The sequence below is a fragment of the Cellulomonas fulva genome (assembly GCF_018531375.1).
Classification (GTDB): Bacteria; Actinomycetota; Actinomycetes; order Actinomycetales; family Cellulomonadaceae; genus Cellulomonas; species Cellulomonas fulva.
Map to the genome: position 1 here is coordinate 1487154 of NZ_JAHBOH010000001.1, position 922746 is coordinate 2409899.

Genomic DNA, 922746 nt, shown 5'->3' on the forward strand with positions numbered 1-922746 from the left:
CGGCCTCAAGCGCGCGGAGAAGGAGAAGGCCTGGAAGTCGGGCGACCTCGACGCGGTCGCCGAGGTGGACGAGGAGCTGATCGCCGAGGTCCTGGCGAACGCCACGGGCATCCCGGTGTTCAAGCTCACCGAGGAGGAGTCCAGCCGCCTGCTCCACATGGAGGAGAACCTGCACAAGCGGGTCGTCGGCCAGAACGCCGCGATCAAGGCGCTCTCGCAGGCCATCCGCCGCACGCGCGCCGGGCTCAAGGACCCGAAGCGTCCCGGTGGCTCGTTCATCTTCGCCGGGCCCACGGGCGTCGGGAAGACCGAGCTCGCCAAGGCGCTCGCGGAGTTCCTGTTCGGTGACGAGGACGCGCTGATCCAGCTCGACATGTCCGAGTTCTCGGAGAAGCACACGGTCTCGCGGCTGTTCGGCTCGCCTCCCGGCTACGTCGGGTACGACGAGGGTGGCCAGCTCACCGAGAAGGTGCGCCGCCGGCCGTTCTCCGTCGTGCTGTTCGACGAGGTGGAGAAGGCCCACGCGGACATCTTCAACTCGCTGCTGCAGATCCTCGAGGACGGTCGTCTGACCGACTCGCAGGGCCGGGTGGTCGACTTCAAGAACACCGTGATCATCATGACGACGAACCTCGGCACGCGGGACATCGCCAAGGGCGTCATGACGGGGTTCCAGGCCGGTGGCGAGCTCGCCACCGACTACGAGCGCATGAAGGCCAAGGTCAACGACGAGCTCAAGACGCACTTCCGTCCGGAGTTCCTCAACCGCGTCGACGACGTGGTGGTCTTCCCGCAGCTGTCCCAGCCGGAGATCTTCTCGATCGTCGACCTCATGGTCGCGAAGCTGGACCAGCGGCTCAAGGACAAGGACATGGGCCTGGAGATCACGCCCGCGGCCAAGAAGCTGCTCTCGGAGAAGGGCTACGACCCGGTCCTGGGCGCCCGGCCGCTGCGCCGCGCGATCCAGCGGGAGATCGAGGACGCGCTGTCCGAGAAGATCCTGTTCGGCGAGCTCAAGGCCGGCCAGCTCGTGATCGTGGACGCCGAGGGCGAGGGCCTGCTGGGCGAGTTCACGTTCCGTGGCGTCGACAAGGGCACCACGGACCGCGAGCCCGTCGGGGTGGGCGCCTCGGTCGGCACGCCCGGCTCGGGCACCGACGTCCCGGCGGCGCCGCCCATCGCGGCGTCGGGGGACAACGGCTCGGGCCTGCAGTCCGCCTGACCGCTCCTGCACGACCGGCGAGGGCCGGGACCCGTCCGGGTCCCGGCCCTCGCCGCGTCGGGGCGCAGCAAGGTGGAGGCCGCGCGCGGCCGCGCCTGTGTATCGATACCGGGACCGGGTCCGGCCGGGGTGAAGCGATTCGGCAGCGGTCACCGTTGTTGTTGGCGCCCGGCGGCGCTCCTACCGTCGCCGCATGCCCATGAGAACGCTCACATCCCTGACGGCCGCCCTGGCGGTGGCCGCCGTCGGCTCGGCCGGCGCGCTGGCGACGTCCGTGTCCGCCGCGACCGGCTGCTCCGCGACCTACACCGTCACCAGCCAGTGGCCGGGCGGCTTCGGCGCCGACGTCACGGTCACCAACCTCGGCAGCCCGGTCTCCGGCTGGAGCATCGGCTGGCAGTTCCCCGACGGCCAGACGGTGCAGTCCGGCTGGAACGGGAGCTTCAGCCAGTCGGGCGCCGCCGTGACCGTGACGAACGCGGGCTGGAACGGCACGGTCGGGACGGGCGGCACCGTGGCCGTCGGGTTCACCGGCACGGCCGGGTCCGCCAACCGGGTCCCGTCGGCGGTCACGTTCGGCGGCGTCACGTGCACGGGCAGCACGACGAGCCCGACGACGAGCCCGAGCGCGACACCGTCGAGCACCCCGAGCCCCACGGCGACGCCGACGAGCACGCCGACCAGCACGCCGACCAGCCCTCCGACCAGCCCTCCGACATCCGGTGAGCCGTCGACCGGTAGGTGGCCGGCGCAGGCGGACGGGTTCGCGCAGGGCACCACGGGCGGGTCGGGCGGCACCGTCGTGACCGTCACGAACCTGGCGGACCTCAAGAAGTACGCCGCCGCGAGCGGGCGGTACGTCGTGCGCGTCGCGGGCACGATCACGGTCACGCCGTACGGCGACGAGATCCCCGTCTCGTCGGACAAGACGGTCATCGGCGTGGGCGCGACGGGCCGGATCCTCAACGGCGGCCTCCACCTGAACCCCGGCACCAAGAACGTGATCATCCGGAACCTGACGCTCGGCGACACGCTCATGGCGGCGGACGACCCCGACGACAAGGACTACGACTACGACGGCATCCAGATGGACACCGCGTCCAACGTCTGGATCGACCACAACCGGATCACCCGGACCAACGACGGCCTCATCGACAGCCGCAAGGACACGACGAACCTGACCGTCTCCTACAACGAGCTCGGGAGCACCAACAAGTCGTTCGGCATCGGGTGGACGGACAACGTCACGGCGCGCATGACCATCCACCACAACTGGATCCACGACACCAACCAGCGCAACCCGAGCACCGACAACGTGCAGTACGCGCACCTGTACAACAACTGGCTGCAGAACATCAGCGGCTACGGCAACTACGCGCGCGGCGGCACCAAGATGGTGCTCGAGAACAGCTACTTCGAGAACGTGAAGAACCCGTACTACCCGGACTCGACGGCGCAGCTCAGGCAGTCGGGCAGCATCGTCGTGAGCTCGTCCGGCGACCAGCGCACGAGCGGGTCGGCGTTCGACCCGCGGTCGTACTACTCCTACACGCTCGACCCCGCGGCGACCCTGCCGAGCCTGCTGCGCACGGCCACCGGGCCGCAGGCGGACATCGGGGTCGACGCGACGAGCGGCGGGCCGGGCGGCGTCGTCGCCGGGACGTACGCGCTGCGGTCGGGCGCGTCCGGCAAGTGCCTCGAGGTGCCCGGGGGAGCGACGGCGAGCGGCACGCTCCTGGTCGCGGCGACCTGCGAGACGGGGGCGGCGCGGCAGCAGTGGACGGTCGCGGCGCAGCGGGACGGCATCCGCCTCGCGAACGTCGCGTCGGGCCGGTGCCTGGACGTCACGGGCGGTTCGACGAGCACGGGCACGCAGCTGCAGCAGTGGGGCTGCGCCGACCAGGCCAACCAGACCTGGAGCGCGCTGGCCTCAGCGGGCAGCGGCAAGGTCCAGCTGAAGAGCGCGTCGTCGGGCCTGTGCGTCGCGGTGAAGGACGGCTCGACGGCCTCGGGCGCGCCCGTGGTGCAGGACGCGTGCGACGACGCGGCGAAGGTGCAGTGGGGCGGCCTGACGGTCTCGTCGGACGGCGGGACGACGACGACGCCCGTCGTGGCGGCGGACGGCACGGGGCAGTACCGCACGATCCAGGCCGCCATCGACGCGATCCCGTCGACGAGCACGACGCGGCGGGTCATCACGGTCAAGCCCGGCACCTACCGGGAGATCGTCACCGTGAACAAGCCGTACGTGACGATCCAGGGCCTCGGCACCTCGCCGAGCCAGACGGTGGTCGTGAACAACCGCAGCAGCGCCGGCGGCTACGGGACCTCGGGGTCGGCGACGTTCTTCGCCAAGGCGCGCGACCTCGTCGTGCAGAACCTGACGCTGCGGAACGACTACGGCGAGGGGAGCCAGGCCGTCGCGGCGAACTTCGACGCCGACCGCGTGACCGCACGGAACGTGCGCTTCCTCGGCAACCAGGACACGCTCCTGATCAACTCGGGCCGCACCTACGTCGTCGACTCCTACGTCGAGGGGACGGTCGACTTCATCTTCGGCTCGGGCACCGCGGTCTTCGACCGCACCGCGATCTACCAGCGGCGCGCGACGGGCGGCCCGCTCACCGCCGCGCGCACGGACCCGGGGAACCCGTACGGGTTCCTGATCTACCGCTCGACCGTGACCGGTGCGACGAACAGCACGACGCAGCTCGGCCGGCCGTGGGGCCAGGACGCCCAGGTGCTGTTCCGGGAGTCGTCGCTCTCGGCGACGATCGCGACCGCACAGCCGTGGACCAACATGTCCGCGAACGTGTGGCAGCAGGCGCGGTTCAGCGAGTACAAGAACACAGGCGCGGGAGCGACCGTCAACGGCAACCGGCCGCAGCTCTCCGACGCGCAGGCACCCAGCTACACGCCGCAGCGGTACCTGGCGGGCTCCGACGGCTGGAACCCGGTGGGCTGAGCCCACCACGAGGACTGCCGTCCCGGCCCGCGTGCGGGTGGCGGCCGGCACGGACGCGGTGCATGAGCGACGACATGCACCGCGCCGGGCCGGGACGGCGGCGGCTGCCGGCGGTGCCGGCCCGCCGGCAGGCGCCCGGAGCGCGGCGAGCTTCCCCGGCCCGCGGTGACCGAGTCTCCGAACCGATCGGCGCCGCGCGGCGGCGTGGAGCCGACTCCAGGTCAGGCGGGGGGAGCGGTGCTGCTGCGGACCACGAGCTCGGTGGCGAGGTCGATGCGCAGGTTCGCGGGCGTGGCGCCGTTCGCGATCTCGAGGAGCATGCGCGTGGCGGTCGCCGCCATGTCCTCCAGCGGCTGCCGGACGGTGGTGAGCCCGGGCTGGACCCACTCCGTGACGGGCAGGTCGTCGTAGCCCACCACGGACACGTCCTCGGGGACCCGCAGGCCGAGGTCGCGCGCGGCCCGGATCACGCCGAGCGCCTGGAAGTCGGCGCCGGCGAAGATCGCCGTCGGCCGGTCGGCCCGGCTCAGCAGCTCGGTGCCGTGCTGGTAGCCGCCGTCGACGAAGAAGTTCCCCCAGCGGACCAGGTCGGGGTCGAACGGGAGCCCCGACTCGTCGAGCGCGCTGCGGTACCCGTCCACGCGGGCGCGCGAGCACAGCACGTCCCGCGGGCCGGAGACGACCCCGATGCGGCGGTGGCCCAGGCCCAGCAGGTGCCGGGTGGCGGCCAGGCCCCCGGCCCAGTTCTGGGAGCCGACGACGGGGACGCCGGGCGGCTGCTCGCCCGCGGTGTCGACCACGACGAACGGGATCGACCGGCTCTCGAGCTGGGCGCGCTGCGCCGGGTCCAGCTCCGACAGGACGAAGATGACGCCGCGGGGGCGTCGCGCGAGCACGTCGTCCAGCCACTCCTGCGGCGGGCGGTGCTCGCCGCCCAGCTCGGACAGGACGACGCCCATGCGGGCCGGCCCGGCCACGCTCTCCACGCCCTTGATGATCTGCAGGGCCCACGGCGAGTCGAGCTCGTGGAAGACGAGCTCGATCAGACCGGAGCCCGCGCCGGACGACGCGCGCCGCCGGCGGTAGCCGTGCCGCTCGATGACCTCCTCGACCCGCGCCCGGGTCGCCGCCGCGACGTCCGCGCGGCCGTTGAGGACCTTGGAGACGGTCGGCACCGAGACGCCTGCCTCCAGGGCGATCTCGGCGATCGTCGTCGCCTGTGTGCTGGCCATCCGGTCCCTCCGCGTGTCGGGCCGACGGTAGCACCGCGCGTCGGGGCGTCCGGCGCACCGACGCACCCTTGCGCGCGGTCACGCGATCGCGGCTGGCCTGCGACGATGGTGCCGTGTTCCACGTCGTCTACTTCGAGCCGCGCATCCCCGGCAACACCGGCAGCGCGATCCGTCTCACCGCGGGCACGGGCGCGACGCTCCACCTCGTCGAGCCGCTCGGGTTCGACCTCTCGGAGGCCCGGCTGCGCCGCGCCGGGCTCGACTACCACGACCTCGCGCACGTCGTCGTGCATCCCGACCTGGAGGCCGCGCTCGCCACGCTCCCCGGCCGCGTCCTGGCGTTCACGGCGCAGACGGACCGCTGGTACACGGACGTCGAGTACCGCGACGACGACGTGCTCCTCTTCGGCCCCGAGCCCACCGGCCTGCCCGCCGAGGTGCTGGACCACCCGCGCGTCGTCGAGCGGGTGCGGATCCCGATGCTCCCGGGGCGTCGGTCGATGAACCTGACCAACGCGGCGGCCGTCGCGAGCTATGAGGCGTGGCGACAGCTGGGGTTTCCCGGCGGTGCGTGAGGCGGTGCGCGAGGTCGCCGGGTCACTGTCCGTGGGACGACGAGCCTGCGTGCCAGGATGCCGGGCATGAGCACGTCGTCGTCCGCCGCTGGGCCCGCCGATGCGTCTGCCGCCGCTGTGCCTGCCGATGCTGTGCCCGCCGATGCTGTGCCTGCCGCTGCGTCGTCGCCGATCGAGAGCGTGGACCGCGCGCTGCAGGTGCTCACGGCGCTCGCCGCCGCCGGCCCGCGGGGGCTCGTGCTCGCCGAGCTCTCCGGACGGCTCGGCGTCCACAAGACGACCGTGCACCGCACGCTCGCCGCGCTGCGGCACCGGGACTTCGTCGCGCAGGACGTCGGGACCGGCGCCTACTCGCTCGGCGCGGCGGCGGTGGCCCTGGGCGAGTCCTACCTGGCCGACGACAACCTCGTCGTCCTCCTGCACCCGGCGCTCGTCGCGCTCTCGCAGGACGTCGCGGAGCTGGTCCACCTGGGCGTGCTCGTCGGGACCGAGATCCTGTACCTGGACAAGGTCGAGCCGGACCGGCCGGTGCGGGTCTGGTCGCAGGTGGGGCGGTCCATCCCCGCCGCGCGCACGGCCCTCGGCCGCGCGCTCCTCGCCTTCCGCGAGACGGACCGTGCAGCGCTCGCGCGGTACGTCGACGCCGCCGACCTGGACCGGGTGTGGGCCGAGCTGCGACGCGCGCGGGAGCTCGGGCGGGCGGTCGAGGACCAGGAGAACGAGCCGGGCATCGGCTGCGTCGCCGTGCCCGTGCTGCGCGGCGGCGTGCCGGTCGCGGCGGTGAGCGTGACGGCGCCGGCCGAGCGGCTGGACCCCGCCCGAGTGGCCGAGGTGCACGCGCGCGTGCGCGCGGTCCTCCCGCCCTACCTCCCGGCGGGCCTGCACCTCCCCAGCCCCGCCTGACGGCGGCCTCCCCGTTCCCGCCTGACGGCGGCTGGGCCCCCGCTCGACACGGGGTAGAAGTACGCCCAGGCCCATGGGAGGATTGCGTAGCGCGACATAGACGTTTCGCCTACCGCAATGGAGCACTCGTGAGCACTCTCGACCAGCTCGTCCGGCACCGGCTGGTGCCCGTCGTCGTGATCGACGACGCGTCCGACGCGTCCGCCCTGGGCGACGCGCTCGTCGGCGGCGGTCTCCCCGTCGCCGAGGTGACGTTCCGGACCGCCGCAGCGCCGGACGCGATCCGCGCGCTCGCGGACCGGGGCGACGTGCTCGTCGGCGCGGGGACGGTCCTGACCGCCGCCCAGGTGGACGCGGCGGTGGCCGCCGGTGCGGACTACGTCGTGTCCCCGGGGACCAGCCGCGCGGTCGTCGAGCGGTGCCTGGAGCACGGGGTGACCGCACTCCCCGGCGCGGTCACGGCGACCGAGGTGCAGGCCGCGCTCGAGCTCGGCGTGCGGACGGTGAAGTTCTTCCCCGCCGGCACCGCGGGCGGCGCGCCGGCGATCGCGGCGCTGGCGGCACCCTTCGGCGGCGTGCGGTTCGTCCCCACGGGCGGCATCGGCCCCGCGAACCTCGCCCAGTTCCTCGCGCTGCCGAGCGTGGCCGCCGTCGGCGGCTCCTGGATGGTGCCGCGGGACCTCGTCGGCGCGCGCGCGACCGACGCGCTGCGCACCCTCGTCGCCGACGCGGTCGCGCTCGCCGAGAGCCTGCGCCCGTCCGCTCGCGTCTGACCTCCCACCGCACGCTCACCCGCACCCGCACCCGCACCCGCACCCGTCGAAGGAGAACCGTGACCGCCCTGGAGAGCACCCCGGAGACCACACTCGCCGTCCGCCCCGCCGCGGAGACGCGTTACGACGTCGTCGCGCTCGGGGAGGTGATGCTGCGGCTCGACCCGGGCGAGGGCCGGATCCGGACCTCGCGCACGTTCCGCGCCTGGGAGGGCGGGGGCGAGTACAACGTCGCGCGCGGCCTGCGCCGCGCGTTCGGGCTGCGCGCGGCCGTGGTGACCGCGCTCGCCGACAACGAGATCGGCCGCCTGGTCGAGGACTGCATCCTGGCCGGTGGCGTGGACACCTCGCTGCTGCGCTGGCTGCCCTACGACGGCGTGGGGCGCCAGGTCCGCAACGGGCTCAACTTCACCGAGCGCGGGTTCGGGGTCCGGGGCGCCGTCGGCGTGAGCGACCGCGGGCACACCGCCGCCTCGCAGCTCGGCCCGGACGACGTCGACTGGGACCACCTGTTCGGCGAGCTCGGCGTGCGCTGGCTGCACACGGGCGGCATCTACGCCGCGCTCTCGGAGACGTCCGCGCAGACCGTGCTCGCCGCGGTCCAGGCGGCCCGGCGTCACGGGACGGTCGTGTCCTACGACCTCAACTACCGCCCGTCGCTGTGGAAGGCCATCGGCGGCCAGGCGCGCGCGCAGGAGGTCAACCGGGAGATCGCCCCGTACGTCGACGTCATGATCGGCAACGAGGAGGACTTCACCGCGGCGCTCGGGTTCGAGGTCGAGGGGGTCGACGAGAACCTCGCGCACCTGGCGACGGACGCCTTCGGCGCGATGATCGACCGCGTCTCCCAGGCGTACCCCGGCTTCCGGGTCATCGCCACCACCCTGCGGACCGTCCACAGCGCCTCGATCAACGACTGGGGCGCGCTCGCCTGGTCCCGGGCGACCGGCCTGGTCCAGGCGACGCACCGCGAGCGCCTGGAGATCATGGACCGGGTCGGCGGCGGGGACTCCTTCGCGTCCGGTCTGGTCTACGGGCTGCTCGAGGGCGTGGACCTCCGGACCGCCGTGGAGTACGGCGCCGCCCACGGCGCCCTGGCGATGACGACCCCCGGCGACACGACGATGGTGACCCGCGCCGAGATCCTCAAGCTCGCCGGCGGCGGCAACGCCAGGGTCGACCGCTGACCCGACGCGCGCGACCTGTCCCCCCGGTCCCGGTGGGACGACGAAGGGGCCCGGACCACCAGGTCCGGGCCCCTCCGTCGTCCGGGCCTACTGCCCGATGGCCGTGTTCACCTCGCTCGTGTACTGCTCGGCGGCCTCCTGCGGCGTGAGCCGCTCGAAGAGGACCTCCTGGTTGATGCGCTTGGTGATGTCGGCGACCTCACCGGCGCCGTTCGGCGGGACGGGCGGGCCGTCGACCACGACGTCGTCGAGCGAGGCGAGGAACTCGGCCGCCTGCTTGTCGGTGTCGTTGAACTTGGGCGTCACGGCCTCGCGGACGTCGGTGTTGGCCGGCAGGCCGCGGTCGGAGAGCAGGAGCTCGCCCGCCTCGGTCGAGTTGACCAGGAAGTCCACGAACATCGCCGACTCCTCCGGGTGCTCCGACGTCGCGGAGACGGAGTAGAACATGGCCGGCTTGAAGTACATGCCGGACCGCTCGTTCTCGGTCTCGCCAGGGACCCGGAGCAGCTTCAGCGGGTGGCCGGCCGCCTCGGTGATGGCCGTCAGCTGGTTGGTCCAGAACCAGGCCATCGCGCCCTTGCCCGTGCCGATGAGCGACTGCTCGGGACCGCCGCCGTCGACCTCGACCGTCTCGGCCGCACCCGGCGTGCCGCCGGCCTTCTGCAGGTCCATCGAGTACTGCCACCACTGCGCGAGCGTCGCGTCGTCGTAGCCGAGCGTGCCCTCGGGCGTGTAGAGCGCCTCCCCGCGCTGCCGCGCGAAGATCGAGAACCCGGGCTCGTTGAACCCGTAGTCCTGCGCGCCGAAGATCTTGCCGCCGGACTTCTCGCTGACCTCGTTCGCCACGTCGACGTAGTCCTGCCAGGTCCACGTCGTGTCGTCGGGCATCTCGACGCCCGCCGTCTCGAAGGCCTCGGGGTCGGCGACCACCGCGTACGCGTTGACGCCGGTCGCGACGCCGTACAGCTTGTCGTCGATCGTGCCGGAGGCGAGCACGGACTCGTCGATCTTCGAGGTGTCGAGCCCCAGCGAGCCGAGGTCGGCCAGCACGCCCTTGGTGGCGTAGTCGGTGAGGTAGCGCTCCTCCTGCGTGATGACGTCGGGGGCGTCGCCGCCGGCCACGGAGGTGCTCAGCTTGTCGAAGTAGGAGTCCCAGTCGGTGTAGTCGGCCTCGACCGTGATGTTCGGGTGCTCGGCCTCGAACGCGTCGATGACCTGCTGGGTGAGCTCGTGACGGGTGTCCGACCCCCACCAGGAGAAGCGGATGGTGACCTTCTCGTCCCCGCCGCCGGTCCCGTCGGCGCCGGGGTCGTCGCTGCCGCTGTCGCCGCACGCGGTCAGCGCGAGCGCGCCGGCGGCGACGAGCGCGGCCGCCTTGATGAGGGTGGAACGGTGGTGTCGCATCGGTTCTCCTTCGTGACGAGGACGTCGTCGTGCTGTCACCCCGGGGGACCCGGGTGGGTGGGATGGACGGGCTGCACCGCCGCCGCGCTGGGACGGGGGCGGGGGTACTACTTGATCCCGGTCGTGGCGATGCCCTTGACCAGGTACTTCTGTCCGAACAGGAACGCCAGGAAGACCGGGATCAGGGTCACGATCGACATGGCGAACATGGGGCCCCACGAGCTCTGCCCCGACGAGTCGAGGAACGTGCGCAGAGCGACCGGCGCGGTGTACATGGCCGGTTTGGTGAGGAAGATCAGCTGGCTGAAGAAGTCGTTCCACGTCCAGATGAAGGTGAAGATGGCCGTGGTCGCGAGGGCCGGCGTCGACAGCGGGAGCATGATCCGCAGGTAGATGCGGATGTGCCCGCACCCGTCGAGGCGAGCGGCCTCGTCCAGCTCCCGCGGGATGCCGCGGAAGAACTGGACCATGAGGAAGATGAAGAAGGCGTCCGTCGCCAGCAGCTTGGGGACGATCAACGGCAGGAACGTGTTGATCCAGTCGAGCCGGGAGAACAGCACGTACTGCGGCACGATGATCACGTGGATCGGCAGCATGATCGACATGAGCATGATCGCGAACCACAGCCGCCGGCCCCGGAACTCGAGCCGCGCGAAGGCGTAGGCCGCCATCGAGCAGCTGATCAGGTTGCCGAGCAGGGACCCGAGCACGATCACCGCGGAGTTGAGCAGGTAGCGCCCGAAGGGGTAGGTGAGCGCGCTCCAGCCCTCGGTGTAGTTCGAGGCGTCGATCTCGGTGGGGATGAGCGACAGGTCGCGGAAGATCAGGTCGTTCGGCTTGAACGAGCTCACCAGCAGCCAGATCAGCGGGTAGAGCATCACCACGGCGAGCGCGACGAGGCCGATGTGCTTGAAGGTGGAGCGGACGTTGCTCCGCCACATCGAGCGCTTCCGGCCCGAGGAGTACCGGGCGGCGCTGCCGCGGGAGTCGGGACGCGACGCGTGGACGCCCGCAGCGGGGTCGGGTCGCAGGTCGAGGTCAGTCACTGTAGAACACCCAGTACTTCGAGGCGAGGAAGTTGATGGCCGTCATCGCAGCGACGATCAGCAGCAGCAGCCACGCCATGGCGGACGCGTACCCCATGTCCAGGTGCGTGAAGCCCTTCTGGTACAGGTACAGCGTGTAGAAGAGGGTCGAGTCGGCCGGTCCGCCGGAGCCGCCGGAGACGACGAACGCCTGCGTGAAGCTCTGGAACGCGCCGATCACCTGGAGGACCAGGTTGAAGAAGATGATGGGAGTGAGCAGCGGCACCGTGATGTGGAAGAACTGCCGCGCCTTGCCCGCCCCGTCGATCGACGCCGCCTCGTAGTACATCTCCGGGATCTGCCGGAGGCCGGCGAGGAAGATGATCATCGGGGCGCCGAACGTCCAGACGTGCAGGATCACGAGCGTGCTGAGCGCGGTGTCGGGGGAGGACACCCAGCCCTGGCCCTCGATGCCGAACAGCGCCAGGAACTTGTTGACCAGGCCGTTGACCCCGAACACCTGGAGCCACAGGATCGCGATCGCGACCGAGCCGCCCAGCAGGGACGGTAGGTAGAACACCGACCGGTAGAACGCGAGCCCGCGCATGCCGCGGTCGAGCAGCATCGCGAGCCCGAGGGCCAGGATGAGCTGCAGCGGCACGGCCGTGAGCACGTACGTGAACGTCACGACGAGCGACTTGTGGAGCCGCGGGTCGTCCAGCATCCGCGTGTAGTTGTCCCACCCGATCCAGTTCGGGGCGGACAGCAGACCGAAGTCCGTGAACGACAGGTAGGCCGACGCCAGCATCGGGCCGACCGTGATCAGCCCGAGACCGAGGAACCACGGCGCCAGGAAGACGGCCGCCATCCGGCCGTCGCCCTTGCGGCGCCGCCCGTCCCCGGCCGGGCTGTCGGTCACGCCGTCGGGCGTGCCGGGTGGGCCGCTGCGGCGCGACCCTGCGGTGCGTCGCAACTCAGACACCACGGACATCGTCGATCACCTCTTCGTGACTCGCGATACGGAGAAACCGGTACCTCGCCCGGTACCGTAGCACCGTGCCAGAGTCTTGGGAACCGGTTTCCCATCGTGTATGTTCGGCGACGAGCCGACCACAGGCGGCCGAGCGGGGCGACGGTGCCCCGCGGTCCGTGGAGCCTGTCCGGAGGCTGTGGTGAGCCCTTCCCAGGAGGCTGCAGTGACGCAGAACGCGTGGGCCAGGCCGGCGCCCACGATCGCCGAGGTGGCGCAGGCCGCGGGTGTCTCGCGGGCGACCGTCTCGCGGGTCATGAACGGCCGCGCGACGGTCGACGAGCAGCTCGCCGCGCGCGTCCGCGAGGCGGCCGAGCGGCTGCACTACCGACCGAGCACCGTCGCGCGCAGCCTCTCCCTGGGACGGACCAACACCGTCGCCGTCGTCGTGCCGGACCTCGCCAACCCGATGTTCCAGCAGGTGCTGCGCGGCGTCTCGGCCGCGGCGGCCGAGGACGGCTACCGCGTCCTGGTCGCGGACACGAGCGAGTCGACCTCCGACGAGCGACAGGTCGCGCTGGACGCGCGGCTGCGGTGCGACGCCCTGGTCCTGGTCTCGCCGCGCATGCCCGAGGCCGAGCTGCGCGCGCTGCTGCCCGAGGTCGGCCCGGTCGTCGTGATCAACCGCGAGCCGGACGGCCGCACCCCCACGCTCGCGATCGACTACGCGGCCGGGATCGAGGACGTGGTCGAGCACCTCGTCGGGCTGGGCCACCGCCACCTGCTCTACCTGGGCGGCCCGCCGGCGAGCGCCTCGCACGGGGCACGCCTGGCCGCGTTGCGCGCGGCGGCGGCGCGACGAGCCGAGGTGCGGCTGAGCGAGCGCGCGGCCGGCTCCTCGGTCGACAGCGGCTACGCCGCGGCCGGCGACGTGCTCGCGTCCCGCGCGACCGCCGTCGTCGCCTACAACGACCTGGTCGCCTTCGGTCTCCTCGCGCGGCTCAACGAGCTCGGCGTCGCCGTCCCGGGCGACGTCTCCGTGACGGGGTTCGACGACATCGAGCTGGCCCGGTTCGCGATCCCGTCGCTCACCACCGTGACGGTCCCGCAGCTCGACCTGGGCCGCGCGGCGTGGGGGAGCCTGGCGGGAATCGTCGGGATCCGCACGGGCGGCCTCGTCGGGCTCGGTGCGGACGTACCGGGGGGCGGCACGGTGGACGAGATCACGGCGGCGTTCGGCGCCGGCCCCATCCGGCCGCGGCTCGCGGTGCGGGCCAGCACGGGGCCGGTCCCGCCGTCCGTGCGCTCGGCGGGCGGGGGCCGCACGGCCCCGGCGGCCACGGCGCCCGAGGTCGCCGCGGTCCGGTGGACCGTGGAGGGCGGCGTGGTGCGGCTCGACGGAGCGGCCGTCACGGGCGAGGAGCTCCCGCTCGCCCGGTACGAGGACGGCGAGCGCGTCCCGCCGGTGCACTCCCCGCGTCCGTTCCTGCACCCCGTGCGCACCGCGGGCGGGGTCGCGCTGACCGAGACCAGCCCCGTCGACCACCGTCACCACTACGGCGTGTCCATGGCCGTGCCCGTGGTCAACGGCACCTCCTACTGGGGTGGCCGCACGTACGTGCGCGACGAGGGCCCGACGCTCCTGCCCAACCACGGCCGGCAGGCGGGCGGCGCGGCCCGGGTGTCCCCGGACGGGCGCGGGATCGCCCAGGACGTCGTCTGGTACGACGAGCACGGCGGGGTGCTGCTGCGCGAGGGCCGGACGCTGACCGCCGGGACCGCGGCCGGCGGGTGGTCGCTGTGCTGGCGCTCGCGGCTGCACGCGACCGAGCGGGACCTGAGCATCGAGAGCCCCGGCACCAACGGCCGCGCGAACGCCGGGTACGGCGGGCTGTTCTGGCGGCTGCCGTCGGCCGACTCGACCCTCGTCCTCGGCCAGGGGCTGGTCGGTGAGGCCTCGGTGCACGGCAGCGAGTCGCCGTGGCTCGCGTTCGTCCAGCGCCGTGACGGCGCGGCGACCACGCTGCTGCTGGTGCAGGACCCCGCGACCGTCCGGCCGTGGTTCGCCCGCGTCGCGGAGTACGTCGGCGCGGGCCCCGCGCTGGCCTGGGACACGCCCCTGCTCGTCCCCGCCGGCGGCGGCGTCACGGTCGGCCTCGGCGCCGTCGTCGTGGACCGGGTGCTCGACGCCGACGAGGCCGACGCGCTGGCGTCGGAGCTGACGGCCGGGCTGGTGGGCGCAGGCGCCGACGGCCGGTCCCACGGCGGGCCCGACGAGGCCGCCTCGTGACGGGCGCGGACGGCCACCAGCCGGCGATCGCGGTCGTCGGCGTGCACGGCCACGGGCACACGCACGTGCGCAGGGTGCTGCAGCTGCAGGCGCGGGGCCGCGCGCGGCTGGCCGCCGTCGTCGACCCGCGCCCGGTCGACGGCCTGACCTACGTCCCGCCCGGGACCCGCTGGGCGCCGACGCTCGACGACGTGCTCGTCGGACCCGACCGTCCGGACGTGGTGATCCTCTCGACCCCCATCCCGACGCACCTGCCCCTCGCGCGCGCGGCCCTGCGGGCGGGCTGCGACGTGCTGCTCGAGAAGCCCACGGCCGCCTCGCTCGCGGAGCACGAGGCGCTGGTCGCGGCGGTCGAGGAGACCGGCCGGCGCTGCCAGGTCGGGTTCCAGACGTTCGGCTCGGCCGCGGTCGACCGGCTGGCCGCGCTCGTGGCGGACGGCACGCTGGGCGAGGTCGAGGCGGTCGGCGCGGTCGGCACCTGGGTCCGCACCGCCGCCTACTACGCGCGGGCCCGGTGGGCCGGCCGACGCACGCTCGACGGCGTCGACGTGGTCGACGGCGTGGTGACCAACCCGCTCGCGCACGCCGTGGCCACCGCGCTGCGCGTCGCCGGCGCCCGCACCACCGCGGACGTGGCCGACGTGCGGCTCGACCAGTACCACGCCCACCCGATCCAGGCCGACGACACGTCCTCGCTCGTCGTGACGACGTCGTCCGGCGTGCGCGTGGGCGCCGGTCTGACGCTGTGCGCGGCCGAGCGCTCGCCGGCCCGTGTCGTCGTGCGCGGCACCCTGGGCCAGGCGACGCTCTGGTACGAGTCCGACGACCTCGAGGTCCGCACCGCCGGCCGCACCACGCGGCGGACCCACGCGCGCACGGACCTCCTCGAGGACCTCCTGCTCGCGCGTGCGGACGACGGCGCGGAGCTGCGGTGCGACGTCGCGTCGACGGGGGCCTTCATGCGCGTCCTCGAGGCGGTGCGCACCGCGCCGGACCCGCGTCCGATCACCGCCGAGCACGTGCGCTGGCGTGGCGTGGGCGACGACCGGCACCCGGTGGTGCAGGGCGTCGAGCGCTGGTGCGAGCGCGCCGCGCTCGAGCCGGCCACGTTCGCCGAGCTCGGGGCGCCCTTCGCCCGCCCGGCTGACCCGACCCCGCAGCACGCTGCCCACTCCACGAGCCCCCAGGAGGTGCACCCGTGAGCGACCAGAACCCGACCGCGCCGCGACCGGCGTCCCACCGCAGCACCGCGCCCGACGAGGACGTCGCGGCCGCGTTCGCACCCGCCCGGCCCGACGCGCGGCGGCGCTACGCGGTCGCGGGCACCGGCCACCGTGCGGGCATGTACGTCGACGCGATCACAGGGGACCACGCCGAGGTCGCCGAGCTCGTCGCGTGGCTCGACCCCAACCCGGGCCGGATGGACTACTACGACGCGCACGCGGGCCGGCGGCTCGGCCGCGGCGGACCGCTCGGGCTGCCGCGCTACGGTCCGGACCAGCTCAAGCGGATGGTGGCGCACGAGGACGTCGACGTCGTCGTCGTGACCTCCCCGGACCGCACGCACGCCGACCTGGTGGTGCGCGCGCTGGACGCGGGCGCCGACGTCGTCGTCGAGAAGCCGCTGACCACGACCGTCGACGGGTGCCGGGCGATCACCGAGGCCGTCGAGCGCACGGGTCGCGACGTGGTGATGACCTTCAACTACCGCTACGCGCCGCGGAACTCCTCGCTGCGCCAGGTGATCGCGTCGGGCGAGATCGGCGAGGTCACGTCGGTGCACTTCGAGTGGGTGCTCGACACGGTGCACGGCGCCGACTACTTCCGGCGCTGGCACCGGGACAAGGACTGGTCCGGCGGGCTGCTGGTGCACAAGTCGAGCCACCACTTCGACCTGGTCAACTGGTGGCTGGGGGACGTCCCGGCACGGGTGTACGCGTCCGGCGGGCTGCGGTTCTACGGCGAGGAGAACGCGCGGTCGCGCGGCCTCGGTCCGCGCCCCGCCCGCGGCACGGGGGCGCACGGCGACCCGTTCGCGCTCGACCTCACGCGCGACGAGCGGCTGCGCGCGCTCTACCTCGACACCGAGCACCACGACGGGTACGTGCGCGACCAGGACGTCTTCGGTCCCGGCATCACGATCGAGGACAACCTCGCGCTCGTCGTCGACTACCGCCGCGGCGCGGCGCTGACCTACTCGCTCAACGCGCACAGCCCCTGGGAGGGGTACCGGGTCGCCGTGAACGGCACGGCGGGCCGGGCGGAGCTCGAGGTGGTCGAGCGCGGGGCGATCGCGGTGGACGACGAGGGCCGCGCGGTGCTCGACCCGTCCGCCACCCCCGTCGCGGCGGCCGGCCAGACGCTGCGCCCCGAGGGAGAGCGGCTGCTGGTGCAGCGGCACTGGGAGGCGCCCCGCGAGCACCCGGTCCCCGCGGGCGTCGGGGGCCACGGCGGCGGCGACGCGATCCTGCTGCAGGACGTGTTCCGGCGGCACCTGCGTCGGTCCGACGACCCGCTCGGCCGCGCCGCCGGCTACCGCGACGGCCTGCGCGCGGTGGTCGTCGGGATCGCCGCGAACCGGTCGATGCAGACGGGCGAGGCGGTGGACGTCGCCTCGCTGGGGCTGGCGCTGGACGACGAGGACGGGCACGACCGCGTGCTCGCGGGACGCAGGGGGAACGCGTGAAGGTCGCGCTCGTGACGGGCGGCAACCGGGGGATCGGCCTGGGGATCACCCGGCGTCTCGTCGAGGACGGGTTCGCGGTGTCGGTCCTGGCGACCCGGGAGGAGCCGACCGAGGTGCTGGCCGAGCTCCGCGAGGTCGCCGGCTCGTCGGACGCCGTGCGCTACGTGCGCGGTTCCGTGGCGGAGCCGCAAGACCACGCGCGGTACGTGCAGGACGCGGTGGACGCCTGGGGCCGGCTCGACCTGCTGGTCAACAACGCCGGGGTCGCGCCCGCGCAGCGTGCCGACCTGCTCGAGGCGACCCCCGAGTCGTTCGACCGCGTGCTGGGGATCAACCTGCGTGGGCCGTACTTCCTCACGCAGGAGTTCGCGCGGCGGGTGATCGAGCTGCGCGGGCCGCTCGAGGAGCTCCCGGAGCCGCCCGACGGCCCGGTCGCGACGATCGTCAACGTCTCGTCGATCTCCGCGACCACGGTCTCGACCAACCGCGGCGAGTACTGCGTGTCCAAGGCCGGCGTCGCGATGGCGACGCAGCTCTGGGCCGTGCGGCTGGCCCCCGAGGGGATCGTGGTGCACGAGGTCCGGCCCGGTGTCATCGCCACCGACATGACCGCGGGCGTGACCGAGCGCTACGACGCCCTGCTCGCCGACGGCCTCGCGCCGATCGCGCGGTGGGGCCGGCCCGCGGACGTCGCGGGCGCGGTGGCACTGCTCGCCTCCGGCCAGACGCCGTACTCGACGGGCGAGGTCTTCCACGTCGACGGCGGCATGCACGTCCCGGTCCTCTGAGCAGTCCCTGCCTGTGAGAAGGAGCTCGATGTCCCACGATCCCGTGCTCGTCCGCATCGGTGACCACGAGGTACCGGTCGTGACAGCCAACACGGTCGTCGTCGGCACCGGCTCGGCCGGCTTCTGCGCCGCCGACCGGCTGTGGGAGCTGGGCCAGGACGACGTCGTCATGGTCGCGGACAAGGTCAACGCGGGCGCGTCCCGCAACGCCGGCAGCGACAAGCAGACCTACTACAAGCTGACCCTCAGCGGCGGCGACGGCGACTCGGTGCACGAGATGGCGCAGACGCTCTTCGCGGGCGGCGCCATGGACGGGGACAACGCGCTCGCGGAGGCGGCGCTGTCCGCGCGCGGGTTCCTGCGCCTGTGCGACCTGGGCGTGCCGTTCCCGCAGAGCCGGTTCGGCGAGTTCGTCGGGTACAAGACCGACCACGACCCGCGTCGTCGGGCGACGTCCGTGGGGCCGTACACCAGCCGCAGCATGGTGACCCAGCTCGAGAAGAAGGTGCACCGCAACGGCACCCGCGTCTTCGACGAGTGCCGCGTGGTGGACGTGCTGACGCAGCCGACGTCCGGGGGCGGCCGCGCCGTGACCGGCCTGCTGGTGCTGCGCACCGACGTCCGGCACGACGGCGCGGAGTCGCCGTTCCTGCTCTTCCGCTGCACCAACCTCGTCTACGCGACGGGCGGTCCGGCGGGCATGTACGCGACGCGGGTGTTCCCCAACGGGCAGTGGGGCGCCTCGGGCGCCGCGTACCGGGCCGGCGTGCACGGCAAGAACCTCACCGAGTGGCAGTTCGGGCTCGCGTCGACCCACCCACGGTGGAACGTCTCGGGCACCTACATGCAGGTGGTCCCGCGGTTCGTGTCGACCGACGCGGACGGCGGCGACGAGCGAGAGTTCCTGCTCGAGGCGGTCCCCGACCACGGTCGGCTGATGTCGCTGGTGTTCCTCAAGGGCTACCAGTGGCCGTTCGACATCCGGAAGGCGCTCGACGGCTCGAGCCTCGTCGACCTCCTGGTCTACCGCGAGACGGTGCTGCGCGGCCGCCGGGTGTGGCTCGACTTCCGCCGCAACCCGGTGCACGACGAGTTCGACCCGTCGGTGCTCAGCCCCGAGGCGTACGAGTACCTCGACCGTGCCGGGGTGCTGTTCGGCACCCCGATCGAGCGGCTGCGTCGGATGAACGAGCCCGCCTACCAGTTCTACCTGCAGAAGAACCCGTACGTGGACCTCGAGCGGGAGATGCTCGAGGTGGACGTCTGCGCGCAGCACAACAACGGCGGCCTGCTCGTCGACGCGTGGTGGCAGTCCAACGTCGCCGGGTTCTTCCCGGTCGGCGAGGCGGGCGGCGCGCACGGCGTCTACCGGCCCGGCGGTGCCGCCCTCAACAGCGGGCAGGTCGGGGCGACGCGCGCCGCGCAGTTCGTCGCCGCGCGCCGCACCGACGGCCCGGCCGAGCCCGAGGCGTTCGCCGCGTCCGCCGGTCCGGTGCTCCAGGCCGCGCTCGACCTCGTCGACCGCGCGACCGCCCGTGCCGCGCGGGGGGAGGCGGACAACACGGGCGACCTGCTCCGCGACCTGCAGGTGCTGATGAGCGCCAAGGCGGGTCCGGTCCGGTCGGCGGCGTCGATCCACGAGGCGCTCGTCCAGGTCCACGACTGGCTGTCCAGGTACGACGAGCTCGTCGTGGCCGACCCGGCGTCGCGGCGCAACGTCAACCGGACGTTCCTGGTCCGGGACAACCTGACCAGCGCGTACGTGTACCTCTCGGCGATGGCGGACTACGTCGCGCACGGAGGCCGGTCGCGCGGGTCGGTGCTCTACACCGACCCCGAGGGCGACCTGCCCCGGGTCGGTCACGGGGTCGATGCCGACCGCGAGCTCGACCTGCCGGAGCTGTTCCGGTTCCGGCTCGACGGCGGCGCGCTCGACGAGGTGGTGCAGGAGACCGCGTGGACCGCGCCCGGCGCCGCGCGCGACGAGCCGAGCGACGGAGGCCCCGCCTTCGCCCCGGTCGCCGCGCGGGACGCCGACGACCCCGCGGGCGAGCCCGTGTTCCGATGGCGTCCGCGCCGTCCGATCCCGGTCGACGACGACTTCTTCGAGAACGTCTGGCGCGAGTTCCGCGACCACGGCAACGTCTACTGACGCGACCGCTGCGCCCCGACGGCTCGCCGACTCAGGGGACCGTCAGACGCAGACGCAGGCTCGGGCGCGGGCAGCCGGGCGCGGGGCAATCGCGGGCGGGCAGCGCGCGCGGGCGATCGGGCGCGGGCGGTCGGGCGCGGTCAGCGCGCCGTGGCCTCGACGAGCTCCTTGAGGCGATCGAGGTCGGCCTGGACCAGGGCGGCGTCACGTGCGAGCTCGTCGTCGGTCATCCCGAGCTGCCGCAGCGTGAACACGATCTCGGCGCCCTCCGGGTGCTGGAGCACGCGGACGGGGTTGTGCGTCGTCTCGCCGGACGGGAGCGTGACGTCGTGGTCGAGCACGCCGAGGTCGTTCGGCGGCGCGAAGCTCAGCCGGATGCGGCCCATCGGTGACTCCGTGACCAGGTCGTCGCCGTCGCGGACCACGGCGCTCTCGGTCAGCCCGCCCGCCCACCGGGGGAGGTTGTCGAGGTCCGCGGCGTAGGCGTACACCTCGGCCGCGGACCGGTGGATCACGGTGCTCAGGTGCACGCTGCGCATGCCCCGATGCTGCCACGCGACCGCGGGCATCACGAGGCCAGGCGTGACGGCGGGCGTGACGATGGCAGGCGTGACCGAGCCGGCCATGGCGGGGTCGGGCGTGGCTGTGCCGGGCGTGGCGGCGTCGCGCGTGGCGGGGCCGGGCGTGGCGGGGCCGGGCGTGGCGGGGCCGGGCGTGGCGGGGCCGGGCGTGGCTGTGCCGGGCGTGGCGGCGTCGCGCGTGGCGGGGCCGCGCGTGGCGGGGCCGGGCGTGAGATGGGTCAGGACGTGGGGGTGTCGCGTCCGACGGTCAGTACGGCGGCGGGCCGGGGTCGGGCGGCTCGGGCGGGGCGTGGTGCCAGGTGGCCGGCTCCGCGAGGACCGGTTGAGGATGCACGGCGTACGTGAAGCCGGCCGCGCTCGTCCACGTCACGCCGCCACCGGGAGTCCGGGCGACCTTCCAGTGCCCCTCGGTCTTGAGGTCGTGGTGTCGCTTGCACGCGGCGTGCAGGTTGGCCGGGACCGTCTGGGCTGCGCCGTCGGGGGCCGGGCGGTGCCGGTAGGGCGCGATGTGGTCGAGCTCCGCAGCACCCGCCGGGCGCACGCACCCGGGGAACGTGCAGGTGACGTCCCGCGCGACGACGTGGCCCGCCAGCACCGCGCCCGCGCGGTACGCGTGGGTGCCGCGCTCGATCAGCGCACCCGTCGCCGGATCCGTCAGGAGCCGCCGCCACGTCCCGTCGGCAGCGATCCGGCGCGCGGCCTCGGCAGAGATCGGCCCGTACCCGGTCAGGTCCGCCGGGACGTCGTCGAGGCCCAGCAGCGTGGTCGCGGCGACCGTCACCTGGATGTGGGGCCGCACCCGGCGTCGCCGCGACAGCGTGCCGCCGCGGGGCAGCTCACCGGTCTCGGCGATCGCGGCGAAGACCGACGTGAAGATGTCGGCGCGCTTCTGGTGGAGCGTGCGCCGGTCGAGCGCGTCGTCCGTCGCGTCGGCAGCGGCGTCGAGGACGGTCCGCACCAGCATGGCGTCGGCGGCGGGGAGGAACGCCGAGATCCAGGCCATGCCGTCGGGCGCCCAGTCCACCGAGACACGGCGGTTGCCGACCGCCCGCCGAGCGCGTGCCGCGGTCGCCGCCGGGTCCACCGCGATCACCGCACGCCGGGCCGCTCGTCGCAGCTGCGTCGTCGTGAGCCCGTACGACTGCTCGGCGACGACCCGCGCGACCTCGCGCCGGGCGTGCGCGAGCGCCGCGGGATCGCCCGGCTCCTGCGCCCTGGCGTCCAGGACCGCGAGCTCGTCGAGAAGGACGTCGACCTTGCGGAGGTCCATCGACCCGTCGCGGAGCGCGGCGTCCACGACGGGGAGCTCGCCGAGGTGCTCCGCCCGCACCACGACGGTGTGAGCGGCGGTCGACGTCCACGAGAGGGCGGCCGCGAGCTCGGCCACGAGCGCGCTGGGCCGGTTGGCCTGGCGCACCGCGAGCTCGCGGACGATCCGTGCCTGCTCGGCCTGGGCGACCCCCACGAGCTGCTGCCACCCGGCCACGAGGTCGACGAGCGCGGCGTCCGAGCAGTCCTGCACGGCCGAGCCGGCGGACCTCTCCGTCAGCTCCACGGCGAGTGCACCCGCCTGGGGGTCGTCGACGGGGAAGTGGCGCACGAGGTCGGCCCACAGCGCCTCGACGGGTGCGGCCGGCCCCGTCCCGGGGACTGCCAACGTCGGTGTCGGCCTGCTCGGTGCCTGCCTCGGTGCCTGCCTCGGGATCTCGGTCTCGGTCGCGGTCTCGGTCGCGGTCTTGGTCTCGGTCATGTCCACCCCCTTCGAACAAGTGTTCCATCGACCACTGACACGCAGCAGTCCTGTGGAAGCGTTCGGAGCGGAGCGGCCCGCGGGCGGACGGGTCAGAGGTAGGGCAGCACGTGGCGCACGTACCGCTCGGCGAGCGTGCGCACGGTCTCGTCGCCATCGGTCGCCCAGACGCCCTCGTGGAAGATCTCGACCTCCACGTCCCCGGCGTACCCCGCGTCGCGGACCCACCCGGTGATCGTCGCGAAGTCCACGTAGCCGTCGCCCACGTGGCCGCGCGAGTTGAGCGCGAGGGGCTGGAGGGGGAGCAGGAAGTCGCACACCTGGTAGGAGGCGATGCGCCCCGCGGCTCCCGCACGCGCGATCTGCCGCGCCAGGTCCGGGTCCCACCACACGTGGTAGGTGTCGACGACGACCCCGACGACCTCCGACGGGTACGGCTCCGCCAGGTCCAGGGCCTGGCCGAGCGTCGAGATCACCGCACGGTCGGCGGCGAACAGCGGGTGCAGCGGCTCGAGCACCAGGCGCACCCCGTGCCCGGCGGCGAAGGGTACGAGCTCGCCGATCCGGTCCGCCACGCGCTGCCGTGCCGCGACGAGGTCGCGCGCGGGGTCCGCCGGACTGCCGCCCGGGTACGCCGCCGCCCGCTGCTCGGGTCCGGGCGCCGCGGGCAGCCCGCCCACGACCATGACGAGCTCGTGGGTGCCGAGCGTCGCGGCCTCCTCGATCGCACGGCGGTTGTCGTCGAGCGCGGCGCGCTGCCCGGCCTCCTCGTCGGACGTCAGGAAGCCTCCGCGGCACAACGACGAGACCCGCAGGCCCGCCCCGGCCACCACGGCAGCCGCGCGCGCGACCCCGATCTCCTGCACGCGGTCCCGCCAGAGCCCGACGGCGGGCAGTCCGGCGCGCACCGCACCCGCGACGGCCTCCTCGAGCGTCCAGTGCTTGGTGGTCGCGGTGTTGAGCGACAGCCGGGACAGGGCGGGCGCGTCGGTCACAGCGTGATCGCGGGGATGTCGAGGCGGCGGCCCTCGGCCGACGAGCGCAGCCCCAGCTCCGCGAGCTGCACGCCGCGCGCGGCGGACAGCAGGTCGAACCGGTGCGGGCGGCCCGCGACGACGTCGGCGAGGAACTCCTCCCACTGCAGCTTGAAGCCGTTGTCCAGGTCCGCGTTCGCCGGCACCTCGAGCCACTGCTCGCGGAACGGCTCGGTGACCGGCAGGTCCGGGTTCCACACGGGCTTGGGCGTGTGCGCGCGCTGCTGCGCGACGCACCTGCGCAGCCCCGCGACGGCCGACCCGTGCGTCCCGTCGACCTGGAACTCCACGAGCTCGTCGCGGTAGACGCGCACCGCCCACGACGAGTTGATCTGCGCGACCACGGGGTCGCCGCCCGGTGTCACGACGTCGAAGATCCCGTACGCGGCGTCGTCCGCCGTCGCGGCGTACTCGCGGCCCTGCTCGTCCCAGCGCGTCGGGATGTGCGTGACCGTGGTCGCGTTGACGGTCCGGACCGTGCCGAGGATGCCCTCGAGGACGTAGTTCCAGTGGCAGAACATGTCCGTGGTCATGCCGCCGCCGTCCTCCTTGCGGTAGTTCCACGACGGGCGCTGCGCAGGCTGGTGCTCACCCTCGAACACCCAGTAGCCGAACTCGCCGCGCAGCGACAGGATCCGGCCGAAGAAGCCCTCGTCGACGAGGCGGCGCAGCTTGACCAGGCCCGGCAGGTACAGCTTGTCGTGCACCACGCCCGCGGTCACGCCCATCTCCTCGCGCAGCCGCGCGAGGTCGACGGCCTCGGCGAGCGTCTCCGCCGTCGGCTTCTCCGTGTAGACGTGCTTGCCGGCCTTCATCGCGCGCGTCAGCGTGGCGGCGCGCAGCGAGGTCATGCTCGCGTCGAAGACGACGTCGATGCTGTCGTCGTCGATCAGGGAGTCGAGGTCGGTGCTCCAGTGCTCGACGTCGTGCTGCCGCGCGATCTGCTCGACCTTCTCGGCGTTCCGCCCGACGAGCACGGGCTCGACCTGCACGCGCGTGCCGTCCGCCAGCGTGATGCCGCCCTGCTCGCGGATCGGCAGGATCGAGCGCACCAGGTGCTGGCGGTAGCCCATCCGGCCGGTGATGCCGTTCATCGCGATGCGCAGGGTGGTCACGAACGTCCTCCAGGGTCGGCCGCCTCGTCGCGGCGCTGGTCCCGTGCAGCCGGGAATGCGCTTTCCATCCTACCGACGACGAGGGGCTCGCGGTCAACACCCGACGCCGAGCGGCCGTGGACGAGGGAGTCGGGCGCGCGGGCGGTCAGACGAAGCAGGGGAGCGCTGTCGCCAGCGCGGCGCGGAAGGAGTCGCTCGACCGGAGGTCCGGCCCGAAGACCGCCTCGATCTCCAGCAGCCGGTCGGGCAGGCCGCGCAGCGGGCCCGCGGCGGCGTCGGCCAGCCGGGCGGAGAGGGGGTCGTCGAGCGGGACCGGACGGCCGGCGACGACGAGGTCGCCCGCGCTCGTCGCGCGCACGTAGGCCATCCAGGCGGCGACCCCCAGCGCCGCGGCCTGCGGCGTGGCGCCCGCGGTGAGCCGGTCCCGCACGGTGCCGAGCAGCCGCTGCGGCAGCTTCTGCGAGCCGTCCATCGCGACCTGGACCGTGGTGTGGCCGGTTGCCGGGTTGGCGAAGCGGTGCAGCACCTCGTCCCGGTAGGCGGCCAGGTCCGCGCCGTCCGGGGCCTCGAGGGTGGGCAGCACGTCGTCGTCGACGAGCGCGCGCGCCCACTCGTGCAGCACGGGGTCGGCCACGGCCTCCGCGATCGTCAGGTGGCCGCGCAGCGCTCCGGCGTAGGCGAGCAGGGAGTGCGTGGCGTTCAGGACCCGGAGCTTCGCGCGCTCGTACGGTGCGACGTTGCGGGTGAGCGTGGCACCGGCGAGCTCCCACGCGGGGCGCGGCCCGGCGAAGTCGTCCTCGACCACCCATTGCGTGAAGGGCTCCCCGACCACGAGCGCCTGGTCCTGCAGCCCGAGCAGCCGCTCGGCGCGGGCGTGGTGCTCCGGCGTGGTCGCGGGCACGATGCGGTCGACCATCGTCGACGGGAAGCGCACCTGCTCCGCGACCCAGGCGCGCAAGTGGTCCGCCCCGGCGGCGGCGAGCAGCCCGTCGACCAGCCCGGCGAGGACGCGCCCGTTGTCGGTGAGGTTGTCGCAGCAGACGACCGTGAGCGGGCCGCCGTCCTCCCGGCACCGGCGGTCGAGGGCGCGGACCAGCAGCCCCGTCGCCGACCGGGCGGGAGCGTCGTCGTCGCGCCCCAGCGCGGAGAGGTCGGCGAGGACGGCCTCGTCGGACAGGTCCGGCGTCCCGTCCGGCCCGCGGCGGTAGCCCTTCTCGGTGACGGTGAGCGTGACCACCCGCGTGGTGGGCGCCGCGACGGTGGCGAGGACGTGCGCCGTGTCGCGGCCGGGGTAGGCGGCCTCGCGGAGCGCGCCGACGACGCGCAGCGACGCGTCCGCGGCGCCCAGGGTGAGCACGCCGTACAGCCCGTCCTGGGGCGCGACCTGCTCGACGACACGGGCCGAGCGCTGCGTCACGCCGAGGATGCCCCACGAGTCGTCGCCGGTCGCCGCCGCGGCATCCTCCGTGAGCACCGCCTGGTGCGCGCGGTGGAACGCACCCAGCCCCAGGTGCACGATGCCCGTGCGGGCCGGCTCGACGCGCGGTCCGGTCACGTCCGGCCGTGGCAGCGCCGCGGCGAGGGCGCTGCGGGAGAGGCGGTCGGGGGTCATCGGGTCTCGCTCTCGTCAGCGGTCTCGGGAGGGCGCGGCGCGGTTCCCGACGAGGCCGGCGCGGGTGCGGTCGAGGCGCGCACCAGGAGCTCGACGGGCAGGGCGACGTCCGGCTCCGGGGGCGCGCCGTCCAGGAGCCGGTCCACCGCCGCACGGCCGAGCCGCGCAAGGGGCACGGCGACCGTGGTGAGCCGCGGGCTGCCCAGGGAGGCCACGGTGTCGTCGTGGCCCACCACGGACACGTCCTGCGGGATCGACAGACCGCGCGAGCGCAGCCGGTCGACGAGGGCGAGCGCGACGAGGTCGTTGTGGGCGAGGACGGCCGTGACCCCGGCCGCGGCCGCGACGTCCGCCGCGGCGGTGCCGCCCCCGGCGGTGGCGGGGAAGTGGCCCAGGTCGACGACCTCGAGCCGGTGCAGGCCGTGCGCGGCGAGCTCGAGCCCGTCGCGACGGCGCGCGTCCGACCAGGAGCCGGCCGGGCCGCCCGCGAACCCGATCCGGCGGTGGCCGAGCGCGTGCAGGTGCCGCACCGCCTGGCGCATGCCGTCGGTATGGTCGACGACGACCGACGAGCGGCCGGGGTGCCGTCGGTTGACGAGCACCAGCGGACGGTCCTCGCTGAGCCGCGCGATGTCCTCGTCGGACATGCGGGGGGAGGCGAGCAGCGTGCCGTCCGCCTGCGCCCCGAGCTGGGCGACGAGGTCCGCCTCGAGGTGCGGGTCCTCGTCAGCGTCGGCGACGAAGACGCCGTACCCGAGCTCCCGCGCGCGGGCCTGGACGCCCTTGACCAGACCGGCGAAGAAGGGGTTGGCGACGTCCGGGACGACGAGGCAGAGGTTGCCCGTGCGGCCGCTGCTCAGCTCCCGCGCGGCCCGGTTGGGCCGGTAGCCGAGCTCGTGGGCGGCGCGCTCGACCAGCGCGCGCCGGGCGGGAGCGACGAGCTCGGGGTTGGCGAGCGCGCGCGAGGCGGTGGCGGGGGAGACCCCCGCCGCCCGGGCGACGTCGCGCAGCGTGGCGACCACGTGTCCTCCTCGTCGAGTGATGAACGCGATTTCATCATGGCAGACGCTGGCGAGGCAAGCGCTTGCCGTGTAGCGTCGATTCTATGCGATTCGCCTCGACGACGCGGATGAACGCGTTTGCACTGCCATTCATCACACCGGCCGCCACGGACGCGGTCGCGAGCCGCCGGGACCTGCCGTGCTGACGACGACGCTGCACCCGGACCGGGCGTTGCCGGCCGACACGGCCCTGCGGCCGCTGGCCCGCGAGATCTTCGCGGCGACGCGCGACCTGCCGCTGGTCTCGATGCACGGTCACGTCGACGCCGCCCTGCTGGCGGACGACGAGCCGTTCCCGGACCCGGCCGCGCTCTTCGTCGTCCCGGACCACTACCTGGTGCGGATGCTGGTCTCGCAGGGTGTGCCGCAGGACGCGCTCGGCGTGCCGCGCCGCGACGGCGTGGCGGTCGAGCAGGACCCGCGCGCGATCTGGCGGACGTTCGCGTCCCGCTGGCACCTGTTCCGCGGCACCCCGACGCGGCTGTGGCTCGAGCACGTGCTCGTCGAGGTGTTCGGCTGCGACGAGCCGCCGAGTGCGCAGAGCGCGGACCGCCTCTTCGACCACCTGAGCGAGCGGCTCGCGCAGCCCGAGTTCCGGCCGCGCGCGCTGTTCGAGCGGTTCAACATCGAGATCCTCTCGACCACGGACGCCGCCGACTCCGGGCTGGCGGACCATGCCCGGCTCGCGGCGGCGGGCTGGGGCGAGCGGGTGGTGCCGACGTTCCGTCCCGACGCGGTGGTGCACCTCGACCGACCCGGCTGGCGGGACGCGCTGACGGCGCTCGAGCAGCGGTGCGGCTACCCGATCGAGGGCTACCGCGACCTGGTCCGGGCGCTCGAGGAGCGGCGGGTCGCGTTCAAGGCGGCGGGTGCGCGCGCCAGCGACCACGGCCACCTGGGCGCGGACGCCACGCCGCTGACGGACGCCGAGGCGGACCGGATCGTCGTCGCGGCGCTGCGGGGCCAGGTCGACCCGGGCGACGCGGTCGCGTTCGCCGGTCACATGCTGTTCGAGACCGCGCGGATGGCCAGCGAGGACGGCCTCGTCATGCAGCTGCACCCCGGGGTGCTGCGGGACCACGACCCCGCGGTGCTCGCGTCGCGCGGGCCGGACGTGGGCTACGACATCCCGGTGCCCACCGACTTCACGCGCGGGCTGCGACCGCTGCTCACCGCGTTCGGCCACCACCCCGGGCTGCGGATGGTGCTGTTCACCGTCGACGAGGACACGTTCTCCCGCGAGCTCGCGCCCCTCGCCGGCGTGTACCCGGCCGTGCGGCTGGGCGCCCCGTGGTGGTTCCTGGACACGCCCGACGGCATGCGCCGCTTCCGCGAGGCCGTCACGGACACCGCGGGCTTCTACAACACGACCGGCTTCGTCGACGACACGCGGGCGTTCTGCTCGATCCCCGCGCGGCACGACCTGGCCCGTCGGATCGACGCCGGCTACCTCGCCCGCCTGGTCGCCGAGCACCGCCTGACCCTCGACGAGGCCACGGAGACCGCGGTCGACCTGGCCCTCACCCTCCCCCGAGAGTCCTACGCCCCCCGCTGACCGCGCGACCTCCCGGGCCCACCCCGCCGGAGCGGCCACGGCCTCGTCGCCCACCCCTCCCACGGCGTCGTCGGTGTGGGTAGGTGGCGACGCAGGGCCGTGGGGTCAGGTGACGGCGCCGAGCTGCCAGGGGACGAACTCGTCGGCGCCCAGGTCCAGCTCCTCGGAGACGGTCTGCCGCCCCGACGCGACCTCGACCACCAGGTCGAACAGCTCCTGGCCGACCTGCGCGACCGTCGCCGTGCCGTCGACGATCCGCCCCGCGTTGAGGTCCATGTCCTCGCTCATCCGCAGGTAGGTCGCGGTGTTGGTGGCCACCTTGATCGACGGCGTCGGCTTGCACCCGAGCACCGAGCCGCGGCCGGTGGTGAAGACCACGACGTTCGCGCCGCCCGCGACCAGGCCGGTGACGGAGACCGGGTCGTACCCCGGGGTGTCCATGAAGGTGAAGCCCCGGGCGGTGACGCGCTCGGCGTACTCGTAGACCGCGGTGAGCTCGGCCGTCCCGCCCTTGGCCACGGCGCCCAGCGACTTCTCGAGGATCGTGGTCAGCCCGCCGGCCTTGTTGCCGGGGGACGGGTTGTTGTCGAGCGTGCCCCCGCCCGCGGCGGTGTACGTCTTCCACCACGCGATCCGGTCGAGCAGGCGCTGGGCGACCTCGGGGGAGACGGCACGACGGAGCAGCAGGTGCTCGGCGCCGAACACCTCAGGCGTCTCGGCGAGCACGCTGGTCCCGCCGTGCGCGACCAGCAGGTCCGACGCGACGCCCAAGGCGGGGTTGGCCGTGATGCCGGAGTACCCGTCCGAGCCCCCGCAGTTCAGCCCGAGCACCAGCTCGGAGACCGGCGCCGGCTCGCGGCGCAGCGCGTCGACCTGGGGCAACATCTCCTCGATCGCGGCGACCGCGGCTCGCACGGTGCGGCGGATGCCGCCGGTCTCCTGGATCTGCAGCGTGCGGACCGGCTTGTCGGGCGGCAGCTCGAGCCCGTCCAGGACCGACGCGGCCGGCAGCATCTCGCAGCCGAGCCCGATGACGAGCAGGGCGGCGATGTTCGGGTGGTCCGCGTACCCGCGCAGCGTGCGCAGCGTGATCTGGGCACCCTCGCTCGTCGGGACGAGGCCGCAGCCCGTGTCGTGGGTCAGGGCGACGACGCCGTCCACGTGCGGGAACGCGTCGAGGGCCCGGCCGCGGAACTGGTCGGCGACCAGACGGGCGGTCGACGCGGAGCAGTTGACCGACGTGACGATGCCGACGTAGTTGCGCGTGCCCCACCGGCCGTCCGAGCGCCGGTAGCCGTCGAACGCGCGCGGCGCCGCGGGGACGGGTGGACGGGTGCGGGCCGTACCGACCTCGTACATCCGCTCGTCGTCGGCCATGCCGAGGTTGTGGGTGTGCACGTGGTCGCCCGGCGCGATGTCCCGCGTGGCCCGGCCGATGGACTGCCCGTACTTGCGCACCTGGTCACCCGCGGCCGCGGGGCGCAGCGCGAGCTTGTGCCCGCGCGGCACGCTCTGGCGCACGGCCAGCGTGCCGCCCTCGGCCAGGCCCAGCTCCGTGCCGGACTGCAGGTCGCGCGTGGCGACGCCGACGTGGTCGTCGGGCCGCAGCACCAGCACGCTCGAGGCGAGGTCCGCCGGCGCGCTCGTCGGCTGCGCGGCGTGGTCCGTGTCGGTCATCGTCGTCCTTCCGGGTGTCCCGGGTGCGGGCACCCCTGCAGGATACCGCTTTCCGCAAGGCGTTCCCCTAGTCTCGGCACATGGCCGTGACCTTGAGCGACGTCGCACGCGAGGCGGGCGTGTCCCTGGCCACCGCGTCGCGCGCGATCAACGGCAGCCCCACCCGCACCGTGCGCGCCGACCTGCGGGACCGCGTGCTCGCCGCCGCGGAGCGGCTGCGCTACACCCCGGACGCGAACGCGCAGGCCGTCGCGCGCGGCCGGACCACCTCGCTCGGGCTCGTCGTGCACGACATCGCGGACCCGTACTTCTCCTCGATCGCGCGCGGCGTCACGCACGCGGCGGGCCGGGCCGGGCTGCAGGTGATCCTCGCGAGCACCGAGCAGGACCCCTCGCGCGAGCTGGAGATCGTCGAGCTGCTGCGCCGGCAGCGCGCGCGGGCGATCGTGATCGCGGGCGGGCGGCACGACGACGCCGACGCGACCGCCGCGCTCGCCGCGGTCCTGGCCGAGTACCGCGACTCGGGCGGCGCGGCGGCGCTCGTCGGGCAGCCCGTCCTCGGGACGGACACCGTCCAGATCGCCAACGCCGACGGCGCGCGTGCGCTCGCGCGCGAGCTGCACGCCCGCGGGTACCGCGACGTCGCTGTCCTCGCGGGACCGCCCACGCACCTGACGGCACGCGAGCGCCGGGAGGCGTTCGTCGACGAGCTCGCGCGGCTGGGCGTGCGCGTGCCCGACGAGCGCGTGGTCGCCGGTGCGTTCGACCACGACGGCGGCGCCGACGCGATGCGCTCGCTGCTGGCCGCGGGACCCGTCCCGGAGCTCGTGTTCGCGGTCAACGACGTCATGGCGCTCGGCGCGCTGACCGCCGTGCGGGCTGCCGGTCTGGGCGTGCCGGACGACCTGGCGCTCGCAGGGTTCGACGACATCACGACCCTGCGGGACGTGGTCCCCGGCCTGACCACCGTGCGCATCCCCCTCGAGGAGGTGGGCGTCGCGGCGACCGAGCTCGCGCTCGAGCCCGCGGGGGGCGCCCCGCGCGTCGTGCCGGTCGAGACCCACGTGACGATCCGCGAGTCCACGCCCGCCCGCGGGTGAGCCGCCCGCCGGCGGACCGGCGCGCTCGTCGGACGGGATAGTTTGGCTGCCGATCCCGACGGAAGGACCCGCATGGCCACCGAGCCCGCCTACCGAGCCGACGACGCGCGCTACGCGTCGATGACGTACCGCCGCGCCGGGCGCAGCGGGCTGGCGCTGCCGGCGCTGTCGCTGGGGCTCTGGCACAACTTCGGGCACGGCAAGCCGTACGAGACGCAGCGCGCCGTCCTCCGGCGCGCGTTCGACCTGGGCGTCACGCACTTCGACCTCGCCAACAACTACGGCCCGCCGTACGGCTCGGCCGAGACGGCGTTCGGTCGCGTGCTCGCCGAGGACCTGCGGCCGTACCGCGACGAGCTCGTCATCTCCACGAAGGCCGGCTACGACATGTGGCCCGGCCCGTACGGCGACGGCGGCTCGCGCAAGTACCTGCTGGCGTCGCTCGACCAGTCGCTCGCGCGCATGGGGCTCGACTACGTCGACATCTTCTACTCGCACCGGATGGACCCCTCGACGCCGCTCGAGGAGACCATGGGCGCGCTGCACACCGCGGTCGTCTCCGGCCGAGCGCTGTACGCCGGCATCTCCAACTACTCGCCCTCGGCGACGCGGGAGGCCGCGCGGATCCTCGCGGACCTGGGCACGCCGCTGCTCATCCACCAGCCCAACTACTCGATGTTCTCGCGGCACGTCGAGCGGGTCGGCGAGGGGCAGACGGAGTCCCTGCTCGACGCCGTCGGTGACCTCGGGATCGGGACCATCGTCTTCTCGCCCCTGCAGCAGGGGCTGCTGACCGACCGCTACCTGTCCGGCGAGGTGCCGTCCGGCTCGCGCGCCGCCGAGGGCCGGTTCCTGCAGGAGTCGGCGATCTCGCCGACCTACCTGGCCCGCGCGCGGGCGCTGAACGAGGTCGCCGCGGGCCGCGGGCAGTCGCTGGCGCAGCTCGCGCTGTCCTGGGTGCTGCGCGACGAGCGCGTGACCTCGGCGCTGATCGGCGCGTCCTCGGTGGCGCAGCTCGAGGCCAACGTCGCCGCGCTGGACGCCGGAGCGCTGACCGACGACGAGCTCGCGGCGATCGAGCCGCACGCCGTCGACGGCACCCACCAGGGCAGCTGACGGTGGCGATCCCGGACTTCGTCGTCGCGCTGCGCGCCAAGATCGGCACCGACCCGCTGTGGCTGAGCGGGGTGACGGCGGTGGTGACGCGACCGTCGCCGGGCTCGTCGGAGCCCGAGGTGCTGCTGGTGCGCCGCGCTGACAACGGCGCGTGGACCCCGGTCACCGGCATCATCGACCCGGGCGAGCAGCCCGCGGACGCCGCCGCGCGCGAGACGCTCGAGGAGGCCGGCGTGGTCGCCGTCGCCGAGCGGCTCGCCGCGGTGCACACCCTGCCGCCGATGACCTACGAGAACGGCGACCAGGCCCAGTACCTCGACCTCGTGTTCCGCCTCCGCTGGGTCTCCGGCGAGCCGTGGCCCGCCGACGGCGAGAACACGGAGGCCGCGTGGTTCCCGCTCTCCGTGCTGCCGGCGGTGTCCGACGAGATGCGTGGCCGCATCGAGGTGGCGTTGTCCGACGAGGCCGCGGCCCGGTTCGTGGTCACCGCCACGGACGCGCCCGGCTGACCTCGCCCCAGCCGGCGGAGCCCTCCAGCCTGCCCGCCGAGGTGCGGTCGGCAGCTCCGCCGAGGTCGTCAGTCTGGCGCGAGAGCGCGGGACGCAACCGCGTTCTCGCCGCGAGTCGACGAACTCGGCGGGAGGCCGGTGGCGACCCGACCCCGGCTCAGGGCGAGACGAGCACCGCGCCCTCCGAGAGGGTCACATGGAAGGTCTGCAGGGGGAGCGGGTCCTTGCCGACCGGGTCGAGGCACTCGCCGGTCTCGAGGTCCCAGACCTGCTTGTGCATCGGGGAGGTGATCGTGGCCCGGCCGGCGCGGTCGCCGACGATCCCGCGGGACAGCACGTTCGCGCCGGAGAACGGGTCGCGCTGCTGGACGGCGAGCACGCGCTCGTCGGACAGGCGGAACAGGGCGACGGGGACGGTGCCGAGCAGCGCACCGGCGCCGCGCTCGGGGGTGAGGTCGGCGACCTGGCACACGGCGGTCGGGCCGGTGGGGCCGGACGGGACCGGGGGGACCGACGGCGCGGACGGCGCCGCCGGGACGCGCTGGCCGCGCCGCGGCTCGTACGCGAGCGAGGGGTCCGCGGCCTGCGGCGCGTTCAGGTACGGCGTGAACGAGGCCAGCTTCGCGGGGTCGTCGAGGGTCGCCTGCCACTCGTCGACGTAGCCCGCGACGTGCCGCTCGACCTCCGCCTCGAGCTCGGCGGCGAGGCCGTCGCGGTCGTCGACGACGATCGCGCGCAGCTCGTCGAGCCCGCCCGGGAAGTCCGCGACCCACGGCGCGGTGCGCTGCAGGCGGTCGGCGGACCGGATGTAGAGCGCGAGGAACCGGTCGATGACGCGCACGAGGGTCTCGGCGTCGAGGTCCTCGGCCAGCAGCGACGCGTGCCGCGGCGTGAACCCGCCGTTGCCGCCGACGTACACGTTCCAGCCGGCTGCGGTCGCGATCACGCCGACGTCCTTGCCCCGCGCCTCGGCGCACTCGCGCGCGCACCCGGAGACGCCGACCTTGAACTTGTGCGGCGACCGCAGGCCCCGGTACCGGAGCTCCAGACGAACGGCCATGGACGACGAGTCCTGCACGCCGAACCGGCACCACGTCGATCCCACGCACGTCTTGACCGCCCGCAGCGACTTGCCGTAGGCCTGCCCGGACTCGAACCCGGCGTCGACCAGCCGCCGCCAGATGGCGGGGAGCTGGTCCTGCCGGGCACCGAACATCCCGATCCGCTGCGCGCCCGTGACGCGGGTGAACAGCCCGAAGTCCTGCGCGATCGTTGCGAGCGCCAGGAGCTTCTCCGGGGTGACCTCGCCGCCGGGCATGCGCGGCACCACCGAGTACGTGCCGTCCTTCTGCAGGTTGGCGAGCAGGTGGTCGTTGGTGTCCTGCAGCGGCGCCTGGTCGGGCTGGAGCACGTGCCCGACGCCGAGCGAGGACAGGATCGAGGCGACGACCGGCCGGCAGATCGCGCAGCCGCGGCCCGTCCCGTGCGCCGCGACGATCTCGGTGAAGGTGCGCTCGGTGCCGCCGCGGACGAGCGCGAACAGCTCCGCCCGGGACATCGCGAAGTGCTCGCACATCGCGTTGCTGACGGCGACGCCGGCCTGCGTCAGCGAGACGTTGACGATCTTGGTGAGCAACGGGACGCACGAGCCGCAGACCGTGCCCGCCTTGGTGCAGGTCTTGACCTCGCCGACCGACTGGCAGCCGTGCTCGGTGACCGCGCCGCGGATGGTGCCCGCGGTGACGTTGGCGCAGGAGCACACGACGACGTCGTCGGGCAGGTCGGCCGACACGGGCGCCTCGCCGCCGGAGGCGAGGAACGCGGACGGGTCCGCGCCGAGCGGGCGGCCGAGCAGCGGCCGCAGCGACGAGTACAGCGCGGTGTCGCCGACGAAGACGCCGCCCAGGAGCGTGCGCGCGTCGTCGGACACGACGAGCTTGCGGTACGACTTGGCGACCGGGTCCGCGAAGGTGACCTCGAGCGCGTCCGGCGTCAGCGCCAGGACGTCCCCGAAGCTCGCGGCCTCGACGCCGACGCCCTTGAGCTTGGTGCCGTCGGCGGCGCGCGTGTACGTCGACGAGCCGCCGAACAGCTGGTCGGCCACCACGTCGGCCATCGCGTTGCCGGGCGCGACCAGGCCCGCGCACTCGCCGTCGTGCGATGCGCACTCGCCGATCGCCCAGACGCGCGGGTCCGACGAGCGGCACGTGGGTCCGACGAGCACGCCGCCCCGCTCGCCGATGCCCAGACCCGACTCCCGCGCGAGGCGGTCGCGGGGCCGGATGCCGGTGGAGAAGACCACGACGTCGACGTCGAGGACGTCGCCGTCCGAGAGCTCGAGCGCGGTCACCGCGCCGTCGGCGCCCGCGACCACGCGGGTCGCCGCCGTGGTGGTGCGCACGTCCATGCCCTTGTCCGCGACGAGCACGCGTAGGGCCTCGCCGCCGCCCGCGTCGAGCTGGACCGCCATGAGCCGGTCCGCGAACTCCACGACGGTCGCCGTCGCCCCCAGGTTCTGCAGCGCCGCAGCGGCCTCGAGGCCGAGCACGCCGCCGCCGACGACCGCGCCGCGCACGGGCCGCCCGAGTGCCCGGGACCGGTCATCGACCCAGGCCGTGATCCGCGCGATGTCGTCGAGCGTGCGGTACGCGAGCACGCCGGGCAGGTCCGCGCCCTCGGTGCGCGGCACCCACGCCCATGACCCGGTCGCGAGGACCAGGTCGTCGTACTCGAGGACACGGCCCGAGCGTGTGGTGACGGTGCGGGCGTCGCGGTCGAGCGACTCGACGTAGTCGCCGGTGACCAGCTCCACGCGCTCGTCGTCCCAGACCGTCGGGTCCAGCAGCAGGTCCTCCGGCGCGCGACCGGTGATCGCGTCGGACAGGTGGACGCGGTCGTACGGTGCCCACGACTCGTCGCCGACCACCGTCAGCCGCCACGCGCCGGGCCGCTCGACGAGCTGCTCCGCGAACCGGTGCGCCACCATGCCTGCCCCGACGACGACCACGCGTCCGGGCGTCTGCTGCTCCCTCATGGGAGGAGTTTTCCCCGGCCCGGGCCGTGCAATTCGGGCCGTACGGCCCAGGCGAGCGCACAGCGGCGCGGGCCCCGCTGTGAGGTCAGCCGGCCAGCGCGGCCAGCACCCCGTCGCCGTAGCGCTCGAGCTTGGTCACGCCCACCCCGCCGACGGTGCCCAGCTCGTCGAGCGACGACGGCCGGCGGAGCACGATGTCCCGCAGGGTCGCGTCGTGGAACACGACGTACGCCGGCACGCCCTGCTCCTTGGCCGCGCCCGCGCGCCAGGTCCGCAGCCGCTCGAACACCTCGAGCGCCTCGCCGTCCAGGTCCGCGGCCGCCTTCGAGCCGGACGCGCCCGACGAGCCGGAGCCGGACGAGCGCCGCCGTGCCCGCTCCGGCTCCTTGCGCATCGCCACGGTCCGCTCGCCGCGCAGCACCTCGCCCGAGGCCTCGACGAGCTCGAGCGTGCCGTAGCCCTCGCTGTCGACGCCCAGGAGCTCGGCCGCGACGAGCTGGCGCACCACGCCGCGCCACTCCGCGTCGGACAGGTCCGCGCCGATGCCGAACGTCGACAGCTCGTCGTGCCGCAGCTGCGTCACGCGCGCGGTCGTCTTGCCGCGCAGCACGTCCACCACGTGCCCCACGCCGTAGCGCTGACCGCGCTGCGCCATCCGCACCACCGTCGACAGCAGCTTCTGCGCCGCGACGGTGCCGTCCCACGTCGTCGGCGGCGCCAGGCACGTGTCGCAGTTGCCGCACGGCTCGCCGCTCTGGCCGAAGTAGTTGAGGAGCTGGACGCGGCGGCAGGTCACCGTCTCGCACAGCGCGAGCATCGCGTCCAGGTGCTGCGTCAGCCGGCGCCGGTGCGCGGCATCGCCCTCCGAGGTGTCGATGAGCCGCCGCTGCTGCACCACGTCGGCGAGCCCGTAGGCCATCCACGCGGTCGACGGCAGGCCGTCGCGCCCCGCGCGGCCCGTCTCCTGGTAGTACCCCTCGACCGACTTGGGCAGGTCGAGGTGCGCGACGAACCGCACGTCCGGCTTGTCGATGCCCATGCCGAACGCGATGGTCGCGACCATCACGACGCCGTCCTCCCGCAGGAACCGCGCCTGGTTGTGCGCCCGGACGGCCCGGTCGAGCCCCGCGTGGTACGGCATCGCGTCGATGCCCTGCCCCACCAGGTGCTCGGCGGTCTGCTCCACCGACGCCCGGGAGAGGCAGTAGACGATCCCCGAGTCGCCCGCGTGCTCGCTGCGCAGCAGGTCGAGCAGCTGGGAGCGCGGGTTGTCCTTGGGCACGATCCGGTACTGGATGTTGGGCCGGTCGAAGCTCGCGACGAAGTGCTCCGCGTCCTCGAGCTGCAGCCGCTGCGCGATCTCGCGGTGGGTCACGGCCGTCGCGGTCGCGGTGAGCGCGATGCGCGGCACGTCCGGCCAGCGCTCGTGCAGCATCGACAGGCGCAGGTAGTCCGGCCGGAAGTCGTGCCCCCACTGGGACACGCAGTGCGCCTCGTCGATCGCGAACAGCGCGACGGTGCCCCGGCCGAGCAGGTCGACCGTGTCCGGGACGGCGAGCCGCTCGGGGGCCAGGTAGAGCAGGTCGAGCTCGCCCGCCAGGTAGGCGTCCTCGACCTCGCGTCGCTGCCACGGCTGCTGCGTCGAGTTGAGGAAGCCGGCCCGCACCCCGAGCGCCGACAGCGCGTCGACCTGGTCCTGCATGAGCGCGATCAGGGGCGAGACCACCACGCCGGTGCCCTCCCGCACGAGCGCCGGGACCTGGTAGCACAGCGACTTCCCGCCGCCGGTCGGCATGAGCACCAGGGCGTCGCCGCCGCTCACCACCGTGTCGATGATCCGCGCCTGGTCCCCGCGGAACTCGTCGTAGCCCCAGACGCGGCGCAGCACCTCGAGCGGCGTCCCCCCGGCGGCCGGGGTCGCGTGGACGGGTCCGGCGGCACGCGTCCGGTCCGACGAGCGCTCCGACGAGCGCTCCGACGAGCGACGGCCCGACCCGGTGGTCGCGGCGACGGCAGCCGCGAGCTCGTCGGACCCCGCGTCGTGCGGCACGCCGTGCGCCCGCTCGCCGAGGTCCGGCGGGGCCTCGTCGTAGAACGGGTCGAACGGCGGCTCGTCGGGCCAGGGCGCGTCGAGGGAGCCTGCCGCGAGCTCGTCCGGGTTCACGCGCCCACCCTACGAGCCGCCACCGACGTCCCCGGCCGGCGATCCACAGCGCGGAGCGGCCGCGCACCGCATGACCAAACAGCCGGGTGCTCCGTAGGGTTGCCGCATGGGAACCGCACTCGTGACCGGCGCGTCCGCCGGACTCGGCCTGGAGTTCGCGTGGCAGCTCGCGACGGCCCGGCACGACCTCGTCCTCGTCGCGCGCAGCGAGGAGCGGCTCACGCGGCTCGCGGGACAGCTCGAGGCCGCCGCGGGCGTCCACGTGCAGACGCTCGTCGCCGACCTGACCGATGCGGGGGACGTCGAGCGCGTCGCGGACCGGCTGCGCCAGGACCAGGACCCCGTCGGGCTCCTGGTCAACAACGCCGGCCTCGGTCTCAACCAGCGCTTCGTCACCGGTGACTTGGCGGCGGAGGTCAAGGCGCTCGACCTCATGGTCCGCACCCCGCTGGTGCTGTCCCACGCGGCCGCGGGCGCGATGGTGGCGCGGGGCCGCGGCGCGATCCTCAACGTGGCGTCCGTGGCGGCGCTGCTGGCGTCCGGCACGTACTCGGCGCACAAGGCCTGGGTGCGCTCGTTCACGGAGGGCCTCGCGGTCGAGCTCAAGGGGACCGGCGTCACCGCGACGGCGCTGTGCCCGGGGTTCGTGCACACCGAGTTCCACGAGCGGGGCGCGATCGACGTGAGCGCGTACCCCGAGGTCGCGTGGCTCAACGCGGACAAGGTGGTCGCCACGGCGCTCGCCGACGTGCGGCACGCCGTCGTGATCTCCACCCCCAGCCTGCGGTACCGCGCGGTGTCCGCCGTCGCGCGGCTCGCGCCGCGCAGCGCCGTGCGCGCGGTGGGCCGCTACCGCAAGGCGATCGAGCAGGGCGAGGGCTGACGACGCGGTCCGACGAGCGCGTCGGGGCCGGCCGGTAGCCTCGGGGCCGTGACCGACGACATCCTTGGCGCCTCGCCGCGCGCGCAGCTGCTCACCCTCATCCAGGACCTGGCCGTGGTGCACGGCAAGGTCACGCTCTCGTCGGGCCGCGAGGCCGACTACTACGTCGACCTGCGACGCGTCACGCTGCACCACCGCGCGGCGCCGCTGATCGGCCACCTGATGCTCGACATGCTCGAGGAGGCGGGCCTCGGCACCGCCGAGGTGGACGCCGTCGGTGGGCTGACGCTGGGCGCGGACCCGGTGGCGACCTCGATCCTGCACGCGGCCGCGAGCCGCGGCCAGGACGTGGACGCGTTCGTCGTGCGCAAGGAGGCCAAGGCGCACGGCATGCAGCGCCGGATCGAGGGCCCGGACGTCGCGGGGCGCAAGGTCGTGGTGCTCGAGGACACCTCGACCACGGGCGGCTCGCCGATCGCTGCGGTCGAGGCCGCTCGTGAGGCGGGAGCCGAGGTGCTCGGCGTGGCCGTGATCGTGGACCGGGCGACTGGCGCGCAGGCCAAGATCGAGGCGCTCGGGGTGCCGTACCACGCCCTGTTCACGCTCGCGGACCTCGGCCTCGTCTGAGACCCGACGAGGGGACGACGATGGAGGGCGGCGGGTTCGTCGCGGTGCTCGTGCTCGGCGCCCTGGCGGTCGTCGGCGTCCTGGTGCTGTCCGCCCACCAGCACCGCAAGCGGCAGGAGGCGATCAGCGCCTGGGCGCTCGCCCGTGGGTGGCGCCGCGTCCCGGAGGACCGCGCCCTGGTCACGCGATGGCGTGGCCGCCCGTTCGGCACCGGCGACCGGCGCCGCATCAGCGAGACGGTCGAGGGCACCTACCGCGGCCGGCCCGTGCGGTCGTTCGCGTACAGCTACGAGACCCGCACGACGAACGCGAAGGGCGAGACCGAGACCACCACGCACCGGTTCCACGTCGTGGCGATGGACCTGCCGGCGTTCCTGCCGGACCTCGAGGTCGCGCCGGAGACGGTGGCCTCCCGCCTGGCGACGGCTTTCGGCGCGCACAGCCTGGACGTCGAGTCGGACGAGTTCAACAGGCGTTTCGCGTCCCGGGCGACCGACCTGGCCGTGGGCCACGCGATCCTCCACCCGCGGCTCGTCGAGCGGCTGCTCGCGGAGCCGTCCGCACCGCCGTGGCGCATCGAGGGGACCTCGGTGCTGACGTGGAGCCCCGGCAGCACGGTCGTCGACCGTCTGGACCGCCGGATCATGCTGCTCGCCGCGATCGCCGACGCCGTGCCCCGGCACGTCTGGCTGGACCACGGGTACGACCCGCTCGCTCGCTAGGCTGGACGGACCCCGACGGAAGGAACTGCAGTGACCGCTGGAGCCATCGTCGCGATCGTCGTGGTCGCGCTCGTCGTCATCGTGCTGATCTGGGCGGTGGCGCAGTACAACGGCCTGGTCCGGCTGCGGAACCTGGTCCAGGAGTCGTGGCGGCAGATCGACGTCGAGCTGCACCGCCGGCACGACCTGATCCCGAACCTCGTCGAGACCGTCAAGGGCTACGCGGCGCACGAGCGCGCGGTGTTCGACGAGGTCACGCAGGCCCGCGCGGCCGCCGCCGGCCCGGGCGCGAGCGTCGCGGAGCAGGCCGCGCAGGAGAACCAGCTCACCCAGGCGCTGGGCCGGCTGTTCGCCGTCGCCGAGAACTACCCCGTGCTGCGCGCGAGCGAGAACTTCCAGCAGCTGCAGGCCGAGCTGACGACCACCGAGGACCGGATCGCCGCGTCCCGGCGCTTCTACAACGCGAACGTCCGCGCCATGAACACCAAGGTCGAGACGTTCCCGACGAACGTCATCGCGGGCATGTTCCACTTCGAGCGCGCCGAGTACTTCGAGGTCGAGGACCCGCAGGTCCGCCAGGCGCCCACGGTCCAGTTCTGACGGTCCGCTGACGAGCCGTCAGCGGACGCGGTCCACCAGGTCCGCCACCGAGGCGACGATCTCGGACGGACGGAACGGGAAGCGCTCGACGTCGGACTCGCGGGTGGAGCCGGTGAGGACCAGGAACGTGCGCAGACCCGCCTCGATGCCCGCGACCACGTCGGTGTCCATGCGGTCACCGACCATGGCGGTGTACTCCGAGTGCGCGTCGATCCGGTTGAGCGCCGAGCGGATCATCATCGGGTTGGGCTTCCCGACGAAGTAGGGCTGGCGCCCCGTCGCGGCCTGGATCATCGCGGCGACGGCGCCGGTCGCGGGCAGGTCGCCCTCGATCGACGGGCCGGTCACGTCCGGGTTGGTGCAGATGAACCGGGCGCCGCCCTGGATCAGCCGGATCGCCTGCGTGATCGCCTCGAACGAGTACGTCCGGGTCTCCCCGAGCACCACGAAGTCCGGCTGGGCGGCGGTGAGCGTGTACCCGGCCTCGTAGAGCGCGGTGGTCAGGCCGGCCTCGCCGATGACGTACGCGGAGCCGTCGGGCATCTGGTCGACCAGGAACTGCGCGGTGGCCAACGCCGAGGTCCAGATCGACTCCTCGGGCAGGTCGATCCCCGTGGCGGCGAGCCGCGCGCGCAGGTCGCGCGGCGTGAAGATCGAGTTGTTGGTCAGCACCAGGAACGGGCGGTCGGCGTCACGCAGCGCGCGCACGAACTCCGCGGCGCCGGGGACCGCGATCCCCTCGTGCACCAGGACGCCGTCCATGTCGGACAGCCAGGACCGGATCTCGCGGGTCACTCGAAGGCCTCCTTCTCGACCTCGGCCCGCTCGTGCGGCTCGTCGTACCGCGGGTCGCGCTCGCGGCGACGCGCACGCCACAGCTCCCACACGACGGGCAGCACGGAGATCAGGACCACGACGACGAGCAGCGCCTCGATGTTGTCCTTGACGAACGGGATGGTGCCGAGCGCGTAGCCGAGCAGCGTCACGCCGACGCCCCACAGCAGGGCGCCGATCACGTTGAACGACACGAAGTGCCGGTACCGCATGTTCCCGACGCCGGCCGCGACCGGCGCGTACGTCCGGACGATGGGGACGAACCGCGCGACGATGATCGTCCGGCCGCCGTACCGGTCGAAGTAGCGGTACGTCTGGTCGATGTAGGCCTGCTTGAAGAACCGCGAGTCGGGCTTGCTGAAGACCTTGGGCCCGAGCTTGCGCCCGATCAGGAACGCGGTCTGGTCGCCGAGGAACGCCGCCAGGAAGATCAGCAGGCAGAGCAGCCAGAGCGGGAAGTCGAGGACCTCCTGCGCGACGAGCGCCCCCGCGGTGAACAGCAGCGAGTCGCCGGGCAGGAGGGGGAACAGCAGCCCCGTCTCGACGAACACGACGATCACGATGCCGAGCAGCGCGTAGGTCCCGAACGAGGAGATCAGGTGGTCGGCGTCCAGGAAGTCCGGCCCGAGAGCGCCGACGGGGCCGACCCCGGGCAGGGCGGCGAGCGCGGTCGTGGCAAGCATGCGGCCAGCCTACGGTGCGGCCCGTGGCGCGCCTGTGGGCCGGCTGTGCGGACGCTGTGCGGACCGGGCGGGCCTGCCGCGGGTCTCGCGGCAGGTCTCGGCATGCCTCCGCGTGCGCCCCCACGACGGCTCGCTACCGTGGGGGCGTGGACGAGTCCGACGTAGGGGTGCCGCCGTGGCCCGGCGGCGAGGACGCGTGGCCCGACGACGAGCGGTACGACCCGGAGCTGCTCGCGCACGGCGACCGGCGCAACGTCGCGGACCGGTACCGGTACTGGACGGTCGAGGCGATCGTCGCCGACCTGGACCGGCGCCGGCACTCCTTCCACGTGGCGATCGAGAACTGGCAGCACGACCTCAACATCGGGTCGGTGGTCCGCACCGCCAACGCGTTCCTCGCCTGCGAGGTGCACATCGTCGGCCGCCGCCGCTGGAACCGCCGCGGCGCCATGGTGACCGACCGCTACCAGCACGTGCGGCACCACCCCGACGTCGCCGAGCTCATCGCGTGGGCGAACCAGGAGAACCTGCCCGTGCTGGGCGTGGACAACCTCCCGGGCTCGGTGCCGCTCGAGGGGTACCCCCTCCCGCGGTCGTGCGTCCTGCTGTTCGGCCAGGAGTCCGTCGGGCTGTCCGACGAGGCGCGCGCGGCAGCCATCGACGTCCTGCACATCGCGCAGTTCGGCTCGACCCGGTCCATCAACGCGAGCGCGGCCGCCGCGATCGCGATGCACTCCTGGATCACCCGGCACGCGGGTGTCCTGGAGCCGTGACCGCGGCGAGCGAAATCCAGGAGACTCCGGGGCGCCGGACCGCGACCATCGGATCCGAGCGCACCCGTCGGAGGGTGCCGGCGGATCGGAGTCGTCGTGGTCCAGTTCGGTCGTCGTGCCAGGGGCGGAGCGCTCGTCGTCGCGCTGGCGCTCGCCGTCGTGCCCGTGGCCGCGCCGCGGAGCGACGCCGCCACCGTGGGGTTCCTCCGGTACGAGGGAGCCGAGAGCTTCCACCGGGCGGGGACGCTGATGGGCGCGGCCGTCGCCGGTGGGGAACGGTGGGTGGTCTCGACGCCCACCGACACGGAGGAGTACCCGGTCGGGCTGCGGTACGGCGGGTACGGCTCCGCCTGGGGGACCGTGGACGGGCTCTCGATCACCCCCTGGGACGTGGACCTCACCCCGACCGACGCGATCGTCTCCGACTACATCAACTCCCGTGTCGTGGTCGCGTCCCGCGAGGTCGCGCACGGTCGGCCCCTCACCACGAACACGCTGGCCAAGCCCGGCGGCTTCGGGAGGCCGTCCGCGGTGGCCGTCGCGTCCGACGGTCGCGTGTACGTCGCCGACGTGGTGCGACACTCCGTCAGCGTGTTCGCGGCGGACCTGACGTTCCTCACCGAGTGGTCCGACGAGCACCAGCTCGCGTTCCCGACCGGCATGGACGCCGCGCCCGACGGGACCGTGTACGTGACGGACGGCTCGCTCGGCGTCGTCCGCCGGTTCACGGCGGGGGGCCGGCTGCTGGCGACGTTCGGGTCGACCGGGACGTCCGAGCAGCGGCTCAGGTCCGCGCAGGACGTGGCCGTCGACGCCGACGGCCGGGCCTACGTCGTCGACCCGGAACGGCACCGCGTCGCGATCTACTCGGCGGACGGTCGGTTCCAGACGGCCTTCGGGCAGGCCGACCCCGCCCTGCCCGACTACCTGCTCCGCCCCGCCGCCGTGACGACCGACGAGGCGGGACGCGTCTACGTGGCCGACGCCGGCCGCGGGCTGCTCCTGAGGTTCCAGCCGCTCGTCCGCGCGTGGTCCCGACCCCAGGTCTCCGGAGCCCCCGTCGTCGGTGGCTCGCTGACCGCGAGCCCAGGCGGGTGGGCGGTGACCGACCCGTACGTGACCTACCAGTGGCTCCGCGCAGGGCAGCCCGTCGCCGGTGCGACCCGCGCGTCCTACCGGGTCGGCACCGCAGACGTCGGCCGCACGCTCGCCGTCCGGGTGACGGCGCAGCGGGCTGGAACCGGCAGCGGGACCTCGGTCTCGGCGGCGGTCACGGTGCCGAGGCTGCGGTCGTCGACCGCGGTGGTCGCCTCGGCCTCATCCGTCCCGCGGGACGGGTCGGTCGTCCTCCTCGTCGCGGTCTCGGGCTCGTCGGGCGTGGTCCCGACCGGCAAGGTGACGGTCAAGGACGGGACGACGACGGTGCGCACGCTCTCGCTCACCGCCGGGGCGCACGGGGTCGTGCGGACCTCGGTCCGGCTGACCACCCGGGGGACCCACCGCCTGACCGCGGTCTACGTCCCGAGCTCGGTGTACGCGGGGTCGTCCGCCGCGGTGCCCGTCGTCGTGCGGTGACGCCTGCGGCGTCCGACGACGGGCGCCTGCGTCCATGGGCAGGACGTCCTGCGCACGGCGTCCGCCGGTAGTGGCAAACTCGGTGGCGACACCACCCCCATCCAGCCACAGGAGATGTGAGCGCATGGCCATCGCCACCCCCGAGGTGTACGCCGAGATGATCGACCGGGCGAAGGCGGGCAAGTTCGCCTACCCGGCCGTGAACATCACGTCGTCGCAGACCGTCACCGCCGCCATCCAGGGCTTCGCGGAGGCCGAGTCGGACGGCATCATCCAGGTGTCCGTCGGCGGCGCGGAGTACGCGGCCGGCTCGACCGTGAAGGACCGCATCGCCGGGTCGCTCGCGCTCGCCGCCTACGCGCGTGAGGTCGCGAAGGGCTACGACGTCACGATCGCCCTGCACACCGACCACTGCGTGAAGAAGAACCTGGACTCGTGGGTCCGCCCGCTGCTCGCGCTCGAGGCGGAGCAGGTGAAGCGCGGCGAGGAGCCGACGTTCCAGTCGCACATGTTCGACGGCTCGGACATCCCGCTCGAGGAGAACCTGGTCATCGCGGCGGAGCTGCTCGAGCTCTCGCAGGCCGCGCGCACGATCCTCGAGATCGAGGTCGGCGTCGTGGGTGGCGAGGAGGACGGCCACGAGGCCGCGATCAACGACAAGCTGTACACGACGGCCGAGGACGGCCTGGCGACGGTCAAGGCGCTGGGCTCGGGCGAGAAGGGCCGCTACCTGACGGCCCTCACGTTCGGCAACGTGCACGGCGTCTACAAGCCGGGTGCGGTGAAGCTGCGTCCGTCGATCCTCGCGGACATCCAGAAGGCCGTCGGCGCCGAGATCGGCAAGGAGTCGCCGTTCGACCTGGTCTTCCACGGCGGCTCGGGCTCGACGGCCGAGGAGATCGCCGAGGCGGTCGACAACGGCGTCATCAAGATGAACATCGACACGGACACGCAGTACGCGTTCAGCCGGCCCGTCGCGGACCACTTCTTCCGCAACTACGACGGCGTGCTGAAGGTCGACGGCGAGGTCGGCAACAAGAAGGCCTACGACCCGCGCGCCTGGGGCAAGCTGGCCGAGGCCGGCATGGCCGCCCGCATCGTCGAGGCGTGCCAGCAGCTGCGCTCGGCGGGCCAGAAGATCCGCTGACGCTGCTCCTCCGAGCGTCGACACGTCGAGAGCGCGGTCCCTGCGGGGGCCGCGCTCTCGTGCGTCACGGGGGCGTCGTCAGGACAGCAGCGTGTCCGGTGCGACCGGTTGGAACTCGCGTCCGTCGGGCTCGTCGACCACGTCGATGAGCTCGCCGATCCGCGTCACCTCCAGCAGGAAGCGCACGGTCGGCGGGACGCGCAGCAGCCGGACGCGGTGCTGCGAGCGGATCGACAGGCGGGCGAGGAACGCCACGCCGGAGGAGTCCATGAAGGTCACGTGATGGGCGTCGACCTCGATCGGCAGGCCGGCGTTCTCCGCCGCGGCGGTCGCCTCCTGCAGCTCTGTGCCCAGGTCGGCGTCGACCTCCCCGGACAGGACGATCCGCGTGGCGTCGGCCCCGACGATGACGTGCACGCCGCCCGGTTCTCCCTCGCCACGTGCCGGGTCGGCCGGCCGGTGGGCGGGCTCGGTCCCGCTCGTGCTGTTACCGTCGCGCACGGTGCTCCTTCCACGAGCCGCGCTGCAGGGGCGCGGTCATGTTTTGCACGCTAGACGATCGGAGGTGGTGGTGGTCAACACCCCGGGGCCGACGAATGTGCCCGAGCTGATCGACGAGGCCACCGCGACCGCCGGTCTGCCGGCCCACGACGCCGTGCTGGCGGAGGCGATGCGGCACACCCTGGTGCCGTTCGCGCTGCTCGACGGCGGGACGCTCGAGGTCGTCTGGGCGAACGACGCGTTCGCGCGCATGACCGGGTACGACGCGTCGGGCGCGCGGGCCCACCAGCACGACCTGGTCCCGGCCGGGGTGCGCCGGCACGACGAGCTCACGGCCGCACGCGAGGCCATCCGCGCGGGCCGCGCCACCTCTGCGACCCTGACGCTGCGGCGCGCGGACGGCACGCTCTTCCCCTGCCAGGTGCACGTCTCGCCGATCGCCGGCGGCCCGGCCCGCGAGGACGCACCGGTCGCGACCTGGGTGGCGGCGTTCCACGACCTCACCGAGCAGACCTCGCACGACGCCGAGCAGGCCGCGCTCATGGAGTCGGAGCGCCGGGAGCGGCGCTGCCTCGGGATCATCGCGCAGGTCTCGGACCTGCTGATGGACGTCACGGACATGGCGACGCCGCTGCACGAGGTCGCGACGCTCCTGCGGCGCTCGGTCGTCGGCGGCGCGGCGTTCTACGTGAACGACGGGGGCCTGCGGACGCCCGACGAGCTCGACGGGCGCCGTCCGCCGTCAGGCCGCGGGAGCCGGCACGGCGAGTCCCGTCGGCCCGACGGCGGCGACGAGGCCGCGGTCGAGCGCGACGCGGTGCAGGCGCTGCTCGACGGCGACCGGGACCGGCCCGTCGAGGTGGACGTGCGCGGCGACTACCCGCGCGGCTCGGCGTCGTACTGGCTCGCCGCCCAGGCGGGCGTGGACGACCTCGGGGACCTCACCGACGGGCGGGTCGTCGTCTACCCGGTCCCCGGCCGGCGCCGCGTGATCGGCGTGCTCGTCGTCGTGGGCCGCTACGGCGGGGGCCTGACCGGCCTGGAGACCTCCACCCGCACGGTCGTCGAGCTCACGGCGCGTCGCGTGGGCCTGACGCTCGACAACGCGCGGCTGTACGACCGTGAGCACCGGCTCGCGGAGACGCTGCAGCGCGCGATGCTCCCGCAGCAGGCCGAGGTCGACGGGCTCGACGTGTGGACCTACTACGCGCCCAACTCCGAGAACGCCCAGGTCGGCGGCGACTGGTACGACGTGCTGCAGATCGACCCGGACGTGGTCGGGATCGTGATCGGCGACGTCGTCGGGCACGACGTCGAGGCGGCCGCCGCCATGGGGCAGCTGCGCTCGGTGGTCCGCTCCTACGCGTTCGACGTGACGACGCCCGGACCCGTGCTCGAGCGCGTCGACCAGCTCGTCGCCGGCATGCGGATCCCGCGGTCGGCGGGTCTGGTGCTGTCCACGCTGCGGCGCGACGGCGGCGGCTGGTCGCTCGAGTACTCGCGCGCGGGGCACCTGCCGGCGCTGCATGCCCGGGGCGGGCACGTCGACCAGCTGTCCGGCGCCGGCGGCCCGCTGATCGGGTTCGGCAGCGGCGCGCGTGCCACCGAGACGGTGCGGCTCGAGCCTGGCGACGTCCTGGTGTACTACACCGACGGCCTGATCGAGCGGCGCGACCGCGACCTGCGCGAGGGCCTGCAGGCGCTGTGCGGCATCGTCGGCGCGGTCACGGCGCGGGACTCGGCGGGCATCGGCGAGGAGCTGCTGTCCCGGCTCGCCGACCACCCCGAGGACGACGTCGCGGTCGTCGTCGTGCGCGTCCCGGACCCGCGCGACGCCGCCGAGCGCGGGCGCAGCCCTCGTCGTCGGCGCTGGTCCCTGCCCAGCGAGGCCGCGTCGGTCGGCCGCGCCCGGCACGCGGTGGTCCGCACGTGCCACGCGTGGGACATGCCCGACGCCTCCAACGCCGAGCTCGTCGTCTCCGAGCTCGTCGCGAACGCGGTGCTGCACGGCTACGGCCACGTGTCGCTGCAGCTCTACGACACGGGCGACGGGCTGCGCATCGAGGTGGAGGACGGAAACTCGGCTCCGCCCGTGACGACCGACGGGCACCCGGGCCGCGTGGGCGGGTTCGGCATGCAGATCGTCGAGCGGCTGGCCGACTGGGGCTGGCGGCAGTCCAGCCGCGGCAAGGTCGTCTGGGCCAAGGTGCGGCCGGGCGCGCTGCCTTCCTCCGCGCGCTGAGGCGTCGCAGCCGCGCGTCAGGACGCGCGGTTCAGAGGCACGTCACGACGAGCGCCGCTGCGCCGCCGCGCCTCCGGCGCAGCGGGAGAACCGCGTGGGGCTCAGTTCGCGGCCGGGGCCGAGAAGTCCGTCTGCGGCACCGCGTCCTCGCACCGGTGCTCCGGGTCGATGCGGAACAGGTCGAGCGCGCCGCAGACCTCGAGCACGAACAGGTCCCGCGGGTTCGCCCCGCGCAGCGCGGCCGCGCCGCCCCGCTTGCGGGCGGAGTCGGCCAGCGCGATGAGGAAGGCCGCGCCCGTCGAGTCCATGAACGTCACGCGGCACATGTCGATGACGACGAGCTGGCGCCGCAGCCCGACCACGCGCGCGGCGACCTCGGGGAACTGGTCCCGCTCCGCGAGGTCGAGGTCGCCGCTGATCACGAGCGTCGTGCTCGTCGGCGACGTGGAGATCTCGATCATGTCCGGTCCTTGCTCGGGGTGGCCGCGGGGTCTCGGCCCGCTCGACTGTAGTTGCGCTCCCAGCGCCGCGCATCCGCTCGCGCGCGGCGAGTCGGACATCTGTCCGGTACGCACGATTGCGGTGACGTCACCACACCGGTCACACGCGGAGGACGTCCGCCTGAGACGACCGGAGTGCTCCCTGGAGTCGCGCACTCAGGGGACGCGCAGCGGTCTCCTGCGGGCGCCGGCGAGGCGCGGTGAACACCTGCGACGCCGATCTTGCTGGCAACGGCCCGCGCAGTGCCAGTTGTGCGGCATGCTGTCGAGAGCTCGGTGCCGGTGACCTGCGGGCCTGGGTGATGCTGTTCCCGTGAGCGAGGAGATCCGGACCGTGAGTCGAGATCGTGCGTGGGGGGCCATGGGTCTCGTCGGTCTTGCTGCAGTGGGTGGGCTCGCCTTGGCTGGCTGCACCCAGGGCGAGTCGGCGTGCGAGTCGCCGACGATCACCCTGTCGTCAGCGAGCGTGCCGGCGGGCGGGACGGTCACGGTCACGGTCGAGGGTGCCTACAGCGCGTGCCACGACCAGGGAGAGGGCGCTGCGCCGCCGATCGACTCGGTCGACCTGGTGCTGCGCTCCGGGGGGTGAGACCTTCGAGCTCGGCTCAGCCCCGGCCGACTCGGACGGAGACGCCTCCCTGGAGGCGGTGCTTCCGGCCGACGTCTCGGCTGGTGCTGCCACCGTCGTCGCCACGAACGTGCCCGACGCCGACGAGGCACAGGTCACGGTGACCGAGTAGGGCCCATCCTTGCGTACCCACGCCGGAGCGGCGCCGAGACGCCTGACGCTCTCGCGCGTCGTGCTGGTCCCGGGGCGTCCGTGGCCCCGCGACCGGGCCGACGAGGCAGACTGGTCCGCATGAGCCACGAGAACCTGCTCGGTGGGCCGGCGCCCACGCTGCTGCCCGCCGAGGGCCCCGATGCCGACGCGCGCTCCGTCCTGGCGGACGGCTCGTCGTACCGTGACGCCGTGCGCGTGGCGCCCAGCGCCTCGCTGGTCTGGGCGCTGCTCGCCGAGGAGGCGCTGCGGGACACCGGTGACCCGGTGGCCGCGTACGCCTACGCGCGCACCGGGTACCACCGCGGCCTCGACGCGCTGCGGCGCGCGGGCTGGCGCGGGCAGGGCCCCGTCCCGGCGGACCACGCCCCGAACCAGGGGTTCCTGCGCTCGCTGCTGGCGCTCGCGGAGGCCGCCGAGGCGATCGGCGAGCAGGACGAGGCCCAGCGCTGCGAGCAGTTCCTGGCGGACTCGGGGACGTCCCCGGAGGAGGTCTCGGCGCTCCGCTGAGCGCGGACGGGACATGACCGTTCCTTGACCCTCGGGTACCCTCTCGGAGGTACCGGGCCTCTGCCGCCCCGTGCCCGTCCGGCCGACGCCCCCTGGGCTTCCCTCGGCCGCGGCGCGTCCTCCGGCAGACGTGGCACAGCCTAGGAGTGGTGATCAGATGCCCGCCGTCGTGGTGCTCGGCGTCCAGTGGGGCGACGAGGGCAAGGGCAAGGCGACCGACCAGCTCGGATCGCGCATCGACTACGTCGTGAAGTTCAACGGCGGCAACAACGCCGGCCACACGGTCGTCGTCGGCGGCGAGAAGTACGCGCTGCACCTGCTGCCGTCGGGCATCCTGTCGCCCGGCGTCGTCCCCGTCATCGGCAACGGCGTCGTGATCGACATCGAGGTCCTCTTCTCGGAGATCGACGCGCTCGAGGCCCGCGGGGTGGACACCTCGCGCCTGCTCGTCTCCTCCGCGGCGCACGTCATCGCGCCGTACAACCGCACCGTGGACAAGGTGACGGAGCGCTTCCTCGGCAAGCGCCGGATCGGCACCACGGGCCGCGGCATCGGCCCCACGTACGCGGACAAGATCAACCGCGTCGGCGTGCGCATCCAGGACCTGTTCGACGAGGGGATCCTGCGGCAGAAGGTCGAGGGCGCGCTCGACCAGAAGAACCACCTGCTGGTGAAGGTCTACAACCGCCGCGCGATCACGGTCGACGAGACGGTCGAGGACCTCCTGCAGTACGCCGAGCGGCTGCGCCCGTACGTCGCGGACACGCCCCTCGAGCTCAACCGCGCGCTCGACGCGGGCAAGACGCTGGTGTTCGAGGCGGGTCAGGCCACGATGCTGGACATCGACCACGGCACCTACCCGTTCGTCACCTCGTCGTCGGCCACCGCCGGCGGCGCGTGCACCGGCTCGGGCGTGGGGCCCACGCGGATCGACCGCGTCGTGGGCGTCGCCAAGGCGTACACCACGCGCGTCGGCGAGGGCCCGTTCCCCACCGAGCTGCTGGACGCGGACGGCGAGTGGCTGCGCCAGACCGGCGGCGAGTTCGGCACCACCACGGGGCGTCCTCGTCGGACCGGCTGGTACGACTCGGTGGTCTCCCGGTACGCCGCGCGCGTCAACGGGCTCACGGACATCGTGCTCACCAAGCTGGACGTCCTGACGGGCCGCGAGCAGATCCCGGTGTGCGTGGCCTACGAGGTCGGTGGCCGCCGGTTCGACGAGATGCCCGACGACCAGAGCGACTTCCACCACGCGACGCCCGTGTACGAGTACCTGCCCGGCTGGAGCGAGGACATCTCGGGCGCGCGGGAGTGGGACGACCTGCCGGTCAACGCGCAGCGCTACCTCGACCACCTCGAGCAGGTGTCCGGGACGCGCATCAGCGCGATCGGCGTCGGCCCGGGGCGCGAGGCGACGATCATCAAGCACGACCTCCTCGACTGACGTCCGTCGGCCCGGTGCCGACGTGTGAGGTCGCGCCTGTGCGTGAGGTCGCGCGTTGCTCGGCGCGACCTCACGGCACGGCATGACCCGCCGTCAGGCGTTCGCGGCCTCGGCGGCGACGACCGTGCCGCGGTTCACCGTCAGGACCGGGTAGAGCGCCGCGAGCAGCGAGACCACGGCGGCGCCGACGAGCACGGCGCCGACCCCGGCCTGCTCGGCCACGAGACCGCCGAGCAGGGCACCGACCGGCATCAGGCCGTACCCGATGGTCCGCCCGGCGCCCGCGGTGCGTCCGAGCAGCGCCCGCGGGACCACGCGCTGGCGCAGCGACATCGAGATCGTGTTGCCGATCGTGTTCGTGGCGCCGACCAGGAACAGCACGACGACGAGCGCCGGCAGGTTCGGCGCCAGGACCGGCGCCAGGAAGAGCGGCCCGACGACGAGCCAGCACACGTACATCACGCGCAGCTCCGGGAGCCGGCGGACCAGGCGCTCGGTCAGCAGCGAGCCGGTCACCGCGCCGACGGCGATCACCGCGGCGAGCAGCGGGTAGACGGTCGGGGCGACCTCCATGCGCGACCCGGGGCCGACGACCCACAGCACGAACACGGCCGTGTACGCGGTGCTCGCCATGTTCATCACGCCGCCGCCGAGAACGAACGGGCGCAGCACCGGGTGGTGGAACACGTACCGGACGCCCTCGCGCACGTCGGCGGAGGCGCGCGTGGGCTCGGTCCGCTCCGCGCGGTAGCGCCCCGGGATGCCGCGCAGGAGCACCAGCACCGCAGCGACGGCGAGCGCGGCGGGCACGCCGAGCACCCAGCCGGTGCCGAGCGCCAGGAGCCCGCCCGCGAGCGGGCTGCCGACGAAGGTGTTGAGCACCTGCTGCGTCGCGAGCACGCGACCGTTGGCCGCCTGGAGCCGGCTGCGCGGCACCAGGTCCGGCACCAGCGACGTCTGCGCCAGGTCCGCGAACACCTCGGTCACGCCGTAGACCAGCACGAGCACGACGAGCACGGGCATCGACAGCCGGTCCGTCAGGGCGAGCGCGGCGCCGACGCCCAGCAGCACCGCGCGGCCGGCCAGCGCGATCGCCTGGGCCCGGCGGCGGTCGGTGCGGTCGATCACGACGCCGCCGAGGATGCCCAGCAGCAGCCAGGGCAGCCACGTCGCCGCCGCGAGGAGGGAGATCTGCCCGGGGGAGCGGGTCAGCGTGAGCGCGACCAGCGGTGCGCCCATCTGGACGATGCCGTCGCCGAGGTTCGCCAGGCCGGTGACCGTGAGCAGCGCGCCGAAGCGCCGGCCGAGCGGCTCGACGGGGGCGGGCGCGTCGGCGGGCACGGGCGTGGCGGCGCCGGTGGCGTCCGCCGTGCCGGCAGTGCCCGCCGCGGTCGAGGGTGCGCCAGCGGCGGTGCTGCGCGGCGCGTGCGTGCTGGTCGTCATGGCCTACCCCGTTACGATCGTCGAAGGATGCAGAGAACTCGATGCAAAGAGATCTCTGCAAAGGAAGCGATGCAAAGGTATCTCTGCATATGGCCGAGCGCAAGACCCCCGTCGACGGGCTGCACCACCCCCTGGGCACCGAGGCGCTCAAGGCGTTCGCGCACCCGCTCCGGATCGCGATGTACCGGTGGCTGTCCGCGCACGGCTCGGGCACCGCGAGCCAGGTCGCGCGCGCCCTGGGGGAGAGCACGGGCCAGACGAGCTACCACCTGCGGCAGCTCGAGCGGCACGGCCTGATCGAGGACGACCCGAACGCTCCGACGGGCGGGCGCGAGCGCTGGTGGCGGCCGATCGGCTTCAGCCTCGACAGCCGGCACCTCGAGGACCCGGCGTCGCGGCTCGCCGCGGAGACGGCGCTGCGCGCCGTGATCGAGGAGCGCGCCGAGACGCTGCAGGCGTGGTTCGCCTCGATCGAGTCCGCGGCGCCGTGGGACGAGTCCGCGCTGCACACCGCGTCCTCGTCGGACCTGACGCTCGACGAGGCCGCGGAGCTCGGCCGCGAGCTCCAGGAGGTGCTCGACCGGCACACGGACGCGGCCAAGGCACGCAAGGACGCGGGCGAGCGGGACGGCCGCCGCCGCGTGCGGGTCTACCTCGACGTGTTCCCGCTGCCGGTCGACGACTGACCCCGCGGACGCCTCGATCCGGCGCCGGGCGGCGCCGGTACGCTCGCCGCGTGAAGATCCTCGTCGTCGGTACCGGAGCCCGTGAGCACGCGATCGTCCGGGCGCTCTCGCTCGACCCGTCCGTCACCGGGCTGCACGCCGCACCGGGGAACCCCGGCATCGGGACGCTCGCGACGCTGCACGCGGTGGACCAGCTCGACGGGCTCGCGGTCGCGGAGCTCGCCCGCGGGCTCGGGGTGGACCTCGTCGTCGTCGGACCCGAGGCCCCGCTCGTCGCGGGCGTCGCGGACGCGGTCCGGGCGATCGGGATCCCCGTGTTCGGGCCGTCCGGCGCCGCGGCGCGGCTCGAGGGCTCGAAGGCCTTCGCCAAGGAGGTCATGCGGGAAGCGGACGTCCCGACGGCCGAGCCCCGGCTGGTCACGAGGGTCGAGGACATCGCCGCGGCGCTCGACGCGTTCGGCGCGCCCTACGTGGTCAAGGAGGACGGCCTGGCCGCCGGCAAGGGCGTCGTCGTCACCGAGGACCGGGCGATCGCGTACGACCACGCGCGCGCCTGCCTGGCCAAGGACGGCGGCGCGGTCGTCGTGGAGGAGTACCTCGACGGGCCCGAGGTCTCGCTGTTCGTGCTGTCCGACGGTACCGACGTGGTGCCCCTGGTCCCCGCGCAGGACTTCAAGCGCCTGCTGGACGGCGACCACGGGCCCAACACCGGCGGCATGGGCGCCTACACGCCGCTGCCGTGGGCGCCGGACGGCCTCGTCGCGGAGGTCCTCGAGACCGTCGCGCGGCCCACGGTGGCGCAGATGGCTCGTCGGGGGACGCCGTTCGTGGGCGTGCTCTACTGCGGCCTGGCGCTGACCTCGCGCGGGCTGCGCGTCGTCGAGTTCAACGCGCGGTTCGGCGACCCGGAGACCCAGGTGGTGCTCGCGCGGCTGCGCACGCCGCTCGCCGGCGTGCTGCTCGCCACCGCCACCGGCGCGCTCGCCGCGCTGCCGCCGCTCGACTGGTCCGACGACGCGGCGGTCACGGTCGTCGTCTCGTCGTCCGGCTACCCGGTCCAGCAGCGGACGGGCGACCCGATCCACGGGCTCGACCGTGCGGAGGGGGTGCCGGACGCGCACGTGCTGCACGCCGGTACGGCGCTCGACGCAGCGGGCCACGTGGTGAGTGCGGGCGGGCGCGTGCTCTCGGTCGTCGGGACCGGTCCGGACCTGACCGCGGCCCGTGCGGCCGCGTACGCCGGTGTCGCCGAGATCGAGCTCGCGGACAGCCACCACCGGACCGACATCGCCGCTTCCGCCGTCGCGCCGTAGCGAGAGCGGCCCCTGCGCCGGCCCGGAGAGCCCGGGCACGCCTGAATCGTTTGGGCGGACTGCTGGTCGCGCCCACCTGTTGTGCCCGGGAATGCGCTTGCCTACGATCGAGAAACCGGTTACCCGAGTGGGGTGACGCGGGTTCGGCACGGCTCGTCGCGACGGAAGGTCCCAACGTGGGGGCGCTGCCGACGAGGCCGCCGGAGGTACGCACGGCGCACGAGGCGCCGTCACGGCCGCCGCCGCCGGCCCGGCACCGCACCCACCCGGTGCGCGCGCGAGCGCGACGTCGGCCGTGCCCCAGCGCACGGACCCGTCGCGCCGACCATGCACGCCCACAGGCGACGGAAGGCCCGTCGCGGCGCGCGCCCTCGCACATCCGTCATGTCGAAGGTGAGGCAAGTGATGAGACGACCAGTCGCAGCACGACTCGTCGCAGTCGGGTCCACGGTGGCGGTCGCAGCCGCCCTCGGGATCACGTCCCTGACCGCCGCCCAGGCCGCGACCGGTGGTGTCACCGGGTACGCCACGCAGAACGGCGGCACGACCGGTGGCGCGGGCGGCGCGGTGGTCACGGCGACCACGGGCACCGCGATCCACCAGGCGCTGTGCAGTCGCGCGAGCGACAGCACGCCGATCACGATCCAGGTCAGCGGCACGATCACGGTGGGCAACACGGCCAAGGTCTCGGGCGACAGCTGCAACACGGCCGCCGGGGTGATCGAGCTCAAGCAGGTCAGCAACGTGACCCTCGTCGGCGTCGGCAGCGGTGCCACGTTCGACCAGATCGGCATCCACATCCGCGAGGCCAAGAACATCGTCATCCAGAACGTCACCGTCAAGAACGTGAAGAAGTCGGGCTCCCCGACGTCGAACGGCGGCGACGCGATCGGCATGGAGAGCAGCGTCAGCAACGTGTGGGTCGACCACGTGACGCTCGAGGCGGCGGGCGGGGAGTCCGAGGGCTTCGACGGGCTGTTCGACATGAAGGCCGGCGTCAAGTACGTCACGCTCTCGTACTCGGTGCTGCGCAACTCGGGCCGCGGCGGCCTCGTCGGCTCGTCGGACAGCGACCTCGGCAACGGGCCGGTGACCTTCCACCACAACAAGTACGAGAACATCGACTCGCGCACGCCGCTGCTGCGCGGGGCGACCGCGCACATCTACAACAACTGGTACCACTCGCTCAACGAGTCGGGCATCAACCCGCGCGCGGGCGGCAAGGCGAAGGTCGAGAACAACTACTTCGAGGACAGCAAGGACGTGCTCGGCACGTTCTACACCGACCTGCCGGGCACCTGGCAGACCAGCGGGAACATCCTCGACAACGTCACGTGGTCCCCGAAGGGCGAGGACATGAACCCGGCGGGACCGGCGTTCGCCTCGACCACCTCGTTCAGCGTGCCGTACTCGTACACCCTGAACTCCGCGAGCTGCGTGCCGGACATCGTGAGCCGTACCGCCGGCGCCAACAAGGGCCTGCAGGTGGCCGACGGCTCGTGCAACCCGGTCACGCCGACGCCCACCCCGACGACGACCACGTCGCCGACGCCGACGCCGACCCCGACCACCACGCCGACGAGCAACCCGACCACGCCGCCCTCGGGCACCAACCTCAGCATCGGGGCCGGCGCCGACGGATCGAGCAAGGCCAGCGGGACCAGCTACGGCAACGTCGTCGACGGCTCGACGAGCACCTACTGGTCGCCGGTCGGCACCACGGGCCGCATCTCGGTGAAGTGGTCGAGCGCGAAGACGATCTCGTCCCTCGTCGTCGTCGAGGCGCCGGGGGCCACCGGGCGGATCGGCACGTGGCGCGTGCTCGACGGCGGCACGGGCGCCGTCCTGGCCACGGGGAGCGGGGCCGGCGCGATCGCCTTCCCGGCCACCTCGCTGACGAAGGTGACGCTGGACATCACCGGTGCGAGCGGGACCCCGCAGGTCGCCGAGCTCCAGACGTACGCGGGCTCGGGCCCGACGCCCACCCCCACGCCCACGTCCAGCCCCGAGCCGACGCCGTCGCCGACCGGCGGGCCGACGCCCGGCGCCGGCACGCTCTACGTGGCGCCCACCGGCAGCGCGAGCGCGGCGGGGACGCTGAGCAGCCCCACGACGCTCGAGTCGGCCATCAGCAGGGTCGCGTCCGGCGGCGAGATCTTCCTGCGGGGCGGCACGTACCGGCTCTCGCAGACCGTCGTGATCCCGCCCGGCAAGGACGGGACGGCCGGGGACCGCACGCTGCTGTCCGCGTACCCGGGCGAGACGCCGGTTCTGGACTTCTCGGCCCAGACGGAGCTCTCGACCAACCGTGGCCTGTCGCTCAACGCGGACTACTGGCACCTGTACGGGATCGTCGTGCAGCGCGCGGGCGACAACGGGATCTCGCTCGGCGGCAGCAACAACGTCGTCGAGCGGGTCGTGACGCGGAACAACCGCGACACGGGCCTGCAGATCTCGCGCATGGCCTCCGACACCCCGAAGGCCGACTGGCCCTCGAACAACCTGGTCGTGAGCAGCGAGTCGCACGACAACGTGGACTCGGACGGCGAGGACGCGGACGGCTTCGCGGCGAAGCTCACCGTCGGCACGGGCAACGTGTTCCGGGACACCGTCTCGCACCACAACATCGACGACGGCTGGGACCTCTACACCAAGACCGACACCGGGGCGATCGGCCCGGTGACGATCGAGCACTCGCTGGCGTTCCAGAACGGCACGCTCAGCGGCGGCGGCCAGGCCGGCGCGGGCGACCGCAACGGGTTCAAGCTCGGCGGCGAGGACATCAAGGTCGACCACGTGGTCAGGAACAGCTACGCGGTCGACAACGGCAAGCACGGGTTCACGTTCAACAGCAACCCTGGCTCGATGACGATCTCGAACAACGTGAGCGTCGGGAACGAGGAGCGGAACTTCAACTTCGACGGCGGGACGTCCGTCTTCAGCGGCAACGTCTCCTGCTCGAGCGGGTCGAACGACCGGATCGTCGGGACCGACCGGGGCAACAACGCGTTCTGGTCCGGCTCGAACAGCTCGGCCTGCTCGGCGTACTCCGGGGCGCTGGCGTGGTCGTTCAACGCCGACGGCACGCTGCGGATCACGTTCGGCGGCAGCAGCCCCGAGCCGACCCCGACCGGCACGCCGACGGCCACGACCTCGCCCACGCCGACGACGCCGAGCGCGACCCCGGCCACCCCGACCCCGACGGGCGGCGGCTGCTCGGCCCGGGTCACCGAGATCAACTCCTGGGGCGGCGGCTACCAGGCCACGGTGACGGTCACCGCCGGCGCCGGGACGATCTCCCGGTGGACCACGTCGCTGGGGCTCGCGAGCACCGGCGGGGTGCAGGGGTGGTCCGGCACGTTCTCGCAGTCCGGGAGCACGCTGACCGTGGCGAACGCCGCGTGGAACGGTGCGCTCGGCGCGGGTGCGAGCACCTCCTACGGCTGGACCGGGTCGGGCTCCGCCCCGACGACCGCCACGCCGGTGAGCTGCACGGCCGGCTGAGCACCGCGCGCGGGGCCCGGGGGTGGCGCCCATCCCCGGGCCCCGTGCGTGCGCCCGGGTGCGCCGGCCGTGGGCAGGGGTGCCCCGGAGCGCCCCGGGCCGTCACACTGGGTCCGTGACTGCTGACGCCACGGATGTCCTGCCCGCCTCGCTCGCCGGCTGGGCGCACACCTACTCCGGCAAGGTCCGGGACCTGTACGTGCCCGACGAGTCCGACGAGGGCCGCGCGGTCCGCGCCGAGCACGGCGACGTCGTGCTCGTCGTCGCGAGCGACCGAGTCTCGGCGTACGACCACGTGCTCTCGCCCGGGATCCCCGACAAGGGCGTGGTCCTGACGCAGCTCAGCCTGTGGTGGTTCGAGCAGCTCGCGGACCTGGTGCCGAGCCACGTGGTCTCCACCGCGGTGCCCGCGGCCGTCGCCGGCCGGGCGATGATCTGCCGGCGGCTCGAGATGTTCCCCGTCGAGTGCGTGGTGCGCGGGTACCTGACGGGCTCCGGGCTCGCGGAGTACCGCGGGTCGGGCGAGGTCACGGGGATCGCGCTGCCCGCCGGGCTCGTCGACGGCTCGCGGCTCCCGGAGCCGATCTTCACGCCCGCGACCAAGGCCGAACTCGGCGACCACGACGAGAACGTGCCGTTCTCGGTGGTCGAGGCGACCGTCGGCGACGAGACCGCGGCGACGCTGCGGGACCTCACGCTCGCGGTCTACGCCCGTGCCGAGGCGATCGCGCGCGAGCGCGGCGTCATCCTCGCGGACACCAAGCTCGAGTTCGGCACCGACCCGGTCACGGGCGCCGTCACGCTGGGCGACGAGGTGCTGACGCCCGACTCGTCGCGGTTCTGGCCCGCCGCGGCGTGGCAGCCGGGCCACCCCCAGCCCAGCTTCGACAAGCAGTTCGTGCGCGACTGGCTGACCTCTGCGGCGTCGGGCTGGGAGCGGGCGTCCGACGCACCGCCGCCCAAGCTGCCGCAGGACGTCGTCCGGCGCACGCGCGAGCGGTACCTCGAGGCGTACGAGCGGCTCACGGGGGTCCCGCCGCTCGTCGTCTGACCTGCGGTTCGACGACGTGCCGGTCCCCGGACGTCACGCCTGCTCCGTCACGGCCTCGGTGTCGAGGACGGTCGTGGGGCCGCGACCGGGGCGACGGACGCGACGGCCCAGGCCGGCAGGTCGATGTCGATCTCGAGGACGCCCGACGGGGCGACCGGCACGGTCCACCGGCGCAAGCCGTCCGCGACGGCCTTCAGCTCGGCGGTCTGGGCGCGGGTGAGGTTGACCGGCTCTCCCATCCGGTGCCATGCCTCCGCAGCGTTGCCGTGCTCCCAGTCGAGCAGCTCGACGCCGAAGACCGTCCCCGGTTCGAGGCCGGTGACGGTGTGGCGCACCCGCCGCGCCGTCCCGATCTCCCGGTACGCGCGCGCCGCGGCGTACGAGTCGTGCTGCTCGACACCGCGGGTGCCCATCTCGGCGGGGTAGTTGAGGAACACCGCCGATACGCGGCCGTCCTCGGAGGAACGCGTGATGACGCCCTGCTCGTCCTGGTGCACGACGCGGTTGCCCAACCGGCTCAGCATCGCGACGGCGTGGAACGTGGGCTTGTGGATGCCCTGCTCGTTGACGAACCCGAAGCCGCCGTGGAACGGGCCGAGACCCGCGCCGCCCTCCTCGAAGAGGTCGGTGAACGTCCAGTAGGAGATCGAGTCGGCCAGCGCAGCGCCCTTGAGGAAGGCGCGCGTGATGTAGGTGGCCGCGAACAGCGTGTCGTGCGTGCGGTCGCGGCTCGACGGCGAGCTCGACCACTCCGTGATGTGCAGCTCGGCGTCGGGGTACGGGCTCGCCGCGATGAGCTCCTGCAGGAGGCGCAGGTCCTGCTCGGTGGCGTCCACGTGGCGGTGGATCGCCGTGAACCCGCCGCCGGTCCCGTCGGCCGCGTAGTCCGTCGGGTAGAGGTGGGTCGAGAGGAAGTCCACGGGGAGGTCCCGCTCGGCGCAGTAGTCGATGAGCTCGCGGACCCAGACCGGCTGCCAGTCGAGCGCGTCCGGGTCGGGCGCCTGGGCCGTGGCGAGCTCGGCCGTGCGGTCGTAGGTGTCGCCGCTGTACCGCGCGTCGGGGACGAACACCGAGGTCGCGGGGCCGCCCACCTTCAGCAGCGGGTCGATCGACGTGATCGCGCGCGCGGTCGCCTCGTACAGCTCGAAGTACTCGGTGCGGGTCCCGGTCCAGAAGTGCGGCACCAGGTTGGGCTCGTTCCAGACCTCGAACCGCCACTGCCGCACCTCGTCGCGGCCGTAGCGCTCGACCCAGTGCTCGACGGTCGCGGTCACGAGGCGGACCCACTCCGCCATGTCGGTGGGCGGGCTGCAGTGCGCCTTCCACCAGAACAGCGTCTCGGTCTGGGTGGCCAGCTCCCGGGGCATGAACCCCAGCTCGACGAACGGGCGTGCGCCCGCGTCGAGGATCGCGTCGAACACCATGTCGACGTAGCTGAAGGTGATCTGCGGCTGGGGCAGCACCTCCGGCGGGGCGAAGCCGCCGCCATAGGTGGCGCGGTACACGAACATGTCGTCGTGGAACAGCCCGTGGAAGCGCACGGAGCGGACCCCCAGCACGTCCACGGCCTCGCGGAAGTGGGCCTGCCAGTCCGCGCGCAGGGCCTCGTTGGCCCGGCCCGCACCCACGCACCGGTTCCACACGTGGTTCAGCGGCGCGTCCGACGGTGGCGCCCCGTCCACGCGGAGCTCGTCGAGCGCGTGCGCGTCGTGGGGCATGGAGGTCTCCTCTGGTCCACGGTGCCTCCTCCGGTCCCTCCCGGCCGGGCACCTCACGATGGTCGACGGGTCAGGTCCGGGGGGTCGACGGCTGCCGATCCGCTGTCGCAGGGGCGCCGAGCCGCTGGGCGAGACCGTCCAGGGTGTCCCACGCGGGCCCGAACCCCGTCGAGTCGAGGTGGCCGTGCGGCACGCCCGCCCGGGTGACCTCGACCACGTCGACGCCGGCGGCACGCAGCCGCTTGCTGAAGAGCTCGCCGCTCGCCCGGAACGCGTCGAGCTCGGCGTTCTCCACGTAGGTCGGCGGGAACCCCTCGAGACGGGCGGCGAGGCCGGGGAACGCCTCGTCGTCGGACCGTCCCGGCTCGCGGCCGAGCACCGTGCGGTTCGTGGCCTCGACCATCCACTGCGGGAACTGCAGCGCGCGCGGGGCAGCTGCGACCGCCTCCGCGAGCTCGGCCCCGAGCGGCGGCACCTCGGGGTGCAGCATCGGGTACACCAGCAAGGCCTGCCAGGGCGCCTCGCCGTCCTCGACGGCTCGCAGGGTCACCGCGGCCGCGAGGAAGGCGCCCGCGCTCGCGCCGCCGATCGCGACCCGAGCCGCGTCGACCCCGAAGCGTGCCGGCTCCTGGCGCACGGCGTCGAGCACGGCCATGCAGTCGTCCTGCGGGACGGGGAACCGGACCGGCTCGCCGCGCTCGTCGACGCGGTCGCCAACCGTGCCGCCGAGCTCGGGCATCACCGGGCACAGGCGGTAGTCGACCGAGACGACGACGGCGTTCGCGCGGCCGGCGATGCCACGGGCGACCTCGTGCGCCTCCGCCATGTCGAGGTCGCCCCACGCGAAGGCGCCGCCGTGCATCCAGACCAGGCACGGTCGGCCGGCGTCGGGCACCGCGCCGACCGGCGCGTAGACGCGCGTCGGTACCGGGCCGTGGCGACCGGGGACCACCTGGTCGACCACGGTCAGGTTCCAGTCCTCGGGCGGCCCGAACGGCGCCTTCCACCGCGCGGCGACCGCCTCGGGGATCTCCCCGGGCTCCGCGTAGTCCTCGACGAGGTGCCGGCGCGCCTCGAGCTCCGGCACCAGTCGCGCCGTCATGGCGCTGTGCCGTCGACGTCGTCGAGGACCGGGTCGGCGAGGGGGAGCGCCCGGCTGCCGTGGTCCGTCACCGGAGGCCGAGACGGACGGTGACGTACGCGTGGGCGGGGAGGTCGATCTCGAGCCCGCGTGGGTGGGGCCGCACGCCGTCGTGCGCGGTCGGGGCGACGGCGTCGAGCCGACCGGGAGTGTTGTGGGCGTCCAGGGCGGGCGCGGTCAGCACCCGCGCCTCGTGCCCGACGACGTCGCGGCCCCGCAGGTCGAGCACGACCGTGCGGTCGCTGTCCGCGTCGAGGTTCGACAACGAGACCAGGGCGGTGTCCCCCTTGACCGACGCGGACGCCGAGACCAGCGGCAGCTCCGTCCCGTCGACGGTCCGGGTCTCCACGCCGCGCAGGTGCACGGCGAGCGCGGCGGCGTCGTGGTGCCCGGTGTTCATCGCGAACACGTGGTAGGTCGGGGTGAGCACCAGCGCGCCGGTGTCGGGGTCGGTCAGGATCATCGCCTGCAGCACGTTGACCGTCTGCGCGATGTTCGCCATCACGACCCGCTCGGCGTGCCGGTGGAACGCATCGAGGTGCACGGACGCGACCAGCGCGTCGCGCAGCGTGTTCTGCTGGTACAGGAACCCCGGGTTCGTGCCCTTCTCGACGTTCCACCAGGTGCCCCACTCGTCGACGACCAGGCCGACCTTGCGATGGGGGTCGTACCGGTCCATCACCGTCGAGTGGCGGGTGAGCAGCTCCTCGATGCGGTGAGCCCTGGCCATCGTCGTGTACCACTCGTCCGTGCTGAAGCCGGTGGCGTCACCCTTGTCACCCCACGAGCCGGACATCGTGTAGTAGTGCAGCGACACGGCCTGGAACGGCCGAGCCGGCTCGGCCGGGTCGGCGGCCAGGTCGTCGAACGAACGCATCAAGGTCTCGGTCCAGTGCAGGTCCGACTCGTTCGCGCCCGCAGCGATCCGGTACAGGGCGTTGCCGCCGTGGTTGCGCGAGTAGGTGGCGTACTGCCGAGCCAACGACGCGAACTGCTCCGCGCGCAGGTTCCCCCCGCACCCCCACGCCTCGTTCCCCAACCCCCAGAACGGCACGCGCCACGGCTCGTCGCGCCCGTTCGCCCGCCGCAGCGCCGCCATCGGCGACTCGTCCGCCCGGGTCAGGTACTCGACCCAGTCCGACATCTCCGCCACGCTGCCGGACCCGATGTTGCCCGACACGTACGGGTCCGCGCCGAGCATCTCGCACAGGTCCATGAACTCGTGGGTCCCGAACGCGTTGTCCTCCACGACGTCGCCCCAGTGCGAGTTGACCATCCGAGGCCGCTGGTCGCGCGGGCCGATCCCGTCGCGCCAGTGGTAGTCGTCGGCGAAGCAACCGCCGGGCCAGCGCAGGTTCGGGACCTGCAGGGCCCGCAAGGCCGCCACGACGTCGGACCGGATGCCACGCACGTGGGGGAGCGGTGAGTCCTCTCCCACCCAGAAGCCGCCGTAGACGCACCGGCCCAGATGCTCCGCGAAGTGCCCGTACACGTGCCGGCTGATCGTCGCACCGGGCAGGTCGAGGTCGATGATCGCGGTCGTGGTGGTCGTCGTCCCGGGGCCGGCAGGGTGGCCCGCCGGGGGGACGAGAGGGGGCACAGGGGTGCTCACGGGATGGGTCTCCTTCGACCGGGTAACGACGTTCGTGACGGGGGCCGCTCGCTCGCGTGCGGCTAGCCCCCGCCGCGGGTGGATCCACGCACGACGAGGTGGACGGGCGCCACGACGTGCTCGCGGGACTGGTCCAGCCTGCCATCTGGCGGTGCAGCAGGCCGACCGCCGCCTCGGCCACGTCGTGGTGGGCGTCGACCGACGTGATGCCCGGGGATGAACCGTGACACGTCGAGGTCGTCGAACCCGGCGAGCTGGAAGGCGCGGCGCTGGTCGACGCGCACGCGTCCGCGTGGCGGGCCCGCGTCCGGGCCTCGCGGCGCGGTCGGTAGACTCCGGCCGAACCCCGTCACCCCGCGCAACCAGGAGCAGACCTGTGGGACGAGTCGTCGTCGATGTGATGCCGAAGCCGGAGATCCTCGACCCGCAGGGCAAGGCGGTGGCCTCCGCGCTGGCTCGCCTCGGCTTCGGGCAGTTCGGCTCGGTCCGGCAGGGCAAGCGGTTCGAGCTCGAGGTCGAGGGCGAGGTGACCGGCGAGGTGCTCGCCGCCGCCCGTGAGGCCGGCGAGCAGGTGCTGTCCAACCCGGTGATCGAGGACGTCGTCGCCGTGTACGCGGACGAGGTCCGCGCGGGTGGGACGCAGGCATGAGCCGGATCGGTGTCGTCACGTTCCCGGGCACGCTGGACGACCGGGACGCCGCGCGCGCGGTGCGCCTGGCGGGTGGCGAGCCGGTGTCGCTGTGGCACGCGGACGCCGACCTGCACGGCGTCGACGCCGTGGTGCTGCCCGGCGGCTTCTCCTACGGCGACTACCTGCGCGCAGGCGCGATCAGCCGGTTCGCGCCCGTCATGACCGAGATCGTCGACGCGGCGCACGGCGGCCTGCCGGTGCTCGGCATCTGCAACGGCTTCCAGGTCCTCACCGAGGCGCACCTGCTGCCGGGCTCGATGATCAAGAACGACCACCTGCACTTCGTCTGCCGGGAGCAGGTGCTCTCGGTGGAGAACGTCGACACCGCGTGGACCCGCGACTACGCGCAGGGCGAGCGCATCACGATCCCGCTGAAGAACCAGGACGGCCAGTACGTCGCCGACGAGCGGACGCTCGACGAGCTCGAGGGCGAGGGCCGGGTCGTGTTCCGCTACCTCGACGGCAACCCGAACGGGTCGCGCCGGGGCATCGCGGGCATCAGCAACGCGCGGGGCAACGTCGTGGGCCTCATGCCGCACCCCGAGCACGCGGTCGAGGCCGGTTTCGGTCCCGACGGTGCGCAGGGTCCCCGCAGCGGCACCGACGGCCTGCGGTTCTTCACGTCGGTGCTGACCGCGCTCGTCGGCTGACGGCCCGGGTGAGCCCGCGCAGCGAGACGCCCGCGGTCGTCCTCGTCGGCTGGGACGACGAGGACGCGACGCGCCTGCGCACCGCGCAGCAGGCCGAGCTGCGCGAGCGGTACGGCGACGACGACATCGGTCACGAGATGACCGGCGAGCAGATCGTCGCGATGCTCGTCGTGCGGGAGGACGACGAGCCCGTGGCGTGCGTCGCGCTGCGCGACGCGTCGGAGGACCTGGGCCCGGGCGTCGGCGAGATCAAGCGGCTCTACACGGTCCCCGCCGCGCGCGGTCGCGGGCACTCGCGTCGCGCGGTGGTCGAGCTCGAGCGGGTCGCGCGCGAGCGCGGCGTCCGCCGGCTCGTCCTCGAGACCGGCGTGCTGCAGCCCGAGGCGATCGGGCTCTACCTGGCGCTCGGCCACCGCCCGATCGACAACTACGCCGAGTACGTCGACGAGCCGTCGTCGCGCTGCTTCGCCAAGGACCTGTCCGACGAGGCGGCCGACCGGCCCGCGGCGCGGGGCGGCTCGTCGCGTCCCCCCCGCCGGCCGGTGACGGTCCAGGCCGTGCCGTGGGGCGACCCCGACGGGACCGCGCTGCGCCGGGCGATGTTCGCCTTCAACTCCGGGCACTACCCGGCGCTCTACGCGGACCTCGCGGGCGAGCCCGACGGCGGCTTCGCGTCGGACGACGAGCGGCAGGGCGTGGGCGTGCTCGCCACGTGGGTCGCGCGGATCGACGGCCGGGCCGTGGGGTGCGTGACGCTGCGGGCCGCGCGCGACGGGTACCCGGCGGGCTCGGTCGAGCTCAAGAAGCTCTTCGTCGACGACGCGGCGCGTGGCGCCGGGGCCGCGCGGGCCCTGCTGGCCGCCGCGGAGGACGACGCGCGCAGCCGCGGCCTCGCGAGCGTGGTGCTGTGCACGGGCACCCGGCAGCCCGAGGCGATCACGCTGTACCTCTCGGCCGGCTACCGCCCGGTCCGTCCGTTCACCGACCCCGCCGGCGACTTCTGGACGTTCTGGTTCGCCAAGCCCCTGGCCTGAGGCGCGGGCTCGCATCGCTCTCACCGCGCGTCCCGGACCGGCGACCGCGATACTCACGGCGTGAACACCTCCACGCAGAGCGCCCCGGCCGTCGACCCGACGGCCGGCGGCCCGCGGTCCGCGCTCGTCGTCAACACCAACCGGGTCGAGGACGCGGACGTGCTGCGGACACGGATCGAGGAGCGGGTCGCCGCCGCGGGCTGGCCCGCGCCCGCGTGGTTCGAGACCTCGGCCGAGGACCCCGGCAAGGGTCAGGCGGAGCAGGCGGTCGCCGACGGCGCGGAGGTCGTGATCGTGTGCGGCGGTGACGGGACGGTGCGCTCGGCGATCGAAGGGCTCGTCGGGACCGACGCGGCGCTCGCGATCCTGCCGGGCGGCACGGGCAACCTGCTCGCCGCGAACCTCGGCATCCCGACGGACCTGGACGACGCGCTCGAGGTGGTCCTCACGGGCAGCCGGCGCACGATCGACGTCGGCGAGATCGAGGGGCAGGCCTTCGCGATCATGGCCGGGATGGGCTTCGACGCCCAGGTCATGTCCGCGGCGCCGACCGCGCTCAAGGCGCGCGCGGGCTGGCTCGCCTACGTCGTCGGGGCGTTCAAGCACCTCGCCGAGCGGGAGATGCACGTCCAGATCCGGCTCGACGACGACGAGCCGATCACCCGGCACGCGCGCACCGTGCTCGTCGGGAACGTCGGCAGGCTGCAGGGCGGGCTCGTCCTGATGCCGGACGCCCAGGCGGCGAACGGCTCGCTCGACGTCGCGGTGGTCGCGCCGCGGAACATCGGGCACTGGCTGCAGCTGGTGGTGGGTGTCGCGCTGCGGCGCGAGCGGGTGCCGCGGCGCGAGCTGTTCCGCGCCGAGCGGGTGCGGGTGCGCAGCGACCGCCCGCAGCCGCGCCAGGTCGACGGCGACCTGATCGACGACGGCCGCACCCTCGACGTGCGCGTGCGCCCGGGCTGCCTCAACATCTGCGTGCCCGCCGAGGCGTGATCCGGGTCGGCACCTCCGGGTGGTCCTACGACCACTGGGAGCACGTGCTCTACCCGCCGGGCACGCCGCCGCGCGACCGGCTCGCACGGTACGTGGCCGAGTTCGACACGGTGGAGCTCAACGCAAGCTTCTACCGGTGGCCGCGGGACTCGTCCTTCGCGAGCTGGCGGCGACGCCTGCCCGAGGGCTTCGGCATGGCGGTCAAGGCGCCGCGGGGGCTCACGCACGCGAAGCGGCTGTACGCACCCGAGCCGTGGCTGCCGCGGCTGACCGGCGCCTGGCACGAGCTCGGGCCGCGCCGCGAGGCGCTGCTGGTGCAGCTGCGCCCCGACCAGGAGCGTGACGACGCCCGGCTCGACTGGTTCCTCGGCTCATTGCCGGTGTGGATGCGCGTCGCGGTCGAGCTGCGGCACCCGTCGTGGCAGCACGACGAGGTCTACGGGCTGCTCGAGCGGCACGGCGCGGCATACGTGGTGATGAGCGGCGCGCGCCTGCCGTGCGTCCTGCGGGCCACCGCGCCGTTCGTCTACGTCCGGTTGCACGGGCCCGACCACGACCACCTCTACGGCGGGTCCTACGCGGACGCCGACCTGGCGTGGTGGGCCGACCGCTGCCGCGAGTGGGACGCGCAGGGTCGCGACGTGCTCGTCTACCTCAACAACGACGGCGGCGGGAACGCGGTGCGCAACGCGCGCACGCTGCGGTGGCTGCTGGGGTGACGCGCCCGACCGGGCCGAGCGGATGCGGGGGCCCGACGGTCGACCTACCGTGGCCGTCCGAGGCGCCGACGCCGGCGCCGTGAGGACGTCCGCAGCCAAGGAGCTCCCCGATGTCGAACGCCGTGCACGACGAGCAGGTCGCCAAGGTCGCCGAGATCGTCAAGGACGCGAGGATCGCGATGCTCACGACCGTCGGTGCGCAGGGCGCGCTGGTGTCCCGGCCCATGGGCGTCCAGGACGTCGACTTCGACGGCGACCTCTGGTTCTTCGCCGACGCCGACTCGCACAAGGTCGCCGAGATCGAGCACGGGTCGCCCGCGAACGCGTCCTTCACGACGAGCTCGTCGTGGCTGTCCGTGTCCGGCCCGGCCGAGGTGGTGCGTGACGTCGCCAAGCAGCGCGAGCTGTGGGGCGCGACCGCCGAGGCCTGGTACCCCGACGGCCCCGAGACGCCCGGACTGGTGCTCGTGGTGGTGCACGGCGAGACCGCGGAGTACTGGGACTCGCCGGGCGGGCGCATCGCGACCGTGGTCAGCCTGGTCAAGGCGAAGGTCACGGGCGAGCGGTACGACGGCGGGGAGAACGAGACCGTCCGGCTCTGAGGGTCTGGCGCCGCGACGGTGGGTGGGTGATCTGCGCCACGGGGGGTGGCCAACGGCGCGGTGCGGCGGCTAGCCTCGCCGCATGTCCTCGTGCCGGGTGTGTTGTCGCTAGCCGACGACCCCGCGCGCCCGCGGCCCTGACGGCCCTCGCTGCGCACCCCGCACCACCCTGAGGACCCTCCCGTGGCTCAGCCCGCCTTCCCCGCTGTCCTGGCCCCCGCCTCCGTCGCGATCGCCGGACCTGCCGCCGGCCCGCACGACGTGGCGCTCGACGACACCGCGCTCGACAGCACGACGATCGCCGACGTCGTCGCCCGCGCGGACGTGCTCCGGCTGCGCTTCTCGCCGGCGCTTCCCACGCCTGCCGCGGTGCGCGCGCTCGTCGGGCTCCTCGACGACGAGATCGCGCGCGCCGGGCGCGGGCGCTCCGAGGTCCGCCTCGTGCTGGAGGTCGAGACCGTCGTCGCCCGCGACGAGGCGGACGCCGCGCGCCGTCGGTCCGACCTGGCCTACACCGCGGCGTTCAGCCACACCCCGCGCTCGACCGAGCAGACCTGGCTCGTCGCCCCCGTCGAGGCGCTCGCGGACGCGGCGCGCGCGCTGGCCCGCCGCACGGGCGTGGACAGGGTGGAGCTGGCCCTGACGCCCGCCTCCCGCTCCGCCGAGGTCGCCGCAGCCCTCCGACCTCGCTGACCCGTCATCCCTCCGGCGCCGACGGTGCGGAACCGGAGGGATCGCTGGGTCGGGGCGGTGGGGCCGGTCAGACGCGGAGGGCCGTGAGGGCCTGGTCCAGGTCCTGGGTGAGGTCCTCGGTGTCCTCGAGGCCGACCGAGAACCGGACCGTGGCCTCGCCGATGCCGACCCTGGCGCGGCCCTCGGGGCCGAGCTTGCGGTGCGTGGTGGTCGCCGGGTGGGTGACGATCGACTTCGCGTCGCCCAGGTTGTTCGAGATGTCGACCAGGCGCAGCGCGTCGAGGAACGCGAACGTGGACTTCTTCGCGACCTCGGGCGGGGCGCCCTCGGGCACCCGCAGGTCGAACGTCACCACGGTCCCGCCGCCCGACTGCTGCCGCAGCGCGAGCTCGTGCTGGGGATGCGAGGGCAGGTACGGGTAGCGCACGGAGGCGACCGCCGGGTGCTCCTCGAGCCAGCGCGCGAGCGTGAGCGCCGACGCGGCCTGGTGCCGGACGCGCAGCGACATCGTCTCGAGGCCCTTGAGCAGCACCCACGCGTTGAACGGCGAGAGCGACGGTCCGGTGTTGCGGATCAGCGTCCGCACCGGCCCCTCGAGGAAGTCCGACGAGCCCAGGATCGCCCCGCCCAGCACGCGGCCCTGGCCGTCGATGTGCTTGGTGGCGGAGTACACGAGCACGTCCGCGCCCAGGTCGAGCGGCCGGGACAGCACGGGGGTCGCGAAGACGTTGTCGACGACGACGACCGCACCGGCCGCGTGCGCGAGCCGGCTCACCGCCTCGATGTCGACCAGGTCCTGCATCGGGTTGGACGGCGTCTCGAAGAAGACGACGTCGGCGGGCGTCGCGAGCGCCTGCTCCCACTGCGCGAGGACGTGGCCGTCCACGTAGTCGGTGCGCACCCCCCACTTCGCGAGGATCTCGTCGAAGATGACGACGCTGGACCCGAACAGCGCCCGCGCGGCGACGATCCGCGAGCCCTGGCCGACCAGCGCGGCGAGCGCCGTGAAGACGGCCGACATCCCGGTCGCGGTCGCGGAGCACGCCTGCGCGCCGTCGATCAGCCGCAGGCGCTCCTCGAACGTCGAGACGGTCGGGTTGTTGTAGCGCGAGTACAGGAACCGGTCGACGTCACCCGCGAACGCCGCCTCGGCCTGGCCCGCGGTGTCGTAGGTGAACCCCTGGGTGAGGAACAGGCCCTCGGAGAACTCGCCGAACTGCGAGCGGACGTGCCCGCCGCGGACCGCGAGCGTGTCGGGCCGCAGCGAGTCGACCGCCGCGCGGCCGGCGTCCCACGAGCCGGGGCCCGGGGCCCCCGCGGTCACGCCTGCCGCCAGGGCAGGCCGTCGGCGCGCCAGCCGGAGCGGCCGCGCTGCCCGTCGGGGCCGACGTCGCCCTCGAAGCCCTGCAGCACGTTGTAGGCCGGGCCGTACCCGGCCGCGGTGGCGGCCTGCGCCGCCGCGATCGAGCGCACGCCCGAGCGGCAGAGGAACACCACGGGCCGCCCGTCACCGGTCGTCAGGCCGGTCGCGCCGAGCTCGTCGAGGAAGCCCGGGTTGGGGCCCAGGGGCGTGACCCACTCGATGAACGCCGCGCGCCCGCCGAGCTCGTCGGCGTCGGGCACGCCGATCTGCTGCCACTCGCCCTCCGTGCGCACGTCGACGAGCAGCGCGCGCTCGTCGGACTGCAGTAGGTCCCAGGCCTGCTGGGGGGTGAGGTCACCTGCGTAGGACATCTGCTCCTCCATCGGTCCTGGCGGTAGCACCCTCGGCCAGGCCGGGGCCTGCGGGTTGCTGCGGCGTCGTCGAGCCAGATCTCTCGGCCGCTCTGGATGGTCCGACGAGGGTAACGCCCGCGATCGCGCGGCATCCACCTGGTGAACATGATGTCCCGCTCTGCGAGACGGCGGCCGGTCGGCGTTGACAGCCCGGCGCGGGTGTCGTCACCCTTGCGACCAAGGTCATGAGTGCCAGCGCGAAGCCCCGGCTCGCTGGCCGGCAACCCTCCTCCGCGGTGGGGTGCCCCGGGTGACGACCAGGCCTGCACCGTTCGGTGCGGGCAAGCGCGGGGCCAGGCGGAGCCGGGGTCCCCGGACCCACGGAGGTGCCCCATGACCGCGATCGCTGAGCGCCAGTCGTGTCCCGACGTCCGGACCGGCGCGTCCGGGACGACGTCCGACGAGGTGGCAGCACTGCTCCCGGTCGTCGGCGGCGACACCACGGTGCCGCTGGTGGACGGCTCGCAGGTCGTCTACGCGAACCTCGACTACGCGGCCAGCGCGCCCGCGCTGCGGACCGTCGCGGACCGCGTGACCGAGGTGCTGCCGCTGTACGCGTCGGTGCACCGGGGCGCGGGCTACCTGTCCCAGGTGTCGACCGCGCTGTACGAGGCCGCGCGGCAGACCATCGCGCGGTTCGTCGACGCGCGGGAGGACGACGTCGCGATCGTCACGCGCAACACCACGGACTCGCTCAACCTGCTCGCGGGCGTCGTGCCGGCCGGCGAGCGCGTGCTGGTGCTCGACCTCGAGCACCACGCCAACCTGCTCCCGTGGCTCCAGTCGAGCGACCCGCGCGGGCACCGCACGACGATCCTGCCCGTCGCGGCCACGGTCGCGGCGACGCTCGAGGTGCTGGCCGCCGAGCTGGCCCGCACGCCGTACGCGCTGGTCACCGTCTCGGGCGCGTCCAACGTCACGGGTGAGTCGCTGCCGCTCGACCGCGTGGTCGAGATCGCCCACGCTGCCGGGGCGCGCGTCGCCGTGGACGGCGCGCAGCTGGTCCCGCACCGCGGCTTCTCGCTCGCGCGCAGCGGCGTCGACTACATCGCCTTCTCCGGCCACAAGACGTACGCACCGTTCGGCGCGGGCGCGCTCGTCGGCCGGCGCGACTGGCTCGACACCGGGACGCCGTACCTCGCAGGGGGAGGTGCGGTGCGCGACGTGCGGACCGATCGCACGGTCTGGCAGCCCGCCCCCGCCCGGCACGAGGCCGGCTCGCCCAACGTCGTCGGCGCGATCGCGCTGGCGGAGGCGTGCGACACGCTCGCCGCGCTGCCCGCCGGTGCGCTCGAGGCGCACGAGACCGCGCTGCGCGCGCGGCTGGTCGCGGGGCTCGAGCAGCTCCCGGGCGTCCAGGTCGCGCGGATCTGGCCGGACTCCGACGAGCCGGTGGGCGTCCTGACGTTCACGGTCGCGGGCGAGAACCCGGGCCTCGTGGCCGCCTACCTCGCGGCCGAGCACGGCATCGGCGTGCGCGACGGCCGGTTCTGCGCGCACCCGCTGCTCGCACGCCTCGGGGCGTCCGAGGGCGCGATCCGCGCGTCGGTCGGGGTCGGCACGACGAGCGAGGCGGTCGACCGCCTGGTCGACGCGCTGCGCCAGTACGTCGAGCAGGGCGCGCGCTCGTCGTACGAGGTCGTCGACGGCTGCTGGGCCGTGGTCGACGACACGCGTCCGCTGCTGCCGGTGCACGGGCTGGACCACCTGGCGGGGACCGCCGCGGCCGCCTGCGGCCCGGCCCTCGACTGACGGCCGCGCTCAGTGCGCCGGCGCGAGCCGGCGGGCCGCCCGGCGGAGCATCGAGTCGACGACCGTGGGGTGCACCAGCCGCACGGGCGCGAAGTAGAGGCGTCCGCGGCGGTTGTGCAGGCGCACGCTCGTCGTGACGCGGACCAGGCCCGCGGCCTCGTCGACCGCGATGCCGCACCGGAAGTCGAGGTGCGCGTCGTCCGCACGGATGAGCGCCTCGTTGCCCACCACCGCGTCGACCGCGAAGGTGTCCCGCGGCGCCCGGGGGATGCCGAGCAGCGGGACCAGCAGCTGGCGCAGACCGAGCGCCGCGCGGACCCAGACCGGCATCGAGGCCAGCCCGAAGACGGTCCGGGCCCACGCCTCGGGGTCCGTGGTCGCGCCCGCGGGCAGCGCGGTGAACGTCGACTCGGCGTAGTCGGGCGTGAACTCGCTCAGCGCGACCGACCAGGTCGCCGTGGTGCCGGACATGGGTCCTCCCGTGGACTCCCACTCGCCGTACGGTGCCGTACGGAACGGACCGTACGGTAGCGTACGGACGGTGGTCAAGCCCTCGACGACGAAGCAGGCGTGGGTCGACGCCGCGTACGCGGTGTTCCTGCGGGACGGGCTGCACGCGGTGCGGGTCGAGCCGCTGGCACGCGCGGTGGGAGCGACCAAGGGGTCGTTCTACTGGCACTTCGCGGACCGGCCGGAGCTCGTGCGCGCGGTCGTGGAGCGGTGGGAGGCCGCGCAGACCGACGCGGTGATCGAGCTCGCGGAGACGGGCGGCACGCCGCGCGAGCGGATCGAGGCGCTGTTCGCCGCGGTCGCCCGCATGCGGCGTGACGCCGCCGCCCTGCTCTACGTCGAGGCGGCGGCGGAGGGAGTCGGGGACGCGGTGCGGCGGGTCTCCCAGCGCCGCGTCGACTACCTGGCCGGCCTGCTCGTCGAGCTCGGGCACGCGCCGGAGGAGGCGCGGCGTCGCTCGCTCGTCGCGCTCGCGACCGTCCTGGGGCTGCAGCAGCTCGAGCTCGTCCGGCTCGAGGCGCTCGAGGACCCGGGCCTCGCGCGCACCGCGCTCGCCATGGTCCTGGCCTGAGGCTCACACCACCCGCAGCCCCAGGTGGGCGGCGAGCGCGGGGGCGAGCTCGACGAGCTGCTCGCCGCTGATCGTCGCTCCGGCCAGGCCGGTGACCCCGTCGAGGTGCTGCAGGTCGCCGACGCCGCGCACGTCCGCGTCCGCGAGCGTCGCGCCCGTGACGTCGAGGCGCCGCACCCGGCAGTCCTCGAAGACGAGCCGCCGCGCCCGCACGCGCGCCAGGTCGAGCTCGTCGACCACGACGCCCGTGAACCGGACCTCCTCGAGCGTCGCGTCGCGCAGGTTGAGGTAGTCGACCTTGCCGCCGACGACGTGCAGCCGCGTGAGGCGTGAGCCGTAGGCCTGGACCGCGCCCAGCCGGCAACCGGTCCACGTGCCGTCCTGCCACGTGGCGCTCGGCATGGTCAGGGCCGCGGCGCGCACGGCGTCCCAGGTCGAGTCCACGAACCGCGCGTGGGACAGGTCCGCGCCGTCCAGGACGCACGCGGTGAACGTGCAGTCGAGGAACCGCGCCTCGCTCCCGTCCTGCTCGTCGAACCGCTCGTCACTCAGCGTGAGCCCGTCGTAGTCGCCACCGCTCTCGAGTCGCACCGCACCACCCTGGCACCCCGCGCGCTCGTCGCGCACTCCTGGCAAAGCGTGGGCCACGGACGGTGACCGCATGGCAGCATCACGCCCGTGCAGCACGACATCACCCTGACCGGTCACGGCGTCACCCTCGTCCCGCTCGCCGTGCGGCACGCGGCGGCGCTCGCGTCGTTCGTCGACGAGCGCGTCTGGCGGGGCATGACCAGCGCGACGCCGCGCGGCACGGCGGACCTGACGCGCGTCGTCGAGACCGCCCTCGCGACCCCCGCCCGCTACGCCTTCGCGGTGCTGGACGGGGCGGGCGACGTCGTCGGCTCGACGTCGTTCTACGACGTCGACCGCGCGATGGGCCGGCTCGAGATCGGCCACACGTTCTACGCGCCGGCGGTGTGGGGCACGCACGTGAACCCCGCGTGCAAGCTGCTGCTGATGACCCAGGCGTTCGAGGCGTGGGGCGTGCACCGCGTCGCGTTCCGTGCCGACGCGCGCAACGCGCGGTCGGTCGCCGCGATCCGGCGCCTGGGCGCGGTCGACGAGGGGGCGCTGCGCGGGCACCGCGTGGCCGCCGACGGCTCGCGCGGTGACTCGGCGTACTTCTCGATCCTGGCCGACGAGTGGCCGCAGGCCCGGGCCCGCCTGCTCGCGCGCCTCGCCCCGGAGGTCGCCGCCGCGCAGCCGTCCGCCGCCCCGGCGACCTTCAGCGAACCCGTGGTTGAACGCCACGCCGCGTCGGGCACGGCGAGTCGTTCAACCACGCGATCAGTGAACGCCGCGACCGACCGGTCGCACCTCGTGCTCATCGGCGGCCGGTCGGGGGTCGGCAAGACCAGCACGCTGCACGCGCTGCACGCCCTGCTCACGGAGGCCGACGTCCGGCACGCCGTGATCGAGGGGGACTACCTGGACCTCGCGCACCCCGCGCCGCACGAGCACCGGCTCACCGAGCGCAACCTGCGCGCCGTGTGGGCGGGCTACCGCGAGCTCGGCTACCGACGGCTGGTCTACACGAACACCGTCAGTCCCCGGTACGCCGACGACCTCGCCGCGGCCATGGGCGACGAGCCACGCGTGACGGCGGTCCTCCTGACGGCCGACGACGAGGCCGCGCACCACCGCCTCGCCCAGCGCGAGACCGGCGACGAGCTCGCCCGCCACGTCGAGCGCAGCGACCGCGCCGCCGTCGAGCTCGAGCGCGGCTGCCCGCCCTCGGTCCACCGCCTCGACACGACGACGGCCGACCCCTCCGCGGTCGCCCGGCAGATCGCCGTCCTCGCCGGCTGGGTCCCGCCCGCGACGCACCCTGCTCGCTGACCCTGCTCGCTGACCCTGCTCGCTGACCCCGCTCGCTGACCCCGCTCCTGACGCCGGCCGATCGCGTGGGCCCGGTGCGTCAGGAGAGGGGGCGGACCGTGCCCAGGGCGTGGGGCTTGCCCGTGCGGGGGTGCCAGGCGGCGAGCTCGAACGTCGCGCCGCCGGTCGGGGCGCGGCGGACGCTCGTCGCGACCGTCGCGGGGAGCAGGACGGGCTTGACGAAGTCGACCGAGCAGACGAAGGCGTCGCCCCGGGCGGGGCCGACGTCCGCGAGCAGGCGGGACGCGGTGTGCATCCCGTGCGCGATGGCCCGGGGGAAGCCGAGCGCCTTGGCCGAGAGCGCGGACAGGTGGATCGGGTTGCGGTCGCCCGAGACCGCGGCGTAGCGCCGGCCGGTGTCCTTGCCGAGCCGCCACTGCCCGGTGGGCAGCGGGGGGTCGAACGGGACGCGCTCGTCGTCGTCGGGCGCCTCGCCGCCCAGCCGCACGCCCTTGGCGAGGTACGTCGAGGTGCCGCGCCAGACGATCTCGTCGTCGACCGTGACGTCCACGACCAGGTCCACCTGGGTGCCGGTCCGGTGGGGCCGCAGGCCGCCTGCCGTCGCGACCACGTCGAGCGTCTCGTCGTACCGGACCGGCCGGTGCTGCTCGACGACGTTCGCGAGGTGCACCATCCCGAGCAGCGGGAGCGGGAAGTCGGAGCGCGCCATGAGGGCCGTCGCGACGGGGAACGCCAGGACGTGCACGAACCCGGGGGGCAGGGTGTCGGCCACGGGCTCCCCGACGAGGCGCTGGAACGCGGCGAGGTGCTCCAGGTCCCCGCGCACGCCCCGCACGCGGTAGGCGACGTCGGGCAGCGCGGTGGGTCCGCCGCCGGTCCGACGAGCCAGTGCCAGGCGCCCGGACGCGGCCGCGCCGCGCGCGTAGAGCCCGCCCAGACCGGGGACGGCCGGCAGGTCGACGAGCGTCACGCGCCCACCACGTTCTGCCCGCACACCCGCAGCGTGCGCCCGAGGATCCCGCCCGCCTGCGGCGAGGACAGGAACGCGACCGCCTCGGCCACGTCGACCGGCAGACCGCCCTGCTGCAGCGAGTTGAGCTGGCGCGCGACCTGGCGCGTCACGGCCGGCATCTTCGCGGTCATCTCGGTCTCGATGAAGCCCGGCGCGACCGCGTTGGCGGTGCCGCCGAACGCCTCGAGCAGCGGCGCGGTCGCGCGGACCATGCCGATCACGCCGCCCTTGGTCGCCGCGTAGTTGGCCTGGCCCCGGTTGCCGGCCAGGCCCGTGGTCGAGGAGATCGAGACGATGCGCGGGGCGTCGGTGAAGTCGCCCGACGTCAGGAGCGCCTCGTTGATCCGCAGCTGCGCGGCGATGTTCACCGCGATCACCGCGTCCCACTGCGCCTCGGTCATGTTGGCGAACAGCTTGTCCCGCGTGATGCCGGCGTTGTGCACGACGACGTCGAGCCGGCCGTGCCGCGCGAGCGCGTGCTCGAGGATGCGCGCACCCGCGTCCGGCGCGGTGATGTCGAGCTGCAGCGCCGTGCCGCGGACCGCGTTGGCGACACCCGTGAGCTGCTCGCCCGCGGTCGGCACGTCGACCGCGACCACCGTCGCGCCGTCGCGGGCCAGCGTGCGCGCGATCGATGCGCCGATCCCGCGCGCCGCGCCCGTCACGACCGCCACGCGGCCGGTGAGCGGCTTCTCCCAGTCGGCGGGCAGGGCGCCCGCCGCGGTGTCGACCGCGAGGAGCTGGCCGTGCACGAACGCCGAGCGGGTCGAGAGCAGGAACCGGAGCCCGCCGACGACCGACGGTGCCGTCACCGGCACGCCCTCGGCGAGCACCAGGCCGTTGGCGGTCGTGCCGCCGCGGGACTCCTTGGCGATGGTGCGCACCACGGCGTCGACGCCCTGCCGCGCGGCGGCCACGGCGGGCGCGTCGTCGGACGTGGCTGCGCGCGAGAGCGTCACGACGCGGCCACCGCGGCCGAGGCCCTTGAGGGTGCTCGCGGCCGCGAGCAGCGGCGCGTGCAGCTCGTCGGGGTGCTCGAGCCCGGTGAGCACGGCCACCACCGCGGCGTACCGCCGGTCCGGCGCGGGGTGGCGGTGCACCTCGAGACCCCAGCCGGGACCCTCTCCCGTCTCCGACGAGGCCGCGCCCGACAGCAGGGCGGCGACGGCGTCGGCGTCCGCGCCGGTGCCCAGCACGAGCACCGTCCCGTCGACGAGCGGCTGGTCCGGCGCCCAGCGCCGCAGCGGCACCGCGGGGGAGAACCCGAGCAGCCCGGAGAGCTTGGCGGACAGGGTCGCGGTGATCGGGTTCGCCATGGTCACGCCGCCTCGAGGATCGCGGTGAGGCCGAGACCGCCGGCCGCACAGACGGACACCAGCGCGCGCGGCGTGCCGCCGTCGCGCTGCTTGCGCAGGTGGAGCTCCTTCGCGACCGTCGCGACGATGCGACCGCCCGTGGCCGCGAACGGGTGGCCCGCCGCGAGCGACGACCCGTGCACGTTGAGCCGGTCGCGGTCCACGCTGCCGAACGCACCGTCGAGCCCCAGGCGCTCGCGGCCGAACTCGGGCGACTCCCAGGCCGCGAGGGTCGTCAGGACCGTCGACGCGAACGCCTCGTGGATCTCGACGAGGTCCAGGTCCGCGAGCGCGAGCCCCTGGCGCGCGAGCAGCCGCGGCACCGCGAAGGCCGGGGCCATGAGCAGGCCGTCCTCGCCGTGCACGAAGTCGACCGCGCCGGCCTCGGCGTCGACCACGACGGCCAGGGGCGTGAGGCCGTGCTCGGCCGCCCACGCGTCGGACCCGAGCAGGACGGTGGACGCGCCGTCGGTGAGGGGGGTCGAGTTGCCCGCCGTCATGGTCGCGGGCGCGTCGAGCCCGGTGCCGAACGTCGGCCGGAGCGCGGCGAGCTTCTCGAGCGAGGTGTCCGGGCGCAGGTTCCCGTCGATCGTCTGACCGCGGTACGGCGTGACGAGGTCGTCGAAGAACCCGCTGTCCCACGCGGCCGCGAGGCGCTGGTGCGAGGCGAGCGCGACCTCGTCCTGCGCCTCCCGCGTGACCTGCCACTGCGCGGTGGTCAGCGCCTGGTGCTCGCCCATCGACAGGTGCGTGCGGGGCTCGCCGGTGGACGGCGCGACGGGCGCGAGGTCCTTGGGCCGGATCCGCGCGAGCGCGGCGAGCTTCTGGCCGGGGGTCGTGGCGCGCGACAGGTCGAGCAGCGCGCGGCGCAGGCGGTCGGTCACGACGATCGGTGCGTCGGACGTCGAGTCGACACCGCCCGAGACCGCCGACTCGAGCTGGCCGAGGCGGATCTTGTTCGACAGCGAGACGAGCGTCTCGAGGCCGGTCGCGCACGCCTGCTGCACGTCGTACGCCGGCGTGGTGGCCGCGAGCGACGAGCCGAGGACGGCCTCCCGCGTGAGGTTGAAGTCGCGGCTGTGCTTGAGCACCGCCCCGGCTGCGACCTCGCCGATCCGCTCGCCCTGCAGGCCGTACCGCGCGACCAGCCCTTCGAGCGCCGCCGTGAGCATGTCCTGGTTCGACGCGTGGGCGTAGCGACCGCCCGCCCGCGCGAAGGGGATCCGGTTGCCGCCCAGGACCAGTGCGCGGCGGGGCGTGCCGGGTGCTGCCGTCTTCTCGGGTGCCATGCGATGGCGCTCCTCTCGCGTCGTCGCGATCAGCGGGTCGGGCCCTCGTGTCGAGGGACCTTCGTCCTCCGGTGGTGTCCAGAACTCACAGTACCTGATACCTTCGGTTTCGTGAGTCCGATCACACCGGGCGCCTCGACGACGAGGGCGACCCCCAGGCCTGCCCCCCCGGGGCCCTCAGTCCCGCACGTCGACCCGTTCGCGGTCGACGGGCGGTCCGCGCGCTGGGTCGACCACCGCGAGGCCCGCCGCGCCGAGCTGGTCCGCATCGCGCGGCGCACGGTCCACCACCGCGGGCCCGACGTCTCCATGGAGGAGATCGCGACCGCCGCGGGGACGTCCAAGTCGATCGTCTACCGCTACTTCTCGGACAAGACCGGGCTGCAGATCGCGGTCGCCGAGGCCGTGGTGCTGCAGATCCAGGGCGCGCTCGAGGGCGTGCTCCGCGTCGCGCCGACGCCGCGCGACGGCCTGCGCGCGATGGTCGCCGTCTACCTCGAGATGATCGAGTCCTCGCCGAACGTCTACGCGTTCGTCACCCGCGACGGCTCCGTCGAGTCCGGCGGCCCGCTGGGGCACTTCCTGGACTCCGTCACGCACCTCGTCGCGCTGCCGTTCGCGCGCGTCCTCGCGGACGGCGACGCGCACGCGTCCGACGAGGCTGCGTCCGACGAGCGCGCGTCCGACGAGGCTGTGTCCGACGAGGCTGTGTCCGACGAGCGCGCGTCCGACGAGGCTGTGTCCGACGAGGCTGTGTCCGACGAGGTCGCGCCCGACGAGGTCGCGCCCGACGAGGCTGCGCGCGACGACCAGCCGTCCGCACCTCTCGCCGTCCACGACGCGCTCGCCGCCGACCCCGCGACCGCCGCGCGCAGCGCGCTGGCCGAGGCGTGGGCCGCCGGCGCGGTCGGCTTCGTGCGTGGCGCCGGCGAGTGGTGGATGGCCCACCGCGACGAGGCCGGCACGCCGGACCGCGAGACCCTCACCGCGCAGGTCGCGGCCTGGCTCTGGGCCGGGCCGGTCGGCCTGCTGGCCCGCGAACGCACCACCCGCACGCCCTGGGAGATCCGATGACCGCCACGACCGACGCCCGGCAGGGCACCACCCGCACCCCGGCGCCGCGCGTCGCCCTCTCCTCGACGGCGGACCCGCGGGTCGACGTCGCGGCGCTCACCGAGCAGCTGCTCGGCCAGTACGCGGAGCTGCGCCGTGGGGCGCGGGCGGTCGCGGGCGAGCCGGACTTCCAGAAGATCGAGGGGCTGCCGATGCCGGAGCAGCGCGAGCGCGTGCTGCACCAGCTGCGCGAGCTCGTCGCGCACCACGACGTCCTGCGCGCGTTCCCCTCCCGCCTGGGCGGCGCCGACGACCACGGCGGCAGCCTCGCGCGGTTCGAGGAGCTCGTCGCGGGCGACCCGTCGCTGCAGATCAAGGCGGGCGTGCAGTGGGGGCTGTTCGCGAGCGCGATCCTGCACCTGGGCACCGCGTTCCACCACGACACGTTCCTGCCGGACGCGATGTCGGTCGCCGTGCCCGGCGCGTTCGCGATGACGGAGGCCGGCCACGGCTCGGACGTCGCGGCGATCGGCACCACCGCGGAGTACGACCCGGCGACGCAGGAGTTCGTGATCCACACGCCGTTCCGTGCGGCGTGGAAGGACTACCTGGGCAACGCGGGCCTGCACGGGACCGCGGCGGTGGTCTTCGCGCAGCTCGTCACCGCGCCGGCCGGCGCGCAGCGGGTCAACCACGGCGTGCACGCCTTCTACGTGCCGATCCGTGACGCGGCGACGGGCGAGTTCCTGCCGGGCGTCGGCGGGGAGGACGACGGGCTCAAGGGCGGGCTCAACGGCATCGACAACGGCCGCCTGCACTTCGACCACGTCCGGGTCCCGCGCACGCACCTGCTCAACCGGTACGGCGACGTCGCGCCGGACGGGACGTACTCGTCGTCGATCGCGAGCCCCGGGCGCCGGTTCTTCACCATGCTCGGCACGCTGGTGCAGGGCCGCGTCTCGCTCGACGGCGCCGCCGCCAACGCGAGCAAGCTCGCGCTGGGCATCGCGGTGCGGTACGGCAACGAGCGTCGCCAGTTCGCGGGCGCCGGGCCCGACGAGGTGGTGCTCCTCGACTACCAGCGGCACCAGCGCCGCCTGCTCCCGCTGCTCGCGGAGACGTACGCGACGACCTTCGCGCACGAGGAGCTGCTGGCCGCGTTCGACGAGGTCTTCTCCGGCCGGGGCGAGACGCCCGAGGGTCGGGAGGACCTGGAGACGCTCGCCGCGACGCTGAAGCCGACGTCCACGTGGCTCGCGATGCGCACCATCCAGGAGTGCCGGGAGGCCTGCGGCGGGGCGGGGTACCTGGCCGAGAACCGCCTGGTCGGGCTGCACCAGGACCTCGACGTCTACGTGACGTTCGAGGGCGACAACACCGTGCTGTACCAGCTCGTCGGGAAGCGCCTCCTGACGGACTACGCCAAGGCGCTGCGGTCCGGGGGTGCCGGCGACGTCGCGCGGTACGTCGCGGACAAGGCCGTGCACCGCACGCCGCTGGTCCGCGCCGCCCAGACCCTCGCCGACGTCGGAGACGCGCGCCGCTCGGCGGGTCAGCTGCGCGACGAGGACACGCAGCGCGAGCTGCTCACCGAGCGCGTCGAGGTCATGGTCGCGGACCTGGCCGCGGCGCTGCGGCCCGCCGCCAAGCTGCCGCCGGCCGAGGCGGCGTCCCTGGTCAACTCGCACCAGCACGAGCTCATCGAGGCGGCCCGCGCGCACGCCGAGCGCGTGCAGTGGGAGGCGCTGACGCGCGGGGTGCACGCCGCGACCGACCCGGGCACGCAGCAGGTGCTCACCTGGCTGCGGGACCTGTTCGGGCTCACGCTCGTCGAGCGGCACCTGGCCTGGTACCTGGTGAACGGGCGGCTCTCCGCCGGCCGGGCCCGCACGGTCTCGTCGTACATCGACCGGCTGCTGGTGCGGCTGCGGCCGCACGCCCAGGACCTGGTCGACGCGTTCGGCTACGGGCCCGAGCACCTGCGGGCCCCCATCGCGTCCGGGCAGGAGGCGCAGCGGCAGGACGAGGCGCGCGCCTACTACCGCGCCGAGCGCGCGGCCGGCCGCGAGGCGGTCCCGGAGAAGCACGTGCGCTGAGCCGTCCCCGACGCCCGCGCGCGGCGCCGCGCGTGCCCTGGCCGCGCGTCGTCGGGCGCGGCAGGATGGGCCGCACGGGGGCGGCGCTCGACCGCCCGGGTCCACGGGAGGTCCCGATGTCGCAGCAGCAGGTCGAGCAGGGCAACGGCGTCAGCTGGCGGATGATCCTGGGGATCGTCGTGCTCGTGGCCGCGGTGGTCCTGATCGCGCAGAACTCGCAGGACGCGCCGGTGCACATCTTCTGGATGAACGTGACGATGCCGCTGTGGGTGCTGCTCGCCATCACGTTCGTCCTGGGCGGGCTGACGGGCTGGCTGCTCAAGGCCCGCCGCGTCAAGCGCGCGGGCTGACCCGCCGCGGGGTCAGGCGTCCCGGCGGTGGGCCGGGCGGTGGCGTGTGCGCGCGCGCACCGCGACGAGCCCGGCGCCGAGCGCGAGCGCGCCGATCCCGAGCGCGAGGCCGGGCGCGGGCGAGCCGCCCGTGGTGGCGAGCGCGTCGCCGCCCGAGGTGTCGTCCGGGCCGTCGGCCAGCACCTCGGAGTCCACGGACGGCGAGGCCGTCGGCGTCGGGCCGAGCACCTGGACGTCCCGCGTCGGGGAGGCCGAGGGCGCCGGCGGGGTCGGCGCGCCCGTCTCCTCGTCGACCGGGCCAGGGGCAGGGGGCGTGGCGGACGGGGTGCCGGTGGGCTCGTCGGTCGGCGGTGCGGGGGTGGGCGTGGGCGACGCGGTCGCCGAGGGGGAGGTCGAGGGGGACGCCGAGGGCGTCGGCCGCGCGGACGGGGTGGTGGTCGGGGTCGGCGTCTGCCGCGGGGGCGGAGGCAGGTAGGGCGTCGTCGTCGGCGAGGGCGTCGGCGACGGCGTGGGCGTGCAGTCCGGGGAGCGGCTCGGGCGCGGGCTGGGCGTGGGGGAGGCGGACGGCGTCGGTGACGGGGTCGGCGTGGTGGTGCACACCGGGGGCTGGTCGCCCTCGCCGTAGTGCTCGTCGTACCCGCTGACCTGCACCCACGTGACGCACGCGCCCGCCGGGACGCCCACCTCCGGCCACGTGACGCTCGAGCGCCCGACGAACCTGCCGGTCCCCGTGCCCGGCTCGACGTGCAGGTTCGCGGAGCCGAGGCGTCCACCGACGGCGTAGGCGACGTTCACGTGGTCGTACGCGCGCAGCTCGTCGCCGGCGGGCAGCACCAGGGCGGTCGGGGTGACCGCGTAGGGGGGCGTGCCGTCGGACCCGCCCGCCACGGCGCCGGTCCAGCCGCCGAGCAGGAGGAGGGTGGTGAGAGCAGGGACGGCGGCGGTGCGCGGGTGCATGGTCCTCGAATCGGGCGAAGCCGGTGAAACGGGTGCACCGGACGAAACGGGCGGATGGGCCGCGGGAGAGACTAGGGCGAACCGGGCGCGGGGTCCACGCCGTCACCCGAATGGACGCATGTCCAGGACAGCGGGCCGCTGAGTCGTGTACGGTGCAAACCGGCTGGTCGGTATGGCGGTGCAGGACTGCAACGGGACTGCGGCGCTACGGCTGCGGTCGGGCAGGTCGCGGCGCCGGACGGTCACCGCGTCGCGCCGGACGGGCGGGACGGGACGGACGTTCTCGACGAGGAGGCGGCGTGCGCTTCACGGGCAGGGTGGCCCTGGTGACCGGGGCGAGCCGGGGCATCGGCCTCGCCACCGTCGAGCGCCTGGTCCGCGAGGGGGCCTCCGTCACGATGACCGGCCGGCACGCGGAGACGCTGGACGAGGCGGAGGCGCGGCTGGGGCCGGACCGGGTGCTGGCGGTCGCGGGCAAGGCGGACGACGCCGAGCACCGCGCGGCCGCGGTGCGTGCGACCGTCGAGCGGTTCGGTGGGCTCGACCACCTGGTGAGCAACGTGGGGATCAACCCGGTGCACGGCCCGCTGCTGCGCACGGAGCCGGGCGCGGCGGCCAAGATCCTGCAGGTCAACCTGCTCGCAGCGCTCGACTGGGTCCGCGAGTGCGTCGACGCCGGCCTGGGGGAGCGGGACGGCGCCTCCGTGGTGTGCACCGCGTCGGTCGCCGGCCTCGCGGCCAGCCCCGGCATCGGGATGTACGGCGTCTCGAAGGCCGCGCTGCTCAACCTGGTCCAGCAGCTCGCGGTCGAGCTCGCGCCGCGGGTCCGGGTCAACGCGGTCGCCCCGGGCATCGTGCGCACGCGCCTGGCGACCGCGCTCGTCGCGGGCCGGGAGGAGGAGGCGCTCGCCGCCTACCCCCTGGGTCGCCTGGGCGAGCCGGCGGACGTCGCGGGCCCGATCGCCTTCCTGCTCTCGTCGGACGCCTCCTGGGTGACGGGACACGCGCTCGTCGTCGACGGTGGCGCGTCCGTGCGGCCGGTGGGGTGAAGGATGGGCGCATGAGGCAGACGAGTGTCGTCGAGGACGTCATGCAGGCCGCGCTGGAGCTGTTCGCCGCCCAGGGCTACGCCAACACCTCGGTGCAGCAGGTCGTGGAGTCGGCGGGCGTGACCAAGGGTGCGCTCTACCACTACTTCCAGTCGAAGGACGACCTGCTCTTCACGATCTACGAGCGGATGCTCACGGTCCAGACCGACCGCATGAACGCGATCATCGCGCGGGGCGGACCGGTCGAGGAGACGCTGCGCGCGGTGTGCCTCGACGTGGTCGAGACGTCGGTGGACTTCCTGCTCGAGGGCACCGTGTTCTTCCGCAGCCAGCACATGCTCACGGCACCGCGCCAGCAGGAGGTCACGCGGCGACGGCGCGCGTACCACGACACGTTCGCGGGGCTCCTGGAGCGGGGCCAGCAGGAGGGGGTCTACCGCACGGACATCCCGCGCAGCGTGATGGTCGCGCACTTCTTCTCCGACCTGCACTACCTGTCCTACTGGTTCCGGCCCACCGGGGCCGAGGGCAAGACCGAGCTCGCCGAGCAGCTCACGGACCTGTTCCTGGTGTCCGTGTCCGCCCGGGCGACGCAGCCCGCGGCGCCACCCGGCGCCGCGGTCCACGCGCAGGGGTAGTCGAGGGGTGGGGCCGTGCAGGCATGGCAGGTGACGTCGCTGGGGGAGCCCGACGAGGCGCTGCGGCTGGTCGAGGTCGACCGGCCGGTGCCGGGACCGGGAGAGGTCCGGGTCGCCGTGCGGGCCGTGGGGATCAACTTCGCGGACGTCCTGCTGTGCCGGGGGGAGTACCAGGTCCGCCCGGCGTTGCCCTTCTCCCCGGGGATCGAGCTGTGCGGCGTCGTCGAGCAGGTCGGTCCGGACGTGACGCGCGTGAGCGTCGGTCAGAGGGTGGTCGCGTCCCTGATCGGCGCGCTGGCGCAGGAGGTCGTCGTGCCGCAGTCCGCGGTGCACGCGGCGCCCGACGAGCTCAGCGACGCCGAGGCGTCGGTGCTGACCGTGTCCTTCCACACCGCGTGGTTCGCGCTGCACCGGCGGGCGCAGCTCCGGGCGGGCGAGACCGTCGTGGTGCACGCGGCCGCCGGCGGGGTCGGGCTCGCGGCGGTGCAGCTCGCGGCCGCCGCCGGTGCCCGCGTCGTGGCGGTGGTCGGCGGCGCCGCGAAGGGCGACGCGGCGCGACGAGCCGGCGCGCACGTCGTCGTCGACCGGGGCACCGAGGACCTGGCCGGGGCGCTCCTCGCGGCCACCGACGGCCGCGGCGCGGACGTCGTCGTCGACCCGGTGGGCGGCGACGCCTACGACGCGTCGACGCGCGCGGTGGCGCTCGACGGCCGGATCGTGCTGGTCGGGTTCGCCGGCGGCCGCGTGCAGGAGGTGCGGCCCGGCCACGTGCTGGTCAAGAACTACAGCGTGCTGGGGCTGCACTGGGCGCTGTACCTGCAGCGCCGCCCGGACCTGGTGGACCAGGCGCACGACGAGCTGCTGCGCCTGGTCGCGGGCGGGCTGCGACCGGTCGTGGCGGACGTGGTGCCCTGGGAGCGGGCGCCGGAGGCGCTCACGCGCCTGGCGGCGGGCCGGACCGTGGGCCGGCTCGCGGTCGGTCTCGCATGACCGCGGGTTCGCTCGTCGGGCGCGTCGCGCTGGTGAGCGGCGGTGCCCGCGGCCTCGGGGCCGCGTACGTGCGCGCGCTGCACGCGGCGGGTGCGTCCGTGGTCGTCGGCGACGTGCGGGACGACGAGGGTGCGGCCCTGGCCGCCGAGCTCTCGGGCGGTCCGGTCGGCTCGCACGGCTCACACGGCTCACACGGCTCGCACGGCGCGCTCGGGACGGTGCGGTTCGTGCACCTGGACGTGACCGACGAGGGCGACTGGGCGGCCGCCGTCGACGCGGCCGTCGCGCTCGGCGGGCTGCACGCGCTCGTGAACAACGCGGGCATCGCGAACGCGGGCCGGATCGAGCGCTACGGCCGCGACCAGTGGGACGCGGTGATCGCCGTGAACCTCACGGGCACGTACCTGGGCGTGCGCGCCGCGGTCGGCGCCATGCGCGCCGGCGGGGGCGGCTCGATCGTCAACGTCTCCTCGGTCGAGGGCATGCGGGGCGATGCGGCGCTGCACGGGTACGTCGCCTCCAAGTTCGGGGTCCGGGGGCTGACGAAGTCGCTCGCCGTCGAGCTGGGGCGGGACGGGATCCGGGTGAACTCCGTGCACCCCGGGTTCGTGCAGACGCCCATGACGGCGGGCCTCGACGAGTCGCGGCAGCGGATCCCGCTCGGTCGGGTGGCCGTGCCGGCCGACGTCGTCGGGGCGGTCATGTTCCTGGTCGGCGACGCCTCGGCGTACGTCACCGGCACCGAGCTCGTGGTCGACGGCGGGATGATCGCCGGCGTACCGCACGCCTGACCACGACGGTCGGCGGGTCACAGGAAGGACACGATTGGATGCCTGTTCCCTCCGGCCCATACCGTCCGGTCGGTTTCTGTCGTACGCTGCCTAGCACGTTCCGACACGACGAGGTGCCGATGACTGATGCGAGCGGTCCCCGAGACCGTCCGGACCCCCGCCCGGCGCGGCTGCGCGTGCGCGGCCTCGGGGTGCGGTTCGGCGGTCTCGACGCCCTGACCGACGTGGGCCTCGAGGTCGCCGAGGGCGAGGTCGTCGGGCTCATCGGACCCAACGGCGCGGGCAAGACGACGCTCTTCAACGTCGTGTGCGGGCTCGTGCGGCCCACGGCCGGAGACGTCGAGATCGCGGGTGCCCCGGCGCCGCGCCGCCCGGACCGCCTGCTGGCCGCGGGCGTCGCCCGCACGCTGCAGGGCGTCGGCGTGCTGCCGAGCCTCACGGTGCTGGAGAACGTGCTCGTCGCGGTGCTGGACCGGACGGACCGCGACGAGCGGGCGGCGGGCGCGCTCGAGCGCGTCGGCCTGCCGCACGTCGCCGGGCGGACCGTGGGCGCGCTGCCGTACCCCGAGCAGAAGCGGGTCGCGCTCGCGCGCGCGCTCGCCACGGCCCCCCGCCTCCTGCTCCTCGACGAGCCGGCGGGCGGGCTCGGCCCGCAGGACGTCGCGGACCTGGGCGCCACCGTGCGCGAGGTCGCGGGGCAGGGGTGCGCGGTGCTGCTCGTCGAGCACCACGTCGACTTCGTCATGAGCGTCTGCGACCGCGTCGTGGTGCTCGACTTCGGCCGGGTGATCGCGGCGGGGCTGCCCGACGAGGTGCGGCGCGACCCCGCGGTCGAGCAGGCCTACCTGGGGATCGAGGTCGCGCGGTGACCGCGCTCGACGTGCGCGGGCTCGTCGCCGGCTACGGCGGCGACCCGGTGCTGGACGGGGTGGACGTGCACGTCGGGGACGGCGAGGTCGTCGCGCTGCTCGGCGGCAACGGCGCGGGCAAGACGACGCTGCTGCGGGCCGTCACCGGGCTCCTGCCCGCGGCGGGCCGCGTGACCCTGGGCGACGAGGTGCTCACGGGCCTGCCCACCGAGGAGCGCGTGCGGCGCGGGCTCGCGCACGTCCCCGAGGGCCGGGGCGTCGTCACCGAGCTCACGGTGGACGAGAACCTGCGGCTGGGCGGCCTGTGGCGGCACGATGCGGCGGGCCTCACGGCGGCCGTGGCCGAGCAGTACGAGCGGTTCGAGCCGCTCGCGCGACGGCGGTCCGCGTTCGGCCACCAGCTCTCGGGCGGCGAGCGGCAGATGCTCGCGCTGGCCCGCGCCCTGGTGGCCCGCCCGCGGGTGCTGCTCCTCGACGAGCCGTCCCTGGGCCTGGCGCCCCAGGTGGTCCTCAGCATCCTGGGCACGCTGCGCACGCTGTGCGACGAGACCGGCCTGACCGTCCTGCTCGCGGAGCAGAACGCCGCCGGGGCGCTGTCCGTCGCCGACCGCGGGCTCGTGCTCCAGCTCGGTGCGGTCGTCGCGGACCGTCCCGCGCTCGTCCTCGCGGACGACACCACCCTCCGGCACGCCTACCTCGGGTTCTAGGAGGGCTCATGGACAGGTTCGTCTTCCTGGTCGGCACCGGCGTCGCCCGGGGCGTCGTGCTCGCGCTGTTCGCGCTCTCGCTGGTGCTCATCTGGCGCTCGACGCGCATCGTCAACTTCGCCGCGGGAGCCATGGCGGTCGTGTGCTGCTACGTCGCGCTCGCGGTCACCACCGTCACGGGCAGCTACTGGCTCGGCCTGCTCGCGGCGGTCGCGTGCGGCGCGCTGCTCGGCGTGGGCGTGGAGCGCGGCGTGATGCGGTTCGCCTCCGACCGGTCGCCGCTGTCCGGCGTGATCCTCGCGGTCGGCGTGGTGATGATCCTGCAGGCGCTCGTCGGGATCGTCGCCGGACCGCAGTACCGGCCCGTGCCGACGCCGTTCGACGACCGGGCCCTGCAGGTGGCGGGGGTCCCGCTGCTGTCGCCCTACGACCTGTTCGTCGTGGTCGTCGCGCTGGCGCTGATGGGCGGCCTGCGGCTGCTGTTCGGCCGCACCACGCTGGGGCTGCAGCTGCGCGCCGCGGCCTTCGCGCCCGAAGTCTCGCGGCTGCTCGGCGTGCGGGTGGCGCGCATGCGCACGCTCGGCTGGGTGCTCGCGTCCGCCGTCGGCGGGCTGGCGGCGCTGCTCGCGGTGCCGGGCGGGCTGGGCCTCAACCCGCACGCGACGGACGCACTGTTCGTCGGGGCGTTCGCCGTCGCCGTGATCGGCGGGCTGGACTCGCCCGCCGGGGCCGTGGTGGGCGGTCTGCTCGTCGGCGTGGTCCTGACGCTGGTCACCGGCTACCTCGGCGCGGGCGTCGCGCCCGTCGCGCTCCTGATCCTGCTCGTCGTGGTGCTGGTGGTCCGGCCGACGGGGCTGTTCGCGACCGTGGAGGCGAGGCGGGTATGACCAGCTCGACGACGACGCGGGACGCCGCCCCGGCCGGTGACGAGGTGCGCGGGGCACTCCCGCGGGCAGCGCGGCCGCGGGTGCGCCGGACGGTCGCCCGGGCGGTGCTCGTGGTGCTCCTGGTGGTCGCGGGGACCTTCCTGCTCGACCCGTACCGCAACTACCTGCTCGCCCTCGTCGGGGCGTACCTGTGCGCCACGGCCGGCCTGGGGCTCCTGGTCGGCCGGTCCGGGCAGCTCTCGCTGGGGCACGCCGCGCTCATGGCCGCCGGCGGCTACGGCTACGCCCTGACCGCCGGTGCGGCCGCCGACCTGCCCGACGGGCTGCGGACCGTGCTCGGCCTGCTGGTCGCGGTGGTCGTCGCGGCCGTCGTCGGGCTGCTCGTCGGGCTCGCGGGCGCACGGCTGCACGGCCCGTACCTCGCGGGACTGACGCTCGCGCTGGTGATGGCGCTGCCCGCGATCACGACGACGGTGCCCGGCCTCGGCGGCGACCGCGGGCTGACCGTGCCGTTCCAGCCGGTTCCGGACGCGCTCGACGCCGTGATCGCGCTCGAGCAGTGGCAGGCGTGGGTGGTGGCCGTGGTCGCCGGTGTCGTCGTGACCGCGCTCGTGCTCGTCGACGCCGGGCGCACGGGGGTGCGCCAGCGCGCGGTCCGGGACGACGAGGTCGCGGCCGCGCTCGCGGGCGTGCCGGTCGGCCGCACCAAGGTGGTCGCGTTCGTGCTCTCCGCGGCCGCCGCGGGCGTCGGCGGCGCGCTGCTCTGCTTCGTCACGCAGAACGTCTCGCCCGGCGCGTTCACCGTCTCGCTGTCGCTCCTGCTCCTGGTCGGCGTCGTGGTGGGCGGCGTCGGTCGGCTCGCCGGCGCGGTGGTCGGCGCCGTCCTCGTCGTGGTGCTGCCCTGGCTCGTCTCGCTGCTCACCGAGGCGCTGCCGCTGGGCGCCGAGCTGGCCCGGCGCCTCGACGGCAACCTCGCGCTCCTGCTGTTCGGCGTGCTGCTCGTCGTGCTCACCGTGCTCGCGCCGGAGGGCGTGGCGGGCGCGGTCTCGCGTCGTCGCGCGGCACGTCGTCGTGCGGCGCGTCGTCCCGGACGGGAGGCCCCTTGACCGATCGAGGACCTGCGCACCACCTCCGACGCCGCACGTCATCCCGGCGGCCCCTCGCTCAGCCCTTCTCACAGCCCGCTCCACCCCTGCTACCCGAAGGACGGACGACGATGTCACGCTCCGCAGCACAGCAGCCCTTCACCCGACCGCGCGCGACCGCCGTCGCGGCCGTCGCCGCGCTCGCCCTCGGCGGCCTGGCGGCCTGCAGCACGCCCGAGGCCGAGGCCGCCGACACGCCCGGCGTCACCGACGACACGGTGACGATCGGGGCGCACACCCCGCTCACCGGTCCGGCCGCCGCGGGCTACAGCTCGATCTCGGCGGCCGCGACCGCGTACTTCGAGTACCTCAACGCGCAGGGCGGGATCCACGGCCGCTCGATCGAGTACGTCGTCAAGGACGACTCGTACAACCCGGCGACCACCTCGACGGTGGTGCGCGACCTGGTGCAGAACGAGGACGTGTTCGCGATCGTCAACGGCCTCGGCACGCCCACCCACCTGGCCGTGCTCGACTACCTCAACAAGCAGGGCGTGCCGGACCTCTTCGTCGCGTCCGGCTCGGCCTCGTTCAACCAGCCCGAGGCGATGCCCTGGACCTTCGGGTTCAACACCGACTACGTCACCGAGGGCAAGGTGCTCGCGCACTACGTGGCGGAGCAGCACCCGGACGAGACCTACTGCCTGCTGCGGCAGGACGACGAGTTCGGGGAGGACCTCGCGTCGGGCATCGGCCACGGCGTCGAGCTGGCGTCGGTCCAGACGTACGCGGTGTCCGACGACGACGTCACGGCGCAGATCGGCGCGATGCAGGCGGCGGGCTGCACCGTGAACTTCCTGGCGACCGTGAACGGCTTCACCGCCATGGCGATCGGCACCGCGGCGCAGATGAAGTACCCCGCGACGTGGGCGACGTCCTCGTCCGGCGGGGACTACCCGACCCTGGTCGGGTTCCTGGGCGAGGACCTCGGCCCGGTCCTGCTCGAGGGCCTGGTCTCGACCAACTACCTGCCCTTCGGGGCGTCGGACGAGTGGGTGACGCTCTTCCAGCAGGTGAACGACGAGTACAACGACGGGGCCCCGTTCACGGGCAACACCATCTACGGGATGTCCGTCGCGTACACGTTCGCGGAGGCGCTCCTGCGTGCCGGGGAGGACCCGACCCGCGACTCGTTGGTGGCGGCGCTGGAGTCCGGTGACGTCACCGGCAACGGGGTCCTGCCGCTCGCGTTCTCCGCCGACGACCACTCCGCGTTCCACGGCGCCGGCATCACCGAGGTGCACGACGGGGTGCAGGCCTACGTGGACGGGCAGGTGCTCACGACCGACGCGGCGGACGGGGGCGTGGAGCCGTTCGACGGCGCCGCGGTGCCCCTCGCGAACGCGGGCGTCCCGACCGAGTGAGCCCGGTCAGCACACCGGACGCCCAGCGCGCACACGCTGGGCGTCCGGTGCTGGTCGGCTGACGACCGGTCGGCTGACGACCGGTCGGCTGACGACCGGTCAGCCGACGACGGGTCAGCTGACGACCGGCCAGCCGGCGGAGTCCCAGCTCAGGCGGTTGATGCCGAGGCGGGCATCCCCGGCGTCGGTGTAGTAGTGGTAGAAGAGCACGGTCCCGTCGCCGTCGGTCAGCGTGGCCGAGTGCCCCGGGCCGTGGATCGAGCCGTGGCCCGCGAGGATCTGCGTGCCCCCGCCGTTGGTCAGGGCCGTGCCGTTGCGGTCGACGTACGGGCCGTTGACCGACGTCGACCGACCGACGGCGATGCGGTAGGTGCTGGCCGCGCCCTGGCAGCACGCGTCGAAGGAGACGAACAGGTAGTAGTACCCGCCGCGGTAGTAGATGTCCGGCGCCTCGATCCCGGCGCTGCGCGTGGCGAGCGACGTCATCGAGGTGCCCGAGCGCAGGCCGGTGGACGGGTTGATCGCGACGAGCTTGATGCCGGACCAGAACGACCCGAAGCTCAGCCACCAGCGGCCCTGCTCGTCCACGACGAGGTCGGGGTCGATCGCGTTGTAGCCGCTCGAGTCGGTGCTGGACACCACGAGGCCGCGGTTGGTCCAGGTGCCGGGGTTCCCGCTCGGGCTCGTGGCGAGGTAGATGCCGGAGATGGAGTGGCCGAACTGCTTGGACGCCGAGTAGTACAGGTAGAACTGGCCGTTGTGGTAGGACAGGTCCGGCGCCCACATGTCGCCCGTGGTGTACGCCGACGTCCAGGGGGTGCCGCCCGGGAAGGCGGCGCCGACGTCCCTCCAGGACGTGCGGTCCGACGAGGTCTTGAGCGGGACGCCGCGGCCCGTGGTCGCGACGAGGTACGTGCCGTCGGGGCGCTTCACCACGGTCGGGTCGTGCGCCCACGTCGCGCCGGTGACCGCGCCCGGACCCGGGTACGACGAGGGGGTCGACCACCGCTGGTTCGTGGCGCCGGTGCAGGTCCACAGCAGGACCGCGGTGCCGTTGGCGGTCCGGCGCCCGTCGACGTCGAGGCACAGGCCGGACTGCGTGTGGACCAGGCTCCCGTTCGCGCCCCAGGCGAACCGCTGGTTGGCGCCGCCGGTGCAGCTCCAGGAGATCAGCGCGGTCCCGGCGGTGGTGCCCCAGTTCAGGGCGTCGAGGCACCGGGTGCCGTCGAACGTCCGCAGCTCACCGGCCGACGTGAGCGTCCAGCCCTGCCCGGCGACGCCGTTGCAGTCCCAGATCTGGATGTTCGCGCCGGGCGTCGCGTCGTTGCCGGCGACGTCGAGGCAGCGCCCCGACTGCGCGGACACGAGCGGGGTGCCGGCGGCCTGCGCGGCGGGTGCGAGCGCCGTGACCGCCGTCCCGGCGACCAGGGCCGCGATCGCGGACAGGGAGACCAGCCGGCGCAGCCGGCCGAGGCGTGGTGGGGTCATGGGTGTTCCTCCGTGACGTCGCTGTGACGGGGTCCTGACGACTCGGCGCGAGTGCGCCGTGTTAGCGCTCACAATCCCACCCGTGCGGTTCGCGCGGCACTACCGAAACGTTTTTCCTCGGCGCCGGGGAGTAATCGGTTCGGACCGTTGACGCGCCCGCGCGGGCGGTGGTCGTCTTCGCAGACCTGCGGCATGTGTGCGCTCACATCGATGGAGAGGACCACCCACATGACTTCCCGCCACCTCGTCGGCCCGGCCGCGAGACCTCCGGCGCGCGAGCTCGCGCCGCCCGCCCCGCGTGCTGCACGCGGGGCGGCGCGTCCCGTCGTGCCGCCGCTCGTCGCGCTGCTCCTCGCTGCGGCCCTCGCGGTCGTCGCTCTGCTCGTCGCGCCCGGCCCCGCGGCCCGCGCCGTCGGCGAGGACACGGTGCGCAACCCGCTGCTCGCCGACGGTGCGGACCCGTGGCTGCAGTTCCACGACGGCAACTACTACCTCGCCACGACCACGTGGAGCTCGCAGCTGGTGATGCGCAAGGCTCCGACGCTCGCAGGGCTGCGCACCGCCGCGCCGGTCCACGTCTGGTCGGAGACCGCCGCGGACAGCGGGTTCAACTTCTGGGCGCCCGAGTTCCACCGGCTGAACGGCCCGAACGGGACGCGCTGGTACCTGATGTACACCGCGGGGACCAGCGCCAACCTCGACGGCCAGAAGCTCCGGGTCCTGGAGAGCGCCGGCGACGACCCGATGGGTCCGTACGCGTTCAAGAGCACGCCGATGCCGTCGACCTGGAACATCGACGGCACGTACCTGACCGTCGGCAGCCAGCTCTACCTGCTGTGGTCCGAGTGGCAGGGGCCCGACCAGAGCATCTGGATCTCGCGGATGACCAACCCGTGGACCGTCACCGGCTCGCGCGTGCTGATCTCGCGGCCGACGTACGCCTGGGAGACCCAGGGCGGCCGGACCAACGAGGCGCCGGAGGTGATCCAGCGGAACGGCCGGACGCACGTCGTGTTCTCGGCGAGCTCCTGCAACACCCCGGACTACAAGCTGGGCCTGCTGACCCTCACCGGCGGCGACCCGATGTCCGCGTCGTCGTGGACCAAGCGGTCGACGCCGGTGCTCCAGACGGGCAACGGCGTCTACGGCCCGGGCCACAACGGGTTCTTCCGGTCGCCCGACGGGACGCAGGACTGGCTGGTGTACCACGGCAACGCGAGCAGCAGCCAGGGGTGCGGCAGCACGCGCTCGACCCGCGTCCAGCCCTTCACCTGGGCGTCGGACGGGACCCCGAGCTTCGGCTCGCCGGTGTCGACGTCGACCGACCTCGCCGTGCCGTCAGGGGAGAAGGGGCCGCTCACGGCGGCTGTCGAGGGCGTGGCGTACACGCTCGTGAACCGCAGCACGGGCCGCTGTGCCGGCGTGGCGGGCGGCTCCGGGGCGGACGGCGCGAACATCGCGCAGTACGGCTGCGACCCGACGTCGAGCCGCTGGGTGCTGGACCCCACCGCGGACGGCTACTACCGGCTCGTGAACAAGTCGAGCAACAAGGTCGTCGACGTCGCGAGCTGCGGGTCGGCGGACGGCACCGCGGTGCGCCAGTGGGCCTGGCTCGACAACGCGTGCCAGCAGTGGCAGGTCACGCCGACCTCCGACGGCTGGTCGCGGCTGACCAACCGCGCGACCGGCAAGGTGCTCGACCTCGACTCCTGCGGGGCCGCCGACGCCACCGACATCCGGATCTGGACCTCGAACGGCACGGCCTGCCAGCAGTGGCGGCTCGCGCCGTCCGGCACCGTCGCCGTGGTGAGCAGCCAGAGCGGCAAGGTCGTCGACGTCGCCGACTGCTCCACCGCGAACGGGGCGTCCGTGCGCTCGTGGCCCTGGAACGGCGCCGCGTGCCAGCGGTGGACGTTCGCGCACACCGACAACGGCTACTACCGCCTGCGGCCGGAGTCCGCACCGGGCAGCTGCCTGGTCGTGGCGGGCGGCTCGACGGCCGACGGGGCCGCGCTCCAGCAGGGCTCCTGCTCGGCGTCGGGGAGCCAGTGGCGGATCGAGCCGCTCGCCGACGGCTCGGTGCGCCTGGTGGCGCGGCACAGCGGCAAGGCGCTCGACCTGGCGGGCTGCGGGCTGTCCACCGGGAACGCGCTGGTCCAGTGGTCGTGGCTGGACAACATCTGCCAGCGCTACACGCTGCGCGCGCTGTGACGCGGGCGGCGCCCGGCCGGTCGCGGACCAGACCGTGACGGCCGGGCGCCGCTCTCAGCGCGGCACGGGCGCGGGGGAGTACGTGGCGACGAGCTCGCGCTTCAGCACCTTGCCGGATCCGCCGAGCGGCAGCGTCTCGGTCAGGTGCACCACGCGCGGGAACTTGTACGCCGCGACGCGGGAGCTGGTGAACTCGACGATCTCCTCCGCCGTGGCCTGCCGGCCCGGCATGAGGACCACCGCGGCGTGCACCTCCTGGCCGCGCTGCTCGTCGGGCACCCCGAAGACCGCCGCCTGCGCGACCGCCGGGTGCCGCACCATCACGTCCTCGATCTCGGTGGGGTACACGTTGTAGCCGTTGCGGACGATCATGTCCTTCTTGCGGTCGACGATCGTGACGACGTCGTCCGCGGTCATGGTGCCCAGGTCGCCGGTGCGGAACCAGCCGTCGACGACGACCTCGGCCGTGGCCTCCGGGCGGCCCAGGTAGCCCTTGAACAGGTTGTGGCCGCGGACCACGACCTCGCCGAGCACGTCCGGGCCGAGCAGCTCGATCCGGTCCTCGACGTCCGGGTCGGCGATCGCGACCTCGACGCCCCAGATGGGCCGGCCGACCGTCCCGGGCCGGATCGGCTCGCCCACGTGGTTGAAGGACACCGTCGGGGCCGTCTCGGTCAGGCCATAGCCCTCGTGGACGCTCGCGTCGAACGCGTTCTCGAAGGCCTCGAGGAGCGCGAGGGGGAGGGCGGCTCCGCCGGAGACGGCGTACTTGAGCGTCGGCCGCACCGCCGACCGTTCCGCCGCCTGCACCAGCCCCAGGAACATCGTCGGGACGGCCGTGAAGATCGTCGCGCCGTGCTCGACCATCTGCTCGAGCGCCTCGTCGGGGTCGAACCGCGGCAGCAGCAGCACCGCGGCCCCGACGCGGAAGCACGTGTTGAGGACGGCCGACTGGCCGAAGGTGTGGAAGAACGGCAGCCCGCCGAACACGACGTCGTCGGGCCGGACGTCCCCCGCGTCGATCAGCGTGACGTGGACCTGCTCGACCAGGGCGAGGTGCGTGGCCACCGCGCCCTTGGGGCGTCCGGTGGTGCCGGACGTGTAGAGGATGGTGGCGGGGGCCAGGGGGTTGACCGACGCGTACCGCGCGATCGGCGCGGCCCGTCCCGCCTCGTCCTCCAGCCGCGGCGCGGGGACCGCGGCCGCGTGCTCGTCGGGCACCAGGACGGTGACCACCGGCACCCCCGCGGCCGCGGCGGCGGGCAGCGCCTCGGCGAGCATGGGCGCGGCCGCGACCAGCAGCGTCGCCCCCGAGTCGCGCAGGACGTACTCGATCTCCTCCGCCTTGAACAGCAGGTGCACGGGCACGACGACCGCCCCCAGCGCGAGCACGCCGTAGTACGTCCGCGCGAAGTCCGGCACGTTGGGCACCAGCAGCGCGACGCGGTCGCCCGGACCGACCCCGCGGTCCCGCAGCGCGCCCGCGTACGCCCGGGTCTGGTCCCACAGCTCGCCGTAGCGCACGTGCCGGCCACCGATGACGAACGCCGTCCGCTCGGGCTTGCGCCGCGCGGTCTCGGCGAGGATCGCGGCCACGGACAGCGTGCCGTGGCCGGGCCCAGTCAGGGCGTCGTCGGCCGGGGGCACGTTCGGTGCCTCGCTCATGGTGCGTCCTTTCACGTCGTGGCCGGGCGGGGCGCCAGCTCCGCCTTGCCGAGGGAGGAGAGGTGGACCTCGTCGGGACCGTCGGCCAGGCGCAGCGCCCGGGCCCCGGCCCACATCGCGGCCAACGGCTGGTCCTGGGACAGGCCGGCCGCGCCGAAGAGCTGGATCGCGTGGTCGACGATGCGCTGCACCGCGCTCGGCACCGCGATCTTGATGGCCTGGATCTCGGTCATCGCCGCCTTGTTGCCGACGGTGTCCATGAGCCAGGCGGTCTTGAGCACCAGGAGGCGCAGCGACTCGATCTCGATGCGCGCGCGGGCTGCCCACTCCCGGACCACCCCGCGCTCGGCCAGGGGCCGGCCGAACGTCGACCGGGAGCCCGCGCGCTCGCGGACCAGGTCCAGCGCGCGCTCCGCCGTGCCCAGCGCGCGCATGCAGTGGTGGATCCGGCCCGGACCGAGCCGCGCCTGCGCGATCGCGAAGCCGTCACCGGGGCCGCCCAGGATCGCGTCCGCCGGCACCCGGACGTCCTCGAACGCGAGCTCGGCGTGGCCGCCGTGGTCGCGGTCGTCGTACCCGAGCACCGTCAGCGGGCGCACCACCCGCACCCCCGGGGCGTCGCGCGGCACCAGGACCATGCTCTGACGGCGGTGGCGCGGCGCCTCGGGGTCCGTCAGGCCCATCACGACGAGCAGGCGCGCGTCGGGGTTCATCGCGCCCGTGGACCACCACTTGCGCCCGGTGACCACCCACTCGTCGCCCTCGCGCCGGATGCGCGTCGCGATCTGGTTCGCGTCGGAGGACGCCACGCCCGGCTCCGTCATGCAGAACGCCGACCGGATGCGCGCGTCGAGCAGCGGCTCGAGCCACCGCTCGCGCTGCTCGGGGGTGCCGAACTCGGCCAGGAGCTCCATGTTGCCGGTGTCCGGGGCGGCGCAGTTCGTCGCCACCGGGCCCAGCGGCATGCTGCGGCCCAGGACCTCGGCGACCGGGGCGTACTGCAGCTGGGTCAGCCCCGCGCCGTGCTCTCCCGGCAGGAACAGGTTCCACAGGCCCTCGGCGCGCGCCCGCTCCTGGAGGTCGGCCACCACCGGCGGGAACGTCCACGCGTCCGGCGCCTCGGCGAGCTGCCGGGCCAGGACCGGCTCGGCCGGCAGGACGTGCGACTCGACGAACGCGCCCGCCTGCGCCACCAGCGCGCGGGTGCGGGCGTCGTGGGCGAAGTCCATGGGTCTCCCTCCGTCAGCGCACGCCGGTGCGTGCCACGTGGGCGAGGCCGTCCCGCGCGAGCGGGACGACGAGGTCGCCGATGGTGTCGAAGCCCGTCCCGACGGTCTCGCCCGCCCGGAACCGGAAGTGCACGCCCTCGAGGATCACGGCGAGCTTGTACGCGGCGAACGCGCGGTACCAGTGCAGGTCGGGGATCCGGACGCCCCGGTGCTCGGCGTACGCGTCGAGCAGCTCCGCGAACGGCGGGTACCCCGCGGCCGGGTCGACCGCCGAGGCGCCCGCTCCCGGCGCGACCTCGCGGATCGCCCAGTACATGCCGAGCATGCCGACGTCGACCAGCGGGTCGCCCAGCGTCGACATCTCCCAGTCGAGGATCGCCGAGATGCGCGGCCCCGCGGGCTCTCGCACGACGAGGGCGTTGTCGAGCCGGTAGTCGCCGTGCACCAGCGCCGGGCGGTCGGAACCGGGCACGTCGACGCGGAGGCGCTCCTGCAGCTCGTCGAGCTCGGGGAGTGCCCGCGAGCGCGAGCCGTCGTACTGCTTGCCCCACCGCACGAGCTGGCGGGCCAGGAACCCGTCCGGCCGGCCGAGGTCCGCCAGTCCCACCCGCGCCGGGTCGAGCGTGTGCAGCTCCGCGAGCAGGCGTGCGAGCTCGCGGCTCACGTCGCGCAGGCCGTCCGGCGTGAACGCGGCGTTCTGCTCGGGGCTCGCCAGCGCCTGGCCGGGCACCCGCGACATCAGGTAGAAGGGCGTGCCCGTGCCGGCCGTGCCGTCGGCGTCGTCGTGCAGCGCCAGGGCGCGGGGGACCGGCACCGGCGTGGGGCCGAGCGCGCTGATGACCCGGTGCTCGCGCGCCATGTCGTGCGCCGTCGCCTGGACGTGGCCGAGCGGGGGCCGCCGCAGCACCAGCGGCACCGCCGCTCCGTCGACCCGGTAGGTGAGGTTGGACCGGCCCCCGGTGAGCAGGCTCGCGGTGAGCGTGCCGCTCCCGGCGAGCCCGGGGTGCGTCCGCCGCAGCCAGGCCTGCAGCCGCGCGACGTCGAGGCCGGGCGGGGTGCCCGGAGCATCGGTCATCCTCGACCACCTCGTCGTCGTCCGGGCTCGGCCGGGCGCCATCGCCCGCTGCCCAGCAGCATACCGCGCGGTCGGTATGTGGGGAACCCGGGAGCTGTCCGGCGCATGTCGTGACGTCGCGCCGGGTCAGGGGGTCACGACGAGCTCGCGCTCGATCGCGGCGCGCAACGGCTCCGGGATCGGCGCGGGCCGTCGCGAGACGGCGTCGACGAAGACGTGCACGAACCGGCCGGTGGCCGCGAGCGCGGGCTCCGGGCCGGGCTGCCCGGGCTCTGCCGGCTCCGGTACCGCGCTGATGCCCAGCTCCCAGGTCACGCTCGTCCGGCCGACGCGGGCGGCGCGCAGGCCGATGCGCAGCGACTGCGGGAACGAGACCGACGCCCGGTACTCGCACGACGACGACGCGCACACGGCGATGTGCTCGCCCCCGCGCGGGTCCAGCCCGGCGCGCACCAGCCAGCGGTTGATGGCGGTGTCCATGGCCTCGTAGTAGACGGCGTTGTTCACGTGGCCGTACTGGTCGTTGTCGTTCCACCGCGTCGGGACGACGGCGTGGTGGCCGTAGCGCTCCGTCACGCCGCACCTCCCGGTGCGTCGGGACGCAGGACCAGCTCGAACGCCGCGCGGGCGCGCTCGACGGACGGTGCGTCGCCGGTGATGAGGTCGGCGTACGTGAAGGACTCCGAGATGCGGACCAGCAGGTAGGCCAGGTCGTGCGGCGGGACGCGGCCGAAGGGCCGCTCGCCGAGCTCGTCGCGGACCAGCTTCTCCGCGACCGCGACGTAGCGCCGCTGGATCTCGCTCTCGTTCGTCGTGAGCAGGCGCAGCGCGCGGGCCGGCTCGCGGCGCAGGAAGTCGCGGAAGTAAGGCGCGGCGATCAGGTCGCGGACGAACGCGGTGAGGACCGCGACCACGCGGTCGGCGCCCCGGCGGTCCCGTGCGGTGGCGTCCGCCTGCGAGAGCGTGGGGACGGCGAGGGACCACAGCACCTCGGAGAGCAGGCTGTCGCGGTTGCCGACCCACCGGAACAGCGAGGTGCGGTCGATGCCGATGCGCAGCGCGAGCCGCCCCATGTCGATGCGCTCCCCGGCGATGAACGTCTCCCGCGCCAGACGGAACGCGTGGACCGCGTCCGGGTGCGCACCGTCCTCGAGCCGCTGCGAGAGCCAGGAGGGCGCGGCGGCCGTGCCCGCGCGGGCGAGGTCCGTGCCGTGCGTGCCGGGCGCGTGGGGCTCGTCGGGCGGGGCTCCCGTGCGGGCCTCCGGGGCGGGTCCCGCGCTCGTCGTCGAGGTCGGCATGGACCGCACTCTAGACCTGACGGCGGTCGATGGTGCAACATTCCTGAAAATGATGCACGCTGTGGGACGGGACCGGCGACGCACGCCGGCGATCGACGACGATCGGAGACGAGCGATGACCGACACCCTCCTGGCGCCCGCGGTGCCCGAGACCCTGCACGCCGACTTCTACGGCTTCCAGGCGGACCTCACGCCCGTCGAGCAGGACGCGGCGCTGCGGCTGCGCGAGCTGCTCGAGCGGGAGGTCCGCCCCATCGCGAACGACTACTGGGCGCGGGCCGAGTTCCCGCACCAGGTCGTGCAGCCGCTCGCGCGGTTCGGCGCGTTCGGCGCGTTCATCCCCGAGGTGGCGCGGTTCGAGAACAGCGCGGTCTACCGCGGCTGGGCGGGCATGGAGCTCGGCCGCGTCGACGCGTCGACGTGCACCTTCGTCGGCGTGCAGTCCGGACTCGCGATGGGCGCGATCCACGTCGGCGGATCCCGGGAGCAGCGGGAGGAGTGGCTGCCCGCGATGGCCGACGGCACGGTGATGGGCGCGTTCGGGCTGACCGAGCCGCTGTCCGGCTCCGACACCGCGCGCGGCCTGCGCACCACCGCGCGGCGCGACGGCGACCGGTGGGTGCTCAACGGCGCCAAGCGCTGGATCGGGAACGCCACGTTCTCCGACATCACGGTGGTCTGGGCGCGGGACGTCGCGGACCAGCAGGTCAAGGGGTTCCTCGTGCGGCGGGGGACGCCCGGGTTCACCACGTCCAAGATCGAGGGCAAGCAGGCGCTGCGGATCGTGCAGAACGCCGACATCACGCTCGAGGACGTCGTCGTCCCCGAGTCCGACCGCCTGCCCGAGGTCCACTCGTTCCGCGAGGTCGCGATCGTCCTGCGGCTCACCCGGGCCGAGGTCGCGTGGCAGGCGATCGGCGTCGCGGTGGGCGCGTACGAGGCCGCGGTGCGCTACGCCGGCGAGCGCGAGCAGTTCGGCAAGACGATCGCGCACTACCAGATCGTCCAGGACCGGCTCGCCTCCTGCCTCGGCAACATCACGGCGTGCATCGCGATGTGCATGCAGGTCTCGCGCATGCAGGACGAGGGCCGGCAGCGCGACGAGCACGCGGCGCTCGCCAAGAGCTTCGTCACGACGAGGATGCGCGAGGTCGTCGCGTGGTGCCGCGAGCTGCTGGGCGGCAACGGCATCACGCTCGAGCACGGCGTCGCCCGGTACTTCGCGGACGCCGAGGCCGTGTACTCGTTCGAGGGCACGCGCGACATGAACCAGCTCATCGTCGGGCGGTCGATCACGGGCGTCTCCGCGTTCGTCTGACCGCCCGCCCCAGCCCGGAACCCGCACCCACGACAGGAGGACGACCGTGCCCGAGGCCTACATCGTCGCCGCCGCCCGCTCACCGATCGGCCGCGCGTTCAAGGGGTCGCTGCGCGAGCTGCGTGCCGACGACCTCGCCGCGACCATGGTGCGCGCGGCGCTCGACCAGGTCCCCGACCTCGACCCGACGCGCATCGACGACCTGATGCTCGGCTGCGGCATGCCCGGCGGCGAGCAGGGGATGAACATGGCGCGCGTCGTCGCGGTCCTCGCCGGGCTCGACGGCGTGCCGGGTACCACGGTGAACCGGTACTGCTCGTCGAGCCTGCAGACCACGCGCATGGCGCTGCACGCGATCAAGGCCGGTGAGGGCGACGTGTTCGTCTCCGCGGGCGTCGAGCTGGTCAGCAGGTACGCGCGGGGGCACGCCGACTTCATCCCCGGCGAGGACCTGACCAACCCGCGGTTCGCGCACGCGACCGCGCGCACCTCGACCGCCGCCGAGGGCGGCACCACCTGGCGCGACCCGCGCGAGGACGGCGAGCTGCCGGACGTGTACGTCGCGATGGGGCAGACCGCGGAGAACGTCGCCCAGCTCACCGGGACCTCGCGGCGCGAGCAGGACGAGTACGCGGCGCTCTCGCAGCAGCGCGCGCAGGAGGCGGTCGCGAGCGGCTTCTGGTCCCGCGACATCACCCCCGTCACGCTCCCCGACGGCACGGTGGTCGCGGCCGACGACGGGCCGCGGGCGGGCGTCACGGTCGACACGCTGTCCGCGCTCGAGCCGGTGTTCCGGCCGGACGGCACCGTGACGGCGGGCAACTGCTGCCCGCTCAACGACGGCGCCGCGGCGCTCGTCGTCGTGAGCGACCGGGTGGTCGAGGACCTGGGCCTGACGCCCCTGGCCCGCATCGTCTCGACCGGCGTCAGCGGGCTCTCGCCCGAGATCATGGGGCTCGGCCCGGTCGAGGCGAGCCGGCGTGCTCTCGCGCTCGCGGGGCTGACGATCGACGACGTCGACCTGGTCGAGATCAACGAGGCGTTCGCCGCGCAGGTGCTGCCGTCCGCCAAGGAGATCGGGGTGGACCTCGAGCGGCTCAACGTCCACGGCGGCGCGATCGCGGTGGGCCACCCGTTCGGCATGACGGGTGCGCGCATCACGACGACGTTGATCCACGGGCTCCAGGAGCGCGACGGCCGCTACGGCCTCGAGACCATGTGCGTCGGCGGCGGCCAGGGCATGGCGATGGTCCTGGACCGCGCCGTCTGACCCCGTCCGAAGCCCGCGACCCCGTGATCTCTCCGGCTCTGACGCTCCAGAGCCGGAGAGATCACGGGGTCGCGGTGGGTTGTGCGGGTGGGACTAGCGGGTGGGACTAGCGGGCGGGACCAGCGGGTGGGGGTGGGGCGGGGACGACGAGCGTGATGGTGCGGGCGACGACGGCCGGCTTGTCGGCGCCCTCCAGGTCCACGACCACGTCGGAGAGCACCCGGGTGCCCGCGGGCGTCGGCTCGACGCCGACCACCGTCGTCGTCGCCCGCACGCGCGACCCCGCGCGGACCGGGCTGACGAACCGGACCTTGTCGAGCCCGTAGTTGACCACCATCGCGGCGCCCTCGACCGCCAGCAGCCCGTCGGTGAGGGCGGGGACCAGCGAGAGCGTCAGGAACCCGTGCGCGACGGTCGCGCCGAAGGGTCCCGCCGCCGCGCGCACCGGGTCGACGTGGATCCACTGGTGGTCCGCCGTCGCGTCGGCGAACTGGTCGATCCGGTCCTGGGACACGGTGAACCAGTGCCCGGTCGCGCTGCGCCCGACGACGTCGGGCAGCGCGGCCACGGACGGCGCCGCGATCACCTGCAGCGGCCCGTTCACGAGCGCGGCCCGCCCGCGACGTAGAGCACCTGGCCGGAGACGAACGAGGCCTCGGGTGAGCAGAAGAACGCCACCGCGGCGGCGACGTCCTCCGGCCGTCCGGCGCGGCGCACCGGCGTCTGCTCCGCCGCGGCGGCGACGAAGTCCGCGAACGGCACCCCGATCCGCTCGGCCGTCGCGCGCGTCATCTCGGTCGCGACGAACCCGGGCGCGACCGCGTTCACGGTCACGCCGAACGGCCCCAGCTCGAGCGCGAGCGTCTTGGTGAGCCCCTGCATCCCGGCCTTGGCCGCCGCGTAGTTCGCCTGGCCGCGGTTGCCGAGCGCGGAGGTGCTCGACAGGTTCACGACGCGCCCCCAGCGGGCCGCGGTCTGGTGCCGCTGCACCGCGCGGCTCATGAGGAACGCGCCGCGGAGGTGGACCCGGAGCACGGCGTCCCAGTCGTCGGCCGACATCCTGAACAGCAGGTCGTCCCGCAGGATCCCGGCGTTGTTGACCAGGACCGTGGGCGGACCGAGCTCGGCGGCGACCCGCTCGACGGCGGCGCCGACCGCGGTCTCGTCGCCCACGTCGGCGCTGACCGCGAGCGCGTCGCCGCCCGCGTCGGCGATCGCGTCGGCGGTCTGCTGGGCGTCGCTCAGGGACAGGTCCACGACGGCGACCCGGTGGCCGTCGGCCGCCAGCCGCATCGCGGTGGCGGCGCCGATCCCGCGGGCGCCCCCGGTGACGATCGCGGTCCGCACGTCGGGCGGGGTGGGCTCGGCGGGTGCTGCGGGCTGTGCTGGTGCGGTCACGGTGGCGTCCTCTCGTGGGTCCCGCTCGGGCGGATCGGCTCGGGCGGGTCGGTCGGTGGGTCCGGTGGTCGGAGCGGTCAGGTGGTCCGGCTCGTCGGACCGGGTCCGTCAGAAGGTGATGAGCTGGCGCAGCTCGTGCCCGGTGGCGAGCCGATCCATCGCGACGTCGAGCTCGTCGAGCCGGATGCGCCCCGACACCAGCGCGTCGAGCGGCAGCCGGCCCTCTCGCCAGAGGTCGACGTACCGGGGGATGTCCCGTGCGGGCACGGCGGACCCCAGGTAGGACCCGACGACCGTGCGCGCCTGGGCCGTCAGCGTCAGCGGGCTGACCTGCGCCCGGGCGTCGGGGGCGGGGAGGCCGACGGTGACGGTGGTGCCGCCCGGGGCGGTGAGGGCGAGCGCCGTCTCGAACGCCCGCGCGCTGCCGGCGGCCTCCACGACGACGCCGGCGAGCAGGCCGTCGTCGAGCGCGGTCTGCGAGGCGAGCGCTCCGTGGGCTCCGAGCGCGAGAGCGGTCGCGAGCTTGTCGGGGACCGCGTCGACCCCCACCACCTCGTGCCCGCTCGCCAGCGCGACGAGCAGCGCCGCCATGCCGACGCCGCCGAGCCCGACGACGACGACGCGCTCGCGCGGCGCGGGGCGCCCCGCGTTGAGCACGGCGCCGCCGCCGGTCAGTACCGCGCAGCCCAGGAGCGCCGCGGCCTCGGCCGGCACCTCGCGCGAGACCGGGACCACCGAGGTGCGGCTGACCACGGCGTGCGTCGCGAACGCCGAGACGCCGAGGTGGTGGTGCACGTCCTCGTCGCCCGCCGCGCCCGCGCGGTGCAGGCGCCGGTGGCCGCCGACGAGGGTGCCCGCCGCGTTCGCCGCGCTCCCCACCCGGCACGGCAGCCGGCCGTCCGTCGCGCACTCGGGACACGCGCCGCAGCGCGGCAGGAACGTCATGACGACGCGCTCGTCGGGCCGCACGTCCACCACGCCCGGACCGACGCGCTCGACCACGCCCGCCGCCTCGTGCCCCAGCAGCATCGGGGTGGGCCGCTCGCGGCTGCCGTCCACGACGGAGAGGTCCGAGTGGCACACCCCGGCGGCCTCGATCCGGACCAGGAGCTCGCCCGGCCCCGGACCGTCGAGCTCGAGCGGTCCCACGGTGAACGGCCGCGACGTGGCGAACGGCGCGGCCGAGCCGGTCCGCTCCAGGACGGCACCCAGGATCTCCACGTCGCTCCCTCCGGCGGACCTCGTCGTCCGTCCACACCATACCGACCGGGCGGTATGGTGTCACGCCCGCCCCGATGACCACGGCGTCACGGCGGCGACGGGAGGATCAGGTGGGGTTGCAGCGGGCGACGAGCACCTCGAGCGGACCGACGTCCGGGCGCCACGGCTCCAGGTTCCACGTCGCCTTGTCCGGCGCGCCGAGCTGGTGGCACGCGAGCTGGTCGCGCATCGTCGAGGTGCCGGCCTCCGGCTCTGCGGCGACGACCTGGGCGGGCACGAGCTCGTCGGCCGCCAGCCCGCCGCTCCGCGCCCAGTCCGACGGCGTGACGGCGAGCGAGCGGCCGCCCTCCCGCTCGCCCCAGTCCAGGTCCTCGACCATCGTCGTCGCCAGCCAGACGCCGGCGGTCCCGTCGCCGCGCAGCTCGAGCACGTCGCCGTCCCCGGTCAGTCGGCCCGCGCCGGTCGCGGACAGCCCCGCGACGGGCGCGTCGCCCCGGCGCACGACGACCGTGCCGTCGAGCAGCAGGTCGAGGTCGAGGGGTGCGGCGGCCGCGACGAGCAGGGTCGGGGACGTCGCGGACGCGGTCGCGCCGGCGTCGTCCGCCGCCGGCTCCCACCGCGCGCTGCCGTCGTCCTGCGTCCTCGGCTCGCCCGCGTGCGGTGCTACGGGCAGCACGACGAGCGTGACGTCCCCGGACGTGAGCGGGACGCCGTCCCGTAGCACGCGCTCGCGCAGCTCGGAGGTGTTCTCGCCAGGGCTCTCGACGGGGCTCCCCGCGGCGGACGACGGCTCGGGATCCGGCGCCGGTCTCGTCGTGCTCGTGCTCGTGCTCGTCGTGCTCGTGCTCGTCGGGACCCTGTCCCGCGCGGTCCCGCCGCCGAGGCCGCATCCGGAGGCGACGACGAGCGCGACGGCGGCCAGCGCGCCGGCCGCCACGGCCCGGCGGCGGCCGCCGACGCTGGGCGCGGTCCGGTGCACGCGGCCGACCGTAACCGACGGCCGTCACCGACCGCCGCAGCCGACCGCCGCGGCCGACCGCCGCAGAACACCGTCGCCGGGCGCCCGCGCGGGTGGACACGGGTCGGGAGACGTCCGGTGCGTCGGTATCCTGGCCCCGTCCGCCGACGACGGCCGCGCGCCCTGCCGACAGCACGGGCCGCGTGCGATCTCGCCCTAGGGAACCGATGACCTCCGCACCCGCGCGCCCCAGCAGCGACCAGCACTACGACACCGTCGAGGACGCGGCGGCGACGCCCGACCTCGCGCAGCCGTTCGCGGAGCTGGGCCTCAAGCCCGACGAGTACCAGCGCATCCGCGACATCCTGGGCCGCCGCCCCACGGCCGCCGAGCTGGCGATGTACTCGGTGATGTGGTCGGAGCACTGCTCGTACAAGTCCTCCAAGAACCACCTGCGCCAGTTCGGGGACAAGACGACGCCGGCGATGAAGGAGCACCTGCTCGTCGGCATCGGCGAGAACGCGGGCGTCGTCGACATCGGCGACGGCTGGGCCGTGACGTTCAAGGTCGAGTCGCACAACCACCCGTCCTACGTCGAGCCGTACCAGGGCGCGGCCACGGGCGTCGGCGGCATCGTGCGCGACATCATCTCGATGGGCGCCCGCCCGGTCGCGGTGATGGACCAGCTGCGGTTCGGGGCGGTCGACCACCCGGACACCGCGCGCGTGGTGCACGGCGTCGTCGCCGGGGTGGGTGGCTACGCCAACTCCCTCGGCCTGCCGAACATCGGCGGCGAGCTCGTGTTCGACGCCTGCTACCAGGGCAACCCGCTGGTCAACGCGCTGTGCCTGGGCGTGCTGCGGCACGAGGACATCCACCTCGCCAACGCCTCGGGCGCGGGCAACAAGGTGGTGCTGTTCGGTGCGCGCACCGGCGGCGACGGCATCGGCGGCGCCTCGATCCTCGCGAGCGAGACGTTCGACGACACCAAGCCGTCCAAGCGCCCGTCGGTGCAGGTCGGCGACCCGTTCATGGAGAAGGTGCTCATCGAGTGCTGCCTCGAGCTGTACGCCGCGCGCGTGGTCGAGGGCATCCAGGACCTCGGGGCGGCCGGCATCTCCTGCGCGACGAGCGAGCTCGCCTCCAACGGTGACGGCGGCATGCACGTCGACCTCGAGAACGTGCTGCTGCGCGACCCCACGCTGACCGCCGGCGAGATCCTCATGTCGGAGTCGCAGGAGCGCATGATGGCGGTCGTCACGCCGGACAAGCTCGACGAGTTCCTCGCCATCACCGGCAAGTGGGACGTCGAGACCGCGATCATCGGCGAGGTGACCGGCTCGGGCCGGCTCACCATCGACCACCACGGCCACCGGATCGTGGACGTGGACCCGAAGACCGTCGCGCACGAGGGTCCGGTCTACGACCGGCCGTACGCGCGGCCGGCGTGGCAGGACGGGCTGAACGCCGACACCGCCGCGTCGCTCGAACGGCCGACGAGCGCCGACGGCCTCCGCGCGACCGTGCTGCGGCTGCTCGGCTCGCCCAACCTCGCGTCCAAGGAGTGGGTGACCCGGCAGTACGACAGGTTCGTCCAGGGGAACACCGCGCTCGCGCAGCCCGACGACTCGGGCGTGGTCCGCGTCGACGAGAGCACCGGGCTCGGCGTCGCGCTCGCGACCGACGCGAACGGCCGCTACGGCAAGCTCGACCCGTACACGGGCGCCCAGCTGGCGCTCGCGGAGGCGTACCGCAACGTCGCGACCACGGGTGCCCGTCCGCTCGCGGTGACGGACTGCCTCAACTTCGGCAGCCCCGAGCACCCGGACTCGATGTGGCAGCTCGTCGAGGCGATCCGTGGCCTGGCCGACGCGTGCCAGACCCTCGAGGTGCCCGTGACCGGCGGCAACGTCTCGCTCTACAACGGCACCGGCGAGCCCGGCAAGATCGACTCGGCGATCCACCCGACGCCCGTCGTCGGCGTCCTCGGCGTGCTCGACGACGTCGCGGACGCGGTGCCGTCCGGCTGGACCGCGCCGGGCCAGGCGGTCTACCTGCTCGGCACCACGCGTGCGGAGCTCGACGGCTCGGCCTGGGCCGACGTCGTGCACGGCCACCTGGGCGGACTGCCGCCGGCGGTCGACCTGGCCGCCGAGCGTCGCCTGGCGGCGGTGCTCCAGAACGCCGCCCGCGACGACCTGGTCGACGCCGCGCACGACCTGTCGGAGGGAGGCCTCGCGCAGGCTCTCGTCGAGTCGTCGCTGCGGTTCGGCGTGGGCGTGCAGGTCAGCCTGGACGCGCTGTGCGAGCGGGACGGGGTGACGCCGTTCGAGGCGCTGTTCTCCGAGTCCACGGCGCGCGCGCTCGTCGCGGTGCCGCGCTCGGAGGAGGTCCGCCTCGCGGACCTGTGCGTCGCCCGCGGCGTCCCGGCCCTGCGGATCGGCCAGACGGCCGAGGTCGCGTCGTCGGGGGACGACGAGGCGGGGGCCGCCGTCGAGGTCGAGAGGCTCTTCACGATCCCGCTGACCGAGGCCCGCGAGACGTTCGAGGCCACGCTCCCGCGCCACTTCGGCTGATCCGGGGACCAGCCGACGCGGCCCGACCGCAGGTCGGGCCGTCCGGAGGGCGGCGCCGGCCGACGGCTACGCTCGCGTGGTCCTCCCCGGATCGCTGAGCAGAGCGGAGCCGATCATGAAGGTCCAGCTGGAGCGCGCCCTCGAGCAGGTGCTCGCGCGCAACCCCGGTGAGCGCGAGTTCCACCAGGCGGTGCTCGAGGTGTTCGACAGCCTCGGCCCCGTGCTCGCCAAGAACCCGCAGTACGTCGACGGCGCGGTGCTCGACCGGCTCTGCGAGCCCGAGCGCCAGATCATCTTCCGGGTGCCGTGGGTCGACGACGCGGGTCGCGTGCAGATCAACCGTGGCTTCCGCGTCGAGTACAACTCGGCGCTCGGCCCGTACAAGGGCGGGCTGCGCTTCCACCCGTCGGTGTACCTGGGCATCGTGAAGTTCCTGGGCTTCGAGCAGGTGTTCAAGAACGCGCTCACGGGCATGCCGATCGGCGGCGGCAAGGGCGGTTCCGACTTCGACCCCCGCGGCAGGTCCGACGGCGAGGTCATGCGGTTCTGCCAGTCGTTCATGACCGAGCTGTACCGGCACGTCGGCGAGCACACCGACGTGCCCGCGGGTGACATCGGCGTGGGCGGCCGCGAGATCGGCTACCTGTTCGGGCAGTACAAGCGCATCACCAACCGCTACGAGGCGGGCGTGCTCACCGGGAAGGGGCTGACCTGGGGCGGTTCGCTCGTCCGCAAGGAGGCGACGGGCTACGGCACCGTGCTCTTCGCGCAGAGCATGCTCGCGACGGCCGGCGAGGCCTTCGACGGCCGCCGCGTCGTCGTCTCCGGCGCCGGCAACGTCGCGCTGTACGCGATCGAGAAGGCGCAGCAGCTCGGCGCGCACGTGGTCGCCTGCTCGGACTCGTCGGGCTACGTGCTGGACGAGAAGGGGATCGACCTCGACCTCCTGCGCCAGGTGCGGGAGGTCGAGCGCGAGCGCGTGTCCGTCTACGCCGAACGTCGCGGCGCGACGTACGTGCCCGGGCGCCGGGTGTGGGAGGTCGGGGCGCACGTCGCGCTGCCGTGCGCCACGCAGAACGAGCTCGACCAGGACGACGCGCGCGCGCTCCTGGCCTCGGGGGTCCGCGTGGTCGCGGAGGGCGCCAACATGCCGACGACGCCGGAGGCCGTCGCCCTCCTGCAGGAGGGTGGCGTGCTGTTCGCGCCCGGCAAGGCGGCCAACGCGGGCGGCGTCGCCACCTCGGCGCTCGAGATGCAGCAGAACGCGAGCCGGGACTCCTGGACGTTCGAGCACACCGAGGCGCGGCTGGCCGAGATCATGGGCGACATCCACGACCGCTGCCTGGCGACGGCCGACGAGTACGGCGTGCCGGGCTCCTACGTCGCGGGCGCCAACATCGCGGGTTTCGTCCGTGTCGCCGACGCCATGCTGGCGCAGGGCGTCGTCTGACCCGCACGACCGGCGGGCACGGCCGATCGGGTGATCGCCCTTGCCCGGGCTGAAGATCGGTCCGCCGGGTGCCGCAGTCACCCTCATGGGTGACGCACGGGTGGGGTCCGACGAGCGTGCGCGCACCGGCCGACGCGCCGTCGCGTCCGCGGTGGCGGCGAGGGGTCTGCTGGGCGTGCTCGGCGGCGTGCTGCTGCTGACGGCGTGCACCGGCGACGGCCCGGCGCAGCGCGACCCGCAGGCGGCGACGCCGACGGCCGCCGCGACCCGCTCGTCGGGCTCGTCGGGCTCGTCGGCCACCACGGACGACGGGGCGGACGACGCCGACGCCCCGTGCACGGTGACCTACTCCGTCGGCAACGCGTGGCCGGACGGCTTCGGTGCGCGCGTCGAGGTCACCAACGACGGCCCCTCGCGGGAGGACTGGGTCCTGGCGTGGGAGTTCGACGCGGGCCAGGAGATCACCGAGTCGTGGGAGGCGCAGGTCGAGCAGGACGGCGCGCGCGTGACCGCGGCGGCGCCCACCTGGGCGCCGACCTTGGCGCCCGGCGCGCGCGCGTCGTTCGGCTTCAACGCCTCGTGGAGCGGTGAGAACCCGGACCCGACGCGGTTCACGCTCGACGGCGACCCGTGCACGGTCGTGGTCGTGAGCGGCGAGTACGTCGACGACGACACGACCGACGACACGGCGGACGACACGACCGACGACACGGCCGACGACACGACTGACGACACCGGCGGCGGCGCGGGTGAGGCGGTCGGCGGGCTGTACGTGGGCGACGGCACGCAGGCGCTGACGGCCTGGGCGGCGGCGACCGGGACGGACAAGGAGCTCCTCGCGGCGATCGCGCACACACCGCAGGCGACGTGGCTCGGCTCGTGGACCGACGCGGCGGGGGCCCGGGACCAGGCGGCGCGCGTGACCGGTGCCGCCGCCGACGCCGGCTCGACCGCCGTGCTCGTCGTGTACGCCGTCCCCGGCCGTGACTGCGGTCTGCACTCCGCGGGCGGCGTCGCGGCCGGCGAGTACGTCCGCTGGGTCGAGACGGTCGCTGACGGCGTCGAGGGCCACCCGATCGTGGTGCTCGAGCCGGACGCGCTCGCCCAGCTCGGCGACTGCGACGGCCAGGGCGACCGCGTCGGCTACCTGGCCGCCGCGGCGCGCGCGCTCGACGCGGCCGGGGCGAGGGTCTACCTCGACGCGGGCCACTCGGGATGGCACCCCGCCGCGGAGACCGCGCGCCGGATCGAGCGCGTCGGCACCGAGCACCTGGCCGGGTTCGCGCTCAACACGTCGAACTACCAGACGACGGCCGACGAGCGCGCGTACGGCGAGCAGGTCGCCGGCCTGCTCGACGGGCTCGGCTTCGTGGTCGACACCTCGCGCAACGGCAACGGCAGCAACGGCGAGTGGTGCAACCCGCGGGGCCGCGCGCTGGGCGATCCGCCGCGCCTGGTCGACGACGGCACCGCGCTCGACGCGCTGCTGTGGGTCAAGGCGCCGGGCGAGTCGGACGGTGCGTGCAACGGCGGCCCGGCGGCCGGTCGGTGGTGGCAGGAGATGGCGCTCGAGCTCGCGCGCAACGCGCGTCCCTGAGCGCCCGCGCACGGAAATCGTTCGGACGACGAGCCCCGCGGTGCCTACCGTCGGACCGTGACCGATCCGTGGCTCGTGGTGCGCGCCGACAAGGGCGCGGTGCTCGTCGTGCCCGCGACCGGTCCCGCGACCGGCGAACCGGTGCGGGTCGCGCTCGACCGGGATGGCCTCGTCGCGAGCGTCCCGGACGGGCCGTCCGACGAGCGTGCGCGCCTGGTCCCCGCGGTCGGGGACCGGGTGCTGCTCGACGACGAGGGCACGACGCTCGTCGGGCTCCTCCCGCGGCGCAGCGCCCTGGTCCGGGACAGCGCGGGCCGCACGTCGCTGACCCAGGTGCTCGCGGCGAACGTCGACGTGGTGCTCGTCGTCGAGCACCTGGACCCGGACCCCGACCTGGGCCGCGTCGAGCGGCTGCTGACGCTCGCGTGGCGCTCGGGTGCGCAGCCCGTCGTCGTGCTGACGAAGGCGGACCTGGTGCCGGACCCCGCCGGCATGGCGCAGGACGTCGCGCAGGTCGCGCTCGCGGTGCCCGTGCACGCGGTCTCGGTGACCGATGACGAGGGCCTCGAGCCGCTGCGCGCGCTGCTGACCCCGGGCGCGACGCTCGTCGTGGTCGGCCCGTCCGGCGCGGGCAAGTCCACGTTGGTCAACGCGCTCGCGGGCCGCGAGGTCATGGCGACGGGGGAGCGCCGCGCGGGCGACGGCCGGGGCCGGCACACCACGACGCACCGCGAGCTGGTGCCGCTGCCCGGCGGTGCGCTGCTGATCGACACCCCGGGCATCCGCGCGGTCGGCCTGGTCGCCGACGCCGCGGCGCTCGAGCACACGTTCGCCGACGTCGCCGAGATCGCCGCCCGGTGCCGGTTCGCCGACTGCGCGCACACCACCGAGCCGGGCTGCGCGGTCCGGCGGGCGCTCGACGACGGCGAGCTCACCGAGCGCCGGTTCACGAGCTGGCGCAAGCTCGAGCGCGAGGCCGCGTACCAGGAGCGGCGCGCGGACGTCCGGCTCGCGGCGGCGGAGAAGGCCCGGTGGAAGCGCGTGACCATGGACTACCACCGCGGCAGGCGCGGACCGGGTGCGCCCCGACCCTGAACGCTCCGCCGGACGGGTGAACCGCGGCGGACGCGTCGGGTATCGGGTGCGGGTGGCCGATGATGTGGCCATCGACCACGACCAGGGGGCGCGCCGCACCATGTTCTCCGCTCGTCTTGCCGCGCTCGTCGTCGCCACCGCGCTGGCGACGGCGACGGCGTTCGTCCCCGCGGCCGCACCCGCGGACGCTGCGCCGACCGTCACCACGAAGCTCACCGGACGCGCGCTGCTCCCTGACGGCTCGGCGGCCTCCCGCGTCGAGGTCCTCGCGGCTGACGCCGCGCGTCCGCTCCGTGACCCCGACGAGCTCGTCGTCGCCTCCGCGCCGGTCGGCCGGGCTGGTGCCTTCACGGTCAGCGCCCGGACAGCCGCCGGCCGGGGGGTCTACCTGAGGATCACCACCCCGAGCGCCGATCACGTCACGCAGTTCGTCGGCCGGGGCGGGACGCACGCCGCCGCGTACCCGTTGCTCGAGCCGATCACGGCCGGGGGCACCGTGGAGGTGGGGACGCAGATCCTCGTCGAGCGAGGCGCGCTCACGGTAACGGTCGGCGCGCCGGTCAGCTGCGTTCGCCTGCTCCTGCTGGACGGCTCACCCGTGAGGCAGTCCTGCGGCTCGAGGGACTCGACCGCGTGGAGCTTCACCCGGCTCGCCCCGGGTCGGTACCGCGTGTCCGTCCTGTGGGAGTTCGGCATGGCGGAGGCGGGCTCCGCAGAGGTCCGCGTCTCGCCGAGCCGGACGACGAGCGTGCGGGTCGCCGTCGGGACCCGCACCGGTCTCGCCGGGACGATCACGGACCCCGCCGGTCGGCCCGCCGCCGGAGTCGGTGTGCTCGCGGTCAGGGCCGCGGACGGGGCGATGGTCGGCGGCACCACCGACGCCCGCGGCCGGTACTTCCTGCTCGGGCTGCCGCCCGGCGGATGGCATCTCATGGTGAACACCGATGAGGCGGGCAGGACGCGTGAAGGCTGGTCCGGCGTCGAACGCAAGGTCGCCGTCCAGGCGGGTGAGGTCGACGAGGTCGACGTGCACCTGACGGTCGAGGGCCGGATCTCGGTGACGGCGCGTTCCACGGCCGGCCAGTGGGTCCGCCTCGAGGTCCACGATGCCACCGGCCGGCTCCGCGCCGTGACGAACGGCTTGGCCGCGGGTCCGAGCACCACGCTCGCGGTCGGCGGGCTCGCCCCCGGTACCTACGGGATCGTCCTGACGAGCCAGGGCCGGTACGCCGACCGGGCAGGCGTCGTGGTCCGGCGCGGGACGACGACCGCGGTCGGGCCGCTGACCGCGTCGGACCGCACCGTGACGGTGCACGGCCGCGTGGTGGGGGTCGCCGACGACGAACGGGTCACCGTCGCCGTGCGGCCGACGCAGGACCCGCAGTCTCGCGAGCGCGTCTCCGTCATCACTGAGCCGGGTGGGGCGTTCGAGGTCGACCGGCTGGTGCCGGGTGGCTACGAGGTCGAGGTGTCGACGTATCGCGACGGGCTGGGCTGGGGCTACCGGCGGCCGGTGCACGTCGACGCCGTCCTGGGCACCTCGTGGACTCTTCCTGCGCCGGTCCGCGTCGAGCGCGAGCTCGTCCACGCTCAGACGACGGTGCTCTGGCGAGGCAGGCCGGCGCCCGACGTGTTCGTCGATGACGGTCGCTTCTCCGGAGGTGCCCTGCGCAACTCGGGACAGACGGACGCCGCCGGCAGCACGACCCTCGAGTGGGACGGTCGCGTGGTCACTCGGCTCTCGGCGCGGGCATGGGCGATCCCGGCGCCGTTGGTCCTGGACGTGGCCAGCCCGCTGGCGGTGGACGGCGTCGACGACCTGACGCAGGTCGTGGTCACGGGGGTCGTGGGCGAGTGACGTCGGTGGGCCCGAGGCCGGGGCTGCCGCCGGGTCGAGGTCCGCGCCGCACTGGGGCAGGATCGACGACGTGCCTCGTCGTCGTACCGAGCCCGTGGTCGGCCGCGCCGCGCTCGCGGCGTGGCGGACCGACCCCTCGTCGCTGCCCGACCGCCGGACGGCCGTACGGTTCACGCTCGAGGAGCTCGCCGAGGTCGCGCCCGGCAACAGCGTCGAGGTGCGCGTGCCGCCGGACGGCGCGGTGCAGGCCGTGCAGGGCCCTCGTCACACCCGCGGCACACCGCCCAACGTGGTGGAGACCGACCCGCAGACGTGGCTCGAGCTCGTGACCGGCGCGCTGGCCTGGGACGACGCGGTCCGCGACGGTCGGGTGCACGCGTCCGGCGAGCGCGCGAGCCTCGTCGACTGGCTGCCGCTGCAGGCCGCCCGCCCGCGTCCGTGACCTGCCGCGCTGCGGGTCAGGTCCCGGCACTCGCCTAAGATCCTGGGGTGCCGTCGACCCCCGATCAGCCCGCCGGACCCGAGCAGGAGCCGGTGCCGACGCCTGTGCCGAGCCCGGAGCAGGTGAGCGAGCCCGCCGTCCCGAGCGAGGCCGAGCTCGAGCGGGTCGCCGCGCCGGCCCGGGTGCGCCGCGCGCCCAAGTTCAGCGTCTTCATCGGGGCGGGCGCCGTCGTCGGCGCCGTCGTCGCGCTGCTGCTCGCCCTGCTGCTGGGCGGGTCGGACGACGACGCGGACGCCTCCTCGGTGCCGACCGGCACCGGGTTCATCTCCTTCCTCGACGGCCAGGGCGCGGTCAACACCGTGCTGGGCGTGACCGGGGCGGTGGTCGGCGGGTTCGTCGGCGGGGGCCTGGCGGTGCTCGCGGACCGCCGCAGCCGCGACCCGCTGCGCTGAGTCGCACGGCCTAATCGATCCGGAGGACGTCGGGGCCTCGCCTCGTGCGGTGAGCGTCGGGTTTGCTCGTCGGGACCGGTCCCGGCGCCGCGGCGGTCCTCGCGTCAGTGCCGACGCGCGTGGACGAGACGGCGGACGACGGGCCGGGCGACCGTGTCCGCAACCGCACGAGGAGCACCCATGTCCACCCGGAGAACCGCGTTCGCGCTGCTCACGACGGCCGCTCTGGCCGTCGCGGGCCTGACCGCCGCAGCGACCGGCGCACAGGCCGCCGAGGGCTGCCGCGTCGACTACACCGTCCAGAGCCAGTGGCCCGGAGGCTTCCAGGCCGACGTCAAGGTCACCAACCTCGGCTCGTCGTTCTCGTCGTGGAAGCTGGACTGGTCGTTCGCGGCCGGGCAGCGGGTCACGCAGGCGTGGAACGCGACTGTCACGACGAGCGGGCAGAGCGTCTCGGTGCGGGACGTCGGCTGGAACGGTGCGCTCGGCACCGGGGCCAGCGCGTCGTTCGGGTTCATCGGCTCGTACGCCACGGCCAACCCCACGCCGTCGTCGTTCACGGTGAACGGGACCGTGTGCACGGGGACGACGCCGACGAGCTCGCCGACGCCGACGCCCACGCCGACGCCGACGCCCACGCCGACGCCGACCCCCACGCCGACGCCGACCCCCACGCCGACGCCGACGCCCACCCCGACGACGCCCCCGCAGCCCGCGGGGCAGCTCTACGTGGACACGTCGAACCAGAGCTACGCCGCGTGGCAGCGCGCGTCCGGCACCGACAAGCAGCTGCTCGCGAAGATCGCGCTCACCCCGCAGTCGTACTGGGTCGGCAACTGGACCGACGCCTCGCACGCGCAGGCCGAGGTGCGGGACGTCACCGGTCGCGCCGCCGCGGCGGGCAAGACCGTCTCGCTCGTCGTCTACGCGATCCCGGGCCGCGACTGCGGCTCCTACTCGGGCGGCGGCGTCGCCGAGTCCGAGTACGCGCGCTGGATCGACACCATCGCGCAGGGGATCACGGGACGTCCGATCGTCGTGCTCGAGCCGGACGCGCTCGCGCAGCTCGGTGACTGCGGCGGCCAGGGCGACCGCATCGGCTTCCTGCGGTACGCGGCGAAGTCGCTCACGCAGGCCGGCGGCCGCGTGTACATCGACGCGGGCCACTCGTCGTGGCTCTCGGTCGACACGGCGGTGAACCGGCTCAACCAGGTCGGGTTCGAGTACGCGGTCGGCTTCGCGCTGAACACGTCGAACTACCAGACGACCTCCACGACGCAGTCGTACGCCGAGCAGATCTCGCAGCGGCTCGGTGGCAAGGGCTACGTGATCGACACCTCGCGCAACGGCAACGGCAGCAACGGCCAGTGGTGCAACCCGCGCGGCCGTGCGCTGGGCGACCAGCCGCGCCTGGTGAACGACTCCACCGGCCTCGACGCCCTGCTGTGGGTCAAGCTCCCGGGCGAGTCCGACGGCACCTGCAACGGCGGTCCGGCCGCCGGCGCGTGGTGGCAGGAGATCGCCCTCGAGCTCGCGCGCAACGCGCACTGGTGACGGGCGCACCGGACCGTCCGCACCGGTGAGCCGGCGCCGCGGCCGCCGCGACCTGACACGTCGCGGCGGCCGCGTTCGCGCGTGTGCGACCATGGAGCACGTGGCCCCCCGCGCAGACGGTCGACTGAACCACGATCTCCTCCCCGACGAGAAAGGCCCCCAGGACGCCTGCGGCGTCTTCGGTGTCTGGGCTCCCGGCGAGGAGGTCGCCAAGCTCACCTACTTCGGGCTGTACGCGTTGCAGCACCGCGGGCAGGAGTCCGCGGGCATCGCGACGAGCAACGGCTCCCAGCTCCTGGTCTACAAGGACATGGGCCTGGTCTCGCAGGTGTTCGACGAGACCGCCCTCAACGCCCTGCAGGGGCACATCGCGATCGGGCACGCCCGCTACTCGACCACCGGCGCGAGCAACTGGGAGAACGCCCAGCCGACGCTCGGTCCCACGGCCGCGGGCACGGTCGCGCTCGGCCACAACGGCAACCTGACCAACACCGCGGAGCTCGTCGAGCTGGTCGCGGAGCGGTACGGCAGCCAGCGCCGCGGCGAGCTCGCGCGCGGCAACACCACGGACACCGCGCTCGTGACCGCCCTGCTGGCGGGCGACCCGGACCACACCCTCGAGGCCACGGCGCTCGAGGTCCTGCCCCGGCTGCGCGGCGCGTTCAGCCTGGTGTTCATGGACGAGCGCACGCTCTACGCCGCGCGGGACCCGCAGGGCGTGCGGCCGCTGGTCCTGGGCCGCCTCGAGCGCGGCTGGGTCGTCGCCTCGGAAACGCCCGCGCTGGACATCGTCGGCGCCAGCTACGTCCGCGAGGTCGAGCCGGGCGAGTTCATCGCGATCGACGCCGACGGTCTGCGCTCGACGAAGTTCGCGACGGCCGAGCGCGCGGGCTGCATCTTCGAGTACGTCTACCTGGCCCGGCCGGACACGACGATCGCGGGCCGCTCGGTGCACGCGGCGCGCGTCGCGATGGGTCGTCGGCTGGCCGTCGAGCACCCGGTCGAGGCGGACCTGGTCATCCCCGTGCCGGAGTCCGGCACGCCCGCCGCGGTGGGGTACGCGCAGGAGTCCGGCATCCCGTTCGGGCAGGGCCTGACCAAGAACGCCTACGTGGGCCGCACGTTCATCCAGCCGTCGCAGACGCTGCGCCAGCTCGGCATCCGGCTCAAGCTCAACCCGCTGCGGGACGTGATCCGCGGCAAGCGCCTGGTGGTGGTGGACGACTCGATCGTGCGCGGCAACACGCAGCGCGCCCTGATCCGCATGCTGCGGGAGTCCGGCGCGGCCGAGGTGCACGTGCGCATCTCCTCGCCGCCCGTCAAGTGGCCGTGCTTCTACGGCATCGACTTCGCGAGCCGAGCCGAGCTGATCGCCAACGGCCTGTCGCCCGCCGAGATCGCGGCGTCGCTGGGCGCCGACTCCCTGGGCTACATCTCGGAGGAGGGCCTCATCGAGGCGACGGAGCAGCCCGCGCACCAGCTCTGCACCGCGTGCTTCTCCGGCCGCTACCCCATCGAGCTGCCGCCCGCCGACCGGCTCGGCAAGCACCTGCTGGAGCAGAACGAGCTCCCGCTCGGCGCGCCCGAGGACGGGCTCGTCTCGATCATCCCCGGCGCTGGCGCCGCGACCGCACTGGAGCAGCCGTGACCCACCCGACCGACGCCGCGCAGGCGGCGCCGATCACCTACGCCACCGCGGGCGTCGACACCGAGGCGGGCGACAAGGCCGTCGAGCTCATGAAGGACGCGGTGCGCGCGACGCACGGTGCCCGCGTGCTCGGGGGAGTGGGCGGCTTCGCCGGGCTCTACGACGCGAGCTTCCTGACCCGGTACCGCCGGCCGCTCCTCGCGACGTCGACCGACGGCGTGGGCACCAAGGTCGCGATCGCGCAGGCGCTCGACGTGCACCACACGATCGGGTTCGACCTGGTCGGCATGGTGGTCGACGACATCGTCGTGGTCGGCGCCGAGCCGCTGTTCATGACCGACTACATCGCCACCGGCCGCGTGGTGCCCGAGCGCATCGCGGACGTGGTCCGCGGCATCGCCGAGGCGTGCTCCGTCGCCGGGACTGCCCTGGTGGGCGGCGAGACCGCCGAGCACCCGGGTCTGCTGGCGCCCGACGAGTACGACGTGGCGGGCGCCGCGACGGGCGTCGTCGAGGCCGACGAGCTCCTGGGCCCGGAGCGGGTCCGCGAGGGCGACGTCCTGGTCGCGCTCGCGTCGAGCGGCCTGCACTCGAACGGGTACTCGCTGGTGCGGGCCGTCGTCCGGGCCGCGGGCTGGGGCCTCGAGCGGCACGTCGACGAGCTGGGCCGGACGCTGGGCGAGGAGCTGCTCGAGCCCACGCGCGTCTACGCGTCCGACTGCCTCGCGATCGCCCGCCGCGCGGGCGTCGCCGGCGTCCACGCGTTCAGCCACGTCACCGGCGGGGGGCTGGCCTCGAACGTCGCACGCATCCTGCCCGCCGGCCTCGTCGCCGACGTCGATCGCGGCGGCTGGACGCTGCCGCCCGTCTTCAGCCTGGTGCAGCGGCTCGGCCAGGTGCCGTGGACGGACCTCGAGGGCACCCTCAACCTCGGTGTCGGCATGGTTGCGGTCGTCGCGCCCGAGGCGGTGGACGGCGTGCTCGCGCAGGCCGCCGAGCTCGGTCTGCCGGCGTGGCCGCTGGGTGCCGTGCGCGCGGTGGACGACGAGCGTGACGTCGTCGGGGCGCCCGGGTTCGTCTCCGGCACCAAGGGCGTCGACGGCGGCGCGGTGCGCCTGACCGGGTCCTACCGCGTCTGACCTCCGGCAGGGAGAGCGGTCCGGGCCCCGACGCGGGACCCGGGTGGCACCCGGTCCGCGAGGAACCGGGCGCCACCCGGGATCAGCAGCGAGAGGCGTGCGGCGGAGCGGACCTCGAGCGTCGATGCCGAGACGCCCTGCGGGCGGGGCTCGGCGCCGACGAGGTCAGCGCCCAGGATCGTAGTCGACGACCAGCGTCGACGATCTCCGCGCCGACCAGCTCCGCGCCGACGAGGTCACCGGCGCCGACGATCTCAGCGCTCGTCGTCGACCCAGCGGCCGTAGTCCGCCTCGTCCGACTCGTCGGTGTCCACCGCGGCACCGCCGCCGCGTCGCTCACCGAGATCATGGCCGCGCGACGACAACTCCTGCTCAAGGGCTCGGTAGTTGGTGTCCGGGCTGAAGTACTTCAGCTCCCGGGCCACCTTCGTCTGCTTAGCCTTCTGACGGCCGCGCCCCATGGCATCGACCCCCTCTTACGTGGATGCGGGGCGGCACCGTGCGTACACGTGCGGCCCCGGGGTGCTGGATCGTCTCTTCGTGCGGCAACGGTACATGCAACACGAGTATTCCGGCCACTTGCGGGGCGGCGACGCGCGTCACGTTCACCCCACCTCCCCACGACCGGCCGCACGGCTGGTCGGGAGGGTCCGCGGACGCCGTGCTGCCGCCTCCGCGGTGGGGTCGCAGTGTCGTATGGTGACGTTGCCAGCGAGTGGCCGACCGCGCCGGACGACACGGCCGGGGAGCCGGGCGACACGCCCGAACGGATCTGCGCGCTCACCGTGCGCGGGTGAAAAGTCCGGTTTATGGTGGCTCCACGGGGCGCTCACCAGCAGACTCGTCGGTTCACAAGACCGGGTTGTACCCTTTCGTAACGAAATCGTGTCCTGAATGAACTGCCATGAGCGGTTTGCGCATGCTAGGGCCATCGGAGCGGTCTGGGACGGGTCCCGGGCCGACCGGAGGACCGGCGCGGGGCACGACCATCGACCAGGTGGCCACGCCGGGCGGGGAGTTCCGGTGGGTCGCAGCTCGCGTCAGGAGGCACCGTCATGACCGTCAAGCCCGCTCCCAACGAGAACCTCCTCACGCCCTCCGAGGTCGCGACGCTCTTCCGGGTGGACCCGAAGACCGTCACGCGGTGGGCGAAGGCCGGCAAGCTGTCCTCGATCCGGACGCTGGGCGGCCACCGCCGCTACCTCGAGTCCGAGGTCCAGGCGCTCCTGTCGGGCGTCCCGCAGCAGCAGCGCGCCACCGACTGAGCGCGCCACGCGCCTAGGGGCCGCCGGCGGCCTCGTGCCCCGGCGGCTTCTTGCTGCGTCCGGCTTCTTGCTGCGTCCGGCTCTTGCTGCGTCGCTCGTCAGTCGTGACGGCGAGCGCGCAGGACGACCAGGGCCACCAGGACGACGACGCCGGCCACGGCGCCGCCCAGGACCTTGCGGGCGCGCGCCTGGTCCTCGGGTGCCGCATCTTCGCTGAGAGCGTCGTGCACCATCTGCCGTGACGCCGCAGCGGCGGCCGCGGCCTGGGTCCGCGGGTCGAGCCGCGTGACGACCTCGTCGACGGTCGACGCGAGCTGCTGCCGCGTGACCGCGATCTGGGCCTCGAGCGCCAGGATCTCGGGCGTCGTGAACGGCACGACCGGCGTGTCCTCGGACTTCTCGTCGCTCATCGCTGCACACCCTCCTTGACCGCCGCGACGTCCTGCTGCACGTTCTCGATCGCGCGCGCGGGCGTCGGCGGGTTGCCCTTCTTCAGACTCTTCAGCCCCAGCAGGGCCAGCACCAGCACGACGAGCAGCAGGACCACGGTGACGATCAGCGCCGCGAGCCACAGGTCGAGCCACAGGTCGAGCACGATGATCGCCGTCGCGATCAGCGCTGCCAGCAGGTACAGCGCCAGGAGCCCGGCGACGGCCAGCAGCCCGGCCCCCGCTCCCACCAGCTTCAGCCGCCCCGTCACCTCGGCCTTCGCCAGGTCGATCTCGGCCCGGACCAGTCGCGAGGTCTGCTCGCTCAGGTCGCTGACGAGCTGGCCGAGAGAGCGTTCGGGGTTCGGCGGTGCCGTGTGCGTCGTCATCGTCCTGCCTCTCGTCGTGCCCGGCGGGCGTCGCGCCGCCTTGAGCCACCAGTGTGCTGGTCAGCGGCGCATGCCGCGAGGGGACGCCGCCGCGGGTGGGGCGGCGCGGCCGGCCGGGGCGGGTGCTCAGTCGGCCCAGGGATGGACCTGCTCGCCCGCGGGGTGCGTCGGCTCGGTGACGCGGACCACCACGCGCGGCGTGCGCGGCAGGTGACGACGACCCCACGCGGCGAACCCCGAGGCGACCAGCACCAGGGCGGCGCCGACGAGCAGCGCGGCGAGCCACGGCTCGAGCGCGTACGCGAGCCCCAGCACCGCCGCGGTGACGAACAGTGCGGCCCCGAAGAACGTGAGCAGCGCCGCCACCCCGAAGGCGATGGCCGAGGGGCGCACCTCGACGGCCCGTGCGCGCACGCTCGCGCCGACCGCGTCGATCTCGGCCTGGATGGACGCGCGCACGCGGTCCTCGGCCTGGCCCAGCTTCTCGCGGGCGCGCTCGGCGATCGGGTCGGTGAACCGGTCGAGGAAACGGCGGCGCTCGGGGGCAGGCTCGCTGGTCACGGCGTCCTCCAGGGGTCGGCGGGGGTGCCGCCAGCCTAGTCAGCGGCGGGTGCCGCGGAGGGGGACCCTGCGGGCTCGGGCGTGGTCGGCGTGCCGCCGGTGGGGTCGGGCGCACCCTCGTCGGACGCGCCCGCCGTCTCCCGTCCGACGTACCGCGCGAGCAGCGGGAAGACGACGACGGTGATCACCCCGCCCCCGACCAGGCACGCGGCGGTGCCCGCCTGCATCGAGCCGTCGTCGACCGCGATCTCGGTGAGCGCGACCAGGAGCGGCAGCGTCGTGGCGGTGTACAGGCCCAGCTGCACCCGGCCGCGGACGGGGAGCTCGCGGCGGTACCAGAGCAGTGCCGGGGTCGCGCGCGCGACCAGGATCATCCCGGCGAACGCGAACGGGAGCCACGGGTGCTCCACCAGGGCGTCGAGCTCGAGGCCCATGCCGGAGGAGACGAAGAAGACCGGGATGAAGACGCCCCAGCCCACGGTGTCGAGCTTCCGCTCGAGCTCCTGGTTGTCGACCGGGGACCAGGCGCGCAGCACCATGCCGGCCAGGAACGCCCCGAGCACCGCGTCGAAGCCCATCGCGGTCGCCCAGGCCAGCAGCGCGACCAGCAGCAGGAGGGTGAACCGCATCTCGCCCTGACCGGTGCCGTCGCCCAGGGGCTTGATGACCTCTCGCAGCCGACGGAAGGTCGGCCGGCGGTGCGCGAGCGTCAGCCACACGACGCCGATCGCGAACAGCACCAGGGCCACCAGCGCGCCGACGGTCCCGCGGGTGCCGAGGAACAGCGCCATCCCGACGATCGGCAGCAGCTCGCCGACGGCGCCGTTCGCGATCGCGTGCTGCCCGAGGCGCGTGCCGGACAGGCCCTCGTCGCGCAGGATCGGCACCAGGACGCCGAGCGCGGTGGTGGTGAGCGCGATCGTGAGCGGGACCCACGCGGTGAACGGGGTGATGCTGTCGAGCGCCGCGACCAGGGCCAGCCCGATCACGCCGGACGTCAGCCAGGACCGCGCCGCCAGGCGGCCGGTCGGCCGGCGGCCGATCCCCGGGTCGATCTCGTACCCGGCCAGCAGGAACAGGAAGCCCATGCCCAGGTCGGCGAGCAGCTCGACGTCCGCGGGTGCGGACAGGTGCAGGACGTCGGGACCGATGACCGCGCCGCCGACGAGCAGCACGACGACCTGGGGGAGGCGCGCCTTGGCCGGCATGGCGGCGACGACGACGAGCGCGACGGCCGAGACCAGCACGACGGGCAGCAGACGGGCGTAATCCATGGCGTTCTCCTGGTGCTGTCTCCGCCAGGCGCCGGAGAGCTGCCGCCCATTGTGACCTGCGCCGTGACCTACGCCGGGACCTGCGCCGGGACCTGCGCCGTGACCTACGCCGGGACGTCCGCGGGCGCGGGAACGACGAAGCCCCGCCACGGGATCCTCCGAGGGACCCTGGCGGGGCTTGCGGCGTGCTTGCGGCGGTGGCTCCGACCGGCGTCGATCCGGTGACCTTTCGATTTTCAGTCGAACGCTCTACCAACTGAGCTACAGAGCCGTGGGGGACGTGCCCCCGAACGACGATGCCGGTCACGAGTGACCGGCATGTGTCGAGCGACCCCGACGGGACTTGAACCCGCGACCTCCGCCGTGACAGGGCGGCGCGCTAACCAACTGCGCTACGGGGCCTCGTGGTGAGACCTGGTACTACCTTTTCACTGCACGTGCCGTACCCCCAACGGGATTCGAACCCGTGCTACCGCCGTGAAAGGGCGGGGTCCTAGGCCGCTAGACGATGAGGGCGTCGCCCCTGACGTCGAGGCGTCGGTTGACCGTGGACAACCATACGGGCAAGGAGCCCGGATCTCCAAAGTGGCCCCCGGTGGCGCTGGTCCCGCCCGGTTTCCGGGGCAGGATGAGGGCATGGTCGAGATGTCGCGGGCGGAGTTCGAGGACCTGGTGCGCGACGCGCTCGACGAGATCCCCGACGAGCTCGCGCGGGTCATGGACAACGTCGTCGTGCTGGTGGAGGACGACCCGCCGCCGGGCGAGGAGGACCTGCTGGGGCTGTACGAGGGCGTCGCCCTCACCGAGCGCACGGACTCGTGGGCGGCCGGCTCGCTGCCGGACCGGATCTTCGTCTACCGCAACCCCACGCTCGCGATCTGCGACAGCCGGGAGGACGTCGTGGAGGAGGTCGCGATCACCGTGGTCCACGAGATCGCGCACCACTTCGGGATCGACGACGACCGCCTGCACGAGCTCGGCTGGGCCTGAGCACGCGCTGCGCCCGGGCGCCTGTCGTCGTCGCAGGGGCGGACCTAAGGTCAGGACATGACGAGCGAGCGACCGCGGGTGGGGATCGTGCTGCTGCCGCAGGAGCGGTGGGCGACCCAGCGCGACAGGTGGCGGCAGGCGGAGGAGTGGGGCTTCGACCACGCCTGGACCTACGACCACCTGGCGTGGCGCACGCTCGTCGACGAGCCGTGGTTCGCCACGGTCCCGCTGCTCGCGGCCGCGGCCGAGGCGACGAGCACGATCGGCCTCGGCACGTTCGTCGCGAACCCCAACTTCCGGCACCCCGTGCCGTTCGCCAAGGACGTGATGGGGCTCGACGACGTGAGCGGCGGGCGGTTCCTGCTGGGGATCGGCGCCGGGGGCGAGGGGTTCGACGCGACGGTCACGGGACCGGCGCCGACCCGCGGCGAGCGCACGCGACGGTTCGTCGAGTTCGTCGGGCTGCTCGACGAGCTGCTGACGCACCCGGTCACCGAGCACGCGGGCGAGTTCTACACCGCGGACGGTGCCCGGATGGTCCCCGGGACGGTCGCGCAGCCCCGCCCGCCGTTCCTGGTCGCCGCGGCCGGCCCGCGGACCATGACGCTCGCGGCGCAGCGCGGTCAGGGGTGGATCACCTACGGCGCCAGCTACGCGACCGAGGACGGGGCGGCGGACAGCCCGGCGGTCGCGCAGGAGCGCTGGTGGGCGGCGCTCGCCGAGCAGGTCGCGGCGTTCGACGAGATCGAGCGCGCGCACCGGCCGGGCGACGTGCCGCTGCGGCGCTACCTGAGCCTGGACGGCGCGCCCGTGTACTCGCTGACCTCGCTCGAGCTGGCGCTCGAGGGGGTCGAGCGCGCGGCGGCGCTCGGCTTCACCGACGTCGTCGTGCACTGGCCGCGGGAGGACGGCGTCTACGCGGGCCGGGAGAGCACGCTGGAGGCGTTCGCCGCGCGGCTCTGAGCCCACGCGCACGACGAGGGGCGCGGCCGGACCTCGGCCGGACCTCGGCCGGACCTCGGCCGTGCCCCTCGTCGTCCCTGCGGCGACCGCGCTCAGCGGTGCGCCGAGCGCGCCTCCCACGCCGTACGGACCATCTCGTCGACCGAGTAGGTCATGCGCCAGCCCAGGTCGCGTGCGGCCAGCTCGCCGGAGGCCACGATCCGCGCCGGGTCGCCCGGGCGACGGTCCTCGACGACGGGCTCGAAGTCGATGCCGGTGACGCGCGCGACGGCCGTCATGATCTCCCGCACCGACATCCCGTCGCCCGAGCCCAGGTTGTACGCGGGCTCGAGCGAGCCGCCCGCCGCGAGGGTCTGCGCCGCCGCGACGTGCGCGTCGGCCAGGTCGGCGACGTGGATGTAGTCGCGCACGCACGTGCCGTCGGGCGTCGGGTAGTCGTCGCCCTTGATGATCGGCGTGCGGCCGTCCAGCAGGGCGTCGAAGACCAGGGGGAAGAGGTTGTGCGGGCTGGTGTCCCAGATCTCGGGGGTCCCCGAGCCGACCACGTTGAAGTAGCGCAGGCTCGTGTGGCGCAGTCCCACCGCCGTCGCCTGGTCCCGCAGCAGCCACTCGCCGACGAGCTTGGACTCGCCGTACGGGGACTGCGGCGTGGTGGGGGTCTGCTCGGTCACCAGGTCCGTGTCCGGCGTGCCGAACACCGCGGCGGAGGAGGAGTAGACGATCGCGTCGACGCCCTGCGACGCCATCGCGTCGAGCAGGCTCACCGTCCCCGTGACGTTCTGGGTGTACGTGTGCGTCGGGCGCTGGACCGAGACGCCGGCGTACTTGAACGCCGCGAGGTGGACCACGCCCACCACGCCGTGCCGGGCGAGGGTGTCCGCCACCAGGTCGGTGTCGGTGATGGACCCCTGGACGAAGGGCGTGCCCTCGGGCACGAAGCCCCGGTGGCCGCTGGAGAGGTCGTCCAGGACCACGCAGTCCAGGCCGACCTTCGCGAACGCGCGCACCACGTGCGCGCCGATGTAGCCGGCGCCGCCGGTCACGAGCCAAGTCATGGCTCGACCCTAGCCGCCGCGACGGCAGGACGGAAGGACTTTCGACCAAGAACGAACAAGATCACACATGTCCAAACATCTGTCTGGGGCGGTGTCGGCGCGGGACGGCATGATCGGCGCGTGCCTGCTGCTGCCCGTCCGGTCCCCGGTCTCGTCGTCGACGTCGCGCAGCGGCGTGCCCGCCTCGCCCGTCGTCACGGGCTCGTCGTGCCGTTCGACGACGCGCCGACCGCCTCCCGCCAGCTCGTCGCGCTGCACGGGACGGACGCGTCGGGGCCGTACGTCGCGTCGTGGGCCCGCGTCCCCGGCTTCACGACGAGCGACCTCGACGCCGCGCTGTTCGAGGACCGCACCCTGGTGCGCCACCTCGCGATGCGCCGGACGCTGTGGGTCGCCGACGCGGCGCTGCTGCCGGCGCTCGTCGCGGGCCCGGGCGCGCGGGTGGCCGGCCAGGAGCGGCGCCGGCTGGTCAAGGAGCTGGACCTCGACCCCGCGGGCGACGGGGACGGCGAGGCCTGGCTCGACGCCGCGGCGGCGCGCGTCGTCGCGCACCTGGCGGACGGACGGCCGCGGACCGCGACCGAGCTGCGTGCGGAGCTCCCGGAGCTCGGGCGCACGGTCGTCGCGGGGCCCGGCACGCGGTGGTCGACCACCATGCCGGCGCTGCCGCGCGTGCTCACGTACCTCGCCGCGCGCGGCGTCCTGCTCCGCGGTCCCAACCGGGGCGGCTGGACGTCCTCGCGGCCCGCCTGGACGCTCCCGGAGACCTGGCTCGGCGCGCCCGTCGCGCAGGTCGACGCGGACGCGGCGCACGACGAGCTGGTCGGCCGGTGGCTGCGCGCGTTCGGGCCCGGGACGGAGCGGGACGTGACCTGGTGGCTGGGCTCGACGCTGACCGCCGTCCGGCGCTCGCTCGTGACGCTCGGCGCGGTGCCGGTCCTGCTGCCCCCGGAGGTCCCGACCGTCGGCGCGGGCGGTGCGGGTGGGCCGGGCGCGTCCGGTGACGCCGGCGAGATCGGCTACCTGCTGCCGGACGACCTAGACCCCGTCCCCGACGTGGGGCCGTGGGTCGCGCTGCTGCCCGGCCTGGACCCGACGACCATGGGGTGGGCCGGGCGGGACTGGTACCTGGGCCCGCACGCCTCCGAGGTCGTGGACTCGGTCGGCAACGCCGGCCCGACCGCCTGGGTGGACGGGCGTGTGGTCGGCGCGTGGGCCGCGGCGACGGGGGTCGTCGAGCTCGCCCTGCTCGAGGACGTGGGTCGCCGCGCGCGGGCCGCGATCGACGCGGAGGTCGCCCGCCTCACGGCGTGGCTGGCGGGCGGCCGGGTGGCACCGTCGTTCCCGTCGCCCCTGTTCGGGGGACGACGCGCGGCGGGCACGGTCGGCCGCACCGGGTGATGCTGTGGCCATGACATCGCTCTCCACGCTGGTCAGGGCCGATCCGCCCGCCGACTCCCTGCCCCGCATGCTGGCTCGTGTCGGGCTCGGCCTGGGGCTGGTCTTCGCCGGGATCGGGCACCTCACGTTCTCGCGCGAGGAGTTCCAGGCGCAGGTGCCGTCGTGGTTCCCCGTGGACACCGACATCACGGTGCTGGCGTCCGGCGCGGTCGAGATCGCGCTCGGCTCGTCGCTCGTCGTCCTCCCGCGCTACCGCGTGGTGCTCGGCCTCGTCGCGGCGGCGTTCTTCGTCGCCGTGTTCCCCGGGAACCTCGCGCAGTGGCTCGAGCACAAGGACGGGTTCGGGCTGGACACCGACACCAAGCGCCTGGTGCGGCTGTTCTTCCAGCCCGTGCTCGTCGCGTGGGCGCTGTGGTCCACGGGAGCCTTCCGAGCCCTGCGGCCGCGCCGGGACTGACCCGGCGCGCCCGCAGGGACGGGGGTCAGGCGCGGCGGGCGCGCAGCACCGCGTCGTGGATGGTGATGACCTCGCCCTCGCTCGTCGTGGCCTGACGCGGCGCGGACTGGGCGACCTCCACCAGCCACCCGGCGTCGAGCGTCAGGAGCTCGTCGCGCACCTCGTCGGCGCCGGGGAACATGCTCGGGTCGCGCGGCCGGCCGATCGGCGCCGCGAGGTCCAGCGCGTCGTGCTGCACGAGCAGGAGGGTGCCGCCGGGGGCGACCATGCCCGCCGCGCGGGCCACGAAGCCGCGGCGCAGCTCGGGCGCGAGGTGGATGAAGTGCGAGGTCACCAGGTCGTACTGCTCGTCGGACTCCCATCTGCTGACGTCCGCGTGCACCCAGCGCACGGTGGTCCCGGTCTCCTGCGCGGCCGCGCGGCCCCGGGCCAGCGCGTTCGCGGCGAAGTCGACCGCCGTGACCGCCCAGCCGCGCTCGGCCAGCCAGACCGCGTCGCGGCCCTCGCCCGCGCCGAGGTCGAGCGCGCTGCCCGGCGTGAGGTGCGCGGTGTGGGTGACGAGGCTCGCGTTGGGTCGTCCGCTCCACACGGCCGTCACCGAGCCGTACCGCTCCTCCCAGCCGGCCTCGTCGAGCGCCCAGGACGAGTAGTCTTCACCGTCCCGGACGTCCGCGTCGCCGGCCGTGAGGCGGCGCCAGCGCTCGGTCGCGGCGCGCGCGTCGAGCTCGACGAGGTCCATGTTGAGCATGGCGGCGACGAGAGCGCCCTGCGCCGCGGAGGCCAGCACCGTCGCGACGAGGTCGGACACGTTCCCCGCGACGCGCACGCCCGGGACCGCGGTGGCGCCGGTCGGGTCGGCCGGCACGGCGGTGCCCATCAGCACGCCCGCGCGCTCGACCGGCTCGGGCAGGAGGCCCAGCGGCGCCAGGTGGTCGGCCCGCGCGCGCAGCACGCTCCGCACGACGAGCGCGTCGGCGGGCAGCACCTCGTCGTGCGAGGTCCGGACCGCGGTGAGCCGGTCGTCGGTCACGACGAGCCCCGCGAGCCCGCCCTGCGCGACGCGGACGCCGCGGGCGGCGAGGCGGGCGGCCTCGTCGGCCGGCAGCGCGGCGTCCGCGCGCAGCAGCGTGACGCGAGGCGTCCACTGGCGCCACAGCAGCGCGGCGTGCACGCCCAGCGGGCCGTCGGCGGCGACGACGACCGGCCCGTCACCGACCTCCCACCCGTGGCAGTACGGGCAGTGCAGGACGTCGCGGCCCCACCGGTCCGCGAGGCCGGGGACGTCGGGGAGCTCGTCCGTGCCACCCGTCGCGCTGACCACCGTGCGGGCGCGCACGTGCGTGCCGTCCTCGAGCTCGACGTCGAACGCGCCGAGCTCGCCGGTGACGGACCGGGCCCGGCCCGGCCGGACCTCGCCCCCGTAGCCGGTGACCTCATCTCGGCCGTGCGCCAGGATCGCGCGCGGCGGCATGCCGTCCCGCGTCAGGTAGCCGTGCGCGTGCGCGGCGGGGGCGTTGCGGGGGTGGCCGTCATCGACCACCAGGACGCGTCGTCGTGCCCGGCTCAGCACCAGCGCGGCCCCGAGCCCGGCGGCTCCGCCGCCGACCACGACGGTGTCCCACCGCTCGTCGTCGGAAGCGTCCCGCGGGGTCACCCCCGCCCACGTGCCGGCGCCCGTGCCGACCCCCGTGCCGGCCCCCGTGCCGCCGGTCGGTTCGTGCTGGTGCCGGCCGTGCTCGTGCGAGTGCTGCTCCACGGTGGTCCTCGATCCCCTCGGGCACGGCGCCGCCGGTGCCGTCCGCCGGTCTCGTCGTGCTGGCCTGGTCGTGTCGTGCAGGTCTGGTCGTGCTGGTCCGACTCTCGTCCGCAGGTGCGCGGGATGGCAAGGAACGTTGCCGGAATGGCAACATGGCGGGATGGTGGACGACGTGCTGGCAGGGGTCGGACCGCGGCTGCGCGCGCTGCGCAAGCAGCGGGACGTCACGCTCGCGGCGCTCGCGGAGCAGACGGGCATCTCGGTGAGCACGCTGTCACGGCTCGAGTCCGGGCAGCGGCGGCCGACGCTCGAGCTGCTGCTCCCGCTGGCACGGGTGCACCAGGTGCCGCTCGACGAGCTCGTCGGCGCGCCGGAGACGGGCGACCCGCGGGTGCACGCCAAGCCGTTCGTCCACGGGGGCACCACCTACCTGCCGCTGAACCGTCAGCCCGGCGGGCTGCGGGCGTACAAGATCGTGATGCCGGTGGAGCCCCCGCGCCCGCTCGAGCCCAAGGTGCACGAGGGGTACGAGTGGATCTACGTGCTGGCCGGCCGGCTCCGGCTGGTGCTGGGGGAGCACGACTTCGTGCTCGGCGAGGGGGAGGTCGCCGAGTTCGACACCCGGACCCCGCACGTGCTGAGCAACCCCGGCCCGCGGCCGGTCGAGCTGCTCACCCTCTACGGCCCGCAGGGCGAGCGGATGCACGTGCGTGCCCGCCCGCGCTCGTCGTCCCCCTGACCCGCGCCCACCCGGCCGCGCCTCCAGGCCCTGCCCGTCCGGCGCCGTGGGCGAGGTCGTGAGAACGACGCGAGCTCGTGCGTTCGACGGCACGAGCCCGCACGAAGCTCACGAGGTCACCGGAGGCGGGCTCGGTGCGGCGGCTGCGACGGGCGCTCGTCGTCGTGCCCGCGTGTGGGTGGGCGCTCGTACGCTGCGGGGATGGTGCTGGAGCTCACGCGGCAGGACGCGCGTCGCGTCGCGGTGCGTGCGCAGCGCCTGACCGCGCGGCGGCCGGAGGGCGTGCTCGACGCGGTGCGCGCGCTGTCCTTCCTGCAGCACGACCCCATCGCCGCGGTCGCGCCGAGTGCGGACCTGGTGCTGTTCAGCCGGCTGGGCTCGTCGTACGACCCGCGTGAGCTGGCGGACCTGCTGGACCAGCAGCGCGTGATCGACCTGCACGGGCTGCTGCGGCCGGCGGAGGACCTGGCGCTCTTCACCGCGGAGATGGCGCAGTGGCCCGGGCCGGACCCGGAGAGCTGGCATCAGCAGAACGCACGGTGGCTGGAGGACAACCGCGGTGCGCGCGCGGACGTGCTGGACCTGCTGCGCTCCGACGGCCCGCTCACCGCGGCCGAGCTGCCGGACACCTGCGCCCGGCCGTGGCGCTCGTCGGGCTGGAACAACCGCCGCAACGTGACGATGCTGCTGGAGCAGATGGTGCGCGCGGGCGACGTGGCGGTGGCGGGTCGTCGCGGCCGCGAGAAGCTCTGGGACCTGGCCGAGCGCGTGTACCCCGCGGTCGAGCCCGTGCCGTTGGCGGAGGCGCTGCGCCGGCGCGACGAGCGACGGCTGCGGTCGCTGGGCGTGGTGCGTGCGACGGGGCCGGCCACGCAGACCGAGCCGCTGGACGCGGGGGAGCAGGGCGAGCTCGCGGTGATCGAGGGGGTCAAGGGGCGGTGGCGGGTCGCGCCCGGGCTGCTCGCGGAGCCGTTCGAGCCCCGGACCGCGCTGCTGTCCCCGCTCGACCGGCTGCTGTTCGACCGGACCCGCATGGAGCGGCTGTTCGAGTTCGAGTACACGCTCGAGATGTACAAGCCGGCGGCCGCGCGGCGGTGGGGGTACTACGCGCTGCCGGTGCTGCACGGTGACCGGCTCGTCGGGAAGCTCGACGCCGCGGCGGACCGCAAGGCCGGGCGGCTCGTCGTGCACGCCGTGCACCAGGACTTCCCCTGGCCGCGCGACGTACGGGCGGCGGTGGACGACGAGATCACGGACCTGGCGCGCTGGCTCGAGCTGGACCTGGAGCGCTCCGAGGGCGGGTAGGCAGCGCCGCCGGGGGCGATTCGGTGACCGGAACTCCTCCAGAACCGGGCGTCGGCTGCCGATCTGGGAGGAATCCCGTCAAGCACCGCAGGAGTCGTTCGATGCGTACCCGGTCCGCCGTGTGGTCCCTCGTCCTCGCGGGCGGCCTCGCGATCGCGACGCTGCCCGCCCCCGCCGTCGCCGGGGGTCCGGCCCCGAGCCCGGCCCCCGCGCAGGCTGTGGTCGTCGCACCCGCCGCCACGTCGGTCCCGGCCAACGTGTCGACCAGCCGGACGCCGAAGGGGCGGCTGGTCCTGCTCCCGCTGGTCAACAAGACCTACGCGCTGACCTCCGGCTGGGGGCCGCGCTGCATCCCGACGCGCGGCGCGACCACCTTCCACTACGGCCTGGACATGGGCGCCGCGGACGGCGCGCCCGTCTACGCCGTCACGGGCGGCGTCGTCACCGACGTCCGGCAGCCCTCCGGGGGCGCGCCCGGCACGATCGTCGTGCGCAGCCTCGTCGACGGCGTCCCCACGTGGCTCGGCTACCTGCACCCGTGGAACCCGGGCAAGTACGTCAAGGTCGGGGACAAGGTCAAGGCGGGCCAGCGCATCGCGGACGTCGGCGCGTCCGGCCCCGCCACCGGCCCCCACCTGCACCTCGAGGTGTGGACGGGCGGCTACTACACGGGCACCTCGCACGACCCGCGGGCGTGGCTCGAGGGCTACGGCCTGCCGGTGACCGCGCAGGCGACGGCCGACCGCGTCGCGCCGACCCCCTCGTCGTGCACGTACTACTCGACCACGCGGCTGAACCTGCGCGCGGGTGCGTCGACCAGCACGACCGTCCTGGCGACGCTCGACGCGAACACCCGGCTCTGGAACAAGCCCGGCACCAAGATCAACGGGTTCATCCCGGTCTCCGTGCGCATGGACGCCTCGACGGTCCTGCGCGGGTGGGTGCACACCGACTACATCTCGCAGTCCAAGGCGTACCACCTGGCCACGTCCACGGTGGTGCGCTCGTCGGCGGTGTCCACATCCAAGGCCCTGTACACCGCGCCGGCGGGTGCCCGGGTGGCGCCCGGGCGGGTGTCGGGCTGGTGGACGAACGTCTCGGTCAACGGCGTGACCGGCTGGGTCCCGACCTCGGCGATCGCCGGCGGCGTCTCGTAGGAGTCGCGGCGCCCCCGTCCCGCGGCCGCGTGTCGGTGGTGCGGTCTAGCGTCGGCCCCGTCCGATCGGTCGGAACGGGGAGGAACCATGACGGAGCAGGTCGATCCGCGGGCGGTCTTCTGGCCGCCGGAGGCGGGTGACGAGGTCGCGACGCTGCTGGGTGGTCTGGAGCGCCAGCGCGCGACGTTCGCGTGGAAGGTCGGCGGGCTCGACGAGGCCGCGCTGCGGCGGACCGTCGCGGCGTCGTCGATGACGCTCGGCGGGATGCTCAAGCACCTGTCGTTCGTCGAGGAGCTCGCGTTCCAGACGAGCCTGCACGGGCGTCCGCCGGGACCGCCGTGGGACACGGTGAACTGGGACGACGAGCCTGAGTACCCGTGGGCCTCGGCCGCGCAGGACTCGCCGGAGGAGCTCTACGCGCTGTGGCGCTCCACGGTCGTGGCCTCGCGCGCGGCGGTCGCGGAGGCCCTGGCGGACGGTGGCCTCGACCGGCGGATGGTCTGGATGCCCGGCCGGGACGAGCGGCCGAGCCTGCGGCGTCGGCTGGTCGACCTGATCGAGGAGTACGCCCGGCACACGGGCCAGGCGGACCTGTTCCGCGAGCAGATCGACGGCGTGGCGGGCGAGGACCCGCCGGAGGTGCCGGCGCTCTACCCGGTGCCGGGGACCTAGGCGGGCGGGACCCGGCCGGGGTCGAGCGGACGGAGCACGCGCGCGGGGTTGCCGGCGGCGACGACGTCGGGCGGGACGTCCTTGGTGACGACCGAGCCGGCGCCGATGACCGAGCGTGCCCCGATGGTCACGCCCGGGCAGATGACGACGCTGCCGCCGAGCCAGACGCCGTCCTCGATCGTGACCGGGTCGACCCGCTCCCAGCCCTGCGGGCGCAGCTCGGGGTCGAGCACGTGCGTCGGGGTGTAGATGCGCACGCTCGGACCGATCAGCACGTCCGCGCCGATCCGGATCTCGCCGCCGCCGAGCGTGAGGAAGTCGGCGTTGACGAACGTCCGGTCGCCGATGTGCAGGCGGTGCCCGTAGTCCAGGTAGAGCGGCGGACGGAAGTCGACGCCCTCGCCGACGGTGCCGAGCAGCTCGCGGAAGAGTGCGAGCGCGCCGGCGCGGTCCTCGTCGTACAGGGCCGTGATGCGGCGGCACGTGCGCTGGGTGCTGGTCGTGAGCTCCGCCAGCTCGGGCCCGTGGCGGTAGCGGTACCAGTCGCCCGCGATCATCTTGTCGTACTCGGTGCGCGCGTCCTCGAGGGCCGCGACGGGGTCCAGCTCCATGCGTGGCTCGCTCCGCTCGTCGTCGTCCCGGACAGTCTCCCCGAGCCGAGCGTGCGCGGGCTCAGCCGACCAGGCGCTGGTAGTCGCCGATCAGGTCGACGAACTCCGAGCGCAGGCCGTAGGGGTCCTCTCCGACGGCCGACGACGCGCGCTCGCGGGCGCGTCCGGTGTCGGCGTCGCCCGCGTGCTGCGAGCCGGACGCGACGAGCGCGAACTCGACCACCGCCGCCGCGAACGTGAAGTCGCTCGTCGGGCTCGAGGTGTACGCGTCCGCACCCGCGGGGAAGACGACCTCGGCGCTGGCGTCCTCGCCGGGGTGCTTGTAGCGCACGTGCACCGTCAGGTAGTCGGTGGAGTCACCGGCGGCGACGTCCTGGTACCTCAGCCCGTCCTCCGGTGCGGCGCCCTCGGCGGGGATCAGCTCGTAGAACGCGGTGACCTCGTGACCGGCGCCGACGTCGCCCGCGTCCGTGGTGTCGTCGTCGAACTCCTCGTCCTCGAGGCGGCGGTTGTCATAGCCCAGGAGGCGGTACCGCGACACGGTCGCGGGGTTCAGCTCGACCTGGACCTTGAGGTCCTGCGCGACCACGAACATCGTCGAGTCGAACTCGTCGACGAGCACCTTGCGGGCCTCGTCGAGCGTGTCGATGTACGCGTAGTTGCCGTTCCCGTGGTCGGCGATGGCCTCCATCGTGCTGTCCTTGAGGTTGCCCATCCCGAAGCCGAGCACCGAGATGTAGACACCTGACCGGGCGTGGTCCTCGATGAGGTCGGTGAGCTGGGCGGGCGTGGAGGGTCCGACGTTGAAGTCGCCGTCGGTCGCCAGGATTACGCGGTTGTTCCCGCCCTCGACGAAGTTCTCGGTGGCCAGCTCGTAGGCGGTCTCCAGGCCGTGCGCGCCGCCCGTCGACCCGCCGGCCTCGAGGTTGCGCAGGATCTCGACGAGCTCGCCACGCCGGTCGGCGGGGACCGAGTCGGCCAGGACCTGGTCGCTGCCGGCGTAGGTCACGATCGAGACCGTGTCGTCCTCGTCGAGCTGCTCGACGAGGAGCTCGAACGACTGCGCGAGCAGCGGCAGCTTGTTCGGCTCGTCCATCGAGCCGGACACGTCGAGCAGGAAGACGACGTTGTTGCCGGCGGTGGTGGGCGTGGTCTCGGTGGCCTGCACGCCGATCATCGCGAGCTGGTGGCCCGACGCCCACGGCGCGTCGGCGACCTGCGTCGTGACCGTGAACGGGTCCGCGGCGTCCGGCGCCGGGGCGGGGTAGTCGTAGTCGAAGTAGTTGACGAGCTCCTCGATGCGGATCCCCTCCGGCGCGACGCCCTGCCGCAGCTGCCGGCGCAGGTTGCTGTACGACGCGGTGTCCACGTCGGACGCGAACGTCGAGAGCGGGCTCGTCGTGACGTCCTGGAACGGCTGCTCGGGGGAGTCGTCGTACTCCTCCTGATCGTCCAGCGGAGCCTCGCGCCAGCTCTGGTCGTCGTACCCGAGGTCCATGCCGGACGTCGCCGAACCACGGTCGTCCGCGGCCGTGCACGCCCCGAGCGCGCCGACCAGGGCGACCGCCAGCGCGGCCGCGAACGTCCGGACCGAGGCGGACGGGCGCCCACCTGGCCGGGCGCCCCGCGCCGTCCTGACCTCCGTGTCCGCCGCGCGCCTGCTCATGTGAGCCCCCTTCGTCCGAGGTCTGAAGCGTCGCGGCCCCGGCGGGGGTGGGCCAGCACGGGACCGTCACGCGACCGTCCCGTTCAGGTAACGAGGGTTCCGTTCGGATAACGACCCGCGGGTCACGCGGGCCAGGAGGGGTTGCGCGCGACCTCGCGTCGCCTCTACCTTTCATGCGTAAGCAAAAACTGACAGGTGATTGGTTGTCATGACGACTCTGGACGGTGACCGGCTGGTCGAGGTGCTCGCCGCGCTGGCGCACCCCGTGCGGCTGCGGATCGTCGCGCAGCTCTCGCGAGGCCGGGACTACGTGAGCCACCTGGCGCGGGAGATCGGCGTGAGCCGCCCGCTGCTGCACCTGCACCTGCAGAAGCTCGAGGCCGCCGGGCTCGTCGTCGGGAACCTCGAGCTGTCCGCGGACGGCAAGGCGATGAAGTACTTCGAGCTCGCCGAGCTCGACCTGCACCTGACCCCCGGCCTCGTCGTCGACGCGGCCGCGACCCTGACCCCACCCGCCACCTCGGCACAGGAGGACTCCTGATGGACTGGCCCACCGTGATCCTGCTCCTCGGCGTGCTCGTCGTCGTCCTGATCGTCGGCATCGCCGTCGTGACGACGCGGCTCGAAGCCCGCAAGCTCGACCTGGACGAGGCGCGCGCCGACGAGGTCAAGCGCCTCGTCGGGCGCTACGAGGAGCTCGCCGCCGCGACGCTGGACGCCCAGACCCGCGCGGCCGCCGACCTCGCCGAGCTGCACGCCCGGGTGGTCGGCGTGGAGCGGATCCTGCGGACCGTCGAGTGAGCCCGAGGACGACGGACGCGGTCGTCAGCACCGGTTACGGACCGGTGCGCGACGTGCTGCGGCACGAACGGGTCGAGGTCGGCGCGCTGCGCACCGGTGAGGTGCTGGTGCGGACCGAGGCGGTCTCGCTCAACGCGGCCGACGTCCTGCTCGCGCGCGGGGAGCCGCTCCTGGTGCGCGCGGCCTTCGGCTGGCGGCGGCCGCGGCAGCGCGTGCGCGGGCGGGACCTGGCAGGCGTGGTGACCGCGGTCGGCCCGGACGTCGTGAGCCTGAAGGTCGGGGACCGCGTGGCCGGGGAGTCGCCCGGCTCGCTCGCGCGAGAGGTCAGAGCGCCCGCGCACGTGCTGGCCGTCGTCCCCGACGACGTGACCGGGGCGCAGGCCGCGGCCGTCCCGCTCGCCGGCGTGACTGCGCTGCAGGCCGTGCGGCTCGCGGGCGACGCGGTCCGACCGGGCGCGCGCGTGCTGGTGACGGGCGCGGCGGGCGGCGTGGGCTCGTTCGTGGTCCAGCTGCTCCGGGCGCAGGGGGCGGAGGTGACCGGGGAGTCCGTCCCGGCGAAGGCGGATGCGGTGCGCGCGCTCGGGGCCTGGCACGTGGCGCGAGGCGCCGCGCTGCCGCCGGGGGAGCTCGACGTCGTGGTCGACGTGGGCGGCGGGCGCCCGCTGGCGTCGCTGCGCCGCGCCACCCGCGCCGGCGGGACCGTCGTCCTCGTCACCGGGCGCGGTGGGCGGGTCGTCGGACCGCTCGCGCGGATCGTCGCGGCGCGGCTCCTGACGTTCGTCGTGCCGCAGCGGCTGACGACGCTCACCGCGCACGCCGACGAGCCCGACGTGGCGGAGCTCCTCGACCTGGTGGCACGCGGCACCGTGCGTCCCCTCGTCGGCTCGACGGTCCCGTTCGAGCGGGCGGTCGACGCGTTCGAGCTGCTGGACGCCGGGACGGTGTGCGGCAAGGTCGTCGTGACGTTCTGAGCCCGCAGGCCGGGTGACCCCCGCCGGGGCTCGCTGACACCCTGCGTCTTCGAGCCGCGGCGGGACCGCCCTCGTCGACGCCGTCGAACGGCGCGACGGATAGAGTCCCGGGGACCGGGGCCTCTAGCTCAACTGGCAGAGCAGCGGACTTTTAATCCGCGGGTTGTGGGTTCGATCCCCACGGGGCCCACACACCGCAGGGGCGAACCGGGACGGACCGGGATGTATCTGGCATAGCGCAGCGGGAACCTGAGGTAGCGACCCACGTGGTCCCGCACACCGGCGCGCCCCCGCGTCGGCGCGGCCATCGAGAGGCGCCCCCGCATGTCCCACACCCGAACGCGCGCGCTCAGCATCGGCGCTGTCACGCTCGCTCTCGCACTCGCGGCCACGTCCGCGCAGGCGCACGGCGGTCACCGCCCCGGCCCGTCCGAGCCGACCACGGTCGCCTCCGGGCTCGTCACCCCGCTCAAGGTCGCCGTCGACCTGGACGGCACCACCTACGTCACGCAGAACTTCGCAGGGCTGCTGACGACGATCCCTCGGCACGGCGACCCGACGGTCGTCGCGTCGGTCGAGCGCCCCGGCACGGAGCTCGGCGCGGTGTCGGCGTTCGCGGGCACGGTCACCTTCGCGGAGAGCTGGTCGAGCGAGGAGGACCCCGACGACTTCACCGCGGTGCTCCGGCGGATGTCGCGCTCGGGCGCGGTGTCGACCGTCGCGGACCTCGAGGCGGCCGAGCGCAGGTACAACCCGGACGGCGCGAACACCTACGGGTTCCAGGGGCTCGACGACTCGTGCGAGATCCCGGAGCACATCCCGCAGGGCGCCGGCACCGTGTACTCCCACCCGTACGCGACGATCTCCGCGCTCGGCTACACGATCGTGGCGGACGCGGGCGCCAACGCGCTGTGGAAGGTGGACCGGCACGGCAAGGTCCGGCCCCTCGTCGTGCTGCCCCCGCAGACCGCGACGTTGTCCGACGAGGCGCTGGCCGGGCTGGGTGCACCGGAGTGCGCCTACGGTCACGCGTACGCGTTCGAGCCGGTCCCGACCGACGTCGAGCTGGGCCCGGACGGGTGGCTCTACGTCACGACGCTGCCCGGCGGGCCCGAGGACCCGTCGTTCGGGGCGCGAGGGTCCGTCTACAAGGTGAACCCGTGGACAGGCCAGACGCGCCTGGTGGCGTCGAACCTCGCCGCTGCGGTCGACCTGGCCGTCTCGCCGCGGGGTGACGTCTACGTCGCGGAGCTGTTCGGGTCCGGCGTGACGGTCGTGACGCGCGGGTCGCACACGGCGAAGCCGCTGGTCGACCTGCCGATGCCAGGTGCGGTGGAGTGGACGCCGCGGGGCCTGGTGATCACGACGGACGTGCTCTCGGAGACGGGCGGCAACCTGGTCACGGTGCCGCTGCGCTGAGTGCGAGCACGGGGAGGCGTCGCCCGGGTGCTCCGCCCGGGCGGCGCCTCCTTTCGCTCGGGCTCTTGTGGCGCCGCTAGGTGAGCGCTAACATCGCGTCATCCCGAGGCCGAGCGGCGCGGGAGACGTGCTTTCGAACCGGTTCGACGATGAAGCGGAGCATGATGACGACCATCGGTGACGTCGCGCGGCACGCGGGCGTGTCGCGGAGCACCGTCTCCTACGCGCTGTCCGGCAAGCGCGCGATCTCCGACGAGACGCGCGACCGGATCGGGCAGGCGATCGCGGAGCTGGGGTTCACGCCCAATGCCGGGGCGCGCGCGCTGAAGACCGCGCAGACCATGGTGCTGGGGCTGCTGCTGCAGTTCCACGCCGACGAGTTCGCGCCCGCGATGCTGCAGTACGTCCTTCCGGTCTCGGAGGCGGCGCGCGACCACGGCTACGACATCCTCATGGTCACCGACCCGCACGGACCCGAGGCGATCCGGCGCATCGCGAACTCCGACATGGTCGACGGGATCGTGCTGCTCGACGTCACGCACGCGGACCCCCGGCTGCCAGCGATCGCCGAGGTCAAGAAGCCCGCCGCGCTCATCGGTCTGCCGGGGGGAGCCGCGGGCGTCGACGTCTTCGACCTGGACTTCGGCGAGGCGGCGCGCATGCTCGTCGACCACCTGCAGGAGCGGGGGCACCGCGAGCTGGTTCTGGTCTCGCCGCCGTACCACGTGGTCGAGCGCGGCGGCTCCTACGTCTGGAGGTTCCGCGAGGGCGCGGTCGAGCGCGCGGCGCGCTACGGCATCCAGATCCACCCGTACTACGGCGAGTCGCGCCAGCCGGCGATCACCACCTCGGTCAACGCGCTCCTCGACGCCCACCCGAAGGCGACGGCGCTGATCGTGCACAACGACGCGACGATCGCCGCGCTGCCGTCGATCCTGCGGGACCGCGGCGTCCGCGTGCCCGACGACCTCAGCGTCGTCAGCCTCTACTCGCGTGACTTCGGCGAGGAGTTCTCGCTGCCGTTCACCGCGGTCGAGTCCGCGGCCGGCGAGCTCGGGCGCCGCGCGGTCGCCCAGCTCGTCCGCCGCATCACCAAGTCCCCGGACGCGGGTCCCTCGCTCGTCCGGTTCGTTCCTCCCGTCCTCACGGACCGGGGGAGCACGCGCTAGCCCAGCACAGCGCAGACGGCTGTCTTTCGAACCGATTCGACGCCCGTGACACACGATTCAGAGAGGAACCCGTGTTGAACACCAAGACCAAGCACGCGACCGGCGTGGCCATCGCCGCCCTCCTCGTCGGCGGACTGACCGCCTGCGGGAGCGACGACGAGCCCGGCTCGTCGTCCACCACCGGTGGCGCGACCCTGACCGAGATCAAGGTGTGGGACCCGTACCCGCAGTACGACGACAGCTCCGACTGGGCCGCGTACGTGAAGGCGTGCGCACCGGAGGGCACGACGATCACCCGCACGTCTGCCGCGACCTCTGACCTGCTCAACGACCTCACGTCCGCGGTCAAGGAGGGCAACGCCCCCGACGTCGTCATGCTCGACAACCCGGCCGTGCCGGACGCCGCCGCCTCCGGCCTGCTGGCGAGTGCGGACGAGGTCGGCATCGACACGTCCGGCTTCGACGAGAACCTGGCGGGCCCGGGCACCGTCGACGGGACGACCTACGGCGTGCCGATCGGGGCCAACACGCTCGGCCTGTACTACAACGCGGACATCCTCGCCGACGCGGGCGTCGACCCCGCGAGCATCACGAGCTGGGACACGCTGACCGACGCGCTCGCCAAGGTCACCGCGGCCGGCCACAAGGGCATCACGTTCTCCGGCATCGCCGGCGAGGAGGGCGTCTTCCAGTTCCTGCCGTGGTTCTGGGGCGCGGGCGCCTCGCTCGAGGACCCGGGCTCGGCGCAGGCGGTCGAGGCCGGGCAGCTGCTGTCCGGCTGGGTCGGCGAGGGGTACGCGCCGAAGTCCTCGCTGACCGACAACCAGTCGGCCTCGTGGGACCTGTTCCTCACGGGTGAGTACGCGTTCGCCGAGAACGGCTCGTGGTTCGCCAAGGCGGCCTCGGAGCTCACGGACTTCGAGGCCGTGGCGATGCCGCTGCCCGGCAAGGACGGCGGGGCCGCCCCTGCGCCGACGGGTGGCGAGTTCGTCCTCGCGCCGATGCAGAAGGACGACGCCGAGGCGCACTACGCCAACGCGACGAAGGTGATCGACTGCCTCGTCGGCTCCGAGAACCAGGTGAAGACGGCCGACGCGCTCGGCTACTTCGCCGCCAACGCGAGCCTGCGCTCGGAGCAGGTCGCGAGCGACCCGATCTGGGAGCCGTGGGCCACCTCGATCGAGAGCGCCGAGGGGCGTACGACCGACCTCGGGCCGGACTACACCGCGACCTCCGCGGCGCTGTCCACGGCGCTGCAGGGTGCGCTGAACGCGGCGGGCGACACCGCCCAGGTGCAGTCCGCGTTCGAGGCGATCGGCGGCTGACGCACCGCGCGGCGGTCCGGGTGACCGGACCGCCGCGCCGGCCGGCAAGCACAGACCGGCAAGCAGAGAACGGACGAGGACGAGGGACGAACGGTGACGCAGGTCAAGGTCAAGGCCCCGCCGCCCGCGCGGCGGGTGGCGGCGGCGCAGGACGCCAGCCGCAACGGGCGCAGGCGCCGGATGAGGCCGACGACGTGGGCGGCCATCGGGTTCGCGCTGCCCCTGGTGGCGTACCTGGCAGTGTTCTACGCCTACCCGCTGGTCGAGAACGTCTCGATGAGCGTGCACCGCTTCACGCGCGCGACCTTCGTGACGGGGGAGGCCCCCTTCGCGGGCGCCGACATCTACCGCGAGGTCATCGGCTCCGCGCCGTTCTGGCCGACCGTGCGCCAGACCGCGGTCTTCGTCGTGGTGTCCCTCGTCTTCCAGTACGGCATCGGGCTCGCCCTCGCGGTGTTCTTCCAGCGCAGCTTCCCGCTCTCGACGATCCTGCGGGCGCTGTTCCTCGTGCCGTGGCTGCTGCCGATCATCGTCTCGGCGACCACGTGGCAGTGGATGATGGACGCGGACTCGGGCGTCCTCAACAGCTTCCTCGGGGTCTTCGGCATCGACCCCGTGTGGTGGCTCAACGCCGAGAACTCGCTCATGTCGGTCACGATCGCGAACATCTGGTTGGGCATCCCGTTCAACCTGGTGATCCTCTACTCCGGCCTGCAGAACGTGCCGACCGAGCTCTACGAGGCCGCGTCGCTCGACGGCGCGAGCCGGTGGCGCCAGTTCTGGTCGATCACCTTCCCGCTGCTGCGCCCGGTCACCGCGATCACGCTGCTGCTCGGCTTCGTGTACACGCTCAAGGTCGTCGACATCATCTGGATCATGACGGCGGGGACGGGCACGTCCCAGACCCTCGCGACCTGGGCGTACGCCATGGCGTTCGGCAAGGGCACCGCCGTCATCCAGTACTCGCAGGCGGCCGTGGTCGGCACGATCCTGCTCGTGATCGCCCTGGTGATGGGCTTCGTCTACCTCGCGGCCCAGCGCCGGCAGGAGGACTGACCATGGAACGCCACGACCGCGTCTGGTGGAAGACGGCCATCGGGCTCGCCCTCGTCGTCGTCATGCTCTTCCCGGTGTACTGGATGGTGAACGTCTCGCTCACCCCGCGCACCGACATCCGCAAGGGCGACCTGTACCCGCACAGTCCCACCCTCGAGCACTACGGGATCGTGCTGCAGGACCAGCTGCCCCACCTCGCGACGAGCCTCGTCGTCGGGCTCGGGACGGTCGCCCTGACGCTGCTGATCGCGGCGCCGGGCGCCTATGCGCTCTCGCTGCTGCTGGTCCCCGGCCGCCGGGTCCTGAACTTCCTCCTGATCGTGGGCCAGATGATCCCCGCGGTCGTGATGGCGCTCGGCTTCTACACGATCTACTCGCGCCTCGGGATCCTCGACACCCTGCCGGGCCTGATCGTCGCGGACTCCACGCTGGCGGTGCCGTTCGGCGTGATGCTGTTCACCGCGTTCATGGCCGGGATCCCGCGCGAGCTGCTGCAGGCGGCGCAGATCGACGGGGCGTCCCACTGGCGCGTGTTCCGCTCGGTCGTCATGCCGGTCTCCCGCAACGCCGCGGTCACGGTCGCCCTGTTCGCCTTCCTGTGGGCGTGGTCGGACTTCCTGTTCGCCTCGACGCTCGACCGCGAGGGCGGCGCGCTGCGCCCGATCACGATGGGCATCTACGACTACATCGGCTCACAGAACCAGGAGTGGGGTCCCATGATGGCCACCGCCGTCGTCGCCTCCGTGCCCACCGCGATCCTGCTCGTGGTCGCCCAGCGCTACGTCGCCGCCGGCGTGACCGCCGGCGCGGTGAAGAGCTGATGGCCGCCGCATGCCCCGCGTTCGACGTGCGGGACATCCCGTTCTCGGTGCGCGGGTCCTGGCTGAACCTGTCCCCGGTCGTCGCGCTGCACACCCGGGCCGACCAGGTGCACCTCGTCTCGCACCGCAACGGCATGCACGCCGTGCTGCGCTGCGAGCCGCTCGACGCGACGGGCTCCGTCGTGGCGGCCGACTGGGCCGCCACGCCCGCGACGTTCACCTGGCGTCGAGGCGACGCCGCCGTCACCGCGGTCTTCGACGGCGTGCGCGCGCTGCGCCTGCGCGGCAGCGGGCTCGGCCTGCGGCTGGCGGACGCGGCAGGCGGGCTGACGCCGTTCACGGGCACCTACCTCTTCACCGACCCCGTCGACGGGAGCGCGGTGTTCACGTCCTACGAGACCGGCCGCCGGTACCGCGTCTCGGGCGAGCCCGGAGTCGTGACGGTGCAGGGCGAGCAGGCGCTGGGCGTCGCGGACCGCGCGGTGGTGCTCGGGACCGGCGCCGGCGAGTGGGAGGCGCTCCTCGAGGAGATCGACTCCGCGCAGGAGCCGCGTCCGCTCGACCGGACGTTCGACGAGGTCGTCGCGGACGTGGCCGCGCGGTTCGACGAGTACGTCGAGACGATCGCGCCGTGGCGCACGGCCGCGACGCCCGCGGCCGAGCTCGCGGCGTACGTCCTGTGGTCCGCGACCGTCGCGCCCGAGGGGTACCTGGGCCGCGAGTCGGTCCTCATGTCGAAGCACTGGATGGACAAGCTCTGGAGCTGGGACCACTGCTTCAATGCGCTCGCGCTCGCGGGCGGGCTGCCGGACCTGGCGATCGACCAGCTCCTGGCACCCTTCGACCACCAGGACGTCACGGGTGCGCTGCCCGACTCGGTGACGCACTCCGAGGTGCTCTACAACTACGTGAAGCCGCCCATCCACGGGTGGGCGCTGCGCCGGCTGCGCGCGCGGGCTCCGCGCTCGCTGACGGGCGAGGAGCTGCGGGAGATCCACGCCGGGCTCGTGCGGTGGACCCGGTTCTGGCTGGACCGCCGCCGCGTCCCCGGGCACGTGCTGCCCTACTACCAGCACGGCAACGACAGCGGCTGGGACAACTCCACCACGTTCGACGTCGACCGCGTGATCGAGTCGCCCGACCTCGCGGCCTTCCTGGTCCTGCAGCTCGAGGTGCTCGCCGACCTCGCCGACGAGCTGGGCGAGCCCTCGAAGGAGTGGCGGGACACGGCGGCCGAGGTGCTGCGCGTCTTGCTGGCCGAGCGCTGGGACGGCCAGGCGTTCTTCGCGGTGGGGGCGGCCTCCGGGCGGCGCAGCACCACGACGAGCCTGCTGAACCTGCTGCCGCTCGTGCTCGGTGACCGGCTCCCCGAGCCGGTGCGCGAGGCCATGACGCGCCGGCTCGAGGGGCACCTCACGGAGCACGGCCCGGCCACCGAGCCCGTGACGTCGCCGCACTACGAGGACGACGGCTACTGGCGCGGCCCGATCTGGGCTCCCTCGACCGCGCTCGTCGAGGACGGTCTGCGCGCCTCGGGACGGCCCGACCTCGCCGACACCGTGAGCGCGCGGTTCCGCGCCACGTGCGAGCGGTCCGGGTTCGCGGAGAACTTCGACGCGCGCACGGGCGCCGGACTGCGCGACCGCGCGTACACGTGGACGGCCGCGGTCTACCTGGTGCTCGCGGCCGAGAGCGTCGAGCGCGGGACGAGCGAGCGCCACCCCGACGCCGATCGGGCGCCGACCGCCAGCTGACCCCCCGGCTGCGCTGCGATGTGCCGCGGGCTCACCGGGGTCTGCGGACGGAAGAGGGCAAAGGAGCCATCTCATGAGACACCGCAGAACGACCGTCGCGCTGCTCGCGGCCGCGGCGGTGACGAGCCTGCTCGTCCCCGTCGGGCCGGCGACGGCCGCCGGCAACACGCTCGTCGTCGACGTCGCCTCCCCGGTCCGGCCGGTGACGCACGTCGGGTCCGGCGGCCTGTACGCGCTGGCGACCACGTCGACCCCCGATCCGGCGCTGCTCAAGCCGCTGCGGCTCAACCAGCTCACGCAGCCCGCCCCCGGCGTCCAGCAGCTCGGCAACGGCGCGACCGTCCCGACGGGCGACGCGCTCGTCGTCGCGCCCAGCGCGATCGGCGCCGGCGCGCAGACGTACGTCCGGATGCCCGACATCTACCGCGACTTCCCGTACCGGTGGGTGAGCTGGGCGGACTGGGAGAGCAAGGTGCGCACCATGGTGAACGCGCGCGTCGGTGCGGCGCAGGTCACCAACATCAACGGCTGGGAGCTGTGGAACGAGCCGGACTGGACGTGGAGCACCGGGTCGGCCGGGAGCTTCACCTCGGGGTGGGCCCGCACGTTCAAGCTCGTCCGTTCGCTCGACGCGGTCACCCCGATCGTCGGCCCGAGCTACTCGGTCTACAACCACTCGTGGATGCTCAGCTTCCTCACGGCCGCGAAGGCCTCCAACACCGTTCCCGACGTGATCGTGTGGCACGAGCTCGACGACTTCGGGTGGGCCAACATCGACGAGCACGTCGCCGACTACCGCGCGATCGAGGCCTCGCTCGGGATCAGCCCGCGGCCGATCTCGATCAACGAGTACGGGTCGCCCAACCAGGTCGACACCCCGAGCGTCGCGGCGCACTACCTCGCCCAGTTCGAGCGCACCGGCATCAAGGACGCCGAGCGCGCCTACTGGTACGAGTCGGGGACGATCGGCGGGCTGTTCCACAACAACCGTCCGACCGGCAGCTACTGGGCCTACAAGTGGTACGGCGACATGGCCGGGAACATCGTGCGCACGACCCCGTCGGGCGACCTCGACGGCGTGGCCGCGTACGACTCGAGCCGCAAGATCGTCAACGTCGTGCTCGGCGGGACGTACGGCACCAACAGCGTCCAGGTGCGGGGCCTGTCAGGATTCGGCTCGAGCGTGCGCGTGACGGTGAGCCACACCCCCGCCTCGGGCAGGTACGCCAACGTCACGGCGCCCACGCAGGTCTCGTCCAGCAACTACACGGTGTCGAACGGTGCGATCACCGTCCCGATCGTCGACCAGGACTACCTCGGGGCGTACCAGGTGCTCGTGACGCCGGCGTCCGGCCCGACGTCGTCGTGGCAGAAGGTGTACGAGGCCGAGAACGCGACGGTGGTCAACGCGAACCGCTTCGCGACGGGCAACGCGAGCAACGGCTCGTACGTCGGGCAGATCGACGGGACGGGGAGCTCGCGTGCCGACAGCTTCGTCGACTTCATCGTGCAGGTCCCCTCGACCAGGGCGTACACGATGAGCATCCGCTACGCGAACGGCACGGGCGCGACGTCGACGCACGGGCTGGCCTACAACGGCGGTGGGTGGTCGACCGTGTCCTACCCGCCGACCGCGGGCTGGGCGCAGTTCGCCTCGACCACCGTCTCGGTCAACCTGAACGCCGGGTACAACGTGATCCGGCTCGCGAAGGGATCGCCGAACTTCACGGGCGGCGTCGGGTACGCCGAGCTCGACAGCATCACCCTCAACTAGCCCGTCCCACCGCCCGGGCGCGACGCCGCGCCCGGGCGGCCGGACGCGCGGGTGCGCGCCGGTCGGCGAACACTGGGCGGGTGATCGACAGGTACGAGGGGCACATCCTGGGGCTCGGGACGTCGGGCGGCCGGCGCGTCGTCGTGGGGCGGTGGCTGCGCTCGCCGTGGCCGCCGTTCGCCGACGTCATGACGGAGGACGCAGCCGGGTGGCGCACGCTGCTGGCGCCGACGCGGGCGATCGCCGACGAGGTCGCGGCGACGTACACGTTCGACCAGGTGCTCGTCGTGCCGGTGCGGGTGGTGTGCGACGAGGTCGCGCGCCGGTGGACGGTGACGGCCGGCCCGCTCGTCGCACACGCGACGGTGGGCGGTCGCACGCCGCTCGGGACGCTGCTGCACGCGGTCCCGGTGGGGCTGACGGGCTCGCGCGCGTTCGCGACCGCCGCCGACCCGCTCGCGCGGGTGCTGCTGCCGGGGGTGCGCACGCGCGGGTCCGCGGGCGGCGGCCGACGCGAGTGGTACGGCGCGCGCGACCAGCACCGGGTCGTCGACGCCGCGGTCACCTGGGGCGACGAGCCGTGCGGCGGGCTCGTCGACACCGGTGCGGTGCACTTCGGCTTCTCGTCGGTCCCGCGCGAGCCGACCGTGACGGCGGTGCGCACGACGATCGAGCGGTGAGCCCGGTCCCCGGCCGTGCCCCTGTGCGCGGGGCAGCCGGTCGCCCTAGGTTGGGCACTGACAGCGGAGGTCACGTATGAGCACGTCAGCGACGCCGTTGCCCGGTGCCGACGCCGGGCGTCCCCCCGACGAGCCCGCGCCGATCCCGCCGCCCGCGGACCCGTCGTCCGGGGCGCGGCCGGCGATCGCCAAGGCGGTGTTCCTGCCCGGACTGGCGATCGTGCTCGTCGTCGGCCTGTTCGCGGTGCTCTTCCCGGACCTCGCCGAGTCCGCGATCGGCACCATCCAGACCGACGTGATCGGCGTGTTCGGCTGGTACTACGTCCTGGTCGTGGCGGCCTTCGTGGTGTTCGCGCTGTGGATGGGCGTCAGCCGGTTCGGCGACATCATGCTGGGTCAGGACGACGACACGCCCGCGTACTCGATGGGCAGCTGGTTCTCGATGCTGTTCGCGGCGGGCATGGGCATCGGCCTGGTGTTCTGGGGCGTCGCGGAGCCGCTGAGCCACTACGCGCAGCCGAAGCCCGGCGTCACCGGCGCGCCGGACCAGCTCGCCGACGCCGCGATGGCCCAGACCTACCTGCACTGGGGCGTGCACGCCTGGGCGGTGTACGTCGTCGTCGGGCTGGGCCTGGCCTACGCGATCCACCGGCGCGGCCGGCCCGTGGCGGTGCGGTGGGCGGTCGAGCCGCTGCTGGGGGAGCGGCGCACGCGCGGTCGCCTCGGGGACGCGATCGACGTCGCGGCCGTGGTCGGCACGGTGTTCGGGCTTGCCACGTCGCTCGGGCTCGGCGTGCTGCAGATCTCCGCGGGGCTCGAGCACCTCGACCTGATCGACTCGTCGACCACGGTCCAGGTGGTGCTGATCTTGGTGATCACGCTCGCGGCGACGGCGTCCGTGGTCTCGGGACTCGACAAGGGGCTCAAGTGGCTGTCCAACCTCAACATCGGGATCGCCGGGACGCTCCTGGTCCTCGTCCTGGTGCTGGGGCCGACGCTGTTCCTGCTGCGCGAGTTCGTGCAGTCGATCGGCGTCTACCTGGGCGACGTCGTCCCGCTCACGTTCGACACCACGGCGTTCGAGGGCGACGCGGGCCAGGCCTGGCAGGCGTCGTGGACCACGTTCTACTGGGGCTGGTGGATCAGCTGGGCGCCCTTCGTCGGCGTGTTCATCGCGCGCATCTCCCGCGGGCGCACGGTGCGCCAGTTCGTCATGGGCGTGCTGATCATCCCGGTGCTCGTGACGTTCCTGTGGTTCTCGGTGCTCGGCGGGACGGCCCTGTACCGCGAGATCTTCGGCGAGGGCGGCCTGATCGGCGCGGGCGGCACGGTCGACGAGAACACCGCGTTGTTCGACCTGCTCGGCGGACTGCCGGGCGGCGTGGTCATGTCGGTGGGCGCGGTGCTGCTGATCGCGCTGTTCTTCGTCACCAGCTCCGACTCCGGCTCCTTCGTCGTGTCGATGCTGACCTCGGGCGGCAACCCCACACCGTTCACCTGGACCCGCGTGACCTGGTCGGTGATGACGGGCCTGCTCGCGGCGGCGCTGCTGGTCGCGGGTGGCCTCACCGCCCTGCAGACGGCCGCGATCCTCATCGCGCTGCCGTTCAGCGTCGTGATGATCCTCATCGCGATCGCGACCATCAAGGCGTTCCTCGCCGAGCACGCGGCGTACCAGCGCGCCGAGCGCGCCGCGGTGCGCGAGCGGCTCACGCGCGACGTCGCGCACGCCGTGCACGGGGAGCTGCGCGAGCACCTCGAAGGGCTGGTCGCCGATCCCGCCGGCCTGCCGGGGACCAACGGCCGGTGGTGGACGCGGCGGCGGGTGCGGACGTCGGCGGGAGGCGCCGACGCCGATCCCGACGCCGTCACGCTCGCGGACCGGCCGGACCCCCGGGCGTGACCCCGTGCCCGCCGACCACGCCGCCTACTGGGACGCGCAGGCGGCGACCTACGACCGCTCGACGGCCTGGGTGGAGCGGCGGCTGCTGGCGGACGCGCGGGCGTGGGTGGGGGAACGGGTCCGCGGGCGCACGCTCGAGGTCGCGGCGGGGACGGGCGGCACGCTCGCGGACTACGCCACCCGCGCGTCGGACGTCACGCTGACCGACCGCAGCGAGCAGATGCTCGGGCTGGCGCGGACGCGGGCGCGCGCGCTCGGGGTGGAGGTCACCGCGCTGCGCTGCGACGCCGCGGCGCTCCCCTTCCCGGCGGCGTCGATGGACACCGTGGTGTGCACCTTCGCGCTGTGCTGCGTGCCCGACGAGGTCGCGGTCCTGCGCGAGCTCGCGCGCGTGGTCCGGCCCGACGGCCGGGTGCTGCTCGCGGACCACGTGGAGTCCTCGGCCGCGCTGGGCCGGCTGGCGCAGCGCGGGCTGGACCTCGCCGGGCGGCGGCACGGCGAGCACCACCGACGGCGCCCGCTGCTGCGGCTGGGCGAGGCGGGCCTCGTGGCCGTCGAGCACGCGTCCTCGCGGTACCGGCTCGTCGAGCAGGTGGCGGCGCGACCGGAGCGCCGCGCGCGGCCTCCGGCGGACGTCAGCCGCGGCGGAAGAGGGTCGTCGGCTCGCCGGCGGAGCTGAGCGGCCCGGCTCCCGCCCCACGGAACCCCAGACGCCCGAGCAGCCGCACGGAGGCGGCGTTGCCGTCGACCACGACCGCCACGACGGTCGTGACCTGCAGGGACGACGAGGCCGCGGTCAGCAGCGCGCCGACGGCCTCGGCCGCCAGCCCGCGCCCCTGCCGGTCGGCCCGGAGCACGTAGCCCACCTCCGGCTCGTCGGCGTGGCGCAGGAGCACCTCCCCGACCACCGTCCCGGTGCGGCGTTCCTCCACCGCGAGCACGAGCCACTCGCCCGGGGCCGCGGTGGTGCGGTCGAGCTTCGCGGCGAGGGCCGCGCGGGTCTGCTCGCGGTCGCGCACCGGCCACGGGATGTAGCGCGTGACGGCCGGGTCGGAGTGGAACACCAGCAGGTCGTCCAGGTCCTGCGGACGGTGGCCGCGCAGCACCAGGCGCGGCGTCGTCAGGGGCAGGTCCAGCTCCCACACGGTCACGGTGAGCACGGTAGCGACGGGCGGTCGTCGCGCGCTCGTCGGACCCCGGGGAGAGACTGGACGGACATCCCCGGTGAGAAGGAGCGTCCATGTCGTCCGTCCCCACGGTCACCCTCAACAACGGCGTCCAGGTCCCGCAGCTCGGGTTCGGCGTGTTCCAGATCCCGCCCGACGAGACCAAGGACGCGGTCCTGACGGCGTTCGAGGTGGGCTACCGGCACATCGACACCGCGCAGGGCTACGGCAACGAGCAGGGTGTCGGCGACGCCCTCGCGGCCAGCGGCCTGGCCCGCGACGAGGTGTTCGTCACCAGCAAGCTCAACAACAGCAACCTGACGCCCGAGGACGCCATGGCCTCCTTCGAGCTCACGCTCGAGGCGCTGGGCTCCGACCACGTCGACCTGTTCCTCATCCACTGGCCGCTGCCCACCGTGAGCGACTTCGTCGCGCGCTGGCGCACGCTGGAGGAGATCTACCGGTCCGGGCGGGCACGGGCCATCGGGGTCTCGAACTTCCAGCCGCACCACCTGCGCAAGCTGCACGCCGAGACGACGATCACGCCCGCCGTGAACCAGGTCGAGATCCACCCGTACCTGACGAACGACGAGATCCGCGCCTTCGACGCCGAGCACGGCATCGCGACCGAGGCGTGGTCGCCGATCGCGAAGGGGCAGGTCCTCGAGGACCCGGTCCTGGTGCGGATCGCCGAGCAGCTCGGCAGGACCCCGGCGCAGGTGACGCTGCGGTGGCACGTCCAGCGCGGGGACATCGTGTTCCCGAAGTCGGTCACCCGCCGCCGGGTCGAGGAGAACTTCGCGGTCTTCGACTTCGAGCTCTCGGCCACCGACATGGCGGACATCACCGCGCTGGACCGGGGGATGCGGACCGGTCCGGACCCGGACACGTTCGCGTTCGTGGGCTGACCCCGAGGATCCCGGGTCCGACGGAGCCCGCGAACCCCACAGAACCCCGCGACGCCGACGAGCCCCGAGGACCGTGGTCCTCGGGGCTCGTCGGGTGCTGCGGGGGTCAGCGCGTCAGCTGCACGCCGCGCCGTTCAGCGTGAACAACGACGGGTTCGGGTTCTGGCCCGAGTGCGAGCCGTTGAAGCCGATGTCGACGCTCTGGCCCGGGGCCAGGGTGCCGTTCCACGCCGCGTTGGTCGCGGTGACCGTCGAGCCGGACTGGGTCCAGTTCGCGCTCCAGCCCTGCGTGACCTGCTGGCCGGCGGTGAAGCCGAACTTCAGCGTCCAGCCGGACAGGGTCGTGGTGCCGGTGTTCGTGACCTTGACCGACGCCGTGAAGCCGGTGTTCCAGCTCGAGGCGTTGTAGACCACCGTGCAGGAACCGGTGGTCGTGCCCGACCTCGTGGTCACCGCGAGCGGGGCGGAGGCCGCGGACACGTTGCCCGCCGCGTCCTTGGCCCGGACCGTGTAGGAGTACGCCGTCGCCGCCGTGAGGCCGGTGTCGGTGTAGCTCGTGCCGGTCGCGGTGCCGACCTTGGTCGTCCCGCGGTAGACGTCGTAGCCCGTGACGCCGACGTTGTCGGTCGACGCCGTCCAGGACAGGGCCACGCTCGTCTCGGTGACCGTGCCGGCCGCGAGGCCCGTGGGCACGCTCGGCGGGACGGTGTCGGCGGCCGAGGTCGTCCTGACCGACAGCGCGCTCGACGCGGCGGAGACGTTGCCCGCGTTGTCCTTGGCCCGGACCGTGTACGAGTACGCGGTGCCGGCGGTCAGGCCGGTGTCGGTGAAGGACGCCGTGGTGGACGAGCCCACCTTGGTGGTGCCGCGGTAGACGTCGTAGCCCGCCAGGCCCGAGCCGCCGGTGTCGGTCGACGCGTTCCAGGTGAGGGCGACGCTCGTGCCGGTCACGGTGCCGGCGGCCAGCCCGGTCGGCACGCTCGGCGCGACGGTGTCCGTCGGCGTCGTCGTGCTCGTCGTGACGGACAGCGCGCTGGACGCGGCGGACACGTTGCCCGCCAGGTCCTTGGCCCGCACGGTGTACGAGTACGCCGTGGAGGCGGTGAGGCCGGTGTCGGTGTACGTCGTGCCCGTGGCGGTGCCGACCTTCGTCGTGCCGCGGTAGACGTCGTAGCCCGTGACGCCGACGTTGTCGGTCGACGCGGTCCAGGACAGCGCCACCGAGGAGCCCGTGACCGTGCCCGCCTTGAGGCCCGTCGGGACCGACGGAGCCTGCGTGTCGACCGGCGCGGGGCCGTCGCCGAACAGACGGTCGTAGTCGGCCAGCGCCGCGGCGATGGCGGTCTGCGACCAGAACCGGTGGAACGTGAACGTCGGGGCGACGCCCGTGTCCAGCGCGGTCTGCATCTTCGACCACTGCGGGTCGTTCTTGTAGAACGAGCGGATGTCGAGGAACGTCCCGCCCGGCTTGATCACGTCGCCGTTGGGCATGGTGCCCGTCCAGCCGGCGGGGATGTAGACGCCGTCGCCGCCCGCGACGTACTTGTCGTCGAACCGCAGGAAGTCGCCGCGCGTCTCCTGCGTGGCCACGCCGAGCGCGTCCTGGTTGTTGTCCCACATCGCGTCGAGCAGCGCCTTGGCGGTGTCACGCGCCTGGGTGTTGCCGGACTTGGCGGCGTAGAACAGCAGCGCACGCGCGGTGTCGCCGGCGACGCCGACGTCCTGCCCGTAGTCCTTGACCGTGACGGTCAGGCCGGGGTTGCCGGTGGGCGACGACGGGTTCCACGTGTCGGGCTTGCCGGTCCACTGGAGCGTGCTCGGGACCTTCCAGCTCGCACCGTCCGTCGAGATGTTCGCGACGACCCAGGGCACCCACTTGTCGAGGATGGCCTTGGCCTTCGCGTTGCCCGACGCGTAGTAGAGCTCGGCGACGCGCTGCACGCCCCACGCCTGCATGCCGAACCACTGGTTCGACGGCGGGTCGTTGTAGACGGGCGCCTCGGTGTAGCCCATGCCGTAGAACGTGGGCGTGCCCGCGGGCGGGGTGGCGTAGGCGCCGTTCCAGCTGTTGGTCGCGCCACCGGCGATGCCGCCGTTCGAGGCCTGGAGCCAGGTGTAGAACTCGAGCTGGCGCTCGAGGGACTTGGTCCAGTCCGCCTTCGCCGTCGGGGACTTCGGCGTCAGGGCCGGGTCCGACGAGAGCGCGTACGCGGCCAGCGGGTTCTGGTACCCGAAGTGCGCGTGCGACGAGCCGATGCGCCACGCCCAGCCGGCGTTCGCGTCGGTGGCGCCGCCCCAGGCCATGTACCAGGACAGCAGGTAGTGCGCGCTCTCCTTGTTGCTGCCGGCGGGGCAGCTCGGCGAGGTGCAGCCGATGGCCTTGAAGTACTTGTCGAACAGCGTGTAGCGCAGGTAGTCGCCGAGCTTGGCGGCCTTGGCGACCGTCGCGGCGATGTCGGCCTGCTTGCCCTGCTCGGTGGCCCACTGGTTGGCCCAGTAGATGGCCTCGACGGCACGGGCGTCGGCGTCGGACGCCGAGGTGTACTTCCACTGCTTCGCGTAGGAGGCGTCCTGCGTGAAGAGGTCGAGGTAGCCGTTCTTGCCGCCGTACTTGAACTCCTCGCAGCTGGGCTGCGGGACGGTCTCCCAGACCGACTCCTGGGGGCCGCGCTGGAAGGTGTTGATGAAGGAGGAGCCGACCGCGGTGGGGCCGAGCTCGCAGCCGGCGCCGGGGGTGGCCCCGAAGCCGTAGACGTTGTCGACGTCCGCGAGCCAGTGCATCTGGTAGATGTCCGCGTTGCCGTACGTGGACTTGAGCTCGTTGGCGAGCGGGTCCTTGCCGACCGAGACGCCGCTGTTCAGGGCGCTGGGGTACTGGCTCGGGTGGTTGAACTCCGAGGCGTACGTGGCGGGGGAGTTGGGGTTGTAGAAGGAGTTCGTGGGCTGATCCACCGTCTGGGGGATCATGTACTTCTCCATGGTCTCCCAGGCGTGGTTCAGCGGTGCCCAGTCACCCGTGACCTGGCCGTACAGCGCCTCGAGCCAGATCCAGTAGGAGTAGGCCTCGGACGTCGTCTCGTGGCCGTAGTCGGGAGCCTCGACGATGAGGGTCTCGACCGAGTGGTAGGGGATGCCCTGCGCCGAGAAGTAGCCGTTGGCGGGGTCCTTGATCTTGTCGTACTGCGCGAGGAAGCGCTGCGCGTACTCGCCGTCGACCGCGGCGCGCACGGGCGCGGCGGCCGGGACGCTCAGGGTGCTGGGCAGCGCGCCCGGCGCGGCGGTGGCGGGGCTGATCCCCGTCGCCGCCAGGAGGGACGACACGCTCAGGGTGGCCAGGGCCACCCAGGCGGTTCGCCGTCGTGTGGTGGAGGACATCGTCCGTACCTTTCTGGCTGGTGGGCGCGCAGCGTGCGACGACACGACGACGAGCCCGCCGCGCCGCCGGGGGACCCGGTGCGCGCGGTGGCGGAGGTGCACGAGCCCCGGACCAGCGGCGACGAGCGCCGGCGTCGGTGCCGGACGCGCGCGGTGCGGGTCCCGGGACTGCGACCACACTCGCCAGCGGGGGCTTTGGCGTCCAGGATGCGAATCGATTCACATGGGAGCGCGACCACGCCCGCGCGCAGGGCGCAGCCGGCGGGCAGGATGGGAGCCGGGCCGACACGGGTGGGCACGAGGTGAGCACGTGAGGGCAGGAAGGGGCGGGCGTGGCTCAGGTGAGCGCCGGGCTGCTGCTGCACCGCAGGCCGCCGGACGGCGGGCCGCAGGTGCTGCTCGCTCGGATGGGTGGCCCGTTCTGGGCGCGTCGCGAGCGCGCGTGGACGGTGCCGAAGGGCCTGGTCGAGGCGGGCGAGGACCCGCACGCCGCCGCGCTGCGCGAGTTCGCCGAGGAGCTGGGCGTCGCGCCGCCGGCCTCCGCGGCGCCCGACGTCGCCCTCGGCCACGTGACGCAGTCGGGCGGCAAGGTGGTGCACGCCTGGGCGCGCGCCGCGGACCTCGACGTCGCGGCCCTGCGGTGGCGGGACGACGACGGGCGGTGGCTGGTGAGCACCGCGCTCGTCGAGTGGCCGCCGCGGTCCGGTCGCACGCTCGAGGTCCCGGAGGTCGACCAGGCCCGGTGGCTCGGGCTCGACGAGGCCCGCGCGCTCGTCGTCGCCGCGCAGGCCGAGCTGCTGGACCGGCTGGCCGTGCTGCTGACCTGAGGCGCCCGGGCCGCCGGGCGGAGGGTGCCGACGCGGTCTAGCGTCGAGACGTGGCTCGCGCACGCGCGATGCAGACGGTCGAGCTCACCGAGGACGGTGCGCCCGCCGGACCAGCCCTGCCCGCCGCCGGACGGCACGGCCGCCGCGCCGGCATCGCGGGCGTGCTCGTCGTCGTCCTGGCGGGGGCGCTGCTGGTGGGCCAGGCGACGCTGGACGCGCGCCACCGCGCCGACGTGCGCCGGATCGCGGCGCTGCCGGGCGCCGTGGCGCCGGTCCCCGACGAGCCGAGCGTGCGGTGGACGCTCGACGCCGAGCTCCTCGAGGCGCTCCGGCTGGAGACGCCGGTCCGCCTCACTGACGGCTCCGGTGAGCTGTACGTGGGCGCCGTCGCGCGCTCCGACGGCAGCGTCGAGGCCGTCGGGATCGAGGCGACGAACGGCGCCCGGCGGTGGACCACGACGCTCACCGGCACCGCGCGCGAGGACGTCCGCTCGGGAGCACCGGGCACCGGCTGCGTCGTCGCGCACGCGTCGTCGGACGAGGGGCCCGTGCTCGCGTGCCTGCTCACCTTCCACCACGACGCCGACGGCCCGCTCGCGCCACCGCGCCGCGCGCAGGTCGCCGTGTTCGACGCGCGCGCGGGCGAGGTCCTGGCCCGGTTCCCGGTCCCGGCGCAGGCGAGCAGGCTCGCGGTGGTGGACGGCACGGCCGCGGTGGCGTGGCGGGTGCTCGGCGCGGTCGACCTCGAGGCGCGGGACCTGACGACCGGGGCGCTGCGCTGGCGGACGAGCCTGTCGGTGCCGCGGTCGGGCACGCCGATGTTCGGCGCGACGAGCGGCGCGCCCCGCGTCGGGCGCGTGCAGCTGCAGTCCGCCGCGGGGCTGCTCGTCGTCGCCGCCGGGCAGGAGACCTACCTGCTGACCGCCGACGGGCAGGAGCGCGGCGACGGCGCCCGGCAGCCGGCCTACGTGCGCGAGGCGACACCGGGCCGACTGGTCCTGCTGGTCGTCGACGGGGAGATCGGCAGCCTGACGGTGCGCCCGCACGCGCCCGACCAGGTCGTCGACGGGGCCGTGGCGCTGCCGACGCTCGACGACGGCTCGGCGGACGTGGTCCTGACGGTCGACGACGGGCTGCGCGGGCGGGACCCGGACGACGGGCGCGTGCTGTGGCGCGTCGCCGGGCGCGACAGCGGCCTCGTCGTGCTGGACGGCGTGGCGTACCAGGCGACCGACCGCGACCTGCTGCGCGCGGTCGACGTGGCGACCGGCGAGGTGCTGTGGCACGTGCCGGCGCGGCCGGGCCGCTACGGCACGGGGGTCCTGACCGACGGCGACCGGCTGTACGTCGAGGCGCGCACCCTGTTCGGGCCGGGCGGGACGGCCGTGCTGCTGGCGTACGGGCTCGACGGGCTGCCGCAGGCGGAGATCCTCCCGCCGCCCGGATGGACCTCGCTGGAGCTGCGGGGCGGTGTCGTCGTGGCGACGAGCGACGACGCAAGCCGGGGCGCGATCCTGGGCCCGTGACGCAGCATCTTGCGTTGCTGACGTAACTTCTTGCGATCTGTGATGAAGTCTTGTCAGCCTCTTGTCCCATCCGTACGGTGTGGGGCCATGGGCGCCGCCGTGGCGCACCGGTCCGCGCAAGGAGGCGCCACCGTGCACACCCGCATCCCCCGCAGCCCCCGTCCGCTCCTCGTCGGTGCCGCGCTCGCGGCGCTCGTCGGTGGGCTCGTCGTCCCCGCCGCTGCCGCCGACTCCCGCACCGCGGCGGAGGCCGCGGGCGGGTCGGCCACGGCCGTGACGCGTGCCGGGCTCGACCCCGCGCTGAGCGCCGGGCGCGGCTCGTGGCAGCCGGTCGTCGAGCACGAGGCCGAGAACGCCGTCACCACCGGCGACGTGATCGGCCCCGGGCGCGAGGCCTACACGCTCGAGGCCGAGGCCTCCGGGCGCACCGCGGTGCGGCTCGACGCGCCCGGTGAGTACGTCGAGGTGACGCTCACGCAGCCGGCCGACGCGATCACCGTCCGGTACGCGCTGCCCGACGCGCCCGGCGGCGGCGGGCTGGACGCCACGCTGCGGGTCACGGCGCCCAAGGTGAGGCTCGACCTGCCGGTGACGTCGCGGTACTCGTGGCTCTACAACCAGTACCCGTTCACCAACGACCCGGACGCCGACCTGCTGCACCCCGACTGGTGGCTCGCGGAGTGCGGCTGCGTGCCCGCGGAGCAGCCGGAGCCCGTGCAGATCAGCAAGCCGTTCCGGCCGTTCCACTTCTACGCCGAGCAGCGGGCGCTCCTGGGCCGCACCGTCCCGGCGGGCGCCAAGATCCGGATCACCCTCCCGGCCGGTGCCGAGGTCGACTGGGCGGTCGTCGACGTCGTCGACCTGCAGCGCGTCGGCGGGCCGCGTCCCGCGCCGTACCGTGCGGTCGACGCAACGAGGTACGGCGCCGACCCCACCGGCCGCAAGGACTCCGCGCGGGCGATCGAGAAGGCGATCGTCGTCGCGCGCCACGCCGACCGGCCGGTCTACGTGCCTGCGGGCACGTACCGGGTGGACCGGCACATCGTCGTGGACGACGTCACGATCGCCGGGGCCGGCTCGTGGTGGACGATCTTCCGGGGCCGCTCCGTCGCCCTCGACGAGCCCGCCCCCGACGGCTCGACGCACACCGGCGTCGGCTTCTACGGCAAGGACGCCGCGGACGGCGGCAGCCACGACGTGGTCCTCAAGGACTTCGCGATCGTGGGCGACGTCACCGAGCGCATCGACGACGACCAGGTCAACGGGGTCGGCGGCGCGCTGTCCGACTCGGTGCTCAACCGCCTCTACATCCAGCGCACCAAGGTCGGCGTGTGGGTCGACGGGCCGATGTCCGACCTCGTCGTGCAGAACTCGGTCATCGTGGACCAGCTGGCCGACGGCCTGAACTTCCACACAGGCGTCACCGACTCCGTCGCGGTCAACAACGTGGTGCGGAACACCGGTGACGACGCGCTGGCCATGTGGGCGGACGGGACGACGAACGCGCGCAACGTCTTCCGGCGCAACACCGTCCAGTCGCCCACGCTGGCCAACGGCATCGCGATCTACGGCGGGACCGACATCACGGTCGCCAAGAACCTGGTCGCGGACCCGCTGCGCGAGGGGTCCGCGCTGCACCTGGGCACGCGCTTCGGCGCCGAGCCGTTCGCCGGGACCACGCGGCTCCAGCGCAACACCACCGTCCGCGCGGGCGGCCGCGAGCTGAACTGGGACATCGGCATGGGCGCGCTGTGGGTCTACGCGCTCGAGCGGTCGATCGACTCGCGGGTGCTGGTGCGCGGCGAGCACTACCTCGACTCGACCTACAACGCGATCATGCTCGTCACCGAGTACGGCAAGAAGGACGAGCTGTCGATCAGCGGGCTCGAGTTCGCGAACATCCAGGTCGACGGCGCGGGCACGTCCGTCGTCAGCGCCCGCACCGCCGGCTCGGCGTCGTTCCGGAACGTCGACGTGCGCAACGTCGGCTGGGCCGGCGTGAACAACTGCGGGGCGTTCACGTGGGACTTCGAGAAGGGCTCCGAGTTCACGCTCGTGGACCTGGGGGACAACGACGGCACGACGACCACGCCCTGGGAGCCGGGGCCTGCGAACTGGCTCAGCCGGTACACGCCCAACACGATCTCCTGCCAGGACCGGCCGGCCGTCGTCGCCCCGCCCGCGCCGTCGCCGTGGACGCAGCCGTGACGCCCGCCCGGCGCGCCGGGCTAGCGTGGGCGCGGTGGCGAGGATGCGGCGGGTGGAGGCGGACGACGACCGCGCGCCCCTCGGCACGGACGGCCACGCTGCCGACCACCTGAACGACCACCTGAACGACCACCTGGCTCGCCACGCGGACGGCCGCGCCGGCGGCGATCCGGACGGCGCCCCGGACGACGACCGGGACGACGGGCCGGACGACGACCCGGACGGACGGCGCGACCGGCGGCCGTCCGCGGGGCGGTCCCGTCGGCGCGGCGTCCTGCCGGTGCTCGCCGGAGCGCTCGCCGTGCTCGTCGCGCTGCTGGTGGGGCAGGCCGTGCTCGACGCGCGGCAGCGCGCTCGGGTCGCGGCGTGGACCGAGCTCCCGGGAACGGTCCGTCCGGTCGGGGTGACGGCCGGGGTGACCGTGGGGGACCAGGTGGAGGCCTCGGGCGTCTTCGCGGTCGCGGAGGGCGACGGCGCGGGGGTGGCCGGCCTCGTGCTCGCGCGGCGCACCGGGGACGACGGGGTGCGCCGCGTGGTGGCGACCCGAGGCGACGACGGGCGCCAGGCGTGGACGGCGACGCTCGGCAGCGGCCCCGTGACGGTGGAGGGGGACCGGGTCGAGGAGGCGGGGTGCGAGCTGGGGCGCGGCCCCGGCGCGCCCGTCCTGTGCCTGGTGCAGGACCGGGTCGTGGTCTGGCGCGAGGACGGCCGCAAGGTGCTCGACCCGGGCAGCCGCGCCGAGGTCGTCGCGATCGACCCGCGCGACGGGACCGAGCGGCGCCGCTGGGCGGTGCCGGTCGCGGACGGCTTCGCGGCGCTCGACGACCTCGTGGTGGTCTCGGTGATCGAGGCGGACGACTCCGTGTCGCTGCGCGCCTACGACGCGGCGACCGGGGATGCGGCCTGGTCGCGCACGCTGCCCGTGGCGGCCGACTACACGGCCCCGACCGACGCGCTCCTGAGCGAGCCGGTGTCGCTCGACGTCGTCGGCGACGTGCTCGTCGTGACGTGGTACCTCGACCAGGGGCTCGCGCTGGTGACCCGGGACGGCGACGTGGCCGCCCTCCCGGCCGGCACGTCGAGGGTCGCGGTGGCCGACGGCGGGCTGCGCGTGCTCGGCCGCTCGGGCGAGGGGCTCGGCTCGACCGTGCGGACGCAGGGCGACGACGCGCTCACGGTCGGCGGCAACGTCGTCGTCCCCCGGGTCGACGACGGCTCGCTCGGCGACCTGCTGCTCACGGACGCCGGCGGCCTGACGTCGTGGGACCCCCGGACGGGCGCGGCACGGTGGACGTCACCGGTGACCCCCGCGCCGGGCCCCGAGCCCGTCGTGCTCGGCGGCGTCCTCTACGCGCTGCAGCCGTCGTCGCTCGTGGCGCTCGACGGGGCCACGGGAGCGGAGCGCTGGCGGCACGCGCTGCCGGAGGCGCTCACGGGCACCCTCCTCGCGACCGACGGGCGGCGCCTGTACGTCGGCGCCCAGGAGTACGCGTACGGCTCCGAGGCCACGCTCGAAGCCGTCGGGCTCGACGGCGTGGCCGTCCCCGTCACGCTGCCCGAGGGCGCGTACGCGGTCGAGGTCCGCGGGCGGACGCTGGTGGTGCGCGGGGACTCCCCGGACGGCACGCGCTCGTGGGTGGCCGTGCTGCGGTGAGGCGCGTCAGCCCGCGGCGGAGATGTTCACCATCCACGCGGTGCCGAACCGGTCCGTCAGCATCCCGAAGGTGTCGCCCCACGGTGCGGTGACGAGCGGCTCCGTGATCGAGGCGCCCTCCGCGAGCCCGTCCCAGTAGCGGCGGAGCGTCGCCTCGTCGTCCCCGCTCAGCGAGATGGTGATCGAGGACTCCGCGCGCGCCTCGACCGGCGTGGGGCTGTCCGACGCCATGAGCGTGATCCCGCCGGGCGCGGTGAGCTGGCCGTGCATGACGCCGTCGCCCGCGTCCGGCATGCCGGACTCCGCGAACGTGGAGATCGTCAGCTCGCCACCGAGCACCGACTGGTAGAACTCGAGCGCCTCGCGCGCGTTGCCGGCGAAGCCGAGGTAAGGGTTGAGCACGACGGACATGGCGGACCTCCGGTCGGTGTGCGGTCGTCCCCATCCTGTCCGACGCCACCCACACGCGACACCTCCGGCGGCTATCGTGCGGGCATGACGGCGATGCAGCGCGTCGAGCTCGAGGACGACGAGGACGTCGTCGCGCCCCGCCGGCGCCGTGACCGCCGCGGGGAGGACGCCCGGGCGAGCTCGCCGGGTGACGGTTCGCGGAACGCGTCGAAGGACAGCAGCGACGAGGCGACGCGTGCCGACGGGACGTCCGATGAGGAGTCGCTCGACGGCGTCCTTGCGCGGCGTCGGGTGCGGCGCGGCACCGTCGCCGTGCTCGCGGGGGCGCTCGTGCTGGTGCTCGGGCTCGTCGTCGGGCAGGGCGTGCTGGACGCGCGCGAGCGAGCGAGCGTCGCCCGGTGGGCCGCCCTGCCCGGGACGGTCCGTCCGCTCGGCGACGTGCTGACCGCCGGACTGACGCTGGACGACACGTGGTGGCCCACGTCGATCGGTCGCGACGAGGACCGCGGCGTGGACGTCGCGTTCGGCGTCCGGACCGCGCAGGACGGTGCTATCGAGGTCGTCGCCAGGCGCCTGCCGGACGGCGACCAGCTGTGGGCCACACCGATCGGCAGTGGGTTCGAGGCACGTCTCGGCGCCGGCTCTCAGGGCGGCAGCTGGTGCGAGCGGCACGGGCCGGCCGATGCGGCGCCCCTGGTCTGCCTGGTCACCGACCGGTACCGGGACTGGGACGACGAGGGCAACGAGGCGGTCCACGAGGGCTCCCGGGCCGCGGTCGCCGTGCTGGATCCCGCTGACGGGACGGAGCGCGCCCGCTGGGACGTCCCGCTGTCCGACGGCTTCGCCCTGCTCGGCGGCGTCGCCGCGCTGTGGACGATCGCGGACGACGGCGCAGTCGACGTGCGCGCCTACGACGTGGCGACGGGTCGCGAGGCGTGGTCGCGGTCGCTCGAGCCGCCGCCGGGTCTCGAGCGGCTGGAGTCCTTCGGTTCGCAGGCAGGGGTCTACCCCGCGGGCGACGATCTGCAGGTGCAGTGGTACTCGGAGACGCCCGAGCTCGTCGTGCTCGACGCCGACGGCGGGCGGGTGCCGGTGCCGGACGGCTTCGACTACGTCGAGCGCCGTGCGGGCGACGACGCCCGGTACTTCGTCGGGGGGGACCACGGGCAGATCGCCACGACGCGCACCGGACCCGATGACGTCGACGTCGAGGTCAAGGGCTCGATCCTGTGGCCGGCGGTCGACGACGGATCGCTGGGCGACCTCCTGCTCACCGACTTCGGGGGCCTCACCTCGTGGGACCCGCGCACGGGCCGTGAGCTCTGGGTCGCGTCCACCTCGCAGGGTCATTCGCTGGTGGTGCTCGGCGGCGTCCTCTACTGGATCGCCGGGGGCGACGTCGTCGCGGCGGACGGGACCACGGGCGACGAGCTGTGGCGGCGTACCGTCATCGACGCGGCGGACGTCGTCTCGATCACGACCGACGGCGAACGCATCTACGTCGTCGCGAACAACTTCGGGTACGAGGGCGACACGCCTCGGGCTGCCGAGCTGGCCGCCGTCTCGCTCGACGGTGAGGAGCTGCACGAGGTCTCGCTGCCGGAGGGTACGACGCGGGTCGAGCAGCTCGGCCCGTACCTGTGGGCGGTGCCCAACGGGGATGCGGGGCAGGTGGCGCTCCTGTCCTGATCCCGTGCTGGTCCGGCTCAGTCGGTCTGGCGGATCGCCTCGCCCGCGATCTCGATCGTGACCTTCTTCCCGACGAGCCAGCCGCGCCCGTACTCCTCGCGGTCGATCTCGGTGGTCGCGGACAAGCCGAAGATGTCCTGGCCGTAGCGGTCGCGGCGCGCGCCGCCGAAGGTCAGGTCGAATGATGAGCCCGCAGCCGACCCTGCAGGTGGCGGCACCGCGACGCGGGGGCGAACTGTAGGTGCGGCGGCCCGGGGGTGGCGAGGCCGTGCGCAGTGTGTCGGTAGACGTCTCGCTGCGCGGACGGCGGGCTTGCACCGGCGGCGCGGATCTGGTCACGGTGGGTCGCGACCGAAGGCGGCCGGCCCCGGCCGACCGTCCCCAGGCGACGAGAGGAGAGCCACCCGTGCTCACCCTGACCGACAACGCCCGTACCGCCGTCGAGACGCTCACCGCACGTTCGGACCTGCCCGTGGAGACGGGCGGGCTGCGCATCGCGGAACAGGAGTCGGGGGCGTTCGAGCTCGCGCTCGTCTCGGGCCCGGCGCCCGGTGACGACGTCGTGGAGGCGGGCGCCGCCCGCGTCTACGTCGACGAGCGCACCGCCACGACGCTCACGGACCAGCGGCTCGACGTCGAGGCCACCGGCACCGGCACGGCCTTCACGCTGACCCCGCAGGCCTGACGCGCCGCCACCCGGCCCAGCCAGCCGCCGAGGTCGTCAGATCCGCAGGAGATCGTCGGAGATGTCCGACGAGCTCGGCAGGTTTCTGACGACCTCGGCGCGCGGGCGTGCGTGGGGCGCGCGCGGCGCGTGGGGCCGGCTGGGGCGGGTCAGTGGCCCAGGAGGTCCTCGAAGGAGGGGACCGCGTCGTACAGGCCCGCGGGGCGCGCCGGCTCGCGGTCCGCGACCGTCTCGGCGAGCTCGCGCGCCGCGCGCCGGATGCGGTCCGGCAGCGGCTTGACGTCGTCGCCGCCCGCGTCCGCCCAGTCGTCGGTCGCGGCGTACACGCCCGTGCCGACCACGTCCGCGTGCAGGTAGCCGAACAGCGGCCGCAGCGCGTACTCGAGCACCAGCGAGTGCCGGCCGGTGCCGCCCGTCGCGCCGAGGAGGACCGGCATCCCGGCCAGCGCGTCCTTGTCGAGCACGTCGACGAACGACTTGAAGAGCCCGGCGTAGGACGCGGTGAACACGGGCGTCACGGCGACCAGCCCGTCCGCCGCGCCCACCTTGGTGAGCGCGTCGGACAGCGCGCCGGACGCGAAGCCGGTGAGCGTCATGTTGACGACCTCGTGCGCCAGGTCGCGCAGCTCGATCGTCGTGACCGTGGCGCGGATGCCCCGCGCCGCGAGCTCCTCGACCGTCGCGGCGGCGAGCCGGTCCGCGAGCAGGCGCGTCGATGACGGCTGGCTGACGCCCGCCGAGAGGACGACGAGCGAGCGCTCCTGGGTCATGAGACCTCCTGAGAAGGGTGCCGCGCTCATCGTGCCACCGTCCCGGTGGCGGCGGCGTCCGCGGCGGCCAGGTCGTCCTCGGCGGTGCGGCCGGTCCAGTGGTCGGCTGCCGCGACGGTCTGCTCGTGCACCTCGCCGGCCGCACGGGCGGTGGCGACGCGCTCGGCGTGCGACGGCGGGTTCGCCGGCACGTGCGCGGGACGACGAGCCTCGGCCTCGCGCCGCAGCACGGGCACCACGTCCTCGGCCAGGATGTCGATCTGCTCGAGCACGGTCTTGAGCGGCAGGCCCGCGTGGTCCATGAGGAACAGCTGGCGCTGGTAGTGGCCGACCTGCTCCCAGAACGCGCCGTACCGGTCGATGACCTGCTGCGGCGAGCCGACGGTCAGCGGCGTCTCGCGCGTGAAGTCCTCCATCGACGGGCCGTGCCCGTAGACGGGCGCGTTGTCGAAGTAGGGCCGGAACTCGTCCCACGCCTTCTGCGAGTCCTTGCGCATGAACACCTGACCGCCCAGACCCACGATCGCCTGGTCCGCCGAGCCGTGGCCGTGGTGCTCGTAGCGCTGCCGGTAGAAGTTGACCATCTGCGCGGTGTGCTCCATGGGCCAGAAGATCGCGTTGTGCAGGAAGCCGTCGCCGTAGTACGCGGCCTGCTCGGCGATCTCGGGGGAGCGAATCGAGCCGTGCCAGACGAACGGCGCGACGCCGTCGAGCGGGCGCGGGGTGGACGTGAAGCCCTGCAGCGGCGTGCGGAACTTGCCGGACCAGTCCACGACGTCCTCGGTCCACAGCCGGCGCAGCAGCGCGTAGTTCTCGATCGCGAGCGGGATGCCCTGGCGGATGTCCTGGCCGAACCAGGGGTAGACCGGGCCGGTGTTTCCGCGGCCCATCATGAGGTCCATGCGGCCGTCGGAGATGACCTGGAGCATCGCGTACTCCTCGGCCAGCCGTACCGGGTCGTTCGTCGTGATGAGCGTGGTCGCCGTGGACAGCGTGATGTGCTTCGTGACGCCGGCCAGGTAGCCGAGCATCGTCGTCGGCGACGAGGGCACGAACGGCGGGTTGTGGTGCTCGCCCGTCGCGAACACGTCGAGCCCGGCCTCGTCCGCGTGGCGCGCGATGGTGAGCATCGCGCGGACGCGCTCGGTGTCGTCCGGCGTGCGGCCGGTCGTCGGGTCGGTCGTCACGTCACCGACGGAGAAGATGCCGAACTGCATCGTGATCGCCTCGTTCTGGTCCACTCGAGATCCATGCGTTTGCATGTACTGACCCGCTCAACCGGGCCGCCCCGACTCCTATTCCCGAGCCTCCCACGGGCCGATGGGACAGGACGAGCCGCGGGGCGGCGCGAGGGAGACGCGTTTGCCACCGCCCGCGGCAGATGGTGGCATTGCGGACGAGGGAGGTCGCGGATGGTCGACGACCAGGTCACGGTCCTCGTCGTCGAGGACGACGCGGACACCGCACTGTTCGTGCGCACGGTGCTCGAGCGGCGTGCCGGCATGCGCGTCGTCGTGGCGCACGAGGCGATGACGGCGCTCGCCGAGGCGACCCGTCAGGCGCCGGACGTCGTGGTCACCGACATCCAGCTGCCGGGCATGTCCGGGCTGGAGCTGCTCGGTGAGCTGCGCCGGCTGGCGCCCGGCGTGCCCGTGGTGGTGATGACCGCGTTCGCCAGCGTCGACTACGCGGTCGACGCGCTGCACCGCGAGGCCGACGACTTCCTGGTGAAGCCGATCCCGGCGGGCACGCTCGTCGAACGCGTGACCGCCGCCGCCGAGCGCGGTCGCGCCCGGCGCGCGGTGAGCACCGGCGAGACCGTGCTGGCCGTCGGCGCGCACCCGGACGATGTCGAGATCGGCGTCGGGGCCACCCTCGCCGCGCACCGGGCGGCGGGCGACACGCTCGTCGTGCTGACCCTGTCCCCGGGCACCGTGGGAGGCGACGCGGACGCCCGGCGCCAGGAGGCGATGGACGCGGCCGGGGTGGTCGGCGCACGCCTGTTCCTGCACGACTTCGCGGACACCCGCCTCGATCCCGCCGACGGACTCATCACCGCGGTGGAGGAGACGATCGCGCAGGTCCGGCCGACGGTCGTCTACACGCACTCCGCGCACGACCGGCACCAGGACCACCGTGCCGTGCACCAGGCCGTGCAGGTCGCCGCGCGGCAGGTCGCGACCCTGGCGTGCTACCAGAGCCCGTCCTCGACCATCGACTTCCGGCCGACGCGGTTCGTCACGGTCGACGGCTTCCTCGACGCCAAGCTCGCCATGCTCGCGGCGCACGTCTCGCAGAGCCACCGCGACTACATGGACCCCGACGCGGTCCGCGCGACCGCGCGCTACTGGGCGCGGTTCGGCGAGGGCACGTACGTGGAGCCGCTCGAGCTCATCCGCGCGGCCGGCCGGGTGGGCTCCGCGGGCAGCGCCGCCGCGGTCCCCGCGGGCGACGCGATCCCCGGCGCCCGCGAGGGCGCCCCCGACGAGCACGACGCCGTCCGATGACGAAGACGACGACTGCGAAGACGACGACGACGGCGACGACTGTCACGACGACTGCGATGGCGACTGCGATGGCGACCGGCTCGCCTCAGGAGGCCCCGATGCGTGTGCTGGTGACCGGAGCGGGCGGACCGGCCGGGGTCGCGGTGATCCGGTCGCTGCTGCGCCGTGGCGACGTCGAGGTCCTCGCTGCGGACATGGACCGCTGGGCGAGCGGGATCTACCTGGTCGACGCGCCGCTGCGCCGCCTGGTCCCCGCCGGGCGCGCCGACGACTTCGTCGACACCGTCGTGCGGATGTGCCGCGACGACCGCGTGGACGTGCTGTTCCCCACCGTCGACGTCGAGCTGCCGCGGCTCGCCGCCGAGCGCGAGCGGCTCGCGGCGGGCGGGACGCGGCTCGCCTCGCCGCAGCTGCGCACGCTCGAGACCGCGCTGGACAAGCTCGCCCTGGCGCGCGCGTGCGAGCGCAGCGTGCGCGGCTCGGTGCACGTGCCGCGCACCGAGCTGGTCGGCACGCCCGAGGCGACGTCGGGCTGGGACTTCCCGGTGATCGTCAAGCCGCGGCGCGGGGCCGGCTCGCGCGGCGTGCGCACGGTCGCCTCGCAGGCGGAGCTGGACGCCGTGCACGACGAGGAGGACCTGCTGGTCCAGGAGCTGCTGCCGGGGCAGGAGTTCTCGGTGGACGTGCTGGCGGGCATGGACGGCCACGTCGTGGCGGCCGTGCCGCGGGCGCGGCTGCGCGTGGACTCCGGCGTCGCGGTGGCGGGCGTGACGGTGCACGACGAGAGCCTGGTCGAGGCGGCCTCCGCGGTCGCCCGGGCGATCGGGCTGACCACCGTCGCCAACGTGCAGCTCAAGCTCACGGCCGACGGCCGACCCGGCCTGCTCGAGGTCAACCCGCGGTTCCCCGGCGCGATGCCGCTGACGATCGCGGCCGGCGTCGACATGCCGTCGATCACGCTGGACGCCGTGCTCGGCCGGCCCGTGCCGCGCCGCATGGACTTCACCGAGGTCGCCAACGTGCGGTTCCTCGAGGACCGGTTCCTGCCCCCGGACCAGATCCTGCCGGCGCCATGACCGGCCCTGCGGCAGGGACCGCCGGCGGAGCGGTCGAGCGCCTCGGCGTCGACCTCGCCGGCGACCACCACGTGCACTCGTCGTTCTCCGACGACGCGGTCAGCACGCCCGAGGAGAACCTCGCGGCCGCCCGCGCGGCCGGCCTGGCCCGGGTCCGCATGGTCGACCACGTGCGCGTCACGACGACGTACGTGCCCGAGCTCGTCGCGGCGGTCGCCGCGCTGCCCGCCGTCGAGGGGCTCACGGTGCTCACGGGGGTCGAGGCGAAGATCCTCGACGCCGCGGGGCACGTGGACGCCCCGCCGGAGGTGCTCGCCGCGCTCGGCGAGCCCGGGGGCGTGGGCCGCGTGCTGCTCGCGGACCACCAGATGCCCGGCCCGGACGGGCCGTGGAGCCCGCGCGCGACGCGCGAGCGGATGGACGCGGGCCTGGCGCCCGCCGACGTGGTGGACCTCCTGGTCTCGGCGACCGTGCGCGCGCTGCACCGCGTGGGCCGCGGGCAGGTCGCGCACCCGTTCTCCCTGCTGCCCAAGATCGGGCTGACGGAGGACGACGTGTCCGACGAGCACCTCGACGCGATCGCCGCGGCCGCGCTCGCCACCGACTCGCCGGTCGAGGTCAACGAGAAGTGGCGGTGCCCGGGCCCGCGCGCGCTCGCACGGTGGCACGGCGCCGGCGTCCGGCTGGTCGCGTCGAGCGACGCGCACCACGCCGACGAGGTCGGCGCCTACCGCTGGCTGCGGGGGGACGGCTCGTTGCGGGGGCAGCAGTGAGCGGCCACGACGTCCTCGTCGTCGCGTTCGTCGTCCTGGTCCTGCTCGGGACGGTGCCGGTGCTCGCGGGCGTGTTCCAGTACGCGCTGGTGCCCGTGCACGCGTGGCGCAACCACCTGCGCCGGGCCGAGCCGTACCTGCCGCGCGTGGTCGTCGTGGTGCCCGCGTGGAACGAGGGCGCGGTGCTCGGGGCGTCGCTCGAGCGCCTCATGGGGCTCGAGTACCCCCCGGACCGGCTGCGGGTGCTCGTCGTCGACGACGCGTCGACGGACGACACCCCGCAGGTGGTGCTCGCGAAGGCCGACGAGCACCCGGGACGGATCGTGCACCTGCGCCGTGCGCAGGGCGGTCAGGGCAAGGCCCACACGCTCAACCACGGCATCGAGCACGCGCTCGCGGACGACTGGATGCAGGCGCTGCTCATCATGGACGCCGACGTCATCTACCGCCCCGACTCGTTGCGCAAGATGACCCGGCACCTGGCGGACGAGGGCGTCGGCGCGGTCACGGCGTTCATCCGCGAGGGCAGCGGCCGGCCCGGCTCGGTCGCCCGGTTCATCGGCTACGAGTACGTCACCGCCCAGGCGGCCGCCCGGCGCGCCCAGAACGTCCTGGGCGCCATGGCCTGCCTCGCGGGCGGGGCGCAGCTGCACTCGCGGGCCAACCTCGAGGCCGTCGGCGGGCGGATCGACACCACGACCCTCGCCGAGGACACCTTCACCACCTTCCTCACGCAGCTCGACGGGCGCCGCGTGGTGTTCGAGCCCGCGGCGGTGGTGCTGGCCGAGGAGCCCGACTCCGTGCGCGCCCTGTGGAAGCAGCGCGTGCGCTGGGCCCGCGGCAACGTCCAGATCACGCGCACGTTCTCGGACGTGTGGTTCCGGCGCCCGTGGCCCCTGCGCCGCGGCGGCCAGCGGCTCGGGTCGCTCACGTTCGGCTTCGTCTGGTTCTCGATCTACCTGCTGCCGGTCGCGATGACGGCGGCGACGGTCGGCCTCGTCGGGCTCTGGTTCGTCTCCCAGACGACCGCGCTCACCGCGTTCCGGTCGCTGTGGTGGCTGGCCGTCGTGGCGTACGTGTTCGTCACCGTGACCACGCTGCTGCTCGACCGGACGACCGCGCGCCGCGCCTGGCTGCAGGGCCTGACGTTCCCCGGTCTGCTGGCGCTCGTGGTCATGAGCGCGGCGTGGTTCCCGGCGCTCTGGGAGGTCCGCATCCCCGCGCTGCTGGGCCTCGAGATGACCGACGACGGACGCGAGCTCTGGCAGCTCGGCCTGTACTGCTGGCCCCTGGTGGCGATGCTCGCCGCGTTCCTCATCCGCACGGTCGAGGGCGTCCGGGTGCTCCGGTTCCTCGCGGTGCCGCTGCTGTACCTCATCGGCTTCGGGCCGCTGCTGTGCGCCATCACGCTGGACGCGTACGTGAAGCAGGCCCGCGGCGCCGCGCAGACGTGGGACAAGACCGAGAAGACCGGGAGGGTCGTCGGATGACCGGAGCCCACGGACGGCGTGCGTCGCGTCCGACGAGCACGGGCGGGCCGGGCGATCCCCTCACCCCCGAGGCGATGCGCCGCGAGATCCGCGCCGACGCCCGGGCGGAGCGCCGCGTGCTCCTGGTTGCCCTCGTCGCGCTCGCGGCCACGTGCGTCGTCCTCGTCGCGCTCCAGGTGTGGCGGTGAGCGGCCCGGGGGTCGCCCGCGCGGTCCACGACCGGCGCAGCCGGTCCTCACGGTGGATGCGCATGGTCGCGCGGTTCACCGGCCCGGAGGCGGGCGTGGTGGAGCGGCAGCTCCCGTTCCTGCTCGTGTTCCTGGTCGCGATGGGCGGGCTGCGGCTGGTCCCGGACGTCGTGACCGTGCCGGCCGCCGTGCTCGCGGCCGCGGCCACCACCATGGCCGTCCCCGTGCTCGCGTTCACCGTGCCGTGGCGGCGGCTGCCGGAGTGGGCGGGCGACGTGCTGCCGCTGCTCGAGCTCGCCGCGGTCGCGCTGCTGCGGTTGGGCACGGGCGGCCAGGGGTCGGTGTTCGCGGCGCTCGTCTTCATCCCGGTGCTGACGCTGGCGCAGCAGCGCGGCCGGCGCGGGGTGGTCCTCGGCACCGTCGCGGCGGCGGCCGTCGTGTTCGCACCGGCGGTCGAGAACCCGTCGAGCCTCAACTCGACCGTCGCGCTGCGGGCCACGGTGGTGGCGGTCGTCGCCTGCAGCGTCGCGATCGTGGCGCACGAGGCGACCGAGCGGCTGCGCGTGCGCAACGCCGCGCTCGACCGGCTCCAGCGCGAGCAGCACCGCCTGCTCGACCTGGTCCGCGCGGACGCCGAGGTGATCGCGAGCGAGGCGGAGGTCCGCCGCTCGGAGTACGACCACCTGGTCTCGGTGATCGACTCGGCGACCGAGCAGGCGATCATCGCGACCGACGCCGACGGCATCGTGCAGGTCTTCAACGCGGGCGCCGAGCGCCTGCTCGGGTACGCCCAGGGCGCGGTGGTCGGGCGGACGCGGCTGACCCGGCTCCACGACCACGACGAGCTCGTGCGCCGGTACGCCGAGGCGTTCGGCCGGCCCCCGCGCGGCACGGGCGAGCAGCTCGAGCGCCGACTGCTCGACGCGGTCGTGGCGCCGGAGCGCGACGCGGCCCCCCGCGTGCGGGACTGGACCTACGTCACCAAGGACGGCGGCCGGCTCACGGTGCGGCTCGCGGTCACGCGGCGCGTCGAGCCCGGCGGCGCGAGCACGGGGTACGTGGTCGTGGCGACCGACGTGACGGCGGAGCGCGAGGCCGCCGCGCTGAAGGACCAGTTCGTCGGGCTCGTCAGCCACGAGCTGCGGACCCCGTTGACCGCGGTGCTGGGCTACCTCGAGCTGCTGCAGGACGGGCCCGACCCGCTGACCGACGAGCAGCGGGAGTTCCTGCAGATCGTCGAGCGCAACGCGCGCCGCCAGCTCCGGCTCGTGAGCGACCTGCTCCTGACGGCGCAGGTCGAGGCGGGCAAGTTCGCCATCCTCGCCGAGCCCGTCCAGCTGGACGACGTCGTGCGCGGGTCGGTCGCGTCGGCGGGACCCGCGGCCGAGGCCGCGCACGTGACCCTCCGCACGCAGGTCGAGCCGGCGCGCGTGGTCGCCGACCCGACCCGGATCGCCCAGGTGGTCGACAACCTCGTCGGGAACGCGCTGAAGTTCACGCCGCCCGGTGGCACGGTCACGGTGACGCTGCGCCCCGTGACGGCGGTGTCCGACGAGCCGGCGGGCGCGGTGTCCGACGAGCCGGCAGGCGCGGTGTCCGACGAGCCGGCAGGCGCCGAGCTCGTCGTCGCCGACACGGGCATCGGGATCCCGCCCGACGAGGTCGACAGGCTCGCCGAGCGCTTCTTCCGGTCCACGACGGCCCGGCGGCACGCGGTGCCGGGCGTCGGGCTGGGCCTGTCGATCACCAAGGCGGTGGTCGACGCGCACGGCGGGTCGCTGGAGATCGCGAGCGTGCTGGGCGAGGGCACCACGCTGACCGTCCGGCTGCCGGCCGAGCCGCCCGCGTCCCCGGCCACCTGACGCGTCGCGTCAGGGGCCCGGCGCCTCGGTGCCGAAGTCGTCGGAGGTCGTGAACGTCGCGACGCCCTGGTCCGTCCCGGTCATCTCGGCCGACGTCGGCGTGACGTGCGGCGCGACGAGCGCGACGGCGCCCAGCGCCACCGCGACCAGCAGCCGGACCACCGAGCCGCGGTCGAGGCTGACGAACGGCACGCGCTCGCGCGTGCGCTCATCCGTGGAGATACGCATCCACGTGCCTCTCGTCCCGGTTCCGGTGGTCCAGGCGGACCTTCTTGCGCCGGCGCGCGTCCTGCACGGCCAGCAGCTCGAGGGTACCGAGCGCGACGAGCGGCGGGACCAGCATGATCGCGCGTCCCGTCGCCGATCCCGCCCACTGGAGCACCCAGCCCCAGCCCGGGTGGACGTCGAGCACGATGCCGCGCACGCGGGTGTAGGGCGTCGCGTTCTCGTCGTTCTCCTTGTTCGCGTCGCCCTTGGTGATGATGTACTGGCTCTCCGCCGGCTCACCGGTCTCGGGGTCGACGACGGGCACCATCCGCCCGGTCGCGTCGTCCTGCTTGAGCGTCGGCAGGGTCACCAGGTCGACGATGCGGTGCGTCACCAGGCGCTCCGAGCCCAGGGGCCAGAACGAGACGATCTGGTCGACCTTGAGCTGCGAGGGGTCGTCCACGCGACGCATGACGACGGCGTCGCCCGCGTCGAACACCGGCGCCATCGAGCCCGAGGTGACGATCAGCAGCCGCTGGTCGTGCGCCTGGAACCACAGCGGCACCGCGAGCGACGTCGCGTACGCCAACGTCCCGAGGGCGACGACGGTCCACAGCACCGCGGAGAGCGCGGTGCGCCAGCGGGGGCGCGGCTCCCGCGGGGGCGGGGCCGGCCGGCGCACGTCGCGACGCTCCACCGCGGGCGCGGAGGGGTGTCGCGGTGACCGGGGCATCGGTCCTCAGGTCGTCGTCAGGTCAGTTGTTGGACTCGCCCGGCTGGTTCGCCTGGAAGGTGAGCTGACGTGCCCAGAAACCGAGGTTCACCGTGGCCGACGTGTCCTGGTACTCGTTGCCGGCGGCCGAGCTGAAGTCGACGCGGACGCACAGCTCCTCGCTCGCGCCGGCGGACAGGAAGCGGTTGTCCGTCGCCTCGTCGACGCCCACCTCGCCGATCAGGTCGGTGTCCGCGGCGGGCAGGCCCCACGCGTCGCCGACCGAGTCGAGACGGTTCTCGGTCACCGCGACGTTGGTGTTGGGGAGCGTGCACTGGGCCGCCGCGAGCGCGTAGACGCGCACCCGGAGCTGGTCGGTCAGGTTGCCCGAGCCGGTCCCGGCGCCGTCGGCACCGTTGTACTCGAGCGCGTACTGGTAGCGCAGCGAGCCCTCGTTGCTGACGGTGATGGGGGAGACCACCGACGCGCCCGGGAGCATGTTGTCGACCGGGACGCCGAAGTCCAGCTCGGTCGACGCGATGTCGATCGTGCCCGTGGTGATGGCGTCGTTCGTCGTGTCCTCGTCGGTGAAGAACGCCGACGTCGTGAGCGACGTGATGCCCAGCGCGGCCAGGCCCACCACGGTGATCGTCGCCCAGACCCGGCGGCGACGCGCCTTCTCGCCCTGCGCGGGGGCAGGGTTGACCATCTCCTGGAGCAGGTCGTCCATCACGGCAGTGCTTCTCCCTGGCTGGCGGTCCCGGGCGAAACGTCCGGTGATCGTGCATCGGCACGTCTGCGCCGTTCCTGAACAGTCTGCCCGAGATTCACCCCGTCGTCGGCACGCGCCCGCGCCTCGCGGGTGGGACGACCTCGCTCGGCGGGACCGCGGCGGACCACAGGAACCCCTGCGCGCGGTCGACCCCGAGGCGGCGCAGGACCGCCGCAGTCTCCGCGTGCTCGACACCCTCCGCCACCACGCGCAGCCCGAAGGAGTGGGCCAGGTCCACCATCGCCTGCACCACGACCTCCGAGCTCTCCCGGCCGCCCTCGCGCAGGTCGGTCACGAACAGCCGGTCGATCTTCAGCTCGTCGACCGGCAGGTCACGCAGCTGCGAGATGGACGTGTTCCCGATCCCGAAGTCGTCGATCGCGACCTTCACGCCCAGGTCGTCGAGCCGCTGCAGCACGGGGACGATGCGGGACGGGTCGGCGACCAGCGCGGTCTCCGTGATCTCGACCTCGAGCAGCTCCGGCGTCACGCCGTGCTCCGCGAGCAGGCCCTCGATCACGTCGACGACGGCCGGGGACGTCACGTCGTGCGCGGAGAGGTTCACCGCGACGGGGAGCGGCGTGCCGTGCGACTGCCAGCGGGCGAGCTGCAGGATCGTCGCGGTCAGCGCGAACCGCGTGAGCTCGTGGATGATGCCCGACTGCTCCGCGAGCGGGATGAACACGCTCGGCGTGAGGACGCCGCGGTCGGGGTGGACCCAGCGCATGAGGGCCTCGTAGCCCACCGTCTCGCCCGACTCGAGCGCGATCTTCGGCTGGTAGTGCATGACGAGCTGCGACGTGTCCGGCGGCGAGTCGATCGCGGTGTGCAGGTCGCCCAGCAGCACCAGGCGGGCCGGCGACGAGTGGTCCTCGTCCGGGTCGTACACCGCGACCCCGGTGCGGTGGTGCTTGGCGGTGTACATCGCGACGTCGGCGGTGCGCATGAGGGACGACGCGTCGTGCGCGTGGTCCGGGATGCAGGCGACGCCCACAGACGTCTCGACGTGCAGGGACATCTCGCCGAGCTGGAACGGCGGCACGAACAGCTGCCGGACGCGACGGGCGAGCCGCTCGGCGTTGGCCACCGAGCGGACGTCGGGCAGCAGGATCGCGAACTCGTCGCCCCCCAGCCGCGCGACGACGTCCTCGTCGCGGAGCGCGCCCCGCAGCCGCTCGGCGACCTGCTCGAGGAGCTCGTCGCCGTGGTCGTGGCCCAGCGAGTCGTTGATGTCCTTGAACCGGTCGATGTCGAGCAGCACCAGGCCCACGCGGCCCCCGCTCGCCAGCGCGGTCTCGACGTCGCGGCGCATCCGGTCCGCGAGCAGGCGCCGGTTCGGCAGCCCGGTCAGCGAGTCGAGCAGCGCCAACCGCGCGTTCTCCAGCGCGGTGGCCTGCAGGCGCTTCGAGGTGGTGTGCACCGTGCGGAACAGCAGGAGCCACAGCGCGACCAGCCCGCCCGCGACGACGAGCGTCACCGTGCGGCGCGCGTCCGCCAGCGCGTCGACGGCGGCGGTGTGGTCGAGCATGACCTCGGCGGCGCCGATCACGGCGTCGGTGCCGGGCGCGTCCCCCTGGTCGGCCGCCTCGTCGACGGCGCCGTGCGCGTCCGAGGCGTGCACCGGGACGTACACGTCGAGGACCTCCCGCACGGTCGCCCCGACGGCGGAGCCGGGGGCGACCCGGCCGACGTCGTCGAGCACCTGCGCGTCGGGGGCGGCGGAGACCATGACCGCGTTGAGCCGCTCGATGTCCGGGAAGCCCACGCTCGCGGCGCTCGAGCTGTACATCAGCGTCCCCGCGGTGCTCCACAGCCGCAGCTCGACGATGCGCTCCCCGAACCCCGCCGTGGACGCGGCGACCGCCTCCCGCTGGTCCATCGTCAGCACGCCGCCCGCGAAGGACTCCGGCGGCAGGGGCGCCGCCGCGTACGCCATCACGGACGTCGCCGACTGCGTGCCGTCCCGCACGGACTGCTCCTGCATGACGTTGGAGCTCACCCAGACCAGCGCGACGCCGAGCGCGGCCATGGCCAGGACGCTGACCACGCCGAAGTAGCGCGTCAGCGACCAGCGTCGTCGCGGTGCGCCACGGGGCACGCGGACCTCCTGCCGGGCTCGGACTGGGGGACCGGGCCGTCTTCTGCCCGAGCGTAGGCCGTCGCGGGGTGCGGGGCGCAAGGCGGGCCGGGAGTGTCGCCCCGGCCGCTGCCGCCGCGCGGCCTGCCGTCGCGGCCGCACGGGTGGTCGCGCTGCGGGGGAACGACGAGCGCCTGACGATGGTTCACAGCAGCGGAGGCCGGGCACGGGCCCGGTCCAGGAGGAGGTCAGTCATGGCGTACGACGTCACGAGGTCCGACGAGGAGTGGGCCCTCGAGCTGAACCCGCAGGAGTTCCAGGTGCTGCGCCGTGCGGGCACCGAGCGTGCCTGGACGGGCGCGCTGCTGGACGAGAAGCGCACGGGCGTCTACCGCTGCCGGGCGTGCCGCGCCGAGCTGTTCTCGTCGGACGCGAAGTTCGACTCGCACTGCGGCTGGCCGAGCTTCTTCACGCCGCTGGCCGGCGGGAGCGTCGAGCTCCTCGAGGACCGCTCGCTCGGGATGGTGCGGACCGAGGTGCGCTGCGCGCGGTGCGGGTCGCACCTGGGGCACGTGTTCGACGACGCCCCCCAGACCCCCACGGGTGACCGCTTCTGCATGAACTCGGTCAGCCTGACGTTCGAGCCCGGCGAGGGCTGAGCCGGCGTCGGGCAGGGCGGCCGCTCGCTCGGCGGCCGCTCGCTCGGCGGTCGCTCGGCGGGCGTGTCACCCGACCGCGCGCACCCGGCGAGGCCCGCCGAGGGCGAGCGCCACGCCCGGGTGGCGGCCGGTCGGTCGACACGCCGTCTCAGGTGGCGCGCGGAACTGAAGCCGGGCCCCTCTGCTGCCGATAATGACGACGTGGAACAGGTCCTGACGGTGCGGAGGTGGCGGCGCTACGGCGCCGACCGGCTCTTCGTGACCCAGGAGACGGGCGCGCGCATCGGGTCGGTCGACCTGCAGTCCGGCGAGGTCGTGGTCGAGGAGCCGGAGCTCGAGGAGGGCGTGCGCCGCGCGGCGCAGGCGTTCCTGCGGTCGGAGTCCGACGAGCTGACCCTCCCGCTGCCGCGGCAGCCGTTCGGCGAGCCCGAGCAGTCCGCGCTCGCGGCGTGGCTCGGCCCGCGCGAGGAGCCGCGCGACCAGCGCGGCGCCCCGCTGCGCACCCGCCTCGAGCGGCTCTACGCCGAGGGCTGGCACGTGATCCACGACCTGCCCCTCGGTCGGCAGGGCACCGTCGTCGAGCACCTCCTGATCGGCCCCGGCGGGATCTTCACGGTCGCCGAGCGCGGCCGGGCCACGGAGCACGTCGTTGTCGAGGGACGGCGCATGACCGTCGACCGCGTGCCGGTCGGGCACCTGCACGCCGCGCGCATGGAGGCGGCGCGCGTCCAGGGCCTGCTGCTGACCGCGGGCTGCGCGGCCGTCCGGGTCGGCTCGGTGCTCGTCGTGCGCGGCACGCTGGAGGCCCGCGGCGGCACGGAACCCGACGGCACCCTCGTCGTGACGCGCGCGACCCTGCCGGCCGCCGTCCGCGCGCTGCCGGTCACGCTCCCCGCGGACCGGGTCTCCGCGATCGCGCACGTGGCGCGGCAGCGCGTCACCTGGGCCCGCTGACCCACGTCGCGCCCGCCGCAGCGCCCATACCCGACACCGCTGGGTGCTGCCACCCAGAGTGCCCAGGGTTATCACCCGTTCGGAGCATCGTGACAGGTGAGGGAACGTTTCCAGCATGGCCTCCGGCAGGCGAAGATGTCCGCGTGGTAGACGACGACATGCACCATCTCGAGCGCGAGCTCGGGATCTTCCTGCGCCGGGCGACGGCTTCGTCGTCCGCGATGGCGCGGATGGTGCACCCCGAGCTGGACCCGGCGGCGTACGAGCTGCTGGCACTGATCTCCGGCACGCCCGACGTGCGCGCGAGCGACCTGGCCGCGTACATCGGCGTCGGCCGCGGCACCATGTCGCGACAGCTCGCCCGCCTGGCGGAGATCGGCCTCGTCTCACGGGCCCCTGACCCGGAGGACTTCCGCGGACAGCTCCTGTCCCTGACCGACGAGGGCCACCAGGTGCTGCAGACCGCGCAGACCGGCCGGCGGACGTTCCTCGGCCGGGCCCTCGACGACTGGGAGCCCGAGCAGATCGCGGCCCTCACGCTGCAGCTCGGCCGCCTGAACCGCGACCTGACGACCGCCTGGACGACCAGGACCCCGGCGCAGGAGAGCGCCGGGGCCTGAGGCCGCCACCGGCGGCCGCCCGCGGGCGCGGGCGGCATGTGGGTGCCACGGGAGCGGACGTCAGCGGGTGCTCGTGCGCTCCTCCGACGACGCCGTCACGAGCTCCTCGGGGACGGGCGCGACGGCTGCCGTCGCGTCCTCCTCCAGCCGCTGCTCCACGCCCGAGCGGCGGCCGAGCGGGATCTCCTTGAGGAACAGCACCGCGAGGAGCGAGACCAGGGCGACCGGCGTCGCCACCAGGAAGAGGTCCGCGATCGAGTCGCCGAACGACTGCTCGACGACCAGGCGGATCGGCCCCGGCAGCGTCGAGAGGTCGGGCAGCGTGCCGTCGCCGCCCATGGCGGAGGGGTCGATCCCCAGCTTGGCCAGGCCCGAGGCGATGAGGTCCGTCGACCGCGTCGACAGGATGGCGCCCAGGACCGAGACGCCGATCGCGCCACCCAGCGTGCGGAAGAACGCGACGGTCGCAGTGCCGGAGCCGACCTCGGACACGTGCAGCGTGTTCTGCACGGCCAGGACCAGGTTCTGCATCAGCATGCCCACGCCGGTGCCGAGCACCACCATGTAGAGGCTCACGAGCCAGAAGCTCGTGTCGTAGTGGATCGTGCCCATGAGCGCGAGGCCCACGGTGAGCAGCGTGGCGCCCGCGATCATGAACCGCTTGTAGCGGCCGGTGCGGGAGATGATCTGGCCGGTCACGGTCGAGGCGACGAAGACGCCGGCGATCATGGGGATGGTCATGAGGCCCGACTGCGTCGGCGTCTTGCCGCGGGCGAGCTGCATGTACTGGCTCAGGAACACCGAGGTGCCGAACATCGCGATGCCCACCGCGATGCTGGCGACCACCGAGAGCACGAGGGTGCGGTTGCGGAACAGGTGCAGCGGGATGATCGGCTCGTCGACGCGCGACTCGACCCACAGCGCGATCGCGAGCGCCACGACGGCGCCGCCCACCATCGCGGCCGTCTGCCACGAGCCCCAGGCGAACGAGTCGCCCGCGAAGGTGATCCACAGCAGCAGCAGCGCGATGCCGATCGACAGGAACGTGGCGCCCCAGTAGTCGATCCGCACGACGCGGCTCTTCAGCGGGGGCAGGTGCAGCGTGCGCTGCAGCACCACGATCGCGAAGATCGCGAACGGCACGCCGACGAAGAAGTTGGCGCGCCACGTCAGCGACGAGTCGGTGATGACGCCGCCGAGCAGCGGGCCGCCGACCATCGACAGCCCCATGACGCCGCCCATGATGCCCATGTACCGGCCGCGCTCGCGGGGGCTGATGATGTCGGCGATCAGCACCGTGCCGAGCGCGGTGAGGCCACCGGCGCCGATGCCCTGCAGCGCCCGCATCCCGATCAGCATCTCGGTGTTGTGCGACAGACCGGCGAGCGCGGAGGACACGACCGTGATCGTCAGCGCCAGCTGGATGAGCAGCTTGCGGTTGACCAGGTCGGAGAGCTTGCCCCAGATGGGCGTGGAGATCGTCGTCGTGAGCAGCGTCGCGGTGACGACCCACGTGAAGGCGGACTGCTTGCCGCCGAGGTCGGTGATGATGCGGGGGAGCGAGGACGACACGACGCTCGTCGCGAGGATCGAGACGAACATCCCGAGCAGGATGCCGGAGAGCGCCTCGAGGACCTCGCGGTGGGTCATGCTGCCGGGGGTCGGCGCGCCCGCTGCGGCGGGGGCGTCCGCGGTGGTGGTGGGCTCTGTGGACACGGTGACGGTGCTTCCTTCGGTCGGGTGCGGATCGGTCCCGGCGTCGTCGGCGGGCAGAACGGGGTGGCTGGGGTACCTGAGCGCGGGCTACGTGAGCGCGGGCTGCGTGAGCGCTGGCTCGGGATCGGGGTGGGCCGCGCGGTCGAGCGTCGTCGTGAGCCGCTGGAGCAGGTCCGTCGCCTCCGCGACCTCGACCGGCGACCAGTCCGCGAACAGCTCGAGCGTGCGCTCGAGCAGGCGCGCCTCCACGGCGTCCGCGCGGTCCAGGCCGAGCGGCGTGAGGCGCAGGGCCCGCGCCCGGCGGTCCTCGGTGTCGACCGTGCGCTCCACCAGGCCGTCCTCGACGAGCTGGCTGACCTGACGGCTCGCCACCGACATGTCGACCCGCAGCGCGTGCGCCACGTCGCTCACCTGCGTGGAGCGGCCCAGGCGGGTGCGGGTGGCCAGGATGCGGACCAGCGTGGCCGTCGAGCGGCTGCACTCGGTGTCACGCACCAGTGCCGGCCCGGCCTCACGGAGCGTGCGCCAGAACTCCTCGACCGAGCGCAGCAGCCGCTGCTCCGGCTCCTCCACGTCATCGCCTCTTCTCATGGTTGTCGCAAGCAAACATACCCGCAGATGCGTGCATCATGCAACTGTGTTGGTGAGGGTCGATCGGGCGATCGCCAGAGACGCCGATGGCGTGCTCGCGGCGGTGGGCCGCGAGCACGCCAGTCGGGTGCGAGTCGGGTGCGAGTCGGGTGCGAGTCGGGTGCGGGTCGGGCCGGTCAGGTCGTGGGGGCCGGACGCCTACCGCGCTCGACCTTGAGGTCGTTCATGTCCTCGAGGGCGCGTCCCTTGGTCTCCGGGACCTTCGCGAGCACGAACCAGAACGAGATGAACGCGAAGATCGTGTACATCAGGTACGGGATGGACGCGCCGAACGCACCGAGCAGGATCGGGAACGTCTCGGTGATGACGAAGTTCGCGATCCACTGCGCCGCGGCGGCGACGCCGAGGGCGGCGGCGCGGATGCGGTTGGGGAACATCTCACCGAGCAGCACCCAGACCAGCGGGCCCCACGTCGCCCCGAAGAAGACGACGAACGCGTTGGCGGCGATCAGGGCGGTGGTGCCCCAGCCGTCCGGCAGCATCGTCATCATCTCGCCGGCCTTCTCGGGGTCCGGCACCTCGAAGGACTGCGTGAAGGCGAGCGCCATCAGGCCCAGCGAGACCGTCATGCCCAGCGAGCCGACGAGCAGCATCGGGCGGCGGCCGACCTTGTCGACCAGCGCGATGGCGATGAGCGTCACGACGACGTTGGTGATCGAGGTGATGGTCGAGACCATGAACGAGTCGTCCTGGTCGAAGCCGACCGCCTGCCACAGCGTCGTCGAGTAGTAGAAGATCACGTTGATCCCGACGAACTGCTGGAAGACGGAGAGCAGGATGCCGACCCAGACGATCGGGAGCAGGCCGAGCACGGGACCCTTGAGGCTGCCCTGCTGGGCGTTGCGCTGGTCCTCCTCGATCGCGTTCTCGATGCGCCGGACCGCGTCGTCCGGGTCGGGGTCGACGGACGCGAGGACCCGACGGGCCTCGTCGTGCCGGCTCTTGAGGAGCAGGTAGCGCGGCGACTCGGGCATCGCGAGCGCCAGGATGCCGTAGACGGCGGCGGGGACGACGCCGACGAAGAACATCCACTGCCAGGCCGCGAAGCCCAGCCACAGCTCCTCCTCGGGGCCGCCGGCGGCGTCCTGGAGGAGCTGGTCGGAGAGCAGGGCCGCGAAGATGCCGAGCGTGATCGCCAGCTGCTGCAGCGAGCCGAGCCGGCCGCGCAGCGCCGCGGGCGAGATCTCGGCGATGTAGGCGGGCGCCATGACGGACGCGATGCCGATGCCGATGCCGGACAGCACGCGCCACAGGATCAGGTCGCCGACGGAGAAGGCGAGGCCGGTCATCACCGAGGAGACCAGGAACATCACGGAACCGAGCACCATCGTGCGCGTGCGGCCCCAGCGGTCCGCGAGGCGTCCCGCGATCCAGGCGCCGAGCGCGCAGCCGAGCAGGGCCACCGCCACGACGAAGCCCGAGAGGATGTCGTTGTCGACCAGGTCGAACTCCTGGTTGATCGCGTCGACGGCGCCGTTGATCACGGAGCTGTCGAAGCCGAACAGGAAGCCACCGACCGCCGCGGCGACCGAGAGCGCGATCGCCTTGTTCCTCAGGGACCGGGGGATCCCCGGCGCGGTGCTCGGCTCTCCCGCGGGTGACGCTGCAGACATCGTGCGACCTCCTGTACCTGCCCTGCCGCCGGCCACCCGGCGCCAGCACCACAATGGCCCTTGACGTGCGACGCTGCACGTCGAGGGAGCGTTCGGACCGTCGGCGAGTCGTCGGGAGGCCCCCTCCACGACGCGCCGGGCGCGGTGCCCGCCGCGTCCTGCCGCATGCTGGGAGCCGGACGGGACGACGAGGGGTGGGCGAGATGACCGACGAGGGACGCCGGCCGCGACGGCCGGCGATGCTGGACCCGCAGGCCGCGGACGAGCTGCCGGGGGACATGGACCCCGCGCTGCGCGGTGAGATCGCGCACACCACGGCCGCGGCGCTGGTGCACCAGGGCCGCGCCACGGAGGACCCCGAGGTGGTCGCCCGGCTCGTCGCGCTCGTCGAGACCGAGGGGCTGGACGTCGTCGCGGCGCTGTGGTCGGACAGCCCCGCGCACACGCTGCCGGGCGCGCTCTGGCGCCTCTACGTGCTGCGGGAGTGGGTCCGGCGGGACCCCGCCACCGTCGCGGACCGGTACCGGCAGGGGGTCGCCGCGGTGCCCGTGCACGACGTCGTCGCGGGGGTGGCGCAGGCGCCGGGTCCCGACGACGTGCGGGCGGTCGCGGACGCCGTGCTGTCCGGGGTCTACACCGGGGACCTGGCGGTCGCCCTCGAGCGCGCGGGCGCGTTCTGCCGCGTGCTCGCCGTGGGCGCCGCGTTCGACGCCGACCACCTCGACGTCGTCGACCCGGACGCCGCCGCGCGGCTCACGCTCGGGGCCTCGTCGCTCCTGCGGACGGCCGAGGAGCTCGAGCACGCCGGGGCGCTGTGGCGGTCGGACCGCCTCGACTGACGCCGCGCGCGGTCGGCTCGGTCAGCTCAGGAGCGGGTGCAGGATCCAGGTGAAGACCGCCGCGACCAGCGCGGCGGCCGGGATGGTCAGGATCCAGGCGATCGCGATGTTCTTGGCGACGCCCCAGCGGACGGCGGACAGGCGCTTGGTCGCGCCCACGCCCATGATCGCCGAGGTGATCGTGTGCGTCGTCGAGACGGGGGCGTGCAGGACGAACGCGTTGACGTAGAGGACCGTCGCGGACACCGACTCGGCGACGAACCCGCGCGCCGGGTCGAGCTCGATGATCTTGCGGCCGAGCGTGCGCATGATGCGCCAGCCGCCCGAGTACGTGCCGGCCGAGATGGCGGCGGCCGCGGCGAGCTTCACCCACAGGGGGATCTCGCCGGGCGTGGCCCAGCCGACCGCGGCGAGCGCCATGACGATCACGCCCATGGTCTTCTGCGCGTCCTGCAGACCGTGGCCCAGGGCCATGGCGGCCGCGGAGACGGTCTGCGCCAGGCGGAAGCGGCGCATGGTCGGCGCCGGCGACGCGCTCTTGATGAGCCAGAGCAGGCCGACCATGAGCGCGAACGCGAGCGTGAAGCCGATCAGCGGCGAGAAGATCATCGGCAGGACGACCTTGTCGACGATCGACGAGCCGTAGACGCCGAGCCCGGCGGCGAGGCCCGCGCCGACGAGCCCGCCGATCAGCGCGTGCGTGGACGACGAGGGCAGCCCGAACCACCAGGTGATGAGGTTCCAGGTGATCGCGCCGACCAGGGCGCACAGCACCACGACGAGCTGTTGGTGCGGGGTCGCGTCGCCGAGGTCGACGATCGACTTCGCGATCGTCTCTGCGACCTCGGTGCCGAGCAGCGCGCCGGCGAAGTTCATCACCGCGGCCATCATGAGCGCGACGCGGGGCGTCAGCGCGCGGGTAGACACGGACGTCGCGATGGCGTTCGCGGCGTCGTGGAACCCGTTGGTGTAGTCGAAGCCGAGCGCGAGCGCGACGACGAGGATGACGAGCGCGACCTCCACGGAGCTCAGGACTCCTTGAGCGCGATCGTCTCGACCGCGTTGGCGACCTTCTCGAACGCGTCCGCCGCGTCCTCGAGGGTCTCCACGATCTCCTTGAGCTTCATGAGCAGGATCGGGTCCGCGATCTCGTCGAACATCTGCGCCAGGAGCTTGCGGTGCGACTTGTCCGCCTGGTTCTCGAGCCGGTTCACCTCGACCCAGTACTCGGACAGCGAGTCCATCGAGCGCAGGCGGGGCATGGCCTCCGCCGTCAGCTCGGCGGCGCGCTGCAGGACCTGCACCTGGTCGGCGACCCGCGCGGGGAGCTCGCCGACCTTGTACAGGACCATGAGGTCCGCGGCCTCGTCCATGTAGTCCATGCAGTCGTCGAGGTTCGACGCGAGCATGTAGATGTCGTCGCGGTCGAACGGCGTCACGAACGTCTGGTTGAGACGCCGCATGATCTGGTGCGTGGCCTCGTCGGCCTGGTGCTCCGCCTCCGAGATCTGCTTGCCGATCTCCTTGCGGGTCGGCTGGTCCGCACCGAGCATCTGGCCGAGCAGGTTGGCACCCGTCACCAGGTGCTGCGCGGATGCGGCGAAGAGGTCGAAGAACGTGGTATCGCGCGGTGTCAGGCGCAGGCGCACGGGAGGCTCCGGAGGAGGGGAGGACGGTCGGGCACAGGCTAGGTCACACGGCCGAGAAACGGGAAACGGGGTTCGTCTTCCGTGTGAACCCATGGTGACAGGGGAGCCTCCGGCCGCGCTGGGGTTTGGCTGGAGAACGGCTGGGCGGCCGGCACGACGAGCGCTCGCCGAGCCCCGACGAGCCCCCGACGCGCCCTCGACGAGCGTGGCCGAGGACGTCAGGGCGCGGTCGACAAGGCGCCGGGGTGGGGCCGAGCACGGGGGCGACGCCGGACCGGGAGCGCCTCTCGGCGCACGGCCGCTCGGAGCGGCTGAAGATGGAGCCCGGGGCTACCGCGGCCCGGCGTCGAGACCCATCGTACGCCGGTCAGCCGACGCGCAACGGCGCGCGGTGGGTCTCGACCGCGACCACCCGTGGGCCCTTGGCGGTCTGCGCGACGTGCGCGACGAGCGCCTGACCGGGGTGGAGGAACGGGTCCGTCCGGGGCAGCGCCTCCGCCACGGAGCGCCGGGCGTGCTGGGCCAGCGCGTCGACGAGCGTCGGCAGCACCGGCCGGTGCGTGCACACCAGCGAGTCGCCCGGGAACTGCAGCAGGTCGACGACGAGCGCCGCGGCCTGCGACGGGTGCTCCTGGTGCCCGTGCTCGGAGAGCACGGGAGCGGACTCCATCGGGATCTGCGCGGCGGACGCGTAGGGCTGCGCGGTCTCCACGCAGCGCTTCCACGGGCTCGTCAGGACGCGCGACGGCCCGAACGCGGAGACCACGGGGACCAGGTGCTGGGCCTGCCGCTCGCCCACGGGCGTCAGCGGGCGGTCGGACTCCTGCCCGGTCCACGCGCTGCGGCGCTTCGCGGTGCCGTGCCGCACGAGGACGAGCGCGCGCGTGTCCAGCCGCCCGCGGGCGTGCGCGGCGACCAGGGCGACGAGCGGCGCGCGGTCGGCGGGACGCGTGAGGCGGGCGGCGGCGGCCTCGACGTCGAACCAGCGGACCTGGTCGATCTCGTCGCGCGAGGCGCGCGGGACCGGCGGGCGCGCGCGCAGCGCGGCGGCGTCCACCCGCCCGGCGACCTGCGCCGCCCAGTAGTGCACGCGCTTGAGCCGGCCGTCGGACAGCGGGTACTCGAGCGGGGGCAGCGGCGTGCCGAGCACGACGTCGTGGCCCGTCTCCTCGGAGACCTCGCGCCACGCGGCTGTCACGACGGCCTCGCCCGGGTCGAGCTTGCCCTTGGGCCAGGACCAGTCCTTGTAGCGCGGCCGGTGCACGAGGGCCACCTGGAGGCGCCCCGCCCGCACGCGCCAGACCAGCGCGCCGGCCGCCTCGACGACGGCCGGTGGGCTCGCGGTGCTCACCGAGCCGATCCGGGCCGGCGGCGCTGGCGGGTGATCAGCACGGACTGCAGGTCGACCAGCGGCGTGCCGTCCTCGGCCTGCGCGTGACGCTCCCACGTCCCGTCGGCGTCGAGGTGCCACGTCGCGGTCGTGTCGGCCATGGAGTCGTCGACGAGCTCGATCAGCTCGGTGACCTGGTCCGGGTCGTTCACGCGGACCAGCGCCTCGACGCGCCGGTCCAGGTTGCGGTGCATGAGGTCGGCGGAGCCGATGAACACCTCGGGCCCCTCGAAGCCGTCGTCCGGCCCCGGCGTGGAGTGGGCGAACGCGAAGATGCGCGAGTGCTCGAGGAACCGGCCCAGGATCGAGCGCGCGCGGATGTTCTCGCTGAGCCCGGGGACGCCCGGGCGCAGCGCGCAGATGCCGCGGATGACCAGGTCGACCGGCACGCCCGCCTGGCTGGCGCGGTAGAGCGCGTCGATCGTCGCCTCGTCGACCATCGAGTTGACCTTGATCTTGATCCACGCCGGACGGCCCGCGCGCGCGGCCTCGGCCTCGCGGTCGATGCGCTCGACCAGGCCGGTGCGCACCGAGCGCGGCGCGACGAGCAGGCGGTGGAACCGGCTCTTCGGGGCGTAGCCGGAGAGCTGGTTGAACAGCCGCGTGAGGTCCTGGCCGACGTCGGGGTCGCTGGTCAGCAGGCCGACGTCCGTGTAGAGCCGCGCCGTCTTCGGGTGGTAGTTCCCGGTGCCGACGTGGCTGTACCGGCGCAGGCCGTCCGCCTCCTGGCGCACGACGAGGCTGAGCTTGCAGTGCGTCTTGAGCCCGACGATCCCGTACACGACGTGCACGCCCGCCTGCTCGAGCTTGCGGGCCCAGGAGATGTTGTTCTGCTCGTCGAACCGGGCCTTGATCTCGACGAGCGCGAGGACCTGCTTGCCCGCCTCGGCCGCGTCGATGAGCGCGTCGACGATCGGCGAGTCGCCCGACGTGCGGTACAGGGTCTGCTTGATGGCGAGCACCGCGGGGTCCGCGGCGGCCTGCTCCAGGAACGTCTGCACGCTGGTGGAGAACGAGTCGTACGGGTGGTGCAGCAGGATGTCGCGCTCGCGGATCTTGGCGAACACGTCCGTCGGCGTCGCGGACTCGACCTCGGCGAGCTGGCGGTGCGTCGTCGGCACGAACCGCGGGTACTGCAGCTCGCTGCGGTCCAGGTCGGCGATGACGTTGAGGCCGGTGGCGTCCAGGGGAGCGGGCAGCGTGTAGACCTCGTCCTCGGCCATGCCCAGCTCGCGCACCAGCAGCGTCCGGATGCGCGGGCTGATGCCCTCGGCGAGCTCGAGGCGCACCGGCGGGCCGAACTTGCGGCGCAGGAGCTCCTTCTCCATGGCCTTGAGGAGGTTCTCGGCGTCGTCCTCCTCGACCTCGACGTCCTCGTTGCGGGTCACACGGAACGTGTGGTGCTCGCGCACCTCCATGCCCGGGAACAGCTGCTCGAGGTGCTCGGAGATGACGTCCTCGACGGGCACGAAGCTCGTCGGACCCTTCTCCACGGACGCGGTCTGCTCGTCCGGCGCGCTCGGCCGTCCGCTCGCGTCGACCGCGATGAACCGCGGCAGCAGCGGCGGCACCTTCACGCGCGCGAAGTGCTCCTTGCCGGTCGTCGGGTTCACGACGACCACGGCGAGGTTGAGCGAGAGCCCCGAGATGTACGGGAAGGGGTGCGCGGGGTCCACGGCGAGCGGGGTCAGCACCGGGAAGATCTGCCGGCGGAAGAACTTGCGCAGCCGGTCCTGCTCCGACTCCCCGAGGTCCTGCCAGCGCACCAGCGTGATGCCCTCGCGGGCGAGCGCGGGCTGCACCTGGTCGGCGAACACGCGCGCGTGCCGGTCCATCAGCACGTGCGCCTTCTCGCTGATCGCCTCGAGCACCTGGCGCGGGCTGAGGCCGGACGCGGCGTTGACGGCGATGCCGGTGGCGATGCGCCGCTTGAGGCCCGCCACGCGCACCATGAAGAACTCGTCGAGGTTGGACGCGAAGATCGCCAGGAACCGCACTCGCTCGAGCAGCGGGAGGTTCGCGTCCTCCGCGAGCTCGAGCACGCGCTGGTTGAACGCCAGCCAGGACAGCTCGCGGTCCAGGAACCGGTCGTCCGGCAGGGGCTCGGCCTCCCGCAGTACGGGCTGCTCGGCCTCCGCGACGTGCTCCGCGATGTGGGCGGCGAGCTCGGCGTCGAGCGTGGGTGCGTCCGTCATGGGGCCATCGTGACACCGCCAGGTGAACCTGGGGTATCCGAACCGAACATCACGTCGACGCTCTCGGGCTCGAAGCCCACGCGGCGGTACGTCCGGATCGCGACCTCGTTCTCCGCGCCGGTGTAGAGCACCGCCCGCCGCAGCCCGCGCGCGGCCAGGTGGGTGAGCCCGAGGTCGGTGAGCGCGCCGCCCAGGCCGAGTCCCTGCGCGTCCGGGTCGACGCCGACGACGTAGATCTCGCCCACCGGCTCGTCGCCCAGCTCGCCCGCCGCGTGCACCTTGGTCCACACCGAGCCGAGCAGCAGCCCCTCACGCTCCGCGAGCAGGAAGCCCGCCGGGTCGAACCAGGCCTCCGCCTCGCGGGCCCGCAGGTCCGCGCTCGTCATCCGGCCCTGCTCGGGGTGGTAGGCGAACGCGCGCGAGTTCACGCGGCGCCATGCCTCCTCGTCCTCGCCGGGCACGAAGGGACGCACGGTGACGTGCGGCGGCAGCGGGCGGTCCGGCCGATCGGGCCGGTCGGCGAGGTCGAGGCTCATCCGCCACAGCTCGCGCACCACCGGCATGCCCACGGCGGCCGCGAACGAGCGCGCCGCGGGCGTCGCGCCGTGCGCCCACACGCGCAGGGTGCGGTCCGGCACCCGGGCGGCGGTCTCGCGCGCCGTCGTCAGCAGCGCCGTGCCCACGCCCTCGCGCCGGGCGGAGGGGTGCACGACGAGCTCGGCGGACGCGCTCGTCGTCGCGCCCACGTCGACCTGCGCGTACCCGGCGAGCTCGCCGTCCGCGGCGGCGCCGGAGCGGGCCAGCACGTGCACCACGGGCGCCTCGTCGGACCGCAGCCACAGCAGCGGCTGCTCGGAGACCGGGGCGACCCCGTCCTGCGCTGCGGCGTCCGCGACCAGGCGGCGCACCGCGTCCGCCTCCTCGGCCCCGAGCGCGCCCGCGCGCACGTCGACCGCCACGCGCGCCCTCGTCGGCTCGACCATCCGCCCATCCCACCACGCTGCCGCCGCGCGCGGCACCCCGTCACCCGTGCGGGGGAGGACCAGGAGGGAGACCGGGGTCCCGGGGTGTGGTGGATCGCCCGGGAGGAACCCGGGCGATCCGGGCCGCGCGTGTGAGGACCTTGTCGAGGAACCCGGACGAGCAGCCCGGGGGCCTGGGGCGGCGCCGGGGCGTGAACTACGTTGGACCGGTCATGGAGCAGACTCCCGAGCCGCCGCGCGTCGGTCCGGGGACCCCGGAGGTCGCCGGCTCCGACGCTCCACCGTCGACCCAGTCGACCCTGCCGACCCAGGCGAGCCAGTCGACCCAGTCGCACCAGCCGACCCGGCGCAGCCTGCGCGCGGCGCAGGCCGAGCCGGCCGCCGGCGGGCGGCGCGCGCGGCGGGCACGCGAGGCCGCGGACGGCGGCGCCGCGGACCGGGGTGCGGAGACGGTCGTGCCCGTCGACGTCGTCGTGGTCGGCGCCGGCCAGGCCGGGCTGTCCGCGGCGCACCACCTGCACCGGGCCGGTCTGGTCGCGGTCGGCGACCGCGGCTGGGAGACGGCGCCTGCGACGTTCGTCGTCCTCGACGACGCCCCCGCGCCCGGCGGCGCGTGGCAGCACCGGCCCCCGGGGATGCGCGTCCTGGACGCCCACGGCGTGCACGACCTCCCGGGCATGCCGCTGCTGGTGCCGGACCCCACCGAGAGCGCCTCGCGTGCCGTGCCCTACTACTTCGCGCAGTACGAGGAGGCGTTCGGCCTGCACGTCCAGCGGCCGGTACGGGTGCTCCGGGTCGACGACGCGGGCGAGCGGCTCGCGGTGCACTCGGCGCTCGTCGTCCCTGCTGACCGGGCGGCTGACCGGGCGGCTGATCGGACGGCTGACCGGACGGCTGACCGGACGGCAGGCGGGACAGCCGACGAGACGGCCGGCGGTGTCGTCAGCGAGGCCGTGGGCGAGCGGGTCACCTGGCTCGCGCGCGGGCTGGTCAACGCCACGGGCACGTGGCGCAAGCCGTTCTGGCCGGCCTACCCGGGCCGCGGCGCGTTCCGGGGGCGCCAGGTCCACGCCCGCGACGTGCGCGACCCCGCGGACCTCGCGGACGGGCACGTGGTCGTCGTCGGCGGCGGCACCTCGGCCGTGCAGCTGCTGCTGCAACTCGCACCCGTCACGTCGACCACGTGGGTGACGCGACGCCCGCCGCTCTGGCGCGAGGGCGAGTTCACGCCGGAGGTCGGGCGCGCGGCGGTCGCGCTGGTCGACGAGCGCACGCGCGCCGGCCTGCCCCCGGGCTCGATCGTCAGCGTCACCGGGCTGCCGCTGACCGACGAGTACCGCGCCGGGATCGCCGCCGGCGTGCTGCGGGCGCGGCCCGTGTTCTCCCGCCTCGTCGCCGACGGGGTGGTGTGGGACGACGACGTGCCCCCGCCGGTGCCGGCGTCGCCCGCGGACGCGGCCGCGGCGCTCGGGGCGTGGGCCGACGGCCCGGCGCACGTGCCGGCGCGCACCGTGGTCTGGGCCACCGGCTACCGGCCGGCCCTCGACCACCTGGCGCCGCTGCGCCTGCGCGCACCGGGCGGCGGGGTGGTGATGGACGGGACGCGCGTTGCCGCCGAGCCCCGCGTGCACCTCGTCGGGTACGGGCCGTCCGCCTCGACGATCGGCGCCAACCGTGCCGGCCGCGACGCGGTCCAGACCCTCCTGGCCCACCTCTCCCTCCCCTCGCGCGCCTGACGGAGAGGCCGCGAGCACGTCGGTGCCCGCCGAGCACGTCGGAGAGGTCCGACGTACCGGCGGGAACCGACGTGCTCGGCGGGTGGTCCCGGACGGGTTAGCTGACGGTCAGCTGGAGGTCAGGCTGCGGGTCAGCTGCAGGTCACCGGCGGCGGGGTGGTGGGCGCGGTGCCCGAGCCGATGAAGCCGTACTCGGCCGTCGCGCCCGGGGCGAGCGCGCCGTTCCACGCCGCGTTGCTCACCGTCACCGCGCTGGTGCCGGTGAACGTGCCGCCCCAGCCCTGCTGGACCGTGGCGCCCGAGAGCGTGAACGACGTCCGCCACGAGCTGATCGCCGTGGTGCCGGCCTTGACCGTGACCGCACCCTGGAACCCGCCCGGCCAGCTGCCGACGAGCTTGAAGGTCGCGACGCACGTGCCGCTCGGCTGCGGGGTCGTGGGCGTGGGGGTGGGGGTCGGTGTGGGCGTCGGCGTGGGCGTCGGCGTGGGCGTCGGCGTCGGCGTGGGAGTGGGCGTCGGGGTCGGCGTCGGCTGGGTGCCGCCGTAGACCTTGGCGGTGACGGCGGTGGCCTTGATGCCGTTCGCCCCGTCGAAGATGCGGGTGCCCCAGCTGGTCTTCTGCGCGGGGTTGAACGCGGTCACCATGTCGAGGTACTCGACGCCTCCGCCGTTGCCGGACCAGGACCAGCCGTAGTAGCCGGTCCCGCGCGCCACGGCCTCGGCCATGATCGTGTCCTCGTCAGGGTCGCCGTCGGAGTGCATGTTGCCGAACTCGCCGATCACGAGCGGCAGCCCCTTCGCCTTGAACGCGTCGAGGTAGGCCTTGATGGTCGACGCGTTGTTGTAGACGCCGTACATGTGCACCGAGAACAGGACGTTGCCGTCCGGGTCGGCCGCGGCGACGGTCTGCGCGTTGTCCCGCATGACCCCGGCCCAGTCCTGGCCCCACGACGGCGCGTCGATGACGATGTTGTGGTGCAGGCCGGCGGCGCGCAGCTTCTTGATCGCGGCCGACGAGTCGGCTGCCCAGCCCGCGTTCGTCGTGGCGTTGTTGCCGTAGGGCTCGTTGCCGATGTTGATCTGGACGTAGTCCTCCTGCCCGACGAGCGCGCTCTTGATGCTCACCCAGTAGTCGGCGGCCTTGTCCAGCGTGACGGCGCCGCTCTGCTCGCCGTAGCCGGTGGTGTCGTGGTTCTCGAGCATGCAGATCAGCTTGTTCGCCTTGCACTGGCTGATGATGCTGCTGACGTCGGCCGCGTCGTTCTTGGTCCACCGGTCGCCGCCCGAGAGCACGACGCGCAGCGCGTTGGCGCCCGCCGCGCGGATCGCCGGGATGGCCGTGGCCGTCTGGGACGTGTACCAGGTGTGCGCGTGGCTGACGCCGCGCGCGACGAAGGGCGTGCCGTCCTTCTCGACGAGCTGGGTGCCGGACACGTGGAGGCCGGGTGGCGTGGCGGCGGTGGCCGCCGTGGACGTCAGCGCGGCCGCGCCGATGGCGGCCACGAGCGAGGCGGCAGCCGCTCCCGCGATGAGGGCAGGTCGACGAGACCTCATGAAACTTCCTCGTTCCTGAGCGTCGGGAGCGCCAGTGCGCGGGCTCCCCGTGTTCTCGGTCGTGTGCCCGGCCGTGCGTGCACCGCCGGGCCGTGGTGGGCGCCTGGCCGTCGGGCTGGGAGCGGGCAGGCGCGGTACGGGCACGAGACAACCAGCGCCCGGGGGGACCGGCCACGGCCTAAACGTTTGCACGCGCGACGGAGGCCGGGCCCCTCCCGGGTCCCGGCCTCCGTCGACCGCGGGTCGCTCAGTCCTCCTGCTTCGCCCCCGGCGCGGCGAGGCCCTGCGCGATCAGGTCCATCACCGACGAGTCGGCGAGCGTGGTGGCGTCCCCCACCTCACGGTGCTCGGCGACGTCGCGCAGCAGGCGACGCATGATCTTGCCGGACCGCGTCTTGGGCAGCTCCGCCACGACGAGGATCTGGCGCGGCTTCGCGATCGGCCCGATCTCCTTGGCGACGTGGTTGCGCAGGGTCGTCTGGACCTCGTCGGCCGACTGGTCCCCGCCGCCGGCGTCGCCGCGCAGGATGACGAACGCGACCACGGCCTGCCCCGTCGTCTCGTCGGACGCGCCCACCACGGCGGCCTCCGCCACCCACGGGTGGGAGACCAGCGCCGACTCGATCTCGGTGGTGGACAGGCGGTGACCGGACACGTTCATCACGTCGTCCACCCGGCCGAGCAGCCAGATGTCCCCGTCGGCGTCCTTCTTGGCACCGTCGCCCGCGAAGTACAGGCCGTCGAACCGCGACCAGTACGTGTCCTTGTAGCGCTCGAGGTCGCCCCAGATGCCGCGCAGCATCGAGGGCCAGGGCTCGCGGATCACCAGGTACCCGCCCCCGCCGTCGGGGACCGGGTGCGCCTCGTCGTCGACGACGTCCGCGGCGATGCCCGGCAGCGGGACCTGCGCGGAGCCCGGCTTGGCCTCGGTGACGCCCGGGAGCGGGCTGATCATGATCGCGCCGGTCTCGGTCTGCCACCAGGTGTCGACGATCGGGGTGCGGTCGCCGCCGATGACGCGGCGGTACCACATCCACGCCTCGGGGTTGATGGGCTCGCCCACCGAGCCCAGCACGCGCAGGCTCGACAGGTCGAACCCCGCCGGGATCTCCTCGCCCCACTTCATGCAGGTCCGGATCGCGGTGGGCGCCGTGTAGAGGATCGTCACGCCGTACTTCTGCACGATCTCCCACCACCGCCCGCGGTGCGGCGTGTCCGGCGTGCCCTCGTAGATCACCTGCGTCGCGCCGTTGACCAGCGGCCCGTAGACCACGTACGTGTGCCCGGTGACCCAGCCGATGTCGGCGGTGCACCAGTAGACGTCGGTCTCCGGCTTGAGGTCGAAGACGTTGAGGTGCGTGTAGGCCGCCTGCGTCAGGTAGCCGCCGGTGGTGTGGAAGATGCCCTTGGGCTTCCCGGTGGTGCCCGACGTGTAGAGGATGAACAGCGGGTGCTCGGCCTCGACGGCCACGGGCTCGTGCTCGTCGGACGCCGTGTCGACGACGTCCGCCCACCACACGTCCCGGCCGTCCGTCCAGTCCGTGTCCTGCCCGGTCCGCTTCACGACGAGCACGTGCTCGACCGTGGTCTCGCCCTTGGCCAGCGCCTCGTCGACCGCGGGCTTGAGCGCGCTGGCGGCGCCGCGCCGGTAGCCGCCGTCCGCGGTCACGACGAGCTTGGCCTCCGCGTCGACGATGCGCGAGTACAGCGCCTCCGCCGAGAAGCCGCCGAAGACCACCGAGTGCGGCGCGCCGATGCGCGCGCACGCGAGCATGGTCACGACCGCCTCGGGGATGAGCGGCAGGTAGATCGCCACGCGGTCACCTGTGCCGACGCCCAGCTTGCCCAGCGCGTTGGCGGCCTTGGCGACCTCGCGCTGGAGGTCGGCGTACGTGAGCGTGCGGGTGTCGCCGCCCTCGCCCTCGAAGTGCAGGGCCACGCGGTCGCCGTCGCCGGCCTCCACGTGCCGGTCGACCGCGTTGTACGCGGCGTTGAGCGTGCCGTCGGCGAACCAGCGGGCGACCGGGGCGTCCGACCAGTCGAGCACCTGCTCGAACGGCGTGCTCCAGCTGAGCAGCTCGCGCGCCTGCTCGGCCCAGAAGGCCGGCCGGTCGGCATTGGCCCAGGAGTACAGGTCCGCGGTGGCGTTCGCCTGGGCGGCGAACTCGGGGGACGGGGCGAAGCGGCGGTCCTCGGAGAGCAGGTTCTCCAGGCCGCCGGCGGTCGGGTCGGACACGCAGACCTCCAGTGCAGCGTCGTCGGTGCAGCGGTGGGACCAACGTCCCGGTCAGGACTCTAGTTGCCCGCGATGCCGGAAACCTCCGCGCGGGACCGGGTCGTCCTGCCGGGGGTCAGCGGTGCCGCTCGCGGAACGTCCCGAGCTTGACCCCGCGACGGTGCGCGAGGGCGGCGACCAGGCCGGCGACGAGCACCAGGAACCCGGCCACGACGAGCGTGCCGGACGTCCCCGCGACGGTCACCTGGGTGATGGTCGTCTGCCAGCCGGTGGAGTCCAGCAGGCGCAGCGTCTGGGTCTGCACCGTCTCCGGGAGCGCGAGCGCCGCGACGCCGGCGACCGTGAGCACGATCCCGCCCGTGATGGGCGCGGCCGGCGTCCACACCGCGAGCAGCGCGACCCAGCCGAGCGCGAGCAGGCCGAGGCTCACGAGCACGATGCCCGTGACGTCGACCGCGGCGTCCCAGCTCGGCAGCTGCGCCGCCAGGATCCGCGACTGCCCGAGCAGCAGCACGCCCACGGCGAGCGGCGTGAGCACCAGGCCGACGAGGACGCCCAGCACGTGCGTGCCCACCGACGTGCTGCGCGGCGCGTTGGGCTCCGGGAAGAGGGCCGGGTCCTGCTCGGTGGTCGTCCGCGGTGCTGCGGTGCCCGGGGTCGCAGTGGCCAGTGCTGCGGTGGTCGGGGTGGCCGTGGTCGGGGCGGCCGTGGTTGGGGCGACGACCGGGTTCCCGCCGACGGGGGTGGCCGGTGCCGTGGCCGCGGGGGCGGTGGCGGGCAGGACGGTCGTGGCGCCCGGCGCCGGTTCTCCCGCGGGCGTGGGGGACGTCACGGGCCCGGGGGCGATGACGGAGGTCTGCGCGGTCTGCGGGGAGACGGGGGAGGCCGCCGGTGACGCGCCCGGACCGGCGGTCGGTGAAGCGCCCGGGCCGGGTGCGCGCGTGCTGGTCCGCACGGGCGCCGGTGGCGGCGGGACCGGGGTGGGCCGCACGGCCGCGTGCTTCCCGGTGTCCGTGCCGGGCTCGTCGGGGACGGGCTGCTGCACGGCGGTCTCGTCGGCGGCGGGCTGCACCGGCTGCTGCACGGGCTGCTGCACCGCGGTCTCGTCGGCGCGGGGGTCGGTGGGGGCGGGGCTCGGCGCGGCGGGGTCCGGGACCGCCGTCGTGTCGTGGGTGGAGTCGTCCGGCCGGCGCGTGCCGTCGGCGTCGGAGGTGCTCATCGCGCGTCCCCTCGGTGCGGGCGGCACCGGGTGCGCCGCCGTGAGTTCACCGTAGGGCGGACGCCACCGTCCCGCCCCTCACGGCGCCGTCGAGGGCACGCGTGTCGGGCGTGGCCTCGTCGGGCGCGGGTCGGACGAGCACGTCGTCGGCACGCTCCTCGGCCGCGCGCTCGTCGTCGGCACGCTCGACCACCGCGCGCTCGTCGGACCGGGGACGGGAGGCGGCGCGCGGACCCGTGCCGTACGCGTACGCGGCGCCCACCAGGATCGCGCCGCCCAGCGTGTTCCCGAGGCCGACGAGCAGGACGTTGCGCGCGAGCTCGCCCACGGTCGCGCCGGGGAGCCCGCCGTAGAGGCCGATCGCGAACGTCGTCATGTTGGCGACGACGTGCTCGAAGCCGGAGGTGATGAACACCATGACGCACGCGAAGATGACCATGATCCGCGCGGCCTCGCTGCGCAGCCGCGTCGCGCACCAGACGGCGAGGCAGACCATGAGGTTGCACAGGATGCCGCGGACCACCAGCTGCACGTTCGACTCGGCGGCCTTGTGCTCGACCATGCCCGCGATCGTGTCGCCCGCCGCGGTCCCGGGGTCGACGATGCCGGACGCGTGCACGAGCGCGCCGAAGACCAGCGCGCCCAGCAGGTTGCCGGCCAGCACCGCCAGGAGCGTGAGGCCCGCCCGGCCCCAGCCGACGCGGCCGCGCATCGCGCCCTGGGTGAGCATCATCATCGCGGAGGTCGCGAGCTCGCCGCCGGCCACCACGACGACCGTGAGCGCGACGCCGAACACCGTGCCTTGGACCAGGGGGGCGAACGGCGAGCCGGCCTGCACCAGCGGGCCGCCCGCGGTGACCATGATGACCACGCCGATGCCGATGTAGGCGCCGGCGAGCATGGTGCGCACCAGGAACAGGCCCGGTGTCCGCAGCAGGTCGACCTTGTGGTGCGCGGCCTCCACCTGGGTGTCGACGGCGTCCTCGATGCTCAGCACCGCACCAGGCTCCCGCGCGGCCCGGGGCGTCGTGTGGGACGTTGGGCCGTCCCCGTCCCCGTCCCCAGCCCTGTGCCCGTCCCCGGTAGCGGGGTGTGCGGTCAGCCCGCCCGGCGCACCGCGGCCTTGAGCTCGCGCGCCAGCCAGGGGCCGAGGCTGTGCGAGTAGGTGCCGCTCAGGTGCAGCCCGTCGAAGTAGACCGACACCCCGCCGATCCCCGAGTAGCAGCGCTCGTCGTCGCAGAAGCGGCTGGTCACGTCGATCACCGACAGGTCGGGCACCCGCTCGACGACCCGCTCCGTCACGACGCGGGCCACCAGCGCCTTGCTCACGGGGTTGGAGCACTGGCCGTGCAGCTGGAGGCACTGCGGGCCGTCGACCCGGGTCAGGACGCCGTCGGTCAGGGGCACGTCGCCGAGCCAGACCACCTTCGCGCCGGCCTCCCGGCTCTGCTCGATCGCCTCGACGAAGCCGTCGATGCTGCGCGATCCGTCGGCCCAGCCCGCGCGCAGGTCGGACATCAGCACGACGTCCGCCTTCGGCACGAGGGTCGAGAGCACCCACCTGTTGCGCTCCGCGCACGCCTCGAGCTCCGCGGTCGACTGCTCGCGGGGGCCGCCGGTCGTCGACGGCAGGTCCAGGTTCGCCGGGCAGCCGGACCGCGACGCGACGACGACCTTCCACCCGAGGCGCTTGCCGGCGACGGCGACGGCGTCGCTCCACGCGGAGGCGTGCGAGTTGCCCCAGAGCAGCAGCGTGCGCCTGCCCTTCGGGTCGCCGTAGCGGCACACGACCGTGCTGAACGGGCCGGTGTCGTCCGAGCAGCGCGGCTCGCTCGAGGCCACCGGCAGGTCGCTGGACGCGGCGAGGGCGACGTCGGCCGCCACGGGGCCGAACGGGTCCGCGCAGTCGTGGTCCAGGGCGGCCCCGCCGCGGCAGTCGTCCTGCGCGCCGCGGGTGCCCGCCTGGGCGAGCTCGGCGGCGGCCGCCTCGATGCGCGCGTCGCCCCGGTGCTCCAGCTGGACCGCGGCGGTGGCGACGAGCGCGATCGAGACCGCGCCGGCGACGCACGCCCGGGCCGGGGTCCGCAGCGCCCGGCCGCGCCGGAACGGCTGCTCGACGAGGCGGTAGCTGAGCTCGGACACGGCGAGGGTGACGGCCACCAGGAGTACCAGGTCGACGGTCGTCAGGTCCCGCCCGAGGGCGATCGGGGTCAGCACGAGCAGCGGCCAGTGCCACAGGTAGACCGAGTACGAGATGTCGCCGAGGTGCTGGACGGGCCGCGCGCTGGTCAGCCGGTCGAACGAGAACCGGCCGGTCGGGCCGCCGACGAGCACCAGGCACGCACCGACGGTCGGCAGCAGCGCCGCGAGGCCGGGGTACGGCGTGTCGGTGTCGATGAGGACGAACCCGACACCGATCAGGGCGACGCCGGCCCACGGCACCCCGCGGACCCCGCGCACGGCGAGGAGCGCGACGAGGCCGCCCGCGGCCAGCTGCCAGATCCTGGCCGGGGTGACGAAGTAGGCCGCACCCGGGTCGTGCGCCGTCACGACGAAGGAGTACGCCAGGCTGGTGACGAGCACGGCGCCCATCACCGCGCCGACGACCGTGCGCCGACCGAGGCGGGCGAGCCCGCCGGACCGTCTCACCAGCAGGGTGAGGGCCAGCAGGAGCAGCGGCCAGACGACGTAGAACTGCTCCTCGACCGACAGCGACCAGTAGTGCTGGTAGGGGCTGCTCGCCGCGCCCTCGGCACCGTAGTCGACGGCCTCGGCCGCGAGCCGCCAGTTCTCGAGCGACAGCGCCGAGCTCAGGGCGTGCGCGCCGACGCCGGGCCACCGCGACACCGGCATCACGGCCCAGGACGCCACCAGGACGACGGCGACCACCAGTAGCGCCGCGGGCAGGATGCGGCGCGCCCGCGCGGCCCAGAACCGCGCCGCGAACGCACCCGCGCCGAACCGGTCGACGTCCCGCAGGATCTGCCCGGTGATCAGGAACCCGGACACGACGAAGAACACGTCGACCCCGGTGAAGCCGCCGGGCAGGACCGACGGCCAGAAGTGGAAGACGACGACCGAGGCGACGGCCAGCGCGCGCAGGCCCTGGATGTCCGCGCGCACGCCGTGTCGCGGGCCCGCCGGGGCGGCGCCAGGCGGCGGCACGGGGGCCTCTGCCGTCCGTCCGTCACGCGCACGGGCATCGTTCGGCACCGGCTCACGGTAGCCGCACCGTGCCCGCGCGGACGCATCGGGCGCGGCTGCGCGCGGCACGACGGCGGCCTCGCGGCGGGGACTGGGACCGGGCCTCGGGTAGCGTGCGGCCATGACCAGCGACGGCACCGACGCCGCGCGAGCCCGCCCGTGGAACCAGTTCGGCGCCCAGTACGACCACCCGCCCTTCGTCGGGACGCCGCGCACGTACCTGATCGCGTCGGTGCCGCGCTCCGGCAGCCACATGCTCGGCCACCTGCTGCACGCCACCGGTGTCCTCGGCAGCCCGCTGGAGTACCTGCAGCTCAAGAACCTCACCGCGTGGCAGCGCCGCCTGGGTACCGCGGACGCGGCGAGCACGCTGCGCGGCATCATGGCGCGCCGCACGTCGCCCAGCGGCTGGTTCGGCGTCAAGTCCCACTGGCGCCAGCTCGCGCCGGTGCTCGCCGACCCGGCGCTCACGGACGTGCTCGACGTGCGGGAGTGGGTGCGGATCACGCGCACCGACACCGTGGCGCAGGCCGTCTCGCTGCTGATCGCCAGCCAGACCAACGCGTGGATCAGCTTCCAGGACGCGACGCGCGAGCCGACGTACGACTTCGACGCGATCGCCGAGCGGGTCCGGCTGCTTCAGGAGGAGGACGCCGGGTGGGACGCGTTCTTCGCGTCGCGTGACCTCGACCCGCTCGTCGTCGTGTACGAGGACCTGATCGCGGACCCGGCGGCGGCCGTCGCTGCCGTCTGCACCCGCCTCGACGTGCCGGTCCCGGAGCACCTGCCCGAGGCCGGCACCGCGCGCCAGGCGACCGACCTCAACGAGCGCTGGCGCGAGCGGTTCCTGTCCGAGTCTGTGCACTGAGCGCGCGGGAATGCGGTCGCGGCCCGGACGGGTTCGCACCCACGTGACCCATCTCTTCTCGCCGCTCACGCTGCGCGGCACCACGTTCACCAACCGTGCCTGGCTCGCGCCCATGTGCCAGTACTCGTCCGTCGACGGGATGGTGGACGACTGGCACCTGGTGCACCTCGGCGCACGCGCGTCCGGCGGGTTCGGGCTGCTGCTCACCGAGGCGACGGCGGTGGTTCCGGAGGGCCGGATCTCGCCGCAGGACGCCGGGCTGTGGTCCGACGAGCACGCCGCGGCCTGGCGCCGTGTCACCGACTTCGTGCACGCGCGGGGCACCCGGATCGGCGTGCAGCTGGCGCACGCGGGCCGCAAGGCCTCGGTGCACCGCCCGTTCGCGTCGGCGACCGGCTCGGTCCCGGCCGCGCAGGGCGGGTGGGCCACCGTGGGTCCCTCGCCCGTGCCGTTCCCGGAGCTCGCGGTGCCCGCCGCGCTCACGCGCGCGCAGGTCGCCGCGGTCCCCGCCGCGTTCGCCCAGGCCGCGCGGCGGTCCGTGACGGCCGGGTTCGACGTCGTCGAGGTGCACGCCGCGCACGGCTACCTGCTGCACCAGTTCCTCTCGCCCCTGTCCAACCAGCGGTCCGACGAGTACGGCGGCTCGCTCGAGAACCGCGCGCGGCTCCTGGTCGAGACGGTCGACGCGGTGCGCGCCGCCTGGCCGGACGACCGCCCGCTGCTGGTGCGCGTCTCCGCCACGGACTGGACCGAGGGCGGCCTGGAGGTGGACGACGTCGCGGAGGTGGTGCGCACGCTCGTCGGGCACGGCGTGGACCTGGTCGACGTCTCGACCGGTGGCAACGCGCTCGCCCCGATCCCCGTCGCTCCCGGCTACCAGGTCCCCGCGGCCCGGCGCGTGCGGGAGGTCTCCGGGATGCCCGTCGCTGCGGTGGGTCTGCTCGACTCGCCCGCGCTCGCGGAGCAGGTGCTCGCCGAGGGGTCGGCGGACGCCGTGCTCGTCGGGCGGGGTGCTCTGCGGGACCCGCACTGGGCGCTGCGGGCGGCGCACGAGCTCGGCGTGCGTCTGGGCGAGCTGCCCGTGACCCCCGAGCCCGCCGCGGCCGTGCCGCTCGAGCGGGTGACCGGCACCGGCTACCAGCCGCAGTACGTGCGGGGCGCCTTCCGCTGAACCGGTGCGCCGGTGCCGCCGGTGAGCCGGGGCGCCGCGGCGGTCAGGGTGCGTCGGTCCCGGTGGCACGCAGGTAGCGGCGGCCCAGCGTGGCCACCGCCGCGACGAGCTCGGGAGGTCCGTCGACGTGGAAGTCGTACCCCAGCATCCCGATGTACGCGGCGATCGTCGCGACCGAGTCCGCGCCCGTGACCAGGACGCTGTGCTCGTCGTCGACGCGTTCGACGACGCCCACGGTCGAGTTGATGCGCGCGAGCACGGCCTGCGCGGGTGCGTCCACCTGGATGCGCGCGTGGACCGTCCAGCCGGCCGCGGCCACCTCGCGGAGCACGAACGCGGTGGCGTCGCCGCCGGGGACGTCCCGGGGCGTGAAGCGGCGACCGCCCGGGTGGCGCAGCCGCACCAGGTCGAGCCGCACGGGCTCCCAGGCGTCCGTCGTCGGGTCCCGTGCGACGATGTACCAGCGCTGCTGCCAGGCGACCAGCCGGTGCGGCTCGAGCCGGCGGACGTGCTCGTGCCCGGTCTGCTCGACCCGGAGCTCCGTGTGGTCCCGGATCGCGTGCGAGACCTCCGCGAGCGCGTCGGGGTCGACCACGGGGTCAGGCGCGTCGGTGCCGGTGGACGCCGGACCCGCCTCGAGCGTGCTGCGGACCGCCGCGACACGGCGTCGCAGGCGGTCGGGCAGGACGTGGTCGAGCTTCACGAGCGCACCGGCGCTCGCGTCGGTCAGGCCGGCCGACGAGCCGGCGAGGCGCAGCGCCACCGCGATCGCGACGGCCTCCGCGTCGTCGAGCAGCAGCGGCGGCAGCTTGGTCCCGGAGCCGAGGCGGTACCGGCCGCCGGGCCCGCGCACGGCGTCGACGGGGTAGCCGAGCTCACGCAGCCGCGCGACGTCCGCCCGCACGGTCCGGTCGGTGACCGCGAGGCGCTCCGCGAGCTCGGGTCCGGTCCAGTCCGCACGCGACTGGAGCAGCCCCAGGAGCGCGAGCAGGCGTGCCGAGGTCGTGGGCATCGCACCTCTCCGAGGACGTCGTGATGATCGTCGAGAATAGCGGAACGATCTGTTCCGGAACCCTGTCTAGCGTGCTGGTCATGGAGATCACGAAGAGCACCCAGGTCCACCCGTTCCGCATCCAGGTCGACGAGGCCGCCCTCGTCGACCTGCACCGCCGCCTCGCGGCCACGCGCTTCCCGGTCGCGGCACCCGGCGACGACTGGTCGTACGGGACGCCCGTGTCCTACCTCCGCGAGATGGTGGCGGCCTGGCAGGAGCTCGACTGGCGCGCGGTCGAGGCGCGGCTCAACCGGCTGCCGCAGTTCACGACGCAGGTCGACGGCCAGACGATCCACTTCGTGCACGTGCGCTCGCAGGTGCCGGGCGCGACGCCGGTCCTGCTGCTGCACACCTACCCCGGGACGTTCGCCGAGCTCGAGGGGCTCGTCGGACCGCTGACGGACCCGGCGGCGTACGGCGGCCGTCCCGAGGACGCGTTCGACGTGGTCATCCCGTCGATGCCGGGCTCCGGCTTCAGCACGCCGGTCGTCGGCGACGAGCCGTGGACCATGGCGCGTGTGGCGCAGACCTACGACGTGCTGATGCGCCGGCTGGGCTACGGGTCCTACGGGGCGCACGGCAGCGACGGGGGCGCGATGGTCGCCCGGGAGCTCGCGGTGCTGGAGCCCGAGGGCTTCCTCGGTGCGCACGTCCTGCAGCTCTTCTCGTTCCCGAGCGGCGACCCGGCCGAGCTCGAGGCGTTCACGCCGCAGGACTTCGCCGCGCTCGAGCACCTCGGCTGGTTCCAGTCCGTCGGCGGGTACAACCAGATGAACGCGACCCGCCCGCAGACCATCGCCGCGGCGCTCTCGGACTCGCCCGTCGGGCAGCTCGCGTACAACGAGCTGTTCGAGAGCTTCGGCAACGGGACGAGCCTCGTCAGCCGGCAGCAGGTGCTGGAGCAGGTCTCGCTCATGTGGCTGACGAACACCTCCGCCACCGTCGTGCGCTACCACCACGCGGAGGCCCGCGCGGGGCGTCCTCCCGTGGTCAGCCACGGGCGCACCGGCGTCGCCGTGCTCGACTCCGACTTCCGGACGATCCGCCCGTTGGCCGAGCGGGACAACACGCGCATCGAGCACTGGGCCGAGCTGGGTCCCGGCGGGCACTTCGCCGCGATGGAGGTCCCCGAGGTCCTGGCCGCCGACCTGCGGACGTTCTTCGGCTGACCGCCCTCGGTCGGCTCGCAGCGCGGCCGCGGCGGTCGTCCAGGCGTGGGGTCGAGCGTGAGGTCAGGCGTCGGTGCCCCGCGCCGCCTGGGCGACCGCCGCGGCGACGCGGGTGGTGACCTCAGGGTTGAACACGCTGGGCACGATGTACGTGGGGTTGAGCTCGTCGGGGCGGACCACCGCGGCGAGCGCCCCCGCGGCGGCCAGCAGCATCTCGTCGGTGATGCGGTGGCTCTGCGCGTCGAGCAGGCCGCGGAACACACCGGGGAACGCGAGCACGTTGTTGATCTGGTTGGCGAAGTCGGACCGGCCCGTGCCGACCACCGCGGCGTGCTGCGCGGCGTCGTCGGGATCGACCTCCGGGCGGGGGTTGGCCAGGGCGAACACGATCGAGTCGGCGGCCATCGTGGCCACGTCCGCCCCCGTGATCACGTCGGGGGCGGACACGCCGATGAACACGTCGGCGCCGGCGAGGGCGTCCGGGATGGTGCCCGTCACGCCGCGCGGGTTGGTCGCCGTCGCGGTCCATTGCAGCGACGGGGACAGGCCGGGCCGGTCCGGGTGGACCACGCCGTCGACGTCCGCCACGACGACGTCGTCGGCGCCGGCCGCGAGGAGCAGCTTGAGCACGGCGGTGCCCGCGGCGCCGGCCCCGGACAGCACGATCCGCACGTCCTCGATCCGCTTCCCGACGACCTGCAGCGCGTTGGTCAGCGCCGCGACCACGACGATCGCGGTGCCGTGCTGGTCGTCGTGGAACACCGGGATGTCCAGGCGCTCGCGCAGCCGCCGCTCGACCTCGAAGCAGCGCGGCGCGCTGATGTCCTCGAGGTTGATGCCCGCGAACACCGGGGCGATCGCGACCACCGTGTCGACGATGCGGTCCACGTCGGTGGTGTCCAGCGCGATGGGGAACGCGTCGATGCCGGCGAACTGCTTGAACAGGACCGCCTTGCCCTCCATCACCGGCAGCGCCGCGAGCGGCCCCACGTCGCCGAGCCCCAGGACGGCCGTGCCGTCGGTGACGACCGCGATGGTGTTGCGCTTGATCGTGAGGCGGCGGGCGTCCTCGGGGCGCGCAGCGATCGCCTCGCTGACCCGCGCGACGCCGGGCGTGTAGGCCATCGACAGGTCGTCGCGGTTGCGCAGCGGCACCTTGGACGTGATCTCCAGCTTGCCGCCCAGGTGCATGAGGAAGGTGCGGTCGCTGACCCGGTCCACGCGGACGCCGTCGAGCTCGCCCAGCCGGTCCACGATCGTGGCCGCGTGCTCCTCGCCGAGCGTCGCGCACGTGAGGTCCACCTGCATCTGCTCGTGCCCGGACGCCGTGACGTCGAGCGCCGTGACGATGCCGCCGGCCTGCTCGATCGCCGTGGTCAGCTCGCTGACCGCCGTGGGACGGGCCGCGACCTGCAGGCGCGCGGTGATGGACGACGACACGCTGGGCCCGGCCATGGCGCCAGTCTGCCCTCCGTGCACGCCGAGCGCGTCCGGACGGCGCGGGCCGTGGCGCCCGGCACGCCGTACGGTCGGGGCGTGGCGGACGACGTGCTGGCGGGATGGGTCGAGGTCGCGGCGGAGAGCGTCGAGCGCGCCCGGACCGCGTGCGCGGAGCTGCGGTGGCACGAGGCGTACCGCCGGCGCTGGCGCGAGGTCCGCGCCGAGTCCGGCCTGCGTGCCGCCCAGGCGAGCGCGCTGCTCGAGGGGGCGCGGCTCCCGCTCGACGTGGCGCGGGGGATCGCGACCGGGGCGGCCGGGGCCTCGCTCGGCCCCGGTTCCGTCGGCGGCGGCGGGGTGGCCGATCCCGAGGCCGTGCTGACCGGGGCCGTGCGCGGGTCCGCGTTCGCCGAACGGCTGATGCCGGAGCTGGCCGGCCAGGGCGCGCCCGCCGTGCCGCCGCTGCCGCAGCTGCTGGCGCGGGCCCACACGGTGGTGGCGGCGGGCTGGGTGCCGACCGCCGCCCTGGGCCGGCTGCGCGACGACGAGCCCGCTCGCGACGTCGCCGGCCTGGGACCCGCTCCGGTGGGCCGTGAGGTGGCGGCGCGGATCGACCTGCTGTCGAGGACGGTCGCGACGACGAGCGCGCCCGCCCTCGTCGTCGCCGCGCTGGCGCATGCCGAGGTGCTCGCGGTGCGGCCGTTCGTGGCGGGCAACGGGTTGGTCGCCCGGCTCGTCGGACGCGTGCTGCTCACGTGCGGCGGGCTCGACCCGACCGGCTCCGTCCTGCCCGAGTCCGTGTGGGCCGCGGCGCCGCAGGTCTACGTCGCGGGTGCCGCGGGGTACGCGACCGGCACGACGCAGGGCGTGGCGGCATGGCTGACGCAGTACGCCGACGCTGTGGCGAGCGGGGCGGGGGCCGCGCGCGAGGTCGCCGACGCGGTGCTGGCGGGCCGGCTGGGCTGAGCGGCCGGCTCTCGCGGCGTGCGGTGCCCGCGCGGGCTTGCAGGCATGCGGTGTCCGAACGACCTTGCACACGAACGACGACGCCCCCGGAGGGACGTCGCCGTCGGTCTGCCGCCGTGAGGGTGATCAAGCGTGCGTTCTATGGTCGCAACGGGACCAGCCCGGTCGACCCGCCCGAAGGTGGGCTACACCTGCGCGTGGGTGCCCTCCCGGCTCTGCAGTTGTAGGACCGTTCCTACTCCCGTCCGCCTGATCTGGGAAGCCGAGCCGGCGTCCGTGCAGGTCGTGGGCGGCGGCGCGCCGCATGCTGGACGTGGCGTCCGCGATCCGGGACCCGTTCGGCTCAGGCGGCGCGGGCTCGTCGGACCCGGCGGACGGTCCACCAGGCGACGCCCGCGGCGACGGCGAGACCCACCAGGACACCGGTGGTGACCCGGGCCTCGCGGTCGAAGTCGAACAGCGGGACCGGGCGCCGGAACGTCAGGGTGCCCCACCCCTGCTCGAGCGCCGCGCGCCGCAGCGTCCGGTCCGGGTTCACCGCGAAGCCGTGGCCCACCGCCGCGAGCATCGGCGCGTCGGTGATCGAGTCCGAGTCCGCGAAGCTCGCCGCGAGGTCGTACCCGTGCCGGTCCGCGAGATCCCGGATCGCGACGGCCTTGTTCTCGCCGTACGCGTAGAAGTCGATCTCGCCCGTGTAGCGCCCCTCGACCACCTGCATGCGCGTCGCGACGACGTGGTCCGCGCCGAGCACGGCGGCGATCGGCTCCACGATCTCGCTCCCGGACGCCGAGACGATCACCACGTCGTGGCCCGCGGCGTGGTGCTCCTCGATCAGCGCGACCGCCTCGGCGTAGACCGTCGGGTCGATCGCCTGGTGCAGGGTCTCCGCGACCACCTGAGACACCTGCGAGACCGGCCAGCCCGCGACCGTGCGCGACAAGTTGGCGCGCAGGCGCTCCGTCTGTACCTCGTCGGCGCCGCCCACCAGGTACAGGAACTGCGCGACCGCCGTGCGCAGGACGTTGCGCCTGGTCAGCAGGCCCTCCGCGAGGAAGCCGCGGGAGAAGGCCGTGGCCGACGAGGTGGCGATGATCGTCTTGTCCAGGTCGAAGAACGCGGCCGTGCGCCCGACCCGCGGGCCCGACCTGGGGGTTCGCTCGGGGTCGCCGTCCGCGGCCGCGCTCTGCCCCGCGTCGTGCCCGGCGTCGTGAACCATGCACTCCCTCGCTCTCGTCGCGGCACCGTCGTTCCCCGCCCTGCGGTGCCGTCCGCCCGCGAGCCTAACCGCGCGCTCCGACACCGGGCCGTGGCGCACGTCGGGCCGCGAGGTCGTCAGACACGTGCGGCGGCGTCGAGTTCTCATGAGCTCGTCAGAAACATCTGACGTCGACGCGCATCTTCTGACGACCTCGCCGGCGACTGACGCCGCCGCGGGCGATGCGCGGGGCACCAGCCGACCTCAGTGCCCGGCCTGCGCTGGTCGTCCACAGATGGCCCGCGGCTGCGGTCGCGGCGCGGCGGTTGCAGGCAGTCTGCGAACGCGCGGGAGCGGGAGTCGCGGTGGGCGGCGAGGACGCGGCGGGGGGAGGACGCGGTGGGGGAGGACGCGGTGGCGAGGCCGCGGTGGTGAGGACGCAGTGTGTGGCGAGGACCGGTGGGTGGTGAGGACGCGGATGGTGGCGCGGATGCGGATGGTGGCGCGGATGCGGATGGTGGCGCGGATGCGGATGGTGGCGCGGATGCGGATGGTGGCGCGGATGCGGTGGTCGGGAAGGGAGGTGCGGACGCGGTGAGGTGGCCTCAGGTCGAGGTGGGAGGCGTCCGTGCCGTGCCGGGAGAGGTTGCCGCGAAAGGCGGGGTGACGCGCGAGCGCGCGTTCGTCGTGGGCGTCGTCGGTGGGCGTGGCGGCGCCGGGACGTCGACGTTCGCGGCCGCGCTGGCCGCCCGGTTCGCGCGCGCGACGGCGACCGCTCTGGTGGACCTCGACCGGGCGGGTGCGGGCATCGACGTGCTGCTCGCGCTCGAGGACGCCGACGGCGTGCGCTGGCCCGACCTGTCGGCGGCGCGCGGCGAGGTCGATGGCGCGCAGGTGCTCGCGCTGCTGCCGCGGTGGGGTCCGTGCGCGGTGCTCAGCGCGGACCGGCAGCGGCCGACGCCGCCCGAGCCTGCCGTGGTCGCCGACGTGCTGCACGCACTCACCGGCGTCTGCGGCGTGCTGGTGCTGGACCTGGACCGCTCGGGCGTCGTCGCGGGGGAGTCGGTCGCGGCGGCGTGCGACGCGCTGGTGGTCGTGGCGCCGCGCGACCTGCGGACCGTCGCGGGGGTGCTGGCCCTGCGCCCGCAGCTCGTCGGGCACGGCGCCCTCACGGGCCTGGTCGCGGGCGGACCGGCGCCGGGCGGCCTCGGTGCCGACGAGCTCGCGCTCGCGGTGGACCTGCGGCTGCTCGGTCGCCTGCCCGTGGACCGGCGGACCGCGGCGGCGACGGAGCGCGGCGGACTGCCGTTGACGGGCGGCGTGGCCCGGACCGCGGCGCGCGTCGCCCGCGAGCTGCTGGCGGCGGCGTGAGGACGACGACCGACGCGGGCGCGCTGGCACGCCGCCGACCCGCCTCTGGCGAGCCGGGCGGTGCCGGTGGGTGGGGCCGCGGCCCGGCAGCGAGCGGGACCGGTCCGCCCGCGACGACCGACGACGCCGCGTTCGTCGACGCGGTGCGTGACCGGCTGCGCGGGTCCGCCACCAGCGGCCTCACGACCGGGGGCGTCCCGCCCGCGCAGGCGCTCGTCGACGTCGTGCAGGAGGTGGCGCGAGGTCGTGGTGCCGTGCTGGGCTCGGCGGCGTTGGTGGCGACCGTCGAGCGGGTGCGTGCCGCGATCTTCGGCGCCGGTCCGCTGCAACCGCTGCTGGAGGACCCCGCGGTCACCGACGTGCTGGTGAACGGGCCGCGCGAGGTGTGGGTCGAGCGCGCGGGACGGCTGGAGCGCGCGCCGGTGGACCTGGGCTCCGACGAGGACGTGCGCGCGCTGGCCGTGCGCCTCGCCGCGGCCGGCGGGCAGCGGCTGGACGACGCGGCACCCACCGCCGACGCCCGGCTGCCCGACGGCACGCGGCTGCACGCGGTGCTCCCGCCGGTGGCCGGCGGCGGGACGCTGCTGAGCCTGCGGGTGGTGCGCGCGCGGGCGCTGTCGGTCGCCGAGCTCGTCGCCTCGGGCACGCTCGCCACCGCGACCGTGCCCGTGCTGCGCGACCTGGTCGAGCGGCGTGCCAACCTCCTGGTGTCCGGCGCGACGGGCTCGGGCAAGACCACGCTCCTGGCGGCGCTGCTGTCCTGGGTGGGGCACGACGAGCGCATCGTGGTGATCGAGGAGGCGGGCGAGCTCTCGCCCGCCCATCCGCACGTGGTGCGGCTGATGGCGCGGCGCGCGAACGTCGACGGCGCGGGCCGGGTGGACCTGGCCGAGCTGGTCCGGCAGGCGCTGCGCATGCGACCGGACCGCATCGTGCTCGGTGAGTGTCGCGGGCCGGAGGTCCGGGAGGTGATGACCGCGCTCAACACCGGGCACGACGGGGGCTGCGCGACCGTCCACGCCAACGCGGCTGCCGACGTGCCGGCGCGCATCGAGGCGCTCGCGGCGCTCGCCGGGATGGGCCGGGAGGCGGTCGCGGCGCAGGCGTCCGCGGCGTTCGACGCGGTGCTGCACCTGCGCCGTGCCGGCCCGGGGCGCGCGCGGCGGTACCTGGCGGAGATCGGGGTGGTGCGGCGGACCGCCGAGGGCTGGGACGTGCAGACCGGGCTCGCCGTCGAGCCGTCCGGGGCGGTGGAGCACGGGCCGGGCTGGGGGCGGCTCGTGCGCGGGCGCGGATGAGCGTGATCGTCGGGCTCGGGTCCGCGACGGTGCTGCTCGCGCTCGTGGGACCGCGCGGACGGGCGCTGCGCCGGGCCGCGGGTGACGCGCACGCCGGCGCGGGCCGCCCGGCCCGGGGCGCGGACCTGGCCGCGGTGCTGGTCGCGGCGGGGGCGGAGCTCCGGGCCGGGCGGTCCCCCGCCGACGCGTGGACCGCGGCGCTCGGGACGCCGACCGGCGCGGTGCCCGACGTCCGGGACCTGCTGGCGGCATGCGCTCCGGCCGACCGGCCCCGCTCCCGAGACCGGGGCCTGGACTCGGGCCCAGGCCGGCAACGTGGGGGTGGGCTCCCGTCGAGGCCGCGCGCCCCACGCCGTGCGCGGGACCCGCACCTGCTCGCGCGGGCCACCGCGGTCGTCGCCGCCACCCGCACGGCGGAGGAGCTCGGCGCGCCGCTGGCGACGATGCTCGACCGGGTCGCCGAGTCGATCGCGCAGGACGTCGAGGCGCGCGACGAGGTGGACGCGGCGCTCGCCGGCCCGCGCGCGACGGCGCGCGTGCTCGCGGGGCTCCCGCTGCTCGGCCTGGCGCTCGCCGCGCTGCTCGGCGCCGACCCCTTCGCCGTCCTGCTCGGCGGCGGTCTGGGCACCACGGCCGGCGTGGCGGGCGCGGTCCTCCTGATCGTCGGACGGCGGTGGACGGCGCGGCTGATCGACGGCGCCCAGCGCGAGGTGCCGCGGCGGCGTCGGCCCGGGCCGCACCGATGACGCTGCTGACGCTCGTGCTCGGCACGGCGCTCGTCGTCGGACCGTGGACGCTGCGGCGCCCCGCCGTGCCGGCCGCCGCACGCCGCCCCGGGGACGGGCGCGCGGGCCGGCACGCGCCGGCCGTGCCGCTCGACGCCGCGCTCCTGCTCGACCTGGTGGACGCGGCGATCGGAGCGGGGGCGTCGGTCCCGCGCTCGCTCGAGGCCGTGGGCGCCGCGGTGGGCGGGGCGGACGGCACCGCGCTCGCGACGGCGGGCACGGCCCTGGTGCTCGGTGCGTCGTGGCCCGCGGCCTGGGCGGACGCGCCGGTGGCCGCCGGTCAGGTCCGGGACGCGCTCGAGGCCGCGTGGAGCTCGGGTGCGGCGCCCGGGCCGGCCCTGCGGTCGCGGGCGGTGCGGCTGCGTCGGGAGCGACGTCGCCGAGCGCGGGCGGCCGGCGGGTCGCTCGGGGTGCACCTGGTGCTCCCGCTCGGCCTGTGCTTCCTGCCGGCCTTCGTGCTGCTGGGACTCGCGCCGCTGGTCCTGGGCCTCGCGGGCGACCTCGTCGGGACACTGCCGTGAGGTCACCCCGGTCGCGTCCCGACCCCAGCACCCGCCGGACCCTCGCCCGTCCCCAGATCCGGCGCCGGCCGGCCCGGGGCACCGGGCGGCGCGCGACGGTGGAGGAGCGCCGGGAGGTCCGGCGTTCGCGGGCCGGGGGTCCGCTGCGGACGACGCCGGCTCGCCGGCGGGAGGGACGGGGCATGACGACGACACTGGTGGCACCGGAGCAGGAGCGGCCGATCCGCGGGGACGACGCCGGGACCGCTCCGGCGCCGGCACGCGCGGGACGGGTGCGCCGGGCGTGCGGGCCGGCCGTGGGGTGGGTGCCGCGGCGGGTGGCTCGCCGCGTCGCGGGTGCCGCGCACGACGCGGGGATGGCGACCGCGGAGTACGCGATCGCGACGCTGGCGGCGGTGGGCTTCGCCGGCCTGCTCGTCGTGATCCTCAAGGGCAACGAGGTCAAGGGTCTGCTGCTGAACATCGTCAAGCAGGCGCTCTCGCTGTGACGGGCGGCGGGTGGGCCGACCGGCTGCGCGGCGGTGCCGACCGGGGCTCGGTCACCGCCGAGCTGGCGGTCGGCCTGCCCGCGGTCGCGCTGCTGCTGGTCGCGGTGCTGGGCGTCGGCACCGCAGGCGTTCAGCACATGCGGTGCGCCGAGGCCGCGCGCACGGCCGCACGGGTGGCCGCCTTGGGGGAGACGGACGGGGAGGTGGTCGCCGCGGCACGGCGGGTCGCCGGCGACCGCGCGGACGTGCAGGTCAGCCGCACCGACGGCTGGGCGACCGTGACCGTGGTCGCCGAGCTGCCGATGGCGGGTCTGGGCGACGTGCTCACGCTCGAGGGTCGCGCGACCGCCTGGGTCGAGCCGTGAGGAGCCTGCGGCACGACGAGCGCGGGGCCGGAACGGTGCTCCTGCTCGCCGTCGTGCTCGTCGGGCTGCTCGTGGCGGCAGGGCTCGGCGCCGTGGCCTCGGCCCACGCGGCGCGCGGGCGGGCCCAGGCGGCGGCGGACCTGGCCGCGCTCGCGGGGGCGAGCGCACTGCGGCGCCAGCCGGCCGTGGCCGCGTGCGCGCTCGCGGGCGAGGCCGCGCGGCGCAACGGTGCCGAGCTTCGCTCGTGCCACGACGAGCCCGTGCGCGTCCTCGTCGTCGAGGTCGCCGCGCGCGGCGCGGGGATGGTTGCCGTCGCGTCGGCGAGGGCCGGACCTCGGGGGAGCGCGTGAGGGGCGCCGGTGAGCGCGGCTCAGCGGGAGGGTGCGCCGGCGTGCCGCAGCACCGCGTCGAGCAGGCGCAGGGCGGCGGCCTTGTCGAGCGGGTGGTTGCCGTTGCCGCACTTGGGCGACTGGACGCACGCGGGGCAGCCGGCCGCGCACGGGCACGCGGCGATGGCGTCGCGGGTCGCCGTCAGCCAGATGGGGCCGAGCTCGAAGCCGCGCTCGGCGAACCCCGCCCCGCCGGGGTGGGCGTCGTGGACGAAGACGGTGGCCTCGCCGGTGTCCGGGTGCAGCGCCGTGGACAGTCCGCCGAGGTCCCAGCGGTCGCAGGTCGCGAGCAGGGGCAGGAGGCCGATCGACGCGTGCTCGGCCGCGTGCAGCGCGCCCGGCAGCGCCTCGAGCGTCACCGCGGCCTCCTCGAGGACGGAGGCCGGAGCGGTCCACCACACCGACGACGTGCGCAGCGTCCGCGGCGGCAGGTCCAGGTCCTCGTACCCCAGGACGCGCAGGTCGGGGAGGTGCTTGCGGTGGAAGCCGAGCACCTGCGAGGTCACGTCGACCATGCCCAGGTGCCACGTCACGGGTCCCCAGCGGCGCTCGTCGTGCACCTCGACGACGTCGGTGGTGGTCAGCCACTTCGCCCAGGTGCCGAAGTCGACGTCGCGGCGCGTGACGAGCGCGACGTCGTCCGCCTGGTGCAGCTCGTCGACCACGAACGTCGCACCCTGGTGCACGTAGACGGCCCCGGGGTGCAGGCTCGCGTCGGCGGCCGCGGCGTCCACGGTGCCGAGCACGCGACCCGTCTCGTTCTCCACGACGCGCACCGGGTTCCCGCCCGCGCCGCGCAGGTCGGTCAGCCGTGCCGCCGGCTCGGCGTGGGTCCAGTACCAGCCGGACGTGCGCCGGCGCAGCACGCCGTGCGCGACGAGGTCGTCCAGCACGGCCGCCGCGCGCGGCCCGAACAGGTCGAGCTCCTCGGTCCGCACGGGGCGCTCCGCGGCCGCGGCGCACAGGTGCGGGGCGAGCACGTACGGGTTGGTGGGGTCGAACGTCGTGGCCTCGACCGGGGCGTCGAGCACCGCCTCGGGATGGTGCACCAGGTAGGTGTCGAGCGGGTCCTCGCGCGCGACGAGCGCGACCAGGCCGTCCGCACCGGCGCGTCCGGCCCGGCCCGCCTGCTGCCAGAAGGAGACGCGGGTGCCCGGCCAGCCGGCGATCAGCACCGCGTCGAGACCCGAGATGTCGACGCCCAGCTCGAGCGCGTTCGTCGTCGCGAGCGCTCGGACCGAGCCCTCGCGGATCGCGCGCTCCAGCGCCCGGCGTTCCTCCGGCAGGTACCCGCCGCGGTAGGCCTGGACCGTCGCGCGCAGCGAGGGGTCCACCGAGCCGACGTGCTCCCTGGTCGTGGTCGCGACCGACTCCGCCGCACGGCGCGAGCGCGTGAACGCGAGCGTCCGGCCGCCGTGCGCGACCAGGTCCGCGAGCAGGTCCGCCACCTCGGCGGTCGCCGTGCGGCGCGGGCGGTCCTCGGGCTCGCCGGGCGTGCGCCACGGGTCCTCGTCGGGGAGCAGGCTCGCCCACGGGGCGCCCGAGTCCGGGCCGTACCCCGGCAGCTCGGGCGGCTGCCAGAGCACGACCGTCTTGCGGCCGGCGGGCGAGGCGTCGTCGGTGACGGCCTCGACCTCGTCGGGCTCGACGCCCAGGAGGCGGGCGGCGCTCGCGGCCGGGTCCGCGGTCGTGGCGGACGCCAGCACGAAGGTCGGCGAGGCGCCGTAGGCGGCGGCCAGGCGGCGCAGTCGCCGCAGCACCAGCGCCACGTGCGCACCGAACACGCCGCGGAACGCGTGGCACTCGTCGAGCACCACGTAGCGCAACGAGGACAGCAGGCGCGACCAGCGCTCGTGCTGCGGCAGGAAGGAGAAGTGCAGGAAGTCGGGGTTGGTGAGCACCACGTCGGCGTGGTCCCGGACCCAGCGGCGCTCGTCCTGCGAGGTGTCGCCGTCGCACTGCGCCACGCGGACGTCCCGCACCCGCGCGGCGGTCAGCAGGCGCTCGAGCGCGGCGAGCTGGTCGGCGGCCAGCGCCTTCGTCGGGCACAGGTAGAGCACGCCGGCGCGGCGGCGGGCGGACTCGATGCGGCCCGGGTCGAGGGTCGCGGCGGCGGTCCGGTCCCGGATCGCGGTGAGCGCGGGCAGCCAGTACGCGAGCGACTTGCCCGAGCCGGTCGACGTCGCGAGCACCGTGTGGCGCCCGGACCACGCGGCCTGCGCAGCCTGCACCTGGTGCTCCCACGGCGCCTCGACGCCCAGCGCCCGGTAGCCGCGCACCAGGTCGCCGTCCGCCCAGGCGGGCCAGTCCCCGCGCCGACCCTCGCGCGCCGGGAGCCGGCGCACGTGCGTCGCGCGCTCCGTCCGGCGTCCTCCGGCGAGCAGCACGTCGAGCAGCTCGTCGGCCGATGTCACGTGTCCCATGGTCCCACCGGTGCGACGAGTACCCGGACGACGAGGCCCAGCACGACGAGGCCCAGCACGACGAGAGCGACCGTCCCGCCCGACCGCGCGTGGCAAGGTGGCGCCGTGGACGTGACGCTGGACCTGAACTGCGACCTCGGCGAGGGCGTCGACGCGTGGGAGCCGGGCGTCGTCGGCCTCGATCAGGAGCTCCTCGGCGTCGTCACCAGCGCGAACCTGGCCTGCGGCGGGCACGCGGGCGACGAGCGGACGATGGTGTGCGTCGCTCGGGCCGCCGCGGCACGCGGCGTCGCGCTCGGTGCGCACGTGTCCTACGTGGACCGCGAGCACTTCGGCCGCCGGTTCCTCGACGTCCCGCCCGACGAGCTGCGCGCCCAGGTCGCGGCCCAGCTCGAGCTCGTCTCCGGTGCGGCCGCTGCCCAGGGCGCCCGCATCACGTACGTCAAGCCGCACGGCGCCCTCTACAACGCGATCGTGCACCACGAGGAGCACGCGGCTGCGGTGCTCGACGCGATGGACTCGGCGTCGGTCGGATCGCTGCCGGTGGTCGGCCTGCCGGGCTCGGCCGTGCTGGCCGAGGCGCGCCGGCGCGGGTTCCGGGGCGTGGCCGAGGCGTTCGCGGACCGCGGCTACCGCGCTGACGGCACCCTGGTGCCGCGCGGGCAGGACGGCGACCTGCTGATCGACGAGCGTGCGGTGGCCGAGCGCGTCGTGCGCATCGCCACCGAGCGACGCGTGCGCGCGGTCGACGGGTCCGACGTCGCCCTCGACGTCGAGACGGTGTGCGTGCACTCCGACACCCCGGGAGCCGTCGCGCTCGCGCGCCAGGTGCGCGCGGAGCTCGCATCCGCGGGCGTCACGGTCGTGCCGTTCGCGGGTCTGCCGTGAGAGCGTCCGACGAGGCGCGCGACGCGGGGGGCCACGTCGCGCGGATCGTGCGCTTCGGCGCGGCGGCCGTGCTCGTCGAGGTGCCCGACCTCGCCGCCGTGCGGCGCGCCGACGACGCCCTGCGGGCCGCCCGCGCCGGCGGCGGATGGGACGACGTCGAGGACCAGGTGCCCGCGGCGGAGACGATCCTCGTGCGCGTGCGGCCGGGCACCGACCTGCGCGCTCTCGGGCGCCGGATCCGGAGCGTCCTCACCCGCGCCGACGAGCAGGCCGACGAGCAGGCCGACGACCAGGCTGTCGACCGGGCCGCCGACCGGGCCGCCGACCGGTCCGACGAGTGGCCCGCCCACCGGCCGGGCGCGTCCCGGGCTCGTCGCGACGCGTCCGGCGACGCGCCGCCACGCGTCGAGCGCGAGCGTCTCCTGGTCGTCGAGCCGAGGCTCGTCGTGCTGCCCGTGACCTACGACGGGCCGGACCTCCACGACGTCGCCGACGCCACCGGGCTGTCCGTGGAGGACGTCGTCGCTCGGCACCTCGCGCCGACCTACACGGTGGCGTTCGGCGGGTTCATGCCGGGGTTCGCGTACCTCGTCGGGCTGGACCCGGCGCTCGTCGTGCCGCGGCGCACGAGTCCGCGCGAGCGTGTCCCCGCGGGGTCGGTGGCTGTCGCGGACCGGTTCACCGCGGTGTACCCCGCGGCGACGCCGGGCGGATGGCGGCTGCTCGGGACGAGCCGGACCACGCTGTTCGACGTCGCGCGCGCCGAGCCCGCGCTGCTCACGCCCGGTACGCGCGTCCGGTTCGAGGCGGCGCGATGAGCGGCACGGGGGCGGCCCCGACGACTGCGGCGGTGCCCGCGGCGGCGCTCGAGGTGCTGGACCCCGGGCTGCTCACGCTGGTGCAGGACCTGGGTCGGCCGGGCTGGGCGCACGTGGGCGTCGGCCGGTCGGGGGCCGCCGACGCAGGGGCGCTGCGAGCGGCGAACCGCGCGGTCGGCAACGACGACGGCGCCGCCGGCCTGGAGGTGCTGATGGGCGGACTGAGGCTCCGCGCGCACGGCCCGCTGCTCGTCGCCCTCGCCGGCGCCCGACTCCCGGTGCACACGATCCCGGCCACCCCACCCACCACCCTGCCCACCACCCCGCCGCCTACCGCGCCTCCGCCTGCCTCGGGTCCCATGCCGCCGCCAGCCGGCCAGAGCACGCTGCCTCGACGAGCACACGTGACCGATCGCGTGCTCTCGCTGAGACCACGAGATCTCGGTCCGGGAGGCCAGGCGCGGCGGGACCTGGAGCCGGTCGTCCCGGTTCCGCGCGGTCTCGGCGCGGCCGTCCAGGTGCTGCAGCTCGCCGACGGCGACGTGCTCGAGCTCGGGCGACCCGAGCGGGGGCTGCGGACATGCCTCGCCGTGCGAGGTGGCCTCGCCGTCGAGCCTGTGCTGGGGTCGAGGGCGACCGACCGCCTCGGCGGCATCGGCCCCGCTCCGCTCGTCGTCGGCGACGTCCTACCGGTAGCCGCGCTGCCCTCATCTGGTGCGCCGCACCTCGAGAGCACGCGCTCTCGTCGAGTGCACGGGGATGATCCCGTGCTCTCGGTGACAGCACACGACGTCGGCGCCCGGGCGACCGGGGAACCCGAGAGCGAGGGCGGCGAGGAGCACGTGGTGCTGCGCGTGGAGCCCGGGCCGCACGCGCACTGGTTCGACGACCGGTGGCCCTCGGTGCTCTGCTCACCCGAGGGCTTCACGGTGCTGCCGGCGAGCGACCGGGTGGCCGTGCGGCTGGACGGTCCGCCGCTCACCCGATCGCGAGGGTTCGTCGGACGCGAGCTGGCGCCCGTCGGTCTGGTGCCGGGCGCGGTGCAGGTGCCGCCCGACGGGAGCCCGGTCGTCTTCGGCGTCGACCACCCCGTCACGGGCGGCTACCCGGTGGTCGCGGTGCTCCGCCTGACCGATGTCGACCGGCTGGCCCAGCTCCGGCCGGGCGACCGGGTGCAGATGGCTCTCACCCTCGCGCAGTGACGCCCACCTCCGGGGTGGGGTCGAGAGCCGCGGTGGGACGCGGACCGGCGCGTCCCTCCACGGCGCGTCACGGCACAGCCGACCTCGAGATCGGTCGTGTACGCCTGGCCTACGTACACGCCGAGTCGTGAACGCCTCCGGGCCGCGACGCGCCGTCGGTGCCCCGACAGGCGGAGGGGCGCGCTGCCGGACCCGCACCCGGGGCGGAGCGACACGCCGTAGGGATGCGCGGGGCCCGGAGCGACACGCCGCGAGTTGAGCGGGGCGCCGCGTCCAGGACCGGCGGGCTCGTCGGACACGGGGACCTTGGTCCCGGCTCGGTGGAGGACCCAGGCATAGAAATGCCCACATCTTGTGAGCCGCCTCGGGGTTAGCCACTACATCTGGTGGTCGCCCGAAGGGGCCGGAGCCGCGAACCGAGGAGAGAACCGACATGCCCGAGCCTGCAGCGCCCGCCGTGACCGTCGACGTCGCGTCGTCGATCGACGAGTACCTGGACCGCAGCGACTGGCGGGTCAACGCCAACGCGAACCAGGGCTACAGCCTGGGCGGGCTGATCCTCAACACCGCGGGCAAGGTCGTCGCGAACTACTGGCTCAGCCAGGTGTACCCGGCCGCGGTCGGCCAGGCGCACCGCGAGGGCGACCTGCACATCCACGACCTCGACATGCTCTCCGGCTACTGCGCCGGCTGGAGCCTGCGCACGCTGCTCCAGGAGGGGCTGGGCGGGATCCCGGGCAAGGTCGACGCGCGCCCGGCGAAGCACTTCAGCGCCGCGATCGGCCAGATCGTCAACTTCCTCGGCACCATGCAGAACGAGTGGGCAGGAGCGCAGGCGTTCAGCAGCTTCGACACGTACATGGCGCCGTACGTGCGCACGGACCAGCTCACGTACGCGCAGGTCAAGCAGGGCATCCAGGAGCTCGTCTACAACCTGAACGTGCCGAGCCGGTGGGGCACGCAGACGCCGTTCACCAACCTGACGTTCGACTGGGTGTGCCCGGACGACCTCAAGGACCAGGTGCCGATGGTGGGCGACGAGCCGTGCGACTTCACCTACGGCGACCTGCAGCCGGAGATGGACGTCATCAACCGCGCGTACATCGAGATCATGACCGAGGGCGACGCCACGGGGCGCGTCTTCACGTTCCCGATCCCCACGTACAACATCACCGAGGACTTCGACTGGCACAGCTCCAACGCCGACGCGCTGTTCGCCATGACCGCCAAGTACGGCCTGCCGTACTTCCAGAACTTCATCAACTCGGAAATGAAGCCCGGCGACGTCCGGTCCATGTGCTGCCGCCTGCAGCTGGACCTGCGCGAGCTGCTCAAGCGCGGCAACGGGCTGTTCGGCTCGGCGGAGCAGACGGGCTCGATCGGCGTCGTCACGGTCAACTGCGCGCGCCTGGGCTACCGCCACGCGGGCGACGAGACCGCGCTCCTGGCCCACCTCGACGAGCTGCTGGACCTGGCCCGCACCAGCCTCGAGCTCAAGCGCGCGGTGATCGCCCGCCTGATCGACGAAGGGCTGTTCCCGTACACCCGGCGCTACCTGGCGAGCCTCGACAACCACTTCTCCACGATCGGCGTGAACGGCATCAACGAGATGGTGCGCAACTTCAGCGGCGACGAGTACGACCTCACCGACCCCCGTGGGCACGCGCTCGCCGTGCGGCTCCTGGACCACGTGCGCGCCGCGATGGTCGAGTTCCAGGAGGAGACCGGGCACCTCTACAACCTGGAGGCCACGCCCGCCGAGGGCACCACGTACCGGCTGGCCAAGGAGGACCGCGCGCGGTTCCCGGGCATCCTGCAGGCCGGCACGGACGCCAACCCGTACTACACCAACTCCTCGCAGCTCCCCGTGGGCTTCACCGACGACCCGTTCGAGGCCCTCGAGCGGCAGGACGAGCTGCAGACCAAGTACACCGGCGGCACGGTCCTGCACCTGTACATGTCCGAGCGCCTGTCCACGCCGGACGCCGCGCGCGAGCTGGTCCGGCGCTCGCTGTCCCGGTTCCGGCTGCCGTACCTCACCGTCACGCCGACGTTCTCGATCTGCCCGAACCACGGCTACCTCGCCGGCGAGCACCAGGAGTGCCCGCGCTGCGCGGAGGCCGGCCGGATGCAGGAGTGCGAGGTGTGGACGCGCGTCATGGGCTACCACCGGCCGGTCTCGTCGTTCAACGTCGGCAAGAAGGGCGAGCACGCCGAGCGCACGCACTTCCGCGAGTCCGTGGCGGCGCTGGCGTGACGACGACCAGTGGGTGGACTTCCTCCCGCCAGGCGGGAGGAAGTCCACCCGTTGTCCTGTCCGACGAGCGGGCGCGGCCCGGGGCGCGCGCGGACGGGCTCGTCATCGCCGGGGTCACGCGGATGTCGTCGTGCGACTGGCCCGGGCGGCTCGTGGCGACCGCGTTCCTGCAGGGCTGCCCTTGGCGCTGCACGTACTGCCACAACCACGCGATCCTGGACGCGCGAGCGCCCGGGCAGGTCGCGTGGCAGGAGGTCCGCGAGCTGCTGGCTCGTCGGACCGGGCTCCTGGACGGGGTGGTGTTCTCCGGTGGGGAGCCGACGAGGCAGGCGGCGCTCGCGGACGCGATGCGCGAGGTCCGGGCGGCGGGCTTCGGCGTCGGGCTGCACACCGGCGGCGCCTACCCGCGCCGGCTCGAGGCGCTGCTCCCGCTGGTCGACTGGATCGGCTTCGACGTCAAGGCCCCGCGGACGCTCTACCGCGCGATCACCCGCGTCGGCGGCCCGACGACCGCCGCGGACCAGGCATTCACGAGCCTGCGGCTGGTGCTGGACGCGGGCGTCGACGTCCAGGTCCGCACCACGGTGGACCCCACGGTCCTGTCCGACGAGGACGTGCACGCCCTGACCGCCGAGCTCCGCGCCGTCGGCGTCCAGGACCACGTCCTCCAACAGGTCCGCCCCGACGGCACGACGACGGAGTACCAACAAGCCCTCGCCGCCGCCCACCGCCGCTGACGTTGCGCGATGTGCCGCCTCCTCAGGCAGTGTCCCGATCGCTGAAGACCTCGACGGTCGGCTCACCTCGAGGGCTGAACTCCTCAGGGATCGCGACGACGTAGGTGAAGCTCTTGACGTCCAGTGTGCAGGCGTCGCCCTCAGCCACACCGGTGACGATCTGGATGACATCGCCTTCGATCCTGATGCGCTTCGGGAGATAGGGGCAGCTCGTGGATCCGCCCGTCCGGAGTGTCACCGTTCTGGCCGCGAGATCGACCACGGGCTCGCCGTTCTGGTTGGCGGACCAGCCGACTTCCGACGAGATGATCGTGACCGGATCGAAGGCCGACCCCGAGACGTCATCCGCGCGGTACGGCGCCAGGTCGAGGGTGCGGGCGTCGGCGACGGCGACGACCGCGCGCTCGCTCTTGTCGTCGGCGGAGGTCTCCACGATCGTGGCCTGGACGAACGGCCAGGCGGTGACCCGGTCGGGGATCTCGGTGTCGTCGCAGGCGATCAGGTGGACGCCGTCGTCGAGGCGGGTGGTGTCGCCCTGGGCGGCGTCGAGATGGACGGTGGTCTGCGCGTCCTCGTCGGGGTACAGGTAGCCGACGATGTCGCCGTCCTCGCCGACGAGCGCGAACGTGCCAGCGACCGGCACCGTGGCCGAGACCGACGCGTCCCCCGCGACGCCGAGCGTGACGGAGAGGTCGTCGTCGGCGGCGAGGACGAGCCCCGCGGCGTCCGGGCGGGTGTGGACCGTCAGGCCCACGGGCTCGCCGCAGGCGAAGTACTTCTGCCACAAGACCATCGGCGGCGGGTTCTCGATCCACGGGCTCTCGGTGGGCGACGCGTCGCGGGTGATCGGCGCGGTCGGGTCGGTCGAGCTCGTGGTGGGGGCGGCAGGCAGGCGACCCGACGAGCCGTTCACCTGGGCCGCGCCGAACGCGACGGCGCCCACCGCGCACGCGGCGACGGTGCCGGTGCCGACCTGCCGGGCGGCGCGGCGGCGGCGGACGCGCGTGGTGACTCGGCGCACGGCGGAGGCTCCGAGCGAGGGGGAGGCGGCGGCTGCGGCGTGCGCGAGGTCCGCGAGCTGGTCGTGCAGGTGGTCGCTCATCGTGTCCTCCGTGGGGTCAGGTCGAGTCGTTCGTCGGAGCCGGCGGCCTCGTCGGGCGGGTCGCCGAGGCGCTCGCGCAGGGCGCGGCGGCCGTCGGACAGGTAGCGCTTGACCGCGCCCGTGCTGAGCGAGAGCAGCGCCGCGATCTCGTCGACTGGCAGGTCCTCGACGTGGTGCAGCACGACGCACGTGCGCTCGCGCGGGCTGAGCCCGGCGAGCGCCTGCGCAAGGACCAAGCGGTTCCCGACGAGCAGGTCGGTCGGGCCGTCGGGTCCGTCCGTCGGGGTCGCGTCGGGCGCGGCGTGCAGGTGCCGGATGGTGGCCCAGTGCCGCCGGCGTCGGAAGCCGTCGATGTACAACGTGTGGATGGCTCGTCGTACATAGGCCTCCGCGGAGGCGACCTCGCCGGACGCGCGCCGGCCGGCGAAGACCTTCACCAGCGCGTCCTGGACCAGGTCCTCGGCGTCGCGGAGGTCGCCGGTGAGCAGGTACGCGTGCCCGACGAGCGCGCGCCCGCGATCGCGGACCAGCTCGTCGAGCACCGCTTGCCAGGCCATCGAGTCCCCTCCGTCGTCCACCTTCCTACCCCTGATGACGCATGCCGCGGCGTCCCGGTTGGGGTCACGGCCGAAGCCGGCGTGTGGACCGGTAAACAGATCGGCTCCGCACGGCAGTCTTGGTGGGTATGAGGAGCGGACCGTCGACGCAGGTCGCCGACGACGTGGGCGACGAGGTCGCGCGGTTCGTCGGCGAGCACCGGCCGGCGCTCCTGCGGGTCGCGTTCGGTCTGTGCCGGGAGCGGACCGCGGCCGAGGACCTGGTCCAGGACACGTCCGTCCGGCTGCTGGACCGCTGGGACCACGTCCGACGAGCGCGCCACCAGCTCGCCTACGTCCGCACGGTCATGGTGCGGCTCTACCTGGACCAGGTCGGGCGCTCGGAGGTGCCCGTGGTCAGCGCAGAGGTGAGCGAGCGAGCCGGGCCGGACGCGTACGCCGAGCTCGAGTCCGTGGCCGCCGCGGTGTCACTGGTCGCCGGGCTGCCGCCGCAGGCGCGGGCCGTCCTGACCCTGCGCTACATCGAGGACCTTGACGACCGCGAGATCGCCCAGGTCCTCGGCATCTCCCGCAGCACCGTGCGGGTCACCGCGCACAAGGCGCTGCGCAGGCTGTCCGTCACCGGACCGAGCCCGACGAGGAGGGCGTGATGTTCACCGAGCAGGAGTTCCGCCACGCGTTCCGCGCCCAGGTCGACGCCGAGGTCGCCGACGTCGTCGGCCCCGACCGCGTCACCGCGCCGATCCCGGTGCGTCGCCGCCCCCGCTGGCCCCTCGTCGCCGCCGCGGCGGCCTCGGTCCTGGTGGTCGGGGGCGTCGGGCTCGTGGGCGCGCACCTCTTGGAGACGAAGCCGGCCCCGCCCGCGGTCCCCGAGGCGGTCGGCGCCGTGACCGTCGAGGGAGCGGTCGTGCCCGACGAGGACGTCGCCGACGTCAGGCTGCAGTCGGTCGACGGCTGCCTCGCGATCGACCCGGACACGTTGCTCGTCGTGAACAAGCCGGTCTGGTCCTGGGCGGGCGCGGCCGGCGAGCTCCGGTGGCTGCCCAGCAGCCAGAGCGAGGGGTACCACCTGGGCGACGAGTTCCAGCTTGGCGGGCAGCGCGTCGCCGTCGGCGATCTCGACCAGCCCGTGCTCCCGACGAGTTGCGCCGACTTCGACGGTGACCTCTGGCTCGCCGGCACCCCACTCCCTCGGGGTGCGGATGACCCGCCTCCGTTCGACGTTCGAGCGACGCCCGAGGTTGCGGTCGCGACCGTCGAGCAGGACAGCGGGTTCCAGGCGCTCGGCGGGGGCACGCTGAACGAGCTCGACGGGTGCGTGATGCTCGGCGACGCGCTGCTAGTCGTCGGACCGAGCTGGTTCTGGGACGCGCCGCGCGCGGTGCTCGTCGATCTGCGGTCCGCGACTGAGTTCCATCTGGGTGATCTGGTGAGAGTCGCCGGGAACGGCGTCGAGATCGGCGATGGCGATGTCTCCCTCGGCGGTCCGCTCACTCTCCCGGCGTCCTGCGCGTCCTACGAGGGTCTCGGTTGGTACGCCGGCCCGCGAGGCGGTGGCGACGGCGATGGGGTGTCTGATGGTCCCACCGGCGTGCAGCGCACCAAGGTCGCGCACGCGATCGGCGCGGTGCGGGACCGGTACCCGGGAGCCGACGGCGGGGGCGTGTACGACCGGGTCACCTCCACGTACACGATGTGGATCGTCGACGATGCGCCGGACGCCGAGAGGTACCGCGCCGAGCTGACGGAGGCACTCGCCGCCGACACCAGTGGGTCGACGACGATGGTCACGAAGACGACCGAGATCTCGGATGCCGAGGGTCAGGCGCTCGCCCGGGCTGTCGCCGACGCCGCCAACAACGACCCAGAGTTCCCTGGCTTCGGCTTCTCCGGCGGCTATTCGCCCGCCGACCAGGCCGTCGTCCTGCACGTGGGCAGTGCCTGGAACGACCCCGCCGCGCTCGAGTACCTGTACACGCGGTTCGGGGACACGATCGTCCTGTCCAGCATCGAGCCCGCTGTCGCCGAGTCGATCGGGCCGTGAGCAGAATCTCCCCGACCCAGTGATCCCTCCGGCTCTGAGCGGTCAGAGCCGGAGGGATCACGGGGTCGCGGGTGGGTGGGTCAGGCGTTGGTGGAGGTGTCCGTCGAGTCGGTGGACGTGCCCGAGTCCTGCTGGTTCGGCATCTGGCCCGGGGCCGGGCGGTCGCCCATGTCGCCGCTGGGCGGGTTGCCCATGTCTCCGCCGGGGCCGCCACCCATGCCGCCGCCGCCCATGCCCGCGGTGACCTCGCCGGCGGTGCCGGTTCCGGCCTCGGTGGTGCCGGCCGTGCCACCGGAGCTCAGCGGACCTGCGACGGCGGAGCCGGCCGTGCCGCCCAGGACCGCGGTGTAGGTGTCGCCGTCGACGACGTCGGGCGAGGAGTAGACCACAGAGCCGAACGACTTGGTCGCGGTGAACGACGCCAGCAGGTCACCCTCGTCGGACACGACCTGGACCACGTCACCCGCCGAGCCCTGCGTCGTCAGCGTGATGCCGACGAACGACTGCGACGAGCCGTCGGACGGCGTCTGCGCCATGCCCGAGGACCCGACGGCGATCAGCTCGCCGCCCGAGATCTCGAACGTGCCGTTGTAGTCGAGCGACCCGTTGCCGCCGTTGGTCGGGCCGGAGACCACGACGGTCCCGCCGGTCATGGTCATCGACCCGTTCGAGTCGAGACCGTCGCCCTCGGCGTCGACGACGAGCGTCCCGCCCGCGATCGTGACCTGCACGTTCTCGTCGGCGGCCATCTCGCCGCCGCCCATCCCGCCACCCATGTCGCCGCCGGGCGCTTGCTGAGCTGCCTCGTCGTTCGTGCTCTCGGTCGCGGTGTCGTCGGACGTGGCGTCCGCCGCCGAGCCGTTGATGCCGTCGTCGGACGTGACCAGCGTGATGTCGCCGTCCAGGATGGTGATCTCCTGCGCCTCGAGGCCCTCGACGGCCTGCGTGACGTCGACGGTGCCGCCGGAGATCTGCAGCGCGTACTCGCCGTGCACCGCGTCGTCGCCGGTCGCGAGGGTCAGGTCGCCGCCGGTGACGGAGACGACGGCGTCGGAGTGGATCGCGTCGTCGGCCGCGTCGACCGTGAGGGTCCCGCCGCCGACGACGACGCTCGCGTCACCGACCAGACCCTTCGGCGAGCCGTCATCGGCCACGGTCGCGCCCGCGCCGCCGCCGGTGGTGACGGCCAGGGTGCCGCCCGCGACGAGCACGTCGGTGGTCGCGGTCAGCCCGTCGTCGCCCGCGGTGAGGGTCAGCGTGCCGTCGTTGACCAGCACGTACGCGAGCGTCGCGTCCTCGTCGTTGTCCGACTTCACCGCGTCGCCACCGGCCTGGACGGTGAGGTCGCCGCCGTCCACGACGACGTAGTCCTTGCCGCGGATGCCGTCGTCGACCGCGTCGACCGTGAGGGTCCCCGAGGAGATCACCAGGCCGTCCTTGGACACGATGCCGTCGTTGCCGTTGCCCTGGACGTCCAGCGCGCCGGTGCCCGTGATCGTCAGGTCGCCCGCGCTGAACAGGGCGCCGCTGGCCTCGTCGTCGTCCGCGTAGGACGCGGTGTCGGCGAGCGCGTTGTTCGAGCCGTCGGCCAGCACCACGACGACCTCGTCGGCCTCGAGGACCTGCAGGGGGGAGGTGGTCGAGCTCGTGAGGTCGACGCCGTCGAGGACGAGCGTGACGTCCTCGTCGGGCGCGGTCACGACGACCTGCCCGTCCGTCAGAGCACCCGACAGGCGGTACACGCCGCCCGCGGAGATGGTGACGGTGTCGCCGTCGACCGCCACGGCGGACGAGTCCGACGAGGAGGCGCCGTCCGCGAGCGTCACGTCCACCACGTCGGCCTCGTCGTAGGAGCTGTCCGACGAGTGGGGCGCGGTGTTGGCCGCCATCGCGGACTCGACCGTGAGATCGGCGTCGGTGGAGGCGGGCACGGTGGTTCCGGTGGTGTCCGCGGTGCCCGACGAGCCGGCGGACGCGGACGACGAGTCCGTCGTGCCGTCCGTGGACGTGCAGCCGGCCAGGATCAGCGCGACCACCGCCGCGGGGACAGCGGCTCGCAGGGCGGCCTTCTTCAGGGGGGTGCGCATGGTTCTCTCCTCGGTTCAGGGGGGTAGCGGCCAGGGGGTAGCAGTCAGGCGGTGGCGGTCAGGCGCCGGCGCGGCTCGATGTGCCGGTCCAGGACGCGCCGCCACGGGGTCAGGGGCAGCTCGGGGTGCAGCAGGGCCATGCCGGTGCCGTACTTCGAGATGCGCACCGGGCGGTGGCCGTGACGCCACAGCACCCGGTCGGTGACCGACGGTGTCGCGCCGGTCTTGGTCTCGATCACGGCGAGCGGACCCATCGGGCGCTCGTCGCCGGTCTCGGGGTCGATCCACACCAGGTCGGTGTCGATCGTGGTGCGGGCGGTGACGCCCGGTCGTCCGCCGTCGACCAGCAAGGTGGTGCGGCGGTAGCGGTTGGCGAGCGTGGGCTGCATCGGGCCGCTGACGCGACGCGCCGGGCCGAGCGAGCTCGTCGTGAACTTCCACGCGGTGTCCGTCAGGACCGTCGGCTCGCCGTCGTGCGGCTGGCGGAGCTTGACCGTGGCGCCGCGGGCGCCGCGCGTCTTGACCTCGACGAAGCAGTCGCCCGAGTCCGCGTACGTGCGGGTGCGGACCTTGTAGCGGCCGCGGCGACGCAGGGCCGCCCCGAGGTAGGAGTCCAGGTTCTCGGTGTCGAAGTACACCGACTCGTACTCCGACGTGCGCCGGCCCTCGATCTCCAGGACGCGCGCGCCCTGCGTGAGCGGCAGCGTCGCGAGCGCGCTCGTCGGGACCACGTACTTGCGGTCCACCCGGGTCTGCAGCGCGGCGCCGGCGTCGTTGATCTCCGCCAGGCCGATCGCCGGGACCAGCGTGAGCCGGTCCTCGAAGACGCTCATCGCAGGGTCCCGGGCTCGGTCGCGTACGTGGTCGTCGCGGCGGCGGTGCTCGCGCCGGCCGGAAGGGTGCCGGCCGAGTAGCGGACGTCGACCACGGTCGTGTCGTTCACCAGGTCGAGGCGCTGCACGGTCACCGAGTGGACCCGCCCGCCGAGCAGCCGCTCGAGGTGCGCGACGAGCGCGGTCTCGTCGGCGATCGCCCGGTCGACGACCACGATCTGCTGCCGCAGCCGGTGCAGGATCCGCGGGCTGTCGGCGACCGCGATCACGACGACGAGCGCGGCCATCAGGCCGACCCCGAGCGTCAGGCTCGTGGTCCCGAGCCCGCCGATCAGGCCGAGCGCGAGCGCCGCGAAGTAGTAGGCGACCTCGGACTGCGCCAGCTCCGTGGACCGCAGCCGGATGATCGACAGCACCCCGAACAGCCCCAGGCCGAGGCCTGCGGCGATCGTGCTCTGGGCGAGCGCGGCCGAGACGGCGAGGACGCCGACATTGACCGCGAGGAAGGCGACGACGAGATCCCGGCGCCGGTGCCGCGGCAGGTACACCGCGAACGTGAGGACGAGGATCGCGACGAGGTCGGCCGCGTAGAGGGCGTAGGGGGACACCGGGGCCTCCTGAAGGTCGGGGCTTGCTGACAGACCTCAGTCAGCCAGCCCGACCTGGAGGAACGCTGGGCCTTCCCTGGGCCCCCGGTCCGAGTTCGTTCACCCGCCGTTCATCGGTGCGCGAGCGTCAGTCGATCGCCTTGAGCGTGTGCGGTCCCGCGACGAGGGCACCCGCGTCGGTCTCGACCTGGACCCAGACGTCGAGCTCGTCGCTCGGAAGTCCGTCCCGATCGCACCCGAAGATGTCCCCGTACTCGGAGGGTCGGGGGAGCGTCATCGTCTCGCCCGGTGCGATCGTCACCCAGAGCTCTGGCCTGTAGGCGGCGTAGACGAGTCCCCGGCTGACGACGAAGCCGTGTCGCGCCGCTACGAGTCCGACGTAGTTGACCTCGATCGGCTCGTCGCCGCCGTTCGTGAGTGCGATGGCGCCGTCGACTTGGGCCAGCCGTCCGTCGCGGTCGGGGTTGGCCCACTGCGTGACTTGCAGCGTCACGGCGCCCTGCGCAGTCGAGGCGGCTCGGTTGGCGAGGTCATCCGTGGTGTCGCCGCACGACGGCCGTGACCAGATGTTGGTCGGAACGAAGCCGTCGTCGCCGACGACCGTCAGTGGCCAGGGGCCGCCTGCGGTCGTCCAGGCGGCGCCGGGGTCGGGTCCGTCACCCGTGTGCGGCGTGAAGGTCGTGACGGCCCACAGCTCGTACTCACCCGCCGGCAGCGAGCCACCGGGGTGCGCGCCTGCGCATGCCGTCATCAGCGAGTTGGCGTCGAACGTCTGCGACTCGCCAGCGTCGAGGTCCACGTCGAAGCCGATGTCCTCCGTGGCCTCCAGTCCGCCGACGACGACGCCGTCTCGGGTCACGATCACCTCTGGGTGCCCTGTCGTCGCCCGCACGCGCTCGTCGGACTCGTTGGTCACGTCGACCCTGAACGACGCGTTCCCGCCGAGCGGATGCTTCGCCGGCGCGGAGTCGGAACGCACGCGGAGCGGGCCCGCGTCCGCCAGCGTGCGCAACCCGCCGTCCGACGCACCGCACACCAGCGGATCGGGCTGGCCGGCGGCGTCGGGAACGGTGACGTCGACCGGGTCGCTGGTTGCGCGGGCGATGCTCGGCTCGAGCTCGGGGTCGGTCTCCGGGACCCACCCGATCGTCGTGCTCGCGAGGAGCTGGTAGTCGCCGGGCGGCACGCCGGGCTCACCCGTGGCGCACGAGATCACGCGCCCCGCGAGGTCCTCGACGATGGGGAACTTCGTGGGCTCAGCGTCGACGGCCGTGCGCGCAGCCTGCTCACGCGTGGCGGCCTCGTGGTCCTCGAGTACGGCGACGACCGTGCCGTCCTGGACCAGCGCCACCGTCGTCCCGTAGGTCCAGCCGACAGCGGCCCAGACAGCGCCGGGCGAGCCCGATGCCTCGATGCGGGTGGCCACCGACCACGGTCCGCTCGCGGGCGTCGACGTCGCGTCGATCAGCACGTCGAAGGTCCTCCCGGTGTCGCTGTCGTCGGCGGTGAGGCTCTCGGTTGTCAGGCCGCACACCGCAGGCAGCGTCGGGGCCGGAGTGGGGCCGGCGGGTGCGGGGCCGTCGACCTCGACCGGCACTGGGTCACTCGTCGTGCGGGAGACGAAAATACTGCCGCCCTCCGGATAGCTCCAGAACATCGTCTGGGTCGCGACGAGGTCGTAGGTGCCAGCCGTCAGCGGCCCGGGGGTGCACGGCGCGATCGTTGTGCTGACCTGATCCGTCTGCGGGAAGGGCGCGGTCTCGTAGGCGGCGTTCGGGAACGGGTCCTTGTCCGTGTACGGCGTCGCCAGGTAGCGGGTCTGCGCCGCGACGACGACCCCGTCGCGGAGGAGCGTCAGCGTGGTGCCGAATCGCGCGCCGGTCGGTGTGCCCGAGACGACGGGAGCGGGCGTCTCCCCGGCCGACGGCTCGTCGTCTTCATCGATCTGCACTGCCGACGTCGTGCCGAACGTGGTCGAGACGCTCCAGGCGTTGTGCGCGCCCTGCCGGATCGAGCTCGCGTCGATCTCGAGCCCGGCCGGCACCTCGCCGCCGACGGGCCACGGGTCCGGTCCGCCGTCGTCGGCGGCGAGCTCGTCGTAGGTCAGGCCGCACAGGCCGGGGGCCGGGCGGTCGTCGGTGGCGGGTGCCGGTGTGGGGGACGGCAGGTTGGGGACGACGAGGGCGGCGCCCGCGACGACGAGCGCGAGCGCGCCCGCTGCGCCGCCGGTGCGGGCGCGTCGGCGGCGGCGGGACCGGGAGCGGATCAGCTCGACCGGGACCTCGTAGCCCTGGGCCTCGGGGGAGTGCTCGACGGCGTTCAGCGCGTCCGACAGGGGGTGGCGCTCGGTCATGAGAGCGGCCTTCCGGTGAGCGGCACGGACTCGTCCTCGGGGAGAGGGCCGAGCCGGGCCTCGAGCTTGTGACCGGCGGTGGACAGGTATCTCTTGACGGTGCCGTCGGCCAGGCCCATGCGGGCTGCGACCTCCGGCACGGTCAGGTCCTCGCACCAGCGCAGCACGGCGGCGGCGCGTTCCTGCGGGGCCAGCGTCGCCAGGGCCGCCTGCACGTCGAGCACGGCTCCGACCGCGGGCGCGGGGTCCCGCGCGGGCTCGTCGTGCCGCCCCAGCAGGTGCTTGACGCCCGCCCACCGCTGCCGACGACGCGCGTCGTCCAGGAACACCGTGAGGATCGCGCGGCGGACGTACGCCTCGGCGTCGTCGGGCGTGAACCCGGTCCGACGACGAGCGAACGTGCGCACCAGCGCCTCCTGCACCAGGTCCTCGGCGGCGTGCCGGTCGCCCGTGAGCAGGTAGGCGTAGCCGAACAGCGCACGCCCGCGCTCGCGGGCCAGCGTGGTCAGCACGTCGTCGTCCGGCACAGCACCCCGTCTCGGTCACGAGGCCGGCGGGTGCCGCCCTCACCAGCCAAGACGACCAACCTGCCGCAATCGTTGTACCCGCCGCCCGCCGCCACGCTTGTGAGAGGAACTGGTCGCTCTCGGTCGCCATTTCCTCTCAGAAGCGGTCAGAGGGCGGTGATCTCCAGCGGCCAGGGGCCGGAGACCGCCTGCCACTCGGCGCTCGGGGTGGCGAACTCGTCGGCGTACGTGAGCGTGACCGGGAGGACCAGCCAGAGCTCGTAGTCGCCGGGGGGCAGCGCGGTGGGGTCCTGGGCGCCGGCGGCGCACGAGCGCAGGCTCGTCCCGACCTCGATCTCCTCCTCGGCGTCCGCCGCGAGCATCAGGCCCGCGTCCGCGGTGTCGCGTCCGACGATCACGCCGTCCCGGGTCACGACGACCGTCGGCGCCCCGAGCTCCAGCGGGTTGTGCCCCGTTGTGTCGTTGGCCACCGTGACCGGGAAGGTCAGCGACGATTCCTCGGAGATCGCGTGCGGGCCGGTCGCGGACACCGTGACCGGCGGCGGGTTTCTGGGAGGATCGGCCAGCGCGCGCAGCTCGTCGTCCGTGGCGCCGCAGCCCAGCGGACCGACGCCCGTCGACGTCGGCGTGACCCGGACCTCGACGGGTGTGCTCGTCGCGCGGATCACGCGAAGGTCGTCGAAGGCGACCGGCACGAGCGCGGTCGTGGACGAGACGAGCTGGTAGTCACCCGGCTCGAGCTCGGTGGCCTGACCCGTGGCGCAGGAGACGAGCGGAGCCTCGAGCTCCGTGGCCAGCGGGAAAGGATGGGGTTCGCCGACGACGTCCAGCTGCTGCGCCTCGGCACGGGTCGGTGCGCCGGACGGCGTCTCGAGCACGGCGACAACCACGCCGTCCCGCAGGAGCGCGACGGTCGACCCGAAGGTCCGGCCGTCTGGCGGTCCCAGGAGCTCGTTGTCCGGACCGGGGATCACGTCGATCTCGGTCGTGAGCCGCCATGGCCCGTCGCTCCCGGGGTCCACCGACGTCGCGTCGATCGTCGACCGGGCGGACAACCACTGCTGCTCCCCGGTCGGCTCGGTCGCGTCCGGGTCTGTCTGGCTCGGGACGCCGCCGTCGTCTGCGGCGAGGTCGGCGAGCGCGAGCCCGCACACCGCCAGCGCGTTGGCCGTGGGTGCCGTGGGCTCGTCGTCCCCATCCGCCGTGGACGTGATCTCGAAGGCCCACGGACCCCCCGCGGTCGACCACTGTCGCGCGTCGGGCTCTGCCGTGCCCGAGGACCTCTCGGGAGTGAAGGTGATGACACTCCAGAGTTCGTACGCCCCGGGCGGTAACGGCACGCCGCCCTCGTCTCCCTCGAAGCACGTCTGCAGACCGGACCACGTCTCGAATGAGGCCGTCGAGCCGGGGCCGAGGTGGACGTCGTGCGGCGGCTTCAGGATGTCGTACACGGGCTCGTATCCACCGACGACGACTCCGCCCTGCGTGACGAGCGCGAGGGGGTACCACGAGTCGAAGGTCGCATCGACGCGGTCGGATCCGTCATTCACTACCGTCGTCATGAAGGCGAGCTCGGATCCCGCGGTGACAGCGCCCGGTGCCGTCTCGATGCCGAGCCGGAGCGGCGTCGGGTTGGTCTGCGGGTCGGCGAGCGCGCGCAGCTCGTCGTCGGTGGCGCCGCACCCGAGCGCGTCGACGGCGGGCGAGTCGGCCGCGACGAGCACGTCGATCGGCGTGCTCGTCGCGCGTAGGACCCGCGGAGCGGTGGAACCGGCCTCGGCTGCCGTCGTTGACGCGACCAGCTGGTAGGTCCCGGGTGCGAGCTCCGTGACCTCACCGGTCGCGCACGAGACGGGCGGCGCCTCGATCTCGGTGGTGAGCGGGTACGGCTGGGGAACCGCGTCGACCTGCATCTTCCTCGCCTCGGCGCGCGGGGGTGCCGGGAACGTGTCGAGGACGGCGACGGTCCGCGACTGCTGGACGAGCGCGACCGTGGTGCCGTAGGTCCACCCCGTCAGACTTACCGGATCGGTCGACGTCTCGGGCGTCAGATCGGTCTGCACGGTCAGGCGCCACGGGCCGGTGCTCGCCGGCTGCACGCTGTCCTCGAGCACGGTGGTCGAGGCCTCCAGCCACTCGGCGTCGGCGCCGTCCATCCCGTCGACGGCGTCGACCAGCGGGACGCCGAGGTCGTCGGACGCGAGCTCGTCGGGAGTCATGTGGCACGCAGCGGGCGCATTCGGGGAGACCGCGTCGACAGCGGGTGGGGCGTCGTGGGACAGGCGGGGGAGGGCGGCGGCCGTGCCGGCGACGACGAGCGCGACGGCCACGCCGCCCGCGAGCATCCGGCCGGAGCGCTGACGGCGGGCCCGGGCGCGCCGGACCACGGCGTCGAGGTCGGCCACGGGGCGGTTGAGGTCGGGCGAGTCGCCGAGCGCGTGCAGGCGGCTGTGCAGGTCGTCGTTCACGAGTCCTCCTCGCCCGCGCGGGAGCGGGCAGCCAGCGGCACCACGGGCGCCGCCTCGTCGTCGTCGGTGCCCAGCGGGCCCAGGACGCTCTCCAGCCGGCGCAGGGCGTCGTGCACGTAGCGCTTGGCGGTGCCGGTCGAGACGTTCATCTGCGCGGCGACCTCGGGCACGGTGAGGTCGTCGTAGTAGCGCAGCACCACGGCCGCGCGGTGCTGGGGGCCGAGCAGGGACAGGGCCGCGCGCAGGTCGAGCCGGGTGTCGGCTGGCGGTTCCACGGGGGCCTCGTCGGGCGTCGCGACGACGTGCCGGACGTCGGTGAACCGCCCGTGCCGCCGCCGCTCGTCGAGGAACACGGTGAGGATCGCGCGCCGGACGTAGGCCTCGGCGGAGTCGGGCGTGAACCCGCGCCGCAGCCGCCCGAACACACGGACCAGCGCGTCCTGCACCAGGTCCTGGGCGACCGCGTGGTCCCCGCTGAGCAGGTGCGCGTACGCCACCAGCGCCGGCCCGCGGCGGCGGACCAGGTCGGTGAGCACGTCGTCGGCTCGGCGCGGCACCACGTCTCCCTCGTCGTCGGTGGACGCCCGGTGCGCGCCCCCTCACCACCTTGACGTCCGGCGGGTGCCAGAACGTTGCACCCGGTCCGACGAGAGTGCGACGACGGCGCGCCGCCCGGAGGTCACCGCCCGGTCGCGTGCGTGTCGTTCCCCGTGGCTAGACTGCCCCGGTCGCGCGGCAACGGGGCCGCGGGCACAGGGGCGCGCAGGGGGCGGGCCCCAGGTCCGAGGAGGATGCATGGTCGAGCTCGGTTCCACGAGCCTGACGATCGTCGGGGTCATCGCGGGGCTCGCAGTCGCCTCGCTCGTCGTCGCGGCGGTGCTGCGGCGGCAGGTGCTCGCGGCGGGCGAGGGCACGGCGTCGATGCAGGAGATCGCCAAGGCGGTGCAGGAGGGGGCGTCGGCCTACCTCAACCGCCAGTTCCGCACGCTCGCGCTGTTCGCGGTGGTGGTCTGCGCGCTGCTGTTCCTGCTGCCGGGTGACGGCGGCGTCAAGCTCGGTCGCTCGATCTTCTTCCTGGTGGGCGCCGGCTTCTCCGCGTCGATCGGCTTCCTGGGCATGTGGCTGGCGACGCGGGCGAACCTGCGCGTCGCGGCGGCCGCGTCGCTGCCCGGTGGCCGCGCCGAGGGCGCGCGGATCGCGTTCCGTACCGGCGGCGTCGTCGGCATGTCCGTGGTGGGCCTGGGCCTGCTCGGCGCCGCGGCCGTGGTGCTCATCTACCGCGGTGACGCGCCGGCCGTGCTCGAGGGCTTCGGCTTCGGCGCCGCGCTGCTCGCGATGTTCATGCGCGTCGGCGGCGGCATCTTCACCAAGGCCGCGGACGTCGGTGCGGACCTGGTCGGCAAGGTCGAGCAGGGCATCCCGGAGGACGACCCGCGCAACGCCGCGACCATCGCGGACAACGTGGGCGACAACGTCGGCGACTGCGCGGGCATGGCCGCGGACCTGTTCGAGTCCTACGCGGTGACGCTGGTCGCCGCGCTGATCCTGGGCAAGGCCGCGTTCGGCGAGCAGGGTCTGGTGTTCCCGCTGATCGTCACGGCGATCGGTGCGCTGGTCGCCGCGCTCGGTGTCGCGATCACGCGCGTCCGCGGCACCGAGAGCGGGCTGGCCGCGATCAACCGCGGCTTCTACATCTCGGCGGTGGTCGGCGTGCTGCTCGCGGCCGTCGCCGCCTTCGTCTACCTGCCGGACACGTTCACCGAGCTCACCGGCGGCACCGCCGGCCTCGAGTCCCACGGCGGTGACCCGCGCCTGATCGCGGTCGCCGCCGTCGCCATCGGCGTCGTCCTGGCCGGCATCATCCTGTGGGTCACCGGGTACTTCACGGGGACGACGAGCAAGCCGACGCTCCACGTCGCGGCGACGACCCGGACGGGCGCGGCCACGGTGGTCCTCTCCGGCATCGGTGTCGGGTTCGAGTCCGCGGTCTACACCGCGGGCATCATCGCGGCGGCGATCTGCGGTGTCTTCCTCATCGCGGGCGGCTCGGTCGCGCTGTCGCTGTTCCTCATCGCGCTCGCGGGCTGCGGGCTGCTGACCACGGTCGGCGTGATCGTCGCGATGGACACGTTCGGCCCCGTCTCGGACAACGCGCAGGGCATCGCGGAGATGTCCGGCGACGTGACCGAGGAGGGCGCGCAGATCCTCACCGACCTCGACGCCGTGGGCAACACGACGAAGGCGGTCACCAAGGGCATCGCGATCGCGACCGCCGTGCTGGCAGCCACCGCGCTGTTCGGCTCCTACGCGGACGCGGTCAGCAGCAAGCTGGGCGAGATCAGCGGCGGCCCGGCGAACGACCTGGTCGCCGCGATGATGGAGTACAACATCATCAGTCCGATCACCCTGGTGGGCGTCATCCTGGGCGGCGCGACGGTCTTCCTGTTCTCCGGCCTGGCTATCGACGCCGTCACCCGGGCCGCCGGCGCGATCGTGTTCGAGGTGCGCCGGCAGTTCCGTGACTTCCCCGGCATCATGACCGGCGAGGTCCGGCCTGAGTACGGCAAGGTCGTCGACATCTGCACGCGCGACTCGCTGCGCGAGCTCGCCACGCCCGGTCTGCTCGCGGCGTTCGCGCCCATCGCGGTCGGGTTCGGCCTGGGCATCGGCCCGCTGGCCGGCTTCCTGGCCGGGGCGATCGGCGCCGGTGTCCTCATGGCCGTGTTCCTCGCCAACGCGGGCGGCACCTGGGACAACGCGAAGAAGATCATCGAGGACGGCCACTACGGCGGGAAGAACTCCCCGGCGCACGAGGCCGCGATCATCGGTGACACCGTCGGCGACCCGTTCAAGGACACCGCCGGGCCCGCGATCAACCCGCTGATCAAGGTCATGAACCTCGTCGCCCTGCTCATCGCGCCCGCCGTGGTGGTGGTCTCGGTGGGCGACGACGCGAACACCGTGCTGCGCTTGAGCATCGCGGTGGTCGCCGCGCTCATCGCGTTCGGCGCGGTCATCGCCAGCCGCCTGCGCGCGGCTCGGGTCGACCGGGAGAGCGCCGTCGGCGACGCGGTCGAGGAGCCGGACACCGTCCCGGCCTCCTGACCCCCAGCGGGCCACGCCCGCGACCCGCACCGACGACAGGACCCGCGCCCTCCCCGGCGCGGGTCCTGTCGCCGTCCCGGCCCGTTCTCCGCCCGCCCAGGCCGCACCCCTCACCGGCTGGGCCCGATCTCCGGTGCGCGCCCGTGGTCCGGTGCGCCGGCGGGCCGGGTGCGCGCGCGGACGACTGCTGCCGGCGATTCGCTGAGCTCGTGGTTGTGCGACACGCCGCGCCGCGTGCGGCGTGTCGCACAACCATCGCTTCACTGAACGACCGCGTCGACGGGCGACGGCGGGACTCGAGCGGGCGCAGGGCGGCGGGCCGGGCACTTGAGCGGCGGGTGCAGGTGGGCCGGGGGCGGGCGATACTGCGGCGATGAGCGCGCGGGTGCTGGTCCTCGTCGGGCGTGGCCGGTACGGCGACCCGTGGCACGACCACGCCGCGCAGGCCGACGAGGTCGCACGGCTGCTGCGCGCGGACGGTCACGACGTGCGCGTGCGCAGCACGTTCCCGACGACCTTCGCGGACCTCGGCGAGTGGGTCCCGGCGCTGCTCGTCGTGACGTCGGGCCGCGCCGAGGACGTCTCCGACACCGACGACGAGTGGCGCGCGTTCCACGACGCGCGGCAGGAGCTGGTGGCCCGCGGGGCCGCCGTGCTGGGGCTGCACCAGGCCGCCAACACGTTCGCCGACGACCCGCGCTGGGCCGCGACGCTGGGCGGCCGGTGGGTCGAGGGCCGCTCGTGGCACCCGCCGCACGGCACCGCGACGTTCCGGGTGGTCGACGACGAGCACGCGGTCACGTGGGGTCGCACCGCCGTGACCGCGGACGACGAGCGCTACGCCGACCTGGAGGTCGCGCCGGGCTCCCGCGTGCTCGTCGTCGCGGACGTGGCGGCCGACGAGGCGGAGCCGCACGGCACACCCGGAGCGCACCCGGTGGTGTGGGCCGCACCCGGCGACGGCCGCGTGCTCTACGACGCACTCGGCCACGACCCGCGCTCGTTCGCGTCCCCGGACCGGCGCGCCCTGCTGGCCGCCGAGCTCGCCTGGCTGCTGGAGCCCGCACCCGCCGGCGACGCCTCGTGACCGCAGGGATGGCCGCACCGGACGTGCCCGTGACGGGCACCGATGCTGCGACCACGGCTGCGTCCACGACGTCCACTGCTAGATCCACGGCCCACACCGTCCGCGCGCCGGCCGACGACCGCTCGGGGCCGGTGGGCGGGGGAGGATGGGGGCGTGAGCGTGCCGGGGAGTGAGCCAGGGCTGGTCGACGGGCTGCGGCAGGACCTGGAGCGCGCCGCGTTCCGGGTGGAGCACGTCGAGGACGTGCTGGGCGGCGTCGCGGCGGCGGCGCTGCACCGCGAGGAGACGGTCCCGGCGCTGCGGGCGACCGCCGACGCGCTCGTCGGGCAGGACGCGCAGTCCCGCGACGTGGCCGCGCTGACCCGGCTGTTCGTGCTCGGCGCGGGCGCGCCGCGGCAGGCGGTGGACCTCGCGCTGCCGAGCCTGCGGACGGCGGGCGCCGAGCAGCTCGGGCTCGTCGTCGCGGCCGGGAACGGCGCCGACGACGAGGTCCGGGCCCGGGTGGACCTGCGGCCGTACGCCGCGGTCGACGGCCACGGCGAGGCCCACTGGTGGATCGCGTCGGACCTGGGCGAGATGGCCACGGGCGGCGCGCTGCGGACGGACCACGTGCTGGGCGTCGGCGGAGCGTCGACGACGCTCGCGCAGGTGACCGTGCGCGACCGCCGGCGCCGCGCGCTCGACCTGGGCACGGGCTGCGGGATCCAGGCGCTGCACGCCGCGCGGCACACCGACCACGTCACGGCGACGGACATCTCCGCGCGGGCACTGGCGTTCGCGCGCCTCAACGCGGCCCTGGCGGGCGCGGAGCTGGACCTGCGGGAGGGCTCGATGCTCGAGCCGGTCGCGGGTGAGGCGTTCGACCTCGTCGTGAGCAACCCGCCCTTCGTCATCACGCCGCGCCGCCCGGACGTCCCGGCCTACGAGTACCGCGACGGCGGCCGCGCGGGCGACGACCTGGTGCGCGACCTGGTCGCCGGCGTCGGGCAGGTGCTCGCGCCCGGCGGCGTGGCGCAGCTGCTGGGCAACTGGGAGGTGCGGCGCGGGCAGGAGTGGCACGAGCGCGTGGGCGAGTGGCTCGACGCCTCGGGCCTCGACGGCTGGGTGGTGCAGCGCGAGCTGCTGGACCCGGCGCAGTACGCCGAGACGTGGATCCGCGACGGCGGCACCACGCCCGAGCGCAGCCCGGACGAGTGGGCGGTGCGGTACGGCGCGTGGCTGGACGACTTCGCGTCGCGGGACGTCGAGGCCGTCGGGTTCGGCATCGTCACGCTGCGGCGTCCGTCCGACGAGCGTGCGGCGGGGTCGCGGCTGCGCCGCCTCGAGGAGGTCACCGGCACCGTGCGCCAGCCGCTCGGGCCGGCCGTGGCCGCGAGCCTGGCCGCGCAGGACTGGCTCGCCGCCCACGACGACGACGCCCTGGCGCGCACCCGGCTGGTGGTCGCCCCCGACGTCACCGAGGAGCGCTACCTGACGCCCGGCGACCCCGACCCCCGGGTGGTGCTGCTGCGCCAGGGCGGCGGGTTCGGCCGCGCCGTCCAGCTCGGCACCGCCACGGCGGGGTTCGTCGGGGCGTGCGACGGCGAGCTCGAGGTCGGGCAGATCGTCGCCGCTCTGGGTGCGCTGCTCGGGGTCGGCGCGGACGCGGTGGCGGCCGAGGTGCTGCCGACCGCGCGCGGCCTGGTGGCGGACGGCCTCCTGCTCGTGCCGTAGCGGCGGGTCAGCGCGCGGCGCGCTCGGCCTTGCCGCGCTGCAGGTCGGCGAGCGCGCGCTCGCGCTCCCGCGCGTGGTCGACCAGCCGCTCGGGGTAGTCGGCAGGCCGGGTGAGCCCGAGGTCCCACGGCCGGTGCACCGCCGCCCCCGCGACCTCCCGCAGCTCGGGCACCCAGCGCCGCACGTAGTCCCCGTCGGGGTCGAACTTCTCGCCCTGGGTCACGGGGTTGAAGACCCGGAAGTACGGCGCGGCGTCGCGCCCTGTGCCCGCGACCCACTGCCAGTTGAGCTGGTTCTGGGCGACGTCGCCGTCGACCAGGTGCGCCAGGAAGTGCTCGGCGCCGCGCTGCCACGGCACGTGCAGGTCCTTGACCAGGAACGACGCGACGACCATCCGGACGCGGTTGTGCATCCAGCCGGTCGCGAGCAGCTGCCGCATCCCCGCGTCGACCAGCGGGTAGCCGGTCCGGCCCGCGCACCACGCCTCGAACGCGGCGTCCGCCGCCGCGCCCCGCGCCCAGGCGTCGTCGGGCAGCACCGGCCGCAGCGAACGCGTCCGCGCCCCCGGGTGGTGCCACAGCACGTCGGCGTGGAACTCGCGCCAGACGAGCTCGGACCGGAACCGCGTGACGTCGTCGGCCGACGGTCCGCCGGCCCTCCGGGGCAGCGCCGCCAGGTCCGCGAGCAGCGTGCGGGGATGGATCTCGCCCCACTTCAGCGGCACCGACATGACGGACGTGGCGTCCAGGTCCGGCCGGTCGCGGGCCGACGCGTACCCGGCGAGGCCGTCCTCGAGGTACGCGTGCCAGCGCCGGAGCGCCGCGTGCTCGCCCGCCGCCGGGAGCCGCGCCTCGGTCGCGGGCGCGTCCGGCAGCGGGTCGGACCGGACCTGCGCCCACGGGATCGCCCGCGGACGGGGTGCGGGCGCCGCCCAGCCGTGGTCGAGCCACGCGCGCCGGAAGGGGGTGAAGACCTGGAACGGCTCGCCCGCCTGCGTGGTGAGCCGGCCCGGTCCGACGGCGTAGGGCGAGCCGGTCGGCACCAGCGCCGCGTCCCCGAGCGCCCGGACGACGGCGTCGTCACGCTGCCGCCCGTACGGCTCGGTGGCGGCGGTGACGTGCACCTCGGCCGCCCCGACCTCGCGGGCGACCGCCGGCACCACCTCCTGCGCGCGCCCGTGCCGCACGACGAGCCGCCCGTCGCACGACTCCGCGAGGGCCGCGAGGCTCGCGGCGAGGTACGCGAGCCGCGGCCGCCCCGAGGTCCGCCACAGCGCGGGGTCGAGCACGTACAGGGCCACCACCTCGTCGCCGGCGTCGCGCGCCGCCCGCACCGCGGCGCCCAGGGCCGGGTTGTCGGCCAGCCGGAGGTCGCGGCGGAACCAGTGCACGACGGGCATCCCGCGACGCTAGTGGGCCGGCCGCGGGGACGCTCGTCGGCGCCGGTGCCGCCCGGACCCCGGGTACGCGACCCGGCGTGCGTCGGCGGGTCGATAGGCTCGCGGGCGTCGTCGGCCGTCGGGCCGACGGGCACGGGCGGCACGACGAGCGAGGTGGGTCATGACCGGGGCGACGAGCGAGGACACGCGCGGCGGGACCACGCCGACGGTCGCGGTGCTGGGCGGCGGCGTGATGGGCGAGGCGCTGCTCTCGGCGCTGCTCACCGGCGGCTGGTCGGCGGACCGGTTGGAGGTCGTCGAGAAGGCGACGCGCCGGGCCGACGAGCTGGCGGACCGGTACGGGGTGCGGACCGGTGACTCTTCCGCGCAGGCCGCGGCGCGCGCGGACGTCGTGCTGCTCGCCGTGAAGCCGAACGTCGTCGCCGCGGTGCTCACCGAGATCGCGCCCGTGCTGCGTGGCGGCACGCTCGTCGTGAGCGTCGCGGCGGGCGTGCCGATCGCGACGTACGAGGCCGCGCTGCCCACCGGCACGCCCGTGGTCCGGGTCATGCCGAACACGCCCGCGGTCGTCGGGAAGGGTGCCAGCGCGATCGCGCCCGGCGCGCACGCGGGCGAGGGGCACCTGGTGCTCGTCGAGCGCGTCCTGGGCGCGACCGGCCTCGTGGTCCGCGTCGCGGAGAAGGACCTGGACGCGGTGACGGCGATCTCCGGCTCCGGCCCGGCGTACGCGTTCTACCTGATCGACGCGATGGCGGAGGCCGGTGTGCTCCTGGGCCTGACCCGGGACCTGGCGACGCGCCTGGCGGTGGCGACGGTCGAGGGCGCCGGCGCGCTCGCGGCCCAGGGGGAGCACCCGGCCGTCCTGCGGGAGCGGGTCTCGTCGCCCGGCGGCACCACGGTCGCGGCGGTGGCCGAGCTGGACGCGCACGGCGTCCGCGCCGGCGTCGTCGCCGCCGCGCGCGCGGCCCACGCCCGCTCGCAGGAGCTCGCCTCGTCCTGACCGCGGGCCTCGCCCGGCCCCGAGGTTGCGGTTCGGTCACGGGGTCGCTCGGACGGGCGATGGCGCTTGGCAATGTGTTAGCGCTCACATACCATCCGATGGTGACGTTCCCATCGGGGGGCGTCCGACCTCTGCCGGCACCGACGCCGGCCGGACCGAAGGATGTCGATGACGCTTCCTCGCGCGGCGACCGCCGCACTCACGACCCTCGCGGTGACCGCGGGCACGCTCGTCGGGCTGGTCCCCGCCGCGTCCGCCGCGGCACCCACGGACGAGCTGATCGCCCACTACGAGCTCGACGAGACCACCGGCAGCACGGTCGCCGACTCGTCGGGCCACGGCCACGACGCGACCGTCGTCGGCGCACCCACCTGGACCGCGGGCGGCCTGCGGCTGTCCGGCGCCGCGTCGAACGCCAACTACGTCCGACTGCCCGACGGCCTGCTCGCGGGCAAGGCCTCCGCCACGGTGTCGATGCAGGTCAGGGCGGACGACCTGGCGGGCACCACGGACAACTTCCTGTGGAACTTCGGCGGCTACTCCTCCGCGAGCGGGACCGGCACGGGCTCGTGGTTCGTCGCGCCCCGCAACGCGCTGCGCACGGTGGTGACCCCCAGCCACTGGTCGGGCGAGCAGAGCGCCACCTGGACGGGCAACAAGCTGACCGCCGGGAAGTGGCAGAACGTCACGGCGACGATCGAGCCGAACAGCAGCGGCACGGCGTCGACCATGACGCTGTACGTCGACGGCGCGCTCGTCGCGACGAACACCAACGTCACGACGACGCCCGCGACGCTGACGGACCACACCCGTAACCGCCTCGGCGGCTCGGCGTACGACGGCGACCGCGGCTTCCCGGGCACGATCGGCGAGACCCGCGTGTACGGCGCGGCGCTCAGCGCCCAGCAGGTCGCGGACCTCGTCGCCGACGACGCCGCGGACACGGCGGGCGACGTGCTCGACGCGCTCGACCTGGGCGACACGACGGCGGTCACGGGCGACCTCGCGCTCCCGACGAGCAACGTCACGTGGACGACGAGCGACGCCGCCGTGGTCACGAGCACCGGCGTGGTCACGCGCCCCGCGGCCGGTCAGAGCGACGCGACCGCGACGCTCACCGCGACCGCGACGGTCGCCGGCCAGACCGCGACGCGCGACTTCGTGCTCACGGTCAAGGCCCTCGCCGCGGGCGAGGACCCGATGCCGGCGACGGCGGACCTGAAGAGCTACTTCCCGCTGAACTCGTCGTACCCCGGCACCCCCGCGGTGGGCACGACGACGTTCACGGGTGCGACGAACGCGCCCGTGTGGACCGCGACGCACCTCGACGTCACGGGCGGCGGCTACGTCGCCAACAACGGGGCGACGGGCCTGAGCCTGACCGGCTCGTCGACGCTCTCGATCGACGCGCTGATCCCGTCGGGTGCCACGGTCAACGCGAACAGCACGCTGCTGACGATCGGCAGCACCGCGACCACCACCAACCTCTCGCTGCACCCGGCCTACGCCGACGGCAAGGCCGCGGCGGTCATCCGCCTGGGCGGCGCGGTCGTCGCGACGGCGCAGCTCGACCACACGCTCCCGCGCGACGTGTGGCTGAACCTGACGGTGGTGCTGGACGACGCGGCGGACACGCTCACCGTGTTCCAGGACGGCGCGCAGGTGGCGCAGGCGACGGGCGTCACGACGACGGCGTCGGCGATCGGCACCTCGGTGCTGCGGCTGAACCGCGAGGGCTGGGGCTTCACCAACCTGGCCTCGAAGTTCCGCGACCTGCGCGTCTACTCGAGCGCGGTGTCCGCGGCGAACGCCACGGCACTGGCCCGGCAGAACGCGCAGTTCGCGTTCGACCAGCTGGTCGCGGGCGTGGACCTGCCGGAGTCCGTCACGGACGACGTCACCCTGCCGGGCTCGGGTGCGGTCACCTGGACCTCGTCGGACCCCGCCGTGGTCTCGGACACGGGTGAGGTCACGCCGCCGGCGCCGGGCGCGGACGACGCGACGGTCACGCTCACCGTGTCCTCGACGCGCGGTGGCCTGACGCTGTCGCACGACTTCGAGGTCACCGTGCCGGCCGAGCTCTCCGCGGCCGCGAAGGTGGCGGCCGACGCCGCGGCGCTGCGCGTCGACGGCGCGGACGACCTGCGCAGTATCGTCACGCTCACCGACGAGGGTGCGCAGTTCGGCTCCCCGATCACGTGGACCACGTCCGACGAGGCCGCGCTCGCGCTGGTCGAGGAGGACGGCACGGTCTACGCCGAGCCGCAGCGTCCGGCGTACGGGCACGACGCGCTCACCGCGACCCTCACGGCCACGGTCGGCGAGGGCGAGGCGGCGCAGGAGGTCGCGTTCGAGGTGACCGTCCCGGCGCTCCCGCGCGAGGTCGACGACGAGGGCTACGCGTTCGCCTACTTCACGGCGAACACGGTGGCGGGGGAGAACATCTACCTCGCGGCCTCGGACGGCAACAACGCGCTCGCCTGGAACGAGCTCAACGACGGCGACGTCGTGCTGACCTCGGAGCTCGGCGAGAAGGGCCTGCGTGACCCGTTCGTCATCCGCTCGCACGAGGGCGACAAGTTCTTCCTCATCGCGACCGACCTGTCGATCGGCCGCAACGGCGACTGGGGCCGCGCTCAGCAGTGGGGCAGCCAGTACATCGAGGTGTGGGAGTCCACCGACCTGGTGCACTGGTCCGAGCAGCGGCACGTCAAGGTCTCGCCGGACACCGCGGGCATGACGTGGGCGCCGGAGGCGTACTGGGACGACGAGCTCGGCGAGTACGTCGTGTTCTGGGCCTCGCGGCTGTTCACCGACGGCACCCACTCCACGTGCATCACCACCGACAGCGGCACCGGCTGCTACGCGCGGATGATGTACGCGACGACGAAGGACTTCATGACCTTCTCCGCCCCGACGATCTGGCAGGACACGGGCGCCGCCCGCATCGACACCACGGTGCTCAAGGACGGCGACCACTTCTACCGGTTCACCAAGGACGAGGGCGGCCAGACCGGCTGCACCGACATCATCGCGGAGCGCTCGACGTCGCTGACCACGGTCACGACGAAGGCGAGCGCCGAGGCGAACACCGGGTGGCAGAACGTCGCGTCGTGCATCGCCCGCAACTCGGGGTTCAACGGCGCGGTCGAGGGTCCGACGATCTTCCGGGCCAACCCGGGCGACACCTCGCCGTACGACTACTACCTGTACCTCGACAACTACGGCGGCTCGGGCTACTTCCCGCTGGGTACGAACGACCTGTCGACCGGTGACTGGTCGATCGCGTCGGGCCAGCTGCCGGCGTCGCGGCACGGCACGGTCATGCCGGTCACGCTCGACCAGTGGCAGACCCTGACCGGCGCGACGGTCGAGAAGACGGCGTCGACGACGGAGCTCGCCCTCGACGACGGGCGCGTGGCGACCGCGACGGTGACCGCGCTGGACGGGTACCAGGTCGGTGGCCGGGTGACCTTCACGGCCGGCGACTGGGCGGCCACGGAGTACCTGTCCGCGACCGGCACGGCCACGGCCGAGGTCCCCGCGGGCGTGGTCGGCACGCTGACCGCGGCCTACGCCGGGACGGCGGAGATCGCGACGAGCACCGGCACGGCGACGCTGCCCAAGGCGGCGTCGTCGGTCACGCTGACCCGCTCGGCGGCGACCGTCGCGCACGGCAGCCCGATCACCTTCAAGGCGCGCGTCACGGGGGCGACCACCGGCACGGTGGCGTTCTGGGGCGCGGGCCGGCGCCTCGGCACGGCCGCGGTCGTGGACGGCGTCGCGACGAAGGTGCTGCGGCTGACCGGCGTCGGGACGACGTCCGTCACCGCGGTCTACTCGGGCACCGCGACGGTGGCGTCGAGCACGTCGGCGCCCGTGCAGGTCCGGGTCCGCAAGGCCAAGCCGACCTCGATCGCCGTGACCAGCTCGACGTTCGCCTCGGGCACGCGCCCGACGATCGTCGTCAAGGTCGGCCGGCTCGAGAACGGCTCCTCCCCGGTGGGCAGGGTCGTCGTGCGGTACGACGGCTGGGTGCGGACCGTGAGCCTGCCGGCGTCGGCGAAGGGCGTCGTCAAGGTGACGCTCGGCAAGACGCGCACCACGGCGCTGAAGGTCAAGGCGACGTTCCAGCCGACCGATACGGCGAACGTGGCTCCCCGCTCGACGTCGTGGATGACCATGACGCCGCGCTGAGGTGGTGCCGCCCTGGGCCCTCGGGCCCAGGGCGGCGCCCCCGGGGCGGGTCCGGGCGGGGTCAGGACGACGCCGTGCGGGGCGGTTCGGGGCCCGTCGGGCACGTCGACGGGGTCGCTGGCCCTACGGTACGTAGCAACACACAGGCGGCGCCGCACGGTGCCGCTGGTCCGCGGCGCTCGGCGCCGCCTCATCGGGGAGCAAGTCGTGGCGACTGACACGGGGGCGCGTCCGCCCGCCATGAGCGACGTGGCGCAGGCCGCGGGCGTCTCGCACCAGACGGTCTCGCGCGTGCTCAACGGGCACCCGAGCGTCCGTCCGGAGACGCGCGAGCGGGTCCAGGACGCGATCGCGCGCCTGGGCTACCGGCGAAACAGCGCGGCCCGCGCGCTCGTCACCCGGCGCTCCGACACGCTCGGCGTGGTGACGCCGGCCTCGGCCCTGTACGGCCCGACGAGCACGCTCGTCGCGTTCGAGGAGGCGGCGCGCGAGGCCGGCTGGTACGTCTCGGTCGCGACCATGCGCCGGTTCACCGCGGACTCGATGCGCGCCTCGGTCGAGCACTTCCTGGACCAGGGCGTCGACGCCCTCGTGGTGATCGCCCCGACGCGCGAGGTCGCGCAGGCGGTCTCCGGCCTCGACGTCCCGGTCCCCGTGGTCCTCATCTCCTCCGCGCTCGAGCTGCGGGAGAGCGTCGGCGTCCTGTCGGTCGGCGTCGACCAGCGGCTCGGGGCGCGCCTGGCGACCCGGCACCTCCTGGCCCGCGGGCACGAGAGCGTGCTGCACGTCGCCGGCCCGCAGGACTGGTTCGACGCGCAGGACCGGCTCGCCGGGTGGCGCGAGGAGTGCGAGACGGCCGGCATCGACGTCCCGGCGCCGATCGTCGCCGGCTGGTCCGCGGACGCGGGCTACCAGGTGGGCCGCGAGCTGGCCGCCGGCGTCCTGCCCGCCGCGATCTTCGCCGCCAACGACCAGCTCGCGCTCGGGCTCGAGCACGCCTTCTGGGACGCGGGCGTGCGCGTGGGCCAGGACGTCGCGATCGTCGGGTTCGACGACGAGGTCGGCTCGGCGCACTACCTGCCGCCCCTGACCACGGTCCGGCAGGACTTCGGGCGCCTGGGCGCCCTCGCCATCGACGTGGTCCGGCAGGCGCTCGCGGGCGAGACCGGCCAGGAGGCGCCGCGCCTGGTGCCGCCCGAGATCGTGGTCCGGCGCAGCTCCGGCGTCTAGTCGTCATCCCGTTCCACCGAAAAGACCGAAAACCATTGCGGTCGGTGTGAGCGTTCACCTAGAGTCCCCACCACGCACTGTCTCACCGTCGAGAGGTGACTTTCGTGGGCACTCGCTCCACCGCGCCGCAGCCCCGGCGCCGTCCGGTTCTCATCGGACTGTCAACGGTTTCGGCCCTCGTGGCCACCTGCCTCGTCGTCCCGTCGGCCGCGAACGCGGTCCCGGGTGACGAGGTCCCGCAGGCCTCGCTGGGCTACCCCGCGTTCACGGGGTCCGCCACGCCCGTCCCCGACACGGGGGTGGCCTACACCCCCGGCGGCTACCTGGCGAAGGTCTTCGCGGCCGACCAGGCGGCCGGCGCCGGAAGCGCGCCGGGCGACGACTTCTGGCTCGACCGGATGCTCGCGCGCACCGGCCCGATGTTCGACGGCACGGAGAACGCGGTCGCGTTCACGCGCGGCCGGACGGCCTTCATGAAGACGCACAGCCCCACCGGGCTGGGCTGGCGCGGCGACACCGCGTACATCGACACCACGGGCAAGGGCGACGCGTTCGCCTACACCGTGAAGGTCGACGGCGTCGCGACCACCATGCAGGAGCAGAGCGCGCAGCGCCGGCAGACCCCGAGCTACTTCCGCTCGGTGTTCACGGGCGGCGGCATCACGCTCACGCAGACCAAGTTCATCACCGACCAGAACGTCATGGTCGCGGACGTCACGGTGACCAGCGCGGCCGCGCACACGGTCACGCTCACCGCGACGTCGCCGCACGCGACGCGCGCCGAGGGCGACGAGCTCGTCGGCACCGTCAGCGCGTACAACGACCTGACGACGATCTTCCCGCGCCTGTCCGGCGACGGCTTCACCGCGGACGGCACGTCGCTGGTGACGACGCTGGACGTCGCCGCGGGCGGGACCGCCGCCACCAAGCTGCAGCTCGGCATGATCACCGACGAGAACCCCGCGTCGGCCACCGAGTACCAGCAGTACCGCGAGGCGACCCCGGGCGAGGCGTACACGACGCACGTCACGGCCTACAACCAGTGGTGGGTCGACAACGTGCCCTACCTGGACACGCCCGAGGACAACATCGACAAGACGCTCTTCTACCGCTGGTGGCTGATGCGTTACAACTTCCTCGACGCGGACATCCCGGGCAACGACTACCAGTTCCCGACGTCCATGGAGGGCGTGCTCGGGTACAACAACGCGATCGTCCTCACGGTCGGGATGTTCATCGACGACCTGAAGTACTTCCGCGACCCGGCGTACTCCTACGGGCCCGCGGTGTCGGTGGGGGAGACGTCCAAGGGCGGCAAGTTCGTCGACAACCCCGGGGACCCGGCCAACTGGTCGAACTCCTACACGCAGTACATCACCGAGGCCGCGTGGCGGGCGTACGAGCTGCACGGCGGCCCGGGCGCGATCGGCGAGACGCTCGGCCGGCACTCGCAGGACGACGTCGAGGGCCTCCTCGAGGCGTACGACGGCAACGACAACGGCCTGATCGAGTACTCGTGGGGCGCCATGACGGGCAACGACGCCGACGCGGTGTCGTTCCACTGGCGGCCCAACGCGGCCAACATGGACCGCACCGAGAGCGCGTACCTCTACTCCAACGCGCTCGCGGCGGCGAACTTCTACCGCGAGGCCGGCGACACCGAGGGCGCCGCGACCATGGACGCGCTCGCGCAGCGGGTCAAGGACGCGGTCCTGGAGTACCTGTGGGAGCCCGCTCGCGAGACGCCCGACCAGGTGGGCCTGTACGGCAACCTGCTCAAGCACCGCATGACCGCCGACGGCGCGCTGAACCCGTGGAAGGAGATCAACAACTACTACCCGTTCAGCGTGGGCCTGATGCCCAAGCCGGGCGACGCCGACTACGACCAGCCGTACGTGGAGGCGCTGCGCCTGTTCGCGGACGCCGACCAGTACCCGGTCTTCCCCTTCTACACGGCGAACCAGGTGGACCAGGCCGACTACGGCGGCCCGGGCTCCAACAACTTCTCGGTCATCAACTCGACCGTGTGGTTCCGCATGCTGTCCTCGGTGCTGCGGGACTACCCGCAGGACTACGTCACGCCGGAGATGTACAAGCAGCTCCTGTACTGGAACGCGTGGGCGCACTACCAGAACGGTGACAACCGCCTGCCGAACCAGAACGAGTTCTGGTCCAACGGCTCGGCGGAGGACGGCGGCTCGATCGGCTACCGCTCCTGGATCCACCACACGATCCTCGGCGCCACCAACTTCACGGTGATCGAGGACTCGATGGGCCTGCGCTCGCGGTCCGACGCCAAGATCGAGCTGGACCCGATCGACATCGACTGGCCGTACTTCACCGCGGACAACATCCGCTACCACGACCGCGACCTCGCGGTGGTGTGGGACGAGGACGGCACGCACTACGGCGACGACGTCCCGGCCGGCTACTCGGTCTACCTCGACGGCGAGCTCGCGTTCACGGTCTCCGACCTGGCGCACGTCCTGTACGACCCGGCGACGGGCGACGTGCAGGTCCTCGAGGGCGACGCGACCGTGGTGACCGCGAACGACGAGGCCCTCGCGACCTCGTCGGACATCCGGTACGCCGACGACGACCGCGTGGTGGACCTGTTCGCCAAGGCGGGCACGGACATCACGACGGCGACGACCGGCGCGGCCGACCTGGCGCGCGGCGCGGACGTCACGGCCACCTACTCGGCCTCGGGCCGGGCGGCGTCCGGCGCGGTCGACGGCTCCACGGCCAACGAGCCGTTCTGGGGCACGGCCGGCTCGCCGAACGCGACCGACCAGCTCGTCGTCGACCTCGGCGAGGAGCAGGCGGTCGACGAGGTGCGGCTGTACTTCTACAAGTCGTCGACCACCGCGACCGTCCAGGGCTACGCCCTGCCGCAGGTCTACGGCCTCGAGTACGACGACGGCGGCGAGTGGGTGCCGGTCGACGACCAGGCCCGCACGCCCGCCTACGTCACCGCCAACGGCAACGTGGTCCGGTTCCCGTCGGTCACGACGAGCAAGGTGCGGCTCACGGTCAAGCACGCCGCGGGTGCCCGCACGGGGCTCAAGGAGATCCAGGTCCGCTCGACGGGCGAGGAGGCTCCCGCGTCGACGAACGTGGCGCCGCAGGTCAAGGCGTACCTCGACACCACCTTCTCGCAGCCGTCGCAGGCCCGGGTCATCGGCACGGTCTCCGACGACGGCCTGCCGTCGATCGACCTGACCTCGCGCTGGTCGGTCGTGGACGCGCCCGAGGGCGGCGAGGCGATCTTCGCCAGCCCGTCGTCGGCCACCACGGTCGTGCAGTTCACGGCCGAGGGCCGGTACGTGCTGCGGCTGACCGTGGACGACGGCGAGCTCACCACGACCAAGGACGTCACGGTCGACGCGACGCTCGGCGACACCGCCAAGGTCAACGTCGCGCTCGACGCCACCGCGTCCGCGTCGCGGGTCACCGGGTGGAACTCGGTGGCCGCGATCAACGACGGCAACGCGCCCTACCCGGTCTCGGCCGAGTCGGACGCGTGGGGCACGTGGGGCACGGCCGCGACCAACAACGCGTACACGGCCACGCTGACCTGGGACGACCCGGTCCGCGTCGACGAGTCGCGCATCCTGTTCCACAGCAACGGCGCGAGCGACGGCGTGCTGCCGCCCGCGTCGTGGAAGCTCGAGTACCTCGACGGGACCACGTGGCGCGACGTGCCGAACCCGAGCACGTACGGCACCACCGCCGGGGTGTTCAACGCGGTCACGCACGACCCGGTGACCACCACGGCGATCCGGGCCACGCTCGTGCGCCGCGGCGCGTCGTACCCCGGCATCATCGAGTGGCAGGCGCTCGCGGAGGCCCCGACCTCGGTCGAGGACGTCGCGGTGCGCACCACGCCCGGCACCGCCCCGGAGCTCCCGGAGCAGGTCGAGATCGTCTACGCCGACGGGACCCGGGCGCAGGCCCCGGTCTCCTGGCAGGCCGTCGACCCGGCGCAGTACGCCGGTGAGGGCTCGTTCACGGTGCTCGGCTTCGTCGACGGCACCTCGCAGCTCGCCCGGGCGACCGTGTGGGTGCGTGAGGTCACGGCGGTGCAGATCAACACGTTCGACGCGGTCGACGTGTCCACGCGCCGCAACGTCGCCCCGTCCCTGCCGGCCCGCGTCGTCGCGGTCTACAACGACGGCGGTCAGGCCTCCCTGCCCGTGACGTGGGACGCGGTCGACCCCGCCGACTACGCGACGGTCGGGACCTTCGAGGTCGAGGGCACGGTCGAGGGCACGGACAAGCGTCCGGTCGCCACGGTCACGGTCCTCGCGACCGCGGACCAGGCGCCGGTCGTCACGATCGCCACCGACCCGGCGATGCCGGCGTCCACCTGGTTCGACGGCCCGGTCGAGGTCACGGTCACCGCGACCGACGACGAGACCGCGGACCCGGCGATCGAGGTCCAGACCGGTGGTGACTGGACGCCGTACGACGGCCCGGTCACGGTCGACGCGGAGGGCAGCACCACCGTGCGCGCCCGTGCCACGGACGACGACGGCCTGGTCTCGAGCGTGCAGACGCTCGTGGTCAACATCGACACGGTCGCCCCGGTGGTGGCTGCGGCGTTCGAGCCCGAGGCCCGACGCCTCACGCTCACGGCGACCGAGGGCGGCTCCGGCCTCGCGTCGGTCGAGTACCGCGTGGGTGAGGGCGCCTGGCGGACCTACACGGGAGCCGTCACGCTGACGGACGCCGCGACGGTCACCTACCGCGCCACGGACAAGGCCGGCAACGTGTCCGACGAGGCGACGACCGAGGTCCCCGAGCGCGAGCCCGGCCAGTCGGTCAACGTCGCGCCCAACGCGACCGCGTCGGTCTCCGGCACCACGTCGTGGAACCGCGCGGCGGGCGTCAACGACGGCGTCGACACGGTCCCGGTGACCTCGCAGGCCTCGGCCTGGGGCACCTTCGGGATCACCGGCGCCACGCAGTGGGCCCAGCTCACGTGGGACGAGCCCGTCACGGTCGACACCTCCAAGGTGCTGTTCTTCGACGACGGCGGGGGCATGGAGATCCCCGCGTCGTGGACGCTGCAGTACCTCGACGGCGAGGACTGGGTCGACGTGCCGAACCCGTCGGGCTTCACGACCACGGAGAACGAGTACGACGTCGTCACGCACGACCCGGTGACCACCACCGCGCTGCGGGCCACGCTCACCAAGGGAGCGTCCGGCTACGTGGGGATCGTCGAGTGGCAGGTGCTGGACGTGGCGCCGTCGGGCGTCGAGGTGGACGTGCCGACCGGTCCGGTGCTGGCAGGCACCGGGTTCCCGGTGACGCTCGTCGGCGGCACGCCGGACACGGACTACACGGTCACGCTCGAGCCGGGCGGCACCGCCCTCGGCACGCTCACGACCGACGCGTCCGGCAACGGCGTGCTGCACACCGCGGCGCTGCCCGAGCGGCTCGAGGGCGGCGACTACACGGTCCGGCTGACCGCCGGCAGCGAGGTCCACGAGGCCGCGCTCGTCGTCGAGGCGGCCGACCTGCCGCCGCTGCCCGAGCTGGTCGAGGCGGGCACGGTCACGGTCACGGGGACGGCCACGGTGGGCTCGACGCTCACCGCGACGCCGGCCGGCTGGGGTCCCGAGGGCGTCGAGTACGCCTACCAGTGGTTCGCCGACGGCTCGATCGTCGCCGGTGCCACGTCGGCCACCCTGCCCCTCAAGGGCGCCCAGGCGGGCGCGACGATCGTGGCCCGGGTGACCGGGTTCGCGGACGGCATGGTCTCCGCCTCGGTGGAGTCCGCGCCGGTCGGTCCGGTGGCCGCCGGCGCCCTGAAGACCGGGAAGGTCACGGTCAAGGGCACGGCCAAGGTCGGCGTGAAGCTGACGGCGACCACGTCCGGCTGGGTCAAGGGCACCTCGCTCGCGTACCGCTGGAAGGTCAACGGCGCGGTGGTGCCGGGGGCGACGAAGGCGGCGTTCACGCCGCGGCCCGTCGACCGGGGCAAGAAGGTCGTCGCGCAGGTCCGGGGGTCGCTGCCGGGCTACACGACGACGGCCTGGGTCTCCTCGGCCGCCACCGCCAAGGTCGCCACGGGCACGTTCCGCGCCCCGCGGCCGTCGATCACGGGGACCGCGAAGGCGGGCGCCGTGCTCAAGGTGAAGGTCGGGTCCTGGACCCCGGCGCCGACGACGCTGCGCTACCGCTGGTCGGTGAACGGCACGCCGGTCTCCTGGGCCACCAAGCCCAGCTACACCGTCCGCGCCGCGGACAAGGGCAAGAAGATCACCGTCACGGTGACCGGCTCGCGCACCGGCTACACGACGAGGAGCGCGACCTCCTCGCCGGTGACCGTCGCGCGCTGACCGACGCGGGCGGCCGCCGGTGCTCCGGCGGCCGCCCGCTCGCTCGTCGTGCCCGCAGCTCTACCCGCAGCTCTCCCGGGGCCTGACCCCGAGGCCTCGCTCCGTCCCCCGCACGCCCAGCCGAAGGACAAGGTGGTTCTCCGCATGGCTCTCCCGACCTGGCGGCGCGGCTCGACCGCCGCCCTCACGACCCTCGCGCTCGTCGTGACGGGCGCGCTCACCGCCGCCCCCGCGCTCGCGGCCGACCCGCCCGCGCCCACCCGCACGATCACGTCGCCGGGCAACCCGATCATCGCCGACGGCTCGCTCTACACCGCCGACGCGGCGCCGCTCGTCGGCGCGGACGGGCGCCTGTACGTCTACACCGGCCACGACGAGGCGGCGCCCCAGCAGGGCGGCTTCGTCATGCACGACTACGAGATCCTGGCGACCGACGACGTCGAGTCGGGCGAGTGGGACGTCTACGAGCACGCCATGGACCCGGGCGAGGTCTTCGACTGGACGAGCGGCAACGCCGCCTACGCGGGCCAGGCGACCATCGGCGCGGACGGGCGGTACTACTGGTACGCGCCGGTCGAGACGACCGACACCTCGATGGCCAACCGCATGGCGATCGGCGTCGCCGTGTCCGACTCGCCGGTCGGCCCGTGGGAGGACGCGATCGGCGCGCCGCTGGTGACCTGGGCGGACGTGTTCGGCTCGTCCGCGAACGGCCAGGAGGTCATCGACCCGCACGTCTTCACGGACGTCGACGGCTCGGTGTACCTGTACTGGGGCTCGTGGAGCGTCGCGCGCGTCACCAAGCTCAAGACCAACATGGTCGAGCGGGACGGCGCGATCTCGACGATCTCCGGGCTGACCTCGTTCTACGAGGCGCCGTGGGTGTTCGAGCGCGGCGGCACCTACTACATGCTCTACGACTGGAAGCAGGGCGGCTCGTCCTGCACGCCGTCGAACTACCAGGCCTGCATCGGCTACGCGACGGCGTCCTCCCCGATGGGCCCGTGGACCTACCGGGGCATCATCCTGTCCGGCACGTCGGCGACGACCGTGCACCCGTCGATGATCGAGCACGACGGCACCTGGTACATCACGTACCACACCAAGGACGCCGTGGGCGGCGGTCACTTCCGCCGGTCGGTCGCGATCGACCAGGTGCAGTGGGACGGCACGACGATCCTGCCCGTGCAGCAGACGCGCCGTGACGACCCGGCGTACCGCCTCACGACGAACGTCGCGCTGGGCGCCCAGGTGTCCGCGTCCTTCACCGAGCAGCCCCCGATGCGCACCACCGCTGTCAACGACGGCTTCCGCGCGACCACCGCGCTGCTGCCGCCCGACCAGTGGGGGAACTACCGCGGCACGACGAGCTCGAACGAGACGGACTGGCTGTCCTACCAGTGGCAGGCGCCCGTGCGCGTCGACTCCGTCGGCATCCAGTTCCACCAGGACTCCAACTGGATCCGCCCGCCCGCGTCCTGGAAGCTCGAGTACCTCGACGCCGCGGGCGACTGGCAGCCCGTGCCTGGCGCCACCTACCCGACGACGGTCAACACCTGGCTCACGGTCGACTTCGACGCGATCACGACGACCGCGCTGCGGGCGACCTTCGCGGGCCGCGCGAGCGGTGCGTACTTCAACTCCGTCGCGGTCTCCGAGTGGGAGGTCTACGCGGTCCAGCCGACGGCGGTCGCGCCGATCTCGGTGAGCACCACGCCGGGCGTCGCCCCCGAGCTGCCCCCGGCGGCGCGGATCACGGTCGACGGCGAGGAGCTGTGGGCTCCGGTGAGCTGGCTCGCGGTCGACCCCGCCGACTACGCGACCGAGGGCACCTTCACGGTCCAGGGCCGAGCGCTGGGCTACGCCGACGCGCTGGTCGAGGCCACGGTCGTCGTCGACGAGGACGCCACGACGACCCCGCCGACCGACGACGAGGCGCCCACCGTCTCGATCTCGGTCTCGGGCACGTCCGGCAAGGACGGCTGGTACTCCTCGAACGTCACGGCGCGCGTGCGCGCCGAGGACGCCGTCGACTACCTCACGGACGTCTCGACGAAGGTCGGCGACGGCGCGTGGACCACGACGAGCGGCGTGCGCTACGCGGACGCCACCATCACCGCATCGGGCACGACGACGATCTCCGGCAAGGCCGAGGACTCGTCGGGCAACACCTCCGCCGAGGTGAGCCGCACGGTCAAGATCGACAAGGTCGCGCCCGTCGTGACCGCGACGCTCGACGCCGACGCGCGCACGGTCACCATCACCGCGACCGACGCGCTCTCGGGCGTCGACGCGATCGAGTACCGGTTCGACGGCGCCGGCGCGTGGCAGACCGCCACCGCGGGTACGCCGGTCGCGGCACCCGACGGCCTGCCGCACCAGCTGGTGCACCGCGTGCGCGACGTCGCGGGCAACACCGTCACCGGCACCACGACGATCCCGCTCGACGAGGACGCCGAGCTCACCGGCAACGTGGCGAAGTACGCCACGGCGTCGGCGTCGTTCACGGCGGGCTGGGAGAACGTCAACGGGCTCAACGACGGCACCAACGACCTGTTCGAGGACGCCGCGGCCAAGTACGGCTCGCAGTGGGGGACGTGGCCCCAGGTCGGCGAGCAGACCGCCCGCCTGACCTGGTCGTTCGACGTGAGCGTCGACTCGGTGGGCGTGTGGTGGTTCCGCGACAGCCCGGACACCGCGAACGCCGGCATGATCCCGCCCTCGTCCTGGGTGCTGCAGTACCTCGACGCCGACGGCACCACGTGGCGCGAGGTCACGCTCGACGAGGGTGCGACCTACGGCCGGACCGGCACGGGCTTCGACCGCGTCGACTTCGAGCCGGTCACCACCCGCGCGCTGCGGATCGTCGCGCAGTCCTGGGGGAGCGCCGAGGGCGGGGGCTCGACGGGCATCCGCGAGTGGCAGGTCGTCGCGGCCGCGGGTGAGGAGCCCGTGGGCGTCACGCCCACGGCGCCGACCTTCACCGAGGCGCTCGAGTGCGTCGCCGGCGTGCCCGAGGCCGCCACCGTCGTCGTCCCCGACGTCGAGGGCGTGGTCTACCGGGTGGACGGCGAGGTCGTCACCGGGTCGCTCGAGGTGCCGGCCGACGCGTCGGTCACCGTCACGGCCGAGGCGGCCGAGGGCTACGAGCTCGCGGACGGCGCGACGGCGCAGTGGACGCACACGTTCACCGCGCCCGACTGCCCGGTCGAGCTGGTCGAGGTCACGCCGGTGGCGCCCACCGCGGTCGCCGCGGTCTGCGTCGACGGCGCGCCCGCCGACGGGTCGGTCACGGTCCCCGAGGTCGAGGGCGTGCGCTACACCGTGGACGGCGAGGAGGTCACGGGTGACGTCCCGGCGACCGTCGGCACGACGGTCTCGGTCGTGGCGCGGCCGCTGCCCGGGTACGTCCTGGCCGGCGACGCGCAGGTGGTCACCTACGCGTTCGGCTTCCCGGCCCCCGACTGCACGCCCGCTCCCGAGCAGGTCGAGGTCGGCACGGTGACCGTGAGCGGGTCCGCCACGGTGGGCTCCCGCCTGACGGTCACGACGGACGGCTGGGGTCCCGACGACGTGCGGCTGGCCTACCAGTGGCAGGCCGACGGCGCGGCGATCGCCGGGGCGACCGGCTCGTCGTTCACCCTGACGCCCGCCCAGCTCGGTGCGACGGTCACGGTGCGCGTCACCGGGTACGGCGACGGGCTCGTCGGCGCCTCGGCGCTGTCCGCCCCGGTCGGTCCGGTCGCGAAGGGCACGTTCACCACGACGCAGCCCCGGATCGCCGGGTCGGCGAAGGTCGGCGCGACCGTCCGGGTCGTCGTCGGCTCGTGGACGCCCGCACCCACCTCGCGGACGTACCAGTGGTTCGCCAACGGTGCCAAGGTCTGGGGTGCCACGGGCACGACGCTCACGGTCGCCCCGGCGCTCGCGGGCAAGAAGCTCACGGTGCGCGTGACCGGCTCCCGCGACGGCTTCGTCACGGCCTCGGCGACCTCGGCCCCCGTGACGGTCGCCAAGGCGACGTTCACGGCACCGAAGCCCCGGATCAGCGGGACCGCGAAGGTCGGGGCGACGCTCACGGTGGCCCTGGGCTCCTGGAGCCCCGCGCCGTCGAAGGTCACCTACCGCTGGTTCGTCGGCGGCAAGCAGGTCGCGACCACCGCGAAGCTGCGGCTGACCACCGCCATGGCGGGCAAGGCGGTGACCGTCAAGGTCACCGGCACCCGCTCGGGCTACACCACCGCGACCGTCACCTCCTCGGCGGTCATGGTCAAGCGGTAGCCCGACGAGGACGGCCGGCGCGCGGAGGTGAGGGTCCGCGCGCCGGCCCCCGCACCCGCGCGCCGAGATCGTCACCCCCGCCCGAGAGCGCGGGCCTGAGCCGCGTTCTCGCACGGGGCTGACGACCTCGGCAAACGACAGCCCCGCGTCACCCCCCCACCCGGCCCGCCCCCGGGGCGCGCCGGCCCGACTCCACTGCGCCAGCTCCTCCTAGGCACTCGCGCCGAGGTCGTCAGCCCTGCTCGAGCGCGCGGGGCTGAGCCGCGTTCTCGCGCGGGAGTGACGAGTTCGGCGGGGGTGGTGGCGGGGTGAGGGGTGAGTGGGGGTCAGCTGGCGGTGCTGCTGCGGAGGGCGAGGCGGGTGGGGATGGTCTCCACGCCGTGGGCGGGGGTGCCCTCCATCGCCTCGAACAGGCGGGCGGCGGCGCGGCGGCCGAGCTCCTCGAGGTTCATGTCGACGCTCGTGAGCGGGGGCCGGGCGTTGCTGGCCAGGATCTCCCAGTTGTCGTGACCCATGACGGCGACGTCCTGGGGCACCTCGCGGCCGGACTCGCGCAGCGCGTCGAGGCAGCCGCGCGCGATCTGGTCGGACCCGCACAGGACGGCGTCGACGTCGGGGTGCTTGGCGAGGAGCCCGCGGGTGGCACCGCGGCCCCACTCCTCGGTCCACGCGCCGAAGAGCGCCTGGCCGCCCACGAGCTCGAGGCCCGCCGCGTCGAGCGCCTGGCGCGCGCCGGTGACGCGGTCCTTGGCGGCGCCGTAGCTCGAGTCGCCGGAGATGATCGCGACGCGGGTGCGACCGCACGCGAGCAGGTGCTCGACCGCGATCCGGCCGCCACCGACGTTGTCGGTGACGAGCGAGCAGTCCTGCGGGTCGTCGGACGGCGCGTACGCGTACACCACCGGCACGGGCAGCGTGCCCAGCGACGGCCGCGGGTCCGGCCGCGCGCCCACGATGATCAGCCCGTCGACGCGGCGGCCCAGGAGGGCCTGGATGTGGTGCTGCTCGCGGATCGAGTCGCCCCGCGCGTCGCACAGCAGGATCGAGACCTTGCCGGAGCCGAACGCGTCCTCGGCGCCCATGAGCGTCGGGATGGAGAACCGGCCCTCGAGGTCGTGGGTGACCAGACCGACCGTGCCGGAGCGCCCGGACAGCAGGCTGCGGGCGAGGCCGTTGGGGGAGAACGAGAGCTGCTCGGCGGCGGCCAGGACCTTGGCGCGCGTCTCCGCGCGCACCTGGGCGCGGCCGTTCAGGGCCTTGGACGCGGTCGCGATCGACACGCCGGCGAGGCGTGCCACGTCGGACAGCGTCGTCGTCCTGCGCCCCTGAAAGCCTTCGTCCCCGGCTTTCGACGATCGGGCGGCGCGGTCCCCCTCGACATGCTCGCTCATGGCCCGATCGTAGCCACATCCCGCGCGGAAGTGGGCCGAAACCCGTGATTGACGTCACGGCGTGGCCTCCGCTACTGTCCCAGAAAACCATTTCGTTGGTTTCGAACCACGCGTGGTGCAACCTCGCAGGACCCGGCTGCCGCAGCGGAGGGCCGGACAGCAGCTTCAACGTCGAATTGCTGAGGAGAGCAACATGAGGAAGGTCCACCCTCGCGGGCGTACGCGCCTGGTGGCGGGTCTGGCCGTGGCGGGCATCGCGCTCGCCGGTCTGACGGCATGCAGCGGTGACGACGAGGGCCCGAGCGACACCTCGTCGAACGGCGGCGCCTCGAGCGCCGAGGGTGTCGACGACGGCACCGAGCTGACCATGTGGACGCGCGCGCCGCTCGAGGCGCAGGCCACGCGCCTCGTCGAGGCGTACAACGCGAGCCACGACAACCAGGTCAAGCTCGAGATCGTCCCGAACGACGACATGGAGTCCAAGGTCGGCGGCGCGGCCGCCAACGAGGAGCTCCCCGACCTGCTCGCCGGCGACGTCGTCCGGGTGCCCTACTGGGTCGACAACGGCCTGTTCGCGGACATCACGGACCAAATCGACAGCCTGCCGTTCAAGGACGACATCTCGGGCGGGCACATCGACGCGGGCACGGTCGACGGCGCGATGCACACGCTGCCCTTCGTCCAGGACATCTCCGTGATGGTCTGGAACAAGGAGCTCTACAAGGAGGCGGGCCTCGACCCGGAGGCCGGACCCACGACGTTGGCCGAGTTCCAGGAGCAGGCCCAGGCCGTCGCCGACCTCAAGAAGGACGGCGTGTCCGGCACCTACTACGGCGGCAACTGCGGTGGCTGCCTGGTCTTCACCTGGTTCCCGACCATCTGGGCGTCGGGCGAGGAGGTCGTCTCCGAGGACGGCACGCAGTCGCTGCTCAACAGCGACGCCGCCAAGGCGGTGTACGAGACGTACGCAGGCCTCAACGAGTCGGGCGCCGTGGGCGCCGGCTCGAAGGAGGAGACCGGCGCGACCTGGGTGGCTCCCTTCCAGGGCGGCAACATCGGCGTGATGCCGTACCCGCAGACCGTGGTCCAGGCCGCGATCGACGCCGGCATCGACGTCGGCGTCGGCCCGATCCCCGGTGTCGACGGGGGGAACTCCACGTTCCTCGGCGGCGACGCGATGGGCATCTCCAAGGACTCGGACCACGTCGACCAGGCGTGGAACTTCCTGGCCTGGATGCTGTCCGACGACACGCAGCTGGACGTCGTCGCCAAGGCCGGTGACGTGGTCTCCCGCAACTCGCTGCTCGACAACGAGTACACCAAGGACGACCCGGCGGCGATGGTGGCCGCCGAGGCCATCCCGAACGGGCGCACCCCGGTGGCCCCGTACTTCGCCGAGGCGTTCAACGCCTCGGGCAGCCCGTGGGTGACCCTCGTGCGCAACGCGACGTTCGAGCGGACCGACACGGTCGACGCGGACAACGACGCGATCACGGCGATCCTCTCGCAGTGACGGACCGCGGGCGGCGGCAGAGGTGAGCCCTGCCGCCGCCCGCTCCACCCGCCGCGTCCGAATCCCTCCTTGCTCGGAGCAGCACCATGACCCTCACGCAGAACCCGCCGACGGCGGCAGGCACGCCCCGCGTGACCTCCCGCCGGTCGGCCCGGACCCGGCGCAGCCTGCGCGCCTGGGCCTACGCGAGCCCCACCGCGGCGCTCGTCCTCGTCTTCTTCGTCGTCCCCGTCGTCCTCGTGTTCTTCATGTCGGGGTCGGACTGGCCGCTGCTGGCCGGCAACAAGGGGTTCAACTTCCCCGACAACTACACGGACGTCGTCGACCAGCGCATGTTCTGGCCCGCGATCTGGTTCACGCTGAAGTACACCGTGATCGCGACCGTCCTGCTGATCGCGCTCGGCCTGGGCCTGGCGTTCCTGGTGCAGGAGGCGAGCCGCTGGCGGGCGTTCCTGCGCACGACCTTCCTGCTGCCGACCGCGCTCGGCCTGGCCTCGGCGTCGCTGCTGTTCTACGCGCTGTACTCCCCGCAGGTCGGCCCGATCGCGCCGCTGCTGGAGAAGCTCGGGCTCACCGAGGGCGTCGTCTCGCCGCTCGGCACGCCGTCCGGCGCGCTGTGGTCGACCGTCATCCTCATCGTCTGGCGGTTCGCCGGCTTCTACATGCTGCTGCTGCTCGTCGGGCTGCAGTCCATCCCCGGCGAGGTGTACGAGGCCGCGCGGATCGACGGCGCCTCGCGCTGGCAGATCTTCCGCGGGATCACCATCCCGCTGCTGCGCCCGTCCCTCGCGCTGTCGACGATCATGTGCGTCACGGGCTCGCTGCTGGCGTTCGACCAGTTCTACATCCTGACCAAGGGCGGGCCGGACGGGTCGACGATGACCGTCGTCCAGCTGGTCTACAGCCTCGCCTTCGAGTCCAAGCGCGACCTCGGCATGGCCGCCGCGCTCTCGGTGATCGTGCTGCTCGCCCTCGTCGTCATCAACGTCGTCCAGCTGCGCGCGCTGCGCGGCTCCGACGACGACGTGAAGAAGAAGGGGGCAGCGGCATGACCCGGTTCACCCAGGGCCTGACCCGCACACCGTTCTACGTGCTGACCGGCGGACTGGCGGTCATCTTCCTCTACCCGATCATCTGGACCGCGATCAGCTCGGTCTCCCCGCAGCCGGGCTCGGCGCAGGTGAACGGCTTCGGGTTCGGCAACTACGAGACGGTCCTGAACTACCAGGCCGGGCTGTGGACGTACCTCGGGAACTCGCTGGTGATCAGCGCGACCGCGGTCATCGCCACGCTCGTCGCGTCCACGCTGGGCGGCTACGCGTTCGCCCGGTTCACGTTCCCCGGCAAGAACGCGCTGTTCCTGCTGACGCTCGCGATCCTCATGGTCCCGTACGCGACCCTGCTGATCCCGCTGATGACCTGGCTCAAGACGATCGGGCTGAACAACACGCTCGTCGGCGTCGGCCTGGTGCTCGCGGTGTTCCAGCTCCCGTTCGCGACGTTCATGATGCGGATCTCCTTCGAGGCCGTGCCCAAGGAGATGGAGGAGGCCGCGCTGGTCGACGGCTGCGGCTCGTTCGGTGCGCTGCGCCGCGTGCTGCTGCACGCCGTGAAGCCCGGCCTCATCACCGTCGGCCTGTTCGCCTTCCTGGCGGCCTGGAACGACTTCATGGTCCCGCTGTTCCTGGTCGGCGGCGACAACGCGCCCCTCCCGCTGGCGATGGTGAACATGCGCCAGCAGGTCATGGGCGTCATCGACTACGGCGCCACCCAGGCCGGCGTGGTGATCCTCACCGTGCCGTGCGTCCTGCTGTTCCTGGTGCTCCAGCGCCACTACGTCAACGGATTCATGTCCGGGGCACTGAAGGGATGATCTCGATGCTGAGCAACGACACCCGCGGCGTCGTGGCGCCCGCGCTGCCCGGCGCCGGCCGCCTCCGCCCGCTCGGGATCGACGAGGTGACGATCACCGACGGCTTCTGGGCGCAGCGGCAGCGCGTCAACGCCACCGCGACGATCGACCACTGCGACGCCTGGGAGCAGCGCGTCGGCTGGATCGACAACTTCGCCGCCGCCGCCGAGGGCACGGTGGCCCGCACCCGGACCGGCCGCGAGTTCTCCGACTCCGACGTCTACAAGCTCGTCGAGGCGATGGCCTGGGAGGTGGCGCGCACGGGTGACCCGCGGCTCGACGCCCGGGTCGAGGAGCTCGCGCAGATGTTCGAGCGCGTCCAGGAGCCGGACGGGTACCTCTCGACGAGGTACGGCCGGCCCGGTCAGGAGCCGCGCTACAGCGACCTGGCGTGGGGGCACGAGCTGTACTGCTACGGGCACCTGATCCAGGCCGCGGTGGCCCGGCTCCGCAGCGGCAGGCAGGACACGCTGGTGCGGGTCGCGCTGCGCGCCGCGGACCACGTGTGCGAGGCGTTCGGCCCCGACGGCATCGCGTCGGTCTGCGGCCACCCGGAGATCGAGGTCGCGCTCGTCGAGCTGTACCGCGCGACCGGCGAGCGCCGCTACCTGGACCAGGCGCGCCTGTTCGTCGAGCGCCGCGGCACCGGGACGCTCCCGGACATCGAGTTCGGCCGCGCGTACTACCAGGACGACGTCCCGGTCCGCGACGCGGACGTGCTCCGCGGCCACGCGGTGCGCGCGCTGTACCTGACGGCCGGCGTCGTCGACCTCGCGGTCGAGACCGGCGACGACGACCTGCTCGAGGTCGCCCGGCGGCAGTACGCCCGCACGCTCGCGCGGCGCACGTACCTCACGGGCGGGATGGGCTCGCACCACCAGGACGAGGCGTACGGCGACGACTTCGAGCTGCCGCCGGACCGTTCCTACTGCGAGACCTGCGCGGGCGTCGCATCGGTCATGGTCGCCTGGCGCCTGTCCCTCGCGACCGGCGACCTGGCGTGGGGCGACGTGGTCGAGCGCACGCTGTACAACGTGGTGGCGACCTCGCCGGCGGCCGACGGGCGCTCGTTCTTCTACACCAACCCGCTGCACAAGCGCGTCCCGGGGCAGGAGGCGGACGCCGACCAGGTCAGCCCGCGTGCGCTGTCCCGGCTGCGCGCCCCGTGGTTCGAGGTCTCCTGCTGCCCGACGAACGTCGCGCGCACGTTCGCCTCGCTCGCGGGGTACGTCGCGTCGGCCGACGAGCAGGGCGTGCAGCTCCACCAGCTGGTCCCGTGCACCGTCACGACGCGCGTGGCCGGCGGCGACGTCCGCCTCGAGGTGGCGACGCGCTACCCCGAGGACGGCGACGTCGTCGTGCGCGTGCTCGAGGCACCGGACGGGCCGTGGGAGCTGAGCCTGCGCGTCCCCGCGTGGGCGCGGGGCGCCGCGACGCTCGACGGCGTGCCGGTCGACGGCGGCGTGGCCCGGGTGGCCGGTCTCCGCGCGGGCAGCACCGTGCGGCTGGCGCTCCCGGTGACCGTCCGCGTGACCCTGCCCGACGAGCGCGTCGACGCCGTGCGCGGCAGCGTGGCCTTCGAGCGGGGACCCGTGGTGCTGTGCCTCGAGTCGAGCGACCTCCCGGACGGGCTGCAGGTCGACGACGTCGAGCTGGTCCCGGGCTCCCCGGTGCAGGATCGCGGGCCGGGCGCGCGGGTCCGGCTCCGGCGGGTCGAGCACGACGAGCGCGCCTGGCCGTACGCGGCGTCGGCGGCGGGTGCCGCCGCCGTGCCCGGGTCCGACGAACGCGCGCTGGCGTCCCGCGGCGCGGACGTCGAGGCCGACCTGGTGCCGTACAACACCTGGGCGAACCGCGGCCCGAGCACGATGCGGATCTGGGTCCCGGCGGGCTGACCAGCATGGATGTCGGCCCGGTCTCGGATAATGTCGGTCCGGCACCCCTCCGGCGCGCGCCGGCATCGCAGGCGCGCGCCGGAACCGGGACCGGGCATCGGTCGACGAAGGATCGTCCGTCGGCGGTCCGGGGCGAGAGCGTGGTGTACGGGACCGCGTGTGAGCGCTAACATTCATCCAGGTGCCCGAACGGGCAGCAGGGACGGTACGTGCGAAGGGGCGCGATGACCGAGAACGTGACGCCAATGGGCGTCGAGAGCACGGCCGCGCACACCGAGGCGGCCGGGACCACCGTGGGGAGCGACTCCGTGCGCGAGGACATCCTGGCGGGCCGCACCTCGTTGGGCATCGAGCTGGGGTCCACCCGGATCAAGGCGTGCCTCGTCGGACCCGACGCCGCTCCGATCGCGAGCGGGAGCCACGACTGGGAGAACCAGTTCGTCGACCGCACGTGGACGTACTCGCTGGAGTCGGTCTGGGCGGGCCTGCAGGCCAGCTACGCGGCGCTGGTCGCGGACGTGGAGCAGCGCTACGGCGTGGTCCCCACGACGTTCCAGGCGCTCGGCGTCTCCGCGATGATGCACGGCTACCTGGCCTTCGACGCGGCGGGCGAGCTGCTGGTGCCGTTCCGCACCTGGCGGAACACGACGACCGGTCCGGCGGCCGCCGAGCTCAGCGCGCTGTTCGGCCACAACATCCCGCTGCGCTGGTCGATCGCGCACCTGCACCAGGCGATCCTCGACGACGAGCCGCACGTCGGCGACGTCGCGTTCCTCACCACGCTCGCGGGGTACGTGCACTGGCGCCTCACGGGGCGCACCGTGCTCGGCGTCGGCGACGCGTCGGGCGTGTTCCCGATCGACGTCGAGACCGGCGGGTACGACGAGCGGATGCTCGCGCAGTTCGACGAGCTCGTCGCGCCGCGCCGCCCGGGGACGCGCCTCGCGGACCTGCTGCCGCAGGTCCTGCCCGCGGGGCAGGAGGCCGGTCGGCTGACGCCGGAGGGCGCCGCGCTGCTCGATCCGACCGGCACCCTGACGCCGGGCGTGCCGCTGTGCCCGCCCGAGGGCGACGCGGGCACGGGCATGGTCGCCACCAACTCGGTGGCACCGCGCACGGCCAACGTGAGCGTGGGCACGAGCATCTTCGCGATGGTCGTGCTCGAGAAGCCGCTGGACCGCGTCCACGACGAGCTGGACCTCGTCACCACACCCTCGGGCGACCTCGTCGCGATGGTGCACTGCAACAACGGCGCGAGCGAGCTCGCCGCGTGGGCCGAGCTCTTCGGCCAGTTCGCGACCGCGCTCGGCGCGCCCGCGGAGCCGGACGCGGTGTTCGGCGCGCTGCTGCGGGAGGCGCTCGCGGGCGAGGCCGACGGTGGCGGGCTGCTGGCCTACAACTACCTGTCCGGCGAGCCGATCACGGGGCTCGCGGAGGGCCGCCCGCTCTTCGTCCGCACCCCCGACAGCCGGCTCACGCTCGCGAACTTCATGCGCACGCAGGTGTACGGCGCCTTCGGCACGCTGAGCATCGGGATGCGGGTGCTCGCGGAGGAGGGCGTCGGGCTCGACGCCATGTACGCGCACGGCGGCCTGTTCCGGACCGCGGGCGTCGCCCAGCGGCTGCTCGCCGCCGCGGTCGACGCGCCGGTCGCGGTCGGCAGCGCAGCGGGCGAGGGCGGCGCCTGGGGCATCGCCGTGCTCGCCGGGTACCTGGCGCACGCGGCGGACCAGGACCTCGGCACGTTCCTGTCCCAGCAGGTGTTCGCCGACGCCGAGATCAGCGTCGTCGCACCGGACCCCGACGACGTCGCGGGCTTCGCGGCCTTCCTCGAGCGCTACACCGCCGGCCTGCGCGTCGAGCAGGCCGCGGCCGGCGCGATCTGAGGCGCGCGATGTCCCGCGAGCACCGCCGGCACGGGTCCGACGACCCGGCCCGGCACCACGAGCAGCCCCACGAGCAGCCCCACGACCGGTTCCACGAGCAGTCCGACGTCCAGCACAGCGTCCAGGAGCGACACCGATGACCCACCCGTCCCTGTCCGGCTACCCGAGCAGCGTGCTCGACGAGGTCGCCCGCACCCGCGAGGTCGTCGCGCGCCTGCACGCCGAGCTGCCCCGGTGGGGGCTCGTCGTGTGGACCGCCGGCAACGTCTCCCAGCGCGTGCTCGTCGACCCGGCCGCCGGTCCCGGTCCGGACGACCTGCTCGTCATCAAGCCGTCGGGCGTCACCTACGACGAGCTGACGGCCGAGGCGATGGTCGTGTGCGACCTGGAGGGTCGGCTCGTCGACGGCGACCGCGCCCCCTCGTCGGACACCGCCGCGCACGCGTACGTCTACACGAACATGCCCGAGGTCGGGGGAGTGGTGCACACCCACTCGACGTACGCGACGGCGTGGGCGGCGCGGGCCGAGCCCGTCCCGTGCGTGCTGACGATGATGGCCGACGAGTTCGGCGGGGACATCCCGATCGGCCCGTTCGCGCTGATCGGCGACGACTCGATCGGCCGGGGCATCGTCGAGACCCTGCGCGACTCGCGCAGCCCGGCGGTCCTCATGCGCAACCACGGCCCGTTCACGATCGGCAAGGACGCGAAGGCCGCGGTCAAGGCGGCCGTCATGGTCGAGGAGGTCGCGCGGACCGTCCACATCTCTCGCCAGCTCGGCGAGCCGCTGCCCATCGAGCAGCACCACGTCGACTCGCTCTACGCGAGGTACCAGAACGTCTACGGCCAGGGCGCCGCCGCCCCGGTCACCAAGGAGGAGCACGCGTGAGCAAGCCGTACGCCGACCGTGAGGTCTGGTTCTTCACCGGGAGCCAGGACCTGTACGGCGAGGAGACCCTCCGTCAGGTGGCCGAGCAGTCGCAGGAGGTCGCACGCGCGCTCGACGCGAGCGGCGACGTCCCCGCGACGGTCGTGTGGAAGCCCGTCCTCAAGGACTCGGACTCCATCCGTCGCGCGATGCTGGACGCCAACTCGGACGACCGTGTGCTGGGCGTCATCACCTGGATGCACACGTTCAGCCCGGCCAAGATGTGGATCCACGGGCTGTCCGTGCTCGACAAGCCGCTGCTGCACCTGCACACGCAGGCGAACGTCGAGCTGCCGTGGGACACCATCGACTTCGACTTCATGAACCTCAACCAGGCCGCGCACGGCGACCGCGAGTACGCGTACATCGCGGCGCGCATGGGCATCGCGCGGACCACGGTCTCGGGGCATGTGAGCAACCCCGCCGTCGCCCGCCGCGTCGGCACCTGGGTCCGCGCCGCCGCCGGCCGCGCCGCGACGCAGCAGCTGCGCCTCGCGCGGTTCGGCGACAACATGCGCAACGTCGCGGTCACCGAGGGCGACAAGACCGAGGCCGAGGTCCGGTTCGGCGTCTCGGTCAACACCTGGGGCGTGAACGACCTGGTCGCCGCGGTGGCCGACGTCGCGGACTCCGACGTCGACGTGCTGGTCAAGGAGTACGAGTCGCTGTACGACGTCGTCGCGGAGCTGCGCGCGGGCGGCGAGCGGCACGAGTCGCTGCGCTACGCCGCGCGGCAGGAGCTGGCGCTCGAGGGCCTGCTGTCGTCGCTGGGCGCGAAGGCGTTCACGACGAACTTCGAGGACCTGGGCGAGCTGCGCCAGCTGCCGGGCATCGCGGTGCAGCGCCTGATGTCCAAGGGCTACGGCTTCGGCGCCGAGGGCGACTGGAAGACCGCCGTGCTCGTCCGCGCCGCCAAGGTCATGGGCGAGGGCCTGCCCGGTGGCGCGTCGCTCATGGAGGACTACACCTACGACCTGACGCCGGGCGACGAGCTCATCCTCGGGGCGCACATGCTCGAGATCTGCCCGTCGCTGACCACCTCGACCCCGCGCGTCGAGATCCACCCCCTGGGCATCGGCGGCAAGGAGGACCCGGTGCGCATGGTCTTCGACGCCGACCCGGGCGAGGGCGTCGTCGTGTCCCTGGCGGACATGCGCGAGCGGTTCCGGCTCACCGCGAACGTCGTGGACGTCGTCCCGCCGCGGGCCGACCTGCCGCACCTGCCCGTCGCGCGTGCCGTGTGGAAGCCGCGCCCGGACTTCGCGACGAGCACGGAGGCCTGGCTCACCGCCGGCGGTGCGCACCACACGGTGCTGTCGACCGCGGTCGGCGTCGACGCGTTCGAGATCTTCGCCGACCTCTCCGCGGCGGAGCTGCTCGTGATCGACGAGGACACCACGCGCCGCGGGTTCCGCAACCAGGTGCGCTGGAACCAGGCGTACCACCGTCTGGCCCAGGGCCTCTGACTCCCTCCCGCACCCGAGGCCCCGGCCGCGCACCCGCGCGACCGGGGCCTCGCTGCACCCCGCGGCGACGCGTGCGCGCCATGAGGCACCGCGCCCCGCTCCGGCCGTCGCGCCGGACGAGGAGGGGCGGGCGGCCGTCGTGGGCTGAGGGCGCCGGGGCAGCGCGGGCGGCTGGATGGGCCGTGCGCTCGTCGTCACCCGTGAGGGGGATTGGGTCACAAGTCCGTAACAGAACGGGAACGGGCTAGGCCCAGGGGTGTGTGAGCGCTAACATCGTCAAGTGAACGCTCACATCGGGCGCGGCCACGCGGTTGTGGCCGGCCGATGACGGCACACAGACGTGCCCCTGCACGACTGGTCTCTCGAGGAGGAGAAGGCATGTTCAGCAAGAAGATGCGTACGCGCGGCCTGGCCGCTTCCGTGGCTGTCCTGGCGCTCGGTCTCGCGGCGTGCAGCAGCGGCGGCGACGGTGACGACAACAGCACCGACGGCGGCGACAGCGGCTCCGAGAACATCAAGGTCGGTTTCTCGCAGCTCGGTGCCGAGTCGGGCTGGCGCACGGCGAACACGGAGTCGGTCAAGGCGAGCCTCACCGCCGAGAACGGCATCGACCTGACGTTCGTGGACGCGCAGCAGAAGCAGGAGAACCAGATCAAGGCGCTGCGCGACTTCATCGACCAGGGCGTCGACGTCATCGCGTTCTCCCCGGTCGTCGAGACCGGCTGGGACGAGGTCCTCCAGGAGATCAAGGACGCCGAGATCCCCGTCGTGCTCGTGGACCGCACGGTCGACACCACGGTCGAGGACCCCTACGTCACGTGGATCGGTGCCGACTTCAAGCAGGAGGGCACCACCGCCGGCGAGTGGGTCAAGGAGAACGCGCCCGACGCCAAGATCTTCGAGCTCCAGGGCACGCTCGGCTCCGGTGCGCAGGTGGACCGCGAGGAGGGCTTCGACGCCGTCGTCGGCGCGGAGAACATCGTCGGCAAGGCGTCCGGCAACTTCACGCGCGCCGAGGGCAAGGCCGCCATGGAGGCCGCGCTGCAGGCGTACCCCGACATGACGCTCGTCTTCGCGCACAACGACGACATGGGCCTGGGCGCCATCGAGGCCATCGAGGCCGCGGGCAAGGTTCCCGGCAAGGACATCCAGATCGTCACGGTCGACGGCGTGCGCGACGGCCTGCAGGCGCTCAAGGACGGCAAGTTCAACTACGTCGTCGAGTGCAACCCGGTCTTCGGCGACCAGATCCTCGACGCCATCAAGAAGGTCGACGCGGGCGAGGACGTCCCGAAGGAGACCATCGTCGTGGACCAGGCGTTCGACCAGACCATCACGCAGGAGACGATCGACGGCCGCAAGTACTGAGCCGCTCGGCACGCGCACCACGTGACCGGCTGACGCCGGCGACGTGACAGTGACACCCTGACAGCCGTGCGGCGGGTAGACCGCCCGCCGCACGGCTGTCGCTGCGACGAAGCAGTTCCTCCCCCAGGACGGATGACCCACGATGTCCCTCACATCCGACTCCGCCCCCGTCGTGCAGATGCGTGGGATCACCATCGAGTTCCCCGGAGTGCGGGCCCTCGACGGCGTCGATCTCACGCTGCGGCCCGGCGAGGTGCACGCCCTCATGGGCGAGAACGGCGCCGGCAAGTCGACCATGATCAAGGCGCTCACGGGCGTCTACCAGATCGACGCGGGCGAGATCCGCGTCGCCGGTGAGCCCCACCGGTTCCACTCCACCGCGCAGGCCCAGGACGCGGGCATCAGCACCGTGTACCAAGAGGTCAACCTCTGCGCGAACCTCTCCGTCGCCGAGAACGTGATGCTCGGCCACGAGGTGCGGTTCGGCCCGTTCATCAACTGGCCGGCGACCCGGCGCAAGGCCAAGGAGTTTCTGGCGCGCCTCAACCTCGACATCGACCCGGCCTCCGAGCTGGCCTCGCACTCGATCGCCGTCCAGCAGCTGTGCTCGATCGCACGCGCCATGGTCGTCGAGGCGAAGGTCCTCATCCTCGACGAGCCCACCTCGAGCCTCGACAAGGCGGAGGTCGCCGAGCTGTTCGCGGTGGTCCGCCAGCTGCGGGACAGCGGGGTCGCGATCCTGTTCGTCTCGCACTTCCTGGAGCAGATCTACGAGATCAGCGACCGCATGACGATCCTGCGCAACGGGCGGTTCGTCGGCGAGTACCTGACCGCGGAGCTGCCGCGCCTCGAGCTGATCTCGAAGATGCTCGGCCGGGCGAGCGACGAGCTCGCCGCGATCGAGGCCGGCGCGCAGCGCGTCGCGCAGGAGGAGGAGCGCGGCGAGCCGCTGCTCACCGCCGTCAAGCTCGGCCGGCACGGCTCCATCGAGCCCGTCGACCTCGAGGTGTACCGGGGCGAGATCGTCGGCTTCGCCGGCCTGCTCGGCTCCGGCCGCACCGAGCTCGCGCGCCTCCTGTACGGCGCCGACAAGGCCGACGAGGGCGAGCTCACGCTGTTCGGCGAGGAGGTCAGGTCGGCCGCGCCGCTGTCCTCCCTGCGCAACGGACTCGCGTACTCGACCGAGGACCGCAAGAAGGAAGGCATCATCGCCGACCTGACGGTCCGCGAGAACATCGCGCTGGCGATCCAGGCGAACCGCGGCATCTGGCGCCGGATCCCGGCCAAGGAGCTCGACGAGGTCGTCGACCACTACATGACGGCGCTGAACATCCAGCCGCCGAACCCGAACATGCTGATCCGGAACCTGTCCGGCGGCAACCAGCAGAAGGCCCTGCTCGCGCGCTGGCTCGCGACCTCTCCCAAGCTGATCATCCTCGACGAGCCGACCCGCGGCATCGACATCGGTGCCAAGGCCGAGATCCAGCGCCTCGTCGTCGAGCTCGCGTCGCAGGGCATGGGCGTCGTGTTCATCTCCTCCGAGCTGGAGGAGGTGCTGCGCCTGTCGCACCGCCTCGTCGTCCTGCGCGACCGCGAGAAGGTCGGCGAGCTGACCAACGGCCCGAACGTGACGTCCTCGACGGTCCTGGAGACCATCGCGGCCAGCGAAGGTGATGCAGCATGACCGGCACCGTCCAGACCCCGTCCTTCGTGTCGCGGGTCGTCCACCACCACCTGTTCTGGCCCGTGGTCGCGCTCGTCGCGCTGTGGATCGCCTGCGGGGTCGTGAGCCCCGGCTTCCTCGACGTGAAGGTCGTCGACGGCCACCTGTTCGGCCAGCTCGTCGACATCACGCGCAACAGCGTGACGTTCCTGCTGCTGGCGCTCGGCATGTGCCTCGTCATCGCCACCGGCGGCATCGACCTGTCGGTCGGCGCGGTCATGGCGATCTCGCTGGCGGTCGCGCTGACCTACATCGACAACTCCGGCAACGGCGAGAGCGCGACGGTCGCACTGACGGCGGTCGCGATCGCGCTCGGCGTCGCGGCGGTGGTCGGGGCCTTCAACGGGTTCCTCATCGCGGGGCTCGGGATCCAACCGTTCATCGCGACCATGATCATCCTGGTCGCCGGCCGCGGCATCGCGCTCGCCTTCACGGGCGGCCAGATCACGACGACGCACTCGGCGCCGTTCAAGTCGATCGGCTCCGGGTTCGTCCTGGGGATTCCGACGCCCGTGGTGATCGGCGCCGTGGTGTTCGCGATCGTCGCGCTCCTGGTCCGCAAGACCGCGCTCGGCATGCTGCTCGAGTCCGTGGGCATCAACCGCACGGCGAGCCACATGGCGGGCGTCCGGTCGCGGAACATCACGTGGCTCGTCTACATCCTCTGCGGCACCCTGGCCGGCCTCGCGGGCCTGGTCTACGGGGCCCCGACGATGGCGGCCGACGCCAACAACATCGGCCAGCTCATGGAGCTCAACGCGATCATGGCGGTCGTCATCGGCGGCACCAAGCTCGACGGCGGCAAGTTCAGCCTCGCGGGCACGATCGTCGGTGCGCTCATCCTGACCACGCTCGACCGCGCGGTCATCATCTTCCACCTCCCGTCGGAGTCGAAGGACCTGTTCAAGGCGATCGTCGTGATCGCGATCTGCATCGCGGGCTCGGAGCGGCTGCGGGACTCGATCGGCCTGCGCCGTCGCCCCCGGCTCGACTCGTCCACCCCGGCGCCGAAGAAGACCGCGGAGGTGGCGGCATGACCGCGCAGACCGTGTCGGGGCACGCCCCGACGGACCACACGCCGCACGACGCGGACGACCCGCGCTGGAAGCAGGCCGGCCGGGCCGCCTGGGGCCGGCTGTCCGACCGCCGGTACCTGCCGACGTTCGGCACGCTCGCGACGCTGGCGATCCTGCTGGTCGTCGGTCAGCTGCGGTACAGCACGGACGACCGCAGCTTCATCAGCGCGCGGCTGTTCTCCAACCTGTTCATCGACAACTCGTACCTGCTGGTGCTGGCCATCGGGATGACCTTCGTCATCATCTCCGGCGGCATCGACCTGTCGGTCGGTGGCGTGGTCGCGCTCGTCGGCCTCGTCGTCGCGAAGCTCCTGCTCGCGGGGCTCCCGCTGCCGGTGGTCCTCGTGGTCGGCGTGCTCGTCGGGACCGCGATCGGGTCGCTGATCGGGGTGATGGTCCAGTACTTCAGGATCCAACCGTTCATCGCGTCGCTCGCGGGCCTGTTCCTGGCCCGCGGCCTGGCGAACATGCTCGGCACCACCTCGATCGGCATCAAGGACGAGGGCTTCGCCTCGCTCGCGTCGTGGAAGCTGAAGTTCGGTGAGCGACCGGACATCTGGTACATCAACCTCAGCATGATCGTCGCGTTCGTCGTCCTGCTGATCGCGGTCTACCTGCTGCACTACACCCGGTCCGGGCGCACGGTGTACGGGCTCGGCGCGGGCGACGGTGGGCAGGCGGCCGCGCTGATGGGTCTGCGTCCAGGTGCCACGAAGATGTGGGTCTACGTCATCTCCGGGACCTGCGCCGGCATCGGCGGCATCCTGTTCGCGCTCTACACGAAGTCGGGCTACAACCTGTCCGGCGTCGGCATGGAACTCGACGCCATCGCGTCCGTGGTGATCGGCGGCGCGCTGCTGACCGGCGGCGTCGGCTACGTGCTCGGCACGTTCGCGGGCGTCACGCTCTACGGGCTGATCCTGATCGTCTGCACCCGCGAGGGCCTCGACCCCTGGTGGAACCGCATCCTCATCGGCGCGATCCTGCTCGGGTTCGTGCTGCTGCAGCGCGTGCTCGTCGCGAAGCGCAGATGAGACCAGGGCCGTCGCCGATGACGGCCCGCACGCCCGCTCGTCGGGACAACTGAAGAAGGAAGAACCCTCCCGTCCGTCCGGACCCGGCTGCCACCGGGCGACCCGGCGGACGGGAGGGCCGACCTGCAGGACGCGACGTGGCCTCCGCGCAGGTCTGTGCTCACCACACCTTGGAGAGGTAGGAGCAGGATGATGATTCCACACGCCCATGCGCCCGGAAGGGCCGTCGTACCCCCGCGGAGAGCGGGTCGTCGACCCGCGGCACGCTGGGTCGCCGGACTTGCCGGACTTGCGGTGGTCGCGGGCGGCGCCGCCGTCGCCGCACCGGCCGGAGCGGCCGAGCCCCCGGCCCAGGACTGGACCGACACCTTCGACGGCACGACGCTCGACCCGCGCTGGGAGATCACCTCGGAGGTGCCGTCGGCGTGGTCGCTGACGTCGAACGAGGGCGCGCTGACGCTGACCTCGCAGACGGGTGACACGTACCAGACGGCCAACAGCGCCAAGAACGTCTTCATGGTGGACATCCCCGACGGTGACTTCACCGCGGTGACCACCGTGCACGCCCCGGTGTCGAAGGTGTACCAGGGCGCCGGTCTGATCGCGTGGTCGGACATGGACAACTACGTGCGCGCGGGCCTCACGTTCGTCGGCTCGCTGTCGCCCTCCGGGCGCGCGATCGAGACGGACGTGGAGAGCGGCGGCGCGTTCAGCGCGGTCGACTTCGAGGACCGCGTGGGCTCCGAGGAGGAGACGCTGCGCCTCCAGCGCACCGGCGACACCCTCACCACGAGCTACTGGGACGGGACCGACTGGGTCGTCGCGGCGACCACCACCCTCTCCTTCGACATCACGGCCGTCGGTCTCTACGCGCTCGCCGCGCAGGACGGCACCACGCACCAGGCGGTGTTCGACTCCTTCGGCGTGACGGCGTCCGAAGGCGCCGACCAGGTGCCGTCGGGTCCGTTCACGCTGCACGCGGACGGCGGTCCGCGCTACCTCGTCTCCGACGACGGCGCGCTGGCGCTGACGGACGCGCGCCCGACGAACGTGCTGGGGCTGGTCGCGACCGAGGGCGACGCGGGGGCGCTCACGCTGCGCACGCGTGACGGCGACCTGCCGGTCGTGGTCGACGGCGACCACCTCGCGGTCGGTGCGGCCGGCGACGACGCCGCGCCGCTGCGGCTGACCGACGCGGGCGGCGGCAAGCTCGTGCTGCGCCTGGCCGACGGCAGCGCCTACGTGGGCCTGGGCGACGGCGGCGTGCTGACCCTCGGCCCGCTCGACGACGCGGTCTACCTGACGGTCGAGTACCAGGCCGACGGGGAGGGCGTCCTGGCGATCGACGGCGACGCCACCGCGATCGACATCTCCGACGACCTCTACGGCATCTTCTACGAGGACATCAACTACGCGGCCGACGGCGGCCTCTACGCCGAGCTGGTCCGCAACCGCTCGTTCGAGTTCAACTCGTCGGACAACGCGTCGTTCACCGGCATGACCGCGTGGGAGACCGTGAACCGCGACGGGGCGACCGGGACCACGGCGAGCGTCGTGACCGACGGCAACCGCCTCAACGACACCAACCGCTACTACCTGCGGCTCGGCGCGACGGCTGGGGGCAGCGGCGTCCGCAACGCGTCCTACAACAACGGCGTCGCGGTCGAGGCCGGCGAGAAGTACGACTTCTCGGTGTGGGCGCGCACGACGACGGCGCAGACCCTGACGGTGCAGGTCGAGAACGCGGCCGGCACGACGGTCGTCGCCGGGGGCACGGTCGACGTCGACGGCTCCGACGCGTGGAAGAAGTACTCCGTCACCCTGACGGCGGACGCCACGACCGACGCCGGCCGCCTCGCGGTGCTCGCGGGTGCCACCAGCACCCTGCGGCTCGACATGGTCTCGCTCTTCCCGCAGGACACGTGGGTCGGCGCGGTGAACGGCAAGTCCGTGCTCCGCAAGGACCTCGCGGAGAAGATCGCGGCGCTCGACCCGTCGTTCGTCCGCTTCCCGGGCGGCTGCGTGACGAACGTCGGCACCTTCAAGTCGTACGCGGAGTCGGGCTACGTCGACCGCCGGCGCACGTACCAGTGGAAGGAGACCATCGGTCCGGTCGAGGAGCGTGCGACCAACTACAACTTCTGGGGCTACAACCAGTCCTACGGCATCGGGTACCTCGAGTACTTCGAGCTCGCCGAGGACCTGGGCGCCACGCCGCTGCCCGTGCTCTCCGTGGGCGCCAACGGCTGCGGCAGCACCGTGCCCGAGATGAAGGACCCGGCGCTGATCCAGCGCTGGGTCGACGACACGGTCGACCTGATCGAGTTCGCGAACGGCGACGTGGACACCGAGTGGGGCGCGGTCCGCGCCGAGCTCGGTCACCCGGAGCCGTTCCACCTGCGCTACATCGGCCTCGGCAACGAGGAGAACACCACGACGTTCGAGGCGAACTTCCCGAAGTTCAAGGCGGCCGTCGAGGCGGCGTACCCCGACGTCCAGATCATCTCGAACTCGGGGCCGGACGACACGGGCAGCCGGTTCGACACCCTGTGGAAGTTCAACCGCGAGCAGGACGTCGACCTGGTCGACGAGCACTACTACAACGACCCGGACTGGTTCCTGACGAACAACGACCGCTACGACTCGTACGACCGTGAGGGTCCGGCGGTGTTCCTCGGCGAGTACGCGTCGAAGGGCAACACGATGTGGAACGCGCTGGCCGAGGCGTCCTACATGACCGCCATCGAGCGCAACTCCGACGTCGTCAAGCTCGCGTCCTACGCGCCGCTGCTGGCGAACGAGAGCTACGTCCAGTGGTCGCCCGACGCGATCTGGTACGACAACGACGAGTCCTGGGGCTCGGTCAACTACTACGTGCAGAAGCTGTTCAGCACGAACAAGGGCGACCAGGTCGTGCCCAGCACGTACGAGGCGTCGGCGGAGGCGGTGCCGAACCTGTCCGGCGGCGTGTTCCTGTCGACGTGGTCCACCGCGGCCACCTACGACGACCTCGTCGTGACGGACAACGACACGGACGACGTGCTGTTCTCGGACGACTTCGACGACGCATCGCAGTGGACGCCGCAGGCCGGCACGTGGGCGGTCTCGGACGGCAAGTACCGCCAGTCGTCGACCTCGGTCACGGACGCGCGGACCGTCCCGACGGGCGCCTACGACGAGGACTGGGACGACTACACCCTCGAGCTGAAGGCCACCAAGACGGCGGGCTCCGAGGGCTTCCTGGTCGGCTTCGCGGCCACCGGGTCGAACAACTACTACTGGTGGAACGTCGGCGGCTGGAACAACACCCGCCAGGCGCTCCAGAAGGCGGCCGGCGGCTCGGCGAACGAGGTCGCGGCGGTCGAGAACAGCTCGGTCGTCACCGGCCAGGAGTACGACCTGAAGGTCGTGGTCGACGGGCGGCACATCGAGCTCTACCTCGACGGCGAGCTCCAGATGGAGTACGACGACGAGGTCCCGGCCGACGTGTACCAGGTCGTCACGCGCGACATCAGCACGGGCGACGTCGTCGTGAAGGTCGTGAACACGTCCGACACGGCGCAGCGCACGCGCATCCAGACCTCGGACGTCGAGGTCGCCGACGAGGCGACGGCCATCGAGATCGTCGGCCAGCCGGGGGACACCAACACGAAGGCGAACCCCGAGAAGCTGGTCCCGGTCGAGCGCACCATCAGCGGCGTCTCGCAGGACTTCGCGTACGACTTCCCGGCGTACTCGATCACCTTCCTGCGGCTGCACACGCCGGACACCGAGGACCCGACGATCGCCTCGATCGAGGCCGACGGGACGCCCGTCAAGGGCTACCTGGGTCAGCCGACGACCGTCACGGTGACGGCCGAGGACGACCGCGAGGTCGCGTCGGTCGAGGTGGCCGTCGACGGCGGCGCGTGGACGACCCACGCCGGTGGCACGGTCGACGTGACCGTGAGCGGCGACGGGTCGCACTCGGTGCAGGCACGGGCGGTCGACGCGGCGGGCAACGTGTCCGCGGTCGAGACGTTCGCGCTGACGATCGACGCCACGGCGCCGGTGTCCAACGCGACGGTCGACGCGGCAGCGCGCACGGTCACGCTGCGGGCGGCGGACTCCGGTGCGGGTGTGGCCCGCATCGAGTACCGCACCGCGTCCTCCGGCCCGTGGTCGGTGTACGGCTCCGCGGTCACGGTCGGCTCGGCCCAGACGACCGTCTGGTTCCGGGCGGTCGACGCCCTCGGCAACGTCGAGGTCGCCGGTTCGGTCGTCGTCCCGAAGAAGGGCGTGACCCTCGCGGCCACGACCACGACGGGGATCGCCCAGCCGTCGACCGTGCGGTACGGCGCGAAGCGGTCGGTCGCGGTCGCGGTGGCCGGTGTCGCCGGCTCGTCGGGCACGCCGACCGGCACGGTGCGCGTGCTCGACGGCTCGCGCCTGGTCGGCACGGGCACGCTGTCCGGCGGCCGGGCCACGGTCGCGGTGCGGACGGACCTCGCGGTCGGGACGCACCGGCTGACGGTCAGCTACGGCGGTGACGCGCGGTTCGCGGCGTCGTCGTCGACCGTCAAGCTCGTCGTGACCAAGACGTCGACGACGACGAAGGTCACGACGACCTCGCCGCGGGCGACGGCTCAGGGCGTGGCGACCGCCAAGGTCACCACGGCGACCGGCGTGCGCGCGACGGGCAAGGTCACCTTCGTCGTGACGAAGGGCGGCAAGGTCGTCGCGACGCGCACGGCGTGGCTCCGCTCGACCGGCACCGCCACGGCCACGCTGCCGCGGCTCCCGGCGGGCAGCTACACCGTCAAGGCCACCTACGCGGGCTCCGGCTCGGCCACGGCCTCGTCCGGCACGAAGACGCTCGTCGTCCGCCGGTGACGCCCCGGCGCGGGCCGCGGCACCTGCCGCGGCCCGCGTCCCCCGGGCGACGCCCGGACCCGAACTCATCTTCAGACCTAGGAGTGTGCGATGCGAGCACGACGACTGTGGGGAGCGGTGGCTGCGGCCTCCGTCGGCCTCACGACGGCGGTGGTGGCGACTCCCGCGAGCGCCGCGACCGGTGACGGCCTGGTGGGCTGGTGGAAGCTCGACGAGACGAGCGGCACCGTCGCCGCGGACTCGTCGGGGAACGGCAAGGACGGCACCGTGAGCGGCGCGGCGACGTGGAACGCCGGCGACGGCTTCACGTTCTCGGGCGGCGCGAGCGGGGCGGGCAACGCCGTCAGGCTGCCGGACGGGCTGCTCAGCGGCCTCGACACGGTGTCGGTGGACTTCGACGTCCTGATCGACCCGACCCTGGCGAACAACTACTTCATCTTCAGCCTCGGCAACAACAACGACACCGGCTACGTCTTCGTCACCGGCAAGGACTGGGAGCCGCGGTTCCGCGCCGCGATCACCAAGGCCAGCGGCGGTGCCGACGAGCAGAACACGATCCGCCAGGGCGCGCTCACCACGAACCTGTGGAAGCACGTGACGTACACGATCGTCGGCGGCACCACCGCCGCGCCCGGCTACTCGGTGCTGTACGAGGACGGCGTCGAGGTCGCCCGGAACTCGAACATCACGATCAAGCCCTCCGACATCGCGAACGGCGGGACGTTCAACTACCTGGGCCGCTCGCCGTGGGCGGGCGACAACTCGTTCAAGGGCCGGCTCCGCGACTTCCGGGTCTACGACCGTGAGCTCGACGCGGCCGAGCTCACGGAGCTCGCGAACGACGTCACCACCCCGGCCGTGACCAGCGCGGCGACCGCGCTGACGCTCGGGGACACCTCGGCGGTCACGGCGAACCTCACGCTGCCGGCCACGGCCACCGCGGACACCAAGGTGACCTGGGCCTCGTCGGACCCGTCCGTCGTGTCCGCGGCCGGCGTGGTGACGCGCCCGGCCGGCGGGAGCCCGGACGCGACCGCGACCCTCACGGCGACCGTCACGCGTGGCGCGGCGACCGCGACCCGTCAGTTCGAGGTCACCGTCGTGGCCCGTCCGGACTCCGAGGGCCTGCTGGCGGAGGACCTCGCGGCGATCGAGGTCCCCAACCTCGACGACGCGCGGGGCAACCTCACGCTGCCGGCCGAGGGTGAGAACGGCTCGTCGTTCACGTGGGCGTCCGACGACGAGTCCGTCGTCACCCCCGACGGCGTGGTGCACCGCCCCGCCCACGGCCAGCCCGCCGCGACCGTCGAGCTCACGGTGACGGGCACGCTCGACGACGCGACCGCGACCCGCACGCTCACGGCCACGGTCCCGGCGCTCCCCGAGGCGATCGACCCCGAGGCGTACGTGTTCGCGTACTTCGAGGGTGAGAGCACGGCGGACGGCGAGTCGATCTACCTCGGCGCGAGCGAGGGCGACGACCCGACGAAGTGGGACGACCTGAACGACGCCGACCCGGTGCTCACCTCGGCGTACGGCGAGAAGGGCCTGCGCGACCCGTTCGTCATCCGCTCGCCCGAGGGCGACAAGTTCTACCTGCTGGCCACGGACCTGAAGATCTACCCGGGCGGCAGCTTCGGCACCGCGCAGCAGACCGGCTCGACCTTCATCGAGGTCTGGGAGTCCACCGACCTGGTGCACTGGTCCGACCAGCGGCACGTCAAGGTCTCGTCGGACTACGCCGGCAACACCTGGGCGCCCGAGGCGTTCTACGACGAGGACCTGGGCGCGTACGTCGTGTACTGGGCCTCCAACCTGTACCCGACGACGACCACCGCGGGCCGTGACTACCGCACGACCTACAACCGGATGATGTACGCCACGACGCGCGACTTCGTGACGTTCAGCGAGCCGCAGCCGTGGATCGACGTCAAGCGCGGCACGGGCCTCGGCATGATCGACTCGACGGTCGTCAAGGACGGCGACACGTTCTACCGGTTCACCAAGGACGAGGCGTCCATGACGGTGCGCCAGGAGCGGTCGACCGACCTGCTCGCGACGGTGTCCGGCGCGCTGCCGACGACCTCCTCCCCGGCGACGGGCTGGCAGCTCGTCAAGGAGAAGATCGGCGTGGGCCAGCCGAACCCCTGGGGCGGCACGTTCACCAACGGCGAGGGCCCGACGGTGTTCCGGTCGAACGAGGACCCGAACACCTGGTACCTGTTCATCGACCAGCCGAGCTACCACGGCGGCCAGGGCTACATGGCGTTCCGGACCACCGACATCGCGTCGGGCGTGTGGACCGCCGTCGAGGGCGCGCAGCTCCCGTCGAGCCCGCGGCACGGCACGGTGCTGCCTGTCTCGCAGGCCGAGTACGAGGCGCTGCTCGCCGCGTACCAGCCGGACCTCCTGGTCGAGTCCGTGGACCCGCAGCAGGTGCTGACGGCCCAGGGCGTCGCCCCGGTGCTGCCGGCCACGGTCACGGCGCACTACGCCGACGGCTCGTCGGCGCAGGTCGCGGTCACGTGGGACGCGGTCGACGCGGGCGACTACGCCGCGCCGGGCACGTTCGAGGTGCAGGGCACGGTCGCCGGCGGCACGACGATCCGCGCGTCGGTCACGGTGCGCGTCACGGACGACTCCGACCCCGTGGTCACCCTCACGCCGACGCCGTCCGCGGACGGCTCGGCGGGCTGGTGGCGCAGCGGGACGGTCACCGTCACGGCGGACGCGGCCGACGCCGCGGGCGTCGCCTCGGTGGACGTCGCGCTCGACGGCGGCGACTGGACGACGAGCACGGGCGACCAGGCGACCACCACGGTCACCGGCGACGGCGAGCACGTCGTGCGGGCCCGGGCCACGGACACCACGGGTCGCACCTCGGCCACGCCGGAGTCGCTCACGGTGAAGATCGACGCGACGGCGCCGGTCTCGCGCGCGACGGTCGACGCCGCCTCCCGCACGGTCACCGTGCGCGCGGCGGACGAGACCTCGGGCGTGGCCGGCGTGCAGTACCGCATCGGCACGGGCGCGTGGCAGGAGTACACGGGCGCCGTGACGGTGGGCAGCGCGGCGACCACGGTCGGCTACCGGTCCGTCGACGTCGCCGGCAACACCGAGGTGGTCAACACCGCGGTGGTCCCGGTGGACGGCTCCGTGCCGCGCACCACGCGGACCGTCGCGGTCGCGACGAGCCCCGTGACGGCCGGCACGCGCGCGCGGGTCACGGTGAGCGTCTCGGCGACGAGCGGCACCCCGACCGGCACGGTGCGCGTCCTCGACGGCAGCACCAAGGTCGGCTCGGGCACGCTGTCGGGCGGCCGGGCGACCATCACGCTGTCGAAGCTGGGCGTGGGCACGCACCGCCTCACGGTGGTGTACGCCGGCACCGCCCGGTACGCCGCCTCGCAGGGTGCGGTGACCGTCAAGGTCGTCAAGGCCGCGACGCGCACGAAGGCCGGGGCGCCCTCGGTGCTCCGCGGCCAGGCGGCCCGCGTGACCGTCGGCGTCCACACGGTCGCGCCGGCCACGGGTCCGGCGAGCGGCACGGTCAAGGTCACGGTCACCAAGGCGGGGAAGACCTACGCGACGCGCACCGCGACGCTCGGGTCCAACGGCACGGTCACCGTGACGCTGCCGCGGCTCGCCGTCGGCACGTACGCGGTCCGCGCCGCGTACGTGGGCACCGCGGAGGCCAAGGCGTCGGTGACGGTCGTGCGGCTCACGGTCCGGCCGGCGGGCGCGATGGCGTTCGTCTGACGGATCGGGTGCGCACCGGGTGACCACCGGGTGACCACCTGACGGGCGACGCCCGGTGCCGGCGGGGAGGGACCGCCGGCACCGGGCGTCGCCTTGTCCGTGGCCCGTACCGGCCCGGACCAGCCCGGACGCGGCGCGCGGTCTGTTTGGATGGGGGGATGCTCGTCCATCTGCGCGCCGCGGGCGTGAGCCTGGTCCTGACCGCCACCGACGACCGCCTGCCGAGCGTCCTGCACTGGGGCCGCGACCTCGGTGACGGCCCGCTCGGGGACCTGGAGCGGGCGTCCGTCGCGCCGCTCGCGGGCGCGCAGGTCGACGCGCCGGTGCCGGTGTCCGTGCTGCCGGTGCAGGCCGACGCCTGGCTGGGCACACCGGCCGTCGCGGGGCACCGCGAGGTCGCCGGAGCGAGCACGGGGTGGTCGCCGGCCTTCGTCGTGCGGTCGTCGTCGGTCGACGAGCGGGCGGCGGGCGGCGCCGTGCACGTGACCGCGTCCGACGAGGCCGCAGGGCTGGAGCTGGCGCTCGAGATCGAGCTCACGCCGCAGGGCGTCGTGCGCACGCGCGCGACGCTCACCAACGCCGGCGCGGACGGCTACGTCGTCGACGCGCTGGCGCCCGCGCTCCCGGTCCCCGGCCACGCGCGCGAGCTCGTCGACCTGGCGGGTCGCTGGGCCAAGGAGCGCACGCCGCAGCGGCACGCCTTCACGGTCGGCACGCACGTGCGCGAGGGCCGGCGGGGCCGCACGGGCGCGGACGCGACGCTCGTGCTCGTCGCCGGCGAGCAGGGCACGGACTTCCGGCGCGGGGAGTGCTGGGGCGTGCACGTCGCGTGGTCCGGCAACCACCGCACGCAGGCGGAGCGCACGCCCGACGGGACGCGCCTCCTGGCGGGCGGCGAGCTCCTGCTGCCGGGCGAGGTCCGGCTGGCCGCGGGCTCGTCGTACACCTCGCCCTGGCTCTACGGGACGTACGGCGACGGGCTCGACGAGCTCGCGGGCCGGTTCCACGCGCTGCTGCGCGACCGCCCCCAGCACCCGCGCACGCCGCGGCCGGTGACGCTCAACGTCTGGGAGGCCGTGTACTTCGACCACCGCCTGCCGCGGCTCCTCGAGCTCGCGGAGCTCGCCGCGTCCGTCGGGGTCGAGCGCTACGTCCTCGACGACGGGTGGTTCCGGGGGCGGCGCGACGAGCACGCCGGGCTGGGCGACTGGTTCGTCGACGACGGCGTGTGGCCGGACGGGCTGACCCCGCTCGTCGAGCGCGTCCACGGGCTCGGCATGCAGTTCGGGCTCTGGTTCGAGCCGGAGATGGTCAACCCCGACTCCGACCTGGCCCGTGAGCACCCGGACTGGATCCTGCAGGTCCCCGGTCGGCTGCCGCCCGAGGCGCGGTTCCAGCAGGTGCTCGACGTCTCGCGGCCCGAGGTGTTCGAGTACCTGCGCTCCCGCGTGGTCCAGGTGGTCCGCGACAACGGCGTCGACTACGTGAAGTGGGACCACAACCGCGACCTCGTCGACGCCGGCGGCGCGGACGGGTCGCCGCGCGTGCACGCGCACACGCTCGCGGTGTACGCGCTGTTCGACGCGATCCGCGCCGACTGCCCGGGCCTCGAGATCGAGTCCTGCTCGTCGGGCGGCGCGCGCGTGGACCTCGGCATCCTCGAGCGGACCGACCGCGTGTGGGCCTCCGACTGCATCGACGCGCACGAGCGCCAGGAGATCCAGCGCTGGACCGCGCAGCTGCTGCCGCCCGAGCTGGTCGGATCCCACGTCGGGGCCCGCAAGGCGCACACGACGGGCCGCGTCCTGGACCTGTCCTTCCGCGCCACGACCGCCCTCCTCGGCTCCTTCGGCATCGAGTGGGACCTCGCGCAGGCCTCCGACGACGAGCGTGCCGAGCTCGCCGCGTGGATCACGCTCTACAAGGGGCAGCGCGGCCTGCTGCACACCGGCACGACCGTGCGCGACGAGGCTCCCGACGCCGGGCTGTGGCTGCACGGCGTCGTCGCTCCCGACCGGTCCCGCGCGGTGTACGCGCTGGTGCAGCGCGAGCGACCGGCCACGTGGCCGCCCGGGCGCGTCCGCCTGCCCGGCCTCGACCCGGACGCGACGTACGAGGTCGCGCCCGTCGGCCCGTTCGCCCCGCACAACGACTGGGACCGCCCGGCGTGGTGGTCCGAGCCCGTCCGCCTCACCGGCCACGTCCTGGCCACGGTCGGCATCCAGTCCCCGGCGATCGAGGTCGACCACGCCGCCCTCATCGAGACCACCCGCCTCCCCTGACCCCCGCACCCCGCACACACCCACCGCTCACCCCCGTCCCACCGCCCCTGCGCGCCACCCTCTTGCACCCCCTGCACCCCCCTGCACCCCCCGCGCCACCCCTGCGCCGAGCGCGGACTGAGCAGGCCGAGCGCGGTCGCTCTCCGTCCGCACTGGCGCACCTCCGTCCGCGCTCGAGCGGATGTGCGCGTGCGGGGGGTGGGGTGCGGGGCGGTGTCAGGGGTGGGGGAGCGGGGTGGCGGGAACGGGCGACAGGAGCGCGCGGGAGAGGCGGGTGACGTCGCGGCGGGCCAGGGCGGCGGTCCTCGCCAGCCAGCGCGCACGCTCGTCGGACGACGAGAACCGGACCTTGGCGAACGTGGAGCGCCCCACGAGGCGGTACCCGCAGAACGCGAGCGTCGCGCGACCGAGCGACGCACCGGCCGCGTCGCGGTAGGCGAGCAGGTTCCACGCGCGGGGCGAGTCCATCGTCATGAACGTGCGCGCGGTGCGTCCGCGCATGAGGCGGTCCGGGAGATGGCCCGACCGGTAGCCGAACGTCACGCCCGAGAGCAGCACCCGGTCGAGGAACGCCTTGAGCGCAGCCGGGTAGGTGCCCCACCACTGCGGGTGCAGCACGACGAGGTGATCGGCCCACCGCACGTCGTCGACCAGCCCGGCCACGGTGGGATCCAGGTGCGCCGTGCCGCCGTCGGGCGCGCGCAGGTCGGAGCGCGTCGCCGGGTCGTGCGGGAAGCGGGTCGTCGCGAGGTCCACGGTCCTGACCTCCGCGCCGGCGTCGCGCGCGGCGTCCGCGTACGACGAGGCGAGGGCGTGGTTGAGCGAGCCGGCGATCGGATGGCCGACGATGACGAGGATGCGCACGGAGTTCTCCTTCGGTGAGCGGTCGGGGCGGTCTCGTCGGGCCCGGGGGCTCCGGGCACGACGAGGTAGACGCACGTGCAGCCGTGCGCCGGGCGGTGGAGCCTGCGGGTCAGCCGCGCGCGGCGGTGGAATCCTGCAGGGTCGCGAGCACGACCTTGAGGTCGGTGTGGAGGGCGGCCAGGTCGACGTGCGTGACGCGGGCGAACTTGGCGGTGAACTCGGCCTCGAGCCGTTCCCCCGCCGTGGCGACGAGCCGGGTGCCCGCGGCGGTCGGGTGCAGGACCACGCGACGGCCGTGGCCGGGGTCGTCGGACGTGCGGACCCAGCCCGCGTCCACGAACGACCCGACGCGCTTGCTCACCGCGGCCTTGCTGACCCGCAGGCAGCGCGCGAGCGTCGTGATGTCCGGGGAGTCGAGGTCGCAGAGCACGGCGAGGAACAGGTACTGGCTGAGGCTGACGCCGTACTCGCGCGAGAGCAGCCCGTCGGCGTACTCGTCGAGCACGTCCACCAGGTGGTGCAACGTGACCGTGAGCCGGTCCCCGAGGGGATCACCCCCAACCGGCTCCAGCTCTCCCGTGCCCTCCACGCCCCAAAGTCAACCCGTTGACACCCCTCATGTCAACCCGTTGACATCACACCCGCTCCCGCCCCCCACCTCCAGCCCCCCAACCTCCCGCCCCCCACCACCCGCGCCCCCACCACCCGCGCGCCCACCCCTCCCGTGCGCCCACCCCCCCGGCGAGCCCGCTCCCCCCGCGAGCCCGCTCCCCCCGCGAGCGCGGACGTTGGCCGGCGAGCGCGGTCGTCAAGCGTCCGCACTAGACGCGCACCGTCCGCGCTCGCGCTGGGGCTGGGGCTGGTGCGTAGGTCGGCGCGGTGCGGGGCGGGGCGCGGAGGGTGCGGCGGGCCGGGTGCCGCCCGCTCGCCCCACCCCTCCCGCTCACCCACCCCTCCCGCGAGCGCGGACGTCGAGCGGCGAGCGCGGTCGTTGAGCGTCCGCACTCGGCGCGCACCGTCCGCGCTCGGAAAGGGTGCTGCTGCAGTGGCGGTCTAGGCGACCGCGACCGCGACGGCGACCGCGACGGCGACCGCGACCGCGAGCGCGGACGTTGGGTGGCCAGTGCGGTCGTTGAGCGTCCGCACTCGGCGCGTACCGTCCGCGCTCGCGCTCGCGCTCGCGCTGGGGCTGGGGCTGGGGCTGGTGCGTAGGTCGGCGCGGTGCGGGGCGGGGCGCAGAGTGCCGCGGGCCGGGTGCCGCCCGCTCGCCCCACCCCTCCCGCTCACCCACCCCTCCCGCGAGCGCGGACGTTGGGCGGCGAGCGCGGTCGTCGAGCGTCCGCACTCGGAGCGCACCGTCCGCGCTCGGGGTCGGGGGTGGGGGGAGGGGGTGAGGGGGTGAGGGGGGAGGGGGTGGAGGGGGAGGGGGTCAAGGGCGGGCGGCGAAGCGTTCCAGGAGGTCGGCGTGGCCCGAGACGATGATGATGTCGTTCTGCGAGATGCGGGTGTCCGGGCTCGCGTACTGGAAGTCCATGCCCGGCGACTTCACCCCGACCACCGTCACCCCGTAGCGCTCGCGGATCTTCGACTGCGCGAGCGTGAAGCCCTGCGTCTCCTTGGGCGGGCGCATCTTGACGACGGTGAACCCGTCCTCGACCTCGATGTAGTCGAGCAGCTTGCCGGAGACCAGGTGCGCGACGCGCGAGCCCGCGTCGGCCTCCGGCAGCACCACGTGGTGGGCGCCGATGCGCTGCAGGATGCGCGCGTGCTCGGCGCTGACCGCCTTGGCCCAGATCTGCGGCACCCCGATGTCCACGAGGTTGCCGGTGATGAGCACCGACGCCTCGAGGTAGGAGCCGACGCCGACGACCGCGACGGGGAAGTCGCGGGCGCCGAGCTGCTCGAGCGCCTCCGGGTTGGTGGCGTCCGCCTCGACGAGCGCGATCCGGCCCGCCCACTGCGCGACGAGCTCGGGCGAGCGCTCGACCGCGAGCACGTCCTGGCCCAGCCGGTCGAGCGTCGCGGCGATGGCCGACCCGAACCGGCCGAGGCCGATGACGAGCACGCCCGAGTCCTTCTTGGGGGTGCGGGGTGCGTTCTGGGTCCGCGTGAGCGGGTCCCGCAGGTTGTCAGCCAATGATCGGCCTCTCTTCCGGCAGCCGGATGACCCGACGACGGTTGCGCAGCGCGAGCGCGGCCGCAAGCGTCATCGTGCCGGTCCGGCCGATGAACATCAGGACGGTGAGCACGTACTTCGCCCCGTCGGGCAGCCCGGGGGTGATCCCCGTGGACAGGCCGCAGGTGGCGAAGGCGGAGATGACCTCGAACAGCACGACGTCGAGCCGCAGCCCGGTCATCGCGAGCAGCAGCAGCGAGGCGACGAGGACGAACGTCGCGGAGATGAGCGAGACCGCGATCGCGACCTGCAGCGCGTCGCGCGGGATGCGGCGGCCGTAGGCCTCGACGTCACGGTCGCCGCGCGCCTCGGCGACGATCGCGAGCAGCATGACCGCGAGCGTCGTGACCTTGATGCCGCCCGCGGTGGACGCGGACCCGCCGCCGACGAACATCAGCGCGTCCATCAGCAGCCACGTCGACTCGTGCATCTGGCCCACGTCGACGGTCGAGAAGCCGCCCGAGCGGGGCATCACGCCCGCGAACAGCGAGGCGAGCGCGGTCCCGGAGGGGTCGATGGGCTTAAACGTGCCGGGGTTGGTCCACTCGAACCCGGCGACCAGGACGGAGCCGGCGATCACGAGCCCGATGCTCGTCGTGATGGTCAGCTTGGCGTGCAGGCTCCAGCGGCGCGGCTCGCGCAGGTGCCGCGCGACGTTGAGGATCACCGGGAACCCGAGCGAGCCGATGAAGACGCCGACGATGATCGGCAGCAGCACCCACCAGTCCGACACGAACGGGGCCAGCCCCTCGGGCGTCGGCACGAAGCCCGCGTTGTTGAACGACGAGATCCCGTAGAAGATCGCGTGCCACGCCGCGGTCCCCCAGTCCTCGTCGTACATGTGGAAGCGGGGGAGCAGCACGAGCGCGATCGTCACCTCGAGGATCGTCGAGGTGACGATGACGGTCCGGACCAGCGAGCCGACCTCGCCGAGCCGGGTCACCTTGGTCTCCGACGACACGAGCAGGCGCTGCGTGAGGCCGATCCGGCGGGACACGGCCATGCCGAGCAGCGACGCGAGCGTCATGACGCCCAGGCCGCCGATCTTGATCGCGACGAGGATGACCACCAGGCCCCACGTGGACCAGTACTCGCCGGTCGGCACCACGGTCAGGCCGGTGACGGTCGTCGCGGAGGTGGCGGTGAACAGCGCGTCGACGAGCGGCGCGCGGTGGCCGTGCGCGGTGGCCCACGGCGCCTCGAGGAGCGCGGTGACCAGCACGATCACCCCGAAGAACACGCCGAGCGCGAGGCGGGCGGGCGACTGCCGGGCGAGCCGGTCGACGAGCTCGCGCGAGCGCCACGCCACGCCGGGTCCACCGCGCGCCATGGCACCCCCCGTCCCTCTCGTCGTGCTGCCGCCGTCCTGCAGGATCGTCCTGCCGTGGCAGCACTCTGGCACGTCGCGGCGCGAACGTCCGGACGGTCCGGCGCCACCGCGCGGCTCGCGCCGCGGGCATCGTGGTCCCGCTGGACAGTGCAGCTCGACACCAAGCTCGACACCCGGGCTCGACACCGCAGCTCGACACCGCAGTTCGACACCGTGCGGCAACGGTGTTTGGGTGAGCGCATGACGCAGCGGCTCCGCGTGGTGTGGACGCCCGAGATGCTGCGCTACGACTTCGGGCGCGGTCACCCCATGGCCCCCGACCGGCTCGACCTGACGATCCGGCTGGCGCGTGAGCTCGGGCTCCTGGCGGACGCCGACCTGGTCGGGGCGGCGCCGGCGAGCGACGCGCTGCTCGCGACGGTGCACGAGCCCGCCTACGTGGCGGCGGTACGGCGCGCGGAGACCGAGGGCGTCGCGGACCCGGCACGCGGGCTCGGCACGGACGACGACCCGGTGTTCCCGGGCATGCACGAGGCGTCGGCGCGCGTGGTGCAGGGCACGGTCGACGCGGCGCTCGCGGTGGTCGCGGGTGACGCCGTGCACGCGGTGAACGTCGCGGGCGGGCTGCACCACGCGATGCCCGGCGCGGCGTCAGGGTTCTGCGTCTACAACGACGCGGCGGTCGGCATCCGGGCGATGCTCGACGCGGGGGTCGAGCGCGTCGCGTACGTGGACGTCGACGCCCACCACGGCGACGGCGTCCAGGCCGCGTTCTGGGACGAGCCACGCGTGCTCACCGTGTCGCTGCACGAGTCGGGCCGGGGGCTGTTCCCGGGGACGGGTCACCCCGACGAGACCGGCGGTCGGCACGCCGACGGCAGCGCGGTCAACGTCGCGCTGCCGGCCGGCACCGGTGACGCGGGCTGGCTGCGGGCGTTCGACGCGGTGGTCCCGGCCGTGGTCGAGGAGTTCGCGCCCCAGGTGCTGGTGACCCAGCACGGCTGCGACGCGCACCGGCTCGACCCGCTGACGCACCTGCGGGTCTCGGTGGACGCCATGCGGCTCGCGAGCGAGCGGCTGCACGAGCTCGCGCACGAGCTGACCGGCGGCCGCTGGCTCGCCCTCGGCGGCGGTGGCTACGCGATCGTCGAGGTGGTGCCGCGGGCGTGGGCGCACCTGATCGGCATCGCCGCGCACCGGCCGGTGGACCCGGACACCGAGGTGCCGCTCGCATGGCGCGAGCACGTGCTGGAGACCTACGGCCGCACCGGGCCCACGACCATGTCGGACGGGGTCACGCCGGCCTTCCGGACGTGGCGGTCGGGGTTCGACCCGTCCGACGAGGTCGACCGCGCGATCCGCGCGACGCGCGCGGCCGCCTTCCCCGCCCTTGGTCTGGACGTGGAGCACGACTGACCGACGGCTGTCACTCCTTTCACCTCTTTCACTCGTGTCCCACGCGCCACTAAGGTGTGGCCCAGCCCGTCCGTCCGGCGGGCCGATCACACGCAGGGGACGCCGTCGGCGACGGGGCCGCCTCAGGGGACGACGAGCGGGAGACGATGACCGACCAGCCGGGCCGCGTGCGCTACCTCACGGTGGTGGAGGTCGCGGAGATCATGCGGGTCTCCAAGATGACCGTCTACCGGCTCCTGCACTCGGGTGAGCTGCCCGGCGTGCGCGTCGGCCGCTCGTTCCGCGTCCCGCAGGACGCCCTCGACCACTACCTGCGCACGTCGCTGCCGACGCCGCAGGAGCAGGGGGACTCCGAGCGCCGGTCCTCCTGACGTCGCGCGGGGGGCACGTCCCGGTGCTCCGGTCCGGCTCGGTGCGCCTCGCGTGCACCGGCGTCGCGAGCACCGTGCCGGATCGCGTAAGGTAGGCCCTCGGACTTTCCTTGCGTGGAGGGCGCGGTCGTCATGGATCGCGGTCCCGCCGCCGGGGCACCCGCCGGTCGCGGCCGGGGCGTCTCGGTGGACCACGTGCGATCGACCAGCACCGGTCCGCTCCCTGCGGGCCACACCCGGAAGCGAGAGTGGACCCATGGGCTCCGTCATCAAGAAGCGCCGCAAGCGGATGGCCAAGAAGAAGCACCGCAAGCTGCTGCGCAAGACGCGTCACCAGCGTCGCAACAAGAAGTGACCTCGCGCTGCCCCTGAGGCAGCGCCTGACGAGGGGCTCGGCCGTGCTGGCCGGGCCCCTCGTCGCCGTCCTGGCCGGGGTGCTCGTCGCAGTTCTACAACGATGTAGGCTGATCTCGTGGTCGATCTGCTGACGCCCGACGGTCCGTGCGTCCCGCGTGGCGCGTACGCGCCGCACACCCCGCTGCCGTTCGACGCCGTCCGGCTCGGTCCGGACGGCTTCCTGGGCGGTTGGCAGCGCCTGAACCGCGAGCAGGTCATCCCGCACCTGTGGGCCAACCTCGAGTCGTCCGGCGTCCTGGACAACCTGCGCACCGCCGCGGGCCGGGCGGACCTGCCCTGGCGCGGCTTCAACTTCGCGGACTCGGACCTGCACAAGACGCTCGAGGCCGTGGCGTGGGAGGCCGGCCGCGTGCCGGCGGACCAGCCGTGGGAGGACGACGTCCGCGCGGCCGTCGACCTGCTCGCGGCAGCGCAGCGGCCCGACGGGTACCTCGACTCGCACGTCCAGGTGACCCGCCCCGACGACGCCTTCGTGGACCTGCGCTGGGGCCACGAGCTCTACGTGCTGGGCCACCTGCTCCAGGCCGCGGTGGCCCGGGCGCGCACGGGCGGCGGCGAGGACCTGCTGGACGTCGCCCGCCGGTTCGCGACGATGGTGGACGAGCAGCTCGGCGCGGACGCGTGCTGCGGGCACCCCGAGGTGGAGACCGCGCTCGTCGAGCTGTACCGCCTCACCGGCGAGCGCCGCTGGCTGGACCTGGCGCAGCGGCAGGTGGACGCGCGAGGGCACGGGGCGCTGGGTGCCGGACCGTTCCCCTCGGCGTACCACCAGGACCACACCCCGGTGCGGTCGGCGCAGGAGGTCGCGGGGCACGCCGTCCGGCAGGTGTACCTCGCCGCGGGCGTCGCCGACCTGGTGGCGGAGACCGGCGACACCGAGCTGCTGGCCGCGCTGCTGCGCCTGTGGGACAGCGCCGAGGACACGCGCACGTACGTCACCGGCGGCATCGGCTCGCGGCACCGCGACGAGGCGTTCGGGGACGCGTACGAGCTCTCGCCCGAGCGTGCGTACGCCGAGACGTGCGCCGCGATCGGCGTGGTGCACTGGGCGTGGCGCATGCTCCTGCTCACCGGCGAGGGCCGGTTCGCCGACGCGATGGAGCGGGCGCTCTACAACGCCGTGCCCGCCGGCCTGGGCCGCGACGGTCGCTCGTTCTTCTACTCCAACCCGCTGCAGCTGCGCACGGACCACGACGGCTCGAGCGAGTACTCGCCCGGCCGCCGCCTCCCCTGGTTCGAGTGCGCCTGCTGCCCGCCGAACCTCGCGCGGCTCGCCGCGAGCCTGCACGCCTACGTGGCGACCCGGTCCGACGAGGGCGTCGCGCTGCACCTGTACGCCGCGGGCGAGGTCGAGCTCCGGACGTCGGACGCGCACGACGAGCCCGCGCGCCTCGTCGTGCGGACGGACTACCCCTGGGACGGGCGGGTGGAGGTCGAGGCGGTCGGCGGGCTCGTCGTCCCGCTCGCCCTGCGCGTCCCGGGGTGGGCCGACGAGGGTGCGGTGCGGCTCACGGTCGACGACGAGCCCGTGCCGCTCGTCGTGCGCGACGGCTACGCGCACGTCCCGGCGACACCGGACCGACCGGTGCACCGCGTGGTGCTCGATCTCCCGATGCCGGTGGTGCCCCTCGCCGCCCACCCGCGCGTCGATGCCGTGCGCGGGTGCGTGGCGCTCCGTCGCGGGCCGGTGGTGCTGTGCCTCGAGCAGGTGGACCTGCCGGCGGGCGTGGTGCTCGAGGACGTCCGCCTGGTCCCCGGTTCCTCGCTCACCGCGGCCGCGGGCGACGCCCAGGGGGTTCCCGTCGTCGTGCACGCCCGCGGGACCCACGAGCCGGCCCGCGGCCGCCCCGCCTGGAGCGCCGCCTGGGGGCCGGCGGGCGGCCACGACGAGCCCGGCGCCCCGGTCCGTGAGCCCGTGGACCTGACCTTCGTGCCGTACCACGCGTGGGGCGAGCGCGAGCCCGGCGCCATGCGCGTCTGGGTGCCGGTCGCGTCGGTGACACCGTGACGGGCGTCGTTCTGCCAGGCTCGGCCCCGGTGACGCCCCCGCTCGCGGGTGCGACGACGGGATCGACGGGACGGAAGGTGCGCAAGGTGGGTGGACGACGCGGTGGCGCGGTCACGATGCACGACGTCGCCGCGCGCGCCGCCGTCTCGGTCAAGACCGTCTCCAACGTCATCAACGGCTACCCGTACATCCGTGAGACCACGCGCGCGAAGGTCGAGGCCGCGATCGCGGAGCTCGGGTACCACGTGAACATGAGCGCGCGGAACCTGCGCCGCGGCCGCACCGGCCTGATCGGCCTGGCGGTCCCGGAGCTCTCGCTGCCGTACTTCGCCGAGCTCGCGGACTCCGTGATCCGCGCGGCCGAGGACCGCGGCATGACCGTGCTGATCGAGCAGACGGGCGCCGTGCGGGAGCGCGAGATCGAGGTCGTGTCCGGCCAGCGCCGGCAGTTCACCGACGGCCTGATCTACTCCCCGCTGGCGCTGGGTCCCGACGACATCGGCGAGCTGGCCGTCGTCGACTACCCGCTGGTGCTCCTGGGCGAGCGGATCTTCGGCGGGCCGGCCGACCACGTGACGATGAGCAACGTCGAGGCCGCGCGTGCCGCGACGGAGCACCTGCTCGCGCAGGGCCGCCGCCGCATCGCGGTGGTCGGCGCGCACGCGGGGGAGATGGTCGGCTCCGCGGCGCTGCGCCTGCAGGGCTACCAGCGCGCGCTCGAGGACGCGGGCATCGCCGTCGACCCGGCGCTCGTCGCCGAGGCGGGGCTGTGGCACCGCGCCACGGGCGCCGAGGCCATGGCCCGGCTGCTCGACGACGGCGTCCAGCTCGACGCGGTCTTCGGCCTCAACGACGCGCTCGCGCTCGGCGCGCTCCACGAGCTGCACCGGCGGCGCGTCGACGTCCCCGGTGACGTCGCCGTGATCGGCTTCGACGACATCGAGGAGACGGCCTACTCGGCGCCGACCCTCTCGACGGTGCACCCGGGGCGGGAGGAGATCGCGCGCACGGCCGTCGACCTGCTGCTCGCCCGCATCGAGGACCCCGACGACGACCGCCCGTTCCAGCAGGTCATCGCCGACTTCTCGATCATCGCCCGCGAGTCCACCCTCGGCGAGGGCACCCCGGCCGGGCACTGAGCACCGTCGAGGGAGCGGTCCCGCCCAGGGGCCCGGCTACGCTGCGGCGGAGGGTCGACGAAGGGGGCAGGTCGTGCGTCGTGTGCTGGTGGCGGTGGTCGGCCTCGTCCTGCTCGTCGGCGGCGACGGTGCGATCGCCGCCGGGGCGACGTCCGGTCCCGAGGTCGAGCCCGTGACCGAGCCCGTGACCGAGCCCGTGACCGAGCTTCCGAACGGCTGCGCGGCGCCGGCAGGCGCGACGACCTTCACCTGCGCGGTAGGCGCGGACATCCTGGTGATCGACGGGAGCTGACCTCACGAGGGGCGACGAGCTGGTGCGAGCGGTGAACGGGCGCCGCAGCAGAGCTCACGAGCCCGTTCGGGTGTCGATGCGGTCGAGGCGGGCGTCGACCAGCCAGCCCGAGGCCAGGAGAGCGACGCTCGCGCCGACGAGGACCCCGACCACGGGGACGAACCACGCGGTCGCCGCGATGGCGGTGAGCGTCACGACGACGGCGACCGACGTACCCGGGCTGAGGGCGGGTGCCAGCAGCAGGAACCGCCAGGTCGCGAGCGCGGCGTCGTCGTAGCGGCGCAGGACGGGCGGGACGAACGCGACGACGAGCGCCGTCCACGCGGCCACGACGACGAGCCCGACGACGAGCGCGGCTCGGCCGGGGCCGTCGAGCAGGGCGGCGACGCCGCCGTCGACGACGAGCAGCGCGCCGACCGCCCACAGCGGCGCACCGACCACGTTGGCGCGCCGGAACCCCGCGCGCCACGCGGACCAGAAGTCGCGCCACACGGACGTGGACGGGTCGCCCGCGGGCAGCCGCGCGAGCAGGCGCCCGGCGGCGTCGAGCGCGGGGAACAGACCCAGCACCACCCCGCCGGCGAGGGTGCCGAGCAGCAGCAGGAGCTGGGCGAGCACCAGGTGCTCGACCCAGCGCAGCACGCCCATGACCCGCCCGGCCCAGCCGGCGCCCTCCTCGCTCATGCCCCCGATCCTCGCGGACGCGCGCGCCTGCGTGCTCACGCGACGCCCGTCGGGGTGACGCGGACGCCGGCGACCGTGCGGCCCCGGTCGTCGAGGGCGGAGAACGTCCAGGTCGGGCTCCCGGTCCGGGCGTCGGACGCGGGCAGCACCACGGCCTCGGCGCGTGCGCCGTCGTCCCAGCGCCACGCGAACCGGCCGGCGCCGTGCGCGACCACGTCCGTCACCGCGAGGGCGGTCCGCGTCGTCGGCTGCACGGACCGGGGGTCGGCCGCGAGGTCGAGGACGTCCCACGTGCCCTCGAGGACGCCGGCATCCGCCGGCCACGCGGACTGCGGCGCGCGCTCGTGCGCGGTGCCGGCCCACGGGAGCAGGCTGACCACCGGCCAGCCGTCGTGCGTCCAGGCGAGCAGCCGCGTCTCGACACGGTGCTGAGTCGGCGCCTCGGCGTCGCGCGCGTGGTGCACCAGGTACTGCCGGCCCTGCTCCGTCAGCACCGCGGCGTGACCCGGCGCGCGCACGCCCGGGCCGCCGGGCAGGCGGTGACCGGTCAGGACGAACGTGCCGGCGTCCGCACCCTCGTCGTCCCGCAGGTCGCGGCCCAGACGGTCCACGTACGGACCGGTGACCGACGACGCGACGCCCACGCGCACGTGGTAGCTGTCGAACAGCGAGTCCCAGGACGCGATGAGCGCCCAGCCGCCGCCGGGGCGGGAAAGGACGTAGGCGCCCTCGAGCGCCCCCTCGACGTCGGCGGGGCGGCGGGCGAGGAGCACACCGGGAGCCTCGCCGAGCGCGAGTCCCGTCCGCGGGTCGAGCTCGAGCGCGTGCAGGCCGCCGAAGAACGAGCCGTACACCAGCCAGTGCTGCGCGCCGTCGACGACGAGGTTCGCGTCGATCGCGTTGGGCGGGCCGTCGCCGTGGGGCGAGGTGCCGGGGACGATGCCGTCGTGCGTGCTCGTCACGACGATCCCGCGCTCGGTCCACGGACCGCTCGGGTGCGGCGCGACGGCGAGCCCGATCGCCGAGGTCCGGGAGCCGAAGGTCGACGCCGACCAGTACATGCGCCACTCGTCGTCGACGCGGACCACCTCGGGCGCCCACAGGCCGGGGGCTCCCGTCCAGGCGAACGCGTCCGCGGGCACGCCGGGCAGGGCCCAGCCGTGGAACGTCCAGGTGACCAGGTCCGACGAGCGCCGCACCTGGACCCCGCCGCGCACGGGACCGCCGGCGTAGGCGTCGGTGGAGAACAGCCAGTAGGTGCCGTCGTCGTCGCGCACCGCGGTCGGGTCGTGGGCGTGGTCGGCCCCCCAGCTCGCGGTGTCGAGGTCGACGGCGGCCGGGTCGGTGGTGGTCACGGCCCTACCCCTTGGTCCCCGTGAGGGCGACCGACTCGATGATCTGCCGCTGGAAGATCAGGAAGACGATCACGATCGGCAGCAGCGCGACGAACGACGCCGCCATGATCAGCGGGTAGTCGCGCTGCGTGGCGAACTCGACGTTGAGGTTGGCGATGACGACCTGCAGCGTCTGCTTCTCCGGGGAGTTCAGGTACAGGATCGGTGCCAGGTAGTCGTTCCAGATCGTCATGAACCAGAGGATGAACTGCGCGGCGATGGCCGGGCGGATCATCGGCATGATCATCCGGAAGAAGATCGTCAGGTAGGAGGCGCCGTCGATCTTGGCGGCCTCGATCAAGGAGTCCGGCACCGACTCGAGGTACTGCCGGATGAAGAAGATCATGATGATGTTGCCGAACAGCAGCGGCACGATCAGCGGCAGCAGGGTGTCCACCCAGTGCAGCCGGGAGAACATCACGAACTGCGGGATCATGATCGTCGGGTAGGGGATCATCAGGCCCGACAGCAGCGCCAGGAAGATGACGTTCTTGCCCGGCAGCCGCATCTTCGCGAGCGCGAACGCCGCGATCGCCGAGGTGAGCGACCCGACGACGGTGACGGTCGTGGCGACGATGAAGCTGTTCTTGAAGCCCGACAGGATCGGCGCCTCCGACCACATGCGCACGAACGTGTCCCACTGCGGGACCTCGGGCCACAGCACGGGCGGCAGGGCGAAGACCTCGGTCTTGGTCTTGATGGCGGTGGTGAACATCCACACCAGCGGTGCGAGCATCACGACGGCGAACAGCGCGAGCACGATGAACAGCACCGTGTTCGTCACGCGGCTCTCGTTGCGCACGCCGCGGTTGGCGGGCTGCTGGCGGGCGGTGGCGCCGGCGGGCGTGCCGCCGCGGCGCAGGACAGGGATCGTGGTCATGGTCGCGGCCTCACTCGATGCTGAAGCTGTTGCGCCGGTTGAGGCGGAACTGGATGAGGGTGATGACGAGCACGAGGATCCCCAGCACGATCGCCATCGCGGTGGCGTACCCCATCTGCTGGTACTTGAACGCCTTGCGCACGATGTACCAGACGACCGACGCGGAGCTGAACTCGGGCCCGCCGGTGGGGGTCATGATGTTGATCTCGGTGAAGATCTGGGCCCCGGCGATGATGTTCGTGACGACGAGGAAGAACGTCACCGGACGCACCATCGGGAGCGTGATCGAGCGGAACTTCTGGTAGGCGTTCGCGCCGTCGAGCGACGCGGCCTCGTACAGCGAGGCAGGCACGGACTGGATCGCCGCCAGGTACAGCAGCATCGAGTAGCCGAGGCCCTTCCAGATGGCCATCAGGATGATCGCGGGCTTGACCGTGGCGGTGTTCTGCAGCCAGTCCGGTCCGTTGATCCCGAACCACCCGAGCACCTGGTTGATCAGCCCGAAGTCGCCGTTGTACGCGAACTGCCAGACGATCGCGATCGCGGCCAGCGAGGAGATGACCGGCACGTAGTAGATGGTGCGGAACGCCGTGCGCCCGGGGATCCGGCGGTTGAGCGCGATCGCGAGCAGGAGCGACAGCACGAGCCCGATCGGGATGCCGATCATGTAGAAGAACGTGTTCCACAGGCTCTTGCGGAAGTACTCGTCCTGGACGAGCGCGACGTAGTTGTCGAGGCCGACGAACCGCATGGGCCCGAGCCCGTTCCAGCTCGTCAGCGAGGTGTAGACCGCGAACCCGATGGGGTAGAGCGTGAAGAGCAGGAAGCCGATCACGGGCGGCGCGATGAACAGCAGCGCCCACCGGTGCTCGACCCGGTGCAGGCGGTTGCGCGCGCGGCGGTCCCGGTCCGGCGCGCGTTCGGGCTGCGGGCCTGCGTCGGCGGGTGGGGGGTCGACCGTGGCCGCGGCGGCCTGGCTTCGCGTCATCGCAGAAGTCCTCTCGGGTTCTCGAGGTGGGGACGAGGGGCGGACGGGGCGGGGCCCGGTCGCCGGGGAGCGACCGGGCCCCGCGAGGTCACGCTCCGCCGCCGGCCTGCTCGGCGTTGGAGATGGACTCGTCGAGCAGCGTCTGCATCTTCGGCTGCGTCTCGGCCAGGTAGTCCGCGGCCGTCTGCTTGCCGTCGAGCACGGGCTGGATGTTGGTCCACAGCTCGTCGTACCACTCCGCGCCGTACGTGAAGGCCGCCGGCATCGCCCGGCCGTAGTCCTGCACGATGTCCAGGAACTCCTGGCGGTTGGCGGGCTCGGCGCCCTCCTCCGCGGCCCAGTCCTGGGCGACGTCGATGAGGTTGGGGATCTGGATGTTCGCGTCGACCAGCGTCTGCTGCGCCTCCGGGTCGCCCGAGAGGTAGGTCACCAGGTTCACCGCGTCCTGCGGGTGCTCGGTCGTCGCGGAGACGCCGATGCCGAGGGAGCCGATCCACGTGGCCGACCCGGCGTCGCCGACGGTCGGCCAGGGGATCAGGTCGTAGTCGAAGTCCAGGTCGTTGTAGACCGAGACGTCCCACGGCCCGACCGGGAAGAAGCCGATCTCACCGGCCATCCAGCGCTGGTACGTGTCGAGCGTCGCGGCGTCGGACGCCGAGGGCGTGACCTTGTCGATGTTCGTGAGGTCGGCGAACTTCTGCAGCGCCTCCGCGAACTCCGGGGTGTCGACGGTGACCTGCGTGTGGTCCTCGTTGGTCCAGTCGCCGCCGTTGCTCCACACCATCGACTGCAGGTTCCACTGGACGTTGAGCCCGGTGCCCCACTGGTCGACGGCGCCGTCGCCGTCCGTGTCGGTGGTCAGCTTCTTGCAGATGTCGACGAACTCCTCCCAGGTCAGGGGGGTGTCCTTGTCCGGCAGCTCGATGCCCGCGTCCTCGAGCATCGTCTTGTTGTAGCCGAAGGAGAACGGGCCGACGTCCTTGGGCAGGCCGTACAGCGCGCCGTCCGGCGTGCCCTGGACGGTGCCGTTGAAGCGGTAGGAGTCGACGCCGTACTCCCAGATGTTGTCGAGGTCCAGACCGGACTCGGCGACCTGGTCGGTGATGTCCATCAGGACGCCCGAGGCGACGTAGGACTGCAGGCTGGCCTGCTCGATGTAGAACACGTCCGGGACGTTGTTGCCCGCGACGGCCGCCTGCAGCTTGGTCGCGTACTGGTCCGCGTCCGTGACGATCATGTTGACCTTGACGCCGGTGTCCTCGGTGTAGCGGTCGATCGCGGCCTGGTAGGCCGCCTTCTCGTCCGTGCCTCCGCGGAACATGAAGGTGATCGTCTTGTCACCGCCGTCGTCCTCGCCGCCGCCACCGCCGCCGCTGCACGCCGTCAGCGCGAGCGCGCCGACCATGGCGGTCGCGACCGCTCCGGTGATGAGCCTGGTCCTGCTCTTCATGTCTGCCTGCCTCCCGAGTCCGTGGGTGGGGTCAGGTCGATCCGCGGCCGGGACGGCCCGGACACACCGCGCGGTGCGTCCGGGGGGCGACGCGGTGCCTCCGTGCACCGCTCGTCCGTCCCTGCTGGTCACCTTTGACCTCTCCAGTGTTGCCAACGCCGAATCTACAACGTTGATCTACAACGTTGCACAACATGGCACGAGTCGGCATGATCGGTCAAGCAACGGTTCGGTCACGGAGTGGCCCAGGGGTCGGGCGACCCGGCGGCGGCTCGGGCCGGGCGGCCCGTCGGCGGCGGGTTCTCAGGGCTCTGACCTGCGACGAGACGCTCTGGCTGACGCGACGCGCCGGGCCGGAGGAGGCGCGTTGACGACAGGGGCACCGATCGTGCATGGTGCTCTACAACGATGTAGACCGGCGGTTGGCCGGGGAACGACGATCGCGAGGGAGCGAGTCGATGGGCGTGGCGGACACGCCACCCATGGGGTGGAACAGCTGGGACTGCTTCGGCACCACGGTGACCGAGGCGGAGGTCCTGGCCAACGCCCGCTTCCTCGCTGCCCACCTGCTGCCGCTCGGCTGGGACACGGTGGTCGTCGACATCGACTGGGCGGACCCCGGGGCGCGGGCGCACGGCTACAACGAGGGCGCCGAGCTGTGCCTGGACGCCCACGGCCGACCGCGTCCGGCGCCGAACCGGTTCCCGTCCGCGGGTGGCGGGGCCGGCCTCGACGACGTGCCCGGCGACGGCTTCGCCCCGCTGGCCGCGCAGGTGCACGGGCTCGGCCTCCGGTTCGGGGTGCACGTGCTGCGGGGGATCCCGCGCCGCGCGGTCGAGCTCGACCTGCCGGTCGAGGGCACCTCCTGGACCGCACGGGACGCCGCCGACACGAGCTCGGTCTGCGCGTGGAACCCGCACCAGTACGGGCTCGACCACACGCACCCGGCGGCGCAGGCGTGGCTGGACGGCCAGGTGGCCCAGCTGGCGCGGTGGGGCGTCGACTACGTCAAGGTCGACGACGTGCTCGCGCCGCTGCACGTCGACGCGGTCCTCGCCTGGTCCACCGCGATCGAGCGGTGCGGCCGGCCGATGCTGCTCTCGCTCTCGCCCGGCACGGGCGTGTCGACCCGGGACCACGGCCTGCTCGCCGCCCACGCGCAAATGTGGCGCGTCTGCGACGACCTGTGGGACCGCTGGGAGGACGTGCACGCGAGCTTCGCGCGCCTGGCGCGGTGGGCGCCGCTGCAGCGGCCGGGTGCGTGGGCCGACGCGGACATGCTGCCGCTGGGGCACATCGGGATCCGCGCCGAGCGCGGCGAGGACCGCGCGAGCCGGCTGACGCCCGACGAGCAGCGCACCCTCCTGACGCTGTGGGTCATGGCGCGCTCGCCGCTCATGATGGGCGGCGACCTGCCCACCACCGACGACGCGACGATCGCGCTGCTCGCCACGCCCGCCGTCGGTCACGTGCTGCGCACCTCGATCGACAACCGCGAGGTGCTGCGCGAGCCGGTCGACGACGGCGAGCTGGTCGTCTGGTCCGCGCGCGCGACGGCGCCCGACGAGCCCGGCTCGTCGTACGCCGCGGTGTTCTGGACCGGTGCCGCCCCGCGCGACCACACCGTCCCGCTGGGCGCGCTCGTCGGGCACGACGTCGCGCTCGCCCACCGCTGGACCGTCCGCGACCTGTGGGACCGCGTCCCCCTCGAGAGCCCCGCCGCCGGGCCGCACCAGCCGGCCGGCGAGATCACCCTCCACGTCCCCGCGCACGGCGTGCGCTGGTTCGCCCTCGACCCGACCGGCCCGGAGCCGGCGCCCTCGCACCACCGACAGGAGCACCTCGCATGATCCCCGTGACGATCACCCTCGACCCCGCGTTCCGCGTGGGCCCCGTGCGCCGCCGCACGTTCGGCTCCTTCGTCGAGCACCTGGGCCGCTGCGTCTACACCGGCATCCACGACCCCGCCCACCCGACCGCGGACGGCGACGGCTTCCGCAAGGACGTCATCGAGCTCACGCGTGAGCTCGGCGTCAGCACCGTGCGCTATCCGGGCGGCAACTTCGTGTCCGGGTACCGCTGGGAGGACGGCGTCGGCCCGGTGGCCGAGCGTCCCCGCCGCCTCGACCTCGCCTGGCACTCGACCGACCCCAACACGGTCGGCGTCGACGAGTTCATGCGGTGGACCAAGGCCGCCGAGGTCGAGCCGATGATGGCCGTGAACCTCGGCACCCGCGGCGTGCAGGAGGCGCTCGACCTGCTGGAGTACTGCAACGTCAAGGGCGGCACCCGCCTGTCCGACCTGCGCATCGCGAACGGCTCGCCCGAGCCGCACGACATCCGCATGTGGTGCCTGGGCAACGAGATGGACGGCCCGTGGCAGATCGGCCACAAGACCGCCTACGAGTACGGACGCCTGGCGGCCGAGACGGCCCGGGCGATGCGCATGATCCAGCCGGACCTGGAGCTGGTCGCGTGCGGCTCGTCGGGCGTGCCGATCCCGACGTTCGGGGAGTGGGAGCAGATCGTGCTCGCCGAGTCCTACGAGTACGTCGACATGATCTCGGCGCACGCGTACTACTGGGAGGAGGACGGCGACCTCGGCTCGTTCCTCGCGTCCGCGACCGACATGGACCACTTCATCGAGTCCGTCGCCGCGACCGCCGACGCCGTGCGCGCGCACAAGAAGCTGTCCAAGCGGATCCACATCTCGTTCGACGAGTGGAACGTCTGGTACCAGCACCGCGCCGAGTCCCAGCCGCCCACGGGCGACGACTGGCCGGTCGCCCCGGTGCTCCTCGAGGACAAGTACAACGTGGCGGACGCCGTCGTCGTGGGGAACCTGCTCATCAGCCTGCTGCGGCACACGGACCGCGTGCACGCGGCGTCGCTCGCCCAGCTCGTCAACGTGATCGCGCCGATCATGACCGAGCCGGGCGGCCGGTCCTGGAAGCAGACGATCTTCCACCCCTTCGCCCAGGCGTCGGCGTACGCGAAGGGCGAGGTGCTGCGCGTCGCGATCGACGTCGACACCTACGAGACCGCGAAGTTCGGCGACGCCGCGCTCGCGGACGCGGTGGCCACGTACGACGCCGAGACGGGCGAGGTCGCGCTGTTCGCCGTGAACCGCTCGACGACACAGCCCGCGCTGCTCGACGTCGACGTGCGCTCGATCCCGGGCCTGCGGCTGGTCGAGGCCAGCACGCTCGCGAACCCGGACCACACCTGGTCCGCGACGGCCGACGACGACACGTCCGTGCTGCCGCGCGCGAACAGCACCGCCGAGCTCGTCGACGGCCGCCTGCGCGTCGAGGTCCCGCCGGTGTCCTGGAACGTCGTGCGCCTGGGCACCCGCGCATGAGCCAGCACGCCGCCCCCTCCGCGAGCTCCTCCTCCGCGGAGACCGACGCCGGGGAGGCTGCGCCCCGGCGTCGGGGGCGGCGTGTGCTCCTGGTCGCGAGCCTGCTCGTCGTGGTGCTGGCCGTCGCCGGCGGCGCGTTCTGGTTGCTGCGGCCGGACGCGCCCGCGGCCACCGCGCTCGAGCTCGCGGGCGACCTGCACACCCACGACCCCGCGCTCGTCGTGGGCGACGAGGGCGAGCCCTGGTACGTGTTCTCGACCGGCGACGTGCGCGTCGGGGCCGGATCCCCGCAGATCCGGCGGTCCACGGACGGCGGCCGGACCTGGGAGGAGGCGGGCACGGTGTGGGACGCCGCGAGCCGCCCGACGTGGGTCTACGACGAGATCGCGGGAGTGCAGAACTTCTGGGCGCCCGAGGTGATCGAGCACGACGGCGTCTGGTACCTCTACTACGCGGCGTCGACCTTCGGCTCGAACACGTCGCTGATCGGTCTGATGACCAACACGACGCTCGACCCCGACGACCCGGCCTACGCCTGGGTCGACGAGGGTGAGGTGATCCGCTCGACCACGGGCGAGGACAACTTCAACGCGATCGACGCGGGGGTCGTGGTGGACGACGACGGCACGCCGTGGATGTCGTTCGGCTCGTTCTGGGGCGGGATCCAGCTCGTCGAGCTGCAGTGGCCGGACGGCAAGCTCGCGGACCCCGACGCCGAGCCGGTGACGATCGCCAGCCGCGTCGGCAGCCCCAACGCGATCGAGGCGCCGTACCTGGTGCACCGCGACGGCTGGTACTACCTGTTCTTCTCGCGCGACTCGTGCTGCCAGGGGACGGACTCGACCTACAACATCGCCGTCGGCCGGTCCCGTGACGTCACGGGACCCTACGTGGACGACGAGGGTCGCGAGCTGACCGCCGACGGCGGGCTGTCCCTGCTCTCGTCGGCGGGCGACATGATCGGACCGGGCGGGCAGTCCTACTCGGAGGGCTACCTCGCGTTCCACTACTACTCGGCGGAGCTGGGCGGCGACTTCCAGCTCGCGATCCGGGAGCTCGCGTGGGACGGCGACGGCTGGCCCGTCGCGACGACGAGCGAGGAGCAGGACGCGCTGGCGGACTGACCCTCACAGCGCGCGCTCGAGGACGAAGTCGTCCTCGAGCCGCGCGCCCACCTGGAAGTGCTTGACGCCGACGCGCGCGAACCCGTGCCGGCCGTAGAAGCGCTGCGCACGGGCGTTGAGCTGGTTGACCCCCAGCCACATCCCGGCGGCGCCCCGCGCCCGCCCGTCCTCGATGCTCGCGGCCATGAGCGCGTCGGCGACGCCGCCTCCGTGCCGCTCCGGGTGCACGTAGCACTTGGACAGCTCGACGGTCGGGGCGAGCGTCAGGCACGCGCGCACGTCCTCGTCGGACGGGACGCCGGCGACGAGCATCGTGTAGCCCAGCAGCGCGTCGTCGTCCGGTCCGGCCGTCGCGACCAGCACGGTCCGCGCGGCGTCCGTGAGGTACCGCGCGAACGCGGCGGGCGACAGCACGGAGTCGACGAACGCGCGCTGGTCCTCCGGCGTCGACCCCGGCGGACAGGCCAGCGGGAACGTGAGCGCTGCCAGCTCGGCGAGCGCCGGGACGTCGGCGGCCAGCGCGGGGCGGACGGTGGGTCGCACGGAGCGGGGGAGGGAGCCGGTCACGCGCGGCAGCCTAGGCCGCGTCGACCCCGTGCGGGGACTAGGGTCGGCCTGTGCTCGATGACGACGCACCCCGCGTGGTGCTCTTCTCCCGCGCCGGCTGCCACCTGTGCGACGCCGCCCGCGCGGTGGTGCAGGACGAGGCCGCGCGCGCCGGTGCGCAGTGGCGCGAGGTCGACGTGGACACCGACACGCTGCCCGGCCGGGACCTGGGGGAGTACGGCGAGCTCGTGCCGGTCGTCGAGGTCGACGGCGTGCGGCAGGGCTACTGGCAGATCGACCCGCAGCGGCTGCGCCGCGCGCTCGCGGCCGGATGACGGGTCGGGTGGTCGCGCGGAGCCCGCTCGTCGGCGGTCCGACGAGCGTGCCCGCGACGAGTGGTACCGCGACGAGCGTGCCCGCCGCCACCGTGTCCCGGCTGCCGGGCTACCTGCACGCGCTCGACGGCCTGCACGCGAACGGGACCGCGGTGGTGACCTCGCAGGAGCTCGCCCGCGCGGCCGGCGTCACCTCGGTGCAGCTGCGCAAGGACCTGTCGTTCCTCGGCTCGTACGGGCGCCGCGGGGTCGGGTACGACGTCGAGCACCTGCGGCACCAGGTCGCGGACGTGCTGGGCGTCCGGGAGCCGCACTCGGTCGTGCTCGTCGGGCTCGGGAACCTGGGCCACGCGCTGGCGCACTACGGCGGGTTCGCGGACCGCGGGTTCACGCTCGTCGGGCTGGTCGACGCGGACCCGGCGCTGGTCGGGACCGAGGTCGCCGGGCTCGTCGTCGAGCCGCCGGAGCGCCTCGCCGAGCTCGTCGGACGGACCGGCGCGACCATCGGCGTGATCGCGACCCCTGCGGGCGTGGCGCAGGACGTGTGCGACGCGCTGGTCGCGGCGGGGGTCACGGGCGTGCTGACGTTCGCACCGCGGGCGCTGCGCGTGCCCGCGCACGTGGACGTGCGCGCGGTGGACGTGGCGAGCGAGCTGCAGATCCTCGCGTTCCACGCGCGCCGCCCGCGCGCCTGACGGCGCACGCCCGGGAACGACGAGGACGCCGGTCCTCGTCGACCGCGCGGGGCCGACGAGGACCGGCGTCCTCGGGGTGCTGGGGTGGCTCAGGCCTGCTTGATGACCGAGACGTCCAGCGTGATGACGACCTTGTCCGAGACCAGGACGCCGCCGGCCTCGAGCGCCGCGTTCCAGGTCAGGTCGAAGTCCTTGCGCGAGATCGTCACGGACGACTCGAACCCGGCGCGCGTGTTGCCGAACGGGTCGACGGCCACGCCGTTGAACTCGGTCGCGAGCTCGACGGAGCGGGTCACGCCGTGGATGGTGAGGTCGCCGACGACGACCCAGTCGCCGCCGTCCTGGCGGACCTCGGTCGAGGCGAACGTCCACTGGCCGAACTTCTCCACGTCGAAGAAGTCGCCGCTCTTGAGGTGGCCGTCGCGGTTGGCGTCACCGGTGGAGACGGTCGCGGGGTCGAGCGTGGCGGTCACGGACGCGCCCGCGTCGGACACCGTCACGGCGCCGTCGGTGATCGCGACGGTGCCGCGGACCTTGGAGATGCCGGCGTGCCGGACCGTGAAGGCGGCCTCGCTGTGCGACGGGTCGATGGCCCAGGTGCCGGTGGAGAGCTCGGTGGGGAGCGCGGTGGCGACGGTCATGGTGACTCCTTCGTGAGCGGGGCTGCTGGCACCCGCTCCGTCGTTGGTTGAACAGTCAACTTCTTGATAGTTCAAAGTTGTACTACATTGAGAGGGCGGGCGCAAGTGATGTTCACCCGCGGCACGCAGACCCGCGGTGGGACACTCGTCGCGGTCGGGGAGGGACGGAGGCGATGGCGGTGGCTCAGGCGACCGAGGACGTGGCGGCGACGCCGGACGGCACGCGCGAGGTGCGCTGGCTCACGGCCGACGAGCAGGTCTCGTGGCGCGCGTTCCGCGTGGGCACGGCGATGCTGTCCGACGTGCTGTCCCACGAGCTCGAGTCGCAGTCCGGGCTGTCGATGCACGAGTACGAGGTGCTGGTCCGGCTCTCGGAGGCCCCGGACCGGACGCTGCGGATGTCGCAGCTCGCGAGCGGCATCGCCCACTCGCGCAGCCGGCTGACGCACACGGTCCGCCGCATGGAGCTCGAGGGGCTCGTCGAGCGGCGCGCGTGCTCGTCGGACGCGCGCGGCGTGGACTGCACCATGACCGAGCGCGGCTGGCTCCGGCTGGTCGCCGCCGCGCCCGGTCACGTCCAGTCCGTCCGCGACCACCTGGTCGACGTGCTCACGCCCGAGCAGTTCCGCGCGCTCGGCGAGGCGTTCGACGCGGTGCGCGCCCACCTCGCGGGTGGGGCGTGTCACGTCGAGTGAGCCCGGACCGGGCCCCGAGCACCCAGGTGCGTGGGGGAGACTGACCCCATGGTCGCGACCACCGTCCACCTCATGCGCCACGGTGAGGTCCACAACCCCGACGGTGTCCTGTACGGACGCCTGCCCGGCTACGTCCTGTCCGAGCGCGGGCGCGCGATGGCCCGCGTCGTCGCGGCGTACCTGTCCGGCCGCCGGTACGACGGAGAGTGGCTCAGCGAGCAGGGCCAGGAGGACCGGGCCGCCGACGGCGTCGTGACGCCGCAGGTCGCCGAGGCGGTGCCCAGCGGCCCGCGCCGCGACGTCGTGGCCGTGGTCGCCTCCCCCCTCGAGCGCGCGCAGGAGACCGCCGCGCCCATCGCCGCCGCCTTCGGGCTCGAGGTCCGCACGGACCCGCGGCTGATCGAGGCCGAGAACCACTTCCAGGGCATGACGTTCGGCGTGGGCGACGGCTCGCTGCGCCACCCGCAGCACTGGCCCCACCTGCGCAACCCGTTCCGGCCGTCCTGGGGCGAGGCCTACCAGGGCCAGGCCGACCGGGTGCTCGCGGCCGTCGCGGACGCGCGCGACGTCGCGCGCGGGCACGAGGTCGTGCTCGTCTCGCACCAGCTGCCCGTCTGGGTGACACGCCTCTCGCTGGAGAACCGGCGCCTGTGGCACGACCCGCGGCGTCGGCAGTGCTCCCTCGCCTCGCTCACCTCGCTGCACTACGAGGACGACCGCCTCGTGTCCATCGGTTACAGCGAGCCGGCGGCGGCGCTGCTGCCGGGCGCCGCGACCGTCCCGGGGGCCTGACGTGGTGCGTCCGGCTCTGGTGACCCGTCCCGGCCCGACGAGCGCGCGCGGGCGTGGCCGGCGCCGCACCCCGCTCGCCGCGGGCCTCGCCGTCGTCGGGCTCGTCGTGGGCCTCGCCGCCTGCGCCCCCACGTCGACCGCGGACGACGTGGCGGACCAGGGCTACCAGTCCGGTGACGGCAGCGCGACGACGTGGCCGGCCGGGGACCGCCAGGGCCCGGTCGCGGTCGCGGGCACGGACTACGAGGGCGCGGAGCAGGACGTCACGCAGTGGGTCGGCGACGTCGTGGTCCTCAACACCTGGTACGCCGCGTGCCCGCCGTGCCGCGCGGAGGCGCCGGACCTCGCGGCGTTCGCGACGGACTACGCCGACCAGGGCGTCCACGTGCTCGGCATCAACTCGACCGACGCGGCCGGGGCGGCCGTGCCGTTCCAGACGACGTTCGACATCCCGTACCCGAGCATCGAGGACACCGACGGCGCGGCGGTCGCCGCGCTCCAGGGTGTCGTGCCCGTGAACGCCGTGCCCACCACCGTCGTGCTGGACCAGGAGGGCAAGGTCGCCGCGCGGATCCTGGGCCTGGTCGACCCCTCGACCCTGCGCTCCGTGGTCGACGAGCTGCTCGACGAGCCGGCGGCGACGTGAGCGCCCTGGTGACGGACGCCGGCGCGGCCTTCGGCCAGGCCGCCATGGGCGGGTCCCTGCTGCTGGCGGTGCCGGTCGCGGTGCTCGCCGGCCTGGTCTCGTTCGCGTCACCGTGCGTGCTCCCGCTGGTGCCCGGGTACGTGGGGTTCCTCGGGGGCATGGCGGGCGCGGGCAGCCGTCCCGCCGCCGCCGCACCCGTCCGCGGTCTCGCCGGCGTCCCTGTGGCGCCCGGCGTCGTCGGCCCGGCGGGCTCGACGGGCACAGCGGGCACCTCGGGCACGGTCCCGCCGGTGGCAGGCGCGGCGTCCGGGGCGCCCGACGAGCGAGCGGCGGACGCCGCCGACCGGCGCCGCCTGCTGCTCGGCGTCGGGCTGTTCGTCGCCGGCTTCACGCTCGTCTTCGTCGTCCTGGGCGTGCTCGCGGGTACGGTCGGCGCCGCGCTGGTGCAGTGGTCCGACGTCGTGTCCCGCGTCCTGGGCGTCGTCGTGATCCTCATGGGCCTGGCCTTCTGCGGGCTGGTGCCGCTCCTGCAGTACGAGAAGCGGCTGCACCTCGCCCCGCGTGCGGGGCTGTGGGGCGCGCCGCTGCTCGGCATCACGTTCGGCCTCGGCTGGACCCCGTGCATCGGCCCGACGCTCGCCGCGATCTACGCGCTCTCGCTGGACCAGGCGTCCGCGGCACGCGGCGCGCTCCTCGCGGTCGCGTTCTGCATCGGGCTCGGGCTGCCGTTCGTGCTGGTCGCCCTCGGGGTCGAGCGGTCGACGCGGGCGCTCGCGTTCCTGCGCCGGCACCGGGTGGCGATCATGCGCTTCGGTGGCGCGATGCTCGTCGTGCTCGGCGTCGCGCTCGTGACGGGCGTGTGGGGCCAGTGGGCGCAGTGGCTGCAGGGCCTGTTCACCGACGACTTCGTGCCGGTGGTGTGACGTGACCACCTACCGCCCCGAGGGTCTCGAGGACTCCTTCGTCCCCGCGAGCGACGCGACCCAGGACGCGAGCCCGGACGGTGCCGGCGGCACGACGAGCGGGTCGACGAGCGGTGCCCCGCCGCAGCTGCCGACGCTCGGACCGGTCGGCTGGCTGCGCTGGGCGTGGCGCCAGCTCACCAGCATGCGGGTGGCGCTCCTGCTGCTCATGCTGCTCGCCGTCGCGGCGGTGCCGGGCACGATCTTCCCGCAGAACGCGCAGGACCCGGCCAAGGTCGCCGAGTACGTCGCGGACCACCCGTCGAGCGGGCCGTGGCTCGACCGCCTGGGCTTCTTCGACGTCTACTCGTCGGTCTGGTTCTCGGCGATCTACCTCATGCTGTTCGTCTCGCTGGTCGGGTGCATCCTGCCGCGCACGCGCGTGCACCTGTCCGCGGTGCGCGGGCGGCCCCCGCGCACACCGCGCCGCCTGACGCGGTTCCCCGCGCAGGCCCAGGGCACCGCCGCGGCGAGCCCGGAGGAGGTCGCCCGTGCGGCCGCCGCCGCGATGCGGCGAGGCTGGGGCTGGCTGCCGGTCGTGCGCACGTACCGCGTCGACGTGCACGACGAGGGGAACGGCACCTGGTCCGCGGCGGGCGAGCGCGGCTACCTGCGCGAGACCGGCAACCTCGTCTTCCACCTGGCGCTCGTCGGGCTGCTCGTGTCCATCGCGGCCGGCCAGATGCTGCACTACCGGGGTCAGGCGCTCGTCGTGCAGGGCCGGGGGATGGCGAACTCGGTGCAGGCGTACGACACGTTCGAGAAGGGCACCGCGTTCGACGCGTCCTCGCTCGAGCCGTTCACCCTCGAGCTCGGCGACTTCGAGTCGGTGTTCGACCCGGACACGCTGGAGCCCCGCGACTTCACCGCGCACGTCACCGTGACGGACCCGGACGGCACCGCCGAGCAGGACACCATCAAGGTCAACCACCCGCTCGAGCGCGACGGCGCCAAGATCTACCTGCAGGGCAACGGGTACGCACCCAGCATCACGGTGCGGGACGCGGCCGGCGAGGTCGCGTTCGCGGGCGACGTGCCGTTCCTGCCGCAGGACGAGGTCTACACCTCGCGCGGCGTGGTCAAGGTGCCCGACGTGTCCGGCGGGCAGGACCAGATCGGCCTCGTCGGGTACCTGCTGCCCACGGCGCAGGAGATCACGGACGGCCTGTACCGCTCGTCGAACCCGCAGCCGGACGACCCGATGCTCGTGCTGTCGGTGTGGTCCGGCAACCTCGGCCTCGACACCGGGGTGCCGCAGAACGTGTACCAGCTCGACGAGTCGCGGATGGAGCAGGCGTCCGACGCCGACGGCGCGGCCGTCACGCTCTACGTGCGCCCGGGCGAGACCGTGGACCTGCCGGACGGGCTCGGCACGGTGACGTTCGACGGGCTCCAGCGCTACGTGGCCCTGGACCTGCGGCACGACCCCGCGCTGCCGTTCGTGCTCGTCTTCGCGCTCGCCGCGTTCGCCGGGCTCGCGTGCTCGCTCTTCGCACCGCGTCGGCGCCTCTGGGTCCGGGCCTCGCCCGCCGGCTCGTCGGAACCCGCCGGTGCGTCGGACCCTGCCGGCTCGTCGGACCCTGCCGGCGGGCGGCCATCTACAGTGGTGACGGCCGCCGGCCTCGCGCGCGGCGACGACGTCGGCCTGCAGCCCGAGCTCGACCGCGTGCTCGACGCCACCCTGACGTCCCTGGAGGGAAGCAGCCATGGAGACCGGTGACCTGAGCACCCTGCTGGTGTGGGCCGCGGCGACGGCCTTCACGATCGCGCTCGTCGCGTATGCCGTCGACCTCGCCCGGCTGGCGGACAACGCGCAGCGCCGCCCGGTCGCGCCGGCGCGCGTCGCCGAGCTCGCCGGCGTGACAGCCGGTGGGTCGGCCCGGACCGGCGCGGCGGACTCCGCCGTCGCGGGCTCCACCGCCGACGCCGCGCCGGGCCGGTCCCCGCGTGCCGAGGGGATCGCGCGCACCACGACGTACCTCGGGATCGCGCTGCTGTTCGTGGCGATCGTGCTGCGCGGCCTCGCCGCGGGCCGCTGGCCGACCGCGAACATGTACGAGTTCACGCTCGTCGGCGTCCTGGTCGCGACCACGGCGCTGGCCGTCCTGCAGCGTCGCCGGGTCATCGCGTTCCTCGGCGTGCTCGTCATGGGCATCGCGGTCGCGGCACTCGTGTTCGCGCTCGAGCAGCTCTTCGTCCGCGCCGACGCCGTGCGGCCCGCGCTGCAGAACTACTGGCTGGTGCTGCACGTCGGCGTGGCCATCACGGCGACCGGCATCTTCACGGTCGCGTTCGCCGCGGCCGTCCTGCAGGTCATGCGGGACGCACGGGAGACCGGCCGGTCCCACCTCGACCACGCCTGGCAGCGCGCCGACGGCCTGCGCCGCGTGTTCTCCGGTGCGGCGGTGACCGGCCCGCGGTTCCGCTGGCTCGAGCAGGTGCCCGACGCGCGGCGCCTCGAGGCGATGTCCTTCCGGCTCAACGCGGTCGGGTTCGTCCTGTGGACCCTGACCCTCATCGGCGGCGCGATCTGGGCCGAGGACGCCTGGGGTCGGTACTGGAACTGGGACCCCAAGGAGGTCGGCACCTTCATCGCGTGGGTGGTGTACGCGGCCTACCTCCACGCGCGCACGACCCGAGGCTGGAGCGGGCGCAAGGCCGCCTACTTCGTGTTCGTCGGCTACGCCGCCGTCATCGCCAACTTCACGGTCGTCAACCTCTTCGTCACGGGCCTGCACTCCTACGCCTTCTGACTGACGCGGTCGTCACTGAATCCGTGGTTGTGCGACACGCCGCGGGATGTGCGGCGCGTCGCACCACCACACGTTCAGTGAATGCGGCGCGGGCGGACGGCGGCGCGGAGGCGCAGGCGGCACCAGCCGAGCCGAGGATCGGGCGGCGCCTGCCGGGGCGGAGGCAGGGGGGTCCCGGTGGGCTGCGGCCGCGGGATCAGCGGGCGGGCGCGGGGTGTGCGGCCGTGGGGTCAGGCCGGGGCAGTCGGGTCGCGGGGCGGGTCGTCGGGGTGCTCGGTGGGGGACTGGCGCTTGCGCTCCTGCTCGAGGCGCCAGAGGAACTCCTCGTCGTCGTCCGGCGCGCTGGGGCCGGCGGCGGAGCGGGTGCTCGGGCCCCAGCCGGCGCGGGCGGGGCGGACCTGGGCGCGTCGCGCGCGGCTGACCGCGAGCCACACGATCGACCCGAGCACGGGGAGCAGCACCACGAGCAGCACCCAGAGCGCGGGGTGCACGCCGAGGCGCTCGTCGTCCGTGCTGCGGACGATGTCGATCACGCAATAGACGACGAGCCCGATCACCAGCAGGTAGCCCAGGTACCTCATGACCGAACCCTAACCGTCGCGGGGCACCCGGTCGGGGCGCCTACCCTGGAGGTGTGCCCGTCGTCATCTACACCGCGCTGCGCCTGGCGCTGTTCCTGCTCGCCACGGGACTGCTGTGGTGGGTCGGCATGCGCTCCTGGCTCGCGCCGCTCGCCGGGCTGTTCGTCGCCTGGGCGCTGTCCTACGTGCTGCTCGGCGGCTTCGGCGCGAAGGCGGCCGCGTACGTCGAGGAGCGGTCGCGGGCGCGCTCGTCGTCCCGACGCACCCGGGCCGACGAGGACGCGAGCTACGAGGACGCGATCGACGACGCGAACCGCGGCGAGCACCCGGCCTGAGCCGACCGGTCGCCGCGCCTAGAGCGCGAGGCCCAGGCCCAGCAGCACGCCGAACGCGAGCTCGAGCATGCCGGTCCCGGCGAGCACGGGCACCAGGGCGCGGCCGCGCGCACCGAGCTGCACGACCACCGCGAGCACGATCGCGGGGGCCAGGAGCACCAGCACCAGCAGCGCCCACGGCGAGCCCGCCGAGCACACCGCGCCCAGCAGCACCGGCACGATCACCATCGCCGAGTAGACGCGCCGCGCGCGGTGCTCGCCCAGCCGGACCGCGAGCGTCCGCTTGCCGACCAGCGCGTCCGTGGGGACGTCGCGCAGGTTGTTGACCATGAGCAGCGCGCACGCGAGCAGGCCCACGGCGACCGCGCCCACCCACGCCTGCCAGGACAGCTCACCGGCCTGCGTGTAGGTGGTGCCGAGCACCGCGACGAGCCCGAAGAAGACGAAGACGCCGACCTCGCCCAGGCCCAGGTAGCCGTACGGCTTCCTGCCGCCGGTGTAGAACCACGCCGCGACGATCGCGACGGCGCCGACGGCCAGCAGCCACCACGCGCCGCTCAGCGCGACGAGCCACACGCCCAGCAGCGCGGCGACGCCGAACGCGGCGAACGCCGCCCTCCGGACCTCGCTGGGCCGCGCGGCGCCGGACGCGGTGAGCCGCATCGGCCCGACGCGGTCCACGTCGGTGCCGCGGATGCCGTCGGAGTAGTCGTTGGCGTAGTTGACGGCCACCTGCAGCGCGAGCGCGACGCCGGCCGCCAGCAGCGCCCGGCCGATCCGCGCCTCGCCCAGCTCCGCGGCGGCGCCCGTGCCGACCAGCACGGGTGCGGCGGCGGCGGGCAGCGTGCGCGGGCGCGCGCCGGCGACCCATTCCTGCGGCGTGGTCACGGGCGGCTCCCTGGTTCGGTGGTGAGATCCGGTTCGGTGGTGAGATCCGGTTCGGTGGTGAGATCCGGTTCGGTGGTGAGATCCGGTTCGGTGGTGAGATCCGGTTCGGTGGTGCGATCTGGTGCGGTGGCGACGCCGGGTGCGGCGACGTGCGGGACGGCGTGCGGCTGCTGGACGACGAGCCGTGCGGCGGCCCGGTCGGGCTTGCCGGGTCCGCGCAGGGGCAGCGTGTTCACGACGACCAGGCGACGGGGCGCGTGCGCGGCACCGAGCCGGCCGGCGACGTGCGCGCGCACCGCGTCGAGGCCCGGCACCTCGGCGCCGGCGACGGGGACCACGAGCGCGGTCACCAGCTCGCCCCACTCGGCGTCGGGCACGCCCACGACGCACGCCTCGGCGACCGAGGGCAGCGCCACGAGCGCGTCCTCGACGGCCGCGGGGGCGACGTTGACCCCTCCCGTGAGGATCACGTCGTCCGCGCGGCCCAGGACGGTCAGCACGCCGTCGTCGAGCCGGCCGAGGTCGCCCGTGCGCAGGTGCCGCTCGCCCGCGACGTCGACGAACGGGGACGGGTGCTCCAGGTAGCCCGCCGCCAGCACGTCGCCCGCGACGAGCACGCGCCCGTCGTCGTCGAGCCGCACGCGGACGCCGTCGAGCGGGACGCCGTCGTACACGCAGCCCCCGCACGTCTCCGTCATGCCGTAGGTGGTGACGACGCGCAGGCCGGCGTCGCGAGCGCGTTCGAGGAGCGGGGCGGGTGTCGCGGCGCCGCCCAGCAGGATCGCGTCGAACGCCGCGGCGGCCCGGGTCGCCGCGGGGTCGTCGAGGACGCGGACCAGCTGCGTGGGGACCAGGGAGGTGTAGCGGACCGGGCCGGTGAGGCGGGCCGCGGCCTCGACGAGCAGGTCCGGCGTGAACCGGCCCGCGGCGGCGAGCACCGGCCGCGTCCCCGCGAGGACCGAGCGCACCAGCACCTGCAGCCCGGCGACGTGGTCGACCGGCAGGACCAGGAGCCACTGCCCCGGCCCCGCGAGGCGCGCGTGCGTCGCGCGTGCCGAAGCGGCGAGGGCCCCGGCCGTCAGCAGCGCGGTGCGCGGCGTCCCCGTGGACCCGGACGTGGCGACGGCGAGCGCGAGGTCGTCGGGGGCGTCGGGCACCACGGCGGGCTCGTCGGACGGCGGGTGCGTGCCGGACGGGCCGGCCGCCGGCAGGACGCGGAGCGCGGCGCCGCCGCCGTCGAGCGCGGCAGGCAGCAGGTCGAGGACCCGCGCCGCGTCGGCGGGCACGTCGCGCAGCAGCCGGCTCACCGGTCCAGCCTACGGCGGCGGGGACGGGCCGCCGGCGGCTGCGCGGGCCCGTCCGACCGGTCCGCGGGCGGTGCGGCGTGACCGGCGCGCCGTGGTGGCGTGGCACCCTGGTTCCCGCACACCACCGGGGGGAGTCACCCATGACGTCCAGGACCATCCGTCGCGCTGCCGTCGCGCGCACCAGCGGGCTGCGGGCCGCCGCCCTGCTCGGCGCCCTCGCGCTCGCCCTGACCGCCTGCTCGGGCGACCCGGAGCCGACGCCCAGCGCGCCGACGCCGGTCACCGTGGGCCCGACGATCGACGCCGACAAGGGTCCCGTCCCGACTCCTTCGATCGCGCCGACGTGGCCGCTGACCGGCGTCGTGGCCGACGGCGAGCCCGAGAACCGCCCGGCGCTCGCGGTCAAGATCGAGAACACCTCGGCCGCCCGGCCGCAGACCGGCCTCGAGGACGCCGACGTCGTCTGGGAGACGATCGTCGAGTTCCAGGTGTCGCGCTTCATCGCGGTCTACCACTCGAAGGTGCCCGACGAGGTCGGCCCGATCCGGTCGGTGCGCCCGATGGACCCGCTGATCCTCGCGCCCACGCACGGGCTGCTCGCGTTCTCGGGCGGCCAGACCGGCATCCTCGAGCTCGCCCAGGCCTCCGGCCTGCAGCTGCTCAGCAACGACGCGGGCGTGCCGGGCATGTACCGCTCGAGCGCGCGCTCCGCGCCGCACAACGTCTACGCCGACCCCACGACCCTCTGGGACCAGGCGAACTCGACGCACGCGGACTCGCCCGGGACGCAGTTCCAGTTCGCGGCCGACGCCGCGGGCTCGACCGCGGTGGCCGACGGCAAGGCCGCCACGTCCCTCGACTTCCGGCTCTCGTCCGCCTCCTCGCCGTCCTGGGCCTGGAGCTCGTCCTCACGGACGTGGCTGCGGTCGGAGGGCTCGGCGCCCGCGGTGGGGGCGAGCGGCGACCGGCTCTCCGCGGTCAACGTCGTCTCGATCGTGGCCGACCACCCGGACACCCGGTTCCCCGCGCAGGGCGGCAACCGCGTGCCCACCTACGACCTGGTCGGCGAGGGCGAGGGCACCATCGCGACGGGCGGCAAGACCATCGAGGTGACCTGGAAGAAGAAGGCGCAGGACTCGCCGCTGCGCCTGTTCTACGACGGCAAGCCGGCGCTGCTGGCGCCCGGCAACACGTGGGTCGAGCTGGTGCCCCGGGGCTCCGGCTCGCTCACCGTCGGCTGACGGCGGCCTGACCGGCACCTCGCCGGTGCCCGGCCCGCTTGACGGGGTCCACCCTGGGGTGGACCCCGTCGGCGTCTCGGGGCGCCCTTCGTCGTACCCCGCGGGCGCCACGACGGCACCGCAGGCCGACGCGCCCGGGTCCGTCCGAGGACGAGCCTGGTCGCATGACCACACACGACATCCACGAACCCGTCGAGCACGACACCGCGGGGGTCGGCGCCGTCGTCGCGGCAGGCGTCGTCCTGCTGGCGCTCGTCGTCGGAGCGGCCGCGCTGGTGGCGCAGGTCGTCGACCTGGCCACGTGGGTCGCGACCCCCTGAGCCGCCCGCGGGTCGCGGTCAGTAGGCGTACGGGAAGCCGGACCAGTCCGGCTCACGACGCTGCAGGAACGCGTCGCGCCCCTCGACCGCCTCGTCGGTCATGTAGGCCAGCCGCGTCGCCTCGCCCGCGAACACCTGCTGCCCGGCCAGGCCGTCGTCGGCGAGGTTGAACGCGAACTTCAGCATGCGGACCGCCTGCGGGGACTTGGTCGCGATGATCCGCGCGTACTCCAGGCCCGCGTCCTCGAGCTCGTCGTGCGGGACCACGTCGTTCACCGCGCCCCACGCGTGCGCCTGGTCCGCCGAGTACTCGCGCGCGAGGAAGAAGATCTCGCGCGCCCGCTTCTGGCCCACCTGCCGGGCGAGCAGCGCCGAGCCGTACCCGCCGTCGAACGAGCCGACGTTGGCGTCGGTCTGCATGAACCGCGCGTGCTCGCGCGAGGCGATCGTGAGGTCCGCGACGACGTGCAGCGAGTGCCCGCCGCCCGCGGCCCAGCCGTTGACGAGGGCCACCACGACCTTCGGCATGGTCCGCATCAGCCGCTGCACCTCGAGGATGTGCAGGCGCCCGGCGCGCGCGGGGTCCACGGCATCCGCGGTCTCGCCCTCCGCGTACCGGTAGCCGTCCCGGCCGCGGATCCGCTGGTCGCCCCCGGAGCAGAACGCCCAGCCGCCGTCCTTGGGGCTCGGCCCGTTCCCCGTGAGCAGCACCGTGCCGACGTCCGACGACATGCGCGCGTGGTCGAGCACGCGGTACAGCTCGTCGACCGTGTGCGGGCGGAACGCGTTGCGCACCTCGGGCCGGTCGAACGCGACGCGCACCACCGGGAGGTCCCGCTCGTCGGACCCCGTGCGGTCCACGCCGCGGTGGTAGGTGAGGTCCGTCAGGCCCTCGAACCCCGCCACCTCGCGCCAGCGCGCGGGGTCGAACGTCGCGGACACGCGGGCAGGCTCGGCACTCACGCGGCCCACCCTAGGTGCCAGGGTCGCCGCGCGTAGCCTGGGGCGGTGGTCGCGCCGGACGTCGTCGTGTGGTCGGTCCCGCTGCGCACCCGGTTCCGAGGGCTGACGTCGCGGGACGGCGTGCTGGTCCGCGGGGACGCCGGGTGGGCCGAGTTCTCGCCCTTCTGGGACTACGACGACGAGGAGTCGTCGGCCTGGTGGCGCGCGGCGCGCGAGGCGGCCGACCTCGGCTGGCCGGAGCCCGTGCGGGACGCCGTGCCGGTCAACGTGACCGTCCCCGCCGTGGACGCCGTGACCGCGCACCGCATCGTGACCGCGTCCGGCGGCTGCCGCACCGCCAAGGTCAAGGTCGCCGAGCGCGGTCAGGACGTGTCCGACGAGATCGCGCGGCTCGAGGCCGTGCGGGACGCGCTGGGCCCGGGCGGGGCGGTCCGGGTCGACGCGAACGCGGCCTGGGACGTCGACGAGGCCGTGCGCCGCCTGGCCCTGCTCGACCGCGCGGCGGGCGGGCTGGAGTACGCGGAGCAGCCGGTGCCGGGCGTGCCGGACCTGGCGGCGCTGCGGCGGCGCACGACGGTGCCGATCGCGGCGGACGAGTCGATCCGCCGCGCGGCGGACCCGCTCGCGGTCGCACGGGCGCACGCCGCCGACGTCGTGGTGCTCAAGGTGCAGCCGCTGGGCGGCGTGCGGGCGTGCCTCGAGCTCGCGGAGCGGATCGGGCTGCCGGTCGTCGTGTCCTCCGCGCTGGAGTCGTCGATCGGTCTCGCCGCGGGCGTCGCGCTGGCCGCCGCGCTGCCCGAGCTGCCGTACGCGTGCGGGCTCGCCACGGCGCAGCTGCTCACCGCGGACCTGGCCGCCGACCCGCTGCTCCCGGTGGACGGCGCCCTGCCCGCGCGCCGCCCGCGACCGGACCCCGCGCTTCTGGCCGAGGCCGCCGCGCCCGCCGCCCTGCGTGAGCGGTGGGAGGCCCGCGCGGCCGCGGTCCGGCTGCTCGCGGACGCCCGCGAGCAGGCATGATGGCGCCGTGAGCTCACCCGCCGTCGCCGCCGCACGCGTGCTGGTGCAGGCGTTCGCGGCCCTCGGCGTCCAGGACGTGGTGCTGGCGCCGGGCTCGCGGAGCGCGCCGCTGGCGTACGCGCTCGCGGACGCCGCGGCGCCGGACGGCGAGCGGCCCGAGGGTGCACCCGCGCTGCGGCTGCACGTGCGCGTCGACGAGCGCTCGGCGACCTTCCTGGCGCTCGGGCTCGCGCGCGGCTCGGCCTACGGGGACACCGGCGAGGGCCCGACGAGCGCGGCCCGCCCGGTGCTCATGGTGACCACGTCCGGCACCGCGGCGGCGAACGCGCACCCGGCGGTGCTCGAGGCGCACCACAGCGGCGTCCCGCTCGTCGTCGTGACGGCGGACCGGCCGCACGAGCTGCGCGGCACGGGCGCGAACCAGACCACCGAGCAGGCGGGGCTGTTCGGCGGGGCGGTGCGGCTCGCGCTCGACGTCCCCGCACCCGTGGGTCTGCCCGACGAGCCGCGCGACCTGCGCCGTCTGGCGACGCGGGCCGTGGCCGCGGCGACCGGCGCGCGCACCGGCGACCCGGGACCGGTCCACCTCAACCTCGCCTTCCGTGACCCGCTGGTGCCCGACGACGAGCCGTGGCCGGCCGCCGCGGCCACGGGGCTCGCCGTGGTGCCGGGTCCGGTGGTGGGCGTCCCGACGAGCACGGGGGCGACTCCGGCGGTGACCGCGCGCGTGACCGAGCGAGCCACCGAGCGGGCGACCGAGCGGGCGACCGAGCGAGCTGCTGAGCGGACGCACGAGCGGCTCGCCGATCGGTCGTCCCGGCGCGGCGGCGTCCCGACCGTCGTCGTCGCCGGGGACGGAGCCGGGCCGGCCGCGCGCCGCCTGGCCGAGGCGAACGCCTGGCCGCTGCTCGCCGAGCCGTCGTCGGGGGCGCGCGGCGGCCCGTGCGCGATCGCGGCCTACCGGCTCCTGCTGGCACGCGAGGACCTCGGGGGGCGGGTCCGGCGTGTCGTCGTGCTGGGCCGGCCCACGCTGTCGCGGCCCGTGCAGCGGCTGCTCGCGCGCGAGGACGTCGAGGTGCTCGTCGTCGCACCGCGCGGGGCCGACTGGCCCGACGCCAGCCGCAGCGCGGACCAGGTGCTCACCGAGGTGCCGGCGCGCATGCGGCACGGCCGCACCGCCGGCCCGGCCGGCTGGCTCGAGGACTGGCGGGCCGCGGACGCGCGCGCCGCGGCCGCGATCGACGACGTGCTCGACCACGGGCCGGAGGCCGCCCGCGGCCGACGCTCGCGCACCGGCGCCCGCGTCACCGGGCCGGTGCTCGCGCGCGTCGTGGCCGCGGTGAGCGAGCCGGACGACGTGCTCGTCGTCGGCTCGTCGAACCCCGTGCGCGACCTGGACCTGGTCGCCCGGTGGGACCGGCCGCCGCTCGTGCTGGCGAACCGCGGGCTCGCAGGCATCGACGGCACGATCGCGACGGCCACGGGCGTGGCGCTCGCGCTGCCGCGGCGTCGGGTGCGCGCCCTCGTCGGCGACCTGACGTTCCTGCACGACGTGGGCGCGCTGCTGCGCGGGCCGCTCGAGTCACCCGTGGACCTGCAGGTGGTGGTGGCGAACGACGACGGCGGCTCGATCTTCGCGACGCTCGAGCACGGCGAGCCCGCGCGGGCGCACGTCTTCGAGCGGGTGTTCGCGACGCCGCACGGGGCGGACCTCGCGGCGCTGTGCGCGGGGTACGGCGTGCGGCACACGCGGGTGGTGGACGCCGACGGGCTGCTGCCCGCGCTCGCCGCGCCGGGCACGGGCGTCAGCGTCGTCGAGGTCCGGGTGGACCGGACGGGGCGGCGGGCGCAGGGCGAGCGGATCACCGCCGCCGTCGCCGCCGGCTGACCGCTGCCGGCCTGTCGGTGGCTTCTGATCGAGGGCTTCCAGGAACTCCCAGGGAACTCCCAGGCTCTGTGAAGGGTGTGCCCAGGGGCGCGGCGCAGGATGGAGCTCGACTTGAGGAGGACACCCGACATGACCACCCCTGCTCCCGAGAACCACCCCCAGGCAGCGCCCACCGAGCCGCTGTCGCCCGTCCCCGCGCCGCCGGCCACCCCGGCGCCCGCCGCGGCGACGCAGCCCCACGAGCCCGTCGCCGCCACGCAGCAGATGGCCGCGCAGCCGCCGTCCACGCCGACGTACGCCCAGCCGTACGGCCCCGGCGGCGCGGCTCCGGCACAGACTCCCGCGCAGACCCACGCACAGACTCCCGCTCACGCCCCCGCGGGCTACGGCCACGCCTTCGGCGCCCCGCAGCCGCAGCAGGCTCCGCCCGCCCCGCCGCAGGGGCCGTGGGGCTTTGCGGCCGAGGGCGCCCCGGCCCCGCAGCCCGTCCGCGGCGAGCGCAAGCGCCGCATCTGGATCCCCGTGACCGCGGCGGCCGCCTCCGCGCTCGTGCTCGGTGCCGCCGCCGTGGGCGTCGCCTACGGTCTGGACGAGGACGGCCCGAGCGCCGGCACCGCGTCGGGCTCGTCGTTCGCCGACCTCGGGCAGACCTCGACCGACACCGTGCCGGTGTCCGGCTCGAACAGCGACGCCCCGGACTGGGAGGCCGTCGCCGCGGCCGTGCAGCCGTCCGTGGTCGCGATCCAGACGACCACGCAGTCGGGCAGCGCGCTCGGCTCCGGCGTCGTGATCGACGACGCCGGCCACGTGGTCACCAACAACCACGTCGTCGCCGGCGCGCAGGACGACCAGGTCCAGGTCACGCTGTCCGACGGACGGATCTTCACCGCCGACGTCGTGGGCACCGACCCGACGACCGACCTCGCCGTGATCAAGCTCGTCGACCCGCCGCAGGACCTCTCGCCCGCCGCGCTCGGCAGCTCGGCCGACGTCAACGTCGGCGAGTCCGTGATGGCCGTCGGCAACCCGCTCGGCCTGCAGAGCACCGTCACCACCGGCATCGTCTCCGCGCTCGACCGCCCGGTCACGACGCAGGGTGAGGACGGCTCGTCGACCACCGTGACGAACGCGATCCAGGTCGACGCGTCGGTCAACCCCGGCAACTCCGGCGGGCCGCTGTTCGACGCGCAGGGCCGCGTCATCGGGATCAACTCGTCGATCGCCACGCTCTCGAGCGAGTCGGGCTCGATCGGCCTCGGCTTCGCGATCCCCGTCGACCTGGTCAAGAACATCGCCGGCCAGCTCATCGACGACGGCACCGCGGAGCACGCGTTCCTCGGCGTCGGCCTGAACGACGGCACGGCGACCGTGGACGGCGTCACGCGCGCCGGTGCCGTGGTCGAGCAGGTCAGCGACGGCTCGCCGGCCGCGAAGGCGGGGCTCGAGAACGGCGACGTGATCGTCGGCATCGACGGCGACGCCGTCGGCGGCGCCGAGTCGCTCACGGCGTACGTCCGCTCCTACGCCAGCGGCACCAAGGTGCAGCTCACGGTGGTCCGCGACGGCGCCTCGAAGGACATCGAGGTGACCCTCGCGACCAAGGAGGACACCGCGACGTCGCAGGGTGACCAGGGCCAGGGCACGCTCCCGGGGCAGGGCGACCAGGGGCAGGGCACCGTGCCGGACCAGGGCCAGGGCGACCAGGGCCAGGGCGACCAGGGCCAGGGCGACAGCCAGGGCCAGCAGATGCCCGACCTGCAGAACATGACTCCCGAGGAGCTGTGGCAGTGGCTCCAGGAGCACCAGGGCGAGCAGGGCTGACCCCCGCGCCCCGACTGCCCGGCCGGCGCACCCCCTGACGTCGGCCGGGCCCCGCGGAGTCCGTCACCCCCCTGGACGGACCACCGCCGGCCGAGCCCCGGCCGGATCGGCGACGACCGACCCGGCCGGGGCTCGATGCCGTCCCGCGCGCGATGTCCGAGCCGCCGGCTCCCGCTCGCTAGATCTCCGCGAGGTCGTCAGAACGACCGTGCCTCGTCGCAGATCTCTGACGAGCTGCACGGACATCTGACGACCTCGTGGGGATCTTCAGTCCGACGAGAGTGCGGTGCGCATGGGCACGAGCTTCGCCTCGGACTCGGCGAGCTCGGCGGCCGGGTCGGAGGCGGCGACGATGCCGCAGCCGGCGAACAGGCGGACGCGGTGCGGGTCGGCCGGGTCGGTCTGCGCCGAGCGCAGCGCGATGCCCCACTCGCCGTCGCCGTCCGCGCCGAACCAGCCGACCGGCCCGGCGTACCGCGCGCGGTCCATGCCCTCGAGGCGCCGGATGAGCTCCGCGGCGGCGCGCGTCGGCGTCCCGCAGACCGCGGCGGTCGGGTGCAGCGCGGCGGCCAGCGCGAGCGACGACGGGTGCCCGTGCGCCTGGCCCCCGAGCACGCCGGTGACGTCCGAGGCCAGGTGGAGCACGTTGGGCAGGTGCAGCACGAACGGCACGTCCGGCACGTTGGTCGACGAGCAGAACGGCTCGAGCGCGTGCGCCACGGAGGTGACCGCGTACTCGTGCTCCTCGAGGTCCTTCGACGAGTGCGCCAGGATCGCGGCGCGCGCGACGTCGGCCTCGTCGTCCCCGGTCCGCCGGATGGTGCCGGCGAGGACGCGGGAGGTCACCAGTCCCTTCTCGGAGCGGACCAGCAGCTCGGGCGTCGCGCCGAGGAGGCCGTCGACGCTGAACGTCCAGCACGAGGGGTACGCGGACGCGAGCCGCTGCAGCGCCCACCGCACGTCGAGCGGCTCCGCGGTCCGGGCGACGACGTCGCGCGCGAGCACGACCTTCTCCACGCGTCCGGCGCGCACCTCGGCGATGCCGGCGGCGACGACGTCGCGCCAGCCCTCCGCGGTCACGGCCCCGTCGGTGTAGGTCACCGCGCCGGGCGAGGCGGGCGGCACGTGCTGTCCGACGAGCTCGTCGAGCACGGGTGCCGGTCCGAGGTCGGGTCCCGCCGCCATCGTCGTGAGCCACGCGCGTCCGGCGCGCCGGCCGACCACGACGCGCGGCACGACGATCACGCCACCGGCCGCGGACTCGTCGTCGAACGCGAACGACCCGAACGCGACCGGGCCGGAGCCGGGCACCTGCACCTCGTCGCGCACCACGGCGCGGGCCAGCACCTCGCGCCACACGGCCTCCGCGTCGGCGAACCGGGCGGCGCCGGTGACCTCGAGGCGCAGCACCTCACCCCAGGCGACCAGGCCGTCGCCGCGCCGCACCCAGGCGAGCGGCGTGCCCTCGCGCGCGGCCGGGGGCAGGAGGTCGAGCAGGTCCGCGGGATCGGCCGCGTCACCCGCGCGCGTCGGCAGGTCGAGGGCGACCGTCCGCACGACGAGGGGGTGGGGGAGCCGGTCCGCGGGCGCGGAGGTCAGCGTGCTCATCCCGACCAGCGTATGCCCGCCCACCCGGTGCCACGCGCCAGCCGCTGCGCACCCCCGGCGTGCACCCGCCGTCGGCCCGTCGTGGGTCCACGCGGGGGGTGGCACGATGGGCGCATGGCGCGTGCGAGCTTGGCCAAGAACCCCGACGAGGTCGCGACGATGTTCGACTCCGTCGCGCACCGGTACGACCGGACCAACGACGTGCTGTCGATGGGGCAGGACCGGCAGTGGCGCCGCGCGACGATCGCCGCGCTCGACGCCCAGCCGGGGCAGACGCTGCTGGACCTCGCGGCGGGCACGGGCACGTCGTCGGAGCCGATCGCGGACTCGGGCGTGCTCGTCGTCCCGTGCGACCTGTCCGAGGGGATGCTGGGCGTCGGCAAGACGCGACGCCCGGACCTGCCGTTCGTCGCGGGCGACGCGATGCACCTGCCCTTCGCGGACGAGTCGTTCGACGCGGTGACGATGTCGTTCGGCCTGCGCAACGTGCCCGACGTCCCGGCGGCGCTCGACGAGCTGCTGCGGGTCACCAAGCCGGGCGGCCGCCTGGTGGTGTGCGAGTTCTCGCGACCCACCTTCGCGCCGTTCCGGGCGGTCTACACGGGGTACCTGACGCACGCCCTGCCGCGCGTCGCGCGCGTGGTCAGCAAGGAGACCGACGCGTACACGTACCTCGCCGAGACCATCCGCGACTGGCCGGACCAGCGCGAGCTCGGTCTGATGATCAAGCGCGCCGGCTGGGAGAAGGTCGCCTTCCGGAACCTCTCCGGCGGGATCGTCGCGCTGCACCGCGCAACCCGCCCCGCCTGAGCGCCGGACGTCCCGCGGGACCCGACAGGGGGCGGAGCCCGTGTTCATGCGGTGTTCCGAGGGTCGACGTCCCAGGTGAGGCAAGCCTTCGCAGACACCCCGGTCGGGCCTCGTTACACTCGCCGGAGTCGCACGTGAACAACGTCACAAGTGGAGTGACCAGTGGTGGTGAGGACCGATGACGCGGACGTCATCGTCGTGGGCGCGGGCCCTGCGGGTGCCGCGACCGCCTACCACTGCGCACGTGCGGGCCTCGACGTCCTGCTGCTCGAGAAGGCGTCGTTCCCGCGGGACAAGGTCTGCGGAGACGGTCTGACGCCGCGGGCGGTCGCGGAGCTGGTGCGGATGGCCGTGCCGATCCGCGAGCAGGACGGCTGGATCCGCAACGAGGGGCTGCGGGTGCTCGGCGGAGGGCACCGCCTCGAGCTGCCGTGGCCGGAGATCTCGTCGTACCCGTCCTACGGCCTGGCGCGCTCCCGGATGAGCCTCGACCACCTGCTGGCGGACCACGCGCGGGCCGCAGGCGCCAAGCTGCACGAGCGGACGAACGTGACGGGCGTCGTGCGCGACGAGCGCACGGGTCGCGTCGCGGGCGTGACGGCGCGTCCCGTCGACGACGACGGCCGACGCGCGGGCGACGAGGTGACCTACCGGTCGCGCGTCGTGGTGGCGGCCGACGGCGTGAGCGCCCGCATCGCGACGGGCGTGGGCCGCACCAAGCGCGACGACCGGCCCATGGGCGTGGCCGTCCGCACCTACTTCCGCACCCCGCGGCACGACGACGCGTGGATGGAGTCGCACCTCGAGCTGTGGGACGGCGAGCCCGGGAAGTCGAACCTGATGCCGGGCTACGGCTGGATCTTCGCGCTCGGGGACGGCACCGCGAACGTGGGGCTGGGCTCGGTGAGCTCGACGGCCGCCGCGACGAAGGTCGACTACAAGGCGCTGTTCGCGGCGTGGATGGCCAACGCACCCGCCGAGTGGGAGTTCACGCCGGAGAACCAGGTGGGCCCGGTGCGCGGCGCCGCGCTGCCGATGGGGTTCAACCGTGGCCCGCTGTACGCTGACGGCCTGCTCCTGGCGGGCGACGCGGCGGGCATGGTGAGCCCGTTCAACGGCGAGGGCATCGCGTACGGCCTGCAGGCGGGCCGGGTCGCGGCGGACGCGATCTCGCAGGGCCTCGCCCGGGGCACGGCTGCCGGCCGCGAGCGCGCGCTCGCCACCTACCAGCGCCGCATGAAGGACGACCTGGGCGGCTACTACACGCTCGGGCGCGTCTTCGTGAAGCTCATCGAGCACCCGGAGGTCATGCGGCTGTGCACGCGGTACGGCCTGCCCCGGCCGCTGCTGATGAAGTTCGTGCTCAAGCTCCTGTCCGACTGCTACGAGCCGCACGGCGGCGACGTGGTGGACCGGACGATCTCCGCTCTCGCCCGGATCGCTCCGGCGGCCTGACCCGCATGACCACCCAGACCTCAGCGCCGAGGAAGGACGCCTGATGACCAACCCGTACGTGCCCCTCCTGTGGCTCATGGGCATCGCCGCGGTCCTCGCCCTCGGCGGCGTCGGCGCCAGCGCGATCATCGGCCCCAAGCGGTACAACCGCGCCAAGCTCGAGGCGTACGAGTGCGGCATCCAGCCCACCCCGCACGCGATCGGCGGCGGACGCTTCCCGATCAAGTACTACCTGGTCGCGATGACGTTCATCGTCTTCGACGTCGAGGTCGTCTTCCTGTACCCGTGGGCCGTGAGCTTCGTGGAGCTCGCGCTGTTCGGGCTGGTGGCGATGCTCGGCTTCCTGGTGCTGATCACCGTGCCGTTCGTCTACGAGTGGCGGCGCGGGGGCCTCGAGTGGGACTGAGGTCACGACGAGCCGGTGCCACGCAGCGGACCATGACGGCTGAGGCCGGGACGACGAGCACGACGAGCACTTCGACGAGGAGGTCCTGAGATGGGGATCGAGGAAGCACCCTCGGGTTTCCTGCTGACGACGATCGAGGACCTGGTCGGCTACTTCCGCAAGGGATCGCTGTGGCCGGTCACGTTCGGTCTCGCGTGCTGCGCGATCGAGATGATGTCCGCCGGCGCGCCGCGCTACGACCTGTCGCGGTTCGGGATGGAGGTCTTCCGCGCGTCCCCGCGCCAGGCCGACCTGATGATCGTCGCGGGCCGGGTGAGCCAGAAGATGGCCCCCGTCGTCCGGCAGGTCTACGACCAGATGTCGGCGCCCAAGTGGGTCCTGTCGATGGGCGTGTGCGCGAGCTCGGGCGGCATGTTCAACAACTACGCGATCGTCCAGGGCGTCGACCACATCGTGCCGGTGGACATCTACCTGCCGGGCTGCCCGCCGCGGCCGGAGATGCTCATCAACGCGATCCTCACGCTGCACGACCAGATCCAGAACGAGCCGCTGGGCGTGAACCGCAAGGAGGCCGCCGCGGCGGCCGAGGCGGCGGCGCTGGCGGCGACGCCGACGTCGCACATGACGGGGCTGCTGCGATGAGCGACGAGAAGGAGCTGAAGCAGGACGCCGCCGACGCCGCGAAGCCGGGGGAGGGCACCACCGCCGCCCAGCCGGCGACGCAGGCGGCACTGGAGGCGGGCGGCCAGAACATCCCCGCGCAGGCGCCGCGCACCCCGCTCGAGGTCGTGGACGTGCGGCACGGCCTGTTCGGCGTGCACGGGTCGGGCGACACCAGCGGCTACGGCGGCCTGGTGACCACCGTGATCCTGCCGGGACCGAGCGAGCGGCCGTACGGCGGCTGGTTCGACGAGGTGGTCGACGTCCTGGCCGAGCTCCTCGACGAGTCCGGGACGGGGTACGCGAACGCGGTCGAGTCCGTGGTCGTGGACCGCGGCGAGCTCACGCTCTTCGTGGTGCGCGACCACCTGGTCGAGGTCTGCCGGCACCTGCGGGACGACCAGGACCTGCGGTTCGAGCTGGGGCTCGGCGTCTCCGGGGTCCACTACCCGCACGACGAGGGGCGCGAGCTGCACGCCGTGCTCCACCTGACGTCGGTGACGCACTCGCGCAGCCTGCGGCTCGAGGTCGCGGTGAGCGACGCCGACCCGCACCTGCCGTCGACGACGAGCGTCTACCCGGGCCACGACTGGCACGAGCGCGAGACGTTCGACTTCTTCGGGATGGTCTTCGACGGCCATCCTGGGCTCGCCCGCATCGAGATGCCCGACGACTGGCCCGGCCACCCCCAGCGCAAGGACTACCCGCTGGGCGGCATCCCGGTCGAGTACAAGGGCGCGACCGTCCCGCCCGCGGACCAGCGGAGGTCCTACAGCTGATGAGCACCACACGCCCCGCCCCCACCCCCCGCTCGACCGGTCACATCGTCGACGACGAGACCGCGGGCGTCCGCTCGTTCGAGGCGTCCGGCGGCGACTGGTCGGACATCGCCGAGGAGGCCGCCCGCCTCGGCGAGGAGCGCATCGTCGTCAACATGGGTCCGCAGCACCCGTCCACGCACGGCGTGCTGCGGCTGATGCTCGAGATCGACGGCGAGACCGTCACCGAGGCGCGCGCCGGAATCGGATACCTGCACACCGGCATCGAGAAGAACATGGAGTTCCGCACCTGGACCCAGGGCGTGACCTTCTGCACGCGCATGGACTACGTGGCGCCGATCTTCCAGGAGGCGGCGTACTGCCTGGCGGTCGAGAAGCTGCTGGGCGTCACGGACGACATCCCGGAGCGCGCGAGCATCATCCGCGTCCTGATGATGGAGCTCAACCGCATCACGTCGCACCTGGTGTGCATCGCCACGGGCGGCAACGAGCTGGGCGCCACGACGATCATGACGGTCGGCTTCACGGCGCGCGAGGAGCTGCTGCGGATCTTCGAGCTCATCTCCGGGCTGCGGATGAACCACGCGTACATCCGGCCCGGCGGCGTCGCGCAGGACGTGCCCGCGGGCGGCGTCGAGGCCACGCGTGAGGCGCTGGTCAAGGTCGAGCACTACCTGCGCCAGCTCGAGGACCTCATGCTGGCGAACCCGATCCTGCACCTGCGGCTCAAGGACGTCGGGCACCTCAACCTCGCCGGCTGCATGGGCCTGGGGATCACCGGCCCGATGCTCCGTTCGGCGGGCCTGCCGTACGACGTGCGCAAGACCGCGCCGTACTGCGGGTACGAGACGTACGACTTCGACGTCCCCACCGCGACGAGCGCCGACGCGTGGGGCCGGATCGAGGTCCGCCTCGAGGAGATCTACCAGTCCATCAAGATCTGCCGGCAGGCGCTGGACCGGCTCGAGAAGACGCCCGGCCCGGTGATGGTCGCGGACAGGAAGATCGCCTGGCCCGCGCAGCTCGCGATCGGCAGCGACGGCATGGGCAACTCGCTCGCGCACATCAAGGAGATCATGGGCACCTCCATGGAGGCGCTGATCCACCACTTCAAGCTGGTCACCGAGGGCTTCCGGGTCCCGGCCGGCCAGGTGTGGCAGACGGTGGAGCACCCCCGCGGCGAGCTGGGTGTGCACCTGGTCTCGGACGGCGGCACGCGGCCGTACCGCGCGCACTTCCGGGACCCGAGCTTCAACAACCTGCAGGCCACGTCGATCATGTGCGAGGGCGGTCAGGTGGCGGACGTCGTCGTCGCCGTCGCGTCGATCGACCCGGTGCTCGGAGGGGTGGACCGCTGATGTCCGTCGAGGAGCTGGTCCCGCGCGGCGAGGGCCGGGCGCACCGCACGTCGTACGACGAGCAGACGCTCGCGCGGCTGTCCGCCGACGCGGCGCAGGTCGTCGCGCGCTACCCGCAGGAGCGCTCCGCGCTGCTGCCCCTGCTGCACCTGGTGCAGGCCGAGGACGGCTACGTCAGCCCGCGCGGCATCGCGTTCTGCGCCGCGACGCTGGGCCTGACGACGGCCGAGGTGTCCGCCGTGGCGACCTTCTACACGCAGTACAAGCGTCACCCCAACGGCGAGTACACCGTCGGCGTGTGCACCAACACGCTGTGCGCCGTCATGGGCGGCGACGCGATCTGGGAGCACCTGTGCGACCACCTCGGCGTGGGCCACGACGAGACGACCGAGGACGGCAAGGTCACGCTCGAGCGCGTCGAGTGCAACGCGGCGTGCGACTACGCGCCGGTCGTGATGGTGAACTGGGAGTTCTTCGACAACCAGACCCCGGAGTCGGCCGCCGACGTCGTCGACCGGCTCCGGTCCGGGCAGGACGTGGCGCCGACGCGCGGGGCGGACAAGGTCGTCACCTTCCGCGAGATGTCGCGTGTGCTCGCGGGCTTCGCGGACGGGCGGGCCGACGAGGGCATCGGGGCGGGCGAGGCGACCCTGCGGGGCACCCTGCTGGCCCGCGACGAGGGCTGGACGGCCCCGCCGTTCCCGGGCGACGAGGAGCCCGCGGGCTCGTCCTCCGGCGCGACCGGCGCCCGGGGCGAGGTCCCACCCCGGACCGGCGACGAGCAGTCGAGCGCCGAGCGCCCCGCGACGACCGCGGGCGACGTGTCGCCCGCGCAGCAGGAGAAGAAGCAGGCCGCGTCGGATGCGAAGGAGGACTGAGATGGCTACCACCCTCGCCCCCGTGCTGAGCGACCACTGGGACGCCGACCGCTCGTGGTCGCTCGCGACGTACGAGGCCAACGGCGGCTACCGCGGCCTGCGGCGCGCGCTCGGCATGCTGGCGCCCGACGTCGTGACGATGGTCAAGGACTCGGGCCTGCGCGGCCGTGGCGGCGCCGGGTTCCCGACGGGCATGAAGTGGGGCTTCCTGCCCGCGCCCGACGGCGGGCCGCGCTACCTCGTCGTGAACGCCGACGAGTCCGAGCCGGGCACGTGCAAGGACATCCCGCTCATGATGGCGAGCCCGCAGCACCTGATCGAGGGCGTGATCATCACGTCCTACGCGATCGGCTGCCACCACGCCTTCATCTACGTGCGCGGCGAGGTGCTGCACGTCTACCGGCGCCTGCTGCGCGCGGTGGAGGAGGCGTACGCGCAGGGCTACCTCGGCACGGACATCCTGGGCTCGGGGTACGACCTCGAGCTCACGGTGCACGCCGGCGCCGGCGCGTACATCTGCGGCGAGGAGACCGCGCTGCTCGACTCGCTCGAGGGCCTGCGCGGCCAGCCGCGGCTCAAGCCGCCCTTCCCGGCGGTGGCGGGCCTGTACGCCCGCCCGACGGTGGTCAACAACGTCGAGTCGATCGCGTCGGTGCCCGGCATCGTGGTCGGCGGCGCCGACTGGTTCAAGCAGATGGGGACCGAGCGCTCGACCGGGCACGGTCTGTTCTCGCTGTCCGGGCACGTCACCCGGCCGGGCCAGTACGAGGCGCCGCTGGGCATCACGCTGCGCGAGCTGCTCGACATGGCCGGCGGCGTGCGTGCCGGGCACGAGCTGAAGTTCTGGACGCCGGGCGGGTCCTCGACGCCGATCTTCACGGCCGAGCACCTCGACGTCCCGCTCGACTACGAGTCGGTGGGCGCCGCGGGCTCGATGCTCGGCACGCGCGCGCTGCAGATCTTCGACGAGACCACCTCGGTGGTCCGTGCGGTGACGCGGTGGACCGAGTTCTACAAGCACGAGTCCTGCGGCAAGTGCACGCCGTGCCGCGAGGGCACGTTCTGGCTCGCGCAGGTGCTGCAGCGGATCGAGCGCGGGCAGGGCACCGAGGCCGACATCGACCTGCTGCTCGACCTGTGCGACAACATCCTGGGCCGCGCGTTCTGTGCGCTCGGCGACGGCGCGACCAGCCCGGTCACCAGCGCGATCCAGTACTTCCGGGAGGAGTTCGAGGCCGGCTGCCACACGCCGGCCGACGTCCTGTTCCCGCCCGAGCGCAGTGCGCTCTTCGACTACACGCCGCGCCGGTCCGGCGCGGCCCTCGCGGGGGTGCACGCATGACGATCACCTCGGACCGCTCGTCGGCCCGGGCCGCGGCGGCCGGGACGCCCCTGGTGCCCGCCGCTCCCGTCCCCGTCCCGGCGGAGCCGGACGCCACGGTCACGTTCAGCATCGACGGCATCGAGACGACCGTGCCGAAGGGCACGCTCGTCATCCGTGCCGCCGAAGACCTGGGCATCCAGATCCCGCGGTTCTGCGACCACCCGCTGCTCGCGCCCGCCGGCGCGTGCCGGCAGTGCCTGGTCGAGGTCTGGGCGCCCGGGCGCGACGGCAACCTGGCCAAGATGCCCAAGCCTCAGGCCTCGTGCACCCTCGAGGCCGGCCCCGGCATGCAGGTCAAGACGCAGCACACGTCCCCCGAGGCGGACAAGGCGCAGCACGGAGTGATGGAGCTGCTGCTCATCAACCACCCGCTCGACTGCCCGGTGTGCGACAAGGGCGGCGAGTGCCCGCTGCAGAACCAGGCCATGAGCAACGGCCGGGCGGCGACGCGCTTCGTCGACGTCAAGCGGACGTTCCCCAAGCCGATCGCGATCTCGACGCAGATCCTGCTGGACCGGGAGCGCTGCGTCCTGTGCCAGCGCTGCACCCGGTTCTCGGAGGAGATCGCGGGCGACGTGTTCATCGACCTGCAGAAGCGCGGCGCGCAGCAGCAGATCGGCACGTTCGACGTCGAGGTCCTGGGCTTCGCGGGCGAGACGCCCGTCGGCGCCTCGGCGCTCGACACGAGCGGTCGCCCGTTCGCGTCCTACTTCTCGGGCAACACGGTGCAGATCTGCCCGGTCGGCGCGCTGACGTCGGCCGCCTACCGGTTCCGCTCGCGGCCGTTCGACCTCGTCTCGACGCCCGGTGTCTCCGAGCACGACTCGCAGGGCTCGGCCATCCGGGTCGACCACCGTCGCGGCGTCGTGATGCGGCGCCTGTCCGGCGACGACCCGGCCGTCAACCAGGAGTGGATCAGCGACAAGGACCGGTTCGCGTTCCGGTGGCAGTCGTCGCCCGACCGGATCGCGACGCCCCTGGTGCGCGAGCGCCTGGCGGACGGCACGCGCGGCGAGCTGCGGCCCGCGAGCTGGGTGGAGGCGTTCGGCGCCGCCGCGGCGGGCCTGCGGACGGCGTTCGGCGCGGGCGGCGTGGGCGTGCTGCCCGGCGGCCGCGTGACGCTCGAGGACGCGTACGCGTACGGCAAGCTCGCGCGCGTCGCGCTCGGCACCAACGACGTGGACCACCGCGCGCGGCCGCACTCGGACGAGGAGGCCGCGTTCCTGGGCCACCACGTCGCCGGCCGGACGCTCGAGGTCACGTTCGCGGACCTCGACCGGGCCCCCGCGGTCCTGCTCGTCGGGCTCGAGCCCGAGGAGGAGGGCGGCATCCTGTTCCTGCGGCTCCGCCAGGCGACGGTCGCTCGTCGGACGCGCGTGCTCGCGGTCGCACCGCTCGCGAGCCGCGGGCTCGAGCGGCTGTCCGGCACGCTGCTGGCCGCCGCCCCCGGTACGGAGGCGGAGGTCCTGGACGCGCTCGTCGCGGACGCGGACGACGACGAGCTCGCGGCGGCCGCCGAGGCGATCGCCGCCGACGGCGCCGTGATCCTGGTCGGCGAGCGCGCGGCCTCCTCTGCCGGTGCGCTGAGCGCGGTGCTGCGCCTCGCGGAGCGCTCCGGCGCGCGCCTGGCGTGGGTGCCGCGGCGCGCGGGGGAGCGCGGCGCGGTCGAGGCCGGCACGCTGCCCACCCTGCTGCCGGGCGGGCGCCCGGTCGCGGACGCGGCCGCGCGCGTCGACCTCGCCGCCGTGTGGGGCGTCGACCAGCTGCCCGCCACGCCCGGCCGGTCGGTCTCCGAGATCGTCGCCGCGGCGCGCGACGGGCGCCTGGGCGGGCTCGTCGTCGGCGGCGTGGACCCGGCGGACCTGCCGGACCCGGCGCTGGCGCGCGACGCGCTCGACAAGGTCGGCTTCGTCGTCTCGCTCGAGGTCCGCTCGTCGGACGTGACCGACCGGGCGGACGTCGTCCTGCCGGTGGCACCCCCGGTCGAGAAGCCGGGCACGTTCGTCACCTGGGAGGGCCGCCCGCGGCCGTTCCCGCAGGCGCTCGTGTCCCACGCGCTGCCCGACCACCGGGTGCTGCACAACCTGGCCGAGGCGCTGGGCGTGGACCTGCGCCTGGGCAGCGTCGCCGACGTGCACGCCGAGCTCGACCAGCTCGGCGGCTGGGACGGCGCGCGCGTGGCCGCCCCGGACGTCGCGCCCGCCGAGCCGCCCGCGGTCCCGCCGGGCCACGCGGTGCTCGCGACCTGGCACCACCTGCTGGACGCGGGCCGCCTGCAGGACGGCGAGCCGCACCTGGCCGGCACCGCCAAGCGCGCGGTCGCGCGCGTCTCGGCCGGCACCGCGCAGGCGGTCGGGGTGGCCGACGGCGCGCCGCTCGCGGTCTCGACCGACGCCGGCACCGTCACGCTTCCGGCGCTGGTCACCGACATGCCGGACTTCGTCGTCTGGCTGCCGACGAGCTCGCCCGGCTCGGCCGTGCGGGACACGCTGCACGCGGTCGGCGGGGACCTGGTCCGGCTCACGCCGGGCGCGGCCGCCGGCCCGGACGAGGAGGTCTGACATGCGCACGCAGCTGCTCGCCGAGCCGATCGCGCCCGTCACCGCGGACTTCAGCAACGACACGTGGTGGATCTGGCTGATCAAGGCCGTGGTGATCCTGGCGTTCCTGCTGACCAGCGTGCTGTTCGCGATCTGGTTCGAGCGCAAGGTCGTCGCGCGCATGCAGGTGCGGCCCGGTCCCAACGTGCACGGCCCGTTCGGCCTCCTGCAGTCGCTCGCGGACGCCATGAAGCTCCTGTTCAAGGAGGACATGACGGTCAAGGCGGCCGACAAGGTCGTCTATATCGTCGCGCCGATGATCGCGGTGTTCTGCTCGCTGCTGACGTTCGCGGTGATCCCGCTGGGGCCGTCGGTCAGCATGTTCGGGATCGAGACCCCGCTGCAGCTCACCGACTTCCCGGTCGCGGTGCTCTACATCCTGGCCTGCGCGTCGGTCGGCGTGTACGGCATCGTGCTCGGCGGCTGGTCCTCGAACTCCACCTACCCGCTGCTCGGCGGGGTGCGCTCCACGGCGCAGGTGATCAGCTACGAGCTCGCGATGGGCATGTCCCTGGTCAGCGTGTTCCTGCTCGCGGGCTCGATGTCCACGTCGCAGATCGTCGACTCGCAGACGCAGATCTGGTGGTTCCTCCCGCTGCTCCCGGCGTTCGTGATCTACGTGGTCTCGATGGTCGGCGAGACCAACCGCCTGCCGTTCGACCTCCCCGAGGCCGAGGGCGAGCTGGTCGGCGGGTACATGACCGAGTACTCGTCGATGAAGTTCGCCTGGTTCTTCCTGGCGGAGTACATCAACATGCTCAACGTCTCGGCCGTCGCCACCACGCTCTTCCTGGGCGGCTGGCGCGCCCCCTTCATCCCGGCGGACAGCTTCCTGCAGCAGGGCTGGTGGCCCGTGCTGTGGTTCCTGGCCAAGCTCTGGGCGCTGATGTTCTTCTTCGTGTGGGTGCGCGGCTCGGTGCTGCGGTTCCGGTACGACCAGTTCATGAAGCTGGGCTGGAAGGTCCTCATCCCCGCGTCGCTCGTCTGGCTCGTGTGCGTCGCCGTGGTGCAGGGCCTGCGCCAGTTCCCGGAGTTCGACGACGTGGAGCTCAACACGATCCTGTTCGTGCTGGCCGGCATCGTGCTGGCGGGCGTCGTGGTGTCGCTGTTCATCCCCGAGAAGAAGCCCGAGCCGGAGCCGGAGCCGTCCCGCGTGCTCGACGCGTTCGCCGACGGCTACCCCGTGCCCCCGCTGCCCGGCCAGGTGCTGCCCCCGTCGCCCCGCGCCGGACGCGTGCCGGTGGCCGCCACGGTCGGTGCGCCGGCCGGCGCGGACGGCCCGTCGACGGACGACCCGACCGAGACCGACCCGAAGGAGGTGCACGGTGGCTGACCCGCAGAAGCGCCCGGCGCCGCGCCCGCAGAAGCCTGCCGGCTCGTCGGCGCGACCGGCGGCGGCCGGCAAGGCCGTCTCCCCGCGCCCGCCCGCGGGCGAGGTCGGCGCGCCGGCGACCCCGCAGTACGAGTCGCTGATCCCGCGGTCGACCGGCCTGCGCGCCCTGCTCGCCCCCGTGGGCGGGTTCGGCGTGACGCTGTCGAACATGTTCCGCAAGACGGTCACCGAGCAGTACCCGCGGGAGACCGTCCCGACGAAGCCGCGCTACCACGGGCGGCACCAGCTCAACCGGTACGCCGACGGGCTGGAGAAGTGCATCGGCTGCGAGCTGTGCGCGTGGGCGTGCCCCGCGGACGCGATCTACGTCGAGGCGGGCGACAACACGCCCGACGAGCAGTACTCGCCCGGTGAGCGGTACGGGCGCGTGTACCAGATCAACTACCTGCGCTGCATCTTCTGCGGGCTGTGCATCGAGGCCTGCCCGACGCGCGCGCTGACGATGACGAACGAGTACGAGCTCGCGGGTCCGACGCGCGCCGGGATGATCTACGAGAAGGACGACCTTCTGGCGCCGCTGCGGTCCGGCATGCTCGCCGCGCCGCACCCGATGGTGGAGGGCACGACCGACACCGAGTACTACCGCGGCCAGGTGACCACGGCCACCGACGCGCAGCGGGCGTGGGTGCGCGAGCAGCGGCCCGACGACCCGACGCTGCCGGAGGGCGCGGGCCTCGAGGCCGCGAACGTGCCCGGGCCCACCGCGGCGCTCATGGCGGAGCACGTCGCGGGCGCGCGCCGGCAGGGGGGTGCCCGGTGAGCGCACTGCTCCACACGGCGCTGCACACGGCCGTGGACGCGGGTGGCGACGCGACGACCGGCGAGGCCGTGCTGTTCTGGATCCTCGCCCCCGTCATGGTGATCGCGTCGCTCGGCCTGCTGTTCGCGCGCAAGGCGGTGCACGCGGCGCTGGCCGTGATCCTGGTGATGATCTGCCTGGCGTTCATGTACGTCGCGCAGGGGGCGCCCTTCCTGGGCGTCGTCCAGGTGGTCGTCTACACCGGCGCGATCATGATGCTCTTCCTGTTCGTCCTCATGCTCGTGGGCGTCGGCAGCGCGGACTCCCTGGTGGAGACGCTGCGCGGCCAGCGCTGGATCGGCTGGCTGGCGGGGCTCGGCCTGGTCGTCGTGCTCGCGGGCGTGATCGGCACCGTCTCCTACCCGTCGCCGACGGGTCTGGCGAGCGCGAACGAGAACTCGAACCCCGAGGGCATCGCCCACCTGATCTTCGGCGAGCACGTGTTCGCCATGGAGGTGGTGGGTGCGCTGCTCGTGACCGCCGCGCTCGGTGCGCTGGTGCTCACGCACCGCCGCCGGCTGACGCCGCACGTCGGGCAGAAGGAGCGCGCCGCGGCGCGCGTCCGCGAGGGCCACCACCTCGCGCCCCTGCCCGCGCCGGGCGTGTACGCCAAGCACAACGCCATGGACGTGCCGGCGCTGGACCCGTACGGCCGGCCGATCGAGAGCTCGGTGCCCCGCGTGCTGCGCGTGCGCGGGCAGGAGGCCGACGCCGACGAGTACGCCGCGCGCATCGGGCGCGTCATCGCCGGCCGCGCCGCCGCGGACCGCGGCACGGGCGCCGACGGTGTCGACGGCCAGCACGGCAACCCCCCGCCGCAGGCCGACCCGGAGGGCGCCGACGTCGGCGCCCCGTGGATCGGCGACGCGGTCGCGGGCACCGACGCCTCGGCACCGGACTCGGAGGAGGGCAAGTGACGCTCACCCACTACCTGGTGCTCTCGGGGATCCTGTTCTCCGTCGGGGCCACCACGGTGCTGCTGCGGCGCCAGGCGATCATCGCGTTCATGGGCATCGAGCTCATGCTCAACGCGACCAACCTCGCCCTGGTCACGTTCTCCCGCATCCACGGCTCGCTCACGGGGCAGGTCCTCGCGTTCTTCGTCATGGTCGTGGCCGCCGCCGAGGTCGTCGTCGGCCTGGCGATCATCGTGGCGATCTTCCGTACCCGCCGGTCGGCCTCGGTCGACGACGTCAACCTGCTGAAGAGCTGAGGGAACGCGCGTGCACACCCTGATCTCGCTCGCCGGCCCGCTGCCGCAGGCGCTCGGCACCGAGACCCTCGCCCCTGCCGGCGAGACCGTCTCCGGCGGCATCTTCGCCGTCGCGCCGCTGCTCGTCGGCATCCCGCTGGCCTCCGCGGCGATCCTCCTGCTGCTCGGGCGGCGGTCCGACCGATGGGGCCACTGGCTCGGCGTGCTCGCCTCGGCGGCCGCGTTCGTCGTCGGGCTCCTGACGTTCCTGCGCGTCCTGGACCGCCCCGCGGACAGCCGGGTGCTCGACGTGCGCCTGGGGACCTGGATCGACGCGGGCGCGCTGCACGTGGACGCGGGGATGCGGCTCGACCCGCTCTCGCTCACGTTCGTGCTGCTGGTGACGTTCGTCGGCACGCTCATCCACGTGTACTCCGTGGCGTACATGGACCACGACCGCGACCGGCGCCGGTTCTTCGCGTACCTGAACCTGTTCGTCGCGGCGATGCTGATCCTGGTGCTCGCCGACTCCTACCTCCTGCTCTTCGTCGGCTGGGAGGGCGTGGGTCTCGCGTCGTACCTGCTCATCGGGTTCTGGAACCACAACACGCCCTACGCGGTGGCGGCCAAGAAGGCGTTCGTCGCCAACCGCGTCGGTGACGTCGGCCTGCTGGTCGCGATGGGGCTGATGTTCGCCCACTTCGGGTCGCTGGACTTCGGCACCGTGCTCGCCGACCCCGGGTCCGCCGCGAGCGAGGGCACGCTGACCGCGATCGGGCTCATGCTGCTGCTCGCCGCGTGCGGCAAGTCGGCGCAGTTCCCGCTGCAGTCCTGGCTCGGTGACGCGATGGCGGGTCCCACGCCCGTGTCGGCGCTCATCCACGCCGCGACCATGGTCACCGCGGGCGTGTACCTGATCGTGCGTTCCGGGGCCGTCTTCGAGGCCGCGCCCACCGCGCAGCTCGTCGTCGTGATCATCGGGGCGATCACCCTGCTGTTCGGGGCGATCGTGGGCTGCGCCAAGGACGACATCAAGAAGGCGCTGGCCGCCTCCACCATGTCGCAGATCGGCTACATGGTGCTCGCCGCCGGTCTGGGCCCGATCGGCTACGCGTTCGCGATCTTCCACCTGGTCACGCACGGCTTCTTCAAGGCCGGCATGTTCCTGGGCGCCGGCTCCGTCATGCACGGCATGGACGACCAGGTCGACATGCGGCGGTTCGGCGGGCTCGCGCGGTACATGAAGATCACCTGGCTCACCTTCATGATGGGCTGGCTCGCGATCCTCGGGATCCCGCCGTTCTCCGGGTTCTTCTCCAAGGACAAGATCATCGAGGCCGCCTTCGTGCCCGTCGACGGCGCCGAGTGGCGCGCCTGGGTGTTCGGCACCGTCGCGCTGCTGGGCGCCGGCATCACGTCCTTCTACATGTCCCGGCTGTTCTTCATGACGTTCGAGGGCGACCGCCGGTGGACGACGAGGAAGGACGGCAGCGAGCAGCACCCGCACGAGTCCCCGGCACTCATGACCTGGCCGATGATCATCCTCGCGGTCGGCTCGGTCGGTCTGGGCCTGGTGCTCGCGGTCGGGGACCGGTTCGTCGACTGGCTCGAGCCCGTGACCGGCCACGCCGAGCACGGCGAGCCCGTGCTGCCGGCCTGGTCGCTCATCGCCATCACGCTCGCCGCGGTCGTCGTCGGCCTGGTGCTCGCGTGGCGCCGGTACGCGGTCTCCACGGTGCCCGTGGTCCCGCCGCTGGGCACCACGCTGACCCGCGCCGCGCGCGTCGACCTCTACCAGGACGCGGTGAACGACGCGCTCCTGGTCGAGCCGGGCCAGCACCTGACCCGGTCGCTGGTCTACGCCGACCACGCGGTCGTCGACGGCGGGTCCAAGGGCCTCGCGCACACGACCGTCGGTCTGGGCGCCCTGCTCCGGCGCGCCCAGACCGGTTACGTCCGCACCTACGCCGCAACGATGCTCGGAGGCCTCGTGGTCCTCCTGGTCGTCGTGCTGGCCGTCCAGAGCTGAGGAGAGCGATGTCGCCCGACTTCCCCTGGCTGACCACGCTCGTCGCGTGGCCGGTGCTCGGTGCGCTGCTGCTGTGGTTCGCACCGAGGGCGCTGCGACCGCGGGCCCGTGCGCTCGCGCTCGGCATCGCGCTCGTCGAGCTCGTCGTCGCCGTCCTGGCCTTCACCGCGTTCGACACCGCGGACGCCGGCACGGTCCAGCTGACCGAGACGCACCAGTGGATCCCCGCCATCGGCGCGTCGTACGCGCTCGGGGTCGACGGCGTGGGTCTCGCGCTGATCGGCATGTCCGTGCTGATCGTGCCGCTCGTGGTGCTGGCGGCCTGGCGCGAGCAGGGCTCGTCCGGCGGCTCGTCGGCCGGCACCTCGGACGCGCTGCGCCGCTACCTCGCGCTCGCGATCGTGCTCGAGGCGTTCATCGTCGCGGTGTTCGCCGCGCGGGACGTGTTCCTGTTCTACGTGCTGTTCGAGGCCATGCTCGTCCCCGTCTACTTCATGATCGGCGGGTTCGGGGGAGCGGGCCGGCGCTACGCCGCGGTCAAGTTCCTGCTGTACTCCCTGGCGGGCGGGCTGATCATGCTCGTCGGCGTCATCGCGCTGTACCTGCAGGGTCCGGGCGGCCCCGACGGGTTCCTCACCGACAAGCTCACCGGCGTCGCGCTGGACCCGACCACGGAGAAGTGGCTGTTCATCGCCTTCTTCGTGGCGTTCGCGATCAAGGCGCCCATGTTCCCGGTGCACACCTGGCTGCCGGACGCCGCGGAGCAGGCGCCGGCCGGCACCTCGACCCTGCTGGTCGGCATCCTCGACAAGGTCGGGACGTTCGGCATGCTGACGCTCTGCCTGCCGCTGTTCCCGAACGCGTCGCGGTGGGCCGCGCCGTTCGTGATCGTGCTCGCCGTGGTCTCGATCCTCTACGGGGCGCTGCTCGCGATCGGGCAGAAGGACCTCATGCGGCTGATCGCCTACACGTCGGTCTCGCACTTCGGGTTCATCGTGCTGGGCATCTTCGCGTTCACGTCGACCTCGGTCGCCGGCTCCTCGTTCTACATGGTGAACCACGGGCTCTCGACCGGAGCGCTGTTCCTCGTCGCCGGGTTCCTGGTCGCGCGTCGCGGCTCGCAGCAGATCGCCGACTTCGGCGGGCTGCAGAAGATCGTGCCCGTGCTCGCCGGCCTGTTCCTGGTCGCGGGCCTGTCCGCGCTCTCCCTGCCGGGGCTGTCGACGTTCGTGTCCGAGTTCATGGTCATCGTCGGGACGTTCGCGCGGCACCCGGCCGCCGCGGTCGTCGCCACGCTGGGCGTGGTGCTCGCCGCGATCTACGTCCTGTGGACCTACCAGCGGGTCTTCACCGGCCCGCCGCGCGACGACCTCGCGGCCATGCCGGACGCGCGGGCGTCCGAGCGCTGGGCCGTCGGCCCGCTGCTGGTCGCGATGCTCGTCCTCGGGTTCGTGCCCGGGCCGGCGCTCGACCTCGTCCGGCCGCCGGCAGGCGTCACGCTCGAGCAGGTCGGCGTCGCCGACCTGCCCGCCGACGCGCACTCCGCCGCTGAAGGGAGCGACCAGTGAGCTTCACCGCACCGGACATCGCCTGGGGGCCGATGGCGCCCGTCGCGATCGTCCTCGGCGCCGCGATCCTCGGCGTGCTCGTCGAGGCCTTCGTGCCCGAGCGCGCCCGGCGGACCGTCCAGCTGGTGCTCGCGTTCGGCGCGCCCGTCGGTGCCGTCGTCGCCGTCGCGGCCCTGTGGTCCGGGGTGTCGTCGTCGGGCGGGCACGAGGTGCTCGGCGGCTCGCTCGTCGTCGACGGCCCGACCCTCGTGCTGCAGGGCTCGATCGCCGTGCTCACGCTGCTCTCGGTGCTCGTGATCGCCGACCGCACCGCGACGGGGGAGGACGCGTTCGCCCCCACCGCCGCCTCGGTCCCGGGCTCCGACTACGAGGAGCTCGCGCGGCGCAAGGGGCTGACGCAGACCGAGGTGTTCCCGCTGGTGCTGTTCGCGGCCGGCGGCATGCTGATCTTCCCGGCGACGGCCGACCTGCTGACGCTCTTCGTCGCGCTCGAGGTGCTGTCGCTGCCGCTGTACCTGCTGACCGGCATGGCGCGGCGCCGTCGCCTGCTGTCGCAGGAGGCGTCGCTCAAGTACTTCCTGCTCGGGGCGTTCGCGTCCGCGCTGCTGATCTTCGGCATCGCGCTCGTCTACGGGTACAGCGGGTCGCTGCACTACACGGACATCGCGACCGCGACCCTGGCCCCGTCGGCGCTCGACCCGCTGCTGCTCGTCGGGTCGGTGCTCGTGCTCGTCGGGCTGCTGTTCAAGGTCGGCGCGGTGCCGTTCCACATGTGGACGCCCGACGTGTACCAGGGCGCCCCGACCCCCATTACGGGGTTCATGGCGGCGTGCACCAAGGTCGCCGCGTTCGGTGCGCTGCTGCGGTTCTACTACGTCGTGGTGCCCGGCCTGCAGTGGGACCTCGACGTGGTCATGTGGACCGTCGCGATCGCCACCATGGTGGTCGGCACCGTCGTCGCGCTGGTCCAGACGGACGTCAAGCGCCTGCTCGCGTACTCCTCGATCGCGCACGCGGGCTTCGTGCTCACGGGCGTCATCGCGCTCGACGAGTCGGGCATCACCGCCGTGCTGTTCTACCTGCTCGTCTACGGGGTCGCCACGGTCGGGGCGTTCGGCGTCGTCTGGCTCGTGCGCGAGCGCGCGGCCGGCGGCGACGAGGACGACCCCAGCTCGGTCCTCGGCGAGGCCACGCACCTGTCGCAGTGGGCGGGCCTCGGCCGCACCCACCCCGTGCTCGCCGGCGCGTTCGCGCTGTTCCTGCTCTCGTTCGCGGGCATCCCGCTCACGGCGGGCTTCATCGGGAAGTTCGCCGTGTTCTCCGCGGCGGTGGAGGGCGGCGCGTGGCCGCTCGCGCTCGTCGGCGTGCTGAGCTCGTCGGCCGCGGCGTTCTTCTACGTGCGCGTCATCGTGCTGATGTACTTCACGGACCCGGCGACGCCCGTCGTCGCGCCCGTGGTGACGACCGTCGAGCCCGTCGAGGGCGCGTCGGCGGGCGCGGGCGAGACCGGGGGTGCCGTCACCACGGCGCCCGAGCAGGGCGTCGACGTCGCGGTCGCGCCGGGCGGTGCGGCGGTCGCGACGCTCGTCGAGACCCGCGCGCCGAGCACGACCACCACCGTCGTGCCGTCCGAGGGCCTCGCCGTCGTCGCGATCGGGGTGTGCGCCGTCCTCACCGTGGTGCTGGGCGTCTTCCCGACGCCGGTGCTCGACCTGATCGGCGACGTCGCGTCCTTCCTGCCGTGACGCTCGCCCCGTGACGCTCGCCCCGTGACGTTCGCCGCTGCCGTGACGTCGGCCCCTGCCGTGACCGCGGCCGACCGCACGGGTGCGTCCGGTGCGGTCGTCGGCGGCCGGTCGGGATAGGTTCGACCCCGTGACTTCGACCGCGGCCATCCCGTTGGCCGACCCGGACCTCTCCGACCGGCTCACCGCACGTCTCGCGCTCGTCGAGGAGGCGCTGCGGTCAGCCGTCGCACACGCTGACGCGCTGGCCGACGAGGCCTCGCGCCACCTGGTCAACGCGGGCGGCAAGCGTCTGCGCCCGCTGCTCACCCTGCTGGTCGCCGAGCTCGGGGACGGCTCGCGCCGCGAGGTCATCGACGCGGCGGTCGTCGTGGAGCTGACGCACCTGGCGACGCTGTACCACGACGACGTCATGGACTCCGCGCCGCTGCGACGCGGGGCGCCGGCGGCGCACGAGGTCTGGGGCAACTCGGTCGCGATCCTCACCGGCGACCTGCTCTTCGCGCGTGCGTCCTCCACCGTGGCGGGCCTGGGACCCGAGGCGGTGCGGATCCAGGCGCGCACGTTCGAGCGGCTGTGCCTGGGCCAGCTGCACGAGACGGTGGGTCCGCGCGCGGACGACGACCCGGTGGCGCACTACCTGCAGGTGCTCGCGGACAAGACCGCGTCGCTGATCGCGACCTCGGCACGGCTCGGGGCCATGTTCGCCGGGTGCCAGCCCTCCGTGGTGGAGACGGTCACGGCGTTCGGCGAGCGGATCGGCGTGGCCTTCCAGCTCGCCGACGACGTGATCGACCTGACCTCGGACGGTACGCAGACCGGCAAGACGCCCGGGACCGACCTGCGCGAGCACGTGCCCACGATGCCCGTGCTGCTGCTGCGCGAGCGGTGCGCCGGCCCGGACGCGACCGAGGAGGACCGCGCGCTGCTCGCGCGGCTGGACGGCGACCTCTCGCAGGACGCGGACCTGGCGGACGTCGTCGCCGCGCTGCGCGGGCACGCCGTGGTCGCCCAGACGCGGGACCGCGCCGTGGGCCTGGCGCACGACGCGGTGCGCGAGCTCGCGCCGCTGCCCGACGGGCCGGTGAAGGACGCGCTGGTGTCGTTCGCCGACGTGCTGGTCGACCGCGCCTCCTGACGTCGCCCCGCAGCGCACAGGGGCCGCGCGGCAGACCGGTGACGGCGCGGACGGCGCGGTGGACCGGCGAGGTCGGACGACGTGGGTTCTGGCACGATGCAGGCGGGCGTCGTCGCCAGGAGGACGCCGAGGAGGAGCTGGTGAGCGCACGGGTCTGCGGTACCTGCGGAGCGGAGCTCGAGCAGGGTGCGATGTTCTGCGCCGAGTGCGGCGCCCGCGTGGGCGCGGCCCCGCAGCAGGCGACCGGTCCGGTGCCGCCGCCGCCAGGAGCCGTGAGCACCGCCCCGCCAGCGTACGGCCCCACGTCGGCGCCGCTGCCGGCCGTCCCCCCGGCCGCCGTCGCCCCTGCCCGCCCCGGTGCCGTGCCTCCACCGGCCCCGGTGGCCCCGGCGGCCCCGGCGGACCTGCCGGCAGCAGCCGCGGCGCCCGGCTCGCCGTCCCTCGCCGCGCCGCCGCCACCCGCGGCCGAGGCCGCAGGCCCGGAGACCGGCGGCCGCCGCGCGACCGCCGCCCGGCCGACGGGCGAGTTCCCCGTCGTGCCCGGCAGCGTCGCGCCGGTCGGGCGTCGCGTCGCCGCGTACGCGATCGACCTCGTCGCGGTCGCCGTGCTCGGCGGCATCGGGCTGGGCATCGCGCTCGCCGTCACCGGCACCCCGGAGCCGGGCGAGGTGCCCGACGTCAGCGGCGCGCTCGTGCTGCCGTACGTGCTGAGCGGCCTGGGCGGACTGGCCCTGTGGATCAGCGAGTCGGTCACGGGCGCCACCCTGGGCGGAGCGGTGCTGGGGATCCGGACGGTCTCCGCGCGGACGGGTCGCCCCGCGGGTCTGCTCGCGATCTTCCTGCGCTCGCTGGTGGTCGGCGTCGGCAGCCTGGCGTGCGGCGTCGGCAACTGGGTCGTCGCGGCCTCGGGCGCCTTCGACAAGACGCCGGCGCAGCGTGGCTGGCACGACAAGGCCGCCGGGACGATCGTGCTGCGCGCGGCGGCAACCGGTGTCGCCCGCACCGCGACGGACCCGGACGCCGCGTGGGACGACGCGGTGGCCCGTGCGGTCGGCGGGCACCGCGCGCCCACGGGTCCGATGGGTACGGGTCGGATGGGTACAGGTCCGTTGGATACAGGTCCGACGAGCGCCGGTACGGCGTCGGCGTCGCTCCCGGTGCCGCCCCCGCCGCCCGGCCCGGCCGCGCCCTCGTTGGCGCCGCCGCCCCCCGCTGCTCCTGCTCCCGTACCTGCTCCTGCTCCTGCTCCTGCGGCCGGACCTGCGCGTACGGCCGCCGTCGCGCCGGCAGCTCCCGCGGACGCGACGGCAGGAGGCCCGGCGCGCGACGCCGGGACCACCGAGGCCGGCACCACCGTGGCCGGGACCACCGAGGCCGACGGCACCGTCGGTCAGGTGATCGGCCTCGTGCCGCTGCCCCCGGGCGTGGGCGCGCAGCGTGATGCTCCCCGCAGCCCCGCGGAGGGTCTGATCACCGGGCTCCCGCGCTCGGCGGCGGACGCGCCGCCCTCCGCCGACGCCTCCGCACCGGAACCGGCCGCTCCTCCCGTCACGGCGCAGGACGCTCCCGCAGGACGTCCCGCGGGGCCGCGCCGCGACCTCGTCGAGGACTTCGACGAGCTCGAGCTGACGCGCATGCGCACGTCCGACGACCTCCACCCCACGCCCGCGGTGCAGGGGCTGCGCCTGGTGTTCGACACCGGTGAGCGCGTCGACGTCGTCGGCGACGGCGTCGTCGGCCGCGCACCGACCCCGCAGCCGGGCGTGGACCACGTCGTGGCGATCGACGACCCGGCGCGCTCGGTGTCGAAGGTGCACCTGGCGTTCGGGCCGACCGAGGGCACCGAGGAGCTCTGGGTGATGGACCGCGGATCCACCAACGGCACGGTCGTCGTGCGCCCGGACGGCACCGCGGCGACGCTGCCCGAGGGCGCGCGCGCGACCGTCGGCCCGGGCTGGACCGTCCGCTTCGGCGAGCGGTCGGTCACGATCGAGCGCCGCTGACGCGGGCGCCCGGCCTGACGACCGGGCGCCACGGGCTCAGACGGTCGGCGGCGTCCAGGCGACCTGCACGACCTGACGCCCGCCCTCGCGCGTGACGAGCTGCGCCCGTCCGGGCACGGCCTGCACGGGGCGCGCGCCGCCGATGAGCGGACCCTCGTCGGGGCTGCCGGACAGGAGCAGGCCGGGTGCGGCGAGGTCCCGCACGGCCTGGATCACCGGGTCGTAGAGCGCGCGCGACGCACCGCCGGAGCGGCGGGTGAGCACCAGGTGCAGACCGACGTCGCCGGCCTGGGCGAGCAGCGGGACCAGCGCGCCGACGGGGTTGCCGGTGGACGTGGCGACCAGGTCGTAGTCGTCGACGAGCACGTAGACCTCGGCGCCGGTCCACCAGGAGCGGGCGCGCAGCTGGTCGGGCGTGACGTCGGGCCCCGGCAGCCGGCCGCGCAGGTAGGAGGCGAGGTCGGACAGCTCGGTGGTCGCCTGCTCCTGGGTCGTCAGGTAGCTGGTGAGGTAGGGCTCCGGGATCTCGCCGAGCAGGGCACGGCGGAAGTCCACCGCGATGATCTGGGCCTGCGCGGGCGTATGCCGGCGCTGGACCTCCTGCGCGACCAGCCGGAGCAGGCCGGACTTGCCTGAGCCGGCGTCGCCGAAGGCGTAGAGGTGGTTCTCCTCGGCCAGGTCGACCTGCACGGGTGCGAGGGCGGCCTCGTCGATGCCGAGCAGGAAGCCGGGCGCGTCCGGCACGCGCTCGCGCAGCTGGGCGAGCGTGACCTGCTCGGGGAGCAGCCGGAGCTTGGGGGGAGGCGCGCCCTGCCACGAGCGGGCGACGGTCTCCACCAGGTGCTCCACGCCGGCGCCGAGCGTGCCCGCCGACCCGTCGCCGTCGATCCGCGGCAGCGCGGTGAGCACGTGGTGCTTGGACGCGACCAGGCCGCGGCCCGGACGCTCGCGCGGCACGGCGGCGGCGACCTTGCGGTCGATCTCGGAGTCCGTCGGGTCGCCGAGCCGCAGCTCGAGGCGGGTCCCGAACAGGTCCTTGATCTGGGTGCGGAAGTCCATCCACCGGCTGGCGGCCGCGAGCAGGTGGATGCCGAAGGTCAGCCCGCGCCCGGCGAGCGCCTGCAGCCGCTGCTCGAGCTCGTCGAACTCGGCCCGGATCGTCGACCAGCCGTCCACGACCAGGAAGACGTCGCCGTACCCGTCGTCGGCCCGGCCCTGCGCACGGCGGGTGCGGTAGGTCTCGACGGAGTCGATGCCCTGGGCCCGGAAGTACCGCTCGCGCGCGTCGACGATGCCCTCGACCTCGGCGACGACTCGGCGCACCACGTCGGGCTCCGAACGCGTCGCCACGCCCGCGACGTGCGGCAGCCCGACGAGCGGCGTGAACGTGCCGCCACCGAAGTCGAGCACGTAGAACTGCGTCTCGAGCGGCGTCCGGGTCAGGGCCAGGCCGGTGACCACCGACCGCAGGACGGTGCTCTTGCCCGAGCGCGGCCCGCCGACGACGGCCATGTGCCCGCCGGCGCCCGCGAGCGAGATCGCGAGGTTCTCGCGGCGCTGCTCGAGCGGGCGGTCGACGATGCCCAGGGGGAACGTGAGGGTCCCGGCGTCGCGCCAGCCGCGCGAGACGAGCCCGAGCTCGGGGTCGGCGGCGAGGTCCGGCATCAGGCGGTCGTACGTCTCGGGGACGACGAGCGGCGGCAGCCACACCTGGTGCGCCGCGGGACCCTGCCCGCGCATCAGCGAGACCGCGATGTCGAACGTCGCGCGCCGCTCCTCCTCGTCGAGCAGGTCCGGCTCGTCGGGCTCGTCGCGGCCGCCCGTGGCGGACAGGACCGGGGCAGCGGTGAACGACTCGAGGCGGGTCTGCCGCGTCGCGGTCGCCGGTCCACCCGTGAGGCGGCGACGGCGCGCCTTGGGCGGGCCGGAGACGTAGGACGCGCGGAACTGGACCATGGTCGTCGGGTCCGGCTTGAGGTAGCCCATGCCGGGGACGGGCGGGAGCTCGTACGCGTCGGGGACGCCCAGCACGGTGCGCGACTCCGCCGCGGAGAACGTGCGCAGGCCGATGCGGTAGGACAGGTGCGACTCGAGACCGCGCAGGCGCCCTTCCTCGAGCCGCTGGCTCGAGAGCAGCAGGTGCATCTGCAGCGACCGGCCCAGGCGGCCGATCGCGACGAACAGGTCGACGAACTCGGGCTTCGCCGCGAGCAGCTCGGAGAACTCGTCGGCGACGATCAGCAGCGCGGGCAGCGGGGCGAGGTCGGGCCGGTCCGTGCGCCGCGCCTTCTCGTAGTCGGCGACGTTCGCAAAGTTGCCGGCGGCGCGCAGGAGCTCCTGGCGGCGGACCATCTCGCCCTGCAGCGCGTCCTGCATGCGGTCGACGAGCGTGAGCTCCTCGCCCAGGTTGGTGATGATCGCCGAGACGTGCGGCATGTCCGCCATGCCCGCGAACGTCGCCCCGCCCTTGAAGTCGACCAGGACGAAGTTCAGGTCCTCCGAGGAGTGGGTCAGCGCGAGCGCGAGCACGAGCGTGCGCAGCACCTCGGACTTGCCCGAGCCGGTCGCCCCGATGATCAGGCCGTGCGGCCCCATGCCCTGCTGCGCGGACTCCTTGATGTCGAGCGAGACCGGCTGGCCCTGCGGCGTCAGGCCGATCGGCACGCGGAGCCGGTCGCGGGGGAGCCGCGGCTTCCACGCCCGCGCGAGGTCCAGGTCGCGGACGTCGCCGAGGCCCAGCAGGTCGACCAGCTCGGAGGACACCTGGCCCTCCTCGCGCTGCGGGCCCGCGTCCACGTACAGCGGCAGGAGCCGGCGCGCGGTGGCCTCGGCCTCGGCGACGGAGAGCTGGTCGCCCCGCAGCCGCGTCGGCTCCAGGCCCAGGCGCAGCACCTCGACCGGCACGCCGCCGTCGGGCAGCGCCGAGCCCAGCAGGAAGCGCAGCACGTTGGGGTCCTCGAGGTCGTCCCAGCGCTCCGGGAGCTCGAGGACGGTGATCCCGAGGACGCCGTCGTTGGTGAGGATGCCGTTGCCGACGGGCACGTGGCCGCCGTCGACGACGACGAGGAGGTGGGGCGTGGGCGTCCCCAGACCCTGCCGCCCGTACCGGGGCCGGTCGGCGAGCCCCTCGGGGAGCAGGCTCTCGATCTCGCCGAGCGTGGTGCCCATCATGCGGGCCGCGCCGACGGCGTCGCGCTCGCGGGTCGAGTGCGCGTGCGGGAGCCACTTGACCCAGTCCCACGCGGGCATCGCCCGGTCGCTCGCGATGACGGCGACCTGCAGCTGGTCGGGGGAGTGGAACGCCGCGAGCTGCGCGACGACGGCGCGGGCCAGGCCGCGCGCCTCGTGCTCGGTGCCCGCCACCTCGATGCGGGCCGCGCTGCGCACGTCGACGGACAGCGGGATGTCCTGCTGCACGCGGTGCGTGACCAGGAAGCGGTGCGCCGCGGAGGCCGCGACGGGGTCCAGCTGCGCGAGGGGAGGGGTCTGGGGTGCCTCGAGCTGCAGCGAGAGCAGCTGTGGCCCGGTGCCGACGCGGGCCCGGAGGAACTCCGGGTGGTCGCTCGTACGCTCCCACGCCCGGCTGCGCTCCTCGACGAGCGCGGGCAGCGCCCCGGGGGCCGGCGCGAACCACTGCGCGGCCCGCCGCTGGGCGCGTCCGGCCTGGCGCACCGTCCGCCGCAGGTCGGCCAGGTACGCGAGGTACTCGCGCCGTGCCCCGATCACCTGCGCCTGGTGCTGCGCGCGCTGGCGCCAGCCGTTGACGACCACGAAGCCGAGCGACGCCACCAGGAACATGCCGCCGGCGACCATGCCCGTGCCGTTGGGCTGCGCGAGCGCGATGAACAGGATCGAGCCGACGCTGCCGAGCATCGGGATGATGCTCGACAGCACGCCGCTCACGCCGTCGGACGGCTGGATCTCCGGCGGAGGCTGCATCACGATCTGCCCGGTCGGGACGGCCGGCGGGCCCGTCGGCGCGCTGCGGTCGGCGGCGATCGACATGTGCCTCCTTGCGGATCGGTCCCGGGCGCCCCTGAGCGCGACGTGGACGGCGGCCCGGGGCGCGCCGGGTGCGGGCACGGTCCGCCGTGCCCCGGGCAACGCTACCTGGACCGGCCGCGACCCGGATGATCCGGACCCGTAGCATGTGGGCGATCCTGGACGCCGCAGATGCAGGGGAGGTCGAGTGTCGGCAACCGCCGCTGCGCGTGTGCGCTCCGCGCCGGTGCGGCTCGCCGTCGCGGTGGGCGTCGACCGCCGGGACGTGGCGCTGCGCGCCGACGTCGTGCTCGCGGACGCGCTCCGGGCCGCGCTCGTACCTGTCGGCGAGCCGGGCACGGTGGTGCTCGACTCGAGCGGACGCCGCCTCGACCTGGCCGCCGCCGTCGGCGACCAGCTCGTGGACGGGTCCGCGGTGCACGTGCTGCGCCCCGCGCCGGCACCCCGGGGCCGGCACGGCCGCACCCTCGACCCCTCGACGCTCTCCCGCCGGCCCTACCCGCGCGCCGGCCTGCTGGCGATCGCGGGGGGCGTGGGCCTCGCGCTGCTCGTCGTCGCCCTGCTGGGGCCGTCGGGGCAGCCGCCCGCCGTGCCGACGGCTCTCGCGACCGCACTCGTCGTGGCCGCGCTCGTCGTCGCCGGGACCGGACGGCTGCGCGGACGGGCGACCACCCCGTCGGTCGCCGTCGCCGCGACGGTCGCCGCGCCGCTCCTGGCGGCCGCCGCCGGCGCCTGGGCGGTGCTGCCGGCCGACGCCGTCGAGCGACGCCTCGCCGTCACCGTCGCCCTCGTCGCCGCCGCCACGGCGGCCGGCGTGCGCTCGGTCGTCGCGCTCGCGGCACGGGTGGGGGACGACGAGGCCGTCGTGGTGCTCGCCGCGCTCGTGGTGGTCGCCGCCACCCAGGTCGCCGGCCTCCTGCTCGGCCTGCCGGGCGGCACCGCTGCCGCCGTCGTCGTCGGGCTCGGCCCGCTCATGCTGCGCCTCGCGCCGCGGTACGCCCTCGCGGTGCCCGACGAACAGCTCGTCGACCTGTCGCAGGTCTCCCGCACGGCCGACTCGGTGCGGGCGCCGCGCCCGCGTGCGCTCGGCCGCGTGAGCGAGCGTCTGGTAGCGCGGACCGTCGCCGGGGCCGAGCGTCGGGTCGCGGCCGCGTGCGTCGCCGCGTGCGTCGCGACCGTCGTCCTGGTCCCCGTCGTCCTGGCGGCCCCCGAGCCGGGGAGCATCGCGCGGCCGGCGTCGTACGCGCTCGTCGTCCTCGTCGTGCTCGCGCTCGTGCTGGTACCGCGCGTCACCCGCGACCCGTTGATCCGGTGGGCGCCACGGCTCGCGGCCGGAGCGCTCCTGGTCGAGCTCGCGCTCGGCATGCCGGCGGGCTGGCGGGCGTCCGCCGCGGCCCTCGCGATCCTGCTGCTCCTGGTCGTCGCCGGTGTCGGCGCCGCCCTCGCCCGGGGCTGGCGGTCGGTGGTCGCGTCGCGCGTCGCCGACGTGGTCGAGAATCTCGCGGTCGTGCTGTCCCTCCCCGTCGCGATCGCCGCCGGCGGGCTCGTCGAGATCCTCCGAAGGGCCGTGTCGTGATGACCACCCCGACCACGTGCGTGGCCTGCGGCCGACCCCTGCGCGAGGGGGCCCGGTTCTGCACCGGGTGCGGCACGCCTGTGACCCCCGTCGTGGTGGTCGAGGCGCAGCCTCCGGTGCGGTCACGCCGCGCCACGCCGCGCCCGGCCACGTCCGGTCAGCGTGCCGGTCAGCGCGCCACCGGCGCGGCCACCGCCGGAGCGGTGCCGCTCGGGGTGGCGTTCGACGGCGTCCGCACCGTCCCGGTGGGGCTGCGCCTGGCGGCCTACCTGGTCGACGCCCTCGTCGTGCTGGCCGTGGCCGCCGCGGTCCTGCTGGCGACCGGTCGCCTCGGTTACGCGGTCCTCGCGGCCGCCGAGCTCGTGATCGGCCTCGTCGTCTGGGAGGCGCGGACGGGCTGCACCTTCGGCAACCTGGCGCTCGGCCTGCGTGCCGCGCGCGCCGAGGCACCGTACGCGCCCGGGCTCGGCCGCGGCGCGCTGCGCTCGCTGGTGCTCCTGGCCGGCCACGCGGTGGCGGGCGTCGGTCAGCTCGTCGTCCTCGGCTCGGCCGGGTTCGACCGGTCCGGGCTGCGGCAGGGGTGGCACGACCGCGCGGGCCGCGCGGTCGTCGTCGACGTCCGTGGACCCCGGACGACCGGTGCCGGCCTGCGGGCGCCCGTCGCGGCCGGCGCGGCACCCGGCGTGACGCCGACGCCGCGACCGGCTGTCGACGGGGCCGCTGCCTACCCCTCCGCCGTCGCCCCGCCAGCCGCCGTCCCGGGTACGGCCGCGGCGGTCGCGCCGGTGCTGCCGGGCTCAGGTGGGACGGCCCCCGCACCCTGGGCCCCGGCCGTCCCGTCGGGAGCGGGCGGATCTCCGTCCGCGTCCTCCGCGTCCTCAGGGCCGGCCGCGTCGTCCGGGCCTGGGCCGGGGTCGCGCCCGAGCGCCCCGACGGTCTTCGTGCTGACGCTCGACACCGGCGAGGCGATGACGGTCAGCGGCCCGGGCGTGATCGGGCGTGCGCCCCGGCCGATCACGGGGGAGCGGTGCGACCACGTCGTCGTCATCGACGACCCCGAGCGCTCCCTGTCCCGTACGCACGCCCGCTTCGGGATCGACGCCCGCGGGTTCTGGGTGGCCGACGCGGGCTCGGGCAACGGCACGGTCGTCGTGCTGCCGTCGGGGCAGACGGCCGTCGTCGAGGCGGACCGACCCGTGCCGGTGCCGTCGGGCTCGACCGTCCGGCTCGGCGACCGCGAGGTCGTCGTCGAGGCGCTCCGCGCGGCCTGAGGCCGCCCACGGCGTCCGCGCGGCGAACGTCGTGCGCTCGCGTCGGGCGCTCGCGTCGTGCGACCGCGTCGTGCGACCGTGACGAGCGCCCGTGAGATGGGCGGGTGAACGCCGCAGGGCACCGCGACTGGTGCTCGCGGTGCCCTGCGGGACTGCCTTCTCAGCCGGATAGCCGAGTGGTCACCAGGTCTCGTCGTCGTCCGACGCCGAGGACGCGACGACGTCCGGACGGTCCTCGCGCGAGCCGCTGCGCATGCCCGCGGCCCGCCCGACCGGCGACTCCTCGTCGTCGAGCTCCGGCGCGAGGTACCCGAGCGAGCCGGCCCGCTTCTTCTTGGACGTCGAACCGGCTCCACCGGCGCCGCCCGCACCGCCACCGACCATGCCGGTGGCTCCGGGCCGGCCGCCTGCTGCGCCGCCCGCACCACCCGCGCCGCCCGCGCCGACGGGAGAGCCCATCGGGCCGGCCATGACCGCCCCGCCGCCCAGCGCGCCGGCAGGCGTGCCGAGGCCACCGGCGGTGCCGGAGAGCCGCGAGCCACCGACCGCGCCGAGCGCCGTTCCGCCGACCGCGAGGCCGCCGGCGAGCGCTCCGCCGACGACGCCACCACTGCCGGGCGCGGTGCCGCCGGGCAGGGTTCCCTGGCCCGGGCCGCCGTTGCCCAGCCCGCCGCCGAGGTTCGGGTTCGGTCCGCCGATCGGTCCGGGGCCGTAGGGCGTGCCGGCGCCCGGCCCGTCGCTGTGCACGTCGCCGCCGCCGTACTGCCACGGCGGCGTCGTCCCGTCCCCGGGATAGGTCGGGTCCGACCCGCCCGGACCGTCGCCTGGGTCGGGGTAGCCCGGGTCCGTCGGGTCGGGGTAGCCGGGGTCCGTGGGGTCGGGGTAGCCGGGGTCCGTGGGGTCGGGGTAGCCGGGGTCCGTGGGGTCGGGGTAGCCGGGGTCCGTGGGGTCGGGGTAGCCGGGATCGGTCGGGTCCGGGTAGCCGGGGTATGGCGGGTCCGTCGGTCCGCCGACGTCCGGGGGCTGGTAGTTCCCGGACGGGGGCGGCACCGAGCCGATCGGAGGCACGCCCCCGCCGGGGGGCGGGGTGCTGCCATTCGGTCCGGGAACCGAGGGGATCGTCGACGGGGTCCTGCCGCCCGGGGTGGCGGGATCGTCCTCCGGGACCCGGTACTCCTCGACTCGCTCGTTGAGGGAGAGCATGCGCGCCTGCAGGTCGTTGAGGTCGTTCGACATGCTCGTGAGCGCCTTGTCGGCCTCGTTCTCCCGCTGCTGGGCGCGGGCCTGCTCGATGTAGGTGATGCCCGGTCCGGCGCCGGCCTCCTCGTACTCCCGGCGCTCCCACGAGCTGAGCTGGCCGGACGGGAGCTGCTGGTACTCGGTCTGGGCGCGCGACACGATGCCCGCGGCGCTCTGCGCGACGCCGGCGGCGTCCACGACGACGTCGGCGTGCGCCTTGAGCTTGCGGACGATCTCGAGGATCTTCTCGTCGGCGGCCTCGGCCACCTTGCCCGAGACCCCCAGCTCGCCGCTCATCGCCCCGAGCCGCTCGCTGATCTCCTCGAGCGGCGTGGTCAGCTTGCGCAGGTCCATCGCGTCGTCGACGGCGAGGTCCGGCGCGGCGTCGAGCGTCTTCGCGAGCTCGGCGGCCTTCTCCCTGTCCATGGTCACCCTCCCCCTGTCTCGTGTGGTCGGTGCGGGTCGTCGGTGCCGCCGTCGGTCACGGCGGCGGTCGGTGCGTCGGCGGCAGCGCCGCGGCGTCGTGCGACGAGGATGAGCGCGGTGGCGACGGCAGCCAGCGCGACGCCGCCCAGCCCGGCCCAGGCGAGCGGCGCGGCCGATCCGTCGTCGGCGTCCTCGGCGGCGGGGGGTGCGGCGCTCGGCGCGGCGGAGGGCTCCGCGGTCGCCCCCGCCGTGGCGGCGGGCGTCGCGCTCGGCGTCGGCTCGGCGCTGGGCGTCGTGAGCGCCATGACCTGCTCGTAGGTCGGCACGCTCAGCTCGTCGTGGTCGAGGAACGGGCTCTCGTCGGGGTACTTCGCGGGGTCCTGCTCGAGCATCTGCCGGACGTTGACGGTGCCGAAGCCGTAGAAGTCGTCCCGGTAGATCTCGTGCTCCTCGCCGTTGGTGTTGCGCACCAAGGCCTGCAGGAGCTGGTTCGTCGTCGCGTCGGGGTACGCGGACTTGACGAGCGCGAGCGCGCCCGCGGTGTACGCGGTCGCGTTCGACGACCCGCTGCGCTCGGAGTAGCCCGCCAGGTCGTCGTCGAGCTGGTGGATGTCCTCCCCGGGGGCGACGACGCCCGTGCCGGACGGCGCGCCGCCCCAGACCTTCCCGTCGGGGCCGATCGAGTCGACCGCGACCACGCCGTTGAACTGGGCGGGGTAGCCGAGCGCCGGGCTCTTCTCGTCGGACGTCACCGCGGCGACGATGATCGCCCCGGACGCCAGAGCGGGAGCGATGCCCTCTTCGCCCCAGCCGCCGGTGGAGTTCAGCGAGATCGAGATGATGTCCGCGCCGTCCTCGACGGCCTGCAGGATCGCGAGGTCGAGCTCGTTGTTGGTGCGGCCCTCGAACGGCTCGCAGACACCCTTCTCGGTGCCCTCGGGGCCGACGAGCGCGGAGTAGAAGGTGACGGTCGCGTCGGGGGCGATCCCGAGCGTCCCGGGCTCCCCGTCCAGCCCCTTCCCGGTCCCGACGACGAGCGCGCTCATCCCGGTGCCGTGCGCGGCGGCGGGCGTGTCCTGCGCAGCGGGCAGGCGGTCGCCGCCCCGCTCCTCGGCGCAGAAGGACGGCTCGTGGACCGTCAGGTCGGCACCGCGCAGGTCTCCCGAGTCCGGGGCGATCGCGGTGTCGATGATCGCGACGTGCACGCCCTTGCCCGTGGTGCGCTCGTGGATGGCGTCCATGCCGGTCTTCGTGAAGTACCACATCCCGCCGTCCGAGTCGCCGGCGGCCGTCGCCGGGGCGACGCCGAGGCAGCCCAGCGCCGCCGCACAGGCGAGCGCGGCCACCGAGCGACGACGGAGGAGCGGGCGTGCGGTCACGAGTAGTTGTTCTCCGACGGGGGAGAGGCGTACGGCCCGGACGGCGGGTACGGGCCGTAGGGCGGGTACGGGCCGTAAGGGGTCGGGGGGTGCAGCCGCTCGTCGAGGTCCGCGAACAGGGCGCGGACGTCCTCGTCGTGCGCCGCCAGGTCGGCCTCGGTGTCCTTGAGCGCGACGCGGAACGTCTCGATCTGCGACTGGAGCGCGCGCAGGTTGTCGGAGACGTCGCGGAGCAGCAGGCGGTACTGGCGCGAGAAGTCGACCGCGGAGCCCACGGCGGACCACGTCGGGCTGTACTGCCGGCCCAGGATGTTCGTCGCCTCGGTGCGCACGTCGTCCACCAGGTCGTACAGCTCGATCAGCGTGCCGAGGCGCTTCTTGAGCACCTCGCTCTGGATCTCGAGGTCGTCGGTCGGCACGGTTCCCCCCTCGTGGTCGTCAGTGCGCTGGGCGTGGGTCCGGGCCGTGGCGGGGAGGTCCCTGCCACGGCCCGGACTCGGGGTCACCAGCGGGCGGCGTTGGCGCGCTCGGTGGCCTGGTAGTCCTCGTTGGACGTGGAGACCGCGGTGCCGATCTCGGCGAGCAGCGCCTTCATGTCCGTGATGGCCGAGGTCCACTTGGCGCGGGCCGCCTCGTAGGAGGTCGACGCCTCGCCGGACCAGTTGGCGCGCAGCGGCTGCAGCGACTGGTCCATGTCGTTGAGCCGGCCCTCGATCTGGGAGGCGCCGGCCTGGATGTCGGCGGCGGCCGTGGACAGGCCGCCGAAGTTCACCTTGAGGTCGCTCATGATGATGCTTCCCTTCGTCAGCCGAGGCGCCCGGACAGGCGCGAGAACGTGGACTGCTGCTGGTCGTCGGACGCCGTGTAGGTCGACTGCGACGTGAGCAGGTTCTGCTCGAACTCGTTGAGCGCCGAGACGATCTTGGTCGCGTCCTCACGCCACCGGACCATCAGCTGGTTGAACGCGACCGCGCCCTGGCCCTGCCAGTGCGACCCGATCCCGGCCAGCTTGCCCTCGAGCGAGCCCAGCTCCTTCTGCAGCTCACCACGCGTCCGGGCGACGACGTCCGCTCCCTGCTTGATCGCACCATCAGCTGCGGAGACCTCTCCTGCCATGACACCTCCCCCATGCCCGACCCGTCCGGGCCGATGCCGGGCACGACCCCGGACAGGGCCACGCCAGTTCCGGCGAATGTTCGCGAAACCGACCGCACCATATCCGACACCCCCCAGGTCCGTCCTGCCGAGCAACCATCCTGTGGACGGCCCGGACGATCGCGTCGCGGCCTGCGCTCGACGGGGAAATGCCTGGTCGGGAGAGGCGTGGACGCCCCCGAGCCGGACCGTCGGAGCGAGGACGGCCGTTCGGACAATCACCCGGACGGGCGGGACGCCCGCGTGGGTCCGGGCCGTGGCGGGGAGGTCCCTGCCACGGCCCGGACTCGGGGTCACCAGCGGGCGGCGTTGGCGCGCTCGGTGGCCTGGTAGTCCTCGTTGGACGTGGAGACCGCGGTGCCGATCTCGGCGAGCAGCGCCTTCATGTCCGTGATGGCCGAGGTCCACTTGGCGCGGGCCGCCTCGTAGGAGGTCGACGCCTCGCCGGACCAGTTGGCGCGCAGCGGCTGCAGCGACTGGTCCATGTCGTTGAGCCGGCCCTCGATCTGGGAGGCGCCGGCCTGGATGTCGGCGGCGGCCGTGGACAGGCCGCCGAAGTTCACCTTGAGGTCGCTCATGATGATGCTTCCCTTCGTCAGCCGAGGCGCCCGGACAGGCGCGAGAACGTGGACTGCTGCTGGTCGTCGGACGCCGTGTAGGTCGACTGCGACGTGAGCAGGTTCTGCTCGAACTCGTTGAGCGCCGAGACGATCTTGGTCGCGTCCTCACGCCACCGGACCATCAGCTGGTTGAACGCGACCGCGCCCTGGCCCTGCCAGTGCGACCCGATCCCGGCCAGCTTGCCCTCGAGCGAGCCCAGCTCCTTCTGCAGCTCACCACGCGTCCGGGCGACGACGTCCGCTCCTTGCTTGATCGCACCATCAGCTGCGGAGACCTCTCCTGCCATGACACCTCCCCCATGCCCGACCCGTCCGGGCCGATGCCGGGCACGACCCCGGACAGGGCCGTGCCGGTGCGGCGACTGCGCGTCGCACCGAGGACCACACAAGCACGGCGGCCCGGTCCGCGGCGGGCGGCACCCGCCGGCTGTGGACGGGTGGTCGTCCGCGGGCGCCGACCGCTCTCCTGGTTATGCTGACCGACGCGTGCCGGATGCCCCGACCCGCGCCGACCTGCACCGCGGCCGCGCCGCGGACCGCCGGCACGGGGGAGCCCGGGGAGCAGGCACGCCGGAGACCCGAGAGACCCGCCCGACCGACCCGAGGACGTCGATGACCGAGAGCACGCCGACGAGCCCCGTGGGCACGCTGCTGCGGATCTCGGTCACGTGCGGTGACCGGCGCGTCGACCTCGGCGCCCCCGGCAACGTCGCGGTCGTGGAGATCGTGCCCGGCCTCGCGCGGTCCCTCGGGGTCCTCGACGCGGGCGCCGTGTACGGCGGCTACCGGCTCGTCACCCCGACGGGCGAGACGCTGGACCCCGCCCGGTCGCTGCTCGCCGCCGGCGTCGAGGACGGCGAGGTGCTCACGCTCGAGTCGGGTGCGGCGCAGCCCGAGCCCCGCGTGTACGACGACGTCGTCGAGGCCGTCGCGGACGCCGTGGAGGACCGGTTCCGGCCGTGGACGCCGCACGACAGCGCGCTGGGCGCCGCCTGGGGCGCCGCCGCGCTCGTCGTCGCAACCGGTCTCCTCCTGCTCGGCGCGCCCCTCGCGGAGCCGCTGCCGCCCGTCGCCGCCGCGGTCGGTGCCCTGCTGGCCGTGGCCGCCGGCGCGGTCGTCGCGCGGGTGGGCCGGGACGCCGTCGCGGGCCGGGTCCTGGTCCTCGCCGGTGGGTTCCTGGGCGCCGTCGCGGGCCTGACCGTGGGGACCGCAGCGCCGTCGTGGGGCTGGCCCGCCGCCGCGGCCGGGGCGGGCCTCGTCGTCGTGGCGGCGCTCGCGCTGGCGGCGCTGCCGGAGGGCCGCGAGGTCGCCGTCGGCCCCGCCGCCCTGGGACTGGCCCTCGCGGTGGTGGGGACCACCGTGGAGCTCGGCGGCTCGGCGCCGGCCGACGTGCTCGCGGTCGTGGTCGCCGTCGTGCTCACCGCGAGCATCGGCGTGCCGTGGCTCGCGCTCGCCACCACCCCGCTGCGCGTGGTGTCGCCGCGCAGCGACGCGGAGATCCTGCTCGACCCCGTGCCGATCGACCCGGACCGGGTGCGGCGCCAGCTCGACAGCGGCTACCGGGTCCAGCTCGCGCTGCGGGTCGCCGTGGGCGTCGTGACCCTCGTCGCGACGCCCACGCTCGTCGGCGGCGGGCTCGCGGCGTCGCTGCTCGTCGTGGTCGGCTGGGTCGGGCTGCTGCTGTCGACGCGCCAGTCGTACACGCGCGCCGACGTGCTCGTCGTCGTCGCGATGGGGATCACCGGGCTCGCCCTGGCGATCCTGAGCGCCGCGCTGCTGCACCCGGGCTGGCGCACCGCGCTCGTGTGCGCGGCGGGTGCCGCGGTCGTCCTGCTCGTCGGGCTCGGGCTCGTCGCACCGCGGCGCCGCGTCGCGCTGGCGCGCACCGGCGACGTGCTCGAGATGCTGTCCCTGGCCGTCCTGCTGCCGCTCGGCGTGGCCGCGGCCGGCCTGGTCTGACGGGCGGTCCGCGCGCACCATGGCAGCCAAGCGCGACCTCGTCGAGGCGCAGACCTTCAGCCGTCGTCGCCTGCTCACCGCGTTCCTCAGCGGAGCCCCGGGCGGCCAGGAGCTCGAGCCCACGAAGCCGCTGCGCGGGGTGGTCGCCGGCATCACGCTGAGCGTGATCGTCGTCCTCGGCTCGCTGGGCTGGGGGATGCTGCAGCGTGACCCGACGGGGTGGGAGAACGAGCGGCTCGTCGTCGTCGAGGACGTGGGCACGCGCTACGTGTCGAGCGACGGCACGCTCTACCCGGTGCTGAACGCGACCAGCGCGCGCCTGGCGATCCCCGCGACGTCGTTCGACGTGGTGCAGCTCGGCGCGGACGTGATCGCGGACGCCCCGCGCGGGCCGACCATCGGCATCCCCGGCGCCCCCGACGCGCCCCCGGCGGCCGCGTCGCTCGTCGGCACGGGCTGGTCGTCGTGCGTCGCGGGCGACGGGGTGGCGACGAGCGTGGGCGTCGACGTCGCGACCGAGCCGGAGGACGCCGTCGCGGTCGTCGTCCAGGACCGCACGTTCGTGGTCGCCGACGGCGTGCGGCACCTGGTGCCGGCCGACCAGGTCGCGGCCGTGCTGCGCGCCACCGGGCTCGACGCGCAGGCGCCGGTCGAGGTCCCCGCCCGGTGGCTCAACCTGTTCCCCGAGGGGACCGACCTGGTCCCGCTGACCGTGGCGGGTGCCGGTGAGCCGGCACCGTCCGGGACCGGGCTGCGCGCGCTCGACGTGGGCACGGTCGTCAGCGTGACGACCGTGGGACAGGAGGACCGCTCGTACGTCGTGCTGGAGGACGGCACGCTCGCCGAGCTGAGCCCGTTCGCGACCGGCCTGTACGCGCTCGGGTCCGGTGCGGGCGCGCAGGAGGTCGAGATGAGCGCGGCGCAGGTCGCGCGGGCGGGCATCGGCGAGCCGGTCGCCCCCGCGGACTGGCCGGTGGACAGCGTCACCGCGCTGCCGGGCGACCGGGCGGCGTGCGCCGTGCTCACGACGGGGGCCCGAGCGGGTGTCGCCCTGGTCTCGGCCGAGCCGCCCGCCGCGGCGGGCGTCGCGATCGTCCCGGGCGGCGGCGCGCTGTTCCTCGCGCAGTCCGCTCCCGACGCCGCGGGCGCGTACGGACTCGTCGACGAGACCGGGCTCCGGTACGGGCTGCCCGGCGCCGACGAGGAGACGCTCGCCCGTCTGGGGTACGCGCCCGACGACGTCGTCGTCGTGCCCCCGGCGTGGGCGGAGCTCTTCGGGACGGGACCGGACCTCACGACGACGGCCGCGACGATCCCGAGCGTGCCGTGACCACCGCGTCGGTCCCGCCGGCGCGCCGGGTGACGGGCACGGCCCTCCTGGTGCTCGCGGTGGGCGTGCTGACGGGTGCCGGCGTCGCGGCGGGCCCGGCTGCGGACGCCGCGGAGCGGACCGCCGCGACCGAGCAGACGTGCGGCGACCAGCCGGAGCGGCTCGAGACCGCGGCACCGCCCGCGCTGACCTGGCTGGCGGCGGACCAGGCATGGGCGACCGCCACGGGCGCCGGCGTCGTCGTGGCCGTCGTCGACTCCGGCGTGGACGTCCGCAACCCGCACCTCGCGGACGCCGTCGAGAAGGGCACGGACGTCGTCGGGAAGTCGAAGGACGCGACCGGCCGCACGGACACGTGGTCGCACGGCACCGCGGTCGCCGGGATCATCGCCGCGCGCGAGGTCCAGGGCTCGGGCGTGGTGGGCCTCGCCCCGGACTCGACCATCCTGCCGGTGCGCGTCTACTACGGCGACGACGAGCAGTGGAACGACGCAGGGCTCGGGCCGACCGCCGCACGCATGGCCGACGGCATCCGGTGGGCGGCCGAGCACGGCGCGGACGTCATCAACGTCTCGATGTCGGCCAGCACCGACGACCCGGACCTGCACGCGGCGGTGCGCGAGGCGACCGCGGCGGGTGCGCTCGTGGTCGCGAGCGCGGGCAACCGGCAGACGGCGGACGACACGAGCGACCGCCCGCGCTACCCGGCGGCGTACCCGGAGGTTCTCGGCGTGGCCGCGGTCGGCTCCGACCTGCAGCCGTCGGGGGAGTCGATCCACGGCGAGCAGGTCGGCGTCGCCGCACCCGGCCAGCAGGTGCTGTCCGTCTTCCCCGGCGAGGGCGACTGCTGGTACGCCGCCGACGCGGCCTCGTCGAGCTGGTCGACGGCGTACGTGAGCGCGGCGGCGGCGCTGGTCGCGGAGCGGTTCCCGGACGAGTCCCCCGCGCAGTGGGCCTACCGCCTGCAGGTGACGGCTGCGCGCGCGTCGGCCGGGGAGCGCACGGACGAGGTGGGCTGGGGCGTGGTCCGGCCGGACCAGGCGCTCGTGTTCGTCGACGACGGCACGGCGGTGGGCCCGCCGAACCCGGCCGCCACCCCGACGCCGGCAGCGGCGGCGCCCACGCCCGTGCAGGTGGCGCCCGCGGTCGACCCGCTCGCGCCCGTCCGGGACGCGGCGGTCTGGTGGGCGCTCGCAGGCGCCGCGGTGGTCACGCTCACCGCGCTGGCGTGGCGCCTGGTGCCCCGCGGCCCGTCCCGGCGGGTGCCGTGAGCTCCGGGGCGCGCGTCCGCTGGGGCGCCGCGACCTCGCCCGGCGGCCGCGCCGGCAACGAGGACGCACTGCTCGCGCAGGACGACGTGTTCGTCGTGGCCGACGGCATGGGCGGGCACGACGCGGGGGAGGTGGCCAGCGCGGCCGCGGTGGCCTCGCTGCGCGCGCTCGTCGGACGCGGCGCCGGTCCCGACGAGGTGCACGACGCGCTGCTCGCGGCGCACCAGGCGGTGCGTGCCGTCCCGTCGACCAGCGACCGTCGCCCGGGGACCACGGTGTCCGGTGTCGTCCTGACCGTGCACGACGGCACGCCCTGCTGGGTGGTGCTGAACGTGGGGGACTCGCGGACCTACCGGATGGCGGGAGCGGTGCTCGAGCAGGTGACGCGCGACCACTCGGAGGTCGCGGAGCTCGTCGCGGACGGGCTGCTGCTGCCCGACGAGGCGGCGCGGCACCCGTGGCGGCACGTCGTGACGCGCGTGCTGGGTGGTGGGGCGACCGCGGTCGACCCCGACGTCCTGGTGATGGCGGTGAGCCCGGGGGACCGGATGCTGGCCTGCACCGACGGGCTCACCGACGCGCTGCCGGACGCGCGCATCGAGGCCGAGCTCAAGGCCGAGCCGGACCCGCAGGCCGCCGCGGACCGGCTGGTCGCCACGGCCGTCGCCGCGGGCGCGAGCGACAACGTCACGGTCGTCGTGGTGGACGCCCAGCCGCGTCCGGCGCGCTGAGCTCGCCGCCGTCGCCCGGTCCACGGCCGGGTCCGCTGCCGGGTCGGGCGACCGCGCCGGCACCGACCCGCCGCGCCCCGCGGCCGGCACGTAGCCCGTCGACCGTGAGGACGGTGAGCGCGACCCACACCAGCGCGAACCCGGCCCAGCGCGCCGGCGGCATGCGCTCCCCGAGCAGCGCGACGCCGATCACGAAGTGCATCACCGGCGTCACGTACTGCAGGAGCCCGACGACGGTGAGCGGCAGGACGCGGGCCGCGGCGTTGAACAGCAGGAGCGGGACGGACGTCAGGACCCCGGACAGGGCGAGCAGCGCGGCGTGCCCCCATCCGTGGCCCAGGAAGGTCCCGTGCCCCTGGGCGTGCAGCACCAGCAGGAACGCGAGCGCGAGGGGCGCCAGGACCAGCGTCTCCGCGGCGAGACCGGGTGCCGCGGCCACGCCCCGGACGCCGCGGTTCTTGATGAGCCCGTAGAGCCCGAACGACGCGGCGAGGACCAGGGCGATCCAGGGCACCTGTCCGTAGCCCACGGCCAGCACGACGACGGCGAGCGCCCCGAAGCTGAGCGCGACGACCTGCGCGCGGCGCAGCCGCTCGTGCAGCACGGTCACCGCGAGCGTGACGGTGACGAGGGGGTTCACGAAGTACCCGAGCGAGGCGTCGACGACGCGGTCCGTCTGCACGCCGAGCACGAAGACCAGCCAGTTCGTCGCCAGCAGCACCGCGGCGAGGGCGAGGAGACCGAGGGTGCGCGGTGAGCGCAGGACGACCACGAGCTCGCGCCAGGTCCGGGTGACGGTCAGCACCGCGGCGCAGAAGACGAGCGACCACAGAGCCCGGTGCGCCACGACCTCGGCCGGGCCCGCGGGCGCCAGCACGGTGAAGTACAGCGGCAGCAGGCCCCAGAGCACGTACGCGCCCAGGCCCGCTCCGAGTCCGCGCCGCGGGTCGAGGTCCGTCACCCCAGCACCCTAGGTGGGCGCTCGGACACGGACGCCGCCCGGCTCGTCGGACGGGTCTCCCCCGGGTACGGAAGTAGCCCCGACCGGTGCGCGGACGAGCGGTTGACGCTCCGGGCGCGCGCCCCTAGTGTCCGTTTGCAGCAAGTTGCCGTCGTTCTTGCGGCGGTCTTGCAGCACTGGAGACGCGCTCCGGGTGGCGACACCGCAGGTCGTCGCCCGGGCACCTCCTCCACGCCGGGAACGGCGTGGCGTCTCCGGAGCGGGTCGGTCGGGTCACCGGCCGACGAACGGACGTCGCGACGGTGCGACGTCCGCGACGCCCGACGACGACGTCGGGCCCGAACCGAGGAGGACGTCGTGCTCTCGACCCCGAACCCCGCCCCGCCCGCACGCGAGCCCGACGCGACCGGCGCCCGCCGGGTGCTGCGCGCGGTCGCCGCGTTCGCCGTCGCGGTGCTCGCCCTGACCGGTGTCGGCACGGCCGTCACGGTCGGCGGCGCACCGCCCGCGGACGCCGCCCCGCCCGGAGCGCGCAACGTGGGCGTCAACCTCTTCCAGTGGACGTGGAACGCCATCGGCCGCGAGTGCACCGAGCACCTGGGCCCCGACGGCTACGCGTGGGTGCAGACGTCGCCGCCCAACGAGCACCCGGTGCTCGCCGGGCAGTGGTGGACCTCCTACCAGCCGGTGAGCTACCGGATCGAGTCCAAGCTCGGCACGCGCGCGGAGTACGCCGCGATGATCGCGACCTGCAAGGCCGCGGGCGTCGAGGTCATCGCCGACGTCGTGATCAACCACATGTCCGGCCAGACCAGCGGCACGGGCTGGGCGGGCACGGTGTTCACCGAGGAGCGGTACCCCGGTCCGGCGGGCGGCTACTCGCCCGCGGACTTCCACAGCTGCCGGACCAACATCGCGAGCTACGGCGACCGGTACCAGGTGCAGAGCTGCCGGCTCGTCGGGTTGCAGGACCTCGACACGGGCGCCGAGTACGTCCGCCAGGAGATCGCCGACTACCTCAACGACCTGATCTCGCTGGGCGTGCGCGGCTTCCGCGTGGACGCCGCCAAGCACATCGCGGCGAGCGACCTCGCCGCGATCAAGGCGAAGCTCTCCGACCAGAGCGTCTACATCGTCCAGGAGGTCATCGGCGCCGGCGGGGAGCCGGTGCAGCCCAGCGAGTACCTGGGCGTGGGCGACTCGCACGAGTTCAGCTACGCCCGCCACCTCAAGAGCGTGTTCTCCGGCGGGAACCTGACGTCGCTGCAGGGCCTGGCCGGCGCGTCGTGGCTGCTGCCCTCGGACAAGGCGGGCGTGTTCGTCGACAACCACGACACGGAGCGCAACGGCGAGACGCTGAGCTACAAGAACGGCTCGACCTACCGCCTCGCGAACGTCTTCATGCTCGCGTACCCCTACGGCTGGCCCACGGTCTACTCCGGCTACGCGTTCTCGAACAACGACGCGGGCGCCCCGCAGTCCGGCAGCGGCGAGGTGACCGACGCGGTCTGCGGCCAGGGCACCTGGACCTGCGCCCACCGCTGGAACGAGACCGCGCACCTGGTGGGCTTCCGCAACGCGGTCGCCGGGACCGCGGTCACCGGGTGGTGGGACAACGGGTACGACCAGATCGCCTTCGGCCGCGGTGACAAGGGGTACGTCGCGATCAACCGGTCCGGGAACCCGCTGACGCGCACGTTCGCGACGAGCCTGCCCGCGGGCCGGTACTGCGACGTCGTGTCCGGCTCCGCGGGCTCGTCGTGCACGGGCACTACCGTCACCGTGGACGGCGGCGGAAACGCGACCTTCACGGTGCCGGCCGCCGGCGCGGTCGCGCTGCACGTCGCCGCCCGCCCCGGCACGACGACGAGCCCGTCGCCCACGACGAGCGCGCCGGCGGGCCAGGACACGACGGTCTACTACGCGACGACGAAGGGGTGGCCGGCGTACCGCGTCCACTACCGCGTCGGCACCGGCGCGTGGACCGCCGTCCCCGGCGTGGCGCTCACGGCGGCGTGCACCGGCTGGGTGTCCCGCACGATCGACAACGACGGCGTGCCGATCACGGCGGCGTTCACCGACGGGGCCGGCTCGTGGGACAACAACGGGTCGCGCGACTACACGCTCACGGGTGCGGTGGCCGCGGTCTCCGGGGGGACCGTCACGACGAGCGACCCGTGCGGCGGCACCGCGACACCGACCTCGTCGCCGACCTCCACCCCGACCTCCACCCCGACCTCCACGCCGACCGCCACGCCGTCGCCCACGGCGAGCCCGACGAGCGCGGCCTCGGCCGTGTCCTTCGGCGTCACCGCGAGCACGACGTGGGGGCAGGAGCTCTACGTCGTGGGCGACGTCGCGGCGCTCGGCGCCTGGTCGCCGGCCCGGGCCGTGGCGCTCTCGTCGTCCGCCTACCCCGTCTGGCGGGCGTCCGTGACGCTGCCCGCGGGAACGGTCGTGCAGTACAAGTACGTCCGCAAGGACGCGTCCGGCGCGGTGACGTGGGAGAGCGGCGCGAACCGCGCCGTCACCGTGCCGGGCAGCGGCGTGCTCACGCTGCACGACACCTGGCGCGGCTGACCGCGCACCGCGACCGCCGGGCCGGCCTGCCTCCGGACGTGGGGTCGGCGGGCTCGGCACGGGCGGGTGGTGCGTGCGCGTGGAGGTGCGCGCGCCACCCGTCCACCCCGGCCCCGGGTGTCCACGGCTGTCCGCATGCTGGCGCGGAGGCGAGGAACGGACGTGAGGTCGTCCTAAACTGACCGGCAGCACCGCCCTGCCCGCCGCGACCCGCCCCTGGCGAGGTGCAGCGATCCCGCCCCTCGAGGGCGCGGGACGGCAGGGCCCTGGTCCCGATCGGAAGGTCCGCCCGTGAGCACCCCGACCCTGCGCGTCGCCGTCGTCGGCGCCGGCCCCGCCGGCATCTACGCGTCCGACATCCTGTCCAAGACCGACCTGGACGTGAGCATCGACCTGTTCGAGCGGCTCCCCGCGCCGTTCGGCCTGGTGCGCTACGGCGTGGCGCCGGACCACCCGCGCATCAAGCAGATCATCGTCGCGCTGCACAAGGTCCTCGAGCGCGGTGACATCCGCCTGCTCGCGAACGTCGACTACGGCACCGACGTCAAGCTCGACGACCTGCGCCAGTTCTACGACGCGGTGATCTTCTCCACGGGCTCCATCCGGGACGCCGCGCTCCCGATCCCGGGCATCGAGCTGGACGGCTCCTACGGCGCCGCGGACTTCGTGTCCTGGTACGACGGTCACCCCGACGTCCCGCGCACCTGGCCGCTCGACGACACGCAGGTCGCGGTGCTCGGGGCGGGCAACGTGGCGCTCGACGTCGCGCGCATCCTCGCCAAGCACGCGGACGACCTGCTCCCGACCGAGGTCCCGGCGAACGTCTACGACGTCCTGAAGGCGAGCCCGATCACCGACGTGCACGTGTTCGCGCGCCGCGGGCCCGCGCAGGTCAAGTTCTCGCCGCTGGAGCTCCGCGAGCTCGGGCACGTGCCGGACGTCGACGTGATCGTGTACCCGGAGGACTTCGAGTTCGACGAGGGCTCCATGGCCGCGATCCACTCGTCGAACCAGACCAAGCAGGTCGTCAAGACCCTCACGGACTGGACGCTCAAGGAGCCCGAGGAGTTCACCGCCTCGCGCCGCATCCACCTGCACTTCCTGCACAAGCCGGCCGAGATCCTCGGCGAGGACGGCAAGGTCGTCGGGATCCGCACCGAGCGCACGGCGCTCAACGGCGACGGCAACGCGACCGGCACGGGGCAGTTCCACGACTGGCCCGTCCAGGCCGTGTACCGCGCGGTCGGCTACTTCGGCTCGCCGCTGGTCGACATCCCGTTCGACGACGTCGCAGGCGTCATCCCCAACCGCGAGGGCCGTGTGGTCGACGTCGACGGCGAGCACCTGCCCGGCGTCTACGCGACCGGCTGGATCAAGCGCGGCCCGGTGGGGCTGATCGGGCACACCAAGTCGGACGCGTCGGAGACGATCCGTCACCTCGTCGAGGACGCGCAGGCCGAGGGCTTCGTGAGCGCGACCGACCGCGACCCCGCCGCCGTGACCGAGTTCCTCACCTCGCGCGGCGTGGACGTCATCGAGTGGGGCGGCTGGGAGCTGCTCGACGCCTACGAGCGCGGGCTCGGCGAGCCGCACGGGCGTGAGCGGGTCAAGCTGGTCCCGCGCGAGGAGATGGTCGACGTGGCGCTGGGCCGCTCCGCCGCGCGCTGACCGCGCGCACCACGCACCACCCGGGAACGGTGGTCCGTCCAGGGACGTTGCCTGGAGGGACCACCGTTCTTCTTTCGCTTCCCGACGAGCACGCACAGGCAGGACACCGATGACGACGCGGCACCACTTCAACGGCCTCAAGACGGCGGCGCTCTTCGGCGTCATGTGGGCCGTCCTGCTCGGACTCGGCTGGGTGCTGGGCGGGGGCACGTCGAAGTTCCTGCTCGTCTTCACGGCGCTCGGGCTCGTCGGGACGGCCGTCAGCTACTGGAACTCGGACAAGATCGCGATCCGCACCATGCAGGCCGTGCCCGTCACCGAGGCGCAGCAGCCCGCGATGTACCGCATCGTGCGCGAGCTCTCGACCCAGGCACGCCAGCCCATGCCGCGCCTGTACGTCTCGCCGACCATGGCGCCCAACGCGTTCGCCACCGGCCGCAACCCGCGCAACGCCGCGGTCTGCTGCACGGCCGGCATCCTGCAGCTGCTCGACGAGCGCGAGCTCCGCGGGGTCCTGGGCCACGAGCTGCAGCACGTCTACAACCGGGACATCCTCACGTCGTCCGTCGCCGCCGCGGTGGCCGGCGTGATCACCTCGCTCGCGCAGATGGCGCTGTGGTTCGGCGGGGGAGACCGGCGCGAGGGCGGCAACCCGCTCGCCGGCCTGCTGCTGCTGTTCCTGGCGCCCTTCGCCGCGATGCTGATCCAGATGGCGATCAGCCGCACGCGCGAGTACGACGCCGACGAGGACGGCGCCGCCCTGACCGGCGATCCCCTCGCGCTCGCCTCCGCGCTGCGCAAGCTGGAGAGCGGCACCAAGGCGCGCCCGCTGCCGCAGGACCAGAAGCTCGAGAACGTCTCGCACCTGATGATCGCGAACCCGTTCCGCGGCGCCGGCATGGCGCGCCTGTTCTCCACCCACCCGCCGATGGCGGACCGCATCGCACGCCTCGAGGCGCAGGCCGGCACCATCGGCGGCATCACGCGCTACTGAGGACGGCGCGGGCGCGGGCGGCGGCTACCTCGGGGCCGGAGCTGACGAGAGGGCGCGCCCCGGCCGGGGCGCGCCCTCTCGTCGTCCCGCGTCAGCGGTAGTTCACGAACTGCAGCGCGGCGTCCACGTCGGCGCCCTTGAGCAGGGCGATCGCGGCCTGCAGGTCGTCGCGGCTCTTGCTGGTCACCCGCAGCTCGTCGCCCTGGATCTGCGTCTTGACGGTCTTGGGGCCCTCGTCGCGGATGATCTTGGCGAGCTGCTTCGCGATCTCCGTCGACAGCCCCTCCTTGATGCTCGCGGCGAGCCGGTACTCCTTGCCCGACGGCTTGGGCTCGCCGTCGCCCGTGTCGAGCGCCTTGAGCGAGATGCCGCGCTTGATGAGCTTGGACTGGAAGACGTCGAGCACCGCGAGCACCCGCTCGGAGGAGTTGGCGACCATGAGCACCGACTCCCCGCTCCAGGTGATCGACGCACCGACGCCCTTGAAGTCGTAGCGCTGCGCGATCTCCTTCGAGGCCTGGTTGAGCGCGTTGTCGACCTCCTGCCGGTCGACCTTGCTGACGACGTCGAACGACGAGTCGCTCGCCATGTGGCACCCCTCCGATGTCCGTTCCGTGCCTGTGTCACCCGGCTGTCCACCCGTCGTTTTCTCGACCGGCCCCGGGTGTTGCTATCCTTCCACGGCACGCTGCGCGAGCGGCGGTCGGGATGCACGACGACCTCGTCGGCCCGGCCCCTGATCGCACGGCGGCACCACCCCGGCGGGTTACCCGAGTGGCCAAAGGGGGCTGACTGTAAATCAGCTGGCAACGCCTACGGGGGTTCGAATCCCTCACCCGCCACGTTGCCGAAGGGGCGCCCCACGGGGCGCCCCTTCGCTTTCCCATCCCGCGCCGCCCACCCCCGCCCCCACCCGCGAGCGGTCACGCTCCGCACCCCCGCGGCCCGGGCACCCCGCCCACCCGCCCTCGCACACCTCACCCCCCCCACCCCGCACCCCCCACCCCCACGCCCCCCACCTCCCGCGAGCGCGGACGGTGCGTGCCGAGCGCGCCCGTTGACCGTCCGCGCTCACCCGGCACCGTCCGCGCTCGCGGGCACGTGCGCGCGGTTACCTGCGCGACCGCGGACCTGCGCGCCCTGACCGCTCGCCCCCCGGCACCGCCCCACCCCACCCCACCCGGGCGTGCCTCCCCCCGCGAGCGCGGACGGTGCGTGCCGAGCGCGCCCGTTGACGGTCCGCGCTCGACCTGTACCGTCCGCGCTCGCGGTTGGTGTGCGCGCGGTTGGTGTGCGCGCCGGGGGGTGTGCACGCGGGACTGGTGCGCGGCCGGGGGCGCGCGCGGTACGCCCCACGGCACTTCACCTCATCGCCGCGACTGCGGACGGTGTGTAGCGAGCGTGACTGTTGATCGTCCGCGCTCACCTCTTGCTGTCCGCGGTCGCGGGTCGGGGCGTGGACGGTTCGGGTCGCGATCGGTACTGACGTTGGGTTCGGGCGTGCGCCGGGCGCGGGCGCCTCGTCGTCGTGGACAACCCGCCGGCGGTGGTCATGGCGGTGGGTCCTCCCGTGAGGCGGGCTGGGGTCGGGTGGCTGAGTGAGGGGTGGGGACAAGGGGTGGGGCGCGCTCGTCCTCTGGCAGCCTCGGCGAGGGGTCGAGGACGGGGGAGCCATGGGGACGACGAGCGGGCTCGTGACGGGCCGTGGCGCGGAGTCGGCGCGTCGCGCGGGCGACGTGCGGGTGCGGCGCGGGGCGTACGTGGGCCGTGACCACTGGGACGGGCTGACGCCCGACGAGCGGTATCTCCTGGCCGTCCAGGCGACCGCGAGCGCCGCGCGCGGCGCTCCGTTGCTCTCGCACTGGTCCGCAGCAGCGGTCTGGGGCCTTCCGGCGGTCGGCCGACCCGACGACCGCGTCCACATCACCCTCCCGGAGGCGTCCGGCGGCCGCTCCAAGCGGGGCGTCGTCCGGCACACCCGCGCCGGCGAGGTGTCGCAGCGGGTGCACGCCGGCCTGCTGGTGACGAGCGCCGCCCGCACCGCCATCGACCTCGCGCGCGTCGGAGGCCTCGCGTCTGGGCTGGTCGCGGCGGACGCCGCCCTGCGGGCGCGGCTGGCGACGCCCGACGAGCTCGCCGCCGAGGTCGCGCCCTTGGTGGCCCGGCGGGGCGCGCGCGCTGCTCGAGCGGTCGCCTCGCTCGCCGACGCCCGCAGCGAGTCTCCCGGAGAGTCGCTGAGCAGGGCGCGGATGCACGAGCACGGGCTGCCGATGCCCCGGCTCCAGCACGACGTGTACGACGGTCGCGGCTTCGTCGGGCGCGTGGACTTCTGGTGGCCGGAGCTCGGCGTGGCCGGTGAGTTCGACGGCAGGGTGAAGTACGACGACGCGGACGGGCCGGACGTCCTCTGGCGCGAGAAGGTCCGCGAGGACCGCCTCCGCGCGCTCGTGCGCGCGTTCGTCCGGTGGACGTGGGACGACGCCTGGCGGGGTGGCCCGATGTGCGACGCCCTGCGCCGTGCGGGCGTCCACTGACTCGTGGGCGCAGCACCGTACGGCCGCGCCCACGAGCGCGGACCTCCGAGCCCGACCGCGGACGCTCGACGGGCGCACTCGAGCCGGTACGTCCGCGCTCGCCGGGGGAGGGGGAGGTCGCGCGGGGAGGGGGGAGGCAGGGGAGGCGGGGGTGGGTGCGCGCCGGTGGGAGGGCGGATTTCGCGGGCGGGGGTTCGTTGTGTAGCCTGTTCCGCGCTGCCCCGATAGCTCAGTCGGCAGAGCGTCTCCATGGTAAGGAGAAGGTCAAGGGTTCGATTCCCTTTCGGGGCTCTGTGGTGTGTCCAGGCGTGCGGCGCGAGCCGCGCGCCCGGGAGCACCGCGAGGCGGGGTAGCTCAGTTGGTGAGAGCGCACGACTCATAATCGTGAGGTCGCGGGTTCGAGCCCCGCCCCCGCTACCGGCAGTGAGAACGGGCCGGTGCGATCGACCGCCAGACGGTCGGCCGCACCGGCCCGTTCTCGCGTCCGAGCCGGCGCCGGCCTGCCCCCTGGCCCGCCTATGGGTCAGCCGCGGGCCGCCGGTCACGCTCCTGGAGCCGGCTGTGGGCGGCTGCCGGACGTGACGAGGGCAACGAGCCCGGGTGCGGAGCGGCCGGTGCCGTGCGCTATCCTTGTCGGCGGCTTGTGCTCGCGTGCGATGGTGGCTGCCCCGCAGTCCGCCAACGACGTGCGTCGACAGGCGTCCCGGCGCGGAGCCCTCGTCCCGAGGGTCGCGCGAAGGACGCGGCACGGCCGATGATGACCCCCGGAGGGTGCCGCCCGGCGCCCGAAGAACGATCGCTAGCGTCCTGGTGGCGCGAGAGGTGGCACGACCATGGCCAGCAAGAGCTCGGACGTCCGTCCGAAGATCACGCTCGCGTGCACGGAGTGCAAGGAGCGGAACTACATCACGAAGAAGAACCGTCGGAACGACCCCGACCGGCTCGAGATGAAGAAGTTCTGCCCGCGCGACAACCGCCACACGCTGCACCGCGAGACCCGCTGACCCTGGCGATGCCCGTCGACACCGGGTACGCGGGGCGCGAGTACGCGCCGAACGCCGTCTTCGAGGTCGGACGTGAGCACCTGCGGTCCTTCGCGGCCGCGGTCGGGGCCCAGCACCCCGCTCACACCGACGCGGAGGCGGCGCGTGCGTTGGGCTACCCCGACGTCATCGCACCGCCGACGTTCGCCGTCGTCGTCGCGCAGCGGGCCGAGGCCCAGCTGTTCGAGGACCCCGCCGCCGGCATCGACTTCAGCCGCGTCGTGCACGCCGACGAGCGGTTCACGCACCACCGCCCGATCCACGCCGGCGACCGGCTGGTCACCGTGCTGCACGTCGACTCGATCGTCGAGCGGGCCGGGCTCGCGATGATCACCACGCGCGCCGAGATCGCGAGCGAGGACGGCGAGCCCGTCGCCACCGTCGTCTCCACGCTCGCCGTCCGCCCCGAGGAGTCCTGATGGCCCCGCGCCTCGCCGAGCTCGAGGTCGGCCAGGAGGTCGCCCGGACCGAGGTCGTCGTCGACCGTGCCCGGCTGGTGCGGTACGCCGGCGCGTCCGGTGACTTCAACCCGATCCACTGGAACGAGCGCGTCGCGACGTCGGTCGGACTGCCGGGCGTCATCGCCCACGGCATGTGGACCATGGGCGCGGCTGTCGGCCCGGTCGCGGACTGGGCCGGTGACCCCGGCCGGGTCGTCGACTACCAGGTCCGCTTCACGCGGCCCGTGCCCGTGCCGGACCCCGGTGCCGCGAGCGTCGAGGTGGTCGCCGTCGTCGGGCTGCTCGACGAGGCCGCCGGCACGGCGCGCATCGATCTGACGGTCTCGGTCGACGGGCAGCGCGTGCTCGGCAAGGCTCAGGCGGTCGTCCGCCTGGCCTGAGGGCCGAGACGACCACCGAGACGACCTCCGCGACGACCTCCGCGACGACCTCCGAGACGACCTCCGAGACGACCTCGGTCGCTCCCGCGTGGAGCGAGCCGGCAGCGCGTCAGGCCGGGACCGGCCCCGTCGTGGTGCCGACCCGCAGCTCCACGGGCAGCACCACGGGGTCGGGGTGGTTGCCCTCGAGGAGCTGCGCCACCGCCCTGCCTACCTGGGCGCCCTTCTCGGCGAGCGGCTGCGCCACGGTCGTCAGCACGTCGGGCGCGAGCCACGGGAGGTCCAGCCCGTCGAACCCGGCGACGGAGACGTCGCCCGGCACGGCCAGGCCGAGCTCACGGGCGGCGAGGACGACGCCCGATGCGAGCAGGTCCGACTGGCACAGCACGGCGGTCGGACGGTCCGGCCGGTCGAGCAGCGCACGCCCGGCAGCGGCGCCGTGCTCGACGAGCGAGGCGGGGGTCTCGTAGATCTCGACCGGCTCCACGCCGCCGTCGCGCATGCCCTCGAACCGGCGGCGCGTCACCTGCCACACGGCCTCGCCGACGCGCTCGGGCGCGACGATGCCCTCGCCGCGCGCGCGGTCGAACGGCAGGGAGACGCACGCGATCCGGCGGTGGCCCAGGTCGACGAGGTGACGCGCGGCGTCCGCCATGCCGGCACGGTCGTCGATGCCGACGGTCGCGACGTCGGGCTCGGGGACGCCCTCGACGACGACGGTGGGGACGCCGCGACGCCGCAGCGCACCGAGCACAGGGTCCTCGACGCCGCTGCCCCAGAGCAGCACGGCGACGTCCATCGCCGCGGACAGCACCAGCGGGTCGACGGGCGGCTCGGCGGGGTCGGTCGGCCCGGGGATGAGCAGCACGCCCAGGTTCATCTCGCCCAGCGTCCCGACGAGCCCGTCGAGGACCTGGATCGACACCGGGTCCCGGAACGAGCGCCGCAGCGCGTCACCGACCACGACGCCGACGATCCCGGACCGTCCGCTGCGCAGCTGGCGGCCGAGCGGGTTGGGACCGGAGTAGCCGAGCTCGGTGGCCGCCGCCAGCACGCGCTCACGCGTGGAGGCCGCGATCGGGCCGGCGCCGGAGAACGCGAGGGACGCGGTCGACACCGACACGCCGGCGGTCGCGGCGACGTCGGCGAGCGTCGGGCGCTGGGACGACAGCGGGCACCTCCGGGCGGCTCGGCGACGGCCCGCGACGAGCACGCGGACCGCTGTGCGGGGCGTCGGTTGACGCCGCGGTCAGCGTACCCGCAGAATGTCGACCGATCCTCAAATCGATTCGATACGGTCGGGCGGCAGCACCCTCCGGCCCGCTCCCGCCCTGGCGCCGCCCCGTGCCGCCTGCCTCCCGGGAGGTGCGCGTAGCGTGAGCGACGCACCCCGAACCGAGACCGCCGCCGTTCCCGGAGCCTCGATGCCCACCCTGCGTGACCCGGTCCGCGCCGCCTCGGCGGCGGTCTTCGCCGTCTTCTTCCTCAACGGCTTCAACTTCGCGAGCTGGGCGTCGCGGCTGCCCGCCGTGCGGGACGGCCTCGGCCTGTCCGCCGGGCAGATGGGGCTCCTCCTGCTCGTCGGTTCCGTGGGGTCTCTCGTCTCGCTGCCGCTCGCCGGGACGATCATCGAGCGGCTCGGTGCGCCCCGGACCGTCCTCGGCTTCGCGGTGCTCAACGCGGTGGGCCTGACGACCGCCACGGTCGGCGTCGCGCTCGACCAGATCGTGCTCACGGGCGTCGGCCTGGTCGCGTACGGGGTGGGCACGGGCGTGTGGGACGCGGCGATGAACCTCGAGGGCGCGCTCGTCGAGCAGCGGATCGGCCGCACGATCATGCCGCGCTACCACGCGAGCTTCTCCTTCGGCACGGTCGCGGCGGCCGGCATCGCGGCGATCGCCGCCGGCCTGCACGTGCCCGTGGAGATCCACATCCCCGTCGCGGTCGCCGCCTCCACCGTCGCGGTCGCGCTCGCGGTCCGTTCCTTCCTCCCGGCGGGCCACGGCGACGTCGTCGTGCCCGACGAGGCCGGCTCCCCGGCCGCGAGCGGCGGCCGCGCCCGCCGCGCGCTGGCCGCCTGGCTGGAGCCGCGCACGCTGCTCATCGGGCTCGTGGTGCTGGCGGCCGCGCTCACCGAGGGCTCCGCCAACGACTGGGTGAGCCTCGCGGTGGTCGACGGCTTCGACACCCAGCACGCGGTCGGGGCCGTCGCGCTCGGGGTGTTCCTCGCCTCGATGACCGCGACGCGCTGGTTCGGCACCGCGCTGCTCGACCGGTTCGGCCGCGTGGTGGTCCTGCGGCTGTGCGCCGCGCTGGCGCTCGTCGGGCTGACGCTGTTCGGGCTCGCGCCGACGCTGTGGCTCGCGGTCGTCGGGATCCTGGCGTGGGGCGCCGGAGCGGCGCTGGGCTTCCCCGTGGGGATGAGCGCCGCGGCCGACGACCCGCTGCGGGCCGCGGCGCGCGTGAGCGTCGTCTCCACGATCGGCTACTCGGCGTTCCTCGCCGGGCCGCCGCTGCTCGGGCTGCTCGCGGAGCACGTGGGCTACCGGCACGCGCTGCTCGTCATCCTGGTCCCGGTGGCCCTCGGCATCTTCGTCGCGGGCGCCGCGGCCCCGCTCAGGCGACCCGAGGACGCGGCGTCCGGGACGCCGCACCCCCCGGCCGACGAGCCCGCCGACGAGCCCGTCGACCAGCCCCTCGAGCAGCCGGTCGACGAGCGCCCGTAGCCTGGGGACATGACCGTGCGCACCACCCCCCGTCTCGCGGACCTCACGACGCTGGGCGTCGGCGGCCCGTCCGCCCGGTACGTCGAGACGACGACGGAGGCGGAGCTGGTCGACGCGGTCCGGACGGCGGACGAGGCCGGCGAGCCCCTGCTCGTCGTCGGGGGCGGCTCCAACCTCGTGGTCGCCGACGAGGGGTTCGACGGCGTCGTCGTGCGCGACACCCGGACCGGGATCGAGGTGCCGGACCACTCCGCGTGCGCCGGGGTGACGTACACGGTGCCCGCGGGCACGCCGTGGGACGACGTGGTCCTCGAGGCCACCACGCACCGGCTCTACGGCATCGAGGCGCTGTCCGGCATCCCGGGGTCCACGGGCGCGACGCCGGTGCAGAACGTCGGCGCCTACGGTCAGGAGGTCGCGCAGACGATCGCGACCGTGCGGGTGTGGGACCGCGCCCGCGCGCGGGTGCGCACGCTGCCCCTCGTCGACCTGAAGTTCGGCTACCGCACGTCCCTGCTCAAGCGCTCGATGCGGGACCCGGGGACGGGCGCCGCGCTGCCGGCGGACCCGCGCGACCCCGTCGACGAGCGCGCGCCCTGGACGCCGACGCCGCGGTACGTGGTGCTCGACGTGACGTTCCAGCTGCGCCAGGGCACGCTGTCCGCGCCGATCGCGTACGCGGAGCTCGCGCGCACGCTCGGCGTCGAGGTCGGGGAGCGGGCGCCGCTGCTGGACGTGCGCGCGGCGGTGCTCGAGCTGCGCGGACGCAAGGGCATGGTGCTCGACCCCGCGGACCCGGACACCCGTAGCGCGGGCTCGTTCTTCACCAACCCCGTGCTCGACGCGGCCGCGGCCGACGCCCTGCCCGCGGACGCCCCGCGCTTCCCCACGGCGGACGGCCGGACCAAGACGAGCGCCGCGTGGCTGATCGAGCACGCGGGCTTCACCCGGGGCCACGGGCTGCCCGGCCCCGCTGCCCTGTCGACCAAGCACACGCTCGCGCTGACCAACCGCGGCGGCGCGTCGACGCAGGACCTGCTCGCGCTCGCGCGCGAGGTCCGGTCCGGTGTCCTGTCCGCCTTCGGGGTGCGGCTCGAGCCGGAGCCGGTCCTCGTCGGGGTGCGCCTCTAGTCCTGCCGGGACGTCCCGCGGGGCGCCGTCGCGGAGCCTGCGGTCCGACGAGGCCGCGCGGCCGGTCAGGCGTCGGGCGCGGACCCGTCTCCCGCCCGGGCGGGCTCGGCGAGCCAGGAGTCGACGCCCGCGAGCAGCCGCCGGCGGACGTCGTCGGACGCCCGGCTCGCCCGGATGGAGGACCGCGCGAGGTCCGCGAGCTCCCGGTCGTCGAACCCGTGCTCGTCGCGCGCGATCGCGTACTGGGCGATGAGGCGCGCGTGGAACAGCAGGGGGTCGTCGGCGCCGAGCGCCACGCGTGCACCGGCGTCGACGAGCGTGCGCAGCGGCACCTGGGCCGCGTCGCGGTAGACGCCCAGCGACACGTTCGACGCGGGGCAGACCTCGAGCGCGACCTCGTCGGCCACGATCGCGTCGAGCAGGCGCGGGTCCTCCGCGCTGCGCACCCCGTGGCCCAGGCGGTCCGGCCGCAGGTGCGCCACGACGTCCTGCACGTGCGCCGGCCCCAGGAGCTCGCCGCCGTGCGGGACCGAGGCGAGGCCGGCTCGTCGGGCGATCGCGAACGCCGGCCCGAACTCCTCGGTCTCGCCGCGCCGCTCGTCGTTCGAGAGCCCGAACCCGACGACCTGCCCGGGCGCGTCGCCCGCGTGCCGTGCGGCGAGGCGCGCGAGGGTCCGGGCCTCGAGCGGGTGGCGCATCCGGGAGGCGGCCACGACGACGCCGACCGAGACGCCCTCGCGCGCGCTCGCGGCGCGCGCCTCGTCGAGCACGATCTCGAGCGCGGGCGTGATGCCGCCGACGAAGGGCGCGTACGAGGTGGGGTCGACCTGGATCTCCAGGCGTCCCGAGCCCTCGGCGGCGTCGTCCGCGACGGCCTCGGCCACGATCCGCCGCATGTCGGCCTCGCTGCGCACGCACGCGCGCGCGGCGTCGTACAGGCGCTGGAACCGGAACCAGCCGCGCTCGTCCGCTGGCACGTGCAGGGGGTCGGCGTCGAGCAACGTCGCGGGGAGGCGGATGCCGTAGCCCCGCGCGAGCTCCGCGAGCGTGCGCAGCCGCATCGAGCCGGTGAAGTGCAGGTGGAGGTGCGCCTTCGGGAGCCGGGAGAGGTCGCGCACGTCGGTCAGTCTGCCAGCGACGGAGCGAGCGCGGCGGCGACCGGGTGATTCGTGCCCGGGGGTGTGGACGGTCCCGGTCGGGGGGCCGATGTGCTTCCTAGGATGCCGTCCTGACGTCGCGCCCCGAGGGGAGCGGCGCACGACCAGGGGAGAAGCCGTTGCACCAGGACCCGCTCGCCGCGCTCGCCGCGGACCCGTCGACGCCGCCCGGGCAGCTCGCCCGGATCGCGACGGAGCGACCCGACCTGCGGGTCCGCATCGCGGAGCACCCGGCCGCCTACCCCCAGCTGCTCGACTGGCTCGCGGGTCAGGGGGACGCCGACGTCGCGGCGGCGGTCGCGCGGCGTCGCGCCGCCGCGGCGAGCACCGCTCCGCCTGCGTCGTCCCCTGCGTCGCCCTCTGTGACGCCGTCGTGGCAGCCCCAGCCGCTGGTGCCCCAGCCGCGCACGGCGCATCCGGGCGTGCCCGAGCCGGCGCCGACCGCCCTGGCTCCGGCGTCCGTCGGAACCGGGTCCGTCGAGACCGGGCCCGTCGAGACGGCGTCCGTCGAGGTCGCCTCCATCCAGACGCCGTGGGTCGCGACCGACGAGCCCGCCCCGCCTGCGCGCCGGCGCCGCGGGCTGCTCATCGGCATCGCGGCCGGCGTCGTCGTGCTGCTGGGCGTGGGTGCCTACGTCACGTGGGCGACCGTGTTCTCCAAGCTCGGCGGTGCGCCCACCGCCGAGGCCGCGGTCACCCAGCTCCTCGAGGGGGCGACGAGCGGCGACGGCATCGCCGTCTACGGTGTGCTCCCGCCGTTCGAGGTCGATGCGTTCCGGGACGCGGCCGCGCCGCTCTCGCAGGTGACGCAGGACGCCGAGCGCGTGGACGTCGCGGCGCTCCTCGACGAGGTGGAGATCGACCTGGCCGGCCTCGACCTGACCGTGGTCGACGTCGACGAGGGCCTCGCGCGCGTCGAGCTGACCGGCGGCACGCTGACCGTCGACGCCGATGCCGAGGCGCTCTACGACGCCCTGGTGGACGCCTACTCGGGCACGCTCGGCGACGAGGTCGCGCAGGAGCTCGAGACCTCGCGGGACGAGGCCGTCGACGCGCTGGCCGACGGCCTGCCGTGGTCGGTCACGGCCGCGGACCTGGTCTTCCCGACCCCCGCGGGCGAGCAGAAGCCGTTCCTCATGGCGGTCGAGGAGGACGGTCGCTGGTTCGTCAGCCCGCTCATGACGATCGGCGAGTACGTGACGGTGCTGCAGGGCGGCACGCGCGGGAGCATGCCGTCCGACGAGGGTGAGCGGTACCCGACGGCTGACGAGGCGGGTGCGGCCTTCCTGGGCGCACTGCCGTCGGCGACGACGGGCGACCTCTCGGACCTCGCGGCGGTGCTCTCCCCGGCCGAGCGACGGTTCGTGGAGGTCTACGTCCAGGCGTGGGTCGACGACGCGAACGACGGCGACCTCGCCGGGTCGGCCCTGACGATCGACGGCGCCCTCGAGGCGACCGACCTCGGCGGCGGTCGCGCGCGGCTCTCGCCGCACGAGCTGGCGGTGACGGTGGACGGAGAGACCGTCACGTTCGACGGCGTGTGCGCGACGGCGGAGGGCGAGACGCGCTGCCTCGACGAGAGCGCGGGCGCACGCGAGCTCGGTCTGGACCAGGTGGGCCTGGTGGCGGTGGAGGACGACGGCGGGTGGCGCGTCTCGATGATCGCCACGCTGGCCGACGCGTTCGGCACGGTGGGGGAGAACGTGGTGCGGCTTCAGGAGGAGGGCAAGCTCGAGGACCCCGAGTGGCTGACGGAGAACTTCGGCGACCTCGCCCCTGGCATGGGTCTGGGTGGCACAGGTCTGGGCGGCACAGGTCTCGGAGGCATGGGCCTGGGTGGCACGGGGCTCGACGGGCTGGGGCTGGACGACGGCGCGCTCGGCGAGGACGGGACGGACTGGACTGGCGAGGGCTGGACCGACGAGGACTGGACCGACGAGGGCTCCGGTGACGTCACGGCGGGTCCGGCACCGGCGACGGGGACGGCCACGGGCGGCATCCCCGTCAGCGACGAGGGTGTCGGAGTCGCCGGCGACGGCGACACGGTGGTCGCGGTGTACGTCGACCTGATGTGCCCCTTCTGCGCCCAGATGCACGCTGCCCAGGGCGCTGACCTGGTCGAGCTCGCGCGGCAGGACGGCGTCACGGTCGAGTACCACCCGATCGCGTTCCTCGACTCGCTGTCGCAGGGGACGGCCTACTCGACTCGCGCCGCGAACGCGGTGGCCGTGGTCGCGGACCGCGACCCCGAGCACGTCGTGGACTTCCTGACGGCGCTGCTGGAGAACCAGCCCACGGAGAACTCGGTCGGCCTGACGGACGTCGAGATCGGCGAGCTGGCGCGAGGGGTCGGCGTGCCCGCCTCGGTCGTCGAGCGGTTCACGCTCGTCGAGGGGGTCGAGATGGGCCCGGACTCGGAGTGGTCGGCGTCGATGCGCGAGTTCGCGCCCTGGGTCGTGGCGGGCACGACGAGCCTGGCGGAGCAGCTCGGGTCGGTCTCCGCCCCGCGCGTCCTCATCGACGGGCAGGTGTGGCCCGAGGCCGACACGTCGGAGCTCTACCTGCCGGGCGCGCTCGCGAACGCGGTCCGCGGGGCCGCCCGGTCCTGATCAGCCGGCGGGAAGGTAGCCCCGTTCCATCGCGGCGGTGACGGCGCGCGTGCGGTCGTCCACGCCGAGCTTGGCGAAGACGCGCAGGAGGTGCGTCTTGACGGTCGCCTCGGCGATGAACAGCTCGGCGCCGATCGCGGCGTTGGAGAGCCCGCGCGCGACGGCGGCGAGCACCTGCGTCTCGCGTGGGGTCAGGCGCTCGTCGTTGCCGCGCACCTGCTGGACCAGGCGCCGAGCGACGGACGGCGAGAGCGCGGCCTCCCCACGGGCGGCGGCACGCACGCCGGCGACCAGCTCGGCCCGGGGCGTGTCCTTCAGCAGGTAGCCGGTCGCGCCCGCCTCGACCGCGCGCAGGATGTCGGCGTCGGTCTCGTAGGTCGTGAGCACCAGGACGCGGGCACCCGGCACCTCGGCCACGATCCGCGCCGTCGCCGCGGCGCCGTCGAGCCGCGGCATGCGCAGGTCCATCAGCACCAGGTCCGGCGTGAGGGCGTGCGCGAGCGCGACCGCCTCCTCGCCGTCGGCGGCCTCGCCGACGACCTCGAGGTCGTCCTCCACGGCGAGCAGGCCGCCGAGACCGGACCGGACGACGGGGTGGTCGTCCGCGAGCAGCACCCGGATCGTCATGCCCGTCCTCCCGTCGGCAGCCGCAGTCGCACGCGGGTCCCCGCGCCGTCGGAGCCGGTGAGCTCGAGCGACCCGCCGCCCGCGCGGGCACGCTCGCGCAGGCCCCGCACGCCGTTGCCCTCGGGGTCGTCGGGCCGCAGCCCGCGGCCGTCGTCCACCACCGCGAGCTCCACCTCGTCGGACCTGCGGGTGAGCCGCAGGTGGACGCTCGAGGCGCCCGCGTGCCGACGCACGTTCGCGAGCGACTCCTGCGCACCCCGCAGGACCGCGACCGCGACGTCCTGCGGGACCGGGTCGGCCGTGTCCGGCGCGTCGACGTCCACCCGCACCGGGGTCCCGGTCTCGGCGGCGAACCGTTCGCCCAGTCGGCGCAGTGCCGCGGCGAGGTCGCCGTCCTCGAGCGCCGGGGGCGCGAAGGCGGCGACGAGCGCGCGCGCCTCGGCCAGGTTCTCCCGGGCGACCGCCTCGATCTGGCCGATCCGTTCCTGGGCGCTCTCCGTGCGGCCGACCGCGAGCTCGGCGCTCGAGGCCTGGGCCAGCATGACGACGCTGGTGAACCCCTGCGCGAGCGTGTCGTGGATCTCCTGGGCGATCCGCGCCCGCTCGGCCAGGACGCCCTCGGAGTGGTGGCTCGCGGCGAGTGCGGCCTGCGCCGCGTTGAGCTCGTCGAGCAGCTGCGCCCGCACCTCGCCCTCCTCGGCGACGTAGGTGACCCACAGCCCGAGCCCGATCGCGAACACCAGGCCCACGACCGACTGCCCGACGATGCCCGGCAGCTCGTCGGGCGACGCGTCGACCCGCAGGGCGGTCGCCGCCACGACGCCCGTGGTGAGCAGCACGGTCCACAGGACCCCGGCGACCCGGCTGGTCGCGAAGAACCAGATCTGCGAGTACGCGACGAACAGCAGGACGATGCCGAGCTCGGCCGACCAGGTGACAACCGTCGTGGCGACGACGAGGACGACGAGGTAGGACTGCGTGAGCGCGCGGGAGGCGAGGCGGGCGCCGCGGTGCCCGAGCAGCTGGTAGCCCACCGCGAGGGCGGCGAAGGCGGCGACCGTGACGGCCCGACGGCCGGGTCCGCTCGCGGCGGGGACCGTGAACGCGGCGGTGATCGCGAGCAGGATCCAGAAGGCGGTGTCCCAACCGCGCAGCGTGCGCTGCCAGAACTGCTCGCGGCCGCCCACGTCCGTCCTCACGGTGCGCAAGCCTGCCACCGCCGGCTCGTTCCCGTCCCCGTCTGCGTACTCGTCCTCGTCCTCGTCACGCGTCGGTCACCCGTCGTCACGTCGCCGCCACCGGAAGGTGCGCACGCCGACGACGAGCCCGACGACCAGCCACGCACCCAGGACGGCCGCCGTCGCCCCGAGCTGCCAGGAGCCGCCGACCTCGAGCGTCGCGGCCTCGTCGGGCAGGAACACCGAGCGCATGCCCTGCGCCATCCACTTGAGCGGGAACAGCGAGGCGACGGACTGCATCCACGACGGCAGCTCGTCGAACCGGAAGAACACGCCGGAGACGAACTGCAGCACCAGCACGACCGGGGTCACCACGGCGCTCGCGGACCGCCCGCTGCGCGGCAGCGAGGAGAACGCGACGCCGCACACGGCACCTGTCGCGGTGCCGAGCAGCAGCACCCACGCGAACGTGGCCCAGTCGCCCGCGTCGTCCGGCAACGGGACGTCGAACGCCGCCGCGGCGACGGCCAGCAGGATCGCGACCTGCAGCAGGCAGCTCACCAGGACCTGCCCGATCTTGCCCAGGAAGTACGACGCGGCGGGCAGCGGCGTCGCGCGCAGGCGCTTGAGCGCCCCCTCGTCGCGCTCGACGGCGATCGAGATCGCGAGGTTCTGGAAGCTCGAGAGCATGACGCCCGTGGCGACCATCCCCGGCAGGAAGTACTGCGGGAAGGACACCGACGCCCCGCCGAAGTCGATGTCCGAGCCGTCCTGGCCGAACACCGTGGCGAAGATCGCCAGCATGATCACCGGGTACGCGAAGATGAAGATGACCGCGTCGCGCTCGCGGAAGAAGCCACGGACCTCGTAGGCCGTCCGGGCGAGCCCGAGCCGCAGCGGGCCGGGCAGGGCGGCGCCCCGGCGGGTGGCCGGAGAGCTCGTGGCGGTCGTCGCGGTGGTCATCGCACACCCTCCCGGGCTTCGTCGGTGACGGCGTCGGCGGCACCGTCCGGGCCGCCGATGAGACTGAGGTACACGTCCTCGAGGGTCGGCCGGAGGACCTGCAGCCCCGGCACCTCGCCGAGGTGCGCGGCGAGCTCGGCGACGGTCGCGGTCGGGGTGTCGGTGCGGACCTCGCGGGGTCCGTCCTCGCCGGTCCACCGCACGACCGCCTGGCGGGCGGACCGCCCACCGAGGTCGGCGGGCGTGCCCTGCGCGACGACCCGGCCGCGGTCGACGACGACCACGCGGTCGGCCAGGTGCTCGGCCTCCTCGAGGTAGTGCGTGGTGAGCAGGATCGTCGTCCCGTCCGCGCGCAGGCCGGCGATCAGGTCCCAGAAGGACCGCCGCGCCTGCGGGTCGAACCCGGTGGTCGGCTCGTCCAGGAAGACGAGCTCCGGCCGGCCGACGATGCCGAGCGCCACGTCGAGGCGACGGCGCTGGCCGCCGGACAGCTGTCGCGTGCGCACCCGGACCTTCTCCCGCAGCCCGACGGCGTCGATCACGTCCTCGGGGTCCCGCGCGTCGGGGTAGTACCGCGCGAAGTGCCGGACGAGCTCGCCGACCGTGGCCTCCGCGAGGTCGTCGGTCCCCTGCAGGACCACGCCGATGCGGGAGCGCCACTGCCGTCCCGCCGCCGCGGGGTCCTCGCCGAGCACGCGGACCTCGCCCGCGTCGCGTCGCCGGAAGCCCTCGAGGATCTCGACGGTCGTCGTCTTGCCGGCGCCGTTCGGTCCCAGGACGGCCAGGATCTCGCCGCGCTGCACGACGAGGTCGAGCCCGTCGACGGCCTTCTTCGGCCCGTAGGTCTTGCGCAGCGCGCTGACCTCGACCGCAGGTGCTGGTGTCATGGCTCCAGCGTGGTCCCCGCGCCGCCCGGTCGGGAAGGACCGGAGGACCGGACCGTGCGTCCACCGACCGGTGGACCCGCGGGTCCGTCCCGGGGTCAGCCGGCCTCGGCGAGCAGCCCCTGGATCCGCGACACGCCCTCGACCAGGTCGTCGTCGCCCAGCGCGTAGGACAGCCGCAGGAAGCCCGACGGCCCGAACGCCTCGCCGGGCACCACCGCGACCTCGACCTCGTCGAGGATCAGGGCCGCCAGCTCGGCCGACGTCGTCGGCGTGACGCCCCGGATCGTGCGGCCGAGCACGCCGTCCACCGACGGGTACGCGTAGAACGCGCCCTGCGGCGACGGCACGACGACACCGTCGATGGCCGAGAGCATCTCGACCATGGTGCGCCGGCGGCGGTCGAACGCCGCCCGCATCGCCTCGACGGCGGTCAGGTCGCCGCTGAGCGCGGCGATCGCGGCGCGCTGGGAGACGTTCGCGACGTTCGAGGTGAGGTGGCTCTGGAAGTTGGTCGCGGCCTTGATGACGTCCGACGGGCCGATCATCCACCCGACCCGCCAGCCGGTCATCGCGTACGTCTTGGCGACGCCGTTGAGCACGATCGAGGTGTCGACCAGCTCGGGCACCACGCGCTGGATCGGCGTGAACACCGCGTGGTCGTAGGTCAGGTGCTCGTAGATCTCGTCGGTGATGACCCAGATACCGTGCTCGAGCGCCCAGCGCCCGATCTCCGCCGTCTGCTCCGGGGAGTACACCGCGCCCGTCGGGTTGGACGGCGAGCAGAACAGCAGGGCCTTCGTGCGCGGCGTGCGCGCGGCCTCGAGCTGCTCGACGGTCACCAGGTAGCCCTGCTCGACGCCGGCGAACACCTCGACGGGCTCGCCGCCCGTGAGGCGGATCGCCTCGGGGTAGGTGGTCCAGTACGGCGCCGGGAGGAGGACCTCGTCACCCGGGTCGACGATCGCGGCGAACGCCTGGAAGACCGCCTGCTTGCCGCCGTTGGTCACGAGCACGTCCTGCGGGCGGACCTCGTACCCCGAGTCGCGCAGCGTCTTGGCGGCGATCGCCTCCCGGAGCGCGGGCAGGCCCGCCGCGGGCGTGTAGCGGTGGTTCGCCGGGTCCAGCACCGCGGCGGCGGCCGCGTCGACGATCGCCGTGGGCGTCGGGAAGTCGGGCTCCCCGGCCCCGAAGCCGATCACGGGCCGGCCCGCCGCCTTGAGCGCCTTCGCCTTGGCGTCGACGGCGAGCGTCGCCGACTCGGCGATCGCGGAGAGGCGGGCAGAGACACGGGGGCGCGGCGACTCACTCACCGGGCCATAGTGGCAGACGTCACGTCGTCGCGGAGAGGCCGTCCGTACCGACGACCTGCCGACGACGAGCCGATCACGAGCCGACGAAGAGCCGACGAAGAGAGCGGTTCGACCCAGTCGCCGGCGTCCCGTACAGTGGTCCACCGGCGGTTGACGTTCGCCAAGATGACCTGTGCCCGCAGCGCCTCGGTGCTGCACGGTGCGGGACGTCCTGGGGCTCCGAGTCCGTCGTAGGGCAGTGGCGCAATTGGTAGCGCAGCGGTCTCCAAAACCGCAGGTTGCAGGTTCGAGTCCTGTCTGCCCTGCGCAAGCAGGTATCGCAGGTCCCAGTTCCAGCACCGACGAGACGCAGAGGCAAGACGTGAGCGAAACAGCAGCCTCCGCGGCGTCCGACGCCGAGGGTTCGGCGCGCACGCCCGCGACGAAGGCCTCGGGCCGTTCCGGTCACCCGGACGAGCGCCGGGGGCTGTTCGCGCGCATCGCCCTCTTCGTCCGTCAGGTCGTCGCGGAGCTCAAGAAGGTCGTCCGGCCCACGCGGCAGGACCTCATCACCTACACGACCGTCGTGCTGGTGTTCGTCGCCGTCGTCATGGCGTTCGTCACGGTGCTCGACCTGGGCATCGGCCGGGTCACCTTCTGGGTCTTCGGCGGCTGACCGCCCCCGGGCCCGCGGGCCCGCGCCCTGCCCGCCATCCGGGCCGCACCATCGTCGTAGAAAGCAGGTTCGCACGTGTCGAACGAGTCGTCTGAGCCCACGCCGGCCGACGTCGAGCTCGAGGACGCCCTCGAGTCCGTCGAGGCAGTCGAGGCACCTGTCGACGCCGACGCCGCGGCGGACGCGACCGCGCAGGACGCCGTCGACGTGACGGTGCCCGAGGGTCAGTCCGACGAGGGTGCGTCCGACGAGGCTGTGTCCGACGAGGGTGCGTCCGACGAGGCCGTGTCCGACGAGCCGGACCCCGACGAGGACCCCGTGGCGGCGTTCAAGTCGCGGCTGCGCAGCCTGCCGGGCGACTGGTACGTCATCCACTCCTACGCGGGCTACGAGAACCGCGTGAAGGCGAACCTCGAGAACCGCACGCAGAGCCTCAACATGGAGGACTTCATCTACCAGGTGGAGGTCCCCATGGAGGAGGTCGTCGAGATCAAGAACGCGCAGCGCAAGGTCGTCAAGCGCGTGCGCATCCCGGGTTACGTCCTGGTCCGCATGGACCTGACCGACGAGTCGTGGGGCGCGGTGCGGCACACGCCCGGCGTCACGGGCTTCGTCGGCCACACGCACCAGCCGGTCCCGCTCACGCTGGACGAGGTGTTCTCGATGCTGGCCCCGGCCATCGAGGCGAAGGCGCCGACGGCGCCCGCCGCGGGTGCCGCGAAGGCCGCGAGCAAGATCCAGGTCGACTTCACGGTCGGCGAGTCGGTCACCGTCACGGACGGCCCGTTCGACACGCTGCCCGCGACGATCTCCGAGATCAACGCCGAGAACCAGAAGCTCAAGGTGCTCGTCTCGATCTTCGGCCGGGAGACCCCGGTCGAGCTCTCGTTCAGCCAGGTCGCCAAGATCTGACCGGACGGGCAGGGCCCCACGTCGTGGGGCGTCATTGCAACCGGGTCATCGCCCACGGCGTCGGCCCACGAACAGAACGGACGGCTTCATGCCCCCCAAGAAGAAGGTCACCGGCCTGATCAAGCTCCAGATCAACGCCGGAGCCGCCACGCCGGCCCCGCCGATCGGCCCCGCGCTCGGCCAGCACGGCGTCAACATCATGGAGTTCTGCAAGGCGTACAACGCGGCGACCGAGTCGCAGCGCGGCAACGTCATCCCGGTCGAGATCACGGTGTACGAGGACCGCTCGTTCACCTTCATCACGAAGACGCCGCCGGCCGCCGAGCTGATCAAGAAGGCCGCGGGCGTCGCCAAGGGCTCGTCCACGCCGCACACGGTCAAGGTCGCGACGCTGACCCGCGAGCAGGTGCGCGAGATCGCCAGCACCAAGCTCGAGGACCTCAACGCGAACGACCTCGAGGCCGCCGAGAAGATCATCGCGGGCACCGCCCGTTCGATGGGGATCACCGTCGCCTGACGACGGTCACCCGCACCACCAGTGGCAGGGCCCGCGTGCGGCCCGTCTGACCACGACTGCTGACACAAGGAGAGCAAGCAGATGCCGAAGCACAGCAAGGCGTACCGCGCCGCCGCCGAGAAGATCGAGGCCGGCCGGGTCTACGCGCCGCTCGAGGCCGTCCGCCTGGCGCAGGCGACGACCACGACGAAGTACGACGCGACCGTCGAGGTGGTCTTCCGCCTCGGGATCGACCCCCGCAAGGCGGACCAGATGGTGCGCGGCACCGTCAACCTGCCGCACGGCACGGGCAAGACCGCCCGCGTCATCGTGTTCGCGAACGGCGAGCGCGCCGAGCAGGCGCGCGCCGCGGGTGCCGACGAGGTCGGTGGCGACGAGCTCATCGAGAAGGTGGCCGCCGGCTACACCGACTTCGACGCGGCCGTCGCGACGCCGGACCTCATGGGCAAGGTCGGTCGACTCGGCAAGGTCCTGGGCCCGCGTGGTCTCATGCCGAACCCGAAGACCGGCACCGTGACGATGGACGTGGCCAAGGCCGTGTCCGACATCAAGGGCGGCAAGATCGAGTTCCGCGCCGACCGGCACGCGAACCTGCACTTCATCATCGGCAAGGTGTCGTTCAGCGACGTCCAGCTGGTGGAGAACTACGCCGCCGCGCTCGAGGAGATCCTGCGTCTCAAGCCGTCCGCGTCGAAGGGTCGCTACATCAGCAAGGCGACCATCACGACGACGAACGGCCCGGGCATCGCGCTGGACCAGAACAAGACCCGCAACCTGACCTCGGAGGACGAGGCGGCCTGACGCCCCTCCCCGAGGCCGGGTGACCGGACTCCCACGACGAAGGCCCTGGACCGCGATCGCGGTCCAGGGCCTTCGTCGTGCGCCCGTCGGACGGAGCTGGCTCAGCGGGCGTCGCGGCGGCCCGCCACCAGCCCGGCCTGGTAGGCGCGCCGGGCGACCGTCCGCGTCGCACGCACCGCGGCCGTCCGGTACGCGGCGGCGTACGCGCGGCTCCGCCGCGCCCACGCGGCGCGCACCGCGACGAGCGTGGCGCGCCGGCCGGCACGTGCACCTGCCCGGTAGCCCGCACGCAGGCCCGCGACGTACGCGGCGCGCAGGCGGGCACTCCCGCTCGCGACGCCGCTGGGTCCCGCCGACCCGCCCATCCCCTCGGTGAACGGCTCGGTGAACGGCTCGGTGAACGGCTCGGTGAACGGGTTGGCGCCCAGCGCTTCGGTGAACGGCTCCGTGAACGGCTCGGTGAAGGGTTCGGTGAACGGGTTGGCGCCCAGCGCTTCGGTGAACGGCTCCGTGAACGGCTCGGTGAAGGGTTCGGTGAACGGGTTGGCACCGAGCAATTCGGTGAACGGCTCGGTGAACGGGTTGACGCCCAGTGCCTCGGTGAACGGTTCGGTGAACGGGTTGGCGCCGAGCGCCTCGGTGAACGGTTCGGTGAACGGCTCCGTGAACGGTTCGGTGAACGGGTTGGCGCCCAGTGCTTCGGTGAACGGCTCGGTGAACGGGTTCGCGGCCAGCGCCTCGGTGAACGGTTCGGTGAACGGCTCCGTGAACGGCTCCGTGAACGGCTCCGTGAACGGCTCGGTGAAGGGTTCCGTGAAGGGCTCGGTGAACGGCTGCGCCGACGTCGCGCCGTCGCTCCGGCCAGGCGAGGCCGGTGCGGCCGACCGGGGCGCCCCCTGCGCGCCCCGGCCCGCCGCTCCGGCCTCGCCCCACGTCCACGGCCGTCGGGTCGCCCCCGGTGCCGCGGCACGCGCCGCGACGACGGAGACCCCGAGCGTGTCGAGGACGACGTCGATGGGGTTCGCCACCGAGAAGCTGCCGTCGTCCTCCCCGGCCCACAGCAGCGCGACGACGGCGCCGTCCTCGTCGACCACGACGGAGCCGGAATCGCCGCCCGCGGAGAAGCGCTCGACACCCTCGGCGGGCTCGACGCGCACCTGGTCGCGGAGCGTGCGCCAGCCGATGCCGGGCCCGAAGTCGACGGACGTCGTGTAGTCCGTCGAGACCACGGTCCCGACGGTCACCCCGGTCGTCCGGCCGGACTTGCGCACCGTGGCACCGAGCTCCGCGCGGGCGGCGCCGGCGACGGGGCCGATGCCGACGACGCCGGGCAGCCACGGCGCGCCGGGTGCGAGTGCCACGACGGCGGCGTCGATGCGGTCCGTGAGCGTGCCGCGCACCAGCGCGCCGACGCGGTCGCGCGGGGTGCCCCCGTCGGCGATCGCGGGCTGGACCCAGGTGCTGCCCGTGTCCTCGAGCCCGTCGCCCGCGGCCACGTGCCAGTTCGTGAGCGCGAAGGCGTGGCCGGTGTGCCGCTCGCGGACAAGGACGCCGAGCGTGCCGTTGACGCTGCGGCGCTGCGCCGTGCCGTCGACCGGGATCGTGACGGCGTCGGCCGGGCCGATGCTGAGGCCGCCGGCGAGCGGGCGGACGCGGGCCGTGTGCAGGTCCGGGCCGGCCGTGTCCGCGCCGCGCAGAGGCGAGACCCGGTGCTCGACCACGTCGGTGGGCACGCCCTCGAACTCGGCCGGGATGCGCTCGTGGTCGTCCAGGTCGTCGACCGGACGCTTGCGCTGGACGTGCACCACGATGGCCTGCCGGCCGGTCGGGGTGCCGTCGGACCACTTCTCGGCGATGTCGACGCCGATGACGCCGGAGCGAGCGAGGAGGGCGTCCTCGACACCCCGCTTCGTGGGTCGGATCCGGGCGCGGTCGTCGGGGGCGGGCTCGTCGTGCTGGGACATCGGGAGGGTCTCCTCGGTCGGTGCGCGGAGGCGCGCTTCACCAGTGGCGCGCTCGTCAGGAGCGCAGGGGACGCGGCGAGATACGCGAGCGTCGGCGTTCACCCGTTCGGGTGGTCCGGCTCATCGGCACGGGGTTCGGTGGCCGAAGAGGTATCAGGCCGTGCGCCGACGACTCCTCGTAGGCACGACCCGCGGGGTGGCGTGCCCACGTCGATCTTGTCGGGTTTGTCCGGGCCGTCCTAGTCTGACCGGGAGCGGCCGCCACCACGAGGCCAGTCGAGCGAGGGGCCAGATGATGAGTGACGACCTGGTGGAGCCGGTGGACACCGCGCTCCGCGGCCAGGGGGATGGGCTCGCCGACCAGGCGGCCCGCGCGGTGATCGCGTACCGCGAGGGGAACAGCCAGCCCCTCGCCGCCCTGGTCCAGGTGATGACCCCGCTCCTGTGGCACACCGTGCGTGCCCAGGGCGCCGACGCCGAGTCGGCCCAGGACATCGTGCAGAACGTGTGGCTCTCGCTGGTCCGCGAGATCGACACGATCCGCGACCCCCGCGCCACCCTCCAGTGGACGCTGGTCACCGCCAAGCGCGCGGCGTGGCGCACGGTCCGGCGCACGCGTGACGAGGCCGCGCGGACCGACGGCGACGAGCAGGCGACCGAGTGGCTCACGGTGCCGCTCGACCAGCTGCCGGACGCCCAGGCCGTGCGGGACGAGCGGGACCGCGTCCTGTGGGAGCACGTCCGCGCCCTCCCGGAGCGCTGCCGCAAGCTGCTCGGCCTGGTCGCGCTGGTCGACCGGCCGGACTACACCGTCGTCTCGCAGGCGCTCGGCATGCCCGTCGGGAGCATCGGGCCGACCCGCGGCCGCTGCCTCGCCAAGCTGCGGGTCTCGCTCGCTGCCGACCCCACCTGGAGCCTGTCATGACCCCCGACGACGCCGCCCTCACCCTCCTCGCCGGCGGGGCCGTCGACGACCTCGACGTCGCCGTGCTGGGTCGTCTGGCCGAGCTCGTGAACGCGGCCGACCCGATGCCCGACGGGCTCGTCGACCGGATCGGGATGGCCCTCACGATCGAGGCGCTGCACGCAGAGGTCGCCGAGCTGCGGCTGGTCGGTGAGCCCGCCCTCGCGCTGCGGGCCGACGAGACGAGCATCGAGGCCGGGACGATCACGTTCACGACCGACGTGCTCACCGTGATGATCTCCGTGCACCACGAGAACGAGCGCGTCCGCGTCGACGGCTGGGCCGCGCCGACGGGCGAGCTCGACGTCGAGCTGCACCAGTCGGGCCGTGTGGTGACCACGCGGTCCGACGAGGACGGGCGGTTCGTGTTCGTCGAGGTCGAGCGCGGTCCCGCACGGCTGGTGCTGCGCCGCCCGTCCGACCCCTCGATGCCGGTCGTGACCCCGCAGATCGAGCTCTAGCGGGACCATGACCTCAGCCCCCGGGCCGGCCGGGACCGGCCCGTCGACGAGCGGCGACCTCACGCCGCGGCTCGAGCGGCTCGCCGTCGAGGTGGCGTGCGCCGAGGCCGACAACGCGGAGGGCCATCCGGCCCAGGCACGTCGGCGGCTCGTCGCTGCGCTGGCCACGCTCGACCGGCTCGACGACGGCTCGCTCGACGACGTGCTCGTCGTGCGGATCCGCGCGCGTGCCCTCATGGAGCTGGCGAAGTGCGAGTTCGAGACCCGGGGCGGCCCCCAGGCGGCGCTCGCCCGGCTCGACGCGCTCGTGGCGGCCGGGGCGGACCGGTCGTGGCCCGGCGTCGTGCCGGCCACGGCGGGGGTCCGCGGCCTGCTGGCGCTGCGCGCCGGCAGGCACGAGGAGGCGCTCGCGGCGCTCGACGCCGCGGTCGCGGAGGTCGAGGCCGCGGATCCGGTCGACGGCTGCCGCGCGCTCCTCAACCGCGGCACGCTGCACCTGGACCGGCAGGACGTGGAGGCCGCGCGGGCCGACTACGAGGAGTGCGCCCGACGTGCCCGTGAGGCGGGCTTCGACCTGCTCGTGTTCAAGGCCGAGCACAACCTCGGCTACGTGCACGCACGTGCCGGGCGGCTCCCGGAGGCTCTCGCGAGCATGGAGGCCGCCGCGCGCACCCTGCCGGGCCCCGAGCGGCCGACGGCGCTCCGGGATCGCAGCGAGGTGCTGCTCGAGGCCGGCCTGGTCGGCGTCGCCGACGCCACGCTGGCCCGCGCCGCGGAGATGTTCGCGGCGGAGGGGATGCCGCGCGAGGTGGCGGAGTGCGAGCTCGGCCGCGCGGAGTGCGCGCTGCTGCGCGGTGACGCGAGCGCGGCGCGCCGGTGGGCGGCGAGCGCGCGCCGCCGGTTCCAGCGGCGCGGCGACGAGGCGTGGGTGGTCCGGGCCGCGCTCCTGGCGCTGCAGGCGGACGCCGCGGTGTCCGCGCGGCTCGAGGGCCGGGCCGCCCGGACCGCGTGGGCGGGCGTCGCCCGGCGGGCCGCGGAGGTGGAGGAGCTGTGCCGGGCGACCGGGCGCCCGACGTGGCAGCGGCAGGCCGCCTACCTCCGGATCGAGGCGGACGTCGCACGGGGAACCGGACCCGACCCGCAGCGCGTGCTCGCCGGGCTGGGCGTCGTCGGGGCCGACGAGGCGCTCACCGCGCGCCTGCACGGGCGCCGCGTCCGGGCGCTCCTCGCGGTCGCCGCAGGCCAGCCGGAGCGCGCCGCCCACCACGTGCGCGCGGGCCAGCGGGACCTCGCGCTGCACCGGAGCCGGTTCGGCTCGCTGGACCTGCGCACCGCGGGTGCGGTGCACGGCGTCGCGCTCGCGGACCTGGACATGCGGCTCGCCCTGTCCACCGGCCGTCCCGAGCCGGTGCTCGAGGCCGCCGAGCGGGTGCGCGCGGTCATGGGCGGGGCGCCGCGGCTCCGCCCGCCCGCCGACCCGCGGACGGCGGAGCTGCTGGCGGAGCTGCGCCGGCTCGTCGAGGGCAGCCGCCCGGTCACCGCCCGCCCGCAGGCGGACCCGGAGCGGATGCGCCTCATGGCGGAGGCGAAGCGCCTCAAGCTCGAGATCCTGTCCCGCTCGTGGCACGAGCCCGGGCGGGCGCGCGACGAGCGCGAGGGCCGCGCGCACGAGGCCCGCGCGACCCTGGCGCGGCGCCCGGGCAGCGTCCTGCTCGACGTGATCGAGCACCGCGGTGAGCTCCTCGCCGTGCGGATGGACGAGCAGGGCGCGCTGCTGCACGACCTCGGCGGCGCACCGCCGGTGGCGGAGCTGGTGCGGCGCGTGCACGCCGACCTCGAGGTCGTCGCGAACCCGCTGGTGCCGGCGGAGCTCCGCGCGGTCGCGCAGCGCTCGCTCGAGGCCGCGTTGACCGGGCTCGACGGCGCCCTGGCACCGGCGCTGCAGGCGGTCGGCGAGCTCGTCGTCGTCGCCGGCGGGTGGCTCGGCGTCCTGCCGTGGTCCCTGCTGCCGTCGCGCCGCGGGCTGCCGACGGTGGTCGCGCCGTCGGTGCACCACTGGATGCGGTACGCGGGCTCGGGCCTGCCCGCCACGCCCGTGACGGCGGCCGCCGGGCCGGGCCTGACGCACGCGGACGACGAGGCCGCGCGGGTCGCCGGGCTGTGGCCGGGTGGTCAGGCGCTGGTGGGGGAGGAGGCCTCGGTCGCGCGGATCACGGCCGCGCTCACGACCCCGGGCATCGTGCACCTCGCCGCGCACGGCCGGCACGAGCAGGACAACCCGTTGTTCTCCTCGCTCCGGCTGGCGGACGGACCGCTGTTCGCCCACGAGCTGGACACCGGCGGGACGGTGCCGGACCTCGTCGTCCTCTCGTCGTGCGAGGTGGGGCGCGCGACCATCCGGGCGGGCGGCGAGTCCCTGGGGCTGGCGAGCGTGCTGCTGCGGACGGGGGTGCCGTGCGTGGTCGCCGCGATCGCGCCGCTGCCCGACGAGACCGCGCTGCGGGTCATGACCGACGTGCACGAGCAGCTGCGCTCGGGCGTCCCGGTCGCGCCCGCCGTGGCGGGAGCGTGTGCCCGGGACCTCGAGACGACCGGTGTGCACGTGCCGCTCGTGTGCCTCGGCGCCCCGGCGTGACCCCGGACCGACGGCGGGGCAGCGTTGCGGCCGGGTCGCGACCGGGGTGCGACCGGAGTGCGGCCGGGGCGCGACCGCTGTCCGAGCGCGCGGATTTGGCCGGGCGCCCGTCGTCGCGTATCGTCGTCGTGCCCAAGACCGCCGGTCGCGGTCCGCTCGTCGGACCAGCCGAAGTCCCGCAGCACGCGGAGGCCAGCGCAGGTGAGAGTTCCACATGATGGCCCGGTTCGCCCGTGCCGCCCTGTCGAGCCCCGCGCCTGCGCGGGGCTCTTGTCGTTCCCGGGGCGGACGCAGACCGGCACCACCATCGGAAGGATTGCCATGGCGAGGCCGGACAAGGCAGCCGCCGTCGCGGAGCTCACGGACAAGTTCCGTGAGTCCAACGCGGCCGTGCTGACCGAGTACCGCGGGCTCACCGTGGCGCAGCTCAAGACGCTGCGTCGCGCGCTCGGCGGCAACGCAACCTACGCCGTGGTGAAGAACACGCTGACCGCGATCGCGGCCAAGGAAGCCGGTCTGAACGGCCTCGACGACGCGCTCGCGGGCCCGTCGGCGATCGCCTTCGTCACCGGCGACCCGGTCGAGGCCGCCAAGGGTCTGCGTGACTTCGCCAAGGCGAACCCCGCGCTGGTCATCAAGGGCGGTGTCCTCGACGGACGCGCCCTGACCGCCGCGGAGGTCACCAAGCTCGCGGACCTCGAGTCCCGTGAGGTCCTGCTGGCCAAGGCGGCCGGTGCGATGAAGGCCAAGCTCTACCAGGCTGCCTACGTCTTCACCGCGAACACCGCCCAGGCCGCTCGTGTCATCGATGCCCTGCGTCAGAAGCAGGAGTCGGAAGGCGCGGCTGCCTGATCAGGCCTCGGCCTGACCAGCGCACCACGCACCACCCCACATCCCGCTTCCGACGCGACGGCGTCGTGGAGCACCGAAGAAAGGAACGCCTCTCATGGCGAAGCTCAGCACCGAGGAGCTCATCGAGCAGTTCAAGGGTCTGACCCTCATCGAGCTCTCCGAGTTCGTGAAGGCCTTCGAGGAGGTCTTCGAGGTCACCGCCGCTGCCCCCGTCGCGGTCGCCGCCGCTCCCGCCGCCGGTGGTGGCGCGGGCGAGGCCGCTGCCGAGGAGGAGAAGGACTCGTTCGACGTCGTCCTCGAGGCCGCCGGCGACAAGAAGATCCAGGTCATCAAGGAGGTGCGCGCGCTCACGTCGCTAGGCCTCAAGGAGGCCAAGGACCTCGTGGACGAGGCCCCCAAGGCCGTCCTCGAGGGCGCGAACAAGGAGACCGCCGAGAAGGCCAAGGCGCAGCTCGAGGGCGCCGGCGCGACCGTCTCGCTCAAGTGATCTGACTCCGCCCGCGGGCACGACCCGCGCGCGGAGGCTCACGTCCGAAGGCCCGTCGTCCCTCCGGGGACGGCGGGCCTTCGCCGTCGCCGCAGCCGTCCCGCCGCCGGCCTCGTCACCGTGCCCGCTGCCGCCCCTCGACGCGCCCGGGAGGGTGACCGGGCGCACGCGGCCGGCCCTGCCGACTTCCCGTGCGAGCCGGGGTGTGCCACCATGGCCGCGGCGACGACGAGGTCGCCCGCCTGGCTGAGAGGCCGGGCGCGGACGGTCGTTCGACCGGCCGGCTGGAGCGGTGAGCGCCTGGTGCGCACCTGCTCGCCGACCCGGGTGGACTTCCGTCGGGGGGCCGAGTATGCTAGCGCTTTGCGCTGGCCTGTGCCCGCGATCTCAGATATCCCGAGCTGGAGCCCGACGTACGTGCGCGTCGGGCACCGGCCTCGAGGCTGGGGGTCGCGCCCTGCCCGGCAGCGCAGCGTGCCTCTCGACCGCAGGGAAGGACCCCTCTTGGCTGCCTCGCGCACCCCTTCTGCACCGTCCGCCGACGCCATCGCGAACCGCACCGCATCCCGCCGCATCTCCTTCGCCAAGATCAACGAGCCGCTCGAGGTCCCCGACCTCCTCGGCCTGCAGACCGAGAGCATGGACTGGCTGCTGGGTAACGAGCGTTGGCAGGCCCGCGTCGCCGCCGCCCTCGAGGGCGGCCGGAACGACGTCCCGCAGACCGCCGGCCTCGAGGAGATCTTCGAGGAGATCTCCCCGATCGAGGACTTCGGCGGCACCATGTCGCTCTCCTTCCGCGAGCACCGCTTCGAGCCGGCGAAGTACACGGCCGAGGAGTGCAAGGAGAAGGACTTCACCTTCGCCGCGCCGCTGTTCGTGACCGCCGAGTTCGTCAACTACACGACCGGCGAGATCAAGAGCCAGACCGTCTTCATGGGCGACTTCCCGCTCATGACCGAGCGCGGCACGTTCATCATCAACGGCACCGAGCGCGTCGTCGTCTCGCAGCTCGTCCGCTCCCCGGGCGTCTACTTCGAGCGCACCGCGGACAAGACCTCGGACAAGGACGTGCTCACGGCCAAGGTCATCCCCAGCCGTGGTGCCTGGCTCGAGTTCGAGATCGACAAGCGCGACAACGTCGGCGTCCGCGTCGACCGCAAGCGCAAGCAGAACGCGACCGTCCTGCTCAAGGCGCTCGGCATGACCGAGGGCGAGATCCGCGAGGAGTTCGCCGCCTACCCGGCGGTCATCGACACCCTCGAGAAGGACCACGTCCAGACGCAGGACGAGGCGCTGCTCGACCTGTACCGCAAGATCCGCCCGGGTGAGCCGCCGACGGTCGAGGCCGGCCGCGCGCTGATCGAGAACTTCTACTTCAACCCCAAGCGCTACGACCTCGCCAAGGTCGGCCGCTACAAGGTGAACAAGAAGCTCGGCCAGGACGCGCCGCTGACCGACTCGGTGCTGTCCGTCTCGGACGTCGTGGCGACCATCAAGTACCTCGCCGCGCTGCACGTCGACCAGACCTCGCTGCCGGGCACGCGCAACGGGGAGTCGATCGAGGTCCGCGTCGAGACGGACGACATCGACCACTTCGGCAACCGCCGCATCCGCGCGGTCGGCGAGCTCATCCAGAACCAGGTCCGCACGGGCCTGTCCCGGATGGAGCGCGTCGTGCGCGAGCGCATGACGACGCAGGACGTCGAGGCGATCACGCCGCAGACCCTGATCAACATCCGCCCGGTCGTGGCGTCGATCAAGGAGTTCTTCGGCACCTCGCAGCTCTCGCAGTTCATGGACCAGAACAACCCGCTCGCGGGCCTGACGCACAAGCGGCGTCTGTCGGCCCTGGGCCCGGGTGGTCTGTCCCGTGACCGCGCCGGCATGGAGGTCCGTGACGTCCACCCGTCGCACTACGGCCGCATGTGCCCGATCGAGACCCCTGAGGGCCCGAACATCGGCCTGATCGGCTCGCTGGCCTCGTTCGGCCGGATCAACCCGTTCGGCTTCGTCGAGACCCCGTACCGCAAGGTCGTCCAGGGCAAGGTCACCGACGAGGTGCACTACCTCACGGCCGACGACGAGGACCGCCACGTCATCGCGCAGGCGAACGCCCCGCTCGAGGCCGACGGCCGGTTCGAGGAGGACCGCGTCCTGGTCCGCACCAAGGGCGGCGAGATCGACTACGTGACGGGCGAGACCGTCGACTACATGGACGTGTCCCCGCGCCAGATGGTGTCGGTCGCCACGGCCCTGATCCCGTTCCTCGAGCACGACGACGCGAACCGCGCCCTCATGGGCGCCAACATGCAGCGCCAGGCCGTGCCGCTGGTCCGTTCCGAGGCGCCGCTGGTCGGCACCGGCATGGAGCGGCGTGCGGCCGTCGACGCGGGTGACGTCATCGTCGCGACCAAGCCCGGCGTGGTCACGGAGGTCTCCGCGGACCTCATCGTCATCGCCAACGACGACGCGACCACGTCGACGTACCGCGTGGCGAAGTTCCGCCGCTCGAACCAGGGCACGTCGTACAACCAGCGCGTGCTGGTCGACACCGGCGCGCGCGTCGAGGCCGGCTCCGTGCTGGCCGACGGCCCGGCGACGGACGAGGGCGAGCTCGCGCTCGGCCGCAACCTCCTCGTCGCGTTCATGTCGTGGGAGGGCCACAACTACGAGGACGCGATCATCCTCAGCCAGCGCCTGGTGCAGGACGACGTCCTGTCCTCGATCCACATCGAGGAGCACGAGGTCGACGCGCGCGACACCAAGCTCGGCCCCGAGGAGATCACGCGGGACATCCCGAACGTCTCCGAGGAGGTCCTGGCCGACCTCGACGAGCGCGGCATCATCCGCATCGGCGCCGAGGTCGCGGCGGGCGACATCCTGGTCGGCAAGGTCACGCCCAAGGGCGAGACCGAGCTGACCCCGGAGGAGCGCCTGCTGCGCGCGATCTTCGGCGAGAAGGCGCGCGAGGTCCGCGACACGTCGCTCAAGGTGCCGCACGGCGAGTCCGGCACGGTCATCGAGGTGCGCACGTTCAACCGCGAGGACGGCGACGAGCTGCCCGCCGGCGTGAACGAGCTCGTCCGCGTGTACATCGCTCAGCGCCGCAAGATCACGGACGGCGACAAGCTCGCCGGCCGTCACGGCAACAAGGGCGTCATCTCCAAGATCCTGCCGGTCGAGGACATGCCGTTCCTCGCCGACGGGACCGCGGTGGACGTCGTCCTGAACCCGCTGGGTGTCCCCGGCCGCATGAACGTCGGCCAGGTCCTCGAGACGCACCTGGGCTGGGTCGCCAAGCAGGGCTGGGACATCGAGCTCGCCGAGGGCGACGTGTCCTGGCGCGAGGGCGTCCCGGACGTGGCGAAGTCGTCGACCCCGGGCAACCCGGTCGCGACGCCGGTGTTCGACGGCGTGCCGGAGGAGACCCTCGCGGGCCTGCTCGGCACCACGCTGCCGAACCGCGACGGCGAGCGCACGGTCGGCCCCGACGGCAAGGCCCGGCTCTTCGACGGCCGCTCCGGCGAGCCGTTCCCGGACCCGGTCTCGGTCGGCTACATGTACATCCTCAAGCTGCACCACCTGGTCGACGACAAGATCCACGCGCGCTCGACCGGCCCGTACTCGATGATCACGCAGCAGCCGCTGGGTGGTAAGGCGCAGTTCGGTGGCCAGCGGTTCGGCGAGATGGAGGTGTGGGCCCTGGAGGCGTATGGCGCCGCCTACACGCTGCAGGAGCTCCTCACCATCAAGTCCGACGACGTGCCCGGCCGCGTCAAGGTGTACGAGGCGATCGTCAAGGGCGAGAACATCCCCGACTCGGGCATCCCGGAGTCGTTCAAGGTTCTGCTCAAGGAGATGCAGTCGCTCTGCCTGAACGTCGAGGTGCTGTCTTCCGACGGCGTCTCGATCGACATGAAGGAGAACGACGACGAGGTCTACCGCGCAGCGGAGGAGCTCGGCATCGACCTGTCGCGTCGCCCGAACGCCAGCAGCGTCGAGGAGATCTGACGTCGAGCGGCTCGTCGCGCGCGCCCCTGCCTGCGCGACGAGCCGCCCGCACCACCCCGTGCACCATTCCGTCCGCCGGCCCGCGATCGGGCCCGGCAAGCGAAGGAAGTAGGACCCCTTGCTCGACGTCAACGTCTTCGACGAGCTGCGAATCGGCCTGGCCACGGCCGACGACATCCGTGCCTGGTCGCACGGCGAGGTCAAGAAGCCCGAGACCATCAACTACCGGACCCTGAAGCCGGAGAAGGACGGTCTCTTCTGCGAGAAGATCTTCGGTCCCACCCGGGACTGGGAGTGCAACTGCGGCAAGTACAAGCGTGTGCGCTTCAAGGGCATCATCTGCGAGCGCTGCGGCGTCGAGGTGACCCGTTCCAAGGTGCGCCGTGAGCGCATGGGCCACATCGAGCTGGCCGCGCCCGTCACGCACATCTGGTTCTTCAAGGGTGTGCCGTCGCGGCTCGGCTACCTGCTCGACCTGGCGCCCAAGGACCTCGAGAAGGTCATCTACTTCGCGGCCTACATGATCACGTGGGTCGACGAGGACGGTCGCCAGGAGGACCTCCCGAACCTCCAGAACGAGATCGACCTGGAGCGCAAGGAGATCTCCGACCGGCGCGACAACGACATCAACACCCGCGCGTCGAAGCTCGAGGCCGACCTGGCCGAGCTCGAGGCCGAGGGTGCCAAGGCCGACGCGCGCCGCAAGGTCCGCGACTCCGCCGAGCGCGAGATGGCGCAGATCCGCAAGCGCGCGGACGCCGAGCTCGACCGGCTCGAGCAGGTCTGGGACCGGTTCAAGAACCTCAAGGTCGCGGACCTCGAGGGCGACGAGCTGCTCTACCGCCAGCTGCAGGACCGCTACGGCAACTACTTCGAGGGCTCGATGGGCGCCGCGGCGATCCAGAAGCGCCTCGAGGCCTTCGACCTGGAGGCGGAGTCGGAGAACCTGCGCGAGATCATCAAGACGGGCAAGGGCCAGCGCAAGACGCGTGCCCTCAAGCGTCTGAAGGTCGTCAACGCGTTCCTCACGACGAGCAACTCGCCGACGGGCATGGTCCTGGACGCCGTCCCGGTCATCCCGCCGGACCTGCGTCCGATGGTCCAGCTCGACGGTGGCCGGTTCGCCACGTCCGACCTGAACGACCTGTACCGCCGCGTCATCAACCGGAACAACCGCCTCAAGCGGCTCCTGGACCTGGGCGCGCCGGAGATCATCGTCAACAACGAGAAGCGGATGCTCCAGGAGGCCGTCGACTCGCTGTTCGACAACGGCCGCCGCGGCCGCCCCGTCACGGGCCCCGGCAACCGCCCGCTGAAGTCGATCTCCGACATGCTCAAGGGCAAGCAGGGCCGGTTCCGCCAGAACCTGCTCGGCAAGCGCGTCGACTACTCGGGCCGTTCGGTCATCGTCGTCGGCCCGCAGCTCAAGCTGCACCAGTGCGGCCTGCCCAAGCAGATGGCGCTCGAGCTGTTCAAGCCCTTCGTCATGAAGCGGCTCGTGGACCTTAACCACGCGCAGAACATCAAGTCCGCCAAGCGCATGGTCGAGCGCGCCCGTCCCGTCGTCTGGGACGTGCTCGAGGAGGTCATCACGGAGCACCCGGTGCTGCTCAACCGCGCACCCACGCTGCACCGTCTGGGCATCCAGGCGTTCGAGCCCCAGCTCGTCGAGGGCAAGGCGATCCACCTGCACCCGCTCGTCTGCGCCGCGTTCAACGCGGACTTCGACGGTGACCAGATGGCCGTCCACCTGCCCCTGAGCGCCGAGGCGCAGGCCGAGGCCCGCATCCTCATGCTCTCGAGCAACAACATCCTCAAGCCGTCGGACGGCCGTCCCGTGACCATGCCCTCGCAGGACATGATCATCGGCCTGTTCCACCTGACGTCGGACAAGCCGGGCTCCGAGGGCGAGGGCCGCGCGTTCAGCACGGTCTCCGAGGCGATCATGGCGTTCGACCAGGGCTCGCTCGACCTCAACGCGGTCGTGAAGATCCGGTTCGACGACCTGGTGCTCGACGAGGACCAGGCGCCCGAGGGCTGGGAGCCGGGGCAGAGCCTGCTCTTCGAAACCACGCTCGGCCGCGCGCTCTTCAACGAGCTGCTGCCGGTGGACTACCCGTACGAGAACGGCGTGGTCGACAAGAAGCGCCTGTCGGTGATCGTCAACGACCTCGCCGAGCGCTACCCGAAGGTCGCCGTCGCGGCGTCCCTCGACGCGCTCAAGGAGGCCGGCTTCCGCTGGGCCACCCGGTCGGGCGTCACGATCGCGATCTCGGACGTCGCCACGCCGACGGCCAAGGCCGCGATCCTCGAGGAGCACGAGGCGCGCGCCGCCAAGGTGCAGGGCCAGTACGAGAAGGGCCTCATCACCGACGACGAGCGTCGTCAGGAGCTCATCGAGATCTGGACGCAGGCCACCGACAAGGTCGCCAAGGCGATGCAGGAGAACTTCCCTGCGCGCAACACGGTGTTCCGGATGGTCGGCTCCGGCGCCCGCGGTAACTGGATGCAGGTCCGTCAGATCGCCGGTATGCGCGGCCTCGTGGCGAACCCGAAGGGCGAGATCATCCCGCGCCCGATCAAGTCCAACTACCGCGAGGGCCTGTCCGTCCTCGAGTACTTCATCGCCACGCACGGTGCCCGCAAGGGTCTGGCGGACACCGCTCTGCGGACCGCCGACTCGGGCTACCTCACGCGTCGTCTGGTGGACGTCTCGCAGGACGTCATCGTCCGCGAGGACGACTGCGGCACCGAGCGCGGCCTGACGATGCCGATCGGCATCGCCGGCAGCGGCGGCGAGGGCGGCGCCCTCCGTCGCCACGACAAGGTCGAGACGAGCGTGTACTCGCGCACGCTGGCGACCGACGTCGAGGTCGACGGCGAGGTCATCGGCCACGCCGGTGACGACGTCGGCGACGTGCTGCTGGACCGTCTGCTCGAGTCGGGCGTGGACTCGCTCAAGGTGCGCTCCGTGCTCACCTGCGAGTCGCGCGTCGGCACGTGCGCCAAGTGCTACGGGCGCTCGCTCGCCACGGGCAAGCTCGTCGACATCGGCGAGGCCGTCGGCATCATCGCGGCCCAGTCGATCGGTGAGCCCGGCACGCAGCTGACGATGCGTACCTTCCACACCGGTGGTGTGGCGTCGGCCGACGACATCACGCAGGGTCTGCCGCGTGTCCAGGAGCTCTTCGAGGCCCGCACCCCCAAGGGTGAGGCGCCCATCGCGGAGTTCTCGGGTCGCGTGGCGATCGAGGAGGGTGACCGCTCGCGGCGCATCGTCCTCACGCCGGACGACGGCTCGGAGGAGATCGCCTACCCGATCACCAAGCGCTCGCGCCTGCTGGTCAACGACGGCGACCAGGTCTCCGTCGGCACGCAGCTGGTCGTCGGTGCGGTGGACCCGAAGAAGGTCCTGCGCATCCTCGGCCCGCGCAAGACGCAGGAGCACCTGGTCGACGAGGTGCAGGAGGTCTACCGCTCGCAGGGCGTGGACATCCACGACAAGCACATCGAGGTCATCGTGCGGCAGATGCTGCGGCGCGTGACGGTGCTCGACTCCGGCTCGACCGACCTGCTGCCCGGCGAGCTCGCCGAGCGTGGCCGGTTCGAGGACGCTAACCGCCAGGCGGTGGCCGAGGGCGGGCAGCCGGCCTCGGGTCGTCCCGAGCTCATGGGCATCACCAAGGCCTCGCTGGCGACGGACTCGTGGCTGTCGGCGGCCTCCTTCCAGGAGACCACCCGGGTCCTCACCGAGGCCGCGATGTCGGGTCGGTCCGACCCGCTGCTCGGCCTCAAGGAGAACGTCATCCTCGGCAAGCTCATCCCGGCCGGCACGGGGCTGCCCCGCTACCGCAACATCGCGGTGGAGCCGACCGAGGAGGCCAAGGCCGAGCTGTACCCGACGTTCGGCTACGACGAGATCGACTTCCCCGCGCTGGGCCTCGGCACGGGCGACGCGATCCCGCTCGAGGACATCGACTTCGGCGACTTCCGCTGACGTCGGTCTCGTCCGGCGTCTCGACGCCGGTCGCGATGCCAGGCCCGAGGGGGCTCGCCGGTCACGGCGGGCCCCCTCGGGCGTCTGACCCGGTCCTTTGACGCTCCCCGGACGGGGAGGTAACGTAGGAGACCGTGCCCGCGCCGTCGGGCCCTCGCGCGTGCACACGCACGGACGTCACCCGGTTCGCCCGGTCCGGACGTCACGACGATGCGCACGGCGTCCCCCCGCCTCTTGCGGCTCGACCGCCCGGCTCCCGCTGGGTGCCCGAGCCGGAGGAGACCGGGGCGACACGCCCGAGCGCGGGGGTCGGTGCGGGAGGAAAGACCAGGCGATAGCCGCGCGACGGGCGGCGACTCGCGCACGTGCCGGCCGTCCAGGGTGACGGGACCGGTCGACCAGAGCTCATCTACCAGACGGAGACGTAGTGCCTACGATCCAGCAGCTGGTCCGCAAGGGCCGGCAGGCGAAGACGAACAAGTCGAAGACGCCTGCCCTCAAGGGCAGCCCGCAGCGTCGTGGTGTGTGCACGCGCGTGTACACCACGACCCCCAAGAAGCCGAACTCCGCCCTCCGCAAGGTCGCCCGCGTGCGCCTGTCGTCGGGCGTCGAGGTCACGGCGTACATCCCCGGCGTCGGCCACAACCTGCAGGAGCACTCGATCGTGCTCGTCCGCGGTGGCCGTGTGAAGGACCTCCCGGGTGTCCGCTACAAGATCGTGCGCGGCGCGCTCGACACGCAGGGCGTGAAGAACCGCAAGCAGGCGCGCAGCCGCTACGGCGCGAAGAAGGGCTGAACCGATGCCTCGTAAGGGTCCCGCCCCGAAGCGGCCGCTGATCGTCGACCCCGTCTACGGGTCGCCCGTCGTCACCCAGCTGATCAACAAGATCCTCCTCGACGGCAAGAAGACCGTCGCCGAGTCGATCGTCTACGGCGCGCTCGAGGGCGTCCGTGAGAAGACCCAGTCCGACCCGGTCGTCGTGCTCAAGCGTGCGCTCGACAACGTGCGTCCCTCGCTCGAGGTCCGCTCGCGTCGTGTCGGTGGCGCGACCTACCAGGTCCCAGTCGAGGTCCGCCCCGTGCGTGCCACGACGCTGGCGCTGCGCTGGCTGACCGACTACTCGCGTGCTCGTCGTGAGAAGACCATGACCGAGCGCCTGATGAACGAGATCCTCGACGCCTCCAACGGCCTGGGTGCCGCCGTGAAGCGTCGCGAGGACATGCACAAGATGGCCGAGTCCAACCGGGCCTTCGCGCACTACCGCTGGTGATTCCAGCCGGTGCGGCCGGCGCGCCACCGCGCGAGCCGGCCGCACCCCACCGAGCCAACCGACAAGGGGCAGACCAACGTGGCACTTGACGTGCTGACGGACCTCACGAAGGTCCGCAACATCGGCATCATGGCGCACATCGATGCCGGCAAGACGACGACCACCGAGCGGATCCTGTTCTACACCGGGGTCAACTACAAGATCGGTGAGACGCACGACGGTGCGTCGACGATGGACTGGATGGAGCAGGAGCAGGAGCGCGGCATCACGATCACGTCCGCCGCGACGACCTGCTACTGGAAGAACAACCAGATCAACATCATCGACACCCCGGGCCACGTGGACTTCACGGTCGAGGTCGAGCGCTCGCTGCGCGTCCTCGACGGTGCCGTCGCCGTGTTCGACGGCAAGGAGGGCGTGGAGCCCCAGTCGGAGACGGTCTGGCGCCAGGCCGACAAGTACGACGTCCCGCGCATCTGCTTCGTCAACAAGATGGACAAGCTCGGTGCGGACTTCTACTTCACCGTGAAGACGATCGTGGACCGCCTCAAGGCCAAGCCGCTCGTCATCCAGCTCCCGATCGGCTCCGAGAACGACTTCATCGGCGTCGTCGACCTGGTCGAGCAGCGTGCCCTCGTGTGGCGCGGCGAGACCGCGCTGGGCGAGAAGTACGAGGTCGAGGAGATCCCCGCGGACCTGGTCGAGAAGGCGGAGCAGTACCGCGCCGAGCTGCTCGAGGCCGTCGCGGAGACCGACGAGGAGCTGCTCGAGAAGTACCTGGGCGGCGAGGAGCTGACGGTCGCCGAGATCAAGGCCGGCATCCGCAAGCTCACGGTCGCGTCCGAGGCCTACCCGGTCCTGTGCGGCTCGGCGTTCAAGAACAAGGGCGTCCAGCCCATGCTCGACGCCGTGATCGACTACCTGCCGACGCCCCTCGACGTCCCCGCGGTCGCGGGCCACGACGTCAAGGACGCCGAGGTCGTCATCGAGCGTCACCCGGACTCCACGGAGCCGTTCTCGGCCCTCGCGTTCAAGGTCGCCGCGCACCCGTTCTTCGGGAAGCTGACCTACGTCCGCGTGTACTCCGGCAACGTCGAGCAGGGCGCCCAGGTGCTCAACTCGACGAAGGGCAAGAAGGAGCGCATCGGGAAGCTCTTCCAGATGCACTCCAACAAGGAGAACCCGGTCCAGGAGGCCACCGCCGGGCACATCTACGCGTTCATCGGGCTCAAGGACGTCACCACCGGTGACACCCTGTGCGACCCGGGCGCGCCGGTCGTGCTCGAGTCGATGACCTTCCCGGAGCCCGTCATCGACGTGGCGATCGAGCCGAAGACGAAGGGCGACCAGGAGAAGCTCTCCCTGGCCATCCAGAAGCTCGCCGAGGAGGACCCGACCTTCCGCGTCAAGCTCGACGAGGAGACCGGCCAGACCGTCATCGGCGGCATGGGCGAGCTCCACCTCGACATCCTCGTCGACCGCATGCGTCGCGAGTTCAAGGTCGAGGCCAACGTCGGCAAGCCGCAGGTCGCGTACCGCGAGACGATCCGCCGTGCGGTCGAGAAGATCGACTACACGCACAAGAAGCAGACCGGTGGCTCCGGCCAGTACGCGAAGATCCAGATGACCTTCGAGCCGCTGGACCCGGGCGAGGGCGAGCTGTACGAGTTCGAGAACAAGGTCACCGGTGGCCGTGTCCCGCGCGAGTACATCCCGTCCGTCGACGCCGGCATCCAGAGCGCGATGCAGCTCGGTGTGCTCGCGGGCTTCCCGCTCGTGGGCGTGCGGGCGATCCTGCTCGACGGCGCGTCGCACGACGTCGACTCCTCGGAGATGGCGTTCAAGATCGCCGGCTCGATGATCCTCAAGGAAGCGGTCCGCAAGGCCGACCCGGCTCTGCTCGAGCCGATCATGGCCGTCGAGGTCCGGACCCCTGAGGACTACATGGGCGAGGTCATCGGCGACCTGAACTCGCGTCGCGGCATGATCCAGTCCATGGAGGACGCCACGGGCGTGAAGGTGATCCGCGCCCAGGTTCCTCTCTCCGAGATGTTCGGGTACGTCGGCGACCTGCGGTCCAAGACCCAGGGTCGTGCGGTGTACTCGATGCAGTTCGACAGCTACGCCGAGGTGCCTCGGAACGTTGCCGACGAGATCATCAAGAAGACCCGGGGCGAGTAGTCCCACAGGTCGAAACCTGTAGTTCCATCACACAAACCGACCCGTAGGACCGCGCGCCTCGTGACTACCCTCCCGGGTAGCCACGGACGGGCACTCTCTACCAAGTCCTGAGGAGGACACCCAGTGGGCAAGGCGAAGTTCGAGCGGACGAAGCCGCACGTCAACATCGGGACCATCGGTCACGTCGACCACGGCAAGACGACGCTGACCGCCGCGATCTCGAAGGTGCTGCACGACAAGTACCCGGACCTGAACCCCTTCACGCCGTTCGACGAGATCGACAAGGCGCCGGAGGAGAAGCAGCGCGGTATCACGATCAACATCGCGCACGTCGAGTACCAGACCGAGAAGCGTCACTACGCGCACGTCGACGCCCCCGGTCACGCCGACTACATCAAGAACATGATCACGGGCGCGGCGCAGATGGACGGCGCCATCCTCGTGGTCGCGGCGACGGACGGCCCGATGGCCCAGACGCGTGAGCACGTCCTGCTCGCGCGCCAGGTCGGCGTGCCCTACCTGCTCGTGGCGCTGAACAAGACCGACATGGTCGACGACGAGGAGATCCTGGACCTCGTCGAGATGGAGGTGCGCGAGCTCCTCACGTCGCAGGGCTTCCCCGGCGACGACGTGCCGGTCGTGCGCGTCTCCGGCCTCAAGGCGCTCGAGGGCGACCCGACCTGGGTCAAGTCCGTCGAGGACCTGCTGGACGCCGTCGACGAGAACGTCCCGGACCCGGTCCGCGACATCGACAAGCCGTTCCTCATGCCCATCGAGGACGTCTTCACGATCACCGGTCGTGGCACCGTCGTGACGGGCCGCGTCGAGCGCGGTCAGCTCAAGGTGAACGAGGAGGTGGAGATCGTCGGCATCAAGGAGAAGGCGATCAAGACCACGGTCACCGGCGTCGAGATGTTCCGCAAGCTGCTCGACTACGCCGAGGCCGGCGAGAACGTCGGTCTGCTCCTGCGCGGCACGAAGCGCGAGGAGGTCGAGCGCGGCCAGGTCGTCGTCAAGCCCGGCTCGATCACGCCGCACACGGAGTTCGAGGGCCAGGTCTACATCCTGGCCAAGGACGAGGGTGGCCGTCACAACCCGTTCTACGGGAACTACCGCCCCCAGTTCTACTTCCGTACGACCGACGTCACCGGCGTCATCACGCTGCCCGAGGGCACCGAGATGGTCATGCCCGGCGACAACACGGAGATCTCCGTCACGCTGATCCAGCCCATCGCGATGGAGGAGGGCCTCGGCTTCGCCATCCGCGAGGGTGGCCGCACCGTCGGCTCGGGCCGCGTCACCAAGATCATCAAGTGATCCGCGCCCTTCGGGGCCGGTGAGCGAGCAGGGCCCGGGAGCTTCGGCTCCCGGGCCCTGCTGCGTCTGCGGGCTCGGGGACCGGTGGCCCGCGTGTGGGACCCGCCCCTGGGACCTGCCCTCGGCGACCCGCTTCTGGTGCCCGACTCGTCGTGCCGTCCCCGGCGCGGAACGGCGTGAGCGCCGGCCGCGCCAAAACGATTCGGGCGACCGCCCGATCCCGGGATCCGGCGGCGCCGACCACGCCACCGGGCTAGCGTCCTGCGCATGTCCGCCGATCTCCCCGAGCAGCGCCCCGCTCCGAGCGGGCGCCGGGCCGCCACCGCCGTCGAGCCCACGCCCTCCTTCTCCTCCGTCGTCGACCCCGGCGCGTCGCAGGGCAGCGCCGCACCGCCGAACAGGGGCGCCGCAGCTGCCCCCGGCGTCGGCACCCCGGCCGGCCCGCGCAGCCGGAAGGTGCTGCTCTGGGTCGTCCTGGTAGCCGTGCTCGCCGTGGTCGTCGTGGGCGCGCTCGCGATCCTCAACAAGGACGAGCCCGGCGGCGCCGACGCGACGGCGACGCTCGAGCGGGGCACCGTGACGTCGTCGGGGCTGCAGCTGACCGGCAGCGCCCAGTCGATCGCCCTCCGCGCGGACGCCCCGGCCTCGGACCTCGTCGCGGTCACCGCGACCGGCGCGGACGCGGCGGCGGAGGTCGCGGGCGGGCAGGACGCGGTCGTCTCGCTCGCGGGGGACGGCGCCTCGACGGTGCAGGTCGCGCCGGACGTCGCCTGGACGGTGCACCTGGCGGCGCAGTCCGACACCGTGACCGCCGACCTCGCGGGCGCGACCGTGGACGGCGTCTCGATCGACGCCGGCGCGCGCCTCGTCGAGCTGACGCTGCCCACCCCGACCGGCGCCGTGGTCATCGACCAGGCGGCCGGGATCGGTGGCCTGACGGTGCACGTCCCCGAGGGCGTCGCGGTCGTCGTGAAGGTCTCCTCGGGGGCCGGGACCGTCGTCCTCGACGGAGAGACGACCGAGGGGGTCGGTGCCGGCGAGGAGCTGTCGACCGACGGCTACTCGGCCGACGACCCGCACTACGAGATCGACGTCGCGGGCGGCCTCGGCACGCTCACCGTCGACCGGGGCTGAGCCCCCACAGGACGCCGACGCCCTCGGCCGCACGGCGGTCGGGGGCGTCGCCGCGCACCGCTGCCCGGCCCCCGGGCGGGTGGTGCGTCAGGACCGCGGGGCGGCTGTGCTCCCGCGGACGACGAGCATGGTGGGCACCAGCACGTGCTCGTCGTCGAGCGGGCGGCCGGCGTCGATCTGCCGCAGCAGGAGCTCGATGAGGCGCTCGCCGATCTCCACGAAGTCCTGCCGCACCGTGGTCAGCGGCGGGCACAGGTAGTCGGCGAGGGGGATGTCGTCGAAGCCGACGACCGAGACGTCGTCGGGCACCCGCCGCCCGCGCTCGTCGAGGGCGCGCAGCAGGCCGGCGGCCATCTCGTCGTTCGCGCACAGCACGGCGGTGACGGCCGGGTCGTCGGCCATCGCCAGCCCCTGCTCGTACCCGGACCGGGCGCTCCAGTCCCCGCGCACGAGCGCCGGGACCTCGCGGCCGGCGGCGCGCAGGGCGTGCGCCCAGGCGTCCGCGCGCATCTCGGCCGGGTTCGAGTCCGCCGGGCCGGCGAGGTGGTGGACGGTGCGGTGCCCGAGGCCGAGCAGGTGGTCCACCGCCGCCGCGGTCCCGGCGACCTGGTCCGCGCCCACCGCGGGGTGGTGCCCGACGAACCGGGAGTCCGAGACGACGACGGGGACGCGGGGCGGGAGCGCCAGCGTCGTCGGGGTGACGGTCTCCGCCCGGATGATGACGAGCCCGTCGATCGACTGGTGCGTCAGCCGCTGGACGGCCGCGCTCACGTCCGCGGACGACGGGCTCTCGACGTCCACGAGCGTGACGGTGTAGCCCGCGCGACGGGCGGCCTCGACGACCGCCTCCATCGTGCGCGCCTCGCCCGTCCGGGACAGCCGGTGGGCGACGAGGCCGATGGTGCGGAAGCTGCCGTAGCGCAGCGCGCGTGCGGCGTTGTTGGGGGAGTAGCCGAGCTGCTCCATCGCGTCGAGGACGCGCTGCCGGGTCTCGGCGCGCACGTTCAGCGCCCCGGTCGACACGCGTGAGACCGTCTGGGGGGAGACCCCGGCCAGCCGGGCGACGTCGCCGATCGAGGGTCCGGGGCGGCGCCGACCCGAGCGGGCAGGCGCGAGCGCTTCGTCGTCGGGCATCGCCACAGCATAGCCATGGCGACGTCACCACCCGAGGATGTCGCACGTGACGGGCCCCGGGAAGGAAGAGGGTGGCAACGTCACCATTTCGTGACCCGGCCCGCGTTGACATCGTCGGCGCGGGCGTGGTTATCTCGACACGTCGACATGGTGACGTAAACATGTCGAGCACACGAAGGAGTGGAGACCCGTGGCTCAGCTGATCGCCGCCCCGCCGGCGGCGGCGCCTCGCGCCCGTCGGCGCGGCCTGCGCCGTACCTGGACGGGCTGGGGGTTCGTCGGACCCTTCATGCTCGTCTTCGCGCTCGTGTTCCTGGCGCCCATCGCCTACTCGATCTACCTGAGCCTGTTCCGCAAGCAGCTCGTCGGCGGCAACTCGTTCGTGGGCGTCGACAACTACGTCGCGGCGTTCCAGGACGCCCAGTTCTGGTCCGGCTTCGGGCACGTCGTCGCGTTCCTGCTGGTGCAGGTGCCGATCATGCTCGGGATCGCGCTGCTCGTCGCGCTGGCGCTCGACAGCGGCCGGCTCTACGGGAAGAACTTCTTCCGCATCTCGATCTTCCTGCCCTACGCGGTGCCCGCGGTCGTCGCGACCCTCATGTGGGGGTTCATGTACGGGACGCGGTTCGGGCTCGTCGGGAACATCAACCGCGCGCTCGGCGTCGAGCTGCCGAACCCGCTGTCGCCCGACCTGGTCCTGGCGTCGATCGGCAACATCGTGACGTGGGAGTTCGTCGGCTACAACATGCTGATCTTCTACTCCGCCCTGCGTGTGGTGCCGGCGAGCCTCTACGAGGCCGCGGAGATCGACGGCGCGGGCCAGTGGCGCGTCATCCGCTCGATCAAGCTGCCCGCCATCCGCGGCGCCCTGGTGATCGCCACGATCTTCTCGATCATCGGCAGCTTCCAGCTGTTCAACGAGCCCAGCATCCTCAAGAGCCTGGCGCCCAACGCGATCACCACGTACTTCACGCCCAACCTGTACGCGTACTCGCTGTCCTTCTCCGGCCAGCAGTACAACTACTCGGCGACCGTCGCGATCGTCATGGGGCTCATCACGATGGTCATCGCGTACGTCGTCCAGCTGCGCGGCATGCGGAAGGAGGTCTGACATGGCGACCGAGACCGCATCGGCACCCGTCCCGACGACGCGCGGGGCCGGCGGCCGGAGCGCGGGGCGGCGAGCCGTGCGCCTGCGTCCGTCCGTCGCGCGCGGCTCGCGCCGCAACCGGCGCAGCCCGCTCCTGACCGCGCTCACGGCGATCGTGCTGCTCTACAGCATCGTCCCGCTGGTCTGGCTGCTCATCAACGCCACCAAGTCCCAGTCGGACCTGTTCGACTCGTTCGGCCTGTGGTTCGGCGACGGGTTCGCGCTGTGGGACAACGTGCGGGACACGCTGACCTACGACGACGGGATCTTCCTGCGCTGGTTCGGCAACACGATCCTCTACGTGGTGCTCGGTGCCGGCGGAGCGACCGCGCTCGCCGTCCTGGGCGGCTACGGCCTGGCGAAGTTCCAGTTCCCAGGCAAGCGGTGGGTGTTCGCGGTCGTGATCGGCGCGGTCGCCGTGCCCGGCACCGCGCTGGCCGTCCCGACGTTCCTCATGTTCAGCAAGATGGGCCTGACGAACACGCCGTGGGCGGTGATCATCCCGTCGCTGATCTCGCCGTTCGGCCTGTACCTCATGTGGACCTTCGCGGCCGAGGCCATCCCGACGGAGCTGCTCGAGGCGGCGCGGATGGACGGGGCGGGGGAGGTGCGCACCTTCTTCCGCATCTGCCTGCCGCTGCTGGCCCCCGGCATCGTCACGGTGCTGCTGTTCACCATGGTCGCGACGTGGAACAACTACTTCCTGCCGCTGATCATGCTCAAGGACCCCGCGTGGTACCCGCTGACCCTGGGGCTCAACGCGTGGAACGCCCAGGCCGCGACCGCCGGCGGCCAGGCGGTGTTCAACCTGGTGATCACCGGGTCCGTGCTCACGATCCTGCCGCTGATCGTCGCCTTCCTGTTCCTGCAGCGCTACTGGCAGTCCGGCCTCGCGGCCGGGTCGGTCAAGGAGTAGCCGCTCCGGAGCCACCACCGACGTCACGTCGGACAGGCCGCCCGATGGTCACGTCACCACGCAGTCCCACACCCAGTCCCACACCCAGCCCCACCGAGAAGACACCTCAAGAGACAACGAAGTGAGAGGACAGTCATGACCACCAAATTCCGCACGGCCGCGCGCACCGTCGCCGTCGCCGGGGTGCTCAGCCTCGCCCTGGCCGCGTGCAGCGGTTCCGGCGACGAGGGCACGACGAGCCCGAGCGGGGACTCGACGGGCGCCGCGGGCGACCTGTCCGGCTCGCTCACGGTCTGGGCCTGGGAGCCCACGCTCGAGAAGGTCGTCGCCGACTTCGAGACCGCGCACCCGGACGTCGACATCGACCTCGTCAACGCCGGCACGGGCAACGACCAGTACACGGCGCTGCAGAACGCGATCGCGGCCGGCTCGGGCGTGCCTGACGTCGCCCAGGTCGAGTACTACGCGCTGCCGCAGTTCGCGCTCGGCGACTCGCTCGCCGACCTCACCGAGTTCGGCGCGGCCGACCTCGACGGCACCTTCACGCCCGGCCCGTGGGCCGCGGTCAAGCAGGGCGAGGGCGTCTACGGCCTGCCGATGGACTCCGGGCCGATGGCGCTGTTCTACAACAAGGACGTGTTCGACAAGGCAGGCGTCGACGTCCCGACGACGTGGGACGAGTACCTCGAGGCGGCGCGCGCCATCCACGAGGCCGACCCGAACGCGTACATCGCGAACGACACGGGCGACGCCGGCTTCACGACGAGCATGATCTGGCAGGCCGGCGGCCAGCCCTACTCGGTGGACGGCACGAACGTCTCCGTCGACTTCACGGACGAGGGCACGACGAAGTTCGCGGAGCTGTGGCAGCAGCTCGTCGACGAGGACCTGCTGGCCCCGATCAGCTCCTGGAGCGACGAGTGGTACCAGGGCCTCGGCAACGGCACGATCGCGACCCTGACGATCGGTGCGTGGATGCCGGCGAACCTCGAGTCCGGCGTGCCGGACGGCGCGGGCAAGTGGCAGGTCGCGCAGATGCCGCAGTGGGAGGCCGGTGGCGCCGCCACCGCCGAGAACGGCGGCTCGTCCCTCGCGGTGACCAAGGCGTCCCAGAACGCGGAGCTCGCCTACGAGTTCGTCAAGTACGCCGACGCCGGTGAGGGCGTGCAGACGCGGATCGACGGCGGCGCGTTCCCGGCCACGACCGCCGAGCTGAACTCCGACGAGTTCAAGAACAAGGAGTTCGAGTACTTCGGCGGCCAGAAGGTCAACGAGGTGCTGGCCCAGTCGGCCGCCGACGTCGTCCCGGGCTGGCAGTACCTGCCGTTCCAGGTCTACGCCAACTCGATCTTCAACGACACGGTCGGCCAGGCGTACGTCAGCGACACCACCCTGACCGACGGCCTCGCCGCCTGGCAGCAGGCGTCGATCGACTACGGCAACCAGCAGGGCTTCACGGTCGACTGACCCGGCCCGGCGGTGGTGGCGGCTCCGTCCCGCCCCCACCGCCGCCGGCCCGGGCGGTCTCCCGCCGCCCGGGCCGGACCACCCCGCACGTCCCGCGGGCTGGGTCCGGGCGACCGGCGACGCCGGATCGCCTCCACCAGCCTTCACCAGCCTTCACCGAGGAGCACCCTTCCCATGGCCGCGTTCGAGATCGGCGAGCAGGACTTCCTGCTCGACGGCGAGCCGCTGCAGATCCTGTCCGGGGCCCTGCACTACTTCCGGGTCCACCCCGACCTGTGGGCGGACCGCATCCGCAAGGCCCGGCTCATGGGGCTCAACACCGTGGAGACGTACGTCGCCTGGAACGCCCACGCGCCGGAGCGCGGCGTCTTCGACCTGACCGGCGGGCTCGACCTGGGCCGGTTCCTCGACCTCGTCGCGGCCGAGGGGATGCACGCGATCGTCCGCCCCGGCCCCTACATCTGCGCCGAGTGGGACAACGGCGGCCTGCCGGCGTGGCTCATGGCCACGCCCGGCGTGGGCGTGCGCACGGCCGAGCCGCAGTACCTGGACGCCATCGCCGGCTTCTACGACGAGGTCCTCGCGGTGGTCGCGCCCCGCCAGGTGACCCGCGGCGGACCCGTGCTCATGGTCCAGGTGGAGAACGAGTACGGCGCGTACGGCGAGGACGCCGCGTACCTGCGCGCGCTCGTCGCGATGGTCCGCGAGCGCGGCATCGACGTCCCGCTGACCACGTGCGACCAGGCCGACGACGAGATGCTCGGCCGAGGTGGCCTGCCGGAGCTGCACAAGACCGCGACGTTCGGGTCCCGCAGCCCCGAGCGCCTCGCGACCCTGCGCCGGCACCAGCCGACCGGCCCGCTGATGTGCATGGAGTACTGGGACGGCTGGTTCGACTCGTGGGGCGAGCAGCACCACACCACGGACCCCGCCGCCGCGGCGGCCGACCTCGACCTGCTGCTGGGCGCCGGTGCCTCCGCGAACCTCTACATGTTCCACGGCGGGACGAACCTGGGCTTCACGAACGGGGCCAACGACAAGGGCACCTACCTGCCGATCACGACGTCGTACGACTACGACGCCCCGCTCGCCGAGGACGGCACGCCGACCGCGAAGTACGACGCGTTCCGTGCGGTGATCGCGCGCCACGCACCCGTGCCCGGCGGCCGCCCGCCCGCCCGTGCCGCCGCGCCCGTCCTCGACGTCGCGCTCGAGCGCCGGGTGCGGCTCGCCGACGCGCTGCCGTTGCTGGTGGCGGACCCGAAGTCGTTCACCTACCTGCCCACCGCGGACGAGGTCGGGCAGTGGTCCGGCTTCACCCTCTACCGGACCGACGTGGCGGCCGACGACGGGCTGCTGTCGGTCGACGAGGTGCGCGACCGTGCGGTCGTGCTCCTCGACGGCGAGCCGGTCGGCACCCTCAGCCGGACGGAAGGGCTGACGACCGTGAGCCTGCCTCCGCGCGCGGGCGTGCTCGACGTCGTCGTCGAGGACCAGGGCCGCGTGAACTACGGCCCGCGCATCGGCGAGCCGAAGGGCCTCGTCGGGCACGCGCGGACCGCGACCCGGCCCGTGACGCGCTGGGAGGTGGGCGGCCTCCGCCTCGCGAGCCTCGACCCCGACCTCCTGGCCCAGCTGCGCGCGGCCGAGGCGCAGGACGTCGCGCCGGTCGCCGGGCCGTCCTTCTGCCACGCGACCTTCGCGTCGGTCGCGGGCGCCGACCACTTCCTCCGGCTCGACGGCTGGTCGAAGGGCCTGGTCTGGCTCAACGGCACGCTGCTGGGTCGCTACTGGTCCGCCGGACCGACCCGCACCACCTACGTGCCCGGGCCGCTGGTCCGTGAGCGCAACGAGCTCGTGGTGCTCGAGCTGCACGGCGCCCGGACCGGGACCGCCGCGTTCGTCGCTGCTCCCGACCTCGGTCACACCGAGCGCTGACGCCCCACTGACGCACGCCTGACACACGCCTGACACACGCCCGGGCGCGTCTCCCGGGCGTGCTACGGTCGCCCGGGATGTCCGGATCGGGACGTCACGAGGGGACGTCAGGTCCGGCGAGGGGGCGCGCATGGGTGACGGTTTCGAGGCGACGGCCGAGTCGTTGGACGCGTCCGGGTCGGCACTCCTGCAGGTCCTGTCCACGCTGGAGCCCGCGGACCCGGCGTCCTGGCCGCACGGCGTCGCGACCTACGGCTTCAGCTCGCTCGCGACCGCGATGGACGAGGCCCAGACGAGCCTGGCGACCCGGGTCGACGACGTGCAGACCGTCACGGTCGGGTGCGCGATCCGGCTCCAGGACAGCGCGCGCGCGTACCGGGAGGCCGACGAGCGGGTCCAGGCGCTGTTCCGCCGGGTCGCGGCGCTCCTGACGGGCGCCGGCGGATGAGCGTGCTGCCGGGCGACGTCGCCGCCGTCGGCGGCACCGCGAGCGCGGCGGACCGCGCCGCACGTGCGGTCGCGGACACCGCGACGCTCGTGCGGGACGAGCGCCGCGCGCTCGACTGGACCGGCGCCGCCGCCGACGCGTGCGACGCGCGGCTCGCGGCCGTCGCCGACGGGGCGGGCGTCGTCGCGACGAGCCTCGCGACGATCTCGACCGCGCTGGCGACCTACGCCACGGAGCTCGCGGCGGCGCAGGCCGAGGCGCAGCTCGCGGACGCCGAGCGGCGCCGCACCGAGGCGCGCCTCGCCGCCGAGCCGCTCGACCTGTCCGCCTGGTTCGCCCACCTGCGCGCGCGGGTGCGGGTGTGGGGCGCCGTGCAGGGAGCCGAGGCGAGCGCGGACCGTGCGGCCGCGGCGGTGCGCGCCGCGCTGGGCACGGGTGCCGACGCGATCGGCGCGCTGGCGGACGCCGCGCGCCGCGACACCGACGTGCCGGACGACGTCCTGACGGACGGGTCGACGGAGCAGGGGGACGTCCAGCAGCGCGGGATCGGGTCCTGCTACCTGCTCTCGTCGCTCATGGGCCTCCTGCGCACGGACGACGGCGACCGGCTCCTGCGGGAGAACGTCCGCTGGGACGAGCTGCAGCAGGGCTACTGGGTGACGCTGTACGTCGACGGCGAGCCCACCGAGGTCTTCGTCGACGGGGTCTACGACGGCGGGGTGCGGCAGCCCGCGGGGTCCGTGGGTCTGGTCTCGCTCTACGAGGCGGCGGTCGGCATCCACCTGGGGTACGCCGACCTCGACGACGGCGGGTACCCCGAGGACGCGATGGAGCTCGTCACGGGCGAGGACGCGCGGGCCTACTCCACCGACGACTCGTGGTGGCCGTGGGACGACGGGTTCTCCGACCACCGGGACGACATCGCCGGCCGGCTCGACGACGGCGCGTCGGTGACCGCGGACACGGGTGGCCGCCCGGACGTCGACGACCTGCATGTGCAGGTCGAGCGCGACGGCGCGCTGGTCGACGTCGAGGTCGACGTGGTCGGCGGGCACGCGTACATGGTCGAGCGGATCGACGACGACGGGGGAGTCTGGGTGCGCAACCCGTGGGGTCAGGGCAACGGCGCCGACGGCGGTGAGGTGTTCCGACTGGACGCCGACGAGTTCGCGCGGGTGTTCGGGCGCGTGACCGTCTCGGAGACGCCGTGACCGGCGCACCGGACCAGGCCGCCGCCGGTCAGCCGGGCCGCGCTCCGCAGCGCGAACCGCGCGGGCCCGAGCGGTTCGAGCTGCGGCGCGGGACCCAGCGGGAGGTCGAGGGCGCGCTGGTCGGGGTCGTCGGCCTCGACGCGGTCGACGGGAACCTGCGCGCCCGCCTGGCGGTCGGGCTGGCGGGGCAGCGTCACCGCGCGTGGGTGGACCGCGGCCAGGCGCTCGCGGTCGCCGGCTGGGGCACGCTCGCGCTGTGCGACGTCGTGGCCGCCGGCGCCGGGCGCGCGGTGCTCGAGTTCGTCCCCGAGCCGGCCCGCGCGTGAGCCAGTCGGCCGGGGCCGGGGCCGGGGCCGGGGCCGGGAGCGGGGCTGAGACCGAGCCGGGTCGGCGGCGGGCCGCGCCCGTCCCGGTCGTCGTCGCGCTGGTCGTGGTCGTCGTGGTCGTCGCCGCGGCGGCGGTCGCGCTCGCCGCGCGCTCGGGCTCGTCGGGCTCGTCGGGACAGACGTGCGACCGTACCGCTGCGGCACCCGGAGCGGGCACGGTGGACAGCGTGAGCCAGGGCGCGCAGCTCGTCGTGGGCGACGTGCGGCTCGGGATCGGCGGCGTGTCCGACGACGGCTGCGCGGTGGACGTGCGCGGCGACGTCGGCCGGGTCGAGGTCGGTGAGCGGGTCGAGGTGGCCGGCGTGCCGGTGATGCTCCTGGCCGTCGAGCGGCGGGACGGCCAGGACGACGAGGCAGGGGGCGCGTTCGAGGCGACGTTCTGGGTGGGCGCGGCCGGGTAGGCGGCCGGCCGTCGTCGGCAGGACGGCCGAAGGGCCCCCGGCCGGTCGCCGGGAGCCCTTCGGAGGGGGTTGCTGACGGTCGACCGTCAGCGCACGACCCGGAACGACGCCGTCGCCGAGGTCGACGGCACCGCGGTCGACGTGCCCGCGTACACGGCGCGGACCGTGTACGTGCCGGGGGTGAGCCGGGGGAGCGTGACGCTCGCCGCCGAGCGCGACAGCGTCGCGCCGCGGACGGCGACCTGCTTGCCGCCCCGGTACACGCGCACCGTGACCTTGCCGGTGATCGTGGCCGCAGGCTTGCCCGTGACCTTGACCGCCACGGTGGCACGCGCGGTCGACCGGACGGTCGACGCGACGCGCACCGTGGTGACGGTCGTCCGCCGCACCGTGACCTTGGTCGTCGCCGACGAGGCCCGCACCCCGGTCTGACCGGCGTACCTCGCGGTGACCGTGTACGTGCCCGGCGTGGTGAGCGCGGGCAGCCGCACCGCCGCCCGGCCGCCGGTGAGGCGCTGCGTCAGCGTCTTCACCGTCGTCGAGCCGCGCTTCACCGTGACGGTGACCTTGCCGGCGGCCGGCGACGTGCCGGTCCGCACCGTCACGTTCGCGACGGGACGGGTGGTCGTGGTCGGCGCGGCCGGGACCACCTTCAGCGTCGTCGTGGAGGCGACCACCCGGACGACGACCGTGACCGCGACGGTGGCCGACGAGGACGGCGCGACCTGGGTCTGCGCCGCAGCGGCGGGCCGGAACGCGGCCGAGAGCGCGTGGGTGCCCACGGCCAGGTCGTCGAGCGTGAACCGGGCGGTGCCGTCGGCACCCACCTCGGCCGACGCCACCACCGCGGCACCGTCCCGCAGCTCGACCGTCCCGCCCGCGAGCGCGGACGCGGCGTCGGACGTGACCGTGGCGGTCACGCGCACCGTCGCGCCCTCCACGACCTTCGTGGCGGAGGTGACCAGCGCGACCGAGCTGGCGGCCCGGCCGTCGAGCACCTCGACGGGCGCCGACGTGCTCGTCGTCGGGCCGAAGCCCTCCGCCGTCGCGGTGACCGTGACGGTGACCGCGGAGCCGACGTGCTCGAGCCCCGGGGTCCAGGTGGCCGAGGTGGCGCCCGGCACGTCCTGCCCGTCGACCGCCCACTGGTACGTGAGCGCGGCGTCGACCGGGTCGGTGGTCGCCGCGGCCGTCAGCTCCTGCCCGGCGACCGGGCTGCCCTCGACGTGCACCGCCGTCAGGCCGACGGTCAGGTCCAGCACGACGGTGTACGTCGTCGCGGAGCCGTCGACCGCCGTGACCGTGAGCGTCACCGTGTCGCCCGAGCGCTCCGTCGTCACGGTCGCGGACGCGTCGGTCGGGACACCGACGACGCGCGGCGCGGAGCCGCGTGCCGGGACGTCGTACGCCGTGGTCTGCGCGTCGAAGCCGCTGACGTCGACGCCGTCCACGGACAGCCGGGCCAGGGAGGACACCGACGAGGCGGCAGGCGCCACCGCGTCGATCTCCGTCTCGGACACGATCAGGTGCGTCGCGTCCCGTGCGGCGAGCACGAAGCGCACGGCGTCGGCCGTCGCCCCGGACAGGTCCACGGTGGCCACGGGCGCCGTCGCCTGGTCGGCCAGCGTCACGGGCGGGGAGAGGGTCTGCCACGCCTGCGTGCCCGCGTCCCGGTACTGCGTGGTGACCGTCGTGGGCCAGGTGGACGACGAGCCGTCCTTGAAGAAGTAGAGGCGCGCCTCGGTCAGCACGCGCTCCTGCGCCAGGACGTACGTGAGCGTGTCGCTCGTGTTCTTGGTCCCGCCGCGCCAGTTGGACCAGCCCTTGTCGGTCCGGTCCCCGTCGACGGTCCGGGAGGCCGGGTACCCCGGCTCCGTGTAGGTCGCCGACGGCGTCGACGTGAGCGCGACGTTCTCGGCGGTCGTCGCCGCGGGCGTCACGACGACGTGCAGCGTCGCGTCGACCGCGACCGACCCGGTCGCCTCGGCGCTCACCGTGCCGGCGACCGTGACGACGCCCGGCTCGGCGAACGCGTCGGCGTCGAGCGCGTCGAGGTCCCAGGTGACCGGGACGTCGAAGCGCGCGGAGGCGGTGCCGACCTGCGCGGGCACCGTCGCCGGAGCGGCGCGCCCGACGAGGCCGACGCTCGTGCCGGCGACGACGGTCATCGAGACCGGGTCGGTGGCCACCACGTCGCCGACCTGGACCACTGCGGTCGCGGTGACGGCGTTGCCGTAGATGTCCGTGCCGGTGGCGGTGACCGTCACCGTGCCGGCGCGGTCCCAGGCGTCGGCGGGGGCGTCCCACGTGACGGGCGTCGCGACGCCGTCGCCCCAGGCGTACGTGGGAACGATCGTCGCCGGGAGCGCGGCGGGGGTGCCGATGGTCGTGCGCAGCGAGAGCGGGCTCGTCGTGGGCGTCGCGTCGGTCGACCGGAACGTCCAGAGCTGGTTGGCGCCGCCGTTGGACCCGTAGATGCCGACGGGCGCGCCGTCCGCGGTGGACTGCCCCCCGACGTCGAGCGAGGACGCGGTGGCGTCGTTGACGAGCGACCACGTGGTGCCGTCGAGCGTCACCAGGTGCCAGGTCGTCGTCGCCGCCGACCGCGCGGTCTCGAGCGAGACCTGCTCGAACCGGGTGCCGGCGCTGGTGGCGCCCAGGAAGCTCCCGTCGGAGGCGTTCTCGAGCGCGAACGTCCGCCGCGACGTGGGGGCGCCGGCGGCGGTGGTCTCGTGCACCACCCACTCCTGCGCGGGCAGCGCCGCCGCGGTGGTGGCGAGGGCCTTGATCTGCAGCGTGGCGGCGTCCGAGCGCGCGAGCGCCTTGCCGCTCTGCACGCCGACGGCCTGGTAGCGACCGCCGTCGACCAGCGGGTTCGCCTCGTCGGCCACACCGGAGACGCCGTCGACGACGAACGTCACCACGGACCGCGCGGGGATCGTCAGCGTCGCGGTGCCGCTCGCGGCGTCCACCGCGACGGGCGTGCCCTCGACCAGCGCGGTCGACGTGTCGTCCACGTCGGCCGCCTGCGTCGTGACCACCGGCGTCACGGTGGCGTCGGACGCGATCGTGCCGAACCCGGTCAGGTCGACCGTGACGGTCTGCTCGGTCGTCGCGGCGTTGGTGTGCACGATGCTCGCGCCGGTGCCGTCCGCGTCGACGGCGGCCGTCGAGGCCGCGTCGTCCGTCGGCACCAGGCGGTCACCGGCCGTGATGTAGTGCATGAAGTTGCGCATCGCGTCGAACTTGGAGTTCGTGACGATGTGGCAGTCCTCGACGGAGGCGACGTCGTCGCCCGCCGCGAGGGCGTCCGCGACCCGGCGCTGCGACTTGAACCCGACGGCGCTCGCGGCGTCTGCCGGGTCGAGCACGTCACCCGCGGCGTCGACGTACTCGCAGTCGAAGTCGACGAAGACCGAGCCCCAGTTGAGCTTCTCGCCCTTCTCCATGTTGTAGAAGTCCTCGACCTCCTGCCACAGCACGTACGCGTCCGGCTGGAGCGTGCGCAGGTCGGAGGTGATCTTCTGGGCGAGGCCCAGGGCGCCGTTGATGCTCACGGGGTCGAAGCCGGAGCCGACGAAGTCGCCGCCCGTCTCGGACATCCACAGCGTCTTGTCGGCCGCCAGCGCGTAGTCGCGGGCCTGGGCGATGCCGTTGGTGCCGTAGCTGTGGACGTTGATCTGCCCGACGTCCGCGCGCGTGCCCTCGTCGTACTGCGCCCAGGCGGTGTTGAAGTTGCCGGGGTTCGTCTCGTCGTTGGCCGAGACGACGGCGTCCGACGAGGACGCCGCGAGGTCGTCGGCGAGCAGCCCGACCAGGCTCTGCTGCTGGCCCGCGCCGGTGCCGGGGCAGATCTGCGCGCCCTCCTGCGGCTTCTTGACGGCGTTCGTGAAGGGCGTGATGCCGTCGGCCAGGCGTCCGGTCGGCGTGGACCAGTAGCCGGTGCACGGCTCGTTGAACGGGTCGACGGACTGGAACTCGACGCCGTAGGTGTCCTCGAGGTGCTCGACCACCCGGGTCAGGTACGCCGTGAACTTGGCCGGCACGCCGTCGGTGGCGAGGACCTGCTCGCTCGTCGCGCTCGCGCCGCCCGAGGTGTAGCCGGAGCTCGTCATGAACCACGGCGGGGAGTTGGCGAAGCCCTCGAGCACCAGGTCGTCGCGCTCGTTCGCGAGCTTCTCGAGCCACCAGCGCTGGGTCGCGTCCTGGGACCAGTCGTAGCTGGCCTCGTCGTCGGGGTCCCACGCGGCGGCGAGCGCCCGGTGGTCCGCGAGGTTCGTGGTGAGCGCGCCGTAGAGGCTGTCCGGGTCGGTCGACGTGTCCTGCGCCCAGTAGCCGTCGACCGCCGCGCCCTGACGGAAGTAGTCGCCGACGTCGGACGCGCGGCCACCGCCGACGTTGTAGCGGGCCACGTTCATGTTGAGCCCGTCCGCGCCGAAGACGAGCTCGAACAGCTCGTCGCGGAGCGCGTCCGGGTAGTCGCCCGTCGCGTTGGCGAACCAGACCAGGGAGTTGCCCCAGCCCTCGAACGGCGCGCCTGCGTACGCGGGGTTGGGGGTGATGGTGACCGACGACGCCGCGGTAGCGGGGGCGGCCGCGACGGCGGTGACCGCGACGGCACCGGAGGTCGCGAGCGCCGCGCACAGCACGGAGGCGAGGGCGGATCGGGGTCGGGGTCGTGCCGTGGCCTTGCCGGGGCTCCTGCGTGTCATGACTGCCTTCCTGCACTCGTCACTGAGTGGACGCCGCGCGCGGCGGCTGATGGTGACGTCACCATCCGGCAGGAGTGGTGACGTCAACATCGAGGGATGCGGGCAACGTTCCCAGTCCCGTCCCGGCCCGTCAACCCTCTCGGCCCGCACTGTCTGCCCGCGACCCCGCGGTCGCTCCGGCTCCGAGGGTCGTGAGCCGGAGGGATCACGGGTGCGCGGACGAGCGGTGCCGGCTCGCGAGGGGGAGGGTGGCGGTCCGGGGTCGGTGACGTGCGGGTCACACCGGGGCGGGTTGGAGATCGGGGTCCACCTCTGGCACACTGTTCAGGTTGCCCGCTACGGGTGTGCCCTCGTGCGCGCCTGATGCTGGGCCGACAGACGTGGCGAGCTGCAAGGCCCCGGGGTGAACCCGGCGGTGGCGGCTCGACGACAACCACCGACCTCGTACCGGGAACGGTACGCAGCGCCCAGGTGCGTCGCGAAGAGCGACACGCCCGAGCGCGGGGGTCGGACGGACCGGTTCGAGAGAGAGAAGTAGACGACGCCATGGCGGGACAGAAGATCCGCATCCGGCTCAAGTCCTACGACCACGAGGTCATCGACAGCTCGGCGCGCAAGATCGTCGACACGGTGACCCGCGCTGGTGCGTCGGTCGTGGGTCCGGTGCCGCTGCCGACGGAGAAGAACGTCTTCTGCGTCATCCGGTCGCCCCACAAGTACAAGGACAGCCGCGAGCACTTCGAGATGCGTACGCACAAGCGGCTCATCGACATCATCGACCCCACGCCGAAGGCCGTCGACTCGCTCATGCGTCTCGACCTGCCCGCGGACGTGAACATCGAGATCAAGCTCTGATCGCTGGGAAGGAACTGATCCTCATGGCTACCCAGCAGAACGCGCGCCCCGTCACGGCGCTGCTCGGCCGCAAGCTCGGCATGACCCAGCTCTGGGACGAGGCAGGCCGCCTCGTTCCGGTGACGGTCGTCGAGGTCGGCACGAACGTGGTGACGCAGGTCCGCTCCGCTGAGGCTGACGGCTACGCGGCTGTCCAGCTGGCCTTCGGCCAGATCGACCCGCGCAAGGTCACCAAGCCGCTCAAGGGCCACTTCGAGAAGGCCGGGGTCACCCCGCGCCGGAACGTGGCCGAGATCCGCACGCCGAACGCTGCCGAGTTCACGCTCGGCCAGGAGCTCGACGCGACCGCCTTCGAGGCCGGTCAGCTCGTCGACGTCATCGGCACCACCAAGGGCAAGGGCACCGCCGGTGTGATGAAGCGTCACGGCTTCTCCGGCGTCGGCGCGTCCCACGGTGCGCACCGCAACCACCGCAAGCCGGGCTCGATCGGTGGCGCGTCGACGCCGTCGCGCGTGTTCAAGGGCCTGCGGATGGCCGGTCGGATGGGCGTCGCCCGTCAGACCACCCAGAACCTGACCGTGCACGCGGTCGACGCCGAGCGGGGCCTCCTGCTCGTCAAGGGTGCCGTTCCCGGCCCCAAGGGTGGCGTCGTCGTCGTGCGTACCGCTGTGAAGGGTGCGTGACCTCCATGAGCGACACGCTGACCGTCGACGTCCTGGACCCCCAGGGCAAGAAGGCCGGTACGGCCGACCTGCCCGCCGAGGTCTTCGACGCCCAGACGAACATCCCGCTGATCCACCAGGTCGTCGTCGCGCAGCTCGCGGCGGCTCGCCAGGGCACCCACGACACGAAGAGCCGTGGCGAGGTCCGTGGTGGCGGCAAGAAGCCGTACAAGCAGAAGGGCACCGGCCGCGCCCGTCAGGGCTCGACCCGTGCGCCGCAGTTCGCCGGTGGTGGCGTCGTCCACGGCCCCACGCCGCGTGACTACAGCCAGCGCACCCCCAAGAAGATGAAGGCCGCGGCGCTCCGCGGTGCTCTCTCGGACCGCGCTCGCGCCGGCCGCGTCCACGTCGTGTCGGGCTTCGCGCCGGGCACCGCGCCGTCGACGAAGTCCGCGCTCGCCGTGCTCGACAACCTGTCGGGCCGCAAGAACGTGCTGGTCGTCGTCGAGCGCTCGGACGAGATCACGTGGAAGTCGCTGCGCAACGTCGAGCGGGTCCACCTGCTCGTCGCTGACCAGCTCAACACCTACGACGTCCTCATCTCGGACGACGTGGTCTTCACGCAGGGCGCGCTCGACGCGTTCCTCGCGGGCCCGGCCAAGGGCTCCAAGGCCACGGCGACCTCGACCGAGGCTGCTGCTGAGGAGGAGGCCAAGTGACCAACGTCGGCAAGGACCCCCGCGACATCCTGATCGCGCCGGTCGTCTCCGAGAAGAGCTACGGCCTCCTCGACGAGGGCAAGTACACGTTCCTCGTGGACCCGCGTGCGAACAAGACCGAGATCAAGATCGCCGTCGAGCAGGTGTTCGGCGTGAAGGTCGACTCGGTCAACACCGCCAACCGTCAGGGCAAGGCCCGTCGGACCCGATTCGGCACCGGCCGCCGCAAGGACACGAAGCGTGCGATCGTCACCCTCCGCGAGGGCACGATCGACATCTTCGGCGGACCGGTCGGCTGAGCGGCCCGAGAGGACTGAGGACTCATGGGAATTCGTAAGTACAAGCCGACCACCCCGGGCCGTCGTGGCTCGAGCGTGGCGGACTTCGTCGAGATCACGCGCTCCACGCCGGAGAAGTCGCTGGTCCGCCCGCTGACCAAGTCGGGTGGCCGCAACAACACCGGCCGGGTGACCACGCGCCACCACGGTGGCGGTCACAAGCGTGCCTACCGCGTGATCGACTTCCGTCGTCACGACAAGGACGGCGTGCCGGCCAAGGTCGCTCACATCGAGTACGACCCCAACCGCACGGCGCGCATCGCGCTCCTGCACTACGCGGACGGCGAGAAGCGCTACATCATCGCGCCGAACAAGCTGTCGCAGGGCGACGTCGTCGAGGCCGGTGCCGGCGCCGACATCAAGCCCGGCAACAACCTGCCGCTGCGCAACATCCCCACCGGTACGGTCATCCACGCCATCGAGCTCCGGCCCGGTGGCGGTGCGAAGATCGCGCGCTCGGCGGGGACGTCGGTGCAGCTCGTCGCGAAGGACGGCCCGTACGCGCAGCTGCGCATGCCGTCCGGCGAGATCCGCAACGTCGACCTGCGCTGCCGCGCGACGATCGGCGAGGTCGGCAACGCCGAGCAGTCGAACATCAACTGGGGCAAGGCCGGCCGCATGCGCTGGAAGGGCAAGCGCCCGACCGTCCGTGGTGTCGCGATGAACCCGATCGACCACCCGCACGGTGGTGGTGAGGGCAAGACCTCCGGTGGTCGCCACCCGGTCAGCCCGTGGGGCCAGGCCGAGGGCCGTACCCGCCGTCCGAACAAGCCGAGCGACAAGCTCATCGTGCGCCGTCGGCGCACCGGCAAGAAGCGCTGATAGGAGCCCGAGAGAATGCCTCGCAGCCTCAAGAAGGGCCCGTTCGTCGACGGCCACCTGCAGAAGAAGGTCGACGTCCAGAACGAGGCCGGCACGAAGAACGTCATCAAGACGTGGTCGCGTCGTTCGGTCATCACGCCGGACTTCCTCGGCCACACCTTCGCGGTGCACGACGGCCGCAAGCACACCCCGGTGTTCGTCACGGAGGCGATGGTCGGGCACAAGCTCGGCGAGTTCGCCCCGACGCGGACGTTCCGCGGCCACGAGAAGGACGACCGGAAGGGCCGTCGCCGCTGACCCCCGGGTCAGCTGGTGACGCCCTGACGGCAGAGACAGGAGCAGACACGATGGAAGCCAAGGCGAAGGCGCGGTTCGTCCGCGTCACGCCCCAGAAGGCCCGACGCGTCGTCGACCTCATCCGTGGCAAGCAGGCCGGGGAGGCCGTCGCGGTGCTGAAGTTCGCGCCGCAGGCGGCCGCGGAGCCCGTCCTCAAGACGGTGCAGTCGGCGATCGCGAACGCGGTCGAGGGCGCCAAGCGCAACAGCGAGCGCGTCGACGAGGCCAACCTCTACATCTCGGAGGTCTTCGTCGACGAGGGCCCGACCCTGAAGCGGTTCCGGCCGCGTGCGCAGGGCCGTGCCAGCCAGATCCTCAAGCGTACGAGCCACATCACCGTGGTCGTCGCGGAGCGTGAGACGAAGGGACGGTCCTGACGTGGGTCAGAAGGTCAACCCGCTCGGGTACCGCCTGGGCATCACCACCGACCACCGGTCGCGGTGGTTCGCCGACTCGACCAAGCCGGGTCAGCGTTACCGCGACTACGTCCGCGAGGACGTCCAGATCCGCAAGCTCATGAGCACGGGTCTCGAGCGCGCGGGCATCGCGAAGGTGGAGATCGAGCGCACGCGTGACCGCGTCCGCGTCGACATCCACACCGCGCGTCCGGGCATCGTGATCGGGCGTCGTGGCGCGGAGGCCGACCGCATCCGCGGCGAGCTCGAGAAGCTCACGGGCAAGCAGGTCCAGCTCAACATCCTCGAGGTCAAGAACGCCGAGCTCGAGGCTCAGCTGGTCGCCCAGGGCATCGCCGAGCAGCTCGCGAGCCGCGTGTCCTTCCGTCGCGCCATGCGCAAGGGCATCCAGTCCGCGCAGCGCGCCGGCGCCAAGGGCATCCGCGTGCAGGTCTCCGGCCGTCTCGGCGGCGCGGAGATGAGCCGCACGGAGTTCTACCGCGAGGGTCGGGTGCCGCTGCACACGCTCCGCGCGAACATCGACTACGGGTTCTTCGAGGCCCGCACGACGTTCGGTCGCATCGGCGTCAAGGTGTGGGTCTACAAGGGCGACATGACCGAGAAGGAGTACGCCCGCGAGCAGGCGAGCCAGGCTCCGCGTCCGTCCCGCGGTGGCCCGCGCGGCGACCGCGGTGACCGTGGTGACCGTGGCCCGCGCGGCGGCGCCCCGCGTCGCGAGCGTGAGCCCCAGGCTCCCGCTGCCGAGGCGCCGGTCGAGTCGACCCCGACCCCTGAGACCGGAACGGAGGCCTGAGCCGTGCTGATCCCGCGCAGGCTGAAGCACCGCAAGCAGCACCACCCCGGGCGCTCCGGCGCCGCGACCGGTGGCACGACGATCTCCTTCGGCGACTACGGCATCCAGGCTCTCGAGCCCGCCTACGTCACCAACCGGCAGATCGAGGCTGCTCGTATCGCCATGACCCGCCACATCAAGCGCGGTGGAAAGGTGTGGATCAACATCTACCCCGACCGCCCGCTGACGAAGAAGCCCGCCGAGACCCGCATGGGTTCCGGCAAGGGCTCGCCCGAGTGGTGGATCGCCAACGTCAAGCCGGGTCGAGTGATGTTCGAGCTCGCCGGCGTCCCGGAGCCGCTCGCGCGTGAGGCCATGCGCCGCGCGCAGCACAAGCTCCCGATGAAGACCCGTTTCGTGGTTCGCGAGGGTGGTAACTGATGGCTATCGGAACCAAGGACCTGGCTCCCAGCGAGCTGGACGCCTTCGACGACGAGAAGCTGGTCGCCGAGCTGAAGAAGGCCAAGGAGGAGCTGTTCAACCTCCGCTTCCAGTCCGCGACCGGCCAGCTCGAGAGCCACGGGCGTCTCAAGGCCGTGCGCCGCGACATCGCCCGGATCTACACGATCCTGCGCGAGCGCGAGCTCGGCATCCGGACCGCTCCGACCGCGAGCGAGTGAGGCTGACATGACTGAGAAGCACACCACCGCCACGGCCGAGCACCGCGCGTACCGCAAGACGCGTCGTGGCTACGTCGTGAGCGACAAGATGGACAAGACCGTCGTGGTCGAGGTCGAGGACCGGGTCAAGCACCCGCTCTACGGCAAGGTCCTGCGCCGCACCTCCAAGGTGAAGGCGCACGACGAGCAGAACACCGCCGGCATCGGCGACCTGGTCCTCATCATGGAGACCCGCCCGCTCAGCGCGACCAAGCGCTGGCGCCTGGTGGAGATCCTGGAGAAGGCCAAGTAAGATCGCGCGGCTTCGGCTGCGTGACAACGGCCGCCGTCCGGCGGCCACCCAGTTGCCCACGGGCGGCGGGGGAGCTGGTCAGGTCACCCGAGAGGGGACCTGGGAGCGACCCCGCCGCGACGTGTGCATCACGGCAACTATCCGTTCGGCCAGGCTCGGGCCGCGGCTCACCGCGACCGGCGAGAACCCGCCAGACGACAGGAGTAGGTAGATGATCCAGCAGGAGACGCGGCTTCGCGTCGCCGACAACACGGGTGCCAAGGAGATCCTCTGCATCCGTGTGCTCGGCGGTTCCGGCCGCCGCTACGCCGGGATCGGTGACGTCATCGTCGCCACCGTCAAGGACGCCATCCCGGGCGGCAACGTCAAGAAGGGCGACGTCGTCAAGGCAGTGATCGTGCGCACCCGCAAGGAGCGCCGCCGCCCCGACGGCTCGTACATCAAGTTCGACGAGAACGCGGCCGTGATCCTCAAGAACGACGGGGAGCCCCGCGGCACCCGTATCTTCGGTCCCGTCGGCCGCGAGCTGCGTGACAAGAAGTTCATGAAGATCATCTCGCTCGCTCCGGAGGTGCTCTGACCATGGCGAAGATCAAGAAGGGCGACCTCGTCGTCGTCATCTCGGGCCGTGACAAGGGCAAGGAGGGCCGCGTCCTCGAGGTCCTCACCGAGACGCAGCGCGTCGTCGTCGAGGGCGTCCAGCGCGTGCAGAAGCACGTCAAGGCCGGCCAGAGCGCGCGCGGTACCCGCACCGGTGGCATCGAGACCGTCGAGGCGCCCATCCATATCAGCAACGTGATGCTCGTGGACCCGGAGACCAAGCGAGGCACCCGGGTCGGCTACCGCACCGAGCAGGTCGAGCGTGACGGCCGGACGCGGACGGTTCGCGTCCGCGTCGCCAAGCGCTCCGGGAAGGACGTCTGAGATGACCGAGACGACCGTGGAGGCACCGGCCCTGCCGCGCCTCAAGACGAAGTACAACGACGAGATCCGCTCGGCGCTCTTCGAGCAGTTCGACCACGAGAACATCAACCAGGTCGCGCGCCTGGTGAAGGTCGTCGTGAACATGGGCGTCGGCGACGCCGCCAAGGACTCGAAGCTCATCGAGGGCGCGATCCGCGACCTGACCCAGATCACGGGCCAGAAGCCGCAGGTCACCAAGGCCCGCAAGTCCATCGCGCAGTTCAAGCTGCGTGAGGGCATGCCGATCGGCGCGCACGTCACGCTGCGCGGTGACCGGGCCTGGGAGTTCCTCGACCGCCTGCTCTCGACCGCGCTGCCGCGCATCCGCGACTTCCGCGGGCTGTCGGCCAAGCAGTTCGACGGGCACGGCAACTACACGTTCGGCCTCGTGGAGCAGTCCGTGTTCCACGAGATCGACCAGGACAAGATCGACCGCGTCCGCGGCATGGACATCACGGTCGTCACCACGGCGGACACCGACGACGAGGGTCGCGCCTTCCTCAAGCTCCTCGGCTTCCCGTTCAAGGAGGACTGACCCATGGCGAAGACCGCTCTGATCAACAAGGCCAACGCGAAGCCCAAGTTCGCGGTGCGTGGCTACACGCGCTGCCAGCGCTGCGGCCGTCCGCACTCGGTGTACCGCAAGTTCGGCCTGTGCCGCATCTGCGTGCGGGAGATGGCCCACCGCGGCGAGCTCCCCGGCGTCACCAAGAGCAGCTGGTAATCCTCAGTAGGTACGAGCGTCGGTAGGTCCCGGCCGCCACCCGCACGTCGGGTGGGGGCCGGGATACCCCGGCGAGGAAGGGCGGAAGCCCCCATGACCATGACCGACCCGATCGCAGACTTCCTGACACGTCTGCGCAACGCGAACTCGGCGCACCACGACACGGTGACGATCCCGTTCTCGAAGCTCAAGTCGCACATCGCGGAGATCCTGCAGGCCGAGGGCTACATCTCCGGCTGGAAGGTCGAGGACGCCCCCGTGGGCAAGAACCTCGTCGTCGAGCTGAAGTACGGCCCCAGCCGCGAGCGTGCGCTCGCCGGCGTGAAGCGCGTGTCCAAGCCGGGCCTGCGCGTCTACGCCAAGTCCACCAACCTGCCCAAGGTGCTCGGCGGCCTCGGCGTGGCGATCCTGTCCACGTCCTCCGGCCTGCTCACCGACAAGCAGGCGGCCAAGAAGGGCGTGGGTGGGGAAGTCCTCGCCTACGTCTGGTGATCTGAGACCAGGAAGGAGCCAAGCCATGTCTCGTATCGGCAAGATTCCCGTCCCGGTCCCGGCCGGGGTGGACGTGAACATCGATGGCGCCGTCGTCACGGTGAAGGGCCCCAAGGGCACCCTCTCCCACACGATCGCGTCGCCCATCCAGGTCGAGCAGCAGGACGGCACGCTCGTCGTGACCCGTCCGAACGACGAGCGCACGTCGCGCTCGCTGCACGGCCTCACCCGCACGCTGCTGGCCAACCTGGTCACGGGCGTGACGGAGGGCTACACCAAGAAGCTCGAGATCGTCGGCACCGGTTACCGCGTGACCGCCAAGGGTTCGGACCTCGAGTTCGCCCTCGGCTTCAGCCACCCGGTCGTCGTCTCGCCGCCGGAGGGCATCACCTTCGCCGTGGAGGCCCCGACCCGCTTCTCGGTGCAGGGCATCGACAAGCAGCAGGTCGGCGAGGTCGCCGCGAACATCCGCAAGATCCGCAAGCCCGAGCCGTACAAGGGCAAGGGCGTGCGGTACGCGGGCGAGAACGTGCGCCGCAAGGTCGGAAAGGCTGGGAAGTAAGCCATGGCGATCAGCATCAAGGGCAAGGGCAAGTCGATCGCGCGTCAGCGCCGTCACCTGCGCCTGCGCAAGAAGGTCGTCGGCACGCCGGCCCGTCCGCGTCTCGTCGTGACCCGCTCCGCGCGGCACATCACGGCGCAGGTCGTCGACGACTCGATCGGCCAGACGGTCGCGTCGGCCTCGACGCTCGAGAAGGACCTGCGCGCGGGCGACGGCGACAAGACCGCCAAGGCCAAGAAGGTCGGCGAGCTCGTCGCCGAGCGCGCGAAGGCCCAGGGCGTCGACGCGGTCGTGTTCGACCGCGGCGGCAACAAGTACCACGGCCGTGTGGCCGCGGTCGCCGACGGTGCCCGCGAGGGCGGTCTGTCGCTGTGACCACGACGAACCAGAAGAAGAGGACTCACTGATGGCTGCACCTGCACGCAGCAACACCGGTGCTCAGGGCACCGGCGGCGAGCGCCGCGACGGCGGTCGTCGTGACGGTGGCGGTCGCCGCGGCGACGCTGCAGAGAAGAGCGCGTTCCTCGAGCGCGTCGTGACGATCAACCGCGTGGCCAAGGTCGTCAAGGGTGGCCGCCGCTTCAGCTTCACGGCCCTCGTGGTCGTGGGTGACGGCGACGGCACGGTCGGTGTCGGCTACGGCAAGGCCAAGGAGGTGCCCGCGGCGATCGCCAAGGGTGTCGAGGAGGCGAAGAAGAACTTCTTCCGCGTCCCGCGCATCCAGGGCACGATCCCGCACCCCATCCAGGCCGAGGCCGCTGCCGGCATCGTCTTCCTGCGCCCCGCGGCGCCCGGTACCGGTGTGATCGCCGGTGGTCCGGTCCGCGCGGTGCTCGAGTGCGCCGGCATCCACGACGTGCTGAGCAAGTCGCTCGGCTCGTCGAACGCGATCAACATCGTCCACGCGACGATCGCGGCGCTCCGTGGCCTCGAGCAGCCGGAGGCCGTGGCCGCGCGCCGTGGCCTGCCGCTCGAGCACGTCGCCCCGGCGCCGCTCCTGCGCGCCCAGGCCGCCGGCCAGGCGGCGAAGGCCGCCGAGAAGGTGGGTGCGTGATGGCCCGTCTCAAGGTGACGCAGAAGCGCTCCGGCATCGGTGGCAAGCAGAACCAGCGCGACACGCTCCGCACGCTTGGTCTCAAGCGCATCGGCGACGTCGTCGTCAAGGAGGACCGTCCCGAGATCCGCGGCATGGTGAACACCGTGCAGCACCTCGTGGTGGTCGAGGAGGTCGAGTGACCATGGCTGACGAGAAGAAGGACAAGGCCGCCACCGAGGCCGCGCCCAAGGCCGCCGCCAAGAAGGCTCCGGCCGCGAAGGCGACGACCGAGGCCGCTGCCGAGAAGAAGGCCCCCGCCAAGAAGGCCGCGAGCAAGACGGCGGCCGCCAAGGCGGACACGACCGAGGCCACCGAGGCTGCCGCGAAGCCGGCCGCCAAGAAGGCTCCCGCCAAGGCCGCCGACAAGGCCCCGGCCACGACGCAGTCCGCTGCCGCCAAGAAGGCGGCCGAGGACGCGGCGAAGCCGGGTGCCGGCGGCACGCTCAAGGTGCACCACCTGCGTCCCGCTCCGGGCGCCAAGACCGCCAAGACCCGCGTGGGCCGTGGCGAGGCGTCCAAGGGCAAGACGGCGGGCCGTGGTACCAAGGGCACCAAGGCGCGCTACCAGGTGCCGGCACGCTTCGAGGGTGGCCAGATGCCGCTCCACATGCGTCTGCCGAAGCTCCGGGGCTTCAAGAACCCGTTCCGCGTCGAGTACCAGGTCGTCAACCTGGACAAGCTCTCGGCGCTGTACCCCGACGGTGGCGACGTGACGGTCGCCGACCTGGTGTCGAAGGGCGCGGTCCGCAAGGGCCAGCCCGTGAAGGTGCTGGGTACCGGTGAGCTCACGGTCAAGGTCTCCGTGGCGGTCGACGCGTACTCCGCGTCCGCCAAGGAGAAGATCGTGGCCGCCGGCGGCTCCGTCGCGGAGGGCTGACATCGCGCGCTGAGCGCGCACACGAGGACGGTCCGGGTCGTTCGACGACCCGGACCGTCTCTCGTTCCGGACTGTTCCGACGCCGACGTCGGAGCGGTACCGGGGCCGGGACCGGGACCCGCCGAGCCGGCGCGCCGCCTCCGTGGCGGCGGCGGGGGGTGCTGAAAGGGTTCGGGACGGCCCGAAACGGCTCGAGAAGGCGCTCGCCCCCGCGGTGGAGGCACCACGGGGCGGCCACGGGCCGGAGCCCGTGCCGGCAGAGGGTAGTCTTGCCCGCGGCCGTGCTCGGGTCAGGGTTGACGACACGCCGCTAGTCGCGGCTACATGGAGGACAGGTGCTAGGCGCATTCGTGCGGGCGTTCAGGACGCCCGACCTGCGGCGGAAGCTGCTCTTCACGATCGGCATCATGGTCGTGTTCCGCATCGGATCCTTCCTGCCCACGCCTGGGGTGTCCTACCCCAACGTGCAGCAGTGCATCGACGAGATGGGCTCAGGCAACGACCTGATGGGCCTCGTCAACCTGTTCAGCGGCGGCGCGCTGCTGCAGCTGTCGGTGTTCGCGCTCGGGATCATGCCGTACATCACGGCGAGCATCATCGTGCAGCTCCTGCGCGTGGTGATCCCGAAGTTCGAGGAGCTGCACAAGGAGGGGCAGTCCGGCACCGCGAAGCTCACGCAGTACACGCGGTACCTGACGATCGCCCTGGCGATCCTGCAGTCCACGACCGTCATCACGATCGCGCGCAGCGGGCGCCTGTTCACGGGCTGCACCGTGGACGTCATCCCGGACTCCTCCTGGATCACGCTCGTCATCATGGTCATCACGATGACCGCGGGCACCGGCCTGATCATGTGGCTCGGCGAGCTCATCACCGAGCGGGGCGTCGGCAACGGCATGTCCCTGCTGATCTTCACCTCGATCGCCGCGAGCTTCCCGACCGCCATGTGGTCGATCGCCGGTGGCAACAACGGCGTCACCAAGTTCATCGTGGTGCTCGCGATCATCGTCCTGGTGATCGGCCTCGTCGTCTTCGTCGAGCAGAGCCAGCGCCGCATCCCGGTGCAGTACGCCAAGCGGATGGTCGGTCGCCGCATGTACGGCGGCTCGAGCACCTACATCCCGATCAAGATCAACATGGCGGGCGTCATCCCGATCATCTTCGCCTCGTCGCTCCTGGCGATCCCGGGGATCATCGCGCAGTTCGGTGACCAGACCGCGGGCTGGGTCCGGTGGGTGTCGGTGAACCTCGCCGCGTACGACGCGCCGCTGCACCTGGTGCTGTACGTCGTCCTCATCGTCTTCTTCTGCTACTTCTACACGGCGATCACGTTCAACCCGGACGAGGTCGCGGACAACATGAAGAAGTACGGCGGCTTCATCCCCGGCATCCGGGCCGGCCGGCCCACGGCGGACTACCTGAGCTACGTGATCTCGCGCATCACCGCGCCGGGCTCGCTGTACCTCGCCGTGGTCGCGCTGATCCCGACGATCGCGTTCATCGTGATGGGCGTCGGGCAGAACATCCCGTTCGGTGGTTCGTCGATCCTCATCGTCGTGGGCGTCGGCCTCGAGACCGTGAAGCAGATCGAGTCGCAGCTCCAGCAGCGCCACTACGAAGGGTTCCTCCGATGAGCACGCGTCTGGTCCTGCTCGGCCCGCCCGGAGCGGGCAAGGGCACGCAGGCGGCCCGCCTCGCCGAGAAGCTGGGCGTGCCCGCCATCTCGACCGGCGACATCTTCCGGGCCAACATCAAGGGCGGCACGGAGCTCGGGCGCCGGGCGCAGGAGTACTCCTCCCGCGGCGCGCTCGTCCCCGACGAGGTCACGAACGCGATGGTGCGCGACCGGCTGGCCGAGCCCGACACGGCCTCGGGCTTCCTGCTCGACGGCTACCCCCGGAACGTCGCGCAGGTCGCGGAGCTCGACGCGATCCTCGCGGACGCCGGGCTCTCGCTCGACCTCGCCGTGGAGATCACCGCCGACCCCGAGGTCGTCGCCGAGCGTCTGCTCAAGCGCGCCGAGATCGAGGGCCGCGAGGACGACACCGAGGACGTCATCCGCCACCGGCTCGACGTGTACGCCGAGCAGACGGCGCCGATCAGCGACGTCTACGCCGAGCGCGGGCTGCTCGCGCGCGTCGACGGCATCGGCGAGGTCGACGCGGTCACGGCACGGCTGCTCGACGCCGTCGGCGCCGGCGCGCGCTGACCCGTCTCCGGCGGAGCTCGTCATGGTCCTCGGACGCGAACGGATCGAGTACAAGACACCGGACCAGGTGCGGCTCATGCGCCGCGCGGGTCTCGTCGTCGCGGACGCCCTCGCCGCGGCGCGTGCGGCCGCGGTGCCCGGCGCGACGACGGCTCACCTCGACGCGGCCGCGGCGCGGGTCATCCGCGAGGCGGGGGCGACGCCCTCGTTCCTCGGCTACCACGGCTACCCGGCGACGGTCTGCGTCTCGGTGAACGACGAGGTGGTGCACGGCATCCCCGGCAACCGCGCCCTCGTGGACGGCGACCTGGTGTCGATCGACTGCGGCGCGGTCGTCGACGGCTGGCACGGTGACAGCGCGGTCTCGTTCGTGCTGGGGGAGGGCGACCCGCTGGACCGCGAGCTCGTCGCGACGACCGAGGCGGCGATGTGGGCCGGGATCGCGGCGATCGCGACGGCCGACCGGCTCGGCGCGGTGGGCGACGCGGTCGAGGACGTGGTGGACGCGGCCCACGCCGCCGGCCGCAACGCGGGCGTGCGGTACGGCGTGGTCGAGGACTACGTCGGCCACGGCATCGGCACCGCGATGCACCAGCCGCCGGACGTGCTGAACTACCGGGCGCGCGACCGCGGCGCGAAGGTGCGGCCGGGCCTGTGCGTCGCGGTGGAGCCGATGGTCTCCCGTGGCGACCAGGCCACCCGGGTGCTCGACGACGAGTGGACGGTCGTGACGCTCGACGGCGCCCGCGCCGCCCACTGGGAGCACACGGTCGCGGTGCACGACGCGGGGATCTGGGTGCTCACGGCGGCCGACGGCGGCGCCGCCGCGCTCGCCGCGCACGGAGTCGCGGTCGCCCCGCTGGCCTGAGTGTCGCTCCCGCCGTCGCGGTCCGCTAGCGTGACCGTCGACTGGGGCAACCCCTACCCCAGAGCATCAGGAGGCTGTGCCATGACGAGGTCCGCATCGTCACCCTTCCGCATGCGCACGACCCGGAGCGCCGCCGCGCTCGGCGTCGGTGCGCTCGTCGCGGCGGGAGTCGTGGTCCCCACCGCGCTCGCGACCTCGGCCGCCGCCGCCGACCGGTGCGACCTGGTCGCCCCGACGCGCGGCTTCACCGTGCTCGTCCGTGACGACGCGTCGCTCGCGGGGTCGGAGGTCGAGGGCACGGTCGCGATCGGCGGTGCGGCGACGTGGCAGAACACCTTCGACGTCCGGCACTCGACCGGGCTGACGCCGCCCGACTACGACCTGCCGACGCTCTCCGTCGGCGGCGAGGACCTTCCGGTCCGGTTCGCGGCCGGCTCGTACGACCTCGCCGGCTCCTCCGGCACGCTGCAGGTCGGTTCCGAGGCGGACGACGCGGCATGGCCGCGGGGCTACATGCTCGCCGGCGAGGAGACGTGGTCGTCGACCAGTCTCTCGGGCGACCAGGTGTTCGTGACCGACGGCGGGACGTCGGCGCGCGTGCTCCCGCCAGCCCCGCCGGCCTCGGACGCGGAGCTCCCGCAGTGGGTGGCCGACTACCTCGGCCCCGTCGACGTCTCCTCGCTCACGAGCGGGTTCCCCACGCTCGAGGACAACGCCGCGTACCTGGACTCGCTCACCGGCACCGAGGCCGGCGTGTCGGAGGTCTTCCTCGAGGGCGGTCCGTCCGAGAAGCAGCTCGAGCTGGTCGAGGGCCAGGTGAACCTGCTGTCGGTGACGCCCGACGCGTTCGCCGGGACCACGGCCATCAGCTTCACCGGCGCGGTCCCGAGCGAGGACACGGTCCTCGTCATCAAGCTCAAGGACGGCGCCGGCACGCAGTTCACGGTGCCGCGGTTCAACGGCGCGAACGACTCCGGCACCGACAACCTGTACGCGCCGTGGGTGCTGTGGAACTACGCGGCCAGCGGGCCGCTGACGCTCGTCGGCCAGGACCGTGTCACCGGGACGATCCTCGCCCCGTCGGCGGACCTGGTGCTCCAGAACAGCAGCCCCGTCGAGGGGCAGGTCATCGCTCGTTCGCTGTCCAAGCCGAACGGCACGGGCGAGATCCACCACTACGCCTTCCTCGGCTGCAGCCCGGTGGTCCCGCCGACCACGGTCGCGACGGTGACGGCCTCGAAGTCGCTCGATGTCGTCGGCGAGTTCGACGAGGTGCCGACCGACTTCCGCGTCGCGGTCTGGATCGACGACGTGCGGCAGCGGCCGGACGTGGTGCTGGCCGCCGACGGGACGCCCGTCGGCCCGGTGACCGTGCCGGCGGGTTCGACGATCGAGGTCCGCGAGCTCCTTCCCCCCGTCGACGGCGGGGACTGGGCCGAGCCGGAGTGGACCGTCGAGGGCGCGACCCCGGCCACCCCGACCCACGGTGGTGACGCGGCCTTCGTCGTCGAGGAGGACGCCGCGGTCGAGGTCGCGGTCGCGAACACGCTCGTCGGCCAGGGCCGCTTCTCCATCGAGAAGCAGGTGGTCGACGAGGACGGCGTGGGCGGCACGCCGGACGACTTCACCTTCGAGGTCTGGGTGGACGGCGAGCAGACGGACGACCTCGTGGTGCCGAGCGACGGCACCGTCGTCGGGCCGGTGGACGTCGGGCCGAACGCGGTGGTCGAGCTCGTCGAGGTCGCGCCCACGGACCCGGACGGCGGGGAGTGGCAGGAGCCCGTGCTGACCGTGACCGACGGCGACCCGGTGGCGCCCGAGCACGGCGGGTTCGCGTTCGAGGTGGGTCAGGGGAGCGCGGTGAGCGCCGTCGAGGCGACGAACACCCTGGTCCCCGTCACCCCCGAGCCCCCGCTGGTCGGCGGGCTCGCGATCACCAAGCGCGTGACGGGCGAGGGCGCGGTGGCCGGTACGACGTACTCGGGCGACTGGACGTGCGACGCGGCGGACGCGGACGGCGACGACGCGGGCCGGTGGACGCTCGAGGCCGACGAGACCCTCCAGCTCGACGGCTTCCCCGCGGGCACCACCTGCACGGTGACCGAGGACGACAGCGACGACTGGAGCGTGACGTACGCGCCCGCCGACGGGCAGGTCGTGGTCGCTGCCGGCGAGACCGTCGACGTCGTGGTGACGAACGACGTCCCGGCGCCGGACGGCGGCGACGACGGTGACGACGACGGCGACGACACCGGTGGCGAGCTGCCGGTCACGGGCGCCGAGGGTTCCGGTGCGCTCCTGGGCGTCGGCGTGACGGCGCTCCTCGTCGGCACCGGCCTGCTGCTGGCCGCCCGCCGGCGTCGTACGCAGGACCGCACGTCGCGCTGACCGACCTGTGCTGACCCGTGCGTGCGGCCCACCGCTGACCGCACGCACGGGCGGGTCGCCGGGCGGGGCGTCCGCGTACGGGACGTCACAGCGACGAGTACGCGGGACGGTTTCGTGGAGCGCGGGCGATGGCGTAGAGTTGCCCGTTGGGTGTGTGCGCCCAGATCGCTGTGCCGTCGGGACGACCGGGTTGGTCGAGCCAGGCAACGGCGGCGGGAAGCCATCCCCTCCACGACGTCCAGCACGGCTCGGCACCCGCCGGGTCGCAGTGGTCGTCGTGGGTGCTCGACCAGACCGACAGTTAGCGGAGGACATGGCGAAGAAGGACGGCGTCATCGAGATCGAGGGCAGTGTCGTCGAGGCACTGCCCAACGCGATGTTCCGTGTGGAGCTCACGAACGGCCACAAGGTTCTCGCACACATCTCGGGCAAGATGCGGCAGCACTACATCCGGATCCTCCCCGAGGACCGGGTCGTGGTGGAGCTGAGCCCGTACGACCTGTCCCGCGGTCGCATCGTCTACCGCTACAAGTAATCACCACTCGAAACACGCCGCCACACCGGAGCTCGTACCCGGACGACGCGGCGGCGGAGGAAACGCGATGAAGGTCAAGCCCAGCGTCAAGAAGATCTGCGACAAGTGCAAGGTGATCCGCCGGCACGGTCGCGTCCAGGTGATCTGCGAGAACCTGCGTCACAAGCAGCGCCAGGGCTGACGCCCCGGCGGCGTCTCGCCGCACCTCGCCCCGCGCGCTCGGGGCACCAGCACGGCGGTCGGGCCTGAACGGTCTGACCGGCAAGCGCACCGCCACTCCGGTGGTCGGGTCCCCTCGGGGTCACGACGGCCGGCGAACCCTCGGCTCGGAGGCCGGGGCCCGCAGCAGCGGGAGGGCGGTGCGGAAGACCTCCGAGCAGTAACAGGAGCCACCAGGCACATGGCACGTCTCATCGGCGTCGACCTCCCCCGCGAGAAGCGGCTGGAGATCGCGCTCACCTACATCTACGGGGTCGGTCGCACGCGCGCCCTGCAGACCCTCGCGGCCACCGGCATCTCCGGTGACCTGCGCGTCAAGGACCTCGGCGACACCGAGCTGGTCGCGCTGCGCGACTACCTCGAGGGCAACTACAAGCTCGAGGGTGACCTGCGGCGCGAGGTCGCCGCGGACATCCGCCGCAAGGTCGAGATCGGCTGCTACGAGGGCCTGCGTCACCGCCGTGGCCTTCCGGTGCGCGGCCAGCGCACGAAGACCAACGCGCGCACCCGCAAGGGCCCGAAGCGCACCGTCGCCGGCAAGAAGAAGGCCGGGCGCAAGTAACGCCCGCCCGCCGGCGCCCACCGACTCTCGAGAGAAGAAGAGCAGATGCCTCCCAAGACCCGTTCCGCCGTGCGCAAGCCGCGCCGCAAGGAGAAGAAGAACGTCTCCCACGGCCAGGCGCACATCAAGAGCACGTTCAACAACACGATCATCTCGATCACGGACCCGTCGGGCGCCGTGATCTCCTCGGCCTCGTCCGGCCAGGTCGGCTTCAAGGGCTCGCGCAAGTCGACGCCGTTCGCCGCGCAGCTCGCGGCGGAGGCCGCCGCGCGTCGTGCCCAGGAGCACGGCATGCGCAAGGTCGACGTCTTCGTCAAGGGCCCCGGCTCGGGCCGTGAGACCGCGATCCGCTCGCTGCAGGCCGCCGGCCTCGAGGTGGGCTCGATCCAGGACGTCACGCCCCAGGCGCACAACGGCTGCCGCCCGCCGAAGCGTCGTCGCGTCTGACCCCGCGCGCCGCGCCGGTCCCGAGCACCGCTCGTCGGACCGGCGCGGCACCGCAGTGTCCACCGACATTCCCCCGCATGCGGACCGAGGCATGACCGGGGTCGCACGACCTGCGTGGCGTCATATGGCGGACGTCCGCTGAGAGGAAACACACCGTGCTGATCGCACAGCGCCCCACCCTGACCGAAGAGGTCATCTCGGAGAACCGGTCGCGGTTCTCCATCGAGCCGCTCGAGCCCGGCTTCGGCTACACGCTCGGCAACTCGCTGCGCCGGACGCTGCTGTCCTCCATCCCCGGTGCCGCCGTCACGTCCATCCGGATCGACGGCGTCCTGCACGAGTTCTCCACCGTGCCGGGGGTCAAGGAGGACGTCACCGAGGTCATCCTCAACATCAAGAACCTCGTCGTCTCCTCGGAGAACGACGAGCCCGTCGTGATGTACCTGCGCAAGCAGGGCCCCGGTCAGGTCACCGCAGCGGACATCGTGCCGCCGGCGGGCGTCGAGGTGCACAACCCCGACCTGCACCTGGCGACCCTGAACGAGAAGGGCAAGCTCGAGATCGAGCTCACGGTCGAGCGTGGCCGCGGGTACGTCTCGGCGAACCAGAACAAGGCGTACGACGCCGAGATCGGCCGCATCCCGGTCGACTCGATCTACTCGCCGGTCCTCAAGGTGACCTACAAGGTCGAGGCGACGCGTGTCGAGCAGCGCACGGACTTCGACAAGCTGATCGTCGACGTCGAGACCAAGGCCGCGATCAGCCCGCGCGACGCGCTGGCCTCGGCCGGCAAGACGCTCGTCGAGCTGTTCGGCCTGGCCCGTGAGCTGAACGTCGAGGCCGAGGGCATCGAGATCGGCCCGTCGCCGACGGACGCGGCGCTGGCCGCGGACCTGGCGCTGCCGATCGAGGACCTGCAGCTGACGATCCGCTCGTACAACTGCCTCAAGCGCGAGGGCATCCACTCGGTGGGCGAGCTCGTCGCCCGGTCCGAGGCGGACCTGCTCGACATCCGGAACTTCGGTGCGAAGTCGATCACCGAGGTCAAGGAGAAGCTGGCCGAGCTGGGCCTGTCGCTCAAGGACAGCCCCCTCGACTTCGACCCGACCGCGGCCGCGTACTACGGCGACGACGAGGGCGACTTCGTCGAGGACGAGCAGTACTGACATCAGCACCGCAGTACTGACTCGGATCCGCTGACTCGGTACCTGACGAAGAACTTCAAGGAGAACTGACCATGCCTACGCCCACCAAGGGTCCCCGGCTCGGTGGCGGTCCGGCCCACGAGCGGCTCATCCTCGCGAACCTCGCGACGCAGCTGTTCGAGCACGGCCGCATCACGACGACCGAGACGAAGGCCAAGCGCCTGCGTCCGCTCGCCGAGCGCCTCATCACGTTCGCCAAGCGTGGCGACCTGCACGCGCGTCGCCGCGTCCTGACGGTCGTCCGGGACAAGAGCGTCGTGCACACGCTGTTCACCGAGATCGCCCCGGCCATGGCCGAGCGTGAGGGTGGCTACACGCGCATCACGAAGATCGGCCCCCGCAAGGGCGACAACGCGCCCCTCGCGGTGATCGAGCTCGTGCTCGAGCCCGTCTCGCCGAAGCAGGCGGTCGTCAAGGAGGCCACCAAGGCCACCGCGAAGGCTGCCCCGAAGGCCGACAAGGTCGAGGACAAGCCGGCCGAGTCCGACGAGGTCGTGGACGCCCCGGTCGAGGACGCGCCCGTCGAGGACGCGCCCGCCGACGAGAAGGCCTGACCTCTCGCACACCGCAGGGCCCGGTCACCGCACAGCGGTGACCGGGCCCTCGTGCGTCTGTGGTCCGGCCGCGGCACGGAGCGAGAACGCCGAGTCGGTGAGCCGTCGCGCCACGAGGCAGGTGACGTCGAGCACCGCTCCGACGGCCGGTCGGGTGCGTCGCTCACGTGAACAGGCAGAATGGGTGTCCCGACGGGTCGATCAGCACGCGCACGTCGTCCTGCGGCTGGACCGCGGCGAGCTCGGCGCCGCACGCCAGGGCCCACGCGGTCGCGGCCGCGAGGTCCTCGACCTGCACGTCGAGGTGCTGCGTCGCGTTCTGCCCGCCGTCCACGGCCGGCCACACCACCCGCCGGAACCTTGCCTCTCCCTCCAGGTTCAGGGTGAAGCCCCCGGGCACCACGACCTGCGCCCACCCCAGCCCCGCACCCGTCGACTGCGTCCGGTCCTCGTCGAGCGCGGACGTCGACGGGCCGCGCTCGGGCCGCGTCGTCCGCGCTGGGGTGGGTGCGGGTGGGTCGTCGGCGGTGACCCGCCCGCCGAGCAGGCGGGCGTAGAAGGCGGCCAGGTCCCCGGGTCGGTCGGTGCCGATGGTCACCGAGGTCAGGCGGAGCGACGGACGGTCCATGGTGGTCTCCTGCTGCGGTGCCGGGTCGTCCTCCACCGTACGGCGCACGCTACGGTCGGGCGATGGCGGTGGTCCTGGTGCACGGGGTGCGCACGTCGCGCACCATGTGGCGCCGCCAGAGCGAGGCGCTCGCACGTGCGGGCGTGCCGTCGGTCGCGGTCGACCTGCCGGGGCACGGGACGCGGTCCGACGAGCGCTTCACCCTGGACGGCGCGGTCGACGCGGTCGCGGACGGCGTGGGCGGGCTCGGCGGGCGCGCGCTCGTCGTCGGGCTCTCGCTGGGCGGCTACGTGGCGATCGCGCACGCCGCGCGGCACCCGGCCCAGGTGGCCGGGTTGGTCGCCGCCGGGTGCTGCACCCGGCCCCGGGCCGTCCTCGTGGGGGGCTGGGCGGTGCTCGCGCGCGGGATCGCGCGGCTGCCGGACCGGGGAGCGTGGCTCAACGACGCGTCCGCCCGCGCGGTGCTGGGCGCGGACGCGGCGGCGGACCTGGGTGCGGGCGGGTTCTCGCTGGACGTGATGGCCGACGTGCTGCGTGAGGTCGCCACGCTCGACCCGGTGGCCGAGCTCGCGCACGTCGACGCCCCGGTGTGGCTGGTCAACGGGCGGTACGACCACTTCCGCGGCGACGAGCGGCGCTACCTCGCCGCGTGCCGCGACGGCCGTCTCGTCGTCGTGCCGGGCGCGACGCACCTGGTGAGCGTGGTCGCGCCGGTCGCGTTCACGCGCGCGGTGCTCGAGGCGCACGCGGCGGTCGGCGCCCGGTGAGCGGCGCCCGGTGAGCGGCGCGCGGTGAGCGGCGCAGGCCTCGTCGCCGCCGCGCGTCAGCCGACGAGCCCCGCCGCGCTCATCGCGTCGGCGAACGCGCCCTCGACGTGCACCTGGACACCGTCGCCCTCGTAGCGCGTGACCTGCTGCAGCGTGCCGTCGGGGGAGCGGTAGTAGACGTGCGGGCTGAGCGGGCCGGGCGTCTCCTGGCGGCCCCGGGCGATGCGCGCCATGAGGTGCAGCGCGTGGACCACGGTCGCGTCCTGCAGGACGTGGACCATCAGCGCCGAGCGGTCCGGGACGGCGACGAGCGTGCCGAACGGTCGCGGACGCGCGTCGACCGCGTCGAGCACCTCGTCGTGCAGGAGCAGGCGGGACGCGCCGAAGAAGTCCGGCGCGACGAGCACGTGGACCTGGTGCTCGAGCAGCTGGTGGTCCGGTGCGGGCAGGCGTCGCAGGCCGGCCATCGCGGCGTCGCCCAGGGCGGCCCACCCGCCGTAGCGGGACCCGAACAGCGTCGAGACCGACTCGGGGTAGTCGATCGCCGCGCGGACGCACAGGCCTCCGCCGAGCGACGGCCCGGCCGCGGGGTCGACCTCGGGCAGGTCCGCCTCGAGCAGGACCCGGGCCACGAGCAGGTCGACGACGTCGCTGAGCCGCTCCTCGGCCGGCCGGGCGTGCGCGGTCCGGAGCGCCTGCGCGTGGTCCCGCACCACCGCGGCCCAGTCGGGGCGCTCGACCAGCGCGAGCTGGGCGGCGAGGTTCGCGAGGCCGTACCGTGCGCCGTCGGCGGCCCGCACGTGGTCGGGCGCGACGACGACGCCGACGAAGCCCGCGCGCGTGAACGCCTCGGCAGCGGCGGCGCGCAGCCAGTCGGCGTCCGCGCGGGTCAGCGGGGCGAGGTCGTCGTCAACACCCGACGCGGGCGCCTGCTCGTCGTCACGGCGACGGGAGAACCAGCTCATGGCGAGGACCGTATCGGGTCAGCCGCGCCGTCGACGCGCGGCGGCGCGGCGGGCGCGTCGGCTGCGGTCGACCAGGCCGAGCGACGTGAGCGCGTCGGCGAGCGACCCCTCGACGTGCACCTCGACCTCGTCGTCCGCGTGGCGGGTGACCTGCTGCAGCGTGCCGTCGGGCGAGCGGTGGAAGACCTCGGGGCTGATCGCACCCGCCTCGGTCTGCCGCATGCGCGCCACGGTGGCCATGAGGTGCGCCGCGCGGAGGACCTCCTCGTCGCGGACCACGTGGACCAGCAGCGCACGGGGGTCGGGCAGCGCGACCAGCGTGCCGTGCGGCGCCTCGGGCTCGCCCACGGACGCCAGCAGGTCCTCGAGCACCAGGACGCGCGTGGCCGCGAGGTCGTCCGTCGTGGAGAACGCGTGCATCGCGTGCCCCGCGACCTGGTGCTCGGGTGCGGGCAGGGCGCGCAGCGCGGCGAGGGCCGGCTCGTCGGGCACGACGGCGGGCCCGGGGAGCACGGTCAGCGCGCCGTCGTGCAGGACGGCCGGCCGCACGACGAGCCCGGGGCCGAGCAGCTCGTCGTCGGCGGTCCCGTCCTCGGCGCGCACGACGGCGACGAGGCGCGTACCGTCGTCGGGCGGTGACGCGGGTGCGGCGGGAGGCATGACGTCCGACTGTACCGAGGCGAGGGCGCCGCGCGGGTCAGCCCGCGTCGAGCGTCCACGCCCGCACGCCGCCGACGATGCCCGCCTGGTTCGGCACCACGACGACGTGCTCGCCGAGCCGCTCGAGCGTGCCGGGCGTGACGTGGCGGGCGTTGCCGCCGCCGAGGTACAGGCGGTCCCAGCGGAACACGGGCCAGAACCCCTCGACCACGCGCTGCACGCGGCGGGACCACAGGGCGTTGCCGAGCCGACGGCGCTCGGTCGCGCCGATGTACGCGTCGTACGTCAGCCCCCAGCGGACGGGCGCGTGGGAGAGCTCGAGGTGCGGGGCCAGGCGGCCGCCGTCGAACAGCGCCGAGCCCAGCCCGGTGCCCAGCGTCAGCACCAGCTCGAGCCCGGTCCCCGAGACGACGCCCGCGCCGTGCACCTCGGCATCGTTCAGGACGAGGGTGGGCAGCCCGAGCCGCGCCTCGAGGCGCGCGCGCACGTCGCAGTCCTTCCACGCCGCGAGGAGGTCGACGTCGATCGGCGTGCGGGGGCCGTGCGTCGTCACGTAGTGCGGGGTCGCGACGACGACGCCGTGCCGGATCATGCCCGGCATGCCGACCGTGAGGCGGTCGGCGCCGGGCAGGTCGGCGGCGATCGCGGCGATCGTCTCGACCAGGCGCTCGGGCGGCAGCGGGTAGGGCGTCGGGACGCGCACCGCGGGGGCGTGCAGGGTGCCGGCGGCGTCGAGGACGGACGCCTTGATGCCGCCGCCGCCGCAGTCGACGGCCAGCGTCCAGGGATCGGTGCCGGGCACGTGCCCACGCTAGCGGGCGACCCGGCAGGCGACCCTGCGGGCGGCGGGGCGGGCGGCGTGGCCGGGCAGCGGGCCGGGCCGGGGCGTGGGCCGCCCCGCGCGGACGGCCGGTAGGTTGGCGCCGTGACCGACGTCCGCCTGCGCCTCGACCTCGCGTACGACGGGACCGACTTCGCCGGGTGGGCCCGCCAGCCCGCGCTGCGCACGGTGCAGGGCACGCTCGAGGACGCGCTCGCGGTGGTGCTCCGCACCGGTCCGCGCGGCGTGCCCGCGCCCCGGCTCGTCGTCGCGGGCCGCACGGACGCGGGCGTCCACGCGCGCGGCCAGGTGGCGCACGTCGACGTGGACGACGAGGCGCTCGCGGCGGCCCGGGGCCGCAGCGAGCGGGATCCGCTCGACGCGCTCGTCACCCGCCTCGCCGGGGTCCTCCCGCCGGACCTCGTCGTGCACCGCGTCACGGCCGCGCCGGCGGGCTTCGACGCCCGGTTCGCCGCGCTGCGGCGGCGCTACACGTACCGCGTGTGCGACGCCGCGGGCACGCGGGACCCGCTGACCCGGTCGCACGTGCTGTGGCACGCGCGGCCGCTCGACGTGGCGGCCATGGCGCAGGCGGCTGCGCCGCTCGTCGGGCTGCACGACTTCGCCGCGTTCTGCAAGCCGCGCGCGGGCGCGACCACCATCCGCACGCTCGAGCACCTCACCTGGTCCCGGCCCGTCGACGGCCCGGACGCCGGCCTCGTCGTCGCGAGCGTGCAGGCCGACGCGTTCTGCCACTCGATGGTGCGGGCGCTCGTCGGTGCGAGCCTCGCCGTCGGCGAGGGGCGACGCGACCCGGCGTGGCCGGCCGCGCTGCTCGCAGCCCGGCGGCGCGACGCCGCGGCGCACGTCGTCGCGGCGCACGGCCTGACGCTCGAGGAGGTCGGCTACCCGGCCGACGACGAGCTGGCCGCGCGCGCGGAGCAGACGCGCGCTCGTCGGGACCCCGCGAGCCCCGCGTCCTCGGAGGCCGGCTCCGGCGCCTGCTGCTGACGCCCCGCGGACCCAGGTCCTGGTCAGACGGCGTCCCCCGGGGGCAGGCTGGGAGGGCACCGACGGGGAGGATCGTCATGACCGTGACGCAGGACGTCCAGGTCCACGCCGAGGCGCCGCAGGCCGTCCTGGCCGCGCTCGGCAGCACGCCCGAGGGGCTCGCACCCGACGAGGCGCGGCGGCGGCTCGAGGAGGTCGGACCGAACCGGCTCCCCGACCCGCCGCGCCAGCACGTCGTGCTGCGGTTCCTGGGGCACTTCGACGACGTCCTCATCTACATCCTGCTCGCCGCGGCCGTGCTGAAGGCGATCCTGGGGGACTGGGTCGACTTCGCCGTGATCCTCGCGGTCGCGGTGGCGAACGCCGTCGTGGGCTTCGTGCAGGAGGGGCGGGCCGACAAGGCGCTCGCGGGGATCGCGACGATGCTCTCGCTCGAGGCGGACGTGCAGCGCGGCGGCGCGTGGTGCAGCGTCCCGGCCGAGGACCTGGTGCCCGGCGACGTCGTGCGGGTCCGGTCCGGCGACCGCGTGCCCGCGGACGTGCGGCTGCTCGACGCCACGACGCTCCAGGTCGAGGAGGCCGCGCTGACCGGCGAGTCCGTCCCGGCGGCGAAGGACGTCGCGGCGGTCGGCGCGGACGCCGGCGTCGGCGACCGCTCGTCGATGCTGTTCTCGGGGACGATCGTCACCACGGGCCGCGGGGTCGGGGTCGTGACGGCGACCGGGCCCGCGACCGAGATCGGCCGGATCCAGCAGCTCGTCGCGGAGGTCGACCACCTCGACACGCCGCTGACGCGCCAGCTCGCACGGCTCGGCAAGCAGCTCTCGCTCCTGATCCTGCTCATGGCCGGCGTGATGCTCGTGATCGGCCGCGTGATCCACGAGTTCGCGCTCGGCGAGCTGGTGTCGGCGGCGATCGGGTTCGCGGTGGCCGCGGTGCCGGAGGGCCTGCCCGCGCTCGTGACCGTGACGCTCGCGCTCGGCGTGCAGCAGATGGCGCGCCGGCACGCGATCACGCGCAAGCTCACGTCGGTGGAGGGCCTCGGCTCGGTCACGACGATCTGCTCGGACAAGACGGGCACGCTCACGCGCAACGAGATGACCGCACGGACGGTCGTCACCGCGCAGGGTCGGTACGACGTTGCGGGGCTGGGCTACGAGCCGGTGGGGGAGGTGCGGGTGCACGACGAGGCCGGCTCGACCGGGCCGCCGGCGGGGCTGGCGTCGCACCCGGACCTCGCCGACCTGGTGGCCGCGGGCGGGCTGTGCAGCGACGCACGCGTGGTCCAGGTCGACGGGCACTGGGGGATCGTCGGGCAGCCGACGGAGGGCGCGCTCGTCGTGCTCGCCGCGAAGACCGGCTGGACGGGGACCGGCCCGGCGGGGGCGACCCGGCTGGCGCAGGTGCCGTTCGAGTCGTCGACCAAGTTCTCCGCGACGCTCGACGAGCTCGCGGACGGCACGCGGCGCGTGCACGTGCTCGGTGCACCGGACCGGCTGCTCGACCGGTGCACGACGCAGCGCACCGACGCCGGGCCCGTCCCCCTGGACCGGGTGACCTGGGAGGCGGCGATCGACGAGCTCGGCGGCCAGGGCCTGCGCGTGCTCGCCACCGCGCGTCGCGCGGCCCCGGGCGAGGAGACGCTCACGGGCGAGGACGTCGGGCACGGCCTCGAGCTGCTCGGGCTCGTCGGGATCGTGGACCCGCCGCGCCCGGAGGCCGTGGCCGCGATCGCGGACTGCCACCGGGCCGGGATCGGCGTGAAGATGATCACCGGCGACCACGCGGGCACGGCCCTCGCGATCGCGCGCGAGCTCGGCATCGTGGACGTGGGCGAGCGGCACCCCGACGGCGAGGTCGAGGTGCTGACGGGCGCCGAGCTCGAGGCCATGACCAACGAGCAGCTGCGGCGGCGGGTGCGCGGCGTCGACGTGTTCGCGCGCACGTCGCCCGAGCACAAGATCCGGATCGTGCGCGCGCTGCAGTCGCACCGCGAGGTGGTCGCGATGACGGGCGACGGCGTCAACGACGCCCCGGCGCTCACGCGCGCGGACGTGGGGATCGCGATGGGGATCAAGGGCACCGAGGCGACCAAGGAGGCCGCGGACATCGTCCTGGCCGACGACAACTTCGCGACCATCGAGCGGGCGGTCGAGGAGGGGAGGCGGATCTACGACAACATCCGCAAGTCCGTGGCGTTCCTGCTGCCCACCAACGGCGCGCAGTCCCTGGTGATCCTGGTCGCGGTGCTCCTGGGGCTGTCCCTGCCCCTGTCGCCGGTCCAGATCCTGTGGGTCAACCTGGTCACGGCCGTGACCCTGTCCCTCGCGCTCGCGGGCGAGCCGGCCGAGCCGGACATCATGACCCGACGCCCGCGGTCGCCCGACGAGCACGTCATCTCCCCGCGGTCGCTCGCGCTGGTGCTGGTGGCGTCCGTCGTGATCGGCGGCGCGACGCTCGCCGTGTACCTGCTCGAGCGCCACCAGCTCGGGGCGGACGACGCGAGGGCGCAGACCTCGGCGGTCGCGATGCTGGCCCTCGCCCAGCTCGCCTACCTGCTCAACTGCCGCTTCCTGGGGTCGACGAGCCTCACCTGGCGCGTGCTGGTGGGCAACCGGCTGGTGTGGGTCGCCGCAGGCGTGCTGCTGGTCCTCCAGCTCGTGTTCACCTACGCGCCGTTCATGCACGACTGGTTCGAGTCCGCGCCCATCGGCGCCCGGGACTGGGGCATCACCACGCTGGGCGCCGTGGGCGTTTTCCTGCTGATGGAGGCGGCCAAGGCGGTCACCCGGCGCGTCGTGCCCGGATGAGGCCGGGGTCCCGCGCCGGGTCGCGCGCCAGGGTCAGGCGTCGTCGTCGCGGTAGCGCGACTCGTCGACGTACTCCTCCTCGACCAGGTGCATCGCGGCCTCCTCGGCCGTCGCGGCGCCGCCGGACACGCCCGCGTCGACCGCGAACTCGTCGTTGCCGCCCGAGTCGGTCGCGGAGTCGTCCGCGACGAGCCGGCCCGCGCGGTCCTCCTCGCGGTCGCCCGCGACGCGGGGGCGCTGCTCCCACACCTCGGGCTCCTCCTGGCGCTCGCGCTGGTCGATCGTCTCGCGGTGCTTCTCCTCCCAGGGCGTCTCGCCGTAGTGCGTGCGCGTGTCGCGCTCGGGCGGGGAGTAGCCCTCGTCGAGCAGGTCGTCGACGCCGCGGTCGATCAGCGTGTCCTCGCGGGGAAGCTGGTCGGTCTCGCCGTCGGAGCCCATGGCCGGGTCGAAGCTGCTGGCAGGCGTCTCGCTCATGGGTCGACCTTCGCACCGCGGACGCGGCCTCGCCACCGGCACGCAGGCGGCGATGGCTTTGGCCCGGGAGGGCCGCGGGCCGCACACTGGCGCCCATGGGCCACCTGGACGTGATGGGGGTCGGGTACGTGCTGCCCGACGGTCGCCCCCTCCTCGACGACGTGACGTTCCGGGTCGGCGACGGGGCGCGAGTCGCGCTCGTCGGACCCAACGGCGTGGGCAAGTCGACGCTGCTGCGCGTCGTGACGGGGGACGAGAGCCCGCACGCGGGCTCGGTCGCGCGCAGCGGCGGGCTCGGCGTCATGCGGCAGGACGTGGGTCGCATCGACGACGAGCGCAGCGTGCGGGACCTGCTCGCCTCGCTGGCCCCGGCGGCGGTGCGCGACGCCGCCGCGGAGCTCGCGGCGGCCGAGCTGCTGATGATGGAGGTCGACGACGAGCCGGCCCAGCTGCGGTACGCGCAGGCGCTCGTCGACTGGGCGGACGTGGGCGGCTACGAGGCCGAGGCCGGCTGGGACCAGGTGACCGACGCGGTCCTCTCGGTCCCGTTCGACCGCGCGCAGCACCGGACCGTGCGCACGCTGTCCGGCGGCGAGCAGAAGCGGCTCGTCCTGGAGGCCCTGCTGCGGGGACCGGACGAGGTGCTGCTGCTCGACGAGCCCGACAACGCGCTCGACGTGCCGACCAAGCGCTGGCTCGAGGACCAGCTCGTCGCGTCGCCCAAGACCGTCCTGCTCGTCAGCCACGACCGCGAGCTCCTCGCCCGCGTCGCGACGCACGTCGCGACGCTCGAGCCGTCGCCCGCGGGGGCGTCGGTGTGGGTGCACGGTGGCAGCTTCGCGACCTACCACCAGGCGCGCGAGGACCGGCGCAGCCGGGCCGACGAGCTGTTGCGACGCTGGGAGGAGGAGCACCTCAAGCTCCGCACGCTCGTCGTGAACCTCAAGCAGAAGTCGGCGTTCAACGACGGCATGGCCTCCCGCTACCAGGCCGCGCAGACGCGGCTGCGCAAGTTCGAGGAGGCCGGGCCCCCGTCCGTCCGCGTGCGTGAGCAGTCCGTGCGCATGCGCCTGCGGGGCGGGCGCACGGCCAAGCGCGCGGTGGTCGCCCGCGGTCTGGAGCTGACCGGGCTGATGCGCCCGTTCGACCTCGAGGTGTTCTACGGGGAGCGGGTCGCGGTGCTCGGCTCGAACGGCTCCGGCAAGTCGCACTTCCTGCGGCTCCTGGCGGCCGGCGGCACGGACCCCGGGCCCGAGCACGAGCCCGCCGACGATGTGGTCGTCGAGCCGGTCGCGCACACCGGCAGCGTGGTGCTGGGCTCGCGCGTGCGGCCCGGCTGGTTCGCGCAGAACCGCACGCACCTCGACCTGGTCGGGCAGACCCTGCTGGACGTGCTGCACCGGGGCGACGGCCACCGGCAGGGGCTTGGCCGCGAGCAGGCGAGCCGCGCGCTCGACCGGTACGAGCTCGTGGGGCAGGCGGAGCAGCGGTACGAGACGCTCTCGGGCGGCCAGCAGGCCCGCTTCCAGATCCTGCTGCTGGAGCTCGGCGGCGCCACGCTGCTGCTGCTCGACGAGCCGACGGACAACCTGGACCTGCACTCGGCCGAGGCGCTCGAGGAGGGCCTCGAGGCCTTCGACGGCACGGTCCTGGCGGTCACGCACGACCGGTGGTTCACGCGGACCTTCGACCGGTTCCTGGTGTTCGGCGCGGACGGCACCGTGCGGGAGACGCCCGAGCCCGTGTGGGACGCCGGACGCGTCGAGCGCGTGCGCTGAGGCGCGGGACGTCCGTCACGTGACGACCAGCGTGACCGCGAGGCCGGCCATGACGGCGGCCACGACGAGGTCGAGCACCTGCCAGGCCCGCGGCCGCGCGAACAGCGGCCGCAGCCTCGTCGCACCGAAGCCGAGCGTGCCGAACCAGGCGGCGCTCGCCAGCACGACGCCCGCGCCGAAGGCCCACGCGGCGGGCTGCTGGTGGGCCATCGAGCCCAGCAGGACGACGGTGTCGAGGTAGACGTGCGGGTTGAGGAACGTCAGCGCGAGGCACGTCACGACGACCCCGCGCCGGGACGCCGGTGCGGTGGACGGCTCGAGCGCGGCCGGCCGGCGCGCGCGCCGCAGGGCCGCGGCGGCGAGCACGAGCAGGAACGCGGCGCCCACCCAGCGCGTCACGTCGAGCGCGACCGGGTGGGCCGCGACGAGCGGTCCGAGCCCGGCGATGCCCGCGGCGGTGAGCACCAGGTCGCCTCCGGTGCAGAGGACGACGACGACCAGGACGTGCTCCCGGCGCAGGCCCTGGCGCAGGACGAAGGCGTTCTGGGCGCCGATGGCCACGATGAGGCCGGCGCACGCGAGGAAGCCGGCGGCGAGGGAGGGGAGCACGGCTCCGACGCTAGGAGCGCCCTGCACCGCAGTCCAGCTCAGGTTTCTTCCGCACCATTAGCATCGCTTCATGTCTGCTGCTCCAGGTGATGCGCCGGCGGGTCTCACGCGGAAGGGACCCGCGTCCGCCGCGTCGTTCGACGGCGACCAGCTCCGTGCCCTCGCGGCGGTGCTCGACGAGGGGTCGTTCGAGGCCGCCGCGGCCCGCCTGCACGTGACGCCGTCCGCGGTGAGCCAGCGCGTGCGGGCGCTCGAGCAGCGCGCCGGGCGCGTGCTCGTCGTCCGGTCCCGGCCGTGCCGCGCGACCGAGCCCGGCACGGTGCTCGCGCGCCTCGCCGGGCAGGTCGCGCTCCTCGAGCGCGACGCCGCCGCGGACCTGGCGGGCGCCGCGGGGGACGGCGCGGCCGGTGCCGCCCCGCCGGCGCTCACCCGCGTCGCGGTCGCGGTGAACGCCGACTCGTTGTCGAGCTGGTTCCCGGCCGCGCTCGTCGGCCTGCCCGACGGGGTCGTCGTGGACGTGCGGCGCGAGGACCAGGACCGCACGGCCGAGCTGCTGCGCGACGGGACCGTGACCGCCGCGGTGACCGCCGACGCGCGCGCCGTGCAGGGCTGCCGCGTCCGCAGCCTCGGCTCCATGCGGTACCTCGCGCTGGCCTCGCCAGGCTTCGTCGCCCGGTGGTTCGCCGGCGGGACCACGGCCGCGGCGCTCGAGCGCGCCCCCGTGCTGGCGTTCAACCGGGCGGACGCGCTGCAGCACCGGTTCGCCGAGCGCCTCGTCGGCCGTGCCGTGCGCCCGCCCGTGCACCACGTGCCCTCGAACGACGCGTTCGTCGCGCTGCTGCGCGCCGGGCTGGCGTGGGGGATGGCGTCGGAGCAGGTGGCCGCCGAGGCGCTCGCGGCCGGGACGCTCGTCGAGCTCGTGCCGGGGCAGGTGCTCGACGTCCCGCTCCACTGGCAGCACTGGGCGCTGCGGACCCCGACGCTCGACGACCTGACGGCGCGGGTGACCCGGGCGGCGGCGGGCGCGCTGCGCTGACGTCGCGCGCCGGCGTCGCGCGGCGAACCGGTGTGACGCACCCGGTTTTGACCCGTCCGGACGGACGCAGGTACTCTGGTGAGTCGTTGTGCGTCCCTGTCGTGCGCCCGTGGCTTCTCACCACGCGGAGGCGATGGTAGGTCCGGTGCGTTCCCACTCTCCGGCCCGCGGATGCGCCACCGACAGCATCGACCGGTTCGTCGCGCCTGCGCGCGGTGAGCGGTCGCCACACGACGCAACACGAGACAAAGGCAACGACCGTGCGTACGTACACCCCGAAGCCGGGCGAGATCGAGCGGAACTGGTACGTCATCGACGCGACCGATGTCGTCCTGGGCCGTCTGGCCACGCATGTGGCCACGCTGCTGCGCGGCAAGCACAAGGCCACCTTCGCTCCGCACGTCGACGGCGGTGACTTCGTCATCGTCATCAACGCGGACAAGGTCGCGCTGACCGGCAACAAGCGCGAGGGCAAGCTCGCGTACCGGCACTCCGGCTACCCGGGTGGTCTGCGGGCCACGCCGTACTCGGAGCTCCTGGAGAAGCACCCGGAGCGGGCTGTCGAGAAGGCGGTGCGCGGCATGCTCCCCAAGAGCTCGCTCGCGCGTCAGCAGCTCGGCAAGCTCAAGGTCTACCGCGGTGCCGAGCACCCGCACCAGGCGCAGCAGCCCCAGCCCTTCGAGATCACCCAGGTCGCGCAGCAGGCCTGAGGCCGGCGCGCGTAGAGACGACAGGACATCCACGTGGCAGAGACGACGGTCGACTACGACCTCGAGGGCGACCAGACGCCCAGCTCGTACACCTCGGAGACCTCGGCCCCCACCGGCCGCGGTCAGAGCATCACCGCCCCCGGGCAGGCCCTCGGCCGCCGCAAGGAGGCGATCGCTCGCGTTCGCCTGGTGCCCGGCACCGGCGAGTGGAAGATCAACGGCCGCACCCTCGAGGGGTACTTCCCCAACAAGGTGCACCAGCAGCTCGTGAGCTCCCCGCTCAAGGTCGTCGACGTCGAGGGCCGCTTCGACGTCATCGTCCGCGTGACGGGTGGCGGCGTGTCCGGCCAGGCCGGTGCCGTCCGCCTCGGCGTCGCGCGTGCGCTGAACGCGATCGACGAGGAGCACAACCGTCCGGCCCTCAAGAAGGCCGGCTTCCTGACGCGCGACGCGCGCGTCGTGGAGCGCAAGAAGGCGGGTCTCAAGAAGGCCCGCAAGGCTCCGCAGTACTCGAAGCGCTGATCCAGCGCTGACCCGATGGCCCCGCCGGTCCGTGACCGGAGGGGCCATCGGCGTCTGCGGGTCCGGAGCACGTCGGGCCCGGCGAAGTAACGTTGCAGCGCGACGACGAAGGGGTTGCCATGGGTCAGCTGTTCGGCACCGACGGGGTCCGGGGCCTCGCCAACAAGGACGTGACGGCCGAGCTCGCGCTCGACCTGGCGGTCGCGGCGGCGCACGTGCTCGGCACGCGCGGTGAGTTCGCCGGGCACCGGCCGCGCGCCGTGGTCGGCCGGGACTCGCGCGCGTCGGGGGAGTTCCTCGCGGCGGCGATCTCCGCCGGGCTGGCGTCGGCCGGGGTCGACGTCAACAACGTCGGCGTGCTGCCGACGCCCGCGGTGGCGTACCTCACCGCGACCACCGGCGTGGACATCGGCGTCGTCCTGTCCGCGTCGCACAACCCGATGCCGGACAACGGGATCAAGTTCCTGGCGCGCGGCGGGCACAAGCTCGACGACGAGCTCGAGGCCGCGATCGAGGCCCGCATCGGCGAGGACTGGCAGCGCCCGCTCGGCGGCGACGTGGGTCGCATCCGCGTGGACACGGGCGGCGCCGGTGACGCCTACGTCGAGCACCTGGTCTCCACGATCTCGACGCCCCTGGCGGGCCTGCGCATCGCGGTCGACTGCGCGAACGGCGCCGCGAGCGAGGTCGGCCCGGCCGCGCTGCGGGAGGCCGGTGCCGACGTCGTCGTGATCAACGCGTCGCCCGACGGCCGCAACATCAACGAGAAGTGCGGCTCGACGCACCCCGAGCAGCTGCAGTCGTTCGTCGTGGCGTCCGGTGCGCACCTCGGGGTCGCCTTCGACGGCGACGCGGACCGCTGCCTCGCGGTGGACGCCGAGGGCCGGCTCGTCGACGGCGACCAGATCATGGGCGTGCTGGCGCTCGCGCTGCGGGACCAGGGGGACCTGGTCGAGGACACCCTCGTCACCACGGTGATGAGCAACCTGGGCCTGCGGCTCGCGATGGAGGCCGCCGGCGTCCGCACGGTCGAGACCGCGGTGGGCGACCGGTACGTCCTCGAGGCCATGCGCGCGGGCGGCTACAGCCTCGGTGGCGAGCAGTCCGGCCACATCATCATGGCGGCGCACGCGACGACCGGTGACGGCGTCCTGACGGCGCTGCAGCTCGCGGCGCGGGTCGCGGCGACCGGGGAGTCGCTCGCGGCGCTCGGCGGGGTCGTGGAGCGGCTGCCGCAGACGCTCGTCAACGTGCCGGGCGTGGACAAGTCGCGCACCGACGACGAGCACCTGCTCGCGGCGGTCGCCGAGGCCGAGGTCGCGCTCGGCCGCACGGGGCGCGTGCTGCTGCGCCCGAGCGGCACCGAGCCGCTGGTGCGCGTGATGGTCGAGGCCGCCACGCAGGCGGACGCGGACCGGGTCGCGGGCGGCCTCGCGGACGTGGTCCGGGAGCGGCTCGCGCTGTGACGGCGCTCGACGCCCGGCTGCGGGAGGAGGTCCTGCGCCTGCTCGAGGCCGCGGGCGACGGCACCGCGCCGATCACCCGCGCGGGGCACCCGGTGCTGCGCGGGACCGCGCAGCCCTACGACGGCCAGCTCGAGCCCGACGAGCTCACGGCGCTCGTCGCGCTCCTGCACCGCACCATGCGGGCCGCGCCGGGGGTGGGGCTGGCGGCGCCGCAGGTCGGCCTCGCGCTCGCCCTCGCGGTCGTCGAGGACCCGGGCGTCCCGCTCGAGGCGATCGCCGAGGTGCGCGAGCGCGCCCCGCTGCCCTTCCGGGTGCTGGTCAACCCGTCCTACCGCGCCGAGGGCGACGAGCGGGCGGTGTTCTACGAGGGGTGCCTGTCGGTGCCCGGCTACCAGGCCGTCGTCGCGCGGCACCGCGCGGTCCGGCTCACCGCCCACGACGAGACCGGCGCCGCGGTCGACGAGGTGCTGACCGGGTGGCCGGCGCGGATCGTGCAGCACGAGACGGACCACCTGCACGGCACCCTCTACCTGGACCGCGCCGAGCTCCGGTCGTTCACCGCGGCCGACGAGCTGGGCGTGCGCTGGGCGAGCGAGCCGCGGCCCGAGGCGGCCTCGGCCGCGCTGGGCTTCCCGCTGACCTGAGCGCGCGGGAACCCGGGGCACGCCGCCCGCGTTCTCCTCGCGGGACCAGGGTGCGGTCAGGGTCGACTCGGGGGGTGTCCCGATGCCCTCGCTCCCCGGTGCCGCGTACGGTGGCACCATCGCGATCCGGTCACGGGGCACGGCGCGGACACGACACGGACGGAGCACGCGGTGGGTCTCGAGGCGTGGGCGCTGGAGCTGGCCGGCTCCGTCTGGGTCTACCCGGTGATGTTCCTGTTCGCCACGATCGACGGGTTCTTCCCGCCGATCCCGAGCGAGTCCGTGGTGATCGCGCTCGCGACGCTCTCGGTGAGCGTCGGGGCGCCGAACCTGTGGATCCTGGTGCCGGTGGCCGCGCTCGGCGCGTTCGTGGGCGACCAGATCGCGTACACGATCGGCCGCCGCGTGCCGGTGCGCGACCTGCGGCTGTTCCGCTCCGCCAAGGCCCAGGCGGCCCTCGACTGGGCCGAGCACGCGCTCGAGCGGCGGGGGGCCGCGTTCATCATCGCGGCGCGCTACATCCCGGTCGGCCGCGTGGCGGTCAACATGACGGCCGGCGCGGTCGGTTTCCCGCGCGCGCGGTTCATGATGCTGGACGCCATCGCGGCGCTGACCTGGGCGATCTACTCGGCGGCGATCGGCGTGAGCGCCGGCGCCTGGCTGGGTCACCACCCGGCGCTCGCGGTCGTCGTCGGGGTGGTCGGCGGCATCCTGATCGGCGTGGCCGTGGACTGGTTCCTGCGGCGCTGGTTCGAGAGCCGTGCGCCGGTGCCGGACGGCGTGGCGAGCCCGCCGGACCCCTCGACCCTCTAGCGAGCAGCCTCAGGAGCAGGTGCAGCCTCGGAGCAGGTGCAGCCTCGGAGCAGGTGCGGACTCGGAGCGGGCGCAGCCTCAGAGCTTGCGCAGGCGCACGCGCTCGACGCTGTGGTCCGGCCCCTTGGTCAGGACCAGCGTGGCCCGGCTCCGGGTGGGCAGGATGTTCTGCTCGAGGTTGGGGGAGTTGATCGAGTCCCAGATGGACTCGGCCCGGTCCACGGCCTCGTCGTCCGTCAGGGACGCGAACCGGTGGAAGTAGGACGCGGGGTCGGCGAACGCGGTCCGGCGCAGGCTCAGGAACCGGTCGACGTACCACTGCCGCACGTCGCGCGGCCGCGCGTCGACGTAGATCGAGAAGTCGAAGAAGTCGCTCACCGCGAGGCTCGACGTGCCCTCCGCCGACGGCCGCGCGGGCTGCAGCACGTTGAGGCCCTCGACGATCAGCACGTCGGGACGCTGCACGACCGTCTCGCGGCCGGGCACGATGTCGTAGGTCAGGTGGTCGTAGACGGGCGCCCGCACCTCGGGACGCCCCGCCTTGACCTTCGAGACGAACCGCAGCAGCGCGCGCCGGTCGTAGGACTCGGGGAAGCCCTTGCGCTGCATGAGGCCGCGGCGCTCGAGCTCGGCGTTGGGGTACAGGAAGCCGTCGGTGGTGACGAGCTGCACCCGCGGCGTGGCGGGCCAGCGGGCCAGGAGCTCGCGCAGCAGGCGCGCGGTGGTGGACTTGCCCACGGCCACCGAGCCGGCGACGCCGATCACGAAGGGCGTGGGCGCGATGTCCTCCCGGAGGAACGTCGACGACGCGGCGTGCAGCCCGCGCGTGGCCTCGATGTACAGGTCCAGCAGGCGCGAGATCGGGCGGTAGATCGCGTCCACCTCGGCCAGGTCGATCGGGTCGCCGATGCCGGCGAGGCGTTCGACGTCCGCGTCGGTGAGCGGCAGCGGGGTGGACGCGGACAGCCGCCGCCACGCCTCGCGGTCGAGGTCGACGTAGGGCGTCGAGGGGGCGACGGACGGCGTCGACGACGACGGGAGCACGCACTGATTGTGCCGGACGCCGCCTAGACTCGCCCGCATGTGTGGAATCGTCGGCTACGTCGGCAGCCCGGTCGCCAGCGCCCGCCCCCTCGACGTGGTCCTGGAGGGGCTGCGCCGTCTCGAGTACCGCGGGTACGACTCGGCGGGCGTCGCGCTCGTCGCCCCCGGGCGTGAGCTCGCGACCGCGAAGAAGGCGGGCAAGCTCGCCAACCTGGTCGAGGAGATCGACGCCCACCCGCTGCCGGACTCGACGGCGGCGATCGGGCACACCCGCTGGGCGACGCACGGCGGGCCGACGGACGTCAACGCGCACCCGCACGTGGCCGGCCGGCTGGCGGTCATCCACAACGGCATCGTGGAGAACTTCGCGGCGCTCAAGGCGGGCCTGCTCGCGGACGGGGTCGAGTTCCTCTCGGAGACGGACACCGAGGTCGCGGCGCACCTGATCGCCCGGGCCTACGACGAGACCGGCGACCTGACCGCCGCGATGGCGCGGGTGGCCCGCAGCCTGCACGGCACGTTCACGCTGCTGGCCGTCCACGCGGACGACCCGAGCACGGTGGTGGGCGCGCGGCACGACTCGCCGCTCGTCGTCGGCATCGGCGAGGGCGAGAACTTCCTCGGGTCGGACGTCGCGGCGTTCATCGCGCACACGCGCGAGGCCCTCGAGCTGGGCCAGGACCAGGTGGTGACCATCACGCCCGACGACGTCGTGGTGACGGACTTCGACGGCGCGCCGGCCGACGCGCGGCGGTACACGGTGGACTGGGACGCGGCCGCCGCGGAGAAGGGCGGCTTCCGGTCCTTCATGGACAAGGAGATCCACGACCAGCCCCAGGCGGTCGCGGACACGCTGCTGGGGCGCACCGACGCGAGCGGGCGCCTGGTGCTGGACGAGGTCCGGATCGACGAGGCGCTGCTGCGTGCCGTCGACAAGATCGTCGTCGTCGCCTGCGGCACCGCGGCCTACGCGGGGCACGTGGCCAAGTACGCGATCGAGCACTGGTGCCGCATCCCCGTCGAGGTCGAGCTCGCGCACGAGTTCCGCTACCGCGACCCGGTGGTCGACGAGCGCACCCTCGTCGTCGCCGTCTCCCAGTCCGGCGAGACCATGGACACGCTCATGGCCGTGCGGCACGCGCGCGAGCAGGGCGCGCAGGTGCTCGCGATCGTCAACACCCACGGCTCGACCATCCCGCGCGAGTCCGACGCGGTGCTCTACACCCACGCCGGGCCCGAGATCGCGGTCGCCTCGACCAAGGCGTTCCTGGCCCAGATCACCGCCGCGTACCTGCTGGGCCTCTACCTGGCCCAGCTGCGCGGCAACATGTACGCCGACGAGGTCGCGTCGATCCTGGGCGAGCTGCGCGCCATCCCGGACAAGATCCAGCAGGTGCTCGACCGCGAGGGCCGGGTGCGGGAGATCGCGCGCTGGATGGCGGACACGCAGTCGGTGCTCTTCCTGGGCCGGCACGTGGGCTTCCCGGTCGCGATGGAGGGCGCGCTCAAGCTCAAGGAGCTCGCGTACATCCACGCCGAGGGCTTCGCGGCGGGCGAGCTCAAGCACGGCCCGATCGCCCTGATCGAGCCCGGCCAGCCGGTGTTCGTCGTCGTGCCGTCCCCGCGCGGCCGGCACTCGCTGCACTCCAAGGTGGTCTCCAACATCCAGGAGATCCGCGCGCGCGGCGCACGCACGCTCGTGATCGCCGAGGAGGGCGACGAGGCCGTGCGGCCGTACGCCGACGAGGTGTTCTCGGTGCCGCAGGCGCCGACGCTGCTGGCCCCGCTGCTGGCCGTGGTGCCGCTGCAGATCTTCGCGTGCGAGCTCGCGACGGCCAAGGGCCTGGACGTGGACCAGCCGCGCAACCTCGCCAAGTCGGTCACGGTCGAGTAGTGGAGCTGGCCGCGGCGCAGCGCGAGGTCGAGACGATCTCGCGCGTCTACGCGCGGCTGCACGGCATCGAGCGCACCGACGACTGGCTGGTGCTCAAGCTGGGTGAGGAGGTCGGCGAGCTCACGCGTGCCTACCTCGCGTGGTCCGGGCGGTCGCGGCACGAGGCCTCGTCCGACGAGCGTGCCGCGGACCTGCGCGACGAGGTCGCGGACGTCCTGGCGCACCTGCTGCTCGTCGCCGAGCGCACGGGCGTGGACCTCGACGACGCGCTCGAGCGCAAGTGGTTCCGCTGGCGCCACCTGATCGAGGACCAGGACCGGCTGCCGGACGGCGACGTGAGGTCGGAGCCGGGCTCGTGATCGTCGGGGTCGGGATCGACGTCGTCGACGTCGCCCGGTTCGCGGCGACGCTGCAGCGAGTGCCTGGCCTGCGCGACCGCCTGTTCACGCCCGACGAGCGCGAGCTGGCCGACCGCTCGCTCGCCGCGCGGTTCGCCGCGAAGGAGGCCGTCGCGAAGGCGCTCGGCGCCCCGCCGGGGATGTCCTGGCAGGACGCGACCGTGCGCCGGGTCGCGGGCGCGCAGCCGGTCGTCGAGGTCACGGGCACCGTCCTCGCACGCGCGACCGAGCTCGGGGTCTCCCGCTTCCACCTGTCGATCTCGCACGACGCCGGCATCGCCTCCGCCGTGGTCGTCGCCGAGCGCGACTGACTGCGGGAGGCGGTCAGCGCAGCGCGGGGACCACCTGGGACTCGAAGAGCTCGATGCTCGAGCGGTCGTAGGCGGCGTCGGCGAAGTACGTGATCGCGTAGCCCAGCCCGAGGCCCTGGAGCTCCTGGAGCTTCTCGACGACCTGCTCGGGCGTCCCGACGAGCGGGCCGTTGCGCAGGTCCTCGGCGAGCTTCGGCGCCTTGTCCGGCACCGTGAGCGCGTAGTGCTCCTCGGCCCAGGCGATCTTGTCGTCGACGTCCGCGGTGGTCTCGCCGATGATGACGTTGTAGTTGGCCGACCGCGTGATCTCGCCGGGGTCCCGGCCGATCGCGGCGCAGTGCTCGGCGAGCACGGCCGACTTGTGCGCGAAGCCCTCCGGCGAGCCGTCGAAGTTGGTGTACTGCGCGTGCTCCGCCGCGATGCGGAGCGTCTTCTTCTCGCCGCCGCCCGCGATCCACAGCGGCGGGCCGTCGACCTGCAGGGGGAGCGGCGCGAGCTGGGCGCCGGACACCTGGTAGTGCGCGCCGTCGAGCGTCGCCACGCCGTTGGTCCAGAGCTGCTTGAAGATCTGCACGCCCTCGTCGAGCATCGCGATCCGCTCGCCCGCGGACGGGAAGCCGTAGCCGTACGCGCGCCACTCGTGCTCGTACCAGCCCGCGCCGATGCCCATCTCGACGCGCCCGCCCGAGATCACGTCCGCGGTCGCGGCGACCTTCGCGAGGTAGGCGGGGTTGCGGTAGGCCATGCACGTGCACATCTGGCCCAGGCGCACGCGCGACGTGCTCGCGGCGAACGCGTTGATCAGGCTCCACGCCTCGTGCGTCGCCTCGCCGTTGGGCTCGGGGACCGCGTGGAAGTGGTCGTACACCCAGATCGACTCGAACGCGTCGCCCTCGTCGGCGTGCCGCGCGAGCCCGCTCATCACCGCCCAGTGGTCGTGGGCGTCGATGCCCGTGAGGTCCTGCCGCCAGCCCTGGGGGATGAAGAGTCCGAAGCGCATGCGCAGGACGTTACGCCGTCCCGTGCGCGCGCGCCGCGTCAGGGCCAGGATGGGCGGGTGCTGCTCTCCTGGACGTCCGCGCAGGTCCGCGCCGCGGAGGAGCCCCTCCTGGCGGCCGGGGTCCCCCTGATGGCGCGGGCGTCGTCGGCACTCGCCGGGGCGGTGGTCCGGGTGCTGCGCGAGCGGCGGGGGGCCGTCGTCGGCGGCCGCGTCGTCCTGCTCGTCGGACCGGGCAACAACGGTGGCGACGCGCTGCACGCCGGGGCGTACCTGCGCCGACGAGGCGTCGACGTCCTCGCGCTGGCGCTCGCACCACGGGTGCACGACGAGGGCCGAGCAGCGCTGGTCCGCGCGGGCGGCCGGATCCAGGCGGTGACGGACGGAGCCGCCGGGGCGGGTCGCGAGGCTCGCGCGCAGCGTGCCGAGCGCAGCGGCGCGACGGAGCTCGAGGCGGCTGTCCGCGCCGCCGCGGGCGCGGACGTCGTCGTGGACGGGATCCTGGGCCTGGGCGCCCGTCCCGGCGGGCTGACGGGCACGGCGGCGCGTCTCGTGACGCTCCTGACGCAGCGCACGACGCCGTCCGACGAGCGCGGCCCGGTCGTCGTCGCGGTCGACACGCCGTCGGGGATCGGGGTCGACGACGGCGGCGCGGCGGGCGTGGTGCTGCCCGCCGACCTGACCGTGACGTTCGGCGCGGCCAAGCCGGGCCTGCTGCTGCCTCCGGCGACGCACCTGGCCGGCGCGGTCGAGCTCGTGCACCTGGGGCTCGACCTCGGGGGCGCACCGGCGCTCGCGCGGCTCGAGGACGCGGACGCGGCGGACCTGTGGCCGGTGCCCGGTCCGGCGGCGCAGAAGTACTCGCGAGGCGTCGTCGGGGTCGTCGCCGGGACGCCGCGCTACCCGGGCGCGGCGGTGCTCGCCACGAGCGCGGCCGTGCTCGCGGGTGCGGGGATGGTGCGGTACGTCGGCGACGCGGGCGAGGAGGTGCTCGCGCACCGGCCGGAGGTGGTGCTCGGGGTCGGCCGGGTGCAGGCGTGGGTGCTCGGCCCGGGCGTCGCGCCGGACGACGACGCGCAGCGCGGGCGGGTCGCGAGCGCCCTCGAGGGCGTGCTGCACCGCGGCGAGCCCGCGGTCGTCGACGCCGGGGCGCTCGACCTGCTGCCGGAGCGGGTGCCGGCCCACGTGGTGCTCACACCGCACGCGGGCGAGCTCGCGCGCCTGCTGTCCGCCCGGGGGCACGACGTCGCGCGCGAGCAGGTCGAGGCCGAGCCGTGGCGCTGGGCGCGCACCGCCCACGAGGAGACCGGCGCGACCGTGCTGCTCAAGGGCCACGTCACGGTGGTCGTCGGACCCCGCGGCGCCGCGTACGCGCAGGCCGACGCGCCCGCGTGGCTCGCCACGGCCGGAGCGGGCGACGTCCTCGCCGGGCTGCTGGGGGCGCTGCTCGCCGGCCGGGCCGACGACGCGGTCGAGGACCCGACCCTGGTGCCTGCCCTCGCCGCCGCGGCAGCCCTGGTCCACGGCCGCGCCGGCCACCACGCGAACCCCGACGGCCCCCTCCACGCCGGGGCCGTGGCCGCGGCGATCCCCGCCACGCTCCGCGCGCTCCTCGCGCGCGGGTGACCGCTTCCGGTCCGCGGGCGGGGCAGTGGGAGGATGAGCGCGTGAGCTTTCCTGCCCGGGCCGTCGTCGACCTGTCCGCCATCGCGAGCAACGTGCGGTCGCTGCGCGCGCACGCCCCGACCGCTCAGGTCATGGCCGTCGTGAAGGCCGACGCGTACGGTCACGGGCTCGTGCCGGCCGCGCGCGCCGCGCTCGCGGGCGGGGCGACCTGGCTGGGCGCGGCGCAGATGGACGAGGCGCTCGCGCTGCGGGCCGCAGGCCTCTCCGAGCCGCGCGTCCTGACCTGGTTGTACGCGCCGGGCGCGCCCCTCGCGCGCGCGATCGAGGCGGACGTGGACCTCGCGGTCTCGTCGGCGGCCGCGCTCGCGGAGGTGGTCGCGGCGGCCCGGCTCGTCGGACGGACGGCCCGGGTGCACCTCAAGGTCGACACGGGGCTGGGCCGCAACGGCCTGACCCCCGCCGACCTGGCGGACGTGCTGCCGGCGGGCCTGCGGGCGCAGGCCGACGGGGCGCTCGCGCTCGTCGGCATCTGGTCGCACCTCGCGTTCGCCGACGAGCCGGACCACCCCACGGTGCGCGCGCAGCACGGGGTGTTCGCGGATGCCGTGCGGCTCGTCGAGTCCGCCGGCGCCGCGCTCGAGGTGCGCCACCTGGCGAACTCCGCGGCCACCCTGACGTCGCCGCAGGTGCACTACGACCTGGTGCGCCCCGGGATCGCCGTGTACGGGCTCTCGCCGGTGCCGCAGCTCGGCTCCTCGGCGGACTTCGGCCTGGTACCCGCGATGACGTTCGAGGCCGAGCTGGCGACGGTCAAGCGCGTGCCCGCCGGTCACGGCGTGTCCTACGCCCACCAGTACGTGACGTCGCGCGACACCGTGCTCGGGGTCGTCCCCGTCGGGTACGCCGACGGCGTGCCGCGCCACGCGTCGGGCACGCCCGAGCGGCCCGGCGGTCCCGTCCGGGTCGGTGACCGGACGGTCGGCGTGGCCGGCCGGGTCTGCATGGACCAGGTGGTGCTCGACCTCGGCCCCGACGCGACCGAGCAGCCCGGCGACCGCGTCGAGCTGTTCGGCACGGGCGCCGACGGCGGGCCGACCGCGGAGGACTGGGCCCGCGTGGCCGGGACCATCTCCTACGAGATCGTCACGCGCGTCTCGCGCGGCGTGCCCCGCGAGTACGTGGGACTCGACGGGGCGGTGCCGTCCCTCGCTGCGTCGTCGGCGTCGGCGTCGGCCGGCGCGGGCGCCGGGACGGGGGCGGCGCTGTGACGGGGCAGGACGAGCTCGTCGTGCGGCTGCCCGACGCCGACGCGACCCGGGCGTTCGGGCGCGCGCTCGCCGCGCGGCTGCGGGCGGGTGACCTGGTGGTGCTCACGGGCGACCTGGGGGCCGGGAAGACGACCCTCACGCAGGGGATCGGCGCGGGCCTGGGCGTGCGCGGCCAGGTCGCGTCGCCGACCTTCATCATCGCGCGCGAGCACCCGCCGCTGCCCCGTCCGGACGGCTCGCGCGGCCCCGCCCTGGTGCACGTCGACGCCTACCGGCTGTCCTCGCTCGACGAGGTCGAGGCGCTCGACCTGGACTCGAGCCTGGAGGAGGCCGTGACCGTGGTCGAGTGGGGCGCCGGCTGGGTCGAGCAGCTCACCACGGACCGGCTCGAGCTCGCGCTCACGCGGCCGCGCGGGGCCGGGGGGACCGGTGCGGAGCCGGCGCCCGACCGGGGGCCGCAGCCCGACGAGCCGGACGGCGACGGCGGCGCCGGCGAGCGCGTGCTGCGCGTCCGGGGGATCGGTGCGCGCTGGGCGGGGACCGAGCTCGCCTCGCTGGTAGGCGCGGGCCCGGCCGCTGACCGGGGCGACGCGCCCGACGACGAGATGGCAGGCTGAGCGCCGTGCCTCTGCTCGCGCTCGACACGTCGTCCGCCGTCTGCGTCGCCGTCACCGACGACGAGGGGCGGCCGCTGGCCCGACGCCGCGACGAGCTGCCGCGCCACCACGCGGAGCTCCTGGCCCCGATGGTCGCGGGGGTGCTCGCGGACGCGGGCGTCGACCGACGCGACCTCACCGCGGTCGTCGTCGGCACCGGGCCCGCACCGTTCACCGGCCTGCGCGTCGGGCTCGTCACGGCCCGCGCGCTCGCGCTCGCGCTCGGCATCGACGCGCTGGGCGTGCCGAGCCTCGACGCGCTCGCCGCGGCGGCGCTGCGCGCCGTGCCCGCCGGCTCGCCGCTCGTGGTCGCGACCGACGCGCGCCGCCGCGAGGTCTACTGGGCGGCGTACGCGGCGGACCCGTCGTCCGGCGGGCCGCGCGTGCTCGTCGCGCCGCGGGTCGGTCCGGCCGCGGACGTCGCCGACGAGCCGGCCGTCGCGGGCGGCGTCGTCGTCGGCGCGGGCGCGGCGCTCTACCCGGACGCGTTCGCCGGACTGACCCGGACGGAGCAGCCGGGCCTCGACGAGCTCGACGCCGCCGAGCTCGCGGCGCTGGCGGTCGCTCGTCGTTCCGCCGGCGTGCCCCAGCCCACCGACCCGCTCTACCTGCGCCGCCCGGACGCCGTGCCGCCCGCGGCCGGCAAGCGTGTGGGCTGACGACGGTGGGTCGGCGATGAACGACCGCGCGCTCTTGACGCTGCGGCCGCTGGTGCCCGACGACGTGCCCGCGCTCGACGTGCTGGAGCGCCGGCTCTTCGGTGCGGCGGCGTGGTCGCCGGCGGGGCTCGCGGAGGAGATCGTCGGACCCGGCCGGTGGTACGTCGGCGCGACGTACGGGGCCGGGCCGCTGGTCGGCTACGCGGGACTGTGGTTCGACGGCCAGGACGCGCAGGTCATGACGGTCGGCACGGACGAGGCGTACCAGGGCCGCGGGATCGGGCGGGTCCTGCTGGACGCGCTCGTCGGCCACGCGGAGGCGGTGGGCGCGACGTCGGTGCTGCTGGAGGTGCGCGTCGACAACGAGCCGGCGCTGCGCCTGTACGCCGCGGCGGGGTTCGAGAAGCTGGGCCTGCGGCGCGGCTACTACCAGCCGGAGAACAAGGACGCGTGGACCATGCGCCTGGACCTGACGACGAGGGAGCGGTCATGACGGCACCGGGGACGCACGGAGCGCAGCCGGACGAGGTCCGGGCGGCGGTGCTCGTCGACGCGGTGACGCTGGCGGGTGAGCTCGCCGGCGACGAGCCGCCCGCGCTGCTCGACGTCCGCTGGGCGCTGGGCCGCGCCGACGGGCACGAGCAGTACCTCGCCGGGCACCTGCCCGGGGCCGTCTTCGTCGACCTGGACCGCGAGCTCGCGGCGCCGCCGAGCGCGCAGGCCGGCCGCCACCCGCTGCCCGACGTCGCGACGCTCGAGGCGGCCGCCCGGCGCTGGGGCCTGCGCGAGGGCGCGCCCGTGGTCGCGTACGACGCGAGCGGCGGCACCTCCGCGGCGCGCGCGTGGTGGCTGCTGCGCTGGGCGGGGCTGCGCGACGTGCGGCTGCTCGACGGCGGCCTGGCCGCCTGGACGGGCGCCGGGCTGTCGCTCGAGCCCGGTGAGGTCACGCCGGAGGCCGGGGACGTGGTCCTGGGCGCGGGCGCGCTCCCCACGATCGACGCGGACGGCGCGGCGGCGTGGGACGGTGCGCTGCTCGACGCGCGCGCGGGCGAGCGCTACCGCGGCGAGGTGGAGCCGGTCGACCCGCGCGCCGGTCACATCCCGGGCGCGGTGAGCGCGCCGACGGGGGAGAACCTCGACGCCGACGGCGCCTTCCTGCCCGCGGACCGGCTCCGCGAGCGGTTCCGCGCGCTGGGCGCCGCCGCCGGCGCGCCGGTCGCGGTGTACTGCGGCTCGGGCGTCACCGCGACGCACGAGGTCGCCGCGCTCGCGTCGATCGGCGTCGAGGCGTCGCTCTACCCGGGCTCCTGGTCGCAGTGGTCGCACGACCCGGCGCGGCCCGTCGCCTGACGGGCCGCGCAGCGGAGGTGCGGCGGGGGTGCGGGCTGCGCCCGTGCGTCAGGCCGTCGCCGTGACCGCGGCCCAGGGCAGGCGCGACGCGCGCGGGTGGTGCGTGCCGACGCCGTCGCGGTGGCCGACCAGCACCAGGAGCTGCGAGCGCCAGCCGGACTCGGCGAAGAACTCCGCGTCCACGCCGTCGGTGTCGAAGCCGCCGATCGGGCCGGCGTCGAGGCCCGCGGCGCGCAGCGCGGGGATGAGGTAGCCGGTCTGGATGAGGGTGTTGGTGCGGGCCATCTGCTCGCGCTGCGCGAGGTTGCCCTCGAGTGCGTCGGCCATCGCGGCGCGGTGCGGCGCCAGGACGGGGAGGTGGCGGTGGAAGGACAGGTCGGCCGCGACGACGAGGGTCAGCGGCGCGGTGCGGATGCGCTCCTGGTTGCCCTCGGCGGCGTGGGCCGCGAGGCGCGCCTTCGCCTCGTCGGACCGCACCACGAGCAGGCGCAGCGGGGTGATGTTCATCGCGGTCGGGCCCCACTTGAGCAGGTCGTAGGCCGCGGTGAGCTGCTCGTCGGTCACGGGCGCGTCCGTGAACGCGCCGACCGTGCGGGCCTCCCGGAAGAGCAGGTCCGCGGCCTCGTCGGCGATCGCGTACGTGGGCGTCGGGAAGTCGAGGCTGTCGATGGTCGCCGTCTCGGTCGTCATACTTTCATTGAAGCATCAACTATCTCGCGGTCTTCCCGGGCAACCGGTGACGCTCACCACAGCCGCGCCGCGCCTCTAGGCTGAGCGGCATGCCGTCCGCTGAGCCCCTGGTCCTGGGCATCGAGACCTCCTGCGACGAGACCGGGGTCGCGCTGGTGCGCGGGTACGACCTGCTGGTCGACGCCGTCGCCTCGTCCGTCGACGAGCACGCGCGGTTCGGCGGGATCATCCCCGAGATCGCCTCGCGCGCCCACCTCGAGGCGATGGTCCCGACGATCGAGCGCGCGCTGGGCACCGCGGGCGTCACGCTCGACGAGGTCGACGCGGTCGCCGTGACCGCGGGCCCGGGGCTCGTCGGACCGCTCACGGTCGGGGCCTCCGCCGCGAAGGCGCTCGCGATCGGGCTCGACAAGCCGCTGTACGGGGTGAACCACGTGATCGGGCACGCGGTCGTGGACGAGCTGGTGGACGGACCGTTCCCGGAGCGCGTCATGGCGCTCGTGGTCTCCGGCGGGCACTCGTCGCTGCTGATGATCGACGACACGGTCGAGGTCACCGAGCTGGGCTCGACGCTCGACGACGCCGCGGGGGAGGCCTTCGACAAGGTCGGCCGCCTGCTCGGCCTGCCCTACCCCGGCGGACCGCACATCGACCGGCTGGCGCGCGAGGGCGACCCGGAGGCGATCCGGTTCCCGCGCGGGCTGACCGCCGCCAAGGACCAGGCGAAGCACGCGACGGACTTCTCCTTCTCGGGCCTCAAGACCGCCGTCGCGCGGTGGGTCGAGGCGCGGCAGGACGCGGGCCAGGAGATCCCGCTGGCCGACGTGTCCGCGTCCTTCGCCGCCGCGGTGGCGGACGTGCTGACCGCCAAGACCATCGCGGCGTGCCGGGCGCACGGCGTCGGCACGCTCGTCGTAGGAGGCGGCTTCTCCGCGAACTCGCAGCTGCGGGACATGGCCGCGCAGCGCTGCGCGGACGCGGGGATCGAGCTGCGCATCCCGCCCATCCGCTACTGCACGGACAACGGAGCGATGATCGCCGCGCTCGGCTCCGCGGTGATCCGCCGCGGCATGCCCGCGTCGTCCCTCGACATCCCGGTCGACTCCTCGATGCCGCTGACCCAGGTCCTGGTCTAGCCCGGGGCCCACCCGGCGAACCGCCCCCCGGCGAGCTCGTCGCCGCAGCCGTGGTCGCAGCGACGATGCCCGTGACGGTTCACCACCGTGCGACGACGGGTGCGGCGACGGGTGCGACGACGGGTGCGACGACTGACGCGACCACGGGTGCGGGGACCGGTGGCGCACGGCGGGGGTCTTGCGGGCGTTCGCCGGGGTGGCTAACGTACAACCACATGGTTGTACAAAGTCTGGACCCCGCAGCCCTCGACCAGGACGAGGTGGACCGCGTCTTCGGCGCTCTGGCCGACGCGACGCGGCGCGACATCGTCGTGCGCGTGCTGCGCGAGGAGCAGTCCGTGTCGGCGCTCGCGCGCCGCTACGCGATGAGCTTCGCGGCGGTCCAGAAGCACGTGGCGGTGCTCGAGCGGGCAGCGCTCGTGCGCAAGCAGCGGCGAGGACGCGAGCAGATGGTCAGCGGCGACGTCGAGACGATCCGGGCGGCGACCCGGCTCCTCGGCGCGTACGAGGCGATCTGGCGCGGTCGCGTCGACCGGATCGACGACCTCCTGGCGGAGGACGTCGACGACGAGAGGGAAGCACGATGACGGTGGTCAGCTCGACCAAGGACGCCGAGGCGCTCAGCCTCGAGATCGTCTCCGAGTTCTCCGCGACGCCGGACCGGGTCTGGCAGGTCTGGGAGGACGCGCGCCAGCTCGAGCGGTGGTGGGGTCCGCCCGAGTGGCCCGCGACGTTCGTCGACCACGACGTGCGCGTCGGCGGGCGCTCGTCCTACTTCATGACCGGACCCGACGGGACCAAGGCCCACGGCTGGTGGGAGTTCGTCGCCGTCGACGCGCCGCGATCGCTGAGCTTCGACGACGGGTTCGCCGACGACACGGGGCGCCCGACGGACTCGATGCCCGTGACGCGCGCCGTCGTGCGGATCGAGGAGGTCCCCGCCGGCACCCGCATGACGATCACCTCGACGTTCCCGACGCTCGAGGCGCTCGAGCAGCTGGTCGCGATGGGCATGCTCGAGGGCATGACGCTGGCGCTCGGTCAGATCGACGCGATCCTCGCCGATGCCTGAGGCGACGCCCAGGTCGGGGACGGCCTCCTCGCCGGTCACGGGCCCCGCCTCCTACTTCCCCTCCATCGAGCGGACGTACGGGCAGCCGGTCCAGCACTGGCTCGATCTGGTGGACGCCCGGCCGGCCGACGAGAAGCACGGCGCGACCGTGGCCTGGCTCAAGGCCGAGCACGGCCTGGGCCACGGCCACGCCAACGCGCTCGTCGCCTACGCGCGGGCGCGCCGGGGCGCCGGCGCGGACTGAGGCAGGGCTCCGCCGTCGAGACCCCGGGGGCGGAACCCTGTCGGACGGCCTCCCGCTGCCGATCGGGACGGTGTGGGAGCCGAGCTGCTGGTCGTCGCGCCGGTCGCGGTCGCGACCGTGTGGTGCTTCTCGAGCGGAGCCGCCGCGGTCCGTCGCCGCGCGGCGGAGATCGCCGAGCTCCCGGTCACCTGGCGGCGTGTCCACGTCGCGCCCGACGCCGAGGGCTGCCCCGGGATCGAGCTCCTGGTGCCCGGCGCGGGCAGCTCCTCGTCGCTCGGCGACCTGCGCGCGCGGGACATCGGCGGCGGCACGGTCACGGTGGAGGTCCTCGGCCTCGTCGGACCGGGCGGCCCGGCCGGCGCGGCCGACCGGGCCGTGCCGACGGGGCGCTACCCGCTGGGCGAGGTCAGCGAGCAGGTGGACACCGCCGCCGGGCCGGCCTGGCGCCGCACCGCGTGGACCGAGTCGGTCGTCGTCACCGACCTGCACCTGGACCACGCGGGGTGGGCGTTCGTGGTGCGGCTGCGCAGCGGCTGCCAGCACGACGAGGTGCTCGCGTCCGCGGAGCGGATGCTCGCGAGCTGGCGGTGGGTCGAGCCGGCCGCGTCGCAGCGGGCAGCCGGCTGACCGCGGCGCGCCCGCTACAGGGGCTTGCCGGCCTTCATCTCGCCGACCAGCGACGTGACGACCGCGTCCAGGTCGCCCGCGTTGCGCCGGGCCACCGCGCGCTGACGCTGGTAGGAGGCTCCGCGGCGCAGGATCACCCGGACCTGCTCGAGCTCCTCGCTGCAGCCCAGCCGCTCGGCGACCGGCGCCAGGACCGTGAGCCAGTGCGCCACCGAGTCGGTGACCAGCTCCTCGTCACCCGCCGCGTCGGTGATGACGATCGCGTCCATGCCGTAGCGCGCGGAGCGCCACTTGTTCTCCTGGACGAACCACGTCGGCATGGTCGGCAGCTCCTGGCCGGCGTCCAGCAACGACGAGAAGTGCTCGACGAAGCAGTGCGTGAGCGCGGAGATCGCGGTCACCTCGAGCAGGTTCGTCGCGCCGTCGGCGATGCGCATCTCGAGCGTGCCGAACCGCGGCGCGGGCCGGACGTCCCACCGCACCTCGTCGAACTGGTCGATCACGCCGGTGTGCAGCATGTCCCCGACGTACTGCTCGAGCTGCGCCCACTCGTCGAACTGGTACGGCAGCCCGGCCGTCGGCAGCTGCTGGAACAGCAGCGCGCGGTTGGACGCGTAGCCGGTGTCCTTGCCGCCCCAGAACGGCGACGACGCGGACAGCGACTGGATGTGCGCGAAGACGGTCAGCATCGCGCGGGACAGGGGCAGCACCTTGGCGCGGTCCTCGACGCCCACGTGGACGTGCACGCCGTAGATCAGCATCTGCCGGCCCCACCACTGCGTGCGGTCGATCAGCGTGGCGTAGCGCTGCTTGTCGCTGACCTTCTGCGTCGCCCAGTGCGCCGACGGGTGCGTCCCGCCGCCCATGAGGTCGATGCGCAGGGGAGCGGCGGCCGCGGCGACCTCGTCGAGCGCACGCCGCAGGTCCTCGCCCGCCTGGCCCACGGTGACGCACTTGCCCGACGAGACCTCGACCGTGTTGCGCAGGAGCTCCTGCGTGATGTTGGGGTGGTCGGTCCCCACGGCGTCGAAGATCGCCTGCGCCGCCTGCCGCAGGTCGCCCGAGTCGGCGTCGACGAGCGCGACCTCCCACTCGATGCCGACGGTCGAGCGCTCGCTCGTCGCGAACGGCAGGTGCACGGGTGCGGCCATCAGCGGTCCTCGCCCCCCGCGCCCTGCTCGCCGGCCAGCGGGTCGACGACGAGCACGCTCTGGTGCCCGGCGAGACGCGTGAGCACGATGGTCGCCTCCTGGTCCCCGCGCAGGTCGAGCTGCCGGCGCAGCTGCTCCGGCACCACCGCGGTGCCGCGCTTCTTGATCGTGAGCCGGCCGACGCGGTGCTCGCGCAGGTACGTGCGCAGCCGCTTGAGGCCGAACGGCATCTGGTCCAGCACGCGGTAGCCCGTGGCGAAGGGCGTCGCGTGGCGCTCGTCGGACGTCACGTAGGCGATCGTGGGGTCGACGAGCCGGCCGCGCACCTCGAGCGCGACGTCGCCGACCAGCCCCGCGCGGATCACCGCGCCGTCGGGCTCGTACAGGTAGGCGCCGACCGCGCCGACCTGCGCGTGCGCGAGCTCGTCGGGAGCGAGCACGTGCGCCTGGCCGGCGGCGAGGACGAGGGCCGAGCGGCCCGGTCCCTCGGGTGCCAGCGGGCCGAACCACAGGCCGAGCTCGACCACGTCGCCGCCGACCGAGACCCACTGCGCGCGGGCGTCGGCGGGCAGGTCCTTGTGCGCGATGCCGGGGCCGAGCTTGAGCCCGAGGGCCGGGACGCGGTCGCGGACCGCGAGGACCGCGTCGAGCGGCGGCGCGTACGCGCGCGGGTCGAAGACGCGCGAGCCGCCGGCACGCCGCGCAGGGTCGGCGAACACGCCGTCGACGTCGGACAGGTCCAGCGTCAGGCCGTCGGTGTGCCGGACCACCGCCTCGGGGAAGTGGCGCAGGTTCACCGTCGCGATGGCGGCCGTCATCTCGTCCAGCTCTGCCGCGGTCACCCGCAGCCCCACGCCCGCCAGCGCCAGGGCGTCCGCGCCGATGCCGCAGGTGAGGTCGGCGACGTGCGTCAGCCCCGCGTCGCGGTACCGCCGCGCGTGGTGGGCCGCGACCTCGAGCCGCGTCGCCTGCTCGAGCCCGTCCGGCGTGAAGAGCATGCCGTCGGCGAAGTCGCCGAGCTTGGCGTGCGCCTTGGCGCGTAGCCGCGACTGCGTCAGCGCCGCGGACACCAGGGAGGGGTGCAGACCCTCGGCGCGCAGGCGCTCGGCGAGGGGCATCGCCAGGCGCTCGTCGTACGGCGGGAGCGCGGACAGCAGCGCCCACCCGTCCGGGGCGAGCAGCCGGCTCAGTCCGTCGGCGTCCATGGTCGCGATCCTTCCACGCCGCGCCGACGCTGGCACTCGGGTTGACCGAGTGCTAGTGCGTTTCTAGAGTGAGGTCGTTGGCACTCTCGTCGTGAGTGTGCCAACGCGCCCGGCCTCCGGCACCCGCGACGACGGCGGCAGGCGCTCCACCCTGAACCACTCAACACGTGAAGGGGAGGTCCGCAGTGTCGGTCTCCATCAAGCCGCTCGAGGACCGCATCGTCGTGAAGACGCTCGAGGCGGAGACGACGACCGCATCCGGTCTCGTCATCCCGGACAGCGCCAAGGAGAAGCCCCAGGAGGGCGAGGTCCTGGCGGTCGGTCCGGGTCGGATCGACGACAAGGGCAACCGCGTGCCGCTCGACGTCGCAGTCGGTGACAAGGTCATCTACTCGAAGTACGGCGGCACCGAGGTCAAGTACGCCGGCGAGGAGTACCTCATCCTCTCGGCGCGCGACATCCTGGCGATCGTCGTCAAGTGATCGTGCCGTCGGGCCCGTCGCCCCGCGCGACGGCCTGACGAACGACGAAGGCCCCGTCCTGGTGGACGGGGCCTTCGTCGTTCCCCGGTGGGTCCGGAGGCGGGTGGCGCGCGGCCGTGCGGAGGCGGCGGCGCCGGTGCTGACGGGAGCTGCTCAGCGGATCACGCGGTTCCTGCGGTGAGGGTTCAGGCGGTGGTGCGGCGGACGGTGACCGCGCGGCCCCGCTCGGCGAGGATCGCGGCCCGCTCGTCCTCGGACAGGCCGCCCCAGACGCCGTAGGGCTCGCGCACGGCGAGCGACTGCTCGCGGCACTCGTTCAGCACCGGGCACGTGGCGCAGATGGCCTTCGCGGCCTCCGCGCGCCGGCGCCGGGCCGATCCGCGCTCGCCCTCGGGGTGGAAGAAGAGGTCCTGGTCGGCGTCACGGCAGGCGCCGTCGAACTGCCATTCCCACAGGTCCATCACGGGACCGGGCAAGCGGGAGATCTCGGCCATGCGTCCTCCTCGATCGAGTTGACCCGTCTCAGGTCGTCGGCCGGGTGGCGCGACGTCCTTGCGGTGAGCGAGACGTTACAACCGCGCCAGAAGTTGGTCAAGACCCGTTCGACGAACCGGTCGGCTGGCGCGATCTGCGAGGTTCGTGGCGCGCTCGTCGGCCGGGTTGTCCCGTTCTGCGTGGTAGGTGCCCTGCCGAACGCCCGCGCGCGGTGGCGGTTGCCTGGCAGAATCGCGCCATGACCTTGCCGCAGGGGGACTCCTCCGGGACGGCGTCCGCGGCAGCCGCGCCGGACGCGGACGCCTCGCGTGTCCCCCGCGGCGCCGGCGGACCGCTCACGGTCGCCGCGGTCGCCGCCCGGCTCGGGGTCGCGCCCGCGACGCTGCGGACGTGGGACCGGCGGTACGGGCTGGGCCCCAGCGAGCGCTCCGCCGGGTCCCACCGGCGGTACACCGGGGTGGACGTCGAGCGGCTGCTCGTCATGCGCCGGCTGACCCTCGACGGCGTCGCGCCGGGCGACGCGGCACGGCTGGCGCTCCTCGCGGACCTGGGGCCCGCGGGTGCGGGCACCGCGCCGTCGACCGCGCCCGGCGGCGGGGCGGCCGCCACGCCGGCCGCGCTGCTGGACGCCGCGCTCGCGGGCGACCGCGCGGCGTGCGGGCGCCTCGTCGCGCTGCGCGCGGGGGCCGGGCGGGGCGAGATCGAGGAGTGGTGGGCCGGGCTGGTCGAGCCGGTGCTGTCCGACGTGGCGCGGCGCACCGTGGTGGACCGCCCCGGCCAGGACGCGGGACTGGTCCTGCGCGGCTGCGCCGCCGAGGCGATCGCCGCGTGGCTGCCGGAGGGTCGGCGCGGCGCCGTGGTGCTGGTGCTCGTCCCGCCCGGCCAGGAGCGGCCGCTCGTCGCGCAGGCGCTCGCGGCGGCGCTCGTCGCCGGCGGGGCCGACGCCCGTATCGTCGGCGGGCCGGTCGGGCGGCGGCACGCGCTGGAGCTCGTCGTGATGACGCGGCCCGTGGCGCTCGTGACCGTGTCCGCGCGCGCCGACGCCGACCTGTCCCTGGTCGACGAGGTCGCGGCCGAGCGGCCCGACCTGCCCCAGCTCGTGATGGTGCCGGACGGGGGTGCACCCGTGCCGGTCGGGCCCTCCGTTCAGCGCTCGCGGTCCTTCCGTGGCCTGCTGCACGAGGTCCTCGCGCTCACGGGGGGTGCGCCGAACGGGTGATCTCGCGCGGGGGCCTGGGTGAAATAGCCCGGTCGGGGACGTCGGCATTCCGCCCAGAGGGCGTCACGCCCCCACGAAGCGCCCGACACCCCTGTCACGCCCGCACTAACGTCGCCTGGGCGAGGGGCCGATAGCACAGTACCGACCCGTTCGGGTGACGTCCGGGTGAACGCGACCAAGAAGGAGTGCCGATGGCTGGGGTGGTGGTCTGCCATGCCTCGACGACCGTGCGTGAGCGTCTCGTCGTGACGTCGATCGGCGTCCCGACGCTCAGCCCGGTGCGGGCGGCAGCGACCGTCGACGAGCTGCTCGCGCACGCGCGTCGCGTCCCGCCGACCGTCGTCCTGCTCGACGCCCACATCCCCGCACCCGGAGCGGGCGAGGCGATCCGCCGGCTGCGTGCGGTGGCCCCCGGCGCGGCGGTCGTCGTCCTCGCGGCGCCCGACGACGCGGCCGCCCTCGACCGTGCCCTCGCACTGGGCGCCCGCGGCTTCCTGGCCCCGGACGTCGGCCGCGCGGAGCTCTCCGCGGTCGCGGCGCACGTCCTGGCGAGCCCGGTCGTGCCCGGCGCGACGCGTCCCGTGGTGGACGTGCCGCGTCCGGCCGTGCCGGTGCAGGAGTCCGCGGACCTCGCCGACCCGGCGCCCGAGCCGGTCCGGCCGGCGGTTGCGCTGACGAAGCGCGAGATCGAGGTGCTGGTCGGCATGAGCAACGGCCGGTCCAACGCCCAGATCGGCGCCGAGCTGTTCCTCTCCGAGGACACCGTCAAGACCCACGCGCGCCGCCTCTTCCGCAAGCTCGGGGCGAACGACCGTGCCCAGGCCGTCGCCATCGGTCTGCGCGGCGGCATCATCCGCTGACCGCGCGTCCGTCCGCCCGGCGGACGGGGCGCCGGGAGCGCTCGTCGGCCGACGTATCCTGACGTGATGACGGGACCCGACTCGCCGGCCGACCCCTTCGCGCGCATCGGCCTGACCTACGACGACGTCCTCCTCCTGCCCGGAGAGACCGACGTCATCCCGAGCGAGGTCGACACGACCGCCCGGCTCACGCGGGAGATCAGCGTCCGCGTGCCGCTGCTGTCCGCCGCGATGGACACGGTGACCGAGTCGCGGATGGCGATCGCCATGGCCCGTCAGGGCGGCATCGGCATCCTGCACCGGAACCTGTCGATCGCCGACCAGGCGCACCAGGTCGACCGGGTCAAGCGCTCGGAGTCCGGCATGGTCACGGACCCGGTCACGGTCTCGTCCGACGCGACGCTCGCCGAGCTCGACGCGCTGTGCGGCACGTACCGCGTCTCCGGTCTGCCGGTGGTCGACGCCGACCGTCGCCTGCTCGGCATCATCACCAACCGCGACCTGCGGTTCGTCCCCGCGGGCGAGTTCGAGACGCGCCGCGTCCGCGAGGTCATGACCGCGATGCCGCTGGTCACGGCCCCCGTCGGCATCGACCGGGACGACGCCGCCGCGCTGCTCGCCAAGCACAAGATCGAGAAGCTGCCGCTGGTCGACGACGCGGGCGTGCTCCAGGGCCTCATCACGGTCAAGGACTTCGTGAAGTCCGAGCAGTACCCGATGTCGACCAAGGACGCCGAGGGCCGGCTCGTCGTGGGGGCCGCGATCGGCTTCTTCGGCGACGCGTGGGAGCGGGCCACGGCCCTCGTCGAGGCCGGCGTGGACGTGCTCGTCGTCGACACCGCCAACGGCCACGCGCGGCTGATGCTCGAGATGGTGAACCGGCTGAAGACCGACCCGTTCACGCGTCACGTGCAGGTCATCGGCGGCAACGTCGCGACGCGCGAAGGCGCCCAGGCGCTCGTCGACTCCGGCGCGGACGCCGTGAAGGTGGGCGTCGGGCCCGGCTCGATCTGCACCACGCGCGTCGTCGCCGGCGTGGGCGTCCCGCAGGTCACCGCGATCTACGAGGCCGCGCTCGCCTGCAAGCCCGCGGGCGTCCCGGTGATCGGCGACGGCGGTCTGCAGTACTCCGGCGACATCGCCAAGGCGCTGGTCGCCGGCGCGGACACCGTGATGCTGGGCTCGCTGCTCGCCGGCTGCGACGAGTCGCCCGGCGACCTCGTGTTCGTCAACGGCAAGCAGTACAAGCACTACCGCGGCATGGGGTCGCTCGGTGCCATGGCGTCGCGCGGTCGCGTGTCCTACTCGAAGGACCGGTACTTCCAGGCGGACGTCGCGTCCGACGAGAAGATCGTGCCCGAGGGGATCGAGGGGCAGGTGCCGTACCGCGGGCCCCTGGGCGCCGTGGCGCACCAGCTCGTGGGCGGGCTGCACCAGTCGATGTTCTACGTCGGCGCGCACACGATCCCGGAGCTGCAGCAGCGTGGGAAGTTCATCCGGATCACGGCGGCCGGGCTCAAGGAGTCGCACCCGCACGACATCCAGATGACGGTCGAGGCCCCGAACTACACGTCGCACCGCTGACGGTCGGTCACCGCGCCGCGGGCTCCGCGGCGCGGCCCATGAGGGCGTCGAGGACGGCCTGCGCGGCCTCGGCGGCCTTGCGGGCGTGGTACGCCGCGCGCCAGGCGGCGACCGCGACCGCCTGACGGTCGTGCAGCTCCTGCGCGGTGGCGTCCGCGAGCACCGGGGAGGCCGCGAGCACCGCGTCGAGCACGTCGAGGGTGGCCAGCGTGTCCGCGTCGGCGGTGTGCAGGAGGCCCGTCGTCACGTCGTGGTGCTCGCAGAGGTCCACGAGCCGGCGCCCGCCCTCGCGGTCCGGGTCCGCCATGCGGTCCAGGACCATGGGGTCGAGCACGGGCCGCACCGGCCCGCCGAGGCGCTCGGGCAGCGTGGGACGTCCGTACCGCGCCAGCTCCGCGTCGAGCACCGCGAGGTCGAACGAGGCGTTGTACGCGACGAGCGTGCCGCCCGCGCGCACGTGCTCGACCAGGAGGGCGGCGATCTCCTCCAGCGCCACGGCAGGCGCGGCGCCGTGCGCCCGGACGTGCTCGGTGCTCAGGCCGTGGATCGCGCCCGCGGCCTCGGGGATCTCGACGCCCGGGTCCACCAGCCACGTGCGCACGTGCGTGCCCGTCGCGTCCCGGAGCACGAGCGCGGCGCTCACCACGCGGTCCCGCCGGACGTCGATGCCCGTCGTCTCCGTGTCGAACCCCAGCAGCGCCCCGTGCCGCCCGTCCGTCGTCCTGGTCATGTCGCCCTGGTCATGTCGTCCTGGTCATGTCGTTCTGGTCATGTTCGTCGTCCTCGTCATCGCCGTCAGCATCGCACCGCCCGCTGACATCAGGGCGCTGACACGAGCGCGCAGGCGTCGCCGGTAGGCTCGTCGGGTGAGCAACGAGATCGAGATCGGACGCGGCAAGCGCGGGCGTCGCGCGTACTCCTTCGACGACATCGCGATCGTCCCGTCGCGCCGCACGCGGGACCCGCAGGACGTCTCGGTCGGCTGGCAGATCGACGCGTACCACTTCGACCTCCCGGTGCTCGCCGCCCCGATGGACTCGGTCATGAGCCCGGCCACCGCCGTCGCGCTCGGCCGGCTCGGCGGCCTCGGCGTGCTCGACCTCGAGGGCCTGTGGACGCGCTACGAGGACCCGACGCAGCACCTCTCGGAGATCGCGACGCTCGACGCGGCGCGCGCCACGGCGCGGATGCAGGAGATCTACGCGGCGCCGATCCAGCCCGAGCTCATCGCCGCGCGGCTGCAGGAGATCCGGGCCGCCGGGGTCACCGTCGCCGGCGCGCTCTCCCCGCAGCGCACGCAGGAGCACTGGCGCACGGTCGTGGACGCCGGCGTCGACCTGTTCGTCATCCGCGGCACCACGGTGTCCGCCGAGCACGTCTCGGGCAACGCCGAGCCGCTCAACCTCAAGCGCTTCATCTACGAGCTCGACGTGCCGGTGATCGTCGGCGGCGCGTCCACCTACACCGCCGCGCTGCACCTCATGCGCACGGGTGCCGCGGGCGTGCTCGTCGGGTTCGGCGGGGGCGCCGCGCACACCACCCGGGTCTCGCTGGGCATCCACGCGCCCATGGCGACGGCCGTCGCGGACGTCGCCGCCGCTCGTCGGGACTACCTCGACGAGTCCGGCGGCCGGTACGTGCACGTCATCGCGGACGGCGGCGTCGGCCGCTCGGGCGACCTCGTCAAGGCCGTCGCGTGCGGGGCGGACGCCGTGATGCTCGGGGCGGCGCTCGCGCGCGCGACCGAGGCGCCCGGCCGCGGCTTCCACTGGGGCCCCGAGGCGCACCACCCGCACCTGCCGCGCGGCGAGCGCGTGGAGGTCGGCACGGCCGGCACGCTCGAGCAGATCCTGTTCGGACCGGGCCACACCGCGGACGGCACGCTCAACACGATCGGCGCGCTGCGCCGCGCCATGGCGACCACCGGCTACTCGGACCTCAAGGAGTTCCAGCGCGTCGAGGTCGTCGTCTCGCCGTACCAGCCCCGCTGACCGCTCAGCGGGGCTGCGGGGGGACCGTCGGGTCGTCGTCGTCCCCGTCGAGGGTGTCGTCGAGCTCGGCGTAGAGGAGCGCGTGCACCTTCTCGACGCCCGGGATGTCGTCGAACTCGAGCGGGTCGTCGGACGCGGACTCGATGATCAGCGTCCCGGTCCGCAGCACGCGGTCGACCAGGCCGTGCCGGAACTGGACCGAGTTGATCCGCCGCACCGGGATGTCGATGCCGGACCGTGTGACGACGCCCTCGCGGAACATCACGCGCCGGTCGGTGATGACGAAGTGCGTGGTGCGCCAGCTGACGAAGCGCACCAGGAACAGCACGACGACCGCCAGCCACACGACGCCCAGCGCGATCTGCAGCGGTGTGCGGGCGCCCCCGACGGAGTCGCTGCCGCCCGCCCAGACGGCGCCCCACGAGCACAGCCCGGTGACGACGAGCAGGAGGAGCCCGGGCCCGAGCAGCGCCTTGATGTGCGGGTGCTTGTGCACGACCACGCGCTCGTTCTCGGTCAGGACGTCCTGGGGGTAGCCCACGGCTCACCTCGTCGTTCGGTCGGTTCCTCGGCGTCGCCGGGGGGCGTGCCCGCCTCCGGAGGCAGCATGCCACCTCGCGGCGCCGCCGTGGCCGGTTCCCGGCCGGCCGTTCGGCGCGGCTCGGGCGGGGGCTACAGCGTCTGGTACGCCGCGTCGGACGTCGCGAGGGTGCTGGTGCGGCGCGTGCCGTCCGACGAGTGGTGCCGCCCGACGGGCACGACGAGGGGCGTTCCGGACACGGGGTCGGGCACCACCTGGGACGCCATCCGGAACACCTCCTGCACGAGCTCCGGCGTCACCACGTCGACGGGGCGCCCCTGCGCGACGAGCCGTCCCTCGCGCAGCGCGACCAGGTGGTCGGTGTAGCGGGCCGCGAGGTTGAGGTCGTGCAGGACCATGACGATCGTGGTGCCGCGCGTGCGGTTGAGGTCGGTGAGCAGGTCGAGCACCTCGACCTGGTGGGCGACGTCGAGGAACGTCGTGGGCTCGTCGAGCAGCAGGACGTCGGTCTGCTGCGCGAGCGCCATGGCGATCCAGACGCGCTGGCGCTGCCCGCCGGACAGCTCGTCGACGGGCCGGTCGGCCAGGTCGAGCGTGTCGGTCGCGACGAGCGCCTCCTCGACCGCGGCGTCGTCGTCCGCCGTCCACCGGCGGAACCAGCCCTGGTGCGGGTACCGGCCCCGCCCGACGAGGTCCGCCACGGCGATGCCCTCGGGGCTCACGGGGGTCTGGGGCAGCAGGCCCAGCACGGTCGCGACCTGGCGCGACGGCAGGTCGTCGATCGGCGTGCCGTCGAGCAGGACGCGTCCGGCCTTGACCTTCAGGAGCCGCGCCATCGCGCGCAGCAGGGTCGACTTCCCGCACGCGTTGGCGCCGACGATCGTCGTGATCTTCCCCGTCGGCACCTCGAGCGTCATGTCGTGCACGACGACGCGCTCGTCGTACCCGATGGTCGCCGACTCGACGGCGAGGGTGTGCACCGTGGTGCCGGTCGGGGTGCTCACAGGCTTCCTCCGGAACGGTTGGTCCTGGCCAGCAGCCAGAGCAGGTAGGGGGCGCCGAGGACGCCGGTGACCACGCCCACCGGGAAGCGTGTCACGAGCAGCTGCTGCCCGACGAGGTCGCCGCCCACCACGAGCACGGCGCCGACGAGCGCGGCGGGGACGAGCAGCGACCCGGTGCCGCGCACCAGGCGGTGGGCGATCGGCCCGGACAGGAACGCGACGAACGCGATCGGCCCGGCCGCCGCCGTCCCCACGGCGATGAGCGCGACGCCCACGACGAGGAGCGCGAGCCGCGAGCGGTCGGGCGCGACGCCGAGCGACGCCGACGCGTCGTCCCCGAGCTGCAGGGCCGTCAGCCGCCGGGAGAGCACCAGGAGCGCCGGGACCAGGACGGCCATCGCGAGCGCGAGCGGGCCGACGACGGGCCAGAACGCCTGGCTCAGGCTGCCCGTGAGCCAGCGCAGCGCGGTGTTGACGTCGTACACCGACGAGCGGGTCAGCGCGTACGCCACGACGGAGTCGAGCATCGCGCCCACCGCGATGCCGATGAGGATGAGCCGCGCGCCGTGCACGCCCTGGCGCCAGGACAGCGCGTAGATGGTGCCCGCGACGACGACCCCCGCGACGATCGCGATGCCCGACAGCGCGAGCCCGCTCACCCCGAACATCGTGATCGCGACGACGGCCGCGGCGCTCGCGCCCGCGCTGATCCCGATGATGTCGGGGCTCGCGAGCACGTTGCGCAGCATCGTCTGGAACACGACGCCGCCCATGCCGAACGCGATCCCGACGAGCACCCCGGTCAGCACGCGCGGCAGGCGCAGCGTCGAGACGGTGAACGACGCGCCCGGCACCTGCTCGCCGAGCAGGACGCGCAGGACCTCGGCGGGCGTGTACGAGCGCTCGCCCACGCAGAGCGTGAGCACGACGAGGCCGAGGACGACGAGCGTGAGGACCGCGACCACGAGGCGCCAGCGCCGGGTCCGGGCGCGGCGGCCCGCGGCGACCAGCGCGCCGGGTGCGCCCGGGCCGGCGGCGGCGCGGTCGAGGACGGCGGTCACAGCTCACGCACCTTCTGCCGGCGGATGATCGCGATGAAGACCGGCGCACCGAGGATCGCGGTCACGATCCCGACCTCGAGCTCTTGCGGCCGGACCACGACCCGGCCGACGACGTCGGCGACCAGGAGCAGCGCGGCGCCGAGCGCGGCCGCGTAGGGCAGGACCCAGCGGTGGCTCGGGCCGGTCAGGCTGCGCGCGAGGTGGGGCATGACGAGGCCGATGAAGCCGATCGGTCCCGCGAGCGCGACGGCGGTGCCGCACAGGAGCACGGCCGCCAGGCCGCCGAGCGCCCGGATCGTGCCGGTGCGCTGCCCCAGGCCGACCGCGACGTCCTCGCCGAGCGACAGCGCGTCGAGCCCGCGCGCGCACGCGACCGCGAGCACGGCTCCCACCAGCAGCAGCGGGGCGACCTGGGCGAGCTGGCCCAGGTCGGCGCGGCCCAGCGAGCCGACCTGCCAGAACCGGAAGGTGTCGAGCACGTCGGTGCGGGTGAGCAGCACCATCGACACCAGCGAGCTCACGGCGGCCGTGGTCGCAGCCCCCGCGAGCGCGAGCTTGAGCGGCGTCGCCCCCTCGCGGCCGAGCGAGCCGATGCCGTAGACCAGCAGCGACGTGACGGCTGCTCCGAGGATCGCGAGCCACACGTAGCCCGCGAGGGTCGAGATGCCGAGCCAGCCGATCCCGATCACGACCGCGAGCGACGAGCCGGAGCTGATGCCGAGCAGGCCCGGATCGGCCAGCGGGTTGCGCGTCAGGCCCTGCAGCAGCGCGCCCGCCACGCCCAGCGCGGCGCCGACGACGAGGCCCAGGACCGTGCGCGGCACCCGTGACTGCACCGCGGCCTGGTCGATCGAGCCCGGGTCGGGGTGCGTCAGGCCGGCGAGCACGTCGGACCAGCCGACCACGCGCGACCCGAGCGCGAGCGAGGCCAGCACCGCGAGCGCGACGAGGGCCAGGCACACGACGAGCCCGACCGTCCGCCGACGCCGCAGCGACGCCGGCCGCCCCGCGACGGGGACGGCCGGCGACGGTGCCGGGACGGTGACGGTCATCAGACCTTCTTCGCCGCCGCCTCGAACAGGTCGAGGTAGTCGTCGAGCGCCCACGGCACCGACAGCACGGTCGGGCCGGACGTCGCGGCGGACAGAGGGCCGTCGTTCGGGAGGACGACGACCGAGCCGCGCTCGACCGCCGGGACCTTCGACCACAGCGGGTCGGCCTGGAGCGTCGCGACCGTCGTGTCGTCGCCGTACAGCGCGAGGACGTCGACGTCGGCCAGCGCGTCGGCGTTCTCGGCCGAGACGTCGACGAAGAACTGGTCGCTGTCGCCCGCCAGGTCCACGACGGAGTCGGCGGTGTGCATCCCGAGGTCGTCCATGAGCTGCACGCGCGCGTCGAGCGGGGCGTACAGCGAGATCTTGCTGAGGTTGGTCGGGTCGATCCACCCGTAGGCGACGGACTTCCCCTCGATGTCCGGGCGCGCGGCGAGGCCGTCGGCGATCGTCGCCTCCACCTCGTCGATCTTCGCCTGCGCCTGGTCCTCGAGGCCGAGCGCCTCACCGTCGATCAGGGCCATGTCGCGCCAGCTCGTGCCCCACGCGTACTTCGGGTAGGAGACGGTCGGCGCGATCTGGGAGAGCGTCGTCCACTCCTCCTCCGTGAGGCCGGAGTACGCCGCGAGCACCACGTCGGGCTCGGTGTTGCTGACGGCCTCGAGGTCCAGGCTGGTCGACTCGTCGAACAGGACCGGGAGCGTGTCGTCCGTGACACCGAGGGCGTCGAGCGCCTCGCGCGTCCACGGGAGCACGCCGTCGGTGTCGTCGTCGCCGTAGGTGGCCTTCTGCATGCCGACCGGGACCACGCCGAGCGCGATCGCGACGTCGTGGTTCCCCCACGCCACGGTGGCGACGCGCTCGGGCTGCGCCTCGATCGTCGTCTCGCCGAACGTGTTGGCGATCGTCACGGGGAACTGGCCGGCGGCGGCGGACGTGGTGCCACCGGTGGGCGTCGTCGCGCCCTCGTCGGTGCCGTCGGAGGCGCAGGCGGTCAGCGCGAGCGCGGCGGCCAGCGCGACGGCGGCGGCCCGGAAGGGGCGCAGGGAAGCGGAGCGCATGAGGGTCCTCACGTGAAGGGGAGCGTCACTCTCGTCATGCCTGATTAGGCGAGCCTCACCTTAATCCCGAAGAGCGGCGCGCTCCAAGGTCGCGCGCGTCACACCGGTCCGCCAGGCCGCGCGCGTACCCTGGCGCCATGTCGCAGGATCACGGTCCGCAGGACGGCCAGCACGGTTCCGCCGAGCTCTTCGACCCGGAGACCGACCCGCTCGCCACGTACGTGCTGGAGCCCGACGACGTCGCGACGCTGCTGCGTCGGGTGGTCTCGTCGCCGGGCGCCGCGACCCACCTGTCGCACGCGCCCTTCACCGGTGCGCCCATCGCCGCCGTGCCGCTGTCCACGCCCGACGACGTGGCGCGTGCGGCCCGTCGCGCGCGGGCGGCGCAGCGGCTGTGGGCCGCGCGCCCCCTGCGCGAGCGCACCGCGGTGCTGTCCCGCGTGCACGACCTGGTGCTCGAGCAGCAGTCGGACGTGCTGGACCTGATCCAGCTCGAGACCGGCAAGGCGCGTGCCTCGGCGTTCGAGGAGGTCGCCGACATCGCGCTCGTCGCCCGTCACTACGCCTCCCGTGCGCGGCGCTACCTCGCACCCCGGCGGGTCCCGGGCGTGGTGCCCGGCCTCACGAGCACGCGGGTGCTGCGCCACCCGGTCGGCGTCGTCGGCATCGTCGCGCCGTGGAACTTCCCGCTGACCCTGACGCTCGGCGACGTCCTGCCCGCGCTCGTCGCCGGCAACGCGGTGCTGCTGCGGCCGGACCCGCAGACCGCGCTGACCGCGCTGTGGGCGGCCGAGCTGCTCGAGGACGCGGGGCTGCCGCCGGGCGTGCTGCAGGTCGTGGTGGGCGACGGCCCGACCGTCGGCGGCGCGGTCGTCGAGCACAGCGACCACGTCAGCTTCACCGGCTCGACCCGCACGGGCCGCGCGGTCGCCGCGAACGCGGGCGAGCGCCTGGTGCCCGCGACGCTCGAGCTCGGCGGGAAGAACGCCATGTACGTCGCCGACGACGTGGACGTCGACACCGCGGCCGAGGGCGCCGTGCGCGCGTGCTTCGTCGGCAGCGGGCAGGTCTGCGTGAGCATCGAGCGGGTCTACGTCCACCGCGACGTGGCCGACGAGTTCGCCGAGGCGTTCGCGGAGCGCGCCCGCGCGCTGCGCCTGGGCGCCGGGCTCGACTACCGCGCCGACGTCGGGTCGCTCACGTCGGCCGCCCAGCTCGCGACCGTCGTCGAGCACGTCGAGGACGCGATCGGGCACGGCGCGCGGGTGCTGGCCGGGGGAGTGCACCGCACCGACGTCGGCCCCTGGTTCTACGAGCCGACGATCCTGGCCGACGTCCCGCCGCAGGCGCGCCTGTTCCGCGAGGAGACGTTCGGGCCTGTCGTGTCGCTGTACCCCGTCGCCTCCGACGACGAGGCCGTCGCGGCCATGAACGACACGGAGTTCGGCCTCAACGCGAGCATCTGGACGGCGGACACCCGCCGCGGGGCGGCCCTGGCGCGCCGGGTGCACGCGGGCACCGTCAACGTGAACGAGGGCTACGTCGCCGCCTGGGGCTCGGTCGGGGCGCCGCAGGGCGGCTGGGGCGCGTCGGGCATCGGCGTGCGGCACGGCCGCGAGGGCCTGTGGGAGACGACGAGGCTGCAGACGGTGGCCGTGCAGCGCGGCGCCCACGGCGGCCCGCTCGGCCTGCCGCCGCTCGGGCTGCGCCGGCTCTACGAGCTGGGCCCCGAGGTCTGGCCCACGGTGTACACCGAGCTGCTGCGGGCCATGAAGGCGGCGCGCCTGCCGTAGCGGCGGTCAGGCCCCGACGACGGCGACCGCCTGGCGCGCGATCGCCAGCTCCTCGTTCGTCGGGAACACGACGACGGTCGTGGCGGCTCCGTCCGGCGAGATGACCGTGGGCTCCTTCTTGCGGCCCGCGTTGCGCTCCGGGTCGACCTCGATGCCCAGCCGCTCCAGCCCGGCCAGCGACAGCGCCCGGACCACGTCGTCGTTCTCGCCGACGCCCGCGGTGAACGCGATGACGTCGACGCCGCCCAGGACGGCGGCGTACGCGCCGACGTACTTCTTGATCCGGTGGGTGTAGACGTCGATCGCGACGCGGGCGGCCTCGACGCCCTCGTCCACCAGCCGGTGCACCTCGCGCAGGTCGTTCTCGCCCGTGAGCCCCTTCAGGCCCGAGCGGCGGTTGAGCAGGTCGTCGACCTCGTCGACGGACATGCCCGCGTTCCGCATGAGGTGGAAGGTGACGGCGGGGTCGATGTCGCCGGTGCGGGTGCCCATGACCAGCCCCTCGAGCGGCGTCAGCCCCATCGACGTGTCGACCGCCCGGCCGCCCTGGACCGCCGACGCCGAGGCGCCGTTGCCCAGGTGGAGCACGATCGTCGACGTCTGCTCGACGGGACGTCCCAGGTACGCCGCGACCTCGTGCGACACGTACTGGTGCGACGTGCCGTGCGCGCCGTAGCGCCGCACGTGGTGCCGCGCGGCCACCTCGCGGTCGATCGCGTACGTCGCCGCCGCGGCGGGCAGGTGGTGGAAGAAGGCCGTGTCGAACACCGCGACGTGCGGCACGTCCGGCAGCAGCTCGCGCGCCACGCGGATGCCGGTGAGGTTCGGCGGGTTGTGCAGCGGGGCGAGCGGGGAGAGCTCGTCGATCTGGCGCTCCACCTCGGCGTCGACGAGCACCGGGCCGTCGAAGACCGGGCCGCCCTGCACCACGCGGTGACCGACGGCGATCACCTGCGCCGCGGACAGGTCCGGCCCCACCTCGTCGAACAGCCCGAGCACGATGCGCAGGCCCTCGCCGTGGTCCGCGACGGGCAGCTCGCGCTCCGTCGTCGTGCCCCCGGCGACGTGCTTGACCGCGCCCGTCTCCTCGCCGATCCGCTCGACGAGCCCCGAGGCGATCGCGTCGCCTCCCGCCGGGTCGACGAGCTGGTACTTGATCGACGACGAGCCCGAGTTGACGACGAGGACCGTGCCCTGGCTGCGTGCGGTCGTGCTGGTGCTCATGCGTGCCCTTCCTCCGCGGCCGCGAGGGCCTGCGCCTGGATCGCGGTGATCGCGACGGTGTTGACGATGTCCTGCACGAGCGCTCCGCGCGACAGGTCGTTGACCGGCTTGCGCAGCCCCTGCAGGACCGGGCCGATCGCCACCGCGCCGGCGGACCGCTGCACCGCCTTGTACGTGTTGTTGCCCGTGTTGAGGTCGGGGAAGACGAACACGGTCGCGCGTCCCGCCACCGCGGAGTCGGGCAGCTTGGTCTTCGCGACCGAGGCGTCCACCGCCGCGTCGTACTGGATCGGCCCCTCGACCGACAGGTCGGGGCGGCGCTCGCGGACCAGCGCGGTGGCGGCGCGGACCTTGTCGACGTCGGCCCCGGAGCCGGACTCGCCCGTGGAGTAGGACAGCATCGCGATGCGCGGCTCGATGCCGAACTGCACCGCGGTCGCGGCGGAGGAGATCGCGATGTCGGCGAGCTGCTCGGCCGTCGGGTCGGGGATCACCGCGCAGTCGGCGTAGACGAGCACCCGGTCCTCGAGGCACATGAGGAACGCGCTCGAGACGTTGTCCACGCCCGGCGCGGTCTTGATGATCTCGAAGCTGGGCTTGATCGTGTGCGCCGTGGTGTGCAGCGCGCCCGAGACCATGCCGTCGGCGAGCCCGAGGTGCACCATCATCGTGCCGAAGTAGGACACCGACGGCACGATCTCCTTGGCCCGCTCGGCCGTCATGCCCTTGTGCGCGCGCAGGCGGGCGTACTCGGGGGCGAACCGGTCGACGTACGCCGGGTCGTGCGGGTCGATGACCTGCGCGCCGTCGAGCGCGAGCCCGAGCTCGGCGGAGCGGGCCCGGATCGCGGCTTCGTCGCCCAGGATCGTCAGGTCGGCGACGCCGCGCTCCAGGAGCGTGGACGCCGCGCGCAGGATCCGGTCGTCGTTGCCCTCGGGCAGGACGATGCGTCGGCGGTCCGACCGCGCGCGGTCGAGCAGCCCGTACTCGAACATCAGCGGGGTCACCACGTCGGGCTGGGCGACGTCCAGCGCCGCGAGCAGGGCGTGGCCGTCCACGTGCCGCTCGAACAGCGCCAGCGCGAGGTCGACCTTGCGCTGCGAGTCCGCGGTGAGGCGGCCGCGCGTGGAGGCGACGGTGCTCGCGGTGCGGAACGTGCCCAGGTCGGTCGCGATGATCGGCAGCTTGCTGCCGAGGCCGTCGACCAGGCGCTGGATCGTCTTCGCGGGCCGGAACCCGCCGTTGAGGATGATGCCCGCGAGCGTCGGGAAGCCGTCGGCCTGGTGCGCGAGCAGCAGCCCGAGCAGGATGTCGGCGCGGTCGCCGGGCGTCATGATGACCGCCCCGTCGGAGAGGCGACCGAGCAGGTGCTCGATCTCCATCGCGCCCACGAGCATGTCGAGCACCTCGCGGCCCAGCAGCTCGGGGTCGCCGGAGATGAGCGTGCCGCCGACGGCGTCGCTGAGCTGCCGCAGCGTCGGCGCGGACAGCAGCGGGTTCTCCGGCAGGGCCCAGGCGGGCTTCTCGGTGCTCTGGAGCAGCCGGCGGACGACGTCGACCGACTGCGTCGCGCACCGGTTCGCGACGATGGCCGCGACGTGCGCGTGGTTCGCGGCGAGCTCGCCGACGGACACCTCGACGACCTGCTCGATGTCCGCGGGCGTGCGGCGGTTGCCGTTCACGACGAGCACGACGGGCGCGCCCAGGTTGGCGGCGATCCGCGCGTTGAACGCCAGCTCGGTCGGTGACGTCACGTCGGTGTAGTCCGTGCCGACCACGACGACCGCGTCGCACTGGCGCTCGACCGCGTGGAAGCGCGCGACGATCTGCGAGAGCGCGGCCTCGGGGTCCGCATGCACCTTGTCGTACGTCGTCCCGACGCACTCGTCGTACGGGAGGTCGACGCCGTCGTGCTCGAGCAGGAGCTCGAGGACGAAGTCGCGCTGCTCGGTCGAGCGGGCGACGGGACGGAACACCCCCACGCGCTGCACGGTGCGGGCGAGGAGGTCGACCAGCCCCAGGGCGACCGTCGACTTGCCGGTGTCCCCCTCGGGGGAGGCGACGTAGATGCTGCTGGCCACGGTGGGCTCGCTCCAGTCCTGCTGCTCGGTGGTGGTCGTGCTGGTGCTGGTGGGGCGGACCGGGACACGACCGGTCGCAGCCCGCCCCACCGGGCGTGCTGCTACTCGTTGTCCCCGCCGGTCGCGGCGGTCGCGTCGACCTGGCCGCTGTCCGCCAGGTCCTGCGCGTCCGGCCAGACCCAGTCCCGCACCTCGGGGATGTCGTCCCCGTGCTCGCGGGTGTACTCGCGGGCACGGATCCGGGCGTCGACCATCTCCTGGCGCAGGCCGGCGTAGGCCGTGCCGAGGCTCTCGACCCGGTCGATCACGTCGATCACCAGGTGGTACCGGTCGAGGTCGTTGAGCATGACCATGTCGAACGGCGTCGTCGTGGTGCCCTCCTCCTTGTACCCGCGCACGTGGATGTTGGCGTGGCCGCGGCGGCGGTAGGTGAGGCGGTGGATCAGCCACGGGTAGCCGTGGTACGCGAAGATCACCGGCCGGTCGGCGGTGAAGAGGCCGTCGAACTGCTTGTCCGACAGGCCGTGCGGGTGCTCCCGCTCGTCCTGCAGGCGCATGAGGTCGACGACGTTGATCACCCGGACCTTGAGGTCCGGGATCTCGCGGCGCAGGATGTCGGCGGCCGCCAGCACCTCGAGCGTCGGGACGTCGCCGGCCGCGGCGAGCACGACGTCCGGCTTCTCGCCGGCGACCTCGCTCCCGGCCCAGTCCCAGATGCCCAGGCCGCGCGTGCAGTGCGCCACGGCCTGCTCCATGGTCAGGAAGTTGGGCGCGGGCTGCTTGCCGGACACGACGACGTTGACGTACTGCCGGCTGCGCAGGCAGTGGTCGTACGTGCTCAGCAGGGTGTTGGCGTCCGGCGGCAGGTACACCCGCACGACCTCGGCCTTCTTGTTGACCACGTGGTCGATGAACCCGGGGTCCTGGTGGCTGAAGCCGTTGTGGTCCTGACGCCACACGTGGCTCGACAGCAGGTAGTTCAGGCTCGCGATCGGCCGGCGCCACGGGATGTCGTTGGTGACCTTGAGCCACTTGGCGTGCTGGTTGAACATCGAGTCGACGATGTGGATGAAGGCCTCGTAGCTGGTGAACAGGCCGTGCCGGCCGGTCAGCAGGTAGCCCTCGAGCCAGCCCTGGCACTGGTGCTCCGAGAGCATCTCCATCACGCGGCCCGCGCGCGACATGTGCTCGTCGACGTCCGGGCCGTAGAACTCCGCGTTCCACTGCTTGTCGGTGACCTCGAAGACCGCCTGGAGGCGGTTGGACGCGGTCTCGTCGGGACCGAAGATCCGGAAGTTGTCCGGGTTGCGGCGCACCACCTCGGTGAGGAAGTTCCCCAGGATGCGGGGCGCCTCCGCGAACGAGCCGCCCGGCGTGGGCACGTCCACCGCGAAGTCGCGGAAGTCCGGCAGCCGTAGGTCGCGCAGCAGCACCCCGCCGTTGGCGTGCGGGTTCGCGCTCATCCGCAGGTCGCCCGTCGGCGCGAGCGCACGGATGTCGGGGTCGAGCCCGCCGGTCGCGTCGAACAGCTCGCTGACCTGGTACGACTCGAGCCACTTCTCGAGCACCTCGAGGTGCTCCTCGGTGTCCCGGGCGTTGGCCAGGGGCACCTGGTGGGCGCGCCACGAGCCGGTGGTCTTCTTGCCGTCGATCTCGTCGGGACCCGTCCAGCCCTTCGGCGTGCGGAAGACGATCATCGGCCACAGCGGGCGCGAGACGTCGCCCGCCGCCGCGCGCGCCTTGATCTCGGCGATCTCGTCGAGCACCTCGTCGAGCATCGTCGCGAACCGGCGGTGCACCTCGACGTGCGACTCCTCGGGGTCGAACCCGCCGACGAACACGTGCGGCTTGTGGCCGTAGCCGTGCATGAGCGCGGTCAGCTCGTCGTCGCTGATGCGCGCCAGGACCGTCGGGTTCGCGATCTTGTAGCCGTTGAGGTGCAGGATCGGGAGCACCACGCCGTCCTGGGCGGGGTTGACGAACTTGTTGGAGTGCCAGCTCGTCGCGAGCGGTCCCGTCTCCGCCTCGCCGTCGCCGATCACGGTCGCGACGAGCAGGTCGGGGTTGTCGAAGGCCGCGCCGTAGGCGTGCGACAGCGCGTAGCCGAGCTCGCCGCCCTCGTGGATCGAGCCCGGCGTCTCCGGCGCCACGTGGCTGGGGATGCCACCGGGGAAGGAGAACTGCCGGAAGAGGCGACGCAGGCCCTCCTCGTCCTCCGTGATGTCCGAGTAGGTCTCGGAGTACGTGCCGTCCAGGTACGAGCTGGCGACCAGGCCGGGACCGCCGTGGCCGGGACCCGTGACGTAGATGGTGGACTGGCTCCGCTCGGCGACCGCGCGGTTCAGGTGCGCGTACAGGAAGTTCAGGCCGGGCGTGGTGCCCCAGTGCCCGAGCAGCCGCGGCTTGACGTGGTCGCGGGTCAGCGGCTCGCGCAGCAGCGGGTTGTCCAGCAGGTAGATCTGGCCCACCGACAGGTAGTTCGCCGCGCGCCACCAGCGGTCGATCCGGCGCAGCGTCTCGTCGTCCACCGACCCGCTGCCGGCCTGCCACGAGGTCGCCGTGGTCGCCTTGCTCGTCGTGCTCATGCGTCGCTCCCGAGAGGTCGTCCCGCGACCGCGTCGCGGGCAGTGTCGAACCAGCTCCAGCCAACCGTGCACCGCGCGTCCACCGTGGGACGTCCGGCCCAGGGCCGTTCGTGCGGCACCTGCCATACAACCCCATACGCGCACGTCGCGCAGGTGTGGCAGGCCTCCGACGAGGCGCGTCGGGCAGCGGTGTGACGTTCGTGACGTCCGCACCGGGGCGGGTCGCCGACGCCCGCCTGCCGCGCCTCGCGCGGCCGGCCGCGGGTTACCGTGGACGCGTGGTCGAGCGTCCCGCCGTGACGGAGCCGGCGGGTCCGCCGCCCGCCGGTGACGGGGCGTGGGCGCCCCGCCCGGAACGCGAGCCGACGACGCTGCTGCGCGCGGCCCTGCGGCCCCGCATGATCGGGCTGCTGCTGCTCCTGCTCTCGGCCGCGGCGGTCTGCGGGCTGCTCGGCGCGTGGCAGCTGGACCGCGCCGAGGTGCGGGGCCACGCGGCCCAGGAGCGGCACGAGGCCGAGCGCGCCGCCGCGCCGCCCGTGCCCCTGGCCGACGAGCTGGCGCCGCAGACGCCGTTCCGCGGCGAGCTCGTCGCGCGCAAGGTCGCCGTGACCGGGCACTACGAGGCGGCCGGTCAGCTGCTGGTCCCGGACCGCGTGCACGACGGCGTGACCGGCTACCTGGTGCTGACGCCGCTGCGCGTGGACGGATCCGGCGCCGCCGCGGGCGGCTCGACGACGGGCTCCGGAGCCGTCCTGCCCGTCGTGCGCGGTTGGGTGGCCGACCCGGCCGACGCCGGCACCCCGCCCGCGGGAGAGGTCGACGCGGTGGGCTACCTCCAGGCGTCGGAGCAGTCGGGCGACGGCGTGGAGGGGGGCCAGGTGACCGCGATCTCGTCGGCCGAGCTGGTCGGGGAGTGGGGCGGTCCCATCTACACGGGCTACCTCGTGCTCGTCTCGTCGGACCCCGCGCAGGACGACGCGCTCGTGCTCCTCGACCCGCCGAGCGTGCCCGGCGCCGGCCTGAACATCCAGAACCTGGCCTACGCGGCGCAGTGGTGGATCTTCGGCGGGTTCGCCGTGCTCCTGTGGTGGCGCATGGTCCGCGACGAGGCGCGTGGCGGTCACCCCGACCGGGTGGTCGCCGCGGGGCCGCCCCCTGCGGTGCCGCCCGGCTGACCGCGCTGCGCCGTAGCCAGCGCGGCCCCGTCCGGGTCACGATGCACCCGTGGCGTGCGACGGCAGGGCGCGCCGACGACCGACGGGAGACGACATGCTCGCTCAGGGCACCTACGACGCCGACTACGTCGCGGACTGCCGCGGCCAGGTGGACGCGGAGATCGCGGCGTTCGACAACGCGCGCTTCGACAGCGAGGCGGACGAGACCGGCATCGACGACCTCGAGGTCAGCTACTTCGGCGCCCTGGTCCTCGCGCTCGAGATGCGGTTCGTACACCGGCTGCGCGCGAACGAGGGCAAGGACGGCAACGCACTGAACGAGGTCCGGCTGGTCGCGCAGTCGATCATGTCGAACGGCGGGCGCCTGATCGACGACCCGAAGCTCCGCCTGGACCCCGCGACGAGCGTGCTGGGCCTGGCGCCGGGCGACGACATCGCGCTGCGGTACGACGACTTCGTGCGCCTCTCCCAGGCGTTCCTCGACGAGATCGAGGCGCGCTACACGTGACCCCGCCGACGGCCGGGTCGCCGGGCCGTCAGCGGGCCGCCGGCCGACCGTCGTCGGGCCGTCAGCGGGTCACGCGTCGTGCTGCCAGGAGTGCCACAGCGCCGCGTAGTCGCCGCCCGCCGCGACCAGCTCGTCGTGCGGTCCGATCTCCGTGATCCGGCCGCCGTCCACGACCGCCACGCGGTCCGCGTCGTGCGCCGTGTGCAGCCGGTGCGCGATCGCGACGACCGTCCGGCCGGCCAGGACGCCGTTCAGCGACCTCTCGAGGTGCCGTGCGGCGCGCGGGTCGAGCAGCGACGTCGCCTCGTCCAGCACCAGCGTGTGCGGGTCGAGCAGCACCAGCCGGGCCAGCGCGATCTGCTGCGCCTGCGCGGGCGTGAGCGGCGCGCCGCCCGAGCCGACCTCGGTCTCCAGCCCGTCCGGCAGGGCGGCGACCCAGCCCCAGGCGTCCACGGCCTCCAACGCACGACGCTGCGCCTCCGCGTCCGCCGCGGGGTCCGCGAGCCGCAGGTTGTCCGCGACCGTGCCGACGAACACGTGGTGCTCCTGCGTCACGAGCGCGACGTGGCGCCGCAGCTCGTCCAGGGGGAGGTCCACGAGCGGGACGCCGCCGACCGTCACCGTGCCACCCGTGGGCGGGTGGATGCCGGCGAGCATGCGGCCGAGCGTCGACTTGCCCGCACCCGACGGGCCGACCACCGCGAGCCGCTCGCCGGCGCGCAGCTCGAGGTCGATGCCGTGCAGCACGTCGTGTCCCTCGCGGTACGCGTACCGCAGGCCGCTCGTGGTGATGTCCTCGTCCGCGGGCTCGCCGGGACGCGCGTCGCGGTCCGGGTCGACCAGCTGCACACCGACGATGCGCGCGAGCGACGTCGCCGCCACCTGGATCTCGTCGACCCAGAAGATCAGCTCCCAGACGGGTCCGGCCACCTGGTACGCGTACATCACGATCGTCGCGACGACACCGATGGTCACCTGCCCCTGGGACGCCAGCCAGCCGCCCCAGACCAGCACGGCGACGGGCGCGACGGCGAACGCGAAGTCGACGCCCGGGAACAGCGCCGTGCGCAGGTTGAGGGTGACCCGCTCGGCGTCGAACGCCTCGGCCAGGTCCTCCTCCACCCGTGCCTCGCGGCGCCGGCCCATGCGCAGTGCGTCGACCGTCCGCGCGCCCTCGACCGACTCGGTGATCGAGCCGTTGAGGGTCGCGTAGGCGGCGGACTCCCGCTGGTACGCGGGCGTCGCGCGGCGCAGGTACCACCGCACGACCACGAGCATCACCGGCACGCCGACGAACATCGAGACCGCGACGAGCGGGGAGAGCACGAGCGACGCGACGACCGTGAGGCTGATCGTGACGACCGCGACGATCACGCGCGGCACGCCGAACCGCACGGCGTGCTGCAGCTTGTTCACGTCGTTCGTCGTGCGCGCGACCAGGTCACCGGTCCCCGCGCGCTCCACGGTGGACAGCGGCAGGGAGGTCACGGTCTCGATGAACTCCTCGCGCAGGTCCGCGAAGACCATCTCGCCGAAGAGCATGGAGCTGCGCTGCGCGTACCGGATCAGGACCGTCTGGGCGAGCACGGCGGCGGCGCCGAGGGCGACGAGCGTGTTGACGTAGCCCGTGGTGGTGCCGTCCGCGACCGCGTCGACCAGGCGCCCGAGCAGCCACGGGCCGGCCAGGCCCGCGACCGCGGCGAGCGTGTGCAGCACCGCGATGAGCGCGAGCGGCCGCCGGTGGGTGCGCAGCAGGCGCGCGGCGTAGGCCCGCACCGTCGCCGCGTCGGCGATGGGCAGCCTCATGACCGTCCTCCTCGGTTCTCGGGCGTGCTCGTCGCACGCTCCTGCAGCAGCTCGTCGAACGCCTCGTCGGCGATCGGGTCGTCGTCGGTCCCCGCCTCGTGCGGAGCCGGGACGCGTGGCACGCCGTCGGGCGGGGTCTCGTCGGTCAGGTCACGCTCGACCACCCGCCGGTAGGCGGCGCCCTCCGCGTCCTGGCGCGCCATGAGCTCGGCGTGCGTCCCGCGCGCGACGACGGTGCCGTCGACCAGCAGCTGCACGTCGTCGACGTGGTCGAGGACGAGCGGCGACGCCGTGACCACCAGGGTGGCGCGCCCGCGACGCGCGTCGGTCAGCCGGGCCGCGATCCGCGCCTCGGTGTGCGCGTCGACCGCGGAGGTCGGCTCGACGAGCAGCAGGATCTCCGGGTCGAGCAGCAGCGCCCGGGCGAGCGCGACGCGCTGGCGCTGGCCGCCCGAGAGCGACCGGCCCTTCTCGGGCAGCTCGCCCGCGAGCCCGTCGGGGACGGAGTCGAGCACGTCCTGCGCGTCGGCCAGCGCGATCGCGTGCAGCAGCCGCTCGGTGTCGCCCGGCCCGTGCACGTCCAGCTCCCCGGCCAGCGGACCGGAGAACAGGTGCGACGTCGCCTCGGCGAGCACGATGCGCTCCCGCACGGCCTGCTTGTCGAGGTCCGCCAGGAGCACGCCGCCCAGCCGCACCGGGGTGCCGGTCTCGGCCTCGTCGTCGAACCGCGCCATGCGCGTGGCGACCGCCGCCGACGCGTCGGGGTCCACGCAGACCAGCGCCGTGACCTGCCCCGGCGCCACGACCGTGCCGGTGGACTCGTCGACCAGCGGCACGCCCGCGGGCGGCGTCGGCTGCGTGGCCGGGCGCGCGCCCGTGGCGGGCACCACGCGGAGCACGTTGAGGACCTTGCCCGCGCCGACGTGGGCGCGCGTCGCCGACTGCACCATCATCGTCATCTGCTGCACCGGCCAGGACAGGAACGCCGCGAAGCCGTACGTCTGCACCAGCTGACCCGGCGTGATCTCGCCCGCGACGGCCAGGTGGGCGCCGTACCAGATGAGGACGACGACGAACCCGCCCGGCAGCAGCACCTGCAGCGCGTCCAGCCACGACTGCGTCACCGCCACGGCGACGCCCTTGCCCCGCACCAGCTGCGACTGCTCGCGGTAGCGCGCGGTGAACACGCCCTCCCCGCCGATCCCGCGCAGCACGCGCAGGCCCGAGACCGTGTCCGAGCCCAGCGTCGTCAGCCGGCCCGACGCCTCGCGCTGCGCCACCTGGCGGCGCTGCAGCGGCTTGACCAGCGCGCCGATGCACACCGCGACGGTCGGCAGGCCCAGGACGACGATGAGCCCGAGGGAGACCGACGTGCGCAGCATGACGTAGGCCGCGATGCCGTACGCCACGATCGACCCGACGAAGCGGGCGACGGTGTGGAAGATCTCGCCGATCCGCAGCGCGTCGTTCGCGACCGCGGAGACCACCTCGCCGGTGGGCAGCTCGGCGGTGATGGTGTGGCCCGAGCGCGCCACGCGGCGGCCGACGAGCTGGGACGCGGCGAACGACGCGCGCAGCCAGTTCTCGACGTCGTAGCGGTGGCCGATCGCACCCGCGGCCGCCGACAGCAGGCCGAGAGCCAGGAGCGCGCCGGCCGCGCGCCACAGGTCCGGGCCGAAGCCCTGCGCCAGGCCGGAGTCGATCGCGTAGCCGGTGAGGTAGGGCAGCGCGGCCTGGCAGGAGAACATCAGGATGCCCAGCAGCACGGCGACGGTGAGGATGCCCCACTGCTGACGTGCCTGCCACAGCAGGTACGCGACGGGCCCCGTCAGCGGCGGGGTGCCCGGGTCGGTCAGGGGGAGAGATCGCACGTCGGCAACGTTACGTGTCGGTACCGACACGGCTCGAACCGTTTTCCGGGCGCGGGGGCCGCCGCTGCGCGGGGGTGCTGCCCGTCACGGCGGACGGCGCGCACGGGCGCTCCGGGCGCCGACTACCCTGGGAGCGTGACCCAGACGCCTGAGCAGCCGACAGCTCACCGCCCGGTCCTCGTCGTCGACTTCGGCGCCCAGTACGCGCAGCTGATCGCGCGGCGCGTGCGCGAGGCGAACGTGTACTCCGAGATCGTGCCGCACACCGCGAGCGTCGCGGACCTGCTCGCGAAGGACCCGGCCGCCATCATCCTGTCCGGCGGCCCGTCCTCGGTGTACGCCACCGGCGCACCGTTCGTCGATCCCGCGCTGTTCGAGGCGGGCGTGCCCGTGCTGGGCATCTGCTACGGCTTCCAGGCGATGGCGCAGGCGCTCGGCGGCACCGTCGCCCAGACCGGGCGCCGCGAGTACGGCGGCACCGCCGTCTCGGTGGACGCCGCCGGTACCGTCCTGGCCGGCAGCCCCGAGCAGCAGACAGTGTGGATGAGCCACGGGGACGCGGTGCACGCGGCACCCGAGGGCTTCCAGGTGCTCGCGACGAGCGAGGGCTCTCCCGTCGCCGCGTTCGAGGACCCCGCGCGCCGCCTGTACGGCATGCAGTGGCACCCCGAGGTCAGGCACTCGTCGCTGGGCCAGCAGGCGCTGGAGAACTTCCTGTACCGCGGCGCGGGGCTCGCGCCCGACTGGAACCCCGGCAACGTCATCGCCGAGCAGGTCGAGCGGATCCGCGCCCAGGTCGGTGACGCGCAGGTGATCTGCGGGCTGTCCGGTGGCGTGGACTCCTCCGTGGCCGCCGCGCTGGTCCAGAAGGCCGTGGGCGAGCAGCTGACGTGCGTGTTCGTCGACCACGGGCTGCTGCGCTCGGGCGAGGTCGAGCAGGTCGAGAAGGACTTCGTGGCCGCGACGAACGTGCGCCTCAAGGTCGTCGACGCGCGCGAGCGGTTCCTGCACGCGCTCGCGGGCCACACCGACCCCGAGACGAAGCGCAAGATCATCGGCCGCGAGTTCATCCGCGTCTTCGAGGACGCGGCGCGCGAGGTCGTCGAGGAGGCGGGCGAGCACGCCGGCGGCGAGGTGCGGTTCCTGGTCCAGGGCACGCTGTACCCCGACGTCGTCGAGTCCGGCGGCGGTGAGGGCGCGGCCAACATCAAGAGCCACCACAACGTGGGCGGGCTGCCGGACGACCTGCAGTTCGAGCTCGTCGAGCCGCTCCGGACGCTGTTCAAGGACGAGGTCCGCGCGGTCGGCCTCGAGCTGGGCGTGCCCGAGGGGATCGTCTGGCGCCAGCCGTTCCCCGGGCCCGGGCTCGGGATCCGGATCATCGGCGAGGTCACCCGTGACCGGCTCGAGATCCTGCGCGCGGCCGACGCGATCGCGCGCGAGGAGCTGACCCGCGCCGGGCTCGACCGCGACATCTGGCAGTGCCCGGTGGTGCTCCTCGCCGACGTCCGCTCGGTCGGGGTGCAGGGCGACGGCCGCACCTACGGCCACCCGATCGTGCTGCGCCCGGTCTCGTCGGAGGACGCCATGACGGCGGACTGGACCCGCATGCCCTACGACGTCCTCGCGACGATCTCGACCCGCATCACCAACGAGGTGCCCGAGGTCAACCGCGTCGTGCTGGACGTCACCAGCAAGCCCCCGGGCACCATCGAGTGGGAGTGACAGAGGCGTGAGCGAGACGACGGGCACGACGAGCGCGCAGGGCGGCTCGGCCGCGGCCTCCGACGAGGCGGTCGCGCGCTGGACGCGCAAGGCCGAGGGCGCCATCAGGCGCTACCGCGTCATGGCCTGGATCACCGGGACGCTGCTCCTGGTCCTGTGCGTGGAGCTGGTGCTCAACTACGTCGTGCACGCGTCCGACGACGTGATGCGCTGGGTCGAGTGGGTGCCGTTCGCGCACGGCTGGGTCTACGTGGTGTACCTCGTGACGGTGTTCGACCTGTGGGCCACGATGCGCTGGCGCGTCGGCCGGCTGGTGACCATGGCGCTCGCGGGCGTGGTGCCCGTCATGTCGTTCGTGCTCGAGCGCACCGTGCACGCCCAGGCGACCGCCGCCGTCGAGGCCGCCCGCGCCGCCCCGGGAGGCGCCGCGCAGGGCTGACCTGCAGGTCGCGGGCTCGCCGGGCCCGGCAGGGTCGTGCGCGGAATGTCCGGAGATCGCTAGAGTCGACCTGGCGAGGGACACCGCGGTCAGCACCCTCGCGACCGCCCGCGCGCTGGGCGCGCGAGCCGGGACAAGCTCGAGCAAAGGGGATCCGACGTGGCGACCACTGCGGGAAAGTCGGGAGGCGTGAAGGGCATCGGCCTCATCACGATCATCCTGGGCATCATCTTCATCGTCGCCGGCGCTGTGACCTGGGGCGCCGTGACCACCAACCTCGCCGCGGAGAAGATCACCGTCTCCGACGACGCCGACGCGTTCGCGGGCCAGCTCGTGGACACGCCGTGGGAGGCCTGGGTGCAGGCCGACGTGATCGACCACCACGCGCTCGAGGCCTCCGGCGGCAAGACGTACGCCGAGCTCGACCAGGACGACCCGGTCCGGCAGACCGTCATGACCGCGTCGTTCCTGCGGGCGTCGCTGTTCACGTCCGTCGTGGCGTTCGGCGTCGCGCTCCTGGTGGTGGGCATCGGCGTCTCGCTGCTGCTCGTCGGCATCGCGCTGCGCAAGCTCGGCTCGCACGTCGCCGCCGCCGACGTCGTCCTCGAGTCGGACACGGCGCGGACCAGCGCTCCGGCCACGACCGCGGCCCCGGTGACCGCTGCCCCGGCGGCGCCCGCTCCGGTGGCCGCAGCCCCGGTGGCCGCCGCTCCGGTCGGCCCGGGCGCGACGAGCACGACCGCCGAGCCGACCACGGTGGACCCGGTCGCGCCGACGACGGCACCGCCCGCGGCGGCCGGCCCCGCGCACGTGGCGAACCCGGGTCCGGCCGACCCCGACGCCCCGAAGGTCTGACCCCAGGTCCGACCGGCGCGGGCGTCCACCCGCGAGCACGACGTCCCTCCTCCGGTTCCGGGGGGAGGGACGTCGTGCGTGCACGGGTCGTCCGGTGCTCAACAGGCTCAGCGGGCTCAGCGGGCTCGGCAGCCCTAGCCGGGCAGGCCTGCGCGACGACGCTGGCGCGCGCCGGTCACGAGCGAGCCGACGAGCAGGGCCACCCCGGCGCCGGCCACCAGCAGGATCGCGGCGAGCCCGACGTCGATCCTCCGGTCGCCGGCCCAGGCGAGGACGCCCACGCCCAGCACCGCCAGCACGAGGCCCCAGACCACGGTGCCGACGCGCAGCGTGCGGGCGTCGACGAGCGGCGTCGAGGCCGCAGCACTCGTCGCGGCCGGCTCGTCGGACCCGCGGACCGGTGCGGCGGGACCGGTCGGGGCCGGGGCGGACGTCGGTCCCGGCACGGTCGGGACCGCGAGGGTCGGCTCCGCGAGGGTGGGGACCGCGAGGGTCGGCTCCGCGAGGGTCGGCTCCGCGACCGTGGGCAGCGCGACCGTCGGCTGCTCCTCCGACCCGTGGTCGACCGGCGTCTGCTCTGCCGTCATCTGCTCTGCCGTCTTCTGCTCTGCCCTCGTCTGCTCGGCCGTCGGCTCCGTGACCTCGACGTCCTCGACGGTCTCGGTCCGGTCCTCCGGTCGCTCCGCTGCGGTGCTCATGCGTCCTCCCTCGTGACGGTCACGTCGCCGAGCCCGACGGAGATGTCGAGCGAGAGCTGGGCGGTGCCGTCGGTGCTGGCCTGGTCCTGGAACGTCTGGTGCTCGATGCCGGCGCCGCCGACCTGCTCGGAGCTGCCGTCGACGTCCCACGTGACGGAACCGAGCCCGACGCGGACGTCCGCCGCCACCGCGGCGTCCTGCGGGACGACCACCGTGACGCGTCCGGCGCCGACCGAGACCGGCACGGTGAGCGTCGAGGAGGTCAGCGGGACGTCGGTGAGGTCGAACGTCGTCTCACCGGCGCCCACCTGCAGCCCTTCGCCGGCGGCGGCCCGGGACGAGACCGTGACGGTCGACGTGCCCCACCGCGTGCCCTCGTCGTGGACCCACCCCGAGTCCCCGACGGCCCCCGCCGGCAGTGCGACGACGAGCGCGACGATCGCGAGGAACCCGAGCGATCCCGAGGAGCGTCCGCGCAGCCCGGCGACGACGATCCCGAGGCCCGCGAGCACGGCGGTCACGCCGAGCGTCGTGAGCAGGACCGGGCCGTCGAACGCGCCGGTGCGGGACGCGGCGAGCAGGCCGGCGAGCGTGAGCAGCGCCAGCGCGACGACGACGCCGAGCGAGGCGGCACCCGGGCCGCGGCGCCGGGGCTTGGCCGGTCGCGGCGGGACCGGCGGTCGCGGCGGCGCCACGGGCGTCGGCGGTCCGGACGGGTAGGGGGCGCGGGCGCGGGCGTGCGCGGTGCTGCCGTGGTGCGTCCACGCGCTGTGCGCGTACGGGGAGGCCGGGGCCGGCCGCGTCGGCGGTGCGGACGGGGTCGCGGCGTCGGTGGGCTGCGACGACGGCCGGGCGTCGGCGGACCCGTACGACGGCTGGCCGTAGGGCGCCTGACCGTACGGTGGCTGGCCGTAGGGCGGCTGGCCGTAGGGCGGCTGGCCGGACGGCGCCCGACCGGACGGCGTGCGTCCGGGGGGCGGCCCGTACGGCGGCCCGTAGGGCGAGGTGGGCGCGGGTGGCCGAGGGCCGCGGTCGCGCTGCGACCGCGTGATCACCAGCACGGTCACGACGACGAGCGACGCGATGAAGCCGAACCAGAGCAGCCCGCCGATCGCGTCCAGGATGTGCGCGACCCAGTGCGGTCCGGGTCCCCAGCCGCCGCCCCACGCGTCGGAGCCGCGGGAGGCGCCCAGCACGACGAGCGCGGCGGCGCCGACGATCGCGACGTCGAACCGCCCGGCGATCGTCTCCTCGAGGTGGATGCGCCCGTCCCGGCGCTCGGGCAGGAGCGCCCACGCGATGCCGTACGCGACCGCACCCGCACCGCCGAGCAGCAGCGTGACCGCGAGGATGCCGCGCACGACGAGCGGGTCGACGCCGAACCGGTCGGCGACGCCGGAGCACACGCCGGCGACCCAGCGGTCGTCCGTGCGCTGGACGCCGAGCCGGCGGACGGCTCCGAAGAAGCCGTGCTGGTCGCGGCCGGGCGGGGGCGACGCCGGGGCGGGCGCGTCGACGGGCGGGGCGCCGCCCGCGGTGGAGCCGGGCGCCGGCTCGTCGGGCGGGGGAGTGGGCTGGGACTCGGTCATGACGTCGATCGTGGTCGATGCGGACCGGCCGGGGTATCGGGTGCTCCCCTGAACGGACCCTGACTCGACCGGGGTCCGCCCCCTGGCCACCCCCTGGTCTTGTGCCCGGGGGCCCTCCGGACGTGCCTGCGAGGGCGTGCGACGTGTGACGATGCCGGTGTGGACGTCCCCGCTCAGAGCGCTGCTGCGTCGGCCGCCCGGCCGTCGTGGCCGGTCCGGTCGCGCCCGCCCCTGCGCCGCGTGCAGCGCGGCCGCTGGGTCGCCGGCGTCGCGGCGGGCCTCGCCGCGCACCTCGACGTGCCCGTCGGCCTGGTGCGGCTCACCTTCGTGGTGCTGGGCGCCCTCGGCGGCACCGGCGTGTTCCTCTACGGGTTCTGGTGGCTCGCGGTGCCCGCGGGCGACCCCTGGGACGCCGCGGCCAAGGCCCGGCCGAGCACGCTGACCCGCCTCGCGCGCCGTCCGGACGCGGGTCCCGACGAGACCGGGCGGGGCCGGCGCTGGCCCGTGACGGACATCGCCGTCGGGCTGCTCCTCGTCGTCGTCGCGGCCGTGCTCGTCGCCCTGCGGCAGGACCGCATGGACGCCGGCTGGGTGCTGCCCGTCCTGGTCCTGCTCGCGGGCGTCGCGCTGGCGTGGAGCCAGCTCGACGACGTCGCGCGGGGTCGCTGGCGCAGCCGCGCGGGGGGCCGCACCCCGGTGTCGGTGCTGCGCCTGCTGGGCGGCGTGGTGCTCGCGGGGGTCGGCGTCCTCCTGCTCGTCGGGCAGGCCAGCGGACCCGGCGTGGACGCGGCGACGCTGGTGCAGGCGGTCGTCGCGTCGCTCGCGGTGCTGGCGGGGGTCGCGCTCGTGCTCGCCCCCTGGTGGCTGCGGCTGTGGCGGGAGCTGTCCGACGAGCGCGCGGCGCGGGCGCGCGAGTCCGAGCGGGCCGACATCGCGGCCCACCTGCACGACTCGGTGCTGCAGACGCTCGCGCTCATCCGGGCGCGGGCGGACGACCCGGAGGTCGCCCGCATGGCGCGCGCGCAGGAGCGCGAGCTGCGCGAGTGGCTGTACGACGACCGGCCCGCGCCGGGCACGTCGCTCGCGGCGGCGCTGCGGGCGGTCGTCGCCGAGGTCGAGGACTCCCGCTCGGGCCCGGGCGGCGACCCGGTGGCGGTCGAGGCGGTCGTCGTCGGCGACCGCGTGCCCGACGACGCGACGGCCGCGCTCCTGCAGGCGACGCGCGAGGCGCTGGTCAACGCGGTGGTGCACGGTCGGCCGCCCGTGTCGCTCTACCTCGAGGTCGGCGAGCGCGACGTCGAGGTCTTCGTGAAGGACCGGGGCGACGGGTTCGACCCCGACGACATCGGACCGGACCGCTTCGGCGTGCGCGAGTCGATCATGGGCCGGGTGCGCCGACGTGGCGGCACCGCCGTGGTGACGAGCAGGATCGGCCACGGCACCGAGGTCCACCTGACCATGCCGTTCGCACCGTCCCCGGTGACGGACGAGCAGCCCGAGCGAGAGGAGCGAGGCGCATGACCGACCCGACGAGCGGGCAGCCGACCGTCCCCGCCGGCGCGCCCGTGGACGTGGTGCTGGTCGACGACCACCACATGTTCCGGGCGGGCGTGCGGGCCTCCCTGGACGACCGCGTGACCATCGTGGGCGAGGCGGCGAGCGTGGACGAGGCCGTGCGCGTCGTGCACGCGCTGGCGCCTCCCGTGGTGCTCCTGGACGTGCACCTGCCCGGCGGCGACGGGGGCGGGGGAGCGGAGGTCATCCGGGCCTGCGCGGACCTTCCGGGTACGCGGTTCCTGGCGCTCTCGGTCTCCGACGCCGCCGACGACGTGGTCGCGGTGATCCGTGCCGGCGCGCGCGGGTACGTGACGAAGGCGATCGACGGCCCCGCGCTCGTCGACGCGGTGCGCCGGGTGGCGGACGGGGACGCGGTGTTCTCGCCGCGGCTCGCGGGCTTCGTCCTGGACGCGTTCGGCGCCGCCGCCGGCGACGTGGCGACGGGGGACGACGAGCTCGACCGGCTGAGCGCGCGCGAGCGGGAGGTCATGCGCCTGATCGCCCGTGGCTACACGTACCGCGAGGTGGCCTCCGAGCTGTTCATCTCGATCAAGACCGTGGAGACCCACGTCTCGGCGGTGCTGCGCAAGCTGCAGCTGTCGAGCCGGCACGAGCTGACCCGGTGGGCGGCGGCGCGCCGGCTGCTGTGAGCTTTTCTGACGGCCCGTCAGATCAGGTCCCGCGGTCCCCTATCCTGGGCGCATGGAGCTGCTGAAGAACGTCCTCGTCGTGCTGCACCTGATCGGCTGGGCCATCGTGCTCGGCGGCACGCTGGTCAACCTGCGCACGCCCCGGATCGCGACGGGCGTGCTGCACGGCGCCCTCACGGCGCTGGTCACCGGGATCCTCATCGTCGGCGTCTCGGAGATGAGCGACGAGCTGCGGGACCCCAACATGGCCAAGATCGGCGTCAAGCTGGTGATCGCGCTCGTGGTCACGGCCCTGGTCGTCGTCGGTCAGCGCCGGCCGGAGAAGGTCACCACCGGCTTCCTCGGCGCGATCGCGGGGCTGACGGCGCTGAACGTCGCGATCGCGGTCCTCTGGCGCTGACGGCGCTGACGGCGCTGATCACCGCCGACCGCCGGTAGTCTCGGCGCCCGTGGCCGTCTGGGGAGAGGTGCTCGTCGGGCTCGCCGTGCTCGTCGGCCTGTTCGGGGTCGTCGTCCAGGTGCTGCCGGGCTCGCTGCTGGTGCTCGCGGCCGTGGCGCTGTGGGGCGTCGTCACGGGCGGTGCGGTCGGCTGGACCGTCGTCGCGGTCGCGGTCCTCGCCACGGCGGTCGCGGGCGTGGTGAAGTACCTGCTCGCGGGGCGGCACCTGAAGCGGGCGGGCGTGCCGTCCAGCACGCTCGTGTGGGGCGGTGTCGCGGGCGTCGTCGGCTTCTTCCTGATCCCCGTGGTCGGGATCCTCGTCGGGTTCGTCGGCGGGACGTACCTGGCGGAGTGGGTGCGCGTGCGCGAGCCGGGGGCCGCGTGGCGGGCCACGGTGGCGGCCATGCAGGCCACCGGCCTGACCATCCTCGTCGAGCTCGCCGGCGCCCTGGTCTGCGCCGCCGCGTGGGGCGTGGGGCTCGCGCTCGCCTGAGCCGGTCCCCGGCCGGTCCGGCCCGTCCCCGACCGTGCACCGGCGTGCCTCGCGTGTCGGTGGCGGCGCCTAGGCTGGGTCCGCCATGACGTCCTTGTTCGATCACCTCGCCCTGCCCGGCCACCCCGCCCCGCCCGCGCGCTCGCACGTCGGCGACCCGTCCGGGCTGCCGCTCGTCATGCCTCCGCGGGGGGAGGACGAGCACGGAGAACGCGGCGCGGGCCGGGAGCACGACGAGGCGGCGCGCGCGGCCCGCGCGGAGTCCCTGCTCGAGGGCCTGAACCCGCAGCAGCGCGAGGCGGTCGTGCACCACGGCGGCCCGCTGCTCATCGTGGCCGGCGCGGGCTCGGGCAAGACGCGCGTGCTGACGCACCGGATCGGCTACCTGCTCGCCACACGGCGTGCCCGGGCGGGCGAGGTCATGGCGATCACGTTCACCAACAAGGCCGCGGCGGAGATGCGCGAGCGGGTGACCGACCTCGTCGGCCCGGCGGCGGGCCGGATGTGGGTCTCCACGTTCCACTCCGCGTGCGTGCGCATCCTGCGCCGCGAGGCGCAGACGCTGGGCCTGCGGTCGAGCTTCTCGATCTACGACTCCGCGGACTCGCAGCGGCTGCTCACCCTCGTCGCGCGCGAGCTCGAGCTGGACCCCAAGAAGTACCCGGCCAAGGCGCTCGCCTCGAAGATCTCCTCCCTCAAGGACGAGCTCGTGGACCCGGAGTCCTTCGCCGCGACGTCGGGCGGCGGGGCGGCGAACGACTTCGACGCGGCGCTCGCGCAGGTCTACACGCGCTACCAGGCCCGGCTGCGGCAGGCCCACGCCCTCGACTTCGACGACCTGATCATGACCACGGTCCACCTGCTGCAGGCCTTCCCTGCCGTCGCCGAGCACTACCGCCGCCGGTTCCGGCACGTGCTGGTCGACGAGTACCAGGACACCAACCACGCGCAGTACGTGCTGGTCCGCGAGCTCGTGGGCACGGGCGAGGGCGACGTCGAGCGCGGCGAGCTCACGGTCGTCGGGGACGCCGACCAGTCCATCTACGCGTTCCGCGGCGCCAACATCCGCAACATCCTGGAGTTCGAGGCGGACTACCCGGACGCGCGCACCATCCTGCTCGAGCAGAACTACCGCTCGACGCAGACGATCCTGTCGGCGGCGAACGCGGTCATCAGCAAGAACCCCGGCCGCAAGCCCAAGCGGCTGTGGACGGACTCGGGCGCGGGGGCGCAGATCGTCGCGTACGTCGCCGACGACGAGCGCGAGGAGGCCCGGTTCGTCGTCGAGGAGATCGACCGGCTCGGGGACAGCGACGGCGTGCGGCCGGGCGACGTCGCGGTGTTCTACCGCGCGAACGCGCAGTCGCGCGTGATCGAGGACGCGCTCGTGCGCGTCGGGCTGCCGTACAAGCTCGTCGGCGGCACGCGGTTCTACGAGCGCAAGGAGATCAAGGACGCGGTCGCCTACCTGCGCGCGGTCGCGAACCCCGACGACGACGTGAACCTGCGGCGCATCCTCAACGTGCCCAAGCGCGGTCTGGGCGAGCGCTCCGAGGCGATGGTCGCGTCGTTCGCGGAGCGGGAGCGGATCTCCTTCGGCGCCGCGCTCGAGCGGCTGGACGAGGTCCCGGGCCTGGGCTCGCGCGCGATCACCGGCCTGGGCGGCTTCGCCGAGATGATGACGGGGCTGCGCGAGCTCGCCGCAGGCGCGGGTCCGGCGGAGGTGCTGGGTGCCGTGCTGGACCGCTCGGGCTACCTGGCCGAGCTGCGCGCGAGCGAGGACCCCCAGGACGCCTCGCGCGTCGAGAACCTCGCCGAGCTCCACGCCGTCGCGAGCGAGTTCGAGCAGAGCGACCCCGAGGGCGACCTGGCCGACTTCCTCGAGCGCGTCTCGCTCGTGGCGGACTCCGACCAGATCCCCGCCGCCGACGCGGGGGAGCAGGAGTCGGGCCCCGAGCCGGGCGTCGTCACGCTCATGACGCTGCACACGGCGAAGGGGCTCGAGTTCCCGGTCGTCTTCCTCACGGGCCTCGAGGACGGCACCTTCCCGCACATGCGCTCGCTGGCCGACACCGACCAACTCGCGGAGGAGCGGCGGCTCGCCTACGTCGGGCTCACCCGGGCGCGCGAGCGGCTGTACATCTCGCGCGCGGCGATCCGGACCGCGTGGGGCGTGCCCAACGAGTTCCCGCCGAGCCGGTTCCTGGCGGACCTGCCGGACGAGCTCATCGACTGGCGTCGGCGCGAGTCGTCCACGTCGCAGCTGCGCGGCGGCTGGGGCTCCGGGTTCGGCGCCGGCCAGCGCGGTGGGTCGGGCGGCGGGTACGGCTCTGGTGGGTACGGCTCGGGCGGCTACGGCTCCGGTGGGTACGGCTCGGGCGGCAAGACCGGGAGCGGGAGCTCAGGCGGTCGCTCGGCGTCGCGCGACGCCCGCCCGGCGCTGCCCTCGACGGGCGCCTCGTTCGGCTCCGCCACGCCGCGCTCGGACGCCGCGATCCCGCAGCTCGCGATCGGGGACCGCGTCACGCACGACGCGTACGGTCTCGGCACCGTCGTGGGGCTCGAGGGCGCGGGGCACAACGCGGTCGTCAAGGTGGACTTCGGCTCCGAGGGTGCCAAGCGGCTGCTGCTGCGGTTCTCACCGGTCACCAAGCTGTAGCGGAGGCCGGTTCTCGGGGTGCGTCCGGGGCGTCCGGGTTCGTCCCGGTTCCGTGCGCGCGGTGAGCGTCCGGCGCCCGCGTCCGTCCGGATCCGGCGACGCGCGGAGTGTCACGTCGTGGGGCGGGGTCGGGGCGACCTACCGTGAGGTCGTCCCTCTCGATGCGAGGTGCCCGTGACGACCACGACGCAGCGCCCGGCCCCGACGCCGCCGCCCGACCGGGCCGACCCCGGGGGCTCGTCCGCGCAGGGGACCGTGCGAGCGGACGGCGCCGCGACGCCTACCCATACCCGCACCCACACCCGCACCGACATCCACCCCCATGCCCCGGACCCGAGCTCGGCGACGGGGCGCGGGTCCGCGCGCGAGGGCCGCATCCGCGGCCTCGACGGCGTGCGGGCGCTCGCCGTCCTCGCGGTGATCGCCTACCACCTGTGGCCGCGGACGCTGCCGGGCGGGTTCCTGGGCGTCGACGTCTTCTTCGTGGTGAGCGGCTTCCTCATCACGACGCTGCTGCTGCGCGAGATGGGCCGCCGCGGACGGCTGGACATGCCCGCGTTCTGGGTGCGCCGCGCGCGTCGCCTGCTGCCCGCGCTCGCGGTGGTCGTGGTCGGCTCGGTCGTCGCCGCGCGCGTCGTCGAGCCGGACCTGCTCGTCGGGATCGGGCGACAGGTGCTCGGTGCCGCGACGTTCACCACCAACTGGCTCGAGATCGGGGCCGGCTCGAGCTACTTCGACGCGACCCAGCCCGAGCTGTTCCAGCCGTTCTGGTCGCTCGCGATCGAGGAGCAGTTCTACCTGCTGTGGCCCCTGGCGCTCGCCGGTCTGCTCGTCGCGCTGGCCGCGGCGCGGGTGCGGGCGGGCGTGCGAGCCGCGGCCTACGTCGTGGCCGGTGCCGCGGTGCTGTCGGCGGTGCTGATGGCGGCGCTCTACGTCGCGGGTGAGGACCCGACCCGCGTGTACTACGGCACGGCGACGCACGCGTTCGGCCTGCTCGCCGGCGCGGCCGCGGCGATCGCGTGGGCCGGCGGGGTGCGGCTGCTGCCCGGGCCCCGGCTCGCGCGCTGGGTGCCCGTGGCCGGCCTGGCCGTGCTCGCGGTGCTGATGGTCACCGTCCGCGCCGAGGGTGCGTTCGCGTACCGCGGGGGCATCGCGCTCGGCTCTCTCGCGGCCCTGGCTCTGGTCACCGGGTGCGCGCAGGGCACGCCCGCGCCGGTGCTCCGGGTGCTGGAGACCCGGCCGGCGGTGTGGGTCGGCGACCGGTCCTACGGGCTCTACCTGTGGCACTGGCCGGTGATCCTGCTGGTCGCGGCCACCTTCGGGGACGTGCCCGGGTCCTCGTGGCAGTGGCGGACGCCCGTCGTCGCTCTCGTCCTCACGTTCGCGCTCGCGGCGCTCAGCCACCGCTACGTCGAGACCCCCGTGCGCCGTGACGGCCTGCGCACGGTCGTCGCCCGCGTCCGGGAGGCGCTGCGCGGCGCGGCGAGCCCGCGCCGGACCGGGGCGCGACTGGCCGCGGGAGGCGCCGCGCTGCTGGTCCTGGGCGCCGTCGTCGTGGTCGTCACCGCACCGTCCCAGACGTCGACCCAGCGCGCCGTGGAGGCCGCCCAGCGGGAGATCGAGGAACGCGCCGCGGCGGCGCCGGCGCCGGACCCGACCGCCGGCGCCCCGACGGACGACCTCACGACGGCGGCCGCGGCGGACGGGTCCGGCGTCAGCGCGTTCGGTGACTCGGTGCTCTCGGCCGCGGCGCCCACCCTGTTCACGGACCTGCCCGAGATCGACGTGGACGCCAAGCCGATCCGCAAGTGGGTCGACGCGCCGGCGCTGGTCCGCTCGGCACGCGACGCCGGCGAGCTGCGGCCCGTCGTGCTGCTGAACTTCGGCACCAACGGGGGCTTCCAGTTCGACGGCTCGCAGGCGGCCGTGGAGGAGACGCTGGACCTGATCGGTCCGGACCGTCACGTGATCATCTACACGGTCGTCGGCTACAGCTACTGGGTCCCCGAGGCGAACGACGAGCTGCGCGCCCTGGTGGCCGACCGTCCGAACGTCGAGGTCGTGGACTGGAACGGCTACGTCGCGAAGCACGCGGGCCTGCTGCACGCGGACCGGACGCACCCGAACATGGACGGCGTCGCGGCGTACTCGACGCTCCTGCAGCAGTCGCTGAGGGAGCTGCGCCGGGGCTGACGCGCGAAGCACGCCGGCCGGCGCAGGCACCCGTGGCGCGGGCACCCGTCGCGCAAGGCCGGGCCGCGGGCGACGGTCAGGCGGCGGCCGCCCACGCGGACGCCACCGCGCTGCGCACCGCCTCGTCGTCGAGCCCCGCGGCGGACAGGACCCGGTGGGCGGACGAGTCCGACAGGCGGACGGCCGCCAGCAGCAGGTGGCCGGTGTCGATCCGGCGGTGGCGCAGGCGCACCGCCTCCCGCAGCGCGACCTCGAGGAGCTTCTTGGCATCCGGGGCGAATGCGCGCGGCCGCGTGGCGGGGGCGCCGTCGAGTGCTCCCTCGCCGAACGTCGACTCGACCTGGTCCCGCACCGCCGCGAGGTCGACGCCGATCGAGGAGAGCGCCGTCGCGTCGATGCCGCCGGGTGCCTGGTCGCGCGCGAGGCGACGCAGCCCCTCGCCGTCGACGCCGCACCGGCGCAGCGCCTCGGCCGCCGGGCCGGACCCCGACACCGCGGCGACCAGGACGTGGACCGAGCCGATGCGGTCGGCGCCCAGCGCCCCGGCCTCGTCCTGGGCCCGCGTGACGGCCGCGCGTGCGTCCTTCGTGAACCGCTCGAACATCAGGCCACCCTCTTCCCGTGCTTCTTGTGCACCGCCTGGCGCGTGACCCCGAGGCAGTCGGCGATCTGCTGCCACGACCAGCCCTGCCGGCGCGCTCGCTCGACCTGGAGGTCCTCCAGCCGGTCGGCGAGCGCGCGCAGCGAGCGGATCGCCCGCAGGCCCTCCGCGGGCTCGGCGGCCCCGGCCGCGGACAGGAGCGGGTCGGTGTTCTCGGACATTCCGTCAACATAGGTTGACGCTCCGCGGATGTCAACTGGGGTTGACGGACGGTCAGGCCGTCCCGCGTGGCCAGACGCCGTTCGGGAACGCGGTGCCGGAGCCGGCCGCGGCGCCGACCTCGACGACGGCGTCGGCCGCCGCCGTCTGGGTGGCGACCAGGGCCGCGACGGCGGCCGAGACGAGGGCGGCGCTCACGGCGGCCTGCTCCACCACGAGCGCCAGTCCCGCCCAGGAGAAGACCGCCGAGCCGAGCAGGCCGATGGCCGCGATCGACGTGGCGACAAGCTTCGCGACCACCCATCCGAGCGCCAGGTAGAAGGCGCAACCGGCGACCGCGCAGGTCGCGAGCGACCGCGAGGCCGTCCTGCCGACCTCCGCCATCTGCTGGGCGGCCGGCGACTGTCCGGCGACCGCCTGCTGGTACCGGTCCGCGGCGTCACCGGACCACCACAGAGGCGCGCGCAGCGCGTCCGGCGCGACGGTCGCGGCGACGACGGACGCCGGGGACGCGACCACGTCGGTCCAGTCGTCGGCCTGGAAGTAGAACCGCAGCGGCGCCGCGATGCCCTGCGCGAGCTCCCGGATCCTGGTCGCGGTGGCGCGCGCCAGCTCGCTCAGGCGGTCGACGCACCAGCGCAGGCCGTCGGCGAGCGCGTCGGCCACCCACCACTGGCTCAGGGCCGACTCCAGCGCCGACTCGAGCCGGGCAGCGGACTGGTCGAGCAGGGCGAGGCCCGAGCGGAGCTCGGTGGTCGCTGCGGTGTAGGCGGACGGGGTGAACTGGCTCACGATGGCCTCTCCTCGGTCGTCGGTCCGGGTGCGGTGTGCGGGGCGTCAAGCCGCGGGCGTCGGGCGCCGAGCGTCCTGACGTCGAGGGTCAGTACGTGCCGGCCACGTGGTCGGCCACGGCCGCGTCGCGCTGCTCGTACGCGGTGGCGCTCGTCCGCAGCGCGTCGGCGACCTCGCCCATGACGTCGCGTCCCTCCGCGCACCGCGCCCCCACCCGGTGTGCCGCGTCGCGCGTCGTGCCCGCCATGAGCGCGAACACGCCCGCCTGCAGGCCGGTCATGCCGAGCGCCGCCGCCGCGCTCGTGATCGCGTCCAGCCGCTGTGCCTGCTCGTCCCACGTCGTCGCCTCCTGCCGCAGCGCGTCGACGACCACCTCGAGCTCGCCGCTCACGGCCGCGCTCCGGTCGTCGCTGCGGTCGTGCTGCGCCCGCCGCGCACCGGCACCGCCTCGCCCGCCGGCATCTCCCCGTCCCTCGGCATGGCTGCCCCCGTTCCCTCGACCTCGTCTGCCGTCGGCGGGCGCCCTGGCTGCCCGTCCGCAGGCACGCTAACGACGCCCGTGAGGGCGCCGAGCGGCACCGGAGAGATCTGTGGAGCGGCGCCCCGGAGCGGGGGCCGGCGTCGCGCACGCCACATCTCTCGATGTCAAGAAATGTCGGGACGGCGGCTAGCATCGGTGACGGCGCACACGGCCGCACCGAGGCCGCCGACGCGCGGTCGACGAGAGGAACTGGACCACAGTGGACCTGTTCGAGTACCAGGCACGGGACATCTTCGAGAAGCACGGCGTACCGGTGCTCGGCGGCATCGTCGCCACCACGCCGGACGAGGCGCGCACGGCCGCGCAGACGCTGCTGGGCGACCAGCCCGGCGTCGTCGTCGTGAAGGCGCAGGTGAAGACGGGCGGCCGCGGCAAGGCCGGCGGCGTCAAGCTCGCGCGCTCGGTGGACGAGGCGGCGGAGAAGGCCGGCGAGATCCTCGGCATGGACATCAAGGGGCACACCGTGCACCGCGTGATGATCGCGGCCGGCGCCCGGATCGCCAGCGAGTTCTACTTCTCGCTCCTGCTGGACCGCGCCGAGCGCCGCTACCTCGCGATGTGCTCGGTCGAGGGCGGCATGGAGATCGAGCAGCTCGCCGTCGAGCGCCCGGACGCGCTCGCCAAGGTCGCGGTGGACCCGCGGGTGGGCATCGACCAGGCGAAGGCCGACGAGATCGTCGCGGCCGCCGGCTTCGACGCGGGCATCGCGGGCCAGGTGGCCGACGTGCTGCAGAAGCTGTGGCTCGTCTACCGCGACGAGGACGCGACGCTCGTCGAGGTCAACCCGCTGGTGCTGACCGAGGAGGGCGAGGTCGTCGCGCTCGACGGCAAGGTCACCCTCGACGCCAACGCCGACTTCCGGCACGCGGACCACGCGGAGCTCGAGGACGCGGCCGCGGCCGACCCGCTCGAGGCGCGCGCCAAGGAGAAGGACCTCAACTACGTCAAGCTCGACGGCGAGGTCGGCATCATCGGCAACGGCGCGGGGCTCGTCATGAGCACGCTCGACGTCGTCGCGTACGCGGGGGAGAAGCACGGCGGCGTCAAGCCCGCCAACTTCCTCGACATCGGCGGCGGCGCCTCGGCCGAGGTCATGGCCGCGGGTCTCGACATCATCCTCACGGACCCGCAGGTCAAGTCGGTCTTCGTCAACGTCTTCGGCGGCATCACCGCGTGCGACGCGGTGGCGAACGGCATCGTCGCGGCGCTCGGCATGCTGGGCGACGAGGCGAGCAAGCCGCTCGTCGTGCGGCTGGACGGCAACAACGTGCTCGAGGGCCGCCGCATCCTCGCGGAGGCGAACCACCCGCTCGTCACGCTCGCCGACACCATGGACGGCGGGGCCGACAAGGCCGCCGAGCTGGCCAACGACTGAGCCCCCGAGACGCAGAGAAGAGCAGAACTGACATGGCGATCTTCCTCACCGAGGCCTCCAAGGTCATCGTCCAGGGCATGACCGGCTCGGAGGGCACCAAGCACACGACGCGCATGCTCGCGTCCGGCACGACCGTCGTCGGCGGCGTGAACCCGCGCAAGGCCGGCACGACGGTCGACTTCCCCGGCGACGTGCAGGTGCCGGTCTTCGGCTCCGTCGCCGAGGCGATGGCGGCCACCGGTGCCGACGTCTCCGTGATCTTCGTGCCGCCGGCCTTCACCAAGGCCGCGGTCGTCGAGGCCGTCGACGCGGGCATCCCGCTCGTGGTCATCATCACCGAGGGCGTGCCGGTCGCGGACACGGCCGAGTTCTTCGCGTACGCGCAGGAGAAGGGCGTGCGGCTGATCGGCCCGAACTGCCCCGGCCTGATCAGCCCCGGGAAGTCGAACGTCGGCATCATCCCCGCCGACATCACCGGCCCCGGCCGCATCGGCCTGGTGTCCAAGTCCGGCACGCTGACCTACCAGATGATGTACGAGCTGCGGGACCTGGGCTTCTCGTCGGCGGTCGGCATCGGCGGCGACCCGATCATCGGCACCACGCACATCGACGCGCTCGCGGCCTTCGAGGCGGACCCCGACACCGACATCATCGTGATGATCGGCGAGATCGGCGGCGACGCCGAGGAGCGCGCGGCCGCGTTCATCCGGGAGAACGTGACCAAGCCGGTCGTCGGCTACGTCGCGGGCTTCACCGCGCCCGAGGGCAAGACGATGGGCCACGCGGGCGCCATCGTGTCGGGCTCGTCGGGCACCGCGCAGGCCAAGAAGGAGGCTCTCGAGGCCGCGGGCGTCAAGGTCGGCAAGACGCCGTCCGAGACCGCAGCCCTCGCCCGGGAGCTGCTCACCCGCGCCTGATGCCCGACTCGCCGCGCGGCGTGCGCCGCTCGGCACCGGGCACCGGTGACCATGGCCCGGTGAACCTGCTGACCACGAACGCCGACGAGGCGCCGCCCCGAGCGCGCGCCTCGTCGGCGTTCTTCGTCAGCGCGCTCGACGGGTCGCCGCGCTGGGTCACGGGTGCGCTCATGGCCCTGCAGGGCGCGCTGCTCTCGCTGCTCGTCGTCGTGCTGCCCGCCGTCGCCGCGTACGTCGCGACGTCGGCGGACCCCGCGAACGAGGGGGTCGAGTGGTTCCGCTCGGTCGTCGTCGCCACCGCGCTCTGGGTCGCGGGGCACGGCGTCCCGCCCACCGTCGGCACGGTGACCGTGACCGTCGTCCCGCTCGGCGTCACGCTCCTCGCGGTGTTCGGCTGCTGGGCCTCCGCGCGCCGCTCGGGCGCGCTCGCGCGCGCCACCTACGTCGCCGGCGTCGTCACGTACGCGCTCGTCGTCGCGGTCCTCGCGCTCCTCGTCGGGACCGGCGTGGCCGGTGTCCTGCGCGGGCTCGTCGGCGGGGCGCTCGTCGCGGCCACCGGTCTCGGGCTCGGGCTCGTGGCGCGGCCGGGGTCCCCGCGGCTGCGCGTGGTGCTCGCGCCCGCGCTGCGGCGCCTGCCGCCCGCGGTGGTGACCGGACTGGGTGCCGCGACGGTCGCGTGCGCGTCCGTGGTCGGCGTCGCCGCCCTCCTGGTCGCGGGCTGGGCGTACCTGGGCCGCGGCACCGTGCAGGCGATCGCCGACGGACTGGCGCTCGACGTGCTGGGCGGCGCCGTGCTCGCGGTGGCGCAGCTGGCCTTCCTGCCGGTGCTCGTGGTGTGGGCCGTGAGCTGGCTCGCGGGGCCGGGCTTCGCGGTCGGTGCCGGGACGCACTTCGCCCCCGACGCGATGACCGGCGGAACGCTCCCCGCGGTCCCGCTCCTCGGTGCGCTCCCCGGCGCGGACGTGACCGGTGGCCCGGCGGCGTTCGCCCCGCTCGTCGTCGTCGCCGCGGGCGCGCTCGCGGGCTGGTGGCTGCACCGCGCGACGCGACGGGACCCCGCGCGCCGGGCCTGGACCGTGAGCGTCGCGTGCGTGGTCGCCGCGGCGACCTCGGGCGTCGCGGTGGCCCTCGTCGTGCACCTCGCCAGCGGCGCGATCGGCCCGGGCCGCATGGCCACCACGGGTGCGTCGGCCCTGCTCGTCGGAGCGGTCGTCGCGGGCGAGGTCCTGCTGGGCGCGCTCCTCGTCGCCGCGCCCGCCGACGCGGTGCTGCGGCGCGCCGTGGCGACGCGTCTGCGGTCGCTGGCGCACCGCGGGCGCGCCTGAGCCCCCGTCCTCAGGGACGCGTGCGGTCCTCGAGGCGCGTTCGGCGTCCTCGCGCTCGTCGTCGGCGTGCGGGCGCTCGTCGTGGCGGTGCGCGCCCGTCAGCGCGGCACGCTCACCGGGATGCTGGGCGCGGGCCTCGCGGTGTGCGCCATGTGGCTCGTGGTCTCGCTCGGCATGACGCTCATGTGGCCGGCGCAGCTCGACCGGCAGCGCTGCCTCGCGGGCGCGCTGACGATCTCCGCCCGCCAGGCGTGCGAGGCGCAGTTCGAGCAGGACCTCGACGAGTGGCGTACGCCAGGCCGGCGGCCTGCCACGGCACGGGGAAGGTGCCGGTCAGCACGGCGGCCAGGAGCAGCGCCGCGAACGTCCGGCCCAGCCGGCCCGCCCGTGCGACCTCGGCGGCGTCGGGCTCCGGCGGGTGCGGACCGGGTGCGGCGACGGGCGCCTGGCCGGGCGGCATGCCCCAGGTCGCACCGGGGACGACGCCGTGGACGTCACGCCCCGCGTCGCCGGGGGCGGTGGCACCGTGCGCGTCCTCGGGGACGGCACCGTGGTCGGCACCCGGGGCGCGCGAGACCGGCGGCGCCGGCTCGTCGGGCCGGCGCGTCGGCGGGTCGTCCGGCGGCGCGTACGGGTTGCTCACCCGCACATTCTCGCCCAGACCGGCCGTGCCCCGCCGCCCCGGCCCGTCTTCGCGTCCGGGCGTGGACGCTCAGGCGGGCGCCGACGTGGCGGCGCGCTCGCTCCACCAGGCGACGGTCTCGTCGACCACCCGGTCCCAGGGGGTGGGGGTCAGCCCGAGCAGGCGCTCGGACGCGCTGGAGTCGACGACGAAGGGCGCGTCGAACTGGTAGCGCATCCGGTTGACCTCACGCAGCTGGCCGATCACGAGGCCGGCCAGCCCGAGCACGGGCCGCGGCACGGGGGCGATGCGCGGCACCGGTCGGCCCGCGCGCGCCGCGAGGCGCTCGGCGAGCTGACGGTAGGTCAGCGGTGCCCCCGTCGGGGCGAGCACGGGCCGCCCCCACGCCGCGGGCGTCACCGCGGCCGCCGCGAGGGCGGCGACGTAGTCCGGCAGGTAGGTCCAGGAGTGCGGCTGGTCCGGGTCGCCGACGGGGCGCAGCACGCCGCCGCGCAGCACCGGCTCGAGCAGGCGCGCCCCCGCGTGGGCGTCGCCCGTCGCGTACGGGCCGAGGTAGTCCGACGCCCGGACCTCGACCACGCGCAGGCCGTCCGCCCGGCCGCGCTCGACGGCCTGCTGCCACATCGTCGCGCGGACGCGGCCCTTGCTCTCCTCGGTGAGGAGCGGGGTGTCCTCGCGCATCACGCCGCTGCCCTCGCCGTACCCGTAGAGGTTCCCGGCGACGACCAGGACGGCGCCGGCGGCGCTCGCGGCCTCCATCGCGGCGCCGTGCAGGGCGGGCCACAGCGCCGGCCAGCGGTCGTAGCGGGGGTTGGCGCACTGGTACAGCGCCGCGGCGCCGTGCACCACCGCGGCGAGCGCGGCGGGGTCGGCGGCGTCGGCGGCGACGTGCGTGAACGGACCGCGCTGCGCGGGGCGGGTGCCGCCCGACGCCCCGGTGCGCGACACGACGACGACCTCGTGGCCCGCCTCGCCCAGCAGGCGGGCGAGCGACGTCCCGACGGGACCCTTGCCGATGACGACGTGGCGGTTCATGGTGTGCTCCCGGCTGTTGTGTGAGCAGTGCTCTCGAATGTGAGCAATGCTCTCCGTGGACGCCCGCCGTGTCAAGAGCAGTGTTCGCCGAGGTGATCGGTGCTCTCATCGGCGATGATCGGACCATGCCGAGCACGCACGACGCCCCGTCCACCCCCCGCGCTCGCGCCCGCGCCGCCTTCGAGGCGGACCTGCTCGCGGCGGCGCGGGCGCGCATCGCCGACGAGGGCGCGGCCCAGCTCTCGCTGCGCGCCGTGGCCCGCGACCTCGGGGTCGCGTCCTCCGCGATCTACCGCTACGTCGCTTCCCGGGACGCGCTGCTGACGCTGCTCGTCGTCGAGGCGTACGACGAGGTCGGGGAGGCGTGCGAGCGCGCGCTCGCGGACGCGGCCGCAGCGGGGCGGTCGTCCGGCGAGCGGTGGGTGGCGATCGGCCGGGCGTTCCGTGCCTGGGCGGTGGGGAACCGGCACTCCTACGCGCTGGTCTACGGCACGCCCGTGCCGGGCTACGTCGCGCCGCAGGACACCGTCGCGCACGCGAGCCGGACCTGGGCGGCGATCGGCAGCGTGCTGGTGCACGCCCACGCGGCCGGCGAGATCACGTCGGCGCCGCCCGACGCCCGGTCGGCGGGCCTCGTCGAGCCCGGCGTCCTGGCGATGGCGGCGGGGCTCGGGGACGGCTCCGGCGCGCTGGACGACGCGGAGCTCGCGGCGCTCGTCGTCCGGTCACTGACCATGTTCGAGTCGCTCGTCGGCGCCGTGGCGGCCGAGCTCTTCGGCCACCTGGCCGGCGTGGTGACCGACCGGGCGCGCGCCTTCGACCTCACGCTCGCGAGCGTCGCGGCAGGCGTCGGGCTCCCGGTGGCGCTGGACGGCTAAGATGGGCGAGGCCGTGACTGGCGAAGGTGGGACCGACCACCGGGGAGCGGCTGAACGTCCCTGCAGCGCACCGCCCGCCTGGGTGCCTGGGTCCCACCTCGATGCCGACCCAGGAGTGTGCCGTGAGCGCCGTCCCCAGCACCGCCCCGTCCGACAGCACCGCCCCGTCCGCCACTGCGTCCGACCCGGCGTCGCCGCAGACCCGTCGGCCCGTGCGCCGCGCGCTGGTCTCGGTGTACGACAAGACCGGCCTCGTCGAGCTCGCCACCGCGCTGCACGCGGCCGGCGTGGGGCTGGTGTCGACCGGCTCGACCGCGGCGACCATCGCGGGCGCGGGCGTCCCGGTCACCAAGGTCGAGGAGCTCACCGGGTTCCCCGAGTGCCTCGACGGGCGCGTCAAGACCCTGCACCCGCGGGTGCACGCGGGGATCCTCGCGGACACGCGCCGCCCCGAGCACGTCGCGCAGCTCGACGAGCTGGGCGTGGCGCCGTTCGAGCTCGTCGTCGTGAACCTGTACCCGTTCACCGCCACGGTCGCGTCCGGCGCGGGGCCCGACGAGTGCGTCGAGCAGATCGACATCGGCGGGCCGTCGATGGTGCGCGCCGCGGCCAAGAACCACCCGAGCGTCGCGGTCGTCGTCGACCCGGCGCGGTACCTCGACGTGACCGCCGCGGTCGCCGGCGGTGGGTTCACGCTCGCGCAGCGCCGAGCGCTCGCGGCGCAGGCGTTCGCGCACACGGCCGCCTACGACACCGCCGTGGCCGGCTGGTTCGCCCAGGCGTACGCGCCCGACGAGACCGCGACCGGCTCCGGCTTCGGGGCCGTCGTCGGGGCGCAGTGGACCCGCGGCGACGTGCTGCGGTACGGCGAGAACCCGCACCAGGCGGCCGCGCTGTACCTGTCCGAGCAGGGCGCTGCGGGCCAGGGCCTCGCGGGGGCGACGCAGCTGCACGGCAAGGCCATGAGCTACAACAACTACGTCGACGCGGACGCGGCGTGGCGTGCGGCGCACGACCACGGCGACGTCCCGACCGTCGCGATCATCAAGCACGCGAACCCCTGCGGCATCGCCGTGGGCGCGGACGTCGCCGACGCGCACGCCCGGGCCCACGCGTGCGACCCGGTCTCCGCGTACGGCGGCGTCATCGCCACCAACCGCCGCGTGACGCTCGCGGCGGCGCAGCAGATCGCGCCGGTGTTCACCGAGGTGGTCGTGGCGCCCGGGTTCGACGAGGACGCGCTCGCGCTGCTGACGCAGAAGAAGAACGTCCGCCTGCTCGTCGTCGACGCCCCGCCGGCGGCGACCGTGGAGTCGCGGCCGATCTCCGGTGGCCTCCTGGTCCAGCTGGTCGACCGCGTGGACGCCCCTGGTGACGACCCGACCACGTGGACGCTGGCGACCGGCGAGGCAGCCGACGACGCGACGCTGCGCGACCTGGCGTTCGCGTGGCGCGCGGTGCGCGCGGTGAAGTCGAACGCGATCCTGCTCGCGGCCGACGGCGCGTCGGTCGGCGTCGGCATGGGCCAGGTGAACCGCGTCGACTCCTGCCGTCTCGCGGTCGAGCGCGCGAACACCGGCGGCGCCGAGCGCGCCCGCGGCGCGGTCGCGGCCTCGGACGCGTTCTTCCCGTTCGCCGACGGCCTCCAGGTGCTGCTCGACGCCGGTGTGCGCGCCGTGGTCCAGCCGGGCGGGTCGGTGCGCGACGAGGAGGTCGTCGCGGCCGCGGCCGCCGCCGGCGTCACGCTCTACCTGACCGGCACGCGTCACTTCGCGCACTGAGGGCCGGGCGGGAGCCCCAGCACGGACGTCAAGGCCCCCGCGCTCGACGAGCGCGCGGGGGCCTCGACGCGTCAGACCCGCAGCGGCCGGTCCGGGTCGGCGACGACGGCGCGCGCCAGGGTGGGCAGCGCCGGCCCGGTGAACAGCCTCCGGGCGGCGCCGACGTCCCGCGGCCGGTCGACGGTCAGCACGCCCGTGACGGTGTCCGCGCCCGGGCGGTACCAGACCGCGGTCCAGCCGCCCGCCGCGGGGTCGCCGCGCAGCACGACGTCGTCGTCCCGCGCCGGCTGGCCGAACAGGGTGAGGTCGCGGCCGAGCTGGGTGGAGAACACGTAGGGCGCCCGGTCCGGCAGGGCGCCCGAGCCGGGCACGAGCAGGTCGTCGACGAGGGTGGCCGGGTCGCGCAGCGCGCCGTCCCAGTGGCCGCCGGGCACCCACCCGTGCCGCGCGGAGCGGCGCAGCGTCACGTCGCCGACCGCGCGCACGTGCCGGGGGGCGCCGAGGACGGCGAAGCCCTCGTCGACCCGCAGCGCGCCGTCGGGCTCGCGCGGCAGCGCGTCGCCGACCCACCCGGTCGCGGGCCGCGCGCCGACCGCCGCGAGCACGACGTCCGCGCGCAGCGTGCTGCCGTCGCCGAGCGTGACCCCGTCGGGGCGCACGGCCGCCACGGTGGCGCCGGTGCGCAAGCGGATGCCGTGCTCGTCGTACCAGGCGACCGTCAGGGCGCCCACGCGCTCGCCGAGGGCGCCCGCGAGCGGCGCCGCCCCCGCCTCGACGACCTCGACGTGCACGCCCGCGCGCGCGGCGACGCCCGCGACCTCCGCGCCCACCCAGCCCGCGCCCACGACGACGAGCCGGTCACCCGGGCGCAGGCGCTCGCGCAGCCGCGCCGCGTCGGCCGCGGTGTGCAGCACCTCCGCGTCGGACCAGGCGGAGGGTCGGGCCGCGTGGGCGCCGCTGGCGACGACGAGCACGTCCGCGTGGTGCTCGTCGCGCTCGGTCCGGACCCGGACGCCGTCCGCGGTCACGGTGAGACCGGTCGCGGGCGACGCGAGGTCCACGTGGTCGGCGAGCTCCGCCAGGTCCACCCCGACCTCCTGCGCCAGCCACGCGGGAGTCGACCGGTCGAGGAGGTGCTTGGACAGCGGCGGACGGTCGTAGGGCGGCACGCCCTCGGCGCCCAGCACCCGGACGTGGCCGGCGAAGCCGGCGCCGCGCAGGGCGCCCACGGTCTGCGTCGCGGCCAGGCCCGCGCCCACGACCAGGACCGAACGGGGGTGCGGGCTCGGACGTGGGGGAGGCGTGGGGCTCACCGGGCAACGGTAGTCTCAGCCGTCGGGAGGACGGGATCGATGGTCGAGAAGAGTGTGCGCGAGCCCGTCGGCGACGACGCGGTGGCGCAGGACGACGCGCCTGATGGCGAGCTCGACGCGGCGCAGCAGCCGCTCGACCCGCGGGCGATCGCGCGCGCGTCGCTCCAGGCGTCCCGCAACGCGTCGTTGTGGTGGACCGCGACGGGCGTCGTGCTCGCGTGCGCGGTCGCGCTCGTCGTCGGCACCGACGCCGGGGCGTTCACGCTCGCCGGCGTCCTCGCGGCCTGCGCGGTGGTGCGGGGCGTGCGGCCCTCGCCCGGGCCGGTCGCGCTGTCCGTGCGCTCCAAGACGATCGACGTCGCGGTGCTCGGCTTCCTCGCGGCGCTGCTCGCGGTGCTGGCGGCGCTGCTGCCGTCCGTCGGCGTCTGAGCGCCCGCGGCGCCCGGCAGACGCGCAGGAGGCCCGGGTCGTCCCGGGCCTCCTGCGGTCGTCAGGCTGTGCGCCCTCAGGCGGCGCGTCTCAGGCGGTGCGCTCCTCGACGACGACGACGTCCTCCTGCGTGACGTAGACGTCGTCCTCCTCGAGCAGGTTGTCCTGCTCCGGAGGCTCCGCGGCGAACGCGCGGTAGACGATGCCGGCGAGCGCGGCACCGAGCAGCGGGCCGACGAAGAAGACCCACAGCTGCTTCCACGCCCACGACTCGGCGAAGATCGCGGCGGCGAGCGAGCGGGCCGGGTTGAGCGACGCGTTCGTGACCGGCATGGCGACCAGGATGAGCGCGGTCAGGGTCAGGCCGATGACGATCGGGGCGATCTTGGAGTCCGCGCGCCGGTCCGTGACGCCCAGGATGACGCCCACGAACACGGCCGTGACGACGAGCTCGACGAGGATCGCGGCGAACAGCGAGAACTCCGCCTGGTTGGTCGACGCGGTGCTGAGCGGCGAGTGCTCGCCGTAGCCGTTCGCCAGCCCGCTGAAGAACGAGCGCACGCTCGGGTCCTCCTGCACCACGAGGGCGGGGAGCGCGGACGGCACCGCGATGAAGACCACCGCCGCGCCGAGCGCGCCACCGACCAGCTGGACCAGCCAGTAGGGGAGCACGTCGCGCCAGGAGGTGCGGCCGGCGATCGCGGCACCCAGCGTGACCGCCGGGTTGAAGTGCCCGCCGGAGATGTGGCCGACGGCGGCGGCGCCACCGATCACGGCGATGCCGAACGCGAGGGCGACGGCCAGGCCGCTGCCACCGCCGATCGCGCCGAGACCGGCGTAGAGCGCGACCCCGAGGCCCGCGAGGACGAGGAAGAAGGTGCCGAACAGCTCGGCGCCGAGGCGGCCGACGAGGCTGGGCCCGTCCACGACGACGGTGCCGGCGGGGACGACGTACGCGTCGAGCGCGGGCTCGGGCTGCGGTGCCGGCGCGGGAGCCGAGGGCGGCGCGGCGGGCGCGGCGGCCGCCGCGGGCGCGGGAGCCGGTGCCGGGGCGACGGGCTCAGCGGCCGGTGCCGGGGCGACGCTCTCGGCGGCCGGCGTGGACGCGACGGGCTCCTGCGGCTCGGCGGCGCCGGGGGTGGGGTCCTGGGACATGGCGATCCTGTCGTTGGGTCGGGTGGTTCGCGTGCCAGCATGCCAGCAGATGCCGTGCGTGGCGGCCGTTGCGGGCCGGCATCTCGAGGTCTGATCTGCCCGTTTCCGTGCGGATCGCGCCCGTCGTGGTCGCGGCGCCCCGCCCGAGCGGGGAGATCTCTCGACGTCGAGTAATCTTGGGGAGGCCCAGAACCCATCAAGGAGACCCCGCATGGCGAAGATCAAGGTCGTCGGCCCGGTCGTCGAGCTCGACGGCGACGAGATGACGCGCATCATCTGGCAGTTCATCAAGGACCGCCTCATCCACCCCTACCTCGACGTGGACCTGCGCTACTACGACCTGTCGATCGAGAACCGCGACGCGACGGACGACCAGGTCACGATCGACGCGGCGCACGCCATCCGCGAGCACGGCGTCGGCGTCAAGTGCGCGACGATCACGCCCGACGAGGCGCGCGTCGAGGAGTTCGGCCTGAAGAAGATGTGGGTCTCGCCCAACGGCACGATCCGCAACATCCTCGGCGGCGTCGTCTTCCGTGAGCCGATCATCATCTCGAACATCCCGCGCCTGGTCCCGGGCTGGAACAAGCCGATCATCATCGGGCGTCACGCCCACGGCGACCAGTACAAAGCGACCAACTTCAAGGTCGCCGGCGCCGGCACGCTGACGCTCACGTTCACGCCCGCGGACGGCTCCGAGCCCATCCAGCAGCAGGTCGTCACCTACCCGGAGGCGGGCGGCGTGGCGATGGGCATGTACAACTTCAACGAGTCGATCCGCGACTTCGCGCGCGCCTCGTTCGCGTACGGCCTGCAGCGCGGCTACCCCGTGTACCTCTCGACGAAGAACACGATCCTCAAGGCCTACGACGGCGCCTTCAAGGACATCTTCCAGGAGGTGTTCGACGCCGAGTTCAAGGCGGAGTTCGACGCCGCCGGCCTGACCTACGAGCACCGCCTGATCGACGACATGGTCGCCGCGGCGATGAAGTGGGAGGGCGGCTACGTCTGGGCCTGCAAGAACTACGACGGCGACGTGCAGTCCGACACGGTCGCGCAGGGCTTCGGGTCGCTGGGCCTCATGACGTCCGTCCTCATGACCCCGGACGGCAAGACGGTCGAGGCCGAGGCGGCGCACGGCACGGTCACGCGCCACTACCGTCAGCACCAGGCGGGCAAGCCGACGTCGACCAACCCGATCGCGTCGATCTTCGCGTGGACCGGCGGCCTCAAGCACCGCGGCAAGCTGGACGGCACGCCCGAGGTCACGCAGTTCGCCGAGACGCTCGAGGACGTCGTCATCACGACCGTCGAGAGCGGCAAGATGACCAAGGACCTCGCGCTCCTGGTCGGCCCGGACCAGCCGTGGCTCACCACGGAGGAGTTCCTGGCCGCGCTCGACGAGAACCTCGCGGCGCGCCTCGCCTGAGCCGCACCCCGCGTCACCACGAGACGCCGTCGCCCTGCCGGGGCGGCGGCGTCTCGTCGTCGGGACCGGTCTCCCGACGAGCGCCCGGCGCGCCGCGTTTGCGGCTGGACGCCTGTCCGGCAGAAGATCTGCTCATGCCGGCCGGACCCGTGGACGCACCGCAGGTGCCCGACCGCGTCGAGCGGCTGCGACCCGAGCAGCTCGGCGCGGCCGCCGACGTGCTCGCCGCCGCGCTCGCGGAGGACCCCGGCTTCCGGCACCTGTTCCCGGACCCGCGGCGGCGCGAGCACGAGCTGCGCGGCCTGTACCGGATGACGCTGACGGACACGCTGCGCCACGGGCACGTCTTCGTCACGGTCCTCGACGGCCGGATCACGGGGGCCGTGGCGCTCTACGCCCCGGGCGCGTACCCGATGTCCACGGCGCGCTGGTGGCGGCTCGCGGGCCGGATCGCGGCGCTCGCGCTGCGGACCCGCACGCACGCGCTGGGTCTCATCCGGTTCGGTGACCTCACGGCCGAGGGCGTGCCGCGCGACGCCTGGTACGTCGAGGCTCTCGGCGTCCACCCGGACCGTCAGCTCCAGGGCCGCGGCAAGCGGCTCATGGCCCAGGTGTTCGCGCTGATCGACACCGAGGGCGGCCTCGGCTACCTCGAGACGACGAAGCCCGAGAACGTGGCGTACTACACGGCGCTCGGCTACGAGTCCGTGCGTGAGCCGATCGCGCTCGCGGCCAGCGGCCCGCACATCTACCCGATGCGGCGGGCGCGGGTCGCGGCCCGTGGTCCGCAGCGCGAGCCCCTGGCCGTCTGAGCGCGCGACCGACGAAGCGGAGCGGGCCCGAGCAGCGCCGCGCTGCGCCTGCGTCGCGCGGCGGTCGCAGGGTAGGTTCGCGGGAGGGCGCGAGCTCGCAGCGCCCGTGCCGGATGCCGAGCGAAGGAGCAGCACGTGCCCGACCCCACGCCTGTCGTCGTCACCGTCACCGGCGCTGCCGGGCAGATCGGCTACGCGCTGCTGTTCCGCATCGCGTCGGGCGCCATGCTCGGCCCGGACACCCCGGTGCGGCTGCGCCTCCTGGAGGTCCCGCAGGCCGTCCAGGCCGCCGAGGGCACCGCGATGGAGCTCGACGACTGCGCCTTCCCGCTGCTCGCGGGCATCGACGTGCTCGACGACGCGCGCGCGGCCTTCGACGGCACGAACGTCGCGCTGCTGGTCGGCGCGCGGCCCCGGACCGCCGGCATGGAGCGCGGGGACCTCCTCTCCGCCAACGGCGGCATCTTCAAGCCGCAGGGCGAGGCGATCAACGCCGGCGCCGCGGACGACATCAAGGTGCTCGTCGTCGGCAACCCGGCCAACACCAACGCCTACATCGCGGCGGCGCACGCGCCCGACGTGCCGAAGGACCGGTTCACGGCGATGACGCGCCTCGACCACAACCGCGCGCTGGCCCAGCTCGCGGCGCGCACCGGCAGCCACGTCGACGACATCCGTCACCTGACGATCTGGGGCAACCACTCGGCCACGCAGTACCCGGACCTCACGCACGCCACCGTGCGCGGCACGGCGGCGACGGAGCTCGTGGACCCCGAGTGGGTCGAGCGCACCTTCATCCCGACCGTCGCCAAGCGCGGCGCGGCGATCATCGAGGCGCGCGGCGCGTCCTCGGCCGCGTCGGCCGCGAACGCCGCGATCGACCACGTGCACACGTGGGTCACCGGCACGCGCGCCGACGACTGGACCTCCGCGGGCGTCGTCTCCGACGGCTCGTACGGCGTGCCGGAGGGCCTGGTCTCGTCGTTCCCCGTGACCTCGACGGGTGGCGCCTGGGCGATCGTCCCCGGCCTCGAGGTCGACGAGGCGTCGCGTGCGCGGATCGACGCCTCGGTCGCCGAGCTGGTCGAGGAGCGGGAGGCCGTGCGGGCCCTCGGGCTCGTCTGAGCCCGGAGCCGGCTGGTGCGCCTCGCGGTCCGGGTACGGCCCGGGGCGTCGCGCACGCGCGTCGGCAGTGAGCACGCGGGAGCCCTCGTCGTCGCCGTAGGTGCGCGCGCGGTCGACGGCGCCGCGACCGAGGCGGCGCTGACCGCCCTCGCGGAGGCGCTGGGCGTCCGACGGAGGCACGTGCGGCTCGTCACGGGCGCGACGAGCCGCGACAAGGTGGTCGAGGTCGACGGCGACGACCGGCAGCTCGCGACGGTGGTCGCGCGCCTGCTCGTCGGCTGACGCCGCCCGCGAGGGTCAGCCCAGCTCGCGTCGCACGACCCAGCGGTCGCGGCCCCCGCTGTGGCCCGTGGTCTCGGAGACGACCGTGAAGCCGGCGTCCTCGAACAGCCGCGTGGTGCCGACGTACCCGGAGATGAGGTCCACCCGCTCGCCCGGCGGCACGGCCACGGGGTAGCCCTCCACCACCGGCGCCCCGTGCGCGGCGGCGTGCGCCACGGCCCCGGCGAGCAGGTGGTGCATGAGACCTCGCCCGCGGTGGCCGGCGCGGACCACGAAGCACACGATGCTCCACGCGTCCCGCTCGTCGACCCGCGGGATGGTCCGGGAGGCGAGCAACCGGCGGTAGGACGAGCGAGGGGCGACCGAGCACCAGCCCACCGCCTCGTCGTCCACGTAGGCGAGGACGCCCGGGCCGGGCTCCGTCCCGCACGCGTCGCGCATGTACGCCGGGCGGTCCTCGTTCGCGACGCGGCTGTCCCGGTACGCCATGCACCAGCACCCGCGCCCGCCGGGCTTCTTCACCCCGACGACCTCCGCGAAGTCGTCGAAGCGCCCGACCGCGGAGCGGACGACGACGTCGGCGGGGCGCAGCGGCGGGAGCGGCGGGCGAGGCATGCCCCGACCGTAGGACGAGGGACCGACATCCACCGGTTCGCCCGGGATCGACCTCCGCCGATCTCGCAACCGAACTGCAACATCCCCGATCCTTGCTGCAACTTGCTGCAAGCCGATACGGTCTGCCCAGCCGCCCGTGACACAGGGGTCACGGGGGCGACGAAGGAGTCCCCCATGCCGGTCAGCGACACCCGCGCCCGCCGTCTCACCGCGTTCCTCACCACGCTCGCCGTCGGCGCCACCGGTGCCGTCGCCGTCCTCCTGCCCGGCGCCCCCGCCGCGGCGGCCGCCACGTCCGTCGCCCTGGTGGGTGACGTGCAGGCCGAGCTCGGCTGCAGCGACGACTGGCAGCCCGAGTGCGCAGCGACCGAGCTCGCCCCGGTCGGCGACGGCACGTTCACGGCCGACCTCACGTTCCCCGAGGGGACCTGGCAGATCAAGGTCGCGCTCGACGACGCGTGGACCACGTCCTACGGCATCGACGGGACCGCGGACAACAGCCCGCTCGTCGTCGGTGGCGACACCCCGATCCGCGTGACCTACGACGACGCCACGCACCGCACGTCGCTCGCGCCGCTGGCCCTGGCGGGCGACGCGGACGAGTCCGACGACGAGGTCGTCGCGGAGCCCGTGCGCGACCCCGCCGCCGGGCAGAGCTTCTACTTCGTCATGACCGACCGGTTCGCCAACGGCGACGAGTCGAACGACACGGGCGGCCTCACGGGGGACCGCCTCGCGACCGGCTTCGACCCGACCGACAAGGGCTTCTACGAGGGCGGCGACCTGGCCGGCCTGCGTGAGCAGCTCGACTACATCGAGGGCCTGGGCACGACCGCGATCTGGCTCACGCCCTCGTTCCAGAACCGTCCGGTGCAGGGCACGGGCGCGGGCGCGTCGGCCGGCTACCACGGGTACTGGGTCACGGACTTCACGCAGATCGACCCGCACCTGGGCACCAACGCGGAGCTCGAGGAGCTGATCGACGACGCGCACACGCGCGGCATCGACGTGTACTTCGACATCATCACCAACCACACGGCCGACGTGATCGACTACGCCGAGGGCGAGTACGACTACGTCGACCAGGCCACCGCGCCGTACACGGACGCGGCCGGCGAGGAGTTCGACCCGGCCGACTACGCGGGCACCGACGACTTCCCGGAGCTCGACCCCGCGACCTCGTTCCCGTACACGCCCGTCGTCGACCCGGCGGACGCCGACGTCAAGGTGCCGGCCTGGCTCAACGACGTCACCAAGTACCACAACCGCGGGAACTCGACCTACAGCGGCGAGTCGACGACGTACGGCGACTTCTCGGGCCTCGACGACCTGATGACCGAGGACCCCGAGGTCGTCGACGGCTTCGTGGACGTCTACAACGGCTGGGTCGACCTGGGCGTCGACGGCTTCCGGATCGACACCGCCAAGCACGTGAACTTCGAGTTCTGGGAGGACTTCACGGCGGGCGTCACGCAGCACGCGGAGAGCGTCGGCAACGACGACTTCTTCATGTTCGGCGAGGTCTACGACGCCGACCCGGTCAAGCTCGCGCCGTACGTGCGCGACACCGACATGAACGCGGTGCTCGACTTCACCTTCCAGTCGGCGGCGACGAACTTCGCGAAGGGCGGCTCCGCGGCGGGCCTCAAGGCGCTGTTCGCGGGCGACGACCGCTACACCACGGCCACGTCCAACGCGCAGGCGCTGCCCACGTTCCTCGGGAACCACGACATGGGCCGCGTCGGGTACTTCCTCGCGGGCACGTCGCAGGCGGAGCGGCGGTCCGCGCTCGCGCACGACCTCATGTACCTGACGCGCGGTCAGCCGGTGGTCTACTACGGCGACGAGCAGGGCTTCGCCGGCACCGGCGGGGACAAGGACGCGCGCCAGTCGCTGTTCGCCACGCAGGTGGACTCCTACGCCGACCAGCCGCTGCTCGACGGCACGACGCTGGGCTCGCAGGACCGCTACGACACCGACAGCGTGCTCTACCGGCACATCGCGGAGCTCGCCGAGCTCCGTGAGACGCACCCGGCGCTGGCCACGGGCGCGCAGGTCGAGCGGTACGCGTCGGGCTCGGTCTACGCGTTCTCCCGGATCGACCCCGACGAGCGCGTCGAGCACGTGGTCGCCGCGAACAGCGGGACCACCGCCGCGACGGTCACGGTCGACTCGCTCACGCCGGGCGCGACGTTCGCCGCGCTCTACGGCACCGACGGCGACGTCACGGCCGCCCCCGACGGCTCGGTCGAGCTCACGGTGCCCGCGCTGGGCGCCGTGGTGCTCGTCGCGGACCGTGAGGTGGGCGCGCCGGCCGAGGCGGGCGAGCTGACCGTGTCCGCACCGGCCGCCGGCGCGGGCCTGTCGGGCACCGTCGAGGTCGCGGCCGACGTGGCCGACGACGTGTGGAGCCAGACGTCGTTCGCCTACCGGCTGGTGGGCGACGACGCGTGGACCGCGCTGGGCACGGCGGAGACGACGAGCCCGCGGGTCTACCTCGACACGGCCGACCTCGCGGACGGCTCGCTGCTCGAGCTGCGCGCGGTGAGCGTCGACGCGGCCGGCCACCGGTCCGCGGCCTCGTCGTACGCGGCCGTGGGACGTGCGGTGGACGGCGTGGTCGACGAGGACCCGGGCGACGGCGACCTGCTCGTCACCCTTCCCGGCACGCACCAGGTGGACATGGGGTGCACGGGCAACTGGGCGCCGGACTGCGAGGCGTCGGCGCTGACCAAGCGCGCGGACGGCGTCTACGCCGGCACGTGGACGCTGCCCGCGGGCGACTACGAGTACAAGGTCGCGGTCGGTGGCAGCTGGACCGAGAACTACGGCAAGGGCGGGGTGCGCGACGGTGCCAACCTGACGTACACGCTGACGGCGTCGACGAAGGTCACGTTCTACTACGACCCGGTCACGCACTGGTTCACCTCGACGGCCGAGGGGCCGATCGTCACCGCGCCCGGGAACTACCAGTCCGAGGCCGGCTGCGCGGGCGACTGGGCGCCGGACTGCCTGGCGACCTGGCTGCAGGACCCGGACGGCGACGGCACCTACACGCTCACGGTCGCGGACCTGCCGGAGGGCGCGTACGAGGCCAAGGCCGCGCACGGCCTCGGCTGGGCGGAGAACTACGGGGTCGACGGCGTGCCGGGCGGGGCGAACTACGCGTTCGTCGTGCCGGGCGGCAAGCCCGTGACCTTCACGTACGTCCTGGCGACGCACGTCCTGACGATCGAGGTCACGGACCCGCCGCTCCCCGGCCTGAACCAGCTGTACGGGCACCTGGTCGACACCTCGACCGTCGCCGTCCCGGCGTCCTGGGTGCCGGACGGCGCGGCCCCGGACGACTTCGTCTACCGCCTGCACCAGTCCCGCACGGCGTCGCTCGAGGTGAGCGACGGGGAGGTGGTCGGGGCGACGACGAGCGTCGAGCTCCCCGTCGTCGCCGGCGGGCTGACCGGGGCGCAGCTGACCCGGTTCCCGGCGCTGCGCGGCTACGTCGCGCTGCGCGTCCCGGAGGGCACGCCGGTGAAGTGGCTGCTGACGGGCGAGCTGCTGGTGACGCAGGAGGACGCCGAGGGCGTGCTCGTCGCCGCGTCGGGTCTGCAGCTCGCGGGCGTCCTGGACGACCTGTACGCGGCCAAGGTGAAGAACAAGCCCATGGGGCTGAAGTTCACGAAGACCGGCCGGCCGCAGTTCTCGCTGTGGGCGCCGACGGCGCAGGACGTCGACCTGCTGGTGTGGCCGGGCGGTGACACGTCGAAGGACCCGGTCGTCAAGGCGGCGACCCTGTGGTCCGACGGCCGGTGGACGACGAACGGCGAGGTCGCCTGGCGGGGAGCTCCCTACCGGTGGCGCGTCACGGTGTACGCGCCGACGGTCGACCGGCTGGTCGTCAACGAGGTCACCGACCCGATGTCGACCGCGCTCACGCTGAACTCGACCCACTCGGTCGTCGTCGACCTCGCGGACCCGGCGTACCGGCCGGCCGGCTGGTCGAGGACGGCGCAGCCGGTGGTCGACCCGGTCGAGCAGACGATCTACGAGCTGCACGTGCGGGACTTCTCGATCGGCGACACGTCCGTGCCGGCGTCACGTCGCGGCACGTACCTCGCCTTCGGGTACCCGACGAGCACGGGCATGACCCACCTGCGCGAGCTCGCGGACGCCGGTATGACGACGGTGCACCTGCTGCCGACGTTCGACCTCGCCACGATCGAGGAGGACCGGAGCAAGCAGGAGTCACCCGACTGCGACCTCGAGCAGTACGCACCGGACTCCGACGAGCAGCAGGCGTGCGTCACGGCGGTCGCCGACGCCGACGGCTACAACTGGGGCTACGACCCGCTGCACTGGGGCGTTCCCGAGGGGTCCTACGCGACCAAGGCGACCGGCGGTGCGCGCGTGAGCGAGTTCCGCACCATGGTCGGTGCGCTGCACAAGGCCGGCCTGCAGGTGGTCCTGGACCAGGTGTTCAACCACACCGCGGCCAGCGGGCAGGACGAGAGGTCGGTGCTCGACCGCGTGGTGCCCGGCTACTACCAGCGGCTGGACGCGTCCGGGAAGGTCACGACCTCGACCTGCTGCCAGAACGTGGCCACGGAGAACCGGGTCGCGCAGAAGGTCATGGTCGACACCGTGGTCCGCTGGGCCAAGGACTACAAGGTCGACGGGTTCCGGTTCGACCTCATGGGCCACCACTCGGTGCGCAACATGAACGAGATCCGCCGCGCGCTGGACAGGCTCACGGTGAAGAAGGACGGCGTCGACGGCAGGAAGGTCTACCTGTACGGCGAGGGCTGGGACTTCGGCGAGGTGGCGGGCAACGCGCTGTTCAGGCAGGCCAAGCAGGGCCAGCTCGACGGCACCGGCATCGGCACGTTCTCCGACCGGCTGCGCGACGCCGTGCGCGGCGGTGGCCCGTTCGACGACGACCCGCGGGTCCAGGGCTTCGGCTCGGGGGCGTCGACCGACCCGAACGGCGCCGCGGTCAACGGTGACGCCGCCGAGCAGCTCGCCCGGGTGCAGCACCAGGCCGACCTGGTCCGCCTGGGGCTGGCCGGCAACCTGCGGGACTACACGTTCACGACGAGCGACGGGCAGGAGTCGAGGGGCGACGAGATCGACTACAACGGCGCGCCCGCCGGCTACGCGTCGCAGCCCGCCGAGGTGGTCACGTACGTCGACGCGCACGACAACGAGACGCTGTGGGACTCCCTGACGCTCAAGCTGCCGACGGACACCCCGATGGCGGACCGCGTGCGGATGAACACGCTGTCGCTGGCCACGACGACGTTCGCCCAGACGCCGAGCTTCTGGCACGCGGGCGCCGAGCTGCTGCGCAGCAAGTCGCTGGACCGCAACAGCTACAACTCGGGCGACTGGTTCAACGCGCTCGACCTGTCCGGCCAGGACAACGGGTTCGGCCGGGGGCTGCCGCCGGCGGCGGACAACGAGGCGAAGTGGCCGTTCATGCAGCCGCTGCTCGCCGACCCGTCGCTCAAGCCCACGCCGCAGGACATCGCCACCGCGGAGGACGGCGCGCTGGACCTGCTGCGCCTGCGCTCGTCGTCGCGGCTGTTCCACCTGGGGACCGCGGACCTGATCGAGGACCGCGTCACCTTCCCGGGCAGCGGGGCGGACGCCACGCCCGGCGTCGTCGTCATGCAGATCGACGACCCGGCCGCGGCCGGGTACGACGTGGACGCGGCGTACGAGCGCGTGCTCGTCGTCCTCAACGCGTCCGACGAGGCGACCACCCAGACGGTGCCCGGCCTCGCGCGGCACCAGCTGGTGCTGCACCCGGTCCAGGCGGCGGGCAGCGATGCGGTGGTGCGGACGACGACGTGGGCCAAGGCCACGGGCGCGGTCACGGTGCCGGCCCGCACCGTCGCGGTGCTCGTCGAGAAGGCGCCCCGCCGCACGGCCGCACCGTCCTGGTCCTAGACCGGGACGCCAGCAGGGCCCCGGGTCGCGTCGCGCGGCCCGGGGCCCTGCTGCTCGCCGGCCGGCTCCCCGGGCCGGCCCGCCGCCTCAGCCCTTGACGGAGCCGGACATGAGGCCCCCGATGAAGTACTTGCCGAGCAGGACGTACACCAGCAGCGTCGGGAAGGACGCGAGCAGCGCACCGGCCATCGACTGGCCGTAGTTGGTGAGCAGCGCACCGTTCGCCAGGTTGTTCAGCGCGAGGGTGACCGGGCCGTTCTGGCTCGAGGAGAAGAACACCGCGAACAGGAAGTCGTTCCAGGCGGACGTGAACTGCCAGATCAGCACGACGACGAAGCTCGGCACCGAGATCGGCAGCACCACCGACGCGTACGTCCGCAGCATGCCCGCGCCGTCGACCCGCGAGGCCTCGATGAGCTCGTTCGGGATGGTCTGGTAGTAGTTGCGGAAGATCAGCGTCGTGATCGGGATCCCGTAGATCACGTGCAGCAGGATCAGCGACGGGACGCCGGACGGCACACCCATGCCGAGCATGAGCTGCAGCAGCGGGATCATCACGGCCTGGTACGGGATGAACATCCCGAACAGGATCAGCGTGAACACCAGGTCGGCGCCGCGGAACCGCCAGCGCGAGAGCACGAACCCGTTCATCGACCCGAGGAACGACGAGATGATCGCGGCGGGCACGACCATCTGCACCGTGCGCCACAGCGCGGGCGACAGCGCCGTCCACGCGGCGGTCCAGTTGTCGAGCGTCCACGTCGTCGGCAGGTTCCACGCCCGCGCGGGCGAGGCGTCGCCGGGTCCCTTGAAGCTCGTCACCACGAGCACGTACACGGGGATGAGCACGACGAGCAGGAACGCCAGGAGCACCGCGTACTTCAGCGTCCGGCCCACGGAGAACCCGCCCCGCGAGCGCGCGGGTGCGCGGTCCGCGGCGGGGATCGGGGTGGTGAGCTCGGCGGCGGCCGCGGTCATCGGTGCTTCTCCGTCCGGTTGAGGTGCACCAGGTAGGGCACGATCAGCACCGCCACGACGACCAGCAGGATGACGCCCACGGCGGCCGAGCTCGCGTAGTCGAACGACGACTTGAAGACGTACATGTCGATCGCGGGCACCTTGGTCTGGTAGTTCGCCGGCTTCGAGATCGACATGATCAGGTCGAACGCCTTGAGCGACATGTGGCCGACGATGATGACGGCCGAGAGCGCGACCGGGCTGAGCTGCGGGAACAGCACGTGCCGGTAGAGCTTCCACTCGCTCGCGCCGTCCATCCGTGCGGCCTCGCGCAGCTCGTGCGGGATGCCGCGGAAGCCGGCGAGGAACAGCGCCATGACGTACCCGGACAGCTGCCAGACCGCCGGGATCGCGATCGCGGCGATGCCCCAGTTCACGCTGTTCCACCAGTTGTTCTGCAGGAAGTCGAGCCCGACCATCTGGAACAGCCGGTTCAGGCCGGAGGCCGACTCGCCCTGGTTCGAGTTGAGCAGCCAGCGCCACACGACGCCGGAGGCGACGAAGGACACGGCCATCGGGAACAGGTAGATCGAGCGGAACAGCCCCTCGAACCGCACCGGGCGGTCGAGCAGCCAGGCCCACAGGAAGCCGAACAGCATGGTCCCGGCCAGGAAGACGACCGTGTAGAGGACGAGGTTGCGCAGGGAGTGCTGGAAGTCGGGCGACGTCAGCAGGTCGCCGAAGTTCTCCAGGCCGACGAACGACGAGGGTGCGCGGCCCGTGGTCTGGGCGGCCGTGTGGACGTCGGTCATGGCGGTCTTGGCGTTGACGCCCAGCAGGCCGTACACGAAGACGGCGACCAGGATCAGTGACGGGGAGATGAGCAGCAGGGGCGGACCCCAGCGACGCAGGTTGCGGGGCACGGGGCCTCCTCGGGAGCTGGGCGGTGGCAGCGGCGGCAGGACGGACGGCCCCGGCCCGCGGGGTGCGCGGGCCGGGGCCGTCGGCGGGCGTCAGGCTCCGGCCGCGGCCGCCAGGTCGGACTGGAACGTCGCGAGGTCGGACGCGCCGGTCGTGAACTTGCTCGTGGCGTCCGAGATCGAGTTCAGCGTCGCGACCGGGACGGCCGCGCCGTGCGCCAGCGAGGAGACGATCGTGTCCTCACCGAAGGACGTGATCGCGGACTGCTGGTACTCGGAGAACTCCGACGCGTCGGCGTCGGTGCGGGCGGGGATGGAGCCCTTCGCCTTGTTGAACGCGACCTGGCCGTCGAGCGAGCCGACCGTGTCGAGCCAGTTCTTCGCGCCCCCGGGGTGCGGTGCCCCCACGGGGAGGGTGAACGAGTCGGCCAGGAAGTCGAACACGCCGTCCGTGCCCGGGACCGGGAAGTAGACGTAGTCGGTGCCGGCGGTCTTGCCCGCCTCGTCGAACGCGGCCACGGCCCAGTCGCCCATCACGTTGAAGCCGGCCTGGCCGTCGATGATCTGCTGGGTCGCGTCCGGCCAGTCCAGGCCGTCCCGGTCGGTGTTGGTGTACGTCATGAGCTTCTCGAAGTCCTCGAGCGCCGACGTCACCTCCGCCGACGCCCAGTCGGTGCTGCCGTCCCAGAGCCCGGAGTACCCCTCGGCGCCGAGGTCGGCGAGGAGCACGGTCTCGAGCAGCTGCACCTGGGTCCAGGTCGTGGCGACCGACAGCGCCGTCTTGCCCGAGTCCTTGACGGCGTCCAGCGCCGTGAACCAGTCGTCCATCGTCGCGTACGTCGCCTCGGGGTCCAGGCCCGCGTCGGTGAGCACCTGGGTGTTCGCCCAGGTCACGTTCGCGCGGTGGATGTTCGACGGGATCGAGTAGATCTTCCCGTCGACGGTGAGGCGGTCGACGAGGTCCTCGGGGAACACGTCGCGCAGGCCGAACTCGTCGTAGAGCGACGAGACGTCCTCGACCTGGCCGGCGTCGATGTAGTCCTGCAGCTCGGCGCCCGCGTGGGCCTGGAACGTGTCCGGCGGGTCGTTGGCCTGCAGCCGGGACTGCAGGAGGTCCTTGGCGGCCGAGCCGGCGCCACCGGCGACCGCGCCGTTCACGAACTTCGTGTCCGGGTGCTGGTCCTCGAACACCCCGACGAGCGCGTCGAGGCCGAGCTTCTCGGACCCGCTGGCCCACCAGGTGAAGACCTCGACCTCGCTGGCGTCGCCGCCCCCGGTGCCGCCGGTCTCGTCGTCCGTCCCGCCCTCGCCGCCCGACGAGCACGCCGCCAGCGCGAGGCTGACGGCGGCGATGCCTGCTGCGACGGCGGTGATCCTGCGTCCAGTGCGCATGTGGTCTCTCCTACGCCTTCGTTGCCGTGGGATGTCGCCGGGCCGCCGCTCCCGGTGACCTCCGGGACCGCGAACCCTGCGTGCCGGGGGCGTCGGTGCCACCCGGTCGATCGGGCCCATCAGACCGCGGACCGGGCTTGGCGTCAAGAAATGAACGAATGCGTGGCCGAAACGTGACGTTGAGTTCAATCCGCGCGGACCCGGGAGCGGGCGGTCCGCCATCGGGGTGGTGCCCTGCCGTCGGCCTGCCGACCGCACGATCCCGGTGGCCAGCCTGTGTATCCTGCGCGCGTGGGCACCGACCGGGTCACTCCGGGCTCTCAAACTTCACTGCGTGAAGCCAACCGAGCGCGGATCGTCAACGCCGTCCAGCAGCGTGGCTCGCTCACGCAGGTCGAGCTGGCCGGCCTCACCGGCCTGTCCCCGGCGACCGTCTCGAACATCGTCAAGGAGCTCACCACCGCGGGCGTCCTGCACACGGCCCCCACGTCCCGGTCCGGGCGCCGCGCCCAGCAGGTCACCCTCGCGCGCAACCTCGGCCTCGTCGCGGGGCTGCACTTCGGGACGCGCTCGCTGCGCGTGGCGCTCGCGGACGTCTCCCACCGGATCGTGGCCGAGCAGCGGCTGCCGCTGCCCCCCGACCACCGCGCGGACGTCGGCCTGGACCGCGCGGCGCAGCTGCTCGCGGAGATGGTGGAGCAGGTCGACGCGTCGATGAGCGAGGTCCTCGCGGTCGGCGTCGGCGTGCCCGCCCCGGTCGACGTGCGCACGGGACAGGTCTCGACGCGGGGCCTCCTGCGCGGCTGGGACGGCGTGGCGGTGCCGGACCTCCTGGGCGACCGGCTGGGCGTGCCGGTCGAGGTGGACAACGACGCGAACCTGGGTGCGCTCGCGGAGGTGCGGCTGGGCGCGGCGCGTGGCCACCGGCACGCGGTCTACCTGCGGGCGTCGCACGGCGTGGGGGGCGGGCTCGTGCTCGACGGCCGCGTGTTCCACGGCCGGATGGGCTCGGCGGGCGAGATCGGCCACGTGACGATCGACGACCACGGGCCCGTGTGCCGCTGCGGCAACCGGGGGTGCCTCGAGATGTACACCGGCGCGCGCGTGCTGCTCGACCTGCTGCGCCCGACGCACGGGTCGCTCACGCTGGCGGACGCGGTCGCGCGCGCGCTCGAGGGTGACCCGGGGTGCCGGCGGGTGTTCGCCGACGCCGGCCGGCACCTGGGCGTCGCGCTGGCGAGCGTGTGCAACCTCGTCGACCCCGAGGTCGTCGTCGTCGGGGGACAGCTCGCGGAGGCCGGTGACGTGCTGCTCGACCCGTTGCGCGCGACGCTCGTCGAGCGCACGCTGCCCAGCATCGGCGGCCCCGCGCTCGTCGTGCCGTCGGCACTCGGGGCGACCGCCGAGGTCCGCGGCGCGCTCGTCGTGGCACTCGAGAGCGCGTCGATCCGCACCGACCTCCCGACCGGGGCGGGGGCGCAGGCATGACCGCCCGGCCCGGCCTCGCCCGGCGCGCGCTGCTCGTCGGGACCGGGCTGCTCGCGCTCGTCGTACCGCTCGCCGCGTGCACCACGTCGAGCACCGGGGACGTGGGCACGGGGCGCCGTGACGCGATCGCGCTGCTCCTGCCCGAGTCCAAGGCGGCGCGGTACGGCGAGATCGACCAGCCGGAGTTCGAGGACGTGGTCGAGCGCCGCTGCCCGACGTGCCGCGTGCTGTCCGCGAACGCCGGCCAGGACGCCGCGCTGCAGCAGCAGCAGGCCGAGTCGGCGCTCACGCAGGGAGCCGGCGTGCTGGTGCTCGACGCGGTCGACGCGGTCGCGGCCAAGGGGATCGTGGCGCGGGCCCACGCGCGCGGGGTCCCCGTCATCGCCTACGACCGGTTCATCGCCGACGCGGACCTGGACTACCTCGTGTCGTTCGACTCGCGGCGCGTCGGCCGGATCCAGGGCGTCGCGCTGGCCCGCGCGATCGCCGAGCGGGCGGGGCGGGACACCGACGAGACGTCGTCCGCCCCCGGGGGCGGGGTGCTGCTGGTGACGGGCGCCGCGACCGACCCCAACTCGCGGGGGCTCGCCGAGGGGGCGCGGACCGCGCTGGAGGCCGCCGGCCTGACCGTCCTGGCGCAGTACGACACACCCGACTGGAGCCCTGACAAGGCCCAGGAGTGGGTCACCGCGCGCCTGTCCCAGCTCGACGACGACGTCGACGGCGTGTACGCCGCGAACGACGGGATCGCCGGCGGCGCGATCTCGGCGCTCCGGGCCGCGGGACGCGTGCCCGTCGTGCCGGTCACCGGGCAGGACGCCGAGCTGGCCGCGATCCAGCGGATCCTCGCGGGCGAGCAGGAGATGACGGTCTACAAGGCCCTGTCCGTCCAGGCGCGCACCGCGGGCGAGCTCGCGGTGCGGGTGCTGCACGGCGAGGAGCCGGTCACCACCGCCCGTGTCGAGGGCGTCCCGGCCATGCTCATCGACCCCGTCGCGGTCACGCGCGGCGACGTCCGCCGCATCATCGTCGACGGCGGCGTCTACACCACCGAGGAGATCTGCGTGCAGCCCTACGTCCGCGCCTGCGAGGAAGCCGGCCTGCTCGACGAGGCCGGCGCGTGACGCCCGGGCAGCCGCCCGTGCTCGAGCTGCGGGGGGTCAGCAAGAGCTACGGCGCGGCGCGCGCGCTCGTCGACGTCGACCTGACGATCCACGGGCACGAGGTCGTGGCGGTCGTGGGCGACAACGGCGCCGGCAAGTCCACGCTCGTCGACGTGCTCACCGGGACGTCCGCGCCCGACGCGGGGGAGGTGCTCGTCGACGGCGCGCCCGTGCCGCTCGCCTCGCCCGCCGCCGCGCGTGCCCTCGGCATCGCGGGCGTGTTCCAGGACCTCGCTCTGTGCGCCAACCTCGACGTCGTCGAGAACCTGTTCCTCGGCCACGAGCCGACCGCCGCCGGCCTGCTCGACGAGGTCGCGATGGAGAAGCACGCGTGGCGGCTGCTCGACCAGCTGGCGGTCCGGGTCGCCTCGGTGCGCGCGCCGGTCGCCGCGCTGTCCGGCGCGCAGCGGCAGGCCGTCGCGATCGCGCGGTCGCTGCTCGGGGAGCCGCGCGTGCTCGTGCTCGACGAGCCGACGGCGTCGCTCGGCATCTCGCAGACCGCGGAGTTCCTCACGCTCGTGGAGCGGCTGCGCTCGCGCGGGCACGGCGTGCTGCTGACGAGCCACTCGCTGGTGGACGTGCAGGCGGTGGCCGACCGGATCGTCGTGCTGCGGCTGGGCCGCACCAACGGTGAGTTCGACGGCGCGACCGCCAGCTACGAGGACCTGCTCGCCGCCGTGACGGGCGTCGGGGTGACCCGGTGAGCCCCGGGCTGCGGGGGACGACGAGCGCGCTGTGGTCCCGTCTGCGCGTCGGCGAGCTCGGCGTGCTGCCGATCGCCGCGGGGCTCGTGCTGCTCTGGGCGGTCCTGGCGGCGTTCGAGCCCGCGTTCCTGTCCGCCGACAACCTGGTCAACCTCACGCAGCAGTCGGTCGTGGTCGGCGTGCTCGCGCTCGGCGTCGTGCTCACGATGCACATCGGCCAGATCGACCTCTCGGTCGGCGCGCTGTCCGGCCTGGCGGCCGCGCTCGTCGCGGTCGGCACCGTGCAGGTCGGCTGGCCGCTGTGGCTCGCGGTGCTGCTCGCGGTCCTCACGGGCGCGGTCGTCGGCCTCGGGTACGGCCTGGTCTGCACGTTCCTGGGCGTGCCCGCGATCGTCTTCACGCTCGCCGGGCTGCTGGCGGTGACCGGGCTGCAGCTGCGCGTGCTGGGGCCCACCGGCTCGGTCAACCTGCCGTTCGAGTCCTGGCTCGTCGAGCTCTGCCAGACCACCTACCTGCTGCCCGTGACGGCCTGGACGCTCGTGGTGCTCGTCGTCGCGGGCTACGCCGGCGCGCTCGTGCTCGACCGCGTCCGCCGTGACCGCGCCGACCTGCCCGTGCCGTCGGCGGCGCGCGCCGCGGGCAAGGTCACCGCGCTGGCGGTGGTGCTCGCCGTCTCCGTCGCCTACCTCGGCACCAACCGCGGGGTCGGCGCGCTCTTCGCGCTCTTCGTCGCGCTCGTCGCGGTGTGCGACCTGCTGCTGCGCCGCACGCGCTGGGGTCGGCACGTGCGCGCCGCGGGCGGGGACGTCACCGCGGCGCGGCGGGCCGGCGTGCCCGTGGACCGGGTGCGGGTGTCGGTGTTCGTGGCGTGCTCGACGCTCGCGGCGCTCGCGGGCGTGGTGGCCGCGGGCCGGCTCGCGGCCGCGAACCAGGCGACCGGCTCGGCCGAGGTCACGCTGTTCGCGATCGCGGCCGCCGTGATCGGGGGGACGAGCCTGTTCGGCGGGCGCGGCTCGGCCTGGTCCGCGCTGGTCGGCGCGCTCGTCGTGCAGTCGATCGCCAACGGCCTGGTGCTGATCAACCTCGACCCGTCCGCGCGGTTCGTCGTCACCGGCGTCGTGCTGGCCGCGGCGGTGACGATCGACGCGCTGATGCGCCGCGCGCGGGAGACGGCGTGACCCTCAGCGCGAGCGTGGCGTGAACGACGTCCGGCACGTCCACCTGGTCGAGCCCTTGGTGGCGGTCACGTCGACGTAGACGCGGTAGCCGACGGTGGCGCCGCTGATGTAGTAGCTCAGCGCGGCCTTGCCCGACGAGCTCGCGGTGGCCGTCTTGGTGGTGTTCGTCGTCTTGTAGTGCGCCACGGTCTTCACCTTCGCCCCCGAGCTCAGCCGCGAGACGTTGACGCCGACGTAGGTGTACTGGCGCGGGCTGGTGGTCGACACGCTCGCCGCGCAGGACTTGGTCGCCGCGGGGTGGGCGGTCGCGGTCGGGTGCGTGGCGGCGGTCGCGGCAGGCCCGACGAGGGCGAGCGGGGCGGCCACGAGCAGGCCGGCGAGGACGGCCGAGGTGCGGCGGGAGAGGCGCGAGAGCATGGGGACCTTCAGGGCTGGCCGGCGGGGGGGAACCCAGCGTCGGCGGGCGACGGGCTCCGCGTCGAGCCCGCATGGGCGGATCCTCCCGCACTGCCGGGAGATCTCACCCGTCTGGTCCCGTCTGCCCCGGGGCAGGGGGCAGGCGCGGGCGGTGGCACACTCGTCGCGTGACGGGCGCGCACGGGCTACCGGACCAGCGACCGGCCCGGGTGCGGCTCGAGTGGGGCCGCGCAGGAGCGCTGGCGCTGCTGGGCGCGCACGCTCCGGGCACGCTCGTCGTCGTGGTCGACGTGCTGTCCTTCTCCACGGCCGTGACCGTCGCGTGCGAGCGGGGCGTGGTGGTGCACCCCTACCCCGACCGGGACGCCGACGGCGCGCAGGCGCTCGCGACGCGGGCGGGCGCCGCCCTGGCGAGTCCGCGGCGTGACGGGCGCCTCAGCCTCTCGCCGGCGTCCCTGGCGGGCGCGGAGCCGGGCCGGCTGGTCCTGCCCTCGCCGAACGGAGCCACGATCACGCACGCGCTCGCGGGCACGGGGGCGACCGTGGTCGCCGGGTGCCTCCGCAACGCTCGCGCGGTGGCCGCGTGCGTGGCGGCTCATCTCGCCGTGGACCAGGGGCACGGCGTGGTCCTCGTGCCGGCGGGAGAGCGGTGGCCCGACGGCAGCCTGCGCCCGGGCCTCGAGGACCTGCTCGGCGCCGGGGCGGTCGCGGCGCGGCTCGGCGCCGGGCCTGGCGTCACCCTGTCGCCCGAGGCGTCCGCCGCCGCCGCGCTCTGGCGGGGGACACCCGACCCCGCGGCGACGGTCGCGGCGAGCACGAGCGGACGGGAGCTCGTCGAGGCGGGGTGGTCGCGCGACGTCGAGATCGCGGTGCAGGTGGACGCCACCGCCACCGTCCCGCGGCTGCTCGACGACGGGCTCGGCCCCGCGTTCCGGGCGTGAGGACCCGTCAGCGGAAGACGATGGTGCGGTGCCCGTCGAGCAGGACGCGGTGCTCCGCGTGCCAGCGGACGGCCCGCGCCAGGGCGCGCCGCTCGACGTCCTGGCCGAGCGCGACCAGGTCCTCCACGGCCCGCGTGTGGTCGACGCGCTCGACGTCCTGCTCGATGATCGGCCCCTCGTCGAGGTCGCCCGTCACGTAGTGCGCGGTCGCGCCGATGAGCTTGACGCCGCGGTCGTGGGCCTGCGCGTAGGGGCGGGCGCCCTTGAACGACGGCAGGAACGAGTGGTGGATGTTGATGACGCGTCCGGCCAGACGACGGCACAGGTCGTCGGACAGGATCTGCATGTACCGCGCGAGCACGACCAGCTCGACGTCCAGCTCCTCGACGAGCTCCAGCAGCCGCGCCTCGGCCTGCGCCTTGGTGGCGGCCGTCACCGGCACGTGGTGGAACGGGATGCCGTAGAACGCGGCGAGCGGCTCGAGCACCGTGTGGTTGGACACCACCGAGACGATGTCGATCGGCAGGTTCTCCGAGCGCTGGCGGAAGGCCAGGTCGTTGAGGCAGTGCGCCGCGGTCGAGCCGAGGACCAGGGTGCGCACGGGTCGCCCGGCGACGTCGAGCGACCACTGCATGGCGAACGGCGCGGCCAGACGCTCGAGGGCGCCCGCGAGCTCGTCGTAGGTCGCGGCAGACGCGACCTGCACGCGCATGAAGAACAGCCCCGACAGCGGGTCGCCGAACTGCTGCGACTCGGTGATGTTCCCGCCGTGCTCGGCCAGCAGGCCCGCGACGGCGTGCACGATGCCGGGGCGGTCCGGGCAGGACAGCGTCAGGACCCAGTGGGTCGGGCTCACGTCCGGGCTCGCAGTGTGGGACACGAGGCCCGAGAGTAGTCCGCGGCGCCGCGCTGCTGACACCATGGCCGCATGACGGCCGACCTCGACATCCGCCCGGTCTCCACCGACGAAGCCGGTGAGCTCCTCACCCTGCGCCGCGCCGCGTTCGTCACCGAGGCGCAGCAGTACGGCGACCCCAACATCCCGCCGCTGACGCAGACGCTCGACGAGCTCGTCGTGGACCTGCAGCGCGAGGACGTCGTGACGCTCGGCGGCTGGGACGGCCACCGGCTCGTCGGCTCGATCCGCGTGCTCGTCGAGGACAGGAAGGCGACCCTCGGACGCTTCGCGGTCGCCCCGGACCTGCAGGGTCACGGCTTCGGCACGCAGCTGCTGCTCGCGATCCTGCCGTACCTGCCGGACGGCATCGAGGAGGTCTGGGTCTTCACGGGCCGCGACTCGGTGCAGAACATCGCGATGTACGCCAAGCACGGCTACGAGCACCAGCACGACCAGACCGCCGGCGACCTCACGTACGCGTTCCTGCGCAAGTCGCTGGTCGAGACGCCGGACGTCCCCGAGGCGGACCGCTGACGGACCGGTGAGCATCCCGGTCGGTCACGTCGAGGTACCCGAGCGGGTGCACCGCCTGGTCGGCGACGCCCCGTTCGTCGCGGACCCCCCGATCGAGGCGGTGTGGCGCAACGAGGTCGGCGGGACGACGTTCTTCTCGCCGGTGCACGGCGCGTACGTGAAGTGGGCGCCCGCCGGGACCCCGGTGGACCTCGCCGAGGAGTCGCGCCGCCTGCGCTGGGTCGCGCGGTTCACGCGCGTCCCCGAGGTGCTCGACGTCGGGTCCGACGACGAGGGCGCGTGGCTGATGACGCGCGCCGTCCCCGGCCGCAGCGCGGTGCACCCTGCGTGGCTGGCGCGCCCGGAGGACGCCGTCCGGGCGGTCGGGGCGGGTCTGCGGGCCTTCCACGAGTCGGTCCCGGTCGCCGGGTGTCCCTACGACTGGGGCGTCGAGGTGCGACGGGCGTCCGCACCCGACCCGGCGGCGGTCGACGCCCTCGGGCCGCCGCCGCCGGTCGACCGGCTCGTCGTGTGCCACGCCGACGCGTGCGTGCCCAACACCCTGCTCGACGACGACGGCCGGTGGCTCGCGCACGTCGACCTGGGCCGGTGCGGCGTCGCCGACCGCTGGGCGGACCTGGCGGTGGCGACGTGGAGCACCGAGTGGAACTACGGCCCCGGCTACGAGGAGCCGCTGCTCGAGGCCTACGGCATCGACCCCGACGACGAGCGCACCGCCTACTACCGCGCCCTGTGGGACCTCACCTGACCGGCTGCTCGCCGCGGTAGGCCGCCTCGATCGGGGCGATCTCGATCTTCTTCTGCGTGAGCATCACCTGCGTGGCGCGGGCCGCGCCCTCGGGGTCGGCGTCCGGCGACGTGGTGAGCTCCATGAGCCGGCGGGGGACCACCTGCCAGGACAGGCCGAACCGGTCGGTGAGCCAGCCGCAAGCGACCTCCTGGCCGCCGCCGGCGAGCAGGGCGTCCCAGTAGTGGTCGACCTCGGCCTGGTCGGCGCAGTCGACGACGAACGAGAACGCGGCGGTGAGCTGCAGGGACGGACCCGCCGAGATCGCCTCGACCGGCTGGCCGTCGAGCTCGTACGCCACGATGAACGGGGCGCCCTTGGTGACGCCCGGCATGTCCGCGGGCGCGTGGATGACGTTGGTGATGCGCGAGTTGGGGAACACCGAGACGTAGAACTCGGCGGCCTCGAGCGCGTTGTCGTCGTACCAGAGGTGGGGGTGGACGATGCCCATGGTGGTGGTTCCTCTCGCGGTGGGTTGGTTGTGGGTGGGTCAGTCGGCGACGAGGTCGTCGAGCTTGGCGTAGCCCTGCGTGAGGCCGTGCTCCATGCCGCTGGCGACCATGCCGTCGCGGGCCTCGAGCGAGGGGTAGACGGCGTGCACCTCGAGCCGGGTCCGGCCGTCGCCGAGGTCGACGAAGCGCAGGGTCTCGACCGACACGACGTCGGGGAAGCCCAGGAACTCGAAGGTCTGGATCGCGAGCTCGTCGGGCCGCACGGTGTGGAACGTGCCGCGGAACCCGTAGGTCTCGCCGCTCGGCTCGGTCTGCGCGAACGCCCACCGGCCGCCGGACACGAAGTCCCACTCGCTGATGTCGGTCGACAGACCGTCGGGGCCCATCCAGCGCGCGACGAGCGCCGGGTCGGCGTGGGCCGCGAAGACGCGCGAGACGGGCGCGTCGAACTCGCGGGTGATGTCGATGAACGGCACACCCGCGGGCGCGTCGACGTGCACGGGGTTGGTCATCTCGGGTCCTCCTGGGTGGGGTCCTCGGCGAGCAGCCCGTCGAGGGACCGGAAACGTCGCTCGTGGACCAGCCGGTAGCGGTCGATCCACGCCGTGAGGCGCTCGAGCGCCTCGGGGGCCAGGTGCACGGGCCGACGCTGGGCGTCGCGCGTGCGGGTGACGAGCCCGGCCTGCTCCAGCACCTGGATGTGCCGGGACACCGCCTGCAGCGAGATGGCGTGCGGCTCGGCGAGCTCGTTGACGGTCGCGGGGCCGCGGGACAGCCGGGCGACGATGCCACGACGGACCGGGTCGGCCAGCGCGAGGAACGCCCGGTCGAGCCGCTCGTCCTCGTCGCCCTGCACGATCCTCCTCGTCGTATTCAACCGTTCTGTTGAATAAGAACGTACGCGCGGGCCGCGCGAAGCGCAACCCCCGGCGCCGAGCTCGTCAGTCCCGGGCGAGAACGCGCGCCGGAACCGCGTTCTCGCGCCCCGCTGACGAGCTCGACGTGGCGTGGTGAGGGGGTGGGGCGGTGGGGGTGGGGGTGGCGGGGGTGGGGCGGGGGCGGGAGAGGGCGGGGTGGCCCAGGGCTACGCCTGCCAGCACGACGAGCGCGCCGAGCGCCTGCAGCGGCGTGAGGTGCTCGCCGCCCACCACGAGCCCGAGCGCCAGCCCGGTGACCGGGTTCAGCAGCCCGACGAGCCCGACGGTGCCGGCGGGCAGGTGGCGCAGCCCGCCGAACCAGGCGAGGTAGGCGAGCGCGGTCGCGGCGAGCGAGAGGAAGGCGAGACCCGCCCAGGCCGGTCCGTCGAGGCGCGGGGGAGCGCCCTCCACGACGGCGGCCGCGACGAGGAGCGTCAGCCCGCCGGCGACGAGCTGCCAGGCCGTCGACGACACGACGTCCACCTCGTCGTCCCGCCAGCGCTGCGCGAGCACGAAGCCCAGGCTCGACATGAGCATGGCGGTCACCGAGGCGACGAGGCCCCCGACGTCGAGCGCGCCCGCGCCGGTGAGCACCATCGCGGCGACCCCGGCGAGCCCGAGCGCGCCGCCCGTGACCGCGGGGACGGTGGGCCGCTGGGCGAGCAGCGCCCAGGCGATCAGCATCATGACGAGCGGGGACGTGGCCATCACGGTGGCGGCGACGCTCGTCGGGAGGAGCTGCGCGGCCACGTACACGAGCACGAAGAACGCACCCATGTTGAGCGTGCCGAGCACCAGGCTGCGCCACCACCAGGAGCCGCGCGGCAGGCGTCGCGCCACCAGCAGCAGGAGCAGGCCGGCGGGCAGCGCGCGCAGGGCCGAGCCCCACAGGGGCGAGTCCGCGGGGAGCAGGTGCCGCGTGACGTAGTAGCTCGCGCCCCAGGTGATCGGGGCGACGGCCGTGACGAGCATCCAGCGCAGATTTCCTTCCATGGAAGACAATGTACCTTCCGCGGAAGGTAATCTGCGGGTGTGCCCCCGTCGCCCGCGTCACGTCCCGACCGCCTCGACCTGGTGCAGGCCGCGTGGCGGCGCGAGCGTCCCGATCTCGACCCGAGCCCGCAGGGCGTGATCGGACGGCTGCACCGCGTGGCGGGGCACCTCACCGAGGAGCTGGTCGCCGTGTACCGGGCGCACGGGCTCAGCGAGGGGGACTTCGACGTCCTGGCGACGCTGCGCCGTGCCGGCGCGCCCTACGAGCGCACCGCCGGCGACCTCGCGGCCCACACGCTCGTCACGTCGGGCGGCATGACCAAGCGGATCGACCGGCTGGAGGCGGCGGGCCTGGTCCGCCGCCGGGTGTCCGACGAGGACGCCCGCGGCCGGGTCGTCGCGCTCACCGACGCGGGGCGGGACGTGATCGACGCGGCGTTCACGGACCACCTCGCCAACGAGCACCGCCTGCTCGCCGAGCTCGACCCCGCCGACGTCGTCGTGCTCGAGGGCGTCCTGACCCGGTGGCTCGCGCGCCTGGAGGAGCCGCCGACGAGCGCGTGAGGCGCGCGGGGCGGCCGGTGGGACGGCTCGTCGCCGGGGCGGTGGGGGTTGCTAGTCTGTGCGGGTCGCGACTGGCGCAACGGGTGGGTCACCACCGGGGAGCGACGCAGCAGCTGGACCAACGGGGTCGGACGCCTGGGCCCTCGGTCGCCTCACACCGGACACCCGTGTGTGCGGGTGCGACCGCGCCCGCCACCGACTGCGACAGGAGCAGCCGCATGAGCGACAACGTGCTGGACCAGAACCTCGCCGACCTCGACCCGGAGATCGCCGCCGTCCTCGACGGCGAGCTCGCGCGCCAGCAGGGCACGCTCGAGATGATCGCGAGCGAGAACTTCGTCCCCCTGGCCGTCCTGCAGGCGCAGGGCTCGGTCCTCACCAACAAGTACGCCGAGGGCTACCCGGGCCGGCGCTACTACGGCGGCTGCGAGCAGGTCGACATCGCCGAGAACATCGCGATCGAGCGCGCCAAGGAGCTGTTCGGCGCGCAGTTCGCCAACGTCCAGCCGCACTCCGGCGCGACCGCCAACGCCGCCGTGCTGCACGCGCTGGCGCGCCCCGGCGACACGATCCTGGGCCTCGCGCTGGACCAGGGCGGCCACCTGACGCACGGCATGAAGATCAACTTCTCGGGCCGGCTGTACGACGTGGTGGCCTACGGCGTCGACGAGTCGACGTCGCTGGTCGACATGGCCGAGGTGCGCCGGCTCGCGGTCGAGCACCAGCCCAAGGTGATCATCGCCGGCTGGTCCGCCTACCCGCGCCAGCTCGACTTCGCGGCGTTCCGCGAGATCGCCGACGAGGTCGGCGCGTACCTGTGGGTCGACATGGCGCACTTCGCGGGCCTCGTGGCCGCCGGCGTGCACCCGTCCCCGGTGCCGCACGCCCACGTGGTGTCCTCCACGGTGCACAAGACCATCGGCGGCCCGCGCTCCGGCTTCATCCTCACCAACGACGCGGACATCGCGAAGAAGATCAACTCCGCCGTCTTCCCGGGCCAGCAGGGCGGCCCGCTGATGCACGTGATCGCCGCCAAGGCCGTCGCGTTCAAGGTCGCCGGCACGCCGGAGTTCCGGGACCGGCAGGAGCGGACCGTGCGCGGTGCGCGGATCGTCGCCGAGCGCCTGGCCACCGCCGACGTCGCCGCCGCGGGCATCACCGTCCGCTCGGGCGGCACCGACGTGCACCTGGTGCTCGTCGACCTGCGGGACGCCGCGATCGACGGCAAGCAGGCGGAGGACCTCCTGCACGCCTCGGGCATCACGGTGAACCGCAACGCGGTCCCCAACGACCCGCGTCCGCCGATGGTCACGTCCGGCCTGCGCATCGGCACGCCCGCGCTCGCGACGCGCGGCTTCGGCGACGCCGAGTTCACCGAGGTGGCGGACATCATCGCGAGCGCGCTCGTCGGCGGCGAGGCCACGGACGTCGCGGCGCTGCAGGCGCGGGTGGCGAAGCTGACCGAGGCGTTCCCGCTGTACCCCGGCCTGAAGCAGTACTGAGCGGGCGGGGGAGCACGCCATGACGGCACAGATCCTCGACGGCACCGCCGCCGCGGCGACCATCAAGGCCGAGCTGACCGAGCGCGTCACGGCGCTCGCGGCGCGCGGCGTCACGCCCGGGCTGGGCACGCTGCTCGTCGGCGACGACCCGGGCTCGCGGTGGTACGTCGCGGGCAAGCACCGCGACTGCGCCGAGGTCGGCATCGCCTCCATCCAGGAGGAGCTGCCCGCCGACGCGACGCAGGAGGACATCGAGGCCGCCGTGCGGCGGCTCAACGAGAACCCCGCCTGCACGGGCTTCATCGTGCAGCTGCCCCTGCCGCGGGGCATCGACACGCACCGCGTGCTCGAGCTCATCGACCCGGACAAGGACGCGGACGGGCTGCACCCGACGAACCTCGGGCGCCTGGTCCTGCGCGTCAACGAGCCGGTTACCAGCCCGCTGCCCTGCACCCCGCGCGGGATCATCGAGCTCATCGAGCGGCACGGCGTCTCGCTCTCGGGGGCGGACGTGGTCGTCGTCGGGCGGGGCGTCACCGTGGGACGGTCGATCGGCCTGCTCCTCACGCGGCGCGCGGTCAACGCGACCGTCACGCTGACCCACACCGGGACCGACGACCTCGCCGAGCACACCCGGCACGCCGACGTCGTCGTGGCGGCGGCCGGCGTCCCGGGCATCGTGACGGCCGACATCGTCAAGCCCGGCGCGGTCGTCGTCGACGTGGGCGTGTCCCGCGCCGTCGACCCGGAGACAGGCAAGAGCCGCGTCGTCGGCGACGTCGACCCGGGCGTGCGCGAGGTCGCGGCCTGGGTGTCGCCCAACCCGGGCGGCGTCGGGCCCATGACGCGCGCGATGCTGCTCAGCAACGTCGTCGACGCCGCGGAGCGTCTCGCGGGCTGACCTCGGTCGACGGATCACGGAGGGCGGGTGCTGCGGCGCCCGCCCTCCGTGCGTCCGGAACCGGGACCGCGCGCGGGATAGGGCCCTACGCCGCAGTCGTCGGTGCGACGAGGGCGGACGTGACGGTGCGGGAGGATCGCGAGGCGCTCGAGCAGCTCCGGCGGCGGGCCGGGGCGAGCGCCCGGGAGTCCTCGGCCGCCTCCGACTGAGCCGGGCGGCACCCGGGTGGTCCCGTGGCCGGGGTGCGGTCGGTCGTGTCGGCGGGATGAGGCAGGATCGGGCGCGGCCACCCCGCACCGACCGCACGGAGAACTCGCCTTGCTCACCATCGCCACCGTCAACGTCAACGGCATCCGCGCGGCCTTCCGCCGGGGCATGGCCGAGTGGATGGCGGAGCGTCGCCCGGACGTCCTGCTGCTGCAGGAGGTGCGCGCCTCCGACGAGATCCTGGCCGACCACCTGTCGCCCGACGAGTGGCACCTGGCGCACGAGGCCAGCGAGACCAAGGGGCGCTCGGGGGTCGCGATCGCCTCACGCCTGCCGATGTCGGCGGTCCGGATCGGGATCGGCACGGGCGTGCCGGGCGACGTCGGGCGGTGGGTCGAGGCCGATCTCGAGGTCCCGCAGCACGACGGTGCGCCGCCGCGGACCGTCACCGTGGTCTCGGCGTACATCCACTCCGCCACGGCCGGTGCACCCTCGATGGACGAGAAGCTCGCGTTCCTCGAGGCGGTCACCGCGCGGATGGCACAGATCGCGGCGGACGGCGGCTTCGCGGTCGTCGCGGGCGACGTGAACATCGCCCACCGCGAGGCGGACATCAAGAACTGGAAGGGCAACCTCAAGAGCGCGGGCTTCCTCCCGGAGGAGCGGGCGTACCTCGACCGGTGGTTCGACGACGTGGGCTGGCGCGACCTCGGGCGCGAGCTCGGGGGAGAGGGCCCGGGGCCGTTCACCTGGTGGTCGTGGCGGGGCAAGGCCTTCGACAACGACGCGGGCTGGCGCATCGACTACCAGATCGCGACGCCCGAGCTCGCGGACGCCGCGGTCCGCGCGACCGTCGACCGCGCGGCGACCTACGACGCGCGCTTCTCCGACCACGCGCCCCTCGTCGTCGAGTACGACGTGTGACGCGCGGGCGTGCGAGGGCCGCTGCCGTCAGGCGGGCGGGTCCTCGGGCGCCGGCGTGACCGGTGGAGCCGCGGCGTCGGGCGTGGGCAGGTCGCGCATGCCCAGCATCGGTGAGAGGACCACGGGCAGCGCCGCCAGGGCGGTGACCGCCGCCGCCACCCACAGGGTCGCGGCGACGCCGATCTGGTGCCCGAGCCAGCCGCCGAGCAGACCGCCGAGCGGCATGACGCCCCACACGATGAACCGCACCGAGGCGTTCATCCGGCCGAGCAGCGCGGGCGGGCAGAGCCGCTGCCGGAAGCTCACCTGCGCGACGTTGTAGACGATCACGGCGAAGTTGAGCACCACGCCGCTGACGACGAGCACGACCTGCGGCGTCACGGCCAGGCTCGTCGCGAGCGGCAGGAGGACGGCGGCGGGGATGCAGGCGATCGTCGCGATCGGGATGACGCGTGCCTCGCCCACCCAGCGGCTCAGCCGGTCGGCCGTGAACGCGCCGGCCAGCCCGCCGACCGCCGACGCGGACACCACCGTGCCGTACGCGGCGGTGTCGAGGCCGAGCGTGCGCAGCGCGTAGATCACCAGGACGGCGCCGGAGATCGAGCCGGCGAAGTTCGAGATCGAGGTCGTCGCGACGATCCGGCGCAGCAGCGGCTGGTGCACCACGAACCGCAGGCCCTCGGCGATCTCGGTGCGCAGCGGCCGGCGGGAGTCGGGCGACGGCGGCTCCTCGCGGTGCCGGATGCGGCCGACCCCGAACGCCGAGAGCAGGTAGGTGACGACCGTGACCGCGATCAGCGCGGGCGCGGCGATCACGCGCAGCAGCGCGCCGCCGATCGCGGGCGCCGCGACGAGCGCGACCGACTGCGTCGCCTGCAGCTTGGAGTTGCCCTCGACGACGTGCTCGAGCCCGACCAGACCGGGCACGTAGCTCTGGTGGGAGACGTCGAAGAACACGTTCGCGACGCTGATGACGGTGGCCGCCACGACGAGCAGCGGGATCGACGCGTGGTCCGTGGCGGCGGCCGCGACGACGACGGCCAGGACCGCGGCCCGCACCAGGTCGGCGACGACGAGGATGCGGCGCTTGCGCATGCGGTCCACCCACGCGCCCGCCGGCAGGCCGATGACCAGGAACGCGGCGGTCTCGGCGGCGTTCAGCACACCCATCTGCCACTCGGTCGCCCGCAGGTGCTGGACGGCGTAGACCGGCAGGGCGAGCCCGGTGAGCTGCGCGCCGAGCTGCCCCATCGCGTCGCCCGCCCACAGCCACCGGAAGTCGCGGTGGTGGATGAGCGAGCGCCTCGCGGGCACCGGCGTCTCGGTCCCCGGGGCCTCCGGCGCGGCGTCGGATCCCGGGGGCGAGACCGGTGGTGGGGAGGGAGGGGTCGCCGTCATGCGGCCAGGATCACCAAGTGATTGAGAAAAGTCAATCAGTGGCAGGATGGGGTCGTGGGCACCGACGAGCACGCGACCGACGAGGTTCGCTCGAGCGACGGCTCGGCGCCGCCGTCGGCCGCGGCGGATGCTGTGCGACCCGTGGCGCCCGAGGTGCCGGCCGACCCGGACGCCGACGCCCGCGCGCTCGCCTCGACCCTCCGGATGCGGATCCTGCGGCTCTGCCTCGACGAGTCGCTCACCAACCGCGAGATCGCGCAGCGGCTCGGTCGCAACCCCGCGACGGTGCTGCACCACGTGCGCACGCTGGCGGACCGTGGCTTCCTGGCGGCCGAGCCGGTGCGGCGCGGCGCTCGGGGCTCACGCGAGGTGCCCTACCGGGCCACCCGCAAGTCCTGGCGGTCGCCCGCGCCCGTCGGGCAGGCGCGCATCCTCGTCGACGCGTTCCTCGAGGAGCTCGCGCTGGTCGACGACCTCGACGAGACGCCGATGGTGCGGCTCGGTCTGCGGCTGGACAAGGCGGGGCACGACGAGCTGGTCGGCCGGCTCTTCGAGATCTTCCACGAGTACGCCGCGCGCCCGTCGGACCCGGACGGCGCTCCCTACTCGCTGTTCTTCTCGCTGCACGAGGACGTCCAGCGCCGCCCGCCCGGGTCCCGCCCGGGCGTCAGCGAGGACGCCTGAGCACGCGGGGTCGCGTCGTCGGCGCCCCTCGGCGCCGCTGTTCGCTCAGAGCGAACAGCGGCCCTCGTCGTCGACCGCAGGCGCCGGCGCCGCGGGTGCGACGAGACGCTCAGGCCACGAAGCTCGGCGCCCGCAGTCCACGCTCGCGGAACGCCGCGTCGACGGCGTCCGCCACGGCGGTGACCGCGTCCACCTCGACGAGGGCGATCGCCGACCCGCCGAAGCCGCCGCCGGTCATGCGGGCACCGAGCGCGCCCGCCGCGCGGGCGGCCTCGACCGCCACGTCGAGCTCGAGGCACGAGACCTCGTAGTCGTCGCGCAGCGAGGCGTGCGACGCGTCGAGCAGCGGTCCGGTCTCGCGCAGACGGCCCGCATCGAGCAGGTCGACGAACTCGACGACCCGCTGGATCTCCGCCAGGACGTGCCGCACGCGCCGCACGCGCACGTCGGAGCCCTCGCTGCCGTCGTCGAGCGTCGCGAGCGCGCGCTCGGCGTCGCCGGGCACGTCGGTCAGCTCCCGCAGGGTCGGGACGCCGAGGAGCGCGGCGGCGTCCTCGCAGGTCGCCCGGCGTGCGGCGTACTGGCCGTCGACGAGAGCGTGCTCGGTGCGGGTGTCGATGACCAGCAGCGCGAGCCCGTCGGCCTCCGGCGCGAACGGGACGTGCCGCACCGACAGGTCGCGGCAGTCCAGGAGCAGCGCGTGCCCGGGGATCGTGCGCAGCGCCGCGGCCTGGTCCATCCCGCCCGTGGGTGCGCCGGCGATCTCGTTCTCGGCCCGTACCGCGGCGGCGGTCAGGACCTCGCGCTCGAGGCCCAGGCCGTTCAGCTCGTCGAGCGCGAGGGCGACCGAGCACTCGAGCGCGGCGGAGGACGACAGGCCGGCGCCCACGGGGACGCACGAGTCGACCGCGACGTCGAAGCCGCCGACCCGGTGCCCCTGCTCGCGCAGCGACCACGCGACGCCGGCGACGTACGCGGTCCAGCCGTCGACGGTGCCGGGCGCCACGCTCTCCAGGGCGAGGTGCACCACCGCGGTGGGGTCCCACGAGGAGGCCATGCGCGCCGCGTCGTCCACCCGCGGCCGCACCGCCGCGAAGGTCCGGTGCGCGAGCGCCACCGGCAGGCACAGGCCGCCGTTGTAGTCGGTGTGCTCACCGATGAGGTTCACCCGGCCCGGAGCGGACCAGACGCCGGCGGGCGGCGTCGCACCGAACGCCGCGGCGAAGGCGGCACGCGCGCGCTCCTGGCCGGTGGACTCGTCCCAGGCGTGCGCCCACGTCGTCATGCGAGCTCCTTCAACCGGTTCGCGATGCGCTCGGGCGTCGTGTCCGAGACCCACGCGGCGACGCCGGACTCCACGCCGGCGAGGTACTTCAGCTTCCCCGGGGCGCGCAGCACCGAGAAGAGCTGCAGCGACAGCCGCCAGTCGTCACGGCCCTGGCGCGCGGGCGCCTGGTGCCAGCCGGAGATGTACGGCAGCGGGATCGCGGTCTCGTCGTCGACGAAGAAGAGGTCCAGCCGACGCAGCAGCTCGAGGTAGGTGGTCGCCAGGTCGGCGCGCTCGTCGTCGGACAGGGCCGGGAGGTCCGGCACGTCCCGGCGCGGCACCAGGTGCACCTCGACGGGCCAGCGGGCGGCGAACGGCACGTACGCGACCCAGTGCTCCGACTCGAGGACCACGCGCGCCCCGTGCCGGAGCTCGGCCTCGAGCACGTCGCGACCGAGCAGGCGGCCCGTGGCGGCGCGGTGCGCACGCGCCGCCTCGAGCATGGTCGCGGTCCGCGGCGCCAGGTACGGCAGCGCGTAGATCTGGCCGTGCGGGTGGTGCAGCGTGACCCCGATCTCCTTGCCGCGGTTCTCGAACGCGAAGACCTGCTCGATCCCCTCTGTCGCGTTGAGGGCCTCGGTCCGGTGCGCCCACGCCTCGATGATCGTGCGCATGCGGTGGGGCGTCACCGTGCGCAAGGACGCGCTCGGGTCCGACGAGAAGCACACGACCTCGCAGCGGCCCGCGGCGGGCCGCGTCTGCCACAGCGGCTCGTCGTCCAGGAGCGCGACCTCGTCGGTGGCGCCCGGGACGCGCATGAGCGACGGGAAGCGGTTCTCGAACACGACGACGTCGTAGTCCTCCGCCGGGATCTCGCCGTCCTGGTACGTCGCCCGGGGCTTGGCGGGCGCGAGCGGGTTGGCGTCCGCAGGCGGCAGGAACGTGCGGTTCATGCGGTGCGCGGCCATCGCGATCCACTCGCCCGTGAGCGGGTCCCGCCGCAGCTCCGGGCCGGTGACCGGCCGACCCTGCTCGTCGGGCGCGAACCGGTCCGGCAGCGGGCGGGGGTCGTCGAGGCGGCGCGTGGCCGCGCCGGACACGTAGGGCTCGGAGTCGTCGAAGTAGAACAGCTCGCGGCCGTCTGCAAGGTGCGTGGGCGTCACGCGCACGTGGGCGGTGGTGTCGGTCATGCCGGGTCGGCCTTCTCTCGGGCGGGTCCGGCGCCGCCGCCGGTCGGGTTCGGGGGCACGTCCTGGGGAACGGTCACCAGGCGCTCCGCGAGGTGACGACGAGCCTGCGGGGGTGCCGCGTCGTCCATCAGGACCACGTCGACCTCGTCGAGCGGCGCGATCTGCGCGAGCCCCACGACGCCCCACTTGGTGTGGTCGGCGAGGACGGTGGTCGCGGCCGCGCACGTCATGAGCGCGCGGTCGGTGGCGGCCTCCGCGAGGTTCGGGGTGGTGAGCCCGGCCTCGTCGAGACCGTGCACGCCGAGGTAGGTGCGGTCGACGCGGAGGCGCGCGAGCGCGGCGTCCGCGACGGGCCCGACGAGCGCGTCCGACGGCGTCCGCACGCCGCCGGTGAGCACGACCTCGATCTCCGCGCCGCGCACGGCCCGGTGCAGCGCCTCGGCGATGCGCAGGCCGTTGGTCACGACCGTGAGCGGCCGCAGCTCGGGGTCCGCGGCGACGAGCTCGGCCAGCCGGTAGGTGGTGGAGCCCGCGGAGAGCGCGATCGCCTGACCGGGCTCGAGCTCGGCGTGAGCGGCCCGCGCGACGGCCGCCTTCTGCGGCCCGGCCTGCTCGGTCTTGACCTCGAAGCCCGGCTCGTCGGCGGCCCGCGTGCCCTCGGGGGCGACCGCGCCGCCGTGGACGCGCCGCACGAGCCCCGCCTGCGCGAGCTCGGCGATGTCCCGCCGCACGGTCATGTCCGAGACGCCGAGCTCGGCGACGAGGTCCGCGACGCGCGCGGCGCCGCGCTCGCGCACGGCCGTCAGGATCAGCTCCTGCCGCTGGGTCGCCAACACCCGAACAGCATCCCACGCGATTCAACAAAATCCAACAACGCGCAGCGAGCGAGGTGGGCTCAGCGGGTGGGGGACAGCCCCAGGGAGCGGCCGGCGAGGTTGCGGCGGCGGGTGGCCAGCGCCGTCGCGACGGTGCGCAGGGCCGCCGCCGCGGGCGAGCCCGGGTCGGTCAGCACCACCGGGGTGCCGGCGTCGCCCGCCTCCCGCAGCCGCACGTCGAGCGGGACCTGCCCGAGCAGCGGGACGTCGCCGCCGGTGAGGTCGGTCAGCCGGCCCGCCACACGTGCGCCGCCCCCCGACCCGAAGACCTCGAGCCGGCTCCCGTCGGGCTGCTCGAGCCAGGACATGTTCTCGACCACGCCCACGACGTGCTGGCGCGTCTGGACCGCGACGGACCCCGCCCGCTCGGCGACCTCGGCCGCCGCGTCCTGGGGTGTGGTCACGACGACGATCTGCGAGCCCGGCAGGAGCTGCGCCACCGAGATCGCGATGTCCCCGGTCCCGGGCGGCAGGTCGAGGAGCAGCACGTCCAGGTCGCCCCAGAACACGTCCGCGAGGAACTGCTGCAGCGCGCGGTGCAGCATCGGCCCGCGCCACACGACCGGCTGACCGGGCGGGACGAACATGCCGATCGAGACGACCTTCACGCCGTGCGCCTCGGGCGGCAGGAGCATGTCGTCGACCTTGGTCGGCGGCCGGTCCACGCCCAGCATGCGCGGGATCGAGAAGCCGTAGATGTCCGCGTCGACCACGCCCACGCGCAGGCCGTCGGCCGCCATGGCGACCGCGAGGTTGGCCGTGACGGACGACTTGCCGACGCCGCCCTTGCCGGACGCGATCGCGAACACCTTGGTCAGCGACGACGCCTGCGCGAACGGGATCGTCGGCTCGGCGTCGGTGCCGCGCAGGAGCCGGCGCAGGTCCGCCCGCTGCTCGGCCGTCATGACGCCGAGCTGGACCGCGACCTCGTCCACGCCGGGCACCTGGGCGACCGCGGCGGTGACGTCGCGCGTCAGGGTCTCCTTGAGCGGGCAGCCCGGGGTGGTCAGGTCCACGCCGACGACGACGCGCCCGCCCTCGACGTCGACCGAGCGGACCATGCCGAGCTCGGTGATCGGCCGGTGGATCTCGGGGTCCTGCACGGTCGCGAGGGCCGCGCGGATCGCCGCGGTGAGCTCGGTGGGGTTCTCGTCGGGCACGACGACCATGCTAGGTCGCCGCGCGGGGGCCACGGACGGGCCGTCCGGCCCGGGCGGGGCCGGAGCCGTCAGGCGGTCGGCCGCTTGCGCTCGCCCTTGCGCTCGGACCGGGGCGCACGCGCCTCCGCACGGTCGTGCGCGCCCTCCGCCTCGTCGTCCTCGGCCTGCTCGGTCGCCAGCTCCTCGAGCAGGTTGCGCAGCTCCGAGCGGACGAAGTCACGGGTCGCGACCTCGCCCAGCGCGATGCGGACCGCCGCCATCTCCCGGGCCAGGAACTCGGTGTCGGCGAGGTTGCGCTCCGAGCGCTGCCGGTCCTGCTCGGCCTGCACCCGGTCGCGGTCGGCCTGCCGGTTCTGCGCCAGCAGGATCAGGGGCGCGGCGTACGACGCCTGGAGCGACAGCATGAGCGTGAGGACGGTGAAGCCGTTGCTCGCCTTGTCGAACCGCAGCCCTTCGGGTCCCCAGGAGTTCCACACGAGCCAGACGATGCAGAAGATCGTCAGCCAGAAGATGAACGACGGCGTGCCGAGGAACCGCGCGATGCTCTCCGAGGCGCGGCCCGCGGCGTCCTGGTCCGTCGACGGGCGCGGGAAGAACGACCGCCGCGACTCGCGCGGCTGGTCCAGGCGCTCAGCCACGGGTCACCCCCGGCCGACCGGCCGGCCCGCCCGTCCGGGCACCGGCCGCCGCGGGGGTGGCGGCGCCCGCGGGGGACAGCCCGTGCTCCTCGTCGTCCTGCTCGCGCCAGTCCTCGGGCAGCAGGTGGTCCAGCACGTCGTCCACCGACACCGCCCCGAGCAGGCGCTTCTCCGCGTCGACGACGGGCAGCGCCAGGAGGTTGTACGTGGCGAGCTGACGCGTGACCGACAGCAGCGGCGCGCCCACCTCGATCGCCTCGATGTCGGTGTCGACGATCGACCCGATCGGCTCGTGCGGAGGCTCGCGGAGCATCCGCTGCAGGTGCACGACCCCGATGAACCGCCCGGTCGGCGTCTCGAGCGGCGGCCGCGTGACGAACACCATCGAGGCCAGCGCGGGCGTGAGGTCCTGCCGCCGGACGTGCGCGAGCGCGGCGGCGATGGGCGTCTCGGGGCCGAGGATGACGGGCTCGGTGGTCATCAGACCGCCCGCGGTGTTGTCCTCGTAGGCCAGCAGCCGCCGGACGTCCTTGGCCTCCTCGGGCTCCATGAGCCCCAGCAGCTCGGCCGCCTGGTCGTCGGGCAGCTCGCCCAGGAGGTCGGCGGCGTCGTCGGGCTGCATCGCCTCGAGGACGTCGGCGGCGCGGCCGAGCTCGAGGCCCTGCAGGATCGCGACCTGGTCGTCCTCCGGGAGCTCCTCGAGGACGTCGGCCAGCCGCTCGTTGTCGAGCGCCGTGGCGACCTCGAGGCGGCGCGTGGTGCCCAGGTCGTGCAGCACGTCGGCCAGGTCGGCCGGCTTGAGGTCCTCGTACTGCGCGAGCAGGAGGTCCGCGCCCTGCTGGCCCGCCGCCCGCGCGAGGCCGGTGACCTCCTCGACCGCCACGAGCTGCGTCTCGCCGCGGCGTCGCAGCAGGCCACGGTGCCCGGCGACGACGCGCCGCACGAACAGCTTGCTGACCAGCCAGTCCCCGCCGCGCTGCAGCTCCAGCGCCACGTCCTCGACCGTCGCCGCCCCGCTGCCGTCCACCAGGTCGACGGTGCGGTCCAGCAGCTCGCTCACGGCGAGCGTCTCGAACGCGCGCTGCTCGAACCGCCGCATGTTCACCAGGCCGGTCGAGATCACCTGACCGGGGTCCATGGCCGTGACGCGCGTCAGCGGGAGGAACACGCGCCGCCGGCCGGGCACCTCGACGACGAGCCCGACGGCTCGCGGCGCGCCCTTGGGGCGGACGAGCACGACGACGTCGCGCACGCGCCCGACCTGGTCACCGAGGGGGTCGAAGACCGTGGTGCCGGCCAGGCGCGCGACGAAGACCCGGGTGCCCACGCTGCTCACGCGGTCAGCCTAGACGCACCGCACCGGACGACGCGGTGAACGGATCATGGACACGTTTCAACGAACTACTTACTGACAGGTCGGTCAGTGTGGTTGGCTCCGATATGTCCGGTTGAGCTCAACGGAGAGGATCACCGTGCCCCACCACAGCCCTGCCCCCGCGCCTGTCCCCGCGCCTGTCCCCGCACCAGCGCCCGCCCGTGCGCCGAGCCGCCGCCGGCGGCGCACCGGCCTCGCCGGCCTCGTCGCGCTCGCGCTCGTCGTCGGCGCCGCCGCGTCGCCCGCGGCCGCCGGCCGCGGCCACCAGCCCCCCGCGCCCGACCTGGGCGCCAACGTCGTCGTGTTCGACCCGAGCATGCCGGTGGCGGACATCCAGGCCCGGGTCGACGCGATCCACGCCCAGCAGGTCGACGCCGAGATGGGGACCGCTCGGTACAGCCTGCTGTTCCTGCCCGGCGAGTACGGCACCGCCGAGCAGCCGCTGCAGATGAAGGTCGGCTACTACACCGAGGTCGCCGGCCTCGGCGCGTCGCCGTCCGACGTCGTCGTGCACGGCAAGATCGAGACCTACAACCGCTGCCTGTCCGACGACCCGGACAACCCGAACTGCCTCGCGCTCGTGAACTTCTGGCGCACGCTGTCGAACCTCACGATCGACATCGACGCGGCCGGTCAGGACGGCTGCCGCGCGTCGGCGAACTTCTGGGCGGTCTCGCAGGCGGTCTCGGTGCGTCGCGTCGACGTCCGGGCCGACGAGGGCGACCCCGGCTTCTCGCTCATGGACTACTGCACCGCGGGACCGCAGTACGCGAGCGGCGGCTTCATCGCCGACTCGCGGTTCGGGGACGTCGTCAACGGCTCGCAGCAGCAGTGGCTGACCCGCAACAGCGAGGTCCGCAGCTGGTCCAACGGCGTGTGGAACCAGGTCTTCTCCGGCGTCGAGGGCGCACCCGACGACGCCGCCTTCCCCGACCCGCCCTACACGACGCTCGACACGACCCCGGTGAGCCGGGAGAAGCCCTACCTGTACGTGGACGACCACGGCAGGTGGAACGTGCGCGTCCCCTCGGCGGCTCAGGGCACCCGCGGGATCACGTGGGCCGACGGCATGACGCCCGGACGCTCCGTCCCGCTGCGGAGCTTCTACGTCGCCCGGCCGGGCGACTCCGTGGCGCGCATCAACCTCGAGCTCGCGCGCGGCAAGAACCTGCTGCTCACCCCCGGCGTGTACGACGTGGCGTCGACGATCACGGCGTGGCGCCCGGGCACCGTGGTGCTCGGCCTCGGGCACGCGACGCTCACCTCCGTCCGCGGGTCCGTGCCGCTGTTCGTCGCCGACGTGCCCGGCATCGTCGTCGCGGGCGTCACGGTGGACGCGGGTCCGACGAAGTCGCCCGTGCTGCTCAAGGTCGGCCTGCGGCTCGGCGGCCACGACTGGGGCGCCCGCAGCCGCAAGGACCCGATCACGCTGAGCGACGTGTACTTCCGCGTGGGCGGCCCGCACCGCGGCAGCACGGACGTGGCGCTCGAGATCAACGCCGACGACGTCGTCGTGGACCACACGTGGGTCTGGCGCGCGGACCACGGCGTCGAGGGCTTCACGGAGGGCGTCAACGGCGACACCGAGCGCTGGCGCACCAACATCGGGCGCACGGGCGTCGTCGTGAACGGCGACGACGTGACGGCGACCGGGCTGTTCGTGGAGCACTTCCAGCAGCACAACCTGGTCTGGAACGGGGACGGCGGCCGCGTCGTGCTGTTCCAGAACGAGCTGCCCTACGACCCGCCGACGCAGGCGGACTGGACGCGGCCCGACGGCACGCTCGGCTGGGCCGGCTACAAGGTCGGCGACGCGGTGCGCACGCACCAGCTGTGGGGCGGCGGGGTGTACGTGTTCAACCAGAACAACCCGTCGATCGTCACCGAGCGCGGGTTCGAGGTGCCGGAGCGTCCCGGCGTCCGGCTCACGCACGTCATGACCGTCAACCTCAGCGCCGGGACCATCCGGCACGTCGTCAACGACACGGGTGACCAGGTCGACGACACCGCGGTCGGGGTGCCGTCGTTCGTCGCGCAGTACCCGTGACGACACTCCTGAGGACACCCGTGGCGACACCCGTGACGGCAGCGTGACGGAAGCCGGCCCGCTGACGCGAGCGTGACGCGCGTCAGCGGGCCGGCTTGGCGCCGTGCTTCCAGTAGCCGCAGAAGGCGACGTCGGTCTTCGCCAGGCCACGCTCGGTGACCAGGTGGCGTCGGACGGCGGCGGTCATGCCGGTCTCGCCGACGACGAACGCGTACGGCCGCCCCTCGGGCCACGTGCACGACGCGGCGGCCGCCGCCGCGAGCCGGCCGGGCACCGCGTGCTCGTCGTGGGCGGCGCCTGTCGGCTCGTGGCGCGGGAGCCACCGCACCTCGACGCCCTCGGGTGCCTCGAGGTCCTGGACGTCCTCGGGCGTCGGCACCTCGACGAGCGCGAGGCCTCGCGCGTCGCGGGGGAGCGCGGCCAGCACGCCGGCGACCGCCGGCAGCCCGGACTCGTCGGCGACGAGGAGCAGGGACTCGGCCCGCGGCGGGGCGGCGAACATGATGCCCTCGTCGAGCACCCCCAGCGGGCTGCCGATCTCGCACCGCTGCGCCCACGCCGCGGCGCTGAACGCGGAGGGGTCCGCCGCGGGGTGCACCACCAGGTCGATGTCGATCTCGCCCGGCCGGATCGCGCGGAAGGTGTAGTTGCGCAGCAGCGGGCGGGTCGCGGCGTTCATCGTCGCGTAGCGCAGGTAGCCCCGCAGGGTCAGGTCCGGCGGCAGGCGGAGCTCCTCCTGGCCCGGCCGCGGGACGAGCATGCGGAACCACTGGTCGAAGCCCAGCGGCGTCAGCGCGTCGAGCCCGGGGCCGCCCGCCGTGATCCGGACCATCGACGGCGAGACCAGCTCGCGGCGCAGGACGGTGGCGCGCAGCATCCGCGCGCTCTCGGGCTTGACCAGTGTCGAGCTGCGGGTCATCGGCGCTCCCTCGTCGGTGCCCCGCGACGGCGGTCGCCGCTGAGGTGAGCCTCACCTTAGTTGTGTGGGCGCACGGTGACCAGGCTCCCGCGGACCGGCCTGGCGCGGGCCCAGGTCGGCGGGGGAGGATCGGTGCATGTCGTTCTCCGGCCAGTCCCGCATCCCGCGCACGCCGACGCCGCCCCAGGGCGAGACCGTCGCGCGCTACGACACCTACGTCGAGGCGCAGCGCGCGGTCGACCACCTCGCGGACAAGTCCTTCCCCGTGCAGATGGTCACGATCGTCGGAGCGGACCTGCGCATGGTCGAGCGCGTCACCGGCCGGCTGTCCTACCCGCGCGCCGCGCTCGGCGGCTTCGTGTCGGGCGCGTGGTTCGGCCTCTTCGTCGGACTGCTGCTCACGCTGTTCTCCGAGCCCGGCGGCTCCAGCCCGCTGCTCGCGGCGATCCTCATCGGCGGCGCGTTCGGGCTGCTCTTCTCGGTGCTGACCTACTCGCTGTCCCGCGGGCGGCGGGACTTCACCTCGTCGAGCCAGATCGTCGCCTCGTCGTACGCCGTGCTCTGCCGGGCCGAGAAGGCGCACCAGGCCCGCCAGCTGCTCGGCGAGGTCGGCGGCGTCACGCAGGGGTGGCCCGAGCGGGTCGCCCCGGCCGCTCCGGCCGTCCCGACGGCGTCGCCCGCGGTCCCCCCGGCGGCTCCGCCGACGACGGTTCCCGCGGCTCCGCCGACGACGGTTCCCGCGGCTCAGCCGGCCGCGCGCCCGGGGACGAGCACGCCGACCGACCGGCCCGGGCAGGGCGGCCCGCCCGCCGCACCCGTGGTCGACGCACCCGTGGTCGACGAACCCGTGGTCGACGCACCCGTGGTCGACGGCCCGGTGCAGGACGCCCCGCCGGCGGAGCCGCGCTGACCTCGGGCTGAGCCGCCGCGGGCTCAGCCGTCCAGCAGGCCGGCCATCCACGCCTCGACGGCGTCCGGGTCCCGGGGCAGCGCGGCGGACAGGTTCTCGTTGCCGTCGGCGGTGACCAGGACGTCGTCCTCGATGCGCACCCCGATGCCGCGGTACTCCTGCGGCACCAGGAGGTCGTCGGACTTGAAGTACAGACCGGGCTCGATGGTGAACACCATGCCCGGCTCCAGCACGCCGTCGAGGTAGAGCTCGGCCCGCGCCTGCGCGCAGTCGTGGACGTCGATGCCCAGGTGGTGGCTCGTGCCGTGGACCATCCACCGACGGTGGTGCTGGTTGTCCGGCTGCAGGGACTCCGCGGCGGTGACCGGGAGCAGACCCCACTCCTCGAGCCGGGCGGCGATGACCTCCATCGCGGCCGCGTGCACGTCACGGAACCGCGCGCCCGGCACCGCGGCGGCGAAGGCGGCGTCCGCGGCGTCGAGCACCGCCTGGTAGACGCGCCGCTGGACGTCGGTGAACGTCCCGTCGACGGGCAGGGTGCGCGTGATGTCCGCGGTGTAGAGCGAGTCGACCTCGACGCCCGCGTCGAGCAGCAGCAGCTCGCCCGCGCGGACCTGGCCGTCGTTGTCGATCCAGTGCAGCGTCGTCGCGTGCTCGCCGGCGGCGGCGATCGTCTCGTACCCGACCGCGTTGCCCTCCTGCCGCGCGTGCCCGACGAAGGTGCCCTCGACCACCCGCTCGCCGCGCGCGTGCTCCTGCGCGGCGGGCAGAGCACGCACGACCTTCTCGAAGCCCTCGATCGTGGTCGCCACCGCGAGCCGCATCTGCTCGACCTCGAACGCGTCCTTGACCAGCCGGAGCTCCGAGAGGGCCTCGACCAGGTGCTCGTCGCGGTCCGCCTGCTCGGCGCCGCGCCCGGCCTCCTGCGCACGGATCTCCTCGATGACCGCCTCGACCGCGGGGTCGACGTCGGGCACCACGAGCAGCTGGACGCCGCCCTCGCCGACGTCCTTGGCCACGGCGTCCCGCAGGTCGTCGACGTGCGCCGTGGAGATGCCCGTGAGCTCCTCGAGGTCCTCGAGCGTCGGACGAGCGCCCACCCAGAACTCGCCGTACCGCGAGTCGGAGAAGAACTCGCTCGTGTCCCGGCCCGCCAGCGGCCGGATGTAGAGGACCGCGTGGTGCGCGCTGCCGTCGTCGCCGGCGCCGTCCTCGACGGGGTGCAGGACCAGGACCGCGTCGGGCTCCTGCTCGACGCCGAGACCGGTGAGGTGCGCGAACGCCGAGTGCGGGCGGAAGCGGTAGTCGGTGTCGTTGGACCGGACCTTGAACGTGCCCGCGGGGACGACGAGCCGGCGCCCCCGGAACCGCGCCGACAGCGCGCTGCGGCGCGCGGCCGTGAAGTCGGCGGCGCCGGACCGCGTGACCTGCGACGCGGGCCGTGGCGCCCATCCGGACGTCACGAACTCCAGGAACGTCGCGGAGCCGGGCCGCTGCGAGCGGTTGGACCCGCGCTCCTCCAGCGGCTGGTCCTCGTGCCACGTCGCGTCTCCCGCGCCGGCCGTGCCCTCGTCGATGGTGCTGCCCGTCTCGTCGTCCATCCCGTCATCCTCGCACCGACCTCCGCCGACGACCGCGGCCCGGTGCCGCCGGCGCTCGTCGGTGCCCGCCCGTGGACGAAGGTGCCCGCGCGGACGGCTACGGTGCTGCCGTGCGCATCGATCTGCACGCCCACTCGTCGGCGTCCGACGGGACCGAGGCGCCCGCCGACGTCGTGGCCGCCGCCTGGCGTGCGGGCCTCGACGTCCTCGCGCTGACCGACCACGACACGACCGTCGGCTGGCCCGCCGCGGCCGAGGCGGCGGGCCGTGCCGGCATCGCGCTCGTGCGCGGCACGGAGGTGTCCGCGCGCTGGCGGGGTGTCAGCGTGCACCTGCTCAGCTACCTGCAGGACCCGGAGCACCCGGCGCTCGCCCGCGAGCTCGCCCGGACCCGCGAGGCGCGCGTGGCCCGGGCCCGCGCGATGGTCGACCTGCTCGCGGCCGACCACCCGATCACGTGGCAGGACGTCCTCGCGGAGTCCGACGACGCCGTGACCGTCGGTCGCCCGCACATCGCCGACGCGCTCGTCGCCCGCGGCGTCGTGCCCGACCGCGACGCCGCGTTCCGGCACCTGCTGCGCGCCGACGGGCCGTACCACGTCCCGCACTACGCCCCCGACGCCGGGGCGGCGGTCGCCGCGATCGTCGAGTCGGGCGGGGTGCCCGTGTTCGCGCACCCCGGTGCGGACGCGCGCGGTCGCGTCGTGCCCGACGAGACGTTCGACGAGCTCGCCGCGGCCGGCCTCGTCGGGCTCGAGGTGCGGCACCGCGACCACGGGCCCGAGCAGCGCGCGCGCCTCGGCGCGATCGCCGAGCGGCTCGGCCTGCTGGTGACCGGCGGCAGCGACTACCACGGTGCCGGCAAGGCCAACCGGTTGGGGGAGAATCTGACCGACCCCGCCGCCCTGGCGGAGATCGAGGCGCGCGGAGCGAGCGAGGTGATCAGGTGACCGAGGTCCTCGACCCGCGCCTGCTCGGCTCGGTGTTCATCACGCTCTTCGTGATCATGGACCCGCCCGGAACCGTGCCCATCTTCCTGGGCCTGACCGGTGCCATGACGCGCAAGCAGCGCAACAAGGCGGCCTGGCAGGCGGTCGCCGTCGCGCTCGGTGTGATCGTGTCCTTCGCGATCTTCGGCCAGTCGATCCTGTCCTACATGCACATCTCGCTCGCGGCGCTGCAGGCCTCGGGCGGGCTGCTGCTCCTGCTGGTCGCCATGGAGCTCCTCACCGGCAAGATGGAGGAGACGCAGCCGTCGGCCAACGCGAAGGTCAACGTCGCCCTGGTGCCGCTGGGGACGCCGCTGCTCGCCGGACCGGGCGCGATCGTGGCGACCATGGTGTTCGTCAAGCAGGCGGACGGCTCGGCCGCGGACTGGGTGTCGATCTCGCTCGCGATCGTCGCGGTGCACGTGTGCCTCTACCTCGCGATGCGCTTCGCCAACCTCATCCACCGCGTGCTCAAGGACTCGGGCACGATCCTGGTGACGCGGATCGCGGGCCTCCTGCTCGCGGCGATCGCCGTGCAGCTCATCGCCGACGCGGTCACCGAGTTCATCCAGACCGCCTGAGCCGGCGGCGCAAGGCGGTCGCCGCTCACGACACACTCCTCATGAGGCGCCGGCCCAGGCGCCCGGTGAGGAGTGATCCATGTCCAGGAGCCGGATCCTGACGTGTGCCGCGATCGCCGGGGTGCTGACGGTCCCGCTGCTCGCGGCGTGCGCGACCGAGCGTCCGACGGCCACGGTGGGTGCGGCCGGTGCCCCGGCCGCCCTGTCCGACGCCCCGTCGGACGCCCCGTCCGACATGGCGTGCGGCGTCGAGCCCGTGGTCGTGCCGATCTCGTCCCGGGACGACGAGCGACGCCCGTCGGTCGAGGGGCTCGCGACGTTCCCGGCCCAGTACGTCGCGGACGCGGTGGGGGAGTACCTCGACGGTGAGCGTGACGACCCCGCGTGGATCTCGACCGCGATCGTCGACCTGGACGGTGACGACCGCGGCGATCTCCGGGTGTTCCACCACGGCGACCTCACCTCGGGGGTCCGGCGGGTGCTCGAAGGGGCGGCCGACCGGTGGGACGTGCGGCTGGAGTACGTGCCGACGCCCGTCGACCTCGACGGCGAGGCCGCGCGCACCATCCTCGACGAGCTGCTGGCGCGGGTCGACGACGACGTCGAGGGCAGCCCGCTGGGCATGCTCGGCCCGGACGACCTGCAGAGCGGGATCGAGATCGAGGTCGCGACCGGAGCGCTGTCCGAGGAGGACTACTGCGCGGTCGCCGAGCTGGTCGACGCGACGTGGCCGGGTGCGACGACGACGTTCCGCGTCGGACAGGTCACCGAGGTGCACAAGCTACCCGCTGTGGTGCCGCCCGCCGAGGACTGACCTGCTGCCCGTCCGGCCGGCGTACGTCGCGACGAGCCCCCCGCGCCCGGGAAGGTGCGGGGGGCTCGTGCGTGCCGGTCAGGCCTGCTCGGGCGCGGGCGTCGCGTCGGCCGGTCGGCCGCCGCGCGTGCGGCGGCGGTTGCGGCTGCGGCGGGCGCCGTCGCCGGCTCCGTCCGGCCGGCTCTCGCCGGTCGACGACGCGCTCGTGCCGGACGAGCCGGCGCCGGAGGCCTCGGACGCGCTCGTGCCCGACGCGGCGCCGGCCGGCTGGTCGGCGCTCGTCGCGCCCTCGCCGCGGCCGCGGCCGCGGCCGCCGCGACGGCGACGGGAACGGCCCTCGCCCGCCTCGTCGCGCGGCGCGTCGGAGGACGGACCCGAGGACGCGGGACCGCGACCCTCGGGTCGACCGCGGTCGCGGCCCGTGCCCGACCGGCCAGAGTCCCGCCCGCCGTCACGCCCACCATCACGCCCACCATCGCGACCGGAGCCGCCCGCGGGCGCCTGGCGCGTGCGCTTGCCGGTCTCGCCCAGGTCCTCGAGGACCTCGGCGGACAGGCCCGCACGGGTCTGCTGCGACTTCGGCAGGCGACCCTTGACGCCCTGCGGGATGTCGAGGTCGGTGTAGACGTGCGGCGAGCTCGAGTACGTCTCGACGGGCTCGGGGATGCCGAGGCCGAGGGCCTTGTCGATCAGGCCCCAGCGCGGCGTGTCGTCCCAGTCCACGAACGTGACGGCCGTGCCCTTGTTCCCCGCGCGGCCGGTGCGGCCGGTGCGGTGCAGGTAGGTCTTCTCGTCCTCGGGGCACTGGTAGTTGATGACGTGCGTGACGTCCTCGACGTCGATGCCGCGTGCGGCGACGTCGGTCGCGACGAGCACGTCGACCTTCCCGTTGCGGAACGCGCGCAGCGCCTGCTCGCGGGCGCCCTGCCCGAGGTCGCCGTGCAGCGCCCCGGATGCGAAGCCGCGCTCGGCCAGCTCGTCGGCGACCTTGGCCGCGGTCCGCTTGGTCCGCGCGAAGACGATCGTCAGGCCGCGGCCGTTGGCCTGCAGGATGCGGGACAGCAGCTCGACCTTGTCGAGCGCGTGGGCGCGGTAGACGACCTGCTTGATGTTCTTGACGGTCTGGCTGCCGTCGTCGTCCGGGTCCGCCGCGCGGATGTGCGTCGGCTGCGTCATGTAGCGGCGCGCCATGGCGACGACCGGACCGGGCATGGTCGCCGAGAACAGCATGGTGTGGCGCGACGCGGGGGTCGCGGCGAGCAGCGTCTCGACGTCCGGCAGGAAGCCCAGGTCGAGCATCTCGTCGGCCTCGTCGAGCACGACCGTGCGCACGTGGCTCAGGTCCAGGTGACGCTGCTTGAGCATGTCGATCATGCGGCCCGGCGTGCCCACGACCACGTCGACGCCCTTGTTGAGCGCGTCGATCTGCGGCTCGTACGCCCGCCCGCCGTAGACCTGCACGACGCGCACCGACCGGCGCGCGGAGGCGGTGGCGAGGTCGCCCGCGACCTGCACGGCGAGCTCGCGGGTGGGGACGACGACGAGCGCCTGCGGCTTGCCGGGCGCGCGGAGCTGGTCGTAGCCCTCCTCGTCGCGCGCGACGATCCGGTTGAGGAGCGGGACGCCGAACCCGAGGGTCTTGCCGGTGCCGGTCTTGGCCTGGCCGATGATGTCGTGCCCGGACAGGGCCACGGGCAGCGTCATCGCCTGGATGGGGAACGGGTGGCTGATGCCGGCGTCGGCGAGCGCCTGGACGATCTCGGGGCGGACGTCGAAGTCCGCGAACGAGGCGTCCACGGCCTGCACCGACGAGGCGGTGCTGACCAGGGGACGGGTCATGGGGCTGGCGAGGGCCGAGGCCTCGCTCGTGGGGGCGGCGTCGTCGGCCGCGGGTATGTGCTCTGTGGTGGTCACGTCGACTCTTCGGTGCAGGGTGGCGCGCGCGTCCCGGCGCCGCCGCCAGGTGCGGGGCGCGACGGGCGACAGGGTCGCCACGAGATGGCCGGCAGCCGATGGCAGTTTGCGACTCGCAGGCGACGCCCCGGAGGGCTGCGCGAGATGGTCGTGGCCGACGGGCAACCGATGTACGCGCCCCAGCCTAGCCGACGGACCCGTCGGCACGGGGTGACGTTCTACGATCGCAGGATGACCACCGACGCCCAGCCCACGCCCGCACCCCCTGCGACGCCCGCGCCGGGGCCGTCCCGGGAGGGCGTCGCGGACGCGCTGGAGCTCCTGGGCCTCGTCGCGCAGCTCGAGCACACGGCCTTCGTGCGGCTCGCCGCCGACTCCGCGATCGCGCCGACGGTCGAGCAGCGCCTGGCGCTGTCCCGCTTCGCCGCGGCGGCGGTCGAGCGCCGGGACCGGGTCATCGCCCGGATCGAGGAGCTGGGCGCCGACGCCGCCACGACGCTGCAGCCGTTCGACGACGTGCTCGACGAGTTCGACGCCAGGACGCCGCCGAGCTCCTGGTGGGAGCGCCTGCTCAAGGCGTACGTCGGCTACGGCGTCGCGGACGACTTCTGCCGGCTGGCCGCCCAGGGGCTCGACGAGCGGTCACGCGCCGTGGTCCTCGACGTGCTCGACGACGCGTCGCACGCGGAGCTCGCGGTCGCCGAGCTCGACGCGGCTGGCGCGCAGGACGACGCGCTGTCCTCACGCCTCGCGCTGTGGGGGCGCCGCCTGGTCGGCGAGGCGCTGTCCGTGGTCCAGCGGCTGGTCGCGCAGCGCCCCGGCCTCGCGCGGCTGGCCCGGGCCGGCGCCGAGCCGGAGGCGGCCGCGGCGGACCAGACCGTCGCCACCGACGTCCAGGCGTCCACGAACGTCCCGACCAAGGTGTTCGGCGAGCTGACCGCGCAGCACACCCGCCGGATGGGGCGCCTGGGCCTGACGCCCTGACCCCGGGCCGGGACCGGGGATCGCACCGCGACCCGCGGCGGCCGGGCTCAGATCGAGCCGAACCCCACGCGAGCCTTGGTCTCGGCGCCGAGCTCGACGAACGCGAGCGTGCTCGTCGGGACGATCACGCGGCGACCCTTGGCGTCGGTGAGCTCGAGCGCGGGCTTCCCGGCGAGCGCGGCCGCGACGGCGGCGGACACCTCGTCCGCCGTCAGGTCGACCTCGAGCGCGATCTCCCGCGACACGTGCTGCACACCGATCGTGATCTCCACGCGAGTCTCCTTCGTCGTCTCCACCGTCTCCACCGCGGGCGACGGGCGTCCCGAGGGTCGCCCGGCACGTCGCTCGTCGATCCTAGGTCGTGGACGGACGGGACCGCGCCGCGTCCGCGACGAGCGAAACTCGCCCCGGGCGCCGGCCCGGGCAGCGTGCCCCGGGCGCTACTCGTCGTACGCGAAGTCCGGCCGGACCAGTCCCTGCACGCCCGCCCACGCGAGGCGCGTGACCAGGTCCGCGACGTGCTCGGCGTCGAGCGTGTCCGCCTGGCGGAACCGGTGCGTGGCCGCACCCTGCGCGAGCGAGATGAGCGAGACCGCGATCACGTGGCAGTCCGCGGGCTGCAGGCCGGTGACCGGCTGCAGCACGGCCGCGATGTGGTGCGCGGCCTGCGACGACGCGCTCTCGACGCGCGCCCGCACGTCGGCGTCGTGGGTGACGTCGGACTCGAACAGCAGCGCGGAGGACTCGCCCGCGAGCTCGACGAACGTCATGTAGGCGCGCACGATCGCGGCGATGACCTCGCGGCCCTGACCGCGCTGGACCGGCCCGTGCTCGATGGGTGCGACGGCGGCGGCGACCGCCGCGAGCAGGTCGGCGCCCCGCTGGTCGACGACCGCGAGGTACAGGTCCAGCTTCGAGGGGAAGTGCCGGTAGAGGACCGGCTTGCTGACGAGCGCGCGGTCCGCGATGTCGTCCATCGACACGTGGTGGAAGCCCTCGGACGAGAACAGCTCCTGGGCGATGCGCAGCACCTGGGCACGGCGCTCGTCGCGCGCCATGCGCGGCCCGCGGGGGCGGGTCGGCTCCTCGCTCGTGCCCTCGGCCATGCGGGCGATCGTAACCAGCGGATGTTTCAACGGTGCGACGATGTCCGCGTGAGCGAGCCCGAAGTCCGTCGAACGGGCGATCAGGAGCCGCAGCCGTCGCGCGTGGCCGCCCGGCCGCGGAGGTCGCGGCGACCCTCGCGTGGTGCCGCCGACGCGCGGTCCGTCCGCGCGGTCGCCCTCGTCGTCGCCGCCGTGCTGCTCGGCGGTGCGGCGGCGGGCGTCGTCGTGCACGAGCGCGGCGACGGGTCCGACGAGACGGCGGGGGCGGGTCCGTCGGACGCCGGGGCGACGGCGCCGGTGTCGTCGCCGGCCCGGACGCCCGACCCGACCCCCACCCTGACACCCGCCCCGACACCCGCCCCGACACCCACCCTGGCGCCGTCCGCGCCGCCCGCCCCCACGCCCACGCCGACGGGGCTGCCGCGCCAGGACCGCGACGCCGGCCTGCTGTCCGACGACGTGCCCGAGTCCGCGAGCGGCGACCTGGTGGTGGTGCCCGGGTCCGACCCCGGCCCCGGGACGGGCGCGGTGCACTCGGTGCGGGTCGAGGTGGAGGACGGCCTGGACGTCGACGCCGAGGTCTTCGCGGACTTCGTCATGTCCACGCTCAACGACCCGCGGGGCTGGGGTGCCGACGGCTCGCTCTCGTTCGCCCGGACCGACGAGCCCGCGGAGATCCGGGTGGTGCTCGCCTCGCCGGACCTGACCGACGCGATGTGCGCTCCGCTGCTGACGCGCGGCGAGGTCTCCTGCGGGCGCGGCGGGCACGCGACGATCAACTTCCGTCGGTGGGTCGAGGCGATCCCCGAGTACGGGAACGACCGCTGGAGCTACCGCCGCTACGTGGTGAACCACGAGGTCGGGCACCTGCTGGGGCACCCGCACGAGCAGTGCCCGGGCGCGGGCGAGCTCGCGCCGGTGATGCATCAGCAGTCCTACGGCGTGGCGCCGTGCGTCCCGAACCCGTGGCCGGCCCTGGGCTGAGCGGGGGTGTCGGTGGCGCGTGATGGGATCGGCTCCGTGACGACCTCCACCCCCGCTCCCGCGCTGCGCCGGCCGGCACTCGTTGAGGCGCCCGGGCACGGTCCCGGCGCGCACGTCACGCTCGACGAGGTGCAGCGTGCGGCCGTCGCGTGGGCGCGGGACGAGGCGGCGGGCCGGGCGCTGCTCGTGCTCGGCGCGCCGGGAACGGGCAAGACGACCACGGCGCTCGAGGCCGCGGCCGCCGCGGTCGGCGCCGGTCTCGACCCCGCGGGGCTGCTGGTCCTGTCGGCCACCCGGCGCGGCGCGGCCGAGCTGCGTGACCGGCTGGCCGCGCGGCTGCCGCTGACCGCCACCCGGCCGCTCGTCCAGACGCCCGCCGCCGCGGCGTTCGCCGTGCTGCGCGCCCGCGCCGTCGCGCTCGGCGAGGTGCCGCCGACGCTCGTGTCGGGGCCGGAGCAGGACCTGCTCCTCGCGGAGCTGCTGGCCGGCCACGCCGCCGGCGAGGGCGCGCGCATCGGCTGGCCGGAGCGGGTGCGCGCGGAGGCGCTGGGCGTGCGGGCGTTCCGCGACGAGCTGCGGGACCTGCTCATGCGCGCGGCCGAGCGCGACCTGTCGCCCGACGAGCTCGCGGAGCTCGGCGAGCGGGCGGGGCGGCCGGAGTGGGCGGCCGCGGCGCGCGTCTACACGGAGTACCTGGACGTGCTCGACCTGCGGTCCGGCACGCCGGACGCGGGTGAGCGGCTCGACCCCGCGGTGGTCGTGGCGCGTGCCGCCCGGGCGCTCGAGACCTGGGAGGAGGACGTGCCCGGCGCCCCCGCGCCCCGGTGGCGGCTCGTGGTCGTCGACGACCACCAGGAGAGCACCTCGGCGACCGCGCGCCTGCTCGACGTGCTCGCCGACCGGGGCACGCGGGTGCTGCTGCTCGGGGACCCGGACGCGGCGGTCCAGACGTTCCGCGGCGCCGACCCGGCGCTGCTCGGGAGGGCGACGGGCGACCCCGCGGGCCCCGGCGCGCTGGGCGCCGCGCGGCTGGTGCTGCCCACCGCGTGGCGGCACGACGAGACCGTGCGGGCGGCGGTGGCGCGCGTGACGGAGCGCGTCGGCACGCTGGGCGCGGCCGTGCACCGGCGAGCCGCCGCGCGGCCGGGCACCCGCGCGCCGCAGGACGTGCGGCCGGTCGGGGTGGCGCTGCTGCCGAGCGGAGCCCAGGAGGCGGCCTACGTCGCCCGGGAGCTGCGGAGCGCGCACCTCGAGGACCGGGTGCGGTGGGAGCGCATGGCGGTCGTCGCCCGGGCCGGCTCGCAGGTCACGGCGCTGCGGCGCGCGCTGGCCCAGGCCGGTGTGCCCGTCTCCGTGCTCGGCAGCGACGTGCCGCTGCGGGACGAGGCCGCGGTGCGGCCGCTCCTGGACGCCATGGGTGTCGCGGTGGGCGCGACGGAGCTCGACGCGGTCGTCGCGGCGCGGCTCGCATGCTCGCCGCTGGGTGGGCTCGACCCGGTCGGGCTGCGCCGGGTGCGCCGCGCGCTGCGGGCCGAGGAGCTCGCGGGGGGCGGCGGACGATCGAGCGACGCGCTGCTGGTCGAGGTGCTGGACGGGCCCGGCCGCGCCGCGACCCTGCCGCCGACCGTGGCCGGGCCGGTGCACCGCCTCGCGGCCGTCGTCGCGGCCGGGCGTCGCGCGGCGGGGGACGGCGCCGACGCGCAGGGCGTGCTGTGGGCGCTGTGGGACACCGCGGGGCTCGCGGAGCCCTGGCGCCGGTCGGCGCTCGCGGGGGGCGCGGCCGGCGAGCGCGCGGACCGCGACCTGGACGCGGTGGTCGCACTGTTCCGGGCCGCCGAGACGTTCGTCGACCGGATGCCGCGCACCGCGCCGGCGGCGTTCGTCGACTGGATCCGGTCGCAGGACCTGCCGTCCGACTCGCTCGCCGCGCGCGCTCGTCGGGACGCGGTCGCGGTGCTCACGCCCGCCGGCGCCGCGGGCGGTGAGTGGGACCTCGTCGTGGTGGCCGGCGTGCAGGAGGGGGTGTGGCCGGACCTGCGCCTGCGCGACTCGCTGCTCGGCGCCCAGGCGCTGGTCGACGTGCTCGCCGGCCGTGCCGCTGACGGCGACGGGGGCGACGGGTACGCGGCGGCACGCGCGGCGGTGCTGTCCGACGAGCTGCGCTCGTTCGCGGTCGCGCTGTCCCGCAGCCGCGGCCGCGTGGTCGTGACGGCGGTCGCGGACACGGACCACCAGCCCTCGCCGTTCGTCGACCTCGTGGAGCCCTCGACGGGTGAGCGCGACCACCGGCTCACCCAGGTGGAGCCGCCGCTCGACCTGCGCGGCCTCACCGCGCAGCTGCGTGGCCGGCTCGAGGCGGCGGCCGCAGCCGGCACGGAGCCGGACGCCGGCGCGGTGCGGGCGCTCGCCCGGCTCGCGCGCCGCGGCGTGCCGGGGGCGGACCCGCGCACGTGGCACGGGCTGGCGGGACCGAGCAGCGACGCGCCCCTGTACGCGCCCGACGAGGCGGTGCCCGTCTCGCCGTCGCGGCTCGAGACGGCGCACCGGTGCGCGCTGCGCTGGGCGCTGGAGTCCGCCGGCGGGACGGTCGGCGAGAGCGGCGGGCAGTCGCTCGGCACGCTGGTGCACGCGATCGCGCAGGAGCACCCGCAGGGCACGCACGCGGAGCTCGCCGCGGCGCTCGACGAGCGGTGGGACGAGCTCGGGCTCGGCACGGGCTGGCCGGCCCGCGCGACCCGCGCCAAGGCCGACGCGATGATCCGGCGGCTGGCGGACTACCTGGCCGACGCCGGCCAGGCGCTCCTGGTCGAGGGCGAGTTCCGCCTGCGCACCGACCGCGCCCTGCTGCGCGGCAGCGTGGACCGGATCGAGGCCGACCCCGAGCACCCCGACCGCGTCGTGGTCGTGGATCTCAAGACGGGCGCGAGCGCGCCGCCGAAGGAGCAGGCGAAGACCAACCCGCAGCTCGGCGCCTACCAGCTCGCGGTCGACGCGGGTGCGTTCGACGAGCTGCCGCCGGGGACCTCCAGCGGCGGCGCGCAGCTGGTCTACCTGGGCGTCGGGGCGTCGGCGACGCTGCGGGGGCAGGAGCCGCTCGGACCGGAGGAGGACGGCCCGTCGTGGGCGCGCGAGCTGGTGGACGAGGTCGCGGACGCGATGGCGGCGTCCGCGTTCGTCGCGACGGCCAACGACCAGTGCGACCGCTGCCCCGTGCGTCGCTCCTGCCCGGTCCGCGCCGAGGGCGGGCAGGTGGTGGCATGACGACGGCGGAGGCCGTGGTGGCGACCGCGGACGGTACGGCCGCCTCCGTGCCGCTCGTCGGAGCGGTGCGGATCGCCCAGCTCATGGGCCGCGACCTGCCGACCGAGGAGCAGCGCGCGATCATCGAGGCGCCGCTGCGCCCCGCGCTCGTCGTCGCCGGCGCCGGGTCGGGCAAGACCGAGACCATGGCGGCGCGCGTGGTCTGGCTGGTCGCGAACGGCTTGGTCGAGCCCGCGCAGGTGCTCGGTCTCACGTTCACGCGCAAGGCGGCCGGCGAGCTCGCGGACCGGGTGCGCCGGCGGCTGCGGCTGCTGGCCCGGGCGGCCGGCGAGCAGGGCGTCGTGCTCGCGGGACGCGCGTCCCTCGAGGACGACGTGCTGGGCGGACGTCCGACCATCTCGACGTACAACGCGTATGCCGCCTCGCTGGTGCGGGACCACGCGCTGCGGCTCGGCATCGAGCCGTCGGCGCGGCTGCTGGGCGAGGCCGCGCAGTGGCAGCTCGCGAGCGAGGTCGTCGAGTCGTGGCAGGAGGACCTCGGCACGGGCTCCGCCGTCTCGACGGTCGTCGAGGCCGTGCTCGCGCTGTCCGGGGCGCTCGCCGAGCACCTGCGCGGTCCCGGCGAGGCCCGCGCGGCGATCGAGCGCATCGTCGAGGAGCTGCGCGCGACGCCGCCAGGCACGCCCCCGCGCCCGCCGTACGCCGAGGTCAAGAAGCTGATCGGCTCGCTCGAGGAGCGCGCCCGGCTGATGGACGTGGTCGCGGCGTACGTCGAGCGCAAGCGGGCCATGGAGGCGATCGACTTCGGGGACCAGGTGAGCCTCGCGGCACGGCTGGCGGTCGAGGTCCCCGAGGTCGCGGTCGCGGAGCGCGCGCGGTTCGCCGTCGTGCTGCTGGACGAGTACCAGGACACCTCCTACGCGCAGCTGACGCTGCTGTCGGCGCTCTTCGGGGCCGGCCACCCGGTAGTCGCGGTGGGGGACCCGCACCAGTCGATCTACGGGTGGCGGGGAGCGAGCGCCGGCGGCCTCGAGCGGTTCCCGACGACGTTCCGCCAGCCGGCGTCGGAGGGCGGAGGACCGGCCGACGTGCTCGCGCTCTCGACGTCCTGGCGCAACGACCGCGCGGTGCTCGCAGCCGCGAACCGGGTCGCGGCGCCGCTGCGTGCCGGGGCGACGCGGGTCGACGTGCCGGAGCTCGCCGCGCGCCCGGGTGCCGGCACCGGCACCGTGCACGGACGGTTCGTGGACTCGGTGGAGCTGGAGGCGCAGGAGGTCGCGGACTTCGTCGCCGAGCGGTGGCGACCGGCGGCGCCGGGCCAGGAGCGGGTGACGGCGGCGGTGCTCTGCCGCAAGCGGTCCCAGTTCGGAGCGCTGCGGCACGCGCTGCGCGCTCGGGGGCTGCCGGTCGAGGTCGTCGGGCTCGGTGGGCTGCTCTCGACGCCCGAGGTCGTGGACGTCGTGGCGGCGCTGCAGGCGGCGTACGACCCGCTGCGCGGCGACGCGCTGGTGCGGCTCCTGACCGGGGCACGCACCCGGCTCGGCGCGGCGGACCTGCACGCCCTCGCGGCGTGGGCCGCGGAGCTCGCCGGCCTGCGCTCGGGCCGCGACCGGCGTGCCGGCGTCGAGCTCGACGCGATCGACGAGCGCAGCCTGGTCGACGCGCTGGACGACCTGCCGCGCCCCGGCTGGCGCAGCGTGTCCGGGCGCTCCCTGACGGACGAGGGACGGCGCCGCCTGCTCGAGCTCGCCGGCCTGCTCCGCACGCTGCGCGCGCACGCCTACCTCGCGGTGCCGGACCTGGTCGTGGAGGCCGAGCGGCTCCTGGGCCTGGACATCGAGGTCGCCGCGCGGCCCGGTGCGGGCGTCGGACGGGCGCGAGCGGCGCTCGACGCCTTCCGGGACGTCGCGGTCGACTTCGCGCGCGGGGTCGACGCGCCGACGCTGGGCGGTTTCCTGTCCTGGCTCGAGGCCGCCGACGCACGCGAGAACGGCCTCGAGCTCCCGGTGAGCGAGCCGGACCCGGACGCGGTGCAGCTCATCACCATCCACGCCGCCAAGGGGCTCGAGTGGGACGTCGTGGCCGTGGCCGGGCTGGTGGACGGCGTGCTGCCCGCCACCGCGACGCAGGGCAAGGACGGGCCGAAGGACTCGGCGTGGCTCGTGGGGCTCGGGTCGTTCCCGTACCCGTTGCGCGGCGACCACGCCGACCTGCCGCAGCTCGAGCACGCCGGGGCGGAGAGCGCGAAGGAGCTCGAGGAGCGGCGCCGCGAGTTCGTCCTGGCCGCCGGTGAGCACGAGGTGGCGGAGGAGCGTCGCCTGGCCTACGTCGCGCTCACCCGGGCGCGGCACGACCTGCTCCTGACCGGGGCGTGGTGGGGGACGGGCAAGACCGCCCGGAAGCCCTCGACCTTCCTGCTCGAGCTCGTCGAGGCCGGACTGGTCGCCGACGACGCCTGGGACGACGAGCCGGTGCCGGGCGCAGCGAACCCGGCGGAGGGCGCGGTCACCGCCGCGCTGTGGCCGGTGGACCCGTTCGCCACGGAGAACGGCCCGGGGCGCCGGGCGGCGGTCGAGCGGGCCGCGGGCTGGGTGCGCGCGGCGACCTCCGACGCGGCGCTCGCAGATCCCGGGGCGCTGCGACCCGCCGAGCGCTCGTTGTGGGAGCAGCGGGCGGAGCGGCTGCTCGAGGAGCGGGACCGGGCGGGCGGATCAGCCGACGCGGTCGAGCTGCCCTCCCACCTGTCGGCCTCGGCGCTCGTGCGACTGGGGGCCGACCCGGAGGAGTACGCGCGGGGGCTGCGCCGGCCCGTGCCGGCAGAGCCCTCGGGTCGCGCGCGCCTCGGCACGCGCTTCCACGCCTGGGTGGAGGGCTTCTACGGCCGCGCCACGCTGGTGGACCTCGACGCGCTGCCGGGCGCCGACGACGCGGAGGACTCGCTCGCGGACCCCGCCGAGGACGCGCTGCGCGAGGCGTTCCTGGCGTCGTCCTGGGCCGCGCGCCGGCCGGTCGACGTGGAGGCGGACGTCGAGACCCCGGTCGCGGGCTACGTCCTGCGCTCCCGCATCGACGCCGTCTTCCCGGCCCTCCCCGGCGAGCTCGGCCCGATCGGGGACGACATCGACGGCGAGATCGACGGCGAGCTCGACGACGAGCCCGACGGCGAGCTCGACGACGAGCCCGACGGCGTCGTGGTCGTCGACTGGAAGACGGGGGCCCCGCCGCGTGACGACGCGTCGCGCGCGGCACGGGAGATCCAGCTGGCGGTGTACCGGCTGGCCTGGTCGCGGTGGAGCGGCCTCCCGCTCGACCGCGTGGGCGCGGCGTTCCACTACGTGGCGGCGAACGAGACGGTCCGCCCGCGCACGCTGTTGGGCGAGGCCGAGATCGAGGCGCTGCTGCTGCGCGTCGCCCCCGCGGCCGCGTCGGACGAGGTGACGGACGAGACGACGACCGAGGTGTCGAGCTGACCGTCGGACGGCCCGCCGGGTCAGGCGTAGGACGCGGTGACCGTCGCGATCGGCGCGGTGGCGGCCTCGTCGTCCCAGGTCGGCCGCGTGTGCTCGTCGAGCTCGACGAGCATCTCGACCGCGTCCGCGACCACGTCGTCGTTGCCCGAGCGCACGCCGTACAGGAGCCACCGGGCGAGCGCGAGCTCGCCCGCGAGCAGCGCGCGGTCGGTCAGGTGCGGGTCGAGCAGCTCGGTGCGGCGCAGCTGGTACGCCTCGAGGATCGAGTCGGCGGCCTCGGGCGGGGCGGCGACGAGCAGCCACGAGAGGTCGTCGGCCGGGTCCGCCACGCAGGCGTCGCCCCAGTGCAGGATGCCGCTGACCTCGCCGTCGCGGACGAGGATGCGCTCGTTGGTGAGGTCTCCGTGCACCACGGTCGGGCGGAACCGCCACAGCGCCACGTCCTCGAGGCGCTCCTCCCAGCGGCGCAGGAGCGTCGGCGGCACCTTGCCGGTGCGGGCGGCCTCGTCGACCTCGGCCTGGCGCCGGGCGCGGTAGGCCTCGGCGTCGTACACGGGCAGCCCGGCGTTCTCGACGACGCTCGTCGGCAGCTCGTGCACCGCGGCGATCGCCCGCCCCAGCGAGGCGCACAGGCCCGGGCCGGGGACCAGCTGCGCGACGTCGAGCGAGCGGCCCGGGATCTCGGCGTGCACGGCCGCGCGGCCGCCCTCCGGGAGGTGCGCGAAGCCGACGGGACGCGGCACCGCGCACGGCAGGGTGCCCGCGTCGCTCGCGGTGCCCAGCGCGTCGAGCAGCTCGACCTCGGCCTCGAGCGCGGCGCCGGCCGCGGGGTGGACGGGCGCCCGGACCACCCACCGACGACGCGCCGCGTCCACGACGACCGCGATGTCGAAGTCCGTGCCCGGGTGGGCGGGACGTCGCACGTCGTAGGCGTCCAGGCCGGGGACGGCCACGGTGGCCAGGGCGGCGAGGGCGAGCGGGGATCGAGGCACGGGCCCAGCGTAGGTGCGCGGCGCGCGCGATCCCGCGAGCCCCGCGGCGTGTCCGCCCCATTCGTCCGGACTGCCCGTTCCCTTGGACTGCCCGTTCCCTCGGCCTGTCCGTCCATCGCCGCTGTCCGTCCATCGCCGCTGTCCGTCCATCGCCGCTGTCCGTCCATCGCTGCTCTCCGTCCATCGCCGCCGCTCGCTCACCGGCGCTGCCCGTTCGCCCCACGGTCCGCCGTGGCGACGGCGGCGGGTGGCAGCGGGTGGCGGCGGGTGGCGGCGGGAGCCGGCGGCTACGGTGACGCGGTGAGGTCCGACGAGCTCCCCCTGGCGCGCAGCGCCGTCGACCGTGCCGCGACGAGCCGGGAGCCGGGCGGGCTCGCCCGGGCGCTCGCGGACCCGGGCACCCGCGTGGTCGCCGTGCGGGACGGTGCGGTGCTGGTCGACGAGCCGGGCGGGGCGCTGGTCGAGCTCGCCGTGGGTGACCTCGCGCACGGCGGCGACGAGGACTGGCTGCTGCTGGGCGAGGAGCAGGGCCGGACGGTCCTCGCGCGCCGGTTCGCTCCGGTGACCGCCCCGCCCGCGCGCGGCTCGTCGTCGGACGTGGCGGTCCACCGGCCACCCGCGGGCGCCGGCGCGTCCGTCCCGCCGGCCGGGGTGCCGGGCCGGCCGGACGTCCCCGACGCGGCGTCGACCGGCGCGACGTGGGCGTCGCTGCGCGTGGTGGGCGCGACCCTGAGCCCGCGCGACGCGGGGCTGGCGACCACCGCGGTGGCGCTCGACCAGTGGCACCAGCGGCACCCGCGCTGCCCGCGGTGCGGCGCACCCACCGACGTGGTGCAGGCGGGCTGGGTGCGGCGGTGCCGCGAGGACGGCTCGGAGCACTACCCGCGCACCGATCCCGCGGTGATCATGGCGGTCGTCGACGACCGGGACCGGATCCTGCTGGGGCACGCGGCGGCGTGGCCCGAGGGGCGCTACTCGACGCTCGCCGGGTTCGTGGAGTCGGGGGAGTCGCTCGAGTCCGCGGTGCGCCGCGAGGTGGCCGAGGAGACGGGCGTGCGCATCGGCGACGTCGAGTACCGGGGGAGCCAGCCGTGGCCGTTCCCCGCGTCGCTCATGGTCGGCTTCGTCGCGCACGCGCTGACCACCGAGGTGCAGGTGGACGGCACCGAGGTGACCCACGCGCGGTGGTTCACCCGGCAGGAGCTACGGGACGCGGTGGTCGCCGGGCAGGTGGTCGCGCCCGGGCGCACGTCGATCGCGCGCGCCCTGGTGGAGGACTGGCTGGGCGACCGCCTGCCGGAGCCGGCGGACCCGGCGCTCGCCTGGCGCTAGGTCCCCGCCGCTGCCGGCCGGCTGGGGCACCGGCGCGTCCGGGCGACGACGGCTCAGCCCAGGCGCTGGCGCACCTCGACGAGCGACGGGTTGGTGGCCGCGGAGCCGTCGGGGAACAGCACGGTCGGCACCGTCCGGTTGCCGCCGTTGAGGGACGCGACGAGCTCCCCGGCGTCGGGGTGCTCCTCGATGTCGACCTCGGTGTAGCCGATGCCCGCGGAGTCGAGCTGCGTCTTGAGCCGTCGGCAGTACCCGCACCAGGTGGTGGAGTACATCGTGACGGTGCCGGGGGCGGGCGGGGTCTGCGTGCTCATGCGTCCTCGTCGTGGGTGGCGTCGGTGCTTCGTCCGATCCTCTCAACCCGCACGCCGCCCCGCGGATTCCCCGGACCGCTCCGGTGCCCGGCCCGCGGTCGTGCGGCCTGTGCACGCCCGGCCGGACGTGTGGGCGCGGGCTGCGAGACTGTCCGACGATGTCTCCCGACGACCTCCTCGCCGCGCTCGACCCCGAGCAGCGCGCCGTCGCCACCGCGCTGCGCGGCCCCGTGTGCGTCCTCGCCGGCGCGGGCACGGGCAAGACGCGCGCGGTGACCCACCGCGTCGCGTACGGCATCCGGTCCGGCGTCTACCGGCCGGACCACGTGCTCGCCGTGACCTTCACCGCGCGCGCGGCGGGGGAGATGCGCACCCGGCTCCGCGAGCTCGGCGCGGCGGGCGTCCAGGCGCGCACGTTCCACGCGGCGGCGCTGCGCCAGCTCGGCTACTTCTGGCCCAAGGTCGTCGGGGGCGCCGTGCCGCGGCTGGTCGAGGCGAAGGCGCAGCTGGTCGCGGAGGCCGCGCGGCGCGTCGGGCTGCCGGGGGACCGCACGGCGGTGCGTGACCTGGCGGCCGAGCTGGAGTGGGCGAAGGTCAGCCTCGTGGCGCCGGACGACTACGCGAAGGCCGTCGGGGCGCTCGACCGCGTGGTGCCCGGTGGTCACGACGCGTCCGCGCTCGCCCGGCTCATGACCTCCTACGAGCAGGTCAAGGACGAGCGCGGCGTCATCGACTTCGAGGACGTGCTGCTGCTGCTCGCGGCGATGCTCGCCGAGCGCCAGGACGTGGCCGCCACGGTGCGTGACCAGTACCGCCACTTCGTCGTCGACGAGTACCAGGACGTCAGCCCGCTCCAGCAGTACCTGCTGGACCAGTGGCTCGGCGGACGCCACGAGCTGTGCGTCGTGGGCGACCCGAGCCAGACGATCTACTCGTTCGCGGGCGCCACGCCGCACCACCTGATGTCCTTCACCCGCGCCCACCCCGGCGCGCAGGTGGTCCGGCTGGTGCGCGACTACCGCTCGACGCCCCAGGTCGTCGAGCTGGCGAACCGGGTGATCGCGGCCGCGCCGTCCGGTCCCGGGGCGGTCGCGCCGCTCGAGCTGCGCGCGCAGCGCGCCGCGGGTCCGGAGGTGCGCTGGGCGGCGTACGCCGACGACGAGGCCGAGGCGGCGGGGGTCGCGGCGGCCGCCGCGAGGCTCGTGGCGGACGGCGTGCCGGTGACGCAGGTTGCCGTGCTGTACCGGACCAACGCGCAGAGCGAGGCGCTCGAGGAGGCGCTGGCGTCCGCCGGAGTCGCGTACCAGGTGCGCGGCGGCGAGCGGTTCTTCGCGCGGCGGGACGTGCGTGAGGCGATCGTGTTCCTGCGCGGCGGCGCGCGGGCGGCCGACCCCGACGTGCCGCTGCCCGTCGCGGCGCGCGACCTGCTGCGCAACGCCGGCTGGACCGAGCAGGCGCCGGCGACGCGCGGAGCCGCCCGGGACAAGTGGGAGGCCCTCACCGCGGTGGCCCGGCTGGCCGACGACGTCGCTGCGCGTGCCGCGGCGGACGGCGGCGCCGCGACCGTGGCGGACCTGGTCGCCGAGCTCGACGAGCGCGCCGCGTCGCAGCACGCGCCGGCGATCGACGGCGTGACGCTCGCGACCCTGCACGCGGCCAAGGGCCTGGAGTGGGACGCCGTCTTCCTGGTGGGCCTGAGCGACGGGCTCCTGCCCACGTCGCTCGCGGAGTCCGGGGAGGCGGTGGCCGAGGAGCGCCGGCTGCTCTACGTCGGCGTGACCCGGGCGCGCGAGCACCTGCACCTGTCCTACGCGCGCTCGCGGCTGCCCGGCGGCCGGCCCAACCGTCGCGCCTCGCGCTTCCTGGAGGCCCTGTGGCCGGGCTCGTCGTCCCGGGCAACCCGGGGAGCGGGCCGGGGGACCGACGGGCGGACCGACGGGGACGGAGACCCGCGCACCATCCTCACCCTGGCCGCGCTCGAGCGGTGGCGCGAGCAGCGTGCCCGCGAGCTCGGGCTCGCGCCCGGCCGGATCCTGGCGACCCACGTCCTGCGCTCGGTCGCGGGCCGGCGCCCGACGACGCGGGCCGAGCTCGCGCTCGTCCCCGGGGTGGGCGCGCAGACGGTCGCGACGGTGGGGGACGAGATCGTGGCGGCGGTGCTCGGGGCGGCCCGCTGACCGCTGCGCGGGGCGTTCCCGCACGCGTCCGTCGGGGGCCGGACGGGCGAATCTCGGACCGATCTGAAACTCGTGCGGTTATTCGGTTGTGGCCGCTGCGAGCGCGCGCCTAGGGTGAAGCCCGTCCTGGTAAGCAGGTTCGCGCCGCGAGGTCCGAGCCGTCCTGAGAGAGGAGGTGGGTTGCTGTGAAGATCACGATGATCGCCCGGTCGAGCGCAGTGCTCCCGTCGCGACGTCTCGCGCCCACCTTCCTCGAGCTCAAGGGGCGCACTGTGCCCGCCGCCTGGTCCGTGTCGATCGGCGGCTTCGGCACGCGTCATGGCGTCACGACGACCGATCGCTCCGTCGACAGGACTCCGCCCGTCTAGCCCGCACAGGGTTCAGGCCGCGGAGTCCCATCTCGGGTCCGCGGCCTTCTTCTTTTCCTCCGGTGAGAGACCGGCGGGGCAGAAGTGGTTCGTGGTTCCGGCACCACACCGCTCACCCGCAAGTCACCAGGAGGACATCGTGCGGCTCACGACGCTGCTCGACGCTCATCAGGGCGGATCTGCCCTCGCGCGCAGCACCGAGACCACCGACGACCGACGGACGTTCGACGAGCTCGTCGCCGACCTCATGCCGTGCCGGAACAACGACCCGGAGCTCTGGTTCGCCGAGCAGACCGCGCAGGTCGAGCAGGCGAAGGCCCTCTGCCGCGAGTGCCCGCTCATGGCCGGCTGCCTCGCGGGCGCGCTCGAGCGGCAGGAGCCGTGGGGCGTGTGGGGCGGCGAGGTCTTCATCGGCGGCGTGGTCGTCCCCACCAAGCGTGGCCGGGGTCGTCCGCGCAAGCACCCGGTCGTCTGACCGGTCCACCCGGACCGGGCGCTCAGGCCGGCAGCCCCGAGGGCTGCGCGGCCGCAGGACGCAGGGCGGCGCACCCGCACGACGGGTGCGCCGCCCATCGTCGTTCGTGGGGCCGCGCGTCGGGGAGCGCGATCTCGAGCGTCGTACCGCGCAGGGGGCGGTACGGACGCGTCGGCGTCGCGCCCCTGACGTCGTCGGCGCTCGCGGCAGGGGTGATCGCGTCGAGCGCGGCGAGGGCCGCCGACCCGGCGATCCCGGCGGCGACCGCCGCGACCGCGTGCGGCTCCGCCGGCGGCGCGACCTCGCCCGTCGGCGGTCGCCCGGCGGGTCCCGCTGCGGCCAGCGCGGTCGCCACCGCCGGCCAGTGCGGGTCGGCGTCGGTCCGGTGCAGGTCGAGGCACCGGGCGCACGGTCCGTCACCGGGGACGACGAGCGGGCCGACGACCGTGTCGGCCTCCCGGACGAGGACGAGCAGATGGGGCGTGCCCACGCTGAGGAGGGCGGCGGTGATCGTCGGGTCGAGCGCACGCTCGGCGACCACGACGAGGAGGTCCACGCGCGCGCCCTCGTCCCCTTCGAGGACGGGCGCGGCAGCGACCTCGGGCGCGATCTCGGCGACCAGGCGCGCGGCCACCTCGGCGCGCGTCCCGCCCACGTCCGCCCAGCGGTAGCCGCTGGGCCCGATGTCGGAGGAGCGCACCGGCCGGGCGTCCTCGAGGCGCAGCACGCCGACGCCGCCCGCGGCGAGCACGCCGGCGACCCCGAGGCCCGTCGGGCCCAGCCCGACCACGCCCACCGCGCGGCGTGCGCGGGCGGCGACGACGGCCGTGCCGTCACCGTCGGGCAGGATCAGCCCGAGCACCGCGGCGTCGGCCTCGCGGGGGCCGGTCAGGGCGCGCGACCGGTCGCGCGGTTCGAGCAGCCGCGCCTCGTCGAGATCCTTGATCAGCGCGGAGAGCCGTGTCGGGGAGAGCCGGTCGTCCCCGGCCAGCGCCCCCAACGAGACGCCCGGGGGCAGCGCGAGCAGCGCCGCGACCTCGTCGTCCGTCAGGTCGGTGACGCGCACCGCCCACCGGGGATCGGTCCCGACCTGGACCTCGCCCGGCCCGCGGGGCAGGACCCGCAACCCTCTCCGCAGCCTCACGCGCCACCTCCGCCGGTCACCCTGCCACCGCACGTCACCCGGCGTGACGGCTCCTCCACAGGCGCGGTCGCCGATGCGGTCAGGGGGGCGGTGCGGCCGGGCCCGGGACGTGCGAAGGGGCGCCGTCCCTCGTCGGACGACGCCCCTGCGCGGAGCCCTCTGGGGTGCTCAGGCCTTGCCGAGGATGCGGTTCAGCTTGGTGCCGCAGACCGGGCAGATGGCCTTGGCCATCTTGCGGCCGGACTCGGAGACGACGACGTCGCCTTCCGCCTCGCGCTTCTCCTTGCACTTCACGCAGTAGAACTCGCCTGCATACGTCTCGGCCATGTGGGTCCTCCTTGGGCTGTCCGGTGCACCTGACGGTCGTTGCTCGGCGTCGGTGGCCAGGCAGTGCTGTGACCTGCCCGAGCGCCTACCACAGTAGTGGCGAACGGCCCTCCGGCGCGGTCAGACGCACCCGGGCGCCCGGGTGTCGCGGTCCAGGTGCCGCCTCGGCGCCGGGCGTGCGCGCTACGGTGCGACCTGTGCAGCCCACGTCCGACCTGTCGCAGGTCGAGGTCCGTCGCTCGCGCCGCCGCGTGCGCACGGTGACCGCGTGGCGCGAGGGCGAGCGCACGGTGGTGGCCATCCCGGCGCGGTTCACGCGTGCGCAGGAGACCGAGTGGGTGCGCCGCATGCTCGCGCGGCTGGCCACCCAGGAGCAGCGGCGCAAGCCCTCGGACACCGAGCTGGCGCGGCGCGCCGCGGAGCTGTCCGCGCGCTACCTGGGCGGACGCGCCGTCCCGACGAGCGTGCGCTGGGCGACCAACCAGGGCCGTCGTTGGGGGTCGTGCACGCCGTCGGACGGCACGATCCGGATCTCCGACCGGGTGCGCGGCATGCCGCGCTGGGTGCTCGACTACGTGCTCCTGCACGAGCTCGTGCACCTGCTGCACGCCGGTCACGGTCCCGAGTTCTGGGCCGAGCTCGACGCCTACCCGCGCACGCAGCGCGCGCGGGGCTTCCTCGAGGGGTACGCGTACCGCGAGGAGCGCGGCGACGGCCCGCGCGCGGGCGACGACGGGGCGCCCGACGAGCCTGACGAGCACGACGAGCGCGACGGGCGTCCCGACGACGAGCGCGACACGCTCGACGACTAGCCGGCTCAGTCCTGCGCGGGCGGCTCCTCGCCCAGGATCTCGGCGAGCGCGCGGTCCAGGTCGGCCGAGTCGCCCGCGGCCTGGGCACGACGGCTCGCGTACCCCGACGGGTCGTCGAGGTCCTCCGCCGTCGGCATCAGGTCCGGGTGGTCCCACACCGCGTCGCGCGCGGCCTGGCCGCCGTCGCGCGCGATCTGCGCCCACAGCGCCGCGGCGTCGCGCAGCCGGCGGGGCCGCAGCTCGAGCCCGACGAGGTTGGCGAACGTCTGCTCGGCCGGTCCGCCCGCGGCGCGGCGCCGGCGGATCATCTCCCGCAGCGCGACCGAGTGCGGCAGGTGCGGGAGCGCGGCCGCGGCGCTGACCTCGTCCACCCACCCCTCCACGAGCGCGAGCGCGGTCTCGAGCCGCCCGAGAGCCGCCTGCTGCTCCGGGGTCGTGTGGGGCGCGAAGACGCCGCCGGAGAGCGCGCGCTGCAGCTCGGCGGCATCGGTCGGGTCGATCGACCCGACGGCTTCCTCGAGCTGCTCGACGTCGATCGCGATGCCGCGGGCGTAGGCGTCCACGGTCGCCAGCAGGTGCGCGCGCAGCCACGGGACGTGCGTGAACAGCCGGGTCGCCGCCGCCTCGCGCAGCGCGAGGAACAGCCGGACCTCGTCCGTGGGCGCGTCCAGGCCCTCGGCGAAGGCGTCGACGTTCGCGGCGACGAGCGCCGGCGCCGGGACGTCGAGCAGCGGGAGCCCGATGTCGGTGGTGCCGAAGACGTCGCGCGCCAGCGTGCCCGCCGCCTGCCCCACCTGCAGACCGAACACGGCCGACCCCAGGCGACGCAGGAGCTGCCCGGGCTCGAGGCCGCCCGGGAGGCCCGGCAGCGCGACGCCGGGAGCAGCGCCGGACAGCGGGTCGTCGGACAGCGGGTCGCCGGACAGCGGGTCGCCGGACAGCGGGTCGCCGGACAGGCCGCCGAGCTGGGGTCCCAGGGCGTCGACCAGCGCCGTCGACAGCGAGGAGGCCACCGGCTCCGTGAGGGTGCGCCAGGTCGGGAGCGTCGCCTCGACCCACTCGGCGCGGCTCCACGCACGGGCCGGCGCCGCCGACGGCGGCAGCTCGGTCGCCGCGTCGAGCCACAGCTCCGCGACGGACAGGGCGTCGAGCACCTGGCGCGTCTGCGTGGGGGTGAGCGACGGGTCGCCGCCCTGCGCCGCCTGCTGCCGCGCGAGGTCGTGGGCCATGCGCCAGTTCACCGGCTGGTCGTCGCCGCCCGCGAAGAGCTGCTGCACCTGCGCGAGCACCTGCTGCATCGCGGCGGGGTCGCTGGGCAGCGTGCCGGCCGGGTCGAGCGCGGACGGGTCGATCCCGCGCGCCCGCATCTCCGCGATCGCCTCGTCGGCCTGGTCGCCCAGCAGGGCGCGCAGCATCTGCTCCCACGGCGGCTGGTCGGGGTCCGGTACGGGCCTGTCCGACGTCACGGCGCCTCCTCGGCGATCGGCTGCTGCTGCACGGTACGACTGCGGGACGACTGCGAACGACTGCGAAACGACTGTGAGACGAAGGCGGACCACTGCGACGATGGGCCGGCTGCGTCCATCGACCGTCCATCGACTGTCCATCGACTGTCCGTCGACTGCCCGTCGTCGGACCACCGTAACCACGCAGCGGAGGAGCAGGGGATGGCCGACGGTCCGGTTCGCTCAGGGCGCAGCGTGGCCGCGGCGCCCGACGTGCGCGCGGTGGTCGTCGGGACGGGACCCGTCGCCGCGGCGGTCGCGGCGGCTTGGGCACCCGACGTGCGCGTGGTCGACGAGACCCCGGCCGTCGACCCGCAGGAGGCGTTGCGCGGGGCCGAGGTCCTCGTGCTCGTCGCGCACCCGGGCGACCTCACGGTGACGGCGGGGCGGCGCGGCCCCGACGGGCACGCGGCGGCGGTCGCGCACGCGCAGCGGACGCTCGCCGCGGCGCGCGCCGTCGGGGTGCGGCACGTCGTCGTGGTCACGTCCGCGGTCGTGCACGGTGCGTCCCCGGACCGGCCGACGATCCACGACGACGAGCCGCTGCTCACCGGCCGGCGCGCGGTCGCGGACGGGCTGGTGGGACACCTCCTGGCGGTGGAGGCGGTGGTGGCCCGGACCGCCCGCCGGCGCACCCCGCTGGTGACCGTCCTCCGCCCGGCCGCGCTGGTGGGTGGCGGCGTCGACTCGTTCGTCACCCGGCACTTCGAGGCGCCGCGCCTGCTCACGGTGCGGGGCGTGGCGCGCCCGTGGCAGCTGGTGCACGTCGACGACGTGGCCGCGGCCACGCGCTTCGCGGTCGAGCGCGGTCTCGTCGGACCGCTGACCGTGGGGCCTGCGGACGTCCTGACGCCCGACGAGGTGGCGCGCGCCGCGGGGATGCGCACCGTCGAGCTCGCCGCGGCGACCGCGTTCGGCACGGCGGAGCGGCTGCACCGCGTCGGCGTGCTGCCGGCGCCGGCCGCCGAGCTCGCGTACGTGGTCTACCCCTGGACCGTGGCGGCGGACGGGCTCACGGCGGCGGGGTTCGTGCCGCAGCGCTCGAGCGCGGCGGCCCTCGAGGTCCTGCTCGACGGGGTCCGGGGCCGGCTCGCGCTCGGCGGGCGGCGGGTGGCGACGCGTGACGCCGCCGCGCTCGGCGCCGCCGGGGCGGCGGTCGCGCTGCTGGGCACGGCGGCGATCTGGCGGCAGGCCCGCCGCCGCTGAGCGCGGTGGGTGGTGCAGGGGGTGCAGGTAGTGCAGGGGGTGCAGGTGGTGCACGCGGTGCAGGTGGTGGAGCGGACCGCCGCCGTGCGCGGTGGGGCACGGCTGCGTGCGGCATGATGCCGAGGTGCCTGACGACGTCCAGCCGACCGCCGCACCCGAGCCCGTCGTGCCCGCGCCCGGCGAGCCGCTGCCCGAGCCCGAGCGCGTCAGCCCCCGTGCGCTCACGCTGTCGGTCGGCATGCTCGCCAGCGCCGTCCTGCTCGGCGTGTGCGCGGTGCTGCCGGCGCCCTACGCCGTGAGCAGCCCGGGGCCCACCGAGAACGTGCTCGGCGACGTGGACGACGAGCCGCTCATCACGATCAGCGGGGCGAGGACGTACGACTCCACGGGCGAGCTGCGGCTGACCACGGTCTCGGCCACGGGCGGGCCGGGCTACCCGTCGTCCACGCTCGGCGTCGTCCGGGGCTGGGTCTCGCCGTGGGCGGTCGTCCAGCCGCGCGAGATCCTGTTCCCGGACCCCGACGAGACGCAGGACCAGATCGACGACCAGAACTCCGCCCAGATGGTGTCCTCGCAGGAGAACGCGACCGTGGCGGCGCTCACGGAGCTCGGCTACGAGGTCCCGGCGACCCTCGTCGTCGCCGGCACGGTGGAGGGCTCGGGCGCGGACGGCACGCTCGAGGACGGCGACGTCATCACCGCGATCGACGGGACACCGCTCCCGGACTACCAGAGCCTGGTCGCGACGATGGCGTCCGTCGACGCGGGTGCGGACGTGCAGGTCACCGTGCACCGGCAGGGCGAGGACGTGGACGTCACGGTCCCGACGACGGCGGGCGACGACGGCGCGGCGCAGATGGGCGTCTACATCGACCCCGACTTCGACATGCCGGTCGACGTGACGATCCACGCGGGCGACATCGGCGGTCCGAGCGCCGGGACCATGTTCGCGCTCGGGATCATCGACAAGCTCACCGCGGCGGACGAGGCGGGTGGCCAGGTCATCGCCGGCACGGGCACGATCGACGTGGTGGGCCAGGTGGGACCGATCGGCGGCATCCGGCAGAAGCTCGCGGGCGCGGAGCGCGACGGGGCGGCGTGGTTCCTGGCGCCGGCGGCCAACTGCGGCGAGGTCGTCGGGCACGTCCCGGACGGCCTGCGCGTGGTCCGCATCTCGACGCTCGAGGAGGCGCTCGACGACGTGGTCGCGATCGGCAAGGGCGAGGCGGACGGCCTCCCCACCTGCACGGCGTCCTGACGGACCCGGCGGGCGGCCACGCGGGGCTCTACTCGAGCGTCGCCCGCAGCGCGGCGACGAGGCCGGGCACCACGTCGCCGCCCTGACCCACCTGGTCGTCGGCGTCGTGCGCGCGGGTGCGCACCGCGCACCAGGCGGGCCCGTCCCGCAGCACGCCGACCGCGAGGCGCACGTCCTGGCGGTCGGGGTGCGCGAGCAGCCACTGCACGGCCGCGTCGGGGTCCTGGTCGGGACCGGTCGGCAGGTCGGCCGGCATGGCCTCCTCGGCCTCGGGCGGCAGCACGACGCGCTCCACGGTGACGGCGACACCGTCGACCGTGGCGGGCCACGACAGGCCGGCCAGGAGCGTCTCGAGGTCGGGCGCCGGCGGGAGGCCCTCCTGCTCGACGGACGTGAGGTGCCAGGCGTGCTCGCGAGCCGCGGCCAGCGTCTCCGGCGTGAGCTGGTCGGCGAGCCCGGGCTCCGCGGCGAGCGCCGCCTGCGTCCGGACCAGGGCGAACACGCGGACCGGGGCGTCCCAGCCCGCGGCGGCCACGTGGTGCTCGATCTCGCGCACGGCGTCGGCGAGGGCGGCCCGGGGTGCGTCGTCGGCCGTCGTGCGCGTGTCGGACGAGGGCGTCGACGGTGGGGTCGGCGGCTGCGGGGTCACGCCTCCATGCTCGCACCTCGCGACGGGCTCGTCGGACGGTCCGGTCCGTCACGGTCTCGTGACCCGCCGTGTGGGAACCTGGGTCCGCACGCGCGCGTTGGCCCTGACAGGGGCGCATCCCGCGCAGCCGAGACCGTTCTTCGTGCCGCACCCTCCGGGTGGGCACGCACCCGACGACGACGAGGACGCACGCCACGTGAGCTTCGCCAGCAGTTCCCGCCCCACCCGGCCCGCCCGCCCGCCCGGCAAGCGGCGCGGTGCGCTCGTCCCCACGCTCGTCGTGCTGGGCGCGATCGTCGTCCTGGTGCTGATCCTGGCCCAGGTGTGGACGGAGGTGCTCTGGTACGACCAGCTCGGCTTCCTCGAGGTGCTGCGCACCGAGTGGGGCACCCGCGCGATCCTGTTCGCCATCGGCTTCCTGGTGATGGGGGCGGCCGTCGGGCTGAGCATGCGGTACGCCTACTCGTCGCGTCCGGTCTACGCGCCGTCGACGCCCGAGCAGGCGAGCCTCGACCAGTACCGCGAGGCGATCGAGCCGCTGCGCAAGGTCGTGATGATCGCCGGGCCCGCGCTCGTCGGGTTCGTCGCCGGGGTCATGGCCTCCCAGCAGTGGGACACCGTCCAGCTGTGGATGCACGCGCAGCACGTGGGCACGCAGGACCCCCAGTACGGGATCGACCTCGGGTTCTACCTGTTCACCCTCCCCGCGCTGCGGTTCGTCGTGTCGTTCCTGGTGGCCGTGGTCGTGATCGCGGCCATCGCCTCCCTGGCCACGCACTACCTGTACGGCGGGCTGCGGATCGGCGGCAGCAAGGACACGCCGCGCACGACGCGCGCCGCGCGCATCCAGCTGGGCGTGCTGGGTGCGGTCCTGATGGTCCTGGTCGCGGTCAACTACTGGCTGGACCGGTACTCGATCCTCACCAAGACCGCGGACAAGTTCGACGGCGCGTCGTACACCGACGTGCACGCGGTGATCCCGTCCAAGGCGATCCTGGCCGGCATCGCGGCCTTCGTCGCGGTCACGTTCGTCGTCACCGCGATCCGCGGGAACTGGCGCCTGCCGCTGATCGGCGTGGGGCTCATGATCGTCGCGGCGATCGCGGTGGGCGGCATCTACCCCGCCGTCGTGCAGCGCTTCCAGGTGCAGCCGAACCAGCAGGACGCCGAGTCGGAGTTCATCGAGCGCAACATCGACGCGACCCGGGTGGCCTACGGGATCGACGACATCGAGACCACGGAGTACGACGCGAACGTGACCGCGGCACCGCAGGCGCTGCGGGACGACGCGGAGACCGCCGCGTCGATCCGCCTGCTCGACCCGCAGGTCGTCAGCCCGTCGTTCAAGCAGCTGCAGCAGGTCACGAACTTCTACAGCTTCCCGGACACCCTGTCCGTCGACCGCTACCAGCTGGACGGCGAGTCGCAGGACACCGTCGTCGCGGCCCGCGAGCTCAACCTCTCCGGGCTCGAGGCGTCGCAGCGCAACTGGACCAACGACGTCACGGTGTACACGCACGGCTACGGCGTGGTCGCGGCCCGCGGCAACACCACGGCCGGGCGCGGCGCGCCGTCCTTCTTCGAGGGCGGCATCCCGTCGACGGGCGAGCTCGGCGACTACGAGCCGCGGCTGTACTTCAGCCCGGAGTCGCCCGCGTACTCGATCGTCGGCGGCCCCGAGGACTCGACGGGCTGGGAGCTCGACTACCCGACGAACGACGGCGGCGGCTCGGTGAACACCCGGTTCCCGACGCAGGACGTCTCGGCGGGCCCGGAGATCGGGAACGCCTGGAACAAGCTGCTCTACGCCGTGAAGTTCGGCTCCGAGCAGATCCTGTTCTCCGACCGCGTCACCGCCGACTCGCAGATCCTGTACGACCGCAGCCCGCGCGAGCGCGTGGAGAAGGTCGCCCCGTACCTCACGCTCGACGGCCGGGTCTACCCGGCGGTCGTGGACGGGCGGGTCAAGTGGATCGTCGACGGCTACACGACGAGCAGCGAGTACCCGTACGCCGCGCAGGTCACGCTGGACTCGGCGACGGCCGACTCGCTCACGCAGTCGTCGAGCGCGATCGAGGCGCTGCAGCCCAAGACGGCCAACTACATCCGCAACTCGGTGAAGGCCACGGTCGACGCGTACGACGGCACGGTCACGCTCTACGCATGGGACGACCAGGACCCCGTGCTGAAGGCGTGGAACGAGATCTTCCCGACCTCGCTGCAGCCGCTCTCGGAGATCGACGGGCAGCTGATGAGCCACCTGCGCTACCCGGAGGACCTGTTCAAGGTGCAGCGCGAGCTGCTCACGCGGTACCACGTGTCCGACCCCGCGCAGTTCTTCACGGGGACCGACTTCTGGGCGGTGCCGGACGACCCGAACGCCACGGGTGACGTCGCGCAGCCGCCGTACTACATGACGCTGCGGATGCCGAAGCAGGAGAGCGCGAGCTTCTCGCTGACGTCGACGTTCATCCCGTTCGGCCAGCAGGCGCGCAACGTCATGCGCGGCTACATGGCGGTCGACGCGGACGCGGGCGCGCAGGACGGCGAGAAGGCCGCCGAGTACGGCAAGATCCGGCTGCTCGAGCTGCCGCGCGACGGCTCGGTCCCGGGACCCGGTCAGGTCAACAACAACATGACGACGGACAGCGCGGTGGCGGAGGAGTTCACGCTCCTGGGCCGCGGCGGGGCCAAGATCGTGCGGGCGAACCTGCTGGCGCTGCCGGTGGGCGAGGGCATGCTCTTCGTCCAGCCCGTCTACCTGCAGGCCGAGTCCGGGACCACGTTCCCGCTGCTCCAGCGGGTCATCGCCGCGTTCGGCGACGACGTCGCGATCTCGGAGACGCTGGACGGCGCGCTCGACGCGGTGTTCGAGGGCGACTCCGGTGTGGACACCGACAACAGCGGCGGTGGCGGGACGACGCCGGACCCCGACGAGCCGGGGACGCCGGAGCCGGAGCCCGGCGACCCGGGCACGGGTGAGCCGGACGGCGACGAGGCGCAGGCGCGAGCGGACCTCGCCGACGCGCTGGCCCGGGCCCAGGCCGCGATCCAGGACAGCCAGACGGCGCTCGCCGAGGGTGACTTCGCGGCGTACGGCGACGCGCAGGACGCGCTCGACGCGGCCGTCGAGGACGCGCTCGACGCCGAGTCGCGGCTCGCGGGCTCGGACGGGACGGCATCCACGTCGGACCTCGACCCGACGCCGGCGCCCAGCGCGACGTCCTGACGTCTCGGCGAACCCCGAGGGCACCGCTCACCCGGTGAGCGGGGCCCTCGGCCGTCCCGGGCTCAGCCCTGGACCACGCCGGCGATCGCGAGCGGGAACAGCACGACGAGGAACAGCCCGTCGTACGCGTGCAGGAGCGTGCTCATCCACGACGAGCGGTAGCGGCGCATGAGCCCCGCGTAGACCCAGTCCCGGACGATCGTGACGGGCAGGGCCCAGATGATGTGCAGGTGGTACGTGGCGAACAGCACGCCGTTGGCGACCACGTCCCACCGGCCGAGCGCGCCGCGCATCTTCGGCAGCAGGATGCCGCGGAAGAGCAGCTCCTCGCCGAGCAGGTAGTTGGACACCAGCAGCACGGCGAGGACCGCCAGGAGCCACCACTGCCCGACGGTCCGCGGCTCGGCGAGGGCCGACAGGTCCGCGTACCCCGGCTGGGCGAGGCCGGGGAGCGCCGTGACGAACGCGTCCTGCAGCGGGCGCAGGGGCTCGAGGTCGTCGTACGCCAGCACGAGGAGGGCGACGGGCAGCGTGAGCGCGAGCAGCCACCAGGTGCGGCGGCCGGAGCGCGGGCTCGTCGGACGGTGCAGCCACAGCCGCCGCCGCAGCGCGGCCCACGTGAACGGGCGGACCTCGCGCCGCAGGACGACGAGCGCGACGAGGCCCTGCCAGACCAGGCCGGCGGTCGCGAGGAGCAGGTACGCCAGGGCGGGGAAGTCGCTGCGCGGGACGACGACCGCCGGCATGAGGACCCAGAGGATCGCGCCCATCGGGAGCGCGGCGAGGGCCCACAGGCCCAGCACCTGCGCGAGCGTGTACTGCCCGAACTCGGCGGTGAACGCGGCGTCGGCCGCGGCCTGGCGGGCGCGGTGCGCGGATCGAGCGGCGGCGCGGCGGTCGGCGCGTCCCTCGGGGCCGACGCGGCCAGGCGGGCTCGTCGCGTGTGTCGTGGTCATCGTGTCCTCCGTGCTCAGCGGTAGCTCATCGGCACGTTCGCGCCGGTCCGAGCCTGGCGGGGAGGACGGCCGCCGGGACATCGGTGACGACCCTGGCCCGTCCCCGGCCGCACCCGGAGCGCGGTCAGGGACGGGGCGAGCGGTCGGAGCGTTAATGCGAACTGCTATCGTTATCGCGGTTCGCACGTCCCCTCGATCGGAGCTCCGTCCATGCGCCACCGTCCCCTCGCCGTCGCCGCGCTCGCCGTGGTGGCGCTGACCCTCACCGCCTGCTCGTCGGACGGCGACCCGGGCGGCACCGGCGGCACCGGTGGGGGCGCCGACGGCGACGCGATCGCGGTGGTCGCCTCGACGAACGTGTGGGGCGACGTCGTCAGCCAGGTCGGGGGCGACCTCGTCAGCGTGACGTCGATCGTCGACGACCCGTCGGCCGACCCGCACTCCTACGAGGGCAGCGCCCGGGTGCAGCTCGAGCTCTCGCGAGCGGACCTCGTCGTGCTGAACGGCGGGGGGTACGACGACTTCGCGACGACGCTCGTCGACGCGCTCGACACCCGGCCGCCGGTGGTGGACGCGGTCGAGGCCTCCGGCCTCACGGCTCCCGATGGCGGCGAGCTGAACGAGCACGTCTGGTACAGCCTCGAGGCGGTGCAGGACGTCGCCGGCGCGGTCGCCGACGAGCTGGCGCGGCTCGACCCGGCGCACGCGGACGACTTCGCGGGCAACGCCGAGGCGTTCGTCGGCACGCTCGACGGGCTGCTCGACCGGGCGGCCGCGATCGGCGCCGAGCACGGCGGCGCGGCCGTCGCGGTGACGGAGCCGGTGCCGCTGTACCTGGTCGCGGAGGCCGGGCTCGTCGACCGCACGCCGGGCGAGTTCTCGGAGGCGATCGAGGAGGAGATCGACGTCGCGCCGGCGGTCATGGAGGCGATGCTCGACCTCGTGTCGTCGCACGAGGTGGCGTTCCTCGTGTACAACGAGCAGACGACCGGACCGCAGACCGACCAGGTGGTCGCGGCCGCGCAGGACGCGGACGTGCCGGTCGTCCGGGTGACCGAGACGCTGCCGGAGGGCAAGGACTACGTGACGTGGATGACGGACAACCTCGAGGCCTTCGCGCAGGCGCTCGCGTGACGTCGGCCGCGGCCGCCCCCGCGCCTCTCGCCCTGGCGGGCGCCCACCTCGCGTACGGGCCGCGCACGGTGTGGTCGGGGCTCGACCTGACCGTCGCGCCCGGAGAGTTCCTCACCGTGCTCGGCCCCAACGGCTCCGGCAAGACGAGCCTGCTCCGCGTCGTCCTCGGCCTGACCCCGCTCAGCGGCGGGCGGCTGACGATCGCGGGTGCGCCCGCCCGGCGCGGCAGCCGTGACGTCGGCTACATCCCGCAGCAGCGCCTGGTCGACCCGTCGACGCCCGTGCGCGCACGGGACCTGGTCCGGCTCGGCCTGGACGGTGACCGGTGGGGGATCGGCGGGCGGTCCCGCCGGGACCGGGTCGACGAGCTGCTCGCGGCGGTCGGCGCCGCGCCGTACGCGGACGTGCCGCTCGGCATGCTCTCGGGCGGGGAGCAGCAGCGCGTGCGGATCGCGCAGGCGCTCGCGTCCGAGCCCGCGCTGCTGCTGTGCGACGAGCCGCTGCTCTCCCTGGACCTGCGCCACCAGCACGAGGTCACGGCGCTGATCGACGAGATGCGGCGCACCCGCGGCACGTCGGTGGTCTTCGTGACGCACGAGATCAACCCGGTCCTGCCGTACACCGACCGCGTGCTCTACCTCGCACCGGCCGGCCACGCGGTGGGGACCCCGGACGAGGTCCTGACGTCCGAGCGACTCACGGCGTTGTACGGCACGCCCGTGGACGTCCTGCGCACGCGGGGTCGCGTCGTGATCGTGGGGGGCGACGACGAGCACGCCCACCACGTCGAGGAGGTCGAGGAGTGACCACGCTGTCCGTCCCCGTGCCGGCCGCGGTGGCCGACGACTGGTGGACCCGGGTGTTCGACTTCACCGACTACGGGTCGCTGCTCGCCCTGGTGCACAACTCGCTCATCGCGGGTGCGGTGCTCGGGCTCGTCGGCGGGCTCGTCGGCGTGCTCGTCATGCAGCGCGACCTGGCGTTCGCGGTGCACGGCATCAGCGAGCTGTCGTTCGCCGGCGCCGCGGCGGCGCTGCTGCTCTCGATCGACGTCATGCTCGGCGCCGTCCTGGGCTCCGTGCTGGCGGCGCTCCTGATCGGGCTGATGGGCACGCGCGCGCGGGACCGCAACTCGATCATCGGCGTGATCATGCCGTTCGGCCTCGGCCTGGGCGTGCTGTTCCTGGCCCTGTACCCCGGACGGGCGGCGAACAAGTTCGGCCTGCTCACCGGGCAGATCGTCGCCGTCGACGAGACCCGGCTGTCGCTCTTCCTCGCGATCGCCGCGGTGGTGCTCGTCGCGCTCGTCGTGATCTGGCGGCCCCTGACGTTCTCGAGCATCGACCCCGACGTGGCCGCCGCCCGCGGCGTGCCGACGCGAGCACTGGGCATCGGGTTCATGCTCCTGCTCGGCCTCGCGGTGGCGCTCGCGGTGCAGGTGGTGGGGGCGCTCCTGGTCCTCTCGCTGCTCATCACGCCCGCCGCCGCGGCGACGCGCGTGAGCGCGTCGCCCGTGGTCGTGCCGCTGCTGTCGGTGGCGTTCGCCGTCACCAGCGCGGTCGGCGGGATCCTGCTCGCGCTCGGCGGCTCGGTGCCCATCAGCCCGTACGTGACGACGATCTCGTTTGTGATCTACGTCGTCTGCCGGGTGGTCGGGGACCTGCGCACGCGGCGTGGCTGGGCCCGGCGGGTGGCGGCGGTGGAGCGCGACGAGGTCGCCGCGGCCTAGTCGGTCGAGGTGTCGGTCGAGGTGTCGGTCGGCGCGTCGGTCGGAAGCGCGGTCGGTGCGTCGGTCGGTAGGGCCGCCACGCACTGCGGGCACGTGCCGAACATCTCGACCGTGTGCGCCACGTCCGCGAAGCCGGTCTCGGCGGCGGCGGCCGCGAGGAACTCCTCGAGCGCGCCCCCCTGCACCTCGACGGTGCGGCCGCACACGCGGCACACCAGGTGGTGGTGGTGCGCCTCGCGCTCGCAGGAGCGGTAGAGCGTCTCGCCCGACTCGGTCCGCAGGACGTCGAAGTCGCCGTTCGCGGCCATCGCGCCCAGCGTGCGGTACACCGTGGCGAGGCCGATGTCCTCGCCCCGCCGGCCGAGCAGGACGTGGATCTGCTGGGCGCTGCGGAAGTCGTCGAGCTCGTCCATGAGCTCGCCGATCGCGCGACGCTGGCGCGTGCTGCGCTGTCCGATCACGTGCACCTCCCGGGGGTCGGTCGATTCTACGTGATTCTCATGTGCGACAGCTCGTTCTCAACAAGGGCCGCGTCGCCGATGGTGGACCGCGCGGCCGGATGCGACGGTGCTGAGATGACGGTGCAGAGATGACGGTGCAGAGATGACGGTGCAGAGATGACGGTGCGGGCATGACGGTGGGCACGGCGGCGTCCGGGATCGGCGCGATGTGGGCGTGGGACAACCCCGTCCCGTCCGGGCAGGACGCGCGGGGGCGCGGGTACGCACCCGCGGAGCCCGCGGCGCTGGTGGCGTTCTGCGCGGAGCGCGGCCTGACCCGCGTGCACCTCGCGGCGCCGTGGGCGGCGGACGAGGGGCCGGTCGGCACGTGGTTCGCGGCGGCGGCTCGTGCGCTCGCCGACGCCGGCGTGGCGGTCACGGCGCTGGGGGGCGACGCGGGGTGGCTGGACCAGCCGGGGCTCGCGGCGACGTGGGCGGGCGCGGCGCTGCGCTCGGCCGGCCCGGCGCTGGTGGGCGTCCAGCTGGACGTCGAGCCGTGGGCGCTGCCGGGGTGGTCCGACGACGTCCCGGGGGGCTCCCGACGCTGGCTCGCCGTGCTCGACGCCGTGGCGGCCTCGCTCCCGGCGGGCGTCGCGCTGGGGGTCGACGCACCGTGGTGGCTGACGACCGTCGCGGCCCCCGTGGGCGAGGGCTCGCTGCTCGACGCCGCGCTCGCACGGGTCGACGAGGTCGTCGTCGTGGCGTTCAGCGACCACGCGGACGGGCCCGACGGGATCGTCGCGCTCGCGGGGCCGGCGGTGGACCGGGTGCGCGCCGCGGGACGGACGTGGAGCGTGGGGGTCGAGACGGACACCCCCAAGGTCGCGGGGGGTGCGCAGTACACCTTCCACGACGAGGGCGCCGCGGTGCTCGAGCGCGAGGCGGCCCGGGCCGCGTCGGCGCTCGGCGGCGGGGCGTGCGTGTGCGTGGAGCACCACCGCGCCTGGCGTCGGCTGCTCGGGCTCGACGGGGTCGACGCGGCCGGGCAGCGGACCTAGCGTGAGCCCGTCGGCGGACGCCGACGCGGGAGGAGACATGGTGAGCGAGCTGCGGACGGTCGAGTCGGACGACGGCACGACGATCGCGTACGAACGCGCGGGCAGCGGACCCGTCGTGGTCTTCCTCGCGGGTGCGTTCAACACCCGCGGGACGTGCGCCGAGCTCGCCGGCCTGCTGACCGACGACTTCACCACGGTGCTGGTGGACCGTCGTGGCCGCGGGGACAGCACCGACGCCCTGGCGCCGGCCGACGTCGGCTCCTACCGCGTCGACCTCGAGGTGGCGGACCTCGACGCGGTGCTCGCGGCCGAGGGTGGCCGCGCCGCCGTGTTCGGCTTCTCGTCGGGCGGCACGCTCGCGCTGCACGCCGCCGCCGCGGGGTCGGCGATCTCGGGCCTGGTGCTGTACGAGGCGCCGTTCGCGCTCGCCGGCCTGCCGGCGGCCCCCGCGGACGCCCCGCAGCGCCTGGCCGCGCTGGTCGCCGAGGGCCGACGCGGCGACGCCGTCGAGCTCATGCAGCGGGAGGTCATCGGACTCCCTCCCGCGATGGTGGAGCAGGCGCGGCAGTCGCCGATGTGGGCGGCGCTCGAGGCGATCGCCCCGACGGTCGTGTACGACGCGACGATCACGCACGCGCCGAACGTGCCGACGCCGGCGATGCGAGCGCTCGACGTGCCGACGCTCGTCGTGTGCGGGCAGGACACGTGGCCGGCCCTGCGCGCGTCCGGGGTCGCCCTCGCGGACGAGCTGGCGAGGGCGTCGTACGCCGAGGTGGCCGGCGGGGCGGGCCACGGCATCGCCGCCGAGGCCACCGCGGCGCTCCTGCGGGAGCGCCTGCGCCCGGAGCCGAGCAGCGGTGTGAGCCGCCCCTGAGCGACGCCTCGGACGACGCGCGAGGCGGCCCCCACGGGCGCCGGGCACGACGAAGCCCGCAGCAGCTGCTGCGGGCTTCGTCGTGCGGCCGGGTGAGAACCCGGCGGGGGAGCGGGGTCGGTCAGCGGAAGGCGTCCTTGACGTCGTCCTTCGCGTCGCCGAGCTTGTCGCCGGCCTGCTTGACGTTGGCGCTGGTCTGGTCCGCCTGGCCCTCGGCCTGGAGACGCTCGTCGTCCGTGGCCTTGCCGACGCCCTCCTTGACCTTGCCCTTGAGCTCCTCGGCACCGTGCTCGATCTTGTCCCCGACGCCCATGGCGATCTCCTCTCGTCGACGACCATGCGCAGGTCATGGCATGGCCAGCAGTGCACCAGGCGAGGTTCATGTCCTCGTCGTCCGGCCCTTCGAAACTATCCCCGTGCCGACCCGCCCGCACGTCGAGCGGTCCGACGCCGGGGGTCGGCGCGCGCGTCAGCCCGCGGCGCTCCCGGCCGCCGCGACCGCGTCGACGACGGCCCGGTCGAACGCCGGCAGGTCGTCGGGGGTGCGGCTGGAGACCAGGGTGCCGTCGACGACGACCTCCTCGTCGACCCACTGCGCACCCGCGTTGCGCAGGTCCGTCTGCAGCGACGGGTAGCTGGTGATCCGCCGGCCGTCGACGGCGCCCGCCTCGACCAGGATCCACGCGCCGTGGCAGATGACGCCGACGGGCTTGCCCGCCTCGACGAAGCCGCGGACGAACGCCACGGAGTCCTGGTCGGTGCGCAGGTGGTCGGCGTTGACGACGCCGCCGGGCAGGACGAGGGCGTCGTAGTCGTCGGCGGACGCCGTTGCCGCCGGCACGTCCACGGGCTGCTGGTGCCCGTTCTTGCCGGTGATCGTCGCATCGGCGGGGGAGACGAGCGAGGCCCGGGCTCCGGCGTCGATGACGGCCGACCACGGGCTCGTGAGCTCGCTGTCCTCGAAGCCGTCAGTGAGCAGGAAGGCGACGGTGCGACCGTCGAGCGTGGCAGTCATGGGGACCTCCTCGGGTGGGGTCCGGCCAGGCTAGGCACGCGGGTGCCGTCCCCGCGCGGCGAGCGCGGCTCAGTCCGGCGGAGCCGGCCGCTCGGTCGGGTCGACGGGCCGCTCGACGAGGTAGGTGTGACCACCCGGGTCGGTCACGCGCACGAACTCGGTGCGCAACGCCTCGTCGCGGGCCCGCTCGCCCGCGCTCGCAGGCCGGACGGGCGCGGTGACGTCACCGAGCTGTGGTGGTCCGACGAGGTGGCGCGCGAGCCACGCGGTCATGTCCAGGCGTTCGTCGGCGCTGCGGGCCACGGCGTCTCCTCCAGGTCGTTAGTGCCCACACTATCAGCGGGCGAATGGTTCCGTACCATGGTCCTCATGACGGCGGTGACGCAGGAGTCGGACGGGACGGCCGACGAGCCGGGCGAGGACCCCCTCGCGCTCGAGGCGCAGGTCTGCCTGGCGCTGTCCGCGGCCGCGCGGGCGCTCGTCGGGACGTACCGGACGCTGCTCGAGCCCCTGGGCCTCACCCACCCGCAGTACCTCGCCATGCTTGCGCTCTGGCAGGACGGGCCGCTCTCGCTCGCCGGCCTGGCGAGCCGGCTGCACCTCGAGCCCGCCACCGCGTCCCCCCTGGTCAAGCGGCTGGAGGCCCGCGGCCTGGTGGCGCGGCGCCCCGACGAGCACGACGAGCGCGCGCTCGTGATCGAGCTCACGCCGGCCGGCGTGGCGATGCGCGAGCGCGCCGTCGGCATCCCCGCGGCGATGGTGCAGCGGCTGGAGCTCGACGTGGCGGACGTGGCGCACGTGCGCGACGCGGCGCAGCTGATGCTCGACGCGTGCGAGCGGGCGGGCTGAGCGGACGCACGGAACGTCCTGTTCGTCCGGTTGTCCCTCGCTCGTCACCCGCTGATCGGCTCCGGTCCACCCCGGTCCGGTGTGCTCGCCCCGGCGCGTTCCGTCGCCACACGACGAGCACAGGGAGTCTTCGATGCGGACACGCATCCTGCGTCCGGTCGCCGCGGTCACCGCGGCGCTCGCGCTCACGGCCGGCGCCGCGGCCGGGTGGGCCGTCACCTCCGACCTGACAGGCCACGGCGACGCGCGCCGGCTGTCCGGCGACCAGACCGCCACGGTCCGCCAGGCGCTGCAGAGCGGCCCGGCCCGCAACGTGATCCTGCTGATCGGCGACGGCATGGGCGACTCGGAGATCACGGTCGCCCGCAACTACGCGCTCGGCGCGGCCGGACGCTTCGCGGGCATCGACGCCCTGCCCCTCACGGGCCAGTACACGACGTACGCGCTCGACAGGGCGGACGGGCTGCCGGACTACGTGACGGACTCGGCCGCCTCGGGCTCCGCCTGGGCCACCGGCACCAAGACCTACAACGGCGCGATCTCCGTCGACGTCGACGGCGTGCCGCAGCGCTCGATCCTCGAGGTCGCGCGCGCCAACGGCCTGCGGACGGGGAACGTCACGACCGCCGAGGTGCAGGACGCGACACCCGCCGTGCTGGGCGCGCACGTGACCAGCCGGTCCTGCTACGGCCCGGTCGTGACGAGCACCACGTGCCCGACGAACGCGCTCGAGAACGGCGGCCTCGGTTCGATCAGCGAGCAGCTCATCGCGACGCGCGCGGACGTGACCCTCGGCGGCGGCGCGAAGAGCTTCGGTGAGACCGCGAAGGCGGGGGCCTGGAGCGGGCAGACGCTGCTCGAGCAGGCCACCGACCGCGGCTACCAGGTGGTGACCGACGAGGCCGGTCTGACCAAGGTCCGCTCCGCCGACCAGCGCCGGCCGGTGCTGGGCCTCTTCGGCTCCGGCAACCTGCCGGTGCGCTGGCAGGGTCCGCTCGCGACGCACACCGGCGGCGCCGAGCCGGCCGTGCGGTGCACGCAGAACCCGGCGTACGGGTCGGCGCCCACGCTCGCCGAGATGACGACCAAGGCGATCTCGCTGCTCGACGACCAGGGGTCGCGCAAGGGCTTCTTCCTGCAGGTCGAGGGCGCGAGCATCGACAAGCAGGACCACGCCGCCAACCCGTGCGGCCAGATCGGCGAGACCGTCGACCTCGACGAGGCCGTGCAGGCCGCGCTCGCGTTCGCGAAGAAGGACAAGCACACGCTCGTCGTCGTCACGGCGGACCACGCCCACTCGAGCCAGATCGTCTACCCGGGCAGCACCACCCCGGGCCTGACCCGCACGCTGACGACGGCCGACGGCAAGCCGATGACCGTCGCCTACGGCACGTCGGAGGAGGGCGGCTCGCAGGCACACACCGGCAGCCAGCTGCGCGTCGCCGGCTACGGTCCCGGCGCCGCCAACGTCGTGGGCCTCACGGACCAGACGGACCTGTTCTTCACCATGCGTGACGCGCTGCGCCTGGACCCGGCCGCCCCGACGCCCGGCGCGCCGCAGATCCGGTCCGTCAACCTGTCCGACGACGCGGTCCTGCGCGGGAAGCAGACGGTCCGCGTGAAGCTCGCGGCGGAGCCCGACGAGACCGTGTTCACCCTGATCCAGGACGACGAGGTGGTCGCGACCTCGCGCCGCACCGGCACCACGCCGTCGATCACGCTCGACACCCGGCGCTACGACGACGGCCCGGCCGTGCTGCAGATCGTCGTCACGGGCCACGACGGCCTGACGACGTCCCGCTCGGTCCCGGTCACGATCACCAACCGCTGACCTCGGCACTGACCTCGGCACGGCGTCCGACGCGGACGCGCCCAGCACGCACCACGACGCCCGGCCCACGAGGGCCGGGCGTCGTCGCGCGTACGGGCGGCCTCAGCCGGCGGTCTGCGGCGTCCCGGGCTCGCCGTGCTCCCGACCCTGCCCCTGCTCGTCTGCGCCCCCGGTGCGGCGCCGGGCGGCACGACGCGCCGCGCGGCGCTCCTTGCGGCGCTCGCCGAGGACGTAGATGACCGGGACGATCACGAGGGTCAGCAGCGTCGAGGTGATGAGGCCGCCGATCACGACGACCGCGAGCGGCTGGGAGATGAACGCGCCGCCGCCGGTGATGCCGAACGCCATGGGCAGGAGCGCGAAGATCGTCGCCGCCGCGGTCATGACGATCGGCCGCAGACGCTTGCGCGCGCCCTCGGTCACGGCCTCCTCGAGCGCGCGTCCGCGCGCCCGGTACTGGTTGATCAGGTCGATCAGCACCACGGCGTTGGACACCACGATCCCGACGAGCATGAGCATGCCGATGAGCGCCGGGACGCCGAGCGGCGTCCCGGTGAGCAGCAGCCCCGCGAGGGCGCCGGTCGCGGCGAACGGGATCGAGACCAGCAGGATCAGCGGCTGCGCGAGCGAGCCGAACGTCGCGACCAGCACGATGTAGACGATCGCGATCGCGAGCACCAGGGCCAGCCCCAGGTCGGAGAACGCGTCGGCCTGGTCCGCCGCGACGCCCGCGACGGTGACGTCGGCGCCCGTCGGCAGGTCGAGCGCGTCCATCCGCTGCGTGAGGTCCGCGCTGAGCGAGCCGACGTCCTGGCTCGCGGGCGTCACCGAGACGGTGACGGTGCGCCGGCCGTCGGAGCGCGTGATCGACGCGGGGCTCCGGACCTCCTCGACGTCCGCGACGTCGTCGAGCGTGACGGTGCCGCCCGGACCCGTGAGGGGAACGGCACGCAGCTCCTCGACGCTCGCGGGGCCGTCCCCGAACGACGCGGTGACCGTGACGGGCGCGCCGTCCAGGTCGACGGTGCCGATCTCGGGGTCGGTCATCAGCCCGGCCACCGTGCCGGCCACCGCGGTCTCGGTCAGCCCCGCCGCGGCGGCCGCCTCACGGTCGACCGTCACCTGGATGACGGGCTGCTCGGTGGACTGCGAGCTGGCGACCGCCGAGGCGCCCGGCGCCTCGCGGGCCGCGTCCTCCACGGCCGTCGCGGCCTCGGCGAGCACGTCCGTGTCGTCCGCGGTCACGACGAGGTCGACCGTCGAGCTGCCGAACCCGGTCGCACCCGCGCTCACGTCGATCGCGGTCACGGGCTCCTCGACCAGCGCGTCGACCGTGCTGCGGACCTCGTCCGCCGCGGCGGTGCCGTCGGCGTCCTCGTCGAGCGTGAGGGCGAAGGTCGCGGACGTGCCGCCGCCGCTGAGGAACGCGGTCATGGCGTCGCCCGAGCCCACCGACGTCTGCACGGTCGCGACGTCGTCGAGGCCCATGAGCGCCTGCTCGATCGTGCGCGCGGAGCCGTCCTGCGCCTCGAGCGACGTGCCGGGCTCGAAGTCCGCCGTGACGGTCAGCGTGTCCTGGCCGGAGTCGCCGATGAGGTTGGTCTCGAGGTGCGGGACGAGCGCGACCGTGCCGGCCAGCACCGCCACCGCGACCCCGAGGGCGACGAAGGGACGCCGCAGCGACGCGCCGAGCACGGGGAGGTACGCGCGCTGCCACAGACCGCGGCGCTCCTTGGCCTCGGCGGCCTCCCGCGTGCGGCGGGCGGCCTCCAGGTCCTCGACCGCGGGCGCCTTGAGGAACCAGTACGCGAGCACCGGGACGATGGTCAGCGCGACGAAGAGGGACGCGCCCATCGCGATGGCGACGGTGAACGCGAACGGTCGGAACAGCTCGCCGACGAACCCGCCGACGAAGCCGATGGGGGCGAACACCGCGACGGTGGCCAGCGTGGAGGCCGTGATCGCCCCGCCGACCTCCTTCACCGCGCCGAGGACCGCCGCGCGGCGGTCCTCGCCGTACGTGAGGTGCCGCGAGATGTTCTCGATCACGACGATCGAGTCGTCGACCACGCGCCCGATCGCGATGGTGAGCGCGGCGAGCGTCAGCAGGTTCAGCGTGTAGCCGGTGAGGTTCATGACCGTGAACGCGACCAGGAGCGACAGCGGGATCGAGACCGCGGACACCGCGGTCGACCGCCAGGACGCCAGGAACAGCAGGATCACGACGACGGCGAACAGCAGGCCGAGCCCGCCCTCGGTCGCGAGGCCCTCGATCGACTCGGTGATGAAGGGCGCCTGGTCGAACACCACGGTGACGGTGACGTCCTGCGCGGCGAGCCGGTCCGCGACCTCGTCGAGCGCGGCCGTGACGTCGTCGGAGACCTCGACGACGTTGCCGTCCGGCGTCTTGGTGATCGCGACCGCGAGCGAGGGCTCGCCGTCGAGGCGGGAGAACGAGGTGGGCTCGGCGTCGCCGTCGACGACCTCGGCGACCGAGTCGAGGCGCACGACGTCGCCGGTCGACGTGGTCAGGGGGAGCGCGGCGAGCTCGTCGACGCTGGTCAGCGGCGTGCCCACCTGGACCGAGAGCGTCTGGTCGCCGTCGGTGACGGTGCCGGCCGGCACGCGCACGCCGTTGTCGTCGAGCACCGAGGTGACCGCCTCGGGCGTGAGGCCGGCGCCGACGAGGGCGGCCATGTCGACGTCGAGCGTGACCTGCCGCTCCGGCGCGCCCGTGACCGCGACCGAGCGCACGTCGTCGAGGTCCTCGAGCACCGGCACCAGCACGTCGTCCACCGCGGTCGCCAGGGCGGCCTCGTCGGACCCGCCGGAGACGGCGAGCTGCACCACCGGCAGGTCGTCGAGCGACCCGGCGACCACCTGGGGGTCCACCTCGTCGGGCAGCTGGCTCGAGGCCGACTCGACCGCTCCGCGCAGGTCGGCGACCGCCGTCGTGATGTTGGTGCCGTACTCGAACATGATCGTCGTCGCCGAGACGTTCGACGACGACGTCGAGGTCACCTGCTCGATGCCGTCGACGCCGAGCACCGCGCTCTCGACGACCTCGGTCACCTGCTGCTCGACGACCTCGGGGGAGGCGCCGGGGTAGACGCCGACGACGGCCGCGGCGGGGAACGAGATCGACGGGATCAGCTCCTGGCGCAGTCCGCCGAGGCTGACGACGCCGAGGACGGCGATGGCCACGGTGACGAGCGCGGTGAGCGCGCGATGGCCGAGCGAGAAGTGCGCGAGGCGGTGCACGGGGGCTCCAGGTGGTGGGGCGCGGGCGGGGTGTCGGGTGGTCGCGAGGTGCTCTCCGGCAGGAGAACGGCGGGCGGGTCGGCTCGGTTCCGGGCGGGGCGGGTCAGGCGCCCCGGGGGCGTGAGCGGGCCGACGAGTCGGCCCACCGGTGCGAGATGGCCACGACGTCGTCGTGCTCGAGCGGGCCGGGGAGCGCGGCGCGGCCGGGCCCCGCGCGCAGCCCGTCGAGGAACGCCGCGGTGTAGCGACGGTAGGCGTCGGGACGCACGTCCGCGGCGTGCTTGGCGAGCTCGGTGACCATCCACAGGAGGATGCCGACGTCGTTGCCGGTCGCACCCTCCCGCAGGTCGCCCTCGGCGCGGGCGCGCTCGAACAGGTCGTGCGTCAGGTCGGCGATGCCCTCGGCGATGTCGGGCCGCAGTGCGTCGGTGCCGCCGAGCGCGGCGTCGCGCACGCCCATGTTGTCGACCAGCAGCTCGGTCACGCGGGTGACGAGGAGGACCAGACCGTCCCAGGCGCGCGTGGCGGCCGCGGCCTCCTCGGCGACCGCGAGCACCTCCCGCAGGGGCTGCTCGAGCGCCGCCTCGATGAGCTCGTCGCGGTCCGCGAAGCGGCGGTACACGGTGCCGACCCCGACGCCCGCCCGGTGGGCGACCTCGTTGAAGCCGACGCCGAGGCCGTGCTCGGCGAACAGCTCCCGCGCCGCCGCGACGATGCGCGCGCGGTTGCGCTCGGCGTCGCGCCGCAGCGGGCTGCGGGGCGCCTCGTCGGGCTCGGTCATGCGCCCAGGGTAACCCGAAGCGGATACCTGGGATCAACATCACAGCGAGTCGGTGCCGACAACCGGATGACTGGAATCAACTTTGTGCCTACGATGCTCGGAGCGACGTCGCTCCCCACCCTCGACCTGCCCGGGCTCGCGTGCGTCCGCACGGCCCGGCCTGGAGGACTCAGTCATGGCAGAACTGCTCTACCGGCTCGGCCGGTTCTCGGCCCGGCGGGCCTCGTACGTCATCGTCGCCTGGGTGCTCGCGCTCGGCATCGCGGTGGGCGGGTTCCTCGCCTTCGGCGGGACGCTGAGCGAGAACATCACGATCCCGGGGACCAAGACCCAGGAGGTCACCGACCGGCTCGAGCAGGAGCTGCCGGCCGCGAGCGGGGCGACGGGCCGCGTGGTCTTCCAGACCGAGGACGGCTCCGCGCTGAGCGCCGACCAGCAGGCGGCGATCAGCGGCGCGCTGACGCAGGTCGGCGACGTCGACGGCGTGGTGCAGACCGTCGACCCGTTCGCGACCGAGCAGCAGCGCGCCGAGCAGGCCGCGCAGCTCGACGACGGTCAGCAGCAGGTCGAGGACGGGCGGGCCCAGCTCGACGCCGGCCAGACGCAGCTCGACGACGGGCAGGCGCAGCTCGACGCCGCGCAGGCGGACCTCGACGCGACCGTCGAGCAGGTCGGCGAGAACGCGCAGACGCAGGCCGCGCAGGAGCAGCTCGACGCGCAGCAGGCCGAGATCGACTCCCAGCAGGCCGAGCTCGACGAGAACCGCACGACGCTCGAGGCGCAGGCCACGCAGCTCGAGGACGGCCAGGCCCTGCTCGAGCAGGCCGCCGAGATCCGGATGGTCTCGACCGACGGCTCGACCGCGGTCGCCACGGTCGTGTTCTCCGAGCCGCAGCAGGAGATCGCGGACGCGACCAAGGACGCCGTGATCGCCACCGTGGACGGCGACCTCCCGGAGGGCGTCACGGCCGACTACTCGACCGAGATCGCCCAGGGCGCCATCTCGCTCGGCGGCGCGGCCGAGGCGATCGGCGTGCTCGTGGCCGCGATCGTGCTCGTCGTGATGCTCGGCACGCTCGTCGCCGCCGGGCTGCCGCTGCTGAACGCGCTCGTCGGCGTCGGCGTCGCGGCGGCCGGTGCCATGGCGTTCTCCGGTGCGGTCGAGATGACCTCGGTGACCCCGGTGCTGGGCGCGATGCTCGGGCTCGCCGTCGGCATCGACTACACGCTCTTCATCCTCAACCGGCACCGCCGTCAGCTGCGCGCCGGGATGGACGTGCACGAGTCCGTCGCGCTCGCCAACGGCACCTCGGGCAACGCGGTGGTGTTCGCCGGGACCACGGTGCTGATCGCGCTCCTCGGCCTCAACCTCACCGGCATCCCGTTCCTGGGCCTCATGGGCACGGTCGCGGCCGGCAGCATCCTGGTCGCGGTCCTCGTGGCGATCACGCTGACGCCGGCCATGCTCGGCCTCCTCGGCCGGCGCATCCTGCCGCGTCGGCAGCGGGAGGTCGTCGCCGCGCACCACGAGCACGTCGCGGTCGCGCCGATGCGGACCGGCCGTGCGTGGCTCAGCATCGTGATCGGCATCGGGGTCCTCGTCGTGATCGCGCTGCCGTACGGCTCCCTGAGGCTGGGCCTGCCCACGGGCTCGTCGGAGCCGGCGGACTCCACGCAGTTCCAGGCGTACGACAAGGTGTCCCAGGCCTTCGGCGAGGGCGTCAACGGCCCGCTCGTCGTCGTGGCCGACCTGACCGACGGCGTGAGCGAGGACGAGCTCGCCGCCACCCAGGCGCAGATCGGCGGCCAGCTCTTCGCGCAGGACGACGTCGTGGCGGTCGCCCCGGTCGGGACCAACGAGGACCGCAGCGTGCTGGTGTTCCAGGTGATCCCGGCGGAGGGGCCGGACAGCGAGTCGACCACGGAGCTGGTGCACGAGCTGCGCGCGCTCGAGGTCGACGGTGGTGAGGGCACCTTCGCGGTGGCCGGCAGCGCCAGCGCGAACATCGACATCTCCGAGAAGCTGGCCGACGCGCTCCCGGTGTACCTCGTCGTGGTGATCGGGCTGTCGCTGGTGATCCTCGTCGCGGTGTTCCGCTCGCTGCTGGTGCCGATCGTCGCCACCGGCGGGTTCGTCCTCTCGCTGTTCGCGTCGATGGGCGCGGTCACCGCGGTCTACCAGTGGGGCTGGCTCAGCGACCTGTTCGGCGTCACCAACCCGGGCCCGGTGCTGAGCTTCCTGCCGACCCTGCTCGTCGGCATCCTGTTCGGCCTCGCGATGGACTACCAGCTGTTCCTGACCTCCGGCATGCGGGAGGCGTACGCGCACGGCTCGCCGTCGCGGCGCGCGGTCATGGAGGGCCTGCACGCGGGCCGGGCCGTGGTCACCGCCGCGGCGATCATCATGATCTCGGTGTTCGGCGGGTTCATGTTCTCTCACCTGGCGACCATCCGGCCGCTCGGCTTCGCCCTCGCGATCGGGGTGCTCCTCGACGCGTTCCTGGTGCGCATGCTGATCATGCCCGCCGTGCTGCACCTGGCCGGCGACGGGGCGTGGTGGCTGCCGCGCTGGCTCGACCGGATCATCCCGGACATCGACGTCGAGGGCGCCAAGCTCGAGCGGCGTCACCCGGGCACGCCGGGCGCCGAGCCGCGCGAGGTGCCGGCCGAGGCCTGACGCCCGGCCGCTGCCGACGGCAGCACGCGGGGCGACCCGCCGGGGTCCGGCTCAGTGGCGCGTGAGAGCCGGGTCCCAGCGGTCGTACCCGGGCCGCAGCCGCACGACGCGCTCGGCGCCCGTGCGCACCTCGTCGGGCCGCACCACGTCGGCGTCGGCGACGTCGGGCCACAGGACCAGGAACGTGCCCCGGTGCCGCCGCCGCAGCCAGTGCGCGAGCAGTGCCGGGGCGGTCTCGTCGGTCCGCTCGTAGCCCAGGAACGACGTCCCGGTCCGCGGGCTGACGAGCAGGCCGTGAAGGCGGGGCGCCTCCAGGAGCCCGTCGAGCGGTCCGTCGAGCACCAGGCGCACGTCGACGACGAAGCCGAGCCGGCGCCCGTCGGCGTCGACCACGACCGCGTCCAGCAGGTCACTCAGGATCATGGCGACCCCCGGGGATCCGGCCGATCACGTGGTCCCGCAGCCACCGCTCGACCCACAGGACGTCGAGGCCCTCGCCGTGCACGCCGAGGCGCAGGACGGTCCCGACGTCCGTGACGTGCGCCCAGCGCACCCGGTGCCACCGGTCCCGGGGCGGGCGGCCGCCGAAGATGCGGGTCGCGAGCACGGGCCCGGAGAGCAGGTTCGTCGCGACCAGGTCCGGCGACCCCTCGAACGGCGGGGCGAGCTCGACGTCGTCGACCGTCGCGACCGGCACCTCGTCGACGTCGACGAGCTGGCGGTCCAGCAGGTGCAGCCGGGCGTCGAGCACGCGGCCGGCGGGTCGGGGCGGGACGGGCAGCTGCTCGTCGGGCGGGAAGGGCGGGTCGCGGCGGCGCAGTCGTGGGCTCACTGTCCTGCTCCCGTCGCGATCATGAGGGGGATGGCCGCAACCGAGGCCACGACGATGATGCCGAGGTAGACCAGGCCCAGCCCGTTGGTGACCCGGCCGTTGACGTGCTCGCCCATGTACTCGCGGTCGTTCGCCACGACGAGGATCGGCAGGTAGGTGAGCGGCAGCGCGATGGCCGAGAAGACCACCGAGTACTCGGTCACGGCGATCGGGTCGACGTTCGTCAGCAGCACCAGCGTGCCGAGCACGACGACGACGAGCATCGACGTGTGGAACCGGGCGGCCTGCGCCGGCCGGCGGTACTTGCCCCAGGACCAGCCGAAGAACTGCGCGAGGGTGTAGCCGGTGGACAGCGCCGTCTCGAGCGCCGCGCCGAAGGTCGCGGCGACCACGCCGAGGATCACGACCGCCAGCGCGAGCTTGCCGCCGGCCATGGCGACGGGCAGCGTGATCTGGGAGAGCGACGTGACCTCGATGGCGCGCGGCAGGAGGACGACGGCGGCGCACGCCGCGATCGCGATCGAGAGCAGCCCGCCCAGGGGGAAGCCGACGAGCACGTTGATCCGCGACTGCGACAGGTCCTTCGCGGTCCACTTCTCCTCGCGGGCGCCCGACGAGAAGAAGAACACCTCGTAGGGCGTCATCGCCGCCCCGAACAGGGCGACCGCGTAGTACCAGTACGTCGTCCTCGCCTCGCCGGCCGGGACGCCCGGGTGCACCGCCTGGTCGACGAGGTCGCCCCAGTCGGGGCCGAGCAGGAACAGCGCGACCGCGAAGACGACGAGCGTCAGCCCCAGCAGCCCGGTGACGTTCTCCAGGATCGAGAACTTCACGCGCCACAGCACGAGCCACACGGCCAGCCCCGCGAACGGCACCCACAGGCGCCGCTCGACGCTGCTGGCGAGCTCGAGCGCGAGGGCGATGCCCCCGATCTCCGCCGTGAGCGTGAGGATCGTGACCGCGAACGACGCGATCAGGTTGGCGCCGCCCATGCGTGGGCCCAGGCGCTCGCGGATCACCTCGAACGTGGCCCGCCCGCTGACCGCGGCGACCCGGCCCGACATCTGCGCGAACAGGCAGATGCCGACCACGCCGACCAGCACGACCCACACCAGCGACGTGCCGAACCGCGCCCCGACGACCGCGTTGGTCACCAGGTCGCCGATGTCGACGAACCCGCCGATGGCGGTCAGCACGCCGAGCGCGACGCCGAGGACGCGCTTCATCTGCCGAGCTCCGTGGTGACCTGCTCGATCGCGTCGGCCGCGTCCTCGAGCGCGCCGCGCACCTGGGCCGTGGTGCTCGTGGACGTGCCGTTGACCCACGCGCGCGTGTCCGCGACGGCGGCGGTCGCGTCCGCGACGGCCGCCAGCCCGCGGTCCCGCGCCGGCTGGTGGGGCAGGTCCGGCATGTCGCGCGCCAGGGCGTCCTGCGCACCGCCGACGTCCCCGAGCGCGTCGGCCAGCGTGACGTCGGCGACGGGCGTCGTGGTCCGGTCCGTCTCGACGAGCAGCACGACGAGCTCGGCCACGGCGACCCCCGACGCCGCCTCGTCGAGCGCGGACGTCAACGTCTCGACCGTGCGCCGGTCGGTGGCCGAGGGCCCCCACGCGCAGCCGCCGAGGAGCAGCGCGGGGGCCAGGAGCGCCGCGGCGCCGCGGCACGCGTCCGACCTGCGAAGGAGCGGCATGCGGGCCATCCTGGCCCCGGTGCCGCACCCTCGCACGTCGAGGTCGTCGCCCGGTGTCAGAACACCGGTTTGCCGCCCGTCACGCCGAGCACGGTGCCGGACACGTACGAGCCGGTGGTCGACGACGCGAGGAACACGAACGCCGGGGCCACCTCGGCGGGCTGGCCCGCGCGGCCCAGCGGCGTGTCCTGGCCGAACGACGCGACCTTCTCCGCGGGCTGCGTCGCCGGCTGCAGCGGGGTCCAGATGGGGCCGGGCGCCACGGCGTTCACCCGGATCCCCCGCGGGCCCAGCTCGGCGGCCAGGTTGACGGTGATGTTGTTGATCGCGGCCTTGGTGGACGCGTAGTCGACCAGGGCGCTCGACGGCTGGTACGCCTGGATCGACGAGCAGTTGACGATCGCGGAGCCCTCGCCCAGGTGCGGCAGCGCCTCCTGGGTGACCCAGTGCAGCGCGTACAGGTTGGTGCGCATGACGCGGTCGAGGTCGTCGGTCGTGACGTCCTCGAACGAGTCGCGGCGCGCCATCTGGTACCCAGCGTTGTTCACCAGCACGTCGAGCCCGTCGAGCCCCTCCACGGCCGTGCGGACGGCTCCGCGCGCGGTGTCCTCGTCGCGCAGGTCGCCCGGGACGAGCACGCACGTGCGCCCGGCCTCACGCACCCAGCGCGCGGTCTCGTCGGCGTCCTCCTGCTCCTCGGCGAGGTACCCGATCGCGACGTCCGCGCCCTCGCGCGCGAACGCGATGGCGACCGCGCGGCCGATGCCGGAGTCCCCGCCGGTGACGAGCGCCCGGCGCCCCTCGAGCAGCCCGTGGCCGCGGTAGCTCTGCTCGCCGTGGTCGGGCCGGGGCTGCATCGGCTCCGTCAGGCCGGGGGGCTCCTGCTGCTGTGCGGGTCGGTCCTGGTCGGTCATGGTCGCTCCCGTCCACGCGGCGCTCGGCGCTCACGGGCCGCGTCCTGACCCCCGGCGTCCACGGGCCGGTGCTCGCTCCGCGGCCCACCGCGTGCCTCCACGCTAGGCAGGGCCGCCGAGTCCGGCACGCCGGGCGGACCGGCGCGTGCGGCGCGGTCAGCCGCGCTCGCCCGCCGCCGGTGCGCCGATGGTCGCGAGGTCGCCGTCCGGCTGCCCGTCGTCGTTCATGTCCGACGAGCGCGCGCGCCGCGCGTCCAGCCGGAGCGTCACGCCGGCGCCCGTGGCCGCCGCCAACGAGGCGAGCAGCACCGCCACCTTGGCGCCCGCCGTGTGCGTGCCGTCCGGGAAGGAGAGCTCGGCGATCAGCAGCGAGACGGTGAAGCCGATGCCGGCCAGGAGGCCCACCGGCAGCAGGTCGCGCAGGCCGAGGCCCGCGGGCAGACGCAGCCGGGTGAACCGGGTCAGCAGCGCCGTCACGCCCAGGACGCCGACGACCTTGCCGACGACGAGGCCGGCGACGATCGCCGGCACCACCGCCTGCGCCAGGACGGCTCCGGGTCCGCCGCCGCCGACCACGGTGACGCCCGCCGCGAAGAACGCGAACACGGGCAGGGCCAGGCCGGAGGACCACGGCCGCCACGCGTGCTCGAACGTCACCGTGCGCGGTGCGGTCTCCCCGCGCACCGCCGTCGCGGGCACGACGAGGCCCAGCGCGACGCCCGCGATGGTGGCGTGCACCCCGGACGCGTGCATGAGCACCCAGGTCGCGACCCCGACGGGGACGAGCAGGACGTACGCCGCGCGCCGCCGCCGCACCAGGACGGCGAACACCGCCACCCCGACCAGGGCCGCGGCGAGGTACGCGAGGTGGAGGGTGTCGGTGTAGAACACCGCGATGACGACGATCGCGAGCAGGTCGTCGACCACCGCCAGCGTGAGCAGGAACGTCCGCAGCGCGACCGGGAGACCGCGTCCGAGGACGGCCAGCACGGCGAGGGCGAACGCGATGTCGGTCGCCGTGGGGATCGCCCACCCGTCCAGCGCGGTGGGGTCGCCGGCCGTCGAGACGACCGCGACGTACACGACCGCCGGGACCACCATGCCGCCCACCGCGGCGAGCGCGGGGACGGCCGCGTGCCGCACGTCGCGCAGGCTGCCGTTGACGAGCTCCTGCTTGAGCTCGAGCCCGACGAGGAAGAAGAAGACCGCGAGGAGGCCGTCCGCGGCCCACGTCGCGAGGCTGAGGTCCAGGTGCCAGGCGGCGGGCCCGACGACGGTGGTGGAGAGGGCGGCGTACGACTCGCGCCAGGGCGAGTTGGCCCAGACCAGCGCGGCCGCGGCGGCCAGCAGCAGCAGGATGCCACCGGTGCTCTCGGCCGAGACCCAGCGGGCGAGGCGGGCGCCGGGGCGCAGGGAAGGGCGCTGGGAAGGGCGCTGGGAAGGGCGCTGGGAAGGGCGCAGGGGAGCGGGGTACGTCATGGATGGGGACTCCGGTCGGGATCGGGCTCCCGGCGGGGTCGCCGACGAGCCGCCGACCAGGCTTCCCGGCACTCCGCGGGCCATCGTACCGGCCGCACCTGCGGACCGCTCGGGTCGCGGCGTGGCGAGAAGCGCTTCATCCTGGCATCGGCGTCAAGAAGCCGGCGCTCTGGCGGCCCCTCACGGGGGGCGACGTCCGGAGGTCGGTCATGGGTGTGCGCAGGATGTGGGCAGCGGGGGCGGCGGGGATGGTCGCGCTGGTGGCGGGGTGCGCGCAGGGGACGGGCGGGGGCGACGCCACCGAGCCCGCCTTCACCCCCGAGGCAACGATGTCCGGGTCGCTCCAGGTCATGGGGTTCGGGGCAGGCGACGAGATCGCCACGACGCGGTTGGACCGCGCGAAGGCCGAGCTCGACGGCGTCGACGTCAGCCTCGTCGAGGGCGACCTCGACATCCAGGCGTTCCTGTCGGCGGTCGCCGCGGGCGACCCGCCGGACATCGTCTACGCCAACCGGGACCAGATCGGGACGTTCGCGTCCCGCGGGGCCGTCGTCCCGCTCGACGAGTGCTACGCGAGCGAGGACATCGACCAGGACGCGTTCGTGGACGCGGCGTTGGACCAGGTGACCTTCGGTGGCCACCTGTACGGCGTGCCGGAGTTCAACACGGTGCAGCTCGTCATGGCGGACGCCGGGCTCCTGAAGGACGCCGGCCTGACGCTCGACGACGTGAACGGCTCCGACTGGGCCGCGATCACGTCGGCGACCACCGCGCTGGCGCGCAGCGACGGCGGCAAGGTGTCGGTGATCGGGTACGACTCGAAGCTCCCGGAGTTCCTGCCGCTGTGGGCGCAGGCGAACGGCGCCGACCTCCTGTCCGACGACGGCCGGACCGCGCAGCTCGACTCGCCCGAGGTCCTCGAGGCGCTCGAGTTCGCCGTCGGCGTCTACGACGAGCAGGGCGGCTTCGCGGCGGTGAAGGCGACCCGCGACGCCGCGGACTTCTTCGGCGCCGGCAACCAGTTCGCGACGTCGACCCTCGGTGCGATGCCGATGGAGCAGTGGTACGTCAACGTGCTCAACGAGGTGTCTCCGGACGCCCCGATGGCGTTCGACGCGTTCCGCACGCCGGCGGGCGACCCGCTCGCGTACGCGACGGGGTCCGCGTGGGCGATCCCCGCGGGCAGCGGCAACCCCGCAGCGGCGTGCCGGTTCGCCGCCGTGATGACCCAGCAGGACAGCTGGCTCGCCTCCGCCCGGGCCCGCGCGGAGGCGCGGGAGGCCGACGGGCTCGCCTTCACCGGCATCCTCACCGGCAACGAGAAGGCGGACCAGCAGATCCGCGACGAGCTGGTGGACGTGACGGACGAGCCCTGGGCCTCGGGCGTCGAGGCGATGTACGAGGCCAACGACCACACGTTCACGCTGCCGGCCAACCCCGCGGACAGCGAGTTCAAGGCTGCCTGGCAGGACGCCGTGAACCGGGTGCTGAACGGTCAGCAGGACGCCGCGGCGGCGATGGCCCAGGCTCAGGAGGAGGCGCAGGCGGCGCTGGACAAGGCGTGGGCGAGGTGGGACGACTCGTCGGCGTCGGAGCAGTGACGTGACGACGAGCACCGCCGCCCCCGTCCGCACCCAGGACGTCGGACGGCGCACGCGCCGGCGGTCGTCCCTGGAGCGGCGCTACTCGCGGGCCGCCTGGTGGTTCATCAGCCCGTGGCTGGTCGGCTTCCTGGTCTTCACGGCGTGGCCGATGATCTACAGCGCCTACCTGTCGTTCACCGACTACGACGTCATCAACGACCCGCAGCTGGTCGGCTGGGCCAACTACCAGGAGCTGTTCAGCGACCCGAAGGTCGCGTTGGCGCTGCAGAACACGCTGGTCTACGCCGCGCTGGCCGTGCCGGCCCACATCCTCCTGGCCCTGGGGCTCGCGCTCCTGCTCGACCAGGCCTCGCGGCGCGCGTCGGGCTTCTTCCGCACGGCGTTCTTCCTGCCGAAGATGACGCCACCCGTCGCGATCGGGGTGCTGCTGATCCTGCTGTTCAACGGGCAGCGGGGGGCCGTCAACACCGTGCTGGGCTGGTTCGGCATCACCGGCCCGGCCTGGACCACCGACCCGGCGTGGGTCAAGCCGGGGCTCGTGCTGATGGGGCTGTGGACCGTGGGCTCGACGGTGATCATCCTGCTCGCCGCCCTGCGGGGCGTGCCGACCGACCTCTACGACGCCGCGCGCGTCGACGGAGCGGGGTTCTGGCGCCGCACGAGGGCGGTGACGCTGCCCATGATCAGCGGCCCGCTGTTCTTCGTCGTCGTCGTCAACACGATCGCGGCGCTCCAGATGTTCACCGAGGCGTACACCGCGTACTTCGGCTCGGGCAACACCACCTACTCCAACGACGCGGCCCTGTTCTACGTCATCTACCTCTTCCAGCAGGCCTTCGAGTTCCTGCACATGGGGTACGCCTCGGCGCTCGCCTGGCTGCTGTTCCTGGTGATCATGGCGATCACCGGGATCCAGGTGCTGGTCAGCCGACGCCTGGTCTACTACGAGGGCGAGGCACGATGACCACCGCACCCGCCGTGCCGACCCCGGTCATCGAGCAGCCCCCGACGGACGGCCCACGCACCCGGCAGCGGCGCGTGCCGCCCGCGCGCCGGGTCGGTCGCGTCCTCGTCGTCGTCGCGCTGCTCCTGGCGACCGCCGCCTTCGTGTACCCGTTCGTGTGGCTGCTCTCGGCGTCCTTCAAGCCGCGCGGCGACGTGTTCGACAACCGGCTGTGGCCGCGGACGTGGACGTTCCAGAACTACCTGGACGTCTGGCAGACCGCGCCCATGGCGACCTGGTTGGTGAACACCGTCATCGTGACCGTGCTGGCCGCGACCACGGTCACCGCGACGTCCGCGATGGTCGCCTGGGGCTTCGCGCACTTCCGGTTCCGGGGCCGCAACGTCCTGTTCGGGCTGGTCCTGGCGACGATGATGCTGCCGGGTGCTGTGACCATGGTGCCCACCTACCTGATCTGGAAGCAGCTCGGCTTCGTCGGGACGCTGGTGCCGCTGTGGGGGCAGAACCTGTTCGCGAGCGCGTTCTACGTCTTCCTGCTGCGGCAGTTCTTCCTCGCCCTGCCCCGGGAGCTGTTCGAGGCGGCGCGCCTCGACGGGGCGGGGCCGTGGCGCGTGTTCACGCGGATCGCGGTCCCGCTCTGCCGGCCGGCGCTGGTGCTCACGCTGCTCTTCGAGGTACAGGCGGCGTGGACCGACCTGATGCGGCCGCTGATCTACCTGCAGGACTCCTCGACGTTCACCGTGCCGCGGGGGCTCAAGGCGCTGCTCGACCAGTTCGGCTTCGGCGGTGAGTGGCACTGGGAGATCGTCGTGACCGCGAGCGTCATCACCACCCTGCCGATGATCCTGCTGTTCTTCTTCGGTCAGAAGCACTTCATCCAGGGCATCGCCACCACCGGCTCGAAGGGCTGAGACCGCCGTCGGCCCGGTGCCCGGCGGGCGCCGGGCCGGTGCGGGTCGCGTGCTCGTCGGTCAGCGGGACGCCGTCGGCGGGACGGGCTCGTGCGGGTCGACGAGGGGCGCGCGCCGGACCAGGGTGAGGTGCCCGCCGAGGTAGCCGCCGACGCCCGCGACGGTGCCGCCGGCCAGCGCCAGCGCGACGCCGACCGTGTGCCGACCCCGCCGTCGCGCGAGCCACGACCCGGCGTAGAACGCGGTCGCGGTCGCGTTGGCGGCGGCGTGCACCACGCCGACGCGCCGCACGCGCTCGTCGAGCGGCTCGCTCGCGCGCCAGTCGGCCAGTCCCGTCAGCACCGTGGGGGCGGCGGCGAGGACGCCGAGGCCGACCAGTCGCTGCGACGCGCGTCGGCCCGCCACGGGGGCCAGCAGGTCCAGCGCGCTGGCCGACACCCACATCCCGATCGGCACGTCGGTCAGCAGGGGGTGGGCGGCGTGGCCGAGGGGGACGCCGCGCAGCAGGGCCTGCAGGCGCGGCTGCGCGAGGACGCGGTCCGCCACCCCGCGCAGCGCCGCTGCCGGCGAGTCGAGCGCGGCGCGCGACTCGATCGCGTCGGTGGCGCGCAGGAGCGCGGACTCGAGCTGCTCCTCCGGTGCGGCGGGGGACGACGTGGTCACGGGACCTCCTGGAACGGGTGCGGGCGGGTCACGAGCGGCGGACCAGCCGCCAGGTCACCGCGTGACCGTGGTCCGCGGGCATCACGGCGCCGGCCGGCACCCTCGCCGTCGCCGACGGCCTGCTCACCACCTGCCAGACACCGGTCACCGTGCACGTCTGCCCGCTGCGGGCGATCACTCCAGAGCTGTCCATGACGTCCTCGTCCCGGACTCGTGGGGGCCGTGACGAGCCGTGACTTGACCCGCCGACCCGCTGCCGTGAGCCCGAGCGTCGCATCCCGTGGCGCCCACCGCACGTCGAGAGGCGTGCCGATCTCGCCGTTCACGCCGGGCCGGCGACCGTGCCAGGCGAGGGGCGCACGACCTTGTGGCTGCCGTCGCACCACGGCGCGATGGTCGAGGCGTCGCACCGGCACAGCGCGACGACCGCGCGCCGCACCGCCCGGCGCTCGCCGTCCGGTGAGACCACCTCGTCGGCGCCCCGCACCAGCAGCGGCCCGCCCGGGCACTCGCTCGCCCGAATGTCCTCGTCGCGCGCGGCCCGCGGCTCCCAGACCGGCGTCACCGCGCCTCCCGCAGGGACGACCGCCCGGCGCGCCAGGCCGCGAGCATCGCGTCCGCGACGAGCTCGTCCGTCGCCAGGCACGCGGCGGCGCCGAACAGCACGTCGTCCCGGAGCTCGGGCTCGTCGGCGACGAGCCCGCCCGCCATGTCCCGCGCAGCGATCTGCTCGTGCACGGCGTCGGCCTCGACGTGCTCGTCGAAGTACTCGGTGGTCGCGGCGTCGAAGCCGAGCCGTCGGAATCCGTCGCCGTAGCGGCGGTTCGGCAGCGACGAGGTCATCTCGAACGCCGCGAGGTGCCCCACCGCCGCCCCGCGCAGCCTCCGGTTCAGCCCGAGCATGCGCATGGTGCTGAGGTGCGCGAGCGTGACGGCGGGGACGCGGTCGACGTAGTAGCCGTACTCGTCGACCAGGCCGACGCCGCGCATCGTCCGCGCGAACAGCGCGCTGTGCATGCGCTCGGGATCGCCGCCGCCGTACTCGTCGGCCTGGATCTCGACGAGCGCCGCCTTCGCGCGGCCGGAGAGGCGGGGGATCGCCCAGGTGTGCGGATCGGCCTCGGCCAGCTGGTAGAGCGAGCGGTGCACGACGAGCTCACGCGCCTGCTCGGCGTCGGCCGACCGCGCGACGTAGCGCGACAGGCTCGGCCCGGGCGTGGGCGCCGTCATCGCGAAGAGCGTCTCGGCGACGTCGTCGCCCGCCCGCGGCACGGTCACCGTCGCGCGCAGCGTCGCCTCCAGCGCCCGCTCGAGGACCACGCGCGTGGCGACGAGCGCGGTCTCCCACTCGCGTCCGGGGTCCACGTCGTCGAACCCGCGGTGGTGCAGCTCGTGCAGCAGCCACAGGCTCAGCTGCAGGTCCTCGTCGTCGAGGGCGGCTCCGCCCGCGACGGCCTCCCGGGCGGGCCCGGTCAGCCCGTCCTCGTCGGACGCTGGTCCGGCCAGCCGTTCGACGACGAGCGCGCTCAGCGGACCCCGTGCGGGCGGCAGCTTCATGGTTCGGTCACTCCTCGTGGCGCGCGCCGGCACGGTCGGTCGCGGCGTCCTGCACGACCGAGGCTGGCTGCCGGGAGCGTAGGCACGCCGGCCCGCCACCGCATCCGCAGGCGGGGCGCCCGCCCCTGCGGTGCCGGCCCGAGGCCGCCGGCGGCGGAGATGAACACTGGGCGAACAGGTCGGCCCCGGGTTGTCGTCGACGGTGCCGCGGGAGCACCGTCGAGGGGTGGACACCACCGCGCTGCTCGCCCTCGTCGTCGTCACCGCGCTCGCGTTCGACTTCACGAACGGCTTCCACGACACGGCCAACGCCATGGCCACGTCGATCGCGACCGGTGCGCTGCGCCCCAAGGCCGCGGTCGCGCTCTCCGCGGTCCTCAACGTGCTGGGCGCGTTCCTGTCGCTCGCGGTCGCCGCGACGATCGCCTCGGGGATCGTCGAGCAGGACGTGGTGACGCTGTCGGTCGTGTTCGCCGGGCTGACCGGAGGGATCCTCTGGAACCTCGTGACGTGGTACTTCGGACTGCCGTCGAGCTCCTCGCACGCGCTGATCGGCGGGCTCGTGGGCTCGGTCCTCGTGGCCGCCGGCACGAGCGGCGTCATCTGGTCGGGCCTCGTGTCCAAGGTCGCCGTCCCGGCGGTGGTTGCACCGGTCGCCGCCGGGCTCGTCGCGACCTGCGGGACGTGGCTCGTGTACCGGATCACCCGGGGTGTGGCGCGCGGCGACCAGCAGCGCGAGTTCCGCTGGGGGCAGATCGGGTCCGCGTCGCTCGTCTCGCTCGCGCACGGGACCAACGACGCGCAGAAGACGATGGGCATCATCTTCCTCGCGCTCATCGCGGGCGGGCAGCTCGACGCCGACGACGCCGTCCCGCTCTGGGTGGTGATCGGGTGCGCGGGGGCGATCGGGCTCGGCACCTACCTGGGCGGCTGGCGGGTCATCCGCACGCTCGGCAAGGGGCTCACCGAGCTCGAGCCGCCGCAGGGCATGGCCGCCGAGACCTCGTCCGCCGCCGTCATCCTGGTGTCCTCGCACTTCGGGTTCCCGCTGTCGACCACCCACGTGGCGAGCGGCTCGATCATGGGCTCCGGCGTCGGCCGGCGGACCCCGGTGCGCTGGTCGGTCGCCCGGCGCATGGTGGTCGCGTGGCTCGTCACCCTGCCCGCCGCCGCTGCCGTCGGCGCCGCGGCGGAGGGGATCCAGCACGCGCTCGGGGGCTGGGCGGGCACGCTCGTCGTGCTGGCCCTGCTCGTCGCGGCGAGCCTCGCCCTGTTCCTGCGCTCGCGGCGCACCGCCGTGGGCCACCACAACGTGAACGACGACTGGGCCCCCGACGCGTCGCCCGCCCAGCCCACCGCCGCCGCGAGCGCGGCCTGACCGGCAGGAGCCCAGCATGGAGATCGTCGACGGGGGAGCGCTCGGGCGCGTCGTCCTCCTCAGCCTCCTGATCGGCGCGGGCCTGCCCGCGGTGTTCGCGGTCGGGGTTCGCTTCCTCGCACCGGTGGACGGGCGCGCCGCCGTGGCTCGCCGGGTCGCGGGCTGGGCGTGCTTCGCGGTGTGCCTGGCCGCGGTCGCGCTCGGCGTCGCGACGATCGCGGTGGGGGACTGATGGCCGACGAGGGCGTGGTCCGGCGCGTCGTCGACTGGCTGCGCGCGGGCTACCCGAGCGGGGTGCCGGAGCGCGACTACGTCGCCCTGCTCGCGCTGCTGCGCCGCCGGCTGACGCCCGACGAGGTCGCGGACGTCGTCGAGCGCGTCGTCGTCGCCCACCCCGCGGGCGCGCCCACCCGCGCGAGCGTCGAGGCGGAGATGGCGGCCGTGCTGCAGCACGAGCCGCTCGACGAGGACGTCGCCCGCGTGAGCGCGGTGCTCGCGAGCGTCGGCTGGCCGCTGGCGCCGGTCGAGCCGTGACGTGCGCCGTGGGCGGGTAGCGGGGCCCGGGCGTGCGAAAGGCCCTCTGATCAGCGTTGCCGCTGATCAGAGGGCCTTTCCGTGGTAGCGGGGGCAGGATTTGAACCTGCGACCTCTGGGTTATGAGCCCAGCGAGCTACCGAGCTGCTCCACCCCGCGTCGGTGATGCCACCTTACGTCAGCGGCGGGCGGTGTCCAAATCCGTGCGACGTGACGCCCGTCGCACCCGGCCGCGCAGCGCGCCCTGGGCCACGACGACGCCCAGCACGACGAGGACGCCGCCCACCGGCTCGTACCACTCCAGGTGCTCGTCCAGCACGGCCAGGCCGAGCGCGACGCCGACCACGGGGGTCAGGTAGGTGACGGTCGAGGCGCGCTGGGCGCCCCACGCCCCGACGACCTTGGTGTTCCACACGTAGGCGATGCCGGTGCCCAGTGTGCCGAGCAGCACGATCGAGACGACGACGGAGGTCGACAGGGTCACGGGCGTGCGGGCGATGACGGGGGAGAGCAGGAGCATGACCACCGCGGCGGCGCCCACCTGCCCCGCCGCCACCGTCTCCGCCGGCAGGCGCAGCGGGGTCACGAACCGGCGCAGGTACGTCATGCCGATGCCGTAGCAGGCCGTGGCGCCCAGGCAGGCGAGCACGGCCGGGAAGGGGGCGGCAGCGGCGAGGTCGCCGAGGTAGGTCCACGGCCCGACGATGACGACGACGCCGAGGGCGCCGAGCACCAGCCCCAGGCCCTGGCGCCGGGTCAGCCGCTCCGCCGGCAGGAGCGCCGCCGACGCCGCGGCGGTCATGAGCGGCGTGGTGGCGTTGAGGATGGACGAGAGCCCGGACGCGAGGTGCTCGCCCGCCCACGCGAAGGCGAGGAACGGCAGCACGCACAGGAGCACCCCGAGCACGACGAGGTGGCCCCACGCCGAGCGCGTGCGCGGCCACGACCGGCGCGCGGCGAGCGCGACGACGAGCAGGGCCAGCGCACCGAGGACGATCCGGCCGAGCGCGACCTGCGGCGCCGAGAGCCCCTCGAGCGCGACCTTGATCAGCAGGAAGCTCGAGCCCCAGATCAGCGCGAGCGCCAGGTACATCGCCGCGACACGTCCGGAGGCGGGCGCGTCGACCGGTGCGGGCGAGGTGGTCACGGGAGAACCATCCTCGCGACCACCGACACGGGGCAAACCCCGTGTCGGCGGGCGCGGCCCGGGTCAGGAGCCGGCCGTCTCCTCGGGCGGCTCACCCCACCACTCGTCCCACCAGCGCAGCACGCGCAGCGCGCGCAGCGTCAGCCACCGCGACGGCCGGCCGACCCCGTCGTCGACGTGGAACCAGACCCGGCCGGGCGGCGTGCGGTCCAGGAGCCACGTGCCGTCCGACGAGCGCCGCGACCGCACGTGCGCGACGGCGTCCGCGAGCCGCAGGTCGGGCACCCCCTCGTCGAGCTCGGCCGCGGCGCGGAAGTGGTCGAGCGCGCGCAGCACGTCGTAGTGCCACCGCGACGGGTGCTGGAACGTGAGGAACTCGGGGTCGGCCGGCTCGCCCGTGCTCAGCCGGCGGAACAGGTCGCGCTCGAGCAGGAACTCCTCGCCCGTGCGCCGTGCCTCGCGGGAGGCCGGGGTGCCGCCCGTGGCGCGCTCGTGCTCGAGCAGGCCCTCGAGCACGTTGACGGTGGTGGCGAACGACGAGCGTCGCGACCCCTCGGCGCGCTCGCAGTTCCACCCGCCGTCGGGCAGCCTCTCGTCCACCAGCCGCGCGACGAGCGGCGACACGTCCACGCCGAAGTACGCCCCGTCCGCGACCGTGCGCCCGTTGATGCACTCCTCGGTCTCCCCGGTCCAGTAGGGCTGGTCGCCCTCCTCCCAGTGCGAGCTGCGCCCGACGAGGTCGACGGTGCGCACCGCGGACGCCGACGACGGCTCGAGTCCCAGCTCCCGGAGCTGGGACAGGGCGTACGTCGTCGCGGTCCAGGGCTGGCCCACGTCGACCCACTCCCGCGGGTCGAAGTCGCGGGGGAGGAAGGCACCACCGGCCCACTGGCCGTCCGGGTCCTGCGCCGCCAGGAGCCGGGCGCCCCAGCCCTCGGTCTCCACGCGCGCCCGCTCGTCGGACCACTGCGCCTCGGGCAGGCCCTGCAGGTCCCGCATCACCTGCCAGCGGAGGGCGGGGTCGGACGCGAGCAGCCACGCCAGGACGTCGTCAGCCATGGCGCGGACGCTAGCAACGGGGTCCGACGCGGTCCCGCACCGACGCGGGCCTCAGCCCGTGCGCTCCGCGAGCTGGTAGCCGCCCGCGTCGTACACCAGCTGGTACGTCGCGCCCGGGTGGCGGTCCTGCGCGTACTGCGCGGCGTCCGTCGGGGCGGGGTTCCAGCCGCCGCCGTACTGGTCGATCAGCAGGTAGTCGGGGGCGGGGTTGCCCTCGTTGCCGACGTAGTACACGTCCGTGCGGTCCACCAGGTAGCTCATGAGCCCGATGTCCGTCTCGACGCTCGCGCCGTCCGGGACCAGGTCCAGCACCTCCTGGGACTGCGTCGCGCGGGTCGAGGGCGCCCACAGGTCCGACGGCCGGCCCAGCCGCGCGACGTCGAGCTGCGGCACCAGCATCACGGCGACCGCCACCGCCACGGCGGGCGCGGCCATCGAGTACCGCCGCAGCCAGTCCCGGCGGGAGCCGCGGGCCAGCACCACCCCGTCGAGCAGCGCGGCGAACGCGATCGGCATGAGGACCGCGGAGTAGTGCCACGTGTGCCCGTAGTAGGCGTCGTTGTCCGCCCAGAACCGCCACACGATCGTCGGCAGCGCGATCAGCAGGACGGGGGACCGCAGACCGATCAGCCCCGTGATGCCCACCAGGAGCAGGAGCGTGACGACCTTGCGGCCGTCGTCGACCAGCAGCGTCGCCGCGGTCCAGGGGTGCGTCGCGATGCCCACCACGTCGATCCGGCTGCCGTAGTCCCACTGGTCGCGCGTGCTCAGCAGGGGGATCAGCACGGTGGTGCTCAGCACCACCCAGGCCGCGCCCCAGCCCGCGAGCCACAGGCCCAGCGCGGGCCGCTCGGCGGTGCGCCGCGAGCGCCACCACAGCACCAGCCCGAACGCCGCGACCGTCAGGCCGAGGTCCTCCTTGACGAGCACCAGCGGTGCGATCCACAGGGCGGACGCCAGCCACCTCTCGCGCAGCAGCGCGACGAGCCCGAGCGCCAGGAGCGGCACCGCGAAGGCGATCTCGTGGAACTGCGAGGACACCGCGCCGACGATCCCGAAGCTCACCGCGTACGCCGCGCCGAGCACGGTGCCCTGCACCGCTCCGATCACGCGGACGGCGTGCCGCGCGACCACGTAGACCGAGAACGCGAACAGCAGGTCCTGCAGCACCAGCAGGGTGAGCGCGTGCGGGAAGAGCGCGTACACGGGCGCGAGCACGACGAGCAGCGGGTGGAAGTGGTCACCGAGCAGGTTGAAGCCGTCGCCCTTGATCGTCACGATCGGCGCCTCGAGCGACGCGTACCGCCGGGCGAGCTGCGTGAAGATGCCCAGGTCCCACGACGGCGACTCGAACCGGCGCCACTGCAGCAGCGTGTACGTGACGTACGTGGCCGCCGCGAGCAGCGCGACGACGAGCGGGCCCGCCCAGCCCGTGACACCGCGCGCGACCGGCGGGGCGAGCGTGATGGTCGGCACCGGCGCGACGGTCTCGACGGGTTCGACGGTCTCGACGGGTTCGACGGGTTCGACGGTCTCGACGGGCGCTGCTGCCGGTCGGACCGGCTCGACGGCGCCGTCCTCCGGCGTGCGCTCGTCGGGCGCGTCCGGCCCCCGCGGCGGCTGGGTCACCCGGACCGTCCCGGGCGTCTCGTCGTCGACCACCCCGGCATCATGTCAGGCGCACCGGTGCGCCGGGCCGCGGACCACGGACCGGAGCACGCGCCGGGGGCGGCGTCGCTCAGCGCGTGCGCAGCCGAGGCGAGGGCACGTCGACGACCGCGATCGTGTCGGCCTTGACGAGCTCGGCGACCACCACGCGCCAGGCCAGCTCGGCGCTGCGGAGCGACCGGGCCACGTCCTCGGGCGCCACGTGGCCGGCGACGCCCTCGCCCGCGGCGACGTCGAGCGCGTCGTACGCGCGGTAGATCGCGGTGCGGGCGGCGCGGTACTGCGGGCTCTCGCGCACGGTCGCGGGCGTGGACACCTCGAGCGCCCCCGCGGCCTCGTCGAACATCGCACGGACGAGTGCCACGGCGTGCGGCCGCTCGGCCAGCGTGAGGCGGTCCGCGGAGTCGGAGACCGCCGTCACCACGCCGGACATCGTGAGCCGTTGGATGGCGGTGTGCAGCGCGGCCGGGTCGATCTGCAGCGCGAGCAGCAGCGCGATCGACCGGCCCAGCGTCGCCTCGTCCTGCTCGCGGCGCCGCGCCCGCCGCCGCTCCTGCTCGCGCCGGTCCTCCTGCGCGCGGAGCGCGGCCGCGTGCGCCTCGCGCTCCCGGCGCTCCGCCTCGGCCCGCAGTGCGCTCGCGTGCCGGGTCAGGACCTCCGCGGCCGTGCGCACGTGCTGCTCCGCCTCGTCCTGGGCGCGCTGCGCGAGCTGGCGGCCGAACTCGTTGAGCGGTGCGCAGTGGCCCGCGTCGGTGTAGCCGAACAGCGCCACGTGGCGCTCGTCGGCCCAGACCAGCGCCATCTTGGTGTAGCCGGCGCGGGCGTAGCAGACCGCGGTGCGGTGACCGGCGGCGGTGAGCAGGCGCTGCAGCGTGTCGCGTCCGACGGGGGAGCGGTGGTGCTCGACGAACGCCGCGAGGTCGGAGCCGACGAGGTCGAGCTGCCCGTGCCGCCCGTCGCCCGCGACGCGGACGTCCAGGCGCGCGAGCACGGTCCGGGCGTGGCGCTCGGCGAACCGCTCCGCCTCGCGCCAGCGCGGGTCCTTGTGCGCGGCGCTCACGTCCCCAGCTCCTCCCGGCTCGCAGCGATGCCGCACCGGTGCGGTGGTCACGAACCTACGGAGGCCGGTGGGTGCCGCGCGCGTGCCAGTCGGGTGAGCGACAGGTGACGGGGGCGGGCGCCGTTCACCCGTCCGGCGGACGGGTTCCGACGAACCGGTCGGCCGACGAGCCTGCTCGCCGGGGGTCGAGGTCAGTCCGACGAGGCGTCCGACGAGGCAGCCGGCGCGGTCCCGACCGTCGCCGGCACGGGCTGCTCCTGCGGTGCGGGCGCGGCCCGTCGGCGCCGACGCCGGCGCACGGCCAGCCACACCAGGCCGACCAGGGCGGCGACCGCGAGCCACGGCAGCACCGCGCCGAGCACCACCATGAGGACACCGATCGTGGCGACCAGCGCCTCCCAGCCGTTCTCGAGCCCGGTGAGGAAGGTCCCGTCCTCCTCCTCGGCCTGGACGGGCAGCGCGCCCGGCCCCGCGATCGAGATCTCGAGCGTCGACAGCGCGACCTTGTCGGCGAGCCGCGCGCGCTCGGACTGCAGCTGCTCGAGGCTCGCCTGCCGCTCGGACAGCGCGCTCTCGGCCGCCAGCAGGTCACGCGTGCTCGTGGCGTCCGTCATGAGCTGCTCCATGCGGTCCACCGAGAGCTCGAGCGCGTGGATCCGGGCATCCAGGTCCTGCGCGGTGCCCGTGACGTCCTGCGCCTGGAGGTCGATGCCGTCGACCTCGCCCAGCTCCCGCAGCGCGTCGACCGTCGAGCTCACCTGGTCGGCCGGCACCCGCACGGTGAGGGACGACTGCGCGGTCTCGTCCGTCGAGGCGGCCGACTCCGAGCGGGAGTCGACCCGCCCGCCCTTGCCCTCGACGAGGTCGACGACCTGGTCGGTCACGACCTGGGGGTCCTCGACCGTCATGCGGATCGAGCCCGTCTGGATCACCTGGCGCTCGGCCTCGTCGACCCCGCCGCCTTCGGAGACCGCCGCCGCGTCGCTGTCGCCGCCCGCGTCCCCGCCGTCCTGCGGCCCGGCGACGCTGCCTCCGGACCCGCCGTCCGCCGACTCCGCCGCGTCGCCACCGTCGGAGCATCCCGCCAGCACGAGCAGCAGCGCCAGCACCGGTGCGGCCCAGGCCGCCTGCCTCGTCCTCGTCCCCCTGGTCATGCCCCGAACGTAGGGCGGCGCCGCGGGGGGCGGGACGGGTCCGTCGCAATCGTGACCATCCCGTCACCGGATCGAATCCGGATGGGCGCCGAGTCGCGTCGCAGGGCTGGATGTCCCCGACTTCGCCGTTCGAGGTGCGCGATCGGCCATCCGGGTCCACCATGGGCGTACCGCGGCGCCAGCGCCGCGGTAGCCGTAGGTACGGGCGAGAGCCCGACCGCCCGTGAGGGTCAGCGAGCACGCCACGCTTCGTGCCGGCGAGACGTGCTCGGACCGACGCCCCGCCTCGTCCGACGAGGCGGGGCGTCAGACGGTCTCCCCGCTGCGGACGCTGACGCCGCACCTGCTGACCCGCAAATGCTGACTTGAACGGTTGACTTTTCAGCGCGACGGACGCTAGCGTCCTCGTGCGGGCCGGGAACCGGCCCCTTGACGGGAGGTACGCACGATGGACGCTGGACGGGTGCACCCCGCCGCCTCCCGTGCGTGGTCGATGCGCGCGCCGTCCGCGGCCCCGCGACCGGTCCTCCCGTGTCCGGCCGACTGCTGTCGTCGCTGACCCCGACGATCCTCCGCGCCTCGCCGGCCGGCCCGAGGCACGCCTGAGCGTGCGGCCGTCCGAGCGTCCCGAGCCCGCGTGGCTCGATCACCCCGCACCCCAGCACCCCGCGACCGCGCCCGTGCAGCGTCCCGCTCCGGTCCGCCGGTCCCCGCCAGCGCCCTCGGCGCACCGGAGGAAGCCATGTCCCAGGTCCTCGACCTCCCCGTCGTCCCCACCCCGATCCTCGGCCCGGCCCCCGCTACGTCGGGCGGCCAGGACGTCCTCGTCCCCGAGCCCCGCGGTCCGCTGGCCGCCGACGACGTGGTCGTCGTGTTCGAGGACAACGCGCCCGTCGCGGGCGGCTCCTTCCACCTGAGCGCCGCGCGTCCCACCCTGCCGCTCGAGGCGGACGGCCACCGCACGGCCGACCTCACCGGCATCTGGACGGTCGCGGGCCGCGGACGGCGCGAGCGTGCGCGCCGGGCCATCGCGGCGCTCGAGGGCAACGCCGCGCTCGCGGGCTACGCCCGGCTGCGGGTGCTGGTCGACGCGCACCGGACCGACGTCGTCGCCCTCCTGCGCGCGAGCTGGTTCACGCCGACGGACGGTCGTCCCGCTGCGACTGCCGGTGGGACGACCGGCGCGACGCCGGGCCAGGTCGAGCTGGAGAAGTGGCTGCTGCCGGCGTGAGCCGCGCGTAGGCCACCGCGGTCCACAGGTGCTGGGCGGCGTGGGCGCGCCACGGCGACCAGGTGGCCGCGCGCGCGGCCGCCTGGCGGGCGTCCTCGATGCCCATCGCCTTGCGCAGCACCAGGTCGCCCGCGGGGAAGGCGTCCCGGTCGCCGGCCGCGCGCAGCGCCAGGTAGTCGGCCGTCCAGGGTCCGATGCCCGGGAGGGCGAGCAGCCGCGCCCGCGTCCCCGCACGGTCGTGCGTGGTCCGCAGGTCCAGCCCGTCCGCGCAGGCGCGGGCCAGCGCGACGAGCGTGCGCGCGCGGGCGCCCGTCACGCGCAGCGCCTCGCGCAGCTCCTCGGCGTCGACGGCCGCGACCGCGGGCGGGTCGGGGAACAGCACCAGGTCCTCGTCGTGCACGGTGCCCAGCGCGGCGGCGAGCCGGCCCGTGAACGTGCGCGCCGCGGCCAGCGACACCTGCTGGCCGAGCACCGTCTGCGCCGCGGCCTCGAACGGGTCCACGTGTCCGGGGACCCGCAGGCTCGGGCGCGCGCGCAGCAGCGGTCGCAGCAGCGGGTCGGGGTCGAGCGCCGCGGCGACGACGTCGAGGTCGTCACCGGTGCCGAACCACCGGGCGGCGACCTCCTCGAGCCACGACGCCGGGACCGGTGCGGGGCCGGTCGCCGTGATCCCCACCTCGTCGGGCGCGAGGTCCACGACGAGCCGGACCGTCGCGGAGCCCGTGCGCGCCAGCCGCTCGACCCGCGCGTGGGCGGCGTCCGGCGAGGTCACGCGCTCGACGCCCGGGACGGCGTGCGCGACCAGGTAGGCGATCGCCGCGGCCGAGTCGAAGGGCCGGTGGAGCACCGCTCGTGCACGTCCCACGGCCGGGTCCGCGCCGCGGTGCTGGGGGGCGGGCTCGTCGTACGGCACCGCGTCACCGTACGCCGTCGGGCTCCGTCACCCGTCGAGACGTCGACCCGGCGGCGCGCCTAGGGTGGCCGGGTGCTGCGATCCCTCTTCACCGCACCGGCTCGCGCCGCCTCTCCGTCGGTCACCGGTGCGTCCCCCACCCCCTCGCCCGGCCCGGCGGCGGCGGTCGAGGAGACCGCCCGCGAGGTCGCCGACGTCCTGGTGCCGGCGCTCGCCGTCGTCGGCGGGATCGTCGTCGCGTTCGTCGTCGCGACCTTGGTCTCGGCGATCGTCCGACGAGCCGCGCGCCGCTCCACGGTCGCCTCCGACCTCACCCGGCGCTCCCGCACGGCCCTGCGCGCGGTGCTCGTCGTCATCGGCGTGTGGGTCGCGCTGCTGCTGTCGACCGAGGACGCGGAGTGGCGCCGCGCCGTGGTGCACCTGCTGCAGATCCTGCTCATCGTCGCGGTCGCGTGGCTCGTCGGGACGCTCGCGTTCGTGCTCGAGGACGCCGCGGTCGCGCGGTACCGGGTCGACGTCGCCGACAACCGCCACGCCCGCCGCGTGCGCACCCAGGTCCAGGTGCTGCGACGCCTGACCGTCGCGGTGATCGTGGTGTGCGCGATCGCGGGCGTCGCGCTCACCTTCCCCGGGGCGCGGGCGTTCGGCGCGAGCATCCTCGCCTCGGCCGGGCTCATCTCGATCGTCGCGGGCCTCGCCGCGCAGAGCTCGCTCGCCAACGTCTTCGCGGGCATCCAGCTCGCGTTCACCGACGCGATCCGGGTGGACGACGTGGTCGTCGTCGACGCGCAGTGGGGCCGGATCGAGGAGATCACGCTCACCTACGTCGTCGTCCACGCGTGGGACGACCGCCGCCTGATCCTGCCCTCGACCTTCTTCACGACGACGCCGTTCGAGAACTGGACGCGGCGCGCGGCGGACCTGCTCGGCACCGTGGAGCTGGACCTCGACTGGCAGGTGCCGGTCGAGCCGATGCGGGCCGAGCTGGTGCGCCTCCTCGAGTCCACCGACCTGTGGGACCGGCGGGTCGGGATCCTGCAGGTGACCGACGCGGTCGGCGGGGTGGTCCGCGTCCGCGCCCTCGCCTCCGCGGCCGACGCGCCGTCGCTGTTCGACCTGCGCTGCCACGTGCGCGAGGGGCTCGTCGGGTGGCTGCAGCGCGAGGCGCCCGAGGGGCTGCCGCGCAACCGCTGGGAGACCGTCGCCGCTGCCCCGCCCGGGGCACCGGCCGCGCCGCCCGAGCCGCGGCCGACGACCGGTGCCCTGCCGGCACCCGGACGCTGGGCGGGGCCCGACGACACGGTGCAGGTCGCGCCGACCTCGGACTCGCGACTGTTCACCGGGAGCATCGACGCGATCGAGCGCTCGCAGGCGTTCCGCGGTCCCGGCCAGGACGTCATCGACGAGCGTGAGCAGCACGCCGACGACGAGCGCAGGTGAGCACGATGAGCGACCTCCCTGCCGGCACCGATCCCTACCGCCACGTGTACGGCGCCGCCGACGCGCCGGTGACGGTCGTCGAGTTCGGTGACCTCGAGTGCCCGCACTGCCGGGCGGCCGCGCCGGTGCTGCGGGAGCTGGTCGACACCTCGGCCGGGCGCGTGCGCCTGGTGTGGCGCCACTTCCCGCTGTTCGAGGTGCACCCGCACGCGCTCACCGCCGCGCTCGCGGCCGAGGCCTTCGCGGCCCACGGCCGGTTCTGGGACCTGCACGACGCCGCGTTCGCCCACCAGGACCGGCTGGGCGACCCGGACCTGCGCCGCTACGCCGCCGAGGCGGGCATCGACCCCGACGATGTGGTGGGCGACCGGGCCCAGCGCTGGGCAACGGCGGTCGAGGCCGACTACCTCGCCGGCCTGGCCGCCCACGTCGCCGGCACGCCGACCCTGCTGGTCGACGACGAGCCGTACACCGGCCCGGTCACCCTGACGGCGCTCCGCCTCCGCACCGCCCGCTAGCCCGCGTCCGGCCGGGCGGCCTGGTCGGACGCCCGGGGTGGGAGGGTGGGGGGATGAAGACGGTGATGGTGACCGGTGCCGGGCGTGGCATCGGCCGGGGGATCGCGATCGGGCTGGCGCGGGCCGGGTACGGCGTCGGGCTCGTCGGGCGGACGCGGCGGCACCTCGAGGACGTGGCCGACGAGATCGCGCAGCAGGTGTCGGATGCCCGGCTCGTCGTGGCGGACGGGGACCTGGTGCACGCCGACGACGTCCGGGATGCGGTGCGCACCGTGGAGCAGGCGCTCGGCGGGATCGGGCTGCTGGTGAACAACGCCGGCGTCATCGAGCACGGCGAGACGGACTTCGCGACGGACGACGTCGAGGACGCCTGGCGCGTGGTCGAGACGAACGTACGGGGGCCGATGCTCGTGGCGCACGCGGTCCTGCCGGCGATGCTCGCGCGCGGCGAGGGCCGGCTGCTGCAGATCAACTCGGGCTCCGGGTACACCCGGATGTCGGCCTACACCGGCTACGGCGTCAGCAAGGGCGCGCTCGCGCGCCTGACGACGCTGCTCGACGCGCAGTACCGCGACCGCGGCATCCGCACGCTGGACCTCGCGCCCGGTGTGGTCGCCACGGACATGACCGCGGCGATGCCGGTGCACGCCGACCGCGCCGAGTGGACGGCGATCGAGGACGTGGTGGCGCTGGTCCGCGCGTTCGGGGACGGCGAGCTCGACGCGCTCTCGGGCCGGTTCGTCCGGGCCGGCTCGGACTCAGCCGCGTCGCTCGTGGGCGCCGCGCACCGGATCGCCGCCGCGGACGCGCGGCGGCTGCGGGTCCCGACCTACGGGGACGACGACCCGCTCACCTGATCGCCGGCACCGGCGCTGGCGTCGGCACCGGCATCGGCACCGGTGGCAGTGGCAGTGGCAGTGGGCGTGGCACTGGAGGCGGCCGCGGTGCCGGGCGCGCGCCAGGGCAGGGGCGGGAGGGCCGACGGCGGCGCCTGCGGGGGAGAGCACAGGGGGAGCCGCTCGCCGAGCCAGCGCAGGAGCAGCGAGCCGATCGCCGCGGCCAGCAGCGAGCCGGCGAGCACGCCGATCTTCGCCTGGCCCAGGTGCTCCTCGTCGTCGAACGCGAGCTCGGCGATGAACAGCGAGATGGTGAACCCGATCCCGGCGAGCACCGCGCCGCCCAGGAGGTGGCCGTAGCGCACCCGGCCGGGCAGGTCGCCGAGGCCCAGGCGGATGGCCAGGGTCGCGGCGCCGGTGATGCCGATCGCGTTGCCGACGACGAGCGCGACGAGCACCGCCCAGGTCAGCCGCGAGCCGAACGCGGAGGCCAGCGCGTCGCCGTCGAGCCGCACCCCCGCATTGGCCAGGCCGAACACGGGGACCACCACGAACGCGCTCCAGGGGTGGAGCATGCGCTGCAGCCGGTCGCTCGCGGGGACGGCGGCCCTCGCCGCGAGCTCGGCGAGGTGCTCGCGCTCGGCGGTGGTCTCCTCGACCAGGTCCCGCGCATACCCCCGCACCGCCTCGACGTCCTCCCGCCGGGACACGGTGGCGGGCACGATCAGCCCCACGGCGACGCCGGCCAGCGTGGCGTGCACCCCGGACGCGTGCACCGCGAGCCACAGCGCCACCCCGGTCACCGCGTAGGGCAGCAGCCGCCACACGCGCAGCCACCGCAGCACCAGGAGCACGACGACGAGCGCGCCCGCGACGGCGAGCGCCACCAGGTCCACCTGGTCGGTGTAGAAGACGGCCATCACGGTGATCGCACCGATGTCGTCGACGATCGCCAGCGTGAGCAGGAAGAGCCGGAGCCGGTCCGGGCAGGCCGGGCCGAACAGCGCCAGGATCCCGACCAGGAACGCGGTGTCCGTCGACATCACGACGCCCCAGCCGTGCCCGACGTCCGTGCCCGCCGTGATCGCGAGGTACAGGAGCACGGGCACCAGGAGCCCGCCGAGCGCACCGAGCGCGGGGACCGCGACGGTGCGCCGGTCCCGCAGCTCGCCGCGCGTCGCCTCCCGGCTGATCTCGAGCCCGACGACGGCGAAGAAGACCGCCATGGCGGCGTCGTTGACCCACGCGTGCAGGCTGAGGTCGAGCGACCAGGAGCCCAGGTGCACGCCGGCGGCGGTGTGCCACAGCTCGTCGTACGCGTCCGCCCACGGCGAGTTCGCCCAGACGAGCGCGACCACGGTGGCGACCAGCAGCACCATGGCGGAGCCGGCCTCGGTCCGCAGGAAGTCGCGGACCGGAGGGCTGAGCGTCGGCACGCGGACCCGCAGGGCCGGTCCGACGCTCGTCGTCCCCGTCACGCCGCCGCCGCCCGCGCCGCGCGAGCGGCCTCCCGCACCCTCCCGGTCACAGGTCCTTCTCGCGGTCACCCCGCAGCGCCGCGACGTGGTCCGGCACGTACGTGGACAGCTCGCGCGGCGGACGCTCGTAGCCCGACGAGGGCGCGGGGCGCTCGGGGAGCACCACCTTGTCCCGCGGGACGTCCGTGTACGGGATGGTCGACAGCAGGTGGGCGATCATGTTCAGCCGTGCGTGCTTCTTGATGTCGCTCTCGACGACGTACCACGGGCTCGTCGGGACGTCGGTGTGGACCATCATCTCGTCCTTCGCGCGGGAGTAGTCCTCCCACTTCGCGATGGACTGCAGGTCGGTGGTGGACAGCTTCCACTGGCGCAGCGGGTCCGAGAGGCGCGAGCGGAACCGGCGCAGCTGCTCGGCGTCCGAGACGGAGAACCAGTACTTGCGCAGCAGGATCCCGTCCTCGACGAGCATCTGCTCGAAGATCGGCGTCTGGCGCATGAACTGCGCGTACTCCTGCGGCGTGCAGTAGCCCATGACGCGCTCGACGCCCGCGCGGTTGTACCAGGAGCGGTCGAACAGGACCATCTCGCCCGCGGCGGGCAGGTGCGCGACGTAGCGCTGGTAGTACCACTCCGACTTCTCGCGCTCCGTCGGGGTCGGCAGGGCGGCGATCCGCGCCGTGCGCGGCGACAGGTACTCCGAGATGCGCTTGATGGTGCCGCCCTTGCCCGCGGCGTCCCGGCCCTCGAAGATCACGGCGATCCGCGCACCGGTCGCCCGGGTCCACTCCTGGACCTTGACCAGCTCGACCTGCAGCCGGAACAGCTCGGCCTCGTAGACCTCGTTCGAGATCTTGTGCTGATCGCGCTTCTTGCCCTTCTTCGCCATGCCGGGACGCTACCGCGTGGGACCGCCATCGCGCCCGCCGGCCACGGATGGACCTTCCGGTCCGCAGATGCGGTGACAACCCGCCCGCGAAGGTGCATGTGCGGGGTATCGTCGAGCGTCATGACGCAGATCCGGATCAGCGAGGCGGCCACGCTGCTCGGCGTCAGCGACGACACCGTCCGCCGGTGGGTCGACGCGGGCAGCCTCCCGGCCTCGGCCGACGCGTCCGGCCGCTCGGTGGTCGACGGCGCGGACCTGGCGGCGTTCGCGGTCGAGCGCGCCAAGGGTCCCCAGGACCCGACGGCGGGCCACTCGTCCGCGCGCAACCGGTTCGCCGGGCTGGTCACGGCGATCACCGCCGACACCGTGATGGCCCAGGTGGAGCTCCAGTGCGGGCCGTTCCGCGTCGTGTCCCTCATGTCCAGCGAGGCGGTGCGTGCGCTCGGCCTCGAGGTCGGCTCGCGCGCGTCCGCGGTCGTCAAGGCCACGACGGTCGTCGTCGAGACACCCGCGGGACCGCGGTGACCCGCCCGTCCGCGATGACGGTCCCGCGTGGGGCCGCGATCCTCGTCGTCGCCGCGCTCGCGGTGTCCGCCTGCGGCTCGTCGGACGGTCCGGGTTCGACGAGCACGACGAGCACGACGGGCACGACGGGCCCAGCCGCGACGGGGGCCACGGACCTGCGCGGCGAGCTCACGGTCTTCGCCGCCGCCTCGCTCGAGCCGGCACTCGACGAGGTCGCGGCGGCGTTCGTCGCCGAGCACCCGGGGGTCACGGTCGCCCCCGTCCGCTACGACGGCTCCTCGACGCTCGCGACGCAGCTGCTCGAGGGCGCTCCGGCCGACGTGCTGGCGACCGCCGACCTCACGACCATGGAGTCGGTCGTGGACGCCGACCTGACTGCGGGGGACGCGGCGGTCTTCACCACCAACACGCTGCAGGTGGTGGTCCCCGCCGGCAACCCCGAGGACGTCGCCTCGCTGGCGGACCTCGCGGCGCTGTCCGACGAGGGCGGCAAGGTGGTCCTGTGCGCGCCGGAGGTGCCGTGCGGCGCGGCGGCCCGGACGGTCCTCGGCGCGGCCGGCGTCACGGTGACGCCCGCGAGCCTCGAGCAGAATGTGACCGCGGTCCTGACCAAGGTGCAGACCGGCGAGGCGGACGCCGGCCTGGTGTACCGCACCGACGTGCTCAAGGCGGGTGACGACGTCGTGGGCGTGGACGTCCCCGAGGCCGCCGAGGCGGTCAACGCGTACCCCGCGGTGGCCTTGGCCGACGCGCACGAGCCGCGGGTCGCGGCGGCGTTCGTCGCGTTCCTCCGCACCGACCCGGCGCAGGACGCGCTGGCCGCCCACGGCTTCGTCGCACCGTGACCACGACCCTGCCGGCGGACGCGACCGTCCGGCGCGGGGCCCGGCGCCGGGCCAGGCCGTCGGACGGCAGGTCGGGCGGGCCCGGCAGCGCGCCGCGCCTGCTGTGGGTGCCGGCCGCGCTGGCAGCGGGGCTGCTGGTGCTCCCGGTGGTCGCGCTCGTCGTCCGCGCCGACTGGTCCACCCTGCCCGCCGACGTGACGTCGCCGGCCGCGCGCCAGGCGCTCGCGCTCTCGCTCGGCACGTCGGTGACCGCGACGGTGGCGTGCCTGGTCCTGGGCGTGCCGCTCGCCCTGGTGCTCGCGCGGGCGACCGGGTGGGCGGCGGACCTGCTGCGCGCGCTGGTCACGCTGCCGCTGGTGCTGCCGCCCACGGTCGGCGGCATCGCGCTGCTGTTCCTGCTGGGGCGGCGCGGGCTCGTCGGGCAGCAGCTCGACGCCTGGTTCGGTGTGACGATCCCGTTCACCACCGCCGCCGTCGTCATCGCGCAGACGTTCGTCGCCATGCCCTTCCTCGTGCTCGGGCTCGAGGGCGCGCTCCGGACCGCCGGGACGCGCTACGAGGCGGTCGCCGCCTCGCTCGGCGCCGGGCGCTGGACGGTGCTGCGCCGGATCACGCTGCCGCTCGCGGCCCCCGGCATCGTCGCGGGCACCGTGCTGTGCTTCGCACGGGCGCTGGGCGAGTTCGGTGCGACCGCGCTCTTCGCGGGCAGCACCCCCGGCGTCACGCAGACCATGCCCCTGGCGATCTACTCGGCGTTCAACGGCGCCGGGGTCACCCAGGGCGCGGCGGTCGCGCTGTCGCTGCTCCTGGTGGTCGCGGCGGTGGCCGTGCTGCTCGTCGCGCGGGCCTGGCGCCCCGGCCGGGTGACGGCGTGAGGCGCGCGCGGGGCCGCGGGCGGACCGGTGGCGGCGTCCGGACGACGAGTCCGCTGCACGCCGGTCCGCAGGACGCGGGTCCGCTGCACGCGGGTCCGCTGCACGCCGGACCGCTGCACGCGGAGGTGCGGGTGCGCCGGGGCGGGTTCACGCTCGCCGCGCGCGTGCGGGTCGAGCCGGGCCGGGTGGTGGCGGTCCTCGGCGCCAACGGCGCGGGCAAGTCCACGCTGCTCGCGACGATCGCGGGCACGCTGCGACCCGACGCGGGCGAGGTGCGCGCCGGAGGCCGGCTCCTGACGGACGCCACGACGCACGTGCCCGTCGAGCACCGGGGGATCGGGCTGCTCGGCCAGGACACCGCGGTGTTCCCGCATCTCACGGCGCGCGAGAACGTCGCTTTCGGCCCGCGTGCGGCCGGCGTGCCGGCCCGGGACGCGCGCCGGGACGCGGACGCGTGGCTCGAGGCCGTCGGGCTCGGCGGGTCGGGCCAGCGGCGGCCCGACGAGCTGTCCGGCGGGCAACGGCAGCGGGTGGCCCTCGCCCGGGCGCTCGCGGCCGGCCCCGCCGCGCTCCTGCTCGACGAGCCGTTCGCGCAGCTCGACGTCCGCACCGCCGCCGACCTGCGCGCCCTGGTGCGCGATCGGGTCCGCAGCACCGCCACGCCGACCGTGCTCGTCACGCACGACGTCGTGGACGTCCTGGCGCTCGCCGACCACGTCGTCGTGCTCCACGACGGCACGGTGGTCGAGGAGGGCGACCCCGTCGCGGTGCTCACCGACCCGGTCCACGCGTTCACGGCCTCGCTCGCCGACCTCAACCTCCTCACGGTCTCCGGCCCCGACGCCGCCGGCCGACTCCGCGCGGGCCTGCTCGAGCTCACCGCCCCCGCGCACTGGGTGGAGAACCTCCCGCAGGGCGGGACCTTCTCCACCCGCACGCTGACGTTCGCCCCGGCGGACGTCCGGGTCCGCGCGGGGGGCGAGGGCCGTGCGGCCGGGGACGGCGGGGGCGAGGGCCGTGGAACCGGGGCCGGGGCCGGGGCCGGGGCCGGGGCCGGTGGGGGTGAGGGTGCTGGGGACGGTGGAGGCCGGGACGTGAGCTGGTCCGCGGTGGTGGTCGACGTCGAGCGCGGGCCGCGCGGGTTGCGGGTCCGCACCAGCGGCGACGTGCTCGTCGACCTGCCGGCCGCCGCCGCGCGCGACCTCGACCTGCGACCGGGCGCGCCCCTGCACCTCGCCGTCCCGTACCCGGCCCTCCGCCCCCGCCCCACCTGAGCCCACCCGCCCCACCTGACACCCGCCCGCCCACCTGACACCCGCACGCCCACCTGACCCACCTGACCACCCGCCCCACCCCCGCCCATCTCTGCCCCGACTGCGGACGTTGTGCGGCGAGCGCGCACGATCGACGGCCGCGCTCGCGCCGGAGCGACCGCGCTCGGTGGTGGTGGGCCGGTGGTCGGTGGGGGACGGGTGGTGGGTGGGGGACGGGGGTGGGTGGGAGACGGGGTGGGCGGGTGACGTGCCTCGTTCTCACCGCTGGCGGGGGGCGCGTGTGCGGGAAAGGTTCCCGCGATGCAACAGCGGGACGACGAGCGCGGAAACATCCGCTTCCTAGCGTCGGTCACGTCCGAGCCCCCACCGAGCCCCGGAGGCCCCCATGGCGCAGCCGCTCGTGACCGTCGACGACGAGTCGACCCCGTCGACCCCCATCACCTCCAGCACGTCCACCGGCACGGCCACCGGCACGTCCACCGGCACGGCCACCGGCTCGGCGACCGCAGCCGCTCCGGCGGGAGCGCCGCTGGTCCACCGGCCCGGCCGGTGGATCGACGGCTGGAACCCCGAGGACGCCGGTCAGTGGGCGTCCGTGGGCCGCGCCATCGCCCGGCGCAACCTGGGTCTGTCGATCTTCGCCGAGTTCCTCGGGTTCGCCGTCTGGGCGCTGTGGAGCATCGTGGTGCCGCAGCTCCCGGCCGCGGGCTTCGCGCTGTCGGTCGACCAGATGTTCTGGCTGATCTCGATCCCCAGCCTGGTCGGCGCCACGCTGCGCATCCCCTACACGTTCGCGGTCCCGGTGTTCGGGGGTCGCAACTGGACCATCGTGTCCGCGCTGCTCCTGCTGATCCCCACGGTCGGCCTCGCGCTCGTCGTGCAGAACCCGGACGCGCCGTTCGGGCTCCTGCTGGGCGTCGCCGCGCTCGCGGGCGTGGGCGGCGGCAACTTCGCCTCCTCGATGGCCAACATCTCCTTCTTCTACCCGGAGAAGGAGAAGGGCCGCGCGCTCGGGCTGAACGCCGCGGGCGGGAACGTCGGCACGGCGGCCGTGCAGTTCGCGGTGCCGATCGTGATCGTCGGGGGCGCGGGCCTGCAGCTGGAGCTCGCGGGGTGGATGTTCGTGCCCCTGGCCCTGCTCGCGGCCGTCCTGGCCTGGCGGTTCATGGACAACCTGTCGCACGCCAAGTCGGACCCGCGCTCCTACGGCGTGGCCGCCCGGGCGCGGCACACCTGGATCATCTCGTTCGTGTACATCGGGACGTTCGGCTCGTTCATCGGCTTCTCCGGGGCATTCCCGACGCTGCTCAAGGGCACGTTCCCCGAGGTCACGGTGTCGATCGCGTTCCTGGGCGCGCTCGTCGGCTCGGTCGCCCGCCCGCTCGGCGGGACCCTGGCGGACAAGCTGGGCGGCGCCCGGGTGACCATCGCGTCCTTCGCGGTCATGGCGGCCGGCGTCGTGAGCGCGATCTTCGCCCTGCGGTCGCACTCGTTCGGCGCGTTCCTCGCGTCCTTCCTGGTGCTGTTCGTCGCGACCGGCGCGGGCAACGGGTCGGTCTACCGGATGATCCCGGCCGTGTTCCGGCACGGGGCCACGGACGACGAGGACCGCGCGCGCCGGGCCCGCGCGGCGGCCGGCTGCCTCGGCATCGCCGGAGCGGTGGGGGCGTTCGGCGGCTTCCTGATCCCGCGCGGCTTCGCGGTCTCGACCAGCGCGACCGGCAACATCCAGGCGGCGCTGTGGGTGATCGTCGGGATGTACGCGGTGATGGCGGTCACCGTCTGGGCCGTGTACTCGCGCCGCGGCTCGTCCTTCGGCTCCACCGTCATCTGACCGGATGACGACGACCACCACCGCTCCGCAGGGGAGCACGCCGTCGCTCGAGCAGGTGGCGACGGTGTGCTCCTACTGCGGCGTGGGCTGCGGGATCGTCCTCGACGTCGCGTGCGACGACGAGGGCAGGCGGGTCGCGCGCGGCGCTCGCGGCGACCGCTCGCACCCGTCGAACGCGGGCCGGCTGTGCACCAAGGGCGCGACGAGCGCGGACATGCTGGCGGCCGGCGGACGGGCGACGCACGCCCTGGTGCGGCCCGAGCGCGGCGCGGAGCCGGAGCGCGCGGACCTGGACGAGGCCATCGCGCTGGTCGCGGCCCGCCTCCGGGCCGTGGTCGACGAGCACGGACCCGACGCCGTGGCGTTCTACGTCTCCGGCCAGATGAGCCTCGAGGCGCAGTACCTGGCGAACAAGCTCGCCAAGGGGTACGTCCGCACGCACCAGATCGAGTCGAACTCGCGGCTGTGCATGGCCAGCGCGGGCACGGGCTACAAGCTGTCGCTGGGTGCCGACGGCCCGCCCGGGTCCTACGACGACCTCGACCACGCGGACGTGTTCCTGGTGATCGGCGCCAACATGGCCGACTGCCACCCGATCCTGTTCCTGCGCCTGCTCGACCGGGTCAAGGCGGGCGCGAAGCTGATCGTCGTCGACCCTCGTCGCACCGCCACGGCGGACAAGGCCGACCTGTTCCTGCAGGTCGACCCCGGGACCGACATCGCCCTGCTGAACGGGTTGCTGCGGCTCGTCGTGGAGGCGGGCGGCCTGGACAGCGCGTTCGTCGCCGAGCACACCGACGGCTGGGACGCGGTCGAGACGATGCTCGAGGACTACCCGCCGGACGAGGTCGCGCGCGTCACGGGCGTCGACGAGGCGGACCTGCGGGCGGCGGCCGCGCTGATCGCGGGCGCCGAGAACTGGGTCTCCTGCTGGACCATGGGGCTCAACCAGTCCACCCACGGCACGTGGAACACGAACGCGCTGGTCAACCTGCACCTGGCGACCGGCGCGATCTGCCGCACGGGCAGCGGCCCGTTCTCGCTCACGGGCCAGCCCAACGCCATGGGCGGCCGCGAGATGGGCTACATGGGGCCGGGCCTCCCCGGCCAGCGCTCGCTGCTGGACGCGGAGGACCGCGCCTTCGTCGAGCGCGTGTGGGAGCTGGCCCCCGGGACCCTGCGCGGCGACTTCGCCGGCGCGGGCACGGTCGACATGTTCGAGCGCATGGCCGCGGGCGAGATCAAGGCGTGCTGGGTGGTGTGCACCAACCCGGTCGCGTCGGTGGGCAACCGGCGGACGGTGATCGAGGGCCTCGAGCGTGCCGAGCTCGTCGTCACCCAGGACGCGTTCGCCGACACCGAGACCAACGCGTACGCCGACGTCGTGCTGCCGGGCGCGCTGTGGTCGGAGTCCGACGGCGTGATGATCAACTCCGAGCGCAACCTCACGCTCGCGCGCGCCGCGCTGGCCCCGCCGGGGGACGCGCTGCCGGACTGGGAGCTGATCGCGCGCGTCGCGACCGCGATGGGGTACCCCGGGTTCGCGTACGCGTCGGCGCAGGAGGTGTTCGACGAGCTGCGGGCGTTCGCGAACCCCCGCACGGGGTACGACCTGCGCGGCGCGAGCTACGACCGGCTCCGTGAGGGCTCGGTGCAGTGGCCCGTGGCGCCCGACGGCCCGCGCCGCAACCCGATCCGCTACCTCAACGACGGCGTGAGCCAGCCGGTCCTCGAGCGCCCCGACGGCACCCGTCCGCGGCTGCGGTTCCCGACGGCGTCCGGCCGAGCTCAGTTCCACGCGCGGCCGCACCTTCCTGCGGCCGAGCTGCCGGACGACGACTACCCCTTCGTGCTCAACACCGGCCGCGTCCAGCACCAGTGGCACACGCTCACCAAGACCGGCAAGGTCGCCAAGCTGAACAAGCTCGCGCCGGGCCCGTTCGTCGAGGTCAACCCCGACGACGCGCGGCGCCTGGGGCTGACTGACGGGGTGCGGGTCGAGGTCGCGTCCCGACGAGGCCGTGCGGTGCTGCCCGTCGTCGTGACCGACCGTGTGCGCACCGGGGCGTGCTTCGCGCCGTTCCACTGGAACGACCTGTTCGGCGAGTACCTCGCGGTCAACGCCGTGACGAGCGACGCGGTCGACCCGATCTCCTTCCAGCCCGAGCTCAAGGTCTGCGCGGTCGCGCTGACCCCGGTGCCGCACCAGGCCGGACCGGCCGACGTCGTGCCCGACCACGTCACCGACGACCAGGCCGACGACGTGCCCGCCCACCTGCCCGGCCAGGTGCCCGACCATCCGCCCGGCCATGCGCCCGGCGACGTCCCCGGTGACAGGCCCGGCGACCCGCAGACCACCCCGGGCGGCCTCACGCCCGGAGCCGTCGCGATCCGTGCGCTCGGCGCGGCGCTGGGGCTCGACGGCCTCGCGCCGCCGCCGCTCGGCGAGGAGCAGCGGCGCTACCTCGCCGGCTTCCTGGCGGGGCTGGGCGGGGGAGCGCCGGGCACGCCCGTGCTCCCGGCCGGCGCACCGCTCGACCCGGACCAGGCGCTGTGGGTCGACGGCCTCCTCGCGGGGCTGTTCTCGCGCGCGCCGCAGCCCGGTGCCGTCCGGCAGGGAGCGGACGGCGGGCCGGGTGCCGCCCCGACGCGCCCGCTCGTCGTGCTGTGGGCGTCGCAGACCGGCACGGCGGAGGAGCTCGCGGCCGCCGCCGCGCGACGGCTCACGGACGCCGGCCACGCGCCGCGCGTCGTCGCGATGGACGACTGCCCGCTGGCCGACCTGCCCGTGGGGGCGGACCTGGTCCTGGTGACCAGCACGTTCGGGGACGGCGACGCCCCGGACAACGGCACCGCGTTCTGGGAGGCCCTCGCGGCGCCGGACGCGCGACGCCTCGACGGCTCGCGGTTCGCCGTGCTGGCGCTCGGCGACTCGAGCTACGACCGGTTCTGCGGCCACGGCCGCCGCCTGGACCACCGGCTCGCGGAGCTGGGCGCAGCCCGCCTGGTCGACCGCGCGGACTGCGAGCCCGGCGACGACGAACGGGCGCACGCGTGGATCGCGGCGCTCGCCGCCGCGGTGTCCGACGAGCCGAGCCCCGGTGCCGTGACCGCGGAGCGGGCCGCGGAGCCGACGAACGACGGTCCGCAGGTCCACGCGACGCCGACCGACGCGACGCCGACCCACGCGACGCGCGCGCACCCCGGCGAGGGCCGCCTGGTCACCAACCGGCTGCTGAGCCTGTCCGGGTCGGGCAAGGAGGTCCGGCAGATCGTGCTCGACGTCGCGGACAGCCCGCGGACGGTCGCGTACCGGGCGGGGGACGCGCTCGCGGTGCGTCCGACGAACGCGCTCGCGCTGGTCGAGGAGTGGCTCGAGGTCACGGGCTGGGACCCGGAGCAGCAGGTCGAGGTCGAGGGCCGGGAGGCGCCGCTGCGCACGGCGCTGACGCACGAGCTCGACATCAGCCGGGTCTCGTCGGACCTGCTGACGTTCGTCGCCGAGCGCTCGGGCAGCGCGGCGCTGCGCCGGCTGCTGCGGCCGGACAACCGCAGCGACCTCGCGCGGTGGACGTGGTGCCGTCAGGCGGTCGACGTGGTCGCGGAGCTCGCGCCCGACGTCACCGCGGCCGAGCTGGTCCCCGTGCTGCGGCGGCTGGCGACGCGGCAGTACTCGATCTCGTCGAGCGCGCTGGTCGCGCCGGACCAGGTCGCGCTCACCCTGTCCGTCGTCCGGTACGAGTCCCCTGCGGGCGCCGCCCGCGGCGGGGTCTGCTCGTCGTACCTGGCGGACGCGCCGCTCGGCACGACGGTGCCGGTGCACGTGCAGCCGACGGCGCACTTCCGGCCGCCCGCGCCGGACGCCCGCGCGATCATGGTCGGCCCGGGGACGGGCGTCGCGCCGTTCGTGGGGTTCCTCGAGGACCGGCGGGCCGCCGGCCACACCGGGGCGAGCTGGCTGTTCTTCGGCGAGCAGCACGCGGCCACCGACTTCTACTACCGCGACGAGCTGAGCGGCATGCTGGCGGACGGCACGCTCGACCGGCTGGACACCGCGTTCTCGCGGGACCAGCGCAGCAAGGTCTACGTGCAGGACCGGATGCGCGAGCACGGCGCCCGGCTGTGGTCGTGGCTGGCGGACGGCGCCTCGTTCTACGTCTGCGGCGACGCGTCGCGCATGGCCAAGGACGTGGACGCGGCGCTGCGCGAGATCGTCGCGACCCACGGCGGCATGGCGCCCGAGGCCGCCGCCGCCTACGTGAAGGACCTCACCACCACCCGGCGCTACGTCCGCGACGTGTACTGACGCCGCGTCGTCGTCCGGCATGCTGTGGCCGTGGACGAGACCGGGGACGACGAGCGTGCGCAGATCGCGGTGCGGCCGGACCGGCTGACCGCCGGCGACCTGCTGGGCGAGGCGTGGAAGCACACGGTGGCGCTGGGTCTCGTCGCGCTGGTGTGGGTCGGGCTGCTCACCGGGTTCGGCGGCTCGTCGGTCGGCGACTTCGCGGTCGGCGCGCTGCTGACGCTCGGGGGCCAGCTCGTCGTGCTCGTCGCGCTCGGTCACCTGCTCCCGACGCTCCTGCTGCGGCAGGTCTCCTGGCTGTGGACCACGCTGACGACGTTCGTGCTGTGGCTGGCGTGGACGATCGTGGCGCAGGTCGTCTCGGGCAGCACGGAGGACTGGGGCTGGACCATCTGGGGCGCGATCTTCGTCGCGGTCCCGGTGCTGGCCCTCACGATCCTCCTGCGCACGGTGGTCCGCCCCCTGCGTCCGACCCTGCGCCTGCGCACCCCCCTCACGGCGGACGACGCGCCCGCGTGAGCGCGCAGGCTCGTCAGAGATCCCGGTGACTCGTCAGAGATGTCCGACGAGCCACCGAACCTCTGACGACCTCGCGGCGTCTGACGACCGCGCGGGGACGCGTCAGGCCCGGACCGCGAGGTGGATCGTGTCGTAGCCCGTCGCGCCGTCCGGGATGACGCCCGCGACCGCACCCGTCTGGGGGCCCTCGGGGTCGAACGCGCGGACGCGGACCTCGTGCCGCCCGGGCTCGTCGGCCTGCCACTCAAAGCGCCACTGCCGCCAGGAGTCGATGCCGCCGTCGTCCGCCAGCGTCGCGTCCTGCCACGCCCCGCCGTCCACCTGGACCTGGACCCGCGTGACGCCCCGGTGCTGCGCCCACGCCGTGCCGGCGATCACCACCGGGCCGACGGCGACCTCCGCCTCGTCCGACGGCACGTCGATCCGCGACTGGGTCTTGACCGGGCCCTTCTGCGACCAGCCACGGTCCGTCCAGTACGCGGTGGCGTCCGCGAACCGCGTGACCTCGAGCTCGGTGACCCACTTGGTCGCCGAGACGTAGCCGTACAGTCCCGGGACCACCATCCGCACCGGGAACCCGTGCTCGAGGGGCAGCGGCGCGCCGTCCATGCCCACGGCGAGCAGCGCGTCGCGGTCGTCGGTGAGCGCCTCGAGCGGGGTGGACGCGGTCCAGCCGTCCGCGCTGCGGGACAGCACCATGTCCGCGTCCGCGGTGGGGCGGGCGCGCGCCAGCACCTCGCGCACCGGGAGCCCCAGCCAGCGCTGGTTCCCGACGAGGTCGCCGCCCACGGGGTTGGAGACGCAGCACAGCGTCACCCAGGCCTCGACCAGGTCGGCGTCCAGCAGCTCGGCCCAGGTGAGCTCGACCTCCTGCTCGACGAGCCCGTGCACGCGCAGCGTCCAGGTGCTCGGGTCGACCTGGGGCACGACGAGCGCGGTGTCGATCCGGTAGAAGTCGGCGGGCGGCGTGGCCCACGGCGCGACGCCCTCGACCCCGACGTCGACGCCGGCCGGGACCGCGGGGGCGGTGGTCACCGGGCGGGGGAGCGTGATCGCCTGGCGTGCCGCGGTCACGGCGCGGCCGGCCGCGCCGACCGTCCGGCCCAGCAGCACGCCGACGGCGCCGATCGCCGTGGCCACGCCGGTGGCCTGGAGGAAGCGGCGACGGCTCGTGCCGCGCTCGTCGTCGTCCGTCCCCGCCCGCGGGAGGCGCGCCACCAGCCGCTGCAGCGTCCAGAGCCCCGCGACCGTGCCGACCAGCGACGGCACCATCGCGGTCCACGAGGCGTCGGGCCGGCCCAGGGCGGCCGCCATGGCGACCACGCCGAGCAGCACGACGAGCGCGGCGCCCCACACCCAGCGGCGCGCCGCGAGCACCCCGGCGAGCGCGGCGAGCGCCGCCAGGACCACGACCTCGCCCACGCCGAGCGCGACCTTGTCGGCCGTGCCGAACGTCGAGGCCGCCCAGTCCTTGAGCCAGGCCGGCGTCGCGTCCACGAACGCCGACCCCACCGCGATCAGCGGGTCGGTCGAGGCCCCGGCGACGAGCGAGACGAGCGCCCCGACGCCGACCGTGACGACGCCCGCCGCGAGCCCGGCCAGCGCCGCGAGCCCGATCGGCGCGCGCGGACGGGTGGTGGCGGGCGCGCCGGTCTCCGCCGTGGTGGTCATGGGCTCATCGTCGGACGTGGGACTCCGCATGACCAGCGTTCGTCGCCGACGCGCCGGTGGATGGGTCTAGAGGGCGGGTGAACCGAGCGCCGACGGGACGTGCGCGCCGTGGCCCCCGGCGCGCAGCGCCTCCCGCACCCGGTTCGCCGCCGCGTCGAGCTCCTCGCCCGGGACGTCGGGGCGCGCGTTGCGGAAGCTGAGGCTCGCCTCGTCCCACGCCGGCAGCACGTGCAGGTGCAGGTGCTCCACCTCGAAGCCCGCGACCAGCAGGCCGGCCCGGGGCGCGTCCCACGCCGCCTGCTGCGCCAGACCGATGGCCTTGGCGACCACGACGAGGTGGGCGAGCACGTCGTCGGGCGCCTGCGTCAGCTCGGTGATCTCCGCCCGCGGCACCACGAGCACGTGCCCGTCGGTGATCGGCGCGATGGTCCCGAACGCCACGCAGACCTCGTCGGACCACACGAACCGGCCGGGGATCTCCCCGTCGATGATGCGGGTGAACAGCGTGGTCATGGTGCTCCCGTCACGCGCGCCGCAGCGCGTCCTTGATCTTCATGCGCCCGCCCGAGTGCAGCACGGCCCCGGAGTAGATGCGCCCCGCGAGCCACACCAGCACCGGGATCAGGGCGATCGAGATGCCGAGGGCGACGAGCGCCTCCCACGTCTCCGCCGCGCCCAGGGCGATGCGGATCGGCATGAGCATGGGCGCGCAGAACGGCACGTAGGACAGCCAGGTCGCCAGCGTGTTCGTCGGGTCCCAGGGCAGGATCGAGATGCCGATCACGTAGGGCACGATCATGAGCGTCGTCACCGGCCCGATGACCGAGCCGACGTCCTCCTGGCGCGAGACCAGGGCGCCCAGCGCGCCGAGGACGAGCGCGTACATCGCGAACCCGACGACGAACCAGACCAGCGCCCACAGGGCGGTCGTGCCGATGTCGAGCGATGTGGAGTCCAGCAGCCCCAACGCTGCCGCCGTCCCCGCACCCGCCCCGACGACGAGCGCGACCTGCAGCAGACCGATCACGCCGATGCCGAGCACCTTGCCCGCCATCAGCTGCGCGGGCCGCACGGTCGCGAGCAGCAGCTCGACCACGCGGCTGGACTTCTCCTCGACCACGCCCTGCGCGACGAGCTGGCCCGCGGTCATGAGCGAGATGAACAGCAGGATCCCCGCGATGTACCCCGCGACGATCTGCCCGCCGTCGCGCTCCGCCTCGGGCTCGAGCGCGGTGACCTGCGGCGCCGCCTGCGCGATCTGGCCCGAGACGTCCGCGGGGTTCCCGCCGAGGTCGGTGACCGCCGAGGCGAGCGCGAGCTGCTGCGCGAACGCGGCGAGCACCGGCTCGATGGTCTGCGGCACGGTGGTCTGCACCTGGACGTCGAGCGTCGGGTCCACGGACGTCACGACGAGGTCGAGGTCGCCGTCGCGCAGCCCTGCCTCGGCGTCCGCGGCATCGACCTCGCGCGTCTCGACGGTCACGCCCATGCCGCTCGCGGTCGCCTCGAACGACTCGGCCGCGGCAGACGCCTCCGGCGTGAAGCCGACGGGCGTCGCGTCCGGCTCACCGCCCGAGACCAGGTTGAGCAGCACGCCGCCCAGCACGACCGCGGCGACGAACAGCGCGGTGGTCCAGATGAACGACTTGGTCCGGATGCGGGTCGAGATCTCCCGGCCCGCGACCAGGCGGATCGCGGCGCTCGTGCCGAGCGCCCCCGTGGCGCCGCTGGGCTTCGTCGTGCTCATGCGGGCACCTCCGTCGGCTCGGGCGTCGTCGCGGGGGAGTCCGCGGGGGCGTCGTCGGCGCTCACCACGTGGCGGTACAGCTCGACGAGCGAGGGGCGCACGCGCGCGAACTCGCGCACCGGCCCCGCGGCGATGGCGGCCGCCAGGAGCTCCTGGTCCACGTCCTGCAGGCCGGGGTTCACCACCTCGACCGTGCTGCGGCCGTCCGACGAGCCCACGAGGCGGGCCGCCGGCACGCGCGGCAGCCAGGTCTCGGGTGGTGGGCCGTCGACGACCCAGCGCCGCTCCGGGGTGCGGCGCAGCTCGTCGATCCCGCCGACCGCGACCGCCGACCCGGCGCGCACGATGCCCACGCGGTCGCACAGCCGCTCGACGAGCTCGAGCTGGTGGGAGGAGAACATCACCGGCACGCCCGCGGCGGCCTGGTCCCGGAGCACCTGGCTCATGACGTCGACCGCGACAGGGTCCAGGCCGGAGAACGGCTCGTCGAGCACCAGGATGTCGGGCCCGTGCACCAGCGCCGCCGCGAGCTGCACGCGCTGCTGGTTGCCCAGGGAGAGCTTGAGCACCTCGTCGTCCCGACGCTCGGCGAGGCCCAGCACGTCGGTCCAGTGCTGCATCGCCCGCGTCGCTGCGGCCTTGTCGATCCCGTGCAGCCGCGCGAGGTAGACCAGGTGCTCGCCGACCTTCATGCGCGGGTAGAGCCCGCGTTCCTCCGGCATGTACCCGATGCGCTGGCGCACGTGCAGGTCGACGGGCCGGCCGTCCCAGCTCACCTGCCCCGAGTCGGCCGCGAGCACGCCGAGGATGATGCGCATCGTCGTCGACTTGCCGGCACCGTTGGAGCCCACGAACCCGAAGATCTCCCCGCCGTGCACCTCGAACGACATGTCGCGCAGGGCCTGGACGGAACCGTACGCCTTGGACAGGGACTCGATGGTGAGCGCAGACATGCACTCGATCCCATCAGACGGACCGCGGACTGCCAAGGCGGGACGCGGTCCGACGGCGCTGCGTCCCGGCGGGGCCCTCGTGCGTGAGCCGTCCGTGCCGGCGACCGGACCGCTACCCTCGCGGCATGGGCACGGAAGACCTGCGGACCATCCTCGCGGACGGGCGCGCCCGCCTGAGGGCGGCGCACGAGGTGGACGCGGCGGCCGCGACCACCCCCCAGGCCCCGACGACCGGCGCCGACCGGGACGGTCTGGTCGAGGTCGTCGTCGACGGTCACGGGCTGCTGGCCGACATCGCCTTCGACGCCGACGTCGCCCGGCTCACGCCGGCGCAGCTCGAGGCGGCTGTCCTCGACGCGGTCCGCGAGGCGCACCGCGCGACGGGACGCGCCCGGGTCCAGTCACTGCCCGCGCTGGGCGACAGCGAGTTCGCGGCGCGTGTCCGGGCGGTTCTCGCAGAGGAGGGGGAGTGATGGACGAGTTCACGGTCGACCTGGCTCGGCTCGCCGCGGAGGTGGGGGACGTGTTCGCCGTGGCCGGCGAGGTCGACGCCGCAGTCAGCGCCGGTCTCGCGGCCCAGACCATGTCGCAGACCGCGTTCGGCCTGCTGTGCGTCGCGATGGTCCCGCCGTCGCAGACGGTGCAGACCGCGGCGGTGACCGCGCTGCGGGCGGAGGCGGCCGCATACGAGGCCGTCGCCATGAACCTGCGCAACGCGGTGACCGACTACGAGATCGCCGACACCGCGTCCGCGGCCCGGCACCGCGCGCTCCGGGGACGGGTCGGATGAGCGTCGTCGTCGTCGAGCCCGAGGCGTGGGAGGCGCCCGCGTGGTTCGAGGGCAGCGCGCTGGGCCTGCCCGTCGTCGGTTCGCTGTTCTCCACGGGGGCGAGCCTGGGCTCGGGCGACTGGGCGGGAGCCCTGGGGTCGGCCGCCGGCAGCGTCGGCGACCTCGTCGGCGTCGCGGTCGATCCGCTCGGCACTCTCGCGTCCAGCGTGGCCGGCTTCCTGCTCGATCGTTTCTCCTGGTTCCAGGAGGCACTCGACGTCCTGGTGGGCGACCCGGCGGTGGTGACGGCGGTGGGCCTGACGTGGGCCAACGTCGGCGACACCCTGGCGGCGCAGGCCGATCGCCTGATCGAGATCCGCGACCGCACGGCCCAGCACTGGCACGGCCCCGCCGCCGACGCCTTCCGACGCCGCCTGACCGAGATGGCGGAACGCGCGAACGTCGAGTCGTTCGCCTGCCGGTGCGTCAACGTCGGCTTCGCGATCGGCAGCGGGATCGTCGAGGTCGTCCGGCAGATCGTCTCCGCCATCTGTGCCGAGCTCGTCGGCAAGCTGATCGTCTGGGTGGCCGAGGCGCTGGGGACGCTCGGGTTCGGCGTGCCCGTCGTCGTCGCGCAGGCGACGTCGGCGATCGCGCGCTGGGTCGACGACGCTGCGAGGTGGACGGACGAGCTGCTCGGGTCGACGGGCCGCTTCTGCGACCTCCTCGCCGACCTGTACCGGTCGTTCGACGAGGTAGGTCTCTACAACCTCGGCATCGGGCCGGACAAGGTGATCGGTGCGGGCGCCGCTGGCGTGGACCAGAGCGCGGACTCGGGCCGGTGACGGGCATGGATCCCCAGGCACGTGTCGTCGACGCGCGTGACCGGCTGAAGCAGCTGCAGCTCGAGGCGCACCAGGCCGCGGCCGAGACCGCGCGCACCGCGGCGCGCATCGAGCAGCGCACGTACGCGGCGTGGTCGGCCGGGCGTGAGGTCCGCGTCACGCTGGGTCCCGACGCGCTGCTGCAGGGCGTGCAGTTCACGCCGCACGCGATGCGCACGCCGCCGCGCGCCCTCGCCGCGGCGACCATGGACGCGCACCGCCGGGCCGTGGCGCTGCTGCGCGCGGCGGTCGACGAGGCCGTGGGCGAGGCACCGGCGTCGGTCGGTGACCTCTCGGCCGCGGTCGCCGCCGCGGCCCACGCGATGCTGCCCGCGGCTGACGAGTCGCCCGATGCCGAGCGCTGACCCGGGCTCCGGCGCCGTCGGCCCGGGCCGGCGGGCGTGGACCGCCGCCGGCGCGGCCGTGCCGGTGAGTGCCGTCGCGACGATCGCGGGATGTGCGGCGGCCGCCGGGCTCGCCCGGGGCACCGCGCAGCCGGTCGCCGTCGTCGCGGTCCTCGTCGCCGGCGTCCTGGGCGGTCTGCTCTGGCAGCGGGTCGCCGGGCCCGAGGCGACGCACCGTCGGGTCGCGTCCGCCCGGGCCGCCTGGGCGCGGACGTGGGGCGGTGCCGCGCTCGAGCACGACGGCGCGGCCGACCCCCGGGACGTGGCGCTCGCTCTCCCGCGGGGGTGGCAGGTCGAGGCCGCGCGCGGCAGGCTCCGGTTCGCGGTCGCGTCGGTGCCCGTGCGCAGCGAGACGTGGGTGCTGCGTGCGGTCCCCGGGTCCCGCCGTGCCCGCGTCCGCCGCGAGGTCGTCGCGGCGAGTGCGAGCACGGGCGCGGTGCGGGTCCGCGTGCCGATCGGCTCGACCGCCGACTCGATGCTCGTCACGCCCGCCTGGGCGGGCCGCGGCGAGACGCCGGACCCCGCCTGGTTGGCCGCCGTGCGCGAGCGGGTGGCGCGCCACGAGGACCTGCTCGCGGCTCTCACGATCGGTGACGACCGCGTGGTCCTGCTCGCGCTCGACGACCCGCGCCCGGCCACGACCGTCGCCCGCGCGAACCTGGTGCGCGACGTCGCGGCCCTGGTCCGCTGAGCCCGCCGACGCGACACCGACCCACCCGCATCACCGAGGCAGACGCTCGCGCGCGAGTCTCGCGAGGGCGAGGACGGTGTTCCAGTTGCGCGCGGTGCCGGTGCGGCCGGCGGTCTTCTCGAGGATCGGGAGCGTGAGCTTCGAGCGGCCGATGCCGTCGGGGTAGTACGCGTAGAGCTCGGTGCCGCGCCACGCGAGCCGCTCGCGGCCGTAGCGCGAGAGGTCGGTCGACGCCGCGGTGGCGGCAGGCTCGTCGTCCCAGGCGACGACGACGAGGTGGGACGGGTCGTCGCGCGCCTCGTCGGGGAAGGGGAGGGCGTCGACGAGCGCGTCCCACTGCGCGGCGGTGCGGGTGACCACGGGGGCGTCGAACCCCGCCTCGGCGGTCAGGGCCGCGTGCAGCTCGTCGGCCACCCGGGGCGCGCCGTGGGGCGCGACCAGGACGACGTTGCCGGAGTTCACGTACGTCGCGACCTCGGTATAGCCGAGGTCCTCGGCCACGCCACGCAGCTGTGCCGACGTGAGCTTGCGCCCGCCGACGTTGACGGCCCGCAGCAGCCCGATCACCACGTTCTCGCTCATACCCGCACCGTGGCACACGCCGCCCACACGCGCCGCCCTCTCACACCCGGGCGTACCGGGATGTGCGGGAAAGGTTGCGGTGGGGAAACGCGGCCGCACGCCCGCCGGAAACAACCGCTTCCTACCGTCGGTGGTGTTCTCGTCACCCCTAGGACGGAGCCCCCCGTGAGCAAGCACCTCGTCGTCGTCGGTGGCGGCATGGTGGCCCAGCGCCTGGTCGAGGCGCTGCGCGACCGTGACACCGACGGTCAGTGGCGCATCACCGTCCTGGCCGAGGAGCCGCGCCGGCCGTACGACCGCGTGGCCCTGACCAGCTACTTCTCCCTGCGTGACGCCGACGACCTGGCGCTCGGGGACCCGGCGCTGTGGGACGACCCGCTCGTGACGCTGCGGCGCGACGACCAGGTGACCGGCATCGACCGCGAGGCGCGCACGGTCACCACCGCGCGCGGACGGGTGGAGCACTACGACCACCTGGTGCTGGCGACGGGCTCCTCCGCCTGGGTGCCGCCCATGGAGGGTGCGGACCTGCCCGGTGTGTTCGTCTACCGCACGGTCGACGACGTGGCGGCGCTGCGCGGGTACGTCGAGAAGCTCCGCGAGACCAAGCCGGTCGTGCGCGGGGCGGTGCTCGGTGGCGGTCTGCTGGGCCTCGAGGCCGCGGGCGCGCTGCAGGCGCTCGGCGCGCAGGCGACCGTGCTGCAGGTGGGCACGCACCTCATGTCCGCGCAGATCGACCTGGGCGGCGGCGAGGCGTTGCGCCGGCTGATCAACGACCTCGGCGTGGGCGTGCGGCTGAACGCCGCGACCACCCGCATCCGACCGCACCGGCGGGGCGGCGTCGGCCGCCTCGACCTCGCGGACGGCGGGCGCGTGGACGCCGACGTCGTCGTCATCGCGGCCGGTGTGCGGCCGCGCGACGAGCTGGCCCGCGCGGCGGGCCTCCAGATCGGGGAGCGGGGCGGCGTCGTCGTCGACGACAGCTGCCTGACGAGCGACCCGGACGTCTCCGGGGTCGGCGAGGTCGCGTGCATCCAGGGTGCCTGCATCGGCCTCGTCGCCCCCGGTTACGCCATGGCGGAGGTGACCGCGGACCGCCTCCTGGGCGGCGCCGCGCAGTTCCCGGGCGCCGACACGGCCACCAAGCTCAAGCTCTCCGGCGTGGACGTCGCGAGCTTCGGCGACGCGTTCGGCGTGACGCCCGGCGCGCTCGAGATCGTGTGGGCGGACCCCGTCGCGGGGGTCTACAAGAAGCTCGTGATGTCCGACGACGCGCGCACGTTGCTCGGCGGCGTCCTCGTCGGTGACGCGTCCGCGTACGCGAGCCTGCGGCCCATGCTGGGGCGTGAGCTGCCGGGCGACCCGGCGGCGTTCCTGCTGCCGGAGGGCGGCGCCGGGGCGCCGGACCTGGAGCTGCCCGACGACGCCAGCGTGTGCTCGTGCAACAACGTCAGCGCGGGCGCCATCCGCGGCGCGGTCACGGACCACGCGTGCACCGACGTCGGCGCGGTGAAGGCGTGCACCAAGGCCGGCACGTCCTGCGGCTCCTGCCTCCCGCTGGTCAAGAAGCTGGTGGGCACCGAGCTCGCCAAGCAGGGCATCACGGTCTCCTCGGCGCTGTGCGAGCACTTCGCGCTGTCCCGCGCGCAGCTCTACGACGCGATCCGGGTCGCGGGGGTGGCCTCCTTCACGGAGGTCATCGAGCGGTTCGGCACGGACGCGGCGGGTCGCGGCTGCGACATCTGCAAGCCCGCGGTCGCCTCGATCCTGGCCACCACCGCCCCCGCGCACGTGCTCGAGGGTGAGCGCGCGGCGCTGCAGGACACCAACGACCACGTGATGGCGAACCTGCAGAAGGACGGGTCCTACTCCGTGGTCCCGCGCATGCCCGGCGGCGAGGTGACGCCCGAGGGGCTGATCGCGGTCGGCGAGGTCGCCCGCGACTTCGGGCTCTACACCAAGATCACCGGCGGCCAGCGGGTCGACATGTTCGGTGCGCGCATCGACCAGCTCCCGCTCATCTGGCAGCGCCTGGTGGACGCCGGGTTCGAGTCCGGCCACGCCTACGGCAAGTCGCTGCGCACCGTGAAGTCGTGCGTGGGCTCCACGTGGTGCCGGTTCGGCGTGCAGGACTCGGTGGCCCTCGCGGTGCTGCTGGAGCTGCGGTACCGGGGCCTGCGCAGCCCGCACAAGATCAAGCTCGGCGTGTCCGGCTGCGCGCGCGAGTGCGCCGAGGCCCGCGGCAAGGACGTCGGCGTGATCGCCACGGACAAGGGCTGGAACGTGTACGTGGGCGGCAACGGCGGCTTCACGCCCCGGCACGCGCGGCTGCTCGCGGAGGACCTCGACACCGAGACCCTCATCCGGACCATCGACCGGTTCCTGCTCTACTACGTGCGCACCGCGGACCGCCTGCAGCGCACCGCCCCGTGGGTCGACGAGGTCGAGGGCGGCCTCGACGGCGTCCGCGCGGTCGTCATGGACGACTCGCTGGGCATCTGCGCCGATCTCGACGCCCAGATGGCCCGCCACGTCGACGAGTACGAGGACGAGTGGAAGGCGACGCTCGAGGACCCGGAGAAGCTGCGCCGGTTCGCGTCCTTCGTCAACGCCCCCGACGTCGCCGACCCGTCGCTGGCGTACGTCCCCGAGCGTGGCCAGGTGCGTCCGGCCACGTCCGACGAGCGCGCCGCCGCCGAGCGCGGCGAGCCCGTCCTGGTCGCCGGAACCACCCTGGAGGTGCGCGCATGACCGTCCTCGACCAGCCCGCTCGTGAGGCCGGGCAGCCCACCGGACCCGCGGGCACGACGAGCTGGACCGCGGTGTGCCGGCTCGACGACCTGGCGCCCGAGCGGGGCGTGGCCGCGCTCGTCGCGGGCGAGCAGGTCGCGCTGTTCCGCCTGGTCGACGGCACCGTGCTCGCGGTCCAGCAGCACGACCCGTTCTGCGACGCGTACGTGCTCGCGCGCGGCATCGTCGGCAGCCGGCTCGTCGACGGCGCACCGGTCCCCACGGTCGCCTCGCCGATGTACAAGCAGGTCTTCGACCTGCGGACGGGCGCGTGCCTGGACCTCGCCGGCAAGGCACCGGCGCGCGGCATGGCGCCGGACCTTCGGACGTGGCACGTGCGCGTCACGGGTGGCATCGTCGAGATCGAGGTCCCGTCGACCGACGGGGCCGGGGGACGGACGGGGGAGCGCGCATGACGACGATGCTCGGGCTCGACCTGACCGGGCGGCGCGTGCTCGTCGTCGGCGGCGGGCCCGTCGCCGCGCGCCGCGTGCAGGGCCTGGTCGCCGACGGCGCGAGCGTGCTCGTCGTCGCCCCCGCGCTGTGCGAGCCGCTGCGCGACGCGCACCGCTGGGGCCAGGTGACGTGGAAGGCGCGCGAGGTCGCCGAGCGGGACCTCGACGACGTCTGGCTCGTCCACACCGCCACGGGCGACCGCGCGACCGACGACCAGGTGGCGGCGTGGGCGCAGGACCGCCACGTGTTCTGCGTGCACGCCGGCCGGGCGGCCGGCGGCAGCGCGCGGACACCGGCGACGACGAGCCTCGGCGACGTGCTCGTCGGCGTCGTCTCGACCGGTGCGCCCGATCCGGGCCGCACCCTCGTCGTGCGCGACGCGCTGGCCGAGAAGGTGCGCGACGTGCTGGCAGACCACCTCCGCGAGGGGCGGGTGGACGTGCGCGGGCGGCGCTCGCGCGACGAGGGGCGCGTGGTGCTGGTCGGCGGCGGGCCGGGCGACGTCGGCCTGCTGACGCTCGCGGGCCGCCGCGCGCTCGCGGAGGCGGACGTCGTGGTCACCGACCGGCTGGGGCCGGTCGAGGTGCTCGACGAGCTGGCGCCCGACGTCGAGGTGATCGACGTCGGCAAGACCCCCGGCCACCACCCCGTGCCGCAGCACGAGATCGGCCGGATCCTGGTCGAGCAGGCCCAGCGCGGCCGCGTCGTCGTGCGGCTCAAGGGCGGCGACCCGTTCGTCTACGGGCGGGGCGGCGAGGAGGTGCTCGCGTGCCGCGAGGCCGGCGTCCCGGTGACGGTGATCCCGGGCGTGAGCTCCGCGCTCGCGGCGCCCGCCGCCGCGGGGATCCCCCTCACCCACCGCGGCACGGTCGGCGCGCTGCACGTGATGAACGGCCACGACGGGTGGTCGCAGGCGGGCCTGGTCGGGCTCCGGGACGCGACGTGCACGGTCGTCGTGCTCATGGGCGTGTCCGCGGTCGGCGACCTGACCGCGCAGGCGCTCGAGTTCGGCGTCGCGCCGACGACGCCCGCCGCGATCGTCGAGCGCGCGACGACGCCCACGCAGCGCGTCACGCGCGCGACGCTCGCGACCCTCGAGGCGACCGCGCTCGCCGAGGGCGTGCGGGCGCCCGCCGTGCTGGTGCTCGGGGAGGTCGCGCACCCGGACCTGCTCGCGCCGGTGGGCACGCGCGACGGCGGGGACCGCACAGACCCCACAATGACCTGGTGAGCGCACCGACCAGCACGACGAACGACCAGGGGATCGACCAGACCCTGGCCGGCTGCGTCGTGCTCATCACCGCCGACCGTCGCTCGGCCGAGCTCACCGCGGCCCTCACCCGCCGCGGCGCGAGCGTCCGGCACGCCGCGGCGCTCGGCATGGTGCCGCACATCGACGACGCCGCGCTGGTCGCCGGCACGCGCGACCTGGTCGCCGACCCGCCGGACACCGTCGTGGTGACCACCGGCATCGGGTTCCGGGGCTGGATCGAGGCGGCCGACGCCGCGGGCCTGGCGGACGACCTCGTCGCGGCCCTGCGCGGGGCGCGGATCGTCGCGCGCGGGCCCAAGGCGCGCGGCGCGATCCAGGCGGCCGGCCTCACGCCCGACTGGGTCGCCGAGTCCGAGACGAGCGCCGAGGTCGCGCAGGTGCTGCTCGACGAGGGCGTGTCCGGCCTCGACATCGCGGTGCAGCACCACGGCGCGGGCTCGGACGGGCTCGACGAGGCGTTCCGCGCCGCGGGCGCGCGGGTGCGCAGCCTCGTCGTGTACCGCTGGGGACCGCCGCCCGACCCCGCCGCCGTGGCCGCCTCGGTGCGTGCGGTGGCGGCGGGCGAGGTCGACGCGGTCGCGTTCACCTCGGCCCCCGGCGCGGCGGCCTGGCTCGCGGCCGCCGACCAGGAGGGGGTCGCCGACCTCGTCGTCGAGCGCTGCGCCGAGGGCGCCGTGGTGATGGCCGCGGTGGGTCCGGTGACCGCGGCCCCGCTGCAGGAGCGCGGCATCGAGCCGCTGATCCCCGACCGCGGCCGGCTGGGCTCGCTGGTGCGGCTGATCGTCAACCACTACGGCGGCCTCGAGGCGCTCGACACCGTGGCCGGGCCGCTGCGGGTCTACCGCGGCGCGGCCGTGCTCGACGGGCACGTCCTCCCGCTGACGCCGACCGGGCTGGAGATCCTGCGGCTGCTGGCCCACGCGCGCGGCTCGGTGGTGCCGCGCGAGCGCGTGCTCGCCGCCCTCCCGGGCGAGTCGCGCGACCCGCACGCCGCCGAGGTCGCGATCGCGCGCCTGCGGGACGCGACGGGCTCGCGCGGGCTGATCCGCACGGTCGTCAAGCGCGGCTACCGGCTCGAGCTGGCGGTGCGATGAGCGGGCGGACGGCCCCGCCCGCGCCTGTGCTCGTCGGCTGCTCGCACGGCACCGACGACCGCGACGGGCGGGTCGCGATCGCGTCGATCCTCGCGGACGCCGCCACGCTCCGCGGGGACCTCGACGTGCGCGAGGCCTTCGTCGACGTGCAGACGCCCGAGGTCGCGGACGTGGTGGCCGGTGCCCTCGAGGAGGGGCTCGAGGCCGTCGTCGTGCCGCTGCTGCTCTCGGTCGGCTTCCACGTGCAGGTGGACATCGCCGCCGCGACCGACCGACCGGGCGCTCGCGCGGCTGCGCCGCTGGGCCCGGACGACGCCCTGGTCGCGATCCTCGCCGACCGCCTCGCCGAGGCCGGGCTGCGGGACGACGACGCCGTGGTGCTCGCCGCCGCCGGGTCCAGCGTGCCGGCCGCGGCGCTCGCGGTCGAGGAGGTCGCGCGCGGCCTGGCCGCCCGCCTGGGCCGGCACCTGGGCGCGCCCGACGCGTCCGGCGGCGGGCTCGTCGTGGGGTACGGCGCCGGTGCCTCGCCGCGGGTGCCGGAGGCGGTCGCCACCGCGCGCTCGTCGGGCCGGCGCGTCGTCGTCGCGTCCTACCTGCTGGCGCCCGGGTACTTCCTCGACCGCGTGCTCGAGGCCGGCGCGGACGTCGTCGCGGCGCCGCTGGCGCCGGACCCGCGGCTCGCGGAGCTGGTGCTGCGCCGGTACGACGAGGCGCGCGCGGGCTGAGCACGCAGGGCGGGCCGGAGACCGGCCCGCCCGGTGCGCTGCCGTGCGGCTGGGCTGCTGCCAGCCGGACGGCGTCAGGCCGAGCGGCGGCGCAGCAGCGTCGCGACCACGGCGATCCCCGCGAACAGGGCGAGCGCCGCGATCCCGCGGCCGAGGGCCGAGGCCTGGCCGCCGTCGACGCCCGCGATCTCGATCGAGTACGCCGTGGCACCGGCCGCGCCCTCGGGTGCGCCGTAGGCCATGCCCTCGGTCGCGGCCCGCTCGGCACCCGCCGCCAGCACGGCGTAGCCCACGCCGTAGCTCGCGGCCGTCTCCTCGCCGGAGGACACGAGCTGCGAGGTGCCCTCGTCGGACAGGCGCTGCGCGCCGTCGACCAGCTGCGGCGTCGAGTCCGCGGCGGTGCCGAGGCCGTCCGCCAGCTGCGTCGAGCCGTCCGCCGCCGCGGACAGGCCCACCGCGAGCTCGCTGGAGCCGCTGGCCGCGTCGCCCAGGCCGTCGGCGAGCTCCGACGAGCCCCCGGCCGCGACGCCGATGCCCGCGGCGAGGTCGCCCGAGCCGTCCGCGGCCGTGACCAGGCCGGAGTACAGGCTCGTGGAGCCGGCCGCTGCGGTCGCCAGCCCGCCCGCGAGGGCGGTCGAGCCGGTCGCGGCGTCGTCGATGCCGTCCGCCAGGGTGCCCGCACCGGTCGCCGCGCCCGCGATGCCGTCGGACAGCGACCGGGAGCCCTCGGCCGCGGTGGCGAGGCCCTGCGACAGGGTCGTCGAACCCGTGGCGGCCGTCCCGACGCCGGCGGCGAGGTCGCCCGCGCCCGTGGACAGCGTGGCGGCGCCGGCACCGAGCCGGCCGAGCCCGTCGACCAGGGCGTCGCCGCCCTCCGCGAGCGCGTCGACGCCCTGCTGGACGCCGTTCATGCCGCCCCGGAGCGTCGCGTCGGCCGGGGTGTCCGTGGCGGTGCCGACGCCGCCCTGGACCGCACCCACCACCTGCGCGACGAGCGTGCCAACGCCCGCGTCGACGCCCGCGAGGCCCTCGAGCAGGCCCGGCCGGCTCGCGTCGCACACGCCCGGGAGCGAGGCGCTGGACAGCCCGCACTCGACGCGCGCGAGCGTGGCGGACGCCGTGCCGAGGCGCGTCGAGGAGTCGCCCAGGCCCGTGGCGAGCGCGGCGAGGTTGCCGTCGATCGTCGCGAGCGACTGGCGGAACTGCGCACGTGCGCCCTCCGGGAGCATCGCGGCGTAGGCCGCGAGGCCGGCGGTCTCGCTCGTGATGCCGCCGCGCAGCTGCGTGACCTGGGCGGACGTGGCCTGCGCGTCCGTGCTGGCCTGGCCGAGCTGGGTCCGCAGCGCCTCCACCGCGTAGAGCAGCGACGGCTGCTGGCCGGCGGCGGGGGCCGCCGTGGTGCCGATGCCGGCCCGGAGCTGGCCGATCGCGTCCCGCAGCGGCTGCGCCTGCGCGGGGAGGCGACCCACCTGGCCGTAGAGCGTGTCGAGGCCGGCGTCGATCTTCGCGAGCCCCGCGTCGACCTGCCCCAGGCCGGCGACCAGCGCCGGCGCGGAGCCCTGCGCGCTCGCGAGGCCGTCCGCCAGGTCGCGCGCACCGTCGGCGACCTTGGTCGCCCCGGGGGCGATCTTGTCCGTCAGCCCGTCCCGGAGCTGCTGCGCCCCGGGCAGGATCCGGTCGGTCAGCCCGTCGGCCAGGTCCGCCGCGCCCGGTGCCGCGTCGTCCGCCAGGCCGTCGGCGAGCTGCCGCGCCCCGGGGGCGATCCGGTCCGTGAGCCCGTCCGCCAGCGCGTCCGCGCCCGGCAGGATCTGGTCGTTCAGGCCGTCCGCGAGCCGCTCGGCGCCGCCGACCGCGTCGCCCTCGAGCCCGTCGGCGAGCCGCTGCGCGCCGGGCAGGAGCTGGTCGTTGAGGCCCGAGGCGAGGTCCTGCGCGCCGGGCAGGGCCCGCGCGTTCAGGCCCGCGGCGAGCTCGGCCGCGCCGGGCACGGCCTCGTCGGTCAGGCCGGTCGCGAGCGTGGTCGCGCCGTCGTGCATCTGGACCAGGCCCGCGAGCAGCTCGGCCGCGCCGTCGTGGAGCCGCAGCAGGTTCTCGTCGATCTGCACCGCGCCGGCGGTGAGGTCGACGCCGGAGGCCGCGCCGTTCGCGTAGCTCGCGGAGCCGCCCTTGAACGAGGGGTAGTCGAGCGGCGAGACGGGCATGGACGTGAGCGAGGCGGCCGGCACCACGCCGTCGCTGACGCGCGCCGTGTAGCCGAAGGTCGCGGTGTCGGAGCCGATCGGCGGGAACAGCGTCATCTGGAAGGTCAGCCGCGTGCCACCGCGCCCGTCGCCGGCGATCCCGGCCTCGCCCGACCGCACGTCCGTGAAGGACGACGGCAGGGTCGTCACGAGCTGGCCGATCATGGGGACGACCGTGGTGGCCGTCGCGGTCGCGGTGCCGCCGCGCCCGTCGTCGTAGGTGACCTCCTGCTCGCGGCCCGTGCGGTTGGTGACCGTGTACCGGACCTCCAGCTCGCCGGAGCGCCCGACGACGTCGCCCGGCTGGACGGCCTGCCCGTCCAGCGCGTACGTCACCTCGACGCCCAGGGGCAGGTCGCCGTCGAAGTCGCTCACGCTGCGCAGCCGCCGCTCCCCGTCGACGTCGACCTGCGCGACGACGCGGCCGTCCTCGACGGTGTAGGCGCCGAACCCGTCGAGGTTGCGCAGGCCGTCGGTCGAGACGGGGTTGGCGATCGTCGCGGTGCCGTGGCCCGTGAGCGCGAGCTGCTCGTAGACGCGGGCCTCGCGCAGCGCGCCCGTGGCGTCGAGCTTGGCCTGCACGGTCTCGGTGTTGGTCACGGCCACGTCGCCGCTGTCGTCGGCGGCCGCGGCGGCGGTGCCGCACAGGACCAGCGGGAGGACGCTCGCGGTGGCGAGCGCGGGAAGGGACGCGGAGAGGGAGCGGCGCACGTCAGGCCTCCTGGGGGTCACGGGTCAGCGGGGCGGCGGGCGGGGCGGCGGGCGTCGGTGCGGGGTGGAGCGTGACCGGCGACGACGAGGGGACCGGCTGCGCCCTCCCCGCCGGGACCGATGTCCCGCGCTGGCTCGGCCCGTCCGGAGCAGCCACGTCCGTCGCGGCGTCGGTGTGGCGCGCCGCCGGTGCGGCGGCCGGACGCGGTCCGACGAGGACGCCCACGAGGAGCCCCAGCGCGGACGCGAGCAGCAGCGAGGAGACCGACTCCACGGACGTGCTGGTCACGGCGGACGGGTCGGTCGCGTACACCGCCTCGTAGGCGCCGACCACCCCGACCGCGCCGAGCAGCAGCGACCACAGCGGCAGCCGCCCGCGGGAGACCGCGAAGGCCGCGGTGCACAGCGCGAGCACGACGAACGCCGCGACGGCCCGGCCCGCGGCGGTGTCCGGGAGGGCGCCGGCGCGCAGCAGGTAGCCCGCCCAGGCCAGCACCGCCCCGAGCACGAACCCGCCTGCGCGCCCGGCGACGGAGCCGTCGGGGACCAGCCCCAGCGCACCGCCCAGCGCGAGGCCCAGCAGGACCACGCCCTGCGCGTCGGCGCCGAGCAGGGTGAGGCCGGTGACGGCCGCCGTGAGGACGGCGAGGGCGAGCCCCGCCAGGATGTACCGCTTCATGACCACCTCGTCGTGGTTCCGCCGGACGTCAGGACCGGCCCCGCGTCGTCGTCGTCGACGGACGCGCTCCGGACGCGCGATGTCTACCAGCGGCGGGGATACCCCGACCACGCGGTACTAGGTAATGCCCGGGCGGTACCGGGAAAAAGGCCGTCGGTACCGGGTAACCGTTACCTCGTCGTGACCGACCGGTCGCGGCTGGGCGGTGACCGGTCGGTGACGCCTCAGAGGTAGCGCAGCGGGTCGAACTCCTCCAGCGGGATGACCCGGATGCGCGGCAGGTGCACGTTGAACGCCGCGACGTCGTGCTCGAGGTCGAACGTCTCGAGACCGCGCGCGGCCAGCGCGGCGAGCGCGGTGGACGTGAACTCGCGGAACGCGATGAGGCCCGCCCGGCGGTCGGGCTCGTCGACCAGCGTCGCGAGCTCACCGGCGAAGTCGCCGTCGTGGCTGACCAGCATGACGTCGCCCGTGCGCCCGACGAGCGCCTCGAGCGTGCGCTTGATGCCGATGTCGACGACCTTCTCGTACGACTCGCCCGCCAGCGGGATCGGTGCGAACCCGATGGCCGTCAGCGCCTGGACGAACGACATGGGGAGGGTGCCGTTGGAGGCGTTGAGGAAGAACAGGCCCTTCACGGGCTGGCCCCAGCGCTGCTCGGCGAAGCTCAGGATCCGCTCCCAGCGCGGCCGCTGGTCCGGCGTCGGCTTCGCGTTGAAGATCGACGAGCCGAGCGTCGCGTCGATGTTCTCGCCGTCGACGACGACGTACGTGGTCCGCGGCGCGGCGTCCTGACGCGAGTCCTGGCTCATCCGGCCAGCGTAGCCGCGACGGACGACGAGCCCCGGCCCGTCCGGGCCGGGGCTCGTCGTCGCGCGGGCCGACCGCGCCGACGGAGGTCAGGCGGTCGTGCAGGCCGCGCCGTTGAGCGTGAACGCCGTGGGCGCCGCGTTGGTGCCCGAGTGGGCGCCGTTGAACCCGAAGACCTGGCTCGCGCCCGGGGCGATCGACCCGTTCCAGGGCGCATTGGTCACGGTGACCTGCGCACCGGACTGCGTGACCGTCGAGCTCCAGGCCTGGGTCACCGTCTGGCCGGAGGGGAAGGCGAACCGCAGCGTCCACCCGGAGATCGCGGTGGACGAGGTGTTCTTCACCGTCACGTTCGCCGTGAAGCCCGTGTTCCAGCCGTTGGCGGTCCAGGTCACCTGGCACGCGCCGGCGGGCGGAGGCGTGGTCGGGCTCGGCGTGGTGGGCGTCGGCTGGGGCGTCGTGGGCGTGGGCTGCGGGGTCGTCGGCGTCGGGGTGGGCGTGACCCCGCCGAACGCCGCCTGGATCGCGGCGTATGCGGGCTTCGCCCGGTAGCTGTCGTCCCAGACGAGCGCCGCACCCTGTCCCGGGAACGTGTTGGGCACCCACGAGTACGTGTCGGTGATGCCCCAGATGGTGACGCCCTGGCAGCGGGCGACGGCGTTGCAGACCTCGAAGACCTTGCGGTAGTCGGCGGCCTGCTGGGTGAGCTTCGCCTGGTCGGACGGCGTCGACATCCGGATGTCGAGCTCGGTGACGCGGACGTCGACACCGAGCGCGGCGAACCGGTTCATGTTGGTCTGCAGGCTCGAGGGCACCTGGCCGACGATGAAGTGCGACTGCAGGCCCACGCAGTCGATCGGCACGCCGCGCGCCTTGAAGTCACGGACCATCGCGTAGACGGCGTCGCTCTTCGCGTTCACGCCCTCGATGTTGTAGTCGTTGTAGCAGAGCCTGGCGCTGGGATCGGCGGCCCGGGCCGCGCGGAACGCGGTCTCGATGTAGCCGTCGCCGAGCTTCTGCTGGAACGGCGACTCCGCCCGCCGTGCGCCGTTCTCCGCGAACGCCTCGTTCACGACGTCCCAGGCGAACGTCTTGCCCGCGAAGTGCTTCGCGACCTGGGTGACGTGGTTGACCATCGCGGACTGCATGTCGCTCGCGCTCAGCCCGGCCACCCAGCCCGGCAGCTGCGAGTGCCACACGAGCGTGTGCCCGTACAGCTTCTTGCCGCCCGCCGCGGCGTAGCTCGCCACCTGGTCGCCCTGGCCGAACGTGAACTGGCCGCGCGTGGCCTCGGTGGCGTCCCACTTCATCGCGTTCTCGGCGACGACGAGCGAGAACTCGGCGTCGGCGATCTGGCGGTACTGCGTCTCGGAGAGCCGGCCGGGGTCGAGCGCGAACCCGACGTCCTTGCCGGCGGCGGTGCCGAGCTCCCGGAGCGTCGCGGCTGCGGCAGGTGCCGCGAGCGCGCCGATCACGACCGCGGCGGCCGCGGCGACCACCGTGGCGCGGCGGGCGACGGCACGGCGGCCCGCGCGGCGTCGGGCGGGTGGGCGGGCGGGTTGGATGATGGGCATGGTTCCTCCTCGTCGAGACGACCTGGCCGGAGGACAGCGTGCTGAGTCCCGCGCTGCGTGCGCGACCACTGAAACGGTTACGTTGCGTGAGGCAGCTCGATAGTTTCGAGTTCGACGAGGAGGGCACGTGAGCGGTCGGTCCGCGACACCGCGCGAGGCGGCGGAGGCGTGGGAGTCGCTGTTCCGCGCGCAGGTCGCGCTGATGCGCCGGTTCTCCGCCGAGGACGTCTGGGGCGAGCTCTCGGTGCGCGAGTACGACGTGCTGTTCACGCTGGCCGGGTGCCCCGGCGGCGCGGCCCGCCTGCGCGAGCTCGCGGCGCAGAGCCTGCTCACCCAGCCGAGCCTGTCCCGGCTCGTCGAGCGCCTCGAGGCCCGCGGCTGGGTCCGACGGGAGCCCGCCCCCGACGACGGACGCGGCGTGGTGGTGAGCCTGACCGACGAGGGCGCGCGGTTGCAGCGCGAGGTCGGGCGCCGTCACGTCGCGCAGATCCACCGCCTGGTCGGGGGTGCGCTCGACGCGGACGAGCTCGCCGCGCTCCGGGCGCTGACCGACAAGCTGCGCGTCGAGCAGCGCGACATCCCCTGACCCGCGCGCGTCGTCGGGCGGGACCCCGTCGAGCACCGGTGCGACGTGCCTCACCAGGCCCGCGGGACCTCGGGCCCACGGTCCGCGCGGCCGGGTGACGGACGATGGACCGGCCGGACGACGAGACGAGGGAGGTGCGCCGTGCGCGTTCTCATCGCGGTGGCGTCACGCCACGGAGGCACGTGGGGGATCGGCGAGCGGATCGCGGACGTGCTGCGCTCGGTGGGGCACCACGTGGACCTCCGGGAGCCCGAGGACGTCCCCCGAGCCGACGGCTACGACGCGCTGGTCCTCGGGTCGGCCGTGTACACCGGCCACTGGCTGCCCGCCGCCCGCGAGCTGGGCGAGCGCGTGGCCCAGGGCGCGGTGCCCGCGAACGTGTGGCTGTTCTCGTCGGGCCTCGCGACGCAGCCCGCGGCGGCGGCGAACTCGCCGCACGAGCTCGCGGCGCTCGCGGAGGAGCTGCATGCGCAGGGGCACCGCAGCTTCCGCGGCCGCCTCGACGTGCGGGCGCTGTCCTTCGCCGAGCGCGCGATCATCGCGGGGGCCCGGGCGCGCGCGGGGGACCACCGCAACTTCGAGGTCGTCGAGCGCTGGGCGCAGGAGATCGCCGGCACGCTGGCCCTGCAGCCGGCGGGCTGACCGCCGAGGGGCGCGTCGGGTCGGCGACGACGTCCGACACGCGCTGAGCAGTTCTTGCGTGATCCTGCAAGCGGTTTGCGCCGCACGACGCTAGGCTCGGGTCCATGTCGCGACGACTGGCAGAGGTGGCCCGCAAGGTCGGGGTGTCGGAGGCGACCGTCAGCCGCGTGCTGAACGGCAAGCCCGGCGTCTCGGAGGCGACGCGGGAGGCGGTGCTCACCGCACTCGACGTCCTGGGCTACGAGCGCCCCACCAAGCTGCGCGGCGAGCGGGCGCGCCTGGTCGGGCTCGTGCTCCCCGAACTCCAGAACCCGATCTTCCCGGCGTTCGCGGAGGTCGTGGGCGGCGCGCTGGCGCAGCAGGGGTTCACGCCCGTGCTCTGCACGCAGACGGCCGGCGGCGTCTCGGAGGCCGACTACGTCGAGCTCCTGCTGGGGCAGCAGGTCTCGGGCATCGTGTTCGCGGGCGGCAACTACGCGCAGCGCGACGCGGTGCACGCGCACTACGAGCGGCTGACCGGCCGGAACCTGCCCGTGGTGCTCATCAACGCGTCGATCGAGGAGCTGCCCTTCCCGCGGGTGTCCTGCGACGACGAGGTCGCGATCGAGCAGGCGCTCGGCCACCTGGCCGCGCTGGGGCACACGACGATCGGCCTCGTGCTCGGGCCGGCGGACCACGTGCCGTCGGAGCGGAAGCTGCACGCCGCGCGCACGGTGGCCGGCCGGCTCGGCCTCGAGCTGGGGGACCGGCTCGTCGTGCGCTCGGCGTACTCGCTCGAGAGCGGGCAGGCCGCCGCGACGCGGCTGCTCCGCGAGGGCGTCACCGGCATCGTCTGCGCCTCGGACCCGCTCGCGCTCGGCGCGATCCGCGCGGCTCGTCGCGCCGGCCTGCGCGTGCCGGAGGACATCTCGGTGGTCGGGTACGACGACTCCGCGTTCATGAACTGCACCGAGCCGCCGCTGACCACGGTCCGGCAGCCGATCGAGCCCATGGGCCGCGCCGCGATCGACCTGCTCGTGAGCCAGATCAACGGCGCGGCGGTGCCGCAGGACGAGCTGCTCTTCGAGCCTGAGCTCGTCGTGCGCGGCAGCACCGCCCCCGCCACCCCCCGCCCCTGACACCCCGTCATCCACCCACCCACCCACCCCCCACCCCCCACCCCCCACCCCCCCACCCCCACCCCCCACTCACCCCCACCCCACTCGCCGAGCGCGGTCGGTCCGCGCCCGGCGCGGACGCTGAGCGTCCGCACCCGCCGCTCATCGTCCGCACTCGCGGAGGCCCGACGACGGCGGACCGCAGCGCCTGCGTCTGCGGCGCGCCCGGGCGCCACCCGTCGGCGTCCCGCCCGGCACGCCGCCGGACGCCCAGCCGGGGCCCCAGTCAGGTCCGGTCCGGTCCTCACCCTCGCCGAGCGCGGACGGTGCGCACCCACTGCGGACGCTGACCGTCCGCACTCGGCCGGTACCGTCCGCGCTCGGCGGGGTGGGGGTGGTGCGGGTGGGGGTGCGGTGGGTGGGGTGGTTCGCGGGGGTGCGGTGGGTGGTGTGCGTGGGGTGGGCGGTGCAGGTGGCGGGGTGGGGTGGGCGGTGCAGGTCGGCGGAGGCGGCGCGGGCGGCGGGAAGTGGAGCCGGGAGTGGGCGCGGGGCGGGGCGGGGTCACGATTCGGTAACGTGACTGTCGGGTTCTTGCGCGGTTTCTGTTCTGAGATTTAGTGTCCTGCTCGTGACGACGACGTCTTCCCGACCGCAGCCGGCGACCGACCCCACGTGGTGGCGCGGTGCCGTGATCTACCAGGTCTACCCGCGCAGCTTCGCCGACGGGAACGGTGACGGCACCGGTGACCTCGCCGGGCTCCGGGCCCGCCTGCCCTACCTGCGGGACCTGGGCGTCGACGCGATCTGGGTGACGCCCTGGTACGTGTCGCCGCTCGCCGACGGGGGCTACGACGTCGCGGACTACCGCGCCATCGACCCGGCCTTCGGCACGCTCGAGGAGGCGGAGGCGCTCATCGCCGAGGCCCTGGAGCACGGGATCCGGACCATCATCGACATCGTCCCCAACCACGTGTCCGACCAGCACGTCTGGTTCCGCGCCGCGCTGGCGGCGGGGCCCGGCTCGCCGGAGCGGGAGCGGTTCTGGTTCCGGCCGGGCAAGGGCGACGCGGGCGAGCAGATGCCCACGCAGTGGGTCTCCGACTTCCAGGGCAGCACCTGGACGCGGACCACGGAGCCCGACGGCACGCCCGGCGAGTGGTACCTGCACCTGTTCGCGCCCGCGCAGCCGGACCTCAACTGGTCGCACCCGGACGTGCGCGCGGAGTTCGAGGACGTGCTGCGGTTCTGGTTCGACCGCGGCGTCGGCGGCATCCGGATCGACTCCGCGGCCCTCCTGATCAAGGACGCGGACCTCCCGGAGTACCCGCAGGACGCCGGACCGGGGGAGCACCCGCACGTCGACCGGGACGAGATCCACGACGTCTACCGCACCTGGCGCGCGATCGCGGACGGCTACCCGGGAACGCGCGTGCTGGTGGGCGAGGTGTGGCTCGCGGACCGCGCCCGGTTCGCCCGGTACCTGCGGCCCGACGAGATGCACACGGCGTTCAACTTCGACTTCATGGCGCGCCCGTGGGACGCCAAGTCGCTGCGCGAGTCGATCGACATGACGCTCGCGGCGCACGGGCCGGTCGGCGCGCCGGCCACCTGGGTGCTGTCCAACCACGACGTGACGCGCCCGGTGACCCGCTACGGCCGCGAGGACACGTCCTTCGCGTTCGCCGCGAAGCGCTTCGGCACGCCCACCGACCTCGAGCTCGGCCGGCGCCGTGCGCGCGCCGCGGCGCTGCTGACCGCCGCCCTGCCGGGCTCGCTGTACGTGTACCAGGGCGACGAGCTGGGGCTCCCGGAGGTCGAGGACCTGCCGCTCGAGATGCTCCAGGACCCCATGCACTTCCGGTCCCTCGGCGTCGACCCCGGCCGCGACGGGTGCCGCGTCCCGCTGCCGTGGTCGGGCACGCAGGCGCCCTACGGGTTCAGCCCGGACGGCACGACGAGCCCGACGTGGCTGCCGCAGCCCGCGGACTGGGCCGGGCTCACGGTCGAGCAGCAGTCCGCCGACCCGACCTCGATGCTCCACCTCTACCGCGACGTGCTCGCGCGGCGCCGCAGCGAGCCGAGCCTGGGCGACGGTCCGCTCACCTGGCTCGAGTCGTCCGACGAGGTGGTCGCCTTCGCCCGGGGCGACGTCGTGTGCGTCGTCAACCTGGGCGAGGAGCCGGCGCCCCTGCCGGCCCACACCGACGTCCTGCTGACGAGCGGCCCGCTCGTCGCGGGCCGGCTGCCGCGCGACACCGCCGCGTGGTTGCGCGCAGCACCACCGCACGGCACGACCGCATGACCCGTCCACCGACCGACGACCCCCGCACCACCCGCACCGACGTCCTGGCGCGCACCGCAGCCCGGCAGGACGTGCACGACCCGCATCGCGCCGGGCACCACCGCCCGGCGCACCTCACGAAGGAGTGACGATGAGGTTCACCCGCACCACCGCGCTCGCCGCGGCCGGCCTGCTGTCGTTCGGCCTGCTGGCCGCGTGCAGCGACGACGCCGACCCCGACGCGTCGCCCACCGGCGCCCAGTCGGCGGGCGGCGACGAGAAGGTCACCATCCGGGTCGCGGGCCTGCTGCCCACGGCCGACGACGCGGCCAAGCAGCAGCTCGCCGAGCGCGTCGAGGCGTTCGAGGCCGAGTACCCGGACATCACGGTCGAGCCCGAGGACTACGAGTGGCTCAACTCGACCTTCACCACGCAGCTCGCGGGCGGGACGCTGCCCAACGTCTTCGAGATCCCGCTCACCGACGGCAAGACGCTCATCGAGAACGGCCAGCTCGCGGACATCGACGCCCAGGTGCGCGCGCTGCCCTACGGCGAGGACTTCAACGAGACGCTGCTGGCCAACGGGCAGGACGACGCCGGCACCATCTTCGCCGTCCCGGCCAAGTCGATCTACGCGGTCGCGCTGCACTACAACCGCAACCTGTTCGAGCAGGCCGGCCTCGACCCCGACGACCCGCCGACGACGTGGGACGAGGTCCGGGCGGCCGCGAAGACGATCCACGACGAGACCGGCGTCGCGGGCTACGCGACCATGGCGCTCGACGCGTCGGGCGGGTGGCAGCTCGCGGCCGGCGCGAACTCGCGCGGCGGCGTGATCGAGACGTCCGACGGCAGCGGCGCCTACACGGCGACGCTCACCGACCCGGCGGTCAAGGAGCACCTCGAGTGGCTGCACGCGCTGCGCTGGGAGGACGACTCGCTGCTGGCGCGGGCGGACCTCGGCTGGGGCGAGATCAACGCGGCGTTCGCGGGTGGCGAGCTCGCGATGTACACGTCGGGCTCCGACGTCTACAACGCGCTCGTCGAGGGCAACGGCGTCACCGCGGACTGGGGCTACGGACTGACGGCGATCCCGACCTCGGGTGACGGCGGCGCCCTGACCGGTGGCACGCTCGCGGCGGTCCGCAAGGACTCGACCGACGCGGAGAAGGACGCCGCCGTGAAGTGGATCGACTGGTGGTACCTGTCCAAGCTGCAGGACCAGGACCAGGCGGTCGCGGACGCCAAGACCCGCGCGGAGGCGGACCCGGCGCAGGCAGTCGGGACGCCCGTCCTGCCGATCTTCTCCGAGGAGCTGTACGACCAGAACCTCGAGTGGATCAAGGACTACGTCAACGTCCCGCTCGACGACATGACGGGCTACACCGACGTCATGTTCACGCAGAACCTGGTCCCCGAGGCCTCGGTGGCGACGCAGGACCTGTACAACCAGCTCTTCCCGGTGGTGCAGGCGGTCATCTCCGACGAGGGCGCGGACATCGACTCCCTCCTCGAGACGGCCAACACCGCGGGCCAGGCCGCGATCGACGCCGCGAGCTGATCGGCTCCCCGACCCGTGAGCCGGACGTGAGCTGCCCGGCCGGTCCGCAGCCGGCCGGGCGGCTCGTCGTCCACCGTCCCGAACGCACCCCGAAGGCGACCCCATGACCACCGACGAGACCGTCGCGTCCCCGCCCCTGACCCTCAGACGAGCCGCCTCGGCCGGGCGCCGCCGTGAGCGGCGCACCGGCAACCCGCTGACGTGGGTGCGCGGTGGCGGCCTGAGCGCCCTGCTGTTCGCGCTGCCCCTGCTCGTCGTGTTCGGCGTCTTCTCCTGGTGGCCCATCGTGTCCGCCGTCGAGATGAGCCTGCAGAAGACCAACCTGGTCGACGCCCCGACGTGGGTGGGCCTGGACAACTTCCGTGCCGTCCTGAGCGACCCGCTGCTGCCGACGGTGGTCCGGAACACCGCGTGGTTCGCGTTCCTCGCGCTGCTGTTCGGGTACCCGATCCCGCTCGTGGGCGCGGTGCTCATGAGCGAGCTGCGCCGGCGCAAGGGCCTGTACTCCGTGCTCGCGTACCTCCCGGTCGTCGTGCCGCCCGTGGTGGCGGTGCTGCTCTGGAAGTTCTACTACGACCCGCGGCCCGAGGGCGTCTTCAACACGGTGCTCGGCTGGGTGGGCCTCGGCCCGTTCCCCTGGCTGTCCGACGCGACCTGGGCCATGCCGTCCCTGGTGCTGGAGGCGACCTGGGCGGCCGCCGGCGGCACGGTGATCATCTACCTCGCGGCGCTGATCAGCGTGCCCGCCGAGCTCTACGACGCCGCCGAGGTCGACGGGGCGTCGGTGTGGCGCAAGGTCTGGCACGTGACGCTGCCGCAGCTACGCGGGGTCCTGTTCATCACGCTCATCCTGCAGATCATCGGGACCGCGCAGATCTTCCTCGAGCCGTTCCTGTTCACCAACGGCGGCCCCAACCACGCGACCGAGACGATCATGCTGCGCGTCTACAACCTCGCGTTCGCGAACCTCGGCAACAACTTCGGCCAGGCGACGGCGCTGAGCCTGCTCCTCGCCGTCTTCCTCGCCGTGATGTCGCTTCTCTACTTCCGCCTGACGCGATCCTGGAGCACGTCATGACCGCCCCCTCGTCGTCCCCGGCCCGTGACGAGCTCGTCGAGCCCGACCCCGCCCTCCCCGCGTCCCGCGCGGGCGTGGTGCCGGGATCGGCCGGCGCGGTCGGCGCCAACGTCGCGCTCGCGCGGAGCCTGCGACGCCGGCGTTCCGCCGCGCCCGACGAGAAGGAGCGGGGCGCCCTGTCGACGGCCGACTGGCGCCGGCCGCAGGTGCGCTGGACGTGGCGCGGAATGCACCTGCTGCTGCTGGTCCTGCTGGTCGTGTGGTGCCTGGGCCCGCTGCTGCTGCTCGCGAAGTTCGCGTTCACGCCGACGCAGGACATCCTCACCGCCCCGATGTTGGTGTTCCCGAACGGGGCGACGCTGGACAACGTCGACCAGGCGTGGAACAGGTACCACATCGGTCAGTACTTCCTGAACACCGTGTGGGTGGCGCTCGGCTCGTGGTTCGTCCAGGTGCTCGTCGCGACGACGGGCGGGTACGTCCTGTCGGTGCTGCGTCCGCGGTGGGCCCGGGCGCTGAACTGGGCGGTGCTGACCACCCTGTTCGTCCCCGCGGTCGTGCTGCTCATCCCGTTGTACAAGATCGTCGTCGACCCGCCGGTCGGGACGACCCTGATCAACAACTACCTCGCGGTGTGGCTGCCCGCGGGCGCGAGCGCGTTCAACGTCGTCCTGGTCGCGCGGTTCTTCGACTCGCTCCCGCGGGAGGTGTTCGAGGCCGCGCGCGTCGACGGCGCGGGGCCGTTCCGAATGTTCTGGTCCATCGTCCTGCCGATGAGCCGGCCCATCGTCGGCGTCGTGTCGGTGTTCGCGGTCATCGCGTCCTGGAAGGACTTCCTGTGGCCCTTCCTCGTGCTGAAGTCCGAGACGGTCAAGCCGCTGTCGGTCTACCTGCAGTCGATGGCGAACGTCGACAAGGGCACGCTGATGGCCGCGCTCGCCATCTCCACGCTCATCCCGGTGGTGATGTTCCTGGTCTTCCAGCGGATGTTCCTGCGCGGTGCCGGGCTCGGCGGCGCGGTCAAGGGCTGACGCGACCGCCCGCTGCTCGGTCGCCGGTTTTCTGACACGTCGTCGGGTCGAGATCACGCCGTGGGTGTGCCCGGTTCGGCGGGCGCACCCACGCGGTCCTGCGATGATCGGGAGGTGCACGACGACCTGGCTCTCGACGCCCCCCAGCAGCCCCAGAACCTGACGGCACCGTACGACGCCCTGCTGCTCGCCTCCTTCGGCGGGCCCGACGGCCCCGACGACGTGATGCCCTTCCTGCGCAACGTGACCGCCGGCAAGGGCATCCCGGACGAGCGGCTGGCCGAGGTGGCCGAGCACTACCACCACTTCGGCGGGGCCAGCCCGATCAACGGGCAGAACCTCGCGCTGCAGCGCGCGCTGGTCGCCGAGCTCGACCGGCGCGGGCTCGACCTGCCCGTCGTGTGGGGCAACCGCAACTGGACGCCGTACACCAAGGACGCGCTCGCGGCGGCCCACGCGGACGGGGCACGCCGCGTCCTCGCGCTGGTGACCAGCGCGTACGGCTCCTACTCGGGCTGCCGCCAGTACCGCGAGGACTTCTGGTCCTCGCTCGACGCGCTCGCGGTCGACCTGGGCCTGCCCGAGGGCGAGCACCCGCTGGTGCTCGACAAGATCCGCCCGTACTTCGACCACCCGGCGTTCGTCGCCGCCAACGTCGACGCCGTGGTCGAGGCGCTCGCCCAGGCGCCCGACGCCCGCGTCGTGTTCGTCACGCACTCCGTGCCGGACACCATGGAGGAGGCGTCCGGGTACGCGGGCGCGACGTACTCGGAGCAGCATTTCGAGGTCGCGCGGCTGGTCGCGCAGGGCGTCGCCGAGCGCGGGGGCCGCGCCCCCGAGTGGGACCTCACCTACTGCTCCCGCTCCGGTCCGCCCAGCCAGCCGTGGCTCGAGCCGGACGTGAACGACCACCTCGAGTCGCTCGCGGCCGCGGGCGTCACGTCGGTGGTCATCGCGCCCATCGGGTTCGTGTCCGACCACATGGAGGTCGTGTTCGACCTGGACACCGAAGCGCTCGAGACCGCACGCGAGCTCGGCCTGACGGCCGTGCGCGCGGACAGCGTCGGCGTGCGCGACGTCTTCGTGCGCGGGCTGGTGGACCTGGTCGTCGAGCGGGCCGCCGCGGCCCGGGCGACCGACGCCGGGCAGCCCGCGCCCGAGCCGGTGCACGTGGGCACCCTGCCCCCGCGGCCGGACGTGTGCGCCCCCGGCTGCTGCCGCCGCCAGGCCGGCGTGGACTCCGGGCGTCTCGCCGCCTGCGGCGTCGACCCTCGGGCCTGAGCCCCCACTCCCGCCCCCCAACGGAAGGACCCGTCGTGAGCCACCCCCCGGTCGACCACGAGGAGCTGAACACAGGCGTCCGCTACGCGATGTGGTCGGTGTTCGCGCTCGAGGAGGTCCTGCCCGAGCACCCCGACGAGCGGGCGCAGCTGGTGCAGGAGGCGCTGGCCGCGGTGGCCGAGGACAGCGGGCTCGTCGTGCGCGGCTGGTACGACGTGGCGGGCCTGCGGGCGGACGCCGACCTCATGGTCTGGTGGCACGCCGAGACGGTCGAGCAGGTGCAGGGCGCCTACCAGCGGCTGCGCCGCAGCGACCTCGGCCGCCACCTGCTGCCGGTGTGGTCGGTGGTGGGCCTGCACCGCGCCGCGGAGTTCAACCGCGCGCACGTGCCGGCGTTCCTGGCCGGCGAGGACCCGGGCGACTACCTGTGCGTCTACCCGTTCGTCCGCTCCTACGACTGGTACGTGCTGCCGGCCGACGACCGACGCCGCATGCTCGTCGAGCACGGGCACGCCGCGCGGGACTACCCGGACGTGCGCGCCAACACGGTCTCGGCGTTCGCGCTTGGCGACTACGAGTGGATCCTGGCGTTCGAGGCCGCGGAGCTGCACCGCATCGTGGACCTGATGCGCGAGCTGCGCGCCACCGACGCCCGGCTGCACGTGCGCGAGGAGGTGCCGTTCTACACGGGTCCGCGCACCACGCTCGAGGCCTGGGCGGAGCGTCAGCCCGTCGGCTGACCGGACGCGCCCTCGCCTGGGGCGGCGGCGGGTGCCATGATCGGGCGCATGCTGCGACTCGTGGGTCGGTGGCGCGTGACGGTGCGGTCACGCGGGATGCTCGGTGGGCCGGATGGCGGGACGGACGGCCCGGGGGAGGTGACCCCCGGCCTGCCCGAGGACGACGAGGACCGCACGGCCGAGCTCACGTTCGACGGCGACGGCCAGGTGTTCGGCTCCGGCGGGGTCAACCGCGTGCGCGGGACGTGGTCGATCGAGCAGGACACGCTGCGGTTCGGGCCGATGGTCTCGACGCTCATGGCCGGCCCGGCCACCGCGATGCGCCAGGAGGCGGAGCTGCTGCGGCTGCTGCGCGGTCCGCTAGGCCTGCGCACGCCCGCGGGTGACGCCGAGACGACCAGCGACCCGCTGCGCGGTCCCGACGGCGCGCCGGAGGGCGCGGCGGTGCCGACCGTCGAGCTCGTCGCGGCCGACGGCGACCGGCTGGTGCTCGAGCGCCTGGCGGACGACGAGGAGCGCGAGCACGGGCGCGCGTTCGTCTGAGGCGTGCTGCCCGACGCGGCGCCGCGCGCGGTCAGGGCTCGCGGTCAGGGGTCGAGGTCAGGGGTAGAGGCCGCGGATCTGGTGCGCCTCCGCGACCCGCTGGACGCCGATCGTGAGGGCGGCCTCGCGCAGCGTGAGCGACTCCGACCGCGCCTGGGCCGCGACCGCGTCGTACGACGCGCGCATCCGCTGCTCCAGGCGCTCGGCGATCTCCCGCTCGGTCCACCAGTACGCCTGGTTGGCCTGGACCCACTCGAAGTAGGACACGATCACGCCGCCCGCGTTCGCGAGGATGTCGGGCACCACGACGATGCCGCGCTCCGCGAGCACGCGGTCGCCCTCGGTGGTCGTCGGACCGTTCGCGCCCTCGACGACCCAGCGCGCCTTGACGCCCGCGGCGGTCTCCTCGTCGAGGACGCCCTCCACGGCCGCGGGGATCAGGACGTCGACGTCGAGCGTGAGCAGCTCCGCGTTGGACACGGGCTCGCCGCCCGGGAAGTCCGTCAGTCGGCCGCCCTGCGCGACGTGCCGCAGCAGCGCCGCGACGTCGAGCCCGTCGTCGGCGCGCAGGCCGCCGTCCACGTCGGACACCGCGACCACCCGCGCGCCGCCCTCGTGCAGCCACCGGGCCGCGTGGGTGCCCACCTTGCCGAAGCCCTGCACCGCCGCCCGCACCTCCGAGAGCGCGACCCCCGCGTCCGCGAGGGCGGCCTGCGTCGCGTGCACCACGCCGCGGCCCGTCGCGGTGGCGCGCCCCAGCGAGCCGCCGACGGTGAGCGGCTTGCCGGTGGTCACGGCGGGGATCGTGTAGCCGAGGTTGACCGAGTAGGTGTCCATGACCCAGGCCATGGTCTGCTCGTCGGTGCCCACGTCCGGTGCCATGATGTCCCGCTCGGGACCGATGATGGGCATGATCTCGCTGGTGTACCGGCGGGTGACCCGCTCGAGCTCGTCGGCCGAGTACCCGCGGGGGTCGATCGTCACCCCGCCCTTGGCGCCCCCGTACGGGACGTCGACGACCGCGCACTTCCACGTCATCCACATCGCGAGCGCGCGCACCTCGTCGACGTCCACCGACGCCGCGTAGCGCAGCCCGCCCTTGCCGGGGCCGCGGGAGATGTTGTGCTGCACGCGGTACCCGCGGAACAGGACGATCTCGCCGGAGTCCCGGCGCAGCGGGACCGCGACGTTCATCTCCCGGCGGGGGGTCGCCAGCATCTCGTGCAGGCCGGGGGAGTACCCCAGGATGTCGACGGCGGACGCGAGCTGGGCCTGGGCTGTGGTCAACGGTGACGTCACGCCGACCACTCTGCCATCCCCGCCGCCCGCGCGCGGGGTCAGGCGGACGCGCGCACGATCAGCTCGGGGGCGAAGATCAGGGGCTCGCGCGTGACGGGCTCCCCGTGCAGCTGCGCCAGCAGGCGCCGCCCGGCCGCGCGTGCCATCGACACCACCGGCTGCACCACCGTCGTCAGGGGCGGCGTCGTCGAGGCCGCGACGCCGATGTTGTCGTAGCCGACGACCGCGACGTCGCCCGGCACGTCGATCCCCATCTCCGCGAACACGCTGAGCGCCCCCGCGGCCATGAGGTCCGACGCGATGAACACGCCGTCCACGTCCGGGAACCGGTCGACGAGCTCGCGCGCGGTCGTCGCCCCGGAGGCGAGCGTGAAGTCGCCGTGCAGGACGGCCTCCTCGGCGAGGCCGGCGGCGCGCACGGCGGAGCGCCAGCCGGCGAGGCGGTCGACGCCCGCGGACATGTCCTCGGGTCCGGCGATGGTGGCGAGCCGGCGGCAGCCGCGCTCGATCAGGTGCCGCGCGGCGAGCTCGCCACCGGCGAAGTTGTCGGTGTCGACGTAGTGGACGTCGGCGGGGTCGACCGACAGGGGACGGCCGACGAAGACGTTGGGCACGCGCGAGGACAGCAGCGCCCGGTCGAGGTCGTCCGTGCGGTGGTGGGAGACGACGATCGCGCCGTCGACGTGGCCGTTGCGCAGGTAGCGCACGGTCCGCTCGCTCTCGCCCGGCCGGGCGATCACGAGGACCACCTGGATGTCGGACTCCGCGAAGGAGGTGCTCAGGCCGTTCAGCGTGCCGGCGAAGAACGGGTCCGAGAGCACGCGCTCGTCGGGCTCCGGCACGACCAGCGCGATGGAGTCGGTGCGCTTGGTCACCAGCGAGCGGGCGGCGCGGTTGGGCGTGTACCCGAGCTCCTCGACCGCCGCCTCGACCGCGGCGAGGGCGTCGGGGGAGACCCGCAGCCCGCCGTTGATCGCGCGCGACGCCGTGGAGCGTGAGACACCGGCACGCGACGCGACCTGCTCGAGCGTCGGCGCCAGCGGGCGCTCGTCGTCGTCGATCACGACGGAGGAGTTCTCGACCACCATTGGTCCGTTCCCTTTCGGCGTACCGGCCGGACGGGTGCCGGTCGGTGACAGACGGGGCGTGCGGCCCCCGGTCCGGACCCGGCTGCCGCCGGGTCCGGACCGCAGGACGTCAGCCCTTGACAGCGCCCGCCATGATGCCCGCCACGAGCTGGCGGCCGGCGAACGCGAACAGGACGAGCAGCGGCAGCGTCATCAGGAACACGCCCGCCATGATCAGCGAGTAGTCCACGAAGTAGTTCTGCTGCAGCAGACGCACCGCGAGCGGCAGCGTCGGGTTCTGGTTGTTGAGCACGATCGACGGCCAGAAGAAGTTGACCCACTGGGCGACGAACGTGAACAGCGCGAGCATCGCGGCGGCCGGCCGGGCGGCCGGGAGCGCGATGGCCCAGAACGTCCGGAACATCGACGCGCCGTCGACGCGGGCGGCCTCGATGAGCTCGTAGGGCAGCGCCTCCTCGAGGTACTGCGTCATCCAGAACACACCGAACGCCCCGACGAGCGACGGCACGATGACCGCCTGCAGGTGCCCGATCCAGCCGAGCTTGGACATCACGATGTACAGCGGGACGACACCGAGCTGGGTCGGCACGGCCATCGTCGCGATGACGAAGACGAGCAGGCCACGGCGCCCGGGGAAGCGCAGCTTGGCGAACGCGAAGCCCGCGAGCGTCGAGAACATGACGGTCGACGCCGAGACGACGACCGCGATGATGACCGAGTTCCAGACCGCCTGCCAGAAGCTGAACGACTGCGCGTTCACGACTTCCTTGAACTTGTCGAAGATGCTCAGGTCGGGGAAGAGCTGCGGCAGCGCCTTCTGCGCGATCGCGACGGGGTCGGAGGACCCGATCACGAGCGTGTAGTAGAGCGGCAGCAGCCCGATCAGGACGACGAGGGCGAGCAGCACGTAGATGACGACGTGCGGGCGACGGTCGTAGCCGCCGACCTTGCGGTTGGCCCGGCGCGCGGCTGCGCGCGCTGCGCCCTTGCCGGCGCTCTGCTGGATGGCGGGGATCGAGCTCATGCCGACTTCCTCTGTGCGTCGTAGCGCTGCTTGGCGGCCTTGATCTCCCGCTTGGACGGTGCACCGGACCCGGTCGCGATCCGCTGGGTCACGAAGAAGTTCACCATCCCGATCGCGAGGATCAGCAGGAACAGCAGCCAGGCGATGGCCGCGGCGCGGCCCAGGTTGTACTGGCCGCTCCAGCCGGTGTTGTACAGGTAGAGCGTCATGGTGAGCCACTGGCGCGAGGCGCCGCCCTGGCCGGTGCTGTCGAACACGCGGGGCTCGTCGAAGATCTGCAGGCCACCGATGGTCGACGTGATGACGATGAAGATCACGGTCGCGCGGATCTGGGGGATCGTGACCGAGAAGAACTGCCGCACGCGGCCGGCGCCGTCGATGATCGCGGCCTCGTAGAGCTCGCGCGGGACGGCCTGCATCGCGGCCAGGAAGATCAGCGCGTTGTAGCCGGTCCAACGGAAGTTGACCATCGTCGCGATCGCGAAGTGGCTCGCGAGCGGCGAGACGTGCCACTGCACGGCGGGCAGGCCGATCGCGGTGAGCCAGCTGTTGATGAGACCGGACTGGTCGGCGAACAGGCGGCCGAAGATCAGGCCCACGGCGACGGGGGCCACGACGTACGGCAGCAGCACGCCCATGCGCCAGAACGTCTTGGCGCGCAGGTTCTGGTCCAGCAGCGCGGCGATGAGGATCGCGGCGATCACCTGCGGGATCGAGGACAGCAGGAAGATCGAGAACGTGTTGCGCAGCGACTTCCAGAAGTCGGGCTGGCCGAACACGTCGGTGAAGTTCTTGAACCCGACGAAGTCGCCCTGGCCCTGCAGCATCTGCCACTGGTGCACCGAGACGTACCCGGTGTACAGGATCGGGAACAGCCCCGTGATCAGGAACAGGATGAAGAACGGCGAGATGTACAGGTAGGGCGAGACCTTGACGTCCCAGCGGCTCAACGTCTGGGAGAAGCCCACGCGGCGGGTCTTCGGGGGGAGCGGGTCGAGCTCGTCCTCCGGAGCGACAGGTGACTTGACGGGCATGACTACCTCATGACGGCGGGATGTGGGCACGGCGCTCGGCGGGAGTGCTGCTCTCGCAGGTACGAGAGTCAGGACTCCCGCCGAACGCCGTTCGGGTCCGGGGGCCGGTCAGCGGACCGGCCTCGCGGCGGGTCGGGCGGGGCACCGGGGCGCCCCGCCCGACCGTCACCGGGTCAGAGGCCCAGCGCGCCGAACGCGTCGAGCGCACCCTGCCACGCGGTCTGCGCGTCGGCCGACTGCTCGACGTCGACCTTGGTGATCGCGTCGGTCACCGTCGTGTGGACCGAGAAGTAGTTCGGGCCCTTGAACGGGGTGACCTTGATGGCGGCGTAGCGGTTGCCGAAGATCTCACCGACGGGCGCGTCGTTGAAGAACGCGTTCTTCGCGCCGGTCAGCGCCGGGTCCTGCAGCGCCTCGGTCTGGCTCGGGAACGTACCCGCGTTCTCGAACGCCTTGATCTGGATCTCGGGCGAGGTCAGCCACGCCGCGAGCTCCTTGGCGGCCTCGGCGTTCGCACCGGCGGCCGGGACCGTCAGGTACGAGCCGCCCCAGTTGCCACCGCCACCGGGGAAGACGTCAGCGACGTCCCAGCCGGTGATGCCGCCCGAGTTCTGCTCGATCGGACCGGTCATCCAGGCGGGGCACAGCATGGTCGCGAAGCCGTCCTTCTGGAAGGCCGCGGTCCAGTCCTCCGACCACTGGCCGAGGTGCGCCGAGAGCGCCTGCACCTCGTCCGAGGTGACCGTGTTGTAGGCCTCCTGCGCGGTGGTGTTGTCCGCGAGCGGGACGACCGAGCCGTCCGCGTTCTCGTAGGCGAACTCCTGCTGGTTGATGAGCGCCTGGTAGATCGCGCCCGCGGAGTCGAACCACGCCGAGTCCGACTTGTCGGCGAACGTCTTGCCGACCTTGAAGTAGTCGTCCCAGGTGGCGTTCTCGCCACCGAGCAGCTCGGCGACCTCGGCCCGGTCCGTCGGCAGACCGGCGGCCTTGAACAGGTCGGAGCGGTAGCAGATGGCCTCGGGGCCGACGTCGGTCCCGTAGCCGATGAGCTTGCCGTCGGCCGTCGTGGCCGGCTTGGTCTTGAACTCGAGCCAGCGGTCCTTGACCTCGTCGGAGTTCAGGTCGAGGAACTTGTCGCCCGACTGCACGAGCTCGGGCAGCCAGTCGATCTCGATGGCCTCGACGTCGGCGAGACCCGCGCCACCGGCGGCGAGCTTCGTCGTGAGGTTGGTGCGGGCGTCCTCCGACTTGGCGGCGACCGTCTGCTTGACCGTGACGTTCGGGTGCGTCTTCTTGTACTCGGCGAGCAGCTCGTCGGTGTAGCCGAAGTTGTTGAACGTCGCGACGGTGAGCGTGATCGGCTTGCTCGAGTCGCCCGTGGCGCCGCCGGACGTGGCGTCGCCCGGGTCCTCGTCACCGGAGCAGGCGGTCGCCAGGAGGGCGACGCTCGCGACCCCGGCCGTGACGGCCAGGAACTTGCGGGTGGTCTTGCGCACTGTGACTCCCTTGTCAGTCGGACGGCTGCTGTGCCGCACCTGGGCGCCGCGACCGGGCCCGTTGCCCGGGTGCGGCCTCGACGTGGGTCTGGGGGACCCGGCTTGGGAGCGCTCCCCTCCGCAGTCTGCGGGAGCGTTCCCACGCGCTGGGAGGAACTGTCGTCGGCGGCGGGCCGGGTGTCAAGGACGGTTCGTCCGGTCACGTTCGTGGTAGCGGTCCCACACCGGCATCGATGCAGGTCAGAGACTGTTCCCACGATTCCCACGTTACCGAATCGTTACGGCGTGGAAGCGCTTCCGTTATGGGGCCGCGTCGGTCGCCCGAGACCGGTCCACCTCAGGCGCTGTGCGGACCCGGACGCGATCCTGGACGCAGGGTCAGCTCGGCGACCTCCGCCGTCGCGCTGAGCGCCGTGCGCACCGCCTCGGCGACGGCGCGCTCGACGACCTCGGCGAACACCGGGACGCCCGCGTGCAGGTCGCCGGCGTACCGCAGGGCGCTCGTCCCGGGGCCGTGCGCGACGAGCGTCACCGTGCCGCGCAGCCGGACGGGCGTACCCGTGACGTCGACGGCCACCGTGCCCGCCCGGTCGCCGTCCGAGTCCGGCGCGCCCCACTCCTCGACCTGCGTGATCTCGAGGCGGCCCCGGGCGAACGCGCGCAGCGGCGCCGGCACCTGGTCGCTCGTCAGGCCGCGCCGCGTCCTGATGCGGAACGCGCCGGGGGCTGCGCCGGCGACGTCGACCTCGTCCGGCGTCGCCCCGCTCGCGCGCACGCACCGCGCCACGAACGCCGGGTCCGCGAGCAGGGAGGCCGCCGACCGGGGGTCGGTCGACAGCAGCAGCATCTCGGTCAGGCGCACCCGGGTTCCTCCGTCTCGTACGGGCCTCCCGGCTCGGGGCCGGGTCGTCTCGCCGCCGTGCCACGGCGTGGTCACGCTCGCGCCCGCGGTCGTCGTCGCACGAGCCTAGGGCGCACCTAGGCTGGGGCCGTGTCCACGCTGAGCACCCTCGTCGAACGCCACGGCCCGCTGTCCTCCGCCGACCTCGAGTGGCTGCACCTGCTCGTCGGGGACTGGCAGGTCGTCTCCGACCTCGCGTTCGCGGACCTGGTGCTCTGGCTCCCGACGACCGACGGCGACTTCGTGGCGGTCGCCCAGTGCCGCCCGTCCACCGGGGCGACCGTGCACTACGACGACGTGGTCGGCGCGACCGCGCCCGAGGGGCAGCGGCCCCAGCTGCAGCGCTCGCTCGACGAGCGGCGTCCGCAGCGGTCCCGCGAGCCGCGGTGGTTCGGGTCGTACGCGGTCCGCGAGGAGGCCATCCCGGTGGTGCGCGACGGCCGGCCGATCGCGGTGATCGCCCGGCAGACCAACCTCGGCGGCGCCCGGACGCCGAGCCGGCTCGAGCTGAACTACGTCGAGGCGGCCGACGACATCCTCGGCATGATCTCGCGCGGGGAGTTCCCGGCGCCGGACGCCCCGACCGGGCCCCGCCGCGGCGCCCCCCGCGTGGGGGACGGGCTGGTGCGCCTCAACTCCGAGGGCGAGGTGATGTACGCGAGCCCGAACGCGCTGTCCTGCTTCCACCGGCTCGGGGCACTCGGGGACCTGACGGGGCGGTCGCTCGTCGAGGTGACCGCGGACCTCCTGCCCGACCAGCGGGCGACCGTCGACGAGTCGATGCCGCTGGTGCTGATGGGCCGTGCCCCGTGGCGCACGGACGTCGAGGTGCGGGGCGTCGCGCTCTCCCTGCGGGCCGTCCCCCTCACCGAGGGCGGCCACCGCACGGGCGCGGTGCTGCTGTGCCGTGACGTCTCGGAGCTGCGGCGCCGCGAGCGGGAGCTCATCACCAAGGACGCGACCATCCGCGAGATCCACCACCGCGTGAAGAACAACCTGCAGACGGTGGCCGCGCTGCTGCGCCTGCAGTCGCGGCGGATGACCTCGCCGGAGGCGCGGGACGCGCTGGCCGAGGCGATGCGCCGGGTCGCGACGATCGCGCTGGTGCACGACTCGCTCTCGCAGACGATCGACGAGTCGGTGCCGTTCGACGACCTCGTCGGGCGCAGCCTGCGCCTCGCGGCCGACGCGGCGTCCGCCGGCGCGCACGTGCGCACCACCGTCGCCGGGACGTTCGGGTCGATCCCCGCCGAGGACGCGACCGCGCTCGCGCTGGTGCTGACCGAGCTGGTGACGAACGCGGTGGAGCACGGGTTCGACGGCCGCGAGCAGGGCAACGTCGAGATCGTGGTGCACCGCGACGGCGACGAGCTGGAGGTCCGGGTCGACGACGACGGCGCGGGCATCCCCGAGGGGCGGGGCGCCGGCTCGGGGCTCGGCACGCAGATCGTCCAGACGCTCGTCACCAACGAGCTGCGGGGGACCATCACCTGGGCGCCGCGCGAGGAGGCGGGCACGTCCGTCCGCGTGACGGTCCAGCTCCGTGGCGCGCGCGAGGCCGCGGTCCTCGGCTGACCGGTGCCGCGCCGCCCCGGGGTGATGGAGTCCCTCGCGTGCCCGGGAACGGCGGAAGGGGCCGCCCTGGCGGGCGGCCCCTTCCGGGAGATCGTGGTGCGGAGCGCTCAGCTCGCGCGGCGCTGGCGCGCGGTGCGGCGCTTGAGCGCGCGCCGCTCGTCCTCCGACAGCCCGCCCCAGACGCCCGCGTCCTGACCCGTCTCGATGGCCCACTTGAGGCACGTGTCGACGACGTCGCAACGACGGCAGACCGCCTTGGCCTCCTCGATCTGCATGAGGGCCGGGCCCGTGTTGCCGATCGGGAAGAACAGCTCGGGGTCCTCGTCGAGACACGCTGCGCGGTGGCGCCAATCCATGAGATCTCTCCTTGGGCGCACGACGACTGCGGCGCCCGGGGTGAGGGCGCACGCGACGTCGCGGTCATAGTCGATGGCTGCCCCGTCGCGGCCCAGGGCGGGTCCACGGGACGAGGCGTGAGGGGGGTGAGCGAGAACTGCTGACATCCACTGTCACACCGTCCCCGCGTTCGCACAAGGGGTTACGGGAACGTTTCGACTCCGTAACGGATGAGGTCTTCGTCACACTTGACACGGCGCGACACGCCGTGTGGAGCGGGGCGGACCTCGAACACCGCGCTGAACTGGTCACTTGTCCAACAGGGGCGCTCCGGGAGCGTGGTATGGGTCACGGTGCGCCGGTGGGCGCGACCCGCCGGGTCGTAGGCTCACGCGGGTGAGCACCTCCGCCCCCGGGCCGGCGCCCCGCACGCGCGCGCCGCTCCCGCTCGTCGTCGTGTGCCTCCTGACGCTGCTCGAGGCGGCGCTCGCCGCGGGCCTCGGTATCGCGTGGCTGGTCGACCTCGTGACCGGACGGGCCGACGCCGCGGCGGCCACGGCCTTCCTCGCCGTCTTCGCGCTCGGCATCGCCCTGCTGCTCGGGGCGTGCGCGCGCGGGCTGTGGCGCGGGCGGCGCTGGGCGCGGTCGCCGGTGATGACGTGGCAGATCCTCCTCGTCGTGCTGGCCGTGGGGTGGCTGGGTGCCGAGGTGACGCCGTGGGCCGTCGCCGTGCTCGTCGTCGCGCTGGCCGTCGGGATCGGGCTGCTGCTGCCGCCGGTCGTGGCGGCGACCACGCAGGGGCGAGCGCCGGAGGCCGACCCCGCCGCCTAGCGGGCAGACGGCCGCCCGCCGGGTCGGCACGCCCGCGCGCCCGTGCACCGCGCCCGCCCGTGCACCGCGCCCGCCCGTGCACCGCGCCCGACCGTGCACCGCGCCCGCCCGTGCACCGCGCCCGCCCGTGCACCGCGCCCTCCGGCATCGAGCCGGGGACGCCGATGGCGCCGCCCGGTGCCCCCTCCGGCACCCGGCAGCGCCACCGGCGCGTCCCTGCGGTCAGTCCACGGCGAGCGCGGCGACCGGGGGAGTGCGGACCGCCGAGCGGGCGGGCAGGACCGAGGCGAGCAGGCCGGCGGCCAGCGCGACGACCAGGATGATCGCCAGGTCCCGCCACGGGACGGCCAGCTCGGCGCTGCCGAGGCCGCCGAACACGACGGCGGAGCCGGCCCAGCCGTAGAGCACGCCGATCACGGCACCGAGCACGGCCCCCACGCCGGCGATGAGCACGCCCTCCGTCGCGAGCGAGATCCGCAGCCGGCGGCGGGTGAGGCCGATCGCGCGCAGCGTCGCGGACTCGCGGCGCCGCTCGATGACCGACAGCGACAGCGTGTTCGCGACACCGACCAGCGCGATGAGCACCGCGACGCCGAGCAGCGCCACCACGATCGCCAGCAGCGTGTCGATCACCTGCTCGTACTGCACGCGCGAGGACACCGGGCTCTCGATGATCACGGACTCGTCGCCCAGCGACTCGCGGACCTCGTCGACCACCGCGACGGCGTCGGCGTCGGGCGCGATGCGCGCCCAGACCGTCGTCGTCGGCACGTCGCCGCCCGCCACGCTGTCGAACGTGCGGGGGTCGAGGAAGACGTCCGAGAAGGCGGCGCTCGGCGCGACGACCACGTCGAGCTCCGGGGTCGCACCGCCCGCGAGGGGCTCCCCGGTCGCCGGGTCGAGCCCGGTCACGGTGGCCCGAGCCAGGTCGTTCCCCGACTCGTCGGCGGGCGCGCTCGGCACCACGACGCTCGACGACGTCACGGCGTCGGCCACCGTCCGGTCGCGCAGGACCGACACGACGTCGTCCGTCATGGCGTGCGCCGTGTACCAGGAGCCGCCCACGTCGACCTGCATGCTCGGCACGTCGACCGCCTGGGCGACGCCCGGCACGTCGGCGACCGTCGCCAGCACGTCCGCCGCGAGCACGTCGTCGCTCGCCGGGGTGATCGCGATGTCGACCTGGTACTGCTCGTCGAGCTCGGAGCCCAGCGAGGCGCGTGCGCTCGCGGCGCCCGTGCTCATGAGGGCCACGAGGGTCACCCCGATCAGGAGCGCGGTGCTCGTCGCGGCGGTGCGGCGCGGGTTGCGGACGGTGTTGGCCGCCGCGAGCCGGGCCGCCGGGCCGGAGCGGCCCAGCAGGCGCCCGACGAGCCCGACCGCACGTGGCACCCAGAACACGGCACCCACGAGCACGCCGACGAAGGAGACCGCGCCGCACAGGATGCCGAGCGCGAGCCAGAGCTCGGTCGCGGTCCGGGTGACGAGCGAGCCGACGACGGCGAGCGCGAGGCCCGCGGTGCCGCCGACGCCCAGCAGGAGCGCGAGGACCAGGCGGACCCGGCCCGCCCGGCTGGCCACCGCGGGCGCGTCCATCGGCCGCAGGGCGGCGACCGGGCTCACCTGGGTCGCGGCCCGGGCCGGCACCAGCGCGGCGAGCACCGTGACGATCACGCCGACGACGACGGGAGCGACCACGACCGCCACCGACATCGGGACGTAGCGCGGCAGCGGCATGTCGTCCTGGACGTTGCGCAGCACGGACAGCGCCCCCTGCGCGACGCCCGTGCCGAGCAGCACGCCGAGCACGGACGCGCCCAGCCCCAGGATCCCGGCCTCGAGCAGCACCGAGCGGCGCAGCTGCCCCCGCACCGCCCCCACGCACCGCAGCAGCGCGAGGGTGCGGGTCCGCTGCGCGACGATCACCTGGAAGGTGTTGGCGATGACGAGCGCGGCGACGACGAGCGAGATCGCGGCGAAGCCGAGCACGGCGGCGATCAGGAAGTTCTCGCCCCCGCCGAGCTCCTCGATCTTCGCCTCGGCCGCCTGGTCGCGCGTCAGCACGTCGGCGTCCGGCACCGCGGCGGTGAGCGCCGCGCGCACGTCGCCGGGCGCCGCCCCGGTCGCGGTCGCGACGAGTGCGCCGTCGCTGCCCAGCGCGTCCTCGCCGCCGCCGGACCAGGTGACCACCGAGTCGAGCGTCGCCATCGCGGCGCCGCCGTACCCGGTCCACGCGCCCCCGGGGTCCGCCGTGAGGCCCGTGACGAGCAGGTCCGCCTTCTCCTCGGTGCTGTCGCCCGTCGACTCGTCGTAGGTCCAGTAGGAGACCGAGACGGTGTCCCCGACCTCCGCGTCGATGCGCTCGGCCGCGTCGGCCGGCAGCGCGATCTCGTCGTCCCGCGTGGGCGCGTCGCCCGTGGGGACGGTCAGGGTCGAGAGGCTGGGCGCGGACGCGACGGGCACGACGACCTGCCAGGACCGCTGGCCCCCGTGGCGCAGCTCGATGCCGCTCCAGGTGATCGGGTCCGCGGCGGCGACGCCGTCGACCGCCCGGATCGCGTCGAGCTGCCCGGTGACGTCCCCGTCGACGACGAGGTCGGCGCGGGCGAACGTGGCGGTCACGGAGTCGTAGCTGGAGCGGGTGATGACGTTGCCCGTGAGCAGCGTCGCGGCGACGAAGCCGGTGCCGATCGCGATGGCGATGGCCGCCGCGGTCAGGCGCCCGAGGCTCCGGCGCATCTGGGCGAGGGTGAGGCGCAGCATCAGGCACCCACCCCGTCGACGACGGGCGCCTCGAGCTGGCGCAGCGCCTCGAGACCGGCGAGCACCGACTCGGGGGTCGGGTCGGCGATGTCGCCCGCGATGCGGCCGTCGGCGAGCAGGACGACGCGGTCGGCGTACGCGGCGGCCGTGGGGTCGTGGGTGACCATGATGACCGTGCGGCCGAGCTCGCGGACCGAGCGACGCAGGAAGGACAGCACCTCGGCGCCCGAGCGCGAGTCGAGGTTGCCGGTCGGCTCGTCGGCGAAGACCACCTCGGGGCGGGTGACGAGCGCGCGGGCGATCGCGACGCGCTGCTGCTGTCCGCCGGACAGCTCGCTCGGCCGGTGCGTGAGCCGGCCGCTGAGCCCGAGCGTCGTCACCAGCAGGTCGAACCACTCGCGGTCCGGCCTGGTCCCGGCGAGCTCGAGCGGCAGGAGCACGTTCTGCTCGGCGGTGAACATCGGCAGCAGGTTGAAGGACTGGAAGACGAACCCGACCCGGTCCCGCCGCAGGCGCGTGAGCGCGTCGTCGTCGAGGCGGGTGATGTCGGTGTCGCCCAGCAGGACGGTGCCCGCGGTGGCCAGGTCGAGCCCGGCGAGCAGGTGCATGAGCGTGGACTTGCCCGAGCCCGACGGGCCCATGATGGCGGTGAACGCGCCCGCCGCGAAGTCGACGTCGACGCCGTCGAGCGCCTGCACGGCCGACGCTCCGCTGCCGTAGGTCTTGCGCAGCCCGCGCGCCGACGAGGCGGTGCGGTGCTGCGGGCCGCTCGCGGCGGGCTGCTGGCTGGGGCTGGTGGAGACGGTGCTCACGGGTGCTCCTCGGTCGTGCGCGGAACGTTGTCTGCGCGGGACGTTGCGTGCTCCACGCTAGGCAGCGGACCGGTCCGCCCTCGTCGGCCTGCGGTCGCGAACCCGGGACCGCACGTCATCCCGTGGCATGACACGCGGGTACGACGAGGGCCGGGCGCTCAGGACCCGGGCCGGACCAGACCCGCCTCGTACGCCGTGACGACGGCCTGCACGCGGTCGCGGGCGCCGAGCTTGGCCAGGATGCGGCCGACGTGCGTCTTGACGGTCGCCTCGGCGACGAACAGGTCCTGCCCGATCTCGGTGTTCGACCGGCCGCGCGCCATGAGGACCAGCACCTCGCGCTCGCGCTCGGTGAGGTCGTCGACCGCCTCCTGCGCGGGCGAGGGGCCGTCGTCGGTCGCGGTCCGGGGCAGCGCGGTGACCAGGTGCTCGATGAGCCGGCGGGTCGACGACGGCGCGATGACGGCGTCGCCGTGGTGCACCGTGCGGATCGCGGCGAGCATCTCCTCCGGCGGGGCGTCCTTGAGGAGGAACCCGCTCGCGCCGGCCCGGATCGCGGCGAGCACGTACTCGTCGAGGTCGAACGTCGTGAGCACGATGACGCGCGGGGCGGGCGGCGCCGCCGGGTCCGCGGGCGCGCCGTCGGCCGGGCGGCCGACGATCCGGGCCGTGGCCTCCAGCCCGTCCATGTTCGGCATGCGCACGTCCATGAGCACGACGTCGACGCGGCCCAGCGCCGTGCGCGCGGCCGGGTCGAGCGCACGGACCGCCTGCGCGCCGTCACCGGCCTCGAGCACCACCTCGAGGTCGGGCTGCGAGTCGATGACCATGCGGAAGCCGGCGCGCACCAGCTGCTGGTCGTCGACGAGCGCGACGCGGATCGGGCTCGGGTCGGTCATCGTGGCTGCTCCTGGGCGAGGGTCTCGGGTGCGGTGCGCGGTGCTGGGCCGGGGGTGCCGTCCGGAGCCCCCGGGGAGGGGGACGCGCCCGGGGGCTCGGCGTCGTCCGCGCGCGGGGCGCTCGCGGGGATGGGCAGCCGGGCGTGGACACGGTAGCCGCCGCCCGCCCGCGGCCCGACCGTCACGGTGCCGCCGAACATGCTCGCGCGCTCGTGCATGCCGCGCAGCCCCTGGCCCAGGCCGTCGGAGTCGGCGGCCGCGCCGCGGCCGTCGTCCGTCACGTCGAGCTCCACCGCGTCGAGGTGCCACTGCAGCACGACCGTCACGCGCGGTCCGGGACCGGCGTGCTTGAGCACGTTGGTCAGCGACTCCTGCGCGATCCGGAACAGGGCCAGCCCGACCCCCGGCGGCAGCGTGCGCGCGGTGCCCATGCGCACCAGCGAGACGTGCGCCCCGCCGCCGCGGACCTGCTCGACCAGCTGGGCGATGTCGGAGGCGCCGGGCTGGGGCGTGGTCTGGGCCGGGAGCACGCCGGGGCCGTCGGCGTCCGTGCGGGCCCGGCCGTCGGGCTCGGAGCGCAGGACGCCCAGGAGGCGCCGCATGTCCGTCAGCGCCGCGCGGCCGGTCTCGGCGATCGTCTCGAGCGCGCGGCTCGCCGCCGCGGGGTCCGCCTGCGCGGCGTACCGGCCGCCGTCCGCCTGGGCGATCACCACCGAGAGCGAGTGCGCCACGATGTCGTGCATCTCGCGCGCGATGCGGGACCGCTCGGCGACCGTGGCGATCACGGCCTGCTGGTCACGCTCCTTCTCGAGCTGGTCGGCCCGGTCCACCAGCGCCTCGATGCGCTCGCGGCGGGCACGGCGCGCGAGGCCGAACGCCCAGGCCGCCAGCGCCATGGTCGCGACGAGGACCACGGTGACGACCGCCGCGGGCTCGTCCCCGACCCACACCTGCATCCCGAGCACGAGCGCGCCGAGCAGCGCGCCGCCGATCGCCACGCGGTGACCCCAGCGGGGGCCGTGCACGGTGATCGAGTAGAGCGCGGCCAGCACGGCGAGGTCGGCGGGGAAGATGATCGAGATGCCGGCGAGCTGGTGCAGGAGCGCGACGGAGTAGATGGTCGCGGCGCTCGCGACCGGCCGGGTGCGCCGCCACGCGAGCGGGCCGATGAGCAGCGCGGCCCAGATCCCGGTGCCCTCGCCCGTCGTCGACGTGCCCGTGACCAACGCCGAGACCGGGACCACGACGAGCGCGAGCACGGCGGTGCCGATGGCGTCGACCGGCCACTGGTGGCGCTCCTCCCACCGCAGCAGCCGCTCCCACGTGCTCATCCCCCGAGCGTAGGCGGCGCGGACGCGCCGGTCCGTCCGCCCAGGGGCGGACGGTGCGCGCGCGGCGTCGTCCCCCGGGCGGGCGCGGGGGCAGCCGTGACGGGATCCCGACGAGGTCGACACGGCCGCAGGGGTGGCGGCGGTGACCAGGGCGTGACCTAGCATGGGGCAATGACCCAGGTGCTGCTGGCCGAGGACGACCCCGCGATTGCCGAGCCTTTGGCTCGCGCGCTGGGACGTGAAGGCTATGACGTGAGCGTGCAAGGAACGGGTCAAGGCGCCATCGACGGAGCGGCCGCGGCCGACCTCGTCGTGCTGGACCTGGGCCTGCCGGACATGGACGGCCTCGACGTCGCGCGCGCGATCCGCAACCAGGGTCTGACGACCCCCGTGCTGGTCCTGACCGCGCGCGCCGACGAGGTCGACCTCGTCGTCGGCCTCGACGCCGGCGCGGACGACTACGTGACCAAGCCGTTCCGGCTCGCCGAGCTCCTGGCGCGCGTGCGGGCGCTGCTGCGCCGCACCGCGAGCGAGGCGGGGGACGAGGACGAGCTCCACGCGCAGGACGTGCGGGTGGACGTCGCGGCCCACCGGGCGTTCCAGGGTGAGCGCGAGCTGCACCTGACGGCCAAGGAGTTCGACCTGCTACGCGTGCTCGTCGCGTCGTCGGGCACCGTCGTCGGGCGCGAGACGCTCATGCGCGAGGTCTGGGACTCGGACCCGCACGGCTCCACCAAGACGCTGGACATGCACGTGTCCTGGCTGCGCCGCAAGCTCGGTGACGACGCGAACGCGCCGCAGTACATCTCCACGGTGCGCGGCATGGGCTTCCGGTTCGAGACGGGCGCGACGCGGCCCGTCGGCGAGACCGTCTAGGGCGGGCGCGACGTGCGTCGTCGCGTCCTGCAGGCGACGATCGCGGCCGTCACGGTCGCCGTCGTGCTGCTCGGCTTCCCGCTCGCCTTCCTCGGCGCCCAGCTGGTGCGGGAGAACGAGGTCCAGCGGCTCGAGGCACGCACCACCGCCGCGGCCCGCGCGGTCGACTTCCGGATCGACCAGGGCATCGAGATCACCGACCGGATGTTCGAGCCGTACGCGGAGGCCGGCGAAGGGGAGCTGCCCGCCTCCGTCGTCGTGCGCGTGCCGGACGGCACCGTGTTCCAGGCGGGCACCCGCGTCGAGGGGCGGACGCTGTCGGTCGAGACCATCTCGGCCAACGGCGCCGTCGTGGAGCTGTACGTCTCCTGGTGGGACGTGTTCTGGCTCAGCGCGCGCGTGATCGCCCTCGTGGTGGTCGCCGCGATCGTCGCGTTCGCGGCCGGCATCGCCATGGCGATCTGGCAGGCGAACCGCCTGGCCGCCCCGCTGGTGTACCTCGCCGCGTCGGCCGAGCAGCTCGGCTCGGGACAGGTGCGCCCCCAGCTCGAGCCCTCGGGCGTCGAGGAGATCGACCTGGTCGCGTCCGAGCTCGCGCGCAGCGCGGACCGCATGGCCGGGCGCCTCGCGTCGGAGCGCAAGTTCGCGTCCGACGCCTCCCACCAGCTCCGCACGCCGCTGACGGCCCTGTCGATGCGGCTCGAGGAGATCATGCTCGCGTCCGACGACGCGGAGGTGCGCGAGGAGGCGCGGATCAGCCTCGAGCAGGTCGAGCGGCTGGTCCGGGTGGTCGACGACCTGCTCCTGTCCTCCCGCCGCGCGCAGGGCGGGACCACCGAGCCGGTCCACCTCATCGAGGTGGTGCACCAGCAGGAGGAGGAGTGGGCGCCCACGTTCGAAGCCGCGGGGCGCGCGCTCGTCGTCGAGGTCGACCCGTCGACCCAGGCGCTGGCGACACCGGGCGCGCTGGCGCAGGTGGTCGCGACGCTGCTGGAGAACTCGCTCCGGCACGGCGGGGGCACGACGACCGTGCGGTCGCGCACCGGGGGCGCCTCGGGGGCCGTCGTGCTCGAGGTCGCCGACGAGGGCGACGGCGTGCCCGACGAGCTGGCCGGCCGGATCTTCGAGCGGGACGTGACCTCCGGCAAGGGCACCGGCCTCGGCCTCGCGCTCGCGCGCGACCTGGTCTCCGCCGACGGCGGGCGGCTCGAGCTCGCGCAGCGGCGGCCCGCGGTGTTCGCGGTCTTCCTCTCGGGCGTCCCGGCCTCGCTGCGGCCCGACGTCGTCCTGCCGCTCGGAGCCGTGGTGTCGGCGCGACCGGACCGCCGGCGCCGCTGAGCCCCGCAGCGGGCCGCGTCGTCCGCGGGTGAGCGGGCTCGGTACTGTGGGGGGCCGATTCCTGCCCAGCAGCGATCGCGCCCCGAGCCGACCACCGAGCCGACCACCGAGCCGACCACTGAGCCGATCACCGAGCCGACCACCCGAAGGACCTGCATGCACCGCCTCGCACCCGCGTTCCAGCACTACGCCTGGGGCTCGACGACCGCGATCCCGCAGCTCCTCGGTCTCCCGGTCGACGCGCGCCCGGTCTCCGAGGCCTGGTTCGGGGCGCACCCGCTCGCTCCGGCGCGGCTGGACGACCCGGGCGCCAGCACGCTGGACGCGTTCGTGGCGGCCGACCCGCACGCGGTCCTGGGCGACGACGTCGTCGCGCGGTTCGGCGAGCAGCTGCCCTACCTGCTCAAGCTCATCGCGGCGCAGTCGCCGGTCTCGCTCCAGGTGCACCCGTCGCTCGCGCGCGCGAACGCCGGGTTCGAGCGGGAGGAGGCGGCCGGGGTGCCGCGCGACGCCCCGCACCGCAGCTACCGGGACCGCAACCACAAGCCCGAGCTCGTGTTCGCGCTGACCCGGCTCGACGCGATGGTCGGCTTCCGTGCGCCGCGGCGGGCCGCCGAGCTCCTGGCCGGGCTCGAGTCGTCGCTCGCGGAGCGCCTGCACGCCCTGCTCACGGCCGACCCGTCACCGCGAGGAGTGCGTGCGGCGTTCGAGTGGCTGCTGGCGCCGCAGACCCGTCCCGACGCCACGGACGTCGCGGAGCTCGCCGCCGCGTGCCAGCGGCGCCTCGACGCGGGGTCGCCGTCCCCGCGCACCGACCGGACAGTGATCCGGCTGAACCGTCACTACCCCGGCGACCCCGGCGCGGTGACGTCGGTCCTGCTCAACCCGGTGACGCTGCAGCCGGGCGAGGTGCTGTTCGTGCCGGCCGGAGCCGTGCACGCGTACCTCGAGGGGTTCGCGGTGGAGCTCATGGCGAACTCCGACAACGTCCTGCGGGCCGGTCTCACGGCCAAGCACGTCGACGTCCCGGAGCTCCTCGACAACCTCGACACCGTCGCGGCACCCCCGATCCGGATCGCCCCCGAGCACGTCTTCACCTCGACCGAGATCTTCTACGCGCCGGTCGACGACTTCGAGCTCTCGGTGACGCACCTGGACTCCGAGGTCGAGGCGCGCCTGCCCGGCCGCGGGCCGCGGGTGGTGCTCTGCCTGGACGGCGCCGCGCACGTGCGGGGGGAGCGCGACGGCGAGCTGGAGCTCGCGGCGGGTCAGGCGGCCTTCGTGCCGGCGGCCGACGGGCCGCTGCTCGCGAGCGGGCACGGCCGGCTCGTCCAGGCGGACGTGCCCTGACGGGACCTCAGCGGCGGTCCGGGCCCGGTTCGGCGGAGGGCTCGTGGGCCGGCACGGGGGACGGTGTCGCGGCGCTCTCGACGAGCGCCAGCTCGTCGCGCTCGTCCTCGTCGGCCCCCGTGAAGACGAAGCGCTTGTAGCCCACGTACCGCAGGACGGTGCCGAGCGCGATGCCCAGCAGGTTCGCGGCGTTGTCCGGGACCGGGCCGTCGAGGTGCAGCACGTACTGCGAGACCGCGAGCGGTGCGGCGCCGATGACGAGGCCGAGGCCGTTGATCACGCCGAACAGCAGGAGCTCGCGGCCGCGGTGGCGCGTGCGCTGCTCGGCGAACGTCCACAGCCGGTTCCCGACCCACGACACGAGCGTGGCCACGAGCGTGGCGACCACCTTCGCGGTGATCGGCTTGGCCTCGAGCAGCTCTCCCGGGCCGAACCGCAGCAGGTTGTAGAGCCCCACGTCGACGACGAACGCCACGCCGCCGACCGTCAGGAAGCGGGTCAGCTCGACGAGCCGCGCCCAGCGGGCCGGCCCGAGCGCGGTCGCCGGGTTCGTCACGTCGCGAGGATATCCCGGCCCCCCGGGCACGGCGGCCGGACGGGGGCGGGGCCGACGGCCCTACTCGGTTAAGGTGGGCCGCCGTGAGCGCTCCCGTGGTGGCCGTGGTCGGTGGTGGGCAGCTGGCCCGCATGATGGCGCCGGCGGCCACCGCTCTGGGCGTGCACCTGCGCGTGCTGGTGGAGGGCCCGGCGGTGTCCGCGGCCCAGGTCGTCGTGGACGCCCCCGTCGGGGCCGCGTCGGACGAGGCGGCGCTCGTCGCGCTCGCGCAGGGCGCCGACGCGCTCACGTTCGAGCACGAGCACGTGCCGAACGCGCTGCTCGAGCGCCTCGCCGACGAGGGCGTCGCCGTGCGCCCCGGCGCGCCGGCGCTGGTCCACGCGCAGGACAAGATCGTCATGCGGCGCCGCCTCACCGAGCTCGGGGTGCCGTGCCCGCGCTGGTCGACCGTGTCCTCGCGCGCGGAGCTCGGCGAGTTCCTGGCGGACGTCGGCGGCGTGGCCGTGGTGAAGACCGCGCGCGGCGGCTACGACGGCAAGGGCGTGCGCGTCGTGCGGGCGGCCGACGAGGCCGACGACTGGCTCGCCGCGGCGGCCGAGCCCGGTGGCGTGCCGGTGCTCGTCGAGGAGAAGGTGCCCTTCACGCGCGAGCTCGCCGTGCTGGTCGCGCGGCGTCCGTCGGGCGAGGTGCGGACGTGGCCCGTCGTGGAGTCGGTGCAGCGCGACGGGGTGTGCGCCGAGGTCGTCGCGCCCGCCCCGGACCTGGCGGACGCGACGCGCGACGAGGCGCTCGACGTCGCCGTGCGCGTCGCCGAGGGGCTCGGCGTGGTTGGGGTCCTGGCGGTCGAGCTGTTCGAGGTCCCGGGCGCCGACGGCGGCGCGCCGCGGGTGCTGGTCAACGAGCTCGCCATGCGCCCGCACAACTCGGGGCACTGGACGATCGACGGCGCGGTCACCAGCCAGTTCGAGCAGCACCTGCGGGCCGTGCTCGACCTGCCGCTGGGCGAGGTGACGCCCCGCGCCCGCTGGACGGTGATGGCGAACGTGCTGGGCAGCGCGCTCGACGAGCTGACCGACGCCCTGCCGCGCGTGGCCGCGCTCGATCCGGGGGCCAAGGTGCACCTGTACGGCAAGGACGTGCGGCCCGGGCGCAAGCTGGGCCACGTGAACGTGAGCGGCGACGACCTGGCGGACGTGCGGGCACGGGCCCTCGCGGCCGCCGCCGTCCTGCGCGGCGAGGACCCGGCGACCCCGACGGACGGAGAGTGACGTGACCGTGCCCCCTGCTGTGCCCACGAACGCGCCCACGAACGTGCCCACGAACGAGACCGCGGCCGGCGGCGCCCGCGTCGGCATCGTGATGGGCTCCGACTCGGACTGGCCCGTGATGCAGGCGGCGGCCGAGGCGCTGGCGGAGTTCGACGTGGCGGTCGAGGTGGACGTCGTCTCCGCGCACCGCCAGCCGGACAAGATGGTCGCGTACGGCCGCGAGGCCGCCGCGCGCGGGCTGCGCGTGATCGTCGCCGGGGCCGGGGGAGCCGCGCACCTGCCGGGCATGCTCGCCGCGGTCACGACGCTGCCCGTGATCGGGGTGCCCGTGCCGTTGCGCTACCTGGACGGCATGGACTCGCTGCTCTCGATCGTGCAGATGCCGGCGGGCGTCCCGGTCGCGACGGTCTCCGTGGGCGGTGCGCGCAACGCCGGGCTGCTGGCCGTCCGGATCCTCGCCTCGGGCGGCGACGACGAGGCCGCGCGCCTGGCCGCCGCGATGGGCGCCTTCCAGGACGACCTGCGGGCGCAGGCGGACGCGAAGGGCGAGCGCCTGCGGGCCCAGTCGTCCGGCCGTCCGACGACGGGCTTCCAGGCCTGACGCGCGGCGGGCGGGTGCCGTCGCGGCGGACGCTCGCGGGAGGCGGCGGTCAGCGACGGCGCAGCAGCACGTCCGCCACCGCACGCCCGCGCCGCGCACCGGCCGGCCACACCAGCCGGGCCCGGCGCCGCAGCCGGGAGGGGAGCGCGCCGACCGGTGCCGGGGTGCCGAGCGGTGGCGCGGGCACGGCGAGGGCGGCGGCGAGCGCCGCGCCGAGCTCGTCGGGCTCCGCCTGCAGGTAGTTCTCGCGGACCCACGCCGGGTCGGCGGTGGCGACCCGCCCCGCGGCCACGTCGGCCAGCGACCCGACAAGGCCGGAGTCGGCGTAGACGCCGGTGAGGTTCTCGTCGCCGATCCCGAAGTCGCCGATCACGAGCGCGCGCAGGCCGAGCGCGAGCGCCTCGAGCACCGCCGTCGAGCTGACGGTGACGAGCGCGGTGCCCGGCGTCAGGTGGTCGTGGAGCGGGCCGGTCGCCACCCGGACCGCCGGCACGCCCGGCACCTCGGCGTGCTCGCGCGCCAGCTCGTCGAACGGCCAGCGCTCCCGGTGCGTCTGCGCGTCGCCCGCGAGGCCGCGCAGCTTGATGACGACGTCCAGGTCCGGACGCGCGAGCGCCAGCTCCCCGAGCGCGCGCAGGATCGCGACGCGGTCGGGCTCGTCGACGGGGAACTTGGCCTGGGGAGCGAACACGACGCGGTGCAGCGGCGCCGTGTCCGGGACCGGGCTGCCCGGCGCGAGGAACGGCAACCGGCACACGACGAACCGGCTCCGCACCTGGACGCCGTCGCCGAGCTCGTCGGCCAGGTTCGTGAACGCCGTCCGCTCGTGGTGGGAGTGCACCACGAAGAGGTCCGCGGTCGAGCGGTAGCGCAGCGCGGTCGGCGTCGCCGGCAGCGACATCCCCGGCAGCCCGGTCACGACGACCGGGCGGTACGGGAGACGGGCGAGCAGCCGCAGGACGTGCTCGGCGGCGGGACCCGTGGTGGCGACCAGCACGACGTCGGGACGCACCGAGCGCAGCGTGCGGCCCAGCGCGCCCAGGTTCACGCGGGCGGGCGGGTGGTGGGCCCACCGGGTCCGGGCGAGCGCGGACGCGACCTGCCCCTCGGTCGGCTCCACGGGGGAGCGCAGCACGACGAGCGCGGGCTCGGTGCTCAGCGCGGGATCGGCGGCGAGGCGCTCGAGCGTCGTGCCCGCCCACTTGAGGTACGAGTCCGAGTCGGCGACGCCGAGGACGCGGACGGCCGTCACGACGGGGCGTCCACGCGCGGCAGGCCCGCGCGGAAGCGCGGGGACGCCGCGGGCGTCCACCAGTCGTCGGGCACCGGGACACCCACGAGCTTCACGCCGGCCGCGGCGAGCACGCCGCGCAGCGAGAGCAGGGGGGTGGACGGCAGGCAGTGCACGACGGCACCCGGGGCGAGGCAGCGCAGGCTGACCTCGACGGGCCACGGGCCCCGCTCGACGCGGATCTGCGCCCGGTCCGCCACCTGCGCGGTCAGGGCGGGGTCCTCGCGGCGGTGCGGGATGTAGACGACCTCGCCGTCGGCCGCCGCCGCGACGTCGTGCACCCAGCGGGCGTACGCGCCCGCGTCGACCAGCCCGTCGGAGGCCATCGCCGAGCCGACGACGACCTCGTTCGCGCCGTGCAGCTCCGGCTCGCGCAGGGTGCTGCTCCACGCGAAGGTGTGCGCGACGATCTCCCCGCCGAGCGCCACGAACGCGACCTCGACCTCGGGCCGCACCGGCAGCATGGTGAACACGACGAGCCGGTGGTCGCGGGCGAGGCCGAGCAGGTGCGAACGCGCGGCGACGGCGAGCGAGCGCCGCGCGTTGCCCGGGTGGGCGCGCGGGCGCGTGATGCCGCCGGTGCCGGTCCGGGTCAGCAGGTCGAGCAGGTGGAGCGTCGCCAGGCCGTCGTCGAGCACGACGTAGGGGGAGCGACGGCTCGCCAGGCTGCGCGCCTGGACGGCGCCCGAGAACGGGTCGCCGACGGCTCCCGGCGCGGCGTGGCGCCACAGCCCCCACGGGCTCGAGGGGACCAGGCGGACGCCGGGCGGCAGCGCCACGCGCCGCAGCCGCAGCGCGAGCTCGTCGACCGCGGTGACGCCCATGCGGTGCACCACGTCCACGCGGGGGCCGAGCAGCCCGGTGGCGGCGGCCTCGAGCGCGGAGATCATCTGCAGCGGCGACTCCACCCACGCACGCACCGGCGACGCGGCGCCGGTGCGGGACGTGGGGAGGGGGGTCATGACGGGCAGCCCGCTCTCACGCGCCGACGCGGCGCAGCCGGGACAGCGGCGCGAGCTCGCCGGGGTACACGCGCTTGACGCCGTCACCCATGGCCTGCTCGATGATCCGGATGTCCCGGATGAGGTGGGCGAAGCCGGTGGGCTCGAGCGACGAGGCCTGGTCCGAGCCCCACATCGTGCGGTCGAGCGTGATGTGCCGCTCCACGGCGACCGCGCCGAGGGCGACCGCCGCGAGCGAGATCTGCAGGCCGCGCTCGTGACCCGAGTAGCCGACGGGCACGCCGTAGCGCTCCTGCAGCGTCGTGATCATCCGCAGGTTCGCCTCCTCGGGCGGCAGCGGGTAGGTCGAGGTGGCGTGCATCAGCACCAGGCGCTCGGTGCCCACGACCTGGACGGCGGCGTCGATCTGCTCGAGCGTCGACATGCCGGTGGACAGGATGATCGGCTTGCCCGTCGCGGCGAGCGCACCGAGCAGCTCGAGGTCCGTGATCGAGGCGGAGGCGACCTTGTGGCCGACGACGTCGAGCTCCTCGAGGAACTCCACGGAGGGGACGTCCCACGGCGACGCGAACCACTGCAGGCCCCGCGCGGCGGCGTGCGCACCGATCTCCTGGTACTGCTCGCGCCCGAACTCCACGCGGTAGCGGTACTCGAGGTACGTCATCTCGCCCCACGGCGTCTGACGGATCTGGTCGCGCTGCGCCGCCGGGGTGGAGATCTCCGGCGTCCGCTTCTGGAACTTGACCGCCTGCGCACCCGCCTCGGCCGCGACGTCGATCAGCTGCTTGGCGATCTCGACGTCACCGTTGTGGTTGAGCCCGATCTCGCCGATCACGTAGACGGGCTGCGCGGCACCGACCGGGTGCTCGCCGAAGGCAACCGTCGGCCCGGCGGGGGTGCTCGTGGGGGAGGTGGTCATCAGTGTCCTCTCCGGTGGTCACGCGGGGCGTGCACCGTCGTCGTACCCGTCATCGTGCCACGGCCGGGTGGCCGCCCTGGTCCGTGCTCTCACGCTCGTCGTGCGCCGCGAGGACCCGGTCCGCGACCTCGCGTACCGCACCGTGGCCGCCCCGGGCCCGCAGCACCACGCGGGCGACCGCGAGCACCTCCGGCCGGGCGTCCGCGACCGCGACCGGCCAGCCCACGAGGGCCAGCGCGGGCAGGTCGTTCACGTCGTTGCCCACGTAGGCGACCCGCGCCGGGTCCAGCCCGCGCTCGTCGAGCCACGCGCGCAGCGCCGCCGCCTTGTCCTCGACCGCCTGCAGGCACTCGACCCGCAGCTTGCGGGCGCGCGCACCCACCACGCCGTCGGTCTCGGTGGACAGGACGAGCACGGGGACACCGGCCCGGCGCAGCCGCGCGATGCCCAGACCGTCGCCGCGCAGCACGCGCACCGACTCGTGGCCCGCCGCGTCGACCTGCGCCGAGTCGTCCGTGTGCACGCCGTCGAAGTCCGTCACCAGGGCGTCGACGTCGATGGGGTCGAGGACGCCCGCACCCGGCAGCGCCGCGGGGCTCGTCGGCCCGATCGCGTCCCGTGCTGCGGAGCCCGCGACGAGCGAGCGCGCCAGGACGAGGTCGTCCGGGGTGTCGATCTCCATCGCGGTGGCCTCGTCGACCCGCTCCAGGCCGGTCCGCCCGAAGAACCGGTGGCCCGCCGCGCGCAGCCCGGACGTGCGCATCGCGTAGAACGCGCCCGTCTCGGCGTACAGCGGCTCGCGGTCCTGGCGGCGCGGGCGCGTGGCGGCGTCGTGGCCCACGGCGACCGCCCGCCCGTCGACCTCGCGCCACGTGAACACGTGCGTCGGGGCGGCGGCCAGCACGCTGTCGTCGTGGCCGTCGAGGACGCGGCGCACCGCGCGGGCGAGCGCGGCCGGGTCGATGAACGGGGACGTGGCCTGGACGAGCACCGTCACCTCGGGCTCGACGCCCTCGGCCGCGAGCACGTCGAGGGCGTGCAGCACCGCGGACTCCGAGCTCGCGGTGTCACCCGAGATCGCGGCCGGTCGGTCGACCACCCGGGCGCCGCAGCGGCGCGCCTCGTCGGCGATCCCCGGGTGGTCCGTGCTGACGACGACGAGGTCGACGGCGGCGGCGGAGGCCGCGACCGCCCGCGCGACGAGCGACTCGTCGCCCACGCGCTGCAGGTTCTTGAGCGGGACGCCCTTGGAGCCCCCGCGCGCCGGGATCACGGCGACGGCCCGAGGGCGCGTCGCGGCGGTGCGGTCCAGGTCGTCCTCCGAAGACGTGAGCGGCCGGGCGCGGACCTGCGCAGGTCGCGCGACGGTCTCACGCGGCGCGTCCTCCTGCGTCCGTGCGAGTCCCGTGCGATCACGTCCTGACGTGCGCGGGCACCCGGTGGGCCCGGCCATCCTATGCTGTCGGGGCGCGGGCAACCCGCAGGCGACCTGCACGGCGGGACGGGGGAGGTGCGATGACGGGCGGTCTCGACGTCGTCGTCGCGGTGCGGGACGGAGCCGCCCACCTGCCGACCTTCCTGGCCTCGGCGCGGCGCAACGTCGCCCCCGGGATCCGCTTCGTCGTGGTCGACGACGCCTCGCGCGACGGCACCGCGGACGTGCTCGAGGCGGCCGACGACCTGCCGCTCGACGTGGTGCGCGGCACCGAGCACCGCGGGGTCGCCGCGAGCCGCAATGTCGCCCTCGAGCGGTGCGACGCGCGCTTCGTCACCTTCGTCGACGTCGACGACTGGTGCGCACCCGGGCACCTGCCCGCGCTGCTGACGCATGCCGAGCGGGTGGGTGCGGGCATGCTGCGCACCGACCACGTGCGCGTCGACGGCCTGCGCCGCACGCCGGAGCGCGCACCCTGGGACGGACCGCGCGGCGTCGTGGTCCCGGGGCGCGCCGGCATCGGCGACGCGGGCGGTCGCGCGCTCGTCGACTACCCCTACCTGTGGGCCGCGGTCCTCGACCGCACGCAGGTGGCACCCGGGCTCCTGCGGTTCGACGAGGACCTGCGCACCGCCGCGGACCGGCCGTGGTTCTGGCGCCTGCACCTGGCCGACGTCACGTGCGCGGTGGTCGACAGCCCCGGCTACTTCTACCGGCGCTCCGCCGGCTCCGGCTCGCTGACGCAGTCCGGCGAGGACCGGCTGCTCGACTTCCTGCCGGCGTACCACCGCATCCTCGACCAGGCGCTCGCGGACGGGGACCTGGTGGTGGAGCGGCGCGCCGTGTACGGCGCGTGCCGGATCGTCGACTTCCACGTGGCCAAGCGCGACCGGCTCCGGCCGCGCCTGCGCCGGCAGCTGCTCGCGGGTGCCGCGCTGCTGCTGGCGCGCGGGTCGGACGAGGCGTTCGCGGCCGGTGTCGCGGGCGTGCCCGCGTCCGGGCGGCGCGTGCTACGCGGGCTCCGGGAGGTCGGCGCGGCGGCCGACGCGGGGGCGGCCGCATGACCACCGCGGTCGTCGCCACCGACCCGTGGCAGCTCGAGGCCGTGCGCGCCGCCGCCGCGGCGGGCGCGTTCGCCGACGACGCGCCCGTGCTGCTCGTCGTCGCGACGCTCGACCCCGTGCCGGAGGTGCAGGACTCGCTGCTGACGCGGCTCGACCGCGCGGGGCGTGCCTGCTTCGACGAGGTGCACGACCTCGACGCGCTCGTCGCGCCGCAGCACCCCGCCGCGTGGGACGCGCGGGACCTCGCGGAGGGGGCGGACCGTGCCCGCTCGGCGCTCGGCGGCGTGGACCGCGTGGTCCGGCCCGCGGGCGCGGCTCGCCCGCCCGTGCTCCCGCTGCTGCTGCCCGCGGCGCGCGAGGTGCTGCTCGTCGGCGACCTGCTCGACGTCGCGCTGCTGCGCTCGGGCACGACGGGGTCGCCCGACGCCGACGTCGTGACGAACGCCGACCTGGCGCCCCTGGCCCCCGCGGACCGGCTCCCCGGCCGGGACGGGAGCGCGCGCGCCGCCGTGCGCTGGACGGCGCCGGCCCGGACCGGTGACGCCGCGTCGGACCTCGCGGCCGCCCGTCGCGCGTGCGGCGGGGACGGTCCCGGGACGACGAGCGGCGGGGCACCCGCGACGCACCCGATGTCCGCCGACGACCGTGACGCGCTGCTCGCCGCGGTGGGCGTCCTGGCCGCCGGCCGGCACGGCGTGCCCGGTGAGCCTGCGGCGGCCGACCTCGCCCGGGCGCGGGCGAGGCTGCGCGCCGCCGCCCGTCGGCCCGGGCTCGAGGAGCTCGGCGGCTGGTCCGCCGCGGCGGCGCGGGCCGCCCGCCGGCGCCGTGGCGCCGCGGGACGGGCCCGGTTGGTCCTCGGCGTCCGGCGCGTGCGCGGTGCGCTGCGGCGCCGCGTCGACCGGCTCCTGCGCCGCGTGTGGGAGCGGCGCGTGCTGGCCCGGGCGGCGCGGGACGTGCGGGACCCGCGCGTCGTCGGGGCGACCACCCGCCGTGCCCGTTGACGGGGGCGGGGTGCCGGGCCGGGCGGGTCCGGACCGGCCGCCGGCTCGCGTCCGTGCCCCGGGCGGAGGCCGGTCGGTGGTGGAGGTCCGCCTATGCTGGCGCGGGCCGTGGCCGGGGGCGCGAGGTCCGCTTCGCGGGGACCGGCCGCGTAGGAGCGTAGGAACCGGCGGCAGAGCGGCTGGGACGGGTTGATGGAGGACACGGTGACGGACGGCGAGGGCACGCCCGCGATCTCGGTCGTGATGCCGACGCACGACGTCGGCGCGTGGGTCGACGAGTGCCTGACGAGCCTGCTCCACGACCAGGACGTCGATCTCGAGGTGGTCGTCGTGGACGACGACTCCCGCGACGACACCTGGACCCGGGTCAGCGCGTGGGCGGCGCGGGACCCGCGCGTCCGCGCGTTCCAGGCGCCGGGCGTCGGCGGCGGTCAGGCGCGCAACTTCGGCGTCGAGATGGCGCGCGGCGAGTACCTCGCGTTCGTCGACGGCGACGACCTGGTGCCGCGGGGTGCCTACGCCGCGATGCTGGCGTCCGCGCGTGAGTCGGGCTCGCAGATGGTCGTCGGCGACTTCGTGAAGTTCTCCGCGCTGCAGACGTGGAGCCCCACGGCGCGCTGGACCGGCTTCGCGGACCGCGTCCAGGGCACCACGCTCGTCGAGCGCCCGCAGCTCGTGCGCAACCGGGCGTGCTGGAACCGCCTGTTCCGCCGGGACTTCTGGCGCGAGGAGGCGATCGCGTTCCCGAGCGTGCCCCGCTCGAACGACGTGGTGCCGATGGTGACCGCGCTGGTGGCGGCCCGTTCCATCGACGTCGTCCCGGACCTCGTGTACCTCTACCGCGAGCGTCCCGGGGGCACGTCGATGACGTCCCAGGCGGGCGCCGAGGTCGGCGTGACCAGCTACCTGAGCCAGGAGCTCCTGTGCGCGCGGCTGCTCGGGCCGGTCGACGGCGAGCAGCTCGCGGCCACGTACTGGCAGATGGTGCTCGACTCGGACGCCTGGGTGCACCTGCGCAAGTTCGTCCGGGAGCGCGCCGCGGCCGAGGACCGCGAGCCGTCGCCGATCCCCGCGATGGTCGGCGAGCTCCTGGCGCTGCGTCGGGACCGGTCGTGGTCGCGCCTGCGGCCCGAGAAGCAGGTCGTCTACGCGCTCGCGACGCTCGACGAGGCCGGCTGGGCCCGTGCGGTCCTCGACGCGTTCGGCGACGGCGGCGTCACGCCGGTCGCGATGGACCCGGCCCAGGCGCTGCGGGCCGCGCTGGCCGCGGACCCCACCGGCCTCGTCGAGCCGGAGGCGATGCGGCGGTTCGTGTTCTCGCACGTCGTCGAGACGGTCGCGGGGCTGACCGAGCCCCTGGCGCTGGACGACGCGGTCGCGCTCGTCGCGCTCGCGGGGCAGCGCACCTCGTGGTTCGCCGACCCGGTCGGCGGCGCCGAGCGTCCGCAGGACACCCGGATCCGTGAGGCGCTGCACGACGCGGACCTCGAGGCGCTGCGGGAGGTCGTGGTGCAGGCGGACGCCGTGGTCGCCGCGGACCTGACCGTGCGCACGGACCGTGCCGTGGTCTCGGTGCGGCTGCCGGTGTCGATGACCCGCGCGGACGAGATCACGCTGCGCGCGTTCAAGCCCGGACGGCCGCAGACGCAGCGCGGGGTCTCGCGGCTGCGGTCCCGGGACGGCGTGTGGCGCGGGACGGTGCTCGCGAGCGCCCTGCCGACGGAGGGCACCTGGGCGCTCGAGCTGCTGACCGCGGTCGACGGCGTGCCCGTGCAGGTCCCGCTGGTGATCGACCGGTCCTCGATCTCGCTCCAGCACGGCCGGCTCGGCCGGCTGACCGTGCGCGGGAAGGAGGACGGTCAGGTGCCGCTGACGGTCTTCCGGCGTGCGTCCGCCGCCCGACGGGCCGTGCGGGCGCTGCGGCGTCGTCGGCGCTGACGAGAGCGGACGGTCAGGCGCTCGCCGCGACCTGCTCGTCGGACGTGGGGCCCTGCTCCGCGGACGTCGGGCCCTGCTCGGCGGACGGGGGTCCCTGCTCGCCGGACGTGGGCCCCAACGGGCTGCCGCCGTCGAGGATGCGCAGGAAGTCGCGGCTCATCGCGTACGGCGTGTAGCGCCGCGCGTACGACGCGGCGTCGTGCCCCGTGCGCCGCGAGGAGACCAGGGCGCGGCGCACCGCACCGGCGAGGTTCTGCACGACGTCGCCGCTCGGGCGGTAGAAGGACACCCAGCTCTCGTCGCCGAACTCCGCGACCAGGTGCGGCTCGCGCGGCAGGACGCACGGCCGGCCCAGCGTGGCCGCCAGCAGGAGCGAGCCCGAGTTCAGGACGCGCGCGTACGGGAACACCATCACGTCCGCGGCGCTGAACCACACCGACATCTCCGCGTCGGAGAGGAAGTCGTGGTGCCGGACCGTGCGCACGTCGCGCGGCAGGTGCCGGTCGATCTCGGGCAGCACGTCGTCGCGGGTCTTGCCGGCGAGCAGTAGCGTGAGGTCCTCGACCTGCGACCCCAGCACCTCCGCCGCCGCCAGCAGGGTGGTGATGCCCTTGTAGGGCCGGATCTGCCCGACGAACCCGATGGTGGGCGACAGCAGCGGGACGCCGAGGTGCTCGCGTGCCTGGCGCCGTGTCACCGACTCCGGGTAGATGCCCGTGTACGACGCGTGGGGCAGGGTGACGACCTTGCCGACGGGCAGGGCGTACTCGTCCGCCACCGCCTCGACGGTGTGGGAGTTGAGCTGGATCACGGTGTCCGCGAGCTCGCCGAGCCGCTCCGCGAGCTCGATCTCGAGGTCGCGGTACGCGGTCTCGTGCGGGAGCGTGTTGTGCACCGTCCAGACCAGGCGCACCCCCGACGCGCGTGCGGAGGTCACGGTGTCGACGAACGTCTCCAGGCGCTCGCGGGCGGTCGCCTCGTCGGGTGCCGTCTGGCAGATCGGCTGCGTCCAGTGCACGTGCAGCACGTCGCCGCGGCCCAGGCCGCGCGTGCGCTTCACGAGCTCCTCGTAGGCCGTGGTGCCCTGCACGTCCCAGCCGGCGCCGCGGGGCGCCAGGTACAGCAGGTTCAGGTACGGGTTGTCCCGCCAGGCGGGGAAGGCGAGCAGCGTGGGCATCGGGGTCCTCTCCGGCTCAGGCCGGGACGGCCTGGGGTGCGACCTCGAGCACCCAGGGGTCGATGGTCGCGTCGTCGTCGGCCGCCGGGGCGCCCGCGAGCCCGAGGCCCCACGTGCCGCGCGGGGCCAGCGGCACCTCGTGGTGCGTGCCCGCGTCGTCGGTGAGCCGGACGTGGACCGCCCAGCGTCCGTCGGCCGGCGCGGGCGTGAGGTCCGCGGTCCTGACCAGGGCGTCCACGTCGACGTGCCACTGCCGCTGGTGGAACGGCGAGACTGGCACCGGGACCTCGATGCGTGCGTCCGGGGCGACGAGCACGAGCGTGATCTGCTCGACGGAGCCCAGGACGCGCGGGGTCTGGACGGACAGGCTGACGACGAGGCCGTCGGCGGCCGCCCGGCGCCGCCGCAGCTCGGCGCGGGGGGCCGTGCCGTGCACGCGGGTGGCGACCGCGATCCGCACGGGGTCGCGACGCTCCACGAGTGCGACGACCTCTCGGGCGTCGGCGTCGAGGTCGTCGGTGGTCGCGGTGGGTACGACGAGCTCGCGGTACGTGGCCGCGGCGTCGACGGCCACGTGGGCCGCCGGGTCGGCGCCGTCGGCGACCGACGCCGCGGCGACCGCCTGCGGCACCAGCTCGTCGAGCCAGCGGGTGCGCTGCTCGTCGGGCGTCATCTCGCCCGCGAACCCGCTGCGCAGGTCCTGGGTCACGACCTCGGGGAAGGTGGCGACCTCGATGGGCCGGCCCGCGTGGCGGCGGACCCGCGTCCCGACGCCCCAGACGTCCCGGGGGAACGACTCCAGGAGCAGCTCGAGGTCGACCACGGGCGGCTCGTGCGGCCCGAGCTCCAGCGCCTCCGCGACGGAGCCGGCGACCTGCGTGAGCGGGCGGCCGGTCCCGGCGAGGTAGTCGCGGTACTTGAACGCCGACTCGTTCCGGGAGACGACGAACCGCGCGGGGATGCCGAGCGCGTCGGCGATCACGACGGCGTGCAACGACGAGCCGACGACGAACCGCGACTGCGCGATGGTCCGCAGCACCGAGCGCAGCGGGTCCGTGGGGACCAGGAGCCGCTGGCCCGCGGCCTCGTCGGGCGTCCACACCCCGGGGGCGCCCTCCTCCTCGGGGGTGTCCTCGGGGGTGCGGACCAGGTCGTTGAAGTTGGGGGCGAGCAGGACGTCGACGGCGGACACCCGCGCCCACGCGCGCAGCTCCGGCATGAGGTCGGGCAGCAGGAGCGCGGGGTCGCCGTACACGCGCGGGACCTCGATGCCGCGGGCCGTCATGTAGGCGGCCGACAACGGCCCGCGCACGGCGCGCACGTCGAGCTTGCGGTCCTTGTGCACGCCCGCGTTGGTGACCTTGCCGTTGATGCCGGTGCCCCACACGACGTCGCGCGCCCGCGCGAAGTGCATGACCGAGCCCACGGAGAAGACGCGGCGCTCGGGGGGCGTCTCGAGCCGGGCCTCCGGCATGGTGGCCGCGTGCACGAGCTCGACGACGAGCGGTCCGAGCAGGTCACCGAAGTTGTTCAGGAGGAGCGGGGTCCCGTCGGTCTCCCGGAGCGGGTTCCACTGGTACGCGTGCACGCCGCCGATGCGTCGCAGGAAGTCGCCGGGCTGGTCCACGGCAGCCGAGCGTACCCGAGCCCCCCGCACCGGCCGCCGGGGCCGGAGCCCGCAGTGGCACGGGGTATCGTCCCTCCGGCACACAGCGCGTCGCCCCGGTCGTCCGGTCGGCCGGGCGTCGCCGGGTGGCGGGGTGGCGGTCGACGAAGGATGAGGGCATGACGTCAGCGGGATCGCTCCTGGACCAGCAGCCGGCACCCTCCGGCGGCCGGCCCGGGCACCGGACCCGTCAGCTGCGGCGGGACGTGCAGGGCCTGCGGGCGGTGGCGGTGCTCGCGGTCATCGCGGACCACGTGCTCGGCTGGCCGCACGGCGGGTTCGTCGGCGTCGACGTGTTCTTCGTGATCAGCGGCTACCTCATCACCGGCCTCCTGCTGCGCGAGCACGCACGCACGGGCTCCATCTCGTTCCGCGGCTTCTACGCCCGGCGCGTGCGGCGCATCATGCCGAACGCGATCCTCACGCTCGTCGTGACCGTCGGCGCGACCGCCGTGCTGATCGGCGGCGACCGGCTGGTCGCGACCGTCAAGGACGCGGTCGCGGCCGCGCTCACCGTCGTCAACTGGCGGTTCGCCGTGCAGGGGACGGACTACTTCGCGCAGGGGCTGCCGCCCTCGCCCGTCCAGCACTTCTGGTCGCTGTCGGTCGAGGAGCAGTTCTACTTCGTCTGGCCGTGGCTCATGCTGGGGCTGCTGGCGCTCGCGGCCCGGCGCGCGTCCGCGCGGTCCGGCCGGGTGCGTCGGACCTGGGTCCTCGGCATCGCGATGGGCGTCGTCGTGGTCGTCTCGTTCGCCTGGGCCCTGCACCAGACCGCCGACCAGCCGTCCTTCGCCTACTTCTCCACGCTGACGCGCGTCTGGGAGCTGGGCGTCGGCGCGCTCGCCGCGATCGGGGCGGCACGCGTCGCGCGCTGGCTCGCGGCGCGGCCCGGGTGGTGGCGTCCCGTGCTCGCGTGGTCCGGGCTCGCCGCCATCGCCGTGTCGCTGCTCGTCGTGAGGTCGGACCACGGCTTCCCCGCGCCGTGGGCGCTCCTGCCGGTCGCGGCGACGGCCCTCGTCATCATGGCCGGGGAGGGCGCCGGGACCTCGGGCCCGTGGCTGCTGACGAACCGTCCCATGAACTACGTGGGCGACGCGTCGTACTCGCTGTACCTGTGGCACTGGCCCGTCGTCGTCCTGCTGCCCGCCCTGCTGCCCGAGGACTCGGCGTGGTTCGGCGTCCTCGCCGTCGCGATCGGGGTCGCGCTCGCGCTGCCGGCGTACCACCTGGTGGAGAACCCGGCGCGCGGCGCGCACCCGGGCCACGACGCGCAGGGCCGCCGGCGGCACCCCCTGCGCAACGCGTCCGTCGCCGCCGTCGCCATGGCCGCGGTCGTCGTGGGCGGCTGCGGGGCGACGGTCGCCGTGCTCGAGAACGCGCGGCAGCCCGCGCAGGCCTCGCCCGTCGGCTCGCAGGAGGAGTGCTTCGGTGCCCTGACGCTCGCGCACCGCGCGCTGTGCGACGGCGTGGTGTTCACCGACCCCGTCACGCCCGACCCGCAGGACGCGGAGTCGGACATGGGCGGCGCGTACGAGTGCTACAGCGCGCAGGACGGCCCGGCCAAGCCCTGCACCCGCGGCGACCTCGAGGGCGACGTGCGTGTCGCGGTCGTCGGCAACTCGCACGCGGCGGCCCTGCTGCCGGGGCTGCTGCCCGAGGCCGAGCGCCTCGGCTGGAAGGTCGACGTGCTGGTCGGGTTCGGCTGCAACCTCACCACCACCCCCAACCCCGCGTGCCCCGGGACGAGCGCCGAGATCGAGCAGCGTCTGCTGCACGACGAGCCCTACGACCTGGTCGTCACCACGTCGAGCCGGTCCACCTCCGGCGCCGACAACCCGGCCCGCGTCCCAGGGATGCGGGACATGATGGACCAGGTCACGGCCCGGGGGACGGCGGTCGCGGCGATCTCCGACGCGCCGATGGTGACGGACGAGGCGCTCGCGTGCGCGGCCCGCGTCGGCGCCGACCTGGACACGTGCGGCATGCCGCGCGACGAGGCGTTCGCCGTCCGCGACCCGCTGCGGGAGCCCGTGCGCGAGTCGCAGGACGCCGAGCTCGTCGACGTCACCGACCTGTACTGCCGCCCCGAGACCTGCCCGGTCGTGATCGGTGGCGTGCTCGCGTACCGCGACACCGCGGGGCACACCACGGCGACCTACAGCAAGACGCTCGGCCCGATCGTGGTCGAGCGCATCCGGTCCGCCACCGGCGTCTGAGCCCCGGCCGGGCCCGCCCGCGGCAGGCGCGGTCGCTCGGACCCCCCACGCGCCGGTAGGGTCCCCGCCGTGTCGAACTACCTCGCCGTCGTGGTGGCCGCCGAGCTGAGCCCGCGGGTGCGGGGCTGGCTCGCCGAGCGGGGGGCGCCGGCAGACGAGGTGCACGTCGCGCCGCTGGGCGAGGGGCACGAGCTCGTCCTCGTCGGACGCGACGTGGCGCGCTGCGTCGAGCCCGGCCGGTTCTTCAAGGGCGTCGCGGTCTCCCCGGAGCACGGCGCGATCGGGTTCGGGGTCGACGGCTGGCGGTCGATGCCGGAGTCCGTCCGGGCCGACCCGCACGGCGTGGCGGGGGAGTTCGTGCTGGTCGAGTGGGACGACGAGCAGGTCGCCGTCCGCCGGGACGTCTTCGGGGCCGTGTCGCTGGCCTGGACCGCGGGGCCGGGTGTCGTGGCCGCGTCGGACTCCTTGCTCGTGCTCGTCGACCTGCGGCGCCGGCTGGGCCTGCCGGTGACCCAGGACGCGGAGCACCTGCTGGCCCGCAGCGCCGCCAACGGGGTCAGCGGCCAGCAGACCGGCGAGCGGACGCACGTCGTCGAGATCGCGTACACCGCCGCCGGCCGCGGGCTGCGGGTCGACGTCCCCGGACCGGTCCCCGTGGTGGACGGGGCGCTGCTCACGGACCGGGTGGTCGACGTGGAGGTCGACGAGGTCGCGGAGACGCGGGACGTGGCGACCTTCCTCGCGCGGGCGATGGGCACCCTCGCGACGCGCGAGGACATGGACGTGCGGCTCATGCTCTCCGGCGGCCAGGACTCACGCGTCCTGCTGGGCGGCGCGCTGCGTGCCGGGACGGCGCACCGGCTGGTGATCGAGTGCAACGACAACGGACCCAAGAACGCGGCGGACGTCGCGGTGGTCCGCACCCTGGCGGACCGGTTCGGGCTGACCGTGAACGGGCCGCGCCGGTTCACCGGTCCCGAGACGCCCGCGGGCCCCGCCCTCGCCGTCCTGGCGTCCTCCACGCTCGGCTTCTACGACCTGTCGATCCTGCGCGGGACCGTGCGCACCGGTGCGGTCGGGATCAACGGCACAGGAGCCGAGCTGTACAAGGGCAACTGGGGCTGGCGCCCGGTCGAGGCGCTGGCCGACCACTACCGCGTCGCCGACGCACGACGCGACGCGTTCGTCGCGCAGGTGTCCGCCGGCGTGCGCGCGTGCGGCGGGGACCCGGACTGGGCCGACGCGAGCGAGATCCTGTACTGCGGCTACCGCAACGGCATCCACGGCGCCGGCCCGCACATCGCGGTCGGCATGACGGGTCTGCGACCGCTGCACCAGCTCGGCATCGCGCGGCTGGGCCACCGCCGGGTCGACGGACGCGCGCCGCGCGAGGACCGCGGGACCGCGACGGTGCGCGGGGCGCAGGTGGACGTGATGGCCTCGCTCCTCGCGCTCATGCACCCCGAGCTCGCGGTGATGCCGTACGACATGGAGAAGAAGACGCTCACCCCGCCGGTGGTCGCCGCGCACCTCGAGGCGCTCGGCGGGCCGCTCGGCGCGGCGGCGGACGAGCCGCTCTCCATCACCGGCCTGCCGCAGGACGTCCCCGCCGGCCCCTCGGCGCTCGGCATCGGCGTGGCCGAGGCGAACGGGTTCGGTGGGCGCGCGGACGTCCACAGCCTGCTCGCCGTCGCGGACCGCGGCGTCGAGGCGATCGTCGACCCCCAGGTCCGGGTCGCCTACGCCGAGCTGCTCGCCAAGGCCCGGTGGCGGCTCGTCACGAAGGGCGAGGCGCCGCGCCAGGCGGGGACCGCCCTCGGCAAGCTCCTGGCGGCTACGGCCGTCGCCTGAGCGCGGCCGTCGCCTGAGCGCGGGCGCCGCTCCGGTGCGGCGGGTCCATCCACGCTCCGGACGGGTGAGACCGGATGACCGGGGCGACCGTTAGCATGACCGGCATCGCGGGCCGTCGTCGACGGGCCTGCGGACACGCCGTGCGTGCGCCGTGAGGCGGCCCGGCGAGCACCAGATCAGCGGTGGCAACGGGGGAGTCGGGACGTGACGTCGGCAACGCTCGCGCGCGAGGCGGCCCCGGCGACCGACCGCCGTGGGCTCCGGCTCGACATCCAGGGCCTGCGCGCCGTCGCGGTCGGGATCGTGCTCCTCTTCCACGCCGGCGTCCCGGGTCTCGAGGGCGGGTTCGTCGGGGTCGACGTCTTCTTCGTCATCTCCGGGTTCCTCATCACGGGGCTGATCGTGCGCGAGGTGCGCCGCACCGGCCGGCTCTCGCTCCTCTCCTTCTACGCGCGCCGAGCCCGCCGCCTCCTGCCCGCGACCGCCGTCGTCTTCGTCGCCGTCACGGTGGGCACGTTGCTGGTGCTGCCGTGGACCCGGTGGGAGTCGATCGCGGGCGACCTCGTCGCGAGCACGCTGTACGTCGTCAACTGGCGTCTGGCCGCCGACTCCGTCGACTACCTCGCCTCGGACCAGGCCGCGAGCCCGCTGCAGCACTTCTGGTCGCTGGCGGTCGAGGAGCAGTTCTACGTCGTGTGGCCGCTCGTCGTGGTCGCGCTCGCCTGGTGGGCCCGCCGTCGTCGCGGGTCCGTGTCGGACGGCCGGATGCTCGGCGGCCTGCTCGTCATCGCGGTGCCGTCGCTGGTCTGGTCGGTGCACCTGACCTCGACGCAACCCGGGCCGGCGTACTTCGTCACGACGACACGGCTGTGGGAGCTGACGGTCGGAGCGATCCTGGCGATCGGCGCCACCCGTGCCGGCGCGCTGCCGCGTGCGGCGCGGCGCACCGTGGGGTGGGTCGGCCTCGCGGCGATCGTCGCCGCGGTCGTCCTGTACGACGAGAGCACGCCGTTCCCCGGCGTCGCCGCGCTGCTGCCCGTGCTCGGCGCCGCCGCCGTCATCGCCGCGGGCTGCGGCGACGGCGAGGGCCGCCTGCGGGTCCTCGACCCGGCGCCGATGCAGCACCTCGGTGCGTGGTCGTACTCGCTCTACCTGTGGCACTGGCCCGCGATCGTGCTCGCGACCGCGGTCTGGGGCCGCGCGGACGGCAGCCTGCCGCTCCCGGTCGGCCTCGCCGCCGTCGCTGCGTCGGTGCCGGTCGCCTGGCTCGCCTTCCGCCTCGTCGAGCGTCCGTTCCACCAGTCCCGCTTCCTGTCGGCGCGGTTGAGCCGGTCGGGGTGGCTCGCGCTCGTGTGCATCGGCGTCGGCCTCGTCGCGGCCGGGACGCTGGCGTACGCGGCCCAGCGGGAGGCCGACCAGCGCGCGGAGGTGGTGGTGGCCGCCGAGCACCCCGGTGCTGCCGTGCTGCCCGTGACGCCGCCGGTCGAGTGGGTCCCGCAGGCGCCGGAGACCTCGGCGTTCTCGCCGTCGCCGCAGGAGGCGCTCGAGGACTTCCCGCTCGTGGCGGGCAAGGACTGCAACGCCGAGGTCAACGCGTCCGCGCCGGTCGAGTGCACGTACGGCGACCCCGACGCGGGCACCGTCGTCGCGGTGGTGGGCGACTCGAAGATGTACCAGTGGATGCCGGCGCTCACCGAGCTCGCCGACCGCAACGACTGGTTCCTCAAGACCAACCTGAAGGCGGACTGCCCGTTCGTCGCGGTCCCGGTCCAGCACGACGACAAGCCGTACCCGAGCTGCCGGACGCTCAACGAGGCCCGCGTGCCGAGCGTGGTGGACGACCCGGACGTCGATGTCGTGCTGACCTCGCAGGTCAAGCAGACGGCGTGCACCGACGCGCGGTGCCGGACGGCGACGGCGCCGGCCATGCGGTCGGCGCTCGTGGACGTCTTCGGCCGGCTCGAGGCGGCGGGCAAGCGCGTCATCGTCGTGGCGGACAACCAGTCACCCGGGATGGAGGTGCCCGAGTGCCTCGCGGCGCACGACGAGGACCCCGCGGCGTGCACCTTCCCGCGCAAGGCGCACGACGTGCCGACCCTGCTGCTCGCCGCCCGGGACGCGCAGGTGCCCGTCACCGACGTCCGCCCGTGGATCTGCCCGGCGGCGCGGTGCCCCAGCGTGATCGGCGGAGTCCTGGCCTACCGCCAGGGCTCCCACATCAGCACGGCGTTCGCGCAGTCCCTGACCGACGTCCTGGGCCGGGGCCTCGCCGAGCAGGGTCTGGACTGACCGTCGTCCTGCGCAGCAGGTTCGGCCCACCGGCCTGTCGTCGTTACGCTGAGGCACCATGAGCGACGACTGGTCCCGTTGGAGCGCGCTGCCACACCTGGTCCTCGCCGACCCCGACGCGGACGCCGTCGAGCTCGCCCTCGGCGGTGCGCTCACGGTCTCGCAGCAGCCCGTGGTGGCCTCCTCGCCGCTCGGCGCCGTGGTGCTGCTCGACGAGGAGAACACGCCGCTGGCCGTCCGGTCCGAGTCGCACGCGCCGCTCGAGGCGCTGCGTCCGCGCGGCGTGCGCGGCGGCGAGGACGCCGACCCCCGCTACCGCGTCCCCGCGCTCGAGGTGCGCACGCGGCTGGGCGGGCGCTCGGTGCTCGGCGTCCTGCTCGACGACGTCGCCGGCACCGACGAGCTCGAGCGGATCGCCGCGCGGGCGGCCGGCGCGGACGACGTCGTGCTGCTCTGCCTCGTCGGGACGCCTCGCCCGTCCTACGCGACGGACGTGTCCGGCGCGGGCGTGGTGCGCGCGGCGGTCGCCCTGGCCGACGAGCTGACGCGCACGGCCGGTGCCGCGACGACGACCGTCGCGGTCCCGTGGGCCGCGGAGGCCGGCCTGGACCGGCTGGCGTGGCCGGGGGAGAAGGCGCCGTCGCTCGAGGACATCGCGCGGGCCTACGGCGCGACGGACGTGCTCGACCTGTCGGCGCGGCCCGGTGCGGGCCGCCAGGAGTTCGCGGAGGCCGTCCGGCGTCGCGACGCGGTCCTCGCCGAGAGCTTTCCCGCGGCCTCGGCGCGCGAGCTCTCGGGTGCGGCGACCGCGGGGGTCGGGCCTGGCGCCGTCGTGCTGTTCACCGGGCTGTCCGGCTCAGGGAAGTCGACCGTCGCCAAGGCGGTGGCCCAGCGGCTCGAGGTCTCGAGCGCGCGTCGGGTCGTCGTGCTCGACGGCGACGAGGTGCGGCACATGCTGTCCGCCGGCCTCGGGTTCGACCGCGAGTCGCGCTCCCAGAACGTGCGCCGGATCGGCTACGTCGCCTCGCTCGTCGCGGGCGCCGGCGGCATCGCGCTGGCCGCGGCGATCGCGCCGTACGAGGCGGACCGCGCGGACGTGCGCCACCGGACCGAGGCCGCGGCGACGTTCGTCCTCGTGCACGTCGCGACGCCGCTCGAGGTCTGCGAGGCCCGTGACCGCAAGCACCTGTACGCGCGGGCGCGTGCCGGCGAGGTCCCGGAGTTCACGGGCGTCTCGGCGCCGTACGAGGAGCCGCACGACGCCGACCTGGTGATCGACACCACCGAGCTGGACCTGGCGGCTGCGGTCGACGCGGTGCTGGCGACCCTGCGCAAGGCGGGCGTGGAGTGAGCGACGCCGTGCGCACGTCTCCGGGCGTCGACGCGCTCGCCCCTGGCACGCGCCTGGTGCACATCGGCGCGCCGAAGACGGGCACGACCTCGGTGCAGGGGTCGTTCGCGGCCGTCCGCGCGCGGCTGCCCGAGCTCGGGGTGCTCTACCCGGGCACGGAGACCAAGCACAAGCGGGAGACGGACCAGCTGTTCGACGGCGGCGGCGCGGCGCTCGACCGGCTGCGCGCCGAGCTCGCCGACCATCCGGACCACCGGGTGGTCGTGAGCGCGGAGAAGCTGTCCACCCAGCTCCTCCCGCAGGTGCAGGCCGTGCACGAGCTCGTCGGCGAGCAGGCGCACGTCGTCCTCACCCTGCGCAGCATCGGCGACTTCCTCACGTCGCTGTGGCAGCAGCGGATCAAGAACGGCGAGGTCCGTGACCTCGACGAGTGGCTCCAGGACCGGCTGCGGCGGATCGACGAGTACAACTTCCTGCGCCGAGACGACGGCCTCGACGTCGCGAGCAGGTGGGCGCAGGTGTTCGGGGCGGACCGCGTGACCGTCGTCGTGCTCGAGCGGTCCAGCCCCGGCCGGCTCTTCGAGGTCTTCGAGGCGCTGTGCGCGCTCCCCGAGGGGACGCTCGACGTCGCGGAGCTGAACCGCGGGCTGACCTGGCGGGAGGCCCAGGTCGTCCGCGCGCTCAACGTGCTCGCGGCCCGCGGCGAGGCGGACGCGGACGCGGTCCGGTCGTTCGTGCACCTGGGTGCCGTCTCCGGCCTGACCCTCGACTGGGTGCCTGACCGTGACGAGCCCAAGCCGCGGCTGCCCGCATGGGCCGCGTCCGCCGTCGAGGCGGAGGGCGAGCGCCTCGCCGACGCCGTCACGGCGTCGGGCGTCCGGGTGGTCGGGGACCTCGCGGAGCTGTCCCGCGTCCGGGTCGGGGAGAACGCCGCGGTGACGTCGGTGCCTGCGGGCGCGGTCGCAGCGGCGGCGCACGGGATGCTGCGTCGGACCGCGACGATGGTGCAGCGCCGGCGCGGGTCGGGCGCCGCGTGAGGTGCCGATGAGCTCCCCGACCGGCGCAGCGGTCGATCGACTAGGCTTCCGGGGTTCCCGCACCCCCAGCCCAGGAAGGCCGCAGACAGCCATGCCCGTCCACCCGCAGGAGAGCCGACGGCTCCCCGAGGGGACCAGGCTGCTCCACGTCGGACTGCCCCAGGCGGGGACGAGGTCCCTCCAGGTCGCCCTCCGCACCCGGGCCGAGCAGCTGGCGGAGCACGGGACGCTCGCGCCCGCCGCAGGCCCGGGCTCGGTGCGGGCGCTGGTCACGGGACGCGGCGGAGCCGACGCCACGGCGATCACGCGCGACCTCACGCAGGCCGGTGACGTGCAGCGCGTCGTCCTCAGCGACGAGCTGCTCGCGGCGGCGCCGGACGACCAGCTCCGCGACGTCCGCGGCCTGCTCGGCCCGCGCACGCACGTCCTGGTGTGCCTGCGCGCACCCGCCGCGCTCCTACCCGCGGTGTGGCAGCAGCGGCTGCGCCGGGGTGAGGCGGCCCCGCTCGCGCAGTGGGCGGGTGACGTGCTCGACGACCCGTCCTCCCTGCCGTTCCTGGGCCTCGAGGACGGTGGCGTGGTCGCGCGCTGGTGCGCGACGCTCGGGGCGGAGAACGTGACCGTCGTCGTCGACGACCCCGCCGAGCCCGCGCGGCTGCACCGGGTGGTGGAGGACCTGCTCGGCCTGCCCGCGGGTCTGCTGCCGGCGGAGCCCGCCGTCCGTGGCCTGACGCCGGCCGAGACGGCGGTCGTCGCGGACGTCTGGGCACGTCGCGCCGCGGAAGAGGAGCCCGCCCCCGCCGATCTCACGACGCGCCTCCTCGACGGAGCGACCGCGCGCCTGCTGAGCGACGTCGACCCCGGCCCGGACGCGCTGCGGCCGGTGCTCGACGCCGCGCTCACGGCCCGCGCGGCGGAGCTCGGCCGCGCGACCGCGCTCGCCGTGCGCGCCACGGGCGCGCACGTCGTCGGTGATCTGGACGCGCTCGCCGGGCCGGAGGCGGGCAGGCTCGTCCCGCAGACGAGCGAGCCCGCACCGGTCCAGGACCCCGGCGCCGCGCCCGAGCTCGACCTCGAGGCCGCCGCGGCGCTCCTGCACGGCATGTTCGTCGCCGGCCGGGAGGCGGTCGAGGCGGCGGAGCGGCGCGGGCGCGTCCAGCCGTCCACCGCGCGGGCGCGCGCGCTGCCCGCCGGCACGCGCATCCTGCACGTGGGCGCACCCGTCACCGGCGCCGTCGTGGCGCAGGAGGCGTTCGCGGCCACCCGCGGGGCGCAGGCACGGACGGCCCGCCGGGCGGTCGCGTACCCGGGCACGGCCCGTGGGCACGACGCCCTGGTGGCGGCCGCGAACCGGGCCGACGAGACGGGCCCGAGCCTGCAGGACGTCCTGGCCGGCTGGGCCAGCGAGATGCCGGCGGGGACCACGACGGTGCTCGCCGCCGAGCGGCTCGCGCTCCTCGACGCTGAGCAGGCCGCCCGCGTCGTCGAGGCGCTGCGCTCGACAGCCGGCGAGCCCGTCCACGTGGTCGTGACCCTGCGCAGCGTCCCCGAGATGCTCGTCGCGGCGTGGCAGGAGCACGTCGCCAACGGCGGCGTGCAGACGTTCGAGTCCTGGCTGCGCCACGCCCTGGACGACGACGCGGTGGTGCGGATGGGCGGGGTCGACGCGTTCCGCGAGGACGACGGGAGCAACCTCGTCGCACGCTGGGCGGCTGCGGCCGGCCCCGGCGCGGTGACGGTCGTGGTCGAGCGCGCCGAGGGGCGCGACACGCTCGCGGTCCTGGCGTCGCTCGCCGGCATCCCGCCGCGGACCGTGCCGCCCGGCCCGGCTGCCCGCGCGCTCACCGCCCCGGAGACCGAGATGTTCCGGGCCTTCAACGCCACGCTCCCGTACCGCGGGACGGTGCCCGCGGCGCAGCGTCGGCGCTACGTCCACCGCGGCGCGGTGGCGGCGCTGCAGGCCACGCCGGCGCCCGACGAGGCCGCGGTCGTGCTGCCGTCGTGGGCCGCGACGCGTGCCCGGGCCGCCGGCCGTCGGCTGGCGGACCAGGTGCGCGAGCAGGTCACCGAGAGCGGGGTCGTCGTGGTCGGTCCGCTCGCGGCGCTGGCGGCGCTGTCCGCGGGCTCGAGCGAGGGCGCGGACGTGGGCTCCGGTGAGAGCTCGAACGCCGGCTCGGGGGAGGGGCTGCACCGCTCGTCCGTCGAGACCGCGCTCCTGGGCCTGTTCGACCGCGCGGTCCGGATGCCCGAGCCGGTGGTTCCCGAGCCGCCCGCACCTGCGGCACCCGTGGCGCCCGCGCCGCCGACCGCCGCTCCCGCGCCGCCGGCGCCGGTGCGGCTGGCAGACCTGCCCGGCCGTGCGGTGCTGGGCGAGCTGCGCCGACGGGTCCTGCGCGGCCGCGTCCGGCCACGCGACGACGCGCCGACCCCGCACGACGCGCCCCGCGGTGAGGAGGCGGGCGCATGAGCCAGGTCGACGACCCGCAGGACCTGCTCCTGCCTGAGCACGCGCGCCTGCTCCACATCGGGTCCCCGAAGACCGGGACGACGGCGCTGCAGAACGCGATGTCCCGCCTGCGCGACCCGCTGCTCGAGCACGGCGTCCGGTACCCGGGCACCACGCTGCACCACCAGTACGGCGCGTCCGTGCTGCTCCAGCGCCGCTCGCCGGCGTGGGGCGGAGCGCTCCCGCCGCACGAGTGGTGGGACGAGCTGCAGGCGGAGATCGACGCGGAGACCGAGCGTCGCGTGCTCGTCAGCTACGAGATGATCTGCCAGGGCGACCTGGCGGCCACCCAGCGGTTCGCGGACGCGCTCGGCCCGCAGACCCACGCCGTGCTCGTGGTGCGCAGCTTCGGCACCCTCCTGCCCTCGATGTGGCAGCAGCGCGTCAAGATGGGCCTGTCGCAGCCCCTGTCCGGCTTCCTGCGCGAGGCGCTGGCCGACCTGGACGCGGTGCGGATCCGCTACTCGGACGCGTTCCACCGGTCCGACGGCCTCCACCTGGTCGAGCGCTGGGCGCGCGTCCTCGGACCCGAGAACGTGACGGTCGTCGTGCTCGACCCGTCGCGGCGGTCGCTGCTGTTCGACGCGTTCGAGGGGATGCTCGGCCTCCCGTCCGGCCTGCTCGACTCCGCTCCGAGCGACGGCCACGCCGCGAACCGCAGCATGTCGCTCGCCGAGGCGGAGCTCACCCGCCGCCTCAACCAGCAGGTGCTCGGCGCCCGCGGGGCGCCGCGTCCGGAGCACCGCCGGCTCGTCTGGCAGGGCGCCGTCGACCGCATGCTCAAGACCCACGTCCCCACGCGGGAGGAGGGCAAGGTCGCGATCCCGCAGTGGGCGCTCGAGCCGTGCCAGGAGGCGGGGCTGCGGATGGCCGACGAGATCCGCGCCCGCGGCGTGCGCGTGCACGGTGACCTCGACGTGCTCAGCGCGCCGGTCCCGACGCTGGCGGAGCTGCCCGACGACGCGCGCGACCTGTTCCCGACGGACGCGGCGGCGCAGGCGCTCATCGGGATGTTCGCGGGCGCGCTCGACCGCCCCGTGACGATGAAGCCGGTGGAGACCAAGCTCGACGCGAGCCACCCCCTCGCGCGCGTCGGTCACCCGGGCGCCTCACCCTCTCCGAGCCCTCGGCCGCAGCCGACGCCCGCCGGGCCGTCGACGGGCACGACGACGGGTCCCGCGGTCGTGGCCGTCGACGAGCCCGCGCGGGAACGGGCGTCGGAGCGCAGCGCGACGCTCGCGGCCGCCTCGACCGCGGAGCTCCTGCGCGCCGCCGGCGCGCGTGCCGCCCGCGCGCCGCGCCGCGTCGCCCGCGGGGTGCGCCGCAGGCTGCGACGCAGTCCCTGACGCACGCCACGACCAGCGCGCGGACCCGCGCACCGAGCACGACGACGACCCAGACCAGGAAGCAGGTGCCATGACCACCACCGACCACGAGCTCGCGGCGCAGCTCGCCGTGAGCGCGGGACGGGTGCTGCTCGCGCTGCGCGACGAGATCGCCGACGTCCCCGCGGCCGAGCTCAAGGACCGCGGCGACGCGGCGTCCCACGAGCACCTGCTGGCCGAGCTCGGTCGCCTGCGTCCGGACGACCCCGTGCTGTCCGAGGAGGGCGCCGACGACCCGGCCCGGCTGGCGGCCGACCGGGTGTGGATCGTCGACCCGCTCGACGGGACGCGCGAGTTCTCCGAGCGCGACGAGGACGGTGCCTGGCGGACCGACTGGGCCGTGCACGTGGCCCTGTGGGAGCGCGGGGCCGGTCTGACCGCCGGCGCGGTGGCGCTGCCCGGGCGGGACGAGGTCTTCTCGACCGCGGAGCCGGCCACCCGGCCCGCCACGCCGTCCGGCCCGCTGCGCCTCGCCGTGAGCCGCAGCCGCCCGCCGGCCCTCATCGGCGAGCTCGCCCAGCTCACGGACGTAGAGCTCGTGCCCATGGGCTCGGCCGGCGTGAAGGCGATGTCGGTGCTGACCGGCCAGTGCGACGCGTACGTGCACGGCGGCGGCCAGTACGAGTGGGACTCCGCGGCTCCCGTGGCCGTCGCGTCGGCCGCCGGCCTGTTCTGCTCGCGGCTGGACGGCTCCGAGCTGGAGTACAACCGCGAGAACCCGTGGCTGCCCGATCTCGTCGTGTGCGAGACCCACCGGGCCGCCGACCTGCTCGACCTCATCACCCGCGCCACCAGCACCGGTGACGCGAGCCCCGCACCGGCGAAGGAGAATGCTGCGCCGTGACCACCACCCGTTCCACCTACCAGCTGAGCAACCTCAAGGCGCTCGAGGCGGAGAGCATCTACGTCTTCCGCGAGGTCGCCGCCGAGATGCGCAAGCCCTGCCTGCTCTTCTCGGGCGGCAAGGACTCGATCGTCATGCTGCACCTGGCGATGAAGGCCTTCGCGCCCGCACGCATCCCGTTCCCGGTGATGCACGTCGACACGGGCCTGAACTTCCCGCAGGTCCTGCAGTTCCGGGACGACGCGGCCGAGGCGCTCGGCGTCCGGCTCATCGTGGCCTCGGTCCAGGAGGCGATCGACCGCGGCATGGTGCGCGAGGAGAAGAACGGCTCGCGCAACCGCATCCAGACGCCCGTGCTGCTCGAGGCCGCCGAGGCCAACGGCTTCGACGCCCTGTTCGGCGGCGCGCGGCGCGACGAGGAGAAGGCGCGCGCCAAGGAGCGCGTGTTCTCCTTCCGCGACGAGTTCGGCCAGTGGGACCCGAAGAACCAGCGCCCGGAGCTGTGGAGCCTGTACAACGGCCGGGTCCACCAGGGCGAGTCGATCCGCGTGTTCCCGCTGTCCAACTGGACCGAGCTGGACATCTGGTCCTACATCGGCGCCGAGGACATCGCCATCCCGGACCTCTACCTGGCCGCCGACCGCGAGGTCGTCGAGCGCGACGGCATGCTCTACGCCGTCAACGAGTTCATCCAGCCCCGGCCCGGCGAGACCGTGAGCACGCGCACGGTCCGCTACCGGACCATGGGGGACGCCAACCTCACCGCGGCGGTCGAGTCGACCGCCGCGACCATCGACGACATCATCGCCGAGATCGCCGCCGCCCGTCTGACCGAGCGCGGGGCCACCCGTGGGGACGACCGGGTGAGCGAGGCCGCGATGGAGGACCGCAAGCGCGAGGGGTACTTCTAAGCCATGAGTGATCTGCTGAGGTTCGCGACCGCCGGATCGGTCGACGACGGCAAGTCCACCCTGATCGGACGGCTGCTGTACGACAGCAAGTCGCTGTTCAGCGACCAGGTCGAGGCCGTGGAGCGCGTGAGCGCCGACCGCGGCGACGACTACACCGACCTGGCGCTGCTCACGGACGGCCTGCGCGCCGAGCGCGAGCAGGGCATCACGATCGACGTGGCGTACCGCTACTTCCAGACCCCCCGACGCAAGTTCATCATCGCGGACACCCCCGGGCACATCCAGTACACCCGCAACATGGTGACGGGCGCCTCGACCGCGGACGTCGCGCTCATCCTCGTCGACGCCCGCAAGGGCATGATCGAGCAGAGCCGGCGGCACGCGTTCCTGGCGACGCTCCTGGGCGTGCCGCACCTCGTCGTCTGCGTGAACAAGATGGACCTGGTCGACTGGTCGGAGGAGGCGTACGAGCAGATCCGCGCCGACTTCACTGACTTCGCCGCGCGCCTGCGCACGCACGACATCTCGTTCATCCCGGTGTCCGCGCTCCTCGGCGACAACGTCGTCGACCGCAGCACCAACATGCCGTGGTACGACGGCGCGACGCTGCTCGGCCACCTGGAGCGCCTGCACCTCGCGGGCGACCGCAACCTCATCGACGTGCGGTTCCCGGTGCAGTACGTGATCCGGCCGCAGTCGGAGTCGGCGCGCGACTACCGCGGCTACGCGGGCCGGGTCGCGAGCGGCGTCATGCGGGCCGGCGACCCCGTCGTCGTCCTGCCGTCCGGGTTCGAGTCCACGATCGCCTCGATCGAGGAGGCGGGCGAGCCCGTCGACGTCGCGTACCCGCCGATGTCCGTCGTCGTCCGGCTGGCCGACGAGATCGACATCAGCCGTGGCGACATGATCTGCCGCCCGGCGAACGCGGCCACGCCGACGCAGGACCTCGACGTGCAGATCTGCTGGATGGACGAGACGGCGCCGCTGCGCAAGGGCGGCGTCTACGGCCTCAAGCACACGACGCGCTCCACGCGGGCGAAGGTCACGGACGTCGAGTACCGCATCGACATCAACACGCTGCACCGCGACCTGGAGACCGACGAGCTCGGCCTCAACGACATCGGTCGCGTGCGGCTGCGCACCAGCACGCCGGTGTTCGTCGACCAGTACGAGCTCAACCGGGAGACCGGCTCGTTCATCCTGATCGACGAGTCCACGAACCGGACCGTCGGCGCGGGGATCGTCACCACGACCCGCAACGACTGACGTCCCGCACCCGAGAGGCCCCGCCCGAGCGTCGAGCTCGGGCGGGGCCTCTCGTCGTGCCGGCGTGCGCGGCGATCGGCCGCACGCCCGGCCGCGGCTCGCCGGCGGTCAGTCGAGGCCGTTGACCTTGCCCGGGGGGAGCTCGCCGTCCCGGATCTGCTCGAAGAAGTGGGGCGTCTCCTCGGGGTCCAGCAGGACCGTCGAGCCGACGCCGCCGGGCCGGTAGTCCAGGTCCGCGATCGGCGGGGTGCCCGTGATCCCGTCGGACCCGTTGGCGGACCGGAAGGCGAGCGCGAGCCGCGCGAGGTCGATGATGCCCGCCGACTCGTCGACCGTCAGCGAGGCCGTCGCGGCGTCGATCAGCGCGACCTGCTGGGCCGGGCGCACCGCGATCGACTTCGGGTCGACGTTCTCGAGCACCGCCCCGACGAGCTGACGCTGCCGCTGCGCGCGGCCGATGTCGCCGAGCGGGTCCGCCTTGCGCATCCGGGCGAACTGGAGCGCGACGGTGCCGTCGACCGTGTGGCAGCCGGCCTTCCACTTCAGGTGGGAGTCCCGGTCGTTCACGTCCGTGTCGTAGCACAGCCGCACGCCGCCCACGGCGTCGACGATGTCCTTGACGCCCGCCATGCCGATCTCGGCGTAGTGGTCGACCGTGAGCCCCGTCAGCCCCTCGACGGTCTCGACGAGCAGCGGGGCGCCGCCGTACGCGTACGCCGCGTTGATCTTCCCGTCGCCGTGACCGGGGATGTCCACGTAGGTGTCGCGCGGCAGCGAGACGAGGGCGGTCGGACCGCTCTCCGGCACGTGGAGCAGCAGGATCGTGTCGCTGCGCTCGCCGGCCGTGCCGTCGTCCTTGACCCCGCCGTCGGCGCGCGAGTCCGAGCCCGTGATCAGGTAGGTCGTTCCCGGGGTCCCCGCGGCGCCGGACAGCGCCTCGGTGCGGTTGAGCTTGCCGTTCGCCCAGACGACGAGCCCGATCGGCCACGCCAGCAGGAGCACGAGCACCAGGGCGACGACGACCAGCGTCCAGCGCAGCCGGTGGCGCTTGCGTGGAGCGTCGGTGCCGGCCTGCCCCGGTGCCGCCTTCCCGGACTGCCCCGACGGGCCGGGCCGGGCCGGACGTCCCGAGGGCGCCACGCCCGCGCCGCCGCCGGGGGAGGAGCCTGAGGCCGGCCGCGCGGTCGTCGGACGCCCGGAGGCCGACCGGGGCGCCGCGGGTCCTGCGCGGCGGGCGCCGGCGGACCCGGCGCCGCCGCCAGTCGCAGCGGCGCCGGCGGCGCGGCCGCCAGGAGCCGGCTGGCCGGGGCTGAACGAGGGCGGGGCGTCCGCACCGCTCGCCGCCGCCTGACCGGGACCCGCGGCGGAGCTGGCGGACGCACCCACCGGACGCGCCGGTCGGGCCGGCGGCGGGGTCCGGCCCGCGGTGCGCGGTGCGGCCGGCGGTGCCGCGGACGCGGCGCTCTGGCGACCGACGACCACGGCGTCCTGCGGGTCGGGACGCGCGCCCGCGCCGCCGGGGGCGAAGCTCGGCGGTGCGCCGTCGTCGCCGGGGCGGTCTCCGCGCATCGTCAGCAGCTGCCGGTGTTGTCGTCGAGGGTGAAGGCGTCGCGGCCCGCCTTCTTGGTGGCCCGCGGCTTGGGCGTCGTGTTCGCCTTGGGCGTGCTGCCGGCCTTCGGCGTCGAGGTCGCGCCCGACGTCGGCGCGCTGGTCGCGGCGGTGCCCGGGTCGTCCTTGGTGCCCGTGAGCATCGGCACGTCCCGCGCCACGTTGGCCCAGATGACGTCGGCCTCATCCGTCCACACGACCCGGTTCGGGTCGTCGGGCGCCGCGCCCCAGGGGATCGTCATGAACGTGATGTTGCCAGTCCCGATGCCCCGAGCGCTGTAGGCGAGGCCGGCGATGTCGGTCGTGCCCATCGACGTCGTCAGCGAGCGGGTCGCCGCCGAGAGCACGCCGAGCAGCTCGCTCCAGTCGGTGAGCACGTTCTTGGACAGGGTCTGGTCCGCGATCGCGGCGAGCAGACGCTGCTGGTTGCCGATGCGGCCGATGTCCGAGCCGTCGCTGACCTGGCTGTGCCGCGAGCGGGCGTAGGCCAGCGCGGTCTTGCCGTCGAGCAGCTTGTTGCCCGCGGTGATGTGCAGCTTGGCCCGCTGGTCGTCCATGTCCGCGGGGATGCAGAGCCACACGCCCTGCAGCGCGTCCACCATGTCCTCGAAGCCCGCGAAGTCGACCAGGGCGAAGTCGTCGATGACGATGCCCGTGTTCGCCTCCACGGTGCGCCACGTGCACGCGGCCGCCGACTCGAGGTCGAGCCCGGCGTCCCAGCCACGGGCGAAGGCCTCGTTGAACATCGCGTAGTCGCTCGCGGCGGTCTCGGCGCCGCTCGTGGTCCGGCACGTCGGGATCGCGACCATGGAGTCGCGCGGGATCGAGACCATCTCGACGCGCTTCCGGTCGGCGGAGACGTGCATGACGATCGCGGTGTCGGAGCGCATGCCGCCCGCGACGCGCCCGCCGATGTCGCCGTTCTCGCCCTCCCGCGAGTCCGAGCCGAGCAGCAGGATGTTCACGTCCTTGCCCGCGTTCGGGTCCTCGCCGGGCTCGACCGCCGCGCGCGTCGGCCGGTCACCGAGCAGTGCCGAGACGTCGACGCGGTGGATGTTGCTGTTCAGGCGCTGGTACGTCGCGTAGACCGCGGTGCCGCCGAAGGCCAGGAGCGCCACGGTGACCAGGGCGGTGCCGCGCAGGACCCGCCCGCTGCGGTGCTCACGGGCGTGGCGGACGGTCGTGGGGCGCTCTGCTGAGGCGTGTCGGGCTGGCACGGGCTCGATACTAGGCAGCGGCCGGGTGCCGCGGGCGGAGCATGCGGTGATGGTCCGTGGAGAAGATGTGCAGGTCGCAGGCGCGCCGCGCACGGCCGGACCGGCGCGTCCGGATGACGAACAGTTGCCCGGGTTCGCGACTCGCGGGGCGGACGACTGTCGCGAACCCTGTGAGTCGTGTCACGCTCTTCGCCATGCGAACGGCTCCCACGCCCGCCACGGGCTCCCTCGTCCCCGTCCGGTCCGCTCCCGATGCGCGGGCGGGACGGAGCCTGCGCCGCGTGCTCGCGGTGCTCCTCGCGGCCGCGCTCGCCCTCGTCGTCGTACCGCCCGCGCAGGCGGCGACGAGCTCGTTGACCCTCACCGCGGACCGGTCGCCGCGGATGGGCGAGTCCGTCTGGTTCTCGGGCAAGTGGTCCGTCGGCGGGACCGGGCGCTCGGGCAAGTCGATCACGCTGCAGTACCGCAAGAAGGGCGCGTCGTCGTGGAAGACCGCGGGCAGCACGGTCTCGCGGTCCAAGGGGGCGTGGGCCTACCGGTTCCGCCCGGACGCGAACTACCAGTACCGCGCGCTGTCGAAGGCGTGGGGGTCCACGCCGGGTGCGTCGAGCCCGTACATCAACCTGACCTTCTCCTGGAGCCCGCGGACGATCGACCGCCGCGTCGACGTGCTCGGCTGGCGTGCGGGCACCAGCAAGGGCACCAAGACGGTGTCCGTGCCCGGGACGACGAAGGTCCGCTACAACTCGCGGTCCACGATGCTGCTCGTCGAGGTGACCCAGTCCACGAAGGTGCGCACGTGGACGGTCGAGGGCGACATCCGCGACGCCTACGTGTCCCGCGGCTCGGCCCGCGGTGAGCTCGGCGTCCCGCTCGGCGACGCGCGGTGCCGGCTGCTGGACAGCGGGTGCCTGCAGCGGTTCAGCAAGGGCGTGGTCTACGACAACGCGTTCAAGAGCCCGGTGGTGCTGCTCGGCACCGACTACGACTGGCTCGAGGTCCTGGCGGTCGCGAAGTCGCAGGTCGGCTACGCCGCGCCGTCGAACAACATCTCGCGCTACAACGACTGGGTCGGCACCGACTACGCCTGGTGCAGCATCTTCCTGTCCTGGGTGGGCGCGGCGTCCGGCCACAGCTCGTCGATCGCGACCTACGGCCGGTTCACGGACTTCCACGCGTGGGCGACGAGCAGGTACCGGAAGCAGTCGACGCCCCGCGTGGGCGCGATCGCCTTCTTCGACACCCACACCACCGACGGTCGCTACGCCGCGACGCACTCGGGCCTCGTGTACGGCATGAGCGGGAGCTCGATCTACGTGATCGAGGGCAACACGACGAACCCGGCCACCGGCGGCGGCCGCGGCGTCTACTACAAGGTCCGGTCCAAGAGCCAGCCCATGTACTACGTCTACCCGAGCTACTGACGCCGTGGTCGGCGCACGAGCGGGGGACGAGCCGCTGAACGTCGTCATCCTGGCGGCCGGCCTGGGCTCGCGGCTCGGCACCGGCGCCCCCAAGGCGCTGACGCGGCTGCGGGACGGGCGCACCATCCTGCGGCAGCAGCTCGACATCCTCGCGTCGCGCGTCCTCACGGCGCGGGTGCACGTCGTCGTGGGGTTCCGGGCGCAGGACGTCGTGGCCGCGGAGCCGTCCGTGGTCGCGGTGCCGAACCCGCGGTTCGCGACGACCAACACCGCGCGCAGCCTCGCGATCGGGCTCGACGCGTGCCCGCCGGGCGACGTGCTGTGGCTCAACGGCGACGTCGTGTGCGACCCGGGAGTCGTGGACCGGCTCCTCGCCGAGCGGGGCACCGCGATCGCGGTGGACACCGCGGCCGTGGGGGAGGAGGAGGTCAAGTACGACCTCGACGCGGAGGGCTGGGTGCGGCGCCTCAGCAAGCAGGTCGCGCCCGCGCTGGGCGAGGCCGTCGGCGTCAACCTGGTCGCCGCGGGCGACCGCGACGTCCTGCGCCGCCGCCTCGAGCAGGTGGCGGACGGGGACTACTTCGAGCGGGCGGTCGAGCTCGCGATCGACCTGGACGCGCTGCGGGTGCGACCCGTCGACGTCAGCGACCTGTTCGCGGTCGAGGTCGACTTCCCGGAGGACCTGGCGCGCGCCGACGCGGCCCTGGCGGCGACGCTCGTCGAGCGCTGAGGGCGTCGCGGTCAGCCCGCCACGCGCTCGTCCCGCTCCACGACGAGCGCGTGGACGGCGTCGAGGAAGCGCCGCAGCGACGCGCCGGGCGTCATGTCGCCGTAGTACCGCTCGACGAGCGCGGACCGCGCCGCGACCTCGTCGGGCTCGGCCGCGGCCGTGAGGCGGTCGCGCACCCGGCCGGCGTCCCCGGCGTCGAGCAGCGGCAGCCGGCCGCCCAGCCCGGCCGGCTCCACGATCGCGTCGGGGGAGGCGGGCCGGGTCAGCACGAGCGGCTTGCGCGTGGCCAGCCAGTCGTAGGCGACGGCCGAGATGTCGGTCACGCAGGCGTCGCACGCGCTCAGGTGCCAGCCGAAGGCGGTCTCGTCGTCCCACAGGTGCCCCGCCTCGGGGTGCCGACGCGCCGCGGCATGCACCCGGGCGCGCAGCCGCCGCAGCGCCGCCGCGGTCGCCGGGTCCGACGTGCCGGACCGCGGGTGCGGGCGGACGACGAGGCGCACCCCGGGGTCCGCGAGGAGCGCGTCGACGACCGCGTCGCCGTGGCTGACGAGCGACCCGTAGGCCATCGAGGGCCGGTCGCCCTCCCAGGTCGGGGCGTAGAGCACGGTCGTGCGCCCGTCCCGGGGCAGCGCCGGTCCGGGTGGCGGAGCGTCCACCTGGGGGCGGCCGATCGGGACGGTGCGCGCCGCGACGTCGTACTCCGCGATGGCCGCGAGGCGCTCGCGCGCGGCGTCACCCGCGACGAACGCGCGGTCGTACGCCTTCATCTGGTTGGAGGCCATGTAGTCCTTGTCGCTCTCGCCGTGCGACACGAAGACGTGAGCGGGGTCGCGGTAGCGCAGGACCGAGAAGTTGCGGACGTTCTGGTTCACGTAGAGCACGACGCGCACGGGGTGCTCGGCGAGCAGCGTCTCGACCTGCCCGATGGAGCGCGCGAGCAGCACCGGCAGTCCCGAGGCGGCGGCCACCGTGCGGGCGGTGGTCGCCTGCCGTGCGAGCACGACGACGGGGAGCTCGGCGGCCAGCGCGCGCAGGGGGGCGTACCACTGCTCGAGCTGGTAGAGGTTCACCGGCGCGTCCGGGAAGTGCACCGCGACGCGGAAGGTCCCGGGCACGACGGGGGGCCGCTGCTCCTGCTCGCGGGTGAAGGCGCGGCGTGCGACGGCGCCACGCACGCGCCCCGCCCCGAGCACGACGAGCGCCCTGGCACCCCGGACGAACCCCACCGACCGCTCCTCGCACCGTCCTGTCCGCGCCGGCTCGTGCTGGCGCGCCGGGGGCACGCTAGCAAGGACGCGGCCCTCGGCGACTACCCTGCCGGGACGGGCCGGACGGGCCGGACGGCCGGACGGGCCGCGAGGAGGCAGTGACGGGAGGAGGCAGTGACGATGGGTGCGACGGCGCAGGTGCCGACGGTCGCCGCGCTGCGGCCGCTGGTCCAGCCGCCGTACGTGCGGGCGCGTCCCGCGGAGCACTGGACCGCCGACGTGTACCTCCGGGCCGTCTCGCCCTACCTGACCCGGCGCTTCCTGCTGTGGGGCGCCAGCGCGGACGCGGTGACGTGGCTCATGGTCGGCACGGGCGTGCTCAGCGGGCTCGCGCTGCTGCTGCCCGGGCTCACGGGTGCGCTGCTGGCCGTCGGGCTGGGGCAGCTGCAGATGCTGCTCGACTGCTGCGACGGGGAGGTCGCGCGGTACCGCGGCACCTCGAGCGCGCGCGGCGTGTTCCTCGACAAGCTCGGCCACTACGGTGCGGAGACCTCGCTCGCGCTCGCGCTGGGTGCGCGCGCCGCGCTCGAGGACGACCTGGCCTGGGGGATGACCGCCGGAGCGCTGCTGGCGCTGGGGATCGTCGCGAACCGTGCGGTGAACGACATGGTGCACGCGTCCCGCGCCGTGGGTGGCCTGCCGCCGTTGACCGCCGAGGTGGCGCACAAGCCGGACCGGCGCGGCTGGGGACGCGCGTGGTCCGCCGCCCGGGCGCTGCCCGTGCACCGGGTGCTGCACTCGGTCGAGCTCACGCTGCTCGCGCTCGTCGCGGCGCTCGTCTCGGCGGTCGCCGACGTCCCCGCGACCGCGTGGCTGGTCGTCGTCGCGGTGCCGGTCGTCGCGCTCGTGCTCGTCGGGCACGTCGCCGCCGTGCTGACGTCGACGCGGCTGCGATGACGACGGAGCAGCCGACGGACCCGACGGACCCGACGAGCCGGATCGCGCCCGGTGACCGGCCGGCGCCCCCGCGGGCCCCGCAGCCCCGCGTCGGCGTCGTCGTGCTGACGCAGGGCAAGCGCCCGGGGCGCCTCGACGCGGCCCTCGCCTCGCTGCGGGCGCAGCGCGGCGTGCGGCTCGACGTCGTGGTCGTCGGGAACGGCTGGCAGCCGCACGGCCTGCCGCCCGACGTGCGTGCCCTTGCCCTCGCCGACAACGTCGGGATCCCCGCCGGACGCAACGCGGGCGTGGACGCCGTCACGGGGGAGGTGCTGTTCTTCCTCGACGACGACGCGTCGCTGCCCACGGACGACGTCGTGGCGCAGCTCGTGGCGCTGCTGGCCGGCGACGTCGGGCTGGTGCAGCCGCGCGTCCTGGACCCCGACGGCCGCCCCGCGCCGCGACGCTGGGTGCCGCGGATCCGGAAGCAGGCGCCGGACCGGCCCGGTCCGGTCTTCTCGGTATGGGAGGGCGCGGTCGCGCTGCCGCGTGCGGTGTTCGAGGCGGCCGGGCGGTGGCCCGAGGCGTTCTTCTACGCGCACGAGGGCATCGAGCTCGCCTGGCGCGTGTGGGAGGCGGACCGGGTGGTCTGGTACGCCGGCGACGTCGTCGTGCACCACGGCGCCCACGCGCAGGAGAGCCGGCACCCGTACCACCACCGGCTCAACGCGCGGAACCGGGTCTGGCTCGCGCGTCGCAACCTGCCGGCCGTGCTGCGGCCGGTGTACGTCGCGTCGTGGACCGCGATCCAGGTCCTGCGCACCTGGCGCCGGCCGGTCGTCCTGCGCGCGTGGTTCGCGGGCTGGTGGGAGGGGTGGCGCACGGCACCGCCGCCGCAGCGCCCGTTGCGCTGGCGCACCGTCGCCCGGATGACACGCCATGGACGCCCCCCGGTGGTCTGAGGCAACGACACGTAGCATCGCCGCATGGCTCGTCGCAGCGCCGCCGCGCACCGCCCGGACCGGCTGGTCACCCGCCCGGAGGCCGCCCGCCCGCGGGCCGCCCGCCCGCAGGCCGTCCCCCCGCCAGCCGTCCCCCCGCAGGCCAGCCGCACGCGCGCTCGCGGTGCCGCGCGGACCGGGCTCGCGCTCGTCGCGCTCGTCGCCGTCCTGGCGGCCTGCAGCCCGTCGGCCGGCCAGGACGAGGCCTCGGCCCGGCAGGCGGACCCGGCGCCGTCCTCGGCCGTCACGCCCGCCGCGACCGCCGGGACCGCGGCCGAGCCGACGCCCAGCCCGACCCCCAGCCCGACGCCCGCGCCGCCGCCGGACGTGGCGGAGGTGCTCGCCGCGCTCGCGCCCGAGCTCGGACCGAGCGTCCCGTCGCCGACCTACGTGCCGGATCCCGCGCACGCGCGCGACTCGTACCCGGACCACTACGACGAGAAGTGCCACCAGGACATCGACGGCGACACGCCGTACCGCTGCTCCTACGGTGACAAGGAGGCGGGCACCGACGTCCTCCTGGTCGGCGACTCGCACGCGGCGCACTGGCTGTCGGGGCTGCGCGTCGCGGCCGAGGACGCGGGCTGGCACCTCGAGGTCTCGTCGAAGACCGCGTGCCCCGTGATCGACCAGCTGGTCTGGATCCGGGCCCGCGACGCGCAGTACGACGCGTGCCTCGACTGGGGCGAGGCGGTCGTCGACCGCATCCTCGCGGACCCGCCGGACCTCGTCGTGACGTCGTTGAGCGGGGAGTACGACGTGGTGGTCGACGGCGAGATGGTCCCGGCCGGCGCGGAGGCCGACGAGGTGCTGCGCGCGTCCATGGAGCGGACGTGGTCGCGGCTCGAGGACGCGGGCGTGCGCGTGGTGGTCGTGCAGGACACCCCGTGGCTCGCGCAGGAGCTGGGTGACTGCGTCGGCGCGCACCCGGACGACCCCGCGCAGTGCGACACGCCCACCGACGAGGCCCTCGCGGCGTCGGGGCAGGAGAACATCGCGACCGCGGCGGAGGCCACCGGGACGCCCGTGATCGACCTGACCCCGTGGCTGTGCTCCGACGAGGTGTGCCCGGCGGTCGTGGACGGGACGCTGGTGATGCGCGACGAGCACCACGTGACGGCCGAGTACTCGCGTGCGCTCGCGCCGGTGCTCGAGGCCGCGGTCGACGCCGTCCTGCAGCAGCCGGTGGGATAGCATCCGGCCGGTGATCTCGGACCCGCACGCCTCGCGACCCACCACGCGCGACGTCCCTGTCCCGCCCGCGAGCCTGCCGCCGGTGAGCGTCGTGATGCCGGTGCGCGACGAGGAGCCCTACCTGGCCGACTCCGTCGCCCGGATCCTGGCGGACGGCTACGCGGGCGACCTCGAGATCGTGCTCGCCGTGGGGCCGTCCCAGGACCGGACCGCCCAGATCGCCGACGAGCTCGCCGCCGCGGACCCGCGCGTCGTCGTCGTCGCGAACCCGACCGGCCGCACCCCGGCGGGGCTGAACGCGGCGATCGCCGCCTCGCAGCACGACGTCCTGGTGCGGGTCGACGGGCACGGGTTCCTCCCGCCGCGGTACATCGAGACCGCGGTCGAGGCGCTCGCACGCACCGGCGCCGCCAACGTCGGCGGCGTCATGGTGCCGGAGGGCGTCACGCCGTTCGAGCAGGCGGTCGCGCGCGCGATGAGCAGCCGCGTCGGGATCGGCGGGGCGCCGTTCCACGTCGGCGGCGAGGCCGGTCCGGCGGACAGCGTCTACCTCGGCGTCTTCCGCCGGGACGTGCTGGAGCGGCTCGGCGGGTTCGACGAGCACTTCACGCGCGCCCAGGACTGGGAGCTCAACCACCGGATCCGGTCCGCCGGCGAGACGGTGTGGTTCGAGCCGAGCATGCGCGTCGCGTACCGCCCGCGCTCGGGGCTGCGCGCGCTCGCGAAGCAGTTCCACGGCTCCGGCCGGTGGCGGCGCGAGGTCGTGCGCACGTACCCGGACACCGCGTCGGTGCGCTACCTCGCGGCCCCGGTCGCGGTGCTCGGGCTGGGCGTCGGGACCGCGGCGGGCGTCGTCGGCCTCGTCGGCGGGCCCGCGTGGCTGCGGCTCGGCCTGCTGGCGCCGGCCGGGTACGCCGCGATCCTCGGCGTCGCCACGGTGTCCGAGGGGCGCTCGCTCGACGCCCGTGCCCGGGCCTGGTTCCCGGCGGTCGTCGCGACCATGCACGTGTCCTGGGGGGCCGGCTTCCTGGCCGGCGTCCGGCGCGAGCGCGGCTGACGGCACCGGAGCGCGCGAGCCGACGGCACGGCACGGGCAGGCCGCTGCGGCGTCCTCAGGCCTTGCGGGACCGCGGTGGGCCCGCGGAGACCCACGCCTCGAGCGTCGCGACGAAGCGCTGCGCGTCGACGGTCCAGTCGAACTCCGACTGCGCGGTCTCGCGGCCGGCGGCGGCCATCCGCGTGCGCAGCTCCTCGTCCTCGACCAGCCGGCGCACCTCCCCGGCGACCGCGGACGCGTCGTCGAACGGGACCACCACACCCGCGTCGGCGCGCTCGACGAGCTCGCGCGACGCGGGGTTGGGCGTCGTGACGACCGCGACCCCGTGCGCCATGTACTCCATGACCTTGGTGGGGCGCGAGTGGGCGTAGTTGGGCTCGTCGCGCAGCAGCGAGAGCCCGACGAGCGCGCCGTCGATCAGGTGCAGCGCCTCGTCGTTCGGGACGAACCCGCGCCAGGTCAGCGTCCCCGCGCCGCGCGCGGCCTCGAGCGCCGGGCGCACGTCGTCGTCGGCCGGGCCGATGACCTCGAGCACCGTGCCGTCGGGCAGCAGCCGGGGCAGGTCCAGGAGCACGCGGGCGCCGCGGGCCGTGGTGACGCGGCCGAGGTAGACGACCCGGAGGTTGCCGGCCTCGTCGGGCACGGTCGTCCCGACGACCTGGGCCGGGACCACCACCGAGTTCGGCACGACCGGGTGGGGCCGGGTGAACCGGTCCGCGTACGCGTGCTCGGCGAGCGTGAGGCGCAGGTTCCGCTCCGCCCAGCGCTCGACGCGGCGTGCACCCGTGCGGGCGAGCCCGCGCAGCGGCCGGGGGACCCACGCGCGCATCCCGACCGCCGCGGCGGTGTCCTCGTGCACGTCCCACACGACGACCGTGCGGCGCAGCGGGGTCCGGCCCATGACCGCGAGCAGGAGGTCGGGGTCGTGGAGCAGGACCAGGTCGTGCTCGGGCGCGAGCCGGGCGAGCGTCCGCCGCGCGGCGAGCACGGCACCGAGCCGGTTGCGGCCGGCGGCGCGGGGCAGGTCGACGGGCCGGACGCCCTCGGGCGGTTGCCGGTCGTAGGCCGTGAACGGAGCCGCGTAGGTGACCTGGTGACCGGCGTCGAGCAGCGCGGCGATCTGCCGGAAACGGATGCGTGCGTCCTGCGGGTCGTGGACGACGGTGCTCACCAGGACGCGCACGCGCTACCTCTTCAGCGACTTGGCGTAGGCGGCGACGACCTCGTCGGACGGGCCGTCCATGACGAGCACGCCCTTCTCGATCCACACCGCGCGGTCGCACATCTGCGTGATCGCCTTGTTCGAGTGGCTGACCAGGAAGACCGTGCCGGCGTGCTCCTTGACCTCGCGGATCTTCGCGGAGCTGCGCGCGCGGAACTCCGCGTCGCCCGTGGCCAGGGCCTCGTCGATCATCAGGACGTCCGGGATGGCCGCGGTCGAGATCGCGAACCGCAGGCGCGCCGCCATGCCCGACGAGTACGCCTTCATCGGCATGTAGACGAAGTCGCCGATGCCCGCGAACTCGACGATCTCCTCGAACCGCGCGCGGACCTGGTCCGGCGTCAGACCGAGCGCGAGGCCGCCGAGCATGATGTTGCGCTCGCCGGAGAGCTGGCCCATGAGTGCGGCGTTGACGCCGAGCAGCGAGCTGGTGCCGCGGACGTAGACCGTGCCCTGCGAGGGCGGGATGAGGCCGGCGATGGCGCGCAGGAGCGTGCTCTTGCCCGCCCCGTTGCGGCCGACGATCCCGATCGACTCGCCGTGGTGCGCGACGAAGGAGACCCCGCGCACGGCGTGCACCTCGGTGGTGCCGACGTGCTGCCCGCCACGGTTGAGCAGGCGCCGCACGCGCCCCGGCGCGGGGCCGTCCGTCACGGCCTGGCGCTTGCCGGAGCCGATGATGCGGTAGCGGATGTGCAGGTCGTCGACGATCAGCGACGGCGGCCCGATGGTGGCGTCGTCGTGCGCGACGGGCTCCGGGCCGCCGGGCACGTCGGTGTCGTCCGCCTCGAAGTCGATCTCGTCGAACGCGCGAGGGTCAGTCCCGGCCATAGCGCTCCTCCGCCTGCCAGAAGAGCACGAAGCCGACCACCAGGAACACCACGGCCCAGCCCGCGCCCCACCACCACAGGCTGGCCTGCACGGGCGTCTCCTCCAGCAGGCAGGACCGGACCAGCTGCAGGTAGATCGCGACCGGCTGGTACTGCAGGATCAGCCCGGCGACGCCACCGCTGGTGTAGTGGTCGATCGAGTAGAACACGCCCGAGAAGTAGCGCAGGAGCCGCGTCCCGACGGGGATGAGGTTGCGCAGGTCACGGGCCGACGCCACGATCCGCGCGGCCAGCAGCGCGCAGCCGGTGTTGAACACCGTGATGACGATGATGGCGGGCACCAGCATCAGCCAGCTCCACGTCACGGGCTCGCCGCTGAGCAGCACGATCACGACCATCACGCCGAGGGCGGGCAGCAGGGCGATGAGCTCCGCGACCGCGACCGACAGGGGCAGCAGCGCGCGCGGGAAGTGCAGCGCGCGCACCACCGACAGGTTGCTGGTGATCGCGGTGGAGCCCGCCGTGATGGCGCTCGAGATGTGGCTGAAGATGAAGATGCCGATGGTGAGGAACGCGACGTAGTTGTCGGTGCCACCCCGGGTGTCGAGCAGCACGCCGAACACCAGAAAGTACGTGCCCGCCAGCAGCAGCGGGTTGAGGACCGACCACACCTGGCCCAGGTAGTTGTCGGTGTTGCGGGTGTAGGCGCGGCCCGACGCGAGCGTCCACAGGAAGTGCCGGCGCTGCCAGATGTCCCGCAGGTACTGGCCGAGCGGCGGACGGGCCCCGATGCGGTGCAGCCCGTGCCGCGCGGCGAGGGCCGGGGCGTCGAGCTCGCTGTCGGGGACCTCCGGCGCGGGCGGCTCCGTGGACGTGCGGCGCATCCTCACAGGCGGTGCGCTCGCGGGTCGGTCGTGGCGCCCTTGGTGTCGAGCAGGCGCCGCGAGGCCGCGACGATCGCGTCCACGTCGTAGCTCTTGTGGTTCTGCACCAGGATCACGAGGTCGGCCTCGGCGATCGCGGTGTCGAGGTCCGCCTCGCGCTCGAGCGTGCGGCTGCCCACGCGCCAGCTGCTCACGGCCGGGTCGTGGAACCGCACGTCGGCGCCCAGGAGGCCCAGCTGCTTGGCGAGGGGGACGGCGGGCGACTCGCGCTGGTCGGCGATGTCCGGCTTGTAGGTCACCCCGAGCAGCAGCACGCGCGAGCCGTTGATCGCCTGGCCGGCCTCGTTCAGCAGGTCCTGCGCGCGGCGTGCCACGTACGTCGGCATCGTGGAGTTGATCTCCTGGGCGAGCTCGACGAACCGGAACGGGTAGCCGAGGCGGCTGCGCACGCTGTAGCTCAGGTAGTTCGGGTCGATCGGGATGCAGTGCCCGCCGACGCCAGGACCGGGGTAGAACGCCTGGAAGCCGAACGGCTTGGTCTTCGCGAGCTCGATGACGTCCCACAGGTCGACGCCGAGCTCGTGGGAGAACCGCGCCATCTCGTTCACCAGCGCGATGTTGATGTGCCGGTAGGTGTTCTCGAGGAGCTTGGCCATCTCGGCCTCGCGGGTGCCCTTGGCGGGGACCACGCGGTCGACGAACCGGCCGTAGAACTCCGCGGCCCGGCGCGTGGACTCCTCGTCGATCCCCCCCACCACCTTGGGGGTGTTCTTCATCCCGTAGACCGGGTTCCCCGGGTCGATGCGCTCGGGGGAGAAGGCGAGGTGGAAGTCCGTGCCGGCAGCGAGCCCGCTCTCCGCGAGCATCGGCAGCAGGACCTCCTCGGTGGTGCCGGGGTACGTCGTCGACTCGAGCACGACGAGCGCGCCCGGCCGCATCGCGGGTGTCACGGTGCGCGTCGCGGCGAGCACCGCGCCCAGGTCGGGTCCGCCGTCCTCGGCGAGCGGCGTGGGCACGCAGATCACGTACGTGGACGCGCCGACGATCTGCTCGGTGTCGGTGGTCGCCCGGAACCCGGCGGCGAGCATCTGCGCGATGTCGTCGGCGGACAGGTCGTCCACGTGCGAGCGTCCGGCGTTCAGGCCGTCGACGACGGCGTCGCTCACGTCGAACCCGACGACCGAGAGTCCCGATCGTGCGGCTTCCTGGGCGAGCGGCAGGCCTACGTAACCGAGACCGATGATGACGACGTCGATGGACACGAACGTGACTCCCATGGGCGGAGGTGAACCGCGCGGCAGCATATCGCGCGCGGGCTCCGCATCTTCTGCGACGAGGGGCCCCCACCACAACCTGACGCGCCCCGTGGGACGGGGTGACTCGTCCCGTCCCGGGCGGGTCGTGTGCCGGTCGTGTGCGCGTCGTGTGCTCGTCGGGCCGACGCGTGCCGACCGGCCGGGCTACAGGCCGCGGTACAGCGCCGCGTACTGGTCGGCCGCCCCGCGCCACGTCCGCTCGGCCAGCACCCAGGCGCGGCCCGCCGCACCGGCCCGCCGCCGGGCGTCGGGGTCCGTGACGTACGTCTCCAGCGCGTCGGCGAGCGCGGTCTCGTCGTCGGGCGTCGCGAACCCGCCCCACGCCGGCGTGACGATCTCGCGCAGCGCGGGCAGGCCGCTCGCGACGACCGGCCGCCCGCTCGCGAGCGCCTCGAGCGGCTTGATAGGCGTCACGGCGCTGGTGACCGGCAGGTCGCGGCGGGGCACCGCGAAGACGTCGATCGCCGCGTGCCAGGCCGGGACCTCGGCGAACGGCACGCGTCCGGGCAGGTCCGCCGCGCCCGGCAGGAGCTCCTGCGCCAGCGCCCGCACGCCGGCGAGCGCCGGGCCGGAACCGACGACGAGCAGGCGCACCGGCAGCCCGCGCTCCCGCAGCAGGGCCACCGCGGCGACCAGCACGTCGACGCCCTCGTAGTCGTTGACCGTGGTGACGGTCCCCACGACGACCTCGTGGTCCCGCACGCCCAACCGGCCGCGCACCCGGCGGCCGTCGGCCACCGGGCCGACGAACCGGTCGTCGACCGCGTTCGGCACCACGTGGACGCGGTCGGCGGGCACGCCACGGGCGACCACGGCGTCGCGCATGCCCGCGGAGATCGTCACGACCGCGTCCGCCGCCAGCATGACCTCGGTCTCCCGCGCCCGGGCGCCCCGGTACAGGTCGGCCGCCGGGTCGCCCCCGCGGCTGCGCCAGGTCTCCTCGAGGAACCCGCGCACCTCGTAGACCACCGGGACCCCCAGGTCCGCGCCGACGCGCAGCGCGACGTCCGCGTTGAGGAACTTGCTGTGCGCGTGCAGGACGTCGGGGCGCAGCCGGCGGGCGAGCGCGGTCGTCGCGCGGACGTCCGCGGCCAGTCGCTCGTCGGCCCGGCGGGGGAGCGGGCGCGCGCCGAGCAGACGGTGGTAGGTCACCCCGTCGCGCTCGACGCGCTCGGGGGCGCCGAGGTGCCCGGCGGTGACGGGGAAGCCGAGACGCGTCGCGACGTGCACCGACCCGCCCTGCTCGCCCCGCCCGCCCTGCTCGCCCTGCTGGGCCTGCCCGGCCTGCCCGGCCTGCGCGGCCTGCGCGGTGGCGATGCCGTGGGTGCGCGTGGTGTACCCCGCCTGGACCTCGGGGAGCGCGTTGGTGACCAGGTGCAGGACCCGCGCGGCCGGCCGGGCGGTGCGCGGCGCACCGTGCTGCGGCGCCCGTGCGGACAGCCGGCCGGGGGTCAGGACCGCGAGCTCGGCGGCCAGGTCGGCGTGCAGCCGGCGCTCGGCCGGGCTGCGGGAGTCCTCGAGGGCGGCGACCGCCTCGGTGAGGTGCCCCTCCTCCGCGGCGACGAGCGCGGCGACCCGCGCACGTCCGCGGGCGTCGGCGGGGACCTCGGCCAGCGCGCGCCGGGCGACGTCCGCCCGGTGCAGCGCGACCGCGGCGACCGCGGCGGCGCCCGCGTGCCGGCCGCCGTCGCGCACCGCGAGCCGGTCGAGCGCGTCGGCGGCGGCGGACGTCCGGCCGTCGGCGCCCAGGCACAGGGCGCCCAGCACGCCCGGCGTGCGGCCGACCGCGCCCGCGAGCCGGCGGCGGACCGGCGCGGGGAGCGCACGCAGCGCCCGGGTCGCGGCCACCGTGCGGTGCCGACCGAGGTGCGCCCGCGCCACGCTGAGCGCGGGCAGGACGTCGCGGGCGAGCCGGCCCAGCCGCGCGAGCGGTGCGGGTCCGGACGTACCGGACGCCGTCGCGGGCTCCGCCCCGGCCGCGCGGGGCTCGTCGGGGACCGGGTCGCTGGCAGGTGGCACGGCTCCCGAGTCTGGCATGATGCAGATGCTCCGGGCGCTCGCGCCCGGCGTGCGCCCGACGAACCCGCTCGCGCCTGCACGTGCACCTGCGCCCCGCACCCGCGTCGCGCAGGCGCATCCCGCAGCCGCACCGCGGACGTCGTGCCGGCTCGCCCCGCGGCACCGGCTGCGCACGCGACCTGCGTGCGCGACCTGCGCGGTCGGGCCGGCGCGAAGCCGTTGCGCCCCCGTTCCCGTCGTCGAGGAGACCCCTGCGGATGTCCCACGCCGTGCTGCACGTCACCGGTGCCCGTCCCAACTTCCCCAAGGCCGCGCCCGTCGTCGCCGCGCTGCGTGCGCGCCAGGTCGAGCAGGTCCTGGTGCACACCGGTCAGCACTACGACGACAAGATGTCCGAGGTCTTCTTCCGGGACCTGCGCCTGCCGCGCCCCGACATCAACCTCGGCGTGGGCTCGGGCACGCAGGCGGGCCAGACCGCCGCGATCATGACCGCGCTCGAGACGGTCTTCCTCGAGCGCCGGCCCGCGATGGTCGTCGTCTACGGGGACGTGAACTCGACCGTGGCGGCGGCGCTCGTCGCGGCGAAGCTGCAGATCCCGATCGCGCACGTCGAGGCGGGTCTGCGCAGCTTCGACTGGACGATGCCGGAGGAGGTCAACCGGGTCGTCACCGACCGGCTCTCCGACGTCGTGCTCGCGACGAGCCCGGACGCGATCGCGCACCTGGCGCACGAGGGCGTCCCGGCCGAGCGCATCCACCTCGTCGGGAACCCGATGATCGACACGCTGCTCGCGGCGCGCGACCGGTTCACCCCCGACGTGGTGGCCGCGCTGGGGCTGCCCGACGAGCCCTACGCGGTCGCCACGCTGCACCGGCCCGGCAACGTGGACGACCCGGCGGACGTCGCGGCGCTCGTCGCGGCCGTGCACGCCGTCGCGGACCAGGTGCGGGTCGTGCTGCCGCTGCACCCGCGTGGCCGCGGCCGGCTCGAGGACGCCGGGCTGCTCGACCACGCGGGCGTGTCCGTGACGGACCCGCTCGGCTACCTCGACTTCATGGGTCTCGTCGACGGCGCGCAGCTCGTCGTGACCGACTCGGGCGGGGTGCAGGAGGAGACCACGGTCCTCGGCGTGCCGTGCCTCACGCTGCGACCCAACACCGAGCGCCCCGTCACCATCACGCACGGCACCAACCGCCTGGTCACGCGCGAGGCGCTGCCGCAGGCGGTCGCGGACGCGCTGGCCGCCGGCCGGCCGGCGGCGTGGCCGGTGCCGCCGCTGTGGGACGGGCACGCGGGCGAGCGCATCGCCGACGTCCTGGTCGCCGAGCTGCGGGCGCGCGGGTGACGCAGGCCCGCGGGCGCCGCGGCGCGCTCCTGCGGCCGGTGCGGCGCTGGCGCGACGACGCCGCGCGCCGCGTCGGCGAGCGGCGGGCGGGCCGTGACGTCGCGCTGCCCGCACGCGCTGACCGGGTCGGCCCGGCGCCGCGTCGCGAGGTCGTCGCGGTGCTCGCCTCGGACCGGCTCGCGGAGCTGCTGGCGGACGAGTGGACCCAGCGCCGTGCCGACGCCGGGACGCTCGACGTGCGTGCGGTCGACGTCGTCCTGGTCGAGTGGACCGGAGGAGCGGGGACCGCGCACGACCTGACGCCCGAGGCCGCCGCCGCCGCGCTCGCGGCCGCCGCCACGGCGGGCGTGCCGAGCGTGCTGTGGGACACGGTGCGGGACCCCGCGGCACCGCTGGGTCCGCAGGGCGCGGGCGCCGTCCGCGTCGACGACGAGGTGCGGTGCGCCGCGTACGTCGCGCGCGGTGACGACGCGCGCGTCCTCGGGGCGACGTTCTCCGCGCGCCGCCGAGGCCCCGGTGCCCGCCGCCGCCGCGGCGCGGCGCACCGGCACGAGGGCGCGGTCCGCCCGCAGGACGCGGTGCTGAGCGCCGCCGCGGCCGCGCTGCACGTGCCCCGGCCGCGTCCCGCCGACGCGCGCACCTGGGACACCACTGTCCTGACGGGCGACGTGGCGGACGGCCGGGTCACGCCGGGCCTCCTGCGCAGCGTCGCCGCGGGCAGCGTCGTCGTCACGACGAGCGAGCGGGTCGCCGAGCAGGTCCCGGGCGTCGTCGCGGTGCCCGACGAGGAGCAGGCGCGCTGGACCGTGACCGCGCTCGCGCGGCACGCGGAGCTGCGCGACCGCACCGCGCACCGCGCCCGGCGCGCGGCGCTCGCGGGCTGGAGCTCGACGGTGCGCGCGGGCCAGGTGCTCGAGGCGGCGGGGCGGGGCGCGACGCCGCCCGCGAGCGTGTCGGCCGTGGTGTCCACCATGCGCCCGGACCGGCTGCGCGACGTCCTGGACGCGGTCGCCCGGCAGACGCACCCCGAGGTCGAGCTGGTCCTGGTCACGCACGGCTTCGAGGTCCCGGCCCCGGAGCTCGCGGCGCTGAGCGCCGAGCGTGGCCTCGAGCACGTGCGTGCGGTGCCCGCGGACTCCGCGCTCACGCTCGGCGCGTGCATGAACCTCGGCGTCGACGCGGCCGACGGCACGTACGTCGCCAAGATGGACGACGACAACTTCTACGGCCGGCACTACCTCGCGGACCTGGTCGCCGCCTTCGGCGGGACGTCGGCGCAGGTCGTCGGCAAGTGGGCCCACCTGACCTACCTCGAGTCGACGGGCACGGTGCTCCTGCGGTTCCCCGCGGTCGAGCAGCGCTACTCCCGCCTGGTGCAGGGCGGCACGATCCTGGTGGAGCGCGAGGTCGCGCGCGACCTGCGGTTCGAGGACCTGCCCCGGCGCGTGGACACGACCTTCCTCGACAAGGTGCGCGCGCACGGGGGGCGGGTGTACGCGACGGACCGGTTCGGCTTCGTCTCGGTGCGGTCGGCCCGGACCGCGGGCCACACGTGGCGCGTGAGCGACGCCGAGCTGCTGGCCAAGCCGTCGCGCGTGCTGTTCTACGGAGAGCCCTGGGAGTACGCCGATGTGTGAGCGTGACAGCGTGCCGAGCGCGAGGCCGGAGGTGACGCATGGCCGGGTCTGACACCGTCCTCGCGCGCGCCGGCGCGCCGGCCGGACAGCGAGGGGCCGCGTTCCGGCCCGACATCGAGGGCCTGCGCGCGATCGCGGTCGGCCTCGTGCTGGTCTACCACGCCGGGGTCGACCAGATCCCCGGCGGGTTCGTCGGCGTCGACATCTTCTTCGTCCTGTCCGGGTTCCTGATCACGGGCCTGCTGGTGCGCGAGCTCGAGCGCACGGGGCGGGTCTCCCTGCCGCGGTTCTACGCGCGGCGGGCCAAGCGCCTGCTCCCGGCGACCGCGGTCGTCCTCGTCGTCACCGCGCTCCTGACGTGGTGGTTCATCCCCGTCACGCAGTGGCGCGCGTTCGGCGGCGACATCGTGTCCGCGGCCCTCTACGTGGTGAACTGGCGGCTCGCGGACCGCTCGGTGGACTACCTGGCGGAGGGCACCGGCGCCTCGCCCGTGCAGCACTTCTGGTCGCTCGCGGTCGAGGAGCAGTACTACATCGTCTGGCCGCTGCTGCTCCTGCTCGTCGGGCTCGTCGTGCGGCGGACGCGCGCGAAGGTGCGGCCGACCATGGCGGTCGCGCTCGCCCTCATCGTGCTGCCCTCGCTCGCGTGGTCCGTGCACCTGACCTCGACGCAGCCCGCGGTCGCCTTCTTCGTCACGACGACCCGGCTCTGGGAGCTCGGGATCGGCGCTGCGGTGGCCATCGGGGCGACCCAGTGGTCGCGGCTGCCGGCGCTCGCGTCCGCGGTGCTCGGCTGGGCGGGGCTCGGGGCCATCGTCGCGAGCGCCTTCGTGCTGTCCGCGACGACGCCGTGGCCCGGATCGGCCGCGCTGCTGCCGACGCTCGGGACGGCGGCCGTCGTCGTCGCGGGCTTCCGCGGCGGCGGTCCGGCCCGGCTGCTCGCGTGGCGGCCGATGGTCTGGGTGGGCGGCATGTCCTACTCGCTGTACCTCTGGCACTGGCCGCTCGTGGTGGCGGCGACGTTCGCCGCGGGCGGCGAGCTCGGCGCCAAGCGCGGGCTCCTGGTGACCGCGGCGGCCTTCGTCCCGGCGTGGCTGAGCCTGAAGCTCGTCGAGAACCCGGTGCGGTTCTCGACGTGGGTGGGCGCACGCGCCCGGCACGCGCTCGTCGTCGGCGTCGCGTGCACGGTGGTCGGCGTGCTCGCCGGCGTGGCCATCCTGCTGGCGGTGCCGAAGGCGCCGCCGGCGCCGCCGGACCTGCAGCCCGAGGACCCGACCTCGCGCGTGGGTGCCGAGGTGCTGGTGGCCGACGGCCCGCAGGCCGGGGCCCCGCAGGACACGTCCCGGTTCATCACGCCCGCGCCGGTCGACGCGGTGGACGACGTGCCGGAGGCCTACGACCAGGAGTGCCAGGTCGAGTCCGACGGCGCCGAGCCGAAGCCGTGCTCGTGGGGCGACCCCGACGGCACGCTCGACGTGGCCGTGGTGGGCGACTCCAAGGCGCTGCAGTGGACGTCGGCGTTCGACGAGGTGGGACGCACCGAGGGCTGGCGCGTCACGACCTGGACCAAGTCGGCGTGCGCGTTCGCGGACGTCGTGCAGACGCAGGACGGCGCGCCGTACGACACGTGCACGCAGTGGAACGACGCGGTCCTCGCGGAGCTCCGCGCGGCGCCGCCGGACGTGCTGGTCACGTCGCAGCGCTCGACGAGCGCGATGCCCCCCGAGGGCGGCGACTCGTCCTCCGACGCGATGGTCGAGGGGCTGGAGCGGCGCTGGCAGGAGGTCACCGACCTGGGCACGCGCGTCGTCGTGCTGCTCGACAACCCCGCGCCGCCGGACGACGTCTACGAGTGCGTGGCGGAGAACCTGGAGTCCCTCACCACGTGCGCGTTCGACCGGTCCGAGGGGATCGAGGACAGCGCCGCGCCGGAGCAGACGGCCGCGGCGCAGGCGATGGGCGACACCGTGGGCGTCGCCGACATGACCCGGTGGGTGTGCCCGACCGACGTCTGCGCCCCGGTGATCGGCGACGTGCTGGTCTACCGCCAGGGCTCGCACATCACCGACACGTACGTGCGCTCGACCGCGACGATGCTGCGGGACGAGCTGGTCGCGGCGATCGGCGCCGCCGGTACCGAGGAGAGCTGATCGTGGTCAACGAACGTCTGCGCGGGCTGGCCTCGCGCCTGCGGCCCGCACCCGCCCCGGGCTCGGTGAGCCCCGCCGCCGCGCCGTCCGCTCGGCCCGACCGGCCCACTGCCGCGGCGGCCGACGCCCCGGCCGACGTCCGCCCCGGCCCGGCCCTGCCCGGGCTGCGGACGTGGGTGGTCGCGAGCGACCGCACCGCGGCCGGCCTGGCCGCGCAGTGGGACCAGGCGCGCGCGACCGACGCCGCGCCCGCCGGAGAGCCGCCCGCGCTGCTCCTCGTCGAGGTCGTCGACGGCCGCCCCGCGGGGTGGACGGCCGACGGCGCCGCGCTCGGGGCCCTCGTGGAGCGCGCGCTCGCGGCGGGCGCGCCCCTGGTGGTGTGGTCGACCTCGGGCGGCCCCGGCGACGTCGCCTGGCTCGAGCGGGCGGCGGCCGTGCTCGTCGCCGACGAGCGCCAGTGCGGCGCGTGGGCGCCGCGCGAGGTCGCGGTGCTGCCCGTCGCCGGCTCGTGGGTGGCGCGCGACGGCGAGCCGCGCGGCGACCGCGCGCTCGTCGTGGGCGGTGCCGCGGGACGCAAGGACCTGGCACCGGTGACGGTCGACGCGGCGCAGGCCGCGACGCTGGACGTCGGCGGACTCGCCCGGTACGCCGCGCTCGTCGTCGACGGCCGGGTCCGCGGTGCGGCCGAGACCGTCCTGGACGCGGCACGGGCGGGCACCACGCCCTACGTCCTCGGCGCGGTCCCGGCCGGGCTGCCGGACGCCGTCGCCCGGCTCGTCGTGCTGGTCGAGGGCGACGTGCGCGACGCGCGCCACTCGGTGCGCGCGCGGGCCGCCCAGCCCGAGCTGCGGGACCGGGACGCGGTGCTGCTGCGCCGCGCGAGCGCACGCGAGGGGTTCGACGAGCGGGCCCAGCAGCTCGCCCACGCGGCCGGGCTCGAGGCGTCGCGGCGGGGCCGGAGCGTCTCCGCCGTGGTCCCGACGAACCGGCCCGACCAGCTCGACCACGTGCTCGACCAGCTGGCGACGCAGCGCGACGTCGACCTCGAGCTCGTGCTGGTGCTGCACGGCATCACCGGTCAGGGCGACCGCCTGTCCGGCCGCGCGCGCGAGCTCGGGCTGCGGCTCGAGGTCGTGGAGGCGCCCGTCGAGGCGACGCTGGGCCGGTGCATGAACCTCGGCGTCGACCGCGCGAGCGGGGACCTGGTCGCGAAGATGGACGACGACAACCACTACGGGCCGCACTACCTCACCGACCTCGCGGACGCGCTGCGGTCCAGCGGCGCGGGCCTCGCGGGCAAGTGGGCGCACTACGTCTGGCTGCGCTCGACGGGCGCCGTCGTGCTGCGCTACCCGGACCACGAGAACCGCTTCGGCACGCGGGTCCAGGGCGGCTCGATGCTGTTCGAGGGCGACGTCGTGCGGGAGCTGCGGTTCGGCGACCACCTGCCGCGCGCCGTGGACACCGACATCCTCGACCGCTCGGCGGCGGCCGGCGTCCCGATCTTCTCGGCGGACCGGTTCGGGTACGTCAGCGTCCGCGGCACGGACCGCATGGGGCACACCTGGACCGTCTCCGACGAGACGTTCCTCACCGCAGCGGGCAGGCTGGAGTTCTTCGGCGACCCGCGCACGCACGTGGACGTCTGAGCGGAGCCCTGCTCCCGCGCAGGCCCACCCGGGCACCGGCCCGTCGCACCACCCGCCTCACCACGCTCGTCGCACCACCACGCTCGTCGCACCACCACGCTCGTCGCACGACCACGCTCGTCGCACCACCAGTCGCCTCACCACCCGACGCAGGAGCAGGAACACCCGTGGCACTCACCCAGCAGGCCCAGCTGACCGTCCGACGCGTCCTGGCGCGCGTCCCCGCCGGGCTGGGGCCCACCCGCCTGCAGGACGCGGTCGACCGGGTGCACACGGGCCGGGTGCGCGCGCAGCTGCGCGCCGGGCGCGTCCCGGACGTCAGCGGGCTCGGCCCGCGGCTGGCGCTGGTGCGCCAGCTCGCCGCCGCGGACCGGCGCGACGAGGCCCTGGCGGCGCTCGACGTGCTGCTCGCCGAGCCGGCGCCCGCGCTCCGGTCGCAGCGCGAGCGCGTGGCCGAGGTCCTGGCCGAGCTCGGCGACCTCGAGCGCACCCGGGCCTACGCGGGCCGGCAGCGGCCGTCCCGCCGCGCCGAGCTGGACCGCACCGCCCTCATGCTCGCGGCGGTCGCGGAGTGGCCGCAGGACCCGGCCGAGCAGCAGGCGATGCTCGCCGGCCTGCGCGAGGGGAGCGACGCCCCGCTGGTGCTGACCCGCGTGCTCGTCGCGGTCGAGCGCCCCGACCTCCTCGGGATCGAGCTGGCCGCGCTCGCCGACCGCTCCGACCTGCAGTGGCCGAGCGCGCGGACGCTCGCGCACACCGCGTCGGTGCAGATGACGGAGGGCAACCTCGCCGCGGCCGAGGGCCTCGCGCGGCTCGCCGCCCGGGCGGGCGCGACGGGCGAGAAGATCGCGCGCGTGCGCGTCGAGGCCGCGGACCGGCTCGCGTACCTGGCCGAGCCGTGGCAGGCACCGGCGCGCGCCACGACGAGCGTCGAGAGCCGGCCGGACGCGCTGCTCGCGGTGCTGTCGCAGTCGCTGCCGATCCGCTCCGGGGGCTACGCGACCCGCTCGCACGGCATCCTCACGGGCCTCGCCGCCCAGGGCTGGCACGTCGAGGCCCTCACCCGCCTGGGCTTCCCCTACGACCGCTGGTCCGCGTCGGACGACCGCAGCGTCCCCACCGTCGACGTCGTCGACGGCATCCCGTACCACCGCGCGCTCGACGCCCGTCGGCGCTACCCGCAGCACCCGCTCGCGGTGTACACGGAGCAGCAGGCCGGTCACGTCACGCAGGCGATCGAGCGGCATCGGCCCGCGCTCGTGCAGGCGTCGTCGTTCTACTCCGCGGGAGCGGGCGCGGCCGTCGCGGCGCGGCGGGCGGGCCTGCCGTTCGTCTACGAGATGCGTGGCCTCGGCGACCTCATGGTCACCGCGAACCGCCCGCAGGTGAAGGGGACCCAGGGCTGGCGGTTCCTTGCCGAGATGGAGACCCAGGTGTGCCTCGCGGCGGACGGCGTGCTCACGCTGACCGGCGCCCTGCGCGACGAGATGATCCGGCGCGGCGTGCCGGCCGAGCGGATCGGTGTGCTGCCCAACGGCGTGCACGCCGACCAGTTCGCCCCGCTCGAGCGCGACGAGGAGCTGGCGTCCGAGCTCGGGGTGCAGGGCAAGGTCGTGCTCGGCTACGCGGGCTCGCTCGTCGAGTACGAGGGGCTCGACCTGCTGCTGGGCGCGCTGACCCGGATGCGGCACCGGGCGGACGTCGCGCTCGTCGTCGTCGGCGACGGCCCCGCGGAGAATGCGCTGCGGGCGCTCTCCTCGAGCCTCGGGCTCGACGACCAGGTCCGGTTCGTCGGACGCGTCGCGCACACCCAGGTGCCGCGCTACCTGTCCCTGACGGACATCGCGCCGTTCCCGCGGCTGCCGCTCGACGTCTGCCGCCTGATCTCGCCGATGAAGCCGTTCGAGTCGATGGCGATGGGGCGCGCGGTCGTGTCCTCGGACGTCGAGGCGCTGGCGGAGATCGTCGACGACGGCCGCACCGGCCGCACGTTCGCCGCGGGCGACGCGGGCGCGCTGGCCGACGTGCTGGACGAGCTCGTCGACGACGCCGCGCAGCGGGACCGGCTGGGTGCGGCGGCGCGCGAGTGGGTGCGTCAGGACCGCGACTGGTCGGTGCTCGCCGCCGGGGCGGACCGCTTCTACCGTTCGGTGCTGTCCGGCGGACCCGTCGCGGGCTGACCCGCCGCCCGGTGAACGTCACAGCCGTGGGGGACCTCCGGAGGGCCGGAGCCACCACGGTGTCCACTATCGTCGGTGCGCCCGCGTGCACGTCCCAGGAGGAAACCACCATGGCCACGTCCCGGCCGCGCTCGTCCAGCCGCCGCGTCGTCCGTGCGGTCACCGCCCGGCTGCCCTTCGAGGTGCGCCGCCGGCGTCCGGAGCCCGTCGCGCCGCCGGCGCCGCCCGAGCCGGTGGTCGACCGGAACGCCGAGCGGCTCGAGGCGACGCGCGCCGAGCTGCGCCAGCTCGTGCACGCCTACCGCGGCCTCGTCGCGGCGACGGCCGGGGCACGGTCGGCGGACCTCGGGCCGGTGCCCCTCGCGGCGCCGGACCTCGCGACCCGGACGCTCAACCGCCGCGCCGTGCAGGCGCTGCACCGCGACGCGGAGCTGGTGCGGTCGATCGAGCGCGGCGCGACCTTCGAGGACGCCGCCGTGGCGCACGTGCGAGCCCTGCTGCGCCGGCCCGAGGCCGAGCACGCGCAGGTGCGCGCGTTCGCGCACGCCCTGCAACAGCGGGAGTCCACGGCGGCCGTCGGCCGGCTGTGCGAAGCCGTCGTCGCCACCGCGAAGCACCTCGAGGAGCTCGCCGCGGCGCGGTTCGCCGAGGTCCCCGAGGACCTGTGGCGCACCCACGCCCTGGTCGAGTACGTCACTGTCGCGGGACGGACGCGGGACGAGGCGATGATCGACCGTGCCGTTGTCGCGGCTCGGCACGACGACGCGCCGGCCGCCGGCGTGCTGCACGTCGCCGAGATCTGCCTGGCGACCGGTCGCACCGAGGTCGCGCGCGAGCTCCTCGCGGCGGCGCAGGCCGCGGCGGACGGCGACGAGGAGATCGCCCGGCGCGTGCGCTGGCTGCAGCCGTGGCTCGAGCCGGTGGTCGAGCCCGAGCCGTCGCCCGAGGGCGTCGTGGCGCTCGGCGTCATCGACTACAAGCAGCCGGACCTCAAGAACACGTCGAGCAACCTCGGCGACTACGTCCAGACCGCGGCGGCCTTCGGGCACTGGCTGCGGCACCGCGACCTGACGATCACGGGCGACGAGCCCGAGCTCGTCGACGCGGTGACCCAGATGCACGGCCGGGTCCGCGAGGACCTGCGCCTCGACACCGCCGAGCGCACCGTCCGCCTGGTGCGCATCGACCGCGACGCCTCGCACCACAACCCGGTGCCGGCCGCGACGTGGACGATCGCGTTCGGCTGGTACATGCACGGCCAGTTCGGCACGGGCTACGACTTCCCGTTCCACGAGAACGTCCGGCCGATCTTCGTGTCCTTCCACTGCAACCGGCGCGACATGCTCACGCCGGAGGCCGTCGAGTACCTCAAGGCGAACGCGCCCGTGGGGTGCCGGGACTGGAACACGGTCTACCTGCTCCTGAGCCTGGGTGTCCCGGCCTTCTTCTCGGGGTGCCTGACGACGACCATCGACGCGTACTACGAGCCGCTCGCGCCCCGCGCCGCGGACGCGCCCGAGCGCCCGCCCGTCTGGGTCGACGTCGAGGCGCCCGCGGGCGGCGAGTACATCACGCAGGCGAGCGACGACGTCCGGTGGACGGCCGCCGGTCCGAACCTGCTCGACGCGCTCGCGCTGCTCGAGCGGTACCGGTCGGAGTTCGGCACGGTCGTGACGTCGCGGCTGCACTGCTTCCTGCCCGCGTGGGCCATCGGGGCGGACGTCGACTTCCAGCCGCACAACCGCGCCGACGTCCGGTTCGCGGGGCTGCTCGACGCCGACGAGGACGGGCGCCGCGCGATCCAGCAGCGGATCCGCCGCCTGCTCGAGGCCGTCACGACCCGCATCCTCGCGGGTGAGGACGAGGCCACGGTCCGTGCGGCCTGGGCGGAGCTGTGCGAGCCCGAGGTCGCCGAGGCGCGCCGCCGCCTGGCCGAGCCGGGGGAGGCGCCCGCGCTGTCCTTCGACCTCGCCGCGGCCTGCGCGACCGTCCGTGCCGAGGCGCACGACGTGCCGGCGCGGGAGCCGCGGGCCGGCGACGAGCTCGACATCGCGCTGGCGCTGGACGGGAACCTCAAGGAGGAGCTCGCGGTCGTGGTGACCGGGCTCGTCGAGAACACCGACGCCGCGCTGCACCTCTGGGTGCTGTGCCGGGACCACGACCAGGAGGACTTCGACCGCGTGGCGGCGCAGTTCCCCGAGGTGCACGTCACCTGGCTGCCGTGCGACCACGTGGACTACGGGCCGGTGCTCGGCATGCTGCGGCACATCACCGTCGCCACGATGGACCGCCTGCTGCTGCCGGACCTGCTGCCGGAGCTGACCCGGATCACGTACGTCGACATCGACACGCTGCCGTGCGGCGACGTGCGCGAGCTCGCCGGGTGGGACCTCGGCGGGGCGCCCCTGGCGGCCCGCAGCGCGGAGGCCCGCAGCGCGGCGTCCGGGTTCGGCAACCTGCACGGCACCGCGCGGCGGCTGCGGACGTCCCCCACGGCGGCGAACGAGCTCCTGCGGCTGGCGTACCAGCGGCACGCGTTCGACTTCGTGGCCTTCAACGCGGGCATCCTGGTGCTGGACCTCGAGCGCATGCGTGCCGACCGGTTCGGCGAGGAGATGCTGCCGTGGGTCGAGCGGTTCGGCATGAACGACCAGGAGCTGCTGAACGTGTACGCCGGGGCCGACCGGGCGGTGCTGCCGGAGGCGTGGAACGCGCTGCCGACGCAGGAGGTCGTCACGGACCCGCGCCTCATCCACTGGGCGGGGTGGCTCAAGCCCTGGCGCACCGAGTACGTGGCGCTGCAGGAGCGCTGGCTCGCGGCGCGCGACCGCGCGCGTGCCCGCCTGGCGAGCTAGCGAGCGGGTGAAGACGACGACGGGCGCTCGGGGCGACGAGTCACATCTGTCACACTGACGCCCATGCGTCACAGGATCGGTGCCCTGATCGCGTTCGTCGGGCTCGCGGCGGTGCTCCTCGTGGCACCACCCGCGGCTGCGGCGACGCCCACCTCGGCGCTGGTCGCGTCCGCGGTCGCGGCGACGACGTCCGGGAGTGCGGTGCCGGTCGCCGTGAGCTGGGTGCACCAGGGCGCTCCCGTGACCGGGCGCGTGAACCTGCAGCGCCGGTCCGGCTCGACGTGGGTGCACGTGCGGCAGGTCGCCGTGACCGACGGCGTCGCGCGCACGTCCGTGGCGCCGACGTCGACCACGTCCTACCGCCTGCGCGCGAGCTCCGCGACGGAGCCGCCCGGCACCCCGACGACCGGCACGGCGGGGACCAGCGCGACCGTCACGGTGCAGGTGGTCGGGCAGCCGCTCCGGGCCGGCGCGCCGCACCTGAGCCAGTCCACCGTGCAGCTCGACGACGGCACCGCACGGCTCGCGGCGACGTGGACGTACGCGGGCCGGGCCGTCACGGGCACGGCGAACCTGCAGCGCAACGACGGCGCCGGCTGGGTCCACGTCAAGCGCGTCACGATCACGAAGGGCGCGGCGTCGATCACGACGAGCGTGCCCGGCGCGGCGCTGCTGCGGCTGCGCGCCGTGTCCGCGGACGTGCCCGGTCTCGTCGTGACCAGCCCCTACGGGCTCAGCGAGGAGCTGAGGTTCGTACCCGGGGCCGTGCGGATCCCGTCGTCGTTCAGTGTCGTCGGCGCCGGCTACGGGCACGGGGTCGGGATGTCGCAGTACGGCGCGTACGGCATGGCGCTCGACGGCGCGGGGCCGACCACGATCCTGCAGCACTACTACTCGGGTTCCCAGCTGGCGAGCACGCCCACGGACCAGCTCGTGCGGGTCCAGGTGCGGACGGGGACGACGAGCACGTCGTTCACCTCGTCGTCCGGCAAGTCCCGCGTGCGCCTGAACGGGGCGATCGCGACCGAGGCCCAGGCGGGCACCCCGATCACCGTCGCGGCCTCGTCGGGCCGGCTCAAGGTGACCGTGGGCTCCCGGACGTGGACCACGGCGTCGGCGAACGGCGGCGTGCACGTCGAGTGGCAGAGCACGCGGTACTGGGCGGGCTCCGGCGACGTCACGGTCAAGGTGGCCGGCGCGGACGCGAACGCGTACCGCTGGGGGCGCATGGAGATCAAGAACCTCGGCGGGTACGTCAACGCGGTCGACGTCGTCCAGCTCGGCGACGAGTACCTGTACGGGCTCGCGGAGGTGCCCTCGTCGTGGCCCATGAACGCGCTGCGCGCGCAGGTGGTGGCGGCGCGGTCCTACGCGTGGGCCGACCTCGGCTCGGTGAGCAGCTCGTGCGACTGCCACCTGTACGACGACACGCGCTCGCAGGTGTTCCGCGGCTGGGACAAGGTCGCCGAGCCGTACTACGGCGCCCGGTGGAAGGCCGCGGTCGACGCGACCATCGGGGCGGCCGGCGCGCGCGTCCTGACCGCCAACGGCAGCCGGGTCAAGGCGTACTTCTTCTCGTCGTCCGGCGGCCGTACCGAGAACAGCGAGGACGTCTGGAGCGCCGCGCTGTCGTACACGCGCAGCGTCGACGACCACTGGAGCTCCGACCCGGCGGTCAACCCGAACTGGCGCTGGTCGGCGAGCGTCAGCCAGTCCACCATGCGCTCGGTGTTCGGCCTGCCGGACGTCGCGCAGGTGAGCGTCACCTCCCGCACCGCGGGCGGCTCCGCCGACGTGGTCCGCGCGACCTCGTCGAGCGGCGCCACCCGCAGCCTCGGCGGTCAGACCTTCCGCAGCGTGCTCGGGCTCAAGGGCGCCTGGATCTCCTCGATCACCGGCTGACCGTGCCCGTTCGCGCTCCGGCCGCGCGCCGTCACGCGAACGGCGCCGACGCCCGCGGGTAGACGGTCACCGAGTAGGTGTTCGAGGTGCCCCGCGGGTGCGCCAGCGGCACGTCCCGCGGCCAGGTCGCGCTCGACGCGCGGAGCCGGTAGCCGTGGGACCCGCCTGGCGTGAGCGTCGTCGTCGCGCGACCGTCGACGACCGCGAGCTGGCGCACGTGCACCCACGACGAGCCCGAGCGGCGCTGCAGGTTGACGCGTCCGTCGACGAGCCCGCCCGGGGCACGCCAGACGATCGCGAGCTCGACGCGGTCGCCGACGCGTGCCACGGCGGCGCCGTCGAGCCGGAGCGACGGCGTGCCGGTCGTCGCGCGGACGCTCGTGCTCAGCGTGTTGCTGGTGCCGGGCGACCCGTCGAGCGCGACGTTGACCGGCCGTGTGCTCGAGGAGGCCCGCAACCGGTACGCCGTGCTGCGGGTCGGCGTGACGTCCGCCGTCGCGAGGCCACCGGTGACCGTGAGCTGACGGACGTGCACCCACGACGAGCCCGACCGGCGCTGGAGGTTGACCTTCCCGTCGACCGGGATGCCGCCGCGCACCCACTGCGCGGTCAGCGTCGTCGGCCGGCCGGCCACGGCGGTCGACGGGCCGTCCAGCGTGAGCCGGGCCGGGACCGCGGCGAGCCGGCGCGCCGCACCCGACCGGATGGTGCCCAGGCGGTCGTACAGCATCTGCCCCGGGCACGCCGTGGCCTTCGTGTCGCGGTGACCGGCGATGGTCCGTTGGTCGCGCGAGCCGGGGTACGTGTAGTGCGACGTGCCCTGGGCGTCCCAGACGCCCGAGAGGCCGAGCTTCCACGCGAAGAGCGCCGAGTACGCGTCGAGGACCTTCGAGGACGGGACCACGCTCGTGAAGTCGCCGATCGCGGACATGGCGAACGACGACGAGTTGTAGCTCTTGGTGTGCGCCCCGACGACCGGCCGGCCGACCCCGCCGTACGCGCCCTCCCAGATGCGACCGAACCGGTCGACCAGGAAGTTGTACCCGATGTCGTCCCAGCCACGGCTGACCACGTGGTAGCGGTAGATGGACCGGATGATCGCGGGGACCTCGGCGGCCGAGTAGCTGTTCGACCCGGCGGTGTGGTGCACGAACCCGCCCTTGATCTCGCCGTACCAGACGTCCTCGCCGTAGTTGCCCCGCATCGACTCCTGCGCGCCCCACGCGGCGCGGGACAGGATCGCGGGCCGCTGCGGGACCAGCCGCTGCGGCTGGCTCGCGGCCGTCGTCGCGCCGCTCGTCGTCGCCGCACCCACCGTGGGGCCGGCCGCCTGCGCGTCGGTGACGTACGCGGAGGTCGGCTCGGTGCCGCCGGCGGCGGCGTCCGGGGCCGCTATGCCGGGGTCGACGGTCTCGAGGCGCAGGCCCCGGGGGAGCGGGCCGTCGCCGTGCACCCGGACCTGGACCGCGTCCGCGGCGGCGGTGACGTACGGCTCGGTGCCGGCGCGCCCCGGCCGCTCGTCGGACGGCTGGCCGGATCGGGCCCGCTTCTCGGCGGACCTCGCGCCCGCGACCGCGTCCGGGGCGTGGTCGTCCTCGGCCGCGAGCGTCGCCCACGGCGACCAGCCCGAGGCGGTCCGCACCCGGATGCGGACGTCGAGGTCGGCCGCCGCGCCCGCGTCCCACGTCACGGCCGCGAGGTAGAAGCGCGAGCCCGACGCCGTACGCGTCGCGACGCGCGGGTCGCCCGCGGACGCCGCCAGCGCGAGCGTGCGGGTGCTCCCGGGGCGGCTGTCGGCCGTGGCGGCGGGCACGACCGCAGGTGCCACGGCGCGGGCGTCGGTCGCGACGGTGGCCCCCGCGGGCGCGGGGAGCACCGCCACGGCGAGCGCCAGCGGGAGCGCGGCGGCCGCCACGCGGCGCAGGGAGGTCGCGCGTCGGCGCGCGGGAGCGGTCGTCAGGTGGGTGGAGCGCATGTGTGCCGCCTTCGTTGCCCAGGGCAGGTCGCGCCCAGTCTCACCGCGCGCGGCCCGCTCGTCGACGACATGGCACGGCGTGTACCGGACCCGCGGCGTCGGGTCGCGTGCCGGCGCTCAGGTGACGGGACCGGGCAGCCGACCGGGAAGCCCGGTGCTCGCGGTGATCCGCTCGGAGGCCACGAGGCGGTCGAGCGCGGCCCCGTCACGGCCGAGCTCGTCGGCGCGCCCGGCGCTGAGCAGGACCAGCGAGCCGTCGGCGGCGAGCGTGCCGAGGACACGGCGCAGCCACACCGCGGCACCGTCCGGTGCGAGGAGGAGGCGGTCGGACGGCAGCCCGGCCCACCACGACCCGAGCGCGCCGTGCTGCACGTGCGGCACGTGCGGCACGTGCTGCGCGCCGGACCCGGGGTCCGCGTCGAGGTCGGCGCCGACGAGTGGGCCGACGAGCGCCGCGCTCGCGGGGTCGGCGGGTGCCACCCAGCCGAGCGCGTCCCCGTAGGTCATGACGGACGCGGCCGCGTCGAGCGCGTGCGCCGGCAGCGGCCCGGCGGCGCGCCGCGCGAGCGCGGGGAGGGTGACGACGACGAGCTGGGCCCCCGCCGGCACGGTGGCGTCGTCGGGCGCGGCGGTCACGACGACGTCGGCGTCGGTGGACGGGCCGAGCGCGAGCGTCGCGCCCGCGCGCAGGGCGGCGAGCGTCCACGGCACGGTCCGCCAGTGCGCCGGCAGGTCGAGGGCCACGACGGTGCCCGGCCCCGCGTCCAGCTCCTCGACGAGCAGGTTCGTGGTCTTGTTCACCCAGTTCTCGAGCACCGCCCCGGACAGCTCGACGCGCTCGCCCTCGTCCCCGTACCACGTGACGCGCGGGCGACCCGGCTCGCGCAGCAGCGCCCGCAGGAGGGCCGCCACGTCGGCGGGCGCCGGGCGGACGGGGGTCTGGGCGTGCGTCCTGTCGTCGCGCCGCCCGGAGGCGGGGTCGGGGGTCGGGGTGGTGTCGGGTGCCATGCCACGACCCTAGGGTGGCGACGACGGACCGCGACGGGCTGCGGCGGGCCAGAGCCCGCGCGACGGCCTCGCGGCGCCCCGTCGAGGCGCCGCGCCGTCCTCACCGCGACCTGTTCGGTGAAGTTCACCCGACAAATCGGGACAACTACCACGCCTCCGCTTGACGGTCCGGAACGACACGCGTGTAATTCATGGTGTCCGAATCCTTTCCGAGCGTCACCAGCCGCGCGGGACCGAGACGGGACCGACGCGGGAACCCCGCCGGGGACACCGCACCCGAGCCGAGCCCCGCCCGCCCGTCTCGACCGAGCATCACCTGCACCGACCGGAGGCACCATGTGGCACCTGCTCGACGATGACGGGACCACCTCCGAGCGCTCTGCGTTCCCTGGTGCGGCCGGGCCCACGCCCCTGCCGCTGACCCGTGACTTCCCCTCCGACGCGCACACGCCCGTCGCCGCGCCGAGCTCCAACGTGCTGTCGCTGTTCGGGTCGCCCGACGACGACGGCCCGATGGGCTGGCAGGAGCGCGCGCTGTGCGCCCAGACCGACCCCGAGGCGTTCTTCCCCGAGAAGGGCGGCTCGACGCGCGAGGCCAAGAAGGTCTGCTCCGGCTGCGACGTGCGCGGCGAGTGCCTGGAGTACGCGCTCGCCAACGACGAGCGGTTCGGCATCTGGGGCGGCCTGTCCGAGCGGGAGCGCCGCAAGCTGAAGCGCCGGGTCGTCTGACCCGGTGCTGCTCGGAGCGCCTGCCGGCGTGCGGCCGCGCGCCGGCAGGCGAGTGTCGCTCCCGACGGGCTGCGCCGACCCGTGCATCATGGCCCGAGCATGACTGAGACCCGCCTGCCCGTGGACCCGTCACCGACGACGTCGGTGACCGCGGTCGTCGTCACCCAGGGCAGCACGCCCTACCTCGGGACGTCGCTCGCGGCGCTCGCGGGCCAGGTCCGTCGCCCGCCGCGCGTGCTCGTCGTCGACGTGAGCGCCGGGGACGAGGACGGCCCGGGCGCGCACGACGCGCTGCGGCTCGAGGTCGAGCGCGCCTTCGCGGCGGTGCCGGGCCCGCAGCCGCGGGTCGACGTGGTGCGCGCGCCGGGCGCCCGGACCTTCGGCGCGGCCGTCCGCGACGCGCTGGGCGCGGACCAGGGTCCGACGACGGGCTGGCTGTGGCTGCTGCACGACGACACCGCCCCCGCGCCCTCGGCGCTCGCGGAGCTGGTGCGCGCGGTCGGCCGGGCGCCCTCGGTCGTGGTCGCCGGCGTGAAGCAGCGCACCTGGACGGATCCCGAGCGCCTGCTCGAGGTCGGCCTGCGCACCTCACGCTCCGGGCGGCGGATGACCGACGTCGAGCCGGGGGAGCTGGACCAGGGCCAGCACGACGCCCGGGACGACGTGCTCGGCGTCGGCCTCGCCGGCGCGCTGGTGCGCCGCGACGTCTGGGACGAGCTCGGCGGGCCCGATCCCGCGCTCGGACCGTTCGGCGACGGCCTCGACCTGTCCCGCCGGGCGCGGCTGGCCGGCCACCGCGTCGTGGTCGTGCCCGCGGCCGTCGTGCGGCACGCGCAGGCGGGCTACCTGGGCCTGCGGGGCGTCGCGCTGCCGCCGGTGGACGCCGACGGCGACGGCGAGGACGACCACGGCGACCCCGCGCGCTCGTTCCGCGCCCGGCGCCGTGCGGTGACGCACCAGCGCCTCGCGACCGCGGCGCTGCCCCTGCTGCCGGTCGTCGTGCTGCTGGTCCTCGCGAGCTCCGTGGTGCGCGCGCTCGTGCAGGTCTCGGCCAAGCAGCCCGGGCTCGCCGTTGACGAGCTGCGCGGTCCGCTGCGCGCGCTGCTCAGCGTGGGCGCCGTGACCGCCGCGCGGCGCCGGGCGGCACGCACGCGGCGGCTGCCCCGGCGTGCGCTGTGGCCGCTCCAGGCCGGCTGGCGAGACGTGTGGCGCCAGGCGCGCGACCGGCGCCTCGCGCGCGCCGAGGCCCGCCGCGTCGTGCGCGCGCCGTCCGAGCTCGAGCTCAGCGAGCTCGCCGCCCTCGCCACCCGCCGCCGCGCCGGCCTCGCCGCGCTCGTCGTCGCCCTGCTCGCGCTCGTCGTGCTCGCCGCGGGCTCGCTGGTGTCCGCGGTCGCGGGCGGCGCGCGGCTGGTGGGCGGGGCGCTCCTGCCGCTCGCCGGCGACCTGGGCGACCTCTGGGACGCGGCGATGTCCTGGTGGGTGTCCGGCGGGCTCGGGGCGCCGGGCCCCTCCGACGCGCTGCTGCAGGTCATGACCGTCCCCTCGGTGCTCCTCGGCGGGCCCGACCGCGCGGCCGGGCTCGTCGTGCTCGGGTCGGTGCTCCTCGCCGGGGTGTCCGCCTGGTTCGCGGCCGGTGCCGCGACGCGGTCGGTGGTCCTGCGCGCGTGGGCCGGCGTGGTCTGGGCGTTCGCTCCCGCGCTGCTCCTCGGCGTCGGCCAGGGTCGCCTCGGTCCGGTGCTCGCGCACGTGCTGCTGCCGTGGGTCGCGCTCGGGATGGCGCGGGCCGTCGGCGTGCACCGCGTCGACCGCGTCGTGTCCGGCGTGCTCACCGCGCAGCGCTCGCCCGAGCAGGAGCAGCTGCGGTCCGTCGTCGAGCCCGCGAGCGACGGACCCGTCGCCTCGACCACCGAGCACGTGCCCGACGAGCACCCGACCCCTGAGCACCCGACAGCTGAGCACGGGGACGAGGAGCCCGCCGGCGACGGCGCGCCCCACGACCCCACGGGCGCGCTGCCGCCCGACGAGGCCGACGACCCGGATGCCGTGCGCGAGGTCGTCGAGACGGTCGAGGAGGACGACGAGGCGGCGCGCTGGGTCGGCGCCCCGCTCCCGACCGGCTCGGTCACGGCCGCCGCCGCCGCGGCGCTCGCCCTCGCGGCCACGGTCGCCGCCGCCCCCGCGCTCCTGGTGCCCGCTGTTGTCGCGACCCTGGTGGCGGCGCTGTGCGCACCGCGCCACCGGCGTCGGCTGGTCGCGGCGCTGCTGCCGGCGCTGCTGGTGAGCGCGCCCCTGCTCGTGGCGGCCGTGGGCCGCGGGGTGTCCGGGCTGCGCCTGCTCGTCGCGGACCCCGGCCTCACGCTCGCGACCGAGCCGGCGGGCGCGCTCGAACGGCTGCTCGGCACGCCCTCCGACGCGGCCGCCCTCGTGCCCGAGTCCGTGCCGGACGCGGTGACCCGCGCCTGGCCGTACGCGCTCGTCGCGGTCGTGCTCGGCATCGCGGTGCTCGCGCTCCTGCGTGGCCCGGGCGCGCGCGCGGTCCGGCTCGGCTGGGTCGTCGCCGCGACGGGTCTGGCCGCCGCCACCGGGACCGCGCTGCTGCCGGTCGGCGTCCAGGACGGCGAGGTGGCGTACGGGTGGACCGGAACCGCGCTCTCGCTCACGCTGCTGGGCCTGCTCACCGCGGCTCTGCTCGGCGCCGACGGCGTGCGCCGCCGCCTCGCGGCCTCGTCGTTCGGCTGGCGGCAGCTCGTCGTGGGGACCGTCACGGTCGTGGCCGTCGGCGTCCCTGCGCTGTGGGCGGTCGGCTGGGCGGTGCAGGCGCACGACGGGCCGGCACTCGCGCTGTCGACCGCCGAGGGCGCCGTCGTGCCCGCGGTCGGCCGTCAGTCGCAGGAGTCGCCCGACGCGTCGCGGGTCCTGGCGCTCGCGGTCGAGCGTGCCGCGTCGCCCGACGGGTCGGCCGGCGACCTCGTCGTCTCCTGGCAGCTCCTGCGCGCGGACGGCGCCCAGCTGGTCGACGACGCGGCCGCGGTCGGCACGCTCCGGCTCGCGGACGGCGCGCCCGGCGAGCCCGCGCAGGTCGCGTCCGACGACCCGGCGACGCAGGAGGTCGCCGCCCTCGTGGCCCGGATCTCGCAGGGCGCGACCGGCGACGTCGCCGGCCCGCTCGCGGCGCTCGCGGTGTCCGACGTGCTCGTGCCATCCATCGGCGCCACGACCGGCACCACGACCGGCACCACGACCGGCACCGGCACCGGAACCGGTGTCGCCGCCGGCGGGGACCCCGGCGACGCCGCCACCGACCGCGCCGCGTCGCGTCGCGCCCGCGACGCGCTGGTCGCCGAGCTGGACGCGACCGCGGGCCTGGAGCGGGTCACGCAGAACAGCTCGGGGGTGCTCTGGCGCGTCGCCGCGGCCGGGGAGACGGCTCCCGTCGTCGTGCGGTCCTGGGCCCGCACGGTCGCGCAGGGCGACGACCTCGCCGACCCGGCGACGCCGGCCGAGCCCGTCCCCGCCCGCGGTCGCTGGGTCGACACCCGCGTCGGCGCCGGCACGTCCTCGCGGCTGCTCGTCCTGGCGGAGCGGACCGACCCGTACTGGCGCGCGACCCTCGACGGGCGTTCGCTGCGTGCCGTCGACAACGGCTGGCGGCAGACGTTCGACCTCGGCGCCGAGGGCGGTCACCTCGTCGTGGTCCACGACCCGCCGCTGCGCCGGCCGCTGCAGGCGGCCCAGGTGCTGGTCCTGGCGCTGACGTTCCTGCTCGCGCTGCCGGTCCGACGACGGAGGGGACGATGAGCGCCAACGTGGCCCGGTTCACGCGCGCGGCGTCGGGGGTGGCCGTGCTCGCGCTCGCGGCGGCGGTCGTCGTCGGCAGCACGGGGACGACGCCCCCCGACGCGGCGGCCTCCGACGTCCCCGGCGGCGGCACGCTCGTGCAGGTCCCGCCCTCGCCGACGCGCCTGGTCTGCCCGGGCCCCCTGGTGCTGCCCGAGGACGACGGCGGCGACGACGACTTCGACCCGGTCCCCGTGGACCCGGTCACCTCCGTCGTCGTCGCAGCGACGTCGAGCGGCGGTGCCGAGGTCACGACGCTCGACGGCACCGACGAGCAGGCGACGCTGGGCACCGGCACGGACGCCGCGACGGTCGCGCCCGCGGACGACCCGCTCGTCGTGCTGGCCCGGCCGACCGACGAGCGCGCCGCCGTCGCCGCCGCGGGCGGCTCGGTCGTCAGCCGCGGGGACCTGCGCGGACTCGCCGCGGCGTCGTGCCAGGTCGCGACCACCGACGCGTGGCTCGTCGGGGGATCCACGGAGCTCGGCGCCACCGCGCTGCTGGTCCTGCAGAACCCCGGCACCACGCCGGCGGTGGTGCACCTCGACGTCTTCGGCCCGACCGGCCAGGTCGACCTCGACACCGAGCAGTACCTGGTCGCACCGGGCAGCGAGCGGGTCGTCGTGCTCGGCGGGCTCGCCCCCGAGCAGCGCCGCATCGCCGTGCACGTGACGGCGACGGGCGGCCGGGTCGCCGCGCACGTGCAGGACTCGACGCTCGAGGGCTTCACGCCGACGGGCACCGAGCTCGTGGTGCCGGGCGCGCCCGCCGCGCGGCGGCAGGTGCTGCCGGCGGTCTCGCTGCCGGCGACGGAGGTCGACGGCGCGGACGCGGGCGTGCTGCGCCTGCTCGCGCCGGGCGGGGGAGCGGCGACCGCACGCGTGCGCCTGCTCGGCCCGGACGGCGTCCAGGACCTGCCGGGCGCCGAGGCGCTCGAGCTCCCGCCCGGGACCGTGACGGACGTGCCGCTCGGCGGGCTGCCCGCCGGCGCCTACACGTTCGTCGTGGACGCGGACCGTCCCGTCGTCGCGGGCGCCATGCTCCTGCGCGAGGGCGACCCCACCGAGCAGGACCCGACGGTCCCGACGAGCGAGCGCGGCTGGATCGCGTCCGTCGCGACGTCCGGCGGCATGGTGGCCGTGCCCGACGGCGCGGCCGGCTCGCTGATCCTCGGCGCGGTCGCGGCGCAGGACGACCTCGCCGCGGACGCCGAGGCCCGCGTGGGCGCGACGCTCCGGCTGGTCGGGACGGACGGCTCGACGGTCGCCCGCACGCACGTGGAGGTCCGGACGGGGCGCACCGACCGGTGGACGGTCGCCGACCTCGCGCCCGCGGGCGCCGTCGTCGCGGGCGTCCAGGTGGTGCCCGACGACGCGGACGGGGCGGGCGGCACCTGGCTCGCGACGGGGCTGGTCGCGGGCGTCCCGCAGAGCGACGGCACGCTGCTCTCCGTCCTGGTCCCGGCCCAGCAGCCCGACGTCGCGGACGGCGTGGTGGTGCGCCAGGACCCGCGTCTGGGGTCCTGACGGCGACCCGACGACCCCGGGCGCGTCAGCGGCCGGGCTCGTCGCCGTAGGTCGGGTCGATCTCCTGCGGGTCGCGGCCGAGCATGTGGGCGACCTGCTCCACGACGACGTCGCGCACCAGGTCGGCGAGGTCGGTGGCGTCGGCCGCCCGCGACTCCACGGGCCGGCGGTAGACGACGATGCGCGGCGGGAGCCCCGCGTCCGCGGGGAAGTACCGCCCGAGCGGCACGCCCCCGTGCTCCCAGGGGGCCGGGTTCGACGGCGGCACGTCCTCGACCGCGAACTCGGTGCCCTCGATCTGCCGGCCCCAGTGGCGCTCGAGGTGCTCGACCGCGTCGAGCACCAGGTCGTCGAACCGCTGCGCGCGCGTGCGGAACGCGGGCATCGTCGTCGGCATGAGGGGACCGCGCGGGCCGCGGCCCCGACGGTCGCGGCGACGCACCGGCTGGACGGGTCCCGACGAGCTCACACGCGCACTCTACGGCGGCGGACGGCGCGCCAGGGGCGACGCCCGGGGGCCGACGGGGGTAGGTTGCGGCGCGTGAGATCCGTTCGGCAGTGCTCGCGCACGGCGTGCGTCCGCGCCGCGGTCGCGACGTTGACCTACGTCTACGCCGACTCGACCGCCGTGCTCGGACCTCTCGCGCAGCACGCCGAGCCGCACTCGTACGACCTGTGCGTCGAGCACGCCGAGCGTCTGACCGCGCCCCGCGGCTGGGAGGTCGTGCGCCTGCTCCCGGAGTTCGAGCAGCTCGCCCCGAGCCGCGACGACCTGCTGGCGCTCGCCGACGCGGTGCGCGAGGCGGGCCGCCCGCCCGCCGCCAGCTCGGCGGGCTCGGCGGCCGTCGCGGTCGCCGAGCCCGCCGAGCTGGCGGAGGCGCCGCGTCGTGGTCACCTGCGCGTGCTGCGCGGGTCGGGCTCCGACGGACCGGGCGAGCAGGGCTGATGGCACGGCGCAGGGGGGAGTCGGCCCGCGGGAGGGCCGCGGCGCAGCAGGTGCCGCTCGGCTCGATCAGCCAGCCGGCCGGTCCGCTCCCCGCGGGGACGGCGGCGTGCGTGCGGTGCGGCGAGACGCAGCTGACCCGGATCCGGATGGCGCTCCCGGACGGCCGGCCCGCGACGTTCGTGTCCTGCGCGTCGTGCGAGCACACCGCGTGGTTCGCGCTCGACGGCGACGGCACGCCGCTGAGCCGGCGCGAGGTCACCGGCCAGGACTGACGCCGACGCGGGACCGCAGGGCGGTGGCCGGCCCGCCGCTAGGATGCAGCGGTGACCCCCGAACGAGTCGACCTGTCCGCGTTCATCAAGGCGTACGACGTCCGGGGCCTGGTCCCCAGCGAGCTGAACGCCGCCGTCACGCGCGCGATCGGTGCGGCCTTCGCCGACGTCGTCGTCCTGCCCGAGACTCCGGCGGGCGCCCGCCCCACGGTCGTCGTGGCGCACGACATGCGCCCGTCCGGACCCGACCTGGTCGCCGGGTTCGCGGCCGGGCTGACGAGCCGCGGGGTGGACGTCGTGCGGATCGGGCTGGCCTCGACCGACGGCCTGTACTTCGCGTCCGGGCTGCTCGGCGTCCCCGGCGCGATGTTCACGGCGAGCCACAACCCGGCCGAGTACAACGGCATCAAGCTGTGCCGGGCCGGTGCGCGCCCGGTCGGGCAGGACTCCGGCCTGACGGCGGTCCGGGACCTCGCCGGCGACCTGCTGGCGGCGGGCGAGCCCGGGCCGGAGGTGGCGGGGGACGAGCGGGGCACCGTCACCGACCGCGACATGCTGGGCGAGTACGCCGCGTTCCTGCGCTCGCTCGTCGACCTCTCGCGGGTCCGGCCGCTCAAGGTCGTGGTCGACGCGGGCAACGGCATGGGCGGGTACACGGTCCCCGCGGTCCTCGGGACGGGCGCCGGGCTCCCGGCGCTGCCGCTCGACGTGGTGCCGCTCTACTTCGAGCTCGACGGCACGTTCCCGAACCACGAGGCGAACCCGCTCGAGCCGGAGAACCTGCGCGACCTGCAGCGCGCGGTGGTGGAGCACGGCGCGGACCTGGGCCTGGCGTTCGACGGCGACGCGGACCGCTGCTTCGTCGTCGACGAGAACGGCGACCCCGTCTCCCCGTCCGCCATCACCGCCCTCGTCGGGCTGCGTGAGGTCGCCCGCGAGACGGCCGCCGGTCGCCCGTCGACCGTGATCCACAACCTCATCACGTCGCGCGTGGTGCCGGACCTGCTCACGGCGGCCGGCGCCACGACCGTGCGCACGCGCGTCGGCCACTCGTTCATCAAGGGGCAGATGGCCGAGCACGACGCGGTGTTCGGCGGCGAGCACAGCGCGCACTACTACTTCCGCGACTTCTTCTTCGCCGACACCGGCATGCTCGCGGCGATGCACGTGCTGGCCGCGCTCGGCGAGCAGGCGCACCCGCTGTCCGCGCTCGCGGACCAGTACCAGCCGTACGTCTCGTCGGGCGAGATCAACTCGCGCGTCGCGTCGGTGGCGCAGGCGCGCGAGCGCGTGGTCGACGCCTACGTGACGCGCCAGGGCGCCGGTCCGGTCGAGGTCGACGAGCTCGACGGGCTGACCGTCTCGCACTGGGACGCCCAGCCGCAGTGGTGGTTCAACCTGCGCGCCTCGAACACCGAACCGCTGCTGCGGCTCAACGTCGAGGCGGCCGACGAGGACATCATGGTCAAGGTGCGCGACGACGTGCTCGCGCTCGTCCGGCAGGAGGCCGACGCATGACGCAGGACCCCGCGACCACCCCGGCGGGCGGCGCTCCCTTCACGTTCGAGCCGTGGGCGCGCGCGCTCCTGCGCTGCCCCGTCACGGGAGCCGAGCTCGTGGACCGCACCGACGCCGACGGCTCGGTGTGGCTGGTGTCGACCGACCTCGGGCGCCCGCTGCGCTACCCCGTCCGGGACGGCATCCCCGTGCTGCTCGAGGCGGAGGCCCAGCCGGCCTGAGCGTCCGGCCCACGGCCGGGTCGGCCGGTGTCGCGGCACGCCGTTAGGGTGTGCGCCGGACCGACGGACTGAAGGGGCGACCACATGGCGCACGAAGGCGGCACCAAGGCGATCGTCGCGGCGCTCGCCGCGAACCTGGGCATCGCGGTGACGAAGTTCGTCGCGTACCTGCTCACGCACTCGAGCTCGATGCTCGCGGAGTCCGTGCACTCGCTCGCGGACTCGGGCAACCAGCTCCTGCTGCTGGTCGGCGGGAAGCGGGCGCGCCGCGCGGCGGACGAGGAGCACCCGTTCGGCTACGGCCGCGAGCGGTACCTGTACGCGTTCATCGTGTCGATCGTGCTCTTCTCGCTCGGTGGCCTGTTCGCGCTGTACGAGGCGTGGCACAAGTGGGCGGACCCGCACCCGATCGAGTCGTGGAAGTGGGTGCCCGTCCTGGTGCTCGTCGTCGCCATCGGCCTCGAGGGCTTCTCGTTCCGGACCGCCATCCACGAGTCCAACCAGGTCCGCGGCAAGCAGTCCTGGGTCTCGTTCATCCGCACCGCCAAGGCGCCGGAGCTGCCCGTGGTCCTGCTCGAGGACTTCGGCGCGCTGATCGGCCTGGTCCTCGCGCTCTTCGGCGTGTCCATGACGCTCGTCACCGAGGACGGCCGGTGGGACGCCGTCGGCACCGCGGGCATCGGCGTGCTGCTGGTCGTCATCGCGGTCGTCCTGGCCGTCGAGACCCGGTCGCTGCTGCTCGGGGAGTCCGCGACCAAGGAGTCCGTGCAGCGGATCCGCGCGGCGCTCGTGGGTGAGGGCGTGACGTCCGTGATCCACCTGCGCACGCTGCACCTCGGCCCCGACGAGGTCCTGGTCGCCGCGAAGATCGAGGTCCCCGCCGCGACGACCGCCACGGAGGTCGCCGCGGCGATCGACTCCGCCGAGGCGCGCGTGCGCGCGGCGGTCCCGGTCGCGCGCGTCATCTACCTCGAGCCGGACCTGAGGCGCCCGTGAGCACCGCGGCCGGCCGCTCGAGCGGGCGCGCGCGCCGTGCGTGGGGCGTCGCGCTCGTCGTCCTGACGCTGCTCGTGCCCGCTCTCGTCGCGCCCGGTCTCGCCGCACCGGCCGTCGCGGCGCCGGCCTCCGCCCCGGCTGCCGCCGCGGGTGCGGGCTCGTCGGGGACGACCCGCTACGTCACGGACCTGCGGGTGACCGGTAGGGGCGCGCCCGGCACGACGAGGACGTTCACCGGCCGGGTGGTCGGCGCCACGACGGGCAGCCCGGTGACCGTGCAGCGCCGCACCGCCGACGGCTGGGTCCGCGTCGCGAAGGGCTCGGTCGGCGCCGAGGGCAGGTTCGCGCTGCGCGCGCGCACGACGACCTACGGCAACGCCCGGTACCGCGTCGTCGCGCCGGGGTGGCACGGGCTGCGCGCGACGGCGAGCCGGCCCCGCGACGTGGGCGCGTACGGCGACGTGCGCGCCGTCCTGACGAGGGTGCTCTCGGGCGACGTGGAGTGCCTCGGCGCCGCCGCGCTCGACCCGCGCACCCAGCCGTGCCGGAACCCCGACCTCGCCGGCACGCTCACCCCGGACCCGCGCACGGGCTCGGCGTGGGAGAGCGACACCCAGGGGGCGTTCGCCTGCTACGTGGGCGAGGTCGACGTGCCGGTGCCGTCGTGCGAGTACGGGTCGGGGCGGACCGACGCGCTGCGGGTGGCCGTCGTCGGCGACTCGCACGGAGCGATGCTGCTGCCCGGCATCAAGGCCGCGGCCGGGAAGCTCAACTGGCGGGTCAGCACGTACGTCTCGCGCGGCTGCGTGCTCGCCGCCCCGGGCCCGAGCGACGACCCCTGCCACTTCCGTCGCAGCGACCTGCTCCGGCGGCTCGTCGCGGCCCGGTACGACGTCGTGCTCGTCACGTCCTACCGCAAGTCGTCCGCGACCCCGGCGGGGATCGCGCAGGCGTGGCGGCGGCTGCAGGACGCCGGCTCGCTCGTCGTCGCCGTGGGCGACAACCCGATGGTGAGCGAGGACCTCCTCGCGTGCGCGACGGGTGCGAGCACCGTCGCGCAGGTGGAGGCGTGCTCGATGCCCCGCGCGGAGGCGCTCGCGAAGGGCGACGCCCTGGTCGCGGCGCACGCCCGCGTGCCGGGCAGCGTCCTGGTCGACTCCACGAACCTGGTCTGCGCGCCCACGACCTGCCACGTGGCGGTCGGCAACGTGCTGGTCTACCGGGACACGCACCACCTGTCGGCGACGTACGCGCGCACGCTCACGCCCTCGCGGCTCGCCGGAGTGGTCGCGGCGCTGGCCGCCCGCCAGTAGCCGGTCGTCGGGAACCGGTCAGCCGTCAGGAGCCGGTCGGCCGTCAGGACGGCGGGTCGGGTACCGAGTGCGGCAGGCGGTGCAGCAGCGCGGCCTCCTGCGCGCGCCGGGCGCTCGCCGCCCGGCCGGCCGCCAGCTCCCGCTCGCGCCGCTCGGCCAGCACCGCCGCGAGGAACGCCTCGGGGTGGGTACCGGGCGGCGGCAGCGGCTGGACGTACCGCTGCACCTGCTGCGTGAGCGACGTGCCGAGCTCGACGCGCGAGGCGGGGTGCAGCACGGTCGCGCGGGCGAGGAACTGCCGCACCGACAGCGCCAGCCCGTCGGGGAGCCGGGCGACGTCGGCGTGGTGCGCCCATCCCGCGAGGCCGGGGGGCATGACGAGCGCGGTGCGGCGCGTGACCGCGCCCCGGACCCGCACCGCGTAGGTGCCGGCCAGGATGTCCCCGACGCGCTTGCCCTGCGGGTTCACCATCGAGCAGATGATCGCGACGGACCCGAGGGTGAGCCAGAGCTCGACCACCCCGGTGAGCGCGCGCACGAACGCCTGGCGGAAGACCAGCGGTCCGCCGTCGTCGCGCACCACGCGGATGCCGAGCGCGAGCTTGCCGAGCGAGCGCCCGCGGGTCAGCGTGTCGACGGTCGTGGGCAGCACGACGAGGACGCCGGCCAGCAGCAGCGTCGCCCCGACGCTGCTCACGGCCTCGGACGCGCTGCGCGCCGCGACGTTGGCGTAGAGGATGAGGCCGACGACCACGACGGCCCCGAGGACGACGAGGTCGATCAGGGCGGCGAGGACCCGGGACAGGACCGAGGCCGCGCGCGAGTCGAGGACGACGCCCTCGCCCGTGACGATCGTGTCCACTGGTCGCCGTCCTCGTCCTCGTCCTCGTCGCCGCCGGCCGCGGGGCGGCGGCGGGGGACCGGCTCGGTACCCCGCTCGGCACCGCGCTCGGCACCGCGCTCGGCCGCGTCCCGACTGGACCCTAGCCGGTCCGCCCGCCGGGGCGTCGCAGGTGGCAGGCTGTGCGCATGGATCTGGACGCCTACCAGGCGGTGCACGAGCCCGCGTGGCGACGCCTCGACGAGCTCGCCGGCGCGCGCCGTCGGACGGGTGCCGAGTCCGACGAGCTCGTGCGGCTCTACCAGGCGACGGCCACGGACCTGTCCGCGATCCGCTCGGCGGCGCCGGACCCGGAGATGATCACCCGGCTCTCGCAGCTCGTCGCGCGGGGCCGGGCCGCCATCGCCGGCACCCACGAGCCGGCCTGGCGGGACGTCACGCGGTTCGTCGTGGTGACCGCCCCCGCGGCGCTGTACCGGCTGCGGTGGTGGACCGTCGCGGTCATGGTCGCGTTCGTCGTCACGGGCGTCGTCGCCGGCGTCTGGGTCGCCACGAACCCGGACGCGCTCGCCGCGATGGGCACGCCTGCGGAGCGCGACCAGTACGTCGAGCAGGCGTTCGCGGAGTACTACGACCCGGGTGCGGGCTTCGCGGCGACGGTGTGGACCCACAACGCGTTCCTCACCGCGATCTGCATCGGCACCGGGATCACCGGGATCGGGCCGCTGTACTTCCTCTACTCCAACGCGGTCGCCGTCGGGAACATCGGCGGGATGATGGCGGCGCACGACGCGCTGGACGTGTTCCTCTCCCTGATCCTGCCCCACGGCATGCTCGAGCTCACGGCCGTGTTCGTCGCCGGAGCGGCGGGGCTCAAGGTCTTCTGGGCGTGGGTCGCCCCCGGGCCGCGCACCCGTGCGAGGGCGCTGGCGGAGGAGGCTCGGGCGCTGTTCACCGCCGCGCTCGCGCTCGTCGGCGTGCTGGCCGTCTCGGGCCTCGTCGAGGGCTTCGTCACCGGCTCGACCCTGCTGTGGTGGGTCAAGATCGCGATCGGCGCGGCCGCCCTCGCCGCGTTCTGGGTCTACACGATCGTGCTCGGCCGCCGCGCCGTGCGGTCGGGGGAGACCGGCGACCTGGAGGCGGACCGCGGCGGCTACGTGCTCGCGACGGCCGGATAGCTAGAGCCGCCCCGCCGCCTTGAGCGCCAGGTAGGTGTCCGCGAGGCGCGGTGCGAGCTCCTCGGGCAGCGCCTCGACCACCTCCACCGCGGACTGCCGCAGCCGCACCGCCACCGCGGCGCGCTCGAGCTCGGCGCGCTCCGCGGCGGCCGCGTCGAACACGGCCGTGGCGTCGCGGCGTCCGCGCGCGAGCGCGGCGGCCTCGGGGTCGCTCACGGACGCGACGACGACCTGGTGCCGGTGGGCGAGCGGCGCGACGGCGTCCAGCAGCCCGTGCTCCACGACCGCGGGCTCGAGCGTGGTCAGCAGCACGACGAGCGAGCGCTGGGAGGTCCGCTCGCGCACCTGGGCGACCACGCCCGGCCAGTCGGTCTCGACGAGCTCGGGCGCCACGCCCGCGAGCTGGTCCGCCATCGCCGGCATCAGGCGGGGACCCGAGGAGCCGAGGACCCGGGCGCGCACGCGGCGGTCGTACGCCAGCAGCTCGACGCGGTCGCCCGCGTGGTTGGCGAGCGCGGCGAGCAGCAGCGCGGCCTCGATCGACGCGTCGACCCGGGGCTCGTCCTGCACCCGGACCGCGGACGTGCGGCCCGTGTCGAGCACGATCATGACCCGCCGGTCCCGCTCGGGACGCCACGTCCGCACCACGACGTCCGCCCGTCGCGCGGACGCGCGCCAGTCGATCGAGCGGACGTCGTCACCGATCACGTACTCGCGCAGCGAGTCGAACTCGGTGCCCGCGCCGCGCACCTGCACCGCGGCGCGGCCGTCCAGCTCCCGTAGCAGCGCGAGCCGGGCGGGCAGGTGACGCCGGGAGTGGAACGGCGGCAGGACCCGCAGCCGCGCGGGCGCGACGACCGACGCCTGGCGCGCGGCGAGCCGCAGCGGGCCGAACGACCGGATCGTCACGCGGTCCGCCGCCACGTCGCCCCGACGCGTGGGCACCAGCACCGTCCGCACCCGACGGGCCTCCTGGGACGGCACGTCCACGTCGTGCCGGTCCGGGCCGCCGCGCGTCGACGGCGGCCACGCGTCGCGCACGAGCGCGCGCAGCCGCCGCGGACCGAGGTTCGTCAGGGTGAGCACGCTGTCGGCGCGCTCACCGGCCCGGACCGAGCCGGGCACGCCCCGGCGCACGCCGACCTGCCGCGGCGAGGCGGCGAGCGCCGCGTCGACCGCGCACGTCAGGACCACGAACAGCGCCCACACGAGCACGGTCCCCGTGAGCGGGACGACGAGCACGACGGGGACGCCGAGCGCGGCGAGCAGCACGGCCCGCCAGGTCAGTGCCACGGGCGGTCAGCGCGGGACCGGCACGGAGGCGAGCACCGTGTCGAGCACCGACTCGGCGGTGACGCCCTCGAGCTCGGCCTCGGCCCGCAGCTGCACGCGGTGGCGCAGCGTCGGGTGCGCGAGCGCCTTGACGTCGTCCGGCGTCACGTAGCCGCGGCCGGAGAGCCAGGCCCACGCGCGCGAGGTCGCGAGCAGCGCGGTGGCCCCGCGCGGGGAGACCCCGAGCGAGAGCGACGGCGACTGCCGGGTCGCGCGGCACACGTCGACCGCGTAGCCGAGCACCTCGCGCGAGACCTGGACCCGCGCGACCTCGGCCCGGGCGCGCTCCAGCACGTCGACGCCCGCGACCGGCCGCACGCCGGCGCCGGCGAGGTCGCGCGGGTCGAAGCCCGCCGCGTGCCGCGCGAGCACCTCCACCTCGTCGTCCCGCTCGGGGAGCGGCAGCGTGAGCTTGAGCAGGAACCGGTCGAGCTGGGCCTCCGGGAGCGAGTACGTCCCCTCGTACTCCACCGGGTTCTGCGTCGCGATCACCAGGAACGGGTCCGGCAGCCGCCGCGGCTCGCCGTCCACCGACACCTGGCGCTCCTCCATCGCCTCGAGCAGCGACGACTGGGTCTTGGGCGGCGTGCGGTTGATCTCGTCGGCCAGGAGCAGGTTGGTGAACACCGGCCCCGCGCGGAAGGAGAACTCCGCCGTCCGTGCGTCGTACACCAGCGAGCCCGTGACGTCGCCGGGCATGAGGTCCGGGGTGAACTGGACGCGCTTGGTCTGCAGGTCGAGCGACTGCGCGAGCGTGCGCACCAGCAGCGTCTTCGCGACACCGGGCACGCCCTCGAGCAGGACGTGGCCGCGGCACAGCAGCGCGATCACGAGCCCGGACACCGCGGCGTCCTGCCCCACGACGGCCTTCGCCACCTCCTGGCGCACGGCCGCGAGCGCGACGCGCAGGTCGTGCGACGGCGACGGCGCGTCGGCGGGTGCCGGCGCCGTCGTCGGGTCCGGTCCGGGTGCCGGCACAGACGCGGCCGGTGCCGGCACAGACGGCACCGACGGCACCGACGGCACAGGCGGCACCGACGGCACGGGCGGCACCGACGGCGCAGACGGCATTGGGGGCGCCGGCACGTCGGGCGCACCGCTCGCGGGCGGCGGCGGCGGGGAGGGGGTGGCGTCGTCGGTCACGGTCGGTGAACCTCGCTCTCCAGGTCGTCCAGGTCCCGGGCCAGCAGCGCCAGCCCGCGGTCGTCAGCGGGTGGGGGTCCGTACAGGAGCGCCTCGACCGCGTCCTCGCGGCGGCCGGTCGCGTGCGCGATCGCGGTGACGACCTCGGGCGCCGCCGCCGCGCGGGGCAGCCCGAGCCGCGCCGCGCAGCGCGTCGCCGCGGCGGCCCGGAGCGCGGCCCCGGCGTGACCGTGCGCGCGCGCCCGCCGGTAGAGCCGGCCCCGGCCGCGGGTCGCCTCGCCCGCGCGCACCACGACGGGCAGGTGCTCGGTGACCAGGGGACCGAGCCGTCGGCCGCGCCACACGCCGGCGACGACGACCACGAGCAGGAGCTGCCACGCGAGCGGGCCGACCCAGGGCGGCATGGTCGACGTCAGCGCGGCCTCGTCGGACCCCGGGCCGCCGTACGGGTCGTCGAGCGACGGGATGTACCAGACGAGCTCGGGCGTGCGACCGAGCACGCGCAGCGCGAGCGCGGCGTTGCCGGCCGTCGCCAGGTGCTCGTTGGTCAGCAGGTCGCTGCCCGCGAGGGCGGCGACCCGTCGTCCGTCCGCCTCGGTGACCACGTAGGTCCCCTCGTCGGGCAGCCCCTCGACGGCGGGGAAGCACACGGTCGCGTCCGGCGGTGCGGCGAGCGACCCGGAGGAGACGATCTCGCCGGCGGCGAGCGCGTCCTCGTCGCTGCACTGGGCCGTGCGTGGGCCCGCGGTCGAGCCGGACCAGGCGGACGTGATCCCGGCGACCGCCTCGGCGGCCCACGGGGCCTCGAGCAGGACGAGGTCCGAGCGCAGACCGGGCAGCGCGTCGAGCTGCGCGTCGCCGAGGTCCCGGTCGCCGACGACGAGGACCGTGACTCCCGGTGCGTCCGCCGCGAGGACGTCGTCGAACCGGCGCACGAGGTGGACGTCGACACCGTGCCGACCCAGGATCTGCGCGACGGCGCGCGCGCCGCCGGGCTGCGGGTTGTCCGGCGCGAGGGGCAGCGCGGACCGCCGCGGCTCGGGCAGCGCGGCCAGGAGCCCGATCACGACGAGCGCGGCCACGATCGCCAGCGGCACCCGCAGGCGGCGCCAGCGAGAGGTCGCGCGCGAGCGCGTCGTCGTGCCGTCGCCGACGACGCCGACCTGCGGGTCGGTGGTCGCCGTGCCCGCGACCGTGGTCGTGTCCCCGCCCGGCCCGGTGCTCATCGCGGCACCGCCGGTGCTGAGGACGACCTGGTCGCGGCCATCCGCCGCGCCGCGGCCACCTGCGCCGCGAGCTCGCGCAGCGCGGCGTCGTCGCGGTCGGTGGCGGCGCGGCCGCCGTAGGCGACGTCGTCGAACAGCCGGCCACCGGCGTCGAGCGCGGTCGCGACCCCCGCGAGCCGGGTGCCGGCCTCGAGGGTCGCCTCGTGCGCGGTGCGGCCGGGCCGCTCGTCGAGGACGGCCCGTTCCTCGAGGTCGCGGACCACGGAGCGGAACCGCTCGACGACGGCGAGCGTCCAGTCGCCGCGCGCCGCGGCGGCGTCGGCGGCGGCACGCATCTGCGCAGCGGTGCGGACGTCGTCCTCGGCCAGGACCGCACGCGACGCGGACGCGCTGCCGCGCCGTACCGGTCCCGCGACCCACCACGCGACGGCCAGCGCGAGCAGCACGGCCACGGCGATGACGAGCGCCGCGACCCGGCCGTCCACCTGGACACCCTGCTGGACACGGTCGAACTGCTCGGTCAGCCAGTCCAGCAGCCGTCCGAGCAGCGAGCGCTGCACGTGGTACTCGGGCCGGGCGAGCTCGTCGACCGCCCACCGGCGGGCCGTCGGCGCGTCCGGCACCACCGGCGGCTCCTGCGCCGCGCCGGGCAGCAGGCCGAGCAGGCGCCCGGTCACCAGCGACGGCACGGCAGCGGTCACGCGGGCTGCTGCGCGGACCGTGCGAGCTCGATGTCGAGCCCCTCGCGGCGCATGCGCGTGTCGATGTACAGCAGCGCGACGACGGCCGCGGTGAAGGTCGTCGAGACGGTGTACCCGAGGATCTGGCCGACCGACGTCGCGGCGATCGCGCCGAAGCTCGTCGGGACCGCCTCCTGGAACGCGAACGTGACGACGAGCTGCACCGGGACCTGGATGATGTACGCGACGAAGCCGACGATGATCTGCGTCAGCAGCCAGATGCCCAGCAGCCGCCAGTAGGAGCCCCGCGTGAGGCGCCACGCCCGGGCCACGGTGCGCCAGAACGCCCGGCCCTCGAGCATGAGCGCGGCGGGCACGAGCAGCGTGCGCACGGCGAACCACAGCAGGACGACCACCGCGGCGAGCCCGCCGACGACGCCGAGCACCCCGGCGGCCGCCCACTGCTCCGCGAGCGCCGCCACCACGAGCGGCGCGAGGAGGAGCGCGACCGCGAGGAGGACCGCGATCGCCTGCAGCACCGTGAAGCCGACGACGGCCCACACCTGGCGCGAGCGCAGCACCTCGCCCACCGACACCGTCCGGCCCAGCACGGACCGGCTCACCGAGACGATCAGGAGTCCGGTCAGCAAGGTGGTCGCGAGGCTGACGAGCGGGGTGGTGGCCAGGTTCGCGATCCCGGCGCTGAACGTGTCGGCCAGCTCGGTGGTGCTGGCCGGGTCGAGCCCCGAGCCCGAGGCCTCGTCGAGCCAGGTCGCCACCTCGCCGCTCACGAGCCCGCCGACGTACCAGACCAGCACGGCCTGGACCGCCACCATCACGGTGATGACCAGGAGCGACAGCCCGAACATGACCGTGGGGTTCGCGCGCACCGCCCGGAAGGCGCCGTCGAGGATCTCCCCGACGTTCAGCGGGCGCAGCGGGATGATGCCGGGCTGGAGGGCCGGTGGCCGCCACGCGGCGGGTGCGTAGCCGGGGCCGTAGCCCGGTCCCGCGGGCATGCCCGGCGGGGGTGCGCCGGGTCCCTGCATGCCGGGTGCCTGTGTGCCGGGTGCCTGTGTGCCGGGCGCCTTTGTGCCGGGCGCCTGGGGCCCCGGTGCCGGCGGGGTGCCCCAGCCCGGCGCGGCGCCCCAGCCCGCCGGCGGGGCGGCGGGGGTGACCGGAGGCGCGACCGGAGGCGCGACGGGCGGCGCGGCGGGCGGGGTCGGCGGGGCGGCAGCCGGCGCGGCCGGGTTCGGTGCCGAGCCGGGCGCGGCCCAGGTCGGCTCCTGCGGTGCGTCGTGCGGGCCCGTCATCGAGCGGCACTCCCTCGCGTCGGACGGGCGTGCAGCCACGTCGTCGTCCCCTGTCACCCGGTGCGGGCGCCCTCATCGTGCCATGACGGCCTCGCTCGTCGGGCGAACCCCCGCCGTGCGGCCGCGCCGGCGTGGTGCGTCGTCGTTCACCCGCCCGACGAGCACGTACGTGCCGGTCCGCACGGTCGCGGGTGCGACAATGGCGCGCATGAGGGGACGCGTGCTGGTGGTCGACGACGACATCGCGCTGGCCGAGATGATCGGCATCGTGCTGCGGTCCGAGGGGTTCGACCCGGTGTTCTGCGAGGACGGCGACGAGGCCCTCGGCGTGTTCCGGCAGACCCAGCCGGACCTGGTCCTGCTGGACCTCATGCTCCCGGGCAAGGACGGCAACGAGGTCTGCCGCCAGATCCGCGCCGAGTCGGGCGTGCCGATCGTCATGCTGACCGCCAAGAGCGACACGGTCGACGTGGTGCTGGGCCTGGAGTCCGGTGCGGACGACTACATCTCCAAGCCGTTCAAGCCCAAGGAGCTCGTCGCGCGCGTGCGGGCACGCCTCCGGCGGTCCGACGAGCCTGCGCCCGAGCACCTGACGATCGGCGACGTCAGCATCGACGTCCCCGGTCACCGGGTCGAGCGGGGTGGCAGGCCGGTCTCGCTGACGCCGCTCGAGTTCGACCTGCTCGTCGCGCTCGCCCGCAAGCCCTGGCAGGTGTTCACCCGTGAGGTGCTGCTCGAGAAGGTGTGGGGCTACCGGCACGCGGCGGACACCCGGCTCGTGAACGTCCACGTCCAGCGGCTGCGCAGCAAGATCGAGAACGACCCGGAGCAGCCGGAGATCGTCGTGACCGTGCGCGGCGTGGGCTACAAGGCCGGCGTCCCGACGTCGTGATGCCCGTGAGCGCGCCGTGGTGCGCCTGAGCGGGACGGGGCGCCTGGTCCGCGCCCGCGTCGGCCGGCGGGTGCGGCGCTGGGGGCACGCATGGCGGTCCTCCCTGCAGTTCCGCGTCATCACCTCCACGCTCGCGATCGGCCTGGTCGCGTTCATCGCGATCGGCGCCTACGTCGGTGCGCGCATGGAGGAGGGGCTGACGGCCGGCCGCGTCGAGCAGCTGCTCGAGGAGAGCGCGCGCAGCACGCAGCAGGCCCAGGACACGTTCGACTCCTCGACCGCGGACACGGCCGTCGAGGTGCGCAAGCTCCTCTCGGACGTCGCGACGGCGCAGAGCCAGGGCGGGTCGGGCGAGCGCGAGGTGTTCCTGCTGCGCGCCCCCGGTGCCACCTCGTCGGTCTCGGTCGGCTACGCCGCCTCGGACGGCTCGCTCGTCGACCTCGTCGGCGAGGACCTGCGCGAGGCGGCCGCGGAGGGCGGCCAGTTCTGGCAGCCCGTGGCGTGGCAGGTGGGCGACCGTGAGGAGCCCGCCGTGATCGTCGGGCAGAACGTCACCGTGCCCGTGGTCGGGACCTACCAGCTGTTCTTCCTCTACAGCCTCCAGGCCGAGCAGGACCGGCTCGACTTCCTGCTGCGGACGCTCGCGTTCGCCGCCGCTGCGTTGGTGCTGCTGCTCGGTGGCATGACGTGGATGGTCACGCGGCAGGCCGTGCGGCCGGTGCGCCGCGCCGCGCACGTGGCCGAGCGGCTCGCCGACGGCCACCTCGAGGAGCGCATGGCCGTGCACGGCGAGGACGAGATGGCGACCCTCGCCAGCTCGTTCAACGAGATGGCCGCGAGCCTGCAGGACCAGATCCGCCGCATGGAGGAGCTCTCGGCGCTGCAGCGGCGGTTCGTCTCCGACGTGTCGCACGAGCTGCGGACCCCGCTCACCACCATCCGCATGGCGGGCGAGGTCATCCACGCGTCGCGCGACGACTTCGACCCGGCGGTGAAGCGCTCCGCGGAGCTGCTCGCGACTCAGCTCGACCGGTTCGAGGACCTGCTCGCGGACCTGCTGGAGATCAGCCGGTTCGACGCGGGCGCCGCGGTGCTGGACGCCGAGAGCCGCGACGTGCGGGACGTGGTGCTCGCCGCGGTCGAGCACACGTTCGCGCTCGCGGGCCGGCGGGGCTCGTGGCTGCACGTCGAGCTGCCCGAGGGACCGACGGTCGCGGACGTCGACCCGCGGCGCGTCGAGCGCGTGCTGCGCAACCTCCTGGTCAACGGCGTCGAGCACGCCGAGGGCAGCGCCGTCGAGGTCACGGTGGGGGCGGACCGGTACGCGGTCGCGGTGACGGTCCGCGACCACGGCGTCGGCATGACCGAGCAGGAGGCGAGCCACGTCTTCGACCGGTTCTGGCGCGCCGACCCCGCACGCGCCCGCACCACGGGCGGCACCGGTCTCGGTCTCGCGATCTCGCTCGAGGACGCGCACCTGCACGGCGGGTGGCTCGAGGCATGGGGTCGGCCCGGACGCGGTGCGTGCTTCCGGCTCACGCTGCCGCGCCGCGCGGGCATCCGGCTCACGGACTCGCCGCTGCCGCTGGTGCCCGACGAGCCCGCTGCCGCCGAGCCCGTGACGGTCGCGGCCGGCCGGCCGGCGACGGACCCGGCCGCGCTGCCGGACCTGTCCGACGCGCACGCACCGCAGGAGGTCCGATGACCGCACGACGACTGCGCCGGGCACTGGTCGCGTGCGCGGCGGTGCTCGCGCTCGCGGGGTGCGTCTCGGTGCCGACGTCGGGGCCGGTCGCGCCGGGAGACGGGACCGTCGTCGACGCGGGCAGCATCGACGTCCTCGCCGAGGGGCCCCGGCCCGGCGCCACGCCCGAGCAGGTCGTCGAGGGCTTCATGCTCGCCGGCGGCGCGGGCTTCCTGGGGGAGTTCGCGACCGCGCGCGAGTACCTGACCGGGCCCGTGCGCCAGGACTGGCAGCCCCGTGCGGGCGTGATCGTCTACAGCCCGTCGGTCGAGCCCGAGGTGTCGCAGGACGGCCGGGTCGTGACGCTGCAGGTGCCCGTCGTCGCGCGGGTCGACGCGGAGGGCCGGTACGTCGAGGCGCCCGCGGCCGCGCAGGAGTCCGTGACGTTCGAGCTCGAGCAGGACGGCGGCGAGTGGCGGATCTCGAGCGCGCCGCAGGGCCTGGTGCTGGACCAGTCGGTGTTCGACCAGCAGTTCCGTGCGACGCCGCTCTACTTCGTCTCGGCCGACGGCGACTTCCTGGTGCCCGAGACGCGGTGGTTCCCCGCGCGCAACCTGCAGACGTCCGTGTCGCGCGCCCTGATCGCCGGTCCCTCGCCGTGGCTGCGGGACGCCGTCACGACCGCCTTCCCGGAGGGCGTGACGCTGACCGCGCAGACGGTCGTGCTCGACGACCAGGGAGTGGCCCAGGTGAACCTCGAGCCCGCCAGCGCCGTGCTCGCGGCGGACCTGCCCGAGCTCCTGGCCCAGCTCGACCAGAGCCTGCTCGCGGTGCCGGGCGTGCGCAGCGTCAAGGTCCAGACCGAGGGGGTCCTGGTCGACGGCCCGGCGACGCTCGAGCGCGGCGGGCTCCCGGACGGTCCCGTGGAGATGCTGCAGGGCGACCGGCTGATGACGTTCGACGTGGACGCCCTCACGCAGGTCGAGGGGGTCGACGCGCTGCCCGCGGGGTCGCGCGACCCCGCGCGCGACGAGGCCGGCGACGTCCGGGTCGTGATCGACGGCGCGGGCGACCTGGTGACCGTCCCCGCGTCCGGCGAGGCGCCGGTCGCGCTGCTCCAGGGCGGGACGCTCGTCGCGCCGTCGGTCGACCGGTTCGGCTGGGTCTGGACGTCGCGGGGGACGGGCGGCCTGATCGCCGCGAGCACGCAGGGCGACCCGGTGGCGGTCGCCGCGGACTGGCTCGACGGGCGGACGGTGGTCTCGGTGCGGATGGCGCGCGACGGCACGCGGCTGGCGGTGGTCTCGCGCGGTACCGACGGGTTCTCGGTGGACGTGTGCGCCGTGGTGCGGGACGCGTCGGGCACGCCGCAGCGCACGGGCGAGCCGATCCGCGCGGGCGCGGTGCTCACCGAGGCGGGCGAGGTGGTGTGGCTCGACGAGTCGATGCTCGGCGTGATCGGGCGCAGCACGGGCGCGACGGCGGTGCACCGCGTCCCGGTCTCCGGCCCCACGACCGCGCTGGCCGAGGTGCCGGACCTCGTCTCGCTCGCTGGCGGGAAGGTGGTGTACGCCGCGTCCGGGGACGGCGTGCTGCACAAGCTCGTCGGGAACGCGACGTGGGTCGCGGTCAGCGGCGTGGAGGACGTGCGCGACCCCGCGTACCCCGGCTGACCCGGCACCCGCGCGCCGCACGCCCGTCCACGGTCTCGTCGCGCGCGCCCCGCCCGACGAGGGGGCGCGCGATGCTGGCGCCGTGCGAGGGGCGACGAGTGACGGCGGCGGCGTCCTCCGAGCGTTGGTCCGGGTGCTGGTGGGGGAGCTGTCCGGGCTCGTCCTACCGGTCGGCTGCGCCGGCTGCGGCCGGGACGACGAGCCGTGGTGCGGCGGGTGCCGGGCGCCGTTCGCGGCGCCGCCGTGGCGGTGCGAGGACCGCGCGGGACGGCTGGACCCGGTCGACGGGCACCCCCTGCCCGTGCGCACGCTCGCGGAGAACGTCGGTGCCGTGCGCGCCGTCGTCGTCGCGTGGAAGGACCGGGGGCGTCGGGACCTGACCCGCGACGTCGTCGCCGCGGCGGCGCGGCTCGGCGCGGGGCTGGTCCCCGAGGTCGTGGCGGCGCTCGCGCTGGCGGAGGTGCGCGTGTCGCCGCGCGGGCCCGTGCTCGTCGTCGCGGCGCCGTCCACCGCCGCCGCGCGCCGCCGCCGCGGCTTCGCCCACGCCGACGCGCTGGCGGACGGCGTCGCCGCCGGCCTGCGCTCGGCCGGGGTCCCCGCCGTGCGGGTGGCGGCGCTGCGTCGGCGCTCCGGCGAGCAGGTCGGCCTCGGCGTGCGTGCGCGGGCCACGGTGCGGGTCGAGGTGGCGCGCCGTGCGGCTCCCGCCGTGCGCGGCCGTCCCGTCGTGCTCGTCGACGACGTCCTGACCACCGGAGCGACGCTCGCCGCCGCGGCGGCGGCGCTGACCGTCGCGGGCGCGCTCGTCGTCGCGGGCGCGACGCTCGTCGCGACACCGGCCCCGGGCCGCGCGCGCCGCGACGGGCGGGACCTGGGACCCACCGACGCGCCGCGCGCCGGGGGCACGGTGGTCGAACGCAGCCGACGGCGTTAGCGTGGGCATCCGAGCCGACGACGTCGGGCGGCGGGACCGGTGCGAACCGGGCCCGTCCTGCCGGCGGATGAGGAGGTGGTGCCGACCGGGCCCTCGCGGGCCCCGACCGATCGCACCGGGCGGCCACGGCCGTCCCTCACCTCGGAGGAGGCTCATATGGAGATCGTGGTTGCCGGCCGGCACACGGAGGTGTCGTCGAAGTTCCGGGCGCACCTGACCGACAAGCTCGCGAAGATCGAGCAGCTGGCCCCCCGCGCGCAGCGGATCGACGTCCTCGTGTCGCACGAGGCCAACCCTCGTCAGGCGGACAGCTCGGAGCGGGTCGAGCTGACGGTCGTGGACAAGGGACCCGTCATCCGCGCCGAGGCGTGCGCGGACGACAGGTACGCCGCGCTGGACCTCGCGCTCGCCAAGCTGCTCGAGCGCCTGCGCCGGACGCGGGACCGCCGCAAGGACCACCGCAACCACACTCCGCTCACGCCCGTCGACGTGAGGCCGCCGGAGCAGATGGCCGCCGAGCCGGAGGCCGCGTCGTCCACCGACGCGGACGGCACGGTCGAGACCACGCTCGGGGACTCACCGGTCGTCATCCGGGAGAAGACGCACGAGGCGCTGCCGATGACGCTCGACGACGCGCTGTACGAGATGGAGCTCGTCGGGCACGACTTCTACCTCTTCGTCGACGCCGAGACCGCGCAGCCCGCGGTGGCCTACCGCCGACGGGGCTGGAGCTACGGCGTCATCAAGCTCGACACGCCCGTGACCGGCGTCCCCTCCGAGGAGTCGCAGGCGGCACGCGTCGGCTGACCGCCGGCCCTTCGTCAGGGCATCCCTGTCCACGGCGACGCGCCCGGTCGGTACCCCGGCCGGGCGCGTCGCCGCGTGCGGACCCCGACCACGCCGACCGCTGGACGTGACAGGGCGGGCGTCCGCAGAGCGGCCCGGGGTCCGGGTGTCGGTGGCGTTGGGCAGGATGGGGTGCGTGACCACGCCCCAGCTGACGATCCCGCAGGCGCGTCGCACCGCGCTGGCCGCGCAGGGCCTGCACCGGGCGCGGCCCGAGCGCGGCTCGGTCGGCATCCGCCAGGTGCAGCAGGTGATCGACCGCATCGGGCTGCTGCAGATCGACTCGGTCAACGTCCTCGCCCGGGCGCACCTGCTGCCGCTGTACTCCCGCCTCGGCCCGTACGACCCGGCGCTCCTCGACCGCGCGGCGGGCCGCCCGCCGCGCCGGCTCATGGAGGCGTGGGCGCACGTGGCGTCGTACGTGCCTCCGACGACGTACCGGCTGCTCGAGTGGCGGCGCCGTGCCGACCGCGACCGGTTGGGCGGGCGGCTCGTCGACGGCGTGCCGCTGCGGTCCTCGGCCGTGCTCGGCGAGGTCCGCGCGCTGATCGCCGAGCGCGGTCCCGTCACCTCCGCCCAGGTGCATGCGCTGCTCGAGGACCGCTTCCCCCGGACCGGCACCGAGTGGGGCTGGAACTGGACGGTGGCGAAGAGCGCGCTGGAGTACCTGTTCATCGTCGGCGACGCCGCGGTCGCGGGGCGCACGTCGGCGTTCGAGCGGCGGTACGACCTCGCGGAGCGCGTGCTCCCGGCCGACGTGCAGGCGCTGCCGGAACCGTCGGACGCGGACGCGGTCCGCGGGCTCGTCGAGATCTCGGCGCGCGCCCACGGCATCGGCACCGAGCGCTGCCTCGCGGACTACTTCCGGCTCGGCCAGGCCGCCACCCGGCAGGCGGTGGGGGAGCTGGTGGAGGAAGGGGTGCTCGAGCGCGTCCGCGTCGTCGGCTGGGACCGGCCGGTCGTCCGGCACGCGCAGGCGGCGCTCCCGCGCACCGCCGGAGGGGTGGCCCTGCTGAGCCCGTTCGACCCGCTGGTGTTCGAGCGGCGCCGTCTCGAGGAGCTGTTCGGGCTGCGCTACCGGATCGAGATCTACGTGCCCGCGGCACAGCGCCGCTGGGGCTACTACGTGCATCCCTTCCTGCTCGGCGACGAGATCGCCGCGCTCGTCGACCTCAAGGCGGACCGCGCCTCCCGGCGGCTGCTCGTCCAGGCGGCGCACCGGGCCCCGGCGGCCGACACGGCCGACGGCGGGAGGCCGGGCGGCCGCCGGTCGGACGACGAGGTGGCGCAGGCACTGGCGCGGGAGCTGCGCCTGGTCGCCGAGTGGCTCGCGCTCGACGACGTCGTCGCCGGGCCCGACGCGCTGGGCGGGGACCTGATGGCGCCCGTGCTCCGTGCGCTGGCGTCGGGCCAGAGCGGGTGACCCGCCGCGCCGACTTCCTGCTCGTCGCGCTGGCGGGCGTGCTGTGGGGCACCGGGGGCCTCGCGGGGGCCGAGCTGGGCGACGCCGCCGGGATCGACCCCGCCGCGGTCGCCTGCTACCGGCTGCTGGGTGGGGGCGGGCTCCTCCTGGTCGTGCTCGTCGCGCTCCGGCGGCTCCGCGGCGTGCTCGTCGCGGGTCGCGTCCGGCGCGACGTGGCCGCTCGGGTGCTCGGTACGGCGGTGCTGATCGCGGCCTTCGAGGCAGCGTACTTCGAGGCGGTCGAGCGGGCGGGCGTGGCGGTCGCGACGCTGGTCACCCTGGGGACGGCGCCGCTCCTGGTCGCCGGCGCGACGTCGCTCCGCACGCGCTCGTGGCCACCGCCCCGGACCCTGCTCGCGCTGGTGCTCGCGCTCGGCGGACTGCTGCTGCTCGTGCTCGGCCGGACCGACGCGGCGGCCACCGACGCGTGGGGGATCGTGCTCGCGCTCGTCGCGGCGGCCGCCTTCGCGTCGCTCACCGCGGTCAACGCCCGGCCGGTGCCGGGCCTGGACGGCCTGGCGGTCACGGCGCTGTCGTTCACGCTCGGCGGCCTGCTGCTGGTCCCGTTCGCGGCGGTCGCGGGCGGGCTCGGGCTCCCGGCCGACGGCGCGGGCTGGGGCTGGCTGCTCTTCCTCGCGGTGGTCCCCACCGCAGCGGCGTACAGCGCGTACTTCACGGGCCTGCGGACCGTGACCGCGACGACCGCGACGCTGCTGTCCCTGCTCGAGCCGCTCACCGCCGCCGTCCTCGCGACCGCCCTGCGCGACGAGAGGCTCGGGCCCTGGGGCGTGCTCGGATCGTCGTTGCTGGTCCTGGCCGTGGTCGTCCTGCGCCCACGCGCCGATCCCTCGCCTACCATGGTCGGGCCCGGCGGTGCCGCCGGGCTTCCGCGCCACCCCGAGCGGCCAGCGCCCGGGGCGTCTACACCAGGAGTCATGAGTGTCAGCGATCCTCGAGAAGGTCCTGCGGCTCGGTGAGGGCCGGGTCCTCAAGAAGCTGTCGGGCATCGCCGAGCAGGTCAACGCCCTCGAGGACGCCTTCGAGTCGCTCTCCGACGCGGAGCTGCGCGAGGAGACGGACCGGTTCAAGGTCCGCCTGGCCGAGGGGGAGACGCTCGACGACCTGCTGCCGGAGGCGTTCGCCGCGGTCCGCGAGGCCTCGCGCCGCACGCTGGGCCAGCGCCACTTCGACGTCCAGCTGATGGGTGGCGCCGCGCTGCACCTGGGCAACATCGCGGAGATGAAGACCGGTGAGGGCAAGACGCTCGTCGCGACCGCCCCCGCGTACCTCAACGCGCTGTCGGGCAAGGGCGTCCACGTCGTCACGGTCAACGACTACCTCGCGAGCTACCAGAGCGAGCTCATGGGCCGCGTGTTCCGGTTCCTGGGGCTGACCACGGGCTGCATCCTGTCCTCGCAGACGCCGTCGGAGCGCCGCGAGCAGTACGCCGCCGACATCACGTACGGCACCAACAACGAGTTCGGCTTCGACTACCTGCGCGACAACATGGCGTGGAGCACCGACGAGCTCGTGCAGCGCGGCCACAACTTCGCGATCGTCGACGAGGTCGACTCGATCCTCATCGACGAGGCGCGCACCCCGCTGATCATCTCCGGCCCGGCCTCGGGCGACGCCAACCGCTGGTACGGCGAGTTCGCGAAGGTCGTGCGGCGCCTGCAGGCCGAGCGCGACTACGAGGTGGACGAGAAGAAGCGCACGATCGGCGTGCTCGAGCCCGGCATCGAGCGGGTCGAGGACTACCTGGGCATCGACAACCTCTACGAGTCCCTGAACACGCCGCTGATCGGCTTCCTCAACAACGCGATCAAGGCCAAGGAGCTGTTCAAGCGCGACAAGGACTACGTCGTCATGAACGGCGAGGTCCTCATCGTCGACGAGCACACGGGCCGCATCCTGCCCGGCCGTCGCTACAACGAGGGCATGCACCAGGCGATCGAGGCCAAGGAAGGCGTCGCGATCAAGGCGGAGAACCAGACGCTCGCCACGATCACGCTGCAGAACTACTTCCGCCTGTACGGCAAGCTCGCGGGGATGACCGGTACGGCCGAGACCGAGGCCGCCGAGTTCCAGGGCACGTACAAGCTCGGCGTCGTGCCGATCCCGACCAACCGCCCGATGCAGCGCATCGACCAGAAGGACCTCGTCTACAAGAGCGAGGACGGCAAGTTCGACTCCGTGGTCGAGGACATCGTCGAGCGTCACGCCAAGGGCCAGCCGGTCCTGGTGGGCACGACGAGCGTCGAGAAGTCGGAGCTCCTGTCCACCAAGCTCCGCAAGGTCGGCGTCCCGCACGAGGTGCTCAACGCGAAGCACCACGCCCGCGAGGCCTCGATCGTCGCCCAGGCGGGCCGCAAGGGCGCTGTGACGGTCGCGACCAACATGGCCGGCCGCGGCACCGACATCATGCTCGGCGGCAACGCCGAGTTCATGGCCGTCGCGGACCTCGCCGACCGCGGGCTCGACCCGGCCGAGAACGCGGAGGAGTACGAGGCCGCGTGGCCGGGCGCGCTGGAGAAGGCGCGCGAGGCCGTGAAGGCGGAGCACGACGAGGTGGTCGAGCTCGGCGGCCTGTACGTGCTCGGCACCGAGCGCCACGAGTCGCGCCGCATCGACAACCAGCTGCGCGGCCGCTCCGGTCGTCAGGGCGACCCGGGCGAGTCCCGGTTCTACCTGTCGCTGCAGGACGACCTGATGCGCCTGTTCAACTCGGGCCTGGCGGAGTCGATGATGACGCGCGCGGGCTTCCCCGAGGACATGCCGCTCGAGTCCAAGATCGTGACCCGCGGCATCCAGTCCGCGCAGTCGCAGGTCGAGGCGCGGAACTTCGAGATCCGCAAGAACGTGCTGAAGTACGACGACGTGATGTCCCGGCAGCGCGAGGTCATCTACGAGCAGCGTCGCCGCGTGCTCGAGGGCGAGGACCTGCAGGAGCAGGTCGGACACTTCCGGTCCGACGTGCTGCGGGCGTACATCGAGGGCGCGACGGCCGAGGGTCGCCCGGAGGACTGGGACCTCGACGCGCTGTGGACGGCGCTGCGCGCCGTGTACCCCGTGACGATCGAGCCCGACGACGTCGTGGAGGAGGCGGGAGGCCCGACGCGCCTCTCGCAGGAGCTGCTCCAGCGTGAGCTGCTCTCCGACGCCGAGGTCGCGTACCGCGAGCGTGAGCAGACGATCGGCGAGGCGAACATGCGCCAGCTCGAGCGGCGCGTCACGCTGTCCGTGCTCGACCGCAAGTGGCGCGAGCACCTGTACGAGATGGACTACCTCAAGGAGGGCATCGGGCTGCGCGCGATGGCGCAGCGCGACCCGCTCGTCGAGTACCAGCGCGAGGGCTTCCAGCTCTTCAACGCGATGACCGACGCGATCAAGGAGGAGACCGTCGGCTTCCTGTTCAACCTGCAGGTGCAGGTGCAGGACGGCGAGGCTGCCGAGGGCGGCACGCAGGACGCACCCGTGGTCAGCGCCGACTCCGCCGCGGCGACTGCCGGCTCGGGGCCTCGCCTGGTCGCCAAGGGCATCGACGGACCGCAGGAGCGCGTGCCGCTGCAGTACTCGGCCCCGTCGGTCGACGGTGACGCGGGCGTCGTGACGAACGCCGCCGACCCGCAGGACGCGCCCGTCGCGGACGACGCGCAGGCGGGCAACCGTCAGGAGCGCCGTCGCGCGGCCAAGCGCAAGCGCTGACCGACGCGTCCGCCGCGGCGGACGGGAGCACGACGAGACGGAGCGGCCCCTCGGGACCGCTCCGTCTCGCTGTGCGTGCCGCCCGCTCCGCCCACGCCGCCATCTCCGCCAGGGGCGTGCGGCGCCCCCGCCCGCGTCAGCCGATCTCCAGGGCGGTGACGCGCCACGTGCGGCGGTGCGACTCGAGCCGCAGCGCGACGGCCCGGACGCGACGCCCGTCGTCGACGACCGCGGACGCCTCGAGGACGTGCGGCTCGACCGGGCACAGCCGCAGGGAGCGCACGACCGCGGCCCGCCCGGAGGCACCGGGTCCGACCGCGCGGAGCGTCGCGCCGGCGCGGGCGCGCAGTGCCTCGTAGACGCCGGGCGCGAGCCATCGCGCGAGCTGGGCCACCGACCGGCGGCCCACCAGTGCCTCGACGCTGGCCAGCGCGAGGGCGTGCGTCACCGAGCGTGGGTCCTGCTCGGGGCGCTCGGTGTCCACGACGTCGGGATCGCCGAGCGTCTCCGCGTCGGCGGCACGGAGCACGGCGACACGGGAGCGCAGGCTGGGCGGGCGTCCGTCGGAGCGTCGACGTTCGGTGCCCTGCTCGGGACGCGCGGGCGCGTGCGGGACGCGCGGCGGGTGCAGGTCGCGCAGGGGACGGACCCGGGGGACCGCCGGTGCCGCACCCGGACCGGGGCGCGTCCGGCGCGCACCGAGGCCGTGCGCGAACGACTGCTCCAGCGCGGTGGGGTCGGCGCTCTCCGCGACCGTCAGCGCGGTCATCGGGTGGCCCGCGGGGCGACGAGCACCTGGCCGGCGCGGATGACGTCCGGGTCCGACCCGATCACCTCGCGGTTCGCCTCGTACCAGGCCGGCCACGCCGCGGCGACCTCCGCCGCGGTCGCGGAGCGCCCCAGCTCGCCCGCGGCGATCGTCCACAGCGAGTCGCCCGCCCGCACGACGACCGTGCGCTGCGCGTCCCGGGCGCCGGACCGGGGTGCGGTGCCGGTGCCGGACCGGTCCGACGCCGGGTCGGCACCGTGTGCCACGCGCTCGGCGGTGTCGCTGCCGTCCGCCTCCCGGTCGTCGCTCGCGTCGTCGTGCGTGCCGTCCTGGTGCGTGTCGTGCTCGTGCGTGCCGTCCTCGTGCCGCGTGTCGGGGCCCGGCGCCGTGACGGTCCAGGCGAGCGGCGGCGCGTCCCCCGCGGGCAGTCCTGTCGAGACCGCGACCGCGGCGGGGCGCTCCACGGAGGTCGCCGGTGCCGCGGTGGCGCCCGTGGCGGCGAGGCCGAGTGCGACGCCGGCGCCGACGGTGCCGGCGACGACCCGGCGGACCGCGTGCGGCGCCCAGCGCCGGACGGCGGCCTCGCCACCCCGCCAGCCGGTGCCGAGGACCCGCGCGGCGACGCAGACGGTGCCGAGAGCGCACGAGAGCGCCAACCACGCGCAGACGGCGGCGCCGAGACCGGCGACGGCCGAGACGACCACGTCGTCGACCTGGACGGCTCCGGCCGTCCGCCACGGCAGGACCGCGGCGAGGCCGAGAGCGGCGGCGCCGGCCGCCGCCGCCACGCCGCCGAGCAGCAGCCCACCGCCGGCGAGCTGCGCTCGCGATCTCCTTCGATCCATGTCGACCCCCTGAAGTTGCTGATGATGACGTTTGGTGCCGTGTGAGGGTGCTAGGTGTATCCGAGTCCGCGCGGGTTTGTCCAGCGGGGTCCGTCGCGGTCCGGCGGTGGACGACGCCCGCCGTGCCACCCGGGTGAGCCCTACGGTGAGCGGGTGCGCTGGGAGTCGTTGTTCGCGGACATGGAGTCGCAGCTCGTCGCGGCCCGCGCGCAGGAGCTGCGCGACGAGGTCGCCGAGCTCACGCGCGCGGAGCGGGCTCAGGTGGCGCTGACGGACCGCCTGCGGGCTGCCCGAGGGGACGGGCTACGCCTGCTGCTGCGCGACGGCCAGACGGTGGACGGGACGGCGCTCGAGGTGGCGCCGCAGTGGCTGCTGCTCGCGCCGGACGCGTTCCGGCGAGCGCTCGTGCCGACCGCGGCGATCGCCGGCGTGGTCGGGCTGGGCCCGCAGGCGGCTCCGCCGGCCGGGACGGTCGAGCGGAAGCTCTCGCTCGGTCACGCGCTGCGGGCGCTCGCGCGGGACCGGACGGTCGTGCGGGTCGACGCGCAGGGCGCGGTCGTCACCGGTCGCGTGGCGCGCGTGGGAGCGGACCACGTGGACGTGGCCCCGCAGGACGCCGCCGCGGGCGCGCAGGCCTGGACGCTCCCGTTCGGGACGCTGCTGGTGGTCCGGTCGAGCTGACGAGCCGGAGAGGCCCCTCGTCAGGCCGCGGTGAGCCGGGTCACTCGTCCTCGAACGTCGCGCCGCTCGCGATCCGCTCGCGGGTGCGCGCCTTCTGGCGCTCGACGTACGCGTCGAGGTCCTCGACCCCGACGCGCCAGATCTTGCGGCCCCCGAGCTGGAAGCCCTCGAGCTCACCGCTCGTCACCATCGAGCGGACCTGGCCGACGGAGACCCCGAGGACCTCGGCGACGTCGGCGAGCGACAGGTACTGCTGCGGCATGCCCGAAGTGTGGCACGCGGTGGCGCGGGTTCCCCGCTATCCACAATCCTGCTCCCGCCCGGTACGTCCGGTTCGCCCGGTAGGGCAGGATGCAGCGGTCGTCGCACGCCGCGGCGCTCCGACGGCACGAGGCACGACGAGGGGGATCCGGTGGACACGTCGACGCTCGACCTTCCCGCGCCCACGGCGGCGCGGCTGCGCCGACCGGGATGGCGCGACCCACGCCTGCTCGCGGGGGTCGCCATGGTGGCGGTCGCCGTGGCGCTCGGCGCCTGGGCGGTCCGCACCGCGCAGGCGACCGTCGGCGTCTACGCCGTCCGGGACACCGTCGTGCCCGGGCAGGCGGTCGGTGCCGACGACCTCCTCGTCGTCGAGGCGGGGCTCCCGGCAGCAGCTCTCGACGGGTACTTGTCCGCCGACCAGCCGCTGCCGGAGGACGTGGTGGTGCTGCGCACGGTGGGCGCCGGCGAGCTGCTGCCCCGGGCCGCGGTGGGGGACGCCGGGGACGTCGCGCTGCGACCGGTCGCGGTGCCCGTGCGGTCGGCGCCGTCCGACGAGGTGGTGCCGGGCGCGGTCGTCGACGTGTGGTTCACCCCGGCGCAGGACTCGCGGGCGGCGGACGAGGGTGCGGACACCGCGCCGCGGGTGCTCGCCGAGGCGGTCACCGTCGCCGAGGTGCAGCGGCCCGACGGGGCGTTCGCGGGCAGCGGAGCGAGCGTCGTGCACGTGCTGGTGCCCGCCGGGACCCTGCCGGACCTGCTCGCCGCGCTCTCGGCGGACGGCTCGCTCGACGCGGTGCCCGTGCCGGGCTCGGGAGCCTGACGTGGCGACGACGACCGGGGTGCTGTGCGCGGTGCGGGGCTCGGCCGAGGTGCTCGTCGTGCGGGCGCTGGACGACGACGGGGCGCTGCAGGTCACGCGCCGCTGCGCGGACCTCGCGGAGCTGCAGGCCGCGGCCGAGGCGGGCCTCGGCCGCGTCGCGGTCGTCTCGGCAGACCTGGACCTGCTGGACGTGACCGCGGTCGCGACGCTGCGGGCCGTCGGCGTGGTGGTCGTCGTGCTGCTCGACCCCGAGCGGTCGACCACGGCAGACCGCAGCCGCGTGGCGGCGGCGGACCTGCTGCTGGACGCGCCGGCGGACGAGGCCGGTGCGCGGGCCGTCGCCGAGCGGGTCGCGGGCATGACGACCGTCGCGCCCTCGGGGGCAGCCGCGCACGGCGCGATGCCGCCCGACCCGTGGGAGCCCGCACCGGAGCCGGTGCGGGACCGGGGGAGGGTCGTGGCGGTCTGGGGGCCCACGGGGGCGCCCGGACGGTCCATCGTGGCGCTGCAGCTCGCCGCGGAGGTCGCCGCACGCGGGGTCCCGTCACTGCTCGTGGACGCCGACACCTACGGCGGCTGCCAGGCGCAGCTGCTCGGGCTGCTGGACGAGGCCCCCGGGCTCGCGGCCGCGGCACGGGCGGCGGGGCAGGGCGCGCTGGACGTCGCGACGCTGGCGCGGTTCGCGCCCTTCGTCGCGCCGGACCTGCGCCTGCTGTCCGGCATCGCCCGGGCCGACCGGTGGCCCGAGCTCCCCGGCCCCGCGCTCGACGTGGTGTGGCAGGTCGCGCGCTCGCTCGCGGCCGTGACGGTCGTGGACTGCGGCTTCTGCGTCGAGCAGGACGAGGTGCTGAGCTACGACACCCGGGCCCCGCGCCGCAACGGTGCCACGCTCGGTGCCCTGGCGACGGCGGACGAGGTGGTCGTCGTCGGTGCGGCCGACCCGGTCGGCGTGCACCGGCTGGTGCGTGCGCTCACCGACCTCGCCGAGCTCGGCGTGGACGCACCGCGCCGTGTGGTCGTGAACCGGGTCCGGGCGTCCGTCGCGGGGCCGAACCCGGGGCGGGCCGTCGCACGCGCGCTCGAGCGGTACGCGGGCGTGACCGACGCGGTGCTCGTGCCGGAGGACCCGGCCAGCCTGGACGCCGCGCTGCTCGAGGCGCGGACGCTGCGCGAGATCGCGCCGGGCTCGCCGGTGCGCCGTGCGCTCGAGCCGTTGGTCGCGCACGTGGCCGACGCGGGACGGCGCGGGGGTGCGACGGCGGCCTCACCGGCGCTGCAGACCGCGGGTGCCCGTCGATGACCAGCCGGGCCGGGCGCGAGCTCTCGAGCCGCCTGCCACGTCCGCCGGGCCCGTCGTGCGTCGTGCACGGCGCCGCCGGGCCGCGGCGGGCACACTGACCGCATGCGCACGTACCTCCCGGCCACCCTGGACGAGCTCGACGGGTCCACCGACCTGGCGCCGCGCCGCGGCTACGCGGTGACGGCCGCCCTGCGTGCCGCGCTGCCCGACGAGGACGAGGAGGGCTGGGAGTTCGCCGCACACCTCGCGGCCGCCGACGACAGCCTGGTGCTGCTCGCGCGCCGACCCGACGCGCCCGCCCTGCGCCTGGTGGTCACCGCGGACCTCGACGACGCCGCGGTCAGGGTCCTGGACGTGCCGCCGCCGGGCGCGGACGCGGGGGACGTCGGCACCCCCGGCGAGGTCGAGGTCACGGCACCGGTCGCGTGGTCGCGCGTGGCCTGCGTGCACGTCGACGAGCCGGCGACCGCGTCCGACGTGCGGGCGGCGCTCGCCGGCGACGACGCCGCGGTCGAGCGGCTCGAGGAGGCCGACCTCCTCTGGTACGACGTCTCGGAGCTCAGGGACATCCCGCGCGCCTGAGTCGTCGGCGGCCGCGGTCGCGCCCGGTGGGTGACGTCCGTCTCCCGCGCCGGGTTTGGTCGAGCGGTGGCGACCGGGTATCGTTCTCGCCCGGTACGACGTCCGGAAACGGTCGCTCGGCGGGCCCTCCGGGACCTGTCGTGACGGCTTCCGGGACCGGAGGTCATACCCCCATGGGGTATGGTGTAATTGGCAGCACGACTGATTCTGGTTCAGTTAGTCTAGGTTCGAGTCCTGGTACCCCAGCGCGAGCACCGCTGACCCGCACGTCCGGAGCACTCCGGAGGATCGGGTAGAGTGTTCACTCGTCCGCGAGACCTCCGGGTCCCGCAGGCTGATAGGCCCCCGTTGTGTAGCGGCCTAGCACGCCGCCCTCTCACGGCGGTAGCGCCGGTTCGAATCCGGTCGGGGGTACGTCAGAAGGCCCGGTCACCACGGTGACCGGGCCTTCGTCGTTCCCGGCGGACTGCGCACCCGGCGGACATGCGCACGCGCCGACGACGGACCTCCGGACGACGGTGCATCCGTCGACGAGGCCCGGCCGCCTCGTGGCGGCCGGGCCTCGTCGGGGTCGTCGCGGTCGGGCGGGACCGCAGATGTCGGCCGACCGGCGATGTCGGTCGACGGGGGGCGTCAGTCGGCGGTGCGGCGGAGCACCTCGGTCAGGCGGTTGGCGGCCGACACCACGGCGGACGCGTGCAGGCGGCCGGGCTGGCGCGTCAGACGCTCGAGCGGCCCCGACACGGACACGGCGGCCACGACGCGTCCCGAGGGCCCGCGGACCGGCGCGGACACGGAGGCCACGCCGACCTCGCGCTCGGAGACCGACTGCGCCCAGCCGCGGCGCCGCACGCCGGACAGGATAGTCGCGGTGAACTTCGCGCCCTGCAGACCGCGGTGCAGGCGGTCCGGCTCCTCCCAGGCCAGGAGGATCTGCGCGGCTGAGCCCGCCTGCATGGTCAGCGTCGCGCCGACCGGGATGGAGTCGCGCAGGCCGATCGGCCGCTCGGCCGCGGCGACGCAGATGCGCTGGTCGCCCTGCCGGCGGTAGAGCTGCGCGCTCTCGCCCGTGTGGTCCCGCACCGCGCCCAGGACCGGGCCGGCGGCGGCGAGCAGGCGGTCCTCGCCCGCGGCGGTCGCCAGCTCCGAGAGGCGCGGGCCGAGGACGAACCGCCCCTGCATGTCGCGTGCCACGAGGCGGTGGTGCTCGAGCGCGACCGCGAGTCGGTGGGCGGTCGGGCGAGCAAGATGGGTGGCGGTGACGAGCTGGGCGAGGGTGGCCGGCCCGGCCTCGAGAGCGCTGAGAACGGATGCGGCCTTGTCCAGGACGCCGACTCCGCTAGAGTTGTCCATAGGCCGATATTGGCGTCTCGCAGGCTGAGATGCAAGTACCGACACCGAAGACAGCCCCGATTGGCCCAAGAACCGGGACCACCCCCACCCGGGCGAGAGCAGAACAGGACCGCAGCACATGGCCGGCACGTTGGCGGAGAAGGTCTGGGACGCGCACGTCGTGCGCCGTGGCACGGACGGAGCTCCCGACCTCCTCTACATCGACCTCCACCTCGTCCACGAGGTCACCAGCCCCCAGGCGTTCGAGGGCCTGCGCCTCGCCGGGCGGCCGGTCCGCCGGCCGGACCTGACGCTCGCGACCGAGGACCACAACACCCCGACGCTCGACATCGACCGTCCCATCGCGGACACGACGAGCCGGACGCAGATCGAGACGCTGCGCAACAACGCCGCGGAGTTCGGCGTGCGCATCCACTCGCTCGGCGACGCGGACCAGGGCATCGTGCACCAGGTCGGCCCGCAGCTCGGGCTCACGCAGCCCGGCCTGACGGTGGTCTGCGGCGACTCGCACACCTCGACGCACGGTGCGTTCGGCGCGCTCGCGTTCGGCATCGGCACGTCCGAGGTCGAGCACGTCCTGGCCACGCAGACGCTGCCGCTCGCCCCGTTCAAGACCATGGCGATCACCGTGAACGGCCAGCTGCCCGCGGGCGCGACGAGCAAGGACATCATCCTGGCGATCATCGCGAAGATCGGCACCGGCGGCGGCCAGGGCTACGTGCTCGAGTACCGCGGCGAGGCCATCCGGGCGCTGTCGATGGAAGCGCGCATGACGATCTGCAACATGTCGATCGAGGCCGGCGCTCGCGCGGGCATGATCGCGCCCGACGAGACCACGTTCGCGTACCTCCAGGGCCGGCCGCACGCGCCCGAGGGCGCGGACTGGGACGCGGCGGTGGAGTACTGGCGCACCCTGCGGTCCGACGACGACGCGCAGTTCGACGTCGAGGTGGTGCTCGAGGCCGCCGACCTCGAGCCGTTCGTCACGTGGGGCACCAACCCCGGCCAGGGCCTGCCGCTGTCGGCGAACGTGCCGGTGCCGGAGCAGATCGCCGACGCCAACGAGCGCGTCGCGGCCGAGCGGGCGATCGAGTACATGGGCCTGACGCCCGGTCAGCCGCTGCGCGAGATCAAGGTCGACACCGTCTTCATCGGCTCGTGCACCAACGGCCGCATCGAGGACCTGCGCTCGGTCGCGAAGGTGGTGCGCGGCAAGAAGAAGGCCGACGACGTGCGCGTGCTCGTCGTGCCGGCGTCCGCGCGCGTCCGCCTGCAGGCGGAGGCCGAGGGGCTGGACCAGATCTTCCTCGACTTCGGCGCCGAGTGGCGCAACGCCGGGTGCTCGATGTGCCTGGGCATGAACCCCGACCAGCTCGCGCCCGGCGAGCGCTCGGCCTCCACGTCGAACCGCAACTTCGAGGGGCGCCAGGGCAAGGGCGGCCGCACGCACCTGGTCTCGCCGCTGGTCGCCGCCGCGACGGCGATCCGCGGCACCCTCTCGTCGTACGGCGACCTGGCGACGGGCGAGCCCGCGCCGGACGGCACGCCGCTGACGGGCGCGCCCGCCGACCGGCTCCAGACGGTCTGACCGGACGACGAGAGACGAGAGAAGGCAGACCCATGGAGAAGTTCACCCAGCACACCGGCGTCGGCGTCCCGCTGCGTCGCAGCAACGTCGACACCGACCAGATCATCCCGGCCGTCTACCTCAAGCGCGTGACGCGCACGGGGTTCGAGGACGCGTTGTTCGCCGCGTGGCGCGGCGACCCGGAGTTCGTGCTCAACCAGGAGGCCTACTCCGCGGGCTCGGTGCTGGTCGCCGGTCCCGACTTCGGCACCGGCTCCTCGCGCGAGCACGCCGTCTGGGCGCTCAAGGACTACGGCTTCAAGGTCGTGCTCTCGGCGCGGTTCGCCGACATCTTCCGCGGCAACTCCGGCAAGCAGGGCCTGCTGGCCGCCCAGGTCGCGCAGGAGGACATCGAGCTCATCTGGAAGATCCTCGAGACCCGGCCGGGCACCGAGGTGACGGTCGACCTCGAGGCGCGCACGGCCACGTGCGACGACGTCGTGGTGCCGTTCCAGGTCGACGACTACACGCGCTGGCGCCTGATGGAGGGGCTGGACGACATCGGCCTGACCCTCCAGCACGTCGACGAGATCCAGGCCTTCGAGGACCGGCGCGAGCCGTGGCGGCCCGCCACGCTCCCGGCCAAGCACCTGCCGCCGGTGGAGATCAAGGCCGCGCGCCCCGTCGAGGTCGAGCTGGGTCGTCGTCCCGCCTGACGCGCACGACGAGCGCGACGCGCCCGGCGCGGACGTCACCGACGTCCGGGCCGGGCGCGCGTGCGTCCGGCGAGGTGCGCGCTACGGTGGGCCGGGGACCGCGCGGGTACGTCCGACGAGACGCGCGGGCCAGGGGAGGCGGACGTGGCAGGCAAGACGCAGCTGATCGACCGGATCGTCGCCAGGGGGAGCAGCCGTGCTGCCGCGAGCGCGGCGGTCGACGCCGTGCTGGCCGAGGTGACGGCCCTCCTGGCTGAGGGCGAGCGCGTCACCTTGACGGGGTTCGGCTCGTTCGACCCGGTCGAGCGGGCGGCCCGCACGGCGCGCAACCCGCGCACGGGGGCCTCGGTCGAGGTCGCTGCCGCGCGCGTGGTGCGGTTCCACCCCGGTGCGGCCCTGCGGACGGCGGTCGGCGGGGGGCCCGTGCCCTCGGCAGGGCCGGTGACCGAGGTCGTCCCCGTCGAGCGGACGAGCGGGAGCCGGCGGGTCGCGACCGCGGCGAGCGCCGGCAGGACGGACGGCACGAAGGCCGCCCAGGAGCTCGCGGAGCAGGCGGGCAAGACGGCCCGGAAGACGTCCGACGCGAAGACCGCGAAGAAGCCTGACAAGAAGTCTGAGAAGAAGGCTGACAAGAAGGTCGGCAAGAACTCGGACAAGAAGGCCGGCAAGAAGTCTGACAAGAAGTCCGGCAAGAAGTCGGGCAAGCACTCCGGCAAGAAGTAGTCATCCGCCCGTCACGCGGCGGCCGCGAGGTCGGCGTGCGGCGGGTGGTCTGTGAAGGTGTCGTGCGGAGGCGCGGGCAGGTGCGCGCGCCGGCACGCCAGGTCCCGGTGGTAGGCGAGGATGGGCGCGTGAACGATCTGCTGTACGTCAACGGTGGCACCCCGCTGCAGGGCGACATCACCGTCCGCGGAGCCAAGAACTTCGTCTCGAAGGCCATGGTCGCCGCGCTGCTGGGAGAGACGCCCAGCGTGCTGCGCAACGTCCCGCAGATCCGGGACGTCGCGGTGGTGACCGGCCTGCTCGAGCTGCACGGCGTGCGGGTCGACGCGGACGCCGCGGCCGGCACGCTGCACCTGGACCCGACGGACGTCGAGACCGCGCACGTCGCGGACATCGACGCGCACGCGGGCTCGAGCCGGATCCCGATCCTGTTCTGCGGCCCGCTGCTGCACCGGCTGGGGGAGGCGTTCATCCCCGACCTGGGCGGCTGCCGGATCGGCGACCGGCCGATCAACTACCACCTCGACATCCTGCGCCAGTTCGGCGCGGTCGTGGACAAGCGGCCACAGGGCATCTACCTCAGCGCGCCCAAGCGCCTGCAGGGCACCAAGATCGCGCTGCCGTACCCGAGCGTCGGGGCGACCGAGCAGCTGCTGCTGACGGCGGTCCGCGCGGACGGGATCACCGAGCTCGCGAACGCGGCGATCGAGCCCGAGATCATGGACCTCATCAACGTCCTGCAGAAGATGGGCGCGATCATCTCGGTCGACACGGACCGCGTGATCCGCATCGAGGGCGTCGAGCGGCTCGAGGGCTACCAGCACACCGCGCTCTCGGACCGGATCGAGGCCGCGTCCTGGGCCTCGGCGGCGCTCGCGACGGGCGGCGACATCTACGTCCGCGGCGCGACGCAGCCGGAGATGACGACGTTCCTCAACACGTTCCGCAAGGTCGGCGGCGAGTTCGTCGTCGACGACGCGGGCATCCGGTTCTTCCACCCCGGTGGCGACCTGCGCTCGATCCAGCTCGAGACGGACGTGCACCCGGGCTTCATGACCGACTGGCAGCAGCCCCTCGTCGTCGCGCTGACGCAGGCCAAGGGCCTGTCGATCGTCCACGAGACCGTGTACGAGAACCGGTTCGGCTTCGTCGACGCGCTCGTCGGCATGGGCGCCACCATCCAGGTCTACAAGGAGTGCCTGGGCGGACGGCCCTGCCGGTTCGGTCAGCGCAACTTCTACCACTCGGCCGTGATCAGCGGACCGACGCCCCTGTCGGCCGCCGACATCGAGGTACCGGACCTGCGCGGCGGGTTCAGCCACCTCATCGCGGCGCTCACCGCGAAGGGCACGTCCCAGGTGCGCGGGATCAGCCTCATCGACCGGGGCTACGAGCACTTCATGGACAAGCTGGACGCGCTCGGCGCCGAGTTCTCGCGCGACTGACCCGCGGCGGCCGGGCCGCCGCGGTGACGGCAACGGGTAGCCTGCTCGTCGTGCGTTCCCCTGCCCGCTCCAACCGTGCCTACCGCAACGTCGCGCGCATCGTGCGGCCGCTGCTGATGGCGTCCACGCGCCCGGACTGGCACGGCGTCGAGCACCTGCCGACCGACCGGGGCTACCTGGTCGCGTCGAACCACATGACCAACGTGGACCCGCTGACGTTCGCGCACTTCCTGTGGGACAACGGCGTCGCGCCCAAGATCCTGGCGAAGGCGTCGCTGTTCAAGGTGCCCGTCGTCGGCGCGGTGCTGCGCGCGACGGGTCAGATCCCCGTCTACCGGAACACGGCGGCCGCGGGGGAGTCCCTGCACGCGGCGGTCGAGGCGATCGGCAGCGGCGACGTGGTCGCGGTCTTCCCCGAGGGCACGCTGACGCGGGACCCCGACCTGTGGCCGATGGTCGGCAAGACGGGCGTCGCCCGGCTCGCGCTGACCACGCGCGCACCGGTGGTCCCGGTCGCCCAGTGGGGGCCGCAGGACCTCCTGGGTCGCTACCAGAAGCTCCTCAAGCCGATCCCGCGCAAGAGGGTCACGGTCGTCGCCGGCCCGCCGGTGGTGCTGGACGACCTGTACGACCGCCCGCACGACACGGCGACGCTGCGCGAGGCGACCGAGCGCGTGATGGACGCGATCACCGCGCTCCTCGAGGGCGTGCGCGGCGAGGTCGCGCCGGCGCAGCGGTTCGACATGCGCAAGCCCGTGCCGCGCGCCGACGGCGGCCCCGCCGCCGAGCCGGAGCTGCCGTGACGGCCGCACCGGCCGACGCGTCCGGGCTGCGCGCCACCGTCCTGGGGACGGGCAGCTGGGGCACCACCTTCGCCGCGGTGCTCGCCGACGCCGGCTGCGACGTCACCGTGTGGGGGCGCAGCGAGGCGGTGGTGCGCCAGATCCGGGACCAGCACCGCAACGAGGCCTACCTGCCCGGCATCGACCTGCCGCGGGGCGTCACCGCGACCACCGACCTGGGTGCCGCCGTCGCCGACGCGCGCCTGGTCGCGGTCGCCGTGCCCTCGCAGGTCGCCCGCGCCACGCTCGCGCCGCTCGCCGGGTCCCTGCGGTCGGACGCCGTGGCGGTCTCGCTCATGAAGGGCGTCGAGCTCGGGACGGACCGCCGCATGAGCGAGGTGGTCGCCGCCGCGCTGGGGCTGCCCGACGAGCGCGTGGCGGTGGTCTCCGGACCGAACCTCGCCCGGGAGATCGCGCGCCGCCAGCCGACCGCGACGGTCGTCGCGTCGACGTCCGACGAGACCGCGCGGCTGGTGGCCGGCGCCATCGCCTCGTCGTACTTCCGTCCGTACACGAACCCCGACGTCGTCGGCGTGGAGCTGTGCGGCGCGGTGAAGAACGTCATCGCGCTCGCGGTCGGGATCTCGCAGGGTCGCGGCCTCGGGTACAACACCATGGCGACGGTCATCACGCGCGGGCTCGTCGAGATCACGCGGCTCGGGCTCGCGCTCGGTGCGGCGCCGGAGACGTTCCCCGGGCTCGCGGGCATGGGCGACCTCATGGCGACGTGCGCGTCGCCGGACTCGCGGAACCACACGCTCGGCGGGCACATCGGCCGCGGCATGGGGCTCGACGAGGCGATCGCCGCCACCGGGGGCACCGCGGAGGCCGTGAAGTCGTGCCGACCGGTGCTCGAGCTCGCCCAGCGGCTCGACGTCGAGATGCCGATCACGGAGGCCGTGGTCAAGGTGCTCTACGAGGGGCTGCCCGTGGACCAGCTCGCCCCGATGCTGCTCGCGCGGCCGCACCGTGCGGAGGCCGTGCGCCGCTGAGGACGCCGCCGACCGGACGGGCCACGGCCGGACTGGCCACGGCCGGACTGGCCACGGCCGGACGGGCCACGGCCGGACCGCCGACGTGGCGCGTCCCTCAGACGAGCGTGCCCAGCGCCTGGTCCAGGTCGCGCCAGAGGTCCTCGACGTCCTCGATGCCGACGCTCATCCGCAGCAGGTCGTCTGGCACCGTGACGGACTCGGTGGCGAACCGGCGACGACGCTCCAGGCTCGACTCCACCCCGCCCAGGCTCGTCGCCGGCACCCACAGCCGCAGCGCGGCGACCAGCGCGTCGGCCGCGGCCGCGCCGCCGACCGGGCGCAGGCCGATGATCGCGCCGTAGCCGTCCATGAGGCGCGTCGCGCGCTCGTGCCCCGGGTCCTGCGGCAGGCCGGGGTGCCGCACGGAGGCGACGGCGGGGTGGGCGGCCAGTCGGCGCGCGAGCTCGAGCGCGGTGGCCTGGGCCCGCTCGACCCGCAGCGCGAGCGTGCGCAGCCCGCGCAGCGCGAGCCACACCTCGAACGGCCCGGCGACCGAGCCGTGCGTCGTGCGGTACGTGAGCAGCCGGGCGTGCAGCTCGGGGTCGCGGGTGAGCGCGGCGCCGAGGACGACGTCGCTGTGGCCGGCGAGGTACTTGGTCACGGAGTGCACCACGACGTCGGCACCGTGCTCGAGCGGGCGCTGCACCAGGGGGGTGGCGAACGTGTTGTCGACGCCGACGAGCGCGCCGGCCTCGTGCGCGCCCGCGACGAGGGCCGGCAGGTCGGCGACCTCGAGCATCGGGTTGGTCGGTGACTCGACCCACAGGAGGTCGGCGGCCCCGCGGTCGGCGGCCCCGCGGACGGCTGCCCCGCGGACGGCTGCGAGCACCGCCTCGGTGTCGTCGACGTCCACCAGGTCGACGGTGACCCCGCTGCGCTGCGCGAGGTCGCGCGCGTACCCGATCGTCACCTGGTAGCAGTGCCGCGGGAGCACGAGCCGGCCGCCGGGCGGCACCAGCGAGAGCGCGCTCGCGATGGCCGCCATGCCGGACCCGTGCACCAGGGCGGGCAGGGGCGTGCCCTCGAGCGCGGCGAGCGCCTCCTCGAACGGGTGCCACGTCTCGGTCGACATCCGCGCGTACAGCAGCTCGTCCGGGCCGGGGACGCCCTGCGACACGTAGGTCGAGGACAGGACGACCGGGGGGTTCACGGGTGCGCCCTGGGCCCGCTGCGGACGGCCGGCGGAGACGACGAGCGTGGCGGGGCTCAGCCCCGCGGTGGAGGGGTCGGTCACGGCGTCAGGCTACGCGTCCCGGCCGGGTAGGGTCGTCCCCGATGAACGCCGAGCTCCCCTCCGCCCTCGCTGCCGCCGACGCTCGTCGGCCCCGTGTGATGGTCCTGTTCGGGGGCCGCTCCGGCGAGCACGCGATCAGCTGCGCGACCGCCGGGGGAGTCCTCCGCGCGCTCGACCGCGAGCGGTACGACGTGCTGGCGGTCGGCATCACGCCGACCGGCCGCTGGGTGCTGGCCGACGAGGACCCGGACCGGTGGGCGATCACGCCCGGACGGCTCCCGCAGGTCGAGGACGCCGCCGCCCGCGTGCAGCTCCCACAGGACTCGACCGACCGCGAGGTCCACCTGGTCGAGCGCAGCGCGGTGCCGCGGCCGCTCGGCGAGGTCGACGTCGTCTTCCCGCTGCTGCACGGCCCGTTCGGCGAGGACGGCACCCTGCAGGGGATGCTCGAGCTCGCCGACGTCCGGTACGTCGGCGCGGGCGTCCTGGCGTCCGCCGTGGGCATGGACAAGCACATGATGAAGCTGGTGCTGGCGGGCCACGGCCTGCCGGTGGGCCCCTTCGTCGTCGTCCCGCCGGGCGCGTACCAGCGGGACCCGCAGGCGGTGACGGCTCAGGTCGAGGCGCTCGGTCTGCCGCTGTTCGTCAAGCCCGCGCGCGCCGGCTCGAGCCTGGGCATCACCCGGGTCGACGACCTCGCCGACCTGCCCGCCGCGCTCGCCGCGGCCCAGGAGCACGACCCCAAGGTCGTCGTCGAGGCGGGCATCGTGGGGCGGGAGATCGAGTGCGGCGTGATCGGCGGACGCGCCGGTGCCCGCGCGCGGGCGTCGCTGCCGGGCGAGATCGTCGTCGACCACGGCAAGCACGCGTTCTACGACTTCGAGGCGAAGTACCTGGACGAGGCGAGCGTCGAGCTCGCGTGCCCCGCGGACCTCTCCCCGGAGGTCACGCGTCGCGTGCAGGAGATCGCGGTGCAGACGTTCGAGGCCGTCGGGGGCGAGGGGCTCGCGCGCGTCGACGTCTTCGTGACGCCCGACGAGCAGGTCGTGGTGAACGAGATCAACACCATGCCCGGGTTCACGCCGTACTCGATGTACCCGCGCATGTGGCAGGCGTCCGGCCTGCCGTACCCCGAGCTCGTCGACGAGCTGGTGCAGCTCGCGCTCGAGCGCCCCACCGGCCTGCGCTGACGCGGGCTACAGGCAGCCGCGCTCGCGCTCGGTGTGCTGCAGCGCGGGGCCGAGCGCGTCGAGGAACGACGTGGGGTGCGTGCGCGCCACCTCGGCCGGTACCGCGAGCTCGACCGCGGGGACGCGGCCGTAGGTGGTGAACGTCCAGTCGGACGCGGCCTCGTCGTCGGGGTCGCTCGCCACGACGACCCAGTCCACCGACGTGCCGTCAGCCGCCTCGACGGTCTCGCACCGGTCCGTCGTCGGGCCCAGCGGCTCGACGCCGCAGCGCAGGACCACGGACCCGGCCTCGTCGCCCCAGGCCGTGGTCGCCTGCGCGTCGGTGTCCTGCCGGGTCAGGCCGTCCGCGAGCTCGTCCGGGGTTGCGAGCACGACCTCGGCGCACACGGGGTCGGTCCCGTACGGGGCTGCCGTCGTGGCGACGGTCGAGGCGCACGCCGCGAGCGGGAGGACCGCCGCGCCCGCGACGAGGGCGGCGGACGGACGGCGCAGGATCACCGGACCACCGTAACCACCGTCGCGGGTGCCGCGGCGCGCGGACGGTCACCGCGGCGTGTGAGATGCGGCGCTAGCGTGACCGGGTGCGAGTCGCGGACCTGACGGAGGAGCAGCTGCTCGGCCGGATCGTGCCCCTGCTGCCGGCCGGGTCCGCCACGCTCGTCGGGCCCGGCGACGACGCGGCCGTGGTGTCGGCGGCGGACGGACGGTTCGTCGTCACCACCGACGTGCTGGTCGAGGACCGGCACTTCCGCCGCGCGTGGTCGACCGGCGAGGACGTCGGGGCCCGCGCGGCCGTGCAGAACCTGGCGGACGTCGCCGCGATGGGCGCGGTGCCGACGAGCCTGGTGGTCACCCTCGCGGTCCCGGGCGACCTGGCCGTGAGCTGGGTCGAGGGGCTCGCGCGCGGGCTCGCGCTCGCGTGCGCCCCGTGGGACGTCGGCGTGGTGGGTGGTGACCTCTCGGGCGGGCCTGTCGTCGTGGTCGGCGTGACGGCGCACGGCGACCTCGAGGGGCGCGCGCCGGTGCTGCGGTCCGGCGCCCGCCCGGGTGACGTCCTGGCGCACGCGGGGGTGCTGGGCGCGTCCGCGGCCGGGCTCGCGCTGCTCTCGGCGGACCTCGTCGGACCGGGCGACGAGGCCGCGATCCGGGCGTACCTGCGGCCCGGGTCGCCGCTCGCGGGCGGACCGGCCGCCGCCCGCGCGGGTGCCCACGCGATGCTGGACGTGTCCGACGGACTGCTGCGGGACGCGGGACGGATGGCCGCCGCCAGCGGGGTCCGCCTCGACGTGCGGTCCGACGCCCTCGAGGGTGACGTGCGCGGCGTGGCCGACGCCGCCGCCCGCGCCGGCGTCGACCCGCTCGACTGGGTGCTGGGCGGGGGCGAGGACCACGGCCTGCTGGCCGCCTTCCCGCAGGGTGCGGCTCTGCCCGCGCCGTTCCGGGCGATCGGCACGGTGCACGCGGCCGACGACGAGAGCGCGCGCGTGACCGTCGACGGTGCGCCGCCGCACGTCCGTGCCGGCTGGGACCACTTCGCGGGCTGAGACCGGCGCGCGGCGGCGCGGGTCAGCCGCGGCGGAAGCGGACCTCGAGCAGCTCCTCGCCACCCACCCGCTCGTACCGCTCGACGCCGTCCGGCTGGAAGCCGTGGCGTCGGTAGAAGTGCCGTGCTCGCTCGTTGGCCGCCAGGACCCAGAGGGTGAGCGTGGTCTGCTCGCCGGCCTCGTTGATCAGCGTGCGCATGATCTCCCGGGCGACGCCGTGGCCCCAGGCGCCGGGCTCGAGGTAGATCGAGTACACCTCGAGGTCGCCGCGCGCCGCGTCCTCGTCGCGGCTCGGGCCCAGGGACGCGAAGCCCAGCGTCCGCGTGCCGTCCTGGGCGATCCAGGTGCGGATCTCGTCGTCCTCCGCGTCCCGCAGGTGCTGCTCCCAGCGCTGCGTCCAGTCGGCGGCGTCGAGGGAGGCGAGGTAGTCGCCGGCGACGATGCCCGCGTACGCCTCCTGCCACGAGCGCACGTGCACCGTGGCGATGGCGGCCGCGTCGCCGGGACCGGCGGCTCGGATCGTCAGCTCCTCGATCTGCTCAGCCATGGGGTCACCCTGCCACATGCCCACGACGACGCAAGGCCCGCGAGGTGAATCCTCGCGGGCCTTGCGGTGATGCTGTGGTGCAGGTGCTCGGCGGCCGGTGGTACCGGCGACCAGCGGGTGCGGCGGCTCAGACGGCGCGCTGGACCTTGCCGGCCTTGAGGCACGAGGTGCACACGTTGAGGCGCTTGGGCGTCCCGGCGACGACCGCGCGCACGCGCTGGATGTTCGGGTTCCAGCGACGCTTCGTGCGGACGTGCGAGTGCGAGATGCTGTGCCCGAAGCTCGGGCCCTTGGCGCAGACGTCGCAGGTGGCGGCCACGGTCTTCTCCTGTTGCTCTGGCGGGTGGTACATGGGCAGCCGCGAAGGATCGCGGCCGGAGTCTGGGGTGGGAGCCGCTGCGTCACGGAGTCGTGCCACAGGCTGCCCGGGCGTGCCCGAACCTGTCGGGCAACCGGTCAAGACTAGCCCATGCCCGGCGGGCGTCCCAAATGTGGGTGGCGTCGGGCAGGGTGAGGTGCGTCGCGTCGAGGATGTGGACGGGCACGACGGGCACGACGGGCACGGCGGGCACGGCGGGCACGGTGGGCACAGCGGGACGGGCACAGCCGGACGAGCGACCGGCACGGGTGACGACGGCGGCGGACGGGAGGCGCGGGTGACGGACCGGGGAGAGCTGCGCGCCGCGCAGGTCGCCGCGTGGGCGCGCTCGGCGAGCACCGCGCTGGCCGACGCCCGCGGCGGCATCGACGCCGTGAACGTGTTCCCCGTGGCCGACGCCGACACGGGCACCAACGCGTGGCTCACCGTGCAGGGCGGTGCGCTCGCGGTGGAGCAGCTCGGCGGCGGCTCCGACGGCGCGGACGCCCGTGAGCTCCTCGCCACGTTCGCGCGCGGGGCGATGGTGGCGGCGCGCGGGAACTCCGGCGTCATCCTCAGCCAGTGGCTCGCGGGGTTCGCACGCCGAGCGGTCGGCCCGGCCGGGACGCCGGAGCCCGCGGCCGGGCTGGTGGCCGCGGCCCGGGCGGCGCGCTCGGCCCTGGGTGACCCGCAGGAGGGCACGGTCCTGACGCTCGCGGACGAGGTCGCCGACGCGGCCACCCTCGCGGCCGACGCAGGCGCCTCGCCCGCGGCGGTGGTGACGCAGGCCGCGGCGGCGGGACACCAGGCGCTGGCTCGCATCTCCGCGCAGCACCCCGTCCTGCGCCTCGCGCACGTCCCCGACGCGGGTGCGTGCGCGCTGCTCGTCGTCGTCGACGCGCTCGCGGCCTCCCTCGCGGGGACACCGGTCCGCGCACCCTCGTCGTGGCTGCCCCGGCGGGAGGTCGCCGCGGGGGACGAGCGCTCGGCCGACCGGACCCCGGGCGGAGCGGCCGGCGACGAGGTGCCGTGCGGCGCCGGCTCGCACGGTCCGGCGCCGGCCGCCGGCGGGGCGTACGAGGTCATGCTCGTCGTGCACGGCACCCCGCCGGGCCCGGAGGTCGGCGACGCGCTGCGCAGCGCGCTCGGTCGGATCGGCGACTCGGTCGCGGTCGTCGGTGCGGACGGGTGGTGGCACGCCCACGTGCACACCGACGAGCCCGCGCGTGCGGTCGAGGCGTGCGCGGTGGGCCGGCGCGAGCAGGTCGTCGTCCGCCGCCTGGACATCGTGGACGTGCTCGGCTCCGGCGCGCCGGTGCCCGGGTGGGGACTCGTGGTGGTGACGGCCTCGCCGGGGCTCGCCGCCTGGTACGCGACGGCGGGGGCGGTCGTCGTGGTGCGCTGCGGCGAGGAGCCCGTCACCGCGGCGCACGTGCGCCGCGCGGTCGAGGACACGGGGGCCGCCGACGTCCTGCTGGTGCCGGGCGGCGCCGTGGCGGGCGTCGAGCTCGAGGAGCTGCTCGACGACCCAGGGCTGGAGGTGCTGGGTGCCGACGACGAGGCGCGGGCCCTCGTGGCCACCCTCGCGTTCGCGACCGGCGAGGCGGCGGGCGTGCACGCGGCGGCGCTCGCGACCGCCCGCGTCCGCGTCGCGGCGCTGCCCGTCCCGGAGGTGGCCCGGCTGCGGGCGACGGTCGAGGCACTGGTCGCCGGGTCGGAGCCGGCGGAGAGCCTCACGGTCGTCGTCCCGGAGGTGGAGGACGACGAGCGTGCGGCGGTCGACGCGCGGGCGCACGAGGTGGCGCGCGCGCTCGGTCTCGAGGCGACCGTCGTCGTGGGGGCCGCCGGACCGGTCATGCTGGTGGCGGTCGACTGACTGGACGGTGGCCGGACGGTGGCCGGACAGTCGCCGGACGGTGGCCGGACAGAAGGCCGCGGGCGGCGGGCCGGAGGAACGGACGAGGAGGAGGTACGTGTGCGGTACGCGGACGGCGCGGCGCCGGTGAGGACGACGCTCGACGAGCCGGTCGCCACGGTCGCGGGACGGCTGGCGCCCAAGTTCGAGGCGCTCGGCATCCGTACCGCCGGCGACCTCCTGCGCTACTACCCACGCCGCTACGCGGACCCGAGCCGCCTCACGGACATCGCGGGCCTCGTGGTCGACGAGAAGGCGTCGGTCGTCGCCGAGGTCCGGTCGGCCTCGGGCGTGATTCGGTCGCCGTCCTCGGGGAAGCTGCGCGTCGAGGCGCAGGTCACCGACGGGACGTCCGTGCTGCACCTCGCGTTCTTCGCGCAGCGCACGTCGATGGCCAAGGGCTTCGAGCACCAGCTGCGGCCCGGGCGGCGCGGTCTGTTCACCGGCAAGGTCGGCTGGTTCAAGGGCCGCGCGCAGCTCGCCAACCCCGAGATGGTGTGGTTCGACGACGACGACCCGGACGCCGCGCTCGACAAGGCGGCCCGCCCGCTGCCCGTCTACCCGGCGAGCGCCGCGCTGGACAGCGCCAAGATCGCGTCGACGGTCGAGGTCGTCCTCGGCCCCCTGCGCACGGGAGACGTCCCGGACCCGGTGCCCGCGGACGTCCGCGCGGCGCGGGAGCTGGGCGACCTGGTCGACGCGTTGCGGCGGGTGCACCGGCCGCAGGACGAGCGTGACTGGCGCGTGGCGCGGCACCGGCTGCGGTACGAGGAGGCGTTCGTCCTGCAGGCCGAGCTCGCCCGACGGCGCGCGCGTGCGGCCGGCCAGCCCGCCGTGGCCCGGCCCCGGGTCCCGGGCGGCCTCCTGGACGCGTTCGACGAGCGACTGCCGTTCACGCTCACGGCGGGGCAGCGGGAGGTGGGCGACCAGCTCGCCGACGAGCTCGCGCAGCCGGTGCCGATGCAGCGGCTCCTGCAGGGCGAGGTCGGCTCGGGCAAGACCGTGGTCGCGCTGCGGGCCATGCTGCAGGTCGTCGACGCCGGGGGCCAGGCCGCGCTCCTGGCGCCGACCGAGGTGCTCGCCGCCCAGCACGCACGGTCCTTGCGCGCGCTGCTGGGCGACCTCGCCGAGGGCGGGCTGCTGGGTGGGGCGGACGTCGGGACGCAGGTCTGCCTGCTCACCGGCTCCGTCACGGGTGCCGCGCGGCGGCAGGCGTTGCTGGACGCGGCCTCCGGCGCGGCGGGCATCGTGGTCGGCACGCACGCGCTGCTCGAGAAGACGGTGCAGTTCGCCGAGCTCGGGCTCGTCGTGGTCGACGAGCAGCACCGCTTCGGCGTCGAGCAGCGTGACGCGCTGCGCGCCAAGGCCGCCGCGCAGCCGCACCTGCTCGCCATGACCGCGACGCCGATCCCGCGCACGGTCGCGATGACGGTGTTCGGCGACCTCGAGACGTCGGTGCTGAGCGAGCTGCCTGCGGGCCGGGCGGGCATCACCTCGTTCGTCGTGCCGGCCGACCGACCGGCCTGGATGGCGCGGACGTGGGGGCGGGTGCGGGAGGAGGTCGCCCGCGGCGGCCGGGCGTACGTCGTCTGCCCGCGGATCACGGGCGACGACAGCGACGGCGCGGACCTGCTCGCGCAGGAGGCCGCGACGCTCGCGGACGCCGGCGAGGCGCCGCGCCGGCCGCCGCGCGCCGTCCTCGAGGTGGCCGACGAGCTGCGCGCCCACCCCGACCTCGCCGGCCTCGAGGTCGGCGTGCTGCACGGCAGGATGGCGCCCGAGGACAAGGACCGTGCGCTCGCGGACTTCGCGTCGGGGACGGTCCCGGTGCTGGTGTCCACGACGGTCGTCGAGGTCGGGGTCGACGTGCCGGACGCGACCGTGATGGTGATCCTCGACGCCGACCTGTTCGGCGTGTCGCAGCTGCACCAGCTCCGGGGGAGGGTCGGCCGCGGCACCGCACCCGGGGTCTGCCTGCTGGTCTCCGGCGCTCGGCCGGGCAGCCCGGCCGACGAGCGGCTGCAGCACGTGGCCGGGACCCTCGACGGGTTCGAGCTCGCAGCCTTCGACCTCGAGCAGCGACGCGAGGGCGACGTGCTCGGGGCGTCGCAGTCGGGCGGGTCGTCCTCGCTGCGGCTGCTGCGCGTGACGCGGGACGGCGAGCTCATCGAGCAGGCCCGGGCGGACGCGCGCGCCGTGGTCGAGGGGGACCCGGAGCTCGCCGCGCACCCCGAACTGGCCGCCGCGATCGAGCAGCTGCTGGCCGGCGACCGCGAGGAGTTCCTCGACCGTGCCTGACGCCGTGCTCGCCCACGGCGCGCGTGCCGCCCGCCGTGGGCCAGGCTGTGCCCGGGGCGTCGGCGGAGCCGTGGGACGCGCCAGGAGGGTCGAGCGGGACCGGGCAGGGCGCCGGGCCGCTCGTCGACGGGACACGGCGGTTCGACAGGACGGGGAGGACAGGACGTGACTCGCATCGTCGCGGGGTCGGTGGGCGGTCGGGTGCTGCAGGTCCCGCGGTCGGGCACGCGTCCGACGAGCGAGCGCGTGCGGGAGGCGCTGTTCTCCCGCCTCGAGCACCTGGGCGTCGTCGCCGACGCACGTGTGCTCGACCTGTTCGCCGGCTCGGGTGCGCTCGGGCTCGAGGCCGTCAGCCGCGGCGCCCGGGACGTGACGCTCGTCGAGGCCGCGCGGGCCGCCGCGGACGTGTGCCGCCGTAACGCGACCGCGCTCGGCCTCGCCGACCGCGTCGTCGTCGTGGCGGACCGCGCGGAGCGCTTCGTCGACCGGCCCGGGGGACGCCCTGACGAGCCCGGGCAGCCCGGGCGCGCCTGGGACCTCGTGCTCGTCGACCCGCCGTACGACCTGGCGGAGGACGCGCTCGGCGCCGTCCTGGCGGGCCTGGTGCCCGCGCTCGCACCGGACGCTGTCGTGGTCGTGGAGCGGTCGACGCGCGCGGCCGAGCCGGTGTGGCCGGAGGGCCTCGCGCGCTTCGACCACCGGAGCTACGGCGAGACCGCGGTGTGGTTCGCGGAGCCGACTGCCGAGCCGGCTGCCGAGGACGTCCCGTGACCCGGCCGCCGACCGCGCACGGGCTGGCTAGGGTGGGCCGGTGAGCGTCGCCGTCTGCCCTGGATCGTTCGACCCGCTGACCCTCGGGCACGTCGACGTCGTGCGCCGCGCCCGCTCGATGTTCGACGAGGTGGTCGTCGGGGTGGCGCGCAACTCCGGCAAGTCGCCGCTGCTCGCGGCCGAGCAGCGCGTCGCGCTCGCGCGCGGGGTCTTCGCGCAGGACGCCGGGATCCGCGTCGAGGTGGTGCCCGGGCTGCTCGCCGACTTCGTGCGGCAGGTCGGGGCGAGCGCGGTCGTCAAGGGTCTGCGCGGCGGTGCGGACTTCGACGGCGAGCTGCCGATGGCGCTGATGAACCGGCACCTGACCGGGGTGGAGTCGGTGTTCGTCGTGGGCGACCCGGCGCTGGCGCACGTCGCGTCGTCCCTGGTCAAGGACGTCGCCCGGTACGGCGGCTCGATCGACGACCTGGTCCCGGGCGGGGTCGCCGACGCGGTCCGGTCGGCGCTGGCGGCGTCGTGACAGGTGCGCGTGCGAGGCTGGGACGGCCGGCGGACCGCCGGCCGAGAGCCCGTGACGCCGACGGAAGGAGCGGGTCGTGACCGAACCCGAGGAGCGGACCGAGGGTCTGACGGGCGTGCTGGACGCGATCGAGCAGGCGGTCGTCGCGGCGCGGTCGATGCCGATGTCGTCGTCGGTGCTGGTCAGCCGCGCCGAGCTGCTCGACCTCGTGGCGCAGGCGCGCGAGGTCCTGCCGGACCAGCTCACGCAGGCCGACCGCGTGCTGGCCGACGCGGACACCGCCCGGGCCGCGGCGCAGGAGGACGCCGAGCGGATCCTCGAGCGCGCCCGCCGCGAGGCCGCCGAGCTCGTCTCGCGGGAGGCCGTGGTGACCGCGGCGCAGGAGCACGCCGCGCAGATCGTCGCCGACGCCCAGCGCACCGCCGACGAGCTGCGCCGGGACGCGGACGACTACTGCGACCGCCGGCTCGCCGACTTCGAGATCGATCTCGGCAAGGTGCTCGGGCAGGTGCAGGCGGGCCGCGCCAAGCTCGCGGGGCGCCTGTCGTCGGACGGCTGACGGACCGGACGTGGGGAGCGTCACGTCCCGAGGCGTCGCGGGAGGGCCGCGGGGATTTGGGCGCCCTCCGGGGTGACCTGTAGGGTTGGCGGTTGGTCCTGCCGGTCTGGTGGGTACCGAGATCAAGCAAGCAAAGCGAGGGGACGGCTGTGCAGCGCCCAGGTCACCTCGATCCCCGCTCGCCGTTCGTGCTCGACACCCACGAGCTCGGCCGACGTCCGGGATCGATGCGGACGGACGAGCGCACGGTGCCTGCTCCCGCGGATCTCGGTACCGACGTGATCGGCATCCCCGAAGGTGACGACGTCGAGCTCGATCTGAGGCTCGAGGCCGTCATGGAGGGGATCCTGGTCTCCGGCACCGTCCGGGGCCGGGCGGTCGGGGAGTGCGTGCGCTGCCTGGGTGAGGTCGTCGAGGACGTCGACGTCTCGCTCACGGAGCTGTACGTCTACCCCGAGCGGGCGGCGGCCGCGGCAGACGCCGGGGACGACGAGGAGGACGTGCACGAGCTGGAGGGCGACCTGATCGACCTCGAGCCCGTGCTGCGGGACACGGTCGTGCCGGCTCTGCCGTTCCAGCCGTTGTGCCAGCCCGACTGCCCGGGCCTGTGCTCCGAGTGCGGAGCGCGCCTGGCGGACGACCCTGACCATTCGCATGAGACGCTTGACCCTCGCTGGTCCGCCCTGAGCGGGCTGGTGAGCCAGGACGACGAGACGAAAGAGAGCTAGCCGTGGCGGTTCCGAAGCGCAAGATGTCGCGCAGCAACACCCGTGCGCGTCGGTCGCAGTGGAAGACCACTGCCACGACGATCACGTCCTGCCCCAACTGCAAGGCCGACAAGAAGCCCCACACGGCGTGCCCGTCGTGCGGTGCCTACAACGGCCGGCAGTACGCCGAGGCGCTGCGCAGCGAGCACGACGCCCGCTGACGCGGGTGGACGCCGTCGTGACGCCCTCGGTGCGCGCATGAACGCCGCAGCGGGGGCGACGGCCACCGAACTCCTCGAGAAGCTCGGGGTCCACCTGGACCCCGAACTTCTCGTGCTCGCCCTGACCCACCGGTCGTTCGCGCACGAGGCCGGTGGCATCCCCACCAACGAGCGCCTCGAGTTCCTGGGCGACACCGTGCTGGGCCTGGTCGTCACCGAGGCGCTGTACCGCTCGCGCCCCCAGGACCCGGAGGGCGCGCTCGCGAAGATGCGGGCCGCGACCGTGTCCCAGCGGGGGCTGGCCGCCGTCGCGCGTGAGCTCGACCTCGGCGCGTACGTGCTGCTCGGCAAGGGCGAGCTCGCCACCGGCGGCCGGGACAAGGACTCGATCCTCTCGGACACGCTCGAGGCGCTGTTCGGCGCGGTGTACCTGACGCACGGGCTCGAGGTCGCGCGCCAGGTCGTCGAGGGGCTCGTCGGACCGACGCTCGAGGCGGCGGGTGACCTGGGCGCCGGGCTGGACTGGAAGACGTCCCTGCAGGAGCTGTCCGCGGCGCTGTCGCTGGGCGCGCCGCGGTACGAGGTGACGGGCGAGGGCCCCGACCACGCGCGGACGTTCACCGCGCACGCCGTCGTCGGCGACGTGGTGCGCGGCACCGGGACCGGGCCCGCGAAGAAGGTCGCCGAGCAGGAGGCGGCCGAGGCGGCGTACCTGGTGCTCCGCGAGCTCGCGCCCGGGCCGTGCCCCGAGGACGAGCGGCTGCGGGCCGGGGACTGACCCGCCTGCCGTGCCGGAGCTTCCCGAGGTCGAGACCGTCCGGGACGGGCTCGCCCGCCACGTCGTCGGACGCACCGTCGTCAGCGCCGAGGTGCTGCGTGACTACAGCGTCCGTCGGCACCCCGAGGGTCCGCTGGACTTGGTCGGGCGCCTGCAGGGCGCGCGGCTCGCGGCCGCCGTGCGCCGCGGGAAGTTCCTGTGGCTCCCGCTCGAGCACGACGGACCCGCTGTGCCCGGGCACCACGGCGAGCGCGACGAGCACGACGAGCCCGACGAGCCCGACGAGCACGACGAGCCCGTGGAGGCGCTGCTCGCGCACCTCGGGATGAGCGGTCAGCTGCTGGTCCGCGCCCCGGGGACGCTCGAGGACCCCGGCACGCTGCGGCACCCGCACCTGCGCGTCCGGCTGCGGCTCGACGACGGCGGCGCGCTGGACTTCGTGGACCAGCGGACGTTCGGGCACCTGAGCGTGCAGGAGCTCGTGCCCACGCCCGACGCCGCCGCGGGCGGCCGGGGGAGCCCGCTCGCGGCGGTGCCGCGCCCTGTCGCGCACATCGCCCGCGACCTGCTCGACCCGGCGCTCGACCGCGCCGCGCTGGTCACCGCGTTCCGCGCCCGGCGCACCGGCGTCAAGCGGGCGCTGCTGGACCAGACCCTCGTCTCCGGCGTCGGGAACATCTACGCCGACGAGGCGCTGTGGCGCGCCCGCCTGCACTTCGCGCGGCCGGCCGCGGCGCTCCGCCGCGTCGACGTCGAGCGCGTGCTCGACGCCGCGACGGAGGTGATGAGCGAGGCGCTCGCGCAGGGCGGGACCAGCTTCGACGCGCTGTACGTGAACGTCAACGGCGCCTCGGGGTACTTCGACCGCAGCCTGGCCGTGTACGGGCAGGAGGGACGGCCGTGCCCGCGCTGCGGGACACCCGTGCGGCGCGTCGATTTCATGAACCGCAGCGCGGCCTACTGCCCGCGCTGCCAGCCCGCGCCCCGCACCCGCCGGTCCTGACGACGTCGGCGGCTCCCAGCGGGCCACTACGGGCCACGGCGGGCCACGGCGCGAGCGTGCTGCCGGCGCGGCGGCGACCCGGTCAGCGGGGGACGACGTTCGGCAGCTCGTCGCCCGCGTCGTAGGCGCGCAGCGCGGCACCCAGGAACGCTCCGGCGCCGCGCGGCCGACCGCCCGCGGCGTGCGGGCTGATCAGCACGGACGGCTCGCCCCACAGCGGGCTCGAGGGCGGCAGGGGCTCGCGCTCGAACACGTCGAGGGCGGCGCCGGCGAGGTGCCGGGTGCGGACGGCGTCCAGCAGGGCGGCCTCGTCGAGCGTGCTGCCGCGGCCCACGTTGACGACGAACGCGTGCGCCGGGAGCGCGCGCAGCACGTCGCGGCCGATCGCGTGCTGCGTGCTGGCGGTCGCGGGCAGGATCCCGACGAGCACGTCCGCGCCGGGCAGCACCGACGGCAGCTCGTCGGGCGTCACGACGGGGAACCCGTGCCGCTCGCCCGCCGACGTGGCGACCCCGGTGACCCGGGCGCCCAGCGCGGCGAGCAGCGGCGCGAGCCGCGCGGCGATCGAGCCGAACCCCCAGACCACCACGTGCGCGTCCGCGAGCGAGCGGAACGAGGTGTCGTGGACCGGCTGCAGCCCGCCGAGCTCGCCGGCCCAGCGGCGCTCGTCCTGCGCGCGCACCAGGTCGGGCAGCCGCCGCGCGCACGCCAGGACCAGGGCGAGGGTGTGCTCGGCGACGGTCGCGTCGTGCAGCCCGCGCCCGGAGGTGACGGTGACGGTGGGCGGGAAGCCGGCGTCGACGACCGCGTCGGTGCCCGCCGCGAGGCACGCGACCCAGCGCAGGTCGGTGAGCTCCGCGGCGGCCTGCGCGAGGGCGGCGCGGCGGTTCCCCCAGACGACGAGCACCTCCGCGCCCGCGGTGTCGTCGGGCAGCGGGAGCTGCGGGTCGTAGGGCACGGCGCGCCAGCCGTCGGGCAGCTCGACCGGGTCCTCGAGCGTGGTGGGCAGCAGGATCGTCCTCATGGCTCGCTACGATGCCACCGTGCCGAACGTCGACGCCGCCTCAGCCGCCAAGTCCGGACCGATCACGGTCATGATCGTGGACGACCACGAGGTCGTCCGCCGCGGGATCGCGGAGGTCGTGGAACGCACCGAGGGGATGACGGTGGTCGCCGAGGCGGGTTCCGTCGCCGACGGTGTCCGCCGCGCGACCCTGGTCCACCCGCAGGTCATGCTGGTCGACCTGCAGCTCCCGGACGGCACGGGCATCGACCTCATGCGTCAGGTCCGGGAGAAGCACCCGGACGCGCGCGCGATCGTCCTGACGTCGTTCGACGACGACGACGCGGTGGCCGCCGCGCTCGAGGCCGGAGCGGCGGCGTACCTGCTGAAGTCGGTGCGCGGTGCGGAGATCACCGAGGTGGTCCGCGCCGTCGCCGCCGGCCGCTCGCTCCTCGACGAGCGGACCGTGACGCGGCGCCGCGCCGGGCACGACGACCCGACCGAGAACCTGACGCCCAGCGAGCTGCGCGTGCTGGACCTGATCGGCGAGGGCATGTCCAACCGCGAGATCGCCGAGCGCCTGGGCGTCGCGGAGAAGACCGTGAAGAACCACATCACGTCGCTGCTGGCCAAGATGGGCCTGCAGCGTCGCACCCAGGTCGCCGCGTGGGTCGCGTCGCGCAAGCACTCGAGCTGGCGCGCCGAGCCGGGACACTGACCGAGCCGCTCGCCCGGCGAACCGCGCTGGCCGGCCCCCTGCGCCGTCAGTCCAGCGGCGCGCGCCAGGACAGGAGCGTCCCGCGCCCCTCGGGCGTGGCGCCCAGCGAGAACGTGCCGCCGTGCTGCCGCGCGCGGGACGCCAGGTTGCCCGTGCCCGAGCGCCGGTCGCGCACCGCCGGCAGACCGACGCCGTCGTCCTGCACGGTGACGTCGACCGTGCCCAGGTGGCCCGTGCCGCTCACGTCGACCCGCACGGTCACCGAGGACGCGTGGGCGTGCCGCGCCGCGTTCGCGAGCCCCTCGCGGACCACGGCGACGACGTCGTCGGTGAGCTGGTCGCCGACGCGCTCGTCGAGCCGGTCCTCGTCGAGCCCGTCGTCGGACAGCGGGACGCCGTCCAGGGTCACGACGAGCGAGGGGGCGAAGCCGAGCCCGGTCCGCGCGAGCGACGCCTCGCGGCGCAGCCGCTCGGTGAGCGCGGTGGCCGCGTCGGGGTCGCGGAGCGCGTGGACGATCTGGCGGATCTGCCGCACCGAGGAGTCGACGTTGTCGAGCGCCTCCTCGACGACGCTCGTGAGCTCGGCGGGGTCGACGCCGCGCGCGGCGCGGCGGCGGATGGTCTCGAGCTGCATGCCGGTCGCGAAGAGCTGCTGGATCGCCAGGTCGTGCAGGTCGCGCGCGATGCGCTCGCGCTCGTCGAGCAGGGAGGCGACGTCCTGCGCGTGCCGCGCCTCCGCGAGCACGAAGGCGAGCGCGGCCTGCGACGCGAACGACTCGGCCGTGGCCAGGTCGTTCTCCTCGAACGGGAGGCTGCCGATCCGGCGCAGGAGGATGAGCACACCGACGCCGCGCCCGGAGGTCTGCAGCGGCGCGAACATCGCGGGGCCGAACGCGCGCATCTGCTCGAGCTTGACGTTGCGGGACGCGGACAGCGAGGGCGTGAGCAGGCCGCGTCCCTCGTTCATCACCGTCCACGCGCGGCCGCCCTCGGGCATCGTCGCGCCGACCAGCGAGGAGGCGCCGTGCCCGTCGGCCAGCTCGATGAGCAGCTGGCCGCCCAGCCCGGGCAGCGCGAGCGCGGCCGTGTCGGCGCCGGCGACGGCGCGCGCGGTGGCCGCGATGTGCTCGAGCGCCTCCTCCTCGTCGATGCCCTCGAGCAGCATCGTGGTGATCTCCTGGCCGGCGCGCAGCCAGTGCTCGCGCCGGGCGGACTCGGCGTAGAGCTGCGCGTTCGCGACCGCGACGCCGGCGGCCGCGGCGAGCGCGATCACGGTCTGCTCGTCGGCGTCCGTGAACCCGCCGGGCTTCTCCGAGAGGTAGAGCTGGCCGAAGACCTGCTCGCCCACGCGCACCGACGCGCCCAGGAACGAGCCCATCGGCGGGTGGCTCGCGGGCCAGCCCTGGAAGGCCGGGTGCTGGGTGAGGTCCTCGAGCCGCAGCGCCCCGACCGTCGGGATCTGGCCGAGCACGCCGAACGCGTGCGGCGCGTGGCCCATCATCTGCGCGACGGCCGTCGGCACCCCGGTGTAGACGAACGTCGTGGACGCGCCCTCGGCGTCCAGGACGTTGATCGCGCCGTACCGGGCGTGCGTGAGCTCGGCGCTGACCTGGACGAAGCGGTTGAGCACGGCCGGCAGGTCGAGCTCGCTCGCGACCGCGAGGATCGCGTCCAGGAGGTCCGTGAGCGCGTCGCCGGTGAGCGACCCCGCACTGACCGGGTGGTCGGACATGACGCCGCCGGTGAAGGGGACGCCGACCGCGGGCACCAGGCCCGCACCCGCGGCCCGTCGGGTCTGCTCGCTGGTCATGCCTCGTCCTCGTGTTCCTGCCGCACGGCCTCACGGTAGCCCGGGTCCCGCGCCAGCAGCTCCGCGTGCGTGCCACGCGCCGCGACGTGCCCGTCCACGAGGCGCACCACCTCGTCGACCGCGTCGAGCCCGCTCAGCCTGTGGGTCACGACGAGCACGCCCCGCGACCCGGTGCGCGCGGCCTGCTGGAGGGCCCGCAGCGCCGCGTCGGCGCCCGCGGTGTCGAGGTGCTCGGTCGGCTCGTCGAGCAGCAGCAGGGGCGCGGGGGACAGGAGCGCGCGGGCGAGGAGCAGGCGACGGCGCTCGCCGCCGGACAGCGTGCGGCCGTCGGGTCCCAGGAGCGTCGCGAGGCCGCCGGGCTGCGCGTCGAGCCACGGGCCGAGGCCGACGAGCACGAGCGCCGCGCGCGCCTCGTCGGGCGTCACGTCGCCGCGCGCGACGCGCAGGTTCTCGAGCACCGTCGTGCCGAACACGTGCGCGTCCTCGGCCGTCAGCGTCAGCCGGGCGCCTGCCCGGTCGAGCGCCCGGCCTCCCGTCAGCGCCTCGCCGTCGAGCTCGAGGCGGCCGCCCCGCGGCGGGAGCAGCCCGGCGAGCGTGAGCAGGAGCGTCGTCTTGCCGCTGCCGCTGGGTCCGACGACCGCGACCGTGCGGCCCGCACGCAGCTCGAGGTCCAGGCCGCGGACGAGCGGCGGTGCGCCGGGCCAGCCCACCGCGAGGTCCTCGGCGACGAGCGCGGCCGTCCCGCCGGGCGCTGTGAGCACCGCCGCGGGCAGGTCGGTCGCGGGCAGCTCACGTGCGGCAGGGTCACGCGCCGGGCCGTCGGACGACGCGTCGTCGAGGCCCGCGTCGCCGGGGCCGGCGTCGTCGAGCAGGGCGAGGATGCGCGCCGCCGCGGCACGCGAGCGGTGCACCTGGACGGCGGCCTGGGGAAGCACGGAGGTCGCCTCGAACGCGGCCAGCGGGGTGAGCACGACGACGGCGAGCAGCACCGGGTCCAGCAGCCCGGCGCCCACGGCGGGCACGCCGGTCACCAGCGCGGCCAGGACGGCCGCGCCCACCGCGAGCTGCCCGAGGCCGGCGGCGAGCGCGGCCGGACCGGCACCGGCGTCCACCGCGTCGCGCGCCCGGGAGTCGGCGGCCCGCAGCGCGGCCAGGTGCTCCGGCACGCGCCCGGCGACGGTGAGCGGACCGGCGTCGTCGAGCAGCGCGAGTGCCTCGGCGCCGACGTCCGCGCGGGCTCGGGCGCCGCGCTCCTCGCTGGTGCGGGCGGCGCGGCCGGCGAGGGCGGGAGCCACCACGCCCGCGAGCAGGAGGCACAGCGCGAGGGCCACCGCGGCGGGCGGCCAGAACGCCGCCATCGCGCCCACCGTCGCGACGCCGAGCAGTGCCGCGACGGCGGCGGGGAGCAGTCCGCGCACCACCAGGTCGCCCACGGCGTCCACGTCGGCGCCGACGCGCGCGAGCAGGTCGCCGCGGCGCAGCGTGAGCACGGCGCCGCCGCGCCCGGCGGCCAGGCGGGTGTAGAGGGTCGCGCGCAGCGTCGTCATGCCGGACAGCGCCAGGTCGTGCGAGACGAGCCGCTCGACGTAGCGGAGCACGCCGCGCCCGATGCCGAACGCGCGCACCGCGACGGTCGCCACGGACAGCGTGAGCACGGGGGGCATCTGCGACGCGCGCGCGATGAGCCACGCGGACACGGCCGCGAGCGCGACCGCGCACCCGAGCGCGAGCGTGCCGAGCAGGACCGCGAGCAGGAACCGCCCGCGGTCGACCTCGAGCAGGCGCAGCGCGCGGCGCAGCGTCCCGCGCGCGGGAGGGGCGGTCGCGAGGTCGGCGCTCACCGGACCGGCTCCGGCGCGGTGGTGCTCCGGTCCGCCGCCCGCAGCACCACGACCTCGTCGGCGGCGGCCAGCAGCGCCGGCCGATGCGCCACGAGCAGGACGGTGCTGCCGCTCGCGCGCAGCTCCTCGAGGGTGCGCAGGAGCACGGCTTCCGCGGCGACGTCGAGGTGCGCGGTCGGCTCGTCGAGCACGACGAGCGGCGCGGGGCGGACCAGCGCACGGGTCAGCGCGACCCGCTGCGCCTGCCCCACCGACAGGCCGTGCCCCCCGCGCCCGACGCGCGTCGCCCACCCGCCGGGCAGGCTGGCGACGACCGCGTCGAGCCCGGTCACGCGCGCGGCCCGGGCACGCTCGTCGTCGTCGCCCCCGACGACGTCGGCGAGCGAGCCCGGCTCGACCACCGGTCGCTGCGGCACCCAGGTGACCTGCGCCCACAGACTTGGCAGGTCGACCTGCGCCGCCTCGTCCCCGCTGGCCGCGACCGTGACGCTCGTGGTGCCGTCGACCACGACGACGCGCCCCTCGTCGGGCCGCAGGAGGCCGAGCAGCACGTCGACCGCCGTGGACTTGCCCACGCCAGGCGGGCCGGCGAGCGCGGTGACGCGGCCGGGCGACAGCGTGAAGGACAGGCCGTCGGGCGTGCGTCCGGCGGCGGTCGTCACGCCGACGCCCTCGACGACGACGCGCGCGCGGCGCAGGTCGGGTGCGGGGACCGCGCCGGAGCGCTCCGGCACCGGCTCGTCGAGCACCTCGAACGCGGCCTGCGCGGCGGCGACGCCGTCGGTCGACGCGTGGAACTGCGCGCCCACGGCCCGCAGCGGGGCGAACACCTCGGGCGCCAGGACCAGCACCGCGAGGCCGGTCACGAGGTCGAGGTGGCCCTCGACCAGCCGCAGGCCGATGCCGACGGCGACCAGCGCGACGCACAGCGTCGAGAGCAGCTCGAGCACCATGCCGGACAGGAACGCGATGCGCAGCGTGCCCATGGTCGCCCGGCGGTGCGCGTCGCCCAGGGCGCGCACGCGCTGCGCCGGCCCGCGCTCGCGGCCGAGGGCGCGCAGCGTCGGCAGCCCCGCGAGCAGGTCGAGGACCTGGGCGGACAGCCGCTGCATGGCGGCGAGCCCGCGCTCCGACCGGCCCTGCGTGAGCCGCCCGACGAGCCACATGAAGATCGGGACCAGCGGCAGCACCGCGACGAGCACGAGCGCCGACACCCAGTCCAGGCCGAGCACGACGAGCAGCGTGCCGGGGGTGACCGTGGCCGCGAGGACGAGCTGCGGCAGGTACCGGACGAAGTACGGCTCGAGGTCGTCGAGCCCGCGCGTCGCGAGCGCGACGAGGCCGGGACCTCGCCCGTCGCCGAGCCACCGCGGTCCCAGCGCCACGGACCGGGCCACCACCGCCTCGCGCAGCTCGGCCGTCGCACGTGCCGCGGCGCGGTGCGCGTAGCGCTCCTGGGCGGTGGTCGCCGCCACGCGCAGCAGCACGACGAGCGCGAGCCAGCCGACCAGGGGCGCGACGGCCGTCCACGCGCCGTCGCCGAGGGCGACGCCGTCGTCGACCGCGCGGCCGAGCGCCCGCGCCAGCAGCAGCGCCTGCGCCACGACGAGCCCGGCGGTGAGGACGCCGAGCGCGACCGTGAGCGTGAGGTACCACCGTGCCGTGCGCGCGTACCGCAGCAGCCTCGGGTCGAGCGGCCTCACGCGCCCGGCGCGCCCCGGTCGGTGGCGACCGCGCGGAAGGTCAGGCCCGTCGCCGCGGGGATGTGCTCGACGGTCAGCCGCTTGCGGAAGACCCAGTACGTCCAGCCCTGGTACAGGAGCACGAGCGGGGTGAGGACCACAGCCACCCAGGTCATGACGGTGAGCGTGTAGTCGGTGGACGACGCGTTGTCGACGGTGAGCGAGTTCGCCGGGTCGAGCGCGGGCATGACGTCCGGGAACAGGGAGCCGAAGATCAGCACGACCGCGCCGACGATCGCGACCGCGGACGCGACGAACGCCGCACCCTCCCGGCGTGCGCGCGTCGCCACGACGACGCCGACGAGGGCCAGGGCCGCGAGCGCGACGGCGGCCCACGTCCAGGCCGTGCCGGAGTAGGCGAGCTGCGCCCAGACGGCCCAGGCGCCGGCGACGAGGAGGGTCACGATGGACAGCCGCGCCGCCAGGTCCCCGGCGCGACGGCGGATGTCCCCGTCGGACTTCAGGGCCAGGAAGATCGCGCCGTGCGTGAGGAACAGCAGCGTCGTCACGGCGCCGCCGAGCAGGGCGAACGGGTTGAGCAGCGCCCAGAACCCACCCACGTACTGGTGGTCGGCGTCGAGCTCGACGCCGCGCACGATGTTCGCGAACGCGACGCCCCACAGCACGGACGGGACCCACGAGCCGAATACCAGGGCGCGGTCCGCCCAGGCCCGCCAGCGGTCGTCGTCGATCTTCCCGCGCCACTCGAACGCGACCACCCGCACGATCAGCGCCACGAGGATCAGGAACAGCGGGAGGTAGAAGCCGCTGAACAGCGTCGCGTACCACTCGGGGAACGCGGCGAACGTCGCACCGCCGGCGGTGAGCAGCCACACCTCGTTGCCGTCCCACACCGGGCCGATGGTGTTGATCATCAGGCGACGCTCGCGCTCGCGGTCCTGCGCCGAGGCGCCGCGGCGGGGCAGCACCGCGAGCAGCATGCCGACGCCGAAGTCGAACCCCTCGAGGACCAGGTAGCCGGTCCACAGGACGGCGATGAGGACGAACCAGACGGTCGTGAGCTCCATGGTGAGTTCTCCGGGTGCTCAGTAGGCGAAGGACAGGGGGGCGTCGTCGCTGGACCGGTCGGGCCCGTCCGGTCCGCGCGAGGCGCGGGCGTCCGGGCTCGGGTCCTTCTCGCTCGGGGCGACGCCCTCGACGGCATAGCGGTGCATCAGGCGGTACCAGGCCACCGCGAGCACCCCGTACAGCAGCGTGAACCCGATCAGCGACGTCCAGATGGTGCCGGTGCCGGTCACGGTCGAGACCCCGCGAGCCGTCATCAGCCACACGCCGTCGACGCCCGACGGGTTCGGGTTGGGCGTCACGACCCACGGCTGGCGGCCCATCTCGGTGAAGATCCACCCGAAGGCCGAGGCCAGGAACGGTGTCGCGAGCGCGGCGATGCCGAGCCGGCCGAACCACGCCTTGCCCGTGACCGACCCCCGGCGCCGCAGGAGCCAGAGCGCGGCGAGCGAGAGCGCGGCCGAGCCGACGCCGAACCCGATCATGAGCCGGAACGACCAGTACGTGATGCCGAGGTCGGGGTAGAAGCGCTGGTCCTCGTCGAACGTCCGACCGCCGTTCTGGTCCTCCCAGTCGCCGACCCACTCGGCGTAGTCGTCCTGCAGCTCGTTCACGCCGCGGACGGTGGCGCCGAAGTCGCCCGTCGCGAGGAACGACGTGACGCCGGGGATCTCGACGAGGTGCCGCACGTTCTCGCAGTCGTTGCTCAGGTCGCCGATCGCGAGGATCGAGAACGGCGCGCCGGAGGTGGTGTCGCACAGGCCCTCGGCGGCCGCCATCTTGGCGGGCTGCTGGTCGAACATGAGCTTGGCCTGCGCGTCGCCGCTGACCGCGACGCCCACGCCGGCCGCCAGCATGGTGACCAGGCCGAGGATGATCGCGGGGCGGTACACCGTGCGCGCGGTCTCGACCGCCTCCGGCCGGCCCGAGCGCACCAGGCGCACCATCCACCAGGCCGCGATGCCCGCGACGAACGTGCCCGCGGTCAGGAACGCGGCCGTGATCGTGTGCGGGAACGCCGCGAGCACGGTCGGGTTGGTCAGCACCGCGCCGATGTCCTTCATCTCCGCGCGCCCGGTCTCCGGGTTGAGCACCGTGCCGACCGGGTGCTGCATCCACGAGTTCGCCGCGAGGATGAAGAACGCGGAGAGGTTGGTGGCGATCGCGACGGCCCAGATGCACGCGAGGTGGATCTTCTTGGGCAGCCGGTCCCAGCCGAAGATCCACAGGCCCAGGAACGTCGACTCCACGAAGAAGGCGGCGAGGGCCTCCATCGCCAGGGGAGCGCCGAAGACGTCGCCCACGAAGCGCGAGTACTCGCTCCAGGCCATCCCGAACTGGAACTCCTGGACGATGCCCGTCGCCACGCCGATCGCGAAGTTGATCAGCAGGAGCTTGCCGAAGAACTTGGTCAGCCGCAGCCAGCGCTCGTCGCCCGTGACGTACCAGAACGTCTGCATGATCGCGACGAGCGGCGACAGGCCGATCGTCAGCGGCACGAAGATGAAGTGGTAGACGGTGGTGATGCCGAACTGCCACCGGGCGAGGTCGAGGACGTCCACGCAGATCTCCGAACGGTACGAGGCGAGCGGGTGGGGGCCCGGACCGCGCCGCCGCCGCTGGTCGCGGGCCGCGCAGCGATCCGGGAAGAACGCTAGGACCAGGGGCGATGTGCTCCCAGGACCAAGGTCCCGGGTGCTGACGTCGCGTCGTCAACCCGGGCGGTGCGCCACGCGCCGACCGGCCACGGGACGGTGCCGCGCCTCGGCAGGTGTGCTGTGCGATACTGACCGCGGTCCGAGGGGCGTCCACACCGCCCCGAGAACCCGTGAGCTCGCACCCGTTGCGTCCGCGCGATCCAGCCGCCGCTGCACCACCCGCAGGCCCGACCGGGCCGGGATGGACGAGGCAGGCGATGGTCCGCGCCGGCCCGGTGTGCGGCCGCGCCCGACGACTTCCGTCGCCACGCGCCGCGTGGGCGACGACCGACCGACCGAGGACCGCCCGCGTGTGGGACGACGGTTCGCGGTACCCAGGAGCGCCTCGCGTGACCGACAAGACCTCCGAGCAGAACACCGGCGAGACCGCCGCGCAGAACGTCGAGCAGACCGGCGCACAGGACGCCACGTCCACCGCTGACGGCGCGCGCAAGTCCCCCGTCCGCCGCCGCCGCGCCTCGCGCCCCGCCGCGGCCCCCACCGACACCGAGCCCGTCGCTGACACCGAGCCCACCGCTGACGCCGAGCCCGCCGCTGACACCGACCCCGCCGACGAGGCCGCGGCCCTCGAGGCCACGCCCGAGATCGCCGAGGCTGCTGCCGTCGAGCCCCCGGCCGCACCCAAGCGCCGACGTGCCACGCGCACGACGAAGTCCGCCGACGCCCCTGCAGGGCAGGTGACTGCGCAGGAGACCGCGCAGGAGACCGTCACTGAGCCGGCCGGGGAGCAGGCGGCATCCGAGCCGACCGGCGTGCAGGACGACGCGCAGGCCGACGAGCAGGCCGCAGCCGAGGTCGCGCCGACCAAGCCGGCTCGCCGCCGTCGCGCCGCCACGCGGCCCGTGGCCGCGCCGGAGGGCGTGAGCGAGCCGGCGAGCGAGCCCACGAACGAGCCCACGACTGGACCCGCCGTCGACGTCGCCGACGCGCCCGCGGCGGAGGACGAGGCGCCCGCCGCCGCGCCGCGCCGCCGTGCGCGCCGCGCCACCAAGCCGGCCGCGGAGCCCGTGGAGCCGCCCGCCGAGGTGGCCGTCCCCGACGCCGCGGACGTCGAGGCGGCCGACGAGGACGAGGTCGAGGACGAGCAGACCGCGACGCCCGAGCCCGCCGCCACGGTCGAGGCCGCAGCGCCGGCGCAGAAGCCCGCGACGTCGAGCCCGCGGCTCGCGACCACGGCGCTGCTCTTCCAGGCGCCCGACCCGGCGCAGGCCCGCCCGCGTCGGCGGCGCGTGACCTCCAGCGCCGGCTCGCCCGAGGAGATCTCGCAGGCCGCGCGTCAGGCGCAGGAGGCCGAGGAGGCCGCCGCGCTGGCCGCGGCCGAGCAGGCGGACGGTCAGGGCGACGAGGCGGCATCGGGCAGGGGTGCGACCACCTCCGGCGAGACGACCGCCGACGAGCCGCGCGGCCGGGGTCGCCGCAGCCGCCGCGGGCGGGGCGGTCGCGGCAAGGCCACCGACGAGGCGGCCGAGCAGACCGACGAGCTCGACCTGGACGGGGCGGACTCCGCAGAGCCGGCCGGCGCCCCGGCCGGGACGTCGACCACCGGGTCCGTCCCGGTGGAGCCGGTCGACGACGAGTCGGCAAGCGAGGCCGGCGCCGACGAGGCGGACGAGGTCGACGAGGAGTCGCAGCCGCGGCGTCGTCGGCGTCGTGGCGGTCGCGGGCGCCGTCGCGGAGACGCGGGCGACCGCAGCGAGGACCGGACCGACGAGCGCACGGACGAGCGCACGGACGAGGACGCGACCGCGGACCAGGGCACCGACGAGGGCGACGAGCGCGCCGACGGCGAGGACGGCGACGACGAGGGCGGCTCGAGCCGCCGCCGGCGCCGGCGCCGGCGCGGTGCCCGCTCGGGCGAGGCCGAGACGGAGCCGCGGCGTCGCGGCGGTGACGAGGTCACCGCGCTGCGCGGCTCGACCCGGCTCGAGGCCAAGCGCCAGCGTCGCCGGGAGGGCCGTGACGCGGGCCGTCGCCGCCAGATCATCACCGAGGCCGAGTTCCTGGCCCGGCGCGAGTCCGTCGAGCGGTCGATGATCGTGCGGGAGAAGGACGGGCGCACGCAGATCGCGGTGCTGGAGGACGGCGTGCTCGTCGAGCACTACGTCTCGAACCAGCAGCAGGCGTCCATGGTCGGGAACGTGTACCTCGGCCGTGTGCAGAACGTGCTGCCGAGCATGGAGGCCGCGTTCGTCGACGTCGGCAAGGGCCGCAACGCCGTGCTGTACGCGGGCGAGGTCAACTGGGACGCCGCGGGCCTCGAGGGGCAGCCGCGCCGCATCGAGCAGGCGCTGAAGTCCGGCGACTCGGTGCTGGTCCAGGTGACGAAGGACCCGATCGGGCACAAGGGCGCGCGCCTGACCTCGCAGGTCACGCTCGCGGGCCGCTACCTGGTCTACGTCCCGGGTGGCGGCATGACCGGCATCAGCCGCAAGCTCCCCGACACCGAGCGCAACCGCCTCAAGAAGATCCTGCGCGAGGTCGTGCCGGACTCCGCCGGCGTGATCGTGCGCACCGCGGCGGAGGGCGCCTCGGAGGAGGAGCTGCGCGCCGACATCGCCCGGCTCCAGGGGCAGTGGGAGGCGATCGAGAAGAAGTCGAGGACCGCGTCCGCACCGGCGCTGCTGCAGGGCGAGCCGGACATGGCGATCCGCGTGGTCCGCGACATCTTCAACGACGACTTCAGCTCGCTCGTCGTGCAGGGCGGCGAGGCGTGGTCGACCATCTCGTCGTACATCGACGACCTGGCGCCGGACCTGGCGCAGAAGGTCTCCGTCTACACGGGCAGCTCGAGCACCGCTGACGTCTTCGCCGACCACCGGATCGACGAGCAGCTCGCCAAGGGCATGGACCGCAAGGTCTGGCTGCCGTCGGGCGGGTCGCTCGTGATCGACCGCACCGAGGCGATGACGGTCGTCGACGTCAACACCGGCAAGTTCACGGGCTCGGGCGGCACGCTCGAGGAGACCGTGACGCGCAACAACCTCGAGGCCGCCGAGGAGATCGTGCGCCAGCTCCGGCTGCGCGACATCGGCGGCATCATCGTCATCGACTTCATCGACATGGTGCTCGAGTCGAACCGCGACCTGGTCCTGCGCCGTCTGGTGGAGTGCCTGGGCCGGGACCGGACCAAGCACCAGGTCGCCGAGGTCACCTCGCTCGGCCTCGTCCAGATGACGCGCAAGCGCGTGGGCCAGGGCCTGGTCGAGGCGTTCTCCGAGACGTGCGAGCACTGCCACGGTCGCGGCTTCATCGTGCACAGCGAGCCGATCGAGAAGGGGTCGCGGCCCGAGGCCGGGTCGGCCCCGGCGGCCTCGTCGGACGAGCCGAAGCGTGCGCGCCGCAAGCGGGGCGCCAAGGAGCCCGCGCCGGCCGCGCCGCACGCCGGCGTGCCGGTGCTGCCCGAGGAGCGCTCGGCCGTCAAGGCGACGCTCGCCACCATCGCCGCCGCGGCCGCGCACGCCCACGAGCTGCACGACCACGAGCACGCCGACGCGTCCTCCGACGAGGTCGACGGGACCGCCGCCGGCGCGTCCGTGGTCAGCGGGACGGTCGTCGGTGAGGCCGTGAGCGAGGGCGTGGGCGACGCCGTCGCCGCGACGGTCGTCAGCGAGCACGTCAGCGAGACCGTCGTCGTCGAGGACGTCCACGAGACCGTCGTCAGCGGGTCGGCTCCGGTCGAGCCTGCCGGCGAGGGGAGCGACGAGGCGGGTGACGCGCCGTCCGACGAGGGTGCGCGCACCGGTCACGGCGAGCCGACGTTCGACGTGCTGGCGGAGCTGGCGACGCTGCGCACCGAGCCCGCGCCCGCGGAGCAGCTCGAGCTGACCCCGGTCGACCCGTCGGTGTTCGTCACCTTCGACTCGGAGGACGACGACGCGGCGGCGGACGCGGACCCGGGTGTGACGCAGAGCGACGTCGCGGAGGGTCGCGGAGTTTGACCCTGCGCGCACGGGTCCGTACCCTGGGACGTCGGCGCGCCGCGTGCGCGTCGTCGTGCGTGACATGCGTGCGTGACATGTGCGGGCCCGTGCCGGATGGTTCGACCAGCTGGTCGAGCAGATGGCTCGCGGCGCTGACGCGACCCCCTCACTGACGGCCGGTTGGCCGAGGTGTGCGGTGGGCGCGCGGGGGCTGCGGCGGGCGCTGAGGCACGGAACAGGTTTTCGACGTGAAGTATCGACGAGCAGAGATGAGCAGCAACGTGGTGTACGCGATCGTGAAGGCCGGCGGCCGCCAGGAGAAGGTCGCCGTGGGCGACGTCGTCGTCGTCGACCGTCTCGCCGCCCAGGCGGGCTCGACGGTCGAGCTGCCGGCGCTCCTGCTCGTCGACGGCGAGAAGGTGACCACCGACGCGGCTGCGCTCGCGAAGGTCAAGGTCACGGCGGAGGTCGTCCGGGACGAGAAGGGCCCGAAGATCGACATCCTCAAGTACAAGAACAAGACCGGCTACCGCAAGCGCCAGGGTCACCGCCAGCAGCTGACCCGCCTGAAGGTCACCGGCATCAAGTGATGTCGCGGCCACGGCGACGTGGCCCGCAGCCCCCTTTTCTGAGCAACCCGAGAGCAGGTTCGTCATGGCACACAAGAAGGGCGCGAGCTCCTCGCGCAACGGTCGCGACTCGAACGCCCAGCGCCTGGGCGTCAAGCGCTTCGGTGGCCAGGTCGTCAAGGCCGGCGAGATCCTCGTCCGCCAGCGCGGCACCCACTTCCACCCCGGCAACAACGTGGGTCGCGGTGGCGACGACACGCTGTTCGCGCTGACCGCCGGTGCCGTGCAGTTCGGCACGCGCCGCGGCCGCAAGGTCATCGACATCGTCACCGTCGAGGCCTGAGCACAGACCCTGCAGCCCGTCCCGGGCTCCGACGAAGGGGCGCACCGCACGGTGCGCCCCTTCGTCGTGTGATCATCGAGGTCGGACCGACCTCACCGTCCCGCACGACCCGTCATCCCCAGGAGGTGCGCCATGGCGACGTTCGTCGACCGTGTGGTGCTGCACGCGACCGGCGGTGACGGTGGGCACGGGTGCGCGTCCATCCACCGCGAGAAGTTCAAGCCGCTGGCCGGCCCGGACGGGGGCAACGGCGGCAACGGCGGCTCCGTCGTCCTCGAGGTCGACCCCCAGGTCACCACCCTGCTCGAGTTCCACCACCTGCCGCACCGTCACGCGCCGTCGGGCACCCAGGGCATGGGTGACCACCGCGCGGGGGCGACGGGCGAGGACCTGGTCATCGGCGTCCCGGACGGGACGGTGGTGAAGTCGCCCGAGGGCGAGGTGCTCGCGGACCTCGTCGGGCTCGGCGCGCGCTACGTCGTCGCCTCGGGCGGCCGGGGCGGGCTCGGCAACGCGGCGCTCGCCTCGACGCGGCGCAAGGCCCCCGGGTTCGCGCTCCTGGGGGAGCCGGGCGACAGCGCGGACGTGGTGCTCGAGCTCAAGACCATCGCGGACGTGGCGCTCGTCGGGTACCCGAGCGCCGGCAAGTCGAGCCTGGTCGCCGCGATCTCGGCGGCGCGGCCGAAGATCGCCGACTACCCGTTCACCACGCTGGTGCCGAACCTCGGCGTGGTGCAGGCGGGCGACGCCCGCTACACGGTCGCCGACGTCCCCGGCCTGATCCCCGGCGCGTCCGAGGGGCGCGGGCTCGGGCTCGAGTTCCTGCGCCACGTCGAGCGGTGCGCGGTGCTGGTGCACGTGCTCGACTGCGCGACGCTCGAGCCGGACCGGGACCCGCTCTCCGACCTCGACGTGATCGAGGGAGAGCTCGCCGCCTACGCGGGGGACCTGCAGATCGAGGGCGGCCGTGTGCCGCTGACCGAGCGCCCGCGGATCGTCGTGCTCAACAAGATCGACGTGCCCGAGGCGCGCGAGCTCGCGGAGCTGGTGCGTCCGGAGCTCGAGGCGCGGGGGCTGCGCGTGTTCGAGGTGTCGACCGCCAGCCACGAGGGCCTGCGGCCGCTGACGTTCGCGCTCGCGGAGCTCGTCGCGACCGCTCGTCGGGACGCGCCCGTGCCCGAGGCGACGCGCGTGGTCCTGCGACCGCGCGCCGTGGACGACGCCGGCTTCACCGTCCGGCGGCGCGAGGGCGGCGGCGCGGTGTGGTTCCAGGTGCGCGGCGAGAAGCCCGAGCGCTGGGTGCGCCAGACGGACTTCAGCAACGACGAGGCCGTGGGCTACCTCGCGGACCGGCTCGCGCGCCTGGGCGTCGAGGAGAAGCTGTACGCCGCGGGTGCGGTCGCGGGCGACGAGGTGCGCATCGGCCCCGACACCAACGCGGTCGTGTTCGACTGGGAGCCGACGCTCATGACGGGCGCCGAGCTGCTCGGGGCGCGGGGCAGCGACTCGCGCCTGGACGACCACAGCCGGCCGACGCGCGGCGAGAAGCGCACCGAGTACAAGGAGCGCATGGACGCCAAGGCGGCGGCGCGCGCCGAGCTGTGGACCGAGCGCGAGCAGGGCGTCTGGACGGACCCCGAGCAGCACTGACGCCGCGCCGGCGGGTCCGGAGGGTGGGCGCGCGGCACGACGACGAGCGGGTGACGGGCAGAATGCGCACGTGACCGCCGCCGCCCTGCACGACCGCGCCCAGCTCGCGTCGGCCGCGCGCGTCGTCGTCAAGGTGGGCTCGTCGTCGCTGACCGGCGCGGACGGTCGGCTCGACCCGGACCGGCTGCGCGCGCTCGTCGACGTCCTCGCCGCGCGCCGCGCGGCCGGCGGCCAGGTGGTGCTGGTCTCGTCGGGCGCGATCGCCGCGGCGATCGGGCCGCTGGGCCTCAGCGCCCGGCCGCGCGACCTCGCGTCGCAGCAGGCCGCCGCGTCCGTCGGGCAGGGACTGCTCGTCGCGCACTACACGAAGGCGTTCGCGGACCACGGCCTGCGCGTCGGCCAGGTGCTCCTGACGGCGGACGACACGGTGCGCCGCGGGCACTACCGCAACGCGCACCGCGCGCTCACGCGGCTGCTCGACCTCGGCGTGGTCCCGGTGATCAACGAGAACGACGCGGTCGCGACCGACGAGATCCGGTTCGGCGACAACGACCGCCTCGCTGCCCTCGTCTCCCACCTGGTGCACGCCGACGCGCTCGTGCTGCTCACGGACGTCGACTCGCTGTACACCGGGCCGCCGTCGCTCCCGGGCTCGCGCCGCATCGCCCACGTGACCGGGCCCGCGGACCTCGAGGGCATCGACGTGTCGCGGCGGGGGTCCGCGGTCGGCACGGGCGGCATGGTCACCAAGCTCGAGTCGGTGGCGATCGCCACCCAGACCGGCGTGCCCGTGGTGCTGACGTCGGCCGCGCAGGCGGCCGACGCGCTCGCGGGGCGGGACGTGGGCACGTGGTTCGCCGCGACCGGCCGGCGCACGTCCATCCGGCTCCTGTGGCTCGCGCACGCGGCGAGCACGCGGGGCCGCCTGCAGCTCGACGAGGGTGCGGTGCGCGCGGTGGTGGAGCGGCGCACGTCGCTGCTGCCCGCGGGCGTGACCGGCGTCGAGGGCACGTTCGAGGCGGGCGAGCCCGTCGACCTCGTCGCGCCGGACGGTCGCGTCGTGGGCCGCGGGCTGGTCGCGTTCTCGTCGGAGGAGGTGCCCACCCTGCTGGGGCGCTCGACGCACGAGCTGCGCGAGGAGCTGGGGGAGGGCTACGACCGCGAGCTGGTGCACCGCGACGACCTGGTGCTGGTGCGCCGACGCCGCTGAGACGCCCCGCCCGGGGCCGCCGGCCGTGGTTAGTCTGGTGGCATGACGACGTCCCTCGAGTCCCCGTCCGTGAGCGCTGCCGCTGCGGCCGCTCCGGCCCCGGGCGGCGCGGGTGGTGATGCGGACGTCGTGGCCGAGGTCCGGGCGGTGGCCGAGCGTGCCAAGACCGCCTCGCGACGCCTCGCCACCGCGGACCGCGCGACCAAGGACGCCGCGCTGCACGCGATGGCCGACGCGCTGGTGGCCGCCGGACCCCGGATCGTGGAGGCGAACGCGGCCGACCTGGACCGCGGCCGCTCGAACGGCATGTCGCAGGGGCTGCTGGACCGGCTCGCCCTCAGCCAGGAGCGCATCGAGGTGATCGCGGACGCGCTGCGCGAGCTCGCGGCGCTGCCGGACCCGGTCGGGGAGGTGGTCCGTGGCCAGACGCTGCCGAACGGGCTGCGGCTGCGCCAGCTCCGCGTGCCGATGGGCGTCGTCGGGATGATCTACGAGGCGCGGCCCAACGTGACCGTGGACGCCGCGGGGCTCGCGCTCAAGAGCGGCAACGCGGTGATCCTCCGGGGCGGCTCGGCCGCCGCCAGCAGCAACCAGGTCATCGTGCAGGTGCTCGCCGAGGCGCTCGAGGAGCGGGGCCTGCCGGGCCGGCTCGTGCAGTCCATCGACGCGTGGGGCCGGCCCGGCGCGGTCGCGCTCATGCACGCGCGCGGGCTGGTCGACGTCCTGGTCCCGCGCGGCGGGGCGGACCTGATCCAGACCGTGGTCCGGGAGGCGACCGTGCCCGTCATCGAGACGGGTGTGGGCAACGTCCACGTCTTCGTCGACGAGTCGGCCGACCTGGACCAGGCGCTGCCGATCCTCCTCAACGCCAAGACCCAGCGCGTGGGCGTGTGCAACGCGGCCGAGACGCTGCTGGTGCACCGCGAGGTGGCCGACGAGTTCCTGCCCATCGCGCTCGCCTCGCTCGCCGACGCGGGCGTCACCGTGCACGGGGACGAGGAGACGCTCGCGCTCGCCCCCGAGGAGGCGGCCGTGGTCCCGGCGACGGACGACGACTGGGCGCGCGAGTACCTGTCGCTCGACCTCGCCGTTCGCGTCGTGTCCGGGCTCGACGAGGCGATCGAGCACATCCGCCGCTGGAGCTCGGGCCACACCGAAGCGATCCTCACGCGCGACCTGCGCGCGTCCGAGCGGTTCGTCGCCGAGGTCGACTCGGCGGCCGTCATGGTGAACGCCTCGACGCGGTTCACCGACGGCGGCCAGCTGGGCCTGGGCGCCGAGATCGGCATCTCGACCCAGAAGCTGCACGCGCGGGGCCCGATGGGTCTCGCCGAGCTGACCACCACCAAGTGGGTGGTCCACGGGGACGGCCACGTCCGACCCTGACGCACCGGGCGTCGTGCGACAATCGACGCCAGCCCGCCGCGACCCGGCTGGGACCCCACATCCGAACGAGCCGGAGGAACGCCGTGCACCCCGCCCTGATCGTCGCTGCCGAGGAAGCTGCCGAGAAGGCCCACGAGCTGCCCTTCCCGCCCGTCGTGTTCGGCGTGGGCGCGTTCGTCGGGCTGGTGGCGATGCTGCTGTTCACCTACGCCTTCCGCCTCGTCGGTACGCGCCACTGAGGGGCGTCCCGAGCCGATGACGCGCCTCGGGGTGATGGGCGGGACGTTCGATCCCGTGCACCACGGCCACCTGGTGGCGGCCAGCGAGGTCGCCGCCCGGTTCGGGCTCGACGAGGTCGTCTTCGTGCCCACGGGCGTGCCGTCCTTCAAGCAGGACCAGGACGTCACGCCGGCGGAGCACCGCTACCTGATGACGGTGATCGCCACCGCCTCGAACCCCCGGTTCACCGTGAGCCGGGTCGACGTCGAGCGCGGTGGGGTGACGTACACCGTCGACACGCTCCGGGACCTCAAGGACACCCGTCCAGGAGCCGAACTCTTCTTCATCACCGGCGCCGACGCGATCGAGCAGATCCTCACGTGGAAGGACGCGGAGGAGCTGTTCGAGATGGCGCAGTTCGTGGCGGTCACCCGTCCCGGGCACACGCTGTCGGTCGAGGGGCTGCCGGTGGACCGGGTCGACGTCGTCGAGGTCCCCGCGCTGGCGATCTCCTCGACCGACGTGCGCGCCCGGGCCCGGGCCGGCCAGCCGGTCTGGTACCTCGTCCCCGACGGGGTGGTCCAGTACATCGCGAAGCACCAGCTGTATCGAGGTCTGTCATGACGGAACCGGGAGCACGGCCGCGACGCCGTGACCTCCACCGAGCCGACGAGGCGACCGGGGCGACCCCGGTGCCGCCCACGACCCCGGCTCCGGCCGCCGCGCCGCCCAGCACGTCGGCGACCGGTGGCGGGACGCCGTCCTCGCCGGCGGTCGCGTCGCGTCGTGCGCTGCGGGAGCAGAGCGGGGGGAGCGGCTCGCCGGCCGCCTCCTCCGGGCCGTCGACCGGAGGGTTCGTCCCGACGCGGCAGCCGTCGGCCCGCGCCACGGGCGTCCCCGGGCTCGCGCCCGACGCGTCCTCGCCGGCGCGACCGTCCGCGCCGGCTCCGTCGTCCTCGGTGCCTTCCGGGCCGTCCGCCGGGCCGTCCGCCGTGCCGGCCCCGTCGGCCGGACGCCCCGTGCCCTCGCCGCGAGCGGTGCCGTCGGGCCCGTCCGCGTCGCCGACGCCGTCCCCTCAGGCGCCGGAGCGCCAGCGACGCTCCGCGCGGGACACGATGCTGGACCCGACGAGCTCGCGCTCCGTCTCCGTGCCGTCGACGACGCCGCCGCCCGCGCCGGCGTGGGTCCCGCCGCCCGCCGCTGCCTCGCCCGCCGCTGCGTCGCCGACCGCGGGCTCGCCGACCTCGCGGTCGACCGTCCCCCGGACCTCGGCGCGCCCGGAGTCCACGGCCCCGGCGAGTGCCGGCCCGCAGGCGCCCGGCGCGTCGCCGTGGTCGGCGGCTCGGCCGTCGGCCTCGCCGTCCGCGGCGATGCCCGGTCAAGCGGCCCCTGGCCAGGCGATCCCCGGTCAGCCGTCCCCTGGTCAGGCGATTCCCGGTCAGCCGGCACCCGGTCCGGCGGCCCCCGGCCGGCCGCGATCGTTCCAGCACGTCCCCGGTGGGAAGCAGCCAGGGCCGGTCACCGACCGGCCCAGCGCCCCCGCCGGTGGCGCTGCCGGAGCGCCGCAGCAGCGCTCGGCGGGCTCCGGCCCGCAGACCTGGGCCCCGTCGGGCTCGTGGCAGCCCGTCGCGACGAGCGGCGCTGCCGGTGCCGCCGCGTCGGTCGCCGGGACCGCGACCGAGCCGTCGACACCGCCCGGAACCGCACCCGCCTGGCCCGGCGCGGCCACGCCGTCCGGCGCCCAGCCAGCTCCGGCTCAGCAGGGTCCGGCTCAGCAGGGTCCGCCTCAGCAGGGTCCGGGTCAGCCGGGGCTCGATCCGGCGGCGGCCGACCAGCCGGGACCCGGTCGGCCCGGTGCCGTCCCGCTCGCGTCCGCGGCCGCGGCGCAGCGCGGTCCCGGCGCGGTCGACCCCGAGCACGAGCGGCCCTTCGCACCGGTCCCGGGCGCCGACGCGATCCTCGAGGAGGACGAGGACGACGTGGACGAGCGCCCGCGTCACCCCTACACGTGGTTGCACCTGCTGGTGCTCGCGGTGGTCGCGTTCGTGCTCGGCTTCCTGATCGTCCTGCTGCTCAACAAGGCGTCCGACGACGGCGCGTCCGGCGCCTCGGGCATGACGTCCGCGGTGCTGCCCGCAGCATCCGCCGCTGCACCCCCGGCGTTCGTCGTGCCGACCTGACCCCACGCCGTCTGATCCCGACGCCACCCTGATCCCGAGGAGTCCCGTGCCCGCAACCGAACGTGCCGTCGAGCTGGCGGTCGCCGCCGCGCGCGCGGCGTCCGACCTCAAGGCGCAGGAGATCATCGCGCTCGACGTGAGCGAGCAGCTGGTCCTGACCGACGTCTTCCTCATCGCCTCCGGCACCAACGAGCGGCAGGTCGGCGCGATCGTCGACGCGGTCGAGGAGGCGCTGTTCCCGCTCGGCGCCAAGCCGGTGCGGCGCGAGGGCAAGGCGCAGGGGCGGTGGGTCCTGATCGACTTCGGTGACGTCGTCGTGCACGTCCAGCACGCCGAGGACCGCGTGTACTACGCGCTCGAGCGACTGTGGAAGGACTGCCCGCTGATCGAGCTGCCCCCGGATGCCCGGGGCGGTGACGGCGCGGAGACCGAGGAGTGACGGTCGGCCGCCTGCTGCTGTGGCGGCACGGTCGCACCGCGTACAACGCGAGCGCGCGGCTCCAGGGCCAGGTCGACATCCCGCTCGACGACGTGGGCCGCTGGCAGGCGCGCACCGCCGCCGCGGCCATGCTCGCCCGGCACACGCCGACGCGCGTGGTCAGCTCGGACCTCGGCCGCGCAACGCAGACCGCGGAGGCGCTCGCGCGGATGGTGGGCGTCCCGGTCGAGCTGGATGCACGGCTGCGCGAGCGCGGGTTCGGCGAGTGGGAGGGCCTGACCGGCGACGAGATCGCCGCGCGCTGGCCGGAGGACCACGCGGTGTGGCGGGCCGGCGGCGAGCCGACGCGCGTGGGCGCGGAGTCCCGCAGCGTCGTCGCCGCCCGGACGGGGGAGGCGATCCGCGAGCTCGCGGGCGCCATGGACCGCACGCAGGTGCTCGTCGTGGTCTCGCACGGCGCCGCGATCAGCTCGGCCGTCGCCGAGCTGCTGGGCATGCCCGCGGACTGGCGAGCGATCGCCGGCATGCACAACGCGCACTGGGCCGAGCTGGTGCCGTCGTCGGGAGACGTGCACCCGGCCTGGCGCCTGGCGGGCTACGGCCTGGGCCCGACGGACGCGTCGCGGGACTGGGACGCCGGCCCCGACCGTGAGGACGACGTCGCCTCCACCCGGGACCCCGACTGAGCGTGCGGTGGCGCCGGGGTTCGGGAGCGGATTGGCGTCGGAGGCCGTGATCGGCCTAGACTCTCCGAGCGCCCACGGGCGACGGGAGCACCTCGGTGCCTCGTCATCGGGGCGACAACTGGATACGGGGCTGTGGCGCAGCTGGTAGCGCACCTGCATGGCATGCAGGGGGTCAGGGGTTCGAGTCCCCTCAGCTCCACCGTGCGAGAGCCGGGACATCGTTCGTCGATGTCCCGGCTCTTCGCTTCCCTGGCACGCGGCTGTCGGTGACGCGCCCGAGCTCGAGCCCGTGGCACGGCCCGCGGCATGGTTGTGGAGCGCCCTGCTCGGAGAGTTGACTGGCGGCGCCGGGTGGGCCGGCCGCCAGCGCGGGGGAGTCGCATGAACGGGTCGGAACGGGTGGTCGACGTCGTCGGGCTCACGAAGTCGTTCGGGCGGTTCCCGGCGCTCCGCGGTCTCGACCTGGACGTCACGCGGGGCGAGGTGCACGGCTTCCTCGGTCCGAACGGCGCGGGGAAGTCGACCACCATCCGGGTGCTGCTCGGCCTACTGCGGGCGGACGGCGGGACGGTCCGGCTGCTCGGCCAGGACCCGTGGTCGGACGTCGTCGAGCTGCACCGCCGTCTCGCGTACGTGCCGGGTGACGTCTCGCTGTGGCCCGGGATGACGGGCGGCGAGGCGATCGACCTGCTCGGGGCGCTGCGCGGCGGCGTGCACGAGCAGCGGCGCGCGGAGCTGGTGGAGCGGTTCGAGCTCGACCCGTCCAAGCGCGGCCGTCAGTACTCCAAGGGCAACCGGCAGAAGGTCGCGATCGTCGCCGCGCTCGCCTCCGACGTCGAGCTGCTGATCCTCGACGAGCCGACCTCGGGCCTCGACCCGCTCATGGAGAACGTCTTCCAGGAGGTCGTCCTCGAGGCCAAGGCGCGCGGCACGACCGTCCTGCTCTCGAGCCACATCCTCGCGGAGGTGGAGAACCTCGCGGACCGGCTGAGCATCATCCGCGACGGGACGGTGGTCCGGTCCGGCACCCTGACCGAGCTGCGCGGCCAGACCCTCACCACGGTTCACGCGGTCCTCGAGCGCGTCCCGGACGCGCGTGCCCTGGCGGTGTTCCAGGACGTGCGCCTCGACGGCACCCGGTTCTCCGCGAGCGTCGACTCCGGGCGCATCGGCGAGGCGATGGCCGCGCTCACCCCGGCGGGCCTCGCGTCGCTGACGGTCGAGCCCCCGTCGCTGGAGTCGCTGTTCCTGCGGCTGTACGACGACGGGCCCGACGACGGGGCGCCGCGATGACCGCGGCGGCGGTTCCCCTCGGTCGGTCGTCGTCGACCGTCGGGACGCGTCCGCTCCTGCGGGCGTCGCTCCGGCACGACGGACGCCTGCTCGCCCCGTGGGCCGTCATCGCGACCGCGCTGTCGGCGTCGTCGGTGATCCTCTTCCCGATCGTCTTCCCCGACCAGCAGTCCCGCGCGGCGCTCTCCGCGGCGCTCGGGGCGAACCCCGCGATCGGCCTGATCTTCGGACCGGCGTACGACCTGACGACGGCCGACGGGTTCAACGCCTGGCGGTCCCTGGCGCTCGGCGGCTTCCTCGCCGCGCTGGGCGCGATCTTCGCGGTCACCCGGGCCACCCGGGCGCAGGAGGACTCCGGCCAGGCGGAGCTGCTGGCCTCGGGCGTGATGGGTCGCACCAGCCGCCTGCTCGCGGGCGTCGCCATGGCGGTGGTCGGCTCCCTGCTCCTGGGCGTGGTGTCCGGCCTCGTCACGGTGCTGTGCGGGGGTTCCTGGACCCCGTCGCTGCTGCTCGGCGCCACGTTCACGGCCACCGGGTGGGTGTTCGGGGCGGTGGCGGCCGTCACGGCGCAGGTCGGCTCGGACGCGCGCACCTCGAGCTCGATGGCCGTCGCGGTGCTGGGCGTGCTCTTCGTGCTGTACGGGTTCTGCTCGTCGGTCGAGGCTCCCGCATGGACGATCTGGGTCAACCCGATCGGCTGGATGCACGAGACCCGGCCGGCCTCCGGAGACCACTGGTGGCCGCTCCTGCTCGCCGTCGTCCTCGCCGTCGCGCTGGTCGCGGTCGCCTTCGGGCTGCAGGGCCGCCGCGACTTCGGCCAGGGCACGATCGCGCCCCGTCCCGGCCCGGCGCGCGGTTCGACCCGCTCGACCTGGCGCCTGGCGCTGCGGGTCAACCGCGGTCCGTTCGTCACCTGGTCCGTCGCGTTCGTCGCCCTCGGCTTCGTCTTCGGCTACTTCACCACCTCGGTGCAGGACGTCGTCGGCTCGAACAGCGCCGTGCAGCGCGTGCTGGCCTCGGGTGCCACGGCCCCCGCCGAGCTCACGGCGGCGTTCGTGACCACGATCCTCAGCCTCGTCGGGATCCTCGCGGCGATCTCGGGCGTGCAGGTGATGCTCAGGGTGCGCGCCGAGGAGCTGGAGGACCGCGTCGAGCCGGTCCTGGCGGGGGCCGTCGCGCGGCCGCGCTACCTCGCGAGCAACGTGCTGGTGGCGCTCGGCTCCCCGACCGTCTTCGTGCTCGTCGCGGGCACCCTCGTCGCGACGCTGGCGGCCGGTGCCGACATCGGCGTCGACTTCGGTGACGTGGTGCTGCAGGCGGTCGTCACCGTGCCGGCCGTCTGGACCGTGGTCGCGCTGTCCGTCGCCGTGGTCGGCGCGCGCCCGGCCGCCGGCCTCGCCGCGTGGCTCGGCGTGCTGGTCTCCTTCGTGCTGACGCTGCTCGGGCCGACGTTCGGCCTCGACGACTGGGTCCTCGGGATCAGCCCGTTCTGGCACGTGCCGCACGCCTCGGGGCCGGATCCGGACTGGACCGGGCTGGGCTGGGTCACGCTGTTCACCGCCGGCTTCCTCCTGGTCGGCTTCGCCGGCTTCCGCCGCCGCGACCTGGCACGCTGACGGGCTCGGGCGAGTTCCGCGCGGACGAGCTGCTCCGCTCGCTATCGTCGGGGCGGCCCGGGTGGGCCGGTGTGCGGCGGTCCGGACGCCGGCAGGCTCGGTCGGAGGCGGTGACGGGATGGGCTCGGAGGTGAGACCGGCGGTTGCGGGCGTGGACCCGCGCCGACGGTTCCGCGCGCCTCGGGCGTTCGCGTCCGCGGTCGGCGCGCCGCGACTGCGACGGCCCACGGACGTCCTGCTCGTCGTGCTCGGTCTGCTCGCCCTGGTGCCCCTGGTGCTGGTCGCACCCGGCCCCACCCACCTCGACGCCGAGGTGTCGAGGATGCTGCGGGAGCTGACCGGGGCGTGGGAGCTCCTCTGGTCGCTGGCGCACGCCGGACTGGTGATCTGGGCCCTGCTCCTGGTGCTCGCGGCGCTCCTCGCGCGGGGACGGCGGCGGCTGGTCCTCGAGTGGCTCCTCGCCGGTGCCCTCGCGGCCGGCTCGGCGGGCCTGCTGGCGTGGTCGGCCGGCCACCCGGCGTCGCCGGCGCTCGCGGTGGCGGACGGGCGGGTCGCCCCCGAGACGTTCGTGTCCGTGCGGCTCGCGCTGGCGACCGCGGTCGTCGCCGCCGCGTCGCCGTTCCTCGTGCGCCCGCTCCGGGTCGCGGGGCGGTCGCTGCTCCTTCTCGGTGCGGTGGCCTGGGTGGGCTCCGGCGTCGCGTACCCCGCCGGCGTGGCGGCGGCCCTCCTGATCGGTGTCGTCGCCGGTGCCGCCGTCCACCTCCTGCTCGGGTCGCCCGAGAGCCGACTGACGGGTGACCAGGTCGCCGAGGGTCTGGCCGGTCTGGGCCTGACGCTCACCGCGGTCGACCCGCGCGCCGCGCGGACGCCGGGCGTCGCCGAGTACGACGCGGTCGCCGCGGACGGGCGACGGGTCCTGGTCGAGGTCTACGGCCGCGACGCGTGGGACAACCAGTTCCTGGTCTCGATCTGGAACGCCCTGGTGCGTCGGGGCGAGCGTCCGCGGCTGGGACGGTCGCGCCACGACCAGGCGGAGCATGCCGCCCTGGCGACGCTGCTGGCCCAACGGGCGGGCGTCGCGACGCCTCCGGTGGTCGTCGTCGGCGACACGACCGACGGCGACGCCGTCCTGGTGACCGAGGTGGTCGGGACGCCCCTGGCCGCCGCACCACCGGAGGCGCTCGAGCGCGTCGACCTCGCCTCGGGGTGGCGCGCGCTCGGCTCCCTGCACGCCGCGGGGATGGTGCACGGCCGCATCGACGCGCGTCGTGTCCTGGTCCTCGACGACGAGCCGGCCCTGGCGCTGAGCGACCTCGCCGGCGCGGACCTCGCCACGACCGAGGACGCCCGGACCACCGACCAGGCGCGCCTGCTCGTCGCGACCGCGATGGCCGCCGGGACCGACCGCGCCGTCGCCGCCGCGCTCTCGGTGCTCGGGACGGGCGGCATGACCGAGGTCCTGCCGTACCTGCAACGCGCCGCGCTCGACCGGGCGACCCGCAAGGCGGTGCGGGCGGGGAGCTGGGACCTCGCCGAGCTGCGCAGCGCGGCCGCCGCCGCGGCGGGTGTGGAGCCACCGGCGCTCGAGAAGCTGCAGCGGGTCACGGTCCGGTCGGCGGTGATCGCCGTCGCCGGCACCGCGCTCGCGGTGCTCCTCGCCAGCAGGTTGCTCGACGTCGACTACGCCAGCATCGTCGAGGAGCTGTCCGCCGCGCGCTGGTGGCTGCTGGCCCTCGCGCTCCTGCTCGCGCCGACCGTCCAGCTCGCCTCGTCGTTCTCGACGCTCGGTGCGACGGCCAAGGAGCTGCGCTACGGGCCCGTGCTGATGTTCCAGTACGCCGTGCAGTTCGTGGCCGTCGCGATCCCGACCGCGGCCGGGCGGCTCGCGCTCGAGGTCCGGTTCTTCCAGCGGTTCGGGGTCAAGGCCCCGATCGCGCTGCTGATCGGGATGCTCGACAGCTTCGCGGGCTTCGTCGTGCAGGTCCTGTTCCTCCTGCTGATCGGCCTGACCGCGCTGCCGGGGCTGACCGAGCCGATCCGTGGCGGCGCGGACGGATCCGCGGGCTCGGACGGCGGCTCGATCGCCACCTTCGTCGTCCTGCTCGTCGTCGGCGTGCTGGTCGCCGCCGTCGTCACCCTCGCGGTCCCGGCGAGCCGACGACGGGTGCGGGCCCTGCTGCCGCGTGCGAAGGAGGCGGTCGCCAGCCACGCCGTCGCGGCGCAGGAGGCGCTGGCGGTCGTCCGCCGGCCGGCGAAGATCGGTCAGCTCCTGGGCGGGAACGTGGCCGAGCAGCTCATCCAGGCGGTGATCCTGTCCGTGTGCCTGGCGGCGTTCGACGTGCACGTGCACCTGTCCCAGCTCGTCCTGGTGAACGTCCTGGTCAGCCTGTTCGCCGGGGTGATGCCCGTCCCGGGCGGGATCGGCGTCACCGAGGCGGCGTACATCGTCGGGCTGCAGGCCGTCGGCGTGCCGAGCGCGGTGGCGGTCTCGGCCGCGCTCGCGTACCGGCTGGCGACCTTCTACCTGGCGGCGCTGTGGGGCGCCGCCGCGATGAGGTGGCTCCGGCGGCACGAGTACGTGTGAGCGCGCCCCCGCGAGCGTGGCCGCCCGGCACCCCGGGCGGCCACGACCGGCGGGTCGTTCAGGCGGGTCGGTCAGGCGGGTCGGTCAGGTGGGTCGGTCAGGTGGGTCGGTCAGGACGTCCGACCGGCCTCGATCGAGCCGCGGGCCCCGTGCTGCACCTCGATCTTGCGGGGCTTGGCCTCGTCGGCGACCGGGATCGTCAGCGTGAGGACGCCGTCGGTGTAGGTGGCCTCGATGCGGTCGAGCGCCAGCCCCGACCCGACGGCGAGCTGGCGCGCGTACGTGCCGGACGGGCGCTCCTTCGCGAGCCACTGCACGTCCTGCTCGGCGTGGCCGGTCCGCTGCGCGCGGACGGTGAGCGTGCGGTCCTCGACCGCCACGTCGATCGAGCCGGGGTCGGCGCCCGGGAGGTCGACGTGCAGGACGTAGTGGTCACCGGACCGGTAGAGGTCCATCGGCATCGACGCGGACGCGCGGTCCGCGCCCACCACCTGGGCGAACAGTCGGTCGAGCTCCTGGAACGGGTCGAATCGCGTAGCCACGGACCCTCACCTCCTTCGTGGCGAGCCCGGACCGTCCGGGCTCGGGCGCTGCCGACGGACCTGGTCCGCCGGGGCGGCTACACCACCTGATCTAGCACTCGGCGGCGCCGAGTGCCAACCGTTGTTCGCGCACGGCGATCGCGGCACGGCTACGGTCGGAAAGTGGAGTGCCGGGTCGAGGGCGTCGCCGTCCACTACGTCGCGCACGGTGCGGGCCGGCCCGCGCTCGTGCTGCACGGCGCAGGCGTGGACCACCGCGAGGCCGAGGCGTGCTTCGAGCCCGCCCTGGGCCGGCACGGCGGCCTGCGGCGGATCTACCCCGACCTGCCCGGGGCGGGACGGACCCCGGCACCCGCGCACGTCCGCAGCGCCGACGACGTGCTGGCGGTGCTGCTCGCGCTCGTCGACGAGCTCGCCGGACCGGACCCCGTGCTCCTGCTCGGGCACTCGGCGGGCGCGTACTACGCCCAGGGCCTCGCGGCCCGACGGCCCGCGCAGGTCGCCGGGCTCGCGCTCGTCTGCCCGCTGCTCGCGGGCGTGCGCGACGTCCCGCCGCACCGCCCCGTCGTCCGGGACGACGAGCTGGGCGACGACGAGTTCCGCGGCTACTTCGTCGTGCAGACCCCGGCGATGCTCGAGCGGTACGCACGGTACGCCGCGCCGGGTGCGGCGCTCGCCGACCTGGCCGCCGCGGAGCGGATCGGGGCGCACTGGGAGCTCACGCGGGTCGACGCCCCGCCGTACGCCGGCCCGACCCTCGTCGTCGCGGGGCGCCGAGACTCGACCGTGGGGTACGCGGCCGCGGCCGACCTCCTCGGCGTGTACCCGCGCGCCTCGCTCGCCGTGCTCGACGACGCGGGGCACGCGCTGCCGCACGAGCAGCCCGTCGCGCTGGACGGGCTGCTCCGCGGGTGGCTCGGCGCGCTCTGAGTCAGCCGCGCTGCTGGGGCTCGCCGTCGGGGTCTGCCTCGGCTCCGTGGCTCTCGCGCAGCGCCCGGCCGCGCTCGACGTCCTCCTCGTGCTTCGCCTGCCGCTTGTCGCTCGCGCGGGTGTCCCGCGGGGGCAGCTGGACGGTCTCCTCGGCCGGGATGCCGCCCTGGAGCTGGCGGCCGCGCTCGAGCTCGGCGTCGAGCTCGGCCCCGAACAGCAGCGCGAGGTTGGTGATCCAGAGCCAGAGCAGGAACACGATGACGCCGGCGAGCGACCCGTACGTCCGGTCGTAGCTCGAGAAGTTCGCGACGTAGAAGCCGAACGCGACGGACGCTACCAGCCACACGACGATCGCGACGACCGCGCCCAGGCTCAGCCACCGGAAGCGCGGCTGCTGGACGTTGGGCGTCGCGTAGTACAGGAGCGCCACCGCCACCACGACGAGCAGCAGGATCAGCGGCCACTTGGCGATGTCCCAGACCGTCACGACGACGTCGCTGGCCCCGATGACCTCGCCCACCGAGCGCGCGACGTCGCCGGACAGCACCAGGGCCGCGGCGATCACCACGGCGATCACGACGAGGACGAGCGTCACGAGCAGCAGCGCGGGACGCAGCTTCCAGACCGGCCGGCCCTCGTCGACCTCGTAGACCCGGTTCATGCCGCGACCGAACGCCGCGACGTACCCGGACGCCGACCAGAGCGCCAGGACGAGACCGACGACGAGGGCGAGGCCGGCCGACGGCGCCTGCGTCAGCCGGTCCAGCACCGGCTCAATGCTGTCGACCGCCGACTGCGGGGCGACGTCACCGACCACCTGCATCACGTTCTTCACCATCGTCTCCGGGTCGGAGACGAGCCCGAACAGCGACACCACGGCCAGCGCCGCGGGCGCGATCGCGAGCACGGCGTAGTACGTCAGCGCCGCCGCCAGGTCGGTGCACTGGTCGTGGTTGAACTCGCGGGCCGTCTTGCGCAGGACGTAGAGCCAGGACGGGCGCGTGATGTCCGCGGGGGAGTCGGGCTTGCGCGGGTCGTCGGGATCAGGCGCTGCGGCCTTCTGCGTGCTGGTCTGGTCCTCGCTCATGACGTCCTCCTCGGCTCGGGCGGCACGGGGCGCCGTGCGTGCTGCACGGCGCCCCGGCCGGTCGGTGCTCGTCGGGTGCTCGTCGGGTGCTCGGTGGGTGCTCGTCGGAGCCCCGTCCGGCGCTAGAGGCCCGGCGTCCCCGGTCCGCCGCCCGCGGCGTGCGCCCCGTGCGTGCTCTCGTCGTCGCCCGACGAGCCGACGGCCTCGTCCTTGACGTCCTGCGCCGCGGCGCGGCCCTCGTCCCGCAGGTCCGTGGCCGTGCCGACGGCGCTGTCCTTGACCGCCGTCGCCGCGTCCTTGGCCGGCTCCTTCAGGTGCTCGGCGACGTCCTGCGCGGCCGTCTTCACCTCGTCGACGAGCGGTGCCGCCTGGTCCTTCGCCTGCTGGGCGAGGTCGCGCTCGCGCCGGCTCGACGGGAGGAGGGAGGAGACCAGCAGGCCGACGCCGAAGGCGACGAGGCCCGCGGCGAGCGGGCTGCCCTCGGTGCGCTCGCGGGCCCGGCCGGGCAGGTCCGTGGCCTTGTCCCCGACGGAGGCCGCCGTGTCGCCGAGCGACGAGGCGGCCGAGCCGGCCGCCTCCGCCGTGCCCGAGACCGCACCCATCACGCGGTCACGGACGTCGCCTGCGGCGGAGCGGACCTTGTCCGCCTGCCGGTGCACGACCTGGCTCGGGCTGACCTTGTCGGTCAGGGCGTCGACGTCGGAGCTGAGCTCGCCTCGGGTGCGCTCGATGTCGGCGCGGATGTCGTCCGGGTCGGTGCTCATGAGTTCTTCTCCTCGTGGCCTTGCAGCGCGTTCGGGATCTTCTTGACGGACTCGGCGGTCCGGGGCAGGCCGCGCACGCGGCGCGACTCCGCCCGGCCGCGCAGGAACAGGACGGCGGCGACGACGAGCCAGACGACGGCGACGACCAGGGCGGACCACGCCCAGCCGATGGCGTTGCCGAGCCCCCACCACAGCGCCACCGAGAGGAACAGCAAGACCATGTGCCCCGCCACGCCGGCGCCGGCGAACATCGAGGCGCCCTTCGTCGCCTGCTGGGCCGACTGGCGCACCTCCGCCTTCGCGAGCTCGACCTCCTGCCGCAGCAGCGTGGACAGGTCGCGGGTCACCTCGCCGAGCAGCTCGCCCACGGAGGCGCTGCTCGGCGTCGGCTCGGTCACGGTCGCCCTCCGGCGTCGTACCCGGGCCGTGGTCCGGGGCTCGGGGGCACCGATCCCGGCGTGCTCGACGTCGGGTCGTCCGGGTAGCCCGGGACGTCGGTGAAGCCGCCCGTGCTGCCGGTCGTCGGTCCGGGGGAGCCGACGGGCGAGCTGGGGGTCGACGTGCCGGAGGAGGTCGGCGTGCTGGGGAAGGCGGACGTCCTGGGGACCGTGGCTCCCGCGGTGGACGAGCGGACGGGGGACGAGGTCGTCGTCCGCACGCCGGCGCTCGAGGAGCCGGTTGTCGACCCGCCGGTCGTCGACGTGGGTGCGTCGTCGCCCGACGCGTCCTTCAGCGCGCGCGCCAGCCGGCCGACCAGGAGCCCGGCGCCGGCGGCGACGAGCAGGAACGTGCCCGGGCGTCGACGCGCGAAGGACCGGACCTCGTCGAGCACGTCGTCGGGACCGTGCTCCTCGAGCCAGCGACCGAGGTCGTCGGCCCGTCCACCGAGCTGCCGCGCGAGGTCGGCGGCGACGCCCTGCTCGTCGGACGCGCCCGCCATCCGGTGGAGGTCGCCACCGAACGTCTGCAGCCCGCCCGCGAGGCGCTGCTGCTGCGTGCCCACCTGGTCGGACACCTCCCCGCGAGCCTGGCTCCACAGGTCGCCCACCTGGCGGCGGGCCTCGCCGGTGACGTCGGACGCCCCCTCCTTGGCGTGCTCGAGGAGGGTGCCGCCGGCCTCGCCCGCGGTCCCTGCGGCACTCTTCGCGCGGTCGGCGACCCCGCCCTCGCCGCCCTGGGCGACCGGGGTGTCGTGCGGCGGTGCGGTCGGCTCGCGTGCGACGGTCGGGTCGAGCGGGTCGTCCAGCGGGGTAGCCGGACGGCTGAAGTCGTCTGTCATGGTGTGCCTCGTCTCGATCGGGCTTCCCGCCGGTGCTGCGCCCCGTGGGCGCAGCACGACCGACCCCGTGGCGGGGTGGGTGTGGGAGGTGTGCGGCGCGGTTGCGGTCCGCGGGGTGACGTCGAGCGACGCTTCTTGCCCTCGACGGCGAAGGGGGGCTCGGCCCTGCTCTGGACCGGCTTCTTGGACGCTATGCGCGGGACCGGGCCCCCGCCACTCGGGAGCCCGGCCCGCCGGACGGCGCCCCCTACTCGGTCGAGAGCGCGTCCTTGACCTTGCCCGCTGCCTTCTCGACCAGGTTCGGGGTCGGCGTCGTCCCGTACAGCCGGGGGTCCGGCTGGGTGGGCGCGGCATGGGGACCCCCGCCGGCGGCTCGGCCAGGTAGGAGAACTCGCCCTTCCCGTCCGGGGTGGGCCCGGACGCCCACGTGCCCTGGTCCGCGTCCGCGCCGTCGGAGAAGTTGATGTACTGGTACGACGACTCGCGCGCCTCCTCCTCCAGCGGGAAGCTGCTGGGCACGGGCAGCGACTCCAGACCTTCCTCCTGGAGCTCGCGCGCGGCGGCGATCCACTGGTTCTGGTGCATCGTGTCCCGCGCGAGCAGGAACGAGAGCAGGTCGCGGACCCCCGCGTCGTCGGTCATGTGGTACAGCCGCGCCACCTGGACCCGTCCCTGCATCTCGGCGTTGGCGTTGGCGGTGAAGTCCGCGAGCAGGTTGCCGCTCGCCGTGATGTAGCCCGCGCTCCAGGAGTTCCCCATCGAGTCGACCGGGCGGGCGCCGGCGCCCGCGACGATCGCGTGCTGCAGGTCGGTGCCGCCGATCACCGCCGCGACGGTGGGGTCGGCCTGGATCGCGTCCTCGGTGGCCCCGATCGGGGCCTTCTCGAGCAGCTGGGCGATCATCGTCGCCAGCATCTCGACGTGACCGAACTCCTCGGCACCGATCCCGTAGAGCAGGTCGCGGTACTTGCCGGGCAGGTGCGCGTTCCAGGACTGGAACCCGTACTGCATGGCGACGGTGATCTCGCCGTACTGCCCGCCCAGCACCTCCTGGAGCTTGCGGGCGTACACCGCGTCGGGGTGGTCGGGCTTGGCCTTGTGCTGCAGCTCCTGACGGTGGAAGAACATCGCAAACCTCCGTGCCCGCTCGGCGCGGGCGTCGGTACGCACGGGTGGTGCCGGTCCGTCTCCCGCCGACGGCGCGCGAGGGCCATCTCGGTGAGCGGTGTGGCGCCGGCGGGTTGTTGCACCGGTGCTGTGCGGGACGGCGACGTCACGTCCCCGCCTCGACGCTAGGCGCGCGCCGGCGGGAGTGCGACCTCAACCGCACCGGCCGACCGGGGTTGCGCCGGCGTCGGCGCGGCGGTTCCCTGGCCACGGACCCTCTGCCGCGGGTCTCGTCGCAGGCGGACCAGGGAGGTGGCGCGGGAGGTGCTGAGCTCGACGCGGACGGGCTGGGTCGCCGCGCCCTCGGCGGTGGGGTCTCCCGGCGCGCAGGATGCGCAACGGTCGGCCGCGGCCGGGGCGACGCCGGACCCCACCGACGCGGCCGACGCGTCGCCGAGCGTCTCGCCCACGGGCGGTCCCGCCACCGCGTCGCCGACGCCGACCGCCGTCGCGTCCCCCTCCGTGCCGCCCACGGACGCGCCGACGGCGGCGACCCCGACCGCGTCCGCGACGCCGTCGGCGACCGCCACCCCGACCTCCGGACCGACCGTCGCGCCGACGACGACGCCGTCGACCGCGCCCACGTCCGCGCCGAGCCCGACGTCGTCACCCGTCCCGAGCCCGTCCACCACGCCCGCCTGGACCACGCCCCCGAACGTGACGACGTCGGACGTGCCCGTCGGGATGCTCGTCGTCGCCCTGCTCGTCGTCCTGGCCGCGGCGGCCGCCGTCGTGCTGCTGGACCGGAGGTACCGCGGGCGCCGCTCCGCCGCCGGGGCCGCGGGCGAGCCGGAGGTCGCCGCCGGGGGAGCCGGGACAGCCGAGGAGGCCGCGGGAGGCGGCGGGGCCCGGGAGACGGCGGAGACGGAGGAGATCGGGGAAGCCGGTGCGTCCGGGCCGGCGTCGGCCCCGCGAGACGACGCCGACCGCACCGCGAGCAGCGTCGGCGCCGCGGCGGTGGCTGCGGCCGGCGGCGCGGGTCCCGCTGCGGCGACGGTCGCCCGCGGCACGGACCGGGCCGACGGTGCCGCAGGTGCCGCAGGTGCCGCAGGTGCCGACGGTGCCGCAGGTGCCGACGGTGCGGCCGGCAGCGGCCGGGACGACGAGCCCGACGAGGAGACGGACGACGAGCCGGGACTCACCGTGCGGTTCTGCCTGGAGCTGGGGGAGGCGATGATCGACGCGACCTCACCCGTGGCCCAGGTGCAGGACGCGGTCGAGGAGGTGGCCCGTGTCAACGGCCTGCCCCGCGTCGAGGTCGTCGCGCTGCCGACCGCGCTCCTGCTGTCGACGCCCGACGACCCGCGGGCCGGCACCGTCGCGGTGACCACCGGGTACCGGACGCTGCGCCTGGACCAGGTCCAGGACGTCCTCGAGGTCGCCGACGAGGCCCGGGCGGGCCGGCTGCTGCCCGCGGTCGGCCTGGAGCGGGTCCGGCGGGCGCTGGCGTCTCCCGCGCCGTACACGCCGTGGCAGCTCGTCGGGGGCTACGCGCTGCTCGCGGCCGGCCTCGCGCTCGTGCTCGGCGGCTCGTTCCTCGACGTCGTGCTCGCGGCGCTCCTGGGCACCGCGGTCGCCGGGTTCGAGCGGCTCACGTCCCGGTGGGCCGCCTTCTACCAGGGCGTGGTGGTGCTGCTCTCGGCCTTCGCCGTCGCGGTCGTCGTCTTCGCGCTGGCCCGCACCGGGATGCAGGTGACCCTGCTCCCGGCGCTCGTCGGCCCGCTGGTCACCTTCCTGCCCGGCGCTCTGCTCACGACGTCGGTGATCGACCTCGCGACCCGGCAGATGATCGCCGGCGCGGCACGGCTCGCGGCGGGCGCGATGACGCTCGTGCTGCTCGCGCTGGGCATCGTCGGCGCCGCCAACCTGGTCGGCATCCCCGCCTCCGACCTGACCGCGGGAGGTGACCAGGCGCTCGGGTGGGCCGGGCCGTGGGTCGGCGTCGTCGCCTACGGCCTGGGCGTCACCGTGCGGCACTGCGCGCACCGACGCGCCGTGCCCTGGGTCCTGCTCGTGCTCGTCGTCGCCTACGCCGGACAGCTGCTCGGGGGCGTGCTGCTGGGCTCCACGGTCTCGGCGTTCGTCGGGGCGCTCGCCATGACGCCGCTCGCTCTCGTCGCGGCACGGCACCCGGACGGACCGCCCGCGATGGTCAGCTTCCTACCGGCGTTCTGGCTGCTGGTCCCCGGGGCGCTGGGCCTGGTCGGCGTCACGTCCGTGATCGGCGTGTCCACCGACCGTGGCATCTCCGCCGTGGTCACCGCCGGCACCACGATGGTCGCGATCTCGCTCGGTGTGCTCACCGGCCTGGGCGCGGGCTCCTGGCTGCTGGCCGACCAGCGGTGGTGGGTACGCGCCCGCTGACGGCCGGGCGCGGCGCGGGCGCCGGCTCTACGGCTCAGGCGGGGGGTCGGTGGACGTCGCGGCGTCGTCCGGGCGCAGCGAGCCGTCCGGGGCCAGCGCCGACTCCAGCCGGCGCCGGGCACGGGCGAGCCGGCTGGTCACCGCGCTGACGGAGCAGCCGAGCCGCTCCGCGGTCTGGGCCATCGAGAGCCCGTCCACCGCCACGCAGGCCAGCGCCTCGCGCTCGGCGGCGGGCAGCGTGCGCAGGACCTGCGCCACCGCGTCCCGCCCGTCGACGAGCGCGCCCGCGTCCTCGACGGGCTCGGTGGCGGCGCGCAGCGACCACCGGCGGTTGCGCTCCTGCTCGGCCCGGGCCCGGTCGTGCTCCCGGGCGATGGTGAAGCGCGCGACCGTGAACACCCACGCCCGGCGCTCGTCGTGGGGCCCGGGGAGCGCGTCCCACCGGCGCCACACGACGAGGAAGACCTCGCTCACCACGTCGTCGACCGCGGCCGGGGGGACGTTGCGGCGGACGAACCCGCGGACCTGCGGGACCAGGTCCCGGAACAGGCGCTCGAACTGCCGGTCCGGCGGGTCGTCGGTCACGGCGGAGGGTCCTCCCCGGCGTCCGGGCCTGCACGGATGCCGTCTGCGGCTGGTCCCGACGAGGATACGCGGCCGGGGCGCCGCGGCCCGGGACGACGCCCGCGGGGCGCGACGAGCGCCTGTGCGTCGATCGGGTGATCCGCGGACCTCGGAGCGATCCGTCCGGATCGTTCGGTTAGTCTCGCCCGGTCGCCCCCGGCAACAGGGGGTGCCGGAGACCGACGAACACGGGAGTGGGACGCATGGGTGTGACGACTGCAGTGGCGGGCAAGCTGGGACGCAAGCGGCTGGTGGCAGTGCTGGCGGGGGCCGCGATGCTGGGCTCGGTCGCCGTCGCCGCGCCGGCGTCGGCGAGCGACGCGGAGGTCGCCGCCGCCACCATCTCGATCACGGTGAGCGGCAAGACCAAGCCGGCCTCGGGCTGCCAGTACATCGTGTGGACGCTGAACGTCTCCGGGATGCAGGACCCGGACAACTTCTCGATCTCGACCAAGATCGTCAAGAACGGCGAGGACCCGGTCTCCGGCTCGCTCGTCGACGGGTACGACTCGCTGAAGAACGGCGCGAACCGCGTCCGCGGCTACATCTGCTCCTCGACCGACCCGGCGGGCGTCTACAAGGCCCTCGCGTCGCTCAAGAAGAACGGCGCGGTCGTCAAGCAGGCGAAGTCCGTGAACTTCGGCCTGCGCGTCAAGCCGAAGGTCGCGTTCTCCGGCGTCGGCGGCCGTCCCGGCATCGACGGCTACATCACGGGCTACGCGCAGCCCGCGGTCGACGTCAAGGGCAAGACGGTGAGCCTGTTCTTCAAGAAGAAGGGCGCGTCGTCGTACTCGTACCTCGGCACCAAGACGTTCGACAAGAACGGCTTCTTCAAGCTGACCTCGTCGAAGATCAACGCGGGCTACATCTACGCGTCGGTGAAGCAGCAGGGCTTCGTGCTGGCCACGAAGACCAAGCCGCTCGAGCTCGTCGTGAAGAGCAGCTCCTCGTCGCTGGGGAGCGTGCAGACGATCGGCTGACCGATCGCCTGACCGCCAGGTGGGCGGGTGCGGCCGAGCGGCCGCACCCGCCCACGCGCGTCCAGCCGTTCATGCGCTGGACGACGAACCCCCGACGAAACACAGGTGGCTTATGTTGACCCCCGTGACCCCACCTCTCCCTCCCCGTGACGTCCCCCGCGGTCTGGCGAGCCACGAGGTTCCCGAGCCGCTGCGCAACGACGTGCGCGTGCTCGGCGAGTTCCTCGGCCGCGTCCTGCGCGAGGCGGGCGGCGAGGACCTGCTGGCCGACGTCGAGCGCCTGCGCGAGCTCTCGATCCAGGCGCACGACGAGCCGGAGAGCGACGCGCTCGCCCAGGCCGAGGCCCTGGTCGAGAGCTTCACGCTCGACCGGGCGGAGCAGGTCGCGCGCGCGTTCACGTGCTACTTCCACCTTGCCAACACGGCGGAGGAGTACCACCGCGTCCGCGTGCTGCGCGAGCGCGAGGCGCACGTCGACCCCAACGCCCTGACGCCCGACGACTCGCTCCCGGCCGCCGTCGTGCAGCTCGCGGGGGAGATCGGGCACGACGAGACGCGCGCCCGGCTCCGCGAGGTCGAGTTCCGGCCCGTGCTGACCGCGCACCCCACCGAGGCGCGCCGCCGTGCGGTGTCCCGCTCGATCCGCCGCATCGCCGAGCTCGTCGCCGAGCGCGACGAGCGGTCGACCGGCGGGATGTCGCTCGCGGAGAACGACCGCCGTCTGCTCGCGGAGATCGACACGCTGTGGCGGACCGCGCCGCTGCGCCAGGCCAAGCCGACCGTGCTCGACGAGGTGCGCACCGTGCTCGCCGTCTTCGAGTCCACGCTCGCGGACGTCCTGCCCGCGGTGTACCGGCGCCTCGACGACTGGCTCCTCGACGGCGAGGCCGGCACCACGCCGCCCGTCGTACGCCCGTTCGCGCGGCTCGGCACCTGGATCGGCGGGGACCGGGACGGCAACCCCAACGTGACCGCCGAGGTGACCCGGGCCGCCGCGCAGCTGGCGTCCGAGCAGGCGCTTGTCGCCCTCGAGCAGTCCGCCCGGCGCACCGCCGCGGGTCTGACGCTCGACGCGGTCGGCACGCCGCCCTCGTCGGACCTCAACGCCCTGTGGCAGCGCCAGCGGTCGCTCTCCGAGCACATCGCCGCGCGCGTCTCGGCGGACTCGCCGAACGAGCCGCACCGGCGCGAGCTGCTGTTCGTCGTCGAGCGGCTCGCCGCGACCCGCAGCCGCAACGCCGACCTGGCGTACGGCACGTCGGCCGAGCTCGAGTCGGACCTGCTCGTCGTGCAGCGCTCGCTCGCGGACGCGGGCGCGACCCGGCAGGCGTACGGCGACCTGCAGCGCCTGCTGTGGCAGGTGCAGACCTTCGGGTTCCACCTCGCTGAGCTCGAGCTGCGCCAGCACTCGCAGGTGCACGAGGGCGCGCTCGCGGACATCGAGGCCAAGGGCCTGGACGGCGACCTCGAGCCGCGCACGGTCGAGGTGCTGGACACGTTCCGCACGATCGGCACCATCCAGAAGCGGTTCGGGCCGGACGCCGCGCGCCGCTACATCGTGTCCTTCACGCAGTCCGCCGAGCACCTGGCGGCCGTGTACCGGCTCGCCGAGCTCGCGTACGGCGGCGCGGAGAACGTGCCGGTCATCGACGCGATCCCGCTGTTCGAGACCTTCGCGGACCTCGAGGCGAGCGTCGACATCATGCAGGGCGCGCTCCAGCTGCCGCAGGTGCAGGAGCGGCTCGCGGCCAACGGCCGGCGCGTCGAGATCATGCTCGGCTACTCGGACTCGTCGAAGGACGTGGGTCCCGTGGCCGCGACGCTCGCGCTGGACGACGCGCAGCGCCGGATCACGCAGTGGGCGCAGGACAACGACCTCGTGCTCACGCTGTTCCACGGCCGCGGCGGCGCCCTCGGCCGCGGCGGCGGTCCGGCCAACCGCGCCGTGCTCGCGCAGCCGCCGGGCTCGGTGGACGGCCGGTTCAAGCTGACCGAGCAGGGCGAGGTCATCTTCGCGCGGTACGGCGACCCGCACATCGCCGCCCGGCACATCGAGCAGGTCGTCGCGGCGACGCTGCTCGCGGGCGCGCCGAGCGTGGAGCGCCGCAACGCGGACGCCGCGGAGCGCTTCGCCGGTCTGGCCTCCCGGCTGGACGAGGCGTCGCGTACGCACTTCCACGGCCTGGTCCGCGCCGAGGGCTTCCCGCAGTGGTTTTCCGAGGTCACGCCGCTCGAGGAGGTCGGGCTGCTGCCGATCGGCTCGCGTCCCGCGCGCCGCGGCCTGTCGGTCTCGAGCCTCGACGACCTGCGGGCGATCCCGTGGGTCTTCTCCTGGTCGCAGGCGCGCATCAACCTGGCCGGCTGGTACGGCCTGGGCACGGCGCTGGAGGCGGTCGACGACCTCGACGAGCTGCGGGCCGCGTACGCCAGCTGGCCGCTGTTCGCGACGATGATCGACAACGTCGAGATGTCGCTGGCCAAGACGGACGAGCGGATCGCGGCGCGCTACCTGGCGCTCGGCGACCGGGACGACCTGGCGCAGCTGGTGCTCGACGAGATGGCGCGGACGCGCCGCTGGGTGCTGGCGATCACCGAGTCGGACGCGATCCTGTCCCGCCGGCGCATCCTCGGCCGTGCGGTGCAGCTGCGCAGCCCGTACGTCGACGCCCTCTCCCTGCTCCAGCTGCGCGCGCTGCGCGGCCTGCGCACGGGCGACGCGGTCGAGCAGGCGGACGACCTGCGCCGGCTGCTGCTGCTCACCGTCAACGGCGTGGCCGCGGGCGTCCAGAACACGGGCTGATCGGTCCCGACGAGGCCCGGTCGCCCTCGGGGGGCGGCCGGGCCTCGTCGTGCGTGGGGGACGTCAGTCGGTGGGCACCGAGATGATCGCGGGGACCGGGCCGCCGGCCCGCAGCAGGTCGAGCACCAGGCGCTCGTGCGGGACCACGCGCGGCAGGTCGTCGAGCGCGCACCAGCGCATCTCGGCGCTCTTGTCCGGCTCCATCAGCGTCGGCTCGCCCCGCCACGTGCGGACCTGGAAGAACACGTCGACCCGCTGCTCGACCTGCGGCCCGCCGCGCTCGAACCGGTGCAGGGCGGTGACGGGCTCGAGGTCCTCGACCCGGACCTCGACGCCGCCCTCCTCACGGGCCTCGCGCACCGCCGCCTCGTGGACGGACTCGCCGGGGTCGACGTGGCCCGCGAGCGACGCCCACCAGCCGTCGCGGTAGCCGGTGTTCTGCCGCAGCTGCAGCAGCACCTCGTCGTCGCGGCGCAGCACCACGTACGCGGCCGCCACCAGCAGCGAGCGGTGCCCCAGGTGGTCGTCGGGTCGGTAGCTCTCGGTCACCCCGCGAGTGTGCCCCACGTGAGCAGCCACCCGAGCCGCCAGGTCACGAGCACGACCAGGGCGCACGTCCCGAGGGCCGACGCGGCGAGGACCGCGTCGGCGGGCCCCAGCGGCACCGGCCGGTGGACGGTCCGCGGCCCCGAGCCGAGCCCCCGCAGCTGCAGGCTCGTCGCCAGCCGCTCGCCCTGCCGGAGCGCGCCGACGAGCAGAGCGAACGCGGCCCGCGCGAGGGACGCGGGGTCGCGGGGGAGCGGTGCGCCCCGACGGCGGCCGGGGTCGCGCACGGCCTGGGCGCGCCGGATCGTCGTCCACGCCTCCGGCAGGCCCTCCAGCACGCGGTACCCGGCCAGGACGGCGTAGGTCACGTGCGCGGGCAGGCGGGCGTGCTGGTGCAGGCTCGTCATGAGCCGTGGTCCGTCGGTGGTCGCGGTCAGCACGAACGCGAGCAGGCCGACGACGAGCGTGCGCAGCGCGAGCGACGTTCCCACGGTCAGCCCCGTGCCGGTCACCTCCATCCCCGCGACCCGGGCCACGACCGGGCCGTCGCGGGTCACGGCGTTGACCGCCAGGATCGAGAGCGCGAACGGCGCGAACGCCAGCGCGGCCCGGGTGAGGGTGCGGACCGGCAGGCGACCGGCCGCCGCTCCCGCGGGCACCAGCAGCAGCCCGACCAGCAGCGGCGTCGCGACGTCGACCGGCACCAGCAGCACGGTCGAGACGACGAGCAGGACGACGAGCTTGACCGTCGGGTTGCGCCGGTGCAGCACCGAGTCGTGCTCCAGCGCGCGGCCGAACCGCGGCGCGCCGCTCATGCGGGGACCCGGTGACCGGCCGCGCGCAGCCGGGTCCCCTCGACCAGTCCTGCGGCCACCATCACGCGCGGGTCGGCGTCCGGGCCCAGCAGCGCGTGCGTCGGGGCGTGCGCGAGGACGCGGCCGTCCCGCAGGACGACGACCTCGTCCGCGACCGCGGCGACGAGCGCGAGGTCATGCGTCACGACGACGAGCCCGCGCCCCTCGTCGGCGAGCGAGCGCAGCAGCGCCGCGGTCGCTCCTCCCGTCCGGGCGTCCTGCCCGAACGTGGGCTCGTCCGCGAGCAGCACGTCGTGCCCGCAGACCGCCGCCGCGGCGACCGACAGCCGGCGCTGCTGCCCGCCCGAGAGGCGGAACGGGTCCCGGTCGGCGAGGTGCGCGAGGTGCACCGCGGCCAGGGCGTCCGCGGCGACGGCATCGGGGTCGCGCACGCCGGCGCCCGCTCCGCCCGCGCCTCGTCGGCCCGGGCCTGGTCTCCGCACGCCCCTGCGACCCGCGCGCCGGCCAGCGCGCCGGGGTCCCCACGCGACCTCGTCGTGCACCCGTCGCGTGAGGAACTGCTGCTCGGGGCGCTGGAACACGACCCCGACGGAACCTCCGGTCACGGTGCCGGCGTGCGGCAGCAGACCGGCGAGCGCCAGCAGCAGCGTGCTCTTGCCCGAGCCGTTGAGCCCGACGACCGCGGTGACGCGCCCCGGCCGCACGTCGAGGTCGACGCCGCGCAACACCTCGCGACCGCCGCGACGGACCGCCAGCCCGCGCGCCGAGAGCGCGGGCGCCCCGGCCGGCACCGCGCGCGCCGGCGGCGGTTCGAGCGACGCGCCGGGCAGTCGGACCCCGAGCGTGGCCAGGTGGGCGGCCTCGTCGTGCAGCACCTCGCGGGTGGGACCGTCGACGACGAGCCTGCCGTCCGCGCCCAGCACGAGCGTGCGGGGCGGGAGGTCGACGACCTCGTCGAGCCGGTGCTCGACCAGGACCTGTGCCGCGCCGTCGACGTGCAGGAGCCGGCCGACGGCACGGGCGGCGGCGGGGTCGAGCAGTGCCGTCGGCTCGTCGAGCAGGAGCAGCCGCGGGTCGGCGACGAGGGTCGCGGCGAGCGCGACCCGCTGGCCCTCGCCGCCCGACAGGTCCGCGGTGCGCCGGTGCCGCAGGTGCGCGGCACCGACGCGCGCGAGCGCCCGGTCGACGGCGGCGTCGATCGCCGCGACCGGCCACGCGCGGTTCTCGAGCGGGAACGCGACCTCGTCGGCGACCGTCGGCAGGCACAGCTGGTCCGCCGGGTCCTGCCCCAGCGTGCCGACGTCCCGCGCGAGGTCGGCCGGGGACGTCGCCGTGGTGTCCCGACCGCCGACCAGCACGCGACCGGCGACGTCGGCGTCGACGAGCTGCGGCACGACGCCCGCGAGGACGCGCAGCAGCGTGCTCTTGCCCGAGCCCGAGGGGCCGAGCAGCAGGACGCGCTCGCCGGGCGCCACCTCGAGGTCGACGTCCCGGAGCACCGCCCGGTGCCCCGGGTAGGCCACGGTCAGCCCGGACGTCTCGAGAACCGCGGTCTCGTGAAGGGCGGTGGTCACGCGACCGGGACCTCGTCGTGCGGCCGCTCGGCCGCCGCGGCCCCCACCCGACGAGCACGCCCGAGCGCCGTGTTGTCGAGCACGCCGGTGCGCGCGAGCGCGTCGCCCAGGACGCGCGCCAGCAGCCCGCAGAGCAGCACGCTCGAGACGACGGTGAGCCCCAGGCGCCAGGCGAACCAGTCCTGCTGGAGCCAGCCGAACCGGACCGCCCCGAGCGCGACCGAAGCGAGTCCCGCGCTCACGCCGGACGCGACGAACACGCCCCAGCCGTACCGGCGGTAGCGCGTCAGCGCGAACGGCAGCTCCGCGCCGGCGCCCTGCACGAACCCGACGAGCAGCAGCATCGGCCCGACCGGCGAGGCCAGGAACGCGACCTCGACGAACGCGGCGACGATCTCCACCACGATCCCGACGAACGGCTTGCGCACGATGTACGTCGCGAGCGGCGCCGCGATCATCCAGCCGCCCGCGAGCACGTGCTGCGCCAGGTCGCCGAACGGCCCCATCGCGAGCTGCAGCGCGCCCCACGCCTGCACGAGCGCCCAGTACAGGAACCCGAACACCACCGCGAGGACCGCCAGCAGCACCAGGTCGGCCAGCGTGAGGCCGCGGCGCGCGCTCACCGGGCCACCTCGCTCGTCGTCGCCGGGGCGGCCGACGAGCCCGTGGCCGCCCAGGACGGCGAGCCCACGACGACCGTCGCGTGCGTGACGACGTGCCGCACCGACGCCGCCGCACCGAGCCAGCCGGCGGCCACGGTGGTCAGGACGTCGGTGAGGTCGCCGTCGAGCCGCGTGACGAAGTGCTCCGACGAGACGGCGACCCGCTCGCGCGCCCCGTCGATCGCGGCCGTGATGGCGGCCATGTGGTCCCCGGTGCGGCCCGGCCCGCCGTCGTCGAGCGGGTACAGCGCCCAGTGCGCCGCGGCGCGCACGCCGCTGGGTGCCAGCACGGGCGGCGTGACGCGCGTGAGCAGCGCGTCGTCGGGCAGCGCGCAGTCGACCTCGCCCGGGCAGCCGCGGGAGAGCTGCACGTGTGCGACGACGTGCCCGCCCGTCCCGGCGGCGGCGACCAGGGCGGCGTGCAGGTACGTCAGCACGTCGGCCTCGGTGCCCCGCACGAACGTCGACACGTCGTCGGTCACCACCTCGACGCCGGTGCGCGGGGTCCGGCCGAGCACGTCGGTGAGCACGGCGACGAAGTCTTCCCGGTGCGGGTGCATCGAGAACCGCGCGCCGACGCCCAGGTCGGCGGGTGTGGGTGTGTGGGCGGGTCGCTCGGGGCTGAGGACGCTGTCGGGGGTCATGCGGGCTCCTTCGTCATGCCGGACCCCCGGGCAGCCCACGGCCCCGGCACCCGACGACGCCGCCCGCCCACCGTCCCCGGGGCGCGCGGGCGCCCACGAGCCCGGCGGACGTGACCGCGCCGGCGACCGCCGACGACGTACGCCCTGCTCCCTACGCTGGTGCAAACCAGGTCAGGTTCCACGGGTCTGCAGGTGGGACGGGTGTCCGGCCTGCACTCTCAGCGCTCGTGCGCTCCCCGGGGGCTGTGTCGTGGCCGACCGTAGCGCGCACCGCCCGGGCATCGGCACCCCGGTCCCGACTGGTGGACCAAGCCGCCGTCGTCGGCTCGGTCGGCCGCTCGCTAGGCCGTACGGGTGATCGTGTGCTGGGGGCTTCCTTCTTCAGGGGCTTTCCAGGACGCTCCCAGCATCGCGGTCGGTTGGCCGGGGTGTTCTTCGTTGCAGGGGGCTGTTGTGCTTGCGTGGGTGCGGACGCGTCGGGTTGTCGCGGCGACGGTGCGTACGTTTACCCGCGTTGTCGTGCTTGAAGGAAACGGTTAGGTGGTTCCCCGTGGCTGACGAATCCCGTCGCCTCCAGTTGGTGGCCCTGCAGCAGGGGGCGCTTTCCAACGCCTACGGCTTCGCGGCGATCCATCTCGAAGACCTGCGACCTCCGGCCGCAGTCGACAGTGCCGTCGCCATAGCAGAACTGCTCCGCGCGACCGAGGCAAGTCTCGGACTGGGAAGCGGGACTGGCCTTATCCAACTTGCGATTCCGCTTGGGCTCAGTCACGAGCTGAATACTTCGCCTCCCGAGCGTCTGTCCTGGGCGAATGACGACGAGCCGCCGTCCCTCTATTTCTTCGAACCCAGACACTGGGCGCTCCCGTCCGACCGCGAAGAGTACCGATGCCCCTGCGAGATCGCAGAATTCATTGGTCAGGAAGTGAACGCCTCCTACGCCTGCGGGCGAAGCATGGCTGAGCGAGGTCGTGGCTGGGAGTTCTCCAGGACCCTGTGGGTGTGGACGACGCACTAGAATCAAGAAGATCGACGATGGTAATGATGGCGGCCGGGACAAAGCGCGCCGTGGCAGAGTCGCTGCGTTCAAGGTTAATGCAGTCCAATAGTCCACCCGGATCTCCGCCGGAGGGCGGTCGAGTCTCACCGGATATTGTCTCCGGCGCGCGAGATCATCTCACGATGCGGGACTGCGTGCATTACATGTAGTGCTCCGCAGGGCAAGCCGAACGAGCAAATTCGCGCATGGGCACGAGCAATGGCCGCGCGTGGATAAGCGAGGGGGAGCCTGGCCCGGTGTCCCGGACAGTTGTGGTGTGGTGATCATGTCGCCGCAAGCACCTGTCCGCACGCGGGATCGCGGACCGCCGCGGGGGCTACCTCGACCCCGAGTTCCAGGCCACCACCCGAGCCCTGGTTCGCCAGGTCAAGAAGCGCTGCGCCGGGCGCGCCGAGTGGGAGACGATCGAACAGGCACGACACGAGACCGCTTCTTCCCGATGGGCGGCGTGAGGACTCCCATCATCGGAAGACCTCGAACCTCTACCCACACCGACGCGCGCCACCACACGACGCGCGCACCCGATCTACACCGTTGTCTCAAGAGCACCTCTGACAACGCCCGGGACCTGCGCAGCGCGTCGGACGTGTGCCGACCAATGAGCCCCTGGGTGCGTGCCGGGCGCTCGACCCGACTCAGGTGGGCGCGCCTCGCGGGACCGCGGTCAGGCCTCGGAGGCGACGAGCCCGACCACCTCGCGCAGCGTCGCGGTGTCCTCCTGCGTCCAGCCGTCGGGCGGTGCGACGGCGGCCCAGCCGTCGGCGTACTCCAGGTGGTAGTTGTGGCCGTGGCCGGCGGGCGCGGTGCCTGCGACGAACAGGTCGATCGTCGTCTGCCAGAACGTCACGAGAGGGACCCAGCGCGTGCTGGGCAGGACGTCCGAGCCGCGCGGCTCGGTCAGGCGGTCGGGCTCGTTGAGGATGAGGTGCGGCGACCACCAGACGACGCCGTCGGACGCGTGCTGCTCGTAGACGATCCGCGGGCGGTCCCAGTTCGTCCCGAGCTCCCACAGACCGCGGTCGCCTGGCGTGCCGTCGGCCGGACGGTTGGCGAACCGCACGGTCGTCCCGCCGTCGACGACCGGGCTGACCTCGCGCGAGCCCGCGTCGCGGCCCTCGGTGAGCTGGCCCCACAGGTCGGTGAACCCGGGCGTGCCGAGCCACAGCGCGCCGTCGGTGCGCGCCGTGACGTCCTGGACCGACGAGAACGCGCCCTGGCTGCCGTAGGAGCCCAGCGAGATGCCCGCGACGTACAGCAGCGGGCGGTCGTCCGCCGGCAGCTGGGACCAGCGCGCGTAGACCGCCTCGAAGAGCGCCTTGCCTGCGGCCGGCGGCGTCGACCGGTCGCCGACGAAGCTCACCCACGACGGCAGGTAGGAGTACTGCATGGATGCGATCGCGGTGTCGCCGCCCCACAGCAGCTCGAGCGAGTCGGACATCGACGGGTCGATCCAGCCGGTGCCGGTCGCGGTCACCACGGCGAGCACGGAGCGGTCCCACGCGTGCGTCCGGTCGAGCTCGGCGACCACGACCTGCGCGACCTCGTCGAGGCTGTCGCCGGCCCGCAGGCCCGCGTAGACGCGGATGGGGTCGACCAGCTCGCGGTCCGTCAGGTCCGCCACCTGCTGCCGCTGCTCGAGCGGCCGACCGCCCGCGACGAACGACCGCCCCTGCAGGCCCAGCTCGTCCCACGCCGCCATCGACCCGGGCGACCCGCTGCGCAGCGGGTCGCTGGGCTGCGTGACGCCGTCGGCGGTCCCGTCGTCGACCTGCGCGTAGACGTCGTTGAGCGCGGCGAGCCCGCCCCGCACCAGCGTCCCGTCCAGCACGACGAGCGCGAGCCACGCGACGAGCGCGACGGCCACGAGCCGCGCGAGCGGCACCGGGACCCACCGGCCGACCGCCTTGCCGAGCAACCGGGCGACCCAGCGCGCGACCTGCCGCAGCCCCCGCCCCACCTGCAGCAGCAGGACCGCCACGACGAGCGCGAGCACCAGCACGACGAACGGGTGCGACGACTCGGCCGGCGGCTCGCCGAACAGCGCGAGCAGGTCGTCCTGCCAGGTCGCGTTCCACCACAGCGCCAGCGGCACGACGAGCACGGTGGCGACCAGCAGGCACCGCCGGAACCACCGGCTGCGCGCACGGGACCACGGCACCCCGACTGTGCGCAGCAGCCAGGCCAGCAGGACCCCGAGCCCGTAGCCGATCGCCGCGCAGATCCCGGCGACGAGGCCCTGGTACAGCGCCGGCCGCGGGGTGAGCGCGGGACCGAGCGACACCGCGGCGAGCACGAGCGCACCCGCGAGCCCGGGCCCGGACAACCTCCCGGGCCAACGCCGGAACGCCCCGAGGACGCGGATACCAATCGAGCGGTGGCCGGTCTCGGCCATGGGTTCCTCCGGTCAGGTCGGCGCGCCCGGTGCGGCCAGCGTCGGCCACGACCGTAGCGCGCAGCCGCGACCCTGCCGGCCATGATCGACCGGTCGATCCGACCGGCTACCGCACGAGCGGACGGTGAGCGTGAAGCAGACCCTTGACCTCTCGGGGTGTCATGGCCGGGCCAGCCGACACGAGACCGACAGGCGAATCAGTCAGCGGCGGCGAACGTGCTGTGCGTACTGGTCGAGAACGCCGAGGATCCCGGAGTGCTGCCAGACCCTGTTGCGCTGCATGCCGGTCTTCTCCGTGAGCACCCCCGCTTCGGTGAGCTGAGCGAGCGCGCGCTGGGCCGTCATGTCTCGCATGCCCAAGCGCCGGGCCAGGAGCCGGGAGTTGACGACCGGGTTCGAGACCAGCAGTGGCACCACTATCCATCCTGCGGCCTGCGGGCGGAGGCGGATTGCCGCGAGTCGCGTGCGCGCGTCGTCGACCTGGGCGCTCAGATCGTCGACGAGGCGGACGCCCGTCGACGCCGCGTAGCGGCTCGCGCGTGCGAACTGCTCGACGATCGGCCGGGCGTCACCCTTGCGGTACGTGTCGAGTGCGCCGAAGTAGGCCGCGGTGTCGGTGAGCAGCCCTGCGGAGACCGGCGCGGTGGTCCGCGTCATCGTCCCCTTGCCGCGCAGGATCGCGTGGACCATCGCCCGGCCGGTGCGCCCGTTGCCGTCGGTGAAGGGGTGGATGGTCTCGAACTGGGCATGGGCGACGGCCGCCTGGACCAGGACCGGTACGTCGTCGCGAGCCATGAACCGGACGAGGTCGTCCATCGCGGCGGGGACCTGCCCGGGTTGCGGGGCGACGTGGGACGCGCCGCGTGGAGTGATGGTGCTCGTGCCGACCCACACGAGCGAGTCCCGGTAGCGGCCCGCGTGCTTCTCCCAGCCCCGCTGGCCGGAGAGCAGCTCGCGGTGCATGGCGAGGATCGCGTCCTCGTCGAGGCGCTCGGCAAGCGCAAGCGCAGCCTCCATCGTCCGCACGTTCGCGATGACGGTGCGGGCGCTGTCGCTCGTCGACTGCCCGATCTCAGCCAGCGCGAGCTGACGTGCGCCGACGGTCAGGTTCTCGATCTGCGACGAGGAGGCCGACTCGGTGCGCAGGAGGATCGACGACATCGGGCCGAGCGTCGGGCTGTCGGCGCCGAGCTTCGCGTACGCGTAGACGTCGAGCTGGGTCAGCGCAGCCGTCGCCTCCTCGACATCCGCCGCGAGGTCGGCCGGGATCGACGGGACGTAGCCGGCGATGACAGGGGGCACGCTCGACCGGTACGGCCCGGACGCGGTAGAGAGCCGCGCGCGGGACGTCATACCGTCCGTCTCTGCGAGCCACTCGTGCTCCTCATAGCTGAGGGCCGGAACTGTGAGCATGTAGGCGAGCTTACTCTCAGTTTCGGCCAAAGTGTGAGTGACCAGCGTCGTTGCTCACCATTTTGCTCCCGGACCGCGGCCGCTCCGGTCCCACGCCTGCTCCGGTCCGCAGCCGGGTCCGGCCCTGCATGGCCCGCGTGGCACGACGGGACGGGGCAGGTGCGGTCGTAGCGTGGGGGCGTGAGCGACACCGGGTACGGGGACTTCGAGTTCGAGCGGCGGTTCTGGGTGCGTGACCTGCCCCTCGACCTGCTCGACGAGTCGCCGACGGTCATCGTGCAGTCGTACTACCTGGCCGACGAGGGGTACGCGCTGCGCGTGCGCGTGCAGACGTCGGGCGGCGCACCGGCGCTGGACCCGGCGCTGACGCCGGTGCAGGTGCTGGACGCCTACGAGGACCGGTTCGACTTCTGCGCCGTGACGGTCAAGGGCCCGATGAACAGCGGGACGCGGTACGAGGCGGAGCGCGAGCTCGACGTCGCCGTCGGTCTGCAGCTGGTGCGGCGGGGCGGCGAGCGGATCGCCAAGACGCGGCACTCGGTGTGGCTGGGCGACGACGGCTGGGTGGTTGACGTGTTCGCGGGTGCCAACGCGCCGCTCGTCGTGGCCGAGGTCGAGCGCGGCGGTCCGGTGACGGACCTCGTCGTGCCGTCCTTCTGCGTCACTGAGGTGACCGACGACCGGCGGTTCGCGAACGACGGGCTGGCCCGCGTGCCGTACGGCGCCTGGGCCGACGAGTACGAGCGCGAGCTGGCCCGGACCGGCCCGCGGTTCCTGCACGGGCTCGGCCACACCCGCCGCGGCGACTGAGTTCGCCTCAGGGACGAGGTGCGGCGTGCTCGTCGGGCACGCGCTCGCCGTCCGCGACGGGACCCGGCGGGGTGCCGTCGCCGAACGGCCGGCCGCCCAGCTCCTCGCGGTGGTGCGGGGCCCACCAGCCGCTCAGGTCCGGGCCCGCGGGGACGATGCCGCTCGGGTTCAGGTCGGTGTGCACCAGGTAGTAGTGCGCCTTGATGTGGGCGAAGTCGATCGTGTCGCCGAAGCCGGGCGTCTGGAACAGGTCGCGCGCGTAGGCCCACAGGACCGGCAGCTCGCTGAGCTTGTTCCGGTTCGCCTTGAAGTGGCCGTGGTAGACCGCGTCGAACCGCGCGAGCGTGGTGAACAGCCGCACGTCGGCCTCGGTGAGGGTGTCGCCGACGAGGTAGCGCTGCCCGCGCAGGCGGTCGCTCAGCCAGTCGAGCCGCTCGAACAGCCGGTGGTACGCGCGCTCGTAGGACGCCTGCGTGCCGGCGAAGCCGCAGCGGTACACGCCGTTGTTGACGTCGCGGTAGACGAGCTCGGCGACCTCGTCGATCTCCTCGCGGCGGTCCTCGGGGTACAGGTCCGGCGCGCCGGGCCGGTGGAACGCGGTCCACTGCGTCTCGAGGTCCAGCGTGATCTGCGCGAAGTCGTTGGTCACCACCTGGCCGGTCGGGACGTCGACGACCGCCGGCACCGTGATGCCGCGCGGGTAGTGCGGGTCGCGAGCGAGGTACGCGTCGCGGATGCGGGGGATGCCCAGCACCGGGTCGACGCCGCCGGGGTCGAGGTCGAACGTCCACGAGCGCTCGTCGTGCGTGGGGCCGCAGACGCCCATCGACAGCACCGGCTCGAGGCCCAGCAGGCGGCGCACGATGATCGCGCGGTTCGCCCACGGGCACGCACGGGCGACGACGAGCCGGTAGCGGCCCGGCTCCACGGGGTAGCCGTCGCGGCCGTCGGCGGTGATCCGCGTGGTGATGTAGCGGGTGTCGCGGTCGTAGTCCTGACCCGGAACGGAGTACACGCCGGGTCGGTCGTGGGCCTGGTCGGTGCGCTCGCTCATCGGTCGATCATGCCTCCTCGCGCGGGTCCGCGCGGCCCGTGCGAGGGCGCTCCGGGACCGGGGCGCGTGGGCGGGGACGGTGCGCGGCGTTGCGTACAGTGGCTGGCTCGCGACGAAAGGTCAGGTTGGTGCGGCGCAGGTCCTCGGTCGGTCTGGGAGTCACGCTGGGGCTCGTGGTCGTGCTCGTCGTCGGCGGGGTGGTGGCGCTGCAGGTGCCCGACGACCCCGCGGCGGCTCCCGCGCCCGGCTCGACGGCCACGCCGGTCCCGTCCGGCTCCGCCACCGGCCCGTCGCCGCTCCCTCCGGCGAGCCCGACGCCGACCGTCGCGTCGGTGGAGCGCGCCGTGCTGCGGACGCCGACGGGTGCCGCGACCGTGCTGCCGGCCGGTACGGACGCGGCCGTACGGGTCTCCGCGACGGTGTTCGGCACCTCGCCGGTCGTGGTGGTGGCGCAGGACGACGAGGCCGCGCTCCTCACCGGAGCGACCGTGGCCGTCGGGCTGGGGGCACCCCTCCTGCCGGTCGACGCGGCCGACGAGATGGCGCGCCTGGGTGCGCGCACCGTGGTCACCGTCGGCGACGTCGAGACCGCCGGCCTGCCCGACGAGGTGCGCGTGGTCGCGGTCGCGGCCGGCGCCGGGCCCGAGGCGCTGCACCGCGCCACGGGCGTGATCTTCGGCGCGCGCGAGGAGGTCGCGGAGGGGGACGAGGCGGACGCCGTGCGGGCGCTCGGCGCGCGGCCCGTGCCGTGCCTCGTCCCGTCCGGCGGGGTCGCGGCCGACGGCCCCGCGTCCACGACGAGCCCGCCGGCAGACCCGACGACGGACCCGACGACGGACCCGACGGCTGACTCGACGACGACGGACCCGGCGACGGACCCGACGACGGACCCGACCGCCGAGGCGCCGCCGAGCCCGCTCGCGGCGCAGCCGGCGCTCGTGCCCGGGCTGGTCGGCGTCGTCGGCGACGAGGAGCCGTCGCCGACCGCTCTCGCGACGATGCGTGCGGCGGGGATGCCCGTCCTCGACGCTCCCGGCGACGACCCGCGCACCACGACCGGCTCGGTCCGCGCGTTCGCGCAGGCGGAGCCGCAGCACGTCGTCGCCCTCGGCTCGGGCCTGGGTCCGGCGGACCGCCTCGCGCAGCGGGTGGCGACCGCCGCGACGGGCGTGGTCGCCCCGGGTGGCGGGCAGCTCGTCTTCCCCGACGTCCCCGGGGTGCCCGGCAAGCGCTACGTCGCGCTCTACGGCACGCCCGGGACCGCCTCGCTGGGCCTCCTCGGCGAGCAGGGCGTCACGGCCAGCGTGGACCGGGCCCGGCAGTACGCACGGAACTACGCGTCGCGCACCGGCGACACCGTGGTGCCCGCGGTCGAGATCATCGCGACGGTCGCCTCCGCGAGCGCGGGCGAGGACCGCGACTACTCGCGCGAGCGTCCCGTCGCCGAGCTGCGGCCGCTGGTCGAGGCCGCGGGCGAGGCCGGGCTGTCCGTGGTGCTCGACCTGCAGCCGGGGCGCACGGACTTCCTCACGCAGGCCCAGCAGTACACCGAGCTCCTGGAGCTGCCGCACGTGGGTCTCGCGCTCGACCCGGAGTGGCGGCTCGAGCAGGACGAGGTCCACCTGGAGCAGATCGGCTCGGTGGACGTCGACGAGGTCAACGAGGTGGGGGACTGGCTCGCCGACCTCACCGCGACGCACCACCTGCCGCAGAAGATGTTCGTGCTGCACCAGTTCTCGCTGAAGATGATCACGGACCGCGACCGGCTGGACACGTCGCACGACGAGCTCGCCACCGTGATCCACGTGGACGGGCAGGGCACCCAACCCGCGAAGCGGGACACCTGGCGCGCCCTGCGGGCGGGCGCGCCCGACGTGCACTGGGGCTGGAAGAACTTCGTCGACGAGGACCGCCCGATGCTGACCGTCGAGCAGACGATGCGCCTCGAGCCCGTGCCGGACCTGGTCACCTACCAGTGACCGGCCGGTGACCCGCCGGGACGCGACGCCCCGCGGCCACGTCTAGGCTCGTGCCGATGACGGAACCAGCCCCCGCCCCCCCGTCGCGCACCGGTGCGCGCAGCCCGTGGGTGTGGCGGCTCGTGCTGGTGGCGCTCGCGGTCGTCGTCGCGCTCACCGTCGGCGTGACCACGGCGCGGACCGAGAACAGCTTCGGGCCGCACCTGGCCCAGTACGCCACCACGAGCGACGGCACGGTCACGGTCGACCTCGGCCCGCTCGGCACGCTCGAGGTGGACTCGCCCCTGCCAGCGTCGCTCGGGGTGCGCGTGACGGTGCAGGAGATCCCCGCGTCCTTCACGGAGCTGAGCGACTCCGCCACGCTGGCGGCGCTGTCCGGGGACCTGCAGCGCTACGTGCAGTTCTTCTCCGCGCCGCAGACGACGGTGGGCGACGTGACCCGCGCGCTCGTCGTCGACGCCGCGCAGCGCGCGCTCGTGACCTTCCTCCTGCTGGTCGCGGCGTGGTGGGTGCTGCGGCTGCTGCTGGGGAGGCAGCGGCGCCACGAGCTCGCCGACGACGTCGCGCCCTACCGCGGCCGCATCGCGGTGGGCCTGGTGCTCGCGCTCGTCGTGGCGTCGGTCGCCACCTCGAGCCTCGGCCCGCAGTCGCGACCCGACGACTCGCAGCCCGTCTCGCACGTGTTCGACGGGACCGCGCTCGAGGGGGCGCGGGTCACGGGCCGCCTCGGCGGCGTCATCGACACGTACGGGGCGAAGGCGCTCGCGGCGTACCGGACCAACCAGGACTTCTACGCGCGGGCGGACGCGTCCCTCGCCGCCGCCTGGGACGCGCAGGCGGCGGCGCAGGCCGCCCAGCCGCCGGTGGCGGCGCCGTCCACGTCCGAGGCCACCCTCGAGCCCACCCTCGAGCCCACCCTCGAGCCCACCGGCGAACCCACCGGCGAGCCGAGCTCGGAGCCGACCCTCGCCGGCAGCCTGCCCGGAGCGCCGACCGGTCCGCCGACGGGAGTGCCGACCAGCACGCCGACCAGCACGCCGCGCGGCGCACCGAGCGAGGGCCCGACGAGCACGCCGACCGCCACCGCGACCCCCGACGACGAGCTCGTGGTCGCCGTCGTCGTGTCCGACCTGCACTGCAACGTCGGGATGGCCCCGCTGATCACGACCCTGGCGGAGCGCGCGGGCGCGGACCTGGTGCTCGACGCGGGCGACACGACGATGAACGGCACGGCGGTCGAGCAGTACTGCGTCTCGACGTTCGCGGCGGCCGTGCCCGACGGGGTCGAGCTGGTGACCTCGCCCGGCAACCACGACTCCGCGGAGACGTCGCGCATGTACCGGCGTGCGGGCGCGCAGGTGCTCGACGGCGAGGTCGTCGAGGTCGACGGGCTGCGCATCCTGGGGGACAACGACCCCAACGAGACGCGTGTGGGCGTGGGCACCACCGCGGGCGACGAGACGGCCACGGAGGCCGCCGACCGCCTGGCGGCCTCGGCGTGCGCCGCCCGGGACGACGACGGCGAGGACGGCGTCGACCTCCTGCTCATCCACACGCCCGAGGTCGGGAAGGCGACGCTCGACGCGGGCTGCGCGCCCGCGCAGGTCTCCGGTCACCTGCACCGCCGGTACGGGCCGGAGCAGGTGGGCGAGGGCATCCGGTACATCAGCAGCAGCACGGCGGGGGCCACGCTCGGCCAGCCGACGGTCGGCCCGCTGCACGGCACCGCCGAGATGACCGTGCTGCGCTGGGACCCGGCCACCCGCCTGGTCCGCGACTACCAGCTGGTCCAGGTGGGGACGGACGCGGGCGCGCAGGTCGGGCCGCGCACGCCGTGGCCGGCGGTCGTCACCGCGCCCGTGGTGCCGACGGTGCCGGGCGCACCCGAGGTGAGCTGACCGCGCACGACCCGCCGTGCACCCGGATGCCCGGGGCGCGGCCCGGCGGCCACCGGCTTCCGGATTCACCCGCGCGATCCGGACAGACCGGGCTTACCGTGATCGGGTGGTCCGACGGCGAACGCTCGCGCCGGGGCGGTCGAGGACGTCCGCCGCGGCGCTCGCGGGCGCGTCCCGAGCGGGCGCCCGCGCCGGTGCCGCGCTCGTCGCCGCCGCTCTCGCCACCTCCCTGCTGACCTTCGCCGGCGCGGCCGCGACCGCGGCCGACGCACCGTCCGCCTCCGCCACGCGCGACGCCGAGGTCGCGAGCGCGCCCGGCGACGAGCTCACCCGCGGCGAACGCCTCGAGGCGGGCGGCACGCTCGTCGCACCCGGCGGGGCCGCCGTCCTGCAGCTGCGGCGCTCGGGTGCGCTGACGCTCTACGCGTCGGACGGCACGGTCGCCTGGGCGGTGGACGGTGGTGTGCCCGGCGCCGCGCTCGTGCTCGACCAGGCCGGTCGGCTGCGGCTCGTCGCGCCCGACGGCGCGGTGCTGTGGGAGCCCGCGCGCTACTCGCCCGGCGCCTGGCGCGGGCACCACCTGGTGGTCTGGGACAACGGCGACCTGGTGCTGCAGGACGCCGCCGGGGGGACCGCCTGGCACAGCGGGACGGCGCGGCGCGGCGACCGGCTGGACCCGGGACGGTCGCTCGGCGAGGCGGGTCAGCTGACCTCGCCGGACGGTCGGCACAGCCTCGTCGTGCGGCCCACGGGCGAGGTCGTCCTGCTGGGCCCGGACGCGCGCCCGCGCTGGAGCACGGCACCGGCGGCGGGCACGACCGATGACGAGGCGACCGACGAGACCACGGACGAGACCACGGACGAGACCACGGGTGGGACGCCCGACGGCGCGGTCGACGGGGCCGGCGGGGGCGCTGGTGGGGACGACGCGCTCGCGCCGGTCGACGCCCGCCTCCACCTCGCGCGCGACGGCGCGCTGACGGTGCAGGACGCGCAGGGCGCCGTGCTGTGGGCCGCGCCGGGGGAGCCGGCCGCGGGATCCACCCTGGTGCTCCGGGACGACGGCGACCTGGTGCTGGTCGCGCCGGACGACGACGTGGTCTGGAGCAGCGGGACCGCGATGGGGCCCGACGCGCTCGCGGTGGCCGAGCCGCTCGCGGTCGGCGAGCACCTCGACGCCCCCGACGGGCACCTGCGCCTGTCCCTGACCGCCGACGAGCTGGCGCTGACCCACGACGGCGCCGAGGTCTGGACCGCGCCCGCGGTCCCCGGCGACGACGCGACGCTGCACGTGCGGGCGCGCGGACGGCTCGCGCTCGTCGACGCGGCGGGCGACGTGCTGTGGAGCTCGCCGGAGGCCCCGGGCGTGGTCGCCGGGGACGGGACGGCGCTGCGGCTCGAACCGCTCGGCGCGCTGCTCACCGCGGGGACGGGCCAGGAGCTGTGGCGGGTCGACGTCCCGGAGGACCTGACCGTGGCGCCGGCCGCCCCGGTCCTGGACTGCTCGCAGGTGGACGGACCGGTGCCGATCGAGGAGACGGTCGTCACGCGGGACGGGGTGCGGGTGCACGCGTGCCTGGCGAGCGCCGTCGAGGCGATGTTCGCGGCGGCCCGTGCCGACGGCGTCGAGCTCGGCGCCTCGGGCTGGCGCAGCCGCGCGCAGCAGGAGGCCCTGCGGGCGCAGAACTGCCGGAGCGTCGCCGGGGGCGGCGTGGTGTGCCACCCGTCGACGGCCACGCCGGGCCGGTCGCGGCACGAGCGCGGCCTGGCCTTGGACATCACGTACGGCGGCCCGGCCGTGCGCCTCGGGTCGCCGGCGTGGACCTGGCTCGTGGCCCACGCGGCCGAGTACGGGCTGCACAACCTGCCCGGCGAGCCGTGGCACTGGAGCATCGACGGGTCCTGACCCGCGGCGGTTCACTAGCCTGGTCGTCGTGCCGACAACGCCCACCCCGCCCGAGCCCGTGGACGAGCCCGCGGTCGTCGGCGCCACCCCCGACCTGACGCCGGTCGCGCAGGACTACCTCAAGGTGGTCTGGTCCGCCACGGAGTGGGCGGACCGCCCGGTCACGACGAAGATGCTCGCGGCCCGCCTGGGCGTCGCGGCGTCCACCGTCTCGGAGACCGTGCGTCGGCTCGCGGACGGCGGGCTGCTGACGCACGAGCCGTACGGCGCGGTCGGCCTGACCGCCGAGGGCCGCCGGCACGCGCTCGCGATGGTCCGCCGCCACCGGCTGGTGGAGACGTTCCTCGTCGAGGTCCTGGGGTACGGCTGGGACGAGGTGCACGACGAGGCGGAGGTGCTCGAGCACGCGGTCTCCGACCTGTTCGTCGAGCGCGTCGCGGACCGGCTGGGACATCCGGTGCGGGACCCGCACGGCGACCCGATCCCCGGCGCCGACGGCTCGCTCGTCGTGCCGGACGCGACCGAGATGTGGCAGGCGGCGACCGGGCGGTGGCGGGTCGCCCGCATCAGCGACGCGGACCCGGACCTGCTGCGCTGGCTGGACGGCGTCGGCCTGGTGCTGGACGCCGACGTCGAGCTGGTGGAGCGCCGCGACGCGGTGGGCACGCTCGTCGTGCGGCTGGGGGAGCGCACGCTCGACCTGGGGGAGCCGGCCGCGCGGGCGATCTGGCTGGTCGCGGCTGCGTCGGAGACCAGCCGTCCGTGACGGCGTGCGCGATCCCGAGCGCGAGGTCGAGCGTGACGGCGAGCGCGACGACGAGCGTGACGGCATGCGTCGGCGTGACCTAGGCTGACGGCATCCACCTGGAGCGGCAACGGCGCACTCCGGTCCCTGATCGAATCGTTACGATCCCCGTCCGCGGGGGACGTGACGGCAGCACCGAGGAGACCCGCGCCATGCCGCAGAGCTCGACCCTGCCGCTCGCCGGCACGCCCGCCCGCCTCGCGCTGCTCGCGCTGGCGCTGGGCGGCTTCGGCCTCGGCACCACCGAGTTCGCGACCATGGGGCTGCTGCCGGAGATCGCCGCGGACCTCGACGCCTCCATCCCGGCCACGGGCTTCGCCATCACCGCGTACGCGCTCGGCGTCGTCGTCGGCGCCCCCACGCTCGCGGCGATCGGCGCGCGGCTCGACCGGCGCGTGCTGCTCCTCTGGCTGCTCGTCGGGTTCACGGTGGCGAACGTCGCGTCCGTGTTCGCGCCCAGCCTCGAGACGCTCGTCGCGGCCCGGTTCCTCGCCGGGCTGCCGCACGGCGCGTTCTTCGGCGTCGGGGCGGTGCTCGGGACGGCCGTCGTGGGGCCGGAGCGCCGGGGGCGGGCGGTCTCGACCATGATGGCCGGGCTGACCATCGCGTGCGCCGTCGGGGTGCCGCTCACCGCGATCGTCGGCCAGGCGGTCGGGTGGCGGTGGTCCTTCGTCGGCGTCGGCGCGATCGGGCTCGCGACGCTGCTCGCCGTGCGCGCGTGGGTGCCCGGGCTCGCCCCGCTGCCCGGGACCACGGTCCGCACGGAGATCGGTGCGCTGCGCAACCGGGCGCTGTGGATCGCGTTCGCGGCCGGCGCGATCGGGTTCGGCGGTATGTTCGCGGTCTACTCCTACGTCAAGCCGCTGCTGACGGACGTGACCGGCCTGTCGGTCGGCCTGGTGCCGCTGGTGCTCGCGCTCTACGGCCTCGGGATGACCGCGGGGACGCTGCTGGGCGGCCGCCTCGCGGACCGGTCCGTGCTCGGCACCGTCGTGCTGGGCATGGTGTCGACCATCGTCGTGCTGGTCGCGGTCGCCCTGGTCGGCGCGCAGCCCGTGCCCGCGGTCGTCGCCATCGTCCTGCTCGGCGTGACGTCGCAGGTGCTGGGGCTGTCGCTGCAGACGCGGCTCATGGACGTCTCGCCCGCGGCCCCGTCGCTCGGCGCCGCGCTGTGCCACTCCGCCCTCAACCTGGGCAACGCGTCGGGGGCCTTCCTGGGCGGCCTCGTCATCGACGCCGGGCTGGGCTACCTGGCTCCGGCGTGGGTCGGCGCCGGGCTGACGGCCGTCGGCCTGCTCGTCGTGCTGACCGTGGGCCGCACGCCCGCGCCCGCGCCGGCGCCGCGTGCGCCCGCCGCCGCACCCGAGCCCGCGCTCTCCGCGTCCTGACCGGCGCGTCGGCCCGGGACCTGCCGTGCCGTCCGGGCTCGTCGGGCGCCGGTAAACTCGGCGGGTGACTTCGCAGGAGACCCCCGCCGCCCCGTCCGACGACCGGCACGACCGGACCGTCGACGACGTCCCGTTCCGCTACACGGCCGAGCTCGCGCGGGACATCGAGCTCCGGTGGCAGGACGAGTGGGCGAAGCGCGGGACGTTCTACGCCGCGAACCCCACGGGGGCGCTCACCGACGGCGAGGGCAACCACGCCGACCCCGCGAAGCGCTCGTTCTTCGTCATGGACATGTTCCCGTACCCGTCCGGCGCGGGCCTGCACATCGGCCACCCGCTCGGGTACATCGCCACGGACGTCACGGCGCGGTTCCGCCGGATGCAGGGTGACAACGTCCTGCACGCGCTGGGCTTCGACGCGTTCGGCCTGCCCGCCGAGCAGTACGCGGTGCAGACTGGCCAGCACCCGCGCGTCACCACCGAGGCGAACATCGCGATCATGCAGCGCCAGCTGCGCCGCCTGGGCCTGGCGCACGACCCGCGCCGCACGTTCGCGACCATCGACAGCGAGTACGTCCGCTGGACGCAGTGGATCTTCCTGCAGATTTTTGACGCCTGGTACGACGAGGACGCGGTGCGGCCCGACGGCGGCCGCGGCCGGGCGCGGCACGTGGCCGAGCTCGAGGCGGAGCTGGCGGCGGGCACGCGTACCGTGCCGCCGGTCGCCGGGGTGCGGGCCGACGTCGCGTGGGCGGACCTGGACGCGGTCGAGCGGCGCCGGGTGGTCGACTCGCGGCGGCTGGCCTACGTCTCGGAGACGCCCGTGAACTGGTGCCCCGGTCTGGGCACGGTGCTGGCGAACGAGGAGGTCACGGCGGACGGCCGCTCGGAGCGCGGCAACTTCCCCGTGTTCCAGCGCAGCCTGCGGCAGTGGAACATGCGCATCACGTCGTACGCCGACCGGCTGACGGACGACCTGGAGCACATCGACTGGCCCGAGAAGGTCAAGTCGATGCAGCGCAACTGGATCGGCCGCTCGTCGGGCGCGCACGTGCGGTTCGCGGTCGAGGGCGGGCAGTCCGTCGAGGTCTTCACGACGCGTCCGGACACGCTGTTCGGGGCGACCTTCATGGTCGTCGCGCCCGAGCACCCGCTGCTGGACGAGGTACCGGCCGCGTGGCCCGACGGCACGCAGGACACCTGGACGGGCGGGCACGAGTCGCCCGCCGCCGCGGTCGCGGCGTACCGCGCGGAGGCTGCCGCGAAGACGGCGGTCGAGCGCCAGGCGGACGCCGGCCGCAAGACGGGCGTGTTCACCGGCCACCTGGCGGCGAACCCCGTCAACGGCGCGCTGCTGCCGGTGTTCACGGCGGACTACGTGCTGATGGGCTACGGCACCGGCGCGATCATGGCGGTCCCCGGCGGCGACGAGCGCGACTACGCGTTCGCGCAGGCGTTCGACCTGCCGATCGTCTACACGATCGACGGCCCCGAGACCGACGCGGCCCGCACGGGCGACGGCGCGGTGATCAACTCCGCCAACGCCGAGATCTCGCTCGACGGCCTGGACGTGGCGACCGCCAAGTCGCGCATCATCGACTGGCTCGTGGCCAAGGGAGTCGGTGCGGGGACCATCACCTACCGCCTGCGCGACTGGCTGTTCAGCCGCCAGCGCTACTGGGGCGAGCCGTTCCCGATCGTCTACGACGAGCACGACCTGCCGATCGCGCTGCCCGCGGACGCCCTGCCCGTCGACCTGCCGGAGGTGCCGGACTACGCGCCGCGCACGTTCGACCCGGAGGACGCGCAGTCGTCGCCGGAGCCCCCGCTGGGCCGCAACGAGGACTGGGTGAACGTGACCCTGGACCTGGGCGACGGGCCGAAGGTCTACCGCCGCGACACCAACACCATGCCCAACTGGGCCGGCTCGTGCTGGTACTACCTGCGCTACCTGGACCCCACGTCCGACGAGGCGCTCGTCGACCCGGTGCTGGAGAAGTTCTGGCTGGCACCCGGGCACAGCGGCGACCCCGACGACTCGGTGGGCGGCGTCGACCTGTACGTCGGCGGCGTCGAGCACGCGGTGCTGCACCTGCTGTACGCCCGGTTCTGGCACAAGGTCCTGTTCGACCTGGGTCACGTGAGCGGTGCCGAGCCGTTCCACAAGCTCTTCAACCAGGGCTACATCCAGGCGTACGCCTACACGGACGCGCGCGGCGTGCACGTCCCGGCTGCGGAGGTCGTCGAGGACGAGTCGTCGCCGACCGGCTTCACCTGGAACGGCGAGCCCGTCGAGCGCGAGTACGGGAAGATGGGCAAGTCGCTGAAGAACATGGTGACGCCCGACGAGATGTACGCCGAGTACGGCGCGGACACGCTGCGCGTCTACGAGATGTCGATGGGTCCGCTCGACCTGTCGCGGCCGTGGGAGACGCGCGCGGTCGTCGGGTCGCAGCGCTTCCTGCAGCGACTGTGGCGCAACGTCGTCTCCGAGGGCGACGGCTCGCTCGTCGTGACCGACGACGCGCCGGGCGTCGAGACGCTGCGCGTGCTGCACCGCACGATCGCCGACGTGACCGTGGACATGGGCGCGATGCGGATCAACACCGCGATCGCCAAGCTCATCGTGCTGAACAACCACCTCACGACGCTCGCAGCCGCGCCGCGCGCGGCGGTCGAGGCACTGGTCCTCATGACCGCGCCCGTCGCGCCGCACGTCGCGGAGGAGCTGTGGTCGCGTCTGGGGCACGAGCGCTCGCTCGCGTACGAGCCGTTCCCCGTGGCCGACCCCGCGTACCTGGTGGAGGACACCGTGACCTGCGTCTTCCAGGTCGCGGGCAAGGTCCGCGGCCGGGCGGACGTCGCACCGGACGTGTCCGACGAGGCGCTGCGCGAGCTGGCCCTCGCCGACGTCGGCGTCCAGCGCGCCCTGGACGGACGCGGCGTGCGGACCGTGATCGTGCGCGCGCCCAAGCTCGTCAACGTGGTGCCGGCCTGACCGTGCGGCGGCGTCGGGGTACCGGCGGACCGTCCGCAGCGCCGGCCGGGCCGGTCGCCGTCGTCACGGACTCCACGGCGTCGTTGCCCGCGGGCGCGGCGGAGCGGTGGGGGATCGGCGTGGTGCCGCTCGACGTGATGGTGGGCGGCGAGCGGCACGTCGAGGGCGTCGACCTGACGTCGGCGGAGCTGCTCGAGGCGCTCACCGCGAACGTGCGCGTCAGCACCTCGCAGCCCCCGCCCGCCGCCTTCGCCGCGGCGTACGCGGCGGCGGCCGAGGCGGGTGCGTCCAGCGTGGTGTCCGTGCACCTGTCCGGCGAGCTGTCCGGGACCGTGCAGGCCGCGCGGCTGGCCGCGCGCGACGCGTCGGTCCCCGTCCACGTGGTCGACTCCCGGGCCACGGTGATGGCGCTCGGCTGGACCGTGCTCGAGGCCGCGCGGTTCGCGCGCGACGTCGAGGCGGACCGGCTGCTGCTCGGGCCGCCGGAGGTGCCCGAGCCGGAGCCCGTCGGGTGGGGGCGTCGGATCACCCGTCTCCTCGGTCCCGACGAGCCCGCGCCGGCGCTGCCGGACGGCGCGTCGGTCGCCGCGCACGCGGCGGCGCAGGCGTCCCGGGGCACGGCGTGGTTCCTGGTCGACTCGCTCGACCACCTGCGCCGGGGCGGCCGGCTCTCGGCGCCCGCCGCCGCGATCGGCACGGTGCTCGGCCTGCGGCCGCTGCTCGCGCTCGAGGACGGCCGGGTCGTCGTCGCGGAGAAGGTGCGCACCCGCCGCGCCGCCCGCGAGCGGCTCGAGGCCGTCGCCCACGCCCGCGCCCGCGGTCCGGTGCGGGTGGCCGTGCACCACCTGGGCCAGCCCGAGCTCGCCGCCGACCTGCTCCTGCAGGTGCGTCGCTGGCCCGACGTGGTGGAGTCCGTCGCGTGCGAGGCGAGCGCCGTGATCGCCGCCCACGTCGGCCCCGGCCTGCTCGCGATCGTCGTCACCGAGGCCTGACGCGGCCGGTCGCGCGGCCAGGTCGACGAGCCGACCCCAGCCCCCGGAGGCCGCCCGCCGTCCCCAGCCCGGGCACCGACCCGCGCCGGCGGTGAGCCCGGCCGCCTAGCGTCCTGGCGTGACCCGGCCCGACCCTCCGCCCCGTGACCACGACGCCGCCCGGCGCCGGCTCGTCACGCTGCTGGCCGCGACCGAGCGGCCCGGCGGGACGCCCCCCGCGCCGACGGGCGCCACGCGGTCGTCGCGGGGCGGCGCCCTCGAGGCCGCGGCGGCCCGGTACGCCGACGCGTACGGCGTGCTGCCCGGCCCGGAGCCCGCGCGACCGCGGATGCGGTGGCGGGTGGCGCCACGCACGGTCGCGGCGGCCGCGCTCGCGCTGGTCCTCGTCGCGGGGGGCGTGGCGCTGCGTGCGTCGGTGTCGCGGCCGGGTGAGCCCGTCGAGCTGCCGGTGGCCGGCACGGGCGCCGGTGCGGCGCCCGGCGCGGTGCCGGGTGGGGCGCCCGATGGCGCGTCAGGTGCGGCGCCCGCTGTCTCCGCGCCCGCGAGCGACGCTGCCGCGGACCCGACGGACGCATCCGGTCCGGCTTCGTCGCCGGGCGCGGCGGAGCTGGTCGTCGTCGACGTCACCGGCGCCGTCCGACGCCCCGGCGTCGTGACGCTGCCCCGCGGCGCGCGGGTGGTCGACGCCGTCGAGGCGGCCGGCGGGGCGACGTCCGAGGCGGACCTCTCCCGGCTGAACCTGGCCCGCGTCCTGGTCGACGGCGAGCAGGTGGTCGTGACCACGCCGGACGACCCCCTGCCGGCACCGCCCGGCGCCGAGGACCCCGGAGCCGGGGACGGGGGAACCGGCGGCACGGGCGCCGACGGCGGCCTCGTCGACCTGAACACGGCCGACGAGGCGGCGCTCGACACGCTGCCCGGCATCGGTCCCGTGCTCGCCGCGCGCATCGTCGAGCACCGCACCACGCAGCCGTTCGCGCAGGTCGACGACCTCGAGGACGTCCCCGGCATCGGGCCCGCGCTCCTGGCCGAGCTGCGACCGCTGGTGACCGTGTGAGCCCGTCGATCGACCTGCGGCTCGCGCCGGCGGCGCTCGTGGCCTGGGCGGCGGCGCTCGTCGTGGTGCGCGCACCGCCCGGCCCGTGCGCCCTCGTGGCCGTGCTGTCGCTCGTCGTCGCGTCGGGCGGGCTCGTCGTGGTCGCGCGCCGCCGGTGGGGCGGGTGGACGGCCGCGCGCGTCCTCGGCACGCTCGCGCTCGCCGTGGTCGCGGGCGCCGCCGTGCTCGGTGCGGGGGCGGCTCAGGTCGCGGCGCGCTCGCACGGCCTGCTCCCGGAGCTCGTCGCGCGGCAGGCGAGCGCGGCGCTCACCGGCCGCGTCGCCGCGGACCCGGAGCCCATGGCGCCGGCCTGGCCCGGCGCGCCGCCGATGGTCCGCTGGGTGCTCGCGCTCTCCGGCGTCGAGGCCAGTGAGACCGCTGCGTCGACCAGCATGGAGACCAGCGCGTCGACCGGCGTGACCACCGGCGCGTGGACCGGCGTGGAGCTCACCGGCGGGACGGGCACGGTGCGCGGCCGGGCGGTCGGCACGGTCACCGTGCTGTCGGTGGCCGACGAGGCGGAGTCGGCGGTGCCCGGCTACGGCGCGACGGCGCGGGTCGAGGGTCGGCTGCGCCCGGGCCGGCCCGGTGACCGCGAGGTCGCCCTGCTGCTCGCGGCGCGGGTCACGGAGGTGGGCGCCCCGCGCGCGTGGGACGCCGCGGCGTCGCGTCTGCGCGACGGCGTCCGGGACGTGGCGCGCGCCCTCCCCGGCGACGCGGGCGCGCTGCTGCCCGGCGTGACGGTGGGCGACACCACCGCGGTGCCGGAGGACCTCGGCGACGCCATGCGGGCGTCGGGCCTCACCCACCTCACGGCGGTCTCGGGTGCGCACTTCGCGCTCGTGGCCGCACTCGTGCTCGCGGGTGCGTCGGCCGTGCGCGCTCCGCCGTGGGCCCAGGCCGGCGCCGTCGCGATCACCGCCGCCGGGATGCTGCTGCTGGTGCACCCGGAACCGAGCGTCGTCCGGGCCGCGGCGATGGGCCTGGTCGGCGTGCTGGGCCTGGCGCGCGGCCGGCCCGCGCGCGCACCTGCTGCGCTCGCCACGGCGGTGGTCCTGCTCCTGGTCGGCGACCCCTGGCTGGGCGGTGAGCTCGGGTTCGCCCTGTCGGTCGCGGCGACCGCGGGCCTGGTGCTGCTCGGGACCGCGCTCGCCCGGCGGTGGTCGTCGCGGCTGGGCCGGAGCGTGGCCGCGACGCTCGCGGTGCCGGTGGCGGCCCAGCTCGCCTGCGGACCGCTCGTGCTGCTCGGCGGCGGGTCCGTCTCGCCGTGGGGCGTGCTGGCCAACCTCGCCGCCGCGCCCGCGGTGGCGCCGGCGACGCTGCTGGGTCTCGGCGCGACGCTCGTGGCGCCGTGGTGGCCCGCGGGTGCGGCGGTCCCCGGCGCGCTCGCGGGCGCGGCGTGCTGGTGGATCGGCGCGGTCGCCCGCGTGGCAGCGACCCTGCCCGCTCCGGTCTGGCTCTCGGGCGCCGCGGGGGTCCTGGCCCTCGCGGTCGCGAGCGCGGCGGTGGGTCGCCTCCTCGTGGGCCGCCCTCGCCCACGACCGGCACCGACGGCGCTGCCGGCACCGACCGCACTGACGGCACGGACCACGGAGGGCGTGTAGACGGGGCCGGCGGGCGGCGCGGAGCTGTCGGTGCGGTCTGGCAGGCTGGGCGCGTGCCTCCCGCCACGCGTTCCTCGTCCCGCTCGTCCGGCCGCGGCGCGTCCCGCGGTGCGCCCGGGCTCACGTGGGAGGAGGCGGCCCCGGCACCGATCGTGCTCGTCCGCGGGACCGAGGGGCTCCTGGTCGACCGCGCGACCGAGCGCATCGTCGCGCTGGCCCGCGAGGCGGACCCGGACGTCGAGGTCAGCCGGCTCGAGGGGCCGCAGTACGCCGCGGGCATGCTCGGCGTGACCACGAGCCCGTCGCTGTTCGCCGAGGACAAGGTGGTCGTGGTCGACGGGTTGGAGCAGGGACCCGACGAGCTGTTCGCCGACGTCACGGCCTACCTCGACGCCCCGGCGCCGGGGGTCGTCGTCGTGCTGCGGCACGGGGGAGGCGTGCGCGGCAAGAAGACGCTCGACGCGCTGCGCGCCGCCAAGGTCCCGGAGGTCACGTGCGACGCGGTGACGTCGGACGGGGACAAGACGGCGTTCGTCACCGCCGAGCTCCGCCGCGCGGGCCGGCGGGCCGACGCGGCCGCGGTCCGGGCGCTCGTCGACGCGGTCGGGAGCGACCTGCGCGAGCTCGCCTCCGCGTGCGCGCAGCTCGTCGCGGACACCTCCGGCATGATCGGCCCGGACGTGGTCGAGCGGTACTACGGCGGGCGGATCGAGGCGACGGGCTTCCGCGTCGCGGACGCGGCGATCGCGGGTGACGCGGGCCAGGCCGCCGCGCTCCTGCGGCACGCGCTGGCGACCGGGCTCGACCCGGTACCGATCGTCGCGGCTCTCGCGATGAAGCTGCGCACGCTGGCGAAGGTCGCGGCCGTGCGCAGCCGCGGGCAGGGAGCGCTGCGGGACATCGGGCTGGCACCGTGGCAGGTCGACCGTGCGCAGCGTGAGCTGCGCACCTGGACGCCCGAGGGGCTGGCGGTCGCGATCTCGGTGGTGGCGCAGGCGGACGCCGAGGTGAAGGGCGAGGGGCGCGACCCGCAGTTCGCGGTCGAGCGCGCCGTGCTCCGCGTCGCGGCAGCGGCCCGCAGCTGAGGGCGCGCGGCTGAGGAGAGGTGAAGGGGCCGAGCCGAGCCGGCGCCCGGGTCAGGAGGCCGAGGTCGTCGCTGCGCCGAGGGCGTCGCCCTGGAGGAGGTCGAACCCCCACCGGGTGCACCGTGCCACGAGCCGGGCGTCGCTGACCCGCTCGGCGACCACGAGCGCTCCGTGGCTCCGGGCGAGCTCGACCAGCGCGGTCCCGTGCCGTAACAGGTCGCGGCAGTCGATCTTGACGTAGTCGGCCCACGGCAGCATCGCGAGCTGGGCGGCGCTCGCCGTGAAGTCGTCCAGCGCGATCCGGTAGCCCTGAGCGCGCAGGCGCTGGAGCCCGGCCAGCGCCGCGTCGTCCGCGGGGACGGTCTCGACGACCTCGAGCACCAGCCGGCCCGCGTGCGGCGGCAGCGTCCGTCCCTGCACCAGGAAGCCGCGCGTGATGTTCACGAACGACAGCTCCGGGCCGGCGACGCGGTCGAGCTGGTCGAGGACCGCGGCGGAGGCCTCCTCCTGGTACGGCTCCTGCCAGCGGTCCACGCCCGCCGGCACGCCGTCCGGGGTGCGGTACAGCAGCTCGTAGCCGTGCAGCGCACCGGCGAGGTCCCAGATGGGCTGCCGCGCGACGCGGGGCTGCAGCGCTGGTGAGGGGGACGCGTGGGCGGTCACGTCGGTTGAGAGGAGCAACCGTCGGGTCCATGACGCGACTTCTGCCGAGAAGTTCGCCGAACGGCGCGGACGCGACCGGCTACTCGGCGACGATCTGCGCGTGCGCCCGGTCGAGCACCGACGCGCGCTCGAGCAGGTTGCCCTGGAACAGCGTGAACCCGAGGTCCCGCGCGTGCGCCAGCGACTCGACGTGCTCGATGTACTCGGCGACCAGGCTGGCGCCGTAGGAGCGGGCGAGCGCGACGACGGGGTGCCCCTCGACGTCGAGGTCCCGGACGTCGATCTTCACGTAGTCGGCGTGCGGCAGGAGGCGTCGCTGCCCGGGGCTGCTCACGAAGGCGGGCAGGGCGATCCGGTAGCCCTGCGCCCGCAGGCGGCGGACACCGGCGAGCACCGCGGCGTCGATCTCGACGGAGTCCGGCACCTCGACCACGAGGCGGTCCGGCCGCGCCGGCACGGGCAGGTCGCCGACGAGGTAGGCGCGCGTGCAGCGGACGAAGACGAGGCGGCCGCCCGCGACCTGCTCGAGGTCCGCGCGGCCGAACGTCGCGGAGAGCACGTGCGCCGTCGCGCGCTCGTGCTGGCGCGCGTCCCAGCGCGCGGCCACCGCGGTGGCCCCGTCCGCCGAGCGGTAGGAGAGCTCGTAGGCGACGGCCTGGCCCGAGGCGGTGAAGATCCCCTGGCGCGCGAGCAGCACGGGGGAGGTGGTGACCTGCGCCTCCCACTGCGACCGCAGGGACGCCGGGATCGCGGCCTCGACCGCGGCTGCGAGGTCCCGCAGCCCAGCGTCGTCGAGGTTGTCGCTCACGTTCCTATGACACCACACGGAGGGGCTCGGGTGACCCCGGTCGAGGGAACGAATGCGGGTGGAAAAACGGCCCGGACGCGACCGAGGCGCCACCCCGTGGGGGGTGACGCCTCGGTGTGCGCGGGAGGTCAGATCGAGTTGACCGACTTCGCCAGCGCGGACTTCTTGTTCGCGGCCTGGTTGGCGTGGATGACGCCCTTGCTGACCGCCTTGTCGAGCTTCTTCGACGCCGTCTGGAGCGCGGTCTGCGCCGCGTCCTTGTCGCCACCGGCGACAGCCTCGCGGACGCGACGGATGTGCGTCTTGAGCTCGGACTTCACCGACTTGTTGCGCAGTCGCGCCTTCTCGTTGGTGCCGATGCGCTTGATCTGGGACTTGATGTTCGCCACGTGTGGACTCTCTTGTGCGTTCGCCGAAGCGATCTGACAGGTCGTAGAGGGCGCGCGCAGCTCCGGGACTGGGGCGTGGGGACACCCGCGGAGAGGAGCTGGGCGAGTGCCCGCCGACCTGGGCGGACACGCGATCGACCATGCTACCCGACGTCCGCTGCTCCGCCCAACCCGGGAACGGTGCGACGCGGGGCCGGCGGTCACCGCCCCCGCAGCTCGCCCAGCGCGTCGACCACGCGCTCGAACAGGGCACGGTCGACGATCGCCCCCTCACGGCGGACGGCGTCCGGATCGAGCCGCAGGACCCGGTCGAGCCGGACCTCGCTCGCGCGGCGCCGACTGTCCCAGGTCCCCGAGCCGATGTCCATCCACACCCGGCCCCGCCGGGCCTCGCGCGCCGCGTCGCGGGTGTGGTCCTTGCTCGTGAGCATGAGGGCGAGCACCACCGGACCGTCCCACCCGACCACCAGCACCGGCCGGTCCTTGCCCTGGGAGGGGTCTTCCTCGTACCCGACCCAGGTCCACACGATCTCGCCGGGGTCCGCCGCGCCGTCGAGCTCCGGGCTGTACTCGGTGCGCACCGGACCGACGTGGTCGGGCAGCACGACGCGCACCGGCGCGGGTCGGGGACCGGCGACCGCGGGACGTGTCCGTCCGGGGAGCACGGCGGTGCGCCGGCTCAGCGCGCGGTGCAGCGCACCCCGGGTCCGACGCAGCAGGCGGGTCAGCACAGGCACGCGCCGCAACCTAGCGCGTCGTGCGCGGACGGTGGCCGGTCGGCGTCGGGGCGGCGCGGCTCGTCGTAACGCGCCGGTGACACGGCCGGGCTACGTTCGCCCCATGGCGGACCTCTTCGACGACTACCCCGCAGGGATCGCCTGGGACGAGATGCTGGAGCCGGGCGCGGGTCCCCGCACCGCCTACCGCCAGGTGCACGCGGCGCTCGCCCAGCTGTCCGCGGGGGAGCTGCGGGCTCGTGCGGACGCGCTCGCCCGGTCCTACCTGACGCAGGGCGTGACGTTCGACTTCGCCGGCGAGGAGCGGCCGTTCCCGCTGGACGTGGTCCCGCGGGTGGTGGCGAGCGACGAGTGGGAGCACGTCGCGCCCGGCGTGGCGCAGCGCGTGCGGGCGCTCGAGGCGTTCCTCGCGGACGTCTACGGGCCGCAGAACGCGGTCGCGGACGGTGTGCTGCCCCGCTCGGTGATCGTGTCCTCGACGCACTACCACCGCGCCGTGCGGGGCCTCACCCCGCCGAACGGCGTACGCGTGCACGTGTCCGGCATCGACCTGGTGCGCGACTCGCTCGACGGCTGGCGCGTGCTCGAGGACAACGTGCGCGTGCCGTCGGGCGTGTCCTACGTGCTCTCGAACCGGCGCGCGATGGCGCAGACCTTCCCCGAGCTCTTCGCGGCGCTGCGGATCCGGCCGGTGGTGGACTACCCGCGCCGGCTCCTGGCCGCGCTCATGGCGGCGGCGCCCGCCGGCGTCGACGACCCCACGGTCGTCGTCCTGACGCCCGGGGTCTTCAACAGCGCGTACTTCGAGCACTCCCTGTTGGCCCGGACGATGGGCGTCGAGCTGGTCGAGGGGCGCGACCTGTTCTGCGCGCAGGGCCGGGTGTGGATGCGCACCACCCAGGGCCGCAGGCGCGTGGACGTCATCTACCGCCGCGTCGACGACGAGTTCCTCGACCCCGTCACCTTCCGCGCCGACTCGCTGCTGGGCTCACCGGGCCTCATCACGTGCGCGCGCAACGGCACGGTGACCCTGGCGAACGCGGTGGGCAACGGCGTGGCCGACGACAAGCTCGTCTACACCTACGTGCCGGACCTGATCCGGTACTACCTGGGCGAGGAGCCGGTGCTGGCGAACGTGGACACGTGGCGCCTGGAGGAGCCGGACGCGCTCGAGGAGGTCCTGGACCGCCTCGACGAGCTCGTCGTGAAGCCCGTCGACGGGTCGGGGGGCAAGGGGCTCGTCGTCGGACCGGCGGCGTCCCGGGCCGAGCTGGCGACGCTGCGGACGCGCCTGGTCGACGACCCGCGCGGCTGGATCGCCCAGCCCGTGGTGCAGCTGTCGACGGTGCCGACGCTCGTCGAGGACGGCCTGCGGCCGCGGCACACGGACCTGCGACCGTTCGCGGTCAACGACGGCACCGACGTGTGGGTGCTCCCCGGCGGGCTCACGCGCGTCGCGCTCCCGGAGGGCAGGCTCGTCGTGAACTCCTCGCAGGGCGGCGGCTCCAAGGACACGTGGGTGCTGGGCGGGACCCCGCCCCGGCGCTCGGGCGCGACGATGCCGCAGGTCCACCCGGTGCCCGTCGGCAACGCCGTGCCGATCGACGCGAGCCCGCAGGACATCCGCGCGCACGTCATGCAGCAGCAGCAGACGCTCGAGCGGGCGTCCGACGAGGGGGAGCGCACGTGCTGAGCCGCATCGCCGAGTCCCTGTTCTGGATCGGGCGGTACGTGGAGCGGGCGGACGACACCGCGCGCCTGCTCGACGTCCACCTGCAGATCCTGCTCGAGGACCCGTGGGCCGAGGAGGACCTGGCCTGCCGTTCGCTGCTGTCGGTGATGGACCGGCCGAACCCGCCCCAGGACGTCACGGTCGGCCGCACCACGGTGCTGGACGCGCTCGCCTACGACCGGTTCTCGCCGTCGTCCATCGCGGGCGCCCTCGTCGCCGCCCGGGAGAACGCGCGCCGCGCCCGCGAGGTCATCTCAACGGAGCTGTGGGAGTCGCTGAACGCGACGTGGAACCAGCTCCCGTCGCACATGCGCCCGGCGCGGCCGCACGACTACTTCACGTGGGTGCGGGAGCGCGCCGCGGTCGTCGGCGGCATCATCGACGCGACCATCTCCCGCGACGAGACCTGGGCGTTCATGGTGCTGGGCCGCTCGATCGAGCGCGCGGACATGACCGCCCGGCTCCTGACCACCCGCGCGCTCGCGGGTGCGGGCGGTCCCGGCTGGACCACCCTGCTGCGCTCGTGCGGCGCGCACGAGGCGTTCCTGCGGACGTACAAGGGGACCGCGTCCGACGAGCGCGCGGCGGGGTTCCTGCTGCTCGACCGGCTGTTCCCGCGCTCGATCGTGTTCGCGCTGAACCAGGCCGACGCGTGCCTGTCCGCCCTCGAGCCCGTGGCGGACCGCGCGATCGTGGACGAGGCGCGCCGGCACATCGGGCTGGTCCGGACCAACCTCGAGTACCGGCCGCTGATCGACGTGCTCGACGCGCTGCCCACCGAGATGGAGCAGGTGCAGCGGGCGTGCGCGGCGGCGTCCGACGCGGTGCGCGGCCGCTACTTCCCGTCGCCGACGACCATGACCTGGACGGGGGAGGCCCTGTGAGCCGGCTGCACGTGGTGCACACGTCGACGTTCCGCTACACCACGCCGGTGCAGGCGTCCTACAACGAGGCGCGGATGACGCCCGTGTCCCAGGCGGGCCAGACGGTGGTCTCGACGCGCGTGGAGGTCACCCCGCAGACGTGGTCCTACGACTACCGCGACCACTGGGGCACGGCCGTCACCGCGTTCGAGGTCCTGGTGCCGCACCAGTCGATGGTCATCACCGCGGAGCACGTCGTGGAGGTCGGCGACGTCGCGTCGCCCCGGGCCGTGCTGGGCTGGGACGCGCTGCGCGCGCCCGACGTGCGGGACCGGATGGCGGAGTTCCTCGCCGACCCCCCGACCACGCAGGTGCCCGACGAGGTCGTCGCCCTCGCGCGTGCGGCGGCGGGCGACCTGCCGCCCGACGAGGCCGCGGTCGCGGTGTGCGCGGCGCTGCGCGACCGCCTCGAGTACATCCCGGGCGTCACCACGGTGCACACGCCGGCGGCGGAGGCGTGGGCCGCACGGGCCGGCGTGTGCCAGGACATCGCGCACCTGGCGCTCGGCGCCCTGCGCGCACTGGGCATCCCGGCGCGCTACGTCTCGGGCTACCTGCACCCGACGCGCGGCGGCGAGATCGGCGAGACGGTGAGCGGCGAGTCGCACGCCTGGGTCGAGTGGTGGGGCGGCGACTGGGTGGCCTACGACCCGACCAACCGCGTCCCCGCGGGCTCGCACCACGTGGTCCTCGCGCGCGGGCGCTCCTACGACGACGTCGCGCCGCTGCGCGGCATCTACGCGGGCGCCGGGACCCAGGAGCTCGAGGTCGAGGTGCGGATCACGCGCGAGTCGTGACGCCGCTCAGGGCGTGAGCCGGCGGGCGAGCGCGTCGACCAGCGCGTCGGCGTCGCCCGCGACCGTGACCTCGTCGGGCGTGCGCCGGCCCCAGACCAGGAGCGCGAGGTCCCGCGAGCCCGCACGGACCGTGGCGGCGGGCTCGCCCACGCCGCCGAGCGACCAGGTGCGGCCCGAGTCCGTGGCCTCGAGGCGCACGGGCGCCGGCAGCGGCTCCATCCGTCCCATCGCCTGCTGGCGGGGCTGCATCACGGTGACCACCTCGTCGACCGTGTCCCCCCACAGGACGGGGTCCGCGGTGACGGGCAGCTGCGACGAGGCCCTCAGGTCCCAGAGGTGCACGAGCGTCTCGTGCAGCTGCCGCCGGCGCCACCAGGACGCCGGCCCGTTCCCGACGAGCGTCCAGCCCTCGGCGTCGCCCAGGCGCTCCAGCGTCTCGCGCACCTCGGTCGCGTGCGTGGCGTAGAACTCGTCCAGCACGAACGGCCCGCGGCCCAGCGGCACCTCGCGCGCCTTGCCGGCCTGCGCGGCGGCCCAGTGGTGGATGCGGCCGAGGTGCACGACGAGGTGGCGCACGCGCCAGCGCCCGCACCACGGGACCGGGGTCTCCGGGTCGACCTCGCCGATCGAGGCCAGGAAGTCGTCCTGCACCCGCCCGAGGGCCGCGAGGTGGTCGAGGGCTCCAGGGGCGTCCGGCGTCATGGGACCATGGTGGGGCCGAGGGCCCGGCCCGACGAGGGCAGGTCCGGCCGAACGTCGAGCACATCCCGCCACACGCCCACCAGAACCGGAGCATCCACCGCGTGTCCCCGATCCCGAGTGCCGCAGGCGCAGCGCGCATCCGCCCTGCCGCCACCGCGCCCGAGCTCCTGCGCAACTTCTGCATCATCGCCCACATCGACCACGGCAAGTCGACGCTCGCGGACCGGATGCTCCAGCTCACGGGCGTGGTCGAGGCGCGGGCGATGCGCGCGCAGTACCTCGACCGCATGGACATCGAGCGCGAGCGCGGCATCACGATCAAGTCCCAGGCGGTCCGGATGCCGTGGGAGCACGCGGGGACGCCGTACGCGCTCAACATGATCGACACGCCCGGGCACGTCGACTTCACGTACGAGGTCTCGCGGTCGCTCGCGGCGTGCGAGGGCGCGGTGCTGCTGGTCGACGCGGCGCAGGGCATCGAGGCCCAGACGCTGGCCAACCTCTACCTGGCGCTCGAGAACGACCTGCAGATCATCCCGGTCCTCAACAAGATCGACCTGCCGGCCGCGCAGCCGGAGAAGTACGCGGAGGAGATCGCGGGCCTCGTCGGCGGCGACCCCGCGGACGTCCTCAAGGTGTCCGGCAAGACCGGCGAGGGCGTCGAGGCGCTCCTCGACCGCATCGTGGAGCTCATCCCCGCGCCGGTGGGCGACGCCGCGGCGCCGGCGCGCGCCATGATCTTCGACTCGGTGTACGACACCTACCGCGGCGTCGTGACGTACGTGCGCGTGGTCGACGGCAACCTCAACCCGCGCGAGCGGATCGCGATGATGTCGACGCGCGCGACGCACGAGCTGCTCGAGATCGGCGTGATCAGCCCGGAGCCGGTCCCGACGAAGGGGCTCGGCGTGGGCGAGGTCGGCTACCTCATCACGGGCGTGAAGGACGTGCGCCAGTCCAAGGTCGGCGACACCGTCACCAACGCGGCCAAGCCCGCGGACCAGGCGCTGGGCGGCTACTCCGACCCCAAGCCCATGGTCTTCTCCGGCCTGTACCCGATCGACGGCTCGGACTACCCGGCCCTGCGCGACGCGCTCGACAAGCTCAAGCTCAACGACGCGGCGCTGAACTACGAGCCGGAGACGTCGGTGGCGCTCGGCTTCGGGTTCCGCGTCGGCTTCCTGGGCCTCCTGCACCTCGAGATCATCCGGGAGCGGCTCGAGCGCGAGTTCGACCTCGACCTCATCTCGACCGCCCCGAACGTCGTCTACGACGTCGTCCTGGAGGACCGCACCGAGGTCCACGTGACCAACCCGAGCGAGTTCCCCGGCGGCAAGATCCGCGAGGTGCGCGAGCCGGTCGTCAAGGCGACGATCCTCGCGCCCAGCGAGTTCGTCGGCGCCATCATGGAGCTCTGCCAGTCCAAGCGCGGCGACCTGCAGGGCATGGACTACCTGTCCGAGGACCGCGTCGAGATGCGCTACACGCTGCCGCTCGCCGAGATCGTGTTCGACTTCTTCGACCAGCTCAAGTCCCGGACGCGCGGCTACGCGAGCCTGGACTACGAGCCCACGGGGGAGCAGGTCGCGGACCTGGTGAAGGTCGACATCCTGCTGCAGGGCGAGCAGGTCGACGCGTTCAGCGCGATCGCGCACAAGGACAAGGCTTACGCGTACGGCGTGATGATGACGGCGAAGCTCAAGGAGCTCATCCCGCGCCAGCAGTTCGAGGTGCCCATCCAGGCGGCCATCGGCAGCCGCGTGATCGCGCGCGAGACCATCCGCGCCATCCGCAAGGACGTGCTCGCCAAGTGCTACGGCGGCGACATCACGCGCAAGCGCAAGCTCCTCGAGAAGCAGAAGGAGGGCAAGAAGCGCATGAAGACGATCGGCCGGGTCGACGTGCCGCAGGAGGCCTTCATCGCCGCCCTCTCGTCGGACGCCGCGGCGCCCAAGGACAAGGACGCCAAGAAGAAGTGAGCCGTCCCGCGTGAGCCCGGCCCTGCCCGACGGCGACGAGGCACCCGCCGACGGCGCGCTGCCCACGTCCGTGGTCGCGGGCGCCGACGAGCGCGCGTTCGGCGTCTACCTGCACGTCCCGTTCTGCACGGTCCGCTGCGGCTACTGCGACTTCAACACCTACACGTCGCTCGAGCTGGGCGGCGGCGCGAGCCAGGCGTCGTACGCATCGACCGCGTGGCGCGAGGTCGACCTCGCGGCCCGCGTGCTGCGCGACGCGGGACTGCCGGCGCGGCCGGTCTCGACCGTGTTCGTCGGGGGCGGCACGCCCACCGTCCTGCCGGCGCACGACCTCGTCGGGATGCTCGCTTCCGTGCGGGAGGCCTGGGGGCTGTCCGACGACGCCGAGGTGACGACCGAGGCGAACCCCGACTCGGTCACGCCGGAGTCGCTCGCGGCGCTCGCGGCGGGCGGCTTCACGCGCGTCTCGTTCGGCATGCAGTCCGCGGTGGGGCACGTGCTGCGCACGCTCGAGCGCACGCACGACCCGGCGCGCATCCCCGAGGTCGTCCGGTGGGCGCGCGACGCCGGGCTCGACGTCTCGCTCGACCTGATCTACGGCACGCCGGGGGAGAGCGTCGACGACTGGCGCACCTCGCTCGAGACCGCGCTGGCGACGGGTGTGGACCACGTGTCGGCGTACGCCCTCGTGGTCGAGCCGGGCACCAAGATGGCCGCGCAGGTGCGCCGGGGCGAGCTCGCGCTGCCCGACGGCGACGACCAGGCGGCCAAGTACGAGCTCGCCGACGACCTGCTGGCCGCGGCGGGCCTCGGCTGGTACGAGGTCTCGAACTGGGCGCGCGGGCCGGAGCACGTGTGCCGGCACAACCTGGCCTACTGGCGCGGCGACGACTGGTGGGGGATCGGGCCCGGCGCCCACTCCCACGTCGGCGGTGTGCGGTGGTGGAACGTCAAGCACCCCCGCGCCTACGCCGCGCGCCTCGAGCAGGGCCTGAGCCCGGCGGCGGGCCGCGAGGTCGTGGACGACGAGGCGGCCGCGCTCGAGCGGCTCATGCTGCACGTCCGGCTCGCGCAGGGGATGCCCCTGGCGGAGCTCACGTCCGACGAGCGGGCGCGGGTCGCGGGCCTGGTCGCGGACGGGCTCGTCGACGGGCGCGCGCTGATCGCCGAGCGCCGGCTGGTGCTGACGCGGCGCGGACGCCTGCTGGCCGACCTGGCCGTGCGCACGCTGGCGGGCTTCGGCGGCTGACCCGCCCGTGCCCGGCCGACCGGCAGGACGGTCACGCCAGGACGGTCACGCCAGGACGGTCACTTCAGGACGGTCACTTGATGAAGCGGATGCTCACCGGGTACCGGTACCACTCGAACCGGCTGGCCGCGATGGCCGCCATGATCTGCAGCACGATCTGCAGGATCGCGGCGGCGATCAGGATGACCGCGCCGACCACGATGATCAGCAGGATCGAGCCGACGACGTAGGCGATGAGGAGCGTGAGCTGGAAGTTCAGCGACTCCTTCGCCTGGTGCTCCAGGTACGGTCCGCGGCCCCGGAACACGAGCCAGATCACGAGCGGCGCGAGGAACCCCGCGACGAACGGCAGCAGGTGGGCGAGGATCGCCCACGTCTTCTCCTCGTCGGGCCGCAGCGGCGGCGCGGCCGGCGCGCCGTAGCCCGGTCCGGGCGGCGGCGCGGCGTTCCAGGGCTGGTCGCCGGGCGGCGGGGGCGTGCTCATCGGGACTCCTCGGGTGCGCTCGTGCCTCGGGTCGCTCGCCCGTGCGGGCACGGTGCGCGCACGGGGCGTCCCCGCAGCGTATCGGGTGATCTTCACGCGGTGACCCCGCGCTGCGCGCAGATCCTTGACACGGTCCGCGCGCTTCGGTTCGCTTCCCCGGGGCCCAGGTCGGGCCCGACGAAGAGAGGGAGACGCATGAGCGACACCACGCCGCGACCGGAGGACGAGAACGCGCCCGTCCCGCCGGCCGACGGAGGCAGCCCGCAGCCGCCCGAGTCCCCCCTGGCACCCTCGGCGCCCGCCGCCCCGGCGGAGCCCACCGGCGCATACCCGCCGCCGCCCGCGCAGCCGAGCGGCGCCTACCCGCCGCCCGCCTCCCCGCCGCCGCCGGCTGCCCCGGCGCCCGGCGGGTACGGCGCGCCCGACGGCCAGCCGGTGGACGTCATGCAGGCGTTCACGTGGGGCTGGAAGAAGTTCACCGAGAACGTCGGCCCGATCCTGCTCGGCATCCTCGGCTACCTCGTCGCGACGGCGATCATCGTCGGCGTCCTGTACGCGGTCCTGGCGGCGACGCTGCTGGGGACGTCCGACGACCTGGTGCTCCACGACGACGGGTCCATCACGTACGGCTCCGGTCCGAACTTCTTCGTCCTGCTGGTCGTCGGCGGCCTGATCACCCTGGTCACGGTCGTGCTGTTCTCGATCCTGCAGGCCGGGTTCGTCCAGGCGGCGCTGCGGCTCTCGCGCGGCGAGGCGCTGAGCGTGGACACGTTCTACCGGTTCCGGAACCTGGGCGCCGTGGTGGTCGCCGCGCTGCTGGTCGGCGTCCTCACCGCCGTCGGGTACGCGCTCTGCTACCTGCCGGGCATCGCGGTCGCGTTCTTCGCGCAGTTCACGCTGTACTACGTCGTCGACCGCGGGCTCGGGGCCGTCGACGCCCTCAAGGCGAGCTTCGAGCTGGTCAAGAACAACCTCGGTCCGGTCGCGCTGCTGTCCCTGGGGATCGTCGTCGTCAGCGCGGTCGGCTCCCTGCTGTGCGGTGTCGGCCTGTTCGTCGCGCTGCCCCTGGCGCTGCTCGCGCAGGCGTACTTCTACCGCCGCCTCAACGGCGAGCCCGTCGCCGCCTGACGCGTCGCCAGGCACGACGAGGCCCCCGTCCCCTGGTGGGGGGCGGGGGCCTCGCGCGTCACGCGGTGACGAAGTCGATGAGCTCCTCGACGCGGCCCAGCAGGGACGGCTCCAGGTCGGCGTAGCTGCGCACGGTGCCCAGGATCCGCTGCCAGGCGCGCGCGACGTCGGCCTGGTCCTGCGCGGGCCAGCCCAGCTCGCGCAGGATGCCGCGCTTCCACTCGGTGCCGCGCTCGATCGTCGGCCACGCCGTCAGGCCCACCCGCTGCGGGCGCACCGCCTGCCACACGTCGACGTACGGGTGCCCGAGGACGAGCACCGTGCCGCCGGGCGCCGCGCGCAGGGCGTCGGCGGCGATGCGCGCCTCCTTCGAGCCGGGCACCAGGTGGTCGACGAGCACGCCGACGCGGCGGTCCGCGGACGGCGCGAAGTCGCGGACGGCGTCGACGAGGTGGTCCACGCCGTCGAGCAGCTCCACGACCACGCCCTCGACGCGCAGGTCGTCGCCCCAGACCTTCTCGACCAGCTCGGCGTCGTGCTTGCCCTCGACCCAGATGCGGCTGCCGCGCGCCACGCGGGCGCGCGCACCGGCCACGGCGCGCGAGCCGGACGCCGTGCGCTCCGGCGGGCGCGGCGCCGTCGTCGTGACGGGCGCGGTGAGGACCACGGGCTGCCCGTCCACCCAGAACCCGGGGCCCAGCGGGAAGGTGCGGGTCCGTCCGTGCCGGTCCTCGAGCACGACGACGTGCTGGCCGCCGGACTTCTCGACCCGCACGACCGCGCCGACCCAGCCGGTCGTGACCTCCTCGACGACGAGCCCGCGGTCGGCGGGCTGCGGCCGCGACGTCGGCCGGGCACGGTGGTGCCCGCTGCCGCCGCTGCCGGGCTCGTCCCCGAGCACGTCCGTGCCGTACCGGTCCATCACCCCTCGCTCACCCCTCGCTCACTGCTCCTCGCTGCTCCCTCGCCCGCTCGCCCGGTCCCGGGCCGGACTGCCCCGGCACCCTAGACGCTCGCGTCGTGCACCGCGCCGGAGCGCGCCGAGGAGGTGCGGGGCGCGTCGTCGTAGGATTGGCACTCGGAACGGGTGAGTGCTACCTGTCTGGGGACGGCCTGTCCGGGGACGCGCGGAGGGAGGACTGCGGGATGAGCGACGACCGGCGCCTCGACGTGCTCCGCGCGATCGTCGAGGACTACGTGTCCACGGGTGAGCCCGTCGGGTCGCGTGCCCTCGTCGAGCGCCACAACCTCGGCGTCTCCCCGGCGACGATCCGCAACGACATGGCGGCGCTCGAGGAGGGCGGCTACATCGCCCAGCCGCACACCTCCGCGGGCCGCGTGCCCACGGACAAGGGCTACCGCGTGTTCGTCGACCGGCTCGCGACGGTCAAGCCGCTCTCGGCTCCCGAGAAGCGCGCGATCGGCCAGCTGCTCGAGGACGCGGTCGACCTGGACGACGTGGTGGACCGCTCGGTCCGCCTGCTCGCGCAGCTCACGCACCAGGTCGCGGTGGTGCAGTACCCGTCGCTGCGGCGCTCGGCCCTGCGGCACATCGAGCTGGTGCCCGTGGGGGCGCGGCACCTGCTCGTCGTGCTGATCACCGACACGGGACGGGTGGAGCAGCGCACGCTCGAGACCCCCGGCGACGTCGACGAGCTCGTCGTCGTGCGGCTGCGCGCGGCCGTGAACGCGCACGTCGCGGGCCGCCGCCTCGCGGAGCTGGGCGACGCGGTCGAGGACCTGGCGGCGGCGTTCGGCCCGCAGGACGGCGCGCTGCTGCGGCAGGTGGTCGACGTGGTGGCCGAGACGCTCGCGCAGGAGAGCGAGGAGCGCGTGGTGCTCGCCGGCACCGCGAACCTCGCGCGCGGCGGCGGCCAGGACTTCGTGCGGACCATCGGCCCGGTGCTCGAGGCGCTCGAGGAGCAGGTGGTGCTGCTGCGGCTCCTGAGCGAGATGGCGGAGGACGCCGCGAGCGTCTCGGTCCGGATCGGCCGCGAGACGCAGCACGACGGCCTGGTCGAGACCAGCTTCGTGACCAGCGGCTACGGCGACGAGGGGGGCGCGTCGCTGGCCCGCGTCGGCGCCATCGGTCCGCTGCGCATGGACTACCCCGGGACCATGGCGTCGGTGCGCGCCGTGGCCCGCTACCTCACCCGCATCCTCGCGGGGTGACGCACCCGACGACGAGCGTGCCGGCCGCGTCGCGGCGCTCCACCACCTCGACGACCGCCTGACCCGACGAGCCCGCCAGGAAGCGAGCGAACCACGACGTGACCGACTACTACGAGGTCCTGGGCGTCCCGCGCGACGCGACGCCCGAGCAGATCAAGAAGGCCTACCGCAAGCTCGCGCGCGAGAACCACCCCGACGTCGCGGGCGAGGACCCGGGCGCCGAGGAGCGGTTCAAGGCCGTCTCCCGGGCCTACGAGGTCCTGGGCAACGCCGACAAGCGCCGGCAGTACGACCTGGGCTCCGACCCGTCCTCGCCCAGCGGCGGCATGGGCGGCGACGGCATGGGGGGCTTCGGCTTCCAGGACATCTTCGAGACGTTCTTCGGCGCCGCGAGCGGTGCCGGGGCCCAGCGCGGACCGGTGCCGCGCGCCCGGCGCGGCCAGGACGCGCTGGTCCGGCTCGACCTGGACCTCGCCGACGTCACGTTCGGCACGCACCGCGAGATCCCGGTCGACACCGCGGTCACCTGCCCCACCTGCAGCGGCACCTGCTGCCGCCCCGGGACGTCGCCCCGCACGTGCGAGGTCTGCCACGGCCGCGGCATGGTCCAGCGGGTGGCGCGCTCGTTCCTGGGCCAGGTCATGACGAACCAGCCGTGCGCGGCCTGCCGCGGCTTCGGCACGACGATCCCCGAGCCCTGCCCCGAGTGCTCGGGCGAGGGCCGCGTGCGCTCGCGCCGGACGCTGGGCGTCGACGTCCCGGCGGGTGTCGACACCGGCACGCGGATCAAGCTGACGGGCCAGGGCGAGGTCGGGCCCGCGGGCGGCCCGGCGGGTGACGTGTACCTCGAGGTGCGCGAGCGCCGGCACGAGCTGTTCGCGCGCGACGGCGACGACCTGCACGTGACGATGAGCGTCCCGATGACGGCCGCCGCGCTCGGCACGGTGCTGACGCTCGAGACGCTCGACGGCCCGCAGGAGGTCGACCTGCGCCCGGGCACGCAGCCCGAGCAGGTCGTCACGCTCAAGGGGCTGGGCGTCGGGCACCTGCACGTCGGCGGACGCGGCGACCTGCACGTGCACGTCGACGTGGCGGTGCCGACGGCGCTGGACGACGAGCAGACCGAGCTGCTGCGCCGGCTGGCGACGCTGCGTGGCGAGGAGCGTCCGGAGGCGCGGCTCGCGGCCTCCCACCAGGGCGTGTTCGGCAAGCTGCGCGACAAGCTCGCGGGTCGATGACCGCACCGGTCTTCGTCGTCGACCCCGGCCGCCTCGACGGCCTGGGCCCCGGCGGGGCGTTCCTGCTCGACGGCGCCGAGGGCCGGCACGCGGGCGTCGTGCAGCGCCGCGCGCCGGGGGAGCGGGTGGACGTCGTCGACGGCGCCGGCGTGCGGCTGGTCGGCACCGTCGCCGCGGTCGGCCCCGAGGGGGTCACGCTCGCGGTCGGCGAGGTGCGCCGCGAGCCGCGCCCGGACGTGCGCCTGGTCCTGGTGCAGGCCCTCGCCAAGGGCGACCGGGACGAGCTCGCGATCGAGGCCGCGACCGAGGTGGGTGTGGACGACGTGGTGCCCTGGCAGGCGGCACGGTCGGTCGTCGTGTGGCGCGGCGACCGTGCGGCGCGGTCCCGGGCACGCTGGCTCGGCACCGTCCGGACCGCTGCCAAGCAGGCACGACGAGCGTGGGTCCCGGGCGTGGACCAGGCGCTCGACACCAAGGCGCTCGTGACGCGGACCGGTGAGGTGGTCGCCGCCGGCGGCGCCGTGCTGGTGCTGCACGAGGACGCGACCGCGCCCCTCGCCGAGGCGCCGCTGCCGGCCTCCGGCGACGTGCTCGTCGTCGTCGGCCCGGAGGGCGGGATCGGGGACGACGAGCTCGCGCGGCTGGTGGAGGCGGGCGCCCTGACCGTGCGCCTCGGCCCGCACGTGCTGCGCACGTCGACCGCCGGCCCGGTCGCGCTCGCCCTGCTGGCGACCCGGCTGGGACGCTGGTCCTGACGCTTTTCCGCGAGGCTCGTGCGGGGCGCCGCACGTAGACTCGACCCTGAGCCGCCGGGCCCCGCCCCGGCCGGCCGGCACCGCTGTCCACACCCGAGCTGCACACCCGAGCTGCACACCCGCCCGACACCGAGGAGCGACGGCGCACGCCGAGCACATGACCGAGCCGACACCCGCACCGCGCACGACGACGCCCGCGCGCGTCGAGCACCGCATCACCGTCCCCGCCGACGTGTCGATGGTCGAGCTGCTGGGCCTGCACGACGAGGTGCTGCGCGAGATCGAGGCGGGCTTCACGGGCGTCGACGTGCACGTGCGCGGCAACGAGGTGCGGCTCGCCGGACCGGCAGGCGACGTGGCCCTCGTGACGCGCCTGGTGGACGAGCTCATCGAGATGACCGCCGCGGCGACGCCCCTGACGCCCGACGTCGTGCGGCGCACGGTCGCGATGCTGACCGCCGGCTCGAACGCGCGGCCCGCGGACATCCTGACCTTCAACATCCTGTCCTCGCGCGGCCGCACCATCCGGCCCAAGACCGCGGGCCAGAAGGAGTACGTCGACGCGATCGACCGCAACACGGTCACGTTCGGCATCGGACCGGCCGGCACGGGCAAGACGTACCTCGCGATGGCCAAGGCCGTGCAGGCGCTCAACGACCGCACGGTCAACCGCATCGTGCTGACGCGGCCCGCGGTCGAGGCCGGCGAGCGGCTCGGCTTCCTGCCCGGGACGCTCGCGGAGAAGATCGACCCCTACCTGCGCCCGTTGTACGACGCGCTGCACGACATGGTGGACCCCGAGTCCATCCCGCGGCTCCTGGAGGCGGGGACCATCGAGGTGGCGCCGCTCGCGTACATGCGCGGCCGCACGCTCAACGACTCCTTCATCATCCTGGACGAGGCGCAGAACACCTCGGTCGAGCAGATGAAGATGTTCCTCACGCGCCTCGGCTTCGGCAGCCGCGTCGTCGTGACCGGGGACGTGACGCAGGTGGACCTGCCGTCCGGCACCACGTCGGGCCTGCGCGTCGTCGAACGCATCCTCGGCGACGTCGAGGACGTCGCCTTCTGCCGGCTGTCCTCGTCCGACGTGGTCCGCCACCGGCTGGTCAGCGCCATCATCGACGCGTACGCGCGCTGGGACTCGGACGGGAGCACGGGCGGCCGATGAGCATCGAGGTCAACAACGAGTCGGGGTTCGAGGTCGACGAGGCGGAGTTCGCCGCGCTCGCGCGGTACGTGCTCGACGAGATGCACGTGCACCCGCAGACCGACCTGTCGATCATGCTCGTCGGGACCGACGTCATGACCGAGCTGCACGTGAAGTGGATGGACGAGCCGGGCCCGACCGACGTGCTCTCCTTCCCGATGGACGAGCTGCGCCCCGGCCGTGACGGCGACGTGACGCCCGCCGGCCTGCTCGGCGACGTCGTGCTGTGCCCCGAGGTCGCCGCGCAGCAGGCCGTGACGGCAGGACACTCGACCGTCGAGGAGCTCCTGCTCCTCACGACGCACGGGATCCTGCACCTGCTGGGCTTCGACCACGCGGAGCCGGAGGAGGAGAAGGAGATGTTCGCCCTCCAGCGCCGGCTGCTCCTGACGTTCCTGGCCGGCCGGTGAACGACGTCCCCGTCGGGCTGCTCGTCGTCGTCGCGGTCCTCGGCACGGCGACGGCCGCCGCCCTGTCGGCCGGCGAGGTCGCCGTCCTGCGCGTGACCCGGCAGGCGGTCACCGAGCTCGTCGCGGAGCGCCACCCGGCCGCCGAGCGGGTCCGGCGCCTCGTCGAGCACCCGCGGCGCGTCGCGACCGCGGCGTCCTTCTTCCGTCTCCTGGCCGAGATGGTGGCGACCGTGTGCCTCACGATCGTCGTCGCGGCGACCGACCTGGCGTGGTGGGGCGTGCTGCTGGGAGCCGTGGCGCTGTGCGTCGTGGTGGCGTTCCTGCTGGTCCGCGTGAGCCCGCGTTCGCTCGGCCGCCGGAACCCCGTGCGGACGCTCACCGCGCTGTCGGGGCCCCTGGAGCTGGTCACACGGCTGGCGGGGCCGGTCGCGGAGCGCCGCGTCGGGCCGGGCGGACCGACGGCCGAGGAGGAGGAAGAGCTGCGGGACATGGTGCAGCGCGTGAGCGAGTCCGAGGCGATCGAGGACGACGAGCGCGAGCTGTTCCGCTCCGTCCTCGGGCTCGGCGAGACGCTGACGCGCGAGGTGATGGTGCCGCGCACGGACATGGTGACGACCCACGAGGACACGCCGCTGCGCAAGGCGCTCGCCCTGCTGCTGCGCTCGGGGTTCTCGCGCGTGCCCGTCGTCGGGGACTCGGTCGACGACCTGCGGGGCGTGCTGTACCTCAAGGACGTGGTCGGCCGCGTCCCGACCGCGCCGACGGACGGGGACGACCCGCTCGCCGCCCCCGCGTCGTCGCTGGTCCGGCCCGCCGTCTTCGTCCCCGAGTCCAAGCCGGTCGACGACCTGCTGCGCGAGCTGCAGGAGGGCTCGTCGCACATCGCGATGGTGGTCGACGAGTACGGCGGCATCGCGGGGCTGGTCACGATCGAGGACGCGATCGAGGAGATCGTCGGCGAGCTGACCGACGAGCACGACCCGACCGCGCCGGTCGTCGAGGACCTCGGCGACGGCGTCTTCCGGGTGCCCGCGCGGCTGGGCCGGGACGAGCTGGGGGAGCTGTTCGGGCTCGAGGTCGACGACGAGGACGTCGACAGCGCCGGCGGCCTGCTGGCGAAGGCACTGGGTAAGGTTCCTCTGCCGGGCTCCGCGGGAGAGATCCACGGCCTGCACCTGGTCGCCGAGCGCGTCGAGGGGCGGCGCCGGAGCCTGGCCACGGTGCTCGTGAGCAGGGTGGAGCCCGACGACGAGAACGATGCCGACGACGAGCACGGAGCTGCCTGATGACCGACGAGACCGGTAGCCCGACGGCAGACGCCGGGGCTGCCCCGTTCCGGTCCGGGTTCGCGTGCCTCGTCGGACGCCCGAACGCGGGCAAGTCCACGCTCACCAACGCGCTCGTGGGGCAGAAGGTCGCGATCACCTCGGGTCGCCCGCAGACGACCCGGCACACGGTGCGCGGGATCGTGCACCGGCCCGACGCGCAGCTGGTCCTGGTCGACACCCCCGGCCTGCACCGGCCCCGGACGCTGCTCGGCGAGCGGCTGAACGACCTGGTCAAGGACACGCTGACCGAGGTGGACGTCGTCGGGTTCTGCCTCCCCGCGGACCAGAAGGTGGGCCCGGGGGACCGCTTCATCGCCGACCAGCTCGGCGAGCTCGCCCGGGACGGCCGGGGCACGCCCGTCGTCGCGATCGTGACGAAGTCGGACCTCGTCTCCCGGCAGCGGCTCGCGGAGCACCTGCTCGCGGTCTCCGGCCTGGGCGAGTGGGCGGACATCGTGCCCGTCTCGGCCGTCGACGGCTACCAGGTCGGCGTGCTGGCGGACGTGCTCGTCGGGCACCTGGCGGAGGGCCCCGCGCTGTACCCGGACGGCGAGCTGACCGACGAGCCCGAGGAGGTCATGGTCGCCGAGCTCGTCCGCGAGGCCGCCCTCGAGGGCGTGCGCGACGAGCTGCCGCACTCGCTGGCCGTCGTGGTCGACGAGATCGTCGCGCGCGAGGAGCCCGCCGGCGACGGGCGACCGATGCTGGACGTGCGGGTCAACCTCTTCGTCGAGCGTGACTCGCAGAAGGCGATCGTGATCGGGCGCGGCGGCGCGCGGCTGCGCGACGTGGGCAGCGAGGCGCGGCGCGGCATCGAGGCGCTGCTCGGCGCGCGGGTCTACCTGGACCTGCACGTGAAGGTCGCCAAGGACTGGCAGCGCGACCCGAAGCAGCTCGGGCGCCTCGGGTTCTGAGTCCATGCTCGACGAGGGAGGCGTGCGTGCCCGGTGGGCGCGCGGCGAGCACCTGCTGACCGGCGGCTACCGCGTCGTCGCCAGCACCGTGCTCGGGATCGTCGTGCTCGCCGTGCTCGGCGCGGTCATGGGGCCGCAGTGGGACCCGGTGCCGCTCGACGACCCGCTGGTGGTCACGACGACCAGCACGCAGATCGGCGAGGCCCCGCAGCTGCGGCAGTACGAGGTGCAGCAGCGGGTGGTCACGGTGCAGCTCGACGGGGCGACGGTCCAGGCACAGCTCAGCGTCCCCGTGGGCCTCGAGGGCCCGGCGCAGGGGGTGGTCTTCGTGCACGGCGCGGGGACCGGGACGTACGACAAGGCGTTCGTGGCGCAGGCGCGCTCGCTCGCCGAGGCGGGCGTGGTGACGCTGGTGCCCGACAAGCGGCTCGACACCTACAGCGCGCGGTACCGCGACTACGTGGCGATGGCGGGGGACTACCAGCGCTCGGTCGAGCTGCTGCGCACGCTGCCCGAGGTCGACCCCGACCGCGTCGGCGTGTACGCCGAGAGCGAGGGCGCCTGGATCGCGCCGGTGATGGCCGCGCAGGACCAGCGGATCGCGTTCGTCCTGCTGATCTCCGCGCCCGTCGTGCCGCCGCGCGAGCAGGCCGCGTTCGCGGCCGACAGCTACCTGCGCAACACGGGCGTGCCGCACGGCGTCTTCCGCGCGATCCCGCGCGCGGTCGGCATGGCCATCCCCGGTGGCGGGTTCGAGTACGTGGACTTCGACGTCACGCCCTACCAGCGGCGCATGACGCAGCCGGTGCTCATGGTCTACGGCACCGCGGACGCCTCGATGCCGATCGTCCAAGGCCCCGAGCAGGTCATCCGGGACACGGCGATCGCCGGGAACTACGACGTCACGGTGCGCTACTACGAGGACGCGACCCACGGCATCAAGGTGGCCGGCACGATCGTCCCCGACTTCCTGCGGGACCTGACGCAGTGGGTGGTCGGCCTGCCCGCGACCGGCGCGGCGCAGCCCAAGATCGCCGGCGCGCAGCCGACCCAGACGTTCCTGGCGATGCCCGTGCCCGAGCCCCGCTGGCTGCACAACGGCGACGTCGTCGCGCTGATCACCATCGCGGCGATCGCTGCCGTGGTGCTCGGCGGGCTGGTCGGTGCGGGTGCGCGCGTGGCGGTAACGGTCCAGGGGCGGCGGGCGGCGCGGGCGGGCTCGTCGGCGGTGTCCGTGCGGCCCGCGGAGCGGCGCTCGGCGCACGGCGTGGTGCGCTGGTCGACCGGGCTCGGCGCGGGCGCGATCGCCACGGTCGTCGGACTGGTCTGGTACATCTTCGCGATCGCGCGGCTCGCGCTCGACTACGAGCACAACGACGTGGTGGTCAAGGGCGGCTGGGTCGCGGTGCGGCTGGTCGGGATCGCGACCGTCGTCGCGGCCGTGCTGCTGCTGCGCTCGACGATGCGCGCGCGGCGCGCCGGGCGCCGCATCGCGCCCGGGCTCGCGCGGCAGGTCGCGCTCTGGTCGGTCGTCGTGGGCTGCGCCGCGCTCCTCGTCGTGCTGGCGTACTGGGGCGTCTACCAGCTCGGCATCTAGGATGCACGGGCAGGTCGACGCACGGGCGCGTCTGCCCGTGCGTCAGGTCGTCGGCGGTCGGTCGGCGGCGGGTCGGCGAACGGTCGGGGTGCGCCCGGTGGTTGCCCGGGTGCCCGGACTTCGGGCGACGGGCACCGCGGCGGCCCGTCGTGAGGCACCATGTGCACCGGACCGGGACACCTCGGGGCACGTCGGACAGGGCCGTCAGGCCGGAAGGGGGAAGCCGTGCGGACGTCGTGGGGCTCGGCCACCGACCGCGGTCTGGTGCGTGAGGTGAACGAGGACGCGCTCCTCGCGTACCCGCCGGTCTTCCTGGTGGCCGACGGGATGGGCGGCCACGACGCGGGGGACCTCGCGAGCCGCATCGCCGTCGAGGAGTTCGCGCAGCTGGCCGGCCAGAGCGCCGCCACCGCGGACGACATCCACTCGTGCTTCGCGCGCACGTCGGCGCGCATCCGCGGCGAGTTCACCGGCGGACGGCAGGGCGGGACGACCGTCGCCGGCGTCGCGGTGACGGTGCACGACGACACGGCCTACTGGCTGGTCTTCAACGTGGGCGACTCGCGCGTCTACCGGTGGTCCGAGGCCGAGCTCGAGCAGGTCAGCGTCGACCACTCCGTGGTCCAGGAGCTGCTCGACCAGGGCCGGATCGAGGCCGTGGACGCGAGCACCCACCCCGAGCGGCACGTCCTGACGCGTGCGCTGGGCACCGGCGACGAGCCCGAGCCCGACTACTGGCTGCTCCCCGCCGGCCTGCACGACCGGCTCCTGATCTGCACCGACGGCCTGACGCGCGAGCTCGACGACGCGGACATCGCCCGCGTGCTGGAGGGCGTGTCCGACGCGCAGGACGCCGCCAACGAGCTGGTGCGGCGCTCGCTCGACGCGGGCGCCCGGGACAACGTGAGCGCCGTCGTCGTGGACGTCGCGACGTCCGCGGGCGCGGTCGACGACGTGCACATCACCGTGCCCCGCGCCGGGTCGCAGCTCGGCCCCCAGCTGTGGGACGAGATGCTGCACGGCGCCACCGTGCCGCGGGCGCGCGTCGGAGCCGCCTCGTCGTCCGCGCCGACGTCGTCCGCACCGACGTCGTCCGCACTGTCGCACCCCGTCCCGAGCCCGCCGGAGCCCCCGGCCGGTCCCCAGGAGGTCACGCCATGAGCACCGCCGAGTACCTGCCGGGTCCGTGGTGGGCGGCCGTCCGTCCGGGCTTCCTCGCGGTGGTGGCGGACGACGCGCCGGCCGGGACCGCGCGCTCGCTGTGGGACGCGAGCGGCGACGGGGTCGTCGCGTGCCTCGGCGTCCTGGCCCACGACGGCTTCGCCGGCCTGCCCGGCTTCGCCCTGGCGCACCTGGACGGAGCCCGCGCGCACCTGGCGCTGCGAGGCCCGGTGACCGCCGAGGTCGTGACCGCCTCCGGGACGCGAGTGGTCCGCGCGGGCGACGTCAGCACGTGGACCGAGCAGGTCCTCGACGACGTCACCTCGGTCCGGCTCGTCGTCGACCCCGGCTCGAGCGTGCAGGACGGTGACGCGACGGACGGGGACCCCTCGGCGGACGCCGCGTCGCTGCCGCTCGTCGACGGCGTCGTGCGCGCGGGCGCGGTGCGGGCCTCCGCGACCGACGAGCCCGCCGCTCGTCAGCCTCCCGCTCGTCAGGCTGCCACTCAGCAGCCTGCTGCGTCCCAGCAGGCGGGGACGACGGCCGCCGCGGAGACCCGCGGCAGCACCTCCGCGCTCGTCGACGTGCCCACGTTCGCGCCCGCCGCGTCGCCGGCCCTCGCTGCGTCGTCGGGCGAGCCCGCGTCCGACGAGCCTTCGTCCGACGAGGCTTCGTCCGACGAGCCTGCGTCCGACGAGGTCGCGGGGGAGAGGGCGTCCGACGAGGACGGGGCCGGCGACGGACCCGCCGACGGCAGCTCCTCCGACGGCAGCTCCTCCGACGGCAGCTCCTCCGACGGCAGCTCCTCCGACGGTCTCGCCGGGGGGCTGCCCGGCATCGGGCTCGAGGACGGTCCCGACGGACTTCCCGTCGCGGACGCGAGCGAGCCAGCGCCTGTCGAGCCTGCGCCTGCTGAGCCGGCTTTCGTCGAGCCGGCTTCCGTCGAGCCGGCTTCCGTCGCGCCCGTGCCCGGCGAGCCTGCGTCGACCTCGTCGGCGCCCACCGAGGCCGTCCCCGCACCGCCGGTCGCGGACCGGGCGCCGGCGGGCGAGCCGGAGCCCTCGCTCGTCGCGCTGGGCACGCCGGACGGCGACGTCGAGTCGACGGTGGACGACGTCCGCTCGCTCGTCGGGCCCTCCTCGCAGGACGACCACGACGGCATGACGATCCTGTCCTCCGACCTGGCGCAGATCCGCGAGCAGCTCCCGGCGTGGGCGGCGCAGTGGCCGAACGAGGCGGCGACGCCCGGACCGTACGCGGTCCCGGCGCCCGCCGCGGTGGCGACCGTCACGGCGCCGCGCATCGTCCTGTCCACGGGCATGGACGTCACGCTCGACCGCACGGTGCTCCTGGGCCGCGCGCCGCAGGTCGCCCGGGTCACCAACCGCGAGCTCCCGCGCCTGGTCGCGGTCCCCAGCCCGCAGCAGGACATCTCCCGCACGCACGCCGAGGTCCGGGCGGAGGGCGACCACGTGCTCGTCACCGACCTGCACTCGACCAACGGCGTGCACGTGTCACGCCAGGGCGAGGGCGCCCGGCGGCTGCACCCCGGCGAGGCGAGCGTCGTGTCGCCGGGCGAGGTCGTCGACCTCGGTGACGGCGTGACGTTCACGGTGGAGCGGGGTCAGTGATCGCAGGGTCAGTCATCGCAGGATCCCTGCTCGCAGGGTCGACCGCGGGGCCCGCCGCGGGGGTGCGCTCGTGACCGCGCGGCGTGCGGCCTCGGCGCCGCCGACGCTGCCCGGGTACGAGCACCTGCGCACGCTCGGCCTCGGCGGCTTCGCCGACGTGTTCCTGTACCGCCAGGAGCTCCCGCGCCGCGAGGTCGCGGTCAAGGTCCTGCTGGCCGGGAGCCTGGACGACGAGCTGCGCGAGCGCTTCCAGACCGAGGCCAACCTCATGGCCCAGCTCTCGCACCACCCCTCGATCGTCACCATCTACCAGGCCGCGTTCGCCGCGGACGGCCGGCCCTACCTCGTCATGGAGTACTGCTCGCGCGCGGGGCTCGCCGAGCGGTACCGCGCGGAGCGCATCAGCGTGGCCGAGGTGCTGCGGATCGGTGTCCGGCTGGCCTCGGCGGTCGAGACCGCGCACCGCGCGGGCATCCTGCACCGGGACATCAAGCCCGCCAACGTGCTCACCACCGACTTCGGCTGGCCCGCGCTGACGGACTTCGGCATCGCCGCGACCACCGGGCACGGCGGCGGCGCGACCGTCGGCATGTCCATCCCGTGGTCCCCGCCGGAGCTCCTCGCGGACCACCCGCGCGGCGACGAGCGGTCGGACGTGTACTCGCTCGCCGCCACGCTGTACTCGCTCCTCGCCGGCCGCACGCCGTTCGAGATCCCCGGCGGGCAGAACGGGGCCCAGCAGCTCGTCGCGCGCATCGAGCGGGCGCCGCTGCCGCCGACGGGGCGTGAGGACGTGCCCACCCAGCTGCAGGCGGTCCTCGACCGCGCGATGTCCAAGGTCCCGCAGGTCCGGTACGCGTCTGCCGCCGACCTGGGCCGCGCGCTGCAGCAGGTCGAGGCGGACCTGCGGCTGCCGGTCACGCCCCTCGACCTGCTCGACGACCCCGTCGCGCTGGAGCCGGGCCCGGTCGGCGGCGGCCAGGACGTCGCGGACGCGACGCGGCTGCGCTCGATCGTCGCGATCCCGGACGCACAGGCCGCGGGCGACCAGGAGGACCCGACCCGCGTGCGGGGCCCGGTGACGGTGGACGCGCAGGCGCCCGGGCCGGCCTTCGTCGCGCCCGCGGCCGACGCCGTGCCGCTCACCCTGCCCGTCGAGCTGCCCGAGGAGGAGGCCGACGAGCAGAGGCGTGGCCGCCTCGTCGCCGCGGTCGCGTCGGGCGTCGTGGTGCTGGCGGCGATCATCGCGATCGCCCTCGCCGCGACCTCGGGCTCCACCGACCCGCAGCCCGGCGACTCCGACTTCCAGCAGGGTCCGGCGACGGCCGCGCAGGAGGTCGTGCCCGCGCCTCGGTCCGTCGAGGGGAAGCGCGGGGACGACGGCAGCGTCGTGTTCACGTGGGTCAATCCCGACCCCCAGCCGGACGACACCTACCTGTGGGGGATCCTGACGGTGACGGGCGAGCCCGAGCTGGCGGTCGTGCCGGACCCGACCGTGGCCGTCCCGGCGGACCAGGCGGGCGACGAGGTCTGCATCGAGGTGTCCATCGTGCGTGCGGACCGCCGCTCGTCCGCCAAGCCCGCGGAGGCGTGCGCATGAGCTGGGAGCGGATCCGGCGCCGCGCGACGACGACCGCGGCCGTGGTGACGGTGCCCGTCGTGGTCGCCGTGCTGGCGCTGATGAACCCCGGCTACCCGCTCGCGCGCGTCGAGCTCAACGACGGGGCGGTCTGGCTCACCGCGACCAGCCAGCTCAAGCTCGGGCGCTACAACGTGCAGGTCGACGAGCTCAACGCCGGCCTGGTCACCGAGTCCGGCACGTTCGACGTGCTGCAGGACGAGGGTGACGTCCTGCTGGTCGAGGCCGGCTCGGTGGCCGTCGTCGACCCGGCGACGGTCGCGCTCACCACGCAGGTGACGGCCTCGGGCATCCAGCCGAGCGCGGTGCCCGGCGGTGCGGTCTCGATGGCGGCGGGCGTCGTCTCGGTCGTCGACGACGAGGGGGACGCGTTCGTCCGGCGCCTGAGCGACCTCAACGGCCTGCAGCCCGCGGACGACGAGCCGGACGTGGCGCTCGGCGAGGGCGGCCGCGCCGTCGTCTCGCGCGGTGGTCTCGCGCTCGCGGTGGACGCGACGGGTGCGGTCACCCGGGTCGACGTGCGCACCGGGACGGCGAAGGTCTCCGCGGGGGAGCCGTTCGAGGCGGGCGCCCTGGACCAGCTCACCGCGGTCGGTGACGTGCCCGTCGGGCTGCGGGACAGCATGGTCGTGCTGCCGGGCCGGACGGTCGAGCTCCAGGGCACCGACCTGACGCTGCAGCAGCCGGGGCCCGAGTCGTCCCGCGTCCTGGTCGCCAGCAGCGACGCGCTCATCGAGGTGCCGCTGGACGGTGGCGACCCCGTGACCCACCGCACGAGCGGGCAGGGCAAGCCCGCGGCGCCGGTCCAGGTCGACGGGTGCGCGCACGCGGCGTGGGCGTCCGCCGCCGGCTCCTACCTGCGGCTGTGCGAGGACGAGGACGTCGTCGAGCTCGCGCTCGAGGACATGTCCGCGCAGGACCAGCTCACGTTCCGGGTCAACCGCTCCGTCGTCGTGCTGAACGACACGCTGCGGGGGCGCGTCTGGGAGCCGCAGGAGGACACGGACCTGCGCGTGCCGAACTGGCAGGACATCGAGCAGCAGGAGGACCCGGAGAAGAACGAGGACTCCGACGACAGCCCCGAGACGACGCAGGAGCTCGTGGAGAAGTGCTCGGCCGAGTCGAGCTCGCCGCAGGCGGCCGACGACGAGTTCGGCGTGCGGGCGGGCCGGACGACGATCCTGCCGGTGATCAGCAACGACTCGTCGTCGGACTGCGGGATCCTCGTCGTCAGTACGTTCGACCCGATCCCCGAGGACTTCGGCACGGTCGAGGCGATCTACGGCGGCCGGGCGCTGCAGGTCCGGATCAAGGACGGCGCGTCGGGTTCCGAGAGCTTCACCTACCAGATCCAGGACGGCAGGATCGCAGCCCCGTCCACGGCGACGGTGACGCTGACCGTGCACGGCGACGACGAGAACGAGCCGCCGGTCCAGGACCGCACCGGCGCGATGGAGGTCGAGCAGGGCGGCCAGGCGCGGTACGACGTGCTGGCGAACTTCCACGACCCGGACGGCGACGACATGCTCGTCGTCGGCGCGACCGCCGACGCCGCGATCGGGTCCGTGCGCTTCCGGCAGGACGGCACGATCACGTTCCGCGCGGACGGCGGCCAGCTCGGCCGCACGACGATGACGGTGCTGGTGAGCGACGGCTCGCAGGACGAGCCGACGGAGGGCGAGGTCGTCGTCGACGTCCGGCCGACCGACGCCGTCCCGCCGCAGGTCGACCCGGTGCACGCGGAGACGTACGTCGGGCAGGCCGTGACGCTCGCGCCGCTCGACGCCGTGCGGACGTCCGGCTCGGACCCGGCGCAGCTGGTCTCGGTCGAGGACGTCGCCGGCGCGACCGTCACGTCGGATCTCCAGGCCGGGACGTTCACGTTCAGCGCGCCCCGGATCGAGTCGTACTACGTCAGCTTCGTGGTCGTCTCGGGCTCGCAGCAGGCGACCGGGCTCGCGCGGATCGACGTCAAGGCCTTCCCCGAGAGCCCCGAGCCGCCGATCGCGGTGCGCGACCGCGCCTTCCTGCCGGCGGGCGGGCAGACGACGATCGACCCGCTCGCGAACGACACGGACCCCGCGGGCGCGCTGCTGGTCCTGCAGTCGGTCGGCACCGACGACGCCGGCCCGCTGAACGTCGCCGTCCTGGACCACCACCTGGTCCAGATCAGCTCCGACCAGACGCTCGACCACGTCGTCGTGCTGCCCTACGTGGTGTCGAACGGGGTGAAGAAGGCGCGCGGCGAGATCGTCGTGCAGCCGATCCCACCCTCGGCGTCCACGCAGCCGCCCGTCGTCGAGAACGTCGAGGCCACCGTGCGCACCGGGGGAGTCGTCACCATCCCCGTGCTGGACAGCGCGTACGACCCGGACGGCGACGCGCTGACGCTCGTGCGCGACCTCGCCGAGGACGTCGGGGACGGCGAGGGCCTGCTCTTCGTCTCCGGTGACGTCCTGCGCTACCAGGCGCCGTCCGACCCGATGACCGTGCACGCGACGTTCGTCGTCGAGGACGCGACCGGCAACCGCACGGCGGGCTCGCTCACGGTCCGGGTGCACGAGTCCGACCCCGAGACCAAGGCCCCGCCCACCCCGCGCGACCTCGACGCGCGCGTGTTCGCGGGCGAGACCGTGCGGATCGACGTCCCGCTCGTCGGCATCGATCCCGACGGTGACGGCGTGGCGCTCCTCGGCCTGGCCAGCGGTCCGCTCAAGGGGCGCATCGTCGGGCAGGGGCCGGACTGGCTGGAGTACGAGGCGTTCGCGACCCGGTCCGGCACCGACGTCTTCACCTACGCCGTGGAGGACTGGGTCGGCCAGCGCGCGGTCGCGACCATCCGGGTGGGGATCAGTCCCCGGCCCTCCGACGCCGCGAGCGTGGTGGCACGCGACGACGCCGTGACGATCCGGCCCGGCGAGCGCATCGAGGTGCGGGTGCTGGCGAACGACATCGACTCCTCGGGGGACGAGCTGACGCTCTCGCCCGTGCTCGAGGTGCCCGAGGGCATCGACGCGACGGTGGCCGACCGGCGCGTGGTCGTGACGGCACCGCGGAAGGAGCAGGTCGCGAAGATCGTCTACACCGCCACCAACTCCCGCGGCGGTCGCGACAGCGCCGTCCTGACCGTCACGGTCGACGAGGACGCGCCCGTCCTCCCGCCGATCGCCCGGGACGTCGTGGTGCCGGCGACCGAGACGTTCGGCCTGACCGAGGTCGTCGTCGACGTCCTGGCCACGTCCCAGAACCCGAGCGGCCCGCCGAGCGACCTCGAGGTGTCGGTGCCGTCCTCGGTCGCCGCGACGGCCACCGTGCGCCCGGACAAGAAGATCCTCGTCACCCTGACCGACCAGACGCAGACGCTGCCGTTCCTGCTCACGAACGTGCGCGACCCCGAGCACGCGACGGCGTACGCCTTCATCACCGTCCCGCCGCTGGGCTTCATCCGGCCGACCCTGCGGCCGGGTGCGCCCGAGCTGCGCGTGGCCCAGGGCGACACGCTCACCCTCTCGCTGGGCGAGCAGGTCAAGGTCGCGCAGGGCCGCGAGCCGTCGGTCGCCGACGCGCTCGCCGTCTCGGCGACGAACGGCACGGCCACGTCGTCGAAGGACGGCGGCTCGCTGCTGTTCACCCCGAACGAGGACTACATCGGTCCCGCGTCGGTGACGCTGCCGGTCACCGACGCGACGGGACCCGGGGACACCGGTGCGCGCACCGCGTACCTGTCCTTCTCGATCGAGGTGTACGCGATCGACGACCACCCGCCGACGTTCTCGGCGTCCGAGCAGCGCGTCGCGCCGAACGAGGCGCCCGCCACGGTCGACCTGCGAGACTTCACGACGACGCCGGAGGGCCAGACGCCCGAGGACGACCGATACAGCTACCAGCTGACGGCCGCCGTGCCGGCGGGCTTCCGGGCGACCCTTGAGGGCAGCACGCTCTCGCTGTCCGCGGACGCGGACACGCCGCGAGGTGCGTCCGGGGTCCTGCAGCTGCGCATCGGGTACGGCCGCGCGGGTTCGCTCGACGCGCAGGTGCCGATCAAGGCCACCGCCAGCCAGCGGCCGAAGGCGAGCGTGGTCGACCGTCGCATCGACGACGCGAGCGAGGGCGAGCCCGTGACCGTCAACGTGCTCGAGGGCGCCTTCAACCCGTTCCCGGAGACGCCGCTGCGCGTCCTCGGTGCGACGGTCGAGACCCCGGGCGCGGGCGCCGCGACGGCCACCGCGAGCACGGTGACGGTGACGCCGCGCGAGGGCTTCATCGGCCAGATGGTGGTGCGGTACCGGGTCCGCGACGCCGTCCCCGACCCCGAGCGCGAGGTGGAGGGGCGCATCACGCTGACGGTGCGCGGAGCGCCGGCGACACCGACGCGTCCGCGGGTCGAGGCGATCCGGTCCCGGACCGTCGTGCTGTCCTGGGCCGCCCCCGACAACCGCGGCGCCCAGATCCTCGACTACGCGCTGACCGCGCACGGCGACGACGGCAGCGCGCCGACGACGACCTGCGCGTCGACGACGTGCACGTTCGACGGGCTCACGAACGATGTCGAGTACACCTTCACGGTCGCGGCGCGCAACGACGTGGGCACCTCGGAGGACAGCCCGGCGTCCGGACCCGCGCGCCCCGACTCCGTGCCGGAGGCTCCTGCCTCGGTCACCGGCGAGGGCTACGGCAACGGCGAGCTGAGCTGGTCCTGGGCCGACTCCGTCACGGACGGCTCGGCGATCGAGAGCTACGAGGTGCAGATCCGGCCCGACCCGCCGAGCGGTGGCGACGTGCGGTCGCGGCCCGGCACCGCGCTCACCTGGAGCGGGCTCGCCAACGGCACGCGCTACCAGATCCGCGTCCGCGCGCACAGCAAGGCCGACGACCCGAGCGGCTGGACGCCGTGGTCGGCGGAGCAGTCGCCCGCCGGACCGGCCGGGGCACCGACCGACGTCTCCGCGCAGCGAGACGCGTCCGCCGACTTCGGCAAGCTCATCGACGTCTCGTGGTCGAC

793 protein-coding genes, 12 tRNA genes, 3 pseudogenes and 5 riboswitches (2 of these 813 running past the window's edge) are annotated in these 922746 nt (G+C 74.4%); of the genes and pseudogenes, 514 read left to right on the forward strand and 294 right to left on the reverse strand.

Going from position 1 to position 922746, the window contains the following annotated elements; genetic code table 11:
- Both KIN34_RS06670 and KIN34_RS06675 read left to right on the forward strand, forming a co-directional pair.
- A protein-coding gene (locus tag KIN34_RS06670) for an ATP-dependent Clp protease ATP-binding subunit (protein ID WP_214348377.1) crosses the window boundary here: on the forward strand, positions 1–1222 show its final stretch. The gene continues 1358 nt to the left of window position 1, outside the view; 1222 of the gene's 2580 nt are visible here — the last part of the coding sequence; its start codon lies off the left edge, out of view; it ends in the stop codon at positions 1220–1222.
- Between the two features lie 199 nt (positions 1223–1421).
- Positions 1422–4187 carry a pectinesterase family protein gene (locus KIN34_RS06675; protein WP_214348380.1) on the forward strand — a complete coding sequence of 922 codons (2766 nt, stop codon included), beginning with the start codon at positions 1422–1424 and terminating at the stop codon, positions 4185–4187.
- A gap of 221 nt (positions 4188–4408) precedes the next feature.
- On the opposite strand, the gene KIN34_RS06680 is transcribed toward KIN34_RS06675, so the two are convergent.
- Positions 4409–5419: a LacI family DNA-binding transcriptional regulator gene (locus KIN34_RS06680; RefSeq protein WP_214348383.1), complete on the reverse strand. Its 1011-nt coding sequence runs from the start codon at positions 5417–5419 to the stop codon at positions 4409–4411.
- Between the two features lie 113 nt (positions 5420–5532).
- On the opposite strand from KIN34_RS06680, the gene KIN34_RS06685 reads away from it, so the two are divergent.
- The 4 genes from KIN34_RS06685 to KIN34_RS06700 all read left to right on the forward strand — a co-directional run bounded on the left by KIN34_RS06685 (position 5533) and on the right by KIN34_RS06700 (position 8857).
- A complete protein-coding gene (locus KIN34_RS06685) occupies positions 5533–5994 on the forward strand; it encodes a tRNA (cytidine(34)-2'-O)-methyltransferase (protein WP_214348385.1) in 462 nt (153 codons plus the stop codon).
- A 180-nt stretch (positions 5995–6174) separates the two neighbouring features.
- Complete coding sequence (locus KIN34_RS06690) at positions 6175–6897, forward strand: IclR family transcriptional regulator (protein ID WP_307858119.1); 723 nt, start codon at positions 6175–6177, stop codon at positions 6895–6897.
- Positions 6898–7025: 128 nt separating this feature from the next.
- Positions 7026–7670, forward strand: coding sequence for a bifunctional 4-hydroxy-2-oxoglutarate aldolase/2-dehydro-3-deoxy-phosphogluconate aldolase (gene eda / locus KIN34_RS06695; protein WP_214348391.1), 645 nt, complete (start codon positions 7026–7028; stop codon positions 7668–7670).
- A 59-nt stretch (positions 7671–7729) separates the two neighbouring features.
- On the forward strand, positions 7730–8857 hold the full coding sequence (locus KIN34_RS06700; RefSeq protein ID WP_307858120.1) for a sugar kinase: 1128 nt from the start codon (positions 7730–7732) through the stop codon (positions 8855–8857).
- 87 nt (positions 8858–8944) lie between these two features.
- Here KIN34_RS06700 and KIN34_RS06705 read toward each other — a convergent pair whose 3' ends face one another.
- The 3 genes from KIN34_RS06705 to KIN34_RS06715 form a co-directional block, all read right to left on the reverse strand.
- The gene (locus KIN34_RS06705; RefSeq protein WP_214348394.1) at positions 8945–10261 is read right to left on the reverse strand and encodes an ABC transporter substrate-binding protein; all 1317 of its coding nucleotides are present in this window, start codon (positions 10259–10261) and stop codon (positions 8945–8947) included.
- A 107-nt stretch (positions 10262–10368) separates the two neighbouring features.
- Positions 10369–11307 carry a carbohydrate ABC transporter permease gene (locus KIN34_RS06710; RefSeq protein WP_307858121.1) on the reverse strand — a complete coding sequence of 313 codons (939 nt, stop codon included), beginning with the start codon at positions 11305–11307 and terminating at the stop codon, positions 10369–10371.
- Complete coding sequence (locus KIN34_RS06715; RefSeq protein WP_214348397.1) at positions 11300–12277, reverse strand: carbohydrate ABC transporter permease; 978 nt, start codon at positions 12275–12277, stop codon at positions 11300–11302. Before KIN34_RS06715 ends, KIN34_RS06710 begins: the two co-directional genes overlap by 8 nt.
- 205 nt (positions 12278–12482) lie before the next feature.
- On the opposite strand from KIN34_RS06715, the gene KIN34_RS06720 reads away from it, so the two are divergent.
- Genes KIN34_RS06720 through KIN34_RS06740 form a run of 5 tightly spaced genes read left to right on the forward strand, consistent with a single transcriptional unit; the run spans position 12483 to position 20172 of the window.
- On the forward strand, positions 12483–14546 hold the full coding sequence (locus KIN34_RS06720) for a DUF6807 family protein (protein ID WP_307858122.1): 2064 nt from the start codon (positions 12483–12485) through the stop codon (positions 14544–14546).
- On the forward strand, positions 14543–15748 hold the full coding sequence (locus KIN34_RS06725) for a Gfo/Idh/MocA family protein (protein ID WP_214348402.1): 1206 nt from the start codon (positions 14543–14545) through the stop codon (positions 15746–15748). Before KIN34_RS06720 ends, KIN34_RS06725 begins: the two co-directional genes overlap by 4 nt.
- Positions 15745–17232 (forward strand): Gfo/Idh/MocA family oxidoreductase, encoded by a 1488-nt coding sequence (locus tag KIN34_RS06730; protein WP_214348404.1) that lies wholly within the window; start codon positions 15745–15747, stop codon positions 17230–17232. Before KIN34_RS06725 ends, KIN34_RS06730 begins: the two co-directional genes overlap by 4 nt.
- Complete coding sequence (locus tag KIN34_RS06735) at positions 17229–18020, forward strand: 3-ketoacyl-ACP reductase (protein WP_214348406.1); 792 nt, start codon at positions 17229–17231, stop codon at positions 18018–18020. The genes KIN34_RS06730 and KIN34_RS06735 overlap by 4 nt, the downstream gene beginning before the upstream one ends.
- A 28-nt stretch (positions 18021–18048) precedes the next feature.
- Entirely contained in the window at positions 18049–20172 is a 2124-nt protein-coding gene (locus KIN34_RS06740; protein WP_214348408.1) for an FAD-binding protein, read from the forward strand.
- A 140-nt stretch (positions 20173–20312) separates the two neighbouring features.
- On the opposite strand, the gene KIN34_RS06745 is transcribed toward KIN34_RS06740, so the two are convergent.
- From KIN34_RS06745 to KIN34_RS06770, 6 genes are all read right to left on the reverse strand, one after another.
- Positions 20313–20711: an SRPBCC family protein gene (locus KIN34_RS06745; RefSeq protein ID WP_214348409.1), complete on the reverse strand. Its 399-nt coding sequence runs from the start codon at positions 20709–20711 to the stop codon at positions 20313–20315.
- Positions 20712–21000: 289 nt separating this feature from the next.
- Positions 21001–22503 carry an HNH endonuclease signature motif containing protein gene (locus KIN34_RS06750; protein ID WP_214348411.1) on the reverse strand — a complete coding sequence of 501 codons (1503 nt, stop codon included), beginning with the start codon at positions 22501–22503 and terminating at the stop codon, positions 21001–21003.
- Positions 22504–22595: 92 nt separating this feature from the next.
- Positions 22596–23498: a sugar phosphate isomerase/epimerase family protein gene (locus tag KIN34_RS06755; RefSeq protein WP_307858123.1), complete on the reverse strand. Its 903-nt coding sequence runs from the start codon at positions 23496–23498 to the stop codon at positions 22596–22598.
- Positions 23495–24631 (reverse strand): Gfo/Idh/MocA family protein, encoded by a 1137-nt coding sequence (locus KIN34_RS06760; protein ID WP_214351876.1) that lies wholly within the window; start codon positions 24629–24631, stop codon positions 23495–23497. Before KIN34_RS06760 ends, KIN34_RS06755 begins: the two co-directional genes overlap by 4 nt.
- Positions 24632–24797: 166 nt before the next feature.
- A complete protein-coding gene (locus KIN34_RS06765) occupies positions 24798–26264 on the reverse strand; it encodes a mannitol dehydrogenase family protein (protein ID WP_214348413.1) in 1467 nt (488 codons plus the stop codon).
- Positions 26261–27286, reverse strand: coding sequence for a LacI family DNA-binding transcriptional regulator (locus KIN34_RS06770; protein WP_214348414.1), 1026 nt, complete (start codon positions 27284–27286; stop codon positions 26261–26263). Before KIN34_RS06770 ends, KIN34_RS06765 begins: the two co-directional genes overlap by 4 nt.
- Before the next feature lie 178 nt (positions 27287–27464).
- On the opposite strand from KIN34_RS06770, the gene uxaC reads away from it, so the two are divergent.
- Positions 27465–28880 carry a glucuronate isomerase gene (gene uxaC, locus KIN34_RS06775; protein ID WP_214348416.1) on the forward strand — a complete coding sequence of 472 codons (1416 nt, stop codon included), beginning with the start codon at positions 27465–27467 and terminating at the stop codon, positions 28878–28880.
- A 105-nt stretch (positions 28881–28985) separates the two neighbouring features.
- Here uxaC and KIN34_RS06780 read toward each other — a convergent pair whose 3' ends face one another.
- Positions 28986–30557, reverse strand: a complete 1572-nt coding sequence (locus KIN34_RS06780; protein ID WP_214348418.1) for a UxaA family hydrolase — start codon at positions 30555–30557, stop codon at positions 28986–28988.
- An 80-nt stretch (positions 30558–30637) separates the two neighbouring features.
- Here KIN34_RS06780 and KIN34_RS06785 point away from each other — a divergent pair, with 80 nt between their 5' ends.
- The 3 genes from KIN34_RS06785 (at position 30638) to KIN34_RS06795 (ending at position 33282) form a co-directional block, all read left to right on the forward strand.
- Positions 30638–31657, forward strand: coding sequence for a LacI family DNA-binding transcriptional regulator (locus tag KIN34_RS06785; protein WP_214348420.1), 1020 nt, complete (start codon positions 30638–30640; stop codon positions 31655–31657).
- Positions 31658–31729: 72 nt separating this feature from the next.
- On the forward strand, positions 31730–32773 hold the full coding sequence (mgrA, locus tag KIN34_RS06790; RefSeq protein WP_214348422.1) for an L-glyceraldehyde 3-phosphate reductase: 1044 nt from the start codon (positions 31730–31732) through the stop codon (positions 32771–32773).
- A gap of 2 nt (positions 32774–32775) precedes the next feature.
- Positions 32776–33282 carry an NUDIX hydrolase gene (locus KIN34_RS06795; RefSeq protein ID WP_214348424.1) on the forward strand — a complete coding sequence of 169 codons (507 nt, stop codon included), beginning with the start codon at positions 32776–32778 and terminating at the stop codon, positions 33280–33282.
- A 157-nt stretch (positions 33283–33439) separates the two neighbouring features.
- Here the strand turns inward: KIN34_RS06795 and nirB (KIN34_RS06800) are convergent, their stop codons facing one another.
- Both nirB (KIN34_RS06800) and recQ read right to left on the reverse strand, forming a co-directional pair.
- The gene (nirB, locus tag KIN34_RS06800) at positions 33440–36316 is read right to left on the reverse strand and encodes a nitrite reductase large subunit NirB (protein ID WP_214348427.1); all 2877 of its coding nucleotides are present in this window, start codon (positions 36314–36316) and stop codon (positions 33440–33442) included.
- A gap of 85 nt (positions 36317–36401) precedes the next feature.
- Positions 36402–38480, reverse strand: a complete 2079-nt coding sequence (gene recQ, locus KIN34_RS06805; protein ID WP_372449531.1) for a DNA helicase RecQ — start codon at positions 38478–38480, stop codon at positions 36402–36404.
- Positions 38481–38586: 106 nt separating this feature from the next.
- Here recQ and KIN34_RS06810 point away from each other — a divergent pair, with 106 nt between their 5' ends.
- Genes KIN34_RS06810 through KIN34_RS06825 form a run of 4 tightly spaced genes read left to right on the forward strand, consistent with a single transcriptional unit; the run spans position 38587 to position 41312 of the window.
- Positions 38587–39363, forward strand: a complete 777-nt coding sequence (locus tag KIN34_RS06810) for an SDR family NAD(P)-dependent oxidoreductase (RefSeq protein WP_214348429.1) — start codon at positions 38587–38589, stop codon at positions 39361–39363.
- Between the two features lie 48 nt (positions 39364–39411).
- Positions 39412–39990, forward strand: a complete 579-nt coding sequence (gene pyrE / locus KIN34_RS06815) for an orotate phosphoribosyltransferase (protein WP_214348432.1) — start codon at positions 39412–39414, stop codon at positions 39988–39990.
- 20 nt (positions 39991–40010) lie between these two features.
- Complete coding sequence (locus KIN34_RS06820; RefSeq protein ID WP_214348435.1) at positions 40011–40712, forward strand: type III secretion system chaperone family protein; 702 nt, start codon at positions 40011–40013, stop codon at positions 40710–40712.
- A gap of 30 nt (positions 40713–40742) precedes the next feature.
- A complete protein-coding gene (locus tag KIN34_RS06825; protein WP_214348438.1) occupies positions 40743–41312 on the forward strand; it encodes a LemA family protein in 570 nt (189 codons plus the stop codon).
- Between the two features lie 18 nt (positions 41313–41330).
- On the opposite strand, the gene KIN34_RS06830 is transcribed toward KIN34_RS06825, so the two are convergent.
- Together KIN34_RS06830 and KIN34_RS06835 are read right to left on the reverse strand one after the other, a co-directional pair.
- Complete coding sequence (locus tag KIN34_RS06830; RefSeq protein WP_214348441.1) at positions 41331–42107, reverse strand: HAD-IIA family hydrolase; 777 nt, start codon at positions 42105–42107, stop codon at positions 41331–41333.
- Entirely contained in the window at positions 42104–42829 is a 726-nt protein-coding gene (locus KIN34_RS06835) for a VTT domain-containing protein (RefSeq protein ID WP_214348444.1), read from the reverse strand. Before KIN34_RS06835 ends, KIN34_RS06830 begins: the two co-directional genes overlap by 4 nt.
- A 146-nt stretch (positions 42830–42975) precedes the next feature.
- On the opposite strand from KIN34_RS06835, the gene KIN34_RS06840 reads away from it, so the two are divergent.
- From KIN34_RS06840 to fbaA, 3 genes are all read left to right on the forward strand, one after another.
- Positions 42976–43602 (forward strand): TrmH family RNA methyltransferase, encoded by a 627-nt coding sequence (locus KIN34_RS06840; protein WP_214348447.1) that lies wholly within the window; start codon positions 42976–42978, stop codon positions 43600–43602.
- 96 nt (positions 43603–43698) lie between these two features.
- Complete coding sequence (locus KIN34_RS06845; RefSeq protein ID WP_214348450.1) at positions 43699–45177, forward strand: Ig-like domain repeat protein; 1479 nt, start codon at positions 43699–43701, stop codon at positions 45175–45177.
- Between the two features lie 124 nt (positions 45178–45301).
- Positions 45302–46324: a class II fructose-bisphosphate aldolase gene (fbaA, locus tag KIN34_RS06850; protein WP_214348453.1), complete on the forward strand. Its 1023-nt coding sequence runs from the start codon at positions 45302–45304 to the stop codon at positions 46322–46324.
- A gap of 78 nt (positions 46325–46402) precedes the next feature.
- On the opposite strand, the gene KIN34_RS06855 is transcribed toward fbaA, so the two are convergent.
- Positions 46403–46825, reverse strand: coding sequence for an STAS domain-containing protein (locus tag KIN34_RS06855; protein ID WP_214348456.1), 423 nt, complete (start codon positions 46823–46825; stop codon positions 46403–46405).
- A gap of 67 nt (positions 46826–46892) precedes the next feature.
- Between KIN34_RS06855 and KIN34_RS06860 the strand changes: the two genes are divergently transcribed.
- Positions 46893–49067: a SpoIIE family protein phosphatase gene (locus tag KIN34_RS06860; protein WP_307858124.1), complete on the forward strand. Its 2175-nt coding sequence runs from the start codon at positions 46893–46895 to the stop codon at positions 49065–49067.
- Between the two features lie 101 nt (positions 49068–49168).
- Here the strand turns inward: KIN34_RS06860 and KIN34_RS06865 are convergent, their stop codons facing one another.
- Positions 49169–49528 carry an STAS domain-containing protein gene (locus KIN34_RS06865; RefSeq protein ID WP_214348459.1) on the reverse strand — a complete coding sequence of 120 codons (360 nt, stop codon included), beginning with the start codon at positions 49526–49528 and terminating at the stop codon, positions 49169–49171.
- A 352-nt stretch (positions 49529–49880) separates the two neighbouring features.
- On the opposite strand from KIN34_RS06865, the gene KIN34_RS06870 reads away from it, so the two are divergent.
- The 3 genes from KIN34_RS06870 to KIN34_RS06880 all read left to right on the forward strand — a co-directional run bounded on the left by KIN34_RS06870 (position 49881) and on the right by KIN34_RS06880 (position 52299).
- The gene (locus KIN34_RS06870) at positions 49881–50156 is read left to right on the forward strand and encodes a hypothetical protein (protein WP_214348461.1); all 276 of its coding nucleotides are present in this window, start codon (positions 49881–49883) and stop codon (positions 50154–50156) included.
- Positions 50157–50426: 270 nt separating this feature from the next.
- Positions 50427–50855, forward strand: a complete 429-nt coding sequence (locus tag KIN34_RS06875) for a DUF3151 domain-containing protein (RefSeq protein WP_214348463.1) — start codon at positions 50427–50429, stop codon at positions 50853–50855.
- 157 nt (positions 50856–51012) lie between these two features.
- Positions 51013–52299, forward strand: a complete 1287-nt coding sequence (locus tag KIN34_RS06880) for an adenylosuccinate synthase (RefSeq protein ID WP_214348465.1) — start codon at positions 51013–51015, stop codon at positions 52297–52299.
- Positions 52300–52392: 93 nt separating this feature from the next.
- On the opposite strand, the gene KIN34_RS06885 is transcribed toward KIN34_RS06880, so the two are convergent.
- Entirely contained in the window at positions 52393–53742 is a 1350-nt protein-coding gene (locus KIN34_RS06885; protein ID WP_214348467.1) for an MFS transporter, read from the reverse strand.
- 89 nt (positions 53743–53831) lie between these two features.
- Between KIN34_RS06885 and KIN34_RS06890 the strand changes: the two genes are divergently transcribed.
- From KIN34_RS06890 to KIN34_RS06905, 4 genes are all read left to right on the forward strand, one after another.
- A complete protein-coding gene (locus tag KIN34_RS06890; protein ID WP_214348469.1) occupies positions 53832–54428 on the forward strand; it encodes a winged helix-turn-helix domain-containing protein in 597 nt (198 codons plus the stop codon).
- Positions 54429–54478: 50 nt separating this feature from the next.
- A complete protein-coding gene (gene purD, locus KIN34_RS06895) occupies positions 54479–55741 on the forward strand; it encodes a phosphoribosylamine--glycine ligase (protein WP_214348471.1) in 1263 nt (420 codons plus the stop codon).
- Between the two features lie 450 nt (positions 55742–56191).
- Entirely contained in the window at positions 56192–59245 is a 3054-nt protein-coding gene (locus KIN34_RS06900; RefSeq protein ID WP_307858125.1) for a right-handed parallel beta-helix repeat-containing protein, read from the forward strand.
- Positions 59246–59360: 115 nt separating this feature from the next.
- Positions 59361–60296, forward strand: a complete 936-nt coding sequence (locus KIN34_RS06905) for a phosphoribosylaminoimidazolesuccinocarboxamide synthase (RefSeq protein ID WP_214348477.1) — start codon at positions 59361–59363, stop codon at positions 60294–60296.
- A gap of 47 nt (positions 60297–60343) precedes the next feature.
- Here KIN34_RS06905 and KIN34_RS06910 read toward each other — a convergent pair whose 3' ends face one another.
- The 3 genes from KIN34_RS06910 to KIN34_RS06920 form a co-directional block, all read right to left on the reverse strand.
- A complete protein-coding gene (locus tag KIN34_RS06910; RefSeq protein ID WP_214348480.1) occupies positions 60344–62014 on the reverse strand; it encodes a GH39 family glycosyl hydrolase in 1671 nt (556 codons plus the stop codon).
- 70 nt (positions 62015–62084) lie between these two features.
- On the reverse strand, positions 62085–63116 hold the full coding sequence (locus tag KIN34_RS06915) for an alpha/beta hydrolase fold domain-containing protein (protein WP_214348483.1): 1032 nt from the start codon (positions 63114–63116) through the stop codon (positions 62085–62087).
- A gap of 67 nt (positions 63117–63183) precedes the next feature.
- Positions 63184–64755: an alpha-N-arabinofuranosidase gene (locus KIN34_RS06920; RefSeq protein ID WP_372449553.1), complete on the reverse strand. Its 1572-nt coding sequence runs from the start codon at positions 64753–64755 to the stop codon at positions 63184–63186.
- Between the two features lie 388 nt (positions 64756–65143).
- On the opposite strand from KIN34_RS06920, the gene purS reads away from it, so the two are divergent.
- From purS to KIN34_RS06955, 7 genes are all read left to right on the forward strand, one after another.
- On the forward strand, positions 65144–65416 hold the full coding sequence (gene purS, locus KIN34_RS06925; protein WP_214348486.1) for a phosphoribosylformylglycinamidine synthase subunit PurS: 273 nt from the start codon (positions 65144–65146) through the stop codon (positions 65414–65416).
- Complete coding sequence (gene purQ / locus KIN34_RS06930) at positions 65413–66108, forward strand: phosphoribosylformylglycinamidine synthase subunit PurQ (RefSeq protein WP_214348489.1); 696 nt, start codon at positions 65413–65415, stop codon at positions 66106–66108. The genes purS and purQ overlap by 4 nt, the downstream gene beginning before the upstream one ends.
- 8 nt (positions 66109–66116) lie before the next feature.
- Complete coding sequence (locus KIN34_RS06935; RefSeq protein ID WP_214348492.1) at positions 66117–67142, forward strand: GNAT family N-acetyltransferase; 1026 nt, start codon at positions 66117–66119, stop codon at positions 67140–67142.
- A gap of 60 nt (positions 67143–67202) precedes the next feature.
- Positions 67203–68135 (forward strand): diacylglycerol/lipid kinase family protein, encoded by a 933-nt coding sequence (locus KIN34_RS06940; RefSeq protein ID WP_214348495.1) that lies wholly within the window; start codon positions 67203–67205, stop codon positions 68133–68135.
- The gene (locus KIN34_RS06945) at positions 68132–68854 is read left to right on the forward strand and encodes a DUF72 domain-containing protein (RefSeq protein ID WP_214348497.1); all 723 of its coding nucleotides are present in this window, start codon (positions 68132–68134) and stop codon (positions 68852–68854) included. The genes KIN34_RS06940 and KIN34_RS06945 overlap by 4 nt, the downstream gene beginning before the upstream one ends.
- A 110-nt stretch (positions 68855–68964) precedes the next feature.
- Positions 68965–69456, forward strand: a complete 492-nt coding sequence (locus tag KIN34_RS06950; protein ID WP_214348500.1) for a pyridoxamine 5'-phosphate oxidase family protein — start codon at positions 68965–68967, stop codon at positions 69454–69456.
- A 183-nt stretch (positions 69457–69639) separates the two neighbouring features.
- Positions 69640–70149 carry a hypothetical protein gene (locus KIN34_RS06955; protein WP_214348503.1) on the forward strand — a complete coding sequence of 170 codons (510 nt, stop codon included), beginning with the start codon at positions 69640–69642 and terminating at the stop codon, positions 70147–70149.
- A gap of 67 nt (positions 70150–70216) precedes the next feature.
- Here KIN34_RS06955 and KIN34_RS06960 read toward each other — a convergent pair whose 3' ends face one another.
- Positions 70217–71473 carry an O-succinylhomoserine sulfhydrylase gene (locus tag KIN34_RS06960; RefSeq protein WP_214348506.1) on the reverse strand — a complete coding sequence of 419 codons (1257 nt, stop codon included), beginning with the start codon at positions 71471–71473 and terminating at the stop codon, positions 70217–70219.
- Positions 71470–71883 (reverse strand): rhodanese-like domain-containing protein, encoded by a 414-nt coding sequence (locus tag KIN34_RS06965; protein WP_214348509.1) that lies wholly within the window; start codon positions 71881–71883, stop codon positions 71470–71472. Before KIN34_RS06965 ends, KIN34_RS06960 begins: the two co-directional genes overlap by 4 nt.
- A gap of 5 nt (positions 71884–71888) precedes the next feature.
- A riboswitch (SAM riboswitch) is annotated at positions 71889–71986 on the reverse strand.
- Between the two features lie 120 nt (positions 71987–72106).
- Positions 72107–72219, forward strand: a riboswitch (SAM riboswitch).
- 39 nt (positions 72220–72258) lie between these two features.
- Here KIN34_RS06965 and KIN34_RS06970 point away from each other — a divergent pair.
- The gene (locus KIN34_RS06970; RefSeq protein WP_214348511.1) at positions 72259–73677 is read left to right on the forward strand and encodes an aminotransferase class V-fold PLP-dependent enzyme; all 1419 of its coding nucleotides are present in this window, start codon (positions 72259–72261) and stop codon (positions 73675–73677) included.
- A gap of 9 nt (positions 73678–73686) precedes the next feature.
- Here KIN34_RS06970 and KIN34_RS06975 read toward each other — a convergent pair whose 3' ends face one another.
- Positions 73687–74148, reverse strand: coding sequence for a DUF2867 domain-containing protein (locus tag KIN34_RS06975; protein ID WP_214348514.1), 462 nt, complete (start codon positions 74146–74148; stop codon positions 73687–73689).
- 70 nt (positions 74149–74218) lie between these two features.
- Here KIN34_RS06975 and KIN34_RS06980 point away from each other — a divergent pair, with 70 nt between their 5' ends.
- Positions 74219–74758, forward strand: a complete 540-nt coding sequence (locus tag KIN34_RS06980; RefSeq protein ID WP_214348517.1) for a TetR/AcrR family transcriptional regulator — start codon at positions 74219–74221, stop codon at positions 74756–74758.
- Between the two features lie 3 nt (positions 74759–74761).
- On the opposite strand, the gene KIN34_RS06985 is transcribed toward KIN34_RS06980, so the two are convergent.
- Complete coding sequence (locus KIN34_RS06985; protein WP_214348519.1) at positions 74762–75349, reverse strand: pentapeptide repeat-containing protein; 588 nt, start codon at positions 75347–75349, stop codon at positions 74762–74764.
- An 87-nt stretch (positions 75350–75436) separates the two neighbouring features.
- On the opposite strand from KIN34_RS06985, the gene KIN34_RS17335 reads away from it, so the two are divergent.
- Complete coding sequence (locus KIN34_RS17335) at positions 75437–76657, forward strand: GNAT family N-acetyltransferase (RefSeq protein WP_307858126.1); 1221 nt, start codon at positions 75437–75439, stop codon at positions 76655–76657.
- A 79-nt stretch (positions 76658–76736) separates the two neighbouring features.
- Here the strand turns inward: KIN34_RS17335 and KIN34_RS07000 are convergent, their stop codons facing one another.
- From KIN34_RS07000 to KIN34_RS07010, 3 genes are read right to left on the reverse strand one after another with little or no spacing between them, the layout of a single operon-like run.
- Positions 76737–77627, reverse strand: coding sequence for a MaoC family dehydratase (locus KIN34_RS07000; protein ID WP_214348521.1), 891 nt, complete (start codon positions 77625–77627; stop codon positions 76737–76739).
- Positions 77624–78985, reverse strand: a complete 1362-nt coding sequence (locus KIN34_RS07005; protein ID WP_214351885.1) for a 3-oxoacyl-ACP reductase — start codon at positions 78983–78985, stop codon at positions 77624–77626. The genes KIN34_RS07000 and KIN34_RS07005 overlap by 4 nt, the downstream gene beginning before the upstream one ends.
- 2 nt (positions 78986–78987) lie before the next feature.
- Positions 78988–80313, reverse strand: coding sequence for an acetyl-CoA C-acetyltransferase (locus KIN34_RS07010; RefSeq protein ID WP_214348523.1), 1326 nt, complete (start codon positions 80311–80313; stop codon positions 78988–78990).
- Positions 80314–80424: 111 nt separating this feature from the next.
- On the opposite strand from KIN34_RS07010, the gene KIN34_RS17340 reads away from it, so the two are divergent.
- From KIN34_RS17340 to KIN34_RS07025, 3 genes are all read left to right on the forward strand, one after another.
- A complete protein-coding gene (locus KIN34_RS17340) occupies positions 80425–81387 on the forward strand; it encodes a TetR/AcrR family transcriptional regulator (RefSeq protein WP_307858127.1) in 963 nt (320 codons plus the stop codon).
- On the forward strand, positions 81384–83462 hold the full coding sequence (locus KIN34_RS07020; RefSeq protein WP_214348525.1) for an acyl-CoA dehydrogenase family protein: 2079 nt from the start codon (positions 81384–81386) through the stop codon (positions 83460–83462). Before KIN34_RS17340 ends, KIN34_RS07020 begins: the two co-directional genes overlap by 4 nt.
- A 116-nt stretch (positions 83463–83578) precedes the next feature.
- Positions 83579–83812 carry a lipopolysaccharide assembly protein LapA domain-containing protein gene (locus KIN34_RS07025; protein WP_214348527.1) on the forward strand — a complete coding sequence of 78 codons (234 nt, stop codon included), beginning with the start codon at positions 83579–83581 and terminating at the stop codon, positions 83810–83812.
- 12 nt (positions 83813–83824) lie between these two features.
- On the opposite strand, the gene KIN34_RS07030 is transcribed toward KIN34_RS07025, so the two are convergent.
- On the reverse strand, positions 83825–84769 hold the full coding sequence (locus KIN34_RS07030; protein WP_214348529.1) for a hypothetical protein: 945 nt from the start codon (positions 84767–84769) through the stop codon (positions 83825–83827).
- A gap of 326 nt (positions 84770–85095) precedes the next feature.
- Here KIN34_RS07030 and KIN34_RS07035 point away from each other — a divergent pair, with 326 nt between their 5' ends.
- From KIN34_RS07035 to KIN34_RS07075, 9 genes are all read left to right on the forward strand, one after another.
- Positions 85096–85818, forward strand: coding sequence for an SDR family oxidoreductase (locus tag KIN34_RS07035; protein ID WP_307858128.1), 723 nt, complete (start codon positions 85096–85098; stop codon positions 85816–85818).
- Positions 85819–85829: 11 nt separating this feature from the next.
- Positions 85830–86456, forward strand: coding sequence for a TetR/AcrR family transcriptional regulator (locus KIN34_RS07040; RefSeq protein WP_214348534.1), 627 nt, complete (start codon positions 85830–85832; stop codon positions 86454–86456).
- 15 nt (positions 86457–86471) lie between these two features.
- The gene (locus KIN34_RS07045; protein ID WP_214348538.1) at positions 86472–87446 is read left to right on the forward strand and encodes an NADPH:quinone oxidoreductase family protein; all 975 of its coding nucleotides are present in this window, start codon (positions 86472–86474) and stop codon (positions 87444–87446) included.
- Positions 87443–88237 (forward strand): SDR family oxidoreductase, encoded by a 795-nt coding sequence (locus KIN34_RS07050; RefSeq protein WP_214348541.1) that lies wholly within the window; start codon positions 87443–87445, stop codon positions 88235–88237. The genes KIN34_RS07045 and KIN34_RS07050 overlap by 4 nt, the downstream gene beginning before the upstream one ends.
- Positions 88238–88356: 119 nt before the next feature.
- Positions 88357–89106 (forward strand): ABC transporter ATP-binding protein, encoded by a 750-nt coding sequence (locus KIN34_RS07055; RefSeq protein WP_214348544.1) that lies wholly within the window; start codon positions 88357–88359, stop codon positions 89104–89106.
- Entirely contained in the window at positions 89103–89813 is a 711-nt protein-coding gene (locus KIN34_RS07060) for an ABC transporter ATP-binding protein (protein WP_214348546.1), read from the forward strand. The genes KIN34_RS07055 and KIN34_RS07060 overlap by 4 nt, the downstream gene beginning before the upstream one ends.
- An 8-nt stretch (positions 89814–89821) precedes the next feature.
- Positions 89822–90700 (forward strand): branched-chain amino acid ABC transporter permease, encoded by an 879-nt coding sequence (locus KIN34_RS07065; RefSeq protein ID WP_214348548.1) that lies wholly within the window; start codon positions 89822–89824, stop codon positions 90698–90700.
- Entirely contained in the window at positions 90697–91806 is a 1110-nt protein-coding gene (locus KIN34_RS07070; RefSeq protein WP_214348551.1) for an ABC transporter permease subunit, read from the forward strand. Before KIN34_RS07065 ends, KIN34_RS07070 begins: the two co-directional genes overlap by 4 nt.
- Positions 91807–91916: 110 nt before the next feature.
- Complete coding sequence (locus KIN34_RS07075; RefSeq protein ID WP_214348554.1) at positions 91917–93209, forward strand: ABC transporter substrate-binding protein; 1293 nt, start codon at positions 91917–91919, stop codon at positions 93207–93209.
- A gap of 114 nt (positions 93210–93323) precedes the next feature.
- On the opposite strand, the gene KIN34_RS07080 is transcribed toward KIN34_RS07075, so the two are convergent.
- Positions 93324–94697 (reverse strand): family 43 glycosylhydrolase, encoded by a 1374-nt coding sequence (locus KIN34_RS07080; RefSeq protein WP_214348557.1) that lies wholly within the window; start codon positions 94695–94697, stop codon positions 93324–93326.
- A 228-nt stretch (positions 94698–94925) separates the two neighbouring features.
- On the opposite strand from KIN34_RS07080, the gene KIN34_RS07085 reads away from it, so the two are divergent.
- Positions 94926–96908, forward strand: a complete 1983-nt coding sequence (locus KIN34_RS07085; protein ID WP_214348560.1) for an RICIN domain-containing protein — start codon at positions 94926–94928, stop codon at positions 96906–96908.
- A gap of 54 nt (positions 96909–96962) precedes the next feature.
- Here the strand turns inward: KIN34_RS07085 and KIN34_RS07090 are convergent, their stop codons facing one another.
- The 5 genes from KIN34_RS07090 to KIN34_RS07110 form a co-directional block, all read right to left on the reverse strand.
- A complete protein-coding gene (locus tag KIN34_RS07090; RefSeq protein WP_214348563.1) occupies positions 96963–98573 on the reverse strand; it encodes an AMP-binding protein in 1611 nt (536 codons plus the stop codon).
- An 11-nt stretch (positions 98574–98584) separates the two neighbouring features.
- On the reverse strand, positions 98585–99802 hold the full coding sequence (locus tag KIN34_RS07095) for an acyl-CoA dehydrogenase family protein (protein WP_214348566.1): 1218 nt from the start codon (positions 99800–99802) through the stop codon (positions 98585–98587).
- Between the two features lie 13 nt (positions 99803–99815).
- Positions 99816–100877 (reverse strand): phosphotransferase family protein, encoded by a 1062-nt coding sequence (locus KIN34_RS07100; protein ID WP_214348569.1) that lies wholly within the window; start codon positions 100875–100877, stop codon positions 99816–99818.
- Positions 100878–101003: 126 nt separating this feature from the next.
- Entirely contained in the window at positions 101004–101453 is a 450-nt protein-coding gene (locus tag KIN34_RS07105) for an acyl-CoA thioesterase (RefSeq protein ID WP_214348572.1), read from the reverse strand.
- Positions 101450–102175 carry a QsdR family transcriptional regulator gene (locus KIN34_RS07110; RefSeq protein WP_214348575.1) on the reverse strand — a complete coding sequence of 242 codons (726 nt, stop codon included), beginning with the start codon at positions 102173–102175 and terminating at the stop codon, positions 101450–101452. The genes KIN34_RS07105 and KIN34_RS07110 overlap by 4 nt, the downstream gene beginning before the upstream one ends.
- 115 nt (positions 102176–102290) lie before the next feature.
- On the opposite strand from KIN34_RS07110, the gene KIN34_RS07115 reads away from it, so the two are divergent.
- Positions 102291–103493 (forward strand): acyl-CoA dehydrogenase family protein, encoded by a 1203-nt coding sequence (locus tag KIN34_RS07115; protein WP_214348578.1) that lies wholly within the window; start codon positions 102291–102293, stop codon positions 103491–103493.
- A 46-nt stretch (positions 103494–103539) separates the two neighbouring features.
- Entirely contained in the window at positions 103540–104763 is a 1224-nt protein-coding gene (locus KIN34_RS07120; RefSeq protein ID WP_214348581.1) for an acetyl-CoA C-acetyltransferase, read from the forward strand.
- Between the two features lie 106 nt (positions 104764–104869).
- Here KIN34_RS07120 and KIN34_RS07125 read toward each other — a convergent pair whose 3' ends face one another.
- The 4 genes from KIN34_RS07125 to KIN34_RS17345 all read right to left on the reverse strand — a co-directional run bounded on the left by KIN34_RS07125 (position 104870) and on the right by KIN34_RS17345 (position 108361).
- The gene (locus KIN34_RS07125; RefSeq protein WP_307858129.1) at positions 104870–105367 is read right to left on the reverse strand and encodes a MaoC family dehydratase; all 498 of its coding nucleotides are present in this window, start codon (positions 105365–105367) and stop codon (positions 104870–104872) included.
- On the reverse strand, positions 105364–106161 hold the full coding sequence (fabG, locus tag KIN34_RS07130; RefSeq protein WP_307858130.1) for a 3-oxoacyl-ACP reductase FabG: 798 nt from the start codon (positions 106159–106161) through the stop codon (positions 105364–105366). Before fabG ends, KIN34_RS07125 begins: the two co-directional genes overlap by 4 nt.
- Before the next feature lie 108 nt (positions 106162–106269).
- Complete coding sequence (locus KIN34_RS07135; protein ID WP_214348584.1) at positions 106270–107382, reverse strand: alcohol dehydrogenase catalytic domain-containing protein; 1113 nt, start codon at positions 107380–107382, stop codon at positions 106270–106272.
- 106 nt (positions 107383–107488) lie between these two features.
- Entirely contained in the window at positions 107489–108361 is an 873-nt protein-coding gene (locus tag KIN34_RS17345) for a DUF2599 domain-containing protein (RefSeq protein WP_214348587.1), read from the reverse strand.
- A gap of 206 nt (positions 108362–108567) precedes the next feature.
- Between KIN34_RS17345 and purL the strand changes: the two genes are divergently transcribed.
- From purL to purM, 10 genes are all read left to right on the forward strand, one after another.
- A complete protein-coding gene (purL, locus tag KIN34_RS07145) occupies positions 108568–110916 on the forward strand; it encodes a phosphoribosylformylglycinamidine synthase subunit PurL (RefSeq protein WP_214348590.1) in 2349 nt (782 codons plus the stop codon).
- A 115-nt stretch (positions 110917–111031) separates the two neighbouring features.
- Positions 111032–112366: an NADP-specific glutamate dehydrogenase gene (gdhA, locus tag KIN34_RS07150; protein ID WP_214348593.1), complete on the forward strand. Its 1335-nt coding sequence runs from the start codon at positions 111032–111034 to the stop codon at positions 112364–112366.
- Between the two features lie 85 nt (positions 112367–112451).
- Positions 112452–113963, forward strand: coding sequence for a glycoside hydrolase family 6 protein (locus KIN34_RS07155; RefSeq protein WP_214348596.1), 1512 nt, complete (start codon positions 112452–112454; stop codon positions 113961–113963).
- 57 nt (positions 113964–114020) lie between these two features.
- On the forward strand, positions 114021–115058 hold the full coding sequence (rsgA, locus tag KIN34_RS07160; RefSeq protein ID WP_214348598.1) for a ribosome small subunit-dependent GTPase A: 1038 nt from the start codon (positions 114021–114023) through the stop codon (positions 115056–115058).
- A 52-nt stretch (positions 115059–115110) separates the two neighbouring features.
- On the forward strand, positions 115111–116916 hold the full coding sequence (locus KIN34_RS17350; protein WP_214348601.1) for a carboxypeptidase-like regulatory domain-containing protein: 1806 nt from the start codon (positions 115111–115113) through the stop codon (positions 116914–116916).
- A gap of 70 nt (positions 116917–116986) precedes the next feature.
- On the forward strand, positions 116987–117358 hold the full coding sequence (locus tag KIN34_RS07170) for a sterol carrier family protein (protein ID WP_214348604.1): 372 nt from the start codon (positions 116987–116989) through the stop codon (positions 117356–117358).
- 47 nt (positions 117359–117405) lie between these two features.
- Positions 117406–117810 carry a histidine kinase gene (locus KIN34_RS07175; protein ID WP_214348606.1) on the forward strand — a complete coding sequence of 135 codons (405 nt, stop codon included), beginning with the start codon at positions 117406–117408 and terminating at the stop codon, positions 117808–117810.
- Between the two features lie 180 nt (positions 117811–117990).
- On the forward strand, positions 117991–119364 hold the full coding sequence (locus tag KIN34_RS07180) for a glycoside hydrolase family 6 protein (RefSeq protein WP_214348609.1): 1374 nt from the start codon (positions 117991–117993) through the stop codon (positions 119362–119364).
- Between the two features lie 100 nt (positions 119365–119464).
- Positions 119465–121012 carry an amidophosphoribosyltransferase gene (gene purF / locus KIN34_RS07185; RefSeq protein ID WP_214348612.1) on the forward strand — a complete coding sequence of 516 codons (1548 nt, stop codon included), beginning with the start codon at positions 119465–119467 and terminating at the stop codon, positions 121010–121012.
- Positions 121009–122151 carry a phosphoribosylformylglycinamidine cyclo-ligase gene (gene purM, locus KIN34_RS07190; protein WP_214348615.1) on the forward strand — a complete coding sequence of 381 codons (1143 nt, stop codon included), beginning with the start codon at positions 121009–121011 and terminating at the stop codon, positions 122149–122151. The genes purF and purM overlap by 4 nt, the downstream gene beginning before the upstream one ends.
- A 254-nt stretch (positions 122152–122405) precedes the next feature.
- Here the strand turns inward: purM and KIN34_RS07195 are convergent, their stop codons facing one another.
- Positions 122406–122612: a DUF3073 domain-containing protein gene (locus KIN34_RS07195; protein WP_214348618.1), complete on the reverse strand. Its 207-nt coding sequence runs from the start codon at positions 122610–122612 to the stop codon at positions 122406–122408.
- A 594-nt stretch (positions 122613–123206) separates the two neighbouring features.
- On the opposite strand from KIN34_RS07195, the gene KIN34_RS07200 reads away from it, so the two are divergent.
- On the forward strand, positions 123207–123416 hold the full coding sequence (locus KIN34_RS07200; RefSeq protein ID WP_214348621.1) for a BldC family transcriptional regulator: 210 nt from the start codon (positions 123207–123209) through the stop codon (positions 123414–123416).
- A 98-nt stretch (positions 123417–123514) separates the two neighbouring features.
- Here the strand turns inward: KIN34_RS07200 and KIN34_RS07205 are convergent, their stop codons facing one another.
- The 7 genes from KIN34_RS07205 to KIN34_RS07235 all read right to left on the reverse strand — a co-directional run bounded on the left by KIN34_RS07205 (position 123515) and on the right by KIN34_RS07235 (position 126584).
- The gene (locus KIN34_RS07205; protein WP_214348623.1) at positions 123515–123826 is read right to left on the reverse strand and encodes a DUF3618 domain-containing protein; all 312 of its coding nucleotides are present in this window, start codon (positions 123824–123826) and stop codon (positions 123515–123517) included.
- Complete coding sequence (locus KIN34_RS07210) at positions 123823–124233, reverse strand: phage holin family protein (RefSeq protein ID WP_214348626.1); 411 nt, start codon at positions 124231–124233, stop codon at positions 123823–123825. The genes KIN34_RS07205 and KIN34_RS07210 overlap by 4 nt, the downstream gene beginning before the upstream one ends.
- Before the next feature lie 126 nt (positions 124234–124359).
- Positions 124360–124794: a phage holin family protein gene (locus KIN34_RS07215; protein WP_214348629.1), complete on the reverse strand. Its 435-nt coding sequence runs from the start codon at positions 124792–124794 to the stop codon at positions 124360–124362.
- Positions 124795–124829: 35 nt separating this feature from the next.
- Positions 124830–126068: a cation:proton antiporter gene (locus KIN34_RS07220; protein ID WP_214348631.1), complete on the reverse strand. Its 1239-nt coding sequence runs from the start codon at positions 126066–126068 to the stop codon at positions 124830–124832.
- Between the two features lie 198 nt (positions 126069–126266).
- Positions 126267–126339 (reverse strand) — tRNA-Phe (locus KIN34_RS07225).
- Between the two features lie 57 nt (positions 126340–126396).
- Positions 126397–126470 (reverse strand) — tRNA-Asp (locus KIN34_RS07230).
- A gap of 41 nt (positions 126471–126511) precedes the next feature.
- A tRNA-Glu gene (locus KIN34_RS07235) sits at positions 126512–126584 on the reverse strand.
- A gap of 120 nt (positions 126585–126704) precedes the next feature.
- Here KIN34_RS07235 and KIN34_RS07240 point away from each other — a divergent pair.
- Together KIN34_RS07240 and KIN34_RS07245 are read left to right on the forward strand one after the other, a co-directional pair.
- Positions 126705–127058: a metallopeptidase family protein gene (locus tag KIN34_RS07240; protein ID WP_214348634.1), complete on the forward strand. Its 354-nt coding sequence runs from the start codon at positions 126705–126707 to the stop codon at positions 127056–127058.
- 57 nt (positions 127059–127115) lie between these two features.
- Positions 127116–128021, forward strand: a complete 906-nt coding sequence (locus tag KIN34_RS07245; protein ID WP_214348637.1) for an LLM class flavin-dependent oxidoreductase — start codon at positions 127116–127118, stop codon at positions 128019–128021.
- A 92-nt stretch (positions 128022–128113) separates the two neighbouring features.
- Here the strand turns inward: KIN34_RS07245 and galE are convergent, their stop codons facing one another.
- On the reverse strand, positions 128114–129076 hold the full coding sequence (galE, locus tag KIN34_RS07250; RefSeq protein WP_214348640.1) for a UDP-glucose 4-epimerase GalE: 963 nt from the start codon (positions 129074–129076) through the stop codon (positions 128114–128116).
- 120 nt (positions 129077–129196) lie between these two features.
- Here galE and KIN34_RS07255 point away from each other — a divergent pair, with 120 nt between their 5' ends.
- Entirely contained in the window at positions 129197–130477 is a 1281-nt protein-coding gene (locus tag KIN34_RS07255) for a winged helix DNA-binding domain-containing protein (RefSeq protein ID WP_214348642.1), read from the forward strand.
- A gap of 10 nt (positions 130478–130487) precedes the next feature.
- Positions 130488–130934 carry a DoxX family protein gene (locus tag KIN34_RS07260; protein ID WP_214348645.1) on the forward strand — a complete coding sequence of 149 codons (447 nt, stop codon included), beginning with the start codon at positions 130488–130490 and terminating at the stop codon, positions 130932–130934.
- A gap of 25 nt (positions 130935–130959) precedes the next feature.
- Here KIN34_RS07260 and KIN34_RS07265 read toward each other — a convergent pair whose 3' ends face one another.
- Entirely contained in the window at positions 130960–132690 is a 1731-nt protein-coding gene (locus tag KIN34_RS07265; protein ID WP_214348648.1) for an SAM-dependent methyltransferase, read from the reverse strand.
- Positions 132691–132850: 160 nt separating this feature from the next.
- Between KIN34_RS07265 and KIN34_RS07270 the strand changes: the two genes are divergently transcribed.
- The 4 genes from KIN34_RS07270 to KIN34_RS07285 all read left to right on the forward strand — a co-directional run bounded on the left by KIN34_RS07270 (position 132851) and on the right by KIN34_RS07285 (position 136563).
- On the forward strand, positions 132851–133429 hold the full coding sequence (locus KIN34_RS07270) for a helix-turn-helix domain-containing protein (RefSeq protein ID WP_214348650.1): 579 nt from the start codon (positions 132851–132853) through the stop codon (positions 133427–133429).
- A gap of 201 nt (positions 133430–133630) precedes the next feature.
- Entirely contained in the window at positions 133631–134734 is a 1104-nt protein-coding gene (locus tag KIN34_RS07275) for a DNA glycosylase AlkZ-like family protein (RefSeq protein WP_214348653.1), read from the forward strand.
- 101 nt (positions 134735–134835) lie between these two features.
- Positions 134836–135891, forward strand: coding sequence for a M23 family metallopeptidase (locus KIN34_RS17110; RefSeq protein ID WP_214348656.1), 1056 nt, complete (start codon positions 134836–134838; stop codon positions 135889–135891).
- Between the two features lie 87 nt (positions 135892–135978).
- Positions 135979–136563, forward strand: coding sequence for a DinB family protein (locus KIN34_RS07285; protein WP_214348659.1), 585 nt, complete (start codon positions 135979–135981; stop codon positions 136561–136563).
- On the opposite strand, the gene KIN34_RS07290 is transcribed toward KIN34_RS07285, so the two are convergent.
- Together KIN34_RS07290 and KIN34_RS07295 are read right to left on the reverse strand one after the other, a co-directional pair.
- Positions 136560–137174 (reverse strand): sugar O-acetyltransferase, encoded by a 615-nt coding sequence (locus KIN34_RS07290; protein ID WP_214348661.1) that lies wholly within the window; start codon positions 137172–137174, stop codon positions 136560–136562. The genes KIN34_RS07285 and KIN34_RS07290 overlap by 4 nt on opposite strands.
- 61 nt (positions 137175–137235) lie before the next feature.
- On the reverse strand, positions 137236–138840 hold the full coding sequence (locus KIN34_RS07295; protein WP_214348664.1) for a vWA domain-containing protein: 1605 nt from the start codon (positions 138838–138840) through the stop codon (positions 137236–137238).
- Positions 138841–139048: 208 nt separating this feature from the next.
- Between KIN34_RS07295 and KIN34_RS07300 the strand changes: the two genes are divergently transcribed.
- The 14 genes from KIN34_RS07300 to KIN34_RS07365 all read left to right on the forward strand — a co-directional run bounded on the left by KIN34_RS07300 (position 139049) and on the right by KIN34_RS07365 (position 153192).
- A complete protein-coding gene (locus KIN34_RS07300) occupies positions 139049–139381 on the forward strand; it encodes an ArsR/SmtB family transcription factor (RefSeq protein ID WP_214348667.1) in 333 nt (110 codons plus the stop codon).
- Entirely contained in the window at positions 139381–139641 is a 261-nt protein-coding gene (locus KIN34_RS07305) for a hypothetical protein (protein ID WP_214348669.1), read from the forward strand. Before KIN34_RS07300 ends, KIN34_RS07305 begins: the two co-directional genes overlap by 1 nt.
- Positions 139638–140612 carry an NAD(P)-dependent alcohol dehydrogenase gene (locus KIN34_RS07310; protein ID WP_214348672.1) on the forward strand — a complete coding sequence of 325 codons (975 nt, stop codon included), beginning with the start codon at positions 139638–139640 and terminating at the stop codon, positions 140610–140612. Before KIN34_RS07305 ends, KIN34_RS07310 begins: the two co-directional genes overlap by 4 nt.
- Positions 140613–140729: 117 nt before the next feature.
- Positions 140730–140802: transfer RNA gene (locus tag KIN34_RS07315), tRNA-Lys, on the forward strand.
- A gap of 134 nt (positions 140803–140936) precedes the next feature.
- On the forward strand, positions 140937–142031 hold the full coding sequence (locus KIN34_RS07320; RefSeq protein ID WP_214348675.1) for a ScyD/ScyE family protein: 1095 nt from the start codon (positions 140937–140939) through the stop codon (positions 142029–142031).
- Positions 142032–142192: 161 nt separating this feature from the next.
- Positions 142193–143200, forward strand: a complete 1008-nt coding sequence (locus tag KIN34_RS07325) for a LacI family DNA-binding transcriptional regulator (protein WP_214348677.1) — start codon at positions 142193–142195, stop codon at positions 143198–143200.
- Positions 143201–143271: 71 nt separating this feature from the next.
- Complete coding sequence (locus KIN34_RS07330) at positions 143272–144525, forward strand: sugar ABC transporter substrate-binding protein (protein WP_214348680.1); 1254 nt, start codon at positions 143272–143274, stop codon at positions 144523–144525.
- Positions 144526–144618: 93 nt separating this feature from the next.
- Positions 144619–145581 carry a carbohydrate ABC transporter permease gene (locus KIN34_RS07335; protein ID WP_307858131.1) on the forward strand — a complete coding sequence of 321 codons (963 nt, stop codon included), beginning with the start codon at positions 144619–144621 and terminating at the stop codon, positions 145579–145581.
- A gap of 2 nt (positions 145582–145583) precedes the next feature.
- On the forward strand, positions 145584–146402 hold the full coding sequence (locus tag KIN34_RS07340) for a carbohydrate ABC transporter permease (protein ID WP_214348682.1): 819 nt from the start codon (positions 145584–145586) through the stop codon (positions 146400–146402).
- The gene (locus KIN34_RS07345; protein ID WP_214348685.1) at positions 146402–148156 is read left to right on the forward strand and encodes an amylo-alpha-1,6-glucosidase; all 1755 of its coding nucleotides are present in this window, start codon (positions 146402–146404) and stop codon (positions 148154–148156) included. Before KIN34_RS07340 ends, KIN34_RS07345 begins: the two co-directional genes overlap by 1 nt.
- A 73-nt stretch (positions 148157–148229) precedes the next feature.
- Positions 148230–149930: a carbohydrate-binding protein gene (locus KIN34_RS07350; RefSeq protein ID WP_214348688.1), complete on the forward strand. Its 1701-nt coding sequence runs from the start codon at positions 148230–148232 to the stop codon at positions 149928–149930.
- An 80-nt stretch (positions 149931–150010) separates the two neighbouring features.
- Positions 150011–150610, forward strand: a complete 600-nt coding sequence (locus KIN34_RS07355; protein ID WP_214348691.1) for a hypothetical protein — start codon at positions 150011–150013, stop codon at positions 150608–150610.
- Between the two features lie 76 nt (positions 150611–150686).
- Positions 150687–152513 carry a BCCT family transporter gene (locus KIN34_RS07360; protein ID WP_214348694.1) on the forward strand — a complete coding sequence of 609 codons (1827 nt, stop codon included), beginning with the start codon at positions 150687–150689 and terminating at the stop codon, positions 152511–152513.
- 4 nt (positions 152514–152517) lie between these two features.
- Positions 152518–153192 (forward strand): class I SAM-dependent methyltransferase, encoded by a 675-nt coding sequence (locus KIN34_RS07365; protein ID WP_214348698.1) that lies wholly within the window; start codon positions 152518–152520, stop codon positions 153190–153192.
- Here KIN34_RS07365 and KIN34_RS07370 read toward each other — a convergent pair.
- Positions 153149–153664 carry a GNAT family N-acetyltransferase gene (locus tag KIN34_RS07370; RefSeq protein ID WP_214348700.1) on the reverse strand — a complete coding sequence of 172 codons (516 nt, stop codon included), beginning with the start codon at positions 153662–153664 and terminating at the stop codon, positions 153149–153151. The two genes, KIN34_RS07365 and KIN34_RS07370, sit on opposite strands and share 44 nt — an antisense overlap.
- An 89-nt stretch (positions 153665–153753) precedes the next feature.
- Here KIN34_RS07370 and KIN34_RS07375 point away from each other — a divergent pair, with 89 nt between their 5' ends.
- Positions 153754–154587, forward strand: a complete 834-nt coding sequence (locus KIN34_RS07375; RefSeq protein WP_214348703.1) for an aldo/keto reductase — start codon at positions 153754–153756, stop codon at positions 154585–154587.
- A gap of 114 nt (positions 154588–154701) precedes the next feature.
- Here the strand turns inward: KIN34_RS07375 and KIN34_RS07380 are convergent, their stop codons facing one another.
- Positions 154702–157962 (reverse strand): glycoside hydrolase family 48 protein, encoded by a 3261-nt coding sequence (locus tag KIN34_RS07380; protein WP_214348706.1) that lies wholly within the window; start codon positions 157960–157962, stop codon positions 154702–154704.
- 332 nt (positions 157963–158294) lie between these two features.
- On the opposite strand from KIN34_RS07380, the gene KIN34_RS07385 reads away from it, so the two are divergent.
- The 4 genes from KIN34_RS07385 (at position 158295) to KIN34_RS07400 (ending at position 164177) form a co-directional block, all read left to right on the forward strand.
- Positions 158295–158789 (forward strand): NUDIX hydrolase, encoded by a 495-nt coding sequence (locus tag KIN34_RS07385; RefSeq protein ID WP_214348708.1) that lies wholly within the window; start codon positions 158295–158297, stop codon positions 158787–158789.
- A gap of 50 nt (positions 158790–158839) precedes the next feature.
- On the forward strand, positions 158840–160315 hold the full coding sequence (locus KIN34_RS07390) for an outer membrane protein assembly factor BamB family protein (protein WP_214348711.1): 1476 nt from the start codon (positions 158840–158842) through the stop codon (positions 160313–160315).
- A gap of 87 nt (positions 160316–160402) precedes the next feature.
- Complete coding sequence (locus KIN34_RS07395; RefSeq protein WP_237689064.1) at positions 160403–162523, forward strand: glycosyl hydrolase family 28-related protein; 2121 nt, start codon at positions 160403–160405, stop codon at positions 162521–162523.
- A 43-nt stretch (positions 162524–162566) separates the two neighbouring features.
- Positions 162567–164177: an outer membrane protein assembly factor BamB family protein gene (locus KIN34_RS07400; RefSeq protein WP_237689502.1), complete on the forward strand. Its 1611-nt coding sequence runs from the start codon at positions 162567–162569 to the stop codon at positions 164175–164177.
- Between the two features lie 6 nt (positions 164178–164183).
- Here the strand turns inward: KIN34_RS07400 and KIN34_RS07405 are convergent, their stop codons facing one another.
- Complete coding sequence (locus KIN34_RS07405) at positions 164184–164588, reverse strand: VOC family protein (protein WP_214348721.1); 405 nt, start codon at positions 164586–164588, stop codon at positions 164184–164186.
- Positions 164589–164672: 84 nt separating this feature from the next.
- Between KIN34_RS07405 and KIN34_RS07410 the strand changes: the two genes are divergently transcribed.
- Positions 164673–166277, forward strand: a complete 1605-nt coding sequence (locus KIN34_RS07410) for an outer membrane protein assembly factor BamB family protein (protein ID WP_214348725.1) — start codon at positions 164673–164675, stop codon at positions 166275–166277.
- Between the two features lie 17 nt (positions 166278–166294).
- Here the strand turns inward: KIN34_RS07410 and KIN34_RS07415 are convergent, their stop codons facing one another.
- A complete protein-coding gene (locus tag KIN34_RS07415; protein ID WP_214348728.1) occupies positions 166295–166495 on the reverse strand; it encodes a YceI family protein in 201 nt (66 codons plus the stop codon).
- Positions 166496–166683: 188 nt separating this feature from the next.
- Here KIN34_RS07415 and KIN34_RS07420 point away from each other — a divergent pair, with 188 nt between their 5' ends.
- Complete coding sequence (locus KIN34_RS07420; RefSeq protein WP_214348731.1) at positions 166684–166962, forward strand: iron-sulfur cluster assembly accessory protein; 279 nt, start codon at positions 166684–166686, stop codon at positions 166960–166962.
- A gap of 149 nt (positions 166963–167111) precedes the next feature.
- On the opposite strand, the gene KIN34_RS07425 is transcribed toward KIN34_RS07420, so the two are convergent.
- Both KIN34_RS07425 and KIN34_RS07430 read right to left on the reverse strand, forming a co-directional pair.
- Positions 167112–167732, reverse strand: coding sequence for a CE1759 family FMN reductase (locus KIN34_RS07425; RefSeq protein WP_214348734.1), 621 nt, complete (start codon positions 167730–167732; stop codon positions 167112–167114).
- Between the two features lie 26 nt (positions 167733–167758).
- Complete coding sequence (locus KIN34_RS07430; RefSeq protein ID WP_214351896.1) at positions 167759–168949, reverse strand: LLM class flavin-dependent oxidoreductase; 1191 nt, start codon at positions 168947–168949, stop codon at positions 167759–167761.
- A 195-nt stretch (positions 168950–169144) separates the two neighbouring features.
- On the opposite strand from KIN34_RS07430, the gene KIN34_RS07435 reads away from it, so the two are divergent.
- The 6 genes from KIN34_RS07435 (at position 169145) to KIN34_RS07460 (ending at position 175628) form a co-directional block, all read left to right on the forward strand.
- On the forward strand, positions 169145–170239 hold the full coding sequence (locus tag KIN34_RS07435; protein WP_214348736.1) for a response regulator: 1095 nt from the start codon (positions 169145–169147) through the stop codon (positions 170237–170239).
- Between the two features lie 98 nt (positions 170240–170337).
- Positions 170338–171315, forward strand: a complete 978-nt coding sequence (locus tag KIN34_RS07440; protein ID WP_214348738.1) for an ATP-grasp domain-containing protein — start codon at positions 170338–170340, stop codon at positions 171313–171315.
- Positions 171312–172088, forward strand: coding sequence for a PHP domain-containing protein (locus KIN34_RS07445; protein WP_214348740.1), 777 nt, complete (start codon positions 171312–171314; stop codon positions 172086–172088). The genes KIN34_RS07440 and KIN34_RS07445 overlap by 4 nt, the downstream gene beginning before the upstream one ends.
- Entirely contained in the window at positions 172085–173578 is a 1494-nt protein-coding gene (locus KIN34_RS07450; protein ID WP_214348742.1) for a glycosyltransferase family 2 protein, read from the forward strand. Before KIN34_RS07445 ends, KIN34_RS07450 begins: the two co-directional genes overlap by 4 nt.
- On the forward strand, positions 173575–173766 hold the full coding sequence (locus KIN34_RS07455; protein ID WP_214348744.1) for a hypothetical protein: 192 nt from the start codon (positions 173575–173577) through the stop codon (positions 173764–173766). The genes KIN34_RS07450 and KIN34_RS07455 overlap by 4 nt, the downstream gene beginning before the upstream one ends.
- Positions 173763–175628, forward strand: coding sequence for a sensor histidine kinase (locus KIN34_RS07460; RefSeq protein WP_307858132.1), 1866 nt, complete (start codon positions 173763–173765; stop codon positions 175626–175628). The genes KIN34_RS07455 and KIN34_RS07460 overlap by 4 nt, the downstream gene beginning before the upstream one ends.
- A gap of 9 nt (positions 175629–175637) precedes the next feature.
- On the opposite strand, the gene KIN34_RS07465 is transcribed toward KIN34_RS07460, so the two are convergent.
- From KIN34_RS07465 to KIN34_RS07480, 4 genes are all read right to left on the reverse strand, one after another.
- Positions 175638–175856, reverse strand: coding sequence for a hypothetical protein (locus KIN34_RS07465; protein ID WP_214348746.1), 219 nt, complete (start codon positions 175854–175856; stop codon positions 175638–175640).
- Positions 175837–176517 (reverse strand): signal peptidase I, encoded by a 681-nt coding sequence (locus KIN34_RS07470; protein WP_307858133.1) that lies wholly within the window; start codon positions 176515–176517, stop codon positions 175837–175839. Before KIN34_RS07470 ends, KIN34_RS07465 begins: the two co-directional genes overlap by 20 nt.
- Before the next feature lie 73 nt (positions 176518–176590).
- Positions 176591–177277 (reverse strand): TasA family protein, encoded by a 687-nt coding sequence (locus KIN34_RS07475; RefSeq protein WP_214348751.1) that lies wholly within the window; start codon positions 177275–177277, stop codon positions 176591–176593.
- A 97-nt stretch (positions 177278–177374) separates the two neighbouring features.
- The gene (locus tag KIN34_RS07480) at positions 177375–179417 is read right to left on the reverse strand and encodes a putative bifunctional diguanylate cyclase/phosphodiesterase (RefSeq protein WP_307858134.1); all 2043 of its coding nucleotides are present in this window, start codon (positions 179415–179417) and stop codon (positions 177375–177377) included.
- A gap of 233 nt (positions 179418–179650) precedes the next feature.
- On the opposite strand from KIN34_RS07480, the gene msrB reads away from it, so the two are divergent.
- From msrB to KIN34_RS07495, 3 genes are all read left to right on the forward strand, one after another.
- Positions 179651–180055 carry a peptide-methionine (R)-S-oxide reductase MsrB gene (msrB, locus tag KIN34_RS07485; RefSeq protein WP_214348754.1) on the forward strand — a complete coding sequence of 135 codons (405 nt, stop codon included), beginning with the start codon at positions 179651–179653 and terminating at the stop codon, positions 180053–180055.
- 201 nt (positions 180056–180256) lie between these two features.
- Positions 180257–181009 (forward strand): nuclease-related domain-containing protein, encoded by a 753-nt coding sequence (locus tag KIN34_RS07490; protein ID WP_214348758.1) that lies wholly within the window; start codon positions 180257–180259, stop codon positions 181007–181009.
- Positions 181010–181152: 143 nt separating this feature from the next.
- A complete protein-coding gene (locus tag KIN34_RS07495) occupies positions 181153–181629 on the forward strand; it encodes a MarR family winged helix-turn-helix transcriptional regulator (RefSeq protein WP_307858135.1) in 477 nt (158 codons plus the stop codon).
- Between the two features lie 60 nt (positions 181630–181689).
- Here the strand turns inward: KIN34_RS07495 and KIN34_RS07500 are convergent, their stop codons facing one another.
- The 3 genes from KIN34_RS07500 to KIN34_RS07510 form a co-directional block, all read right to left on the reverse strand.
- A complete protein-coding gene (locus KIN34_RS07500) occupies positions 181690–183279 on the reverse strand; it encodes an MDR family MFS transporter (protein ID WP_214351904.1) in 1590 nt (529 codons plus the stop codon).
- Positions 183280–183432: 153 nt separating this feature from the next.
- Positions 183433–183918: a MarR family winged helix-turn-helix transcriptional regulator gene (locus tag KIN34_RS07505; protein WP_307858136.1), complete on the reverse strand. Its 486-nt coding sequence runs from the start codon at positions 183916–183918 to the stop codon at positions 183433–183435.
- Positions 183919–184112: 194 nt separating this feature from the next.
- Positions 184113–185609, reverse strand: coding sequence for a sugar porter family MFS transporter (locus KIN34_RS07510; RefSeq protein ID WP_214348765.1), 1497 nt, complete (start codon positions 185607–185609; stop codon positions 184113–184115).
- Between the two features lie 239 nt (positions 185610–185848).
- Here KIN34_RS07510 and KIN34_RS07515 point away from each other — a divergent pair, with 239 nt between their 5' ends.
- Positions 185849–186448, forward strand: coding sequence for a hypothetical protein (locus KIN34_RS07515; RefSeq protein WP_214351906.1), 600 nt, complete (start codon positions 185849–185851; stop codon positions 186446–186448).
- Positions 186449–186469: 21 nt separating this feature from the next.
- Here KIN34_RS07515 and KIN34_RS07520 read toward each other — a convergent pair whose 3' ends face one another.
- The 5 genes from KIN34_RS07520 to mshD all read right to left on the reverse strand — a co-directional run bounded on the left by KIN34_RS07520 (position 186470) and on the right by mshD (position 192665).
- Entirely contained in the window at positions 186470–187471 is a 1002-nt protein-coding gene (locus tag KIN34_RS07520; protein WP_214348768.1) for an inorganic phosphate transporter, read from the reverse strand.
- A gap of 5 nt (positions 187472–187476) precedes the next feature.
- Entirely contained in the window at positions 187477–188097 is a 621-nt protein-coding gene (locus KIN34_RS07525; RefSeq protein ID WP_214348771.1) for a DUF47 domain-containing protein, read from the reverse strand.
- Positions 188098–188464: 367 nt separating this feature from the next.
- The gene (locus KIN34_RS07530; protein WP_214348774.1) at positions 188465–189448 is read right to left on the reverse strand and encodes an NUDIX hydrolase; all 984 of its coding nucleotides are present in this window, start codon (positions 189446–189448) and stop codon (positions 188465–188467) included.
- Entirely contained in the window at positions 189445–191682 is a 2238-nt protein-coding gene (locus KIN34_RS07535; protein ID WP_214348777.1) for an RNA degradosome polyphosphate kinase, read from the reverse strand. The genes KIN34_RS07530 and KIN34_RS07535 overlap by 4 nt, the downstream gene beginning before the upstream one ends.
- Positions 191679–192665, reverse strand: coding sequence for a mycothiol synthase (gene mshD / locus KIN34_RS07540; protein ID WP_214348779.1), 987 nt, complete (start codon positions 192663–192665; stop codon positions 191679–191681). The genes KIN34_RS07535 and mshD overlap by 4 nt, the downstream gene beginning before the upstream one ends.
- A gap of 212 nt (positions 192666–192877) precedes the next feature.
- On the opposite strand from mshD, the gene KIN34_RS07545 reads away from it, so the two are divergent.
- Positions 192878–194401 carry a flavin-containing monooxygenase gene (locus tag KIN34_RS07545; protein WP_214348781.1) on the forward strand — a complete coding sequence of 508 codons (1524 nt, stop codon included), beginning with the start codon at positions 192878–192880 and terminating at the stop codon, positions 194399–194401.
- A 131-nt stretch (positions 194402–194532) separates the two neighbouring features.
- On the opposite strand, the gene KIN34_RS07550 is transcribed toward KIN34_RS07545, so the two are convergent.
- The 5 genes from KIN34_RS07550 to KIN34_RS07570 form a co-directional block, all read right to left on the reverse strand.
- On the reverse strand, positions 194533–195954 hold the full coding sequence (locus KIN34_RS07550; protein ID WP_214348783.1) for a cellulase family glycosylhydrolase: 1422 nt from the start codon (positions 195952–195954) through the stop codon (positions 194533–194535).
- Positions 195955–196201: 247 nt separating this feature from the next.
- A complete protein-coding gene (gene acs / locus KIN34_RS07555) occupies positions 196202–198190 on the reverse strand; it encodes an acetate--CoA ligase (RefSeq protein WP_214348785.1) in 1989 nt (662 codons plus the stop codon).
- Between the two features lie 115 nt (positions 198191–198305).
- Positions 198306–199409, reverse strand: coding sequence for a hypothetical protein (locus KIN34_RS07560; RefSeq protein ID WP_214348787.1), 1104 nt, complete (start codon positions 199407–199409; stop codon positions 198306–198308).
- Positions 199410–199455: 46 nt separating this feature from the next.
- A complete protein-coding gene (locus tag KIN34_RS07565) occupies positions 199456–200406 on the reverse strand; it encodes a formate/nitrite transporter family protein (protein ID WP_214348789.1) in 951 nt (316 codons plus the stop codon).
- A 101-nt stretch (positions 200407–200507) separates the two neighbouring features.
- On the reverse strand, positions 200508–202532 hold the full coding sequence (locus KIN34_RS07570) for an acyltransferase family protein (protein WP_307858137.1): 2025 nt from the start codon (positions 202530–202532) through the stop codon (positions 200508–200510).
- Between the two features lie 202 nt (positions 202533–202734).
- On the opposite strand from KIN34_RS07570, the gene KIN34_RS07575 reads away from it, so the two are divergent.
- Positions 202735–203481, forward strand: coding sequence for a Stf0 family sulfotransferase (locus KIN34_RS07575; RefSeq protein WP_214348792.1), 747 nt, complete (start codon positions 202735–202737; stop codon positions 203479–203481).
- Between the two features lie 43 nt (positions 203482–203524).
- Complete coding sequence (locus tag KIN34_RS07580; protein ID WP_214348794.1) at positions 203525–204652, forward strand: NADH:flavin oxidoreductase/NADH oxidase; 1128 nt, start codon at positions 203525–203527, stop codon at positions 204650–204652.
- A 43-nt stretch (positions 204653–204695) separates the two neighbouring features.
- Here the strand turns inward: KIN34_RS07580 and KIN34_RS07585 are convergent, their stop codons facing one another.
- The gene (locus KIN34_RS07585; protein WP_214348797.1) at positions 204696–205664 is read right to left on the reverse strand and encodes a helix-turn-helix transcriptional regulator; all 969 of its coding nucleotides are present in this window, start codon (positions 205662–205664) and stop codon (positions 204696–204698) included.
- An 80-nt stretch (positions 205665–205744) separates the two neighbouring features.
- Here KIN34_RS07585 and KIN34_RS07590 point away from each other — a divergent pair, with 80 nt between their 5' ends.
- The gene (locus KIN34_RS07590) at positions 205745–206875 is read left to right on the forward strand and encodes an epoxide hydrolase family protein (RefSeq protein ID WP_214348799.1); all 1131 of its coding nucleotides are present in this window, start codon (positions 205745–205747) and stop codon (positions 206873–206875) included.
- 63 nt (positions 206876–206938) lie between these two features.
- On the opposite strand, the gene KIN34_RS07595 is transcribed toward KIN34_RS07590, so the two are convergent.
- A complete protein-coding gene (locus KIN34_RS07595; protein ID WP_214348802.1) occupies positions 206939–208330 on the reverse strand; it encodes an NAD-dependent malic enzyme in 1392 nt (463 codons plus the stop codon).
- Between the two features lie 81 nt (positions 208331–208411).
- Here KIN34_RS07595 and KIN34_RS07600 point away from each other — a divergent pair, with 81 nt between their 5' ends.
- The gene (locus KIN34_RS07600; protein ID WP_307858138.1) at positions 208412–209278 is read left to right on the forward strand and encodes a Fic family protein; all 867 of its coding nucleotides are present in this window, start codon (positions 208412–208414) and stop codon (positions 209276–209278) included.
- A gap of 343 nt (positions 209279–209621) precedes the next feature.
- Here the strand turns inward: KIN34_RS07600 and KIN34_RS07605 are convergent, their stop codons facing one another.
- Positions 209622–210494 carry an HAD family hydrolase gene (locus KIN34_RS07605; RefSeq protein ID WP_214348805.1) on the reverse strand — a complete coding sequence of 291 codons (873 nt, stop codon included), beginning with the start codon at positions 210492–210494 and terminating at the stop codon, positions 209622–209624.
- Between the two features lie 642 nt (positions 210495–211136).
- Here KIN34_RS07605 and ssd point away from each other — a divergent pair.
- The 7 genes from ssd to KIN34_RS07640 all read left to right on the forward strand — a co-directional run bounded on the left by ssd (position 211137) and on the right by KIN34_RS07640 (position 215651).
- Positions 211137–211844 (forward strand): septum site-determining protein Ssd, encoded by a 708-nt coding sequence (gene ssd, locus KIN34_RS07610; RefSeq protein WP_307858139.1) that lies wholly within the window; start codon positions 211137–211139, stop codon positions 211842–211844.
- Between the two features lie 155 nt (positions 211845–211999).
- Entirely contained in the window at positions 212000–213142 is a 1143-nt protein-coding gene (locus tag KIN34_RS07615; RefSeq protein ID WP_214351910.1) for a TadA family conjugal transfer-associated ATPase, read from the forward strand.
- Positions 213139–213888, forward strand: a complete 750-nt coding sequence (locus KIN34_RS07620) for a type II secretion system F family protein (protein ID WP_214348810.1) — start codon at positions 213139–213141, stop codon at positions 213886–213888. Before KIN34_RS07615 ends, KIN34_RS07620 begins: the two co-directional genes overlap by 4 nt.
- Positions 213885–214448, forward strand: coding sequence for a type II secretion system F family protein (locus KIN34_RS07625; protein WP_214348813.1), 564 nt, complete (start codon positions 213885–213887; stop codon positions 214446–214448). Before KIN34_RS07620 ends, KIN34_RS07625 begins: the two co-directional genes overlap by 4 nt.
- Before the next feature lie 182 nt (positions 214449–214630).
- On the forward strand, positions 214631–214936 hold the full coding sequence (locus KIN34_RS07630; protein ID WP_214348816.1) for a DUF4244 domain-containing protein: 306 nt from the start codon (positions 214631–214633) through the stop codon (positions 214934–214936).
- Positions 214933–215301, forward strand: coding sequence for a TadE family type IV pilus minor pilin (locus KIN34_RS07635; protein WP_214348819.1), 369 nt, complete (start codon positions 214933–214935; stop codon positions 215299–215301). The genes KIN34_RS07630 and KIN34_RS07635 overlap by 4 nt, the downstream gene beginning before the upstream one ends.
- Positions 215298–215651 carry an Rv3654c family TadE-like protein gene (locus tag KIN34_RS07640; RefSeq protein ID WP_214348822.1) on the forward strand — a complete coding sequence of 118 codons (354 nt, stop codon included), beginning with the start codon at positions 215298–215300 and terminating at the stop codon, positions 215649–215651. The genes KIN34_RS07635 and KIN34_RS07640 overlap by 4 nt, the downstream gene beginning before the upstream one ends.
- A 20-nt stretch (positions 215652–215671) precedes the next feature.
- Here KIN34_RS07640 and sftH read toward each other — a convergent pair whose 3' ends face one another.
- On the reverse strand, positions 215672–218113 hold the full coding sequence (gene sftH, locus KIN34_RS07645; RefSeq protein ID WP_214348825.1) for a DEAD/DEAH box helicase: 2442 nt from the start codon (positions 218111–218113) through the stop codon (positions 215672–215674).
- A 105-nt stretch (positions 218114–218218) separates the two neighbouring features.
- On the opposite strand from sftH, the gene KIN34_RS07650 reads away from it, so the two are divergent.
- The 5 genes from KIN34_RS07650 (at position 218219) to KIN34_RS07675 (ending at position 224015) form a co-directional block, all read left to right on the forward strand.
- Complete coding sequence (locus KIN34_RS07650) at positions 218219–219001, forward strand: LamB/YcsF family protein (protein ID WP_214348828.1); 783 nt, start codon at positions 218219–218221, stop codon at positions 218999–219001.
- The gene (locus KIN34_RS07655) at positions 218998–219819 is read left to right on the forward strand and encodes a 5-oxoprolinase subunit B family protein (RefSeq protein ID WP_307858141.1); all 822 of its coding nucleotides are present in this window, start codon (positions 218998–219000) and stop codon (positions 219817–219819) included. Before KIN34_RS07650 ends, KIN34_RS07655 begins: the two co-directional genes overlap by 4 nt.
- The gene (locus KIN34_RS07665; RefSeq protein ID WP_237689067.1) at positions 219816–221021 is read left to right on the forward strand and encodes a 5-oxoprolinase subunit C family protein; all 1206 of its coding nucleotides are present in this window, start codon (positions 219816–219818) and stop codon (positions 221019–221021) included. The genes KIN34_RS07655 and KIN34_RS07665 overlap by 4 nt, the downstream gene beginning before the upstream one ends.
- 433 nt (positions 221022–221454) lie before the next feature.
- The gene (locus tag KIN34_RS07670; RefSeq protein WP_214348831.1) at positions 221455–223278 is read left to right on the forward strand and encodes a ribonucleoside triphosphate reductase; all 1824 of its coding nucleotides are present in this window, start codon (positions 221455–221457) and stop codon (positions 223276–223278) included.
- Positions 223275–224015, forward strand: coding sequence for an anaerobic ribonucleoside-triphosphate reductase activating protein (locus KIN34_RS07675; RefSeq protein WP_372449532.1), 741 nt, complete (start codon positions 223275–223277; stop codon positions 224013–224015). The genes KIN34_RS07670 and KIN34_RS07675 overlap by 4 nt, the downstream gene beginning before the upstream one ends.
- A 22-nt stretch (positions 224016–224037) precedes the next feature.
- Here the strand turns inward: KIN34_RS07675 and KIN34_RS07680 are convergent, their stop codons facing one another.
- Both KIN34_RS07680 and KIN34_RS07685 read right to left on the reverse strand, forming a co-directional pair.
- Complete coding sequence (locus KIN34_RS07680; RefSeq protein ID WP_214348833.1) at positions 224038–224802, reverse strand: hypothetical protein; 765 nt, start codon at positions 224800–224802, stop codon at positions 224038–224040.
- Between the two features lie 311 nt (positions 224803–225113).
- On the reverse strand, positions 225114–225674 hold the full coding sequence (locus KIN34_RS07685; protein WP_214348835.1) for an RNA polymerase sigma factor: 561 nt from the start codon (positions 225672–225674) through the stop codon (positions 225114–225116).
- Positions 225675–225802: 128 nt separating this feature from the next.
- Between KIN34_RS07685 and KIN34_RS07690 the strand changes: the two genes are divergently transcribed.
- Positions 225803–226324 (forward strand): RNA polymerase sigma factor, encoded by a 522-nt coding sequence (locus tag KIN34_RS07690; protein WP_214348837.1) that lies wholly within the window; start codon positions 225803–225805, stop codon positions 226322–226324.
- Positions 226324–227718: a hypothetical protein gene (locus KIN34_RS07695; RefSeq protein ID WP_214348839.1), complete on the forward strand. Its 1395-nt coding sequence runs from the start codon at positions 226324–226326 to the stop codon at positions 227716–227718. The genes KIN34_RS07690 and KIN34_RS07695 overlap by 1 nt, the downstream gene beginning before the upstream one ends.
- 80 nt (positions 227719–227798) lie before the next feature.
- Here KIN34_RS07695 and KIN34_RS17115 read toward each other — a convergent pair whose 3' ends face one another.
- The 7 genes from KIN34_RS17115 to KIN34_RS07730 form a co-directional block, all read right to left on the reverse strand.
- Positions 227799–229805, reverse strand: a complete 2007-nt coding sequence (locus KIN34_RS17115) for a carbohydrate-binding domain-containing protein (RefSeq protein WP_214348841.1) — start codon at positions 229803–229805, stop codon at positions 227799–227801.
- 44 nt (positions 229806–229849) lie between these two features.
- Complete coding sequence (locus KIN34_RS07705) at positions 229850–230638, reverse strand: polyphosphate polymerase domain-containing protein (protein ID WP_214348843.1); 789 nt, start codon at positions 230636–230638, stop codon at positions 229850–229852.
- A complete protein-coding gene (locus tag KIN34_RS07710) occupies positions 230635–231246 on the reverse strand; it encodes a DUF4956 domain-containing protein (RefSeq protein WP_214348846.1) in 612 nt (203 codons plus the stop codon). The genes KIN34_RS07705 and KIN34_RS07710 overlap by 4 nt, the downstream gene beginning before the upstream one ends.
- A 127-nt stretch (positions 231247–231373) precedes the next feature.
- Complete coding sequence (locus KIN34_RS07715) at positions 231374–233599, reverse strand: hypothetical protein (protein ID WP_214348849.1); 2226 nt, start codon at positions 233597–233599, stop codon at positions 231374–231376.
- The gene (locus tag KIN34_RS07720; RefSeq protein ID WP_214348852.1) at positions 233596–234126 is read right to left on the reverse strand and encodes a sigma-70 family RNA polymerase sigma factor; all 531 of its coding nucleotides are present in this window, start codon (positions 234124–234126) and stop codon (positions 233596–233598) included. The genes KIN34_RS07715 and KIN34_RS07720 overlap by 4 nt, the downstream gene beginning before the upstream one ends.
- 146 nt (positions 234127–234272) lie before the next feature.
- Positions 234273–236594, reverse strand: coding sequence for a hypothetical protein (locus tag KIN34_RS07725; protein ID WP_214348856.1), 2322 nt, complete (start codon positions 236592–236594; stop codon positions 234273–234275).
- Complete coding sequence (locus tag KIN34_RS07730) at positions 236591–237151, reverse strand: RNA polymerase sigma factor (protein ID WP_307858142.1); 561 nt, start codon at positions 237149–237151, stop codon at positions 236591–236593. The genes KIN34_RS07725 and KIN34_RS07730 overlap by 4 nt, the downstream gene beginning before the upstream one ends.
- 238 nt (positions 237152–237389) lie before the next feature.
- On the opposite strand from KIN34_RS07730, the gene KIN34_RS07735 reads away from it, so the two are divergent.
- The 3 genes from KIN34_RS07735 (at position 237390) to KIN34_RS07745 (ending at position 242499) form a co-directional block, all read left to right on the forward strand.
- Entirely contained in the window at positions 237390–239699 is a 2310-nt protein-coding gene (locus tag KIN34_RS07735; RefSeq protein ID WP_214348863.1) for a sodium-translocating pyrophosphatase, read from the forward strand.
- Between the two features lie 373 nt (positions 239700–240072).
- A complete protein-coding gene (locus tag KIN34_RS07740; protein WP_214348866.1) occupies positions 240073–240786 on the forward strand; it encodes a ThuA domain-containing protein in 714 nt (237 codons plus the stop codon).
- A gap of 153 nt (positions 240787–240939) precedes the next feature.
- The gene (locus KIN34_RS07745) at positions 240940–242499 is read left to right on the forward strand and encodes a DUF7059 domain-containing protein (RefSeq protein ID WP_307858143.1); all 1560 of its coding nucleotides are present in this window, start codon (positions 240940–240942) and stop codon (positions 242497–242499) included.
- Positions 242500–242506: 7 nt separating this feature from the next.
- Here the strand turns inward: KIN34_RS07745 and KIN34_RS07750 are convergent, their stop codons facing one another.
- On the reverse strand, positions 242507–243898 hold the full coding sequence (locus KIN34_RS07750; RefSeq protein ID WP_214348872.1) for a cryptochrome/photolyase family protein: 1392 nt from the start codon (positions 243896–243898) through the stop codon (positions 242507–242509).
- A gap of 160 nt (positions 243899–244058) precedes the next feature.
- On the opposite strand from KIN34_RS07750, the gene proC reads away from it, so the two are divergent.
- From proC to KIN34_RS07775, 5 genes are all read left to right on the forward strand, one after another.
- Complete coding sequence (proC, locus tag KIN34_RS07755) at positions 244059–244898, forward strand: pyrroline-5-carboxylate reductase (protein WP_214348875.1); 840 nt, start codon at positions 244059–244061, stop codon at positions 244896–244898.
- Between the two features lie 168 nt (positions 244899–245066).
- A complete protein-coding gene (locus KIN34_RS07760) occupies positions 245067–249095 on the forward strand; it encodes an immunoglobulin-like domain-containing protein (RefSeq protein ID WP_214348877.1) in 4029 nt (1342 codons plus the stop codon).
- A 207-nt stretch (positions 249096–249302) separates the two neighbouring features.
- A complete protein-coding gene (locus KIN34_RS07765; protein ID WP_307858144.1) occupies positions 249303–250325 on the forward strand; it encodes a LacI family DNA-binding transcriptional regulator in 1023 nt (340 codons plus the stop codon).
- Between the two features lie 179 nt (positions 250326–250504).
- Positions 250505–256675 (forward strand): OmpL47-type beta-barrel domain-containing protein, encoded by a 6171-nt coding sequence (locus KIN34_RS07770; protein WP_214348880.1) that lies wholly within the window; start codon positions 250505–250507, stop codon positions 256673–256675.
- 144 nt (positions 256676–256819) lie between these two features.
- The gene (locus KIN34_RS07775; protein ID WP_214348882.1) at positions 256820–260956 is read left to right on the forward strand and encodes a family 43 glycosylhydrolase; all 4137 of its coding nucleotides are present in this window, start codon (positions 256820–256822) and stop codon (positions 260954–260956) included.
- A 326-nt stretch (positions 260957–261282) separates the two neighbouring features.
- Here the strand turns inward: KIN34_RS07775 and KIN34_RS07780 are convergent, their stop codons facing one another.
- The gene (locus tag KIN34_RS07780) at positions 261283–262347 is read right to left on the reverse strand and encodes a LacI family DNA-binding transcriptional regulator (protein WP_214348884.1); all 1065 of its coding nucleotides are present in this window, start codon (positions 262345–262347) and stop codon (positions 261283–261285) included.
- Positions 262348–262540: 193 nt separating this feature from the next.
- Here KIN34_RS07780 and KIN34_RS07785 point away from each other — a divergent pair, with 193 nt between their 5' ends.
- The 14 genes from KIN34_RS07785 to KIN34_RS07850 all read left to right on the forward strand — a co-directional run bounded on the left by KIN34_RS07785 (position 262541) and on the right by KIN34_RS07850 (position 288061).
- On the forward strand, positions 262541–263860 hold the full coding sequence (locus KIN34_RS07785) for an ABC transporter substrate-binding protein (RefSeq protein ID WP_214348886.1): 1320 nt from the start codon (positions 262541–262543) through the stop codon (positions 263858–263860).
- A gap of 86 nt (positions 263861–263946) precedes the next feature.
- Positions 263947–264912, forward strand: coding sequence for a carbohydrate ABC transporter permease (locus tag KIN34_RS07790; RefSeq protein WP_237689068.1), 966 nt, complete (start codon positions 263947–263949; stop codon positions 264910–264912).
- The gene (locus KIN34_RS07795) at positions 264909–265733 is read left to right on the forward strand and encodes a carbohydrate ABC transporter permease (protein ID WP_214348888.1); all 825 of its coding nucleotides are present in this window, start codon (positions 264909–264911) and stop codon (positions 265731–265733) included. The genes KIN34_RS07790 and KIN34_RS07795 overlap by 4 nt, the downstream gene beginning before the upstream one ends.
- Positions 265730–267667 (forward strand): glycoside hydrolase family 127 protein, encoded by a 1938-nt coding sequence (locus KIN34_RS07800; RefSeq protein WP_214348890.1) that lies wholly within the window; start codon positions 265730–265732, stop codon positions 267665–267667. Before KIN34_RS07795 ends, KIN34_RS07800 begins: the two co-directional genes overlap by 4 nt.
- A gap of 224 nt (positions 267668–267891) precedes the next feature.
- Entirely contained in the window at positions 267892–269553 is a 1662-nt protein-coding gene (locus tag KIN34_RS07805) for a xylulokinase (RefSeq protein ID WP_214348892.1), read from the forward strand.
- A 136-nt stretch (positions 269554–269689) separates the two neighbouring features.
- A complete protein-coding gene (locus KIN34_RS07810; protein WP_214348894.1) occupies positions 269690–270442 on the forward strand; it encodes an L-ribulose-5-phosphate 4-epimerase in 753 nt (250 codons plus the stop codon).
- Positions 270439–271947 carry an L-arabinose isomerase gene (gene araA, locus KIN34_RS07815; RefSeq protein WP_214348898.1) on the forward strand — a complete coding sequence of 503 codons (1509 nt, stop codon included), beginning with the start codon at positions 270439–270441 and terminating at the stop codon, positions 271945–271947. The genes KIN34_RS07810 and araA overlap by 4 nt, the downstream gene beginning before the upstream one ends.
- A gap of 378 nt (positions 271948–272325) precedes the next feature.
- Entirely contained in the window at positions 272326–273315 is a 990-nt protein-coding gene (locus KIN34_RS07820) for an ABC transporter substrate-binding protein (RefSeq protein WP_214348901.1), read from the forward strand.
- A 142-nt stretch (positions 273316–273457) separates the two neighbouring features.
- Complete coding sequence (locus tag KIN34_RS07825) at positions 273458–274999, forward strand: sugar ABC transporter ATP-binding protein (protein ID WP_214348904.1); 1542 nt, start codon at positions 273458–273460, stop codon at positions 274997–274999.
- Positions 274996–276075, forward strand: a complete 1080-nt coding sequence (locus KIN34_RS07830; RefSeq protein WP_214348906.1) for an ABC transporter permease — start codon at positions 274996–274998, stop codon at positions 276073–276075. Before KIN34_RS07825 ends, KIN34_RS07830 begins: the two co-directional genes overlap by 4 nt.
- Positions 276072–277148 carry an ABC transporter permease subunit gene (locus KIN34_RS07835; RefSeq protein ID WP_214348908.1) on the forward strand — a complete coding sequence of 359 codons (1077 nt, stop codon included), beginning with the start codon at positions 276072–276074 and terminating at the stop codon, positions 277146–277148. Before KIN34_RS07830 ends, KIN34_RS07835 begins: the two co-directional genes overlap by 4 nt.
- A gap of 294 nt (positions 277149–277442) precedes the next feature.
- A complete protein-coding gene (locus KIN34_RS07840; RefSeq protein ID WP_214348910.1) occupies positions 277443–282020 on the forward strand; it encodes an alpha-L-arabinofuranosidase family protein in 4578 nt (1525 codons plus the stop codon).
- 90 nt (positions 282021–282110) lie between these two features.
- Complete coding sequence (locus KIN34_RS07845; RefSeq protein WP_214348911.1) at positions 282111–285779, forward strand: immunoglobulin-like domain-containing protein; 3669 nt, start codon at positions 282111–282113, stop codon at positions 285777–285779.
- A gap of 158 nt (positions 285780–285937) precedes the next feature.
- A complete protein-coding gene (locus KIN34_RS07850) occupies positions 285938–288061 on the forward strand; it encodes an alpha-galactosidase (RefSeq protein ID WP_214348913.1) in 2124 nt (707 codons plus the stop codon).
- 216 nt (positions 288062–288277) lie between these two features.
- Here the strand turns inward: KIN34_RS07850 and KIN34_RS07855 are convergent, their stop codons facing one another.
- From KIN34_RS07855 to KIN34_RS07870, 4 genes are all read right to left on the reverse strand, one after another.
- A complete protein-coding gene (locus KIN34_RS07855) occupies positions 288278–288925 on the reverse strand; it encodes an NAD(P)H-dependent oxidoreductase (RefSeq protein WP_214348915.1) in 648 nt (215 codons plus the stop codon).
- 109 nt (positions 288926–289034) lie between these two features.
- On the reverse strand, positions 289035–289514 hold the full coding sequence (locus tag KIN34_RS07860) for a MarR family winged helix-turn-helix transcriptional regulator (protein ID WP_307858145.1): 480 nt from the start codon (positions 289512–289514) through the stop codon (positions 289035–289037).
- An 840-nt stretch (positions 289515–290354) separates the two neighbouring features.
- On the reverse strand, positions 290355–291062 hold the full coding sequence (locus KIN34_RS07865) for a potassium channel family protein (protein WP_237689069.1): 708 nt from the start codon (positions 291060–291062) through the stop codon (positions 290355–290357).
- A complete protein-coding gene (locus tag KIN34_RS07870) occupies positions 291055–292431 on the reverse strand; it encodes a TrkH family potassium uptake protein (RefSeq protein ID WP_214348918.1) in 1377 nt (458 codons plus the stop codon). The genes KIN34_RS07865 and KIN34_RS07870 overlap by 8 nt, the downstream gene beginning before the upstream one ends.
- A gap of 240 nt (positions 292432–292671) precedes the next feature.
- Here KIN34_RS07870 and KIN34_RS07875 point away from each other — a divergent pair, with 240 nt between their 5' ends.
- The 6 genes from KIN34_RS07875 to KIN34_RS07900 all read left to right on the forward strand — a co-directional run bounded on the left by KIN34_RS07875 (position 292672) and on the right by KIN34_RS07900 (position 298074).
- Positions 292672–293847: an acetoin utilization protein AcuC gene (locus KIN34_RS07875; protein WP_214348921.1), complete on the forward strand. Its 1176-nt coding sequence runs from the start codon at positions 292672–292674 to the stop codon at positions 293845–293847.
- 146 nt (positions 293848–293993) lie between these two features.
- Positions 293994–294218 (forward strand): helix-turn-helix domain-containing protein, encoded by a 225-nt coding sequence (locus tag KIN34_RS07880; RefSeq protein WP_214348924.1) that lies wholly within the window; start codon positions 293994–293996, stop codon positions 294216–294218.
- Between the two features lie 256 nt (positions 294219–294474).
- The gene (locus KIN34_RS07885; RefSeq protein WP_003792170.1) at positions 294475–294573 is read left to right on the forward strand and encodes a 30S ribosomal protein bS22; all 99 of its coding nucleotides are present in this window, start codon (positions 294475–294477) and stop codon (positions 294571–294573) included.
- Between the two features lie 117 nt (positions 294574–294690).
- The gene (locus tag KIN34_RS07890) at positions 294691–296643 is read left to right on the forward strand and encodes a glycoside hydrolase family 127 protein (RefSeq protein WP_307858146.1); all 1953 of its coding nucleotides are present in this window, start codon (positions 294691–294693) and stop codon (positions 296641–296643) included.
- Between the two features lie 116 nt (positions 296644–296759).
- Positions 296760–297782, forward strand: a complete 1023-nt coding sequence (locus tag KIN34_RS07895) for a LacI family DNA-binding transcriptional regulator (protein WP_214351929.1) — start codon at positions 296760–296762, stop codon at positions 297780–297782.
- A gap of 73 nt (positions 297783–297855) precedes the next feature.
- Positions 297856–298074 carry a hypothetical protein gene (locus KIN34_RS07900; RefSeq protein ID WP_214348927.1) on the forward strand — a complete coding sequence of 73 codons (219 nt, stop codon included), beginning with the start codon at positions 297856–297858 and terminating at the stop codon, positions 298072–298074.
- Between the two features lie 54 nt (positions 298075–298128).
- Here KIN34_RS07900 and KIN34_RS07905 read toward each other — a convergent pair whose 3' ends face one another.
- The 5 genes from KIN34_RS07905 to KIN34_RS07925 all read right to left on the reverse strand — a co-directional run bounded on the left by KIN34_RS07905 (position 298129) and on the right by KIN34_RS07925 (position 303470).
- Complete coding sequence (locus KIN34_RS07905) at positions 298129–298758, reverse strand: YesL family protein (RefSeq protein ID WP_214348931.1); 630 nt, start codon at positions 298756–298758, stop codon at positions 298129–298131.
- 35 nt (positions 298759–298793) lie between these two features.
- Complete coding sequence (locus KIN34_RS07910) at positions 298794–300113, reverse strand: arabinan endo-1,5-alpha-L-arabinosidase (protein WP_214348937.1); 1320 nt, start codon at positions 300111–300113, stop codon at positions 298794–298796.
- Between the two features lie 4 nt (positions 300114–300117).
- A complete protein-coding gene (locus KIN34_RS07915; RefSeq protein ID WP_214348939.1) occupies positions 300118–301032 on the reverse strand; it encodes a carbohydrate ABC transporter permease in 915 nt (304 codons plus the stop codon).
- Positions 301033–301042: 10 nt separating this feature from the next.
- On the reverse strand, positions 301043–302020 hold the full coding sequence (locus KIN34_RS07920; RefSeq protein WP_214348941.1) for a carbohydrate ABC transporter permease: 978 nt from the start codon (positions 302018–302020) through the stop codon (positions 301043–301045).
- 88 nt (positions 302021–302108) lie between these two features.
- Positions 302109–303470 carry an ABC transporter substrate-binding protein gene (locus KIN34_RS07925; RefSeq protein ID WP_214348943.1) on the reverse strand — a complete coding sequence of 454 codons (1362 nt, stop codon included), beginning with the start codon at positions 303468–303470 and terminating at the stop codon, positions 302109–302111.
- A gap of 458 nt (positions 303471–303928) precedes the next feature.
- Here KIN34_RS07925 and KIN34_RS07930 point away from each other — a divergent pair, with 458 nt between their 5' ends.
- The 3 genes from KIN34_RS07930 to KIN34_RS07940 are packed head-to-tail and all read left to right on the forward strand — an operon-like array spanning position 303929 to position 307955.
- Positions 303929–305320, forward strand: coding sequence for an alpha-galactosidase (locus tag KIN34_RS07930; protein ID WP_214348946.1), 1392 nt, complete (start codon positions 303929–303931; stop codon positions 305318–305320).
- Complete coding sequence (arfA, locus tag KIN34_RS07935; RefSeq protein ID WP_214348949.1) at positions 305317–306831, forward strand: arabinosylfuranosidase ArfA; 1515 nt, start codon at positions 305317–305319, stop codon at positions 306829–306831. Before KIN34_RS07930 ends, arfA begins: the two co-directional genes overlap by 4 nt.
- Entirely contained in the window at positions 306828–307955 is a 1128-nt protein-coding gene (locus KIN34_RS07940) for an arabinan endo-1,5-alpha-L-arabinosidase (protein WP_214348951.1), read from the forward strand. Before arfA ends, KIN34_RS07940 begins: the two co-directional genes overlap by 4 nt.
- 3 nt (positions 307956–307958) lie before the next feature.
- Here KIN34_RS07940 and KIN34_RS07945 read toward each other — a convergent pair whose 3' ends face one another.
- Entirely contained in the window at positions 307959–308522 is a 564-nt protein-coding gene (locus tag KIN34_RS07945) for a GNAT family N-acetyltransferase (protein ID WP_307858147.1), read from the reverse strand.
- A 50-nt stretch (positions 308523–308572) separates the two neighbouring features.
- Between KIN34_RS07945 and KIN34_RS07950 the strand changes: the two genes are divergently transcribed.
- Both KIN34_RS07950 and KIN34_RS07955 read left to right on the forward strand, forming a co-directional pair.
- Positions 308573–308836, forward strand: coding sequence for a glutaredoxin family protein (locus KIN34_RS07950; protein WP_214348953.1), 264 nt, complete (start codon positions 308573–308575; stop codon positions 308834–308836).
- Positions 308833–309531, forward strand: a complete 699-nt coding sequence (locus KIN34_RS07955; protein ID WP_214348955.1) for a redox-sensing transcriptional repressor Rex — start codon at positions 308833–308835, stop codon at positions 309529–309531. The genes KIN34_RS07950 and KIN34_RS07955 overlap by 4 nt, the downstream gene beginning before the upstream one ends.
- An 89-nt stretch (positions 309532–309620) precedes the next feature.
- On the opposite strand, the gene KIN34_RS07960 is transcribed toward KIN34_RS07955, so the two are convergent.
- A complete protein-coding gene (locus KIN34_RS07960; protein ID WP_214348957.1) occupies positions 309621–310172 on the reverse strand; it encodes a YceI family protein in 552 nt (183 codons plus the stop codon).
- 173 nt (positions 310173–310345) lie between these two features.
- Between KIN34_RS07960 and KIN34_RS07965 the strand changes: the two genes are divergently transcribed.
- Genes KIN34_RS07965 through ccsB form a run of 6 tightly spaced genes read left to right on the forward strand, consistent with a single transcriptional unit; the run spans position 310346 to position 316020 of the window.
- On the forward strand, positions 310346–310867 hold the full coding sequence (locus tag KIN34_RS07965) for a MarR family winged helix-turn-helix transcriptional regulator (protein ID WP_214348959.1): 522 nt from the start codon (positions 310346–310348) through the stop codon (positions 310865–310867).
- A 48-nt stretch (positions 310868–310915) separates the two neighbouring features.
- Entirely contained in the window at positions 310916–311659 is a 744-nt protein-coding gene (locus KIN34_RS07970) for a histidine phosphatase family protein (RefSeq protein WP_214348961.1), read from the forward strand.
- Positions 311660–311678: 19 nt separating this feature from the next.
- A complete protein-coding gene (locus KIN34_RS07975) occupies positions 311679–312305 on the forward strand; it encodes a TlpA family protein disulfide reductase (protein ID WP_372449533.1) in 627 nt (208 codons plus the stop codon).
- Positions 312306–312349: 44 nt separating this feature from the next.
- Complete coding sequence (locus tag KIN34_RS07980) at positions 312350–313228, forward strand: cytochrome c biogenesis CcdA family protein (RefSeq protein WP_214351934.1); 879 nt, start codon at positions 312350–312352, stop codon at positions 313226–313228.
- Position 313229: 1 nt separating this feature from the next.
- The gene (gene resB / locus KIN34_RS07985; protein ID WP_214348963.1) at positions 313230–314987 is read left to right on the forward strand and encodes a cytochrome c biogenesis protein ResB; all 1758 of its coding nucleotides are present in this window, start codon (positions 313230–313232) and stop codon (positions 314985–314987) included.
- Positions 314974–316020: a c-type cytochrome biogenesis protein CcsB gene (gene ccsB / locus KIN34_RS07990; RefSeq protein WP_214348965.1), complete on the forward strand. Its 1047-nt coding sequence runs from the start codon at positions 314974–314976 to the stop codon at positions 316018–316020. The genes resB and ccsB overlap by 14 nt, the downstream gene beginning before the upstream one ends.
- Positions 316021–316250: 230 nt before the next feature.
- Here ccsB and KIN34_RS07995 read toward each other — a convergent pair whose 3' ends face one another.
- Positions 316251–316601, reverse strand: coding sequence for a PLDc N-terminal domain-containing protein (locus tag KIN34_RS07995; RefSeq protein WP_214348967.1), 351 nt, complete (start codon positions 316599–316601; stop codon positions 316251–316253).
- 53 nt (positions 316602–316654) lie between these two features.
- Here KIN34_RS07995 and KIN34_RS08000 point away from each other — a divergent pair, with 53 nt between their 5' ends.
- Positions 316655–316936 (forward strand): DUF4229 domain-containing protein, encoded by a 282-nt coding sequence (locus KIN34_RS08000; protein ID WP_214348969.1) that lies wholly within the window; start codon positions 316655–316657, stop codon positions 316934–316936.
- A gap of 18 nt (positions 316937–316954) precedes the next feature.
- On the opposite strand, the gene KIN34_RS08005 is transcribed toward KIN34_RS08000, so the two are convergent.
- Both KIN34_RS08005 and menE read right to left on the reverse strand, forming a co-directional pair.
- Complete coding sequence (locus KIN34_RS08005) at positions 316955–317824, reverse strand: 1,4-dihydroxy-2-naphthoate polyprenyltransferase (protein WP_214348972.1); 870 nt, start codon at positions 317822–317824, stop codon at positions 316955–316957.
- Positions 317821–319131 carry an o-succinylbenzoate--CoA ligase gene (gene menE / locus KIN34_RS08010; protein WP_214348975.1) on the reverse strand — a complete coding sequence of 437 codons (1311 nt, stop codon included), beginning with the start codon at positions 319129–319131 and terminating at the stop codon, positions 317821–317823. The genes KIN34_RS08005 and menE overlap by 4 nt, the downstream gene beginning before the upstream one ends.
- 140 nt (positions 319132–319271) lie before the next feature.
- Here menE and KIN34_RS08015 point away from each other — a divergent pair, with 140 nt between their 5' ends.
- On the forward strand, positions 319272–320372 hold the full coding sequence (locus tag KIN34_RS08015; protein WP_214348978.1) for a DUF3048 domain-containing protein: 1101 nt from the start codon (positions 319272–319274) through the stop codon (positions 320370–320372).
- A 164-nt stretch (positions 320373–320536) separates the two neighbouring features.
- Positions 320537–320692: a hypothetical protein gene (locus KIN34_RS08020; protein ID WP_214348981.1), complete on the forward strand. Its 156-nt coding sequence runs from the start codon at positions 320537–320539 to the stop codon at positions 320690–320692.
- An 18-nt stretch (positions 320693–320710) separates the two neighbouring features.
- Here the strand turns inward: KIN34_RS08020 and KIN34_RS08025 are convergent, their stop codons facing one another.
- A complete protein-coding gene (locus tag KIN34_RS08025) occupies positions 320711–321655 on the reverse strand; it encodes a 1,4-dihydroxy-2-naphthoyl-CoA synthase (protein WP_214348984.1) in 945 nt (314 codons plus the stop codon).
- A gap of 45 nt (positions 321656–321700) precedes the next feature.
- On the opposite strand from KIN34_RS08025, the gene KIN34_RS08030 reads away from it, so the two are divergent.
- From KIN34_RS08030 to KIN34_RS08040, 3 genes are all read left to right on the forward strand, one after another.
- The gene (locus KIN34_RS08030) at positions 321701–322672 is read left to right on the forward strand and encodes an o-succinylbenzoate synthase (protein ID WP_214348987.1); all 972 of its coding nucleotides are present in this window, start codon (positions 321701–321703) and stop codon (positions 322670–322672) included.
- Positions 322673–322679: 7 nt separating this feature from the next.
- Complete coding sequence (menD, locus tag KIN34_RS08035) at positions 322680–324560, forward strand: 2-succinyl-5-enolpyruvyl-6-hydroxy-3-cyclohexene-1-carboxylic-acid synthase (RefSeq protein WP_214348990.1); 1881 nt, start codon at positions 322680–322682, stop codon at positions 324558–324560.
- A gap of 129 nt (positions 324561–324689) precedes the next feature.
- The gene (locus KIN34_RS08040) at positions 324690–326381 is read left to right on the forward strand and encodes a trypsin-like peptidase domain-containing protein (protein ID WP_214348992.1); all 1692 of its coding nucleotides are present in this window, start codon (positions 324690–324692) and stop codon (positions 326379–326381) included.
- Positions 326382–326648: 267 nt separating this feature from the next.
- Here the strand turns inward: KIN34_RS08040 and KIN34_RS08045 are convergent, their stop codons facing one another.
- Positions 326649–327989 (reverse strand): isochorismate synthase, encoded by a 1341-nt coding sequence (locus KIN34_RS08045; RefSeq protein WP_214348995.1) that lies wholly within the window; start codon positions 327987–327989, stop codon positions 326649–326651.
- Between the two features lie 114 nt (positions 327990–328103).
- On the opposite strand from KIN34_RS08045, the gene KIN34_RS08050 reads away from it, so the two are divergent.
- From KIN34_RS08050 to KIN34_RS08135, 18 genes are all read left to right on the forward strand, one after another.
- Positions 328104–328799: a demethylmenaquinone methyltransferase gene (locus KIN34_RS08050; protein WP_214348998.1), complete on the forward strand. Its 696-nt coding sequence runs from the start codon at positions 328104–328106 to the stop codon at positions 328797–328799.
- Positions 328800–328961: 162 nt separating this feature from the next.
- A complete protein-coding gene (locus KIN34_RS08055) occupies positions 328962–330254 on the forward strand; it encodes a geranylgeranyl reductase family protein (RefSeq protein WP_214349001.1) in 1293 nt (430 codons plus the stop codon).
- Positions 330255–330297: 43 nt separating this feature from the next.
- Positions 330298–330660 (forward strand): NADH-quinone oxidoreductase subunit A, encoded by a 363-nt coding sequence (locus tag KIN34_RS08060; protein WP_214349004.1) that lies wholly within the window; start codon positions 330298–330300, stop codon positions 330658–330660.
- 90 nt (positions 330661–330750) lie between these two features.
- Positions 330751–331302 (forward strand): NuoB/complex I 20 kDa subunit family protein, encoded by a 552-nt coding sequence (locus tag KIN34_RS08065; RefSeq protein WP_214349007.1) that lies wholly within the window; start codon positions 330751–330753, stop codon positions 331300–331302.
- Positions 331299–332099 (forward strand): NADH-quinone oxidoreductase subunit C, encoded by an 801-nt coding sequence (locus tag KIN34_RS08070; protein ID WP_214349010.1) that lies wholly within the window; start codon positions 331299–331301, stop codon positions 332097–332099. Before KIN34_RS08065 ends, KIN34_RS08070 begins: the two co-directional genes overlap by 4 nt.
- On the forward strand, positions 332099–333457 hold the full coding sequence (locus KIN34_RS08075; RefSeq protein ID WP_214349013.1) for an NADH-quinone oxidoreductase subunit D: 1359 nt from the start codon (positions 332099–332101) through the stop codon (positions 333455–333457). The genes KIN34_RS08070 and KIN34_RS08075 overlap by 1 nt, the downstream gene beginning before the upstream one ends.
- Positions 333457–334335, forward strand: a complete 879-nt coding sequence (gene nuoE / locus KIN34_RS08080) for an NADH-quinone oxidoreductase subunit NuoE (protein WP_214349016.1) — start codon at positions 333457–333459, stop codon at positions 334333–334335. The genes KIN34_RS08075 and nuoE overlap by 1 nt, the downstream gene beginning before the upstream one ends.
- 1 nt (position 334336) lies before the next feature.
- A complete protein-coding gene (gene nuoF, locus KIN34_RS08085; protein WP_214349019.1) occupies positions 334337–335677 on the forward strand; it encodes an NADH-quinone oxidoreductase subunit NuoF in 1341 nt (446 codons plus the stop codon).
- Complete coding sequence (locus KIN34_RS08090; protein WP_214349022.1) at positions 335674–338280, forward strand: NADH-quinone oxidoreductase subunit G; 2607 nt, start codon at positions 335674–335676, stop codon at positions 338278–338280. The genes nuoF and KIN34_RS08090 overlap by 4 nt, the downstream gene beginning before the upstream one ends.
- Before the next feature lies 1 nt (position 338281).
- Positions 338282–339652: an NADH-quinone oxidoreductase subunit NuoH gene (gene nuoH / locus KIN34_RS08095; RefSeq protein ID WP_214349025.1), complete on the forward strand. Its 1371-nt coding sequence runs from the start codon at positions 338282–338284 to the stop codon at positions 339650–339652.
- Positions 339653–339791: 139 nt separating this feature from the next.
- A complete protein-coding gene (gene nuoI / locus KIN34_RS08100) occupies positions 339792–340472 on the forward strand; it encodes an NADH-quinone oxidoreductase subunit NuoI (RefSeq protein WP_372449554.1) in 681 nt (226 codons plus the stop codon).
- The gene (locus KIN34_RS08105; protein ID WP_214349032.1) at positions 340469–341428 is read left to right on the forward strand and encodes an NADH-quinone oxidoreductase subunit J; all 960 of its coding nucleotides are present in this window, start codon (positions 340469–340471) and stop codon (positions 341426–341428) included. The genes nuoI and KIN34_RS08105 overlap by 4 nt, the downstream gene beginning before the upstream one ends.
- Positions 341425–341724: an NADH-quinone oxidoreductase subunit NuoK gene (nuoK, locus tag KIN34_RS08110; RefSeq protein WP_214349035.1), complete on the forward strand. Its 300-nt coding sequence runs from the start codon at positions 341425–341427 to the stop codon at positions 341722–341724. Before KIN34_RS08105 ends, nuoK begins: the two co-directional genes overlap by 4 nt.
- 10 nt (positions 341725–341734) lie before the next feature.
- Positions 341735–343732, forward strand: a complete 1998-nt coding sequence (gene nuoL / locus KIN34_RS08115) for an NADH-quinone oxidoreductase subunit L (RefSeq protein ID WP_214349037.1) — start codon at positions 341735–341737, stop codon at positions 343730–343732.
- A gap of 8 nt (positions 343733–343740) precedes the next feature.
- Positions 343741–345300 (forward strand): NADH-quinone oxidoreductase subunit M, encoded by a 1560-nt coding sequence (locus KIN34_RS08120; RefSeq protein WP_214349040.1) that lies wholly within the window; start codon positions 343741–343743, stop codon positions 345298–345300.
- Positions 345297–347045 carry an NADH-quinone oxidoreductase subunit NuoN gene (gene nuoN, locus KIN34_RS08125; protein ID WP_214349043.1) on the forward strand — a complete coding sequence of 583 codons (1749 nt, stop codon included), beginning with the start codon at positions 345297–345299 and terminating at the stop codon, positions 347043–347045. The genes KIN34_RS08120 and nuoN overlap by 4 nt, the downstream gene beginning before the upstream one ends.
- A gap of 130 nt (positions 347046–347175) precedes the next feature.
- Positions 347176–348183 carry a polyprenyl synthetase family protein gene (locus KIN34_RS08130; RefSeq protein WP_214349046.1) on the forward strand — a complete coding sequence of 336 codons (1008 nt, stop codon included), beginning with the start codon at positions 347176–347178 and terminating at the stop codon, positions 348181–348183.
- A gap of 140 nt (positions 348184–348323) precedes the next feature.
- Complete coding sequence (locus KIN34_RS08135) at positions 348324–350186, forward strand: RDD family protein (protein WP_214349049.1); 1863 nt, start codon at positions 348324–348326, stop codon at positions 350184–350186.
- A gap of 36 nt (positions 350187–350222) precedes the next feature.
- On the opposite strand, the gene eccCa is transcribed toward KIN34_RS08135, so the two are convergent.
- Positions 350223–354191, reverse strand: coding sequence for a type VII secretion protein EccCa (gene eccCa, locus KIN34_RS08140; RefSeq protein WP_214349052.1), 3969 nt, complete (start codon positions 354189–354191; stop codon positions 350223–350225).
- Positions 354192–354375: 184 nt separating this feature from the next.
- Here eccCa and KIN34_RS08145 point away from each other — a divergent pair, with 184 nt between their 5' ends.
- The 3 genes and pseudogenes from KIN34_RS08145 to KIN34_RS08150 all read left to right on the forward strand — a co-directional run bounded on the left by KIN34_RS08145 (position 354376) and on the right by KIN34_RS08150 (position 357035).
- Entirely contained in the window at positions 354376–355764 is a 1389-nt protein-coding gene (locus KIN34_RS08145; protein WP_214349055.1) for a hypothetical protein, read from the forward strand.
- Positions 355764–355841: pseudogene (locus KIN34_RS17490) on the forward strand (zinc-ribbon domain-containing protein); the annotation flags it as partial. The gene KIN34_RS08145 and the pseudogene KIN34_RS17490, both read left to right, overlap by 1 nt.
- A gap of 3 nt (positions 355842–355844) precedes the next feature.
- Positions 355845–357035, forward strand: a complete 1191-nt coding sequence (locus KIN34_RS08150) for an RDD family protein (protein ID WP_214349058.1) — start codon at positions 355845–355847, stop codon at positions 357033–357035.
- 180 nt (positions 357036–357215) lie between these two features.
- Here KIN34_RS08150 and KIN34_RS08155 read toward each other — a convergent pair whose 3' ends face one another.
- From KIN34_RS08155 to KIN34_RS08185, 7 genes are all read right to left on the reverse strand, one after another.
- A complete protein-coding gene (locus tag KIN34_RS08155; RefSeq protein ID WP_214349062.1) occupies positions 357216–358700 on the reverse strand; it encodes a hypothetical protein in 1485 nt (494 codons plus the stop codon).
- Positions 358701–358702: 2 nt separating this feature from the next.
- On the reverse strand, positions 358703–360079 hold the full coding sequence (locus tag KIN34_RS08160) for a S8 family peptidase (RefSeq protein ID WP_214349065.1): 1377 nt from the start codon (positions 360077–360079) through the stop codon (positions 358703–358705).
- A complete protein-coding gene (locus tag KIN34_RS08165; protein WP_214349069.1) occupies positions 360076–360498 on the reverse strand; it encodes a hypothetical protein in 423 nt (140 codons plus the stop codon). Before KIN34_RS08165 ends, KIN34_RS08160 begins: the two co-directional genes overlap by 4 nt.
- 83 nt (positions 360499–360581) lie before the next feature.
- Entirely contained in the window at positions 360582–360866 is a 285-nt protein-coding gene (locus KIN34_RS08170) for a WXG100 family type VII secretion target (RefSeq protein WP_214349072.1), read from the reverse strand.
- A 17-nt stretch (positions 360867–360883) separates the two neighbouring features.
- Positions 360884–361195, reverse strand: coding sequence for a WXG100 family type VII secretion target (locus KIN34_RS08175; protein WP_214349075.1), 312 nt, complete (start codon positions 361193–361195; stop codon positions 360884–360886).
- Positions 361196–361527: 332 nt separating this feature from the next.
- The gene (locus tag KIN34_RS08180; RefSeq protein ID WP_214349072.1) at positions 361528–361812 is read right to left on the reverse strand and encodes a WXG100 family type VII secretion target; all 285 of its coding nucleotides are present in this window, start codon (positions 361810–361812) and stop codon (positions 361528–361530) included.
- A gap of 17 nt (positions 361813–361829) precedes the next feature.
- On the reverse strand, positions 361830–362141 hold the full coding sequence (locus KIN34_RS08185) for a WXG100 family type VII secretion target (protein WP_214349075.1): 312 nt from the start codon (positions 362139–362141) through the stop codon (positions 361830–361832).
- Positions 362142–362466: 325 nt separating this feature from the next.
- On the opposite strand from KIN34_RS08185, the gene KIN34_RS08190 reads away from it, so the two are divergent.
- The 4 genes from KIN34_RS08190 to KIN34_RS08205 are packed head-to-tail and all read left to right on the forward strand — an operon-like array spanning position 362467 to position 367145.
- Complete coding sequence (locus KIN34_RS08190; RefSeq protein WP_214349078.1) at positions 362467–363813, forward strand: EsaB/YukD family protein; 1347 nt, start codon at positions 362467–362469, stop codon at positions 363811–363813.
- Between the two features lie 19 nt (positions 363814–363832).
- On the forward strand, positions 363833–365143 hold the full coding sequence (gene eccB, locus KIN34_RS08195) for a type VII secretion protein EccB (protein ID WP_214349081.1): 1311 nt from the start codon (positions 363833–363835) through the stop codon (positions 365141–365143).
- On the forward strand, positions 365140–366414 hold the full coding sequence (locus KIN34_RS08200; RefSeq protein WP_214349084.1) for a S8 family serine peptidase: 1275 nt from the start codon (positions 365140–365142) through the stop codon (positions 366412–366414). Before eccB ends, KIN34_RS08200 begins: the two co-directional genes overlap by 4 nt.
- Positions 366411–367145, forward strand: a complete 735-nt coding sequence (locus tag KIN34_RS08205) for a PP2C family protein-serine/threonine phosphatase (RefSeq protein WP_214349087.1) — start codon at positions 366411–366413, stop codon at positions 367143–367145. The genes KIN34_RS08200 and KIN34_RS08205 overlap by 4 nt, the downstream gene beginning before the upstream one ends.
- Here KIN34_RS08205 and rarD read toward each other — a convergent pair.
- Positions 367102–368106 carry an EamA family transporter RarD gene (rarD, locus tag KIN34_RS08210; protein WP_214349090.1) on the reverse strand — a complete coding sequence of 335 codons (1005 nt, stop codon included), beginning with the start codon at positions 368104–368106 and terminating at the stop codon, positions 367102–367104. The two genes, KIN34_RS08205 and rarD, sit on opposite strands and share 44 nt — an antisense overlap.
- 357 nt (positions 368107–368463) lie before the next feature.
- On the opposite strand from rarD, the gene KIN34_RS08215 reads away from it, so the two are divergent.
- The 3 genes from KIN34_RS08215 to htpX all read left to right on the forward strand — a co-directional run bounded on the left by KIN34_RS08215 (position 368464) and on the right by htpX (position 373348).
- Entirely contained in the window at positions 368464–370686 is a 2223-nt protein-coding gene (locus KIN34_RS08215; RefSeq protein WP_214349093.1) for a carbohydrate-binding module family 20 domain-containing protein, read from the forward strand.
- 291 nt (positions 370687–370977) lie between these two features.
- Positions 370978–372354 (forward strand): FAD-dependent oxidoreductase, encoded by a 1377-nt coding sequence (locus KIN34_RS08220; RefSeq protein ID WP_214349096.1) that lies wholly within the window; start codon positions 370978–370980, stop codon positions 372352–372354.
- Positions 372355–372463: 109 nt separating this feature from the next.
- Positions 372464–373348 (forward strand): zinc metalloprotease HtpX, encoded by an 885-nt coding sequence (htpX, locus tag KIN34_RS08225; RefSeq protein ID WP_214349098.1) that lies wholly within the window; start codon positions 372464–372466, stop codon positions 373346–373348.
- A gap of 91 nt (positions 373349–373439) precedes the next feature.
- Here htpX and KIN34_RS08230 read toward each other — a convergent pair whose 3' ends face one another.
- A complete protein-coding gene (locus KIN34_RS08230) occupies positions 373440–373937 on the reverse strand; it encodes a YajQ family cyclic di-GMP-binding protein (RefSeq protein ID WP_214349101.1) in 498 nt (165 codons plus the stop codon).
- Between the two features lie 171 nt (positions 373938–374108).
- Between KIN34_RS08230 and KIN34_RS08235 the strand changes: the two genes are divergently transcribed.
- The 7 genes from KIN34_RS08235 to KIN34_RS08265 all read left to right on the forward strand — a co-directional run bounded on the left by KIN34_RS08235 (position 374109) and on the right by KIN34_RS08265 (position 377766).
- A tRNA-Tyr gene (locus tag KIN34_RS08235) sits at positions 374109–374190 on the forward strand.
- An 831-nt stretch (positions 374191–375021) separates the two neighbouring features.
- Positions 375022–375882, forward strand: a complete 861-nt coding sequence (locus KIN34_RS08240; RefSeq protein ID WP_214349103.1) for a hypothetical protein — start codon at positions 375022–375024, stop codon at positions 375880–375882.
- Positions 375883–376100: 218 nt separating this feature from the next.
- Positions 376101–376173: transfer RNA gene (locus tag KIN34_RS08245), tRNA-Thr, on the forward strand.
- A gap of 52 nt (positions 376174–376225) precedes the next feature.
- Positions 376226–376299: transfer RNA gene (locus tag KIN34_RS08250), tRNA-Met, on the forward strand.
- Between the two features lie 416 nt (positions 376300–376715).
- Positions 376716–376886, forward strand: coding sequence for a 50S ribosomal protein L33 (gene rpmG / locus KIN34_RS08255; protein ID WP_029290226.1), 171 nt, complete (start codon positions 376716–376718; stop codon positions 376884–376886).
- 8 nt (positions 376887–376894) lie between these two features.
- Positions 376895–377344, forward strand: coding sequence for an FAS1-like dehydratase domain-containing protein (locus KIN34_RS08260; protein ID WP_214349106.1), 450 nt, complete (start codon positions 376895–376897; stop codon positions 377342–377344).
- On the forward strand, positions 377344–377766 hold the full coding sequence (locus KIN34_RS08265; protein WP_214349109.1) for a MaoC family dehydratase: 423 nt from the start codon (positions 377344–377346) through the stop codon (positions 377764–377766). Before KIN34_RS08260 ends, KIN34_RS08265 begins: the two co-directional genes overlap by 1 nt.
- A gap of 109 nt (positions 377767–377875) precedes the next feature.
- Here KIN34_RS08265 and KIN34_RS08270 read toward each other — a convergent pair whose 3' ends face one another.
- A complete protein-coding gene (locus KIN34_RS08270; RefSeq protein WP_214351936.1) occupies positions 377876–378937 on the reverse strand; it encodes a LacI family DNA-binding transcriptional regulator in 1062 nt (353 codons plus the stop codon).
- Positions 378938–379190: 253 nt separating this feature from the next.
- Between KIN34_RS08270 and KIN34_RS08275 the strand changes: the two genes are divergently transcribed.
- Both KIN34_RS08275 and KIN34_RS08280 read left to right on the forward strand, forming a co-directional pair.
- A complete protein-coding gene (locus KIN34_RS08275) occupies positions 379191–380492 on the forward strand; it encodes an MFS transporter (protein ID WP_214349112.1) in 1302 nt (433 codons plus the stop codon).
- Positions 380493–380501: 9 nt separating this feature from the next.
- Positions 380502–381623: a UDP-N-acetylmuramate dehydrogenase gene (locus tag KIN34_RS08280; protein ID WP_214349114.1), complete on the forward strand. Its 1122-nt coding sequence runs from the start codon at positions 380502–380504 to the stop codon at positions 381621–381623.
- Positions 381624–381688: 65 nt separating this feature from the next.
- Here the strand turns inward: KIN34_RS08280 and KIN34_RS08285 are convergent, their stop codons facing one another.
- A complete protein-coding gene (locus KIN34_RS08285; protein WP_214349117.1) occupies positions 381689–382741 on the reverse strand; it encodes an adenosine deaminase in 1053 nt (350 codons plus the stop codon).
- 158 nt (positions 382742–382899) lie between these two features.
- Here KIN34_RS08285 and KIN34_RS08290 point away from each other — a divergent pair, with 158 nt between their 5' ends.
- Positions 382900–385389, forward strand: coding sequence for a DsbA family protein (locus KIN34_RS08290; protein ID WP_214349120.1), 2490 nt, complete (start codon positions 382900–382902; stop codon positions 385387–385389).
- On the opposite strand, the gene KIN34_RS08295 is transcribed toward KIN34_RS08290, so the two are convergent.
- The 5 genes from KIN34_RS08295 to KIN34_RS08315 form a co-directional block, all read right to left on the reverse strand.
- Positions 385390–386016 carry a response regulator gene (locus KIN34_RS08295; RefSeq protein WP_214349123.1) on the reverse strand — a complete coding sequence of 209 codons (627 nt, stop codon included), beginning with the start codon at positions 386014–386016 and terminating at the stop codon, positions 385390–385392. It abuts the gene before it with no gap.
- Complete coding sequence (locus KIN34_RS08300) at positions 386013–387215, reverse strand: sensor histidine kinase (protein WP_307858148.1); 1203 nt, start codon at positions 387213–387215, stop codon at positions 386013–386015. Before KIN34_RS08300 ends, KIN34_RS08295 begins: the two co-directional genes overlap by 4 nt.
- A gap of 75 nt (positions 387216–387290) precedes the next feature.
- Entirely contained in the window at positions 387291–388157 is an 867-nt protein-coding gene (locus KIN34_RS08305) for an ABC transporter permease (RefSeq protein WP_214349129.1), read from the reverse strand.
- Positions 388154–389044, reverse strand: a complete 891-nt coding sequence (locus KIN34_RS08310) for an ABC transporter ATP-binding protein (protein WP_214349132.1) — start codon at positions 389042–389044, stop codon at positions 388154–388156. The genes KIN34_RS08305 and KIN34_RS08310 overlap by 4 nt, the downstream gene beginning before the upstream one ends.
- 95 nt (positions 389045–389139) lie before the next feature.
- On the reverse strand, positions 389140–390354 hold the full coding sequence (locus KIN34_RS08315; protein ID WP_214349135.1) for a pyridoxal phosphate-dependent aminotransferase: 1215 nt from the start codon (positions 390352–390354) through the stop codon (positions 389140–389142).
- A 232-nt stretch (positions 390355–390586) separates the two neighbouring features.
- Here KIN34_RS08315 and KIN34_RS08320 point away from each other — a divergent pair.
- The 5 genes from KIN34_RS08320 to rplA all read left to right on the forward strand — a co-directional run bounded on the left by KIN34_RS08320 (position 390587) and on the right by rplA (position 393239).
- A tRNA-Trp gene (locus tag KIN34_RS08320) sits at positions 390587–390659 on the forward strand.
- 56 nt (positions 390660–390715) lie between these two features.
- The gene (gene secE / locus KIN34_RS17355) at positions 390716–391009 is read left to right on the forward strand and encodes a preprotein translocase subunit SecE (protein ID WP_214349138.1); all 294 of its coding nucleotides are present in this window, start codon (positions 390716–390718) and stop codon (positions 391007–391009) included.
- A 75-nt stretch (positions 391010–391084) separates the two neighbouring features.
- On the forward strand, positions 391085–391921 hold the full coding sequence (nusG, locus tag KIN34_RS08330) for a transcription termination/antitermination protein NusG (protein ID WP_214349141.1): 837 nt from the start codon (positions 391085–391087) through the stop codon (positions 391919–391921).
- A gap of 88 nt (positions 391922–392009) precedes the next feature.
- On the forward strand, positions 392010–392438 hold the full coding sequence (gene rplK, locus KIN34_RS08335; protein WP_214349143.1) for a 50S ribosomal protein L11: 429 nt from the start codon (positions 392010–392012) through the stop codon (positions 392436–392438).
- A gap of 81 nt (positions 392439–392519) precedes the next feature.
- The gene (gene rplA / locus KIN34_RS08340) at positions 392520–393239 is read left to right on the forward strand and encodes a 50S ribosomal protein L1 (RefSeq protein ID WP_214349146.1); all 720 of its coding nucleotides are present in this window, start codon (positions 392520–392522) and stop codon (positions 393237–393239) included.
- A gap of 101 nt (positions 393240–393340) precedes the next feature.
- Here the strand turns inward: rplA and KIN34_RS08345 are convergent, their stop codons facing one another.
- Positions 393341–395203, reverse strand: coding sequence for a S1 family serine peptidase (locus tag KIN34_RS08345; RefSeq protein WP_214349148.1), 1863 nt, complete (start codon positions 395201–395203; stop codon positions 393341–393343).
- Positions 395204–395498: 295 nt separating this feature from the next.
- On the opposite strand from KIN34_RS08345, the gene KIN34_RS08350 reads away from it, so the two are divergent.
- From KIN34_RS08350 to KIN34_RS08405, 12 genes are all read left to right on the forward strand, one after another.
- Positions 395499–396128: an RNA polymerase sigma factor gene (locus tag KIN34_RS08350; RefSeq protein ID WP_237689071.1), complete on the forward strand. Its 630-nt coding sequence runs from the start codon at positions 395499–395501 to the stop codon at positions 396126–396128.
- Positions 396125–396628 (forward strand): carboxypeptidase regulatory-like domain-containing protein, encoded by a 504-nt coding sequence (locus KIN34_RS08355; RefSeq protein WP_214349153.1) that lies wholly within the window; start codon positions 396125–396127, stop codon positions 396626–396628. The genes KIN34_RS08350 and KIN34_RS08355 overlap by 4 nt, the downstream gene beginning before the upstream one ends.
- Positions 396629–396635: 7 nt before the next feature.
- The gene (locus tag KIN34_RS08360; protein ID WP_214349156.1) at positions 396636–399263 is read left to right on the forward strand and encodes a CHAT domain-containing protein; all 2628 of its coding nucleotides are present in this window, start codon (positions 396636–396638) and stop codon (positions 399261–399263) included.
- 321 nt (positions 399264–399584) lie between these two features.
- Positions 399585–400115, forward strand: coding sequence for a 50S ribosomal protein L10 (gene rplJ, locus KIN34_RS08365; protein WP_214349159.1), 531 nt, complete (start codon positions 399585–399587; stop codon positions 400113–400115).
- Between the two features lie 94 nt (positions 400116–400209).
- Positions 400210–400602, forward strand: a complete 393-nt coding sequence (rplL, locus tag KIN34_RS08370) for a 50S ribosomal protein L7/L12 (protein WP_214349162.1) — start codon at positions 400210–400212, stop codon at positions 400600–400602.
- Positions 400603–401106: 504 nt separating this feature from the next.
- Positions 401107–404613 (forward strand): DNA-directed RNA polymerase subunit beta, encoded by a 3507-nt coding sequence (rpoB, locus tag KIN34_RS08375; RefSeq protein ID WP_214349165.1) that lies wholly within the window; start codon positions 401107–401109, stop codon positions 404611–404613.
- A 118-nt stretch (positions 404614–404731) separates the two neighbouring features.
- Positions 404732–408610 carry a DNA-directed RNA polymerase subunit beta' gene (locus tag KIN34_RS08380; RefSeq protein ID WP_214349168.1) on the forward strand — a complete coding sequence of 1293 codons (3879 nt, stop codon included), beginning with the start codon at positions 404732–404734 and terminating at the stop codon, positions 408608–408610.
- A 427-nt stretch (positions 408611–409037) separates the two neighbouring features.
- A complete protein-coding gene (gene rpsL, locus KIN34_RS08385; protein ID WP_013882841.1) occupies positions 409038–409406 on the forward strand; it encodes a 30S ribosomal protein S12 in 369 nt (122 codons plus the stop codon).
- 4 nt (positions 409407–409410) lie between these two features.
- A complete protein-coding gene (gene rpsG / locus KIN34_RS08390; RefSeq protein ID WP_013882842.1) occupies positions 409411–409881 on the forward strand; it encodes a 30S ribosomal protein S7 in 471 nt (156 codons plus the stop codon).
- Positions 409882–409959: 78 nt separating this feature from the next.
- The gene (gene fusA / locus KIN34_RS08395; protein ID WP_307858149.1) at positions 409960–412062 is read left to right on the forward strand and encodes an elongation factor G; all 2103 of its coding nucleotides are present in this window, start codon (positions 409960–409962) and stop codon (positions 412060–412062) included.
- Between the two features lie 123 nt (positions 412063–412185).
- A complete protein-coding gene (tuf, locus tag KIN34_RS08400; protein ID WP_214349172.1) occupies positions 412186–413379 on the forward strand; it encodes an elongation factor Tu in 1194 nt (397 codons plus the stop codon).
- Positions 413380–413646: 267 nt separating this feature from the next.
- Positions 413647–414513 (forward strand): cell wall-active antibiotics response protein, encoded by an 867-nt coding sequence (locus KIN34_RS08405; protein WP_214349175.1) that lies wholly within the window; start codon positions 413647–413649, stop codon positions 414511–414513.
- Positions 414514–414600: 87 nt separating this feature from the next.
- Here the strand turns inward: KIN34_RS08405 and KIN34_RS08410 are convergent, their stop codons facing one another.
- Positions 414601–415647 (reverse strand): LacI family DNA-binding transcriptional regulator, encoded by a 1047-nt coding sequence (locus tag KIN34_RS08410; RefSeq protein WP_214349178.1) that lies wholly within the window; start codon positions 415645–415647, stop codon positions 414601–414603.
- A 190-nt stretch (positions 415648–415837) separates the two neighbouring features.
- Between KIN34_RS08410 and KIN34_RS08415 the strand changes: the two genes are divergently transcribed.
- The 8 genes from KIN34_RS08415 (at position 415838) to KIN34_RS08450 (ending at position 423564) form a co-directional block, all read left to right on the forward strand.
- Positions 415838–416758: a carbohydrate ABC transporter permease gene (locus KIN34_RS08415; RefSeq protein WP_214349181.1), complete on the forward strand. Its 921-nt coding sequence runs from the start codon at positions 415838–415840 to the stop codon at positions 416756–416758.
- Between the two features lies 1 nt (position 416759).
- Positions 416760–417713: a carbohydrate ABC transporter permease gene (locus tag KIN34_RS08420; protein ID WP_237689072.1), complete on the forward strand. Its 954-nt coding sequence runs from the start codon at positions 416760–416762 to the stop codon at positions 417711–417713.
- A gap of 135 nt (positions 417714–417848) precedes the next feature.
- Positions 417849–419180, forward strand: a complete 1332-nt coding sequence (locus KIN34_RS08425) for an ABC transporter substrate-binding protein (RefSeq protein WP_214349184.1) — start codon at positions 417849–417851, stop codon at positions 419178–419180.
- Positions 419181–419354: 174 nt separating this feature from the next.
- On the forward strand, positions 419355–421118 hold the full coding sequence (locus KIN34_RS08430) for a glycoside hydrolase family 35 protein (protein WP_214349187.1): 1764 nt from the start codon (positions 419355–419357) through the stop codon (positions 421116–421118).
- A gap of 130 nt (positions 421119–421248) precedes the next feature.
- Positions 421249–421566 carry a hypothetical protein gene (locus KIN34_RS08435; RefSeq protein WP_214349190.1) on the forward strand — a complete coding sequence of 106 codons (318 nt, stop codon included), beginning with the start codon at positions 421249–421251 and terminating at the stop codon, positions 421564–421566.
- Entirely contained in the window at positions 421563–422777 is a 1215-nt protein-coding gene (locus KIN34_RS08440; protein WP_214349193.1) for a C2 family cysteine protease, read from the forward strand. The genes KIN34_RS08435 and KIN34_RS08440 overlap by 4 nt, the downstream gene beginning before the upstream one ends.
- The gene (locus KIN34_RS08445; protein ID WP_214349196.1) at positions 422774–423103 is read left to right on the forward strand and encodes a hypothetical protein; all 330 of its coding nucleotides are present in this window, start codon (positions 422774–422776) and stop codon (positions 423101–423103) included. The genes KIN34_RS08440 and KIN34_RS08445 overlap by 4 nt, the downstream gene beginning before the upstream one ends.
- Positions 423100–423564, forward strand: a complete 465-nt coding sequence (locus tag KIN34_RS08450; protein WP_214349199.1) for a hypothetical protein — start codon at positions 423100–423102, stop codon at positions 423562–423564. Before KIN34_RS08445 ends, KIN34_RS08450 begins: the two co-directional genes overlap by 4 nt.
- Positions 423565–423650: 86 nt before the next feature.
- Here KIN34_RS08450 and KIN34_RS08455 read toward each other — a convergent pair whose 3' ends face one another.
- Complete coding sequence (locus tag KIN34_RS08455) at positions 423651–428276, reverse strand: Ig-like domain repeat protein (RefSeq protein ID WP_214349202.1); 4626 nt, start codon at positions 428274–428276, stop codon at positions 423651–423653.
- Between the two features lie 546 nt (positions 428277–428822).
- Between KIN34_RS08455 and rpsJ the strand changes: the two genes are divergently transcribed.
- The 31 genes from rpsJ to rplQ all read left to right on the forward strand — a co-directional run bounded on the left by rpsJ (position 428823) and on the right by rplQ (position 447869).
- Positions 428823–429131 carry a 30S ribosomal protein S10 gene (gene rpsJ / locus KIN34_RS08460; protein ID WP_013117879.1) on the forward strand — a complete coding sequence of 103 codons (309 nt, stop codon included), beginning with the start codon at positions 428823–428825 and terminating at the stop codon, positions 429129–429131.
- A gap of 23 nt (positions 429132–429154) precedes the next feature.
- Complete coding sequence (gene rplC, locus KIN34_RS08465) at positions 429155–429814, forward strand: 50S ribosomal protein L3 (RefSeq protein WP_214349205.1); 660 nt, start codon at positions 429155–429157, stop codon at positions 429812–429814.
- Positions 429815–429819: 5 nt separating this feature from the next.
- Entirely contained in the window at positions 429820–430512 is a 693-nt protein-coding gene (gene rplD / locus KIN34_RS08470) for a 50S ribosomal protein L4 (protein WP_214349208.1), read from the forward strand.
- Positions 430509–430811, forward strand: a complete 303-nt coding sequence (gene rplW / locus KIN34_RS08475) for a 50S ribosomal protein L23 (protein ID WP_214349211.1) — start codon at positions 430509–430511, stop codon at positions 430809–430811. The genes rplD and rplW overlap by 4 nt, the downstream gene beginning before the upstream one ends.
- 24 nt (positions 430812–430835) lie before the next feature.
- Positions 430836–431672: a 50S ribosomal protein L2 gene (rplB, locus tag KIN34_RS08480; RefSeq protein ID WP_013882859.1), complete on the forward strand. Its 837-nt coding sequence runs from the start codon at positions 430836–430838 to the stop codon at positions 431670–431672.
- A 15-nt stretch (positions 431673–431687) separates the two neighbouring features.
- Positions 431688–431969 (forward strand): 30S ribosomal protein S19, encoded by a 282-nt coding sequence (rpsS, locus tag KIN34_RS08485; RefSeq protein ID WP_013882860.1) that lies wholly within the window; start codon positions 431688–431690, stop codon positions 431967–431969.
- A 50-nt stretch (positions 431970–432019) separates the two neighbouring features.
- A complete protein-coding gene (rplV, locus tag KIN34_RS08490; protein ID WP_214349216.1) occupies positions 432020–432385 on the forward strand; it encodes a 50S ribosomal protein L22 in 366 nt (121 codons plus the stop codon).
- Position 432386: 1 nt separating this feature from the next.
- On the forward strand, positions 432387–433217 hold the full coding sequence (gene rpsC / locus KIN34_RS08495) for a 30S ribosomal protein S3 (RefSeq protein WP_214349219.1): 831 nt from the start codon (positions 432387–432389) through the stop codon (positions 433215–433217).
- A gap of 3 nt (positions 433218–433220) precedes the next feature.
- The gene (gene rplP, locus KIN34_RS08500; RefSeq protein ID WP_214349222.1) at positions 433221–433637 is read left to right on the forward strand and encodes a 50S ribosomal protein L16; all 417 of its coding nucleotides are present in this window, start codon (positions 433221–433223) and stop codon (positions 433635–433637) included.
- Complete coding sequence (gene rpmC / locus KIN34_RS08505) at positions 433637–433876, forward strand: 50S ribosomal protein L29 (RefSeq protein ID WP_214349225.1); 240 nt, start codon at positions 433637–433639, stop codon at positions 433874–433876. Before rplP ends, rpmC begins: the two co-directional genes overlap by 1 nt.
- Before the next feature lie 7 nt (positions 433877–433883).
- The gene (rpsQ, locus tag KIN34_RS08510; protein WP_214349228.1) at positions 433884–434168 is read left to right on the forward strand and encodes a 30S ribosomal protein S17; all 285 of its coding nucleotides are present in this window, start codon (positions 433884–433886) and stop codon (positions 434166–434168) included.
- Positions 434169–434379: 211 nt separating this feature from the next.
- Positions 434380–434748, forward strand: a complete 369-nt coding sequence (gene rplN / locus KIN34_RS08515) for a 50S ribosomal protein L14 (protein WP_048342535.1) — start codon at positions 434380–434382, stop codon at positions 434746–434748.
- Positions 434749–434750: 2 nt separating this feature from the next.
- Positions 434751–435092, forward strand: coding sequence for a 50S ribosomal protein L24 (rplX, locus tag KIN34_RS08520; RefSeq protein WP_214349231.1), 342 nt, complete (start codon positions 434751–434753; stop codon positions 435090–435092).
- A 1-nt stretch (position 435093) separates the two neighbouring features.
- The gene (rplE, locus tag KIN34_RS08525; RefSeq protein ID WP_214349234.1) at positions 435094–435666 is read left to right on the forward strand and encodes a 50S ribosomal protein L5; all 573 of its coding nucleotides are present in this window, start codon (positions 435094–435096) and stop codon (positions 435664–435666) included.
- Positions 435667–435669: 3 nt separating this feature from the next.
- The gene (locus tag KIN34_RS08530; protein WP_048342538.1) at positions 435670–435855 is read left to right on the forward strand and encodes a type Z 30S ribosomal protein S14; all 186 of its coding nucleotides are present in this window, start codon (positions 435670–435672) and stop codon (positions 435853–435855) included.
- A gap of 93 nt (positions 435856–435948) precedes the next feature.
- Positions 435949–436347, forward strand: a complete 399-nt coding sequence (rpsH, locus tag KIN34_RS08535) for a 30S ribosomal protein S8 (RefSeq protein WP_214349237.1) — start codon at positions 435949–435951, stop codon at positions 436345–436347.
- Positions 436348–436372: 25 nt separating this feature from the next.
- Positions 436373–436909: a 50S ribosomal protein L6 gene (rplF, locus tag KIN34_RS08540; RefSeq protein WP_214349240.1), complete on the forward strand. Its 537-nt coding sequence runs from the start codon at positions 436373–436375 to the stop codon at positions 436907–436909.
- Between the two features lie 3 nt (positions 436910–436912).
- Positions 436913–437284: a 50S ribosomal protein L18 gene (gene rplR, locus KIN34_RS08545; RefSeq protein ID WP_214349243.1), complete on the forward strand. Its 372-nt coding sequence runs from the start codon at positions 436913–436915 to the stop codon at positions 437282–437284.
- Positions 437285–437315: 31 nt separating this feature from the next.
- Positions 437316–437963, forward strand: coding sequence for a 30S ribosomal protein S5 (gene rpsE, locus KIN34_RS08550; protein WP_214349246.1), 648 nt, complete (start codon positions 437316–437318; stop codon positions 437961–437963).
- The gene (rpmD, locus tag KIN34_RS08555; RefSeq protein ID WP_214349248.1) at positions 437963–438145 is read left to right on the forward strand and encodes a 50S ribosomal protein L30; all 183 of its coding nucleotides are present in this window, start codon (positions 437963–437965) and stop codon (positions 438143–438145) included. Before rpsE ends, rpmD begins: the two co-directional genes overlap by 1 nt.
- Positions 438146–438147: 2 nt before the next feature.
- On the forward strand, positions 438148–438882 hold the full coding sequence (rplO, locus tag KIN34_RS08560) for a 50S ribosomal protein L15 (protein ID WP_214349251.1): 735 nt from the start codon (positions 438148–438150) through the stop codon (positions 438880–438882).
- A gap of 335 nt (positions 438883–439217) precedes the next feature.
- Positions 439218–440516, forward strand: coding sequence for a preprotein translocase subunit SecY (gene secY, locus KIN34_RS08565; protein WP_214349254.1), 1299 nt, complete (start codon positions 439218–439220; stop codon positions 440514–440516).
- Positions 440513–441091 (forward strand): adenylate kinase, encoded by a 579-nt coding sequence (locus KIN34_RS08570; protein ID WP_214349257.1) that lies wholly within the window; start codon positions 440513–440515, stop codon positions 441089–441091. The genes secY and KIN34_RS08570 overlap by 4 nt, the downstream gene beginning before the upstream one ends.
- A 22-nt stretch (positions 441092–441113) precedes the next feature.
- Positions 441114–441959, forward strand: coding sequence for a type I methionyl aminopeptidase (map, locus tag KIN34_RS08575; RefSeq protein ID WP_214349260.1), 846 nt, complete (start codon positions 441114–441116; stop codon positions 441957–441959).
- Positions 441960–442070: 111 nt separating this feature from the next.
- On the forward strand, positions 442071–444347 hold the full coding sequence (locus KIN34_RS08580) for a collagen-binding domain-containing protein (protein WP_214349263.1): 2277 nt from the start codon (positions 442071–442073) through the stop codon (positions 444345–444347).
- Between the two features lie 313 nt (positions 444348–444660).
- The gene (gene infA / locus KIN34_RS08585; RefSeq protein WP_013770189.1) at positions 444661–444882 is read left to right on the forward strand and encodes a translation initiation factor IF-1; all 222 of its coding nucleotides are present in this window, start codon (positions 444661–444663) and stop codon (positions 444880–444882) included.
- 67 nt (positions 444883–444949) lie between these two features.
- Positions 444950–445063: a 50S ribosomal protein L36 gene (gene rpmJ / locus KIN34_RS08590; RefSeq protein ID WP_013117849.1), complete on the forward strand. Its 114-nt coding sequence runs from the start codon at positions 444950–444952 to the stop codon at positions 445061–445063.
- A gap of 219 nt (positions 445064–445282) precedes the next feature.
- Positions 445283–445663 (forward strand): 30S ribosomal protein S13, encoded by a 381-nt coding sequence (gene rpsM / locus KIN34_RS08595; protein ID WP_214349266.1) that lies wholly within the window; start codon positions 445283–445285, stop codon positions 445661–445663.
- Positions 445664–445708: 45 nt separating this feature from the next.
- A complete protein-coding gene (gene rpsK / locus KIN34_RS08600; protein WP_013882880.1) occupies positions 445709–446110 on the forward strand; it encodes a 30S ribosomal protein S11 in 402 nt (133 codons plus the stop codon).
- Positions 446111–446265: 155 nt separating this feature from the next.
- Positions 446266–447276, forward strand: a complete 1011-nt coding sequence (locus KIN34_RS08605; protein ID WP_214349269.1) for a DNA-directed RNA polymerase subunit alpha — start codon at positions 446266–446268, stop codon at positions 447274–447276.
- 71 nt (positions 447277–447347) lie between these two features.
- Positions 447348–447869 (forward strand): 50S ribosomal protein L17, encoded by a 522-nt coding sequence (rplQ, locus tag KIN34_RS08610; RefSeq protein ID WP_214349274.1) that lies wholly within the window; start codon positions 447348–447350, stop codon positions 447867–447869.
- 163 nt (positions 447870–448032) lie between these two features.
- On the opposite strand, the gene KIN34_RS08615 is transcribed toward rplQ, so the two are convergent.
- Positions 448033–448497, reverse strand: a complete 465-nt coding sequence (locus KIN34_RS08615) for a VOC family protein (protein ID WP_214349277.1) — start codon at positions 448495–448497, stop codon at positions 448033–448035.
- Positions 448498–448559: 62 nt separating this feature from the next.
- On the opposite strand from KIN34_RS08615, the gene KIN34_RS08620 reads away from it, so the two are divergent.
- Positions 448560–449264, forward strand: coding sequence for an alpha/beta fold hydrolase (locus tag KIN34_RS08620; RefSeq protein WP_214349280.1), 705 nt, complete (start codon positions 448560–448562; stop codon positions 449262–449264).
- A gap of 56 nt (positions 449265–449320) precedes the next feature.
- On the opposite strand, the gene KIN34_RS08625 is transcribed toward KIN34_RS08620, so the two are convergent.
- The 3 genes from KIN34_RS08625 to KIN34_RS08635 are packed head-to-tail and all read right to left on the reverse strand — an operon-like array spanning position 449321 to position 451691.
- Positions 449321–450229: a DUF1444 domain-containing protein gene (locus KIN34_RS08625; protein WP_214349283.1), complete on the reverse strand. Its 909-nt coding sequence runs from the start codon at positions 450227–450229 to the stop codon at positions 449321–449323.
- Between the two features lie 18 nt (positions 450230–450247).
- A complete protein-coding gene (locus KIN34_RS08630) occupies positions 450248–450889 on the reverse strand; it encodes a hypothetical protein (RefSeq protein WP_214349286.1) in 642 nt (213 codons plus the stop codon).
- Positions 450890–450926: 37 nt separating this feature from the next.
- Positions 450927–451691 (reverse strand): ROK family protein, encoded by a 765-nt coding sequence (locus tag KIN34_RS08635; RefSeq protein WP_214349288.1) that lies wholly within the window; start codon positions 451689–451691, stop codon positions 450927–450929.
- Positions 451692–451814: 123 nt separating this feature from the next.
- Here KIN34_RS08635 and truA point away from each other — a divergent pair, with 123 nt between their 5' ends.
- Together truA and KIN34_RS08645 are read left to right on the forward strand one after the other, a co-directional pair.
- On the forward strand, positions 451815–452720 hold the full coding sequence (gene truA / locus KIN34_RS08640; protein WP_214349291.1) for a tRNA pseudouridine(38-40) synthase TruA: 906 nt from the start codon (positions 451815–451817) through the stop codon (positions 452718–452720).
- A gap of 77 nt (positions 452721–452797) precedes the next feature.
- Positions 452798–455530, forward strand: a complete 2733-nt coding sequence (locus KIN34_RS08645) for a cation-translocating P-type ATPase (protein WP_214349294.1) — start codon at positions 452798–452800, stop codon at positions 455528–455530.
- A 33-nt stretch (positions 455531–455563) separates the two neighbouring features.
- Here the strand turns inward: KIN34_RS08645 and KIN34_RS08650 are convergent, their stop codons facing one another.
- Positions 455564–456004, reverse strand: coding sequence for a DUF5709 domain-containing protein (locus tag KIN34_RS08650; protein ID WP_214349297.1), 441 nt, complete (start codon positions 456002–456004; stop codon positions 455564–455566).
- Between the two features lie 95 nt (positions 456005–456099).
- Here KIN34_RS08650 and KIN34_RS08655 point away from each other — a divergent pair, with 95 nt between their 5' ends.
- A complete protein-coding gene (locus KIN34_RS08655; protein WP_214349300.1) occupies positions 456100–457782 on the forward strand; it encodes an ABC-F family ATP-binding cassette domain-containing protein in 1683 nt (560 codons plus the stop codon).
- A 15-nt stretch (positions 457783–457797) separates the two neighbouring features.
- Here KIN34_RS08655 and KIN34_RS08660 read toward each other — a convergent pair whose 3' ends face one another.
- A complete protein-coding gene (locus KIN34_RS08660) occupies positions 457798–458391 on the reverse strand; it encodes a LysE/ArgO family amino acid transporter (protein ID WP_214349303.1) in 594 nt (197 codons plus the stop codon).
- Between the two features lie 70 nt (positions 458392–458461).
- On the opposite strand from KIN34_RS08660, the gene KIN34_RS08665 reads away from it, so the two are divergent.
- The 6 genes from KIN34_RS08665 (at position 458462) to KIN34_RS08690 (ending at position 463582) form a co-directional block, all read left to right on the forward strand.
- Complete coding sequence (locus KIN34_RS08665) at positions 458462–459427, forward strand: LysR family transcriptional regulator ArgP (protein ID WP_214349306.1); 966 nt, start codon at positions 458462–458464, stop codon at positions 459425–459427.
- Positions 459428–459687: 260 nt separating this feature from the next.
- Positions 459688–460137, forward strand: a complete 450-nt coding sequence (rplM, locus tag KIN34_RS08670) for a 50S ribosomal protein L13 (RefSeq protein WP_214349309.1) — start codon at positions 459688–459690, stop codon at positions 460135–460137.
- Positions 460138–460170: 33 nt separating this feature from the next.
- Positions 460171–460659, forward strand: a complete 489-nt coding sequence (gene rpsI / locus KIN34_RS08675) for a 30S ribosomal protein S9 (RefSeq protein WP_214349312.1) — start codon at positions 460171–460173, stop codon at positions 460657–460659.
- 119 nt (positions 460660–460778) lie between these two features.
- A complete protein-coding gene (glmM, locus tag KIN34_RS08680; RefSeq protein WP_214349315.1) occupies positions 460779–462125 on the forward strand; it encodes a phosphoglucosamine mutase in 1347 nt (448 codons plus the stop codon).
- Positions 462122–462769 carry a peptide deformylase gene (locus KIN34_RS08685; protein WP_214349318.1) on the forward strand — a complete coding sequence of 216 codons (648 nt, stop codon included), beginning with the start codon at positions 462122–462124 and terminating at the stop codon, positions 462767–462769. Before glmM ends, KIN34_RS08685 begins: the two co-directional genes overlap by 4 nt.
- A 171-nt stretch (positions 462770–462940) precedes the next feature.
- Entirely contained in the window at positions 462941–463582 is a 642-nt protein-coding gene (locus tag KIN34_RS08690; RefSeq protein ID WP_307858150.1) for a DedA family protein, read from the forward strand.
- A 78-nt stretch (positions 463583–463660) separates the two neighbouring features.
- Here the strand turns inward: KIN34_RS08690 and coaA are convergent, their stop codons facing one another.
- Positions 463661–464665 carry a type I pantothenate kinase gene (coaA, locus tag KIN34_RS08695; RefSeq protein WP_214349321.1) on the reverse strand — a complete coding sequence of 335 codons (1005 nt, stop codon included), beginning with the start codon at positions 464663–464665 and terminating at the stop codon, positions 463661–463663.
- On the opposite strand from coaA, the gene glmS reads away from it, so the two are divergent.
- From glmS to KIN34_RS08710, 3 genes are read left to right on the forward strand one after another with little or no spacing between them, the layout of a single operon-like run.
- Positions 464664–466520, forward strand: coding sequence for a glutamine--fructose-6-phosphate transaminase (isomerizing) (gene glmS, locus KIN34_RS08700; RefSeq protein WP_214349324.1), 1857 nt, complete (start codon positions 464664–464666; stop codon positions 466518–466520). The two genes, coaA and glmS, sit on opposite strands and share 2 nt — an antisense overlap.
- The gene (locus tag KIN34_RS08705) at positions 466520–466879 is read left to right on the forward strand and encodes a MazG nucleotide pyrophosphohydrolase domain-containing protein (protein WP_214349328.1); all 360 of its coding nucleotides are present in this window, start codon (positions 466520–466522) and stop codon (positions 466877–466879) included. Before glmS ends, KIN34_RS08705 begins: the two co-directional genes overlap by 1 nt.
- The gene (locus KIN34_RS08710) at positions 466876–467229 is read left to right on the forward strand and encodes a holo-ACP synthase (protein WP_214349331.1); all 354 of its coding nucleotides are present in this window, start codon (positions 466876–466878) and stop codon (positions 467227–467229) included. The genes KIN34_RS08705 and KIN34_RS08710 overlap by 4 nt, the downstream gene beginning before the upstream one ends.
- A 13-nt stretch (positions 467230–467242) precedes the next feature.
- Here KIN34_RS08710 and KIN34_RS08715 read toward each other — a convergent pair whose 3' ends face one another.
- Entirely contained in the window at positions 467243–468229 is a 987-nt protein-coding gene (locus KIN34_RS08715) for an LLM class F420-dependent oxidoreductase (protein WP_214349334.1), read from the reverse strand.
- Between the two features lie 57 nt (positions 468230–468286).
- On the opposite strand from KIN34_RS08715, the gene KIN34_RS08720 reads away from it, so the two are divergent.
- Genes KIN34_RS08720 through KIN34_RS08745 form a run of 6 tightly spaced genes read left to right on the forward strand, consistent with a single transcriptional unit; the run spans position 468287 to position 473785 of the window.
- Positions 468287–469852, forward strand: a complete 1566-nt coding sequence (locus tag KIN34_RS08720) for an NAD(P)H-hydrate dehydratase (protein ID WP_214349336.1) — start codon at positions 468287–468289, stop codon at positions 469850–469852.
- 41 nt (positions 469853–469893) lie between these two features.
- Complete coding sequence (gene alr / locus KIN34_RS08725; RefSeq protein WP_214349338.1) at positions 469894–471120, forward strand: alanine racemase; 1227 nt, start codon at positions 469894–469896, stop codon at positions 471118–471120.
- A complete protein-coding gene (tsaE, locus tag KIN34_RS08730) occupies positions 471117–471737 on the forward strand; it encodes a tRNA (adenosine(37)-N6)-threonylcarbamoyltransferase complex ATPase subunit type 1 TsaE (RefSeq protein WP_214349339.1) in 621 nt (206 codons plus the stop codon). The genes alr and tsaE overlap by 4 nt, the downstream gene beginning before the upstream one ends.
- Positions 471738–471742: 5 nt before the next feature.
- Entirely contained in the window at positions 471743–472435 is a 693-nt protein-coding gene (gene tsaB, locus KIN34_RS08735) for a tRNA (adenosine(37)-N6)-threonylcarbamoyltransferase complex dimerization subunit type 1 TsaB (protein WP_214349341.1), read from the forward strand.
- A gap of 16 nt (positions 472436–472451) precedes the next feature.
- Positions 472452–472928 carry a ribosomal protein S18-alanine N-acetyltransferase gene (rimI, locus tag KIN34_RS08740; protein ID WP_214349343.1) on the forward strand — a complete coding sequence of 159 codons (477 nt, stop codon included), beginning with the start codon at positions 472452–472454 and terminating at the stop codon, positions 472926–472928.
- Entirely contained in the window at positions 472925–473785 is an 861-nt protein-coding gene (locus tag KIN34_RS08745) for a sulfurtransferase (RefSeq protein ID WP_214349345.1), read from the forward strand. The genes rimI and KIN34_RS08745 overlap by 4 nt, the downstream gene beginning before the upstream one ends.
- A 48-nt stretch (positions 473786–473833) precedes the next feature.
- Here KIN34_RS08745 and KIN34_RS08750 read toward each other — a convergent pair whose 3' ends face one another.
- Complete coding sequence (locus KIN34_RS08750) at positions 473834–474475, reverse strand: malonic semialdehyde reductase (protein ID WP_214349348.1); 642 nt, start codon at positions 474473–474475, stop codon at positions 473834–473836.
- An 89-nt stretch (positions 474476–474564) separates the two neighbouring features.
- Between KIN34_RS08750 and tsaD the strand changes: the two genes are divergently transcribed.
- The 5 genes from tsaD (at position 474565) to KIN34_RS08775 (ending at position 477554) form a co-directional block, all read left to right on the forward strand.
- Positions 474565–475611, forward strand: a complete 1047-nt coding sequence (gene tsaD, locus KIN34_RS08755; RefSeq protein ID WP_214349351.1) for a tRNA (adenosine(37)-N6)-threonylcarbamoyltransferase complex transferase subunit TsaD — start codon at positions 474565–474567, stop codon at positions 475609–475611.
- A 215-nt stretch (positions 475612–475826) separates the two neighbouring features.
- Positions 475827–476198 (forward strand): ArsR/SmtB family transcription factor, encoded by a 372-nt coding sequence (locus KIN34_RS08760; RefSeq protein WP_214349354.1) that lies wholly within the window; start codon positions 475827–475829, stop codon positions 476196–476198.
- On the forward strand, positions 476195–476683 hold the full coding sequence (locus tag KIN34_RS08765; RefSeq protein ID WP_214349357.1) for an SRPBCC family protein: 489 nt from the start codon (positions 476195–476197) through the stop codon (positions 476681–476683). Before KIN34_RS08760 ends, KIN34_RS08765 begins: the two co-directional genes overlap by 4 nt.
- A complete protein-coding gene (locus KIN34_RS08770) occupies positions 476676–476927 on the forward strand; it encodes a DUF4287 domain-containing protein (RefSeq protein WP_214349360.1) in 252 nt (83 codons plus the stop codon). The genes KIN34_RS08765 and KIN34_RS08770 overlap by 8 nt, the downstream gene beginning before the upstream one ends.
- 72 nt (positions 476928–476999) lie before the next feature.
- Positions 477000–477554, forward strand: coding sequence for a hypothetical protein (locus KIN34_RS08775; RefSeq protein ID WP_214349362.1), 555 nt, complete (start codon positions 477000–477002; stop codon positions 477552–477554).
- A gap of 14 nt (positions 477555–477568) precedes the next feature.
- Here KIN34_RS08775 and KIN34_RS08780 read toward each other — a convergent pair whose 3' ends face one another.
- Both KIN34_RS08780 and KIN34_RS08785 read right to left on the reverse strand, forming a co-directional pair.
- Positions 477569–478705 (reverse strand): glutamate--cysteine ligase, encoded by a 1137-nt coding sequence (locus tag KIN34_RS08780; protein WP_214349365.1) that lies wholly within the window; start codon positions 478703–478705, stop codon positions 477569–477571.
- A complete protein-coding gene (locus KIN34_RS08785) occupies positions 478705–479910 on the reverse strand; it encodes a THUMP-like domain-containing protein (protein WP_214349368.1) in 1206 nt (401 codons plus the stop codon). Before KIN34_RS08785 ends, KIN34_RS08780 begins: the two co-directional genes overlap by 1 nt.
- A gap of 185 nt (positions 479911–480095) precedes the next feature.
- Between KIN34_RS08785 and groES the strand changes: the two genes are divergently transcribed.
- Positions 480096–480392, forward strand: coding sequence for a co-chaperone GroES (groES, locus tag KIN34_RS08790; protein WP_214349371.1), 297 nt, complete (start codon positions 480096–480098; stop codon positions 480390–480392).
- A 185-nt stretch (positions 480393–480577) separates the two neighbouring features.
- Here the strand turns inward: groES and KIN34_RS08795 are convergent, their stop codons facing one another.
- Positions 480578–480886, reverse strand: a complete 309-nt coding sequence (locus tag KIN34_RS08795) for a WhiB family transcriptional regulator (protein WP_273544020.1) — start codon at positions 480884–480886, stop codon at positions 480578–480580.
- Positions 480887–481125: 239 nt separating this feature from the next.
- Between KIN34_RS08795 and KIN34_RS08800 the strand changes: the two genes are divergently transcribed.
- The 3 genes from KIN34_RS08800 (at position 481126) to guaB (ending at position 484550) form a co-directional block, all read left to right on the forward strand.
- Complete coding sequence (locus tag KIN34_RS08800) at positions 481126–482106, forward strand: MerR family transcriptional regulator (RefSeq protein ID WP_214349373.1); 981 nt, start codon at positions 481126–481128, stop codon at positions 482104–482106.
- A 191-nt stretch (positions 482107–482297) separates the two neighbouring features.
- Complete coding sequence (locus KIN34_RS08805; protein WP_214349375.1) at positions 482298–482966, forward strand: helix-turn-helix transcriptional regulator; 669 nt, start codon at positions 482298–482300, stop codon at positions 482964–482966.
- Positions 482967–483032: 66 nt separating this feature from the next.
- On the forward strand, positions 483033–484550 hold the full coding sequence (gene guaB / locus KIN34_RS08810) for an IMP dehydrogenase (protein WP_214349377.1): 1518 nt from the start codon (positions 483033–483035) through the stop codon (positions 484548–484550).
- A gap of 7 nt (positions 484551–484557) precedes the next feature.
- Here guaB and KIN34_RS08815 read toward each other — a convergent pair whose 3' ends face one another.
- Complete coding sequence (locus KIN34_RS08815) at positions 484558–485280, reverse strand: exonuclease domain-containing protein (RefSeq protein WP_214349379.1); 723 nt, start codon at positions 485278–485280, stop codon at positions 484558–484560.
- Positions 485281–485416: 136 nt separating this feature from the next.
- Here KIN34_RS08815 and KIN34_RS08820 point away from each other — a divergent pair, with 136 nt between their 5' ends.
- On the forward strand, positions 485417–486541 hold the full coding sequence (locus KIN34_RS08820; protein WP_214349381.1) for a GuaB3 family IMP dehydrogenase-related protein: 1125 nt from the start codon (positions 485417–485419) through the stop codon (positions 486539–486541).
- Between the two features lie 4 nt (positions 486542–486545).
- On the opposite strand, the gene KIN34_RS08825 is transcribed toward KIN34_RS08820, so the two are convergent.
- The 5 genes from KIN34_RS08825 to KIN34_RS08845 form a co-directional block, all read right to left on the reverse strand.
- On the reverse strand, positions 486546–487082 hold the full coding sequence (locus KIN34_RS08825; protein ID WP_214349384.1) for a PH domain-containing protein: 537 nt from the start codon (positions 487080–487082) through the stop codon (positions 486546–486548).
- A gap of 131 nt (positions 487083–487213) precedes the next feature.
- The gene (locus KIN34_RS08830) at positions 487214–488086 is read right to left on the reverse strand and encodes an ABC transporter ATP-binding protein (RefSeq protein ID WP_307858151.1); all 873 of its coding nucleotides are present in this window, start codon (positions 488084–488086) and stop codon (positions 487214–487216) included.
- Positions 488083–489147 (reverse strand): FecCD family ABC transporter permease, encoded by a 1065-nt coding sequence (locus KIN34_RS08835; RefSeq protein WP_214349387.1) that lies wholly within the window; start codon positions 489145–489147, stop codon positions 488083–488085. The genes KIN34_RS08830 and KIN34_RS08835 overlap by 4 nt, the downstream gene beginning before the upstream one ends.
- A complete protein-coding gene (locus tag KIN34_RS08840; RefSeq protein WP_214349390.1) occupies positions 489144–490199 on the reverse strand; it encodes a FecCD family ABC transporter permease in 1056 nt (351 codons plus the stop codon). Before KIN34_RS08840 ends, KIN34_RS08835 begins: the two co-directional genes overlap by 4 nt.
- Entirely contained in the window at positions 490199–491260 is a 1062-nt protein-coding gene (locus KIN34_RS08845) for an iron-siderophore ABC transporter substrate-binding protein (protein WP_214349393.1), read from the reverse strand. Before KIN34_RS08845 ends, KIN34_RS08840 begins: the two co-directional genes overlap by 1 nt.
- A 137-nt stretch (positions 491261–491397) precedes the next feature.
- On the opposite strand from KIN34_RS08845, the gene KIN34_RS08850 reads away from it, so the two are divergent.
- Positions 491398–493053: a succinic semialdehyde dehydrogenase gene (locus KIN34_RS08850; protein ID WP_214349395.1), complete on the forward strand. Its 1656-nt coding sequence runs from the start codon at positions 491398–491400 to the stop codon at positions 493051–493053.
- 6 nt (positions 493054–493059) lie between these two features.
- Here KIN34_RS08850 and KIN34_RS08855 read toward each other — a convergent pair whose 3' ends face one another.
- The 3 genes from KIN34_RS08855 to KIN34_RS08865 form a co-directional block, all read right to left on the reverse strand.
- Positions 493060–494277 carry an acetate/propionate family kinase gene (locus tag KIN34_RS08855; RefSeq protein WP_214349398.1) on the reverse strand — a complete coding sequence of 406 codons (1218 nt, stop codon included), beginning with the start codon at positions 494275–494277 and terminating at the stop codon, positions 493060–493062.
- The gene (pta, locus tag KIN34_RS08860) at positions 494274–496358 is read right to left on the reverse strand and encodes a phosphate acetyltransferase (protein WP_214349401.1); all 2085 of its coding nucleotides are present in this window, start codon (positions 496356–496358) and stop codon (positions 494274–494276) included. The genes KIN34_RS08855 and pta overlap by 4 nt, the downstream gene beginning before the upstream one ends.
- A 101-nt stretch (positions 496359–496459) precedes the next feature.
- Positions 496460–498943, reverse strand: a complete 2484-nt coding sequence (locus tag KIN34_RS08865; protein ID WP_214349403.1) for a phosphoketolase family protein — start codon at positions 498941–498943, stop codon at positions 496460–496462.
- 278 nt (positions 498944–499221) lie between these two features.
- Here KIN34_RS08865 and KIN34_RS08870 point away from each other — a divergent pair, with 278 nt between their 5' ends.
- On the forward strand, positions 499222–500118 hold the full coding sequence (locus tag KIN34_RS08870) for an SURF1 family protein (protein ID WP_307858152.1): 897 nt from the start codon (positions 499222–499224) through the stop codon (positions 500116–500118).
- Positions 500119–500212: 94 nt separating this feature from the next.
- Entirely contained in the window at positions 500213–500626 is a 414-nt protein-coding gene (locus KIN34_RS08875; protein ID WP_214349405.1) for a hypothetical protein, read from the forward strand.
- Between the two features lie 69 nt (positions 500627–500695).
- Here the strand turns inward: KIN34_RS08875 and KIN34_RS08880 are convergent, their stop codons facing one another.
- Positions 500696–502432: an ABC transporter ATP-binding protein gene (locus tag KIN34_RS08880; protein ID WP_214349407.1), complete on the reverse strand. Its 1737-nt coding sequence runs from the start codon at positions 502430–502432 to the stop codon at positions 500696–500698.
- A complete protein-coding gene (locus tag KIN34_RS08885) occupies positions 502429–504303 on the reverse strand; it encodes an ABC transporter transmembrane domain-containing protein (RefSeq protein WP_214349409.1) in 1875 nt (624 codons plus the stop codon). Before KIN34_RS08885 ends, KIN34_RS08880 begins: the two co-directional genes overlap by 4 nt.
- Positions 504304–504438: 135 nt before the next feature.
- Here KIN34_RS08885 and guaA point away from each other — a divergent pair, with 135 nt between their 5' ends.
- The 3 genes from guaA (at position 504439) to KIN34_RS17360 (ending at position 507322) form a co-directional block, all read left to right on the forward strand.
- Entirely contained in the window at positions 504439–506028 is a 1590-nt protein-coding gene (gene guaA, locus KIN34_RS08890; RefSeq protein ID WP_214349411.1) for a glutamine-hydrolyzing GMP synthase, read from the forward strand.
- Between the two features lie 7 nt (positions 506029–506035).
- The gene (locus KIN34_RS08895; RefSeq protein ID WP_372449534.1) at positions 506036–506467 is read left to right on the forward strand and encodes a DUF3817 domain-containing protein; all 432 of its coding nucleotides are present in this window, start codon (positions 506036–506038) and stop codon (positions 506465–506467) included.
- A gap of 189 nt (positions 506468–506656) precedes the next feature.
- A complete protein-coding gene (locus KIN34_RS17360) occupies positions 506657–507322 on the forward strand; it encodes a hypothetical protein (protein ID WP_307858153.1) in 666 nt (221 codons plus the stop codon).
- Positions 507323–507456: 134 nt separating this feature from the next.
- Here KIN34_RS17360 and KIN34_RS08905 read toward each other — a convergent pair whose 3' ends face one another.
- Both KIN34_RS08905 and KIN34_RS08910 read right to left on the reverse strand, forming a co-directional pair.
- Positions 507457–508020 (reverse strand): hypothetical protein, encoded by a 564-nt coding sequence (locus KIN34_RS08905; RefSeq protein WP_214349413.1) that lies wholly within the window; start codon positions 508018–508020, stop codon positions 507457–507459.
- Positions 508017–509609, reverse strand: coding sequence for a PspC domain-containing protein (locus tag KIN34_RS08910; protein WP_214349415.1), 1593 nt, complete (start codon positions 509607–509609; stop codon positions 508017–508019). The genes KIN34_RS08905 and KIN34_RS08910 overlap by 4 nt, the downstream gene beginning before the upstream one ends.
- 159 nt (positions 509610–509768) lie before the next feature.
- Between KIN34_RS08910 and KIN34_RS08915 the strand changes: the two genes are divergently transcribed.
- The 6 genes from KIN34_RS08915 to KIN34_RS08940 all read left to right on the forward strand — a co-directional run bounded on the left by KIN34_RS08915 (position 509769) and on the right by KIN34_RS08940 (position 517600).
- Positions 509769–511130, forward strand: a complete 1362-nt coding sequence (locus KIN34_RS08915; protein ID WP_214349418.1) for an ATP-binding protein — start codon at positions 509769–509771, stop codon at positions 511128–511130.
- Positions 511127–511816, forward strand: a complete 690-nt coding sequence (locus tag KIN34_RS08920) for a LuxR C-terminal-related transcriptional regulator (RefSeq protein ID WP_214349421.1) — start codon at positions 511127–511129, stop codon at positions 511814–511816. The genes KIN34_RS08915 and KIN34_RS08920 overlap by 4 nt, the downstream gene beginning before the upstream one ends.
- Positions 511817–511868: 52 nt before the next feature.
- Positions 511869–512216 (forward strand): hypothetical protein, encoded by a 348-nt coding sequence (locus tag KIN34_RS08925; protein ID WP_214349424.1) that lies wholly within the window; start codon positions 511869–511871, stop codon positions 512214–512216.
- A 49-nt stretch (positions 512217–512265) separates the two neighbouring features.
- A complete protein-coding gene (locus KIN34_RS08930; RefSeq protein ID WP_214349426.1) occupies positions 512266–512748 on the forward strand; it encodes a DUF456 domain-containing protein in 483 nt (160 codons plus the stop codon).
- An 85-nt stretch (positions 512749–512833) separates the two neighbouring features.
- The gene (pcrA, locus tag KIN34_RS08935; RefSeq protein ID WP_214349428.1) at positions 512834–515407 is read left to right on the forward strand and encodes a DNA helicase PcrA; all 2574 of its coding nucleotides are present in this window, start codon (positions 512834–512836) and stop codon (positions 515405–515407) included.
- Between the two features lie 174 nt (positions 515408–515581).
- On the forward strand, positions 515582–517600 hold the full coding sequence (locus tag KIN34_RS08940) for an acyltransferase family protein (RefSeq protein WP_307858154.1): 2019 nt from the start codon (positions 515582–515584) through the stop codon (positions 517598–517600).
- 76 nt (positions 517601–517676) lie between these two features.
- Here the strand turns inward: KIN34_RS08940 and KIN34_RS08945 are convergent, their stop codons facing one another.
- The 4 genes from KIN34_RS08945 to KIN34_RS08960 all read right to left on the reverse strand — a co-directional run bounded on the left by KIN34_RS08945 (position 517677) and on the right by KIN34_RS08960 (position 519603).
- Positions 517677–518204, reverse strand: coding sequence for a Clp protease N-terminal domain-containing protein (locus tag KIN34_RS08945; protein ID WP_214349431.1), 528 nt, complete (start codon positions 518202–518204; stop codon positions 517677–517679).
- Positions 518204–518422 carry an RNA polymerase subunit sigma-70 gene (locus tag KIN34_RS08950; protein WP_214349435.1) on the reverse strand — a complete coding sequence of 73 codons (219 nt, stop codon included), beginning with the start codon at positions 518420–518422 and terminating at the stop codon, positions 518204–518206. The genes KIN34_RS08945 and KIN34_RS08950 overlap by 1 nt, the downstream gene beginning before the upstream one ends.
- A gap of 52 nt (positions 518423–518474) precedes the next feature.
- The gene (locus KIN34_RS08955; protein ID WP_214349438.1) at positions 518475–519212 is read right to left on the reverse strand and encodes a hypothetical protein; all 738 of its coding nucleotides are present in this window, start codon (positions 519210–519212) and stop codon (positions 518475–518477) included.
- A gap of 88 nt (positions 519213–519300) precedes the next feature.
- Positions 519301–519603, reverse strand: coding sequence for a type VII secretion target (locus KIN34_RS08960; protein ID WP_214349441.1), 303 nt, complete (start codon positions 519601–519603; stop codon positions 519301–519303).
- Positions 519604–519952: 349 nt separating this feature from the next.
- On the opposite strand from KIN34_RS08960, the gene sucC reads away from it, so the two are divergent.
- The 3 genes from sucC to KIN34_RS08975 are packed head-to-tail and all read left to right on the forward strand — an operon-like array spanning position 519953 to position 523370.
- Complete coding sequence (gene sucC, locus KIN34_RS08965; RefSeq protein ID WP_214349444.1) at positions 519953–521128, forward strand: ADP-forming succinate--CoA ligase subunit beta; 1176 nt, start codon at positions 519953–519955, stop codon at positions 521126–521128.
- Between the two features lie 32 nt (positions 521129–521160).
- Positions 521161–522045: a succinate--CoA ligase subunit alpha gene (gene sucD / locus KIN34_RS08970; protein WP_214349447.1), complete on the forward strand. Its 885-nt coding sequence runs from the start codon at positions 521161–521163 to the stop codon at positions 522043–522045.
- 59 nt (positions 522046–522104) lie between these two features.
- Complete coding sequence (locus KIN34_RS08975; RefSeq protein ID WP_307858155.1) at positions 522105–523370, forward strand: cell division protein PerM; 1266 nt, start codon at positions 522105–522107, stop codon at positions 523368–523370.
- Between the two features lie 181 nt (positions 523371–523551).
- Here KIN34_RS08975 and KIN34_RS08980 read toward each other — a convergent pair whose 3' ends face one another.
- Complete coding sequence (locus KIN34_RS08980; RefSeq protein WP_214349454.1) at positions 523552–524013, reverse strand: hypothetical protein; 462 nt, start codon at positions 524011–524013, stop codon at positions 523552–523554.
- A gap of 69 nt (positions 524014–524082) precedes the next feature.
- Positions 524083–525048, reverse strand: a complete 966-nt coding sequence (locus tag KIN34_RS08985; RefSeq protein WP_214349458.1) for an NAD-dependent epimerase/dehydratase family protein — start codon at positions 525046–525048, stop codon at positions 524083–524085.
- 125 nt (positions 525049–525173) lie between these two features.
- Between KIN34_RS08985 and KIN34_RS08990 the strand changes: the two genes are divergently transcribed.
- Together KIN34_RS08990 and purH are read left to right on the forward strand one after the other, a co-directional pair.
- Positions 525174–525926 (forward strand): TetR/AcrR family transcriptional regulator, encoded by a 753-nt coding sequence (locus tag KIN34_RS08990; protein ID WP_214349461.1) that lies wholly within the window; start codon positions 525174–525176, stop codon positions 525924–525926.
- A gap of 3 nt (positions 525927–525929) precedes the next feature.
- Positions 525930–526017, forward strand: a riboswitch (ZMP/ZTP riboswitch).
- Positions 526018–526048: 31 nt separating this feature from the next.
- On the forward strand, positions 526049–527707 hold the full coding sequence (gene purH / locus KIN34_RS08995) for a bifunctional phosphoribosylaminoimidazolecarboxamide formyltransferase/IMP cyclohydrolase (RefSeq protein ID WP_372449535.1): 1659 nt from the start codon (positions 526049–526051) through the stop codon (positions 527705–527707).
- A gap of 71 nt (positions 527708–527778) precedes the next feature.
- Here purH and KIN34_RS09000 read toward each other — a convergent pair whose 3' ends face one another.
- Positions 527779–529020, reverse strand: a complete 1242-nt coding sequence (locus tag KIN34_RS09000; protein ID WP_214349464.1) for an NAD(P)/FAD-dependent oxidoreductase — start codon at positions 529018–529020, stop codon at positions 527779–527781.
- A 39-nt stretch (positions 529021–529059) separates the two neighbouring features.
- Here KIN34_RS09000 and KIN34_RS09005 point away from each other — a divergent pair, with 39 nt between their 5' ends.
- Positions 529060–529449: a DUF3017 domain-containing protein gene (locus KIN34_RS09005; RefSeq protein ID WP_214349467.1), complete on the forward strand. Its 390-nt coding sequence runs from the start codon at positions 529060–529062 to the stop codon at positions 529447–529449.
- Between the two features lie 90 nt (positions 529450–529539).
- Here the strand turns inward: KIN34_RS09005 and KIN34_RS09010 are convergent, their stop codons facing one another.
- A complete protein-coding gene (locus tag KIN34_RS09010; protein WP_214349469.1) occupies positions 529540–530604 on the reverse strand; it encodes an MIP family channel protein in 1065 nt (354 codons plus the stop codon).
- A 211-nt stretch (positions 530605–530815) separates the two neighbouring features.
- Between KIN34_RS09010 and KIN34_RS09015 the strand changes: the two genes are divergently transcribed.
- The 4 genes from KIN34_RS09015 to KIN34_RS09030 all read left to right on the forward strand — a co-directional run bounded on the left by KIN34_RS09015 (position 530816) and on the right by KIN34_RS09030 (position 534252).
- A complete protein-coding gene (locus tag KIN34_RS09015) occupies positions 530816–532033 on the forward strand; it encodes an NADP-dependent isocitrate dehydrogenase (protein WP_214349471.1) in 1218 nt (405 codons plus the stop codon).
- Positions 532034–532167: 134 nt separating this feature from the next.
- The gene (locus KIN34_RS09020) at positions 532168–532845 is read left to right on the forward strand and encodes a GNAT family N-acetyltransferase (protein ID WP_214349474.1); all 678 of its coding nucleotides are present in this window, start codon (positions 532168–532170) and stop codon (positions 532843–532845) included.
- Positions 532846–532980: 135 nt separating this feature from the next.
- Positions 532981–533970 (forward strand): malate dehydrogenase, encoded by a 990-nt coding sequence (locus KIN34_RS09025; protein ID WP_214349477.1) that lies wholly within the window; start codon positions 532981–532983, stop codon positions 533968–533970.
- Between the two features lie 15 nt (positions 533971–533985).
- On the forward strand, positions 533986–534252 hold the full coding sequence (locus KIN34_RS09030; RefSeq protein WP_214349480.1) for a DUF167 domain-containing protein: 267 nt from the start codon (positions 533986–533988) through the stop codon (positions 534250–534252).
- Positions 534253–534267: 15 nt separating this feature from the next.
- Here KIN34_RS09030 and KIN34_RS09035 read toward each other — a convergent pair whose 3' ends face one another.
- Positions 534268–534867 carry a GNAT family N-acetyltransferase gene (locus tag KIN34_RS09035; RefSeq protein WP_214349483.1) on the reverse strand — a complete coding sequence of 200 codons (600 nt, stop codon included), beginning with the start codon at positions 534865–534867 and terminating at the stop codon, positions 534268–534270.
- 174 nt (positions 534868–535041) lie between these two features.
- Between KIN34_RS09035 and pulA the strand changes: the two genes are divergently transcribed.
- Positions 535042–540813: a pullulanase-type alpha-1,6-glucosidase gene (gene pulA / locus KIN34_RS09040; protein WP_214349486.1), complete on the forward strand. Its 5772-nt coding sequence runs from the start codon at positions 535042–535044 to the stop codon at positions 540811–540813.
- An 87-nt stretch (positions 540814–540900) separates the two neighbouring features.
- Here pulA and KIN34_RS09045 read toward each other — a convergent pair whose 3' ends face one another.
- The 3 genes from KIN34_RS09045 to KIN34_RS09055 all read right to left on the reverse strand — a co-directional run bounded on the left by KIN34_RS09045 (position 540901) and on the right by KIN34_RS09055 (position 544082).
- Positions 540901–541791 carry a carbohydrate ABC transporter permease gene (locus KIN34_RS09045; RefSeq protein WP_214349489.1) on the reverse strand — a complete coding sequence of 297 codons (891 nt, stop codon included), beginning with the start codon at positions 541789–541791 and terminating at the stop codon, positions 540901–540903.
- Positions 541788–542693: a carbohydrate ABC transporter permease gene (locus KIN34_RS09050; RefSeq protein WP_214349492.1), complete on the reverse strand. Its 906-nt coding sequence runs from the start codon at positions 542691–542693 to the stop codon at positions 541788–541790. The genes KIN34_RS09045 and KIN34_RS09050 overlap by 4 nt, the downstream gene beginning before the upstream one ends.
- Positions 542694–542783: 90 nt before the next feature.
- A complete protein-coding gene (locus tag KIN34_RS09055) occupies positions 542784–544082 on the reverse strand; it encodes an ABC transporter substrate-binding protein (protein ID WP_214349495.1) in 1299 nt (432 codons plus the stop codon).
- A 291-nt stretch (positions 544083–544373) separates the two neighbouring features.
- On the opposite strand from KIN34_RS09055, the gene KIN34_RS09060 reads away from it, so the two are divergent.
- The 4 genes from KIN34_RS09060 to KIN34_RS09075 are packed head-to-tail and all read left to right on the forward strand — an operon-like array spanning position 544374 to position 548615.
- The gene (locus KIN34_RS09060; protein WP_214349498.1) at positions 544374–545570 is read left to right on the forward strand and encodes an ROK family transcriptional regulator; all 1197 of its coding nucleotides are present in this window, start codon (positions 544374–544376) and stop codon (positions 545568–545570) included.
- Positions 545567–546694: a substrate-binding domain-containing protein gene (locus tag KIN34_RS09065; protein WP_214349501.1), complete on the forward strand. Its 1128-nt coding sequence runs from the start codon at positions 545567–545569 to the stop codon at positions 546692–546694. Before KIN34_RS09060 ends, KIN34_RS09065 begins: the two co-directional genes overlap by 4 nt.
- Positions 546691–547437, forward strand: coding sequence for an ATP-binding cassette domain-containing protein (locus KIN34_RS09070; protein ID WP_307858156.1), 747 nt, complete (start codon positions 546691–546693; stop codon positions 547435–547437). The genes KIN34_RS09065 and KIN34_RS09070 overlap by 4 nt, the downstream gene beginning before the upstream one ends.
- Entirely contained in the window at positions 547434–548615 is a 1182-nt protein-coding gene (locus KIN34_RS09075) for a sugar ABC transporter permease (protein ID WP_307858157.1), read from the forward strand. The genes KIN34_RS09070 and KIN34_RS09075 overlap by 4 nt, the downstream gene beginning before the upstream one ends.
- Positions 548616–548618: 3 nt before the next feature.
- Here KIN34_RS09075 and KIN34_RS09080 read toward each other — a convergent pair whose 3' ends face one another.
- Positions 548619–549032: a hypothetical protein gene (locus KIN34_RS09080; protein ID WP_214349504.1), complete on the reverse strand. Its 414-nt coding sequence runs from the start codon at positions 549030–549032 to the stop codon at positions 548619–548621.
- A gap of 167 nt (positions 549033–549199) precedes the next feature.
- Between KIN34_RS09080 and KIN34_RS09085 the strand changes: the two genes are divergently transcribed.
- Entirely contained in the window at positions 549200–549973 is a 774-nt protein-coding gene (locus KIN34_RS09085; protein WP_307858158.1) for a 2-phosphosulfolactate phosphatase, read from the forward strand.
- A 7-nt stretch (positions 549974–549980) separates the two neighbouring features.
- Here KIN34_RS09085 and purU read toward each other — a convergent pair whose 3' ends face one another.
- Positions 549981–550829: a formyltetrahydrofolate deformylase gene (purU, locus tag KIN34_RS09090; RefSeq protein WP_372449536.1), complete on the reverse strand. Its 849-nt coding sequence runs from the start codon at positions 550827–550829 to the stop codon at positions 549981–549983.
- A gap of 72 nt (positions 550830–550901) precedes the next feature.
- Here purU and KIN34_RS09095 point away from each other — a divergent pair, with 72 nt between their 5' ends.
- The gene (locus tag KIN34_RS09095) at positions 550902–551405 is read left to right on the forward strand and encodes a GNAT family N-acetyltransferase (protein ID WP_214349513.1); all 504 of its coding nucleotides are present in this window, start codon (positions 550902–550904) and stop codon (positions 551403–551405) included.
- A gap of 7 nt (positions 551406–551412) precedes the next feature.
- Entirely contained in the window at positions 551413–552153 is a 741-nt protein-coding gene (locus KIN34_RS09100; RefSeq protein WP_214349516.1) for an aminoglycoside 3'-phosphotransferase, read from the forward strand.
- Here the strand turns inward: KIN34_RS09100 and KIN34_RS09105 are convergent.
- From KIN34_RS09105 to KIN34_RS09120, 4 genes are all read right to left on the reverse strand, one after another.
- Entirely contained in the window at positions 552146–552643 is a 498-nt protein-coding gene (locus KIN34_RS09105; RefSeq protein WP_214349519.1) for a VOC family protein, read from the reverse strand. The genes KIN34_RS09100 and KIN34_RS09105 overlap by 8 nt on opposite strands.
- A gap of 39 nt (positions 552644–552682) precedes the next feature.
- On the reverse strand, positions 552683–553156 hold the full coding sequence (locus tag KIN34_RS09110) for an SRPBCC family protein (protein WP_214349522.1): 474 nt from the start codon (positions 553154–553156) through the stop codon (positions 552683–552685).
- Entirely contained in the window at positions 553153–553500 is a 348-nt protein-coding gene (locus KIN34_RS09115; protein ID WP_214349525.1) for an ArsR/SmtB family transcription factor, read from the reverse strand. The genes KIN34_RS09110 and KIN34_RS09115 overlap by 4 nt, the downstream gene beginning before the upstream one ends.
- 85 nt (positions 553501–553585) lie before the next feature.
- On the reverse strand, positions 553586–554554 hold the full coding sequence (locus tag KIN34_RS09120) for a DMT family transporter (RefSeq protein WP_214349528.1): 969 nt from the start codon (positions 554552–554554) through the stop codon (positions 553586–553588).
- Positions 554555–554593: 39 nt separating this feature from the next.
- Between KIN34_RS09120 and KIN34_RS09125 the strand changes: the two genes are divergently transcribed.
- The 4 genes from KIN34_RS09125 to KIN34_RS09140 all read left to right on the forward strand — a co-directional run bounded on the left by KIN34_RS09125 (position 554594) and on the right by KIN34_RS09140 (position 558652).
- Positions 554594–555118 carry a MarR family winged helix-turn-helix transcriptional regulator gene (locus KIN34_RS09125; RefSeq protein ID WP_214349529.1) on the forward strand — a complete coding sequence of 175 codons (525 nt, stop codon included), beginning with the start codon at positions 554594–554596 and terminating at the stop codon, positions 555116–555118.
- Positions 555119–555175: 57 nt separating this feature from the next.
- Positions 555176–555266: riboswitch (ZMP/ZTP riboswitch) on the forward strand.
- 70 nt (positions 555267–555336) lie between these two features.
- Positions 555337–556620, forward strand: coding sequence for a serine hydroxymethyltransferase (glyA, locus tag KIN34_RS09130; protein ID WP_214349531.1), 1284 nt, complete (start codon positions 555337–555339; stop codon positions 556618–556620).
- A 19-nt stretch (positions 556621–556639) separates the two neighbouring features.
- Complete coding sequence (locus KIN34_RS09135; RefSeq protein WP_214349533.1) at positions 556640–557521, forward strand: bifunctional methylenetetrahydrofolate dehydrogenase/methenyltetrahydrofolate cyclohydrolase; 882 nt, start codon at positions 556640–556642, stop codon at positions 557519–557521.
- Positions 557522–557839: 318 nt separating this feature from the next.
- Complete coding sequence (locus KIN34_RS09140; RefSeq protein WP_214349535.1) at positions 557840–558652, forward strand: exodeoxyribonuclease III; 813 nt, start codon at positions 557840–557842, stop codon at positions 558650–558652.
- A 27-nt stretch (positions 558653–558679) separates the two neighbouring features.
- Here the strand turns inward: KIN34_RS09140 and KIN34_RS09145 are convergent, their stop codons facing one another.
- Positions 558680–559966 carry an MFS transporter gene (locus KIN34_RS09145; protein ID WP_307858159.1) on the reverse strand — a complete coding sequence of 429 codons (1287 nt, stop codon included), beginning with the start codon at positions 559964–559966 and terminating at the stop codon, positions 558680–558682.
- A gap of 138 nt (positions 559967–560104) precedes the next feature.
- Between KIN34_RS09145 and KIN34_RS09150 the strand changes: the two genes are divergently transcribed.
- Positions 560105–560734: an ArsR/SmtB family transcription factor gene (locus KIN34_RS09150; RefSeq protein WP_307858160.1), complete on the forward strand. Its 630-nt coding sequence runs from the start codon at positions 560105–560107 to the stop codon at positions 560732–560734.
- 109 nt (positions 560735–560843) lie between these two features.
- On the opposite strand, the gene galK is transcribed toward KIN34_RS09150, so the two are convergent.
- From galK to KIN34_RS09180, 6 genes are all read right to left on the reverse strand, one after another.
- Positions 560844–562019, reverse strand: a complete 1176-nt coding sequence (gene galK, locus KIN34_RS09155) for a galactokinase (RefSeq protein WP_214349539.1) — start codon at positions 562017–562019, stop codon at positions 560844–560846.
- Positions 562016–563191 carry a galactose-1-phosphate uridylyltransferase gene (galT, locus tag KIN34_RS09160; RefSeq protein WP_214349542.1) on the reverse strand — a complete coding sequence of 392 codons (1176 nt, stop codon included), beginning with the start codon at positions 563189–563191 and terminating at the stop codon, positions 562016–562018. Before galT ends, galK begins: the two co-directional genes overlap by 4 nt.
- Positions 563188–564027, reverse strand: a complete 840-nt coding sequence (locus KIN34_RS09165) for a DeoR/GlpR family DNA-binding transcription regulator (RefSeq protein ID WP_214349545.1) — start codon at positions 564025–564027, stop codon at positions 563188–563190. Before KIN34_RS09165 ends, galT begins: the two co-directional genes overlap by 4 nt.
- Before the next feature lie 59 nt (positions 564028–564086).
- Positions 564087–565226, reverse strand: a complete 1140-nt coding sequence (locus tag KIN34_RS09170; RefSeq protein WP_372449537.1) for an Mrp/NBP35 family ATP-binding protein — start codon at positions 565224–565226, stop codon at positions 564087–564089.
- 68 nt (positions 565227–565294) lie between these two features.
- Positions 565295–565864 (reverse strand): DUF1003 domain-containing protein, encoded by a 570-nt coding sequence (locus KIN34_RS09175; RefSeq protein WP_214349549.1) that lies wholly within the window; start codon positions 565862–565864, stop codon positions 565295–565297.
- Entirely contained in the window at positions 565857–567200 is a 1344-nt protein-coding gene (locus tag KIN34_RS09180; protein WP_214349551.1) for a magnesium transporter MgtE N-terminal domain-containing protein, read from the reverse strand. Before KIN34_RS09180 ends, KIN34_RS09175 begins: the two co-directional genes overlap by 8 nt.
- 136 nt (positions 567201–567336) lie before the next feature.
- On the opposite strand from KIN34_RS09180, the gene KIN34_RS09185 reads away from it, so the two are divergent.
- Complete coding sequence (locus KIN34_RS09185; RefSeq protein ID WP_214349553.1) at positions 567337–569286, forward strand: pectate lyase-like domain-containing protein; 1950 nt, start codon at positions 567337–567339, stop codon at positions 569284–569286.
- Between the two features lie 82 nt (positions 569287–569368).
- Here KIN34_RS09185 and KIN34_RS09190 read toward each other — a convergent pair whose 3' ends face one another.
- Entirely contained in the window at positions 569369–570205 is an 837-nt protein-coding gene (locus KIN34_RS09190; RefSeq protein ID WP_214349555.1) for a siderophore-interacting protein, read from the reverse strand.
- A gap of 136 nt (positions 570206–570341) precedes the next feature.
- On the opposite strand from KIN34_RS09190, the gene KIN34_RS16790 reads away from it, so the two are divergent.
- Entirely contained in the window at positions 570342–571115 is a 774-nt protein-coding gene (locus KIN34_RS16790) for a YflT domain-containing protein (RefSeq protein ID WP_237689074.1), read from the forward strand.
- A 23-nt stretch (positions 571116–571138) separates the two neighbouring features.
- Here the strand turns inward: KIN34_RS16790 and KIN34_RS09200 are convergent, their stop codons facing one another.
- The gene (locus tag KIN34_RS09200; protein ID WP_237689075.1) at positions 571139–572716 is read right to left on the reverse strand and encodes an aminopeptidase P family protein; all 1578 of its coding nucleotides are present in this window, start codon (positions 572714–572716) and stop codon (positions 571139–571141) included.
- Positions 572717–572826: 110 nt separating this feature from the next.
- Here KIN34_RS09200 and KIN34_RS09205 point away from each other — a divergent pair, with 110 nt between their 5' ends.
- From KIN34_RS09205 to KIN34_RS09215, 3 genes are all read left to right on the forward strand, one after another.
- Entirely contained in the window at positions 572827–573666 is an 840-nt protein-coding gene (locus KIN34_RS09205; RefSeq protein ID WP_214349556.1) for a PHP domain-containing protein, read from the forward strand.
- On the forward strand, positions 573663–574286 hold the full coding sequence (locus tag KIN34_RS09210; RefSeq protein WP_214349559.1) for a MarC family protein: 624 nt from the start codon (positions 573663–573665) through the stop codon (positions 574284–574286). Before KIN34_RS09205 ends, KIN34_RS09210 begins: the two co-directional genes overlap by 4 nt.
- Positions 574287–574365: 79 nt before the next feature.
- The gene (locus tag KIN34_RS09215) at positions 574366–575100 is read left to right on the forward strand and encodes a hypothetical protein (RefSeq protein ID WP_214349561.1); all 735 of its coding nucleotides are present in this window, start codon (positions 574366–574368) and stop codon (positions 575098–575100) included.
- Positions 575101–575178: 78 nt separating this feature from the next.
- On the opposite strand, the gene KIN34_RS09220 is transcribed toward KIN34_RS09215, so the two are convergent.
- Positions 575179–577014: a DEAD/DEAH box helicase gene (locus KIN34_RS09220; protein ID WP_372449538.1), complete on the reverse strand. Its 1836-nt coding sequence runs from the start codon at positions 577012–577014 to the stop codon at positions 575179–575181.
- Positions 577015–577245: 231 nt separating this feature from the next.
- On the opposite strand from KIN34_RS09220, the gene KIN34_RS09225 reads away from it, so the two are divergent.
- On the forward strand, positions 577246–577998 hold the full coding sequence (locus KIN34_RS09225) for a ferritin-like fold-containing protein (protein WP_214349563.1): 753 nt from the start codon (positions 577246–577248) through the stop codon (positions 577996–577998).
- 47 nt (positions 577999–578045) lie between these two features.
- On the opposite strand, the gene KIN34_RS09230 is transcribed toward KIN34_RS09225, so the two are convergent.
- Together KIN34_RS09230 and KIN34_RS09235 are read right to left on the reverse strand one after the other, a co-directional pair.
- Positions 578046–578270 carry a DUF3107 domain-containing protein gene (locus KIN34_RS09230; protein WP_214349565.1) on the reverse strand — a complete coding sequence of 75 codons (225 nt, stop codon included), beginning with the start codon at positions 578268–578270 and terminating at the stop codon, positions 578046–578048.
- Positions 578271–578438: 168 nt separating this feature from the next.
- Positions 578439–579104, reverse strand: a complete 666-nt coding sequence (locus KIN34_RS09235) for a TetR/AcrR family transcriptional regulator (RefSeq protein ID WP_214349567.1) — start codon at positions 579102–579104, stop codon at positions 578439–578441.
- 48 nt (positions 579105–579152) lie between these two features.
- Here KIN34_RS09235 and KIN34_RS09240 point away from each other — a divergent pair, with 48 nt between their 5' ends.
- The 3 genes from KIN34_RS09240 to KIN34_RS09250 are packed head-to-tail and all read left to right on the forward strand — an operon-like array spanning position 579153 to position 586819.
- Positions 579153–580088, forward strand: coding sequence for a DUF3152 domain-containing protein (locus KIN34_RS09240; protein ID WP_307858161.1), 936 nt, complete (start codon positions 579153–579155; stop codon positions 580086–580088).
- 36 nt (positions 580089–580124) lie between these two features.
- Positions 580125–583349, forward strand: coding sequence for an ATP-dependent helicase (locus KIN34_RS09245; RefSeq protein WP_214349571.1), 3225 nt, complete (start codon positions 580125–580127; stop codon positions 583347–583349).
- Positions 583346–586819 (forward strand): ATP-dependent helicase, encoded by a 3474-nt coding sequence (locus tag KIN34_RS09250; RefSeq protein ID WP_214349574.1) that lies wholly within the window; start codon positions 583346–583348, stop codon positions 586817–586819. Before KIN34_RS09245 ends, KIN34_RS09250 begins: the two co-directional genes overlap by 4 nt.
- A gap of 20 nt (positions 586820–586839) precedes the next feature.
- Here the strand turns inward: KIN34_RS09250 and KIN34_RS09255 are convergent, their stop codons facing one another.
- Positions 586840–587811 carry a phosphotransferase gene (locus KIN34_RS09255; protein ID WP_214349576.1) on the reverse strand — a complete coding sequence of 324 codons (972 nt, stop codon included), beginning with the start codon at positions 587809–587811 and terminating at the stop codon, positions 586840–586842.
- Between the two features lie 300 nt (positions 587812–588111).
- On the opposite strand from KIN34_RS09255, the gene nudC reads away from it, so the two are divergent.
- Positions 588112–589143, forward strand: a complete 1032-nt coding sequence (gene nudC, locus KIN34_RS09260) for an NAD(+) diphosphatase (protein WP_307858162.1) — start codon at positions 588112–588114, stop codon at positions 589141–589143.
- A 53-nt stretch (positions 589144–589196) separates the two neighbouring features.
- Here the strand turns inward: nudC and KIN34_RS09265 are convergent, their stop codons facing one another.
- A complete protein-coding gene (locus tag KIN34_RS09265) occupies positions 589197–589457 on the reverse strand; it encodes a mycoredoxin (protein WP_214349578.1) in 261 nt (86 codons plus the stop codon).
- A 158-nt stretch (positions 589458–589615) separates the two neighbouring features.
- On the opposite strand from KIN34_RS09265, the gene KIN34_RS09270 reads away from it, so the two are divergent.
- The 3 genes from KIN34_RS09270 (at position 589616) to KIN34_RS09280 (ending at position 592477) form a co-directional block, all read left to right on the forward strand.
- The gene (locus KIN34_RS09270) at positions 589616–591634 is read left to right on the forward strand and encodes an ATP-dependent helicase (RefSeq protein WP_214349580.1); all 2019 of its coding nucleotides are present in this window, start codon (positions 589616–589618) and stop codon (positions 591632–591634) included.
- Between the two features lie 185 nt (positions 591635–591819).
- Positions 591820–592002, forward strand: coding sequence for a hypothetical protein (locus KIN34_RS09275; protein ID WP_214349582.1), 183 nt, complete (start codon positions 591820–591822; stop codon positions 592000–592002).
- 139 nt (positions 592003–592141) lie between these two features.
- Positions 592142–592477: a WhiB family transcriptional regulator gene (locus KIN34_RS09280; RefSeq protein ID WP_307858163.1), complete on the forward strand. Its 336-nt coding sequence runs from the start codon at positions 592142–592144 to the stop codon at positions 592475–592477.
- A 22-nt stretch (positions 592478–592499) separates the two neighbouring features.
- Here the strand turns inward: KIN34_RS09280 and KIN34_RS09285 are convergent, their stop codons facing one another.
- Positions 592500–593621: a ThiF family adenylyltransferase gene (locus KIN34_RS09285; RefSeq protein WP_214349584.1), complete on the reverse strand. Its 1122-nt coding sequence runs from the start codon at positions 593619–593621 to the stop codon at positions 592500–592502.
- 168 nt (positions 593622–593789) lie between these two features.
- Positions 593790–593948 (reverse strand): DUF5679 domain-containing protein, encoded by a 159-nt coding sequence (locus tag KIN34_RS09290; protein ID WP_013883019.1) that lies wholly within the window; start codon positions 593946–593948, stop codon positions 593790–593792.
- A gap of 197 nt (positions 593949–594145) precedes the next feature.
- Between KIN34_RS09290 and KIN34_RS09295 the strand changes: the two genes are divergently transcribed.
- The gene (locus KIN34_RS09295) at positions 594146–594760 is read left to right on the forward strand and encodes a YgjP-like metallopeptidase domain-containing protein (RefSeq protein ID WP_214349586.1); all 615 of its coding nucleotides are present in this window, start codon (positions 594146–594148) and stop codon (positions 594758–594760) included.
- Positions 594761–594765: 5 nt separating this feature from the next.
- Here KIN34_RS09295 and KIN34_RS09300 read toward each other — a convergent pair whose 3' ends face one another.
- Positions 594766–596175 (reverse strand): zinc-dependent metalloprotease, encoded by a 1410-nt coding sequence (locus tag KIN34_RS09300; RefSeq protein ID WP_237689611.1) that lies wholly within the window; start codon positions 596173–596175, stop codon positions 594766–594768.
- A gap of 252 nt (positions 596176–596427) precedes the next feature.
- Between KIN34_RS09300 and KIN34_RS09305 the strand changes: the two genes are divergently transcribed.
- Together KIN34_RS09305 and KIN34_RS09310 are read left to right on the forward strand one after the other, a co-directional pair.
- On the forward strand, positions 596428–597471 hold the full coding sequence (locus tag KIN34_RS09305; protein WP_214349591.1) for a Rossmann-fold NAD(P)-binding domain-containing protein: 1044 nt from the start codon (positions 596428–596430) through the stop codon (positions 597469–597471).
- A 124-nt stretch (positions 597472–597595) separates the two neighbouring features.
- Positions 597596–598729, forward strand: coding sequence for a YlbL family protein (locus KIN34_RS09310; protein ID WP_307858164.1), 1134 nt, complete (start codon positions 597596–597598; stop codon positions 598727–598729).
- A gap of 28 nt (positions 598730–598757) precedes the next feature.
- Here KIN34_RS09310 and KIN34_RS09315 read toward each other — a convergent pair whose 3' ends face one another.
- On the reverse strand, positions 598758–599378 hold the full coding sequence (locus KIN34_RS09315; RefSeq protein ID WP_372449539.1) for a PPA1309 family protein: 621 nt from the start codon (positions 599376–599378) through the stop codon (positions 598758–598760).
- Positions 599379–599574: 196 nt separating this feature from the next.
- On the opposite strand from KIN34_RS09315, the gene KIN34_RS09320 reads away from it, so the two are divergent.
- Entirely contained in the window at positions 599575–602607 is a 3033-nt protein-coding gene (locus tag KIN34_RS09320; RefSeq protein WP_214349594.1) for a UPF0182 family membrane protein, read from the forward strand.
- A 62-nt stretch (positions 602608–602669) separates the two neighbouring features.
- On the opposite strand, the gene KIN34_RS09325 is transcribed toward KIN34_RS09320, so the two are convergent.
- The gene (locus KIN34_RS09325) at positions 602670–603563 is read right to left on the reverse strand and encodes a CPBP family intramembrane glutamic endopeptidase (protein WP_214349596.1); all 894 of its coding nucleotides are present in this window, start codon (positions 603561–603563) and stop codon (positions 602670–602672) included.
- Between the two features lie 210 nt (positions 603564–603773).
- Between KIN34_RS09325 and KIN34_RS09330 the strand changes: the two genes are divergently transcribed.
- From KIN34_RS09330 to KIN34_RS09340, 3 genes are read left to right on the forward strand one after another with little or no spacing between them, the layout of a single operon-like run.
- Positions 603774–604697 carry a metal ABC transporter solute-binding protein, Zn/Mn family gene (locus KIN34_RS09330; protein WP_214349598.1) on the forward strand — a complete coding sequence of 308 codons (924 nt, stop codon included), beginning with the start codon at positions 603774–603776 and terminating at the stop codon, positions 604695–604697.
- Positions 604694–605503, forward strand: a complete 810-nt coding sequence (locus KIN34_RS09335) for a metal ABC transporter ATP-binding protein (protein ID WP_214349600.1) — start codon at positions 604694–604696, stop codon at positions 605501–605503. The genes KIN34_RS09330 and KIN34_RS09335 overlap by 4 nt, the downstream gene beginning before the upstream one ends.
- Complete coding sequence (locus KIN34_RS09340) at positions 605500–606426, forward strand: metal ABC transporter permease (RefSeq protein WP_307858165.1); 927 nt, start codon at positions 605500–605502, stop codon at positions 606424–606426. Before KIN34_RS09335 ends, KIN34_RS09340 begins: the two co-directional genes overlap by 4 nt.
- On the opposite strand, the gene KIN34_RS09345 is transcribed toward KIN34_RS09340, so the two are convergent.
- Positions 606423–606887: a Fur family transcriptional regulator gene (locus KIN34_RS09345; RefSeq protein WP_307858166.1), complete on the reverse strand. Its 465-nt coding sequence runs from the start codon at positions 606885–606887 to the stop codon at positions 606423–606425. The genes KIN34_RS09340 and KIN34_RS09345 overlap by 4 nt on opposite strands.
- 170 nt (positions 606888–607057) lie before the next feature.
- Here KIN34_RS09345 and KIN34_RS09350 point away from each other — a divergent pair, with 170 nt between their 5' ends.
- Complete coding sequence (locus tag KIN34_RS09350) at positions 607058–607924, forward strand: hypothetical protein (protein ID WP_214349604.1); 867 nt, start codon at positions 607058–607060, stop codon at positions 607922–607924.
- Between the two features lie 40 nt (positions 607925–607964).
- Positions 607965–608798: an alpha/beta fold hydrolase gene (locus KIN34_RS09355; protein WP_214349605.1), complete on the forward strand. Its 834-nt coding sequence runs from the start codon at positions 607965–607967 to the stop codon at positions 608796–608798.
- A gap of 121 nt (positions 608799–608919) precedes the next feature.
- Here KIN34_RS09355 and KIN34_RS09360 read toward each other — a convergent pair whose 3' ends face one another.
- From KIN34_RS09360 to KIN34_RS09370, 3 genes are all read right to left on the reverse strand, one after another.
- Positions 608920–609111 (reverse strand): CsbD family protein, encoded by a 192-nt coding sequence (locus tag KIN34_RS09360; protein WP_214349608.1) that lies wholly within the window; start codon positions 609109–609111, stop codon positions 608920–608922.
- A gap of 156 nt (positions 609112–609267) precedes the next feature.
- Positions 609268–609813 carry a type 1 glutamine amidotransferase domain-containing protein gene (locus KIN34_RS09365; RefSeq protein ID WP_214349611.1) on the reverse strand — a complete coding sequence of 182 codons (546 nt, stop codon included), beginning with the start codon at positions 609811–609813 and terminating at the stop codon, positions 609268–609270.
- Between the two features lie 69 nt (positions 609814–609882).
- Positions 609883–610116, reverse strand: a complete 234-nt coding sequence (locus KIN34_RS09370; protein WP_214349614.1) for a hypothetical protein — start codon at positions 610114–610116, stop codon at positions 609883–609885.
- Between the two features lie 66 nt (positions 610117–610182).
- Here KIN34_RS09370 and KIN34_RS09375 point away from each other — a divergent pair, with 66 nt between their 5' ends.
- Both KIN34_RS09375 and phoA read left to right on the forward strand, forming a co-directional pair.
- Complete coding sequence (locus KIN34_RS09375; RefSeq protein WP_214349617.1) at positions 610183–610662, forward strand: MarR family winged helix-turn-helix transcriptional regulator; 480 nt, start codon at positions 610183–610185, stop codon at positions 610660–610662.
- A gap of 133 nt (positions 610663–610795) precedes the next feature.
- A complete protein-coding gene (gene phoA, locus KIN34_RS09380; RefSeq protein ID WP_214349620.1) occupies positions 610796–612493 on the forward strand; it encodes an alkaline phosphatase in 1698 nt (565 codons plus the stop codon).
- A gap of 102 nt (positions 612494–612595) precedes the next feature.
- On the opposite strand, the gene KIN34_RS09385 is transcribed toward phoA, so the two are convergent.
- Both KIN34_RS09385 and KIN34_RS09390 read right to left on the reverse strand, forming a co-directional pair.
- Positions 612596–615754, reverse strand: a complete 3159-nt coding sequence (locus KIN34_RS09385) for an efflux RND transporter permease subunit (protein WP_214349623.1) — start codon at positions 615752–615754, stop codon at positions 612596–612598.
- A 103-nt stretch (positions 615755–615857) separates the two neighbouring features.
- Positions 615858–616535 (reverse strand): TetR/AcrR family transcriptional regulator, encoded by a 678-nt coding sequence (locus KIN34_RS09390; RefSeq protein ID WP_214349626.1) that lies wholly within the window; start codon positions 616533–616535, stop codon positions 615858–615860.
- A 175-nt stretch (positions 616536–616710) separates the two neighbouring features.
- Here KIN34_RS09390 and KIN34_RS09395 point away from each other — a divergent pair, with 175 nt between their 5' ends.
- Positions 616711–619212 carry an MMPL family transporter gene (locus KIN34_RS09395; RefSeq protein ID WP_214349629.1) on the forward strand — a complete coding sequence of 834 codons (2502 nt, stop codon included), beginning with the start codon at positions 616711–616713 and terminating at the stop codon, positions 619210–619212.
- A gap of 51 nt (positions 619213–619263) precedes the next feature.
- Here KIN34_RS09395 and KIN34_RS09400 read toward each other — a convergent pair whose 3' ends face one another.
- The 6 genes from KIN34_RS09400 to nhaA (KIN34_RS09425) all read right to left on the reverse strand — a co-directional run bounded on the left by KIN34_RS09400 (position 619264) and on the right by nhaA (KIN34_RS09425) (position 624127).
- Positions 619264–619635, reverse strand: a complete 372-nt coding sequence (locus KIN34_RS09400) for a PRC-barrel domain-containing protein (protein WP_214349632.1) — start codon at positions 619633–619635, stop codon at positions 619264–619266.
- On the reverse strand, positions 619622–620044 hold the full coding sequence (locus KIN34_RS09405) for a hypothetical protein (RefSeq protein ID WP_307858167.1): 423 nt from the start codon (positions 620042–620044) through the stop codon (positions 619622–619624). Before KIN34_RS09405 ends, KIN34_RS09400 begins: the two co-directional genes overlap by 14 nt.
- On the reverse strand, positions 620041–621270 hold the full coding sequence (locus KIN34_RS09410) for an NRAMP family divalent metal transporter (RefSeq protein WP_214349634.1): 1230 nt from the start codon (positions 621268–621270) through the stop codon (positions 620041–620043). Before KIN34_RS09410 ends, KIN34_RS09405 begins: the two co-directional genes overlap by 4 nt.
- Positions 621267–621734: a hypothetical protein gene (locus KIN34_RS09415; RefSeq protein WP_214349636.1), complete on the reverse strand. Its 468-nt coding sequence runs from the start codon at positions 621732–621734 to the stop codon at positions 621267–621269. Before KIN34_RS09415 ends, KIN34_RS09410 begins: the two co-directional genes overlap by 4 nt.
- Positions 621735–621790: 56 nt before the next feature.
- Complete coding sequence (locus KIN34_RS09420; RefSeq protein WP_214349639.1) at positions 621791–622648, reverse strand: SDR family oxidoreductase; 858 nt, start codon at positions 622646–622648, stop codon at positions 621791–621793.
- A gap of 156 nt (positions 622649–622804) precedes the next feature.
- Positions 622805–624127: a Na+/H+ antiporter NhaA gene (nhaA, locus tag KIN34_RS09425; RefSeq protein WP_214349642.1), complete on the reverse strand. Its 1323-nt coding sequence runs from the start codon at positions 624125–624127 to the stop codon at positions 622805–622807.
- 209 nt (positions 624128–624336) lie between these two features.
- Here nhaA (KIN34_RS09425) and KIN34_RS09430 point away from each other — a divergent pair, with 209 nt between their 5' ends.
- Genes KIN34_RS09430 through KIN34_RS09440 form a run of 3 tightly spaced genes read left to right on the forward strand, consistent with a single transcriptional unit; the run spans position 624337 to position 627606 of the window.
- A complete protein-coding gene (locus KIN34_RS09430) occupies positions 624337–625728 on the forward strand; it encodes an ABC transporter substrate-binding protein (protein WP_214349645.1) in 1392 nt (463 codons plus the stop codon).
- A 1-nt stretch (position 625729) separates the two neighbouring features.
- Positions 625730–626695, forward strand: coding sequence for a carbohydrate ABC transporter permease (locus tag KIN34_RS09435; RefSeq protein ID WP_214349647.1), 966 nt, complete (start codon positions 625730–625732; stop codon positions 626693–626695).
- The gene (locus KIN34_RS09440) at positions 626692–627606 is read left to right on the forward strand and encodes a carbohydrate ABC transporter permease (protein WP_214349649.1); all 915 of its coding nucleotides are present in this window, start codon (positions 626692–626694) and stop codon (positions 627604–627606) included. Before KIN34_RS09435 ends, KIN34_RS09440 begins: the two co-directional genes overlap by 4 nt.
- 60 nt (positions 627607–627666) lie before the next feature.
- On the opposite strand, the gene KIN34_RS09445 is transcribed toward KIN34_RS09440, so the two are convergent.
- From KIN34_RS09445 to KIN34_RS09460, 4 genes are all read right to left on the reverse strand, one after another.
- Positions 627667–628269 carry a DUF2231 domain-containing protein gene (locus KIN34_RS09445; protein ID WP_307858168.1) on the reverse strand — a complete coding sequence of 201 codons (603 nt, stop codon included), beginning with the start codon at positions 628267–628269 and terminating at the stop codon, positions 627667–627669.
- 28 nt (positions 628270–628297) lie between these two features.
- The gene (locus KIN34_RS09450) at positions 628298–628462 is read right to left on the reverse strand and encodes a hypothetical protein (RefSeq protein ID WP_214349651.1); all 165 of its coding nucleotides are present in this window, start codon (positions 628460–628462) and stop codon (positions 628298–628300) included.
- 129 nt (positions 628463–628591) lie between these two features.
- Complete coding sequence (locus tag KIN34_RS09455; protein WP_214349653.1) at positions 628592–628834, reverse strand: CDGSH iron-sulfur domain-containing protein; 243 nt, start codon at positions 628832–628834, stop codon at positions 628592–628594.
- A complete protein-coding gene (locus KIN34_RS09460; RefSeq protein ID WP_214349654.1) occupies positions 628831–629826 on the reverse strand; it encodes an iron-containing redox enzyme family protein in 996 nt (331 codons plus the stop codon). The genes KIN34_RS09455 and KIN34_RS09460 overlap by 4 nt, the downstream gene beginning before the upstream one ends.
- 226 nt (positions 629827–630052) lie before the next feature.
- On the opposite strand from KIN34_RS09460, the gene KIN34_RS09465 reads away from it, so the two are divergent.
- Genes KIN34_RS09465 through KIN34_RS09475 form a run of 3 tightly spaced genes read left to right on the forward strand, consistent with a single transcriptional unit; the run spans position 630053 to position 631738 of the window.
- On the forward strand, positions 630053–631204 hold the full coding sequence (locus KIN34_RS09465; protein WP_214349656.1) for an inorganic phosphate transporter: 1152 nt from the start codon (positions 630053–630055) through the stop codon (positions 631202–631204).
- 16 nt (positions 631205–631220) lie between these two features.
- Positions 631221–631436, forward strand: coding sequence for a hypothetical protein (locus tag KIN34_RS09470; protein WP_214349659.1), 216 nt, complete (start codon positions 631221–631223; stop codon positions 631434–631436).
- Positions 631436–631738 carry a DUF3349 domain-containing protein gene (locus KIN34_RS09475; protein WP_214349662.1) on the forward strand — a complete coding sequence of 101 codons (303 nt, stop codon included), beginning with the start codon at positions 631436–631438 and terminating at the stop codon, positions 631736–631738. The genes KIN34_RS09470 and KIN34_RS09475 overlap by 1 nt, the downstream gene beginning before the upstream one ends.
- Positions 631739–631820: 82 nt before the next feature.
- Here the strand turns inward: KIN34_RS09475 and KIN34_RS09480 are convergent.
- The 6 genes and pseudogenes from KIN34_RS09480 to KIN34_RS09505 form a co-directional block, all read right to left on the reverse strand.
- Positions 631821–631897 (reverse strand) — tRNA-Met (locus KIN34_RS09480).
- 19 nt (positions 631898–631916) lie between these two features.
- Positions 631917–632885, reverse strand: a complete 969-nt coding sequence (locus KIN34_RS09485) for a DMT family transporter (protein WP_307858169.1) — start codon at positions 632883–632885, stop codon at positions 631917–631919.
- Positions 632886–632948: 63 nt separating this feature from the next.
- On the reverse strand, positions 632949–633944 hold the full coding sequence (locus KIN34_RS09490; protein WP_214349665.1) for a hypothetical protein: 996 nt from the start codon (positions 633942–633944) through the stop codon (positions 632949–632951).
- A 132-nt stretch (positions 633945–634076) separates the two neighbouring features.
- A pseudogene (locus KIN34_RS09495) lies at positions 634077–635606 on the reverse strand (DUF2079 domain-containing protein); the annotation flags it as partial.
- A 76-nt stretch (positions 635607–635682) separates the two neighbouring features.
- Entirely contained in the window at positions 635683–636672 is a 990-nt protein-coding gene (locus tag KIN34_RS09500) for a hypothetical protein (protein WP_214349668.1), read from the reverse strand.
- 191 nt (positions 636673–636863) lie between these two features.
- Complete coding sequence (locus tag KIN34_RS09505) at positions 636864–637826, reverse strand: DUF4349 domain-containing protein (protein ID WP_214349670.1); 963 nt, start codon at positions 637824–637826, stop codon at positions 636864–636866.
- A gap of 742 nt (positions 637827–638568) precedes the next feature.
- On the opposite strand from KIN34_RS09505, the gene KIN34_RS09510 reads away from it, so the two are divergent.
- Positions 638569–639057, forward strand: a complete 489-nt coding sequence (locus KIN34_RS09510) for a hypothetical protein (protein WP_214349672.1) — start codon at positions 638569–638571, stop codon at positions 639055–639057.
- On the opposite strand, the gene KIN34_RS17365 is transcribed toward KIN34_RS09510, so the two are convergent.
- The gene (locus tag KIN34_RS17365; RefSeq protein WP_307858171.1) at positions 638960–639970 is read right to left on the reverse strand and encodes a DNA-3-methyladenine glycosylase family protein; all 1011 of its coding nucleotides are present in this window, start codon (positions 639968–639970) and stop codon (positions 638960–638962) included. The two genes, KIN34_RS09510 and KIN34_RS17365, sit on opposite strands and share 98 nt — an antisense overlap.
- Before the next feature lie 72 nt (positions 639971–640042).
- Here KIN34_RS17365 and KIN34_RS09520 point away from each other — a divergent pair, with 72 nt between their 5' ends.
- The 3 genes from KIN34_RS09520 to KIN34_RS09530 are packed head-to-tail and all read left to right on the forward strand — an operon-like array spanning position 640043 to position 642785.
- Entirely contained in the window at positions 640043–641410 is a 1368-nt protein-coding gene (locus KIN34_RS09520; protein ID WP_307858172.1) for a mechanosensitive ion channel family protein, read from the forward strand.
- A gap of 5 nt (positions 641411–641415) precedes the next feature.
- The gene (locus KIN34_RS09525) at positions 641416–641928 is read left to right on the forward strand and encodes a DsbA family protein (RefSeq protein WP_214349674.1); all 513 of its coding nucleotides are present in this window, start codon (positions 641416–641418) and stop codon (positions 641926–641928) included.
- 53 nt (positions 641929–641981) lie between these two features.
- Positions 641982–642785: an SDR family NAD(P)-dependent oxidoreductase gene (locus KIN34_RS09530; RefSeq protein ID WP_214349676.1), complete on the forward strand. Its 804-nt coding sequence runs from the start codon at positions 641982–641984 to the stop codon at positions 642783–642785.
- On the opposite strand, the gene nhaA (KIN34_RS09535) is transcribed toward KIN34_RS09530, so the two are convergent.
- The gene (gene nhaA / locus KIN34_RS09535) at positions 642758–644242 is read right to left on the reverse strand and encodes a Na+/H+ antiporter NhaA (protein WP_307858173.1); all 1485 of its coding nucleotides are present in this window, start codon (positions 644240–644242) and stop codon (positions 642758–642760) included. The genes KIN34_RS09530 and nhaA (KIN34_RS09535) overlap by 28 nt on opposite strands.
- Before the next feature lie 46 nt (positions 644243–644288).
- Positions 644289–645131 (reverse strand): polyphosphate kinase 2, encoded by an 843-nt coding sequence (gene ppk2 / locus KIN34_RS09540; protein ID WP_214349678.1) that lies wholly within the window; start codon positions 645129–645131, stop codon positions 644289–644291.
- Positions 645132–645251: 120 nt separating this feature from the next.
- On the opposite strand from ppk2, the gene KIN34_RS09545 reads away from it, so the two are divergent.
- From KIN34_RS09545 to KIN34_RS09575, 7 genes are all read left to right on the forward strand, one after another.
- Positions 645252–645656 carry a TOBE domain-containing protein gene (locus KIN34_RS09545; RefSeq protein ID WP_214349680.1) on the forward strand — a complete coding sequence of 135 codons (405 nt, stop codon included), beginning with the start codon at positions 645252–645254 and terminating at the stop codon, positions 645654–645656.
- Positions 645653–646501 carry a molybdate ABC transporter substrate-binding protein gene (gene modA / locus KIN34_RS09550; RefSeq protein WP_307858174.1) on the forward strand — a complete coding sequence of 283 codons (849 nt, stop codon included), beginning with the start codon at positions 645653–645655 and terminating at the stop codon, positions 646499–646501. The genes KIN34_RS09545 and modA overlap by 4 nt, the downstream gene beginning before the upstream one ends.
- Before the next feature lie 98 nt (positions 646502–646599).
- Positions 646600–647376: an ABC transporter permease gene (locus KIN34_RS09555; protein WP_237689624.1), complete on the forward strand. Its 777-nt coding sequence runs from the start codon at positions 646600–646602 to the stop codon at positions 647374–647376.
- A complete protein-coding gene (locus KIN34_RS09560) occupies positions 647373–648650 on the forward strand; it encodes a sulfate/molybdate ABC transporter ATP-binding protein (RefSeq protein ID WP_214349682.1) in 1278 nt (425 codons plus the stop codon). Before KIN34_RS09555 ends, KIN34_RS09560 begins: the two co-directional genes overlap by 4 nt.
- Before the next feature lie 385 nt (positions 648651–649035).
- Positions 649036–650484 (forward strand): MFS transporter, encoded by a 1449-nt coding sequence (locus tag KIN34_RS09565; RefSeq protein ID WP_214349685.1) that lies wholly within the window; start codon positions 649036–649038, stop codon positions 650482–650484.
- Between the two features lie 4 nt (positions 650485–650488).
- Entirely contained in the window at positions 650489–654790 is a 4302-nt protein-coding gene (locus KIN34_RS09570; protein ID WP_214349688.1) for a bifunctional nitrate reductase/sulfite reductase flavoprotein subunit alpha, read from the forward strand.
- Between the two features lie 30 nt (positions 654791–654820).
- Positions 654821–655309 (forward strand): hypothetical protein, encoded by a 489-nt coding sequence (locus tag KIN34_RS09575; protein ID WP_214349691.1) that lies wholly within the window; start codon positions 654821–654823, stop codon positions 655307–655309.
- Between the two features lie 102 nt (positions 655310–655411).
- On the opposite strand, the gene KIN34_RS09580 is transcribed toward KIN34_RS09575, so the two are convergent.
- From KIN34_RS09580 to KIN34_RS09595, 4 genes are all read right to left on the reverse strand, one after another.
- Positions 655412–656980 carry a molybdopterin-dependent oxidoreductase gene (locus KIN34_RS09580; protein WP_214349694.1) on the reverse strand — a complete coding sequence of 523 codons (1569 nt, stop codon included), beginning with the start codon at positions 656978–656980 and terminating at the stop codon, positions 655412–655414.
- A 66-nt stretch (positions 656981–657046) separates the two neighbouring features.
- Positions 657047–657493 (reverse strand): HIT family protein, encoded by a 447-nt coding sequence (locus KIN34_RS09585; protein WP_214349697.1) that lies wholly within the window; start codon positions 657491–657493, stop codon positions 657047–657049.
- A gap of 10 nt (positions 657494–657503) precedes the next feature.
- On the reverse strand, positions 657504–658727 hold the full coding sequence (locus KIN34_RS09590) for an ABC transporter permease (RefSeq protein ID WP_214349699.1): 1224 nt from the start codon (positions 658725–658727) through the stop codon (positions 657504–657506).
- On the reverse strand, positions 658724–659680 hold the full coding sequence (locus tag KIN34_RS09595; RefSeq protein ID WP_214349702.1) for an ABC transporter ATP-binding protein: 957 nt from the start codon (positions 659678–659680) through the stop codon (positions 658724–658726). Before KIN34_RS09595 ends, KIN34_RS09590 begins: the two co-directional genes overlap by 4 nt.
- 125 nt (positions 659681–659805) lie before the next feature.
- Between KIN34_RS09595 and KIN34_RS09600 the strand changes: the two genes are divergently transcribed.
- From KIN34_RS09600 to KIN34_RS09620, 5 genes are read left to right on the forward strand one after another with little or no spacing between them, the layout of a single operon-like run.
- The gene (locus tag KIN34_RS09600; RefSeq protein ID WP_214349705.1) at positions 659806–660153 is read left to right on the forward strand and encodes a YbaB/EbfC family nucleoid-associated protein; all 348 of its coding nucleotides are present in this window, start codon (positions 659806–659808) and stop codon (positions 660151–660153) included.
- Complete coding sequence (locus tag KIN34_RS09605; protein WP_214349708.1) at positions 660153–660470, forward strand: type VII secretion target; 318 nt, start codon at positions 660153–660155, stop codon at positions 660468–660470. The genes KIN34_RS09600 and KIN34_RS09605 overlap by 1 nt, the downstream gene beginning before the upstream one ends.
- Positions 660467–661294 (forward strand): hypothetical protein, encoded by an 828-nt coding sequence (locus KIN34_RS09610; RefSeq protein ID WP_214349711.1) that lies wholly within the window; start codon positions 660467–660469, stop codon positions 661292–661294. Before KIN34_RS09605 ends, KIN34_RS09610 begins: the two co-directional genes overlap by 4 nt.
- Positions 661295–661299: 5 nt before the next feature.
- Positions 661300–661698: a YbaB/EbfC family nucleoid-associated protein gene (locus tag KIN34_RS09615; protein ID WP_214349714.1), complete on the forward strand. Its 399-nt coding sequence runs from the start codon at positions 661300–661302 to the stop codon at positions 661696–661698.
- Positions 661685–662428 carry a hypothetical protein gene (locus KIN34_RS09620; protein ID WP_214349717.1) on the forward strand — a complete coding sequence of 248 codons (744 nt, stop codon included), beginning with the start codon at positions 661685–661687 and terminating at the stop codon, positions 662426–662428. Before KIN34_RS09615 ends, KIN34_RS09620 begins: the two co-directional genes overlap by 14 nt.
- A 30-nt stretch (positions 662429–662458) precedes the next feature.
- Here KIN34_RS09620 and KIN34_RS09625 read toward each other — a convergent pair whose 3' ends face one another.
- The gene (locus KIN34_RS09625) at positions 662459–663010 is read right to left on the reverse strand and encodes a DUF1697 domain-containing protein (protein WP_214349720.1); all 552 of its coding nucleotides are present in this window, start codon (positions 663008–663010) and stop codon (positions 662459–662461) included.
- A 198-nt stretch (positions 663011–663208) separates the two neighbouring features.
- Between KIN34_RS09625 and nirB (KIN34_RS09630) the strand changes: the two genes are divergently transcribed.
- Genes nirB (KIN34_RS09630) through KIN34_RS09650 form a run of 5 tightly spaced genes read left to right on the forward strand, consistent with a single transcriptional unit; the run spans position 663209 to position 669348 of the window.
- Positions 663209–665761 (forward strand): nitrite reductase large subunit NirB, encoded by a 2553-nt coding sequence (nirB, locus tag KIN34_RS09630; RefSeq protein ID WP_237689626.1) that lies wholly within the window; start codon positions 663209–663211, stop codon positions 665759–665761.
- Positions 665758–666216, forward strand: coding sequence for a nitrite reductase small subunit NirD (gene nirD, locus KIN34_RS09635; protein ID WP_214349726.1), 459 nt, complete (start codon positions 665758–665760; stop codon positions 666214–666216). Before nirB (KIN34_RS09630) ends, nirD begins: the two co-directional genes overlap by 4 nt.
- Complete coding sequence (gene cobA, locus KIN34_RS09640) at positions 666213–667487, forward strand: uroporphyrinogen-III C-methyltransferase (RefSeq protein WP_214349729.1); 1275 nt, start codon at positions 666213–666215, stop codon at positions 667485–667487. Before nirD ends, cobA begins: the two co-directional genes overlap by 4 nt.
- Positions 667484–668623, forward strand: a complete 1140-nt coding sequence (locus KIN34_RS09645; protein WP_214349733.1) for a uroporphyrinogen-III synthase — start codon at positions 667484–667486, stop codon at positions 668621–668623. The genes cobA and KIN34_RS09645 overlap by 4 nt, the downstream gene beginning before the upstream one ends.
- A complete protein-coding gene (locus KIN34_RS09650) occupies positions 668620–669348 on the forward strand; it encodes a sirohydrochlorin chelatase (RefSeq protein ID WP_214349734.1) in 729 nt (242 codons plus the stop codon). Before KIN34_RS09645 ends, KIN34_RS09650 begins: the two co-directional genes overlap by 4 nt.
- A gap of 74 nt (positions 669349–669422) precedes the next feature.
- Here the strand turns inward: KIN34_RS09650 and KIN34_RS09655 are convergent, their stop codons facing one another.
- From KIN34_RS09655 to KIN34_RS09670, 4 genes are all read right to left on the reverse strand, one after another.
- Positions 669423–672296 carry a YhgE/Pip domain-containing protein gene (locus KIN34_RS09655; protein ID WP_214349737.1) on the reverse strand — a complete coding sequence of 958 codons (2874 nt, stop codon included), beginning with the start codon at positions 672294–672296 and terminating at the stop codon, positions 669423–669425.
- A gap of 1 nt (position 672297) precedes the next feature.
- Positions 672298–672975, reverse strand: a complete 678-nt coding sequence (locus KIN34_RS09660; RefSeq protein ID WP_214349740.1) for a hypothetical protein — start codon at positions 672973–672975, stop codon at positions 672298–672300.
- 224 nt (positions 672976–673199) lie between these two features.
- The gene (locus tag KIN34_RS09665) at positions 673200–673787 is read right to left on the reverse strand and encodes an NYN domain-containing protein (protein ID WP_214349743.1); all 588 of its coding nucleotides are present in this window, start codon (positions 673785–673787) and stop codon (positions 673200–673202) included.
- Between the two features lie 87 nt (positions 673788–673874).
- A complete protein-coding gene (locus KIN34_RS09670; RefSeq protein ID WP_214349746.1) occupies positions 673875–675359 on the reverse strand; it encodes a glycoside hydrolase family 10 protein in 1485 nt (494 codons plus the stop codon).
- A gap of 127 nt (positions 675360–675486) precedes the next feature.
- Here KIN34_RS09670 and KIN34_RS09675 point away from each other — a divergent pair, with 127 nt between their 5' ends.
- The 11 genes from KIN34_RS09675 (at position 675487) to KIN34_RS09720 (ending at position 686199) form a co-directional block, all read left to right on the forward strand.
- Complete coding sequence (locus tag KIN34_RS09675; protein WP_214349749.1) at positions 675487–675945, forward strand: MarR family winged helix-turn-helix transcriptional regulator; 459 nt, start codon at positions 675487–675489, stop codon at positions 675943–675945.
- Between the two features lie 141 nt (positions 675946–676086).
- Positions 676087–676587 (forward strand): flavodoxin domain-containing protein, encoded by a 501-nt coding sequence (locus KIN34_RS09680; RefSeq protein WP_214349752.1) that lies wholly within the window; start codon positions 676087–676089, stop codon positions 676585–676587.
- A 104-nt stretch (positions 676588–676691) separates the two neighbouring features.
- Complete coding sequence (locus KIN34_RS09685; RefSeq protein ID WP_214349755.1) at positions 676692–677705, forward strand: LacI family DNA-binding transcriptional regulator; 1014 nt, start codon at positions 676692–676694, stop codon at positions 677703–677705.
- 607 nt (positions 677706–678312) lie between these two features.
- Positions 678313–679986 (forward strand): glycoside hydrolase family 13 protein, encoded by a 1674-nt coding sequence (locus tag KIN34_RS09690; protein ID WP_214349758.1) that lies wholly within the window; start codon positions 678313–678315, stop codon positions 679984–679986.
- A complete protein-coding gene (locus KIN34_RS17125) occupies positions 679983–680114 on the forward strand; it encodes a hypothetical protein (protein ID WP_273544022.1) in 132 nt (43 codons plus the stop codon). The genes KIN34_RS09690 and KIN34_RS17125 overlap by 4 nt, the downstream gene beginning before the upstream one ends.
- A gap of 2 nt (positions 680115–680116) precedes the next feature.
- The gene (locus KIN34_RS09695; protein WP_214349761.1) at positions 680117–681526 is read left to right on the forward strand and encodes an ABC transporter substrate-binding protein; all 1410 of its coding nucleotides are present in this window, start codon (positions 680117–680119) and stop codon (positions 681524–681526) included.
- Positions 681527–681629: 103 nt separating this feature from the next.
- Positions 681630–682604 carry a carbohydrate ABC transporter permease gene (locus KIN34_RS09700; protein WP_237689076.1) on the forward strand — a complete coding sequence of 325 codons (975 nt, stop codon included), beginning with the start codon at positions 681630–681632 and terminating at the stop codon, positions 682602–682604.
- Positions 682601–683635: a carbohydrate ABC transporter permease gene (locus tag KIN34_RS09705; RefSeq protein WP_237689077.1), complete on the forward strand. Its 1035-nt coding sequence runs from the start codon at positions 682601–682603 to the stop codon at positions 683633–683635. The genes KIN34_RS09700 and KIN34_RS09705 overlap by 4 nt, the downstream gene beginning before the upstream one ends.
- A gap of 114 nt (positions 683636–683749) precedes the next feature.
- Positions 683750–684916, forward strand: a complete 1167-nt coding sequence (locus KIN34_RS09710; RefSeq protein ID WP_307858175.1) for a ferrochelatase — start codon at positions 683750–683752, stop codon at positions 684914–684916.
- 35 nt (positions 684917–684951) lie between these two features.
- Positions 684952–685656 (forward strand): hydrogen peroxide-dependent heme synthase, encoded by a 705-nt coding sequence (gene hemQ / locus KIN34_RS09715; RefSeq protein ID WP_214349764.1) that lies wholly within the window; start codon positions 684952–684954, stop codon positions 685654–685656.
- 48 nt (positions 685657–685704) lie between these two features.
- On the forward strand, positions 685705–686199 hold the full coding sequence (locus tag KIN34_RS09720; protein ID WP_214349768.1) for an META domain-containing protein: 495 nt from the start codon (positions 685705–685707) through the stop codon (positions 686197–686199).
- Between the two features lie 57 nt (positions 686200–686256).
- Here KIN34_RS09720 and KIN34_RS09725 read toward each other — a convergent pair whose 3' ends face one another.
- The 6 genes from KIN34_RS09725 to KIN34_RS09750 form a co-directional block, all read right to left on the reverse strand.
- The gene (locus KIN34_RS09725) at positions 686257–687507 is read right to left on the reverse strand and encodes a Glu/Leu/Phe/Val family dehydrogenase (protein ID WP_214349771.1); all 1251 of its coding nucleotides are present in this window, start codon (positions 687505–687507) and stop codon (positions 686257–686259) included.
- Between the two features lie 29 nt (positions 687508–687536).
- A complete protein-coding gene (locus KIN34_RS09730) occupies positions 687537–688586 on the reverse strand; it encodes a LacI family DNA-binding transcriptional regulator (RefSeq protein WP_214349774.1) in 1050 nt (349 codons plus the stop codon).
- A 109-nt stretch (positions 688587–688695) separates the two neighbouring features.
- Entirely contained in the window at positions 688696–689610 is a 915-nt protein-coding gene (locus KIN34_RS09735) for a carbohydrate ABC transporter permease (protein ID WP_214349777.1), read from the reverse strand.
- Positions 689607–690644: a carbohydrate ABC transporter permease gene (locus KIN34_RS09740; RefSeq protein ID WP_214349779.1), complete on the reverse strand. Its 1038-nt coding sequence runs from the start codon at positions 690642–690644 to the stop codon at positions 689607–689609. Before KIN34_RS09740 ends, KIN34_RS09735 begins: the two co-directional genes overlap by 4 nt.
- 173 nt (positions 690645–690817) lie before the next feature.
- The gene (locus KIN34_RS09745) at positions 690818–692140 is read right to left on the reverse strand and encodes an ABC transporter substrate-binding protein (protein WP_214349782.1); all 1323 of its coding nucleotides are present in this window, start codon (positions 692138–692140) and stop codon (positions 690818–690820) included.
- Between the two features lie 337 nt (positions 692141–692477).
- Complete coding sequence (locus KIN34_RS09750) at positions 692478–693002, reverse strand: DUF2505 domain-containing protein (protein ID WP_214349785.1); 525 nt, start codon at positions 693000–693002, stop codon at positions 692478–692480.
- 129 nt (positions 693003–693131) lie between these two features.
- Between KIN34_RS09750 and KIN34_RS09755 the strand changes: the two genes are divergently transcribed.
- The gene (locus KIN34_RS09755; protein ID WP_214349788.1) at positions 693132–694616 is read left to right on the forward strand and encodes a sensor histidine kinase; all 1485 of its coding nucleotides are present in this window, start codon (positions 693132–693134) and stop codon (positions 694614–694616) included.
- Between the two features lie 107 nt (positions 694617–694723).
- On the opposite strand, the gene KIN34_RS09760 is transcribed toward KIN34_RS09755, so the two are convergent.
- The gene (locus KIN34_RS09760; RefSeq protein ID WP_214349791.1) at positions 694724–694972 is read right to left on the reverse strand and encodes a WhiB family transcriptional regulator; all 249 of its coding nucleotides are present in this window, start codon (positions 694970–694972) and stop codon (positions 694724–694726) included.
- A 376-nt stretch (positions 694973–695348) separates the two neighbouring features.
- Here KIN34_RS09760 and KIN34_RS09765 point away from each other — a divergent pair, with 376 nt between their 5' ends.
- Positions 695349–695783 carry a hypothetical protein gene (locus tag KIN34_RS09765; RefSeq protein ID WP_214349794.1) on the forward strand — a complete coding sequence of 145 codons (435 nt, stop codon included), beginning with the start codon at positions 695349–695351 and terminating at the stop codon, positions 695781–695783.
- A gap of 222 nt (positions 695784–696005) precedes the next feature.
- Here KIN34_RS09765 and KIN34_RS09770 read toward each other — a convergent pair whose 3' ends face one another.
- From KIN34_RS09770 to KIN34_RS09785, 4 genes are all read right to left on the reverse strand, one after another.
- Positions 696006–698546, reverse strand: a complete 2541-nt coding sequence (locus KIN34_RS09770; protein WP_214349797.1) for an ABC transporter permease — start codon at positions 698544–698546, stop codon at positions 696006–696008.
- Positions 698546–699358 carry an ABC transporter ATP-binding protein gene (locus tag KIN34_RS09775; RefSeq protein ID WP_214349800.1) on the reverse strand — a complete coding sequence of 271 codons (813 nt, stop codon included), beginning with the start codon at positions 699356–699358 and terminating at the stop codon, positions 698546–698548. The genes KIN34_RS09770 and KIN34_RS09775 overlap by 1 nt, the downstream gene beginning before the upstream one ends.
- A gap of 158 nt (positions 699359–699516) precedes the next feature.
- Complete coding sequence (locus KIN34_RS09780) at positions 699517–700257, reverse strand: response regulator (protein WP_214349803.1); 741 nt, start codon at positions 700255–700257, stop codon at positions 699517–699519.
- Positions 700254–701588, reverse strand: coding sequence for a sensor histidine kinase (locus KIN34_RS09785; protein ID WP_214349806.1), 1335 nt, complete (start codon positions 701586–701588; stop codon positions 700254–700256). The genes KIN34_RS09780 and KIN34_RS09785 overlap by 4 nt, the downstream gene beginning before the upstream one ends.
- Positions 701589–701759: 171 nt before the next feature.
- Between KIN34_RS09785 and KIN34_RS09790 the strand changes: the two genes are divergently transcribed.
- From KIN34_RS09790 to manA, 3 genes are all read left to right on the forward strand, one after another.
- Positions 701760–702464: a response regulator transcription factor gene (locus KIN34_RS09790; RefSeq protein ID WP_214349808.1), complete on the forward strand. Its 705-nt coding sequence runs from the start codon at positions 701760–701762 to the stop codon at positions 702462–702464.
- A gap of 12 nt (positions 702465–702476) precedes the next feature.
- Positions 702477–703802 (forward strand): sensor histidine kinase, encoded by a 1326-nt coding sequence (locus KIN34_RS09795; protein ID WP_214349810.1) that lies wholly within the window; start codon positions 702477–702479, stop codon positions 703800–703802.
- A 156-nt stretch (positions 703803–703958) separates the two neighbouring features.
- The gene (gene manA, locus KIN34_RS09800) at positions 703959–705152 is read left to right on the forward strand and encodes a mannose-6-phosphate isomerase, class I (protein WP_214349812.1); all 1194 of its coding nucleotides are present in this window, start codon (positions 703959–703961) and stop codon (positions 705150–705152) included.
- Positions 705153–705159: 7 nt separating this feature from the next.
- Here the strand turns inward: manA and KIN34_RS09805 are convergent, their stop codons facing one another.
- Positions 705160–705708 (reverse strand): GtrA family protein, encoded by a 549-nt coding sequence (locus KIN34_RS09805; protein WP_214349814.1) that lies wholly within the window; start codon positions 705706–705708, stop codon positions 705160–705162.
- Between the two features lie 83 nt (positions 705709–705791).
- Here KIN34_RS09805 and KIN34_RS09810 point away from each other — a divergent pair, with 83 nt between their 5' ends.
- Together KIN34_RS09810 and purE are read left to right on the forward strand one after the other, a co-directional pair.
- Positions 705792–706976: a 5-(carboxyamino)imidazole ribonucleotide synthase gene (locus tag KIN34_RS09810; RefSeq protein ID WP_214349816.1), complete on the forward strand. Its 1185-nt coding sequence runs from the start codon at positions 705792–705794 to the stop codon at positions 706974–706976.
- A gap of 19 nt (positions 706977–706995) precedes the next feature.
- A complete protein-coding gene (gene purE / locus KIN34_RS09815; protein WP_372449555.1) occupies positions 706996–707577 on the forward strand; it encodes a 5-(carboxyamino)imidazole ribonucleotide mutase in 582 nt (193 codons plus the stop codon).
- A 49-nt stretch (positions 707578–707626) separates the two neighbouring features.
- On the opposite strand, the gene KIN34_RS09820 is transcribed toward purE, so the two are convergent.
- From KIN34_RS09820 to KIN34_RS09835, 4 genes are read right to left on the reverse strand one after another with little or no spacing between them, the layout of a single operon-like run.
- On the reverse strand, positions 707627–708829 hold the full coding sequence (locus tag KIN34_RS09820; RefSeq protein ID WP_214349818.1) for a DUF6716 putative glycosyltransferase: 1203 nt from the start codon (positions 708827–708829) through the stop codon (positions 707627–707629).
- Positions 708826–709830: a hypothetical protein gene (locus KIN34_RS09825; protein ID WP_214349820.1), complete on the reverse strand. Its 1005-nt coding sequence runs from the start codon at positions 709828–709830 to the stop codon at positions 708826–708828. The genes KIN34_RS09820 and KIN34_RS09825 overlap by 4 nt, the downstream gene beginning before the upstream one ends.
- 16 nt (positions 709831–709846) lie before the next feature.
- Positions 709847–710749, reverse strand: a complete 903-nt coding sequence (locus KIN34_RS09830) for an N-acetylneuraminate synthase family protein (RefSeq protein ID WP_214349823.1) — start codon at positions 710747–710749, stop codon at positions 709847–709849.
- Between the two features lie 49 nt (positions 710750–710798).
- Positions 710799–712022: a cytidylyltransferase domain-containing protein gene (locus KIN34_RS09835; protein ID WP_307858176.1), complete on the reverse strand. Its 1224-nt coding sequence runs from the start codon at positions 712020–712022 to the stop codon at positions 710799–710801.
- A gap of 242 nt (positions 712023–712264) precedes the next feature.
- Between KIN34_RS09835 and KIN34_RS09840 the strand changes: the two genes are divergently transcribed.
- The 3 genes from KIN34_RS09840 to KIN34_RS09850 all read left to right on the forward strand — a co-directional run bounded on the left by KIN34_RS09840 (position 712265) and on the right by KIN34_RS09850 (position 716187).
- Positions 712265–713248, forward strand: a complete 984-nt coding sequence (locus KIN34_RS09840; protein WP_214349830.1) for a glycosyltransferase family 2 protein — start codon at positions 712265–712267, stop codon at positions 713246–713248.
- Positions 713245–714249 carry a hypothetical protein gene (locus tag KIN34_RS09845; protein WP_214349832.1) on the forward strand — a complete coding sequence of 335 codons (1005 nt, stop codon included), beginning with the start codon at positions 713245–713247 and terminating at the stop codon, positions 714247–714249. Before KIN34_RS09840 ends, KIN34_RS09845 begins: the two co-directional genes overlap by 4 nt.
- Positions 714250–714441: 192 nt before the next feature.
- Positions 714442–716187: a glycosyltransferase family 2 protein gene (locus KIN34_RS09850; RefSeq protein WP_214349835.1), complete on the forward strand. Its 1746-nt coding sequence runs from the start codon at positions 714442–714444 to the stop codon at positions 716185–716187.
- 13 nt (positions 716188–716200) lie between these two features.
- Here the strand turns inward: KIN34_RS09850 and KIN34_RS09855 are convergent, their stop codons facing one another.
- Both KIN34_RS09855 and KIN34_RS09860 read right to left on the reverse strand, forming a co-directional pair.
- Positions 716201–717364 carry a glycosyltransferase family 4 protein gene (locus tag KIN34_RS09855; protein WP_214349837.1) on the reverse strand — a complete coding sequence of 388 codons (1164 nt, stop codon included), beginning with the start codon at positions 717362–717364 and terminating at the stop codon, positions 716201–716203.
- A 16-nt stretch (positions 717365–717380) separates the two neighbouring features.
- Complete coding sequence (locus tag KIN34_RS09860; protein ID WP_214349840.1) at positions 717381–718991, reverse strand: polysaccharide pyruvyl transferase family protein; 1611 nt, start codon at positions 718989–718991, stop codon at positions 717381–717383.
- A 158-nt stretch (positions 718992–719149) separates the two neighbouring features.
- Here KIN34_RS09860 and KIN34_RS09865 point away from each other — a divergent pair, with 158 nt between their 5' ends.
- The 10 genes from KIN34_RS09865 (at position 719150) to KIN34_RS09910 (ending at position 734686) form a co-directional block, all read left to right on the forward strand.
- Positions 719150–721246: an acyltransferase family protein gene (locus KIN34_RS09865; protein ID WP_214349843.1), complete on the forward strand. Its 2097-nt coding sequence runs from the start codon at positions 719150–719152 to the stop codon at positions 721244–721246.
- Positions 721247–721315: 69 nt separating this feature from the next.
- Positions 721316–723097 carry a hypothetical protein gene (locus KIN34_RS09870; protein ID WP_214349845.1) on the forward strand — a complete coding sequence of 594 codons (1782 nt, stop codon included), beginning with the start codon at positions 721316–721318 and terminating at the stop codon, positions 723095–723097.
- Between the two features lie 204 nt (positions 723098–723301).
- Positions 723302–725386: an acyltransferase family protein gene (locus KIN34_RS17370; protein ID WP_214349847.1), complete on the forward strand. Its 2085-nt coding sequence runs from the start codon at positions 723302–723304 to the stop codon at positions 725384–725386.
- A gap of 58 nt (positions 725387–725444) precedes the next feature.
- Positions 725445–726737 (forward strand): adenylyl-sulfate kinase, encoded by a 1293-nt coding sequence (gene cysC, locus KIN34_RS09880; protein WP_214349849.1) that lies wholly within the window; start codon positions 725445–725447, stop codon positions 726735–726737.
- Between the two features lie 8 nt (positions 726738–726745).
- Entirely contained in the window at positions 726746–727774 is a 1029-nt protein-coding gene (locus tag KIN34_RS09885; protein WP_214349851.1) for a hypothetical protein, read from the forward strand.
- 91 nt (positions 727775–727865) lie between these two features.
- Complete coding sequence (locus tag KIN34_RS09890; protein ID WP_214349853.1) at positions 727866–730241, forward strand: hypothetical protein; 2376 nt, start codon at positions 727866–727868, stop codon at positions 730239–730241.
- On the forward strand, positions 730238–731626 hold the full coding sequence (locus KIN34_RS09895; RefSeq protein ID WP_214349855.1) for a hypothetical protein: 1389 nt from the start codon (positions 730238–730240) through the stop codon (positions 731624–731626). The genes KIN34_RS09890 and KIN34_RS09895 overlap by 4 nt, the downstream gene beginning before the upstream one ends.
- 70 nt (positions 731627–731696) lie before the next feature.
- Positions 731697–732509, forward strand: a complete 813-nt coding sequence (locus KIN34_RS09900) for a 3'(2'),5'-bisphosphate nucleotidase CysQ (RefSeq protein WP_214349857.1) — start codon at positions 731697–731699, stop codon at positions 732507–732509.
- Positions 732506–733420: a sulfate adenylyltransferase subunit CysD gene (gene cysD, locus KIN34_RS09905; RefSeq protein WP_214349858.1), complete on the forward strand. Its 915-nt coding sequence runs from the start codon at positions 732506–732508 to the stop codon at positions 733418–733420. Before KIN34_RS09900 ends, cysD begins: the two co-directional genes overlap by 4 nt.
- A gap of 3 nt (positions 733421–733423) precedes the next feature.
- Positions 733424–734686 (forward strand): sulfate adenylyltransferase subunit 1, encoded by a 1263-nt coding sequence (locus KIN34_RS09910; protein ID WP_214349860.1) that lies wholly within the window; start codon positions 733424–733426, stop codon positions 734684–734686.
- Positions 734687–734794: 108 nt separating this feature from the next.
- On the opposite strand, the gene KIN34_RS09915 is transcribed toward KIN34_RS09910, so the two are convergent.
- The gene (locus KIN34_RS09915) at positions 734795–735826 is read right to left on the reverse strand and encodes an LCP family protein (RefSeq protein WP_307858177.1); all 1032 of its coding nucleotides are present in this window, start codon (positions 735824–735826) and stop codon (positions 734795–734797) included.
- Between the two features lie 431 nt (positions 735827–736257).
- Positions 736258–737511, reverse strand: coding sequence for an LCP family protein (locus tag KIN34_RS09920; RefSeq protein ID WP_307858178.1), 1254 nt, complete (start codon positions 737509–737511; stop codon positions 736258–736260).
- A 194-nt stretch (positions 737512–737705) separates the two neighbouring features.
- On the opposite strand from KIN34_RS09920, the gene KIN34_RS09925 reads away from it, so the two are divergent.
- On the forward strand, positions 737706–738935 hold the full coding sequence (locus tag KIN34_RS09925; RefSeq protein WP_214349862.1) for a CHAP domain-containing protein: 1230 nt from the start codon (positions 737706–737708) through the stop codon (positions 738933–738935).
- A 4-nt stretch (positions 738936–738939) separates the two neighbouring features.
- A complete protein-coding gene (locus KIN34_RS09930; RefSeq protein ID WP_307858179.1) occupies positions 738940–739665 on the forward strand; it encodes a phosphocholine cytidylyltransferase family protein in 726 nt (241 codons plus the stop codon).
- Positions 739666–739676: 11 nt separating this feature from the next.
- Here the strand turns inward: KIN34_RS09930 and KIN34_RS09935 are convergent, their stop codons facing one another.
- Entirely contained in the window at positions 739677–740891 is a 1215-nt protein-coding gene (locus KIN34_RS09935) for a CDP-glycerol glycerophosphotransferase family protein (RefSeq protein WP_214349864.1), read from the reverse strand.
- A 162-nt stretch (positions 740892–741053) separates the two neighbouring features.
- Between KIN34_RS09935 and KIN34_RS09940 the strand changes: the two genes are divergently transcribed.
- From KIN34_RS09940 to KIN34_RS09955, 4 genes are read left to right on the forward strand one after another with little or no spacing between them, the layout of a single operon-like run.
- Positions 741054–741830, forward strand: a complete 777-nt coding sequence (locus KIN34_RS09940) for a CDP-alcohol phosphatidyltransferase family protein (RefSeq protein WP_214349866.1) — start codon at positions 741054–741056, stop codon at positions 741828–741830.
- The gene (locus KIN34_RS09945; protein WP_214349868.1) at positions 741827–742771 is read left to right on the forward strand and encodes a glycosyltransferase family 2 protein; all 945 of its coding nucleotides are present in this window, start codon (positions 741827–741829) and stop codon (positions 742769–742771) included. The genes KIN34_RS09940 and KIN34_RS09945 overlap by 4 nt, the downstream gene beginning before the upstream one ends.
- Positions 742772–742795: 24 nt before the next feature.
- Positions 742796–744004 carry an SGNH hydrolase domain-containing protein gene (locus KIN34_RS09950; protein ID WP_214349870.1) on the forward strand — a complete coding sequence of 403 codons (1209 nt, stop codon included), beginning with the start codon at positions 742796–742798 and terminating at the stop codon, positions 744002–744004.
- Positions 744005–744014: 10 nt separating this feature from the next.
- Entirely contained in the window at positions 744015–745061 is a 1047-nt protein-coding gene (locus KIN34_RS09955) for a glycosyltransferase family 2 protein (RefSeq protein WP_307858180.1), read from the forward strand.
- 55 nt (positions 745062–745116) lie between these two features.
- Here the strand turns inward: KIN34_RS09955 and KIN34_RS09960 are convergent, their stop codons facing one another.
- The 5 genes from KIN34_RS09960 to KIN34_RS09980 all read right to left on the reverse strand — a co-directional run bounded on the left by KIN34_RS09960 (position 745117) and on the right by KIN34_RS09980 (position 751332).
- On the reverse strand, positions 745117–746244 hold the full coding sequence (locus KIN34_RS09960) for a glycosyltransferase family protein (protein WP_214349872.1): 1128 nt from the start codon (positions 746242–746244) through the stop codon (positions 745117–745119).
- A gap of 3 nt (positions 746245–746247) precedes the next feature.
- The gene (locus KIN34_RS09965) at positions 746248–747114 is read right to left on the reverse strand and encodes an ABC transporter ATP-binding protein (RefSeq protein ID WP_214349874.1); all 867 of its coding nucleotides are present in this window, start codon (positions 747112–747114) and stop codon (positions 746248–746250) included.
- Positions 747101–747997, reverse strand: a complete 897-nt coding sequence (locus KIN34_RS09970; RefSeq protein ID WP_214349876.1) for an ABC transporter permease — start codon at positions 747995–747997, stop codon at positions 747101–747103. Before KIN34_RS09970 ends, KIN34_RS09965 begins: the two co-directional genes overlap by 14 nt.
- A gap of 2 nt (positions 747998–747999) precedes the next feature.
- Positions 748000–749274, reverse strand: coding sequence for a nucleotide sugar dehydrogenase (locus KIN34_RS09975; RefSeq protein ID WP_237689078.1), 1275 nt, complete (start codon positions 749272–749274; stop codon positions 748000–748002).
- A gap of 183 nt (positions 749275–749457) precedes the next feature.
- Positions 749458–751332 (reverse strand): glycosyltransferase, encoded by a 1875-nt coding sequence (locus tag KIN34_RS09980; RefSeq protein WP_214349878.1) that lies wholly within the window; start codon positions 751330–751332, stop codon positions 749458–749460.
- A gap of 257 nt (positions 751333–751589) precedes the next feature.
- Between KIN34_RS09980 and wecB the strand changes: the two genes are divergently transcribed.
- The 7 genes from wecB (at position 751590) to KIN34_RS17385 (ending at position 765051) form a co-directional block, all read left to right on the forward strand.
- Complete coding sequence (wecB, locus tag KIN34_RS09985; RefSeq protein ID WP_214349880.1) at positions 751590–752678, forward strand: non-hydrolyzing UDP-N-acetylglucosamine 2-epimerase; 1089 nt, start codon at positions 751590–751592, stop codon at positions 752676–752678.
- The gene (locus KIN34_RS16795) at positions 752675–754315 is read left to right on the forward strand and encodes a glycosyltransferase family 2 protein (protein ID WP_307858181.1); all 1641 of its coding nucleotides are present in this window, start codon (positions 752675–752677) and stop codon (positions 754313–754315) included. The genes wecB and KIN34_RS16795 overlap by 4 nt, the downstream gene beginning before the upstream one ends.
- A gap of 38 nt (positions 754316–754353) precedes the next feature.
- Positions 754354–756465 carry an acyltransferase family protein gene (locus tag KIN34_RS09995; protein ID WP_214349883.1) on the forward strand — a complete coding sequence of 704 codons (2112 nt, stop codon included), beginning with the start codon at positions 754354–754356 and terminating at the stop codon, positions 756463–756465.
- Between the two features lie 2 nt (positions 756466–756467).
- On the forward strand, positions 756468–758114 hold the full coding sequence (locus KIN34_RS17375) for a glycosyltransferase family 2 protein (RefSeq protein WP_214349886.1): 1647 nt from the start codon (positions 756468–756470) through the stop codon (positions 758112–758114).
- A 167-nt stretch (positions 758115–758281) separates the two neighbouring features.
- Positions 758282–760294, forward strand: coding sequence for a glycosyltransferase family 4 protein (locus tag KIN34_RS17380; RefSeq protein WP_214349889.1), 2013 nt, complete (start codon positions 758282–758284; stop codon positions 760292–760294).
- A 110-nt stretch (positions 760295–760404) separates the two neighbouring features.
- Entirely contained in the window at positions 760405–763149 is a 2745-nt protein-coding gene (locus KIN34_RS10010; protein WP_214349892.1) for a glycosyltransferase, read from the forward strand.
- Between the two features lie 63 nt (positions 763150–763212).
- Entirely contained in the window at positions 763213–765051 is a 1839-nt protein-coding gene (locus KIN34_RS17385) for a SpoIID/LytB domain-containing protein (RefSeq protein ID WP_214349895.1), read from the forward strand.
- A 31-nt stretch (positions 765052–765082) separates the two neighbouring features.
- Here the strand turns inward: KIN34_RS17385 and KIN34_RS10020 are convergent, their stop codons facing one another.
- Entirely contained in the window at positions 765083–767026 is a 1944-nt protein-coding gene (locus KIN34_RS10020) for an N-acetylmuramoyl-L-alanine amidase (protein WP_214349898.1), read from the reverse strand.
- 117 nt (positions 767027–767143) lie between these two features.
- Positions 767144–768034: a TIGR03089 family protein gene (locus tag KIN34_RS10025; RefSeq protein WP_237689080.1), complete on the reverse strand. Its 891-nt coding sequence runs from the start codon at positions 768032–768034 to the stop codon at positions 767144–767146.
- 513 nt (positions 768035–768547) lie between these two features.
- Here KIN34_RS10025 and KIN34_RS10030 point away from each other — a divergent pair.
- The 3 genes from KIN34_RS10030 to KIN34_RS10040 all read left to right on the forward strand — a co-directional run bounded on the left by KIN34_RS10030 (position 768548) and on the right by KIN34_RS10040 (position 774126).
- Positions 768548–768763, forward strand: a complete 216-nt coding sequence (locus KIN34_RS10030) for a WhiB family transcriptional regulator (protein ID WP_214352013.1) — start codon at positions 768548–768550, stop codon at positions 768761–768763.
- A gap of 99 nt (positions 768764–768862) precedes the next feature.
- The gene (locus tag KIN34_RS10035) at positions 768863–772561 is read left to right on the forward strand and encodes a glycosyltransferase family 2 protein (RefSeq protein ID WP_214349901.1); all 3699 of its coding nucleotides are present in this window, start codon (positions 768863–768865) and stop codon (positions 772559–772561) included.
- Positions 772558–774126, forward strand: a complete 1569-nt coding sequence (locus tag KIN34_RS10040; RefSeq protein WP_214349904.1) for a DUF5719 family protein — start codon at positions 772558–772560, stop codon at positions 774124–774126. The genes KIN34_RS10035 and KIN34_RS10040 overlap by 4 nt, the downstream gene beginning before the upstream one ends.
- Before the next feature lie 25 nt (positions 774127–774151).
- Here the strand turns inward: KIN34_RS10040 and KIN34_RS10045 are convergent, their stop codons facing one another.
- Complete coding sequence (locus tag KIN34_RS10045; protein ID WP_214349906.1) at positions 774152–774523, reverse strand: metallopeptidase family protein; 372 nt, start codon at positions 774521–774523, stop codon at positions 774152–774154.
- Positions 774524–774667: 144 nt separating this feature from the next.
- Between KIN34_RS10045 and KIN34_RS10050 the strand changes: the two genes are divergently transcribed.
- The 6 genes from KIN34_RS10050 (at position 774668) to KIN34_RS17390 (ending at position 779392) form a co-directional block, all read left to right on the forward strand.
- Positions 774668–775072 (forward strand): DUF3499 domain-containing protein, encoded by a 405-nt coding sequence (locus tag KIN34_RS10050; protein ID WP_214349909.1) that lies wholly within the window; start codon positions 774668–774670, stop codon positions 775070–775072.
- Positions 775072–775344 (forward strand): hypothetical protein, encoded by a 273-nt coding sequence (locus KIN34_RS10055; protein WP_214349912.1) that lies wholly within the window; start codon positions 775072–775074, stop codon positions 775342–775344. The genes KIN34_RS10050 and KIN34_RS10055 overlap by 1 nt, the downstream gene beginning before the upstream one ends.
- Before the next feature lie 51 nt (positions 775345–775395).
- On the forward strand, positions 775396–776862 hold the full coding sequence (locus KIN34_RS10060; protein ID WP_214349915.1) for a phosphomannomutase/phosphoglucomutase: 1467 nt from the start codon (positions 775396–775398) through the stop codon (positions 776860–776862).
- Entirely contained in the window at positions 776859–777083 is a 225-nt protein-coding gene (locus KIN34_RS10065) for a Trm112 family protein (RefSeq protein WP_214349918.1), read from the forward strand. The genes KIN34_RS10060 and KIN34_RS10065 overlap by 4 nt, the downstream gene beginning before the upstream one ends.
- An 84-nt stretch (positions 777084–777167) precedes the next feature.
- The gene (locus tag KIN34_RS10070; protein ID WP_214349921.1) at positions 777168–778079 is read left to right on the forward strand and encodes a cation diffusion facilitator family transporter; all 912 of its coding nucleotides are present in this window, start codon (positions 777168–777170) and stop codon (positions 778077–778079) included.
- Entirely contained in the window at positions 778076–779392 is a 1317-nt protein-coding gene (locus KIN34_RS17390) for an SGNH hydrolase domain-containing protein (RefSeq protein ID WP_214349924.1), read from the forward strand. The genes KIN34_RS10070 and KIN34_RS17390 overlap by 4 nt, the downstream gene beginning before the upstream one ends.
- A gap of 43 nt (positions 779393–779435) precedes the next feature.
- On the opposite strand, the gene KIN34_RS10080 is transcribed toward KIN34_RS17390, so the two are convergent.
- The gene (locus KIN34_RS10080) at positions 779436–780254 is read right to left on the reverse strand and encodes an RDD family protein (RefSeq protein ID WP_214349925.1); all 819 of its coding nucleotides are present in this window, start codon (positions 780252–780254) and stop codon (positions 779436–779438) included.
- A 167-nt stretch (positions 780255–780421) separates the two neighbouring features.
- Here KIN34_RS10080 and KIN34_RS10085 point away from each other — a divergent pair, with 167 nt between their 5' ends.
- The gene (locus KIN34_RS10085) at positions 780422–781411 is read left to right on the forward strand and encodes a stage II sporulation protein M (protein ID WP_214349928.1); all 990 of its coding nucleotides are present in this window, start codon (positions 780422–780424) and stop codon (positions 781409–781411) included.
- Here the strand turns inward: KIN34_RS10085 and KIN34_RS10090 are convergent, their stop codons facing one another.
- The 5 genes from KIN34_RS10090 to KIN34_RS10110 form a co-directional block, all read right to left on the reverse strand.
- Entirely contained in the window at positions 781412–782704 is a 1293-nt protein-coding gene (locus KIN34_RS10090; RefSeq protein ID WP_214349931.1) for a DUF58 domain-containing protein, read from the reverse strand. It lies immediately after the preceding gene.
- Positions 782705–782710: 6 nt separating this feature from the next.
- Positions 782711–783814, reverse strand: coding sequence for an AAA family ATPase (locus tag KIN34_RS10095; RefSeq protein ID WP_237689081.1), 1104 nt, complete (start codon positions 783812–783814; stop codon positions 782711–782713).
- A gap of 68 nt (positions 783815–783882) precedes the next feature.
- Entirely contained in the window at positions 783883–785112 is a 1230-nt protein-coding gene (locus tag KIN34_RS10100; RefSeq protein WP_214349934.1) for a DUF4350 domain-containing protein, read from the reverse strand.
- Entirely contained in the window at positions 785109–785813 is a 705-nt protein-coding gene (locus KIN34_RS10105; protein ID WP_307858183.1) for a DUF4129 domain-containing protein, read from the reverse strand. The genes KIN34_RS10100 and KIN34_RS10105 overlap by 4 nt, the downstream gene beginning before the upstream one ends.
- Positions 785810–786841 (reverse strand): DUF7847 domain-containing protein, encoded by a 1032-nt coding sequence (locus KIN34_RS10110; RefSeq protein ID WP_237689082.1) that lies wholly within the window; start codon positions 786839–786841, stop codon positions 785810–785812. Before KIN34_RS10110 ends, KIN34_RS10105 begins: the two co-directional genes overlap by 4 nt.
- A gap of 472 nt (positions 786842–787313) precedes the next feature.
- Between KIN34_RS10110 and mtrA the strand changes: the two genes are divergently transcribed.
- The 8 genes from mtrA (at position 787314) to secA (ending at position 798301) form a co-directional block, all read left to right on the forward strand.
- Positions 787314–787997, forward strand: coding sequence for an MtrAB system response regulator MtrA (mtrA, locus tag KIN34_RS10115; RefSeq protein ID WP_214349939.1), 684 nt, complete (start codon positions 787314–787316; stop codon positions 787995–787997).
- A gap of 16 nt (positions 787998–788013) precedes the next feature.
- On the forward strand, positions 788014–789702 hold the full coding sequence (mtrB, locus tag KIN34_RS10120) for an MtrAB system histidine kinase MtrB (protein WP_214349941.1): 1689 nt from the start codon (positions 788014–788016) through the stop codon (positions 789700–789702).
- Positions 789699–791354: an LpqB family beta-propeller domain-containing protein gene (locus tag KIN34_RS10125; protein WP_214349942.1), complete on the forward strand. Its 1656-nt coding sequence runs from the start codon at positions 789699–789701 to the stop codon at positions 791352–791354. Before mtrB ends, KIN34_RS10125 begins: the two co-directional genes overlap by 4 nt.
- 133 nt (positions 791355–791487) lie before the next feature.
- Positions 791488–792285 carry a phosphoribosyltransferase family protein gene (locus tag KIN34_RS10130; RefSeq protein ID WP_214349944.1) on the forward strand — a complete coding sequence of 266 codons (798 nt, stop codon included), beginning with the start codon at positions 791488–791490 and terminating at the stop codon, positions 792283–792285.
- A gap of 156 nt (positions 792286–792441) precedes the next feature.
- A complete protein-coding gene (hpf, locus tag KIN34_RS10135; protein ID WP_214349946.1) occupies positions 792442–793092 on the forward strand; it encodes a ribosome hibernation-promoting factor, HPF/YfiA family in 651 nt (216 codons plus the stop codon).
- 166 nt (positions 793093–793258) lie between these two features.
- On the forward strand, positions 793259–794554 hold the full coding sequence (locus KIN34_RS10140) for a winged helix-turn-helix domain-containing protein (protein ID WP_214349949.1): 1296 nt from the start codon (positions 793259–793261) through the stop codon (positions 794552–794554).
- Positions 794551–795570, forward strand: a complete 1020-nt coding sequence (locus KIN34_RS10145; RefSeq protein WP_214349953.1) for an EamA family transporter — start codon at positions 794551–794553, stop codon at positions 795568–795570. Before KIN34_RS10140 ends, KIN34_RS10145 begins: the two co-directional genes overlap by 4 nt.
- Complete coding sequence (gene secA, locus KIN34_RS10150; protein WP_214349956.1) at positions 795533–798301, forward strand: preprotein translocase subunit SecA; 2769 nt, start codon at positions 795533–795535, stop codon at positions 798299–798301. Before KIN34_RS10145 ends, secA begins: the two co-directional genes overlap by 38 nt.
- A gap of 136 nt (positions 798302–798437) precedes the next feature.
- On the opposite strand, the gene KIN34_RS16815 is transcribed toward secA, so the two are convergent.
- Together KIN34_RS16815 and KIN34_RS10160 are read right to left on the reverse strand one after the other, a co-directional pair.
- Positions 798438–799070: an Rv3235 family protein gene (locus tag KIN34_RS16815; RefSeq protein ID WP_237689083.1), complete on the reverse strand. Its 633-nt coding sequence runs from the start codon at positions 799068–799070 to the stop codon at positions 798438–798440.
- On the reverse strand, positions 799067–799915 hold the full coding sequence (locus KIN34_RS10160) for a LysM peptidoglycan-binding domain-containing protein (protein WP_214349959.1): 849 nt from the start codon (positions 799913–799915) through the stop codon (positions 799067–799069). The genes KIN34_RS16815 and KIN34_RS10160 overlap by 4 nt, the downstream gene beginning before the upstream one ends.
- A gap of 153 nt (positions 799916–800068) precedes the next feature.
- Between KIN34_RS10160 and KIN34_RS10165 the strand changes: the two genes are divergently transcribed.
- A complete protein-coding gene (locus KIN34_RS10165; RefSeq protein ID WP_214349962.1) occupies positions 800069–800596 on the forward strand; it encodes a hypothetical protein in 528 nt (175 codons plus the stop codon).
- A gap of 40 nt (positions 800597–800636) precedes the next feature.
- Here the strand turns inward: KIN34_RS10165 and KIN34_RS10170 are convergent, their stop codons facing one another.
- Positions 800637–800858 carry a helix-turn-helix domain-containing protein gene (locus tag KIN34_RS10170; protein ID WP_214349966.1) on the reverse strand — a complete coding sequence of 74 codons (222 nt, stop codon included), beginning with the start codon at positions 800856–800858 and terminating at the stop codon, positions 800637–800639.
- A 150-nt stretch (positions 800859–801008) separates the two neighbouring features.
- Between KIN34_RS10170 and KIN34_RS10175 the strand changes: the two genes are divergently transcribed.
- The 5 genes from KIN34_RS10175 to KIN34_RS10195 all read left to right on the forward strand — a co-directional run bounded on the left by KIN34_RS10175 (position 801009) and on the right by KIN34_RS10195 (position 803976).
- The gene (locus KIN34_RS10175; RefSeq protein ID WP_214349969.1) at positions 801009–801680 is read left to right on the forward strand and encodes a hypothetical protein; all 672 of its coding nucleotides are present in this window, start codon (positions 801009–801011) and stop codon (positions 801678–801680) included.
- 1 nt (position 801681) lies between these two features.
- Positions 801682–802980 carry a CpaE/TadZ family protein gene (locus tag KIN34_RS10180; RefSeq protein ID WP_307858184.1) on the forward strand — a complete coding sequence of 433 codons (1299 nt, stop codon included), beginning with the start codon at positions 801682–801684 and terminating at the stop codon, positions 802978–802980.
- A gap of 102 nt (positions 802981–803082) precedes the next feature.
- Complete coding sequence (locus KIN34_RS10185) at positions 803083–803562, forward strand: DUF6912 family protein (RefSeq protein WP_214349972.1); 480 nt, start codon at positions 803083–803085, stop codon at positions 803560–803562.
- A gap of 174 nt (positions 803563–803736) precedes the next feature.
- Positions 803737–803808, forward strand: a tRNA-Gln gene (locus KIN34_RS10190).
- Positions 803809–803903: 95 nt separating this feature from the next.
- Positions 803904–803976: transfer RNA gene (locus KIN34_RS10195), tRNA-Glu, on the forward strand.
- A 219-nt stretch (positions 803977–804195) separates the two neighbouring features.
- Here KIN34_RS10195 and KIN34_RS10200 read toward each other — a convergent pair.
- The gene (locus tag KIN34_RS10200; RefSeq protein ID WP_214349975.1) at positions 804196–804915 is read right to left on the reverse strand and encodes an IclR family transcriptional regulator; all 720 of its coding nucleotides are present in this window, start codon (positions 804913–804915) and stop codon (positions 804196–804198) included.
- Positions 804916–805033: 118 nt separating this feature from the next.
- Here KIN34_RS10200 and leuC point away from each other — a divergent pair, with 118 nt between their 5' ends.
- The 6 genes from leuC (at position 805034) to KIN34_RS10230 (ending at position 811200) form a co-directional block, all read left to right on the forward strand.
- Positions 805034–806503 (forward strand): 3-isopropylmalate dehydratase large subunit, encoded by a 1470-nt coding sequence (gene leuC / locus KIN34_RS10205; protein WP_214349978.1) that lies wholly within the window; start codon positions 805034–805036, stop codon positions 806501–806503.
- A gap of 32 nt (positions 806504–806535) precedes the next feature.
- Positions 806536–807198, forward strand: coding sequence for a 3-isopropylmalate dehydratase small subunit (gene leuD / locus KIN34_RS10210; protein ID WP_214349981.1), 663 nt, complete (start codon positions 806536–806538; stop codon positions 807196–807198).
- A gap of 144 nt (positions 807199–807342) precedes the next feature.
- Entirely contained in the window at positions 807343–807921 is a 579-nt protein-coding gene (locus KIN34_RS17495) for an HU family DNA-binding protein (protein WP_214349984.1), read from the forward strand.
- Positions 807922–808049: 128 nt separating this feature from the next.
- Positions 808050–809366 (forward strand): UDP-N-acetylglucosamine 1-carboxyvinyltransferase, encoded by a 1317-nt coding sequence (gene murA / locus KIN34_RS10220; RefSeq protein WP_214349987.1) that lies wholly within the window; start codon positions 808050–808052, stop codon positions 809364–809366.
- Positions 809367–809416: 50 nt separating this feature from the next.
- Positions 809417–810169, forward strand: coding sequence for a lysophospholipid acyltransferase family protein (locus KIN34_RS10225; RefSeq protein WP_214349990.1), 753 nt, complete (start codon positions 809417–809419; stop codon positions 810167–810169).
- The gene (locus KIN34_RS10230) at positions 810166–811200 is read left to right on the forward strand and encodes an NAD(P)H-dependent glycerol-3-phosphate dehydrogenase (protein WP_307858185.1); all 1035 of its coding nucleotides are present in this window, start codon (positions 810166–810168) and stop codon (positions 811198–811200) included. The genes KIN34_RS10225 and KIN34_RS10230 overlap by 4 nt, the downstream gene beginning before the upstream one ends.
- Positions 811201–811297: 97 nt before the next feature.
- Here the strand turns inward: KIN34_RS10230 and KIN34_RS10235 are convergent, their stop codons facing one another.
- Complete coding sequence (locus KIN34_RS10235; protein WP_214349993.1) at positions 811298–812476, reverse strand: trans-sulfuration enzyme family protein; 1179 nt, start codon at positions 812474–812476, stop codon at positions 811298–811300.
- Between the two features lie 41 nt (positions 812477–812517).
- On the opposite strand from KIN34_RS10235, the gene KIN34_RS10240 reads away from it, so the two are divergent.
- Positions 812518–813666, forward strand: coding sequence for a D-alanine--D-alanine ligase family protein (locus KIN34_RS10240; protein WP_214349996.1), 1149 nt, complete (start codon positions 812518–812520; stop codon positions 813664–813666).
- Positions 813667–813672: 6 nt separating this feature from the next.
- On the opposite strand, the gene KIN34_RS10245 is transcribed toward KIN34_RS10240, so the two are convergent.
- A complete protein-coding gene (locus KIN34_RS10245; RefSeq protein ID WP_214350000.1) occupies positions 813673–814164 on the reverse strand; it encodes a DUF3515 family protein in 492 nt (163 codons plus the stop codon).
- A gap of 83 nt (positions 814165–814247) precedes the next feature.
- Here KIN34_RS10245 and KIN34_RS10250 point away from each other — a divergent pair, with 83 nt between their 5' ends.
- Positions 814248–815210 (forward strand): thiamine-phosphate kinase, encoded by a 963-nt coding sequence (locus tag KIN34_RS10250; RefSeq protein ID WP_214350003.1) that lies wholly within the window; start codon positions 814248–814250, stop codon positions 815208–815210.
- Positions 815211–815232: 22 nt separating this feature from the next.
- Here KIN34_RS10250 and KIN34_RS10255 read toward each other — a convergent pair whose 3' ends face one another.
- Both KIN34_RS10255 and rpmB read right to left on the reverse strand, forming a co-directional pair.
- Entirely contained in the window at positions 815233–815757 is a 525-nt protein-coding gene (locus tag KIN34_RS10255; protein ID WP_214350006.1) for a GNAT family N-acetyltransferase, read from the reverse strand.
- Between the two features lie 127 nt (positions 815758–815884).
- Positions 815885–816076 (reverse strand): 50S ribosomal protein L28, encoded by a 192-nt coding sequence (gene rpmB / locus KIN34_RS10260; RefSeq protein ID WP_019136706.1) that lies wholly within the window; start codon positions 816074–816076, stop codon positions 815885–815887.
- A gap of 337 nt (positions 816077–816413) precedes the next feature.
- Here rpmB and KIN34_RS10265 point away from each other — a divergent pair, with 337 nt between their 5' ends.
- From KIN34_RS10265 to mutM, 9 genes are all read left to right on the forward strand, one after another.
- Positions 816414–817991, forward strand: coding sequence for a DAK2 domain-containing protein (locus KIN34_RS10265; protein WP_214350008.1), 1578 nt, complete (start codon positions 816414–816416; stop codon positions 817989–817991).
- Positions 817992–818090: 99 nt separating this feature from the next.
- Positions 818091–820328 (forward strand): ATP-dependent DNA helicase RecG, encoded by a 2238-nt coding sequence (locus KIN34_RS10270; RefSeq protein WP_214350010.1) that lies wholly within the window; start codon positions 818091–818093, stop codon positions 820326–820328.
- Between the two features lie 165 nt (positions 820329–820493).
- On the forward strand, positions 820494–821099 hold the full coding sequence (rsmD, locus tag KIN34_RS10275; protein WP_214350012.1) for a 16S rRNA (guanine(966)-N(2))-methyltransferase RsmD: 606 nt from the start codon (positions 820494–820496) through the stop codon (positions 821097–821099).
- Positions 821100–821139: 40 nt separating this feature from the next.
- Positions 821140–821619: a pantetheine-phosphate adenylyltransferase gene (gene coaD / locus KIN34_RS10280; protein ID WP_214350015.1), complete on the forward strand. Its 480-nt coding sequence runs from the start codon at positions 821140–821142 to the stop codon at positions 821617–821619.
- Between the two features lie 76 nt (positions 821620–821695).
- Positions 821696–822178: a hypothetical protein gene (locus KIN34_RS10285; RefSeq protein WP_214350016.1), complete on the forward strand. Its 483-nt coding sequence runs from the start codon at positions 821696–821698 to the stop codon at positions 822176–822178.
- A gap of 149 nt (positions 822179–822327) precedes the next feature.
- Positions 822328–822906 carry a YceD family protein gene (locus KIN34_RS10290; protein ID WP_214350018.1) on the forward strand — a complete coding sequence of 193 codons (579 nt, stop codon included), beginning with the start codon at positions 822328–822330 and terminating at the stop codon, positions 822904–822906.
- A gap of 2 nt (positions 822907–822908) precedes the next feature.
- On the forward strand, positions 822909–823106 hold the full coding sequence (gene rpmF / locus KIN34_RS10295; RefSeq protein WP_214350020.1) for a 50S ribosomal protein L32: 198 nt from the start codon (positions 822909–822911) through the stop codon (positions 823104–823106).
- 37 nt (positions 823107–823143) lie between these two features.
- A complete protein-coding gene (gene rnc / locus KIN34_RS10300; RefSeq protein WP_214350023.1) occupies positions 823144–823884 on the forward strand; it encodes a ribonuclease III in 741 nt (246 codons plus the stop codon).
- 10 nt (positions 823885–823894) lie between these two features.
- On the forward strand, positions 823895–824887 hold the full coding sequence (mutM, locus tag KIN34_RS10305; protein ID WP_214350026.1) for a bifunctional DNA-formamidopyrimidine glycosylase/DNA-(apurinic or apyrimidinic site) lyase: 993 nt from the start codon (positions 823895–823897) through the stop codon (positions 824885–824887).
- An 82-nt stretch (positions 824888–824969) separates the two neighbouring features.
- Here the strand turns inward: mutM and KIN34_RS10310 are convergent, their stop codons facing one another.
- The gene (locus KIN34_RS10310; protein WP_214350028.1) at positions 824970–825911 is read right to left on the reverse strand and encodes an NAD(P)-dependent oxidoreductase; all 942 of its coding nucleotides are present in this window, start codon (positions 825909–825911) and stop codon (positions 824970–824972) included.
- Between the two features lie 70 nt (positions 825912–825981).
- Between KIN34_RS10310 and KIN34_RS10315 the strand changes: the two genes are divergently transcribed.
- The gene (locus tag KIN34_RS10315; protein ID WP_214352022.1) at positions 825982–826608 is read left to right on the forward strand and encodes a response regulator; all 627 of its coding nucleotides are present in this window, start codon (positions 825982–825984) and stop codon (positions 826606–826608) included.
- Between the two features lie 46 nt (positions 826609–826654).
- On the opposite strand, the gene KIN34_RS10320 is transcribed toward KIN34_RS10315, so the two are convergent.
- The 5 genes from KIN34_RS10320 to KIN34_RS10340 are packed head-to-tail and all read right to left on the reverse strand — an operon-like array spanning position 826655 to position 834589.
- Complete coding sequence (locus tag KIN34_RS10320; RefSeq protein ID WP_214350031.1) at positions 826655–828418, reverse strand: sensor histidine kinase; 1764 nt, start codon at positions 828416–828418, stop codon at positions 826655–826657.
- Positions 828415–830259: a thiol reductant ABC exporter subunit CydC gene (cydC, locus tag KIN34_RS10325; RefSeq protein ID WP_214350034.1), complete on the reverse strand. Its 1845-nt coding sequence runs from the start codon at positions 830257–830259 to the stop codon at positions 828415–828417. The genes KIN34_RS10320 and cydC overlap by 4 nt, the downstream gene beginning before the upstream one ends.
- Positions 830256–831962, reverse strand: a complete 1707-nt coding sequence (cydD, locus tag KIN34_RS10330) for a thiol reductant ABC exporter subunit CydD (RefSeq protein ID WP_214350038.1) — start codon at positions 831960–831962, stop codon at positions 830256–830258. The genes cydC and cydD overlap by 4 nt, the downstream gene beginning before the upstream one ends.
- Positions 831959–833029, reverse strand: a complete 1071-nt coding sequence (gene cydB / locus KIN34_RS10335; RefSeq protein ID WP_214350041.1) for a cytochrome d ubiquinol oxidase subunit II — start codon at positions 833027–833029, stop codon at positions 831959–831961. The genes cydD and cydB overlap by 4 nt, the downstream gene beginning before the upstream one ends.
- Before the next feature lie 18 nt (positions 833030–833047).
- Positions 833048–834589, reverse strand: a complete 1542-nt coding sequence (locus KIN34_RS10340) for a cytochrome ubiquinol oxidase subunit I (RefSeq protein WP_214350044.1) — start codon at positions 834587–834589, stop codon at positions 833048–833050.
- A gap of 485 nt (positions 834590–835074) precedes the next feature.
- Here KIN34_RS10340 and KIN34_RS10345 point away from each other — a divergent pair, with 485 nt between their 5' ends.
- From KIN34_RS10345 to nadD, 8 genes are all read left to right on the forward strand, one after another.
- The gene (locus tag KIN34_RS10345) at positions 835075–838683 is read left to right on the forward strand and encodes an Rne/Rng family ribonuclease (RefSeq protein ID WP_307858186.1); all 3609 of its coding nucleotides are present in this window, start codon (positions 835075–835077) and stop codon (positions 838681–838683) included.
- Between the two features lie 263 nt (positions 838684–838946).
- Entirely contained in the window at positions 838947–839255 is a 309-nt protein-coding gene (rplU, locus tag KIN34_RS10350; RefSeq protein ID WP_211206563.1) for a 50S ribosomal protein L21, read from the forward strand.
- Positions 839256–839319: 64 nt separating this feature from the next.
- Positions 839320–839577 carry a 50S ribosomal protein L27 gene (gene rpmA, locus KIN34_RS10355; RefSeq protein ID WP_214350048.1) on the forward strand — a complete coding sequence of 86 codons (258 nt, stop codon included), beginning with the start codon at positions 839320–839322 and terminating at the stop codon, positions 839575–839577.
- 132 nt (positions 839578–839709) lie between these two features.
- A complete protein-coding gene (obgE, locus tag KIN34_RS10360; protein WP_214350050.1) occupies positions 839710–841227 on the forward strand; it encodes a GTPase ObgE in 1518 nt (505 codons plus the stop codon).
- A 70-nt stretch (positions 841228–841297) separates the two neighbouring features.
- Positions 841298–842437 carry a glutamate 5-kinase gene (gene proB, locus KIN34_RS10365; RefSeq protein ID WP_214350052.1) on the forward strand — a complete coding sequence of 380 codons (1140 nt, stop codon included), beginning with the start codon at positions 841298–841300 and terminating at the stop codon, positions 842435–842437.
- 42 nt (positions 842438–842479) lie between these two features.
- Entirely contained in the window at positions 842480–843823 is a 1344-nt protein-coding gene (locus KIN34_RS10370; RefSeq protein ID WP_237689086.1) for a glutamate-5-semialdehyde dehydrogenase, read from the forward strand.
- Between the two features lie 83 nt (positions 843824–843906).
- Positions 843907–844062: a hypothetical protein gene (locus KIN34_RS10375; RefSeq protein ID WP_214350054.1), complete on the forward strand. Its 156-nt coding sequence runs from the start codon at positions 843907–843909 to the stop codon at positions 844060–844062.
- 16 nt (positions 844063–844078) lie between these two features.
- Positions 844079–844666, forward strand: coding sequence for a nicotinate-nucleotide adenylyltransferase (gene nadD, locus KIN34_RS10380; protein WP_214350056.1), 588 nt, complete (start codon positions 844079–844081; stop codon positions 844664–844666).
- Positions 844667–845117: 451 nt separating this feature from the next.
- Here nadD and KIN34_RS10385 read toward each other — a convergent pair whose 3' ends face one another.
- Positions 845118–845330, reverse strand: a complete 213-nt coding sequence (locus KIN34_RS10385; RefSeq protein WP_214350059.1) for a hypothetical protein — start codon at positions 845328–845330, stop codon at positions 845118–845120.
- A gap of 691 nt (positions 845331–846021) precedes the next feature.
- On the opposite strand from KIN34_RS10385, the gene KIN34_RS10390 reads away from it, so the two are divergent.
- From KIN34_RS10390 to KIN34_RS17395, 7 genes are all read left to right on the forward strand, one after another.
- On the forward strand, positions 846022–846222 hold the full coding sequence (locus KIN34_RS10390) for a hypothetical protein (protein WP_214350062.1): 201 nt from the start codon (positions 846022–846024) through the stop codon (positions 846220–846222).
- 46 nt (positions 846223–846268) lie between these two features.
- On the forward strand, positions 846269–846661 hold the full coding sequence (rsfS, locus tag KIN34_RS10395) for a ribosome silencing factor (protein WP_214350065.1): 393 nt from the start codon (positions 846269–846271) through the stop codon (positions 846659–846661).
- The gene (locus tag KIN34_RS10400) at positions 846658–847347 is read left to right on the forward strand and encodes a histidine phosphatase family protein (RefSeq protein ID WP_214350067.1); all 690 of its coding nucleotides are present in this window, start codon (positions 846658–846660) and stop codon (positions 847345–847347) included. Before rsfS ends, KIN34_RS10400 begins: the two co-directional genes overlap by 4 nt.
- A 126-nt stretch (positions 847348–847473) precedes the next feature.
- Positions 847474–847546, forward strand: a tRNA-Ala gene (locus KIN34_RS10405).
- Between the two features lie 182 nt (positions 847547–847728).
- Positions 847729–848640 carry an ABC transporter ATP-binding protein gene (locus KIN34_RS10410; RefSeq protein ID WP_214350069.1) on the forward strand — a complete coding sequence of 304 codons (912 nt, stop codon included), beginning with the start codon at positions 847729–847731 and terminating at the stop codon, positions 848638–848640.
- Positions 848637–850256: an ABC transporter permease gene (locus KIN34_RS10415; RefSeq protein ID WP_214350071.1), complete on the forward strand. Its 1620-nt coding sequence runs from the start codon at positions 848637–848639 to the stop codon at positions 850254–850256. Before KIN34_RS10410 ends, KIN34_RS10415 begins: the two co-directional genes overlap by 4 nt.
- A 151-nt stretch (positions 850257–850407) precedes the next feature.
- Entirely contained in the window at positions 850408–852840 is a 2433-nt protein-coding gene (locus tag KIN34_RS17395; RefSeq protein WP_214350073.1) for a flippase-like domain-containing protein, read from the forward strand.
- A 110-nt stretch (positions 852841–852950) separates the two neighbouring features.
- On the opposite strand, the gene KIN34_RS10425 is transcribed toward KIN34_RS17395, so the two are convergent.
- Positions 852951–853382, reverse strand: coding sequence for an Hsp20/alpha crystallin family protein (locus KIN34_RS10425; protein WP_214350075.1), 432 nt, complete (start codon positions 853380–853382; stop codon positions 852951–852953).
- Between the two features lie 162 nt (positions 853383–853544).
- Between KIN34_RS10425 and KIN34_RS10430 the strand changes: the two genes are divergently transcribed.
- Positions 853545–854312: an alpha/beta fold hydrolase gene (locus KIN34_RS10430; RefSeq protein WP_214350077.1), complete on the forward strand. Its 768-nt coding sequence runs from the start codon at positions 853545–853547 to the stop codon at positions 854310–854312.
- A 1-nt stretch (position 854313) separates the two neighbouring features.
- Here the strand turns inward: KIN34_RS10430 and KIN34_RS10435 are convergent, their stop codons facing one another.
- The 6 genes and pseudogenes from KIN34_RS10435 to KIN34_RS10460 form a co-directional block, all read right to left on the reverse strand.
- The gene (locus tag KIN34_RS10435) at positions 854314–855399 is read right to left on the reverse strand and encodes a YihY/virulence factor BrkB family protein (RefSeq protein WP_214350080.1); all 1086 of its coding nucleotides are present in this window, start codon (positions 855397–855399) and stop codon (positions 854314–854316) included.
- Positions 855400–855521: 122 nt separating this feature from the next.
- Positions 855522–856163, reverse strand: a complete 642-nt coding sequence (locus tag KIN34_RS10440) for a DUF3618 domain-containing protein (RefSeq protein ID WP_214350083.1) — start codon at positions 856161–856163, stop codon at positions 855522–855524.
- Complete coding sequence (locus KIN34_RS10445) at positions 856160–856561, reverse strand: phage holin family protein (RefSeq protein WP_214350086.1); 402 nt, start codon at positions 856559–856561, stop codon at positions 856160–856162. Before KIN34_RS10445 ends, KIN34_RS10440 begins: the two co-directional genes overlap by 4 nt.
- Positions 856558–857442 carry a hypothetical protein gene (locus KIN34_RS10450; RefSeq protein WP_214350089.1) on the reverse strand — a complete coding sequence of 295 codons (885 nt, stop codon included), beginning with the start codon at positions 857440–857442 and terminating at the stop codon, positions 856558–856560. Before KIN34_RS10450 ends, KIN34_RS10445 begins: the two co-directional genes overlap by 4 nt.
- Before the next feature lie 247 nt (positions 857443–857689).
- Positions 857690–858570: pseudogene (locus KIN34_RS10455) on the reverse strand (manganese catalase).
- A 164-nt stretch (positions 858571–858734) separates the two neighbouring features.
- Positions 858735–859256 (reverse strand): hypothetical protein, encoded by a 522-nt coding sequence (locus KIN34_RS10460; protein WP_214350092.1) that lies wholly within the window; start codon positions 859254–859256, stop codon positions 858735–858737.
- 10 nt (positions 859257–859266) lie between these two features.
- On the opposite strand from KIN34_RS10460, the gene KIN34_RS10465 reads away from it, so the two are divergent.
- Positions 859267–860973, forward strand: a complete 1707-nt coding sequence (locus KIN34_RS10465) for a threonine/serine exporter family protein (protein ID WP_214350095.1) — start codon at positions 859267–859269, stop codon at positions 860971–860973.
- A gap of 27 nt (positions 860974–861000) precedes the next feature.
- Here KIN34_RS10465 and KIN34_RS10470 read toward each other — a convergent pair whose 3' ends face one another.
- Positions 861001–861558 (reverse strand): RNA polymerase sigma factor, encoded by a 558-nt coding sequence (locus KIN34_RS10470; RefSeq protein ID WP_214350098.1) that lies wholly within the window; start codon positions 861556–861558, stop codon positions 861001–861003.
- A gap of 248 nt (positions 861559–861806) precedes the next feature.
- Here KIN34_RS10470 and KIN34_RS10475 point away from each other — a divergent pair, with 248 nt between their 5' ends.
- Together KIN34_RS10475 and KIN34_RS10480 are read left to right on the forward strand one after the other, a co-directional pair.
- Positions 861807–862577, forward strand: coding sequence for a hypothetical protein (locus KIN34_RS10475; RefSeq protein ID WP_214350101.1), 771 nt, complete (start codon positions 861807–861809; stop codon positions 862575–862577).
- 112 nt (positions 862578–862689) lie between these two features.
- Complete coding sequence (locus tag KIN34_RS10480; protein WP_214350103.1) at positions 862690–865377, forward strand: phosphoenolpyruvate carboxylase; 2688 nt, start codon at positions 862690–862692, stop codon at positions 865375–865377.
- A 63-nt stretch (positions 865378–865440) separates the two neighbouring features.
- Here the strand turns inward: KIN34_RS10480 and KIN34_RS10485 are convergent, their stop codons facing one another.
- The 5 genes from KIN34_RS10485 to KIN34_RS10505 are packed head-to-tail and all read right to left on the reverse strand — an operon-like array spanning position 865441 to position 869618.
- Positions 865441–865926, reverse strand: a complete 486-nt coding sequence (locus KIN34_RS10485; RefSeq protein WP_214350106.1) for an NUDIX hydrolase — start codon at positions 865924–865926, stop codon at positions 865441–865443.
- On the reverse strand, positions 865923–866738 hold the full coding sequence (locus KIN34_RS10490) for an energy-coupling factor transporter transmembrane component T family protein (protein ID WP_214350109.1): 816 nt from the start codon (positions 866736–866738) through the stop codon (positions 865923–865925). Before KIN34_RS10490 ends, KIN34_RS10485 begins: the two co-directional genes overlap by 4 nt.
- Positions 866735–868312 carry an ABC transporter ATP-binding protein gene (locus KIN34_RS10495; protein ID WP_214350112.1) on the reverse strand — a complete coding sequence of 526 codons (1578 nt, stop codon included), beginning with the start codon at positions 868310–868312 and terminating at the stop codon, positions 866735–866737. The genes KIN34_RS10490 and KIN34_RS10495 overlap by 4 nt, the downstream gene beginning before the upstream one ends.
- Positions 868309–868935: an ECF transporter S component gene (locus KIN34_RS10500; RefSeq protein WP_214350115.1), complete on the reverse strand. Its 627-nt coding sequence runs from the start codon at positions 868933–868935 to the stop codon at positions 868309–868311. The genes KIN34_RS10495 and KIN34_RS10500 overlap by 4 nt, the downstream gene beginning before the upstream one ends.
- Complete coding sequence (locus KIN34_RS10505; protein ID WP_214350118.1) at positions 868932–869618, reverse strand: YkoF family thiamine/hydroxymethylpyrimidine-binding protein; 687 nt, start codon at positions 869616–869618, stop codon at positions 868932–868934. The genes KIN34_RS10500 and KIN34_RS10505 overlap by 4 nt, the downstream gene beginning before the upstream one ends.
- Positions 869619–869747: 129 nt before the next feature.
- A riboswitch (TPP riboswitch) is annotated at positions 869748–869867 on the reverse strand.
- A gap of 301 nt (positions 869868–870168) precedes the next feature.
- Between KIN34_RS10505 and KIN34_RS10510 the strand changes: the two genes are divergently transcribed.
- A complete protein-coding gene (locus KIN34_RS10510) occupies positions 870169–870636 on the forward strand; it encodes a hypothetical protein (RefSeq protein WP_214350120.1) in 468 nt (155 codons plus the stop codon).
- Positions 870637–871342: 706 nt separating this feature from the next.
- On the opposite strand, the gene KIN34_RS10515 is transcribed toward KIN34_RS10510, so the two are convergent.
- Positions 871343–873070 carry an alpha/beta hydrolase gene (locus KIN34_RS10515; RefSeq protein WP_214350122.1) on the reverse strand — a complete coding sequence of 576 codons (1728 nt, stop codon included), beginning with the start codon at positions 873068–873070 and terminating at the stop codon, positions 871343–871345.
- Between the two features lie 201 nt (positions 873071–873271).
- The gene (locus KIN34_RS10520) at positions 873272–874513 is read right to left on the reverse strand and encodes a Fic family protein (RefSeq protein ID WP_237689087.1); all 1242 of its coding nucleotides are present in this window, start codon (positions 874511–874513) and stop codon (positions 873272–873274) included.
- 150 nt (positions 874514–874663) lie between these two features.
- Here KIN34_RS10520 and KIN34_RS10525 point away from each other — a divergent pair, with 150 nt between their 5' ends.
- A complete protein-coding gene (locus KIN34_RS10525; protein WP_214350124.1) occupies positions 874664–875293 on the forward strand; it encodes a CYTH domain-containing protein in 630 nt (209 codons plus the stop codon).
- A gap of 7 nt (positions 875294–875300) precedes the next feature.
- Here the strand turns inward: KIN34_RS10525 and KIN34_RS10530 are convergent, their stop codons facing one another.
- Positions 875301–876347, reverse strand: coding sequence for a glutathione S-transferase family protein (locus KIN34_RS10530; RefSeq protein ID WP_214350126.1), 1047 nt, complete (start codon positions 876345–876347; stop codon positions 875301–875303).
- 128 nt (positions 876348–876475) lie between these two features.
- On the opposite strand from KIN34_RS10530, the gene KIN34_RS10535 reads away from it, so the two are divergent.
- The 10 genes from KIN34_RS10535 to holA all read left to right on the forward strand — a co-directional run bounded on the left by KIN34_RS10535 (position 876476) and on the right by holA (position 892098).
- Entirely contained in the window at positions 876476–878326 is a 1851-nt protein-coding gene (locus tag KIN34_RS10535; protein ID WP_307858187.1) for a hypothetical protein, read from the forward strand.
- A 56-nt stretch (positions 878327–878382) separates the two neighbouring features.
- Positions 878383–880224, forward strand: a complete 1842-nt coding sequence (locus tag KIN34_RS10540; protein WP_214350128.1) for a metallophosphoesterase — start codon at positions 878383–878385, stop codon at positions 880222–880224.
- 106 nt (positions 880225–880330) lie between these two features.
- Positions 880331–882130, forward strand: a complete 1800-nt coding sequence (locus KIN34_RS17400; RefSeq protein ID WP_214350130.1) for a D-alanyl-D-alanine carboxypeptidase family protein — start codon at positions 880331–880333, stop codon at positions 882128–882130.
- A 58-nt stretch (positions 882131–882188) separates the two neighbouring features.
- On the forward strand, positions 882189–882896 hold the full coding sequence (locus tag KIN34_RS10550) for a metal-dependent transcriptional regulator (protein WP_214352029.1): 708 nt from the start codon (positions 882189–882191) through the stop codon (positions 882894–882896).
- Positions 882897–883087: 191 nt separating this feature from the next.
- Entirely contained in the window at positions 883088–884323 is a 1236-nt protein-coding gene (locus KIN34_RS10555; protein WP_214350132.1) for an MFS transporter, read from the forward strand.
- 64 nt (positions 884324–884387) lie between these two features.
- Complete coding sequence (gene leuS, locus KIN34_RS10560) at positions 884388–887321, forward strand: leucine--tRNA ligase (RefSeq protein WP_214350135.1); 2934 nt, start codon at positions 884388–884390, stop codon at positions 887319–887321.
- Between the two features lie 2 nt (positions 887322–887323).
- Entirely contained in the window at positions 887324–888313 is a 990-nt protein-coding gene (locus KIN34_RS10565; protein ID WP_307858188.1) for a DegV family protein, read from the forward strand.
- Between the two features lie 118 nt (positions 888314–888431).
- A complete protein-coding gene (locus KIN34_RS10570) occupies positions 888432–889370 on the forward strand; it encodes a ComEA family DNA-binding protein (RefSeq protein ID WP_307858189.1) in 939 nt (312 codons plus the stop codon).
- A complete protein-coding gene (locus tag KIN34_RS16835; RefSeq protein WP_214350137.1) occupies positions 889367–891013 on the forward strand; it encodes a ComEC/Rec2 family competence protein in 1647 nt (548 codons plus the stop codon). The genes KIN34_RS10570 and KIN34_RS16835 overlap by 4 nt, the downstream gene beginning before the upstream one ends.
- Before the next feature lie 53 nt (positions 891014–891066).
- Complete coding sequence (gene holA / locus KIN34_RS10580) at positions 891067–892098, forward strand: DNA polymerase III subunit delta (protein WP_214350139.1); 1032 nt, start codon at positions 891067–891069, stop codon at positions 892096–892098.
- 51 nt (positions 892099–892149) lie between these two features.
- On the opposite strand, the gene KIN34_RS10585 is transcribed toward holA, so the two are convergent.
- The 4 genes from KIN34_RS10585 to KIN34_RS10600 form a co-directional block, all read right to left on the reverse strand.
- On the reverse strand, positions 892150–892761 hold the full coding sequence (locus tag KIN34_RS10585) for an EAL domain-containing protein (protein ID WP_214350141.1): 612 nt from the start codon (positions 892759–892761) through the stop codon (positions 892150–892152).
- Between the two features lie 79 nt (positions 892762–892840).
- Positions 892841–893569 (reverse strand): EAL and HDOD domain-containing protein, encoded by a 729-nt coding sequence (locus KIN34_RS10590; protein ID WP_214350143.1) that lies wholly within the window; start codon positions 893567–893569, stop codon positions 892841–892843.
- A gap of 128 nt (positions 893570–893697) precedes the next feature.
- On the reverse strand, positions 893698–893958 hold the full coding sequence (gene rpsT, locus KIN34_RS10595; RefSeq protein WP_214350145.1) for a 30S ribosomal protein S20: 261 nt from the start codon (positions 893956–893958) through the stop codon (positions 893698–893700).
- 200 nt (positions 893959–894158) lie between these two features.
- Entirely contained in the window at positions 894159–894695 is a 537-nt protein-coding gene (locus KIN34_RS10600; protein WP_307858190.1) for a type II toxin-antitoxin system PemK/MazF family toxin, read from the reverse strand.
- 103 nt (positions 894696–894798) lie between these two features.
- On the opposite strand from KIN34_RS10600, the gene KIN34_RS10605 reads away from it, so the two are divergent.
- Genes KIN34_RS10605 through KIN34_RS10615 form a run of 3 tightly spaced genes read left to right on the forward strand, consistent with a single transcriptional unit; the run spans position 894799 to position 898147 of the window.
- A complete protein-coding gene (locus tag KIN34_RS10605) occupies positions 894799–896388 on the forward strand; it encodes a circularly permuted type 2 ATP-grasp protein (RefSeq protein WP_214350150.1) in 1590 nt (529 codons plus the stop codon).
- Positions 896382–897311 (forward strand): alpha-E domain-containing protein, encoded by a 930-nt coding sequence (locus tag KIN34_RS10610; protein WP_214350153.1) that lies wholly within the window; start codon positions 896382–896384, stop codon positions 897309–897311. The genes KIN34_RS10605 and KIN34_RS10610 overlap by 7 nt, the downstream gene beginning before the upstream one ends.
- Positions 897308–898147, forward strand: coding sequence for a transglutaminase family protein (locus tag KIN34_RS10615; RefSeq protein ID WP_214350156.1), 840 nt, complete (start codon positions 897308–897310; stop codon positions 898145–898147). Before KIN34_RS10610 ends, KIN34_RS10615 begins: the two co-directional genes overlap by 4 nt.
- Positions 898148–898153: 6 nt before the next feature.
- Here the strand turns inward: KIN34_RS10615 and KIN34_RS10620 are convergent, their stop codons facing one another.
- Positions 898154–898849 (reverse strand): maleylpyruvate isomerase family mycothiol-dependent enzyme, encoded by a 696-nt coding sequence (locus KIN34_RS10620; RefSeq protein WP_214350159.1) that lies wholly within the window; start codon positions 898847–898849, stop codon positions 898154–898156.
- Between the two features lie 101 nt (positions 898850–898950).
- Here KIN34_RS10620 and lepA point away from each other — a divergent pair, with 101 nt between their 5' ends.
- Entirely contained in the window at positions 898951–900828 is a 1878-nt protein-coding gene (lepA, locus tag KIN34_RS10625) for a translation elongation factor 4 (protein ID WP_307858191.1), read from the forward strand.
- A 10-nt stretch (positions 900829–900838) separates the two neighbouring features.
- On the forward strand, positions 900839–902077 hold the full coding sequence (gene hemW / locus KIN34_RS10630) for a radical SAM family heme chaperone HemW (protein WP_214350161.1): 1239 nt from the start codon (positions 900839–900841) through the stop codon (positions 902075–902077).
- A gap of 73 nt (positions 902078–902150) precedes the next feature.
- On the opposite strand, the gene KIN34_RS10635 is transcribed toward hemW, so the two are convergent.
- On the reverse strand, positions 902151–902561 hold the full coding sequence (locus KIN34_RS10635; RefSeq protein WP_214350164.1) for a DUF4870 domain-containing protein: 411 nt from the start codon (positions 902559–902561) through the stop codon (positions 902151–902153).
- Between the two features lie 195 nt (positions 902562–902756).
- On the opposite strand from KIN34_RS10635, the gene KIN34_RS10640 reads away from it, so the two are divergent.
- The gene (locus tag KIN34_RS10640; RefSeq protein WP_214350167.1) at positions 902757–903689 is read left to right on the forward strand and encodes a DUF7847 domain-containing protein; all 933 of its coding nucleotides are present in this window, start codon (positions 902757–902759) and stop codon (positions 903687–903689) included.
- A 58-nt stretch (positions 903690–903747) separates the two neighbouring features.
- On the opposite strand, the gene KIN34_RS10645 is transcribed toward KIN34_RS10640, so the two are convergent.
- Positions 903748–904611, reverse strand: a complete 864-nt coding sequence (locus tag KIN34_RS10645; RefSeq protein ID WP_214350169.1) for a DUF3097 domain-containing protein — start codon at positions 904609–904611, stop codon at positions 903748–903750.
- A 224-nt stretch (positions 904612–904835) separates the two neighbouring features.
- Here KIN34_RS10645 and hrcA point away from each other — a divergent pair, with 224 nt between their 5' ends.
- The 12 genes from hrcA to KIN34_RS10705 form a co-directional block, all read left to right on the forward strand.
- Positions 904836–905861 (forward strand): heat-inducible transcriptional repressor HrcA, encoded by a 1026-nt coding sequence (gene hrcA / locus KIN34_RS10650; RefSeq protein WP_214350172.1) that lies wholly within the window; start codon positions 904836–904838, stop codon positions 905859–905861.
- A 98-nt stretch (positions 905862–905959) separates the two neighbouring features.
- Entirely contained in the window at positions 905960–907099 is a 1140-nt protein-coding gene (gene dnaJ / locus KIN34_RS10655) for a molecular chaperone DnaJ (protein ID WP_214350174.1), read from the forward strand.
- A complete protein-coding gene (locus KIN34_RS10660; RefSeq protein WP_214350176.1) occupies positions 907096–907854 on the forward strand; it encodes a 16S rRNA (uracil(1498)-N(3))-methyltransferase in 759 nt (252 codons plus the stop codon). The genes dnaJ and KIN34_RS10660 overlap by 4 nt, the downstream gene beginning before the upstream one ends.
- A gap of 157 nt (positions 907855–908011) precedes the next feature.
- Positions 908012–909025, forward strand: coding sequence for a PhoH family protein (locus KIN34_RS10665; RefSeq protein ID WP_214350178.1), 1014 nt, complete (start codon positions 908012–908014; stop codon positions 909023–909025).
- Positions 909022–909474 (forward strand): rRNA maturation RNase YbeY, encoded by a 453-nt coding sequence (gene ybeY / locus KIN34_RS10670; RefSeq protein WP_214350180.1) that lies wholly within the window; start codon positions 909022–909024, stop codon positions 909472–909474. The genes KIN34_RS10665 and ybeY overlap by 4 nt, the downstream gene beginning before the upstream one ends.
- Positions 909471–910760, forward strand: a complete 1290-nt coding sequence (locus KIN34_RS10675) for a hemolysin family protein (RefSeq protein ID WP_214350182.1) — start codon at positions 909471–909473, stop codon at positions 910758–910760. Before ybeY ends, KIN34_RS10675 begins: the two co-directional genes overlap by 4 nt.
- Entirely contained in the window at positions 910760–911716 is a 957-nt protein-coding gene (gene era, locus KIN34_RS10680; protein WP_214350184.1) for a GTPase Era, read from the forward strand. Before KIN34_RS10675 ends, era begins: the two co-directional genes overlap by 1 nt.
- 4 nt (positions 911717–911720) lie before the next feature.
- Positions 911721–913313: an alpha/beta hydrolase family protein gene (locus tag KIN34_RS10685; RefSeq protein WP_214350186.1), complete on the forward strand. Its 1593-nt coding sequence runs from the start codon at positions 911721–911723 to the stop codon at positions 913311–913313.
- Positions 913314–913538: 225 nt separating this feature from the next.
- Positions 913539–914474: a PP2C family protein-serine/threonine phosphatase gene (locus KIN34_RS10690; protein ID WP_214350189.1), complete on the forward strand. Its 936-nt coding sequence runs from the start codon at positions 913539–913541 to the stop codon at positions 914472–914474.
- The gene (locus tag KIN34_RS10695) at positions 914471–916105 is read left to right on the forward strand and encodes an FHA domain-containing protein (RefSeq protein WP_214350192.1); all 1635 of its coding nucleotides are present in this window, start codon (positions 914471–914473) and stop codon (positions 916103–916105) included. Before KIN34_RS10690 ends, KIN34_RS10695 begins: the two co-directional genes overlap by 4 nt.
- Before the next feature lie 70 nt (positions 916106–916175).
- Entirely contained in the window at positions 916176–917705 is a 1530-nt protein-coding gene (locus tag KIN34_RS10700; protein WP_214350195.1) for a serine/threonine-protein kinase, read from the forward strand.
- Positions 917702–922746, forward strand: partial view of an Ig-like domain-containing protein gene (locus KIN34_RS10705; protein WP_214350198.1) — the 5' portion only. The gene runs 1177 nt beyond the window's last position; only the first 5045 of its 6222 coding nucleotides appear in the window; it begins with the start codon at positions 917702–917704; the stop codon falls past the right edge of the window. Before KIN34_RS10700 ends, KIN34_RS10705 begins: the two co-directional genes overlap by 4 nt.

Excerpts from the sequence above, each read along its gene's own strand:
- KIN34_RS07790 (WP_237689068.1), top strand. The coding sequence starts at position 263,947 with ATGACCCTCACGCAGAACCCGCCGACGGCGGCAGGCACGCCCCGCGTG.
- KIN34_RS09270 (WP_214349580.1), top strand. The coding sequence starts at position 589,616 with ATGTCTCCCGACGACCTCCTCGCCGCGCTCGACCCCGAGCAGCGCGCC.
- KIN34_RS09035 (WP_214349483.1), bottom strand. The coding sequence starts at position 534,867 with ATGCCTCGCCCGCCGCTCCCGCCGCTGCGCCCCGCCGACGTCGTCGTC.
- KIN34_RS10065 (WP_214349918.1), top strand. The coding sequence starts at position 776,859 with ATGACGCAGGACCCCGCGACCACCCCGGCGGGCGGCGCTCCCTTCACG.
- KIN34_RS09110 (WP_214349522.1), bottom strand. The coding sequence starts at position 553,156 with ATGACCAACCCCGTGCACGTCGACGCGCCCGCGGGTGTGCCGTTCATC.
- KIN34_RS07845 (WP_214348911.1), top strand. The coding sequence starts at position 282,111 with ATGCGAGCACGACGACTGTGGGGAGCGGTGGCTGCGGCCTCCGTCGGC.
- rnc (WP_214350023.1), top strand. The coding sequence starts at position 823,144 with ATGAACGCCGCAGCGGGGGCGACGGCCACCGAACTCCTCGAGAAGCTC.
- rpsH (WP_214349237.1), top strand. The coding sequence starts at position 435,949 with ATGACCATGACCGACCCGATCGCAGACTTCCTGACACGTCTGCGCAAC.
- KIN34_RS08430 (WP_214349187.1), top strand. The coding sequence starts at position 419,355 with ATGGCCGCGTTCGAGATCGGCGAGCAGGACTTCCTGCTCGACGGCGAG.
- purL (WP_214348590.1), top strand. The coding sequence starts at position 108,568 with ATGACCTCCGCACCCGCGCGCCCCAGCAGCGACCAGCACTACGACACC.
- KIN34_RS09650 (WP_214349734.1), top strand. The coding sequence starts at position 668,620 with ATGAGCGGGCGGACGGCCCCGCCCGCGCCTGTGCTCGTCGGCTGCTCG.
- KIN34_RS09695 (WP_214349761.1), top strand. The coding sequence starts at position 680,117 with ATGAGGTTCACCCGCACCACCGCGCTCGCCGCGGCCGGCCTGCTGTCG.
- KIN34_RS07205 (WP_214348623.1), bottom strand. The coding sequence starts at position 123,826 with ATGAGCGACGAGAAGTCCGAGGACACGCCGGTCGTGCCGTTCACGACG.
- rpmJ (WP_013117849.1), top strand. The coding sequence starts at position 444,950 with ATGAAGGTCAAGCCCAGCGTCAAGAAGATCTGCGACAAGTGCAAGGTG.
- KIN34_RS07665 (WP_237689067.1), top strand. The coding sequence starts at position 219,816 with ATGAGCGGCACGGGGGCGGCCCCGACGACTGCGGCGGTGCCCGCGGCG.
- KIN34_RS07195 (WP_214348618.1), bottom strand. The coding sequence starts at position 122,612 with ATGGGGCGCGGCCGTCAGAAGGCTAAGCAGACGAAGGTGGCCCGGGAG.
- KIN34_RS08800 (WP_214349373.1), top strand. The coding sequence starts at position 481,126 with ATGACCTTGCCGCAGGGGGACTCCTCCGGGACGGCGTCCGCGGCAGCC.
- KIN34_RS08845 (WP_214349393.1), bottom strand. The coding sequence starts at position 491,260 with ATGCGCTCCGCTTCCCTGCGCCCCTTCCGGGCCGCCGCCGTCGCGCTG.
- KIN34_RS09470 (WP_214349659.1), top strand. The coding sequence starts at position 631,221 with ATGGAGATCGTCGACGGGGGAGCGCTCGGGCGCGTCGTCCTCCTCAGC.
- KIN34_RS07025 (WP_214348527.1), top strand. The coding sequence starts at position 83,579 with ATGTCGCAGCAGCAGGTCGAGCAGGGCAACGGCGTCAGCTGGCGGATG.
- KIN34_RS07400 (WP_237689502.1), top strand. The coding sequence starts at position 162,567 with ATGCGGCGGGTGGAGGCGGACGACGACCGCGCGCCCCTCGGCACGGAC.
- eccCa (WP_214349052.1), bottom strand. The coding sequence starts at position 354,191 with ATGTCGATCGCCGCCGACCGCAGCGCGCCGACGGGCCCGCCGGCCGTC.
- KIN34_RS09250 (WP_214349574.1), top strand. The coding sequence starts at position 583,346 with ATGACGACGGCGGAGGCCGTGGTGGCGACCGCGGACGGTACGGCCGCC.
- KIN34_RS07115 (WP_214348578.1), top strand. The coding sequence starts at position 102,291 with ATGACCGACACCCTCCTGGCGCCCGCGGTGCCCGAGACCCTGCACGCC.
- KIN34_RS07245 (WP_214348637.1), top strand. The coding sequence starts at position 127,116 with ATGACGAGCGAGCGACCGCGGGTGGGGATCGTGCTGCTGCCGCAGGAG.
- KIN34_RS09300 (WP_237689611.1), bottom strand. The coding sequence starts at position 596,175 with ATGCTGCGCGCCCTGCTGGGCGACCAGGCCGACGAGGCGATCGCGGAG.
- KIN34_RS09730 (WP_214349774.1), bottom strand. The coding sequence starts at position 688,586 with ATGGTGGTCGAGAACTCCTCCGTCGTGATCGACGACGACGAGCGCCCG.
- nhaA (WP_214349642.1), bottom strand. The coding sequence starts at position 624,127 with ATGACGTACCCCGCTCCCCTGCGCCCTTCCCAGCGCCCTTCCCAGCGC.
- mshD (WP_214348779.1), bottom strand. The coding sequence starts at position 192,665 with ATGGTCGAGCCGACGAGGGCGCGCGTGGCGGTCGACGTGCGCGCGGGC.
- KIN34_RS07085 (WP_214348560.1), top strand. The coding sequence starts at position 94,926 with ATGACTTCCCGCCACCTCGTCGGCCCGGCCGCGAGACCTCCGGCGCGC.
- KIN34_RS08875 (WP_214349405.1), top strand. The coding sequence starts at position 500,213 with ATGCTCGCTCAGGGCACCTACGACGCCGACTACGTCGCGGACTGCCGC.
- KIN34_RS09505 (WP_214349670.1), bottom strand. The coding sequence starts at position 637,826 with ATGACCAGGGGGACGAGGACGAGGCAGGCGGCCTGGGCCGCACCGGTG.
- KIN34_RS08155 (WP_214349062.1), bottom strand. The coding sequence starts at position 358,700 with ATGGACAGGGAGAAGGCCGCCGAGCTCGCGAAGACGCTCGACGCCGCG.
- KIN34_RS08310 (WP_214349132.1), bottom strand. The coding sequence starts at position 389,044 with ATGACACCAGCACCTGCGGTCGAGGTCAGCGCGCTGCGCAAGACCTAC.
- rpmC (WP_214349225.1), top strand. The coding sequence starts at position 433,637 with ATGGCTATCGGAACCAAGGACCTGGCTCCCAGCGAGCTGGACGCCTTC.
- KIN34_RS08925 (WP_214349424.1), top strand. The coding sequence starts at position 511,869 with ATGGAGCTGCTGAAGAACGTCCTCGTCGTGCTGCACCTGATCGGCTGG.
- KIN34_RS09360 (WP_214349608.1), bottom strand. The coding sequence starts at position 609,111 with ATGGGCGTCGGGGACAAGATCGAGCACGGTGCCGAGGAGCTCAAGGGC.
- rpsK (WP_013882880.1), top strand. The coding sequence starts at position 445,709 with ATGCCTCCCAAGACCCGTTCCGCCGTGCGCAAGCCGCGCCGCAAGGAG.
- KIN34_RS09365 (WP_214349611.1), bottom strand. The coding sequence starts at position 609,813 with ATGACTGCCACGCTCGACGGTCGCACCGTCGCCTTCCTGCTCACTGAC.
- KIN34_RS07340 (WP_214348682.1), top strand. The coding sequence starts at position 145,584 with ATGGAACGCCACGACCGCGTCTGGTGGAAGACGGCCATCGGGCTCGCC.
- KIN34_RS09525 (WP_214349674.1), top strand. The coding sequence starts at position 641,416 with ATGAGCGACCTCCCTGCCGGCACCGATCCCTACCGCCACGTGTACGGC.
- KIN34_RS09395 (WP_214349629.1), top strand. The coding sequence starts at position 616,711 with ATGGCAGAACTGCTCTACCGGCTCGGCCGGTTCTCGGCCCGGCGGGCC.
- KIN34_RS09080 (WP_214349504.1), bottom strand. The coding sequence starts at position 549,032 with ATGCTCTCGCGCCTCTCCCGCCGCACCTCGGCCGTCCTCGCCGGCCTG.
- KIN34_RS08985 (WP_214349458.1), bottom strand. The coding sequence starts at position 525,048 with ATGAACCGCCACGTCGTCATCGGCAAGGGTCCCGTCGGGACGTCGCTC.
- nirB (WP_237689626.1), top strand. The coding sequence starts at position 663,209 with ATGGTGGCCCAGCGCCTGGTCGAGGCGCTGCGCGACCGTGACACCGAC.
- KIN34_RS07750 (WP_214348872.1), bottom strand. The coding sequence starts at position 243,898 with ATGCCCGTCGTGCACTGGTTCCGCCGCGACCTCCGGCTGGCCGACAAC.
- mtrA (WP_214349939.1), top strand. The coding sequence starts at position 787,314 with ATGAGGGGACGCGTGCTGGTGGTCGACGACGACATCGCGCTGGCCGAG.
- KIN34_RS09970 (WP_214349876.1), bottom strand. The coding sequence starts at position 747,997 with ATGCGCCGCACGTCCACGGAGCCGCCCGCGCCGGAGGTCCCCGACAGC.
- KIN34_RS08530 (WP_048342538.1), top strand. The coding sequence starts at position 435,670 with ATGGCGAAGACCGCTCTGATCAACAAGGCCAACGCGAAGCCCAAGTTC.
- KIN34_RS10410 (WP_214350069.1), top strand. The coding sequence starts at position 847,729 with ATGAACGGGTCGGAACGGGTGGTCGACGTCGTCGGGCTCACGAAGTCG.
- nuoH (WP_214349025.1), top strand. The coding sequence starts at position 338,282 with ATGCGCACGCAGCTGCTCGCCGAGCCGATCGCGCCCGTCACCGCGGAC.
- nuoE (WP_214349016.1), top strand. The coding sequence starts at position 333,457 with ATGTCCGTCGAGGAGCTGGTCCCGCGCGGCGAGGGCCGGGCGCACCGC.
- KIN34_RS07020 (WP_214348525.1), top strand. The coding sequence starts at position 81,384 with ATGACCGCCACGACCGACGCCCGGCAGGGCACCACCCGCACCCCGGCG.
- era (WP_214350184.1), top strand. The coding sequence starts at position 910,760 with ATGACCGACGAGACCGGTAGCCCGACGGCAGACGCCGGGGCTGCCCCG.
- KIN34_RS06675 (WP_214348380.1), top strand. The coding sequence starts at position 1,422 with ATGAGAACGCTCACATCCCTGACGGCCGCCCTGGCGGTGGCCGCCGTC.
- gdhA (WP_214348593.1), top strand. The coding sequence starts at position 111,032 with ATGAAGGTCCAGCTGGAGCGCGCCCTCGAGCAGGTGCTCGCGCGCAAC.
- KIN34_RS16790 (WP_237689074.1), top strand. The coding sequence starts at position 570,342 with ATGTCGTTCTCCGGCCAGTCCCGCATCCCGCGCACGCCGACGCCGCCC.
- KIN34_RS10310 (WP_214350028.1), bottom strand. The coding sequence starts at position 825,911 with ATGAGGACGATCCTGCTGCCCACCACGCTCGAGGACCCGGTCGAGCTG.
- KIN34_RS08455 (WP_214349202.1), bottom strand. The coding sequence starts at position 428,276 with ATGACACGCAGGAGCCCCGGCAAGGCCACGGCACGACCCCGACCCCGA.
- KIN34_RS09685 (WP_214349755.1), top strand. The coding sequence starts at position 676,692 with ATGTCGCGACGACTGGCAGAGGTGGCCCGCAAGGTCGGGGTGTCGGAG.
- ybeY (WP_214350180.1), top strand. The coding sequence starts at position 909,022 with ATGAGCATCGAGGTCAACAACGAGTCGGGGTTCGAGGTCGACGAGGCG.
- nadD (WP_214350056.1), top strand. The coding sequence starts at position 844,079 with ATGACGCGCCTCGGGGTGATGGGCGGGACGTTCGATCCCGTGCACCAC.
- mgrA (WP_214348422.1), top strand. The coding sequence starts at position 31,730 with ATGGCCACCGAGCCCGCCTACCGAGCCGACGACGCGCGCTACGCGTCG.
- KIN34_RS09770 (WP_214349797.1), bottom strand. The coding sequence starts at position 698,546 with ATGCTGCGCCTCACCCTCGCCCAGATGCGCCGGAGCCTCGGGCGCCTG.
- KIN34_RS09890 (WP_214349853.1), top strand. The coding sequence starts at position 727,866 with ATGCCCGTCCACCCGCAGGAGAGCCGACGGCTCCCCGAGGGGACCAGG.
- KIN34_RS07005 (WP_214351885.1), bottom strand. The coding sequence starts at position 78,985 with ATGGCGAACCCGATCACCGCGACCCTGTCCGCCAAGCTCTCCGGGCTG.
- rplE (WP_214349234.1), top strand. The coding sequence starts at position 435,094 with ATGACCGAGACGACCGTGGAGGCACCGGCCCTGCCGCGCCTCAAGACG.
- KIN34_RS10370 (WP_237689086.1), top strand. The coding sequence starts at position 842,480 with ATGACGACGTCCCTCGAGTCCCCGTCCGTGAGCGCTGCCGCTGCGGCC.
- KIN34_RS09045 (WP_214349489.1), bottom strand. The coding sequence starts at position 541,791 with ATGACCGCGGCCGCCGCCGAGCTCACCACCCCGATCCCCGCCGCGGAC.
- KIN34_RS07780 (WP_214348884.1), bottom strand. The coding sequence starts at position 262,347 with ATGAGCGAGCATGTCGAGGGGGACCGCGCCGCCCGATCGTCGAAAGCC.
- glmM (WP_214349315.1), top strand. The coding sequence starts at position 460,779 with ATGGGTCAGCTGTTCGGCACCGACGGGGTCCGGGGCCTCGCCAACAAG.
- KIN34_RS10320 (WP_214350031.1), bottom strand. The coding sequence starts at position 828,418 with ATGACCAGCGAGCAGACCCGACGGGCCGCGGGTGCGGGCCTGGTGCCC.
- KIN34_RS07920 (WP_214348941.1), bottom strand. The coding sequence starts at position 302,020 with ATGACGCGAAGCCAGGCCGCCGCGGCCACGGTCGACCCCCCACCCGCC.
- KIN34_RS09350 (WP_214349604.1), top strand. The coding sequence starts at position 607,058 with ATGACGGTGGGCACGGCGGCGTCCGGGATCGGCGCGATGTGGGCGTGG.
- KIN34_RS08295 (WP_214349123.1), bottom strand. The coding sequence starts at position 386,016 with ATGACGATCCGGGTGCTGCTCGCGGACGACCACCCCGTCGTCCGGTCC.
- KIN34_RS07200 (WP_214348621.1), top strand. The coding sequence starts at position 123,207 with ATGACCGTCAAGCCCGCTCCCAACGAGAACCTCCTCACGCCCTCCGAG.
- KIN34_RS07805 (WP_214348892.1), top strand. The coding sequence starts at position 267,892 with ATGACCGAGAACGTGACGCCAATGGGCGTCGAGAGCACGGCCGCGCAC.
- KIN34_RS09010 (WP_214349469.1), bottom strand. The coding sequence starts at position 530,604 with ATGTCCCAGGACCCCACCCCCGGCGCCGCCGAGCCGCAGGAGCCCGTC.
- KIN34_RS09670 (WP_214349746.1), bottom strand. The coding sequence starts at position 675,359 with ATGCCCATCATCCAACCCGCCCGCCCACCCGCCCGACGCCGCGCGGGC.
- KIN34_RS09760 (WP_214349791.1), bottom strand. The coding sequence starts at position 694,972 with ATGGATTGGCGCCACCGCGCAGCGTGTCTCGACGAGGACCCCGAGCTG.
- KIN34_RS09530 (WP_214349676.1), top strand. The coding sequence starts at position 641,982 with ATGAAGACGGTGATGGTGACCGGTGCCGGGCGTGGCATCGGCCGGGGG.
- KIN34_RS07475 (WP_214348751.1), bottom strand. The coding sequence starts at position 177,277 with ATGGACGACCTGCTCCAGGAGATGGTCAACCCTGCCCCCGCGCAGGGC.
- KIN34_RS09585 (WP_214349697.1), bottom strand. The coding sequence starts at position 657,493 with ATGACCACGCTGTTCACCCGCATCATCGACGGGGAGATCCCCGGCCGG.
- fbaA (WP_214348453.1), top strand. The coding sequence starts at position 45,302 with ATGGCCATCGCCACCCCCGAGGTGTACGCCGAGATGATCGACCGGGCG.
- KIN34_RS07605 (WP_214348805.1), bottom strand. The coding sequence starts at position 210,494 with ATGGTTCACGACGCCGGGCACGACGCGGGGCAGAGCGCGGCCGCGGAC.
- KIN34_RS08170 (WP_214349072.1), bottom strand. The coding sequence starts at position 360,866 with ATGAGCGACCTCAAGGTGAACTTCGGCGGCCTGTCCACGGCCGCCGCC.
- KIN34_RS09190 (WP_214349555.1), bottom strand. The coding sequence starts at position 570,205 with ATGACCCGCAGCTCGACACTGGTCAAGCCCGAGAGCGCGCGGATGCTG.
- KIN34_RS10200 (WP_214349975.1), bottom strand. The coding sequence starts at position 804,915 with ATGGACAACTCTAGCGGAGTCGGCGTCCTGGACAAGGCCGCATCCGTT.
- KIN34_RS07955 (WP_214348955.1), top strand. The coding sequence starts at position 308,833 with ATGACGGGTCGGGTGGTCGCGCGGAGCCCGCTCGTCGGCGGTCCGACG.
- KIN34_RS09375 (WP_214349617.1), top strand. The coding sequence starts at position 610,183 with ATGACGGCGGTGACGCAGGAGTCGGACGGGACGGCCGACGAGCCGGGC.
- KIN34_RS09925 (WP_214349862.1), top strand. The coding sequence starts at position 737,706 with ATGCGAACGGCTCCCACGCCCGCCACGGGCTCCCTCGTCCCCGTCCGG.
- KIN34_RS09460 (WP_214349654.1), bottom strand. The coding sequence starts at position 629,826 with ATGAAGCTGCCGCCCGCACGGGGTCCGCTGAGCGCGCTCGTCGTCGAA.
- KIN34_RS07210 (WP_214348626.1), bottom strand. The coding sequence starts at position 124,233 with ATGACGACGCACACGGCACCGCCGAACCCCGAACGCTCTCTCGGCCAG.
- KIN34_RS09610 (WP_214349711.1), top strand. The coding sequence starts at position 660,467 with ATGAGCGTCGTCGTCGTCGAGCCCGAGGCGTGGGAGGCGCCCGCGTGG.
- KIN34_RS10255 (WP_214350006.1), bottom strand. The coding sequence starts at position 815,757 with ATGGCTGAGCAGATCGAGGAGCTGACGATCCGAGCCGCCGGTCCCGGC.
- KIN34_RS17110 (WP_214348656.1), top strand. The coding sequence starts at position 134,836 with ATGCGTACCCGGTCCGCCGTGTGGTCCCTCGTCCTCGCGGGCGGCCTC.
- KIN34_RS10010 (WP_214349892.1), top strand. The coding sequence starts at position 760,405 with ATGGCCACGTCCCGGCCGCGCTCGTCCAGCCGCCGCGTCGTCCGTGCG.
- rplB (WP_013882859.1), top strand. The coding sequence starts at position 430,836 with ATGGGAATTCGTAAGTACAAGCCGACCACCCCGGGCCGTCGTGGCTCG.
- purQ (WP_214348489.1), top strand. The coding sequence starts at position 65,413 with ATGAGCCGGATCGGTGTCGTCACGTTCCCGGGCACGCTGGACGACCGG.
- pulA (WP_214349486.1), top strand. The coding sequence starts at position 535,042 with ATGCCGGTCAGCGACACCCGCGCCCGCCGTCTCACCGCGTTCCTCACC.
- KIN34_RS07300 (WP_214348667.1), top strand. The coding sequence starts at position 139,049 with ATGACGACTCTGGACGGTGACCGGCTGGTCGAGGTGCTCGCCGCGCTG.
- KIN34_RS10555 (WP_214350132.1), top strand. The coding sequence starts at position 883,088 with ATGCCGCAGAGCTCGACCCTGCCGCTCGCCGGCACGCCCGCCCGCCTC.
- leuD (WP_214349981.1), top strand. The coding sequence starts at position 806,536 with ATGGAGAAGTTCACCCAGCACACCGGCGTCGGCGTCCCGCTGCGTCGC.
- KIN34_RS07880 (WP_214348924.1), top strand. The coding sequence starts at position 293,994 with ATGACCGACCAGCCGGGCCGCGTGCGCTACCTCACGGTGGTGGAGGTC.
- KIN34_RS17125 (WP_273544022.1), top strand. The coding sequence starts at position 679,983 with ATGACCCGTCCACCGACCGACGACCCCCGCACCACCCGCACCGACGTC.
- KIN34_RS09940 (WP_214349866.1), top strand. The coding sequence starts at position 741,054 with ATGGGTGCGACGGCGCAGGTGCCGACGGTCGCCGCGCTGCGGCCGCTG.
- coaA (WP_214349321.1), bottom strand. The coding sequence starts at position 464,665 with ATGCGGGCGAGTCTAGGCGGCGTCCGGCACAATCAGTGCGTGCTCCCG.
- KIN34_RS09015 (WP_214349471.1), top strand. The coding sequence starts at position 530,816 with ATGGCGAAGATCAAGGTCGTCGGCCCGGTCGTCGAGCTCGACGGCGAC.
- KIN34_RS09660 (WP_214349740.1), bottom strand. The coding sequence starts at position 672,975 with ATGAAGCGGTACATCCTGGCGGGGCTCGCCCTCGCCGTCCTCACGGCG.
- KIN34_RS07715 (WP_214348849.1), bottom strand. The coding sequence starts at position 233,599 with ATGACCGAGCGCCACCCCCTGTCGGACGCGCTGAACGCCGTCGAGCAC.
- KIN34_RS06785 (WP_214348420.1), top strand. The coding sequence starts at position 30,638 with ATGGCCGTGACCTTGAGCGACGTCGCACGCGAGGCGGGCGTGTCCCTG.
- KIN34_RS07320 (WP_214348675.1), top strand. The coding sequence starts at position 140,937 with ATGTCCCACACCCGAACGCGCGCGCTCAGCATCGGCGCTGTCACGCTC.
- KIN34_RS09850 (WP_214349835.1), top strand. The coding sequence starts at position 714,442 with ATGGAGGACACGGTGACGGACGGCGAGGGCACGCCCGCGATCTCGGTC.
- KIN34_RS08015 (WP_214348978.1), top strand. The coding sequence starts at position 319,272 with ATGACGTCCAGGACCATCCGTCGCGCTGCCGTCGCGCGCACCAGCGGG.
- KIN34_RS07445 (WP_214348740.1), top strand. The coding sequence starts at position 171,312 with ATGACCGGCCCTGCGGCAGGGACCGCCGGCGGAGCGGTCGAGCGCCTC.
- KIN34_RS10025 (WP_237689080.1), bottom strand. The coding sequence starts at position 768,034 with ATGGCACCCGACACCACCCCGACCCCCGACCCCGCCTCCGGGCGGCGC.
- KIN34_RS08405 (WP_214349175.1), top strand. The coding sequence starts at position 413,647 with ATGTCCGCCGATCTCCCCGAGCAGCGCCCCGCTCCGAGCGGGCGCCGG.
- KIN34_RS06835 (WP_214348444.1), bottom strand. The coding sequence starts at position 42,829 with ATGCTTGCCACGACCGCGCTCGCCGCCCTGCCCGGGGTCGGCCCCGTC.
- KIN34_RS07545 (WP_214348781.1), top strand. The coding sequence starts at position 192,878 with ATGGAGCAGACTCCCGAGCCGCCGCGCGTCGGTCCGGGGACCCCGGAG.
- rplQ (WP_214349274.1), top strand. The coding sequence starts at position 447,348 with ATGCCTACGCCCACCAAGGGTCCCCGGCTCGGTGGCGGTCCGGCCCAC.
- KIN34_RS10160 (WP_214349959.1), bottom strand. The coding sequence starts at position 799,915 with ATGGATCGAAGGAGATCGCGAGCGCAGCTCGCCGGCGGTGGGCTGCTG.
- htpX (WP_214349098.1), top strand. The coding sequence starts at position 372,464 with ATGACGACGCGGCACCACTTCAACGGCCTCAAGACGGCGGCGCTCTTC.
- rpmA (WP_214350048.1), top strand. The coding sequence starts at position 839,320 with ATGGCACACAAGAAGGGCGCGAGCTCCTCGCGCAACGGTCGCGACTCG.
- KIN34_RS08765 (WP_214349357.1), top strand. The coding sequence starts at position 476,195 with ATGACGGTGGTCAGCTCGACCAAGGACGCCGAGGCGCTCAGCCTCGAG.
- KIN34_RS10530 (WP_214350126.1), bottom strand. The coding sequence starts at position 876,347 with ATGAGCGAGCGCACCGACCAGGCCCACGACCGACCCGGCGTGTACTCC.
- KIN34_RS09545 (WP_214349680.1), top strand. The coding sequence starts at position 645,252 with ATGACGCAGATCCGGATCAGCGAGGCGGCCACGCTGCTCGGCGTCAGC.
- KIN34_RS10030 (WP_214352013.1), top strand. The coding sequence starts at position 768,548 with ATGGGCTGGCAGGAGCGCGCGCTGTGCGCCCAGACCGACCCCGAGGCG.
- KIN34_RS06950 (WP_214348500.1), top strand. The coding sequence starts at position 68,965 with ATGTCGAACGCCGTGCACGACGAGCAGGTCGCCAAGGTCGCCGAGATC.
- KIN34_RS07295 (WP_214348664.1), bottom strand. The coding sequence starts at position 138,840 with ATGAGCAGGCGCGCGGCGGACACGGAGGTCAGGACGGCGCGGGGCGCC.
- KIN34_RS10055 (WP_214349912.1), top strand. The coding sequence starts at position 775,072 with ATGGCACGGCGCAGGGGGGAGTCGGCCCGCGGGAGGGCCGCGGCGCAG.
- hrcA (WP_214350172.1), top strand. The coding sequence starts at position 904,836 with ATGAGCGACGACCGGCGCCTCGACGTGCTCCGCGCGATCGTCGAGGAC.
- KIN34_RS07180 (WP_214348609.1), top strand. The coding sequence starts at position 117,991 with ATGTCCACCCGGAGAACCGCGTTCGCGCTGCTCACGACGGCCGCTCTG.
- KIN34_RS09855 (WP_214349837.1), bottom strand. The coding sequence starts at position 717,364 with ATGCCCACGCTGCTCGCCTTCCCCGCCTGGCGGGACAACCCGTACCTG.
- KIN34_RS08350 (WP_237689071.1), top strand. The coding sequence starts at position 395,499 with ATGAGTGACGACCTGGTGGAGCCGGTGGACACCGCGCTCCGCGGCCAG.
- KIN34_RS09430 (WP_214349645.1), top strand. The coding sequence starts at position 624,337 with ATGGGTGTGCGCAGGATGTGGGCAGCGGGGGCGGCGGGGATGGTCGCG.
- KIN34_RS09615 (WP_214349714.1), top strand. The coding sequence starts at position 661,300 with ATGGATCCCCAGGCACGTGTCGTCGACGCGCGTGACCGGCTGAAGCAG.
- KIN34_RS08760 (WP_214349354.1), top strand. The coding sequence starts at position 475,827 with ATGGTTGTACAAAGTCTGGACCCCGCAGCCCTCGACCAGGACGAGGTG.
- KIN34_RS09330 (WP_214349598.1), top strand. The coding sequence starts at position 603,774 with ATGCGCCACCGTCCCCTCGCCGTCGCCGCGCTCGCCGTGGTGGCGCTG.
- KIN34_RS09450 (WP_214349651.1), bottom strand. The coding sequence starts at position 628,462 with ATGGACAGCTCTGGAGTGATCGCCCGCAGCGGGCAGACGTGCACGGTG.
- KIN34_RS08420 (WP_237689072.1), top strand. The coding sequence starts at position 416,760 with ATGGCGACCGAGACCGCATCGGCACCCGTCCCGACGACGCGCGGGGCC.
- KIN34_RS10480 (WP_214350103.1), top strand. The coding sequence starts at position 862,690 with ATGTTGACCCCCGTGACCCCACCTCTCCCTCCCCGTGACGTCCCCCGC.
- KIN34_RS07240 (WP_214348634.1), top strand. The coding sequence starts at position 126,705 with ATGGTCGAGATGTCGCGGGCGGAGTTCGAGGACCTGGTGCGCGACGCG.
- KIN34_RS09565 (WP_214349685.1), top strand. The coding sequence starts at position 649,036 with ATGGCGCAGCCGCTCGTGACCGTCGACGACGAGTCGACCCCGTCGACC.
- KIN34_RS10490 (WP_214350109.1), bottom strand. The coding sequence starts at position 866,738 with ATGAGCGGCGCGCCGCGGTTCGGCCGCGCGCTGGAGCACGACTCGGTG.
- KIN34_RS17115 (WP_214348841.1), bottom strand. The coding sequence starts at position 229,805 with ATGCGCACCCCCCTGAAGAAGGCCGCCCTGCGAGCCGCTGTCCCCGCG.
- KIN34_RS07050 (WP_214348541.1), top strand. The coding sequence starts at position 87,443 with ATGACCGCGGGTTCGCTCGTCGGGCGCGTCGCGCTGGTGAGCGGCGGT.
- KIN34_RS09830 (WP_214349823.1), bottom strand. The coding sequence starts at position 710,749 with ATGACCACCTCCCCCACGAGCACCCCCGCCGGGCCGACGGTTGCCTTC.
- KIN34_RS08615 (WP_214349277.1), bottom strand. The coding sequence starts at position 448,497 with ATGGACCGTCCGTCGCTCCGCCTGACCTCGGTGACCATCGGCACCGAC.
- KIN34_RS06740 (WP_214348408.1), top strand. The coding sequence starts at position 18,049 with ATGTCCCACGATCCCGTGCTCGTCCGCATCGGTGACCACGAGGTACCG.
- rpmG (WP_029290226.1), top strand. The coding sequence starts at position 376,716 with ATGGCCAGCAAGAGCTCGGACGTCCGTCCGAAGATCACGCTCGCGTGC.
- KIN34_RS07380 (WP_214348706.1), bottom strand. The coding sequence starts at position 157,962 with ATGTCCTCCACCACACGACGGCGAACCGCCTGGGTGGCCCTGGCCACC.
- KIN34_RS07875 (WP_214348921.1), top strand. The coding sequence starts at position 292,672 with ATGACGCAGCGGCTCCGCGTGGTGTGGACGCCCGAGATGCTGCGCTAC.
- arfA (WP_214348949.1), top strand. The coding sequence starts at position 305,317 with ATGATCCCCGTGACGATCACCCTCGACCCCGCGTTCCGCGTGGGCCCC.
- ppk2 (WP_214349678.1), bottom strand. The coding sequence starts at position 645,131 with ATGGCGAAGAAGGGCAAGAAGCGCGATCAGCACAAGATCTCGAACGAG.
- KIN34_RS08795 (WP_273544020.1), bottom strand. The coding sequence starts at position 480,886 with ATGGCCGAGATCTCCCGCTTGCCCGGTCCCGTGATGGACCTGTGGGAA.
- KIN34_RS09475 (WP_214349662.1), top strand. The coding sequence starts at position 631,436 with ATGGCCGACGAGGGCGTGGTCCGGCGCGTCGTCGACTGGCTGCGCGCG.
- KIN34_RS08190 (WP_214349078.1), top strand. The coding sequence starts at position 362,467 with ATGACCGAGAGCACGCCGACGAGCCCCGTGGGCACGCTGCTGCGGATC.
- KIN34_RS08950 (WP_214349435.1), bottom strand. The coding sequence starts at position 518,422 with ATGTCCGAGAACACCGACCCGCTCCTGTCCGCGGCCGGGGCCGCCGAG.
- KIN34_RS08050 (WP_214348998.1), top strand. The coding sequence starts at position 328,104 with ATGGCGCGTGCGAGCTTGGCCAAGAACCCCGACGAGGTCGCGACGATG.
- KIN34_RS09840 (WP_214349830.1), top strand. The coding sequence starts at position 712,265 with ATGACGGGCGGTCTCGACGTCGTCGTCGCGGTGCGGGACGGAGCCGCC.
- KIN34_RS09290 (WP_013883019.1), bottom strand. The coding sequence starts at position 593,948 with ATGGCCGAGACGTATGCAGGCGAGTTCTACTGCGTGAAGTGCAAGGAG.
- KIN34_RS10605 (WP_214350150.1), top strand. The coding sequence starts at position 894,799 with ATGGCGGACCTCTTCGACGACTACCCCGCAGGGATCGCCTGGGACGAG.
- KIN34_RS06780 (WP_214348418.1), bottom strand. The coding sequence starts at position 30,557 with ATGACCGACACGGACCACGCCGCGCAGCCGACGAGCGCGCCGGCGGAC.
- KIN34_RS08425 (WP_214349184.1), top strand. The coding sequence starts at position 417,849 with ATGACCACCAAATTCCGCACGGCCGCGCGCACCGTCGCCGTCGCCGGG.
- KIN34_RS06975 (WP_214348514.1), bottom strand. The coding sequence starts at position 74,148 with ATGTCCGGCACCACGGCGACCTGGTCGGTCGCGCTGAGCGAGTTCACG.
- rplX (WP_214349231.1), top strand. The coding sequence starts at position 434,751 with ATGGCGAAGATCAAGAAGGGCGACCTCGTCGTCGTCATCTCGGGCCGT.
- KIN34_RS09325 (WP_214349596.1), bottom strand. The coding sequence starts at position 603,563 with ATGACCACGACACACGCGACGAGCCCGCCTGGCCGCGTCGGCCCCGAG.
- KIN34_RS07930 (WP_214348946.1), top strand. The coding sequence starts at position 303,929 with ATGGGCGTGGCGGACACGCCACCCATGGGGTGGAACAGCTGGGACTGC.
- KIN34_RS09120 (WP_214349528.1), bottom strand. The coding sequence starts at position 554,554 with ATGGAAGGAAATCTGCGCTGGATGCTCGTCACGGCCGTCGCCCCGATC.
- KIN34_RS09225 (WP_214349563.1), top strand. The coding sequence starts at position 577,246 with ATGACCACCGACGCCCAGCCCACGCCCGCACCCCCTGCGACGCCCGCG.
- KIN34_RS09780 (WP_214349803.1), bottom strand. The coding sequence starts at position 700,257 with ATGACCGACCCGAGCCCGATCCGCGTCGCGCTCGTCGACGACCAGCAG.
- KIN34_RS07830 (WP_214348906.1), top strand. The coding sequence starts at position 274,996 with ATGACCGGCACCGTCCAGACCCCGTCCTTCGTGTCGCGGGTCGTCCAC.
- KIN34_RS08075 (WP_214349013.1), top strand. The coding sequence starts at position 332,099 with ATGAGCACCACACGCCCCGCCCCCACCCCCCGCTCGACCGGTCACATC.
- KIN34_RS08750 (WP_214349348.1), bottom strand. The coding sequence starts at position 474,475 with ATGACGACCGAGACGGCGACCATCGACAGCCTCGACTTCCCGACGCCC.
- pcrA (WP_214349428.1), top strand. The coding sequence starts at position 512,834 with ATGACGTCCTTGTTCGATCACCTCGCCCTGCCCGGCCACCCCGCCCCG.
- KIN34_RS08265 (WP_214349109.1), top strand. The coding sequence starts at position 377,344 with ATGGCCCCGCGCCTCGCCGAGCTCGAGGTCGGCCAGGAGGTCGCCCGG.
- KIN34_RS07275 (WP_214348653.1), top strand. The coding sequence starts at position 133,631 with ATGGTGCTGGAGCTCACGCGGCAGGACGCGCGTCGCGTCGCGGTGCGT.
- KIN34_RS07995 (WP_214348967.1), bottom strand. The coding sequence starts at position 316,601 with ATGAGGTACCTGGGCTACCTGCTGGTGATCGGGCTCGTCGTCTATTGC.
- KIN34_RS08645 (WP_214349294.1), top strand. The coding sequence starts at position 452,798 with ATGACCGTGACGCAGGACGTCCAGGTCCACGCCGAGGCGCCGCAGGCC.
- KIN34_RS09825 (WP_214349820.1), bottom strand. The coding sequence starts at position 709,830 with ATGACCCCCCTCCCCACGTCCCGCACCGGCGCCGCGTCGCCGGTGCGT.
- guaB (WP_214349377.1), top strand. The coding sequence starts at position 483,033 with ATGACGGGACCCGACTCGCCGGCCGACCCCTTCGCGCGCATCGGCCTG.
- KIN34_RS07735 (WP_214348863.1), top strand. The coding sequence starts at position 237,390 with ATGGTCGAGCTCGGTTCCACGAGCCTGACGATCGTCGGGGTCATCGCG.
- KIN34_RS10040 (WP_214349904.1), top strand. The coding sequence starts at position 772,558 with ATGAGCGCCAACGTGGCCCGGTTCACGCGCGCGGCGTCGGGGGTGGCC.
- KIN34_RS08920 (WP_214349421.1), top strand. The coding sequence starts at position 511,127 with ATGACCGACCCGACGAGCGGGCAGCCGACCGTCCCCGCCGGCGCGCCC.
- KIN34_RS08630 (WP_214349286.1), bottom strand. The coding sequence starts at position 450,889 with ATGCCTCCCGCCGCACCCGCGTCACCGCCCGACGACGGTACGCGCCTC.
- KIN34_RS07915 (WP_214348939.1), bottom strand. The coding sequence starts at position 301,032 with ATGACCACGATCCCTGTCCTGCGCCGCGGCGGCACGCCCGCCGGCGCC.
- manA (WP_214349812.1), top strand. The coding sequence starts at position 703,959 with ATGCACCGCCTCGCACCCGCGTTCCAGCACTACGCCTGGGGCTCGACG.
- KIN34_RS10665 (WP_214350178.1), top strand. The coding sequence starts at position 908,012 with ATGACCGAGCCGACACCCGCACCGCGCACGACGACGCCCGCGCGCGTC.
- KIN34_RS08410 (WP_214349178.1), bottom strand. The coding sequence starts at position 415,647 with ATGCCCGACGACGAAGCGCTCGCGCCTGCCCGCTCGGGTCGGCGCCGC.
- KIN34_RS07410 (WP_214348725.1), top strand. The coding sequence starts at position 164,673 with ATGACGGCGATGCAGCGCGTCGAGCTCGAGGACGACGAGGACGTCGTC.
- KIN34_RS07585 (WP_214348797.1), bottom strand. The coding sequence starts at position 205,664 with ATGCCCACGACCTCGGCACGCCTGCTCGCGCTCCTGGGGCTGCTCCAG.
- KIN34_RS10635 (WP_214350164.1), bottom strand. The coding sequence starts at position 902,561 with ATGAGCACGCCCCCGCCGCCCGGCGACCAGCCCTGGAACGCCGCGCCG.
- KIN34_RS09410 (WP_214349634.1), bottom strand. The coding sequence starts at position 621,270 with ATGAAGCGCGTCCTCGGCGTCGCGCTCGGCGTGCTGACCGCCATCGGC.
- KIN34_RS10505 (WP_214350118.1), bottom strand. The coding sequence starts at position 869,618 with ATGACCCCCGACAGCGTCCTCAGCCCCGAGCGACCCGCCCACACACCC.
- KIN34_RS08850 (WP_214349395.1), top strand. The coding sequence starts at position 491,398 with ATGTCGCAGGATCACGGTCCGCAGGACGGCCAGCACGGTTCCGCCGAG.
- galE (WP_214348640.1), bottom strand. The coding sequence starts at position 129,076 with ATGACTTGGCTCGTGACCGGCGGCGCCGGCTACATCGGCGCGCACGTG.
- KIN34_RS07030 (WP_214348529.1), bottom strand. The coding sequence starts at position 84,769 with ATGCACCCGCGCACCGCCGCCGTCCCTGCTCTCACCACCCTCCTCCTG.
- KIN34_RS07395 (WP_237689064.1), top strand. The coding sequence starts at position 160,403 with ATGGGCGCCGCCGTGGCGCACCGGTCCGCGCAAGGAGGCGCCACCGTG.
- KIN34_RS09020 (WP_214349474.1), top strand. The coding sequence starts at position 532,168 with ATGCCGGCCGGACCCGTGGACGCACCGCAGGTGCCCGACCGCGTCGAG.
- KIN34_RS09975 (WP_237689078.1), bottom strand. The coding sequence starts at position 749,274 with ATGGGAGTCACGTTCGTGTCCATCGACGTCGTCATCATCGGTCTCGGT.
- KIN34_RS08910 (WP_214349415.1), bottom strand. The coding sequence starts at position 509,609 with ATGACCGAGTCCCAGCCCACTCCCCCGCCCGACGAGCCGGCGCCCGGC.
- KIN34_RS10435 (WP_214350080.1), bottom strand. The coding sequence starts at position 855,399 with ATGAGCGAGGACCAGACCAGCACGCAGAAGGCCGCAGCGCCTGATCCC.
- KIN34_RS09215 (WP_214349561.1), top strand. The coding sequence starts at position 574,366 with ATGTCCAGGAGCCGGATCCTGACGTGTGCCGCGATCGCCGGGGTGCTG.
- KIN34_RS07795 (WP_214348888.1), top strand. The coding sequence starts at position 264,909 with ATGACCCGGTTCACCCAGGGCCTGACCCGCACACCGTTCTACGTGCTG.
- KIN34_RS08360 (WP_214349156.1), top strand. The coding sequence starts at position 396,636 with ATGACCTCAGCCCCCGGGCCGGCCGGGACCGGCCCGTCGACGAGCGGC.
- KIN34_RS07590 (WP_214348799.1), top strand. The coding sequence starts at position 205,745 with ATGGAGATCACGAAGAGCACCCAGGTCCACCCGTTCCGCATCCAGGTC.
- KIN34_RS08070 (WP_214349010.1), top strand. The coding sequence starts at position 331,299 with ATGAGCGACGAGAAGGAGCTGAAGCAGGACGCCGCCGACGCCGCGAAG.
- nuoF (WP_214349019.1), top strand. The coding sequence starts at position 334,337 with ATGGCTACCACCCTCGCCCCCGTGCTGAGCGACCACTGGGACGCCGAC.
- KIN34_RS10100 (WP_214349934.1), bottom strand. The coding sequence starts at position 785,112 with ATGAGCACCGGGCCGGGCGGGGACACGACCACGGTCGCGGGCACGGCG.
- KIN34_RS09265 (WP_214349578.1), bottom strand. The coding sequence starts at position 589,457 with ATGAGCACGCAGACCCCGCCCGCCCCCGGCACCGTCACGATGTACTCC.
- infA (WP_013770189.1), top strand. The coding sequence starts at position 444,661 with ATGGCGAAGAAGGACGGCGTCATCGAGATCGAGGGCAGTGTCGTCGAG.
- KIN34_RS07785 (WP_214348886.1), top strand. The coding sequence starts at position 262,541 with ATGAGGAAGGTCCACCCTCGCGGGCGTACGCGCCTGGTGGCGGGTCTG.
- KIN34_RS06765 (WP_214348413.1), bottom strand. The coding sequence starts at position 26,264 with ATGACCCCCGACCGCCTCTCCCGCAGCGCCCTCGCCGCGGCGCTGCCA.
- KIN34_RS09105 (WP_214349519.1), bottom strand. The coding sequence starts at position 552,643 with ATGGGCATCGTCCACCCCCACCTCTGGTACGACGACAACGCGCTCGAG.
- KIN34_RS07760 (WP_214348877.1), top strand. The coding sequence starts at position 245,067 with ATGACGCTTCCTCGCGCGGCGACCGCCGCACTCACGACCCTCGCGGTG.
- KIN34_RS07065 (WP_214348548.1), top strand. The coding sequence starts at position 89,822 with ATGGACAGGTTCGTCTTCCTGGTCGGCACCGGCGTCGCCCGGGGCGTC.
- sucD (WP_214349447.1), top strand. The coding sequence starts at position 521,161 with ATGGCGATCTTCCTCACCGAGGCCTCCAAGGTCATCGTCCAGGGCATG.
- KIN34_RS08060 (WP_214349004.1), top strand. The coding sequence starts at position 330,298 with ATGACCAACCCGTACGTGCCCCTCCTGTGGCTCATGGGCATCGCCGCG.
- KIN34_RS09895 (WP_214349855.1), top strand. The coding sequence starts at position 730,238 with ATGAGCCAGGTCGACGACCCGCAGGACCTGCTCCTGCCTGAGCACGCG.
- KIN34_RS10170 (WP_214349966.1), bottom strand. The coding sequence starts at position 800,858 with ATGCCGCAGCAGTACCTGTCGCTCGCCGACGTCGCCGAGGTCCTCGGG.
- KIN34_RS09570 (WP_214349688.1), top strand. The coding sequence starts at position 650,489 with ATGACGACGACCACCACCGCTCCGCAGGGGAGCACGCCGTCGCTCGAG.
- KIN34_RS07455 (WP_214348744.1), top strand. The coding sequence starts at position 173,575 with ATGACCGGAGCCCACGGACGGCGTGCGTCGCGTCCGACGAGCACGGGC.
- KIN34_RS08185 (WP_214349075.1), bottom strand. The coding sequence starts at position 362,141 with ATGGCAGGAGAGGTCTCCGCAGCTGATGGTGCGATCAAGCAAGGAGCG.
- hpf (WP_214349946.1), top strand. The coding sequence starts at position 792,442 with ATGGAGATCGTGGTTGCCGGCCGGCACACGGAGGTGTCGTCGAAGTTC.
- KIN34_RS06890 (WP_214348469.1), top strand. The coding sequence starts at position 53,832 with ATGGCCGAGCGCAAGACCCCCGTCGACGGGCTGCACCACCCCCTGGGC.
- KIN34_RS07100 (WP_214348569.1), bottom strand. The coding sequence starts at position 100,877 with ATGACCGATGCTCCGGGCACCCCGCCCGGCCTCGACGTCGCGCGGCTG.
- rplJ (WP_214349159.1), top strand. The coding sequence starts at position 399,585 with ATGGCGAGGCCGGACAAGGCAGCCGCCGTCGCGGAGCTCACGGACAAG.
- KIN34_RS08180 (WP_214349072.1), bottom strand. The coding sequence starts at position 361,812 with ATGAGCGACCTCAAGGTGAACTTCGGCGGCCTGTCCACGGCCGCCGCC.
- KIN34_RS08745 (WP_214349345.1), top strand. The coding sequence starts at position 472,925 with ATGACGGCACCGGGGACGCACGGAGCGCAGCCGGACGAGGTCCGGGCG.
- KIN34_RS07220 (WP_214348631.1), bottom strand. The coding sequence starts at position 126,068 with ATGGATTACGCCCGTCTGCTGCCCGTCGTGCTGGTCTCGGCCGTCGCG.
- glyA (WP_214349531.1), top strand. The coding sequence starts at position 555,337 with ATGAGCGACAACGTGCTGGACCAGAACCTCGCCGACCTCGACCCGGAG.
- KIN34_RS10070 (WP_214349921.1), top strand. The coding sequence starts at position 777,168 with ATGGCGCACGAAGGCGGCACCAAGGCGATCGTCGCGGCGCTCGCCGCG.
- KIN34_RS08580 (WP_214349263.1), top strand. The coding sequence starts at position 442,071 with ATGCGCACGACCCGGAGCGCCGCCGCGCTCGGCGTCGGTGCGCTCGTC.
- KIN34_RS09135 (WP_214349533.1), top strand. The coding sequence starts at position 556,640 with ATGACGGCACAGATCCTCGACGGCACCGCCGCCGCGGCGACCATCAAG.
- msrB (WP_214348754.1), top strand. The coding sequence starts at position 179,651 with ATGGCGTACGACGTCACGAGGTCCGACGAGGAGTGGGCCCTCGAGCTG.
- KIN34_RS10540 (WP_214350128.1), top strand. The coding sequence starts at position 878,383 with ATGACGGAACCAGCCCCCGCCCCCCCGTCGCGCACCGGTGCGCGCAGC.
- KIN34_RS06760 (WP_214351876.1), bottom strand. The coding sequence starts at position 24,631 with ATGAACGGCATCACCGGCCGGATGGGCTACCGCCAGCACCTGGTGCGC.
- KIN34_RS09665 (WP_214349743.1), bottom strand. The coding sequence starts at position 673,787 with ATGAGCCAGGACTCGCGTCAGGACGCCGCGCCGCGGACCACGTACGTC.
- glmS (WP_214349324.1), top strand. The coding sequence starts at position 464,664 with ATGTGTGGAATCGTCGGCTACGTCGGCAGCCCGGTCGCCAGCGCCCGC.
- KIN34_RS10125 (WP_214349942.1), top strand. The coding sequence starts at position 789,699 with ATGACCGCACGACGACTGCGCCGGGCACTGGTCGCGTGCGCGGCGGTG.
- KIN34_RS07290 (WP_214348661.1), bottom strand. The coding sequence starts at position 137,174 with ATGGAGCTGGACCCCGTCGCGGCCCTCGAGGACGCGCGCACCGAGTAC.
- KIN34_RS10085 (WP_214349928.1), top strand. The coding sequence starts at position 780,422 with ATGGATCTGGACGCCTACCAGGCGGTGCACGAGCCCGCGTGGCGACGC.
- KIN34_RS07560 (WP_214348787.1), bottom strand. The coding sequence starts at position 199,409 with ATGAGCACCTCCGACGCCGACGGCACGCGCCGGCCGGACGACTCCACC.
- KIN34_RS07040 (WP_214348534.1), top strand. The coding sequence starts at position 85,830 with ATGAGGCAGACGAGTGTCGTCGAGGACGTCATGCAGGCCGCGCTGGAG.
- galK (WP_214349539.1), bottom strand. The coding sequence starts at position 562,019 with ATGACGACGTGGGCGCACGCCTGGGACGAGTCCACCGGCCAGGAGCGC.
- KIN34_RS07285 (WP_214348659.1), top strand. The coding sequence starts at position 135,979 with ATGACGGAGCAGGTCGATCCGCGGGCGGTCTTCTGGCCGCCGGAGGCG.
- KIN34_RS09995 (WP_214349883.1), top strand. The coding sequence starts at position 754,354 with ATGGCCGGGTCTGACACCGTCCTCGCGCGCGCCGGCGCGCCGGCCGGA.
- cobA (WP_214349729.1), top strand. The coding sequence starts at position 666,213 with ATGACGACGATGCTCGGGCTCGACCTGACCGGGCGGCGCGTGCTCGTC.
- KIN34_RS10140 (WP_214349949.1), top strand. The coding sequence starts at position 793,259 with ATGGGGTGCGTGACCACGCCCCAGCTGACGATCCCGCAGGCGCGTCGC.
- KIN34_RS08665 (WP_214349306.1), top strand. The coding sequence starts at position 458,462 with ATGTCTGCTGCTCCAGGTGATGCGCCGGCGGGTCTCACGCGGAAGGGA.
- KIN34_RS07095 (WP_214348566.1), bottom strand. The coding sequence starts at position 99,802 with ATGGACTTCGCCCACGACGCCCGCACCCGCGCGCTGGTGGCGCAGGCG.
- KIN34_RS07090 (WP_214348563.1), bottom strand. The coding sequence starts at position 98,573 with ATGAGCGAGGCACCGAACGTGCCCCCGGCCGACGACGCCCTGACTGGG.
- KIN34_RS09910 (WP_214349860.1), top strand. The coding sequence starts at position 733,424 with ATGAGTGATCTGCTGAGGTTCGCGACCGCCGGATCGGTCGACGACGGC.
- nirB (WP_214348427.1), bottom strand. The coding sequence starts at position 36,316 with ATGAGGGAGCAGCAGACGCCCGGACGCGTGGTCGTCGTCGGGGCAGGC.
- KIN34_RS09790 (WP_214349808.1), top strand. The coding sequence starts at position 701,760 with ATGACCCAGGTGCTGCTGGCCGAGGACGACCCCGCGATTGCCGAGCCT.
- KIN34_RS08280 (WP_214349114.1), top strand. The coding sequence starts at position 380,502 with ATGACCGTGCGCACCACCCCCCGTCTCGCGGACCTCACGACGCTGGGC.
- KIN34_RS07325 (WP_214348677.1), top strand. The coding sequence starts at position 142,193 with ATGATGACGACCATCGGTGACGTCGCGCGGCACGCGGGCGTGTCGCGG.
- KIN34_RS09390 (WP_214349626.1), bottom strand. The coding sequence starts at position 616,535 with ATGACCGAGCCCGACGAGGCGCCCCGCAGCCCGCTGCGGCGCGACGCC.
- eccB (WP_214349081.1), top strand. The coding sequence starts at position 363,833 with ATGGCAGCCAAGCGCGACCTCGTCGAGGCGCAGACCTTCAGCCGTCGT.
- rplR (WP_214349243.1), top strand. The coding sequence starts at position 436,913 with ATGGCGATCAGCATCAAGGGCAAGGGCAAGTCGATCGCGCGTCAGCGC.
- proC (WP_214348875.1), top strand. The coding sequence starts at position 244,059 with ATGACCGGGGCGACGAGCGAGGACACGCGCGGCGGGACCACGCCGACG.
- KIN34_RS08090 (WP_214349022.1), top strand. The coding sequence starts at position 335,674 with ATGACGATCACCTCGGACCGCTCGTCGGCCCGGGCCGCGGCGGCCGGG.
- ccsB (WP_214348965.1), top strand. The coding sequence starts at position 314,974 with ATGGAGACCGGTGACCTGAGCACCCTGCTGGTGTGGGCCGCGGCGACG.
- rplN (WP_048342535.1), top strand. The coding sequence starts at position 434,380 with ATGATCCAGCAGGAGACGCGGCTTCGCGTCGCCGACAACACGGGTGCC.
- KIN34_RS09620 (WP_214349717.1), top strand. The coding sequence starts at position 661,685 with ATGCCGAGCGCTGACCCGGGCTCCGGCGCCGTCGGCCCGGGCCGGCGG.
- KIN34_RS07080 (WP_214348557.1), bottom strand. The coding sequence starts at position 94,697 with ATGACCCCACCACGCCTCGGCCGGCTGCGCCGGCTGGTCTCCCTGTCC.
- KIN34_RS07010 (WP_214348523.1), bottom strand. The coding sequence starts at position 80,313 with ATGGCACCCGAGAAGACGGCAGCACCCGGCACGCCCCGCCGCGCACTG.
- KIN34_RS06705 (WP_214348394.1), bottom strand. The coding sequence starts at position 10,261 with ATGCGACACCACCGTTCCACCCTCATCAAGGCGGCCGCGCTCGTCGCC.
- KIN34_RS07740 (WP_214348866.1), top strand. The coding sequence starts at position 240,073 with ATGAGCGCGCGGGTGCTGGTCCTCGTCGGGCGTGGCCGGTACGGCGAC.
- galT (WP_214349542.1), bottom strand. The coding sequence starts at position 563,191 with ATGACCGACACCACCGCCCACGTGCGCGTGACGCCCACGCACCTTGCA.
- KIN34_RS07835 (WP_214348908.1), top strand. The coding sequence starts at position 276,072 with ATGACCGCGCAGACCGTGTCGGGGCACGCCCCGACGGACCACACGCCG.
- KIN34_RS06875 (WP_214348463.1), top strand. The coding sequence starts at position 50,427 with ATGAGCCACGAGAACCTGCTCGGTGGGCCGGCGCCCACGCTGCTGCCC.
- KIN34_RS08230 (WP_214349101.1), bottom strand. The coding sequence starts at position 373,937 with ATGGCGAGCGACTCGTCGTTCGACGTCGTCAGCAAGGTCGACCGGCAG.
- KIN34_RS06810 (WP_214348429.1), top strand. The coding sequence starts at position 38,587 with ATGGGAACCGCACTCGTGACCGGCGCGTCCGCCGGACTCGGCCTGGAG.
- KIN34_RS10045 (WP_214349906.1), bottom strand. The coding sequence starts at position 774,523 with ATGCCGACGACGATGCCCGCGTTCCGCACGCGCGCGCAGCGGTTCGAC.
- KIN34_RS10640 (WP_214350167.1), top strand. The coding sequence starts at position 902,757 with ATGAGCGACACCACGCCGCGACCGGAGGACGAGAACGCGCCCGTCCCG.
- rplD (WP_214349208.1), top strand. The coding sequence starts at position 429,820 with ATGAGCGACACGCTGACCGTCGACGTCCTGGACCCCCAGGGCAAGAAG.
- KIN34_RS07630 (WP_214348816.1), top strand. The coding sequence starts at position 214,631 with ATGACGACGACACTGGTGGCACCGGAGCAGGAGCGGCCGATCCGCGGG.
- KIN34_RS07825 (WP_214348904.1), top strand. The coding sequence starts at position 273,458 with ATGTCCCTCACATCCGACTCCGCCCCCGTCGTGCAGATGCGTGGGATC.
- rplL (WP_214349162.1), top strand. The coding sequence starts at position 400,210 with ATGGCGAAGCTCAGCACCGAGGAGCTCATCGAGCAGTTCAAGGGTCTG.
- KIN34_RS07305 (WP_214348669.1), top strand. The coding sequence starts at position 139,381 with ATGGACTGGCCCACCGTGATCCTGCTCCTCGGCGTGCTCGTCGTCGTC.
- KIN34_RS09065 (WP_214349501.1), top strand. The coding sequence starts at position 545,567 with ATGACCGCCCGGCCCGGCCTCGCCCGGCGCGCGCTGCTCGTCGGGACC.
- rplA (WP_214349146.1), top strand. The coding sequence starts at position 392,520 with ATGCCGAAGCACAGCAAGGCGTACCGCGCCGCCGCCGAGAAGATCGAG.
- rplK (WP_214349143.1), top strand. The coding sequence starts at position 392,010 with ATGCCCCCCAAGAAGAAGGTCACCGGCCTGATCAAGCTCCAGATCAAC.
- KIN34_RS08715 (WP_214349334.1), bottom strand. The coding sequence starts at position 468,229 with ATGCGCTTCGGACTCTTCATCCCCCAGGGCTGGCGGCAGGACCTCACG.
- KIN34_RS07465 (WP_214348746.1), bottom strand. The coding sequence starts at position 175,856 with ATGCGTATCTCCACGGATGAGCGCACGCGCGAGCGCGTGCCGTTCGTC.
- KIN34_RS06885 (WP_214348467.1), bottom strand. The coding sequence starts at position 53,742 with ATGACGACCAGCACGCACGCGCCGCGCAGCACCGCCGCTGGCGCACCC.
- rplV (WP_214349216.1), top strand. The coding sequence starts at position 432,020 with ATGGAAGCCAAGGCGAAGGCGCGGTTCGTCCGCGTCACGCCCCAGAAG.
- phoA (WP_214349620.1), top strand. The coding sequence starts at position 610,796 with ATGCGGACACGCATCCTGCGTCCGGTCGCCGCGGTCACCGCGGCGCTC.
- KIN34_RS09095 (WP_214349513.1), top strand. The coding sequence starts at position 550,902 with ATGACGGCCGACCTCGACATCCGCCCGGTCTCCACCGACGAAGCCGGT.
- KIN34_RS09055 (WP_214349495.1), bottom strand. The coding sequence starts at position 544,082 with ATGCGCACTGGACGCAGGATCACCGCCGTCGCAGCAGGCATCGCCGCC.
- KIN34_RS07940 (WP_214348951.1), top strand. The coding sequence starts at position 306,828 with ATGAGCCAGCACGCCGCCCCCTCCGCGAGCTCCTCCTCCGCGGAGACC.
- tsaD (WP_214349351.1), top strand. The coding sequence starts at position 474,565 with ATGCCGTCCGCTGAGCCCCTGGTCCTGGGCATCGAGACCTCCTGCGAC.
- KIN34_RS08945 (WP_214349431.1), bottom strand. The coding sequence starts at position 518,204 with ATGTTCGAGCGGTTCACGAAGGACGCACGCGCGGCCGTCACGCGGGCC.
- KIN34_RS07070 (WP_214348551.1), top strand. The coding sequence starts at position 90,697 with ATGACCAGCTCGACGACGACGCGGGACGCCGCCCCGGCCGGTGACGAG.
- KIN34_RS07925 (WP_214348943.1), bottom strand. The coding sequence starts at position 303,470 with ATGAAGAGCAGGACCAGGCTCATCACCGGAGCGGTCGCGACCGCCATG.
- KIN34_RS08880 (WP_214349407.1), bottom strand. The coding sequence starts at position 502,432 with ATGAGGCTGCCCATCGCCGACGCGGCGACGGTGCGGGCCTACGCCGCG.
- KIN34_RS17385 (WP_214349895.1), top strand. The coding sequence starts at position 763,213 with ATGCGTCACAGGATCGGTGCCCTGATCGCGTTCGTCGGGCTCGCGGCG.
- KIN34_RS07075 (WP_214348554.1), top strand. The coding sequence starts at position 91,917 with ATGTCACGCTCCGCAGCACAGCAGCCCTTCACCCGACCGCGCGCGACC.
- rpsM (WP_214349266.1), top strand. The coding sequence starts at position 445,283 with ATGGCACGTCTCATCGGCGTCGACCTCCCCCGCGAGAAGCGGCTGGAG.
- KIN34_RS06715 (WP_214348397.1), bottom strand. The coding sequence starts at position 12,277 with ATGTCCGTGGTGTCTGAGTTGCGACGCACCGCAGGGTCGCGCCGCAGC.
- KIN34_RS07850 (WP_214348913.1), top strand. The coding sequence starts at position 285,938 with ATGCTCGTCCATCTGCGCGCCGCGGGCGTGAGCCTGGTCCTGACCGCC.
- KIN34_RS07810 (WP_214348894.1), top strand. The coding sequence starts at position 269,690 with ATGACCCACCCGTCCCTGTCCGGCTACCCGAGCAGCGTGCTCGACGAG.
- KIN34_RS06915 (WP_214348483.1), bottom strand. The coding sequence starts at position 63,116 with ATGACGGCGCGACTGGTGCCGGAGCTCGAGGCGCGCCGGCACCTCGTC.
- KIN34_RS09590 (WP_214349699.1), bottom strand. The coding sequence starts at position 658,727 with ATGAGCACGACGAAGCCCAGCGGCGCCACGGGGGCGCTCGGCACGAGC.
- KIN34_RS07620 (WP_214348810.1), top strand. The coding sequence starts at position 213,139 with ATGAGCGTGATCGTCGGGCTCGGGTCCGCGACGGTGCTGCTCGCGCTC.
- KIN34_RS10240 (WP_214349996.1), top strand. The coding sequence starts at position 812,518 with ATGAACGCCGAGCTCCCCTCCGCCCTCGCTGCCGCCGACGCTCGTCGG.
- nirD (WP_214349726.1), top strand. The coding sequence starts at position 665,758 with ATGACCGTCCTCGACCAGCCCGCTCGTGAGGCCGGGCAGCCCACCGGA.
- KIN34_RS08355 (WP_214349153.1), top strand. The coding sequence starts at position 396,125 with ATGACCCCCGACGACGCCGCCCTCACCCTCCTCGCCGGCGGGGCCGTC.
- KIN34_RS10415 (WP_214350071.1), top strand. The coding sequence starts at position 848,637 with ATGACCGCGGCGGCGGTTCCCCTCGGTCGGTCGTCGTCGACCGTCGGG.
- KIN34_RS07110 (WP_214348575.1), bottom strand. The coding sequence starts at position 102,175 with ATGCCGACCTCGACGACGAGCGCGGGACCCGCCCCGGAGGCCCGCACG.
- KIN34_RS08175 (WP_214349075.1), bottom strand. The coding sequence starts at position 361,195 with ATGGCAGGAGAGGTCTCCGCAGCTGATGGTGCGATCAAGCAGGGAGCG.
- KIN34_RS09415 (WP_214349636.1), bottom strand. The coding sequence starts at position 621,734 with ATGCCGCTCCTTCGCAGGTCGGACGCGTGCCGCGGCGCCGCGGCGCTC.
- KIN34_RS07260 (WP_214348645.1), top strand. The coding sequence starts at position 130,488 with ATGACATCGCTCTCCACGCTGGTCAGGGCCGATCCGCCCGCCGACTCC.
- rpsS (WP_013882860.1), top strand. The coding sequence starts at position 431,688 with ATGCCTCGCAGCCTCAAGAAGGGCCCGTTCGTCGACGGCCACCTGCAG.
- KIN34_RS10315 (WP_214352022.1), top strand. The coding sequence starts at position 825,982 with ATGATCGTGGACGACCACGAGGTCGTCCGCCGCGGGATCGCGGAGGTC.
- KIN34_RS08260 (WP_214349106.1), top strand. The coding sequence starts at position 376,895 with ATGCCCGTCGACACCGGGTACGCGGGGCGCGAGTACGCGCCGAACGCC.
- KIN34_RS08040 (WP_214348992.1), top strand. The coding sequence starts at position 324,690 with ATGACCACCCCTGCTCCCGAGAACCACCCCCAGGCAGCGCCCACCGAG.
- rpsJ (WP_013117879.1), top strand. The coding sequence starts at position 428,823 with ATGGCGGGACAGAAGATCCGCATCCGGCTCAAGTCCTACGACCACGAG.
- KIN34_RS07905 (WP_214348931.1), bottom strand. The coding sequence starts at position 298,758 with ATGAGCGAGGAGGGCGCCGGCTGGGCCGGGCGGGTCATGGGCGTGCTG.
- KIN34_RS07800 (WP_214348890.1), top strand. The coding sequence starts at position 265,730 with ATGATCTCGATGCTGAGCAACGACACCCGCGGCGTCGTGGCGCCCGCG.
- KIN34_RS09950 (WP_214349870.1), top strand. The coding sequence starts at position 742,796 with ATGGCTCGTCGCAGCGCCGCCGCGCACCGCCCGGACCGGCTGGTCACC.
- obgE (WP_214350050.1), top strand. The coding sequence starts at position 839,710 with ATGGCGACGTTCGTCGACCGTGTGGTGCTGCACGCGACCGGCGGTGAC.
- KIN34_RS08855 (WP_214349398.1), bottom strand. The coding sequence starts at position 494,277 with ATGAGCACCAGCACGACCGCACGCAGCCAGGGCACGGTCCTCGTCGTC.
- KIN34_RS09735 (WP_214349777.1), bottom strand. The coding sequence starts at position 689,610 with ATGAGCTCGATCCCCGCCATCCAGCAGAGCGCCGGCAAGGGCGCAGCG.
- KIN34_RS08440 (WP_214349193.1), top strand. The coding sequence starts at position 421,563 with ATGAGCGTGCTGCCGGGCGACGTCGCCGCCGTCGGCGGCACCGCGAGC.
- KIN34_RS10020 (WP_214349898.1), bottom strand. The coding sequence starts at position 767,026 with ATGCGCTCCACCCACCTGACGACCGCTCCCGCGCGCCGACGCGCGACC.
- rpsE (WP_214349246.1), top strand. The coding sequence starts at position 437,316 with ATGGCTGCACCTGCACGCAGCAACACCGGTGCTCAGGGCACCGGCGGC.
- KIN34_RS07625 (WP_214348813.1), top strand. The coding sequence starts at position 213,885 with ATGACGCTGCTGACGCTCGTGCTCGGCACGGCGCTCGTCGTCGGACCG.
- KIN34_RS10685 (WP_214350186.1), top strand. The coding sequence starts at position 911,721 with ATGCTCGACGAGGGAGGCGTGCGTGCCCGGTGGGCGCGCGGCGAGCAC.
- KIN34_RS09005 (WP_214349467.1), top strand. The coding sequence starts at position 529,060 with ATGGTCGAGAAGAGTGTGCGCGAGCCCGTCGGCGACGACGCGGTGGCG.
- KIN34_RS08620 (WP_214349280.1), top strand. The coding sequence starts at position 448,560 with ATGGCGGTGGTCCTGGTGCACGGGGTGCGCACGTCGCGCACCATGTGG.
- KIN34_RS10185 (WP_214349972.1), top strand. The coding sequence starts at position 803,083 with ATGCGCACGTACCTCCCGGCCACCCTGGACGAGCTCGACGGGTCCACC.
- KIN34_RS07350 (WP_214348688.1), top strand. The coding sequence starts at position 148,230 with ATGAGACACCGCAGAACGACCGTCGCGCTGCTCGCGGCCGCGGCGGTG.
- KIN34_RS07895 (WP_214351929.1), top strand. The coding sequence starts at position 296,760 with ATGCACGACGTCGCCGCGCGCGCCGCCGTCTCGGTCAAGACCGTCTCC.
- KIN34_RS06910 (WP_214348480.1), bottom strand. The coding sequence starts at position 62,014 with ATGCCCCACGACGCGCACGCGCTCGACGAGCTCCGCGTGGACGGGGCG.
- KIN34_RS09705 (WP_237689077.1), top strand. The coding sequence starts at position 682,601 with ATGACCGCCCCCTCGTCGTCCCCGGCCCGTGACGAGCTCGTCGAGCCC.
- KIN34_RS07375 (WP_214348703.1), top strand. The coding sequence starts at position 153,754 with ATGTCGTCCGTCCCCACGGTCACCCTCAACAACGGCGTCCAGGTCCCG.
- KIN34_RS07440 (WP_214348738.1), top strand. The coding sequence starts at position 170,338 with ATGCGTGTGCTGGTGACCGGAGCGGGCGGACCGGCCGGGGTCGCGGTG.
- KIN34_RS08990 (WP_214349461.1), top strand. The coding sequence starts at position 525,174 with ATGCCGAGCACGCACGACGCCCCGTCCACCCCCCGCGCTCGCGCCCGC.
- KIN34_RS09595 (WP_214349702.1), bottom strand. The coding sequence starts at position 659,680 with ATGTCTGCGCTCACCATCGAGTCCCTGTCCAAGGCGTACGGTTCCGTC.
- KIN34_RS09700 (WP_237689076.1), top strand. The coding sequence starts at position 681,630 with ATGACCACCGACGAGACCGTCGCGTCCCCGCCCCTGACCCTCAGACGA.
- KIN34_RS08305 (WP_214349129.1), bottom strand. The coding sequence starts at position 388,157 with ATGACCACCGCGACGACCGCCACGAGCTCTCCGGCCACCCGCCGGGGC.
- KIN34_RS07705 (WP_214348843.1), bottom strand. The coding sequence starts at position 230,638 with ATGAGCGTCTTCGAGGACCGGCTCACGCTGGTCCCGGCGATCGGCCTG.
- KIN34_RS09605 (WP_214349708.1), top strand. The coding sequence starts at position 660,153 with ATGGACGAGTTCACGGTCGACCTGGCTCGGCTCGCCGCGGAGGTGGGG.
- rplF (WP_214349240.1), top strand. The coding sequence starts at position 436,373 with ATGTCTCGTATCGGCAAGATTCCCGTCCCGGTCCCGGCCGGGGTGGAC.
- KIN34_RS09845 (WP_214349832.1), top strand. The coding sequence starts at position 713,245 with ATGACCACCGCGGTCGTCGCCACCGACCCGTGGCAGCTCGAGGCCGTG.
- rpmD (WP_214349248.1), top strand. The coding sequence starts at position 437,963 with ATGGCCCGTCTCAAGGTGACGCAGAAGCGCTCCGGCATCGGTGGCAAG.
- KIN34_RS06750 (WP_214348411.1), bottom strand. The coding sequence starts at position 22,503 with ATGACCGAGACCAAGACCGCGACCGAGACCGCGACCGAGACCGAGATC.
- KIN34_RS08020 (WP_214348981.1), top strand. The coding sequence starts at position 320,537 with ATGACCACACACGACATCCACGAACCCGTCGAGCACGACACCGCGGGG.
- KIN34_RS07870 (WP_214348918.1), bottom strand. The coding sequence starts at position 292,431 with ATGGCGCGCGGTGGACCCGGCGTGGCGTGGCGCTCGCGCGAGCTCGTC.
- cysC (WP_214349849.1), top strand. The coding sequence starts at position 725,445 with ATGAGCGACGACTGGTCCCGTTGGAGCGCGCTGCCACACCTGGTCCTC.
- KIN34_RS07360 (WP_214348694.1), top strand. The coding sequence starts at position 150,687 with ATGAGCACGTCAGCGACGCCGTTGCCCGGTGCCGACGCCGGGCGTCCC.
- KIN34_RS06970 (WP_214348511.1), top strand. The coding sequence starts at position 72,259 with ATGACCGCGATCGCTGAGCGCCAGTCGTGTCCCGACGTCCGGACCGGC.
- KIN34_RS09720 (WP_214349768.1), top strand. The coding sequence starts at position 685,705 with ATGCTGCGACTCGTGGGTCGGTGGCGCGTGACGGTGCGGTCACGCGGG.
- KIN34_RS07690 (WP_214348837.1), top strand. The coding sequence starts at position 225,803 with ATGAGGAGCGGACCGTCGACGCAGGTCGCCGACGACGTGGGCGACGAG.
- KIN34_RS09235 (WP_214349567.1), bottom strand. The coding sequence starts at position 579,104 with ATGGCCGAGGGCACGAGCGAGGAGCCGACCCGCCCCCGCGGGCCGCGC.
- KIN34_RS08780 (WP_214349365.1), bottom strand. The coding sequence starts at position 478,705 with ATGGCCGCACCCGTGCACCTGCCGTTCGCGACGAGCGAGCGCTCGACC.
- rimI (WP_214349343.1), top strand. The coding sequence starts at position 472,452 with ATGAACGACCGCGCGCTCTTGACGCTGCGGCCGCTGGTGCCCGACGAC.
- KIN34_RS08120 (WP_214349040.1), top strand. The coding sequence starts at position 343,741 with ATGTCGCCCGACTTCCCCTGGCTGACCACGCTCGTCGCGTGGCCGGTG.
- KIN34_RS09420 (WP_214349639.1), bottom strand. The coding sequence starts at position 622,648 with ATGACCGACCAGGACCGACCCGCACAGCAGCAGGAGCCCCCCGGCCTG.
- KIN34_RS06820 (WP_214348435.1), top strand. The coding sequence starts at position 40,011 with ATGGAGGGCGGCGGGTTCGTCGCGGTGCTCGTGCTCGGCGCCCTGGCG.
- KIN34_RS07430 (WP_214351896.1), bottom strand. The coding sequence starts at position 168,949 with ATGCAGTTCGGCATCTTCTCCGTCGGTGACGTGACGACCGACCCGACG.
- KIN34_RS09600 (WP_214349705.1), top strand. The coding sequence starts at position 659,806 with ATGGGCACGGAAGACCTGCGGACCATCCTCGCGGACGGGCGCGCCCGC.
- rpsG (WP_013882842.1), top strand. The coding sequence starts at position 409,411 with ATGCCTCGTAAGGGTCCCGCCCCGAAGCGGCCGCTGATCGTCGACCCC.
- KIN34_RS09580 (WP_214349694.1), bottom strand. The coding sequence starts at position 656,980 with ATGACCACCACGGCGGAGACCGGCGCGCCCGCCACCACCCGTCCGCGC.
- KIN34_RS08815 (WP_214349379.1), bottom strand. The coding sequence starts at position 485,280 with ATGACCAGGACGACGGACGGGCGGCACGGGGCGCTGCTGGGGTTCGAC.
- KIN34_RS10095 (WP_237689081.1), bottom strand. The coding sequence starts at position 783,814 with ATGCCGTCTGCGCCGTCGGTGCCGCCCGTGCCGTCGGTGCCGCCTGTG.
- KIN34_RS07435 (WP_214348736.1), top strand. The coding sequence starts at position 169,145 with ATGGTCGACGACCAGGTCACGGTCCTCGTCGTCGAGGACGACGCGGAC.
- KIN34_RS09865 (WP_214349843.1), top strand. The coding sequence starts at position 719,150 with ATGACGTCAGCGGGATCGCTCCTGGACCAGCAGCCGGCACCCTCCGGC.
- KIN34_RS09440 (WP_214349649.1), top strand. The coding sequence starts at position 626,692 with ATGACCACCGCACCCGCCGTGCCGACCCCGGTCATCGAGCAGCCCCCG.
- KIN34_RS08240 (WP_214349103.1), top strand. The coding sequence starts at position 375,022 with ATGGGGACGACGAGCGGGCTCGTGACGGGCCGTGGCGCGGAGTCGGCG.
- KIN34_RS09200 (WP_237689075.1), bottom strand. The coding sequence starts at position 572,716 with ATGGACGACGAGACGGGCAGCACCATCGACGAGGGCACGGCCGGCGCG.
- KIN34_RS08785 (WP_214349368.1), bottom strand. The coding sequence starts at position 479,910 with ATGGACGCCGACGGACTGAGCCGGCTGCTCGCCCCGGACGGGTGGGCG.
- KIN34_RS07055 (WP_214348544.1), top strand. The coding sequence starts at position 88,357 with ATGACTGATGCGAGCGGTCCCCGAGACCGTCCGGACCCCCGCCCGGCG.
- KIN34_RS07270 (WP_214348650.1), top strand. The coding sequence starts at position 132,851 with ATGGTGGACGACGTGCTGGCAGGGGTCGGACCGCGGCTGCGCGCGCTG.
- KIN34_RS07425 (WP_214348734.1), bottom strand. The coding sequence starts at position 167,732 with ATGACCCAGGAGCGCTCGCTCGTCGTCCTCTCGGCGGGCGTCAGCCAG.
- KIN34_RS08570 (WP_214349257.1), top strand. The coding sequence starts at position 440,513 with ATGAGCACGCGTCTGGTCCTGCTCGGCCCGCCCGGAGCGGGCAAGGGC.
- KIN34_RS06865 (WP_214348459.1), bottom strand. The coding sequence starts at position 49,528 with ATGATCGAGATCTCCACGTCGCCGACGAGCACGACGCTCGTGATCAGC.
- KIN34_RS09785 (WP_214349806.1), bottom strand. The coding sequence starts at position 701,588 with ATGAGCACGTGGGAGCGGCTGCTGCGGTGGGAGGAGCGCCACCAGTGG.
- KIN34_RS08905 (WP_214349413.1), bottom strand. The coding sequence starts at position 508,020 with ATGAGCACCGCAGCGGAGCGACCGGAGGACCGGACCGAGACCGTCGAG.
- KIN34_RS08435 (WP_214349190.1), top strand. The coding sequence starts at position 421,249 with ATGGGTGACGGTTTCGAGGCGACGGCCGAGTCGTTGGACGCGTCCGGG.
- KIN34_RS09400 (WP_214349632.1), bottom strand. The coding sequence starts at position 619,635 with ATGATCCTGAGTGACCTGCTGGACGCGGTCGTGGTCGACGCCGACGGG.
- KIN34_RS07500 (WP_214351904.1), bottom strand. The coding sequence starts at position 183,279 with ATGACCCACCGCGAGGTCCTCGAGGCGCTCTCCGGCATCCTGCTCGGG.
- KIN34_RS09945 (WP_214349868.1), top strand. The coding sequence starts at position 741,827 with ATGACGACGGAGCAGCCGACGGACCCGACGGACCCGACGAGCCGGATC.
- KIN34_RS09490 (WP_214349665.1), bottom strand. The coding sequence starts at position 633,944 with ATGGCTGACGACGTCCTGGCGTGGCTGCTCGCGTCCGACCCCGCCCTC.
- KIN34_RS07550 (WP_214348783.1), bottom strand. The coding sequence starts at position 195,954 with ATGAGGTCTCGTCGACCTGCCCTCATCGCGGGAGCGGCTGCCGCCTCG.
- KIN34_RS08625 (WP_214349283.1), bottom strand. The coding sequence starts at position 450,229 with ATGAGCTGGTTCTCCCGTCGCCGTGACGACGAGCAGGCGCCCGCGTCG.
- KIN34_RS07820 (WP_214348901.1), top strand. The coding sequence starts at position 272,326 with ATGTTCAGCAAGAAGATGCGTACGCGCGGCCTGGCCGCTTCCGTGGCT.
- KIN34_RS09305 (WP_214349591.1), top strand. The coding sequence starts at position 596,428 with ATGGCCGACGGTCCGGTTCGCTCAGGGCGCAGCGTGGCCGCGGCGCCC.
- wecB (WP_214349880.1), top strand. The coding sequence starts at position 751,590 with ATGTCCCACGCCGTGCTGCACGTCACCGGTGCCCGTCCCAACTTCCCC.
- KIN34_RS09740 (WP_214349779.1), bottom strand. The coding sequence starts at position 690,644 with ATGCCCGTCAAGTCACCTGTCGCTCCGGAGGACGAGCTCGACCCGCTC.
- KIN34_RS10695 (WP_214350192.1), top strand. The coding sequence starts at position 914,471 with ATGAGCACCGCCGAGTACCTGCCGGGTCCGTGGTGGGCGGCCGTCCGT.
- rpsQ (WP_214349228.1), top strand. The coding sequence starts at position 433,884 with ATGACTGAGAAGCACACCACCGCCACGGCCGAGCACCGCGCGTACCGC.
- KIN34_RS07970 (WP_214348961.1), top strand. The coding sequence starts at position 310,916 with ATGGTCGCGACCACCGTCCACCTCATGCGCCACGGTGAGGTCCACAAC.
- KIN34_RS07965 (WP_214348959.1), top strand. The coding sequence starts at position 310,346 with ATGGCGGTGGCTCAGGCGACCGAGGACGTGGCGGCGACGCCGGACGGC.
- KIN34_RS06745 (WP_214348409.1), bottom strand. The coding sequence starts at position 20,711 with ATGCGCAGCGTGCACCTGAGCACCGTGATCCACCGGTCCGCGGCCGAG.
- KIN34_RS08345 (WP_214349148.1), bottom strand. The coding sequence starts at position 395,203 with ATGTCCCAGCACGACGAGCCCGCCCCCGACGACCGCGCCCGGATCCGA.
- KIN34_RS07685 (WP_214348835.1), bottom strand. The coding sequence starts at position 225,674 with ATGGCCTGGCAAGCGGTGCTCGACGAGCTGGTCCGCGATCGCGGGCGC.
- leuC (WP_214349978.1), top strand. The coding sequence starts at position 805,034 with ATGGCCGGCACGTTGGCGGAGAAGGTCTGGGACGCGCACGTCGTGCGC.
- KIN34_RS10620 (WP_214350159.1), bottom strand. The coding sequence starts at position 898,849 with ATGACGCCGGACGCCCCTGGAGCCCTCGACCACCTCGCGGCCCTCGGG.
- KIN34_RS07980 (WP_214351934.1), top strand. The coding sequence starts at position 312,350 with ATGGGCGGGTCCCTGCTGCTGGCGGTGCCGGTCGCGGTGCTCGCCGGC.
- KIN34_RS06965 (WP_214348509.1), bottom strand. The coding sequence starts at position 71,883 with ATGTCCTACGCAGGTGACCTCACCCCCCAGCAGGCCTGGGACCTACTG.
- KIN34_RS07155 (WP_214348596.1), top strand. The coding sequence starts at position 112,452 with ATGGGTGACGCACGGGTGGGGTCCGACGAGCGTGCGCGCACCGGCCGA.
- KIN34_RS08840 (WP_214349390.1), bottom strand. The coding sequence starts at position 490,199 with ATGACCGTCACCGTCCCGGCACCGTCGCCGGCCGTCCCCGTCGCGGGG.
- cydB (WP_214350041.1), bottom strand. The coding sequence starts at position 833,029 with ATGGAGCTCACGACCGTCTGGTTCGTCCTCATCGCCGTCCTGTGGACC.
- KIN34_RS07405 (WP_214348721.1), bottom strand. The coding sequence starts at position 164,588 with ATGTCCGTCGTGCTCAACCCTTACCTCGGCTTCGCCGGCAACGCGCGC.
- KIN34_RS07670 (WP_214348831.1), top strand. The coding sequence starts at position 221,455 with ATGCCCGAGCCTGCAGCGCCCGCCGTGACCGTCGACGTCGCGTCGTCG.
- KIN34_RS10450 (WP_214350089.1), bottom strand. The coding sequence starts at position 857,442 with ATGACAGACGACTTCAGCCGTCCGGCTACCCCGCTGGACGACCCGCTC.
- KIN34_RS07885 (WP_003792170.1), top strand. The coding sequence starts at position 294,475 with ATGGGCTCCGTCATCAAGAAGCGCCGCAAGCGGATGGCCAAGAAGAAG.
- KIN34_RS09625 (WP_214349720.1), bottom strand. The coding sequence starts at position 663,010 with ATGAGCGAGAACGTGGTGATCGGGCTGCTGCGGGCCGTCAACGTCGGC.
- KIN34_RS06880 (WP_214348465.1), top strand. The coding sequence starts at position 51,013 with ATGCCCGCCGTCGTGGTGCTCGGCGTCCAGTGGGGCGACGAGGGCAAG.
- KIN34_RS07515 (WP_214351906.1), top strand. The coding sequence starts at position 185,849 with ATGCTGGACCCGCAGGCCGCGGACGAGCTGCCGGGGGACATGGACCCC.
- KIN34_RS16815 (WP_237689083.1), bottom strand. The coding sequence starts at position 799,070 with ATGACCGCGCTGACGGTCGCGGAGAGCGCCGACCCCACCGCGCTGGAG.
- KIN34_RS08065 (WP_214349007.1), top strand. The coding sequence starts at position 330,751 with ATGGGGATCGAGGAAGCACCCTCGGGTTTCCTGCTGACGACGATCGAG.
- KIN34_RS08805 (WP_214349375.1), top strand. The coding sequence starts at position 482,298 with ATGGCTGGGGTGGTGGTCTGCCATGCCTCGACGACCGTGCGTGAGCGT.
- KIN34_RS08650 (WP_214349297.1), bottom strand. The coding sequence starts at position 456,004 with ATGAGCGAGACGCCTGCCAGCAGCTTCGACCCGGCCATGGGCTCCGAC.
- KIN34_RS10110 (WP_237689082.1), bottom strand. The coding sequence starts at position 786,841 with ATGCAGGGACCCGGCGCACCCCCGCCGGGCATGCCCGCGGGACCGGGC.
- KIN34_RS07695 (WP_214348839.1), top strand. The coding sequence starts at position 226,324 with ATGTTCACCGAGCAGGAGTTCCGCCACGCGTTCCGCGCCCAGGTCGAC.
- KIN34_RS09965 (WP_214349874.1), bottom strand. The coding sequence starts at position 747,114 with ATGGCCGGGACTGACCCTCGCGCGTTCGACGAGATCGACTTCGAGGCG.
- rplC (WP_214349205.1), top strand. The coding sequence starts at position 429,155 with ATGGCTACCCAGCAGAACGCGCGCCCCGTCACGGCGCTGCTCGGCCGC.
- KIN34_RS09510 (WP_214349672.1), top strand. The coding sequence starts at position 638,569 with ATGTCCCAGGTCCTCGACCTCCCCGTCGTCCCCACCCCGATCCTCGGC.
- KIN34_RS07510 (WP_214348765.1), bottom strand. The coding sequence starts at position 185,609 with ATGTCTGCAGCGTCACCCGCGGGAGAGCCGAGCACCGCGCCGGGGATC.
- KIN34_RS07575 (WP_214348792.1), top strand. The coding sequence starts at position 202,735 with ATGACCAGCGACGGCACCGACGCCGCGCGAGCCCGCCCGTGGAACCAG.
- sftH (WP_214348825.1), bottom strand. The coding sequence starts at position 218,113 with ATGGGACACGTGACATCGGCCGACGAGCTGCTCGACGTGCTGCTCGCC.
- KIN34_RS08655 (WP_214349300.1), top strand. The coding sequence starts at position 456,100 with ATGGGCCACCTGGACGTGATGGGGGTCGGGTACGTGCTGCCCGACGGT.
- KIN34_RS07345 (WP_214348685.1), top strand. The coding sequence starts at position 146,402 with ATGGCCGCCGCATGCCCCGCGTTCGACGTGCGGGACATCCCGTTCTCG.
- KIN34_RS10660 (WP_214350176.1), top strand. The coding sequence starts at position 907,096 with ATGACCGCACCGGTCTTCGTCGTCGACCCCGGCCGCCTCGACGGCCTG.
- KIN34_RS06680 (WP_214348383.1), bottom strand. The coding sequence starts at position 5,419 with ATGGCCAGCACACAGGCGACGACGATCGCCGAGATCGCCCTGGAGGCA.
- KIN34_RS10440 (WP_214350083.1), bottom strand. The coding sequence starts at position 856,163 with ATGAGCACCGACCCGGACGACATCCGCGCCGACATCGAGCGCACCCGA.
- KIN34_RS10515 (WP_214350122.1), bottom strand. The coding sequence starts at position 873,070 with ATGGCCGAGACCGGCCACCGCTCGATTGGTATCCGCGTCCTCGGGGCG.
- KIN34_RS09900 (WP_214349857.1), top strand. The coding sequence starts at position 731,697 with ATGACCACCACCGACCACGAGCTCGCGGCGCAGCTCGCCGTGAGCGCG.
- KIN34_RS08275 (WP_214349112.1), top strand. The coding sequence starts at position 379,191 with ATGCCCACCCTGCGTGACCCGGTCCGCGCCGCCTCGGCGGCGGTCTTC.
- KIN34_RS07960 (WP_214348957.1), bottom strand. The coding sequence starts at position 310,172 with ATGACCGTCGCCACCGCGCTCCCCACCGAGCTCTCCACCGGCACCTGG.
- KIN34_RS07595 (WP_214348802.1), bottom strand. The coding sequence starts at position 208,330 with ATGGCCGGGCCCAGCGTGTCGTCGTCCATCACCGCGCGCCTGCAGGTC.
- KIN34_RS07535 (WP_214348777.1), bottom strand. The coding sequence starts at position 191,682 with ATGACGGACGCACCCACGCTCGACGCCGAGCTCGCCGCCCACATCGCG.
- KIN34_RS07775 (WP_214348882.1), top strand. The coding sequence starts at position 256,820 with ATGGCTCTCCCGACCTGGCGGCGCGGCTCGACCGCCGCCCTCACGACC.
- KIN34_RS10035 (WP_214349901.1), top strand. The coding sequence starts at position 768,863 with ATGACTGAGACCCGCCTGCCCGTGGACCCGTCACCGACGACGTCGGTG.
- map (WP_214349260.1), top strand. The coding sequence starts at position 441,114 with ATGGTCCTCGGACGCGAACGGATCGAGTACAAGACACCGGACCAGGTG.
- KIN34_RS08770 (WP_214349360.1), top strand. The coding sequence starts at position 476,676 with ATGCCTGAGGCGACGCCCAGGTCGGGGACGGCCTCCTCGCCGGTCACG.
- KIN34_RS08045 (WP_214348995.1), bottom strand. The coding sequence starts at position 327,989 with ATGAGCACGCTGACCTCCGCGCCCGCGGACCGGCTCCCCCACCCCCTC.
- KIN34_RS10645 (WP_214350169.1), bottom strand. The coding sequence starts at position 904,611 with ATGGACCGGTACGGCACGGACGTGCTCGGGGACGAGCCCGGCAGCGGC.
- rplO (WP_214349251.1), top strand. The coding sequence starts at position 438,148 with ATGGCTGACGAGAAGAAGGACAAGGCCGCCACCGAGGCCGCGCCCAAG.
- KIN34_RS08865 (WP_214349403.1), bottom strand. The coding sequence starts at position 498,943 with ATGAGCACGACGAGCAAGGCGACCACGGCGACCTCGTGGCAGGCCGGC.